General features: G+C 70.0%; 813 protein-coding genes, 12 tRNA genes, 6 rRNA genes, 1 other RNA gene, 7 pseudogenes and 2 riboswitches (2 of these 841 running past the window's edge). Of the genes and pseudogenes, 508 read left to right on the forward strand and 331 right to left on the reverse strand.

The genetic code is table 11. The features are described from left to right. Together ACQHII_RS26700 and ACQHII_RS26705 are read right to left on the reverse strand one after the other, a co-directional pair. A protein-coding gene (locus ACQHII_RS26700) for a PQQ-binding-like beta-propeller repeat protein (RefSeq protein WP_427921690.1) crosses the window boundary here: on the reverse strand, window positions 1-1,144 show its 5' portion. Its footprint begins 44 nt before the window's first position; only the first 1,144 of its 1,188 coding nucleotides appear in the window; the start codon lies at window positions 1,142-1,144; its stop codon lies beyond the left edge, outside the window. Between the two features lie 183 nt (window positions 1,145-1,327). Next, entirely contained in the window at window positions 1,328-2,002 is a 675-nt protein-coding gene (locus tag ACQHII_RS26705; protein WP_019063754.1) for a Crp/Fnr family transcriptional regulator, read from the reverse strand. A 252-nt stretch (window positions 2,003-2,254) separates the two neighbouring features. On the opposite strand from ACQHII_RS26705, the gene nth reads away from it, so the two are divergent. The 3 genes from nth (at window position 2,255) to ACQHII_RS26720 (ending at window position 5,135) form a co-directional block, all read left to right on the forward strand. Continuing rightward, complete coding sequence (gene nth / locus ACQHII_RS26710) at window positions 2,255-3,121, forward strand: endonuclease III (protein ID WP_427921691.1); 867 nt, start codon at window positions 2,255-2,257, stop codon at window positions 3,119-3,121. Window positions 3,122-3,232: 111 nt separating this feature from the next. After that, window positions 3,233-3,922, forward strand: coding sequence for an NUDIX hydrolase (locus ACQHII_RS26715; protein ID WP_427921692.1), 690 nt, complete (start codon window positions 3,233-3,235; stop codon window positions 3,920-3,922). A gap of 13 nt (window positions 3,923-3,935) precedes the next feature. Then, window positions 3,936-5,135, forward strand: coding sequence for a MarP family serine protease (locus tag ACQHII_RS26720; RefSeq protein WP_427921693.1), 1,200 nt, complete (start codon window positions 3,936-3,938; stop codon window positions 5,133-5,135). 28 nt (window positions 5,136-5,163) lie between these two features. On the opposite strand, the gene ACQHII_RS26725 is transcribed toward ACQHII_RS26720, so the two are convergent. The 6 genes from ACQHII_RS26725 to ACQHII_RS26750 all read right to left on the reverse strand — a co-directional run bounded on the left by ACQHII_RS26725 (window position 5,164) and on the right by ACQHII_RS26750 (window position 12,996). Next, window positions 5,164-5,343, reverse strand: coding sequence for a hypothetical protein (locus ACQHII_RS26725; protein WP_078532502.1), 180 nt, complete (start codon window positions 5,341-5,343; stop codon window positions 5,164-5,166). A 127-nt stretch (window positions 5,344-5,470) separates the two neighbouring features. Continuing rightward, window positions 5,471-6,421 carry an alpha/beta fold hydrolase gene (locus tag ACQHII_RS26730; RefSeq protein WP_427921694.1) on the reverse strand — a complete coding sequence of 317 codons (951 nt, stop codon included), beginning with the start codon at window positions 6,419-6,421 and terminating at the stop codon, window positions 5,471-5,473. Then, complete coding sequence (locus ACQHII_RS26735; RefSeq protein WP_327402382.1) at window positions 6,418-6,903, reverse strand: phage holin family protein; 486 nt, start codon at window positions 6,901-6,903, stop codon at window positions 6,418-6,420. Before ACQHII_RS26735 ends, ACQHII_RS26730 begins: the two co-directional genes overlap by 4 nt. Before the next feature lie 59 nt (window positions 6,904-6,962). Continuing rightward, window positions 6,963-8,402 carry a Na+/H+ antiporter NhaA gene (gene nhaA / locus ACQHII_RS26740; RefSeq protein WP_427921695.1) on the reverse strand — a complete coding sequence of 480 codons (1,440 nt, stop codon included), beginning with the start codon at window positions 8,400-8,402 and terminating at the stop codon, window positions 6,963-6,965. A 149-nt stretch (window positions 8,403-8,551) separates the two neighbouring features. Continuing rightward, entirely contained in the window at window positions 8,552-10,510 is a 1,959-nt protein-coding gene (gene acs, locus ACQHII_RS26745; protein ID WP_427921696.1) for an acetate--CoA ligase, read from the reverse strand. A 167-nt stretch (window positions 10,511-10,677) separates the two neighbouring features. Then, window positions 10,678-12,996 (reverse strand): bifunctional SulP family inorganic anion transporter/carbonic anhydrase, encoded by a 2,319-nt coding sequence (locus ACQHII_RS26750; RefSeq protein ID WP_427921697.1) that lies wholly within the window; start codon window positions 12,994-12,996, stop codon window positions 10,678-10,680. Window positions 12,997-13,331: 335 nt separating this feature from the next. Between ACQHII_RS26750 and ACQHII_RS26755 the strand changes: the two genes are divergently transcribed. Continuing rightward, window positions 13,332-14,603: a hypothetical protein gene (locus ACQHII_RS26755; RefSeq protein ID WP_427921698.1), complete on the forward strand. Its 1,272-nt coding sequence runs from the start codon at window positions 13,332-13,334 to the stop codon at window positions 14,601-14,603. A gap of 21 nt (window positions 14,604-14,624) precedes the next feature. Here ACQHII_RS26755 and ACQHII_RS26760 read toward each other — a convergent pair whose 3' ends face one another. Continuing rightward, entirely contained in the window at window positions 14,625-15,605 is a 981-nt protein-coding gene (locus ACQHII_RS26760; RefSeq protein ID WP_427921699.1) for an ATP-binding protein, read from the reverse strand. A gap of 101 nt (window positions 15,606-15,706) precedes the next feature. On the opposite strand from ACQHII_RS26760, the gene ACQHII_RS26765 reads away from it, so the two are divergent. Then, a complete protein-coding gene (locus ACQHII_RS26765) occupies window positions 15,707-16,531 on the forward strand; it encodes an oxidoreductase (protein WP_427921700.1) in 825 nt (274 codons plus the stop codon). A 340-nt stretch (window positions 16,532-16,871) separates the two neighbouring features. On the opposite strand, the gene ACQHII_RS26770 is transcribed toward ACQHII_RS26765, so the two are convergent. Then, on the reverse strand, window positions 16,872-17,714 hold the full coding sequence (locus ACQHII_RS26770; protein ID WP_427921701.1) for an HAD family hydrolase: 843 nt from the start codon (window positions 17,712-17,714) through the stop codon (window positions 16,872-16,874). A 584-nt stretch (window positions 17,715-18,298) separates the two neighbouring features. Between ACQHII_RS26770 and ssd the strand changes: the two genes are divergently transcribed. The 7 genes from ssd (at window position 18,299) to ACQHII_RS26805 (ending at window position 23,678) form a co-directional block, all read left to right on the forward strand. After that, window positions 18,299-19,402 (forward strand): septum site-determining protein Ssd, encoded by a 1,104-nt coding sequence (gene ssd / locus ACQHII_RS26775; RefSeq protein ID WP_427921702.1) that lies wholly within the window; start codon window positions 18,299-18,301, stop codon window positions 19,400-19,402. 164 nt (window positions 19,403-19,566) lie between these two features. Then, window positions 19,567-20,724 (forward strand): TadA family conjugal transfer-associated ATPase, encoded by a 1,158-nt coding sequence (locus ACQHII_RS26780; RefSeq protein ID WP_427921703.1) that lies wholly within the window; start codon window positions 19,567-19,569, stop codon window positions 20,722-20,724. 37 nt (window positions 20,725-20,761) lie between these two features. Beyond that, the gene (locus tag ACQHII_RS26785) at window positions 20,762-21,634 is read left to right on the forward strand and encodes a type II secretion system F family protein (protein ID WP_427921704.1); all 873 of its coding nucleotides are present in this window, start codon (window positions 20,762-20,764) and stop codon (window positions 21,632-21,634) included. 49 nt (window positions 21,635-21,683) lie between these two features. Next, window positions 21,684-22,505, forward strand: coding sequence for a type II secretion system F family protein (locus tag ACQHII_RS26790; protein ID WP_427921705.1), 822 nt, complete (start codon window positions 21,684-21,686; stop codon window positions 22,503-22,505). A 111-nt stretch (window positions 22,506-22,616) separates the two neighbouring features. Continuing rightward, window positions 22,617-22,853 (forward strand): DUF4244 domain-containing protein, encoded by a 237-nt coding sequence (locus ACQHII_RS26795; protein WP_427921706.1) that lies wholly within the window; start codon window positions 22,617-22,619, stop codon window positions 22,851-22,853. Beyond that, window positions 22,840-23,217: a TadE family type IV pilus minor pilin gene (locus tag ACQHII_RS26800; protein ID WP_427921707.1), complete on the forward strand. Its 378-nt coding sequence runs from the start codon at window positions 22,840-22,842 to the stop codon at window positions 23,215-23,217. Before ACQHII_RS26795 ends, ACQHII_RS26800 begins: the two co-directional genes overlap by 14 nt. 101 nt (window positions 23,218-23,318) lie before the next feature. Further along, entirely contained in the window at window positions 23,319-23,678 is a 360-nt protein-coding gene (locus ACQHII_RS26805) for an Rv3654c family TadE-like protein (RefSeq protein ID WP_427925416.1), read from the forward strand. On the opposite strand, the gene ACQHII_RS26810 is transcribed toward ACQHII_RS26805, so the two are convergent. After that, a complete protein-coding gene (locus ACQHII_RS26810) occupies window positions 23,566-26,097 on the reverse strand; it encodes a DEAD/DEAH box helicase (protein WP_427921708.1) in 2,532 nt (843 codons plus the stop codon). The two genes, ACQHII_RS26805 and ACQHII_RS26810, sit on opposite strands and share 113 nt — an antisense overlap. Before the next feature lie 80 nt (window positions 26,098-26,177). Between ACQHII_RS26810 and bldG the strand changes: the two genes are divergently transcribed. From bldG to ACQHII_RS26870, 12 genes are all read left to right on the forward strand, one after another. Continuing rightward, window positions 26,178-26,519 carry an anti-sigma factor antagonist BldG gene (gene bldG, locus ACQHII_RS26815; protein WP_003975386.1) on the forward strand — a complete coding sequence of 114 codons (342 nt, stop codon included), beginning with the start codon at window positions 26,178-26,180 and terminating at the stop codon, window positions 26,517-26,519. A gap of 118 nt (window positions 26,520-26,637) precedes the next feature. After that, entirely contained in the window at window positions 26,638-27,075 is a 438-nt protein-coding gene (locus tag ACQHII_RS26820) for an ATP-binding protein (RefSeq protein WP_427921709.1), read from the forward strand. 281 nt (window positions 27,076-27,356) lie between these two features. Then, window positions 27,357-29,762 carry a sodium-translocating pyrophosphatase gene (locus ACQHII_RS26825; RefSeq protein WP_427921710.1) on the forward strand — a complete coding sequence of 802 codons (2,406 nt, stop codon included), beginning with the start codon at window positions 27,357-27,359 and terminating at the stop codon, window positions 29,760-29,762. A 218-nt stretch (window positions 29,763-29,980) separates the two neighbouring features. After that, window positions 29,981-30,577 (forward strand): small secreted protein, encoded by a 597-nt coding sequence (locus ACQHII_RS26830; protein ID WP_427921711.1) that lies wholly within the window; start codon window positions 29,981-29,983, stop codon window positions 30,575-30,577. Window positions 30,578-30,672: 95 nt separating this feature from the next. Continuing rightward, a complete protein-coding gene (locus tag ACQHII_RS26835; protein ID WP_427921712.1) occupies window positions 30,673-32,193 on the forward strand; it encodes a DUF7059 domain-containing protein in 1,521 nt (506 codons plus the stop codon). Window positions 32,194-32,437: 244 nt separating this feature from the next. Then, the gene (locus ACQHII_RS26840) at window positions 32,438-34,798 is read left to right on the forward strand and encodes a protein kinase domain-containing protein (RefSeq protein WP_427921713.1); all 2,361 of its coding nucleotides are present in this window, start codon (window positions 32,438-32,440) and stop codon (window positions 34,796-34,798) included. Between the two features lie 95 nt (window positions 34,799-34,893). Continuing rightward, window positions 34,894-35,091 (forward strand): hypothetical protein, encoded by a 198-nt coding sequence (locus tag ACQHII_RS26845; RefSeq protein ID WP_200712690.1) that lies wholly within the window; start codon window positions 34,894-34,896, stop codon window positions 35,089-35,091. Between the two features lie 258 nt (window positions 35,092-35,349). Then, on the forward strand, window positions 35,350-38,187 hold the full coding sequence (gene topA, locus ACQHII_RS26850) for a type I DNA topoisomerase (RefSeq protein ID WP_427921714.1): 2,838 nt from the start codon (window positions 35,350-35,352) through the stop codon (window positions 38,185-38,187). A gap of 146 nt (window positions 38,188-38,333) precedes the next feature. After that, a complete protein-coding gene (gene tmk, locus ACQHII_RS26855; RefSeq protein WP_427921715.1) occupies window positions 38,334-41,660 on the forward strand; it encodes a dTMP kinase in 3,327 nt (1,108 codons plus the stop codon). A 130-nt stretch (window positions 41,661-41,790) separates the two neighbouring features. Beyond that, the gene (locus tag ACQHII_RS26860; RefSeq protein ID WP_427921716.1) at window positions 41,791-42,996 is read left to right on the forward strand and encodes a DNA polymerase III subunit delta'; all 1,206 of its coding nucleotides are present in this window, start codon (window positions 41,791-41,793) and stop codon (window positions 42,994-42,996) included. A gap of 91 nt (window positions 42,997-43,087) precedes the next feature. Continuing rightward, window positions 43,088-44,704 (forward strand): alpha/beta hydrolase, encoded by a 1,617-nt coding sequence (locus tag ACQHII_RS26865; RefSeq protein ID WP_427921717.1) that lies wholly within the window; start codon window positions 43,088-43,090, stop codon window positions 44,702-44,704. A gap of 107 nt (window positions 44,705-44,811) precedes the next feature. Then, window positions 44,812-44,885, forward strand: a tRNA-Thr gene (locus ACQHII_RS26870). 16 nt (window positions 44,886-44,901) lie between these two features. On the opposite strand, the gene ACQHII_RS26875 is transcribed toward ACQHII_RS26870, so the two are convergent. The 3 genes from ACQHII_RS26875 to ACQHII_RS26885 form a co-directional block, all read right to left on the reverse strand. Next, on the reverse strand, window positions 44,902-46,593 hold the full coding sequence (locus tag ACQHII_RS26875; RefSeq protein ID WP_427921718.1) for a hypothetical protein: 1,692 nt from the start codon (window positions 46,591-46,593) through the stop codon (window positions 44,902-44,904). A gap of 405 nt (window positions 46,594-46,998) precedes the next feature. Then, window positions 46,999-47,250 (reverse strand): hypothetical protein, encoded by a 252-nt coding sequence (locus tag ACQHII_RS26880; protein WP_427921719.1) that lies wholly within the window; start codon window positions 47,248-47,250, stop codon window positions 46,999-47,001. A gap of 7 nt (window positions 47,251-47,257) precedes the next feature. Beyond that, window positions 47,258-47,515, reverse strand: a complete 258-nt coding sequence (locus ACQHII_RS26885; protein WP_427921720.1) for a hypothetical protein — start codon at window positions 47,513-47,515, stop codon at window positions 47,258-47,260. A 226-nt stretch (window positions 47,516-47,741) separates the two neighbouring features. On the opposite strand from ACQHII_RS26885, the gene ACQHII_RS26890 reads away from it, so the two are divergent. Then, window positions 47,742-48,131, forward strand: coding sequence for a hypothetical protein (locus tag ACQHII_RS26890; protein WP_427921721.1), 390 nt, complete (start codon window positions 47,742-47,744; stop codon window positions 48,129-48,131). Between the two features lie 48 nt (window positions 48,132-48,179). On the opposite strand, the gene ACQHII_RS26895 is transcribed toward ACQHII_RS26890, so the two are convergent. The 3 genes from ACQHII_RS26895 to ACQHII_RS26905 all read right to left on the reverse strand — a co-directional run bounded on the left by ACQHII_RS26895 (window position 48,180) and on the right by ACQHII_RS26905 (window position 51,657). Next, complete coding sequence (locus ACQHII_RS26895) at window positions 48,180-48,512, reverse strand: SCO4225 family membrane protein (RefSeq protein WP_427921722.1); 333 nt, start codon at window positions 48,510-48,512, stop codon at window positions 48,180-48,182. 77 nt (window positions 48,513-48,589) lie between these two features. Continuing rightward, window positions 48,590-49,297 carry a response regulator gene (locus ACQHII_RS26900; RefSeq protein ID WP_427921723.1) on the reverse strand — a complete coding sequence of 236 codons (708 nt, stop codon included), beginning with the start codon at window positions 49,295-49,297 and terminating at the stop codon, window positions 48,590-48,592. Continuing rightward, window positions 49,294-51,657 (reverse strand): histidine kinase, encoded by a 2,364-nt coding sequence (locus tag ACQHII_RS26905; protein ID WP_427921724.1) that lies wholly within the window; start codon window positions 51,655-51,657, stop codon window positions 49,294-49,296. Before ACQHII_RS26905 ends, ACQHII_RS26900 begins: the two co-directional genes overlap by 4 nt. Before the next feature lie 207 nt (window positions 51,658-51,864). Between ACQHII_RS26905 and ACQHII_RS26910 the strand changes: the two genes are divergently transcribed. Further along, window positions 51,865-52,326 carry a DUF5707 domain-containing protein gene (locus ACQHII_RS26910; protein ID WP_427921725.1) on the forward strand — a complete coding sequence of 154 codons (462 nt, stop codon included), beginning with the start codon at window positions 51,865-51,867 and terminating at the stop codon, window positions 52,324-52,326. A gap of 211 nt (window positions 52,327-52,537) precedes the next feature. On the opposite strand, the pseudogene ACQHII_RS26915 reads toward ACQHII_RS26910, so the two are convergent. Continuing rightward, a pseudogene (locus ACQHII_RS26915) lies at window positions 52,538-52,813 on the reverse strand (FG-GAP repeat domain-containing protein); the annotation flags it as partial. Here ACQHII_RS26915 and ACQHII_RS26920 point away from each other — a divergent pair. The 3 genes from ACQHII_RS26920 (at window position 52,800) to ACQHII_RS26930 (ending at window position 57,899) form a co-directional block, all read left to right on the forward strand. After that, window positions 52,800-53,246 (forward strand): DUF3052 domain-containing protein, encoded by a 447-nt coding sequence (locus ACQHII_RS26920; RefSeq protein WP_427921726.1) that lies wholly within the window; start codon window positions 52,800-52,802, stop codon window positions 53,244-53,246. The pseudogene ACQHII_RS26915 and the gene ACQHII_RS26920 sit on opposite strands and share 14 nt — an antisense overlap. Window positions 53,247-53,352: 106 nt before the next feature. Beyond that, on the forward strand, window positions 53,353-54,246 hold the full coding sequence (locus ACQHII_RS26925; protein ID WP_427921727.1) for a glycosyltransferase family 2 protein: 894 nt from the start codon (window positions 53,353-53,355) through the stop codon (window positions 54,244-54,246). Between the two features lie 410 nt (window positions 54,247-54,656). Then, window positions 54,657-57,899: a BTAD domain-containing putative transcriptional regulator gene (locus ACQHII_RS26930; RefSeq protein WP_427921728.1), complete on the forward strand. Its 3,243-nt coding sequence runs from the start codon at window positions 54,657-54,659 to the stop codon at window positions 57,897-57,899. Between the two features lie 18 nt (window positions 57,900-57,917). On the opposite strand, the gene ACQHII_RS26935 is transcribed toward ACQHII_RS26930, so the two are convergent. Further along, window positions 57,918-59,609 (reverse strand): bifunctional 3'-5' exonuclease/DNA polymerase, encoded by a 1,692-nt coding sequence (locus tag ACQHII_RS26935; protein WP_427921729.1) that lies wholly within the window; start codon window positions 59,607-59,609, stop codon window positions 57,918-57,920. Window positions 59,610-59,872: 263 nt separating this feature from the next. Between ACQHII_RS26935 and ACQHII_RS26940 the strand changes: the two genes are divergently transcribed. After that, window positions 59,873-60,412, forward strand: a complete 540-nt coding sequence (locus tag ACQHII_RS26940; RefSeq protein WP_427921730.1) for a Uma2 family endonuclease — start codon at window positions 59,873-59,875, stop codon at window positions 60,410-60,412. A gap of 20 nt (window positions 60,413-60,432) precedes the next feature. Here the strand turns inward: ACQHII_RS26940 and ACQHII_RS26945 are convergent, their stop codons facing one another. Together ACQHII_RS26945 and ACQHII_RS26950 are read right to left on the reverse strand one after the other, a co-directional pair. After that, complete coding sequence (locus tag ACQHII_RS26945; protein WP_427921731.1) at window positions 60,433-61,149, reverse strand: Clp protease N-terminal domain-containing protein; 717 nt, start codon at window positions 61,147-61,149, stop codon at window positions 60,433-60,435. Window positions 61,150-61,228: 79 nt separating this feature from the next. After that, window positions 61,229-61,744 (reverse strand): GNAT family N-acetyltransferase, encoded by a 516-nt coding sequence (locus ACQHII_RS26950; RefSeq protein ID WP_427921732.1) that lies wholly within the window; start codon window positions 61,742-61,744, stop codon window positions 61,229-61,231. 208 nt (window positions 61,745-61,952) lie between these two features. On the opposite strand from ACQHII_RS26950, the gene ACQHII_RS26955 reads away from it, so the two are divergent. After that, window positions 61,953-63,068: a DUF2786 domain-containing protein gene (locus ACQHII_RS26955; protein WP_427921733.1), complete on the forward strand. Its 1,116-nt coding sequence runs from the start codon at window positions 61,953-61,955 to the stop codon at window positions 63,066-63,068. Window positions 63,069-63,074: 6 nt separating this feature from the next. Here the strand turns inward: ACQHII_RS26955 and ACQHII_RS26960 are convergent, their stop codons facing one another. The 4 genes from ACQHII_RS26960 to rpmB form a co-directional block, all read right to left on the reverse strand. Further along, window positions 63,075-63,593 carry a DUF4232 domain-containing protein gene (locus tag ACQHII_RS26960; RefSeq protein WP_427921734.1) on the reverse strand — a complete coding sequence of 173 codons (519 nt, stop codon included), beginning with the start codon at window positions 63,591-63,593 and terminating at the stop codon, window positions 63,075-63,077. Between the two features lie 88 nt (window positions 63,594-63,681). Further along, window positions 63,682-64,209: a hypothetical protein gene (locus ACQHII_RS26965; RefSeq protein WP_427921735.1), complete on the reverse strand. Its 528-nt coding sequence runs from the start codon at window positions 64,207-64,209 to the stop codon at window positions 63,682-63,684. A 74-nt stretch (window positions 64,210-64,283) separates the two neighbouring features. Continuing rightward, the gene (gene rpsN, locus ACQHII_RS26970) at window positions 64,284-64,589 is read right to left on the reverse strand and encodes a 30S ribosomal protein S14 (protein WP_427921736.1); all 306 of its coding nucleotides are present in this window, start codon (window positions 64,587-64,589) and stop codon (window positions 64,284-64,286) included. Then, window positions 64,589-64,825, reverse strand: a complete 237-nt coding sequence (gene rpmB, locus ACQHII_RS26975) for a 50S ribosomal protein L28 (RefSeq protein ID WP_427921737.1) — start codon at window positions 64,823-64,825, stop codon at window positions 64,589-64,591. Before rpmB ends, rpsN begins: the two co-directional genes overlap by 1 nt. A 74-nt stretch (window positions 64,826-64,899) precedes the next feature. Here rpmB and rpmG (ACQHII_RS26980) point away from each other — a divergent pair, with 74 nt between their 5' ends. The 5 genes from rpmG (ACQHII_RS26980) (at window position 64,900) to ACQHII_RS27000 (ending at window position 67,223) form a co-directional block, all read left to right on the forward strand. After that, entirely contained in the window at window positions 64,900-65,064 is a 165-nt protein-coding gene (rpmG, locus tag ACQHII_RS26980) for a 50S ribosomal protein L33 (protein WP_200715960.1), read from the forward strand. Window positions 65,065-65,069: 5 nt separating this feature from the next. Beyond that, window positions 65,070-65,318 (forward strand): type B 50S ribosomal protein L31, encoded by a 249-nt coding sequence (locus ACQHII_RS26985; protein WP_427921738.1) that lies wholly within the window; start codon window positions 65,070-65,072, stop codon window positions 65,316-65,318. Between the two features lie 2 nt (window positions 65,319-65,320). Continuing rightward, complete coding sequence (locus ACQHII_RS26990; protein ID WP_427921739.1) at window positions 65,321-66,451, forward strand: CobW family GTP-binding protein; 1,131 nt, start codon at window positions 65,321-65,323, stop codon at window positions 66,449-66,451. A gap of 2 nt (window positions 66,452-66,453) precedes the next feature. After that, window positions 66,454-66,687, forward strand: a complete 234-nt coding sequence (gene rpsR / locus ACQHII_RS26995; RefSeq protein ID WP_019070238.1) for a 30S ribosomal protein S18 — start codon at window positions 66,454-66,456, stop codon at window positions 66,685-66,687. Between the two features lie 317 nt (window positions 66,688-67,004). After that, entirely contained in the window at window positions 67,005-67,223 is a 219-nt protein-coding gene (locus ACQHII_RS27000; RefSeq protein WP_051105974.1) for a DUF397 domain-containing protein, read from the forward strand. Between the two features lie 66 nt (window positions 67,224-67,289). On the opposite strand, the gene ACQHII_RS27005 is transcribed toward ACQHII_RS27000, so the two are convergent. Further along, entirely contained in the window at window positions 67,290-67,802 is a 513-nt protein-coding gene (locus ACQHII_RS27005) for an ATP-binding protein (RefSeq protein ID WP_427921740.1), read from the reverse strand. 354 nt (window positions 67,803-68,156) lie between these two features. Between ACQHII_RS27005 and ACQHII_RS27010 the strand changes: the two genes are divergently transcribed. The 6 genes from ACQHII_RS27010 (at window position 68,157) to ACQHII_RS27035 (ending at window position 73,715) form a co-directional block, all read left to right on the forward strand. Then, a complete protein-coding gene (locus ACQHII_RS27010; RefSeq protein WP_051105973.1) occupies window positions 68,157-68,981 on the forward strand; it encodes a helix-turn-helix domain-containing protein in 825 nt (274 codons plus the stop codon). Between the two features lie 90 nt (window positions 68,982-69,071). Continuing rightward, window positions 69,072-70,532 carry an aldehyde dehydrogenase family protein gene (locus tag ACQHII_RS27015; protein ID WP_427921741.1) on the forward strand — a complete coding sequence of 487 codons (1,461 nt, stop codon included), beginning with the start codon at window positions 69,072-69,074 and terminating at the stop codon, window positions 70,530-70,532. 140 nt (window positions 70,533-70,672) lie between these two features. Next, on the forward strand, window positions 70,673-71,221 hold the full coding sequence (locus ACQHII_RS27020) for a DinB family protein (RefSeq protein WP_427921742.1): 549 nt from the start codon (window positions 70,673-70,675) through the stop codon (window positions 71,219-71,221). A gap of 24 nt (window positions 71,222-71,245) precedes the next feature. Beyond that, window positions 71,246-71,887 carry a PadR family transcriptional regulator gene (locus ACQHII_RS27025; protein WP_427921743.1) on the forward strand — a complete coding sequence of 214 codons (642 nt, stop codon included), beginning with the start codon at window positions 71,246-71,248 and terminating at the stop codon, window positions 71,885-71,887. An 83-nt stretch (window positions 71,888-71,970) separates the two neighbouring features. After that, window positions 71,971-72,957, forward strand: coding sequence for an ATP-binding cassette domain-containing protein (locus tag ACQHII_RS27030; protein ID WP_427921744.1), 987 nt, complete (start codon window positions 71,971-71,973; stop codon window positions 72,955-72,957). Continuing rightward, entirely contained in the window at window positions 72,954-73,715 is a 762-nt protein-coding gene (locus ACQHII_RS27035; protein ID WP_427921745.1) for an ABC transporter permease, read from the forward strand. The genes ACQHII_RS27030 and ACQHII_RS27035 overlap by 4 nt, the downstream gene beginning before the upstream one ends. 85 nt (window positions 73,716-73,800) lie before the next feature. Here the strand turns inward: ACQHII_RS27035 and ACQHII_RS27040 are convergent, their stop codons facing one another. Continuing rightward, entirely contained in the window at window positions 73,801-75,207 is a 1,407-nt protein-coding gene (locus ACQHII_RS27040; protein ID WP_427921746.1) for a glutamate decarboxylase, read from the reverse strand. Between the two features lie 42 nt (window positions 75,208-75,249). After that, window positions 75,250-76,533, reverse strand: a complete 1,284-nt coding sequence (locus tag ACQHII_RS27045) for an ion channel protein (protein WP_427921747.1) — start codon at window positions 76,531-76,533, stop codon at window positions 75,250-75,252. Window positions 76,534-76,666: 133 nt separating this feature from the next. On the opposite strand from ACQHII_RS27045, the gene ACQHII_RS27050 reads away from it, so the two are divergent. After that, entirely contained in the window at window positions 76,667-77,449 is a 783-nt protein-coding gene (locus ACQHII_RS27050; protein WP_427921748.1) for a MerR family transcriptional regulator, read from the forward strand. Window positions 77,450-77,476: 27 nt separating this feature from the next. Here the strand turns inward: ACQHII_RS27050 and ACQHII_RS27055 are convergent, their stop codons facing one another. Beyond that, entirely contained in the window at window positions 77,477-77,842 is a 366-nt protein-coding gene (locus ACQHII_RS27055; protein WP_427921749.1) for a YbjQ family protein, read from the reverse strand. A gap of 144 nt (window positions 77,843-77,986) precedes the next feature. Between ACQHII_RS27055 and ACQHII_RS27060 the strand changes: the two genes are divergently transcribed. After that, window positions 77,987-78,919, forward strand: a complete 933-nt coding sequence (locus tag ACQHII_RS27060) for a DedA family protein (protein ID WP_427925417.1) — start codon at window positions 77,987-77,989, stop codon at window positions 78,917-78,919. Between the two features lie 14 nt (window positions 78,920-78,933). On the opposite strand, the gene ACQHII_RS27065 is transcribed toward ACQHII_RS27060, so the two are convergent. Next, window positions 78,934-80,574: a threonine/serine ThrE exporter family protein gene (locus tag ACQHII_RS27065; RefSeq protein ID WP_427921750.1), complete on the reverse strand. Its 1,641-nt coding sequence runs from the start codon at window positions 80,572-80,574 to the stop codon at window positions 78,934-78,936. A 104-nt stretch (window positions 80,575-80,678) separates the two neighbouring features. After that, entirely contained in the window at window positions 80,679-81,170 is a 492-nt protein-coding gene (locus ACQHII_RS27070; protein WP_019070224.1) for an inorganic diphosphatase, read from the reverse strand. 79 nt (window positions 81,171-81,249) lie between these two features. Between ACQHII_RS27070 and dacB the strand changes: the two genes are divergently transcribed. The 6 genes from dacB (at window position 81,250) to folE (ending at window position 89,002) form a co-directional block, all read left to right on the forward strand. Further along, on the forward strand, window positions 81,250-82,977 hold the full coding sequence (gene dacB / locus ACQHII_RS27075) for a D-alanyl-D-alanine carboxypeptidase/D-alanyl-D-alanine endopeptidase (protein WP_427921751.1): 1,728 nt from the start codon (window positions 81,250-81,252) through the stop codon (window positions 82,975-82,977). 84 nt (window positions 82,978-83,061) lie between these two features. Continuing rightward, the gene (locus ACQHII_RS27080) at window positions 83,062-84,183 is read left to right on the forward strand and encodes a zinc-dependent metalloprotease (protein WP_200713461.1); all 1,122 of its coding nucleotides are present in this window, start codon (window positions 83,062-83,064) and stop codon (window positions 84,181-84,183) included. Window positions 84,184-84,376: 193 nt separating this feature from the next. Continuing rightward, complete coding sequence (gene tilS, locus ACQHII_RS27085; RefSeq protein WP_427921752.1) at window positions 84,377-85,417, forward strand: tRNA lysidine(34) synthetase TilS; 1,041 nt, start codon at window positions 84,377-84,379, stop codon at window positions 85,415-85,417. 65 nt (window positions 85,418-85,482) lie between these two features. Further along, a complete protein-coding gene (gene hpt / locus ACQHII_RS27090) occupies window positions 85,483-86,043 on the forward strand; it encodes a hypoxanthine phosphoribosyltransferase (RefSeq protein ID WP_093627540.1) in 561 nt (186 codons plus the stop codon). Between the two features lie 186 nt (window positions 86,044-86,229). Next, on the forward strand, window positions 86,230-88,263 hold the full coding sequence (ftsH, locus tag ACQHII_RS27095; protein WP_019070219.1) for an ATP-dependent zinc metalloprotease FtsH: 2,034 nt from the start codon (window positions 86,230-86,232) through the stop codon (window positions 88,261-88,263). Window positions 88,264-88,396: 133 nt separating this feature from the next. Beyond that, window positions 88,397-89,002: a GTP cyclohydrolase I FolE gene (folE, locus tag ACQHII_RS27100; RefSeq protein ID WP_019070218.1), complete on the forward strand. Its 606-nt coding sequence runs from the start codon at window positions 88,397-88,399 to the stop codon at window positions 89,000-89,002. 83 nt (window positions 89,003-89,085) lie between these two features. Here folE and ACQHII_RS27105 read toward each other — a convergent pair whose 3' ends face one another. From ACQHII_RS27105 to ACQHII_RS27130, 6 genes are all read right to left on the reverse strand, one after another. Next, on the reverse strand, window positions 89,086-89,574 hold the full coding sequence (locus ACQHII_RS27105; protein ID WP_427921753.1) for a DUF3180 domain-containing protein: 489 nt from the start codon (window positions 89,572-89,574) through the stop codon (window positions 89,086-89,088). A 59-nt stretch (window positions 89,575-89,633) separates the two neighbouring features. After that, on the reverse strand, window positions 89,634-90,245 hold the full coding sequence (gene folK / locus ACQHII_RS27110; protein WP_427921754.1) for a 2-amino-4-hydroxy-6-hydroxymethyldihydropteridine diphosphokinase: 612 nt from the start codon (window positions 90,243-90,245) through the stop codon (window positions 89,634-89,636). After that, window positions 90,242-90,601 carry a dihydroneopterin aldolase gene (gene folB, locus ACQHII_RS27115; protein ID WP_019070215.1) on the reverse strand — a complete coding sequence of 120 codons (360 nt, stop codon included), beginning with the start codon at window positions 90,599-90,601 and terminating at the stop codon, window positions 90,242-90,244. Before folB ends, folK begins: the two co-directional genes overlap by 4 nt. Before the next feature lie 257 nt (window positions 90,602-90,858). After that, window positions 90,859-91,362, reverse strand: coding sequence for a nuclear transport factor 2 family protein (locus ACQHII_RS27120; RefSeq protein WP_093627538.1), 504 nt, complete (start codon window positions 91,360-91,362; stop codon window positions 90,859-90,861). Then, complete coding sequence (gene folP / locus ACQHII_RS27125) at window positions 91,359-92,267, reverse strand: dihydropteroate synthase (RefSeq protein ID WP_427921755.1); 909 nt, start codon at window positions 92,265-92,267, stop codon at window positions 91,359-91,361. Before folP ends, ACQHII_RS27120 begins: the two co-directional genes overlap by 4 nt. Window positions 92,268-92,386: 119 nt before the next feature. Then, the gene (locus ACQHII_RS27130) at window positions 92,387-94,198 is read right to left on the reverse strand and encodes a phosphatidylglycerol lysyltransferase domain-containing protein (RefSeq protein ID WP_427921756.1); all 1,812 of its coding nucleotides are present in this window, start codon (window positions 94,196-94,198) and stop codon (window positions 92,387-92,389) included. A 223-nt stretch (window positions 94,199-94,421) separates the two neighbouring features. Here ACQHII_RS27130 and ACQHII_RS27135 point away from each other — a divergent pair, with 223 nt between their 5' ends. Further along, window positions 94,422-95,552, forward strand: coding sequence for an alpha/beta hydrolase (locus ACQHII_RS27135; RefSeq protein WP_427921757.1), 1,131 nt, complete (start codon window positions 94,422-94,424; stop codon window positions 95,550-95,552). A 94-nt stretch (window positions 95,553-95,646) separates the two neighbouring features. After that, window positions 95,647-96,921 (forward strand): hypothetical protein, encoded by a 1,275-nt coding sequence (locus ACQHII_RS27140; RefSeq protein ID WP_427921758.1) that lies wholly within the window; start codon window positions 95,647-95,649, stop codon window positions 96,919-96,921. A gap of 28 nt (window positions 96,922-96,949) precedes the next feature. Here the strand turns inward: ACQHII_RS27140 and ACQHII_RS27145 are convergent, their stop codons facing one another. Both ACQHII_RS27145 and ACQHII_RS27150 read right to left on the reverse strand, forming a co-directional pair. Further along, on the reverse strand, window positions 96,950-98,305 hold the full coding sequence (locus ACQHII_RS27145) for a PH domain-containing protein (protein ID WP_427921759.1): 1,356 nt from the start codon (window positions 98,303-98,305) through the stop codon (window positions 96,950-96,952). Next, a complete protein-coding gene (locus ACQHII_RS27150; RefSeq protein WP_427921760.1) occupies window positions 98,302-98,802 on the reverse strand; it encodes a PH domain-containing protein in 501 nt (166 codons plus the stop codon). The genes ACQHII_RS27145 and ACQHII_RS27150 overlap by 4 nt, the downstream gene beginning before the upstream one ends. Before the next feature lie 31 nt (window positions 98,803-98,833). Between ACQHII_RS27150 and ACQHII_RS27155 the strand changes: the two genes are divergently transcribed. Next, a complete protein-coding gene (locus ACQHII_RS27155) occupies window positions 98,834-99,985 on the forward strand; it encodes an NADH-quinone oxidoreductase subunit D (protein ID WP_262063103.1) in 1,152 nt (383 codons plus the stop codon). A gap of 35 nt (window positions 99,986-100,020) precedes the next feature. Here the strand turns inward: ACQHII_RS27155 and ACQHII_RS27160 are convergent, their stop codons facing one another. Next, on the reverse strand, window positions 100,021-101,046 hold the full coding sequence (locus tag ACQHII_RS27160) for an SAM-dependent methyltransferase (protein ID WP_427921761.1): 1,026 nt from the start codon (window positions 101,044-101,046) through the stop codon (window positions 100,021-100,023). A gap of 118 nt (window positions 101,047-101,164) precedes the next feature. Between ACQHII_RS27160 and ACQHII_RS27165 the strand changes: the two genes are divergently transcribed. Together ACQHII_RS27165 and ACQHII_RS27170 are read left to right on the forward strand one after the other, a co-directional pair. Continuing rightward, entirely contained in the window at window positions 101,165-102,370 is a 1,206-nt protein-coding gene (locus tag ACQHII_RS27165) for a DUF7134 domain-containing protein (RefSeq protein ID WP_427921762.1), read from the forward strand. A 116-nt stretch (window positions 102,371-102,486) separates the two neighbouring features. Continuing rightward, window positions 102,487-103,158, forward strand: a complete 672-nt coding sequence (locus ACQHII_RS27170) for a response regulator (RefSeq protein WP_399122216.1) — start codon at window positions 102,487-102,489, stop codon at window positions 103,156-103,158. A 16-nt stretch (window positions 103,159-103,174) separates the two neighbouring features. Here the strand turns inward: ACQHII_RS27170 and ACQHII_RS27175 are convergent, their stop codons facing one another. Both ACQHII_RS27175 and ACQHII_RS27180 read right to left on the reverse strand, forming a co-directional pair. After that, window positions 103,175-104,284 carry a DUF5937 family protein gene (locus tag ACQHII_RS27175; RefSeq protein WP_427921763.1) on the reverse strand — a complete coding sequence of 370 codons (1,110 nt, stop codon included), beginning with the start codon at window positions 104,282-104,284 and terminating at the stop codon, window positions 103,175-103,177. Window positions 104,285-104,589: 305 nt separating this feature from the next. Continuing rightward, a complete protein-coding gene (locus ACQHII_RS27180; RefSeq protein ID WP_427921764.1) occupies window positions 104,590-105,786 on the reverse strand; it encodes a threonine aldolase family protein in 1,197 nt (398 codons plus the stop codon). 186 nt (window positions 105,787-105,972) lie between these two features. Here ACQHII_RS27180 and ACQHII_RS27185 point away from each other — a divergent pair, with 186 nt between their 5' ends. From ACQHII_RS27185 to ACQHII_RS27230, 10 genes are all read left to right on the forward strand, one after another. Beyond that, window positions 105,973-106,893 carry a Rossmann-like and DUF2520 domain-containing protein gene (locus tag ACQHII_RS27185; RefSeq protein WP_427921765.1) on the forward strand — a complete coding sequence of 307 codons (921 nt, stop codon included), beginning with the start codon at window positions 105,973-105,975 and terminating at the stop codon, window positions 106,891-106,893. Further along, window positions 106,890-107,897, forward strand: coding sequence for a pantoate--beta-alanine ligase (gene panC, locus ACQHII_RS27190; protein ID WP_427921766.1), 1,008 nt, complete (start codon window positions 106,890-106,892; stop codon window positions 107,895-107,897). The genes ACQHII_RS27185 and panC overlap by 4 nt, the downstream gene beginning before the upstream one ends. Beyond that, window positions 107,894-109,612: an L-aspartate oxidase gene (locus ACQHII_RS27195; RefSeq protein ID WP_427921767.1), complete on the forward strand. Its 1,719-nt coding sequence runs from the start codon at window positions 107,894-107,896 to the stop codon at window positions 109,610-109,612. Before panC ends, ACQHII_RS27195 begins: the two co-directional genes overlap by 4 nt. Window positions 109,613-109,617: 5 nt before the next feature. Then, on the forward strand, window positions 109,618-110,595 hold the full coding sequence (gene nadC / locus ACQHII_RS27200; RefSeq protein WP_427921768.1) for a carboxylating nicotinate-nucleotide diphosphorylase: 978 nt from the start codon (window positions 109,618-109,620) through the stop codon (window positions 110,593-110,595). A 2-nt stretch (window positions 110,596-110,597) separates the two neighbouring features. Then, window positions 110,598-111,395 (forward strand): type III pantothenate kinase, encoded by a 798-nt coding sequence (locus ACQHII_RS27205; protein WP_019075456.1) that lies wholly within the window; start codon window positions 110,598-110,600, stop codon window positions 111,393-111,395. A 138-nt stretch (window positions 111,396-111,533) separates the two neighbouring features. Then, a complete protein-coding gene (locus ACQHII_RS27210) occupies window positions 111,534-112,181 on the forward strand; it encodes a hypothetical protein (RefSeq protein WP_427925418.1) in 648 nt (215 codons plus the stop codon). Between the two features lie 48 nt (window positions 112,182-112,229). After that, window positions 112,230-112,409 (forward strand): hypothetical protein, encoded by a 180-nt coding sequence (locus ACQHII_RS27215; protein WP_427921769.1) that lies wholly within the window; start codon window positions 112,230-112,232, stop codon window positions 112,407-112,409. 120 nt (window positions 112,410-112,529) lie between these two features. Next, a complete protein-coding gene (locus ACQHII_RS27220; RefSeq protein WP_200715431.1) occupies window positions 112,530-112,943 on the forward strand; it encodes a BlaI/MecI/CopY family transcriptional regulator in 414 nt (137 codons plus the stop codon). 9 nt (window positions 112,944-112,952) lie between these two features. Beyond that, window positions 112,953-113,486, forward strand: a complete 534-nt coding sequence (locus ACQHII_RS27225) for an amino-acid N-acetyltransferase (RefSeq protein WP_200715432.1) — start codon at window positions 112,953-112,955, stop codon at window positions 113,484-113,486. Window positions 113,487-113,710: 224 nt separating this feature from the next. Beyond that, on the forward strand, window positions 113,711-114,046 hold the full coding sequence (locus ACQHII_RS27230; RefSeq protein ID WP_019075461.1) for a histone-like nucleoid-structuring protein Lsr2: 336 nt from the start codon (window positions 113,711-113,713) through the stop codon (window positions 114,044-114,046). Here ACQHII_RS27230 and ACQHII_RS27235 read toward each other — a convergent pair. After that, window positions 114,025-114,684, reverse strand: a complete 660-nt coding sequence (locus tag ACQHII_RS27235; protein ID WP_427921770.1) for an SCO3374 family protein — start codon at window positions 114,682-114,684, stop codon at window positions 114,025-114,027. The two genes, ACQHII_RS27230 and ACQHII_RS27235, sit on opposite strands and share 22 nt — an antisense overlap. Window positions 114,685-115,126: 442 nt before the next feature. Between ACQHII_RS27235 and ACQHII_RS27240 the strand changes: the two genes are divergently transcribed. Then, entirely contained in the window at window positions 115,127-117,652 is a 2,526-nt protein-coding gene (locus ACQHII_RS27240; protein ID WP_019075463.1) for an ATP-dependent Clp protease ATP-binding subunit, read from the forward strand. Between the two features lie 89 nt (window positions 117,653-117,741). On the opposite strand, the gene ACQHII_RS27245 is transcribed toward ACQHII_RS27240, so the two are convergent. Together ACQHII_RS27245 and ACQHII_RS27250 are read right to left on the reverse strand one after the other, a co-directional pair. Beyond that, a complete protein-coding gene (locus tag ACQHII_RS27245) occupies window positions 117,742-120,627 on the reverse strand; it encodes an NACHT domain-containing protein (protein WP_427921771.1) in 2,886 nt (961 codons plus the stop codon). Between the two features lie 47 nt (window positions 120,628-120,674). Then, a complete protein-coding gene (locus tag ACQHII_RS27250; protein WP_427921772.1) occupies window positions 120,675-121,283 on the reverse strand; it encodes an HAD family acid phosphatase in 609 nt (202 codons plus the stop codon). Between the two features lie 444 nt (window positions 121,284-121,727). Between ACQHII_RS27250 and ACQHII_RS27255 the strand changes: the two genes are divergently transcribed. Beyond that, on the forward strand, window positions 121,728-122,309 hold the full coding sequence (locus tag ACQHII_RS27255) for a M23 family metallopeptidase (RefSeq protein ID WP_427921773.1): 582 nt from the start codon (window positions 121,728-121,730) through the stop codon (window positions 122,307-122,309). Here ACQHII_RS27255 and ACQHII_RS27260 read toward each other — a convergent pair. Then, complete coding sequence (locus ACQHII_RS27260) at window positions 122,306-122,902, reverse strand: TetR/AcrR family transcriptional regulator (protein WP_427925419.1); 597 nt, start codon at window positions 122,900-122,902, stop codon at window positions 122,306-122,308. The two genes, ACQHII_RS27255 and ACQHII_RS27260, sit on opposite strands and share 4 nt — an antisense overlap. 128 nt (window positions 122,903-123,030) lie before the next feature. Here ACQHII_RS27260 and ACQHII_RS27265 point away from each other — a divergent pair, with 128 nt between their 5' ends. The 4 genes from ACQHII_RS27265 (at window position 123,031) to ACQHII_RS27280 (ending at window position 126,578) form a co-directional block, all read left to right on the forward strand. Continuing rightward, on the forward strand, window positions 123,031-124,617 hold the full coding sequence (locus tag ACQHII_RS27265) for an MDR family MFS transporter (protein ID WP_427921774.1): 1,587 nt from the start codon (window positions 123,031-123,033) through the stop codon (window positions 124,615-124,617). A gap of 223 nt (window positions 124,618-124,840) precedes the next feature. Next, a complete protein-coding gene (locus ACQHII_RS27270) occupies window positions 124,841-125,293 on the forward strand; it encodes a helix-turn-helix transcriptional regulator (protein ID WP_427925420.1) in 453 nt (150 codons plus the stop codon). Next, complete coding sequence (locus tag ACQHII_RS27275) at window positions 125,290-125,724, forward strand: VOC family protein (RefSeq protein WP_019075470.1); 435 nt, start codon at window positions 125,290-125,292, stop codon at window positions 125,722-125,724. The genes ACQHII_RS27270 and ACQHII_RS27275 overlap by 4 nt, the downstream gene beginning before the upstream one ends. Further along, window positions 125,721-126,578, forward strand: a complete 858-nt coding sequence (locus ACQHII_RS27280; RefSeq protein WP_427921775.1) for a class I SAM-dependent methyltransferase — start codon at window positions 125,721-125,723, stop codon at window positions 126,576-126,578. Before ACQHII_RS27275 ends, ACQHII_RS27280 begins: the two co-directional genes overlap by 4 nt. A gap of 37 nt (window positions 126,579-126,615) precedes the next feature. On the opposite strand, the gene cseC is transcribed toward ACQHII_RS27280, so the two are convergent. The 5 genes from cseC to ACQHII_RS27305 all read right to left on the reverse strand — a co-directional run bounded on the left by cseC (window position 126,616) and on the right by ACQHII_RS27305 (window position 131,231). Next, on the reverse strand, window positions 126,616-127,959 hold the full coding sequence (gene cseC / locus ACQHII_RS27285; RefSeq protein ID WP_427921776.1) for a two-component system sensor histidine kinase CseC: 1,344 nt from the start codon (window positions 127,957-127,959) through the stop codon (window positions 126,616-126,618). A gap of 8 nt (window positions 127,960-127,967) precedes the next feature. Continuing rightward, the gene (cseB, locus tag ACQHII_RS27290; RefSeq protein ID WP_427921777.1) at window positions 127,968-128,675 is read right to left on the reverse strand and encodes a two-component system response regulator CseB; all 708 of its coding nucleotides are present in this window, start codon (window positions 128,673-128,675) and stop codon (window positions 127,968-127,970) included. Window positions 128,676-128,795: 120 nt separating this feature from the next. After that, complete coding sequence (locus ACQHII_RS27295; RefSeq protein ID WP_427921778.1) at window positions 128,796-129,485, reverse strand: hypothetical protein; 690 nt, start codon at window positions 129,483-129,485, stop codon at window positions 128,796-128,798. Next, complete coding sequence (locus ACQHII_RS27300; protein ID WP_019064956.1) at window positions 129,473-130,012, reverse strand: SigE family RNA polymerase sigma factor; 540 nt, start codon at window positions 130,010-130,012, stop codon at window positions 129,473-129,475. The genes ACQHII_RS27295 and ACQHII_RS27300 overlap by 13 nt, the downstream gene beginning before the upstream one ends. Window positions 130,013-130,310: 298 nt before the next feature. Next, complete coding sequence (locus ACQHII_RS27305; protein ID WP_427921779.1) at window positions 130,311-131,231, reverse strand: A/G-specific adenine glycosylase; 921 nt, start codon at window positions 131,229-131,231, stop codon at window positions 130,311-130,313. Window positions 131,232-131,549: 318 nt separating this feature from the next. Between ACQHII_RS27305 and ACQHII_RS27310 the strand changes: the two genes are divergently transcribed. Then, window positions 131,550-132,356: a hypothetical protein gene (locus ACQHII_RS27310; protein WP_427921780.1), complete on the forward strand. Its 807-nt coding sequence runs from the start codon at window positions 131,550-131,552 to the stop codon at window positions 132,354-132,356. Between the two features lie 15 nt (window positions 132,357-132,371). Here ACQHII_RS27310 and disA read toward each other — a convergent pair whose 3' ends face one another. Both disA and radA read right to left on the reverse strand, forming a co-directional pair. Further along, window positions 132,372-133,496, reverse strand: coding sequence for a DNA integrity scanning diadenylate cyclase DisA (disA, locus tag ACQHII_RS27315; RefSeq protein WP_427921781.1), 1,125 nt, complete (start codon window positions 133,494-133,496; stop codon window positions 132,372-132,374). Window positions 133,497-133,578: 82 nt separating this feature from the next. Continuing rightward, window positions 133,579-134,988, reverse strand: a complete 1,410-nt coding sequence (gene radA / locus ACQHII_RS27320; RefSeq protein WP_427921782.1) for a DNA repair protein RadA — start codon at window positions 134,986-134,988, stop codon at window positions 133,579-133,581. A 197-nt stretch (window positions 134,989-135,185) separates the two neighbouring features. Between radA and ACQHII_RS27325 the strand changes: the two genes are divergently transcribed. Continuing rightward, window positions 135,186-136,886 carry a BACON domain-containing protein gene (locus tag ACQHII_RS27325; protein WP_427921783.1) on the forward strand — a complete coding sequence of 567 codons (1,701 nt, stop codon included), beginning with the start codon at window positions 135,186-135,188 and terminating at the stop codon, window positions 136,884-136,886. Window positions 136,887-136,890: 4 nt separating this feature from the next. Here the strand turns inward: ACQHII_RS27325 and ACQHII_RS27330 are convergent, their stop codons facing one another. Further along, window positions 136,891-137,661, reverse strand: coding sequence for a hypothetical protein (locus tag ACQHII_RS27330; protein WP_427925421.1), 771 nt, complete (start codon window positions 137,659-137,661; stop codon window positions 136,891-136,893). A gap of 203 nt (window positions 137,662-137,864) precedes the next feature. Here ACQHII_RS27330 and ACQHII_RS27335 point away from each other — a divergent pair, with 203 nt between their 5' ends. The 4 genes from ACQHII_RS27335 to ilvD all read left to right on the forward strand — a co-directional run bounded on the left by ACQHII_RS27335 (window position 137,865) and on the right by ilvD (window position 143,024). After that, entirely contained in the window at window positions 137,865-138,797 is a 933-nt protein-coding gene (locus tag ACQHII_RS27335; RefSeq protein ID WP_427921784.1) for a Ppx/GppA family phosphatase, read from the forward strand. 837 nt (window positions 138,798-139,634) lie between these two features. Then, entirely contained in the window at window positions 139,635-140,459 is an 825-nt protein-coding gene (locus tag ACQHII_RS27340) for a sugar phosphate isomerase/epimerase family protein (protein ID WP_026179638.1), read from the forward strand. After that, entirely contained in the window at window positions 140,456-141,061 is a 606-nt protein-coding gene (locus ACQHII_RS27345) for a TetR family transcriptional regulator (protein ID WP_427921785.1), read from the forward strand. The genes ACQHII_RS27340 and ACQHII_RS27345 overlap by 4 nt, the downstream gene beginning before the upstream one ends. A 109-nt stretch (window positions 141,062-141,170) precedes the next feature. After that, on the forward strand, window positions 141,171-143,024 hold the full coding sequence (ilvD, locus tag ACQHII_RS27350; protein WP_427921786.1) for a dihydroxy-acid dehydratase: 1,854 nt from the start codon (window positions 141,171-141,173) through the stop codon (window positions 143,022-143,024). A gap of 121 nt (window positions 143,025-143,145) precedes the next feature. Here ilvD and ACQHII_RS27355 read toward each other — a convergent pair whose 3' ends face one another. After that, the gene (locus tag ACQHII_RS27355; protein WP_427921787.1) at window positions 143,146-145,266 is read right to left on the reverse strand and encodes a serine/threonine-protein kinase; all 2,121 of its coding nucleotides are present in this window, start codon (window positions 145,264-145,266) and stop codon (window positions 143,146-143,148) included. Window positions 145,267-145,448: 182 nt separating this feature from the next. Here ACQHII_RS27355 and ACQHII_RS27360 point away from each other — a divergent pair, with 182 nt between their 5' ends. The 4 genes from ACQHII_RS27360 (at window position 145,449) to ACQHII_RS27375 (ending at window position 148,233) form a co-directional block, all read left to right on the forward strand. Beyond that, a complete protein-coding gene (locus ACQHII_RS27360; protein ID WP_427921788.1) occupies window positions 145,449-145,769 on the forward strand; it encodes an SH3 domain-containing protein in 321 nt (106 codons plus the stop codon). Between the two features lie 71 nt (window positions 145,770-145,840). Next, window positions 145,841-146,122: an SH3 domain-containing protein gene (locus tag ACQHII_RS27365; RefSeq protein ID WP_427921789.1), complete on the forward strand. Its 282-nt coding sequence runs from the start codon at window positions 145,841-145,843 to the stop codon at window positions 146,120-146,122. A gap of 43 nt (window positions 146,123-146,165) precedes the next feature. Further along, entirely contained in the window at window positions 146,166-146,687 is a 522-nt protein-coding gene (locus tag ACQHII_RS27370) for an EamA/RhaT family transporter (RefSeq protein ID WP_427921790.1), read from the forward strand. Window positions 146,688-147,450: 763 nt separating this feature from the next. Further along, on the forward strand, window positions 147,451-148,233 hold the full coding sequence (locus tag ACQHII_RS27375; protein WP_427921791.1) for a class I SAM-dependent methyltransferase: 783 nt from the start codon (window positions 147,451-147,453) through the stop codon (window positions 148,231-148,233). Window positions 148,234-148,444: 211 nt separating this feature from the next. Here ACQHII_RS27375 and ACQHII_RS27380 read toward each other — a convergent pair whose 3' ends face one another. Beyond that, entirely contained in the window at window positions 148,445-149,908 is a 1,464-nt protein-coding gene (locus ACQHII_RS27380; RefSeq protein ID WP_427921792.1) for a SulP family inorganic anion transporter, read from the reverse strand. 263 nt (window positions 149,909-150,171) lie between these two features. Here ACQHII_RS27380 and ACQHII_RS27385 point away from each other — a divergent pair, with 263 nt between their 5' ends. The 3 genes from ACQHII_RS27385 (at window position 150,172) to proC (ending at window position 152,678) form a co-directional block, all read left to right on the forward strand. Then, window positions 150,172-150,999, forward strand: a complete 828-nt coding sequence (locus ACQHII_RS27385) for an ABC transporter ATP-binding protein (protein WP_427921793.1) — start codon at window positions 150,172-150,174, stop codon at window positions 150,997-150,999. Further along, window positions 150,996-151,793: an ABC transporter permease gene (locus ACQHII_RS27390; RefSeq protein WP_427921794.1), complete on the forward strand. Its 798-nt coding sequence runs from the start codon at window positions 150,996-150,998 to the stop codon at window positions 151,791-151,793. The genes ACQHII_RS27385 and ACQHII_RS27390 overlap by 4 nt, the downstream gene beginning before the upstream one ends. A gap of 75 nt (window positions 151,794-151,868) precedes the next feature. After that, window positions 151,869-152,678 carry a pyrroline-5-carboxylate reductase gene (gene proC / locus ACQHII_RS27395; RefSeq protein ID WP_200717065.1) on the forward strand — a complete coding sequence of 270 codons (810 nt, stop codon included), beginning with the start codon at window positions 151,869-151,871 and terminating at the stop codon, window positions 152,676-152,678. Between the two features lie 56 nt (window positions 152,679-152,734). Here the strand turns inward: proC and trpS are convergent, their stop codons facing one another. Continuing rightward, window positions 152,735-153,730, reverse strand: a complete 996-nt coding sequence (gene trpS, locus ACQHII_RS27400; RefSeq protein ID WP_427921795.1) for a tryptophan--tRNA ligase — start codon at window positions 153,728-153,730, stop codon at window positions 152,735-152,737. A gap of 831 nt (window positions 153,731-154,561) precedes the next feature. Here trpS and ACQHII_RS27405 point away from each other — a divergent pair. The 7 genes from ACQHII_RS27405 to ACQHII_RS27435 all read left to right on the forward strand — a co-directional run bounded on the left by ACQHII_RS27405 (window position 154,562) and on the right by ACQHII_RS27435 (window position 163,597). Further along, window positions 154,562-156,087, forward strand: a 16S ribosomal RNA gene (locus tag ACQHII_RS27405). Between the two features lie 305 nt (window positions 156,088-156,392). Then, window positions 156,393-159,516 (forward strand): 23S ribosomal RNA (locus tag ACQHII_RS27410). Between the two features lie 87 nt (window positions 159,517-159,603). Further along, a 5S ribosomal RNA gene (gene rrf, locus ACQHII_RS27415) occupies window positions 159,604-159,720 on the forward strand. Together the 16S, 23S and 5S rRNA genes form the textbook arrangement of a ribosomal RNA operon. A gap of 65 nt (window positions 159,721-159,785) precedes the next feature. Continuing rightward, complete coding sequence (locus ACQHII_RS27420; RefSeq protein WP_427921796.1) at window positions 159,786-160,430, forward strand: HAD family hydrolase; 645 nt, start codon at window positions 159,786-159,788, stop codon at window positions 160,428-160,430. Between the two features lie 69 nt (window positions 160,431-160,499). Next, window positions 160,500-161,195 (forward strand): VC0807 family protein, encoded by a 696-nt coding sequence (locus tag ACQHII_RS27425; RefSeq protein ID WP_427921797.1) that lies wholly within the window; start codon window positions 160,500-160,502, stop codon window positions 161,193-161,195. 67 nt (window positions 161,196-161,262) lie between these two features. After that, a complete protein-coding gene (locus ACQHII_RS27430) occupies window positions 161,263-162,474 on the forward strand; it encodes an MFS transporter (RefSeq protein ID WP_026179539.1) in 1,212 nt (403 codons plus the stop codon). Next, window positions 162,425-163,597 carry an acetoin utilization protein AcuC gene (locus tag ACQHII_RS27435; protein ID WP_427921798.1) on the forward strand — a complete coding sequence of 391 codons (1,173 nt, stop codon included), beginning with the start codon at window positions 162,425-162,427 and terminating at the stop codon, window positions 163,595-163,597. The genes ACQHII_RS27430 and ACQHII_RS27435 overlap by 50 nt, the downstream gene beginning before the upstream one ends. Before the next feature lie 184 nt (window positions 163,598-163,781). On the opposite strand, the gene ACQHII_RS27440 is transcribed toward ACQHII_RS27435, so the two are convergent. Further along, window positions 163,782-164,219, reverse strand: coding sequence for a spore-associated protein A (locus ACQHII_RS27440; protein WP_427925422.1), 438 nt, complete (start codon window positions 164,217-164,219; stop codon window positions 163,782-163,784). A gap of 209 nt (window positions 164,220-164,428) precedes the next feature. Here ACQHII_RS27440 and ACQHII_RS27445 point away from each other — a divergent pair, with 209 nt between their 5' ends. From ACQHII_RS27445 to ACQHII_RS27465, 5 genes are all read left to right on the forward strand, one after another. Continuing rightward, window positions 164,429-165,244, forward strand: a complete 816-nt coding sequence (locus tag ACQHII_RS27445) for a phosphatase (RefSeq protein WP_427921799.1) — start codon at window positions 164,429-164,431, stop codon at window positions 165,242-165,244. 129 nt (window positions 165,245-165,373) lie between these two features. Then, complete coding sequence (locus tag ACQHII_RS27450; RefSeq protein ID WP_004984898.1) at window positions 165,374-165,586, forward strand: helix-turn-helix domain-containing protein; 213 nt, start codon at window positions 165,374-165,376, stop codon at window positions 165,584-165,586. A gap of 111 nt (window positions 165,587-165,697) precedes the next feature. Continuing rightward, window positions 165,698-165,796 carry a 30S ribosomal protein bS22 gene (locus tag ACQHII_RS27455; protein WP_003948845.1) on the forward strand — a complete coding sequence of 33 codons (99 nt, stop codon included), beginning with the start codon at window positions 165,698-165,700 and terminating at the stop codon, window positions 165,794-165,796. Window positions 165,797-165,983: 187 nt separating this feature from the next. Further along, complete coding sequence (locus ACQHII_RS27460; RefSeq protein WP_200712569.1) at window positions 165,984-167,045, forward strand: NAD-dependent epimerase/dehydratase family protein; 1,062 nt, start codon at window positions 165,984-165,986, stop codon at window positions 167,043-167,045. A gap of 14 nt (window positions 167,046-167,059) precedes the next feature. After that, window positions 167,060-168,148 (forward strand): lysophospholipid acyltransferase family protein, encoded by a 1,089-nt coding sequence (locus ACQHII_RS27465; protein WP_427921800.1) that lies wholly within the window; start codon window positions 167,060-167,062, stop codon window positions 168,146-168,148. Window positions 168,149-168,232: 84 nt separating this feature from the next. Here ACQHII_RS27465 and ACQHII_RS27470 read toward each other — a convergent pair whose 3' ends face one another. From ACQHII_RS27470 to ACQHII_RS27480, 3 genes are all read right to left on the reverse strand, one after another. Beyond that, complete coding sequence (locus ACQHII_RS27470) at window positions 168,233-169,456, reverse strand: DUF5667 domain-containing protein (RefSeq protein WP_427921801.1); 1,224 nt, start codon at window positions 169,454-169,456, stop codon at window positions 168,233-168,235. A 233-nt stretch (window positions 169,457-169,689) separates the two neighbouring features. Continuing rightward, entirely contained in the window at window positions 169,690-170,463 is a 774-nt protein-coding gene (locus ACQHII_RS27475) for an ECF subfamily RNA polymerase sigma factor, BldN family (RefSeq protein ID WP_019075382.1), read from the reverse strand. Window positions 170,464-170,778: 315 nt separating this feature from the next. Then, window positions 170,779-171,720: an HAD family hydrolase gene (locus ACQHII_RS27480; RefSeq protein WP_427921802.1), complete on the reverse strand. Its 942-nt coding sequence runs from the start codon at window positions 171,718-171,720 to the stop codon at window positions 170,779-170,781. Between the two features lie 114 nt (window positions 171,721-171,834). On the opposite strand from ACQHII_RS27480, the gene ACQHII_RS27485 reads away from it, so the two are divergent. The 7 genes from ACQHII_RS27485 to ACQHII_RS27515 all read left to right on the forward strand — a co-directional run bounded on the left by ACQHII_RS27485 (window position 171,835) and on the right by ACQHII_RS27515 (window position 179,230). Then, window positions 171,835-172,074: a glutaredoxin family protein gene (locus tag ACQHII_RS27485; protein ID WP_388113512.1), complete on the forward strand. Its 240-nt coding sequence runs from the start codon at window positions 171,835-171,837 to the stop codon at window positions 172,072-172,074. A 247-nt stretch (window positions 172,075-172,321) separates the two neighbouring features. Continuing rightward, window positions 172,322-173,083, forward strand: a complete 762-nt coding sequence (locus ACQHII_RS27490; RefSeq protein ID WP_093627488.1) for a redox-sensing transcriptional repressor Rex — start codon at window positions 172,322-172,324, stop codon at window positions 173,081-173,083. Continuing rightward, window positions 173,080-174,792, forward strand: coding sequence for a glutamyl-tRNA reductase (locus tag ACQHII_RS27495; protein WP_427921803.1), 1,713 nt, complete (start codon window positions 173,080-173,082; stop codon window positions 174,790-174,792). The genes ACQHII_RS27490 and ACQHII_RS27495 overlap by 4 nt, the downstream gene beginning before the upstream one ends. Beyond that, entirely contained in the window at window positions 174,789-175,748 is a 960-nt protein-coding gene (gene hemC, locus ACQHII_RS27500) for a hydroxymethylbilane synthase (RefSeq protein WP_427921804.1), read from the forward strand. Before ACQHII_RS27495 ends, hemC begins: the two co-directional genes overlap by 4 nt. Next, entirely contained in the window at window positions 175,745-177,451 is a 1,707-nt protein-coding gene (locus ACQHII_RS27505; protein WP_427921805.1) for a uroporphyrinogen-III synthase, read from the forward strand. Before hemC ends, ACQHII_RS27505 begins: the two co-directional genes overlap by 4 nt. 373 nt (window positions 177,452-177,824) lie before the next feature. Further along, window positions 177,825-178,820, forward strand: coding sequence for a porphobilinogen synthase (gene hemB, locus ACQHII_RS27510; RefSeq protein ID WP_427921806.1), 996 nt, complete (start codon window positions 177,825-177,827; stop codon window positions 178,818-178,820). Between the two features lie 44 nt (window positions 178,821-178,864). After that, complete coding sequence (locus ACQHII_RS27515; RefSeq protein WP_427921807.1) at window positions 178,865-179,230, forward strand: DUF805 domain-containing protein; 366 nt, start codon at window positions 178,865-178,867, stop codon at window positions 179,228-179,230. Window positions 179,231-179,238: 8 nt separating this feature from the next. Here the strand turns inward: ACQHII_RS27515 and ACQHII_RS27520 are convergent, their stop codons facing one another. Further along, window positions 179,239-179,394, reverse strand: a complete 156-nt coding sequence (locus tag ACQHII_RS27520; RefSeq protein ID WP_427921808.1) for a hypothetical protein — start codon at window positions 179,392-179,394, stop codon at window positions 179,239-179,241. 266 nt (window positions 179,395-179,660) lie between these two features. Here ACQHII_RS27520 and ACQHII_RS27525 point away from each other — a divergent pair, with 266 nt between their 5' ends. The 3 genes from ACQHII_RS27525 (at window position 179,661) to ACQHII_RS27535 (ending at window position 183,835) form a co-directional block, all read left to right on the forward strand. Continuing rightward, entirely contained in the window at window positions 179,661-180,563 is a 903-nt protein-coding gene (locus ACQHII_RS27525; protein WP_427921809.1) for an SAM-dependent methyltransferase, read from the forward strand. Window positions 180,564-180,645: 82 nt separating this feature from the next. Next, the gene (locus ACQHII_RS27530) at window positions 180,646-181,860 is read left to right on the forward strand and encodes a PLP-dependent aminotransferase family protein (protein ID WP_427921810.1); all 1,215 of its coding nucleotides are present in this window, start codon (window positions 180,646-180,648) and stop codon (window positions 181,858-181,860) included. Between the two features lie 73 nt (window positions 181,861-181,933). Further along, complete coding sequence (locus tag ACQHII_RS27535) at window positions 181,934-183,835, forward strand: FHA domain-containing protein (protein ID WP_427921811.1); 1,902 nt, start codon at window positions 181,934-181,936, stop codon at window positions 183,833-183,835. A gap of 40 nt (window positions 183,836-183,875) precedes the next feature. Here ACQHII_RS27535 and ACQHII_RS27540 read toward each other — a convergent pair whose 3' ends face one another. The 4 genes from ACQHII_RS27540 to ACQHII_RS27555 form a co-directional block, all read right to left on the reverse strand. After that, window positions 183,876-184,946 carry an MBL fold metallo-hydrolase gene (locus ACQHII_RS27540; RefSeq protein WP_427921812.1) on the reverse strand — a complete coding sequence of 357 codons (1,071 nt, stop codon included), beginning with the start codon at window positions 184,944-184,946 and terminating at the stop codon, window positions 183,876-183,878. Window positions 184,947-185,146: 200 nt separating this feature from the next. After that, window positions 185,147-186,100 (reverse strand): sugar ABC transporter substrate-binding protein, encoded by a 954-nt coding sequence (locus ACQHII_RS27545; protein WP_427921813.1) that lies wholly within the window; start codon window positions 186,098-186,100, stop codon window positions 185,147-185,149. Between the two features lie 417 nt (window positions 186,101-186,517). Beyond that, on the reverse strand, window positions 186,518-187,288 hold the full coding sequence (locus ACQHII_RS27550; RefSeq protein WP_427921814.1) for a DUF4253 domain-containing protein: 771 nt from the start codon (window positions 187,286-187,288) through the stop codon (window positions 186,518-186,520). A 41-nt stretch (window positions 187,289-187,329) separates the two neighbouring features. Next, window positions 187,330-187,938 (reverse strand): NADPH-dependent FMN reductase, encoded by a 609-nt coding sequence (locus tag ACQHII_RS27555; protein WP_427921815.1) that lies wholly within the window; start codon window positions 187,936-187,938, stop codon window positions 187,330-187,332. Between the two features lie 113 nt (window positions 187,939-188,051). Between ACQHII_RS27555 and ACQHII_RS27560 the strand changes: the two genes are divergently transcribed. Then, window positions 188,052-188,870 (forward strand): helix-turn-helix domain-containing protein, encoded by an 819-nt coding sequence (locus ACQHII_RS27560; RefSeq protein ID WP_427921816.1) that lies wholly within the window; start codon window positions 188,052-188,054, stop codon window positions 188,868-188,870. A gap of 3 nt (window positions 188,871-188,873) precedes the next feature. On the opposite strand, the gene ACQHII_RS27565 is transcribed toward ACQHII_RS27560, so the two are convergent. Beyond that, window positions 188,874-189,122 carry a DUF397 domain-containing protein gene (locus tag ACQHII_RS27565; protein ID WP_427921817.1) on the reverse strand — a complete coding sequence of 83 codons (249 nt, stop codon included), beginning with the start codon at window positions 189,120-189,122 and terminating at the stop codon, window positions 188,874-188,876. Beyond that, window positions 189,119-189,931, reverse strand: coding sequence for a helix-turn-helix domain-containing protein (locus ACQHII_RS27570; RefSeq protein ID WP_427921818.1), 813 nt, complete (start codon window positions 189,929-189,931; stop codon window positions 189,119-189,121). The genes ACQHII_RS27565 and ACQHII_RS27570 overlap by 4 nt, the downstream gene beginning before the upstream one ends. Before the next feature lie 122 nt (window positions 189,932-190,053). On the opposite strand from ACQHII_RS27570, the gene ACQHII_RS27575 reads away from it, so the two are divergent. Both ACQHII_RS27575 and ACQHII_RS27580 read left to right on the forward strand, forming a co-directional pair. After that, window positions 190,054-190,536 carry an ATP-binding protein gene (locus ACQHII_RS27575; RefSeq protein ID WP_427921819.1) on the forward strand — a complete coding sequence of 161 codons (483 nt, stop codon included), beginning with the start codon at window positions 190,054-190,056 and terminating at the stop codon, window positions 190,534-190,536. Window positions 190,537-190,595: 59 nt separating this feature from the next. Then, window positions 190,596-190,808: a hypothetical protein gene (locus ACQHII_RS27580; protein WP_427921820.1), complete on the forward strand. Its 213-nt coding sequence runs from the start codon at window positions 190,596-190,598 to the stop codon at window positions 190,806-190,808. A 12-nt stretch (window positions 190,809-190,820) separates the two neighbouring features. Here ACQHII_RS27580 and ACQHII_RS27585 read toward each other — a convergent pair whose 3' ends face one another. From ACQHII_RS27585 to ACQHII_RS27600, 4 genes are all read right to left on the reverse strand, one after another. Then, window positions 190,821-191,600, reverse strand: a complete 780-nt coding sequence (locus ACQHII_RS27585; RefSeq protein WP_427921821.1) for an SDR family NAD(P)-dependent oxidoreductase — start codon at window positions 191,598-191,600, stop codon at window positions 190,821-190,823. 187 nt (window positions 191,601-191,787) lie between these two features. After that, window positions 191,788-193,728 (reverse strand): glycosyltransferase family 2 protein, encoded by a 1,941-nt coding sequence (locus ACQHII_RS27590; RefSeq protein ID WP_427921822.1) that lies wholly within the window; start codon window positions 193,726-193,728, stop codon window positions 191,788-191,790. Window positions 193,729-193,745: 17 nt separating this feature from the next. Next, the gene (locus tag ACQHII_RS27595; RefSeq protein ID WP_427921823.1) at window positions 193,746-194,690 is read right to left on the reverse strand and encodes a helix-turn-helix domain-containing protein; all 945 of its coding nucleotides are present in this window, start codon (window positions 194,688-194,690) and stop codon (window positions 193,746-193,748) included. Beyond that, window positions 194,687-195,448: a peptidoglycan-binding protein gene (locus tag ACQHII_RS27600; RefSeq protein ID WP_427921824.1), complete on the reverse strand. Its 762-nt coding sequence runs from the start codon at window positions 195,446-195,448 to the stop codon at window positions 194,687-194,689. Before ACQHII_RS27600 ends, ACQHII_RS27595 begins: the two co-directional genes overlap by 4 nt. 294 nt (window positions 195,449-195,742) lie before the next feature. Between ACQHII_RS27600 and ACQHII_RS27605 the strand changes: the two genes are divergently transcribed. Beyond that, window positions 195,743-196,183: a peptidoglycan-binding domain-containing protein gene (locus ACQHII_RS27605; RefSeq protein ID WP_427921825.1), complete on the forward strand. Its 441-nt coding sequence runs from the start codon at window positions 195,743-195,745 to the stop codon at window positions 196,181-196,183. A gap of 116 nt (window positions 196,184-196,299) precedes the next feature. Here the strand turns inward: ACQHII_RS27605 and argS are convergent, their stop codons facing one another. After that, on the reverse strand, window positions 196,300-198,063 hold the full coding sequence (gene argS, locus ACQHII_RS27610) for an arginine--tRNA ligase (RefSeq protein ID WP_427925423.1): 1,764 nt from the start codon (window positions 198,061-198,063) through the stop codon (window positions 196,300-196,302). Window positions 198,064-198,420: 357 nt separating this feature from the next. On the opposite strand from argS, the gene lysS reads away from it, so the two are divergent. Further along, window positions 198,421-200,166 (forward strand): lysine--tRNA ligase, encoded by a 1,746-nt coding sequence (gene lysS, locus ACQHII_RS27615; protein WP_427921826.1) that lies wholly within the window; start codon window positions 198,421-198,423, stop codon window positions 200,164-200,166. Window positions 200,167-200,234: 68 nt separating this feature from the next. On the opposite strand, the gene ACQHII_RS27620 is transcribed toward lysS, so the two are convergent. The 3 genes from ACQHII_RS27620 to ACQHII_RS27630 form a co-directional block, all read right to left on the reverse strand. Next, window positions 200,235-201,551 (reverse strand): DUF2637 domain-containing protein, encoded by a 1,317-nt coding sequence (locus ACQHII_RS27620; RefSeq protein WP_427925424.1) that lies wholly within the window; start codon window positions 201,549-201,551, stop codon window positions 200,235-200,237. 194 nt (window positions 201,552-201,745) lie between these two features. Continuing rightward, window positions 201,746-202,627, reverse strand: a complete 882-nt coding sequence (locus ACQHII_RS27625) for a DUF3558 domain-containing protein (protein WP_427921827.1) — start codon at window positions 202,625-202,627, stop codon at window positions 201,746-201,748. 118 nt (window positions 202,628-202,745) lie between these two features. After that, window positions 202,746-203,603, reverse strand: a complete 858-nt coding sequence (locus ACQHII_RS27630; RefSeq protein WP_427921828.1) for a DUF3558 domain-containing protein — start codon at window positions 203,601-203,603, stop codon at window positions 202,746-202,748. Window positions 203,604-203,832: 229 nt separating this feature from the next. Between ACQHII_RS27630 and ACQHII_RS27635 the strand changes: the two genes are divergently transcribed. From ACQHII_RS27635 to ACQHII_RS27650, 4 genes are all read left to right on the forward strand, one after another. Next, window positions 203,833-205,026, forward strand: a complete 1,194-nt coding sequence (locus ACQHII_RS27635) for an RtcB family protein (protein WP_427921829.1) — start codon at window positions 203,833-203,835, stop codon at window positions 205,024-205,026. 59 nt (window positions 205,027-205,085) lie between these two features. After that, the gene (locus ACQHII_RS27640; protein ID WP_427921830.1) at window positions 205,086-205,979 is read left to right on the forward strand and encodes an aminoglycoside phosphotransferase family protein; all 894 of its coding nucleotides are present in this window, start codon (window positions 205,086-205,088) and stop codon (window positions 205,977-205,979) included. Window positions 205,980-206,223: 244 nt separating this feature from the next. Further along, entirely contained in the window at window positions 206,224-207,597 is a 1,374-nt protein-coding gene (locus tag ACQHII_RS27645; RefSeq protein ID WP_427921831.1) for a hypothetical protein, read from the forward strand. 10 nt (window positions 207,598-207,607) lie between these two features. Further along, window positions 207,608-209,038, forward strand: coding sequence for a hypothetical protein (locus ACQHII_RS27650; RefSeq protein WP_427921832.1), 1,431 nt, complete (start codon window positions 207,608-207,610; stop codon window positions 209,036-209,038). Window positions 209,039-209,065: 27 nt separating this feature from the next. Here ACQHII_RS27650 and ACQHII_RS27655 read toward each other — a convergent pair whose 3' ends face one another. Continuing rightward, entirely contained in the window at window positions 209,066-210,334 is a 1,269-nt protein-coding gene (locus ACQHII_RS27655; RefSeq protein WP_427921833.1) for a GNAT family N-acetyltransferase, read from the reverse strand. Window positions 210,335-210,364: 30 nt separating this feature from the next. Further along, window positions 210,365-211,240 (reverse strand): NAD(P)H-binding protein, encoded by an 876-nt coding sequence (locus tag ACQHII_RS27660; protein WP_427921834.1) that lies wholly within the window; start codon window positions 211,238-211,240, stop codon window positions 210,365-210,367. Window positions 211,241-211,333: 93 nt separating this feature from the next. On the opposite strand from ACQHII_RS27660, the gene ACQHII_RS27665 reads away from it, so the two are divergent. Next, window positions 211,334-211,774: a MarR family winged helix-turn-helix transcriptional regulator gene (locus ACQHII_RS27665; protein WP_427921835.1), complete on the forward strand. Its 441-nt coding sequence runs from the start codon at window positions 211,334-211,336 to the stop codon at window positions 211,772-211,774. 26 nt (window positions 211,775-211,800) lie between these two features. Here the strand turns inward: ACQHII_RS27665 and ACQHII_RS27670 are convergent, their stop codons facing one another. The 3 genes from ACQHII_RS27670 to ACQHII_RS27680 form a co-directional block, all read right to left on the reverse strand. Next, window positions 211,801-211,977 carry a hypothetical protein gene (locus ACQHII_RS27670; RefSeq protein ID WP_427921836.1) on the reverse strand — a complete coding sequence of 59 codons (177 nt, stop codon included), beginning with the start codon at window positions 211,975-211,977 and terminating at the stop codon, window positions 211,801-211,803. Beyond that, entirely contained in the window at window positions 211,977-212,753 is a 777-nt protein-coding gene (locus ACQHII_RS27675; protein ID WP_427921837.1) for an SDR family NAD(P)-dependent oxidoreductase, read from the reverse strand. The genes ACQHII_RS27670 and ACQHII_RS27675 overlap by 1 nt, the downstream gene beginning before the upstream one ends. 87 nt (window positions 212,754-212,840) lie before the next feature. Then, complete coding sequence (locus ACQHII_RS27680; RefSeq protein WP_043686189.1) at window positions 212,841-213,176, reverse strand: YnfA family protein; 336 nt, start codon at window positions 213,174-213,176, stop codon at window positions 212,841-212,843. A 136-nt stretch (window positions 213,177-213,312) separates the two neighbouring features. Here ACQHII_RS27680 and ACQHII_RS27685 point away from each other — a divergent pair, with 136 nt between their 5' ends. Together ACQHII_RS27685 and ACQHII_RS27690 are read left to right on the forward strand one after the other, a co-directional pair. Beyond that, the gene (locus tag ACQHII_RS27685) at window positions 213,313-213,783 is read left to right on the forward strand and encodes a hypothetical protein (protein ID WP_427921838.1); all 471 of its coding nucleotides are present in this window, start codon (window positions 213,313-213,315) and stop codon (window positions 213,781-213,783) included. 87 nt (window positions 213,784-213,870) lie between these two features. Continuing rightward, window positions 213,871-214,344: a MarR family winged helix-turn-helix transcriptional regulator gene (locus ACQHII_RS27690; protein WP_359609076.1), complete on the forward strand. Its 474-nt coding sequence runs from the start codon at window positions 213,871-213,873 to the stop codon at window positions 214,342-214,344. 7 nt (window positions 214,345-214,351) lie between these two features. Here ACQHII_RS27690 and ACQHII_RS27695 read toward each other — a convergent pair whose 3' ends face one another. Next, on the reverse strand, window positions 214,352-214,768 hold the full coding sequence (locus tag ACQHII_RS27695) for a winged helix-turn-helix transcriptional regulator (protein ID WP_427921839.1): 417 nt from the start codon (window positions 214,766-214,768) through the stop codon (window positions 214,352-214,354). Window positions 214,769-214,934: 166 nt separating this feature from the next. On the opposite strand from ACQHII_RS27695, the gene ACQHII_RS27700 reads away from it, so the two are divergent. Continuing rightward, window positions 214,935-215,825 carry an NADP-dependent oxidoreductase gene (locus tag ACQHII_RS27700; protein ID WP_427921840.1) on the forward strand — a complete coding sequence of 297 codons (891 nt, stop codon included), beginning with the start codon at window positions 214,935-214,937 and terminating at the stop codon, window positions 215,823-215,825. Window positions 215,826-216,005: 180 nt separating this feature from the next. Continuing rightward, window positions 216,006-216,602: a hypothetical protein gene (locus ACQHII_RS27705; RefSeq protein ID WP_427921841.1), complete on the forward strand. Its 597-nt coding sequence runs from the start codon at window positions 216,006-216,008 to the stop codon at window positions 216,600-216,602. Here the strand turns inward: ACQHII_RS27705 and ACQHII_RS27710 are convergent. The 3 genes from ACQHII_RS27710 to ACQHII_RS27720 form a co-directional block, all read right to left on the reverse strand. Then, on the reverse strand, window positions 216,571-217,287 hold the full coding sequence (locus ACQHII_RS27710) for a response regulator transcription factor (protein ID WP_427921842.1): 717 nt from the start codon (window positions 217,285-217,287) through the stop codon (window positions 216,571-216,573). The two genes, ACQHII_RS27705 and ACQHII_RS27710, sit on opposite strands and share 32 nt — an antisense overlap. Continuing rightward, window positions 217,284-218,450: a sensor histidine kinase gene (locus ACQHII_RS27715; protein ID WP_427921843.1), complete on the reverse strand. Its 1,167-nt coding sequence runs from the start codon at window positions 218,448-218,450 to the stop codon at window positions 217,284-217,286. The genes ACQHII_RS27710 and ACQHII_RS27715 overlap by 4 nt, the downstream gene beginning before the upstream one ends. A 116-nt stretch (window positions 218,451-218,566) precedes the next feature. After that, a complete protein-coding gene (locus ACQHII_RS27720) occupies window positions 218,567-219,379 on the reverse strand; it encodes an AraC family transcriptional regulator (RefSeq protein ID WP_427921844.1) in 813 nt (270 codons plus the stop codon). A gap of 104 nt (window positions 219,380-219,483) precedes the next feature. On the opposite strand from ACQHII_RS27720, the gene ACQHII_RS27725 reads away from it, so the two are divergent. From ACQHII_RS27725 to ACQHII_RS27745, 5 genes are all read left to right on the forward strand, one after another. Further along, window positions 219,484-220,584 carry an LLM class flavin-dependent oxidoreductase gene (locus ACQHII_RS27725; RefSeq protein ID WP_427921845.1) on the forward strand — a complete coding sequence of 367 codons (1,101 nt, stop codon included), beginning with the start codon at window positions 219,484-219,486 and terminating at the stop codon, window positions 220,582-220,584. After that, on the forward strand, window positions 220,581-221,186 hold the full coding sequence (locus ACQHII_RS27730) for an FMN reductase (protein ID WP_427921846.1): 606 nt from the start codon (window positions 220,581-220,583) through the stop codon (window positions 221,184-221,186). The genes ACQHII_RS27725 and ACQHII_RS27730 overlap by 4 nt, the downstream gene beginning before the upstream one ends. A gap of 189 nt (window positions 221,187-221,375) precedes the next feature. Next, window positions 221,376-222,137 (forward strand): response regulator transcription factor, encoded by a 762-nt coding sequence (locus tag ACQHII_RS27735; RefSeq protein ID WP_427921847.1) that lies wholly within the window; start codon window positions 221,376-221,378, stop codon window positions 222,135-222,137. Then, a complete protein-coding gene (locus ACQHII_RS27740; RefSeq protein WP_427921848.1) occupies window positions 222,138-223,589 on the forward strand; it encodes an ATP-binding protein in 1,452 nt (483 codons plus the stop codon). It begins immediately after the preceding gene. Then, window positions 223,576-224,463, forward strand: coding sequence for a GNAT family N-acetyltransferase (locus ACQHII_RS27745; RefSeq protein ID WP_427921849.1), 888 nt, complete (start codon window positions 223,576-223,578; stop codon window positions 224,461-224,463). Before ACQHII_RS27740 ends, ACQHII_RS27745 begins: the two co-directional genes overlap by 14 nt. 12 nt (window positions 224,464-224,475) lie before the next feature. Here the strand turns inward: ACQHII_RS27745 and ACQHII_RS27750 are convergent, their stop codons facing one another. From ACQHII_RS27750 to ACQHII_RS27760, 3 genes are all read right to left on the reverse strand, one after another. Further along, complete coding sequence (locus ACQHII_RS27750; RefSeq protein ID WP_427921850.1) at window positions 224,476-225,846, reverse strand: histidine-type phosphatase; 1,371 nt, start codon at window positions 225,844-225,846, stop codon at window positions 224,476-224,478. Window positions 225,847-225,932: 86 nt separating this feature from the next. After that, on the reverse strand, window positions 225,933-226,100 hold the full coding sequence (locus ACQHII_RS27755) for a hypothetical protein (protein WP_427921851.1): 168 nt from the start codon (window positions 226,098-226,100) through the stop codon (window positions 225,933-225,935). Window positions 226,101-226,235: 135 nt separating this feature from the next. Continuing rightward, on the reverse strand, window positions 226,236-227,054 hold the full coding sequence (locus ACQHII_RS27760) for an SAM-dependent methyltransferase (RefSeq protein ID WP_427921852.1): 819 nt from the start codon (window positions 227,052-227,054) through the stop codon (window positions 226,236-226,238). A gap of 316 nt (window positions 227,055-227,370) precedes the next feature. Here ACQHII_RS27760 and ACQHII_RS27765 point away from each other — a divergent pair, with 316 nt between their 5' ends. The 3 genes from ACQHII_RS27765 (at window position 227,371) to ACQHII_RS27775 (ending at window position 231,001) form a co-directional block, all read left to right on the forward strand. Then, window positions 227,371-229,149, forward strand: coding sequence for a DEAD/DEAH box helicase (locus ACQHII_RS27765; RefSeq protein ID WP_427921853.1), 1,779 nt, complete (start codon window positions 227,371-227,373; stop codon window positions 229,147-229,149). Between the two features lie 2 nt (window positions 229,150-229,151). Further along, a complete protein-coding gene (locus tag ACQHII_RS27770) occupies window positions 229,152-229,706 on the forward strand; it encodes a hypothetical protein (protein WP_427921854.1) in 555 nt (184 codons plus the stop codon). A gap of 137 nt (window positions 229,707-229,843) precedes the next feature. Continuing rightward, window positions 229,844-231,001: a hypothetical protein gene (locus ACQHII_RS27775; RefSeq protein ID WP_427921855.1), complete on the forward strand. Its 1,158-nt coding sequence runs from the start codon at window positions 229,844-229,846 to the stop codon at window positions 230,999-231,001. A 182-nt stretch (window positions 231,002-231,183) separates the two neighbouring features. On the opposite strand, the pseudogene ACQHII_RS27780 reads toward ACQHII_RS27775, so the two are convergent. The 3 genes and pseudogenes from ACQHII_RS27780 to ACQHII_RS27790 form a co-directional block, all read right to left on the reverse strand. After that, window positions 231,184-231,734, reverse strand: a pseudogene (locus tag ACQHII_RS27780) (hypothetical protein); the annotation flags it as partial. 67 nt (window positions 231,735-231,801) lie between these two features. Next, the gene (locus ACQHII_RS27785; protein ID WP_427921856.1) at window positions 231,802-232,233 is read right to left on the reverse strand and encodes a hypothetical protein; all 432 of its coding nucleotides are present in this window, start codon (window positions 232,231-232,233) and stop codon (window positions 231,802-231,804) included. Beyond that, a complete protein-coding gene (locus ACQHII_RS27790) occupies window positions 232,230-232,646 on the reverse strand; it encodes a hypothetical protein (RefSeq protein WP_427921857.1) in 417 nt (138 codons plus the stop codon). Before ACQHII_RS27790 ends, ACQHII_RS27785 begins: the two co-directional genes overlap by 4 nt. Before the next feature lie 119 nt (window positions 232,647-232,765). Between ACQHII_RS27790 and ACQHII_RS27795 the strand changes: the two genes are divergently transcribed. The 3 genes from ACQHII_RS27795 to ACQHII_RS27805 are packed head-to-tail and all read left to right on the forward strand — an operon-like array spanning window position 232,766 to window position 235,261. Then, window positions 232,766-233,809, forward strand: a complete 1,044-nt coding sequence (locus ACQHII_RS27795) for a helix-turn-helix domain-containing protein (RefSeq protein WP_427921858.1) — start codon at window positions 232,766-232,768, stop codon at window positions 233,807-233,809. After that, window positions 233,806-234,495 (forward strand): YdcF family protein, encoded by a 690-nt coding sequence (locus ACQHII_RS27800; protein ID WP_427921859.1) that lies wholly within the window; start codon window positions 233,806-233,808, stop codon window positions 234,493-234,495. The genes ACQHII_RS27795 and ACQHII_RS27800 overlap by 4 nt, the downstream gene beginning before the upstream one ends. Next, window positions 234,437-235,261, forward strand: coding sequence for a WbqC family protein (locus ACQHII_RS27805; protein ID WP_427921860.1), 825 nt, complete (start codon window positions 234,437-234,439; stop codon window positions 235,259-235,261). Before ACQHII_RS27800 ends, ACQHII_RS27805 begins: the two co-directional genes overlap by 59 nt. A gap of 69 nt (window positions 235,262-235,330) precedes the next feature. Here ACQHII_RS27805 and ACQHII_RS27810 read toward each other — a convergent pair whose 3' ends face one another. Continuing rightward, window positions 235,331-236,011 (reverse strand): hypothetical protein, encoded by a 681-nt coding sequence (locus ACQHII_RS27810; protein WP_427921861.1) that lies wholly within the window; start codon window positions 236,009-236,011, stop codon window positions 235,331-235,333. Window positions 236,012-236,294: 283 nt separating this feature from the next. Between ACQHII_RS27810 and hemL the strand changes: the two genes are divergently transcribed. From hemL to ccsB, 7 genes are all read left to right on the forward strand, one after another. Beyond that, window positions 236,295-237,671: a glutamate-1-semialdehyde 2,1-aminomutase gene (gene hemL / locus ACQHII_RS27815; protein WP_427921862.1), complete on the forward strand. Its 1,377-nt coding sequence runs from the start codon at window positions 236,295-236,297 to the stop codon at window positions 237,669-237,671. Continuing rightward, window positions 237,668-238,357 carry a histidine phosphatase family protein gene (locus ACQHII_RS27820; RefSeq protein ID WP_427921863.1) on the forward strand — a complete coding sequence of 230 codons (690 nt, stop codon included), beginning with the start codon at window positions 237,668-237,670 and terminating at the stop codon, window positions 238,355-238,357. Before hemL ends, ACQHII_RS27820 begins: the two co-directional genes overlap by 4 nt. Window positions 238,358-238,504: 147 nt before the next feature. After that, window positions 238,505-239,797 (forward strand): hypothetical protein, encoded by a 1,293-nt coding sequence (locus tag ACQHII_RS27825; protein WP_427921864.1) that lies wholly within the window; start codon window positions 238,505-238,507, stop codon window positions 239,795-239,797. Window positions 239,798-239,886: 89 nt separating this feature from the next. Next, entirely contained in the window at window positions 239,887-240,489 is a 603-nt protein-coding gene (locus tag ACQHII_RS27830; protein ID WP_427921865.1) for a TlpA family protein disulfide reductase, read from the forward strand. A 6-nt stretch (window positions 240,490-240,495) separates the two neighbouring features. Further along, the gene (locus ACQHII_RS27835) at window positions 240,496-241,257 is read left to right on the forward strand and encodes a cytochrome c biogenesis CcdA family protein (RefSeq protein WP_427921866.1); all 762 of its coding nucleotides are present in this window, start codon (window positions 240,496-240,498) and stop codon (window positions 241,255-241,257) included. A gap of 3 nt (window positions 241,258-241,260) precedes the next feature. After that, entirely contained in the window at window positions 241,261-242,997 is a 1,737-nt protein-coding gene (gene resB, locus ACQHII_RS27840) for a cytochrome c biogenesis protein ResB (protein ID WP_427921867.1), read from the forward strand. Further along, window positions 242,997-244,082, forward strand: coding sequence for a c-type cytochrome biogenesis protein CcsB (gene ccsB / locus ACQHII_RS27845; RefSeq protein WP_427921868.1), 1,086 nt, complete (start codon window positions 242,997-242,999; stop codon window positions 244,080-244,082). Before resB ends, ccsB begins: the two co-directional genes overlap by 1 nt. Before the next feature lie 11 nt (window positions 244,083-244,093). On the opposite strand, the gene ACQHII_RS27850 is transcribed toward ccsB, so the two are convergent. From ACQHII_RS27850 to ACQHII_RS27865, 4 genes are all read right to left on the reverse strand, one after another. Continuing rightward, window positions 244,094-245,635 (reverse strand): hypothetical protein, encoded by a 1,542-nt coding sequence (locus ACQHII_RS27850; protein ID WP_427921869.1) that lies wholly within the window; start codon window positions 245,633-245,635, stop codon window positions 244,094-244,096. Then, entirely contained in the window at window positions 245,632-247,773 is a 2,142-nt protein-coding gene (locus ACQHII_RS27855) for a hypothetical protein (protein ID WP_427921870.1), read from the reverse strand. The genes ACQHII_RS27850 and ACQHII_RS27855 overlap by 4 nt, the downstream gene beginning before the upstream one ends. Window positions 247,774-247,913: 140 nt before the next feature. Continuing rightward, window positions 247,914-248,879, reverse strand: coding sequence for an isopenicillin N synthase family dioxygenase (locus tag ACQHII_RS27860; protein ID WP_427921871.1), 966 nt, complete (start codon window positions 248,877-248,879; stop codon window positions 247,914-247,916). Continuing rightward, window positions 248,872-249,330, reverse strand: coding sequence for a nucleoside deaminase (locus ACQHII_RS27865; RefSeq protein WP_427921872.1), 459 nt, complete (start codon window positions 249,328-249,330; stop codon window positions 248,872-248,874). The genes ACQHII_RS27860 and ACQHII_RS27865 overlap by 8 nt, the downstream gene beginning before the upstream one ends. Before the next feature lie 100 nt (window positions 249,331-249,430). Between ACQHII_RS27865 and ACQHII_RS27870 the strand changes: the two genes are divergently transcribed. Further along, window positions 249,431-250,690 carry a PucR family transcriptional regulator gene (locus tag ACQHII_RS27870; RefSeq protein WP_427921873.1) on the forward strand — a complete coding sequence of 420 codons (1,260 nt, stop codon included), beginning with the start codon at window positions 249,431-249,433 and terminating at the stop codon, window positions 250,688-250,690. Here ACQHII_RS27870 and ACQHII_RS27875 read toward each other — a convergent pair. Further along, complete coding sequence (locus tag ACQHII_RS27875; RefSeq protein WP_427921874.1) at window positions 250,687-251,616, reverse strand: transglutaminase-like domain-containing protein; 930 nt, start codon at window positions 251,614-251,616, stop codon at window positions 250,687-250,689. The genes ACQHII_RS27870 and ACQHII_RS27875 overlap by 4 nt on opposite strands. Before the next feature lie 963 nt (window positions 251,617-252,579). Here ACQHII_RS27875 and ACQHII_RS27880 point away from each other — a divergent pair. Together ACQHII_RS27880 and ACQHII_RS27885 are read left to right on the forward strand one after the other, a co-directional pair. After that, window positions 252,580-253,062, forward strand: a complete 483-nt coding sequence (locus ACQHII_RS27880) for a sigma-70 family RNA polymerase sigma factor (RefSeq protein ID WP_200717457.1) — start codon at window positions 252,580-252,582, stop codon at window positions 253,060-253,062. Between the two features lie 2 nt (window positions 253,063-253,064). Then, the gene (locus tag ACQHII_RS27885; protein WP_427921875.1) at window positions 253,065-253,742 is read left to right on the forward strand and encodes a hypothetical protein; all 678 of its coding nucleotides are present in this window, start codon (window positions 253,065-253,067) and stop codon (window positions 253,740-253,742) included. Between the two features lie 12 nt (window positions 253,743-253,754). On the opposite strand, the gene ACQHII_RS27890 is transcribed toward ACQHII_RS27885, so the two are convergent. Beyond that, window positions 253,755-254,213 (reverse strand): MarR family winged helix-turn-helix transcriptional regulator, encoded by a 459-nt coding sequence (locus tag ACQHII_RS27890; RefSeq protein WP_427921876.1) that lies wholly within the window; start codon window positions 254,211-254,213, stop codon window positions 253,755-253,757. Window positions 254,214-254,347: 134 nt separating this feature from the next. On the opposite strand from ACQHII_RS27890, the gene ACQHII_RS27895 reads away from it, so the two are divergent. Beyond that, window positions 254,348-255,034 (forward strand): hypothetical protein, encoded by a 687-nt coding sequence (locus tag ACQHII_RS27895; RefSeq protein WP_427921877.1) that lies wholly within the window; start codon window positions 254,348-254,350, stop codon window positions 255,032-255,034. A gap of 62 nt (window positions 255,035-255,096) precedes the next feature. On the opposite strand, the gene ACQHII_RS27900 is transcribed toward ACQHII_RS27895, so the two are convergent. Then, the gene (locus ACQHII_RS27900; RefSeq protein WP_427921878.1) at window positions 255,097-256,071 is read right to left on the reverse strand and encodes a quinone oxidoreductase family protein; all 975 of its coding nucleotides are present in this window, start codon (window positions 256,069-256,071) and stop codon (window positions 255,097-255,099) included. A gap of 87 nt (window positions 256,072-256,158) precedes the next feature. Between ACQHII_RS27900 and ACQHII_RS27905 the strand changes: the two genes are divergently transcribed. From ACQHII_RS27905 to ACQHII_RS27915, 3 genes are all read left to right on the forward strand, one after another. Further along, window positions 256,159-256,500 (forward strand): ArsR/SmtB family transcription factor, encoded by a 342-nt coding sequence (locus ACQHII_RS27905; RefSeq protein WP_427921879.1) that lies wholly within the window; start codon window positions 256,159-256,161, stop codon window positions 256,498-256,500. Window positions 256,501-256,510: 10 nt separating this feature from the next. Then, entirely contained in the window at window positions 256,511-257,404 is an 894-nt protein-coding gene (locus ACQHII_RS27910; RefSeq protein WP_427925425.1) for an SDR family oxidoreductase, read from the forward strand. Window positions 257,405-257,488: 84 nt separating this feature from the next. Next, complete coding sequence (locus tag ACQHII_RS27915; RefSeq protein ID WP_427921880.1) at window positions 257,489-258,190, forward strand: hypothetical protein; 702 nt, start codon at window positions 257,489-257,491, stop codon at window positions 258,188-258,190. Here the strand turns inward: ACQHII_RS27915 and ACQHII_RS27920 are convergent. Continuing rightward, complete coding sequence (locus tag ACQHII_RS27920; RefSeq protein ID WP_427921881.1) at window positions 258,160-259,587, reverse strand: purine-cytosine permease family protein; 1,428 nt, start codon at window positions 259,585-259,587, stop codon at window positions 258,160-258,162. The genes ACQHII_RS27915 and ACQHII_RS27920 overlap by 31 nt on opposite strands. Window positions 259,588-259,674: 87 nt before the next feature. Next, window positions 259,675-259,974: a PLD nuclease N-terminal domain-containing protein gene (locus ACQHII_RS27925; RefSeq protein WP_427921882.1), complete on the reverse strand. Its 300-nt coding sequence runs from the start codon at window positions 259,972-259,974 to the stop codon at window positions 259,675-259,677. Between the two features lie 332 nt (window positions 259,975-260,306). On the opposite strand from ACQHII_RS27925, the gene ACQHII_RS27930 reads away from it, so the two are divergent. Then, the gene (locus ACQHII_RS27930; protein ID WP_427921883.1) at window positions 260,307-261,758 is read left to right on the forward strand and encodes a menaquinone biosynthesis decarboxylase; all 1,452 of its coding nucleotides are present in this window, start codon (window positions 260,307-260,309) and stop codon (window positions 261,756-261,758) included. Next, window positions 261,755-262,657, forward strand: coding sequence for a menaquinone biosynthesis prenyltransferase MqnP (gene mqnP, locus ACQHII_RS27935; protein WP_427921884.1), 903 nt, complete (start codon window positions 261,755-261,757; stop codon window positions 262,655-262,657). The genes ACQHII_RS27930 and mqnP overlap by 4 nt, the downstream gene beginning before the upstream one ends. Window positions 262,658-262,686: 29 nt before the next feature. Here the strand turns inward: mqnP and ACQHII_RS27940 are convergent, their stop codons facing one another. Continuing rightward, window positions 262,687-263,310 (reverse strand): rhomboid family intramembrane serine protease, encoded by a 624-nt coding sequence (locus tag ACQHII_RS27940; protein WP_427921885.1) that lies wholly within the window; start codon window positions 263,308-263,310, stop codon window positions 262,687-262,689. A 102-nt stretch (window positions 263,311-263,412) separates the two neighbouring features. Between ACQHII_RS27940 and ACQHII_RS27945 the strand changes: the two genes are divergently transcribed. The 6 genes from ACQHII_RS27945 (at window position 263,413) to ACQHII_RS27970 (ending at window position 267,484) form a co-directional block, all read left to right on the forward strand. Continuing rightward, complete coding sequence (locus ACQHII_RS27945) at window positions 263,413-264,099, forward strand: UbiX family flavin prenyltransferase (protein WP_427921886.1); 687 nt, start codon at window positions 263,413-263,415, stop codon at window positions 264,097-264,099. 65 nt (window positions 264,100-264,164) lie between these two features. Next, the gene (locus tag ACQHII_RS27950; RefSeq protein ID WP_262063773.1) at window positions 264,165-264,620 is read left to right on the forward strand and encodes an Lrp/AsnC family transcriptional regulator; all 456 of its coding nucleotides are present in this window, start codon (window positions 264,165-264,167) and stop codon (window positions 264,618-264,620) included. A 58-nt stretch (window positions 264,621-264,678) separates the two neighbouring features. Next, complete coding sequence (gene mqnE, locus ACQHII_RS27955) at window positions 264,679-265,842, forward strand: aminofutalosine synthase MqnE (protein ID WP_427921887.1); 1,164 nt, start codon at window positions 264,679-264,681, stop codon at window positions 265,840-265,842. Between the two features lie 18 nt (window positions 265,843-265,860). Further along, entirely contained in the window at window positions 265,861-266,385 is a 525-nt protein-coding gene (locus ACQHII_RS27960; protein ID WP_427921888.1) for an N-acetyltransferase family protein, read from the forward strand. Between the two features lie 106 nt (window positions 266,386-266,491). Next, a complete protein-coding gene (locus tag ACQHII_RS27965) occupies window positions 266,492-266,791 on the forward strand; it encodes a DUF4229 domain-containing protein (protein ID WP_262063770.1) in 300 nt (99 codons plus the stop codon). Between the two features lie 27 nt (window positions 266,792-266,818). After that, window positions 266,819-267,484, forward strand: a complete 666-nt coding sequence (locus ACQHII_RS27970; RefSeq protein ID WP_427921889.1) for a TetR/AcrR family transcriptional regulator — start codon at window positions 266,819-266,821, stop codon at window positions 267,482-267,484. Between the two features lie 10 nt (window positions 267,485-267,494). Here the strand turns inward: ACQHII_RS27970 and ACQHII_RS27975 are convergent, their stop codons facing one another. Both ACQHII_RS27975 and ACQHII_RS27980 read right to left on the reverse strand, forming a co-directional pair. Next, a complete protein-coding gene (locus ACQHII_RS27975) occupies window positions 267,495-268,784 on the reverse strand; it encodes a DUF6716 putative glycosyltransferase (protein WP_427921890.1) in 1,290 nt (429 codons plus the stop codon). 207 nt (window positions 268,785-268,991) lie between these two features. After that, entirely contained in the window at window positions 268,992-269,840 is an 849-nt protein-coding gene (locus ACQHII_RS27980) for a MaoC family dehydratase (protein WP_427921891.1), read from the reverse strand. A gap of 351 nt (window positions 269,841-270,191) precedes the next feature. Between ACQHII_RS27980 and ACQHII_RS27985 the strand changes: the two genes are divergently transcribed. Then, window positions 270,192-272,111, forward strand: coding sequence for an AMP-dependent synthetase/ligase (locus tag ACQHII_RS27985; protein ID WP_427921892.1), 1,920 nt, complete (start codon window positions 270,192-270,194; stop codon window positions 272,109-272,111). On the opposite strand, the gene ACQHII_RS27990 is transcribed toward ACQHII_RS27985, so the two are convergent. The 4 genes from ACQHII_RS27990 to ACQHII_RS28005 are packed head-to-tail and all read right to left on the reverse strand — an operon-like array spanning window position 272,059 to window position 273,724. Continuing rightward, complete coding sequence (locus tag ACQHII_RS27990; RefSeq protein WP_427921893.1) at window positions 272,059-272,343, reverse strand: DUF397 domain-containing protein; 285 nt, start codon at window positions 272,341-272,343, stop codon at window positions 272,059-272,061. The two genes, ACQHII_RS27985 and ACQHII_RS27990, sit on opposite strands and share 53 nt — an antisense overlap. A 23-nt stretch (window positions 272,344-272,366) precedes the next feature. Beyond that, on the reverse strand, window positions 272,367-272,612 hold the full coding sequence (locus tag ACQHII_RS27995; protein ID WP_427921894.1) for a DUF397 domain-containing protein: 246 nt from the start codon (window positions 272,610-272,612) through the stop codon (window positions 272,367-272,369). Window positions 272,613-272,621: 9 nt separating this feature from the next. Beyond that, window positions 272,622-272,873, reverse strand: coding sequence for a DUF397 domain-containing protein (locus tag ACQHII_RS28000; RefSeq protein ID WP_427921895.1), 252 nt, complete (start codon window positions 272,871-272,873; stop codon window positions 272,622-272,624). After that, on the reverse strand, window positions 272,870-273,724 hold the full coding sequence (locus tag ACQHII_RS28005; protein ID WP_427921896.1) for a helix-turn-helix domain-containing protein: 855 nt from the start codon (window positions 273,722-273,724) through the stop codon (window positions 272,870-272,872). The genes ACQHII_RS28000 and ACQHII_RS28005 overlap by 4 nt, the downstream gene beginning before the upstream one ends. A 135-nt stretch (window positions 273,725-273,859) precedes the next feature. Here ACQHII_RS28005 and ACQHII_RS28010 point away from each other — a divergent pair, with 135 nt between their 5' ends. The 7 genes from ACQHII_RS28010 (at window position 273,860) to ACQHII_RS28040 (ending at window position 279,485) form a co-directional block, all read left to right on the forward strand. Next, complete coding sequence (locus ACQHII_RS28010; RefSeq protein WP_427921897.1) at window positions 273,860-274,318, forward strand: ATP-binding protein; 459 nt, start codon at window positions 273,860-273,862, stop codon at window positions 274,316-274,318. A gap of 75 nt (window positions 274,319-274,393) precedes the next feature. Next, window positions 274,394-276,169 carry a 3-oxosteroid 1-dehydrogenase gene (gene kstD, locus ACQHII_RS28015; protein ID WP_427921898.1) on the forward strand — a complete coding sequence of 592 codons (1,776 nt, stop codon included), beginning with the start codon at window positions 274,394-274,396 and terminating at the stop codon, window positions 276,167-276,169. A 201-nt stretch (window positions 276,170-276,370) separates the two neighbouring features. Further along, the gene (locus tag ACQHII_RS28020; protein WP_427921899.1) at window positions 276,371-276,859 is read left to right on the forward strand and encodes an SAV_915 family protein; all 489 of its coding nucleotides are present in this window, start codon (window positions 276,371-276,373) and stop codon (window positions 276,857-276,859) included. Continuing rightward, the gene (locus tag ACQHII_RS28025) at window positions 276,859-277,161 is read left to right on the forward strand and encodes a DUF6317 family protein (RefSeq protein ID WP_427921900.1); all 303 of its coding nucleotides are present in this window, start codon (window positions 276,859-276,861) and stop codon (window positions 277,159-277,161) included. The genes ACQHII_RS28020 and ACQHII_RS28025 overlap by 1 nt, the downstream gene beginning before the upstream one ends. Further along, the gene (locus ACQHII_RS28030; protein WP_427921901.1) at window positions 277,161-278,447 is read left to right on the forward strand and encodes a WXG100 family type VII secretion target; all 1,287 of its coding nucleotides are present in this window, start codon (window positions 277,161-277,163) and stop codon (window positions 278,445-278,447) included. Before ACQHII_RS28025 ends, ACQHII_RS28030 begins: the two co-directional genes overlap by 1 nt. Beyond that, the gene (locus ACQHII_RS28035; RefSeq protein ID WP_427921902.1) at window positions 278,425-278,961 is read left to right on the forward strand and encodes a hypothetical protein; all 537 of its coding nucleotides are present in this window, start codon (window positions 278,425-278,427) and stop codon (window positions 278,959-278,961) included. The genes ACQHII_RS28030 and ACQHII_RS28035 overlap by 23 nt, the downstream gene beginning before the upstream one ends. Beyond that, window positions 278,958-279,485, forward strand: a complete 528-nt coding sequence (locus ACQHII_RS28040) for a hypothetical protein (RefSeq protein ID WP_427921903.1) — start codon at window positions 278,958-278,960, stop codon at window positions 279,483-279,485. The genes ACQHII_RS28035 and ACQHII_RS28040 overlap by 4 nt, the downstream gene beginning before the upstream one ends. Here ACQHII_RS28040 and ACQHII_RS28045 read toward each other — a convergent pair. Together ACQHII_RS28045 and ACQHII_RS28050 are read right to left on the reverse strand one after the other, a co-directional pair. Beyond that, entirely contained in the window at window positions 279,435-280,139 is a 705-nt protein-coding gene (locus ACQHII_RS28045) for a class I SAM-dependent methyltransferase (protein WP_427921904.1), read from the reverse strand. The genes ACQHII_RS28040 and ACQHII_RS28045 overlap by 51 nt on opposite strands. A 161-nt stretch (window positions 280,140-280,300) precedes the next feature. Further along, window positions 280,301-280,504 (reverse strand): cold-shock protein, encoded by a 204-nt coding sequence (locus ACQHII_RS28050; protein WP_003992177.1) that lies wholly within the window; start codon window positions 280,502-280,504, stop codon window positions 280,301-280,303. A 286-nt stretch (window positions 280,505-280,790) separates the two neighbouring features. On the opposite strand from ACQHII_RS28050, the gene ACQHII_RS28055 reads away from it, so the two are divergent. The 5 genes from ACQHII_RS28055 (at window position 280,791) to ACQHII_RS28075 (ending at window position 285,738) form a co-directional block, all read left to right on the forward strand. Beyond that, window positions 280,791-281,639, forward strand: a complete 849-nt coding sequence (locus ACQHII_RS28055; RefSeq protein WP_427921905.1) for a menaquinone biosynthetic enzyme MqnA/MqnD family protein — start codon at window positions 280,791-280,793, stop codon at window positions 281,637-281,639. A 59-nt stretch (window positions 281,640-281,698) separates the two neighbouring features. Further along, entirely contained in the window at window positions 281,699-283,465 is a 1,767-nt protein-coding gene (locus ACQHII_RS28060) for a serine/threonine-protein kinase (protein ID WP_427921906.1), read from the forward strand. 7 nt (window positions 283,466-283,472) lie between these two features. Continuing rightward, window positions 283,473-284,054: a hypothetical protein gene (locus ACQHII_RS28065; RefSeq protein WP_427921907.1), complete on the forward strand. Its 582-nt coding sequence runs from the start codon at window positions 283,473-283,475 to the stop codon at window positions 284,052-284,054. A gap of 72 nt (window positions 284,055-284,126) precedes the next feature. Continuing rightward, window positions 284,127-285,326, forward strand: a complete 1,200-nt coding sequence (gene mqnC, locus ACQHII_RS28070; protein WP_200679992.1) for a cyclic dehypoxanthinyl futalosine synthase — start codon at window positions 284,127-284,129, stop codon at window positions 285,324-285,326. Between the two features lie 7 nt (window positions 285,327-285,333). Then, entirely contained in the window at window positions 285,334-285,738 is a 405-nt protein-coding gene (locus ACQHII_RS28075; protein WP_427921908.1) for an imidazolonepropionase-like domain-containing protein, read from the forward strand. A 70-nt stretch (window positions 285,739-285,808) separates the two neighbouring features. On the opposite strand, the gene ACQHII_RS28080 is transcribed toward ACQHII_RS28075, so the two are convergent. Continuing rightward, window positions 285,809-286,855, reverse strand: a complete 1,047-nt coding sequence (locus ACQHII_RS28080) for a chitinase (RefSeq protein WP_427921909.1) — start codon at window positions 286,853-286,855, stop codon at window positions 285,809-285,811. A 402-nt stretch (window positions 286,856-287,257) separates the two neighbouring features. On the opposite strand from ACQHII_RS28080, the gene ACQHII_RS28085 reads away from it, so the two are divergent. From ACQHII_RS28085 to ACQHII_RS28100, 4 genes are all read left to right on the forward strand, one after another. Further along, entirely contained in the window at window positions 287,258-287,566 is a 309-nt protein-coding gene (locus ACQHII_RS28085; RefSeq protein ID WP_427921910.1) for a hypothetical protein, read from the forward strand. A 19-nt stretch (window positions 287,567-287,585) separates the two neighbouring features. Then, complete coding sequence (locus ACQHII_RS28090; RefSeq protein WP_427921911.1) at window positions 287,586-290,003, forward strand: bifunctional polysaccharide deacetylase/glycosyltransferase family 2 protein; 2,418 nt, start codon at window positions 287,586-287,588, stop codon at window positions 290,001-290,003. Beyond that, window positions 290,000-291,319 carry an acyltransferase family protein gene (locus tag ACQHII_RS28095; RefSeq protein WP_427921912.1) on the forward strand — a complete coding sequence of 440 codons (1,320 nt, stop codon included), beginning with the start codon at window positions 290,000-290,002 and terminating at the stop codon, window positions 291,317-291,319. Before ACQHII_RS28090 ends, ACQHII_RS28095 begins: the two co-directional genes overlap by 4 nt. Before the next feature lie 73 nt (window positions 291,320-291,392). Next, window positions 291,393-292,097 (forward strand): demethylmenaquinone methyltransferase, encoded by a 705-nt coding sequence (locus ACQHII_RS28100; RefSeq protein WP_427921913.1) that lies wholly within the window; start codon window positions 291,393-291,395, stop codon window positions 292,095-292,097. 16 nt (window positions 292,098-292,113) lie between these two features. On the opposite strand, the gene ACQHII_RS28105 is transcribed toward ACQHII_RS28100, so the two are convergent. Together ACQHII_RS28105 and ACQHII_RS28110 are read right to left on the reverse strand one after the other, a co-directional pair. Continuing rightward, entirely contained in the window at window positions 292,114-292,428 is a 315-nt protein-coding gene (locus tag ACQHII_RS28105; RefSeq protein ID WP_427921914.1) for a PASTA domain-containing protein, read from the reverse strand. A 120-nt stretch (window positions 292,429-292,548) separates the two neighbouring features. After that, a complete protein-coding gene (locus ACQHII_RS28110) occupies window positions 292,549-293,055 on the reverse strand; it encodes a GNAT family N-acetyltransferase (RefSeq protein ID WP_427921915.1) in 507 nt (168 codons plus the stop codon). Window positions 293,056-293,152: 97 nt separating this feature from the next. Here ACQHII_RS28110 and ACQHII_RS28115 point away from each other — a divergent pair, with 97 nt between their 5' ends. After that, window positions 293,153-294,436: a geranylgeranyl reductase family protein gene (locus ACQHII_RS28115; RefSeq protein WP_427921916.1), complete on the forward strand. Its 1,284-nt coding sequence runs from the start codon at window positions 293,153-293,155 to the stop codon at window positions 294,434-294,436. 12 nt (window positions 294,437-294,448) lie between these two features. Here ACQHII_RS28115 and def read toward each other — a convergent pair whose 3' ends face one another. Next, on the reverse strand, window positions 294,449-295,075 hold the full coding sequence (gene def, locus ACQHII_RS28120) for a peptide deformylase (RefSeq protein ID WP_427921917.1): 627 nt from the start codon (window positions 295,073-295,075) through the stop codon (window positions 294,449-294,451). Between the two features lie 171 nt (window positions 295,076-295,246). Beyond that, entirely contained in the window at window positions 295,247-296,050 is an 804-nt protein-coding gene (locus tag ACQHII_RS28125) for a C40 family peptidase (RefSeq protein ID WP_427921918.1), read from the reverse strand. A 757-nt stretch (window positions 296,051-296,807) separates the two neighbouring features. Between ACQHII_RS28125 and ACQHII_RS28130 the strand changes: the two genes are divergently transcribed. Genes ACQHII_RS28130 through nuoN form a run of 14 tightly spaced genes read left to right on the forward strand, consistent with a single transcriptional unit; the run spans window position 296,808 to window position 312,756 of the window. Continuing rightward, a complete protein-coding gene (locus ACQHII_RS28130) occupies window positions 296,808-297,167 on the forward strand; it encodes an NADH-quinone oxidoreductase subunit A (RefSeq protein ID WP_007383963.1) in 360 nt (119 codons plus the stop codon). 14 nt (window positions 297,168-297,181) lie between these two features. Further along, on the forward strand, window positions 297,182-297,736 hold the full coding sequence (locus ACQHII_RS28135) for a NuoB/complex I 20 kDa subunit family protein (protein WP_007383964.1): 555 nt from the start codon (window positions 297,182-297,184) through the stop codon (window positions 297,734-297,736). Beyond that, entirely contained in the window at window positions 297,733-298,473 is a 741-nt protein-coding gene (locus ACQHII_RS28140) for an NADH-quinone oxidoreductase subunit C (RefSeq protein ID WP_427921919.1), read from the forward strand. Before ACQHII_RS28135 ends, ACQHII_RS28140 begins: the two co-directional genes overlap by 4 nt. Then, window positions 298,470-299,816: an NADH-quinone oxidoreductase subunit D gene (locus tag ACQHII_RS28145; RefSeq protein ID WP_427921920.1), complete on the forward strand. Its 1,347-nt coding sequence runs from the start codon at window positions 298,470-298,472 to the stop codon at window positions 299,814-299,816. The genes ACQHII_RS28140 and ACQHII_RS28145 overlap by 4 nt, the downstream gene beginning before the upstream one ends. Beyond that, window positions 299,813-300,670: an NADH-quinone oxidoreductase subunit NuoE gene (gene nuoE, locus ACQHII_RS28150; RefSeq protein WP_427921921.1), complete on the forward strand. Its 858-nt coding sequence runs from the start codon at window positions 299,813-299,815 to the stop codon at window positions 300,668-300,670. Before ACQHII_RS28145 ends, nuoE begins: the two co-directional genes overlap by 4 nt. Further along, window positions 300,670-302,016, forward strand: a complete 1,347-nt coding sequence (nuoF, locus tag ACQHII_RS28155; protein ID WP_427921922.1) for an NADH-quinone oxidoreductase subunit NuoF — start codon at window positions 300,670-300,672, stop codon at window positions 302,014-302,016. The genes nuoE and nuoF overlap by 1 nt, the downstream gene beginning before the upstream one ends. Then, window positions 302,013-304,517 carry an NADH-quinone oxidoreductase subunit G gene (locus tag ACQHII_RS28160; RefSeq protein ID WP_427921923.1) on the forward strand — a complete coding sequence of 835 codons (2,505 nt, stop codon included), beginning with the start codon at window positions 302,013-302,015 and terminating at the stop codon, window positions 304,515-304,517. The genes nuoF and ACQHII_RS28160 overlap by 4 nt, the downstream gene beginning before the upstream one ends. After that, a complete protein-coding gene (gene nuoH / locus ACQHII_RS28165; protein WP_427921924.1) occupies window positions 304,514-305,881 on the forward strand; it encodes an NADH-quinone oxidoreductase subunit NuoH in 1,368 nt (455 codons plus the stop codon). Before ACQHII_RS28160 ends, nuoH begins: the two co-directional genes overlap by 4 nt. Continuing rightward, window positions 305,874-306,476, forward strand: a complete 603-nt coding sequence (gene nuoI, locus ACQHII_RS28170) for an NADH-quinone oxidoreductase subunit NuoI (protein WP_427921925.1) — start codon at window positions 305,874-305,876, stop codon at window positions 306,474-306,476. The genes nuoH and nuoI overlap by 8 nt, the downstream gene beginning before the upstream one ends. Continuing rightward, on the forward strand, window positions 306,473-307,321 hold the full coding sequence (locus ACQHII_RS28175; RefSeq protein ID WP_427921926.1) for an NADH-quinone oxidoreductase subunit J: 849 nt from the start codon (window positions 306,473-306,475) through the stop codon (window positions 307,319-307,321). The genes nuoI and ACQHII_RS28175 overlap by 4 nt, the downstream gene beginning before the upstream one ends. Continuing rightward, the gene (nuoK, locus tag ACQHII_RS28180; protein WP_016437642.1) at window positions 307,318-307,617 is read left to right on the forward strand and encodes an NADH-quinone oxidoreductase subunit NuoK; all 300 of its coding nucleotides are present in this window, start codon (window positions 307,318-307,320) and stop codon (window positions 307,615-307,617) included. The genes ACQHII_RS28175 and nuoK (ACQHII_RS28180) overlap by 4 nt, the downstream gene beginning before the upstream one ends. Before the next feature lie 14 nt (window positions 307,618-307,631). Then, window positions 307,632-309,527 carry an NADH-quinone oxidoreductase subunit L gene (gene nuoL, locus ACQHII_RS28185; RefSeq protein ID WP_427921927.1) on the forward strand — a complete coding sequence of 632 codons (1,896 nt, stop codon included), beginning with the start codon at window positions 307,632-307,634 and terminating at the stop codon, window positions 309,525-309,527. Window positions 309,528-309,532: 5 nt separating this feature from the next. Further along, entirely contained in the window at window positions 309,533-311,104 is a 1,572-nt protein-coding gene (locus tag ACQHII_RS28190; RefSeq protein ID WP_427921928.1) for an NADH-quinone oxidoreductase subunit M, read from the forward strand. Continuing rightward, window positions 311,101-312,756, forward strand: coding sequence for an NADH-quinone oxidoreductase subunit NuoN (gene nuoN, locus ACQHII_RS28195; RefSeq protein WP_427921929.1), 1,656 nt, complete (start codon window positions 311,101-311,103; stop codon window positions 312,754-312,756). Before ACQHII_RS28190 ends, nuoN begins: the two co-directional genes overlap by 4 nt. 64 nt (window positions 312,757-312,820) lie before the next feature. Here nuoN and ACQHII_RS28200 read toward each other — a convergent pair whose 3' ends face one another. Beyond that, window positions 312,821-313,369: a hypothetical protein gene (locus tag ACQHII_RS28200; RefSeq protein WP_427921930.1), complete on the reverse strand. Its 549-nt coding sequence runs from the start codon at window positions 313,367-313,369 to the stop codon at window positions 312,821-312,823. Window positions 313,370-313,622: 253 nt separating this feature from the next. Between ACQHII_RS28200 and recQ the strand changes: the two genes are divergently transcribed. Further along, on the forward strand, window positions 313,623-315,647 hold the full coding sequence (gene recQ, locus ACQHII_RS28205; RefSeq protein WP_427921931.1) for a DNA helicase RecQ: 2,025 nt from the start codon (window positions 313,623-313,625) through the stop codon (window positions 315,645-315,647). Window positions 315,648-315,692: 45 nt separating this feature from the next. Here recQ and ACQHII_RS28210 read toward each other — a convergent pair whose 3' ends face one another. From ACQHII_RS28210 to fahA, 8 genes are all read right to left on the reverse strand, one after another. Next, complete coding sequence (locus tag ACQHII_RS28210) at window positions 315,693-318,515, reverse strand: fumarate reductase/succinate dehydrogenase flavoprotein subunit (RefSeq protein WP_427921932.1); 2,823 nt, start codon at window positions 318,513-318,515, stop codon at window positions 315,693-315,695. 20 nt (window positions 318,516-318,535) lie between these two features. After that, window positions 318,536-319,351, reverse strand: a complete 816-nt coding sequence (locus tag ACQHII_RS28215) for an ABC transporter ATP-binding protein (RefSeq protein WP_427921933.1) — start codon at window positions 319,349-319,351, stop codon at window positions 318,536-318,538. After that, window positions 319,335-320,219, reverse strand: coding sequence for an ABC transporter permease (locus tag ACQHII_RS28220; RefSeq protein ID WP_427921934.1), 885 nt, complete (start codon window positions 320,217-320,219; stop codon window positions 319,335-319,337). The genes ACQHII_RS28215 and ACQHII_RS28220 overlap by 17 nt, the downstream gene beginning before the upstream one ends. After that, entirely contained in the window at window positions 320,216-321,562 is a 1,347-nt protein-coding gene (locus tag ACQHII_RS28225) for an ABC transporter substrate-binding protein (RefSeq protein ID WP_427921935.1), read from the reverse strand. Before ACQHII_RS28225 ends, ACQHII_RS28220 begins: the two co-directional genes overlap by 4 nt. Window positions 321,563-321,577: 15 nt before the next feature. Continuing rightward, the gene (locus tag ACQHII_RS28230; protein WP_010986276.1) at window positions 321,578-321,805 is read right to left on the reverse strand and encodes a 4Fe-4S dicluster domain-containing protein; all 228 of its coding nucleotides are present in this window, start codon (window positions 321,803-321,805) and stop codon (window positions 321,578-321,580) included. Between the two features lie 36 nt (window positions 321,806-321,841). Further along, window positions 321,842-322,630: a GntR family transcriptional regulator gene (locus ACQHII_RS28235; protein ID WP_427921936.1), complete on the reverse strand. Its 789-nt coding sequence runs from the start codon at window positions 322,628-322,630 to the stop codon at window positions 321,842-321,844. Window positions 322,631-322,863: 233 nt separating this feature from the next. Further along, entirely contained in the window at window positions 322,864-323,802 is a 939-nt protein-coding gene (locus tag ACQHII_RS28240; RefSeq protein ID WP_427921937.1) for a M56 family metallopeptidase, read from the reverse strand. A gap of 449 nt (window positions 323,803-324,251) precedes the next feature. After that, on the reverse strand, window positions 324,252-325,478 hold the full coding sequence (gene fahA / locus ACQHII_RS28245) for a fumarylacetoacetase (protein WP_427921938.1): 1,227 nt from the start codon (window positions 325,476-325,478) through the stop codon (window positions 324,252-324,254). Window positions 325,479-325,675: 197 nt separating this feature from the next. Here fahA and ACQHII_RS28250 point away from each other — a divergent pair, with 197 nt between their 5' ends. Together ACQHII_RS28250 and ACQHII_RS28255 are read left to right on the forward strand one after the other, a co-directional pair. Continuing rightward, a complete protein-coding gene (locus ACQHII_RS28250; protein ID WP_427921939.1) occupies window positions 325,676-326,947 on the forward strand; it encodes an ATP-grasp domain-containing protein in 1,272 nt (423 codons plus the stop codon). A 74-nt stretch (window positions 326,948-327,021) separates the two neighbouring features. Beyond that, complete coding sequence (locus ACQHII_RS28255) at window positions 327,022-328,236, forward strand: NAD(P)-binding domain-containing protein (RefSeq protein ID WP_427921940.1); 1,215 nt, start codon at window positions 327,022-327,024, stop codon at window positions 328,234-328,236. A 44-nt stretch (window positions 328,237-328,280) separates the two neighbouring features. On the opposite strand, the gene ACQHII_RS28260 is transcribed toward ACQHII_RS28255, so the two are convergent. The 3 genes from ACQHII_RS28260 to ACQHII_RS28270 all read right to left on the reverse strand — a co-directional run bounded on the left by ACQHII_RS28260 (window position 328,281) and on the right by ACQHII_RS28270 (window position 332,672). Continuing rightward, window positions 328,281-329,228 carry an alpha/beta fold hydrolase gene (locus ACQHII_RS28260; RefSeq protein ID WP_427921941.1) on the reverse strand — a complete coding sequence of 316 codons (948 nt, stop codon included), beginning with the start codon at window positions 329,226-329,228 and terminating at the stop codon, window positions 328,281-328,283. Between the two features lie 234 nt (window positions 329,229-329,462). Then, a complete protein-coding gene (locus tag ACQHII_RS28265; protein WP_427921942.1) occupies window positions 329,463-330,605 on the reverse strand; it encodes a glycoside hydrolase family 53 protein in 1,143 nt (380 codons plus the stop codon). A gap of 60 nt (window positions 330,606-330,665) precedes the next feature. Beyond that, window positions 330,666-332,672 (reverse strand): beta-galactosidase, encoded by a 2,007-nt coding sequence (locus ACQHII_RS28270; protein WP_427921943.1) that lies wholly within the window; start codon window positions 332,670-332,672, stop codon window positions 330,666-330,668. Between the two features lie 222 nt (window positions 332,673-332,894). Between ACQHII_RS28270 and ACQHII_RS28275 the strand changes: the two genes are divergently transcribed. The 5 genes from ACQHII_RS28275 (at window position 332,895) to ACQHII_RS28295 (ending at window position 338,082) form a co-directional block, all read left to right on the forward strand. Next, window positions 332,895-334,229: an ABC transporter substrate-binding protein gene (locus tag ACQHII_RS28275; RefSeq protein WP_427921944.1), complete on the forward strand. Its 1,335-nt coding sequence runs from the start codon at window positions 332,895-332,897 to the stop codon at window positions 334,227-334,229. Continuing rightward, window positions 334,226-335,215 carry a carbohydrate ABC transporter permease gene (locus ACQHII_RS28280; RefSeq protein WP_427921945.1) on the forward strand — a complete coding sequence of 330 codons (990 nt, stop codon included), beginning with the start codon at window positions 334,226-334,228 and terminating at the stop codon, window positions 335,213-335,215. The genes ACQHII_RS28275 and ACQHII_RS28280 overlap by 4 nt, the downstream gene beginning before the upstream one ends. Next, window positions 335,212-336,090, forward strand: a complete 879-nt coding sequence (locus ACQHII_RS28285; protein WP_427921946.1) for a carbohydrate ABC transporter permease — start codon at window positions 335,212-335,214, stop codon at window positions 336,088-336,090. The genes ACQHII_RS28280 and ACQHII_RS28285 overlap by 4 nt, the downstream gene beginning before the upstream one ends. Window positions 336,091-336,140: 50 nt before the next feature. Next, window positions 336,141-337,169, forward strand: coding sequence for a LacI family DNA-binding transcriptional regulator (locus ACQHII_RS28290; protein WP_427921947.1), 1,029 nt, complete (start codon window positions 336,141-336,143; stop codon window positions 337,167-337,169). A gap of 106 nt (window positions 337,170-337,275) precedes the next feature. Continuing rightward, a complete protein-coding gene (locus ACQHII_RS28295) occupies window positions 337,276-338,082 on the forward strand; it encodes an HAD family hydrolase (protein WP_427921948.1) in 807 nt (268 codons plus the stop codon). 89 nt (window positions 338,083-338,171) lie between these two features. On the opposite strand, the gene ACQHII_RS28300 is transcribed toward ACQHII_RS28295, so the two are convergent. The 3 genes and pseudogenes from ACQHII_RS28300 to ACQHII_RS28310 all read right to left on the reverse strand — a co-directional run bounded on the left by ACQHII_RS28300 (window position 338,172) and on the right by ACQHII_RS28310 (window position 342,255). Next, window positions 338,172-338,639 carry a transglycosylase SLT domain-containing protein gene (locus ACQHII_RS28300; RefSeq protein ID WP_200711651.1) on the reverse strand — a complete coding sequence of 156 codons (468 nt, stop codon included), beginning with the start codon at window positions 338,637-338,639 and terminating at the stop codon, window positions 338,172-338,174. 3 nt (window positions 338,640-338,642) lie between these two features. After that, window positions 338,643-338,814, reverse strand: a riboswitch (cyclic di-AMP (ydaO/yuaA leader). Between the two features lie 263 nt (window positions 338,815-339,077). Next, window positions 339,078-341,072 (reverse strand): CocE/NonD family hydrolase, encoded by a 1,995-nt coding sequence (locus tag ACQHII_RS28305; RefSeq protein WP_427921949.1) that lies wholly within the window; start codon window positions 341,070-341,072, stop codon window positions 339,078-339,080. 15 nt (window positions 341,073-341,087) lie between these two features. Next, window positions 341,088-342,255 (reverse strand): annotated as a pseudogene (locus tag ACQHII_RS28310) (peptide MFS transporter). Window positions 342,256-342,463: 208 nt separating this feature from the next. Here ACQHII_RS28310 and ACQHII_RS28315 point away from each other — a divergent pair. Beyond that, complete coding sequence (locus ACQHII_RS28315) at window positions 342,464-343,474, forward strand: polyprenyl synthetase family protein (RefSeq protein WP_093627373.1); 1,011 nt, start codon at window positions 342,464-342,466, stop codon at window positions 343,472-343,474. Between the two features lie 6 nt (window positions 343,475-343,480). Here ACQHII_RS28315 and ACQHII_RS28320 read toward each other — a convergent pair whose 3' ends face one another. Further along, the gene (locus ACQHII_RS28320) at window positions 343,481-344,008 is read right to left on the reverse strand and encodes a hypothetical protein (protein ID WP_427921950.1); all 528 of its coding nucleotides are present in this window, start codon (window positions 344,006-344,008) and stop codon (window positions 343,481-343,483) included. Between the two features lie 316 nt (window positions 344,009-344,324). Here ACQHII_RS28320 and ACQHII_RS28325 point away from each other — a divergent pair, with 316 nt between their 5' ends. The 3 genes from ACQHII_RS28325 to ACQHII_RS28335 are packed head-to-tail and all read left to right on the forward strand — an operon-like array spanning window position 344,325 to window position 347,455. Next, window positions 344,325-345,542, forward strand: a complete 1,218-nt coding sequence (locus ACQHII_RS28325) for a LolA family protein (protein WP_427921951.1) — start codon at window positions 344,325-344,327, stop codon at window positions 345,540-345,542. Window positions 345,543-345,579: 37 nt separating this feature from the next. Beyond that, window positions 345,580-346,593, forward strand: coding sequence for an ABC transporter ATP-binding protein (locus ACQHII_RS28330; RefSeq protein WP_427921952.1), 1,014 nt, complete (start codon window positions 345,580-345,582; stop codon window positions 346,591-346,593). Next, window positions 346,580-347,455, forward strand: a complete 876-nt coding sequence (locus ACQHII_RS28335; RefSeq protein WP_427921953.1) for an ABC transporter permease — start codon at window positions 346,580-346,582, stop codon at window positions 347,453-347,455. The genes ACQHII_RS28330 and ACQHII_RS28335 overlap by 14 nt, the downstream gene beginning before the upstream one ends. Here the strand turns inward: ACQHII_RS28335 and ACQHII_RS28340 are convergent. Together ACQHII_RS28340 and ACQHII_RS28345 are read right to left on the reverse strand one after the other, a co-directional pair. After that, window positions 347,445-348,053 (reverse strand): flavodoxin family protein, encoded by a 609-nt coding sequence (locus ACQHII_RS28340; RefSeq protein ID WP_427921954.1) that lies wholly within the window; start codon window positions 348,051-348,053, stop codon window positions 347,445-347,447. The genes ACQHII_RS28335 and ACQHII_RS28340 overlap by 11 nt on opposite strands. A 119-nt stretch (window positions 348,054-348,172) precedes the next feature. Then, entirely contained in the window at window positions 348,173-348,703 is a 531-nt protein-coding gene (locus ACQHII_RS28345) for a DUF6668 family protein (RefSeq protein WP_427921955.1), read from the reverse strand. Window positions 348,704-348,910: 207 nt separating this feature from the next. On the opposite strand from ACQHII_RS28345, the gene ACQHII_RS28350 reads away from it, so the two are divergent. Then, on the forward strand, window positions 348,911-350,368 hold the full coding sequence (locus ACQHII_RS28350; protein ID WP_427921956.1) for a tetratricopeptide repeat protein: 1,458 nt from the start codon (window positions 348,911-348,913) through the stop codon (window positions 350,366-350,368). A gap of 78 nt (window positions 350,369-350,446) precedes the next feature. Here the strand turns inward: ACQHII_RS28350 and ACQHII_RS28355 are convergent, their stop codons facing one another. The 3 genes from ACQHII_RS28355 to ACQHII_RS28365 form a co-directional block, all read right to left on the reverse strand. Next, the gene (locus ACQHII_RS28355; protein ID WP_427921957.1) at window positions 350,447-350,929 is read right to left on the reverse strand and encodes a VOC family protein; all 483 of its coding nucleotides are present in this window, start codon (window positions 350,927-350,929) and stop codon (window positions 350,447-350,449) included. Window positions 350,930-350,988: 59 nt separating this feature from the next. After that, on the reverse strand, window positions 350,989-351,966 hold the full coding sequence (gene rarD / locus ACQHII_RS28360; RefSeq protein WP_427921958.1) for an EamA family transporter RarD: 978 nt from the start codon (window positions 351,964-351,966) through the stop codon (window positions 350,989-350,991). 136 nt (window positions 351,967-352,102) lie between these two features. After that, window positions 352,103-352,957: an SDR family oxidoreductase gene (locus tag ACQHII_RS28365; RefSeq protein WP_427921959.1), complete on the reverse strand. Its 855-nt coding sequence runs from the start codon at window positions 352,955-352,957 to the stop codon at window positions 352,103-352,105. Between the two features lie 89 nt (window positions 352,958-353,046). Between ACQHII_RS28365 and ACQHII_RS28370 the strand changes: the two genes are divergently transcribed. The 3 genes from ACQHII_RS28370 (at window position 353,047) to ACQHII_RS28380 (ending at window position 354,253) form a co-directional block, all read left to right on the forward strand. Then, window positions 353,047-353,466, forward strand: a complete 420-nt coding sequence (locus ACQHII_RS28370) for a winged helix-turn-helix transcriptional regulator (protein WP_427921960.1) — start codon at window positions 353,047-353,049, stop codon at window positions 353,464-353,466. Window positions 353,467-353,550: 84 nt separating this feature from the next. Beyond that, the gene (locus tag ACQHII_RS28375; protein ID WP_427921961.1) at window positions 353,551-353,913 is read left to right on the forward strand and encodes a DUF6082 family protein; all 363 of its coding nucleotides are present in this window, start codon (window positions 353,551-353,553) and stop codon (window positions 353,911-353,913) included. A gap of 82 nt (window positions 353,914-353,995) precedes the next feature. Then, window positions 353,996-354,253 (forward strand): hypothetical protein, encoded by a 258-nt coding sequence (locus tag ACQHII_RS28380; RefSeq protein ID WP_427921962.1) that lies wholly within the window; start codon window positions 353,996-353,998, stop codon window positions 354,251-354,253. A 61-nt stretch (window positions 354,254-354,314) separates the two neighbouring features. Here ACQHII_RS28380 and ACQHII_RS28385 read toward each other — a convergent pair whose 3' ends face one another. The 3 genes from ACQHII_RS28385 to ACQHII_RS28395 all read right to left on the reverse strand — a co-directional run bounded on the left by ACQHII_RS28385 (window position 354,315) and on the right by ACQHII_RS28395 (window position 358,233). Beyond that, on the reverse strand, window positions 354,315-355,394 hold the full coding sequence (locus ACQHII_RS28385) for a 2-oxoacid:ferredoxin oxidoreductase subunit beta (protein ID WP_427921963.1): 1,080 nt from the start codon (window positions 355,392-355,394) through the stop codon (window positions 354,315-354,317). Next, window positions 355,387-357,324 carry a 2-oxoacid:acceptor oxidoreductase subunit alpha gene (locus tag ACQHII_RS28390; RefSeq protein ID WP_427921964.1) on the reverse strand — a complete coding sequence of 646 codons (1,938 nt, stop codon included), beginning with the start codon at window positions 357,322-357,324 and terminating at the stop codon, window positions 355,387-355,389. Before ACQHII_RS28390 ends, ACQHII_RS28385 begins: the two co-directional genes overlap by 8 nt. Window positions 357,325-357,573: 249 nt before the next feature. Then, window positions 357,574-358,233, reverse strand: coding sequence for a LuxR C-terminal-related transcriptional regulator (locus ACQHII_RS28395; RefSeq protein WP_427921965.1), 660 nt, complete (start codon window positions 358,231-358,233; stop codon window positions 357,574-357,576). Window positions 358,234-358,457: 224 nt separating this feature from the next. On the opposite strand from ACQHII_RS28395, the pseudogene ACQHII_RS28400 reads away from it, so the two are divergent. Continuing rightward, window positions 358,458-358,709, forward strand: a pseudogene (locus tag ACQHII_RS28400) (alcohol dehydrogenase catalytic domain-containing protein); the annotation flags it as partial. 150 nt (window positions 358,710-358,859) lie between these two features. Here ACQHII_RS28400 and ACQHII_RS28405 read toward each other — a convergent pair. Next, window positions 358,860-360,203: a sensor histidine kinase gene (locus ACQHII_RS28405; protein ID WP_427921966.1), complete on the reverse strand. Its 1,344-nt coding sequence runs from the start codon at window positions 360,201-360,203 to the stop codon at window positions 358,860-358,862. A gap of 137 nt (window positions 360,204-360,340) precedes the next feature. Then, complete coding sequence (locus tag ACQHII_RS28410; RefSeq protein WP_427921967.1) at window positions 360,341-361,558, reverse strand: sensor histidine kinase; 1,218 nt, start codon at window positions 361,556-361,558, stop codon at window positions 360,341-360,343. Between the two features lie 275 nt (window positions 361,559-361,833). Between ACQHII_RS28410 and ACQHII_RS28415 the strand changes: the two genes are divergently transcribed. The 15 genes from ACQHII_RS28415 (at window position 361,834) to ACQHII_RS28485 (ending at window position 376,114) form a co-directional block, all read left to right on the forward strand. After that, window positions 361,834-362,280, forward strand: coding sequence for an NADH-quinone oxidoreductase subunit A (locus ACQHII_RS28415; protein ID WP_427925426.1), 447 nt, complete (start codon window positions 361,834-361,836; stop codon window positions 362,278-362,280). Next, the gene (locus ACQHII_RS28420; RefSeq protein ID WP_427921968.1) at window positions 362,271-362,939 is read left to right on the forward strand and encodes an NADH-quinone oxidoreductase subunit B; all 669 of its coding nucleotides are present in this window, start codon (window positions 362,271-362,273) and stop codon (window positions 362,937-362,939) included. The genes ACQHII_RS28415 and ACQHII_RS28420 overlap by 10 nt, the downstream gene beginning before the upstream one ends. Then, on the forward strand, window positions 362,936-364,417 hold the full coding sequence (locus ACQHII_RS28425) for an NADH-quinone oxidoreductase subunit C (RefSeq protein ID WP_427921969.1): 1,482 nt from the start codon (window positions 362,936-362,938) through the stop codon (window positions 364,415-364,417). Before ACQHII_RS28420 ends, ACQHII_RS28425 begins: the two co-directional genes overlap by 4 nt. Beyond that, on the forward strand, window positions 364,414-365,385 hold the full coding sequence (locus tag ACQHII_RS28430; RefSeq protein ID WP_427921970.1) for a complex I subunit 1/NuoH family protein: 972 nt from the start codon (window positions 364,414-364,416) through the stop codon (window positions 365,383-365,385). Before ACQHII_RS28425 ends, ACQHII_RS28430 begins: the two co-directional genes overlap by 4 nt. Further along, window positions 365,382-366,143, forward strand: coding sequence for a NuoI/complex I 23 kDa subunit family protein (locus ACQHII_RS28435; protein ID WP_427921971.1), 762 nt, complete (start codon window positions 365,382-365,384; stop codon window positions 366,141-366,143). Before ACQHII_RS28430 ends, ACQHII_RS28435 begins: the two co-directional genes overlap by 4 nt. Continuing rightward, a complete protein-coding gene (locus ACQHII_RS28440; RefSeq protein WP_427921972.1) occupies window positions 366,140-366,868 on the forward strand; it encodes an NADH-quinone oxidoreductase subunit J family protein in 729 nt (242 codons plus the stop codon). The genes ACQHII_RS28435 and ACQHII_RS28440 overlap by 4 nt, the downstream gene beginning before the upstream one ends. Then, window positions 366,868-367,272, forward strand: coding sequence for an NADH-quinone oxidoreductase subunit NuoK (nuoK, locus tag ACQHII_RS28445; protein ID WP_427921973.1), 405 nt, complete (start codon window positions 366,868-366,870; stop codon window positions 367,270-367,272). Before ACQHII_RS28440 ends, nuoK (ACQHII_RS28445) begins: the two co-directional genes overlap by 1 nt. Then, window positions 367,269-369,263, forward strand: coding sequence for an NADH-quinone oxidoreductase subunit L (locus ACQHII_RS28450; protein WP_427921974.1), 1,995 nt, complete (start codon window positions 367,269-367,271; stop codon window positions 369,261-369,263). The genes nuoK (ACQHII_RS28445) and ACQHII_RS28450 overlap by 4 nt, the downstream gene beginning before the upstream one ends. A 6-nt stretch (window positions 369,264-369,269) precedes the next feature. Continuing rightward, entirely contained in the window at window positions 369,270-370,844 is a 1,575-nt protein-coding gene (locus tag ACQHII_RS28455) for a complex I subunit 4 family protein (protein WP_427921975.1), read from the forward strand. Beyond that, complete coding sequence (locus tag ACQHII_RS28460; protein ID WP_427921976.1) at window positions 370,841-372,364, forward strand: NADH-quinone oxidoreductase subunit N; 1,524 nt, start codon at window positions 370,841-370,843, stop codon at window positions 372,362-372,364. The genes ACQHII_RS28455 and ACQHII_RS28460 overlap by 4 nt, the downstream gene beginning before the upstream one ends. Before the next feature lie 189 nt (window positions 372,365-372,553). After that, window positions 372,554-373,417 (forward strand): zinc metalloprotease HtpX, encoded by an 864-nt coding sequence (gene htpX / locus ACQHII_RS28465; protein ID WP_200715187.1) that lies wholly within the window; start codon window positions 372,554-372,556, stop codon window positions 373,415-373,417. Continuing rightward, the gene (locus ACQHII_RS28470; protein ID WP_427921977.1) at window positions 373,414-373,806 is read left to right on the forward strand and encodes a YccF domain-containing protein; all 393 of its coding nucleotides are present in this window, start codon (window positions 373,414-373,416) and stop codon (window positions 373,804-373,806) included. Before htpX ends, ACQHII_RS28470 begins: the two co-directional genes overlap by 4 nt. Window positions 373,807-373,817: 11 nt before the next feature. Further along, window positions 373,818-374,981 (forward strand): barstar family protein, encoded by a 1,164-nt coding sequence (locus tag ACQHII_RS28475; RefSeq protein WP_427921978.1) that lies wholly within the window; start codon window positions 373,818-373,820, stop codon window positions 374,979-374,981. Between the two features lie 97 nt (window positions 374,982-375,078). Next, complete coding sequence (locus ACQHII_RS28480) at window positions 375,079-375,645, forward strand: SMI1/KNR4 family protein (protein ID WP_427921979.1); 567 nt, start codon at window positions 375,079-375,081, stop codon at window positions 375,643-375,645. Window positions 375,646-375,847: 202 nt separating this feature from the next. Continuing rightward, a complete protein-coding gene (locus tag ACQHII_RS28485) occupies window positions 375,848-376,114 on the forward strand; it encodes a GlsB/YeaQ/YmgE family stress response membrane protein (protein ID WP_019072336.1) in 267 nt (88 codons plus the stop codon). 131 nt (window positions 376,115-376,245) lie between these two features. On the opposite strand, the gene ACQHII_RS28490 is transcribed toward ACQHII_RS28485, so the two are convergent. Next, window positions 376,246-376,734, reverse strand: coding sequence for a YajQ family cyclic di-GMP-binding protein (locus ACQHII_RS28490; RefSeq protein ID WP_019072335.1), 489 nt, complete (start codon window positions 376,732-376,734; stop codon window positions 376,246-376,248). A 234-nt stretch (window positions 376,735-376,968) separates the two neighbouring features. On the opposite strand from ACQHII_RS28490, the gene ACQHII_RS28495 reads away from it, so the two are divergent. The 3 genes from ACQHII_RS28495 to ACQHII_RS28505 all read left to right on the forward strand — a co-directional run bounded on the left by ACQHII_RS28495 (window position 376,969) and on the right by ACQHII_RS28505 (window position 378,334). Beyond that, window positions 376,969-377,050: transfer RNA gene (locus tag ACQHII_RS28495), tRNA-Tyr, on the forward strand. Between the two features lie 211 nt (window positions 377,051-377,261). Further along, window positions 377,262-378,074, forward strand: coding sequence for a polysaccharide lyase family 7 protein (locus ACQHII_RS28500; RefSeq protein ID WP_427921980.1), 813 nt, complete (start codon window positions 377,262-377,264; stop codon window positions 378,072-378,074). A 47-nt stretch (window positions 378,075-378,121) separates the two neighbouring features. Next, window positions 378,122-378,334 (forward strand): hypothetical protein, encoded by a 213-nt coding sequence (locus ACQHII_RS28505; protein ID WP_093627344.1) that lies wholly within the window; start codon window positions 378,122-378,124, stop codon window positions 378,332-378,334. A 28-nt stretch (window positions 378,335-378,362) separates the two neighbouring features. On the opposite strand, the gene ACQHII_RS28510 is transcribed toward ACQHII_RS28505, so the two are convergent. Then, entirely contained in the window at window positions 378,363-379,019 is a 657-nt protein-coding gene (locus tag ACQHII_RS28510) for an NAD(P)H-binding protein (protein ID WP_427921981.1), read from the reverse strand. A 313-nt stretch (window positions 379,020-379,332) separates the two neighbouring features. After that, window positions 379,333-380,610 carry an amidohydrolase family protein gene (locus tag ACQHII_RS28515; protein WP_427921982.1) on the reverse strand — a complete coding sequence of 426 codons (1,278 nt, stop codon included), beginning with the start codon at window positions 380,608-380,610 and terminating at the stop codon, window positions 379,333-379,335. A 267-nt stretch (window positions 380,611-380,877) separates the two neighbouring features. On the opposite strand from ACQHII_RS28515, the gene ACQHII_RS28520 reads away from it, so the two are divergent. The 8 genes from ACQHII_RS28520 to ACQHII_RS28555 all read left to right on the forward strand — a co-directional run bounded on the left by ACQHII_RS28520 (window position 380,878) and on the right by ACQHII_RS28555 (window position 386,071). Then, window positions 380,878-380,950 (forward strand) — tRNA-Thr (locus ACQHII_RS28520). Between the two features lie 46 nt (window positions 380,951-380,996). Further along, window positions 380,997-381,069 (forward strand) — tRNA-Met (locus ACQHII_RS28525). A gap of 88 nt (window positions 381,070-381,157) precedes the next feature. Next, the gene (rpmG, locus tag ACQHII_RS28530) at window positions 381,158-381,322 is read left to right on the forward strand and encodes a 50S ribosomal protein L33 (RefSeq protein ID WP_003948671.1); all 165 of its coding nucleotides are present in this window, start codon (window positions 381,158-381,160) and stop codon (window positions 381,320-381,322) included. 91 nt (window positions 381,323-381,413) lie between these two features. Next, window positions 381,414-381,866: a MaoC family dehydratase N-terminal domain-containing protein gene (locus ACQHII_RS28535; RefSeq protein ID WP_093627342.1), complete on the forward strand. Its 453-nt coding sequence runs from the start codon at window positions 381,414-381,416 to the stop codon at window positions 381,864-381,866. Window position 381,867: 1 nt separating this feature from the next. Beyond that, window positions 381,868-382,296 (forward strand): MaoC family dehydratase, encoded by a 429-nt coding sequence (locus tag ACQHII_RS28540; RefSeq protein WP_427921983.1) that lies wholly within the window; start codon window positions 381,868-381,870, stop codon window positions 382,294-382,296. A gap of 449 nt (window positions 382,297-382,745) precedes the next feature. Further along, the gene (locus ACQHII_RS28545; protein WP_427921984.1) at window positions 382,746-383,318 is read left to right on the forward strand and encodes a TetR/AcrR family transcriptional regulator; all 573 of its coding nucleotides are present in this window, start codon (window positions 382,746-382,748) and stop codon (window positions 383,316-383,318) included. A gap of 96 nt (window positions 383,319-383,414) precedes the next feature. Then, window positions 383,415-384,869, forward strand: coding sequence for a DHA2 family efflux MFS transporter permease subunit (locus ACQHII_RS28550; protein ID WP_427921985.1), 1,455 nt, complete (start codon window positions 383,415-383,417; stop codon window positions 384,867-384,869). 140 nt (window positions 384,870-385,009) lie between these two features. Continuing rightward, window positions 385,010-386,071 (forward strand): UDP-N-acetylmuramate dehydrogenase, encoded by a 1,062-nt coding sequence (locus tag ACQHII_RS28555; RefSeq protein ID WP_427921987.1) that lies wholly within the window; start codon window positions 385,010-385,012, stop codon window positions 386,069-386,071. A gap of 10 nt (window positions 386,072-386,081) precedes the next feature. On the opposite strand, the gene ACQHII_RS28560 is transcribed toward ACQHII_RS28555, so the two are convergent. Next, a complete protein-coding gene (locus ACQHII_RS28560; RefSeq protein WP_427921988.1) occupies window positions 386,082-386,714 on the reverse strand; it encodes an NAD(P)-dependent oxidoreductase in 633 nt (210 codons plus the stop codon). Between the two features lie 104 nt (window positions 386,715-386,818). Between ACQHII_RS28560 and ACQHII_RS28565 the strand changes: the two genes are divergently transcribed. After that, on the forward strand, window positions 386,819-387,433 hold the full coding sequence (locus tag ACQHII_RS28565; protein WP_427921989.1) for a TetR/AcrR family transcriptional regulator: 615 nt from the start codon (window positions 386,819-386,821) through the stop codon (window positions 387,431-387,433). Between the two features lie 30 nt (window positions 387,434-387,463). Beyond that, window positions 387,464-388,129: a hypothetical protein gene (locus tag ACQHII_RS28570; RefSeq protein WP_427921990.1), complete on the forward strand. Its 666-nt coding sequence runs from the start codon at window positions 387,464-387,466 to the stop codon at window positions 388,127-388,129. Here ACQHII_RS28570 and ACQHII_RS28575 read toward each other — a convergent pair. Together ACQHII_RS28575 and ACQHII_RS28580 are read right to left on the reverse strand one after the other, a co-directional pair. After that, complete coding sequence (locus ACQHII_RS28575; protein WP_427921991.1) at window positions 388,110-389,150, reverse strand: adenosine deaminase; 1,041 nt, start codon at window positions 389,148-389,150, stop codon at window positions 388,110-388,112. The genes ACQHII_RS28570 and ACQHII_RS28575 overlap by 20 nt on opposite strands. Window positions 389,151-389,280: 130 nt before the next feature. After that, entirely contained in the window at window positions 389,281-390,507 is a 1,227-nt protein-coding gene (locus ACQHII_RS28580; protein WP_427921992.1) for a pyridoxal phosphate-dependent aminotransferase, read from the reverse strand. A 259-nt stretch (window positions 390,508-390,766) separates the two neighbouring features. On the opposite strand from ACQHII_RS28580, the gene ACQHII_RS28585 reads away from it, so the two are divergent. The 10 genes from ACQHII_RS28585 to ACQHII_RS28630 all read left to right on the forward strand — a co-directional run bounded on the left by ACQHII_RS28585 (window position 390,767) and on the right by ACQHII_RS28630 (window position 404,451). Beyond that, window positions 390,767-390,839: transfer RNA gene (locus tag ACQHII_RS28585), tRNA-Trp, on the forward strand. A 115-nt stretch (window positions 390,840-390,954) separates the two neighbouring features. Further along, window positions 390,955-391,242: a preprotein translocase subunit SecE gene (gene secE / locus ACQHII_RS28590; protein ID WP_019055477.1), complete on the forward strand. Its 288-nt coding sequence runs from the start codon at window positions 390,955-390,957 to the stop codon at window positions 391,240-391,242. 77 nt (window positions 391,243-391,319) lie between these two features. Continuing rightward, entirely contained in the window at window positions 391,320-392,183 is an 864-nt protein-coding gene (gene nusG / locus ACQHII_RS28595) for a transcription termination/antitermination protein NusG (protein WP_427921993.1), read from the forward strand. Window positions 392,184-392,351: 168 nt separating this feature from the next. Beyond that, the gene (gene rplK / locus ACQHII_RS28600; RefSeq protein WP_019072313.1) at window positions 392,352-392,786 is read left to right on the forward strand and encodes a 50S ribosomal protein L11; all 435 of its coding nucleotides are present in this window, start codon (window positions 392,352-392,354) and stop codon (window positions 392,784-392,786) included. 79 nt (window positions 392,787-392,865) lie between these two features. Next, the gene (gene rplA, locus ACQHII_RS28605; RefSeq protein WP_388113692.1) at window positions 392,866-393,591 is read left to right on the forward strand and encodes a 50S ribosomal protein L1; all 726 of its coding nucleotides are present in this window, start codon (window positions 392,866-392,868) and stop codon (window positions 393,589-393,591) included. 158 nt (window positions 393,592-393,749) lie between these two features. After that, complete coding sequence (locus ACQHII_RS28610; protein WP_427921994.1) at window positions 393,750-394,691, forward strand: hypothetical protein; 942 nt, start codon at window positions 393,750-393,752, stop codon at window positions 394,689-394,691. A gap of 693 nt (window positions 394,692-395,384) precedes the next feature. Continuing rightward, window positions 395,385-395,915, forward strand: a complete 531-nt coding sequence (gene rplJ / locus ACQHII_RS28615; RefSeq protein ID WP_033279978.1) for a 50S ribosomal protein L10 — start codon at window positions 395,385-395,387, stop codon at window positions 395,913-395,915. A 124-nt stretch (window positions 395,916-396,039) separates the two neighbouring features. Further along, window positions 396,040-396,423, forward strand: coding sequence for a 50S ribosomal protein L7/L12 (gene rplL, locus ACQHII_RS28620; protein ID WP_427925427.1), 384 nt, complete (start codon window positions 396,040-396,042; stop codon window positions 396,421-396,423). 548 nt (window positions 396,424-396,971) lie between these two features. Further along, window positions 396,972-400,457 (forward strand): DNA-directed RNA polymerase subunit beta, encoded by a 3,486-nt coding sequence (gene rpoB, locus ACQHII_RS28625; protein ID WP_026179099.1) that lies wholly within the window; start codon window positions 396,972-396,974, stop codon window positions 400,455-400,457. 94 nt (window positions 400,458-400,551) lie between these two features. Continuing rightward, on the forward strand, window positions 400,552-404,451 hold the full coding sequence (locus ACQHII_RS28630) for a DNA-directed RNA polymerase subunit beta' (RefSeq protein WP_427921995.1): 3,900 nt from the start codon (window positions 400,552-400,554) through the stop codon (window positions 404,449-404,451). A 78-nt stretch (window positions 404,452-404,529) separates the two neighbouring features. Here the strand turns inward: ACQHII_RS28630 and ACQHII_RS28635 are convergent, their stop codons facing one another. From ACQHII_RS28635 to ACQHII_RS28660, 6 genes are all read right to left on the reverse strand, one after another. After that, window positions 404,530-405,756: a M48 family metalloprotease gene (locus ACQHII_RS28635; RefSeq protein WP_427921996.1), complete on the reverse strand. Its 1,227-nt coding sequence runs from the start codon at window positions 405,754-405,756 to the stop codon at window positions 404,530-404,532. Between the two features lie 44 nt (window positions 405,757-405,800). Beyond that, a complete protein-coding gene (locus ACQHII_RS28640) occupies window positions 405,801-406,358 on the reverse strand; it encodes a Pycsar system effector family protein (RefSeq protein ID WP_427921997.1) in 558 nt (185 codons plus the stop codon). After that, a complete protein-coding gene (locus tag ACQHII_RS28645; protein ID WP_427921998.1) occupies window positions 406,355-408,787 on the reverse strand; it encodes a hypothetical protein in 2,433 nt (810 codons plus the stop codon). Before ACQHII_RS28645 ends, ACQHII_RS28640 begins: the two co-directional genes overlap by 4 nt. Window positions 408,788-408,858: 71 nt before the next feature. After that, window positions 408,859-411,111 (reverse strand): hypothetical protein, encoded by a 2,253-nt coding sequence (locus ACQHII_RS28650; protein ID WP_427921999.1) that lies wholly within the window; start codon window positions 411,109-411,111, stop codon window positions 408,859-408,861. Then, the gene (locus ACQHII_RS28655; protein ID WP_427922000.1) at window positions 411,108-412,403 is read right to left on the reverse strand and encodes a hypothetical protein; all 1,296 of its coding nucleotides are present in this window, start codon (window positions 412,401-412,403) and stop codon (window positions 411,108-411,110) included. The genes ACQHII_RS28650 and ACQHII_RS28655 overlap by 4 nt, the downstream gene beginning before the upstream one ends. 312 nt (window positions 412,404-412,715) lie before the next feature. Further along, window positions 412,716-413,471 (reverse strand): Crp/Fnr family transcriptional regulator, encoded by a 756-nt coding sequence (locus ACQHII_RS28660; protein ID WP_427922001.1) that lies wholly within the window; start codon window positions 413,469-413,471, stop codon window positions 412,716-412,718. A gap of 230 nt (window positions 413,472-413,701) precedes the next feature. On the opposite strand from ACQHII_RS28660, the gene ACQHII_RS28665 reads away from it, so the two are divergent. The 9 genes from ACQHII_RS28665 (at window position 413,702) to ACQHII_RS28705 (ending at window position 425,208) form a co-directional block, all read left to right on the forward strand. Further along, window positions 413,702-414,256, forward strand: coding sequence for a DUF1707 and DUF4190 domain-containing protein (locus ACQHII_RS28665; RefSeq protein WP_427922002.1), 555 nt, complete (start codon window positions 413,702-413,704; stop codon window positions 414,254-414,256). A 321-nt stretch (window positions 414,257-414,577) separates the two neighbouring features. Continuing rightward, on the forward strand, window positions 414,578-414,949 hold the full coding sequence (gene rpsL, locus ACQHII_RS28670) for a 30S ribosomal protein S12 (RefSeq protein ID WP_003948652.1): 372 nt from the start codon (window positions 414,578-414,580) through the stop codon (window positions 414,947-414,949). A 3-nt stretch (window positions 414,950-414,952) separates the two neighbouring features. Then, window positions 414,953-415,423: a 30S ribosomal protein S7 gene (rpsG, locus tag ACQHII_RS28675; RefSeq protein ID WP_005481264.1), complete on the forward strand. Its 471-nt coding sequence runs from the start codon at window positions 414,953-414,955 to the stop codon at window positions 415,421-415,423. 39 nt (window positions 415,424-415,462) lie between these two features. Continuing rightward, window positions 415,463-417,592, forward strand: a complete 2,130-nt coding sequence (fusA, locus tag ACQHII_RS28680) for an elongation factor G (RefSeq protein ID WP_427922003.1) — start codon at window positions 415,463-415,465, stop codon at window positions 417,590-417,592. Between the two features lie 143 nt (window positions 417,593-417,735). Further along, window positions 417,736-418,929 (forward strand): elongation factor Tu, encoded by a 1,194-nt coding sequence (gene tuf, locus ACQHII_RS28685; protein ID WP_019072299.1) that lies wholly within the window; start codon window positions 417,736-417,738, stop codon window positions 418,927-418,929. A 182-nt stretch (window positions 418,930-419,111) separates the two neighbouring features. Further along, window positions 419,112-422,213, forward strand: a complete 3,102-nt coding sequence (locus ACQHII_RS28690) for a glycosyl hydrolase 115 family protein (protein ID WP_427922004.1) — start codon at window positions 419,112-419,114, stop codon at window positions 422,211-422,213. A 32-nt stretch (window positions 422,214-422,245) separates the two neighbouring features. Continuing rightward, a complete protein-coding gene (locus ACQHII_RS28695; protein WP_427922005.1) occupies window positions 422,246-422,638 on the forward strand; it encodes a hypothetical protein in 393 nt (130 codons plus the stop codon). Between the two features lie 36 nt (window positions 422,639-422,674). Then, window positions 422,675-424,690, forward strand: coding sequence for a hypothetical protein (locus ACQHII_RS28700; RefSeq protein WP_427922006.1), 2,016 nt, complete (start codon window positions 422,675-422,677; stop codon window positions 424,688-424,690). Further along, complete coding sequence (locus tag ACQHII_RS28705; RefSeq protein WP_427922007.1) at window positions 424,687-425,208, forward strand: hypothetical protein; 522 nt, start codon at window positions 424,687-424,689, stop codon at window positions 425,206-425,208. The genes ACQHII_RS28700 and ACQHII_RS28705 overlap by 4 nt, the downstream gene beginning before the upstream one ends. A gap of 45 nt (window positions 425,209-425,253) precedes the next feature. Here ACQHII_RS28705 and ACQHII_RS28710 read toward each other — a convergent pair whose 3' ends face one another. The 4 genes from ACQHII_RS28710 to ACQHII_RS28725 all read right to left on the reverse strand — a co-directional run bounded on the left by ACQHII_RS28710 (window position 425,254) and on the right by ACQHII_RS28725 (window position 428,915). Then, window positions 425,254-425,649 carry a hypothetical protein gene (locus tag ACQHII_RS28710; RefSeq protein ID WP_427922008.1) on the reverse strand — a complete coding sequence of 132 codons (396 nt, stop codon included), beginning with the start codon at window positions 425,647-425,649 and terminating at the stop codon, window positions 425,254-425,256. Window positions 425,650-425,815: 166 nt separating this feature from the next. Then, complete coding sequence (locus ACQHII_RS28715; protein ID WP_427922009.1) at window positions 425,816-427,201, reverse strand: S41 family peptidase; 1,386 nt, start codon at window positions 427,199-427,201, stop codon at window positions 425,816-425,818. A 122-nt stretch (window positions 427,202-427,323) separates the two neighbouring features. Beyond that, the gene (locus ACQHII_RS28720) at window positions 427,324-428,226 is read right to left on the reverse strand and encodes a helix-turn-helix domain-containing protein (RefSeq protein WP_427922010.1); all 903 of its coding nucleotides are present in this window, start codon (window positions 428,224-428,226) and stop codon (window positions 427,324-427,326) included. 218 nt (window positions 428,227-428,444) lie between these two features. Then, on the reverse strand, window positions 428,445-428,915 hold the full coding sequence (locus tag ACQHII_RS28725) for an ATP-binding protein (protein ID WP_427922011.1): 471 nt from the start codon (window positions 428,913-428,915) through the stop codon (window positions 428,445-428,447). A gap of 140 nt (window positions 428,916-429,055) precedes the next feature. Between ACQHII_RS28725 and ACQHII_RS28730 the strand changes: the two genes are divergently transcribed. Continuing rightward, a complete protein-coding gene (locus ACQHII_RS28730; RefSeq protein WP_427922012.1) occupies window positions 429,056-429,934 on the forward strand; it encodes a helix-turn-helix domain-containing protein in 879 nt (292 codons plus the stop codon). Beyond that, on the forward strand, window positions 429,931-430,116 hold the full coding sequence (locus ACQHII_RS28735; protein ID WP_427922013.1) for a DUF397 domain-containing protein: 186 nt from the start codon (window positions 429,931-429,933) through the stop codon (window positions 430,114-430,116). The genes ACQHII_RS28730 and ACQHII_RS28735 overlap by 4 nt, the downstream gene beginning before the upstream one ends. 15 nt (window positions 430,117-430,131) lie before the next feature. Here the strand turns inward: ACQHII_RS28735 and ACQHII_RS28740 are convergent, their stop codons facing one another. After that, window positions 430,132-431,304: a right-handed parallel beta-helix repeat-containing protein gene (locus ACQHII_RS28740; RefSeq protein WP_427922014.1), complete on the reverse strand. Its 1,173-nt coding sequence runs from the start codon at window positions 431,302-431,304 to the stop codon at window positions 430,132-430,134. 629 nt (window positions 431,305-431,933) lie between these two features. On the opposite strand from ACQHII_RS28740, the gene rpsJ reads away from it, so the two are divergent. From rpsJ to ACQHII_RS28915, 35 genes are all read left to right on the forward strand, one after another. Further along, complete coding sequence (gene rpsJ, locus ACQHII_RS28745) at window positions 431,934-432,242, forward strand: 30S ribosomal protein S10 (protein WP_003948644.1); 309 nt, start codon at window positions 431,934-431,936, stop codon at window positions 432,240-432,242. Window positions 432,243-432,259: 17 nt separating this feature from the next. Then, window positions 432,260-432,904 (forward strand): 50S ribosomal protein L3, encoded by a 645-nt coding sequence (gene rplC / locus ACQHII_RS28750; protein WP_019072287.1) that lies wholly within the window; start codon window positions 432,260-432,262, stop codon window positions 432,902-432,904. 5 nt (window positions 432,905-432,909) lie between these two features. Then, entirely contained in the window at window positions 432,910-433,566 is a 657-nt protein-coding gene (gene rplD / locus ACQHII_RS28755) for a 50S ribosomal protein L4 (protein ID WP_037747970.1), read from the forward strand. Then, the gene (gene rplW, locus ACQHII_RS28760) at window positions 433,566-433,985 is read left to right on the forward strand and encodes a 50S ribosomal protein L23 (RefSeq protein ID WP_019072285.1); all 420 of its coding nucleotides are present in this window, start codon (window positions 433,566-433,568) and stop codon (window positions 433,983-433,985) included. The genes rplD and rplW overlap by 1 nt, the downstream gene beginning before the upstream one ends. 38 nt (window positions 433,986-434,023) lie before the next feature. Beyond that, window positions 434,024-434,860, forward strand: a complete 837-nt coding sequence (gene rplB, locus ACQHII_RS28765) for a 50S ribosomal protein L2 (RefSeq protein WP_362018944.1) — start codon at window positions 434,024-434,026, stop codon at window positions 434,858-434,860. 12 nt (window positions 434,861-434,872) lie between these two features. Further along, window positions 434,873-435,154: a 30S ribosomal protein S19 gene (rpsS, locus tag ACQHII_RS28770; protein ID WP_019072284.1), complete on the forward strand. Its 282-nt coding sequence runs from the start codon at window positions 434,873-434,875 to the stop codon at window positions 435,152-435,154. Window positions 435,155-435,194: 40 nt separating this feature from the next. Further along, window positions 435,195-435,542, forward strand: coding sequence for a 50S ribosomal protein L22 (rplV, locus tag ACQHII_RS28775; protein ID WP_003974262.1), 348 nt, complete (start codon window positions 435,195-435,197; stop codon window positions 435,540-435,542). Continuing rightward, window positions 435,542-436,393, forward strand: a complete 852-nt coding sequence (rpsC, locus tag ACQHII_RS28780) for a 30S ribosomal protein S3 (RefSeq protein WP_093627312.1) — start codon at window positions 435,542-435,544, stop codon at window positions 436,391-436,393. Before rplV ends, rpsC begins: the two co-directional genes overlap by 1 nt. Window positions 436,394-436,398: 5 nt before the next feature. Continuing rightward, on the forward strand, window positions 436,399-436,818 hold the full coding sequence (gene rplP, locus ACQHII_RS28785; RefSeq protein WP_010986348.1) for a 50S ribosomal protein L16: 420 nt from the start codon (window positions 436,399-436,401) through the stop codon (window positions 436,816-436,818). Then, on the forward strand, window positions 436,818-437,042 hold the full coding sequence (rpmC, locus tag ACQHII_RS28790; protein WP_003998824.1) for a 50S ribosomal protein L29: 225 nt from the start codon (window positions 436,818-436,820) through the stop codon (window positions 437,040-437,042). Before rplP ends, rpmC begins: the two co-directional genes overlap by 1 nt. Continuing rightward, on the forward strand, window positions 437,042-437,329 hold the full coding sequence (gene rpsQ, locus ACQHII_RS28795; protein ID WP_019072282.1) for a 30S ribosomal protein S17: 288 nt from the start codon (window positions 437,042-437,044) through the stop codon (window positions 437,327-437,329). The genes rpmC and rpsQ overlap by 1 nt, the downstream gene beginning before the upstream one ends. A gap of 96 nt (window positions 437,330-437,425) precedes the next feature. Beyond that, window positions 437,426-437,794: a 50S ribosomal protein L14 gene (rplN, locus tag ACQHII_RS28800; RefSeq protein WP_003998823.1), complete on the forward strand. Its 369-nt coding sequence runs from the start codon at window positions 437,426-437,428 to the stop codon at window positions 437,792-437,794. A gap of 2 nt (window positions 437,795-437,796) precedes the next feature. Further along, a complete protein-coding gene (gene rplX, locus ACQHII_RS28805) occupies window positions 437,797-438,120 on the forward strand; it encodes a 50S ribosomal protein L24 (protein ID WP_019072281.1) in 324 nt (107 codons plus the stop codon). Next, a complete protein-coding gene (gene rplE / locus ACQHII_RS28810; RefSeq protein WP_151482628.1) occupies window positions 438,120-438,677 on the forward strand; it encodes a 50S ribosomal protein L5 in 558 nt (185 codons plus the stop codon). The genes rplX and rplE overlap by 1 nt, the downstream gene beginning before the upstream one ends. A 5-nt stretch (window positions 438,678-438,682) precedes the next feature. Beyond that, on the forward strand, window positions 438,683-438,868 hold the full coding sequence (locus ACQHII_RS28815) for a type Z 30S ribosomal protein S14 (protein WP_003948630.1): 186 nt from the start codon (window positions 438,683-438,685) through the stop codon (window positions 438,866-438,868). A gap of 210 nt (window positions 438,869-439,078) precedes the next feature. Further along, window positions 439,079-439,477: a 30S ribosomal protein S8 gene (gene rpsH, locus ACQHII_RS28820; RefSeq protein WP_013001411.1), complete on the forward strand. Its 399-nt coding sequence runs from the start codon at window positions 439,079-439,081 to the stop codon at window positions 439,475-439,477. A gap of 22 nt (window positions 439,478-439,499) precedes the next feature. Further along, window positions 439,500-440,039 carry a 50S ribosomal protein L6 gene (gene rplF, locus ACQHII_RS28825; RefSeq protein WP_019072279.1) on the forward strand — a complete coding sequence of 180 codons (540 nt, stop codon included), beginning with the start codon at window positions 439,500-439,502 and terminating at the stop codon, window positions 440,037-440,039. Window positions 440,040-440,042: 3 nt separating this feature from the next. Then, window positions 440,043-440,426 (forward strand): 50S ribosomal protein L18, encoded by a 384-nt coding sequence (gene rplR / locus ACQHII_RS28830; protein WP_019055526.1) that lies wholly within the window; start codon window positions 440,043-440,045, stop codon window positions 440,424-440,426. Between the two features lie 37 nt (window positions 440,427-440,463). Continuing rightward, the gene (rpsE, locus tag ACQHII_RS28835; RefSeq protein WP_006376045.1) at window positions 440,464-441,069 is read left to right on the forward strand and encodes a 30S ribosomal protein S5; all 606 of its coding nucleotides are present in this window, start codon (window positions 440,464-440,466) and stop codon (window positions 441,067-441,069) included. Then, the gene (gene rpmD, locus ACQHII_RS28840) at window positions 441,069-441,251 is read left to right on the forward strand and encodes a 50S ribosomal protein L30 (protein ID WP_006376032.1); all 183 of its coding nucleotides are present in this window, start codon (window positions 441,069-441,071) and stop codon (window positions 441,249-441,251) included. Before rpsE ends, rpmD begins: the two co-directional genes overlap by 1 nt. A gap of 2 nt (window positions 441,252-441,253) precedes the next feature. After that, on the forward strand, window positions 441,254-441,709 hold the full coding sequence (gene rplO / locus ACQHII_RS28845) for a 50S ribosomal protein L15 (protein ID WP_019072278.1): 456 nt from the start codon (window positions 441,254-441,256) through the stop codon (window positions 441,707-441,709). A gap of 168 nt (window positions 441,710-441,877) precedes the next feature. Further along, window positions 441,878-443,191: a preprotein translocase subunit SecY gene (gene secY, locus ACQHII_RS28850; RefSeq protein ID WP_427922016.1), complete on the forward strand. Its 1,314-nt coding sequence runs from the start codon at window positions 441,878-441,880 to the stop codon at window positions 443,189-443,191. Then, window positions 443,191-443,850 (forward strand): adenylate kinase, encoded by a 660-nt coding sequence (locus ACQHII_RS28855; protein WP_026179094.1) that lies wholly within the window; start codon window positions 443,191-443,193, stop codon window positions 443,848-443,850. The genes secY and ACQHII_RS28855 overlap by 1 nt, the downstream gene beginning before the upstream one ends. Before the next feature lie 103 nt (window positions 443,851-443,953). Then, entirely contained in the window at window positions 443,954-444,790 is an 837-nt protein-coding gene (gene map, locus ACQHII_RS28860) for a type I methionyl aminopeptidase (RefSeq protein WP_427922017.1), read from the forward strand. A gap of 252 nt (window positions 444,791-445,042) precedes the next feature. Further along, a complete protein-coding gene (gene infA / locus ACQHII_RS28865; protein WP_003948620.1) occupies window positions 445,043-445,264 on the forward strand; it encodes a translation initiation factor IF-1 in 222 nt (73 codons plus the stop codon). Window positions 445,265-445,323: 59 nt separating this feature from the next. Continuing rightward, window positions 445,324-445,437 carry a 50S ribosomal protein L36 gene (gene rpmJ / locus ACQHII_RS28870; RefSeq protein WP_003998809.1) on the forward strand — a complete coding sequence of 38 codons (114 nt, stop codon included), beginning with the start codon at window positions 445,324-445,326 and terminating at the stop codon, window positions 445,435-445,437. Between the two features lie 206 nt (window positions 445,438-445,643). Continuing rightward, a complete protein-coding gene (gene rpsM / locus ACQHII_RS28875; RefSeq protein WP_019055531.1) occupies window positions 445,644-446,024 on the forward strand; it encodes a 30S ribosomal protein S13 in 381 nt (126 codons plus the stop codon). Between the two features lie 69 nt (window positions 446,025-446,093). After that, window positions 446,094-446,498 (forward strand): 30S ribosomal protein S11, encoded by a 405-nt coding sequence (gene rpsK, locus ACQHII_RS28880; RefSeq protein WP_003956432.1) that lies wholly within the window; start codon window positions 446,094-446,096, stop codon window positions 446,496-446,498. 116 nt (window positions 446,499-446,614) lie between these two features. Then, a complete protein-coding gene (locus ACQHII_RS28885; protein WP_019055532.1) occupies window positions 446,615-447,637 on the forward strand; it encodes a DNA-directed RNA polymerase subunit alpha in 1,023 nt (340 codons plus the stop codon). An 83-nt stretch (window positions 447,638-447,720) separates the two neighbouring features. Next, a complete protein-coding gene (rplQ, locus tag ACQHII_RS28890; RefSeq protein ID WP_427922018.1) occupies window positions 447,721-448,227 on the forward strand; it encodes a 50S ribosomal protein L17 in 507 nt (168 codons plus the stop codon). Window positions 448,228-448,362: 135 nt separating this feature from the next. After that, window positions 448,363-449,217, forward strand: coding sequence for a tRNA pseudouridine(38-40) synthase TruA (gene truA / locus ACQHII_RS28895; RefSeq protein WP_427922019.1), 855 nt, complete (start codon window positions 448,363-448,365; stop codon window positions 449,215-449,217). A gap of 459 nt (window positions 449,218-449,676) precedes the next feature. Beyond that, window positions 449,677-451,092 carry a glycosyltransferase family 2 protein gene (locus ACQHII_RS28900; RefSeq protein ID WP_427925428.1) on the forward strand — a complete coding sequence of 472 codons (1,416 nt, stop codon included), beginning with the start codon at window positions 449,677-449,679 and terminating at the stop codon, window positions 451,090-451,092. Continuing rightward, window positions 451,092-452,099 (forward strand): glycoside hydrolase family 26 protein, encoded by a 1,008-nt coding sequence (locus ACQHII_RS28905; protein WP_427922020.1) that lies wholly within the window; start codon window positions 451,092-451,094, stop codon window positions 452,097-452,099. The genes ACQHII_RS28900 and ACQHII_RS28905 overlap by 1 nt, the downstream gene beginning before the upstream one ends. Continuing rightward, window positions 452,099-453,865, forward strand: coding sequence for an ArnT family glycosyltransferase (locus ACQHII_RS28910; RefSeq protein WP_427922021.1), 1,767 nt, complete (start codon window positions 452,099-452,101; stop codon window positions 453,863-453,865). The genes ACQHII_RS28905 and ACQHII_RS28910 overlap by 1 nt, the downstream gene beginning before the upstream one ends. A 79-nt stretch (window positions 453,866-453,944) precedes the next feature. Beyond that, window positions 453,945-454,706, forward strand: coding sequence for a polyprenol monophosphomannose synthase (locus ACQHII_RS28915; protein WP_427922022.1), 762 nt, complete (start codon window positions 453,945-453,947; stop codon window positions 454,704-454,706). Between the two features lie 83 nt (window positions 454,707-454,789). On the opposite strand, the gene ACQHII_RS28920 is transcribed toward ACQHII_RS28915, so the two are convergent. Beyond that, the gene (locus ACQHII_RS28920; protein ID WP_427922023.1) at window positions 454,790-455,671 is read right to left on the reverse strand and encodes a hypothetical protein; all 882 of its coding nucleotides are present in this window, start codon (window positions 455,669-455,671) and stop codon (window positions 454,790-454,792) included. Window positions 455,672-456,015: 344 nt separating this feature from the next. On the opposite strand from ACQHII_RS28920, the gene rplM reads away from it, so the two are divergent. The 3 genes from rplM (at window position 456,016) to glmM (ending at window position 458,587) form a co-directional block, all read left to right on the forward strand. Then, window positions 456,016-456,459: a 50S ribosomal protein L13 gene (gene rplM / locus ACQHII_RS28925; RefSeq protein WP_013001400.1), complete on the forward strand. Its 444-nt coding sequence runs from the start codon at window positions 456,016-456,018 to the stop codon at window positions 456,457-456,459. 42 nt (window positions 456,460-456,501) lie between these two features. After that, window positions 456,502-457,029, forward strand: coding sequence for a 30S ribosomal protein S9 (rpsI, locus tag ACQHII_RS28930; protein ID WP_093627302.1), 528 nt, complete (start codon window positions 456,502-456,504; stop codon window positions 457,027-457,029). Between the two features lie 199 nt (window positions 457,030-457,228). Next, the gene (gene glmM, locus ACQHII_RS28935; RefSeq protein ID WP_019072262.1) at window positions 457,229-458,587 is read left to right on the forward strand and encodes a phosphoglucosamine mutase; all 1,359 of its coding nucleotides are present in this window, start codon (window positions 457,229-457,231) and stop codon (window positions 458,585-458,587) included. On the opposite strand, the gene ACQHII_RS28940 is transcribed toward glmM, so the two are convergent. Together ACQHII_RS28940 and coaA are read right to left on the reverse strand one after the other, a co-directional pair. Further along, window positions 458,584-459,528 carry a DUF389 domain-containing protein gene (locus tag ACQHII_RS28940; protein ID WP_427922024.1) on the reverse strand — a complete coding sequence of 315 codons (945 nt, stop codon included), beginning with the start codon at window positions 459,526-459,528 and terminating at the stop codon, window positions 458,584-458,586. The genes glmM and ACQHII_RS28940 overlap by 4 nt on opposite strands. A gap of 22 nt (window positions 459,529-459,550) precedes the next feature. Then, the gene (coaA, locus tag ACQHII_RS28945; RefSeq protein WP_427925429.1) at window positions 459,551-460,519 is read right to left on the reverse strand and encodes a type I pantothenate kinase; all 969 of its coding nucleotides are present in this window, start codon (window positions 460,517-460,519) and stop codon (window positions 459,551-459,553) included. A gap of 179 nt (window positions 460,520-460,698) precedes the next feature. Between coaA and glmS (ACQHII_RS28950) the strand changes: the two genes are divergently transcribed. Then, a complete protein-coding gene (gene glmS, locus ACQHII_RS28950; RefSeq protein ID WP_427922025.1) occupies window positions 460,699-462,546 on the forward strand; it encodes a glutamine--fructose-6-phosphate transaminase (isomerizing) in 1,848 nt (615 codons plus the stop codon). Window positions 462,547-462,581: 35 nt separating this feature from the next. On the opposite strand, the gene ACQHII_RS28955 is transcribed toward glmS (ACQHII_RS28950), so the two are convergent. The 3 genes from ACQHII_RS28955 to ACQHII_RS28965 all read right to left on the reverse strand — a co-directional run bounded on the left by ACQHII_RS28955 (window position 462,582) and on the right by ACQHII_RS28965 (window position 466,042). After that, entirely contained in the window at window positions 462,582-463,352 is a 771-nt protein-coding gene (locus ACQHII_RS28955; RefSeq protein WP_427922026.1) for a DUF5995 family protein, read from the reverse strand. Between the two features lie 90 nt (window positions 463,353-463,442). Beyond that, window positions 463,443-464,957 (reverse strand): ricin-type beta-trefoil lectin domain protein, encoded by a 1,515-nt coding sequence (locus ACQHII_RS28960; protein ID WP_427922027.1) that lies wholly within the window; start codon window positions 464,955-464,957, stop codon window positions 463,443-463,445. 200 nt (window positions 464,958-465,157) lie between these two features. Further along, window positions 465,158-466,042, reverse strand: a complete 885-nt coding sequence (locus ACQHII_RS28965) for an RNA polymerase sigma factor SigF (RefSeq protein ID WP_427925430.1) — start codon at window positions 466,040-466,042, stop codon at window positions 465,158-465,160. 282 nt (window positions 466,043-466,324) lie between these two features. Between ACQHII_RS28965 and ACQHII_RS28970 the strand changes: the two genes are divergently transcribed. The 6 genes from ACQHII_RS28970 to ACQHII_RS28995 all read left to right on the forward strand — a co-directional run bounded on the left by ACQHII_RS28970 (window position 466,325) and on the right by ACQHII_RS28995 (window position 471,543). Beyond that, complete coding sequence (locus ACQHII_RS28970) at window positions 466,325-466,696, forward strand: STAS domain-containing protein (RefSeq protein ID WP_427922028.1); 372 nt, start codon at window positions 466,325-466,327, stop codon at window positions 466,694-466,696. A 169-nt stretch (window positions 466,697-466,865) separates the two neighbouring features. Beyond that, window positions 466,866-467,393 (forward strand): ATP-binding protein, encoded by a 528-nt coding sequence (locus ACQHII_RS28975; RefSeq protein ID WP_427922029.1) that lies wholly within the window; start codon window positions 466,866-466,868, stop codon window positions 467,391-467,393. Window positions 467,394-467,554: 161 nt separating this feature from the next. Beyond that, on the forward strand, window positions 467,555-468,256 hold the full coding sequence (locus ACQHII_RS28980; protein ID WP_406459175.1) for an LPXTG cell wall anchor domain-containing protein: 702 nt from the start codon (window positions 467,555-467,557) through the stop codon (window positions 468,254-468,256). A 31-nt stretch (window positions 468,257-468,287) separates the two neighbouring features. Then, on the forward strand, window positions 468,288-469,133 hold the full coding sequence (locus tag ACQHII_RS28985) for a hypothetical protein (protein WP_427922030.1): 846 nt from the start codon (window positions 468,288-468,290) through the stop codon (window positions 469,131-469,133). After that, on the forward strand, window positions 469,130-470,227 hold the full coding sequence (locus ACQHII_RS28990; RefSeq protein ID WP_427922031.1) for a hypothetical protein: 1,098 nt from the start codon (window positions 469,130-469,132) through the stop codon (window positions 470,225-470,227). Before ACQHII_RS28985 ends, ACQHII_RS28990 begins: the two co-directional genes overlap by 4 nt. Continuing rightward, window positions 470,224-471,543, forward strand: coding sequence for a hypothetical protein (locus ACQHII_RS28995; protein ID WP_427922032.1), 1,320 nt, complete (start codon window positions 470,224-470,226; stop codon window positions 471,541-471,543). The genes ACQHII_RS28990 and ACQHII_RS28995 overlap by 4 nt, the downstream gene beginning before the upstream one ends. An 840-nt stretch (window positions 471,544-472,383) precedes the next feature. Here ACQHII_RS28995 and ACQHII_RS29000 read toward each other — a convergent pair. After that, entirely contained in the window at window positions 472,384-473,880 is a 1,497-nt protein-coding gene (locus ACQHII_RS29000) for an oligopeptide:H+ symporter (protein WP_427922033.1), read from the reverse strand. A gap of 332 nt (window positions 473,881-474,212) precedes the next feature. Between ACQHII_RS29000 and ACQHII_RS29005 the strand changes: the two genes are divergently transcribed. Together ACQHII_RS29005 and ACQHII_RS29010 are read left to right on the forward strand one after the other, a co-directional pair. Next, the gene (locus tag ACQHII_RS29005) at window positions 474,213-474,890 is read left to right on the forward strand and encodes a response regulator transcription factor (protein ID WP_174447603.1); all 678 of its coding nucleotides are present in this window, start codon (window positions 474,213-474,215) and stop codon (window positions 474,888-474,890) included. 6 nt (window positions 474,891-474,896) lie between these two features. Then, the gene (locus ACQHII_RS29010; protein WP_427922034.1) at window positions 474,897-476,174 is read left to right on the forward strand and encodes an ATP-binding protein; all 1,278 of its coding nucleotides are present in this window, start codon (window positions 474,897-474,899) and stop codon (window positions 476,172-476,174) included. A 15-nt stretch (window positions 476,175-476,189) separates the two neighbouring features. On the opposite strand, the gene ACQHII_RS29015 is transcribed toward ACQHII_RS29010, so the two are convergent. After that, window positions 476,190-476,696 (reverse strand): GtrA family protein, encoded by a 507-nt coding sequence (locus ACQHII_RS29015; RefSeq protein ID WP_427922035.1) that lies wholly within the window; start codon window positions 476,694-476,696, stop codon window positions 476,190-476,192. A 176-nt stretch (window positions 476,697-476,872) separates the two neighbouring features. Between ACQHII_RS29015 and ACQHII_RS29020 the strand changes: the two genes are divergently transcribed. The 4 genes from ACQHII_RS29020 to ACQHII_RS29035 all read left to right on the forward strand — a co-directional run bounded on the left by ACQHII_RS29020 (window position 476,873) and on the right by ACQHII_RS29035 (window position 481,014). Continuing rightward, entirely contained in the window at window positions 476,873-478,012 is a 1,140-nt protein-coding gene (locus ACQHII_RS29020; protein WP_427922036.1) for a 5-(carboxyamino)imidazole ribonucleotide synthase, read from the forward strand. Beyond that, complete coding sequence (gene purE / locus ACQHII_RS29025; RefSeq protein ID WP_427922037.1) at window positions 478,009-478,548, forward strand: 5-(carboxyamino)imidazole ribonucleotide mutase; 540 nt, start codon at window positions 478,009-478,011, stop codon at window positions 478,546-478,548. Before ACQHII_RS29020 ends, purE begins: the two co-directional genes overlap by 4 nt. 14 nt (window positions 478,549-478,562) lie before the next feature. Beyond that, a complete protein-coding gene (locus ACQHII_RS29030; protein ID WP_427922038.1) occupies window positions 478,563-479,741 on the forward strand; it encodes a dipeptidase in 1,179 nt (392 codons plus the stop codon). A 130-nt stretch (window positions 479,742-479,871) separates the two neighbouring features. Beyond that, window positions 479,872-481,014 (forward strand): dipeptidase, encoded by a 1,143-nt coding sequence (locus ACQHII_RS29035; protein WP_427922039.1) that lies wholly within the window; start codon window positions 479,872-479,874, stop codon window positions 481,012-481,014. 8 nt (window positions 481,015-481,022) lie between these two features. Here ACQHII_RS29035 and ACQHII_RS29040 read toward each other — a convergent pair whose 3' ends face one another. Then, entirely contained in the window at window positions 481,023-481,400 is a 378-nt protein-coding gene (locus ACQHII_RS29040; RefSeq protein WP_427922040.1) for a VOC family protein, read from the reverse strand. Window positions 481,401-481,414: 14 nt separating this feature from the next. Further along, window positions 481,415-481,780 (reverse strand): VOC family protein, encoded by a 366-nt coding sequence (locus ACQHII_RS29045; protein ID WP_427922041.1) that lies wholly within the window; start codon window positions 481,778-481,780, stop codon window positions 481,415-481,417. A gap of 84 nt (window positions 481,781-481,864) precedes the next feature. On the opposite strand from ACQHII_RS29045, the gene ACQHII_RS29050 reads away from it, so the two are divergent. Then, entirely contained in the window at window positions 481,865-482,365 is a 501-nt protein-coding gene (locus tag ACQHII_RS29050) for a CGNR zinc finger domain-containing protein (protein WP_427922042.1), read from the forward strand. A gap of 669 nt (window positions 482,366-483,034) precedes the next feature. Here ACQHII_RS29050 and ACQHII_RS29055 read toward each other — a convergent pair. After that, the gene (locus tag ACQHII_RS29055; protein WP_427922043.1) at window positions 483,035-484,378 is read right to left on the reverse strand and encodes a UDP-glucose dehydrogenase family protein; all 1,344 of its coding nucleotides are present in this window, start codon (window positions 484,376-484,378) and stop codon (window positions 483,035-483,037) included. A gap of 177 nt (window positions 484,379-484,555) precedes the next feature. Between ACQHII_RS29055 and ACQHII_RS29060 the strand changes: the two genes are divergently transcribed. Further along, the gene (locus ACQHII_RS29060) at window positions 484,556-485,713 is read left to right on the forward strand and encodes an acyl-CoA dehydrogenase (protein ID WP_266769313.1); all 1,158 of its coding nucleotides are present in this window, start codon (window positions 484,556-484,558) and stop codon (window positions 485,711-485,713) included. Between the two features lie 62 nt (window positions 485,714-485,775). On the opposite strand, the gene ACQHII_RS29065 is transcribed toward ACQHII_RS29060, so the two are convergent. Continuing rightward, window positions 485,776-487,071 carry an LCP family protein gene (locus ACQHII_RS29065; RefSeq protein WP_427922044.1) on the reverse strand — a complete coding sequence of 432 codons (1,296 nt, stop codon included), beginning with the start codon at window positions 487,069-487,071 and terminating at the stop codon, window positions 485,776-485,778. A gap of 120 nt (window positions 487,072-487,191) precedes the next feature. Between ACQHII_RS29065 and ACQHII_RS29070 the strand changes: the two genes are divergently transcribed. Next, window positions 487,192-487,716, forward strand: a complete 525-nt coding sequence (locus ACQHII_RS29070; RefSeq protein ID WP_427922045.1) for an acyl-CoA thioesterase — start codon at window positions 487,192-487,194, stop codon at window positions 487,714-487,716. Window positions 487,717-487,755: 39 nt separating this feature from the next. On the opposite strand, the gene ACQHII_RS29075 is transcribed toward ACQHII_RS29070, so the two are convergent. Further along, window positions 487,756-489,192 (reverse strand): LCP family protein, encoded by a 1,437-nt coding sequence (locus ACQHII_RS29075; protein WP_427922046.1) that lies wholly within the window; start codon window positions 489,190-489,192, stop codon window positions 487,756-487,758. 126 nt (window positions 489,193-489,318) lie between these two features. Between ACQHII_RS29075 and ACQHII_RS29080 the strand changes: the two genes are divergently transcribed. Further along, complete coding sequence (locus tag ACQHII_RS29080; protein WP_427922047.1) at window positions 489,319-490,353, forward strand: glycosyltransferase family 2 protein; 1,035 nt, start codon at window positions 489,319-489,321, stop codon at window positions 490,351-490,353. Window positions 490,354-490,550: 197 nt separating this feature from the next. On the opposite strand, the gene ACQHII_RS29085 is transcribed toward ACQHII_RS29080, so the two are convergent. From ACQHII_RS29085 to ACQHII_RS29100, 4 genes are all read right to left on the reverse strand, one after another. Beyond that, window positions 490,551-492,101, reverse strand: coding sequence for an LCP family protein (locus ACQHII_RS29085; protein ID WP_427922048.1), 1,551 nt, complete (start codon window positions 492,099-492,101; stop codon window positions 490,551-490,553). Between the two features lie 131 nt (window positions 492,102-492,232). After that, on the reverse strand, window positions 492,233-493,957 hold the full coding sequence (locus tag ACQHII_RS29090) for an LCP family protein (protein WP_427922049.1): 1,725 nt from the start codon (window positions 493,955-493,957) through the stop codon (window positions 492,233-492,235). A gap of 214 nt (window positions 493,958-494,171) precedes the next feature. Continuing rightward, window positions 494,172-495,365, reverse strand: coding sequence for an LCP family protein (locus ACQHII_RS29095; RefSeq protein ID WP_427922050.1), 1,194 nt, complete (start codon window positions 495,363-495,365; stop codon window positions 494,172-494,174). 177 nt (window positions 495,366-495,542) lie between these two features. Further along, complete coding sequence (locus ACQHII_RS29100; protein WP_427922051.1) at window positions 495,543-496,280, reverse strand: TIGR03089 family protein; 738 nt, start codon at window positions 496,278-496,280, stop codon at window positions 495,543-495,545. Between the two features lie 128 nt (window positions 496,281-496,408). Between ACQHII_RS29100 and ACQHII_RS29105 the strand changes: the two genes are divergently transcribed. Both ACQHII_RS29105 and ACQHII_RS29110 read left to right on the forward strand, forming a co-directional pair. Next, on the forward strand, window positions 496,409-497,734 hold the full coding sequence (locus ACQHII_RS29105) for a peptidoglycan recognition protein family protein (protein WP_427922052.1): 1,326 nt from the start codon (window positions 496,409-496,411) through the stop codon (window positions 497,732-497,734). A gap of 92 nt (window positions 497,735-497,826) precedes the next feature. Then, window positions 497,827-498,909 carry a sugar phosphate nucleotidyltransferase gene (locus ACQHII_RS29110; protein ID WP_427922053.1) on the forward strand — a complete coding sequence of 361 codons (1,083 nt, stop codon included), beginning with the start codon at window positions 497,827-497,829 and terminating at the stop codon, window positions 498,907-498,909. A 111-nt stretch (window positions 498,910-499,020) separates the two neighbouring features. Here ACQHII_RS29110 and ACQHII_RS29115 read toward each other — a convergent pair whose 3' ends face one another. The 4 genes from ACQHII_RS29115 to ACQHII_RS29130 all read right to left on the reverse strand — a co-directional run bounded on the left by ACQHII_RS29115 (window position 499,021) and on the right by ACQHII_RS29130 (window position 503,010). Continuing rightward, window positions 499,021-500,013: a DNA-3-methyladenine glycosylase family protein gene (locus tag ACQHII_RS29115; protein ID WP_427922054.1), complete on the reverse strand. Its 993-nt coding sequence runs from the start codon at window positions 500,011-500,013 to the stop codon at window positions 499,021-499,023. A 128-nt stretch (window positions 500,014-500,141) separates the two neighbouring features. Then, window positions 500,142-501,458 (reverse strand): coenzyme F420-0:L-glutamate ligase, encoded by a 1,317-nt coding sequence (locus ACQHII_RS29120; RefSeq protein ID WP_427922055.1) that lies wholly within the window; start codon window positions 501,456-501,458, stop codon window positions 500,142-500,144. Further along, on the reverse strand, window positions 501,455-502,414 hold the full coding sequence (gene cofD / locus ACQHII_RS29125; protein ID WP_026179079.1) for a 2-phospho-L-lactate transferase: 960 nt from the start codon (window positions 502,412-502,414) through the stop codon (window positions 501,455-501,457). The genes ACQHII_RS29120 and cofD overlap by 4 nt, the downstream gene beginning before the upstream one ends. A gap of 86 nt (window positions 502,415-502,500) precedes the next feature. Beyond that, window positions 502,501-503,010, reverse strand: a complete 510-nt coding sequence (locus tag ACQHII_RS29130) for a cysteine dioxygenase (RefSeq protein WP_427922056.1) — start codon at window positions 503,008-503,010, stop codon at window positions 502,501-502,503. 609 nt (window positions 503,011-503,619) lie between these two features. Between ACQHII_RS29130 and ACQHII_RS29135 the strand changes: the two genes are divergently transcribed. The 3 genes from ACQHII_RS29135 to ACQHII_RS29145 all read left to right on the forward strand — a co-directional run bounded on the left by ACQHII_RS29135 (window position 503,620) and on the right by ACQHII_RS29145 (window position 509,341). Next, complete coding sequence (locus ACQHII_RS29135; protein ID WP_003975777.1) at window positions 503,620-503,883, forward strand: WhiB family transcriptional regulator; 264 nt, start codon at window positions 503,620-503,622, stop codon at window positions 503,881-503,883. Window positions 503,884-504,080: 197 nt separating this feature from the next. Continuing rightward, window positions 504,081-507,854: a glycosyltransferase gene (locus ACQHII_RS29140; protein ID WP_427922057.1), complete on the forward strand. Its 3,774-nt coding sequence runs from the start codon at window positions 504,081-504,083 to the stop codon at window positions 507,852-507,854. Next, window positions 507,851-509,341, forward strand: coding sequence for a DUF5719 family protein (locus ACQHII_RS29145; RefSeq protein WP_427922058.1), 1,491 nt, complete (start codon window positions 507,851-507,853; stop codon window positions 509,339-509,341). Before ACQHII_RS29140 ends, ACQHII_RS29145 begins: the two co-directional genes overlap by 4 nt. A 33-nt stretch (window positions 509,342-509,374) precedes the next feature. On the opposite strand, the gene ACQHII_RS29150 is transcribed toward ACQHII_RS29145, so the two are convergent. Then, window positions 509,375-509,824 carry a metallopeptidase family protein gene (locus tag ACQHII_RS29150; protein WP_019072215.1) on the reverse strand — a complete coding sequence of 150 codons (450 nt, stop codon included), beginning with the start codon at window positions 509,822-509,824 and terminating at the stop codon, window positions 509,375-509,377. 290 nt (window positions 509,825-510,114) lie between these two features. Here ACQHII_RS29150 and ACQHII_RS29155 point away from each other — a divergent pair, with 290 nt between their 5' ends. From ACQHII_RS29155 to ACQHII_RS29180, 6 genes are all read left to right on the forward strand, one after another. Then, entirely contained in the window at window positions 510,115-510,546 is a 432-nt protein-coding gene (locus tag ACQHII_RS29155; RefSeq protein ID WP_427925431.1) for a DUF3499 domain-containing protein, read from the forward strand. 186 nt (window positions 510,547-510,732) lie between these two features. Then, a complete protein-coding gene (locus ACQHII_RS29160; RefSeq protein WP_427922059.1) occupies window positions 510,733-512,097 on the forward strand; it encodes a phosphomannomutase/phosphoglucomutase in 1,365 nt (454 codons plus the stop codon). A 210-nt stretch (window positions 512,098-512,307) separates the two neighbouring features. Continuing rightward, complete coding sequence (locus ACQHII_RS29165) at window positions 512,308-512,478, forward strand: Trm112 family protein (protein WP_019072213.1); 171 nt, start codon at window positions 512,308-512,310, stop codon at window positions 512,476-512,478. A 31-nt stretch (window positions 512,479-512,509) separates the two neighbouring features. Further along, a complete protein-coding gene (locus ACQHII_RS29170) occupies window positions 512,510-513,637 on the forward strand; it encodes an SIS domain-containing protein (RefSeq protein WP_427922060.1) in 1,128 nt (375 codons plus the stop codon). A gap of 109 nt (window positions 513,638-513,746) precedes the next feature. Then, window positions 513,747-514,898, forward strand: coding sequence for a mannose-6-phosphate isomerase, class I (manA, locus tag ACQHII_RS29175; RefSeq protein ID WP_427922061.1), 1,152 nt, complete (start codon window positions 513,747-513,749; stop codon window positions 514,896-514,898). 184 nt (window positions 514,899-515,082) lie between these two features. Continuing rightward, on the forward strand, window positions 515,083-516,066 hold the full coding sequence (locus ACQHII_RS29180) for a cation diffusion facilitator family transporter (protein WP_427922062.1): 984 nt from the start codon (window positions 515,083-515,085) through the stop codon (window positions 516,064-516,066). Window positions 516,067-516,129: 63 nt separating this feature from the next. Here ACQHII_RS29180 and lepB read toward each other — a convergent pair whose 3' ends face one another. After that, window positions 516,130-516,804: a signal peptidase I gene (lepB, locus tag ACQHII_RS29185; protein WP_427922063.1), complete on the reverse strand. Its 675-nt coding sequence runs from the start codon at window positions 516,802-516,804 to the stop codon at window positions 516,130-516,132. A 103-nt stretch (window positions 516,805-516,907) separates the two neighbouring features. Beyond that, entirely contained in the window at window positions 516,908-519,226 is a 2,319-nt protein-coding gene (locus ACQHII_RS29190) for a fructose-specific PTS transporter subunit EIIC (RefSeq protein ID WP_427922064.1), read from the reverse strand. 481 nt (window positions 519,227-519,707) lie between these two features. Here ACQHII_RS29190 and ahcY point away from each other — a divergent pair, with 481 nt between their 5' ends. Together ahcY and ACQHII_RS29200 are read left to right on the forward strand one after the other, a co-directional pair. Continuing rightward, complete coding sequence (gene ahcY, locus ACQHII_RS29195) at window positions 519,708-521,165, forward strand: adenosylhomocysteinase (protein ID WP_427922065.1); 1,458 nt, start codon at window positions 519,708-519,710, stop codon at window positions 521,163-521,165. Window positions 521,166-521,335: 170 nt separating this feature from the next. Next, window positions 521,336-521,950, forward strand: coding sequence for a hypothetical protein (locus ACQHII_RS29200; RefSeq protein ID WP_427922066.1), 615 nt, complete (start codon window positions 521,336-521,338; stop codon window positions 521,948-521,950). 57 nt (window positions 521,951-522,007) lie between these two features. On the opposite strand, the gene ACQHII_RS29205 is transcribed toward ACQHII_RS29200, so the two are convergent. Then, window positions 522,008-523,063, reverse strand: coding sequence for an RDD family protein (locus ACQHII_RS29205; RefSeq protein WP_427922067.1), 1,056 nt, complete (start codon window positions 523,061-523,063; stop codon window positions 522,008-522,010). A 128-nt stretch (window positions 523,064-523,191) separates the two neighbouring features. Here ACQHII_RS29205 and ACQHII_RS29210 point away from each other — a divergent pair, with 128 nt between their 5' ends. From ACQHII_RS29210 to rrf (ACQHII_RS29225), 4 genes are all read left to right on the forward strand, one after another. Next, on the forward strand, window positions 523,192-524,199 hold the full coding sequence (locus ACQHII_RS29210) for a stage II sporulation protein M (RefSeq protein WP_427922068.1): 1,008 nt from the start codon (window positions 523,192-523,194) through the stop codon (window positions 524,197-524,199). A gap of 569 nt (window positions 524,200-524,768) precedes the next feature. Then, window positions 524,769-526,294 (forward strand): 16S ribosomal RNA (locus ACQHII_RS29215). Between the two features lie 306 nt (window positions 526,295-526,600). Then, window positions 526,601-529,723 (forward strand): 23S ribosomal RNA (locus ACQHII_RS29220). An 87-nt stretch (window positions 529,724-529,810) separates the two neighbouring features. Then, window positions 529,811-529,927 (forward strand): 5S ribosomal RNA (gene rrf, locus ACQHII_RS29225). Between the two features lie 99 nt (window positions 529,928-530,026). On the opposite strand, the gene ACQHII_RS29230 is transcribed toward rrf (ACQHII_RS29225), so the two are convergent. The 5 genes from ACQHII_RS29230 to ACQHII_RS29250 are packed head-to-tail and all read right to left on the reverse strand — an operon-like array spanning window position 530,027 to window position 535,655. Beyond that, a complete protein-coding gene (locus ACQHII_RS29230; protein ID WP_427922069.1) occupies window positions 530,027-531,337 on the reverse strand; it encodes a DUF58 domain-containing protein in 1,311 nt (436 codons plus the stop codon). After that, window positions 531,337-532,329, reverse strand: a complete 993-nt coding sequence (locus tag ACQHII_RS29235; RefSeq protein ID WP_427922070.1) for an AAA family ATPase — start codon at window positions 532,327-532,329, stop codon at window positions 531,337-531,339. Before ACQHII_RS29235 ends, ACQHII_RS29230 begins: the two co-directional genes overlap by 1 nt. Further along, entirely contained in the window at window positions 532,326-533,519 is a 1,194-nt protein-coding gene (locus ACQHII_RS29240) for a DUF4350 domain-containing protein (protein WP_427922071.1), read from the reverse strand. Before ACQHII_RS29240 ends, ACQHII_RS29235 begins: the two co-directional genes overlap by 4 nt. Continuing rightward, window positions 533,516-534,301 carry a DUF4129 domain-containing protein gene (locus ACQHII_RS29245; protein WP_427922072.1) on the reverse strand — a complete coding sequence of 262 codons (786 nt, stop codon included), beginning with the start codon at window positions 534,299-534,301 and terminating at the stop codon, window positions 533,516-533,518. The genes ACQHII_RS29240 and ACQHII_RS29245 overlap by 4 nt, the downstream gene beginning before the upstream one ends. Before the next feature lie 4 nt (window positions 534,302-534,305). Then, window positions 534,306-535,655 (reverse strand): DUF7544 domain-containing protein, encoded by a 1,350-nt coding sequence (locus ACQHII_RS29250; RefSeq protein ID WP_427922073.1) that lies wholly within the window; start codon window positions 535,653-535,655, stop codon window positions 534,306-534,308. Window positions 535,656-535,795: 140 nt separating this feature from the next. Between ACQHII_RS29250 and mtnA the strand changes: the two genes are divergently transcribed. From mtnA to ACQHII_RS29285, 7 genes are all read left to right on the forward strand, one after another. After that, window positions 535,796-536,935, forward strand: coding sequence for an S-methyl-5-thioribose-1-phosphate isomerase (gene mtnA, locus ACQHII_RS29255; protein WP_427922074.1), 1,140 nt, complete (start codon window positions 535,796-535,798; stop codon window positions 536,933-536,935). A gap of 8 nt (window positions 536,936-536,943) precedes the next feature. Next, entirely contained in the window at window positions 536,944-537,633 is a 690-nt protein-coding gene (mtrA, locus tag ACQHII_RS29260) for a two-component system response regulator MtrA (RefSeq protein ID WP_187284748.1), read from the forward strand. Window position 537,634: 1 nt separating this feature from the next. After that, window positions 537,635-539,719 (forward strand): MtrAB system histidine kinase MtrB, encoded by a 2,085-nt coding sequence (gene mtrB, locus ACQHII_RS29265; RefSeq protein ID WP_427922075.1) that lies wholly within the window; start codon window positions 537,635-537,637, stop codon window positions 539,717-539,719. Then, the gene (locus ACQHII_RS29270) at window positions 539,709-541,547 is read left to right on the forward strand and encodes an LpqB family beta-propeller domain-containing protein (protein ID WP_427922076.1); all 1,839 of its coding nucleotides are present in this window, start codon (window positions 539,709-539,711) and stop codon (window positions 541,545-541,547) included. The genes mtrB and ACQHII_RS29270 overlap by 11 nt, the downstream gene beginning before the upstream one ends. Before the next feature lie 243 nt (window positions 541,548-541,790). Then, entirely contained in the window at window positions 541,791-542,924 is a 1,134-nt protein-coding gene (locus ACQHII_RS29275) for a ComF family protein (RefSeq protein ID WP_427922077.1), read from the forward strand. A 312-nt stretch (window positions 542,925-543,236) separates the two neighbouring features. Further along, window positions 543,237-543,929 (forward strand): ribosome hibernation-promoting factor, HPF/YfiA family, encoded by a 693-nt coding sequence (hpf, locus tag ACQHII_RS29280; protein WP_019066020.1) that lies wholly within the window; start codon window positions 543,237-543,239, stop codon window positions 543,927-543,929. Between the two features lie 205 nt (window positions 543,930-544,134). Then, on the forward strand, window positions 544,135-544,878 hold the full coding sequence (locus ACQHII_RS29285; RefSeq protein ID WP_427922078.1) for a response regulator: 744 nt from the start codon (window positions 544,135-544,137) through the stop codon (window positions 544,876-544,878). Window positions 544,879-544,890: 12 nt separating this feature from the next. Here ACQHII_RS29285 and ACQHII_RS29290 read toward each other — a convergent pair whose 3' ends face one another. Both ACQHII_RS29290 and ACQHII_RS29295 read right to left on the reverse strand, forming a co-directional pair. Next, entirely contained in the window at window positions 544,891-546,078 is a 1,188-nt protein-coding gene (locus tag ACQHII_RS29290) for a winged helix-turn-helix domain-containing protein (RefSeq protein WP_427922079.1), read from the reverse strand. A 58-nt stretch (window positions 546,079-546,136) separates the two neighbouring features. Next, the gene (locus ACQHII_RS29295; RefSeq protein WP_427922080.1) at window positions 546,137-546,706 is read right to left on the reverse strand and encodes a GNAT family N-acetyltransferase; all 570 of its coding nucleotides are present in this window, start codon (window positions 546,704-546,706) and stop codon (window positions 546,137-546,139) included. Between the two features lie 268 nt (window positions 546,707-546,974). Between ACQHII_RS29295 and secA the strand changes: the two genes are divergently transcribed. Further along, window positions 546,975-549,791: a preprotein translocase subunit SecA gene (gene secA, locus ACQHII_RS29300; RefSeq protein ID WP_427922081.1), complete on the forward strand. Its 2,817-nt coding sequence runs from the start codon at window positions 546,975-546,977 to the stop codon at window positions 549,789-549,791. Window positions 549,792-550,092: 301 nt separating this feature from the next. Here secA and ACQHII_RS29305 read toward each other — a convergent pair whose 3' ends face one another. Beyond that, a complete protein-coding gene (locus tag ACQHII_RS29305; RefSeq protein WP_427922082.1) occupies window positions 550,093-550,971 on the reverse strand; it encodes an Rv3235 family protein in 879 nt (292 codons plus the stop codon). A gap of 333 nt (window positions 550,972-551,304) precedes the next feature. On the opposite strand from ACQHII_RS29305, the gene ACQHII_RS29310 reads away from it, so the two are divergent. Continuing rightward, window positions 551,305-551,820, forward strand: coding sequence for a DUF6912 family protein (locus ACQHII_RS29310; protein WP_427922083.1), 516 nt, complete (start codon window positions 551,305-551,307; stop codon window positions 551,818-551,820). Between the two features lie 119 nt (window positions 551,821-551,939). Then, complete coding sequence (locus ACQHII_RS29315) at window positions 551,940-552,605, forward strand: HAD family hydrolase (RefSeq protein WP_427922084.1); 666 nt, start codon at window positions 551,940-551,942, stop codon at window positions 552,603-552,605. Between the two features lie 110 nt (window positions 552,606-552,715). Here the strand turns inward: ACQHII_RS29315 and ACQHII_RS29320 are convergent, their stop codons facing one another. Continuing rightward, window positions 552,716-553,282 carry a DJ-1/PfpI family protein gene (locus tag ACQHII_RS29320; RefSeq protein ID WP_093627243.1) on the reverse strand — a complete coding sequence of 189 codons (567 nt, stop codon included), beginning with the start codon at window positions 553,280-553,282 and terminating at the stop codon, window positions 552,716-552,718. Window positions 553,283-553,883: 601 nt separating this feature from the next. Between ACQHII_RS29320 and ACQHII_RS29325 the strand changes: the two genes are divergently transcribed. Together ACQHII_RS29325 and ACQHII_RS29330 are read left to right on the forward strand one after the other, a co-directional pair. Beyond that, window positions 553,884-558,815: an NAD-glutamate dehydrogenase gene (locus tag ACQHII_RS29325; protein ID WP_427922085.1), complete on the forward strand. Its 4,932-nt coding sequence runs from the start codon at window positions 553,884-553,886 to the stop codon at window positions 558,813-558,815. 135 nt (window positions 558,816-558,950) lie between these two features. Next, a complete protein-coding gene (locus ACQHII_RS29330; RefSeq protein WP_427922086.1) occupies window positions 558,951-559,406 on the forward strand; it encodes a GtrA family protein in 456 nt (151 codons plus the stop codon). Between the two features lie 15 nt (window positions 559,407-559,421). Here ACQHII_RS29330 and ACQHII_RS29335 read toward each other — a convergent pair. The 3 genes from ACQHII_RS29335 to ACQHII_RS29345 form a co-directional block, all read right to left on the reverse strand. Beyond that, a protein-coding gene (locus tag ACQHII_RS29335) for an IS5 family transposase (RefSeq protein ID WP_427925200.1) occupies window positions 559,422-560,281 on the reverse strand; the annotation gives its coding sequence in 2 pieces (ribosomal slippage) (window positions 559,422-559,936 and window positions 559,936-560,281; 861 coding nt in all). A gap of 22 nt (window positions 560,282-560,303) precedes the next feature. Next, window positions 560,304-561,161, reverse strand: coding sequence for an ABC transporter ATP-binding protein (locus ACQHII_RS29340; RefSeq protein ID WP_427922087.1), 858 nt, complete (start codon window positions 561,159-561,161; stop codon window positions 560,304-560,306). Continuing rightward, window positions 561,154-562,071 carry an ABC transporter permease gene (locus ACQHII_RS29345; RefSeq protein WP_427922088.1) on the reverse strand — a complete coding sequence of 306 codons (918 nt, stop codon included), beginning with the start codon at window positions 562,069-562,071 and terminating at the stop codon, window positions 561,154-561,156. The genes ACQHII_RS29340 and ACQHII_RS29345 overlap by 8 nt, the downstream gene beginning before the upstream one ends. Window positions 562,072-562,396: 325 nt before the next feature. Between ACQHII_RS29345 and ACQHII_RS29350 the strand changes: the two genes are divergently transcribed. After that, window positions 562,397-563,023, forward strand: a complete 627-nt coding sequence (locus tag ACQHII_RS29350) for a TetR/AcrR family transcriptional regulator (protein ID WP_427922089.1) — start codon at window positions 562,397-562,399, stop codon at window positions 563,021-563,023. A 95-nt stretch (window positions 563,024-563,118) separates the two neighbouring features. Here ACQHII_RS29350 and ACQHII_RS29355 read toward each other — a convergent pair whose 3' ends face one another. From ACQHII_RS29355 to ACQHII_RS29365, 3 genes are all read right to left on the reverse strand, one after another. Next, on the reverse strand, window positions 563,119-564,066 hold the full coding sequence (locus tag ACQHII_RS29355; RefSeq protein WP_427922090.1) for an ADP-ribosylglycohydrolase family protein: 948 nt from the start codon (window positions 564,064-564,066) through the stop codon (window positions 563,119-563,121). Beyond that, the gene (gene galE / locus ACQHII_RS29360; RefSeq protein WP_427922091.1) at window positions 564,066-565,046 is read right to left on the reverse strand and encodes a UDP-glucose 4-epimerase GalE; all 981 of its coding nucleotides are present in this window, start codon (window positions 565,044-565,046) and stop codon (window positions 564,066-564,068) included. Before galE ends, ACQHII_RS29355 begins: the two co-directional genes overlap by 1 nt. Before the next feature lie 77 nt (window positions 565,047-565,123). After that, window positions 565,124-566,395 (reverse strand): glycosyltransferase 87 family protein, encoded by a 1,272-nt coding sequence (locus tag ACQHII_RS29365; RefSeq protein WP_427922092.1) that lies wholly within the window; start codon window positions 566,393-566,395, stop codon window positions 565,124-565,126. 182 nt (window positions 566,396-566,577) lie between these two features. Here ACQHII_RS29365 and ACQHII_RS29370 point away from each other — a divergent pair, with 182 nt between their 5' ends. Next, entirely contained in the window at window positions 566,578-568,368 is a 1,791-nt protein-coding gene (locus ACQHII_RS29370; RefSeq protein WP_427925432.1) for a glycosyltransferase family 39 protein, read from the forward strand. On the opposite strand, the gene ACQHII_RS29375 is transcribed toward ACQHII_RS29370, so the two are convergent. Beyond that, on the reverse strand, window positions 568,328-568,801 hold the full coding sequence (locus ACQHII_RS29375) for a MarR family winged helix-turn-helix transcriptional regulator (RefSeq protein WP_427922093.1): 474 nt from the start codon (window positions 568,799-568,801) through the stop codon (window positions 568,328-568,330). The genes ACQHII_RS29370 and ACQHII_RS29375 overlap by 41 nt on opposite strands. Window positions 568,802-568,933: 132 nt before the next feature. Between ACQHII_RS29375 and ACQHII_RS29380 the strand changes: the two genes are divergently transcribed. Further along, a complete protein-coding gene (locus ACQHII_RS29380) occupies window positions 568,934-569,347 on the forward strand; it encodes an organic hydroperoxide resistance protein (protein WP_427922094.1) in 414 nt (137 codons plus the stop codon). Between the two features lie 65 nt (window positions 569,348-569,412). Here the strand turns inward: ACQHII_RS29380 and ACQHII_RS29385 are convergent, their stop codons facing one another. The 8 genes from ACQHII_RS29385 to ACQHII_RS29420 all read right to left on the reverse strand — a co-directional run bounded on the left by ACQHII_RS29385 (window position 569,413) and on the right by ACQHII_RS29420 (window position 585,195). Then, the gene (locus ACQHII_RS29385) at window positions 569,413-570,690 is read right to left on the reverse strand and encodes a hypothetical protein (RefSeq protein WP_427922095.1); all 1,278 of its coding nucleotides are present in this window, start codon (window positions 570,688-570,690) and stop codon (window positions 569,413-569,415) included. Then, window positions 570,687-572,912: a bifunctional glycosyltransferase/CDP-glycerol:glycerophosphate glycerophosphotransferase gene (locus tag ACQHII_RS29390; protein ID WP_427922096.1), complete on the reverse strand. Its 2,226-nt coding sequence runs from the start codon at window positions 572,910-572,912 to the stop codon at window positions 570,687-570,689. The genes ACQHII_RS29385 and ACQHII_RS29390 overlap by 4 nt, the downstream gene beginning before the upstream one ends. Window positions 572,913-572,919: 7 nt before the next feature. After that, window positions 572,920-575,106: a bifunctional glycosyltransferase/CDP-glycerol:glycerophosphate glycerophosphotransferase gene (locus tag ACQHII_RS29395; protein ID WP_427922097.1), complete on the reverse strand. Its 2,187-nt coding sequence runs from the start codon at window positions 575,104-575,106 to the stop codon at window positions 572,920-572,922. Between the two features lie 381 nt (window positions 575,107-575,487). Further along, window positions 575,488-577,749 carry a bifunctional glycosyltransferase/CDP-glycerol:glycerophosphate glycerophosphotransferase gene (locus ACQHII_RS29400; protein ID WP_427922098.1) on the reverse strand — a complete coding sequence of 754 codons (2,262 nt, stop codon included), beginning with the start codon at window positions 577,747-577,749 and terminating at the stop codon, window positions 575,488-575,490. Between the two features lie 154 nt (window positions 577,750-577,903). Then, on the reverse strand, window positions 577,904-578,812 hold the full coding sequence (locus ACQHII_RS29405) for a carbohydrate ABC transporter permease (protein ID WP_427922099.1): 909 nt from the start codon (window positions 578,810-578,812) through the stop codon (window positions 577,904-577,906). Beyond that, the gene (locus ACQHII_RS29410) at window positions 578,809-580,149 is read right to left on the reverse strand and encodes a carbohydrate ABC transporter permease (RefSeq protein ID WP_427922100.1); all 1,341 of its coding nucleotides are present in this window, start codon (window positions 580,147-580,149) and stop codon (window positions 578,809-578,811) included. The genes ACQHII_RS29405 and ACQHII_RS29410 overlap by 4 nt, the downstream gene beginning before the upstream one ends. Before the next feature lie 7 nt (window positions 580,150-580,156). Then, window positions 580,157-581,542 carry an ABC transporter substrate-binding protein gene (locus ACQHII_RS29415; protein ID WP_427922101.1) on the reverse strand — a complete coding sequence of 462 codons (1,386 nt, stop codon included), beginning with the start codon at window positions 581,540-581,542 and terminating at the stop codon, window positions 580,157-580,159. Window positions 581,543-581,697: 155 nt separating this feature from the next. Further along, the gene (locus tag ACQHII_RS29420) at window positions 581,698-585,195 is read right to left on the reverse strand and encodes an FHA domain-containing protein (protein WP_427922102.1); all 3,498 of its coding nucleotides are present in this window, start codon (window positions 585,193-585,195) and stop codon (window positions 581,698-581,700) included. Between the two features lie 346 nt (window positions 585,196-585,541). Here ACQHII_RS29420 and ACQHII_RS29425 point away from each other — a divergent pair, with 346 nt between their 5' ends. The 4 genes from ACQHII_RS29425 to ACQHII_RS29440 all read left to right on the forward strand — a co-directional run bounded on the left by ACQHII_RS29425 (window position 585,542) and on the right by ACQHII_RS29440 (window position 591,011). After that, a complete protein-coding gene (locus ACQHII_RS29425) occupies window positions 585,542-587,257 on the forward strand; it encodes a serine/threonine-protein kinase (RefSeq protein WP_427922103.1) in 1,716 nt (571 codons plus the stop codon). A gap of 145 nt (window positions 587,258-587,402) precedes the next feature. Next, window positions 587,403-588,644, forward strand: a complete 1,242-nt coding sequence (locus ACQHII_RS29430) for a serine/threonine-protein kinase (RefSeq protein WP_427922104.1) — start codon at window positions 587,403-587,405, stop codon at window positions 588,642-588,644. Window positions 588,645-588,975: 331 nt separating this feature from the next. Continuing rightward, on the forward strand, window positions 588,976-590,082 hold the full coding sequence (gene prfB, locus ACQHII_RS29435; protein ID WP_093627227.1) for a peptide chain release factor 2: 1,107 nt from the start codon (window positions 588,976-588,978) through the stop codon (window positions 590,080-590,082). A 323-nt stretch (window positions 590,083-590,405) separates the two neighbouring features. Continuing rightward, on the forward strand, window positions 590,406-591,011 hold the full coding sequence (locus ACQHII_RS29440; RefSeq protein WP_427922105.1) for a hypothetical protein: 606 nt from the start codon (window positions 590,406-590,408) through the stop codon (window positions 591,009-591,011). A 96-nt stretch (window positions 591,012-591,107) separates the two neighbouring features. Here the strand turns inward: ACQHII_RS29440 and ACQHII_RS29445 are convergent, their stop codons facing one another. After that, entirely contained in the window at window positions 591,108-591,299 is a 192-nt protein-coding gene (locus tag ACQHII_RS29445) for a hypothetical protein (RefSeq protein ID WP_403649190.1), read from the reverse strand. Between the two features lie 261 nt (window positions 591,300-591,560). On the opposite strand from ACQHII_RS29445, the gene ftsE reads away from it, so the two are divergent. The 5 genes from ftsE (at window position 591,561) to ssrA (ending at window position 595,535) form a co-directional block, all read left to right on the forward strand. Next, window positions 591,561-592,250, forward strand: a complete 690-nt coding sequence (gene ftsE / locus ACQHII_RS29450) for a cell division ATP-binding protein FtsE (RefSeq protein ID WP_019065989.1) — start codon at window positions 591,561-591,563, stop codon at window positions 592,248-592,250. 55 nt (window positions 592,251-592,305) lie between these two features. After that, a complete protein-coding gene (ftsX, locus tag ACQHII_RS29455; RefSeq protein ID WP_019065988.1) occupies window positions 592,306-593,223 on the forward strand; it encodes a permease-like cell division protein FtsX in 918 nt (305 codons plus the stop codon). A 67-nt stretch (window positions 593,224-593,290) separates the two neighbouring features. Then, window positions 593,291-594,475, forward strand: coding sequence for a S41 family peptidase (locus ACQHII_RS29460; RefSeq protein WP_427922106.1), 1,185 nt, complete (start codon window positions 593,291-593,293; stop codon window positions 594,473-594,475). 46 nt (window positions 594,476-594,521) lie between these two features. Next, on the forward strand, window positions 594,522-595,064 hold the full coding sequence (gene smpB, locus ACQHII_RS29465) for an SsrA-binding protein SmpB (RefSeq protein WP_043259227.1): 543 nt from the start codon (window positions 594,522-594,524) through the stop codon (window positions 595,062-595,064). Between the two features lie 83 nt (window positions 595,065-595,147). Next, window positions 595,148-595,535, forward strand: a transfer-messenger RNA (tmRNA) gene (gene ssrA / locus ACQHII_RS29470). A 53-nt stretch (window positions 595,536-595,588) separates the two neighbouring features. Here the strand turns inward: ssrA and ACQHII_RS29475 are convergent. The 6 genes from ACQHII_RS29475 to ACQHII_RS29500 form a co-directional block, all read right to left on the reverse strand. Beyond that, the gene (locus tag ACQHII_RS29475) at window positions 595,589-598,459 is read right to left on the reverse strand and encodes a glycoside hydrolase family 3 C-terminal domain-containing protein (protein WP_427922107.1); all 2,871 of its coding nucleotides are present in this window, start codon (window positions 598,457-598,459) and stop codon (window positions 595,589-595,591) included. Window positions 598,460-598,580: 121 nt separating this feature from the next. Beyond that, entirely contained in the window at window positions 598,581-599,591 is a 1,011-nt protein-coding gene (locus ACQHII_RS29480) for a LacI family DNA-binding transcriptional regulator (protein WP_427922108.1), read from the reverse strand. Beyond that, on the reverse strand, window positions 599,591-601,831 hold the full coding sequence (yicI, locus tag ACQHII_RS29485) for an alpha-xylosidase (RefSeq protein WP_427922109.1): 2,241 nt from the start codon (window positions 601,829-601,831) through the stop codon (window positions 599,591-599,593). The genes ACQHII_RS29480 and yicI overlap by 1 nt, the downstream gene beginning before the upstream one ends. Before the next feature lie 15 nt (window positions 601,832-601,846). Continuing rightward, window positions 601,847-602,671, reverse strand: coding sequence for a carbohydrate ABC transporter permease (locus tag ACQHII_RS29490; RefSeq protein WP_019065982.1), 825 nt, complete (start codon window positions 602,669-602,671; stop codon window positions 601,847-601,849). Beyond that, window positions 602,668-603,627, reverse strand: coding sequence for a carbohydrate ABC transporter permease (locus ACQHII_RS29495; protein ID WP_427922110.1), 960 nt, complete (start codon window positions 603,625-603,627; stop codon window positions 602,668-602,670). Before ACQHII_RS29495 ends, ACQHII_RS29490 begins: the two co-directional genes overlap by 4 nt. Continuing rightward, complete coding sequence (locus ACQHII_RS29500; RefSeq protein ID WP_427922111.1) at window positions 603,624-604,916, reverse strand: ABC transporter substrate-binding protein; 1,293 nt, start codon at window positions 604,914-604,916, stop codon at window positions 603,624-603,626. Before ACQHII_RS29500 ends, ACQHII_RS29495 begins: the two co-directional genes overlap by 4 nt. A gap of 222 nt (window positions 604,917-605,138) precedes the next feature. On the opposite strand from ACQHII_RS29500, the pseudogene ACQHII_RS29505 reads away from it, so the two are divergent. The 4 genes and pseudogenes from ACQHII_RS29505 to ACQHII_RS29520 all read left to right on the forward strand — a co-directional run. Then, a pseudogene (locus tag ACQHII_RS29505) lies at window positions 605,139-605,414 on the forward strand (LysR family transcriptional regulator); the annotation flags it as partial. A 399-nt stretch (window positions 605,415-605,813) separates the two neighbouring features. Further along, window positions 605,814-606,653 carry a hypothetical protein gene (locus tag ACQHII_RS29510; RefSeq protein ID WP_427922112.1) on the forward strand — a complete coding sequence of 280 codons (840 nt, stop codon included), beginning with the start codon at window positions 605,814-605,816 and terminating at the stop codon, window positions 606,651-606,653. 62 nt (window positions 606,654-606,715) lie between these two features. After that, the gene (locus tag ACQHII_RS29515) at window positions 606,716-608,887 is read left to right on the forward strand and encodes a bifunctional polysaccharide deacetylase/glycosyltransferase family 2 protein (RefSeq protein WP_427922113.1); all 2,172 of its coding nucleotides are present in this window, start codon (window positions 606,716-606,718) and stop codon (window positions 608,885-608,887) included. Next, window positions 608,884-610,188 carry an acyltransferase family protein gene (locus ACQHII_RS29520; protein ID WP_427922114.1) on the forward strand — a complete coding sequence of 435 codons (1,305 nt, stop codon included), beginning with the start codon at window positions 608,884-608,886 and terminating at the stop codon, window positions 610,186-610,188. Before ACQHII_RS29515 ends, ACQHII_RS29520 begins: the two co-directional genes overlap by 4 nt. Before the next feature lie 70 nt (window positions 610,189-610,258). Here ACQHII_RS29520 and ACQHII_RS29525 read toward each other — a convergent pair whose 3' ends face one another. Continuing rightward, complete coding sequence (locus ACQHII_RS29525) at window positions 610,259-610,477, reverse strand: hypothetical protein (protein ID WP_427922115.1); 219 nt, start codon at window positions 610,475-610,477, stop codon at window positions 610,259-610,261. A gap of 264 nt (window positions 610,478-610,741) precedes the next feature. On the opposite strand from ACQHII_RS29525, the gene ACQHII_RS29530 reads away from it, so the two are divergent. Next, window positions 610,742-611,383 (forward strand): hypothetical protein, encoded by a 642-nt coding sequence (locus tag ACQHII_RS29530; RefSeq protein WP_427922116.1) that lies wholly within the window; start codon window positions 610,742-610,744, stop codon window positions 611,381-611,383. Window positions 611,384-611,420: 37 nt separating this feature from the next. Here the strand turns inward: ACQHII_RS29530 and ACQHII_RS29535 are convergent, their stop codons facing one another. After that, window positions 611,421-611,609: a DUF397 domain-containing protein gene (locus ACQHII_RS29535; RefSeq protein ID WP_427922117.1), complete on the reverse strand. Its 189-nt coding sequence runs from the start codon at window positions 611,607-611,609 to the stop codon at window positions 611,421-611,423. A gap of 12 nt (window positions 611,610-611,621) precedes the next feature. After that, window positions 611,622-612,473 (reverse strand): helix-turn-helix domain-containing protein, encoded by an 852-nt coding sequence (locus tag ACQHII_RS29540; RefSeq protein ID WP_427922118.1) that lies wholly within the window; start codon window positions 612,471-612,473, stop codon window positions 611,622-611,624. A gap of 229 nt (window positions 612,474-612,702) precedes the next feature. Here ACQHII_RS29540 and ACQHII_RS29545 point away from each other — a divergent pair, with 229 nt between their 5' ends. From ACQHII_RS29545 to ACQHII_RS29595, 11 genes and pseudogenes are all read left to right on the forward strand, one after another. Continuing rightward, window positions 612,703-613,167: an ATP-binding protein gene (locus ACQHII_RS29545; protein ID WP_427922119.1), complete on the forward strand. Its 465-nt coding sequence runs from the start codon at window positions 612,703-612,705 to the stop codon at window positions 613,165-613,167. 107 nt (window positions 613,168-613,274) lie between these two features. Next, window positions 613,275-613,391 (forward strand): annotated as a pseudogene (locus ACQHII_RS29550) (PQQ-binding-like beta-propeller repeat protein); the annotation flags it as partial. A 62-nt stretch (window positions 613,392-613,453) separates the two neighbouring features. Beyond that, a complete protein-coding gene (locus ACQHII_RS29555) occupies window positions 613,454-614,071 on the forward strand; it encodes a PQQ-binding-like beta-propeller repeat protein (RefSeq protein WP_427922120.1) in 618 nt (205 codons plus the stop codon). A 301-nt stretch (window positions 614,072-614,372) separates the two neighbouring features. Then, window positions 614,373-615,728, forward strand: a complete 1,356-nt coding sequence (locus tag ACQHII_RS29560; protein ID WP_427922121.1) for a nitrate/nitrite transporter — start codon at window positions 614,373-614,375, stop codon at window positions 615,726-615,728. 127 nt (window positions 615,729-615,855) lie between these two features. Then, entirely contained in the window at window positions 615,856-617,016 is a 1,161-nt protein-coding gene (locus ACQHII_RS29565) for a uroporphyrinogen-III synthase (protein ID WP_427922122.1), read from the forward strand. Between the two features lie 710 nt (window positions 617,017-617,726). Further along, entirely contained in the window at window positions 617,727-618,320 is a 594-nt protein-coding gene (locus ACQHII_RS29570) for a CGNR zinc finger domain-containing protein (protein WP_427922123.1), read from the forward strand. Between the two features lie 329 nt (window positions 618,321-618,649). Further along, window positions 618,650-619,171, forward strand: coding sequence for a sigma-70 family RNA polymerase sigma factor (locus ACQHII_RS29575; protein ID WP_019056398.1), 522 nt, complete (start codon window positions 618,650-618,652; stop codon window positions 619,169-619,171). A gap of 38 nt (window positions 619,172-619,209) precedes the next feature. After that, window positions 619,210-619,971 (forward strand): anti-sigma factor family protein, encoded by a 762-nt coding sequence (locus ACQHII_RS29580; RefSeq protein WP_427922124.1) that lies wholly within the window; start codon window positions 619,210-619,212, stop codon window positions 619,969-619,971. Window positions 619,972-620,122: 151 nt separating this feature from the next. Continuing rightward, window positions 620,123-622,435, forward strand: coding sequence for a HelD family protein (locus tag ACQHII_RS29585; RefSeq protein WP_427922125.1), 2,313 nt, complete (start codon window positions 620,123-620,125; stop codon window positions 622,433-622,435). A gap of 307 nt (window positions 622,436-622,742) precedes the next feature. Further along, on the forward strand, window positions 622,743-624,182 hold the full coding sequence (locus ACQHII_RS29590; RefSeq protein WP_427922126.1) for an NAD-dependent malic enzyme: 1,440 nt from the start codon (window positions 622,743-622,745) through the stop codon (window positions 624,180-624,182). Window positions 624,183-624,586: 404 nt separating this feature from the next. Continuing rightward, complete coding sequence (locus tag ACQHII_RS29595) at window positions 624,587-624,868, forward strand: HU family DNA-binding protein (RefSeq protein ID WP_019056394.1); 282 nt, start codon at window positions 624,587-624,589, stop codon at window positions 624,866-624,868. A gap of 101 nt (window positions 624,869-624,969) precedes the next feature. Here the strand turns inward: ACQHII_RS29595 and murA are convergent, their stop codons facing one another. Next, entirely contained in the window at window positions 624,970-626,316 is a 1,347-nt protein-coding gene (gene murA / locus ACQHII_RS29600; protein WP_427922127.1) for a UDP-N-acetylglucosamine 1-carboxyvinyltransferase, read from the reverse strand. Window positions 626,317-626,568: 252 nt separating this feature from the next. Here murA and ACQHII_RS29605 point away from each other — a divergent pair, with 252 nt between their 5' ends. The 11 genes from ACQHII_RS29605 to ACQHII_RS29655 all read left to right on the forward strand — a co-directional run bounded on the left by ACQHII_RS29605 (window position 626,569) and on the right by ACQHII_RS29655 (window position 639,745). Next, window positions 626,569-627,144, forward strand: a complete 576-nt coding sequence (locus tag ACQHII_RS29605) for a YqgE/AlgH family protein (RefSeq protein ID WP_403649129.1) — start codon at window positions 626,569-626,571, stop codon at window positions 627,142-627,144. A 29-nt stretch (window positions 627,145-627,173) separates the two neighbouring features. Beyond that, window positions 627,174-627,461 (forward strand): DUF3039 domain-containing protein, encoded by a 288-nt coding sequence (locus ACQHII_RS29610; protein ID WP_026178118.1) that lies wholly within the window; start codon window positions 627,174-627,176, stop codon window positions 627,459-627,461. Between the two features lie 208 nt (window positions 627,462-627,669). Next, a complete protein-coding gene (locus ACQHII_RS29615) occupies window positions 627,670-628,965 on the forward strand; it encodes an extracellular solute-binding protein (protein ID WP_427922128.1) in 1,296 nt (431 codons plus the stop codon). 4 nt (window positions 628,966-628,969) lie between these two features. Next, window positions 628,970-629,851, forward strand: coding sequence for a carbohydrate ABC transporter permease (locus ACQHII_RS29620; RefSeq protein ID WP_427922129.1), 882 nt, complete (start codon window positions 628,970-628,972; stop codon window positions 629,849-629,851). Then, on the forward strand, window positions 629,848-630,693 hold the full coding sequence (locus ACQHII_RS29625; protein WP_427922130.1) for a carbohydrate ABC transporter permease: 846 nt from the start codon (window positions 629,848-629,850) through the stop codon (window positions 630,691-630,693). Before ACQHII_RS29620 ends, ACQHII_RS29625 begins: the two co-directional genes overlap by 4 nt. A gap of 1 nt (window position 630,694) precedes the next feature. Next, window positions 630,695-632,320, forward strand: a complete 1,626-nt coding sequence (locus ACQHII_RS29630) for a beta-N-acetylhexosaminidase (protein WP_427922131.1) — start codon at window positions 630,695-630,697, stop codon at window positions 632,318-632,320. Between the two features lie 234 nt (window positions 632,321-632,554). Next, window positions 632,555-633,448, forward strand: a complete 894-nt coding sequence (locus tag ACQHII_RS29635) for an FAD binding domain-containing protein (protein ID WP_359607507.1) — start codon at window positions 632,555-632,557, stop codon at window positions 633,446-633,448. Next, window positions 633,445-635,184, forward strand: a complete 1,740-nt coding sequence (locus ACQHII_RS29640) for a 2Fe-2S iron-sulfur cluster-binding protein (RefSeq protein WP_427922133.1) — start codon at window positions 633,445-633,447, stop codon at window positions 635,182-635,184. Before ACQHII_RS29635 ends, ACQHII_RS29640 begins: the two co-directional genes overlap by 4 nt. Continuing rightward, on the forward strand, window positions 635,181-637,496 hold the full coding sequence (locus tag ACQHII_RS29645; RefSeq protein WP_427922134.1) for a xanthine dehydrogenase family protein molybdopterin-binding subunit: 2,316 nt from the start codon (window positions 635,181-635,183) through the stop codon (window positions 637,494-637,496). Before ACQHII_RS29640 ends, ACQHII_RS29645 begins: the two co-directional genes overlap by 4 nt. A 256-nt stretch (window positions 637,497-637,752) precedes the next feature. Next, window positions 637,753-638,928, forward strand: a complete 1,176-nt coding sequence (locus ACQHII_RS29650) for an SUKH-4 family immunity protein (RefSeq protein ID WP_427922135.1) — start codon at window positions 637,753-637,755, stop codon at window positions 638,926-638,928. Window positions 638,929-639,037: 109 nt separating this feature from the next. After that, on the forward strand, window positions 639,038-639,745 hold the full coding sequence (locus ACQHII_RS29655; RefSeq protein ID WP_427922136.1) for a DinB family protein: 708 nt from the start codon (window positions 639,038-639,040) through the stop codon (window positions 639,743-639,745). 9 nt (window positions 639,746-639,754) lie between these two features. Here ACQHII_RS29655 and ACQHII_RS29660 read toward each other — a convergent pair whose 3' ends face one another. After that, entirely contained in the window at window positions 639,755-640,150 is a 396-nt protein-coding gene (locus ACQHII_RS29660) for an AQJ64_40280 family protein (RefSeq protein ID WP_427922137.1), read from the reverse strand. Between the two features lie 468 nt (window positions 640,151-640,618). Between ACQHII_RS29660 and ACQHII_RS29665 the strand changes: the two genes are divergently transcribed. The 4 genes from ACQHII_RS29665 (at window position 640,619) to ACQHII_RS29680 (ending at window position 644,093) form a co-directional block, all read left to right on the forward strand. Beyond that, window positions 640,619-641,347: a hypothetical protein gene (locus ACQHII_RS29665; RefSeq protein ID WP_427922138.1), complete on the forward strand. Its 729-nt coding sequence runs from the start codon at window positions 640,619-640,621 to the stop codon at window positions 641,345-641,347. Window positions 641,348-641,872: 525 nt separating this feature from the next. Continuing rightward, complete coding sequence (locus ACQHII_RS29670) at window positions 641,873-642,985, forward strand: MBL fold metallo-hydrolase (RefSeq protein ID WP_427922139.1); 1,113 nt, start codon at window positions 641,873-641,875, stop codon at window positions 642,983-642,985. A 189-nt stretch (window positions 642,986-643,174) separates the two neighbouring features. After that, complete coding sequence (locus ACQHII_RS29675) at window positions 643,175-643,525, forward strand: GntR family transcriptional regulator (RefSeq protein WP_427925433.1); 351 nt, start codon at window positions 643,175-643,177, stop codon at window positions 643,523-643,525. A gap of 1 nt (window position 643,526) precedes the next feature. Then, a complete protein-coding gene (locus ACQHII_RS29680) occupies window positions 643,527-644,093 on the forward strand; it encodes an HD domain-containing protein (protein WP_427922140.1) in 567 nt (188 codons plus the stop codon). On the opposite strand, the gene ACQHII_RS29685 is transcribed toward ACQHII_RS29680, so the two are convergent. Beyond that, window positions 644,081-644,554: an NUDIX domain-containing protein gene (locus ACQHII_RS29685; RefSeq protein ID WP_427922141.1), complete on the reverse strand. Its 474-nt coding sequence runs from the start codon at window positions 644,552-644,554 to the stop codon at window positions 644,081-644,083. The genes ACQHII_RS29680 and ACQHII_RS29685 overlap by 13 nt on opposite strands. Window positions 644,555-644,556: 2 nt before the next feature. Continuing rightward, window positions 644,557-645,315: an XRE family transcriptional regulator gene (locus ACQHII_RS29690; protein WP_427922142.1), complete on the reverse strand. Its 759-nt coding sequence runs from the start codon at window positions 645,313-645,315 to the stop codon at window positions 644,557-644,559. 524 nt (window positions 645,316-645,839) lie between these two features. Between ACQHII_RS29690 and ACQHII_RS29695 the strand changes: the two genes are divergently transcribed. The 19 genes from ACQHII_RS29695 to ACQHII_RS29785 all read left to right on the forward strand — a co-directional run bounded on the left by ACQHII_RS29695 (window position 645,840) and on the right by ACQHII_RS29785 (window position 660,107). Next, complete coding sequence (locus ACQHII_RS29695; protein ID WP_427922143.1) at window positions 645,840-646,007, forward strand: hypothetical protein; 168 nt, start codon at window positions 645,840-645,842, stop codon at window positions 646,005-646,007. A gap of 172 nt (window positions 646,008-646,179) precedes the next feature. Continuing rightward, window positions 646,180-646,953, forward strand: coding sequence for a DUF4097 family beta strand repeat-containing protein (locus ACQHII_RS29700; RefSeq protein WP_427922144.1), 774 nt, complete (start codon window positions 646,180-646,182; stop codon window positions 646,951-646,953). Between the two features lie 40 nt (window positions 646,954-646,993). Beyond that, the gene (locus ACQHII_RS29705) at window positions 646,994-647,440 is read left to right on the forward strand and encodes a transcriptional regulator (protein ID WP_427922145.1); all 447 of its coding nucleotides are present in this window, start codon (window positions 646,994-646,996) and stop codon (window positions 647,438-647,440) included. 93 nt (window positions 647,441-647,533) lie between these two features. Then, entirely contained in the window at window positions 647,534-647,824 is a 291-nt protein-coding gene (locus ACQHII_RS29710; protein ID WP_427925434.1) for a hypothetical protein, read from the forward strand. Further along, complete coding sequence (locus ACQHII_RS29715) at window positions 647,821-648,954, forward strand: conjugal transfer protein (RefSeq protein ID WP_427922146.1); 1,134 nt, start codon at window positions 647,821-647,823, stop codon at window positions 648,952-648,954. Before ACQHII_RS29710 ends, ACQHII_RS29715 begins: the two co-directional genes overlap by 4 nt. After that, window positions 648,951-649,565: a GGDEF domain-containing protein gene (locus ACQHII_RS29720; protein WP_427922147.1), complete on the forward strand. Its 615-nt coding sequence runs from the start codon at window positions 648,951-648,953 to the stop codon at window positions 649,563-649,565. Before ACQHII_RS29715 ends, ACQHII_RS29720 begins: the two co-directional genes overlap by 4 nt. Then, window positions 649,562-649,906: an RRQRL motif-containing zinc-binding protein gene (locus ACQHII_RS29725; RefSeq protein ID WP_427922148.1), complete on the forward strand. Its 345-nt coding sequence runs from the start codon at window positions 649,562-649,564 to the stop codon at window positions 649,904-649,906. The genes ACQHII_RS29720 and ACQHII_RS29725 overlap by 4 nt, the downstream gene beginning before the upstream one ends. A 351-nt stretch (window positions 649,907-650,257) precedes the next feature. Continuing rightward, a complete protein-coding gene (locus ACQHII_RS29730; RefSeq protein ID WP_427922149.1) occupies window positions 650,258-652,486 on the forward strand; it encodes a cell division protein FtsK in 2,229 nt (742 codons plus the stop codon). 141 nt (window positions 652,487-652,627) lie between these two features. Continuing rightward, the gene (locus tag ACQHII_RS29735) at window positions 652,628-652,879 is read left to right on the forward strand and encodes a hypothetical protein (RefSeq protein ID WP_427922150.1); all 252 of its coding nucleotides are present in this window, start codon (window positions 652,628-652,630) and stop codon (window positions 652,877-652,879) included. Between the two features lie 17 nt (window positions 652,880-652,896). Further along, the gene (locus tag ACQHII_RS29740) at window positions 652,897-653,091 is read left to right on the forward strand and encodes a hypothetical protein (RefSeq protein ID WP_427922151.1); all 195 of its coding nucleotides are present in this window, start codon (window positions 652,897-652,899) and stop codon (window positions 653,089-653,091) included. Window positions 653,092-653,111: 20 nt separating this feature from the next. Beyond that, window positions 653,112-653,579, forward strand: coding sequence for a hypothetical protein (locus ACQHII_RS29745; protein ID WP_427922152.1), 468 nt, complete (start codon window positions 653,112-653,114; stop codon window positions 653,577-653,579). Window positions 653,580-653,597: 18 nt separating this feature from the next. Further along, window positions 653,598-653,888, forward strand: coding sequence for a hypothetical protein (locus ACQHII_RS29750; RefSeq protein WP_427922153.1), 291 nt, complete (start codon window positions 653,598-653,600; stop codon window positions 653,886-653,888). A gap of 89 nt (window positions 653,889-653,977) precedes the next feature. Then, entirely contained in the window at window positions 653,978-654,736 is a 759-nt protein-coding gene (locus ACQHII_RS29755) for a DNA methylase (RefSeq protein ID WP_427922154.1), read from the forward strand. Beyond that, complete coding sequence (locus ACQHII_RS29760; RefSeq protein ID WP_427922155.1) at window positions 654,733-655,611, forward strand: bifunctional DNA primase/polymerase; 879 nt, start codon at window positions 654,733-654,735, stop codon at window positions 655,609-655,611. The genes ACQHII_RS29755 and ACQHII_RS29760 overlap by 4 nt, the downstream gene beginning before the upstream one ends. 20 nt (window positions 655,612-655,631) lie before the next feature. After that, window positions 655,632-655,931 carry a hypothetical protein gene (locus tag ACQHII_RS29765; RefSeq protein ID WP_427922156.1) on the forward strand — a complete coding sequence of 100 codons (300 nt, stop codon included), beginning with the start codon at window positions 655,632-655,634 and terminating at the stop codon, window positions 655,929-655,931. Further along, window positions 655,928-657,490, forward strand: a complete 1,563-nt coding sequence (locus ACQHII_RS29770; RefSeq protein WP_427922157.1) for a YfjI family protein — start codon at window positions 655,928-655,930, stop codon at window positions 657,488-657,490. Before ACQHII_RS29765 ends, ACQHII_RS29770 begins: the two co-directional genes overlap by 4 nt. 338 nt (window positions 657,491-657,828) lie before the next feature. After that, a complete protein-coding gene (locus ACQHII_RS29775) occupies window positions 657,829-658,056 on the forward strand; it encodes an excisionase family DNA-binding protein (protein ID WP_427922158.1) in 228 nt (75 codons plus the stop codon). An 81-nt stretch (window positions 658,057-658,137) separates the two neighbouring features. Further along, on the forward strand, window positions 658,138-659,418 hold the full coding sequence (locus tag ACQHII_RS29780) for a tyrosine-type recombinase/integrase (RefSeq protein WP_427922159.1): 1,281 nt from the start codon (window positions 658,138-658,140) through the stop codon (window positions 659,416-659,418). 95 nt (window positions 659,419-659,513) lie between these two features. Next, the gene (locus ACQHII_RS29785) at window positions 659,514-660,107 is read left to right on the forward strand and encodes a hypothetical protein (RefSeq protein WP_427922160.1); all 594 of its coding nucleotides are present in this window, start codon (window positions 659,514-659,516) and stop codon (window positions 660,105-660,107) included. Between the two features lie 81 nt (window positions 660,108-660,188). On the opposite strand, the gene ACQHII_RS29790 is transcribed toward ACQHII_RS29785, so the two are convergent. Further along, window positions 660,189-660,260, reverse strand: a tRNA-Cys gene (locus tag ACQHII_RS29790). Window positions 660,261-660,450: 190 nt separating this feature from the next. Between ACQHII_RS29790 and ACQHII_RS29795 the strand changes: the two genes are divergently transcribed. From ACQHII_RS29795 to ACQHII_RS29820, 6 genes are all read left to right on the forward strand, one after another. Beyond that, window positions 660,451-661,908 carry an MFS transporter gene (locus tag ACQHII_RS29795; protein WP_427922161.1) on the forward strand — a complete coding sequence of 486 codons (1,458 nt, stop codon included), beginning with the start codon at window positions 660,451-660,453 and terminating at the stop codon, window positions 661,906-661,908. 32 nt (window positions 661,909-661,940) lie between these two features. Further along, complete coding sequence (locus tag ACQHII_RS29800) at window positions 661,941-662,138, forward strand: hypothetical protein (protein WP_093627198.1); 198 nt, start codon at window positions 661,941-661,943, stop codon at window positions 662,136-662,138. Further along, window positions 662,138-662,509, forward strand: coding sequence for a type II toxin-antitoxin system death-on-curing family toxin (locus ACQHII_RS29805; protein WP_427922162.1), 372 nt, complete (start codon window positions 662,138-662,140; stop codon window positions 662,507-662,509). The genes ACQHII_RS29800 and ACQHII_RS29805 overlap by 1 nt, the downstream gene beginning before the upstream one ends. 205 nt (window positions 662,510-662,714) lie before the next feature. Beyond that, on the forward strand, window positions 662,715-664,514 hold the full coding sequence (locus ACQHII_RS29810) for a DEAD/DEAH box helicase (protein WP_427922163.1): 1,800 nt from the start codon (window positions 662,715-662,717) through the stop codon (window positions 664,512-664,514). 401 nt (window positions 664,515-664,915) lie between these two features. Next, window positions 664,916-665,557, forward strand: a complete 642-nt coding sequence (locus tag ACQHII_RS29815) for an IclR family transcriptional regulator (protein ID WP_427922164.1) — start codon at window positions 664,916-664,918, stop codon at window positions 665,555-665,557. 64 nt (window positions 665,558-665,621) lie between these two features. Then, on the forward strand, window positions 665,622-666,416 hold the full coding sequence (locus ACQHII_RS29820; RefSeq protein ID WP_427922165.1) for a S16 family serine protease: 795 nt from the start codon (window positions 665,622-665,624) through the stop codon (window positions 666,414-666,416). A gap of 14 nt (window positions 666,417-666,430) precedes the next feature. On the opposite strand, the gene ACQHII_RS29825 is transcribed toward ACQHII_RS29820, so the two are convergent. The 7 genes from ACQHII_RS29825 to ACQHII_RS29855 all read right to left on the reverse strand — a co-directional run bounded on the left by ACQHII_RS29825 (window position 666,431) and on the right by ACQHII_RS29855 (window position 671,492). Further along, on the reverse strand, window positions 666,431-666,625 hold the full coding sequence (locus ACQHII_RS29825; protein ID WP_427922166.1) for a hypothetical protein: 195 nt from the start codon (window positions 666,623-666,625) through the stop codon (window positions 666,431-666,433). Window positions 666,626-666,664: 39 nt separating this feature from the next. Beyond that, window positions 666,665-667,255, reverse strand: a complete 591-nt coding sequence (locus tag ACQHII_RS29830; RefSeq protein WP_427922167.1) for an ArsR/SmtB family transcription factor — start codon at window positions 667,253-667,255, stop codon at window positions 666,665-666,667. 95 nt (window positions 667,256-667,350) lie between these two features. After that, the gene (locus ACQHII_RS29835; protein ID WP_427922168.1) at window positions 667,351-668,307 is read right to left on the reverse strand and encodes a glycine betaine ABC transporter substrate-binding protein; all 957 of its coding nucleotides are present in this window, start codon (window positions 668,305-668,307) and stop codon (window positions 667,351-667,353) included. Beyond that, window positions 668,304-669,107: an ABC transporter permease gene (locus ACQHII_RS29840; protein WP_427922169.1), complete on the reverse strand. Its 804-nt coding sequence runs from the start codon at window positions 669,105-669,107 to the stop codon at window positions 668,304-668,306. Before ACQHII_RS29840 ends, ACQHII_RS29835 begins: the two co-directional genes overlap by 4 nt. Then, on the reverse strand, window positions 669,104-670,348 hold the full coding sequence (locus ACQHII_RS29845) for a betaine/proline/choline family ABC transporter ATP-binding protein (RefSeq protein ID WP_427922170.1): 1,245 nt from the start codon (window positions 670,346-670,348) through the stop codon (window positions 669,104-669,106). The genes ACQHII_RS29840 and ACQHII_RS29845 overlap by 4 nt, the downstream gene beginning before the upstream one ends. Beyond that, window positions 670,341-670,988: an ABC transporter permease gene (locus ACQHII_RS29850; protein ID WP_400982667.1), complete on the reverse strand. Its 648-nt coding sequence runs from the start codon at window positions 670,986-670,988 to the stop codon at window positions 670,341-670,343. The genes ACQHII_RS29845 and ACQHII_RS29850 overlap by 8 nt, the downstream gene beginning before the upstream one ends. Window positions 670,989-671,000: 12 nt before the next feature. After that, the gene (locus ACQHII_RS29855) at window positions 671,001-671,492 is read right to left on the reverse strand and encodes an Lrp/AsnC family transcriptional regulator (protein ID WP_427922171.1); all 492 of its coding nucleotides are present in this window, start codon (window positions 671,490-671,492) and stop codon (window positions 671,001-671,003) included. A gap of 126 nt (window positions 671,493-671,618) precedes the next feature. On the opposite strand from ACQHII_RS29855, the gene hppD reads away from it, so the two are divergent. Further along, window positions 671,619-672,764 carry a 4-hydroxyphenylpyruvate dioxygenase gene (hppD, locus tag ACQHII_RS29860; RefSeq protein WP_427922172.1) on the forward strand — a complete coding sequence of 382 codons (1,146 nt, stop codon included), beginning with the start codon at window positions 671,619-671,621 and terminating at the stop codon, window positions 672,762-672,764. 32 nt (window positions 672,765-672,796) lie between these two features. Then, window positions 672,797-673,663 carry a Teichoic acid biosynthesis protein C (Precursor) gene (locus ACQHII_RS29865; RefSeq protein WP_427922173.1) on the forward strand — a complete coding sequence of 289 codons (867 nt, stop codon included), beginning with the start codon at window positions 672,797-672,799 and terminating at the stop codon, window positions 673,661-673,663. 14 nt (window positions 673,664-673,677) lie between these two features. On the opposite strand, the gene ACQHII_RS29870 is transcribed toward ACQHII_RS29865, so the two are convergent. Then, window positions 673,678-675,174 carry a tetratricopeptide repeat protein gene (locus tag ACQHII_RS29870; protein ID WP_427922174.1) on the reverse strand — a complete coding sequence of 499 codons (1,497 nt, stop codon included), beginning with the start codon at window positions 675,172-675,174 and terminating at the stop codon, window positions 673,678-673,680. A gap of 92 nt (window positions 675,175-675,266) precedes the next feature. On the opposite strand from ACQHII_RS29870, the gene ACQHII_RS29875 reads away from it, so the two are divergent. Continuing rightward, the gene (locus tag ACQHII_RS29875; protein WP_427925435.1) at window positions 675,267-676,673 is read left to right on the forward strand and encodes an FAD-binding oxidoreductase; all 1,407 of its coding nucleotides are present in this window, start codon (window positions 675,267-675,269) and stop codon (window positions 676,671-676,673) included. 34 nt (window positions 676,674-676,707) lie between these two features. Here ACQHII_RS29875 and ACQHII_RS29880 read toward each other — a convergent pair whose 3' ends face one another. Further along, window positions 676,708-677,181 carry an SsgA family sporulation/cell division regulator gene (locus ACQHII_RS29880; protein WP_019065934.1) on the reverse strand — a complete coding sequence of 158 codons (474 nt, stop codon included), beginning with the start codon at window positions 677,179-677,181 and terminating at the stop codon, window positions 676,708-676,710. Between the two features lie 265 nt (window positions 677,182-677,446). Here ACQHII_RS29880 and ACQHII_RS29885 point away from each other — a divergent pair, with 265 nt between their 5' ends. Together ACQHII_RS29885 and ACQHII_RS29890 are read left to right on the forward strand one after the other, a co-directional pair. Further along, a complete protein-coding gene (locus ACQHII_RS29885; RefSeq protein WP_427922175.1) occupies window positions 677,447-679,252 on the forward strand; it encodes an RDD family protein in 1,806 nt (601 codons plus the stop codon). An 89-nt stretch (window positions 679,253-679,341) separates the two neighbouring features. Further along, window positions 679,342-679,983 (forward strand): RDD family protein, encoded by a 642-nt coding sequence (locus ACQHII_RS29890; protein ID WP_427922176.1) that lies wholly within the window; start codon window positions 679,342-679,344, stop codon window positions 679,981-679,983. A 124-nt stretch (window positions 679,984-680,107) separates the two neighbouring features. On the opposite strand, the gene ACQHII_RS29895 is transcribed toward ACQHII_RS29890, so the two are convergent. Then, complete coding sequence (locus ACQHII_RS29895; protein WP_427922177.1) at window positions 680,108-680,437, reverse strand: hypothetical protein; 330 nt, start codon at window positions 680,435-680,437, stop codon at window positions 680,108-680,110. A 434-nt stretch (window positions 680,438-680,871) separates the two neighbouring features. Between ACQHII_RS29895 and ACQHII_RS29900 the strand changes: the two genes are divergently transcribed. From ACQHII_RS29900 to ACQHII_RS29915, 4 genes are all read left to right on the forward strand, one after another. Continuing rightward, window positions 680,872-683,214: an immune inhibitor A domain-containing protein gene (locus ACQHII_RS29900; protein ID WP_427922178.1), complete on the forward strand. Its 2,343-nt coding sequence runs from the start codon at window positions 680,872-680,874 to the stop codon at window positions 683,212-683,214. A gap of 135 nt (window positions 683,215-683,349) precedes the next feature. Continuing rightward, on the forward strand, window positions 683,350-683,697 hold the full coding sequence (locus tag ACQHII_RS29905) for a hypothetical protein (protein ID WP_427922179.1): 348 nt from the start codon (window positions 683,350-683,352) through the stop codon (window positions 683,695-683,697). 218 nt (window positions 683,698-683,915) lie between these two features. Continuing rightward, window positions 683,916-686,120 carry an MMPL family transporter gene (locus ACQHII_RS29910; RefSeq protein WP_427922180.1) on the forward strand — a complete coding sequence of 735 codons (2,205 nt, stop codon included), beginning with the start codon at window positions 683,916-683,918 and terminating at the stop codon, window positions 686,118-686,120. A 136-nt stretch (window positions 686,121-686,256) separates the two neighbouring features. Continuing rightward, on the forward strand, window positions 686,257-686,718 hold the full coding sequence (locus ACQHII_RS29915) for a hypothetical protein (protein ID WP_427922181.1): 462 nt from the start codon (window positions 686,257-686,259) through the stop codon (window positions 686,716-686,718). Between the two features lie 27 nt (window positions 686,719-686,745). On the opposite strand, the gene ACQHII_RS29920 is transcribed toward ACQHII_RS29915, so the two are convergent. Together ACQHII_RS29920 and ACQHII_RS29925 are read right to left on the reverse strand one after the other, a co-directional pair. Continuing rightward, complete coding sequence (locus tag ACQHII_RS29920) at window positions 686,746-687,330, reverse strand: isochorismatase family protein (protein WP_201055416.1); 585 nt, start codon at window positions 687,328-687,330, stop codon at window positions 686,746-686,748. 115 nt (window positions 687,331-687,445) lie between these two features. After that, window positions 687,446-688,792: a nicotinate phosphoribosyltransferase gene (locus ACQHII_RS29925; protein ID WP_427922182.1), complete on the reverse strand. Its 1,347-nt coding sequence runs from the start codon at window positions 688,790-688,792 to the stop codon at window positions 687,446-687,448. A gap of 80 nt (window positions 688,793-688,872) precedes the next feature. On the opposite strand from ACQHII_RS29925, the gene clpS reads away from it, so the two are divergent. The 8 genes from clpS to ACQHII_RS29965 all read left to right on the forward strand — a co-directional run bounded on the left by clpS (window position 688,873) and on the right by ACQHII_RS29965 (window position 694,988). Then, window positions 688,873-689,190 (forward strand): ATP-dependent Clp protease adapter ClpS, encoded by a 318-nt coding sequence (clpS, locus tag ACQHII_RS29930; RefSeq protein WP_043679478.1) that lies wholly within the window; start codon window positions 688,873-688,875, stop codon window positions 689,188-689,190. Window positions 689,191-689,202: 12 nt separating this feature from the next. After that, the gene (locus ACQHII_RS29935) at window positions 689,203-689,808 is read left to right on the forward strand and encodes a DUF2017 domain-containing protein (RefSeq protein WP_093627178.1); all 606 of its coding nucleotides are present in this window, start codon (window positions 689,203-689,205) and stop codon (window positions 689,806-689,808) included. Between the two features lie 609 nt (window positions 689,809-690,417). Then, the gene (locus ACQHII_RS29940) at window positions 690,418-691,854 is read left to right on the forward strand and encodes an amino acid permease (protein ID WP_427922183.1); all 1,437 of its coding nucleotides are present in this window, start codon (window positions 690,418-690,420) and stop codon (window positions 691,852-691,854) included. A gap of 97 nt (window positions 691,855-691,951) precedes the next feature. Then, window positions 691,952-692,380, forward strand: a complete 429-nt coding sequence (locus tag ACQHII_RS29945) for a Mov34/MPN/PAD-1 family protein (RefSeq protein WP_427922184.1) — start codon at window positions 691,952-691,954, stop codon at window positions 692,378-692,380. A gap of 47 nt (window positions 692,381-692,427) precedes the next feature. After that, on the forward strand, window positions 692,428-693,471 hold the full coding sequence (locus ACQHII_RS29950; RefSeq protein ID WP_427922185.1) for a LacI family DNA-binding transcriptional regulator: 1,044 nt from the start codon (window positions 692,428-692,430) through the stop codon (window positions 693,469-693,471). An 88-nt stretch (window positions 693,472-693,559) separates the two neighbouring features. Next, window positions 693,560-693,655, forward strand: a complete 96-nt coding sequence (locus tag ACQHII_RS29955; protein ID WP_427922186.1) for a putative leader peptide — start codon at window positions 693,560-693,562, stop codon at window positions 693,653-693,655. A gap of 97 nt (window positions 693,656-693,752) precedes the next feature. Further along, window positions 693,753-694,031 (forward strand): MoaD/ThiS family protein, encoded by a 279-nt coding sequence (locus ACQHII_RS29960; protein WP_019065920.1) that lies wholly within the window; start codon window positions 693,753-693,755, stop codon window positions 694,029-694,031. A 6-nt stretch (window positions 694,032-694,037) separates the two neighbouring features. Beyond that, window positions 694,038-694,988, forward strand: a complete 951-nt coding sequence (locus ACQHII_RS29965) for a PLP-dependent cysteine synthase family protein (protein WP_019065919.1) — start codon at window positions 694,038-694,040, stop codon at window positions 694,986-694,988. A gap of 18 nt (window positions 694,989-695,006) precedes the next feature. Here ACQHII_RS29965 and ACQHII_RS29970 read toward each other — a convergent pair whose 3' ends face one another. Both ACQHII_RS29970 and ACQHII_RS29975 read right to left on the reverse strand, forming a co-directional pair. Then, the gene (locus ACQHII_RS29970) at window positions 695,007-695,912 is read right to left on the reverse strand and encodes a hypothetical protein (RefSeq protein WP_427922187.1); all 906 of its coding nucleotides are present in this window, start codon (window positions 695,910-695,912) and stop codon (window positions 695,007-695,009) included. Between the two features lie 89 nt (window positions 695,913-696,001). Beyond that, window positions 696,002-696,427, reverse strand: a complete 426-nt coding sequence (locus tag ACQHII_RS29975) for a type II toxin-antitoxin system PemK/MazF family toxin (protein WP_427922188.1) — start codon at window positions 696,425-696,427, stop codon at window positions 696,002-696,004. Window positions 696,428-696,640: 213 nt separating this feature from the next. On the opposite strand from ACQHII_RS29975, the gene ACQHII_RS29980 reads away from it, so the two are divergent. After that, window positions 696,641-697,393, forward strand: a complete 753-nt coding sequence (locus ACQHII_RS29980) for an MBL fold metallo-hydrolase (protein WP_200715496.1) — start codon at window positions 696,641-696,643, stop codon at window positions 697,391-697,393. A 65-nt stretch (window positions 697,394-697,458) separates the two neighbouring features. Here ACQHII_RS29980 and ACQHII_RS29985 read toward each other — a convergent pair whose 3' ends face one another. Then, window positions 697,459-698,709 (reverse strand): PTS transporter subunit EIIC, encoded by a 1,251-nt coding sequence (locus ACQHII_RS29985; RefSeq protein WP_427922189.1) that lies wholly within the window; start codon window positions 698,707-698,709, stop codon window positions 697,459-697,461. A 204-nt stretch (window positions 698,710-698,913) separates the two neighbouring features. Beyond that, window positions 698,914-700,206, reverse strand: coding sequence for a PTS transporter subunit EIIC (locus tag ACQHII_RS29990; RefSeq protein ID WP_427922190.1), 1,293 nt, complete (start codon window positions 700,204-700,206; stop codon window positions 698,914-698,916). A gap of 15 nt (window positions 700,207-700,221) precedes the next feature. On the opposite strand from ACQHII_RS29990, the gene ACQHII_RS29995 reads away from it, so the two are divergent. The 4 genes from ACQHII_RS29995 (at window position 700,222) to rdgB (ending at window position 702,604) form a co-directional block, all read left to right on the forward strand. Then, complete coding sequence (locus tag ACQHII_RS29995; protein ID WP_281176105.1) at window positions 700,222-700,581, forward strand: PTS glucose/sucrose transporter subunit IIB; 360 nt, start codon at window positions 700,222-700,224, stop codon at window positions 700,579-700,581. A gap of 103 nt (window positions 700,582-700,684) precedes the next feature. Then, window positions 700,685-701,422, forward strand: coding sequence for a ribonuclease PH (rph, locus tag ACQHII_RS30000; protein ID WP_427922191.1), 738 nt, complete (start codon window positions 700,685-700,687; stop codon window positions 701,420-701,422). Window positions 701,423-701,571: 149 nt separating this feature from the next. Continuing rightward, window positions 701,572-701,970: a hypothetical protein gene (locus ACQHII_RS30005; protein WP_427922192.1), complete on the forward strand. Its 399-nt coding sequence runs from the start codon at window positions 701,572-701,574 to the stop codon at window positions 701,968-701,970. A 31-nt stretch (window positions 701,971-702,001) separates the two neighbouring features. Further along, a complete protein-coding gene (rdgB, locus tag ACQHII_RS30010; RefSeq protein ID WP_427922193.1) occupies window positions 702,002-702,604 on the forward strand; it encodes an RdgB/HAM1 family non-canonical purine NTP pyrophosphatase in 603 nt (200 codons plus the stop codon). 41 nt (window positions 702,605-702,645) lie between these two features. Here the strand turns inward: rdgB and ACQHII_RS30015 are convergent. The 3 genes from ACQHII_RS30015 to ACQHII_RS30025 all read right to left on the reverse strand — a co-directional run bounded on the left by ACQHII_RS30015 (window position 702,646) and on the right by ACQHII_RS30025 (window position 704,080). Further along, window positions 702,646-702,728 (reverse strand) — tRNA-Leu (locus tag ACQHII_RS30015). A gap of 15 nt (window positions 702,729-702,743) precedes the next feature. Continuing rightward, entirely contained in the window at window positions 702,744-703,421 is a 678-nt protein-coding gene (locus ACQHII_RS30020) for an HNH endonuclease (RefSeq protein WP_427922194.1), read from the reverse strand. Continuing rightward, window positions 703,418-704,080, reverse strand: coding sequence for an HNH endonuclease (locus tag ACQHII_RS30025; RefSeq protein WP_427922195.1), 663 nt, complete (start codon window positions 704,078-704,080; stop codon window positions 703,418-703,420). Before ACQHII_RS30025 ends, ACQHII_RS30020 begins: the two co-directional genes overlap by 4 nt. Before the next feature lie 157 nt (window positions 704,081-704,237). On the opposite strand from ACQHII_RS30025, the gene ACQHII_RS30030 reads away from it, so the two are divergent. Then, window positions 704,238-704,771, forward strand: a complete 534-nt coding sequence (locus tag ACQHII_RS30030) for a GNAT family N-acetyltransferase (protein ID WP_427922196.1) — start codon at window positions 704,238-704,240, stop codon at window positions 704,769-704,771. On the opposite strand, the gene bcp is transcribed toward ACQHII_RS30030, so the two are convergent. Further along, window positions 704,768-705,235, reverse strand: coding sequence for a thioredoxin-dependent thiol peroxidase (bcp, locus tag ACQHII_RS30035; RefSeq protein ID WP_381249092.1), 468 nt, complete (start codon window positions 705,233-705,235; stop codon window positions 704,768-704,770). The two genes, ACQHII_RS30030 and bcp, sit on opposite strands and share 4 nt — an antisense overlap. A 121-nt stretch (window positions 705,236-705,356) precedes the next feature. Here bcp and ACQHII_RS30040 point away from each other — a divergent pair, with 121 nt between their 5' ends. From ACQHII_RS30040 to ACQHII_RS30050, 3 genes are all read left to right on the forward strand, one after another. Next, window positions 705,357-705,686 (forward strand): DUF3618 domain-containing protein, encoded by a 330-nt coding sequence (locus tag ACQHII_RS30040; RefSeq protein WP_427922197.1) that lies wholly within the window; start codon window positions 705,357-705,359, stop codon window positions 705,684-705,686. A 101-nt stretch (window positions 705,687-705,787) separates the two neighbouring features. Continuing rightward, complete coding sequence (locus tag ACQHII_RS30045) at window positions 705,788-706,144, forward strand: GroES family chaperonin (RefSeq protein WP_026178110.1); 357 nt, start codon at window positions 705,788-705,790, stop codon at window positions 706,142-706,144. Window positions 706,145-706,191: 47 nt separating this feature from the next. Then, a riboswitch (guanidine-III (ykkC-III) riboswitch) is annotated at window positions 706,192-706,263 on the forward strand. A 36-nt stretch (window positions 706,264-706,299) separates the two neighbouring features. Continuing rightward, window positions 706,300-706,620 carry a DMT family transporter gene (locus ACQHII_RS30050; RefSeq protein WP_427922198.1) on the forward strand — a complete coding sequence of 107 codons (321 nt, stop codon included), beginning with the start codon at window positions 706,300-706,302 and terminating at the stop codon, window positions 706,618-706,620. A 6-nt stretch (window positions 706,621-706,626) separates the two neighbouring features. On the opposite strand, the gene ACQHII_RS30055 is transcribed toward ACQHII_RS30050, so the two are convergent. Next, a complete protein-coding gene (locus ACQHII_RS30055) occupies window positions 706,627-709,065 on the reverse strand; it encodes a transglycosylase domain-containing protein (protein ID WP_427922199.1) in 2,439 nt (812 codons plus the stop codon). A gap of 243 nt (window positions 709,066-709,308) precedes the next feature. On the opposite strand from ACQHII_RS30055, the gene ACQHII_RS30060 reads away from it, so the two are divergent. Genes ACQHII_RS30060 through ACQHII_RS30075 form a run of 4 tightly spaced genes read left to right on the forward strand, consistent with a single transcriptional unit; the run spans window position 709,309 to window position 712,848 of the window. Beyond that, entirely contained in the window at window positions 709,309-710,109 is an 801-nt protein-coding gene (locus ACQHII_RS30060; RefSeq protein ID WP_427922200.1) for an ABC transporter permease, read from the forward strand. 4 nt (window positions 710,110-710,113) lie between these two features. Then, window positions 710,114-710,953: an ABC transporter permease gene (locus tag ACQHII_RS30065; protein ID WP_427922201.1), complete on the forward strand. Its 840-nt coding sequence runs from the start codon at window positions 710,114-710,116 to the stop codon at window positions 710,951-710,953. Next, the gene (locus tag ACQHII_RS30070; protein WP_427922202.1) at window positions 710,950-711,957 is read left to right on the forward strand and encodes an ABC transporter ATP-binding protein; all 1,008 of its coding nucleotides are present in this window, start codon (window positions 710,950-710,952) and stop codon (window positions 711,955-711,957) included. The genes ACQHII_RS30065 and ACQHII_RS30070 overlap by 4 nt, the downstream gene beginning before the upstream one ends. Window positions 711,958-711,990: 33 nt before the next feature. After that, on the forward strand, window positions 711,991-712,848 hold the full coding sequence (locus ACQHII_RS30075) for a DUF1707 SHOCT-like domain-containing protein (protein ID WP_427922203.1): 858 nt from the start codon (window positions 711,991-711,993) through the stop codon (window positions 712,846-712,848). Between the two features lie 9 nt (window positions 712,849-712,857). On the opposite strand, the gene ACQHII_RS30080 is transcribed toward ACQHII_RS30075, so the two are convergent. Then, window positions 712,858-714,213 (reverse strand): SGNH/GDSL hydrolase family protein, encoded by a 1,356-nt coding sequence (locus ACQHII_RS30080; protein WP_427922204.1) that lies wholly within the window; start codon window positions 714,211-714,213, stop codon window positions 712,858-712,860. 146 nt (window positions 714,214-714,359) lie between these two features. Between ACQHII_RS30080 and ACQHII_RS30085 the strand changes: the two genes are divergently transcribed. Beyond that, window positions 714,360-715,676 (forward strand): DUF445 domain-containing protein, encoded by a 1,317-nt coding sequence (locus tag ACQHII_RS30085; protein ID WP_427922205.1) that lies wholly within the window; start codon window positions 714,360-714,362, stop codon window positions 715,674-715,676. A 96-nt stretch (window positions 715,677-715,772) separates the two neighbouring features. Then, window positions 715,773-716,195 (forward strand): hypothetical protein, encoded by a 423-nt coding sequence (locus ACQHII_RS30090; RefSeq protein WP_427922206.1) that lies wholly within the window; start codon window positions 715,773-715,775, stop codon window positions 716,193-716,195. 43 nt (window positions 716,196-716,238) lie between these two features. On the opposite strand, the gene ACQHII_RS30095 is transcribed toward ACQHII_RS30090, so the two are convergent. Beyond that, entirely contained in the window at window positions 716,239-716,550 is a 312-nt protein-coding gene (locus ACQHII_RS30095; RefSeq protein ID WP_427922207.1) for a hypothetical protein, read from the reverse strand. Between the two features lie 244 nt (window positions 716,551-716,794). On the opposite strand from ACQHII_RS30095, the gene ACQHII_RS30100 reads away from it, so the two are divergent. After that, complete coding sequence (locus tag ACQHII_RS30100) at window positions 716,795-718,063, forward strand: DUF3500 domain-containing protein (protein ID WP_427922208.1); 1,269 nt, start codon at window positions 716,795-716,797, stop codon at window positions 718,061-718,063. Next, complete coding sequence (locus ACQHII_RS30105) at window positions 718,060-719,424, forward strand: HupE/UreJ family protein (protein ID WP_427922209.1); 1,365 nt, start codon at window positions 718,060-718,062, stop codon at window positions 719,422-719,424. The genes ACQHII_RS30100 and ACQHII_RS30105 overlap by 4 nt, the downstream gene beginning before the upstream one ends. Before the next feature lie 72 nt (window positions 719,425-719,496). Here ACQHII_RS30105 and ACQHII_RS30110 read toward each other — a convergent pair. Further along, window positions 719,497-720,480: pseudogene (locus tag ACQHII_RS30110) on the reverse strand (hydrolase); the annotation flags it as partial. Between the two features lie 220 nt (window positions 720,481-720,700). After that, a complete protein-coding gene (locus ACQHII_RS30115) occupies window positions 720,701-721,549 on the reverse strand; it encodes a hypothetical protein (RefSeq protein WP_427922210.1) in 849 nt (282 codons plus the stop codon). Window positions 721,550-721,891: 342 nt separating this feature from the next. Here ACQHII_RS30115 and ACQHII_RS30120 point away from each other — a divergent pair, with 342 nt between their 5' ends. Beyond that, the gene (locus ACQHII_RS30120) at window positions 721,892-722,494 is read left to right on the forward strand and encodes a nitroreductase family protein (protein ID WP_427922211.1); all 603 of its coding nucleotides are present in this window, start codon (window positions 721,892-721,894) and stop codon (window positions 722,492-722,494) included. Between the two features lie 7 nt (window positions 722,495-722,501). Here the strand turns inward: ACQHII_RS30120 and ACQHII_RS30125 are convergent, their stop codons facing one another. Then, window positions 722,502-722,717, reverse strand: coding sequence for a DUF397 domain-containing protein (locus tag ACQHII_RS30125; protein ID WP_427922212.1), 216 nt, complete (start codon window positions 722,715-722,717; stop codon window positions 722,502-722,504). Next, window positions 722,714-723,562 carry a helix-turn-helix domain-containing protein gene (locus ACQHII_RS30130; protein ID WP_427922213.1) on the reverse strand — a complete coding sequence of 283 codons (849 nt, stop codon included), beginning with the start codon at window positions 723,560-723,562 and terminating at the stop codon, window positions 722,714-722,716. The genes ACQHII_RS30125 and ACQHII_RS30130 overlap by 4 nt, the downstream gene beginning before the upstream one ends. A 226-nt stretch (window positions 723,563-723,788) precedes the next feature. On the opposite strand from ACQHII_RS30130, the gene ACQHII_RS30135 reads away from it, so the two are divergent. After that, on the forward strand, window positions 723,789-724,427 hold the full coding sequence (locus ACQHII_RS30135; RefSeq protein ID WP_427922214.1) for an ATP-binding protein: 639 nt from the start codon (window positions 723,789-723,791) through the stop codon (window positions 724,425-724,427). Between the two features lie 132 nt (window positions 724,428-724,559). On the opposite strand, the gene drmB is transcribed toward ACQHII_RS30135, so the two are convergent. The 5 genes from drmB to ACQHII_RS30160 all read right to left on the reverse strand — a co-directional run bounded on the left by drmB (window position 724,560) and on the right by ACQHII_RS30160 (window position 736,626). Beyond that, the gene (drmB, locus tag ACQHII_RS30140) at window positions 724,560-726,428 is read right to left on the reverse strand and encodes a DrmB family protein (RefSeq protein ID WP_427922215.1); all 1,869 of its coding nucleotides are present in this window, start codon (window positions 726,426-726,428) and stop codon (window positions 724,560-724,562) included. After that, window positions 726,425-729,670 (reverse strand): helicase-related protein, encoded by a 3,246-nt coding sequence (locus ACQHII_RS30145; protein WP_427922217.1) that lies wholly within the window; start codon window positions 729,668-729,670, stop codon window positions 726,425-726,427. Before ACQHII_RS30145 ends, drmB begins: the two co-directional genes overlap by 4 nt. Continuing rightward, the gene (locus tag ACQHII_RS30150; protein ID WP_427922218.1) at window positions 729,667-731,571 is read right to left on the reverse strand and encodes a UvrD-helicase domain-containing protein; all 1,905 of its coding nucleotides are present in this window, start codon (window positions 731,569-731,571) and stop codon (window positions 729,667-729,669) included. Before ACQHII_RS30150 ends, ACQHII_RS30145 begins: the two co-directional genes overlap by 4 nt. Further along, entirely contained in the window at window positions 731,568-736,331 is a 4,764-nt protein-coding gene (locus ACQHII_RS30155) for a DEAD/DEAH box helicase (protein ID WP_427922219.1), read from the reverse strand. Before ACQHII_RS30155 ends, ACQHII_RS30150 begins: the two co-directional genes overlap by 4 nt. A 160-nt stretch (window positions 736,332-736,491) precedes the next feature. Then, window positions 736,492-736,626, reverse strand: a complete 135-nt coding sequence (locus tag ACQHII_RS30160) for a hypothetical protein (RefSeq protein WP_427922220.1) — start codon at window positions 736,624-736,626, stop codon at window positions 736,492-736,494. Between the two features lie 590 nt (window positions 736,627-737,216). On the opposite strand from ACQHII_RS30160, the gene ACQHII_RS30165 reads away from it, so the two are divergent. The 3 genes from ACQHII_RS30165 to ACQHII_RS30175 are packed head-to-tail and all read left to right on the forward strand — an operon-like array spanning window position 737,217 to window position 741,248. Further along, window positions 737,217-739,373, forward strand: a complete 2,157-nt coding sequence (locus ACQHII_RS30165; RefSeq protein ID WP_427922221.1) for a helix-turn-helix transcriptional regulator — start codon at window positions 737,217-737,219, stop codon at window positions 739,371-739,373. A 4-nt stretch (window positions 739,374-739,377) separates the two neighbouring features. After that, complete coding sequence (locus ACQHII_RS30170; RefSeq protein WP_427922222.1) at window positions 739,378-740,373, forward strand: hypothetical protein; 996 nt, start codon at window positions 739,378-739,380, stop codon at window positions 740,371-740,373. Then, window positions 740,370-741,248, forward strand: coding sequence for a DUF6339 family protein (locus tag ACQHII_RS30175; RefSeq protein WP_427922223.1), 879 nt, complete (start codon window positions 740,370-740,372; stop codon window positions 741,246-741,248). The genes ACQHII_RS30170 and ACQHII_RS30175 overlap by 4 nt, the downstream gene beginning before the upstream one ends. On the opposite strand, the gene ACQHII_RS30180 is transcribed toward ACQHII_RS30175, so the two are convergent. Both ACQHII_RS30180 and ACQHII_RS30185 read right to left on the reverse strand, forming a co-directional pair. Then, the gene (locus tag ACQHII_RS30180; RefSeq protein ID WP_427922224.1) at window positions 741,223-742,608 is read right to left on the reverse strand and encodes a DNA cytosine methyltransferase; all 1,386 of its coding nucleotides are present in this window, start codon (window positions 742,606-742,608) and stop codon (window positions 741,223-741,225) included. The two genes, ACQHII_RS30175 and ACQHII_RS30180, sit on opposite strands and share 26 nt — an antisense overlap. Window positions 742,609-742,634: 26 nt before the next feature. After that, window positions 742,635-743,378, reverse strand: a complete 744-nt coding sequence (locus ACQHII_RS30185; protein WP_427922225.1) for a DNA cytosine methyltransferase — start codon at window positions 743,376-743,378, stop codon at window positions 742,635-742,637. Between the two features lie 110 nt (window positions 743,379-743,488). Here ACQHII_RS30185 and ACQHII_RS30190 point away from each other — a divergent pair. Beyond that, window positions 743,489-743,554: transfer RNA gene (locus ACQHII_RS30190), tRNA-Ser, on the forward strand. A gap of 54 nt (window positions 743,555-743,608) precedes the next feature. Here ACQHII_RS30190 and ACQHII_RS30195 read toward each other — a convergent pair. From ACQHII_RS30195 to ACQHII_RS30220, 6 genes are all read right to left on the reverse strand, one after another. Beyond that, a complete protein-coding gene (locus ACQHII_RS30195) occupies window positions 743,609-744,010 on the reverse strand; it encodes a very short patch repair endonuclease (protein WP_427925436.1) in 402 nt (133 codons plus the stop codon). A 54-nt stretch (window positions 744,011-744,064) separates the two neighbouring features. Continuing rightward, a complete protein-coding gene (locus ACQHII_RS30200) occupies window positions 744,065-746,956 on the reverse strand; it encodes a Z1 domain-containing protein (RefSeq protein WP_427925437.1) in 2,892 nt (963 codons plus the stop codon). Between the two features lie 116 nt (window positions 746,957-747,072). Next, window positions 747,073-748,653 carry an ATP-binding protein gene (locus ACQHII_RS30205; protein ID WP_427922226.1) on the reverse strand — a complete coding sequence of 527 codons (1,581 nt, stop codon included), beginning with the start codon at window positions 748,651-748,653 and terminating at the stop codon, window positions 747,073-747,075. A 196-nt stretch (window positions 748,654-748,849) separates the two neighbouring features. Then, window positions 748,850-749,869 (reverse strand): hypothetical protein, encoded by a 1,020-nt coding sequence (locus ACQHII_RS30210; RefSeq protein ID WP_427922227.1) that lies wholly within the window; start codon window positions 749,867-749,869, stop codon window positions 748,850-748,852. Between the two features lie 154 nt (window positions 749,870-750,023). Beyond that, window positions 750,024-751,256, reverse strand: coding sequence for an MFS transporter (locus ACQHII_RS30215; RefSeq protein WP_427922228.1), 1,233 nt, complete (start codon window positions 751,254-751,256; stop codon window positions 750,024-750,026). 29 nt (window positions 751,257-751,285) lie between these two features. Next, window positions 751,286-752,761 carry a beta-1,6-galactanase gene (locus tag ACQHII_RS30220; RefSeq protein WP_427922229.1) on the reverse strand — a complete coding sequence of 492 codons (1,476 nt, stop codon included), beginning with the start codon at window positions 752,759-752,761 and terminating at the stop codon, window positions 751,286-751,288. Between the two features lie 228 nt (window positions 752,762-752,989). On the opposite strand from ACQHII_RS30220, the gene ACQHII_RS30225 reads away from it, so the two are divergent. The 3 genes from ACQHII_RS30225 to ACQHII_RS30235 all read left to right on the forward strand — a co-directional run bounded on the left by ACQHII_RS30225 (window position 752,990) and on the right by ACQHII_RS30235 (window position 755,690). Continuing rightward, window positions 752,990-753,760 carry a class E sortase gene (locus ACQHII_RS30225; protein WP_427922230.1) on the forward strand — a complete coding sequence of 257 codons (771 nt, stop codon included), beginning with the start codon at window positions 752,990-752,992 and terminating at the stop codon, window positions 753,758-753,760. Between the two features lie 101 nt (window positions 753,761-753,861). Continuing rightward, window positions 753,862-754,584, forward strand: coding sequence for an RNA polymerase sigma factor (locus ACQHII_RS30230; RefSeq protein WP_427922231.1), 723 nt, complete (start codon window positions 753,862-753,864; stop codon window positions 754,582-754,584). Then, entirely contained in the window at window positions 754,581-755,690 is a 1,110-nt protein-coding gene (locus ACQHII_RS30235) for a CU044_5270 family protein (RefSeq protein WP_427922232.1), read from the forward strand. The genes ACQHII_RS30230 and ACQHII_RS30235 overlap by 4 nt, the downstream gene beginning before the upstream one ends. Before the next feature lie 25 nt (window positions 755,691-755,715). Here the strand turns inward: ACQHII_RS30235 and ACQHII_RS30240 are convergent, their stop codons facing one another. Then, complete coding sequence (locus tag ACQHII_RS30240; RefSeq protein WP_427922233.1) at window positions 755,716-757,125, reverse strand: MFS transporter; 1,410 nt, start codon at window positions 757,123-757,125, stop codon at window positions 755,716-755,718. Window positions 757,126-757,193: 68 nt separating this feature from the next. On the opposite strand from ACQHII_RS30240, the gene ACQHII_RS30245 reads away from it, so the two are divergent. The 5 genes from ACQHII_RS30245 to ACQHII_RS30265 all read left to right on the forward strand — a co-directional run bounded on the left by ACQHII_RS30245 (window position 757,194) and on the right by ACQHII_RS30265 (window position 761,947). Further along, window positions 757,194-757,721, forward strand: a complete 528-nt coding sequence (locus ACQHII_RS30245; RefSeq protein ID WP_427922234.1) for a winged helix-turn-helix transcriptional regulator — start codon at window positions 757,194-757,196, stop codon at window positions 757,719-757,721. A 42-nt stretch (window positions 757,722-757,763) separates the two neighbouring features. Then, window positions 757,764-758,054: a DUF6412 domain-containing protein gene (locus ACQHII_RS30250; RefSeq protein ID WP_427922235.1), complete on the forward strand. Its 291-nt coding sequence runs from the start codon at window positions 757,764-757,766 to the stop codon at window positions 758,052-758,054. Between the two features lie 71 nt (window positions 758,055-758,125). Next, window positions 758,126-758,782, forward strand: a complete 657-nt coding sequence (gene yidC / locus ACQHII_RS30255; RefSeq protein WP_427922236.1) for a membrane protein insertase YidC — start codon at window positions 758,126-758,128, stop codon at window positions 758,780-758,782. A 131-nt stretch (window positions 758,783-758,913) separates the two neighbouring features. Beyond that, window positions 758,914-759,771 carry a fumarylacetoacetate hydrolase family protein gene (locus tag ACQHII_RS30260; protein ID WP_427922237.1) on the forward strand — a complete coding sequence of 286 codons (858 nt, stop codon included), beginning with the start codon at window positions 758,914-758,916 and terminating at the stop codon, window positions 759,769-759,771. Window positions 759,772-759,838: 67 nt separating this feature from the next. Then, window positions 759,839-761,947: an acyltransferase family protein gene (locus tag ACQHII_RS30265; RefSeq protein ID WP_427922238.1), complete on the forward strand. Its 2,109-nt coding sequence runs from the start codon at window positions 759,839-759,841 to the stop codon at window positions 761,945-761,947. Between the two features lie 8 nt (window positions 761,948-761,955). Here ACQHII_RS30265 and ACQHII_RS30270 read toward each other — a convergent pair whose 3' ends face one another. The 3 genes from ACQHII_RS30270 to ACQHII_RS30280 form a co-directional block, all read right to left on the reverse strand. Continuing rightward, window positions 761,956-762,822 (reverse strand): LLM class F420-dependent oxidoreductase, encoded by an 867-nt coding sequence (locus ACQHII_RS30270; protein ID WP_427922239.1) that lies wholly within the window; start codon window positions 762,820-762,822, stop codon window positions 761,956-761,958. A gap of 63 nt (window positions 762,823-762,885) precedes the next feature. Further along, complete coding sequence (locus tag ACQHII_RS30275; protein ID WP_427922240.1) at window positions 762,886-763,416, reverse strand: heme-degrading domain-containing protein; 531 nt, start codon at window positions 763,414-763,416, stop codon at window positions 762,886-762,888. Next, the gene (locus tag ACQHII_RS30280) at window positions 763,413-764,498 is read right to left on the reverse strand and encodes a Gfo/Idh/MocA family protein (RefSeq protein ID WP_427922241.1); all 1,086 of its coding nucleotides are present in this window, start codon (window positions 764,496-764,498) and stop codon (window positions 763,413-763,415) included. Before ACQHII_RS30280 ends, ACQHII_RS30275 begins: the two co-directional genes overlap by 4 nt. 56 nt (window positions 764,499-764,554) lie before the next feature. Here ACQHII_RS30280 and ACQHII_RS30285 point away from each other — a divergent pair, with 56 nt between their 5' ends. The 5 genes from ACQHII_RS30285 (at window position 764,555) to ACQHII_RS30305 (ending at window position 769,388) form a co-directional block, all read left to right on the forward strand. Beyond that, window positions 764,555-765,721: an ROK family transcriptional regulator gene (locus tag ACQHII_RS30285; protein ID WP_427922242.1), complete on the forward strand. Its 1,167-nt coding sequence runs from the start codon at window positions 764,555-764,557 to the stop codon at window positions 765,719-765,721. A gap of 190 nt (window positions 765,722-765,911) precedes the next feature. Further along, window positions 765,912-766,685 carry a hypothetical protein gene (locus ACQHII_RS30290; protein ID WP_427922243.1) on the forward strand — a complete coding sequence of 258 codons (774 nt, stop codon included), beginning with the start codon at window positions 765,912-765,914 and terminating at the stop codon, window positions 766,683-766,685. 32 nt (window positions 766,686-766,717) lie between these two features. After that, on the forward strand, window positions 766,718-767,476 hold the full coding sequence (locus ACQHII_RS30295; RefSeq protein ID WP_427922244.1) for a GntR family transcriptional regulator: 759 nt from the start codon (window positions 766,718-766,720) through the stop codon (window positions 767,474-767,476). Window positions 767,477-767,518: 42 nt separating this feature from the next. Next, window positions 767,519-768,643: a TIGR03364 family FAD-dependent oxidoreductase gene (locus ACQHII_RS30300; protein ID WP_427922245.1), complete on the forward strand. Its 1,125-nt coding sequence runs from the start codon at window positions 767,519-767,521 to the stop codon at window positions 768,641-768,643. Between the two features lie 16 nt (window positions 768,644-768,659). Further along, window positions 768,660-769,388, forward strand: a complete 729-nt coding sequence (locus ACQHII_RS30305) for a phosphonatase-like hydrolase (protein ID WP_427925438.1) — start codon at window positions 768,660-768,662, stop codon at window positions 769,386-769,388. Here ACQHII_RS30305 and ACQHII_RS30310 read toward each other — a convergent pair. Then, window positions 769,334-770,113 (reverse strand): HAD-IIA family hydrolase, encoded by a 780-nt coding sequence (locus ACQHII_RS30310; RefSeq protein ID WP_200717370.1) that lies wholly within the window; start codon window positions 770,111-770,113, stop codon window positions 769,334-769,336. The genes ACQHII_RS30305 and ACQHII_RS30310 overlap by 55 nt on opposite strands. Before the next feature lie 150 nt (window positions 770,114-770,263). On the opposite strand from ACQHII_RS30310, the gene ACQHII_RS30315 reads away from it, so the two are divergent. Both ACQHII_RS30315 and ACQHII_RS30320 read left to right on the forward strand, forming a co-directional pair. Continuing rightward, window positions 770,264-770,809 carry a hypothetical protein gene (locus ACQHII_RS30315; RefSeq protein ID WP_427922246.1) on the forward strand — a complete coding sequence of 182 codons (546 nt, stop codon included), beginning with the start codon at window positions 770,264-770,266 and terminating at the stop codon, window positions 770,807-770,809. Between the two features lie 6 nt (window positions 770,810-770,815). Beyond that, window positions 770,816-771,499, forward strand: a complete 684-nt coding sequence (locus ACQHII_RS30320) for a class F sortase (protein ID WP_427922247.1) — start codon at window positions 770,816-770,818, stop codon at window positions 771,497-771,499. Between the two features lie 263 nt (window positions 771,500-771,762). Here the strand turns inward: ACQHII_RS30320 and ACQHII_RS30325 are convergent, their stop codons facing one another. Continuing rightward, window positions 771,763-772,512, reverse strand: coding sequence for an ANTAR domain-containing protein (locus ACQHII_RS30325; RefSeq protein ID WP_427922249.1), 750 nt, complete (start codon window positions 772,510-772,512; stop codon window positions 771,763-771,765). A gap of 153 nt (window positions 772,513-772,665) precedes the next feature. Here ACQHII_RS30325 and ACQHII_RS30330 point away from each other — a divergent pair, with 153 nt between their 5' ends. Next, window positions 772,666-773,694 (forward strand): glycoside hydrolase family 6 protein, encoded by a 1,029-nt coding sequence (locus tag ACQHII_RS30330; RefSeq protein WP_427922250.1) that lies wholly within the window; start codon window positions 772,666-772,668, stop codon window positions 773,692-773,694. Here the strand turns inward: ACQHII_RS30330 and ACQHII_RS30335 are convergent, their stop codons facing one another. The 4 genes from ACQHII_RS30335 to ACQHII_RS30350 all read right to left on the reverse strand — a co-directional run bounded on the left by ACQHII_RS30335 (window position 773,695) and on the right by ACQHII_RS30350 (window position 778,811). Next, entirely contained in the window at window positions 773,695-775,629 is a 1,935-nt protein-coding gene (locus ACQHII_RS30335; RefSeq protein WP_427922251.1) for a galactose oxidase-like domain-containing protein, read from the reverse strand. It lies immediately after the preceding gene. Next, window positions 775,626-777,575 (reverse strand): glycosyltransferase family 2 protein, encoded by a 1,950-nt coding sequence (locus ACQHII_RS30340; RefSeq protein ID WP_427922252.1) that lies wholly within the window; start codon window positions 777,573-777,575, stop codon window positions 775,626-775,628. Before ACQHII_RS30340 ends, ACQHII_RS30335 begins: the two co-directional genes overlap by 4 nt. Window positions 777,576-777,890: 315 nt before the next feature. Continuing rightward, a complete protein-coding gene (locus tag ACQHII_RS30345) occupies window positions 777,891-778,604 on the reverse strand; it encodes a FadR/GntR family transcriptional regulator (RefSeq protein ID WP_427922253.1) in 714 nt (237 codons plus the stop codon). Between the two features lie 133 nt (window positions 778,605-778,737). After that, a tRNA-Lys gene (locus ACQHII_RS30350) sits at window positions 778,738-778,811 on the reverse strand. Window positions 778,812-778,988: 177 nt separating this feature from the next. Here ACQHII_RS30350 and ACQHII_RS30355 point away from each other — a divergent pair. From ACQHII_RS30355 to ACQHII_RS30380, 6 genes are all read left to right on the forward strand, one after another. Next, window positions 778,989-780,359 carry a peptidoglycan-binding protein gene (locus ACQHII_RS30355; RefSeq protein WP_427922254.1) on the forward strand — a complete coding sequence of 457 codons (1,371 nt, stop codon included), beginning with the start codon at window positions 778,989-778,991 and terminating at the stop codon, window positions 780,357-780,359. A gap of 54 nt (window positions 780,360-780,413) precedes the next feature. Next, entirely contained in the window at window positions 780,414-781,553 is a 1,140-nt protein-coding gene (locus ACQHII_RS30360; RefSeq protein ID WP_427922255.1) for an SPFH domain-containing protein, read from the forward strand. Window positions 781,554-781,650: 97 nt separating this feature from the next. Further along, window positions 781,651-782,256 (forward strand): lytic polysaccharide monooxygenase auxiliary activity family 9 protein, encoded by a 606-nt coding sequence (locus tag ACQHII_RS30365; protein ID WP_427922256.1) that lies wholly within the window; start codon window positions 781,651-781,653, stop codon window positions 782,254-782,256. 76 nt (window positions 782,257-782,332) lie between these two features. Continuing rightward, complete coding sequence (locus ACQHII_RS30370) at window positions 782,333-782,794, forward strand: DUF3592 domain-containing protein (RefSeq protein ID WP_427922257.1); 462 nt, start codon at window positions 782,333-782,335, stop codon at window positions 782,792-782,794. 39 nt (window positions 782,795-782,833) lie between these two features. Continuing rightward, entirely contained in the window at window positions 782,834-784,453 is a 1,620-nt protein-coding gene (locus ACQHII_RS30375) for a long-chain-fatty-acid--CoA ligase (RefSeq protein WP_427922258.1), read from the forward strand. Window positions 784,454-784,502: 49 nt separating this feature from the next. Beyond that, window positions 784,503-784,748, forward strand: a complete 246-nt coding sequence (locus ACQHII_RS30380) for a hypothetical protein (protein ID WP_427922259.1) — start codon at window positions 784,503-784,505, stop codon at window positions 784,746-784,748. Between the two features lie 9 nt (window positions 784,749-784,757). Here ACQHII_RS30380 and ACQHII_RS30385 read toward each other — a convergent pair whose 3' ends face one another. The 9 genes from ACQHII_RS30385 to ACQHII_RS30425 form a co-directional block, all read right to left on the reverse strand. Then, window positions 784,758-785,342 (reverse strand): hypothetical protein, encoded by a 585-nt coding sequence (locus tag ACQHII_RS30385; RefSeq protein ID WP_427922260.1) that lies wholly within the window; start codon window positions 785,340-785,342, stop codon window positions 784,758-784,760. A gap of 215 nt (window positions 785,343-785,557) precedes the next feature. After that, window positions 785,558-785,631, reverse strand: a tRNA-Lys gene (locus ACQHII_RS30390). A gap of 87 nt (window positions 785,632-785,718) precedes the next feature. Beyond that, a complete protein-coding gene (locus ACQHII_RS30395; protein WP_427922261.1) occupies window positions 785,719-786,477 on the reverse strand; it encodes an IclR family transcriptional regulator in 759 nt (252 codons plus the stop codon). Between the two features lie 220 nt (window positions 786,478-786,697). After that, complete coding sequence (gene ehuA / locus ACQHII_RS30400) at window positions 786,698-787,474, reverse strand: ectoine/hydroxyectoine ABC transporter ATP-binding protein EhuA (RefSeq protein WP_427925439.1); 777 nt, start codon at window positions 787,472-787,474, stop codon at window positions 786,698-786,700. A 10-nt stretch (window positions 787,475-787,484) separates the two neighbouring features. Further along, window positions 787,485-788,135: an ectoine/hydroxyectoine ABC transporter permease subunit EhuD gene (ehuD, locus tag ACQHII_RS30405; protein WP_427922262.1), complete on the reverse strand. Its 651-nt coding sequence runs from the start codon at window positions 788,133-788,135 to the stop codon at window positions 787,485-787,487. Beyond that, entirely contained in the window at window positions 788,132-788,839 is a 708-nt protein-coding gene (gene ehuC, locus ACQHII_RS30410) for an ectoine/hydroxyectoine ABC transporter permease subunit EhuC (RefSeq protein ID WP_427922263.1), read from the reverse strand. The genes ehuD and ehuC overlap by 4 nt, the downstream gene beginning before the upstream one ends. Continuing rightward, window positions 788,836-789,741 carry an ectoine/hydroxyectoine ABC transporter substrate-binding protein EhuB gene (gene ehuB / locus ACQHII_RS30415; protein ID WP_427922265.1) on the reverse strand — a complete coding sequence of 302 codons (906 nt, stop codon included), beginning with the start codon at window positions 789,739-789,741 and terminating at the stop codon, window positions 788,836-788,838. Before ehuB ends, ehuC begins: the two co-directional genes overlap by 4 nt. A 29-nt stretch (window positions 789,742-789,770) precedes the next feature. Further along, window positions 789,771-791,153, reverse strand: a complete 1,383-nt coding sequence (locus ACQHII_RS30420) for an amidase (RefSeq protein WP_427922266.1) — start codon at window positions 791,151-791,153, stop codon at window positions 789,771-789,773. Between the two features lie 22 nt (window positions 791,154-791,175). Further along, complete coding sequence (locus ACQHII_RS30425; RefSeq protein ID WP_427922267.1) at window positions 791,176-792,138, reverse strand: D-2-hydroxyacid dehydrogenase; 963 nt, start codon at window positions 792,136-792,138, stop codon at window positions 791,176-791,178. 215 nt (window positions 792,139-792,353) lie between these two features. On the opposite strand from ACQHII_RS30425, the gene ACQHII_RS30430 reads away from it, so the two are divergent. After that, window positions 792,354-793,454, forward strand: a complete 1,101-nt coding sequence (locus ACQHII_RS30430) for an LLM class flavin-dependent oxidoreductase (protein ID WP_427922268.1) — start codon at window positions 792,354-792,356, stop codon at window positions 793,452-793,454. On the opposite strand, the gene ACQHII_RS30435 is transcribed toward ACQHII_RS30430, so the two are convergent. Next, window positions 793,442-795,271, reverse strand: coding sequence for a putative bifunctional diguanylate cyclase/phosphodiesterase (locus ACQHII_RS30435; RefSeq protein ID WP_427922269.1), 1,830 nt, complete (start codon window positions 795,269-795,271; stop codon window positions 793,442-793,444). The genes ACQHII_RS30430 and ACQHII_RS30435 overlap by 13 nt on opposite strands. Before the next feature lie 375 nt (window positions 795,272-795,646). On the opposite strand from ACQHII_RS30435, the gene ACQHII_RS30440 reads away from it, so the two are divergent. Next, a complete protein-coding gene (locus ACQHII_RS30440) occupies window positions 795,647-796,963 on the forward strand; it encodes a M6 family metalloprotease domain-containing protein (protein WP_427922270.1) in 1,317 nt (438 codons plus the stop codon). Between the two features lie 51 nt (window positions 796,964-797,014). On the opposite strand, the gene ACQHII_RS30445 is transcribed toward ACQHII_RS30440, so the two are convergent. From ACQHII_RS30445 to ACQHII_RS30475, 7 genes are all read right to left on the reverse strand, one after another. Beyond that, window positions 797,015-797,088 (reverse strand) — tRNA-Lys (locus ACQHII_RS30445). After that, window positions 797,079-797,693, reverse strand: coding sequence for a bifunctional DNA primase/polymerase (locus ACQHII_RS30450; protein ID WP_427922271.1), 615 nt, complete (start codon window positions 797,691-797,693; stop codon window positions 797,079-797,081). Before ACQHII_RS30450 ends, ACQHII_RS30445 begins: the two co-directional genes overlap by 10 nt. A 124-nt stretch (window positions 797,694-797,817) precedes the next feature. After that, the gene (locus tag ACQHII_RS30455; protein WP_093627061.1) at window positions 797,818-798,189 is read right to left on the reverse strand and encodes a hypothetical protein; all 372 of its coding nucleotides are present in this window, start codon (window positions 798,187-798,189) and stop codon (window positions 797,818-797,820) included. Window positions 798,190-798,817: 628 nt separating this feature from the next. Then, window positions 798,818-800,158 carry an AAA domain-containing protein gene (locus ACQHII_RS30460; RefSeq protein ID WP_427922272.1) on the reverse strand — a complete coding sequence of 447 codons (1,341 nt, stop codon included), beginning with the start codon at window positions 800,156-800,158 and terminating at the stop codon, window positions 798,818-798,820. Beyond that, window positions 800,155-801,753 carry a hypothetical protein gene (locus ACQHII_RS30465; RefSeq protein ID WP_427922273.1) on the reverse strand — a complete coding sequence of 533 codons (1,599 nt, stop codon included), beginning with the start codon at window positions 801,751-801,753 and terminating at the stop codon, window positions 800,155-800,157. Before ACQHII_RS30465 ends, ACQHII_RS30460 begins: the two co-directional genes overlap by 4 nt. Then, window positions 801,744-802,889: a hypothetical protein gene (locus tag ACQHII_RS30470; RefSeq protein WP_427922274.1), complete on the reverse strand. Its 1,146-nt coding sequence runs from the start codon at window positions 802,887-802,889 to the stop codon at window positions 801,744-801,746. Before ACQHII_RS30470 ends, ACQHII_RS30465 begins: the two co-directional genes overlap by 10 nt. Continuing rightward, window positions 802,840-803,829, reverse strand: a complete 990-nt coding sequence (locus ACQHII_RS30475) for a phosphatase PAP2 family protein (protein WP_427922275.1) — start codon at window positions 803,827-803,829, stop codon at window positions 802,840-802,842. The genes ACQHII_RS30470 and ACQHII_RS30475 overlap by 50 nt, the downstream gene beginning before the upstream one ends. A 209-nt stretch (window positions 803,830-804,038) precedes the next feature. Here ACQHII_RS30475 and ACQHII_RS30480 point away from each other — a divergent pair, with 209 nt between their 5' ends. After that, window positions 804,039-804,635: a histidine phosphatase family protein gene (locus ACQHII_RS30480; protein ID WP_427922277.1), complete on the forward strand. Its 597-nt coding sequence runs from the start codon at window positions 804,039-804,041 to the stop codon at window positions 804,633-804,635. 66 nt (window positions 804,636-804,701) lie between these two features. Here ACQHII_RS30480 and ACQHII_RS30485 read toward each other — a convergent pair whose 3' ends face one another. After that, on the reverse strand, window positions 804,702-806,174 hold the full coding sequence (locus ACQHII_RS30485; protein WP_427922278.1) for a hypothetical protein: 1,473 nt from the start codon (window positions 806,172-806,174) through the stop codon (window positions 804,702-804,704). A gap of 272 nt (window positions 806,175-806,446) precedes the next feature. Here ACQHII_RS30485 and ACQHII_RS30490 point away from each other — a divergent pair, with 272 nt between their 5' ends. Together ACQHII_RS30490 and ACQHII_RS30495 are read left to right on the forward strand one after the other, a co-directional pair. Continuing rightward, a complete protein-coding gene (locus tag ACQHII_RS30490) occupies window positions 806,447-806,881 on the forward strand; it encodes a hypothetical protein (RefSeq protein WP_427922279.1) in 435 nt (144 codons plus the stop codon). Between the two features lie 64 nt (window positions 806,882-806,945). Beyond that, window positions 806,946-807,818, forward strand: coding sequence for a spermidine synthase (locus tag ACQHII_RS30495; RefSeq protein WP_427922280.1), 873 nt, complete (start codon window positions 806,946-806,948; stop codon window positions 807,816-807,818). A gap of 13 nt (window positions 807,819-807,831) precedes the next feature. On the opposite strand, the gene ACQHII_RS30500 is transcribed toward ACQHII_RS30495, so the two are convergent. Further along, window positions 807,832-808,386: a hypothetical protein gene (locus tag ACQHII_RS30500; RefSeq protein WP_427922281.1), complete on the reverse strand. Its 555-nt coding sequence runs from the start codon at window positions 808,384-808,386 to the stop codon at window positions 807,832-807,834. A 111-nt stretch (window positions 808,387-808,497) separates the two neighbouring features. Here ACQHII_RS30500 and ACQHII_RS30505 point away from each other — a divergent pair, with 111 nt between their 5' ends. From ACQHII_RS30505 to ACQHII_RS30540, 8 genes are all read left to right on the forward strand, one after another. Continuing rightward, window positions 808,498-809,202 (forward strand): response regulator transcription factor, encoded by a 705-nt coding sequence (locus ACQHII_RS30505; protein WP_019065807.1) that lies wholly within the window; start codon window positions 808,498-808,500, stop codon window positions 809,200-809,202. Next, window positions 809,199-810,602: an ATP-binding protein gene (locus ACQHII_RS30510; RefSeq protein ID WP_427922282.1), complete on the forward strand. Its 1,404-nt coding sequence runs from the start codon at window positions 809,199-809,201 to the stop codon at window positions 810,600-810,602. The genes ACQHII_RS30505 and ACQHII_RS30510 overlap by 4 nt, the downstream gene beginning before the upstream one ends. Before the next feature lie 106 nt (window positions 810,603-810,708). Then, entirely contained in the window at window positions 810,709-812,187 is a 1,479-nt protein-coding gene (locus ACQHII_RS30515; RefSeq protein WP_427922283.1) for a glycoside hydrolase family 18 protein, read from the forward strand. 265 nt (window positions 812,188-812,452) lie between these two features. Next, window positions 812,453-813,751: an ABC transporter substrate-binding protein gene (locus ACQHII_RS30520; protein ID WP_427922284.1), complete on the forward strand. Its 1,299-nt coding sequence runs from the start codon at window positions 812,453-812,455 to the stop codon at window positions 813,749-813,751. After that, entirely contained in the window at window positions 813,748-814,728 is a 981-nt protein-coding gene (locus ACQHII_RS30525; protein WP_427922286.1) for a carbohydrate ABC transporter permease, read from the forward strand. Before ACQHII_RS30520 ends, ACQHII_RS30525 begins: the two co-directional genes overlap by 4 nt. Continuing rightward, on the forward strand, window positions 814,725-815,618 hold the full coding sequence (locus ACQHII_RS30530; RefSeq protein WP_427922287.1) for a carbohydrate ABC transporter permease: 894 nt from the start codon (window positions 814,725-814,727) through the stop codon (window positions 815,616-815,618). Before ACQHII_RS30525 ends, ACQHII_RS30530 begins: the two co-directional genes overlap by 4 nt. 41 nt (window positions 815,619-815,659) lie before the next feature. Continuing rightward, window positions 815,660-816,973 (forward strand): glycoside hydrolase family 36 protein, encoded by a 1,314-nt coding sequence (locus ACQHII_RS30535; RefSeq protein WP_427922288.1) that lies wholly within the window; start codon window positions 815,660-815,662, stop codon window positions 816,971-816,973. After that, window positions 816,973-818,967: a beta-galactosidase gene (locus ACQHII_RS30540; RefSeq protein ID WP_427922289.1), complete on the forward strand. Its 1,995-nt coding sequence runs from the start codon at window positions 816,973-816,975 to the stop codon at window positions 818,965-818,967. The genes ACQHII_RS30535 and ACQHII_RS30540 overlap by 1 nt, the downstream gene beginning before the upstream one ends. Before the next feature lies 1 nt (window position 818,968). On the opposite strand, the gene ACQHII_RS30545 is transcribed toward ACQHII_RS30540, so the two are convergent. The 6 genes from ACQHII_RS30545 to ACQHII_RS30570 all read right to left on the reverse strand — a co-directional run bounded on the left by ACQHII_RS30545 (window position 818,969) and on the right by ACQHII_RS30570 (window position 826,440). Further along, window positions 818,969-819,649 carry a hypothetical protein gene (locus ACQHII_RS30545; protein ID WP_427922290.1) on the reverse strand — a complete coding sequence of 227 codons (681 nt, stop codon included), beginning with the start codon at window positions 819,647-819,649 and terminating at the stop codon, window positions 818,969-818,971. 122 nt (window positions 819,650-819,771) lie between these two features. Beyond that, the gene (locus tag ACQHII_RS30550; RefSeq protein WP_427925440.1) at window positions 819,772-821,310 is read right to left on the reverse strand and encodes an HAL/PAL/TAL family ammonia-lyase; all 1,539 of its coding nucleotides are present in this window, start codon (window positions 821,308-821,310) and stop codon (window positions 819,772-819,774) included. A gap of 350 nt (window positions 821,311-821,660) precedes the next feature. After that, on the reverse strand, window positions 821,661-823,088 hold the full coding sequence (locus tag ACQHII_RS30555; protein ID WP_427922291.1) for a GH1 family beta-glucosidase: 1,428 nt from the start codon (window positions 823,086-823,088) through the stop codon (window positions 821,661-821,663). A 105-nt stretch (window positions 823,089-823,193) separates the two neighbouring features. Next, window positions 823,194-824,099, reverse strand: a complete 906-nt coding sequence (locus tag ACQHII_RS30560) for a carbohydrate ABC transporter permease (RefSeq protein WP_427922292.1) — start codon at window positions 824,097-824,099, stop codon at window positions 823,194-823,196. After that, entirely contained in the window at window positions 824,096-825,124 is a 1,029-nt protein-coding gene (locus ACQHII_RS30565) for a carbohydrate ABC transporter permease (protein WP_427922293.1), read from the reverse strand. Before ACQHII_RS30565 ends, ACQHII_RS30560 begins: the two co-directional genes overlap by 4 nt. Further along, entirely contained in the window at window positions 825,121-826,440 is a 1,320-nt protein-coding gene (locus ACQHII_RS30570) for an ABC transporter substrate-binding protein (protein WP_427922294.1), read from the reverse strand. The genes ACQHII_RS30565 and ACQHII_RS30570 overlap by 4 nt, the downstream gene beginning before the upstream one ends. A 329-nt stretch (window positions 826,441-826,769) precedes the next feature. Here ACQHII_RS30570 and ACQHII_RS30575 point away from each other — a divergent pair, with 329 nt between their 5' ends. The 5 genes from ACQHII_RS30575 (at window position 826,770) to ACQHII_RS30595 (ending at window position 834,846) form a co-directional block, all read left to right on the forward strand. Next, window positions 826,770-827,825, forward strand: coding sequence for a LacI family DNA-binding transcriptional regulator (locus ACQHII_RS30575; RefSeq protein ID WP_427922295.1), 1,056 nt, complete (start codon window positions 826,770-826,772; stop codon window positions 827,823-827,825). Window positions 827,826-827,952: 127 nt separating this feature from the next. Beyond that, on the forward strand, window positions 827,953-828,273 hold the full coding sequence (locus ACQHII_RS30580; RefSeq protein ID WP_427922296.1) for a hypothetical protein: 321 nt from the start codon (window positions 827,953-827,955) through the stop codon (window positions 828,271-828,273). A gap of 67 nt (window positions 828,274-828,340) precedes the next feature. After that, on the forward strand, window positions 828,341-829,114 hold the full coding sequence (locus tag ACQHII_RS30585; RefSeq protein ID WP_427922297.1) for a serine/threonine protein kinase: 774 nt from the start codon (window positions 828,341-828,343) through the stop codon (window positions 829,112-829,114). Window positions 829,115-829,253: 139 nt separating this feature from the next. Continuing rightward, entirely contained in the window at window positions 829,254-831,968 is a 2,715-nt protein-coding gene (locus ACQHII_RS30590) for an AAA family ATPase (protein WP_427922298.1), read from the forward strand. Between the two features lie 94 nt (window positions 831,969-832,062). Continuing rightward, a complete protein-coding gene (locus ACQHII_RS30595; RefSeq protein ID WP_427922299.1) occupies window positions 832,063-834,846 on the forward strand; it encodes an AAA family ATPase in 2,784 nt (927 codons plus the stop codon). Window positions 834,847-834,865: 19 nt separating this feature from the next. On the opposite strand, the gene ACQHII_RS30600 is transcribed toward ACQHII_RS30595, so the two are convergent. The 9 genes from ACQHII_RS30600 to ACQHII_RS30640 all read right to left on the reverse strand — a co-directional run bounded on the left by ACQHII_RS30600 (window position 834,866) and on the right by ACQHII_RS30640 (window position 841,969). Then, window positions 834,866-835,699, reverse strand: a complete 834-nt coding sequence (locus tag ACQHII_RS30600; RefSeq protein ID WP_427922300.1) for an alpha/beta fold hydrolase — start codon at window positions 835,697-835,699, stop codon at window positions 834,866-834,868. A 32-nt stretch (window positions 835,700-835,731) separates the two neighbouring features. Next, window positions 835,732-836,211 carry a cupin domain-containing protein gene (locus tag ACQHII_RS30605; RefSeq protein WP_427922301.1) on the reverse strand — a complete coding sequence of 160 codons (480 nt, stop codon included), beginning with the start codon at window positions 836,209-836,211 and terminating at the stop codon, window positions 835,732-835,734. A 14-nt stretch (window positions 836,212-836,225) separates the two neighbouring features. Continuing rightward, complete coding sequence (locus ACQHII_RS30610; RefSeq protein ID WP_427922302.1) at window positions 836,226-837,230, reverse strand: alpha/beta fold hydrolase; 1,005 nt, start codon at window positions 837,228-837,230, stop codon at window positions 836,226-836,228. 74 nt (window positions 837,231-837,304) lie between these two features. Then, window positions 837,305-838,135 (reverse strand): oxidoreductase, encoded by an 831-nt coding sequence (locus ACQHII_RS30615; RefSeq protein WP_427922303.1) that lies wholly within the window; start codon window positions 838,133-838,135, stop codon window positions 837,305-837,307. Continuing rightward, on the reverse strand, window positions 838,132-838,941 hold the full coding sequence (locus tag ACQHII_RS30620) for an alpha/beta hydrolase (RefSeq protein WP_427922304.1): 810 nt from the start codon (window positions 838,939-838,941) through the stop codon (window positions 838,132-838,134). Before ACQHII_RS30620 ends, ACQHII_RS30615 begins: the two co-directional genes overlap by 4 nt. A gap of 165 nt (window positions 838,942-839,106) precedes the next feature. Then, window positions 839,107-839,179, reverse strand: a tRNA-His gene (locus tag ACQHII_RS30625). 82 nt (window positions 839,180-839,261) lie between these two features. Continuing rightward, window positions 839,262-839,864 (reverse strand): oligoribonuclease, encoded by a 603-nt coding sequence (orn, locus tag ACQHII_RS30630; RefSeq protein WP_043259216.1) that lies wholly within the window; start codon window positions 839,862-839,864, stop codon window positions 839,262-839,264. A 144-nt stretch (window positions 839,865-840,008) separates the two neighbouring features. After that, window positions 840,009-841,271, reverse strand: a complete 1,263-nt coding sequence (locus ACQHII_RS30635) for a helix-turn-helix domain-containing protein (RefSeq protein ID WP_427922305.1) — start codon at window positions 841,269-841,271, stop codon at window positions 840,009-840,011. 377 nt (window positions 841,272-841,648) lie between these two features. Then, on the reverse strand, window positions 841,649-841,969 hold the full coding sequence (locus tag ACQHII_RS30640; protein WP_427922306.1) for a hypothetical protein: 321 nt from the start codon (window positions 841,967-841,969) through the stop codon (window positions 841,649-841,651). Window positions 841,970-842,294: 325 nt separating this feature from the next. On the opposite strand from ACQHII_RS30640, the gene ACQHII_RS30645 reads away from it, so the two are divergent. After that, window positions 842,295-842,822, forward strand: coding sequence for a universal stress protein (locus ACQHII_RS30645; protein WP_019065779.1), 528 nt, complete (start codon window positions 842,295-842,297; stop codon window positions 842,820-842,822). Window positions 842,823-842,942: 120 nt separating this feature from the next. After that, a complete protein-coding gene (locus tag ACQHII_RS30650; RefSeq protein WP_427922307.1) occupies window positions 842,943-843,515 on the forward strand; it encodes a GPR1/FUN34/YaaH family transporter in 573 nt (190 codons plus the stop codon). A 147-nt stretch (window positions 843,516-843,662) separates the two neighbouring features. Here the strand turns inward: ACQHII_RS30650 and glmS (ACQHII_RS30655) are convergent, their stop codons facing one another. Both glmS (ACQHII_RS30655) and ACQHII_RS30660 read right to left on the reverse strand, forming a co-directional pair. Continuing rightward, the gene (gene glmS, locus ACQHII_RS30655) at window positions 843,663-845,480 is read right to left on the reverse strand and encodes a glutamine--fructose-6-phosphate transaminase (isomerizing) (protein ID WP_427922308.1); all 1,818 of its coding nucleotides are present in this window, start codon (window positions 845,478-845,480) and stop codon (window positions 843,663-843,665) included. Window positions 845,481-845,492: 12 nt separating this feature from the next. Next, the gene (locus ACQHII_RS30660) at window positions 845,493-845,750 is read right to left on the reverse strand and encodes a hypothetical protein (protein ID WP_019065776.1); all 258 of its coding nucleotides are present in this window, start codon (window positions 845,748-845,750) and stop codon (window positions 845,493-845,495) included. Between the two features lie 165 nt (window positions 845,751-845,915). Between ACQHII_RS30660 and ACQHII_RS30665 the strand changes: the two genes are divergently transcribed. Then, the gene (locus ACQHII_RS30665; RefSeq protein WP_427922309.1) at window positions 845,916-847,496 is read left to right on the forward strand and encodes a purple acid phosphatase family protein; all 1,581 of its coding nucleotides are present in this window, start codon (window positions 845,916-845,918) and stop codon (window positions 847,494-847,496) included. 60 nt (window positions 847,497-847,556) lie between these two features. On the opposite strand, the gene ACQHII_RS30670 is transcribed toward ACQHII_RS30665, so the two are convergent. Then, window positions 847,557-848,435 (reverse strand): DUF4429 domain-containing protein, encoded by an 879-nt coding sequence (locus tag ACQHII_RS30670; RefSeq protein ID WP_427922310.1) that lies wholly within the window; start codon window positions 848,433-848,435, stop codon window positions 847,557-847,559. Window positions 848,436-848,518: 83 nt separating this feature from the next. Between ACQHII_RS30670 and ACQHII_RS30675 the strand changes: the two genes are divergently transcribed. Further along, window positions 848,519-850,108 (forward strand): beta-N-acetylhexosaminidase, encoded by a 1,590-nt coding sequence (locus ACQHII_RS30675; RefSeq protein ID WP_427922311.1) that lies wholly within the window; start codon window positions 848,519-848,521, stop codon window positions 850,106-850,108. Between the two features lie 67 nt (window positions 850,109-850,175). Here the strand turns inward: ACQHII_RS30675 and ACQHII_RS30680 are convergent, their stop codons facing one another. From ACQHII_RS30680 to ACQHII_RS30705, 6 genes are all read right to left on the reverse strand, one after another. Continuing rightward, entirely contained in the window at window positions 850,176-851,954 is a 1,779-nt protein-coding gene (locus ACQHII_RS30680; RefSeq protein WP_427922312.1) for an IucA/IucC family protein, read from the reverse strand. After that, entirely contained in the window at window positions 851,951-852,481 is a 531-nt protein-coding gene (locus ACQHII_RS30685) for a GNAT family N-acetyltransferase (protein WP_427922313.1), read from the reverse strand. The genes ACQHII_RS30680 and ACQHII_RS30685 overlap by 4 nt, the downstream gene beginning before the upstream one ends. Next, entirely contained in the window at window positions 852,478-853,755 is a 1,278-nt protein-coding gene (locus tag ACQHII_RS30690; protein WP_427922314.1) for a lysine N(6)-hydroxylase/L-ornithine N(5)-oxygenase family protein, read from the reverse strand. The genes ACQHII_RS30685 and ACQHII_RS30690 overlap by 4 nt, the downstream gene beginning before the upstream one ends. Beyond that, on the reverse strand, window positions 853,739-855,181 hold the full coding sequence (desA, locus tag ACQHII_RS30695) for a lysine decarboxylase DesA (protein WP_427922315.1): 1,443 nt from the start codon (window positions 855,179-855,181) through the stop codon (window positions 853,739-853,741). The genes ACQHII_RS30690 and desA overlap by 17 nt, the downstream gene beginning before the upstream one ends. A 103-nt stretch (window positions 855,182-855,284) precedes the next feature. After that, window positions 855,285-856,106 (reverse strand): siderophore-interacting protein, encoded by an 822-nt coding sequence (locus ACQHII_RS30700; protein WP_427922316.1) that lies wholly within the window; start codon window positions 856,104-856,106, stop codon window positions 855,285-855,287. Between the two features lie 103 nt (window positions 856,107-856,209). Then, on the reverse strand, window positions 856,210-857,259 hold the full coding sequence (locus ACQHII_RS30705; RefSeq protein WP_427922317.1) for an ABC transporter substrate-binding protein: 1,050 nt from the start codon (window positions 857,257-857,259) through the stop codon (window positions 856,210-856,212). A gap of 221 nt (window positions 857,260-857,480) precedes the next feature. Between ACQHII_RS30705 and ACQHII_RS30710 the strand changes: the two genes are divergently transcribed. Together ACQHII_RS30710 and ACQHII_RS30715 are read left to right on the forward strand one after the other, a co-directional pair. Further along, window positions 857,481-858,587 (forward strand): polyprenyl synthetase family protein, encoded by a 1,107-nt coding sequence (locus ACQHII_RS30710; RefSeq protein ID WP_427922318.1) that lies wholly within the window; start codon window positions 857,481-857,483, stop codon window positions 858,585-858,587. Then, window positions 858,584-859,243, forward strand: coding sequence for a biliverdin-producing heme oxygenase (locus tag ACQHII_RS30715; RefSeq protein ID WP_427922319.1), 660 nt, complete (start codon window positions 858,584-858,586; stop codon window positions 859,241-859,243). The genes ACQHII_RS30710 and ACQHII_RS30715 overlap by 4 nt, the downstream gene beginning before the upstream one ends. A gap of 200 nt (window positions 859,244-859,443) precedes the next feature. On the opposite strand, the gene ACQHII_RS30720 is transcribed toward ACQHII_RS30715, so the two are convergent. The 4 genes from ACQHII_RS30720 to ACQHII_RS30735 are packed head-to-tail and all read right to left on the reverse strand — an operon-like array spanning window position 859,444 to window position 865,149. Beyond that, window positions 859,444-860,604: an acyl-CoA dehydrogenase family protein gene (locus tag ACQHII_RS30720; RefSeq protein ID WP_427922320.1), complete on the reverse strand. Its 1,161-nt coding sequence runs from the start codon at window positions 860,602-860,604 to the stop codon at window positions 859,444-859,446. A gap of 5 nt (window positions 860,605-860,609) precedes the next feature. Beyond that, a complete protein-coding gene (locus ACQHII_RS30725) occupies window positions 860,610-861,548 on the reverse strand; it encodes a hydroxymethylglutaryl-CoA lyase (protein WP_427925441.1) in 939 nt (312 codons plus the stop codon). 8 nt (window positions 861,549-861,556) lie between these two features. Next, a complete protein-coding gene (locus tag ACQHII_RS30730) occupies window positions 861,557-863,500 on the reverse strand; it encodes a biotin carboxylase N-terminal domain-containing protein (RefSeq protein WP_427925442.1) in 1,944 nt (647 codons plus the stop codon). A gap of 32 nt (window positions 863,501-863,532) precedes the next feature. Beyond that, window positions 863,533-865,149 (reverse strand): carboxyl transferase domain-containing protein, encoded by a 1,617-nt coding sequence (locus ACQHII_RS30735; RefSeq protein ID WP_427922321.1) that lies wholly within the window; start codon window positions 865,147-865,149, stop codon window positions 863,533-863,535. A 105-nt stretch (window positions 865,150-865,254) separates the two neighbouring features. Between ACQHII_RS30735 and ACQHII_RS30740 the strand changes: the two genes are divergently transcribed. From ACQHII_RS30740 to ACQHII_RS30755, 4 genes are all read left to right on the forward strand, one after another. Next, the gene (locus ACQHII_RS30740; protein WP_427922322.1) at window positions 865,255-865,857 is read left to right on the forward strand and encodes a TetR/AcrR family transcriptional regulator; all 603 of its coding nucleotides are present in this window, start codon (window positions 865,255-865,257) and stop codon (window positions 865,855-865,857) included. Window positions 865,858-866,672: 815 nt separating this feature from the next. Further along, entirely contained in the window at window positions 866,673-867,830 is a 1,158-nt protein-coding gene (locus ACQHII_RS30745) for an acyl-CoA dehydrogenase family protein (RefSeq protein ID WP_026178084.1), read from the forward strand. A 35-nt stretch (window positions 867,831-867,865) separates the two neighbouring features. Beyond that, window positions 867,866-868,738 (forward strand): acyl-CoA thioesterase, encoded by an 873-nt coding sequence (locus tag ACQHII_RS30750; protein WP_427922323.1) that lies wholly within the window; start codon window positions 867,866-867,868, stop codon window positions 868,736-868,738. Window positions 868,739-868,743: 5 nt separating this feature from the next. After that, entirely contained in the window at window positions 868,744-869,715 is a 972-nt protein-coding gene (locus ACQHII_RS30755) for a cation diffusion facilitator family transporter (RefSeq protein ID WP_093627014.1), read from the forward strand. A gap of 45 nt (window positions 869,716-869,760) precedes the next feature. Here ACQHII_RS30755 and ACQHII_RS30760 read toward each other — a convergent pair whose 3' ends face one another. After that, window positions 869,761-870,549 carry a phosphatase gene (locus ACQHII_RS30760; RefSeq protein WP_427922324.1) on the reverse strand — a complete coding sequence of 263 codons (789 nt, stop codon included), beginning with the start codon at window positions 870,547-870,549 and terminating at the stop codon, window positions 869,761-869,763. 91 nt (window positions 870,550-870,640) lie between these two features. Then, window positions 870,641-872,161, reverse strand: a complete 1,521-nt coding sequence (locus tag ACQHII_RS30765) for a PucR family transcriptional regulator ligand-binding domain-containing protein (protein WP_427922325.1) — start codon at window positions 872,159-872,161, stop codon at window positions 870,641-870,643. Between the two features lie 126 nt (window positions 872,162-872,287). Between ACQHII_RS30765 and ACQHII_RS30770 the strand changes: the two genes are divergently transcribed. The 3 genes from ACQHII_RS30770 (at window position 872,288) to ACQHII_RS30780 (ending at window position 876,470) form a co-directional block, all read left to right on the forward strand. Beyond that, window positions 872,288-873,757 carry a sodium:solute symporter gene (locus ACQHII_RS30770; protein ID WP_427922326.1) on the forward strand — a complete coding sequence of 490 codons (1,470 nt, stop codon included), beginning with the start codon at window positions 872,288-872,290 and terminating at the stop codon, window positions 873,755-873,757. 62 nt (window positions 873,758-873,819) lie between these two features. Beyond that, window positions 873,820-874,788, forward strand: coding sequence for an agmatinase (gene speB, locus ACQHII_RS30775; protein ID WP_427922327.1), 969 nt, complete (start codon window positions 873,820-873,822; stop codon window positions 874,786-874,788). Continuing rightward, window positions 874,785-876,470: a thiamine pyrophosphate-binding protein gene (locus ACQHII_RS30780; protein WP_427922328.1), complete on the forward strand. Its 1,686-nt coding sequence runs from the start codon at window positions 874,785-874,787 to the stop codon at window positions 876,468-876,470. Before speB ends, ACQHII_RS30780 begins: the two co-directional genes overlap by 4 nt. Window positions 876,471-876,525: 55 nt before the next feature. On the opposite strand, the gene ACQHII_RS30785 is transcribed toward ACQHII_RS30780, so the two are convergent. Beyond that, on the reverse strand, window positions 876,526-877,308 hold the full coding sequence (locus ACQHII_RS30785) for a VOC family protein (RefSeq protein ID WP_427922329.1): 783 nt from the start codon (window positions 877,306-877,308) through the stop codon (window positions 876,526-876,528). Between the two features lie 182 nt (window positions 877,309-877,490). On the opposite strand from ACQHII_RS30785, the gene ACQHII_RS30790 reads away from it, so the two are divergent. Beyond that, a complete protein-coding gene (locus ACQHII_RS30790; protein WP_427922330.1) occupies window positions 877,491-878,144 on the forward strand; it encodes an O-methyltransferase in 654 nt (217 codons plus the stop codon). On the opposite strand, the gene ACQHII_RS30795 is transcribed toward ACQHII_RS30790, so the two are convergent. The 3 genes from ACQHII_RS30795 to ACQHII_RS30805 all read right to left on the reverse strand — a co-directional run bounded on the left by ACQHII_RS30795 (window position 878,087) and on the right by ACQHII_RS30805 (window position 882,437). After that, window positions 878,087-878,989, reverse strand: a complete 903-nt coding sequence (locus ACQHII_RS30795) for a carbon-nitrogen hydrolase family protein (protein WP_427922331.1) — start codon at window positions 878,987-878,989, stop codon at window positions 878,087-878,089. The genes ACQHII_RS30790 and ACQHII_RS30795 overlap by 58 nt on opposite strands. Window positions 878,990-879,110: 121 nt before the next feature. Continuing rightward, the gene (locus tag ACQHII_RS30800; protein WP_427922332.1) at window positions 879,111-879,902 is read right to left on the reverse strand and encodes an endonuclease I family protein; all 792 of its coding nucleotides are present in this window, start codon (window positions 879,900-879,902) and stop codon (window positions 879,111-879,113) included. Window positions 879,903-880,136: 234 nt separating this feature from the next. Then, window positions 880,137-882,437 (reverse strand): ArnT family glycosyltransferase, encoded by a 2,301-nt coding sequence (locus tag ACQHII_RS30805; RefSeq protein ID WP_427922333.1) that lies wholly within the window; start codon window positions 882,435-882,437, stop codon window positions 880,137-880,139. A 145-nt stretch (window positions 882,438-882,582) separates the two neighbouring features. Between ACQHII_RS30805 and ACQHII_RS30810 the strand changes: the two genes are divergently transcribed. The 5 genes from ACQHII_RS30810 (at window position 882,583) to ACQHII_RS30830 (ending at window position 890,578) form a co-directional block, all read left to right on the forward strand. Then, the gene (locus ACQHII_RS30810) at window positions 882,583-883,428 is read left to right on the forward strand and encodes a serine hydrolase (protein WP_427922334.1); all 846 of its coding nucleotides are present in this window, start codon (window positions 882,583-882,585) and stop codon (window positions 883,426-883,428) included. Between the two features lie 46 nt (window positions 883,429-883,474). Next, complete coding sequence (locus ACQHII_RS30815; protein WP_427922335.1) at window positions 883,475-884,533, forward strand: esterase-like activity of phytase family protein; 1,059 nt, start codon at window positions 883,475-883,477, stop codon at window positions 884,531-884,533. A gap of 92 nt (window positions 884,534-884,625) precedes the next feature. After that, a complete protein-coding gene (locus tag ACQHII_RS30820) occupies window positions 884,626-888,360 on the forward strand; it encodes an ABC transporter ATP-binding protein (protein ID WP_427922336.1) in 3,735 nt (1,244 codons plus the stop codon). Between the two features lie 313 nt (window positions 888,361-888,673). Continuing rightward, the gene (locus ACQHII_RS30825; RefSeq protein WP_427922337.1) at window positions 888,674-889,066 is read left to right on the forward strand and encodes a hypothetical protein; all 393 of its coding nucleotides are present in this window, start codon (window positions 888,674-888,676) and stop codon (window positions 889,064-889,066) included. A 96-nt stretch (window positions 889,067-889,162) separates the two neighbouring features. Then, complete coding sequence (locus ACQHII_RS30830; protein WP_427922338.1) at window positions 889,163-890,578, forward strand: S28 family serine protease; 1,416 nt, start codon at window positions 889,163-889,165, stop codon at window positions 890,576-890,578. A gap of 25 nt (window positions 890,579-890,603) precedes the next feature. On the opposite strand, the gene ACQHII_RS30835 is transcribed toward ACQHII_RS30830, so the two are convergent. Together ACQHII_RS30835 and ACQHII_RS30840 are read right to left on the reverse strand one after the other, a co-directional pair. Then, on the reverse strand, window positions 890,604-891,230 hold the full coding sequence (locus tag ACQHII_RS30835; protein ID WP_427922339.1) for a hypothetical protein: 627 nt from the start codon (window positions 891,228-891,230) through the stop codon (window positions 890,604-890,606). Between the two features lie 111 nt (window positions 891,231-891,341). Further along, complete coding sequence (locus ACQHII_RS30840; protein ID WP_427922340.1) at window positions 891,342-893,126, reverse strand: glycoside hydrolase family 3 protein; 1,785 nt, start codon at window positions 893,124-893,126, stop codon at window positions 891,342-891,344. 419 nt (window positions 893,127-893,545) lie between these two features. Between ACQHII_RS30840 and aroA the strand changes: the two genes are divergently transcribed. Genes aroA through ACQHII_RS30855 form a run of 3 tightly spaced genes read left to right on the forward strand, consistent with a single transcriptional unit; the run spans window position 893,546 to window position 895,981 of the window. Next, on the forward strand, window positions 893,546-894,787 hold the full coding sequence (gene aroA, locus ACQHII_RS30845; protein WP_427922341.1) for a 3-phosphoshikimate 1-carboxyvinyltransferase: 1,242 nt from the start codon (window positions 893,546-893,548) through the stop codon (window positions 894,785-894,787). Window positions 894,788-894,797: 10 nt separating this feature from the next. After that, entirely contained in the window at window positions 894,798-895,415 is a 618-nt protein-coding gene (locus tag ACQHII_RS30850; RefSeq protein WP_427922342.1) for a GNAT family N-acetyltransferase, read from the forward strand. Further along, window positions 895,412-895,981, forward strand: a complete 570-nt coding sequence (locus tag ACQHII_RS30855; protein WP_427922343.1) for an RBBP9/YdeN family alpha/beta hydrolase — start codon at window positions 895,412-895,414, stop codon at window positions 895,979-895,981. Before ACQHII_RS30850 ends, ACQHII_RS30855 begins: the two co-directional genes overlap by 4 nt. Window positions 895,982-895,999: 18 nt before the next feature. Here the strand turns inward: ACQHII_RS30855 and ACQHII_RS30860 are convergent, their stop codons facing one another. From ACQHII_RS30860 to ACQHII_RS30875, 4 genes are all read right to left on the reverse strand, one after another. After that, window positions 896,000-896,812: a sugar phosphate isomerase/epimerase family protein gene (locus tag ACQHII_RS30860; protein WP_427922344.1), complete on the reverse strand. Its 813-nt coding sequence runs from the start codon at window positions 896,810-896,812 to the stop codon at window positions 896,000-896,002. Between the two features lie 17 nt (window positions 896,813-896,829). Continuing rightward, entirely contained in the window at window positions 896,830-897,762 is a 933-nt protein-coding gene (locus tag ACQHII_RS30865; RefSeq protein WP_427922345.1) for a bifunctional helix-turn-helix transcriptional regulator/GNAT family N-acetyltransferase, read from the reverse strand. Between the two features lie 91 nt (window positions 897,763-897,853). Further along, window positions 897,854-898,660 (reverse strand): DUF4253 domain-containing protein, encoded by an 807-nt coding sequence (locus tag ACQHII_RS30870; RefSeq protein WP_427922346.1) that lies wholly within the window; start codon window positions 898,658-898,660, stop codon window positions 897,854-897,856. 135 nt (window positions 898,661-898,795) lie between these two features. Next, on the reverse strand, window positions 898,796-899,842 hold the full coding sequence (locus ACQHII_RS30875) for a LacI family DNA-binding transcriptional regulator (RefSeq protein ID WP_427922347.1): 1,047 nt from the start codon (window positions 899,840-899,842) through the stop codon (window positions 898,796-898,798). A gap of 227 nt (window positions 899,843-900,069) precedes the next feature. Here ACQHII_RS30875 and ACQHII_RS30880 point away from each other — a divergent pair, with 227 nt between their 5' ends. The 3 genes in view from ACQHII_RS30880 to ACQHII_RS30890 are tightly spaced (at most 35 nt apart) and all read left to right on the forward strand, a layout consistent with a single transcriptional unit that may run on beyond the window. After that, window positions 900,070-901,227: a Gfo/Idh/MocA family protein gene (locus ACQHII_RS30880; RefSeq protein WP_427922348.1), complete on the forward strand. Its 1,158-nt coding sequence runs from the start codon at window positions 900,070-900,072 to the stop codon at window positions 901,225-901,227. Next, entirely contained in the window at window positions 901,224-902,375 is a 1,152-nt protein-coding gene (locus ACQHII_RS30885; RefSeq protein WP_427922349.1) for a dihydrodipicolinate synthase family protein, read from the forward strand. Before ACQHII_RS30880 ends, ACQHII_RS30885 begins: the two co-directional genes overlap by 4 nt. Window positions 902,376-902,410: 35 nt before the next feature. Continuing rightward, a protein-coding gene (locus ACQHII_RS30890; protein WP_427925443.1) for a sugar phosphate isomerase/epimerase family protein crosses the window boundary here: on the forward strand, window positions 902,411-902,444 show its 5' portion. Its footprint extends 767 nt past the window's final position; only the first 34 of its 801 coding nucleotides appear in the window; its start codon is at window positions 902,411-902,413; its stop codon lies off the right edge, out of view.

Genomic DNA, 902,444 nt, shown 5'->3' on the forward strand with positions numbered 1-902,444 from the left:
CCGTGCAGACCACGGCGAGGCAGTCCCCGGAGGCGACGAGACGTGCCTGGAAGCTGGAGCCGGGCAGGGAGCGCTCGGCCACGACCCGGCCGTCGGCGGGATCGAGCACGGTCGCCCGGTCGCCGTAGCCGTTCAGCACCACGAGAGCGCCCCGGTGGGCCAGCGGGAAGATCATGCGCCCGTACGTGCTGGACCACGTCCAGCGGAACTCGCCCGTGGCGGCGGAGACGGCACGCAGGGTGCTTCCCAGGTGCTGCGAGTCGTAGGGCTGGGTCGGGACGAGTTCGACGGCGAGCGTGTCGCCGACGATCACGGGTTGGGCGCCGAACGCCTCGTGGAACGGCGGCAGTTCGATCGCTTGTCGGACGTCCTCGCCCACTACGTGGAGCCGGAGCTGAGCGTGCGGGGAAGCGGAATCCTCGGGTCCGGCGGTGGATACGACGACTGGCCCGGCCGTCAGGACGAAGGCGTCCCGTCGGCCTTCGGGGAGCGGTCGCTCCCACTGGAGGGCGCCGGTGCGCGCGTCGAACACGCGGACCGTGGTCTTTGTGCCTCCGTCGCTGACCCGGGCGGCCACGACCGCGATACGACCGCCGCCGAGCGCCACGTCGGGCGCGCCCGCGCCGACGGACCCCACCTCGTCGGCACGCTGCTCGCGCGTCCAGACCACCGTGCCCGTCCGGAGATCCAGCCCGGTGAGCCGGACACGCAGCACGCGCGCGTGCCCGTCGTTCGGGTGGCGGTCGCTCTCGTGGTCGTCGTTCTCGTGGTCGTCGTCCGTGTGCCGATCGTCCCCATGATCGTCGTCCGTGCGCCGGTCATCCCCGTACCCGTCGTCCGCGCGCCGATCGTCCTCAGGGCCGTCGCCCGTGCGCCCGTCGTCCTCATGCCCGCCCCTATGCCCACCGTCGTGGTGCAGCACGACGACGACGCCGTCCACCGCGTCCTGCGAGACATGGGCGATCACCTGGGTGCCGTCCCCGGGTGGCTGCCGGTTCCACAGGGGCTCGCCGGTCGTCAGCCCGTACGCCCGTATCCCGTCGGGGCGGGCCAGGGCGAGCGTTCCGTCCACCGCCCAGCTGCCCAGCGGTGCCCCCGGGCTCCCGTTCTCCCGCTCGCTCCGCCACAGCAGCCGCGCGGACACCGGTCTCCGCGACCACCGGCGTCGCCTCGACCGCCCGCCCAGACCCGGTCCGGCGCCTTGTCCTCGTAGTCCTTGTAGTCCTCGTGCATTACCGCCCCCTGTTCCTGGGCCACCACTTGGCGATGCGCTGAAGGGCCCTGCCGTACGGCAGGGCCCTTCAGTAAGAAGACGTGCGATTTCGATCTAGCGCGAGCGCTTGGCCAGCCGCTCGACGTCCAGGAGGATCACCGCGCGGGCCTCCAGGCGCAGCCAGCCGCGGCCCGCGAAGTCGGCGAGGGCCTTGTTGACCGTCTCGCGGGACGCGCCGACCAGCTGGGCCAGCTCCTCCTGCGTGAGGTCGTGCACCACGTGGATGCCCTCCTCGGACTGCACGCCGAAGCGGCGGGAGAGGTCCAGCAGGGCGCGGGCCACGCGGCCGGGGACGTCCGAGAAGACCAGGTCGGACATCGCGTCGTTGGTCTTGCGCAGCCGGCGGGCGACCGCGCGCAGCAGCGCGGAGGCCACCTCGGGGCGGGCGCTCAGCCAGGGCTGGAGGTCGCCGTGGCCCAGGCCCAGCAGCTTGACCTCGGTCAGCGCGCTGGCGGTCGCCGTACGCGGGCCCGGGTCGAACAGCGACAGCTCGCCGATCAGCTCGCCGGGGCCGAGGACGGCCAGCATGTTCTCGCGGCCGTCGGGGGAGGTGCGGTGGAGCTTCACCTTGCCCTCGGTGACCACGTAGAGCCGGTCGCCCGGGTCGCCCTCGTGAAAGAGCGAGTCCCCCCGCGCGAGGGTCACCTCACTCATGGAGGCGCGCAGCTCCGCGGCCTGATCGTCATCGAGCGCCGCGAAGAGCGGGGCGCGCCGCAGAACGTCGTCCACGAGTTCTCTCCTTGTCGACCTGCTCAGGGGATGGTGCTCCCCCTTGGTACCAGGGGACCGTGCTCCCCATTTTGCCGGACCGTCCAAACAGTGTGATCTGTCACAAGGATGCCGTACAGGTGTCCCGAGGTAAGCGGCAGGGGTCCAATTGGGGGCTGATCTTCGGGGTCCGGGGCGGATGTCAGTGCCGGGCTCTAGGCTGGCCGGGTGTCCAAATCGCCGGTGAGAGCACAGGCCAAGGGGGCTGGGCGGATGGTTGTACCTCGTGATTCCGCCGTGGGCGAACAGAGCCCTGACGGCGGTAAGAAAGCGGCAAAGGGGGCAAAGGGCGTGGTTGCTGTGAAGGGTGAGTCGCACACCGCCCTCGTCCGCCGCGCCCGCCGGATCAACCGCGAGCTGGCCGAGATCTATCCGTACGCCCACCCGGAGCTCGACTTCGAGAACCCCTTCCAGCTCGTGGTCGCCACGGTCCTGTCCGCCCAGACCACCGACCTCAGGGTCAACCAGACGACACCGGCCCTGTTCGCCAAGTACCCGACCCCCGAGGACCTGGCCGGCGCCGACCCGGAGCAGGTCGAGGAGATCCTCCGGCCCACCGGGTTCTTCCGGGCCAAGACGAAGTCGGTGATAGGGCTCTCCAAGGCGCTCGTCGAGGACTTCGGCGGCGAGGTCCCGGGTCGGCTCGAAGACCTCGTCAAGCTGCCCGGCGTCGGCCGCAAGACCGCCTTCGTGGTGCTGGGCAACGCCTTCGGGCGGCCCGGCATCACCGTGGACACGCACTTCCAGCGGCTCGTACGGCGCTGGAAGTGGACCGAGGCGACCGAGCCGGACAAGATCGAGGCCGCCGTGGGAGCGCTCTTCCCGAAGAGCGACTGGACGATGCTCTCGCACCACGTGATCTTCCACGGCCGCCGCATCTGCCACGCCCGCAAGCCCGCCTGCGGCGCCTGCCCCATCGCCCCGCTCTGCCCGGCCTACGGCGAGGGCGAGACCGACCCGGAGAAGGCGAAGAAGCTGCTCAAGTACGAGAAGGGCGGCTATCCGGGCCAGCGCCTGAACCCGCCGCAGTCCTATCTGGACGCGGGCGGCAAACCGGCGCCGCCGCTGGGATCGGCATGACGACGGCCGCGGCGGTGGCCGTGACAGCGGCCATGGCACCCGTATCGGGGGCCGGATGACGGAACGATCTCGGAGGTACCGGGCGTTGATCGGTGTGAACGGGGGTGGGGGATGACGCGCGCGAGCAATGCCCAGGGCGTGGGGCTCGGCAAGGAGGGCCTGCCGGGCTGGCTGGACCCGGTGGTGCACGCGGTGGAGACGGTCGAGCCGCTCCAGCTGAGCCGCTTTCTGCCGCCGGAGGACGGCGCGGGGAGGCAGTCCGCCGTGCTGATCCTCTTCGGGGAGGGTGATCGGGGGCCCGAGCTGCTGCTCATGGAGCGGTCGAGCTCGCTGCGCTCCCACGCGGGGCAGCCGTCCTTCCCCGGCGGTGCCCTCGACCCCGAGGACGGCGACCCGACGGGCGACGGCCCGCTGCGGGCCGCTCTCCGCGAGGCCGAGGAGGAGACCGGGCTCGACCCCGCAGGAGTGCAGCTCTTCGGAGTGCTGCCCAAGCTCTACATCCCGGTGAGCGGCTTCGTGGTGACGCCGGTGCTGGGCTGGTGGCGGGAGCCGACACCGGTCGGGGTGGTCGATCCGAACGAGACGGCGCGCGTGTTCACGGTCCCCGTGGCGGATCTCACGGATCCGGCCAACAGGGTCACGGTCTCGCACCCCAGCGGCTTCCTGGGTCCGGCATTTCTGGTCGAATCGGCCCTCGTCTGGGGCTTCACGGCCGGGGTCATCGACCGCCTGCTGCACTACTCGGGCTGGGAGCGCCCCTGGGACCGCGACAAGCAGGTCCCGCTCGACTGGCGGTCATGACAGGGTGTCGCTCGTGAATGTGCTGGACATCCTGTTGCTGGTCGCCGCCGTGTGGTTCGCGATCGTGGGCTATCGCCAGGGGTTCGTCGTCGGCATCCTGTCGGTGATCGGCTTCCTGGGCGGCGGTCTCGTCGCCGTCTACACGCTGCCCGTCATCTGGGACGCGGTGACCGACAACGCGGAGGTCTCCACCACCGCGGCCGTCGTCGCGGTCGTCGTCGTCATCGTCTGCGCCTCCGTCGGCCAGGCCCTGACCACCCACCTCGGCAACAAGCTGCGCCGCTACATCACCTGGTCCCCGGCCCGCGCCCTGGACGCGACCGGCGGCGCCCTCGTCAACGTCCTCGCGATGCTCCTGGTGGCCTGGCTGATCGGCTCGGCGCTGGCCGGCACCACCCTGCCGACGCTCGGCAAGGAGGTCCGCAGCTCCAAGGTGCTGCTGGGGGTCTCCCGGGCGCTGCCCGCGCAGGCCGACACCTGGTTCGCGGACTTCTCCTCGGTCCTCGCGCAGAACGGCTTCCCGCAGGTCTTCAGCCCGTTCGCCAACGAGCCGATCAACGACGTCCAGCCGCCCGACCCGGCCCTCGCCTCCAGCGCGGTCGCCACCCGCGCCCAGGAGTCCATCGTCAAGGTCATGGGCACCGCCCAGAGCTGCGGCAAGGTCCTGGAGGGCAGCGGCTTCGTCTTCGGCGACCGCCGCGTGATGACCAACGCGCACGTCGTGGGCGGCGTCGACGAACCCACCGTCCAGATAGGCGGCGTGGGCCGCAAGTACGACGCCAAGGTCGTCCTCTACGACTGGCACCGCGACATCGCCGTACTCGACGTACCGGACCTGAAGGCGCGCTCCCTGAAGTTCGCCACCAAGGACGCGGACAGCGGCAACAGCGCGATCGTCGCCGGCTTCCCGGAGAACGGGTCGTACGACGTCCGGGCGGCACGCGTGCGTGGCCGTATCACGGCCAGCGGCCCGGACATCTACCACCGCGGCACGGTCCGCCGCGATGTGTACTCGCTCTACGCGACCGTCCGCCAGGGCAACTCCGGCGGCCCGCTGCTCACGCCCGAGGGCAAGGTGTACGGCGTGGTCTTCGCGAAGTCCCTCGACGACCCCGACACCGGGTACGCGCTCACCGCCGACGAGATCCAGCCGGACATCGTCAAGGGGCGCAGTGCCAACGAGCAGGTGGACAGCGACAGTTGCGCGCTGTGAAAGCTGTGCCCTCCAAGAGGCGGGTGCGTCAGCCCCGTGGATGACGCAGCCGTACCGAGACCCAGCGGGCCCGGCGGCGCAGAATGCGCGGGATCCCCACCCTGAGGTCTGTGCCCTGGAGTTGCGGGGCGCCCCGTTGGTGGGAGCCCGGACCGTGGTCCGAGCGGCGATTGCGTGCTGCGTCACTGTAGTCGTGCGTCCAGCCCATACCCCGACGTCTGCCCCTGCCCCAAGGTCGATAACCACCCCTTGGGGCCCCAATTGGCGTATGCGCGAGGCAAGTGGCCGTTCGTAGTACAGGTGTTCACGTCCGGATACCGGGCGCGACGGCTCGGTCACCGATCGGGTTCGGGATCCTTGAGCCAGTTGACCAGTTCGGTCGAGAAGGCCACCGGGTCCTCCTCGTGCGGGAAGTGCCCGAGACCGTCGAACAGCCGCCAGCGGTACGGCGCTTCGACGTACTCCCCGGAGCCCGCCGCGCTGCGGGTGCGCAGCACCGGGTCGAGCGAGCCGTGCAGATGCAGCGTCGGCACCCGCACCGGCCGCTTCATGCGCCGGTTGAACTGGATGCCGTCCGGGCGCGCCATCGACCGCACCATCCAGCGGTACGGCTCGATCGAGCAGTGCGCGGTCGACGGGATCAGCATCGCCCGCCGGTACGCCTCGATCGCGTCGTCGTCGGGCGGCTGCGGGCCGGACCAGTCCCGGATCAGCTTGCCCACCAACTCGGCGTCCTCGGCCAGGAGTTGTCGCTCGGGCAGCCAGGGGCGCTGGAACCCCCAGATGTAGGAACTCGCCGCGGACTGCCTGACGTCGGACAGCATCGCGTTGCGCCAGCGCCTGGGGTGCGGCATCGAGGAGACCGCGAGCCGGCGCACCAGCTTGGGGCGCATCGCGGCGGCCGTCCACGCCAGATAGCCGCCGAGGTCGTGGCCGACCAGCGCGGCGTCGGGCTCGCCGAGGGAGCGGATCACGCCGGTGATGTCGAGCGCGAGGTTGGCCGGGTCGTAGCCGCGCGGGGTGCGGTCGCTGCCGCCGACGCCCCGCAGGTCCATGGCGACGGCGCGGAACCCGGCGTCGGCCAGCGCGCCGAGCTGGTGCCGCCAGGTCCACCAGAACTGCGGGAAGCCGTGCAGCAGCAGGACCAGCGGCCCGTCGCCCACCTCCGCGATGTGGAAGCGGGCGCCGTTGGCCGCGACATCCCGGTGAGTCACCTGGCGCCCGCCGGGGAGGGCGAGCCGTACGACCGAAGCGGGTTGTGCCCAAGGATGAGCGGGGTCCGTCATGAGGACGAGCGTGCCACAGCCTCGATGGCTTCGGGGACACGGTCCTCGATCGCCGCGCGCGGATGCGGCTTCGCGTTGCCGAGGACGCCGGCCGTCTCCTTGACCGACGCGGCCACCTTCTGCGGGCCCTTGCTCTTCGCGGCCTTCTTGAAGAAGAGCACGCCGACCAGGCCGAGGACGACGGCGACGAGCACGTTTGCGGCGAAGGAGAGCAGGAAGCAGAGCGCCATGTTCCAGCCGCTCCACGTGCGGATGCCGTACGCCAGCGCGAAGTTGAGCATCGGCAGGGAGAACAGCAGGACCACCGCGGCGACCGTGAACGCGCCGCCGCCCGCCACCCCGCGCTTGACGTCCTGCTTGAGCTGCGCCTTGGCCAGCGCGATCTCGTCGTGCACCAGCGCGGACATCTCGGTCGTCGCCGAGGCGAACAACTGGCCGATGCTGCGTTCGGCGCCGACCGGGCTGCCGTCGGGTGCGCTCATCGCGTACTCCCTCTTCCCCATGTGTCTGAACCGGCATGTCTTTGTACCGTCTCGTCAGATCATGCCGGACCGTCGTTGTCCTCGCCTGCCCCGCCCGCCACTTCGGCGGGCCCGCGCCGCCGTTCGGCGGCCTTCTCCGTGGCGATCCTGCGGTGCTCGGCGGCCTTGCGGTCGTGGAGCGCGGCCATGCGCAGGTGGTACGCCGGGTCGTCCTGCTCGTAGATGTCGGGGATGCCGTCGAGGTCCTCGTCGCGCTCCTCGTCCTCGTACATCCTGCGGTACCGGGCGTTGCGCAGCTTGAGCAACACGGTCGCGCCCAGGGCCGCGACGAGGGAGCCCACGAGGACGGCCGCCTTGACCTCGTCGGTGAGCACCTGGTCGCCGTCGAACGCGAGTTCCCCGATGAGTAGCGACACGGTGAAGCCGATGCCGGCCAGCGAGGCGACCGCGAACACGTCCGCCCAGGCCAGGTCGTCGCTGAGCGAGGCCCGGGTGAAACGGGCCGTCAGCCAGGTCCCGCCGAAGATCCCGACCGCCTTGCCGACCACCAGCCCGAGGACCACACCGAGCGTCTCCGGCTTCGTGAATACGTCGCCCAGCGCACCGCTCGAGATCGCCACCCCGGCGCTGAACAGCGCGAACAGGGGGACGGCCAGGCCCGCCGACAGGGGCCGTACGAGATGTTCGACGTGCTCGCCGGGGGAGTGCTTCTCGTCCTCGTGGGTGGTGCAGCGCAGCATCAGGCCCATCGCCACGCCCGCGATGGTGGCGTGGACGCCGCTGTTGTACATCAGCGCCCAGATCACGAGCGCGAGCGGGACGTACACGTACCACCCGCGCACGCCCCGGCGCAGCAGCAGCCAGAAGACGGCCAGGCCGATGGCTGCCCCGGCGAGCGCGGCGAAGTCGATCCGGGCGGTGAAGAAGATCGCGATGATCAGGATCGCGAACAGGTCGTCGACCACGGCGAGGGTGAGCAGGAAGGCGCGCAGCGCGCTCGGCAGGGAGGTGCCGATCACGGCGAGGACGGCGAGCGCGAAGGCGATGTCGGTGGCGGTCGGCACCGCCCAGCCCTGGAGGGAGCCGCCGCCGGTGAGGTTCGTCAGCGTGTACACGAGTGCCGGTACGGCCATCCCGCACAGGGCCGCCACGACGGGCAGGGCGGCGGCCTTGGGGTCGCGCAGGTCGCCGGCGACGAGTTCGCGCTTGAGTTCGATGCCGGCGACGAAGAAGAAGATCGCGAGGAGGCCGTCGGCGGCCCAGTGGGCGATCGACAGGTGCAGGCCGAGGGCGGCGGGGCCGAGGTGGAAGTGGCTGACGCTCTCGTAGCTGTCGTGCAGGGCGGGGACGTTCGCCCAGATCAGCGCGGTGACCGCGGCGATCAGGAGGAGGACACCGCCGACGGTCTCGGTGCGCAGCGCCTCCGCGACGAAGTTCCGCTCGGGCAGGGACAGGCGTCCGAGCACCTTGCGGGCGGGGGCGGGGCGGGGCGCGGCCATCGGGGGACCTCCGGTCGGTGGGCAGGACGGAACTACTCGCCGACCAGACTTCCCGGCACACCATGAGGGTCACGTTTTGCTTAGTTTACCTAAAAGGGGTGCCCGGCGCGCGCTGCGCCGGGCACCCCTCATGACTGACCGCGTACTTCTCAGTCCTCGCTGGGCGCCGCCGGGAGCTTCGCCTGGATCAGGTCCATGACGGTGGAGTCCGTCAGGGTCGTGACATCACCCAGTTGGCGGTTCTCCGCCACGTCCCGCAACAGGCGGCGCATGATCTTGCCGGAGCGGGTCTTCGGCAGCTCTGCCACCGGGAGGACCCGCTTGGGCTTGGCGATCGGGCCGAGGACCGCGCCGACGTGGTTGCGCAGGTCGTTGACCAGGTTCTCGTCCTCCGCGTTCGCCGTGCCGCGCAGGATGACGAACGCGACGATCGCCTGACCGGTCGTCTCGTCGGCCGCGCCGACCACGGCCGCCTCGGCCACGGACGGGTGCGAGACGAGCGCCGACTCGACCTCGGTGGTGGAGATGTTGTGCCCGGACACGAGCATCACGTCGTCCACGCGGCCGAGCAGCCAGATGTCGCCGTCGTCGTCCTTCTTCGCGCCGTCGCCGGCGAAGTACTTGCCCTCGAAGCGCGACCAGTACGTGTCGAGGAACCGCTGGTCGTCGCCCCAGATCGTGCGCAGCATCGACGGCCACGGCTCGGTGAGGACCAGGTAACCGCCGCCGCCGTTCGGCACCTCGTTCGCCTCGTCGTCGACGACCGTCGCGGAGATGCCGGGCAGCGGGGTCTGCGCGGAACCGGGCTTGGTGTGCGTCACGCCCGGCAGCGGCGAGATCATCATCGCGCCGGTCTCGGTCTGCCACCAGGTGTCGACGATCGGGGTCTTGTCCGCCCCGATGTGCTTGCGGTACCAGATCCACGCCTCGGGGTTGATCGGCTCGCCGACCGAACCCAGCACCCGCAGGCTGCTGAGGTCGAACTTCGCGGGGATGTCGTCGCCCCACTTCATGAACGTGCGGATCGCGGTCGGCGCCGTGTACAGGATCGTCACCCCGTACTTCTGCACGATCTCCCAGAAGCGGCCCTGGTGCGGGGTGTCCGGGGTGCCCTCGTACATGACCTGCGTCGCGCCGTTCGCCAGCGGGCCGTAGACGATGTACGAGTGGCCGGTGACCCAGCCGACGTCGGCCGTGCACCAGTAGACGTCGGTCTCCGGCTTGAGGTCGAAGACCGCGTGGTGGGTGTACGCGGCCTGGGTGAGGTAGCCGCCGGAGGTGTGCAGGATGCCCTTGGGCTTACCCGTCGTGCCGGACGTGTAGAGGATGAACAGCGGCTGCTCCGCCTCGAACGCCTCCGGTGTGTGCTCGGCCGACTGCCGCTCGACGATCTCGTGCCACCACACGTCGTGGCTGTCGTCCCAGGCGACCTCCTGCCCGGTACGCCGTACGACGAGCACGTGCTCGACGTTGTCCACCTTCGTGAGGGCCTCGTCGACGGCCGGCTTGAGCGCGGACGGCTTGCCGCGCCGCCAGCCGCCGTCCGAGGTGATGACGACCTTGGCGTCCGCGTCCTGGATCCGGGTCGCGAGCGCGTCCGCCGAGAAGCCGCCGAACACCACCGAGTGCGCGGCGCCGATGCGCGCGCAGGCCAGCATCGCGACCGCGGTCTCCGGGATCATCGGCATGTAGACGGCGACCCGGTCGCCCTTCTGGACTCCCAGCTCCAGCAGGGCGTTCGCGGCCTTGGAGACCTCGTCCTTCAGCTCGGCGTAGGTGATCGCGCGGCTGTCGCCGGGCTCGCCCTCGAAGTGGATGGCGACCCGGTCGCCGTTGCCCGCCTCGACATGGCGGTCCACGCAGTTGTACGCGACGTTGAGCGAGCCGTCCTTGAACCACTTGGCGAACGGCGGGTTCGACCAGTCCAGCGTCTCGCTCGGCTCCTTGGCCCAGCTCAGGCGGCGGGCCTGCGCGGCCCAGAAGCCGAGCCGGTCAGCCTTGGCCTGCTCATACGCCTCCGCCGTGACATTGGCGTGCGCCGCCAGGTCCGCGGGGGGTGCGAACCTGCGCTCTTCCTTGAGCAGGTTGGCCAGGCTTTCGTTGCTCACGGCATCTGCCTTTCCCAGGGTGTCCGTTGTGTCCCGGGCCAGCTCATCAGACCCGGGGGTCCGATGACAAGGGTCGTCGAAATATTGGTTTAGACCTGTCATCGGACCTGCGGGCGGATCCGCGTGGCGGGGGTCTTCCGTACCCACGGACGCCGGGTGAACGAGGTTCAGGCCGACGCGTCCATCACCCCCACCCGATCGAACAACTCGTCCTCCTCGCTCAGCAGATACGCCTGCGCCTCACCCACGTGGAAGTACATCCCGTTGAGCTCCAACTCCCCGTCCCGCAGGGCTCGCGCCACCGACTCGTGCCCCCGCAGATGCTCCAACTGCTGCACCACATTGGTCAGACACAGCTGTTCTACGGCGTCCGCGGGCGCCCTGGTGGCGAGCCGTGCCCAGGGCCGGTCGTCGTCGGCCATCCGCTCCAGGCTCGGCCGCCCGTGCCGCAGCCACCGCTTGAGGGGTGAACGGGCCTCTCCCGGCCGGGAGTTGAGCAGCGCCTGCATGGCTCCGCACCCCGAGTGCCCGCACACGGTGATCGATCTCACGCGCAGCACGTCCACCGCGTACTCGATGGCCGCCGCCACCGAGTCGTCGCCGCTCTCCTCGCCGGGCGGCGGCACGAGGTTGCCCACGTTCCGCACGACGAACAGGTCGCCGGGACCACTGGAGGTGATCATCGACGTGACCAGCCGCGAGTCGGCGCAGGTCAGGAAGAGCTGCGAGGGCTGCTGCCCCTCCCTGGCCAGCCGGGCCAGCTCGTCCCGCACCAGCGGCGCGGTGTTGCGCTGGAACGCGCTGATGCCACGGGCGAGTTGACGATCGGCGGCGGGACCACCGCTGCCGGTCGCCGACCGCGGGCGCTCGCACCGGTGCTCGCGCCACGGCGTCCAGGGGTGACAGCGGCAGGCCTCCGCACCCGTGGTGCCGGCGCTGACTCCCGTACGGCGGCCCGTCAGTTCGGCGGAGCCTCCCCGCGCGGTGTGCGCGTTCTGCCAGTCCTGCAGCGACTCGTACGCCGCGTGGTCCATGAACGAACCGTCCAGCTCCACGACGGCGTGGGCGCCCTGGGGTACGAGATGCAGGGTGCGGCTGAGCCGCGGCACCGCGAGGAACGTCAACTGCCCTCGGACGTGTACGTGATGGACTCCTTCCTTCTCGTCGTGCGTGATGCGGGTGTGGGTGAGGCGGTGCAGGGCGACGGCCACCGCCACGGCGACCCCGAGGAGCACGCCCTCCAGGACACCGAAGACGACCACGCCGAGGGTGGTGACGGCGTAGACCAGCACTTCGCGGTGGCGGGTCACCGTGCGGATGTGGTGCAGGGACACCATCTGGATGCCGACGGCCATCACGAGTGCGGCGAGCGAAGCGAGGGGGATCAGCTCCAGCACGGGGACCATCAGCAGCGCGGCGATCACTACGAGAACGCCGTGCAGCATCGTGGAGTTCCGGCTCACGGCACCCGCTTGCACATTCGCCGAACTCCGTACGGCCACGCCCGCGACCGGCAGTCCGCCGAGCGCGCCGGAGACGATGTTGGCGGCGCCCTGGCCCAGCAGTTCGCGGTTGAGGTCGGAGCGGCCGACGCGGGCGGAGAGCCCGGGCCGCCCGGCGACCAGCTTGTCCACGGCGACCGCGCCCAGCAGCGACTGCACGCTGCACACCAGCGTGGTGGTGAGGACGGCGGCGGCGAGGCCGAGCACCGGGCCCTCGGGCAGTCCGGCCAGCGCGTGGCTGCTCCAGGACGGCAGGTCGACCTTGGCGAGGGTCAGCCCGGAGAGGGAGGCGGTGAGCGTGGCCCCGGCGACGGCGACGAGCGCGGCCGGGATCTTCCGCATCAGCTGCCCGAGCCGGCCGGGGACACGCGGCCACAGCAGCAGAAGGGTGAGGGTCAGCGCGCTCATCGCGACGTCGGCGGGGTGCAGGTCCGCCAACTGGGCGGGCAGTGCGCGGAGGTTGGCGAGGACCGAGCTCTGCGGGGTGCCGCCCAGCACGATGTGCAGCTGGGCGACGGCGATGGTGACACCGATGCCGGCGAGCATGCCGTGCACGATCGCGGGGCTGACGGCGAGCGCGGTGCGGGCCACGCGTACGCAGCCCAGGGCGAGTTGGGCCAGGCCCGCGAGGACGGTGATCGCGCAGGTCGTCCGCCAGCCGTAACGGTGGATCAGGTCGGCGGTGACCACGGTGAGTCCGGCGGCCGGGCCGCTGACCTGGAGGGGGCAGCCGCCGAGCAGCCCGGCGACCAGGCCGCCCGCGGCGGCGGCGACCAGGCCGGCCTGGAGGGGAGCGCCGGTGGCCAGCGCGATGCCGAGGGACAGGGGCAGGGCGATCAGGAAGACCGCGACGGACGCCGACACATCGGCGCCCGCGATCCGGAAGCGGCGGTGCGGGGGCGGCGGCGGGCTGTGGGGTGGGTGGACGCGCTTCGTCCGATCGGTGTTCGAGTCGGTGGCGCGGGTGGGTACGCAGGCTGACATGTCTTCCCGTCTCCTCCGGGGCAGCGCGGTCGCGGAACTGGTGGTCCCCGTCGATGGCGGGGGTCGGTCGCGGCCGTGGGTCACGGCGTGCAGCGGCGGGATATCTCAACGCTCGGTAAATGGATAGTAATGCAGAGTAAAGGTCAAGCATAGACTTTGCGGGCAAATGGGTTAATAAGTCACCTCGAAGGGTGAAGTGAGAATTTCATCGGCTTGTCGTACTAATCCCACCTTCGGCCCCGTGCGACCTTGGCGGCGCTGCCGGGAATCCCGGCACATCGCCAGAAAACGCCCTGATCGGCGTCGGTCCGAACGAAGGAAGAAGGTGGGCGGACATGGCCGCCACCCAGAGGATCACCGCGGGCGCCGTGATCGCCGCGGCCTGTGCCGCGTCGCTCGCCGGTTGCGCGATCGGTGACAACGGTTCCCCGCACGGAGCGAACGGTCCGCACAAGGCGGCGCCCGCCCCGGCACCCAAGAGCGGAGTCCGCCTGATCGGGGACGGCTCCACGTCGTACACCGGGGCGCAGCCGCATCTGCCCAGACCGGAGCGGCTCAAGCCCGGTCAGAAGCCCCCGCAGTTCGTGGTGTTCTCCTTCGACGGCGCGGGCGAGGACAGCCAGAAGCTGTTCTCCCACTTCCGCAAGGTCTCCAAGGCCAACCACGCGAACATGACGTACTTCCTCAGCGGCGTGTACATGCTGCCGGAGGACAAGCGCGACCTCTACAAGCCCCCGGAGCACTCGCCGGGCAGCTCGGACATCGGCTTCAACGACGAGCAGGGCATCTCCGACACCGTGAAGCAGCTGCGTCTGGCGTGGCTGGAGGGCAACGAGATCGGCACCCACTTCAACGGTCACTTCTGCGGCAAGAACGGCGGGGTCGGCGAGTGGTCGGTCGCCGAGTGGAAGAGCGAGATCGCCCAGGCGAAGCAGTTCGTGAAGACCTGGAAGACCAACTCCGGGATGAAGAAGGCGTCTTCGCTGCCCTTCGACTACGACAAGGAACTCGTCGGCGCCCGCACGCCGTGTCTTGAGGGCCAGGCCAACTTCATGAAGGCGGCGAGCCAGTTGGGCTTCCGCTACGACACCAGCGGGGTCAACGACCAGATCTGGCCCAAGAAGAAGGAGGGGCTGTGGGACCTGTCCATGCAGCTCGTCCCCTTCCCGGGCCACTCCTACGAGCAGCTGACCATGGACTACAACTTCATGGTCAACCAGTCCGGCACGCAGACCCAGGGCGACCCCGACAAGTACGAGCAGTGGGGCGACGAGATGCGTGACGGCCTGCTCAAGGGCTTCGACCGGGCCTACGACGGCAACCGCGCGCCCCTGGTCATCGGCAACCACTTCGAGTCCTGGAACGGCGGCACCTATATGCGTGCCCTCGACGAGGTCATCGAGAAGGTCTGCAACAAGCCCGAGACGCGCTGTGTCTCCTTCCGGCAGCTGGCCGACTGGCTGGACGCCCAGGACCCGGGGACCCTGGCGAAGCTGCGCACCCTGAACGTCGGCGAGGCGCCGAAGCCGGGCTGGGCGTCCTTCCTGACCGGCCGCCCCGCGCCGGCCCCGAAGGGCGTGCCCGGGGCGCCGGCGGTCAAGCAGTAACGGGTCGGCAGGGCGCGCGCCTCACACCGGGGCGGTGACGCTCTCGTCGAGCACGAACCCGGGGTCGACCTGCGCCGCCAGGTCGGCCCCGGTGCGCTCGTTGCCCCAACTCCGGGCGTTCTTCAGGTGGAAGTGCACCATCTGCTGCGTGTAGCGCTCCCAGTCGCGCAGTTCGTACGTCGCGTCGGCGGCGATCTCCAGCATGCGCAGGGCGCGCCGGTTGACGTCCTCCAGGAGCTCGAACCGGGGCGGGCGGCCCTTCTCCATGGCGCGCACCCAGTCCGAGTGCCCCACCGTCACCAGCAGGTCGTCCCCGACCTCGGCGCGGAGGAAGTCGAGGTCGTCCTGGCCCTGCACCTTGTTGCCGACGACCTTCAGGACGACGCCGAAGTCGCGGGCGTACTCCTTGTACTGGCGATAGACGGAGACCCCCTTCCGGGTCGGCTCGGCCACCAGGAACGTGATGTCGAAGCGGGTGAACATGCCGGAGGCGAAGGAGTCCGAGCCCGCCGTCATGTCCACCACGACGAACTCGTCGCGCCCGTCCACCAGGTGGTTCAGGCACAGCTCCACCGCTCCCGTCTTGGAGTGGTAGCAGGAGACCCCCAGGTCGGCGTCCGTGAAGGGGCCCGTGACCATCAAACGGGCGGTGCCGCCGTCGAGTTCCACCGGGCGCGCGCAGGTGTCGTAGACCGGATTGTTCTCACGCACCCGCAGCAGCCGGGAGCCCGTGCCGGGCGGGGTGGTCTTGATCATCGTGTCGGCGGAGGCGATGCGCGGGTTGCTGCCGCGCAGGTAGTCCTTGATCAGGGGGAGGTGCTCGCCCAGTGCGGGCAGTGCGGCGGCCTCCGCCTCGTCCAGGCCGAGCGCGGGGCCCAGGTGCTGGTTGATGTCCGCGTCGACGGCGACGACGGGTTGGGCGGTGGCCGCGAGGTGGCGGACGAACAGGGAGGACAGGGTGGTCTTTCCGCTGCCGCCCTTCCCGACGAAAGCAATTTTCATGTTCACGAAGAGTAGTCGGGTTGTAGCTGTATGTGGCAGGTGTGCGTGAAGAAGACCACTCCATCGTGGGGCGCGCCGCCGGGATGGCTACTGTCGTACTCATGAGTACGACAGGTGGGACCGCCGATCCGCTCGCGGCCCTGGGCACGCTGCCCGGAGTGGCCGAGTCCGTCGAGTCCATGCGCAAGGCCGTGGACCGCGTCTACGGGCACCGGGTCATGCGGCGCCGCAGCAACGAGATCACCGCCGAGGCGGCACTGCGCGGGGCCCGTGGCTCCGCCGCGCTCTCCGGGGCCGACTGGGCACTCGAAGAGGTCCGCCGGCGCACCGACTTCAGCGGCGACCCGGAGGCCCGCACCATGGGCGCGGCCCTGCGGCTGTCCGCCGAGGCGGGCCAACTCCTGTCCATCTGGCGGCAGTCGCCCCTCAGGGTGCTGGCCCGGCTGCACCTGGTGGCCGCCGCGAGCAAGGAGGGCGAGGTCGGACGGCCCCGCCAGGAGGGCGAGCCGGTCGACGAGCCGCTCGTCGAACTGCCCCTCCCCGGTGCGGCCGAGGTCTCGGCGCGCCTGGACGGACTCTCGGAGCTGATCATCGCGGGCGGTTCGGCGCCGGCGCTGGTGACGGCCGCCGTCGTGCACGGCGAACTGCTCGCGCTGCGCCCCTTCACCTCCCGCAACGGACTCGTCGCGCGCACGGCCGAGCGGATCGTCCTCATCGGCAGCGGCCTCGACCCGAAGTCCGTGTGCCCGGCCGAGGTCGGCCACGCCGAACTCGGGCGCGCGGCCTATCTGGCCGCCCTGGACGGTTATGTCTCCGGCACCCCGGAGGGCATGGCCGCGTGGATCACCCACTGCGGGCGGGCCGTCGAACTGGGTGCGCGCGAGTCGACGGCGGTGTGCGAGGCGCTCCAGCGCGGAGCGGCCTGACACAGGAAAACGGCCCCCTACGGAGGGGGCCGTTACGGGTTGCGGCGGTACGAGGATTCGTACCGCCGCTGGCATGTTCCACCGGGTTACCAAGCGTCCTCGAAATATTGCCCATCAGGTCGGGAACATTGCCCGTCACCTGGTGCGGCTGGCCCGTAATCGACGGGTCGACGTCGCGTGGGTGCTCGGTGTTCATGCGCGGTCCGTGGGGCCAAATGCGTTATTAAGGTGATCCTTTCGGATGTCCTTGGTCTCGCGGGCCGTTGAATCCTTTGTACTCCCGGACCGGGGGAAGCGGAACCCCTTACCGCGCTTCTTTACTTTTGCGCTCAAAGGGTCATTAACCGGCGTAAACGGTCGCCGCCCTGCGTCGGCTCGCGTACCAGACGAGCCCCGCCGTGGCCGCCGCCGCACCCACGGCCGCCGCCACCACGAGCGCCGGGCGGGGCGGCACGGTGAGTGTGGGCAGCCGCTGCTTGAGCCGGACCGGGCGGTTGAAGTCCAGAATCGGCCACCCGCGCGCGAGTGCCTCTTTGCGCAGCGCGCGGTCCGGGTTCACGGCATAGGGACGGCCCACGGACTGGAGCATCGGAACATCGGTCGCCGAGTCGCTGTAGGCGTAGCAGCGGTCGAGGTCGTAACCCTCGGACTGGGCCAGCTCCTTGATCGCCTCGGCCTTCGTCGGGCCGTACGCGTAGTACTCCACCTCGCCCGTGAAGCAGCCGTCGTCGCCCACCACCATGCGGGTCGCCACCACCCGGTCCGCGCCCAGGAGTTCACCGATCGGCTCGACCACCTCGGCGCCCGACGTGGACACGATCACCACGTCGCGGCCGGCGCGGTGGTGTTCCTCGATGAGGGAGGCCGCCTCGTCGTAGATGATCGGGTCGATCAGGTCGTGCAGGGTCTCGGCGACGATCTCCTTGACCTGCTGGACGTTCCAGCCGCGGCAGAGCGAGGACAGGTACTTGCGCATCCGCTCCATCTGGTCGTGGTCGGCGCCGCCCGCGAGGAAGACGAACTGCGCATAGGCGGTCCGCAGCGCGGCCCTGCGGTTGATCAGTCCGCCTTGGTAGAAGGACTTGCCGAAGGTGAGCGTGCTCGACTTCGCAATGACCGTCTTGTCCAGGTCAAAGAAGGCTGCTGTGCGGGGCAAGGAGTGGTTTTCCACAACCCAGAGCATAGGCGCAGCCCATTCGGCGTAAGGTGTGGCGCGTGGGTTTGCCTGAGAGGGCTCTCGGGTACACCATGGAAGTCACGGATCGTTCGCGACCGTGCTAACGCGGCCCGGCTCCTCCCCCCCCGAGTCGGCCGTGAAGGCGACCCCCACTCTCCCCCCCGGTGGGGGTCGTCGCATGTCCGGACCCGTTTTCACTTTCCGTGCGTGGTCGTGAGGGCATCGCGAGGCGGCTGAGGCCGCCTTTTTTCATGCCCTGAGCCCGTCACCGTGCGTAGCTGTGGGGCTGCGCTGCGGAACTCGCACAGAGGCCAGTACGGGGGTCACCGGTATGGGTGACGGCGATATTCACAGGCCCCGCGTTGTCCACAGTTTTCGACCAAGATCCACACGATTTCCGGGATGCCCGCACCGTGATTCCAACGCGTCCCCGCTCGCGGCGAGTTCATGGCCGGTTCCGTTTGTCGGACGCGTTCGGGCCGGTTTCTGTCGGCCGTGCATATGGAGGCCGATCGCCGGTTCTTCACACGTTTGGGAATCGCGGGACCGCAGGGGTCAGGCGAGAGACACATCGATGGGGGATGGAAAGAATGGCCGGAACTGTCACACACGATCCGCCACCCGCCGCCGGCGGGCGACAGGGCGGACCGCTGATCGTCACCGAGGACGCCGAACTCCTCGACGACCTGCTGCGTCTGTGCGCGGCGGCCGGCGCGACACCCGAGGTCCATCCCGGGGTCCCGGAGCGCCGGGGCGGCTGGGAGACGGCACCGCTCGTCCTGGTCGGCGACGACGCGGTACGGCGGGTGCGCGGGGCCGCCCGCCGCAACGGAGTGGTGCTGGTCGGGCGGGACCAGGACGACTCCGGGGTCTGGCGGCGGGCCGTCGAGATCGGCGCGGACCACGTCCTGATGCTGCCCGACGGCGAGCAGTGGCTCGTCGACCGCATCGCCGACGTGGCCGAGGGCGTCGGCCGCCCCGCGCTCACCGTCGGCGTCATCGGGGGCCGCGGCGGGGCCGGAGCGTCCACGCTCGCGTGCGCCCTCGCCGTCACCTCCGCGCGGGAGGGACTGCGCACCCTCCTGGTGGACGCGGATCCCCTCGGCGGCGGACTCGACGTACTCCTCGGCGGAGAGAGCGCGGAGGGCCTGCGCTGGCCCGCGTTCGCCGCCTCGCGCGGCCGGGTCGGGGGCGGCGCCCTGGAGGAGTCCCTCCCCGAACTCCACTCGCTCCGGGTGCTCAGCTGGGACCGCGGCGACTGCGTCGCAATCCCGCCGCAGGCCGTCCGCGCGGTGCTCGCCGCGGCCAGAAGGCGCGGCGGCACGGTCGTCGTCGACCTCCCGCGCCGCATCGACGACGGGGTCGCCGAGACCCTCGCCCAACTCGACCTGGGCCTCCTGGTGGTCCCCGCCGAGCTGCGCGCCGTCGCCGCGGCCGGCCGGGTGGCGTCCGCCGTCGGCATGGTCCTGCGCGATCTGCGCGTGGCCGTCCGCGGGCCGTACGCCCCCGGCCTCGACGACCGGGAGGTGGCCCGCCTGCTCGGACTGCCGCTGGCGGGCGAAGTGCCGCTCGAATCGGGCCTGTTGCGGCCGCACGAGGGCAAGGCGCCGCCGGGGGCGGCCGGGAAGGGGCCGCTGGCGCGGTTCTGTCGGGAGTTCTGGGAGCGGGCGCTGGTCGAGGCGGGTGGCGTATGAGGCGGCCGGTGAGGAGCGCGGGGGATTCCGGGCGGGGTGGGGTGTCCTCCTTCCGGAGTGGTGCGGCGGGTGCGTCGAGGGGCGGGCCCGTCCGAGACGGCGGCTCGGCGGGTGCGTCGGTCGGGGACGGCGGATCGGCAGGTGTTCCGGCGAGCGGGCCGGGCATGCCCGTCGGGATGCTCGACGGTGTGCGGCGGTGGCTGGCGGAGAGCGGGGGTGAGCCGACGCCCGCGCGGGTGGCGCAGGCGCTGCGGGAGCAGGGTCGGGTGCTGGGGGACGCCGAAGTGCTCGGCGCGGCCGAGCAGTTGCGGTCCGAACTGGTGGGCAGCGGACCGCTGGAGTCCCTGCTCGCCGACCCCTCGGTCACCGACGTCCTCGTGTCGGCCCCGGACCGGGTGTGGGTCGACCGCGGCGGCGGCCTGGAACTGACCGCCGTCACCTTCCCGGACGCGGCGGCCGTACGACGCCTCGCGCAGCGCCTGGCCGCGGTGGCCGGACGCCGGCTGGACGATGCGCGGCCCTGGGCCGACGCCCGGCTGCCCGACGGGACCCGCCTGCACGCCGTGCTGCCCCCGGTCGCCGTCGGCTGCACCTGCCTCTCGCTCCGTGTCGTACGGCCGCGCGCGTTCACGCTCGACGAGCTGGTCGCGGCGGGCACGGTCCCGCCGGGCGGCGACCGGATCCTGCGGGCCGTGGTCGGGGCCCGGCTGTCCTTCCTGATCAGCGGCGGCACCGGAAGCGGCAAGACGACACTCCTGAGCGCGCTGCTCGGGCTGGTAGGACCGGGCGAACGGATCGTCCTCGCCGAGGACTCGGCGGAGCTGAAGCCGGACCATCCGCACGTCGTACGGCTGGAGAGCAGACCCGCCAACCAGGAGGGCGCCGGCCTCGTCACCCTCCAGGACCTGGTCCGCCAGGCCCTCCGGATGCGGCCGGACCGGCTGGTCGTAGGCGAGGTACGCGGCCCCGAGGTGGTCCATCTGCTGGCCGCGCTCAACACCGGCCACGAGGGCGGCTGCGGAACCGTGCACGCGAATGCCGCGGCCGATGTCCCCGCCCGCCTGGAGGCCCTGGGCACGGCCGCGGGCCTCGACCGGGCCGCGCTGCACAGCCAGTTGGCGGCGGCGCTGTCGGTGGTCCTGCACCTCGTAAGGGACCGGGCCGGGCGGCGACGGATCGCCGAGGTCCATGTCCTGGAGCGGGATCCCTCGGGGCTGGTGCGGACAGTACCGGCGCTGCGGTGGGGCGCGGAGGCGTTCGCGTACGAGCGGGGGTGGGAGCGGTTGCGGGAGTTGATTCGGGGTGGGGGCGAAGGGGGTTAGGGGCGTGCGGTGCCGACTACGGCGAACGGGAGTGGTGATGGACGTGGGAACGGGTGAGATGTCGGTCGGGGTGGCCGCAATGTGTGTCGCGGCCCTGGTCTGGCAGATGGGCGGGCGGCGGTCCGGGGCGCGGCGGGCGCAGTTGCTGTTCGCGGACGGCGGGACGGTGGGCGTCGGACCGCCCTGGTGGGAGCGTGCCGTCGACGAACTGCGGGGGATCCGGGGCCGGTTGCGGGCCGAGTGGTGGTCGCTGGGCGTCGGACTGGTGGTGGCGGTACTGGGGGCCTCGGTGGTTCCGGTCGTCGCGGGGGCGGTCGGAGTGCCGTTGCTACGGCGGGTGCGGCTGGCCGGGGAGGCCCGGCGGGCGCGGGAGTCGCGCGGGGACGCGGTGATCGCGCTGTGCTCGGCGCTGGCTGGGGAGGTGCGCGCGGGGCGGCAGCCGGGGGAGGCGCTGCTGCGGGCCGCGCTCGACTCCGGCGGGCTCGGGGAGGCGCAGGCCGCGGTGCTGGCGGCGGCGCGGTTCGGCGGGGACGTACCGGGTGCGCTCACCTCGGCGGCCCGACAGCCGGGCGCGGACGGCCTGTTGGGACTCGCGGCGTGCTGGCGGGTCGCCGTGGACCAGGGCGCCGGACTCGCCGCTGGACTCGACCGGCTCGAAGGGGCGTTGCGCGCGGACCGGGACCAACGCGCCGACCTGCGCGCCCAGTTGGCCGGGGCGCGGGCCACCGCCGTGATGCTCGCCGGACTGCCGGTTCTCGGGCTGCTGCTCGGCGCGGCGATGGGCGCCGATCCGCTGCGGGTGCTGCTGCACAGCGGCGCGGGGCTGGGGTGCCTGGTGGTCGGGGGGCTGCTGGAGGGCCTGGGGATGTGGTGGGCGCTGCGGATCGTGGGCGGGGTGGAGACGGCGTGAGTGGGGCAGTCGGGGCCGCTGGGTGTTGGAGTCGGAGAAGGGAGGCCGCGTGAGTGCGGAAGTTGTCCACAGGCTGGGGGTGGCCCTGGGGGCGGTGCTGGCCGCGGGGTGGTTGGCGCGGTGGCTGGACGAGCTGCGGCGGGAGCGGCGGGCTCGGCGACGACTGGCCGGGCTGCTGCCTCGGGGAGTCCGGGAGGTGCGGGAGACCCGGGAGGCCCGCGAAGTGCCGCTCGCCGGGCGGCGGTTCGAGGCTCGGAATGCCGCGCGGCGGTGGTTGCCCGTGGTGGGCGTCGTAGGTGCCGGGTGGGTGCTGGTCGGTGGGGTCGCCGGAGTCGTCGTGGGCGGGGCTGTCGCACTCGGGCTGTGGTGGTGGCGCCGGAGGCAGACGGCCGACGACACCGGCGCCGAGCGGGACGCTGCCGCCGCCGCACGCCAACTCCCGCTCGCCGCCGATCTGCTGGCCGCCTGCATCGCCGCCGGGGCCTCGCCGGTGATCGCCGCCCAGGCGGTGGGCGAGGCGCTGGCGGGACCCGTGGGAGAACGGCTGGCGCGGGCGGCGGCGGCGGTACGGCTCGGCGGCGAACCGGCCGACGCCTGGCGGAGGTTGGCCGCACTCCCGGGCGCCGGCCCGCTGGCCCGGCTGCTCGAACGGGCCGACGAGTCGGGGCTCCCCGCCGCCGGACCGGTCGCACGGCTCGCGGCGGAGGCCCGCGCCGACTGGACCCGCACCGCGACGGCACGGGCCCGGCGGGCGGCCGTCCTGATCACCGCACCGGTGGGGCTGTGCTTCCTGCCCGCGTTCATCGCGGTCGGCGTACTGCCCGTGGTGATCGGGCTCGCGAGCGGGGCGACGGGAGGGGGCGGCGGCTGATCCAAGAGTCGAGCAATCAAGCAGTCAAGCAGTCAAGCAGTCAAGCAACCAAGCAATCGAGTAACTGAGTAACCGAGTAATCGAACCGACAGAAACCTCACGGGGGTTGAGATGTACAAGGCAGTGCAGGGTGTACGGGCAGCGGCGGTACGAGTGGTTCGAGCGGTACGGGCACGGGGGCGACTCGGCGCCGTGCGCCGGGACGCCGGTATGGCCACGGCCGAATACGCGATGGGTCTGGTCGCGGCGGTGGCGTTCGCCGTGGTGCTCTACAAGGTGGTGACCAGCGGAGCGGTCAGCACGGAGCTCCAGGACATCGTGAAGCGGGCCCTCGATGCGAAGGTGTGAACGCCGGGGCGGCGACGGGGGGTTCGTGACGGCCGAGGCGGCCGTGGTCCTGCCCGTGCTGGTGATGTTCGCCATGGCGCTGGTGTGGGGGCTGCTCGTGGTGGCCGCGCAGATCCAGTGCGTGGACGCGGCACGCTCCGGCGCCCGCGCGGCGGCTCGGCAGGACCCGGCCGACGCGGTCGTCCGGGTGACCCGGGACACGGCACCGCGTGACGCGAGGATCACGGTCTCCCGGGAGGACGACCAGGTCCATGTGGTCGTGGTCGCGAAGCCTCCGATGCTCGGCGGGCTGCCCTTCGAGGTGCGGGAGGAGGCCGTGGCGGTGGCGGAGGAGACGGTCGGAGAGGGGAGGGCGGGGCCGTGAGGTGTCGTATGCCCGCGCTGGGGCGCCTGAGACTGCGTCACCCGGGCCGGGAGTCGGACCGTGGGTCCGCCACCGTCTGGAGCCTCGGGGCGATGGCCGTGATGTGTGTCGTGTTCGGCATTGTGCTCGCCCTGGGGCAGGCCGTCGTGGCCCGGCACCGCGCGGCCGGCGGTGCGGATCTCGCGGCCCTCGCGGCGGCCGACCACTGGGCGGAGGGCGGTACGGGGGCCTGCGCCCGGGCCGAGCGGGTGGCGCGGGCGCAGGGGACGCGGCTGGTGCGGTGCGCGGTCGTGGGGGAGACGTCGGACGTGACGGCGGCGGCCGGCCTGGGACCCTTCGCGGCGGAAGTCAGGGCGCGGGCGGGACCTGCGGGCCCGGTGCCGTCACCGACGCCCGCACCTCTGCCTCCGGGACCGGCGCTACCCCCTCCGGCATCGGCGCCCCCCGCAGCAACTCCGTGAGCAACCGCACAGCCCCTCGCTTGTGCAACGGCTCGTTGCCGTTGCCGCACTTGGGGGACTGGATGCAGGACGGGCAGCCAGCCTCGCACTCGCAGGAGGCGATGGCCTGACGGGTGGCGGTCAGCCAGGCGCGGGCGGTGTGGAAGGCGCGCTCGGCGAAGCCCGCGCCGCCGGGATGGCCGTCGTAGACGAAGACCGTCGGCAGCAGGGTGTCTGGGTGCAGGGGGACCGAGACGCCGCCGATGTCCCAGCGGTCGCAGGTGGCGAAGAGGGGGAGCATGCCGATCGAGGCGTGTTCGGCGGCGTGCAGGGCGCCGCCGAGGATCTCGGGGTTGATGCGGGCGGCGTCGAGCTGGTCCTCGGTGACCGTCCACCACACCGCGCGGGTGCGGAGCGTACGAGGAGGGAGGTCGAGTTTCGACTCGCCTAGGACCTCACCGGTGATGACACGTCTGCGGAGGAAGGAGACGACCTGGTTGGTGACTTCGACCGAGCCGTAGCACAACCGGCCCTGGCCCCAGGGGAGTTCGATGTCCGTCTCCAGGACGGAGATGGCTGTCGTGTCGCGGGCGACCGTCGAATAGGGAGGGTTGGCCTCCTCGACCAGGGCCACCGAGTCCTCCAGGTCCAGGGAGCGCACCAGGTAGGTGCGGCCCTGGTGGAGGTGGACCGCGCCCTCGTGGACGGTCGTGTGGGCGGCGGCCTCGTCGACCGTGCCCAGGAGGCGGCCGGTGCCGTTCTCGACGACCTGGACCGGGCTTCCGCCCCCGCCGCGGATGTCGGTGAGGTCGGCGGCCCGTTCGCGGCGCGTCCAGTGCCAGGCCTTCGCCCGGCGGCGGAGCAGCTTCGCCGCCTCCAGCTGCGGGAGCAGGTCCGGAGTGGCCGGGCCGAAGAGGTCCAAGTCGTCGTCGGTCAGCGGTAGTTCGGCCGCCGCCGCGCACAGGTGCGGGGCCAGGACGTACGGGTTGTCCGGGTCCAGGACGGTTGATTCCACCGGCTGGTCGAACAGGGCCTCCGGGTGGTGGACGAGGAAGGTGTCCAGGGGGTCGTCGCGGGCCACCAGGACGGCCAGGGCGCCCTGGCCGGAGCGTCCGGCGCGGCCCGCCTGCTGCCACAGGGAGGCGCGGGTTCCGGGGTAGCCGGCGATCAGGACGGCGTCCAACCCCGAGACGTCGATGCCGAGTTCGAGGGCGGTGGTGGCGGCGAGACCGAGCAACTCGCCGGAGTGGAGGGCGCGTTCGAGGGCTCGGCGTTCCTCGGGGAGGTAGCCGCCCCGGTAGGCGGCGACCCGTCGGGTCAGCGAGCGGTCGACCTCGGCGAGGCGTTCCTGGGCGATCAGCGCGATCAGCTCGGCGCCGCGCCGGGACCGTACGAAGGCCACCGAGCGCACGCCCTGGACGGTGAGGTCGGTCAGCAGGTCGGCGGTCTCGGCGGTGGCCGTACGGCGGACCGGGGCGCCCTTCTCGCCGTGCAGTTCGGTGAGCGGGGGCTCCCAGAGGGCGAACACCAGCTCACCGCGCGGGGAGGCGTCGTCGGCGACCTCGACCACGGGGAGGCCGGTGAGGCGGCCGGCGGCGACCGAGGGCTCGGCGGCGGTCGCGGAGGCCAGCAGGAAGACGGGGGAGGAACCGTAGCGGGCACAGAGGCGGCGCAGGCGGCGCAGTACCTGGGCGACGTGGGAGCCGAAGACGCCCCGGTAGGTGTGGCACTCGTCGATGACGACGTACTTCAGCGATTTGAGGAAGGAGGACCAGCGCGGGTGCGAGGGCAATATGCCGCGGTGGAGCATGTCCGGGTTGGTCAGGACGTAGTTGGCGTACTGGCGCACCCACTCGCGCTCCTCGAACGGAGTGTCGCCGTCGTACACGGCCGGGCGAACGGCATTGCCCAGAGGTTGTGAAAGTTCCTTCACGGAACGGAGCTGGTCGGCGGCCAGGGCTTTGGTGGGGGCCAGGTAGAGGGCGGTGGTGCCGCGGCCGTTGGGTGCCTCGGAGCCGTCGAGGAGGGTCGAGAGGACCGGTACCAGATATGCCAGCGACTTGCCCGAGGCGGTGCCTGTGGCAACGATCACTGACTCGCCGTCGAGGGCGTGCTCGGCCGCCTGTGCCTGGTGGGCCCAGGGGTGTTCGATACCGGCTTCCTGGACGGTGGCGATCACCTCCGCGCGAATCCGGTCAGGCCAGACGGCATGGCGGCCCTCACGTGGGGGCAAGTGCTCCGTATGAGTGATGCGCGAAGCCCGGCTCGGTCCGGACGCGAGCCGGTCCAGAACCGTGCCCGGCGAGAGCCCGGAGACGGGGTTCGCCGAGGGGCGATCGGATCGCTGATTCTTGGCCATCGGCACCGAGTGTGTCACTGGCGTGACGGACAATGGAGCCAAGGCGTCGTGCACGCCCTGCGGTAAGTGATTGAATGCCATCGCGGCTGGCGAACCGTCCTGGGGGCTCTGCCGAGGTGTCCCATGGGATGACCGCTCGATAGCAAGGTGCTGGAGGATCCGTGGACCTGTCCCTGTCGACCCGTACCGTCGGCGATCGTACGGTCGTCGAGGTCGGTGGAGAAATCGACGTATATACCGCGCCCAAGTTGCGCGAACAGCTGGTCGAGCTGGTGAACGACGGGAGTTTCCACCTCGTCGTCGACATGGAGGGCGTCGACTTTCTCGACTCCACCGGGCTCGGTGTGCTGGTCGGCGGCCTGAAGCGGGTGCGTGCCCACGAGGGCTCGCTGCGCCTGGTCTGCAACCAGGAGCGCATTCTGAAGATCTTCCGTATCACCGGCCTCACCAAGGTGTTCCCGATTCACACCTCGGTCGAGGAAGCGGTGGCGGCCACCGACTGACCGACCGTTCAGGGAGCGGTGAACGACCGCTCCCCGATCGGCCGTATAGACGACCGGTGGACCGGGCTTTCGGCAGCCCGGCCCTCCGACAGCACGCCCGTAGTCCCGAGGGGGATGCATGGCCACCGTTGAACTCCGCTTCAGCGCGCTGCCCGAGCACGTCAGGACCGCCCGACTGGTGGCGGCAGCGGTGGCGCGCAGGGCCGGAGTGGACGAGGCCGTACTCGACGAGGTGAGACTCGCCGTCGGCGAGGCCTGCACCCGCGCGGTCGGGCTGCACCAGAGCGGTGGGATCACCGCCCCGGTGAAGGTGCTGCTGATCGAGGAGGAGAAGCAGTTCTCCATCGAGGTCGGCGACGAGGCACCGCGCTCGGCTCCCGGCGACAAGGCGCCCGGGGCGCCGGGCGAGGATCCGGACGCGGAGACCGAGGAGGACGAGATGGGTCTCGCTGTCATCAGCGGACTCGTCGACGACGTCGAGGTCACCGCGGGGGAGCACGGCGGATCGATCCGTATGACCTGGCCGACGACACCGCCGGCCGCGACGCTCTCCTGAGCTCTGAGCCGTTCCGCCTCAATAGCATTACCCCGAAGGGCCCTACTGAGTAGGGCCCTTCGGCATGTCCGGCCCCGGGTGGCAGCCGTACAGTGATCACGTACGGCGTTATCGTGAATTCATTCACGATCAATCCACCGGCAATTTGATCAAGCGCCAATGCTTTTAGGGCATTACTATGCGAAGGCCAATTCCGTTTGCCGCGCACTGTTTTGATCAGGTTCCGGTACCTACAATCCGTCCACATCTCTTGAGCTCAGCACAGGCGTCAAGGAGGACGAATGGCGGGGCTTTCTACCCCTCAGCAGTTTGACCACCCCACAACCTTCGCAGCCGCGGTCCTGACCCACGACAACCGCATCCTCGTGATGGTGATCGGCCTCGTGGCGCTGGCAGCGCTCGTGGTCGCGGGCATCCTGGTCCGCCAGGTGCTCGCGGCCGGCGAGGGCACGGACAGCATGAAGAAGATCGCGGCAGCGGTCCAGGAAGGCGCGAACGCCTATCTGGGACGGCAGTTGCGCACGGTCGGCGTATTCGCCGTGATCGTTTTCTTCCTGCTTCTGCTGCTGCCCGCGGACGACTGGAATCAGCGTGCCGGACGATCGATCTTCTTCCTGATCGGCGCGGTGTTCTCGGCGACCACCGGCTATATCGGCATGTGGCTCGCCGTACGCAGTAATGTCCGTGTCGCCGCGGCGGCCCGGGAAGCGACCCCGGCGGAGGGTGAGCCCGAAAAGGATCTCACCGCCGTCTCGCACAAAGCCATGAAGATCGCTTTCCGTACGGGCGGCGTCGTCGGCATGTTCACGGTGGGGCTCGGTCTGCTCGGCGCCTCCTGCGTGGTGCTGGTGTACGCCGCCGACGCGCCGAAGGTGCTGGAGGGATTCGGCCTCGGTGCCGCCCTCATCGCCATGTTCATGAGGGTCGGCGGCGGCATCTTCACCAAGGCCGCCGACGTCGGCGCCGACCTGGTCGGCAAGGTCGAGCAGGGCATCCCGGAGGACGACCCGCGCAACGCCGCGACCATCGCCGACAACGTGGGCGACAACGTCGGCGACTGCGCGGGCATGGCGGCCGACCTCTTCGAGTCGTACGCCGTGACGCTGGTCGCCGCGCTGATCCTCGGCAAGGCGGCCTTCGGCGACTCAGGGCTCGCCTTCCCGCTCCTCGTGCCGGCGATCGGTGTGATCACCGCCATGATCGGCATCTTCGCGGTGGCGCCGCGCAGGTCCGACCGCAGCGGCATGTCCGCGATCAACCGGGGTTTCTTCATCTCCGCGGTGATCTCGCTCGTGCTGGTGGCGGTCGCGGTCTTCGTCTACCTGCCGTCCAAGTACGCCGACCTCGACGGCGTCACCGACGCGGCGATCAAGGTCAAGGACGGCGATCCGCGGATCCTCGCGCTCGTCGCCGTGGCCATCGGCATCGTGCTCGCCGCGCTGATCCAGCAGCTGACCGGCTACTTCACGGAGACGAACCGCCGTCCCGTGATGGACATCGGCAAGACCTCGCTCACCGGTCCGGCCACCGTCATCCTCGCGGGCATCTCGCTCGGCCTCGAATCGGCCGTCTACACCGCCCTGTTGATCGGTCTCGCCGTCTACGGCGCGTTCTTGCTCGGCGGCGCGTCGATCATGCTGGCGCTGTTCGCGGTGGCGCTGGCCGGCACCGGTCTGCTCACCACGGTCGGCGTGATCGTCGCCATGGACACCTTCGGGCCGGTCTCCGACAACGCGCAGGGCATCGCGGAGATGTCCGGCGACGTCGAGGGCGCGGGCGCGCAGGTGCTCACCAACCTGGACGCGGTGGGCAACACCACCAAGGCCATCACCAAGGGCATCGCCATCGCCACCGCCGTCCTGGCCGCGTCGGCGCTCTTCGGGTCGTACCGGGACGCGATCGTCACGGCCGCGAGCGACGTCGGCGAGAAGGTCTCCGGAGCGGGCGCGCCACTGAACCTGATGATGGACATCTCCCAGCCCAACAACCTGGTGGGCCTCATCGTGGGCGCGGCGGTCGTCTTCCTCTTCTCGGGTCTTGCGATCAACGCGGTCTCCCGGTCGGCGGGGGCCGTGGTCTACGAGGTGCGGCGGCAGTTCCGCGAGCACCCCGGGATCATGGACTACAGCGAGACGCCGGAGTACGGGCGCGTCGTCGACATCTGCACCAAGGACGCGCTGCGCGAACTGGCCACGCCGGGCCTGCTCGCCGTGCTCACGCCGATCGCGGTCGGGTTCACGCTCGGCGTCGGCGCGCTCGGCTCGTTCCTCGCGGGCGCGATCGGCACCGGCACGCTGATGGCGGTCTTCCTCGCGAACTCGGGCGGCGCCTGGGACAACGCGAAGAAACTCGTCGAGGACGGCAACCACGGCGGCAAGGGCAGCGAGGCCCACGCCGCCACGGTGATCGGCGACACGGTCGGCGACCCGTTCAAGGACACCGCCGGTCCGGCGATCAACCCGCTGCTGAAGGTGATGAACCTCGTCGCGCTGCTCATCGCGCCCGCGGTCATCAAGTTCAGCTACGGCGACGACAAGAACATCGGGGTGCGCATCACGATCGCGGTGCTCGCGTTCCTGGTCATCGCCGCCTCGGTGTACATCTCCAAGCGGCGCGGGATCGCCGTGGGGGACGAGGACGACGCCGGGCGGGTGGCCGAGAAGGCGGATCCCGCGGTGGTTTCGTAGGCGGTCCTGCGGGCCCGGTTCGGGGGGTCTTGCGAGATCCCGGTCAACAGGCGGGCGGGTGGCGCGAGTTGTGGGCGCCGCCCGCCCGTTCTGTGTGTGTTCAGTCCCTCGCCGTGAGCCTTCTCTCGCTTGGTGCAAATGGTCCCAAAAGCTTTCGTATCGGTCCTTCGGCTCGGAGGTGCGGCCTGTGCGCCGTGTATGTTCCGGGGCCGAGAGCCATGGAAGGGACCAATCCGGTGAACAAGAAGCTCGCTGCCGCACTGTCCGGCGGTGCGGTACTGGTACTGGCGCTGTCGGGATGCGGCGGCAGCGGCGACGACACGGACGCCAAGCTGGACTCCTGGGCCAAGCAGGTCTGCCTCGCCGTGCAGCCGCAGGCGAAGAAGATCGAGGCCGCCAACACGGCGATCCAGAAGGAGACCTCGGACAACAGCACCCCGGAGCAGGTCCGGCAGACCGACTCGCAGGCCTTCCAGGACATGTCCGACGCCTACAAGGCGATCGGGGCCGCCGTGAACAGCGCCGGGGCGCCGGACGTCGACAGCGGCGCGACGAAGCAGCAGAACGCCGTCAAGGAGCTCAACGACATCTCCGCGTCGTACGCCGCCCTGAAGAAGCAGGTCGACGGGCTCGACGTCAAGGACCAGGCGAAGTTCGCGGACGGCCTCAAGGGCATCGCGACCTCCCTGGACAAGCTCAGCAGCAGCGGGAACGACGCCCTGAAGACCCTCGAAGAGGGCGATGTCGGCAAGGCGATGACCAAGCAGGAGGCCTGCAAGTCGGCGTCCGCGTCCGCCTCGTCCGGGACCGCCTGATTGTTTCAGTTGCTGAAAGATGCCCCGGTACGCGTGCGTGCCGGGGCCTTCGCACGCGCGGGCACGTTGTCGGCCGGAGCGGCCACAATGGGGGCGTGAGTAACTCCACCCTGCCCACGCTGCCCGCAACCGACCGCCCGGAGGTCGCCGCCCGCCTCCGGGACGCCCTGCTCGGCGCCTCCTTCACCGCCGACGGACTGCTCGACCTGCTCGGCGCCCCCGCGTACGCGGCGCTGGCCCGCAGCGAGACCGTGCCGGCCCTCCGCGCGACCCGCGACGACACCCCGCTGGAGACCCTGGTCCGCCTGTTCCTGCTCCAGCAGCCCGTCCCGCACGCGCGCGTGGCGGACGTCCTGCCCGTCGCCGCGTGCGTGGAGAGCGGCTGGCTGGCGTCCGTGGGCGGCGACGAGGTCGCCGCGACCGTGGACGTACGGCCCTACGGCGGGCCCGGCGGCGAGGACTGGTTCATCGTGTCCGACCTCGGATGCGCGGTCGGCGGGGCCGGCGGCATCGGCAGCCGGGAGGAAGGCGTCGTCCTGGGGGTGGGCGGCGCGTCCACGACCCTCGCGGGCATCACCGTACGGACGCCGGTGGCCGCCGCGCTCGACCTCGGCACCGGTTCCGGCATCCAGGCGCTGCACGCGGCACAGCACGCCACGCGCGTGACGGCCACCGACGTCAACCCGCGCGCCCTGCACATCACCGCGCTCACCCTGGCGCTCTCCGGCGCCCCGGCGGCCGATCTGCGCGAGGGCTCCCTCTTCGACCCGGTCCGCGACGACGAGACGTACGACCTGATCGTCTCGAACCCGCCCTTCGTGATCTCGCCCGGTGCCAGGCTCACCTACCGCGACGGCGGGATGGGCGGGGACGATCTGTGCCGGTCGCTCGTTCAGCAGGCGGGGGACCGGCTGCGTGAAGGCGGATTCGCGCAGTTCCTCGCCAACTGGCAGCACGTGGAGGGGGAGGACTGGCAGGACCGGCTCAGGTCGTGGGTGCCGCGCGGCTGCGACGCCTGGATCGTGCAGCGCGAGGTCCAGGACGTCACGCAGTACGCCGAGTTGTGGCTCAGGGACGCGGGCGACCACCGGGGCGACCCGGCCGCGTACGAGGCGCTCTACGACGCGTGGCTGGACGAGTTCGAGGCGCGCAAGGTCAAGGGCGTGGGCTTCGGCTGGATCACACTGCGCAGGACGGGAGCTGACGCACCCTCGATCACCGTCGAGGAGTGGCCGCACTCGATCGAGCAGCCGCTCGGCGACACCGTGCGCGCGCACTTCGAGCGCGTCGACCGGCTGCGCGCCCTCGACGACGCGGCCCTGCTCGCCGCCCACTTCAGGCTCGCCGACGAGGTCATCCAGGAACAGGTCGGCCTGCCCGGCGCGGAGGACCCCGAGCACGTCGTGCTGCGCCAGCACCGCGGCATGCGCCGGGCGACCAAGGTGGACACGGTCGGCGCGGGCTTCGCCGGCGTCTGCGACGGCAGCCTGAGCGCGGGCCGCATCCTGGACGCGATCGCCCAACTCGTGGGCGAGGACCCGGTCCTGCTCCGCGACCGGACGCCCGCGCAGATCCGGCTGTTGGTGGAGCAGGGCTTCCTGGAGCCCGTCGACTGACCGCCCGCGGCGGCCGGTTCGCCGATCGTCCCGCCTCGCGTCCCGCCGATTCCCCGCCCCGCGCCGCGCCCGCGCCCGTCACGTCTGAGGCCTGTCGGCACCACTGGGCCGCCTGTGTTCCCGTCCGGCGAGATTGGTGGGATTGGTACGGAAAGGCCCTCTTGTCAGTGGCGGGTGCGAGGCTACCTTCGGAGACAGGTTCCACGCGTCCTCGGGGGAGGCGCGCCGTCTCGGGGGAGGCGTGATGGCCGGGGATACGCCGGAGCAGGGTGAGGGCAGGATCGTCAACGGGCGCTACCGGCTGCTGCGCACGCTCGGCGCGGGTGGCATGGGCCGCGTATGGCTCGCGTACGACGAGGAGTTGGCGTGCGAGGTCGCTATCAAGGAGATCTCGCTGCCGGACGTCCCCAGGGACGCGAGCGAGCCCGCGCACCGCATCGCGCGGGCCCGCAGCGAGGCCCGGCACGCCGCCCGGCTGCGCGGCCACCCGCACGTGGCGACGGTGCACGACGTGGTGATCCACGAAGGCCTGCCCTGGATCGTCATGGAGTACGTCCCCGACGGCGTCGACCTCCAGGCGGTCCTCCGGCGCTCCGGCCCGCTGCCGCCCGCGCAGGTCGCCCGCATCGGCCTCGCCGTCCTCGACGCGCTCACCGCCGGACACCGCATCGGCATCCTGCACCGGGATGTGAAACCGGCCAACATCCTTCTGGCGCCGAACGCTTCGGGCGATCCCTACGCGCGCGTGCTGCTCACCGACTACGGCATCGCGCTCCAGCCCGAGTCCCGCGAACCCCGCCTCACCGCCACCGCCGGCATCCTCGGCACACCCGGCTACCTCGCCCCCGAGCGGGCCCGCGGCGAGCCGCCCACCCCGGCCGCCGACCTGTTCTCCCTGGGCGCCACGCTGTACGCCGCCGTCGAGGGCCGCGGCCCCTTCGACCGCCACGGCGACTACGCGACCCTCACGGCCCTGCTCGGCGAGGAACCCACACCCGCCGTCCGCGCGGGCGAACTGGAGCCCGTGCTCCAGGGGTTGCTGGTCAAGGACCCGGTCCTGAGGTCGACACCGGAGACGGCGGCACACGGCCTGGAGCGGGTCGCGCTGTCGGCCGGCCCGATCCCGGGGCACACACCGGTGCCGGAAGGCTTCGGCCCGGCCCCTGTGGGCTGGTCCACCCCCGAACGGCCGCCGGGCAACGCCGACTTCGGGTCGCCGGGACAGGTCCCTCCCGGACCTCAGGGCCAGGTCCAGGGCGGACCACCCGGATACGCCGTGGGCGGCGGTCCCTACGGCCCCGGAACGCCGAGTGGCCCCGGAGCCACCTACCAGAGCCCCGCGCCGTACGGTGACCGGCCCGCGGCCGCCCTCGGGGGCTACACGCCCGGGGGCCGGCCCACTCCGGGCACCCCGAACACCCCGGGCGTCCCGCAGACCCCCGGAGCACCGCCCACCCCCAACACGCCGAACACCCCGGGCGGCCCCGCCTCGCCGTACGCCCCGCAGGGGCAGGCCGGTTCGGGCGGGGCGTACGGCCAGTGGAATCCGTACGCGAACAGCCCCACGATGTCCTACCAGGGGGCCTATCCGGGTGCCCGGCAGGAGCCCTACCAGGGCGGCGCGGTCCCGCCGCCGTACGCGGGCGGTCAGGGCCCGACATACCCCGGCGGCCCGGGGGTTGGCGGCGGCGGGCCACCCGGCGGGGGCCGGCGTCGGAAGCCGGTCGCGGCGGTCGTCGCCCTCGTGGTGGCCGTCGCGCTGGTGATCGCCGGCGGCGTGTGGGCGGTGACCACGCTGACCGGCGGCAAGGACACGGCGGCGACGAAGAAGGCGTCCCCGTCCGCGTCGTCCTCCGTGTCGGTGTCGCCGACGGGCTCCGAGTATCCGTACGGCCAGGAGGTCGGGCTCAAGAAGGCGCTGCAGACCGGCGATTGCGTGCACGCGGTGTGGACCGGGACGGCGTTCCGGTCGCGGCCCAACCTCGGGGTCGTGAGCTGCGCGCACGACGTTCCGGACGGCCAGGTGATGGCGGTCGACACGGCGAGCGACTTCGCCGACGCCCGCGACCACGGGGCCGAGCGGTGCGCCGGCAAGGCCAAGGCGGCGGCCGACTCCCTCGCCGACGCGGACGTCTACGCCCTGACGCCGACACAGGCGGGCTTCGGGGCGGCCGGGGGCGGTACGGCGTGTCTCGTACTCGGCCGTCATGTGCCGATAGGCGGCGAGATAGGGCGCTTCCGGGACACCGGGTCGAACGTGTGGACCACCGAGATGAGCGTCGGCGACTGCTGGCTGTACGTCGACCACAAGACGTACTTCACCGCGACCCTGGCCGACTGCGCCGACGAGCACACCGACCAGGTGATCGGTTTCGCGACGGCTCCGAAGACGATGACGTTCGAGGAGGCACTGCAACAGGGGAACAAGCTGTGCGGCAACAAGTTCGAGTCGACCTGGGCGCCCGGAAGCGACCGCTCCGTCTACGGGTATCTGTCCGACGAGAACAACTTCAAGGCGGGATTCAACTCGGTCGTGTGCACGGTGGGCCAGGCGGACCACTCCAGGACGACCGGGGCGATATCGTCCTCGGGCACGGCCGCCTGAGGGGCGTGCGCCGCGAATTCACCGGGGGTTGGCCCGCCCGTCGCCCACGGCTGCCAGCCTCCCGGACCGGGGTACCGGGTCGGGAGGGGACACGTATGGAGAGCGGGCCGGCGATCTTCGCGGGGTTGGTGTTCGCCCTGTTCGGAGGCGCGCTGCTGCTGTGGACCGCGGTGAGGGTGCGGCACCGTGAACCCGTCGCCCAGGGTGTGAACCCGGTCGCATCGGCGACCCTCGCGGGCGTCGTCGCACTCGCCGCGCTCCTCCTCGGAACCTGGTGCTTCCTGCACGTCTGAGCACCGCGGCCGGGCCGGCGTACGGGTATCCGGGGGATCACCCTCCGGATCGCCCCGAAAAGGCCGGTGGGGACTCCGGGCGGCAGGAATGGCGGTAGTCGGGTTACCGTTCGAGTGGCCGTTGCGGGCTTTTCCCGTTTGACACGGGGGCGGGATGTACCGTCACACTCCGCAGCGTCACCATGACCCGACCCCGGGACCAAGCGGCCCCGCTTGCCCCAGGGGAGGCCCCAGCGTCGACCGGAGAGAAGAGCGAAGTTGTCCCCGACCAGCGAGACCGCACACGGCGGCCGCCGACTCGTCATTGTCGAGTCCCCTGCCAAGGCGAAGACGATCAAGGGCTACCTCGGCCCCGGATATGTCGTCGAGGCGAGCGTCGGGCACATCCGTGACCTTCCCAACGGCGCCGCCGAGGTGCCCGAGAAGTACACCGGCGAGGTGCGCCGCCTCGGTGTGGACGTCGAACACGACTTCCAGCCCATCTATGTGGTCAACGCCGACAAGCGGGCCCAGGTCAAGAAGCTCAAGGACCTCCTCAAGGACTCCGACGAACTCTTCCTGGCCACCGATGAGGACCGCGAGGGCGAGGCCATCGCGTGGCACCTCCTGGAGGTCCTGAAGCCCAAGGTCCCGGTCAAGCGCATGGTGTTCCACGAGATCACCAAGGACGCGATCCGCGCCGCCGTGGCCAACCCGCGCGACCTCAACCAGACCCTGGTCGACGCCCAGGAGACCCGCCGCATCCTCGACCGCCTCTACGGCTACGAGGTCTCGCCGGTCCTGTGGAAGAAGGTCATGCCGCGCCTGTCGGCCGGCCGTGTCCAGTCCGTCGCGACCCGGCTCGTGGTCGAGCGGGAGCGCGAGCGCATCGCCTTCCGTTCCGCCGAGTACTGGGACCTGACGGGCACCTTCGCGACCGGCCGCGCGGGGGACGCCTCGGACCCGTCGTCCCTCGTCGCCCGCCTCCAGGCCGTCGACGGCAGGCGGGTCGCGCAGGGCCGCGACTTCGACTCCCTGGGACAGCTCAAGAGCGAGAACATCCTCCACCTCGACGAGGCGAACGCCCGCGCGCTGGCCGCCGCCCTGGAGAACACCGACTTCGCCGTCCGCTCCGTCGAGTCGAAGCCGTACCGACGCTCGCCGTACGCCCCGTTCCGTACGACGACGCTCCAGCAGGAGGCCAGCCGCAAGCTCGGCTTCGGCGCCAAGGCCACCATGCAGGTCGCGCAGAAGCTGTACGAGAACGGCTACATCACCTACATGCGTACGGACTCCACGACGCTGAGCGAGACGGCCGTCGGCGCCGCCCGCGCCCAGGTGACGCAGCTGTACGGCGCCGACTACCTGCCGGCGCAACCGCGCGTGTACGCCGGGAAGGTCAAGAACGCCCAGGAGGCGCACGAGGCGATCCGCCCCTCGGGTGATCGTTTCCGCACCCCGGCCGAGACCGGCCTGACCGGCGACCAGTTCAAGCTCTACGAGCTGATCTGGAAGCGGACCGTCGCCTCCCAGATGAAGGACGCGGTCGGCAACTCCGTGACCGTGAAGATCGCGGGCACCTCCTCCGACGGCCGGGACGCCGAGTTCAGCGCCTCCGGCAAGACGATCACCTTCCACGGCTTCCTGAAGGCCTACGTCGAGGGCGCCGACGACCCGAACGCCGAGCTGGACGACCGCGAGCGCCGGCTGCCCCAGGTCGCCGAGGGCGACGCGCTGTCCGCCGAGGAGATCACGGTCGACGGGCACGCCACCAAGCCCCCGGCCCGCTACACCGAGGCCAGCCTCGTCAAGGAGCTCGAAGAGCGCGAGATCGGCCGCCCGTCGACGTACGCGTCGATCATCGGCACCATCCTCGACCGCGGCTACGTCTTCAAGAAGGGCACGGCCCTGGTGCCGTCCTTCCTGTCCTTCGCCGTGGTCAACCTCCTGGAGAAGCACTTCGGGCGGCTCGTCGACTACGACTTCACCGCCAAGATGGAGGACGACCTCGACCGCATCGCCAGCGGCGAGGCGCAGGCCGTGCCGTGGCTGCGCCGCTTCTACTTCGGCGAGGGCGAGGCGACGGGCGCCGCCGAGGCGGGCAACGGCGACGGCGACCACCTGGGCGGCCTCAAGGAGCTCGTCACCGACCTGGGCGCGATCGACGCCCGCGAGGTGTCGTCCTTCCCGGTCGGCAACGACATCATGCTGCGCGTCGGCCGCTACGGCCCCTACGTGGAGCGCGGTGAGAAGGACTCCGAGAACCACCAGCGTGCCGACGTCCCCGAGGACCTGGCCCCGGACGAGCTGAGCGTCGAGTACGCCGAGGAACTGCTCGCCAAGCCGAGCGGCGACTTCGAGCTGGGCGCCGACCCCGAGTCGGGCCACCAGATCATCGCCCGCGACGGCCGCTACGGCCCGTACGTCACCGAGGTGCTCCCCGAGGGCACCCCGAAGACCGGCAAGAACGCCGTCAAGCCGCGTACGGCCTCGCTGTTCAAGTCGATGACCCCCGACACGGTGACGCTCGCCGAGGCCCTCAAGCTGATGTCGCTGCCGCGCGTCGTCGGCAAGGACGCCGAGGGCGTGGAGATCACCGCGCAGAACGGGCGCTACGGGCCGTACCTGAAGAAGGGCACGGACTCCCGCTCGCTGACGGCCGAGGACCAGCTCTTCACGATCACCCTCGAAGAGGCGCTGGAGATCTACTCCCAGCCCAAGCAGCGCGGCCGGGCCGCCGCCAAGCCGCCGCTGAAGGAACTGGGCACGGACCCGGTCAGCGAGAAGCCGGTCGTCGTCAAGGACGGCCGCTTCGGGCCGTACGTCACCGACGGCGAGACCAACGCGACCCTGCGCTCCGGCGACAGCGTCGAGGAGATCACCCCGGAGCGAGGCTACGAGCTGCTCGCCGAGAAGCGGGCCAAGTCGCCCGCCAAGAAGACGGCGAAGAAGGCCCCGGCGAAGAAGACGGCGGCCAAGAAGGCGCCCGCGAAGAAGACGACGACCGCCAAGAAGGCCGTGGCGAAGACGACGGCGGCCGCCAAGAAGACGACCACGGCCGCGAAGACGGCGACGGCCAAGAAGACGGCCACCTCCAAGGTGACGTCCGAGGACTGACGAGCCGTCGCCCGCGGCCTGAGGCACGCACGCTTCCTGCACCGCAAGGTCTCGAAACGAACGCCCCGGCATCACTTTGGTGTCGGGGTGTGCGCAGGTCCGGGCGGGCGCGGCTTGATGTCGGTGGCTGCCGATAGGCTGAAAGCATGACGCCAGCCGAGCAGCCAACGGCCCACCAGCCGGCCCCCGACGACGCCCTTGTCGCGGACTCCCGCGAGCGTGCCGTCCGCGCCCTGCTGCGCCAGCCGCAGCTCAAGCGGTTGTGGAGCGCGCAGTTCGTGACGGGTGTCGGCGACACCCTCGCCCTGCTGGTCCTGGTCGTGCTCGCCCTCCAAGCGGCGATCGTCCAGGGCTCGTTCGGCGGCGGCTATCGGGGCGTGGCGTTCGCGGTGGCGGCCGTCTTCGGGGCGCGCATCCTGGCGACACTGCTCTTCGGGGCGGTGCTGCTCGGCCCGCTCACCTCGCTCACCTCGCACGAGGGACCCCTCGACCGGCGCTGGACCATGGTCGGCGCGGACGGTCTGCGGGCCGTCCTGCTGATCAACGCCCCGCTGTGGATCGACTGGACTCCGGACAACGCGCTGGCCCTGCTCCTGGTGACCGCCTTCGTCGTAGGAGTCGCCGAGCGCTTCTGGACGGTGTGCCGCGAGAGCGCGGCCCCGGCCCTGCTCCCGGCCCCGCCCCTGGAGGGCGCCACGGTCCGGCCGCTGCCCGACCACATGGACGCCCTGCGCCGGCTGTCGCTGCGCACGAGCTTCGCGGCAATCCCCCTCGCCGCCGCCACTCTCGTCGTGGCCGCGCTGCTCAACAACCTCCTGGGTACGGGCGTCGCCTGGTTCGCCCAGCACCAGGCGGCCCTCGGTTCGTACGTCGCCGCCGGACTGTTCGCCGCGTCCCTCTCCGTGCTGACCGCCCTGGAACTGCCCGGAATCCGCACCCCGCGCGCGCGGTCCCCGCTCGAAGGACTGCGCCGCCCCAGGACGGGCACCGGCGTCGACAAGGGCCGTACCGGCGCGATCGCGCTGCTCGTGGTCGCCTGCGCGGCCGTCGCCTGCGCGATCTCCGCCGCAGTCGCCGTGTCCGTGCTCCAGGCCAAGGACCTCCACGGCGGCCCGGTGACCTTCGGGCTGCTGGTGCTCGGACTGACCGGCGGGGTCGTGGTCGGCATCCGTACGGCGCCCGCCCTGCTGCCCACGCTGTCCCGGCGCCGCCTGCTGACGCTCGCGATCGCCTTCACCGGCATCGCGCTGCTCGCCGCCGGCCTGGTCCCGGACCTCACCACCGTGCTGCTGATCGTCGCCCTGGCCGGTATCGGCGCGGGCGTGGCCGCCAACACCGGGCACACCCTCCTCGACCAGGAGGCCGAGGACTACCGCAGGGCCCGTACGACCGAGCACCTGCACGCGGTCGTCCGGGTCGCCGTGGCGCTCGGCGCGCTGATCGCCCCCCTCGTGGCCGCGCTGATCGGCCCGCACCGCCTGGAGAACGGCAAGTTCGTGTTCGCGCACGGCGGTGCCGCGTTCACGCTCATGCTGGTCGGCGCACTGCTGCTGCCGGTCGCCGCCCTGGTGCTGGCCAAGGTCGACGACCGCTCCGGAGTACCGCTGCGGCACGACCTGCGGGACGCCCTGCTCGGCGGCGACGACCCCGACACCGTGCCCGCGGCCACCGGCTTCTTCATCGCGCTGGAGGGCGGCGACGGCGCCGGGAAGTCCACCCAGGCCGAGGCCCTCGCCGAGTGGATAAGGGGCAAGGGCCACGAGGTCGTCCTCACCCGTGAACCCGGGGCCACCCCGGTCGGCAAGCGGCTGCGGTCGATCCTGCTCGACGTCTCGTCGGCGGGACTGTCCCACCGCGCGGAGGCCCTGCTGTACGCCGCCGACCGCGCGGAGCACGTCGACACCGTCGTACGGCCCGCCCTGGAGCGCGGCGCTGTCGTCATCTCCGACCGCTACATCGACTCGTCCGTCGCCTACCAGGGCGCCGGCCGGGACCTCTCCCCGACCGAGATCGCCCGCATCAACCGGTGGGCCACCGATGGACTCGTCCCGCACATGACCGTCCTGCTGGACGTCGACCCGGAGACCGCCCGCGAGCGGTTCACCGAGGCGCCGGACCGACTGGAGTCGGAGCCCGCCGAGTTCCACGCGCGCGTACGGTCCGGTTTCCTCACGCTGGCCGCCGCCGACCCGGGCCGCTACCTGGTGGTCGACGCCGGCCAGGAGCCCGAGGCCGTCACCACCGTGATCAGGCACCGCCTCGACACGGTCCTGCCGCTCTCCGAGGCCGAGATCAAGGCCCAGGAGGAGGCGCGCAAGGCCGCCGAGGAGGAGGCCCGCCGCAAGGCCGAGGAAGCGGCCGCCCGCAAGGCCGAGGAGGAGCGCCTGGAGCGCGAGCGCCAGGAGCGGCTCGCCCAGCTGCGCGCCGAGGAGGAAGAGCGCAAGCGGCGCGAGCTGGAGGAGGCCCAGCGCCGCGAGGCCGAACGCCAGGCGGAGGAGGCCCGTCAGCGTGCCGAGGACGCGCGCAGGCGTGCCGAGGAGGAGAAGGCCCGCCTCCTCGCCGAGGAAGAGGCCCGTGCCGCCGAGGAGACCCGCCGCAGGGCCGAGGCCGACCGGCTGCGCAAGCAGGCCGAGGAGGAGGCCCGGCTGCGCGCCGAGGCCGAGGAGCGGCGCCGCGAGAAGCAGCGCAAGGCCGAGGCCGCACTGCTCGCGGCGGAGGAGGCACGCCGGTTGGCGGCGGAGGCGGAGGCTGCCGCCGAGGTGGCCGCACGGCAGCCGACGGCTCCGGTGATCCCCGCCGCTCCGGAGGTCAGGTCCGAGGCGTCGACCGTGCAGACGCCGTTGGTGAAGCCGCCGGGCGCGAGCGCGGGTACCGGTGGGCGGCCGGCGGACGAGACGGCTGTGCTGCGGCCGGTCGGTCCTGGTCCTGGTTCTGGTTCCGGTTCCCGGGATGAGACGGCCGTACTGCGGTCGGTGTCCGCGGACTCCGAGGCGCCCGACTCCGAGACGACGGCGGAGCTGCCGCAGCCGCCCGCTCCCGCGGGGGCCGCGGACGAGACGGCGGTCCTGCCGCCGGTGTCCGCCGCCGAGGAGACCGCCGTACTGCCGCCCGTGCCGTCCGGTGCCGCCGACGAGACGGCCGTACTCCCGCCGGTCGGTGCCGCGGACGAGACCGCGGTGCTGCCGCCGGTGCGCGACGACGATCCGTCGGGCCGGGTGCCCGAGGGCTTCTTCCGCGACGAGCGGCCGGCCGGTCGCGCGGACCGGACCGAGGACCGCACCCGCGAACTGCCCCAGGTCGACGAGCAGGGCACCCCCCGGCGCCGGCCGCGCCCCGACTGGGCCGAGGAGACTCCGCTGGACGACCTCCCCTCACTGGCCGACGAACTGCTCGGCCCGCACGAGGCCGGCGACTTCGACCAGGACGACGACACGGGTCGCGGGCGGGGCCGCGGCCGGGGGCGCAGGGGCTGACGGCGACGGGGTGGGGGCGGTTCTGTACCGCCCCTTCCGGCTCTCGTCGACTGCCCTCGGCCCCCGTTGTCAGTGGTGGCCCGCACAATGGATCGCGTAACCCGAAGCGTGACGAAAGGGCCGGTGACCCATGACCGTGTGGGACGACCTGGTGGGCCAGGAGAAGGTCAGCGAGCAGCTCGACGCCGCCGCTCGGGACGCCGACGCCTTCGTCACCGCGGCGACCAACGGCACGCCCCCGCCGGAGGCGTCGAAGATGACCCACGCCTGGCTGTTCACCGGCCCGCCCGGCGCGGGACGCAACCAGGCGGCGCGGGCCTTCGCCGCCGCGCTCCAGTGCGTCAGCCCCGACCGCGCGCTCGGCGGCAGCCCCGGCTGCGGCTTCTGCGACGGCTGCCACACGGCGCTGCTCGGCACCCACGCCGACGTCACCACCGTCGCCGCCGTGGGCACCCAGATCCTCGCCGACGACATGCGGGACACGGTCCGCAAGTCGTTCACCTCGCCGGCGACCGGCCGCTGGCAGATCATCCTCGTCGAGGACGCCGAGCGGCTGAACGAGAAGTCGGCCAACGCCGTCCTCAAGGCCGTGGAGGAACCCGCCCCCCGCACGGTCTGGCTCCTCTGCGCCCCCTCGATCGAGGACGTCCTCCCCACGATCCGCTCCCGCTGCCGCCACCTGAACCTGACGACGCCCTCGGTGGACGCCGTGGCCGACATGCTCGTACGCCGGGAGGGCATCGAACCGGTCATGGCCGCTGCCGCCGCGCGCGCCACCCAGGGCCATGTCGACCGGGCCCGCCGCCTTGCCACGGACCCGGCCGCGCGCGAGCGCAGGGCCACCGTGCTGAAGCTGCCGCTGCGCGTCGAGGACGTGGGCGGCTGCCTCAAGGCCGCCCAGGAGCTGGTCGACGCCGCCGCGGAGGACGCCAAGCAGCTGGCCGAGGAGGTGGACGGCAAGGAGACCGAGGAGATGAAGGCGGCCATGGGCGGCGGCCAGGGCAGCCGGATGCCCCGGGGCACCGCGGGCGTGATGAAGGACCTGGAGGACAAGCAGAAGCGCCGGAGAACGCGTACGCAGCGCGACAGCCTCGACCTCGCGCTGACCGACCTCACCGCGTTCTACCGTGACGTCCTCGCCCTCCAGCTCGGCTCACGGGTGGCGATCGCCAACATGGACGCGGAGGACGCCCTGGAGCGGCTGGCCCGCGCCGGTTCCCCGGAGTCCACGCTGCGCCGTATCGACGCGATCGGGGCGTGCAGGGACGCGCTCGACCGGAATGTGGCGCCGCTGCTCGCGGTGGAGGCGATGACCTTGGCGCTCAGAGCGGGCTGATCCTTTGGGCGTGACGTTGACGACGTAACTCGTCCGAGGTGGATTGTGTACACAGGGCGTTCAAACGGTTGCTCAACGTTACGATCGTCTGATGCACATCAGGCGCTCCCTCCGCCAACCCAGCCGGCCCGGTCGGGCCCGCCGAAGCCGTCGGACCGGCGGCACGCTGCTCGCCGTGGCCGCGCTCCTCGTGTCCGCTTGTACCGCGTGCTCCTCGGGGAGTTCGACGACGGCGGCGAGTCCGGCCGCTGCCGTGGTGCTGGCCGCGCTGCCGCAGTCGACGCCGTCCACGCTCGCGCGGTACTACGGGCAGAAGCTCAGCTGGCGCACCTGCGGTGTCCCCGGCTTCGAGTGCGCCACGATGAAGGCGCCGCTGGACTACGCCAAGCCCACCGCCGGGGACATCCGGCTCGCGGTCGCCCGCAAGAAGGCCACGGGCAAGGGCAGGCCGCTCGGTTCGCTGATGGTGAACCCGGGCGGGCCGGGCGGTTCGGCGGTCGGCTATCTCCAGCAGTACGCCGGGATCGGCTATCCGGCCACGGTCCGCGCCCGCTACGACATGGTCGCGATGGACCCCCGGGGCGTCGCCCGCAGCGAGCCCGTGGAGTGCCTCGGCGGCCGGGCCATGGACACGTTCACCCAGACCGACACCACCCCCGACGACAAGCGGGAGACCACCCGACTCGTCGACGAGTACAAGAAGTTCGCGGAGGGCTGCGGCGCCCACTCGCCCGACGTGCTGCGCCATGTCTCCACGGTCGAGGCGGCCCGGGACATGGACATCCTGCGGGCGGTGCTGGGGGACCGGAAACTGACGTACGTGGGGGCGTCCTACGGGACGTTCCTCGGGGCGACGTACGCCGGACTGTTCCCCGACCGGGTCGGCCGCGTGGTCCTGGACGGCGCGATGGACCCCTCCCTCCCCGCGCGGCGGATGAACCTCGACCAGACGGCGGGCTTCGAGACGGCGTTCCAGTCCTTCGCGAAGGACTGCGTACGGCAGCCGGACTGCCCGCTCGGCGGCAAGGGCACGACACCCGCCAAGGTCGGCACGAACCTGAAGGCCTTCTTCCGCAAGCTCGACGCGCACCCGATCCCCACCGGAGACGCCGACGGCCGCAAGCTCGGCGAGGCGCTCGCCACCACCGGTGTGATCGCGGCGATGTACGACGAGGCGGCCTGGCCGCAGCTGCGCGAGGCGCTGACGTCAGCGATGAAGGAGAACGACGGCGCGGGCCTGCTGGTCCTCTCCGACAGCTACTACGAGCGTGACGCCGACGGCCGCTACTCGAACCTGATGTTCGCCAACGCCGCCGTGAACTGCCTCGACCTCCCGGCCGCGTTCTCGACCACCGACCAGGTCGAGAAGGCGCTCCCCGCCTTCGAGAAGGCGTCCCCCGTCTTCGGCGACGGCCTCGCCTGGGCCTCCCTGAACTGCGCGTACTGGCCGGTCAGGGCGACGGGCGAACCACACCGCATCGAGGCGAAGGGCGCCGCCCCGATCGTAGTCGTCGGCACGACCCGCGACCCGGCGACCCCGTACCGCTGGGCCCAGTCCCTGGCCCGCCAGCTCTCCTCGGCCCGCCTCCTCACGTACGTCGGCGACGGCCACACCGCGTACGGCCGCGGCAGCACGTGCATCGACTCCGCGATCGACACGTATCTGCTCCGCGGGACCCCGCCGGCGCAGGGAAAGCGCTGCTCGTAGCGTCGGCGCGGCTGCGGGCGGGGCCGCGTCCGGGGGGTGTACGGAGCACCCCCGGAAACTGTGTAGACTTTCCAACGTTGCTGATCGCACCATGGTGCGGACAGCGCGCCGCCTTAGCTCAGATGGCCAGAGCAACGCACTCGTAATGCGTAGGTCTCGGGTTCGAATCCCGAAGGCGGCTCTTCTTGGAGGCCAGCTCAGACGTTGTCTGAGCTGGTCTTTTTTGTTCGTTCGGGCCATGGGAAGCCGAGTGTCTCGGCGTGCGCGCGGCTGCCGCCCCTGACCTGGGCGTAGGTCTTCGGGTCCTGTTCGGCGAGTTGGCGCAGTGCCCTGGCGGCCTGATGCTCGGGAGGTGTGCCGTCGTCGGGGAGGCTCCAGACGAACTGAAGCCAGGGGCCGTCCTTGTCCCGCTGTCCAGTGGCGAGGCCCGGCCAGTACGTGAAGGAGACCGCGGTCGAGTCCGGGTCGTGGAAGTCGGTGCCGATCCAGCCGGCCTGGGCGTCCCATCGGGTGAGGAGACCGGGTTGTTCGCGTAGGCCGGCGGCTATCAGGCGGGCGGTGTTCCGGGCCGGCCAGGCCCAGGAGCGGTCGTTCTCCGCGCGCTCGATCTCGGCGTCGTAGTCGCGCGCGTCGAAGCGGTACTCGGGGAGTTCCGCGCGGGGTTGCCGGGCCGGCGGGCGGCGCCAGTCTCGCCACACCACCTGGTCGCCCTCCCTGCGGATGGTCACGTAGAGCGCGCCGCAGCAGCCCTCGGTGCAGTACGCCTCCGCGAGTTGCACCTCTCGGGGCTCGGCCGCGGCGCGCAGGCGACCGCTGTCGAGAAGGTACTCGGGGGAGTTGGCCGGCCCCTTGCCGAATGCTTCGGGTACCAGGGGACGGCCGTCGATCAACACCCGTGCCTCGACCGTGTCCGGGTCGGCCGGGTCCCGCACGGTGGCCTCCACCCGGAACCGGGAGCCCGTCGCGCGCTGGAAAGGCTGCCGCGCAGTGCGCCGTAGCCAATGGACCCGGCGGCGTTCGGCGGGCTCTTCGGGCTCGCTCTCCGCGACGGCTGTCCAGGACTCGTCGTGCAGGACGGCTTCGAGGGCGTGCAGGAGGGCTTCCCGCTGTCCCGGCCGCCAGTCGAGGAGCACGCTGGGGCCACTGTGCAGGTCCAGGGCGACGGACAGCAGGATGGCGAAGTGGTCGGGCGTCGGGGGCAGTTGGGAGACGCGTGCGACGAACGCGTTGTACGTGGTGGTGGCTTGTCGGTAGCTGAGGATCTCGGGCCGGTAGTCGCGGAGTCCCGTCATCCGGGAGAGGAGACGTCCGGCCTGGGCCACGGTCTGAGTGTCGGTCTGGGTCTCGGTCTGGGTTTCGGACTGCTTCTCGCCGAGAAGGCCGGGGAGTTGGAGGGCCTGGGCGATCCTGCGGGCGGTGGAAGGTCCGACGGCACCCGAGTCGAGAGGGGCGTTGATCAGCCAGGTGCGGGCCTCGTCGTCGTCGCGTGCGGCGATCGCGTCGATCAGGTGGCGCAGTGCACGGCTCTCGGCGTGGTCGGCCAGCCACACCAGGGCCGCTGTCGGGCAGTCGAGGGCGGTGAGCGCGCCGACCACGGGACGGGTGAGAACCCTCAGCAGGCCGAGAACCTTGAGGTACGGCACGTCTTCCGGCTCACCGAGGCGAGCCAGGAGCGCGATGCCGGCGTTCACGGCCGGTGTGCTGGTGCCGGTGCGTGTCAGACGGCGGCCGAGAGCGCGGGCCGCCTCTGCGTCTGCCAAGGGCAACTCGGCGATCGCGGCCTGGACATGAGAATCCCGGACTCCCAACGCGTGCAGCCCGCGGTGGATCTCGTCGGCGGCGCGGACCGTGTCCGGATCGGACAGCAGGGGAGCGAGGGTCTCCCGCACACCTGCTTCGGCCTCGCGCCAACCCGGCGCTGCGCGTCTCTGCGGCGAGTCGGGCGAGGGGTGGTTACCGTGCGGGAGCCGACCGTCGGGCTTCGACTGGTGCAGGCTCAGCGCGTATGCGTACAGGGAGGGCCGAGGGGCGGGGACTCCACCGCCTGCCTGGGCGCTCATCGGGTGGGGCAGGACTCGATTCCGTAGGTCATGCCGCGGATCCTGTCACCACTGGTCGGTTGACGGCCAGGGGTTTTGGGCGGTTGGGAACGGACCGGGGGGACGGTCCCGGGAACGTCCGCCCTGCTCATCTCCCACCACTCGGGCCTGACCCCGTTTCAGGTCAAGAGCATGCTGCACCTGATGGCGGCGGGTGTTGTCGTCGGGTGAGGGGGAAGAGTGCCGGGCGGCCGGTCACATGTGTTCGGCCTTCGCTTTCGCCTTTGCCGATCTGCTGATCCAGGACTGACAGCACCATCGGGCGAGTCCGCCCACGGCGAGGGATACGAGGATCGCCCCCCAGCCGATGACGTGCGGCAGACCGGGGAAGAAGGCGAAGAAGGCGAGCGTGGCGACGAGGCCCGAGACGAATGCGGTAATCCCTGCTCGGCGCCGCCGAGTTCTCCACGCCTGGTCCGGACCCTGGTCTTTGTTCTGCTCGATCATGAACAACTCACTTCGTGATGTTGTGACACTGGCTCACGCGACGCGTTTCGCCGACATAGAGGCGGGCGCACGCCTTTCCGTAACGAGGCAGTGTCTGGGGAGAGTTGTTCCGCATCGGGTCGATCTTGCACTCGGTGTGTGTCGTACCGCGGGAAGTGCGGTAGGTCCGGTTCTCCGTGTCGGCATAGGTGAAGTCGATACGCCAGTTGCAGAAACCGCTGCTCAGGGCGCCGACGAAAACGCAGTTGTACTCGACGGTACGCACGGGAGTCGACCCGATCGCGCCGGCTTGTGCACCGGTCGGCGCGGCACGGAGGCGAACTCCATTGGCCGTCAGGACAGTTGCAGGATTACGGGTCGATTCACCGCCGTATGCGATCAGCGAACGACCAGCTGACGGAAGAAGCACTCATCCTCGCGGAGGGTTCCGTGCGGGCCGTGTTGAGCATGGTTGTTCTGATGGCCGCTGGGCCGGAAACGGGGTGTGTTGTATGGCAGTTGAGGGTGACTATCCCGAGTTGATCCGTGACGAGGAGCCCTGGCAGGCCGTGGGGGACCGGAACGGTTACGCGCATGTGCGGGTGTGGCGGGTGGGCGTGGGGCGCGTGGTCGTGGTGCTCAGTGGGAAGGGGGCCGAGTATCACCCGGAGGCTCTGCTGCCCCTGCTGCGGGCCGAATATCCGGGCGACGCCGTCGAGTTCTTCTTCCATCGGCCGATGGACTGGATGGCCCTGGGGTACTACGCGGAGCTGACGTCGGGCGACGACGGGACGGTGACCGTCACCCACATCGCGGGGGACGCGCTGGCCGCACGGCTCGGGCCCGCCCTGTACGCGACCGAGGACCCGGACGACCACTCGGCGGGTTACGGCGGCGCCTGAGCCCCGGCCTACGCCCCGGCCTACGCCCCGGCCTGCGCCACCGCGCGGTCAGCGTGTCGCGTCCGGGCGGTTGCCGCCGGTCAGCGCGCGGACGCACCAGCCGATGATCGACGCGTTGACCACCGCGCCGAGGACGACCGCGACGATCAACACCGCGGCGCCGCCCGGCAGTGCGAGCAGGACGAGGCTGGCCGGGGCGGTGGCAATGAGGGGGACGACGAAGGCCATGGCCCCGTCCGAGTCGGCGGGGATGTTGACGGCGATCGCCCAGACGAGCAGCCCCGCGCAGAGCGCGAGGTAGGCGAGGGCGAAGGGGTTGCGGAGGTTCCGGCCCAGTCGGTGCAGAGGGGAACGGGCCGCGTGGGCATCGGTACCGGTCATGGAATGGGCTCCTGGGGAGAGGACGGGAGAAGACGGGAGAGGACGGGAAGAGACCGTCAGAGGGCGAGACGAGACCGTCAGAGGTGGTCCGCGCCCGGTGGGTTCGGGCGGGTGATGCCCAGGTCGTAGGCGAGGATCGTGGCCTGGACGCGGTCGCGCAGGCCGAGTTTGCGGAGCAGGGCGTTCACATGGGACTTGACCGTGCCGACCGTGATGCCCAACTCCCCAGCGATCTCCGCGTTGTTGAGGCCGGAGGCGAGCAGGCCGAGGACGTTGCGCTGGCTGTCGGTGAGGCTTTCGAGTTCGCGCGGGCCGGAACCGGCCGCATCCGAACCGGAGTCGGGGTGGAATCCCGTGCCCGCGCCCGACGCGTAGTGGCCGATCAGGCGGCGGGTCGCCGACGGTGCGAGCACGCTCTCGCCGCTCGCCACCACCCTGATGCCGTCCAGGAGTTCGGAGGCGTGCACGTCCTTGAGGAGGAAGCCGGAGGCCCCCGCGCGCAGGGCGTCGAAGACGTACGCGTCCAGGTCGAAGGTGGTGAGCACCAGGACTCGGGGGGCGTTCTCCTTCCCCGTGATGATCCTCGTCGCGGCGATACCGTCGAGTTCCGGCATCCGCACGTCCATCACGACCACGTCGGGGGCCAGTTCGGCGGCGAGCGTCACCGCGGTCGCGCCGTCCGCGGCCTCTCCTACGACCGTCATGTCCTCCTCGGCGTCGATCACGGCGGCGAAGCCCGCCCGGACGATGCCCTGGTCGTCGACGACCAGCACCCTGAGGCTCATCGTTGTCTCTCCTCGTCGTCCGGCACCGTCGTGAACGGCAGCCGGAGGTGGACCGTGCCCGGCGGCCGACCGGTCGTCAGGGTGCCGCCGAGCGGCGCGATCCGCGCCGTCAGCCGGTCCCGTGCGGCGGAGTCCGCGGCGCGTGGCACACCGGTGGCCTTGATCGTCAACGTACCGTCGACCGCGTCGAGTTCGAGTACGGCGGGTTCGGTGTCGCCGGTCGCGAGGAGAGTCTCGGCGACGTGGTAGGCGGCGAGGTCCACCTCGGTGGGGAGGTGTTCCGGGACGCGGTCGGTGAGACGTATCTCCACGTCGCGGCCGGTGGCCCGGCACTGGTGTGCGAGCAGGTCGAGGGCCTGGAGGGTGGGCTGTGGGGTCAGTTCGGCTGCCGTGTCGCCGTCACGGACCGCGTCCAGGAGGGCGCGCATCGCGCTGAGTGCCTCGCGGGCGCGGGTCGCCGTCGCGTCCAGCCGGCCCGCCTGTGCTTCCGCGATCATGTCGGCGGTGCGGGCCAGCACGGTGGATTCGAGGCCGGCGGCGATGCGGCGGCGTTCCGCCCAGGCGTCCCGTACGGCTTCCTCGGTCCAGGTGGCGAGGCGTTGGGTCTGGGAGTCCTGGGCTGCGGTGGCGCGTTGCCGGCGCAGGGTTCCGATCCAGTGTGCGGTGGCCGTCACCAGCGACACTGCTGCTGTTGCGAACAGGATCACCAACCAGGTGGGGATGGTTGTGCCGCGGTGCAGTACGGCGATCGTCAACGCTGTTGCGTGTGCGGCTGTGGCTGCAACTGGGAAGAGAGGGAAGGGGACTTGAGGTAGTCGGTATGTGCGGGCCGGTGGGGGCTGGTCGCGCCCCGCGGCGGAGCCGCCAATCGATATAGCCTCGCGCCCCTTAAAAGCCGTTAGCGCGGCCCATGTTGCCAACATGCTCAGTGTTGGTGGCAGCAACACCGGACCGGTGTAGTCCCCCACCCCCATCGCCACCGGCCACAACAACGCCAAGCCCAGCAACGCCCCCTGCGCCAAACCGCGCGCCCTTCTCAGCCACAGCAGGGCCACCGCCTGCGCCGCCGCCAGCAGGGCGAACAGCACCCCCGCCGAGACATGCGAACCGTTGCTCGGCGCCGACTCCGCCCGGATGATCAGGACCGGCAGCAGGGGCTGTACGCACAGACCGAACGCGGCGACCACCTGGGCCATGCGGTAGCTCGGCGGGACGGAGTGCTCCACCGGGCCCGCCGTACGGCCGGGCAGCGTCGCGCGTACCTCCCAGCCGCCCTCCGCCGTGGGGCCGGTGGTCAGGGTGCCGCCCGCCTCGCGGGCGCGGGAGCGGAGGAAGCCCTGGCCGCGGCCGCCGCCCAGGCCCGCGCCGTGGGCCGGGGTGCCGGTCGGCGGGGCCGCGCTGGTGATCACGACGTCGGTGCGGGTGTCGCCGTAGCGGCAGAGCACCGTGGTGCGCGCGCCCGGCGCGTGGCGGGCCACGTTGGTCAGGGCCTCGCGCACGATGCCGTAGGCCGCGTCCGCGACGGCGCCGTCCGGGAGGGGGTCGATCTCGAAGTCGACGGGTTGGTCCAGACGGCGGAAGCCGGCGATCAGGGCGCGCAACCGCTCCTCGGGGGAGGGGAGTTCCTCGCGTGAGGGGGCCGGGGCGCGTACCGCGCCGAGCGCGCGGGTGACCTCGCGGCCGGTCTCGGTCGCGAACTCCAGCGCCTCGGCGGCGAGTTCGGGGCGGCGTTCGCGCAGGCCGAGCGCGGCGCCGGCCGTGACGACCACGGCGGTGAGGTGATGGGCGCTGACGTCGTGCAACTCCCGTTCCATGCGGCGGCGTTCGGCCGCCGGGAGCCGGTGGCGTTCGGTCTCGGCGCGGTTCAGGAGGAGTTCGGCCGCCTGGCGGGCGCGACGGGTGCGCCGTAGGACCATGCCCGCGCCGCACGCGGTGGCGTAGAGGAGGGCGGTCAGGACCAGGTCGAGGCCGTTGTTGTCGCTGAGGCCGTTCAGGTTGATGTTCTGGAGCAGCTGCCAGAGGACGAGCGTGACCACGCACAGGACCGTGGTGAAGGTGTCGCGCTCGGCCGCCACCGAGAACAGGGCGAGGGCCACGCCCACGGTGCCGAGGAGCGCCATCGCCCCGGTGGGCAGCGGTCCCGCGCCCACCGCGCAGGCCGCCGCGACGACGACGAGCGTGGTCACCGGGCGGCTGCGGCGCAGCGCGAGCGCGGCCGTCACCGGTCCGGCGACCAGGGCGGCCACGAGCAGGTCGGCCGCGGTCGGTACGGTGCCGCGCAGCAGCGGAGCCACCGGCCACACCAGGGCCTGGGCGCAGATCAGCAGGACCGGGAGCAGCCGGTCGTCGGTTCGTTTCATGGCACTCAAAGGCTATGGGCGCGGGCGAGGGGCCCGGCTCGGGCTGAAGGGGGATTGCGGCCCCGGGACTCTCTATCTCTGGTTTGACGCGGCAACCGTTCTCCGGCCGGAGGACCGCGCCCCGCCCCGCTCCTAGGCTCGATCACATCGAGGGAAGCGGTCGACCACCGCCTCCCGCACCAGCCACACCACTCAGGGGGATCTCCTATGTCCGTGTCCAAGCGCGCTCTCGTCTTCTCGCTCGTCGGTGTCGCGGCGGTCGGCGGAGTCGTCGCCGCCGGTCTCGCCGCGTCGGCCGCCTCCACGCCCACCGAGCCGACCCTCACGAACGGCTCCACCCGCTACGTCGCCCCGACCGCGAGCGCCGACGGCTCGTTCACCTACACCGTGGACGTCACCGACGACTCGGGCATCCGCGGCCTCAAGGTCGTTGCCTGGCCCGCGAGTTCGAAGCTGAACCCGATTGCGGCGGACCTGCGTGACGTCGACTCCGCCACCTGCAAGCCCGCCTCGGGCGACACCTCGCGCTGCACCTACACCTTCAAGGTCACCGAGAAGGAAGCGGCCGACGCGGCCAAGGGCACCTGGAACGTCTCGACGCTGGCCACGGCCAAGGACGGCGGCACGGCGTTCGTGTCCGAGGCTGCCGCCTTCGAGGTCGCCGGCTGACCCGAAGGCCCGCGCGCACCGGCAACGGCGCCCCGTCTCCATCGGGACGGGGCGCCGTTGCCGTGGAGAAGACAGGAGCGGGGCAGGCGTCAAACAGGCCCTTGTACGTCTGCCAGCCCGTCGACACCTTCGTGCGCGGGCCGAACGAGCCCTTGTCGTTGCCGGAGTTGCGCCACAGGGTGCCCGTGGTGTCGCGGGAGACGAGGTCGGGCTTTCCGTCGCCGGTGAGGTCGCCCACGCCGATGACGGCGTTGTAGCCGTCGCCCCGGTTGGACGCGAGCTTCACGCGGGGCCTGAAGCCTCCGGTGCCGTTGCCGTCGTAGCGCCACAGGGTGTTCGACCTGTCCTGGGCGAGGAGGTCGCCGTGGCCCCGTACACAATGGGGCGAAAGTCCACGCCGTACGCCCTTGTCCCACGGCCCTCGCGGGGCGCTCGCCGGGCCGTGCGGCGACCGAGGAACCGGAGGTCGGGGTATGGCCAACTCCACTGCGGCGGCCGGAGGTTACTCCGCCACCCCGCTCGCCAGGAAGATCGGCGTCAAACCGGGGCACCGGGTCCGGCTGCGGCACGCGCCCGATGGGTGGGACATTCCCGGGCTGCCCGACGACTGCGAGGTCGCGGACGGCGGTACGGACGGCGCGGACGTCACCGTCGCCTTCTACCGGGAGTGGAGGGAACTGGACGCGGAGGGGACGGAACTCGTCCTCGGTCTCGACGACAGCGCCATGCTGTGGATCGCCTGGCCGCGCAGGGCCGCGGGTCACGTCAGCGACATCACCGAGAACGGTCTCCGTGACCTCTTCCTCCCGCTCGGTGTGGTGGATGTGAAGGTCGCGGCGCTCGGGGAGGACTGGTCGGGACTGAAGTTCGTGCGGCGGAGGGAAAACCGGCAAAGCGGCAACAAAGGTCCCGCAAAATGAACTTGAGTCGTATCCACCCGCCGACGTAAGGCAACATCTTGGTGAACGGCGAGTGTTGCGCGGTCAGGGCGCGGGCATCGCCGGATGGCCGGATGGAGTGAGGGACGTGGTGGAACCGAGGATCGCCGTCGCCGTGGTGACCATGGGAAACCGGCCCGCCGAGGTCGACGCGCTCCTCGAGTCCGTGGCCAAGCAGGACCTCCCGCCGGCCCGCATCGTGATCGTCGGAAACGGCTGCCGGCTCCCGGAGTTCGCCGACCGGCTCTGTCTGCCGGGCGAGGTCACGACCATCGACATCGACGAGAACCTCGGCTGCCCCGGCGGACGCAACGTCGGACTGGCCCGGCTGCGGGAGTTCGGCGACGTGGACGTCGTGGTGGAACTCGACGACGACGGACTCCTCGTCGACGCCGACGTGCTGCGCCGGGTCCGCGACCTGTACGCGGCCGAACCGCGCCTCGGCATCGTCGGGTTCAGGATCGCCGACGAGCACGGCGAGACGCAGCGGCGCCATGTGCCGCGGGTCGGCGCGGGGGACCCGATGCGGGGCGGCTATGTCACCGGGTTCCTCGGCGGCGGCCACGCGCTGAGCATGGCGATGCTCGCCGAGACGGGAGACTGGCCGGCCGAGTTCTTCTTCGCGCACGAGGAGACCGACCTCGCCTGGCGGGCCGCCGACGCCGGCTGGCACATCCGCTACGTCCCCGAACTCCTCCTCCAGCACCCCAAGACCTCGCCCGCCCGGCACGCCATCTACTACCGGGTCACCGCCCGCAACCGGGTCTGGCTGGTCCGCCGCCGGCTCCCGCTCGCACTCATCCCCGTGCACCTGGGCGTGTGGACACTGCTCACCCTCGTACGGACGCGGTCGGTCGGCGGACTGCGGGCCTGGTTCGGCGGATTCGTGGAGGGCGTGCGCGAACCGGCAGGGGAGCGGCGGGCCATGCGCTGGCGGACGGTGTGGCGGCTGACGCGGCTGGGCCGCCCGCCGGTCGTCTGACCGGACCCGTAGTACCTCGGACGTAAGGGACGAGGGCCCCGGTCGATCACCTCCGCCGACCGGGGCCCTCTCGCGTCCCCGGACCCGGCCACGACGGCGACACTCCCCCGAGTTGCGCGTCGTACGCGCGCACCGTCGGGCCAGATCCGATGAAGTGATCACATCAGGTCGCGCCAACGAATCGCTAACATGTGGCCAACGGTGCGCCCGATGCTCCGGGGACGGATGGCCTGAAGTCGCCGCGCGGCAGCGGGAGAGGGCGGGTACGGTAGCGGATCCCGGCCCTCGACGACCGGGACGGGCTGGCGGGAAACCGCCGGACACAGGGCGGAAATCCGCCAGGGACGGCGGAGAACTCCGCCGCGGAGCACGGCCGAGGGGGCCGCGCGGAAGGGCGACGGGTCGGTGTGATGCGGTGCGAGCTGCGGTTCGGACTGCTGGGCACGACTGTCCTCTACGGCCCCGACGGCGACCTGGTGCGGCCCATCGGCGGCACCAAGGTGCGCGTCCTGCTCGCCGCGCTGCTCCTCGAACCGGGCCGGGTCGTCTCCGTCGACGCACTCAAGGACGCCCTGTGGGGCGGCTCGCCGCCCGCCTCCGCGCACGCCTCCCTGCACAACCACGTCACCCGGCTGCGCCGCCTCCTCGACGACCCCGAACGGCTGCGCGCCATCCCGCCGGGCTACCAACTCCGCGTCGACGACGGCGAGTTGGACGTCCACGTCTTCGAGTCCCAGGTCACCGCGGCCCGCGCCGCGCACGCCGACCGGGACTGGCCCCGGACCGTCCGCGCCTGCACGGCGGCCCTCGCGCTGTGGCGCGGCACCCCGCTCACCGGCCTGCCCGCCGAACTCGGCGGCTACGCCTTCGCCCAACGCCTCACCGAGGCCCGCCTCCTCGCCCTCGAATGGCGCTACGACGCGGAGCTCGCCCTCGGCGGTGCCCGACTCGGCGCGCTGGTACCGGAGTTGGCCGCGCTCGTCGCCGACCATCCGCTCCGCGAGGGCTACCACCGCCAGCTGATGCTCGCCCTCCACCGCACCGGCCGCCAGCCCGAGGCCCTCGCCGTGCACCGCGACCTGCGCAACCGCCTGATCGAGGAACTCGGCATCGAACCGGGGGCGGGGGTGCGGGAGGCGCATGTGGAGGTGTTGCGGGGGGTGGCGCTCCGGGACGCGAACCCCGGGTCCGTCGAGACCGGTGGGGGCGTCGGCGAGGACGGGCCGGTGGACGGACAAGCCGCGGCCGGTGCGCCCGCCGCCCACTCGCCCCCGCCGCCCCACCCCGCCCAACTCCCGCCCCCGCCCGCCCACTTCACCGGCCGGGCCGACACCCTCGACGCCCTGCGCGACACCCTCGCGCGCCGCCCCTCCGCGGAGCCCGGCTCGCACCCCCTGGTCGTGATCAGCGGCATGGCCGGCGTGGGCAAGAGCGCTCTGGCGCTGCACACCGCGCACGCGCTGAGGGAACACTTTCCCGACGGGCAGTTGTACGTGAACCTGCACGGCGCCACCCCGGGCATGGCCCCCCTCACCGCCGGCCAGGCCCTCCACGCGCTGCTCCGCGATCTCGGCGCCGAACCCCGGCACATCCCCGAACACCCGGACGCGGCAGCAGCGTTGCTGCGCTCGCTACTGGCCCCCACCCGCACGCTCATGGTGCTGGACGACGCGGGGAACGCCGGCCAGGTACGGCCGCTGCTGCCGGGCGGCACGGGCTGCGCGGTGCTCGTCACCAGCCGTTCGCCGCTGACCGCCCTCGACGGCGCCCGCCGCTTCCCGCTCGCGCCGCTGTCCGGGGAGGACAGCGCGGCACTGCTGCGCGCGGTGTCCGGCCGGGACGGCCTCGACGCGGCCCACCCACTGGTCGAACTCACCGGCCGCCTCCCCCTCGCCCTGCGCGTGGTCGCGGCCCGCCTCGCCGCGCGCCGGGCACTCACCCCGGGTGTCCTGGCCGGCCAACTGGCCGCGACCGAGGACCGGTTGCACCACCTGGAGTACGACGACCTCAGCGTCCGCCGTTCCCTGGCGGTGGCCCACGACGCGCTCGCCGCCTCCGACCGCGAGACCGACCGCGACGCGGCCCTCACCCTGCACCACATCGGCGCCCTCGACCTCCCGGCCTACGGCGCCCCCCTCCTCGCCCGCCTCACCACCACCGACCGACGCCGGGCCGAGGCCGCCCTCGACCGCCTCGTCGACGTGGCCCTCCTGGAGGAAACGGCATACGGCCGCTACGCCCCCCACGACCTGGTCAGGGACTTCGCCCGTGAACTGGCGGCGGCGCCGAGCGGTGATATCGCGGGGGCCGAGGCGTCCGGTGGGGGCACGGAGGCCGGACCGCGCACCGACACCGGGGCCGTCGGGCCCGCCGGTGGCGTTGTGGGAGCCGGGCCGTGCGGTGACGTCACGGCGGACGGGGCGCGTGCCGACGGCCGGGCGACCGAGCCGCGCAGCGGTGTCGCGGTGGTCGGCTCGCGCGGCGGCATCGTAGGGGGAGGGCGGCCGGGCGACCTCGTCGACGTCGCCCTCGCCTGGTACGCCGCCGTTGCCGAGCGGGCGCTCACCGCGATCGTCGAGCCGGGGCTCGATCAGGACGACCGGCGTCGGCCGACCGCCGCCCAGTTGTCCGGGCATGCGGCGGAGGTGGCGGCTGTCGCTCCGTTCCGGGACTCCCAGGAGGCGTTCGCCTGGGGGGACCTGGAGCTGGAGAACGTGGTGGCGCTCGTCAACCGGTACGGCGGCAGCGCCGACCGGCGCAGGACCGCCCAGGTGTCGACCCTCGTCCGGCTGCTGTTCCCGTATGTACTGCGCGGTGGCCGGGTCGCCGAGATGGAGGTGCTCGGGCGGGTCGGTCTGGGTGCGGCGCGACGGCTCGGGGACGACGCGGCGGAGGCGTACGCGCTGGGCGATCTCGCCGGGCTGCACTTCCTGACCGGCCGGCACAGCGAGGCGCTGGGCCTCAACGACCAGGCGCTGGCCATCTGGTGGCGGCTCGACGCGACCTCCTGGATCCGGCGGTGCCTCAACAACCGCGGTCTTCTTCTCGAAGGCCTGGGCCGGCACACCGAGTCGGGGGTCGCGCTGCGCCAGAGCCTCGCCTACTCACGGCAGTTGAACGATCCGTACGGCGAGGCCGTGACCTACAGCCATCTCGGCAACCTGTACGAGCACACCGATCCGCGCGCCGCCATCGAGCAGCACCGGCGTTCGCTGGCCATCGGTGTCCGGATCGGCGCGGTGATCGTGCAGCACTCCGCGCACTGCAACATCGGCTACGCCCACCTCGCCCTCGGCGAACCGGCCGCCGCCCTGCCGCACTTCGAGGAGAGCCTGCGCATCCTCGGCGACCTCGGCGACTGGCACGGCGAGTCGCAGACCAGGCTCGGACTGGTCCGGGCGCTGCGGCTGCTCGGCCGGACCGAGGCCGCCGACACCGAGTGCGCGGAACTGCTGCACCGCGCGGACGCCCGCGCCGACCGTTACATGGGCGGCCTCGCCCGGCACCAACTCGGCCTGCTGCTGAGGGAACAGGGGCGGGCGCAGGAGGCGTACGAGGAGTGGCGAACCGCCCTCGCCGCGCTCGACGGCACCGACGAGAAGGCGGTCGTGGAGGAGCTGGGCGAGCTGTTGTCGCAGAATGACGCGCGTTGACAGTCGTAGGCCTCGGTCCTACTTCGCGTCGGCGTAGCACTCGACCACCGCCACGGTGAACGGGAAGCGGACCGGCGTCTCCCCGAACGTCAGCCGTCCGGCCAGGTCGGCCGCCTCCCGTATCGCGGCGGCCACGGTCTCGGCCTCCTCCTTCGGGCAGTGCACGATCACCTCGTCGTGCTGGAAGAAGACCAGCTCGGCCGCGAGCTCCGCGCAGGACCGGCGGAGCGCGGCGAGCATCAGCAGGGCCCAGTCGGCCGCGCTGCCCTGCACGACGAAGTTGCGGGCGAAGCGGCCCCGGGCGCGGGAGTTGGTGGAGGCGTAGCCCGGCACCCAGCCCTGGTCGGTGGGCGCGGTGACGGGGTCGTCCTGCGGGATGCCCGCCTCCTCCTCCGCGTCCTCGCCGCCGGCCACCGGCGGGCAGGTCCGCCCCAGCCAGGTCCGTACGAGCCGCCCCTCCTCACCGGCCCGCGCGGCGTCGTCGACGTACGCCACCGCCTTGGGGAACCGGCGTCTGAGCGCGGCGAGGTTCTTGAGGCCGTCGCCGGAGGTCTGGCCGTAGACCGCGCCGAGCACCGCGATCTTGGCCTGGTCGCGGTCGCCGGAGAAGGCGCGGTCGGACACGGACTGGTAGAGGTCGGTGGGGCGGCCGGCCACCTCCATCAGCCCGGGGTCGCGGGAGATCGCGGCGAGCACCCGGGGCTCCATCTGGTCGGCGTCGGCGACGACGAGCCGCCAGCCCGGGTCGGCGACCACCGCGCGCCGGATGATCTTGGGGATCTGGAGCCCGCCCCCGCCGTTGGTGACCCAGCGTCCGGTGACGGTCCCGCCGGCCAGGAACTCGGGCCGGAACCGCCCCTCCCGCACCCAGTCCTGCAACCAGGACCAGCCGTGGGCGACCCAGATCCGGTACAGCTTCTTGTACTCCAGCAGCGGTTTCACGGCCGGGTGGTCGAGGGACTGGATCTCCCAGCGCCGGGTCGACCTGACCTTGACGCCGGCCTGCGCGAAGGCCTTGACGACGTCCGCGGGCAGGTCCGGCCGCACCCGTCTCCCGAACGCGGCCGACACCTCGTCCGCCAGCTCGGCGAGCCGCCTGGGCTCGCCCCCGCCCGCGTACCGCTCGCCCAGCAACTCGTGCAGCAGCTCCCGGTGCACGTCGGCGCTCCACGGCAGCCCCGCGCGGTTCATCTCGACGGCGACCAGCATGCCCGCCGACTCCGACGCGGTGAGCAGCCGCATCCGGTCGGGGTGCTCGGTGGTGTCGTGCCGCCGCTGCTGCTCGGCGTACACGGCGAGGAGGTCGGCGAGGGGAAGATGAACGCTCTGCGGCTCGAAGAGCGAGGACTGCGAGCCGGGTTCGGCGGCCCGCTGCGGCGGATCCGGCGGTACGGGTCCGCCGCGCAGCCGGGCCAGCGCGGCGGCGGCCGACCGCGGCTCCCCGTGCCGCCCCTCGTACCCGAGCAGCAGGGTCTCGGCGTCCTCCACGTCGTAGCACCGCTCCACCCGCACCCCCGCGGCGAGCAGTGCCGGATACACCTCGGCGGTGGACCGCCACACCCACCGGCTCACGTCGGGCCGCCCGCGCACGGCCCCGACGAGATCCGGCTCCCACCGCACGGCCCCCGGCCCGGGCAGCCCGTCGGGACCGAGGGCGGCGACCTCGACACCACCGCCCTCGGCCGGGGCGAGCGCCCAGCGATCGGTCATGTCAGCGAGTGTGGCACGCAGGTCTGACAGCGGCCCTGACCTGCGCGAACCGGCTCGCGGGCGAGGCGTCTCCGAGCGGCTTGGCGCGGCTCCGAGCGAAGAAATGTCACGCGCACACTCGTACGAGTGACGCATCACGAGATCGCGGGCGGCCCTCTCGCCTACGCTGACAGGGTCGCTCCGTACGAAGGAGGTCCGCCGTGGCACTGACCGCCCCCGAGCGTCGACTGAGTCCTCATCCGAGTCCGACGGAGGAGAGGCGCATGGACGCGTCCGTCGAGGCCGCCTTCGATGCGTTCGACGCCGCCGCCCCGGAGGGCTGGCGCGTGGAGTTGATCGAAGGGAAGATCCACGTGGTGCCTCCGGCCAATGGGGAGCATGAAGAGATCGTGTCCGAGGTCACCGGCCAGGTCCGGGACCATCGAAAGGAATACGGTCGCTACACCGGCCTCGGTCTGCACGTTCCGGGAGCGTCCGACACCGGCAAGGTCATCCCGGACCTGGTGATCGCCCCGAAGGGCAGTTTCGCCGACGACCAGCGGTACCACGACCCCGCGCCGGTCGTCCTCGTCGGCGAGGTGACCTCCGAGTCCACCGCGGCCAACGACCGCGGGCCCAAACTCCGCGGTTACGCCCGCGCGAGCATCCCCTGCTACCTGCTGATCGACCGCGAGGCCGGGACGGTCATCGTCTACAGCGAGCCTTCCGAGGACCGCTACACGCGCGCAGCCGAGATCGAGATCTCCAAGAGCGTCGCCCTTCCCGAGCCGCTCGGGTTCGACCTCGACACGAGCCAGTTCTGAGGTCGGCCCGTCGGGGCCCGTCAGCCCTGGAGCCGGTGCAGCATCTCGGAGATGTGCCGTTCGCTCGTGGGCTTGTCGATGCCGAGGCTGTTGAGCACGCCCTCGCCGTTCTCGTGCTCCAGGAGGGCGAGCAGGATGTGTTCGGTGCCGATGTAGTTGTGGCCCAGGCGCAGGGCCTCGCGGAAGGTGAGTTCCAGGACCTTCTTGGCGTCCGGGCCGTAGGGGACGAGGTCCGGGACCTCCTCGGCGGCCGGCGGCAGCGCCGTGGCCGCCGCCTGCCGTACGGCGTCCAGGGCAACCCCCTGCGCGGTGATCGCCTTGCCCGCGAGGGCGTCCGGTTCGGCGAGCAGACCGAGGACGAGGTGTTCGGGGCGGCCCTCGGGGTTGCGGGCGGCGACGGCCGCGTTGTGGGCGGCCATCACGACATTGCGGGCCCGTACGGTGTACCGGCTGAACCCCTGACTCAGGTCGAGGTCCGCCGACTCCTTGGCCACGAAGCGCTTCTGCGCGGCCTGCCGGGTGACCCCCATGCTCTTGCCGATCTCCGTCCAGGAGGCCCCCGACCGCCGGGCCTGGTCCACGAAGTGGCCGATGAGATGGTCGGCCACGTCCCCCAGGTGATCGGCGGCGATCACCGCGTCCTGGAGCTGGTCGAGCGGCGCGGGGTGGACCTTCTTGATGGCCGCGATGAGGTCGTCGAGACGTACGGATGAGGTGACGTTCGGATTGGTCGTCATGCGTCAACCGTAGGTTGACAGTGCGTGGGCGTCAACCCCAGGTTGACACCCGGCCGTGGTGGCGACTGTCGGGCCGGCCTCAGCTCGGCTTCAGGTCGGTGTGGGGGTCGATGGCCCAGTGGTTGCTCCGCAGGACCCGGTCCGCGAACGTGACGTTCCGCTCGTCGATGAAGCGGAAGCCGAGCGACCGGCAGATGCCGTTCGAGGCCGCGTTGCCCGTCGCCGGAAACGCGTGCACCACGCCCCAGCGGTCTTCGTCCCGAGCCTGTTCGAGGAGGACTCGGGCCGCGCGTTTGCCCAGGCCGCGGCCCTGGAATCGCGGCAGGACCATCCAGCCGATCTCCGAGACGGGCCCTTCGTCGCCGTCGTGGGACCAGATGGTCACCGACCCGGCCACCGTGGCGGGAGTGTCCGGGTCGGGAATGATCATCTTGACCCAGCAGGTGTCGGCCGCCGCCTCGGCGGCGTCCCGACGCGCCTTGCCGGGCTGGAGTTCGCGCGGCAGCGGGCCGCCGAGGTCGGCCATCATGACCGGGTCGCACCGCATCTGGATGTAGGCGTCGGCGTCGTCCGCTGTGACGTTGCGCAACCGCATGGGGCCTCCTCGATGTAGTAGGCACTGTGTTACCAGCACTCCAACGCCCTTGGCTCCAACCGGAGTTGGTTGTCCACAGGCTGTGGATGAGCGAGCTTCTTCGTCCCGCCCGCCGAGGTGGGCCAAGCCGTAGGCATGACACTTCGGCGAAAACTGGCACACTTTTTTCAGGGTCCCCCTCCCCTCCACCCCATGAAACGATCGACCCGTGAGCAGCACGACCGGCACCGTGGAGCGCGCGTTCGAGGCGGCCCTCTACTCCGACACCCATGACGCCCTCGACGCGGGCGCCTCGATCCTCGCCGCCGACCCCGCGGCCGACGCCGAACTCGACCGGCGGGGGCGGGAGTTCGTGGCGGCGGCCTGGCGGCGCGGGTGGCAGCCCGCAGATGTCGTACGGCTGGTTCGGCGGGAGTTGGACGACGTACACGTACGGCTGCTGTCGGAGCTGATTCGCGCGCAGGCGCCCGACGACCGGGCGCGCGGCCCGCGGTGGGCGGCGCAGCTGGACGAACTGGCCGCCACCGCGAAGCCCGCCCGCACCGATCGCTTCACGCACGCCACCACCGCGCTGGAGCTGTATCGCCTGCTGCTACGGCTGCCGGGGCTCGAACCGCTGGACGAGCCGAAGCGGCGGCACGACAGCGGGCGGCCCGCGTCCCGGATGCTCACCCGGATCCGCGCGCTGCTCGCGAAGGCGGAGGCGACCGGCTTCCCGGAGGAGGCGGAGGCGTTGAGCGCCAAGGCGCAGGAGCTGATGGCGCGGCACAGCATCGACGAGGCGCTGCTCGACGCACAGGCGCCGGCGAAGGACGCGCCCGGTGCCTGCCGGATCGGGGTCGAGGCGCCGTACGAGCAGGCGAAGGCGGTGCTGCTGGACGCGGTCGCCGGGGCGAACCACTGCCGGGCGGTGTGGAACGAGGCCTTCGGTTTCTCGACCGTCGTCGGGTTCGAGGGCGACCTGGAGGTGGTCGAGCTGCTCTACACCTCGCTGCTGGTGCAGGCCACCACCGCGATGACGAAGGCGGAGGCCGCCCAGCGCGCGGGCGGACGGCGGCGTACCAAGACCTTCCGGCAGTCCTTCCTCGCGGCCTACGCCCACCGCATCGGGACCCGGCTGGCAGAGGCCGCAGGCACGCAGGTGACCGACGATCTGCTGCCGGTGCTCGCGACCCGCGAGGTCGCCGTCACCGGCCGGCTCGACGAGATGTTCCCGGAGACGACCACGACCCGGCTGCGCGGGGTCAGCGACGAGGCGGGCTGGACGCAGGGCGCCGAGGCGGCCGACCGGGCGCAGGTCGGGGCCCGGCCGCCGCTCGAGTGACGGGCGTCAGTCGCCGGCCTGGGTGAAGGCGCCGACCGAGGCGTCCGAGTCGCTCACGGAGGTCTTGCCCTGGACGGGGCCGTACGACCACTTGTAGCTCGCGCTGTCGCTGCTGCCGGGCAGCGTGATGACCAGCTTCGTGGCGGCCAGGCTCAGCTTGTCGCCCGCCTTGCCGCGCACATAGGTGATGGTGAAGGACGCCGCGTCGCCCTTGGCGAGCTTCAACTTCTGTGCCTTGGCGCCCTGTTGGGTGGTGAGGGCGACCTTGGTGCCGCCGCCCTCCAGCGAGGCGCCGGCGAAGCCGTCCAGGGTGCACGGCTTGCTCTGGTTGGTGAGCGAGACGGGCACCTCGCCCGTGTCGCCGGCGGACGGTGCGGTGCTGGCGGGACCGACCTGGACGGCGACTCCGTCGAAGGAGCAGGCCGAGCCGTTCTTGCTGTCTCCGGAGGAGCTGCCACTACCGCCGCACGCGGTCAGGAGCAGGGCCGACGCGACGGCGGTGACGGCGAGGGGAATGGTGCGCATGAGGGGATCATCCCGCACCCGGCACCGGTCCGCCGACACGACCGGGACCGGACTGCGGACACGACCGGGACCGGACTGCGGGCACGGCCTATGACCCGAGGCCCGCCGTCGCCAGTCCGGACGGCAGCTTCCCGCCCTCCGCCTTGGTGTACGTCTCCTTGCCGAGACTGCCCGACCAGGTGACCGAGAGGCCCGACTTGCTGACGGAGCCGACCATTCCGGTCGCCCGGGTCGTGCTCTTGTCCGTGCACTTGAGGTGGATCATCTGCATGCCCGCCTCCTCGCCCGCGGTCCCGCTGCAGATGCTCCCGCCGGTGGTGAACAGGGCGGCCTGCTCGCCGGTGATCACCAGCGCCACGGCCTTGCCGTCGGTCGTGGCGAGCCAGCTGCCCTGCAACTCGGCGGAGGCGGCCGACGGACTGCTGCCGGTGGAGCCCCCGGACGCGGTCGAGGTCGCGCTCGCGTTCGGGGCCGAGGTCGCGGACGCGCTCGGCGTGGACGAGGAGTCGTCCTTGGAGCCGCCGCCGCTGCACGCGGTCAGGACGAGTGCGCCCGCCAGACCGGCGGCCGCCGCCGCGATCCGTACCGTCGACACCGTCGAAATCGCCGTAGTCACTGGTAGCTCCCAAGCTGTAGCCGGACGGCCGTCCGGTCGGCCTTGGCCGGACGACCGCAGCAAGCTACCAGGGCCTACCAGGAGGATTTGCGGACGCCGGGTAGGTATCCGCTGTGAGCCTGCCCGCGCAGGTTCACCCGGGACAGTCCGAACGCGCGGAAATAGCCGCGGGGCCGCCCGTCGACCTGGTCGCGGTTGCGGATCCGGGTGGCACTGGCATCACGCGGTTGCCCGCGCAACTCCCGCTGGGCGGCGGCCCGTTCGGCCTCGGTCGAGGTCGGGCGCCGGATGATTTCCTTCAGCTCGGCCCGTCGCGCCGCGTACCGCGCGACGATCCGCTGCCGCTGCTCGTTCTTCGCGATCTTGCTCTTCTTGGCCATCAGACCCGCACCCCGCGGGCCCGGATGCGGGCCACGGCCGCCTCGACGCCGATCGCGTCGACGGTCCTGATCCCCTTGGTGCTCAGCCGCAGCCGTACGTAACGGCCCTCGCCGGGCAGCCAGTAGCGCTTGGACTGGATGTTCGGGTCGAAGCGGCGCGGGGTGCGCCGGTGGGAGTGGGAGATGCGGTTGCCGAAGCCGGGCTGTGCGCCGGTCAGCATGCAGTGGGCGGACACGGGTGACGTACCTCTCCTCGATCGGGGCCGTAGCCGATGCTGTTAATGGAATTCATTTTCAGTAAGGTATCAGCATGGCTCGCAACGAACTCCGCCCGGTCATCAAGCTCCGGTCCACCGCCGGCACCGGCTACACCTACGTGACCCGCAAGAACCGCCGCAACGACCCCGACCGCCTGACCCTGCGCAAGTACGACCCACTCGCCCGCCGCCACGTCGACTTCCGAGAGGAGCGCTGACCGAGATGCGCGAGAACATCCACCCGCCCTACGGCCCGGTCGTCTTCCGGGACCGCGCCGCGAACCACGCCTTCCTGACCCGCTCGACGATGACGAGCGAGAAGACGATCGAGTGGGAGGACGGCCACACCTACCCGGTCGTGGACGTCGAGATCTCGAACGTCAGCCACCCCTTCTACACCGGCACCGCCCGCGTCCTGGACACGGCCGGCCGCGTGGAGCGCTTCGAGCGCCGGTACGGGAAGCAGGACTGACCGTGCCCGACCTCTCCGTCGCGATCGTCGCCGGCCTGCACGCCGACGCCCGCAGAGCGACCGTCGCCCGACTCCTCCACGACGTCCCCGGCAGCGTCGTACTCCACCACGACCTCGCCACGGCCGCCGCCGGCACGGTCATCCGTACGATCCGGGACGCCACGGGCATCCTCGACGCCGGCGAGGCCCCCCTCGTCAACGACTGCGCGTGCTGCGCCCTGCGCGAGGACCTGGTCCCGGAGCTGCGCGGGCTGGCGGCGGCCGGTCGGGTCCGCCTGGCGATCGTCGAGTTGTGGGACTCGGTCGAGCCCAAGGCGATGGCCGAGGTGATCACCTCCGGCGGCCTCACGCTCACCGGCGTCATCACCGCCGTGGACCCGGCCCTCCTCCTGCCCTGCCTCGGCAACGGCGACGACCTCGCCGACACCGGCCTGGCGGCGGCGGCCACCGACCGGCGCACCGTCGCCGACACCTTCGCCCGCCAGCTGGAGTACGCCCCCGTCCTCGCGGTCCTCGACTCGGAGGAGGCCGACGACGAGGACCGGGAACTGCTGGGGCAGTTGCATCCGACGGCCCTGCACATACCGCTGGGGGACGGCGACTTGGCGACCGCCGCTCTCGCCGGTTTCGACGTCGAGGCCGCTGCCGCCGCCCAGCATCCCGCCTGTGCCCTGCTCCCCGTCGAGGCCGACGCGTGCGGGGTGAGCACCTTCGTCTGGCACCGGTGCCGGCCCTTCCACCCGGAGCGGCTGTACGCGGCGCTGGAGGACCTGACCTGCGCCGCGGCCCGCAGCCGGGGACGGTTCTGGCTCGCCGACAAGCCCGACGCGCTGCTCCACTGGGACGCGGCCGGCGGCGCCCTGTGCGTGGAGGGCGCGGGGCCGTGGCTGGCCTCGTTGCCCGACGCCGCCTGGGAGTTGGTGCCCCCGGTACGCCGTGCCGCCGCCGCGCTCGACTGGCACCCGGAGCACGGCGACCGCTGCCAGCACCTCGTCTTCACGTCCCCCGGCCTGGACCGCGACGGCCTCGAACGGCTGCTGGAGCACTGCCTGTTGACCGACACCGAGTACGCCGCGGGCCGCGCCGCCTGGAAGCGCCTGCCGCCCGCCTTCGACACCCTCCTGGAGATCTGACCGTGCCCCGCAAGCCCGAGCGCAAGACCGCCAAGTCCCGCCGCAACCCCCTGGACGCGGCCGGAGTGACGTACATCGACTACAAGGACACCGACCTGCTGCGGAAGTTCGTCTCCGACCGCGGCAAGATCCGCAGCCGCCGGGTCACGGGTGTGAACGCCCAGCAGCAAAGGCAGTTGGCCGCCGCGATCAAGAACGCCCGGGAGATGGCATTGTTGCCCTACGCGACGCGATAGCCGTCCTCTCCCGGAACACGAGAGCCCCGGTACACGTCTTCACTAGTGCATGTCTTGTGAGGAAGTGGCGGAAGCACATGTCCCGCACGGACCGGGGCAGACGCTGGAACGGCATCGGTAAAGCAGTCGTCAAAGCTGTAACCGGAGGAGCACCCCGCGTGCACGTGCATCTGCCCATGCATCTGCACATGAACAGGGCTATGATCCGGAACAGTTGACCACTGCATCAATGGCCACACCAGCCAGTGCACAACCGGGAGCGACCTGTGGACCACCGCGTTGACAGCGTGTACTTGGGGTTCGACGTGTACAACGGCATGGCTGCCACGCAGCTGGACGGAGTGGCCTGGCAGAAGAGCAGGCACAGCAACTCGCAGGGTTCCTGCGTGGAGTTCGCGCGGCTGCCCGGCGGCGACGTCGCGGTGCGCAACTCGCGCTTCCCGGACGGTCCCGCGCTCGTCTACACGCGCGCCGAGATCGAGGCGATGCTCCTGGGCATCAAGGACGGCGAGTTCGACCACCTGATAGCGGGATAACGGTCACCGCAGGACACAGGGCCCACAACGCGCGTAGAACCGCGGCGCCGAAATGCGCCGCGGTTCTCATGTGTCGTCGCGCAGACAGTCCGTCTGGAGCCGGAACAGCGCCCAGACGACCTTGCCGCTGAGCGTGCCGGCCAGCGGGTGCCAGCCCCAGCCGTCGCTGAACGAGTCGACGAGGAACAGGCCCCGGCCCGACTCCGCCGAGAAGTCGTCGGAGTCCTGGGCGACCGGACTGTCGTGGCTGGGATCGCGCACCGCGCACACCAGCCGCTCGGTCCACCGCATCAGATGCAGCCGCACCGGCGGCCCCTGCTCCACGGCGCGCGGGGTGTTGGCCGGCAGCGCGTGCCGCAGCGCGTTGGTGACGAGTTCGGAGACCACCAGGCAGACGTCGTCGAAGCGGTCGCCTATGTCCCACTGGTCGAGCGTGCGGCGGGTGAACTGCCGTGCCTCGCGCACCGCTTCGTAGCGGGCGGGCAGAGAACACGATGCGGCGCTGGACACGGCCGAGGGGTCCAGCGGCGGAAGGCCCTGCCGTAACGGCTCGAGCATGGTCGATCCATTCGTCCCCATGCGAGGCACTCCCGGGAATTCGCGGTCGTTGCGATGCAGCGGTGGCGCGAGACCATGGTTTCGGATGCGTAGGGCAGATGCAAGGGCAGATGCACGTGCAGCTGACCGAATTGGACCCTCCCGTACCGCTTGTTGGCCATTTTTTCCGCCAACTTCGCGCCGATCTCGGCCTCGGACCTTGCATCTCGCTGACGACTTCCTGACAACTTCCTGTGAACAGGAGCCTCTTCTTTCCATTTCTGTAATCGAACGAGTACTGCTCGAAGTGTTTTAGTGGCAGACTGCGGCCCCTGAAGACGGTTGGGGAGGCTGGCGAACGTGAGCGCGGGAGAGCCCGGATCGGTGGTGCGGCGGATGCTGCTCGGCTCGCAACTCAGGCGACTGCGGGAAGCACGTGGGATCACTCGCGAGGCCGCGGGGTACTCGATCCGTGCCTCCGAATCCAAGATCAGTCGCATGGAGCTGGGGCGAGTGAGCTTCAAGACGCGGGATGTAGAGGACCTGTTGACGCTGTACGGCATCACGGACGAGGCGGAGCGCATCTCACTCCTCTCCCTCGCGAAGGAGGCCAACGTAGCGGGCTGGTGGCACAGTTACTCGGACGTCCTGCCCAGTTGGTTCCCCACCTATGTGGGCCTGGAGGGCGCCGCCTCGCTCATCCGCGCCTACGAGGTGCAGTTCGTGCACGGACTCCTCCAGACCGAGGCCTACGCCCGCGCGGTCGTCCGGCGCGGTATGAAGGGCGCGAGCGAGGCCGACGTCGAGCGGCGCGTGGCGCTGCGCCTGGAGCGGCAGAAGTACCTCGTCAACGAGAACGCCCCGGACTTCCACATCGTCCTGGACGAGGCCGCCCTGCGCCGCCCCTACGGCGACCGCGAGGTGATGCGCGGTCAGCTCCAGCACCTGATCGACGTCTCCGAACACCCCAACGTCCGGCTCCAGATCATGCCGTTCGGCTTCGGCGGCCACTCCGGCGAGTCCGGCGCCTTCACCATCCTCTCCTTCCCGGAGTCGGACCTCTCCGACGTCGTCTACCTGGAGCAGCTCACCAGCGCGCTGTACCTCGACAAGGCCGAGGACGTGGCCCAGTACGAGAAGGCGCTGAAGGAACTCCAGCAGGACAGTCCGGGCCCGGACGAGAGCCGGGATCTTCTCAGGGGACTACTCCAACTCTCTTGAAACACAAGTACGATGACGTGTGATCAGACCGTGATGATCGATGATCGGGTCTGCTGTTGATCGTGTCTGCTAGCGATTGAGGGATCACACATGTCGTCCTACTTCACCGACCTGGCTCAGCAGTACATCGACGGTGAGTGGCGCCCGGGCACCGGCTCCTGGGACATCATCGACTTCAACCCGTACGACGGCGAGAAGCTGGCCTCGATCACGATCGCCACGGTCGACGAGGTCGACGAGGCGTACAAGGCGGCCGCCCGCGCCCAGAAGAAGTGGGCCGCGACCAACCCCTATGCCCGCCGTGCCGTGTTCGAGAAGGCCCTGCGGCTGATCGAGGACCGCGAGCAGGAGATCGCCGAGGTGATCATCGCCGAACTCGGCGGCACGCGCCTCAAGGCCGGCTTCGAACTGCACCTCGCCAAGGAGTTCCTGCGCGAGGCGATCCACCTCGCGCTGCGCCCCCAGGGCCGGATCATCCCCTCGCCGGTCGACGGCAAGGAGAACCGCGTCTACAGCGTCCCGGTGGGCGTCGTGGGCGTGATCAGCCCCTTCAACTTCCCCTTCCTCCTCTCCCTCAAGTCGGTCGCCCCCGCACTGGCGTTGGGCAACGGCGTGGTCCTCAAGCCGCACCAGAACACCCCGATCGTCGGCGGCTCCCTGGTCGCGAAGATCTTCGAGGACGCGGGCCTGCCGGGCGGTCTGCTGAACGTCGTCATCACCGACATCGCGGAGATCGGCGACGCGTTCATCGAGCACCCGATCCCGAAGGTCATCTCCTTCACCGGTTCCGACAAAGTCGGCCGCCACGTCGCGACCGTCTGCGCCTCGCAGTTCAAGCGCTCGGTCCTCGAACTCGGCGGCAACAGCGCCCTCGTGGTCCTCGACGACGCCGACATCGACTACGCGGTCGACGCGGCGGTCTTCAGCCGCTACGTCCACCAGGGCCAGGTCTGCATGGCCGCGAACCGTGTCCTCGTCGACCGCTCGATCGCCCCCGAGTTCACCGAGAAGTTCGTCGCCAAGGTCAAGTCCCTCAAGGTCGGCGACCCGCGCGACCCGGGGACCGTGATCGGCCCGGTCATCAACTCCTCGCAGGCGGACGCCCTTTCGGGCGTCGTCGAGCAGGCGATCGCGGAAGGCGCGACGGCCCTGGTCCACGGCGAGACCAACGACAACCTGGTCGCGCCCTCGGTCCTCACCGGCCTCCCCGCCGACTCGGACCTGCTCCGCCAGGAGGTCTTCGGCCCGGTCGCCTTCCTCATCCCGTTCGACGGCGAGGAGGAGGCGGTGACCATCGTCAACGACACGCCGTACGGCCTGAGCGGCGCCGTCCACACCGGTGACATCGAGCGCGGTGTCAACTTCGCCAAGCAGATCGACACGGGCATGTTCCACGTCAACGACGGCACCGTCCACGACGAGCCGATCGTCCCCTTCGGCGGCGAGAAGTCCTCCGGCCTCGGCCGCCTCAACGGCGACACGATGCTGGACGCGTTCACCACCCTGAAGTGGATCTCGGTGCAGCACGGGCGCAGCGGGTTCCCGTTCTGATCCCTTGAACGGCTGATTTTTCGAGTACGGCGTCGCAGCCCGGGCCATTGAGGACAGAACCTGACCTCGATGGCCCGTAGCTTCGTCGGTGTCGGGCAGGGGGACGGGCCTCCTGCCGACACCGGCGAAAGGCGACGGTCATGGTCACTCACGTAGCGGCAGAGGCGCGGGGCGACGAGCGCGGGGCGCTGCTCGCGTTCATCGAGGAGCAGCGGGGCGGCATCCGCCGGGCGCTGCTCTGGCTGACCGAGGAAGAGGCCGCCAGTAAGCCCAGCGCGAGTGAGCTCTCCCTCTCCGGGCTGCTGAAGCATGTCGCCGAGGTCGAGCAGGGGTGGATCGCGCGGGCCAAGCAGGAGCCGCCGGCCATCCAGCGGGACCAGAGCAACTGGCACGAGACGTTCCAGCTCGTCGACGGCGAGACCGTCGAGTCGCAGCTCGCACACTGGGAGAAGGTCGCCGCCGAGACCGAGGCGTACGTCCGGTCGGTGCCCAGCCTCGACGACACGTTTCCGCTTCCGGACCAGCCGTGGTTCCCGCCGGAGGGCCGGGTCTCCGTGCGCTGGGTCTGTCTGCACCTGATCCGCGAGACCGCCCGGCACGCCGGCCACGCCGACATCATCCGGGAGTCCCTCGACGGCGCTACCGCGTTCGAGCTGGTCGCGAAGGAGCAGGGCACGAGCTGGGGGTGACCCGCCGGGTCCTACGCTGGCCCCATGTCAGCGATCCGTCTCCTCGTGCTCGGCGCCGTGCGCCAGCACGGGCGGGCCCACGGCTACCAGGTGCGCAACGACCTCGAATACTGGGGCGCGCACGAGTGGTCCAACGCCAAGCCCGGCTCGATCTACCACGCGCTCAAGCAGCTGGCCAAGCAGGGCCTGCTGCACGCCCACGAGATCGCGCCGTCCACGGCCGGGGGGCCGCCCCGCACCGAGTACGAGATCACCGACTGGGGCACCGAGGAGTTCCTCCGGCTGCTGCGGGAGGCGCTGACGTCCTACGACCAGCAGATGGACGTGAAGTCCGCCGCCATCGGCTTCGTCGTCGAGCTGCCGAGGGCGGAGGCGGTGGCGCTGCTGAAGGAGCGCACCCGGGGGATCGCCGCGTGGCGGGCCTCGGTCACCGAGCACTACATCCCCGAGGACGGGCCCGAACAGCTGGGCCACATCGGCGAGATCATGAACCTCTGGATCCACACGGCCGACGCGGAGGCCGCGTGGACCCAGGGGCTGATCGACCGCATCGAGGGCGGGGCCTACACGTTCGCGGGGGAGGGCGCGCCGTTCGTCGGGGTGCTGAAGGACGGCGAGGAGAACCCCTATGCGACGGGGGAACGGCATCCGGGGGATGCCCACTAATCAAGTTTGACTAATGCTGCCGGTGGCGTTACCTTCACGATGTTTGGGTGAGTAGTCAAACTTGATTAGTGGAGGGTGCTCGCGTGGCCGACATGGCGATCAGCGTCGAGGACGCACGCAAGACGTACGGGAGCAAGGGGGGCAGGAAGGGCAAGGACGCGAAGAAGGCGCTCGACGGGCTCGACCTTCGGGTCGTGCGCGGCACCGTGCATGGTGTGCTCGGGCCCAACGGTGCCGGCAAGACCACGCTGGTGCGCATTCTGTCCACCCTGCTGCGGCCCGACTCCGGGCGGGTGGAAGTGGCTGGGCACGATGTGGTGACCGAGGCGCGCGCGGTTCGGTTCCGTATCGGCCTGCTCGGCCAACACGCCGCTCTGGACGAGGAGTTGGGCGGTCGGCAGAACCTGGAGATGTTCGGCCGTCTCCATCATCTCGGCGACCGCCGCGCGCGCGTGCGTGCCGACGAACTCCTGGAGCGGTTCGACCTCGCCGACACCGGGCGCAAGCCCGTCCGCGCCTACAGCGGGGGGATGCGGCGCCGTCTGGACCTCGCCGCCTCGCTCGTCACCGATCCAGAGATCCTGTTTCTCGACGAGCCGACCACCGGGCTCGATCCGCGCGGGCGGGCCGAGGTGTGGTTGGCCGTCCGGTCCCTGGTCGGCAGGGGTACGACGGTGCTGCTCACGACTCAGTACCTGGAGGAGGCGGATCAACTCGCCGGGCGCATCTCGGTGGTCGACCGGGGGCGGGTCATCGCCGACGGCACCCCGGACGAGCTGAAGTCCCGTACGGGCGGCGACCGTATCGACGTCGTCCTGCGCGACGCGGGGCAACTGGGCGCCGCCGTCGCCCTGTTGCCCGTTCCTGAGGCGGGTGTCTCCGTCGATGTCGACCGGCGGCTGCTCAGCGCGCCGGTCACCGACCGGATGACGGCGCTCTCCGGGGTCGTACGGGCGCTGGAGGAGGCCGGGATCGACGCCGAGGATGTCGCGTTGCGGCGGCCGACTCTGGACGAGGTGTTCCTGCATCTCACGGGAGCGGGAGCAGAAGAGGGCGAGGTGGCGGCGTGAGCGCGTATGTCCTGACGGATTCCTGGACCATGACCCGGCGTGAACTCGCCCACTGGGCGCGGCAGCCCGTGCAGGTCCTGGTGAGTCTCGTCTTTCCGGTGATGCTGCTGCTGATGTTCGGCTACCTGATCGGCGGTGGGCGGGCGGTCGAGGGGGCCTACGTCGACTATCTGGTCCCGGGGATGCTCGCGTTGACCATGGCGTTCGGGCTTGAGGGCACGATGCTCGCGGTTACCCAGGACCTCAACAAGGGGGTGATCGACCGGTTCCGGTCCATGCCGATGGCCGACGGGGCGGTTCTGGTGGGGCGTTCGGCCGCGGACATGCTTCAGTCGGCGATCGGACTGGTCGTGCTGATCGGGGTCGGGCTGGCGCTGGGGTGGCGACCGCAGGGTGGGGCCGGGGGGTTCGCGGGGGCCGTGGGGTTGCTGTTGCTCTTTCGGTTCGCCATGTTGTGGGTCGGGATTCAGCTCGCGCTGGTGGCGGGGCGGCCCGAGATGGTGCAGGCCGTGCAGATTCTGGTGTGGCCGGTCGGGTTTCTGTCCAACGCGCTGGCCACTCCTGCTGCCATGCCGGGGTGGCTGGGGGCTGTTGTGCAGTGGAATCCGATGTCTCAGACCGCTACCGCCGTGCGTGAGCTTTTTGGCGGTCCTGGTGGGGAACCTGGGCATGTCTGGGCTGCTGTGGTCTGGCCGCTCGTGCTGTTCGCTGTGTTTTTTCCGCTCGCGGTACGGCGGTTCCGGGGGCTTGGGCGGTAGTCGGCTGCGGTTCGTTGTGGGTCGGTGCCGTGTCGGGCGGCCCCCCCCCGACACGGCACCTTCTCGCCGTACGCGGCTGACGGCCTCAGTGGTGGAAGCCCGTGGCCGCTCCCTTGTCGCGGGTCAGGGGGTACGGCTGGTTCCGTAGTTGGGGGAGGAGTTGCGTCAGGTCGTCCAGGAAGAGTTCGGCCAGGTCTGCCGAGAAGCCGTTGCGGCAGACGATGCGGAGGACCGAGAGGTCCTCGCGGTTGGCCGGGAAGGTGTACGCCGGGACCAGCCAGCCGCGTTCGCGCAGGCGGCGGGAGACGTCGAAGACGTCGTAGGCCGTGACGTTCGGGTTTGTGGTGAAGGCGAAGACCGGCAACTCGGTGCCCCGGGTGAGGAGTTCGAAGTCGCCCAGGGCCTCGACGCGGTCTGCCAGGCCTTGGGCCACGTCGCGCGTCGACTGTTGTACGGCTCGGTAGCCCTCTCGGCCCAGGCGCAGGAACGTGTAGTACTGGGCCACTACTTGGGCGCCGGGGCGGGAGAAGTTGAGGGCGAAGGTGGGCATGTCGCCGCCCAAGTAGTTGACGCGGAAGACCAGTTCCTCGGGGAGGGCTTCCTTGTCGCGCCACAGGGCCCAGCCGACGCCCGGGTAGACCAGGCCGTACTTGTGGCCCGAGGTGTTGATCGAGGCCACGCGCGGGAGGCGGAAGTCCCAGACCAGGTCCTCGTCCAGGAAGGGGGCGACCATGGCGCCGGACGCGCCGTCCACGTGGACCGGGACGTCGAGGCCCGTGCGCTCCTGGAGGGCGTCCAGGGCGGCGCACAGGTCGGCGATCGGTTCGTAGGAGCCGTCGAAGGTGGAGCCGAGGATGCCGACGACGCCGATCGTGTTCTCGTCGCAGAGGTCGGCGGCTGCTTGGGGGTCGAGGTGGAAGCGGTCGCCCTCCATGGGGACCTGGCGGGCCTCGACCTCCCAGAAGTTGCAGAACTTCTCCCAGCAGACCTGGACGTTGACGCCCATCACCAGGTTCGGGCGGGCTGCCGGGTAGCGGTCCTTGTTGCGCTGCATCCAGCGGCGCTTCAGGGCCATGCCGGCGAGCATGCAGGCCTCGCTGGAACCGGTCGTCGAGCAGCCCACGGCCGCGGACGGGTCCGGGGCGTTCCAGAGGTCCGCGAGCATGGCCACGCAGCGCTTCTCCAGCTCTGCCGTGCGTGGGTACTCGTCCTTGTCGATCATGTTCTTGTCCCGGCACTCCGCCATCAGGACGCCGGCTTCCGGCTCCATCCAGGTGGTGACGAAAGTCGCCAGGTTGAGGCGGGAGTTGCCGTCCAGCATCAGCTCGTCGTGCACGAGCTGAGCCGCCGTCATCGGGGGGAGCGGTGCGTCCGGGAGCCGGTGCTTGGGGGGTGCCTCGGTCATGCCGCCGACCGGATTGGCCTCCCCGTAGAAGGGGTTGACCGACATGGGGCGTTCTTCGGGCTGCTCGGGACCTTTGTGCAACGGCATGCGCGTGCCTCCTGCGGAAAGAATCAAAAGGATCAACGGGTGTCAGCGGACCGGAGTTCCGTCCGCGCGCAACTGCATCTGCGGTCGCCCCGTCACCAGCAGCCAGGCCGGCAGCGAGGCGATGCAGAGCAGGGCGAGGATCGCCGGCGAGGCCACCAGGACGGCGGCCGTGAACAGGCTCACCCAGCCCTGCCGGGTGATCGCCAGGAGCATGCCCAGCACACCCGCGGCGACGGCGAGTGCCGGATCCACCGCCGGTACGAGCGCGTGGGCGAAGAGGCCGAAGGCGGTGCCGATGAAGACCGACGGGAAGATGCGGCCGCCCCGGAAGCCGCAGGACGCGGCGATCACGAGGGCGGCCAGCTTCACGAGCGTCATGGTCGCGAACTGTCCCGCCGACCAGCCCTCCGGGTCGGCGGCCAGTTCGCCCACCTCGTCCAGTCCCTTGAAGAGCGTCAGATGGCCGCCCACGGCCGCCAGGAGGCCCAGGACCAGTCCACCGGCCGGAAGCGCCAGCATGGGGTGTTTGAGGCGGGAGAAGGCGGCGTGGGCGTACGGGAAGGCGTGGACCGCGCACATGCCGAGCAGCGCGGCCAGCGGTGCCAGTACGAGGGCTGCGAGCAGATCGCCCCATCCCGGCCTGCCGAACGCGGGCAGGTGCAGGTCGAAGGTCGGATGGGCCACCAGGGTGGTCGTCATGGCGCCGGCCCCGGCCGCAGCGAGCGGCGCGAACACGTTGTCCCACAGCGCTCCCTTCGTCTGCCGCGCGGCCAGCGCCTCCGAGATGAGCAGCGCCGCCGCGACCGGCGTCCCGAACAGCGCCCCGATCGTCGCCGACTCGGCCAGCGCTCCCCAGACCCCGCCCGGCACCCGGGGCGCCAGCCTGCGGCCCGCCCACAGCGCGAGTCCCACGTTCACGGCGATGATCGGGTTCTCAGGGCCCAGGCTCGGGCCGCCCGCGAGCATCAGGGCGGTCGCCAGCACCAGGCCCGGCAGCACGGGGGGCGGCAGGGGTACGGCCTCCAGGCCGGTGGTGGCGGGGTCGGGACCGGCGTGCCCCGGGACCTTCCACACCACGAGCCCGACCGCGATGCCGGTCGCGGTGAGCATGACGAGCATCCACAGCACCGAGTAGCGGCCGATGCCCAGGGCGTCGGGCAGGTTCTTCCACAGCACGTGCTGGAGCTGCTCCGCCGCCGCGCTCACCCCGAGGAAGAGCAGACTCGCGAGCACGCCCACGACCAGGGCGGGGACGATCAACGGCAGCAGGGCGCGCGCCGGGGTCGTCGGGGCAACGGGTGCCTGTTGCGCGCTGTCCTGGGCCACGCGATCACCATAAGCGGGCAAAACGGACCCAACATCTTGAGGCCGACCCTCTTGAGAAGGTGCGGCCTGCGGGGCTTGCACCTCACGTGGCGTGAGGCCCCACCGTGGAGCGCGGACACAGAAGGGAGCGGAAGTGAGCCACTCCGTAGGACAGGACTCCTACTCCGTGGGACAGGTCGCCGGATTCGCCGGGGTCACCGTGCGCACGCTGCACCACTACGACGACATCGGGCTGCTCGTCCCGAGCGGACGCAGTCACGCGGGCCACCGGCGCTACGGCGACGCCGACCTCGACCGGCTGCAACAGATCCTGTTCTACCGGGAGCTCGGCTTCCCGCTCGACGAAGTCGCGGCCCTGCTCGACGACCCGGAGACGGACCCGCGCGCACACCTGCGCCGGCAGCACGAGCTGCTGACCGCCCGGATCGAGAAGCTCCGGAAGATGGCCGAGGCCGTGGAACACGCCATGGAGGCACGCACGATGGGCATCAACCTCACCCCCGAGGAACGCTTCGAGGTCTTCGGCGACAAGGACCCCGAGCAGTACGCCGAAGAGGCCGAACAGCGCTGGGGCGGCACCGAGGCCCACGCCGAGTCGCAGCGCCGGGCCGCCCGCTACACCAAGGCCGACTGGAAACGCCTCCAGGCCGAGGTCGACGACTGGAGCGAGCGCTACGCCGCCCTGGTCACCACCGGTCAACCACCCACCGCCGAGGAGGCCTTGGACCTGGCCGAGGAACACAGGCTCCACATCGACCGGTGGTTCTACGCGTGCTCCCACGAGATGCACGTCTGCCTCGCCGGGATGTACGTCTCCGACGAGCGCTTCAAGGCGTTCTACGACGCGATGGCGCCCGGTCTGGCCGAACACCTCCGGGACGCGATCCTGGCGAACGCGTCCCGGCACACCTCCTAGCGACTCGGCTAGGGACCCGGCCCGGGGTCACATCCGGGCCAGCACCACCGCCGTCCCGTAGGCGCACACCTCGGTGCCCACGTCCGCCGCCTCGGTCACGTCGAAGCGGAACGCCAGGACGCCGTTGGCGCCACGCGCGCGTGCCTGCTCGACGAGCCGCTCCATGGCCTGGTTGCGGGTCTGCACGAGGGTCTTGGTCAGCCCCTTCAGCTCACCGCCGACCATCGACTTCAGACCGGCGCCGATCTGGCTGCCGAGATGCCGTGAGCGCACGGTCAGCCCGAACACCTCGCCGATCACCTGCTCGACCCGGTATCCCGGAACGTCGTTCGTCGTCACGACCAGCACATCGGCCTGCGGCCCCTGGCCGCCGCCGTACTCTTCGATACCCATGGCTCACAGCTTTGTCCTACGAGATGCACAGTGCATCCTGGAGACACCGGTGGAACCTGGGGCGGACACATCGCGTTGATAGCTTTGTGCGGCTGTACCTGGACGCTGGCACCTCCCTCCACCCCTCAGGAGCCCGGAACCGTGATGACGCTCGCCCTCGGCCCGAGCTGGCTCGACCCGAACACGATGCTCGACCGGTTCGGGATCTGGGGCCTCCTGCTCGTGGTCTTCGCGGAGTCCGGCCTGCTCATCGGGTTCTTCCTGCCGGGTGATTCCCTGCTGTTCACCTGCGGCCTGCTGATCACCGCGGGCACCCTGGACTTCCCGCTGTGGGCGGCCGTCGCGCTGATCTGCGTGGCCGCGATCCTCGGCGACCAGGCGGGCTACATCTTCGGCAAGAAGGTCGGCCCCTCGCTCTTCAGCCGCCCGGACTCACGCCTCTTCAAACAGGAGAACGTGGTCAAGGCGCACGAGTTCTTCGAGAAGTACGGCCCCAAGTCCCTGGTCCTGGCCCGCTTCGTGCCCATCGTGCGCACGTTCACGCCGATCATCGCCGGCGTCAGCGGCATGAAGTACCGCTCGTTCCTCACGTTCAACATCATCGGCGGCGTCCTGTGGGGCGCGGGCGTGACCCTGCTCGGCTCCTGGCTCGGCAACATCGACTTCGTCCACAAGAACATCGAAGCGATCCTCATCCTGATCGTCTTCGTCTCCGTGATCCCGATCATCATCGAGTTCCTGCGCGCCCGCTCCAAGGCGAAGAAGGCCCCCCAGGGACCCCAGCGGCACGAGGAGCAGCCCGGAGACCCGGCCGCGACCCAGCCGTTCCCGGTGATCATGGACGACTCGACGACCCAGCTCCGCCGAGTCGACACCCCTCAGCAGCAGCCCCAGCAGCAGAACAACGGCTACGACCAGAACAACGGCTACGACCAGTACTACGCGCAGCCCCAGCAACAGCAGGCGTACCCCCAGCAGACGTACCAGCCGCAGCCTTACGGCAACCAGCAGTACCCGCCGTACGACAACCAGGGCCAGGGCCAGGGTTACTCGCAGAACGGCTATCACCAGGGCTGATTCCTGGGAGGCGCTCAGAACCCCCGAGTCCGCTTGGCAGCCCGCCGAGCCCCAGCGGACGCCCCCGGCACCCGCAGGAACAACCGCGAGATCTCCGACCCCAGATTCACCCCGATCGCGATGGCCATGGCGAGCGACGCCGCCGTGGCCAGCGACACCAGTCCCTTGTCGACCTCGTTCTGAGCGATCGCCAACAACCCGAAATACGTGGCGGACCCTGGCAACAGGGGCCCGATCGCCGCGGTCGTGTACGGCAGCGCCGACGCGAACCGGTACCGGGACAGCAGCTGCCCGAACAGCCCGACGAGCCCCGCCGCGACGGCCGTAGAGGCGACCGGTGAGATCCCGGCGACGTAGTGCATCGCGCCGTACACCGACCAGGCGACGCCTCCGTTGAGGGAGACGAGCAGGACGGTGGATCGTTCCTGCTGGAGCAGGACGGCGAAGGTCAGGGACAGCAGGACGGACGCGCCGATCTGCCACAGGGGGCGGTGGGAGTTGCCCAGGGCCACGTCAGGGTTGAGCTGGGCGTCGAACTTCACGCCGAAGTACAGGACGGTCAGCACGCCGGCCACGATGCCGACGAAGAAGTACATGACCTCCAGGAGCCGCGCCGCCGCGGTGATGTAGAAGCCGGTGAGCCCGTCCTGCACGCCCGCCACCAGCGCCCGCCCGGGCAGCAGAGCGAAGAGACCGCCGGTGATGACCGCGGAGGCCTTCACGTCGACGTCGGCGACCGTGAGGGCGACCCCTATCGCGGCTGGCGGCATCGCGGCGACCGTGAACTGGTAGAACTCCGGCAGCCCGCGCCCCGCGCACAGCCAGGCCAGCCGGTCGCCGAGCATCGCGCCGAGCGCGGCGGCGAAGAAGACGACGACGTCACCGCCGACGAGGACCGAGGCGGCGCCCGCCAGCAGCCCGCCGGCCCCGGTCAGCACCCACCCGGGGTACGGGTGCCGGTTGCGGCGCATCTCCGCGAGCCGCCGGTAGGCGTCCTCCAAGGAGAGTGCGGTTTCCGGGTCGCTGAGGTCCTGTACCAGCCGGAACACGGCCGCGAGCCGCGTGTAGTCGGTGCCCCGGCGCCGTACGGTCCGGGACGCCGTCACCGGATCGTCCACCAGGGAGGGCTGATAGGAGATCGAGAGGAGGGTGAAGGTGACCGTCGGCTCGCAGCGGTCGAGGCCGTAGGAGCGGCAGACCGCGAACATCGCCGCCTCGACGTCCTCCGCGCCCTCCCCGCCCGCGAGCAGCAACTCGCCGATGCGGAGCGTCAGATCGAGCACGCGCGGGACGGCGGGGCCGCTGTCGTCCTGCTTCTGCACCGGCTCGGGCGCGGGCCGCTCGGTCACCGGCATGCGCAGCATCGTGCGCATCCGGTCCTGCCAGGGCACGTCCTTGGTGAGGCTGACGAGGGGAATGCCGGTCGGCGGGGTGAAGGCGGGCGGGGCCTGTCTGGCGCTGTAGGTGCTGGGCGGACTGAACGCCGATCCCTCGGACTCGTCCGCGGCCGGCGTCGTCACGTCGAGCCCGCGTGGAACGGCGAACTCGGATGTCGTAGAAGACTCCCCGTCGACCGCCGCCTCGACTCCCGGGGGAGCCGTGAACGCGCTCCTGGCCTCGTCCGACTGCGGTTTGCGGTCCTCCGATTCCGTCACTCCGTAGCACTCCCTGTACGACGCCTCCGGTGATCCTCAGTATGCGCACAGACAGGAAAACGGGCCGCACGCGTGCGCGTGCGGCCCGTTCTGCGGCAGGGGGCTCAGTGGCCGCCCTGCTCCTTCAGTCGCTTGTACGAGCGCTCGATCTCCGCCTCGGCGTCCGTACGGCCCACCCAGTTGGCACCCTCGACCGACTTGCCGGGCTCCAGGTCCTTGTAGACCTCGAAGAAGTGCTGGATCTCCAGGCGGTCGAACTCCGACACGTGGTGGATGTCACGCAGGTGCTCCACACGCGGGTCGGACGCCGGGACGCACAGCAGCTTGTCGTCGCCGCCGGCCTCGTCGGTCATCCGGAACATGCCGATCGCGCGGCACTTGATGAGGCAGCCGGGGAAGGTCGGCTCCTCCAGGATGACCAGCGCGTCCAGCGGGTCGCCGTCCTCGCCGAGAGTGTTCTCGACGAAGCCGTAGTCGGCCGGGTAACTGGTCGAGGTGAAGAGTCGACGGTCCAGGCGGATCCGACCGGTCTCGTGGTCCACCTCGTACTTGTTCCGCGAACCCTTCGGGATCTCGATCGTGACGTCGAACTCCACCGGTGGCTCCTCCATGATCAGCACATAGTTCTGGTGGTTAAGTGTCCCTCACGCAGGTGTGTGATCGCGAAAGGGGCTGGTGGTCGTGCCGGAGCTGAGGCCTTGGCGGGCCGCGAGACCGCATGTGGCGCGGGTCGCGCGAGCCGTCCGGCCCCGTCTCGAGCGGGCCGCGCAATCCGTGAAACCCCAGGTCACACGGGTCAAGCAAGCCGTGAGACCGCGGGTCGCACGGATCAACCAGGCCGTGCAGCCCCGGGTCGCGCGGATCGCCCAGGCTGTGAAGCCCCGGGTGACGCGGCTCACTGACGCCGTGTCACCGAAGATCACCCGGCTCGTCCGAACCGTGTCACCGCGGGTCGCGAAGTTGCCGCGGCCCGACCGAACCTGGCGGTTCGCCGCCGTCGCCACCACCGCAGGGATGGCGCTGGCCGCCGTCGTGGTGACCGCCGCCGGTCCCTGGGACTCGTCCGGTCAGCGTACGGCCGAGCGGGACCACGCAGTCGCACAGGAACGTTCAGGTGGCGTAGATCACGGCCGTAATTCCGATACGTCCGCCAAGGCACCCCGACCCGCGCCGAGCGCCGCATCCGTCCTGGTCGCCCTCGGCGGTTCCGCGAGCACGCTGAAGTCCGCGCCGACCGGTACGGCCCTCGCGGACGTGCTGAACCCCCTCCTGGACAACGCGGCGCTCGGCACCCGCCACACGGCCGCCGTGGTGGACGTGTCGACCGGAAAGCGCCTCTACGGAGTGGGCGCCGAGGACGCCCTCACCCCCGCCTCGACCACGAAGATCGCCACCGCCGTGGCCGCGCTCTCCGCGATGGGCGCCGACCACCACATCACCACCCGCACCGCCCTGGAGCCCGACACCAAGGAGCTCGTCCTGGTCGGCGGCGGCGACCCCACCCTGACCGCCCACAAGGACGCCGAGGGCTGGGCCAGCCTGCGGACTCTCGCCGACAGCACGGCCGCCGCCCTGAAGAAGCGGGGCGTGCGCGAGGTGACGCTGTCGTACGACACGACCCTGTACGCCGGTTCCGAACTCCACCCGATCGGGGACAACGACAACCTCGCCCGGGTCAGCGCCCTGACGGCCGACGAGGGTCGTACCGACGACTCCTCCAGCGGTCCGGTGCGGCGTGTGCCGGACCCGGCGGCGGACGCGGCCAGGAAGTTCGCGGGCTTCCTCCAGGAGCACGGCATCAAGACGACGTCCCCGGGGCCCTCGAAAGCGACCGCGCGCGCGGACACCCTCGCCACGGTCTCCTCGCCCCCGCTGTCCGACATCGTCGAGCGGATGCTGACCAACAGCGACAACGACATCGCGGAGGCCCTGGCCCGCCAGACCGCCGTAGCGACGGGCAAGCGGGCCGACTTCGACGGGGGCGCCGCCGCGATCGCCGCTCAGCTGAAGAAGCTCCAACTCCCGGTCAAGGGCGCGGTGTTCAACGACGGCAGCGGCCTCAACCGCGACGACCGCCTCACCGCCGACCTCCTCACCGCTCTCCTCGTCAAGGCCGGCGCCCCGGCCCACCCCGAACTCCGCCCGGTCCTCACCGGCCTCCCCATCGCCGCTTTCACCGGCACCCTGACGACCCGCTACACGGACGCGACGGGCGCGGCGGGGGTGGTGCGGGCCAAGACCGGCACCCTGACGGGCGTCAACACGCTGGCGGGCACGGTCGTGGACAAGGACGGCCAACTCCTGGCCTTCGCCTTCCTGGCGTCGAACACGACGAACAAGCTGGAGGCCCAGGCGGCCCTGGACCACACGGCGACGGCGTTGGCGGCCTGCGGCTGCAGTTGAACCGCGGGGCAACGTTCCGACCGAGCCCGCCCCTGCCGCCCTCGTGCCCTGCCCCAAGCGGCGGCGCTCACGTACGGTTGACGCATGACGAGCATCGGTGGTGCCGAGATGGTCGACTGGAATCTCGCGGTGGCGACCGCGACCCGACTCGTGCGGCCGGGCCCCGAGGTGAGCCGTGACGAGGCCCGGGCCGTCGTCGCGGAGCTGCGCCGGCATGCGAAGGCCTCGGAGCAACACGTCCGGGGATTCACCCGGATGGGCACGGACGACATCCACGACACCCCGATCCTGGTCGTCGACCGCCCCGGCTGGGTGCGGGCGAACGTCGCCGGGTTCCGGGAGATCCTCAAGCCGCTGCTCGACAAGATGCAGGAGCGGCGCGGCAACACCCCGGGCGGCGCGGTCTTCGGCGCGGTCGGCGGCAAGGTGACCGGCGTCGAGCTGGGCATGCTGCTGTCGTTCCTGTCCTCGCGCGTGCTCGGCCAGTACGAGACGTTCGCCCCGGCGTCCCGCGAGCTGCCGGCGGGCGCGAAGGGCGGGCGGCTGCTGCTGGTCGCGCCGAACATCGTGCACGTGGAGCGCGAACTCGACGTACAGCCCCACGACTTCCGGCTGTGGGTGTGCCTGCACGAGGAGACGCACCGCACGCAGTTCACTGCCGTGCCCTGGCTGCGGGATCACCTGGAGGGCGAGATCCAGTCGTTCTTGGGGGAGACCGAGGTCGACCCCATGACCGTCCTGGAGCGCATCCGGGAGGCCGCCCAGTCGCTGGCCGGCGGCCGGCCCGAGGGCGAGGAGGACGACGAGGGCCGGTCCCTGGTGGAGATCGTGCAGACGCCCGCGCAGCGGGAGATCCTCGGCCGGCTCACCGCCGTGATGTCCCTCCTGGAGGGGCACGCCGACTTCGTGATGGACGGCGTCGGCCCGGACGTGGTGCCGAGCGTCGCGGAGATCCGCGAGAAGTTCCAGCAGCGGCGGGCCAAGGGCGCCTCCCGGCTGGACTCGGCGCTGCGCAAGCTGCTGGGCCTGGACGCCAAGCTGCGGCAGTACCGGGACGGCGAGCGATTCGTACGCGCGGTCGTCGAACAGGTGGGCATGGACGGCTTCAACCGTGTGTGGACCTCCCCGAACACGCTGCCGACGAAGACGGAGATCGCCAAACCGGCGGACTGGGTCGCGCGGGTGCACCGCAAGGCCGAGTCGTGAACCGGTCGCGGACGGGGTGAAACGGATTCGGCCGACGGCAGGCGAACGCCCCCGCAATCACCCGTCCGAGGGACCGTGAGCGATGGGTGGGCGTGCGATGCTCGGGGAACGCCCCGGTTCTGTCACCATCTACACACTCTGAGTGACCGGATCTCGGGCCAACCCCCCGAAAACTTCATGAAGGGAACCGGACATGGGTCCCCATCCTGCGGTCGCGGCGATACGCCTGGCGGTCCGCCGCGTCCTCCACGACATCCTGACCGACCACGAGGCCCTCCAGACCGTCGGCGCCTCCCGGCACACCCCGCACGAGCGCCCGCCCTCGCCGCTCGTGCTCGTGGCATGCTCCGGCGGCGCCGATTCCATGGCGCTCGCCTCCGCACTCGCCTTCGAAGCACCCAAACTCGGCATCCGGGCCGGCGGCATCACCGTCGACCACGGCCTCCAGGCCGGCTCCGATCTCCGCGCCGACGAGGTCGTCCTGCGCCTGCGCGAACTGGGCCTGGACCCCGTCGAGGCCACCGCCGTGACCGTGGGCCGCGAGGGCGGCCCCGAGGCAGCCGCCCGGGACGCCCGCTACGCCGCCCTCGACGCCTGCGCCGCCCGGCACGGCGCCGCCGCCGTCCTGCTCGGCCACACCCGCGACGACCAGGCGGAAACCGTCCTGCTGGGCCTCGCCCGCGGCTCCGGCATCCGCTCCCTGTCCGGAATGGCCGCGGTCTCGGGGGCCGACGGCCGTTACCGCCGCCCCTTCCTCCAGCTCGACCGGCAGACCGCCCGCAAGGCCTGCATGGTCCAGTCGCTGCCCGTCTGGGACGACCCGCACAACGCCGACCCCGCCTACACCCGCTCCCGGCTGCGCCACGAAGGCCTGCCCGCCCTGGAGAAGGCCCTCGGCAAAGGGGTCGTAGAAGCGCTCGCTCGTACGGCGCAGCTCTCCCGGGACGACGCCGACGCCCTCGACACCTGGGCCAGCCAGGCCGAGACCTCCGTACGGGACGCCACCGGCCTCCTGGAGTGCGCCAAGCTCTACGCCCTGCCGCCCGCCGTGCGCCGCCGCGTGCTGCGCCGGGCCGCCATCCAGGCGGGCGCCCCGGCCGGTTCGCTGTTCGCCCGGCACATCGAGGAAGTCGACCGCCTGATCACCGGCTGGCGCGGCCAGGGAGCCATCAATCTCCCGGGCAAAGTCGTCGCCCAGCGCCAGGGTGGCAGACTGGTGATTCGGCAAGGCTGAATCGACACCCCCTCCGGACCTCCGGGGGCGGGACCAGGTAGTAGCCGGTGGGACGACCGAAAGTGATGCGGGTGGACGCGAAAGACATGGGTGACGACCTCCAGTCGGTGCTCATCACCAAGGAAGAGATCGACGCGAAGCTCGTGGAGCTCGCCGCGAAGATCGACGCGGAGTACGCGGGCAAGGACCTGCTGCTCGTCGGCGTCCTCAAGGGCGCGGTGATGGTCATGGCGGACCTCGCCCGGGCACTGTCCACCCCCGTCACCATGGACTGGATGGCCGTGTCGTCGTACGGCGCGGGCACCCAGTCCTCCGGTGTCGTGCGGATCCTCAAGGACCTCGACACCGACATCAAGGGCAAGCACGTCCTCATCGTCGAGGACATCATCGACTCCGGTCTGACGCTGTCCTGGCTGATCTCCAACCTGGGCTCCCGCGAGCCCGAGTCGCTGAAGATCTGCACCCTCCTGCGCAAGCCGGAGGCGGCCAAGGTCGCCATCGACGTGGAGTGGGTCGGCTTCGACATCCCGAACGAGTTCGTCGTCGGATACGGCCTCGACTACGCCGAGAAGTACCGCAACCTCCCGTTCGTCGGTACGCTCGCGCCGCACGTCTACGGCGGCTAGGGCCACTCGGCCCAAGCCCTGTAAGACGATCGGGAACCCCAGCGGGTTTCGCGCCGTTGGAGCATGCAGACACGTCTCCCAGCCGTCCCGTGCGACTTCGGGCAACATTGCTGGGGTACGGTCAGAAGAACTGTCTTTATCAAACTCACTATGGCAGGAGGGACGGAGCGAATTCGCTCCGTATGGATGGACGTGAAGCGATACTTCCGTGGGCCGGTCATGTGGATCGTGCTGGCCGTCCTTGCCGTGGTCGTGTTGATGCAGGTCGTCGGCTCGTCCGGCGGCTACAAGACGGTGGACACCGGCCAGGTCGTCCAGGCGATCAACGACAACAAGGTCGAGTCGGCCAAGATCACCACCGGTGACGAGCAGACCATCAAGGTCACGCTCAAGAGCGGCTCCAAGGTCGACGGCAGCTCCAAGATCCAGGCGAGCTACATCGGCGACCAGGGCGTGGACCTCGCGGCCACGCTGCAGACCAAGTACCAGGACAAGCAGATTCCGGACGGCTACACGGTCTCGCCGACGAAGCAGAACGCTTTCGTCGGGATCCTGCTGTCCCTGCTCCCCTTCGTCCTCATCGTGGTCGTCTTCCTGTTCCTGATGAACCAGATGCAGGGCGGCGGCTCCCGAGTCATGAACTTCGGGAAGTCCAAGGCCAAGCTCATCACCAAGGACACCCCGAAGACGACGTTCGCGGACGTCGCGGGCTCCGACGAGGCCGTCGAGGAACTGCACGAGATCAAGGAGTTCCTCCAGGAGCCGGCGAAGTTCCAGGCCGTCGGCGCCAAGATCCCCAAGGGCGTACTCCTGTACGGCCCCCCCGGCACCGGCAAGACCCTGCTGGCCCGCGCGGTCGCCGGCGAGGCCGGGGTGCCCTTCTACTCGATCTCCGGTTCCGACTTCGTCGAGATGTTCGTCGGTGTCGGTGCCTCCCGAGTCCGTGACCTGTTCGAGCAGGCCAAGGCGAACGCCCCGGCGATCGTCTTCGTCGACGAGATCGACGCGGTCGGCCGCCACCGCGGCGCCGGCCTCGGCGGCGGTCACGACGAGCGCGAGCAGACGCTGAACCAGCTGCTCGTCGAGATGGACGGCTTCGACGTCAAGGGCGGCGTGATCCTCATCGCCGCGACGAACCGGCCCGACATCCTCGACCCGGCCCTCCTGCGCCCCGGCCGCTTCGACCGCCAGATCGCGGTCGACCGTCCGGACATGCAGGGCCGTCTGGAGATCCTCAAGGTCCACCAGAAGGGCAAGCCGGTCGCACCGGACGTCGACCTCTCCGCGGTCGCCCGCCGTACGCCGGGCTTCACCGGCGCGGACCTGAGCAACGTCCTCAACGAGGCCGCCCTGCTCACCGCCCGGGGCAACCGCAAGCTGATCGACAACTCCATGCTGGACGAGGCGATCGACCGTGTGGTCGCGGGCCCGCAGAAGCGGACCCGGATCATGTCGGACAAGGAGAAGAAGATCACCGCGTACCACGAGGGCGGACACGCCCTGGTCGCGGCGGCTTCCCCCAACTCCGACCCGGTCCACAAGATCACGATCCTCTCCCGAGGCCGTGCTCTGGGCTACACGATGGTCCTGCCCGAAGAGGACAAGTACTCGACCACGCGCAACGAGATGCTGGACCAGCTGGCCTACATGCTGGGCGGTCGCGCGGCCGAGGAACTGGTCTTCCACGACCCGACCACGGGTGCCGCGAACGACATCGAGAAGGCCACCGCCACGGCCCGAGCGATGGTCACGCAGTACGGCATGACCGAGCGCCTCGGCGCGATCAAGTTCGGCGGCGACAACACCGAGCCCTTCCTGGGCCGGGAGATGTCGCACCCGCGCGACTACTCGGAAGAGGTCGCCGCGCTCGTCGACGAAGAGGTCAAGAAGCTCATCGAGAACGCGCACAACGAGGCCTGGGAGATCCTGGTCGAGAACCGTGACGTGCTCGACGCGCTCGTGCTCCAGCTGCTGGAGAAGGAGACGCTGAACAAGGAGCAGATCGCCGAGGTCTTCGCTCCCATCGTGAAGCGCCCGGCCCGCCCCTCGTGGACCGGCTCCTCCCGCCGTACGCCGTCCACCCGCCCGCCGGTGCTCTCCCCCAAGGAGCTGTCACTGACGAACGGATCGAACGGCGCGGGTCCCGCGATCACCGCCGGTGCGACCGCCGAGTCCTCTCCCACGCTGGAGAAGGCCCCGGAGGAGCGCCCCGAGAACTGACGCGCGTCTCACACGGTCTGAAATGGAAGCCGCGCCCCCCGGGATTTAGCCTGGGGGGCGCGGCCTTTCCATATGCCCGCAACTGAGGCGTGTGTCCCGCACACGCGTGACCCGCACAGGAACGAGGCACGACATGACCGACCCCGTGACGCTGGACGGCGACGGAGCGATCGGCGTCTTCGACGAGAAGCGCGCCGAGAACGCCGTACGGGAACTGCTGATCGCGGTCGGCGAGGACCCGGACCGGGAGGGGCTGCGGGAGACGCCGGGGCGGGTGGCTCGGGCGTACAAGGAGATATTCGCGGGGTTGTGGCAGAAGCCCGAGGATGTGCTGACGACGACGTTCGACCTGGGGCACGACGAGATGGTGCTCGTGAAGGACATCGAGGTGCTGAGCTCGTGCGAGCATCACCTGGTGCCGTTCGTCGGGGTCGCCCACGTCGGGTACATCCCGTCCAGCGACGGCAAGATCACGGGGTTGTCGAAGCTGGCGCGGCTGGTGGACGTCTACGCCCGGCGGCCGCAGGTGCAGGAACGGCTCACCACGCAGATCGCGGACTCGTTGATGAAGATCCTGGAGCCGCGGGGGGTCATCGTCGTCGTCGAGTGCGAGCACATGTGCATGTCTATGCGCGGGGTGCGGAAGCCCGGCGCCAAGACCATCACTTCGGCTGTGCGGGGGCAGTTGCGGGACTCGGCCACCCGTAATGAAGCGATGAGTTTGATTATGGCTCGCTGAGGTCGTCTGCCGGGTGCGGCGCCGTTGTGGCTGGTCGCGCAGTTCCCCGCGCCCCTTGGGGGCGCCTCCAGTGAACGGTGCGATCAGGTCACCGGTGTCGCCCCCGCCGCGTTGTTGTCGTCGTCCTCGGGCAGCTTGCAGACCCGCTCCAGGAAGATCGCCGCCGCTATGACCGCGATGCCCGCCAGGACCGAGAAGCCGGCGTAGATGGCCTGGTCTCGGCGGGCGGGGATGTCCAGGGACTCCAGGAGGTAGGCGCCCGTGCCGCCGTACATGCCGGCGACGAGGGCGGCTACCAGGGCGCTGGCCTGGCCGAAGACGACCGCGCGGGCGGCCATCAGGGGGTCGACTCCCTTCGCGCCGGCGCGGCGCTCGCGCTGGGCCTTGAGGCGGGCGCGCAGCGAGAGCGCCGTGGCCAGCAGGACCGCCGCGATCACGGCGAGGACGATCGGCGCGGCCAGCGGGACGCTGGGCAGGGTCCCCACCGCGCTCCACAGTCGCGCACCCGCCCAGGACAGCACTCCGGCGACGACGAACACGCCGGCCAGCACCCTGATCCGCAGCTCTCTCACGGTGTCCCTTCAGCTCCCCGTGCCCTGTCCGGGCGTTGTGGTCGTCTCGACCTTAACGACTACTCGGGCAGCCGGAGTTCCAGGTCCTTGCGGGGCGCGACACCGTCACGGGTGATGTCGTCCAGGAGGGCGGCGACCGGGCCGTGGCCGGGCAACTGCGCCTCGGGTTCCACGTCGTGCCAGGGGACGAGCACGAAGGCCCGTTCGTGGGCGCGCGGGTGGGGGAGCGTCAGCACCGGGTCGTCGGAGACGACGTCGGCGTACGCGACGATGTCGACGTCGAGCGTGCGCGCGCCCCAGCGCTCCTCGCGGACCCGGTGGAAGGCCTCCTCGACCGCGTGCGCCCGCTCCAGCAGGGAGGACGGGGGCAGGGTGGTCTTGAGGACGACGACCGCGTTGAAGTACGAGGGCTGGCTGCCGGGCTCGACGCCCCAGGGCTCCGTCTCGTAGACCGGGGACACGGCCTTGATGCGGACGCCGGGAGTGTCCTCCAGGGCGTCGATGGCGCCCTGGAGCGTCTCCAGGCGGTTGCCGAGGTTGGCGCCGATGGAGATGACGGCGCGCTTCGGGTTGCTGAGGGTGGTGTCGGCGGCGTCCACCTGCCGTACCACGGAGGCGGGTACCGGCTGGACGGTCGGGTCGCTGTGACCCTCGGTGAACGAGAAGGTCATACTCGGCTCCGGGTGATGGTGACGGTCACGTCGTCGAAGGGGACGGTGATCGGGGCGTCCGGCTTGTGGACGCGGACCTCGACCTCCTCGACCCCTTCGTGCTTCAGGCAGGTCTGCGCGATGCGCTCGGCGAGGGTCTCGATGAGGTTGACGGGCTCGCCCTGGACGACGGCCACGACCTCCTCCGCCACGATGCCGTAGTGCACGGTCTTCGTCAGGTCGTCGTCGGCGGCGGCCGGCCGGGTGTCCAGGCCGAGGACCAGGTCCACGATGAAGGTCTGGCCCTCCTCGCGCTCCTTCGGGAACACGCCGTGGTACCCGCGGGCCTTGAGGCCGCTCAGCGCGACACGATCCACGCGAATCACTCCTGCAATCGTCGGTGGTGGCCGGTTCGTACCGGGTGCGGGCGGTACACCAGCCTCGAACGAATCTACCTGCGGGCACTGACAGCGCCGGGCCGCGAGGGCGTGGGCGCCGTCCGGGCCCGCAGGTTTTGCCGACCGTTTCCCCCGGGGAACCCGGCGGCTCATGGGTCGGTAGCCGCCCCTACCCGCCGGTTCGTGATTCCAACCACTTCTTGGTCCCGACGGGCGCCCAGGGTGCGGTTACCCACTCAGGAGGGTGACTCGTCGCCTTCGTCCTCGTCGTTTTCGGCCAGGACCGGGGACGCGTGGTGCGACCAGAGCTTCCAGCCCTCGGGGGTGCGCCGGAACACGTTCGTGGCGACCACGAGCTGGCCGACCAGGGGGCCGAGTTCGTCGCTGTCGTCGGGGGCCGGGCCGCCGCTGAGGATGTTCTCCGTGCAGGTCACCAGGGCGGTGTCGCCGGTCACCGAGACGTGCACGTCCGTCAGGAAGAACTGGATGTAGTCGGTGTTCGCCATGATCAGCGCGTACGACCGCAGGACCTCGCCGCGGCCGGTGAGCACCGGCCAGCCCGGGTGCACGCAGGAGATCACTCCGGTGTCCGCGGGGTCGTGGTACTCCTCGTCGACGCCCAGGTCGGCCGGGGTGAGCCAGAGCGCGGACAGCTCGTCGAAGTCGCCGCGCTCCAGGGTCTCGTAGAACGCGGTGTTGGCGAGTTCGACCTGCTCGACGTCGGTGTGGGGGGCGCTCACCGGGCTCCCTCGGAGCTGATGCGCGAGGCCGTGCGGGCGCCGAGGGCGCGCGCTCCCTCGACGGCTCGGGCGACGCGTACGGCGTCCGCGGTGGCGTGCACCTCGTGGACGCGCACCGCCCAGGCGCCGGCGTGCGCCGCGAGCGCGGAGACGGCGGCGGTGGCGGCGTCGCGCTCGCGCGCGGGCGGGGGCGCTCCCTCGGGGCCGGCGAGGACATGGCCGAGGAACCGCTTGCGGGAGGCGGCGACGAGCAGGGGGTGGCCGAGGCCGAGCAGCCGGTCGAGGTGGGCGAGGAGGACGAGGTCGTGCTCGGCGTCCTTGGAGAAGCCGAGGCCCGGGTCGACGACGATCCGGTCGGGGGCGACGCCTCCGGCGAGAACGGCCTCCACGCGTGCGTGCAGCTCGTCGACGACTTCGGTGACGACGTCGTCGTAGACGCCCCTGACGTTGCCGCCCTCCAGGAAGCCGCGCCAGTGCATGACGACGAAGGGGGCGCCCGAGGCGGCGACGACCGGGATCATCGCGGGGTCGGCGAGGCCGCCGCTGACGTCGTTGACGAGGGCTGCGCCGGCCGCGAGGGACTGCTCGGCGACGGAGGCGCGCATGGTGTCGACGGAGACGGTGACGCCCTCGGAGGCGAGGCCGCGCACTACGGGGATGACGCGTTTGAGTTCCTCGGCCTCGTCGACGCGGGTGGCGCCGGGGCGGGTGGACTCGCCGCCGACGTCCACGAGGTCGGCGCCCTCGGTGACCAGACCGAGGCCGCGCTTGACGGCGGCCGTGGTGTCGAAGAAGCGGCCGCCGTCGGAGAAGGAATCAGGGGTGACGTTCACGACCCCCATGACCGCGCACCGGTCCCATTCCGGAAGACCCGCGACGCGCCCGCGCCCGCTCTGCTTGCTCATACGTTCAGCGTAGGCCTTGGACGAGGGGCCACGGTCCCGCGGGCCGGACGCAAAGGGGCCGGTCCGGGCGATCGCGCCCCGCGCGGGGGCGGGGTGCGCGCCCGGACCGGCCCGGTCGGTCAAGCGGCCCGCACGTCCCGCTCCGCGAGCCCGTGGGCGCAGGCCGGAGCCGTGGCCGTACGGCGGCGGAGGAAGCGGGGCAGGGGGAGGGCGAGGTTGACGAAGCCCTCGGCCTGCATCGCGGCGAAGCCGATGCGGGGGAGGTCGCCGGAGGCGCGGTAGACGACGAAGCGCGGCTCCCAGCGGGGCTGGAACTTGGCGTTGAACTTGTACAGGGACTCGATCTGGAACCAGCGCGAGAGGAAGACCAGCAGCCCGCGCCAGGCGCGCAGCACCGGGCCCGCGCCGATCTTCTCGCCGCGGGCGAGGGCCGCGCGGAACATCGCGAAGTTGAGCGACACGCGCGTGATGCCGAGCTTGGGCGCCGCCTGGAGGGAGGCGACGATCAGCAGTTCGTTCATCCCCGGGTCGGCCGCGCGGTCGCGGCGCATCAGGTCCAGGGACATGCCGTCGGTGCCCCAGGGCACGAAGTGCAGGATCGCCTTCAGGTCGCCGAACTCGCCCGGCTGTTCGTCGGCCTTGTGGGCGGTCGCGATGAAGCAGTCGCCGTCGGCGGGGTCGCCGATGCGGCCCAGCGCCATGGAGAAGCCGCGCTCGGTGTCGGTACCGCGCCAGGCCTCCGCGGCGAGCCGGATCCGCTCCAGCTCGCCCTCACTGACGTCACGTACACGCCGTACCCGGGTTTCGTAGCCGGCCCGCTCGATGCGCTTCACCATTTGGCGCACGTTGCGCATCGCGCGCCCGGCGAGCGAGAAATCCGCTACGTCCACCACCGCCTCGTCGCCGAGTTCGAGAGCGTCGAGGCCGGTCTCGCGGGTCCACACCTCGCCGCCGGTCTCGGAGCAGCCCATGACGGCCGGCGTCCAGGAGTGGGCCTTCGCCTCGTCCATGAACCGCTCGATGGCGCCCGGCCAGGCCTCCACGTCGCCGATGGGGTCACCACTGGCGAGCATCACCCCGGAGACGACGCGGTACGTCACCGCCGCCTTGCCGCTGGGCGAGAAGACGACGGCCTTGTCGCGGCGCAGCGCGAAGTGGCCGAGCGAGTCGCGGCGGCCGTGCTTCTCCAGGAGGGCGCGCAGCTGCGTCTCGTCCTCCGGGGTGAGCCGCGCGGCCGGGTGCTCGGGCCGGAAGGCGAGGTAGATCGTCGTCACGGCCGTGAGCAGGCCCAGGGCGCCCAGGGAGAAGGCGACCGTCCAGGAGGTGCTGCCCTCGTAGTCGACCGGTCCCTCGAAGCCGAACAGGCCGTACAGGACGTGGCTGATCCGGTCGGCCAGGCTCGGGTCGCCGACCATGCGCTTGGAGTGGACGCTGACGATGACCAGTCCGAGGACGAGGGAACCGGCGCCCATGAGCACGAAGTTGGCGAGCGCGCGCCACCGGCTGCGCGGGTCGGGCAGTGCGCGGAACTCGTCGCGGTGCATCAGCAGCGGTGCGAGCAGCGCGGCCGAGATGACGACTCCTATGACCGAGTGCCGGTACGCGAACTGCGCCACCGCGCCCGCCGGGAGCAGTGCCACCGCGGCCCGCCAGGCCCGGCGCTTGCGCCGCCTGAGCCCGTGCGCGAGGAGGAGCAGCAGTACACCGGCGCTGAGCGAGAGCGCGGCGGCGAAGGGGCCGAGCGCACCCGGCAGTACCTCGGCGATGGTGTGCATACGGCTGTGCCGGAAGCGCGGGAACACCCCCGCGGCGATGTCCAGCAGGCCGACGAGGGCGCAGGCCCTGGCGACGAGCGTGGGAACGACCTCGGGGCGCGGGCCTCGGACTATGCGCCGGACCCGGCCTGACCGGCTCGGAACCCCACCCGACAATTCCCCATCTATCCTGACAGACATCGCATCCCGTAGTTCTGCGAGAGACCTTGGATCCGGGCCCGATTCGGGCATCCGGCGACATTGCGCCCTCTAGGACGGTGTCTAGGGGAAGGAGGTTCCTTCCCCAGCGAAAAGCCGGTTCAAAGGCAGTGGAAAGCCCAAGGCAAACGCACGCGAAACTTGCGTGCCGCCGGGCGGAAAGCGCAGGCGGGGACAGCTGATGGGACTCACGAGCAACAAGGTGTTGGCACTGGCGTTCGTGTGCGCCGGGCTGCTGTTCGTCGGCACGGTGTGGTTGTGGCCTCGGCTGGCCCGGCGGAACTGGCGGGCCGTCAGCGGACGCGTGGGCCTGCTCCTGGCAACGCAGTTGGTGCTCTTCGCCTCGGTGGGCCTCGGCGCCAACCAGGCCTTCGGGTTCTACGCCAGCTGGTCCGACCTGTTCGGCCGGGAGACCGACCAGGGAGTGGTCGTCGACCACACGGCGCTCCGCGGCGCCGGCGGCCCGCTCCACGTGGTCGGCACCCGGCGGGTGGACGCCCCGGGCGGCTCCTCCCTGCCGAGCAGCGTGGGCCAGGTGCAGCGCGTCGACATAGTGGGCCGTACGACTCACATCGCCTCCCCGGCCTATGTGTATCTGCCGCCGGAGTACTTCCAGCCGCGGTACCGCACCCGCACGTTCCCCGCGACAGTAGTCCTCACGGGGTACCCGGGCACCGCCCAGGCGCTCGTCGACAAGCTCGACTACCCGCGCACGGCACTGCAGTTGGCCAAGGACGGCAGGATGCGGCCGATGATCCTGGTGATGCTGCGGCCCACGGTGGCGCCGCCGCGCGACACGGAGTGCGTGGACGTCCCGGGCGGACCGCGCACCGAGTCGTTCTTCGCCAAAGACCTCCCGGACGCGGTGACGGCCCACTACAGGGTGGGCAAGAAGCCCGGGAGCTGGGGCATCGTCGGTGATTCCACGGGCGGTTACTGCGCCCTGAAGCTCGCGATGCACCACCCCGGGGTGTACGCGGCGGGCGCCGGCCTGTCGCCGTACTACAAGGCGCCGATCGACCCCACCACGGGTGACCTCTTCCAGGGCGACGAGACGCTGCGGAACGAGGCGAACCTGTGGTGGTACCTCAAGCACCGGCCCGCGCCCGACACCTCACTGCTGGTCACCAGCAGCAAGGCCGGGGAGCACAACTACAAGGACACCCTGAAGTTCATCGACAAGGTGAGGGCCAACAACTCCACGCGGATCGCGTCGATCATCCTGGACAGCGGCGGCCACAACTTCAACACCTGGCGGCGGGAGATCCCGGCGGCCCTGGAGTGGTTGAGCGGACGGCTCGGCAACGGCTGAAAGTGATCGTCGAAGCGAGGTGGGGGATGAGGGGTGGCTGTGTTTTTACCGGGCGGGGCACCATGATTCGCCTACGCGCGGTAAGTTTCTGGCCATGCCACGTGGACGTCACCGCCATTCCCCGCCGTTGCACCGGCTGTTGCCTCCCTCGGCGATCGCAGGCGTGTCGCTCGTCTGCGCCTTCGGGCCGTGGGTCTTCTCGCAAGCGGCCGCGCTGCGGATAGTCGCCGCGGTCGCCGCCGCGACCGCGCTCGTCGGGGCGGCCGTCATGCGCCGCTGGGACACTCAGGCGGGCAAACAGGTCGCCGACCTGGTACGCGCGCGTACGAGCGACGAGTGGCGCTACGAGGAGCGGCTCGCCGAACTCGAGTCCGACCTCGACGAGTCGCGCGAACTGCGCGTCAAGCTGGAGCACAAGCTGCGCGCCAAGCGCACCGAGCTCGCGGGCCTGCGCAACGAACACGCGGCACTGCTGCGCCGGTACGCCACGGCGGAGACCGAGCGCGCCAGCGCCCTGGAGGGCCGCCGCCTGCTGGAGATAGAGGCCGCGGAACCCGCCACGCGCGCGTTGCCGCCGGTCGCGGTGGACGGCGACGACGAGGTCCCGGCGGACGTGGACCTGGATCTCGTGGAGCTCGACGACGCCGACGACGACATCGAGTCGGACGACACCGGGGCTGTGGCTGCTCCGGCCGAGTCCGTGACCGATGCCGAGACCGAGGACGCCGACGACGAGTCCGAGGCCGTCGCGGAGAAGAAGCCGGCGACTTCACCGGTGTTCTCCCCGGAGGGGTCCAAGCTGTTCCTGCGGGCCCAGGCCGCGCTGGTACGGCTCGACGACGACGCCGCCGAGTCCGTGGCGCCCGAGCCGGAGGACGACGACTCCGCGCCGGCCGAGCCCGCACCGGTGGAGGCCACCGGCGGCCCTTCGGCCGACTCGGAGGCCGCGCAGGAGGACGAGGCGGAGGGGAAGCCCGAGGCGGTCGACGGGCAGGAGCACTCGGCCGCCGTCCCCCCGGCCGCGAAGTCCGCCCAACCCGCGCACCCGTCCGGTCACTTCACCGTGCCGACAGCGGTGGCGGTCGTCCCGGCGACTCCCGCGCGGCGGCCGATGGTCGAGGGCGGGTTCGACTTCTTCGGCATGCAGAAGGGCACTGCGTCCGCCGAGATGGACGCCGTCCAGAACGAGGATCTCGCCGACGTCGTGGGCCAGGAGGCCCTGGCGGTGCACAAGGCGGAGGCCGAGGCGCAGTTCAAGCCGGCCGACGAGCGCTCCCGGGGCGTGGGCGCGGTCCAGGTCATCGACCTGACGGCGCACGACGAGACCGAGCAGATCAACCTTCCCGGACTGCGCAGCGCGGCTTCCTGACCGCCGCCGACGGGTTCTTGACCGGGCCTCAGGCCATCCAGCGGTCGGGCCGCGCGTCCCTGCGGCCCGTCCGGGAGCGCTCGGCCTGGCCGCGGAGCAGCTCCGCGGCCTCGTCCGCGCCCCGCAGACGGGCCGTGACGGTCTCGTTGGCCCCAGTGTCCACATGCACCTCGGCAAGCCCCCAGAGCCGCTCCCAGGGCCCTTGCGTGAGCCGCACGCTCTGTACCTTCGCGTGCGGCACCAGCGCCGTGCTGCGGCGCAGCAGTCCGTGCCGGGCCACGAACACCGTGTCGGTGACCGCGAGCCCGTAGCCCCGCCACCACAGCGGCACGCACCGGCCCGCCCTGCGCGGCGGCCGGGACAGCGCGGAGCGCGGCGGCACCGTCACGCCGGGCAGCACGCGCGCGACGACCGACTCGGCGATCTCGCGCGGCGCGACCGGCACCAGCACGGAGTTGGACGAACCGGCCACGTCCAGCTCGACCCGCACCCAGCCGCGCCGCCGCCACAGCAGCGGCTCCACGATCCGCACGGTCTGCACCCGCCCCGGCGGCACCGTCTCGTGCGTGCGGTCCAGCAGCCCGTGGTCGATGCGCAGCCCGTCCGGGGACTCGCCCACCGTCCAGTCGTACTCGCCGACGAACCGCCCCACACTGCTCGCGCCCGCCGCGCCCAGCAGCGGCAGCGCGGTCGCGAGGACCGTCCACACGCTGTGGGTGGCGAGCCACAGGAACGGCGGTACGACGAGTGCGGCGGCCAGCGATCCCCAGGTGGCGCCGGTCAGCACCAGGGACACCGCGAGGACCCCGGCCGGCACGTGCAGCAGCTGCTGCGAGGGCGCCTCGCCGACCTCGTGGGCGGTCTCGGGCGCGAACCCGGCCGCCCGCGCGAGGAGTTCGGCCCGCAGCGCCCGCGCCTCGTCCTCTCCGAGGAAGGCCAACTCGTCCTTCTTGTCGGTGCCTACGACGTCCAGCTTCAGCTTGGCGACGCCCGCCACGCGCGCGAGGAGCGGCTGGGTCACGTCGACCGCCTGGATGCGTTCCAGCCGGATGTGCGCGGTGCGCCGGAACAACAGGCCGGTACGGATGCGCAGTTCGGTGTCGGTCACCGCGAAGTGGGTGAACCACCAGGTCAGGAAGCCGTACAGGCCGGCGGCCGGCACGATCACGGCCAGCGCGATCAGCAGGGTGACGGTGGTCAGCCGCGTCAGCTGTTCCTGCGCCTGGTTGGGGTCGTGCACCGCCCACCCGATGACGACGGCGACCGGCGCCCACGCCCGGCGCAACGGCGTCACCGGATGCAGCCGCCGCTCCACCACGGGCAGTTGATCCCGTACGACCGCTGCGGCCCCGGACACGTCCTTGCCGGCGCCCGGCGTCGTCACAGCCCCGCCGATCGGGCCTCGCCGAGCTCGGTGAGCCGGTCGCGCAGCCGTTCCGCCTCGGCCGGGTCGAGCCCCGGGATGGTCGCGTCGGTCGCCGCGGCGGCCGTGTGCAGCTGCACGCTCGCGAGCCCGAAGTGCCGCTCCACGGGCCCCGAGGTCACCTCCACGAGCTGCATCCGCCCGTACGGGACGATCGTCTCGTGGTGCCACAGCACGCCCTTGCTGATCAGCAGGTCGTCGGCGCGCTCGGCGTACTTCCAGGAGCGCCAGTTGCGGCCCAGGACCACCCAGCCCCACGCCATGACGCCGAGCGGCAGCAGCGCGAACGCCGCCCACCCCGGACCGGCGAACAGGCCCAGCGGCACCCCCAGGGCGACGGCCAGCACCCCCAGCCACACCACGAGCAGCATCCGTCGCATCTTCAGCAGCCCCGGCGGGAGCCCGGTCCACACCGGCTCGCGCGCCGCGTCGTCCTGAGCGGCAGTCCCCGTTTCCATGCGGCAAGCGTACGTACGAGAGACTGTGTCCATGACTCCCACGACGGAGACCACGGTCGGGATCGGCGGCGCCGCGGAAAGCACCGACATGGTGCTCAACATCGGCCCCCAGCACCCCTCCACGCACGGAGTGCTGCGGCTGCGGCTCGTCCTGGACGGCGAGCGCATCCAGCACGCGGAGCCGGTGATCGGCTATATGCACCGGGGCGCCGAGAAGCTCTTCGAGGCGCGCGACTACCGCCAGATCATCATGCTCGCCAACCGCCACGACTGGCTGTCGGCGTTCTCGAACGAGCTGGGCGTGGTCCTCGCGGTGGAGCGGATGCTCGGCATGGAGGTCCCCCCGCGCGCGGTGTGGACGCGCACCCTGCTCGCCGAGCTGAACCGGGTGCTCAACCACCTGATGTTCCTGGGCTCGTACCCCCTGGAACTGGGCGGCATCACCCCGGTGTTCTACGCGTTCCGGGAGCGCGAGGTCCTCCAGAACGTCATGGAGGAGGTCTCCGGCGGGCGCATGCACTACATGTTCAACCGCGTCGGCGGCCTCAAGGAGGACCTGCCCGCCGGATGGGCCTCCCGCGCGCGTGAGGCCGTCGCCGCCGTGCGCTCCCGGATGGACCGCTTCGACGACCTGGTGCTCGGCAACGAGATCTTCCGGGGGCGCACCCGGGGAGTCGGCGCCCTGTCCGCGGAGGCCGTGCACGCCTACGGAGTGAGCGGGCCCATCGCGCGCGCCTCGGGCGTCGACTTCGACCTGCGGCGCGACGAGCCGTATCTCGCGTACGGCGAGCTCCAGGACACCCTGAAGGTCGTCACGCGCCAGGAGGGCGACTGTCTCGCCCGCTTCGAAGTGCTCCTGGAGCAGACCCACAACGCGCTCGACCTCGCGGACGCCTGCCTCGACCGGCTCGCCGAGCTGGAGCCCGGGCCGATCAACCAGCGGCTCCCGAAGGTCCTCAAGGCGCCCGAGGGGCACACCTACGCGTGGACCGAGAACCCGCTCGGCATCAACGGCTACTACCTCGTCAGCAAGGGCGAGAAGACCCCGTACCGGCTGAAGCTGCGCTCGGCGTCCTACAACAACATCCAGGCGCTCGCGGTGCTGCTGCCGGGGACGCTGGTGGCGGACATGGTGGCGATTCTGGGGTCGTTGTTCTTCGTGGTCGGGGACATCGACAAGTAGGCGACAAGTACAAGTAGGCGACTAGTAGAGGGCGTTCACGGTTCGTCCAGCGGGTCCGGAATTCCAACCGACTGCACGAGCCAGCCGAAGTCGCCGAGGCCGCCCGGTGCGGTGAGTTCGGCGGCTTCTCCGGCGCCCGCGAGGGCGCGTACGTACCCCGCCGGGTCGGTGGACGCCAGCGTGAGCGGGGGGCGCGCTCCTGTGACGCCGAGGGCGCGCAGGGCGGCGCGCTGGGTGAGCAGGCGTGCGTCGGGGAGCGCGCCCGCCGAAGCCGCGGCCGCAGCCGTCGCGCAGGCGTCCAGGGCGACATGCGCGGTGATGTCGCAGGAGCCGTCCGGCACGGGTGCCGTCTCGCGGCCCGCGCGGAAGCCGGTGAGCGTGCCGAACGGAGGGCGGGTGTCCAGGGTGTGCGCGTAGTCGACGGCGACCGCGAGTCCCCGGTCGAGCGTGGTGACCGCCGACGCCCAGGCCGTGTCCCTGGGGAGCCCGATCTCGGCGCGCAGTCCCTCCTCGGGCGCCAGGGGCCACCACCGCGCGAGCCACTCGGCCTCCGCACCGGCGACCGGCTCCCCGAGCCGCTCGGTCCCGTCCTCCCGTACGTACACGAGCCGCGGCAGGCCGGCGGAGTCCACCTCGGCGACCTCCACGGGTACGTTGTCCAGCCACTCGTTGGCGAAGAGCAGCCCGGTGATCCCCTTCGGGGAGTCGGTCAGCCACTCGACGCGGGGATCGAGTCCCTCGGGGCGGTCGGCGATCTCGACGCCGTACGCACGCACGCGTGCCGCCACTTCGGCGGGCAGCGCGGCGAGCACACCGGTCACCAGCTCACCGCGGCCCGCGCCCAGGTCCACGAGGTCCAGCGCGGCCGGCCGGTCCAGCGCCTCGTCCACCCGGCACAGCAGCCGTGCCACGGCCCCGGCGAAGAGCGCCGACGCGTGCACGGACGTACGGAAGTGCCCGGCGGGTCCCTCGGGCCTCCGGTAGAACCCCTCGGGCCCGTAGAGCGCGTCCTCGGCCGCCGCCCGCCAGCCGCGCCACCGGGCCGCAGTGTCGTCCGTCACGGTGCCAGATTAAGTGCACAGGACAACCGGGCCTCCACCTTGGGGAGTACGCCGGGCGTATACGGATCGATCCTCCGGTTGACCCCCGCACACTTCACGCTTCCCTACGCTGGGTTACGTGCAGCGCCTCTACGACTTCCTCCGCAGACACCCGACATGGGTCGACACCTTCTGGGCTGTCTTCCTGCTGGGGCTGAGCGGCGTGAGCATCGCGAGTACCAGCTACGCGTCGGGCCGCCACGGGACGGCCATGGGCGCGCTCGCGGTGTCCGCCGTCATGTGTGTGGCGATCGCGCTGCGCCGCCGCTGGCCCGAGAAGATGCTCGTGCTGGTCCTGGTGACGGGGCTCGCGCAGCTGGTCCTCGACATCGAGCCCGTGGCGGCCGACTTCGCCATGCTGGTGATCGTCTACACGGTCGCCGCGGTCGGCGCCCGCTGGGCCTCCCGCTTCGCCCTGGCGACCGGTCTGGGCGCGGCGACCCTGTCGCAGATCCGCTGGCCCCAGGAGCACACCAGTTCCGCGGGGCTGGTCGCGATCGCGGTCTTCCAGACGGTGCCGTTCGCGCTGGCCTGGGTGCTGGGCGACTCGATGCGCACCCGGCGCGCGTACTTCGCGCAGTTGGAGGAGCGCGCCGCCCGCCTGGAGAAGGAGCGGGAGGCGCAGGCCAAGGTCGCGGTCGCCGCCGAGCGCGCCCGGATCGCCCGCGAGCTGCACGACGTGGTCGCGCACAACGTGTCCGTGATGGTGGTCCAGGCCGACGGCGCCGCCTACGTCCTCGACTCCGCGCCCGACCAGGCGAAGAAGGCCCTGGAGACCATCTCCTCCACCGGCCGCCAGGCCCTTGCCGAGATGCGCCGCTTGCTGGGCGTCCTGCGCACCGGCGAACACAGGGAGGTCGGCGAGTACGTCCCGCAGCCCGACGTCGAGCAGATCGACGAGCTGATCGAGCAGTGCCGTACGTCCGGACTGCCCGTCGACTTCAAGGTCGAGGGCACCCCGCGCCCGCTGCCCAGCGGGGTCGAGCTGACGGCGTACCGGATCGTGCAGGAGGCGCTCACCAACACCCGCAAGCACGGGGGGCCGAACACGGGCGCCAGTGTGCGGCTGGTGTACTTCGACGACGGTCTCGGGCTGCTCGTCGAGGACGACGGCAAGGGCGCCCCGCACGAGCTGTACGAGGAGGGCGGCGTCGACGGTCAGGGGCACGGTCTGATCGGTATGCGCGAACGGGTCGGCATGGTCGGGGGCACCCTGGACGCGGGCCCGCGCCCGGGCGGCGGGTTCCGCATCAGCGCCCTGCTGCCGCTGAAACCCGCGCACTGATCTTCCGTACGTCGATTACTGACACCTGTAACGAATTGTTGAACGACCTGTTGAACGGCCTCAACCTGTTGAATGAATTGTTGAACGATCCTGCTGACGGAACGGAAGAGGACCCGATGACGATCCGCGTGATGCTCGTCGACGACCAGGTGCTGCTGCGCACCGGTTTCCGGATGGTGCTCGCCGCCCAGCCGGACATGGAGGTCGTCGCGGAGGCGGGCGACGGTGTCGAGGCCCTTCAGGTGCTGGCCGCGACCGCGGTCGACGTGGTGCTGATGGACGTCCGTATGCCGAAGCTGGACGGGGTGGAGACCACCCGCCGCATCTGCCAGGGCGAGAACCCGCCCAAGGTGCTGATCCTGACCACCTTCGACCTCGACGAGTACGCCTTCTCGGGGCTGAAGGCCGGCGCCTCCGGGTTCATGCTCAAGGACGTGCCGCCCGGGGAACTCCTCACCGCGATCCGCTCCGTGCACAGCGGCGACGCGGTGGTGGCGCCCTCGACGACCCGCCGGCTCCTGGACCGCTTCGCCCCGATGCTGCCCTCCGCGGGCAAGGAGCCGCAGCACAAGGAGCTGGAGCGGCTCACCGAGCGCGAGCGCGAGGTCATGATCCTCGTCGCCACGGGGCTGTCCAATGGCGAGATCGCGGCGCGCCTGGTGCTGTCCGAGGCGACCGTGAAGACCCATGTCGGCCGCATCCTGACCAAGCTCGGGCTGCGGGACCGGGTGCAGGTGGTCGTCCTGGCGTACGAGACGGGGCTGGTGCGGGCCGGCGGGCACGGCTGAGGCAGGGCGACCGCGTCTACCTGAGGATGCCCTCCAGGAAGTCGCTGCCCAGGCGGGCCACCATCGTGACGTCCAGCTGGTGCAGGACGTAGCGGCCGCGGCGGCGGGTGGTGATCAGGCCGGCCTTCTTCAGGACGCCGAGGTGGCGGGATATCTCCGGGGCGGTCATGTTGTGCACCTGGGTCAGCTCGCTGGTGGTGAACGCGGAGCGGGCCAGGCTGCGGCACAGGCGCATACGGACCGGGTGGGACAGGGCGGTCATCCTCAGCGTCAGCTGCTCCAGGGAGGTCGGCGCGGCGAACTTGGGCGACCCCACGGGATAGTGCACGACGGGCTGCCAGCCGTAGCGGTACAGGACCGTCAGATGCGGCCAGCCCAGACTGGTGGGGACCAGGAGGAGGCCGCCGTCCTGGGTCGCCGTACGGCCGTCGCCGAGCTTGTCGACCGTGATACGGGTGGCGCTCTCGTCGAGCGTCACCGCGGTGGACATCGACGTCAGCGCCTCCGCCAGGCCCTTGTGCCGCAGAAGGTCCGTCTTGTGGCGGGCGTCGGCCGCGAGCTGGTGCTGCATCCGCGACCAGGTCTCCGCGAAGAACGCCTCGTCGCAGTCCTCCAGGAACTGCCGCAGCCAGGCCCTGGTCCGCGGCGGATCGGCCAGCAGCCGCTCGGTGAACGCCAGTTGATGCGGACCGCGGGTCGCGGCCTGCTCCAGGGCGCGCAGCCTGATCGTGGCGTCCGAGAGCGGGCCGGGTCCGCCGGTGCTGTAGGTGAGGGTGCAGGTGGTGAACTCCAGTGCCGCGTCCACGAACTGCTCGTCCGTCAGCTTGTCCACCAGGTCCAGCTCTTCGGCGAGCGTCGCCCCGGGGAGCGTGCTGCGGCCCGGGATGCCCGCGTACGGCAGGAACAGGTCGGAGAACGTCGACCGCCACAGGAAGTCCGCCTCGCACATCCGGTCCGCCAGATGCGGGTCGAGCCGCGCGGTGACGCCGGCCACCCAGCCCTGGAGGCCGGGATGGTGCCCCGGCTCGGACATCGCGTGCAGCGCCATGCACAGCTCGCCCAGGGGCGAGGTCGCGAAGACGACCTGCTCCTGCCGCAGCCCCGTGATGTCGATGTGCACGCTCATGTCCCCATCGTGCACCCCGCCACTGACAACGCCACCGTCGATTGACGCGGCCCGTCAATCGACGCGACGGCCGCGGGGCGGCGACGCGGCCTGGAGACATGGGCGTCACCCAGCAGCACGTCCTCGACACCTGCCGCGCCCGGCGGGCACTACTGGCGCACCGCGCGCGAGCTGCGCGGCTACCTGCGGTTGCGCGCGGTCCTCGCGGGGCGCCCGGCCCGCGGCCGGTTGCGTGCGACCCTGGGCCGGTGGCTGCACCGGCAGTCCCGCCCCACCTGTTGACGCCCGCCGGCCCCGGTCTCCTTTCAGCCCCCGGTCTCCTCCTTCAGGCGGAGCACGAAGTCCGCGACCGCCGCCTTCACGTCCTCGGCCGTCCACTCCAGAGCGGCGGCGCGTACGTAGACCTCCGTCATCGCCAGTCCCGGGCCCTTCGCGGCCCAGGGATTGGAGAACAGGGCGGTCCCTGTCTCCTCCGCCGTCCGGATCGCGGCCTCCGTGACGGCGTCGCGGTCGTACGGGAGCCAGACCTGGAAGTCGTGCGTGTGCGGTTGCTCGGGGTGGACGCGCGTCCATGGCAGCCCGGCTGCCGCGAACCCCTCGCGGAGGGCCTCGGCGACCACGCGCGCGTGGGCCACGTACGCGGGCAGCCGGGGCAGCTCCCGGTCCAGGCCCGTGAGTGCGGTCAGCACGGTGGGGAACTGCTGGAAGACCGCACCTCCGTAGCGGTGCCGCCAGGTCTTCGCCTCGTCGATCAGGGTCTTCGGGCCGGCGAGCGCGGCGCCGCCGAGGGCGTCGAGGGACTTGTAGAACGACACGTAGACGCTGTCCGCCAGGCCCGCGATCTCGTCGAGCGGGCGGCCGAAGTGGGTGGTGGACTCCCACAGGCGGGCGCCGTCGAAGTGGACCACCGCGTCGCGCTCGTGCGCGGCGTCGACGACGGCGGACAGCTCCTCCCAGGAGGGCAGGACGAAACCGGCGTCCCGGAGGGGCAGTTCGAGCATCAGCGTCCCGAACGGCTCCGGGAAGTCGTGCACCTCGTCGGCGGTCGGCTGCCGGGGTTCGCCCGTCACATGGACCGGGCGCAGGCCGCTGACCTGGCTGAGGGCGTGCCGTTCGTGCACTTCGGGGTGGGACAGCGGGTGCAGGGCGACCGTCGGGTTCCCGGTGCGGCCCGCCCAGCAGCGCAGGGCCACCTGCTGCGCCATCGTGCCCGTGGGGAAGAAGGCGGCGGCCTCCTTGCCGAGCAGTTCGGCGACCCGCTTCTCCAGGGTCTCGACGACCTCGGTGCCGTACATGTCCGACGGCTCGTCCAGGTCGTGCAGTTCGGCCGCCTCGCGCAGGAAGGCGAGCCGCTCCCGGAGGGGGTTCAGGAACCCGAGGCGCGCGAGGGACCGCTCGGCGTTCCGGGTCGCGGCGATACGCCGTTTTCGGCGCTCCAGGTTCCGTTCCTCGTCGGTCGCCGGTTCCGCCTGCTGGTCACTCTGTTCCGCCGCATCGCTCATGCCCCGGATGATGCCTGGCGCACGTCTGTTCGGGCACCCGGGTTTCCACCGGCTTTCCCGTCGTCCGCCGGCTGTGTGACAACCCACAGCCTGTGGACAACCGGACGCCCCTCGAACCGATCGCGTTAACATGACGAGAAATCGTCCGGTACCCGGAGCGGACTGGAACGGGAAGGCCGCACTCGCGTGAGTACATTCCAACAGCCAGAGCCCAAGGACCGCCCCGCGCGGCTCGCCGTCGGCGTCGTCGGCGCCGGCCGGGTGGGCCCCGCACTGGCCGCGTCCCTCCAGCTCGCCGGGCACCGCCCGGTGGCCGTCTCCGGGGTCTCCGACGCCTCCAGGCGGCGGGCCGCGCTGATGCTCCCCGACGTGCCGGTGCTCACGCCCGCGCAGGTCCTGGAGCGCGCCGACCTGGTGCTGCTCACCGTCCCGGACGACGCCCTGCCCGGGCTCGTGGAGGGCCTCGCCGAGACCGGCGCCGTACGCCCCGGGCAGCTCCTCGTGCACACCTCCGGGCGGTACGGCGCGAAGGTCCTGGACCCCGCCCTGCGCGTCGGCGCGCTGCCGCTGGCCCTGCACCCCGCGATGACCTTCACGGGCACTCCTGTGGACGTCCAGCGGCTCGCCGGATGCTCCTTCGGGGTCACCGCGCCCGAGGAACTGCGGCTGGCCGCCGAGGCCCTGGTGATCGAGATGGGCGGCGAGCCCGAGTGGATCGCCGAGGAGAACCGCCCGCTCTACCACGCGGCCCTCGCCCTGGGCGCCAACCACCTGGTCACCCTGGTCGCCGAGTCCATGGAGCTGCTGCGCACGGCCGGAATCGAGGCCCCCGACCGCATGCTCGGCCCCCTCCTCGGCGCCGCCCTGGACAACGCCCTGCGCTCCGGCGACGCGGCACTGACCGGCCCCGTCGCGCGCGGGGACGCGGGCACCGTCGCCGCGCACGTCACCGAGCTGCGCAAGCACGCCCCGGGGACCGTCGCCGGCTATCTGGCGATGGCCCGCGCGACCGCCGACCGGGCCCTGGCCCACGGGCTGCTCAAGCCGGAACTCGCCGAGGACCTCCTCGGAGTCCTCGCCAACGGCACCGAGGGAGATGCCGGATGACCACCATCCTGCTGCGCACCGCCGACGAACTGCAGGCACGCACGCGTGCGGGCCGGCGCGTCGTCGTCATGACGATGGGCGCCCTGCACGAGGGCCACGCCACCCTGGTCCGCACCGCGCGCGAGCTCGCCGGACCGGACGGCGAGGTCGTGGTCACCGTCTTCGTGAACCCGCTGCAGTTCGGCGCGGGCGAGGACCTCGACCGCTATCCGCGCACCCTGGACGCCGACCTCAAGATCGCCGAACAGGCGGGCGCCGACGTCGTGTTCGCCCCCTCCGTGGACGAGGTCTACCCCGGCGGCCAACCCCAGGTCCGCATCTCGGCCGGCCCGATGGGCGAACGACTGGAGGGCGCGGTCCGGCCCGGCCACTTCGACGGCATGCTCACCGTCGTCGCCAAGCTGTTGCACCTCACCCGCCCCGACACCGCCCTGTTCGGCCAGAAGGACGCCCAGCAACTCGCCCTGATCCGCCGCATGGTGCGCGACCTGAACTTCGGCACGGACATCGTCGGCGTGCCCACCGTGCGCGAGGCCGATGGCCTGGCCCTGTCCAGCCGCAACCGCTATCTCTCCCCCCAGGAGCGGCGCACCGCGCTCGCCCTCTCCCAGGCCCTGTTCGCCGGCCGCGACCGGCACGCCGCCCAGGAGGCGCTGCGCGCGCGGGCCCTCGAAGTGCCCGCCACGCACGCGCGTGCCGAGGCGCTCAGCGCCATAGGGGAGTCCCGCGCGGCGGCCGACGCGCACGCCGTCGCCAAGGCCGCCCCCGGCCCCGGAGGCCCGGCGTCCATCCGCGCGGCCGCCCGCCTGGTCCTCGACGACGCGGCCCGCCTCGACCCGCCGCTCGCCCTGGACTACCTCGCCCTGGTCGACCCGTCCGACTTCACCGACGTCGACGAGGACTTCACCGGCGAGGCCGTCCTCGCCGTCGCCGCCCGGGTCGGGACGACCCGGCTGATCGACAACATCCCACTCGCTTTCGGAACCCTCGGAGCCGCCTCGTGACCAGCACAGGCATACGACTGCACGCCCCCGCCCCCGGGTGGTCCATCGCCGCGGACGTGGTGGTCGTCGGCTCCGGAGTGGCCGGCCTGACCGCGGCCCTGCGCTGCGAGGCGGCGGGCCTGCGGACGGTCGTCGTCACCAAGGCCCGCCTCGACGACGGCTCCACCCGCTGGGCCCAGGGGGGCATCGCCGCCGCCCTCGGGGAGGGCGACACCCCCGAACAGCACCTCGACGACACCCTGGTGGCGGGCGCGGGCCTGTGCGACGAGGAGGCCGTACGGATCCTCGTCACCGAGGGCCCCGACGCGGTACGCCGCCTCATCGAGACCGGCGCCCACTTCGACGAGTCCTCCGAAGGAGGACTGGAACTGACCCGCGAGGGCGGCCACCACCGGCGCCGCATCGCGCACGCGGGCGGCGACGCGACCGGCGCGGAGGTCTCCCGGGCGCTCGTCGAGGCCGTACACGCGCGTGGCCTGCGCACGATCGAGAACGCGCTGGTGCTGGACCTGCTGACGGATGCCGACGGCCGTACGGCGGGTGTGAGCCTGCACGTCATGGGCGAGGGGCAGCACGACGGCGTGGGCGCCGTGCACGCGCCCGCCGTGGTCCTCGCGACCGGCGGCATGGGGCAGGTCTTCTCCGCCACCACCAACCCGTCCGTGTCGACCGGCGACGGGGTCGCGCTCGCCCTCCGCGCGGGGGCCGAGGTCTCCGACCTCGAGTTCGTGCAGTTCCACCCGACGGTGCTCTTCCTGGGCGCCGACGCGGAGGGGCAGCAGCCCCTGGTCTCCGAGGCGGTGCGCGGCGAGGGCGCCCACCTGGTCGACGCCGACGGCGTGCGCTTCATGGTGGGCCAGCACGAACTGGCCGAACTCGCGCCCCGGGACATCGTCGCCAAGGGCATCACGCGGCGCATGCTGGAGCAGGACGCCGAGCACATGTTCCTCGACGCCCGGCACTTCGGCGCCGACATGTGGGAGCACCGCTTCCCCACGATCCTCGCCGCCTGCCGCAGCCACGGCATCGACCCGGTCACCGAGCCCGTCCCGGTCGCCCCCGCCGCCCACTACGCCTCCGGCGGCGTCCGCACCGACTCCCGGGGCCGTACGACCGTCCCCGGCCTCTACGCGTGCGGCGAGGTCGCTTGCACCGGGGTGCACGGCGCGAACCGGCTCGCCTCCAACTCCCTCCTCGAAGGCCTCGTCTACGCCGAGCGCATCGTCGCCGACATCACCGCGAGCCAGGCGGAGAACGCCCTCCACGCGCGCGTGCCGGAACCGGTCCCGCACCCCCAGAAGCCGGCGCACCCGCTGCTCGCCCCCGAGGCCCGCTTCACGATCCAGCGGATCATGACCGAGGGCGCGGGCGTCCTGCGCTCCGCCGACTCCCTCGCCAAGGCCGCCGGACAGCTCCAGCAGCTGCACACCGACGCCCGTGACGCGCTCGACGAGAACGGCAAGACCGCCGAGCCCGGCGTCGACACCTGGGAGGCCACCAACCTTCTGTGCGTGGCCCGCGTCCTGGTCACCGCCGCCGCCCGGCGCGAGGAGACCCGCGGCTGCCACTGGCGCGAGGACCACGCCGACCGCGACGACAGCGCCTGGCGCCGCCACATCGTCGTACGGCTGAATCCCGACCGCACGCTGGCCGAGCACACCACGGACACCGCAGACTTCCCCCCGACCCGGCAGCACCGTCCCCAGGAGCAGTGACAGAAGTGAGCACCCACGACCTTCCCCTCGCCGACAGCGGCGGCTGCGGCGACGGCTGTGCCTGTGGCGCGGGCGCCGACGCGGAGTATCTGGAGTGCGGCCTGGACCCCGCTCTCGCCGAGCTCCTGGCCGACGCGGGTCTCGACCCCGTGGAGGTCGAGGACATCGCCAACGTCGCCGTCCAGGAGGACCTCGACGGCGGCGTCGACGTGACGACCGTGGCGACCATCCCCGAAGGGGCCGTCGCCACCGCCGACTTCACCGCGCGCGAGGCCGGCGTCGTGGCGGGCCTCAGGGTCGCCGAAGCGGTGATCTCCGTGGTCTGCACCGACGAGTTCGAGGTCGAACGGCACGCGGAGGACGGCGACCGCGTGGAGGCCGGGCAGAAGCTCCTGTCGGTCACCACGCGCACCCGCGACCTGCTGACCGCCGAACGCAGCGCGCTCAACCTCCTGTGCCGCCTCTCCGGCATCGCGACCGCCACGCGCGCGTGGGCGGACGCCCTGGAGGGCACGAAGGCGAAGGTCCGCGACACCCGCAAGACGACGCCGGGTCTGCGTTCCCTGGAGAAGTACGCGGTCCGCTGCGGCGGCGGCGTCAACCACCGCATGTCCCTGTCGGACGCGGCCCTCGTCAAGGACAACCACGTGGTCGCCGCGGGCGGTGTCGCGCAGGCCTTCAAGGCCGTACGGGAGGCCTTCCCGGAGGTGGCGATCGAGGTCGAGGTCGACACCCTGCACCAGCTCCGCGAGGTCCTGGACGCGGGCGCCGACCTGATCCTGCTGGACAACTTCACGCCCGGCGAGTGCGCGGAGGCTGTCGGCATCGTGCACGGCCGCGCCGCCCTGGAGGCCTCGGGACGGCTCACCCTGGACAACGCCAAGGCGTACGCCGACACCGGCGTGGACTACCTCGCCGTGGGCGCCCTGACCCACTCCGCGCCGATCCTGGACATCGGCCTCGACCTCCGTGAGGCGCAGTAGTCATGCTCCTCACGATCGACGTGGGCAACACGCACACCGTCCTGGGTCTGTTCGACGGCGAGGACATCGTCGAGCACTGGCGGATCTCCACCGACGCGCGCCGCACCGCCGACGAACTCGCCGTCCTCCTCCAGGGCCTCATGGGCATGCACCCGCTCCTCGGAGAGGAGCTGGGCGACGGCATCGACGGCATCGCGATCTGCGCCACCGTGCCGTCCGTCCTGCACGAACTGCGCGAGGTGACCCGCCGCTACTACGGAGACGTGCCCGCCGTCCTCGTCGAACCGGGCGTCAAGACGGGCGTCCCGATCCTGACCGACAACCCCAAGGAGGTCGGCGCGGACCGCATCATCAACGCGGTCGCCGCGGTCGAGCTCTACGGGGGTCCCGCGATCGTCGTCGACTTCGGTACGGCGACCACGTTCGACGCGGTCTCCGCGCGCGGGGAGTACGTCGGCGGTGTCATCGCCCCCGGGATCGAGATCTCGGTCGAGGCGCTCGGCGTCAAGGGCGCCCAGCTCCGCAAGATCGAGGTGGCCCGGCCGCGCAGCGTGATCGGCAAGAACACCGTCGAGGCGATGCAGTCCGGCATCGTCTACGGGTTCGCCGGCCAGGTCGACGGAGTCGTCACCCGGATGGCCAAGGAACTGGCCGACGACCCGGAGGACGTGACGGTCATCGCGACCGGCGGCCTCGCCCCCATGGTCCTGGGCGAGGCCTCGGTCATCGACGAACACGAGCCCTGGCTGACCCTGATCGGCCTGCGACTGGTCTACGAGCGGAACGTGTCGCGGATGTGAGCCCCGGCCCTGCGCCGGAAGACCCGGCGCAGGGCACCGGCACGGAAACCTCCGCGCCACACCCGCCCCCTATGTCGAATTTGTCTGATTAGCGCGTATCGTCGCCGCATGCCCACGCCATACGGATCCCGCGGCGGCATGGCGTTCGGTGCGGAGGAGCTGCGTGTGCTCCGTCGCGCTCTCGCCCTCGCCCTCCAGCCCAAAACCGCCTCCGCCGAGGACGTCAAGGACTGCCTCCGGCTCGCCGAATCCCTCGACGAAGCGGTACGCGAGGGGGTCCGGCTGCGCGCCTTCCTGGTCGCCGACCTCGCCCGGTACCGCGCCGCCCTGCCCGGCACCACCGCCGGCTACCTCACGCTCCTGGAGGAGGCGCTCGGCGCCGGATACCGCCCGGACGTCGACGACCTCTCCGCGCTGCGCGCGCTGCGCGGGAACCCGGCCGCCGCAGCCCTCCTCGACCGCTGCCTCACGCTCGCCGAACAGGACGTACGGGCGCGCCTGGCCCGCCGTACGACCGCTCGTCCCGCCCCGACCGTCCCCGCGTCCCGCACCCGCCTCCTGGCGCTCCCCGGAGGCCGCTCGGGCGGCCTTTCGGGGACGGGTGGGGAGTTGGCCGGGGAGGACGCCAAGGAGCCCGTACGCAAGCCCGTGGAGCGGCCGGCGCCCGCACCCGCGCCCGCCGCCCCGAAGCCGTCCCGGCCGATCCCCACACCGGGCGAGGTCTTCCCCCGGCGCAAACCGGCACCGCCGCCCGCGAACCCGCCCCAGCAGCTCGCCGCCGGCTGAGGCGACCCCGCCCCGTCCGCCCCGGGGCCCGTGGCTACTCTGGAGGGCATGGACTATGTCTCCGCGCTCGTGCCCCCGGTCGTCATGGCCGTGTTCTTCATCGGACTGATCCGGGTCATCGTGAAGACCCAGGGCGGGGCCATGAAGGCCAAGGAGGACGCTGCCGTCGACGCCGCCATCGAGCGCGCGGAGAGCGCCCGCCAGGCCTCCTCGGCCACCGAAGCCTGACCGCCCGCCTTTCGGCGGCGCCTTCAAGGGCGTACGACTCCCGCACGCGTGCGCGTGCTTTCCGAGTCGTACGCCCTTTTTGTGCCTTTTCCACTATGGTTCTGAGCTGTGCCTCGCCCATTGGGAGAACTCGAAGACTCGGTCATGACGCGGGTGTGGAAGTGGAACCGCCCGGTGACCGTTCGAGAAGTCCTGGAAGACCTTCAGCAGGAACGGTCGATCGCGTACACCACGGTGATGACCGTTTTGGACAATCTCCATCAGAAGGGCTGGGTGCGTCGCGAGGCGGAAGGCCGGGCGTATCGATATGAGGCCGTCTCCACACGGGCCGCCTACTCGGCCGCCCTGATGAACGACGCCTGGTCCCAGAGCGACAACCCCGCGGCCGCTCTCGTCGCCTTCTTCGGGATGATGAGCGACGAACAGCGCGAGGCCCTGCGCAGCGCCGTACGCATCGTCCAGGGACCGGAAACACCCGAACCCGCGGATGGCGTCGAGAACCCCGGCTCCGCGCCCTCCGGCGGCGGGCGATAGCGTCCGCTCATGTCAGCAGAGCACCCAGAAGTCACCGCGAAAGCCATCACCGTCCGGCGGGCCCGGACCGGGGATGTCCCGGCGGTGCGCCGACTCCTTGACGCCTACGTTCGCGGTCGCATCCTGCTCGACAAAGCGACCGTGACTCTTTACGAGGACATACAGGAGTTCTGGGTCGCCGAACGCGACGACAACGCCGAGGTGGTCGGCTGCGGCGCACTGCACGTCATGTGGGAAGACCTCGCGGAAGTCCGCACTCTCGCGGTGAAGCCCGGGTTGAAGGGCGCCGGTGTAGGTCATCAGTTGCTGGAGAAGTTGCTGCACACGGCCCGTTGGCTAGGCGTTCGTCGCGTTTTCTGTCTCACCTTCGAAGTGGACTTCTTCTCCAAGCACGGCTTCGTGGAGATCGGTGAGACACCCGTCGACACCGATGTCTACGCGGAGCTGTTGCGTTCCTATGACGAGGGCGTGGCGGAGTTCCTGGGTCTCGAACGAGTGAAACCGAACACCTTGGGCAACAGCCGGATGCTTCTGCATCTGTGATCGCCGCGCTCAATTCGGCCCGGACGCCCTGCCCAGGTTCCCTATGTCCGAAACGCGCATCTTTCCGGACCGGGGAGGTCACTCGGTCTCTCCCAGGGGTTTGTGTTTTTCCAGCAAAAGCGGTTTGCTTTCCGACGTACTGCAGTACTGCATATAACAGGGGACGGCGAAACGGCGGACGCCGCAGACCCCAGGCCCGCAAGTTATCGATGAAAGGAAATCCGGTGGCACAGAAGGTTCAGGTCCTTCTTGTCGACGACCTCGACGGCGGCGAGGCGGACGAGACGGTGACGTTCGCACTGGACGGCAAGACGTACGAGATCGATCTCACCACCGCGAATGCGGACAAGCTCCGTGGTCTTCTCGACGCTTACGTGAAGGGCGGACGCCGTACCGGCGGCCGTGCTTCGGGTGGCCGTGGAAAGGCGCGCGCCGCTACCGGTGGCAGCCAGGACACCGCGCAGATCCGCGCGTGGGCCAAGGAGAACGGCTACGAGGTCAACGACCGCGGCCGTGTTCCCGCGTCCATTCGCGAGGCCTACGAAAAGGCCAACGGCTGAGCGCACGAGCGCCGCAGCCGGACCCGGTGGCACTGTGTGGCCACCGTGTCCACGAGTCGTACGAGATCAGGGGCGCCCCCAACGCCCCCCACGGCCGACAGTGTCGGCAGCGAGGCCTCGACCTCGCGCCCCGGCTCGGGGGGCCGCAGCCATACGGCGGCCCCCTGCACGGGACCCGGGCGACCCGCGGAAGTCGACTGCCCGGGGTGCCCCTTTGCGGGTCCCGCGCCAGAGAGCGGTGGCACTTCCACAGGCCACGCCCCGGGGACCCGCGGTGCCTCCATGTGCCCGCCCTCGCCGAGCGCCACCAGATCCAGCGCAGGCGCCAGCGCGCCCCACTCCAGCCAGTCCAGCAGCCCCGGCAGCTCCTCCGCGCTGCCCGCGGCCACCAGCAGCCGCATCCGGTCGCCCCGTACGGCCACCGGCGAGTCCGGCCCCAGCCGCCACAGCGCCGCGACACCGGCCTCGACCGGCACGTCCAGGACGTCGAACCGCAGCCCCGTGACGAGCCGCAACGGCTCTCCGGGCGCCGTCCGCCACCCGAGTTCGTTCTCGTACCAGTGCCGCCGCCGGTCGTCCGGATCGGGCGGGCGACGGGGGGAGGGGACCGTGGTGACCGGGGGGACTGTGCCAACCATGCCAAGTGCAACCGCCGAACCGGCCCGGGAGTTACGCTGGGTGGTCCAGTGATTGCGCAGGGTGCCGGAAAAGGGGGCGTTCGGGGGTCCCGGACCGCGCAAGGTTGTTCGCCCGTAGCGGAGGGAACCGGTGCGCTCGGCATGGAGTGTCGGTCCGTACGGGTAAGACAATCCCTAGTGGGAGGGGGCGACACGCAGAAATTGGCGTCTCACGTTCGCCATCGGCGTACTCATGGTGAGGGTAACTGCCTGGCCTGCGGGAACATCGTCTCGCACCATCAAGTTGGAGCAGATGTCGGCGTTACGGTTCAGGAGGCAGTGTTGGTTCTCGGTCCGGTGTCGGCAGTTGGAATGAGCGGTCCCCGCTTGCGGGACTAAGCTGCGGAAGGACAGGGAGGGGAGCGTCCCCTTACTGCCTGACCGCTCTGAGGAGCGATTAACGATGTTCGAGAGGTTCACCGACCGCGCGCGGCGGGTTGTCGTCCTGGCTCAGGAAGAAGCCCGGATGCTCAACCACAACTACATCGGCACCGAGCACATCCTCCTGGGTCTCATCCACGAGGGTGAGGGTGTCGCCGCAAAGGCCCTGGAGAGCCTCGGCATTTCGCTTGAGGCGGTCCGCCAGCAGGTTGAGGAGATCATCGGACAGGGCCAGCAGGCGCCGTCCGGTCACATCCCCTTCACTCCCCGTGCCAAGAAGGTCCTGGAGCTGTCGCTCCGCGAGGCCCTTCAGCTGGGCCACAACTACATCGGCACGGAGCACATCCTGCTCGGCCTGATCCGTGAGGGCGAGGGCGTCGCCGCCCAGGTCCTGGTCAAGCTGGGCGCTGATCTCAACCGTGTGCGGCAGCAGGTGATCCAGCTGCTCTCCGGTTACCAGGGCAAGGAGACCGCCACCGCCGGCGGCCCTGCGGAGGGCACCCCCTCGACGTCCCTGGTCCTCGACCAGTTCGGCCGGAACCTCACCCAGGCCGCTCGTGAGTCCAAGCTCGACCCGGTCATCGGGCGCGAGAAGGAGATCGAGCGGGTCATGCAGGTGCTGTCCCGCCGCACCAAGAACAACCCGGTCCTGATCGGTGAGCCCGGCGTCGGCAAGACCGCCGTCGTCGAGGGCCTCGCCCAGGCCATCGTCAAGGGCGAGGTGCCCGAGACCCTCAAGGACAAGCACCTCTACACCCTGGACCTCGGCGCGCTGGTCGCCGGCTCCCGCTACCGCGGTGACTTCGAGGAGCGCCTGAAGAAGGTCCTCAAGGAGATCCGCACCCGCGGCGACATCATCCTGTTCATCGACGAGCTGCACACGCTGGTCGGTGCGGGTGCCGCCGAGGGCGCCATCGACGCCGCTTCGATCCTGAAGCCGATGCTGGCCCGCGGTGAGCTCCAGACCATCGGTGCCACCACGCTGGACGAGTACCGCAAGCACCTGGAGAAGGACGCCGCTCTCGAGCGCCGCTTCCAGCCCATCCAGGTCGCGGAACCGTCCCTGCCGCACACCATCGAGATCCTCAAGGGTCTGCGCGACCGCTACGAGGCCCACCACCGTGTCTCCATCACGGACGAGGCCCTGGTGCAGGCCGCCACGCTGGCCGACCGGTACATCTCGGACCGCTTCCTCCCGGACAAGGCGATCGACCTGATCGACGAGGCCGGCTCCCGGATGCGCATCCGCCGGATGACCGCGCCGCCGGACCTGCGCGAGTTCGACGAGAAGATCGCCGGCGTGCGCCGCGACAAGGAGTCCGCGATCGACTCGCAGGACTTCGAGAAGGCCGCCTCCCTCCGCGACAAGGAGAAGCAGCTCCTGGCCGCCAAGGCCAAGCGGGAGAAGGAGTGGAAGGCCGGCGACATGGACGTTGTCGCCGAGGTCGACGGCGAGCTGATCGCCGAGGTCCTCGCGACCGCCACCGGCATCCCGGTCTTCAAGCTGACCGAGGAGGAGTCCTCGCGTCTGCTGCGCATGGAGGACGAGCTCCACAAGCGGGTCATCGGCCAGAAGGACGCCGTCAAGGCGCTCTCGAAGGCGATCCGTCGTACGCGTGCCGGCCTCAAGGACCCGAAGCGTCCCGGTGGTTCGTTCATCTTCGCCGGCCCGTCCGGTGTCGGTAAGACCGAGCTGTCCAAGGCGCTCGCCGAGTTCCTCTTCGGCGACGAGGACGCGCTGATCTCCCTCGACATGTCGGAGTTCAGCGAGAAGCACACGGTCTCGCGCCTCTTCGGTTCGCCCCCCGGATACGTGGGCTACGAAGAGGGCGGCCAGCTGACGGAGAAGGTCCGCCGCAAGCCGTTCTCGGTCGTCCTCTTCGACGAGGTCGAGAAGGCCCACCCGGACATCTTCAACTCGCTGCTCCAGATCCTGGAGGACGGTCGCCTGACCGACTCCCAGGGCCGGGTCGTGGACTTCAAGAACACGGTCATCATCATGACGACCAACCTCGGCACGCGGGACATCTCCAAGGGCTTCAACCTCGGCTTCGCGGCCACGGGTGACACGAAGTCCAACTACGAGCGCATGAAGAACAAGGTCTCGGACGAGCTCAAGCAGCACTTCCGCCCCGAGTTCCTCAACCGCGTGGACGACGTCGTCGTCTTCCCGCAGCTCACCCAGGAGGACATCCTCCAGATCGTCGACCTGATGATCGGGAAGGTGGACGAGCGCCTCAAGGACCGGGACATGGGCATCGAGCTCTCCCAGGCCGCCAAGGAGCTCCTCTCCAAGAAGGGTTACGACCCGGTGCTGGGCGCGCGTCCGCTGCGTCGCACGATCCAGCGCGAGATCGAGGACACGCTCTCCGAGAAGATCCTCTTCGGCGAGCTCCGCCCCGGTCACATCGTGGTCGTCGACACGGAGGGCGAGGGCGAGGCCAAGACCTTCACCTTCCGGGGTGAGGAGAAGTCGGCACTGCCCGACGTCCCGCCGATCGAGCAGGCGGCCGGCGGAGCCGGTCCGAATCTGAGCAAGGAGGCGTAAGGCTCTAGGGCTTTACGGCTGGAAAAGGGGTCGGTGCCTTTTGGGCACCGGCCCCTTTCGCTTGGGCCGGGCAGACTGTCCGGCCCGCTCTACAGCTGCTCGACGCGGACGCCGGGGAGTTCCGGCATGGTGCTCCGTGCGGCGCCGGAGAGTTCGTCCTCCAGCTGGAGTTCCGTCAGAGCCGGGAGCGAGGCCACTTCCCGCCAGTCGGCGGCGGTCAGCGGGCGCCCGGACTCGCCGATTCTGAGGGTCGTAAGCGTGGGCCATCTACCGAGGCCGCGCAGCCCGGTGCCCGACACCGTGTCCGCTCTCAGATGCAGGTATTCCAGAGGCGCGTCGACGGGCAGGGAGTCGGCCAGGCTGTCCCCCGGAAGCACCTGGTTGACGGACAGCCAGGTCAGCGAACGGAGTTCGCGCAGCCCCCTGATGTGGCCGATCCCGGACAACCACATTTCGGTGAGGGGGAGTTGCGCCAGCGGTGCGAAATCCTGGATTTCCGGGCAGCGGTGCAGCCACAGACGGTTCAGGGAGGAAAAGGGCGACAGCACTCCCAGATCGGCCAGGCGGGGATTGTCGATCACGCTCAGCGTCTCGACCACGGCCGGCTCGGCCACGGCCGCCAGGATCTCCGGCACGGACCGTGAGCCGACGCAGGTGACACTCAGCCAAGGGCGCATCAGCCTGAGCGCCGCGTACTTCTCGTCGCTGTCGCACCTGATGTACAGGTCCGAGCGGTCCAGCCGGTCGAGCACCTCGACCGCGTACTCCCTGGTGTCGAACCGGTCCCAGGTGCCCACGAGTTGGCGCCGCACCGCGAAATCGGGATGCTTCCCGAACCTCCGCAGTACGGCGAACGCCGCCTCCGGCTCCACCGTGCCGAGCAGCGAGGCCGTGACGGTGACCGCGAGTGCCTCCGGGTCCGTCAGCCCTGCCGGACCCGGCAGCAACTCCAGCACCAGCGGCCCGGCCAGCGCCAGCGCGTGCGCCTCCTCCGTCGTACGCGGCGGGATCAGCGTGGCCGCGCGGGCCTCGACCTCGGCCCGCACCGCAGGGTCCAGCGCCGTCGCGTGCTCCAGGCAGGCCAGCGCCAGCAGCGTCACCCGGGGTTCGTCACGGGCGAGCAACTCCCGTAGCAGTACGACCCGTTCGCGCGGCCTGGCATGGGCGACGGCCATGCGGACGACGTCCTCCCACTGGGTGTCCTCCGCGCGGGAGATCAGTACGTCGAGGTGGCCCTCCTCCACCGCGTAGCGCGCGCCCAGGTAGTCCTGGAAGGTGCGGTGCACGAAGTCCAGTACGTCCACGGCGGGTTGGCGCAGCAGGCCGCTCCTCAGGAGCAGTGTCCGCAGGACCGTCCCCGCGTCCCCCTGGCCCGCCGCCGAGGCGACCGTGGGCAGACAGCGCTCCACGATCCCCTCGGCCGTCTCGACGTCCATCTCGGTGCGGCCGCTCAACACCAGGGCGTACGCGAGGCGTTGGAGGATCTCCAGCTGGGCCTCCTCGCCCAGTTCCACGCCCTCCAGCGCGCCCATGCCCCGCTCGCGGTCCCGGCGGGCCAGCAGCATCGTGAGGGCGGCGTCGTACAACTCCTTGCGGCCGGTGGGGAGATAGCCCTTCCGCTCCCGGTGCAGGGCGCAGATCAGGCCGCACATCAGGGGGTTGGTGGCGAGGCGGGCCAGGTCGCGTTTCGTGCGGAGGGAGTCCAGGAGGGGGGCCTCGTATTCCGGGGCCTCCGCCGCCGTGTGCCAGCGCTCGACGAAGGTCTTCACCTCGGGGCGGCGCATCGGGGCCAGGGTCAGTTCGTGGAAGCCCTCCGAGGACAGCCAGTCGGGGCGTACCGCGGTGGGGCGGGAGGTCAGGAGCCAGCGGTTGCCGGGGAAGGCGCGGATCAGGGCGAGGAGCCAGTCGCGGGTGCGGTGGCGGTCGGCGGAGGGGATCTCGTCCAGGCCGTCGATCAGGATCAGGCCCCGGCCGGCGGTCAGGACGCGCTCGGCCCAGCCCTCGGGCGGGGAGTGGGGGCAGCCGGTCGCCGCCAGGAAGGCCGCGGGGGAGGGGAGTTGGCCGGTGCGGAGCAGGGTGCGCAGCGGGAGGACGTACGGGACGCGGTCGCCGTCGCCGGCCGCCGTCACCGCGAGCCACTGCACCAGGGTCGTCTTGCCGGAGCCCGCGTCACCGCGCAGCAGGACCCGGTCGTGGGCCGACAGGGCTTCCTCGGCGGGGAGTTGGCGGTCGTAACGGGCGCCTGGGTGCTCCTCGGACAGGGAGTGTTCCTCCGTCGCCTCCAGGCTTAGGTACGCCACTTCGAGGGGCCAGCGGTCCGGGGAGTCGCGCAGATCGATGCCGTAGATGGTGATGTGGTTGTGGTGTTCGGCGACGTAGGAGAGGTAGCGGCGTTCGAAGGCGCGGTCGTGGGTGCCGGGGCGTGGGGTGCGGGCGATCAACTCGTCGACGCGGGCGATGAGTTCGGTCTGGTGCCGGGTCTGTTCGACGAGGGTGCGGGCCACGAACGTGGACCGGCGGGTGAAGAACTCCAGGATCTGGAGGCAGGCCCACTCGGTGGCGTTGCCGAGGAAATGGCCCGCGTCGGCGGACAGTCCGGCGGGCGCCGGCGCGCCGTGCGCCAACTGCCGTGCCAGTTCCCGGTGTCCGAGTCGTACGGCCTGGACGTCGTCCATGTCCAGGTCGCCGAGGGCGAGCAGGCGGCGGGCCAACGCGTCGGCCACCGCGGTCTGTTCGTCGAGGGGGAAGGGCGCTTCGCCCGGAGAGTCCACCGCCCGCGCGACCAGGCGGTCGGCGAGCTTGTGGACGTCCTTCTCCGTCAGTGTGCGTTTCTCGCCCTTGAAGGAGACGAGGTGCGACAGCCGGACCGGTTTGTCGACCAGGCCGGCGCCCGGCCCTTCGGGGACGAACAGCTTCTTCAGCAGCGGTGTGATCAGGCCTGACGCCAGCTTGCCACCGAGTACCGCGGGCTCCATCGGCCGCCCCACCCCCGTCGTCGCGCGAACGGACGGAGCCTAACCGGTTACGACAACTGGCCGTCGTAGTCCGGCAGTTTGAAGGTCTTCTCGGCGTGGCCGCCCGACAGGTCGGTGGCGCTGTTGCCGATGTTCGCGATGATCGTGTAGCCCTTGGACTCGATGTCGGCGCGCTGGGCGGTCTTGTAGGCGGCGACGTCCTTGAAGAGGTCGAACAGGCCGCGGACGTAGAGGCCGTCGACGTCGTAGCCGTCGTGTTCGAGGTTGTACTCGGTCGGCAGGTAGATGATGCCGGGCCGGGCCGTGACGAAGAACAGCGAAACCCCGTGCTCCTGGGCGTACTTGGCGACCGCGAGCACCGGCTTGTTGGCCGGCTGCGGCCAGCTGAAGCCGAAGTCGGTCTCCAGGGTGGTGTTGTCGATGTCGAAGACGATCGCCTGCTTCTCACCGGGCTTCGTCGCCGCGATGCGCTGCTTCAGGTAGGGCAGTGCCTGGTTCATGACCGTCTGGCAGTCCGTCTGCCAGGTCGCGTAGTCGACGGCAGCGGTGGTGCTCGTAGTGGTCGCGGCCTCCGCGGGCACGGTCAGCGCCGCGAGGGCGATCGCGGTCACGGCGACGGTGGCGGTACGGCGGGCCCAGGGGCGTCGTCTCGTCATGGGGTGGGGGTTCCTCTCACGTCTGCGGGCTGCCGGTGCGGAAGGCACATGATCGTGGGCGGGAGTGGCGAGAGGGGAACCATAAGGTTACTGAACGGTAGGTGGGTAGAGGTCTGCGCCACATTCCCGCTACCGGCGACCACCCCGCCCGGTGACAAGCCGCACAGGCGATTCGAGCCCTACTAGGGCGGGTAGTCGTGAGCCTCGTTCGGGGCAAAAAGGACTTTTTATGTGGAACCAGATGGGTGGTTTTGCCGTCAGGGTGGCGATTTATGGCTAACGAGTGCTCTGTCAAGGAGACGGAAGTTTTGCGATGAAGTACTAGCTTCCGTCGTAGAAGGGCTGTTTGGGGGTCCGTGGGGGCGCGGGTTACCAATGGACGTGCCATCCGGTGGCCGCTTGTGCGCCGGGTGGTCTTTCTGTCCCCGTCCCCGTGAGGTTCCGATGTTCCAGCGCTCCGCTTCCCGCTCTTCCCGTACGACGCCGCTCCGCACCCGGGTGGCCTTCCTGGCCGTCGGACTGGGAGCCACCGCCGTGCTGGGCACCGGGGTCGCGAGCGCCGCCACCGCGAGCGTGGCGCCGAAGACGGTCAGCGCCAAGACCGCCGCCTCCTGGGTCGACCCGGTGAAGAAGTACACGCTCTCCGCGAGCTTCGCGCAGGCCGGCGGTCTGTGGCAGTCCACGCACAGCGGGCAGGACTTCGCCGTGGCCAGCGGTACCGACGTCGTCGCCGCGCACGGCGGGACCGTCGTCAAGGCCGGCGGCAACGGCGCCGGTGACGGGGCCGCGTACGGCAACGCCATCGTCATCAAGCACGGCAACGGCACCTACTCGCAGTACGCCCACCTCTCGCGCATCGACGTGAAGGTCGGCCAGGTCGTCAGCACCGGCCAGCACATCGCGCTGTCCGGCAACACCGGCAACTCCACCGGCCCCCACCTGCACTTCGAGATCCGTACGACCGCCAACTACGGCTCGGCCATAGACCCGGTCGCGTTCCTGCGCGGCAAGGGCGTCACCGTCTAGGCCTGCTTCGTGCCCGCGTGGGCCTGCGTGATCATGTCGGTGGCGACCTCCAGGACGGCCTTGCGCTTGTCCTCGGGGTCGCCTTCGAGGTCCTGTACGGCGAACATGCCGGCGTGCAGCGTGAAGATCGCGCTGAGTGAGCGGACCTGGTCGACCAGGGTGGAGTCCGGGTCGATCATGATCTCCCGCAGGCCGCGCATGCGGTCCTTGAAGCGCTCGCCGATGCGCAGGTCCCGTACCGTCGCCTGGTTCTCCTGCATGAAGCGGAACAGCGGGGTCGCGCCGTCGAGCGCGACGGCGTAGCGCCGTACGATCTCCTGTTTGGTCTCCAGGGTGTGCGGCTGGTCGCGGCCCCACTCGATGAGGTCCTCGATCGGCTTCGTGAGGTCCTCGAAGATGCTGACCAGGATCTCTTCCTTGGTCTTGAAGTGGTAGTAGAGCGCCGCCTTCGTGACGTCCAGGTGCTCGGCGATCTCGCGCAGCGAGGTCTTCTCGTAGCCCTGCTCGGCGAAGAGTTCGAGCGCGACGTCCTGGATGCGCTGGCGGGTGTCTCCGCGACGTTGCCGCTTGGTGCCGTCCATGGTGCCGCCCATCCGTCTCATGCTCCAGCAAACTTACTTGACGCCCGGCTAGTTACGGGTCTACTTTCCCTTAGTGTAGTCAACTAGCCGGGCGGCAAGTAAGTAGCCGGACGGTAGCGGTAACTAGGGGAGTGGGAACGATGGCGGACACACAGACGGTCGACAAGGGGTCGGGGGAGACCGAGAAGCAGCCCAGGAGCGTGCGGGTCGTCCTGCTCGCCCTGATGATCACCATGATGCTCGCGATGCTCGACAACATGATCGTGGGCACGGCGATGCCGACGATCGTCGGTGAGCTGGGCGGGCTGGAGCATCTGTCGTGGGTCGTCACGGCCTACACGCTCGCCACGGCCAGCTCCACTCCCCTGTGGGGCAAGCTCGGTGACATGTACGGGCGCAAGGGCGCCTTCATGACCTCGATCGTGATCTTCCTGGTCGGCTCCGCGCTCAGTGGTATGGCGCAGAACATGGGGCAGTTGATCGGTTTCCGGGCCATTCAGGGTCTCGGTGCCGGTGGTCTGATGGTCGGCGTCATGGCGATCATCGGCGACCTCATCCCGCCGCGTGAGCGGGGCAAGTACCAGGGCATGATGGCCGGCGTCATGGCGCTCGCGATGATCGGCGGACCGCTGGTCGGCGGCACCATCACCGACAACTGGGGCTGGCGCTGGTCCTTCTACATCAACCTGCCGCTGGGCGTCATCGCGCTCGCCGCGATCAGCGCTGTACTGCACCTGCCGAAGAAGCGCTCGCAGGCGCGGATCGACTACCTCGGTGCCGGACTGCTGACCGTCGGCATCACCTCCATCGTGCTCGTCACCACGTGGGGCGGTTCGCAGTACGCCTGGACCTCCGTGCGGATCATGGAGCTGATCGCGCTCGGTGTGGCCGCGCTCGTCGGGTTCGTGTTCTGGCAGACCAAGGCCACCGAGCCGGTCGTGCCGCTGCACATCTTCCGCAGCCGCAACTTCACCCTGATGGCGGTCATCGGCTTCATCACCGGCTTCGTGATGTTCGGCGCGACCCTGTTCCTGCCGCTCTACCAGCAGTCCGTGCAGGGCGCGTCCGCGACCAACTCCGGTCTGCTGCTCCTGCCGATGCTCGGCGCGATGCTCGTGACCTCCATGGTCGCGGGGCGGGTCACCACCAACACCGGGCGCTACAAGGTGTTCCCGGTCGCCGGCAGCCTTCTGATGGGTGTCGGTCTGTATCTGCTGTCCACGATGGACGTCGACACGACCCGGTTCATGTCCGGTGTGTACATGGCCGTCGTCGGGCTCGGCATGGGCTGCCTGATGCAGATCACCATGCTGGTCGCGCAGAACAGCGTCGAGATGAAGGACATGGGGGTCGCGTCCTCCACGAGCACGCTGTCCCGGACGCTCGGCTCGTCGTTCGGTGTCGCCATCATGGGTGCGCTCTTCAACAACCGGGTTCAGGACGTCATGAGCCAGAAGGCCGGGGCGTTGGGGGCCAAGGTGACCGAGCAGTCGGCTCAGTTGGACGCGAAGAGTCTGGCGAAGTTGCCGGCGGTGGCGCGTGAGGCCTATCAGCACGCGGTGTCGGCGGGTACTCACTCGGCGTTCCTGCTGGGGGCTGTGGTGACGGTGCTGGCGCTGGTCGCGGCGGTGTTCGTGAAGGAGGTTCCGCTGAAGGGGGCGGGGCCGAAGGCCGAGGGGTCGGGCGAGGGCGTGGCGGAGAAGCTGCCGATCGTCGAGGCCGTCTGAGGTCGTCCGCAGTGAGCTGAAGGTCCCCCGGTCGGTGTCCGCCCCGGGGGGCCTTCGTGTTTTTCGCCCCCGCCGCCCCTACCCGTCCCTTCACTGGGGGCTGCCGCCCCCAGACCCCCCGCTTTCGGCCTGGACGGCCTCGTTCTCAAACGCCGGACGGGCTGAGTACAGCTGACCTGGGTCGCTGTCAGTGGGCCGTGTCACCATCGGGCGTATGGACAAAATGCGGCAGTTGCGGCTGGGCAAGGACGCCATGGACCGTGACTGGGCCGAGCCGGAACTCGACCTGGGCGTGGTGGCCGCGCATGCCGGGTACTCGCGGTATCACTTCATCCGGGCCTTCAAGGAGGCCTACGGTGAGACGCCGGGGCAGTATCTGATCCATCGGCGGATCGAGCGGGCCGAGGAGATGCTCCGCAGCGCCGACCTCTCGGTCACGGAGATCTGCCATCTCGTCGGCTTCAGCAGCCTCGGTACGTTCGCGGCGCGGTTCAAGGCGCGGACCGGGCTGACCCCGAGTGAGTACCGGAGCGAGCACGTGGGGCGCGGGGCCGCCCTCATCCCGGGGTGCTACGCGATGCTCTGGGCCGGCGGTTTCCCCTCCGCAACTTTGAAGAAGCGTGCCGCTGCCCGCCCTGCCTACGGTGAGGAAGACGACAGGAGAGCAGAGCCATGATCCAGGGACTGGGCATCACCACCGTGTGGACCTTCGACCAGCAGCGCACCAAGGCCTTCTTCACCGAGAAACTGGACTTCGAGGTCCGGGACGACATCTCGATGGGGGACATGAAGTGGGTCACCGTCGGTGCCAAGGAGCAGCCGGGCGTCGAGCTCGCGCTGATGAGCCTGGACGGGCCGGGCCTCGACCCCGAGTCCGCCGAGGCGTTGAAGAAGCTGGTCGGCAAAGGGGTGCTGGGGGCCGGGGCGTTCCGTACGGACGACTGCCGTGGTGACTACGCGACCTTCAAGGCACGTGGCGTCGAGTTCATCCAGGAGCCCAAGGAGCGGCCGTACGGCGTCGAGGCGATCTTCCGCGACGACAGCGGCAACTGGTACTCGCTGACCGAGCGCCGCGAGGAGCTCGACTTCTCCAAGGACTTCGGATGAGTGGGGAGTCGGTGGCGGAGGTCGAGCCGGATCACACGGCGGTGCGGGTCGCGCTGTGGCGGGCCCTGCATGTTCGGGCCGACGCTCCGCCGTATGTCATCGAGGACGAGGTCGGGCTGCGGCTCGTGGACCCCGGGGACGACTGGCGGGAGCGGCCCGACATGGACGTCGAGGCCACTCGCCGGATCCGTGCGTCGATCGTGGCGCGGGCCCGGTTCGTCGAGGACGTGGTGGCGGAGGAGGTCGCCAAGGGCGTCGACCAGTACGTAGTGCTCGGCGCCGGGCTGGACACCTTCGCCCAGCGGCGGCCCGAACTGGGCGCGAGACTAAGGGTGTTCGAGGTCGAACGGCCCGGCACCCAGGCCTGGAAGCGGCGGCGGCTCGCTGAGCTCGGGTACGACGAGCCGGACTGGCTGCGGTTCGTACCGGTGGACTTCGAGGGCGACTGGTGGGGGCAACTGGCCGCCGGAGGGCTCGACATCGGGCGGCCCGCTGTGGTGGCCGCGACCGGGGTCACGATGTATCTCACCCTGGACGCGATCACCACCATGTTCCGGCTCGTCGCCGGACTTGCGCCCGGCTCCACGCTGGTGACCACCTTCCTGCGGCCCGTCGAGGACGTGGAGCCGGAGCAGCGCGCGCAGTTGGAGGTGGCGGTGCGGGGCGCTCGTGCCGCGGGTACGCCGTTCCTGAGCTTCTTCACTCCTGAGCAGGTGCTGGAGCTGGGGCGGGCGTGCGGGTTCCGGGAGGCGCGGCACGTGTCGGCGGCGGATCTTGCCGAGCGGTACTTCGGGGGCAGGACGGACGGGGTGGGGCCGTCCCGGGGGGAGGAGGTGATGGTGGCGAGCACCTGAGCCCTCGTGCAGGGTGGCCGACCTCATCTTTGAAGAACTACGGCAGCATCGGATAGCTGCCCGTGCTCGTCGGTGCGTGTTCCGGCAGCCACAGCACCGCTACCGCGCCCTCCGCCGGGATGTGGTCCGGCGCGCCCGCGGGGCGGACGTTGCGGAAGGTCAGCCGGGCGCCGAGGACCCGGGCCTGGCCGGCCGCGATGGTCAGGCCCAGGCCGTGGCCGTGGCCCGCGCGGTCCTTGCTGCCGGTGCGGAAGCGGCTGGGGCCCTCCGCGAGGAGTTCCTCGGGGAAGCCGGGGCCGTGGTCGCGGACCCGGATGACCCGGCCCTCGACCGAGACCTCGATCGGCGGCTTGCCGTGCCTCGCCGCGTTGGCCAGCAGGTTGAACAGCACGCGCTCAAGGCGGCGGGGGTCGGTGGTGACCGCTGATTCGTGGACTACGTGCACCACCGCGTCCGGGTCCTTCGCGATCACCCTTCGGCTTACGAAGTCGCCCAGCATGATGTCCTGCAACTCGGCCCGCTCGGAGGCGCCGTCGAGACGGGCTACCTCCAGGACGTCCTCGACGAGGGTGCGCATCGCCTTCGCGCGGTCCAGGACCAGTTCGGTCGGGCGGCCCGGGGGGAGCAGTTCGGCCGCGGTCAGCAGGCCCGTCACGGGAGTGCGCAGTTCGTGCGCGATGTCCGCGGTGACCCTGCGTTCGGCCTCGAGTCGCTGTTGCAGCGCGTCCGTCATCGCGTCCACCGCGCGCGCGAGGTCGTCGGTCTCGTCCCGTACGACTCCGCCGATGGCGTCCCGTACCCGTACGTCCGTCTCGCCCTTGGCGACCTGGTTCGCCGCGACGGCCGCCTTGCGCAGGCGGCGCGAGAGCTGGCCGCCGATCAGGACGCCCAGCGCGCTGCCGCCGAGCACCGCCGCGATCGAACCGATCACCAGAGCCTGGTCGAGGTCCTTGAGGATGTCCGTGCTGCGGTCGGTGAACCCGGTGTGCAGCGACATCACATGGCCGTCCTTGAGCGGTACGGCCGCCCAGATGTCCGGGATGCCGTGCGGCCGGTCGGTGACGTAGGTCGCCCTGCGGCCCTCCTCGACCTTCTGGCGCAGCGCCGGCGGCAGGCTCGGGTCGTCGATCTTGATGCTGGGGAAGTTGGGCCGCCCGGACAGCTCGTAGTTGCGCTGGGCGATCTGGACCCGCTCGTCGGCGAGGTCGCGCGCGTTGTCCAGCATCGAGACCCGCGCCGCGTTGTGCACCACCAGGCTGAGCGCGATCGCGACCAGTGTGCCGACCAGCGCGATGGCCGCGCTGAGCTTCCATCTCAGGCCCGTACGGATGCCCGCTCTGTCCATGAACGACGGGACCCTGCGCCGTGAATTCCCCCGCATACCCCTGCTCAGGCCTTCAACTTGTAGCCGAAGCCGCGGACCGTCTCGATCCGGTCCTGGCCGATCTTCGTGCGCAGCCGCTGCACATGGACGTCCACGACCCGGGTGTCGCCGCCCCAGCCGTAGTCCCAGACCCGCTCCAGCAGCTTGTCGCGGGACAGGACCGTGCCCGGGGCCGAGGAGAACTCCAGGAGCAGGCGCATCTCGGTCGGCGTCAGCGCCACCGGCTGTCCGGCCTTGAGCACCTCCATGCCCTCGGTGTCGATCTCCAGGTCGCCGAAGGTGAGCACTCCGCCGTCGACCGTCTCCGCCCCGGTGTCCGCCGTGCGGTCGCCGCCGCTCGCGTGGCCGAAGCGGCGCAGGACCGCGCGGATGCGGGCGACCAGGACGGCGCCGTCGAAGGGCTTCGTGACGTAGTCGTCCGCGCCCGCCTCCAGGCCGAGGACCACGTCGATGGAGTCGGCGCGCGCCGACAGCATGATCACCGGAACGGTCGAGTCGTCGCGGATACGGCGGCACAGGCTCACGCCGTCCAGGCCGGGGACCATGACGTCCAGGAGGGCGATGTCGGGGCGGTTCGCCCGGAACGCCTCCAGGCCCGACAGTCCGTCGGGCATCGCCGTGACCGCGAAGCCGTCCCGCTCCAGGGCGAGTTGGGTGGCCTCACGGATGACGTCGTCGTCCTCGACGAACAGGACGTGGGTCTGGTCTGCCATCCCGGTGCTCTCAGTCCTCGTGTGGGTCGTTCTCAAGCATGGGACGCCCGAAGGAGCGTCCGCGTTCACTGAAGGATCGGATCGGAGGGGCCGATCGGTTCGCCGCCGCTCGGATTCCGTTCAGTTTCCGCTCGGGGCCGGTGACGCGTCGCCTCCGACCGCGTTGCTGTACTCGTTGTGCGTGCTGTACTCCTGGACGAAACGGCCCGACGTCCAGCGGTACGTGATCACGTTCTCGCCGGACGGACTCGACACCGGGTCGCCCTTCTCGTACACCTGCTTGGTGACGACCAGGTCGCCGCGGTCGATCTCCGCGTAGACCGGGGGTTCCTCGGCCTTGAAGACATTCTCGTACGTCCCACCCGTCGCGCGGTACACGTACGAGCCGATGCCGACCGCGTCGCCGCAGGTCATCACGTTGACGACGACGTCGTTGACGGTGCCGCCGGTCAGTTCGCCGTAGGACACGTCGACCGCGTACTCGTCGGCGACGCACGGCTTCAGCTCGTGTTTGACCGCCGCCGAGACGTTCGGATCGTCCTTGACCAGTTTCACCGCGTCCACGTGGTCGTCGGCGGTCGCCGACGGCGAGGGGGACTTGGCCTCCGCGACACCCGCGACCGAGTCGGAGTGCGCCGGGCCCTCGTCACGGGCGCCGGTGCCGCCGGTCGCGCAGCCGGACACCAAAAGGGCGAGGGCGGCGAGCACGGCCATCGCCGCGACCGCCGCCTCGAAGCTCCCGCGCACCCTGCCGGGCCCGGGGGCGCTGCTCAGCCCGGGCCCAGGGGTGTCGTTGCTCAGGCCGCGCAACGCTCCCGCTCCTCACGCTCCAGCGCGCGTGCGTCCAGGTCGCGGGCCTCCAGCTCCTCCCGGAGCCGGGCGAGCGCCCGGTGCAGCGTGCTCTTGACCGTACCGGCCGACATGCCGAGGGCGGCGGCCGTCTCCTCCGTGGACATCTGCTCCCAGTGTCGCAGGACGACGACACTGCGCTGTTTCGGAGCGAGAACTTTCATGATGTCCATAAGAAGCGCCCGGTCCGCGTGCTGTTCGGTCGCGTCGTCGACGCTCGCGTCCGGGAGCTGCTCGGTGGGGACCTCTTCGAGCTTGCGGGCCCGCCACCACTCGGTGCGGGTGTTGATCATGACGCGGCGCAGGTAGGCGTCCGCGAGGCGCTTGTCCTCGATGGTCTCCCAGCGGCCGTACGTCCGCACCAGCGCGGTCTGGAGCAGGTCCTGGGCGTCGACCGGGTCCGGCACCAGCCGGCGGGCGCTGCGCAGCAGCGCGTCCTGCCGGGTGCGGACGTACTCCTCGAATTCGAGCACCTCGCCCTGCGCCATGATCAACCGCCTCCATCCCCGTTTCCGACCCGCCTGCTGCCGGTTGTCCTTTGCTGCGTCCCGCCGGTCTGCGGCACAGGAATGAAGCTACGGAGGGGTTGTCACGGCACTGTGCGGACCAGCCTGCGGGGAACGCTCGGCTGTCCGTCGGTTGTGTAACGGAAGTAGGTCCGGGGTAAGGGGGCGGGGTCTTTGGGGTGGATATGGGGTGGTTTGGGCGGTGCCTGAGTGTTGCGAGGGCTGGGTGTTGGCCGTGGTTCGGGTCGGGTGAGGCTGGTGGCTGTGAATTGACCGTGTGTCAGGTACGGGTGGCGGGGAGTTGGTAGAGGGCGTTGGGGAGGGGTTCTACGAGGCCGTCCGCGACCAGGCCGTCCAGCGCTCTGGCCCGCTGTACCGGTTCGTGCCACACGCGGTCGAGCGTGGACTGCGGGACGGGGGTGTGCGCTTCGCGGAGTACGGCCAGGAGTTTGCCGCGGACCTGGCGGTCCGTGCCGGCGTATGTCTGGCCGCGGCGGGCCGGGCCCTCGTGGTCCGGTTTGCCTGCCAGGTTCCAGGTGCACTGGGCCGAGATGGGGCAGCGGTGGCATGTCTCGTTTTTTGCCGTGCAGACCAGTGCGCCCAGTTCCATGGAGGCGGCGGCCCAGCGGGCGGCGGTCTGCTCGTCCTGAGGGAGCAGGGCGCGGGCGAGTTTGCGCTCGGCGGCTGTGGTGGCGTTCGGGGGGTACTGGACTCCGGTGACGGCGCGGGCGAACACCCGGCGGACGTTGGTGTCGAGTACGGCGTGGCGCTGGCCGTAGGCGAAGGAGGCGACGGCGGCGGCCGTGTACTCGCCGATGCCGGGGAGGGCGAGGAGCTGGGCGTGGTCGGTGGGGACGTCGCCGCCGTGGCGTTCCGTTATGGCGGTGGCCGCGCCGTGGAGGCGGAGGGCGCGGCGGGGGTAGCCGAGGCGGCCCCAGGCGCGGACGGCTTCGCCGGGGGCGTCCTGGGCGAGGTCGGCGGGGCGGGGCCAGCGGGCGAGCCACTGTTCGTAGACCGGGAGGACGCGGGCGACCGGGGTCTGCTGGAGCATGAACTCGCTGACCATCACGCCCCAGGGGCCGGCGTCGGGGTGGCGCCAGGGGAGGTCGCGGGCGTTGTCTTCGAACCAGTCGATGACGGGAGCGTGGAGGTGCTCGCCGTTGGTGGACGTGGTGTGCGGGGGGTTCGTGGGCGCAGTCATGGCGTTTCGATCCTGCCATGGCCGTGGGTGGTTGCGGTGCTTTCGCCCGCGGGCGGTGGGTGGGGTCGGGGGCGCGGCGGTACGGCGAGCCCGCCGCGGTTGCGCCCCTCTGGTGTTGTCACAGTGAACGGCGTGGGGACCAGCTAAGCGGCGGGCTCGCCGTACCGCCGCGCCCCGCTCCCGTGCGTCGGCGGGTGCGGCTCGTGGTCCATTCCGCCTCATTCCAGGCGGTGTTGCCGGGATGATGATCCGGAAAAGTTGGGGCAGGCGCGGCGGGTGGGGCGAGGTAACTCCCCGTTGTCTCGTAAGGTTTGAGCCGTGGGATCTCTGCGCAATCCGGTCGGGCCGCTTCCCTCCTCCATCTATTGGCGACGGAGGGTCCTCATGGTGTCCGTGGTCGCCCTGTTGGCGCTGCTGATCACCTGGATCGTCACGTCGGGTGGCGGGGGTAGCAAGAATGGTGCCGATGGCGCGAAGAACGGGAGGACTCCCGCCCCTACGATCACTGCCGGTCCGTCCGGCACGGGTCCCGCCATCAGTCAACACCCCGGCGGCCGTGATGAGTCGGGGAGTGGTGGGGCGAGTGGTGGCAGTAGTGGTTCCAGTGGCGGGTCGTCGTCGGGGGGCAGTGGCTCCGCCGGTGGGTCTGGAGACGGTGGCAGTAGTGGGGGGTCTAACGGCGGGAGTGGTACGGGGACTACGGTTCCTGCTGATTCGACTCTGCCCAACTGCACTGCCAGTGCTGTGCAGTTGAGTCTGCGGAGTCTGCACAACTCCTACTCGCCCGATCAGACGCCTACTTTTGTGCTGACCGCCAAGAACTCGTCGAGCAGTGACTGCAAGGTCGATCTCGGGCCCAAGAGCGCGGTGTTGACGATCACTGAGGCGGGGGGTGCCGCCGACTACTGGTCCTCCGCCGACTGTCCGAAGGGGGCGGGGAGTGTGTTCTACCGGGTTTCCGCCGGGGGCGCGGTTACGTACACGTTGAAGTGGGACCGCAAGCCGAGTGCGCCCGAGTGTGCGACGCCTCCGGCTGGTTCGGCCGGTGCGGGGACCTATCTGGTGGAGGCTGCCGCTTCCGGGTTCGCCAAGGCCCAGACCTCGTTCGTGTTGGCGAGTGACTGAGGTCGGTTCGTTTCTCTAGACGTAGCGTTCCAGGATCGAGGATTCCGCCAGGCGGGAGAGGCCCTCTCGTACGCTCCTTGCCCTTGCCTCGCCTACGCCGTCGACCGTCTGTAGGTCGTCGACGCTTGCCGCCAGGAGCTTTTGGAGGCCGCCGAAGTGCTCCACCAGGCGGTCGATGATCGCGCCGGGGAGACGCGGGACCTTGGCCAGGAGGCGGAAGCCCCGGGGGGAGACCGCCGAGTCGAGGGCCTCGGGGGAGCCGGTGTAGCCCAACGCGCGGGCCACGGTGGGGAGTTCGAGGAGTTCGGCGTGGGAGAGGGCGTCCAGTTCCGCCAGGGCCTCGTCCACCGTGCGGGAGCGTTTGGCCGTGGGTTCGGGGACGTAGTCGCGTACTACCAGTTCGCGTTCCGCGTCCACGCCCGCGATCAGTTCTTCGAGTTGGAGGGAGAGGAGGCGTCCGTCTGTGCCGAGTTCCACTACGTACTCTGCGATTTCTGTGGCGATCAGGCGGACCATTTCGAGGCGTTGGACAACTGCCGAGACGTCCCTGACCGTTACCAGGTCTTCGATCTCCAGGGCGGAGAGGGTTCCCGCCACCTCGTCCAGGCGGAGCTTGTAGCGCTCCAGGGTGGCGAGGGCCTGGTTCGCGCGGGACAGGATGGCCGCCGAGTCCTCCAGGACTCGGCGCTGGCCGTCCACGTAGAGGGCGATCAGGCGCATGGACTGGGAGACGGAGACGACCGGGAAACCCACTTGTTTGCTCACTCGGTCCGCCGTGCGGTGGCGGGTGCCGGTCTCTTCTGTGGGGATCGTGGGGTCGGGGACCAACTGGACGCCCGCTCTGAGGATCTTGGAGAGGTCGGAGGAGACGACGATTCCCCCGTCCAGTTTGCAGAGCTCTCGTAGGCGGGTGGCCGTGAACTCCACGTCCAGGATGAAACCGCCTGTGCACATGGCTTCGACGGTCTTGTCGGAGCCGAGCACGATGAGTCCGCCCGTGTTGCCGCGGAGGATTCGCTCCAGGCCGTCGCGCAGGGCCGTGCCGGGTGCCACGGCGCTCAGTGAGGCGCGCATCAGGCCATCGGCACCGGAGCTCCCGCCGGACTTTCCGGGAGCTGACGCCCGGTCGTTGGCTGCCACTGCACTCCTCGGGTCGCAGGTTCTTCAGGCGCTCCCGTTTCGCACAAGTGGTTCGTACGGACGGGCGAGACCAGGGCAAAGTCTACCGGCGGTCCTCGGCGTCCCGTGGGGCGTCTCGTTTACGGGAGCGCGGAAGGACCTGGAGGGCGTCTCCTATGTCGGCCACTTCGAGGACCTTCATGCCGGGCGGGATCTTGCCCGGGTCGCTCGGAACGAGGGCGTGGGTGAAGCCCAGGCGGTGTGCTTCGGAGAGTCTGCGCTGGACGCCCGTGACCCTTCTGACCTCGCCCGCGAGGCCCACTTCGCCGATCGCCACCAGGTTCTTGGGGAGGGGGGTGTCGCTCGCCGCGGAGGCCAGGGCGAGGGCGATGGCCAGATCCGCCGCCGGTTCGGAGAGTTTTACGCCGCCTACGGTTGCGGAGTAGATGTCCCTTTTGCCTAGGGCGCTGATTCTGCCGCGTTGTTCCAGGACCGCGAGCATCATCGAGACCCGCGAGGTTTCCAGGCCCGATGTGGTGCGGCGGGGGGAGGGGATCTGCGAGTCGACCGTGAGCGCCTGGACTTCGGCCACCAGGGGGCGGCGGCCCTCCAGGGTGACGGTCAGGCAGGTGCCGGGGACCGGCTCCGCGCGGCGGGTCAGGAACAGGCCGCTCGGGTCGGCCAGGCCCGTGATGCCCTCGTCGTGCAGCTCGAAGCAGCCGACCTCGTCCGTCGTGCCGTAGCGGTTCTTGACGCCCCGTACGAGGCGCAGGCGGGCGTGGCGGTCGCCCTCGAAGGACAGGACGACGTCCACCAGGTGTTCCAGGAGGCGGGGGCCCGCGATCGCGCCGTCCTTGGTGACGTGGCCCACCAGGAGGGTGGACATGGCGCGCTCCTTGGAGGCGCGGATCAGGGCGCCGGCGACCTCGCGGACCTGGGCCATGCCTCCGGGGGCGCCGTCGATCTCCGGGGAGGCCACCGTCTGGACGGAGTCCAGGATCAGCAGGGAGGGCTTCACCGCGTCCAAGTGGCCGAGGATCGTGGCCAGATCGGTCTCGGCGGCGAGGTAGAGGTGGTCGTCGATCGCCTTGATGCGGTCGGCGCGCAGGCGGACCTGGCTCGCCGATTCCTCGCCGGTGATGTAGAGCGTGCGGTGCTCGTCGCTCGCCGCCTTGGCCGCCACGTCCAGGAGGAGGGTCGACTTGCCGACGCCGGGCTCGCCCGCGACCAGGACGACCGCACCGGGGACCAGGCCGCCGCCGAGCACCCGGTCCAGCTCGGGCACGCCGGTCGAGCGGGCGGTGGCCTGGCGGCCGTCGACCTGGCCGATGGGCAGCGCGGAGGTGGTGACGCGGCCCGGGGCGGTCGTACGGACCGCGGGCGCGCCGAACTCCTCGACCGTGCCCCAGGCCTGGCACTCGGAGCAGCGGCCGAGCCACTTGGCCGTCTGCCAGCCGCACTCGGTGCAGCGGTAGGACGGACGGTCCTTGGTGGTCTTCGTACGGGCAGCCATGCGTGAACCGTAACCGGCGGGACTGACAGCGGGGTCGGGGGATGGAGGGGTGCGGTGAGGAATCCGGCCACGGGCGTAGGGATCGAGCCAGGGAAGCGGGGGTTCCTGTCCCCTATTGAGGGATCGTTTCACCCGTACGGATTAAAAGAGCTCAAGGGGGCGGAAGGGGGCGTCGCCCGCCGCCTACGGTCGCACGGGTGATGAGCAGCAGCCCGGAGACCTCGACCCGCACCACCGGCGCGCACCGGGCGCACCGGGAGGCGCGCGACCGCGCTGCGGCGCGCACGCTGGCGCAGTGCCCGCCCGCGCGCTACGAGCCTTATCTGGACGGCCTGTTCACGTACTGCCTGTCCGTGCTGTGCGACCACGACACGGCCACGGCGGCTCTGGGCGACGTGCTCGCGCTGGCCGAACGCCGGGGCGCGCGCGTGCCGGAGACGGCCGGTGACCGCAGGGCCTGGCTGTACGCGCTGGCCCGCTGGGCGTGTCTGCGCAAGCTGGCCGAGGCCAAGCAGAAACGTCAGGGCACCCATGCCGTGGGCCGGGTCGAGGCCCAGGAACCGGTCGTGTCCGAGGAGCTGCGCGAGCTGCGGCGGCGTGAACTCGGGCTGCTGGCCTGGCCGGAGGCCGCCGGGACCACCCCGGAGCAGCGCGAGGCGCTCGAACTCGCCGTGCGCCACCGGCTCGCCGCCCACGAGGTCGCCGCCGTCCTCGGGATGGATCTCGCCACAGCGCGGGAGCTGCTGGCCTCCGCCGCCTGCGAGGTGGAACGCACGCGGGCCGCCCTCGCCGTCGTGGAGACCGGGAGCTGCCCGAGCGTCGCCCGGCTCACCGGCGACCACCAGCTGGTGCTCAGCAGCGCGCTGCGCCGCGAACTGGTCCGGCACGTCGACGACTGCCCGCGCTGCCGCCGTACCGCCGAGCGCGCGGTGCCCGGCACCTGGCCCGGCGCCGGTGTCACGCCCGCCGAACTGCCCGTCCTGGAGGCGCCCCGCGCGGCCCTGCATGTCGCCATGGCGCACCTCCCGCGCGCGCGTGGAGCCGCGGCACCGCGCTTCGACCGGCGTGGTTTCCCGCTCGACCCCAAGGACCGCGCGGCCCGGCGGGACCGTCTCCGCGCGCGTGCCGTCACGACGACCGTCGTCGCCACCGTCATCGCGGCCCCCGTTCTTGCCCTGTGGGCCGCCTACCGGTCCACGCCCACCGGAGAGGGCGTCGACGGCAGGGCCGCCTCCGCGAGCGAGCAGCACGGCGGTCCCGGGAGTCTGGAGGGCGAGGTCGCGAGCGGCGGCTACGAGAACACCGGTGACGCCAGTGCCGGGCCCCGCGCGCGGGTCGGCAAGCAGGGCAAGAACGACGTCTCCGTGGAGGTCGTCAGCGTCGCCGGCACCGGTGGCAAGGGGGCCGGGAGGCTCGCCGTCTCCGCCGCCAACAGCGCCGACACCACGCTCGTCACCCTCACCGCGTCCGGCGCCGCCCCGGTCCGCTGGTCCGCGACCACCACGGCACCCTGGCTCTACCTCAGCCAGTCCTCGGGAACCCTCGCTCCGGGCGAATCGTTGACGATCAAGGTGTACGTCGACCATCTGCGCGAGCCCTCCGGCCACTGGACCGCGCGCGTGGCCGTCTCGCCCGCCGGCGCCGTCGTCTCCATCGAGGGCTACGGCAGTGCGCCCGCCCCGACCGAACCGAGTGACCCGTCGCATCCCGGTCCCGGCGGTCCGCCCTCGTCCGGGCCGGACCCGACGCCGACGGCCCCGAGTGATCCGACGCCGAGCGGTCCGCCGTCCTCGTCCGCCGATCCGACCCCGACTCCGACATCGACGGACTCGTCCTCCGCCGATCCGGGGGGCTCGCCGCCGCCGTCGGGCGACGGCGGCGACCCGGGCCCGTCCTGAGCGGTCAGCCGACCGGGTCCGCCGGATGCGGTGCCAGCAGCGGGAGTTGCGAGGCCAGGCGCTCCTCGCACAGCTCGACCAGGCGGTCGTAGCCGGCCTTGCCCATCAGCTCGGTCAGCTCCGGGCGGTAGGACACGTACACCGGGTCGCCCGCGCCGTGCGCCGAGGTCGCCGACGTGCACCACCAGTGCAGGTCGTGGCCGCCGGGACCCCAGCCCCTGCGGTCGTACTCGCCGATCGACACCTGGAGCACCCGCGTGTCGTCCGGGCGGTCGATCCACTCGTACGTCCGCCGCACCGGCAGCTGCCAGCAGACGTCCGGCTTCGTCTCCAGCGGCTCGCGGCCCTCCTTCACGGCGAGGATGTGCAGCGAGCAGCCCGCGCCGCCGGCGAAACCGGGGCGGTTCTGGAAGATGCACGAGCCCTTGTAGGGGCGGGTCTGACGGTCGCCGTCCTCGTCCTGCGAGGTCCAGCCGTTCCGCACGCCCTCGTCGTGGTGCTGCCAGATGTCCGGGGTGAGCCTCGCCACATGCCCGGCGACCCGTTTCTCGTCGTCCTCGTCCGAGAAGTGCGCGCCCAGGGTGCAGCATCCGTCGTCCGCGCGGCCCGCCTGGATGCCCTGGCAGCCGCTTCCGAAGACGCAGTTCCAGCGAGAGGTCAGCCATGTCAGATCGCAGCGGAAGAGCTGTTCCTCGTCCGCCGGATCCGGGAACTCCACCCACGCGCGCGCGAAGTCGAGCCCCTTCTCGTCGGCTTTCAGGGCCTTCTTCGACATCGTCGACGTCTTCGGGGGCCTGGCCGACGTCGTCCTCGGGGGCATGGCCGACGTCACCGGCGAAGAATCGCCGGGTGATTTGGCCGCCTTGTCGTTCTTCGCCTTTTTCGTCTTTGGCACGCGTCCAGGGTAAGTCGCCCGGGGCGGCCCCAGAAACCGCACCGAAGACGGAGATCGGCGCAGGTGGCAGTAGCGTTCCGTATATGAGACTCGGTGTCCTCGACGTGGGATCGAACACGGTGCATCTGCTGGTGGTGGACGCACACCCGGGCGCGCGCCCCTTGCCCGCGCACTCGCACAAGGTGGAACTCCGCCTTGCGCAACTCCTCGACGAGGACGGCGCGATCGGACCCGAAGGGGTCGACAAACTCATCGGCGTCGTCCACGAGGCGCTGCAGGCCGCCGAGGACAAGGGCGTCGAGGAACTCCTCCCGTTCGCCACCTCCGCCGTCCGCGAGGCCAGCAACGCGGACGAGGTCCTCGCGCGCGTGCAGACCGAGACCGGCGTCGAACTCCAGGTCCTCACCGGCGCCGAGGAGGCCCGGCTGACCTTCCTCGCCGTCCGCCGCTGGTTCGGCTGGTCCGCCGGCAAGCTGCTCGTCCTCGACATCGGCGGCGGCTCCCTGGAGATCGCCTACGGCATCGACGAGGAGCCCGACGCGGTCGTGTCCCTGCCGCTCGGCGCGGGCCGCCTCACCGCCGGCTGGCTGCCCGGGGACCCGCCGGAACCGGCCGCGATAAGGGCCCTGCGCCGCCATGTGCGCGCCCAGATCGCCCGTACGGTGGGGGAGTTCAGCCGTTTCGGCGCCCCCGACCACGTCGTCGCCACGTCGAAGACCTTCAAGCAGCTCGCCCGCCTCGCCGGCGCCGCCCGCTCCGCCGACGGCCTCTACGTCCAGCGCGAGCTCAAGCGCGAGTCCCTGGAGGCCTGGGTCCCCCGCCTCGGCGGCATGACCACCGCCCAACGCGCCGTCCTCCCCGGCGTCTCCGAAGGCCGCGCCGAACAACTCCTGGCCGGCGCGATGGTCGCCGAGGGCGCGATGGACCTCTTCGGGGTCGAGACCCTGGAGGTCTGCCCGTGGGCGCTCCGGGAGGGCGTGATTCTGCGACGGCTGGATCAGCTGCCTTCGGCGTAGGCGGCTGCGTCGGTTGCGCCGGCTGCCGTGGGCGTTGGCGGGGCGGCGGGCGTGGGGCGGGGCTTGTGGTGCAAGCGCCTGTGGCGGTCGCGAGGCTGCTGGGGCCGGCCGTATGACCGTCGGCTCGGTCGCGACGCACGCGCGTGCCCGTTCGTGCCGCACGCGTGCGTGGTCGTCACATGGCCGCGCGGCTGCCGGTTTGTACGGCGGCCGGGGCTGACCCCGTCCCCCGTCGGTTCGGCCGCGACGCCACGACGCGCGCGTGGTGGTCGTGACGTACCCGCGCGGCTGTCCGCCGGGGGTCGGCCGCACTCACGCCTGTTCGGCCGCGACGCATGCACGCGCGTGCCCGTTCGTGCCGCATGCGCGCCTGGCTGTCACGCATCCGCGCGGCTGCCGGTTTGTAGGGCGCTCGGGGGCGGCCCGTCCCGCCGCCGATTCGGCCGCGATCCACGCGCGCGTGGTGGTCGTGACGTACCCGCGTGGTTGTGCGCCAGGGTCGGCCGAACCGTCCGCCTGGTCGGCCGTGGCGCACTCGCGCGTCCCCACCCGCAGCGCGTGCACCCGCTTCCCGCGCCCCCGGCGCAGCCGACCGCCCCCGCGCGCACCGGCCCGCGCCACACGCGCCCTGCCTACGTCCCCCGCCCATGTCTTGCGCCCCCGTCACCCCACCCCGAGTGAACACCCACCCCGCACCCGACGTATCAGACCCGCATGAAGTATCGCGATCGCCACAACGCACCCCCGCGCCGGAGATGGCCGGTTGCCGTACCCCGCACAGGGCGGGCACAGCAACCGGCTCCCCCGCGCAAAGCGCCGCCCCGTAGTCTGTCCTCCGTGGCAGAACCAGTCGTGCGCATCCCGGATGCGAAGGTCGCGCTGTCCACGGCGTCCGTGTATCCGGAGTCGACGGCGACGGCCTTCGAGATCGCCGCGCGCCTCGGTTACGACGGGGTCGAGGTCATGGTGTGGACCGACCCGGTCAGCCAGGACATCGAGGCGCTGCGCAGGCTCAGCGACTACCACCAGGTCCCGATCCTCGCCGTGCACGCGCCGTGCCTGCTCATCACGCAGCGGGTGTGGTCCACCGACCCGTGGATCAAGCTCCAGCGCGCCCAGGCCGCCGCCGAGAAGCTCGGCGCGAGCACGGTCGTGGTGCATCCGCCGTTCCGCTGGCAGCGCCAGTACGCGCGGGACTTCGTCAGCGGGATCTGGCGGATGGCGAACGAGACGGATGTGCGGTTCGCCGTAGAGAACATGTACCCGTGGCGCTACCGCGACCGGGAGATGCTCGCCTACGCCCCCGAATGGGACGTCACGCAGGACGACTACCGGCACTTCACGATCGACCTCAGCCACACCGCGACCGCCCGCACCGACGCGACCGAGATGATCGGGCGGATGGGTGACCGTCTCGGCCATGTCCATCTCGCGGACGGCAACGGCTCGAACAAGGACGAACACCTCGTCCCCGGCCGCGGCACCCAGCCCTGCGCCGAACTGCTGGAGCGGCTCGCGACGACCGGCTTCGACGGCCATGTCGTCATCGAGGTCAACACCCGGCGCGCGATGTCCGGCGCCGAACGCGAGGCCGATCTCGCGGAGGCGCTCGCCTTCACGCGGCTGCACCTGGCCTCGGCCGTGAAGGTGCCCCGGCGGTGACCGACGCCACCGCCAAGCGCCGGGGCCGGCCCCCTCGTACGGAATCCGCCGACACCCGCGACCGCATCCTGGCCGCGGCCCGGGAGGAGTTCTCCGAGCGCGGGTACGAGAAGACGTCCGTGCGCGGGATCGCGAAGGCCGCCGGGGTCGACCCGGCGCTCGTGCACCACTACTTCGGTACCAAGGAGCAGGTCTTCGAGGCGTCGATCGAGGTCGCGTTCGCCCCGGCGGCGAACGCGCCGGACGCGGTCGCCGAGGGGCCGCTGGACGGCGTCGGCGAGCGGCTCACCCGCTTCATCTTCGGCGTCTGGGAGAACCCCGCCACCCGCAAGCCGCTGCTGGCGGTCGTCCGGTCCGCCGTCAACAACGAGGCCGCCGCGGCCGTCTTCCGCCGGCTCGTGCTCTCCCAGGTGCTGAGCCGGGTCGCCGCCCAGCTGGACCTCCCGGACGCGGAACTGCGCGCCGAGCTCGCGGCCGCGCAGCTGGTGGGTACGGCCATGCTGCGCTACGTGATCAAGGTCGAGCCGCTGGCCTCGGCCGATCCGGAGCAGATCATCGCGCGGATCGCGCCGGTGGTGCAGGGGCATCTGACCGGGCCCTGAGGCGTCCTGCGGCGAGACGGTCGTTCCGCGATGCGGACACCGTGTCCGACCCCTGGATGACCGGCGTACGCTCAATAGCAGCCCTATCTGTCTGAAGGAGCGAACGACGATGCCCGAGCTGAGGTCCCGCACAGTCACCCACGGCCGCAACATGGCGGGCGCACGCGCCCTTATGCGCGCCTCCGGTGTACCCGGTGCGGACATCGGCCGGAAGCCGATCATCGCGGTGGCGAACAGCTTCACCGAGTTCGTGCCCGGCCACACCCATCTCCAGCCCGTCGGCCGGATCGTCAGCGAGGCGATCACCGCCGCCGGCGGCATCCCGCGCGAGTTCAACACCATCGCGGTCGACGACGGCATCGCGATGGGGCACGGCGGGATGCTGTACAGCCTGCCGTCCCGCGACCTGATCGCGGACTCGGTCGAGTACATGGTCGAGGCGCACTGCGCCGACGCCCTGATCTGTATCTCCAACTGCGACAAGATCACGCCGGGGATGCTGATGGCGGCGCTCCGCCTCAACATCCCCACGGTCTTCGTCTCCGGCGGTCCCATGGAGGCCGGGCGCGCCACCCTCCAGGACGGCACCGTCCGCACCCTGGACCTGATCGACGCGATGGTCGAGGCCGCCAACGACAGCGTCTCGGACGCGGACGTCCTCAACATCGAGGAGAACGCCTGTCCGACCTGCGGCTCCTGTTCCGGCATGTTCACCGCCAACTCGATGAACTGCCTGACCGAGGCCATCGGCCTCTCCCTGCCGGGCAACGGCTCGGTCCTCGCCACGCACACCGCCCGCAAGGGCCTGTACCAGGACGCGGCCCGCACGGTGATGGACATCACCCGCCGCTACTACGAGCAGGACGACGAGACGGTCCTCCCGCGCAACGTCGCCACCTTCGCGGCCTTCGAGAACGCCATGGCCCTAGACATCGCGATGGGCGGCTCCACCAACACGATCCTGCACCTGCTGGCCGCGGCGCAGGAGGCGGGCGTCTCCTTCGGCCTGGACGAGATCAACGCGGTCTCGCGCCGCGTGCCGTGCCTCGCCAAGGTCGCCCCGAACGTCGCCAAGAGCCGCACGTACTACATGGAGGACGTGCACCGCGCAGGCGGCATCCCCGCCCTGCTCGGCGAGCTGCACCGCGCGGGCCTGCTCAACGAGGACGTCCACTCCGTCCACAGCCCGTCCCTCGCGGACTGGCTCAAGACGTGGGACGTGCGCGGCGGTTCACCCTCCCCGGAGGCCGTGGAACTGTGGCACGCGGCCCCCGGCTGTGTCCGCTCGGCCGAGGCCTTCTCCCAGTCCGAGCGCTGGGAGGCGCTGGACGAGGACGCCGCCGAGGGCTGCATCCGCTCCGCCGAGCACGCCTACTCCAAGGACGGCGGCCTCGCGGTCCTCAAGGGCAACCTCGCCGTCGACGGCTGCGTCGTGAAGACGGCCGGCGTGGACGAGTCCATCTGGACCTTCGAGGGCCCGGCCGTCGTCTGCGAGTCGCAGGAAGAGGCCGTCGAGAAGATCCTCAACAAACAGGTCACGCACGGCGACGTCGTCGTCATCCGCTACGAGGGCCCCAAGGGCGGCCCGGGCATGCAGGAGATGCTCTACCCGACGTCCTTCCTCAAGGGCCGCGGCCTCGGCAAGACCTGCGCCCTGATCACCGACGGCCGCTTCTCCGGCGGCACTTCGGGCCTCTCGATCGGCCACGCGTCCCCCGAGGCGGCCTCCGGCGGCACCATCGCCCTCGTCGAGGACGGCGACCGCATCCGCATCGACATCCCGAACCGCTCCATCGAACTCCTCGTCGACGACGCCGAGTTGGCCCGCCGCGAGGCCGCGCTGGACGGCCGCTACGCCCCGAAGAACCGCGAGCGCAAGGTCTCGGCCGCCCTGCGCGCCTACGCCGCGATGGCCACCAGCGCGGACCGCGGCGCGGTGCGGGACGTCAGCAAGCTGGGCTGAGTGACATCAGCAAGCTGGGCTGAGTCTCAACTGCTCCTGGGGCCGCCTCCGTTCCGACGGGGGCGGCCCTTCTGCCTGCCGCTGCGAGGCTCCGGGCCTACGGCAGTTCGCCCCGCTACGGCTACCAGGCCCCGGGAGTAAGGGAGTTGACGGCGAAGACCGTGCCGTCGGGAGCGGCGGCGTAGACCCGGCCGTCCGCTACGACGGGCTCGGGCAGGGCCGCGCTGACCTGGTCCGAGTTGGAGTCGAGGCGGGCGGGTGTCTGCCCGACGAGTCGTCCCGCGCGGGCGTCCACCGCGAGCAACCGCCCGTCCGCGGCGGTGACATACACCTGCCGCCCGTCCGCGACCGGGGTGGAACCCCGCACCAGGGCCGTCTCCAGACTCCACAACTGCTTGCGCGCGTCCATGTCCACGGCCACCAGCGAGCCGCCCGCCCCCATGACGTACACGACATGCCCGTGCACGGTCCCGTGCCCCTGGTCGAGCGGCAGGGGCAGCGTCACGCGCCGCACGGTCCCGGTGCCCGGGGTGTAACGGACCACGGCCTTCGCGGAGTTGTAGACCGAGTCGAGCGAGAGCAGGAAGACGGAGCCGCCGGCCGTCCCGACGGGCTTCAACGTCCCGTCCAGACGCGCGTCCCAGCTCACCTCACCCGTGTCCGGATCGACCGCGGTCACCCGCGTGCTCGCCCCGTCGTCCGACGTGTTCGTCGCGTACGCCGCCGGGTCGCCCTCGAACGAGGCGAAGTACGGCGCCGGTTGGCCCGCGATCCGATGGCTCCACTTCGTGGCGCCCGAGGCGCCGTCCACACCGGTGACCGTCCCGTCCGCATGGGTGAGCAGGAGCATGCCGCCGGCGTCCGCGAGCCCGGTGTACGCGGGGACGGTCCGCTGCCAACGCGCCTTGCCCGAGGCGGGATCGAGCGCCTCCAGCCGCCGGCCGGTGTCCAACGCGGGCTGCACCAGGCCGCCCGACAGCACCGGCGGCCCGCTCCGGTGGGTCGTGGCGACCGAGTGCCGCCACAGCACCCGCCCGTCGGACGGGTCCAGCGCGAACACCACACCGGGCTGCGCGCAGAGCAACTTCCCGTCCCCGTACGAGCATTGGGGTGTGCTCTTCTTCGAGACCGGCGCCGTCTGCCACCCGCCGAACGCGGCGCTGGGCGTGGTGTGCGGAGTGGCGCTCTTCGGCGCGGTGTCGCCGTCGTCGGACAACTGGAGCGCGGCGAGCGTGCCGATCGCGGCCAGCCCGAGCGCACCCGCCCCGAGCGCGACCCGCTTGCGCAGCCGTCTCCCGCGCCGCGGTCCGGCCTGTTCAGGCTGTTCGGGCTGTCGCGGTTCTGCCGCGGGGGGCTCCGACAGCGGGGTGACACCGGCCCGCTGTGCCGGTATGTACGCCTGGGTGTCGTACGAGGCCGACACCGACCGCAGTTCACGCATCAGCTCGTCCGGCGTGGGCCGGTCCTCGGGCTCCTTGGCGAGGCAACGCAGCACCAGCGGTGCGATGTTCTCCGGCAGACCGGCCAAGTCCGGTTCGTCGTGGACGACTTGATAGGCGACGACGTACGGGCTGTCGGAGTCGAAAGGCCCGCGCCCCGTCGCCGCGTGCACCAGGACGGACCCGAGCGCGAAGATGTCGGCGGCCGGCCCGACCTCCCGGGGCCGGCGGAACTGCTCCGGCGCCATGAACGGCGGTGTGCCGATCAACTTGCCCGTTTCCGTACGGAGTTCGCTGTCTTTCGGCCGCGAGATCCCGAAGTCGATGACCTTCGGCCCGTCCTCGGCGAGCAGTACGTTGCTGGGCTTCAGATCCCGGTGCACGACGCCCACCCGGTGGATGTCACGCAGCGCCTCGGCCAGTCCCGCCATCAGCCGGCGCAACTCGCCGGGTGCCATCGGCCCGTTCCGCTTCACGTGCTCGGACAGGGTCGGCCCGGGGATGAACGACGTGGCCATCCACGGCCGTTCGGCCTCCGGGTCGGCGTCGACCACCGGGGCGGTGAAGGCCCCGCTCACCCGCCGGGCCGCCGCCACCTCCTGCCGGAACCGCCCCCTGAACTCGGGATCCTGCGCGAACTCCGCGTGGACGACCTTCACGGCGACCTTCATCCCGGAGGTGCTCTGCGCGAGATGCACCACGCCCATGCCGCCGGAGCCCAGACACGACTGCAGGCGGTAGTGACCGGCGTACTCGGGAAGTTCCGCTTCCGCGCCCGCTCCGGTGTTGCGCTGTGGCGCCATGGGTCCACCCCCGTGCTGATCGTCCGCGCGCGCGACGCACGGAGCCTAGTCGATGACCCGTACGCGACAGAGGCGGCTTGCTGACCTCTGCGTGCGAATTGCGCACATGTGTTTCGTGGCGTGATTTAAGGGAATCATCGTTGCCCCATGGCAGTCATGGGGTCCAACGGGGGAGGTTTTTCATGTCTGTTGACCGCGTACCAGAGGCCGAGGGCGAAGCCACGACGGAAGCCGTCACGGCGGCCGCAGCGGCCCTGCACTACTACTCCATCGCACCCAACACCCGCGTCAACGTCCGCAGCGGCCCCGGCACCGGCTACACCATCGTCCGGGTCCTCGCCGAGGGCTCCCAGGTCCCGATCTACTGCCAGACACCGGGCACCACGGTGACGGGCTACTACGGCACGACGAACATCTGGGACAACATCGACGACGGCGAGTACATCTCCGACGCCTACGTGAACACCGGCAGCGACGGCTACGTCCGCCCGCGCTGCTCCTGAGCCCACCGACCGGAGGTCACCGACGGCATCGCGCAGAGGCAGATCCGCACTGCCGACAGCCACCGCCGCCGGTGCCCTCCTCATGGTGCTGGGGTCATCCACCACCGCGACCGCGGCCGTCCGCACCCGGCACCGCGGTCAACGTCCGCACCGGCCCCGGCACGGGCTACAGCATCGTCCGGGTCCTGCCCGTGGGCTCCCGGGTCCCGGTCCACTGCCAGACGCCGGGCACCACGGTGACGGGCCACTACGGCACGACGAACATCTGGGACAACGTCAGCAACGGTGAGTTCGTGTCGGACGCGTACGTGAACACCGGCAGCGACGGCTACGTGGCCGACCGCTGCGCCTGAGCCCCGAAGGAGCCCGCGTCGGCCCCGGAGCCATAATCGTCCCGTGAGCGACGAAAACGGCACCCAGGACACCGGCGCGGGCTCCCCGGGCACAGACACCGGCACGGGCCCCCGCCCCGAGCCCCTCCGCTTCTTCGGCACCACCTGGGTGAACCACGACAACGGCTACACCCCGCGCCGCGTCGCCGCGGCCGGCGGCTCCCTCGCCGCCGCCGTCGCCTCCTGCCTGATCCTCCGCTTCGCCTACCAGGGCCTCCAGATCGCCGACGTCGGCAGCTTCGTCACCCTCCTTGTCATCGTGATGTTCGCGGTGTGCAGCGCGCTCGCCTTCGGCCACACCTGGGAGAGCTTCAAGAAACGCCCCGACCCCGACCGCCAGGCCTCGCTCCGCGGCCTCCTGGGCATCGGCTTCGTCGGCTCCCTCGCCGCCTACTTCTTCCGCTCCCTCACCGAGGCCCCCGGCGAGAAACTCCACCGCGAGGAGTACGAGACGGCCGTGGCCCAGCACAAGAAGCGCACGACCCGCCGCACCGGCAACCCTTCGAAGAAACGCCGCCGGTCCTGACGGGTCGGGTACGGGTCGGGGGCGGCTCGGGGCTTACGGCTCGCAGACCGAGGCCTGCGGCTCGGGGCCTGCGGCTTCGCTTCGAGCGGGGCACGCGTTCCGAGGCGGCTTACAGCTCGCTTGCGGCTCGCGGCCTACGGCTGGGGGCTGCGGCCAGCGGTCTGCGGCTTGGCTTCGAGCGGGGCACGGGTCGCGGGCGGCTGCGGCTAGCGAGCTGCGGCTTGGCTTCGCGCCAGGTACGAGTTGCAGGCGGCTAGCCGCTGAAGGTCCCTACGGCCAGCGGACTACGGCTTGGCATTGAGCGGGCACGCGTTGCGGGCGGCTCGCGGCTGAAGGTCCCTACGGCCAGCGATCTGCGGCTTCGCTTCGAACCGGGCACGCGTTCCGGGCGGCTTGTGGCCTGCGGCCTCGCTTCCGGGCCCCGGTCATGCTCGCCCCCGGTTCCCAGAGTCCGCCCCTGGTTGCCCAGCGCCCGCACCCCGACCGACCGAGCCGCGCTCCCACCTCGGTCCTGCCTGTCGGCCTTGCCCCGCCCCGGTCCTGCCTGTCGGCCCTACCCGGCCCGGTCCTGTCCCGCCCCGGTTCTGTCCTCCGGCTCCGTCCCGGCCCCTGCCCCGTTTCGCCCCGGCCCTGCCCTCCGACCCCGCACCGCTCCCCCTGCCGCACTCCCATCCCGCCCCGGCTCCACCCCCTCTCCCCTCCCCACCCCATCTCTCACCAAAATCCACCTGCACCCTGCACCCACCCCGGTAACCATGGCCGTATGACCACTTCGTCGAAGCCGCCCTCGCACACCGCCCGAGCCCACTCCTTCAACGCCGCCGCGGCCCAGTACGCCGAGAACCGGCCCTCCTACCCACCCGCCCTCTTCGACGCCATCGAGGAACTGGCCGGCCACCCCCTCGCCGGTGCCCGTGTCGCGGACGTCGGAGCCGGCACCGGTATCGCGACCGCCCTCCTGCACGCGCGCGGCGCCGACGTGATCGCGATCGAACCCGGCGACGGCATGGCGGCCCAGTTCCGCCGCACCCTCCCCGACGTCCCGCTCGTCCGGGGCACCGGCGACGCCCTCCCCCTGACCGGGCGCTCCGTCGACTTCATCACCTACGCCCAGGCCTGGCACTGGACCGACACCACCAAGTCGGTCCCGGAAGCCCTGCGCGTACTGCGCCCGGGCGGCGCCCTCGCCCTGTGGTGGAACACCAGTGCCACCGACGTCCCGTGGATCGCCGAGCAGTCGGAACGCATCCGGATCCACTTCGGCATCGACCGCGTCGTGAGGCAGAACGGCAGCGGCCTGCACACCGCGCTCGCCGACCCCACCGGCAGGCTCGACTTCGCCCACCGAAGGGTCCGCTGGAGCCGCCGCGTCCCGGTCGACACCCACCTGGCCAACATCAGCAGTCACTCGGTCTTCCTGGTCCAGGGTGAGGAAGACACCAACGCCTTCCTCACCGAGGAGCGCAACCACCTGCTCACCGAGTTCCCGGACGGCACCGTGGAGGAGAGCTACGTCGTGGAACTCGTCGTAGCTCTCGCGTCATGACCCGGTGACCACCTCGGCGGCAGGCTGTCGGCTGCTTCAGCGGTACGAGCGCCCCGACAACTCCGGCGACCTCAGCGACACAACCGCCAACTGCCCGGGTGGTCGCCTTCTGCCGGCCCCAGCAGCACAGCCTCCGACAGCCCGCACGGCGGTCAACCTCCGACCGTCCCAGCGCCACACCCCCAGCGTTACCTCCCCGACCACCCCCCCGTCACACCCCCTTGACCGCAACCACCTCCGCGCCGCTCCCGTCGCCCCCGCGACCGCCGCCATCCCCTCCCCGCGCGGTGGCCCACCCCTCCAGGGCCGCCGCGCACGCGTGGTCCAGGTGCCGCAACCCGCCCAGCTCCAGGCGTACTTCGCGGTCGTACGGCAACGCCTCCAACGCGTCCAGCAGCTTCGGCAGCCGCAGAAACGTCGCATGCCCCAGCACCCGTACGACGATCCCCGCGTCGCCGAGGTCCTCCGTCTCCACGTGCACATGGCTGATGTCCCACGCGGTCTTCGCCACCGCCAGCGCCAGCCCGACCAGCACCCCCTCGAACAGATTCCCCACCACGATCGCCACCGCGGTCACCCCGAGCACGACCACCTCACCCCGGTGCCCGCCCCACAGCCCCCGCACCTGCCGTACCGGCACGAGCTTGCAGCCGGCGTGCACGAGCAGTCCCGCCAGCGCCGCCACCGGCACCAGGCCCAGCACCCCGGGCAGCAGCGCCGTGAACAGCAGCAGCCACCCGCCGTGCAGCACCCGCGACGCCTTGGTCCTGGCGCCCGCCTGCACGTTCGCCGCGCTCCGCACGATCACCGCGGTCATCGGCAGCGCCCCGAGCACCCCGCACACCGCGTTCCCCGCGCCCTGCGCGATCAACTCCCGGTCGTAGTCCGTCCGCGGACCCCGGTGCAGCCGGTCCACCGCCGCCGCGCTGAACAACGACTCCGCCGACGCGATCAGCGCGAACGCGACGACCGTCCCGATCACCCCCACTTCCGTGAGCCGCCCGAAATCCCCCCACTCCGGCACCCGCACGGCACCGACCAGCCCCCGCACCTCCACCCGCCGCACCGCCAGGTCGAACACCCCGGTCACCGCCGCAGCCAGCCCCACCGCCACCAACGGCGCCGGCACCAGCCGGGCCCCGCGCCGCCACCGGGGCCAGAGCACCAGTACGGCAATGGTGGCACCGCCCACTGACAACGCCACCGGATCCACCAGCCCCGGCAGCGACACCAGCCCCGCGAGCTTCCCGAGCCCGTCCGCCGGCGCGGCCGCATCGCCGAGCGCGTACACCTGCCCGGCGACCAGCACGAGCCCGATCCCGGCGAGCATCCCCTGCACCACGGCCGCCGACACGGCCCGGAACCACCGCCCGAGCCGCAGCACCCCGAGCCCCAACTGCAGCACCCCGGCCGCGAACACCAGCACCCCGAGCGCCTCGACGCCGTACGCCCGCACGGCCTCGTACACGAGCACGGTCAGCCCGGCGGCCGGACCGCTCACCTGAAGGCTGCTGCCGGGCAGTGCCCCGACCACCAGCCCGCCGACGATTCCGGTGACCAGCCCCAGTTCGGCCGGCACCCCGGAGGCGATCGCCACACCCACGCACAGCGGGAGCGCGACGAGAAAGACGACTAGAGAAGCGAACAGATCGGCCTTGCTCACACGACAGCGCATGACAACGGCACCTCCGATTGCGAACGGGAGATGCGTGGGCGCCGCACCGGGGGAGGGCACGGCGAACTGAAATCCATTGTCGGGAAAGGGAGTTGGCTGCGCATCCGATTCGTGTTGCCACCCCGTGAACGCGGAGGCGTCCATACCGGAGCACCCCACTCCGATCACGCCGCCACGCGCCTGCGCCGTCCCGCGCACCCGTGTAACGGCAGGGCCGCCGAATCGGCTTGACGACCCAGCCCCGCGAGAGCATTATTCATCGCATGATGAATTACATCGCCGGATCACCTGGATCACCCGGATCGGCGGACACTCCACCCGGCGCAGCGCCCGCCCCCGCCGTCCAGGCCGAAGCCCTCACCGTCGTTCGAGGCCCCCGCACCGTCCTGCGCGGCATCGGCTTCACCGTCCCGCGCGGCCAGATCACCGGCCTCCTCGGCCCCTCCGGCTGCGGCAAGTCGACCCTCATGCGCTCGATCGTCGGCACCCAGGCCAAGGTCACCGGCACCCTGAACGTCCTCGGCCGCCCCGCAGGCCACCCCGCCCTCCGCACCCGCATCGGCTACGTCACCCAAGCTCCCTCCGTCTACGACGACTTGACGGTCCGTCAGAACCTCGACTACTTCGCCGCGATCCTCGACCCCGGCAGGACCGCCGCCACCCGCCGCCAGGACGTCGACCGCGTCCTCAGCGACGTCGACCTCGCCACCCACGCCGACGCCCTCGCCGGCAATCTCTCCGGCGGCCAGCGCAGCCGTGTCTCCCTGGCGGTCGCGCTCCTCGGCACCCCCGAACTCCTCGTCCTCGACGAACCCACCGTCGGCCTCGACCCCGTCCTCCGCCGCGACCTGTGGACCCTCTTCCACGACATCGCCGCCTCCCGCGGCGCCACCCTCCTCATCTCCTCCCATGTCATGGACGAGGCCGAGCGCTGCCACCGCCTCCTCCTGATGCGCGAGGGCGAGGTCCTCGCGGACGACACCCCCGACGCCCTCCGCACCCGTACCGGCTCCGACACCGTCGAAGCCGCCTTCCTGCACCTCGTCGACGAGGCCGTGGCCACCGGCCGCCAGAAGGAGACGACCCGATGAGCACGCCAACCACCGCGGCCGCCGCGACGGCCACCGCGCCCGCCCCCGCGCGCGCCCTCAGCGTCGCCCGCACCACCGCCACCGCGGCCCGCGTCCTGCGCCAGCTCCGCCACGACCCCCGCACGATCGCGCTGCTGCTCCTCATCCCCTGTCTGATGCTCGTCCTGCTGCGCTACGTCTTCGACGGCAGCCCGCGCACCTTCGACAGCATCGGCGCCTCCCTGCTCGGGATCTTCCCGCTCATCACGATGTTCCTGGTCACGTCGATCGCCACCCTGCGCGAACGCACCTCCGGCACCCTCGAACGCCTCCTCTCCATGCCCCTGGGCAAGGGTGACCTGATCGCCGGCTACGCCCTCGCCTTCGGCTTCCTCGCGATCATCCAGTCCGCCCTGGCCACCGGCCTCGCCGTCTGGTTCCTGGGCCTCGATGTCACCGGCAGCCCCTGGCTCCTCCTCCTGGTCGCCCTCCTCGACGCCCTCCTCGGCACCGCGCTCGGCCTCTTCGTCTCGGCCTTCGCCGCCTCGGAGTACCAGGCCGTCCAGTTCATGCCGGCGGTGATCTTCCCCCAGCTCCTCCTCTGCGGCCTCTTCACCCCGCGCTCCGACATGCACCCCGTCCTGGAGGCCATCTCCGACGTCCTGCCGATGTCGTACGCCGTCGACGGAATGAACGAAGTCCTCAAGCACACGGACATGACCGCCACCTTTGTCCGCGACGTCCTGATCGTGGCCGGCTGCGCCCTGCTGGTCCTGTGCCTGGGCGCGGCCACACTGAGGAGGCGTACGGCATAGAGGCACACCACATGAAGGTGTTCCGCCAGCCGGACAGCCGTCTCAAGGGCGTACCGCCGGTGCGAGGATGACCCCATGACCCAGAAAGTCGCAGTCCTCGGCACCGGCAAGATCGGCGAAGCCCTGCTCAGCGGAATGATCCGAGCGGGCTGGGCCCCGGCCGACCTCCTGGTCACCGCCCGCCGCCCCGAGCGCGCCGAGGAACTCCGCGCCCGCCACGGAGTCACCCCGGTCACCAACCCCGAGGCCGCGAAGAGCGCCGACACCCTGATCCTCACGGTCAAGCCGCAGGACATGGGCACCCTCCTCGACGAACTCGCCCCGCACCTCCCCGCCGACCGCCTGGTCATCAGCGGCGCGGCAGGCATCCCCACCTCCTTCTTCGAGGAGCGCCTGGCCGCAGGCACCCCGGTCGTCCGTGTCATGACGAACACCCCCGCCCTCGTCGACGAGGCGATGTCCGTCATCTCCGCCGGCAGCCACGCCACCGAGGCCCATCTCGCGCACGCCGACGAGATCTTCGGCGCCGTCGGCAAAACGCTCCGTGTCCCCGAGTCCCAGCAGGACGCCTGCACCGCCCTCTCCGGCTCCGGCCCGGCGTACTTCTTCTACCTGGTCGAAGCCATGACGGACGCGGGCATCCTGCTCGGCCTGCCGCGCGACAAGGCCCACGACCTCATCGTCCAGTCCGCGATCGGCGCCGCCGTCATGCTCCGCGACAGCGGCGAACACCCGGTCAAGCTCCGAGAGAACGTCACCTCGCCGGCCGGCACGACGATCAACGCCATCCGCGAACTGGAGAACCACGGCGTACGCGCCGCACTCATCGCCGCCCTGGAGGCAGCCCGCGACCGCAGCCGCGAACTGGCCTCCGGAAACAGCTAGAACGGCTAGAACAGCTAGAGCGCCAGAACAGCTAGAACGGCCGGAAGGCCGTGCGGCTACGCAGGCAGAAGCCCGATGGCCCGATACGCGGTATCGACCATCGGCTTCGCCATCCCTCTCGCCCTCTCCGCCCCATCCCGCAACACCCCCTCCACATAAGCGGGATCCGCGCACAACGCCTTGTGCCGCTCCTGCACAGGCCTGAGCAGCTCGACCACTGCCTCCGCGGTGTCCTTCTTCAACGCTCCGTACGACTCATATACACCGCCCAAGGCCTCGGGGTTCCCACCTTCGCAAGCGGCCAGGATCTCCAGCAGATTGGCGACCCCCGGCCGCTCCTCCCGGTCGTAGACGACCTCTGCGCCGCTGTCGGTCACGGCCCGCATGACCTTCTTCCGTACAACATCGGGCTCGTCCAGCAGATAGACGATCCCCGGCCCGGAGTCGTCCGACTTCCCCATCTTCGAAGCCGGCTCCTGGAGGTTCATCACCCGTGCCGCCACCCCCGGCCGAGTCGCCCGGGGCACCACGAACGTATGGCCGTACCGCTGGTTGAACCTGACCGCCAGATCCCGGGCCAGCTCCACATGCTGCGTCTGGTCGTCCCCGACCGGCACCTCGTCCGTCCCGTACGCCAGGATGTCCGCCGCCATCAGCACGGGATACGTCAGCAACGACAGCCGCACACTCCCGCCCCGCTCCCGCTCCCGCGCGGCCTTCTCCTTGTACTGGATCATCCGCCGCATCTCCCCGTCGGTGGCCACACACTCCATGACGTACGACAGCCGTGTGTGTTCGTCCACATGACTCTGTACGAACACGGTGCACAGCTCGGGATCCAGCCCCGCCGCCAGCAACAGCGTCGCCGCCTGCCGGGTGAGCCTGCGCACCCGCGCCGGATCGTGGTCGACGGTCAGCGCGTGCAGATCGACCACGCAGAACAGGGCATCGCTCTGGTGCTGATCCACATCGACCCAGCGCCGCACGGCACCCAGGTAGTTCCCCAGCGTCAGGTGCCCGGTCGGCTTGACCCCACTGAAGACCCGTGTCATCTCTCCACCTCCTGGTCGAGACCGCCGCACCCGGCCGGCCGACCCCCTGGAGGGAGAAACAAGAACGGCCGCCGAGGCGGCGGCCGTTGAGTACATACGTGTGTACGGCCGCCGTCAGGCGGCCCACCACTGCTGGGTGCACGTATGTGTAGTCACGTGACACAGCGTACGCCGCTACGAGGCTCTCCGGAGCGGAGTTGACACGCCCCGACCTCGTACGTAGTGTTCTCCGAGTTGTCCGACGTGAGCGCCGACTCCGGTCGGTCCCCGGACAGCCATTCCGCAAGTACCTACAGACAATCGACGATCCGTCGTCGCGTGTATTGGCATGCGTATTTGCGAAATGAGGAATCCGCGTTCGAAAGGACGCACCCCCCGATTCGCTCGGGACTCAGGAATCCGCTAAAGTCTCACTCGTCGGAACGGCCCAACGGCCGGGATGGCAGCCCACTCTGACTGGGAGTCAGGCCCGAAAGGATCTGATAGAGTCGGAATCGCCGGAAAGGGAAACGCGGAAGCGGGAGCCTGGAAAGCGCCGAGGAAATCGGAATCGGAAACGGTCTGATAGAGTCGGAAACGCAAGACCGAAGGGAAAAGCCCGGAGGAAAGCCCGAGAGGGTGAGTACAAAGGAAGCGTCCGTTCCTTGAGAACTCAACAGTGTGCCAAAAATCAACGCCAGATATGTTGATACCCCGTCTCCGGCCGTCAAGTTTGATGGTTGGGGCGAGGTTCCTTTGAAGAAAACATACAGCGAGGACGCTGTGAACCGTCGGGCCTATTCCGCCCGGGGGTTCCGCTCTCGTGTGTGTGCACCGGATAACCGGTAAACATTCACGGAGAGTTTGATCCTGGCTCAGGACGAACGCTGGCGGCGTGCTTAACACATGCAAGTCGAACGATGAACCATTTCGGTGGGGATTAGTGGCGAACGGGTGAGTAACACGTGGGCAATCTGCCCTGCACTCTGGGACAAGCCCTGGAAACGGGGTCTAATACCGGATAATACTCTCGTACTCATGTGCGGGTGTTGAAAGCTCCGGCGGTGCAGGATGAGCCCGCGGCCTATCAGCTTGTTGGTGAGGTAATGGCTCACCAAGGCGACGACGGGTAGCCGGCCTGAGAGGGCGACCGGCCACACTGGGACTGAGACACGGCCCAGACTCCTACGGGAGGCAGCAGTGGGGAATATTGCACAATGGGCGGAAGCCTGATGCAGCGACGCCGCGTGAGGGATGACGGCCTTCGGGTTGTAAACCTCTTTCAGCAGGGAAGAAGCGCAAGTGACGGTACCTGCAGAAGAAGCGCCGGCTAACTACGTGCCAGCAGCCGCGGTAATACGTAGGGCGCAAGCGTTGTCCGGAATTATTGGGCGTAAAGAGCTCGTAGGCGGCTTGTCACGTCGGGTGTGAAAGCCCGGGGCTTAACCCCGGGTCTGCATTCGATACGGGCTAGCTAGAGTGTGGTAGGGGAGATCGGAATTCCTGGTGTAGCGGTGAAATGCGCAGATATCAGGAGGAACACCGGTGGCGAAGGCGGATCTCTGGGCCATTACTGACGCTGAGGAGCGAAAGCGTGGGGAGCGAACAGGATTAGATACCCTGGTAGTCCACGCCGTAAACGGTGGGAACTAGGTGTTGGCGACATTCCACGTCGTCGGTGCCGCAGCTAACGCATTAAGTTCCCCGCCTGGGGAGTACGGCCGCAAGGCTAAAACTCAAAGGAATTGACGGGGGCCCGCACAAGCAGCGGAGCATGTGGCTTAATTCGACGCAACGCGAAGAACCTTACCAAGGCTTGACATACACCGGAAAGCATTAGAGATAGTGCCCCCCTTGTGGTCGGTGTACAGGTGGTGCATGGCTGTCGTCAGCTCGTGTCGTGAGATGTTGGGTTAAGTCCCGCAACGAGCGCAACCCTTGTCCTGTGTTGCCAGCGTGCCCTTCGGGGTGACGGGGACTCACAGGAGACCGCCGGGGTCAACTCGGAGGAAGGTGGGGACGACGTCAAGTCATCATGCCCCTTATGTCTTGGGCTGCACACGTGCTACAATGGCCGGTACAATGAGCTGCGATACCGTGAGGTGGAGCGAATCTCAAAAAGCCGGTCTCAGTTCGGATTGGGGTCTGCAACTCGACCCCATGAAGTCGGAGTTGCTAGTAATCGCAGATCAGCATTGCTGCGGTGAATACGTTCCCGGGCCTTGTACACACCGCCCGTCACGTCACGAAAGTCGGTAACACCCGAAGCCGGTGGCCCAACCCCTTGTGGGAGGGAGCTGTCGAAGGTGGGACTGGCGATTGGGACGAAGTCGTAACAAGGTAGCCGTACCGGAAGGTGCGGCTGGATCACCTCCTTTCTAAGGAGCATCTAGGCCGCCAAACATTGTTTGGTGGTCCAGGGCCATTACGTCGGCGCATGTCCGACGGTGGTTGCTCAAGGGTGGAACGTTGATTATTCGGCACTGTCTGTCATCTCTGGCTGCAAGTACTGCTCTTCGGAGCGTGGAAAGCTGACCACGAGTGGCAGTGGTGCCGGGCACGCTGTTGGGTGTCTGAGGGAATGAACCCCCTCGACGCCGACCCCAGTGAACTCCGGTGGTAGCCGGGGGTGATGGGTGGTTGGTCGTTGTTTGAGAACTGCACAGTGGACGCGAGCATCTGTGGCCAAGTTTTTAAGGGCGCACGGTGGATGCCTTGGCACCAGGAACCGATGAAGGACGTGGGAGGCCACGATAGTCCCCGGGGAGTCGTCAACCAGGCTTTGATCCGGGGGTTTCCGAATGGGGAAACCCGGCAGTCGTCATGGGCTGTCACCCATACCTGAACACATAGGGTATGTGGAGGGAACGCGGGGAAGTGAAACATCTCAGTACCCGCAGGAAGAGAAAACAACCGTGATTCCGGGAGTAGTGGCGAGCGAAACCGGATGAGGCCAAACCGTATGCGTGTGAGACCCGGCAGGGGTTGCGTATACGGGGTTGTGGGATCTCTCTTCTGTCGTCTGCCGGCGACAGGACGAGTCAGAAACCGTTGATGTAGGCGAAGGACATGCGAAAGGTCCGGCGTAGAGGGTAAGACCCCCGTAGTCGAAACATCAGCGGCTCGTTTGAGAGACACCCAAGTAGCACGGGGCCCGAGAAATCCCGTGTGAATCTGGCGGGACCACCCGCTAAGCCTAAATATTCCCTGGTGACCGATAGCGGATAGTACCGTGAGGGAATGGTGAAAAGTACCGCGGGAGCGGAGTGAAATAGTACCTGAAACCGTGTGCCTACAAGCCGTGGGAGCGTCGGAGTGCATGCTTGCATGCACTCTCGTGACTGCGTGCCTTTTGAAGAATGAGCCTGCGAGTTTGCGGTGTGTTGCGAGGTTAACCCGTGTGGGGAAGCCGTAGCGAAAGCGAGTCCGAACAGGGCGATACAGTAGCGCGCTCAAGACCCGAAGCGGAGTGATCTAGCCATGGGCAGGTTGAAGCGGAGGTAAGACTTCGTGGAGGACCGAACCCACCAGGGTTGAAAACCTGGGGGATGACCTGTGGTTAGGGGTGAAAGGCCAATCAAACTCCGTGATAGCTGGTTCTCCCCGAAATGCATTTAGGTGCAGCGTCGTGTGTTTCTTGCCGGAGGTAGAGCACTGGATAGGCGATGGGCCCTACCGGGTTACTGACCTTAGCCAAACTCCGAATGCCGGTAAGTGAGAGCGCGGCAGTGAGACTGTGGGGGATAAGCTCCATGGTCGAGAGGGAAACAGCCCAGAGCATCGACTAAGGCCCCTAAGCGTACGCTAAGTGGGAAAGGATGTGGAGTCGCAGAGACAACCAGGAGGTTGGCTTAGAAGCAGCCACCCTTGAAAGAGTGCGTAATAGCTCACTGGTCTAGTGATTCCGCGCCGACAATGTAGCGGGGCTCAAGCGTACCGCCGAAGTCGTGTCATTCCAGCATATACGCCCAACGGCGGCTGGGATGGGTAGGGGAGCGTCGTGTGCCGGGTGAAGCCGCAGCGGAAGCTAGTGGTGGACGGTTCACGAGTGAGAATGCAGGCATGAGTAGCGATACACACGTGAGAAACGTGTGCGCCGATTGACTAAGGGTTCCTGGGTCAAGCTGATCTGCCCAGGGTAAGTCGGGACCTAAGGCGAGGCCGACAGGCGTAGTCGATGGATAACCGGTTGATATTCCGGTACCCGCTGTGAAGCGTCAAACATCGAGCATCGTGATGCTAAGGCCGTGAAGCCGTTCCGGACCCTTCGGGGAATGGAAAGTGGTGGAGCCGCCGGTCCAAGCGGTTAGTAGGTGAGTGATGGGGTGACGCAGGAAGGTAGTCCATCCCGGGCGGTGGTTGTCCCGGGGTAAGGGTGTAGGACGAACGGTAGGCAAATCCGCCGTTCACATAGTCTGAGACCTGATGCCGAGCCGATTGTGGTGAAGTGGATGATCCTATGCTGTCGAGAAAAGCCTCTAGCGAGTTTCATGGCGGCCCGTACCCTAAACCGACTCAGGTGGTCAGGTAGAGAATACCGAGGCGTTCGGGTGAACTATGGTTAAGGAACTCGGCAAAATGCCCCCGTAACTTCGGGAGAAGGGGGGCCATCACCGGTGATGAGTTTTGCACTCTGAGCTGGGGGTGGCCGCAGAGACCAGCGAGAAGCGACTGTTTACTAAAAACACAGGTCCGTGCGAAGCCGTAAGGCGATGTATACGGACTGACGCCTGCCCGGTGCTGGAACGTTAAGGGGACCGGTTAGTCACTCTTCGGGGTGGCGAAGCTGAGAACTTAAGCGCCAGTAAACGGCGGTGGTAACTATAACCATCCTAAGGTAGCGAAATTCCTTGTCGGGTAAGTTCCGACCTGCACGAATGGCGTAACGACTTCTCGACTGTCTCAACCATAGGCCCGGTGAAATTGCACTACGAGTAAAGATGCTCGTTTCGCGCAGCAGGACGGAAAGACCCCGGGACCTTTACTACAGTTTGATATTGGTGTTCGGTTCGGCTTGTGTAGGATAGCTGGGAGACTGTGAAAGCCATACGCCAGTATGGTGGGAGTCGTCGTTGAAATACCAGTCTGGTCGTGCTGGATGTCTAACCTGGGTCCGTGATCCGGATCAGGGACAGTGTCTGATGGGTAGTTTAACTGGGGCGGTTGCCTCCTAAAGAGTAACGGAGGCGCCCAAAGGTTCCCTCAGCCTGGTTGGCAATCAGGTGTTGAGTGTAAGTGCACAAGGGAGCTTGACTGTGAGACCGACGGGTCGAGCAGGGACGAAAGTCGGGACTAGTGATCCGGCGGTGGCTTGTGGAAGCGCCGTCGCTCAACGGATAAAAGGTACCCCGGGGATAACAGGCTGATCTTCCCCAAGAGTCCATATCGACGGGATGGTTTGGCACCTCGATGTCGGCTCGTCGCATCCTGGGGCTGGAGTCGGTCCCAAGGGTTGGGCTGTTCGCCCATTAAAGCGGTACGCGAGCTGGGTTTAGAACGTCGTGAGACAGTTCGGTCCCTATCCGCTGCGCGCGCAGGAACATTGAGAAGGGCTGTCCCTAGTACGAGAGGACCGGGACGGACGAACCTCTGGTGTGCCAGTTGTTCTGCCAAGGGCATGGCTGGTTGGCTACGTTCGGGAGGGATAACCGCTGAAAGCATCTAAGCGGGAAGCCTGCTTCGAGATGAGTGTTCCCACCCACTTGATGGGTTAAGGCTCCCAGTAGACGACTGGGTTGATAGGCCGGATCTGGAAGCCCCGTAAGGGGTGGAGGTGACCGGTACTAATAGGCCGAGGGCTTGTCCTCAGTTGCTCGCGTCCACTGTGTTGGTTCTGAAACCACGAACAACCCCGTACAGGTCACGTACGGTGCGGTTGATGTGTTTCATAGTGTTTCGGTGGTCATAGCGTGAGGGAAACGCCCGGTTACATTCCGAACCCGGAAGCTAAGCCTTACAGCGCCGATGGTACTGCAGGGGGGACCCTGTGGGAGAGTAGGACGCCGCCGAACAAATATTGCGAAAACCCCTGTACCGGATTCCGGTGCGGGGGTTTTCTGCGTTTAGGCTCAGCGGTATGCGCTACGACCTCGTGATCTTCGACAACGACGGTGTCCTCGTCGACAGCGAGCCCATCTCCAACAGGCTCCTCGCCGGCTATCTCACGGAGCTCGGGCACCCGACCTCGTACGAGGAGTCCCTCCGTGACTATATGGGCGCCGCGATGCACCGGGTCCACGATCTTGTCGAGGAGCGCACCGGGCAGCGGTTGCCGGACGACTTCGACGATGTCTTCCACGCTCGCGTGTTCGCCGCGTTCGAGCGGGAGTTGAAGCCGGTCGCCGGGGCCGTCGACGTGCTGGAGAGGCTGGTCGCGGACGGGGTGCCGTACTGCGTGGCGTCGTCCGGGAGTCATGCGCGGATTCGGACGGGGCACCGGGCGACGGGGCTGGACGAGTGGTTCGAGGAGCAGTGGGTCTTCAGCTCCGAGGACGTGGGGCGGGGGAAGCCGGCGCCGGATCTGTTCCTGTATGCCGCCGAGCAGATGGGTGTGGCGCCGGAGCGCTGTGTGGTCGTAGAGGACAGTCCGTTGGGGGTGCGGGCCGCTGTGTCGGCCGGGATGGATGTGTACGGGTTCACCGCTATGACGCCTGCTGAGCGGCTTGCGGAGGCCGATCAACTCTTTGGTGACCTGCGGGACTTGCCTGACCTGCTCGTCTGACATTTGTCATGCCGAGGTCCGGACGATCGGTTCTACTGGCGGTCGTGGGCTGACCGGCAGTCTGAGTGCATGACGACGAACACGGGCTCCAGGACGAAGAACCTCGCGCCGCTCCTCATCGACGTGGCGGTGCCGATCGGGTCGTACTACCTGCTCAAGAGCGGGTTCGGGATGGGTACGGTGGCGGCGCTGGGGTGGAGCAGTGTCGTGCCGGCGGTGCGGACGGTGTGGGGTGTGGTCGCCGAGCGGAAGGTCAACGCCTTTGCCGCGTTGATCCTCTTCGTGAATGTCGTCGGGCTGTCGCTCAGTCTCGTCGCCGGTGATCCTCGGCTCATGCTGGCCAAGGACAGCGGGGTCAGCAGTGCGATCGGGATCGGGGTGCTGGTGTCGGTGGCGATGGGGCGGCCGATGATGACCGCCGGGATGAAGCCCTGGCTCGTGAAGGGGGACCCGGAGCGGGAGGCCGTCTTTGAGCGGCTGTTGAGCGGGTCGCCGGCCTTTCGGCGGGCCGAGCGGCGGTTCTCGCTGGTGTGGGGTGTCGCACTGCTCGGTGAGTGCGTCGCCCGGGTGGTCGGGGCGTACACGCTGCCCGTGGACACCATGGTGTGGCTCGGGACGGTCGTGATGATCGGGACGATGGCGGTGACCGTTGTTGTCAGTGGTGGGCTTGCAGCCGGGCCGATGGCGGAGATGATGGCCGCCGAGCTGAAGGGCCAGGACGCCCCCGCACCTGCGGTTCTGCTCTCGCCGGCCGTCGCTCGGTAAAGGTGAGCCGAATTCATCTTTGGCTGGATCTACCCACGAGTACGCCGGGGCCCTTACGCTCGCCGCCATGACAGATGTGCTGCGGCGCGGTAGGGCCTCGTTGGCGTTCAGCTTCTTCGCTCAGGGCGCCACCTTCGCGCTGCTCGTGACACGTATCCCCGCGATCCAGGACCGGTACGGGGTCTCGGACGGGCTGCTGCCCGTCTTCCTGGCCGCCGTGCCGATCCTCGCCGGCGTCGGGAGCGTGACCACCGAGCAGCTGGTGAAGCGAATACGGCCCAGCGTGCTGCTGCGCTGGTCCCAGCCGGTCGTGCTCCTGGCGCTGCTAGGGGTCGGCGCGGGCGACAGCATGGCCGAACTGGCCGTCGCGCTCGGGGCGTTCGGGCTCGGGGTCGGTGCGTTGGACGCCTCGATGAACATGCTCGGGGTGAGTCTCCAGCGGACGTACGGGCGGAGCATCATGCTCAGCTTCCATGCCGCGTACAGCCTGGGCGGGATCGTGGGGGCCTCGCTCGCGTGGGCGGGGGCGCACTGGCATCTCGCGCTGTGGGTGTCGTATCTGCCCGTGGTGGCCGTCCTGCTGCCGGCGGCCTTCGTGGGGAGTCGGTGGTACGTCGACGGCGGTGCGCCCGACGCGGAGGGCGAGGGGGCCGAGGCCGGGCCGCTGGTCTTCAAGCTGCTGCTGCCGCTGTGTCTGGTGATGACCTTCGCGTACATCGGGGACTCGACCGTCTCCAACTGGAGTGCGAAGTACCTGAAGGACGTGCTGGGGAGTTCGGAGCAGGTGGCTACCGTTCCGTACAACGTCTACATGGTGATGTGCCTGGTCGGGCGGGGGATCGGGGACCTCGGGGTGCGGAAGTTCGGGGCCGTGGCCGTCGTACGGCTGGGGGCTGTGGTGGCCGCGCTGGGGTTCGCCGTTGTCGCCGTGGCGCCCGGGGCCGGGGTCGGGATGCTCGGGTTCACGCTGTTGGGGCTCGGGCTGTGTGTGCTGGTGCCGCAGACCTTCGCGGCGGCCGGGCGGTTGTTCCCGGGGGCCTCCGATACGGCCATCGCCCGGCTCAATGTCTTCAACTACGTGGGGTTCCTGATCGGTTCGCCGTTGGTGGGGGCGTTGGGCGACGCGTGGAGTTACCGCGGGGCCATGCTCGTGCCGATGGTGTTGGTGCTGGTGACGTTGGTGTACGCCCGCTCGTTCGCGCCGCAGGAGGGCCGGTACGGTGACGGGCATGAGCGGGCGCGCACAGCTGATGTGGGACGAGGCAGTAACGGGCTATGACTTCGGCCGGGACCATCCGATGGACCCGGTCCGGCTCGCCCTGACCCGGAGGCTCGTCGACGCCTTCGGGCTCGACAAGGACGTGGAGGTCGTCGCGGCCAAGCCCGCCGGTGATTCGACCTTGCGGCTGGTTCACCGGGAGGACTACGTCGAGGCGGTGAAGGCCGCCTCGGCCGATCCGGAGTCGGCGGACGGGGCGTACGGGCTGGGGACCATGGATGATCCCGCCTTTGCTGGCATGCATGAGGTGTCCGCTTTGATCGCGGGGCAGTCGGTGGGGGCGGCTGAAGCCGTGTGGGCCGGGGATGTGTCGCATGCCGTGAACTTCGCCGGTGGGCTGCATCACGCGATGCCGGGGGCCGCTTCCGGGTTCTGTATCTACAACGACGCCTCGCTCGCCATTGCCCGGCTGTTGGAGTTGGGGGCCGAGCGGGTCGCGTACGTCGATGTGGATGTGCATCACGGGGACGGGGTCCAGGCGGCGTTCTGGGAGGACCCTCGGGTGCTGACGATCTCGCTGCACGAGCATCCGCGGACGTTGTTTCCGCAGACCGGGTGGCCGGAGGAGACCGGGGCGGGGGCTGGGGAGGGTTCGGCCGTCAATGTGGCGCTGCCGGCCGGGACCGGGGACGCGGGGTGGCTGCGGGCCTTTCATGCCGTCGTGCCGGAGCTGATCGCGGACTTTCGGCCGCAGGTGCTGGTGACGCAGCACGGGGCCGATACGCACTTCGAGGATCCGCTCGCTCATCTCGCGGTGTCGTTGGATGCGCAGCGGGCTGTGCAGGTGGCTTGTCATGAGTTGGCGCACTCGTACGCGGACGGGAAGTGGGTCGCGTTGGGTGGGGGTGGGTACGCCGTGGTGGAGGTCGTGCCGCGGTCGTGGACGCATCTTGTCGCGATTGCTGCGGGGCGGGAGATTGCGCCTGAGGCGGTGATTCCTGAGGGGTGGCGGCAGGAGGTGTTTGCGCGGACCCGGGAGTTGGGGCCGCAGCGGATGACGGATGGGCGGTGGCCGGTCGCCTACGCCGACTGGGAGTCGGGGTACGACCCCGCCGACCGGCTTGATCAGGCGGTGGTGGCTACTCGGCGGGCGGTGTTTCCGTTGCGGGGGTTGTTGGCTTAGGGCTCCGGGATATTTCGCCCCCGCCGCCCCTACCCGTCCCGTCACTGGGGGCTGCCGCCCCCAGACCCCCGCTTCGGCCCTGAAGGGGCCTCGTCCTCAAACGCCGGACGGGCTGATTGCAGCTGACCTGGGTTGGAAAAGTGCCGGACGGGCTGGATGTGCCCGTCCGGCGTTGGGTGGGAGGTCAGCCGCAGTGGCCCGAGTCGCCGCCCTTGGCGGTGCCGATGACGCCGTACCAGACGGCGCAGTAGCCGCGGGCGGACATGTAGACGGGGCCGGCGTACGACGTGTACTGGCCGCTGTCGACGACCGGGTTGTGCTCGTAGTTGACGTCGATGTTGAGCTCGACGGCCATGTGGATCTTCGCGCCCGGGGTGTTGCGGATGGTCACGGCGCAGTTCTTGCCGGTCGACTCGTTCCAGGTGAGGAAGACCTTGCCGACGTTGCCGACGGGCGTGGAGTCGATGACCTTGTAGCCGGTGCCGCAGGCGCCGTTGTAGGTGGCGGTGGCTGCCGCTGCCTTGGTGGTGGCCGCCGAGGCCGGAGCGGTGGCGGCGATCGTGCCGGCGAGCGCCAGGGTGGCGAGGGCGGCGGCGGTCGTGGTGCGGCGGGACAGCTTCATGTTCATGGTGGTGTTCCCCCAGTTGGCGTGCTTGCTGGTCAACTTGCCTGGGACGGTTGGTCGTTCCGTCCACGCAGAGTGAGACCCGGGAAGCCGTACGACAGTTGTGGGCGCTTTTGTCACTGTTCTGTCACCGGTGTTACGCCAACGGTGCGGAGTTTCCGGCGTTCCCGCCGTGGGCGGGGCCAGGGTCCGTCAGCATCGCTTCCGTGTTGAGCACCGGCGCGCTCCGCGCGCATCTGCTGGCCGCCCGGCTGGCCGGGCCCGTGGCCACCTCTCGGGAGGAGAGCCTGCGGAGCTATCGGGCCTTCGCGGCTCGTGACCCCCGGGTGCTGATCGGACTCGATCCCGAATGGACATGGGGGCAGCGGGATCTGATCGGTCTCATGGCGGACAAGTGCGGGGTTTCGGCCGACCCGAGACATGTTTCCGGGCATGATGTGATCGACCCGGAGCGGACCCTGACCGCTCTGGACGCCTTCGCCGACCGGCTGGGCGCGGTGGCTGAGCGCAACGGACCCGTGCTCCTCGGCACCGGGCATCCGCACCGGCTGCTCGGGTTCTACGCCGCGTTGGCGGACGCGCTGTCGGCGGCGGGATGTGCTGTTCTCACCCCCGCGCATGGTCACTGTGTCGACATAACGACCCGGTTCGGTCTACGCACGTACAACCTTGCCTACGTACGAGGTGTCGCCCTCGTCCGCGATCCGGGCCCCGAACGCCCCGGTTGTGAGCCAGGCGCACACACGCACTCACCGCTCCCGGTTCGTACCGTGCTGGGTGCGGCGGCGGAGGCCGGCGGGGTGCTTCCGGAGCTGGTGATCGGGGACCACGGATGGGTCTGCGGAGCAGGTCAGCTGGGGTTCGAGGCCATTGGGCTGGCCGATACCGACGACCCCGCGCTGTTCGTGGGGGAGGCCGAGGGGTCGGTGTCCGTGGCAGTTCCACTTGATGACGCCGTGCGGTCCGATTACTACCGCCCGCTTACCCGCTACGTACTCAATCGAGCGTGTCTGTCACAGTAGGCCGCCGATGGGTGCACCTCTTCCCCACTCGCATCACCCGCCCCTACATTGGGGAGTGAGCACGCAACGACGAAGAGTCACCGGAAGGGGAAGCCGGTGACCGTCGAGTGCGGAAGGTTCAGGTGTGTCATGGCTGCAGCTGGCGAGAGGCCTCTGAACGAGGTTCAGTTCCTTACCGTGGCGGAGGTCGCCTCGGTGATGCGAGTGTCGAAGATGACCGTGTACCGGTTGGTGCACAGCGGTCATCTGCCCGCTATCCGGGTGGGGCGGTCCTTCCGCGTCCCCGAGCAAGCGGTACACGAGTACCTTCGCGAGAGTTATGTGGGGGTGGAGACAGCCTGAGGCGAACCCTCGATTACGACCTCAGCGCTCGGACGGGTAGGCTGGCCCCTTGTAGGTCGTATGGGCCCATGATGCCCAGCACCGAGTGATGAGAAGTGAGCGAGGGTAGTCGTGGGCTCTGTTATCAAGAAGCGGCGCAAGCGGATGGCTAAGAAGAAGCACCGCAAGCTGCTGAAGCGCACGCGCGTGCAGCGTCGTAACAAGAAGTAGGCGACGCGGCGCCGCGAGAGCGTCTCCTGTGGCCCCCCACCGGTCTCCGGTGGGGGGCCACAGTTATGTTCCCGGCATGTGCCCGTTTGCGTGTACTCGTGACTTCGTGCGTCAGGCGGTCATCACAGCGCAACACCGAACCGCTAGGTTGGCCGCACACGGGTAACTCGGAAGGAAGGCGCTGATCTTGGGGAAGGTCGTGCTCGTGACCGGAGTGGCCCGCCAGCTGGGGGGCCGGTTCGTACGACGCATTCAGCGTGACCCGGAAGTGGACCGGGTGATCGCTGTCGACGCGGTCCCGCCCGGGCACCATCTGGGGGGCGCGGAGTTCATCCAGGCCGACATCCGGCAGCCCACCATCGCGCGGGTGCTCGCCGAGTCGGGCGCCGACACGGTCGTCCACATGGACGTGACCGGCACCGCGCTGGGCAGCGGCAGCCGGACCACGGTCAAGGAGACCAACGTCATCGGCACCATGCAGCTCCTCGGTGCCTGCCAGAAGTCGCCGGTCGTCAAGCGCCTGGTGGTGAAGTCCAGCACGAACGTCTACGGCTCGGCCCCGCGCGACCCGGCCGTCTTCACCGAGACGACCCCGCCGAAGTCCCTGCCGAGCGGCGGCTTCGCCAAGGACACCGTCGAGGTCGAGGGGTATGTGCGCGGCTTCGCCCGGCGGCGGCCCGATGTCGCCGTGTGCGTGCTGCGGTTCGCCAACATCCTTGGTCCTACGGCGGATTCGCCGCTCGCCTCGTACTTCTCGCTGCCGGTCCTGCCGACCGTGTTCGGCTACGACCCGCGGTTGCAGTTCGTGCACGAGGACGATGTGATCGAGGTGCTGCGGATCGCCTCGCACGAACCGGAGCGCGGCACGCTCAACAGCGGCACCTTCAACATCGCCGGGGAAGGCGTCCTGCTGCTCTCCCAGTGCTCGCGGCGGCTGGGCCGGCCGACCGTGCCGCTGCTGCTGCCGGCGGTCACCTGGGCCGGTTCCCTGGTGCGGACGCTGGGGATGACGGACTTCTCCCCGGAGCAGATCCGGCTGCTCACCCACGGCCGGGTCGTGTCGACGGTGCAGATGCGCGAGACATTGGGGTACCAGCCCAAGTACACGACCGCCGAGACCTTCGCGGACTTCGCGCGCAGTCAGGGCCCTGGGCTGCTGCCGCCGGAGGCCCTCGCGGGGGCCGTCGACCGGATCGCCGCGCTGTCCCGGCCGGACAGTGGCCACCCCCCGACGCCGAGCGCCAACTGAGGAGCGCATCAACGATGGCGGATGCCAAGGTCATTCCGTTCGACGACGACCGGTCCCGCGCGGGTGCCGTGCAGCGGCCGCAGCGGCGCCGTGGCGCGGGAAGCCGGCGCAAGAACGGCGAACCCGCGCTGGTCCGTGAGGTCCAGCCCCTGCCGGGCCGGCACTTCGCGCAGGATGATGTTCCTGTGACGCGTGAGGAGCAGGAGCCGGAGCAGCCGCAGCACGAGGGCGGCGAGGTGGGTGAGAGCGGCGAGGGCGGCCAGAGCGGCCTGGAGCGCCGTATCGCCCATGGCCTGTCCTTCCTGCGCCGCCGGCTGACCGGGGACTACGAGGTCGACGACTTCGGCTACGACGAGGAGCTGACCGACGAGGTCCTCATGCCGGCGTTGCGCCCGCTGTACGAGAAGTACTTCCGGGTCGAGGTCAAGGGCATCGAGAACATCCCGGCGGACGGTGGCGCGCTGATCGTCGCCAACCACTCCGGGACGATTCCGCTGGACGGCGTGATGATGCAGATCGCCGTCCACGACAACCACCCCGCGAGCAGGCATCTCCGCCTCCTCGCGGCGGACCTGGTGTTCATGCTGCCGGTCGCCAACGAGCTGGCCCGCAAGGCCGGTCACACGCTCGCCTGCGCGGAGGACGCGGAACGGCTGCTGGGGCGCGGTGAGTTGGTCGGCGTGATGCCGGAGGGCTTCAAGGGCATCGGCAAGCCGTTCAGCGAGCGCTACAAGCTCCAGCGGTTCGGCCGCGGCGGCTTTGTGTCGACGGCACTGCGCAAGGGCGTGCCGATCATCCCGTGCTCGATCGTCGGGGCCGAGGAGATCTACCCGATGATCGGCAACTCCAAGACGCTGGCCCGGATCCTGGGCTTCCCGTACTTCCCGATCACACCGACGTTCCCCTGGCTGGGCCCCCTCGGCGTGATCCCCCTCCCCACGAAGTGGACGATCCAGTTCGGCGAGCCGATCCCCACGGACGGCTACCCGCCGGAGGCGGCCGAGGACCCGATGCTGATGTTCAACCTCACCGACCAGGTGAGGGAGCAGATCCAGCACACGCTGTACAAGTTGCTGGTGCAGCGGCGGTCGGTGTTCTTCTAGCTTTTTGTGGGCTTCGTCTGAGAAAGCTGACATGCACCTGTGGGGCTACGAGGAACTCCCCGTAGCCCCACAGGTGTTGATCGCCTAGTTCGCGTCCTCGCTGTCGATGCCCAAGCCCGGCAACAAGCCCGGCAGGAGCGGTGGGAGCGTGACGTCCGGTTCGGTGATCGACGGCTTGCTCGTGGACGGGGAAGCCGTGCCGGAGGACTTCGGGGGGTCCAGGAGGCCGCCCGTGTTGCCGCCGAGGAGGCCGTCGCCGTCGGTGGCGGACTCGCTGGGGGTGCTGGAGTGGCCGCCCTTGCCCGCGGGGGAGTCCGCCGTGTCGCTCGGTGTGGTCGAGCGGTGCGAGCCCGTGGAGCCGGTGGACTCCGTGTCGGGTGCGCGGTGCCTGCCCGTGCCGCCGCCGGTCTTGGCCGGGGGCTGGGGCAGCAGGGACTGGAGCGGGGCGACCTCTTCGTCTATGGCGTCGAAGACCGAGGAGACCTGGTCGCTGACGTCGCCGAGCCGGACGGGGAGGCGGTCGCGCAGGGCGCCCCATGCCTCGCGGTGCGAGCGGGAGAACGCGGAGAGGGCCTGGATGGGGCCCAGCGAGTTCGGGTCCTGCTCGTACGCCTCGTGCAGCAGCCGGTGTCCCTCGGACGCGTCGTGCGTCATCCCGGCGAGCGTGCGGCGGATCTCGCCGAGCTGCTCGTGGTCGAGGTGGCCGCCGCGGTCCCGCTCCATCAGCCGGCGTGCCTCGCTCAGGCGGTTGGACGCCTGGTCGAGGTAGGCCACTCCGCGCTGGTCGGCGCCGTCGGACAGGTAGTTGAGCTTGAAGTCCTCGATGCCGCGCTTCAGGCCGTAGAGGCCGTCGCCGGGCAGGGCGTCCGAGCTGGCGGCGGCGACTCCGCCGAAGGCTCCGGCGGCGACTCCGACGCTCAGGCCGCCGGCCGCGAGGCCCTTGCTGAGCCGGGACCGGGGTCGCAGCTTGCCCAGTCCGGTGGCCCGGTGGGTGCCCCGGGACCGGTGGGACCGCTGCTCCGGTACCGAAGGTTGTGGTGCCTCGCCTCCTTGCAGCATGGCCTCGAACGCGGCGACCAGCTGAGCCCGCTGGACGACCTTGACCTCGGGGTCCAGCACGGGTTTGGGCAGCTCGCCGAGACCGGTGGCGAAGGCCAGCATGCGGCCCTGCTCGGTCTGTTCCGCAGCAGCCGGGGCCGGTGCCGGTCCTTCGGACTGCTCGGCCGCCGTGCCCCGGTCGGACTGCTCCTCTTCCAGGGCCTGGGCGAAGGCGTTCGCCCGCCGGTGCGCCGATACGTTCGCGATCACTGGCGGCACCTCCTCTCGTCATGACGGTCGACTCCCCAGGGGGTCCTGAGGGTTGCACCTCCTGACCGCATCCACACGATCGAGTGATCGGAGAGGGTCGGGGTGTGACCACAGGGAGCCTGTATCCCGCACAACGAGTGGCGCGGCACTTGGGTTACGGACGGCGGATGATCCGACCGCGAACTCAACGGACTTTCACTGAGCGCGAGTTGGGCGTTACCGAGCGTGTGCCGTCAGCGGGCGTCGTCCGGGAGAAGCCGGGCGAGCGTGCGCACGGCGCGGTACTGGAGGGTCTTGATCGCGCCCTCGTTCTTGCCCATCACCCGGGCGGTCTCCGCGACGGAGAGGCCCTGGAGGAAGCGGAGCGTGACGCACTCCTGCTGCTGGGGGTTGAGCCGTCGTACGGCGTCCAGCAGTGCGGCGTTCGAGAGGGACTCCAGGACGGAGTCCTCGGGGGAGCGGGCGACCTCGTTGGCGTCGAGCATCTCGCCGGTGGTGACTTCCAGCCGGAAGCGGCTCGACTTGAAGTGGTCCGCGACGAGGTTGCGGGCGATGGTCACCAGCCAGGCGCCGAAGTCGCGCCCCTGCCAGGTGAAGGTGCCGATGCGGCGCAGGGCGCGCAGAAAGGTCTCGCTGGTGAGGTCCTCGGCGGTGGCTTTGCCTCCCACTCGGTAGTAGATGTACCGGTACACAGTGTCGCTGTACTGGTCGTAGAGGCGGCCGAAGGCGTCGGCTTCGCCGGCCTGGGCACGCTCCACGAGGTCCATCATCCGGGCGCTGTCGCTGTCAGCGGCCGGACGGCGTGCGGTGGCGGCGCCGGCCGAGCGCCCTCGTCTGCCAACAGCGGCGCCGCCGTCGGCCAGTGCGTAGCACGGACCGACGGGTGCGGTGGTGGCGAAGGCGGCGGGGACGGCGTACGCGGTGGGGACGAAGCCGCGCAACAGGTCTTGGACCGTTGCGCGCAGCGTAGCCAGGCCCGAGGCGTCAACCCCGACGTGTGGGTACACGGGACTCCCAGAGGCAGAGCTTCCATCACGTGCAGTACCGGAACGTTCACCCGTCGTAGCGACAGAGAGGTGCCGGATTGCGTCTGAGGAGAATAACGCTTCGTACAGGCGCTGCTACACCCAGTTGCTCAAATCATCGATTACGTCGCTTCTGTAACCGATTGGCGCTCGATCAAGTGCCGCAGAGTGAACGGTTGTTGATCAGAACGGTCCGAATTCAGTCAGGGAGCAGGGCGTGTTGTGGCCGTGTGCAGCCAACGTGACTGGACAGGGGGTTACGCGGGTACGACCCGTGGATTGGCTGTGTTTACCGCGTCACCGGCGTCGGCGATGCAATGCGATCGCCGCGGCCGTGCCGCCCGCCACCGCGCCCACACCGGCCGCCGCCGGGATGCCGACCTTGGCCGCCTTGCGGGCCGTTCGGTAGTCGCGCAGCCGCCAGTCCAGCTCGCGCGCGTGCTTGCGCAGCTTGGCGTCCGGGTTGATGGCGTAGGGGTGCCCGACCAGCGAGAGCATCGGGATGTCGTTGTGCGAGTCGCTGTAGGCGGCGCACCGCGAGAGGTCCAGGCCCTCCGCCGCGGCGAGCGCCTTGACCGCCTCCGCCTTGGCGGGGCCGTGCAGCGGTTCGCCGACCAACTTGCCGGTGTAGACGCCGTCGACGGACTCGGCGACCGTGCCGAGCGCGCCGGTGAGGCCGAGGCGGCGGGCGATCACATTGGCGATCTCCACCGGGGCCGCTGTGACGAGCCACACCTTCTGGCCCGCGGCGAGGTGCGCCTCGGCGAGGGCGCGGGTGCCGGGCCAGATGCGCTCGGCCATGTACTCGTCGTAGATCTCCTCGCCGATCGACTGGAGTTCGGCGACGCGGTGGCCCTTGACGATGGACAGCGCGGAGTCGCGCGCCTCCTGCATGTGCTCGGGGTCCTCGGAGCCGGCGAGCCTGAAATAGGCCTGCTGCCAGGCGAACTTGAGGAGGTCGCGGGTCTCGAAGAACTTCCGTTTGTGCAGGCCCCGGCCGAAGTGGAAGATCGACGCGCCCTGCATGACGGTGTTGTCGAGGTCGAAGAAGGCGGCTGCTCTGTCGTCGCCGAGCACCGGGAACTCCGGTTCCGCGGTTGCTTCTTCCGCGAGGGCGTCCTCTATGTCCTGGACGTCCTGCGACGACTTGCGCGCTGCCTCCGCAGAGGCCTCGCCTGCCAACACGCTCCGCGCCGTGGCGGAGCGCCTACGGGGAGTGAGCCATCCGAGAGCGGCCATGTCGTGAGCATAGCCAGTTTGTTCGGTGGTTCCGGAGCTGAGAGGTTCGGAGGCTGTGAACTCTCCGCGACCGGGCCGTTAAAGAAGTGGCCGGACGGCGTGAGAATGGGGTGCATGAGTCATCTCGTCACCCTCATCGGGAAGCCCGGCTGCCATCTGTGCGAGGACGCGCAGCTCGTCGTGGAGAAGGTCTGCGCCGATCTCGGGGTCGCCTGGGAACAGAAGGACATCACCGTGGACCAGCGGCTGCACGACGAGTACTGGGAGCAGATCCCGGTCGTCCTGGTGGATGGGAAACAGCACACTTTCTGGCGGGTGGACGAGGGCCGCCTGCGCCGGGAACTGACCAAGTAGTTCAACGCGCACCCGAACGTCGCTTAGGATCGACGGCGGTTTGGTCTCGGGGGCGGGAATTACGAGGAGTGTGGCGGTTTTGCCCCCTGGAATGCGTCGGGAACGCGTGTGCGTGACCCCGGTCACGTTGGGTGGGCAAATCGGACACCATCTTTGTGCACGCGTTCACAAAGACATAGCCTGCTTCCGACGGGGCGGTCTGGGTTCGTGTGACCGCCCACAGCCCCGCTCTACCCGCAGGAGCACCGTGGCAACTGGCCGAACTCACCGACCGGCGACCCGTAGCCGAGGGATTCCCGAGGCCACCGTCGCCCGTCTCCCGCTGTACCTCCGCGCGCTGACCGGACTCTCGGAGCGCTCGGTACCCACGGTCTCCTCCGAGGAGCTGGCCGCCGCCGCGGGCGTCAACTCCGCGAAGCTGCGCAAGGACTTCTCCTACCTCGGCTCCTACGGCACCCGTGGTGTGGGCTACGACGTCGAGTACCTCGTCTACCAGATCTCCCGCGAACTGGGCCTGACCCAGGACTGGCCGGTCGTGATCGTCGGCATCGGGAACCTGGGCGCCGCCCTCGCCAACTACGGCGGGTTCGCCTCCCGCGGCTTCCGCGTCGCCGCCCTCATCGACGCCGACCCGGCGATGGCCGGCAAGCCCGTCGCGGGCATCCCGGTCCAGCACTCGGACGAGCTGGAAAAGATCATCAGCGACAACGGCGTCTCCATCGGCGTCATCGCGACCCCGGCCGGTGCCGCCCAGCCCGTCTGCGACCGGCTCGTGGCCGCCGGGGTCACCTCCATCCTGAACTTCGCGCCGACCGTGCTGACCGTCCCGGACGGCGTCGACGTCCGCAAGGTCGACCTCTCCATCGAGCTTCAGATCCTCGCCTTCCACGAGCAGCGCAAGGCCGGTGAGGAAGCCGCCGCCGAGGCCGCGCACCCGGCCGCCGCGCACCGCGGCGACTCCACCGAGCAGGGCCCTGACGGGGACGTCCCCGCCGTGATGCCGGCATGAGTCTCCTCGTCGTCGGGCTGAGCCACCGCAGCGCTCCGGTCAGCTTGTTGGAGCGGGCCACGCTGGGCGCGGACGCCCAGATCAAGCTGCTCCAGGACACGGTCGCCGCCGAACCGGCCACCGAGGCCGCCGTGTTGGCGACCTGCAACCGCATCGAGCTCTACGCCGACGTGGACAAGTTCCACGCGGGCGTCGCCGAACTCTCCACGCTGCTCGCCCAGCACAGCGGGGTCGGCCTGGACGAGCTCACTCCTTATCTCTACGTGCACTACGAGGACCGGGCCGTCCACCACCTCTTCTCGGTGGCCTGCGGCCTCGACTCGATGGTCGTCGGCGAGGGCCAGATCCTCGGCCAGATCAAGGACGCGCTCGCCAAGGCGCAGGAACTGCACTCCGCCGGGCGGCTGTTGAACGACCTGTTCCAGCAGTCCCTCAGAGTCGGCAAGCGCGCCCACTCCGAGACCGGCATCGACCGCGCCGGCCAGTCCCTGGTCACCTTCGGCCTTCAGCAGCTCTCCTCCGGTACGCCGGTCGAGGCCTGGGCCAAGGGGAAACGCGCCCTGGTCATCGGCGCCGGCTCCATGTCGTCGCTGGCCGCCGCGACCCTCGCGCGTGCCGGGGTCGCCGAGATCGTCGTCGCCAACCGCACCTCCGACCGCGCCGAGCGGCTCGCCCAGATCATCACCGAGAGCCCCGAAACGGACGTGTCGGCCCGCGCGGTACCGATGGAATCGGTGCCGTTCGAGCTGACACGTGCCGATGTCACCGTGTCCTGCACGGGCGCGACGGGCCTGGTCCTGACGGCCGACATGATCGCGGGAGCGGTCGAGGGCCGGGTGTCGCAGGACGCGACGACAGGTCGTACGGCCGTCGAGGACGTCGTACGCGAAGAGCTTCCGCCGACCTCCGTCGGGGCCGAGGACGGCTGTCCGCTGGACCTTTCCGCGGTGCAGGGGGCGGCCGGCTTCTCCGTGATGGGGGAGGCGGCCGTCGCCGGGATGGACGCGGCGACGCTGGAGCAGCACGCGGCCTGGGTCGCCGGGGCGGGTGTCGACCGGCGCGAGAGCGGCCGCCGTACGCCCGAGGCGGAGGCGGAACTCATCGCCGAGCTCGCCACCATGGCCGTGACCGTGGGCCGGATCCCCGAGCGGCGCAGGCCCGAGCCCGTCGTGCAGATCCCGCGCCCCGCGCCGGTGCTGTCGGTCCTCGACCTCGCGATGCCGCGGGACGTGGACGCCGCCGTGCACCGGCTGGCCGGGGTGCGGCTGGTCGACATCGAGTCGCTCGCCGAGGCCTCGGCCGACGCCCCGATGGCGGCCGATGTGGACGCGGTCCGGCGTATCGTCTCCGACGAGGTCGCGGCCTTCGGGGCAGCCCTGCGGGCCGCGCACATCACGCCGACCGTGGTCGCCCTGCGCGCCATGGCCGCCGACGTCGTCGCGAACGAGATCGCCCGGCTCGACGGACGGCTGCCCGGCCTCGACGACAAGCACCGCGCCGAGATCACGCAGACCGTACGACGGGTCGTCGACAAGCTGCTGCACGCGCCGACCGTACGGGTCAAGCAGCTCGCGGCCGAGCCCGGCGGCGCCGGGTACGCGGACGCGCTGCGCACCCTGTTCGACCTCGACCAGGAGACGGTGGCCTCCGTCTCGCGGGCCGAAGAAGACTCTGAGAACGAGAACAGCAAGAACCGAGGGCTCGCATGAGTAGCAGAACACTGAGACTCGGGACCAGGCGGAGCAGACTCGCCCTGGCCCAGTCCGGGCTGGTGGCGGACGCCGTGAGCCAGGTGACCGGACGGCCCGTCGAGCTCGTCGAGATCACCACCTACGGCGACACCTCCCGCGAGCACCTCGCGCAGATCGGCGGCACGGGAGTCTTCGTGACCGCGTTGCGGGACGCGCTGCTCGGCGGTGAGGTCGACTTCGCGGTTCATTCGCTGAAGGACCTGCCGACCGCGCAGCCCGAGGGGCTCGTACTCGCCGCCGTACCCGAGCGCGAGGACCCGCGGGACGTACTCGTCGCCAAGGACGCCCTGAAGTTCACCGACCTGCCCCGCGGGGCGCGCATCGGTACGGGCTCCCCGCGGCGCACGGCCCAGCTGAACGCGTACGCGCGCGGCCACGGCCTCGACATCGAGACGGTCCCGATCCGCGGGAACGTCGACACCCGGATCGGCTTCGTGCGGGACGGTGAGCTGGACGCCGTAGTCCTGGCCGCCGCCGGACTGAGCCGGATCGGCCGGCTCGACGAAGTGACCGACTTCCTGTCGGTCGACACGGTTCTGCCCGCCCCCGGCCAGGGGGCCCTGGCGATCGAATGCGCCGCGGACAACGCGGACCTGATCGCGGCACTCGGCGAACTCGACGACCCGTTCACGCGGGTCGCGGTCACCGCCGAAAGGTCCCTGCTCGCCGCCCTGGAGGCCGGCTGCTCCGCCCCTGTGGGCGCGCTGGCCGACCTTCTGGCCGACGGGCAGATTGTCAAGGAAATGCGCCTGCGCGGAATAGTCGGCACGACCGACGGTTCGCGTACGGTGCAGCTGTCCACCACCGGTCCCGTGCCCGAGACGCATGACCAAGCACTGACGCTCGGTCGCGAACTCGCCGCCGAGATGCTCGCCCAGGGCGCGGCCGGTCTGATGGGGGAGCAAGCCAAGTGAGCCCCACCACTCTTCCCGCCGCCGGTCCGGAACACGGGCACGTCACCTTCCTGGGTGCCGGACCCGGAGATCCGGGACTGCTCACACTGCGCGCCGTCGAGGCGCTGGCGAACGCGGACGTACTCGTCGCCGAGCACGAGGTGCTCGACGTCGTACGTGCGCACGCCCGATCGGGCGTGGCCGTCGTGCATCCGGATCCGGGTCCTTCTTCGGACTGGTTCCCGGGCACGGGCACGCCTCAACTAACGGTCGTTGACGGTGTGTCAACAACCGTTGGCCTACCCGCTGTGCGGGATGCGGCACATCTTGTCATGGAGGCCGCGCGGGGCGGCAGGCGGGTCGTGCGTGCGGTGTCCGGGGACCCCGGACTGGATACGTACGCCGCCGAGGAAATGCTCGCCTGCGTCGCCGCCGGTGTTCCCTTCGAGGTCGTGCCCGGTGTCGCCGCGGCCGTCGGCGTCCCCGCGTACGCCGGTGTCCCGCTGCGGGACGCGCAGGGCGCGGACGTCCGCTTCGTGGACGCCCGTACCGCCTCGGACCGCTGCTGGACCGAGGTCGGCGCGTCGGACGGCACGGTGGTCGTGTCGACGTCGCTGGACTCGGTGGCCTCCGCTGCCGGTGAGTTGGTGGCGGCGGGCCGCAAGCCCGATACGCCCATGACGGTCACAGTGGCTGGTACGACCACTCGTCAGCGGACCTGGTCCGCGACGCTCGGCACGATCGCGCAGACGCTGAAGCAGGCGAAGGTGCTGCCGTCCCCGGACGGTGGCCGGCCGGTGATAGCCGTGGTCGGTGAGCGTTCCGCCGCCGCCCAGCGCGACCAGTTGTCGTGGTTCGAGTCCAAGCCGCTGTTCGGCTGGAAGGTCCTCGTCCCGCGCACGAAGGAGCAGGCGGCCTCGCTCTCCGACCAACTCCGGTCCTACGGCGCCGTCCCGCACGAGGTGCCGACGATCGCCGTCGAACCGCCGCGTACGCCCCAGCAGATGGAGCGCGCGGTCAAGGGCCTCGTCACCGGGCGCTACGAGTGGATCGCCTTCACGTCGGTCAACGCGGTGAAGGCCGTGAGTGAGAAGTTCGAGGAGTACGGGCTCGACGCGCGTGCCTTCGCGGGCATCAAGGTCGCGGCGGTCGGAGAACAGACCGCCAAGGCGCTGATCGCGTTCGGTGTGAAGCCGGACCTGGTGCCGAGCGGTGAGCAGTCGGCCGCCGGCCTCCTGGAGGACTGGCCGCCGTACGACCCCGTCTTCGACCCGATCGACCGGGTGTTCCTGCCGCGTGCCGACATCGCCACGGAGACGCTCGTCGCCGGCCTGATCGAGCTCGGCTGGGAGGTCGACGACGTCACGGCCTACCGGACGGTACGGGCCTCGCCGCCGCCGGCGGACACGCGTGAGGCGATCAAGGGGGGTGGCTTCGACGCCGTTCTCTTCACGTCGTCGTCCACTGTGCGGAACCTGGTGGGGATCGCCGGGAAGCCGCACAACGTGACGGTGATCGCGTGCATCGGTCCCGCTACGGCGAAGACGGCCGAGGAGCACGGGCTGCGGGTGGATGTGATGGCCCCGGAGCCGTCCGTGCACAAGCTCGCGGAGGCGCTGGCGAACTTTGGGCTGCGGCGGAGGGCTGCGGCGGAGGAGGCCGGGGATCCGGTTACTCGGCCGAGTGAGCGCAGGCCTGGGGCTCGGCGTCGTCGTACGACCTGAGGCTGAGTGTCGGGTTGCGGTGAGTGGGGGCGGGCGTCCGTGGGGCGCTGCGCCCCCACACCCCCGCTTCGGCCCTGAAGGGGCCTCGTCCTCAAACGCCGGACGGGCTGGTTTTTTGCTGGTCTGAGTTGCGAAGGCACCCGACGGGGTGGACGGTGTCGGCCTCGGCCGAAGAGGTGTCGGGCGGGTTGGATGATGCCGGTCTCGGCCGAAGAGGTGCCGGACAGCGTCGGCCTCGGCGAGAAGGTGCCGGACGGGCCGGAAGGCGCCGGAAGGTGTCGGCCCCGGCCGGAAAGTGCACGGCAGTGCGCCGAAATGTGCACCGACTCACCGTCGGCAAAGGTGCCCCTGGGGCGGGCGTAGCGTAGACGGCATGACGACGTACGGATCCTTCCCCGGCTCGCGCCCCCGGCGGCTGCGGACCAGCCCCGTCATGCGGCGGATGGTGGCCGAGACCCGCTTGCACCCGGCCGACTTCATCCTTCCGGCGTTCGTGCGGGAGGGGATCGGTGAGCCGGTGCCGATCGAGGCCATGCCCGGGGTTGTGCAGCACACGCGGGACAGTCTGAAGAAGGCTGCGGCTGAGGCCGTGGCCGCCGGGATCTCCGGGATCATGCTGTTCGGGGTGCCGGAGGAGAGCAAGAAGGACGCGTTCGGTACGCCGGGCACGGATCCGGAAGGGATTCTCCAGGTCGCGCTGCGGGACGTGCGGGCCGAGGTGGGGGATGAACTGCTCGTCATGTCCGATCTGTGTCTCGACGAGACCACCGATCATGGGCATTGCGGGGTGCTCGATGAGCAGGGGCGCGTCGACAATGACGCCACCCTTGAGCGGTATGCCGAGATGGCTCAGGTGCAGGCCGACGCCGGGGCTCATGTCGTCGGGCCGAGCGGGATGATGGACGGGCAGATCGGGGTCGTCCGGGACGCGCTCGACCAGATCGGGCGGGAGGACGTCGCGATCCTCGCGTACACCGCCAAGTACTCGTCCGCGTTCTACGGTCCGTTCCGCGAGGCCGTCGGGTCCTCGCTCAAGGGGGACCGCAAGACGTATCAGCAGGACCCGGCCAACGCCCGGGAATCCCTGCGGGAGTTGGCGCTCGACCTCGAAGAGGGCGCCGACATGGTGATGGTCAAGCCGGCCGGGCCCTATCTCGACATCCTCGCGAAGGTCGCCGAGGTCTCGGACGTTCCCGTCGCCGCCTATCAGATCTCCGGCGAGTACTCGATGGTCGAGGCCGCCGCCGAGAAGGGCTGGCTGGACCGGGACCGGGCGATCTTCGAGACGCTGACCGGGATCAAGCGGGCCGGGGCGCGGAACATCCTGACCTACTGGGCGGTCGAGGCAGCCCTTAAGCTGCGCGACTGAGGGAACGGCGAGAGCGGGGTCGGGCGGCCGGGTAGGGGGCAGCTGTGCACTGGTTCGTTGAGGCGATGCGGAAGTACGCCGACTTCGGCGGGCGGGCGCGGCGCCTGGAGTACTGGACGTTCGTGGCGGTCGTCTACGTCGGCTATGTCGTGCTGGTCGGGTTCGGCGCCTCGGGGCGGTCGCCGGCGCTCGTCGCCGCCGCGTTCGTCTTCAGCGTGATGCTTCTGCTGCCCGGCCTCTCCGTGACCGTCCGGCGGCTGCACGACACGGACCGCTCGGGGTGGTGGGTTCTCGTCGCTCTCGTGCCGTTCGTCGGGACCGTCGTCATGCTGATCTTCACGCTGACGGAGAGCGAGCCGGGCGAGAACCGCTTCGGCCCGTGTCCGAAGCGGATCCCCGCGCACGCCTGACCTGTTGGTCAGCGGGCGGTCGCGGTCGGTGCGGGAGTCGTGCCCGACGGGCCCTCGTCGCGTACGCCCATGCCGTCCTTGCAGCCCGTGAGCAGCAGCGCGGCGAGCACGGCCGCCGTCGCGGAGACGGCCAGGAGACGGACGCGGATCGTGCGGACGGGCATGGGTCCCCCTGTCGGAGCGGTGCGGTGAGGGTTGCAGCTTGGGCGGTCGGGCCCCGCGGGCGCTACGGCTGTCGCCGGATTCGGGACGTCCGGATCGTCCCGCCCTCGCTGACCTGCGGGGACGCCGTCCCTCCCGGGCGCGGTACGGGACGCCGGGAGGATACCGGGACCCTTCCTCCCACTTGGGCACCATCAAGTCCCGCCGCGAGTTAGGTTGTTGACCACTGCACCGGTTGGCCCATGACCCACTCTCCTGGGAGACACGCATGCCCGGCGACGCCCTCAGCCAAGATCCCGCCGAGCTGAGAAGGAGGATCGACACCACCAAGGCGCACCCGGCCCGCGTCTACGACGTCTTCCTCGGCGGCAAGGACAACTACCCCGTCGACCGTCAGGCGGCCGCCGCCGCGCTCGCCGCCAACCCGCGCGGCTACCTCGACGTCCGGCACAACCGCGACTTCATGCGCCGCGCGGTGACCCGGCTGTCGCAGGAGCACGGGGTCCGCCAGTTCCTCGACATCGGCACCGGGCTGCCCACGGCGGAGAACGTGCACCAGATCGCCCAGGGCATCGCCCCCGAGTCGCGGATCGTGTACGTCGACAACGACCCGGTGGTCCTGGCGCACGCCCGCGCGCTGCTCACCAGCACGGACGAGGGCCGTACCGACTACATCGACGCCGACCTGCGCCGCCCGGACGACATCCTCGAACAGGCCGCCAAGACCCTCGACTTCAACCAGCCGATCGCGCTGCTGCTGGTGGCGATCCTGCACTTCGTCGAGGACGAGGAGGCGTACCCGCTGGTGCGCGAGCTGGTGGACGTGCTGCCGTCCGGCAGCCATGTCGTGCTCAGCCATCTCACCGACGAGATGCACCCGATCCCGACCCGCGCGGTCCAGCGGACCTACACGGAGCGGGGGTTCACGTTCGTCTTCCGTACGAAGGACGAGGTCGAGCGGTTCTTCACCGAGACCCCGGGGCTGACCCTGGACGAGCCCGGTGTGGTCCCCGCCCACCAGTGGTACCCCGGCCCGGCGCCCGCGCCGCCGGTGGTGGAGCAGGCGTACTTCGACAGCCTCGACGACATCGAGAAGATCACCTACCGGGACATCAACGACGTGACGGACGACGACATCAACGTGTACGGGGCGACCGGCACGAAGGCCTGACCGGGCCGGGGCAAACGACCCGAGGCGTCCGGATCGCGGAAACCTGTTTGTAGACAGCAGGTATCTTCCTACGCTGCCGGTCATGGCCATCACCGAGTCGGTTCCCGTCCCCCTTGCCCCGCTCCCGCCGCTCGCCGCGCGGGCCCGTGCGATCGGCGGTTCGCCGGTGCGGGACATCCTCGCCGTCACGGCCCGCCCCGAGGTGATCAACTTCGCGGGCGGGCTCCCGGCCCCCGAACTCTTCGACGCCGGCGGTATCGCGGCGGCCTACCAGGCGGTGCTCACCGAGACGCCCGCGCGGGCGCTTCAGTACGCGACGACCGAGGGCGAGCCCGTGCTGCGTGCCGCGCTCGCCGACCGCACCTCGGCGCGCGGGCTGCCCACCGGGCCCGACGACCTCCTCGTGACCACCGGTTCGCAGCAGGCACTGTCGCTGCTGGCGACCGCGCTGCTGGAGCCGGGGGACGTCGTCCTGGTCGAAAGTCCCTGTTATCTGGCGGCACTTCAGGTGTTCGCGTTCGCCGGAGCGCGGATCGTCGCCGTGCCGGGGGACGGGGAGGGCCTCGATCCCGGGGCGCTGGACGAACTCGTCGTGCGGGAGCGGCCCAAGCTGCTCTACACCGTGCCGACCTTCCAGAACCCGACCGGCCGCACCCTGCCCGCCGACCGCCGGGCCGCGGTCGCCGCCGTCGCCGCGCGGCGCGGGCTGTGGATCGTGGAGGACGATCCCTACGGCGAACTCCGCTTCGAGGGCGGGCGGTTGCCGTGGATCGCGGTCCACGAGGGCGCGGCGGACCGTACGGTGCTGCTCGGATCGTTCTCCAAGGTGATGGCGCCGGGACTGCGGCTGGGCTGGCTGCGGGCGCCGACTGCCCTGCTGCGGGCCTGTGTTGTCGCCAAGCAGGCCGCCGACCTGCACACGCCGACCGTCAACCAGCTCGCCGCCGCACGGTACTTGGCGGACAACGACCTCGACGCGCATGTGGCGCGGGTGGCGGCCGTCTACCGGGAGCGGCGGGACGCGATGCTCGGTGGCCTTGCCGACTCACTGCCCGAGGGGTCGAGTTGGGAGCGGCCCGAGGGCGGCATGTTCCTGTGGGCGCGGCTTCCGGAGTCGTACGACACGACGGAGCTGCTGGCCCGGGTGGTGCGGCAGGACGTGGCCTATGTGCCGGGGGCGCCCTTCTACGCCGGGGAGCCCGAGCGGTCGACGATGCGGCTGTGCTTCGTGACGCAGACTCCGGAGGAAATCAGGGAGGGACTGCGGCGGCTGCGTCGTGGTTTCATGGGTTCGTAGATCGATGCACCTCGGTGAACGTCCCTGGTAGCGCGCTGAGTTGAGCGGAATTTTCTGCCTGGAAGGAAGTGCCATGGCACCGGTGCTCGTCGGACGCGAAGGCCTGCTTGAGGGAGAGCGCATCCCGATCGTCGACACCCGCGTCACCTTCGGACGCAACGCGGGGAACACGGTCGTCATCGCCAGCCCCAGCGTCTCCCGCTTCCACGCGGAGATCGTCTTCGACCAGGACCAGGGCTACGTCCTGAGCGACTGCGGCAGCAGCAACGGCACGCAGGTCAACGGTGAGGAGATCGAGTCCCGGCTGCTCCAGGCCGGCGACGAGATCACCATCGGCGACCAGGAGTTCCGCTTCGAGGTCGCGGACGCCATGCAGACCCTCATGGCGCTCAACCTGCCCCGCTCGGTGACCCACCCGGAGGAGAGCGACGGCTCGGAGCTGCGGGTCACCGTCGTCGGCGGCGGCCCGGTCGGCCTCTCCATGGCGCTGCTGCTGGAGCACTTCCTCGGCGCCCAGGTCGAGGTCACCGTCTACGAGGGCCGGTGGCGCAAGAAGGGCCGCAGCATCGTCTGGAAGGACGCCGACGAGGGCAACGTACGGCGCCAGCAGGTGGTGACCGTGCAGAGCAGGCAGTACCTCGCCTGGCCGCAGTACGTGCAGGACCGGCTCTTCGACCCCGAGAACTACACCGAGATGTGGCCGTCGGGCCCGGACTCGATCGGCGACCACCACCCGCGCAACATGCGGATCGCCTACATCGAGGACAAGCTGCTGGAGCTGGCGAACGAGAAGCGGGACCGAATACGGCTGATCCCCGCCAAGTTCGACGCGGCGGAACAGCGCGACGAACTCGCCTCGCAGCACGTGCTCGCGATCTGTGACGGCGGACGGTCGCGCACCCGGGAGCACTTCGCGGCCCGCTTCGGCAAGGCCGACGAGTCGATCTACTCCCTCGACGGTGTCCACCTGCGGGACGTCGTCCTCGGTCTGCGCGTCAAGTCGGAACTCCCCGACCCCATGGCGATCCTGCTGACGGTCGCTCAGAACCGGTTCCTGCTCAACTCCTTGCGCGGCGAGGGCTTCCTCAATATGCGGCTCACCGACTCCGAGTTGACCGAGGTCATCGGCATCGACCCGGTCCGCCGGGTCTTCGAGGAGTGCATCGCCTCCCGCCCGTGTCTGATGAACCGCGACGAGCACGGCGACTTCCAGTGCGCCACCCACGGCACGCTGTTCCTGCCCGCCCTCATCAAGGGCTCGCCCCTGTGGAAGCGGGTGCACGAGGGACTGCGGCTCTTCAACGTCCAGGACGGGGACCTGAGCGCGGTCACCAGCTTCCGCCTCGACATGGTCCAACGCCCGCGCTTCTCCGCCGAGTTGCTGCCGCCGACCGTCAACACCCCCGGCACCTACGGCTTCCTCCTCGGCGACGCGGCCAACTCCATCCACTTCTGGCCCGGCCGTGGCCTCAACAGCGGTCTGGCGTCCGCGATCTCGCTGGCCCGCTCCCTCAACAGCGCCTGGAACGGCAGGCCCTTCCGCGACGCCGACTTCCTGCGGCACGAGGCCGCCATGTCGATGCTCCAGTACCGGCACAAGAGCCGCGCCTGGAAGGCCATGGTCACCACCGACGACCAGGGCGTCACCTGGGCCATCAAGGACATCATCGACCACGGCATCGACGGCATCACCGAGGAACCCGACCGCGAGGCGGACACAGCCACCCTGCTGGCCCGCATGGGCGCCATCCGCGACCGCCTCGCCCCCCGTCTGCCCGGCATGCCGGACGACGAGGCGATCCTCGAACGCCTCGGCACCCTGGAGGACCGCACCCTGCGCATGCTCGTCCTCAGCGGCGCGTGGGACACCCTGACCATGGGCGGCGAGGAGGTCGACATCGACATCTTCTACGGCCCCGACTCCTCGGCGGCGGCCGCGGCGGTGGAGGCGCTGGAGCCGGCCACGCAGCAGTGACCCGGGAGCCGGACGGGCTTCCCCTCCCGGGTCCGACGGCTCAGCTCCGGCTGCCCTTACGTCGTCGTACCGGCACGGTCAGCAGGTCCGCGCCCATCGTCATCGGTCCGCCGAAGTCGCCCGCGCGGGCGCTGCTGCGGAGCAGGCTCCGCCAGGTCGCGTCGGAGACCGCGGTCGACTGGCCCGGGCTGAGGTGGGTGGCGAGCAGCGCGCGGACCCCGGACTCGGAGGCGATCCTGCCGAGGTCGGCCACGTCGGTGTGGACCTTGAGGATGTGGTCGATCAGGGTCTGGGGCAGGCCGAGGCTCGCGAGACCGGCCGGGTAGAGGGCCTCGTGGACCAGGAGGTCCGCGTTGGCCGCGAGGGTGATGATGTTCGGGGTCGGCGCGCTGTCGCCGGAGAAGACGACGCTGCCGTGGTCGGTGTCGAAGCGGTAGGCGTAGGCGGGGAACACCGCGCCGTGCGGGACGAGGACGGCCGTGACCTTCATGTCGTCGTTCTCCATGACGGTGAACGGGGCCATGGTGGGCGCGGTGTTCGTCGCCGAGGCGCCGACGGAGGACGGCGGCAGGACGTCGTGGACGTCGAGCATGGTGGCCGGGTCGATGCCCGCGTGCTCGGTCATGAAGAAGGTCGGCGAGGCGGCGTACGCCTGACCGGCCAGCTTCGTCATCTCGACCGTGCCGGGTATGGGTCCGGGTGCGCCGGTGACGGTCGAGGCGATCCCGCTGGCGCCGGGACCGTAGACCCCGATCGGGCTCTGGAAGCCCTGGACGCCCGAGACGCCCGCCGAGAGCAGCGGGAAGGAGTAGTAGTCGACGATGTGGTCGGCGTGCAGGTGGGTGAGGAAGATCCCGGACAGCGCCGGCATGGACAGGCCGGCGCGCAGGTACTGCGTCACCGCCCCTCGTCCGCAGTCGACCATGTACGTCCTGCCGTTGACCGTCAGGGCCGACGCGATGCCGTACCGGGTCGCGAGGGGCGGCGGGCCGCCGTTGGTGCCGAGCAGCGTCACGGAAAGGCCCGCGGAGGAGGACGACGACGTCGATGCCGTGGCCGGCGAGCCGCTCAGCAGCGGCAGGGCGGACGCGGCGGCGGCTGTCGCGGCCACGGCCCCCAGCACCCTCCTGCGGGACGTGGGTGTGGATGTGCTGGTGCAGTCGCACGCGGTTTCACACATGGCGGTGAGGCCTTTCTTTCTGCCGTTCGGATGGTGCGCTGCCACACTCGTCACCCGAGGTGGCAGTTGTACACAGCGGGACGCGAACCGACCGTTCGAGCCACGCACCATGAGGTTGCGCGTCCTGCGCGTCAGACGTTCGTGTCGCAGTACAGGGGCGCGGTGTCCGCGTTGTCCTTGGTCACCAGGCGGATGGGGACACGGGCGATCTTGTCCTTCTCCTCCTTGCGCAGCAGACCGAGCGTGTGCGTCACCGACAGCGCTCCCAGGTCCTGGACCGAGTTGGACACGGTCGCCGAGAACTTCCCGGACTTGAGGGCCGCCAGCCCCGGGTCCGTGCCGTTGGCGGTCACGATCTTCACGCTCTCGGCGCCCGCCGCGTCGAAGGCCTCGCGCGCGCCGAAGGCCATGTCCTCGTTGGCCACGAACGCGTACTGGATGTCGGGGTGCGCCTGGATCAGCTCGGCCGCGGCGGCCTTGGCCTTCGCCCGGTTGAACATGCCCCGCTCGTCGCCCACCACCTGCACGTTGGCGGCGAGGTTCTTGGTGAATCCGCTCACCATCAGGTTGGACGACGTGCTTCCGTCGCCGGAGACGACACCGGCCTTGACCTGTTTCCCGGCGGCGTCCTCGTTGACCCACTCGGCATCCAGCTTGCCGATCCCGACCAGGTCGCCGATGGTGGCACCCAGGATCTTGCTGTCGTCGGCGGGCATGAGGGCGATCAGCGAGACGGGGATCTTCGCCTTCCGCGCCGCGGCGATGTCGGCGCTCAGGGCGGTGGCGTCCACGCTGATCAGGAGAATGGCGTCGACCTTGTGCGCGATCATGTAGCGCACGTTGCGCAACTCCGCCGCCTTGCTGCCGTGCGAGTTGGCGGTCAGTATTTTCGACAGGTTGCCGGACGTGGTGTCCGTGACGGCCGTCTGTAGGCAGGCGTGGTACGAATCGGTGCCCCCGTTGATGAACCCCAGGACGGCGGGTTCCGCGGAGGGGGTGCTCTGGTAGGGGTCCAGAGCGCATCCGGTGGCGAGGAGACCGAGGCCGAGGCCGGTGGCGGTGAAGCGCAGGGGTCTGCTGGACACGCGCACGGGTCTGCTGGATATGGGCATGCGAAAGAAGCCTTTCTGCCGTATACGACGCCGGTGTCGATGCGGACAGTGATGGGCTACGGCGGATGGCACCCGCGAGTGAAGTGCGGGCCCGCAGCCTGCTGTTCGGCTTCGGCGGTGTGCGGAACGGTCAACCGGTGCCGGGTGGGCACCGGTCCGAGGCGCGACCGCGCTCAAGGGGCGCAACTTCTGTCGGAGTGTGTGTGCGCCGTCACGCTACTGGATCGTTTTAGTGAAGATGTGCGAAACCTGAGACCGAGGGTGCGGTTGGCGCAATCTTTGCCTTCGCTCCTGCTGCCCTGCCCGGCAAGGGAGTTGGGCGAGCAGCATGCGAGAGCTGCCCGTGCCGGACGGCGCGGAGTCACGTCCGGCAGGGCCGGATCGGCCGGGTCAGTCCCACCAGAAGTGCCAGGTGGGCTGGTCGATCAGCCTCCGGGCGTACGTCTCCAGGTCGCCGAAGTCGTCCGGGCAGAAGGCGAAGTGCTCGGCGGCCACTTCCCCGGCCTCGTCGAGGTCGGCGGGCGGGGCCGCCACGGACACGGTCAGCCAGTCGAAGCCGAGGGCCACGACCCGTATGCCGAAGCGGTCCTCCCAGGAACGGAGGACCGCGCAGAGGCGGGCCGTGTCGTTCTCGTGGTTGACAGGGCCCATCCAGCCGATCGCCGCCGGGATGTCCGCGCTGCGGCGGGCCGGCACCAGGGCGAGGTGCGGTGTCTTGAACCCCGGCCCGCCGCCCGCCAGGGAGTCGGCGACCTCGGCCGCCCGCTCGTCGGGATCGGCGACCAGGGTGAGCGGTTCGGCGAGGCCGGGCCACTCGTCGCCCTCGTCCGTGTACTCCTCCCAGAACTCCTCCAGCACCTCGTCGGCGTCGTGGTCCCCGGGATACGACATCTCGTCGGGGCTCAACTCCCATTCCTCGGGGCCGCCTTGGTCGCCGCCGAGGTCCAGCAGCACCGGCAGCAGTCCCGCGGCCCGGCGCGCGGGCTGGAGCGCGGCCCAGTCACCCGGCTTCGCCGGTCCGTCCGCGCACCACAACAGCGGTTCGTCCGACGGGCCTTCAATGGTCACGTCGATCAGTCTCCCGGGAGGGAGTTCAAGCCCGAGCGAGCCGCCGCTCGGGTCGGCCGCCAGCTTCGGCAGCGGGTTGGGAAGAGTCGCCATGTCAGAGACTTTAAAGGCGACCACTGACAGCCGGAGTCCGGTCAGGCCGGGTACGGGCTCGCCTCGCGTGCCGCGCTCAAGGCGGCGGCCCACCAGGCGAGTTGGTCCAGCAGGGTCTTGGCGTAGCCGGGCGCCTGGGGGTCCAGGGGCTGCCCGTCCTCCCACGCGGTGAAGTAGTTCGGGAACGCCAGACCGTCGCGGACGGTCACCGCGTGCAGTTCGGTGAGGACGTTCTCCAGGTGGAGGACGGCATGACGGCCGCCCGCCGCGCCCCCGTAGCTCACGAAGGCCACGGGCTTGGCCGTCCACTGGGTGAAGTGCCAGTCGACGGCGGCCTTGAGCGCGGCGGGATAGCTGTGGTTGTACTCGGGCGTGACCAGGATGAACGCCTCCGCCCCTGCCAGGCTGGACGTCAGGGGCTCCATTCCCTCGGGGCGCGGGTAGGAGTCGCCCGCGTACTTCGGCGACTCGGCGGGCAACGACAACGGGATCTCCACGTCGGCCAGGTCGACGACCTCGACGTCGAACCCGCCGTGCGTACGCGCCTGTTCGGCGACCCAGGACGCGACGACGGGCCCGAACCGCCCTTCCCGCACGCTTCCGACGACGATGACCAGCTTGTGGTTCTGCTGCTTCAAGTTCTCGCTCATGCGATCTACGGTCCGCCGCGGCCGGAGCGCCAACCAGACCGGGCGCAGGCTGGCCCCCGCAGGGCCACGCTGAGGCAGCCGGGCGAACCGGCCCCGTCACTAAACTCCGAGTCATGGGCACGCCACTGGGCGACTTCGTCCGAGCCAAGCGCGACAGCATCCAGCCCGAGTCGTTCGGGATTCCCGAGCGGGGCCGCCGACGCTCACCGGGCCTACGGCGCTCGGACCTGGCCGCCCGCGCAGGGATCAGCGTCGAGTACCTCACCCGCATCGAGCAGGGTCGGGACCGCAATCCGTCCCCCGCCGTGGTCAATTCCCTCGCCGACGCCCTGAGTCTGGACGCGGCCGAACGCGAACACCTCCGCTACCTCACGAAGATCACGGGCGGAGCCTGCCCCACGCACCGGCGGCCGGCGCCGCCCAGCCGCGAGGTCCGTCCGACCGTGCTGGCGACGCTCCAACTCCTCGATCCCGCACCGGCGTTCGTCACCAACCGCCTGGGCGACGTGCTCGCGCACACCACGGGGTTCGAGCTGGTGATGCGGGGCAGCGGGCTGCTGGACTCGCGCGAACCGAACCTCACGCGCTATGTGTTCACCGATCCGCGCGCCCGGACGTTCTTCCCCGACTGGGACCAGGTCGCCGACGAGCAGGCCTTCGACCTGTGGCTCGGCCCGTCCCTGGAGACCTCCGAGTGGTTCACGGCGGACCTCGCCCCGCTGGCCGGGCAGGAGTTCACCCGCCGCCTCAACCGCCACCTGCCTCCACCACAGGTCCCGCTCCGCACCGCGCACGAACTCCGTTGGCAGCGCGAGCGGTTGGAGCTGCCCCGCACGGACGCGCAGGAACTGGTCGTCCTCCTGCCGGCCGACGAGACGACGGCCCAGGCCATGGAACGCCTCCGCCACCGTGCGCTTCGCGCGATCGGCTAGCGGCTAGCGGGTGGCCGAGTGGGTCGTGAAGGCGGCCCAGGCGGTGGGGGAGACGGTGAGGGTGGGGCTGCTGTTTTCAGGGTTCTTGGAGTCACGGATGTGCACGGCGTGGGGGCAGGCGGCGACTTCGAGGCACTGGCCGCCTTCGCTGCCGCTGTAGCTGGACTTGCGCCAGGTGTAGGCGACTTCGAGGCAGGCGCCGCCCTCGCTGCCGCTGTAGCTCGACTTGAACCACTGAAGTGTGGTGCTCATTGATCTCCTAGCAGACGGTCGAGCAGGCCCCTCGACTCCTGGGGTGACAGGGCCTGTGACCGCAGCATCGCATATTTGCGTGCCAACCTGGACACCTCATCTGGGTCCGCGACCAACTGACTACCGCGCTGGCCTTCGGTGTAGGCCAGGTGTTGGTGGTCCGGCGTCTCCAGGAGGATGAAGGGGCCGTCCAGCCCTGCGTGTGCCGCAGTGTTCATCGGAAGGAACTGGAGTGCAAGACCTGGGAGTTCAGCACATCCACGAAGAAAGCTGAGTTGGTCGCGGCGGGCCTCCGGCGTCCCGATGCCGAGATGCAGCACTGGTTCCCAGATGACGAAACTCATCGTCGGCGGACACTTGCGCTGCAAGATCTCCTGCCGCTCGATGCGGCCAGCCAGCTTCGCCGCGATCTCGTCCTCGTCGTACGCCGGAATGCGTTCCGCCAGAACTGCGCGGGCGTACTCGGTGGTCTGGAGCAGGCCAGGGATCACGGCGTTGTCGTACCAGGACAGGGCGATGGCCTCGCGCTCCTGGAGCATGTACTCCTCTGCGTACTGCGGGAATTGATCGATCTCCGGCAGGTTGTCGACCCCCGCCGCCAACGTCCCCTTCGTATCGAGGATCAGATCCAGCGTCTTGGCCAGCGACAGCATCAACCGTCGCCTGCCCTGCTCGATCGACGCGATGGTCTCCTCGTCGACCATGGCCCGTTCTGCGAGTTGACGTTGCGTCAGGCCCGCTGCCATGCGAGCCGCTTTCACCTGTGAGCCCAGCAGCCGCATCGTCGAGCGGTTCTTCTTGGAGTTCATGCTGTGGTGCTCCCCACATCCACCCGTTTCGGACCCCGCACGGACCCGTACTCCGCCCGTACAAAAACGGATCCGGGCCTCACGCCCTGTCAACAGTAGTGACGCTCAGCAACTCTTGTCCCGTGAACCCGAGTGAGAAGTTCTTCCGGCGCGAACGCCGGTCCGTTCCCGCCGCCAGGCGCTTCGCGCACGCGTTCCTCGCCGAGTGCGGACTCGCGGAGGCGGAGCGCGGCGGCGATGTGCTGCTGTGTGTCAGCGAGTTGGCGACCAACGCGCTGGTGCACGGGGTGCCGCCGGGGCGCCAGTTCCGGGTGTTCCTGCGGTACGACGGTCACGCGGTGCGGGTCGAGGTCCACGACAGCGGGGGCGGCGTACCGCACGTGGACGAGGCCGAAGACGGCGACGAGGGCGGGCGCGGGCTGCTGCTCGTGGCCGCGCTGGCCGACAAGTGGGGTGTGGGGGAACGGGACTTGGGCAAGGTGGTGTGGGCGGAGTTCGGGTGCGAGGGCGACGCCCGCCCCGCCGGTCAGCCGAACGCCGGCTCGCCCGTCCGGCTGCCGGTCGCCGTCGTACAGGCGCCCGCCGCCGTCTTGCCGCCGGCGTAGAGACGGACGCCGTCGTCGCTGCCCGGCTGGGCGGATGCGCGTACGCGGACAACAGCCCGGTGACCAAGGAGGACCCCAACGGGCAGTTCTGGGGCTGGTCCCAGGTCAAGCACGCGGCCTGGTCCGCCACCAATGCGACAGCGAAGCAGCCCTGGAGCACACGAGGGGGTTCCGCCGCCTCGACGATCTGGCCCCGGGCAGCCAGGACCATGCTGATCGAGCTGCCGGGCCGACTCCGAGCCCCCAACCCCCGCCGCCCCCTCGGTACTTGACCACCCGTTCGCTCAATGACCGATCTGGCTCGCCATGGCTGTGAGAGCCTCGCGCCGCGGCATCGCGAGCAACGTGTCGAAGAGGCCCCGGTAACGGGCGCTGGGGACGTGGGTGGGGCCGTTGCGCAGGTTGTCCAGCGCGGAACGGGCGACGTCGTCCGGGGACATCAGGTCGTGGAGCGTCGCGGGGTCGATGCCCTGGTTGCGGGGTGCCTCGGTGTCGGTCGCTCCCGGGCAGAGGGTCAGTACGTCCACACCGCTCGGGCCGAACTCGGCCCACAGAGCCTCGCCGAGGGCGACCACGTAGGCCTTGGTGGCCGAGTAGCCGGCCGAGTAGGGGCAGCCCATCAGTCCTTCGACCGAGCTGGTGAAGATCACGCCACCGCGCCCGCGTTGCTTCAGCCGTGGGGCGAGCCCGTGCGCGAGCCGGGTCGGAGCTTCACAGTTGACCATGAGCATGGAGGAGAGCGTCTCCGCCTCGCCCTCCTCGAACGCACCCTTCACGCCGAACCCGGCGTTGCTCACCAGCAGACCGATGTCCAGCCCCGCCACCGCGTCCAGGATCTCCCCGGCCGCCGTGGGCTCCGCCAGGTCGGACGGCACGACGGTGACCTCGACGCCGTGTTCGTCCCGCAGGGTGTCGGCGAGTTCCTTCAGCCGGTCGAGGCGGCGGGCGACGAGTACGACGTCGAATCCGCGCCCCGCCAGCTCGGTCGCGAACGACCTGCCGATCCCCGAGGAGGCCCCGGTGACCAGCGCCACCGGACCGTACTGCCGCAGGAAGTCATCCACGCCGCCCACTCCGTTTCATCGCCCTCGACCAGGGCCTTCTGCCTCGTAGTTCCCGCAGTGAATCGTGGACTCCTTGACTAACGCAATCGAATGACCCCGCAGACGCACCAGTCGTCTCAATCGGCGCGTTGGGTGGCCTGAGGACAGCCCTTGGACGAGTGAGTGGTCCGGTCGTCCGAGGGCGGATTCAGTTCCCCAACAGCCGCCGCACCCGCCGCACTTGACGGTTGTCCCCCACCGCGTCCAGGAACCGCCGCCCGCCGCCCGCCGCGTACGCCGGCCCCTCCACCCGGAGCACCGTGCCGTCGCGGACGACCGCGTACGCGAGGGGCTTGGCGGTCTTGGGGAGGTTGACCGGGTGGCGGCCGGAGGGGAGCTTCAGGCGGGCGGGGAGGCGGAGTTGGGCCATATCGCTGCCCGGGGCCGGAAGCAGTTCGGCCTGTACTCCGAGCGTGCCCACGGTGACCTTCAGGCGGACGGGCGCGCTGTCCGGTGTCGCCGCCACGTACGGGAGCGGGAGTGAACTGCCTTCGCCGCGCCCCGCGTTGGCCGCCGCAGGCGTCGACGTGTCCTGGTTCAGCTTGCGTTGGCGTTGGTCCACGTCGAGGGCCAGCTGGCCGCTGCCGGTCCAGTACGGGAGGGAGAGCCTGCCGCCGGTCAGGGCCGGGCCCGCCGCCGGGGTGCCCGGCGTGGCGTCGTCGTCGCCCGTGACGCGCACCATCCGGTCCACGCCCAGGAGTTGGACGTAGGCCCACACGTCGTGCACCCCGCGCTCCAGCGGGCGGCCGCCCGCCAGGCGCTCCGGGTCGAGGCGCAGTTGTCCGGAGGCGACGACCTGGGAGCGGCCCTCGGCGAGCGGTCGTAGGCGGAGGGCGAGCTCGCCCTCCGGGTACCACCAGTCCTCGCGGTCGCGGTCCTTGACGATCAACTCCGCGTATGCCAGGCGGAAGGGGTCCGGGACCTCCCAGCCGGCCGTCGTGCCCGGGACGCCGTCCAGGAGGTCCGGGTCCAGCCAGTGCTTGCCGTCGCGTTCGACCAGGATCAGGGGTTCGCCGTCGCCGCGCAGGAGTTCCAGCGTGACGTCGGCCACCAACTGGCCGTTCTCCCAACGGGGTTCGCCCACCGTGGTGCGGGGCTTGATCTCGCGGACGCGCTCGGCGAGTGTCACCGCGCCGTCGAAGTCACCCGCCTCCAGCAGCTCCGCCCGCAGGCGGGACACGGCGGGCAGGCCCTCGCGGACCGCCGGCGGGAACTCCGACACGGCTACCTCGCGTGCCGCCTCGAAACGCTGTCGCTGCTCCGCCGGGTCCTCGCGCAGGATCTCGGGCTCGCGGGTCCTGGAGAGGACCTCGACGTGGTAGAGGCGGTGGAGCAGGCGGTTCTGGAGGGCGTCGATGTCGTCGGAGGCGGGGGTGCCGTCCTTGATCTGACGGGCGATCGTGCGGGTGTTGGCCCAGAAACCGTGCCGGGGGTCGAAACGGTGCTGGGTGTTGTTGCCGCCGTCGTCGCGCTTCATCCAGTAGTAGACCGGATAGTCGGCGAGGATCGCGATCCGCTCCGCCTTGAGGTACGCGGCGCTCACGAACGCCAGGTCCTCCAGGATCCACGGGCCCTCGGGGAAGCGCAGCCCGTGCTCCTCGACGAACGCCCGCCGGAACATCTTGTGCGGCGACATGCTCTGCATCAGCTCGTCGTTCTCGATCGTGCAGGCGTCCACCGTGTGCCGGAACAGCCGCCTCGGCCGCACCATCGTGCTGGACATCTTGCCGAGGACGACGTCCGCCCCGTTGCGCTTCGCGTGCTCGTACAAGCGCTCCAGCGCCTGGGGCCCCAACTTGTCGTCGTGGTCGACGAACTGGATGTACTCGCCCTGCGCGTGCCGCATGCCGAGGTTGCGCGGGGCGCCCGGCCAGCCCGAGTTGGGCTGCGTGTGCACCTGGACGTTGGGATGCCCGGCGGCGATCTTCTCCAGGCGGCTCAGGGTGTCGTCGGTCGAGCCGTCGTCGACGTAGACGATCTCGTACTCGTCGGCGGGCAGACTCTGCCCCAGCAGCGACGGGGCGCACTCGTCGACGTACTTCCCGGTGTTGTAGACGGGAACGATCACACTGACCTTGACTCTGGGCATCCCCGGACACTACACAGCTACGTCACACGTCCGTCAAAGCACTCCCTTTTCCCCGTATCGCTCCCCGCGGGCCGGAAGCACACCCGGACCGCGGTTCCCGGCGCGGTCACCGCCATCGTCGTGTACGCGTACGTGTCCGCCTCCACCGCGTTGCCCACCTCCGCCGCGTGCGCGGAACCCGCCCGGCCGGGCACGGCGAACTCGATCCGGTCGCCGATCCGGCCGCCCCACATCCGCGCCCAGGTCGTCCCGCAGATCCTGCTGTGCCGCAGTTCCACCCACGCGCCGGTGGTCGTCTCGCGCTGGGTGATGGTGTCCGGCCGCGGCGCGCAGCGCATCGCCAGCGGGCTACGGCCCTCGCAGTCCGCGCCGTGACAGCCCGGCCCGGACACCACCGCCGCCGTACTGCTCGCGGCGGTCGGCGACAGCGGAGTGGACCCGGAGGGCCCCGGCAGCAGCACCAGCGCCAGGACCACGGCACTCACGGCCACGGCGCAGACGGAGGCGAGCACCGCCAGTGTGGCCACACCGCGCTGCTCGGGGGCGGGGGCGGAGGACGGGGTGGCGGCGGGCGGAGCGTTCGTGGTCCCGCGCCTTGCCACCGGAGGAGTGGAGGCAACCGCGGGCTCGGCCCTGCCCCCGCGCTTCCCCGTCGGCGGCCGGGAGACGGCCGTGTGCGCGGTGGCAGCGGGAGCAGCGGTCGTGGGTGCTGGTGCCGCCGGTGCCGACGCCGCCCGTCCGCTCGCCTCCGACTCCGCTATCTCCCACAGCGCCAGACACCGGCCCACCGGCTCCCCGGCCAGCCGGCACAGCTCCTCCACCGCCTCCCGGGGCGGCAGCGTCCTGCCGTTGAGATACCTCTCCCACGACGACTTGCTGTACGTCGTCTTCGCCGCGAGCCCCGCCATGCTCAGCCCGGTCGCGGCCCGCAACTCCCTGAGCGCGGCGGCCAGTTGACTCATCCCCGCAAAGCCTTCCAGGTGTGCGGCCCGACCATGCCGTCCACGTCGAGCCCGGCCCGCTTCTGGAACGCCTTCACCGCGTGCTCCGTCAGCGGACCGAACATCCCGTCGATACCGCCCGGCGAGATCCCCGCCCGCCGCAGCAGACACTGCGCCTCGGCCACCGCGGGACCGTTGCTCCCCACGGCCAGATTCTCTTCCCGGGTACGGCTGTTGCCCGCGTACCAGTGCCCGCCGACCCGCTCCACCCGGCAGGCGTACGGCGACGGCGAGGCCGGCGCGGGCGCGGCCTGGGGCGCCGTCGACGACCGTGCCGTACCGCCGGAGCCGTCGTCCATCAGCCGTACGGTCACCAGCACCGCCGACGCGACCGCCAGTACCAGCGTCACCGAACCCGCCACCAGCGCGATCCGCAGCACCCGCCGGTCGGGCGAGAGCGGGGGCCGCTGCGCCAGCACGATCTCCGGCTCCGGGTCCGCGTCCCGTACGGCCGCCGTCCACGCCTCCGCCGCCACCTCGCGCAGCGCCAGCAGCCGGGTCGGGTCCTCGCCGCAGACCCGGGCCAGCGCTGCCACGGCCGGTACGGGCGGCAGGGCACGGGCGCCGAAATACCGCTCCCAGGACTTCGGGCTGTACTCCGTGCGCGCCGCCAACTGCCGCACGCTCAGGCCGCTGTGGTCCTTCAGCCGACGAAGCCGTACCACCAACTGCCGGACCCGCGGGTCCAGTTCCGCAGGCAGCGCCTTCCAACGCGACATGTGCCCCCCAGTTCGCGTCCCGGGGACCGTGGTCAGCGGTCCCGCCGCGTCGCATTCTGCATCACCGACCACTCCTCGCACGGCTATTCGGTTCCGGTGCGCGAAGGGAATCGGCCAAGGTCCACAACGGGCCGCCCGGCGTCCCGTCCCACCGTCCCCGCTGTCGTCGTCCCCGCAGGTCAGCAGCGGTGCCGTCCCAGGTGGACGTCACTTCGGCCCAGGTCGTGGCGGGCTGCCCGGCACAGCCCGCAATCTCGTTCCAGCACGACGACCGACTACCCGAAAGAGGAACCCATGCGACCGAATGCCGTGGCCAGGACCTTCGTCAGCCTCACCGCCGTCGCCGGTATCGCGGTCGGAGGTGTCGCGTTCGCCGCCCCCAGCTTCGCCGCGCCGGCCGCCTCCGTACAGGCCTCGTCCGTCTCGATCCAGGCGGTCCAGAACTTCGGCCTCACCGCCGCCGAGGCGAAGAAGGTGCAGACCTGGCTGAAGACGTACTGGAGCTACACCGACACGATCGACGGGCAGCTCGGCCCGAACAGCTGGAAGGCCTTCCAGCGCTGCCTGGCGACCTACTGGGGCTACACCGGCGCGATCGACGGCGACCCGGGCGTCAACACCATCAAGGCCCTCCAGCGGCTGCTGGCCAACAGCTGGGGCTACACCGGCGCCATCGACGGCGACGCGGGCAGCGGCACCCGCGCCGCGTTCAAGAACTTCGCCAACGGCATCTGAGCCGACCGCCTCTGACACCAACGCCAACGGCGGCTGAAAATCGGTGTCTTGACCGATGACCGCGGCCCGTCCTCCCGGGGGAGAGGACGGGCCGCGGTCGCGCGCTCGCGGAACGGTTACAGCTTCTCGGGCGTCCTGATGCCCAGCAGCGCCATGCCCCGGTGCAGGGTCCGGGCCGTGAGGTCCACCAGCATCAGGCGGTTCTCCTGCTGCTCGGGCGTATCGGCCTTGAGGACCGGGCACTGGTCGTAGAACGTCGTGAGCACGGACGCCAGTTGGTACAGGTACGCCGTCAGCTTGTGCGGGGCGTACTCCTTCGCCGCGTCCGCCACCACCTCGCTGAACTGGTCCAGGTGCAGGCCCAACGCCCGCTCCGCACCGGTCAGTTGGAGCTCCGGGTGGGCCAGCGGCCGGGCCTCGCCCGCCTTGCGCAGGATCGACTGGATACGGGCGTACGCGTACTGGAGGTACACCGACGTGTCCCCGCTCAGCGACACCATCTGGTCCAGGTCGAACTTGTAGTCCCGCACCGCGGACGTCGACAGGTCGGCGTACTTCACCGCGCCGATCCCGACGTACCGCCCGTTCTCGACGATCTCCTCCTCCGTCAGGCCCACCTTCTCGGCCTTCTCCCGGACGACCGCGGTCGCCCGCTGCACCGCCTCGTCGAGCAGGTCCTCCAGCTTCACCGACACGCCCTCACGCGTCTTGAACGGCTTGCCGTCCTTGCCGAGGATCGTGCCGAACGCCAGCTGGAACGCCGACACGTCGTCGTTCAGCCAGCCGGCCCGCCGCGCGGTCTCGAAGACCATCTTGAAGTGCAGGGACTGCCGGACGTCGACCACGTACAGCAGCGAGTTCGCCTTCAGGTTGAAGACCCGGTCCCTGATCGCGGACAGGTCGGTGGCCGCGTAGCCGTAGCCGCCGTCGGACTTGCGGACGATCAGCGGGGTCCGGTTGCCGTCCGGGCCCTTGATGTCGTCGAAGAACACGCACAGCGCGCCGTCCGAGATCTCCGCGACCCCCGACTCCTCCAGCATCCGGCAGGTCTCGTCCAGCATGTCGTTGTAACCCGACTCGCCGACGATGTCCGGGTCCCGGATCTCCATGTCCAGCTTCTCGAAGACGGAGAAGAAGTAGATCTTCGACTCGTCCACGAACTTCTGCCACGCGGCGAGGGTCTGCGGTTCCCCTGCCTGAAGGTCCACGACCCTGCGCCGGGCCCGCGTCTTGAACTCCTCGTCGGAGTCGAAGAGTTTGCGGGCGGCCTTGTAGAGGCGGTCGAGGTTGGACATCGCCTCCTCGCCGCTGATCTCCGCGTCGCCGTGGTCCAACTCGCCCGGGTGCTCGTCCAGATACTGGATCAGCATGCCGAACTGCGTTCCCCAGTCGCCGATGTGGTGCCGCCGGACCACCGACTCGCCGGTGAACTCCAGGAGTTGGACCAGCGCGTCGCCGATCACCGCGGAGCGGAGGTGGCCTACGTGCATCTCCTTCGCCACGTTCGGCTGCGCGTAGTCGATGACGGTGGTGCCCGGGTGCTCGGCCAGGGGCACGCCGAGCCGGGCCGCGTCGGCGTAGCGCGCGGCCAGGTTCTCGGTGATCGCCCTGTCGGTGATCGTGATGTTCAGGAAGCCGGGGCCGGAGACCTCGACGTCCTGGATCACATCGCCGGTCGTGATCCGCGAGACGACCTGCGTCGCCAGCTCCCGGGGGTTGGCCTTGGCCTTCTTGGCGAGGGCGAGGATGCCGTTCGCCTGGAAGTCGGCACGGTCACTCCGTCGCAGCAGTGGGTCCGCGTCCGCCTCCGGCAGGGTGGCCGAGAGGGCGTTCGCGAGGCGCTGGTGGACTAGGTCGGTGAGCGACGTGACCGGAGCCATGGGGTGGGAGCCGTTCTCCTCGTGGGTTTGTGCAGACACGGTCAGTATCCCACGGGGGGTGAAGCGGTTTTTTTGACCGCGGGCCGGTGGGGGCTGGTCGCGCAGTTCCCCGCGCCCCTGAGGAGGCGGCTGCGCCGCCGTCCGTGCCTCAACCCCCACGGCCCTTGGATGGCGGCGCAGCCGCCTTCAAGGGGCGCGGGGAACTGCGCGACCAGCCCCCACCGGGCCCGCAGCCGAAAATCCGAGTCACGGCCTTGGAAAAGCCGTTTTCGTGGATGTCGGGTCGCCTGGGACAATGGCAGGGTCAGCCGTGCGACCGTACCGGCTGCCCGTGCAGAACTGTCAGAAAAAGAGGACGTGCCGATCGTGGCTCAGAGCACCGAGACCACCGACTGGGTCTCCCGTTTCGCGGATGAGGTCATCGAGGAGTCGGAGCGTCGGGCCCCGGGCAAACCGGTCGTCGTCGCGTCCGGGCTGTCCCCGTCGGGCCCCATCCACCTCGGCAATCTGCGCGAGGTGATGACCCCGCACCTCGTCGCCGACGAGATCCGTCGGCGGGGGCACGAGGTGCGGCACCTCATCTCCTGGGACGACTACGACCGGTACCGCAAGGTGCCGAACGGGGTGGAGGGGACCGACGCCAGCTGGGCCGAGCACATCGGGAAGCCGCTGACCTCCGTGCCGGCGCCCGCCGGATCGGCGTACCCGAACTGGGCCGAGCACTTCAAGGCCGCCATGGTCGCCTCGCTCGCCGAACTGGGCGTGGAGTTCGACGGGATCAGCCAGACCGCGCAGTACACCTCAGGCGTGTACCGCGAGCAGATCCTGCACGCCATGAAGCACCGCGGTGACATCGACGCCATCCTGGAGCAGTACCGCACGAAGAAGGCCCCGGCCAAGCCCAAGCAGCAGCAGAAGGCCGTCGACGCCGCCGAGCTGGAGGCCGAGGCCGGGTCCGGGGCCGCCGAAGAGGACGACGGCAGCTCCGGGTCCGCCGGCTACTTCCCGTACAAGCCCTTCTGCGGCGCCTGCGGCAAGGACCTCACCACCGTCACGGCCTACGACGACGACACCACCGAGCTGACGTACGTCTGCACCGAGGACGGCTTCACCGAGACCGTCCTGCTGAGCGAGTTCAACCGCGGCAAGCTGGTGTGGAAGGTCGACTGGCCGATGCGCTGGGCCTACGAGGGCGTCGTCTTCGAGCCGAGCGGTGTCGACCACTCGTCCCCGGGGTCCTCCTTCCAGGTCGGCGGGCAGATCGTCGGGATCTTCGGCGGCGAGCGGCCCATCGGGCCCATGTACGCCTTCGTCGGCATCAGCGGCATGGCCAAGATGTCCAGCAGCAAGGGCGGGGTCCCCACCCCGGCCGACGCGCTCCAGATCATGGAACCGCAGCTCCTGCGCTGGCTCTACGCCCGCCGCCGCCCCAACCAGTCCTTCAAGATCGCCTTCGACCAGGAGATCCAGCGCCTCTACGACGAGTGGGACAAGCTGGACGCGAAGGTCGCCGACGGTTCCGCCCTGCCCGCCGACGTCGCCGCGCACTCCCGTGCCGTACGCACCGCCGCCGGTGAACTCCCGCACACGCCCCGCCCGTTGCCGTACCGGACCCTCGCGTCCGTCGCCGACATCACCGCCGGGGCCGAGGACCAGACGCTGCGCATCCTCGGCGAACTCGACCCCGCCAACCCCCTGTCCACCCTCGACGAGGTCCGCCCCCGGCTCGACAAGGCCGAGGCCTGGATCAACACGCACGTCCCCGCCGACCAGCGGACCATCGTGCGCGACGAACCCGACACCGACCTCCTCAAGTCCCTCGACGAGCCCGCCCGGCAGTCCCTGCGCCTGCTCACCGACGGACTCGCCGACCACTGGTCCCTGGACGGCCTGAGCCACCTCGTCTACGGCGTCCCGAAGGTCCAGGCCGGCTTCTCCGCCGACGCGACCGCGAAGGAACTCCCGCCGGAGATCAAGACCGCCCAGCGGACCTTCTTCGCCCTCCTCTACCACCTGCTCGTCAGCCGCGACACCGGCCCGCGCCTGCCCACGCTGCTGCTCGCGGTGGGACAGGAGCGGGTGCGGAGCCTGCTCGGCGAGTAGGCCGATCCGATACGACGATGGGGGCGCCCGGTGAACACCGGGCGCCCCCATCGTCGTAGAAGAAGCGCTTATGCGATGTGGTCTTCCTGGAGTTCCGCCGTGTGGCGGTTGGTGAAGCGGTTTACCATCCGCTCGGCCTCGCGCTGCGGGAGCGTAGTGCCGAACGTGGCCTCCACGTCGCCCCTGAACTGGCCCGAGGTCGGGTAGCTGCCGTCTATCGACTTCTTGAAGACCAAGTAGTAGTCCTCCTCGGTCAGTTCCGTGCCGCCACCCTCACCCAGTTCACGGGTACGGCCGGGACCGGCCGGGATCGGGAACGTACCGGTGTCCTCGGGCGACGGTTCCGGGGCCGGCTGTTCCTCGTACTGCTGGGGGAACTGCTGCTGATCGAACCGCCGTTGCTGCGCGAACTGCTGCTGCTCCTCCTCGTACTGCTGGAACTGCTCCGCCTGCTGCTGCTCCGCGTACCACTCCTGGTACGCGGCATCCGGGTCGTACGTCGGGTCGTAGCCGCCCTGGTACGCCACCGCCTGGGGGTCGCGCGCCTGGAGCCACTGACTCTGCAACTCGGCGTACTCCTGCTCCTGCTGTGTCTGCTGCTGTGTCTGCTGTTGCGGCTGCTGGTTCGCCGCGGGGGGCGGCAGCTGCTCCCGGACCGGTGCCTGCTGCGGCTCCGGCTCACGCGCCGGCTCCAACTGCGGAGCGGGCGGCAGCAGTACGGGCTCGATGCCCGCCGCCGCCAGACCCGAAGGGGCCGTCTCCGCGAGCGGAACGCCGTAGCGCGCCAGACGCAGCGGCATCAGGGACTCCACCGGGGCCTTGCGGCGCCACGCGCGGCCGAAACGGGAGTGCAGGCGCGCCTGATAGACGAGACGATCCTGCTCCAGCTTGATGACCTGCTCGTAGGAACGCAGCTCCCACAGCTTCATCCGGCGCCAGAGCAGGAACGTCGGCAGGGGCGAGAGCAGCCAGCGGGTGAGGCGGACGCCCTCCATGTGCTTGTCGGCCGTGATGTCGGCGATCCGGCCGATCGCGTGCCGGGCCGCCTCGACGGAGACCACGAACAGGATCGGGATCACCGCGTGCATACCGACACCGAGCGGGTCGGGCCAGGCCGCCGCGCCGTTGAACGCGATCGTCGCGACCGTCAGCAGCCACGCCGTCTGGCGCAGCAGCGGGAAGGGAATCCTGATCCAGGTCAGGAGCAGGTCCAGGGCGAGCAGGACGCAGATACCCGCGTCGATACCGACCGGGAAGACGTACGCGAAGTTGCCGAAGCCCTTCTTCAGGGCGAGTTCGCGTACGGCGGCGTACGAACCGGCGAAGCCGATACCGGCGATGACCATCGCACCGGAGACGACCACGCCGATGAGCACCCGGTGCATACGTGTGAGCTGAATGGGCGCGGACACCCGTACTCCCCTCCCCTTGCATGGTGTTGCGCGGAACAGGGTGGCACATGTGTGCGGCGTCCCGGGCGCCGGTCTGCCAGGAGCCCGGCGCCGAGGCGGCACCGGGCTCCGTCAAATGGCTTGGCTGACCTGCGAGTTGAGGCCGAAAACCGGTGTGGATGTGACGGTCAGTTCTTCTTGCTCGCGGAGGCCGAAGGAGAGGCCTTCGACGCCGACTTGGAGGGCGAGGCGGAGGGGGACGCGGACTTCGAGGCGGGCGCCGAGGGCGTGCCGCCGCCGCTGCCGTTGGCCGTCGTGACCGACGCCACGGCCTCCTTCACGGCCTTCTCCGCCGCCTTCGTCAGCGCGTCCGCGTCCGGCGTCTTGTCGCCCGCCAGGCCCGCGCCGTTGTAGTCGATCGTGACGACCACGTTCTCGACCCGCGCGACGACCGTCTGCTGCTTGAAGGCGCCTTCCTTCTTCTTCAGGTCGTAGCGCACCGCCGTGGCCTCGTCGCCCGCACCCGCGACCGGCTCCGACTTGGTGTTCTTCGCGCCGGTGACCGACTGCGCCTCCTGCACCTGCTTCGCGTAGTACGACGCCGCCAGCTTGTCGCCCTCGCCCTGCGTCTGCGAGGAGTCGAACCGCAGCAACGACACGTTCAGCCAGCGGAACTGCGAACCCTTGACCCCGTTGTTGTCCAGGCTCGTCCAGGAGCAACTGCCCCGCGACGCCGTGTCCGTCGACGTCCCCTCCTTGCCCGACTTGGCCCCCTCCGGAACCAGATCGGTCAACGTCTTCTTCGACAGCACCGCACACGGCTCCGGCAACTTCTTGTACGCCGCCGCCTGCACCGTCGGAGCCGCCGTCGCGTCCGCGGAGGTCGTCGCGCCGAGACCGGCCGTGTCCTTGGCCGAGCCGCCGTCCGAACCGGAGTCCGAGGAGCAGCCGGCCGCGATCAGCATCACCGGGACCGCCGCCGTGCAGACAAGGACGCGGTTCAGACGCTTCGCTCGCTGGTGGGTCCGCTGGTCACGCTGTGCTGGTTGATGCATGGTTCCTTCACTCATGACGCTCGTGGTTCCTGCCGTCGGATCGGGTCCGAGGGGCCACGGTACGCGGTGAGTCAGCTGTGCGGTCTCGGTTCACGGGCTTTGAGCGGACCCCCGGAAGCGGCCGTCCGAGCCGCTAACCGTTGAGCGAGTCGGCCAGTTGCGCGGCCAGTTTCCGTGCTCTGTCCTGCATCTTCTGGCTGTCCGGGAGCACGCCGACCGTCGCCGGCTGCTCCTCGTACTCGATGGTCACAATGACGTTGGACGTGCGAAACACCACAGTCACGGTCCGCTGCTTGGCCGTCGAACCGGAGCTGCTCAACGCGTCGTCGAGGAACGCCTCGTCACCGAGATCGGAGAGCGTGCGGGGCTGGAGGGCGGTCGGGGTGGTGGAGTCGGAGGGGGAGGCGGAGGAGGAAGAGGAGGAGGAAGAGGAAGAAGAGGAGGACGCCGAGGAGGAAGAGGTGGAGGAGGTCGACGGAGTCGCGGAGTCGGAGGTCGAAGCGGTCGCCGAGTCCGACGCGGCGCCGGTACTGGCGGCCGGCTCCGGAAGATCCGCCGCCACCTCCTTCGTCGCGAAGATCGTCTTCGCCTCGCTGTCGTCGCTCACCGCGTTGTCGTACGACACCACCCGCTCGAAATCGACCAGCAGATGGTCGGTCGCGTCCGTGGACTCCACCTTCCAGCGGCAGCCCACCTTGCGGTCCGTGTCGAACGTCAGCGTCGCCTCGCCCGCGTAGGCCGCCGCGCGCTGGTCCGCGTCCGTGATCTGCTTGATGCCCGGCAGCAGCGAGTCCAGCGTGCTCTGGCCGACCGCGCCGCAGGGCTCCGGAAGCGTGCGGTACTTGCCCGGCTGGGCCACCGCGGTCGCCGTACCGGCGTCACCAGGGTTGGCGTCGTCCGTCGTACCCCCGCTACCCGAACCGCTCGTGCAGCCGGCCAGCAGCGCCACGAGGAGCGCGGCGGCGCCGGGTACGTATGCCTTCCGCTGCACGGACGGGCTCCTCTCGACGACGATCAAGGGCGATCAAGGGCTCTGCACGATGATCAAGGGTCCTGCCAGTGTCCCCGCTGGTTATTCGCTTGCCGCACCGGGGGACCCCCTGGAGACAATGTGTATCGCACGCACAGCCGTGAACGCCGGTCCGGTGTCCCTTTCGTTGACCTTGGCGCCGGTTTTGCGATTTTAGACTTCTGCTGTTTTTCGGGGGAATGAGGACGAAATGTCGTACGTAGAGATACCGGGCGCGAAGGTACCCATCCGCATGTGGACCGACCCGGCGTCGGTCGAGGAGGGCGCCCTCCAGCAACTCCGCAACGTCGCCACCCTCCCCTGGATCAAGGGCCTCGCCGTCATGCCCGACGTCCACTACGGCAAGGGCGCGACGGTCGGCTCGGTCATCGCGATGCAGGGCGCGGTCTGCCCGGCCGCGGTCGGCGTCGACATCGGCTGCGGAATGTCCGCGGTCAAGACCTCCCTCACGGCCAACGACCTCCCCGGCGACCTGTCCCGCCTGCGCTCGAAGATCGAGCAGGCGATTCCGGTGGGGCGGGGGATGCATGACAGTCCGGTGGATCCGGGGCGGATGCATGGGTTCGCGACGGCGGGGTGGGAGGAGTTCTGGGGGCGGTTCGACGGGGTCGCCGAATCGGTCAAATTCCGTCACGAGCGTGCGCAAAAGCAGATGGGAACGCTCGGATCCGGCAACCACTTCACAGAAATTTGCATAGACGGCGACGGTTCGGTCTGGCTCATGCTCCACTCCGGTTCCCGCAACATCGGCAAGGAACTGGCCGAGCACCACATCGGCACGGCGCAGAAGCTCCCGCACAACCAGGGACTGGTCGACCGCGACCTCGCCGTCTTCATCGCGGACACCCCGCAGATGGCGGCCTACCGCAACGACCTCTTCTGGGCGCAGGAGTACGCGAAGTACAACCGCACCATCATGATGGCGCTCCTGAAGGACGTGATCCGCAAGGAGTTCAAGAAGGCGAAGCCGACCTTCGAGCCGGAGATCTCCTGCCACCACAACTACGTGAGCGAGGAGCGATACGAGGGCATGGACCTGCTCGTCACCCGCAAGGGAGCGATCCGCGCCGGCTCCGGCGAGTACGGGATCATCCCGGGCTCGATGGGCACGGGTTCGTACATCGTGAAGGGCCTCGGCAACGAGAAGGCCTTCAACTCCGCGTCCCACGGCGCCGGTCGGCGCATGAGCCGCAACGCGGCCAAGCGCCGCTTCTCGACGAAGGACCTGGAGGAGCAGACGCGGGGCGTGGAGTGCCGTAAGGACTCCGGCGTCGTGGACGAGATCCCGGGCGCGTACAAGCCGATCGAGCAGGTCATCGATCAGCAGCGGGACCTTGTGGCGGTCGTGGCGAAGCTGAAGCAGGTTGTGTGCGTGAAGGGTTAGCTGCATCGGTGGGGAGATGCGTGGCGGCCCTCCGGCCGCCTCCCGTACTGTGGCTCCGCGTGATCGAATCCGAGAAGGAGATCAGCGAGGACCTGGTGCGCGGCCTGCTTCGGGAGCAGCATCCGGATCTGGCCGAGTTGCCCATCCGTGAAGTGGTGGGCGGCTGGGGCAATCAGATGTGGCGGCTCGGGGACGGGTTGGCCGTCCGGATGCAGCGGATGGACACGAGTCCCGATCCGCAGCTGAAGGAGCGCCGGTGGCTGCCGGTGCTGGCCCCGCGGCTGCCGCTGCCGATTCCGGTGCCCCTGCGGGACGGTGCGCCGTCCGGGCGGTTCCCCAAGATGTGGACCGTCATGACGTGGGTAGACGGCACGCCGCTGGACCACGGCTCGATCACGCGCGGCGACCACGCGGCCGACACACTGGCGGGCTTCCTCGGCGCGCTGCACGTGGAGGCACCCGCCGACGCCCCGGCCTCCGCGGACTTCGGCGCCCACCCCAAGCACTGCGCGGACGGTTTCGAGCACTTCTTCCAGGCCGCCCCCGCCGACCTCGCCGACGGAATCCGTGACGTCTGGGGAGAGGCGGTGGCGGCCCCGGAGTGGGAGGGCCCGCGGATGTGGGTGCACGGCGACCTGCATCCCGCGAACGTCGTCGTCGCGGACGGGACGCTGGCGGGTGTCGTCGACTTCGGCGCGCTCTTCGCCGGCGACCCGGCGTGGGACCTGGTGGCCGCGTGGCTGCTGCTCCCGGCGGGCGGCGCCGCACGGTTCTTCGACAGGTACGCGCGGGCGGACGAGGCGGCGGTGCGACGGGCGCGCGGGCTGGCCGCGATGAAGAGCCTGTTCCTGATGTCGATGGGCCGGAACGGCGACCTCGGCCTGCCAGGCGGCAAGTCGAACTGGGGGCCGGTGGGCCGGTCCGCGCTCGATCGTGTCCTGAAGGGCCTTTGACGTCGGCGGATACGGGGATCCCGAATGTGCTCTCAAACACGGTCTCAGGACCCTCTGAGATCGCTGTGAATTCGAGCCCTATTTCTGTGAATTCCAGCGACTGGCGCATTTCAATTGGTGTGCCGTTTGTGAAATCATTGGTTGCGCGCGTTCCTTATTGCTGGGCATTGCTGGCCCCGAATATCGCTGTGATGCTGCCTGGGTGTTTCGCCCAACCCACCCGCAGCGTCTCGGAGGACAGCACATGTCTGAGCGGTACCAGAATCAGAGCGAGTTGAGCCGGCGGACCGTTGTGGCCGCCGGTGCGGCGACCGCGCTCGCGGCGACCGTGGTCGGCGGTGCCACCTCGGCCCAGGCCGCCACCGGTACGAAGGCGGCGGCCGGGCTGAAGGTCGGCGCGGGCAAGGCCGCGTTCACCCCCGCGGCCTCGCTCCTGCCGCTGGACAACTTCACCGCCGTGCACGACGACCTCAACGTCCGTGTCCTGCTGGTGGAGTCCGGCTCCCGCCGGATCGCGCTGGCCGTGCTGGACCTGACCTCGATCAGCGCGGAGGCGATCGCGCTGATGCGGACCGCCATCACCGCGGCGAGCGGTGTCAGTGCCGCGAACATCATGGTCACCGTCACGCACTGCTTCTCCGCGCCGCACGTCCAGGCGAGTTCGTCCTCGGCCGGTGCCGCCGCGTATGTGCAGAACATCGTCGCCGCCACCAGGTCCGCCGTCGCGGACGCCGTCAAGAACCTCCAGGACGCCGAGGTCGGCTACGGCACCGGCCGCTGCGACGTCAACGTCAACCGCAACGTCTCCACCGCCGACGGCTACTGGCTCGGCGTCAACGAGCAACTCCCGTCCGACAAGGGCGTGTACGTCGCCCGCTTCAACGACCTCGACGGCAACCCGATCGCCGTCCTGACCAACTACAACGTGCAGTCCTGCGTGATGCAGGACTCCGTCATGGCCGACGGCACCCTGCCGATCACCGCCGACCTCGCCGGCGCGGCCGTCGCGCACGTCGAGACCCAGTACCCCGGCGCCGTCGGCTTCTGGCTGGTCGGAGCGTGCGGCGACCAGTTCCCGGCCTACCGCTCGAAGCGGTACACGATCGACAAGGACAAGGGCTGGACCTACGGCGTCGATCTGCACGACGCCGGCTTCGCGCTGCTCACCGCGCAGGGCGAACGGCTCGGCAACGAGATCGTGCGAGTGGCCCAGGGGATCGGCCAGTACGAGAGCGGCAAGAAGGTCGCGGTGCGGCTGGTCACCGACGACATCACCACCACGCAGGTCACCGGCCCGCAGGCCAGCGCGCCCATGAAGACCGTCACCTTCACTCCCACCGGCTCCGCCCAGGTGCCGATCTGGGTCTTCCAGGTCGGCAAGGGTGTCTTCGCCGGTGTGGAACCGGAGTTGTCCACGACCACCGCGAACACGATCCGCGAGAATTCGTCGTTCTCCAGCACTTTCGTCATGTCGATGTTCGAGGGCGGCGCCAAGAACATGCCCGACAAATGGAATTTCGATCACGTCACCTACGAAGCGGTCGACGGCTTCTACATCCAGGGCACCGCGGAGAAGGCCGCCACTCGAATCGGGCGCATTGTCAAGTCCCTGAACTGAGGTGTGGAAAATGACGACAAGGCGCGCATTCTTAACGCGGGTCGTGGGGGCGGGGACAGCGGCGGTCGCCGCCGCGTCGGGCCTCGCGGCCTGCGACTCCGGCAGCGACAGCGGTAGCGGCGGTGGTGGCGGGCGGGTGAAAGGCGCCACCGCCATCACCCAGGTCTACGGCGACGGGCAGAAGTTCATCGCCGTGGCCGTCGAGTACGACACCGCGATCGACAACTCCACGCTCACGAAGACGTCCTTCACCGTCGAGGGCCGGACCGTCACCAAGGTCTACGCCAACACCGGCGCGGCCCTCGCCGACCAGGGCAGGGACGGGCCGTACGTCATCGTGGAACTCTCCCCGGACGACGACGGCGCGTTGTTGTGGGGAGGAGTGGGCGGAGGCGGGGGCATGGCGGGGAGCACCCAGCCGTCGGCGTCGGCGTCGGCGTCGGTGTCTTCGTCGCCCTCGCCGGCCGACTCCAGCAGCCCGTACGTCATCCCCGGCCCCCAGGTCGGCTCGACCGGCGGCCCTGCCACCATCAAGGCGGCGAAGGCCACCGTCGTCCAGTCGGCCACCGTCACCACCACCGGCGGCACCCGCTACGCCGCCGCCGACACCAAGGTCACCACGAGCCGCGCGGTGAACTTGATCGTCGACGACTTCCTGCAGTTCACGTACAAGGACCCGAAGACCGGCAGGTCGCTGCCCTACAACCTCTACGTCCCGAAGGGCTACGACCGGACCAGGTCCTATCCGCTGGTCCTCTTCATGCACGACGCGAGCCTGATCAGTACGACCGTGCGGGCGACGCTGGTGCAGGGTCTTGGCGCGGTGTGCTGGGCCGCTCCCGAGGAGCAGGCGGAGCGGCCGGCGTTCGTGCTGGCGCCGCAGTACCCGGAGGTGGTCGTCGGCGACGACTACAGGCCGACGTCGCTCTTCGACACCACCGCCGACCTGGTCCGCGAGCTGACCGGCAAGTACAGCATCGACACCGAACGGCTGTACTCCACCGGGCAGTCGATGGGGGCGATGATGACCCTCGGTCTGAACATCAAGTACCCGGACCTCTTCGCCGCTTCGTGGGTGGTCGCAGGCCAGTGGCCCGCCGCCCAGGCCGCGCCGCTGGCGAGGAAGAACCTCTGGGTCACCGTCTCGCAGGGCGACACCAAGGCGTATCCCGGGGAGAACGCCATCATGGCCGTCGTCGAGAAGGCCGGGACGAAGGTGAGCCGGGCGGTCTGGGACGGGCAGTCCACGGCGGCGGAGTTCGCCGCGGACGTCGAGGCGATGGCGGCCAAGGGCACCACGGTCAACTACGCGACGTTCAAGAAGGGTTCGACCCTGGCCGGGGGCCTCGCGAACGCGCACGGCGTCGAGCACAACTCCACCTGGCCGATCGCGTACACCATCGAAGGAGTCCGCGAGTGGATCTTCCGCCAGCGCAAATAGGCCCCCGGCCAGGGCGGTTGGTCCGGCTCAGCCGCCGAGCCGCTTCTCCATCAGCGTCACCGCGTACGGACTCCCCGACCCGCCGTCCTTCGCCCGCTGTTCGCCTACGACGGTATAGCCGGCCGACTCGTAGTAGGCGCGCAGGCGGGGGTTGGAGGAGAGGCAGTCCAGGCGGGCGTACGGGCGGCCCGTCGCGGTGATACGGGACTCCGCCCGCGCGAGCAGCCGGCGTCCCGTGCCCGGCGGTGCCGTGTGCGGGGTCGTCATCAGGCGGTGGACGTACCCCGCGTCGGGCGGGCGCGGGCCCCAGGCGGCCGGGTCGTCCCACCAGAGTTCGCAGGCGCCGGCCAGGCTCTCGCCGGCGTACGCCAGCCACACCTCGCCCTCCCGCACGCGCCGCAGGAAGTGGGCCTCGTCCTTCTCGCCCGGCTTCCATTGGTCGATGCCCCGGGCCAGTTGCCACAGGGCCGCGCTGTCCCGGAGGCGGACGAGCGCGACGGCGTCCGCCTCGGTGGCCTCGCGGTAGGTCGACTCCGGCCAGCCGGTGGGCTGTTCCTCGAGCAGCTTGTCGCGCAGGGTGGTTGAGAGGGCCGTGGCGTCCAGGGACAGGGCCTTGGTCGCATAGCCCTCGACCGAGCTGTAGCGGCTGGTCAGTCCGGCGAGGAACAGCCGCATGACCGCTTCCGGGGCGTGCCCCCAGGCCGGCCAGACCGGGGTGCGGCCGCCGTTGCGGGCCCGCCAGGCCGACAGGAGGGCGGGGGTGGCGAGTTCGGTGAGGGTGAAGTCCTCGACGATCGTCTCCTCGGGGACGCCGAGCAGGCCGAGGACCAGCGCCGCGAGCAGGCCGGTGCGGTCCTTGCCGGACGCGCAGTGGAAGACGAGGGGGGTGCCCGTCCCGGCCGCCGCCGCGATCAGTTCCAGGGCCTGTGCGATCTCCGCCGTGCCGTCCTCGGCGACCTCCGCGTACCGCTCCGCCAGGTACGGCCCCGGGTCGATGTCGGGGGTCAACTGCGCCTGGTCGTAAGGGCGGTGCTCGATGCTCAGGTTGTGGTACGTGAACGACTCGTGCTCGGGGACACGGCCCCTGCGCTCGATCTCCCAGGGGTGGCGGAGGTCGATCACCGTGCCGATGCCGAGGGCGAGGAAGCGGGTCCAGTCGTCGGTGTTCTCGCTCAACTTGCCCAGGGAGTCGGCCCGGTAGAGGAGCCCGGGGCGGACCCGGCGGCCGTCCGGGGTCGGATAGCCGCCCAGGTCACGGAAGTTGGGGAGATCGCCGAAGGGGAGGTGTCTGTCCACGGACGGTGACTCTATGTGGTGGCCGGGGTCTCATGCGGTGGCCGGTCGGCGGAACGCGTCGGCGTGACGTACGCACCAGTCCGCGAACGTCCGGGGCCTGCGGCCGAGCAGGCGCTCCACGGTGTCCGTCCGCACTCCGACGGTGTCTGCGCGCATGAGCGCGAAGCCCTCGGTGACGGCGGCGGCCAGCGCCGGGGGAGCGCCGTGCGGGAAGCGGAACCGTACGATCTCGTCCGGTGTGGTGGTCGCCCTGACCTCGATGGTGCGGCCGATGGTCTCGGAGATGATCCGGACCTGCTCGGCGACGGTGAAGGTCTCGTCGCCGGTGAGGACGTACTCCTCGTCCTCCTCCGCGTGGCCGGTCAGGACGTGGGCGGCGACCGCGGCGATGTCGGCGGGGTCGATCGGCGCGTAGCGGCCGGGGCCGACCGGGTCGAGGACGTAGTCGCCGGCGTGGATGGTGGGCAGCCAGTCGAGGGCGTTGGTCATGAAGCCGCCGGGGCGCAGGAAGGTGGCGGGGACGCCGGAGGCGCGGATGATCCGCTCGCGCTCGTGGTGCCAGCGGCCCATGGCGGGGACCGGGTCGAGCAGGACGTGGGCGGAGGACAGGTGCACGATGTGCCGCACTCCGGCCGCGCGGGCGGCGGCCACCACCGCGGTGGTGTGCTCGGTGCCGATGCCCTGGGTGAGCAGGAACAGCTTGTCCACGCCGGTGAGGGCGGGGGTGAGGGTGTCGGGGTCTGCGAAGTCTCCTACGGCGAGTTCGGCGCGGTCGGACGGGGGCAGTCCGGCGGCTCGTGCGCGGGCGGGGTCGCGGACGAGGAGGCGTGACTTCTCGCCCCTGACGTCGAGTTCGCGGGCGAGGGCGCGGCCGATGTTTCCGGTGGCGCCGGTGACCAGTATCATTGCGGCTCCCAAAGTCGTTTGCCGTCTAATGAGTTCGCGAGAACGCTAGCCGGTGAATGATTAGCCGTCAATCGACTTGCTCGAAAGGCCGCCATGTCCGAGTTCCTGGACCTGCACGGCAGGACGTCGAAGGTGCTCCGCTCGCTGGCCGACGCGGCCATGCGGCGGCACGGGCTGCACGTCGGCCAGAACCACCTGCTCGCCGTGCTCTGGGAACGCGACGGCGCCACCCCCGGCGAGGCCGCCGCCGCGCTGCACGTCACCACGCCCACCGTCGTCAAGATGGCCGACCGGATGACCGCGTCGGGGCTGCTCACCCGGCGCCGCGACGACCGGGACAACCGGCTCGTCCGGCTCTGGCTCACCGACGCGGGGCGCGCACTGCGCGAACCGGTCGAGGCGGAACGGCAGTTGATCGAGGAGCGGGTCACCGCGGACCTCACCGAGGCCGAACGCGCGGCCCTGCTCAGCGCCTTGGGGAAGGTCCACCGCTCGGCGAGCGAGCTCCTGGACGGGAGCGGCGATCAGGTCTGAGCGCCGCTCCTCACTCGTTCACTTCCTCACTTGTCCGGCGCGTGCGTCACCGCGTAGATCATCACGAACGCGACGATGTGGATGCCGAAGAGGAAGTAGGCGAGGAAGTACCAGACCTTGCGCTCGTTCCTGGTCTCCTCGGCCAACCGGCGCCGGTCCAGGGCCTCTTGGGAGTTGTCCGGGGTGCCCTCCTCGTCGGGCATCACAGCTCCCGGTGGACCTTGGTGTTCGAGGCCTGGGCGCGCGGGCGGACGACGAGCAGGTCGATGTTGACGTGGCTGGGGCGGGTGACCGCCCAGGAGATCGTGTCGGCCACGTCGTCCGCCGTGAGGGGCTCGGCGACGCCCGCGTAGACCTTCGCCGCCTTCTCCGCGTCCCCGCCGAACCGGGTCAGCGCGAACTCGTCCGTCTTGACCATGCCGGGCGCGACCTCGATCACCCGGACCGGGGTGCCGACGATCTCCAGGCGCAGCGTCTCGGCGAGGACGTGGGCGCCGTGCTTGGCGGCGACATAGCCCGCGCCGCCCTCGTACGTGCCGTGGCCGGCCGTGGAGGAGACGACCACGACCGTGCCGTCGCCGCTCGCGGTGAGGGCGGGGAGCAGGGCCTGCGTGACGTTCAGCGTGCCGAGGACGTTCGTCTCGTACATCGTGCGCCAGTCGGCGGGGTCGCCGGTGGCGACCGGGTCGGCGCCGAGCGCGCCGCCCGCGTTGTTGACCAGCACGCCGATCGTCCTGAAGGCCGTCGCGAACTCGTCGACCGCGGCCCGGTCGGTGACGTCGAGCTCGTACGCCGTCGCCTTGTGGCCCGCCTTGTTGATCTCCTCGGCCAGCGCCTCGATGCGGTCCTTGCGGCGGGCGGTGAGGACGACCCGGTAGCCGGCCTCGGCGAGCCGGCGGGCCGTGGCGGCGCCGATGCCGCCGCTCGCCCCGGTGACGACCGCGATACGGGAGGCGGCGGACGGTGCGGCGGTGGCCATGGGCTGCTCCTCGGGAGGGACCGACGGGATCATGTGTACGACTCCGTGCGTACGACTCCGTCCAGGATAGGCGGGCCCGGCGGCGGCTCAGTTTCCGCGCGGCGCCCACATGATCACGGCCATCCCGGCCAGGCAGATCAGGGCCCCGGTGAGGTCCCAGCGGTCGGGCCGGTAGCCGTCCGCGACCGCGCCCCAGGCCAGTGACCCGGCGACGAAGATCCCGCCGTAGGCCGCGAGGATGCGGCCGAAGTGGGCGTCGGGCTGGAAGGTGGCGACGAAGCCGTAGGCGCCGAGGGCCATGACCCCGCCGACGGCCCAGAGCCAGCCGCGGTGTTCGCGCACCCCCTGCCAGACCAGCCAGGCGCCGCCGATCTCGAAGACGGCGGCGACGACGAAGAGGGCCGCGGAGCGAAGTACGAGCATGACCGCCACCCCATCACACGGGTGTCACGTGATCACCCGGGTGTCACCTGATGGACGGCGCCTGTCGCGTGCTCCGCGTGGGATACATCCGTACGACCCCGGCGGTGGCGCACGGGCGTACAGAGGAGTGGATGGCATGCGAGCAGTCGTACGGGTACTACGGGTCGGCGCCGTAGTGGGCGCCGCGTTCGCGGTGACGGGCGCGGCGCCGAGTGTGCTCGCTCCGGAGGCGGATCTCTCCTATCACGGCTCCGTCGCCATGACCGCCGGCCGGGTCGACGTGCGGTTCACCCCGCGCAACCACGGCCCGTCCGCCGTCCCCGACGCGACCGTACGGCTGCGCTGGTCGAAGCCGCTCGCGGACCGGCAGACGCTGCCGGAGGGGTGTGCGCGGTCGGGGGAGCGGGCGGTGGTGTGCCGGACCGGGGCACTGGCGGCGGACGAGGTGGGCGAGCGGATCGAGCTGCGGGTGGTGCTGCGGGACGCGTCCTCCGAGGTGCTGCTGGAGCTGGACACGGTGTGGGCCGGCGGCGCGGTGGACGGGAACCGGGCCAACGACCAGCAGCGGGTGCTCGTCCTCGACACCGGTGACAGCTACTACTTCTGAGCCACGCCCGTAGTACCCCTGAGCCACGTGCTCGGGCTCGTCGTACCATCTCGATCTCCGTACGGCACAGGCGACGAGGGGTACGACATGTCCGGGAACGCGCGGGCGCGGCTGCTGGACGAGTTGTCCACCGTCTCGCGCCGGTACATGGCGTCGTACGCCCTGTTCAACCAGGCCGTCGCCGACCGGCTCGGGCTGCACCCCACCGATCTGCAGTGCCTCAACCTGCTCACGCTGGAGGCGGGGCCGGTGACCACGGGCCGGATCGCCGAGCTGACCGGGCTGACGACCGGGTCGGCGACCCGGCTCGTGGACCGGCTGGAGCGGGCGGGGTACGTCGTCCGGGAGCGGGACGCGGAGGACCGGCGGCGGGTGCTGGTCGCCACCGTCCCGGAGAAGATCACCGAGTTCGGCCGGATGTGGAACCGGCTGGGCGGCGGCTGGTTCACGCTCTTCGACGACCTCGCCGACGCCGAACTCGCTGTGATCGTAGGGCACATGAGGCGGACGGTGGAGTTCAGCGGGCGGCAGATCGCGCGGCTGCGGGCGGGAGAGGTCTGAGCGGGCGCTACGCCCGAGAGGGCGTCTCGTCGTCCTCGTCGTAGCGCCCCCGCGCCTCGTGGACCTCCTCGATGTGGGTCTCCGCCCAGTCCTTCACGGCGAGCAGGAGCATGCTCAGGCTGGTGCCGAGCGGGGTGAGTTCGTAGTCGACGCGGACCGGGACGGACGGGGTGACCGTGCGGGAGAGGATGCCGTCGCGTTCCAGTGAACGCAGCGTCTGCGTCAGCATCTTGGGGCTGACGCCGGCGATCTTGCGGGCGAGGTCGCTGTAGCGCATCGGGCCCGCGGCCAGCGCGGCGACGACCAGGCTGACCCACTTGTCGCTGATGCGGTCCAGCAGCTGGTTGGTGGGGCAGCTGCGGATGAACGCGTCGTACTCGACACGTGCCTGTTCGCGCTTCTGGGCCGCTGTCATGGTCGCCATGGGCCGTGGCCTCCGTTCACTTCCGGTCACTTGCGGGGTAGGTACGCACCTTCAGGTAACTACTTCCCGATGGATAGTAGCTCTTCCTAGGGTTGTGGGCAGTCGGGGAGATGCCCCGGCGAAACCCTTACATCCCTTACAACCCTTATGAGGGGAGCTGTCTGTCATGCGTGCTGCAGTGGTGACGACGTTCGGCGGGCCCGAGGCGGTTCGGGTCGTGGAGACGGAAATTCCCGGGCCGGGCGCCGGGCAGGTGCGGATCAAGGTCGCGGCGGCCTCGCTGAACCCGGTGGACGCCGGAGTGCGCGCGGGCGCGTTCGGGGGCGCGGGGCAGCGGCTCGGACTGGGCTGGGACGTAGCCGGGACGGTGGACGCGACCGGCGCCGCGACCGCGTGGCGGGTCGGCGACGAGGTGGTCGCCCTGCACTACGGCGCGGTCAAGCCGCTGGGCACGCACGCCGAGTACGTCGTCGTCGACGCGGACGCGGTCGCGAAGGCGCCGGAGGGCGTGGACGCGGTGCACGCCGCCACCCTCCCGCTGAACGCGCTGACCGCCGTACAGGCCCTGGATCTCCTGGAGTTGACGCCGGGTCGGACGCTTCTGGTGACGGGCGCGGCGGGGGCCGTCGGCGCCTTCGCGATCCAACTCGCCGCCCAGCGTGGGGTGTTGGTGACCGGACTCGCCCGGGCCGGCGACGAGGAGTTCGTACGGGCCCTGGGCGCCGCCGAGTTCACGAGCGAGGGCGTGGCGGCGGGGAGCGTCGACGCGGTGCTGGACGCGGCGGTCCTCGGGGAGCGGGCGCTGGCGTGGGTGCGGGACGGGGGCGCGTACACCGGGGTGATCCCGCAGGCCGCGCCGGCCCCGGAGCGCGGGGTCCGCACCGGCGCGGTGGAGGTGAGCCCGGACGGCGCCCGCCTCGCCGAACTGGTCGCCCTGGTGGAGAAGGGCGTACTGACGCTGCGGGTGGCGGACACGTACCCCCTGGCGGACGCGGCCGGCGCACACGCACGACTCGCGGAGGGCGGGGTGCGGGGACGACTGGTGCTGGTGCCGTAGGGGATTCGGTCCCCACAGGCCCGCGACTCCTCGGTCTCCCGGCACCCGGTGGCCCCCTTGGCACCCGGCCCCCGAGCCGCCCTTAGGGGGAGGCTCCACCCCGCGTCTCCACCCGGATTTCCACCCGTGGGTCCGGGAGGTTTTCCGGCTTCGGCGGGAGAGTCGGTCTCAGGAAAACGCGTGGCGGGGCGACCGCCGGAGACCGAGGAGTGGGACGTCATGACGGACATGGAGCAGGCGCTGGCGATCAGCGGGGGCATCTTCGCGGTGATGATGCTGACGCAGTACGGGCGCCGGAAGTACGACCTGCACAAGGTGCTGATGCCGATCGGCACGGTGTCCGCGGTCGGCTACTTCTACCTGAAGGGGATGCCCGGCCAGGACGTCGACCTCGTGGTGTATCTGGTGGGCGCGGCGATCGGGCTGGCCTGCGGAGTCGTCGCCACCCTCACCACCGGTGTCGAGCGGGACCCGGCCTCGGGCAAGGTCCACACCCGCTGCGGCGCGGGCTTCGTCGCGATCTGGACGGCGGTGGTCGGCCTGCGCATCGCCTTCATCTACCTCGCCGAGCACAACACCTGGTTCCGCGACCACCTGGGCACGTTCATGGCGGAGCACCACATAGTCGAGGACGCCGTCGCGCCGTTCTTCGTCATCATGGCGCTGGCCATGGTCCTCACCCGGGTGTTCCTGCTCCTGGCCCGCGTGCGCCTCCTGGCGCCGGCCGCCGCCCAGGGCCAGCCCCTCACCCAGGGGTCTTCACCAGTCCGTGGATGAACGCGTACTTCACGGCATGCGCCCGGTCCCGCAGATGGGCCTTGGAGAAGAGGTTGTTGATATGGGTCTTCACCGTGGCCTCGCTCACCACCAGCCGCTCGGCGATGCCCCGGTTGGTGAGCCCCTCGCCGATCAGCGTGAGCACCTCCACCTCCCGGGGGGTGAGCTCCGGCGCGAGTCCGGCGCCCGGCCGCTGGACGGGGGCGCCGCCCCGCGCCGCGGCGGCGACGAGCCGGTCCCGTACGGCGGGGTCGAGCACGGACTGCCCGGCGGCAGCCGCCCGCACCGCGCGGGTGATGTCCTCCCGGCCGGACTCCTTGGTCAGGTAGCCGCGGGCGCCGGCACCGAGCGCGGCGAGGATGTACTCCTCGTCGGCGAAGGTGGTGAGCACCACGACGGCGACCCCGGGGAAGCGTTCGCCGATCAGCCGGGTGGCCTCCACCCCGTCCACCCGGGGCATGTTGAGATCCATCAGGACCACATCGGGCGCGTGCTCCTCGGCCGCCCGCACGGCCTCCCCGCCGTCCTTCGCGGTCGCCACGACCTCCACACCGGACTGCAGATCCAGTACGGTCGCCAGCGCCTCCCGCACCGCGGTCTGGTCGTCGGCCACGACCACCCTGACAACAGGCTGCTGTTCGCCCTGCAACCGCCCCTGCCCCTGCTCCTGCCGCCCGTCGCTCATCCCGGGATCACCACGCGCACCTGCCAGCCTCCTGCGTCGTCACCGTCCACGATCGGCCCGGCCGCGACCGTGCCGCCCACCAGGTCGAGCCGCTCACGCATCCCGACGAGCCCCATCCCGCTCCCCGCACCGGCCAACGGCCGCGAGCCCTCCGGCGGCGCGGAGTTCACCACCTCGAAGACGGTCGCCCCAGCCGGCTGTTCCGCGTACTCCAGGCGCATCCGGACCGGGGCACCCGGCGCGTACTTGTGCGCGTTGGTCAGCGCCTCCTGGGCGCAGCGCACGATCACCTGGGCGAGCCGGACGGGCAGTTCACGCTGCGGCCCGTCGACGGTCAGCGTACCGGCGTCGGAGGCGGACGCGAGCAGCGAGCGCAGGGTCTCCACCAGCGGCAGCGCGTCCTCACGCAGATCCCCGACCGTGCGCTGCACCTCGGTCAGCCCCGAGCGGACCAGGCTCTGCGCCCGCTGGGCCGCCTGCCGGGCCCGGTCGATGTCGCCGGACTCCAACAGGGCGTCGGTGACCTCCAGTTGCATGTTCACCCCGGCCAGCGAGTGGGCCAGTACGTCGTGCACGTCCCGGGCGATCCGGGCCCGCTCGGCCAGCCTCTCCGCCCGCGCCTCGGCCCGCGCGGCCAGCTCGGCCTGCTCGGCGGCGGCCCGCGCGGAGCGCAACGCCTCGGTGTGGGCCCGGTTGGAGATACCGACCAGCACACTGACACCGGTGAAGGCACCCACGATCCAGGAGGTGTTGTGGCCGCCCCACGGCACCAGCAGCGCGCCCGCGCACAGGGCACTGGTGGCCGCCGCGAAGGGCAGCGCTCGGCGGGCCGCGAGACGGTACCCGGCGTGCCCGGTCACGAAGTAGCCGAACAGCGCCGACGCCCCGGAGGTCTCCAGGCTCATCAGCGCCGCCGCCCCGACCGCCCAGGCACACAGCACCGCGAACTGCACACGGGGCGGGAACGTGCCCTCGGGAACGAGCCGCGTGCACAGCAGCAGCGACACCACGACCAGCAGACACAGCACCGCGAGCCCGGTCCCGGAAGTCCCGACCGGCCGCACGGCGAGCGCGCCGACGGTGACGGCGACGACGGTGCCGAAGACCTGGACGGGGTTGTTGTCCGCCGTGAACCACCGGTTCAGGGCCTGCGTTCGGTTCACTGCGGCTCTCTTCCCACTCCGCGTCCGGTTCTCTTCCCACTCCCGTCCGGGCACGTTTCCCACTGCCGTCCGGCCGGAGCGAAAGCTACCAGCGTGGAGAGTGCGCCCGTCGGCGGTCAGCGCCCGCCCTGCACACCCTGCACGTACGCCGTCGGAGACACCCCGACCGTCGTCGTGAAGTCCCGGACCAGGTGGGCCTGGTCGGCGTACCCCAGGTCGGCGGCGAGGCCCGCCCAGTCCACGGGGGTGCCGCCGCCCGCGCGCTCCAGGGCCTCGTGGATGCGGTAGCGCAGGACGACCCACTTGGGGCCGACCCCGACGTACGCGGCGAAGAGGCGCTGGAGCAGCCGTACGGACAGGCCCTCGGCGCGGGCGAAGTCGGTCACGCGGCGGATCGTGCGGTCGGTGCGGATGCGGTCGACGAGGGCGGTGGCCAGTTCGGCCTGCGGGTCCGGGCGGAGGCCGAGGGCCAGCAGGAAGGCGTCGAGCGCGGCGACGCGGTCGCTGTCGTCGGCCGGGTCGAGGACGACGGCGGGGTCGGTGTCCGGGAACACCTCGGGCTGCCGTACCCGCGCTCCCGTCCACTCCGACACCGGGCGGTCGGGGACGGCGCTCCGGAAGGCGCCGGGCCGGAACTTGATCCCGCAGACCCGCCCCCGCCCCTCCAGCTTCTGGGCGAAGAGGCCGTGCGGGATGCCCGCGATCTCGACGAAGGCGTCCTCGCCGGCGAGCCGCTGGAAGACGATGTGCACGGCCGGGTGCGGGACGACGTGGGAGACATAGGGCTCGGTGAGGTCCCAGTCGATCAGCCAATAGTGCTCGACGTAGGGGCGGAGGGGCTCGGCGGGTTCGGGGCGGCGGAAGCGGACGCGGGTGAGGAGTTCGGCGGGGTCGACGATTCCTCGGGTGTCACGGCGTGCGGCGGCCATGCGGGGATCGTAGGACGAGGCACTGACAGTGGCCGGAATATGTGCGGAGGGGTGGCCGTTGGAGGGTATAGTTGAATAATCAACAACCTGGAGGGTGAACGACCATGCAGTTCGGGATCTTCAGCGTCGGCGACGTCACACCGGACCCGACCACCGGACGGACGCCGACCGAGCGTGAGCGCATCAAGGCCATGGTCGCCATCGCGCTGAAGGCCGAGGAGGTCGGGCTCGACGTCTTCGCGACCGGCGAGCACCACAACCCGCCGTTCGTGCCCTCGTCCCCGACGACGATGCTCGGCTACATCGCCGCCCGCACCGAGAAGCTGATCCTCTCCACCTCCACCACCCTCATCACCACCAACGACCCGGTGAAGATCGCCGAGGACTTCGCGATGCTCCAGCACCTGGCCGACGGACGCGTCGACCTGATGATGGGCCGCGGCAACACCGGCCCCGTCTACCCCTGGTTCGGGCAGGACATCCGCCAGGGCATCAACCTCGCCATCGAGAACTACGCCCTGCTGCGCCGCCTGTGGCGCGAGGACGTCGTGAACTGGGAGGGCAAGTTCCGCTCCCCGCTCCAGGGCTTCACGTCCACGCCCCGCCCGCTGGACGACGTACCGCCGTTCGTCTGGCACGGCTCGATCCGCTCGCCCGAGATCGCCGAGCAGGCCGCCTTCTACGGCGACGGCTTCTTCCACAACAACATCTTCTGGCCGGCCGACCACACCAAGCGCATGGTCGAGCTGTACCGGGAGCGGTACGCGCACTACGGCCACGGCACGCCGGAACAGGCGATCGTCGGCCTCGGCGGCCAGGTCTTCATGCGGAAGAACTCCCAGGACGCGGTGAACGAGTTCCGCCCTTACTTCGACAACGCCCCGGTCTACGGCCACGGCCCCTCCCTGGAGGACTTCACCGACCAGACCCCGCTGACCGTCGGCTCCCCGCAGGAGGTCATCGAGAAGACCCTCGCGTTCCGGGAGTACGCCGGTGACTACCAGCGCCAGCTGTTCCTGCTCGACCACGCCGGGCTGCCGCTCAAGACGGTCCTGGAGCAGCTCGACCTGCTGGGCGAGGAGGTCGTACCGGTCCTGCGCAAGGAGTTCGCGGTGAACCGCCCGGCGGACGTGCCGGAGGCGCCGACGCACGAGTCGCTGAAGTCCGCCGAGGCGGCCGCATCGGAAGGGGTGACCGTCGCATGAAGCTCGTCGTCGTCTCGGCGGGGCTGAGCGTGCCCTCGTCCACCCGTCTGCTGGCCGACCGGCTGGCGGCGGCGGTGGACCGCAGGACCCCCGTCGACATCCAGGTCGTGGAGCTGCGCGACCTCGCGGTCGAGATAGCCCACAACTTCACCAACGGCTTCCCCGGCCGTACCCTCGCCGCCGCGCTGGACGCGGTGACGGAGGCGGACGGGCTGATCGTCGTCACCCCGGTGTTCTCCGCGTCGTACAGCGGACTCTTCAAGTCCTTCTTCGACGTCCTCGACAAGGACGCGCTGGCCGGAAAGCCGGTACTGATCGCCGCGACGGGCGGCAGCGCACGCCACTCCCTGGTGCTGGAGCACGCGCTGCGCCCGCTCTTCGCCTACCTGAGGGCCGTGGTCGTCCCGACCGCGGTCTACGCCGCCTCCGAGGACTGGGGCGCGGAGGGCCTGCCGGACCGGATCGACCGCGCGGCGGGGGAGCTGGGTGCGCTGATGACGGGCCTGTCGACGGCCCGCCCGGAGAAGAAGCAGAAGCAGCCGGTCGTACCGTTCGCGGAGCAACTGGCGGCGCTGGCACCCACCAGCCCGTCCGGCGTTTGAGGACGAGGCCCCTTCAGGGCCGACGGGGGTCTGGGGGCGGAGCCCCCGGGACGGCAGGGCAGCCGACCGTGAGAAGACGGTAGGAGGTCGGCACGGGTTGCGTCCACCACGGTGAGAGGCAGGTAAAAAGGGTGATCGTAGACCTGCCCCCACCGGTCAACCGCCGGAGGCCTTGGCACACTGGGGGACGTGCCCCAGACTGTGCTGCTCGCCGAAGACGACCGTGCCATCCGTCATGCCCTGGAGCGGGCCCTGACCCTGGAGGGCTACCAGGTGACCGCGGTCGCCGACGGTGTCGAGGCGCTCGCGCAGGCCCACCGCACCCCACCGGACGTGCTGCTCCTCGACGTGATGATGCCCGGCATCGACGGCCTCCAGGTCTGCCGGGTACTGCGCGCCGAGGGCGACCGCACCCCGATCCTCATGCTGACCGCCCTCGTGGAGACCGCCGACCGCATCGCGGGCCTGGACGCGGGCGCCGACGACTACGTCGTGAAGCCCTTCGACGTCGAAGAGGTCTTCGCGCGACTGCGCGCCCTGCTCCGCCGCACCAGCCCGGTCCCGGCGAACGGCGTCCAGGGCGCGCCCGGCGACGGACTGCGGGACGAGCCGCACTCCTCCTCGCCGTCCTCGCCGTACTCCTCCTCCGACAAGCAGATCTCCGCGGCCGGCCTGCGCATGGACCTCCAGGCCCGCCGCGTCTGGCGCGGGACCCGCGAACTGGAACTGACCCGCACCGAGTTCGAACTCCTCGAACTGCTGGTCCGCAACGCGGGCATCGTCCTCGACCACTCCACCATCTACGACCGCATCTGGGGCTACGACTTCGGCCCCGGCTCCAAGAACCTCGCCGTCTACGTCGGCTATCTGCGCCGCAAGCTCGACGAGCCCGGCGCACCGCAGCTGATCCACACGGTGCGTGGCGTGGGTTACGTGCTGCGGGAGGACTGAGTGGGCCGCCTGCGGCGGCTGGTGGCCGCCCGGCGGCCGAGACTCGTCTCGCTCCGTACGACCTTCGTGCTGTCCTTCGCGGCGGTGACCGCCGCCGTCACCCTCCTCGTCGGCGTGCTCTCCTACGGCGCGGCGGCCCGGCTGGTCCGCGTCGACCAGGAGTCCGTGTTCGACCAGGTCGTCCAGGACCTCCAGGACGAGGTGCGCACGCACCAGATGACCCCCGACGACTTCTCCTCCTCCGCGCCCGGCCACGACATCGTGCGCCCGGCCCGCACGGACGTGCAGGTGCTCGGGCCGGCCGGCAGCGTCCTCGACAGCGGCAGCCCCGCGCTCCCCGTCACCGGCGACGACCGGGCCGTGGCGGGCGAGAAGACCGCCGGGAAGACGGTCGAGCACAAGGACGTCGCCGTCGCCGAGGACGTGTACCGCATCGCGACCGTCTCGCTGGGCCGCGGGCAGGGGGCGGTGCAGGTGGCGCAGGAGTTCAGCGACACCGAGGACCTGCTGCGGGCGTTGCAGCAGCGGACGTTCGTGCTGATGGCGGCGGTCGTGGTGCTGGCCGGGCTGTGCGGCTGGTGGCTGGCCCGGCGCATCACGCGCCGCCTCATCATCCTCACGGCGGCGGCCGAGGACGTGGCCCGCACCCGCCGCCTCGGCGTGCAGGTCCCCGTCACCGGCTACGACGAAGTCGGCCGCCTCGGCCGCGCGTTCGACCGGATGCTCGGCCGCCTCGCGCAGTCGGAGGAGGACCAGCGCCGCCTGATCCAGGACGCGGGCCACGAACTCCGCACCCCCCTGACCTCGCTCCGCACGAACATCTCCCTGCTCCGCCGGATGGACGAACTCCCGCCCGGAACCCGCGAGGAACTGGTCGCCGACCTCTCCCAGGAGGCCCGCGAACTCACCGACCTCGTCAACGAGTTGGTGGACCTCGCGGCCGGTCAGTCCGACACCGAACCGCCCCAGCAGGTCGACCTCGCCGACATCGCGGAGGACGTGGCGGTGCTGGCCCGCCGCCGCACCGGCCGCGACATCACCGTCCGCGCGAGCGGCGACACGACCACCGACGGCCGCCCCGGCATGCTCCAGCGCGCGATCTCCAACCTCGTGGAGAACGCCGCAAAGTTCGACCGCGCGGGCCAGACCCCGATCGAGATCGCGGTCTCGGGCCCGGCCCGCCCCGGTACGGTCCGCGTCGAAGTCCTGGACCGGGGCCCCGGAGTCTCCGAGACCGACCTCTTCCGCATCTTCGACCGCTTCTACCGCGCCGCCGACGCCCGCTCCCTCCCCGGCTCCGGCCTCGGCCTCTCCATCGTCCGCGAGGTGGCCCTCGCCCACGCCGGATCCCCCTTCGCCCTGCAACGCGAGGGCGGCGGCGCGGTGATCGGCTTCACGGTGGGGGGAGTGGTCGAACCGAGGGCGGGGACGGGCGTACGTGGCCGAGGCTGACGGGCTCCACGGCGACATCGAGGCGGCCGGATTCCCGGTGGGGACTGGGCAGTTGGGGACTGCCGGGCACCTGCGGGCGAACGACGCCGGCCGTCCCGTCGCGGCCCCGCACTCGCTGCCCGACGACCCCGGTCATCTGCTCTGGGCCGCGCAACTCCGCCCCGACGGCCGCCCCGGCCCCGGGGTCCGTGTCTTCCGGCACCGCTCGGCGATCGCCGTGGCCAGTCCCGGGCTGTCCGGGCGGGACCGGATCGCGGTCGGCGGGGACGCGGACGATGCGCTGGTCCTCGTACGGGACGAGGTTCTGACGGAGGTCGGGCCGGGCTACCGTCCGTTCGGGGACGCGGAGTTGATCGCCGCGCTGGTGCGGGGGATTCCCGGACTCGTGGCCGCCGGTGGTCCCGGGTTTCTGTGGATGGAGACGGCGGAGCCGCCCCGGCCCGCTGTCCCGGAAGGGGTGCGGTGGCTCGACGCGGCGGGGGAGCGGGAGGCGGCGGCCCTGTTCGAGGACTCGTTCCCCGGCTCGTACGCCCGGCCCGGCCGTCCTGGAGCCCGCCGTTGGGCCGGTGCTCACGGCCAACAGCCGGACGGTACCGGCATGTTGCTCGCGGTGGCCGGTGACGCCTGGTCCGGGGTCGGGTGCGGCTTCATGGCCGGGGTCGTGACGCGGCCACAGGCGCGGGGGCGTGGGCTGGGCGCGGCCGTGTCGCGGTTCGTCGTCGACGCGCTGGTACGGGAGTACGGGCGCGCCGCGCTGATGGTGGACGCCGACAACCCGGCCGCGATCTCCGCGTACCGGCGGGCCGGGATGCGGGGCCGGGAGTTCGCGGCGGCGGCCCGCGCCCGGGGGAGCGCGGGGCCGTGCCAGGGCTGATACCGACGTTGCTCAGCCGTTGGAGGTCGTACGCCCGAAGCAGCGCTCCAGCTCGTTCAGGTCGTAGAACTTGCTGCCCTTTGAGACGGGACGGCAGCCCGCCTTGAACGCGGTCTCCTTCTCGTTGTAGAGCATGCGCACGAGGTAGGTGCCGCCCTTGCGGTAGACGTCCCACTGGATGTTCGAGCCGAGGGGTGCCACGGCGGCGCCCCGCCAGGAGTTGGTGGCGTAGGTGTACGGCTGCTCGGAAGTGACGCCCTGCGTGCTGCCCGGCAGGCCCATCAGCGCGGCCAGCGGGATGATCTCCTCGGCATGCGTGAACCGGAGTTCCGCGCCCAGGTCGCTCGTGCCGTCGCGCTTGGCCTCGACCTTCTTGAAGAAGTCGTCGAGCAGGACGCCGGCCATCCTGTACGTGATGTCGCTGTCCGCGAAGCCCGGCCCCTTCTCGTAGAAGTCCTCGGCGTCGGAGAGGTACCCGAACCAGTCGGCGTCGCGCGCCGAGATGTACCGGTCCATGCCCCAGCCCTTGCCGCCCGGGCTCTCCTCGCTCATCGCGGGGGCGATGGCGTAGAGGTTGTAGACGGCGGTGGCGGCCTCGACGTCCGTGCCGATCGACGCGAACTCGCCCGCCGTGATCCGGTCCACGAACGCGGGCTTGAACAGCTTCCTCAGTACGTCACGGGCGGCGCGGTGGGTCTTCGGCTGGTCCGTGATGGAGGTCAGGGTGGTGGCGAGGCGCTGGTCGTTCGCGATGTAGTCGCGGTACGCCGCCCCGCCCGCGGCCTTGTGGAAGTAGAGGAGGTCCTTGTCGGTACGGGTCGAGCCGATGAGGGAGGTGAGGTCGGGGTCGGCCTGGGCGAGCGCGGCGCCGTAGAGGTTGGCGCTGTCGACGGCGCGCCCCTGCCCCGAACTGACGACGTCGATGGGCTCCTTGTTCTTCGCGATCGAGGCGAAGAGGCTCGGCAGCCGCTTCGCCATCCGGGTCGCGGTGGCCTGGATCTCCGCCTTGCCGCGCGCGCTGAGGTTGCCGTAGCCGATCGTGCTCATGGCGGCTTCGAGGGCCTGGGTCTTGGGCCCGAACTCCCGCCCCTTCGCGGTGAGTTGGCCCTCCGCCTCGGCCTTGTTCCACAGCGCGAGGATCAGGTCGCCGTCCGAGCCGTCGGTCGCGGAGCGCGAGCCGTGCCGGGACACGTTCTCGGTGAAGACGGGGGTGAAACCGGCCGGGGCCTGCTGGTACGACCGGGAGTCCTGCTCCGGGGCGTACACGGCCTTCGTGCCGTAACTGTCGGTGTGGGCGCTGCCGCCGGGGGCGGCCTGCGCGGCGAACGGGGTGGCCAGCAGCGCGGCCGTGCCGAGGACCGCGGCGAGGGTGACACGTCTCATGAGCCGCATGTTTCGCGGGGGACGTGAACGCCGGGTGCACTGACGCTTTCGGCCAGCCGTACGGTCGTAAGGCCGCCGTCGTAAGGCTACGGCCGTACCGTGTTCTCGTCCGGGGCGAAGAGGTGGGCCATCGCCTGCCAGAGGGGCATGACGCGGGGTGTGCTGCTCGGGGTCCGCCGGACGGTGCCGGGGGTGACGGTGGACGGCCGGGCGGTGCGGGCTTCCTTGGTGAGGGAGACGGTGCTGTGCGGCATGACGGTTTCCTTCCGGTGAGTCGTCGACGGGGAGTCGTTGACCTCGTGAGATCAACGATCCCGCCATCGGCTCGCCGTCACGATGGGGTGTGCTGCCCATTCAGGGGTGTAGCGGGCCCCACCCTCACAGCCCCGTCAGCCGTCCTTCCGCGCCACCCCGCCGTAGATGCCGATCGGTGCGGCGGTCGGGTCGGGGGCCGCCTCGGGACGCCAGTGCGTGACCCGGACCAGGCCGGGATCGACGAGGGTGAAGTCGCCGAAGAAGTCGAGGACTTGGGCGTGGGTGCGGAGGTTGAGGGTGGCGGTGGCCCGGTTGTAGACGGACGCTGCCTCCTCGCGCTGGTCCTCGTGGACATCACCCGTGGCGTGGGAGAGGACGAGGTAGGAGCCGGCCGGCAGCGCGTCGCGCAGGGTGGCGACGATGCCGTACGGGTCGCCGTCGTCGGCGAGGAAGTGCACGACCGCCACCAGCAGCACGGCCACCGGCCGGCCGAAGTCGATCGCCTTGCGGACCTCGGGGTGGTCGAGGATCGCGCGGGGATCGCGCAGGTCAGCCAGGATGACGGAGGTGTCGGTGCCCTCCATGAGGGCCATCGAGTGGGTGCTGACGATCGGGTCGTTGTCGACGTAGACGATCCGCGTGTCCGGGGCGATGGCGTGCGCGATCTGGTGCACGTTGGGTTCGGTCGGCAGCCCGGTCCCGATGTCGAGGATCTGCCGCACCCCGCCTTCCTCCACCACATGCCGGACGGCGCGGTGCATGAAACGCCGGTTGGCCCGCACGCCCTCCCGCACCTCGGGAGCGGCCTTGATGAACTGCTCGGCGGCGTCCCGGTCGACCGGGTAGTTGTCCTTCCCCCCGAGGAAGTAGTCGTACATCCGCGCCGGGTGGGGCTTGCTGGTGTCGATGATCAGTGGCTGGGCGCCACTGCCGTCCCCGCTGGGAGAGGTCATGAGGCCAGGCTCCGTCTTGGTGAGTGGCTGTCAGATCATCATCCTGGCACGCCCGCCGTGGTCCGGGGGACGCCTCCGTCGGATCGGACCGGACCGGGAATTGACAAAAGCGATTTCGATATGTCCTCGATGGGTTTCTGGAACCGGCCGTAATTTCTCTTGAATTACTTGACAGGGGAGAGGGTGGTGTGTCCCTGGTAACTCCTTCTGGGAATGCGCTGGTTGACGAGGAAGGGGAATTGACATTGGGCTGTTCGTTCCTTAGCTTCCAGGCGTCAGTCAGTTCTTTGTCGAGCGCACCCGAGGTTGTTTCTTCGTGCAGGCCACTTATCTGCCCGACCGGCACATGTTCGCCCTGTGGAACTGGTCGGGACGGGCTGCGGGCGCCGCCCCGCCGGCCGAAGCCGCTGATGCCGTCGAGGCCATCGCCCTGGTCGTCCCGACCCCGGACCTCGGCGGGTTCGAGGTGGCCGACGTCGACTGCGCGCTCATCGAGCCGGACCGGCTCGCCGACGCGCCCCTCGACGCGCCCGGCCGTTCGGTGGACGCCTGGCGGCAGTTGCTCGCGGGCGGCGACGCGGCCCTCCCGATCGCCGCGCACGCCGTCCCCGATGCCACCGGTGTCGCCGTCACGTCCGCCGCGCACGCCGTGGCCGTCTTCCGCCACACCCGCGCCGTAGCCACCGAACTGCGCGCCGCACTCACCGCCACGCTACGGCCGTACCAGGTGCGCGGGGTGAGCTGGCTGCGGGAGACCGCCGACGCGCACGGCGGCGCGGTGCTCGCCGACGAGATGGGCCTCGGCAAGACACTCCAGGCCATCGGCTACCTCACCGGACGGGCCGCGGAAGGCCCCCAACTGGTCGTATGCCCCACGTCGTTGGTCGGGAACTGGGCCCACGAGATCCAGCGGTTCGCCCCCGCCCTGCGCACGACGACCTGGCGCGGCGGCCCGCTGGAGACGGCGGACGCCGGCACGGTCGTCCTCACCGGCTACCCGACCCTGCGCCTCCACGGCCCCGCCCTGACGGAACGGCGGTGGATCACCGCCGTATTCGACGAGGCACAGGTCCTGAAGAATCCCCGCACCCAGGTGTCGAAAGCCGCGCGGACCATTACGGCAGACACCCGGATCGCCCTGACCGGAACCCCGGTGGAAAACCACCTCGAAGAACTCTGGGCACTGCTCAACCTGGTCGCACCGCACCAGTTCGGGAACAGGACGCAATTCCGCCGCCGCTTCGTCCGGCCGGTCGCGGACGGCTCCGTCGCCGCCGCGGCCCGGCTGCGCGGGGTGATCGAACCGGTCGTCCTGGCACGCAAGAAGGCCCAGGTCGCCGGCTCGCTCCCGGCCAAGATCCACACCGACCTGATCTGCGACCTCACCGAGGAACAGCAGCGGTCCTACGACCGCGTCCTGAACCAGGCCGTCGACGACGGCTTCGGCAGCGGGGCGGGGCGCCGGACCAGGGTGCTGGCGGCTCTGACCGCGCTCAAACAGGTCTGCAACCATCCGGCCTTGCTCACCGACGGCCTGGACGAGCCGGGCGAGCTTGTGGGCAGGTCGGGAAAGCTCGACCTGTGCACCGACATCGTGGCCAACAACCTCGAAACGGGCTCGCCCACCCTGATCTTCACGCAGTACGTGCGGACCGGTGAACTGCTGGTACGGCACTGTGCGGAACAGTTCGGGATCGACGTGCCGTTCTTCCACGGCGGCCTGCGACAGGACCAGCGCTCCGACCTCGTCCGCCGCTTCCAGTCCCCCGACGGCCCGCAGGTGATGGTGCTCAGCCTCAAAGCCGGCGGCACCGGGCTCACGCTCACCCGCGCGGCCGACGTCATCCACTACGACCGCTGGTGGAACCCGGCCGTCGAGGCCCAGGCCTCCGACCGCGTCCACCGGATCGGCCAGACCCGCACCGTCACGATCACCACACTCACCACCGGGACGACGGTCGAGGAGCACATCGCGGCCATGCACGCACGTAAATCCGCGCTCTCGGAGGTCACCGACATGTCCGGTGTCGCGCAACTGGCGCTCCTGGACGACGACCGCCTCATCGAGGTCCTGCGCCGGAAGCGGGACAACTGACCATGCCCGACAGCGACTTCGGCTACACGGTATGGGGCAAGGACTGGGTCCGCCTCGCCGAGCCCCTGCGCCAGACCCGCCCCGACCCGCAACTCCCGCGTGCGCGCCGACTCGCCCGCGCTGGCAAGGTCGAGATCACGACCGACGGCCGGACCGTACGAGCCGTCGTCCACCACGGCCGCACCGCCTTCACGGCGAACATCGAACTCGCGCCGATGCCCCAGGCGGCGGTGGCCGCCATCTCCCGCCGCCTGTCGGGTCCCCGCCCCACCCTCACCGACGACCTGTACCGCACCCTGACCGCCGACGGCCACCGCCCCGCACCACACCTCGCCACCACCGACTGCACCTGCCCGGCCGCCACTCCCCGCTGCGTCCATGTGCTGGCCGCCTACTACGAGATGGCCCGCCGCGTCGACGACGATCCACGGGTCGCCCTCGACGCGCAGGACTACTTCCGCGCCGCGTCCCAGGGCGCCGACGCGGCTGCTGCCGCTTCCGCGACACCGCAGCGGTGGATCGCGCTCAACTCCCTTGAGCCGGACGACTACTTCTGACACATGCCAGCGCCCTTCCGGTGGGCGGTTGCCAACAGGCAGCAGGCACGGCGCCGTTGTCGGTAGCGTCCTGTACCAATCTGTCGGCGTGGAAGCGATCGATGATCGCGAGAGTCGGATCACGGGGGTGGGAACGCATGACCAATCAGCCGGTGTTCGTCCTGGGCGAGGAACTACAGGCCCTGGAGCGGGCCGAGTTCGAGACCGAGGCGGAGTTCCAGGAGTTGCTCGCGCGTCATCCGCGCGTGCTGGACTTCGGCTCGCTGGCCGACGGCCGTTCGCTGCGGCTGGTGCTGGTGGCCCGCGAGATGGGGGTGCCGACGAGCACGGAGAGCGCCCCGGCGTACTGGCTGGACCACCTCTTCGTCGACGCCGACGGAGTACCGACCCTGGTGGAGGTCAAGCGGGCCACGGACACCCGGATCAGGCGAGAGGTCGTCGGCCAGATGCTGGACTACGCGGCGAACGCGGCCCGTTACTGGCCGGCCGCCCTGCTGCAGCACTCCTTCGAGGACACCTGTGCCAAGGACGGCAGGTCGCTGGAGGAGGCGTACGGGGAACTCCTCGGTGACCAGGGCGACCGGTCCAGGGAGGATTTCTGGACGACGGTCGAGGAGCGGTTGGCCGCCGGGCAGATGCGGCTGCTGTTCGTCGCCGACCGGATTCCGCTGGAACTGCGGGCGATCGTCGAGTTCCTGAACCGGCAGCTGCGGCAGACCGACGTGTACGCCGTCGAGCTGACCCAGTACCGCGGCGGCGGCGACCTCCGTGTCCTCGTACCCCGCGTGCACGGCGAGGTCGCCACCGCGGCGAAGTCCCCCTCGGGCCACCGCACCACGCAGCGGACCACCCGGGCCGACATGGACACGGCGATCGCGTCGCGCTCCGACCTCGACGTACGGCGGACCGCGACGGCCCTGCTCGACCACGCGGCGGCCGAGGGGCGGCTGGAGTGCGGTACGGCCAAGTACCGGAGCATGCGGATCTACTACCGCGTCTCCGGCCGGGACGTGCCGATCGCGACGCTCTCCCTGCGCGAGGACCCGACGAAGTACGACCTCTCCTTCGCCTTCGGCTCGATCACCTATCACCTCGGCCACGAGCGGGCGGCGGCGTTCGCGGCCTCCCTGCCGCCCCTCCCCGGCCTGGCCGAGAAGCTGGAGGCCCTGCCGGCGAAGGGCTACAACGGCTGGCCGTCCGTCTCCCTGACCACCCTCGCCGCCGAACCCACGGCCGTCGGGGAAATCCTCTCCGCGATCCAGCAACTCATCGACGGCCAGGACTCCTCCGCCTGACGGCGTGCGGCTGGGGGTCCTGACGAACACCTACGCAGCCAGCACCGAAAAAGGCGGGGTCCGAAAACCCCGCCCACCCCATCCCGCGAACCTTCAGCTCACGGCCACATCAAGCAGTACGGCTGATGTCCCGCCTCATGCAGCTGGTGGCTGAAGTCCTGCCACTCGTCCAGCAGTTGGAAGCAGGCCGGTGACCTGGGGTTTCTCGGCGTGATGTGTGGGGTGCCGGTGGAGGGGGCGAGCCACCAGCGGGCGGCGTCGAGTCGAGGCAGCAGCCGCAGCCAGGTGCTACGGAAGTGTTCGCCGGCTTGCTGCTGGGTGTAGGTCTCGACGCGGTGGGGGATGCCCAGGCGCCGGGAGAAGTCGTGAACAGGGGTTGGTACAGGGCGGCGACGAGGTCGGTCAGGGCCTGGTTGCCGAGGGCCTGGGCGTAGGCGCGTTGGTAGCGGTGTCCGCTGGCAGGGTCTGTGGACAGTTCGTACGGGGCGTTGTCGAGGGCGCTGAACAGGACCTCGGTGGGGACGCCGAAGCGGTCGCGCAGGCGAGCCGCCATGGCGAAGGCGAGCGACTGGACGAGCGAGGTGCCGATGTGCGGGGCACCGTTGATCTGCGTGCCGACGACGAGCACGATCCGCTCGGATGGCGTGGCCAGGATGCGTGGGGTCAGGACGTCCTCGGGGTGGAGAAGGGCGTTGGCGAGGACTGTGTTGGGTGAGACGAGACGGGGCGTCACGGATGTCCCCTTGCGGTCAGGTCGGACTGAAGTAGGTGTTGCCAGGACCGGCTGGAGGTGCCTGGCCCTAGAGACCGGCGGTAGAGCGCGCTTCTTCCTGGGCAGCGGCGACGTACGGGTGTTGGAGCGCGGTCCGGAGGGCGTCGGCGTCGGTGAGGGTGTCGTCGTCCGGTAGCTCGCACCAGCTGCCGAACCAGTCGTCGAGCCGCTCCACGCCGGGCGCGACGAGCCAGGAGTTGGTGGAGAGGTGCCGTACCGGCAGGTCGTCCCAGCGGTCGGCGGTGCCGGTTGCGATGGCGTAGTAGAGGCGCTCGTTGGGCCCGTCGTAGAGCACCGGGCCGATCGACGCACCGGTGCCGCGAAGGTGGGCCAGGGCCAGGAGGCCGGTCTCGGCAGAGGTGCGCACGAGGTCCCAGCCGTTGCCGACCTTCAGCAGACGCAGTCCGGGAACGTCGCTGACCATGGGCGCGCTGCGCAGCGCGTCGCGCACGGACATCATGTGTCCCCCTGCGGCTGGAGGTTGGGGCTAGTGCTGCGGGAAGGTGCGGACTCCGTGATCGGCTTGAGGGAGCGGACCACGATCAGACGGCCGCCCGTTAGCCCTATCTGCCGCTTGCGTTCGGTGCCGATGCCCCTGGGGCCGAGGTGGCTGAGGGCGGGGACCACGGCGCCGTAGGCGTCGGGTAGTTCGAGGGCGTCGACCAGCCCGACGAAGGCGGGGGAGCGGATGGCTACCGTGGCGTCGCGGTCGGTGAAGACGCCGCAGAGGTCCAGTTCGTGCCGGCGGCAGTAATCGGTGAGGCAGTCGACGAGCGCCGCATGGCGGACCAGGCCGCCGGTGACGTGGCGCAGGTAGCCGAAGACCTGCGGGAAGGCGACGCGTCGGCGTTCCGTGATGAGTTCGTCGTCCATGTCCACAGCGTCGGCTGGCGTGAACGGCCTTGAAATGACCTGCTGTTGTACTTCCGTTGCACTTCCCGCCCCACGTCGTCACCGAGAGTGCTTCCATACGTGACGGAGGGAGGTAATCCGTGGTCAGCGTGCAGCAGTGGACGGGCCGGGAAGCGAGCGCTCTGCGCGCTGCCCTGCGGATGAGCACGCGGGCCTTCGCCGAACACCTCGGTGTTGCCCTGCGTACGGTGGCCAAGTGGGAGAGCCTGGGAGCCGAAACCCAGCCCCGGCCTGATACCCAGGCGATCCTCGACACCGCGCTCGCTCGTGCCGACGCTGCTGCCCATGCCCGGTTCGAGGCGGTGCTGTTCCCGGAGCGGAAGAGCGTGCGGCCGGCGGACTACGAGACCTGGACCGAGGACATCGAGCGCGCCGTAGTCTGCGTCAGCCGCCAGGACTTCCCCTTCGCCGCGACCTTGTTGAACCGCTGGCTGGAGAGCCGTGACGCGCACGGCCTGGATGACAAGGGCCTTTATCTGTACGGGCGTTCGCTTGTCCTGCTCGGTGATGTGCAACGAGATCAGGGCGCGATCCTCGGCCCGCTGTCTGCCCGACAGTCCTACCTGACCGCGCGCGACATGTTCTCCGAGCTCGCGATCCCGCGCCGGGTCGCCCAGATCGAGCTGTCCCTTGCCGTCGTGCAGGAGATGTCAGGTCAGCTCGAAGCCTCCGCTCGATGGTATGAGCAACTCGCCGCCGACCAGCGGCTCAGCCGACGGGACCGAGCCCGGGCCCGGTTGTGGATCGGCACGGCTCTGAGCAAGGAGGGCAACAACGAGTACGCCACCAACGTCATGGCTGCTGCCACCCGCGAGTTCGAGGAACTCGGTGAGCCGGAGGACTGGTCCGTGGCACACCAGAAGCTCGCCTTGGCCCACCGCGGCGCCGGCGACCTGAAGCAGGCCCTGCACTACATCGACATCGCGCGAACCACCGGCACGATCGACTCCCCGATGCAGCGAGTGCGGTTGGACACCGCGTACGGGCACATCCTTCTGTCGGATGCGGCGACCCGGAATGATGGGCTGTCCGTCCTCGACCAGGCGGCACAGGTGGCCCAGCAGTTCGGGCTGAGCCACCAATTGCGCAGCATCGAGGGCATCCGAAAGGGCCAGCAGGGATGAGTCAGGGAGCGTCAGTGCCGGAGCACCAGCAGCGTCAGATCACCGACGAGCAGTTCCACGATGCGACGTTGATCTGGAACTACCACCAGATGGGACATGAGGAGCGCCCCTGCTCGGCGGCGATCGGCTTGGGCAGCCACGACCTGGGCGTGGCCACCACAGCCACCGACCTCTACCGCGCCGGCCTCTTCCCCGTCGTCGTGTTCAGCGGCGGCAACAGCCCCACCACCCGTGCCCGCTTCCCGCGCGGCGAGGCCGTCCACTACCGCGAGCACGCCCTGAGCCTGGGCGTGCCGGACGAGGCGATCCTGGTCGAGTCGAAGGCGACGAACACCGGCCAGAACATCACCTTCTCCCGGGAGCTGCTGGCGGAGACGGGCGTGGAGGTGGAGTCGCTGCTGCTGATCTCCAAGCCCTACATGGAACGCCGCTCGTACGCGACCTGCCGCAAGCTGTGGCCCGAGGCCGAGGTGGTCTGCGCCTCCGAGCCGCTGGAGTTGGACGACTACATCAAGTCCATCGGCGACGAAAAGCTCGTCGTCGACATGCTCGTCGGGGATCTGCAACGGGTGATCGAGTACCCGAAGCTCGGCTTCGCCGTCGAGCAGAACGTACCGGGGGATGTGCATGACGCTTACGAGCGCCTCCTGGGCGCCGGCTTCGACAGCCGACTCATCAACAGCTGACACACGTCCACTCGGGGCGAGCGGCGAGGTCTGCGCGATCCACCAGCCGAACCTGTTTCCCCGGCTGTCCACGCTGGCCAAGCTGTTCGCCGCCGACCGGTGGATCGTCCTCGACGATGTTCAGTTCGCTCGCCGGGACTACCAGCAGCGCACCCGGCTCGCGGCTCTCGACGACCCGAGCAGGCAGCAGTGGCTCACGCTCCCCACGCACCTGCCCATCGGACGCCCGACGCTCGTCAACCAGGCGTTGCTCGTCGAGCCGCGCCGATCTCGGCGAACAGTCAGCCTGCTCATTCGCCAGTACTACGGTCGTAGCCGCTACTGGCCTGCGGTGAGTGGAGTCCTGGACGTGGTCCTCGATCGGTTTGAGAACACCGACCGTGTGGCGGACCTGGCGAGGACATCGACCCTCGCCCTGCTCACCGCTCTCGGCTGGAATGGTGAAGTGCTGGAAAGCAGCGCCATGCCGACTCGCCAAGGCCGGTCCGAGCGACTGGCCGACCTTGCCGTGGCCACCGGCAGCAACTACTACCTGTGTGGCACAGGGGGCCTGCGCTACCTCGACTACCAGCCGTTCGCCGCCCATGGCGTCACCGTTGTGCCTTTCCACACCCCTGTGGATGCAGGCGACCGGCTCTGGCGGTGGGCCCGACGGGTCAGCAGCCTCTGGGCGTTGAGCGCGAGCGGCCCGAGTGAACTGGCGACCAGGTTGGCTGTGGTACGAGAAGGCCATCTCACGGGAATTCCCACTCCGGGCGGCCGGTAGTTGTGTCCAGGGGCATGAAAAAGGCGAGGCCCGAAGACCCCGCCCGTCACCCACGAACCCTCAGCCCACTCAAGGCCAGACAAGGCAATAAGGCTGATGCCCCGCCTCATGCAACCTGTGGCTGAAGTCCTGCCACTCGTGCAGCAGTTGGTACACATTGAACGCGTCCCGAGGTCCGCCCCGGTCCGGGACCGTCGACCAGATGAACGCTGCCGCGCCCACCGCCTCCTCGCCGATTCCGCGGAGGGGGTCGACGACCGTCATCGGGAGTTTGACGACGGCGTAGTCGGGGTGGAGGACTACCAGTTCCAGCGGGGGCACCTTGTTCAGGGGGACGCCCTCGATGCCGGTGAGGACCATCGCGGCCATCGTCTCCGGCTTGATCTTGGTGAACATGCCGTTCATCCCGAGCTCGTCGCCGCCGAGTTCCTCGGGGCGCATCGAGATCGGGACGCGGGCCGCGGTCGCGCCGTCGGGCGCGCCGAAGTATTTGTACGTCACCCCCACCCGACCACCATTCCTGCTCCCCGTCCGCAACTGATCGATCCGACGTTCGATACGTCGCTCGTCGCGATCCGACTCATCCGAACCCACACCAGGTCCGGCGGGTCCGGCGGATCCACCGGACCCGGGACCACTCTGCCGTGCCGCCTCGGCGGCCTCCTCCGCGTCGCGTCGGTGCTTCCCCCGCCGGGCACGCCGAGGACCCAGATCGTCAGTCCCCTCGCCCAGTCCGCCACCGCGATGCATATCTCCACCCGACTGCTTTTCTAGGACGCGTGGCCCCAGCCGCGCAACCCGATCATCGTGTCAGTGACCTCCCCCACGGCCGCCCGCCGAAACGTGCGCTGAAACACCTGTCCGCAGGATCTGCGCAAGCCCTGTACACCGGCGCCCGCATGAGCTGTGTGTCTCTGTGTGTATCACCTCCCAGTCTCGCAGATGGGTGGGGGCCCGTGCCCGCGCTCCCGCCGCCTACCCTGAGGAGGTAACTGAGGTCCCGGAGTCCGAGAAGTCGGAGAAGTCGCAGGTCATGAGCCAAACGCCAAGCGAAACGCCAAGCGAACCGGCAAGCGAACCGGCAGGTGTGCTGCCCAGCACACCGCCCTATCCCTACGAAGCACCCGTCTCGCAGGCTCTTTTCGACCGTGCGTCGGTCGTCACACCGGGCGGCGTGAACTCCCCGGTGCGCGCCTTCCGCGCCGTCGGCGGCACGCCCCGGTTCATGGTGTCCGGCAACGGTCCCTGGCTGACGGACGCGGACGGGCGCGAGTACGTCGACCTCGTGTGCTCGTGGGGGCCGATGATCCTCGGGCACTCGCAGCCCGACGTCATCGCCGCCGTGCAGGACGCCGTCTCGCGCGGGACCTCCTTCGGGACCCCGGGTGAGGGCGAGGTCGCGCTCGCCGAGGAGATCGTCGCCCGGGTCGGGCCCGTGCAGCAGGTACGGCTCGTCAGCAGCGGTACCGAGGCGACCATGTCCGCGATCCGGCTCGCCCGCGGGTTCACCGGACGGCCCAAGGTCATCAAGTTCGCCGGGTGTTACCACGGTCACGTCGATGCCCTGCTCGCCGCTGCGGGCAGCGGAGTCGCCACCTTCGCGCTGCCCGACACCCCGGGCGTCACCGGCGCCCAGGCCGGCGACACGATCGTCCTGCCGTACAACGATCTCGAAGCCGTGAACGAGGCCTTCCACCGGCATCCCGGTGAGATCGCGTGCGTCATCACCGAGGCTTCGCCCGGGAACATGGGTGTCGTGCCGCCGGGACCCGGGTTCAACCAGGGGCTCAAGGACGCCTGCTCGAAGAACGGTGCCCTCTTCATCTCCGACGAGGTCATGACCGGGTTCCGGACCAGCCGCGCCGGGTGGTTCGGGATCGACGGGGTCGTCCCCGATCTCATGACCTTCGGGAAGGTCATGGGTGGCGGGTTCCCCGCCGCCGCGTTCGGCGGGCGTGCGGACATCATGGGGCACCTCGCTCCCGCCGGGCCCGTGTACCAGGCCGGCACCCTCTCCGGGAATCCCGTCGCCACCGCCGCCGGTCTCGCGCAGCTGCGGCTCCTCGACGACGCGGCCTACGCGACCGTGGACGCTGTATCGGCGCAGATCCAGGCGCTGGTCACCGAGGCGCTCTCCAAGGAGGGTGTCGCGCACCGGCTGCAGAACGCCTCCAACATGTTCTCGGTGTTCTTCACCGACCGCAGCGTGCGCAACTACGAGGACGCCAAGGCGCAGGAGTCGTACCGCTTCACCGCCTTCTTCCACTCGATGCTGGCGCAGGGTGTCTATCTGCCGCCCTCGTCCTTCGAGTCCTGGTTCGTGTCCACGGCCCACGACGAACGGGCCATCCAGCGGATCGCCGACGCCCTCCCGGCGGCGGCCAGAGCGGCGGCGGAGGCCACCCGATGAGCAGCAGCGCCACCAGTGACATCACCGTCGTGCACGTGATGCGGCACGGTGAAGTCGCCAACCCCGAAGGGGTGTTGTACGGGCGGCTGCCCGGCTACCACCTCTCCGAGCTCGGGCGGCGGATGGCCGACCGGGTCGCCGAGCACCTTTCCTCCCGCGATGTCACCCATGTCGTCGCCTCCCCGCTGGAGCGGGCGCAGGAGACGGCCACGCCGATCGCCAAGGCGCACGGGCTCGACCTCGCGACCGACGGGCGGCTCATCGAGGCCGACAACGTCTTCCAGGGCAAGACCTTCGGCGTCGGCGACGGCGCGCTGAAGAAGCCCGACAACTGGAAGTACCTGGTCAACCCGTTCAAGCCGTCCTGGGGCGAGCCCTATGTCGACCAGGTGGTGCGGATGATGGGGGCGCTCGACGCCGCCAAGGACGCGGCGCGCGGGCACGAGGCCGTGCTGGTCAGCCACCAGCTGCCGATCTGGATCGTGCGGTCCTACGTCGAGCGGCGGCGGCTGTGGCACGACCCGCGCAAGCGGCAGTGCACACTCGCGTCGCTGACGACCTTCACCTACCGCGGCGACAAGATCGTGTCCGTCGGCTACACCGAGCCGGCCCGTGATCTCGTCCCGGCGCATCTCCTCGCGGGCGCGAAGCCGGTGAAGGGGAAGGACAAGGCGTTCGGCGCCTGAAAAACGGCGATTGATCACTCGTCAGGGGCTGCCGCCGGGACAACTCTGTGACATTTGTTTCGCAACCCACACCGTTCCCGGCGAACTTTCCCGTCCGTCGCGTCCTCTCACAGGTTGACCACAGAGGATGCGACGGATGGGGAAGCAATGCGGAGTCTCACTCGACGAGGAGTACTCGGAGCCGGTGCGGGCGCCGCGGCGGCCGTAGGACTCGCGGGCTGCGGCACCCTCGGTTCGAAGGGATCGGACAGCCCCTCCGCCGGTTCCGGCAAGGGCCACTCCGGCGGCCCCACCAAGTCCATGGAACCCCGCGCCAAGCCCATCGGTGACGGCTCCACCTCCTTCACCGGCACCCAGCCCAAGCAGCCCACGAAGCCCGTGCCGCTGGAGGCCGGGCAGACCCCGCCGCAGTTCGTGATCTTCTCCTGGGACGGCGCGGGCGAGGTCGGCAACGGCCTCTTCCCCCGCTTCCTCGACCTCGCCAAGCAGCACGGCGCGAGCATGACCTTCTTCCTCTCCGGCCTCTACCTGCTGCCCGAGTCGAAGAAGCGCCTGTACAACCCGCCGAACAACCCGCGCGGCGCCTCCGACATCGGCTACCTCACCGACGAACACGTCAAGGCGACCCTCACCAACGTCCGGCGCGCGTGGCTGGAGGGCCACGAGATAGGCACCCACTTCAACGGCCACTTCTGCTCCGGCTACGGCACCGTCGCCAACTGGACGCCCCAGCAGTGGCGCAGCGAGATCGACCAGGCCAAGTCCTTCGTCAAGGAGTGGCGCACCAACACCGGCTGGCACGACCTGCCGTCGCTGCCCTTCGACTACGACAAGGAACTCGTCGGCGGCCGCACGCCCTGCCTCCTGGGCCAGAACCAGCTGCTGCCCACCGCCCGTTCGCTCGGCTGGCGCTACGACGCCTCCTCGCCCGGCGGCCGGCAGGTCTGGCCCGACAAGAAGAACGGCGTCTGGGACTACCCCCTCCAGGCCGTCCCGTTCCCCGGGCACAGCTTCGAGGTCCTCTCGATGGACTACAACATGCTGGCCAACCAGTCGGTCAACACCACCAAGGCGCCCGCCTACAACTACCCGGGCTGGCGTACCCAGGCCGCACAGGCCTACATCTCCGGCTTCCAGCGCGCGTACGAGACCAACCGGGCGCCCTTCTTCATCGGCAACCACTTCGAGCACTGGAACGGCGGCATCTACATGGACGCCGTCGAGCAGGCCTTCAAGCACATCGCCGCGGAGAAGGAGAAGGGCGCCGACGTCCGGATGGTCTCCTTCAAGCAGTTCACCGACTGGATCGACGTGCAGAAGCCCGAGGTGCTCGCCAAGCTGCGCGGCCTCGACGTCGGCCAGGCCCCGGCCGGCGGCTGGAAGTCCTACCTGGCCGCGAGCCCGACCGCTTCTTCCACGGCCACCGGCGACGCTGCCTGAGACGCCGCCTGAAATGCGGGTTTCCGCCCGCGAGGCGCCCTTGAGGGGGGCGCGCAAGATCCCCAGAACGGGCATGCGAAACTTTTCACATGAGTGCCGCCAGTCGCGCCCGTAGCCGCGCCGTCCTGTCGACCGCCGGCGTTGCCGTCGCCGCGTTGGTGCTTTCCGCGTGCAGCTCCGGAGGAACCTCCGGAGGCTCCGGCAACACCAACTTCATCACCGGCTCCGACGGCATCGCGACCGTCAAGAAGGGCGACCGCCAGGCCGCCCCCGACCTGTCCGGCAAGACCATCGACGGCAAGACGATCGACACCGCCGACTACAAGGGCAAGGTCCTCGTCGTCAACGTGTGGGGCTCCTGGTGCTCCCCGTGCCGCGCCGAGGCGGACAACCTCGTCCAGGTCGCCAAGGCCACCGCGGACAAGGGCGTCCAGTTCGTCGGCCTCAACACCCGCGACACCAGCACCGAACCGGCCGTAGCCTTCGAGAAGAAGTACGCCGTCCCCTACCCCAGCCTGTACGACCCGACGGGCAAGCTGATGCTCCGGTTCAAGAAGGGCACCCTCAACCCGCAGGCCATCCCCTCCACGATCGTCATCGACCGGGACGGCAAGATCGCGGCGCGCGCACTCCAGGCACTCAGCGAGGACAAGCTGCGCGAGATGCTCGACCCGGTCATCGCGGAGAAGTGAGCCGACGTGCTGCTCGCCGCTGTTACCGAGCCCAACACCACGGTCAGCCACGGGGCCCTGCTGCTCGCGCTGCCGATCGCCGTCCTCGGCGGACTCGTCTCCTTCTTCTCCCCGTGCGTCCTGCCGCTCGTCCCCGGCTACCTCTCCTACGTCACGGGAGTCACCGGCACCGACCTCGGTGACGCCCGGCGCGGGCGGATGGTCGCGGGCGCCTCTCTCTTCGTGCTCGGCTTCACCGTCGTGTTCGTGTCCGGCGGGGCCCTGTTCGGCTTCTTCGGGCAGACGCTCCAGGAGAACAGGGACGTCCTCAGCAAGATCCTCGGCGTGCTCATGATCCTCATGGGTGTGTTCTTCATGGGGATGATGCCCTGGCTCACCCAGCGCGAGTTCCGCTTCCACAAGCGGCCGGCCACCGGGCTCATAGGAGCTCCGCTGCTCGGCGCGCTCTTCGGGATCGGCTGGACCCCGTGCATCGGACCGACCCTCGCGTCGGTGCAGGCCCTCTCGATGGACCAGTCGAGTGCCGGTCGCGGCGCCATACTGACCGTCGCGTACTGTCTCGGCCTGGGTGTCCCCTTCGTCCTCACCGCGGTCGCCTTCCGCAAGGCCCTCGGTGCCTTCGGCTGGGTCAAGCGCCACTACGTCTGGGTGATGCGCGTCGGCGGCACCATGATGATCGTGACCGGCGTGCTGCTGCTCACCGGCGCGTGGGACGCGCTGGTGCAGGACATGCAGAGCTGGTCCGACGGCTTCACTGTAGGGATCTGATCGATGAGCAAGACGACCACCGACACGTCCGCCGCCGAGGAGCAGGACCTCGGCGCCGCCGGCTCCCAGCTCTCCACCGCCCCCGTCGAGACCGCCATGCCCGGCTCCTTCGGCGGCAACCGGAAGCCCGGCCTGACCGGCTGGCTCGCCTGGACCGGCCGCGAGGCGCTCGGCTGGGCGCGCTGGATGTGGCGGCAGCTGACCTCGATGCGGGTCGCGCTGATGCTGCTGTTCCTGCTGTCGCTCGGCGCGGTCCCCGGCTCGCTGATCCCGCAGTCCGGCACCGACGCGCTGAAGGTCTCCGAGTTCCAGGCCGCGCACAAGACGCTCGGCCCGATCTACCAGAAGCTCGGCCTCTTCCACGTCTACGGCTCCGCCTGGTTCGGCGCGATCTACATCCTGCTGTTCGTCTCCCTCATCGGCTGCATCATCCCGCGCACCTGGCAGTTCGTCGGCCAGCTCCGCGGCCGCCCGCCGGGCGCCCCCAAACGCCTCAACCGCCTTCCCGCCTACGCCACCTGGCGCACCGCCGCCGAACCGGAGCAGGTCCGCGAGGTCGCCCTCGCGGCCCTGCGGAAGCGCCGCTTCCGCGCCCACGTCGCCGGGGACGCCGTGGCCGCCGAGAAGGGCTATCTGCGCGAGACCGGCAACCTCCTCTTCCACCTCGCGCTGATCGTCATGCTGATCGCCTTCGCCTGGGGCCAGCTCTTCAAGTCCGAGGGCGACAAGCTGATCGTCGAGGGCGACGGCTTCTCCAACACCCTCACCCAGTACGACGACTTCAAGTCCGGCAACCTCTTCAGCGACGACGACCTCGTCCCCTTCAGCTTCAACCTGAAGAACTTCGTCGGCACCTACGAGCGCACCGGCCCCAACCGCGGCACCCCGCGCACCTTCCAGGCTGACATCACCTACAGCATCGGCGCCTACGGCAAGTCCAAGAAGCACACCATCAAGGTCAACGAGCCGCTGGAGATCGGCGACTCGAAGGTCTACCTCGTCAGCCACGGCTACGCCCCCGTCGTCACCGTCCGGGACGGCAAGGGCAACGTGGTCTTCCACCAGGCCGTGCCGATGCTGCCGATCGACTCCAACGTCACCTCGCAGGGCGCCATCAAGGTCCTCGACGGCTACAAGAACGCCCAGGGCGTCGCCGAACAGCTCGGCTTCGCCGCCGTGTTCGTGCCGACGTACGCCAAGAGCAGCGGCACGATGTTCTCCCAGTACCCCGGGCTCGACTACCCGGTGCTCAACGTCACCGGCTACCACGGCGACCTGGGCGTCAACGCGGGCATCCCGCAGAACGTGTACCAGCTGGAGACCAAGAACCTGAAGCAGTTCAAGGACTCCAAGGGCAACATCCTCAAGCAACAGCTGCTGCCCGGCGAGACGATGACCCTGCCCAACGGCGCCGGGTCGATCACCTTCGACAAGCAGATCAAGGAATGGGCGGGCTTCCAGGTCGTCCAGCAGCCCGGCACCGACTGGGCGCTGGCCGGTGCGCTCACCGCCATCTTCGGTCTGGCCGGCTCCCTGTTCATCCAGCGCCGCCGCGTCTGGGTGCGCGCCACCACCAGCGACGACGGGACCACCGTCGTCGAGATGGCCGGGCTCGGCCGCAGCGAGTCCGCGAAACTCCCCGAGGAACTCGGCGACCTGGCGGCACTCGTGCACGACCGGGCCCCGACGAAGACCGACGACGAACCCCCCGTACCCCCAGAAGGGGCTGAGCAGCAGTGATGAATCTCGCCGCCGCCACCAACGAGCACCTGGCCAACGTCAGCAACACGCTGATCTACTCCTCGATGGCCGTCTACACCCTGGCCTTCCTGGCGTACATCGCCGAGTGGACCTTCGGCAGCCGCAGCAAGATCGGCCGTACGGCCGCCGCGCTGACCGGTGCCGCCGAGAAGAAGGCGGCCGCCGCGCCCGCCGTCACCGTGCAGAACGCCGGCGGCACCACCGTCCTGGAGCGGCCGAAGGTCGTCGTCCGGGCCGCGTCCGGCTCCCGCGACGTGCCGGACGGTCCCGGCGCGCACGGCGGGGACGAACAGGGCGACCTCTACGGCCGTATCGCCGTGTCCCTCACCGTGCTCGCGTTCCTCGTCGAGCTGTCCGGTGTCCTCGCCCGCGCGGCCTCGGTGGAGCGGGCGCCCTGGGGCAACATGTACGAGTTCAACATCACCTTCTCCACGGTCGCCGTCGGCGTGTACCTCACGCTGCTGCTGCTCAAGAAGAACGTGCGCTGGCTCGGCCTGTTCCTGGTCACCACGGTCCTCCTCGATCTCGGCATCGCCGTCACTGTCTTGTACACCGCCAGCGACCAGTTGGTTCCCGCCCTCCACTCGTACTGGCTGTACATCCACGTCTCCACCGCGATCATCTGCGGCGCGGTCTTCTACGTGGGCGCGGTGGGCACGCTCCTCTACCTCTTCAAGGACTCGTACGAGAGCAAGCTCGCCGCCGGCGGCAAGCCGGGCGCCTTCGCCACCTCCGTGATGGAGCGGCTGCCCGCCTCGGCGAACCTCGACAAGTTCTCCTACCGCGTCAACGCGGCCGTCTTCCCGCTGTGGACGTTCACGATCATCGCCGGCTCGATCTGGGCCGAGTCCGCGTGGGGCCGCTACTGGGGCTGGGACCCGAAGGAGACCTGGGCGTTCATCACCTGGGTCGCCTACGCCTGCTACCTGCACGCCCGCGCCACGGCCGGCTGGAAGGGCCGCAAGGCCGCCTACCTGGCCCTGATCGCCTTCGGCTGCTGGATCTTCAACTACTACGGCGTCAACATCTTCGTCGGCGGCAAGCACTCCTACGCCGGCGTCTGAGACCGCGTCCCTCAGGCCGGAGGCAGGCACTCCTTCGACGGGGGCCTGCCCTCCGGCCAGGCGAGTTTCACGAAGCGGGCGGCGCCCTTCGGGGTGAGTTCGACGATCGGTACGGCCTTGTCGTACGGGTTGCCGTGGACGTCCAGGCAGATCCAGCCGCTCGCCCCGCTCACCCGCAACGAGCCCTTGACCTGCGGCCATTGGAGGCCGACGTCGGACAGCGGCGGGATCTTCCGCTGGGCCGGGGTGGCCTCGCGGACGCCGTGGACGGCGAGTTGCATCGCGTCGTAGGCGATGATCGACTGCCCGTCGGCGAGGGCGACCGTGCCGATCGGGCCGACCGGTGCGGCCTTCGAGGCGGCCAGCAACTTGTCGAGTTCCTGCGAGTCCTGGGCCGAACCCCCGGTCGCCGGGGCGTTCTTGAGCCAGGCGTCCGGGTGGGCGAGCGCGGTGTAGCGGACGGAGACACCGTGCTGGAGGGCACTGGCGTCGAGTTGGCTGTCGCCGGTCAGGTACGAGCCCTCGTCGCCGGTGAGCACCGTGAACTTCCGTGACTGGCAGCCGCGGCGGCCCAACGCGTTGATGAACTGGCGCAGTTGGGTGTGGCGCCCGGCGAAGAACACCGTGTCCAGCTTCGCGTCCGTGTCGCAGACGAGATCGGTGATCTGCCGGAACGTGTTGGGCGTGCTGCCCTCCTGGCTGCGGTCCGCGGGCGGGGTGAACGGCCAGGAACCGTACGGCGATCCCTTCAGCAGCGTGGTGAAGGCCTGCTGGAGCGTCTTCGTGTACGGGTCGCCCGGCTTGTCGTAGACCAGCAGCGCCCGGTCCGCGGTCACCTTGGCGAAGGAGGCCAGCGCGCGGGCCTCGTCCGTGTTGGTGGGGGAGACCCGGGCGAGACCGGGGTAAGGGTCCTTGCCCCGCTGCCCGTTGGCGAGGTCGTCGGCGGTGATGGAGGAGCCGACCACCGGGACGCCGAGCCGGGTCAGCTCCGCCACGGCCTTCTTGTTGTTGTCGGTGCTCGTCCCTATCCCGGTGACCGCCCGGAGCCGGTCCGCCGACTTCGTCATCGCCACGATCCGGTCCACCGCCTGCTCCCAATGGGCGCCCGTGGCACCGGGGTTGGCGAGCACCAGCCGGATGTACGGGGTCTCGCCGTTGTCGTCGTGATTGGCCGCGTACTGCGCGAGATAGGCGCCCTGCAACTCGTGCAGCACATCGTTCAACGTGTCGGTGTCGGTCGCGGTGTACGGCTCGTAGAGCGCGACGGAGACATAAGTCCCCGCTTTCAGGCGGCTGTTCTCGCGGGCCACCGCCCTGATCGTGTCGGCGAGCCGGCGCTGACCGAAGTCGAACGCCGACGTCGACACCCCCACGCACTCGTCGCTGCCCTCGGGACGAGCCACCCCGGCCGCGCAGGACCGGTCCTCGTGCAGGGCCGTGCGGACCAGCACGACCAGACCGGCGACCAGGACGGCCGCCACCACCAGCGCCGTGTACCGGTAGACCGGGATGGTCCGGATCTCCTCGAACAGCTCGCGCAGTCGTCGCCTCACCGCAGCCCCCCGCTTCCGTCGTCGCCGTCCGCCCCCGAGGGCACCCGCAGCGCACGCCCCGCCAGCGCGTCCTCCGGCCACCGCTGCGCGGCCCGGTACAGCAGCTCGCTGCCCGCCGGCCAGATGGTCGACAGCTGCTCCAGATCGAAGTGCATCCGGTCCGCGACCTCCCCGTCCGGCAGCACCAGCGGATCCGTCACCTGCCACACCGCGTGCAGCAGCCGCCGTACCGTCAGATGCAGAACCGGGTCCACGCCCTCCGGCAGCCGCTCCTCGGCGTCCGTACGCGCGAGTGCCACGGCCTTGCGGTGGTCGCCGGCCGCGCCGATGTCCCGGCCGTGCGGATCGTGCGCGTGGTAGTAGGGCGCGGCGGTCACGAACAGCAGGGTCTCCAGCCAGGCCCGCGGCGGGATCAGGCGGAAGTTGTCCCGCAGGTACTCCACCGCGTCCGCCGTGTCGCCGAGCGCGAGTTCGTGGTGCAGCCGGTAGCGGGCGCGGGCCGGGGCGTCCGGGCTGCCGGGCAGCCCCTCGTAGTGCGAGAGCAGCGAACGGTGCACCGCCCGCCACCGCCCGTGGTCCGCGTCGTCCAGATGCAGCCGCAGCAGGAGCAGCGTCCGCAGGAACGGATCGCCCACGAAGTAGCCAGCCGCCGGCGGCAGCCCCTCCGAAGTCAGCTGTGTGCGCAGCCGGTTGACCCCCGACGCGCCGAAACTGTCCCGCAGCCGCCGCCCCTGGGCCAGCGCCCGCGCCGAGTCCCCGTCGTGCGCGGTGGCCAGCACCGCCAGCTCCTCCGCGATCCCCGGCGCCACCAGCCGGTCCAGCAACTCCCGGTACACGGGCCGCGGATCACTCGCCACGTCACCCTCCGGCTTCAGCCCGGCGGTCAGCAGCTCCCCGGGACTCACGGCCCCGGCCGGCCGGGTCTGCCGTACCGCCTCCCCGAGCAGCGCCGCCCCCAACGGACTGCCGGCCGTCAACCGGTGTATGGCGTAAGGCAGTTGGGGCGGGACCTCGACCCGGATCTGCTCGGTCGCGCACACGTCCGCGATGACCCGCCGGGTCTCCTCCGGAGTCAGCGGCGGCAGCGTCACCAGCAGCGCCCGCGAGGACGGCGAAGCCCCCGGCACCCAGCCGCTCGCCCGCCCCACCTCCGGCAGCGGATGCCGCACCGCGTCCGGCAGATCGGGATGCCGGTCCCCGCGCAGCGCGGCGAAGAAGGCCACCTGGTCGCCGACACCGTCCGAACGTTCCTTCAGTACGGCCTTCATCAGCCCCGGCCCCGGCCCCGACTGGACGTTGTCGACGAGGACGACCGGCCGCCCGACCCGGCGCATCCGCTCCCACCGGCGCCGGTAGGTGTCGCCCAGGTCGGCCAGCAGCGCGCGCAGCAGCCACCGTTCGGCGTCCGTGCGGGAGGTGCCGTCGGCACGGAAGTCCCGGGCGATCTCGATCAGCCCGCGCTTGGGGTCACCACTCGCGCCCGGATAGTCGCGGTACCAGTCGGCGCCCGCCTTCAGCAGCCCGTTCGGCGTCCACACCAGGTCGAAGAGGGTGTCGAGGGTCGCCTCGATGAAGGCCTGGCCGACCGGGCCCGTACCCGACACATTGGCGATCAGCCGGGAGGCGACCTTCGTCGCCCAGCCCTGCGCGATCACCGACCAGCGCCGGGCCGGATCGCTCAGCAGCAGGATCCGCCGGGCCTCCTCGCGGGCGCTGTCCTCGTCCCGGGCGTCCCAGCCGGTGGCGCACACCGCGAGCAGCCCGGCCTCCAGACGCGGGAAGTCGATGGCGCCGGCGCCGTGCACCACCGGCTCCCGCAACTGCTCCGCGACCGTGGCCAGCGCCTGCCACACCGGCGACCAGGTCGCGGCGGGCCGCCCGTCCGGCAGTTTGGCCAGCCGGTCGGCCTCGCAGTCGATCAGCGCGACCGGCGTGTGCCCGCGGTACGCGGTCCGCAACTCCTCCAGCACCGTGGTCTTGCCGAGCCCGCGCGCGCCCGCGAGCACCACGAAGGGCGGTTCCGGGTGTTCGTACGGAGTGGTGAGCAGCTGGTAGGGGCGCAGCCCGGTCAGGCGCGAGGCGAGACCGGGCGGCTGTGCCTCGAACAGCGCCCCGCGGCCGTGCAGCCCTCTACCCACCGCATCTCCCCCTGAGCGGTCGCCCTGCACACCGGAACCTGTCTATCAACACCAGGGTAAATAGGGGGAGTTGGTTCGGACTAGGTCACGTGGTGTCCGTTGGGTTACGAAAATGTCGGAACGGCGGTCGGGTTGACGCCCTATTCGACGGTGATCGAGTCCAGCTTCTCCCGCAGATAGACATGCGAGTCGACGGCCTCGTACGCCACCCGCCCGACCGGCGCGGGCACCGACTCCACGAGCGTGCCCGGGGTGCACTCACCGAAGTACACCAGCGACATCAACTCCTCGGCGGGCGCGTCGGCGGGCGGCGGCAGCACCCGGTGCCGGCCCGAACGCCACCGGTCCCCGGTCCAACGGGCCATCAGATCACCGATGTTGATGGTGAAGGCGTCGGGATCGAACGGCGCGTCCTCCCATCCCCCTTCGTCGGTGAAGACCTGAAGTCCCCCCTTCCCGGCCTGCCGGTCGAGGATCGTCACCGTCCCGAAGTCGGTGTGCGGCCCGATCCGGAACTGCCCCGGCTCCGGCTCCCCGACGACCTCCACCCCCGGATACCAGTTGATGTTGAACCCGTACGTCGGATGGTCCATGTGCCGCGAGAAGAAGTCGGGTTCGAGCCCGAGCGCCACTCCGAGCAGCGACAGCAGCTGCTTCTCCAGCTCGCCCATCCGGTCGAGGTACTCCTCGCACAGCTCCTGGAGCCCCGGGATCTCCGTCGGCCACACGTTCGGCGCGTACCACTCCGCGTTGACCACCGGGTCCTCGAACGGCCGGTGCGTCGCGAAGGTCAGCGACTCCTTCAGATCCGGCGGGGTCTCGGTCCCCTCCGAGTACCCGTTGGCCTCGGCGCCGGGCCCGAGCCACCCGCGCCCGCCGACCTTCGCGGAGTACGGCTCCTTGACGTCGACCGGCAGCGCGAAGAAGGCGCGCGCGGCCTCCCGGATCCGGGACCGCAGCGCCGGATCGACACCGTGCCCGGTGACGAGCAGGAACCCGGCCGTCTGGAGGGCGCCGTCGACGGTACGGGCGATGTCCTTGCGGGTCTCGTCGTCCCCGTCGATCCAGGGACGGAGATCAATGGTCGGAATGCGGGGCTCAGTCACCGATGTCCTCGTTCCAGAGTGCGGGGTTGTCCTTGATGAAGTCGCGCATCAGCCGAGTGCACTCGGCGTCGTCGAGCAGCACGATCTCCACACCGTGCTCGGCCAGCCAGCCGTGCCCGCCGTGGAAGGTGACGGCCTCACCGACGACCACCCGCGAAATACCGAACTGCCGCACCAGCCCCGAGCAGTACCAGCAGGGCGAGAGGGTCGTGACCATGGTCGTCCCGCGGTACGACCGCTGCCGCCCCGCCGCCCGGAAGGCGGCCGTCTCCGCGTGCATCGAGGGGTCGCCGTCCTGCACGCGCCGGTTGTGGCCGCGCCCCAGGAGAGTGCCGTCGGCGCCGTAGAGCGCGGCGCCGATCGGGATGCCGCCCTCGCCGAGCCCGGCGCGGGCCTCCTCGACGGCGGTGCCGAGCCAGACGCTCGCTTGTGCCTGATCCAAAGGCTTCATGTGCTCACTCTCCAGTGGCCGAAACACGAGGGCAACGTGCGGAAAGTACTCTCCCCGCAACCCGTACCCGGACGAACTGTCCGCGCCTCTGGAGGTACCCGTGCCCGCACTCACCCTCCGCGAGGTCCTGGCCCTCGACCCGGTCCGCGCCACCGAACCCGAACTCCTCGCCGGCGAGGCCGCCCTCGACCGCCCCGTGCGCTGGGTCCACTCCAGCGAGGTCTACGAGGGCGCGAACTTCCTCGACGGCGGCGAACTCCTCCTCACCAACGGCTTCGGCCTCACCGACACCGCCGCCGAGATCCGCCGCCGCTACGTCCGCGAACTGGCGGCCCGGGGCGCGTCCGGCCTGGCGGTGGAGATCGGTCGCTCCCTCCCCACGATGCCGCCGGAGGTCACGGACGAGGCCCGCCGCCTGGGTCTTCCGTTGCTGGCTCTGCACCGGGTCGTGCCCTTCGTACGGATCACCGAGGCCGCCAACCGGGCGATCGTCGCCCGCGGCCTGTCCGGCCGCTCCGTCGTACGACCCTGGGGCGACGACCACACCGCCGCCCTGCTGGCCGACCTCGCCGACCGGGCCGCGCTGAACCAGCCGGAGGTCGAGGCACGGTCCGCACTCGCCGGCTTCCACCCCGGCCCGGGTGCCCGCCTCATCGGCGTCTCCGTCCACGGCGCGCGCGAGGTCTCCTCCGTCGACCGGGCGGTACGGCTGCTGGGCGGGGCGAGCGTGCTGCGGGCGGCGTTCCCCGGGGACGTACTCGCGCTGCTCGCGCTGCCGGGCGCCGTCGCGGGTGACCCCGTCCGCGCGGTCCAGGAGGCCTTCCGTACGGCCGCGGACCCCGGACTGACCGTCGCGGTCGGGCACGTGGTCGAGGCGAGCAGCGGCTGGCTGCGCTGGAGCGACACCCTGCGGGCGGCCCGTACGACGCTGGAACTCGCGCTGACGGTCCCGGCCGCCGAACCCGCCGCACCGGAAGGCCCGTTGGTGACCTCGGCGCGGGCGCTGGCACTGGAACGGGAGCTGACCCGGGGCGGCGTCGACGCGAACCGGGACCGCCTGGCGCGGCTGGTGCAGCATGCGCTGGGCCCGCTGCTGGCGTGGGAGGCGGCCCATCCCAGCGACCTGGTGCGCACGTTGGAGGTCCATCTACGACACGGCTGCTCGCCCACCCGCACGGCGGCCCTGCTGCACATAGGCCGCCAGTCGCTCTACCAACGCCTGGAACGCATCGAGTCGTTGCTCGGCCTGGAGATCGACGACCCCGATCTGCTGGGGGAGTTGCTGGCGGCGGTGTGCGCGCATCGGGTGGTGCGGGGGATGGGGGCGGCACAGGTGCGGGGGCTGCGGACCGTGGCCTAGACGCTGCTCGGGCGGAGGGTGACTTGGCTGGGGCCGTTGAAGGGGGCGTAGCAGGTCACCGTGGGTGGGGTGCGCAGGATGTCGTCCTCGGCGAACAGTTTCCGTATGGCGTCGAGGGAGACCTCGCCGCTGACGACCGGGGCGACACGGTCGTAGAAGAGGCGTGACGACTCCGGCAACGGCTCCCCGGGCTTGCCCTCGTCCTCGCTCCACACGTCCCAGAGCAGGGTCTCGACCTTGTTGAGGGCGGCGAGGTCGAGACGGATGTTGCCGGCGACGAACCGCTCGCCCCAGAACGGTCCCTCCTCCGGCGGATGCAGCCCGAAGGCCGCCGGGTCCGCGCCACCGGCTCGGATGGCCTGCCAGGCCTCGCCCGCGACGAGGAAACGGTCACGCGGTACGTCCATCGGGTCGAAGCCGATGCTCCAGTGGTCCGCGATGACGGGGTCGGTGAGCTGGGAGTCGGCGAGGAGCCAGCCGCGGTCGTCGTGCCAGTACTCGGTGACTACGTGATCGCTGTGGAAACGGTCGGAGTCGTCCGCGCCGAAGTAGTCGGCGAAGCCGGAACGGATACGGGCCGGGATGCCCAGGTGCCGCAGGAACGAGCAGTGCAGCAGCGAGAAGTCCCGGCAGGTCCCGACGAACCGGTCGCCCACTTCGCGTTCTTGAGTGAGCGGGGTGTCGTTCCGGTCGACGAGGATGCGGAGGATGTCGTCGATGTAGCGGGTCTCGGCGTCGTTGTGCAGGCGGTCGGTGGGGTGGACGTGGTCGTAGAAGCCGGCTTCCAGACGGTGGACGATCAAGTCGCGGGCGATACGGGCGAGTTGGGCTGGGTCGCTTGGGAGATCGGCGTAACGGTCGGCGAGGGCGCCCGGGTCGGAGTACGTGCTCTGGGTGGCGTAGAAGGTGCGGAAGTCGAAGGGCATGACATCGCACCGTGTCAAAATTCGCCCCGGATTGTCCAGAGTTCGGGGATGCCGCTTCTTGGAATGTTGCTGTGGGGCCACTCGCTTCTTGTCAGTGTCGGGCTTCCGCGGACCGAGTAAAGGGCGCTGCGCTGCGCTCCGCGTCGGCTTCGCCGATGGCCCTGCGGGCCACCCTTGACTAGGTCCGCGGAAGCCCGTTGGAGAAGCGAGCGAGTGGCCGGGAGGAGTGGGGGGCCGGGGCATGCCAGCGCTTACGTTGGCTGCGTTGTGGGCCGGTGTTACGGGCGCGTCCGCGTCTCGCCTGCACGCCGGGCTGGCTTAGCGGCCAACCACCGGTGGGGGGAGAGGGGGGAGGGGCAGGGGGGTGGGGGGTGTCTGAAAAAGTGTGTCACTTTGGGCGGAAAGTGACACACTTTTTCAGACCCACCACCCCACCCCCCTCTCTCTCGGGGCTTCGCAGGCAATGCGATGGCGGTCCCCGGTCGTGAAGCCACATCACAACCCGGCCAGACACGCGAGATGCAGAAGGCCGTACCTGCTTGCCTCCTGGTGCCCCCCGCCCCCCCGCCTCCCGCCTTCATCTGTCTCTGGGGTCCACCCGCTCGGGGTTGGCCGCTGAGCCGGCGTGGCGTGCTGGCGAGACGCGGGCGCGCATCCGTTCCGCTGGGTGCGGTCGCAGCCCACCTGGCGGGCTGACGTACCTGGGACCCCCGTTCCTCCCGGCCACTCGCTCGCTTCTCAGACGGGCTGGAGCGGACCTAGTCAAGGGTGGCCCGCAGGGCCATCGGCGAAGCCGACGCGGAGCGCAGCGCAGCGCCCTTTACTCGGTCCGCGGAAGCCCGACACTGGCAAAGAAGCGAGTGGCCCGACGTTCAGGTATCAGCACGCGCTCACCCCACCGCCCCCGGGCCACCCGCGACATCCCCAGGTAAGCGAATCCCACCCCCGACGCGTATAGGGAGTGTGAAGGAGCTGGAGTTCGCGGAGTTCTACAGCAGTAGCCGGGACCTGTGCCTCAGGGCCGTGCTTGCCGGCGTGGGGGAGCGGCAGCTCGCCGAGGATCTGGTGGCCGAGGCGTTCACCCGGGCGTGGGTGGCCTGGCCGAAAGTCGGGCGGCATCCGGCGCCCCGGGCATGGGTCGTGCGTACGGCGTTCAACGCGCGTGTCTCGTGGTGGCGGCGGAGACGGCGCGAGGTGGCCCTCGATGATGCCGGGCACGACCGGGCCGCCCCCGCGGTCGCCGAGGCCGGCCTCGACCCCGCGCTGCTCGTCCTGCTGCGCCAACTGCCGCGCCGGCAGCGGGAGGTGATCGCCTTCCGGGTCTTCCTGGACCTCGACACCGAGGCGACGGCAAAGGCCCTGGGGATCGCGCCCGGCACCGTCACCGCCCACCTGTCACGGGCCGTCGCGACCCTGCGCGGCCATCTCGTCACCCCGGAGGCCTGATCATGACCGAACACGACACGGATGTAACCGACGTGACCGACGTACTCGACGCGCTGCGGACCTCGTTCACCGACGTCACTCTCGACACTCCCGTCGAGCGGATCGTCGCCGCCGGACGCGCGCGGCGGAGCAGGCGGCGCGTCGTCGCCGTGGTGGGCGCGGCGGCCGTGACCGCGCTGGCGCTGGGTGTGTCCAGCTACGGCAACCCGTCCACGGCACCCCCGTCGGACGAACTCGCCACCGGCGCGGGCACCGTGCACATCCACACCGCCGCCTACGCCGTCGACAGCCTCAAGAACGGTTCCGTCAGGGTGAGTTGGGACAAGCAGGCCTACTTCGACGATCACGCGGGGCTGGAGAAGGCGCTGCACGAGGCGGGGTTCCCGGTGCTCATCAAGGTGGGCGAGTTCTGCCGGGGGACCGGTGACCCGGCGACACTGGACCGGCACGGTTCCGGGCCCGGTGTCGAGAAGGTGCGCACCGCCCATCGGGAGGCTGACGACCGGGTCGTCTTCGACTTCGATCCCGCCGCCGTGCCCACCGGGAAGCAGTTCTTCATCGGTTACCTGTCGGCCGCCCAGCTGAAGATCACCGGCGGTCGACCCGGTTCCGTCGAGCGCATCGTCCCCGCGGACACGGGTCGGTTGACCTGCTCCAGCGACCTGCCGAAGTTCGGCTGAGCGGGTTCTCCGTCAGGTGGCGGTCAGAAGCCGTGACATGAGGCTGATGAACTGGCGTCGCTGGGCGGCTGTCAGCGGTGCCAGCACGTCGTCCTGGATCTGGTCGACCACGGCGTCGAGTACGAGGAGGACGTCCACGCCCTGAGGCGTGATCGTCACGATGTTCCGGCGCCTGTGGTCGGGGTCGACCCTGCGTTCGACGAGGCCGCGCGCTTCGAGCTCGGTGAGTGCCGCGGTGACGTCGCTCCGGTCGATCCCGGTGTCGCGGCCGAGGTCGGCCTGGCTCGCGGGCCCCCACTGTTCGAGTGCGGCGAGCAGCCGGTAGTGGTAACTGCGCAGGCCGTCGCCCCTGGCTTCGAATCCGGCGGTGAGCAGTGCCGTGGAGCGCGCGTAGGCGCGGCTGACGAGCCAGGTCGGGCGGTCCTTGAGCCGGTCCGGCGTACGGCCGGGCTGAACGGGGTGCGCAGGCATGCCCTCAGATTACCGATTGTGGGTGCGGCCAACAACGTCTATGTTGGGTGAGCCAACATTGGCGGGGCGACATTGGACAGGCCAACATTCGCCGGGTTGGCGGCGGATCCGTCAGTCATCAAGGAGATCTCACGATGAACTCCACGCCCACCGACACACCCGATCGCGTCCTCGTGGTCGGCCGCAGCCCCGGCGTCCTCGTCGCCGCGGTCGATCTCCTGCGCGCCAAGGGCTACACCGCCGACGCGACCAACCAGTTCGACCGGGTTCTCGACGACTACGACGTCACCGGCCTCGACGTACTGGTCTTCGGCGGGATGGTCCCGGCCGACACCAAGGAGTACCTGCGCGCGGAGGTCGCGAAGCGCAACCCGCGGGTGACCTTCGTCCAGGGACTCGCCGGTATCGCCGGTGTCATCGCCGCCCAGGTCGAGGCCCTCACCGGCGACGGGCGACAAGGCCTGGACGGTGGTGCCGAGATCGCCTACGACGCCGTCCGCCGGTCCGTGCGGCTGACGCTCGGTGAACCCGCGCACGTCACCGTCGACGCCCTGTGGCTCACCTCCTTCGTGCCGCCCGAGCCCAGGAGCACCTCGCTGCGGGTCTTCGACGGTGATCGCGGCACGGGGGCCCACGTCGTCCCGCTGCCCGACCAAGTGCCGTTCGAGGCCTCCTTCGTCACCGTCGCCGTCGACGGCCTGGTCCGCGTGTTCACCGTCGGAGAGATGCCCACCGCGGTCACCCGGATGGCCCCCACCTCGGCGAACGACCGGCGGCTCCCCGAAGTCGACCCGGTCACCACCGGCAGCGACGACCACTGACGCGGGCGCGGGCGGCGCGGGCGGCGCGGGCGGCTCGGGCGCTCGGGTCGCCGGGCCGTCGATTAGCCCGCGACCCGCAGCAACAGCTTCCCGGTGCTCGTCCGCGCCCCCATCAGCCGGTGTGCCTCCGCTGCCTCCTCCAATCCGAACTCCGCCGTCACGGGCAACGACACCGTGCCGTCGGTCACCGTCGCGAACGCCCGCCCGGTCAGGGTGCGTAGGGCTGCGGGGTCGGTCCGGGCCAGGGTGAGGATCGAGAAGCCGGAGACGGAGAGGGCGCCGGGGTACAGGTCGGGCTGGCCCACCTGCCACGGTGGCGCCGAGCTCGCGTTGCCGAAGGAGACCAGGCGGCCGTAGGTCGTGAGGGAGGCCAGGGCGGCACGGAGGGTGTCGCCGCCGACCGGGTCCAGGGCCAGGTCGACCCCGCGGCCGGACGTCGCCGCCCGTACCGGAGCCTCGAACTCGCCCACGAACACGTCGTCGTAGCCGTACCGCCCCGCGAACTCCGCCTTCGCCGCGCTCGATACGACCCCGTACACCGCCCCGGCCCCCGCCGCCCGCGCCAACTGCCCCACCACCGTGCCGATTCCGCCCGCCGCGCCCTGCACGAGCAGCGTCTCGCCGGGCTGGAGGCGGCCGACGGTGTGGACGAGGGCGTAGGCGGTCGGGAGGACGGTGGGGAGGGTGGCGGCCGTGCGGAGGTCCATGTCCTGGGGGAGGGGGAAGGTCGTCGCCGCCTCGGTCACGACCACCTCCGCGTACGCGCCGCCCGCCGTCAGGGCCGCCACCTCCTGCCCCACGGTGAGGTCTTCGACGCCGGGGCCGACCTCCCGGACACGGCCCGAGACCTCAAGTCCCGGTACGAAGGGGAGACTTGGCACCCGGTATCCCTCGCCCCGTGCCTTGAGGTCGGCGAAGTTCACCCCGGTGTACGCCACTTCGACGCTCACCTGGCCGGGGCCGGGGCGCGGTATCTCCGCCTCCACGACCTTCAGGACCTCGGGACCGCCGTACTCCTGGACCTCGACCGCGCGCATGCCGGACTCCCCGCTCGACTGTTCAATGAAAAGCGAACACTCGCGAGTGTATGGTTTTCATCGAACACTCGGCAAGCGGAGGCGGACATGGCGGCACAACGGACCGGCGTCGGCACCAGCCACCGCCCCGCCCCGGAACACACCCACCCCGACGGCGTCTCCGTACAGACGGCTCTCGCCGCCCTCGCCGATCCCGTACGCATCGCCCTGGTGCGGGAGTTGGCCGGTTCGGCGGACTGGTCCCGCAGCTGCGGCAGCTTCGACGTGCCGGTGGGCAAGGCCGCCCTGAGCCACCACTTCGCCGTGCTGCGGGGCGCGGGCATCGTGGAACAGCGTGACGAGGGGCCCAGGCGGGTCAACCGGCTGCGGAGGGAAGAGTTCGGTGCCCGGTTCCCGGGGCTGCTGGACCTCGTACTGCGTGCAGAATGAATCGGGTCATGTGCCGAACAACGGCCCGTCGTACCTCCTCCAGGCAAGGAAGACCCTCATGACCTCCCCGAAGACGGTTCTGATCACCGGTACGTCCTCCGGCATCGGCCTGGCCACGGCGGTCGGCACCGCCCGGGCGGGCTGGACGACCATCGCCACCATGCGCGACACCGGCAAGGCGGACGCCCTGCTCAAGGCCGCCGCCGAGGCGGGCGTCGCGAACCGCGTCCAGGTCAGGCGCCTGGACGTGACCGACACGGACGGCCTCACCGCCTGCCTCGACGAGGTCGTCGCCGAGCACGGCCGCCTGGACGCGCTGGTCAACAACGCCGGCGCCGCCCAGGTCGGCACCATCGAGCAGAGCAGCGTCGAGGACGTCCGCGCGGCCATGGAGGTCAACTTCTTCGGCGTGGTCGCGATGACCCGGGCCGCCCTGCCGCACCTCCGTGCGTCGAAGGGCCGGGTCGTCACGGTCAGCAGCGTCGGCGGCGCCGTCGGTCAGCCGTTCAACGAGGCGTACTGCGCGGCCAAGTTCGCCGTCGAGGGCTTCATGCAGTCGCTCGCGCCGGTCGCCGCGACCGTCGGCGTCGACGTCACCGTGGTCGAACCGGGCGCGGTGGCGAGCGAGTTCGTCGCCAACCTCGGTCTGGACGTCCCGGCCCTGCTCGCCGCCGCCGGTCCCTACGCCCCGGCGCTTCAGGCCTACATCGCCCGCACCCAGCAGTCGTTCGGCAACGCCCAGACGCCGGCCGAGGCGGCCGCCCCGATCGTCGACGCCCTGACCGCCGCGCACCCGCCCTTCCGCGTGCAGACCTCGCAGTGGGCCCGCGACTTCGTCGCCACGACCCTCGCCGACCCCGACGGCTCCGCCGTCCAGACCCTCACCGGCGGCTGGGTGCGCTGACCGCTCCGCGTCCGTGATCCCTCTGAACGCCTCCGGCTCTCGCCGCGTCACAGGGTCGGGTCAGGCGTAGGAGGGGGATTCGGCGTGAAGAAGCACCCGAAGAGGTACCTGTGGGCCTTCGTGGTCGTCGCGATCGTCGCTGTGGTGGTCCTGGTCGCCCTGGCCGTGCGCGGGCTCATGAATCCGGGTGCCGACGACAGGACCGTGAGCGGCGCCCGGCCGAAGGCCGACACCGGCAGCAGCCCCGGAGCCGGCAGCAGCCCCGGCACGGGCAGCAGCCCCCGCGCCGGCGTCGGTCGCGAGTGCGTCGGCACCCGCCCCGTCGACAGCCTTCCCCACGCCTACGACGACGACTCCCCCCTCGAACGCGTCGTCGCGCGCATCGACAAGCTCGCGCACGCCGACCGCTACACCGCGGTCTACACCGGCCTCTCCCTCGACGAGGACAGCAAGAGCGTGGACGTGTGGCGCGTGCCCTCGGCCGCCTTCGACGCCGAGGTCTGCGGGGGCGTGGTGAAGGGCGTGACCGTGCGGCTGCACGGCGCCGACGTCGACCGGCGCACGCTCGACGCGCTGGCCGAGCGGATCGGCGACGACATGCGTCGCTGGGACGGCACCTTCCAGATGCGCGAAGTCGGCGTGGACGAGCGGGGGTTCGTGCTGGTCGGGGTCGACGACCCCGACACGGCACGACCGATCGTCGAGAAGGCCTACGGCGCGCGGAACGGCCGGTACATCAAGGTCGAGCACGTGAATCAGGCGTCGGCCTTGACCGGTTCAGCCTGAACCCGCCCCTTCGTTCCCAGTACCGACCGCAGCACCACGTACAGCACCGCGCTCAGCACGAATCCCACGATCGGCGTGCTGTCGCCGAACGACGGCCAGTGCTTCGGGACGTAGCCGACGTAGTCCTCCTGGTTGGAGAAGAGCGGGACCGAGACCGCGATGCCGATCAACAGGGCTGCCAGACCGGGCCAGTTGGTGAAGGTGGGGTCGGTCAGGCGGGGGGCCAGTTCGTCGGTGGGGACACGGGACTGGAACCAGCGCTCCACCAGGACCACGCCCAGCCAGGGCGCCACCCAGTACGCGATGACCAGCAGGAACGCCTCGTACGCAGAGCCCGCGTCGGACAGCGACGCCCACGCCGCCGCCGTACCGGCCACGCCCGAGACCACCACCAGGACACTGCGGTTGAGCCACGCGGGGAGCTTCAGGCCGAGGGCAGTGAGGGAGATCGCGCCGGAGTAGACGTTCAGCGCGTTCGCCGAGACCGCGCCGAGGATGATCGCGATCAGCACCAAGTCGCCCAGCCAGCCGGGGAGATGACCGGTGAAGGCCGCGGTCGGGGTCGCGTCCTTGGGGGCCAGCAGCGTTGCCGAGGCCGCGCCCATGACGGCGACGAGCGTGACCGACACGAACAGGCCGACCGCCGGGTAGAGGATCGTCCTGAACTTGTTCGCCGTACGGGGGAGATAGCGCGAGTAGTCCGTCGCGTACGGGTTCCAGCCCGCCGCGTAGCCCCAGGCCGCAGAGAACGCGAGCAGGAAGCCGCCCACGCCGCCGCCCGTGCCGCCTCCGCCGAGGTGCGCGTCCTTGAAGGTCCAGATGCCGGCCAGCAGGAAGATCAGCGCCAGGGCCGGGAACGCGTACTTCTCGAAGGTGTGCACGAAGTTGTGGCCGATGAAGCCGATGAGGATCTCGGCCACGACCACGAGCAGCAGGGACGGGAGGGGGCGCAGACCGGTGAGCGTGTTGAGCGCGAACGCCGCGCTCACGCTGTTCACCGCGAACCAACCGACGCCCGCCACAAGGCCGTTGGCCGCCGACGGGAGGATGTTGCCGCGGAAGCCGAACGAGAAGCGGCCGATCACCATCTGCGGGACGCCGAAGCGCGGGCCGTCCAGGGAGAGGAAGCCCTGGGTGATCGCGCCGAGGCCGGTGCCCAGGACGATCGCGGCGGTCGCCTGCCAGAAGCTCAGGCCGAAGAAGAGGACCGAGATCACGCCGATGTAGACGGTCGCGAACTCGATGTTGGGGGAGGCCCAGGTCCAGAGCAGCTGGAGCGGGCTGCCGTGGCGTTCGGCGTCGGGGATGGGCTCGGCACCGGCCGTCTCGACGGCGATGACCTTGTCACCGTATTCGGGGGCGAGGGTGCCGGTTGAGTCGGCGGGAGCAGTCGTCATGCGAGGTAAGTGTCCGGTTCCTGCCGGTCCGGGCCCAGAGGCGCAATGTCCGTACCGGGCCGCTCACCGGCGTACAACCTGCACGTATCACTCGGCCTTGGGGTCGTCCTTGAGGTCGTCCTTGTTCAGGGACTTCAGGAACTCGGGGTTGTCGTCCGGCGCGACCCACCGGCCCTGCGCTGCCGACGCCCCGTCCGGGGACCGCCGCGCCCGGCCCGCGATCAGCCACGCGACCGGACCGACCAGGACCTCGCCGAAGAGCAGGATCACGAACACCCACGCCAGCTTCGGCATGCCCCGCACGTCCTCCTCGGGCGTGTTCAGGCAGTCCACGAAGGCGTAGATCCACAGGGCCAGGACCAGCAGGATGGGCAGATACCTGAGCATGGTGGCGAGATTCTCCTGAGTGGTGGGACGGCCCCGGTGACGGGGTCAGGTTAGCGGGTGGGTAAGAATCACCGCCCCCGGCTTGTCCTGTTCGGTACCGCGCGGAGGATGGGGGGATGGCGCGAGTGGTCGTGCGGTGCAGTCAGGGGCATCTCTTCTCTACGGTGTGGGTGCCCTTCGCCTCGTTCAAGGCCGTGCGGCTGGGACGGTCGCGCTATCAGAGATGTCCCGAATGCGGACGTTTCCGGCTGGTGCGGCAGGCATCCGACGGCACGACCCGCAACGGCGACCCGTGAGCCGGGTCGCCGGACCCGTGCCGGATACTGGGACACATGGCTTACGACGATCTTCGCTCCCTGCTCAGGGCACTGGAGCGCGAGGGAGACCTCAAGCGCATCAAGGCCGAGGTGGACCCGTATCTGGAGGTCGGGGAGATCGTCGACCGGGTCCAGAAGGCCGGTGGTCCCGCGCTGCTCTTCGAGAACCTCCGCGGATCGAGCATGCCCCTCGCCATGAACGTCTTCGGGACCGACCGGCGGCTGCTGAAGGCGCTCGGGCTGAAGTCGTACGGCGACATCTCGGACAAGATCGGCGGGCTGCTGCGGCCCGAGCTGCCGCAGGGGTTCGTGGGGGTGCGGGACGCGTTCGGGAAGCTGGGGTCGATGACCCACGTGCCGCCGAAGAAGGTCAAGGACGCGCCCGTGCAGGAGGTTGTGCTCACGGGCGACGACGTCGATCTCGACGCGCTGCCCGCCCTGTTCACCTGGCCGCAGGACGGCGGGTCCTTCTTCAATCTCGGGCTCACGCACACCAAGGACCCGGAGAGCGGGATCCGCAATCTCGGGCTCTACCGGCTCCAGCGGCACGACAAGCGCACCATCGGCATGCACTGGCAGATCCACAAGGACAGCCGCAACCACTACCAGGTCGCGGCCCGGCGCGGGGAGCGGCTGCCCGTCGCGATCGCCTTCGGGTGTCCGCCCGCCGTGACCTACGCCTCCACCGCGCCGCTTCCCGGTGACATCGACGAGTACCTGTTCGCCGGGTTCATCGCCGGTAAGCGGATCGAGATGGTCGACTGCAAGACCGTGCCCTTGCAGGTGCCGGCGCAGGCCGAGGTCGTCATCGAGGGGTGGCTGGAGCCCGGCGAGATGCTGCCGGAGGGGCCGTTCGGCGACCACACCGGGTTCTACACGCCCCAGGAGCCGTTCCCGGCCCTCACCATCGACTGCGTCACGATGAGGAAGCGGCCGTTGCTCCAGTCGATCGTCGTAGGGCGGCCCCCGACGGAGGACGGACCGCTGGGACGGGCGACGGAGCGCTTCTTCCTTCCCCTCCTGAAGATCATCGTGCCGGACATCGTGGACTACCACCTGCCCGAAGCGGGCGGATTCCACAACTGCGCGATCGTCTCCATCGACAAGAAGTACCCGAAGCACGCCCAGAAGGTGATGCACGCGGTCTGGGGTGCGCACATGATGTCCCTGACGAAGCTGATCGTGGTCGTCGACGCCGACTGCGACGTCCACGATCTGCACGAGGTCGCGTGGCGGGCGCTGGGCAACACGGACTACGCGCGGGACCTCTCGGTCGTGGAAGGACCCGTCGATCATCTCGACCATGCCTCCTACCAGCAGTTCTGGGGCGGCAAGGCGGGGATCGACGCGACGCGGAAGTGGCCCGAGGAGGGCTACACGCGGGACGGCGGCTGGCCCGAGATGGTGCTGTCCGACCCGGAGACGGCGGCGAAGGTCGACCGCCGATGGAAGGAGTACGGCCTGTGAGCAGCGCGTCAGCCGCGATCCCGCAGCCGGGGCGCACCAAGGCGTTCCTACGCCTCGTCATGATCGAGCACTCCGTCTTCGCCCTGCCCTTCGCCTACATCGCGGCGCTGACCGCGATGTTCCAGTGGGACGAGAACATCCACTGGGGGCGACTGCTGCTGGTCACCATCTGCATGGTGGGGCTGCGCACGTTCGCGATGGCGGTGAACCGGATCATCGACCGGGAGATCGACGCCCGTAACCCGCGCACCGCGCACCGCGAGCTGGTGACCGGCGCGATGACGGTCAAGCACGCGTGGACGGGCGCGCTGGTCGCACTGGTCGTCTTCCTCGGCTCGGCCGCGCTCCTGAACCCCCTCTGCCTCGCGCTGGCCCCCATCGCGGTGATCCCGATGGTCGTCTACCCCTACGGCAAGCGGTTCACGAACTTCCCGCAGGCCATCCTCGGTCTCGCCCAGGCGATGGGCCCGGTCGGCGGCTGGCTGGCGATCACCGGCGAGTGGTCCTGGGACGCGGTGATCCTCGGTCTCGCCGTCGGCATCTGGATCGGCGGCTTCGACCTGATCTACGCCTGCCAGGACATCGAGACCGACCGCGAGATCGGCGTCATGTCGGTCCCGGCCCGCTTCGGCATCCCGGCGTCCATCTGGGGCGCGCGCGTCTGCCACGCCCTCACCACGGCCCTCCTCGCCTGGTACGGCGCGGCGACCGGCGCGGGCGCCTTCTTCTGGTTCGGCCTGCTGATCGTCGCGGGCGCGTTCGTGTACGAGCACTCGATCGTCCGGCCGCATGATCTTTCGCGGTTGAACAGGGCGTTCTTCAGCGTCAACGGGTTCATCGGGATCGCGCTGTTCGTGTGCGCGCTGCTGGATCTGCTGGTGCGCGGGCTCACGGTGTAGGCGAGGTTCGCCGGGCAGAGCGGAGCGGCCTACGCCGTCAGTGCGCCGCGCTCCCCGGTGACGGCCCGCCGCCGGAACGCGAACGCCGCCCCCACCCCCGCCGCCAGTCCGACCAGATGCGCCTGCCAGCTCACCCCCGACTGGGTCGGGGCCAGGCCGAGCAGCATCGACGTGCCCCAGACCACGCCGATCACCAGGCCGACGGCTATGCCCAGCGGGCGGCGCTCGACGAAGCCGGTGACCAGGAGGAAGCCGAAGAGGCCGAAGATCAGGCCGGAGGCGCCCGCCGTGTTGGTGTGCGCCGGGGATATGAGCCAGACGCCGAGACCGTCCGCGACGATGATCAGCGCGCAGACCGCGGCGAAGCGACGGATGCCGCCCAGCGCGGCGAGGAAGCCGAACACCAGCAGCGGCACACTGTTCGCCGCCACATGGGCGAAGCCGAAGTGGATGAACGCGGCCGGCACGATGTCGAGCAGCTCGGACGGCTGACGCGGCACGATCCCGAGGCTGTCCAGGGCGTGCCCGGACACCACGTCCACCACTTCGAGCAGCCACAACAGCGCGACCCAGCCCACCATCAGCTTGGCCGCGGCCTTCGCGCGGTCGCCCCGCGACCACTCCGACTCCGTACCGATCCTCGTACCGGACATGGCACCCCCCACGGTCCACTCGCGGTCCACTGGTCCCCACAGAAGAACGCCCCGGCCCCCTTGGCCGGTTCCCGTTCCGCGACGCCAGCTAGGCTCGGTCCCGTGAACCCAGTCAAGCCAGGAGAGACGCCGCGTACGCCTTGGATCGTAGGGGTGTCCGGCGCTTCCGGCACCCCATACGCGGCTGCGGTGCTCCGCGGGCTGCTCGACGCGGGCGAGAGTGTCGACCTCGTCGTGTCCCGGGCGTCCCGGCTCACCCTCCTCGACGAGACGGGGATCTCCTTCAGGGACGCGCACTGGCAGGACGACCTGCGCGAATGGCTGGCCCGCGGCGCCGACGGCAAGCCCGGCACCTTCGAGCCCGACATCACCGCCGTACGGCACTGGAGCGCGGGCGACCTCGCGGCGGGGCCGTCCTCGGGGTCGTACCCGGCGAAGGGGATGCTGATCGTGCCCGCGTCGACCGCCTGTGTCGCCGGGGTCGCCCTCGGGCTGAGCAAGGACCTGCTCCAGCGCGCGGCGAGCGTGACCCTCAAGGAGCGGCGCAGGCTGGTGGTGTCCGTACGCGAGACGCCGTTGAACGGGCAGACGCTGCGGCATCTGGTGACCCTGGACGACCTGGGCGCGGCCGTGGTGCCGGCCTCGCCCGGTTTCTACGCCGGCGCCACCCACATCCAGGACCTGGTGGACTTCGTCGCCGGGCGGGTCCTGGACGCGGCGGGCGTCGAGCACGATCTGTACCGCCGGTGGAAGGGCGACCTCGGGGGGTCCCGCACCACCGGCAACTGACTTACCGCACCCAGTAATTCAGGCACCAAAGAATTCATCCTCATCACCGGAAGGCAATCGATCGCATGGACGCGGTGGACAGGCAGCTCATCCAGGCCCTGAGAGAGAACGGCCGGGCCTCCTACGCGGAGCTGGGGCGCCTCGTCGGCCTGTCGGGACCCAGCGTCACCGACCGCATCAACCGGCTGGAGGCGGCCGGTGTCATCACCGGCTACCGCGCGACCGTCGACTCGGCCTCGCTCGGCCTCGGCGTGATCGCCCTGATCGGCATCTCCCTCTCGGACGCCGCCGACCACGAGGACGTGGCGGCCCGGCTGAAGGACCTCAGCGAGATCGAGGACTGCTGGTTCATCGCGGGCGAGGACTCGTTCATGCTCAAGGTGCGGGCACCGGACGTGGACGGCCTGGAGAAGACCATCCGGCGGCTGTCCGGGACCAAGGGCGTGTCCCGTACCCGTACGACCATCGTGCTCTCCACGAAGTGGGAGAACCGGGTCGGAGAGCTGCCCGAAGAGGCGTAGTGACGTAGGCGTACCGTTTAACAGGGCTGTCGAGTCTGTCGTAGGAAGAGGTAAGGGCATGGATGTCGGGCTCAAGCGCGAGCTGGAGCAGAAGGTCCGCTCCGGTGAGCGGCTGTCCCGCGAGGACGGCGTCGCGCTGTACGAGTCGGACGACCTGGCCTGGCTGGGCGGGCTGGCGCACGAGGTGCGGACGCGGAAGAACGGCGATGTCGTCCACTTCAACGTCAACCGCCACCTCAACATGACGAACGTGTGCACCGCGTCCTGCGCCTACTGCTCGTTCCAGCGCAAGCCGGGCGAGAAGGACGCGTACACGATGCGCATCGAGGAGGCCGTCCGCCTCGCCAAGGCGATGGAGGGCGAGAACCTCACCGAGCTGCACATCGTCAACGGCCTGCACCCGAACCTCCCCTGGCGCTACTACCCGCGCTCCCTGAGCGAGCTGAAGAAGGCCCTCCCGAACGTCTCGTTGAAGGCCTTCACGGCCACGGAGATCCATCACTTCGAGACGATCTCCGGGCTGAGCGCGAGCGAGATCCTCGACGAGCTGATCGAGGCCGGGCTGGAATCCCTCACCGGCGGCGGCGCGGAGATCTTCGACTGGGAGGTCCGGCAGCACATCGTGGACCACCGCACGCACTGGGAGGACTGGTCGCGCATCCACCGGCTGGCGCACGAGAAGGGGCTCAAGACCCCGTGCACCATGCTCTACGGCCACATCGAGGAGCCGCGCCACCGCGTGGACCACGTGCTGCGGCTGCGTGAACTCCAGGACGAGACCGGTGGTTTCCAGGTCTTCATCCCGCTGCGCTACCAGCACGACTTCGTGGACATGAAGGACGGCAAGGTCCGCAACCGCCTTCAGGCGCGCACGCAGATGGCGACCGGTGCCGAGGCCCTCAAGACCTTCGCGGTCTCGCGGCTGCTGTTCGACAACGTCCCGCACGTCAAGGTCTTCTGGGTCATGCACGGCGTCCAGACCGCGCAGCTCGCGCTCCAGCACGGCGCGGACGACATGGACGGCTCGGTCGTCGAGTACAAGATCACGCACGACGCCGACAACTACGGCACCCCGAACAAGCTCACCCGCGACGACCTCCTCGACCTGATCCGCGACGCCGGTTTCCAGCCGGTCGAGCGGAACACGCGCTACGAGATCATCCGCGAGTACGACGGCCCGGACCCGGCGCGGCGCGAGTCCCCGCAGCCGATGCGGGTGTGAAGAACACGGTTTTCCGACATGACACTGACTTTTGAACTGGACCCCGCGATAACCCCCGCCCTCCGCGAGGAGATCCTCACCCTCTGGGCGGACGTCTCCAACGCGGGGGGCTCGGTCGGCTTCGTCGCGCCGGTCACGGTGGACGAGATACGGCCCGAGCTGATCAAGCACTTCGTCTCCATGGCGGAGGGCCGCACCCGGCTGCTGGTCGGGCGGGACGGGACGGGCACGGTCGCCGCGACCGTGTTCCTCGCGTTCAACACCCACCGGCTGATGCGGCACTGGATCTGGCTCTACACGGTGATGGTCCACCCCCGCCACCAGGGCAAGGGGTACGGCCGCGATCTGCTGGCCGCCGCCGAGACGGCCGCCCGCGGTCTCGACGGCATCGAGGCGATACGGCTCACCTGCCGGGGCGGCCACGGCCTGGAGCGGTTCTACGGCTCCTGCGGCTACAAGGAGGTCGGCCGGGTGCCCGGCGCGATCCGCGTCGCCCCGGGGGACGACCGGGACGACATCTTCATGCTGCTGCCGCTGCTCTGAGCCGCCCAGGGGAGCTGCGCACCCCGCCCGAAGATCGGTGGGGGCGCGTGCTTCACTGAGTAGGACTGTTCGGTTAAGTCTGTTCGTTACGGAAGAGTGGATTGAGATGTTCCGCTACACGCTGTGGCGCCTCGGAGTCTTCGCGGGCTGCCTCGGAGTCGTCTGGGGCCTCGTCTACCTCGGCGTCTTCCCGCGCGGCTTCGGTGAGTCCAACGGCATGTGGATCGTGCTGCTGGCGCTGGTGATCTCGGCGCCGATCAGCTTCGTGGTGCTGCGCGGGGTGCGCGACCGGGCCTCGGTGCAGATCGTCGAGCGGGTCGACCGGATGAAGGCGAACCTGGACGCCAACCGCAACCAGGAGGACGAGGCGGTCGACGCCGCCGGTCCGCAGGGCCAGACGTCCTGACACCTGGGGCGAACTAGGCTTGCCCCCATGGGTGCCGTGAAGACCAAGCGGATGCCGCGTGCGGTCCGTGAGCAGCAGATGCTCGACGCCGCCGTGCGGACCTTCGGACAGCGCGGCTACATGGCCGCGTCGATGGACGAGATAGCCGAACTCGCGGGCGTGTCCAAGCCGTTGGTGTATCTCTACCTGAACTCGAAGGAAGACCTGTTCACCGCGTGCATCCGGCGCGAGGGCCAGGCGCTGACCGAGGCGGTACGGGCCGGGGTCGACACCCGCCTGCCCGCCGACCGCCAACTCTGGGACGGACTGCGGGCGTTCTTCACCCACACCGCCCAGCACCCGGACGGCTGGTCCGTCCTGCATCTCCAGGCCCGCACCCACGGCGAGCCCTTCGCGGCCGAGGTGGCCGCGCTGCGTGCCGAACTCGTCGCGTTCGTCACCGAGTTGATCGCGGTCACCGCCCGCGAGGCGCACCGCGACCGTGACCCCGACCTCGCCGAGCGCGAGGTGGCCGGTCTCGCGGAGGCGCTGGTCGGTGCGGCCGAGTCCCTCGCCGCCTGGTCCAACGCGACCCCGGGCGTCACCGCGAAGCAGACGGCGGCGACCCTGATGAACTTCGCGTGGGCGGGCCTCGGCAACCTGATGGAGGGGCGGCCCTGGTCACCGCCGACGGGCGCCGAGGACCGGCCCTGAGCCGGACGTCTCAGACGGCCCCCCACTTGCGCAGCGTCGGCGCCACCCGCTGATATCCCACCCGGTACACGGCCTTGGCGCCACGCCGGGCCACTCCTCGTACGGCCCTCTTCAGGCCCGAACCGCCCGTGCCCAGCGGGGTGGCCAGCGGGCGGCCCTTCTCGTCGAAGCCGTTGCGGGCCAGCAGGCCGCCCAGGTAGATGCCGGCGCGCTCCGGTGTGTAGTAGGGGCGCAGCGTCGGCAGCGGTCCGGCGGCGCGCAGCGCGGCCACGCGGGTGCGGGCGGCGGCGTAGGGGTCGCTCTTGCCGATGCCCTGGGCGTCGGCCCAGGCGGGGTCGGGCAACGGGAGGGCGCCGGCGTCGAGTTCGTCCCAGGAGGCCAGGCAGCCGGAGTGGACGAAGTAGTGGTTGCCGTGCGCCTCGCGGACGCCGAAGTCGGTGAGGATCGCGGTGGGGATGCCCCGCTGCATCGACTCCAGGGCGGCGGTGGAGCTGACGGTCACCAGGAGGTCGGTGCGGTCGAGGACCTCGCCCATGTTGCCGTAGACCAACTGGAGGTTGGCGGGGGCGGGTTCGGCGAGGCTGTCGACGAGGAGCTGGTAGGGGTCGGCCTCGACGTGGGTGGTGTGTTCGCCGGGGAGGCTGCGCAGCTTCATCAGGACCTGGCGGTCGGGGTGGCGCCGGGCGTGGCCTGCGGCCCGCTCCAGGAGCCGCAGCCGGTCCTGCTTGCTCTTGGGGACGGAGGGCTGGACGGCGAAGGTGAGGGTGAACGGCCGTTCGGCGGACGGCCGGTAGGGTTCGCCGCCGAGGAAGGGCAGCGCGCACTCCACGACCGAGTCCGGGTCGATCCCGACGCTCGCGAACGCGGCGCCGAACCGGTCCGCGTCGTAGGTGGAGTTGGCGAGGACGATGTCGGTGCCGCCGCGGGTCATCAGTCCGTCGATCATCTTCTCGTAGACGACGCCGACGTAGCCGGTGACGGTGATGGGCCGGTGTTCGCGGCCCGCCCAGGCCAGGCCGAGGCTGTGGGTGAGGGCGAGGACCGTGCCGCCGGAGACGGCCATGACGACGATGTCCGCGTCGGCCAGATCCGTGTTGTCGACCAGTTCGGCGGCGGGGAGTTCGCGCGCGGTGTCGGGCTCGATGCCGATCTCGGCGAGCTGCCGCTCGGTCGGGGTCGACCGGCCGCGCAGGAAGTACGCGTCGAGGGCGTGCCCCGGGGCGATCTGCTGTGCCACGGACGCTCCCCACTTCCAGCGGGTGTCCGAGTCGGCGAGTACGGCGATGCGTCTGGGGGGCATGGCTCAGGGGCCCTTCCTGGCGGGTCCGGCGAAGTGAGCCGAGGGTAAGAAGGAAGCCTGAGGAACGTATGAGCGATGTCTTGAAAGTGCCTTGGGTGGGCTGGGGTTTTCCTGTGCGGAATCCTCAAGGGCCCTTTGTTCGCCCGGGATTCCGTGATCGCCCGAAAGTGGCCGGACATGTTTTGTTCGCCCAGTGTTCACGGGGGTTCAGGCAACGGCCGGGCGCACGAACCCCTCCACATGGATCCGGCCGGTCGCGTCCCGCAGGGCGAAGCGGTCGTCGCGCGCCGCGTACTCCACTGTTCCCGGCAGCAGCACCGGCGCCCTGAACTCGGCCCGCACCAGCGCGCGTTCGGGGGTCCCGTGGGCGGCTAGGCAGCGGGCCGCCGTCCACATGCCGTGCGCGATGGCCCGGGGGAAGCCGAACAGGCGGGCGGTGAGCGGGTGGAGGTGGATGGGGTTGCGGTCGCCGGACGCGGCGCCGTAGCGCCGGCCCACGTCCTCGCCGAGCCGCCATTCGGCGACGGTGGGCAGGGGTTCGGGCTCCTCGGCCGGCTTGGGCGGCCGCTCCTCGGTGCGGTGCCGGGCGAGGTAGGTGCTGCGTGACTCCCAGACGAGGGCGCCGTCGGCCCGCATCTCGGTCGTGACCGTCGCCTCGGTGCCGCGCCGGTGCGGGGCCAACTCGTGGACGTAGACCGTGAGTTCGTACTCGCCGGTGGCGGGGACCGCGGTGTGCCGGGTGATCTCCACCGAGGTGTGGACCAGGCCGAGCAGCGGCAGCGGGAAGGCGCGGCAGCTCATCAGGCGCATGGCCAGCGGGAAGCCGAGGACGTGCGGATAGGTGACGGGCAGGGCGTCGTCGCCGGTGGGGAAGCCGCAGACCCGCTCGTAGGCGGCCAGCTTGCCCAGGTCCACGCGGACGCCGGGCAGGACGAGCCGGGTGCGGGGGAACTCGGCGTCGGCGCGGGGCCGTTTGAAGGGGGAGAGGAGGGCGCCGCGGAGAAGGAGCGGGGTGAGTGCGGGGGTGTCGGTGAGGGGTGGATAGGGGTTGGCCATGTCCCACTCCCGGGTGGTGTCCTGGGCGGCTCTTTTCGGCTTACTTCGGAGTAAGGTTACCGCAGGTAAGGCCAAGTGGGGCGAGCCGGACGGTCCATGGCGGGTGCATGGACGACGCACCGCCGGCGCACGGCCGGCCCATGGCCGACAAAACGCTGCGAACCCGCCGAGGTTGCACAGGCCCGGCCCGGTACCACCCCCGAACCCGCACAAAGTCCCCACGAGGGACCCGTACGATCTTCGACCTGACCCGAGGTAACACCCGGCCGTGGGTCTGGATGAACACCTCGGTACGCACCATGCGTACCTAATGCAGCAGAGCGGTACAAGCTGCGCGCCTCAGGAGCTGCCATGTCCCTCGCCTACCCGTCCGGCTACGACTACGACGGTACGCCCGTACTCGTCGAGCCCGAGATACGGCGGCTGGACGGCGTGGTCCGCGAGGTCTCCGTACCGCCGCTGGTGGCGCCGGCCACGCACGGCTCGCTCGCCGACGTGCCGTTCGAGAACGCGGCGGCCGCCCCCGACCACCTGGTCCTCAGCAGGCAGGCGGAGGACGGGAGTTGGACGGACGTCACGGCGGCCGAGTTCGCCGAGCAGGTGCAGGCCGTCGCCAAGGGGCTGATCGCGGAGGGCCTCGCGCCGGGCGACCGGATCGCGGTCATGGCCCGTACGTCGTACGAGTGGACGCTCCTCGACTTCGCCGCGTGGGCGGCCGGTCTGGTCACCGTCCCCATCTACCCGACCTCCTCCCTCTTCCAGATCCGCTGGATCCTCCAGGACACGGGCGCCGTCGCGATGGCCGCCGAGACGGTCGCGCAGGCCTCGTCGCTCGGCCCGGAGACGCCACGCCTCCCCGACCTGCGCCACATGTGGGTCTTCGAGAAGGGCCACCTGGACCGGCTGGCCGAACTCGGCCGGACCGTCCCGGACCAGGAAGTCGCCGTACGGCGCGGGGTGTTGCTGCCCGACACGCTCGCCACCGTCATCTACACCTCCGGTACCACCGGCCGCCCCAAGGGCTGCGCGATCACCCACGGCAACTTCCTCGCCGAGGTCGACAACGCGATCGAACTCCTCTACGGCGTCTTCAAGAACAAGCCGAACGAGGAACCCTCCACGCTCCTCTTCCTCCCCTACTCCCATGTCTTCGGCCGGATGGTCGCGGTCGCCTGCATCCGCGCCCGGGTCCGCCTCGGCCACGCCGCGAGCCTCAAGTCCGAGGACCTGCTGGCGGATCTGGCGAGCTTCCAGCCCACCTTCCTGCTGGCCATCCCGTACATGCTGGAGAAGGTCTTCAACAACGCGCGGGCGAAGGCGGAGAAGGGCGGCCGGGGCAAGGTCTTCGACCGCGCGACCAATGCGGCCGTCCGCTACGGCGAGGCCCTGGAGACCCGCCAGTCCGGCAAGGGCTCCGGCCCGAGCGGCCCGCTGCGGACGGCCCGCGCCTTCTACGACCCGCTCGTCTACCGCAAGATCCGCAACGCCCTTGGCGGCAAGCTCCGTTACGTCATCTGCGGCGGCTCCCCGCTGGGCCGCAGGCTCGCCGCGTTCTACGCCGGCGCGGGCATCGAGATCTTCGAGGGCTACGGCCTGACGGAGACCACGGCCGCGGCTACTTGCACGCCGCCCCTCAAACCCCGTCTGGGGACGGTGGGTTGGCCGATGCCCGGCACCAAGGTCCGGATCGCCTCGGACGGCGAGATCCTGCTCGCCGGCGGCCAGGTCTTCCGCGGCTACTGGGATCCGCACGGCGAGGGGGTCGTCCCCGCCTCCCAGGACGGCTGGCTCGCCACCGGCGACATCGGCCGCCTCGACGACGAGGGCTATCTGACCATCACCGGCCGCAAGAAGGAGATCCTGATCACCGCGGGCGGCAAGAACGTGGCCCCGGCCCCGCTGGAGAACTGGCTGCGCGCCCACCCCCTGATCGCCCAGTGCATCGTCGTCGGCGACCGCCGCCCCTACGTCGCCGCCCTCATCACCCTCGATCTCGAAGGCATCACCCACTGGCGCCAGATGAACGGCAAGCACCCGGTCCCCGCCGAACTCCTCGTCGAGGACGACGAGTTGAGAGCGGTCCTGCAACGAGCCGTCGACGACGCCAACAAGCTGGTCTCCCGCCCCGAGTCCATCCGCCGCTTCAGCGTCCTCCCGGTGGACTTCTCGGAGGCGGCGGGCCATCTGACGCCGTCGATGAAGCTGCGGCGGGAGGTTGTCATGCGGGACTTCGCGAAGGACGTGGAGGCGCTGTACGACGTGCGGCCGTGAACAGGAACGCGGACCAGGCCTCCGGGGAGACGGTGAGGTGCGCGGCGGCGGGGTTGGGGTTCTTGGAGTCGCGGATGTGGATGGTGTGGGGGCAGGCGGAAACTTCTACGCACTCGCCGCCTTCGCCGCCGCTGTGACTTGACTTCCGCCAGACGTAGGCGACTTCGAGGCAGTCGCCGCCCTCGCCGCCGCTGTAGCTGGACTTGAACCAGCTCAACTGCTTTATGTTCATCGTTGCTCCAGCATCTCTCGTGCTCAGGAACTGCTGGCCGAACTGGAGTAGACGAATGCGGACCAGGCCTCCGGCGAGACGGTGAGGTGCGCGGCGGCGGGGTTCTTGGAGTCGCGGATGTGGATGGTGTGGGGGCAGGAGGCGACTTCCACGCATTGGCCGCCCTCGCCGTCGCTGTAGCTCGACTTCCGCCAGGCGTAAGCGACTTCGAGGCATTCGCCGCCTCCGCCGCTGCTGTAGCTCGACTTGAACCAGCTCAACTGCTCCATGTTCGCTGCTCAGGAACTGCTGGCCGAGTTGGGGTAGAGGAACGCGGACCAGGCCTCAGGGGAGACGGTGAGGTGCGCGGCGGCGGGGGTCTTGGAGTCGCGGATGTGGATGGTGGCTGGGCAGGCGGCAACTTCTACGCACTCGCCGCCTTCGCCGCTGCTGTAGCTCGACTTGTGCCACACGTAAGCGACTTCGAGGCACTGGCCGCCCTCGCCGCTGCTGTAGCTCGACTTGAACCAGCTCAACTGCTCTATGTTCATCGTTGTTCCAGCATCTTCTCGATCAGGTCCAGGGACTCCTGCGGGTTGAGCGCCTGCGCCCGGATGATCCCATAGCGCGCGGCGAAGATGCGCACCTCTTCTCGGTCGATGATCAGACGCGGGTACGCGTGGCTCTCCATATACGCCACCTGCTCCTTCCCCTTCGGGGTCAGAAGGGTGAACGAGTTGTCCAGGCAAGGGTGTTCATGCCGCGTGGTCGGCATCACCTGAAGCTGCACGTTCCGCATGCCCCCGATGCGCAGCAACTGACGTAGCTGGTCCGCGTGCACTCCGGGTCCGCCGATCGGCCGTTCCAGCACAGCCTGTTCCATCACGAAGCTGCACTCCGGAGCCGGCCACCGCTCGAAGAACTGCTGCCGCGAGAGCCGGTCCGTGACCCGCTTCTCGATCGTCGCCTCGTCCAGTGGCGGCTGCCGTTGGGTGAACACGGCCCGCGAGTACTCCTCGGTCTGGAGTAGCCCGAGCACGCCCATCGTGCTGTAGTCGTACAGCGAAACGGCCTCCGCCTCCAACGCCGCATAACTCCTGTACCACTCCGGATGCCGCGTCCGCGCCCGCGTCATCGCCTCCTTGACCTCGGGGATCGCCTCCTTCAACAACCCACCCGCACCGAAGAGTTCGTCCCCCTTCTCCAGCACCTCGGGCCGAGGCACCCGCACGCCCCGCTCCATCGCCGAGATCGCGTCGGGCCCGTACCCCACGTGCTGCCCGAACTCCTTCTGCGTCATCCCGGCGCGCTCCCGCAGGATCCGCAACTGCTTCCCGAGCGCCGTGAACAACCCCGTCGTCCCGTCGGCCTCTGCCGGTGTCTCCGGCCTCTGCTCGCTCACCCCGGTCACCTCCCTTCGTCACGGGTCACGGTCACGGCCGACAGGCCGACACCTCGCCGTACGAACCCGTACAGCTACCCGGAGTCGCCGGATCGACCCTGGTCAGCGTAGAGACAACCCGCCACGCTCAGTGACGTGAACGCAGAAATCTCCACCCCCGCAGACGCCTCCGCTCCGGCCGCCGAACTGGCCCAGCGGCTCAGCGCGACACCCCGAGGCGCCCGCCTCGCCCGGCGTCTCACCGCACAGCAACTCGCCACCTGGGGCTACCCACACGACGGCGACCCGAACGACACCGCCCAGCACCTCGTCGCCGAACTCGCCGCGAACGCCGTCACCCACGGCAGAGTCCCGGGCCGTGACTTCGAACTCCGCCTCCGGCTGCTCCCGGAGGACACCCTGCGTATCGAGGTGAGCGACGCGCGCGGCGACCGCGGACCCCGCCAGGTCACGGAGCCGGACGGCGAGGGAGGGCGGGGGCTGATCCTCGTGACCCTCCTCGCGGACACCTGGGGCGTCACCGAGCGGGGCGTGGGAAAGACGGTCTGGGCCGAACTCGCCCTCGGGCGACCGGCAGGGCCGTGTCCGGTTTGAGGGAGTCTCGGTTATTGACTTCACAAGACCCCCGCGCGACATTCCCAGCCCATTTCCCGTCGGGCTGGAGCGGCCATGACCCCGAGCACGGACGACGCACATGTGGAACTCCCGCGCAGAAGAAGCGTGTTGGCCGGTGGTGCGGTCGCCGCACTCGCCGTCGCCGGAGTCTCCTCCTCGGCCCACGCGGCCGACCTTCCCCTCCTCGGTACCTACGACGTCGTGGTGATCGGGTCCGGCGCGGCCGGGATGACCGCCGCGCTGACCGCCGCCAAACAGGGCCTGAGCTGTGTCGTGGTCGAGAAGGCGCCGACGTTCGGGGGCTCGGCGGCCCGCTCGGGCGCCGGGATCTGGATCCCCAACAACCCCGTCATCCTGGCCGCCGGAGTCCCCGACACCCCTGCCAAGGCGGCCACTTACCTCGCCGCGGTCGTCGGCGCCGACGTCCCCGCCGACCGCCAGCAGTCCTTCCTCGCCCACGGCCCCGCCATGATCTCCTTCGTCATGGCCAACAGCCCGCTGCGCTTCCGCTGGATGGAGGGATACAGCGACTACTACCCGGAGTTGCCGGGCGGTCTCCCCAACGGCCGTTCCATAGAACCCGATCAGCTCGACGGCAACATCCTCGGCGCCGAACTCGCCCACCTCAACCCGCCGTACCTCGCCGTCCCGGCAGGCATGGTCGTCTTCAGCGCCGACTACAAGTGGCTCGACCTGGCCGCGGTCAACGCCAAGGGTGCCGCCGTGGCGACCGCGTGTCTGGCCCGGGGGACGCAGGCGGCGCTGCTCGGGCAGAAGCCGCTCACCATGGGGCAGTCCCTCGCCGCCGGACTGCGCGCCGGACTCCAGTCCGCGCAGGTGCCGGTGTGGCTCAACACCCCGTTGACAGACCTGTACTTGGAGGCCGGGGCGGTCACCGGAGCCGTCGTCACCCGCGACGGAACCGCCGGACTGGTCCGCGCCCGGCGCGGGGTCGTGGTCGGCTCCGGCGGCTTCGAGCACAACGCGGCCATGCGCGCCCAGTACCAGCGCCAGCCCATCGGCACGGACTGGACGGTCGGCGCGAAGGAGAACACGGGCGACGGCATCCAGGCGGGTCAGAGGGCGGGCGCCTCGCTCGCGTTGATGGACGACGCCTGGTGGGGCCCGGCCATCCCGCTCCCCGCCGACCCCTACTTCTGCCTCGCCGAACGCACCCTCCCCGGCGGCCTGTTGATCAACCAGGCCGGTTCCCGCTTCGTCAACGAGGCCGCCCCCTACAGCGACGTCGTCCACACGATGTACGACCGCAATCCCACCGCCCCCGACATCCCGGCCTGGCTGATCGTCGACCAGAACTACCGCAACCGCTACCTCTTCAGGGACATCCTGCCGACGCTCCCCTTCCCCGACGACTGGTACAGCTCGGGCGCGGCGTACAAGGCGTGGACCTGGGACGCCCTGGCTTCGTCGATCGGCGTCCCGGCGACGGCCCTGCGCACCACGGTCACCCGCTTCAACTCCCTTGCGGCGAGCGGAAAGGACACCGACTTCGGGCGCGGCGACAGCGCCTACGACCACTACTACACGGACCCCGCGATCCTCCCCAACTCCTGCCTCGCCCCGCTCTGGCTGCCCCCGTACTACGCCCTCCGCATCGTCCCCGGCGACCTCGGCACCAAGGGCGGCATGCGCACGGACGCACGGGCGCGGGTGCTGCGGGCGGACGGTTCGGTGATCCCCGGTCTGTACGCGGCGGGCAACGCGAGCGCGGCGGTGATGGGCCACAGCTACGCTGGCGCGGGCTCGACGATCGGTCCGGCGATGACGTTCGGGTATGTGGCGGCGCTGGATCTGGCGGGGGCGCTGTAGGGGTCGTAGGGCTGCGGGCCCGGCCTGGTCATCACCGGGTCAAGGGATGACCAGGCTGCGCCCAAGCGGCCGTATGCATTGCGCATGCAACGGGTCGGCAGGCCTGACATAGCCGGATTTGGGCCCTCGGTCGGTGGCTACTGTGATGGCGCGAACACGTCCACAGCGACGATCACGACCTACGGGGATGAGGAGACGGCGGTGGGGGAGCCGAACCGTTCACGCCTTCTTGAGTACGCGCAGGGGCCGGCACCGGCCCAGGCGCCCGAGGCCCGCCGGTCGAGCCTGCTCGACTACGCGGAGGCGACACCGCCACCGGGGCCTTCGGCGGACGGGCGGGCGGGGCCACGGCCCGGGGTGCCGCCGTACGAGACGCCCGTCGTCGTACCGGCGCATCCCCGGTACGTCGACGCCGTGGACGACGACGGGCGGCCGGTCCGTGTGCCGTTCGTCGTCTACGAACTCTTCGAGCATCCCGCGCGGCACACCGCGGCCTACGCCTTCACCACGGTGGAGAAGCTGGTGGCCGCGTTCGGCGCGGCCCAGCCGTGGGTGCTCACCTCGATCGGGCCGCTCGCCGAGGCGCTGGGGGAGCGGGGCGCCACCGTCCTGCTCGACCCGAAGGTCGCTCCGGGGCGGCACAACTGGCAGCCGGCCGACGTGGCCGCCTACGCGCGGGAGGTGCGCTGATGTCGGCCGACTTCAAGGCGGTGCTGAGCGACCTCACCTCGATGGCCACCACCTTCCACGACCAGGCCACCGACTACCGCAAGCTGCACCCCCAGGTGGCCCCGCCCGTGGTGAGCGGCGGTGACGCCGGCCTCGACGACGCCATCAAGGAGGTCGCCCACCTCATCCTCGGCCTGCACACCGGCTTCGCCGACCGGCTGGACGACCACGGCGACAAGGTCGCGTACGCGCGCGACTCCTTCCACCGGCACGACGTCGACGTCCACGGGGTGTTCGACGACCTGATGGTGGGAGAGGACTGATGGGCGACAGCTGGATCGGCGGCGACATCGGCGGACTGCACACGATGGCCACCACGTACAAGAACGCCAAGGACCAACTCGACGACGTGGTGCGGCCGGTGACCAACGCCGTCGAGTCGCTCGTCGACGACGCCGGGTGGAAGGGCGACGCGGCGGAGGAGTTCCGCGCGAAGTGGAGCGAGGACGCGCTGACGGCCGGCGCCTTCGCCAGCCTGGTGTTCGAGGCCGGGGACATCCTCGGCACCCTCGCTGACGCGCTGTCCACCTGCGAGACGGCACTTCAGAACGCGGAGCACGTCGCGACCGGCAAGGGCGTGTCCATGGGCGACAAGGGCGTCCCGCTGCCCATGGTCACGGCGAACCCGCCCAGCGCGGCCGACCAGAAGGCGATCTCCGCGATGACCGAGTACGACACGGTCCGCAAGGAGGTCGCGCACACCGCCCAGCACGCCCGGCTGGTCGCCGCGGACAAGCTGCGCGGGCTCTACGCCCAGGTCACGGCCCCGGTGTCGACCAGCGACAAGATCACCATCGCGGACGCGCTGCGCGGGCTGTACGCCTACGACGCGGAGGACGCGCGGGCCGGCGGCAAGAAGGCGCGCACCGAACTCGACGACGCGAAGGCCGCGGAGCAGACGGCGAAGAAGGAACTCCGCGCGGAACGCAAGGCGTACCAGAAAGCGGGCCGCTCCCTCCCCAAGGACCTCCCCGCCAAGGGCGCCTACCGCGACGCCGTCATGCGGGTCGACTCCCTGGAGGAGTCCATAGCCCGCGCCGACGTCGGCAGCAGCAAACTTCCCTACGACCGCCTCCTGAACGTCAAACTCGCCGACGCGGCGGACGCGTTGAGGCTGGGCAAGGGGCTGGAGGCAGTGCCGGAGTTCCTCAAGGAGATTCCGGTCCTGGATGTCGCGGCGGCGGCCGCTTGCGGGCTGATCGAGGCGAAGGACGACCACGACAAGGGGTGGTCGTGGCAGCACTCGGTGACGGTGGATGTGGGTGCGGCTGTCGGCGGCGTGGTCGTCGGCGCGCTCGCGGTGGCGGCGGCGCCGGAAGTGGTGACCGCGGCGGGCGCGGTGCTGGTGGCCGGGGTCGGTGTCGGGGCAGCGATCATCGGGACGGACCTCCTCGACCACACCTTCCACGAGCACTGGAGCGAGGACATTCACGACCACGGAGTTGTCGGTGGCGTGGCGCACGGAGTCTGGAACGTCGGTGCCAAGACCGGGGAGGACGTCGGACGACTGGGAAAGGACATCTGGAATGGCGTCACAAGCATCTTCTGAGGCTCGCGCCCAGGGAACGCCCGCCCACATCCCGGCCCTGCCGAAGCTCGGCAGGACCTGGTACAAGCGCGGTGCCCTCTACTGGCTGTGCCGTGTCCGCACGACTCTCTTCCTGGTCGTCCTGATGGCCGTGGTCAGCTTCTTCGATCTGGAGCTCTACAACGGCTTCACCAGTGCGTGGTCGCCGACAGTGCGCACGGTGTGGAACTGGGTGACGGCGGTCGTGTCCTGTGCCGCCCTCGTCTGGGGCTGGGTGCAGCAGAGGCAGGGGCACCACAAGGCCCTTCTGGATCCGCCCACTCCCGACCAGACCATCCAGGCCAAGCGCGATCACAACAGGCGGGCCCCGGGCCGGGCCTTCGCCGGCCGCTGGATGGTGCTGCTCCTGGTGCCCGTCCTGCCGGCCCTGGCCGCGTACACCGTCGGCTGGCTCACCGCCTGGACCACCGTCCGCGAATACCCGAGCGAGGTCGGCGCCCGCCGCTGGCTCCAGGAGCACCCGTCCGGGACATGACCACGCCATCCGACATCCCCAAGCTCCCCGGATTCGGCACCACTTGGTACAAGCGCGGCCCCCGCTACTGGCTGCGCCGCGCCTCCGGGGCCCTGCTCTGGTTCCTCGTGATGGCCTTCTTCTGCTACATCGCGTTCGTCCTCTACAGAGGTTTCCGCACCAGCCTGCCGCCGACGGTGCGCACGGTGTGGGACTGGGCGCAGGCCGTGCTGTCCGTCGTGGCACTTGTCTGGGGCTGGCGGGTGCAGCGGCGGGACCTCCGCAGGAAGTTGCTGGACCCACCGACCCCCGACCAGGCCCGTCGGGCCAAGCGGGACGAGACCCGACGCTCCACCGGACTGGCCGTCGCGGGCCGCGCCCTCTGGTTGGTCGCGGCACCGGTCGCCCCGGCCCTCGTGGCGGGCTGCGTCGGCTGGGTGGTTGCCGCGTTCGCCGTCCGCGAATACCCCAGCGAGATCGGCGCCCGCCGAGCCCTAGAGCACAGCCGCAGCCTTGCGGGTGGCGGTCAGAAACGCCTGCGGTGACGACTCCCCGAGCTCGGGGTCGGCCTCCCGTACGGTCCGTGACCGGAGCGTGAATCCCGCCGCCTCCAGCAGTTCCGCCATCGTCTCCGGTCGTCGCCGTTCGAAGTCGAGGCGGACCGGGTGGCCGAAGGGACGGTCGAGGGTGAGGGGCTGGTCGCCTGCCTGGAAGGCGATCAGGAGGTGGCCGCCGGGGGTCAGGACGCGGTGGAACTCCGAGAAGAGGGACGGGAGTTGATGCGCGGGGGTGTGGATGGACGAGTACCAGGAGACGGCCCCCGCGAGCGTCCCGTCGGGGATGTCGAGGTCCAGCATCGAGCCCTGCCGGAAGCGCAGGTCCGGGTTCTCGCGGCGGGCGATCGTGAGCATCGAACCGGACAGGTCGAGGCCGAAGACGTCCAGGCCGAGGGCTGCGAGATACGCGGTCGTACGGCCCGGCCCGCAGCCGAGGTCGGCCACCTGTCCGCCTCCGCCCACGCCCTCGCCGCGGCCGATCAGCTCGGCGAAGTCGGCCAGTACCGCCCCGTCCCGCGGCCCGGTGCGCTCCCCGGCGAACATCTCCGCGTAGTCCTCGGCGACCGCGTCGTAGAAGATCCGGGTGGTGGTCACGAAGCCGGCTTCGGTGTCGGCTGTGGGTTCGCCTTGGGTGGATGTCATGGCGGGGGACCCTATCGAGCCCCACCGACAGCCCGACCGCTCGACCGCCGGAGGCAAAGGCAGGAGCCCCGTCGCCTTGCGGCGCGGGGCTCCTTGGGTACTGCTATCTGTTCCGGATCAAAGCACCAGGCTCCGAGACCGAATAACTACGATCGTGTGACTCAGACGGGGGTGACGTTCTCCGCCTGCGGGCCCTTCGGGCCCTGGGTCACGTCGAAGGAGACCTGCTGGTTCTCCTCCAGCGAACGGAAACCGCTCGCGTTGATCGCGGAGTAGTGAACGAAGACGTCGGGGCCGCCGCCTTCTTGGGCGATGAAGCCAAAGCCCTTTTCGGCGTTGAACCACTTCACGGTTCCGGTAGCCATAAGCCCTCCTTGGGCCCAAAGGGTTGCCCTGCTCCAGAACCCTGCAAGTGTGAAAACAAGTCCCGCACTACTGCATACGTCTGAAAACGACTAGAGCCTGCGGTTACATGCTCCGCAGGCTCTGTACTGCAAGGGAAACCAAACTGCAACTTGCGGCGAGCCTAGCACGCGGGCAGCCGAAAGCAATAGAGGCCAAGATCACATCACCCGGACGTTTGAAGATCGCCAAAGGCTTGACTGTGGGGCCGAAGTATGGAGCGTACCTCATGAGGTCTAGCCTCGCGTTGTGGACAATTCTCGCACCCGGCCGCGCGTCGGCCACATCCAGTTCCTGAACTGCCTGCCCCTGTACTGGGGGCTCGCGAGGACAGGCACGCTCCTCGACTTCGAGCTCACCAAGGACACCCCGGAGAAGCTCAGCGAGCAGCTGGTGCGGGGGGACCTCGACATCGGGCCCATCACGCTCGTCGAGTTCCTCAGGCACGCCGACGAGCTGGTCGCCTTCCCCGACATCGCCGTCGGCTGCGACGGCCCGGTGATGTCCTGCGTGATCGTCTCGCAGGTCCCGCTGGACCGGCTGGACGGCCGCCGGGTCGCCCTCGGCTCCACCTCGCGCACCTCGGTCCGCCTCGCCCAGCTCCTGCTCGCCGAGCGCTACGGCGTCCGCCCCGACTACTACACGTGCCCGCCCGACCTGAGCCTGATGATGCAGGAGGCCGAGGCCGCCGTACTCATCGGAGACGCGGCGCTGCGCGCCAACCTGCTCGACGGGCCGCGCTTCGGGCTCGAAGTGCACGACCTCGGCACGCTCTGGAAGGAGTGGACCGGGCTGCCGTTCGTCTTCGCCGTCTGGGCAGCCCGCCGCGACTACCTGGAGCGCGAACCGGTCATCACCCGCAAGGTGCACGAGGCCTTCCTCGCCTCCCGCAACCTCTCCCTCGAAGAGGTCGGCAAGGTCGCCGAACAGGCCGCCCGCTGGGAGGACTTCGACGAGGAGGTCCTGGAGCGCTACTTCACCACCCTCGACTTCCGCTTCGGCGCGCCCCAGCTCGCCGCGGTCACCGAGTTCGCCCGCCGGGTGGGCGAGACGACCGGCTTCCCGGCCGACGTGCAGGTGGATCTGCTCCAGCCGTAATCACGGCGGGGCACCGCGCACTACCCTGCTGGAAGTCGTACGGGGGAGGGGTGGACGGCATGCAACCGCTCGGCAGCGACGAACCCACGGTCGTGGGGCCCTACCGGCTGCTCGGACGTCTCGGCGCCGGCGGGATGGGCCGGGTCTATCTCGGGCGGAGCGCGGGCGGTCGTACGGTCGCGGTCAAGATCGTGCATCCGCACTTCGCGCTCGACGAGGAGTTCCGAGCCCGCTTCCGCCGCGAGGTCGACGCCGCGCGCCGGGTGGGCGGCGCCTGGACGGCCCCTGTGCTGGATGCGGACCCCGAGGCTTCCGTGCCGTGGGTGGCCACGGCCTACGCTGCCGGGCCCTCCCTCTCCGCCGCCGTCACGGACGGCGGTCCCCTGCCCACCGCTTCCGTACGGGCCCTGGGCGCGGGGCTCGCCGAGGCGCTGACGGCCGTCCACGAACTGGGGCTCGTGCACCGGGACGTGAAGCCGTCCAATGTGCTCCTCACCCTCGACGGCCCCCTCCTCATCGACTTCGGGATCGCCCGCGCCACGGACGGCACCGCCTCCCTCACCTCCACCGGCGTCTCCGTCGGCTCGCCCGGCTACATGGCCCCCGAGCAGATCCTCGGGAAGGGCGCGACGGGGGCGTCCGATGTCTTCTCCCTTGGGGCCGTGCTGGTCTACGCGGCCACCGGTGAGTCGCCATTCCGCGGTGACTCCTCGGCCGCGCTGCTCTATAAGGTCGTCCACGAGGAACCCGAACTCGGCGACCTGGGCGGCGAGTTGCGGGAGCTGGCGGTCGCCTGTCTCGCCAAGGACCCGGCCGCCAGGCCCACTCCGGGCGACGTGGCGCGGGCGCTCGCTCCGGACGGGGCCGCGCGGCTGGTGGCCGGCGGGTGGCTGCCGGGGGCGCTGGTCGAGCAGGTCAGCCGAAGTGCCGTACAGCTGCTGAACCTTGAGGCGGCGGGGGTGGCCGAAGGGGTGCCTTCGGGGCCGGTGGGGTTCAGCAGTCCCTCGCTGGGGAGCGGTGGGGCCGGGGCGTTCGGGCCGGCGCCGGTGATGCCGGTGGCCGCGCCCACCGTGCCGCCCACCGTGCCGCCCACCGTGCCGCCCACCGTGCCGCCCTTCGGAGTGCCCGAACCGCGGGACGCGCCCCCGCACGACACCCTTCCTCCGGGGGCGGGACGTCACCCCGGGAAGGTCTCCGTCTCCCTCGACGCCACGGCCGCTCCGGGGGCCGACCGGCGCGGTCGCAGGGTCAGTTGCACGCTGGTGCTGGTCGTGGGGCTGGCCGCGGTGGTGCTGGGGCCGCTCGCCGTCTACTCGCTGCTGCCGGGCGACAAGGGCTCGGACACCTCCGCGGGATCGGCCACCGAGCCGACGCCGAGCAAGGCTCCGGGCAGCGCGCCGGGCGCCACACCGAGCAGCACGTCCACCGGAGTGCCGAGCCCTGTGCCGACCACCGCCGAAGGCACCCCGCTCTCGTCCGTCCCCGCCGCCTACCTCGGTACCTGGCAGGGCGAGGGCACCGCCCTCGGCGGCACGCTCCCCGACGGAACCTTCAAGATCACGGTCGCCAAGGTGGGCGTAGGACAGCAGTTGGGCATTCTCCGGCAGACCGACCAGCTCGGCGGTGTCTGCGACGACGTACTGACCCTGAAGCAGGTCACCAGGACCCGCCTCGTCGCGAGCGCGGCGGGTGCCAAGACCAACCGGGACGTGTGCAACCAGGCCGCCCACACGGTCACCCTCACCCCCACCGGCGACGACCTCACCTACGCGTCGGACAGCTCCGCCGAGGGCTCCCCGACCGCCCGGCTCTCCAAGGTCGGGTAGCGGTCCGATGGACTACGACCATCTCCTCATCGCCCTCGCGGGGGTGTGGGGCGCCGGTGCGGGCGCGGTGGTCGCGCGGGCCGGGCGGCGCGGTGCCGGTACCGCGCTCCTCGTGGTCCTGGTGTGCGTCGCGCTCGCCGTCGCCACCGGGATCCGGCCCGAGCTGGCGGTCTGGCTGCTGCTCGCACCGGTCGCGCTGCTGCCCGCCGTCACCGACCTGGCGCTCCCCGCCACGGGCGTCGCCCTCGCCCTCCTCGGTGTCGTCACCTTCCTGCCCGAACACGCCGGTGACTGGACGACCGCCCTGCGCGGGGCGCTCGCACTCGGCGCCGCGTACTACGCGCTGTCCCGCCTCGACCCCGGCGGCGGTGGCCTGGGCGCGGGGGAGGTGAGGCTCGCGGTCGGGGCGGGTGCCGTACTCGGGTGGTACGGGTGGCCGACGTTGATGCTGGGCGCGTTCGCGGGCTTTGCGCTCAGGGGCCTTTACGGCGGTGTCCTCGGCCGGAGGCGGCGGGTCGGCGTCCGTTTCGGGCCGTTTCTGCTCGCGGGTGCGTTCCTCGGGTTGCTGGTCGGGGCGTACACGGCCTGAGGTCGGGAGGCGATATGTGCTGGCGTAGGCTGGCAAGGTCCGTCCACAACCCTTGACGAAAGGGACCTCCCGGTGACCGAGAAGGCCGAGCTTCAGTCCGTCCTCGACCGTGCCGCCGAGGGCGGGCGCATCACCCCCGAAGAGGCGCTCGACCTCTACCGCGACGCCCCGCTGCACGCCCTCGGCGCCGCCGCCGACGCCGTACGCAAGCGCCGGTACGCGGGTACGGAGCACATCGCGACGTACATCATCGAGCGGAACATCAACTACACGAACGTGTGCGTCACGGCGTGCAAGTTCTGCGCCTTCTACGCCGCGCCCAAGGACACCGCCAAGGGCTGGACGCGCGACCTCGACGACATCCTGCGCCGCTGCGCGGAGACCGTCGAACTCGGCGGCACGCAGATCATGTTCCAGGGCGGACACCACCCGGACTTCGGCGTCGAGTACTACGAGAAGCACTTCGCCGCGATCAAGGCCGCGTACCCCCAGCTGGTCATCCACTCCCTCGGCGCGTCCGAGGTCGAGCACATGGCCCGCATCTCGAAGGTCTCCGTCGAGGAGGCCATCTCCCGCATCCACGCGGCCGGTCTCGACTCCTTCGCGGGCGCCGGCGCGGAACTCCTCCCCGCACGCCCCCGCAAGGCCATCGCGCCCCTCAAGGAGTCCGGCGAGCGCTGGCTGGAGATCATGGAGGCGGCGCACAACCTGGGCGTCGAGTCCACGTCGACCATGCTCATGGGCACCGGCGAGACCAACGCCGAGCGCATCGAGCACCTGCGGATGATCCGTGACGTGCAGGACCGGACGGGCGGCTTCCGGGCCTTCATCCCGTACACCTACCAGCCCGAGAACAACCACCTCAAGGGCCGCACGCAGGCCACGCTCTTCGAGTACCTGCGGATGATCGCCATCGCGCGCCTCTTCATGGACAACATCGCCCACATCCAGGGCAGTTGGCTCACCACCGGCAAGGAGGTCGGCCAGCTCTCCCTGCACTACGGCGCGGACGACCTCGGCTCGATCATGCTGGAGGAGAACGTCGTCTCCAGCGCCGGCGCGAAGCACCGCTCCAACCGCCTGGAGATCATCGACCTGATCCGCAAGGCGGGCCGCGTCCCGGCCCAGCGGACCACCACCTACGAGCACATCGTCGTCCACGACGACCCGGCGAACGACCCCGTCGACGAGCGGGTCATGTCCCACATCTCGTCCACGGCGATCGAAGGCGGCACGGCCCACCCCGAGCTGAAGCTCCTGTCCGCCAACTAGGGCTGCCATGCTGACGATTCACACCGCGGACGAGGGCGGGGCCGTCGCGGTCGAGGGTGCGAGGGTCGTGGGTGTCGGGACGCTGCCGGAGCTCCAGCAGCGCTTTCCCGTTGCCCGGGTGCGGAGTTGGCCCGGTGCGCTGGGGCCCGCCCGCATCCACGAGGGCCCCCTCCCGGACGCCCCGAGCCCACGGGAGCGGATCCACGCGGTACTGAAAACGGGCGCGACCGCCGTCTTGGCGGAACACGTGGACTCACCCGAACTCCGGTCGGCGGCACAGCGGAACGACGTCCAGATCCTCACCCACCCAACCGCCGCCGACCAGGGCCGAGCCGACCTCGCGGTATTCGACGAGGCCGGCGAGTGCATCGCGACGGTGTGCGCGGGCCGATTGGTCCACAGACGCCGCTGAGGAGAGGTTTTTTAGGGGCGCGGGGAACTGCGCGACCAGCCACAACGCACCGTCACCCGACAACGCACCGTCACCCGGCAAACGCTTCCCCGAACGCCCCCGAACTCTGCGTCACCCCACTGCAATCGGTCGCCGCATCATCATCGGACGACCCGCTCTCACACTGCTGATCCCGAAACGTCGACCACATCGAAACCCACGCGATCTGCTTCTCCTCGGCGAACGTCCGCACCTGCGCCGCGTCCGAGAGCGAAAACGTCTCCCCCGACACATCGTTCACCCCGATCATCGAGGTCAACGCCATCCCCTGCCACGCCCCGGCATCCGACAACCCGAACACCTTCTTCAACTGGGTGTGCGTCGCCGTGGCAGAAGTGATCGCATAGTCGCCCATGTCCCCGGTGTACGACTCGCCGTAATTCATCGTCATGATGTTGACCGTCGAGACCTGGACCGCGTTGTCGTTCGCGGACTCCAGCAGCGCCAGGCTGTCGGAGTCGAGCCCGGACGGCATCACGGGGAGGGTGAAGGACACCTTGAGGTCGGTGCGTTCCTTCTGGAGGACGGCTATCGCCTTGGACCGCAGGGCGACCGACGTCGAGTCGGTGAGCGCGTCGCCCTCGATGTCGAAGTCGGCCTGGGTGGAACCGGCCGCGTCCAGCGCCTCGCCGTAGGCCTTCGCGAGCGCGGTGGCACTCGTACAGGTCTCGGCCAGCTCCTTGCCGGACGCCCCGCCGAAGGAGACGCGGACACTCGCGCCGGACGTCTTCAGCGCCGCGATCCGGGACTTCACGGCCGCGTTGTCGATCGCGGTCGTACCGTTCCACTCCGGCGTACAGGTGCTGCCCTTGGCGATGGCGAAAGCGAGGTTGTACGTCGACGGCGACCCCGTGCTGTCCGTGTCGTCGGCGGTCGTGACGCTGACGTACGGCGCGTAGGACGTGCTCGACGACGACTCCGAAGGCGTCGGGGAGGCACTTTCGGCGGGGCTCGTACTCGCCTCCCGGGTCGCAGAAGGGGCCGCGTCGGACGAGTCGTCGGAGCTCGAGGAGCAGCCGGTGACCGTCAGGGCAAACAAGCAGGTGAGCCCGGCCGCCGGTTTCAGGAAACTCCTCATATGAGCATGCACCCTTTCCGTCTCGGGACGGTGATTTCTGTCTCAGGATGGAAACAGAGTCGGTTTCCGAAGCCTAAATGAAGCACACGGGGCTGTGTCTTACGAAGACAGATAAAACATAGGAAACCCACGGGTACCGTTGCTCGAATCGGTCAACTCGGGCGACGAAGCGGAAGATTGAGGACACTACTGACACCGGCCGTTCATAAGGCATTTCCTGGGTTCTCTAAGGAAAGGCACAGGTTGCGGCATTTTTCTTGGCGGGCTCACAAGAGAACCAGAGTTTTGGTCACATAAAGGCGGCCTAATGTCTGGGGAATGCAATCCGAGTCCGCCATCGATAACCACGCCTCTGCGCGCGGTCGCCGCCGCAAACGCGGCAACGGGGCCGCCGAAGGTCCCGTGTTCGTTGACAACTCCGGCCGCCGGTCAAAGGTGCTGCGCCGGATCGGCCTCCTCATGGGCACCGTCTGCCTGGGGTACGCGTTCGTACTCGGCATGGCGTTCATGGGCTGGGGCATCTCCCTGAACCCCTCCTCACTGCTGCCGTTCGGCGGCGGCCAGGCCGGTTCGGCCCCCGGGGGCGGCTACGCCCCCAACGGTGGCAGAGGCGGCGTAGCGCCCTCCGGTGTTCCGACCGGCGCTCCGACCGACATCCCCTCGGGCGCCGCCACGGGTGCGGCCCCGTCCTCCTCAGCCACCGCACACTGACCGGAGCGCCACCGCAGCCATGACTACGACGACTCCCTCGCGCGGGCGCCGACGCGCCCCCACCCGGATGGAGCGCGCGGCCGGCAAGGCCGCCGCGCTCCAGCGCCCCCGGGTGATTCTCGCCCTGCTGCTTCTCCTCGGCCTCACCTGCGTGATGCTGCTCGACGGCTACCTGCGCGCGGAAGTCGGCGGCGACCAGCGCGTCCGGGACGGCGCGAGCGCCAGCAAGGTCCCCGACAAGGTGCTCAACGGCGGCCCGATCCTGACCTTCCGGAACGGCAAGCCGGTCACCCAGACCATCCCGAAGAAGACGATCGTCCTCACCTTCGACGACGGCCCGAACCCCACCTACACGCCCACGGTCCTGAAGATCCTCAAGAAGTACGACGTGCCGGGCACGTTCTTCCTGGTGGGCTCGATGGTCTCGCGCTACCCGAGCATCGTGAAGCAGATGGTCGCGGAGGGCAACGAGGTGGGCATCCACACCTTCACCCACGTCGACCTCTCCTACCAGAGCGACGCCCGCATCAAGCGGGAGATGGAACAGACGCAGCTCGCGCTCGCGGGCGCGGCCGGCATCACGACGACGCTGTTCCGCGCGCCGTACTCCTCGGAGACGGACGCGATCGACAACTACAGCTACCCCGTCTACAAGAAGCTCGGCGCCTCCGGCTACACCAGCGTCTTCGTCGACACCGACAGCGACGACTGGAAGCAGCCCGGTGTCGCGAAGATCATCAAGTGGGCGACGCCGTCCGGGACTTCGGGCTCCTCGGTGCTCTTCCACGACGCCGGCGGTGTGCGCTCGCAGACCATGAAGGCGCTGCCGCAGTACATCGAGAAGATGAAGGCGAAGGGCTACTCGTTCACCACGGTGAGCGGCGCCATCGCCAAGAACGCCTCCGCCGAGCGGGCGGCGGGCGGCACAGGTACCGGCACCGGCGCAGGCGCGGGTGCGGGTGCGGCCGTCGGCACGAGTTCCGGCACCGTCGAGGCCGGCGCGCAGCCCTCCGCGGCACCTTCCGGAGCGCCCGCCGGCACCACCCCGGGCGGCGGCCAGACGGTCGGTTCGGCCGTCGGCGGCACCGGGAGCGGCACCCAGAGCGGAACGCGACGCATCTCGGTCCAGCAGGGCGCCCACCGCGAGGCCACCGGCATGACCCTCTACGAGGGCAAGGCGCTCATCTACGCCGTCATGGTCGCCGAGTGGGTGGTGCCGGGACTTGCGGCAGGGCTCACGGTCGTCGGCGTCGCCGTCATGGGCCGGTTCGGGATGATGCTGATCCTCGCCCGCCGGCACTACAGACAGCGCAACAAACGCCGGTTCAGCTGGGGCCCGACCGTCACCCGCCCGGTGACCGTCATCGTCCCGGCGTACAACGAGAAGGAGTGCATCGCCAACACGCTTGAGTCGCTGGCGAAGAGCACCCACCCGATCGAGATCATCGTCGTCGACGACGGCTCCTCGGACGGCACCTCGGAGATCGCCCGCGAGGCGGCCCGCTCGTTCGGCATGACGAACGTCCGGGTCATCCGCCAGGAGAACGCGGGCAAGCCCGCCGCCCTCAACAACGGTGTGCGCAGCGCGAGTTACGACATCGTCGTGATGATGGACGGCGACACCGTCTTCGAACCCGACACCGTACGGCAGCTCGTCCAGCCCTTCGCCGACCCCGAGGTCGGCGCGGTCGCGGGCAACGCCAAGGTCGGCAACCGCAACACGGTCATCGGCGCCTGGCAGCACATCGAGTACGTGATGGGCTTCAACCTCGACCGCCGCATGTACGACCTGCTGCGCTGCATGCCCACCATCCCGGGCGCGATCGGCGCGTTCCGCCGCGAGGCGGTCCTCCAGGTCGGCGGCATGAGCGAGGACACCCTCGCCGAGGACACCGACATCACCATCGCCATGCACCGCGAGGGCTGGCGGGTCGTCTACCAGGAGCACGCCAGGGCCTGGACCGAGGCCCCGGCCTCCCTCAAGCAGCTCTGGTCGCAGCGCTACCGCTGGTCCTACGGCACCATGCAGGCGCTGTGGAAGCACCGCAAGTCCCTTACGGACAAGGGGCCTTCGGGCCGCTTCGGCCGGGTCGGGATGCCCCTGGTGGTGATCTTCCAGATCATCACGCCGGTCTTCGCCCCGCTGATCGACGTCTTCACCGTCTACTCGATGATCTTCGTCGACTTCTGGGCGTCCCTCGCGATGTGGTTCGCGGTCCTCGGCATCCAACTCCTGTGCGCCGCCTACGCGTTCAGGCTGGACAAGGAGAAGTACCGCTACCTGCTGATGATGCCGCTCCAGCAACTGGCCTACCGCCAGATGATGTACCTGGTCCTCATCCACTCGAGCATCACCGCCCTTACCGGCGGCCGGCTGCGCTGGCAGAAACTCAAGCGCACCGGCGAGGTCGGCACACCTGCGGGGGCGAGCTCATGACCTGGGAGCAGCAACCGGGATACGGGAGTGGATACGGCCAGCCCCAGCAACCTCAGTACCCCCAACAGCCCTACGGCTACGACGGATACGGCCAGCCGCAGCAGCCGTACCCCTATCAACAGCAGCAACAGCCTCCGCAGTACGTCGACTACGGGCAGCCGGTGTACGCCACGGCGCCGCTCCCCGTCGTGGAACCGGAGTTGGAGCCGGAGCCCGCGCCGGAGCCGGTGGCTGAGGAAGTCGTCGAGGAGGTTGTCGAGCAGCCCGTGCCCAAACCGGCGGGCCGGGACCGGTACTTCGACACCCTGCGGGCCGTCGCGCTGATCCGGGTGGTGACGTACCACACCTTCGGGTGGGCCTGGTGCGGGATGGTGTTCCCCTCGATGGGGATCATGTTCGGGCTGGCCGGGACGCTGATGGCGAAGTCGCTGGAGCGGCCCGCGTTCAAGGTGGTCAAGAGCCGGATGCGGAGGCTGCTGCCGCCGTTCTGGTTCTGGGGCTTCTTCGTGGTCGTGGCGATGATGATCCACGACTGGATGCCGGGCTGGCAGATCGTCTTCTGGGTGGTGCCGGTCGGGGATCCGCCGGGCAATTCCTGGGGGCTCCAGGCCTGGGAGATCCTCTGGTACCTGCGGACGTATCTGTGGTTCGTGCTGCTGTCGCCGGCCCTGCTGTGGATCTTCCGCAAGGCGCCGATCCCGGTGCTGCTGCTGACGCTGGTGCCGATCGTGGTCCTGAAGTTCGTGTGGTCGGGGCCGGACAACCGCTTCGGCAACGCCCTGTGGGACCTGTCGACGTACCTCTTCTGCTGGATCCTCGGCTTCGCCCACCGCGACGGAGTGCTCCAGAGGCTGAAGCCCTTCCTGGTGGTCACGCTGTCGATCGCCGCGATCGCCTTCGGCGGCTGGTACGCCTTCACGCACCAGGCCGAGGCGGGTGGCACCTACGACCTGGACGAGAGCCCGCTCGCCCAGACCTACTGGTCCGCCGGTTACGTCATGCTGCTGATGTGGGCCAAGGCCTACTTCAACATCGACTTCGCCTGGCTGACCCGCTTCAAGCGGCTCGACCGGGTCGTCACGATCTTCAACTCCCGGGCCGTGACGATCTATCTCTGGCACGAGATCGCGCTGGTGCTGGCGGTGCCGCTGACCGACCAGTTCTGGAAGGTGCCCGCCTTCGAGAAGTGGCTGCCGCTGGGGAGCCAGTGGTTCATGTTCGGCATCGGCTGGATCCTCATCGCCCTCTTCATCGTGCTGTGCGGCTGGGTGGAGGACGTGGCGGCGAAGAAGAAACCCCAGCTGCTGCCGTCGTGAGTTTCCTTTCCGATGCGGCCGTCACGGGCCGGGCGCCTTCGGGGTGTCCGGCCCGTACTGCCACAATGGGCCCGTGACCCGCGCATCCCTGGACAAGCAGCCGCACGAAGTCGCCTCGATGTTCGACGACGTGGCGGAACGGTACGACCTCACCAACGACGTGCTGTCGCTCGGCCAGGACCGCCGATGGCGCAAGGAGGTCACCAAGGCGGTCGACGCCCGCCCCGCGCAGAAGATCCTGGACCTGGCCGCCGGTACGGCCACGTCCTCGCTGCCCTTCGCGCAGAGCGGCGCCTATGTCGTCCCCTGCGACTTCTCCCTCGGCATGCTCCAGGTCGGCAAGAAGCGCCACCCCTGGCTGCCGCTCACGGCCGGCGACGCCACGAAGCTGCCGTTCAAGGACGACACGTTCGACGCCGTCACCATCTCCTTCGGGCTGCGCAACGTCCAGGACACCGACACCGCGCTGCGCGAGCTGTACCGGGTGACCAGGCCCGGCGGCCGGGTGGTGATCTGCGAGTTCTCGCACCCGACCTGGGCGCCCTTCCGCACGGTCTACACCGAGTACTTGATGCGCGCGCTGCCGCCGGTCGCCCGCGCGGTCTCCTCGAACCCGGACGCGTACGTCTATCTCGCCGAGTCCATCCGCGCCTGGCCCGACCAGCCCGCGCTGGCCGAGCGGCTGCGCAAGGCCGGCTGGTCGAAGGTCGCGTATCGCAACCTGAGCGGCGGGATCGTGGCCCTGCACCGCGGCTTCAAGGGAACCGGGGAACTCTGAGGGCCCGGCGGCTCCGCTAGCTGATCACCGTCGCGAAGAACGCGTCGCCCGGCGGCTCGTCCAGCTCGCGCTGCATCCCGCCGCTCGGCGGCCTCGGGATCCGCGGCTCGCGCATACCGCCCCCGCCGTCCCCCTCACCGAAGTCGAACCACACGTAGACCATGGAGTCCCGCGGCACCTCCGCATCGGGCTGCGGGTACTGCCGTACGACGTAGTCGACGACGGTGAGATGGAAGTCGGGCCGGTCCGGCGCGTTGATGAACAGGCCGCGGGCCTGGGCCGTCTCGCGCGCGTCCACGGCCATCAGGCCGACGAGCCGCGGCACGCGCACTTCAGGTGTTTTGGGCGTTAAGCGCACAGATGTCACCCCCAGCGGTACCGGAAGGGTAACCCCGGTCCGGTCCCGACCGGAAGCGTCAAGTGTCGTTCTGTAGCTGTTGGTTACTCCCAGTTACAGTACGAGCCGGTAGCAGTGTCCCTCCTCCTTGCGGGTGGGCGTGGTGAAGACTTCGGCGAGGTGCATGCCCAGCCGCCTGGTCACCGCGATGGACCGGGTGTTGCGGGCCAGGACCATCGCCACCACGCTCGGCACCCCGGCCGCCCGCACCCGCTCCAGGGTCGCCTCCGCCGCCGCGGTGGCATACCCCCGGCCCCAGAACTCCCGCCCCAGCCGCCAGCCGATCTCGATCTCGCCCTTCGGCCCCCAGTCCTGCGGCCACGGCTGGGCGCCGGTGAAGCCGATGACGCGGTCCTCGTCGTCGAGCATGGTCCACAGGCAGAAGCCGCGCTCCGCGTCGTGCCGGCGCTGGCGGGCGGTGAGCTCCTCGTAGACGGACAGTTCCGCGGGCCTGCCGCCGTGGAACTCCATGACGTCCGGGTGGTCGAAGACCCGGTGCCAGGCGACGGCGTCCTCGTCGGTGGGGACGCGCAGCCGTACTTCGGGGAGAGCTCGGTTCACGGGGCAGCCCTTCAGCCTGGTGATCAGTGGCGCTGAATAGACTGCCCATGTCCAGTGCCGGTCGGCACGCAGATTCCGAACTTGGGGAGATCCCGCCGTGACCGAGCCCCTCTCCGAAAACACCGCCGATGTGATCGTCGTCGGCGCGGGGCCAGCCGGCTCCGCCACCGCCTACCACCTCGCCAAGTCCGGACTCGACGTCCTCCTCCTGGAGAAGACCGAGTTCCCGCGCGAGAAGGTCTGCGGCGACGGCCTCACCCCGCGCGCCACCAAGCAGCTCGTGGCCATGGGCATCGACATCTCCGAGGAGGCCGGCTGGCTGCGCAACAAGGGCCTGCGCATCATCGGTGGCGGTGTCCGCCTCCAGCTGGACTGGCCGGAACTCGCCTCCTTCCCGGACTACGGCCTCGTCCGCAAGCGCGACGACTTCGACGAGCAGCTCGCCCGCAACGCCCAGAAGGCGGGCGCCCGCCTCTACGAGCGCTGCAACGTCGGCGCCCCGATCGTCGACGAGCGCACCGGCCACATCACCGGCGTCAACGCCAAGCTCGGCGAGGAGAAGCGCGAAGTCACCTTCCACGCGCCCCTGGTGGTCGCCGCCGACGGCAACTCCACCCGCCTCTCCCTCGCGATGGGCCTGCACCGCCGCGAGGACCGCCCGATGGGCGTGGCGGTGCGGACCTATTTCGAGAGCCCCCGCCACAAGGACGACTACCTGGAGTCCTGGCTGGAACTGTGGGACCGCCGCGGCGCCGAGGACCGCCTCCTGCCCGGCTACGGTTGGATCTTCGGCATGGGCGACGGCACCTCGAACGTCGGCCTCGGCGTCCTCAACACCTCCGACTCCTTCAAGGAGCTGGACTGGCGCGAGGTGCTGAAGGCCTGGTGCGCGTCCATGCCCGAGGACTGGGGCTACACCCCCGAAAACATGACCGGCCCGATCCGCGGCGCCGCCCTCCCGATGGCCTTCAACCGCCAACCCCACTACACGAAGGGGCTGTTGCTGGTCGGCGACGCCGGCGGCCTGGTGAACCCCTTCAACGGCGAGGGCATCGCCTACGCCATGGAGTCCGGCCAGATCGCCGCCGACGTCATCGTGCAGGCCCACGCCCGCCCCACCCCCGCGAGCCGCGAACTGGCCCTGCGCCGCTACCCGCAGGTCCTCAAGGACACCTACGGCGGCTACTACACCCTGGGCCGCGCCTTCGTGAAGCTCATCGGCAACCCGAAGGTCATGAAGATCGCGGCCCAGCGCGGCCTGACGCACCCCCTGCTGATGAAGTTCACCCTGAAGATGCTGGCCAACCTCACCGACCCCACGGGCGGCGACGCGATGGACCGCATCATCAACGGGCTGAGCAAGGTGGCGCCGAAGGCGTGAGCGCGGGAGTGATCAGTCGCTGAGTGCCGCCGTCTTGGCGGCCCGGCGGGCGAACACCTCGTCCCGCCGGTCCGCCACCTGCCGCAGCGCCTCCTTGCGGTCCCGCTTGGAGAGCCGGTCCAGATAGACCTGACCGTTGACGTGGTCGGTCTCATGGGCGAGGCAGCGCGCGAAGTACCCTGTGCCCTCGATCACAAGCGCGTTGCCGTCCTTGTCGAGCCCGCGCACCACGGCCCGGTCCGGACGCGGTACGTCCATCACCGCGCCCGGCACCGACAGGCACCCCTCGCCCTCGTCGAGCAGCCGGCGCCCGGCCGGGTCGAGGGGATCGAGCACCGGGTTGACGAGGTGTCCGACATGTCGGACACCATTGTCGTCGGGGCAGTCGTACACGAACAGGCGCAGATCCACGCCCACTTGATTGGCCGCGAGGCCGGCTCCGTCGGCGACGTACATGGTGAGGAACATGTCGTCGATGAGCGCGGCGAGGTCGGGCCCGAACTCGGTGACGTCCCGGCTGGGCCGGTGCAGGACCTCTTCGCCGACCTCGGTGACGCGACGCACGGAGCCGCGCCCGGCCTCGGGCGCGGGGCGGGGGTAGGAGTCGACGGGGCTTCCCTGGACGAAGACACGTGGCATGACTTGCTCTCCTCGGGTTTGGCGTCCGGCCTTCTGGTAAGCCGAACTTGAGAACCTTGGGAGAAGAGATTTCAGGAGAGCCGCGAACTCCGGTAGGGGGAACGCCGGGTACGCCGAGGGGACCGCTGCCCCCGAGGCAACGGTCCCATGCTCACGGCGTCGTGCGCGGGCTCAGAGCACCCGCACCGCGCCCGTCGGCGGGTCGTAGGACAGCGGCCGCTCCACGATGCCGGTGGAGGGGTTCTGCGCGCCGACGAACATGCCGTCGCCCACGTACACGGCGACGTGGTACGCGCTGCCCGCGCTGCCCCAGTACAGGATGTCGCCGACCTGGAGGTTGCTCAGGGACACCTGAGTACCGGCGGTCGACTGGTCCTGGGAGACACGCGGCAGGCTGATGCCGACCTGGTTGAAGGCGGCACGCACGAGCCCGGAGCAGTCGTAGGCGCTGGGGCCGGTGGCGCCCAGGACGTAGGACTTGCCGATCTGCGCCTTCACGAACGCCACGACGGCCGCGGCCGAACCCGTGGCCGTGGAAGAGCTCGTGGACGTGCTGGTGCCCGTGGAGGCGGCCAGGGTGGTCCGCTCGGTGCTGCGCGACGTGGCGCGCTCCGCAGCGGCCTTACGGGCGTCCTCCTGGGCCTTCTTCTTCGCCTCCGCCTTCTTCTTGGCGTCCGCCAGGTCCGCCTTCGCCTGCTTCGCGGCGTTTGCGGCAGCCGCGTCGCGCTCGGCGCGCAGCTGGTAGTTCGCCGCGGCCTGCTGGGTGGCTTCGGCGGACTGTGCGACCTGGGTGGACAGATCGGCCGTCAGGGTGGGCAGTTGCAGGGTCTGCGTCGTCTCGGCCGCGTTGGCCGAGGCCGCGCCCGCCGCCGCCATGCTGAGAACGCCACCGGCAACTCCGGCACGCACGGCGATGTTCGTCGTCGCGCTGCGGCGGGGTTTCCGGTGGCTGCGTATGTGAGCGGTGTGGGACATGAGACCAACCGGTATCAGGGGCTCCTCCATACCTTCAAGAAACGTGTGCTGCGCCACAATTGTTCAACGGCCCCCACGAACTTCGGGTGTGTCGTTCCTTATTGACGCCGTAACGGACATTGCGGACCTGGGTGATCAGGGCGGTGATCACGGCCTTTCGTCGTTACGCCCGAATTGCCCGCCGCCTACCACTGGTTGGGACAGGTGGCCAACCCCGGTTCTCATGCGCCTCTCATGGGTGTGGCGGAGGTCACGGAACGGTTACCGGAATGCTCGCGTCTCGCGTGGGTACCGCGAGCGGGTCGTCGGACGGTCGACTTCGTGAACGCGTGCACGCGTCCACACCGTGCCGCGCGACTCCTTCCGACGTGTGAACGGGCTCCCACTATCAAGCCGTCGCGTCCAACTCCAATTTGCATGCAAGAGAAGTCTCTTGATATTGAGACGCCGCTCGCCGCCTGCGGTGACGAGCACGAATGTGACGTCCGGTGATCGCTCAGGCGCTTCACGTGTGAAGATCGCCGCTCACTCGACGTGATGATCCTTCGCCGGGTGGTGGAGATCACAAAGCTTGTGCAATACCCCGTGTCGCAGATCACAGAGCGACGGGCATAAGATGCGGAGCGGTTGGGCTTGTGACCTGCTTCACATGTTCGCGATCTTCGCCGGGACGGGCGGGAGTTGCCGAGTGTGTGAGGTGGGTGTGAGTCCGACGCCATCGCCAGCAGTCAGTGCCGACTGAGAGGAGCGAGGAGCGGTGAACGCGTATGCGCCCATCCTCGTACTGGGAGCCCTCGGGGCAGGCTTTGCGATCTTCTCCGTGGTCATGGCCACGCTGATCGGTCCGAAGCGTTACAACCGGGCCAAGCTCGAAGCGTACGAGTGCGGCATCGAGCCGACCCCCACGCCGGCCGGCGGCGGGCGCTTCCCCATCAAGTACTACCTGACGGCGATGCTCTTCATCGTCTTCGACATCGAGATCGTCTTCCTCTACCCCTGGGCCGTCACCTTCGACGCCCTGGGTGTTTTCGGGCTCGTGGAGATGCTGCTCTTCGTGCTCACCGTCTTCGTCGCGTACGCGTACGTATGGCGGCGCGGCGGCCTGGAATGGGACTGAGGGGCCTTTAACTCATGGGACTCGAAGAAAAGCTGCCGAGCGGCTTCCTGCTCACCACCGTCGAGCAGGCCGCGGGCTGGGTGCGCAAGGCGTCCGTCTTCCCCGCCACGTTCGGACTCGCCTGCTGCGCCATCGAGATGATGACGACCGGCGCCGGACGGTACGACCTGGCGCGCTTCGGCATGGAGGTCTTCCGCGGCTCACCCCGCCAGGCGGACCTGATGATCGTCGCGGGCCGGGTCAGCCAGAAGATGGCGCCGGTGCTGCGGCAGGTCTACGACCAGATGCCGAACCCCAAGTGGGTGATCTCCATGGGCGTTTGCGCCTCGTCGGGCGGCATGTTCAACAACTACGCGATCGTGCAGGGCGTCGACCACATCGTCCCGGTCGACATCTATCTCCCGGGCTGCCCGCCACGGCCCGAGATGCTGATGGACGCGATCCTCAAGCTCCACCAGAAGATCCAGTCCTCCAAGCTCGGCGTGAACGCCGAGGAGGCGGCCCGCGAGGCGGAGGAGGCGGCGCTCAAGGCACTGCCCACCATCGAGATGAAGGGCCTGCTGCGGTGAGTGACGCGAACGGCACCAACGGAGCCGCCCCGGACCAGGATCCGGGCGCCTCCAACCTCCCCGGCCAGCGCGGCGAGGGCGAGGAGATCCGCGTCCAGCGCGGCATGTTCGGCGCCAACAACGGCGGCGACACCTCGGGTTACGGCGGCCTGGTCCGCTCGGTCCGCCTCCCGGGAGCATCCAGCCGGCCCTACGGCGGCTGGTTCGACGAGGTCGCCGACGAGCTGGAGGGCGCCCTGGAGGAACAGGGACTGCTGCCCGACAACGCGATCGAGAAGACGATCGTCGACCGCGGCGAGGTCACCTTCCACATCGAGCGCGAGCACCTGCTCCGCGTAGCCCGCACCCTGCGCGACGACCCGGCCCTGCGCTTCGAACTCTGCGCCGGTGTCAGCGCGGTGCACTACCCGCACGACAAGGGCCGCGAGCTGCACGCCGTCTACCACCTGCGCTCGATCACCCACAACCGGCTGATCCGCCTCGAAGTCAGCGCCCCGGACAGTGATCCGCACATCCCGTCCCTGGTCCCGGTCTATCCGACCAACGACTGGCACGAGCGCGAGACCTACGACTTCTTCGGCATCGTCTTCGACGGCCACCCGGCGCTGACGCGGATCATGATGCCGGACGACTGGCCGGGCCACCCGCAGCGCAAGGACTACCCCCTCGGCGGCATCGCCGTCGAGTACAAGGGCGCCCAGATCCCGGCTCCGGACCAGCGGAGGTCGTACTCGTGAGCACGCAGTCAGCATCCGCCTCGGCCGCTTCCGCCGCTTCGGCGCGCGAGACCACCGAGGGCACCGTATATACGGTCACCGGTGGCGACTGGGACGAGGTCGTCCAGTCCGCGGCCCGCGCCGACGACGAGCGCATCGTCGTCAACATGGGGCCCCAGCACCCCTCCACGCACGGTGTGCTCCGCCTGATCCTGGAGATCGACGGCGAGACGGTCACCGAGGCCCGCTGCGGCATCGGCTACCTGCACACCGGTATCGAGAAGAACCTCGAATACCGAACGTGGACGCAGGGCACCACGTTCGTGACGCGCATGGACTATCTGACGTCCTTCTTCAACGAGACCGCCTACTGTCTCGCGGTCGAGAAACTCCTGGGCGTCGAGGACCAGATCACCGAGCGGGCGAAGATCATCCGGGTGCTCCTGATGGAGCTGAACCGGATGTCCTCCCACCTGGTGTGCATCGCCACCGGCGGGATGGAACTCGGCGCCACCACGATCATGATCTACGGATTCCGTGATCGTGAAATGATTCTCGACATCTACGAGCTCATCACGGGCCTGCGGATGAACCACGCGTACATCCGCCCCGGCGGACTCGCCCAGGACCTGCCGCCCGGCGCGGTGGACCAGATCCGCGAGTTCGTGAAGAAGATGAAGAAGAACCTCCCGGAGTACGACAAGCTCGCCACCGGGAACCCCATCTTCAAGGCCCGTATGCAGGACGTCGGTTACCTCGACCTGGCCGGCTGCATGGCCCTCGGTGCCACAGGCCCGATCCTGCGCTCGACAGGCCTCCCGCACGACCTGCGCAAGGCGCAGCCGTACTGCGACTACGAGACGTACGACTTCGACGTCCCGACCGCCGACACCTGCGACTCCTACGGCCGCTTCCTCATCCGCCTGGAGGAGATGCGCCAGTCGCTGAGGATCGTCGAGCAGTGCCTTGACCGGTTGCAGCCCGGGCCGGTCATGGTCGCCGACAAGAAGATCGCCTGGCCCGCCCAACTCGCGCTCGGGCCGGACGGGTTGGGCAACTCGCTCGACCACATCAAGAAGATCATGGGCACCTCCATGGAGGCCCTGATCCACCACTTCAAGCTGGTGACCGAGGGCTTCCGCGTACCGCCGGGACAGGCGTACGCGGCGGTCGAGTCGCCCAAGGGCGAACTCGGGGTGCACGCCGTTTCCGACGGAGGCACCCGCCCCTACCGGGTCCACTTCAGGGACCCGTCCTTCACCAACCTTCAGGCCATGGCGGCGATGTGCGAGGGCGGCCAGGTCGCCGACGTCATCGTCGCCGTCGCGTCCATCGACCCCGTGATGGGAGGCGTCGACCGGTGACCACCAGTTCTTCGGAGCAGGGCGTCAGCCTGGGCATGCCCCAACTGCCCGCGCCCGCTTACCCGGACGACGTCCGGGCCCGGCTGGAGGCCGACGGGCGGGAGATCATCGCCCGCTACCCGGACTCCCGCTCGGCCCTCCTGCCGTTGCTGCACCTGGTGCAGGCGGAGGAAGGCCATGTCACGCGCACGGGGCAGCAGTTCTGCGCGGACCTGCTGGAGCTGACCACGGCCGAGGTCGCCGCCGTCGCGACCTTCTACACGATGTACCGGCGCCGGCCGAGCGGCGACTACCAGGTCGGGGTCTGCACCAACACGCTGTGCGCGGTGATGGGCGGCGACGCCATCTTCGAGTCCCTCCAGGAGCACCTGGGCGTCGGCAACGGTGAGACCACCGACGACGGCAAGGTCACCCTGGAGCACATCGAGTGCAACGCGGCCTGCGACTTCGCGCCGGTGGTGATGGTCAACTGGGAGTTCTTCGACAACCAGACCCCCGCCAGCGCCCGGCGCCTCGTCGACGACCTGCGCACGGGCGCACCCGTGGAGCCCACGCGCGGGGCGCCGATCTGCACCTTCAAGGAGACCGCGCGGATCCTCGCCGGCTTCCCCGACGAGCGGCCCGGGGCCGTCGGGGCGAGCGGCGGTGCGGGACCCGCGTCGCTGGTGGGCCTCCGCCTGGCCAAGGGAGAGACCGCACCCGCGCGCGTGGTCCATCCGCGGGGCTCCGGAGCGCCGCAGGACCAGTCGCCGACGTCGCCGGCCGAGCACCTCGGTTCGCACGATGCGCCGCAGGACACGTCGGCCTCCGACCCCGCCCACCCGGCGGGGCCTGTCGCCGAGGAGGGGGAGTGATGACCTTGGCACCCGAACTGAAAGACCACAGCCCCGAGAAGCTGCTCGCACCCGTGCTGTCGGCCTTCTGGGACGAGGGCGAGTCCTGGACTCTGGACACGTACCGGAGGCACGAGGGATACGAGGGGCTCCGCAAGGCGCTCGCGATGTCGCCGGACGACCTCATCGCGTATGTGAAGGACTCCGGTCTGCGCGGTCGCGGTGGCGCCGGCTTCCCCACCGGAATGAAATGGCAATTCATTCCCCAAGGGGATGGAAAACCACACTATCTAGTTGTCAACGCCGACGAGTCGGAGCCCGGAACCTGTAAGGACATCCCGCTCCTCTTCGCGAACCCGCACAGCCTCATCGAGGGCATTGTCATCGCGTGTTACGCCATCAGGTCTTCGCATGCCTTCATCTATCTGCGTGGTGAAGTCGTCCCCGTATTGCGGCGGTTGCACGAGGCCGTGCGCGAGGCCTACGCGGCGGGCTACCTCGGCGAGAACATCCTGGGCAGTGGCCTGGACCTGCAGCTCACCGTGCACGCGGGCGCGGGCGCGTACATCTGCGGTGAGGAGACCGCACTGCTCGACTCGCTCGAAGGCCGCCGTGGTCAACCGCGGCTCCGTCCCCCTTTCCCCGCCGTCGCGGGCCTCTATGCGTGCCCGACTGTTGTGAATAACGTCGAGTCGATCGCGTCAGTTCCCGCGATTCTGCAAAAAGGCAAGGAATGGTTCAGGTCGATGGGCAGCGAGAAGTCTCCGGGCTTCACGCTCTACTCGCTCAGCGGCCATGTCACCAGTCCCGGCCAGTACGAGGCGCCGCTCGGCATCACACTCCGCCAACTGCTCGACATGAGCGGCGGGATGCGCGCCGGGCACCGCCTCAAGTTCTGGACGCCGGGCGGGTCCTCCACGCCGATGTTCACCGACGAGCACCTCGACGTCCCTCTTGACTACGAAGGAGTGGGTGCCGCGGGTTCCATGCTCGGCACAAAAGCACTCCAGTGTTTCGACGAGACGACCTGCGTCGTGCGTGCCGTCACCCGCTGGACCGAGTTCTACGCCCACGAGTCCTGCGGCAAGTGCACACCGTGCCGCGAAGGGACGTACTGGCTCGTGCAGTTGCTGCGCGACATCGAGGCCGGCAAGGGCGCGATGTCCGACCTCGACAAGCTGAACGACATCGCCGACAACATCAACGGCAAGTCCTTCTGCGCCCTCGGCGACGGCGCCGCCTCGCCGATCTTCTCCTCGCTCAAGTACTTCCGCGAGGAGTACGAGCAGCACATCACGGGCCGGGGCTGCCCCTTCGACCCGGCCAAGTCCACGGCCTGGGCCGACCGCACGGAGGTGAACGCATGACGGTGACCACGAGCGCTCCCTCGGGTGGGGGAGAGGCGGCGGTCCCGCCGGAAGATCTCGTCTCGCTGACGATCGACGGCGCCGAGATCAGCGTGCCCAAGGGCACCCTGGTCATCCGCGCCGCCGAGCAACTCGGCATCGAGATCCCCCGGTTCTGCGACCACCCTCTCCTCGACCCGGCCGGCGCCTGCCGTCAGTGCATCGTCGAGGTCGAGGGCCAGCGCAAGCCGATGGCGTCCTGCACGATCACGTGCACGGACGGCATGGTCGTCAAGACCCAGCTCAGCTCGCCCGTGGCCGAGAAGGCCCAGCACGGCGTGATGGAGCTGCTCCTCATCAACCACCCGCTGGACTGCCCGGTCTGCGACAAGGGCGGCGAGTGCCCCCTGCAGAACCAGGCGATGTCCCACGGCCAGGCGGACTCCCGCTTCGAGGGCCGGAAGCGGACCTACGAGAAGCCCGTCCCGATCTCCACCCAGGTGCTGCTCGACCGTGAGCGGTGCGTGCTGTGCGCCCGCTGCACCCGCTTCTCCAACCAGATCGCGGGCGACCCGATGATCGAGCTCCTGGAGCGCGGCGCGCTGCAACAGGTCGGCACCGGCGAGGGCGACCCCTTCGAGTCGTACTTCTCCGGGAACACCATCCAGATCTGCCCGGTGGGCGCGCTGACCTCGGCGGCGTACCGATTCCGCTCCCGCCCCTTCGACCTGGTCTCCACGCCCTCCGTGTGCGAGCACTGCTCCGGGGGCTGCGCGACCCGTACCGACCACCGGCGCGGCAAGGTCATGCGGCGCCTGGCGGCCGTGGACCCAGAGGTCAACGAGGAGTGGATCTGCGACAAGGGGCGCTTCGGCTTCCGGTACGCGCAGCAGCGCGACCGGCTGGAGACGCCGCTGATCCGCAACCCCGACGGCGAACTCGTCCCCGCCTCCTGGCCGGAGGCGCTCCAGATCGCCGCGCAGGGACTGCTCGCCTCACGGGGCCGTACCGGTGTCCTGACCGGTGGCCGGCTCACCATCGAGGACGCCTACGCGTACAGCAAGTTCGCGCGCGTGGCGCTCGACACGAACGACATCGACTTCCGCGCGCGCGTGCACAGCAGCGAGGAGGCCGACTTCCTGGCCGCCCGGGTCGCCGGACGCGGCCGGGACCTCGACGGCAACGGCGTCACGTACACCTCCCTGGAGAAGGCGCCCGCCGTCCTGCTGGTCGGGTTCGAGTCCGAGGAGGAGGCGCCCGGCGTCTTCCTGCGGCTGCGCAAGGCCTCGCGCACGCACGGGCAGCGGGTGTTCTCGCTGGCCACGTTCGCCACGCGCGGGCTGGAGAAGGCGGGCGGCACGCTGCTGCCGGCCGCTCCCGGCACCGAGACCGAGTGGCTGGACGCGCTGGCGAGCGGGGTCGGTCTGGAGGATGACGGAGCACGTGCCTCCGAGGCGCTGCGCACCGAGGGCGCGGTGATCGTCGTAGGAGAGCGGCTGGCCGCCGTCGCCGGGGGCCTCACCGCCGCCGTACGGGCCGCGTCCGCGACCGGTGCGCGGCTGGTGTGGATTCCGCGCCGGGCCGGGGAGCGCGGCGCGATCGAGGCGGGGGCGTTGCCGTCGCTGCTGCCGGGCGGGCGTCCGGCGACCGATCCACGCGCGCGTGAGGAGGTCGCCGCCGCCTGGGGTGTCGCCGAACTTCCGCACCGCTACGGCCGCGACGCCGGCCAGATCGTCGAGGCCGCCGCCGGCGGTGAACTGCGGGCGCTGCTCGTCGCCGGTGTGGAGCCGGGCGACCTGCCCGATCCGGCACGCACGCGTGCGGCACTCGACGAGGTCGGCTTCGTGGTCTCGCTCGAACTGCGGCCCAGCGAGATCACCGAACACGCGGATGTGGTCCTTCCGGTCGCGGCGGTCGCCGAGAAGGCGGGTGCCTTCCTCAACTGGGAGGGCAGGGTCCGCTTCTTCGACGCGGCCCTCAAGCCCGACCAGATGACCCGCACCCTCGCGCCCACCGACGCGCGCGTCCTGCACATGCTGGCCGACGCCATGGACGTCCACCTGGGACTGCCCGATCTGCGCACCACGCGCGCGGAGTTGGACCGGCTCGGTGCCTGGGACGGCCTGCGGGCCACCGAACCGCTGGAGACCGCGGGCGTACTGCCCCGGCCCGCCGCCGGGGAGGCCGTGCTCGCCGGGCACCGGCTGCTGCTCGACCAAGGCGCCCTCCAGGAGGGCGACGAAGCGCTCGCCGGCACCCGGCACGCCGCCCACGCGCGCGTGTCGGCCGCCACCGCCGCCGAGGCGGGCGTCAAGGACGGCGACACCCTCGCCGTGACCGGCGCCTCCGGAACCGTCGAACTCCCGCTGCAGATCACGGAGATGCCCGACCGCGTGGTCTGGCTCCCGCTGAACTCCACCGGCGGGGGCGTCGCCTCCGACACCGGGGCGCTGCCCGGCGCACTCGTCCGCATCGGCCCGGCCACGCTCGCGGGCGAGGCCCCCAAGGAGGTGGAGGCATGAGCAATCTGTACCTCGCCGCGGAAGACCTCTCGATGTTCGGCCGCGACCCCTGGTGGCTGGTCGTCGTCAAGGCGGTGTTCTGCTTCGCCTTCCTGATGATCACCGTGCTGTTCTCGATCGTCTGGGAACGCAAGGTCGTCGCCTGGATGCAGCTGCGCATCGGCCCCAACCGGCACGGCCCCTGGGGCATGCTCCAGTCGCTCGCCGACGGCGTGAAGCTGATGCTCAAGGAAGACCTCATCGTCAAGCGCGCCGACAAGGTGGTCTACATCCTGGCGCCGGTCGTCGCGGCCATCCCGGCCTTCATGGCGATCGCGGTCATCCCCTTCGGGCCGGCCGACAACGAGGTGTCGATCTTCGGCCACCGCACCACGATGCAGCTCACCGACCTCCCGATCGCGATGCTCTACATCCTCGCGGTCGCCTCGGTCGGCATCTACGGCATCGTCCTGGCGGGCTGGAGCTCCGGCTCCACCTATCCGCTCCTGGGCGGCCTGCGCTCCTGCGCGCAGATGATCTCCTACGAGATCGCCATGGGCGCCGCGTTCGCCTCGGTGTTCCTCTACTCCGGGTCGATGTCGACGTCGGCGATCGTTGAACAACAGCACGACCGCTGGTACATCGTCCTGCTGCCGGTCTCCTTCATCATCTACGTCGTCACGATGGTCGGCGAGACCAACCGCGCCCCCTTCGACATGCCGGAGTCCGAGGGCGACCTGGTCGGCGGCTTCAACACCGAGTACTCGTCCATCAAGTTCGCGCTCTTCATGCTCGCCGAGTACGTGAACATGGTGACGGTCTCCGCGGTGTCGACCACGCTCTTCCTGGGCGGCTGGCGGGCCCCGTGGCCGATCAGCTCCTTCTGGGAGGGCGCGAACCACGGCTGGTGGCCGATGCTCTGGTTCGTCATCAAGGTCCAGCTGCTGCTGTTCTTCTTCATCTGGCTCCGCGGCACCCTCCCGCGCGTGCGCTACGACCAGTTGATGAAGCTCGGCTGGAAGGTCCTCATCCCGGTCTCCGTGGTCTGGCTGATGCTCGTCGCGACCGTACGGACCCTCAGGAACCAGAACTACGACTTCGCCGACATCACCCTCTACATCGTCGGCGGCGTGCTCGCCCTGCTGTTGCTGTCCTTCATCGCGGACATGTTCCGCCAGAAGGCCAAGGAGGACGCGCAACTGGCCGGGGAACCCGCCGGGTTCGACGCGATGGCGGGCGGATTCCCCGTACCGCCGCTGCCGGGACAGGAGTTGCCGCCGGTGCCCCGGCGCCCCTCGCGACGCGAGCGGGAGCTGATTGTCAGTGGTGGCTCGGATACTGGCAGTGACGGATCTCTGGATGGAAAGGAGGCGTCCGATGGCTGAGGAGCCCAAGGAGACCACACCCGGTTTCCAGAACCCCGTGGCCGGCTTCGGCGTGACCTTCAAGGCCATGTTCAAGAAGCGGCTGACCGAGCAGTACCCGGAGCAGCAGAAGACCACAGCCCCCCGGTTCCACGGACGGCACCAGCTCAACCGCCATCCGGACGGCCTGGAGAAGTGCGTCGGCTGCGAGCTGTGCGCCTGGGCCTGCCCCGCCGACGCCATCTATGTGGAGGGCGCCGACAACACCGACGAGGAGCGCTACTCGCCGGGTGAGCGGTACGGCCGCGTCTACCAGATCAACTACGCCCGCTGCATCCTGTGCGGCCTGTGCATCGAGGCGTGCCCCACGCGCGCGTTGACGATGACCAACGAGTTCGAGCTGGCCGACAGCAGCCGCGCCAACCTCATCTACACCAAGGAACAGCTGCTGGCCGGCCTCGACGACACCATGGTCGACAGCCCGCACGCCATCTACCCGGGGATGACCGAACAGGACTACTACCGGGGCCTGGTGACGGAGGCCGCACCCGGCACGGTGCCCCAAGTAGCTGTCTCCAAGGGCGAGAAGCCCAAGGAAGAGGGGGTGGGCGCATGAGCGCGCAGCTCACCGCCGCCGCCTACTCCACCTCCACCGGCGAGGCCTTCCAGTTCTGGGTCCTCGGCACGGTCGCGGTGATCGGCGCCCTGTCCACCATCCTCATGAAGAGGGCCGTGCACAGCGCCCTCTCCCTCGCCGGGACCATGATCATCCTGGCGGTGTTCTACCTCGCCAACGGCGCCTACTTCCTGGGCGTCGTCCAGATCGTCGTCTACACCGGCGCGATCATGATGCTGTTCCTCTTCGTGGTGATGCTGGTCGGCGTCACGGCCGCCGACTCCCTGACGGAGACCATCAAGGGCCAGCGCTGGCTGGCCCTGCTCTGCGGGCTCGGCTTCGGCATCCTGCTGGTCGCGGGCATCGGCAACGCCTCGCTGAACCAGTTCGACGGCCTGAGCACGGCCAACGCGAACGGCAATGTGCAGGGCCTGGCCGCCCTCATCTTCACCAAGTACGTCTTCGCCTTCGAAATCACCGGCGCCCTGCTGATCACGGCCGCCGTCGGCGCCATGGTGCTCACCCACCGCGAGCGCGCCGAGCGGCCCAAGACCCAGCGCGAGCTGTCCGAGCAGCGCGTCCGCGAGGGCAAGCACGTCCCGCCGCTCCCGGCCCCCGGCGTCTACGCCCGGCACAACGCGGTGGACGTCCAGGGCCTGCTGCCCGACGGCACCCCGTCCGAGCTCACGGTCAGCAAGACGCTCCGTGACCGCGGCCAGATCCGTGACGTGTCCAGCGAGGCGCTGAACGATCTGCGGGCCCTGGAGCAGCGCGCCGAGGAGCGCCTGGAGCGGACCGCGATCGAACCGGCGAACCTCAAGCGGACCGAGGAGGCGTCGAAGTGAACCCCGTCAACTACCTCTATCTCTCCGCCCTGTTGTTCACGATCGGCGCCACCGGCGTCCTGATCAGGCGGAACGCGATCGTCGTCTTCATGTGCATCGAGCTGATGCTCAACGCCTGCAACCTCGCGTTCGTCACCTTCTCCCGGATGCACGGCAACCTCGACGGTCAGGTCATCGCCTTCTTCACGATGGTCGTCGCCGCCGCGGAGGTCGTGGTCGGGCTCGCGATCATCGTGTCGCTGTTCCGTTCCCGCCACTCGGCCTCGGTCGACGACGCCAGCCTGATGAAGCTCTGAGGGGTCGCTGAATCGTGGAGAACCTGATTGCGCTGCTGGTAGCGGCGCCTCTGCTCGGAGCGGTCGTACTGCTGTGCGGCGGCCGGCGGCTCGATGCCGTCGGCCACTGGATCGGCACGCTCCTGTCGTCCGCCTCCTTCGTGATCGGTGTCGTCCTCTTCACCGACCTGCTGGGGAAGAACGCCGAGCACCGGACGCTCATGCAGCACCTGTGGACCTGGGTCCCCGTCGAGGGCTTCCAGGCGGACGTCGCCTTCCGCCTCGACCAGCTGTCGATGACCTTCGTCCTGCTGATCACCGGTGTCGGCTCGCTCATCCACCTGTACTCGGTCGGGTACATGGAGCACGACGAGCGCCGCCGCCGCTTCTTCGGCTATCTGAACCTGTTCCTCGCGGCGATGCTGATCCTCGTCCTCGCCGACAACTACCTGCTGCTGTACGTCGGTTGGGAAGGCGTCGGTCTCGCCTCCTATCTGCTGATCGGCTTCTGGCAGCACAAGCCCAGCGCGGCCACCGCCGCGAAGAAGGCCTTCCTGGTCAACCGGGTCGGTGACATGGGCCTGTCGATCGCCATCATGCTGATGTTCACGACGTTCGGGACCTTCGCCTTCGGCCCGGTCCTCAGCCACGTCGGAGACGCCTCCGAGGGCAAGCTCACGGGCATCGCCCTGATGCTGCTGCTCGCGGCCTGCGGCAAGTCCGCCCAGGTGCCGCTCCAGTCCTGGCTCGGCGACGCGATGGAGGGCCCGACCCCGGTCTCGGCCCTCATCCACGCGGCGACCATGGTGACCGCGGGCGTGTACCTGATCGTCCGCTCCGGAGCGATCTTCAACGCGGCGCCCGACGCGCAACTCGTCGTCACCGTCGTCGGAGCCGTCACGCTCCTCTTCGGTGCGATCGTCGGTTGCGCGAAGGACGACATCAAGAAGGCCCTCGCCGGCTCGACCATGTCGCAGATCGGCTACATGGTGCTCGCCGCGGGCCTCGGCCCCATCGGCTACGTCTTCGCGATCATGCACCTGGTGACGCACGGCTTCTTCAAGGCCGGGCTCTTCCTCGGCGCCGGTTCGGTCATGCACGGCATGAACGACGAGGTCGACATGAGGAAGTACGGCGGCCTGAGGAAGTACATGCCGGTCACCTTCATCACCTTCGGCCTCGGCTACCTCGCCATCATCGGCTTCCCGGGCCTGTCCGGCTTCTTCTCCAAGGACAAGATCATCGAGGCGGCCTTCGCCAAGGGCGGCACCGAGGGCTGGATCCTCGGCGGCGCGGCCCTGCTGGGCGCGGCCATCACGGCGTTCTACATGACCCGCGTGATGCTGATGACCTTCTTCGGCGAGAAGCGCTGGCAGCCCGACGAGAACGGCAACGAACCGCACCCGCACGAGTCCCCGAGGACGATGACGATCCCGATGATCGTGCTGGCCTTCGGATCGGTCTTCGCCGGCGGCATCTTCGGCATCGGCGACCGCTTCCTGCACTGGCTGGAGCCCATCACCGGCCACGAGGAGGGCAACTCCCCGGTCAGCGCCCTCACGGTCACCCTGGCCACCATGGTCGTGCTCGTCATCGGCGTGGGGATCGCGTGGGCGCAGTACGGGCGCCGTCCGGTCCCGGCCGTCGCCCCGCGCGGTTCGCTGCTCACCCGGGCCGCCCGCCGCGACCTCCTCCAGGACGACTTCAACCACGTCGTCCTGGTGCGCGGCGGCGAGCACCTCACCCGCTCCCTGGTCTACGTCGACCACACCCTGGTCGACGGCGTCGTCAACGGCACGGCGGCCTCCATGGGCGGCCTCTCCGGAAGGCTGCGCAAGCTGCAGAACGGCTACGCGCGGTCGTACGCGGTCTCGATGTTCGGCGGTGCGGCCATCCTCGTCGCCGCGACCCTGCTGATGAGGGCGGTCTGATACCGATGTCCTTTCCCCTCCTGACAGCGACGGCGGCGCTCCCGGCCCTCGGGGCGGTGGCCACGGCCGCCGTCCCGGCCGCCCGGCGCACCGCCGCGAAATGGCTGGCGCTGTTCGTCTCGCTGGTCACGCTCGCGCTGGGCATCGTCGTCCTGGTGCGCTTCGACCCGGGCGGCGACCGCTACCAACTCACCGAGTCCCACGCCTGGATCGCCGACTTCGGCGTCCGCTACGAGCTGGGTGTGGACGGCATCGCGGTCGCGCTCATCGCGCTCACCGCCCTGCTGATCCCGTTCGTGATCCTGGCCGGCTGGCACGACGCCGACCCCCTGGAGACCGGCAGCAAGCGCTGGCGGCCCACCCAGGGCTTCTTCGCCCTCATCCTTGCGGTGGAGGCGATGGTGATCATCTCCTTCGAGGCCACCGACGTCTTCCTCTTCTACATCTTCTTCGAAGCCATGCTGATCCCGATGTACTTCCTCATCGGCGGCTTCGGGGACCGGGCCCACGAGCACGGCGACGAGGCGGCGGCCACCCAACGGTCGTACGCTGCCGTCAAGTTCCTGCTCTACAACCTGGTCGGCGGACTCATCATGCTGGCGGCCGTGATCGGCCTCTACGTGGTGGCCGGGAACTTCTCGCTCGCGGAGATCGCGCAGGCGCGGGCCAACGGCACGCTGCACATGGCGACCAACACCGAACGCTGGCTGTTCCTCGGCTTCTTCTTCGCCTTCGCGGTGAAGGCGCCGCTGTGGCCGCTGCACACCTGGCTGCCCAACGCCATGCAGGAGTCCACCGCCCCGGTCGCCGTACTGATCACGGCAGTTGTCGACAAGGTGGGCACCTTCGCGATGCTCCGCTTCTGCCTCCAGCTCTTCCCGGAGGCCAGCAAGTGGGCGACACCCGTCATCCTGGTCCTCGCCCTGATCAGCATCATCTACGGGGCGCTGCTCGCGGTCGGCCAGCGGGACATCAAGCGGCTGGTGGCGTACGCGTCGATCTCGCACTTCGGGTTCATCATCCTGGGCATCTTCGCGATGACCAGCCAGGGCCAGTCCGGCGCGACGCTCTACATGGTCAACCACGGCATTTCCACGGCCGCGTTGATGCTGGTCGCCGGCTTCCTGATCTCGCGGCGCGGCTCGCGCCTGATCGCCGACTACGGAGGGGTGCAGAAAGTGGCCCCGGTGCTCGCCGGCACCTTCCTGATCGGCGGTCTGGCCACCCTGTCGCTGCCGGGACTCGCGCCCTTCGTGAGCGAGTTCCTGGTCCTGGTCGGCACGTTCTCGCGCTACCCGGCGATCGGGATCATCGCGACCTTCGGCATCGTCCTGGCCGCGCTGTACACCCTCGTCCTCTACCAGCGGACGATGACCGGCCCGGTGAAGCCCGAGGTCGCGACGATGCCGGACCTGCGACCGCGTGAACTCCTGGTCGTCGCCCCGCTGATCGTGCTGCTGATCTTCCTGGGCGTCTACCCCAAGCCGGTCACGGACATCGTGAACCCGTCGGTCAAGCAGACCCTGTCCGACGTACACAAGAAGGATCCCAAGCCCTCGGTGGAGGCGGCCAAGTGAGCGCAACAGCCGTCCACAGCCTGTGGACAACGGCGGCAGGCGCGGACCCGATCTCGAAGATCCCCGCACCGAAGATCGAGTACGGGCAATTGTCGCCCACCTTGATCATCCTCGGCGCGGCGCTCATCGGGGTACTGGTCGAGGCGTTCGTCCCGCGCAAGTCCCGTTACTACGCGCAGGTGTTCGTGTCCGTCGTGGCGCTCTGCGCCGCCTTCGCGGCGGTCGTGGCACTCGCGGCGGACGGGTACGGCACCACCAAGGCGCACATCGCGGCGATGGGCGCGATCGCGGTCGACGGACCCTCCCTGTTCCTCCAGGGCGTGATCCTGCTCTCCGGACTGGTCGGCCTGTTCACCTTCGCCGAGCGGCGCCTCGACCCCGAGGCACACGGCAACCGGGTCGACTCCTTCGCCGCCCAGGGCGCGTCCGTGCCCGGCAGCGACAGCGAGAAGGCCGCCGTCAAGGCCGGGTTCACCACCACGGAGGTGTTCCCGCTCCTGCTCTTCGCGGTCTCCGGAATGCTCGTCTTCCCGTCCGCCAACGACCTGTTGACCCTGTTCGTGGCCCTGGAGGTCTTCTCCCTCCCGCTCTACCTCCTGTGCGCCCTGGCCCGCCGCAAGCGGCTCCTGTCGCAGGAGGCGGCGGTCAAGTACTTCCTCCTCGGCGCCTTCGCCTCCGCGTTCACCCTCTTCGGCATCGCGCTGCTCTACGGCTACGCGGGCTCGATGTCGTACGCCACGATCGCGCAGGTCGTCGACGGCTCCATCACCAACATCAACCCGGCCCTCGCCGACACCATGGGCAACGACGCGCTGCTGCTCATCGGCGGCGCCATGATCGTCATGGGGCTGCTGTTCAAGGTGGGCGCGGTCCCGTTCCACATGTGGACGCCCGACGTCTACCAGGGCGCGCCGACCCCGGTCACCGGCTTCATGGCCGCCGCGACCAAGGTGGCCGCCTTCGGAGCGCTGCTCCGGCTCCTCTACGTGGTGCTGCCGGGCCTGCGCTGGGACTGGCGGCCCGTCATGTGGGGCGTCGCGATCATCACGATGCTGGGCGGCGCCATCGTCGCGATCACCCAGACCGACATCAAGCGGCTCCTGGCGTACTCGTCGATCGCGCACGCGGGCTTCATCCTCGCCGGTGTCATCGCGACCACCCGGGACGGCGTCTCGTCCGTGCTCTTCTACCTGGGCGCGTACTCGTTCGTGACGATCGGCGCCTTCGCGGTCGTCACCCTCGTACGGGACGCGGGCGGCGAGGCGACGCACCTGTCGAAGTGGGCGGGGCTCGGGCGCAGGTCGCCCCTGGTCGCGGCCGTCTTCGCGGTGTTCCTGCTGTCCTTCGCGGGCATTCCGCTGACGGCCGGCTTCGCCGGGAAGTTCGCCGTGTTCAAGGCGGCGGCGGCCGGTGGCGCGGCCCCGCTGGTCGTGGTCGGTGTGCTCTCCTCCGCCATCGCGGCGTTCTTCTACATCCGCGTGATCGTGCTCATGTTCTTCAGCGAGCCGAGGCCCGACGGTCCCACCGTCGCGGTCCCGTCCCCGCTGACCATGGCGACGATCGGGATCGGCGTGGCGGTCACGCTCGTCCTCGGTGTGGCTCCGCAGTACTTCCTGGACCTGGCGAACCAGGCGGGCGTCTTCGTCCGCTGAGGCCGAGTACGGGCCGAAGGCCCCGGTTCCCCTCGTGGGGGCCGGGGCCTTCGCGCATGCGCGGTCAGACCGTCGGACAGACGACCTCGGGGTTCCAGGGGGCGAACAGGCCCTTGGAGTTGGGCTCGTAGATCCAGGCGTGGAGCGTGAAGTAGCCCGGGAGCTGGTCCTTCTGGAAGGTCTGCCCGAACAGTGTCGGCGCCGCCTGCCCCGAGTCCTTCACCACCCACTCGACCGCGACCAGCCGACGCCCCTCGACGAAGTCGGACCCGTCCGCGTACAGCAGGGCCGCCGGTTTCGCCGGATCGAGTGAACCGATATTCGCCGGGTTGACGTAGTGGTAGCCCATGCCGCCCTCGGCCGGGTCGGCCACACAGACGTCGGTGCGCGCGTAGCCGCCGCCCGCGGCGAACGCCTCGTACCCGTACTTCGAGGTGGCCTGGTACGTCTTGCTCAGCGTGGTCCACACGGACGGGTCGGGGTCGGACGCGGCATGGGCCGGGGCGGCCGTCAGCGCGAAGGCCGCGGCCGTCGCCACCGCGACGGCGGCCTTGACGGCACCCCGCAGGGGCCGGGAGGACGGGGGCCGAGGGGACAGCGGCCGAGGGAACATGGTGGGGCTCCTTGGACTTCGGGAGGCGTCCGCACACGGCGCGCCGTCCGTTCGGTGGCGTGGCGGACCTACCCCGGCCCGCCCGAGCAGCATGTTCCGGCCGCAGTGGTCGCGCCATGTGACGGGAGCCATTCGACTGACCACACCCGGTCACCGCCGCGGGCCTGTGGATAACTCCGACGCTGTCAGCGCGGAGCCCTATCGTGGACGCAGTGGTCGAGGGACGACGTACGGGGGACGAGCGATGCACGGGATGGGCGGGACGGTTGTGACGACCGAAGTACGGACGCCGACGGCGCACGGCGAGAGCGAGGCACTGGCCACGCTCCACCGCGTCTTCGGCTACGACAGCTTCCGCGGCGCGCAGGAAGAGGTCATCGAGCATGTGGTGGCCGGCGGCGACGCCGTGGTCCTCATGCCGACCGGCGGCGGCAAGTCGCTGTGCTACCAGATTCCGTCCCTGGTCAGACCCGGTACAGGCGTTGTCGTCTCCCCGCTCATCGCGCTCATGCAGGACCAGGTGGACGCGCTGCGGGCGCTGGGCGTGCGCGCCGGGTTCATGAACTCGACGCAGGACTTCGACGAGCGGCGCGTGGTCGAGGCCGAGTTCCTCGCCGGCGAGCTGGACCTCATCTATCTCGCGCCGGAGCGGCTGCGGCTCGACTCCACCCTGGACCTGCTCTCGCGCGGCAAGATCTCGGTGTTCGCGATCGACGAGGCGCACTGCGTGTCCTCGTGGGGCCACGACTTCCGCCCGGACTACCTCTCCCTCTCGCTCCTGGGCGAGCGCTGGCCGGACGTCCCGAGGATCGCCCTCACGGCGACGGCCACGGACGCCACGCACAAGGAGATCACCCAGCGGCTGAAGATGCCGGACGCCCGGCACTTCGTGGCGAGCTTCGACCGGCCCAACATCCAGTACCGGATCGTCCCGAAGGCCGACCCCAAGAAGCAGCTGCTGAGCTTCCTGCGCGAGGAGCACGCGGGCGACGCGGGCATCGTGTACTGCCTCTCGCGCAAGTCCGTCGAGGCGACCGCCGAGTTCCTGTCCCGCAACGGCATCGAGGCGGTGCCGTACCACGCGGGCCTCGACTCGGGCACCCGCGCGGCACACCAGTCCCGGTTCCTGCGCGAGGACGGGCTGATCGTCGTCGCGACCATCGCCTTCGGCATGGGCATCGACAAGCCGGACGTACGGTTCGTCGCCCACCTCGACCTGCCCAAGTCCGTCGAGGGCTACTACCAGGAGACGGGCCGCGCCGGGCGCGACGGAATGCCCTCCACGGCCTGGATGGCGTACGGCCTGAACGACGTCATACAGCAGCGCAAGATGATCCAGTCCAGCGAGGGCGACGAGGCGTTCCGCCGCCGCGCCGCCGCCCACCTGGAGGCCATGCTCGCGCTCTGCGAGACCGCGCAGTGCCGGCGCGGCCAGCTGCTCGCCTACTTCGGGCAGGACCCGGACGCGGCGGCCTGCGGCAACTGCGACACCTGCCTCACCCCGCCGGAGACCTGGGACGGCACGGTCGCCGCGCAGAAGGTGCTGTCGACGGTCGTACGGCTCCAGCGGGAGCGCGGCCAGAAGTTCGGCGCCGTGCAGATCGTCGACATCCTCATGGGGCGCCGGACCGCCAAGGTGATCCAGTTCGACCACGACCAGCTGTCCGTGTTCGGCATCGGCGAGGACCTGGCCGAGGGCGAATGGCGGGGCGTCGTACGGCAGTTGCTGGCGCAGGGGCTGCTCGCGGTCGAGGGGGAGTACGGCACGCTGGTGCTCACCGAGGCGAGCGGCACCGTGCTGCGGCGCGAGCGGGAGGTGCCGCTGCGCAAGGAGCCGAAGAAGCCTGCGGCCTCGCGGTCGTCGTCCTCCGGCCGGGGCGAGCGCAAGGCGAAGGCCGCGGCGGTGGAGTTGCCCGAGTCCTTGCAGCCCGCCTTCGAGGCCCTGCGCGCCTGGCGTGCGGAGCAGGCCCGTGAGCAGGGGGTCCCGGCGTACGTCATCTTCCACGACGCCACGCTCCGGGAGATCGCGACGGTGTGGCCCACGTCCGTGGGGCAGTTGGGGGAGATCAGCGGGGTCGGCGAGAAGAAGCTGGCGACGTACGGGGAGGGTGTGATCGGGGTGCTGGCGGACTTGGGCGGGGCGCCGGCCGCGCCGCAGGTGCCCGCGCAGGCACAGACGCCGACACCCGCACCGGGCCGGGCGGCGAAGGACGTCGACCCCGGTGCGGACTACTGGCCCGAGATGGATGCGGAGCCGGAGCCCGAGGACTGGATATAGGAGGACTCGACACGGGGGGACGGACGGTCTCTCCGCCGTCCCCGCCTATAGCGCGCGGGTCGCGTACGCCCTGACGTCCGCGTCCGGGTCGGTGGTCGCCGCGGCGAGGGCCGCGCGGGCGTCGGTGGTGCGGTGCCGGGTCAGGGCGAGGACGGCCGCCTTGCGGACGTCGGCGTTCGGGTCGGCCAGGGCCTTGGCCAGGGCGGGGACCGCGGTGCCGGGATCGGCGGCGGACAGCGCGGTCGCGGCACCGGCCCGGACCTGCCAGGCCGCGTCGGCCAGGGCGGCGACGGCGCGGGCCGCGAGGGGGGCCGGGCAGCCGGTGGTGCCCAGGGCGCCGTAGGCGGCGGCGCGGACCAGGGCGTCGGGGTCGTCGGTGAGGGTGGCGAGGGCGGACTCGACGGCCGTGTCGGACGTGGCCGTTTCGAGGTGGCCCAGGCGCCCCGCCGCAGCCGTGGCCAATGCCTTGGCGATCGTGACGCGGACCTCGCGAGACGGGTCGGACGGTCCCGCGTGGGCCAACTCCGTGGTGGCGTCGACCGAGACCAGAGCGCGGACGGCCTCGATGCGGACGGTGGTGTCGGAGTCGGTGAGGGAGCGGGCGAACAGGTAGGTGTCGCCGAGGCGCAGCGCGCGCAGGACGTCGAGGGCGGCGGCACGGACGACGGGGTCGGGCTCGGTCAGGGCGGCGGCGAGACCGTCGCGGAGGGCGGGGGAAGGGGGCAGTGTCTCGACGAGTTCGCGCAGGGAGGCCGCCGCGGCCGTGCGGACTTCGGCGGCGGGGTCGCGGAGGGCCTCGGCGAGGGCGGGGCCGGTCCCGGGCGGGAGGGTCTCCGTCAGGACGGTGATCGCCTCCCGGCGGACGGACGGGGCCGCGTCGGTCAAGTAGGGGCGCAGGGCGTCGAGTTCGGGCTCTTCCTCGGCGAGGGCGACGAGTTCGAGGAGACGGGAGGAGGACTCGCCCGGAGCCGGAGCCGGAGCCGGAGCAGTAGCCCTGCTGGGGGCGGGAGTTGTGGTCGTGGGGATGTCTGTGCCCCGCTCCTCGGACAGCTCCTTCGGGGACACCAGTGGGGCCGTGTCGCGTGAGCCCGCCGTGGCCACGTTCTCGGGATGTACCTCGCCGAGTCGGCGGGAGGGACCACCGGTCGGGGTGAAGTCCTCGATCGGGACCAGGTAGGGGGCCACGGGTCGGGCCGTGAACTCCATCGCACCGGAGGGGGACTTGTGCAGGTCGAGGTGGTGGAACCAGGAGACGTCGTCGCGAGCCGGATGGTCGAGGCGGTCGTGGTAGAGGCCCCAGCGGGACTCCGTGCGGGCCAGGGACGCGCGGGCCGCCATCTCCGCGCAGTCGCGGATGAAGGAGACCTCGGCGCAGCGCATCAGCTCGTGCGGGGTGCGGGCACCCATCCCGGCGATGTCCGCGCGCATCCGTTCGAACGCCTCCAGGGCGAGCGACAGCCGGGCGCCGGACTTCGGCGGGGCCACGTAGTCGTTCACGAAGCGGCGCAGTTTGTACTCGACCTGGGGCTGCGGCGGGCCGTCCGGGTTGCGCAGCGGACGGTAGATCAGCTCGTGCGCGTCACGCAGCTGGGACAGCGGCAACTCGCCGTCGTACGAGGTGTATTGGGCCGCGTCCGCGCCTGCGAGGTCCCCGAAGACGAACGCGCCGATCATGTAGTTGTGCGGGACGCAGGCGAGGTCGCCGGCGGCGTAGAGGCGGGGGACGGTCGTTCGGGCGTGGTCGTCGACCCGTACGCCCGAGGCCGAATGGCCGCCGCACAGGCCGATCTCGGAGATGTGCATCTCGACGTCGTGGGTGCGGTAGTCGTGGCCGCGGCCCTCGTGGAAGGTCCCGCGGGTGGGCCGTTCCGTCGAGTGGAGGATCGACTCCAGGGCGGAGATCGACTCCTCCGGGAGGTGGCTCAGCTTCAGGTACACGGGCCCGCGGTCGCTCGCGACCTCCGCCGCGAACTCGGCCATCATCTGGCCGGACCAGTAGTCGGAGTCGACGAAGCGTTCGCCGTGCCGGTTGACCTGGTAGCCGCCGAAGGGGTTGGCGACGTAGGCGCAGGCGGGGCCGTTGTAGTCCTTGATCAGCGGGTTGATCTGGAAGCACTCGATGCCGGTGAGTTCGGCGCCCGCGTGGTACGCCATCGCGTAGCCGTCGCCCGCGTTCGTCGGGTTCTCGTACGTGCCGTACAGGTAGCCGGAGGCGGGCAGGCCGAGGCGGCCGCAGGCGCCCGTCGCGAGGATCACCGCGCCCGCGCGGACCGAGACGAAGCCGCCCGTACGGGTGTTGAAGCCCGCGGCGCCCACCGCGCGCCCTCCGGCGGTGAGTACGCGGACCGGCATCACCCGGTTCTCGATGCGGATCCGCTCCCGCATCTCGCGCCGCCGCAGTTGCCGGTACAGGACCTTCTTGACGTCCTTGCCCTCCGGCATCGGCAGCACGTACGAGCCGGAGCGGTGGACCTGGCGGACCGCGTACTCGCCGTGCTCGTCCTTCTCGAACTTCACGCCGTACGACTCCAGGCGCTGCACCATGGCGAAGCCGCGGGTGGCGGTCTGGCGGACGGTGGACTGGTCGACGATGCCGTCGTTGGCGCGGGTGATCTCGGCGACGTAGTCGTCGGGCTCGGCGCGGCCCGGGACGACCGCGTTGTTGACGCCGTCCATGCCCATGGCGAGCGCGCCGGAGTGGCGGACGTGCGCCTTCTCCAGGAGGAGGACGTCCGCGCCGTGCTCGGCGGCGGTCAGGGCCGCCATGGTGCCGGCCGTGCCGCCGCCGATGACCAGGACGTCGCAGGTCAGCTCTTCGGCCTCGGCGAGCGAGGGGATCTCCAGGGGAGTGTTCACGGAGGTGGTCACCAGGGGGCCTTTCCGGTACCTCAGGTACCGAGCGAGGTCAGGACGTCGCGGCGCAGCGCCACGCGCGCGGGATCGTCGTGCGCGGCACGGTCGCGTGGACGCGGCACCTCGCGTACGGCGAGGAGCCGGCCCGCGCCGAGGAGGGCGACGCGGTCGCCGAGGTACAGGGCCTCGTCCACGTCGTGGGTGACGAAGACGACCGTGGCGCCGGTCCCGCGCAACACCTCGACCAGCAGGTCCTGCATGCCGGCGCGGGTCTGGGCGTCGAGGGCGCCGAAGGGTTCGTCCATGAGGACGGCGCGGGGGGCTCCGGCGAGGGCCCGGGCCAGTTGGGCGCGCTGGCGTTGTCCGCCGGAGACGCGGTGCGGCAACTGCCGTGCCTGCGCGGCGAGTCCGACCCGGCCGAGCCAGACCTCGGCCTGGGCCCCGCGGTCCGCGCGCGGCAACTTCTTGATGGCCAGCGGGAGTTCGACATTGGCCCGCAGACTGCGCCAGGGCAGCAGGGCGTCGTCCTGGAAGATCAGAGCGCGGTCGGCGCCGGGGCCGGTCAGCGGACGGCCGTCCTGGGTGACCTCGCCGGACAGCGGGTCCAGTAGGCCGGCGAGCGTACGGAGCAGCGTCGACTTGCCGCAGCCCGAGGGGCCGACGACGGTGAGGATCTCGCCGGGGGAGACGTCCAGGTCGAGGGCGTCCAGGACGGGGGCGCCGGGGCGGCCGAGGGTGGCGCCGCACAGGGCCAGCGCGGCGCCGGTGCGGGAGCTTGCCGCGGCACCAGTGCGGGAGCCGGTTCCGGCACCGGTGCCGGAGGGCGAACGTACGTCAGACGAGCTGGTCATGGGGTACTCCCTCCTGGGGCGTGGGGCTAGCCGGTACGGGCGACGGTGCACCGCTCACCCGGCGTGGGGCGCGGCCCACCGGGACGTACGACGTGCGTGGGAGCCAGTGGGTCAGGCGGCGGCCGAGGAGTTCCACGGCCGTGGACGTGAGCAAGCCGAGGAGGCCGATCGTGACCATGCCGACGAAGACGCCCGGGTAGTCGACGACCGTGTAGTCCTGCCAGGTGCGGTAACCGACGCCGTACTGGCCGGAGATCATCTCGGCGGAGATGACACAGATCCACGAGACGCCGATGCCGACCGACAGACCGCCGAAGATGCCCGGCAGCGCGCCCGGCAGGACGACCGAGAACAGGACCCGCCACCGGCCGCCGCCCATCGTGCGAACCGCCTCCTCCCACACGGGAGTCAGCGCGCGGACGGCGTGCCGGGTGGAGACCAGGACGGGGAAGAAGGCGGCCGTGCAGGTGATGAAGACGATGCCCTGTTCGTTGGAGGGGAAGAGGAGGATCGCTACGGGGACCAGGGCGATCGCGGGGATCGGGCGCAGGACCTCGACGAGCGGGCCGAGCAGGTCCTCGGCGAGCCGCGAGCGGGCCACGAGGACGCCCGCCGCCACGCCCAGGACGGCGGCCAGGGCGAAGCCGGTGAGGATGCGGGTGAGGCTGTCGGTGAGGTCCGTCCAGTAGTCGTCGCCGGTGACGCGGTCGGCGAAGGCGCGGGCCACGTCGGCGACCGTGGGGAACTGCGAGAAGCGCAGCCAGAGGTTCACGTTCAGGCTGGTCAGCAATTGCCAGATGCCGAGGGCGGCGGTCAGCGAGGCGAGCCGGAGCGCGTAACGGCCCGCCCGTCGCGGATACCTGGTCACGAGGCCTGCTCCAGGGCTTCGGCGTATGTGACGACCCGGGCGCCTCCGTGGGCGGCGACGTACGCCTGCGCGGTCGCCGGTGCCACGAACGGCAGCAACTCCGCCCCGTCGCTCACCCAGACCGCCTTGTCGGCGAACCACAGCGTGCCGGTGGTGGCGTCGGGGACGTAGGCGGCGCGGAGGCCGGTGCGGTGTGCGGCGATGTAACTCAGCAGCTGAGAAGGGGAATTGAAGCTGACGGTCTTCTCGGAACCCTTGGGCCACGCCTCGCTCGCGGCGGCCGGTGGCTGTGCGGCGAGTTGCTTGGCGTAGGCCGTCGCGCCCAGGGCCTGCTTCACGTACCGGTCGTCCACGAAGGAGTCGACGTCGACGTCCCCGACGAGCTTCGCCGACTTCAGGACCGAGACGTCCTGCTTGAGGGCGGAGACCAGTTGGGGCTTGAGGGCCGGGCCGAAGGTGGCGATGCCGTGGGCGCCGTTGTAGAGGTACACGACCTCGGCGGGCAGGCCGGTGGCCTTGGCGACCTTCTCGGCGGCGGTCACCGGGTGGGCGGTGAGGTAGTCGGTCGCCCGGACCTGGGCCTTGAGGAACGCGTCGAGTACGGAGGGGTGTTGCTGCGCGAAGTTCTCGCGGGCGGTGACGCCGTGGAAGGTGGGGAGGTTCAGTTGGGCACCGTCGTAGAGGGCCTTCGCCCGGCCCTGGTAGGCGAGCAGGCCGGGCCAGGCGACGAACTGGGAGAGCGCGTCAGCGCTGCCCGCCGTGAGGGCCGAAGCGCCCACCGCGGGCTGCTGGTTGAACTTCTCGATGCCCTTGTCGGGGTCGATGCCGGCGCGTTGCAGGGCGCGGACGAGGGTGCCGTCGGCGGCGGAGCCGACGCTCGTGGAGACCTTCCTGCCCTTGAGGTCCTTGAGGGAGGTGAGCTTCGAACTCGGCGCGGTGACAATGGTGTTGAGGCCGCCGCGCAGGTTGTAGCCGGTGACGGAGACGAGGCGGGTGGGCTGGCCGAGCTGTTTGCCGCGGGCCGCGTTGATGAGGAGCGGGAAGTCGCCCATCGACCCGATGTCGATCTTCCCGGCGGTCATCTGTGCGGTGATGGGTGCGCCGGTCGCGTAGTCCTGCCAGGCGACCTTGTAGGTGTGGCCGTCGTGCAGGGCGTTCAGCTGCTGCTCGAAGTAGCCGAGGGAGCGCAGGAGGGTGCCGGCGGTGACGGTGTTGATGGTCTTGGACTGGTAGCCGACGGTGACCGTGATCGTCGAGGAGCTACCGGCCTCCGTGCTGCCGCCGCAGCCGGACAGGGTCAGCAGCAGGGCGACCGCGGACAGGGCAACTGCCTTGCGTTTCATGGGAGTTCGGGCCTCTCACCGGAGCAGATAGGGCATGTTGACCGTGACGGCTCCGGTGGGACAGCGGGCCGCGCACGGGCCGCAGTACCAGCACTCGTCGACGTGCATGTAGGCCTTGCCGTTGCTCTCGTCGATGGCCAGGGAGTCCAGCGGGCACATGTCGACGCACAGGGTGCAGCCGTCGATGCACTTCGACTCGTCGATGGTCACGGGCACGTCGGCCCGCTGGGGCGCCAAGGGCATGGCTGTCTCCAGGGAGGTACAGGCAGGAGGGTGAGTTCAGAGAGAGCGGTGCAGCAGGCCGCTCATGGTGATGCGGTCGCCGCGGAAGCGGATGAACTCCAGGTCGACCGGGCGGCCGTCGGCGAGGTGGGTGAGGCGTTCCAGCATCAGGACGGCCGCGCCGCGCGGGGCTTCGAGTACGGCGGCGGAGTGGGCGTCCGCGTTGACGGCCTCCAGGGTGATCTCGGCGTGGCCGAGGCGCTGGCCGGTGACGGTCTCCAGGAGGCGGAAGACGTCGGTGTTCTCCAGGTCGGCGTCGAGCAGCGCGGTGCCGATGTCGAGCGGGAGGTAGGTGAGGTCGAGGGAGAGGGGGATGCCGTTGAGACGGCGCAGGCGTTCGATGTAGAGGACGTCGGTGCCGGGCTGGACGAGGAGGCGTTCGGCGACGGGGGCCGGTGCCGGGGCGGGGCCCATGGTGCGGACCTCGTTGGTGACCCGGCCGTGTTCGCGCAGGGTCTCCGCGAGGCCCATCAGCCGGTCGAGTCCGTGCGGGTACTTCCGCGCGACGACGACCGTGCCGACGCCGGGGAGCCGGTCGACGAGGCCTTCCGCGCGGAGCAGGTCCAGTGCCTGGCGGACCGTGTTGCGGGAGGCGCCGTACTCGGTGGCGAGGGTGCTCTCGTGCGGGAGCGTGCCGTCCGGGAAGCCGTCGGCCAGCAGCTCGTGGCGCAGCAGATCGGCGAGCTGCCGGGCCTGATCGGCACGCAGCCGACGCCGCGCGCGGTGGGCAGCGACGGTGGTCGCGCCCTGTCCTGCGTGGTCGCGGATGCGGTCCGTGGGTGGCATGTTTCGAACCATAGCGAGCCGGTAGGGAAGGGAGTGTTGCGGGAGTGTTGCGCCACCGGGGCCTCCGGCGGCGGGGCGGCTGAGCTGGGCGGATGGTGACAGATGGGGGAGATCTGCCACGTTCGCCGGCTCATGGTCGCCGGCCGGGCGCTCGGTTCACGCGCCGATCCGCGGTCGCCGATCCACGTTCGCCGATCCACGGTCACCGACTCAGCGCCCGCGCTGCCGCGCCCTCACCCCAGCGCCGTCAGCCCCGGCGCGAACACGATCAGGAGCGGCAGCAGCGGGACCAGCGTCGCCACCGTCGTCGTCAGGGCTCGGCGGCGGAGGCCCAGGCGGGGGCGGGGATCCAGGAGGCGGTCGACTCGTTCGCCGAGGAGGCGGTGGCTGGAGGCGCAGGAGAGGACGCCTCGGTGGTTGTTCAGCTCGATGAGGGCCAGTGCGGTGGTGAGGTGGCCGCACTGGCGGGACGCCGTGTCGTCCGCGGCGAGTTCCACCAGGCGGTGGGTCTGGTCGCAGAAGTGCGCGAACAGCGGGACGCGCGGGAAACCGGAGGCCAGCGCGGTCGACAGATGCAGCAGCCAGTCGTGGTGGGCGCGGGCGTGGCCGCGTTCGTGGGTGAGGACCGCGTCGAGCTGGTGGCCGGTGAGGCGGTGCAGGGCGCCCGTGGTGACGACCAGTTGGGGCGGATGGCCCGGCATCCACCAGGCGTCCGGGTACTCGTCCTCCAGGACGAGGAGCGGGCCGCGCGCCGGGGGCAGCCCGGCGGGCAGGTCGGGGGCGCGCTCGCGCAGATGCGCGCGGGCCTGACCGCGCCGGCGCCGGGCCTCGGTGAGTTCGCGGGCCAGCATCGCCGTCGTCCAGGCCGCGCCGCACGCCAGCGACAGCGTGAGGGCGACGGCCCAGACGGGGGCGGCGGAGAGGTCGTAGGCCGCGGTGACGGCGGGCGGGGCCGGAGCGAAGACATGGTCGCGGACGGTGTGGAAGACGGCCGCCGCGCCGAGTACGAGTGCGCCCAGACAGCACAGCAGGACCGTGGCGACCAGGCACTGCCACACCCACAGGCCGACCACGGGTTCCCGCTCGGGCCACACGGCCCGGGTCAGCGCGCGCGGAACCGGCACGGCGGCCGAGAGGGCGACGACGCTCAGCAGGAGCAGGCAGATGGTCATGCCACGGGCTCCGGATCCTGGTCAACGGCACAGACAGGGAGGGACGAACAGGGGCTGCGGGTGCGGCTGTACCCGAGGGCGGGCGCACGAGGTGTGGGCCCGCCCGCCGTCAGTATGACGGTCCGGACGGCCGGAGTCAGGTGTACGGCGAGCACCGGACGCACCCGCGCCCACCCCAACTCCGGCCCGCGACCCGCCTCACCCCTGGCCCGCGAGCCGCCTGAGCTCCCGGCCCGCGACTCGTCTTACCCCTCGCGCGCGATCCGCCTGAGGCCCGGGCCCGCGATCCGCCTCACACCCCGTCCGCGACTCTCCTCAGCCTCGGCACCGACCCGCCTCGCCGCGACTCTCCTCAGCCCCGGCCCGCAACCCGCCCCGCCCGCGACCCGCCCGAGCCCCCGCCCGCGACCCGCCTCACCCCTCCCACCCACACCTCACCTCACCTCACCTCAGCCCCGCCCCACGATCCGCCCCACGATCCGCCCGGTGACCTCGCCGAGGCCCACGCGTGTGCCGTTCGCGCCCGGTGCCCAGGCCGACAGGGTCACGACATCGCCGTCCTCCAGGAACGTCCGCTTGCCGTCCGGGAGTTCGAGGGCGTCGCGGCCGTTCCAGGTCAGCTCCAGCAGCGAACCGCGTTCGCGCTCCGCGGGTCCGCTGACCGTGCCGGAGCCGTACAGGTCGCCGGTGCGCAGGGAGGCGCCGTTGACCGTCATCTGGGCGAGCTGCTGGGCGGCGGTCCAGTACATGGTGGAGAACGGCGGCTCGGAGACGACGTGGCCGTTGACCGCGACCGAGATGCGGAGGTCGTAGCCGCCGGGTTCCTCCGCCGCGTCGTCCAGGTAGGGGAGGAGGGGGTGGGTGCGCTCGGGCGGCGCCACCCGCGCCTCCTCCAGCGCGTCCAGCGGGGTGATCCACGCCGACACCGAGGTCGCGAAGGACTTGCCGAGGAACGGGCCGAGGGGGACGTACTCCCAGGCCTGGATGTCGCGCGCGGACCAGTCGTTGAGGAGGCACAGGCCGAAGACGTGCTCGCGGAAGTCGGCGAGCGCGACCGGCTCGCCCATCCGCGACGGCGTGCCGACCACGAAGCCGACCTCCGCCTCGATGTCCAGGCGGATCGACGGGCCGAAGACCGGCGCCGGGTCGGACGGGGACTTGCGCTGCCCGGACGGTCGTACGACGTCCGTGTCCGAGACCACGATCGTGCCCGAGCGGCCGTGGTAACCGATGGGCAGGTGCTTCCAGTTGGGGGTCAGGGAGTCGGGCGCGTCGGGGCGGAAGATGCGGCCGACGTTCCGCGCGTGGTTCTCGGAGGCGTAGAAGTCGACGTAGTCCGCGACCTCGAAGGGCAGGTGCAGGGTCACCGCGGAGAGCGGGTGGAGGAAGGGGGCGATCGTCTCCTGGTGGGACGGCACCGTCACCCACGCGGTCAGCGCGCGCCGGACGTCCGACCAGGCCGTGCGGCCGGCGGCGAGCAGCGGGCCGAGGGTGGGGTGCGCGAGCAGGGAGACGTACGGCGAGCCGAGCGCGGCTGCGGCGGCGCCCGCGTCGAGCACCTGGTCGCCGTACCGGACGCCGACGGTCCGTTCGTCCGAGCCGAGGGGCGAGAAGACGCCGTAGGGAAGGTTGTGCGGGCCGAAGGGGTCGCCCTCGGGAAGGTCGAAGGGGGGCATGGGGTGCTGCCTCACTCTCGTACGTACTCGCATGTGGCCGCGCCACAGGTTACGGGTGAGTTGCAGGGATCGGCAGTGTCTAAAGAGTTCGCAATGTCCGAATAGGTCTTGTCGGAGGAGGCAATTCCGGCTTAGCGTCCTTTGGGGGACACGGACGGGGTGGGTCCGGTCCGTAGGGGGGACACGTGGGGGGACCCGTGGCCAAACGCACCAGCAGCGTGCCTTTCGAGGCCGACCGCGAAGTGCCGGGCCTGATCGTGAAGTTCGGCTCCTATCCGCTGCATCACGGCGGGGTGGGCGCGATCCGCAGCCTGGGCCGCCTCGGCGTGCCGATGTATGCAATCACGGAGGACCGCTACACGCCGGCCGCGGCATCCCGTTACCTGGAACGCGCGTTCGTCTGGCCGACGACCGGCACCGAGGAACCCGAACGGCTCGTCGAGGGACTCCTGCGCATCGGGCGCCGCATCGGCCGTCCCACCGTCCTCATCCCCACCGACGAGGAGGCCGCGGTCCTGATCGCCGAACATCAGGACGAACTCACCGACCGATTCCTGTTACCCCGCGTGGATCCGAAACTCCCGCGCCACCTCGCCAGCAAACAGGGGCTGCACGAACTCTGCGTGGAACACGGCATCCCCAGCCCCACCGCCGCCTTCCCGCAGTCCTACGACGACATCGTCGACTTCGCGGAGAAGGCCCGCTTCCCGATCGTGGCCAAGAACCGGGAGGCGTTCGTACGACGCTCCCAGCCCGCGGTCAACGGCACGACGAAGATCACCACCCGCGAGGGACTGCTCGCGCTCGCCCGTGACTGGGGCGAACACCCCGGCGTGATCCTCCAGGAGTACCTGCCGAGGGAGGACGCCGAGGACTGGATCGTGCACGCCTACTTCGACCAGGACTCCACCCCGCTCGCCATGTTCACCGGCGTCAAGGTGCGCTCCTGGCCGCCGCACGCGGGCATGACGGCAAATGCCTACGTCGTGGACAATCCGGAACTCGCGGACCTCGCCGCGCGTTTCATCAAACAGATCGGCTTCACCGGAATCATCGACCTCGACCTGCGCTTCGACCGGCGCGACGGTCAGTACAAACTGCTCGACTTCAACCCCCGCATGGGCGCCCAGTTCCGGCTCTTCGAGAACGAGTCGGGAGTGGACGTCGTCCGCGCCATGCACCTCGACCTGACCGGCCGCCCCGTCCCGGAGGGGGAACAGCGCGCCGGCCACCGGTACATCGTGGAGAACATCGACCTGCCCGCCCTCCTCGCCTACCGCCGCAGCGGCTATACGACGCCGCACGCGCCGGCGAGGGCGAGCGGGACCGAGCTGGCCTGGCTCGCGGGTGACGACCTGCGGCCGTTCTTCACGATGCTCGCTCGCTTCGTGCGGCCGGGCGCGAAGCACCTTTATCAGCTGTGGCGCACCAACCGGCGCGGCAGCGGCACCAGTAGCGGCCACCAGTAGCCAGTAGCCAGTAAGAAACAGGTGGCGGCAGCTCCAGCACGAAGTGGCGAAATGACGTCCTGGGGAGGGACTTCGTGATTCAACCGGTAGCAATCATCGGCGCCGGCCCGTTCGGCCTGTCCACCGCCGCGCATCTGCGGGCGCGCGGCATTCCGGTCCGTGTCTTCGGCGAGCCCATGGTCAGCTGGCGTGACCACATGCCGGCCGGAATGCTCCTGAAGTCGACCCCGGCCGCCTCCAGCTTCGACGCCCCGCAGCCCGGCCACAACCTCGCCGACTACTGCGACGCGGCCGGCATCCCCCGCCTGGTCACCGACGAGGACATCATCCCCATCGAGACCTTCATCGGCTACGGCGAGTGGTTCCAGCAGAAGCTGGTGCCCGAGCTGGAGCGGGTACGGGTCGTGTCGGTGGACCGGAACGTCGACCGGAACAAGGGCGGCGGCTTCGAACTCAAGCTGGACTCGGGGGAGTTGTTCACGGCCCGCGCGGTCGTGGTGGCGACGGGCCTGTACGGCCTGGCCCACCTCCCGCCCGAGCTGGCGGCAGCGGCGGCCGACGGCCCCGCACCCACCGGTCCCGTCTCGCACAGCTCCCAGCATCACGACCTGAGCGGATTCAAGGGCAAGGAACTGATCGTCGTCGGCGCCGGCCAGTCCGCGCTGGAGACGGCGGTACTCGCGGCGGAGGCGGGCGCGCAGGTGCGGATCGTCTCGCGCGGGCGCGGCCGGGTCGCGTTCGGCGCGGCGCCCTGGGACCAGCCGAAGCTGCGCCCGGAGTCCCCCTTCGGGCGCGCCTGGTCGCTGTGGGCGCTGAGCTACTACCCCCAGCCGTACCGCTACCTCCCCGAGGGGACCCGGCACTATCTGGTGCGCCGGGTGCTCGGTCCGCTCGGCGCGTGGTGGCTGCGGGAGCGGTTCGAGGGGAAGGTGCAGGTCAGCGAGGTCGACCGGATCGTAGCGGCGGATGCGACGACCGGCAGCCCGGTCCTGACGGTCGGTACGCACCGCGGCGGCACCGAGCAGCTCACCGCCGACCACGTCATCTCGGCGACGGGCTATCGGGTCGACATCGCGGCGATGGACTTCCTGGGCCACGAACTGCGCACCCAGCTCGCGGTGAGCCGGGGTACGCCGAAGCTCGGTGCCGGGTATGTGTCCTCCGTGCCGGGCGTGTACTTCACGGGGCTGCCGGCCGCGTCGTCGTACGGGCCGGTGATGCGGTTCGTGTGCGGGACGGAGTTCGCGTCACCGCGACTGGCGAAGCATCTGGCGGCGGCGCACGGGTAGGTGACGGGTTTTCGAGGTCCGTGCCCCCCGCAGGGCCTCGTGGGTCAGGACTGAGCGCGGGTACGGGTGGTGACGCGCTGGACGGCTCGGTCGACGAGGTCGGGCTGGTCGACGTAGATGTAGTGGCCGCTCTCGGCGGCGGTGCTCAGCCGGCTGTGGGTGGAGACCGCGAGCCAGGCGCGCTCACCGTCCGCCCAGGCCTGTTCCAGGGCCGGTCCGTAGGTGGGGATGGACTGCGCGAGGTAGGGCACCCCGTGCCGGATCACCTCGACCGGGATGTCGCCGGCCGAGTGCACCGTTCCGTCGGTGAACGTGAGCATCTCCGGGTTGTCTCCCTGGCTCACGGCGAGGTACTGGTCGCGCGCCTCGGCGCCCGGGCCGGTCGCGGACGGCGGGACGATGCGGGTGAGGTCGGCGGCCATGGTCGACGGCGTCGCGTCCAGCAGGACCAGGCCCCTGACCCTGTCCTGGTGTTCGGGGGCGTAGCGGGCGGCGATCAGCCCGCCGAGGGAGTGCCCGACGAGGACGACGGGCCGGTGGCCGGCCACCCGGTCGAGCACCGCGGTCAGGACCTTTCCGGCGCTGTCGATGGTCTGGGGGCCGGCCGGTGCGTCGCTCTCGCCCTCGCCGAGCCGGTCGTAGGAGCAGACGCGGTTCTTCGCGCTGAGCGTCTTCTGTATGCCGCTCAGGTTGTCCAGGCCGTCGCCCAGGCCGGCCATCAGCATGACGACCGGGCGGTGCGGCGCGGACTCGCCCGCGCAGGACACGTTCACCGATCGGCCGCCGATCTCGATCTTCCCGGTACCGGTGAACAGGCCGTCGCCGTGTTCGGCGACCGTGGCCGCAGCGGCCAGCTCCGGGCTGGCGGGACTGCCCTGCTCCGCTCCGGCCGCCCCCGGGGAGTGCTGGTGAACGCCGGTGAGAGCGGCGGCTGCCGCGGCACAGAGCAGGGCGGTCGTGGCGGCGGTGGCGGTTCTGGCGGTGCGGAACACGGTGTTCTCCAGATGTTGGGGGGTTCGGCATCGGACGCCGGCCGTCGCGCCCCACACGATGTGGTGGCGTTTCTGGCGACGCGTCAGAGACTAGGTTCGAAGCCCGTGACCGCCCCACCGGGCTGCCTCCCCTCCTTCCCCGGGGGACAGCCCCACCCCCACCCCCTTCAACAGGGCCGTGACACCGCCTGCGCGTCCTACCGACATCGGACACGTCACCCCACGAGCGGCCCTCTACGACCGGTAGCGCCCCAGCGTCCTCAAGCCCGGCAGAGCCCTGTCGTCGAAGTCGAACAGGGCAAGGTTCTCCCACGCGTTGCCGGACGTCGGGTCGGTCGGGTCCCAGCCGTCGCCCTTGCGGTAGGTCCAGAGGCCCTCCCAATAGCAGTAACCCAGCCCCTTCCCCCCGGGCACATCCACCATCAGGTCCGCCACCGTGCGCAGCCACGCCGCCTGGCCCGCCGGGGTCGCCGGGTAGCCCTCGGTGAGCTGTGAGGGGTCGTACATGATGTCGTTCGTCGCGTCCTCGCTCTCCAGCGTGAACGGGTACGCCGTCTCCGCGATCAGCACCGGCTTGTCGTAACGGGCCGCCAGATCCGCCAAGTTGGCCGCGGCAGCGGCCGGGGCGCCGTGCCAGAACGGGTAGTAGGACTGGGCGATGATGTCGAAGTCGACCCCGTCGGCCACCACGTTGTCGTACCACCAGCGGGACGTGCCGTTGTCGCCGCCCGAGGCGATGTGGAGCATCGTGCGGATGCGGGGGGTGGTGTCGCGCGCCGCCGTCAGACCCGCCTTCAGGAAGGCCGTCAGGTTGCCCCAACCCCCGGCGTCGTCACCCCAGTTCTTGCCGGTGGGCCAGAGCAGGCCGCCGTTGATCTCGTTGCCGATCTGGACCAGGTCGGCCGGAGTGCCCTGGCGGCGCAGCGCGCCCAGCACGTCGGCGGTGTGGTCGTAGACCGCCCTCGTCAGGCCCGCCACGTCCAGGTCCGCCCAGGCGGCCGGCTTGGTCTGGTGGGACGGGTCGGCCCAGGTGTCGGAGTAGTGGAAGTCGATCCAGATGCCGATCCCGGCCCGGCGCAGCCGCTTGGCCAGCGGGAGGATGTGCTTCTTGTTGTTGTAGCCGTCGGCCGGGTTCACCCAGACCTTGAGGCGGGCGTGGGTGACCCCCGCGTCGGCCAGGATGCGGATCGGGTCGTCCCGGCGGCCGTCCGCCCGGCGGTACACCGCGCCGAAGGCCTCGTCCTTGGGGAGCGACGAGATGTCCATCCCCCGGATCTCCAGCCGGCGCCGGTCGGCGGCGACGGCGGGCGCCGCACCCAGCACCGGCACCGCGAGCGCGGCGGCACCGGCCGCCGCAAGAACACTGCGTCTGCGCATTGCGAAGTTCCCCTTCACTGACAGAAAAGAAGTAACTGAGCTTCAAAGCAAGGGAGTTGATCAGCGCGGGTCGCGGAAGACCTCCACCCCGCCCGCCGGTACCGCCGCCCGGCTCCCGTCCGGCAGCACCACCTTCACCTCGCTCCCGGTGTGGTTCACCGCGAACCGGAACGTCCCCGACTCGCCCTCCCGTACGACGAGTTCGACATCGCGCGGCAGATCGACCGGCGTGATGCCCGCGTCCGCGAGGGCGAGGTCCACCACGGCGGCCAGGTCGCCGCCGGTCAGACGGGTCGCCAGGTACCACGCCGAACCCGACCCCACCGCGTACCGCGTCAGCGCCGCCCCGCCCGCCGTACGGCCGTCCGCGAAGACCGCGACCGTCTCGCAGCCCGCACCCGGGATCACGACCTCCGACCACAGATCCGCCGTGTACGACGACCCGTCCGGACCCCGCACCGACACCGTCTCGCCCGGCAGCAACGGGTCGAACTCCTCGACGGTCAGGCCGAGTACGTCCCGCAGCGCCCCCGGATACGCGCCCGGATGCAGCGTGTCGTTCTCGTCGACGATCCCGGAGAAGAAGGAGACCAGCAGCGTGCCGCCCCGCGCCACGTACCGCTCCAGGTCGGCGCCGACCCCCGCCGGAGCGGAGTACAACTGCGGTACCACCAGCAGCGGATACCGCTCCGGGTCCAGGTCCCCCAACCCCGTCGGCGGCAGGAAGTCCACCGTCAGGTGCCGGTCGTAGAGCGTCTCGTAGAAGGAGTCCAAGCGCTCCCGCGCGTCCAGGTCCTGGCTCGGCCGCCACTCCAGGCTCTGCGCCCACCACGAGTCCCACGACCACACCATCGCCACGTCACCGCGCGTCCGGGTGCCGCGCAGCCCGGCCCGGCCCAAGTCCCCCACCCGGCGCCCGAGTTCCGTCACCTCGCGCCAACCCCGGTTGTCCGTACCGGAGTTCGCCAGCATCGCCGTATGGAACTTCTCCGCGCCCGACTGCGACTGCCGCCACTGGAAGAACATCGCGCCCTCGGAGCCGCGCGCCACGTGCCCGAGTGAGTTCCGCGCCATCTCGCCGGGGCGCTTCGCGGGGTTGTACGGCTGCCAGTTGACCCCGGACGTCGCGTGTTCCAGCAGCAGCCACGGGCCCCCGCCCGCCACCGAGCGCGTCAGGTCCGCGGCGAGCGCCAGATTCACGTGCGTACGGCGGCCGTCGGTCATCAGGTAGTGGTCGTTGGTGACGAGGTCGACCTCCTTGGCCCAGGCCCAGTAGTCGACGGTCCGGCCCTGGCTCGGCGCGACCATGAAGTTGGTGGTGACGGGCACGCCGGGGGAGAGGCGGTGCAGGATGTCCCGCTCGGCGACGAAGTTGGCGCGGGCCTGCGCGTCGGCGAAGCGGTGGTAGTCGAGCTGCTGGGTGGGATTGCATACGGACGGGGTCGCGCGCGGCGGGGTGATCTCCTCCCAGTCGCCGTACTGCTGGCCCCAAAAGGCCGTTCCCCAGGCGTGGTTGAGGGCGTCGAGAGTGTCGTGGCGCTCCCGCAGCCAGCCCCGGAAGGCCGCCGCGCACACATCGCAGTAGCAGGCGAGCACAGGGGCGCCGTACTCGTTGTGGACGTGCCACAACACCACCGCCGGGTGGTCGCCGTAGCGCTCGGCCAGCGCCGTCGTGATCGTGGCCGCCGCCGACCGGTAGGCCGGGTTCGAGTGGCAGATCGCGCCCCGCGACCCGAAGGCCAGGCGCACGCCCTCGCGCGTCACCGGCAGCGCGTCGGGGTGCGCGCGGTAGAACCACGCCGGCGGTACGACCGTCGGCGTGCCGAGGTTCACCGCGATGCCCGCCCCGTGCAGCAGGCCGATCACCGTGTCCAGCCACTCCCAGTCGTACGAGCCCGGTCGCGGTTCGAGGCGGGCCCAGGAGAAGACGCCGAGGGAGACCGCCGTGACACCGGCCTCCCGCATCAGCCGTACGTCCTCCTCCCAGACCTCCCGCGGCCACTGCTCGGGGTTGTAGTCACCTCCGAAGGCGAGCGGCAGACGGTCGTGGGGGACGGGGGACGGCATGGGTTCACTCCCGAAGGTCAGCGGACAAGAAACGGCTGTTTCTGTGATCGTGCACATGGATGGTCGCGGCTACAACCCCTCAGCAACAAGTAGGTAACCCCAGGCGACATCCATTGACAAGGGTCCGAAACAATTCTCTACTGTGCACGGTCACAGAGCCGTGCGGAGCATGTGGGACCTCCGATGGGACATCGGGGACCGGCTCGCACTCAGTCAGGGGAGATGAAGATGTCGATCCACCGCCACCAGTTCAGCAGGCGCAGCATCCTTGCCGGGGCAGCAGCTGTCGGCCTCACCGGCACCCTCGCCGCCTGCGGCGGTTCCGACGACGACTCCGGCAAGAGCAGCGGGCCCGTCAAGCTGACCTACTGGTCCTGGGCGCCGAACATGGACAAGGTCGCCGCGATCTGGAACAAGAAGAACCCGGACATCACGGTCACCGTCTCCAAGCAGGCCGCCGGCAAGGACATCGTCTCCAAGCTGATCACCGCGAAGAAGGCGGGCAACGCCCCCGACCTCATCCAGGTCGAGTACCAGTCGCTGCCGACGCTGGTCTCGAACGACGTCCTCGCCGACATCTCGAAGTACGCGAAGTCCGCCAAGTCCGAGTTCGCGGAGGGCCTCTGGGCCATGGTGACGCTCGGCACGGACGCGGTGTACGCGATACCGCAGGACTCCGGCCCGCTGATGTTCTTCTACCGCGAGGACCTGTTCAAGCAGCACAACCTGACCGTCCCCGCCACCTGGGACGACTTCGCCAAGACCGCCCGCGCCGCCAAGAAGGCACTTCCGAACGCCTACTTGACGACGTTCTCCTCCAACGACCCCGGTCTGTTCGCGGGGTTGGCGCAGCAGGCCGGTGCCAAGTGGTGGACCGTGGAGAGCGGCGGCAAGTGGACCGTCGGCATCGACGACGCGGCCACCAAGAAGGTCGCCGACTTCTGGGGCGGGCTCGTCCAGGAGGGCGTGATCGACAACCAGCCGATGTACACGCCGGCTTGGAACAACGCCCTGAACAAGGGCACCAACATCGCCTGGGTCTCCGCCGTGTGGGCGCCCGGTGTGCTGGTCAGCTCGGCCCCCGACACCAAGGGCAAGTGGCGCATGGCCCCGCTGCCGCAGTGGAGCGCGGGCGAGGACGTCACCGGCAGCTGGGGCGGCTCCTCCACCGGTGTCTCCACCGACACCAAGCACGCCGAGGCCGCGACCAAGTTCGCGAACTGGCTGAACACCGACCCGGAGGCGCTGGCCGCCCTGGTCAAGGAGGCCGGCATCTACCCGGCCGCCACCAAGGGCCAGTCCGGCTCGGTCCTCACCACCCCCGCGTTCTTCCCGAACCAGACCGACTTCTACGACACCGCCGCGAAGATCGCCGCCACCACGGCCGCCTCCGCCTGGGGCCCGAACGTCCAGGTCGCCTACGACACCTTCAGCGACGCGTTCGGCACGGCCACCAAGGCGAAGAAGGCGGCCCAGTTCGACACCGCGCTCGCCACCATGCAGTCGGCGACCTTCACCGACATGAAGAAGCAGGGCTTCAAGGTGACCGAGGCATGACCGCCACTCCGCTCAAGGGCTCCGGCCGTACGTCGGCCGGGCCCTTGGCGGACGGCACCGCCACCACCGTCCGCCCCCGCCGCATCCGCCGCCGTGGCCGCAGCGCGCCGTACTGGTTCCTGGTACCGGCCGTGCTCCTGTTCGCCGCCTTCACCGTCGTACCGATCGGGTACGCGGTGTGGCTCAGTCTCCACAAGGTCCAGGTCAAGGGCATCGGCCTCGGCAAGGGCGCCCGTCAGCAGGTGTGGAACGGCATCGGCAACTACACCGCCGTCTTCGAGGACTCCGAGTTCGGCCACAGCGTCCTGCGCGCCTTCGGCTACGGCCTGATCGTCATCCCCACGATGCTCGGTCTGGCCCTGGTCTTCGCGCTGATGCTGGACACCCCGCGGGCGCGCAGCGCCAAGTTCGCCCGCCTCGCGATCTTCCTGCCGTACGCCGTCCCCGGGATCATCGCCGCCCTGATGTGGGGCTTCCTCTACCTCCCGACGGTCAGCCCCTTCTACTACCTGCTGCGCGAGTTCAACCTCCCGCAGCCGGACCTGTTCGACGGCGGCAACCTGTACCTGTCCTTCGCGAACATCGCGGTGTGGGGCGGCACCGGCTTCAACATGATCGTGATCTACACGGCCCTGCGCTCGATCCCGCAGGAGATCTACGAGGCCGCCCGCATCGACGGCGCCTCCGACCTGAAGATCGCGCTGCGGATCAAGATCCCGATCGTGATGCCGTCCCTCGTGCTCACGTTCTTCTTCTCGGTCATCGCCACCCTCCAGGTCTTCACCGAGCCCATGGCGCTCAAGCCGCTGACCAACGGCCTCTCCAGTTCCTGGAGTCCGCTGATGGCCATCTACGACGCCGCCTTCCTCAGGTCGGACATCTACGGCGCCTCCGCCACCGCGGTGGTGCTGGCCCTGGCGACCTTCGCGCTCTCCTTCACGCTGCTGCGCGTCTCCGACCGCTACACCCGGGAGGACCGGGCATGACCCCCCTCACCCTCACCGCCGACGCCGACCAGGGACTCCGTAAGCCCAGGCGCACCGCGTGGGTGCCCACCCTGGTGCTGATCCTCGGCTCGCTGTACTGCCTGATCCCCGTGGCCTGGGTGGTCATCGCGGCCAGCAAGGGCCACGGCGAACTCTTCTCCACCTTCACCTTCGCCCCCGGCACCGGATTCCTCGACAACCTCAAGGAGTTGAGCTCCTACCGGGACGGCATCTACTGGGAGTGGATGGTCAACTCCCTCTTCTATGCGGGCGGCGGCGCCCTGCTCTCCGCCGCGGTCTCGGCCGCCGGCGGCTACGCGCTGGGCCGATTCGCCTTCCGCGGCCGGGAGTTCGTCTTCAAGCTGATGCTGGCCGGCGTCCTGGTCCCGAGCATCGTCCTGACGGTCCCGCAGTACCTGCTCCTCTCGAAGCTGGGCCTGGCCGACTCCTACTGGTCGATGCTCCTCCCGTCGATCCTCTCCCCCTACGGCGTCTACCTCGTCCGTATCTACGCGGCGGCCTCCGTGCCCGCCGAACTCCTCGAAGCCGCCCGCATGGACGGCGCGAGCGAGTGGCGGATCTTCTCGCGGATCGCGGTGCCGATGATGATGCCGGGGCTCATCACGGTGTTCCTGTTCCAGTTCGTCGGCATCTGGAACAACTTCCTGCTGCCGTACGTGATGCTCGCGGACGACACCAAGTTCCCGCTCACACTGGGCCTCTACACCCTGCTCAACCAGGGTGCCTCACAGCCCGCCCTCTACACCCTGGTCATCATGGGCTGCTTCCTCGCGATCCTGCCGCTGATCGCGCTCTTCCTGGTGATCCAGCGCTTCTGGTCCCTGGACCTGCTGAGCGGCTCGGTCAAGGCGTGAGGCAGGCACCGAGCGCCGACTCCCCCCACTGAAACCCCAGAACGAGGACCATGACCACCAGTCCGAACGGACGCCGCAAACCGCCCACCATCCACGACGTGGCCCGGGAGGCAGGAGTCTCCCGGGGGACCGTCTCCCGCTTCCTCAACGGCGGCCACTACGTCTCACCGGCCGCCCGCACCGCCGTGGAGACGGCGATCAGGAAGACGGGCTACGTCGTCAACCGGCACGCCCGCTCCCTGAGCACCGGACGGTCGGACTCGGTGGCGTTCCTCCTCACCGAGCCGCAGGAGAAGTTCTTCGAGGACCCCAACTTCAACGTCCTGCTGCGGGGTTGCACCGAACACCTGGCCCGCCACGACATCCCGCTGCTCCTGATGCTGGCCTCCTCCAGGGACGACCGCCGCCGCCTCACGAGGTACATCACCTCGGGCCACGTCGACGGAGTCCTCCTCGTCTCCAACCACAGCGGCGACCCGGTCGCGGCCGAACTCCGCGACGCCGGCATCCCGTTGGTGGCCTGCGGCAAGCCGCTGGGCCCCGCCTCCAAGTACAGCTACGTGGCCGCCGCCGACCGCGACGGCGCCCAGGAGATGGTCCGCCACCTCATCTCCCGCGGCAGACGCCGCATCGCGATGGTCACCGGCCCGCTCGACGCCCCGGGCGGCCCCGACCGCCTGGCCGGCTACCGGGACGTCCTCACGGAGGCGGGCCTGCCCCACGACCCCGCACTCGTAGTGGAAGGCGACTACCGCCGCACGGGCGGCGAGGAAGCAGCCCGCAAACTCCTCACGCGGGCCCCCGACATAGACGCGGTGTTCGTGGCCTCGGACCTCATGGCCCTCGGAGTGGTCAACACCCTCCAGCAATCCGGCCGTTCGGTCCCGGATGACATCGCTGTCGGAGGCTTCGACGACTCGGCGGCGGCCACGGCGATCACCCCGGCCCTCACGACCATGCGCCAGCCCTACGACCGCATCAGCGCCGAGATGGTCCGCATGCTCCTGGCCCAGATCGCCGGCGAGGACACGGCCGGCGTGATCCTGCCCACCGAACTGGTGATCCGGGAGTCGGCATAACCGCCGTAACTGTCAAACCAACCGGAACTCGGGTCAACGCATGTGAAGGCAGCAGCCGTCCGGTTCGTGTCGAGTCGGTGGGGCGTTCCATCCGTATTCTCTGATCATGGCCGCACCCCTCGCATATGCACTGATCGCCACCGACCTGGACGGAACGCTGCTGCGCGGCGACGACACGCTCTCCGACCGGTCCCGCATCGCACTCGCGAGGGCGGCGGCGGCCGGCGCCCGGCACCTGGTCGTCACCGGCAGGCCCGCCCCGAGAGTGCGCCCGCTCCTCGAAGACCTCGGCAGCAGGGGGCTCGCGGTGTGCGGACAGGGCGCGCAGTTGTACGACGCCGGCGCGGACCGTCTGCTCTGGTCGGTCACCCTGGACCGTGAGCTGGCGGAGACCGCGCTCGGCAAGATCGAGGCGGAAGTGGGCCAGGTCTACGCGGCGGTCGACCAGGACGGAGTGGACGGCCTCACCCTCATCGAGCCCGGCTACCTGATGCCGCACCCCACGCTCCCCGCGGTACGGGTGGGCAGGCGCGACGACCTCTGGTCCGAACCGATCAGCAAGGTGTTGCTCCGTCACCCGGCCCTGGCGGACGACGAGTTGGCGTCCACGGCGCGCTCGGTGGTCGGTTCCCTGGCCTCGGTCACCATGTCGGGCCCCGGCACCGTCGAACTCCAGCCACTCGGCATCACCAAGGCGACCGGCCTCGCCCTCGCCGCCCGCCACTTGGGCCTGACCCCGTCCGACACCATCGCCTTCGGCGACATGCCGAACGACATCCCGATGTTCGACTGGGCGGCCCACGGAGTGGCGATGGCGAACGCCCACCCCGAACTCAAGGCGGTGGCGGACGAGGTGACGAAGTCGAACGAGGACGACGGAATCGCCCTGGTCCTGGAAAGACTCCTCAGCTGAAGGTCTTTCAGGGGCGCGGGGAACTGCGCGACCAGCCACGACGGCGGTGCCACTCAAAACACAACCCGTCGTGGCCGATCCAACAGTTTCTAGTAAGCCCCGTAAACGTTGTCGATGGACCCATACACGGCCGCCGCGTAGTTGCAGGCGGCGGTGATGTTCGCAACCGGGTCGTACGGGTCGAACGAAGTCCCGGCAACGTGATACGCGTTGAACGTCGGGTCGATCACCTGGAGCAGCCCCTTCGACGGCGTACCCGCCGCCGCGTTGGAGTCCCAGTTGTTGATCGCGTACGGGTTGCCGGACGACTCACGGATCACGTTGCGGTAGATCCCGTTGTACGTACCGGGAATCCCCTTCTGCGCCATGATCGCGAGCGACTCGCGGATCCACCCGTCAAGGGTGTTGGGGTACCCGGCGACCGTGGTCGACGAGGTCGTCGCGGCCGACGCGGTGGTCGCCCCCACGACGGGCAGTGCGAGGATCGCGACACCGGTACCGGCGACAACGACACGGCGGACGAGGCGAGCACGGCGGGACTGAGCGGATGCAGGCATGACGAGGTTCCTCTCCGTCGCCTGCGAGGTGAGCTGTCGGGTTCGGGCTGGGAGGTGCCCGGCCACGCCCTCACGGACGTGACTTAACCCCAAGCCGTCCCGGTCGAGCTGACCGGTCCGGCGACTTACCTGGGTCCCCCGCTCCTGCCGTGCGAGAAGTTCGTGACTGGGATGCCGGGCGGCGGCAGGATTCGGCGTTCCGCTCGACAGGCCCGGAAACTATGCGAGAGCACATGTCCGGAACAAGTGGCGGAATCACACCTAACCCCTATTGACCTTTGTCTGAGGCGTATGGGGCACTTGATCCTTTGCGTAAGCCAAGGTTCAACTGTCAATAACCACAAGGGGAAACGTAAAAACACAGGACCACAGGCCATGCACAGAAACGCGTGACCCAACTCACGGCAGGATTAAGAACGGCAAATCGGGCATTCATCCTCAACTGGCAGTTCTCGGAATCCTTTTCTCCCAAGTGCGGTGAAAGATCACTTCACCGCCCTCGGTGCAGATCACCTCATTCGAGGTAATAAAGTCCGTTTCGTCGCAAGTGATCTCGGACCGCGTCCGCACGGTGGTGTCCCAGCCCAGCTCCGGCCGATGCAGCCGGATCGTCCAGTCGGACCGCGTCCGGGCGGACAGCGGATCCGACTCGTCGATCGTGTACGTCTCCAGCGCGTCCTCGGTGAACTCCAAGCCGTCCGGATACACACGCGTGCCGCCGTACCGGGGATCCACCTCCAGCCGCCACTCGCCCTTCGCCACATCCCGTACGACCAGCCGCTCGGGCCGCGGCTCGTCCAGCGTGGCCGGGTAGTTGACCCCGATCGGCGCGGCCTCCTCGGGCTCGTCGAAGCGAATAGGAGCACCCAACTCCCGCTCCCGCACCGGAAGTTCCATCGCGCTCCCCTCCGGATCCAGCGTGAACCCGGCCCCCGACTCCGGCTGCGGCCAGATCCACGGCCAGTACGCCGACGACACTGCGAGCCGGATCCGGTGCCCGGGCGGAAAGGCGTGCCCGATGCCGTTCAGCTCGAAGGTCACGTCCTCCGTGGCCCCCGGCGTCCACGGCACCGCCCGATCCCGCCCGAACCGAGCCGACAGGTTCAGCGCACCCCGGGTGACCAGCGTCGACGAGCCGTCCGGCGCGACATCGCACAGTCGCGCGATCACCTGCCCGCGCGGCACACCGCAGGTCAGCCGCAGCCGCACCCTCGGCCGCCCCAGCACCCACGTCTCGGCCGGCACCTCGAACTCGAAGCACGCCGACCGGGCGTCCTCGTCCCGCTGGTCCGGCGGCAGATCGGCGTCGTTCCCGAACGGGAAGAAACGGCCCGCGTCCACCCCGGTGTGCATGGGGGAGCGGACCAGCACGGGCGCACCCCGGAGGCCGTACGTCGTCGTCTTCACGTTGGGCGAGGGCCACGCGGGCTCGCCGAGCCAACGGCCCGGCAGGGTGTCGTAGACCGTGGCGGGAGGGTGCGAGTCGCTGACGTAGGCCCGTAGCGGAGGCTCCTCCATGACCCCCGTGTCGATGTCCTTCAGCCAGTGGTCCCACCAGCGCAGGGTCTCCTGGAGGAAGCCGATCGCGGGACCGGGAGGCAGCCCCCGGTCCGGGTACTGGTGCGACCACGGCCCGATCAGGCCGCGCACCCGTTCCGGCGGGAGGTGCTGGAGAAGTCGTAGGACCGTGTCACGGTACGGGTCGTGCCAGCCGCCCACCGCCAGGACGGCGGCGCCGATCGCGCCGTAGTCCTCGCAGACGCTGCCGTGCTTCCAGTAGTCGTCGCGGAGCTGGTGGGCGAGCCAGGTGTGGATGAACGGGTCGATCCGTTCGAGGCGCTTGAGCCACAGGTCGCGCCAGACCAGGCCCGCGTACTCGGGGTCCGGCGGGCGCGCGACGAAGGCGAGCATGGTGGCGGCCCAGGCGTGCAGGTCGACGGCGAGGGCCGAACCGCCCATGTAGTGGACGTCGTTGTCGTAGCGGTCGTCGGTCGAGCAGACGGTGACGATCGCCTTCAGGGGTTCCGGCGCGAGGGCGGCGATCTGGAGGGAGTTGAAGCCGCCCCAGGAGATGCCGAACATGCCGACCTTGCCGGTGCACCAGGGCTGCGCGGCAAGCCAGTTGACGACCTCGACGCCGTCGGCGAGTTCCTGCGCGTCGTACTCGTCGCCGGGCGCGCCCTCGCTGTTGCCGTGGCCCCGGACGTCGACCCGTACGGAGGCGTAGCCGTGGCCCGCGTACCAGGGGTGGCGCTGGGCGTCCCGCGGCGCGGTCCAGTCGGTCAGGCGGTACGGGAGGTATTCGAGGAGCGCCGGTACGGGTTCGTCCGTCAGCGGGCGCCACACGCGCGCGTAGAGGCGTGTTCCGTCGGGCATCGGGATGCGGATGTCCTCGTGGGCCGTCTCGTGGGGGAAGGACGTACGGATGCGCATGGGGGACCCCTGGGTTCAGTGGACCGGGTGCATGGTGCGGCGCAGCCAGGGCGCGGCGGCCATCACGGCGAGGCCCGCGGCCACCGCGATCGCGCCGTTGACGCCGAAGTAGGCCGGCTTGGAGACGTCGTCGTAGAGCTTCACCGTCTGGGCCTGGATGCCGTTCGCGAGGGCGAGGGACAGGAACCAGAGGGACATGGTCTGGCTGGAGAAGGCGGCCGGGGCGAGCTTCGTGGTGGCCGACATGCCCGAGGTCTCCAGGAGGATGTCGCCGAGGCCGAGCAGGAAGTACGAGCCGACGAAGTCGGCCGCGTTCCTCGGGGGTCACGCGGGGGCTCATGAACATCACCGCGAAGTAGACGACCGGAGCGATGACCGAGATGACCGTGAGCAGGTCGACGAAGCGGCCCATGGTGAGCCGGCCGGCGAGGGACAGCGCGGTCGCGAGCACGGCGGCCGCCAGGATTCCTACGACGATCAGCCGTACCGCGCGGCGCAGCGCGTCCGGTGCGAGTGCGAACTCGGCGGTGTTCCTGCGCCCGGCGAGATGGCGGCGGCCGGCGACGTACTGGATCAGCCCGAAGGTCATGCCGATCGCGGCGGCCGAGAAGCCCCAGTGCCAGCCCTCGTGGTCGCCGAGCCAGCCGGTGATCAGCGGGCCCGCGAAGGCGCCGATGTTGATCGCCATGTAGTAGAGCGCGAATCCGGCGTCCCGGCGTTCGTCGTCGGTGCGGTAGAGCTTGCCGACCATGGTGGCCACGTTGGGCTTGAGCAGGCCGGTCCCGGCGCTGATGAGGCCGAGGCCGGCCCAGGTCATCGTGCCCGTGGGGACCGCCATCGCGTAGTGCCCGCAGGCGATGAGGACCCCGCCCCACAACACCGCGCGGTACGAGCCGAGGATGCGGTCGGCGAGCCAGCCGCCCGCGACCGAGACGAGATAGACCAGGGTTCCGTAGGCTGCGGATACGGATGCGGCCGTTCCGGACGACATGCCCATGCCGCCGTGCGCGACGGTATCCGCGAAGTAGAGGACGAGGATGGCCTGCATGCCCAGGAACGAGAAACGCTCCCAGACCTCCAGTCCGGAGAGCGTGAGCAGCCCCTTGGGCTGGCCGAAGAAGGCGTGGTCGTCCCCGGGGGGCGGCTGGTCGGCGGGCTCGGCTTCAAGCGCGGTACGAGACACGATTCACCGCTTCCACCCAAGTCGATAAATATCCGTTCTTATCAGGTGATCAAAAACATACCGGTCATGATCCGATACCGCCTGGGGTGGACGGGGTGGGCGGCATGGGTGATCGAAAGCCGACCGGATACGCTGACTTGAGTGATGGCAGCGACCTATCGACAATCCGTGTGACCGCCCAGGGACACCAGCAGACAGGAGACCCCTCGTGACCGTCGTCGGGCCGTTCGGGCTGAGCGTGCGGGACCAGGCTCTGGAAGCCGATGTCCAGGCCGGAATGGCGGCAGTCGAGGAGGGTCTGCTCGAAGCCACCAAGAGCGAGGTGCCCTTCATCACGGAGGCCGCCCAGCATCTCGTGCGCGCGGGCGGGAAGCGGTTCAGGCCGCTCCTCGTGATGCTCGCCGCGCAGTTCGGCGATCCCTACGCGCCGGGTGTCGTGCCCTCGGCCGTCGTCGTCGAGCTGACCCACCTCGCCACGCTGTACCACGACGACGTGATGGACGAGGCGGCCGTGCGCCGGGGCGTGGAGAGCGCCAACACCCGCTGGGGCAACTCCGTCGCGGTCCTCACCGGCGACTTCCTCTTCGCGCGCGCGTCGCACACCCTGGCCGACCTCGGCCCCGAGGCGGTGCGCGTGCAGGCCGAGGCGTTCGAGCGTCTGGTCACCGGCCAGATCCTGGAGACCGCGGGACCGTCCGACGGGCGCGACCCGGTCGAGCACTACCTCGACGTGCTCGGCGGCAAGACCGGCTCCCTGGTCGCGGTCGCCTGCCGGTTCGGCGCGATGATGTCCGGCTGCGACGAGACCGTCGTCGACGTCCTCACCCAGTACGGCGAGCGCCTCGGCGTCGCCTTCCAGCTCGCCGACGACGTCCTGGACATCGCCTCCGACGGCCACGAGTCCGGCAAGACCCCCGGCACGGACCTGCGCGAGGGCATCCCCACCCTGCCGGTGCTACGGCTCCGGGAGCGCGCGGACCGCCTGGGCCTGGCCGAGGACATCGCCCTGTGCGAACTCCTCGACTCCGACCTCACGGACGACGACCGCCTCGCCGAGGCCATCTCCCGGCTCCGCGACCACCCGGCCCTGGAGCAGGCCCGCCGCGACACCGTCCGCTACGCGGAGGACGCCCGCGCGGCCCTCGCCCCGCTCCCCGAGTGCGACGCCAAGGTCGCCCTCCTGGAGATGTGCGACGCGGTGGTGCACCGCGCGGGCTGAGCCCGTTCAGTAGCCGCTCCCTCCCGTGCTGCCGGAGGAGGTGGTGGCCGTGGCCCTCGCTCCGGTGGGCGTCACCGCCCACCAGGTGCCGTCCACGCCCTGGCCGTAGGCCTCCTTGGGCTGGTCGTCCTTGGCGTACCGGTAGAGGGGCCACCCGGCCAGCGTGAGCTGGGAGGTCCCGTCGGAGCGCTTCACCGTCGAGACGAGCTTCCTGTCGATGCCCTTGACGGTGACGGAGCCCTTGACGGTCGCGGCGGGCCAGACCACGGCACAGGTGCCGTAGCAGCTGACCTTCGTCGGGTGGATGGAGTCGGCGTCGAAGCGGTAGAGGACGTACCCCTTGCTGTCGGTCACGACGGTGCCCACCTTGCCGACCTTGGCGGTCATGAGGGTCGTCGACGTGGTGACCGCGGCCGGAGCGCCGGCCGAGCCGCCGTTTCCACCGCCGCCGCTGCTTCCGCATCCGGCGAGCGCGAGTGCCAGGACCGCGGCGCCCGTGGCCGCGTATCCGGTGAGGTGCTGGGTGGCGTGCATGGCGACCCCTTCGGTCGATGCGGTGTGCTGCCACCCATATGTACGGATTCGAGAAGGTTTCTACTCGATGTCGGTCAACTGCCCTGCGCGGGCGGCGTCTTCCCCCTAGGGGTTTCGAGGAGGCGCCGCCTCCGCGTGTCATACCCCAGTCGTACGCGGAGTTGGCTCCCGGGTCTGACGCTTATCCCCGGTGGATTTGGTCAGATGGAGAACACGGAAATCACCACTCCTCACCGATTCGGGTGAGAATGGCGGCACAGGGTGGGACGAGTGCAGGACGCGACAGGCCGCCGCCGACGACGGAGGTAAGGCAGACATGGCACCGTACGAAACCGACGACAGCACGGACACCGGAGAGGCCGACGAGCTCCGGTCCGGGCGGCGCAGGGCGGCGCGGTACATCGTCCCGGTCACCGTGGTGGGGGTGGCGGCGGCGACCATCGGACTGGTCCCGGCGCTCGCCGACTCCGGCGACCCGAATCTCCCGAAGATCACCGCACAGCAGCTCCTCGACAAGGTCGCCAAGTCGGACGTCCAGCAGCTGTCCGGCACCGTGAAGATCAGCACGGACCTGGGCCTGCCCGACCTCGGCGGCCTGGAGAGCAGCATGCTGTCCGGCGCCACGAAGTCCGGCGACGGCTCCTCCGCCGACCCCACCGCCAAGCTCACCGAGCTGGCCTCCGGCAGCCACACCCTGCGCGTCGCGGCCGACGGCCCCGACAAGCAGAAGGTCTCCCTGCTGGAGAACGCGGCGGAGTACAGCCTCATCCACAACGGCAAGGACGTCTGGGGCTACGACAGCCAGTCGAACGAGGTCTACCACGCCACGACCTCCGCCGACACGGCCAAGAGCGACGAGACCCGGGCCACGCCCAAGGGCCTCACCGACGAGGCGCTGAAGTCGGTCGACGACACCACCTCGGTCACGGTCGACGGCACGGAGCACGTCGCGGGCCGCGACGCCTACAAGCTGCTGATCAAGCCCAAGCAGTCCGGCACGACGGTCGGCACGATCAGCGTCGCGGTGGACGCCAAGACCGGCCTGCCGCTCAAGTTCACGCTCACCCCGGCGAGCGGTGGCGCGGCCGTCGTCGACGTCGGCTTCACCCAGCTCAGCCTCGCCAAGCCGGCCGCCTCGACCTTCGACTTCAAGGTGCCCAAGGGCGCGAAGGTCACCACGGAGGACAGCGCGCAGAAGGCGACTCCGGACCACTCCGCCCCGTCCGGCAAGAACGACAAGACGGACAAGGGCCTCGGCAAGGGCACCGACGAGCCGACGGTCCTCGGCAAGGGCTGGAACTCCATCGCCGTCTTCGAGACCGGCGGCCAGGGCATCCCGACCGGCGGCTCCTCGTCCGGCGGCGACCTCGGCGGCTTCCTCAGCTCGCTCGGCGACCAGGTGAAGGGCTCCTTCGGCTCGGGCACTGTCTACTCGACCCGGCTGATCAACGCCCTGGTCACCGACGACGGCAAGGTCTACGTCGGCGCGGTCACCAAGAGCGCGCTGGTGAAGGCGGCCGACGCGGCGAAGTAGGCAAGTATCTTGTGAAGCACGGGAATTGAGGGAGCCGATGGACGAACCGTCCGCCACCGAGCCGGAGTCCGAGCAGGGCTTTGGCCCGGAAGGGGAGTCGGGGCAGGTGATCGCGGGCGACGGCGGCATCATCGCCACCCGCGGCCTCACCAAGCGCTTCCGCGGCGGACAGCTCGCCGTGGACGGTCTCGACCTGACCGTCCCGGCGGGCAGCGTCTTCGGCTTCCTCGGCCCCAACGGCTCCGGCAAGACCACCACCATCCGCATGCTGATGGGCCTGATCGAACCCACCTCCGGCACGGCCCGCGTCCTCGGCCGCCCCATGCCGAGATCCGTCCGCACGGTCCTGCCGCACGTCGGCGCCCTGATCGAGGGCCCCGCCCTGTACGGCTTCCTCTCCGGCCGCGACAACCTCCTGCGCTACGACGCCGCCGACCCGACCGCCGACCCGCGCACCCGGCGGGACCGCGTCGCCGCCGCCCTCGACCGGGTCGGCCTGATGGCGGCCTCCGGCAAGAAGGCCAAGGCCTACTCCCTGGGCATGAAGCAGCGCCTCGGCCTCGCCTCCGCACTGCTCCAGCCCCGCAAACTGCTCGTCCTGGACGAGCCGACCAACGGCCTCGACCCGCAGGGCATGCGCGAAATCCGTTCCCTGATCCGGGAGTTGGCCTCCGACGGCACGACGGTCTTCCTCTCCTCCCACCTCCTGGACGAGATCGAGCAGGTCTGCACCCACGCGGCCGTGATGGCCCAGGGCAGACTGATCACCCAGGGCTCGGTGGCCGAGCTGGCCGCGGGCACGAGGGGACGGCTGTTCGTGACGACCCCCGACACCGGCGACGCGGCCCGGGTGCTGAAGGAACAGGGGCTGGCCGACGTGGTCGTGGCCGATGAGCGGGTGACGGCCGAGCCGCCGGACCGTGAACTCGCCGAGGTGAACAAGGCGTTGGTGACCGCCGGGGTCCGCGTCCGCGGCTTCGGCGTCGAACGGGCCTCCCTGGAGGACGCGTTCGTGGCGCTCACGGGAGAGGGCTTCGATGTCGCAGGCTGACCTCGCCGTACGGGCGCCGCGCCTGGTGTGGACCTTCGGACTGCTGCGCAGCGAGCTGGTGACCACGTTCCGCCGCTGGCGCACCCTAGCCCTGCTCGGCGTCCTGGCCGCCGTGCCGATCCTGGTCGGCATCGCGGTCAAGCTGGAGACCCAGGACGGGGCCGGGCCCGGACGCGGGGACGGCGGGGGAGGGCCCGCCTTCATCGCGCAGATCACCAACAACGGCCTGTTCCTGGTGTTCACCGCCCTGGCCGCGACCCTGCCGTTCTTCCTCCCCATGGCCATCGGGGTCGTCGCGGGCGACGCGATCGCCGGCGAGGCCAGCAGCGGCACCCTCCGCTACCTCCTCGTCGCCCCGGCCGGCCGCACCCGACTGCTGCTCACCAAGTACGCGACGGTGATGACGTTCTGCCTGGTGGCCACCCTGGTCGTGGCGCTCTCGGCGCTCACGGTCGGGGCACTCCTCTTCCCGCTCGGGGACCTGACGACGATCTCCGGCACCCAGATCAGCTTCGCGGACGGCCTCGGCCGGGCCCTGCTGATCGCGCTCGTGGTCGCCGCCTCCCTCATCGGCGTGGCGGCCCTGGGGCTCTTCGTCTCGACGATGACGAGCAGCGGCATCGCGGCGATGGCGACGACCGTGGGCCTGCTGATCACCGTCCAGATCCTCGACCAGATCCCCCAACTGCACGCGCTCCAGCCGTACTTCTTCTCCCACTACTGGCTGTCCTTCGCCGACCTCATGCGCGACCCGGTCTACTGGGACGACCTGGTGAAGAACCTCGGCCTCCAGGCGCTGTACGCGGCGGTGTTCGGCTCGGCGGCGTGGGCGAGGTTCACGGCGAAGGACATCACGGCGTAGGGGCGCCCGGTCGGCCCTCGGTCTCGTGGGGGAAGCGGGCGAGGGCCGCGTCCCGCGCGAAGAACGTCTTCGCCCGGGCCAGTGCCCGGGTGTCCTTCAGGATGTCGCCGCGCGCGCTGCCGTTGCCGAGGAGGACCCCGCCGAAGCGCATCTTCAGGTAGGCGGCGGAGTTGTGGAGCAGACCGTTCAGCGGGTCGGCGACCGACTCCTCCTCGTCGGCGAGGACGGAGACGCCCCAGAGGGTGCGGCCCGCCATCGTCGCCCTGAAGTCGGCGCCGGGGACCCGCAGCCAGTCGGACCAGTAGTCCAGGTAGCGCTTGGTGAGACCAGACACGGAGTACCAGTAGACCGGCGAGGCGATCACGATGTCCGTCGCGGCGAGGGTGGCGTCCAGGAGCTGCCCGACGTTGTCGTCGGCGGGCGGCTGGACGGGACCGTCGTGCCGGATGTCCACGAAGTCGGGGAGCGGGTGCTCGGCGAGGCGTATCCACCGCTGCTCGACGTCCGGGGGGAGCTGCTCGGCGGCCCGGCGGGCGAGCAGCTCGGTGTTGCCGTCGGTGCGGGCGCTGCCGAGGACGAACAGGAAGCGGCGGGTCATGGGTCCCTCGGAGACGGATAGTCGGCGTGCGGGCTTTATAGCTGCTTGCATTATATGCGCACGCAACTATTTGTCCATGGGGCGGTGAGGCGGTGAGGCACGGGACTACGGAGTGTCGGTCAGCGGGCGTGCCGGTCGGCCCCCGTGAGCCGGACCAGCGCCTCGGTCTCGCGCGGCGGCTCACCGCTCAGGTCGCCCAGCCGCCAGGCAGGTACCCAGGGCACCCGGTACACGTCGATCACCGACTCGATCGCCCTGACGTACGCGGCGAGCTCGCGCGGCAGCCGCCCCGGCGCGTCCGCGACGAGGACCACCGCGTCGAGGTCGAGCCCGGTCGGCGCCGCACCGCGCCGGAACATCTCCACGGCCCGCGAGACGGACGCCAGCCCGGCCGCGTGCGTACGGGCGACGAACAGCACCGACGGAGGGTCCTGGGGCCCGGGCCAGTCGCGTCCGCAGTCCTGGCCGCCGTAGACCGTCGTGAGGGTGGTGACGCCGGCGCCGCCGTGGGTGGCGACCCAGGAGAAGAGGCGCGGGGAGGCGGGGATACTGGAGACGCGCCCGGGCGCTTCCGGTGCCCCCGCGTGCGGACCGTCGTCCACCGGTCCGCGGAGCCAGATCTCCGGCCCCTGCCGTCCACCTGTCTGCATGACCGAGCTCCTCCCTCGTGGCCCCCGCCGGATCCTCACGGTCTCCGAACGGGCGCGACGGGTCCGGGAACTCCTGGGACGAGGCTGTGACGTCGCGGTGACCTGAGAACCGGAAGGGAACGGCGAGACTCAACAGTACGCGTACGAACGGATCTTGACGCTGGGGAGCGCCGGCCGGCTCCCCGGCGCATGCGAGTGAGGGAACCGATGTCTCGACTCAGCCGCGAGAAGAAGCGGGAACAGAAGCGAGCGGCACGCTCGGCACCCGCGGCGTCACCCTTCGAGGTACGCGTCCCGGCGGACGGTCCGGGCGCGGGCGGCGCGTCGATCGGCGGCGTGCCGGTCACCGTGCCCCCCGGCGAGGAGATCCAGCAGGTCGTCCTGACCCACCTCCACCGCATCGCCACGGCCACCGGCCACCCCGTCCACGCCACGATCCACGACGACCGCATCGGTTACGTCGTCCCCCTCCAGATGGACCTGGACGGCTCCACGCACTTCACGGCGGAGCCGCAGGCGACGGGGGCGGGTGGCATGGCCGCGGGGGGTGAGTTCGCGGCGGCGCCCTCGGACACGGGCGCTCCGGCGGGCTTTCCACCGCCGCAGCCCGCCCTCCCACCCGCCCTTCCGCCGGCGCCCGCAGCGGTCGTAGCGGCGGAGCGGCACCCGGAGCCGGAGGACCGCCTCGCGGACGGTGATCCGGCGACGCATCGGCTGCGGGCGGTGCCGGAGCCGGAGCCGGAGGGTGGGGCCGCGGGGCAGGTGGTCCCCACGTTCCCGTTGCGGGCGGTGCCCGAGTCGGCGGGGGCGACCGCGCCGACGTTCCCCCTGTCCGCCGTACCGGAATCGGCGCAGACCGGCATGCCGCTCGGCTCGGTCCAGGCCCCGACGGGGCAGTTCGGCCCGCCGCCGAGCATGGACGCTCCGGCACAGGCCCTGCCCGCCCTTCCGCCGGTCGCGGACGCACCGCCGGCCGACGCGGAACGGCTGCCCTTCACCGCGGAACGGCTGCCCTTCACCGCGGAGCCGCTTCCCTTCACCGCGGAGCGCGCCTCCCAACCCGCGCCCGCCCCCGCACCGGCCCCCATCCCCGACCTCGTGCTCACCGCCCCCGAACCCGATCCCAAGCCGACGCCCGCCCGTGGGTTCGACGCGGTGGCCGAGGCCGTGCTCGGGGACGACCCGGTGGCGACCGCCGGTGAAGGTGTCGCGTTTCTCGCGGAGCCGATGGCGCTGATCAACGAGGCCGTGAAGGCCGGCCGCATCGAGGAGGCTGCGGGGCTCGCGGAACGGACCGTGGACGAGGCCGCCGGCGCCCTCGGGACCGACCACCTCGAAGTGCTGCGGCTGCGCGAACTCACCGCCTACATCGCCTACTTGGCCGGTGACCCGGTCCGCTCCTTCCACCTCTCCCTCGACCTCGCCGGCATCCGCCACCGCGCCCACGACGCGGAGGGCGCCTACGGCAACGTCCAGAGCGCGGCCACCGCCTGGCGCGCCGTACGCGACCCCGGGCAGGGCCTGTCCCTCGGCCGCGCCCTGATCGACCTGTGGACCGAACTCGCCACCGAGGACGGCCCCGCCGTCGACGACATCGAGCAACTGGAGTCCGCCCGCGCCCGCATGGGCCGCCTCACCGAACGCGCCCGCCGGGCCGCCGACTGAACCCCGCCGCGGGAAAGCCTGCGAGAAGGGCCGTGGCAGGGGCTGTGGTAGGGGCTGTGGTAGGGGCTGTGGTAGGGCCTACGACACGCAGAACTCGTTGCCCTCCGGGTCCGCCATCACCACCCATGCGCCGGCGGGCTCCGACACCTGGCGCAGCACGCTCGCGCCCAGCCCCGTCAGCCGTGCCACCTCGGCCTCCCGCCGTCCTTCCCCCGGATGCAGATCGATGTGCAGCCGGTTCTTGACGGTCTTCGCCTCCGGCACCCGCTGGAACAGCAGCCGCCGGCCGAGCCCGGTGCCGCGCTCCTTGTCGTACGGGTCGTCGGGATGCCGTACGGCCATCAGGTCGCGGAAGGCCGGGCGGCCGTGGAACTCGACGGTCGCGGCGGCGGGCAACGCGCCCAGCTCCAGGAGCCGTTCGACGAGCGCGCTGTTGTCCTCGGTCTCGTAGTGCAGGGCGGCGGCCCAGAAGTCCGCCTGGGCGTGCGGGTCGGCGGCGTCGACGACGAGCTTCCAGTGGACCGGGGCGGGGGTGCCTGTCGGCTCGGGAGTCTGTGTCATGCCGTCCACTGTGGCACCCGGCACTGACAGTCGCCGCCGACCGGGACGGGTCCGCCGGACTACGCCTCGATCGGGTCCACCGGCTTCGGGTCCCGCAGGACTGCGACCGCTGCCGCCGCAGCTGCCGCCCGGCCCCTCCGGGACGTGCGCCACGCGTCCGTCGTCAGCAGGACCAGTGCCAGCCACACCAGGGCGAAGCCCGCCCAGCGTGCGGGTGGCATGGACTCGTGGAAGTAGAGGATGCCGAGCAGGAACTGGAAGACCGGTGCCAGGTACTGGAGCAGGCCCAGCGTCGACAACGGCACCCGGATCGCCGCCGCGCCGAAGCAGACGAGCGGGAGTGCGGTGACGATGCCGGTGGAGGCGAGCAGCGCGGCGTGTCCGGCGCCCTCCTGCGCGAACGTCGCGTCGCCGTGCGCGCCCAGCCACAGCAGATAGCCGAGCGCGGGCAGGAACTGGATCGCGGTCTCCGCGGCCAGCGACTCGATGCCGCCGAGGTTGACCTTCTTCTTCACCAGCCCGTAGGTCGCGAAGGAGAAGGCGAGGCAGAGGGAGATCCACGGCGGCTGCCCGTAGCCGACCGTCAGCACGATCACGGCGGCGAGACCGACGCCGACCGCGGCCCACTGCGCCGGGCGCAGCCGTTCCTTCAGGAGCAGGACGCCGATCGCGATGGTGACGAGCGGGTTGATGAAGTAGCCGAGCGAGGCCTCGACGACATGGCCGCTGTTCACGGCCCAGATGTAGACGCCCCAGTTGACGGTGATGAAGCCCGCGGCGATCGCGACGAGCCCCAACTTGCGCGGCTGGCGCAGCAGTTCGCCGACCCAGGCCCAGCGCCGGACCACGAGCAGCGCCACGACGACGAAGCCGAGCGACCACACCATCCGGTGGGCGAGGATCTCGGCGGCGCCGGCCGGCTTCAGCAGCGGCCAGAACAGCGGGACCAGGCCCCACATGCCGTATGCCGCGAAGCCGTTCAGCAGTCCTATGTGGTGCTGTTCGCCCTTCGGCCTCCCGCTCGGCTTCCCGCTCACGGGTCCCTCCTTCGCGCGCCTCGCCCCGGCTGCGTCGGTGCAGCCTGCACGAAGGTAGCGCCGAGCGCCCCCGTCTGTCATGCCCGTATCGCCATACGGTCATGACAGGCAGGGGCGCTCCCGTGCGCGGGCGGTGTCAGCCCTTGAGCGCGAACGTGATCGACTCGGCGATCGGCGTGGTCGGACGGCCGGAGAGGCGGGACAGGTCGCCGGTCGCGACGACCAGCTCGCCCTTCTCGATGGAGGCGTCGACACCGGCGAGGATCACGGCGAACGGCTCGGGCAGCCCGGCGCCGGTGAGGATGCCGACGAGGACCTCGCCGGGGACGTTGTTGTGGGCGATCTCCTTGCCGGTCTGCCGGCTCAGCTCGGCCGCGTACTCGGCGAAGCCCCAGGCCTCGTCGCCGCCCAGCTCGTACGTCTGGTTCTCGTGGCCCTCGCCGGTCAGTACGGCGACGGCGGCGGCCGCGTAGTCCGCGCGGGAGGCGGAGGAGACCCGGCCGGCACCGGCGGCGTTCACGACGGCGCTGTGCTCCAGGACCGGGGCCAGCTGCTCGGTGTAGTTCTCGTTGTACCAGCCGTTGCGCAGCAGGGCGTACGGCAGACCGGAGGCGAGCAGGGCCTCCTCGGTGCCGCGGTGGTCGTCGGCGAGGGCGGCGGTGAGGGAGCCGGGGGCGCTGGTGTAGGCGAGGAGCGCCACACCGGCGGCCTTGGCGGCGTTGATGACCACCTTGTGCTGCTCGACGCGGCCCTTGTCGAACTCGTTGCCGGAGATCAGCAGCACCTTGTCGCCGGCGGCGAAGAGGGAGCCGAAGGTCTCGGGGGTGTTGTAGTCCGCGACCGCGATCTTCACCCCGCGCTCGGCGAAGTCGGCGGCCTTCTCCGGGGTGCGCACGACGGCGGTGACCTGGTCGGCCGGAACCTTCTCCAGCAGCTGTTCCACGACGAGGCGGCCGAGGTGTCCGGTGGCTCCGGTGACGACGATGCTCATGATGACTACTCCTTGTGGGGTGCGATGGCACTAACCCTAGGAGGTGCGCTAACTCTAGGAAAGTACCCACTTTGAAGTAAGGTACTGGCATGACAGTAAGCAACGAGGTGGCGGGCAAGGTGGCGGGCAAGTACACCGTCGGCGCGGTGATGTGCCCGTACCGCCTGGTCCTGGAACACGTCACGTCCCGCTGGGGCGTTCTGGTACTGATCGAACTCCTCGACCGCCCGTACCGCTTCAGCGAACTCCGCCGCGCGATCGGGACGGTCACGGAGAAGATGCTGACCCAGACGTTGCAGACCCTGGAACGAGACGGCCTGGTCCACCGCGACGCCAAGCCGGTGATCCCCCCGAGGGTCGACTACTCCCTCACCGACCTGGGCCGAGAGGCGGCGGAACAGGTCCGGAGCCTGGCCTTGTGGACGGAGGCGCGGATGGGGGAGGTGGAGAGGGCGCGGGAGGCCTACGACGAGGCGAAGGGGCGGGCCGGTACTCCCGGCGGGCGCTAGTCGTCCCTCGTGCGCGGCGCGTCCTTCTGTGCGCCCCCTTTCCGCCTCGCGCGGCGTTTTGGGCGGCGGAGCAGGGTGGGCGGCATGGTGGCGCCACAACAGGACGAGCTCATACGGGAGTTGACCCGGACGATCGGCTTCATGGTGGAGGAGCTGCGCAACGCGAACCGCATCCAGCTGCATCGTCTCTTCGCCGAGCAGTTGGACCGGGCGATCGACGATCCCGCGTTCGCGGACGTGTTGGGTGTGCCGGGCGGTGTGTCGGCGGAGAGACGCCGCCAACTGGCCTTCGCCAACAAGCAGTACGTGCTGATTCTGCTGAACTACCGCGTCGGGAGCATCGACAGGGGTGAACTGCTCGGGCACCTCCAGTACTTGAGCCGGAGCCCCGTCTTCGCGGAGTCGTCATGGAGGAGCGGCTTGACGATCTGGAGGAATGGTGGGTGATCGGCCCGGCGTCCGAGACGTGATCGGGCGGTCTTCGGTTGGCTAGCTTGAGGGTGTACCCGCATGAGAGGAGCCCACGTATATGAGCCACGAGTTCTCAACCGCCCGAATAGTCCGCCGCCTTGGCGACACGCCGAGTCAACGTGGATCTGCGAGCGGCGCCAACTGTCCGGACCTCTTTGAACTGGCTGACGGAGACTTCGCTGTCATCGGGACGGACCGGACCGAGGAACTCGAAGGGGTGCTCCCCATCGACGCCTCCCGTGCCGACCACGAACGCATCGTCGTCATCACGCGCGAGACCCTGATCCGTGCCAAGCGGGACATCCCCGACGCCTGACGTGAACAGGCGAGAGGGCCCGGGCATCGCTCCCAGGCCCTCCTCCGTGTGACCGGATCCGTCACCCCACGACAGTCCAGGTGTCCCCGCCGGCAAGAAGCGCCGCCAGGTCCCCCTTCCCGTTCTGCACGATCGCGGAGTCGAGCTGGTCCGCCATCTGCGTGTCGTAGACAGGCCGTTCCACCGACCGCAGCACACCGATCGGTGTGTGGTGCAGCGTGTCGGGGTCGGCCAGGCGGGACAGGGCGAAGGCGGTGGTCGGGGACGTCGCGTGGGCGTCGTGGACCAGGATCTGGGACTCGTTCTCCGGTGTCACGTCGACCACCTTCAGGTCGCCCGTCGTCGCGTCCCGGACCACGCCCCGCGCGGCGCCCGCGCCGAACCGGATCGGCCGGCCGTGTTCGAGGCGGATCACCGCCTCCTCGGCCTGCTGGCGGTCCTTGAGGGCGTCGAAGGCGCCGTCGTTGAAGATGTTGCAGTTCTGGTAGATCTCGACCAGGGCCGTGCCGGGGTGGGCGGCGGCCTCGCGGAGGACCTGGGTGAGGTGCTTGCGGTCCGAGTCGATCGTCCGCGCCACGAAGGACGCCTCCGCGCCGATGGCCAGGGACACCGGGTTGAAGGGGGCGTCCAGGGAGCCCATCGGCGTCGACTTCGTGATCTTTCCGACCTCGGAGGTCGGCGAGTACTGGCCTTTCGTCAGGCCGTAGATCCGGTTGTTGAACAGGAGAATCTTCAGGTTGACGTTGCGGCGCAACGCGTGGATCAGGTGGTTGCCGCCGATCGACAGCGCGTCGCCGTCGCCCGTCACCACCCAGACGCTCAGGTCCCGCCGGCTCGCCGCCAGGCCCGTCGCGATCGCCGGGGCGCGGCCGTGGATCGAATGCATGCCGTACGTGTTCATGTAGTACGGGAACCGGGAGGAGCAGCCGATGCCGGAGACGAAGACGATGTTCTCCTTGGCGAGGCCCAGTTCCGGCATGAAACCCTGCACCGCCGCGAGGATCGCGTAGTCACCGCAGCCGGGGCACCAGCGCACTTCCTGATCGGACTTGAAGTCCTTCATGGACTGCACTGCCTCGGCCTTGGGGACGAGCGAAAGTGCCTCGATCGTGCCCGTGCCTTCCGTGGACGTCTCAGCCATCGATGGCCTCCTTGAGAGCCGTGGCGAGCTGCTCAGCCTTGAACGGCATGCCGTTCACCTGGTTGTACGAGTGTGCGTCCACCAGGTATTTCGCCCGGACGAGGGTGGCGAGCTGGCCGAGGTTCATCTCGGGGATCACCACTCTGTCGTAACGCTTCAGGACCGCGCCGAGATTCCGCGGGAAGGGGTTGAGGTGGCGCAGATGCGCCTGCGCGATCGACTCGCCCGCGCCCCGCAACCGTCGTACCGCCGCCGTGATCGGGCCGAACGTCGAGCCCCAGCCGAGGACCAGTGTGCGTGCCTCGTGCGGGTCGTCGACCTCCAGGTCGGGGACGTCGATGCCGTCGATCTTGGCCTGGCGGGTGCGGACCATGAAGTCGTGGTTGGCGGGGTCGTAGGAGATGTTGCCCGTGCCGTCCTGCTTCTCGATGCCGCCGATGCGGTGTTCGAGGCCGGGCGTGCCGGGGATGGCCCAGGGGCGGGCGAGGGTCTGCGGGTCGCGCTTGTAGGGCCAGAAGACCTCGGTGCCGTCGTCCAGGGTGTGGTTCGGGCCCTGGGCGAACTGGACGGTGAGGTCCGGGAGTTCGTCGATGTCGGGGATGCGCCAGGGCTCGGAGCCGTTGGCCAGGTAGCCGTCCGACAACAGGAACACCGGGGTGCGGTACGTCAGCGCGATCCGCGCCGCCTCGATCGCCGCGTCGAAGCAGTCGGCCGGTGTGCACGGGGCGACGATCGGGACCGGTGCCTCGCCGTTGCGCCCGAACATCGCCTGGAGCAGGTCGGCCTGTTCGGTCTTGGTCGGCAGGCCGGTGGAGGGGCCGCCGCGCTGGATGTCCAGGATGAGGAGCGGGAGTTCGAGGGAGACGGCGAGGCCGATGGTCTCCGACTTCAGGGCCACACCCGGGCCGCTCGTCGTCGTCACCGCGAGGGAGCCGCCGAAGGCCGCCCCCAGTGCCGCGCCGATGCCCGCGATCTCGTCCTCGGCCTGGAAGGTCCGTACGCCGAAGTTCTTGTGCCGGCTCAGCTCGTGCAGGATGTCGGAGGCCGGGGTGATGGGGTAGGAGCCGAGGAACAGGGGCAGGTCCGCCTGTCGGGACGCGGCGACCAAGCCGTAGGACAGGGCGAGGTTCCCGGAGATGTTGCGGTACGTGCCGGTCGGGAACGCGGTGGCGGCCGGGGCGACCTCGTAGGAGACCGCGAAGTCCTCCGTCGTCTCGCCGAAGTTCCAACCCGCCCTGAACGCCGCGATGTTGGCCGCCGCGATCTCCGGCTTCTTCGCGAACTTCGACTTCAGGAACTTCTCGGTGCCCTCGGTCGGCCGGTGGTACATCCACGACAGCAGGCCCAGCGCGAACATGTTCTTGCTGCGCTCGGCCTCCTTCCGCGTCAGGCCGAAGTCCTTGAGCGCCTCGACCGTGAGGGTCGTCAGGGGGACGGGGTGGAGGCTGTAGCCGTCCAGCGAGCCGTCGTCGAGGGGCGAGGCGGAGTAACCCACCTTCTGCAGCGCCCGTTTGGTGAACTCGTCCGTGTTGGCGATGATCTCCGCCCCGCGCGGCACATCGGCGATGTTCGCCTTCAGGGCGGCCGGATTCATCGCGACCAGCACGTTGGGCGCGTCGCCCGGGGTCAGGATGTCGTGGTCGGCGAAATGCAGCTGGAACGACGAAACCCCCGGCAGGGTGCCTGCGGGGGCGCGGATCTCGGCCGGGAAGTTCGGCAGGGTGGAGAGGTCGTTCCCGAAGGACGCCGTCTCCGAGGTGAAGCGGTCGCCGGTGAGCTGCATACCGTCACCCGAGTCACCGGCGAACCGGATGATCACCCGGTCCAGGCGGTGGACGTCCTTCACCCCCGCCGGTTTGCGTTGCTCCCCGACCAACGTGCTGTCGGCTCCGTCGGTCTGCTCCGCTGGGCTACTGACCTGGCTGGTCACTGAACTGGACCTCCTCTTCGAGGACACTGTCCGGGCATGGTCGAATCGCCGACCCTCCCACGATCAACCCTACGTCCGTAGGGGTCGCTTCCCTCGGGCCGTTCGCATGATGGACGCTGTTTTGAGACGGCTCGACAACCTGACTTGTCATGATTTCTCGCCCCCCGGCGCTTCCCTCGAAGACGCTCCCCACGCATTGTCCGGTTCTCGGCTCGACCAACGGCTGATGTCTGACACCGTGTCAGTTTGTCAGGAGTTGAGGTAGGTGAGGACGGCCAGAACACGCCGGTGATCCCCGTCGCTGGGTGACAGCCCCAGCTTCAGGAAGATGTTGCTGACGTGCTTCTCGACCGCGCCGTCGCTCACCACCAGCTGCCGGGCTATCGCGGAGTTCGTCCGTCCCTCCGCCATCAGGCCCAGCACCTCGCGCTCCCGCGGGGTGAGCCGTATCAGCACGTCCTGCTTGCGGCTGCGCCCCAGCAGCTGCGCGACCACCTCCGGGTCCAGCGCCGTACCCCCCGAGGCCACCCGCACCACCGCGTCGACGAACTCCCGCACCTCGGCCACCCGGTCCTTCAGCAGATAGCCCACGCCATGGGTGGAACCGGCCAGCAGTTCGGTGGCGTAGCGCTCCTCCACGTACTGCGACAGCACCAGCACACCGAGGCCGGGATGCGCCTTGCGCAGTTCCACGGCCGCCCGTACGCCCTCGTCGGTGTGCGTCGGCGGCATCCGTACGTCCGCCACCACCACGTCCGGCAGCGTGCCCTGGTCGGCCAGCTCGGTGATCGTCTTGACCAGCGCGTCCCCGTCGCCCACTCCGGCCACCACGTCGTGCCCGCGGTCGGTCAGCAACCGGGTCAGGCCCTCCCGCAGCAGCACCGAGTCCTCGGCGATGACCACACGCACCCTGTCCTCCACGATGTTCGGCCCCCCATAGCCCGCCCTGCCCGTCCACGCGACAAGTCCAGCATTCCAGTATTCGGACCGCGGTGCGCCCGGGCGAGTGGAATTCGGACGGGGGAGCGCCCCCGGACGGCCGGAACAGGGACAGCAGAGCGCAGGTTTCGGCTTTCCGCACGACCCGGTCCCGATCACCGGGCGCCGGGCATTCGACACGGAGGGGTGGGCCCATGCGGGCGAGCGCGTTCAAGGTGACCGGCGGACCGGAGGTACTGCGCCTCGTCGACCTCCCCGACCCCGAGCCGGGCCCCGGCGAGATCCTCATCCGCGTCGCCTACGCCGGCGTCAACTACGGCGAGATACAGCACCGCCTCGGCGACTTCGGCGAGCCCGACGGCGAGACCGTCACGGGCCTGGAGGCGTCCGGCCGGGTGGTGGCCCTCGGCGAGGGCGTCACGGAGGTCTCGGTCGGCGACGCGGTGACGGCGTACCTCCCGAACGGCGGCGGGTACGCGGAGTACGCGGAACCGGGGGAAGGTGGTGCTCGCGGTCGGCGGCCCGGCGTAGGTCGCTGGCGTGTGCCGTGGGCCCGGAGGAGTGTCGCCGGGTCCACGGCCGCTCGTGGCCGGCGCTCAGCCCCGCCAGGGCAGTTCCGCCGTGATCCGGGTCGGTCCGCCCGCCGGGGAGTCCACCACCAGGATGCCGTCGACCGCGTCCAGCCGTCCGGCGAGACCGGCGAGCCCCGAACCGCCGGAGGCGTCCGCGCCGCCCACCCCGTTGTCCACTACCTGGAGCATCAGCCGGTTCTCCACCCGCCACACGTCGACCGCCGCCCAGGTGGCCTTCGCGTGCTTGCTGATGTTCTGGAGCAGCTCGGAGACGGTGAAGTACGCGATGCCCTCGATCGCGGCGGCCGGCCGCGACGGCAGGTCCACGTCCACCTTCACCGGCACCGTGCAGCGCGAGGCGACGGAGGAGAGGGCCGCGTCGAGTCCGCGGTCGGTGAGCACGGCGGGGTGGATTCCGCGGGCCAGGTCCCGCAGTTCCTGCAACGCCGTCTTCACCTCGCCGTGCGCCTCGCCCACCATCCGCGCCGCGGCCTCCGGGTCCTCCGTCAGCTTCTCCTTGGCAAGCCCCAGATCCATGGCCAGCGCCACCAGCCGGGCCTGCGCCCCGTCGTGCAGATCCCGCTCGATCCGCCGCAGATCCGCCGCCGCCGTGTCGACGACGACACCCCGGTCCGACTCCAGCTCCACGACCCGCGTCGCCAGCTTCGACGGGCCGAGCAGCCCGTGCACCAGCAGCCGGTCCACCATCGTCAGCGCCCGCACGATCCACGGCGTGGCCAGCGTGAACAGCAGTCCCACCAGCGCGGTCACCGTGATCTCGAAGGGGTTGTCCAGATAGATCCGGTGCTGCCCGTCGCCGTAGAGCTGGAGGCCGCCCTGGCCGCCGTACATCGGGAAGAGCCAGAACCACAGCGGGTACGTCAGCAGGGCCCAGCCGTAGGCCCAGAAGTTGAGGGCGACGACGAAGGAGAAGACCGCCCAGGGGAAGTGCAGCACCGCGTACAGCAGATGGCGCCAGGACGTGCCGGACTTGAGGACGGCGCCCATCCAGGCCATCGGGCCGTTCTTCCTCATCCGCAGCGGCTCGGGGTCGGCGACGTCCAGGTCGAGCAGCCGGCGGGCCCGCGCCCGCTCCAGCGCGCCGAAGCCGCGGCAGCCGGCCAGGGCGCCCGCCAGGACCGGAACGCCGAGGAAGGTGATCAGCAGGCCCGCGCCCAGCGACACCATCGTGATCGCGTAGGTGAAGAGCAGGATGCTGATCGGCAGGCTCAGCAGTACGTAGCCGAACTCGCGCCAGCTGCGCGCCTCCAGCGGTGCGCGCAGCGCGGTCGGCAGCCGGTGCCGGCGCCGCTCGTCGAGGCCGACCGTGCTGTGCGATCCGTACCCCTGCCCGTACTCCGTGGCCATCGGCGTATTCCTGTCCTAGTCGTCCGCCCGCTCGCGCAGTCGGTGGTTTCCGCAGCCGTGCTGTCGTATCTCCAGACTGCTCGGCCGCAGGTCCACGGGCCATGGAGTCCGTCGGCGTCCTCGGAGGGGGGTTTTCCCTACCCCCGGCCCGGTTCGGCGGTCCGCTCGCGCCAGGGCAGCTCCGCGGTGACCGTCGTCGGGCCGCCGGGCGGGGAGTCGAGGACGAACAGGCCGTCCACGGCGCCCAGCCGTTCGGCGAGGCCGCGCATGCCGGTGCCGCCGTCGAGGCGCGCGCCGCCGCGACCGTCGTCCCACACCTGGATCAGCAGCCGTTCGTCCGCCCGCCACACGTCTACCGACGCGCTACGGGCGCCACTGTGCTTGCTGATGTTCTGCAGCAGCTCGGACACGGTGAAGTACGCGATGCCCTCGATCGCCGCCGCCGGGCGCGCCCCCAGTTCGGCCGTCACCTTCACCGGCACCGTGCAGCGCGAGGCCACGGAGGACAGGGCCGCGTCGAGCCCGCGGTCCGTGAGGACGGCGGGGTGGATCCCGCGCGCCAGGTCCCGCAGCTCCTGAAGCGCGAGCTTCACCTCGCCGTGCGCCTCGTCGACCATCGCGGCGACATGCTCGTCCGCCTGCCCCTCCAGCAGCTTCTCCTTCGCCAGGCCGAGCCCCATGGCCAGATTGACCAGCCGGGCCTGCGCCCCGTCGTGCAGATCGCGCTCGATCCGCCGCAGGTCGGCCGCCGCCGTGTCGACCACGACACCCCGGTCCGACTCCAACTCGGCGATACGGCGCTCCAGTTCGTCGGAGGGGGACAGGAGACCGCGCACCATCGCCCGGTCCACGTTCGCCAGCCCCCGCGCGATGAACGGCAGCACCGGCCACAGCACGAACAACGAGGTCAGCGTGATCGTGAAGGTGGCGATGCCCCACGGCAGCCGCATCCCGTCGTACAGCACCGTCCGCCAGCCCACCGGGTCCTTCAGCGCCATCCACACCCGCTGGAGCAGCCCGCCGCCCTTGCGCAGCGGCAACGGGCTCGGCTCCTCTATCCGCACCCCGAGCAGCCGCCGCGCCCGGCCCCGCTCGAACTTCCCGATCAGCCGCGCGCCCATCAACCCCAGCGCGAGCAGCGGGAACCCGACCACGGTGACGGTCAGCCCGCCGCTGACGGCCAGCATCGTCACCACATAGACGAAGCCGAACACCGACACCGGCAGATTCGTCAGGAGATGCGCGATCTCCTTCCAGGTGTGTCTGTCGTAGGCGAAACGGGCCGGCGGCAACGGCTCGTCGAACTTCTCGCCGCCGGAGGCCGCCGGGTCGGCGTAGGGGATGCGTACGGTCATATGGGCCAGCGTGCCGCGCGAGCGGCCCCGGCGCCATGAGGTCCGCCGCCCCGATTCCCTGGGGAAAACCCCACCACCGCCTCCTTCCCATCATTCCGACCGGATCTCAAGCCGCGACGGGCTGCTTACCGCCCCTTTAACAGGGCCTAGACTCCCGTGCGTACACATCGTCGAACACAGAGTTCACACGGGTCACCGAGGCACCGGGGCATCGGGGCTTTGGAGCGGGACTGCCGCGGGCCTGTGGGGAAGAGGAGGGGTCGGACTTGCGGGAGATGGTGCAGGGGACCTTGCCGGACGGCTTGCCGGTGACCTCGCCGGTCGCCTTCCGGGAACCGGCCGTGGTCGTCGCGGCGGACTACTTCCATTCCTACTCCGTCGTGGGACTGCTCACCGTCGTCGGCGTGCTCTTCGTCGCCGTGGCCTTCGGCGCCGGCCGCCTGCTGCGCCCGGTCGTCCCCACCCCCGAGAAACTCCTCACCTACGAGTGCGGAGTCGACCCCGTCGGCGAGGGCTGGGCCCACACCCAAGTCCGGTACTACGTCTACGCGTTCCTCTACGTCATCTTCGCCGTCGACTCGATCTTCCTCTTCCCCTGGGCCACGGTCTTCGCCGCCCCGGGCTACGGCGCGACCACCCTCGTCGAGATGTTCGTCTTCCTCGGCTTCCTCACCGTGGGCCTGCTGTACGCATACAAGAAGGGCGTCCTGGCATGGACGTGACCCCCGAGCCCGTGCTGCTCCCGGAGCCGAAACGGCTGGGCACCCTCGCCCGCCTCGCCCCCGAGCCGATGAAGGTCGTCCTCAACTGGGGCCGCCGCTACTCCCTCTGGGTCTTCAACTTCGGCCTCGCCTGCTGCGCCATCGAGTTCATCGCCGCGTCCATGGCCCGCCACGACTTCATCCGCCTCGGCGTGATCCCCTTCGCCCCCGGTCCGCGCCAGGCCGACCTGATGGTCGTCTCCGGCACGGTCACGGACAAGATGGCTCCCGCCGTGAAGCGCCTCTACGAGCAGATGCCCGAGCCCAAGTACGTCATCTCCTTCGGCGCGTGCAGCAACTGCGGCGGCCCCTACTGGGACTCCTACTCCGTCACCAAGGGCGTCGACCAGATCATCCCGGTCGACGTCTACGTCCCCGGCTGCCCGCCCCGCCCCGAAGCCCTCCTCCAGGGCATCCTCAAACTCCAGGAGAAGATCGCCCGGGAGTCGCTGGGGGAGCGGTACGGGTACGGGACACCGGGGGCGCGGCCTTCGACGGCGGCTTTGCAGAGTGGGTTGGTCGCGCCACCGCCGACGCCGACGCCGTCACCTGTGACCGGTGAGACTTCGGCCGCGACCGAGGAGCCTCCCTCCAACTCCGGCTCGGGGGACGCCCGATGACCGCCGTCGGCTGGCTGCCCGCCCCCACCGAGGAACTCTTCGGCACGGAGGCCACGGCCGAGGAGTCCTACGAGCTCCTCACGGTCGACGTACCGCCCACCACCTGGCTCGCCGCCCTGCGCACCGCCCGCGACGACCTGGGCTGCACCTACTTCGACTGGCTGAGCGCGGTCGACGAACCCGGCACCGGCTTCCGCGTCTCGGCCCACGTCGTGGCGCTGTCACCGGTACGCCGACTCCTCGTCCGTACGACGGTCCCGCACGAGGCCCCGGTACTCCCCACCGCCGTGGACGTCTACGCGGGCGCCGCCTGGCACGAACGTGAGACCCACGAGATGTTCGGCGTCGACTTCGAGGGCCACCCGGCACTGGACCACCTCCTTCTCCCGGAGACCTTCGAAGGCCACCCCCTCCGCAAGGACTTCGTCCTGGCGGCCCGCGTGGCCAAGGCCTGGCCCGGCGCCAAGGAACCGGGCGAGTCCGACCACGGCGGCCCCAAACGTCGCCAGATGCTCCCGCCCGGCGTCCCCGACCCGAACGAATGGGGCCCCTTGAAGGGCCAACTCCCGCCGGCACCGGCCCGCCCCGCCCGAGGAACCGCCCGAGCGGCAGGCGACCGCCCGGTACGAGGAGAGGGCGGGGCAGGCGACCGCCCGGTGCGCGCCGCCGCGGGGGAGCGTCCGGCCCGAGCGGCCGGTGATCGTCCGGTGCGGCGCGCCCGTACGGCAGCGGAGGGCTCGGCGAGCCAGGCGACGCCGGCGCCGGCGACGGCGACAGAGAGTGCGGTGCCGCCGGCCGAGGGGCAGGCGGCCGAGGGTGCCGCTGCGGTGCCGCCGTCCGAGGGTGGCCCTGCGGTGCCGTCGACCGGACCACGCCGGGCGCGGAGCGCGAGCGAGGGTTCGGCGAGCCAGATTCGCGAGGCAGGGACTGGGACCGAGGCAGGGAACGGGACTGGGACTGGGATCGAGGCTGGGGCTGAGGCCGGCGGGACCAAGGCCGGGGAACCGGCCTCAGGAACCGCGGCCACACCGCGCCGCGCCCGCAGCGCCGCAGAAGGCTCGGCGAGTCAACAGCCGACGGGCACGGCAACCCCCCGACGTTCACGCAGCGCGAGCGACGGCTCGGCTTCACAGCAGGGACCGGCCCCGGTACCGGCCGCAGTACCGGCACGGGAGGACACCCCCGCCCAGCCCACCACCGCACCCCGCAGCCCGGACGCCCCGTGGCACCACGCCCGGCCGGCCTTCGACGGACAGGCATCCCCGTCGGAGTCGGAGTCGGAGGCGATTCCGCAGCCGGAGGCGAATCCTCAGCCGGTGTCCGAGCCGGACTCCACGACGAGGTCGGCCGACGGACCGCCGGCTGAAGCCGAAGCCGAAGCCGAAGCTGAAACCGCCTCGGCCGCAGCCGATCCCACCCCTGAAGGCCAAGCCTCCGAAGACCCAACCCCCGACACCCCCGCAGGAGGCCCGCAGTGAACGACGCGTTCGACGTCGCCCTGCGACTCCTCATCGTCTTCGTCGTCTTCCTCACCTTCCCCCTCATCGTCGGTCAGACCGAGCACAAGGTCATGGCCCACATGCAGGGCCGCCTCGGCCCGATGTACGCCGGTGGCTTCCACGGCTGGGCCCAACTCGTCGCGGACGGCGTCAAGTTCGCCCAGAAGGAAGACATCGTCCCGGCGGGCGCGGACCGCCGTATCTTCCAACTCGCCCCCGCCGTCGCCCTCCTCCCGTACCTGCTCGTCCTCCTCGCCATCCCGATCGGCCCCGGCGAGGGCGCCGTCGGCCAGGTACTGGACGCGGGCATCTTCTTCGTCCTCGCGGTGATGGGCGTGGGCGTCCTCGGCTCCCTCATGGCCGGCTGGGCCTCCGCCAACAAGTTCTCCCTCCTCGGCGGCCTCCGCACCGCCGCACAGCTCCTCGCCTACGAACTCCCCATGCTGCTCACCGCCGCCTCCGTGGCGATGGCAGCTGGCACGGTCTCCCTTCCCGGCATCCTCGACGCCTTCCACTGGTGGTGGCTGCCCTGGCAGATCGTCGGCGCGATCGTGTTCTTCGTGGCGGGCCTGGCCGAACTCCAGCGCCCTCCCTTCGACATGCCCGTCGCCGACTCCGAGATCATCTTCGGCGCCTACACCGAGTACACCGGTCTCCGCTTCGCCCTCTTCCTCCTCGCCGAGTACGCCGGAATCGTCGTCCTGTGCGGCCTGACCACCGTCCTCTTCCTGGGCGGCTGGCACGGCCCCTGGGGCGCGGACGGACTCGGCTGGGTGTGGACCCTGCTGAAGACCGCGCTCCTCGCCTTCGTCGTCATCTGGCTCCGCGTCACCTATCCCCGCTTGCGCGAGGACCAGCTCCAGAAGCTCTCCTGGACCCTCCTCGTCCCCCTCTCCCTCGCTCAGATCGCCCTCACCGGCATCGTGAAGGTGGTGTTCCTCCAGTGACCCCGTTCCCCGGCTCCGGCCTGGCCAAGGGCCTGGCCGTCACCCTCCGCACGATGACGAAGAAGACCGTCACCGAGCAGTACCCGGACACCCAGCCCGACCTCCCGCCCCGCACCCGCGGAGTCATCGGCCTGTTCGAGGAGAACTGCACGGTCTGCATGCTCTGCGCCCGTGAGTGCCCCGACTGGTGCATCTACATCGACTCCCACAAGGAGACGGTCCCGGCGGCGGCCCCCGGTGGCCGCGAGCGCAGCCGCAACGTCCTCGACCGCTTCGCCATCGACTTCTCCCTGTGCATGTACTGCGGTATCTGCATCGAGGTGTGTCCTTTCGACGCCCTGTTCTGGTCCCCGGAGTTCGAGTACGCCGAGACCGACATCCACGAACTCACCCACGAACGCGACAAGCTCCGCGAGTGGATGTGGACCGTCCCGGCCCCACCCGCCCTCGACCCCGGCGCGGAGGAGCCCAAGGAGATCGCCGCGGCCCGCAAGACGGCGGAGAAGCTGGCCGCGACTCAGGCTGCGGCGGGGGAGGCGGAGATGGCGGAGGCAGCTGAAGCGGCCCAGGCCACAGCGGTTACCCAGGCCACAGCGGTCACCGAGACCTCAGCGGTCACCGAGGCCGCGGAGAGCACCGGAGTCGCGGAAGGCACCGGAGCCGCGCGGACCGCACCCGAACCCGCCGCACCCGAACCCGCCGAGCCCGGCCACGCCGAGCCGCCCTCGCCCACCGACCCGCCGGAGGGACAGTCGTGACCCTCGCCGCCACTGCTGCCACCGCCACGGCAACGCTCGCCGCCTCCCACAACCACGGCTTCCTCTCCCCGACCGGCGTGGAGATCGCCTTCCTCCTCGTCGGCCTGGTCACCTTCGGCGCCGCCCTCGTCACCGTCACCACCAAGCAGCTGGTGCACGCCGCCCTGTGGCTCGTGGTGGCCCTCGGGGGCATCGCTGTCGAGTACCTCCTGCTCACCGCCGAGTTCATCGCCTGGGTGCAGGTCCTCATCTATGTCGGTTCCGTCGTCGTCCTCCTTCTCTTCGGTCTGATGCTCACCAAGGCCCCCATCGGCCACTCCCCGGACGCCGACTCGGAGAACCGGTGGGTCGCCCTCGCCGTGGCCGTCGCCGCCGCGGCGGCCCTGGTGTGGGTCGTCGTCGACGCCTTCCGCGCGACCTGGACGGACCTGGACGGTCCGGCCGCCGGCTCCACCGCGGTGACCGGCGCGAGCCTGTTCCAGAACTGGGTCCTTCCCTTCGAGGCCCTCTCCGTCCTGCTCCTCGCGGCCCTGGTCGGCGCGATCGTCCTGTCCCGCAAGTCGAAGGCGGAGTCGAGCTCTCCCCCTGTGAACTCCCGGCCCGCGACCGGTAGTTCCCCATCCGTCCCGGATTCCCGCAATCACACGATCGGGCGAAAAGGTGCGGTTGAGGGCAACGGTCCCGCCGCCCCGAAGACCCCGACCGAGCAGGAAGGAGCCCGCTGATGCACCTCGTCTATCCCGCCGTGCTCGCCGCCCTCCTCTTCTGCACCGGCCTCTACGGCGTCCTCGCCCGCCGCAACGCGATCCTCGTCCTGATGTCGGTCGAGCTGATGCTCAACGCCGTCAACCTGAACCTGGTCGCCTTCGACGTCTGGCTCAGCCGGACCGCCGAGGACAAACTCCACTCCGGCCAGGCCCTGACGCTGTTCACCATCGCCATCGCCGCCGCCGAGATCGGTATCGGACTGGCGATCGTCCTCGCCGTGTACCGGGCCCGCGGTACCTCGGACATCGACAAGCTCCGCGACACCGCCGAGGGTCACGAGAGCGACGGCCCCGACAGCGATCCCGCAGACAGTGACGGCACCGAGCCCCCCGCGGCCGAGAAGGCTGAGGCCACCGCGTGACCACGACCACCCTCGCCGTCCTCGTCCCCCTCCTTCCGTTCCTGGGCGCCGCGGCCGGCCTGCTCCTCGGCCGCACCGCCCCCGGCTTCGTCCGCCCGCTCGCCGTGCTGCCGACGCTCGCCGCGCTCGCGCTGGCCGCGATCGTCGCCGTACGCCAGGGCGGCGACGCGGCCATCGACTCCGCCACCGAACTCACGCCCACCGGCTCGGTCCCGGTCGAACTCGCCCTGCACATCGACGGCTTCGCCGCCCTCGTCGCCGTGCTGGTCGGTTTCGTCGCCACCTGTGTGCAGATCTACTCGACGGGCTATCTGCGCGACGACCCGCGCTACCCCTCGTACGCCGCGCTCGTCTCCCTCTTCACCTCCGCGATGCTCCTGGTCGTCTACTCCGGCGACCTGATCGTGCTGCTGGTCGGCTGGGAAGTCATGGGCATCTGCTCCTACTTCCTCGTCGGCCACTACTGGGAGACCCCGGAGGCCCGCGCCGCCTCCATGAAGGCCTTCCTCGTCACCAAACTCGGCGATGTCCCCTTCCTGATCGGCCTGTTCGCGCTCGCCACCGACGCCGGGTCCTTCCGCATCACCAAGGTCCTCGGCACCGTCGCGAGCGGCGGGCTGCACCACCCGACGCTGATCGCGCTGCTGCTCCTGGCCGGCGTCGCGGGAAAGTCGGCGCAGTTCCCGCTGCACACCTGGCTGCCCGACGCGATGGCGGGTCCGACTCCCGTCTCCGCGCTGATCCACGCCGCGACGATGGTCGCCGCCGGTGTCTACTTCGTCGCCCGTCTCCTCCCGGTCTTCGAGGCATCCTCGGCCGCGATGGTCGTCCTCGCCGTCATGGCCGCCGTGACGATGGCCGGCTCGGGTCTCGCCGCGCTCGCCCAGGACGACATCAAGCGCGTCCTCGCCTACTCGACGATCGGCCAGCTCGGCTACATGACCGGCGCCCTGGCTGTCGGCGACCGCGGTGCCGCCGTCTTCCACCTCCTGTCCCACGGCGCCTTCAAGGCGCTGCTCTTCCTCGCCGCCGGCGTGATCATCCACGCCTCCGGCACCAACTCGCTGGCCGCCATGTCCCGCATGGGCAACCTGCGCGCCCGCGTCCCCGACGCCTTCTGGACGATGACCGTGGCGCTCCTCGCGCTCGCCGCGATCCCGCCGTTCAGCGGCTTCTTCTCCAAGGAGTCGGTCCTCGGCGCCGCCGAACACGCGGCCACCGAGCACACCTCGCGCATCCCCGGCGCCGCGGGCTGGATCGTCCTCGTCGCCGGCCTGCTCACGGCCCTGCTCACCGCTGCCTACGCGACCCGCCTGTGGCTGCTCGCCTTCCACGGCAAGGGAGTCGAAGCCCCCGACCACGGCAGGCAGCCCGTGGCGATGAACGCCGTGCTGTGGGTGCTCGCCGTCCCGTCCCTTGCCCTCGGCGGACTCGCCTACCGCGTACTCCCCGACTGGTTCGACGGCCGCGACCTCACCCCGACGCTCACCACCTCCGTACTCGGTACGGGTGTCGCGCTCGTCGGCGGCATCGTCACCTACGGTGCCTGGCGGCACACCACCGCGCTCGCGGCCCGCGTACCGATGGGTGCGGTCGCGGCCCACCCGGAGGGCGACGCGGGACTGGTCGAGGCGGAGGCCGTCGCGAGTCACGCGCCCGCCTACGGAGACGTGGCCTCGGCAGCCGACCCGGCGGACCCGGGCCGCCTCCTGCTCGGCCCGCTGCACCGCCACGCGGCCACCGGGTTTCACCTGGACGCCGTCTACGGGGCGTTGTTCGTCCGCCCCGTACTGGCGGCGGCGAGCCTCGTGCGGTTCCTCGACCGCGAGGTCGTCGACACCTACGTACAGGGTGCGGGCACCCTGCCCCGCCTCCTCGGAGCCGCCGTACGGCGCGCTCAGACCGGCAATCTGCAGACCTATGTGAGCGCGCTGCTCGCCGGCACCGTCGTCCTGACGGTCGCCGTCCTCCTCGTCGCCACGGGAGCGTGAGCAGGCGTGATCGATATCAACGAGTCCGTGATGCAGGTCCTTCTGGCGTTCGTCGTCGTCGGCCCGCTCCTCGGCGCCGTCGCCGCCCTCCTGCCGGCCCCGCCCGGGCTGAAGGGGAAGTCGCCCGAACAGGCCGTACTGCGGCACGGCGTGACCGTGACCGGCGTGATCCTCGTCGCCGCGATCGTCCTCGCGCTCGGCTTCGACCACCACCATCCCTCGAAGATGCAGGCCACGACCGACATCAGCTGGATCCCCGCACTCGACGTGCGCATCTACCTCGGCATCGACGGCATCTCCCTCCCCCTCCTGGTCCTGACCGCGCTGCTGACCTTCCTCTGCGCGCTCTACTCCTACTTCAAGATGCCTTCGGGCCCGTCCCCGAAGGCGTTCGTCGCCCTGCTGCTCGTCCTGGAGTCCGGCACCCTCGCCACCTTCGCCGTCCTCGACCTGATCCTCTTCTTCCTCGCCTTCGAGACCGTCCTCATCCCGATGTACTTCCTCATCGCCCGCTGGGGAGGTGCCCAACGGACCCGGGCCGCCTGGAAGTTCATCCTCTTCACACTGCTCGGCTCCGTCGTCATGCTGCTCGGCCTGCTCCTGATCGGAATCAAGGCGGGCACATTCGACATGGTGGCACTCGCCACTGACAACGGCCGGTCGCTGACCACATCCGTGCAGGTCATCGCCGTTCTGGCGGTCGGGATCGGGCTCGCGGTCAAGACGCCGATGTGGCCGCTGCACAGCTGGCTGCCGGACGCCCACACCGCCGCACCGACCGTCGGCTCGGTCCTGCTGGCGGGCGTGATGCTGAAGATGGGCACGTACGGGTTCGTCCGCATCCTGCTGCCGATCGCCCCCGACGGCATGCACACCTTCGCGCCCTACCTCGCCGCCTTCGCCGTCGTCGGGATCATCTACGGCTCCCTGGCCTGCCTCGCCCTCGCGAAACAGGGCGCGAAGGGCGACCTCAAGCGGCTCATCGCCTACTCCTCCGTCGGCCACATGGGCTTCGTCCTGCTCGGCATCTCGACGATGACCCCGACCGGCGTGAACGGCGCCCTGTTCGCCAACATCGCCCACGGCCTCATCACCGGCCTCCTGTTCTTCCTCGTCGGCGCCCTCAAGGACCGCACGGGCACCACCGACCTGGACACCCTGGCCGAGGAGACCGGCGCCGGCCTCTACGGCAAGGCACCACGCCTCGGCGGCCTGCTCGCGTTCGCCGCCGTCGCCTCGCTCGGACTCCCCGGACTCGCCGGATTCTGGGGCGAGATGCTGGCGCTGTTCGGCGCGTTCAAGCCCGCCGCAGACCTCAGCCGCCCCGCGTTCCTCACCTTCATGGCCGTCGCGGCCTTCGGCACCCTGCTGACCGCCGCCTACATGCTCGCCGTGGTCCGCCGCGTCTGCATGGGCGCGGTGGCGCAGGAGGCGCCGAAGCTCGCCGACGTCCACACGTACGAGTTCGCGGCCTGGACCCCGCTCGTCGCCCTCACCGTGGCCGCCGGCCTGTGGCCGAAGGCACTCCTCGGCCTGACCGACCCGGCCGTGCAGCAGCTCCTCGCAGGAGGCACCCGATGAGCTCCCCGGTCCAGTCGCTCGCGGAGTCGGTGGTCCAGTCCGTCGACTGGCTCGCGATCGCACCGCCCACCATCACGGCGGTCGTCGGCCTTGCCGTCCTCGTCGCCGACCTGTTCCTCCAGGACGCCAAGAAGGCGCTCCTGGGCTGGGTGTCGGTCGCGGGCCTGGCCGCCTCCGCGCTCATGCTGCTGCCCCTCCTGGACGGAGACCGCGCCACCTTCTGCCTCACCGGCGCCTCGACCGCCTGCAGCTATACGGCGGACCGCTTCACCCTGGTCATCCAGTTCCTGGTCCTCGGCGGCGCCCTCCTCGCGGCTCTCCTGTCGATCACCACCCTGAAGGACGCCGAGAAGGGACTCCCCGAAGGGGAGTACTGGTTCCTGCTGCTGTCCTCCGCCGCGGGCGCCGCCCTCCTGCCCGCCTCCCGCGACCTCGCAACTCTGATCGTCGCCCTGGAGGTTGCCTCCCTGCCCGCGTTCGCCCTCGTCGGCATCCGGCACGGCGACAAGAAGTCCGCCGAGGCGGCCCTCAAGTTCTTCCTGTCCTCGGTCACCGCGACCGCGGTCAGCCTGATGGGCGTCAGCTTCGTCTACGCCACCACGGGCACCCTGTACCTCACCGAGATCGCCGACCGCATCCAGCACGTCGACGGCCAGTTCCACACGCTCGCCCAGACCGGCGTCGTCCTCACCCTCATCGGCTTCGCCTTCAAGACGGCAGCCGTCCCCTTCCACTTCTGGGTACCCGACACCTACGTAGGAGCGCCCCTCCCGATCGCCGCCTACTTGTCGGTCGTCGGCAAGGCGGTCGGCTTCTCCGGCCTGATCCTCGTCACCGTCGTCGCGTTCCCGTCGTACGCCGACGTGTGGGGCCCGGCGCTCGCCGCGCTGGCCGCCCTCACCATGACGGTCGGCAACCTGGGCGCCCTGCGCCAACAGGCCACGCGCGCGTACAGTGCGGTACGGCTGCTCGCCTGGTCCTCCGTCGGCCAGGCCGGGTACCTCCTGGTGCCGATCGCCACCGCCGCGTACTCCAAGGACGCCCAGAAGTCGATCGGCTCCACCGTCGCCTACGCCCTCATGTACGCGGCCGTGAACCTCGGCGCCTTCGCGGTGGCCGCACTGGTGGGCCGTAGCAGAGCCCTGAACCGCATCAGCGACTACCGCGGGCTGTACGCGTCGAACCCCCTGGCAGCCCTCCTCCTGGCCTTCTTCCTGCTCTGCCTAGCCGGACTGCCGCCGGGTGTCATCGGGCTCTTCGCCAAGGTCACCGTCTTCTCGGCGGCCGTCGACGCGGGCCTGGGCTGGCTGGCGGTCGTCATGGCCGTCAACGTGGTGATCGCGCTTTTCTACTACCTCCAGTGGACGGCCCTGCTGTTCCGCGCACCCGAGGGGGAGCACGGCAAGCACCGCGTCCCCGCCCCCCTCACCGCAGCCCTCGCGCTCACCGGCGCTCTTGGAATCGCCCTCTCCGGAGCACCCCAACTGGTCCTGCGCTTCGCCGACACCGGACTCTTCTGAGCCACCGGCACATACCACCGTCCTCACCCGGACGGCCCACGCCCGGCGCCGTACGCACAAGGGAACTAGTGGCCCTCGCCTGGCGTTGACCAGTGCGGAAGGGTCCACTGGACGTGGCACCACGAGACCAGTGGCATCAGAGATCAGCAAGCAAAGGGTTCCCCCGCTGCACGATTTGGAGGGCGTACCGTGCACCGCCGGCACAACGGGCTCAGGACCGCAGTTCTCCTCGGGGGACTGTCCGCACTCATCATCGTCATCGGCAGCTTCTTCGGCCGCATGGGGCTCGTCGTAGCGGTCGTGATCGCGCTGGGCACGAACGCGTACGCGTACTGGAACAGCGACAAACTGGCGCTACGCGCGATGCGCGCCCGCCCGGTGAGCGAGTTCGAGGCCCCCGCCCTGTACCGCATGGTCCGCGAGCTCTCCACCCAGGCCCGCCAGCCCATGCCGCGCCTGTACATCTCACCCACGGAGGCCCCCAACGCCTTCGCGACGGGCCGCAATCCACGCAACGCCGCCGTGTGCTGCACGGAAGGCATCCTGCGCATCCTGGACGAGCGCGAGCTGCGGGGAGTCATCGGCCACGAACTGAGCCATGTCTACAACCGCGACATCCTGATCTCGTCGGTCGCCGGCGCCCTCGCCTCGGTGATCATGTTCCTGGTCAACTTCGCCTGGCTGATCCCGATCGGCCGCTCCAACGACGACGACGGACCCGGCATCCTGGGCATGCTGATGATCATGATCCTGGGGCCCCTCGCGGCCAGTCTCATCCAGCTGGCGATCAGCCGCTCCAGGGAGTACGAGGCCGACGCGTCCGGCGCGCAGCTGACCGGGGATCCCCTCGCCCTCGCGAGCGCCCTGCGCAAACTCGACGCGGGCACCAAGCAGCTTCCGCTGCCCCCGGAGCCCCGCATCGAGACCGCGAGCCACATGATGATCGCGAACCCCTTCCGCCCGGGCCAGGGACTCTCCAAGATGTTCTCGACACACCCGCCGATGGCGGAGCGCATCGCCCGGCTCGAGAAGATGGCAGGTCGCCCTCAGTGAAAACCATCCTGAACGTCATTTGGCTCGTCCTGAGCGGCTTCTGGCTGTTCCTCGGGTACCTGCTCGCCGGCGCGCTGCTGTGCATCACCATCATCGGCATCCCGTTCGGCATCGCCGCCTTCCGTATCGGCGTCTACGCCCTGTGGCCCTTCGGGTACACCACGGTCGAGCGCCGTGACGCGGGCGCGGCGTCCTGCGTCGGCAACGTCCTGTGGCTGGTCCTCGCGGGCTGGTGGCTGGCCATCGCGCACATCGTCACCGGCATCGCCATGTGCATCACGATCATCGGCATCCCCTTCGGCATCGCCAACTTCAAGCTGATCCCGGTATCGCTGTTCCCTCTGGGCCGCGAGATCGTGCCCACGGACCAGCCGTTCGCCACCCGCTGACGGGAGCGACCGTGGTGGGGGCGCCGAAGTACGTCCTGCTGTCGTACGACGAAGTCTCCGAGTCCGCCGGCGAGCACGGATACGAGCAGACCTGGGCACTGTGCCAGGACGCCGACGACCTCTTCGCCGACCCGCCACCACCCGTCCGGGAGACGTACGAGCTGCTCGGCTGCGTGCCCCAGGGCGAACTTGCCGCGGCCCTCGCACGCGCGCGTGCCGACGGTCCGGCGCCGCTCGGCCTGCTCACCCTGGAGATCCTCGACAAGACCGGCGCGGGCATGCAGGGCGGCTGGTGGCTGGAGGACGTACGCGTTGTCGGCGACCGCCCCTGCGCGCGCGACCTGTCCCTGAGGGACGTCACCGTCGAGGGGCTGCCGTCCGACGACGACCCCTACGACTACCCGCACTGCCCGCCCCTCTCCCCGGGCTACCGGCTGCTGGGCCCGGACGGTGAACCCTGGGGCGCCTGCCGGGACTTGGCCCATCTTCAGGAGGACCGGCCCGAACCGCTCGACCCTCCCGTGCGCCTCCTGGGCTGTTCCCCGCGCGGCGCGCTGCGGGCGGCCATGGACAGCGGGGACGAGGACCTCGGCCACGCAAAGGTGCTGCGCATCGACTCCAAGGGCAGGCCCCTCCAGCCCGCCACCGAGGGCGAGTTGCGGGCCTGGATCCCGTCCGCGCGCGGCCCCGGCCTGGTCGACCTCACCCTCGACCCCTGGGCGGAACGGCCGCCGCTCGCGGCCCGAGCGGTGTGGGACCTGTGGGGCGAGGGGCGCCCCTCCGAGCCCGGCCACTGGGCCGGTTGCGATCCCGAGGGCCGCCGGTTCTGGCTCGACACCGCGCTGGCGAACCACCCGCTCGGCGCCCCGGACCGGCCGCCGGGCACCACCTACCACCTCGACGGCAGGCACATCACCGACCCGCAGGGTTTCTTCTGTGCTCTCGGCGAGGCGGTCAACGGCCCCGGCGGATACCTCGGTCGGGGCCTCGACGCCCTGGACGACTGCCTGCGCGGTCGCTGGGGAGCCGCCCCGCCCTTCGTCCTCGTCTGGCACGACGCGACCGTGGCCCGCACCTGTCTCGGCCTCACTCCGCGCACCGGCCCGTACCCTCCGACGTTCGAGGAACTGCTCGCCCTCCTCGCCGAGAGACACGTCGACGTCCGCCTGGCCTGACCGTTCGTCACCGGACCCCCGACGAGCAGGTTTTCCACATCCGCCGGGTTGTCCACAGGCCGGCCCGATTGTCAGTGGCGCGTTGCACTATGAAGCCATGACCGAGAACGAGCAGCGACTGCTGACCCGGGTGGCCGCCGAGGCCCGCAACACCCTCCCGTGGGGCTGGACTTCACTCCCCGCCCCGGTGGACGAGGCCACGGTGACCCGCGCCGAGGCCGCCCTCGGCTTCAGCCTGCCCCCACTGCTCGCGGCGCTCTACTCACGCATAGGTGACGGCGGATTCGGTCCGGAGTACGGCCTGTTGCCCCTGCTGGACAGCCCGCCCGCCGGCGAGCCCGCCGCCGTCACGCAGTACCTCGCCAACCGCGAGAGCGGACGCAAGGACCCCGACTGGCCCTGGCCCGAGGGCGTCCTGCCGATATCCCACTGGGGCTGCGCGATGTACGCGTGCGTGGACTGCCGCACCCCGCAGGCCACCGTGCTGCTCTACGAGCCGAACGCGGACGAGGCGGACAACGCGTGGTACGTGGACGCGCCCAGCCTCGCCGATTGGCTCCAGGGCTGGCTCGACGGCACGGGCTGGTACGTCGACGCCAACATCGGCATCGAGCCCGAGCCATGGGCCGACTTCCGCATACGCACGACGACGCAGGCATCCTGACCCACTTCCGGCGCCGGGCAACGCTCACGCCACCATCCCGCCGATGCCTGCAACCACCACACGCATCCGTGGCGTCCTGTTCATCGACACGGCGCAACATGCAGCGACAGGCCGTGGGCAGGACCTACGAACACAGCCTGTCCGGGCGGAACTCACAGCTCCGGGTCAGTGCAAGCACAGTGTGAAAGGGCAGGTTCACGGCATGGGCATCATCAGCTGGATCATCCTGGGACTGTTGGCCGGAGCCATCGCCAAATTCCTGCTGCCGGGCCGCGACCCGGGCGGCTTCATCGGCACGACCGTCATCGGCATCGCCGGCGCGTTCCTCGGCGGCTGGATATCGGCCCGCTGGCTGGACCACCCGGTCGCCAAGAACTTCTACGACGGCGCCACCTGGGCCTCGGCGATCGGCGGCGCCCTCGTCCTCCTGATCGCCTACCGCATCTTCTTCGGCAACTCGCGCAACTAGGACCCGTCCTGGCGCGCCCCCGTACCGCAGCCAGCAGAAGAGAAGGGTGGGTGCCGACGGGCACCCACCCTTCCTCGTAACGCAAATCTCGTACCGCGCACCGTTGCGCGCCGGGCGCGCGAGCCGTGGTTCTAGCGGTAGTTGACGAACTGCAGCGCGAAGTCGAAGTCCTTGCCCTTGAGCAGGGCCTGCACGGCCTGAAGGTCGTCGCGGCTCTTCGAGCTGACCCGCAGTTCGTCGCCCTGCACCTGGGCCTTCACGCCCTTGGGGCCCTCGTCGCGAATGATCTTCGCCACTTTCTTCGCGTTGTCCTGGGAGATGCCCTCCTCGATGGACGCGAAGATCTTGTACTCCTTGCCGGAGAGCTGAGGCTCACCGGCGTCCAGCGCCTTCAGCGAGATGCCGCGCTTGACCAGCTTGGACTGGAAGACGTCGAGCACCGCCTTGACCCGCTCCTCGGAGTTCGCCTCCATGAGGATCTTCTCGGCGGACCAGGAGATCGAGGCACCCACGCCCTTGAAGTCGTAGCGCTGCGAGATCTCCTTGGCGGCCTGGTTGAGGGCGTTGTCGACCTCCTGCCGCTCGACCTTCGAGACGATGTCGAAACTGGAGTCGGCCATGTCCTGTGGCTCCTTGTATCGGGGTGCGTATCGATGCGTGTCACTGCGTATCGGCGTGCGTGGGGACGGCCGCCGAGCCCGGTGTAGGTGCCGGGCCGCATCCGTATAAGCCTAGCCATCCCCTCCCCTCCGGGTGCCGATCTATCGGGTGGCGAAGCACCCCTGGGCATCGGGTATCGTTTACGTCGTTGCCACGGAGCACCGCCGAAAAGCGGTTCGAGGGGCAGCATCCCCGGCGGTGTGCCCGAGTGGCCAAAGGGAGCAGACTGTAAATCTGCCGGCTCAGCCTACCCAGGTTCGAACCCTGGCGCCGCCACATGATCGAGAGGGTCTGTCCTCAGCAGCAATGCTGAGGACAGACCCTCTCGTCGTTCCCCCGGGGCCTTCTGCCGCCCCGTCACCAGTCTTGACGTGACCGTGCCACAGCCCTACTGTCGCGGCAATGTGTTCACGTTGAAACACAAAGTTCACCTACGTGAACGCGCATTGCCAACCGAGTCCACAGAGCAGACAGGAAGGCACCCCCCATGCGCATGCGTACGCTGCTCACCTCCCTGGCCACCGTCACCGCAGTGACCGGTGGGCTGGCCCTCATGGCGCCGGCCGCGTCGGGCAGTACCCACATCACCGGCGCCGTCGCCTCGCCTCTCGCGGATCCGACCGTCGCGCCCGGCGGGAACTTCGACCTGGGGGTGTGGCAGCTCCAGGAGCCGGTGGGTTCCCCGGGCTCGCCCACGACCATCTCGTCGGCCCGGCTGCAAGGGGCCAACGGCTTCCAGGACTCGTACTTCTACACGGACACCCGTGACGGCGCGATGACCTTCTGGGCGCCGGAGAAGGGCGTCACCACGCCCAACTCCAACTACGCCCGCTCCGAACTGCGGGAGATGAACCGCAGCGGCAGCGCCGCCAACTGGTCGCTCAGCGGCACGCACACGATGAAGGCGACGCTACGGGTCGTCTCCGTCACGTCGAACGTCTGCGTGGGCCAGATCCATCTCGGCACGGGCGGCACATCCACCAAGCCGCTGCTGGAGCTGTACTACCGGTCGAGCGGCGACATCGTCCTCGGCACGGAGAACTCGCCCGACGGCGGCCAGACGTTGCACACCGTCGGCAACGTGGCGGTCGGCAAGACCTGGAGCTACACGATCGGCGTCTCGGGCGGAAACACCATCAATCTGACGGTCAACGGGAGCACCACGCACTACGCCATCCCGTCGTCCTTCAACGCCTACAAGCAGTACTTCAAGGCCGGTTCGTACAACCAGTCGTCCTCCGACAGCACCACCAAGGGCGCCCGGGTCGCCTTCTACGGACTCACCGTCTCCCACAGCTGAGCGAGCCTCGACGGCCGGTGCGGCCTGCGGCGGGGCAGACTGGTCCCATGTCGTCACGCCGCAGGAGTTGCCCCGAGTGCCGTCGCGAGATCGCCGTCGTCGCCGGACGGTTCGCGCGTCACGACCCGCCCGGCGCGCGCGAGAGCGGCGAGCTCGTCTCGTGCCCCGGCTCGCGCCGGCAGGCGGAACTCGGGGCGGCCCAGCCCGCGTTGGACGGTTACGCGGTGCCGGACTTCCCGGGCCAGATGCCCCTGTTCTAGGCAGTAGGTGAACGTCCGGCGGACAACCTCAGTTCCCCGCCACCGACTTCACCGCCACCGACACCGGCGCGGACCCACCGATCAGCTCCAGCGTCAGACCCGCCGTCGCCGGAGTCTCCACCAACTCCGCGAGTACGGCCGCCACATCGTCGCGCGGGATCGCGCCACGCCCCGTGTGGGCCTCCAGGCGGACCAGGCCCGTGCCGGCGTCGTTCGTGAGCGAACCGGGGCGCAGAATCGTCCAGTCCAGGGCGTCCAGGCCGCGTACATACGCGTCGGCCTCGCCCTTGGCCCGCAGATACACGTCGAACACGCCGTCCCCGCGGTGCGCCGGATCCGCGCCCATCGAGGACACGACGACATGACGCCGTACGCCCGCCAGGACCGCCGCGTCGGCGAACAGCACCGCCGAACCCCGGTCCACCGTGTCCTTCCGGGCCGTACCGCTGCCCGGGCCCGCGCCCGCCGCGAAGACCGCCGCGTCCGCGCCCCGCAGCAGCGCCGCGACCTCCTCGACCGAGGCCGACTCCAGGTCGAGCACGAGCGGTTCGGCGCCGGCCGCCCGCAGATCGTCGCTCTGTCCGGCGTTGCGGATGATGCCCGCGACCTCTTCACCACGCGCGGCGAGCAGGCGCTCCAGCCGCAGCGCGATCTGACCATGACCTCCAGCGATGACAATGCGCATGCCTTCGACCGTACGCCCGGACGGCCGCACGCGCCGCATGACTTCAGCCGCGACCCAGCAGCACACCCCCGCGCCGCACGCGCCGGGCGCGCGAGCAGGGATGCACACGGACCTTCGCGCCCCAGGCGTACGCCCCGGTGCGCCGGTGGTTCACGTCGAGCGGCTCACGAGGTCGCGTCCCGCCCCTGCCCCAGGTCATGTGGAGCAGTGAACGGGACTGCCCCCGCCCACAGCCAACGCGACTGCCCCGCCCCCGCCTTGGCTCACGGCCCCCGCCCCCTCTCCCACCCTGCCCCGCATCACCGCAACCAGTTCACGACACCTCGCCCCGCCCCTGCCGCGGCAGCCCCAACTCCGCGCCCGCCGCCGTGTTGCAGTACTCCCGCACCGCGCTGGTCCGTGCCACCACGCGCCCCCGGTGCACCACGATCCGGCTGTACGCCAACGAGAGCGCGCCCGCGAGGCGGTCGCCGCGTACCGCGAGCAGTTCGGCCGGAAATCCCGCCTCGACCCGCACCTCGGGCAGACCGAGCGCCGCCCGCGCCGACGAACTCACCGTGTCGTACGCGTCCTCGGGCCGCATCCCGTGCCGCGAGGCCAGCAAGTAGGCGGCCTCCAGGGGGTCCCCGCGGCCCACGGGGTTGGACACGTCGCGCAGGGCGCCGCTGCCCGCGGCCACCTGGACGCCGGCCGTGCGCAGCAGCCGTACGGGAGCCGTGCCCCGGCGGTCGACGCCGCCGCAGCCGCCCTGCGGCAGGCACACCACCGTCACGCCGGCGGCGGCCAGTTGGTCCGCGATCCGGGTGACCGTGTCCGCGGGCAGCCGCCCCAGGCCGCCGCACGGGCCGAGCGTCACCCCGGGGCGCATCCCGCCCGCGACCGCCGCCAGCCGCGCCAGTCGGGTCGGGTCGGCGGCGTCCGTGTGCAGGTCGACCGGGCAGCCGTGTTCGGACGCGACCTCGAGGAGCGCCTCCACATAACCCGTCGGATCAGGGTCCAAATCTGGACAACCGCCCACTACGGAGGCACCCATTTTCAGCGCGTCCCGCAGTATCGCGAGCCCGTCCGCCCCCGCAACCCCGGTCAGCAGCCGGGGCATCGCCACCGCCGTCAGCTCCGCCAGCCCGCGCAGTGCCCGCCGCGCCTGCAGTACGGCGGCCAGCGCGCCCAGTCCCTGGACGTCCCCCACGCGCACGTGTGCCCGCTGCGCCGTCGCCCCGTGCCCGAGTTGCAGCAACGCGGCCTCCGTGGCCCGGCGCTGGACGTCCTGGGGGTCGTAGGAGACGGGTCCGCCGTTCTCGGCCGACAGCGCGGTGTCGCTGTGCGCGTGCGGCTCGGCCGGGGCCGGGAGGAGGAGATAGCCGCTGAGGTCCACGCGCGCGCCGCACGCGCGCGTGGCCTCCGTCGCCAGGCTGCCCGCCGTGCCGACCGCCTCGATGCGCGCGCTGCCCAGCCGTACGTCCACGGTCCTGCCGTCGGTCAGCCGGGCCCCGCACAGCAGGAGCGCGGCCGGGTCGGCCGGTCCCGACGAGCCGGAGGAACCCGACGGACCCGACGACGAGTGGGACGGCTGGGGCTGGCTGTCGGGCATCGCGCTCCAGGGGCTCAGGGCTTCGCGGGCTCGGCTTCGGGGCTCACGGCGGGGGGCTGCGCAGAGGGGCGCAAGATCACGCAGAGTGAGTCGAGCCTAGGGCGGTGATCCGCTCGCGGCGCGGAGGAGCGCAATAGTCGTACCGGTGTGGTCCGCCGTGCGGGAGGGGCCCGAGAGGCCTTCGGGAGGGCCGTGGAAGGGGCTGGAGCGGTGCCACGAAACGGATTTGGGTGAACGGCGGCGGAGCGTGTAATGTCTTCATCGCTCGCCCCAATAGCTCAGTCGGTAGAGCGTCTCCATGGTAAGGAGAAGGTCTGCGGTTCGATTCCGCATTGGGGCTCTGGTGTGAGAAGTTCCTACCGCAAGGTGGGAACCAATCCCATCACAGCGGTGTAGCTCAGTCGGTAGAGCAAGCGGCTCATAATCGCTGTGTCACCGGTTCAAGTCCGGTCACCGCTACTGACAGTAGCCGATTGTGGGGTCGGTCCTTCGATCGGCTACTCTGTTATGCGTTCATAGTCCCATCCGTTCGTCAAGGAGCACTCCTGTGGCTGCCACCGACGTCCGCCCGAAGATCACGCTGGCCTGCGTGGAGTGCAAGGAGCGGAACTACATCACCAAGAAGAACCGGCGTAACAACCCGGACCGACTGGAGATGAAGAAGCACTGCCCGCGTTGCAACGCGCACACCGCGCACCGCGAAACGCGATAAATCAGGCTCGTACACGAGGCCGCCCCCGCACTTTGGGGGCGGCCTCGTGTCGTTATCCAGCGGAGCAAGACACATCAGGAGGTGCCGAGTCATGGCGCTCGACCAGTCCTTCGTGGGGCGGACCTACCCGCCCACCGACCCCTACGAGGTGGGCCGGGAGAAGATCCGTGAGTTCGCGGAGGCGGTGGGGGACGCCAACCCGGCCTACACGGACCCGGAGGCCGCCAAGGCGCTCGGACACTCCGATGTGATCGCCCCGCCGACCTTCGTCTTCTCCATCACCTTCAAGGCCGCCGGACAGGTCGTCCAGGACCCGCAACTCGGCCTCGACTACAGCCGCGTGGTGCACGGCGACCAGAAGTTCGTCTACGTCCGCCCCGTGCGCGCCGGCGACCGCCTCACGGTCACCTCCACGATCGAGGCGATCAAGTCGATGGCGGGCAACGACATCCTGGACGTCCGCGGCGAGGTCCACGACGAGGCGGGCGAACACGTGGTGACCGCCTGGACCAAGCTGGTGGCCCGCGCGGCGGAGGGGAGCTGACATGACCGCGAAGATCGCGTACGACGACATCGAGGTCGGCACGGAGCTGCCCGCCCAGACCTTTCCCGTGACGCGCGCCGCCCTCGTCCAGTACGCGGGCGCCTCCGGGGACTTCAACCCGATCCACTGGAACGAGAAGTTCGCCAAGGAGGTGGGGCTCCCGGACGTCATCGCGCACGGCATGTTCACCATGGCCGAGGCGATCCGCGTGGTCACCGACTGGGCCGGCGACCCGGGCGCGGTCGTCGAGTACGGCGTCCGCTTCACCAAGCCCGTCGTCGTCCCGAACGACGACCAGGGAGCGACCGTCGAGGTCAGCGCCAAGGTCGCCGCCAAGCTCGACGACAACACGGTCCGCGTGGACCTCGTGGCGACCAGCGCCGGCCAGAAGGTGCTCGGGATGTCACGAGCCGTCGTACGACTGGCGTGAACCTGAGCTGAGGTAAGGGGCGTCCGCTGTGGCGGGCGCCCCTTACGCGTAGACCGCCCGTCGGTGGTCGGTGAGCCGGGCGTCCGATCTCCCGGACCTGCACGGGAAAGAGTGTGTCGTCCGACGCGGACGGTTCCGTGGCGAGGAAGGCTTCGGCGCTGGGCGCGAGGTCGCAGGACGGCCGGTAGCTCCCGCCGAACGGCAATTCGGTCACCGGCAGTGACGCCGTCGAGCACCAGAGCCGGCCCGCCTGTGTGTCGTGCCACACATGGATGTCGCGCCCCCGGGAAGTCCAGTTCGCGGATCCGGGACCGAGGGCTTCGGCGGTGCGCTCGAAGGCGGTCACCACGGCAGCCACCGAGTGGGCGGTCCTGATCCCGGCTGCCGTTCCGGAACCCCGCCGAACTCACCCCTTGACTTGGTTAGTGATTGAGTACTAACTTTCTCGCATGGTCAGGATGAGCGCAGAAGAGAGGCGCGAGAGCGTCGTCCGCGCGGCGATCGCCGAGTTCGCGCAGCGGGGGTACTACGGCACCTCCACGGAGGCGATCGCCAAGCGGGTCGGTGTCTCGCAGCCGTATCTCTTCCGGCTCTTCCCGGGCAAGAAGGCGATCTTCGCGGCGGCCTCGCTCAGGTGTGTCGAGGACGTGTGCCGGGTCATGGAGGAGTCGTCCAAGGGGCTGGAGGGCGAAGAGGCCGTGCATGCCATGGCCGACGCCTATGTGCGGCTCATCACGGAGCATCCCGAGAAGCTCCAGATGCAGATGCAGACGTACATCACGGTGGCCGCCGCCGAGGCGGAGGGCGACCACGAGTTCGGCGAGGCCGTGCGGAAGGGCTGGATGGAGCTCTGGGACGTCGTGCATCTGCCCCTGGGGGCGGACGTGGACCAGACCACGACCTTCCTCGCGTACGGAATGCTGATCAACACCCTTGCGGCCATGGGTTTTCCGCCGGAGCACCGGGTCTGGGAGGGGTTGTATCCGCAGGCCCGTGTCACCGGTCGGCTGGAGAAGTCCTAGCGGTGGGCGAGAGGCGGATTCTGCGCCTTTTCGCGACCGTAGAAGTTAGTCATCAATAACTAATCACCAGTAGCGATCACCCACACTGGGGGAGCGATGTCAGAAAAGACCGCACCGCGCGGGGGCATGGTCTGGGCCCTCGTCATCACCAGCGTCGCCGGCTTCATGGCGGCCCTCGACAACCTCGTCGTCACCACCGCCCTGCCCTCCATCCGCAAGGACCTCGGAGGCGCGCTGGGCGACCTGGAGTGGACCGTGAGCGCCTACACGCTCACCTTCGCCGTCCTGCTGATGTTCGGCGCGGCCCTCGGTGACCGGTTCGGCCGGCGGCGGCTCTTCCTCGTCGGCATCACCATATTCACCGGCGCCTCCGCCGCCGCGGCCATGGCGACCGGCATCGACTCCCTGATCGCGGCCCGCGCGGTCCAGGGCGTCGGCGCGGCGATCATGATGCCGCTGACACTGACCCTGCTCACCGCCGCCGTGCCCGCCGCCAAACGCGGTATGGCGTACGGCATCTGGGGCGCCGTCAACGGACTCGCCGTCGCCTCCGGACCGCTCATCGGCGGCAGCCTCACCGAGCACGTCTCCTGGCACTGGATCTTCTGGCTGAACGTCCCGCTCGGCCTGGCCCTGATCCCGCTCGCCCGCCTGCGCCTCTCCGAGTCCCACGGCACCGGCGCCCGCCTCGACTTCCCCGGCACCCTCCTCGTCAGCGGCGGCCTCTTCGGGATCGTCTACGGCCTGGTCCGCGGCCCCGCCGACGGGTGGGCCAGCCCGCTCGTCCTCACCGGGCTGTTCGCGGGCGGCGCGCTGATGGTCGGCTTCGTCCTCTACAGCGTCAACGCCAAGAACCCCATGCTCCCGATGAGGCTGTTCCGCTCCCGCGCCTTCTCCGGGATCAACGCGGCGAGCCTGCTGATGTTCCTCGGGATGTTCGGGTCGATCTTCCTGCTCAGCCAGTACATGCAGGGCGTCCTCGGCTACTCGCCCACCGAGGCGGGCCTGCGGATGCTGCCCTGGACCGGTATGCCGATGCTGGTCGCACCCATCGCCGGCATCCTGTCCGACCGCATCGGCGGCCGCCCGGTCGTCGCCGCCGGCCTCTTCCTCCAGGCCGCCGGTCTCAGCTACATGGCGTACGTCGTCACCACCGACGTCTCCTACGCCGCCCAGCTGCCCGGTCTGATCCTCAGCGGGATCGGCATGGCCCTGTACTTCGCACCGGCCGCCAACCTGGTCATGTCCAGCGTCCGCCCCTCGGAACAGGGCATCGCCTCCGGCGCCAACAACGCGCTCCGCGAGGTGGGCGGCGCCCTCGGTATCGCGATCATGGCGTCGATCTTCTCGGCGCAGGGCGGCTACGAGACCGGGCAGAGCTTCGTCGACGGACTGAAGCCCGCCCTGGTCACCGGCTCCGGCGTGGTCGCCCTCGCCGGGATCGCGACCCTGCTGATCCCGACGCGGCGCCGCGCGGCGGAGCTCCTGAAGGTGGCCGAGTCGGCAGACAGCGCCGGGTCCGAGTCGGTCATGGAGCCGGCCGGCCGCTGAGAACGAACAACAGGCACGACTGAGAACCGACAATCGGCACGCGCGCGTGGGGCCCCACCAACTCCGGTGGGGCCCCACGCGTGTGCGCGCCACCCCCACCGCGCCCGGCGTTGTCGGTCCCGTCTCGTAGTCTTGGCCCCGTGCAGGAACTCCACGACGCTCCCCTCGCCCCGCTGACCACCTTCCGGTTGGGCGGTCCCGCGACCCGTCTGATCACCGCCGGCACCGATGCCGAGGTGATCGACGCCGTCCGCGAGGCCGACGACACCGGGACGCCGTTGCTGGTCATCGGGGGCGGGTCCAACCTCGTCATCGGGGACAAGGGGTTCGAGGGCACCGCCCTGCGCATCGCCACACGCGGCTTCGCCCTCGACGGCACACACCTGGAGCTGGCGGCCGGCGAGGTCTGGGCCGACGCCGTCGCCCGCACCGTCGAGGCCGGACTCGCCGGGATCGAGTGCCTCGCCGGGATCCCCGGCTCGGCGGGCGCGACCCCGATCCAGAACGTGGGGGCGTACGGCCAGGAGGTCTCCGCCACCATCACCGAGGTCCTCGCCTACGACCGCACGACCCGCGAGACGGTCACCCTCACCAACGAGGAGTGCGCCTTCTCGTACCGCCACAGCCGCTTCAAGGCCGAGCCCGAGCGCTACGTGGTGCTGCGCGTCCGCTTCGAACTGGAGGCCGCGGACGGGCTGTCGGCGCCGGTCAAGTACGCCGAGACGGCCCGTGCCCTCGGAGTCGAACCCGGCGACCGGGTGCCGCTCGCGCGGGCCCGCGAGACCGTGCTCGCGCTGCGCGCCGGCAAGGGCATGGTCCTGGACCCCGAGGACCACGACACCTGGTCGGCCGGTTCCTTCTTCACCAACCCGATCCTCACCGAGGAGCAGTTCGCCGCGTTCCACGCGCGCGTGCGGGAGCACCTCGGGGAGGGCGCGGAGCCGCCCGCCTACCCGGCGGGGGAGGGCCACACCAAGACCTCCGCCGCCTGGCTGATCGACAAGGCGGGCTTCACCAAGGGGTACGGCAGCGGGCCCGCCCGCATCTCCACCAAGCACACCCTCGCCCTCACCAACCGCGGCGAGGCGACCACCGCCGACCTGCTCGCCCTGGCCCGCGAGGTCGTCGCCGGTGTCCACGACACGTTCGGGATCACCCTGGTCAACGAGCCGGTGACGGTCGGCGTCAGTCTCGACGGCTGAGCCCCCACTCCTAGTAGGCCACTCCCACCCCCTGCTTCACCGTCCCCGGATCGTCGGTCATCGCCAGCATCGCGTGGGCCACGTCCGCGCGGGCGATGAACCGGCCCTTGACCGGGAAGCCGCCCACGACCGTGCGGTACGTGCCGGTCACCGGCTTGTTCTGCAGGCGCGGCGGGCGGACCGAGGTCCAGTCGGTCGCACTGCGGGCCAACTCCGCCTCCATCTCCCGCAGATCGGCGTACACGTCCTTCAGGACCGCCGAGATCAGCCCGAGGGCGGTGCGGTCGAGGAGACCCGCGCCCGCCGGTTCCGGGCCGACCGGACCGGCGCTGACCACCAGCACGCGGCGCACCCCCTCCGCCTCCATGGCGGCCAGCACCGTACGCGTGAGCCGGGTCGCGACCCCGGCGTCCTTGCGGCTGCGGGCGCCGAGCCCGGAGAGGACCGCGTCCCGGCCCGCGACCGCGGGACGCAGCGCCTCCGGGTCGGTGAGGTCCGCGCGGAACACCTCCAGACCCTCGCCGCGCACGGTCAGCCCGGCCGGGTCGCGTACGACCGCCGTGACCTGGTGACCCGAGGCCAGCGCCTGGCGGACGATCTCCTGACCGATGCCTCCCGTGGCACCGAAAACGGTGAGCTTCATGGCCTGCTCCTCAGCCTCACGGGGTGGGTGAGCGTTTACTCACCCCTGTCTCCCTCTAGAGTGGGTAAGTACTCACCCACTCGTCAAGCCCGAACGGACCCGTCATGGAATCCTCGAAGCCCGCCCGGGTCCGCATCCTCGACGCCGCCCACGAGCTGATGCTCACCGTCGGGCTGGCCCGGGCGACCACCAAGGAGATCGCGAAGGCCGCGGGCTGCTCCGAAGCCGCGCTCTACAAGTACTTCGCGAGCAAGGAGGAGCTGTTCATCAGCGTCCTCTCCGAACGGCTGCCCCAGCTGACCCCGCTCCTGCACAGCCTCGCCGCCGAGCCCGGACAGCACTCCCTGGAGGACAACCTCACCGAGATCGCCCGCCAGGCGGCCCTCTTCTACGAGCAGAGCTTCCCGATCGCGGCCTCCCTGTACGCCGAGACCCAGCTCAAGCGGCGCCACGACGACGCGCTGCGACAGCTCGGCTCCGGCCCCCACAAGCCCATCGAGGGCCTCGATGCCTACCTCCGCGCCGAACAGGCCGCCGGCCGCGTCCGCGCCGACGTGGACACCTTCGCCGCCGCGTCCCTCCTCCTCGGCGCCTGCGCGCAGCGCGTGTTCGCCTACGAGGCGACGCAGACCGGCGTACGGCCGCCCGTGGACGAGTTCGCGCCACGCATCGCCAGGACGCTGCTGGGCGGAATCTCCGTTGCCGAGGCCCCCGCCTGACCGGGACCCTCGGGGCATGAGGCACCTCGAATGGAGCTGAGACTCAGCGAGTTCAGACCCAGAACCGGCCCGCACGAACACCGTGTCGTGCAGCCCGGGAAACCCCTGCGCCACACCTCACTGCGCTACCAGGAGCCGTTCGGGATGCTCATGGGGGACCACGACGGGCTGAGCAGGCTCGCGGGGCTGTTCTCGTTCGCCGCCTGCTCGCGGCACACCATCGTGCACGTTCCGCTGCGGGACTGCGTGCCGCCCGACGAGGGGTGCGGGGAACTCGTCGACCTGGTGCTGGCGCACTCGGAGGCGGGGCTGCGGCCATCCAAGTGGCCCGAACTGAGGCGGGGGCTGGGGCGCGGCACACCGCTCACCGTGCGTACGGACGAGGCCCGGACCGAGCGGCACGCGCGCGCGTGGCCGGCGCGGCCGTACGACCGCGGTCTGTTGCGGCACACCACGCACGCGCGGACGTACTTCCTCATCGGCGGTCGTGAGGTGCTCTCCCATGCGGCCACCGCCTTCGCCCACGCGGCCGGCTGGGGGCCGCGGCACAAGCGGGTCGTCAAGGGGCAGTCGGCGTTCATGGCCGGCCTTCAGCACGAGCTGGAGCCCACGCGCGGCGGCGGGCACCCTCACGAGTTCCTGATCTGTTTCAAGCCGTATCCGCCCTACGCCCACTTCAGGCGACCGGGGCGCTGAGCCAGTCGTCGATGCCCGACAGGAGCTTGGTCTTCATGTCCTCCGGGGCCGCCGAACCCCGTACCGACTGCCGGGCCAGTTCGGCCAGTTCGCGGTCCGAGAAGGCGTGGTGGCGGCGGGCGATCTCGTACTGGGCCGCCAGCCGGGAGCCGAACAGGAGCGGGTCGTCGGCGCCGAGCGCCAAGGGGACGCCGGCCTCGAAGAGGGTCCGCAGGGGCACGTCCTCGTGCTTCTCGTAGACGCCCAGGGCCACGTTCGAGGCGGGGCACACCTCGCAGGTGATGCCCCGGTCCGCGAGCCGCTTCAGCAGCCGCGGGTCCTCCGCCGCGCGCACGCCGTGGCCGATCCGGGTCGCGTGCAGGTCGTCCAGGCAGTCGCGCACCGAGGCCGGGCCCGCCAGTTCGCCGCCGTGCGGGGCGGACAGCAGGCCGCCCTCCTGGGCGATCGCGAAGGCCCGGTCGAAGTCCCGTGCCATACCCCGGCGTTCGTCGTTCGAGAGGCCGAAACCGACCACCCCGTGGTCCGCGTACCGCACCGCCAGCCGGGCCAGCGTGCGCGCGTCCAGCGGGTGCTTCATCCGGTTCGCGGCGACCAGCACCCGCATCCCGAGCCCGGTCTCGCGGGAGGTCGTCTCCACCGCGTCCAGGATGACCTCCAGCGCCGGGATCAGCCCGCCCAGGCGCGGCGCGTACGACGTCGGGTCGACCTGGATCTCCAGCCAGCCCGAGCCGTCCCTGACGTCCTCCTCGGCGGCCTCGCGCACCAGCCGCTGGATGTCCTCGGGTTCCCGCAGGCACGACCGTGCCGCGTCGTACAGCCGCTGGAAACGGAACCAGCCGCGCTCGTCCGTCGCCCGCAGCTTCGGCGGTTCCCCGCTGGTCAGCGCGTCGGTCAGGGCGTCCGGCAGTCGTACGCCGTACTTGTCGGCGAGCTCCAGCACGGTGGTCGGCCGCATCGACCCGGTGAAGTGCAGGTGCAGATGGGCTTTCGGCAGTTCAGAGACATCACGTACACGCTCCATCCGGGAATCCTGCCGTACGTTCCTGTAGTCCCGGTACCGCTTTCCCCGATAGTGGCCCTGCTCGCACACAGCAGCGGGCCGCCTCCCCGGAGGGAAACGGCCCGCACGCGCGCGTGGAGGTTACGAAAACTCAGTCCGTGGCCTCGGAGAGCAGCTTCTGGATGCGGCTGACGCCCTCGACGAGATCCTCGTCACCCAGGGCGTACGACAGCCGCAGGTAACCGGGGGTTCCGAAGGCCTCGCCCGGGACGACCGCGACCTCGGCCTCCTCCAGGATCAGCGCGGCCAGCTCGACCGAGTCCTGGGGGCGCTTGCCCCGGATCTCCTTGCCGAGCAGGGCCTTGACCGACGGGTAGGCGTAGAACGCGCCCTCGGGCTCCGGGCAGAGCACGCCGTCGATCTCGTTCAGCATCCGCACGATGGTCTTGCGGCGGCGGTCGAAGGCCTCGCGCATCTCCGCCACGGCCTTCAGGTCACCGGAGACGGCGGCCAGCGCGGCGACCTGGGCGACGTTCGAGACGTTCGACGTGGCGTGCGACTGGAGGTTGGTCGCGGCCTTGACGACGTCCTTCGGGCCGACGATCCAGCCCACCCGCCAGCCGGTCATGGCGTACGTCTTGGCGACACCGTTGACCACGATGCACTTGTCGCGCAGCTCGGGGAGGATCGCCGGCAGCGAAGTGAACTTCGCGTCCCCGTAGACGAGGTGCTCGTAGATCTCGTCCGTCATGACCCACAGGCCGTGCTCGACGGCCCAGCGGCCGATCGCCTCGGCCTCGGCCTCGCTGTAGACGGCGCCGGTCGGGTTGGACGGCGAGACGAAGAGGACGACCTTGGTGTTCTCGGTGCGGGCCGCCTCCAACTGCTCGACGGTGACGCGGTATCCGGTCGTCTCGTCGGCGACGACGTCCACGGGGACACCGCCCGCGAGGCGGATCGACTCCGGGTACGTCGTCCAGTACGGCGCCGGGACGATGACCTCGTCGCCCGGGTCGAGGATCGCGGCGAACGCCTCGTAGATGGCCTGTTTGCCGCCGTTGGTGACCAGGATCTGCGAGGCGTCCACCTCGTAGCCCGAGTCGCGCAGGGTCTTCGCGGCGATCGCGGCCTTCAGCTCCGGCAGACCGCCGGCCGGGGTGTAGCGGTGGTACTTCGGGTTCGAGCAGGCCTCGATCGCGGCCTGGACGACGTAGTCCGGAGTCGGGAAGTCCGGTTCACCCGCGCCGAAGCCGATCACCGGACGCCCGGCGGCCTTGAGGGCCTTGGCCTTGGCGTCCACGGCGAGGGTGGCGGACTCGGAGATCGCGCCGACTCGGGCGGAGACCCGGCGCTCGGTGGGAGGGGTTGAGGCGCTCATGGGCCCATCGTTTCAGACCCGAAACCCGCCCGGCACACCGGTTTCACAGACTGAACAGGATCGGGCGGGCACTGAACAACCGTCCGGTTTCCCGCCCCGGCCTGGGCGATCTTCCGCCGGCGATCCCCGTACAGGCACTTTCTGTTCGACGGCCGCCTCGGGAGCACGTACACTCCTACCTCGTTGGCCTTCAACAGCCGCGCCCTACTTGGTGCACACCGAGCACCCGGGTGGATGCGGTACGTTGGGGATGTCACAAAGGGTCGTAGCTCAATTGGTAGAGCACCGGTCTCCAAAACCGGCGGTTGGGGGTTCAAGTCCCTCCGGCCCTGCTACACACACCTTCACCAAGAGATGTGTGCGCAGCGCATGTACGTACAGCAATGCACCGCCGTGCGGCTCAGACCGGGCGCGGCACGGCCACGACCCGGGAACAGGTGAGGATGAATGGCGGACGCCGTGGGCTCCATCGACATGCCTGATGCCCAGGACGAGGTGTCTGAGTCCAAGAAGAAGGCCCGCAAGGGCGGTAAGCGCGCCAAGAAGGGCCCGCTGAAGCGACTCGGCATCTTCTATCGCCAGATCGTCGCGGAACTCCGCAAGGTCGTCTGGCCCACGCGCAACCAGCTGACGACGTACACGACCGTCGTGATCGTCTTCGTCGTCATCATGATCGGTCTGGTGACCGTGATTGACTACGGACTGAATCACGCCGCGAAGTACGTCTTCGGCTGAGGCCGGAAGCGAAGGGCGCCCTGACCGGCGCCCCTTTCGCGTGTTCCACCCCCATGTATCCAGGAAGAAGCAGCCACGTGTCTGACCCGAACCTGAACGAGGCCGTCGAGCCGGACGAGTCCGTGGAAGACGAACTCGACATCGTCGAGGGCGCGGACGAGGAGCTGGACGAGGTCGAGGCTGCCGACGCCGACGCGGGCGAGCCCGCCGAGGAAGCCGCCCTGCACGTCGAGGACGAGGACGAGGAAGCGGCCGAGGACCTCGACGACGAGGTCGCGGCCGAGGACGACGAGGAAGAGGAAGAGGCCGAGCCGGCCGAGCCCGTCGACCCGGTGGTCGCCCTGCGCGAGGAACTGCGTCTCCTGCCCGGCGAGTGGTACGTCATCCACACGTACGCCGGCTACGAGAACCGCGTGAAGACCAACCTGGAGCAGCGCGCCGTCTCGCTGAACGTCGAGGACTACATCTTCCAGGCCGAGGTGCCGCAGGAAGAGGTCGTCCAGATCAAGAACGGCGACCGCAAGACCATCAAGCAGAACAAGCTCCCGGGCTACGTCCTGGTCCGCATGGACCTGACGAACGAGTCCTGGGGCGTCGTCCGCAACACCCCCGGCGTCACCGGCTTCGTGGGCAACGCCTACGACCCGTACCCGCTGACCCTGGACGAGATCGTCAAGATGCTCGCCCCGGAGGCCGAGGAGAAGGCCGCCCGCGAGGCCGCCGAGGCCGAGGGCAAGCCGGTTCCGCAGCGCAAGGTCGAGGTCCAGGTGCTGGACTTCGAGGTCGGCGACTCGGTCACCGTCACCGACGGCCCGTTCGCGACGCTGCAGGCGACCATCAACGAGATCAACGCCGACTCGAAGAAGGTCAAGGGTCTCGTCGAGATCTTCGGCCGTGAGACGCCGGTGGAGCTCTCCTTCGACCAGATCCAGAAGAACTAGTTCTCCCTGGACGTACGTCTTCCGAGCAGGTCAGACGGGCTGTCAAAAGCCTCTCTGACCTGCTCGGTTTTTGGCCGCGCATAGATACCCGTTATCGTTGTGCGGTATGCCTCCATCCGGATTAACCGGACGGAGGCCGAAAACTCTCACTAGGACCCGGAGAGAGCAATGCCTCCCAAGAAGAAGAAGGTCACGGGGCTTATCAAGCTCCAGATCAACGCCGGTGCGGCGAACCCGGCCCCGCCGGTCGGCCCCGCGCTCGGTCAGCACGGCGTCAACATCATGGAGTTCTGCAAGGCCTACAACGCGGCGACCGAGTCGCAGCGCGGCTGGGTGATCCCGGTGGAGATCACGGTCTACGAGGACCGCTCCTTCACCTTCGTCACCAAGACTCCGCCGGCCGCCAAGATGATCCTCAAGGCCGCGGGTGTCGAGAAGGGCTCGGGCGAGCCGCACAAGACCAAGGTCGCCAAGATCACCCAGGCGCAGGTCCGCGAGATCGCCACGACCAAGCTTCCCGACCTGAACGCCAACGACCTGGACGCCGCGTCGAAGATCATCGCCGGCACCGCCCGTTCCATGGGCATCACGGTCGAGGGCTGACCTTCACCCCGCAGAAGTTGATTGTGGTGGGACCTGCTCGGTCCGTACCACGACTCCTCAGAACACATCAGGAGCAGTAGTGAGCAAGCGCAGCAAGTCTCTCCGCGCTGCGGACGCCAAGATCGACCGGGACAAGCTCTACGCCCCGCTCGAGGCCGTCCGTCTCGCCAAGGAGACCTCCACGACCAAGTTCGACGGCACCGTCGAGGTCGCCTTCCGCCTGGGTGTCGACCCGCGCAAGGCCGACCAGATGGTCCGTGGCACCGTGAACCTCCCGCACGGCACCGGTAAGACCGCCCGGGTCCTGGTCTTCGCGACCGGTGACCGTGCCGAGGCCGCGACCGCCGCGGGCGCCGACATCGTCGGCTCCGACGAGCTGATCGACGAGGTGGCGAAGGGCCGGCTGGACTTCGACGCCGTCGTCGCCACCCCGGACCTCATGGGCAAGGTCGGCCGCCTCGGCCGCGTGCTCGGTCCCCGTGGTCTCATGCCGAACCCCAAGACCGGCACCGTGACCCCGGACGTCGCCAAGGCTGTCACCGAGATCAAGGGTGGCAAGATCGAGTTCCGCGTCGACAAGCACTCGAACCTGCACTTCATCATCGGCAAGTCGTCCTTCGACGACACCCAGCTGGTGGAGAACTACGGCGCGGCCCTGGAGGAGATCCTCCGTCTGAAGCCGTCCGCCGCCAAGGGTCGCTACATCAAGAAGGCCGCGATCAGCACCACGATCGGCCCCGGCATTCCGCTCGACCCGAACCGCACCCGCAACCTCCTCGTCGAGGAGGACCCGGCCGCCGTCTGAGCCTCGCGCTCACCCCGGTAGCCGCGTCGCGTACGCGTCAAAATTGGACGGGCCCCGCAACCTTCGAGGTGCGGGGCCCGTCCTCTTTCGTACGGGGTGTCAGTGGGCTGCGCTAGCGTTTGTGGCAGGCACAGCAATCGCTCAGGGGTGGGGGACGGATGAACAGCAGGACCGTGCGCAGGGTGGGTCTGTCGATCGCGGTGGGGACCGCGCTGGCCTCCGTGGCCGCGTGCAGCTCCACGGGCTCCTCGGGGGGCTCGGGCAAGGACGACAAGACGGTCGGCAAGGGCACGACCCGGGTGAGCCCCATAGCGGCCCTGCGCAGCGCCGAGCAGTCCACCGACAAGGCCGACTCCGCCAGGGTCGAGTCCTCCACGGTCCTGGGCAGCCTGATGTCCATGGACGCCAAGGGCAACCTCGGCTGGAGCGACGGCATCAGCGGCACGCTCACGATGAACTACACCGGCGGTTCGATGGCCGACGCGATGCGCGCGGCGGGCAGCACCTCGATGGAGGCCCGCTATCTGCCCGACGCCTACTACGCCAAGATGGGCGAGAAGTTCGCCGCCCAGGCCGGCGGCAAGCACTGGATCAGGTACGCGTACGACGACCTCGCCAAGCTCGGCGGCAGCTCCGGCGCGTACCTCAAGGACCAGATGCAGAACTCCACGCCGAACCAGTCGGTGAAGCTCCTGCTCGCCTCCGGGGACGTCAAGAAGGTCGGCACGGAGTCGGTCCGCGGCCAGCAGACCACGCACTACTCGGGCACGGTGAACGTCGCCGACCTCGCCACCAAGAACTCCAACCTCACCGCGAGCCAGCTCGCCGGCCTGAAGAAGCAGCTCACCTCGGCGGGTGTCACCACGGAGCAGGTCGACATCTGGATCAACGCCAAGGACCTGCTGGTCAAGAAGGTCGAGAAGGGCGAGATGTCGTCGGGCGAATACAGCCAGACCGCCTACTACAGCGACTACGGCGTGAAGGTCGAGGCCACCGTTCCCCCGGCGAGCGACACCGAGGACTTCATGACGCTGCTGAAGAAGCAGGGAGTGACCCCCGGCAGCTCCGACACGTCGACCGGCTCCGGCACCAGCTCCTGAGCGACCCAACTCGCCCTGGGGCCAAGGGAATTCACCGGACCGCCCAACTCGCCCCAGGGGCAGGGGAATCGCGCCCCGCTGCGGCCGTGGCCGAGGCGGCGAAGAGGACCCAGGACACCACGTCCCTCCGCTACCGGATGGCCGGCACGTTGCCCGGGACAAGGCGCTGTACCTCAACGGCGGCGCCGAGACGGCCAAGGAGCTGGGCGGCAGGCACTGGGTGAGCTCGACATGTCGGCCCTGGGCGGCCTGGGGAACGGCCCCACCGCCAACGAGACCGGCACGGCCGAGGCCGACAAGAAATCCGGCTGCCGCGGCCAAGGGCGAGGGCAGGGGCCTTCCCGGGAGCGGCGCGTGAGGCGGTCACCGTTCCGTCGGCGGGCGACGCCACCGACCTCGCCCAGCTGATGAAGGACGCCCGGGGCTGAGCCGTACGGGCGGATTTGCTTGGGCGTGTACGGGTCCCGTACTCTTCGGGAGAAGCCAAAGACCGCTGGTCGTTGCCGTGCCTGTCAAAGGGTGTGGCGACCGAAGGATCCGCTGAACAGTGGACGACCCGCGCAGGTGAACTGGATGTGCTCCCGGAGACGTTGTTTCCGGTAGAGCTACGCCCCGTGCGCCTGCGCCGGGGCGTTTTCTCTGTCCCAGCCCCTTCTGAGCGGTCCTCATCACCCGGAAGGAGGCCGACGCTCTATGGCAAGGCCCGACAAGGCTGCCGCGGTAGCCGAGCTCGCGGGACAGTTCCGCGACTCGAACGCCGCCGTGCTGACCGAGTACCGGGGTCTCACCGTGGCGCAGCTCAAGACGCTGCGTCGTTCGCTCGGTGAGAACGCCCAGTACGCCGTGGTGAAGAACACGCTGACCAAGATTGCGGCCAACGAGGCCGGGATCTCTACGCTCGACGACCTGTTCAACGGTCCGACGGCGGTCGCCTTCATCACCGGTGACCCGGTGGAGTCGGCGAAGGGTCTTCGTGACTTCGCCAAGGACAACCCGAACCTCGTCATCAAGGGCGGTGTCCTTGACGGCAAGGCGCTGTCCGCCGACGAGATCAAGAAGCTCGCGGACCTCGAGTCCCGCGAGGTTCTGCTCTCCAAGCTGGCGGGTGCCTTCAAGGGCAAGCAGACTCAGGCTGCGCAGCTCTTCCAGGCGCTTCCGTCGAAGCTCGTCCGCACGGTGGACGCCCTTCGCGCCAAGCAAGAAGAGCAGGGCGGTGCCGAGTAATTCGGCTCGCAGCATGACCGCCGCCTGAGGCTTCGCGCCGCACGGCAACGGTCGTAGCGGGCCGAACGTACGCCCGCCAGACATGTACACACCGGCACCAGCCGAAAATTAGTGGAAGGAAGCCATCGTGGCTCTCACCCAGGACGAACTGCTCGCCGAGTTCGAGACCATGACCCTCATCCAGCTTTCCGAGTTCGTGAAGGCGTTCGAGGAGAAGTTCGACGTCACCGCCGCCGCCGCGGTCGCCGTTGCGGGCCCCGCCGCCCCCGGCGCCCCGGTCGAGGCCGCTGAGGAGCAGGACGAGTTCGACGTCATCCTCACCGGCGCCGGCGAGAAGAAGATCCAGGTCATCAAGGTCGTGCGCGAGCTGACCTCCCTGGGCCTCAAGGAGGCCAAGGACCTCGTGGACGGCGCCCCGAAGCCCGTCCTCGAGAAGGTCGCCAAGGAGGCCGCCGAGAAGGCCGCCGAGTCCCTCAAGGCCGCCGGCGCCTCCGTCGAGGTCAAGTAACACCTTCCAGGTCGTGGACGGGGTCCCAAGGACCTTGTAACGCCTGAGCACTGAAGAGCGATCATCCATCTGGGTGGTCGCTCTTCGGCGTTCCTGGGTCGGGCGAGCGGCAGCCTTGCGGCGAGGGCTGCGCGGAGTATGGTGATCTTCTTCGTGCTCCGAGCACCCTGGTGGCATGTGGTGTGGGCCATGGAGGCCTTGACGAACCGCACGCAGCGCGCAATTCTCAGGACGCGTCGTCACAACGATCCGAATCCGAGGCATGGATCGGCGGCGAAGTGGGCAGTATCAACGCGTTGAGGACGTGAGCTTGCCGAGGGTGTTGAGCACGACGAGGGTCTCAAAAAAGCGGGGCTGGACATCAGTGCGCCAAGTGGCTACACTGACCCTTTGCGCTGCCTGTTAGCTGCTCCCTGCCCGTCACCAGGGGCATGCCCTCGCTCTAGCACCGACGACCGGATCGTCCCTGACCTGGGACTTCTGTCTCTGTGCGCGAGTGGGGGGCCGGTACGCGCGTAGTGAGTCCGAGCCCTCGGAAGGACCCCCTCTTGGCCGCCTCGCGCACTGCCTCGACCGCGAATATGAACAACGGCGCCAGCACCGCCCCGCTGCGCATCTCCTTTGCAAAGATCAAGGAGCCCCTCGAGGTTCCCAACCTGCTCGCGTTGCAGACCGAGAGCTTCGACTGGCTGCTCGGCAACACCGCCTGGCAGAGTCGGGTCGAGGCGGCTCTGGAGTCGGGTCAGGACGTCCCCACCAAGTCCGGTCTGGAGGAGATCTTCGAGGAGATCTCCCCGATCGAGGACTTCTCCGGGTCGATGTCGCTGACCTTCCGCGACCACCGTTTCGAACCTCCGAAGAACAGCATCGACGAGTGCAAGGAGCGCGACTTCACGTACGCCGCCCCGCTCTTCGTGACCGCTGAGTTCACCAACAACGAGACCGGCGAGATCAAGTCCCAGACGGTCTTCATGGGCGACTTCCCGCTCATGACCAACAAGGGCACCTTCGTCATCAACGGCACCGAGCGTGTCGTCGTGTCGCAGCTGGTCCGTTCGCCGGGCGTCTACTTCGACTCCTCGATCGACAAGACGTCCGACAAGGACATCTTCTCCGCCAAGGTGATCCCCTCCCGGGGTGCCTGGCTGGAGATGGAGATCGACAAGCGCGACATGGTCGGTGTCCGCATCGACCGCAAGCGCAAGCAGTCCGTCACCGTCCTGCTCAAGGCTCTCGGTTGGACCACCGAGCAGATCCTCGAGGAGTTCGGCGAGTACGAGTCCATGCGCGCCACCCTGGAGAAGGACCACACCCAGGGCCAGGACGACGCGCTCCTCGACATCTACCGCAAGCTGCGTCCGGGCGAGCCCCCGACCCGCGAGGCCGCGCAGACGCTTCTGGAGAACCTCTACTTCAACCCGAAGCGCTACGACCTCGCCAAGGTCGGCCGCTACAAGGTCAACAAGAAGCTGGGCGGCGAAGCCCCGCTGGACGCCGGTGTGCTGACCGTCGAGGACATCATCTCGTCGATCAAGTACCTGGTGAAGCTGCACGCCGGCGAGACCGAGACCGTCGGTGACAACGGCACCACGATCGTCGTCGAGACCGACGACATCGACCACTTCGGCAACCGTCGTCTGCGCAACGTCGGCGAGCTCATCCAGAACCAGGTCCGTACGGGTCTGGCGCGTATGGAGCGAGTCGTCCGCGAGCGGATGACGACCCAGGACGTCGAGGCGATCACGCCGCAGACCCTGATCAACATCCGGCCGGTCGTCGCCTCCATCAAGGAGTTCTTCGGCACCAGCCAGCTGTCGCAGTTCATGGACCAGAACAACCCGCTGTCGGGTCTCACCCACAAGCGCCGTCTGTCGGCTCTTGGCCCGGGTGGTCTCTCCCGTGAGCGGGCCGGCTTCGAGGTCCGTGACGTGCACCCCTCGCACTACGGCCGCATGTGCCCGATCGAGACCCCCGAAGGCCCGAACATCGGCCTGATCGGCTCGCTCGCCTCCTACGGCCGCGTCAACGCGTTCGGTTTCGTCGAGACGCCGTACCGCCGGGTCACCGACGGTGTCGTCACCGACGAGGTCGACTACCTGACGGCCGACGAAGAGGACCGATTCGTCATCGCGCAGGCCAACGCGCCGCTGACGGACGAGTTCCGCTTCGAGGAGTCCCGCGTCCTGGTCCGCATCCGCGGCGGCGAGGTCGACTACGTCCCCGGTGACGACGTCGACTACATGGACGTCTCCCCGCGCCAGATGGTGTCGGTCGCGACCGCGATGATCCCGTTCCTGGAGCACGACGACGCCAACCGTGCCCTCATGGGCGCGAACATGATGCGTCAGGCCGTGCCCCTCATCAAGTCCGAGGCGCCGCTGGTCGGCACCGGCATGGAGTACCGCTGCGCGGTCGACGCCGGTGACGTCCTGAAGTCGGAGAAGGACGGTGTGGTCCAGGAGGTCTCCGCGGACTACATCACCACCGCCAACGACGACGGTACGTACACCACGTACCGCCTCGCCAAGTTCTCCCGCTCCAACCAGGGCACCTCCGTCAACCAGAAGGTTGTCGTGGACGAGGGCGCCCGCGTCGTCGCCAACCAGGTGCTGGCCGACGGTCCGGCGACCGAGTTCGGCGAGATGGCGCTCGGCAAGAACCTGCTCGTGGCGTTCATGCCCTGGGAGGGTCACAACTACGAGGACGCGATCATCCTGTCGCAGCGCCTCGTACAGGACGACGTCCTCTCCTCGATCCACATCGAGGAGCACGAGGTCGACGCCCGTGACACCAAGCTGGGCCCCGAGGAGATCACCCGGGACATCCCGAACGTCTCCGAGGAGGTCCTCGCCGACCTCGACGAGCGCGGCATCATCCGGATCGGTGCCGAGGTCGTCGCCGGTGACATCCTCGTCGGCAAGGTCACGCCCAAGGGTGAGACCGAGCTGACCCCCGAGGAGCGCCTGCTCCGCGCGATCTTCGGTGAGAAGGCGCGCGAGGTGCGCGACACCTCGCTGAAGGTGCCGCACGGCGAGATCGGCAAGGTCATCGGCGTCCGCGTCTTCGACCGCGAGGAGGGCGACGAACTGCCGCCCGGCGTCAACCAGTTGGTCCGGGTGTATGTTGCGCAGAAGCGCAAGATCACCGACGGCGACAAGCTGGCCGGCCGCCACGGCAACAAGGGCGTCATCTCCAAGATCCTCCCGATCGAGGACATGCCGTTCCTTGAGGACGGCACCCCGGTCGACATCATCCTCAACCCGCTGGGTGTCCCGTCCCGAATGAACCCGGGACAGGTCCTGGAGATCCACCTCGGCTGGCTCGCCAGCCGCGGCTGGGACGTCTCCGGGCTCAGCGACGAGTGGGCCCGGCGCCTGCAGGCCATCGGCGCCGACCAGGTCGCCCCGGGCACCAACGTCGCGACCCCGGTCTTCGACGGCGCCCGCGAGGACGAGATCTCCGGTCTCTTCGAGGCCACGATCCCGAACCGCGACGGCGACCGCCTGGTCCAGGCCTCCGGAAAGGCCAACCTGTTCGACGGCCGCTCCGGCGAGCCGTTCCCGGAGCCGATCTCGATCGGCTACATGTACATCCTGAAGCTGCACCACCTGGTCGACGACAAGCTGCACGCCCGTTCGACCGGTCCGTACTCGATGATCACCCAGCAGCCGCTGGGTGGTAAGGCGCAGTTCGGTGGTCAGCGATTCGGCGAGATGGAGGTGTGGGCGCTTGAGGCTTATGGCGCCGCTTACGCCCTCCAGGAACTGCTGACGATCAAGTCCGACGACGTCACCGGCCGCGTGAAGGTCTACGAGGCCATCGTCAAGGGCGAGAACATCCCCGAGCCCGGCATCCCCGAGTCCTTCAAGGTGCTCATCAAGGAGATGCAGTCGCTCTGCCTGAACGTGGAGGTGCTGTCCAGTGACGGTATGTCCATCGAGATGCGTGACACCGACGAGGATGTCTTCCGCGCAGCGGAGGAGCTCGGCATCGACCTGTCCCGGCGCGAGCCGAGCAGCGTCGAAGAGGTCTGACGGGAGTCCGGAGGCCTGCCGCGCGCAGGTCTCCGGCCCCAGGACCCCCGTATCAGACCCCAAGACTTACAACCCTGAGAGGGATTGACGCATAGTGCTCGACGTCAACTTCTTCGATGAGCTCCGGATCGGTCTGGCAACCGCTGACGACATCCGTCAGTGGAGCCACGGCGAGGTCAAGAAGCCCGAGACCATCAACTACCGCACCCTCAAGCCCGAAAAGGACGGACTCTTCTGCGAGAAGATCTTCGGTCCGACCCGGGACTGGGAGTGCTACTGCGGCAAGTACAAGCGCGTCCGCTTCAAGGGCATCATCTGTGAGCGCTGCGGCGTCGAGGTGACCCGCGCCAAGGTGCGCCGTGAGCGGATGGGCCACATCGAACTGGCCGCGCCCGTCACGCACATCTGGTACTTCAAGGGTGTCCCGTCCCGGCTGGGCTACCTGCTCGACCTCGCCCCGAAGGACCTCGAAAAGGTCATCTACTTCGCGGCGTACATGATCACGTTCGTCGACGAGGAGCGCCGCACCCGCGACCTGCCCTCCCTGGAGGCGCATGTCTCCGTGGAGCGTCAGCAGGTCGAGAACCGGCGTGACTCCGACCTCGAAGCCCGCGCCAAGAAGCTCGAGGCCGACCTGGCCGAGCTGGAGGCCGAGGGTGCCAAGGCCGATGTGCGCCGCAAGGTGCGCGAAGGCGCCGAGCGGGAGATGAAGCAGCTGCGCGACCGTGCGCAGCGCGAGATCGACCGCTTGGACGAGGTGTGGACCCGGTTCAAGAACCTCAAGGTCCAGGACCTCGAAGGTGACGAGCTGCTCTACCGCGAGCTGCGGGACCGCTTCGGCACGTACTTCGACGGTTCGATGGGTGCCGCGGCGCTCCAGAAGCGCCTGGAGTCCTTCGACCTCGACGAGGAGGCCGAGCGCCTCCGCGAGATCATCCGCACCGGCAAGGGCCAGAAGAAGACCCGTGCGCTGAAGCGGCTGAAGGTCGTGTCTGCCTTCCTGCAGACCTCCAACAGCCCCAAGGGCATGGTCCTCGACTGCGTCCCGGTCATCCCGCCGGACCTTCGCCCGATGGTGCAGCTGGACGGTGGCCGCTTCGCGACCTCCGACCTGAACGACCTGTACCGCCGTGTGATCAACCGCAACAACCGCCTGAAGCGCCTTCTCGACCTCGGTGCCCCCGAGATCATCGTGAACAACGAGAAGCGCATGCTCCAGGAGGCCGTCGACGCGCTCTTCGACAACGGCCGTCGTGGCCGCCCGGTGACGGGCCCCGGCAACCGTCCGCTGAAGTCGCTGTCCGACATGCTCAAGGGCAAGCAGGGCCGCTTCCGTCAGAACCTGCTCGGCAAGCGTGTGGACTACTCCGCGCGTTCCGTGATCGTCGTCGGTCCGCAGCTGAAGCTGCACCAGTGCGGTCTGCCGAAGGCCATGGCGCTGGAGCTCTTCAAGCCGTTCGTGATGAAGCGCCTGGTGGACCTGAACCACGCGCAGAACATCAAGTCGGCGAAGCGGATGGTCGAGCGCGGCCGCACGGTCGTCTACGACGTCCTCGAAGAGGTCATCGCGGAGCACCCGGTTCTCCTGAACCGTGCGCCCACGCTGCACCGCCTCGGCATCCAGGCCTTCGAGCCGCAGCTGGTCGAGGGCAAGGCCATCCAGATCCACCCGCTCGTCTGCACCGCGTTCAACGCGGACTTCGACGGCGACCAGATGGCCGTGCACCTGCCGCTCTCCGCGGAGGCGCAGGCCGAGGCCCGCATCCTGATGCTGTCCTCGAACAACATCCTGAAGCCGGCCGACGGTCGTCCCGTCACCATGCCGACCCAGGACATGGTGCTGGGCCTGTTCTTCCTCACCACCGACGGCGAGCTCCGTGACGTCAAGGGCGAGGGCCGCGCGTTCGGCTCCACGGCCGAGGCGACCATGGCGTTCGACGCCGGCGAGCTGGCGCTCCAGTCGGCCGTCGACATCCGCTTCCCGGTGGGCACCATCCCGCCGCGTGGCTGGGTGCCGCCGGTCCGCGAGGAGGGCGAGCCCGAGTGGCAGCAGGGTGACACCTTCCGCCTGAAGACGACCCTGGGCCGCGCGCTCTTCAACGAGCTGCTGCCCGAGGACTACCCGTTCGTCGACTACTCGGTGGGCAAGAAGCAGCTCTCCGAGATCGTCAACGACCTGGCCGAGCGCTACCCCAAGGTCATCGTGGCGGCGACGCTCGACAACCTGAAGGCGGCCGGCTTCTTCTGGGCGACCCGTTCCGGTGTCACCGTGGCCATCTCCGACGTCGTCGTGCCCGAGGCGAAGAAGGCGATCGTCGCCGGCTACGAGGCCAAGGACGAGAAGGTCCAGAAGCAGTACGAGCGCGGTCTGATCACCAAGGAAGAGCGCACGCAGGAGCTCATCCAGATCTGGACCCAGGCGACCAACGAGGTCGCCGAGGCGATGAACGAGAACTTCCCCAAGACGAACCCCATCTTCATGATGGTCGACTCGGGTGCCCGAGGAAACATGATGCAGATGCGTCAGATCGCGGGTATGCGCGGTCTGGTGTCGAACGCCAAGAACGAGACGATTCCCCGTCCCATCAAGGCGTCCTTCCGTGAAGGCCTGTCCGTGCTGGAGTACTTCATCTCCACCCACGGTGCCCGTAAGGGTCTGGCCGACACCGCTCTGCGTACCGCCGACTCGGGTTACCTCACCCGTCGTCTCGTCGACGTCTCCCAGGACGTCATCATCCGCGAGGAGGACTGCGGCACCGACCGCGGCCTCAAGCTGCACATCGCGGAGCGCGGCGCGGACGGTGTCCTGCGCAAGGCGGAGAACGTCGAGACCAGCGTGTACGCCCGTGCGCTGGCCGAGGACATCACCGTCGACGGCAAGGTGCTGGCCCCGGCCAACACCGACCTCGGCGACGTCCTCATCGACGAGCTGGTCAAGCACGGCATCGAGACGGTCAAGACCCGCTCGGTCCTGACCTGCGAGTCCGCCGTCGGTACCTGCGCCATGTGCTACGGCCGCTCGCTGGCCACCGGCAAGCTGGTCGACATCGGTGAGGCGGTCGGCATCATCGCCGCCCAGTCCATCGGTGAGCCCGGCACGCAGCTGACGATGCGTACCTTCCACACCGGTGGTGTGGCCGGTGACGACATCACCCAGGGTCTGCCCCGTGTCGTCGAGCTCTTCGAGGCTCGTACGCCCAAGGGTGTCGCCCCGATCTCCGAGGCCCAGGGCCGCGTGCGGATCGAGGAGACCGAGAAGACCAAGAAGATCGTCGTCACCCCGGACGACGGCAGCGACGAGACGGCGTTCCCGATCTCGAAGCGTGCCCGACTCCTGGTCAGCGAGGGCGAGCACGTCGAGGTGGGCCAGAAGCTCACCGTGGGTGCCACCAACCCGCACGACGTGCTGCGCATCCTGGGTCAGCGTGCCGTCCAGGTCCACCTGGTCGGCGAGGTCCAGAAGGTCTACAACTCGCAGGGTGTGTCGATCCACGACAAGCACATCGAGATCATCATCCGGCAGATGCTCCGCCGCGTGACGATCATCGAGTCCGGCGACGCCGAGCTGCTGCCCGGCGAGCTGGTCGAGCGCTCCCGCTTCGAGCAGGAGAACCGTCGTGTGGTGCAGGAGGGCGGTCACCCGGCCTCCGGTCGTCCGCAGCTCATGGGTATCACCAAGGCCTCGCTGGCCACGGAGTCCTGGCTGTCGGCGGCGTCCTTCCAGGAGACGACGCGAGTCCTCACGGATGCGGCGATCAACGCCAAGTCCGACTCGCTCATCGGCCTCAAGGAGAACGTCATCATCGGTAAGCTCATCCCGGCCGGTACGGGTCTGTCCCGCTACCGCAACATCCGGGTGGAGCCCACCGAGGAGGCCAAGGCCGCGATGTACTCGGCCGTCGGCTACGACGACATCGACTACTCGCCGTTCGGCACGGGCTCCGGCCAGGCCGTTCCGCTGGAGGACTACGACTACGGTCCGTACAACCAGTAGTAGTCGGCTCTGAAGTACTGAGGGCGGCCACCCCGTTTCGTACGGGGTGGCCGCCCTCAGTCGTGCCTGTCCGCGTGCTCAGTACGGCCGCTGCGGCTGGAGGTACTGCTGAAGGTGGTGCAGCCGGGTGTGGTAGTCCGGGTGGGAGGAGAGCAGCTTGCTCAGCGCGCTCTCGTCGACGGCCACCCCGCCGTTGCGCGCGGTCTGCGCGGCCTGTTCGTGCTGCTCGCTCTGGTGCAGTTTGTCGAGTACGGAGGCCAGCATCGGGGCGAAACCGAGGGCCGCCGCGTGTTCGTCGGCGCGCAGTTCGGCACGCCGGCCGACGGCGGCGAGCGCGTACGGCACTCCCAGGATCAGCAGCGGCAGACCGTAGAGCGTGCTGATGGTGGCGAACGCGAGGCCGCCGACGATCATCACGACGAAGGCGACGCCGAAGCAGCCGAAGGCGCGCGAGACGTGGAAGGCGACGACGGAGACGGCCTTCAGCACCCGCCAGGCCATCCGGCCCGGCAGCGCGTACCAGTAGCCAAGCAGCCCGGACCAGGCGTGGCCGCCGACGTGGTGGCCGAGTTCGTGCGCCATGACGGCGGCCAGCTCGCCGTTGGGCAGCTCGTTCAGGGCGAAGCGGGTGACGCCGACGATGTGGCCGGCGGCGGCGACCGCGTTGAGGCCGTCGCTGTCCTCGACCCACAGCTCGTAGTTACGGCCCTCGACGCCGGCGCGGGCGGTGACCTCGCGCCAGACCGGTTCGATTTTGGCTCGTTCTTGCGGAGTGGGGTAGCGCAGGTGGAGCAGACGGCGCGCGAGGGCGCTTTCCGTGGGGCGGTGGAACACGAGTGCGCCGCTGGCCAGCCAGAGCAGGATCACCACGAACGCGAGCTTGCCGAAGAGGGCCGAGAACAGGCCGACGACGGCGAGGCTGCACAGGAAGTTCGGCAGATAGAGCAGCAGGTTGCCGACCGCGGTGGCGTCCGTGTGCCGCTGCTGGCTGGCGATGTGGACGCGGCGGGCGTCGGTGTTGATGTGGTTCGGGTGGTCCGGGTCTTCGGAGGGCGCGGGCGCGGACGCGGGCTTGGCGGCCGGGGCCGGAGCAGGGGGCGCCAGGGGCGCCTGGGGCGGGGTCTGCGGGTACTGCGGGGGTATCGGCGCGGAGGCCTGTGGGTACTGCGGGGCCTGTGGGTAGGCGGGCGGGCTCTGCGGATAGGTGGGCGGCTGCGGCTGCTGCTGGGGGTACTGCGGGGGTACCTGCGCCGACTGCTGCGGGTACTTGGGGTACTCCGGGTATCCCGGTGATGGTTGGGTCATGGTGCTTGCTTCCTTCTGAGGCGGGGACGGTGCCGGTGCGGCGGTCAGCCGATCAGCAGTGAGGCGGGCAGCAGGACCGTGCCGGTGCAGAAGGCGATCAGGCCGGTACGGATCCACTGGTGCTTGCGGGCGACGATCTGGCTCAGCTCGGCGAGGGCCTGGGTCAGCCCGGCCGTGGGGTCACGTCCGGTATCGCCGAGCGCGGTCTCCAACCGGCCCTGCCGGACGGCCTGTTGGATGTCACCGAAGTAGGAGAGGGGCCGGCCGGGCGCCCACCGCTCGGAGCGGTAGCGGGGCAGCACGGCGAGCAGCAGCGCGAACAGCGAGAGCCCCAGCGCGGCCAGCGCGACCCACCACAGCGCGGTGGCGATCCCCGACAGCTCGCCCGGGGTCCACCCCCGCCCCGCCAGCAGCCCACTGAACACACCAGCGGTCATCCCGAGCGCCCCGACCAGCACGGACGCCTTGCCGTCGGCGCGGGCGACTTCGTTGCGAAGCTCGGAGAGCAGCCGCTCGCAGAGGGGGATGAGGTCGGTGGGGTTGGGGAGCGGTGGAGGTGGGGGAGTGGGCGTCGGCGTGGGAGCCGGGTCGAGTGTGGTCATACGCCGCCGCCCTCCGGCCTGTCGGCTTCCTCGGCGCCCTCCTCCTCCGAGCCCGCGGCCACTTCCGGCAGGGTCGGCGTCCGGCCGTATCCGGGCGGGGGCTGCCAGGCGGAACTCTCGGGTGCGGAGGCGGTGGTCGGTGGTTGCGGGTCGGGGGCTTCAGAGGCAGCAGAGGTCGGCGACTGGTCGGCTGGGGCTTTGGACAGGGCGGCGGGTGTCGAACCCGACGGCTGTGGCAGGGCGGCCGGAGACGATGCCGGGGCGTCCGGGTACGAGCCCTGCGGTGCGGGCTCCCCGTGCGGTGACCCGTAGGGCGTGGACGCCGGCGTGCCTGCGCCCGGCCCCTGCGAATACGGCGCGACGCCGGCCGATCCGACCGGTCCAGCGGGTCCGGCAGGAGCAGTCGTTGCGGTAGGTGCGGTAGGTCCGGCCTGAGCCGGAGACTGGCCGGACGCCACGTGGCCCGGGGCACCGGGGAACGTTCCGGCGACGGTGCCAGGGACAGCCGTAGGCGCACCTGGGTAGGGCCCGCTCGGGTACGGGCCGCTGGGGTTGGACCCGCTCGGATACGGATCGCCGGGGTTGGCCCCGTTCGGAAACGCCCCTGACGCCGAGCCCTGTCCCGGGCCGTACGGGCTTGTCGCCGGGAACTGCCCGGGCCCGTACGGTCCCGTCGCCGGCGTTTGTCCAGGTACGTGCGGTCCCGGCGCCGAGGCCTGCCCGGGCGCATGCGCTCCCGTCGTCGGCGCCTGCCCAGGAACGTACGCCCCGGGCGCCGCCCCCTGCCCACCCGCATACGCCCCCGGCGTCGAACTCTGCCCTGCCGTATACGCTCCCGGCGCCGCACCGGGCGCACCCGGATGGGCCCCTGGCGCGGCACCTTGCGTACCCGCATAAGCCCCTGGCGCTGCACCCGGCCCACCCGTATACGTCCCCGGCGTCGAGCCCAGCCCACCCGCATAAGCTCCAGGCGGCGCGTCCTGCCCTGCCGTATACGCTCCCGGCGCCGCACCGGGCGCACCCGGATGGGCCCCTGGCGCGGCACCTTGCGAACCCGTATACGCCCCTGGCACCGCGCCCGGCCCGCCCGCGTACGCTCCCGGCACCGCGCCCGGCCCACCCGCATAACCCCCAGGTCCCACCCCCGGCCCCGCCCCGTAACCCCCCGGCGCCCCACCCTGCCCAGGCGGCACATACGCCCCCATCGCCATCGGCTGCCCGCCCAGCCCCTGCTCGCCTGGAGCCGTAGCCGAAGGAGTGGTCATCCCCGGGCTCATCCCCGCAGGCGCCCCGGGGATCGGCTCGCCGGGGTATTCGGGGCCCGCGCCCGGGGGGAGTGGTGGGGGCGGGTTCTGGGGGACGCCCGGGAGGCGTTGGGTGAGGATGTCGTTCACTGTGCGGAGGGCCAGTTGTTTGGGGCCCTCCAGCTCCCAGCTCTCGGCGGTGTCGCCGTTGAGGAGTTGCTGGACCAGTTCCATCTGGGCCTGGATCATGCGGAGTTGGTCCTCGCGCATGCTGTTCATGACCATGTGGGAGTCCTCCGGGTGCTGGGCGAGGTGGAGTGCCCACTGGTGGACGCCGCCCTGTTGGAGGTGGAACTGGTAGAACTCGATCTTCTGCGCCTCCAACTGCTGAAGTTCCAGCTGCTGTTGGCCCGCCAGCAACGCCTGCGCGTGCTGCCAGCGCTGCTGTTGGAGGAGCAGTTCCTGCTGGTGGGTGCCGTACTGCATGGCCCGGTCGAGCTGGAGCGCGTCGCCCTGGCGGGCGCGGCGGTCGACCTCGACGTCGATGTCCATGCCCCGCTGCGCCGCCCGGATCTGTTCGTCGGCGGAGTGCTCGATGGCCTGCTTGCGCAGCTCGTGCTCGATGTTGGCCTCGTCACGCTTGAGCCGCAGGGTCCAGGTGACCTGGAGTCCGGCGGGGGCGCCGAGCGGGCCGAGCAGGTTCATCCGCTCCAGCAGTTCGACCTCGGCCGACGCGCTGTCGGCGATGGCGAACCGGCGGGTCACCGGCCGCGCCGCCTGCTGGAGTTCGCCCAGCAGCAGCCCGGGCACGTTGCGGTGGCCGCTGGCCACGAACCGGACCGGGTCGAGGACCTGCCAGGACAGGTCGACCGCGGCCGTGAACTCGAACGCGTCGTTGTCGCTGGGCAGCGCGAGCTCGCAGGTGTGCGGATGCACGCCCATGTCGACCTCGTACACGGCGGTGTAGCGGTTCGCCGCGATGTCCCCGCGGGTCGGCCGCTGCGGCGGGAGGTAGGCGACGTAGCCGCCCTTGCCGGTGGCGAAGACCAGGGCGTGGTCGATACGGACGTACGACTTGAGGCTGAACTCGAAGCGCGACAGCTGCCGCACAGTGAGGACGGGGTCGACGATCTCGGTGTGCCGGTCGGCCGGCTGCTGCCACTCGGGCTGGCGGAAGGTGGGCATGGGCGTGTCTCCTCGGACGTACCACCCGGCGTGCGCGGGTCGTTCCGACGTGGGTCGGCGGATGACGTGGGTCAGCGGATGGGGAGCGTGGTCAGCAGGCGGGCGGCCACCCGGGGCGGCGGTTTTCCGTCCTCGCCGGACATGGTGCGCAGCAGGTGGCTGAGCCGCTGGTGGTCCTCGGGCGTGGCCACCAGGGCCGGGAGCAGCGCGGCGAGCGCCCACTCGGTGGCAGTGGCGCGGTCGGCGATCAGCACCCAGGCCTTCAGCACGTCCAGCGCGGGCCGGGTGGTGCGCAGATCGGCGAGGGCCGCCCGCCAGAGGTACGGGATGCCGTACGCCGAGGGGCGGCCCGCGGCCACCGCGCGGGCGTACCAGTCGAGGACCAGCGGCATGCCGTAGCGCTCGTCGCCCTCGGTGCGCCCGCAGGCGTTGACGAAGCCGGCGAGCGTGAGGTCGCGCACCGCGCGGTCGTCGTCGAGGTGCTCGCGCAGCTCCGCGAGCGCCTGCTCCTCGGCCGAGGAGAGCAGCAACAGCCCTACGGCCTCGGCGAGTTCACGCCCGATCTCCAGGTCCAGGTCCTGGTCGTTCTCGTAGAGCCGGCGTACCGCCTTGCGCAGTGCGGCGAGTGCCTGTTCGGGGCGCTCCGAGCCGATCAGGCCGTACGACCGGACGCCCACCCAGCGGCGGCGCTCGTCGTCGCCCTCGCACCAGTCGTCGAGGATGCGCGGGATGTTGGGGGTGTCGATGAGGTGGGCAAGGGTCAGCGAGTTGACGGCGACCAGCCGGTGCCGGAACAGCTTGGAGGTGGCCCACACCTCGATGACCAGGGCCATCGCGGAGGGCAGGTCGGTGCGGGCCAGGATCGCGACGGTGGACGCGGCGCGGGTGCGCACCAGCGGACGGCCGTCGTCGGCGAGCCGGCGCAGCCAGTTGATGAGGGCCGGGCGGGCGGAGGGGTGGCCGGTCCACAGTTCGCGCAGCAGGACGAGTGAGGCCCGCTCGTCGAGGAATCTGGCCTTCTGCTGGGCGACCGGGCCCCATTCGGTGTGCTCGTCCTCCTCGTACCGCGTGGCGCGGGCGAGTTGGAGGCGCTTGCCGATGTGGGTGCCGAAGACGGGGACCTCGGGGACGCGGCTGGGGTTCTCGGTCTCCTGGAGGAACCGGTAGAGGAGGTCGCTGAGTTCGGCGGTGAGGGCGTACGGGCCGCCGTCGAACGCGGCGAGCGCGACCAGGAACGCCTTGTCCCGCAGATGGATCGCGCTCTCGTCCTCCTCGAACCACTCCTGGACCTGGTTCTCCAGGGAGATCAGCGAGAACTGCGCGATCGCGTCCTCGGTGGTCTCGCCGGCCGCGAACCGGCCCAACTGCCCTGCGAACGCGACGACTTCGCGCAGCTGGTGGTCGCGGCCGAGGAACTCGACCACGTCCGGCAGCTCCAGCAGCTTGGCCGCGGTCTCCTCGTCGGTGCGGGCGCGCACATGGGCGGCGAGGACCTGGGCCGCGCTCGGCGGCAGCCACTCGACGTTCGGTACGTCGCTCTCCAGCACGGCCGTGGGGCCGACGGTGACGACGAGATAGGCGTCCTGCTCGACGAGCCGGTCCTTCGCGGCGAGGAGGTGCGGTTCGCGCAGCGGGCGGTCGCGGCGGGTGGCGAGGTCGCTGACGAGGTAGCCGCGGGCCTGGTCCTCGGCGCCGAACCCGTCGGCGAGGGAGGCCGGGCTGGTGTCGCGCACCAGGGTGCGGACCGGGTCGGCGCCCAGCCGGTGCAGCAGCATCAGGGCGGCGGTGTGGCGGCCGGTGAAGCGGGCGCCGGAGAGGACCAGGACGCGGTCGCCGCGCAGGCGTTCGAGCAGTCCGGCCATGTACTCCTCGTCGGCGACGAAGGTCTCGGCCAGGCGCTCCAGGACGGTCCGCGGGACCTCGCCGGAGGCGGCGGCGGGCGCGGACAGGCCGGGTATCGCGTAGTGGATCTCCGTCTTGCTGCCCATGATGACGTCGCCGGTGACCCGGCCGCCGCTGACGCCGTGCTGGTCGTGGCCGACGAGGCCGCCGCCGAAGCGGGAGCGGTCGCCGACGTGCATGCTGCGCGGGCTGTGGTCGATCAGGTCCCGGCGGGCGGCCCAGGCGTCCTGCGGCTGGTCGCGTTCCCCGTCGCCGTCGTCGCCCTGCGGGGCGTCGTCGGCGGCCGTCTCGCCCTGCTTCGGGTCGCCGGAACCCTTGGCGCCCTTGGCGTTCTTCTGGTCCTTCGGGCCCTTCTGGTCCTTGGCGTCGGACGGGCCGCCGGACGCCGCTCTCGGCTTCTCCGGCTCCTCCTGGTCACTCATGCGCCGTCCCTCCGCTCCTGCCCGCCGAGGTGGACGTCGCCGGTGACCTGGCCGCCGCTGACGCCGTGCTGGTCGTGGCCGACCAGGCTGCCGCCGAAGGACGGCGAACCGCCGTTGAAGTGGAAGACGACACCCGGCGCCGGGGCTCCCCGTGTTCCGTCCGGCGCCGGGCTGTTCTCCGGTGACCCGCCTTGCGGCGGCACCCGTTCTTCGGGGGCGCCCGGAGCGGGGGCGTCCGAGGCAGGGGCGCCCGAGGCGGGGGGCCGCGCTGCGGGCGCGTCCTCGGCCGGGGGTTGCGTCGCGGGGTTGTCTGCGGCCGGGGGTTGCGTCGTGGGGCTGTCTGCGGCCGGGGGTTGCGCCGTGGGGCTGTCTGCGGCCGGGGCCTGCGCTGCGCGGGTGTCCGAAGTGGTGGGCTGGGTCGCGGAGTTGTCTGCGGCCGGGGCCTGCGCTGGACGGGTGTCCGAAGTGGTGGGCTGGGTCGCGGGGTTGTCTGCGGCCGGGGCCCGCGCTGCGCGGGTGTCCGAAGTCGTGGGCTGCGCCGAGGAGTTGTCCGAGGCCGAGGCCGCGGCCGGGGCCTGCGTCGTAGGGGTCCGGGGTGTGGAGGCATCGGGCGCGGGAGCTTCCGGCCCTGGGGCCCCGGGCGCAGGGCGGTCCCCCGATCCGCCCTGCGCCTCCCCCTCCCCCTTCCCCGCGTCACCGTGGTTCTTGCCGGCGGCCCCCTCGGGCACCGGTCCGTGCAGCCAGGCCTCCAGCGGGCCGTTCTTGCTCGCCACCGTCACCCGGTGGAAGTCGTCGGCCGGGATGCCCGGGTGGTCATGCCTGACGACTCCCGCGTACAGGCCGTCCGAGACGCACAGCGCGAAGTCGGCGGTGCGCTCGCGCAGGGCGGCGCGCAGGACGTCCGCGTCCAGCAGCCGGCAGGCGTGGTTGAGGTCGGAGCCGACCCAGCCGTCGTGCAGGTCCACGGCGACGTACCCCGTGGCGACGACACCGCGCAGCCGGATCTGTGCGGAGCGGGACGCCATGCGGTTGACGGCCTTCAGCCGGACCGGCACCTCCGTGAGCAGGGCCCGCAGCAGCGCGGTGACCGGGGCGCTCGCGTCGATCAGCTCCATCACCGAGTCACCGCGGTCGGCCCGCAGCCGCCGGGTCTCGTCGATGCCCGCGCTCTCCAGCGTGCGGTCGGTGATGTCGTAGAGCATGCGGCGCAGATAGGCCTGTTCCACGTCGTCCCGGTCGCTGTACCTCTCGATGTCCAGCAGCAGGATCGTGCGGCTCACGGGGTCGCTCATGGGTCGCCTTTCACGGGGGCGTGCTTGTGCAGAGCAGCAGCGTGAGGCTGACGGGGCATCAGCGGTGAGGGAGGATGACGCACTTGGACTGTGAAGGTGTTCACAGTCGGGGTCTGCCGGGGCTGTCCGGCCGGACCGGTCGCCGACGTGCCGCGCCCCGACCGGCCGGGCAGGCGGCCTTGGCTCCGGGCCGCGTCCGCGAGGTCCCACTCGCCGTCAGGGACGCGGGAGGCACCGCAGCGAGCCGTAGCGGCCCTGGTCCCCGTTTGCGGACCGGGCCCGGTCCGCCACCACCGGCCGGTCCCGGTCCGCTCAGTCCTCCACCGGCCCCGGCGGTGACGGAATCCCCGCGGTAGGTCCCGCGGCCGCTATCCGGCGCAGGATGTCCGGCCGCATGATCAGCATCGTGCGGCGGCCGGTGGAGACGGCACCCTTGTCGCGTAACTCCTTCAGCAGGCGCTGGACCATCTCCCGGGACGCGCCGACCGACCCGGCCAGCTCCTGCTTGCTGAGGGGGACGGCGAGTTCGATGCCGTCGGGGGTGCGGCGGCCGTGGGTGCGGGTCAGGTCCAGGAGCAGTACGGCGAACCGTTCCCGCACGCTCATCGACGCGAACTCCAGCCGGCGCCGGTCGGCCGCGCGGGTGCGGTCCGTGGTGAGGCCGAGGAGGGCGAAAGAGGCGGCGGGCGAGCGGTTGAGGAAGCTCTTGAACTGGCCGCGCTCCACCGCCACCGCCCGCACCGGTTCCAGCGCGGTCACCGTGGCCGACCGGGGGCGTCCGGTCAGTGCGGCCGACTCGCCGACGATGTCGCCGGGGCCGCGCAGCGCGAGCAGGGCCTCGTAGCCGTTGGCGGCCGAGGCGGTGACCTTGGTCCAGCCGTACAGGAGGAAGAGCACGTGCGCGGAGGGTTCGTGCTGGCGGACCAGGACCATCCGGGGGGTGAAGTCCAGCGCGCGTCCCAGGGCCAGCAGCGCCGAACGGTCCTCGCCCTCCAGCCGGGCCAGGAACGGCACCTGGTCGTCGAGACCCCCGTCGTCCGGCGTGTACGCCGGTATCCCCGTTGTCATTTACATCCCCCGAATTCCGACAGTGGGTCGATCAACGTACTGAAAGCACGGCATCGCGGAGAGTGAAAGTGCGGAAACCGGCCACTGGCGGAAGCCGGTCGGTCAGCATGTCGGTTCACGCCATCGGGGCCACCGCGGCCGGGGAGGTACCTGGTGGGGAACCGGTGCCCTTTTCGACACGTTGGAGCATCATGGAGGCATTCGGTCTCCGGCGCCGGGGGAGGTGTTCCGTGTCGTACCCGACACCGTGGCAGGGCCAGGGACAGGGACAGGGACCGCAGCCGTGGCACGGGCAGGGCGGGGCGTCGATGCTGGCGGCGACCGCCGACCGCGAGCGCGCCGTGGACGTGCTCCGCGCGGGCTTCGCCGAGGGGCGGCTGCGGGAGGACGAGCTGGAGAAGCGGATCGCGCGGGCCTACGACGCGCGGACGGTCGGCGAGTTGATGCTGCTGGTCGCCGATCTGCCCCAGGGGCCGCAGACGGCGGTCGTCCAGGTGCCGCCGCCCGGGTTCCGTCCGGTGCCGCCGACCTTCCTGCCGGCCCCGCCGCCGACCAACGGCAAGGCGGTCGGCTCCCTGGTCTGCGGCCTGCTGATCGTGCCGACGCTGGGCCTGACCGGCATCCCCGCGGTGATCCTGGGTCACACCGCCCGCGCGGAGATACGCCGGAGCGACGAGGGCGGGGACGGGCTGGCGCTGACCGGGCTGGTCTTCGGGTGGCTCGCGGTCAGCGCCTGGACCCTGTTCCTGATGCTGCTGGTGGTGGCCGGGGTGAGCTCGAACTGACCCGTCCCGGCCGTGGACCCTGCCGTGGATTCGAAGATCGCCGGGCGGGTGCGGCTATGGCCTCTTCCCCGCCGAGCCGTGGGTGACACCCATTTGTTTTGACCGCAGCGAATGAGGTAGGTACGCTCAGACCTTGTGCCTGGGGTGTGCCCTGGCCCTCGTGCGTGCCTTGAACCGCACTAAGGGGGCCGACACTGGCCACCGCAATCTGCGCCCCTTTTGCTACCCGGCGAAAGTCTGCGGGATTCGACACACCCGACCGCGTGGGTCGGCGACGTTCCAGGTTAGCTTCACCATCGGCACACAGAAACCGGAGAAGTAGTGCCTACGATCCAGCAGCTGGTCCGGAAGGGCCGGCAGGACAAGGTCGAGAAGAACAAGACGCCCGCACTCGAGGGTTCCCCTCAGCGTCGCGGCGTCTGCACGCGTGTGTTCACGACCACCCCGAAGAAGCCGAACTCGGCCCTGCGTAAGGTCGCGCGTGTGCGTCTGACCAGCGGGATCGAGGTCACCGCTTACATTCCGGGTGAGGGACACAACCTGCAGGAGCACTCCATCGTGCTCGTGCGCGGCGGCCGTGTGAAGGACCTGCCCGGTGTTCGCTACAAGATCATCCGCGGTTCGCTTGACACCCAGGGTGTGAAGAACCGCAAGCAGGCCCGCAGCCGCTACGGCGCCAAGAAGGAGAAGTAGAAAATGCCTCGTAAGGGCCCCGCCCCGAAGCGCCCGGTCATCATCGACCCGGTCTACGGTTCTCCTCTTGTCACCTCCCTGATCAACAAGGTGCTGCTGAACGGCAAGCGCTCCACCGCCGAGCGCATCGTGTACGGCGCCATGGAGGGCCTGCGCGAGAAGACCAGCAACGACCCGGTCATCACGCTCAAGCGCGCGCTGGAGAACATCAAGCCCACGCTTGAGGTCAAGTCCCGCCGCGTCGGTGGCGCCACGTACCAGGTGCCGATCGAGGTCAAGCCCGGTCGCGCCAACACGCTCGCGCTCCGCTGGCTGGTCGGCTACTCCCGCGCCCGTCGCGAGAAGACCATGACCGAGCGCCTGCTCAACGAGCTTCTGGACGCTTCGAACGGCCTCGGTGCGGCCGTCAAGAAGCGCGAGGACACCCACAAGATGGCCGAGTCCAACAAGGCCTTCGCGCACTACCGCTGGTAGTCGCTACCCACATCGAGACCGAGAGAAGACCGAAGCCTTATGGCTACCACTTCACTTGACCTGGCCAAGGTCCGGAACATCGGGATCATGGCCCACATCGACGCGGGCAAGACGACCACCACCGAGCGGATCCTCTTCTACACCGGCGTCAGCTACAAGATCGGTGAGGTCCACGACGGCGCCGCCACCATGGACTGGATGGAGCAGGAGCAGGAGCGTGGCATCACGATCACCTCTGCTGCCACCACCTGTCACTGGCCGCTTGAGGACGACGACTACACGATCAACATCATCGACACCCCGGGCCACGTCGACTTCACCGTCGAGGTGGAGCGCTCGCTGCGCGTCCTCGACGGTGCCGTCACGGTGTTCGACGGTGTCGCCGGTGTCGAGCCGCAGTCCGAGACGGTGTGGCGTCAGGCCGACCGTTACGGCGTGCCGCGCATCTGCTTCGTGAACAAGCTGGACCGTACCGGCGCCGAGTTCCACCGCTGCGTGGACATGATCTCGGACCGCCTGGGCGCCCAGCCGCTCGTCATGCAGCTGCCGATCGGCGCCGAGATGGACTTCAAGGGCGTTGTGGACCTGGTCCGCATGAAGGCGCTCGTGTGGTCCGCCGAGGCTGCGAAGGGCGAGATGTACGACGTCGTCGACATCCCGGCCACGCACACCGAGGCCGCCGAGGAGTGGCACAACAAGCTCGTCGAGGCCGTCGCGGAGAACGACGAAGAGATCATGGAGCTGTACCTGGAGGGCCAGGAGCCCACCGAGGAGCAGCTGTACGCCGCGATCCGTCGTATCACCATCGCGTCCGGCAAGTCCAAGGACACCACGGTCACCCCGGTGTTCTGCGGTACCGCGTTCAAGAACAAGGGCGTCCAGCCCCTGCTCGACGCGGTCGTGCGCTACCTGCCGACCCCGCTCGACGTCGAGGCCATCGAGGGCCACGACGTCAAGGACCCCGAGGTCGTCGTCAAGCGCAAGCCGTCCGTGGACGAGCCGCTGTCCGCGCTCGCGTTCAAGATCATGAGCGACCCGCACCTGGGCAAGCTCACCTTCGTCCGGGTCTACTCGGGCCGCCTGGAGGCGGGTTCGGCAGTGCTGAACTCGGTCAAGGGCAAGAAGGAGCGCATCGGCAAGATCTACCGCATGCACGCGAACAAGCGTGAGGAGATCGACTCGGTGGGCGCCGGCGACATCGTCGCCGTCATGGGCCTGAAGCAGACCACCACCGGTGAGACGCTGTCCGACGACAAGAACCCGGTGATCCTGGAGTCCATGGACTTCCCGGCGCCGGTCATCCAGGTCGCGATCGAGCCCAAGTCCAAGGGCGACCAGGAGAAGCTGGGTGTCGCCATCCAGCGTCTCGCGGAGGAGGACCCCTCCTTCCAGGTCCACTCGGACGAGGAGACCGGCCAGACGATCATCGGCGGTATGGGCGAGCTGCACCTCGAGGTGCTGGTCGACCGTATGCGCCGTGAGTTCAAGGTCGAGGCCAACGTCGGCAAGCCGCAGGTCGCCTACCGTGAGACGATCCGTAAGGCCGTCGAGCGCGTGGACTACACCCACAAGAAGCAGACCGGTGGTACCGGTCAGTTCGCCAAGGTGCAGATCGCGATCGAGCCGATCACCGAGACCGACGGTCCGGCGTACGAGTTCGTGAACAAGGTCACCGGTGGCCGTATCCCGCGGGAGTACATCCCGTCGGTGGACGCCGGTGCGCAGGAGGCCATGCAGTTCGGCATCCTCGCGGGCTACGAGATGACGGGCGTCCGCATCACGCTGCTCGACGGTGCCTACCACGAGGTCGACTCCTCCGAGCTCGCGTTCAAGATCGCCGGTTCGCAGGCGTTCAAGGAGGCCGCCCGCAAGGCGTCTCCCGTGCTCCTCGAGCCGATGATGGCCGTCGAGGTCACCACGCCCGAGGACTACATGGGCGAGGTCATCGGCGACATCAACTCCCGCCGTGGCCAGATCCAGGCCATGGAGGAGCGTGCCGGTGCCCGCGTCGTGAGGGGCCTCGTGCCGCTCTCGGAGATGTTCGGCTACGTCGGCGACCTCCGCAGCAAGACCTCGGGTCGCGCAAGCTACTCGATGCAGTTCGACTCCTACGCCGAGGTTCCCCGGAACGTCGCCGAGGAGATCATCGCGAAGGCCAAGGGCGAGTAACACACACCGTTTGCACGCTTTAGGCTTGACACCGACCGCCGGGGCTCACCCGGGAGGGCAGACCCCGGCGGGCGGCATCCCAGCAAAGATCACCTGGCGCCGATGAGTAAGGCGTACCAGAACCACTCCGCAGGAGGACCCCAGTGGCGAAGGCAAAGTTCGAGCGGACTAAGCCGCACGTCAACATCGGCACCATCGGTCACATCGACCACGGTAAGACGACCCTCACGGCCGCCATTACCAAGGTGCTGCACGACGCGTACCCGGACCTGAACGAGGCCTCGGCCTTCGACCAGATCGACAAGGCTCCTGAGGAGCGCCAGCGCGGTATCACGATCTCGATCGCGCACGTCGAGTACCAGACCGAGACGCGTCACTACGCCCACGTCGACTGCCCCGGTCACGCGGACTACATCAAGAACATGATCACGGGTGCGGCGCAGATGGACGGCGCCATCCTCGTGGTCGCGGCCACCGACGGCCCGATGCCGCAGACCAAGGAGCACGTGCTCCTGGCCCGCCAGGTCGGCGTTCCGTACATCGTTGTCGCCCTGAACAAGGCCGACATGGTGGACGACGAGGAGATCCTGGAGCTCGTCGAGCTCGAGGTCCGTGAGCTCCTCTCCGAGTACGAGTTCCCGGGCGACGACCTGCCGGTCGTCAAGGTCTCGGCGCTCAAGGCTCTCGAGGGCGACAAGGAGTGGGGCCAGACGGTCCTCGACCTGATGGCCGCCGTCGACGAGTCGATCCCGACCCCCGAGCGTGACGTCGACAAGCCGTTCCTCATGCCCGTCGAGGACGTCTTCACGATCACCGGTCGCGGTACGGTCGTCACCGGCCGTATCGAGCGTGGTGTCCTGAAGGTCAACGAGACCGTTGACATCATCGGCATCAAGCAGGAGAAGACCACCACCACGGTCACCGGCATCGAGATGTTCCGCAAGCTGCTCGACGAGGGCCAGGCCGGTGAGAACGTCGGTCTCCTCCTCCGTGGCATCAAGCGCGAGGACGTCGAGCGCGGCCAGGTCATCATCAAGCCCGGCTCGGTCACCCCGCACACGGAGTTCGAGGCCCAGGCGTACATCCTGTCCAAGGACGAGGGTGGCCGTCACACGCCGTTCTTCAACAACTACCGTCCCCAGTTCTACTTCCGCACCACGGACGTGACCGGCGTCGTGACCCTCCCCGAGGGCACCGAGATGGTCATGCCGGGCGACAACACTGAGATGACCGTTTCGCTCATCCAGCCCGTCGCCATGGAAGAGGGCCTGAAGTTCGCCATCCGTGAGGGTGGCCGCACGGTGGGCGCCGGCCAGGTCACCAAGATCAACAAGTAGTTCTGATCTGACCCGGTTGTAGTTTCCGGGGAGGCCCGTACGACTTCGGTCGTACGGGCCTCTTTGCTGCCCTGGGGTGGCTGTTACGAAACTATTCGGCGCGCACGACCCGTTGTCCCCTCCGGTCGCTCGTCCCACCATTTGTCATGCCGCTGACCAAATTGGGTGTGGAGGGGTGTGCCATGTCTGCGTCCGTCAGTCGAAGAGCGCTTCTGGGTGCGGGACTTGCCGCGGTGCCGGTGCTGTCGTCGGGGATCCCGCGGTCTGCCGAGGCGGGTGCGTACATCTCCTTCTCGCGTACGACGGGTGCCTTCCCCCTCGTCGGCGCCCCGGTCGTGGTGGACCCCGACGATCACCCCGGAGTCGTACGGGTAGCAGGGGACCTGCGGGCCGACATCGAACGCGTCGTGGGCGTACGTCCAGGTGCGGGGCTCGCGCGGGAGGCGGTGCTGGTCGGCACGATCGGCCGCAGCGCGCTGATCGACGGCTTGGTGGCCGCCGGGAAACTGGACGTCTCCGGGATCCGCGGCAGGTGGGAGACCTCGCTCCAGACGGTGGTCGAGCGCCCGATGCCGGGAGTGGACCGGGCCTTCGTCGTCGCGGGCAGCGACCCGCGCGGCACGATCTTCGGTGCGTACGACGTCTCGTACGGCATCGGCGTCTCGCCCTGGCACTGGTGGGACGACGTACCGCCGACGCGGCGGAGCGAGGTGTGGGTGCTGCCGGGCCGGTACTCGCAGGGCACGCCGGCGGTGAAGTACCGGGGCTTCTTCATCAACGACGAGAACCCGGCGCTCGGGACCTGGGCACCGGCGTACTTCGGGCCGGGCAAGGCGCCGGGGTATCCGGGCGGCTTCACGGCGGACTTCTACGCCCGGGTCTTCGAGGTGCTGCTCCGCCTGAAGGGGAACTACCTCTGGCCGGCGGTGTGGGGGCGGGCCTTCGCGGAGGACGACCCGGAGAACCACCGGCGGGCGGCCGAGTATGGGGTTGTCATGGGCACGTCGCACGAGGCGCCCATGATGCGCGGCATCGAGGAGTGGAACCGCCACGCGGTGGCCGCCGTCCGCGACTCCTCCGGCGCGATCGTGACACCGGGACACGATCCGTACGGCGGCACGGGCGAGTGGTCGTACCGGCTCAACTCCCGGGCGATACAGGCCTATTGGCGGGCCGGTGTGCAGCGGATGGTCGACCAGGGCTTCGAGGGCGTCGTCACGCTCGGCATGCGCGGCAACGGCGACACGAGCCTCCCGGACGGCGACGGCATCGAACTCATGCGGGAGATCATCGCGGCCCAGCGGGGGATCATCGAGGAGGTGACGGGCCGCCCGGCGGCGGAGACCCCGCAGGTGTGGACGCTGTACAAGGAGGTCCAGCGGTACTGGGACCGGGGGTTGAGGGCACCGGAGGATGTCACGGTCGTGCTCACGGACGACAACTGGGGGAACGTTCGCAAGCATCCGGATGCGGCGGAGGGTGATCGGGCTGGGGGCTACGGGCTGTATTACCACTTCGACTACGTGGGCGCCGGGCGGAACTACAAGTGGGTGGACACGGCGAACCTGCGGAACGTGTGGGAGCAGCTGCACGCGGCGCACGCGTACGGGAACCGGGAGTTGTGGGTCGCGAATGTGGGCGATCTGAAGGGGAACGAGCTGCCGACCGAGTTCTTCCTCAACTACGCCTGGAATCCCGGGGATTGGGATCTCTCGCGGCTCGGGGAGTGGGAACGGCGGTACGCGCGGCAGAACTTCGGGGACGTCCTGTCGCAGGAGATCGCGTCCGTCCTCGCGGAGTACGGGCAGTTGCAGGCGCGCCGCAAGCCGGAACTGCTGAACCGGCGGATCACTCTCGTCGACGGCCAGGTGGTCTACGACGACCGGCAGACGCCGTTCGCCTTCGGGCACCGGGAGTTGGAGCGGGTCACGGAGGAGTGGCGGGAGCTGGGGCGGCGGGCCGAGCGGATCGGGCGGCGGCTGCCGGGTGGCGGTGGGGTGCGGGGCGGTGGCGTGCGGGACGGCGGGGTGCGGGACGCGTGGTTCGAACTCGTCGGCTACGAGGTGCTGGCGACCGCCAACCTGTACGCGCTGCGGTCGGCCGAGTTCACGAACCTGCTCTACGCGGCGCAGGGCCGGGCGGCGACGAACGACCTCGCGGAGGCGGCGGAGGCGGGGTTGGCGACGGACTTCGCGTTGGCCGACCGCTTCAACTCGACGGTGGCGGGCGGGAAATGGCGCGGCTTCCAGACGCAGCCGCACATCGACTACGGGGATGTGGAGCGGTACGGCCCCAATGCCGGCTGGCAGCAGCCGGAGCGGGACAACGTGGCGCTGCCGGATGTGCTGTTTCCGGCGGTGCGGCGGATCGAGGTGGGGGAGGGGGCGGAGCTGGGGGTGGCGGTGGAGACGGAGGGTTCGGAGACGGGGGTGTGGTGGCCGGGGGGCGCGTCGGGGGCGGCGCCCGTCCTACCGGTCTTCAGTCCGTACCAGACCCGGCCGCAGCAGTTCGTCGAGGTGTTCAACCGGGGGCGTACGGCGTTCGACTACCGGATCGATACGTCGTCGGTGCCGTGGTTGGTGGTGGAGCGGTCGCGGGGACGGGTGGAGCGGCAGGTGCGGGTGGAGGTGGGGGTGGACTGGGCGCGCGTTCCGGTGGGGCGTGCGGAGGGGGTGCTGACGGTGACCGGTGCGGGGGCGTCGGTGGCTGTCACCTGCGTCGCCGAGAAGCCGTCGGCCCGGGAACTCCGGGGGCTGCGGGGGTTCGTGGAGGCGGGCGGTTACGTGGCGATCGACGCGGAGCACTACGACCGGGCGGTCGGCGGGTGGCGTCGTATCGACTGCATCGGACGGACGGGGGCCGGGGTGACGCCGTGGCCGGTGACACTGCCCAGGCAGACGCCGGGTGGGGCGGGTTCGCCGCGACTGGAGTACGAGGTGAGCCTGTTGGCAGCGGGCGAGGTGACGGTGTGGGCGTATCTGTCCCCTCGTAACCCTGCGTTGCGGACGGGCGGTCTGCGCTACGGCGTCTCCCTGGACGGCGGGCCGGTCGAGACCGTCGACATCAACGTCGGTGCTGATGACGGGCTGTTGAACGCGGTGTGGGCCCGCAACACCTCCGACAACGTCAACGCGACGTCGACGAAACACTCCGTGACGAAGGCGGGGGTCCACCGGTTGAAGTTCTGGATGGTGGACCCGACGGTGGTGCTGCAGCGGCTCGTGATCGACACGGGGGGTCTGCCGGCGCTGTACCTGGGGCCGTTGGAGAGCCGGCGGGTGTAGTGCGTCGGCGCGGCGGAGGTGGAGGGCGACGGGTGGATGCGCCGAGCGTACTGAGCGTGTCGGGTGTGCCGAGGGAGCCGGGTGTCTCGGCACCGGGGCGACTGGCTTCCTCGCCGGGTGAGAAACGGGCGGCGGCGAAGGCGATCGAGGACCGCATCGAGCCCGACACCCGTGCGGCGGGACGCTGGGTGGACGAGGAACACGGCGCCGCCGTACGGGAGTTCGGCGCGAAGGACGGCGACGGCTGGCTCACTTCCGGAGCGCTGAAGAAGGCGCACACGGCATGGGCGGACCAGGTCGGGAACCTGATGAACCGGCTCGGCGCGGAGAAGGACGCGCTGCGGAGCGGGAACGCAGTGCTGACGAGTACGGATCTGGCGGTGGGGTCGACGCTGCGGCAGCAGTCCTCGCTGGACACGTACTGAGGCCGGGGCGAGGTTGTGCCGACGTATCACGAGATCATGACCACCGACCTGGCCGCGCTGACCACGGCGGCCGAGCGCTGGGACGGCATGGCGGGCGAGTTCGAGAAGCAGGAGACGGCGTACCGGCGGGATGTGCACGGCATCTCCATGGGCACGACGTGGACGGGCCTCAGCGCCGACGCGGCGAACGCCCGCTTCGACACCACGCTCAAGGAGTTCGGGTACGCGCAGACGGAGGCCAGGGCGATCGCGTCGCTGCTGCGGGACGCGCACGAGCGGTTCGTGGAGTTGCGGGGCCGGGTGGTGGCGGCGCGCGGGGACGCGATCCGGGCCGGCATGGCGGTCTCGGAGCAGGGTGTGGTGGGCCCCGGCCCCGACCAGCCGAACACCCCCGCCGATCCGCATGCCGCGCAGCAGTGGCAGGACCGCATCACCAAGGCGGTACGCGATGTGACGGACGCGGACGCGGGCGTCCGGATCGCGCTGGCCGGGGTCGTGATCGACTCCGAACTCCTCGCGGGCGGGCGGGGGTTCAACGGCAGGGCGATGGGTGACGTGGAACGGTACGAGGCCGAGGAGACGGACCGCTACCTGGAGAAACTGAGCAGGGGCGGCGAGTTGACGGACACTCAACTCGCCGAACTGGAACGGTCCTTCCGCGGCAACAGCGGCGACGAGGTGTTCGCGAGGACGCTCCTGGACGACCTGGGCCCGCGGGACACGATCCGGCTCACGAACGAACTGAACGACCGAATCCATGTGCGGGGCGGCGCCGGTGCGGGCACGTACGCGACGATCGAGACGGGCCTCGCGAACACGCTCGCCGCGGCGACGCGGCATCCCCAGTCGGACTGGTACCGGAAGTGGCGCACCGGCATGCGCCGCGCCGGCCTCCAGCACTACGCCACCGACGCCCAGGGCCTCCACCTCGACAAGGCGGTCGGCTACCAGTCGCTGGTCACGCTGATGCGGAGCGGCCACGGGTACGCGCCCGGAATGGTCGAGGACCTCACCGACGACATGATCGCGGCGGAGAAGAAAGACCCCGGGATCTGGCGGGTGAAGGGCACGTACGCCGGCTCGCGCGGCGGTTGGTTCGCCAACGACCCCGTCGACGGCATGCTCGGCATCATGAGCCGCGACCCCGCCGAGGCGGCTCGCTATCTCCATTCCGACGCCCACATGAAATACCTCATGAAGGACCGCGACTGGAATGTCACCCTGAACGACGAGGGCCTCTCGAAGGGCGGCCACCACGTACCCCGGCTGGACGCCGACGACCGGGCGGGATTCGGAGCGGCCTTGCAGGCGGCGGCCACGGGGATCGACCCGGCGCATCCGCATGGGGCGCGGGTGGGGGACCGGGCGACGAACGACGCGGTGTTCAAGTCGGCGCTGAACTATCTGTCCGACAGCGGCGACGATTTCCCGCCGTCGCTGCGGAGACCGATGGCCAATGTGCTCATCAACCATGGGGATACGGTGCATGCGGCGATGAGCGAGGTCGATGTCAGCAAATCCCCTTTGGACCAGCACCGCCTCTTCGAGGTCGCGAAACAGGTGTCCAAGGACGAGGGGGCATACGGCACGTTGAACGGCGGGATGAATCAAGCGATGGTGTCAGCCATCCACAACGACCACTCCAACTCGTCCGATTCCCTCAGCGCAGCCGGCCGCACCGTCGGATTCCTGGAGGAGGCCCGGGTCCAGGCCGCAGGGGACCCGAAGGTCGCGGAGTTCGAGACGAAGCCGTTCTTCGACAAGGCGATCAGTTATATCCCTGTGGTTAGTGGGGATGTGCAGACGGGGTTTGACTATGTGACGGATGAGTGGCTTGCGGATGAGCAGAAGAGGCTCGACGACCAGCAGGCCAAGAAGAACATCGGCTCCTACGACAAGAGGAATCGCCAACTGATGGCGCTCGCAGATGAGTGGAGCAAGACGCGTCCCAGCGGCGGCGAACCGTACGTGGACCCTCGCGCGGAAGTCGGCAGAGCAGCCGAGGACGGTATCGCACGTGCAACTGGCGTGTCTGGAGTGCAACCCCAGTGAGCGCGCGGCTGTGGCTGATCGTGTTGTTGCTGTCCTTCTTCGCCGTGTCCTGCGGCTCCGGTGATCGCGGGATTCCGAACTCGATTTGTGGCACGCCTGTCGATCCTGATCTCACGCGTCCTCTTCTTATTTCCGCTGATGGCTGGCACGAATGGAATCGTGTAGATCGCTCCAAGGCGATCACGGCCCCCTGCCTGATCTTGTCCGGAGACGACATTGCACTCCGTCTCCGCTTTTCGTGGGATCCGAATGCAGCGGATCTCATGTATCTGGCGAAGGACACGGGCGAGATCTCGGGCGTAGCGGAGCCGCGCAATATCGCGTCCGTGTACAAGACCATCGTCGGCACCGACGGAGCTATCTCGACCACTGCCTGCCAAACCAACGGCGGCAAATATTTTACCCTCACCCTCCAAGTCCCCCGAATCCGCTTGACGGACCACACCCACCGCAAGGAGATCGAGAAGTTCATGCGGGCCTACTTCCCGGCGACGCTCAAGACCTTGGGGTGTGCGTGATGGCGCCGGAGTCGACGTCCGGCGCCATTCATCCGTGTAGGCGCTCTACGAGGCCACGAGATAGCGGATGATCTCGCCTGGCTGCGTCTTGAATTCCAGGCGGAAGCGGGTGTTGTCCCGGACGTTCGTGGACAACGTCGTCCATCCCGGATACGGGAGGAGCTTCCAGCGGCTGCAACTGATCGTCGCGCCGTTGGCCCGCTCCAGGCAGGACCGCGCGTCCGTCTGGTAGCGGACGTACGTGAGCCGCACGTTGATGTCCGCGCAGCGACTGGTCGTGTAGTAAGGCCCCACCGCGTTGTAGCCGTACGGCAGCCGGATGGTCGCCGAGCGGGCGCCCCCGTAGCAGCTCGTCGCCGCGGAGCCGACTCCCGCGCTCGGTCCTGAAATGCCCCCCAAGGTCATGGCTGCCACAAGAGCGATCTTCGCCCACTTGCGCATACACACCTCCATCTACAGACCGGATTATTCGGTCAATCAGAAGATTAAGCGCCTCATGGGATCTTTTAGAGTGCTATGAATGCTAATGGCCTTAAGGGGTCATTCGGTGCGCTGCTTTGTGCGTTGGTGTTCGGCGCGGTGAGTCTTGTTGTCCGGTGCTCCGGGTTCAGTGGCCGGCCCCCAGCAGCCGCACCGCACGGTCGAACGCCGAGTCCTGCCCCTTCTTGAACTCCTCCTTCGTGAACACCGGCACCGTCACCTGCGGCGGAATCCCCGTGCCGTCGAAGGTCTGCCCCGAGTCGGTCAGGTACTCCTCGTTCGGGAGCCAGGCGGTCATGCCGTTGGGGAGTTGGCGTTCCAGGACGTCGGAGAAGACGCCCTGGGTGGGCTGGCCGATGCGGATCGTGCGGGTGGGGCGGTCGAGCAGGGCCTGGGTGAAGGTCTCGCCCGCGCTTACCGTCGAGCCGCCGGTCAGGACGGCGACGGGGCCGGTGTAGTGCGGGGCGTTGGCCGGGAGCACCGGGATCGGCTCGGGGTGGGTGTGGCGGTTCGGGTCCGTCGGGTTGTTGCGGGCGCGCTTGGTGTAGGCGATGTAGGGGGTGTCGGTGAGGCGCTGTGCGATGTGGATGCCGAGGGCGTCGGAGCCGCCGCCGTTGATCCGTAGGTCGATGATCAGGCCGTGCAGGTGACGTGAGCGTTGCGGTGTGAGGACGGTGTTCAACGCCCGGTCCAGTTCGGCCAGTTGGGCCGCGTACGACGCGTCCTCGTCCGGCAGGTAGCCGTCGAAGCCGGAGATACGGAGGTAGCCGAGACGGCCGCTGCCTGCCAAATCCGCGTACGTGATACGGCCGTTGGCGAAGTCCCGGCGGTACGGGGCTTTCGCCAGGTCCCGCGCCACGATGAACTTCTTCACCCTCGCGTCCAGTTCCTCGTCCGGCACCGCCGTGCCGGGGCGGCCCTCAGCGAACACGCGGTCGCCGTCCTGGACCGCGACGTGGGCGTCGTAGAGCGGACGCACCATCCTGCTGAAGATGTCGAACAGTTCCGCCCTGGTCGTGTCCTTGTGCACCTGAGGGCGGTACTCGTTCCGTACCGCGTGCCAGTCGATGCCCTTGGCGGCGAAGAAGGGGTAGTTCTCCTCGTAGGACTGCCAGAAGACGTCGAAGGAGGTCAGCGGATCCTTCGGGGTCGGGCGGGTGCAGGCGGGCGGCAGGGCCGGGATGCGGTGCAGGTTCCGGTGGCCCACCGAGCTGGCCACCGCCACCGACGCGTGGTTCCCGTCCTTGCCCGGCCGCACCGTCAGGACATCGCCGTCCACCGTGTAGGTCCCCGGGCCCGTCCGCCGGGCGGTGTCGCCCTTGAGGCAGCTCACCGCGGTGGTCTGGTACTCCTGGTATCTGCCGTGGCTGACGGCTACGACCGTGCCGTAGCCGTCCATCCGCCAGAGGCCGTCGGCGGTGTGACCGCCGCCTGAGGCGGACGCGGCCGACGCGGCGACGCCTGCGGCGAGGGTCAGGGCGATGACGGTGGCGGTGGCGGTGGCGATACGCACGTTCTGATCTCCCCGTGGTGCTGCGGTCCGACCTGCTTGACCTGCATGTCTCACAACCTTGACCGACCGGCCGCCGCCCCTGCCAACCGGCACACCTGAGCATTGGGGTGAGGGAAACCCCCTCATGGCCCTACTGGTTCGTCCCCCTTCATGCTGGGCGGCCCCGGGAGATCGGTTCGGCAGTCGTGGCAGTGGCCTGGGGTGGGGGAGCGGAAGGCTCGGTCGCAGGTGTCGCAGTTCTGGAGGGGGTGGCGGACCGGCGGTGGTGGGGTCGGGGTGCGGAACGGTGGTGGGGGCGGGAGTTGGGCTGTCAGGCGGTGGGCCAGGAGGGCTGCGGGGCGGCGTAGGCCTTCGGGTGGGAGGTCTGTGGTGAGGGCGTGGCGTACGGCGGTGGGGGTGACGTCTCGTTCCAGCCAGGCCGCGACCCCCTGGGCCAGGTGGGCCGTGTCGCAGGCCGACAGGAGGAGGTCCGGGGTGTGGCGGCGGAGGTCGGTGAGGAGGTCGGTGGCCGTTTGGAGGAGTGCGGGGGCCGGGTGCGCGGGGCGCGGTACGGCGGGGAGGGGCTTGCGGGGTGCCCGTTCGCGCCGGGGCGCGGGTGCTTTCGGCCGCGCGTGGGGTGCTTCGTGGTCCCTACGGCCGCCGGGCTGGTTGCAGGAGATGGTGCGGGTGATGATGCGGCCGTCGGGGATGCGGTGGCGTTCGCGGCGGAGGTAGCCGTGGGTTTCCAACTCGCGTAGCGCGGCGGCGATTCGGGTTTTGCCCTCGGGGAAGCGGGCCGCGAGGGTGTTGATGTCGGCGCGGGCGCCTGCGGGGAGGGACTGGAGGTGGACGCCGAGTCCGATGGCCAGGGCCGACAGGTGCGGGTGCTGGGCGAGGTGGTTGCCGATCACCGTGAAGCGGGTGGTGTGGCGGGAGTTGTCGTGGGTGAGTCCCACTCCGGGCGCCTGGTGCCGCTGGTTCGGGTGTTTGTCGGCGGTGTGCCGGGACCGGGCGTGCGGGGGCGCGGTAATGTCGCGTGTATCCATCGGGAAGCTTGCTTCTTCCTTGGTGGTCAGGCCCTCGCCTTGGGATGCCAGTCCCGGCGAGGGCCGTCGTATGTGCGCCGTCTGTCGGCGGTTGTGTTGCGCTGAGCGTAGATCACGCAACCCGTCCGGAATCCAGCCCAGTTGATGATGTTCACCCACATGGGTGAGTGGCGGGCCGAGCCGGCGGGAGGGTGGGGTGGGGCTTGGTGGGGGTCCTTTCACCGTCGTGGTTCTTGGGAAAAGGCGTCACGTGTACCGGAGTTCGGGTTTCCGGAGTCCGGTGCGGGGGTGAGTGCGAGTTCTGCCCAGACCGTCTTGCGGGGGCGTCGGCCGGGGGACCAGCCCCAGCGGTCGGCGAGGGCGTCGACCAGCAGCAGGCCACGGCCCGACTCCCCGTCCCATGTGGGGTCTTGAGGGCGGGGAGGGTAGTCGTCGCGGGTGGTGGTGTCGATGACGCAGAGCATGAGCCTGAAGTCCCGGCCGGGGACGCGGCCGTGGGTGCTCGCGTTGGTGGCGAGTTCGGCGACGAGTTGGCGGGCGGGGTCCAACGGGAGTTCCCAGGAGCGGAGTTGTTCCGTCGCGAGGAGGCGGGCCAGGCGGGCGCCTCGCGGGGTGGAGGACAGCTGCACGGTGAAGTTGCGCGTGGAGTAGGTGGGTTGGGTTTCGGGGGTGGAGGTTTCCTGAATCACGTCACTCAGCGTGGCCGAGGCTGCTTGCCTTGACGTGCGATGACGCCTGTACGTATCCGCGCTGTCCCGTCGTTGTCTCGCGTTGTCTCGGCTGTCTCGGACGACGTACGGGTACGGGTGCGCGTTGGAGGTGGGTGGCCATGAATGACGAAAGCGTGAGCAACGCGAACGAGAACGAGGGTGTGGACGAGGCTGGGTGGGACCTCGAACCCGGGGACGAGAGCGCGCCGTTGGTGGAGGCGGTGGGGCGACTCGTCAGGTGCTGCCGGGAGCAGGCCGGGATGCGGGTGGCCGACTTCGCCCAAGTCATGGGATACGGCGAGGACATGATCCGCAAGATCGAACGCGGGGTGCGGATTCCTCGGGTGGAGTTCCTGGACCGGGCCGACGACGTCCTGAACGCGGGTGGGCATCTGAGGGCGTTCCGGGAGGACGTGGAGAAGGCCCAGTACCCGAAGAAGGTGCGTGAGCTGAAGCAACTGGAAGACCGGGCGGTTGAGGTGTTGCTGTACAGCAACCACAACATCCAGGGGCTGTTGCAGACGCCGGAGTACGCGAGGGCGCTCTTCGAGATGGCACAGCCTGCTTACTCACCGAGTGAGGTGGAGGTGGGGCTCGCCGCACGTATGGCGCGGAAGTCGATCTTCGAGCGGGAGCCCGCCCCGACGCTCAGTTTCGTTCAGGAGCAGGTGACGCTTGAGCGCCCCCTCGGTGGGAGGGTGGTGTTGCGCAGGCAGCTCGAACATCTGCTGGATGTGTCGCAACTGCGGAATGTCACTCTTCAGGTGATGCCAACGGACTTGGAGGAACATGCCGGGGTGCATCATGGCCCGGTCCAGGTGCTGAAGTTCGCGGACGGCACGGCGATCGGGCGTTGCCCGGGTGCGTTCAACGGGCGCCCGGTCTCTGACCCCAGGGAGCTCCGTACCCTTGAACTGCGGTATGGAATGATCCGGGCGCAGGCCCTCCCACCGAGGGAGTCTCGGGTCTTCATCGAGCGAACGCTGGGAGCACTATGAGCACCCCCGAACTCCACTGGTTCAAGAGCAGCTACAGCGACAGCAGCGATATCAACGACTGCGTCGAGATAGCCACCACCCTGGACACCATCCACGTCCGCGACTCCAAGAACACCCAGGGCCCCCGCCTCGCCCTCACCCCCACCGCCTGGACGGACTTCGTGGCGTACGCCGCCGAATAGCGGCGCCGCCACCTCCTACGGATTCACCACCGTCCCCCCGAACGTCACCCTCAACCCCCCGCCCGACGCGAACGACCACCCCAGCGCACCGCCGTACGACGCGCAACGCGACCCGTTCGTCCCGGTCCAGAACTGGTTGGTGCTGTCCGCGTCGCCCACCGTCTTGTCGTTCGAGCCGCTGACCGCGAACCGGCACGACGTGTTCGTACGGAAGACCGACGTACCGGCGTCGAAGGAGAAGTTGCGTTCCGCGTTGTCGATGCCGACGTTGTTCGAGACCGTCATCGTGCCCGGGTTGCTGTTGTAGGTGAATCCGTGATGGCCGTTGCCGTAGGCGATGTCGTGCTGGACGACGTGGTTGACGGCGATGTCGTCGCCGCCGAGTTTGTAGCCGTTGCGGTCGCCGTCGCCGCTCTGGCTGCCGTCGGTGAGGGTGCCGTTGCCGTAGGAGAGGCTGTACTCGATGGTCACGGGGCCGATCGCGCCGGTGTCCGTCTTGGTGTACAGGTCCCAGCCGTCGTCGATGTTGTTGTGGGAGACGTCGTAGCGGAAGACGTTCCCGGTACCGGTCGTCAGCTTCGCCGCGAAGCCGTCCGCGTCCTCGCCGTCGGAGTCGGCGTTGTCGTGCGACTCCGAGCTGACGACCAGGTTGTTCGAGGGCCAGGACGAGCTCGGCGTGCTGGAGGAGATGCGGCCCAGTTGGAGGCCTGTGTCGCGGTTGTACGAGGTCACGGTGCGTTCGATGACGTTGTTGCTGCCTCCTACGTAGATCCCGTTGTCGCCCGCGTGCGACACCGTGAGGCCGTAGACGTGCCAGTAGTTGGCGTAGAGCTGGAGCCCTCGGTTCGATGAACTCTCGCTCTGGGAGGCGAAGTTGAGGACCGGAGTCTCGCCGTTGTACGCGGTGAGCGTGGTGCGCGCGGATGCCGTGCCGTCCGCGCCCGCCGGGATCGTGATCGTCGAGCCGTAGGCGTACGTCCCGCCGCGCAGGTAGATCGTGCCGCCGGACGCGATGCGGCCGATCGCGGTGGCGAGGGTGGTGGGGGCGGAGAGGGTGCCGGCCGCGCTCGCGGTGCCGGTCGGTGACACGTACTGCGTGGCGCTCGCGGCCTGAGCCGGGGTGCCGGACAGGGCGACGAGTGTGCCGGCCATCAGGCCGACGCACGCGATGACTGGTCTCGCTTGCATCGTTCTGCCTCCAGGGTCGTCCCATGACCAGGGAATCCAGGGGTTGCCGTGCAAGAGAAAGCGCTTTCTCGTGTTCTAGTGAGGGAACGTAAGCGCTTGCTATGAACGCGTCAAGGTGCGCGTACTTGATTTCTGTTCATGGGGATGAACTTGCCATGGCCTCGCCATGGGCCCGCCGGGAGTGCCTCCCTGGCGCGCGTGTTTGACCTGCGTCACTCCGGGGGTAATCTCTACGCCCCGATTGGCCAGCCCCCTGCCCCATATGGCAGACTGTCCGAGTTGCTCGGTCGAGTGTTGATGCTGCGCGCCTCCCGTCGGGAGGACCGGAAGCGAGTCCCACAGTACTCGTCGCCCCAACTGCCTCACGGCAGCGCTGAGGCGGACGTACGGGAATCTTTCGGGAAGCGTCAGTGCAGCACAGGCCAGGCACCCGGTGGGCTTCTTCGCCCTCGGCCTGCGGTTCCGGAAGGGCCGTGCTTTCCCAGCTGGGAAGTTCCGTATATGGGACTTCTGTGTCGGTGAGAGCGCGACACACCCGACCGCGTGGGTCGGAGGAATCGAAGAGCGAAGCGAGCAGAAGAGCTTGCCGGGGTGCAGAGCGTTACTAGAGACAGGACTACTGAGTAGCCATGGCGGGACAGAAGATCCGCATCCGGCTCAAGGCCTACGACCACGAGGTCATCGACAGCTCGGCGAAGAAGATCGTCGAGACGGTGACCCGCACTGGTGCGTCGGTCGCGGGCCCGGTGCCGCTGCCCACTGAGAAGAACGTGTACTGCGTCATCAAGTCGCCGCACAAGTACAAGGACTCTCGCGAGCACTTCGAGATGCGCACGCACAAGCGCCTGATCGACATCCTCGACCCCACCCCCAAGACCGTTGACTCTCTGATGCGACTCGACCTGCCGGCCGGTGTCGACATCGAGATCAAGCTCTAGGGGTCGGTGAGCTGAAGATGGCAAAGCAGATCAAGGGCATCCTGGGCGAGAAGCTCGGCATGACGCAGGTGTGGGACGAGAACAACCGTGTTGTTCCGGTCACCGTCGTCAAGGCCGGCCCCAACGTCGTGACCCAGGTCCGTACGAACGACAGTGACGGCTACGAGTCGGTCCAGATCGCCTTCGGCGAGATCGACCCGCGCAAGGTGAACAAGCCCCTCAAGGGCCACTTCGCCAAGGCCGACGTCACGCCCCGCCGCCACCTCGTCGAGATCCGTACCGCTGACGCCAGCGAGTACACCCTCGGCCAGGAGATCACCGCCGCGACCTTCGAGGCCGGCGTCAAGGTGGACGTGACCGGCAAGAGCAAGGGCAAGGGCTTCGCCGGTGTCATGAAGCGTCACAACTTCAAGGGCCTCGGCGCCGGTCACGGCACCCAGCGCAAGCACCGCTCTCCCGGCTCCATCGGTGGCTGCGCCACCCCGGGCCGTGTGTTCAAGGGCCTCCGCATGGCGGGTCGTATGGGCAACGAGCGGGTCACCACCCAGAACCTGACCGTTCACGCCGTTGACGCGGAGAAGGGCCTGCTCCTCATCAAGGGCGCGGTTCCTGGTCCGAACGGCGGCCTCGTCCTGGTCCGCACCGCGGCCAAGGGGGCCTGAGGACTATGAGCACCATTGACATTCTGTCGCCCTCCGGCGACACCGCCGGGACCGTAGAGCTCCCGGCCGAGATCTTCGACGTAGAGAAGATCAGCATCCCGCTGCTTCACCAGGTCGTCGTCGCACAGCTGGCCGCCGCCCGTCAGGGCACGCACAAGGTCAAGCGTCGTGGCGAGGTCCGCGGTGGCGGCAAGAAGCCGTACCGCCAGAAGGGCACCGGCCGCGCCCGTCAGGGTTCGACCCGCGCCCCGCAGTTCGCCGGCGGTGGCGTCGTCCACGGCCCCACGCCGCGCGACTACTCGCAGCGGACCCCGAAGAAGATGAAGGCCGCGGCCCTGCGCCACGCCCTCACCGACCGGGCCCGCAACGCTCGCATCCACGTCATCACCGGCGTGATCGAGGGCGAGACCCCCTCCACCAAGGCCGCCAAGAGCTTCCTCGGCAAGGTCAGCGAGCGCAAGAACGTGCTCCTGGTCATCGAGCGCTCCGACGAGGCCGCGCTGCTTTCCGCGCGCAACCTGCCCCAGGTCCACATCCTGGAGCCGGGCCAGCTGAACACGTACGACGTTCTCGTCTCGGACGACGTGGTCTTCACCCAGGCCGCTTTCGAGTCCTTCGTGTCTGGCCCCCAGGCCGCTGACACCGAAGGGAGCGAAGCCTGATGGCTACGCGTCACCCGAGCATCGCCTCCAAGGCGGCCAAGGCCGCCAAGGCCGCGCGCGTCGCCAAGGCGAAGCGCCACGAGGCCGAAGGCAAGAACACCGTCGAGACGCCGATCAGCAAGTCGTACACGGACCCCCGTGACGTGCTGCTGAAGCCGGTCGTCTCGGAGAAGAGCTACGCGCTCCTCGACGAGGGCAAGTACACCTTCATCGTCGCCCCGGGCGCGAACAAGACCCAGATCAAGCAGGCCGTCCAGGCGGTCTTCTCGGTCAAGGTCACCGGGGTCAACACGATCAACCGCCAGGGCAAGCGCAAGCGCACCAAGACCGGTTTCGGTCAGCGCGCGGGCTCCAAGCGCGCGATCGTGACCCTCGCTGAGGGCGACCGTATCGACATCTTCGGCGGTCCGGCCGCGTAAGCGGGTCGGATCGTCCGATATCGGACGAGGACTGAGAAATGGGAATCCGCAAGTACAAGCCGACTACGCCGGGCCGTCGTGGCTCCAGCGTCGCCGACTTCGTCGAGGTCACGCGGTCCACGCCGGAGAAGTCGCTGGTCCGCCCGCTGCACAGCAAGGGCGGCCGTAACAACGCCGGTCGTGTGACCGTTCGCCACCAGGGTGGCGGACACAAGCGCGCCTACCGAGTGATCGACTTCCGTCGTCACGACAAGGACGGCGTGCCGGCGAAGGTCGCGCACATCGAGTACGACCCCAACCGCACCGCGCGCATCGCGCTGCTGCACTACGCGGACGGCGAGAAGCGCTACATCCTCGCCCCCCGCAACCTGTCGCAGGGCGACCGCGTCGAGAACGGTCCCGGGGCCGACATCAAGCCGGGCAACAACCTGGCGCTCCGCAACATCCCGGTCGGTACCACGATCCACGCGATCGAGCTCCGTCCCGGTGGCGGCGCCAAGTTCGCCCGCTCCGCCGGTGCCTCCGTGCAGCTGCTCGCGAAGGAGGGCACCATGGCCCACCTCCGCATGCCTTCCGGTGAGATCCGCCTGGTCGACCAGCGCTGCCGCGCCACGGTCGGCGAGGTCGGCAACGCCGAGCAGAGCAACATCAACTGGGGCAAGGCCGGCCGCAAGCGCTGGCTGGGCGTCCGCCCGACCGTCCGCGGTGTGGCGATGAACCCGGTCGACCACCCGCACGGTGGTGGTGAGGGCAAGACCTCCGGTGGTCGCCACCCGGTCTCCCCGTGGGGTCAGAAGGAGGGTCGTACTCGTTCGCCGAAGAAGGCTTCGAACAAGTACATCGTCCGCCGCCGCAAGACGAACAAGAAGCGCTAGGAGCGGGTTTAGATGCCGCGCAGTCTCAAGAAGGGGCCCTTCGTCGACGGACACCTCATCAAGAAGGTGGACGCCCAGAACGAAGCCGGTTCCAAGAACGTCATCAAGACCTGGTCCCGCCGCTCGATGATCGTCCCGGCCATGCTCGGCCACACGATCGCGGTGCACAACGGCAAGACCCACATCCCGGTGTTTGTCACCGAGTCGATGGTCGGCCACAAGCTCGGCGAGTTCTCGCCGACGCGCACCTTCCGGGGTCACGTCAAGGACGACCGGAAGTCGAAGCGCCGCTAACGCGGGGTGAACGACCATGACAAACACTGAAGGGACAACCATGGAAGCCAGGGCCCAGGCGCGGTACATCCGCGTCACGCCCATGAAGGCCCGCCGCGTGGTGGACCTCATCCGTGGCATGGATGCCACGGAGGCTCAGGCGGTCCTGCGTTTCGCCCCGCAGGCCGCGAGCGTGCCGGTCGGCAAGGTGCTGGACAGCGCCATTGCCAACGCCGCGCACAACTACGACCACACCGACGCCGACAGCCTCTTCATCTCCGAGGCGTACGTCGACGAGGGCCCGACCCTGAAGCGGTTCCGTCCGCGTGCCCAGGGCCGCGCCTACCGGATCCGCAAGCGGACCAGCCACATCACCGTGGTCGTCAGCAGCAAGGAAGGAACCCGGTAATGGGCCAGAAGGTTAACCCGCACGGGTTCCGGCTCGGCATCACCACGGACTTCAAGTCCCGGTGGTACGCCGACAAGCTGTACAAGGACTACGTCAAGGAAGACGTCGCCATCCGTCGGATGATGACGTCCGGCATGGAGCGCGCCGGCATCTCGAAGGTGGAGATCGAGCGCACCCGTGACCGTGTGCGTGTGGACATCCACACCGCTCGCCCGGGCATCGTCATCGGCCGCCGCGGCGCCGAGGCCGACCGCATCCGCGGTGACCTGGAGAAGCTGACCGGCAAGCAGGTCCAGCTGAACATCCTCGAGGTCAAGAACCCGGAGACGGACGCTCAGCTGGTGGCCCAGGCCGTCGCCGAGCAGCTGTCCTCCCGCGTCTCCTTCCGCCGTGCCATGCGCAAGAGCATGCAGTCGGCGATGAAGGCCGGCGCCAAGGGCATCAAGATCCAGTGCGGTGGCCGCCTCGGCGGCGCCGAGATGTCCCGCTCGGAGTTCTACCGCGAGGGCCGTGTGCCCCTGCACACGCTCCGCGCGAACGTCGACTACGGCTTCTTCGAGGCCAAGACGACCTTCGGCCGTATCGGTGTGAAGGTCTGGATCTACAAGGGCGACGTCAAGAACATCGCCGAGGTCCGCGCCGAGAACGCCGCTGCCCGTGCGGGTAACCGCCCGGCCCGCGGTGGCGGCCCGGGCGGCGACCGCCCGGCCCGTGGCGGTGGCCGCGGTGGCGAGCGTGGCGGCCGCGGCCGCAAGCCGCAGCAGCAGTCCGCGCCGGCTGCCGAGGCCCCCAAGGCCGACGCTCCCGCCGCCGCTGCCGCTCCGGCTGAGAGCACCGGAACGGAGGCCTGACCGACATGCTGATCCCCCGTAGGGTCAAGCACCGCAAGCAGCACCACCCCAAGCGTCGTGGTCAGGCCAAGGGCGGTACGCAGGTTTCGTTCGGCGAGTACGGCATTCAGGCCCTCACGCCGGCGTACGTGACGAACCGCCAGATCGAGGCCGCCCGTATCGCGATGACCCGCCACATCAAGCGTGGCGGCAAGGTCTGGATCAACATCTACCCGGACCGCCCGCTCACGAAGAAGCCCGCCGAGACCCGCATGGGTTCCGGTAAGGGTTCGCCGGAGTGGTGGATCGCGAACGTGCACCCGGGCCGGGTCATGTTCGAGCTGTCCTACCCCAACGAGAAGATCGCCCGTGAGGCCCTCACTCGCGCAGCCCACAAGCTGCCGATGAAGTGCCGGATCGTCAAGCGCGAGGCAGGTGAAGCGTGATGTCGGCCGGTACCAAGGCGTCCGAGCTGCGCGAACTGGGTGACGAGGAGCTTCTCGCGAAGCTCCGCGAAGCCAAGGAAGAGCTGTTCAACCTCCGCTTCCAGGCGGCGACCGGTCAGCTCGAGAACCACGGTCGGCTGAAGGCCGTCCGCAAGGACATCGCGCGGATCTACACCCTGATGCGTGAGCGCGAGCTGGGCATCGAGACGGTGGAGAGCGCCTGATGAGCGAGAGCAACGTGACTGAAGAGCAGACCGCTTCCCGCGGCTTCCGCAAGACCCGTGAGGGTCTCGTCGTCAGCGACAAGATGGACAAGACCGTCGTCGTCGCCGTCGAGGACCGCGTGAAGCACGCGCTGTACGGCAAGGTCATCCGCCGTACGAACAAGCTCAAGGCCCACGACGAGCAGAACGCCGCAGGCGTCGGCGACCGCGTCCTCCTCATGGAGACGCGTCCGCTGTCCGCGACGAAGCGCTGGCGCATCGTCGAGATCCTCGAGAAGGCCAAGTAATTCCTGCGGGGTAATTCCGCAGGACAGTTCCGCCAGGCTCCAAGGGCCGTTCACTGAACGGCCCTTGGGGAACCGGCAGACGATCAGGAGATAGACGTGATCCAGCAGGAGTCGCGACTGCGCGTCGCCGACAACACTGGTGCGAAGGAAATCCTTTGCATCCGTGTGCTCGGTGGCTCCGGTCGCCGCTACGCGGGCATCGGTGACGTCATCGTCGCCACCGTCAAGGACGCGATCCCCGGTGGCAACGTGAAGAAGGGTGACGTCGTCAAGGCCGTCATCGTTCGCACCGTGAAGGAGCGCCGTCGTCCGGACGGCTCGTACATCCGCTTCGACGAGAACGCCGCCGTCATTCTGAAGAACGACGGCGACCCTCGCGGCACCCGCATCTTCGGCCCCGTCGGGCGCGAGCTGCGCGAGAAGAAGTTCATGAAGATCATCTCGCTGGCTCCGGAGGTGCTGTAAGCATGAAGATCAAGAAGGGTGACACGGTTCAGGTCATCACCGGCAAGGACAAGGGCAAGCAGGGCAAGGTCATTGCCGCTTACCCGCGCGACGAGCGCGTCCTGGTCGAGGGTGTCAACCGGGTCAAGAAGCACACCAAGGCCGGCCCCACCGCCAAGGGTTCGCAGGCCGGTGGCATCGTCACGACCGAGGCGCCGATCCACGTCTCCAACGTCCAGCTGGTCGTTGAGAAGGACGGCAACAAGGTCGTCACGCGTGTCGGCTACCGCTTCGACGACGAGGGCAACAAGGTTCGCGTTGCCAAGCGGACGGGTGAGGACATCTGATGGCTACCACCACCACTCCGCGTCTCAAGACGAAGTACCGCGAGGAGATCGCGGGCAAGCTGCAGGAAGAGTTCTCGTACGAGAACGTCATGCAGATCCCCGGCCTCGTCAAGATCGTGGTCAACATGGGTGTCGGCGACGCCGCCCGTGACTCCAAGCTCATGGACGGTGCCGTCCGTGACCTGACCACCATCACCGGTCAGAAGCCGGCCATCACCAAGGCCCGCAAGTCCATCGCGCAGTTCAAGCTGCGCGAGGGTCAGCCGATCGGTGCCCACGTCACGCTCCGTGGCGACCGCATGTGGGAGTTCCTGGACCGCACCCTGTCGCTCGCGCTTCCGCGCATCCGCGACTTCCGCGGTCTGTCTCCCAAGCAGTTCGACGGTCGTGGCAACTACACCTTCGGTCTCACCGAGCAGGTCATGTTCCACGAGATCGACCAGGACAAGATCGACCGCGTCCGGGGTATGGACATCACCGTGGTGACCACGGCGACCAACGACGCCGAAGGCCGTGCCCTTCTCCGTCACCTCGGCTTCCCCTTCAAGGAGGCGTAAGCGAGATGGCGAAGAAGGCTCTGATTGCCAAGGCTGCTCGTAAGCCCAAGTTCGGTGTGCGTGGCTACACCCGCTGCCAGCGCTGCGGCCGCCCGCACTCCGTGTACCGCAAGTTCGGCCTCTGCCGCGTGTGCCTTCGTGAGATGGCTCACCGTGGCGAGCTGCCGGGCGTGACCAAGAGCTCCTGGTAATCCCTGCAATCAGGGGTTCCCGAAGCTCTCGGTAAGTAAAGGGTCCGGTCAGGTGCCCACCTCTCCATGGCTTAGGCTAGGAGGGTTGGGCGCCTGACGCCCAAACGACTTACTACGCCGTAGGTCCACCGCACCGCACCCGCCTCGTCTCGGATCGAGGAGAGGGATGGGCACCTGGAAACCCCGGCGAGAGAGGCCGAAGGCCAATTCATGACCATGACTGATCCGATCGCAGACATGCTTACGCGTCTGCGGAACGCGAACTCGGCATACCACGACTCCGTGACGATGCCGGCGTCCAAGATCAAGTCTCACATCGCGGAGATCCTCCAGCAGGAGGGCTTCATCACGGGCTGGAAGGTCGAGGACGCCGAGGTCGGCAAGAACCTCGTTCTCGAGCTGAAGTTCGGCCCGAACCGTGAGCGCTCCATCGCGGGCATCAAGCGGATCTCCAAGCCCGGTCTCCGGGTTTACGCGAAGTCCACCTCCCTGCCCAAGGTGCTGGGCGGCCTCGGCGTGGCGATCATCTCCACGTCCCACGGGCTCCTCACCGACAAGCAGGCCGGCAAGAAGGGCGTAGGCGGAGAAGTTCTCGCCTACGTCTGGTAGCGGAAAGGAATCGGAAGAAGCTATGTCGCGTATTGGCAAGCTCCCCATCACGGTTCCCGCCGGCGTGGACGTCACCATCGACGGCCGTACGGTCTCGGTCAAGGGCCCCAAGGGCACCCTGACCCACACCGTCGCTTCGCCGATCGACATCGCCAAGGGTGAGGACGGCGTTCTCAACGTCACCCGCCCCAACGACGAGCGTCAGAACAAGGCCCTGCACGGCCTGTCCCGCACGCTGGTGGCGAACATGATCACCGGCGTGACCGAGGGTTACGTGAAGAAGCTCGAGATCAGCGGTGTCGGTTACCGCGTTGCGGCCAAGGGATCGAACCTCGAGTTCGCGCTCGGCTACAGCCACTCGATCACCGTCGAGGCGCCCGAGGGCATCTCGTTCAAGGTCGAGAACCCGACGCACTTCTCGGTCGAGGGCATCGACAAGCAGAAGGTCGGCGAGGTTGCGGCCAACATCCGCAAGCTGCGCAAGCCCGACCCGTACAAGGCCAAGGGCGTCAAGTACGAGGGCGAAGTCATCCGGCGCAAGGTCGGAAAGGCGGGTAAGTAAGCCATGGCATACGGTACGAAGATCGCTAAGGGCGACGCTTACAAGCGTGCTGCCATCAAGCGTCGTCACATCCGCATCCGGAAGCACATTTCCGGTACGGCTGAGCGTCCGCGCCTGGTCGTGACCCGCTCCAACCGCCACATCGTGGCCCAGGTCATCGACGACATCAAGGGTCACACCCTGGCGTCGGCGTCGACCCTGGACACCTCGATCCGCGGCGGCGAGAGCGACAAGTCCGCGCAGGCCAAGTCGGTCGGCGCCCTGGTCGCCGAGCGCGCCAAGGCCGCCGGTGTCGAGGCTGTCGTATTCGACCGTGGCGGCAACCAGTACGCGGGGCGCATCGCCGCCCTGGCGGACGCCGCCCGCGAAGCCGGACTGAAGTTCTAGTCGCTTCCGTAGCTAGCGGAAAGAGAGAGGTAATCCAATGGCTGGACCCCAGCGCCGTGGAAGCGGTGCCGGTGGCGGCGAGCGGCGGGACCGGAAGGGCCGTGACGGCGGCGCTGCTGCCGCCGAGAAGACCGCGTACGTTGAGCGTGTAGTCGCGATCAACCGCGTCGCCAAGGTTGTCAAGGGTGGTCGTCGCTTCAGCTTCACCGCGCTCGTCGTGGTGGGCGACGGTGACGGCACCGTCGGTGTCGGTTACGGCAAGGCCAAGGAGGTGCCGGCCGCCATCGCCAAGGGTGTTGAGGAGGCCAAGAAGCACTTCTTCAAGGTCCCCCGTATCCAGGGCACCATCCCGCACCCGATCACGGGCGAGAAGGCCGCGGGCGTCGTCCTGCTCAAGCCTGCTTCCCCCGGTACCGGCGTTATCGCCGGTGGCCCGGTGCGAGCCGTCCTGGAGTGCGCCGGCGTCCACGACATCCTGTCGAAGTCGCTCGGCTCGTCCAACGCGATCAACATCGTGCACGCGACCGTGGCGGCCCTCAAGGGCCTGCAGCGTCCCGAGGAGATCGCGGCCCGCCGCGGTCTGCCCCTCGAGGACGTCGCCCCCGCGGCTCTCCTTCGTGCACGTGCCGGGGCGGGTGCGTAATGGCTCGCCTCAAGGTCACGCAGACGAAGTCGTACATCGGCAGCAAGCAGAACCACCGTGACACGCTGCGGTCCCTTGGTCTCAAGGGGATCAACACCGTGGTCGTCAAGGAGGACCGCCCCGAGTTCCGCGGAATGGTGCACACCGTCCGCCACCTCGTGACGGTTGAGGAGGTCGACTGATCATGGCGGAGAACAACCCGCTCAAGATCCACAACCTCCGTCCCGCCCCGGGCGCCAAGACCGCCAAGACCCGTGTGGGTCGTGGTGAGGCGTCGAAGGGTAAGACGGCCGGTCGTGGAACCAAGGGTACGAAGGCCCGTTACCAGGTTCCGGAGCGCTTCGAGGGTGGCCAGATGCCCCTCCACATGCGTCTCCCGAAGCTGAAGGGCTTCCGCAACCCGTTCAAGACCGAGTACCAGGTCGTGAACCTCGACAAGCTGGCGGCCCTGTACCCGGAAGGTGGCGAGGTCACCGTAGAGGGTCTCGTCGCCAACGGTGCGGTGCGCAAGAACAGCCTCGTCAAGGTCCTCGGCCAGGGCGAGATCTCCGTGGCGCTGCAGGTGACGGTGGACGCCGTCTCCGGCTCCGCCAAGGAGAAGATCACCGCCGCCGGCGGTACCGTCACCGAGCTCGTCTGAGCGCGATGACATAAGCGATCCCGACCGGGGATACCCCATAACGGGGTATCCCCGGTTGGTCGTTCCACGGGGGCAGAGTCGCCGGTAAGGTGGCCTGCACTGTTCTTATTCGTCGAACCTCAAGACCGTCACCCTTGACGCACTGGCGCGGGGGTCGCAGGAGGCACCGTGCTCACCGCGTTCGCCCGGGCGTTCAGGACGCCCGACCTGCGCAAGAAGCTGCTCTTCACGCTGGGCATCATCGTGGTCTACCGGGTCGGTACCCACGTCCCGATCCCCGGCGTCAACTACACGGCCGTACAGCAGTGTGTGACCGAGGCCTCCGGCAACCAGGGCCTCTTCGGACTGGTCAACATGTTCTCCGGCGGTGCGCTGCTGCAGATCACGGTCTTCGCGCTCGGCATCATGCCGTACATCACGGCGAGCATCATTCTCCAGCTGCTGACCGTGGTGATCCCGCGTCTGGAGGCCCTCAAGAAGGAGGGCCAGGCCGGTACGGCGAAGATCACGCAGTACACGCGCTATCTGACCGTGGCGCTCGCCATCCTTCAGGGCACCGGCCTGGTGGCCACCGCCCGCAGCGGCGCCCTCTTCTCCGGCTGCACGGTCGCGACGAGCATCGTCCCGGACCGTGCCATCTTCACGACCATCACCATGGTCGTCACCATGACCGCCGGCACCGGCGTCGTGATGTGGCTCGGCGAGCTCATCACCGACCGCGGCATCGGCAACGGCATGTCGATCCTGATGTTCATCTCGATCGCGGCCACCTTCCCCTCCGCGCTGTGGGCCATCAAGAAGCAGGGCACGCTGGCCGACGGCTGGATCGAGTTCGGCACCGTCATCCTCGTCGGCCTGGTGATGGTCGGCCTGGTGGTCTTCGTCGAACAGGCCCAGCGCCGCATCCCGGTCCAGTACGCGAAGCGCATGATCGGCCGCCGTTCCTACGGCGGTACGTCGACCTACATCCCGCTGAAGGTCAATCAGGCGGGTGTGATTCCCGTCATCTTCGCGTCCTCGCTGCTCTACATCCCGGCCCTGGTCGCGCAGTTCTCCAGCGGCAACTCCGCCTGGAAGACCTGGGTGACGGCGAACCTGACCAAGGGTGACCACCCGATCTACCTGGTCAGCTACTTCCTCCTGATCGTTTTCTTCGCGTTCTTCTACGTGGCGATCTCGTTCAACCCCGAGGAAGTCGCCGACAACATGAAGAAGTATGGTGGCTTCATCCCGGGCATCCGGGCTGGCCGGCCCACCGCTGAGTACCTGAGCTACGTACTCAACCGGATCACCTGGCCGGGTTCGCTGTATCTGGGTCTGATCGCTCTCGTACCGACGATGGCGTTGGTCGGCTTCAACGCAAGCGGCAACTTCCCGTTCGGCGGGACCAGCATCCTCATCATCGTGGGTGTCGGTCTCGAGACGGTGAAGCAGATCGAGAGCCAGCTCCAGCAGCGCAATTACGAAGGGTTCCTCCGCTGATGCGAATCGTCCTCGTCGGGCCGCCGGGCGCCGGTAAGGGAACGCAGGCTGTGCGACTGGCCAAGACGCTGCACATCCCGCACATCTCCACCGGCGATCTCTTCCGTGCCAACATCAGTCAGGCCACGGAACTCGGCAAACTGGCGAAGTCCTACATGGACGCGGGCAACCTGGTCCCGGACGAGGTCACCATCGCGATGGCCAAGGACCGCATGGAGCAGCCGGACGCCGTCAACGGCTTTCTGCTGGACGGTTTCCCGCGCAATGTGTCGCAGGCCGAGGCGCTGGACGAACTGCTGAAGACCGAGGGCATCAAGCTGGACGCGGTGCTGGACCTGGAGGTCTCCGAGGAAGAGGTGGTCAAGCGCATCGCCGGCCGCCGCATCTGCCGGAAGGACTCCAGTCACGTCTTCCACGTGACGTACAGCCCGCCGAAGCAGGACGGTGTCTGTGACACCTGCGGCGGCGAGCTGTACCAGCGCGACGACGACTCCGAGGACACGGTCCGCACCCGGCTGGAGGTCTACCACACGCAGACCGAGCCGATCATCGACTACTACAAGGCCCAGGGCCTGGTGGTCACGATCTCCTCGCTCGGCCCGGTGGACGAGATCACCCAGCGCGCGCTGGACGCGCTGAAGCGCGACGACGACAAGTAGTCGCCCACCAGTTCCGGCCGCGGTGCCCTCACGGGCGTCGCGGCCGTACTGTTGTGTACAGCCATATCCCATGTGACGCGGAAGACGGAGAGCGCAGGCCCCCATGGTGCAGATCAAGACCCCCGAGCAGATCGCCAAGATGCGCGAGGCGGGGCTGGTCGTCGCCGCGATCCACGCGGCCACGCGTGAAGCGGCCGTACCCGGCGCGAGCACGAAGGATCTGGACGAGGTCGCCCGCAAGGTCCTCGCCGACCACAACGCGAAGCCCAACTTCCTCGGCTACGGCGGCTTCCCGGCCACCATCTGCACCTCGGTCAACGAGGTCGTCGTCCACGGCATCCCCTCCGACGAGGTGGTCCTCAAGGACGGGGACATCATCTCCATCGACTGCGGCGCGATCATCGACGGCTGGCACGGCGACGCCGCGTACACCGCGTTTGTCGGCTCCGGCCACGCCCCCGAACTGATCGAGCTCTCCCGGGTGACCGAGGAGTCGATGTGGGCGGGCATCGCCGCGATGAAGCTCGGCAACCGGCTCGTCGACATCTCCCGCGCCATCGAGACGTACATCCGCCGCCAGCCGAAGCCGGGCGGCGGCAAGTACGGGATCGTCGAGGACTACGGCGGTCACGGCATCGGCACCGAGATGCACATGGATCCGCATCTGCTGAACTACGTGGAGAAGCGGCGCGGCAAGGGGCCGAAGCTGATCCCCGGGTTCTGCCTGGCGATCGAGCCGATGGTGTCGCTCGGTACGCCGAAGACCGAGGTTCTCTCGGACGACTGGACGGTCATTACGACGGACGGGACGTGGTCTTCCCACTGGGAGCACTCGGTTGCCTTGACCGAGGAGGGGCCGTTGGTGCTTACGTCTCCCGACGGGGGCAAGGCGAAGCTGGCTGAGTTCGGGATCGCGGCTGCGCCGGATCCCGTGGCGTAGTTCGTTGGCTGCGGGCCGGTGGGGGCTGGTCGCGCCCGCGCGGCGGAGCCGCAAATGTCGCAGCCCCGCGCCCCTAAAAACACTCTCCTCGTGCTTAGTGATCTTCGAGCCGGGGCATCCTCCATCGATTCGTCTTTCCGAGGGCCCTGACGTAGACTGACTCGTCGGCTCTCGTGCACCCGCATGTCCGCATGCACCCCGCAAGGGGAACGCGCGCGAGTCGATCAAGGTAGTCGATTCGAAGGGCGAAGCGTGGCCAAGAAGCAAGGTGCCATCGAGATCGAGGGCACTGTCGTCGAGTCTCTTCCGAACGCCATGTTCAAGGTCGAGCTCCAGAACGGCCACCAGGTCCTGGCACACATCAGCGGCAAGATGCGTATGCACTACATCCGTATCCTCCCTGACGACCGGGTCGTGGTGGAGCTGTCTCCGTACGACCTCACGCGTGGCCGGATCGTCTACCGCTACAAGTAGATCTTGCCCAGGTTCCGCGCAAGCGGCGCCGCAGGCAACTGACCCGGAGAACCTCACCAATGAAGGTCAAGCCGAGCGTCAAGAAGATCTGCGACAAGTGCAGGGTGATCCGCCGTCACGGTCGGGTCATGGTCATCTGCGAGAACCCGCGCCACAAGCAGCGCCAGGGCTGACGCACGACCTTCCCTCTGCATCTCATCGCAGAGATTCGCGCGACGCGAGCAGTACATGTTCATACGCAGGACCCGGGCGTAGTAGGCGCCCGACACCCCCGGCTCGGAGGCTGGGGACCCACGCCGTACCAAATCTTCGAAGGAAGAGGCCGGCGGCTGGGATCCGGTTCTGCGGAAGACCTCCGAAGATCAACTGGAGCCATTGAATGGCACGCGTTTCCGGTGTCGACATCCCGCGCGAAAAGCGCGTGGAGGTCGCCCTCACCTACGTGTTCGGCATTGGTCGGACCCTTTCCCAGCTGACGCTGGCCGAGACCGGCATCGACCCCAACACCCGCGTTCGCGACCTCTCGGAAGAGCAGCTCGTCGCGATTCGTGAGTACGTCGACGCCAACATCAAGACCGAGGGTGACCTCCGTCGCGAGATCCAGGCCGACATCCGCCGCAAGGTGGAGATCGGCTGCTACCAGGGTCTCCGTCACCGTCGTGGTCTGCCCGTTCGCGGTCAGCGCACCAGCACGAACGCCCGTACCCGCAAGGGTCCGCGTCGCGCCATCGCCGGCAAGAAGAAGCCGGGCAAGAAGTAGTCCACAGCGGACAACGCTTCACCAGCGGTCTTCGCTGTAGGACCGACCACCTCCCCGTAGGAGTAATAGATGCCCCCCAAGGGTCGTCAGGGCGCTGCCAAGAAGGTGCGCCGCAAGGAAAAGAAGAACGTCGCTCACGGCCACGCGCACATCAAGAGCACGTTCAACAACACGATCGTCTCGATCACGGACCCCTCGGGCAACGTGATCTCCTGGGCCTCCGCCGGCCACGTCGGCTTCAAGGGCTCGCGCAAGTCCACCCCCTTCGCCGCGCAGATGGCCGCCGAGTCGGCCGCCCGTCGCGCGCAGGAGCACGGCATGCGCAAGGTCGACGTCTTCGTGAAGGGCCCGGGCTCCGGTCGCGAGACCGCGATCCGCTCCCTCCAGGCCACCGGTCTTGAGGTCGGCTCCATCCAGGACGTCACCCCCACCCCGCACAACGGCTGCCGTCCGCCGAAGCGCCGCCGCGTCTGACGCACGGTTGTCTTGAGGATTCGGGCGGTACGGCACTTCGGTGCTGTATCGCCCGTACCCTTGTAGGAACAGCAGGACGTCAAATAGCGGGCGTCCATGACTGAAGGATTCATCACATGCTGATCGCTCAGCGTCCGTCTCTGACCGAAGAGGTCGTTGACGAGTTCCGTTCCCGGTTCGTGATCGAGCCGCTGGAGCCCGGCTTCGGCTACACCCTCGGCAACTCCCTCCGTCGTACGCTCCTCTCCTCGATCCCCGGAGCCGCTGTCACCAGCATCCGGATCGACGGCGTTCTGCACGAGTTCACCACCGTGCCGGGCGTCAAGGAGGACGTCACCGACCTGATCCTCAACATCAAGCAGCTGGTCGTGAGCAGTGAGCACGACGAGCCGGTCGTGATGTACCTGCGCAAGCAGGGTCCGGGTCTGGTCACCGCCGCCGACATCGCGCCCCCGGCCGGTGTCGAGGTGCACAACCCCGACCTCGTCCTGGCCACGCTGAACGGCAAGGGCAAGCTGGAGATGGAGCTCACGGTCGAGCGTGGCCGCGGCTATGTCTCCGCCGTGCAGAACAAGCAGGTGGGTCAGGAGATCGGGCGTATCCCGGTCGACTCGATCTACTCGCCGGTGCTGAAGGTCACGTACAAGGTCGAGGCGACGCGTGTCGAGCAGCGCACCGACTTCGACAAGCTGATCGTCGACGTCGAGACGAAGCAGGCGATGCGTCCGCGTGACGCGATGGCGTCGGCCGGCAAGACCCTGGTGGAGCTGTTCGGTCTCGCCCGCGAGCTGAACATCGACGCCGAGGGCATCGACATGGGCCCGTCCCCCACGGACGCCGCCCTGGCCGCCGACCTCGCCCTGCCGATCGAGGAGCTGGAACTCACCGTCCGCTCCTACAACTGCCTCAAGCGCGAGGGCATCCACTCCGTGGGTGAGCTCGTGGCTCGTTCCGAGGCCGACCTCCTGGACATCCGCAACTTCGGCGCGAAGTCCATCGACGAGGTCAAGGCGAAGCTGGCCGGCATGGGCCTGGCCCTCAAGGACAGCCCGCCCGGATTCGACCCGACGGCCGCTGCCGACGCCTTCGGCGCCGACGACGACGTGGACGCGGGTTTTGTGGAGACCGAGCAGTACTGATCGGTTGTTGCCGGTGAGCATCCGCTCACCGGGTCCTGACTCCGGTACCTCATACGGCCGGGGCAGATACCAAGGAGAAAGAAATGCCGAAGCCCACCAAGGGTGCCCGTCTGGGCGGCAGCGCCGCGCACGAGAAGCTGCTCATCGCGAACCTCGCGAAGAGCCTCTTCGAGCACGGCCGTATCACCACCACCGAGGCGAAGGCCCGCAAGCTGCGGCCCTACGCCGAGCGTCTGGTCACCAAGGCGAAGAAGGGCGACCTTCACAACCGCCGTCAGGTGCTCCAGGTGATCACGGACAAGAGCGTCGTCCACACGCTCTTCACCGAGATCGGCCCGCGCTACGAGAACCGTCCCGGTGGCTACACCCGTATCACCAAGATCGGTAACCGTCGTGGCGACAACGCGCCCATGGCTGTCATCGAGCTGGTCGAGGCGCTGACTGTTGCACAGGCTGCGACGGGTGAGGCCGAGGCCGCGACCAAGCGTGCCGCGAAGGATGCCGAGGCTGTTGTCGAGGCTCCGGTTGAGGTCGTCGAGGACGCGAAGCCGGCTGAGGTTGAGGCCGACGAAGAGGCCAAGGACGCGTAACACCGTTTTTGGCTGACCCGCCGTCGTGGCTGGTCGCGCAGTTCCCCGCGCCCCTAAAAGCAAAAGCAGGGCGTGTGGCGGGTCCGTTCCTTTCCAGGGGCGGGCCCGCTTTTGTGTAGGTGAAAGGATCTCGGTGTGAGTGATGACGTAGCGGTCGGGTTTGTTCGGGTGCGGCTCGATCTCTCCTACGACGGGACCGCGTTCTCCGGGTGGGCCAAGCAGGCCGGGGGGCGGCGGACCGTGCAGGGGGAGGTCGAGGACGCGTTGCGGACCGTGACGCGGGCGGGGGACGTGACGTACGACCTGACCGTGGCCGGGCGGACAGATGCCGGGGTGCATGCGCGGGGGCAGGTGGCGCATGTCGATCTGCCGGTCGCCCTCTGGGCCGAGCACCGGGAGAAGCTGCTGAAGCGGCTTGCCGGGCGGTTGCCGAAGGACGTGCGGGTGTGGGGGGTCGCGGAGGCTCCCGCCGGCTTCAACGCGCGGTTCGCGGCGCTGTGGCGGCGTTATGTGTATCGGGTGGGGGACCGGCCAGGGGGAGTGGATCCCCTGCTGCGGAACCATGTGCTGTGGCACGACTGGGAGTTGGACGTCGACGCGATGGACGCCGCCGCCAAGTCCCTTGTGGGGGAGCACGACTTCGCGGCCTATGCGAAGAAGCGCGAGGGCGCGACGACGATCCGGGAGATCCTCGACTTCGGGGTGCGGCGGCGGGATGACGGTGTCGTCGAGATCGAGGTGCGTGCCGATGCCTTCTGCCACAACCAGGTGCGGTCCATGGTCGGCGCGTTGCTGTTCGTCGGCGACGGGCACCGGGGTGCCGACTGGCCGCGGAAAGTGCTGGACGCGGGGGTGCGGGACAGTGCCGTGCATGTCGTACGGCCGCACGGGCTGACGCTGGAGGAAGTCGGTTACCCGGCGGACGAGTTGCTGGCCGCGCGGAGCAAGGAGGCGCGAAATCGACGGTCCCTGCCGTCGGGCACGTCCTAGGGAGCTGTCCGGCCCGCCGAACGCGGAAAGACGGAATTAAGTGATCTTGCCCGAAATCCCAGACGTGAAACCTGTTGGTTACGCAGCTTTTCGATAAAGATGTCCGTCATTTAGGGGCATGACGGGCGTAAGTCTCCTTTTGCCTCTTACTGCTTTCACAACCTCCCGTATATTCTTTCGCAGCTCGGCCAGAAGTTCGACAGGGGAGCCGGGTACAGGCGGGGGTTGACAGGCCGAATCAGGCCACGGGTGGTTTTCTTCATGAGTTCAGTGGGCCCGGTGCGGGCCGGGGGGCATCGCGCCGCACGGCAGAGCGGCGGACGGCGGAAGGCAGGGCGGGGCGACGTTCCCCCGCTGGGGCTGCTGCCGCTGCCGCCGACGGACCGCGAGAAGTACTCCTACGCGCGCCGCAACCTGTGGATCCTGACGATCAGCTCGCTGATCAGCTTCTGCTGCCTGGTGGTGAGCCAGTTCGAGCTCGCCCGGGCCACGCCCGTGCTGTGGATCTACACCCCGCTGCTGGTCTTCACGATCGTCTACTACCTGATATCGCTCCGGGTGAACGGTTTCACCAGGGACTTCGACATCGCGCACCACAAGCGGCTGGTCCACCACTGGCGGCCCGAGGTGTACCCCACGGTCGACGTGTTCCTGCCGGTGTGCGGCGAGCCCATCGAGGTGCTGCACAACACCTGGCTGCATGTGCGGGAGCTGGCCGACCACTACCCGGGCGTCTGCGTCCCGTTCGTCCTCGACGACGGCGCCGACCCGCGGCTGGCGGCGATGGCCCGGGACTTCGGGTTCCGCTACGGCACCCGGGAGAACCGCGGCTGGTTCAAGAAGGCCGGCAACCTGCACTTCGGGTTCGGGCAGTCCGACGGGCAGTACATCCTCATCCTGGACGCCGACTTCACCCCCCGCGCCGACCTGCTCGAAGAGCTGCTGCCGTACCTGGAGGCCGACCCGGGCATCGGCATCGTCCAGTCCCCGCAGTACTTCCGCGTGCTGGACTCGCAGAACTGGATCGAGCGCGGCGCGGGCGCCGTACAGGAGCTGTTCTACCGGTCCGTGCAGGTCTCCCGGCAGGGCAGCGACGGCGCGATCTGCGTCGGCAGCTGCGCCGTGTACCGGCGGGCCGCGCTGGACACCAACGGCGGCACCACGCTGATCGAGCACTCCGAGGACGTGCACACCGGCTTCGACCTCCGGGGCCTGGGCTGGGATCTGCGGTATGTGCCCGTCGCCGTCTCCACCGGGGTGTGCCCGGACACCGCCGGCGCCTTCTTCAACCAGCAGTACCGCTGGTGCTCCGGCTCGATGAGCCTGCTCGGCAGCAGGAAGTTCTGGCAGCGCGAGATCAAGCTGTCCAGCCGGCTGTGCTACATGTCCGGGTTCTTCTACTACATCCACACGGCGCTGTTCACCTTCGCGGCGCCGGTCATCCCCATCGTGCTGCTGGTGACGATGCCGGAGAAGCTCCGGGTCGAGAACCTGCTCATGGTGGTGCCCAGCATCGTCTACACGACGATCGTCTTCCCGATGTGGCACAAGGCGCCCTACCGCCTGGAGGCCTGGGCCGCCCGCCTGATGTACGGCTGGGCGCACGTCTTCGCCATCTGGGACATCCTGCGCAAGAACCGCATGGGCTGGCAGCCCACCGGCTCCTCCGGTGCCAAGAAGAACAAGACGCGCCGCTTCTGGATCGGCATGTGGGTCTGGAGCGGCGGCACCGCCCTGATCTGGGTGGTCACCGCCGTCTACCGGTCGTTCACGATGGACGCCCCGAACTTCGCGCTGATCCTGTCCTCCGGACTCTTCTACGCCCTGGTCGTGGGCCGTGTCCTGGTGCAGCCGCGTGAGAAGACGGTCGCCTGATGCGGCTCCGCGCCCGCGCCCGTGCCGCCCTGACCGCCGTCCTGCTCACGGTGCTCGTCCTCAGCGGCTGCTCGGTGCTCGGCGGCCCGGACGGCTCCTCGCGGACCAAGGGCGCCGGGGCCGGTTCCCCGCCGAGCCCGGACGCCGACGTCCCCTACGACGTCACCCCGCTGCTGAAGCCGGAGAAGAAGTACTACGGAGCCGCCCTCGACGGCGTGCCGAAGTCCATGGCGCCCGTCGACGCGTACACGCGGATGACCGGCAAGCAGCCGAACCTCCTGGAGTACTACGCGGCCTGGGGCGACGGCTTCGACGCCAGCGGTGTGCGCCGGGCCTGGAAGGAGGGCGCCCTGACACTGATGTCCTGGGAGCCCTTCGACACCAGCCTCGCCGACATCGCGGCCGGCAGGTCGGACCCGTACATCGAGAAGTACGCGAAGGCGGTCCGCACGCTGAACCTGCCCGTCGTGATCGACTTCGCCGACGAGTTCAACGGCTACTGGGAGAAGTGGGGCACGAAGTACGTGACCCCGAAGCAGTTCGTGGCCGCCTGGCGGCACATCCACGACACGTTCGTGGACGCCGGCGCCTCGAACGTGATCTGGGCCTGGTCGCCCAACATCGTCAACCCGGTCAAGAGCGTGCGGCTCGAGCCGTACTACCCGGGCGACGCCTACGTCGACTGGGTCGGCCTCGTCGGCTACTGGACGATCGGCCAGGACAACGCCTTCAGCAGCGTCTTCGGCCCGACCGTCGACGAGATCCGGGCCTTCACGAAGAAGCCCGTGGTGCTGATCGAGACCGCGGCGATGGCGGGTGAGCGGCGACGGGCCGACATCCGCAACCTGTTCGCGGGAGTGGAGGCCGACGACAACATCCTCGGCTTCATCTGGTTCAACCAAAAGAAGCGTGCCGACTGGCGGTTGGAGGCGAGTCCGCTGGCTCTCAAGGAGTTCAGGCGGCTGGCCGCGGACGACCGTTTCGGCTTCGACGTACGGAAGCCGTGATGACCTCGCGAAACGATCACTACACACCCCAGCCCTACGATCCCTACGACGAGGACGACGGCGGCTGGTTCAACTCCAACGGCGTGCCCCCGGCGCAGCCGCAGTACCAGCAGCCGCAGCAGCCGTACTCCGCCGCGATCCCGGAGCAGCCGCGCAGCGACCACGACGACCGGCCGACGTACGCCCTGCGCACGGTCCGGTACCAGCGGGTGCCGGACGACGAGCCCGCCTACCGCATCCCTGAGCCGCCGGAGGCCGGCTGGGAGATGGAGGCGAGCCGGCGGCGGGCCTGGGTCAGCCGGGCCGTGCTGCTGTGCATCCTGGCCGTCCAGGCGGCGCTGTCGCTGCGGCTGTCCAACACCGCGTTCCAGGACGAGGCGCTGTACCTGGCCGCCGGTCACTCCGAGCTCGCCAACCTGCTGCACGGCACCCCGCTGCCCCGCGACTACGCCGCCTACTTCTCCGGCTCGCCGCAGCTCTACCCGGTGCTCGCCGCGGTCGTGGACTCGAAGTTCGGACTGGCCGGGGCGCGCACGCTGAGCCTGTTCTTCATGCTGTGCACCACCGGGCTGCTGTACTCCTTCACCCGGCGGCTGTTCAGCGAGCGGGCCGCGCTGGCCGCCGCCGCGCTCTACGCGGTGATCCAGTCGACCGCGGTCATGGGCTACTTCGCGACCTACGACGCGTGCGCGGTGTTCCTGCTGGCACTGACCACCTGGATCGTGGTGCGCACCGACCGGGCACCCGTGATCACGGTGCTGCTGGCCGCGCCAGTCGGCGTCCTGGCGGTGGGCGTGAAGTACGCGTCCGCGCTCTACCTGCCGACCATCGTCGTGCTCGCGCTGCTCACCGCGTGGCCGCACAAGCGCGGCAAGGCGTTCCTGCGGATGGTGCTGCTCGGCGCCGGCATCGGGGGTCTGGTGGTGCTGGGCATGCACACCACCAACCTGATGGACGGGGTACGGCAGACCACCACCGACCGTGCGCACGGCACCGACACCACCGAGTTCCTGCTGGAGCAGTCCGCCCGATGGGGCGGGCTGATGTTCCTGGCCGCCGTCGGCGGGGCCGTCTCCTACGTCCGGCGCAGCCGCCTGAACGAGTCCCCGCAGGCCCTGCGGCTCAGCGGTCCCGGCTGGCGCTGGCGGGCCCTGCTCGGCCTCGTCCTGTGCGGTACGGCACTGCTGGCACCGGCGTACCAGATCCACCTGGGCACCGTGGTCTCGCTGTTCAAGCACGTCGGTTTCGGTCTGCTCTTCGCCGCGCCGATGGCCGGTGTGGGCGTCAACCGGCTGGTGGGAGCGCACTTCCGCTATCCCCAGCTCGGCATCATGCTCTGGACGGCCGTGCTGTGCCTGGGCATCCAGCAGGCGGACTGGCGCTTCGACGTCTGGCCCAACTCCTCGAAGATGATCGCCACCATCCAGTCCCATGTGGACTCCAGGGGCACCTACCTCGCCTCCACGCCCGAGGTGCCCGTCTACTACCTGCGGGAGAAGTCCTCGCACCGCCAGTGGCACAGCCTCTTCGGCATGGAGTACAAGGACAAGAAGGGCAAGTACTACGGCGGCGACCAGGCCTACAAGGAAGCCGTCAAGGACGGTGACTTCGACCTGATCGTGCTCGACGGGCTCACCAACCCGAGGGTGGACGACATCGTCGCCGCGGCCGTCAGGGGCAACGCCCACTACCGGCTGCTCGCCGAGATCCCGTTCCGCAACGCGAACGGCACGAGCGAGTACCGCATCTGGATCAAGACCTCATGACCGCGTCCGCGCGCCGGGCAGACCCGCGCCGGTTGGGGAGAGCTCCCTTCGGGGCCTCCAGGGGAGGGAACGGAAAGACATGACGGACCAGGAGAGACACCCCGGCGTACCGGTCACCATCGTGATGCCGACGTACGACGAGGCGGCGAACCTGCCCCGGATGGCCGAGCTGGTCCTCGGGCTGCCGATCGACGGGCTGCATCTGAAGATCGTCGACGATTCGAGTCCCGACGGCACCGGGCGGATCGCCGAGGAGCTGGCGGAGAAGTACAACGCCGACGGCGTGCGCCGGATGAGCGTGCTGCACCGCACCGAGAAGGACGGCCTCGGGCGCGCCTACGTCGCGGGCATGAGCGCCGCGCTCGCGGAGGGCGCCGCCTACGTCGTCCAGATGGACGCCGACGGAAGCCATCCCGTCGAGGCGGTCCCGCGGATGCTCGGCACGGCCGTGGCCTCGGGGGTCGGCCTGGTCGTCGGCAGCCGGTACGTCGAGGGCGGCTCGCTGGACGAGGACTGGGGCAGGCACCGCGTCCTGCTGTCCCGGTTCGCCAACCGCTACGCCCGGACCGTGCTCGGCACCGAGATCCGGGACATCACCGCTGGGTTCAACCTGTGGTCGGCACAGACCCTGCGTGACGTGGACCTCGCGACCCTGGACAGCGCCGGCTACAGCTTCCAGGTCGAGCTGAAGTTCAAGGCCGTACGGGCCGGACACAGCGCGGTCGAGATCCCGATCCGGTTCGAGGAGCGCACCGAAGGCGTGTCCAAGATGAACTTCGCCACTCAACTGGAGTCGGCCGTGGTGCCGCTGCGGCTGCGGCTGCGCCACAGACGGGGCTGATCCGGACCGGCAGACGAAGAGAGCTGGGCCTCTTCCTCTTCTTCAGCGCGTTCGCTCCCCGCCGGCAGGACGGGGCCGGCCGGCTATCCGGCCGCCGCTGCCGCCGAGGCCTGTGCCTCGCCCCGCCTGCCGATCTGGCGGAACGCGAACTCGGCCAGGTCGTCGCCGATGGTGAAGACCTTGGTGTCCTTCGTCGTCACGTCCGTGCCGCTTGTGAAGCCGGAGATCGTGAAGTAGGCGTAGCGGCCGTAGGAGTTGGTGGTCGTACGGCACACCGCGCCGTCGCAGAACGACTTGACGCCCTTGCCGGACAGCGAGCGGATGATGGCCTTCTTGTCCGCCTGGGTCTTGACCTTCGTCGCCTGGGCCTCGGAGTCGAAGACGGCCACGCCGACCGTCACCGCGACGTCGTCCTTGGTGTAGGTGACGCGCATCAGCCGGGTGCAGCCGTTGGCCGTCAGGACCTTGGGGAGAGTCGACTGGGCGGCCGAGGCGCAGTTGGTGGTGTCGGCCGTCGGGCCCTTCTTGTACACGGTCGAGCCCATGGTCAACTGCGTGCCGGGGAACAGGAGTTCAGCGCTGAGCGGCGCGGTGTCCTTGGCCTTGCTGGAGATGAACTCCTTCGGGTCCAGCGGCGGCGGAGCGCTGGTCGGCGCGAAGGACGGCGAGGTGGCGCCGGCGCTCGGCAGGGACCCGCTCGCGGGCAGGTTCGTCGGCTTCCCGGAGGCGGTGTCGTCGCCGTTCGCCGAGATGACGGCCATGGCGACGGCCGTCCCGACGCCTATCGTCGCCAGCGCGCCGCCGACTATGAGCAGCACTCTCTTGCGCCGGTTGCGCGTCTCCGCCCGGTCGGCGAGCGCGGCCCAGTCCGGGGTCTCGTCGTCGACGTTGCCGCCCCACGGCTGCTGCGATTGCGGTTTCCAGGGATCCCACTGGGACTGGGGTCCCCCCTGCCCGAAGCTCATGGGTCGCATCCTAGACGGGGGGACGGGGGTACCGGTGCGCCTCAACGAGGCCTGTGGGAACTGACGTTGAGATGTCGCGTTGAGTGTTTTCGCCGTCGCTTTCCGTGCGCGCTCCGGTCGGTCCCGCCGCGTTTTGACCCGTCCGGGCAGGCGCGGGTACTCTTACGGTTTGTTATGCGTATCGGCCTGGTCGTTCTCAGGCGAGAGGCCCTTGCGTAGGTTCCCTGGAGCAGTTACCAGTGGGCGGCATACGGGCGCTGGACCCGGCACTGTCGTCCCCAGCTGCACGATCGCTTCAGTGATGCCAATTTCAGCACCCATCCACTGAAGAAGAAGGCTGCGAAGTGCGTACGTACAGCCCCAAGCCCGGCGATGTGACTCGCCAGTGGCACGTCATCGACGCCCAGGACATCGTCCTCGGCCGTCTGGCTACCACTGCCGCGAACCTCCTCCGCGGCAAGCACAAGCCGACCTATGCCCCGCACATGGACATGGGCGACTTCGTCATCATCATCAACGCCGACAAGGTTCACCTGTCCGGCAACAAGAAGACCCAGAAGCTGGCGTACCGCCACTCCGGCTACCCGGGTGGTCTGCGCTCCGTCCGCTACGACGAGCTGCTGGCGAAGAACCCCGAGAAGGCCGTCGAGAAGGCCATCAAGGGCATGATCCCCAAGAACACCCTGGGCCGTCAGATGATCAGCAAGCTGAAGGTCTACTCGGGCGACCAGCACCCGCACGCTGCCCAGCAGCCGGTGCCGTTCGAGATCACCCAGGTCGCGCAGTAGTTCCGGCCACACCCCTAAACAGAAAAGAATCTGAGGAGAACCGTGGCCGAGACCACCGTTGAGCAGCCGGTCGAAGACACCGAGACCGAGCTCGTCGACATCGAGAGCTACACCACCGAGTCCGAGGTGCCCGTCGAGGGCGAGTACACCTCCGAGTCGCTCGCCGGCCGCTTCGGCGACCCGCAGCCCGCCGCCGGCCTGGGCCGCCGCAAGAACGCCATCGCGCGCGTCCGCATCGTGCCCGGCACCGGCAAGTGGAAGGTCAACGGGCGCACGCTCGAGGACTACTTCCCGAACAAGGTCCACCAGCAGGAAGTCAACGAGCCCTTCAAGGTGCTCGAGCTCGACGGCCGCTACGACGTCATCGCCCGCATCTCGGGCGGCGGCGTCTCCGGTCAGGCCGGCGCCCTGCGCCTCGGCGTGGCCCGCGCGCTGAACGAGGCCGACGTGGACAACAACCGCGGCGCCCTGAAGAAGGCCGGTTACCTCCGTCGCGACGACCGTGCGGTCGAGCGCAAGAAGGCCGGTCTCAAGAAGGCCCGCAAGGCTCCGCAGTACAGCAAGCGCTAAATCGCGCCTGCTCTGCAGTCTGTACTCCGAACGCCCCGGCGGCACGCCAGTCGTGCCGCCGGGGCGTTCGTTTATCACAGCGCGGGGCGTATAACGGCACAAGACGCTCAAAGGCTTGTGTGATCGGATGAACAGGCATCCTATGCCTGGAACGCAGGACATTCGCCTTGCAGGATTTTCGCCTTCCTCAGGAGGACAAGTGGGACGACTCTTCGGCACGGACGGCGTGCGCGGTGTCGCCAACGCGGATCTGACGGCCGAGCTGGCCCTCGGCCTCTCCGTCGCGGCGGCACATGTACTCGCCGAGGCGGGCACGTTCGCCGGCCACCGGGCAACGGCCGTGGTCGGGCGGGACCCGCGCGCGTCCGGGGAGTTCCTGGAGGCCGCCGTGGTCGCCGGCCTCGCCAGCTCGGGAGTGGACGTACTGCTCGTCGGTGTGCTGCCCACCCCCGCGGTGGCGTATCTCACCGGTGTGCTGGGCGCCGACCTCGGTGTGGTGCTCTCCGCGAGCCACAACGCCATGCCCGACAACGGCCTGAAGTTCCTCGCGCGCGGCGGGCACAAGCTCGACGACGAGCTGGAGGACCGGATCGAGAAGGTCTACGAGGAGCACCGCACCGGCGCCCCCTGGGACCGCCCGACCGGCTCCGGCGTCGGCCGGGTCCGGCACTACAACGAAGGCTTCGACCAGTACGTCGCCCACCTCATCGGCGTGCTCCCGAACCGCCTCGACGGCCTGAAGATCGTCCTCGACGAGGCGCACGGCGCCGCCGCCCGCGTCTCCCCGGAGGCCTTCTCCCGGGCCGGCGCCGAGATCATCACCATCGGCACCGACCCCGACGGCCTCAACATCAACGACGGCTGCGGCTCCACCCACCTCGGGCTGCTCAAGGCCGCCGTCGTCGAGCACGGCGCGGACTTCGGCATCGCGCACGACGGCGACGCCGACCGCTGCCTGGCCGTGGACCACACCGGCGAAGAGGTCGACGGGGACCAGATCATGGCCGTACTCGCGCTGGCGATGCGGGAGCGTTCCGCACTGCGCTCCGACACCGTCGTCGCGACCGTCATGTCGAACCTCGGCTTCAAACTGGCCATGGAACGCGAGGGGTTGACGCTCGTCCAGACCGCGGTCGGCGACCGCTACGTCCTGGAGGAGATGAAGGAGCACGGCTACGCGCTCGGCGGCGAGCAGTCCGGGCACGTCATCATCCTCGACCACGCCACCACCGGCGACGGCACGCTGACCGGCCTGATGCTCGCGGCCCGCGTCGCCGACACCGGCCGTACGCTCAAGGACCTCGCGTCCGTGATGGTGCGGCTGCCGCAGGTGCTCATCAATGTGCCGGACGTGGACCGCACGCGGGTGGGCACGTCCGCGGATCTCGCTGCCGCGGTCGCCGAGGCGGAGCGTGAACTCGGGTCCACGGGGCGGGTGTTGCTGCGGCCTTCGGGTACCGAGCCGTTGGTGCGGGTGATGGTCGAGGCCGCCGACATCGACCAGGCGCGCTCTGTGGCCGGGCGGTTGGCGGACGCGGTGAAGTCGGCGCTCGGCTAAGGGAGTCGAGCGGCGGCGCGCTCACGCTGCCAGGTCCAGAACGACTTCTGGGCCAGCAGTGTGAGCGTGCCCGCCACCACGATCCCGCCGAGGTTGGCGAGCAACTGCCAGGTGGAGCCCCACGTCTGGGAGTAGTCCCGGTAGCTGAAGGCGACGGCGGCGTTCGCGGCGGCCGGGACGGTCGTCACCGAGATCGCCACCCCGATCAGCGCACCGGACTTCGCGGACGTCAGCGACAGCGTGCCCGCGATGCCGGCCAGGAACGCCACGACGAAGGACATCCAGTCGGGCTTCCAGATGAAGGCCGTGTTGGGCCGGGCCGCCTCCACCATCGACTTCTCGAACAGCCCGAACGCGTCCAGCAGCCAGCTGAAGCCCACCGTCAGCACCATGGCCGCCGCGAACCCGGCGAGCAGCGCCCACAGCGACCGCCACACCAGGTGCGGCGCCTTCCGCACCAGCGCCGTCGAGATCCCCGCGAGCGGCCCGAACTCCGGTCCCACGGCCATCGCGCCCACGATCAGGATTGCGTTGTCCAGCATCACACCGCAGGCCGCGAGCATCGTGGCGACGGCCAGGAACGCGACGTAGGTGACGGTGAGCGTCGACTCCTCGTGCACCGCGTCCGCCAGGTGTTCCCACAGCACCGCGTCCGCGCCCTCGCCGGGCGCCTCGTCCTCCGCCTTGTCGGCCCGCTTCGACAGCGACAGGTCGATGTTCTCGACGGCGATGGAACCGGTCCGGTCGAGCCCCAACCCCCTTAGCCCGTCGATGAGTTCGTCGCCGGCCTCGCGGGCGACGTCGCACATCACGACATCGCCGGCCGGGTTGCGGGCGGCGCCCGCCAACACGACCAGATGCGTGGTGCCGACGGTCGTCTCGATCAGCCGGACGACGTCGTCGGTCCGGTCGGCGGGGGTGATCAGGCGCAGGTGCAGCATGACGCACTTCTATCAGGCGGCTCTACAGCTTCCGCAGGCTGAGCCGCCGCACCTTGTGGTCCTGGCCCTTGCGGATGACCAGGGTGGCTCGGCCCCGCGTCGGGGCGATGTTCTCCACCAGGTTGGGCTTGTTGATGGTGCGCCAGAGGGTGCGGGCGTAGTCGACGGCCTCGTCCTCGGAGACCTGGGTGTACTTGCGGAAGTACGAGTCCGGGTTCTGGAACGCGGTGGCCCGCAGCTTGCGGAACCGGTTCAGGTACCAGCGCTCGATGTCCTCGGCGCTCGCGTCGACGTACACACTGAAGTCGAAGTAGTCGGCGAGACCCACCCGGGTGCGGCCGTCCTTGCCGGGGAGGGCGGGCTGGAGCACGTTCAGGCCCTCCACGATCAGGATGTCCGGGCGCCGGACCGTGAGCCGCTGGTCGGGGACGATGTCGTAGATCAGGTGGGAGTAGACGGGGGCGGTGACCTCGTCCTTGCCCGCCTTGATGTCGGCGACGAAACGGGTCAGTGCCCGGCGGTCGTACGACTCCGGGAACCCCTTCCGCGACATCAGCCCGCGCGCCTCCAACTCCCTTGTGGGCAGCAGGAATCCGTCCGTGGTGACCAGCTCGACGCGCGGGTGCTCGGGCCAGCGGGAGAGCAGCGCCTGGAGGAGGCGCGCGACGGTCGACTTTCCTACGGCCACCGACCCCGCGACGCCTATCACGAACGGCGTGCCCGACTGGGAGCCCTGCTCGCCCAGGAACGTGTTCAGCGCGCTTCTCAGGCCGTCCGTGGCGCCGACGTAGAGGTTCAGGAGTCTGGACAGCGGGAGGTAGATGTCCCGCACCTCGTCGAGGTCGATGACATCGCCGAGGCCACGCAGCTTCTCGACCTCGTCGGCGGTGAGCGGCAGCGGCGTCTTGTCGCGCAGCGCGCTCCACTCGGCTCGGGTGAGGTCGACGTAGGGAGTCGCCTCCGGCTTGTGCCGGTGGGCGCTCCGGGGCATCGGGGAGACCGGAGAGATCACCAGTCCATTGTTAACGGAGTTTGAACGGGGTGGTGGGTGGGGTGCGTCACCCCGGGTGTCCGGGAGCCGTAGCAGGCGCTTCCACCGGTGGCCGGAATTTCCGGAATCGGGCACGAAGTGCCGTGTTCGGGAGGGCTTCGGCGCCTAGGCTGCCGCGCATGTGCGGAATCGTGGGATACGTGGGGTCGCAGTCGGCGCTCGATGTGGTGATGGCCGGGCTGAAGCGGCTGGAGTACCGGGGTTACGACTCGTCGGGTGTCGCCGTGCTCGCGGACGGCGGGCTGGCGGCGGCGAAGCGGGCCGGGAAACTCGTCAATCTGGAGAAGGAACTGGTCGACCGGCCGCTGCCGGCGGGGTCGACCGGCATCGGACACACGCGCTGGGCCACGCACGGCGGTCCTACGGACGCCAACGCCCATCCGCACCTCGACAACGCGGGGCGGGTCGCCGTCGTCCACAACGGCATCATCGAGAACTTCGCCTGTCTGCGGGCCGAGCTGACCGAGCGCGGGCACGACCTCGCCTCCGACACGGACACCGAGGTGGTCGCGCATCTGCTGGCCGAGGAGTTCTCGGCGTGCGCGGACCTCGCGGAGGCGATGCGGCAGGTGAGCCGGCGGCTTGAGGGCGCGTTCACGCTGGTCGCGGTGCACGCCGATGAACCGGACGTGGTCGTCGGCGCGCGGCGCAACTCGCCGCTCGTGGTCGGTGTCGGCGAGGGTGAGGCCTTTCTCGCCTCCGACGTCGCCGCGTTCATCGCCCACACGCGGTCCGCGATCGAGCTGGGCCAGGACCAGGTGGTCGAGCTGCGCCGCGACGGCGTGACGGTCACCGGATTCGACGGCGCTCCCGCCGAGGTCCGCTCCTACCACGTCGACTGGGACGCCTCCGCCGCCGAGAAGGGCGGCTACGACTACTTCATGCTCAAGGAGATCGCCGAGCAGCCGAAGGCGGTCGCGGACACGCTGCTGGGCCGGATCGACGCGGCCGGCCTGCTCACGCTGGACGAAGTCCGCATCCCCGTCCACGAGCTGAGGGAGATCGACAAGGTCGTCATCGTCGCCTGCGGTACGGCCTTCCACGCCGGGCTGATCGCGAAGTACGCCATCGAGCACTGGACGCGGATCCCGTGCGAGGTGGAGCTGGCGAGCGAGTTCCGCTACCGGGACCCGATCCTGGGCGCGCGCTCCCTGGTCATCGCCATCTCGCAGTCCGGCGAGACGATGGACACGCTGATGGCGCTGCGGCACGCCCGTGAGCAGGGCTCGAAGGTCCTCGCCATCTGCAACACCAACGGGTCGACGATTCCCCGTGAGTCGGACGCGGTGCTGTACACGCACGCCGGCCCGGAGGTCGCCGTGGCGTCGACGAAGGCGTTCCTGACCCAGCTGGTGGCGTGCTACCTGGTCGCCCTCTACCTCGGCCAGGTGCGGGGCACCAAGTGGGGCGACGAGATCCAGGCCGTCATCCGCGACCTCTCGCAGATCTCCGGCGAGGTCGAACGGGTGCTGGAAACCATGGAGCCGGTACGGGAGTTGGCCCGGTCGGTGGCGTCGAAGAACACCGTGCTCTTCCTCGGCCGCCATGTCGGCTACCCCGTCGCTCTCGAAGGCGCCCTGAAACTCAAGGAGTTGGCGTACATGCACGCCGAGGGCTTCGCGGCGGGCGAGCTGAAGCACGGCCCGATCGCGCTGATCGAGGAGGGCATGCCGGTCGTGGTCGTCGTACCGTCCCCGCGCGGCCGCTCCGTCCTCCACGACAAGATCGTGTCCAACATCCAGGAGATCCGGGCGCGGGGCGCGATGACCATCGTGATCGCGGAGGAGGGCGACGAGACGGTCGTCCCGTACGCCGACCACCTGATCCGGATCCCCGCCACCCCCACCCTCCTCCAACCCCTCGTCGCCACCGTCCCCTTGCAGGTCTTCGCCTGCGAACTCGCCACGGCCCGCGGCAACGAGGTGGACCAGCCGCGGAACCTGGCGAAGTCGGTGACGGTGGAGTGAGCCGGTGCCGGTGACCGGGGTGCGGAAGGCGGGCCCTAACCCGCCTTCTGCATCGCGTTGTCCAGATGCGTGATGACCGCCGCCACGTCGTCGTTCTCCGTGTGGCGGATCAGTTCCAGGGCCGGGCGGACCAGGGCGCCCGGGCGGGCGATAAGGCGCGCCAGTACGGCGGCCCGGATGTCGAGGCGGTCGATGGTGGCCTCGCGTTCCTTTTCGTTCTGGCCGGACAGGACGACGGTGTTGTGCCACGCCTCCGCGCGGGACTGCACGATGCTGAAGTCGAGGATCTGCTCGTCGGTGCGGCCGCCGACCTTGTCCAGGAGCGACAGGAGCGGGGACACGGCGTCCACCGAGTCCTGCACCGCCAGGACCACCCGCGCGAGGATGTCGTTGATCAGCAGGTAGTCGTGCTGGAGGGCGTGGATGTCCGCGCCGGGGCTGGTCCGGGCGGCGGCGACCGCCAGGTCCAGGTTGATGTGCGCGTTCACGCCGAGGATCAGGTGCTGGACGATGACGGTGTCGCGGTCGTCCAGCAGTCCGAACGTCTCGCGCCAGCAGCGCGGTCCGCCGCGGTCGCGCAGCCAGGCGTCGTGGGCCTCGAAGTAGCGGTTGCCGAAGAGCGTGTCGAAACGGTCCATCCGGGGGCCGTCCTGGAACTGACCGGCGTGGATGGCCTTACGGATCTCGACGGTCACCTGCCGGTACAGGGCCGCGAAGTAGCCGATCCGGTCACCGGTGCGGGTCGCCTCCCGCACGATCTCCGCGAGCCCGTCCACCACTTCGTCGATGTTCTGTGCTGCCGCCATGCCCAACTCCCTTTACCGGAGCCACAGTTCGGACTGCCCAGTCTCACCGATACCGGCCGCTCCGGTACGGCTCACCCGCACATGCGTGCCTCACCCCGCCCGCCACCGCTGCTCCGCGCCCCCGGACAACGGCACCAGCGAGACCCCGTCCCCGTCGCCCGGGGCCATCCCCGTCAGGATCGCGATCGCCGGGCGGATCACCCCGTCCGGGTCCACCGTGAAGCTCAGGTTCTCGCCGTGACTCCCGTCCACCGAATCGCACTCCCAGATGCCGACCCCCTTGTCCACGGACCCCCGGCTGTCCAGGCACAGATCGGAGTCGGCGGACGACTGCACCACCCCGCGGGTCGCGTCCACGCGCCACAGCTGGGTGTCCGACGAGGTGCAGGGGGCCGTGATCACATCCGTGCCCTCCGTCAGGTCGCCGTCCCGGATGTCCAGGCACCGGCCCGTGGAGACGTTCACGACGCGGGCGTAGGTGCCGTTCGGCGCGTGGCTGGTCGGGGAGGGTGTGGGGGAGGGGCTCGGCTTCGAACTCCTGCTGGGGGATGGCGATTTGGAGGGTGACGGTGAGGGTGTCGGTGTCACCGGGACCGTTGCCGTCACCGTCACCTCCGACGGGGTCGACGGGACCGCCACCGTGGCCGCCGCCGCACCCGGACGCGGTGAGTCGCCCGGCCGCAACAGGAAGAACAGCAGCGGCACCAACGCCACGCCCAGCGCCGCCGAGGCCAGCACCAGCCGGCGCGCGGGCGACCAGGTCGAGGGCGCCCAGGTCGAGGGCGCCCAGGTCGCGGGAGTCCCAAGGGCGTTGCCCCTCGCCTCGGCGCGGGTCCGCAGCGCGTACGGCGCTCCGGACCACGGCAGCAGCCCCTCCGCCAGCGTCGCCCGCGGAGCGTCCCGCAGCGCCGTCAGTTCCTCGTACGCGCCCGTGCAGTGGGCGCAGTGCGCCATGTGGGCGTGCAGATCGGCGCTGTCGCGGGGGTTGTCGGGGCGTACCGACTCCTCGATCAGGCGCCGGAAGTCACCGCAGCGCGGGTCGTCGGAGGCGGCCAGGCGGGACTTCAGGCAGGCCTGGGCCATGGCCTGGAGGGCCCGTTCGGTGCCGTGGACGACGTCCTCGTGGGTGAGGCCGAGGTAGGCGGCGGTCACGGTCTCCGGTTCCCGCTCGACGACGCCGTACCAGACCAGGCCCTGGGTGCGGGCGGGGAGGGACTGGAAGGCCGGGAGCATGGTGGGCTTCGGGGCCGCCGTGTTCAGGAGCAGGAGGAGGCCGGAATCCAGGCCGGCCGAGCGGTCGTCCAGGGACCAGGAGGTGGCCACCCGCCCTGTCAGCAGCAGGAGTTGGTGCCGCCAGGGGACTCCCGGGTCCACCCCGCGTGCCGTCTCGCGGGCCGCGAGGGTGAACGCCTGCGCCGCCAACTGCCGTGCCGCAGGCTCACTGGTGGTGCACAGGCGGGCGTAGGACAGCACGGAGGGCTGGTGCCGGGCGCGGAGTTCCTGGAGCGCCGGGTAGACCGTGGACGTGCCGGCGCGCAGCAGTTCCGTGAGCCGCGCGTCGGAGGCGTCGGCGGGTGTGCCGCCGTACTCCTCGGAGTGAACCATTCACCCGCCTCCTCGCGCCCGTCCTGACGTACCAGCCAGTTTGTCGGGTGACCATAGTGGTGGAAGGAGACCGGTGGGGAAAGAGGTTTCTGTGGGTAACCCGGTAGTGCCGGAGCCCAGGGGAGTACCGGGGAACGCCTGAGCGCGGCACACGCACACGCGCGCCGCGCTCAGTGGCAGGCAGGGGGACGGGCCGAGGGCTACTCCTCGACCGTCAGGCCCTTCCGCAGCTTCACCAGCGTCCGCGACAGCAGCCGCGACACATGCATCTGCGAGATGCCCAGTTCGTCGCCGATCTCCGACTGCGTCATGTTGGCGACGAAGCGCAGGGAGAGGATCTGCCGGTCCCGCTGCGGGAGTTCGGCGATCAGCGGCTTCAACGACTCGACGTACTCGATGCCTTCGAGCCCGTGGTCCTCGTAGCCGATACGGTCCGCGAGCGCGCCCTCGGAGTCGTCCTCCTCCGGCTGGGCGTCAAGTGAGCTGGCGGTGTAGGCGTTTGACGCCGCCATGCCCTCGACGACCTCGTCGCGGGAGAGCTTCAGGCGCTCCGCCAGCTCGGCCACGGTGGGGGCGCGGTCGAGCTGCTGGGCCAGTTCGTCGCCGGCCTTGGCCAGGTCGAGCCGGAGTTCCTGGAGCCGTCGCGGGACGCGCACGGACCACGAGGTGTCGCGGAAGAAGCGCTTGATCTCACCGACGATGGTGGGCATCGCGAAGGTGGGGAACTCGACGCCGCGGCTGAGTTCGAAGCGGTCGATCGCCTTGATCAGGCCGATCGTGCCGACCTGGATGATGTCCTCCATCGGCTCGCTGCGCGAACGGAAGCGGGAGGCGGCGAACTTGACCAGCGCGAGGTTGAGTTCGACGAGCGTGTTGCGGACGTACGAGTAGGAGTGCGTGCCCTCTTCGAGGGACTCCAGCCGCTCGAAGAGCGTCTTGGACAGAGCGCGTGCGTCGACGGCTCCGATCTCGTCGTACGGGGGGATCTCGGGGAGTCCCTCGATGATGGGATTGGGATCCAGTTGTGCCGGTGGGGGTGTCGACGTCGCTGTCGGGGTAGGCGATGCGTCGAGCCGGGGTGACATGGTGTCCTCCATCGTTCTCGGCATATGGCTGCCGGAGCCGGTGCGTGCACTGCGGAGTGCGGCGCCTCCAAAGCCGGTCGTGTCGGTCGGTCGGACGGTCGTCATGCGAATGTCCAAAAGTGTGTCTCTACTAGCCCTACCCGTTTTCCGGAGCCCGCCGCAAGTGCGCTGTGTACCCATATGTCCACTTGTGGGCGGTTGTTCGGGTGTCGGAGAGTGTGAGGAAGGCGTAGTGTTCCAGGGCGAACGTCAACAGCCACGACCTCGGGAGAGAGAGACGGCATGGACCGCGGGACGGTCGGCAGCGCACAGTCTGGCCGGCTTCTGGTCGAGGTGCGGAAACAGGGCCTCAGCGCCGTCGTGACACCGGCGGGTGAGTTGGATCACCACACCGCCGATCTGTTGCGCGAACCGCTGGACGAGCTGCTCGCCCATGGGCACGCACGGCTCGTCGTGGACTGCTCACGCCTGGAGTTCTGCGACTCCACGGGCCTGAACGTACTGCTCGGCGCACGCCTGAAGGCGGAGGCCGCGGACGGCGGAGTGCACCTCGCGGGGATGAAGCCCGCGGTGGCGCGCGTATTCGAGATCACGGGGGCGGATGCGGTCTTCACCGTCCACGACACCCTTGAGGCCGCCCTCGCCGACGAATAAGGGGTGTTTTGCCGGTTCGCCCGGGCAGGAGAACCTCTGAACCTGTCGGCGACCGGAGCGACGAAAACACCCCCGACCCACGTACTAGTGACTGTTGAACACGTACCGACCCTTGAACACGTACCGACTCTTGACTCGTGAACCGGTGAATCGGTGAGGTGAAGCGCTGATGAGCACCACCCGGCCCTACCCGCCGGGCGACCGCCCGGAGCCCGGTGGCGCTACGGGGGCGCCCGCGGGGGGCGCTTCCGTGCCGTCCGCCGGGGACGACGCCGAACCGGCCGCCGGCCGGCTCACCCGCAGACTCGGGTTCGCGGGGGAGAGCGGGGTCGTCCCGCTCGCCCGCGACTTCGCCCGCCAGGCCCTCTACGCCTGGGGCTGGCTGCCCGCCGAGAGCGCCGACCGCCGTGCCGCCGCCGAGGACGTGCTCCTCGTCGTCTCCGAGCTCGTCACCAACGCCTGTCTGCACGCCGAAGGGCCGGACGAGATGTGGATCACCTGCGAGAACAAGGTGATCCGGGTCGAGGTCTCCGACCGCGGCACCGGCCAGCCCGCCCCCAGAACCCCGCACCGCGCCGGCCGCCCCGGCGGCCACGGCATGTTCATCGTGCAGCGGCTGTGCCTGGACTGGGGGGTCGTACGGACTCCGGGCGTCACCGGAAAGACCGTGTGGGCGGAGCTCGGAGCACCGGCCTAGCGCGGGCCCGGCGCCGACGGGAGCTCTACAAGAAAATCGTTTCCCCGACAACTGACGCACGCCGGATCGTCACAACTCCGGCGTGCGCTTTGCCTTCCCTCCTCACGACCCCGGGCGTACCTTGACGGCCGATCTGATGTGCCGTCAGGAATGAGGGGACCGTGTCGTACCAGAAACGAACCGCAGCGCTCGCGTCCGTCGCGGCCCTGGCCGGCTCGGCGGTATTCATGGCCGCCCCCGCAGCCCGGGCCGACGTGGTCGACGTCAACTACAAGTGCCAGACACCGATCGGCGTCAAGACCGCCGTCTCGCCCATCGACATCAAGGGCGTCAAGAGCGGCAGCGGCTACAAGCTCACCATGTCCTGGCAGAAGGGCGTCTCCTCCAGCCCCGTCGAACTCGGCAAGGGCGCCATGAGCCCGAGCGCCACCATCAAGGTGGGCGGCGCCGACAGCGGCACCGTCTCCGTGTCGGGCCCCGCCAACGCCGCCGCGATCCCCGCCAACACCCCCATCAAAATCAACGACTTGACCGGCACGTACACCCCGAAGGCCAGCGGCAAGGTCACCTTCACGGCGGCCATTCTCACCATCAAGGCCCTCGGTACGACGACCACCTGCACGCCCACCAACAGCCCCGGCCCGTCTCTGACGCTCGACGTCACAGCGGCGAGCGGGTCGTCGGGATCCAGCGGCTCGACGGGCAGCGACACCGGTACGGACTCCGGCGGCACGCTCCCCAAGACCGGCCCCGACGACTCGGTCATCGCCCTCGGCACGCTCGGCGGCACCGTGCTGCTCGCCGGCGCGGCGGGCACCCTGTGGCTGACCCGGCGCAACCAGACGGCCCGCGCCCGCCGTTGACAGCCCCCGCACGTCCGCCGTGGAGCCGCCCATGCTGTCGACCGCCCGCGTCCTGTGCCTGTCCCTCCTCGCCGTGCTGAGCGCCGCGCCCACCGCGACGGCCGCCGACGGCTGGTCCCTCGCGCCCGCGGGCGGCGGACGTCCGGCCTGCTACGCCGAGGGCGAGCCCGGCACGACCCTCCAGGACGCGGTGTCCGTGACCAACCCCACCACCCGGCCGGTCACCGTACGACTGCGCGGCACGGGCGTCCCGATCACCTTCGCCGCCACGGCAGTTCGCGTACCCGCCCGCACCCGCGCCGACATCCCGTTCACGGTGAACGTCCCCGCCACCGCCGCACCCGGCGACCGCACCGGCACGATCGCGGCCCGCGACCCGGACGGCCGCGAGGCGACGGTACGACTCCAACTCCACGTCGACGGCCCGGCGTTGACCGCACTGACCGTCGAACACCTCGCCGTCCACGGCGACCGCATCACCTACGACCTGGTCAACCGCGGCACCACACCCCTCACCCCGAGCCTCGCCGTCCACGCCACCGGCGTCCTCGGCACCCGCCTCGACCGCGCCCCGCACACCCTCCCCGTCCGACTCGCGCCAGGCCGCCGCCTGAAACTCACCGAACCCTGGCACCACCCCGCCCTCGACGCGGTCGACATCCGCCTCACGGTCACGGCGGAGGGCGGCGCCCACGACACGGCCGAGACATCGGCACGCTTCGTGCCATGGACCGGCGCGGCGGCGGGGACCGCGGGTGCCCTGACGGCCGGGGGCGCGCTGTTTCTCGTACGACGCCGGCGGCGCCGTAGGGACGACGACGGTCGCGCGGCCGAACACCCGCGCACGGAAGCCGAGTTGACGGGAGCGGTGATGTGAGCGGCAAGGTGCGGATCTCGGCGCTGGTGGCGGTGCTCGCACTGCTTCTGCTGCCGCCGGCGGGGGCGACACCGGCCGCGGCGGCCGACGGACCGAAGGTGACGCTCTCCAAGCCACAGGCGGGGACCGGCGGTTCGATCACCGTCTCCGGCAGCGGCTGGCGGACGCACGCCCTGCTCATGGTGCTGATCTGCGGGCAGGCCACGCCCGCGCGCGGGGTGATCGGCGGCACCAACTCCTGCGCCAACGCGGACGGCCGGGCCGTCACGACCGACGCCAAGGGCGTCTTCAGCAAGAAACTGCCGGTCTCCGAACCGCCGGTGCCCTGCCCGTGCGTGGTGCATGTGGCGACCGTGACCGGGGCGAGCGCGTCGGCGGACGCCGTCTTCCAGGTGGCGGGCCACGCGGTCGAACCACTGCCCGCCGAACCGTCGACCGGACGGCTGTCGGTCCTCTCCGACACCCGCCTCGACGGTTCCAGCGGGCTGCTGACCTGGTTCGGGGCACCGGCGTCCCGCACACTCGTCTTCACCGTCGGCAACGCCGGCTCGTCCCCCGTCAAGAACCCCGTGTTCCAAGTTGGCACCTCCCACGGGGTGTTCGCACCGCAGTGGGACGACCAGCAGTTCAGCGGCACGATCGCGCCCGGCGGCAGGGCGGAGATCAAACTCCCGGTCGAACTCTCGGCCGGGGCGCACGGCGACTACAGCGTCTCCCTCAAGTACGGCGGCCGGGTGCTCGCCGAGGAGCCGTGGGGCGTGGGCCGCCCCTGGGGCGTGACCCTGTTCTGGATCCTGCTCTGCGTGGTCGTACCGGCGGCGGTGTTCCGCGTCGGCATGGCCGTGGTGGACCGGATACGGCCGCGCAAGGCGGGCCGCAGCAAGGGCCCGGCCCGGCACCGGGGCCTGCACATGCCTGTCCAACTCACCCTGCGCATGCCGAAGATCGGCACGCCGGCTGCCGCGCAGCAGACAACTCCTCAGACTTCGACCTTGCCGTGGTTCACCCCGGACTCCGATCCGGGCACGGCCGGCCGGCTCTCCGCACCGCACGACGACAGTCCGACGACTCCCACCAGGAAGGGACCCACGTGAGCAAGCGAAGGAGAGTCATACCGGCCGGCGGAGGCGGTGTACGGAGAGCGGGCGCGGCGACGTTCGCGCTGGTCCTCGGCGGCGCCTGCCTCGTGCTCGGCCTGACCGCCGGGACCGCGCAGGCCGCCGAGGTTTCCTACGCCACCCACTGTGTGCCGCCCGCGGGGGTCGCCGACCCGGTCGACGGCACCACCAAGGTCGAGATCACCGCCCCCACCACGGCGAAGGTCGGCGACACCGTCGACATCACCTGGAAGTTCGTGCAGGCGGCGTCCAAGAACCCGGACATCATCGTCATCGGCGAGAACCAGGTCCAGCCGTCCGGCACGCTCAAGGCGGCCGGTGCCCAGACCGCCGACATCGCCATGCAGGGGCCGCGCAAGAACCCGGAGATCCCCAAGGGCGGCGACATGGTGCTGTCCGACATGACCGGCACGCTGAAACTGACGTCGCCCGGTGAGGTGACGCTCACGCCGGACGCGTACACGGTCAACGCGTACGGGACGAACACCGTGTGCACGCCGACGGCCACGGTGCCGAAGGCGGCGACCATCGAGGTGACCGGTACCGGTTCGAGCGAGTCGGCGAGCCCGTCGGACAGCACCTCGGCCTCGGCGTCCCCCTCGGACTCGGCTTCGGAGTCGGCCTCCGCGTCCACGTCGGCCTCGGCCTCGGCTTCGGCGTCCGACGGCACAGGTAGCGGCCAGACCGACTTCACCGGCAAAGAGGTCTCCGTCCCGTACGCGTGCAAGACGCCGATCGGTGACAAGAGCGCGACCTCGCCCGTGCAGATCAACGCCAAGAAGGACGGCGGGAGTTACGACCTCACCGTGCAGTTCAACGGCTCCGTGATGGACAGCCCCGCCGACATCCCGGCGAACTCCGTCAGCCCCTCGATGGAGGTGGTCCTCGGCGGCGCGGACAAGGGCACCGTGCACGTGGAGGGACCGACGAACTCCTCCGCCATCAAGTCCGGCGACCCGATCGAGATCCCCGACCTGACCGGAACGTACAAGCCCGGCGCGAGCGGTACGTCGACGCTGGCTCCCGGAGTTCTGACGGTCAAGGCCCTCGGTACGACGACCACCTGCACGCCGACCAAGTCCGAAGTCTCCCTGACCCTGGACACCACGGAGCAGGCGAGCGGCGCGTCCGGCAGTACGTCGTCGTCATCCACCTCGACCTCCGGCGGCCTGGCGGAGACCGGCTCCGACAGCCATGGCGGTCTCAAGGCGCTCGGCCTTGTGTCCGGTACGGCGATTCTGTTGGGTGTGGCGGTGTTCACGTTCCTGCCTGGGCGGAGGCGGCTGCGGTAGACAAGTGCTGGTTGGCCACTCGCTTCTTGTCAGTGTCGGGCTTCCGCGGACCGAGTAAAGGGCGCTGCGCTGCGCTCCGCGTCGGCTTCGCCGATGGCCCTGCGGGCCACCCTTGACTAGGTCCGCTCCAGCCCGTTTGAGAAGCGAGCGAGTGGCCGGGAGGAGTGGGGGGCCGGGGCATGCCGGCCCTTACGTGGGCTGCGTTGTGGGCCGGTGTTACGGGGCGCGTTCGCGTCTCGCCTGCACGCCGGGCTGGCTTAGCGGCCAACCGTCGGGTGGGGCTTCCGGGACCGGCGGGGGAGGGGATGGGGGGTGCTGGAGGCTGGGGGTAAAGCTAACCACTGATGTGCGCCGTGACTGGTTAGAAATGGCCCCGGCTTCCAGGGAGGACAGGTCTGGATGGGGCGGGGACTGGGGGGATGTGACACCCGTCGGTCCCCGACCGACTGCCGCATTTCTGCTTTCTGCGGACCGCCGCACCCCGGCCACGCAGCCCAGCCCAGGACGGACCGGTCCGGAGTCGTCTGTTGTCTGGGGAGGTTCCCGCCGGGCGTTGGCCGCTGAGCCCGCCCGGCGTGCTGGCGAGACGCAGACGCGCCCCGTAACTCTGGCCCGCAACGCAGCCGACGTAAGGGGCCGAGTTACCTCGGCCCCTCATTCCTCCGGGCCACTCGCTCGCTTCTCAAACGGGCTGGAGCGGACCTAGTCAAGGGTGGCCCGCAGGGCCATCGCCGTAGGCGACGCGAAGCGCCCTTTACTCGGTCCGTGGAAGCCCGACACTGGCAAAGAAGCGAGTGGCCCAACGGCACCGTCAAAACGCCGGCAGCATGAACACCGGTGTCAGTGCACATCCCCCATGAGCTCCCGCACCTTCTTCCGGTACATCCACACCGCCGCGCCGGCGAGCACCGCAAGAACGGCCTGCAACGCGACGATGCCGGTCTTGTTCAGGTCCACTCCGGCGATCGACAGCAGACCCGTCGTCGCGTCGCCCGCCGTGACCGCGAGGAACCAGACGCCCATCATCTGGGAGGCGTACTTGGCCGGAGCCATCTTCGTGGTGACGGAGAGGCCGACGGGGGAGAGGGTCAACTCGCCGACCGTCTGGACGAAGTAGATCGCCACGAGCCACATCGCCGCCGCCTTGTGACCGCCGTCGGCGATCGCGAGCGGGGCGAGGAAGAGGAAGAAGGACGCGCCGATGAGGATGAGGCCCATCGCGAACTTCGTGGCCGTGCTCGGCTCCTTGCCGCGGCGGGCGAGGGCCAGCCAGGCCCAGGCGAAGACCGGGGCGAGGGCCATGATGAGGACGGGGTTGACCGACTGGTACCAGGAGACGGGGAAGTCCCAGCCGAACACGGTGTTCTTGGCGGAGGAGTCGGCGAACAGGGACACGGTCGAGCCGCCCTGGTCGTAGATCATCCAGAACACGGCCGCGGCGACGAAGAACCAGATGTACGCGGACATCTTCGACTGGTCGGCGCGGTCGAGGGTCTTGTCGCGCTTGATACGGGCGATGACCAGGACCGGGATGAGCAGACCGGCGACGGTGATCGGGACGAGCAGCCAGTTCAGCGTGTAGTGGCCGGAGAGGCCGACGACCGCGTAGAAGACGATCGCGACGGCTGCCCAGAGAGCCGACTTGCGCAGGGTGGCGGCCTTCTCCTCGGCGGACAGCGGCGTGGGGACGACGTCCGAGCGGGAGCTGAGGTGGCGGGTGCCGAGCAGGTACTGGGCGAGGCCCAGCGCCATGCCGACCGCGGCGAGCGCGAAGCCGAGGTGCCAGTTGACGTTCTCGCCGACGGTGCCGATGACCAGCGGTGCGGCGAACGCGCCGAGGTTGATGCCGATGTAGAAGAGCGTGAAGCCGCCGTCGCGGCGCGGGTCGTCGGGGCCCTCGTAGAGGTGGCCGACCATCGTGGAGATGTTGGCCTTGAGGAGACCCGAGCCGATCGCGACCAGGCCGAGGCCCGCGAAGAATGTGCCCGAGGTGGGGAGCGCGAGCGTGAGGTGGCCGAGCATGATGATCACGCCGGCGACCGCGACGGTCTTGCGGGGGCCGAGGACCCGGTCCGCGAACCAGCCGCCGGGCAGGGCGAGCAGGTACACGAGGGACAGGTACACCGAGTAGATCGCGGTAGCGGTGGCCGCGCTCAGGTGGAGGCCGCCGGGGGCGACCAGGTACAGGGGAAGCAGGGCCCTCATGCCGTAGTAGGAGAAGCGCTCCCACATCTCGGTCATGAAGAGTGTGGCCAGTCCGCGGGGGTGGCCGAAGAAGGTCTTCTCGGAACCGGGGGTGCCCGGAGTCACCGAGTCCTTCGTCAGGCTGGACGCCATGGTCGATCCTTGCTGGTCGGGCCTTGTTGGCCGGGGGCCGCACACAAAAAAGACCTTCAGCAGTAAATGCTCGCCAAAGGTCCCCGGTGTCACTACAAGCGGTCAGGTCACCATACGGCAGGACAGTGCCGGATATGGAAGGACTTGAGACACGGATCACAGGAAGAAGTGGAACCGCGAGCACTGATTCGAAGGTGGATATCAGGATGACATCCCACAGGCACAGGTTCCGACCACATCCTTCACCGGAGCACACCCGACTTGCCCGAAGGTAAGAATCACTCGTGACGATCACACCCCGACTGCTGTCCGAGGCGGACTACCATCACCTCATGACCCGTGTACTGCTCGCCGAGGACGACGCGTCCATCTCGGAGCCGCTGGCCCGCGCTTTGCGACGGGAAGGTTACGAGGTCGAGGTGCGCGAGGACGGACCGACAGCCCTCGATGCCGGCATCCAGGGCGGCATCGACCTGTGTGTCCTGGACCTGGGCCTGCCCGGCATGGACGGCCTGGAAGTGGCCCGCCGACTGCGCGCCGAGGGCCACACCGTCCCGATCCTCATCCTGACCGCGCGCGCCGACGAGGTGGACACCGTCGTGGGCCTCGACGCGGGCGCCGACGACTACGTCACCAAACCCTTCCGGCTCGCCGAACTGCTCGCCCGTGTCCGGGCCCTGCTGCGGCGCGGCGCCGCGGAGCCGGCACAGCCGCCGGCCACGCACGGCGTCCGTATCGACGTCGAGTCGCACCGCGCGTGGATGGGCGACGAGGAACTCCAGCTCACCGCCAAGGAGTTCGACCTGCTGCGTGTTCTCGTGCGGGACGCGGGGCGGGTGGTGACCCGTGACCAGTTGATGCGCGAGGTCTGGGACACCACCTGGTGGTCGTCCACCAAGACCCTGGACATGCACATCTCCTGGCTGCGCAAGAAGCTCGGTGACGATGCGGCGAATCCTCGGTACATCGCCACCGTGCGTGGTGTGGGTTTCCGGTTCGAGAAGAGCTAGCAGCCCGTGCGTCGTCGGCTCATCCAGTCCACGCTCGCCGTGGTGCTCGTGGTCATCGCCGTGTTCGGGGTGTCCCTCGTCATCGTCGAGACGCGCACGATCAGCAACAGTGCCCAGGAACGGGTGGATTCGGAGGCGCTCCGGCTGGCCAGCATCGTGGACAGCCGGATCCTCGGCGCGGAGATCGTCGACTCGGAGGTGCTGCGCACCCAGGTCACGGAGGATCGCTACGCCGTGATCCGCATCCCGGGCGACCCGGCGATCGAGGTCGGCACCAAGCCGACGGGTGACGTCATCCACTCCACCGCCAAGGGCGAGGAGGGCGAGACGGTCACCGTCGTGGAGCCGCGCTCGAACGTCACCCGCGAGGTCGGGCGGACGCTGCTCATCATCGGCGCCGTGGCGCTGCTCGCCGTCGTGGCCGCCGTACTGCTCGCGGTACGGCAGGCCAACCGGCTCGCCTCGCCGCTCACCGACCTCGCGGAGACCGCGGAGCGGCTGGGGTCGGGTGACCCGCGGCCCCGGCACAAGCGGTACAGCGTGCCGGAGCTGGACCGGGTCGCCGATGTCCTCGACTCCTCCGCCGAGCGCATCGCCCGCATGCTCACCGCCGAGCGCAGGCTCGCCGCCGACGCCTCGCACCAGTTGCGTACGCCGCTGACCGCGCTGTCCATGCGGCTTGAGGAGATCACCCTCACGGACGACCCGGACACGGTGAAGGAGGAGGCGACGATCGCGCTGACGCAGGTCGAGCGGCTCACCGATGTCGTGGAGCGGCTGCTGACCAACGCGCGCGACCCCCGTACCGGCTCCGCCGTCTCCTTCGACCTCGACGAGGTCATCCAGCAGCAGCTCGCCGAGTGGCGCCCCGCCTACCGCAGCTCCGGCCGCGCGATCGTCAGCTCGGGCAAGCGGCATCTCCAGGCCGTCGGCACTCCGGGGGCCGTGGCCCAGGTGCTGGCCGCGCTGATCGAGAACTCGCTCATGCACGGCGGCGGTACGGTCGCCCTGCGCACCCGCGTCACCGGCAACCAGGCCGTCGTGGAGGTCACGGACGAGGGGCCGGGGGTTCCGACCGATCTCGGTGCGCGGATCTTCGAGCGGACGATCAGCGGCCGCAACTCCACGGGGATCGGCCTGGCGGTCGCGCGTGACCTCGCGGAGGCGGACGGCGGCCGGCTGGAGATGTTGCAGGCGCAGCCCCCGGTGTTCGGCCTGTTCCTGTCGCGCACGCCGCCGACGAAGCGGCTGCCGGCGGACGAGGAAGAGCCCACGGTCCGCTGAGGAGCGGACTCCGGTTCAGCTCACGCGCTGCTTGGGGCGGGGCAGCGGCTGCGACGGCTTAGGGAAGGTCTCGGCCTCCAACACCGCTTCCTCGGCCGGCAGCGCCTTGAACACCCAGGTGCGGTACGACCAGAAGCGGAACAGCGTCGCGATGCCGATGCCGAGCACCTTGAAGACGTTGCGCTGGAGCGAGCTGTCCCAGCCGAAGCCGTAGATCGCCGCGAACAGGACGCCGTTCTCGATGACCAGGCCGACCAGGCTGAACGCCAGGAACAGGGTGAGTTCCTTGGTGCGGGCGCTCTTGTCGCGGTCACGGTAGGTGAAGTACCGGAAGCCGATGTAGTTGCACCCGATCGCGACGATCGTCGCGATCACATTGGCGCGCACGGCCTGGAGGCTGGTGAGGTGCCACAGCAGGTTGGAGACCGCGAAGTTCACCACGGTGCCCACCACGCCCACCGCGCCGAACTTGGCGACCTCGCGCGCGAGCCGTTTGAAAGGCCCTTCGGAACCACGTTCCATGGGTGTGCAGGCCCCTGTCATCTCGGATGTCATCGCGGATTCGTCGACCCAGCCATGCTAACCATCGCTTTCCCCTGCCGCCCGTGAAGCGGCTCACAGGTCGGGAAGAGACCCGGTAAAGAACGGTAAGAGGTACGGAAATCGGGCCGCCCCGGCGTGACCGATACCCTGGGGGAGTGACGTTCCCGGTAGTCGGCATGGTCGGCGGGGGGCAGCTCGCTCGTATGACACACGAGGCGGGCATCCCGCTCGGCATCAGATTCAAGCTCCTCAGTGACACCCCTCAGGATTCCGCGGCGCAGGTCGTCGGCGATGTCGTCATCGGCGACTACCGCGACCTCGACACGCTGCGTGACTTCGCGCGGGGCTGCGATGTGATCACCTTCGATCACGAACACGTACCCACCGAGCATCTGCGCGCCCTGGAGGCGGACGGCATCCCCGTGCGCCCGGGCCCGGACGCGCTCGTGCACGCCCAGGACAAGGGCGTGATGCGCGCGAAGCTCGTCGAGATCGGTGTGCCGTGCCCGAGGCACCGCATCGTCGCCGACCCGGCGGACGTGGTCGCCTTCGCGGCGGAGGGGGACGGCTTCCCGGTCGTCCTCAAGACCGTGCGCGGCGGCTACGACGGCAAGGGCGTGTGGGTCGTCGACAGTCCGGAGGAGGCCGCGGACCCCTTCCGCGCCGGTGTCCCCGTGCTCGCGGAGGAGAAGGTCGACTTCGTGCGGGAGCTGGCGGCGAACGTCGTCCGCTCCCCGCACGGCCAGGCCGTCGCCTACCCGGTCGTCGAGTCCCAGCAGGTGAACGGCGTCTGCGACACGGTCATCGCCCCCGCCCCCGACCTCGACGAGTCCCTCGCGCTGGAGGCCGAGGAGATGGCGCTGCGCATCGCCAAGGAACTCGGTGTCGTCGGCCATCTCGCCGTCGAACTGTTCCAGACCGGCGACGGCCGCATCCTCGTCAACGAACTCGCGATGCGCCCGCACAACTCCGGCCACTGGACCCAGGACGGCGCGGTCACCAGCCAGTTCGCCAACCACGTCCGCGCGGTCCTCGACCTCCCGCTGGGCGACCCGCGCGCCCGCGCCCCCTGGACCGTCATGTGCAACGTCCTGGGCGGCGACTACCCGGACATGTACTCCGCGTACCTGCACTGCATGGCCCGCGACCCCCAGCTGAAGATCCACATGTACGGCAAGGACGTGAAGCCCGGCCGCAAGGTGGGCCACGTCAACACCTACGGCACCGACCTGGCCGACGTCCTGGACCGCGCCCGCCACGCAGCCGGCTATCTGAGAGGCACGATCACCGAATGAGCTCCGTCGCAGGACCCGCCGTCGTAGGAATCGTCATGGGGTCGGACTCCGACTGGCCCGTCATGGAGGCCGCCGCGAAGGCGCTCGACGAGTTCGAGATCGGCTACGAGGTCGACGTCGTCTCCGCGCACCGCATGCCGCGCGAGATGATCACCTACGGCGAGCAGGCCGACGGCCGCGGTCTCAAGGTGATCATCGCGGGCGCGGGCGGCGCCGCCCACCTCCCGGGCATGCTCGCCTCGGTGACCCCGCTGCCGGTGATCGGCGTCCCCGTGCCGCTGAAGTACCTGGACGGCATGGACTCGCTGCTCTCCATCGTGCAGATGCCGGCCGGTGTCCCCGTCGCCACCGTCTCGGTCGCCGGCGCGCGCAACGCGGGTCTGCTCGCGGCCCGCATCCTGGCCACCCACGACGAGGAACTCCTCGTCCGGATGCGGGAGTTCCAGCAGGAGCTGAACGACCAGGCCACCGAGAAGGGCAAGCGGCTGCGCGCCAAGGTCGAGAGCGGCGCCGGCGGCAGCGGCTTCGGGAAGTGACCGGGATGACGGGGATGACGTCGCTCGACCAAGCCCGGGAACTGCTCCGCGAGTTCCCGGTCGTCGACGGGCACAACGACCTGCCCTGGGCGCTGCGCAAGCAGGTCGGCTACGACCTCGACGCCCGCGACATCGCCGTACACCAGAACGCGCATCTGCACACCGACCTCCCGCGCCTGCGCGAGGGCGGTGTCGGGGCGCAGTACTGGTCGGTGTACGTCCGCTCGGACCTGCCCGACCCGGTGCCGATGACGCTCGAACAGATCGACTGCGTACGGCAGTTGCTGGCGCGCTATCCGCAGGAGCTGGCGCCCGCGCTGACCGCGGCGGACATGGAGTCGGCGCGCGCGGAGGGGCGTATCGCCTCCCTCATGGGTGCGGAGGGCGGGCATTCCATCGCCGACTCCCTCGGCACGCTGCGGGGGTTGTACGCCCTCGGGGTGCGCTACATGACGCTCACCCACAACGACAACGTGGCGTGGGCGGACTCGGCGACGGACGAACCGGGGGTCGGCGGGCTGTCGGAGTTCGGCCGTGCGGTCGTGCGGGAGATGAACCGCGAGGGCATGCTCGTCGACCTCTCGCACGTGGCGGCCACGACGATGCGTGACGCACTGGACACGTCGACGGCCCCGGTGATCTTCTCCCACTCCTCGGCGCGGGCTGTCTGCGACCACCCGCGCAACATCCCGGACGACGTGCTGGAGCGGCTGCCCGCCAACGGCGGTATGGCGATGGTGACGTTCGTACCGAAGTTCGTGCTCCAGGCCGCCGTGGACTGGACGGCCGCCGCCGACGACAACATGCGGGCGCACGGGCTGCACCACCTGGAGACCACCGAAGAGGCGATGAAGGTGCACCGCGTCTTCGAGGAGCACCACCCGCGCCCGGTCGCCACCGTCTCCACGGTCGCCGACCACCTCGACCACATGCGCGAAGCCGCGGGCGTCGACCACCTCGGCATCGGCGGCGACTACGACGGCACGGCCTTCACCCCGGACGGGCTGAACGACGTCTCCGGCTATCCGAACCTCGTCGCGGAGCTGCTGGACCGCGGCTGGTCCAGGTCCGACCTGGCCAAGCTGACCTGGCAGAACGCGGTACGGGTGCTGGGCGCGGCGGAGGACGTGGCGCGGGACATCCGGGCGACGCGGGGGCCGTCGAACGCGACGATCGAGTCGCTGGACGGCTGAGGAACGGGTGACCGGCGCGGCGCGGGAGCGCCGGTTCCCGCGCCGTACCCCGAACGCCCCGCCCACCAGGAAGCCCCCACGTCAGCGTGCGACGGTGACCGTACTGCCGTAACGACGTACGGAGCCCGCCATGGCCGACCTCCAGGACCAACTGCACGCGCCGACCGAGGTCGGCGAGCTCGACGACTTGGTCCATGAGCCCTTTCCCGGCGGGCCCTTCCCGCCGGACAGCGCGGAACCGTACGACCCCGTCTCCGACCCGGCGGCGGCGCCCCTGGAGCGCGCGCACGCGATCCTCGCCGCGCACCCCGTCGCCGACGGCTACAGTGGGCTGCCGTGGGCGCTGCGGCACCTGCCGTGGTTCGACCTGGAGCTGGGGGAGAGTTCCGTGGACACCGATGTGCCGCGGCTGCGCGAGGGGCATGTCGGCGCGCTGTTCTGGTCGCTGCACCTGCCCGAGGGGCTGGCCGGGGACCGGGCGGTCGGCGCGACCCTGGAGCAGCTGGACCTGGTGAACACCGTGGTCCGCGCCCACCCGGAGGGGCTGCGACTGGCGTACACCGCCGGGCAGACCACCGACGTGCGCAACTGCGGCCGTATCGCCGTGCTGCTGGGCCCCGCCGGAGCCCCCGCGCTCGGCGACTCGCTGGGCATCCTGCGCTCGCTGCACGCGCTGGGGCTGCGGGTCCTCACGCTGTCCGGGGTGTCCTGGGCGAGCGAGGCGGGGCTGACCCGGTTCGGCGAGGAGGTCGTCCGCGAGATGAACCGGCTCGGCGTGCTCGCCGACCTCTCCGGCGCCTCCGAGGAGACGATCCGCCGCGCGCTCGCGGCCTCGAAGGCACCGGTGCTGTTCACCCGCTCCGCCGCCCGCACCCTGCGCCCGCACCCGGCGAACCTCTCCGACGGACTCCTCGCCGCGGTCGGCGCCGCCAAGGGCCTGTGCATGGTGCCGCTCACCGCCGAGCAGACCGGCCCGTCCGTCCGGGACGTCGCCGACCACCTCGACCACGTGCGCCGGATCGCGGGCCCGGAGTCCGTCGCCCTGTCCGGCACCTACGACGCCGGCACCGCCCACCCGCAGGACCTCGCCGACGCCTCCTGCTACCCGAACCTCTTCGCCGAGCTCCTCCACCGCGGCTGGTCCGAGCCCGACCTCGCCCTGCTCAGCTGGGGCAACGTCCAACGCGTCCTGCGCAGCGCCGACTTCACGGCCCGCGCCGCCCAGCAGCGCCGCGAGCCGTCGACGGCGAAGATCGCCGAGCTGGACGGGTAGCGCTCCGACTAGTGGTCGATCCGGCAGAGGCAGAAGGGATGCCCTGCCGGATCCGCGTACACCCGGAAGTCCTCCTCGTCCACCTTCTGCAACAGCCGCGCGCCGAGCGCCAGTACGGCGGTCTCCGCCACGTCGACCGACTCCCACGTCGACCCGGCGTCGAAGTCGAGGTGGAACTGCTGCGGCCGGTCCGCGCGCGGCCACTCGGGCGGGGTGTAGTCCGTCACCCGCTGGAAGGCGATCCGGGGCCCGTCCGGGATGTCGAGTACGACCCACTCGTCGTCGGCGGCGCGGGGCGTGCCGCCCAGGACGCCGGCGTAGAAGCCGGCCAGCGCGAGCGGGTCCGGGCAGTCGATCACGGTGGAACGGAAGCGAACGGCAGTCACGACGACCTCCTGGGTCAGCAGGCGCAGAGGCAGAACGGGTGCCCCGCCGGGTCGGCGTACACCCGGAAGCTGCGCGAACGGTCCTCGGCATCCAGCGGGGTCGCGCCCAGCTCCAGGACGCCCTTCTCGGCCGCGTCCAGGTCCTCGACGGTCAGGTCGAGGTGGAACTGCTGCGAGTCGCCGGGCGCGGGCCACTTCGGCGGTACGTGCCCCGGTGCCTCCTGGAACGCCAGCGTCTGGCCGCCGGACACCTTCAGGTCCACCCACTCCCCCTCTCCGTCCACTTCGACGGTGCCGCCCAGGACCCCGGCGTAGAACGCGGCGAGCGCGCGCGGGTCGGGACAGTCCAGGACGACGGCACCCAGCTCGGCGATGGCCATGACGGACTCCTTCGGGTTACCCATATGTGGCGTCAGCCGGTAACGGTTACCTCATCCTCCCGCATTGGAGGTAACGTCGCAAGCATGAGTGAGAGAGTTCCCGCGCCCGGCGATCTGGCCCTGATCGAGGCGCTGGTGAACACGCTGGACATCGAGGCGGGAGCCGACGCGCTGGACACGGAGGACGGCCGGGCCCCCTTCGGGCTCACGGCACACCAGGTCCCGCGAGCCCGCGAACTCCGCGAGTCGCTGCGCGCCACTCTGCTCGCCCACGCGGGCCACCCCGCGCACCGGGACGTCACCCCGCTCGGCGAACTCCTCGCGAGCGCACCGCTGTTGATCACCCTCGACGCGCACGACGGCACCGCCCGCCTCACCCCCGCCGACGCGGAACCCCTGCTCTCGCGCGTCGCGGCGGCGATCGCCCAGTCCCTCGTCGCGGGCACCTGGCCCCGCCTCAAGGCCTGCGAGGCACCGACCTGCCACTGGGCGTACTACGACCGCAGCCCGGCGGGCCGGGGCCGCTGGTGCTCGATGGCGGTGTGCGGGGCGCGCGCGAAGATGCGGCGTTACCGGGCCAAGTAGCCCTCGTCGGAGGCGACTTGAGCGGTCCCCGCGCCGAGCACAGCCCAGTGGTGCAGAATGCAGCAAGACGCCGGTCCGGCCGACTGAGCCTCGGCCGGACCGGCGTCGTCCGCCTACGCCAGCGTTGTGCGGTGGTACGCGTGAGTCGTGCGGCGGCACTGTCCATCGATCGTGCCCCAGACGGAACGACGTCGCCCCGCCGCGCTCAGTGCCCCACGTCGCGGCCCGGAGGCGTACCCCCGTGTCGTCCGTCCGGTCGGGCGTTGAGCGGTGCGGCGGCCCGTGGAACGAGCCCTGGCCGGACCGGTGTTGCCCCGCTGCCTCGGCCGGACCGTGTTGCTCCGCCCGGCGCCAGGGCCCGGCGCCGTGGTCTGGTGGCGTAGCCCCGTGTCGTCCGTCCGGTCGGGCGTTGAGCGGTGCGGCGGCCTGTCGGACGAGCCCTGGCCGGACCGGTGTTGCCCCGCTGCCTCGGCCGGACCGTGTTGCTCCGCCCGGCGCCAGGGCCAGGCGCCGCGGTCTGGTGGCGTAGCCCCGTGTCGTCCGTCCGGTCGGGCGTTGAGTGGTGCGGCGGCCCGTGGAACGAGCCCTGGCCGGACCGGTGTTGCCCTGCACCAGGGCCCGGCGCCGGGTCCCGGTGTCGTAACCCCGCGCTGTCCGCCCGATCGCGCCCTACGCGGTGGGCCGCCCCATCGCGCGGAACGTCCAGCCCGCCTTCCGCCACAGCTGCGGGTCGAGCGCGTTGCGGCCGTCGAGGACCACCCGGGCGCGTACGGCCTCGCCGAGCTCCGCCGGGTCCAGTTCGCGGAACTCCCGCCACTCCGTCAGGTGCAGGACGACATCAGCACCGCGCACGGCCTCCACGGCGGTGTCGGCGTAGCCCAGCGTCGGGAACAGCCGCCGGGCGTTGTCCATGCCCTTCGGGTCGTAGACGGTGACCTGGCCGCCCTGGAGGTGGATCTGGCCGGCGACGTTCAGCGCGGGGGAGTCGCGGACGTCGTCCGAGTCGGGCTTGAAGGCCGCGCCGAGCACGGCGACCCGCTTGCCCAGGAATGAGCCGCCGCCGAGCGCCTCGCGCGCCATCTCGACCATCTGACCGCGCCGCCGCATGTTGATGGAGTCGATCTCGCGCAGGAAGGTCAGCGCCTGGTCGGCGCCCAGCTCACCGGCGCGCGCCATGAACGCCCGGATGTCCTTGGGCAGACAGCCCCCGCCGAAGCCGATCCCGGCCCGCAGGAACTTGCTGCCGATCCGCTCGTCGTGCCCGATCGCCTCGGCCAGCTTCACGACGTCGCCGTCGGCGGCCTCGCACACCTCGGCCATCGCGTTGATGAAGGAGATCTTGGTGGCGAGGAAGGAGTTCGCGGCCGTCTTCACCAGCTCGGCGGTCGGGAAGTCGGTCACCACGAACGGCGATCCGGCCGCGACCGGCGCCGCGTACACCTCGCGCAGCAGCTTCTCGGCCCGTTCACTCCGTATGCCGACCACGATCCGGTCCGGATGCAGCGTGTCCTGGACGGCGAACCCTTCGCGCAGGAACTCCGGGTTCCAGGCCAGCTCGGCGTCCGCGCCGGCGGGCGCGTGCTCGGCGAGATACGCGGCCAGCCGGTCCGCCGAACCGACCGGCACGGTGGACTTCCCGACGACGAGCGCCGGGCGGGTGAGATGCGGGGCGAGCAACTCGAAGGCCCGGTCGACGTACGACATGTCGCAGGCGTACTCGCCGTGCTTCTGCGGGGTGTTCGTGCACATGAAGTGGACGTCGCCGAACTCCGCGACCTCGGCCCAGTCCATGGTGAACCGCAGCCGTCCGCTCGATCCCTCGATGCCGGCGACGTGCTTGCGCAGCAGCTCCTCCAGCCCCGGCTCGTACATCGGGACCTCACCCCGCTGGAGCATCGCGATCTTCTCGGGCACGACGTCCAGACCCAGCACCTCGAAGCCCAGCTCGGCCATGGCCGCGGCGTGGGTGGCGCCGAGATAGCCGGTGCCGATCACGGTGATCTTGAGGGCCATGGATGCTCCAGAAGGTCTACGGGCGGATGCGCGCCCGAGCATAGTCGGACGCTCTGACGGGCAACTTTCCCCCTGTCGCCAAGCTCACGTATCACTCCCGTGGGCGGGCCCCTAAAATTTGGGTTACTTAACGGTAATTAGCGCCGTCATCACAGCGTCCTTGGAGCGTGAGAGACCTTGGCCGGATCGGCTGACTTCGACCTGTACCGCCCGTCAGAGGAGCACGACATGCTCCGCGACGCGATCCGCTCACTGGCCGAGGCGAAGATCGCGCCGTACGCCGCAGCGGTGGACGAGGAGTCCCGCTTCCCGCAGGAGGCGCTCGACGCCCTCGTCGCGAACGACCTGCACGCCGTCCACGTCCCAGAGGAGTACGGCGGCACGGGCGCGGACGCGCTGGCCACGGTGATCGTGATCGAGGAGGTGGCCCGCGTCTGCGCCTCCTCCTCCCTCATCCCCGCGGTGAACAAGCTGGGCTCGCTCCCGGTGATCCTCTCCGGCTCCGAGGACCTGAAGAAGCGGTACATGACCCCGCTCGCCAAGGGCGACGCGATGTTCTCGTACGCCCTCTCCGAGCCGGACGCGGGCTCGGACGCGGCCGGCATGAAGACGAAGGCGGTCCGCGACGGAGACCACTACGTCCTCAACGGCGTGAAGCGCTGGATCACCAACGCGGGCGTCTCCGAGTACTACACGGTGATGGCCGTGACGGACCCCGAGAAGCGCTCCAAGGGCATCAGCGCGTTCGTGGTCGAGAAGTCCGACGAGGGTGTCTCCTTCGGCGCCCCGGAGAAGAAGCTCGGCATCAAGGGCTCCCCGACCCGCGAGGTCTACCTCGACAACGTCCGCATCCCGGCCGACCGCATGATCGGCGCGGAGGGCACCGGCTTCGCCACCGCGATGAAGACCCTGGACCACACCCGCATCACCATCGCGGCGCAGGCCCTCGGCATCGCCCAGGGCGCCCTCGACTACGCCAAGGGCTACGTCAAGGAGCGCAAGCAGTTCGGCAAGCCGATCGCCGACTTCCAGGGCATCCAGTTCATGCTGGCCGACATGGCCATGAAGATCGAGGCGGCCCGCGCCCTGACCTACCAGGCGGCCGCCGCCTCGGAGCGCGGCGACAAGAACCTCACCTTCCAGGGCGCGGCGGCCAAGTGCTTCGCCTCGGACGTGGCGATGGAGGTCACCGTCGACGCGGTCCAGCTCCTCGGCGGCTACGGCTACACCCGTGACTACCCGGTCGAGCGCATGATGCGCGACGCGAAGATCACCCAGATCTACGAGGGCACGAACCAGGTCCAGCGCATCGTGATGGCGCGCAACCTGCCGTAGCGGCGAGCACAAGAAGGGGCCCCTGGTGGACAGGGGCCCCCTTCTTCATGTCACCGGTCGCGTCAGTTGCCGGAGACCGTGACCTTCTGGTCGTTGTTCAGCTCGTTGACCAGCGTCTTGACCTTCGCCTTGTCCCACAGGAGGTTGCCGCCGGTGGAGCCGGCGAGCGGCATGTTCATCGAGGTGCCGTCGCCGCCGCTGACGCCCTTCATCGCCCAGAACATGGACGCCAGGTCCCAGAGCGACATGTCCTTGTCGACGGACAGGGAGTCCAGGCCGGCGCCGAGCGTCGGGTAGAGCTTGAAGGGGTTCAGCAGGGTGCCCGGGGTCGCCACCTGGTGGGCGAGGGCGGACAGGAACTTCTGCTGGTTCTTCGTGCGCTGGAGGTCGGAGGCGGCGAACGCGTGCCGGGTACGGACGAAGGCCAGCGCCTCCTCGCCGTTCAGCGTCTGCTTGCCCGCCTTGAAGTTCGCGCCCGAGTACGAGTCCTTGAAGCCCTTGTCGATGGTGAGCGTGACTCCGCCGACCGCGTCCACGATGTCCGCGAAGCCGTTGAAGCCGATCTCCACGTAGTGGTCGATGTGCAGGCCCATGTTGTACTCGACGGTCCGGACGAGGAGCGTCGGGCCGTCCTCCGCGTACGCCGCGTTGAGCTTGGTCTGACGGCCCGTGTTCGGGTACGTCTTGCCCGAGGTGGAGCCCACGTACGACGGGATCGTCACGTTCGAGTCGCGCGGCAGCGAGATCAGGGTGTCGCCGTTGTCGCCGACGTGCAGGATCATCATCGAGTCGGTGCGCTTGCCGGCGGCGGAACCGGTGTGCAGCTTCTTCTTCTCGGCGGCCGTCAGCCCCTCGCGGCTGTCGGAGCCGACGATCAGGTAGTTCGTGCCGTCGCCGCCCGCCGGCCGGTCGATCACCTTCGACAGATCGACGTCGCGGTTCAGCTTGGAATCGGCCCAGAAGTAGGTGCCGACGGTGGTCACGACCAGCACGGTGACCACGGTGATCGCGGTCCACTTGATACGGCGCCGCCAGTTCGGCGCCCGCCGCGGACCGCGCCCGTCGTCGGGGCCCTCGGGTCCGCCGGGGCCACCGCCGCCGTAGACCTGGCCCGTGTTGTAGCCGCTGTCGTACCCGTTGTCGTAGCCGCCCTGGCCGTAGCCGTTCTGGCCGTCGTCATAGCCCTGGCCGCCCGTGTACGACGGCTGCGGGGGGACTCCGGCGCCGTACGGCGGGGCCTGCGGGCCGCGTCGTACCTGGCGCATCACGCGTGCGCTCTCCGGCTGTGCGTTCGCGCTACCGCGTCCGTACTCGTTGCCGCGGTTGCCGCCGGACCATCCCTCGGGCCAATCGTTCATGGGGCCCAGTGTGCAGGTAGCGACCGTGCCCGATACAAGGGTCGTAGGAAAATCAGGGCACTGCTGTTGCGAAGCCAACACAAAGTCCGCAGATGTCCACCCCGACATAGGGTGGCGTCCATGACAGATCTGCCGGGCAAGCCGACGTCCGCCTCCCGGACCACCCTCAGCCACATCATGACGAACGCCGACACGAACCTGCTGGGGACCGTGCACGGCGGTGTGATCATGAAGCTGGTCGACGACGCGGCGGGCGCGGTCGCCGGGCGGCACAGCGGCGGACCGGCCGTCACCGCGTCGATGGACGAGATGGCGTTCCTGGAACCGGTCAGGGTCGGCGACCTCGTCCATGTGAAGGCCCAGGTCAACTGGACCGGCCGGACCTCGATGGAGGTCGGTGTGCGGGTCCTGGCCGAGCGCTGGAACGAGTCGACCCCGGCCACCCAGGTCGGCTCGGCCTATCTGGTGTTCGCCGCCGTCGACGCCGACGGCAAGCCCCGGGCCGTACCGCCGGTGATCCCGGAGACCGAGCGCGACGAGCGCCGCTGCCAGGAGGCCCAGATCCGCCGCACCCACCGCCTGTCCCGCCGCCGCGCCATCATGGAGCTGCGCGAGAAGCGGGCGGCGGAGGGCCTCGGCGACTGAGGTCCGCCCGCCGGCGCTGTTACAAAACGCCCCACTTCACTACGAACACCCCACCTCGTCCCCGGTCACCACCCCGAACTCGCCCTGCTGCACATCCGCCGCCCGTACCCGGGTGACCTGCCTGAAGTCGCTCCCGGCGATCACCTTCAGCAGCGGTCCCTGTCCCTGCACCGCCCGCAGCTCGCTCCCGGGCAGCGCCGCCGCGAGGGACTTCGCGGAACGGTCCCAGCGCGGGTCGTAGGCGATCACCGTCCGTCGTACGGCGTGGTCGGCGGCGCTCACCGGCTGGTGCGTCGTACGGAAGCCGGTCGCCGCCAGGGCCGCGTCGACGCGCTTGCCGAGGCCGGCGGTCGCCGTGCCGTTCTCCACCTGGACCTGGATCTGCTGTGGAGCCACGTCCACCTTCACGGCGTTCGCGCGCGGCGCCCGGTGCACGGTCAGCGGCTTGTCGTCGCGCAGGGCCTCGAAGAGCTTCGCCGCCTTCGGCTCGTCCCACTTCAGCGTGGAGCCGATGCCCTTCACGACGTATCCCATCTGTCCGATGGGCACGGTGGTGAACTCGGAGGAGGACGGGGAGAAGGAGCGCATCGCGCGGCCGAGGTCGAGGAGTTCGTCGGTGCCGAAGCCCTTGTCCGCGCGGACCGAGCCGAGCACGGCGTGGGTCACGTCGCGGAACTTCAGCGGGTTCAGCAGCACCCCGGAGGAGGTGGCCTGGTCGATCAGCGCCGCCAGGAAACGCTGCTGGCGCTTCATCCGGCCGAGGTCGGAGGCGCCGTCGACGTGCCGCGAGCGGACGTACTGGAGGGCCTGACCGCCCATCAGGGTGTGCGAGCCGGCGGGGAGATCGAGACCCGTGTAGGAGTCCTTCAGGGGTTCGGCGGTGCAGATCCTCACCCCGCCCAGCACGTCGACCGTCTTCATGAAGCTGGTGAAGTCGACCTCCATGTAGTGGTCGATCTTCACATGGGTCATGCTCTCGACGGTCTGGACGGTGAGGTTGGGGCCGCCCTCCGCATACGCCGCGTTGAGCTTGATGGGATGCGCGGGACGGCCCGCGATCCCCGGTACCTCGGCGTAGGAGTCGCGCGGCAGGCTGACCACGCTGGCCCGCTCCCGGTCCTCCGAGATGTGCACGATCATGATCGTGTCGGTGCAGTGACAGGGCGCGCCCCCCAGGTGGTACGCGCGCCGCTCCGCCTCCGTGATCCTGTCCCGGCCGTCGGTGCCGACCAGCAGGACGTTCATGCCGTGGCCCGCCCGCGGCCGGTTCTTCATGTCCTTGAAGGGGTCGACGCGGGCGATGTCCGCGTCGAGGCTGCTGACCACCGCGTGCCCGATCCCGGCGGACGCGAGCACCACCACGGACAGCGTCGTCGCCGCCCGCATGGCCCAGCGCGGCTTCTTCGGCCGTACGGGGGGCCGTGGGCGGCGCTGCGGGGGACGGGCGGCGGGGGAGCGGCGGGGCGGCGTGGGCATGGGGGACACCTCCGCGAGGGCCGTACGTGGGATCTTGAGCACCGTAGGCCCATACGATCTGATACCGCCGCAGCCGCCCGGGCGGGGCGCGTCCGTGTCCCCCGTTCGCGGTAACGTGAGCCCCCTATGAACGCCAAGCCCGACGTGCGGCTCCCCGCCGTTTCTGTGATCATGCCCGTCCTCGACGAGGAGCGGCATCTGCGCGGAGCCGTCCAAGCGATCCTCGCGCAGGAGTACGCCGGCGAGATGGAGGTCGTCCTCGCCCTCGGTCCCTCGAAGGACCGCACGGACGAGATCGCGGCCGAGCTCGTGCGCGAGGACCCCCGCGTCCACACCGTCCCGAACCCGGCCGGCCGCACGCCCGCCGCCCTCAACGCCGCGATCAAGGCCTCGCGCCATCCGATCGTCGTCCGCGTCGACGGCCACGGCATGCTCTCGCCGAACTACATCGCCACCGCCGTACGGCTCCTGGAGGAGACCGGCGCGCAGAACGTCGGCGGCATCATGCACGCCGAGGGCGAGAACGCCTGGGAGGACGCGGTCGCCGCCGCGATGACCTCGAAGATCGGCGTGGGCAACGCGGCCTTCCACACGGGAGGGGAAGCGGGTTCCGCCGAGACGGTCTACCTCGGGGTGTTCCGCCGCGAAGCCCTCGAACAACAGGGCGGCTACAACGAGGAGTTCATCCGCGCCCAGGACTGGGAGCTGAACTTCCGCATCCGCGAGGCGGGCGGCCTGATCTGGTTCTCGCCGGAGCTGAAGGTGTCGTACCGCCCCCGCCCGTCGGTGAAGGCCCTCGCCAAGCAGTACAAGGACTACGGCCGCTGGCGGCACGTCGTCGCCCGCTACCACGAGGGCTCCATCAACCTGCGCTACCTCGCCCCGCCGACCGCAGTGTGCGTGATCGCGGCCGGGATCGTGGCCGGCGCGGCCCTCACGCCCTGGGGCTTCCTGATCCCCGGCGGCTACCTCGCGGCGATCGCGCTCGGCTCCCTCCCGGCGGGCAAGGGCCTGTCCCTGAAGGCCCGCCTCCAGATCCCCGTCGCCCTCGCCACCATGCACATGTCCTGGGGCTACGGCTTCCTCACCAGCCCCAAATCCCTTGCGCGCAGGGTGATCGCGTCCCGGCGGCCCGCGGTCCTCAGCCCGTCCAACAGCTGAGCACCGCCACAGAGAACGACGGCCCGGACCACGACCAGTCGTGGTCCGGGCCGACGTGCGTACAGGCCGTGGTGGCGCTCAGCCCTCCCGCGCCCTACGACGCCGCTTCCGCGACCTGACGACGGCGATCACCGGGACCACGGCGACCAGCCCGAGGACGACCCGTCTCGCCCCGGGCCGTCCCCGCAACGGCCCTGTCACCAGACGTAGTTCGGGTCCACGTGCATGCACGCCGTGGTGTCCGAGCCGTTGAGGGCGTCCGCCGACGTCGGGGTCGTGTCGTCCGAGGCCGGGGCCTTGTACTTGGTGCCGGTGCTCCAGTCCGCGCCGACGACCAGGGTGACCCCGGAGACGCTCGTCGACTTCTTCACCGCGCTGGTCGGGATGCCGAGCGCCTTGGCGACCCGCTGGGCGTCGCCCTCCAGGTCGGCGCTCGGGTAGCGGACGACCGTGGTGGCCGCGCTGGGGGCCGTCGACGAGTCCGCCACCGCCTCCTTGAAGCCCTTGCCGACGAGGAGCCGGGCCACGGCGGTCGCCCGCCCCCGTACCGCGCTCGTCGTGTCGGTGCGGGTGCCGTTCTCCACCTGTACGGCGATCTTGTCGTCGGCGGCGGCCGGATCGGTGGACGCCTTTACCGCTGTCGTCGTCTTCTTCTTGTCCTTGCCGTCCAGCGCGATGTCCTCACGGACCAGCCGGAACAGCTGCGCCGCGTCCGCCGGCTTCGGCACCACCCGGCCGCTGCTGCCCGAGTACTCCCACGGCATCGTCGTCATGGTGATCCGCTTGGTCGGAACCTTCCGCAGTTCCTTGCTCAGGTCGTAGAGCTTGGCGACCGTCCCGAGACCGTTGTCGACCGTGAGCGCCTTGGTCGCCGTCTCGGCGAGACCGCGCAGCTCGGTCGGGTTGCTCAGCGTGGCGTTCTCGCGCAGCTGGCGGACCATCGAGTTCATGTACTGGTGCTGTGCCTTGGTGCGGGCGATGTCGGTGTCGTCCTCGAAGCCGTAGCGCGTGCGCAGCCACTGCAGGGCCTGCTGGCCCTTGATGGACGTGGTGCCCTTCTTCAGTTTCAGGCCGGAGCCCTTGCCGGAGGAGGTGTGCGAGTAGATGTTGGCGTCCACGCAGACCGGCACCCCGCCGATCGCGTCCGCCATCGACACCACACCCGAGAAGTCGACCATCATGAAGTGGTCGATGTGGATGTCGGTCAGCTTCTCCCAGGTCGCCACCGTGCAGCCGGGGCCGCCGCGGCCCAGCGAGTCGTTCGTGATGACGTCCGTCTCGGCCGCGTACGTCTTGCCGGTGTCCGGATCCGTGCACTTGGGGATGTCCGTCAACGTGTCGCGCGGCATGCTCACGACCGACATGTTGGAGCGGTCCGCCGACACGTGCAGCAGCATCTGGACGTCGGCGCGGGCCGGAGTCCCGAAGGTGTCCTTCGCGCCGCCGAGCTTCTGGTTCTCCGCGGAGTCCCGCGCGTCCGAACCGATCAGCAGGATGTTCAACGGCTTCTGCCCGGCCGCGTTGGCCTTGGACTCGGCCGCCCGGTCCTTCTCGTCCCCGATGTTCAGGGGGTCTTTCTTGATGTTGCGGTTGAGGTGCTCGTAGTACAGATATCCGGCGCCGGCCGTCCCGGTTATGACCACCGCGAGAACGATCGCCGACCAGCGCAGCACCCGGCGTCTACGGCCCTTGCGTCTGCCCCCGCCGCCGTCCGCCGGTCTCTTCCCGTCCGCCGGCGTGAGCGACATCGTGTCCTCAACCGCCGGCACCTCCCCACGCACGCTGCTCTGAGTCAAGTCCCCACCCCTCCCACGCCGCGCCGCTGACGCACGGGTCCGCCCCGCGCCCTGTTAGACGCGGAACGGACCCGTGTGGTCACCTACTTGGCGCACTCAACCTTGTCCGCCGTGGACTTCTGGACCCCCTCCGGCGTCGACCCCGCGGTCGAGGTGAGCGGGACGCCGGCTCCCTTGAAGTCCTTGCCCAGGGTCAGCGTTATCGCCGGCAGTCCCTGGGAGTTGATCACACTCTTGCCCGGCTTCATCGCGGACCCCGAGAGGCCCATGATGGCGGCGAGCCGTCGAGCCTGGTCCGCCTGGTCGGGTGCGTACTCGAGGGTCGTCTTCGCGAGCGCCGCCGGAGCGTTGCCCGCGTTCTCGGACTTGAGCACGCCCTCATCATTCTGCAGCCACGTAAGAGTTTCCTGTGCGCTGCCGGCGACGGCCCCTCCGTTGAGGATCCGCACCCGCACCGCGGAGGCGGCGGACTTGGTGCCCTTGAGCCGGGCGGCCACGGCGGCCTTCTCCTTCGCGGCCTTCTGCTTGACCGCGGTGAAGGAGGTGTCGCTCTTGATCAGCGAGAACACCTGCGGGGCGGTCGTGTCGTTGAGGACCACCGTCACCGGGGTCTTCTCCGCGGGGTTGTCGATGACCGGCACGGTGGTGAAGGTGAGGTTCTTCGGGTTGAGCTTGCCCAGCTCCAGGCCGAGGTCCTTCAGCTTGCCGATGGAGTCGAGGTTGTCGTCGACGGTCAGCGCCTTGGTGCCGGCCTCGGCCAGCTTCAGCATCTTCGAGGGGTTGGTGAGCGTGGAGTTGGACTTCAGCTTCCGCATCAGCGCGCTGAGGAACTGCTGCTGGAGCGTGATCCGGCTCAGGTCGCCGCCGAAGCCCACCGAGTGCCGGGTCCGCACGAAGGCCAGCGCCTGCTCTCCGGAGAGGTTGTGCGTGCCCTTGGACAGCTTCAGATGCGAGTCGGAGTCGTCGATGTTCTTCGCGAGACAGACCTCGACCCCGCCGACCGCGTCCGTCAGCGTCTTCACGGCGTTGAAGTCGGCCACCATGAAGTCGTCGGGCTGGATCCCGGTCAGCTCGGTGACCGTCCGCACGGTGCAGCTGGGCGTACGGCCGCTCTGGCCCAGGCTGGTGTTGAAGCGGACGCCCGTGGAACCCGGGATGACCTTCGACGTGCCGTCCGACTGGGTCGTGGGACAGTCCGGTACGTCGGTGATCAGGTCGCGGGGGATGCTGAGCGCGGTCGCGTTCGAGCGGTCCTTGGACACGTGCAGCAGGATCGTGGTGTCCGCGTGGCCGACGCTGCCGGCGTCGCCGTAGCCCTCGTTGCCCGCGCCCGTGCGCTTGTCGGTGCCGATCACCAGCAGGTTGATGGCCTTGCCCTTGCTGAAGCCACCGGTGCTGGCGCCGTCGTCGGAGACGGCCGTGATGTTGTCGTTGAGGTGCTTGATGTATAGGTAGCCGCCACCGGCGACCGCGACCAGCACGAAGGCCAGACCGCCGCCGGTCCACATCAGGATCTTCTTGCCCTTGGCCTTCTTCTTCACCGGCCGGCGACCGCGCCGGGCCGGCGGCTCCTCGGGCGCGCCCCGCCGTCTGCGCGGCCCCGGCACCTCACGCCCGGGGCTCTTCGGGACCGTCTCCCGCTCCGGAGCCACCGTGCTGTTGCGCACGGTCGCTCTACGGGGCCCCGGCACCGCTGACTGCGGTGTGGAAGGAGTCAGTCGCAGTTCGTATTCGCCAGTGTTCGGATTGAGTACCCACTGGTCTGCGGGGTCGATGTTGTCCGCCCGCCCACGGCCTTGCGCGTCCACGGTTTACCGAATCCTCCGTCGGGGCCACGCGGCGCCTTCCCCCTTCAGGCGCTCGGGTCTCGTTCATCCGATGCGCAAGCACACGGCACACCGGATCGCTCACACTATCCGTCCAGTTGAGCGTCAAGTGACGGCGGTGACAAATTCCACGTCCCTACAACCGGTCAATCCGTCCTATTTTTCGGAACAGAAGTTCGTCGACTTGGTGCGCGCTTTACCCGCAGCCGTCCTCGGCGGCGGTGTTCCCGCGAAACGTCGGCGCGGGCGTGGCCCCCGAACCGGCCGCCGGAATAAGGGTGTTTGCACCGGAATCCCGCGGAACCTCTGGAACTTCCCCGGCCACCGCGACCGCCGCGTCCGTGCGAATCCGGGCGAACAGCTTTTCGGCCTCGGGTTCCACGAGTTGGTCGCGATTCGCGTTGTAGATGTACGACTCCCGCGGAACGGTGAGGAATTGCACATGTTCGGTGGGGATGTCCCGTACGCCGCGCACCAGTTCGTACAGGCCGCGCAGACTCGCGAGATCCGGATCGGTCGTCAATGACGAGGTGGCCGCGTCCAGCACCGGATACAACTTCGCCGGATTGAACAGCACATCGTCGCTCTGCACCTTGTTGACGAGCGCACCCAGAAACCGCTGTTGACGATCCATCCGGTCGGTGTCACTGCCGTTCCCCAGCGACTTCCGCGCCCGCACATACCCGAGCGCCTGCTCCCCGTCGAGCGTCACCTTGCCCGCGGGCAGCCTCAACTTGGCCGCCTTGTCCCGAATAGGAGCTTTGAGGCAGACCTCCACCCCGTCCACGGCGTCGACCATGTCCTTGAACCCATGGAAGTCCACCACCATGTGATGGTCGATCCGCACGTCGGTCAGCTTCTCCACGGTCCGGATCGTGCACCCCGAACCCCCCACCTGGAACGCGTAGTTGAACATCGCGAACATCGGCTCGGTCCGCGTCCCGTCCGGCCGCAGACACCCCGGCACGTCCACCATCAGATCCCGCGGCAACGACACCGCGGTGGCGCTGCGCCGGTCGGCCGCCAGATGCAACAGGATCGTCGTGTCCGACCGCTCGGTCCCCGAGTCCCGCCCGTACTCGGCGTTCCCGTCCCCGGACCGCGAGTCGGACCCGATGAGCAGAATGTTCTGCGCCCCCTTCACAAGGGCGGTCGGCCGCTCCTTCTCGTACCGGGCCAGCTCGGCCGCGGCGGCGTCGTCCGGCGTGATATTCCCGTCGAGCTTCGCGTAGACGGCCCACCCGGCCCCCACGGCCCCGAGCACGACCACCCCGACCCCGACCCCCGCCCCGCGCACCCACCGCCGACGCCGCCGCCGTATCAGCCCCGCCCCGGACGCGGAAGCCCCCGCACCCGGCCCGAGAACCCCTCCTGCGGTGTCGTCGAACACGTGCGGTTCCACCCCTCATGGCCGTCGGTTCTCCTTCTACGACCATGGCGTGGATGGGGGCGGGGGGCGGGCGGTAGGGGGCCATCCGGGTGACTGGTGGCTTGTGTCTTTTGTCTTTTAGGGGCGCGGGGAACTGCGCGACCAGCCCCCACCGGCCCGCACCCGCCAAACACACCTTCAGACGTGCGAAACAGTCACCCGCTCACTCTCAACCCGCTTGGCCAACGACTCCTCACCCAGCTGATCGAGATTCCTGCACAACACCACAGACCCCCCGGAGGCAAGCGGCGCATACAACCCTGCGCTCAGCCCCTCCCAGGTGTCGTACGAAAGCCCGGACAACACCCGAGCCCCAGCCTCCCCGTCGGCCCGAGCCCGCTCGACAACCTGCACGCCCGTCAACTCCACCCCACCCACGACAAGGGCAGGCTCCTCCGCGTCCACCGCCGAGAAGGCGACGAACCGATCCCCCTGACTCGGCACCTCGACGGCGTAGTCGGCGAACCCGGCGGGAGTCTGCGGAAACCGCCCGCCAAGAGGCCGCAGCGCAAGAGCGACCCGCTCCCCACCACAGGCCCGGGCCGCGTCCAGCGAATCGGGCCCGCTCACGACCACATCGGCCGCCGCGGGATCCCCGCCCACGTCCGCGACAACTCCCACGGACGAACACGCGAGCAACCACACCGCCGTCTGCCAATGCGCCGGCAGCAACAACGCGACCCGATCACCGGGCCCCGCCCCAAGATCCCCTTGAAGGAGATTCGCGGTCTTGGCCACCCAATTGGCGAAGGTGGCCACGGACAATTCGACACGTTCCCCCGTGGCGTCGTCGTAGAAGGTCACCAGGGGGCGGCCGGGATCCGCGGCGAGCGCGGAACGCAGCAGGTCGGCAGGGGTGCGATCGGTGGCGTTCACCCGCGAAAGCGTACGCGGGCACGCGACCGTACCCGCAGCGCGGGACCACCGGTTCGGACGAACGGCAGCCGACGGTCCGTCAGATCCCAAATGGACAGATATGTATGACTATGTTCAGGATCAGGGGCATGCGTGGATTCCTTGCTTCCTCGATCGGCGTCACCTGCGCCGCCGCACTGGCCCTCCCGCTCGCCCTGCCCGCAGCCGCCGCGCCGACCAAGGCGCAGGCTCGGGCGGCGGCGCAGCCGACGAGCGGCGCGAGATCCGCGCCGACGGCCGCCGAACCGGACCTCCCCGGCAGCACCCAGTCGCTGCCCCTCACCCCCACCACCCGCGACCGCACCCTGGGCGCGGCCCCCGAACAGGGCCTGACCCGGGACGACGTCCACCGCTTCTCCCTCGTCGGCGTCACCTGGACCGACCCGGACACCGAACTGCGCGGCCGGGTCCAGGTCCGCACCCGGGCCACCGGCACCGGTGAGTGGTCCGGCTGGCAGGACGTCGACACCCACAACGAGGATCACGGCGCCGACCCCGGCACCGCCGAACGCGACTCGGGCCACGTCCACGGCTCCACGGCCCCGCTGTGGGTGGGCGACTCGGACGCGGTGGACGTACGGGTCAGAGCGGACCGGGCCGCGACAAGGGCCGTAGAGCCCCAGGCGTCCGCGCTCCCCGCCGGCCTGCACCTGGAACTCGTGGATCCCGGCGCCGAACCCCCGCCCGCGGTCGTGCGCGCGACCGCCCGCCGTGCCACCGTGCCGCCCCTCGCCGCCACCGAGCTCCCGGCGCTGAGCCGGGCGGCCACCGAGCGGGAGGCGGTCACGATGTACGGCAGGTCCCAGCCGTACATCGGGCCGCGCCCGCGCATCATCACCCGGCGCGGCTGGGGCGCCGACGAGAAGCTGCGGGAGAAGGGGTTCGTGTACACGAAGAAGGTCAAGGCGGTCTTCGTGCACCACACCGCCTCCGGCAACAACTACAGCTGCTCGCAAGCGCCTTCAGTCATTCGTGGTATCTACCGCTACCACGTCGAGAGCAGCGGCTGGCGCGACATCGGCTACAACTTCCTCGTCGACAAGTGCGGGAACATCTACGAGGGGCGCGCCGGGGGAGTGGCGAAGCCGGTCCTGGGCGCGCACACCCTCGGTTTCAACACGAACAGCATGGGGATCGCCGTCCTCGGAACCTTCGGCACCGCCAAACCGTCCTCGGCGGCAGTGACGGCCATCGCCCGCCTCTCCGCGTGGAAGCTCGGGCTCTACGGAGTCAATCCGCGCGGCAAGACATACCTGAAGTCCGGTGGTGGCAATCTCTACCGAAAAGGAAAGAACGTACGACTCAACGCGATCTCCGGCCATCGGGACGGTTTCGCCACGGAGTGCCCAGGACGGCAGCTCTACGGCAAGCTCGGCTCGGCCCGCTCCACGTCGGCCCGGTTCCAGGGCCGCTGAGGGAGCGGACCGGGAGGGGGCCCGGGGTCTGCACACACTGGCCGGCCGAAACGGACAGTTCGGCCGGTCCCGGCAGGAAGCAGAGACGACAGGTGACAGAAGCGATCCTCCTGGTCGGCGGCAAGGGCACCCGGCTGCGCCCCCTCACGGTGCACACCCCGAAGCCGATGGTCAGGGCGGCGGGGGTGCCGTTCCTCACGCACCAGCTGGCGCGGGCGAGAGCGGCGGGCGTGGAACACATCGTCCTGGCCACTTCCTATCTGGCGGAGGTGTTCGAACCGCACTTCGGTGACGGTTCGGCCCTCGGCCTCCACATCGAGTACGTCACGGAGGACGAGCCCCTCGGCACGGGCGGTGCCATCCGCAACGTGGCCCCGCGCCTGCACTCGGCCCCCGACGACCCGGTCCTGATCTTCAACGGCGACATCCTGACCGGCCTGAACATCAGGGCCCTGGTGGACACCCACGAGACGACCGGCGCGGACGTCTCCCTCCACCTCACGAAGGTGACGGACCCGCGCGCCTACGGTCTGGTCCCCACGGACGGGACCGGTCGCGTCCTGGCCTTCCTGGAGAAGCCCCAGACCCCCGAGGAGATCGTCACCGACCAGATCAACGCGGGAGCGTACGTCTTCCGCCGCTCGGTCATCGACACGATCCCGGCGGGCCGCCCGGTATCGGTGGAACGCGAGACCTTCCCGGACCTCCTCGCCGCCGGCGCCCACCTCCAAGGCCTGGTGGACTCGACGTACTGGCTGGACCTCGGCACCCCGGCCGCCTTCGTCCGCGGCTCGGCGGACCTGGTCCTGGGCCGTGCCCCGTCCCCCGCGATCCCCGGCCGCTGCGGCGACCGCCTCGTCCTCCCCACGGCCCGCGTCGCTCCCGACGCCAAGCTGACGGGCGGCACGGTGGTGGGCGAGGGCGCGTTCGTCGCGGAGGGCGCGCGGGTCTTCGGCTCCACGATCCTCCCCGGCGCCGTCATCGAACCCGGCGCCGTCATCACCGACTCCCTCATCGGCACCCGTGCCCGAGTCGGCGAACGCTCCGTCCTCACCGGCACGGTCATCGGCGACGGCGCGGTCATCGGCGCCGACAACGAACTCCGCGACGGCATGCGGGTGTGGTGCGACGCGCGGATTCCGGCGGGGGCGGTGCGGTTCTCTTCCGACCAGTAGTTCGTGCGGGTGGGGAGGGGCGCCGTCCCGGGGGCTGCGCCCCCGGCCCCCCCCATCGGCCTGAACGGCCTCGTCCTCAATCGCCGGACGGGCTGACTGTCCCCACCGGCATCACAACTTCCCGATGTCCCCGCGAGGCATCTTCGGCGCCCGCCGAGCCGGAGTCCGCCCGCTGAGCAGAATCAACCGGGCCGCCCGATGCCGCTGCCCCGCATACGGCTCCAGCAGCTCCAGCATCACCGCGTCGTCCGCGTCCCGGTCCCCGGCGAGCGCCCACCCCACGATCCCCGGCAGATGCAGATCCCCCACGGTCACCGCGTCCGCCGCCCCATGACTCCGCTGCACGGTCTCCGCGGACGTCCACGGCCCCACCCCCGGCACGACCTCCAGCCGGGCCCGCGCCTCCTCCGCCGGCATCGACACCGCCTGCTCCAGCCGCGCGGCGACCCGCACGGCACGCAGGATCGTCGAGGCCCGCTTGTCGTCGACCCCGGCCCGGTGCCACTCCCAGGACGGAATCAACGCCCACGCGCGCGGCGCGGGCATCACCCACATCCGCCCGCCGACGGGCCCCGGTGCCGGCGACCCGAACTTCCGCACCAGCGACCGCCAGGCCCGATACGCCTCGTCGGTCGTCACCTTCTGCTCCAGCACCGACGGAATCAACGACTCCAGCACCAGCCCGGTCCGCGTCAGCCTGAGCCCCGGCCGCCGATGCTGAGCGACAGCCACCAGCCGATGCCGGGGCACGAACGCGTCGGGATCATCGGCGGCACCGAGCATCTCCGGCAACCGCTCCAACAACCACGCACCACCGGGCCCCCAGGCCTCGCCGCGCACCTCACCCCCGGGAGCGGACACCCGCAAGGTCCCCGGCCCGACGGGCGTAAGACTGGCCCGCCACACGGATCCGTCGGCGGTCACGCGAAAGGTGGGGTCCCCAGGACCGCGCCGCAGCGGCCCGAGCACCAGCCCGAGGTCAAGTGGCCCTTCCGGCACCCAACTCCGCATCCGCCCAGCTGCCGCCGAAGCCTGTCGAGGCACGACAACATCCCCACCCCGCACAGTCGTACGAGTGGGCCGATGAACGAAACGTCCGGCCACAGTGAGATCCAGGGGTGAGGTGAGTTACGTGAAGAGTGTCAGGAGCCTAGGCCCATAGGGGCGCGGGGAACTGCGCGACCAGCCACAACGCACCCGCACTCGCAAACGAGACGAGCCCCCACGGCGCTTCACCGCACCTCGACAAAAGTCGACGCATCCCGCTCAGCCCGAGCCGCAGGCTCAACCGCCGCATGCCCCACAGCCACCGCCCCCATCGGGTCCCACCCCTCCGGCAGCCCCAACACCTCCCGCACGACATCCCGGCAGAACATCGTCGAGGACACCCACGCCGACCCCAACCGCTCCCCGGCGAGCGCCACCAGGAAGTTCTGCACCCCCGCCCCCACGGCCACCACGAACATCTCCCGCTCGGCCCCGTCCCGCCGCGCGTCCCCGTACGTGTGGGACCCGTCCATCACGAGACACGGCACCACGAGATACGGCGCCCCCCGCAACACGTCCCCGCGCCGCACCCGCTTGGCGATGGACTCCTCGGACTTCCCGTCCCGCCGCAGATCCGCGACCCACGCGTCCCGCATCGCGTCCAGCAACCGCGTCCGCGACTCCGCGGACTCCAGCAGCACGAACCGCCAGGGCGTCGTGTGATGCGGCGCCGGCGCGGTCACCGCCGCGGCCACGGCCCGCCGTACCGCTCCGGGGTCGACCGGCTCGTCCGTGAAGGCCCGCACCGTACGACGCTGGGTCACCGCCTCCCGTACCGCCTCCGACGTCCCCAGCCGGAACATGTCGTCGCGCCCGCCCCGCACCATGGCCCGCGCCCCGGTCCCGTCGCCCTCGGAGGTCACGACGTGCGACAGCCCCCGCACCACCGCGACCGGCAACCCCGCGGCCTTGCCCTTGACTAGGTCACCGGCGGCGGCTAGTTCGTCGGCGGTCGCCACGACCGTGGCGCTGAGCGGGTTGCCGTAGGCATCCGTGCCCCCGCGCAGATCGTCCAGTACGTGTACGCCCGCGGCGCCGATCGCGACATCCGTGAGCCCCGTGCGCCAGGGCCGCCCGAAGGTGTCGGTGACGACGACGCCCACGTCGACGCCGAGCGCGTCCCGCAGTCCGTCGCGGATCGCGCGCGCGGAGGCGTCCGGGTCCTCGGGCAGCAACAGCACTGTCCCCGAAGGGGTGTTGGAGGCGTCGACCCCGGCGGCGGCCATGACGAGCCCCTGCCGGTTCTCCACGATGCGGAGGGCGCCGCGCCGCGCGACGACCCGTACGGTCTCGGCGTCGATCGCGGCCTCCCGGTCGGCCGCCTCGACGATCCGCCCCTCGGCCTTGGACACGATCTTCGAGGTGACGAGGAGCACGTCCCCGTCGACGAGCCCGGGCTCGGCGGCGGCGATCAGCTTGGCGAGGTCGTCCCCGGCCGCGACCTCCGGCATCCCGGGCACCGCCCAGACCCGGTAACCCTCCACCGGCGGCACCTCGCTCATGCGGCCCGCACCTCCTCCGCCAGCGCCAGCGCCTCCCGCGCCATCCGCGCGGTCGCCTCGGTGTCGGTCATCATCAGTGGTACGGCCCGGCAGCGGATCCCGGCCGCCTCGACGTCCGGTACGGAGGCGGCGTCCACGGTGTCGACGAGCCAGCCGTCGAGCAGCCCCGAGCCGTAGTGCTCGGCCACGGCGGTCGCCGTGGACTCCACGCCCACCGCCGCGAGCACCTTGTCGGCCATCCCGCGCACGGGCGCGTCCCCGACGATCGGGGAGAGGCCGACCACGGGCACCCCGGCCTCGGCGATCGCCTCCCGGATGCCGGGCACGGCGAGGATGGTGCCGACGGACACGATCGGGTTGGACGGCGGGAAGAGGATGACGTCCGCCTCCGCGATCGCCTCCAGGACCCCGGGCGCGGGCTTGGCCTGCTCGGCCCCGACCGGTACGACGGCCTCGGCGGCGACCGACGCGCGCAGCCGTACCCAGTACTCCTGGAAGTGGATCACCTTGCGCTCGCCGTCCAGCTCGACGGCGACATGCGTCTCGACGCGGTCGTCCGTCATGGGGATCAGCCGCACCCCCGGCTGCCAGCGGTCGCACAGCGCCTCGGTGACCGCGCTCAGCGGATAGCCGGCGCCGATCATCTGCGTCCGCACGATGTGCGTGGCGAAGTCCCGGTCGCCGAGCCCGAACCACTCCGGCCCGACCCCGTACGCCCCGAGCTCCTCCTTGAGGTGGAAGGTCTCGTCGGCACGGCCCCAGCCCTGCTCCTCGTTGATGCCGCCGCCGAGCGTGTACATCACCGTGTCGAGGTCCGGGCAGACCTTCAGCCCGAAGAGGTGGATGTCGTCCCCCGTGTTGCCGATCACCGTGATGTCCGCGTCCGGCACGGCCTGCTGAAGACCGCGCAGGAACCGGGCACCACCGATACCTCCTGCAAGAACCACAATGCGCATGGGACAAGTCTTGCAGGCGGGTCCGACAACGCGGCAGGCAGTCGTCGCATCGCGGGCCGGCCGGCCACCGCGTCGACCGGTTCCGGTCAGGCGGTCACGGCATCGACGGGCTCGGCCCCGGTTCGCCGTGCGCAGGCCGTGTGCATCGGCATCTCGGTGAGGCCGGGGAAGTAGACGTGCAGGCTTATGGCCGGTTCGAGGGTGTCGTTGACGACCTCGTGGACGTACCCCGGCGCGAACACCCGCTGCGCGCCCGCCCCCAGCGCGCGCGTGCTCCGCTCGGTGCGCTCGGTCAGCGTGCCGTCCAGGACGGTCAGCACACCGGAGGAGGGGCCGTGGTCGTGCAGTCCGCTGCCCTGTCCGGGCACCCAGGACAGCAGCCACACCTCGTAGCCGGGGCCGGTGCTCAGCCGGTGGTACCAGCGGGTCGTCGCGTCGTACTCGACGAGGTGTTCCCACTGGGCGCGGTCGGCGGCGATCGAGCGCGCCAGGCCGACGAACTCGGCCACGGTGGCCGGGTGTTCGCGCGGGGCCCGGAGGAGGTGCGGGACTTCGAGGATGTCGCCGGCGATCTGGAGGTCGCTGTCGCTGTTCATGGGGGTGCGGTGGTTCCTCGGCGTAAGAAGAAACGGCGGGGGATGGGTGTCACCAAAAGAAGAGAAAGCAGGTGGGGCCGGAGCGCGTGGGGCTCAACAGCCGGAACAGCAACAACAGCTACAGCGAGCGTGGGCAGCACCGAGGGACCCGGCGGAGCGGGTCGAGGTGAGTGCCGAGTTCGCGAGCATGCCCACAAGGACATCGGTTCACACCCGCACTGTCAACTCGACGCCCGGTATGTGGGACATGTTTCACCTCATCCGGTTCATCTGGGAGGTGAAAGGTTTGTTCAGGAGGCTATCGGGACACATGGCGCACAACCGGGCGCACAAACCCCGTGGGAACGAGATCGAACTCCTGAGCGTCCTCCCCCGTACAGGCCCTGTCTCGGGGTAGGAGGCCCACGAGGGTCTCCGCTGCTTGTCAAGGTTTATGCCGATTTGAACACTTTCCGCTAGGCCTTGGTTCCGCAGAGTGAATAAGGGGCCCAATAGCAGATCTCGGCTTGACTCGCCCGGAGCAGCACACTTGTAATTTCACTCGTGTCGTTCAGCCGACATCGGTAACGGCTACATCACGGGGACGCGAAAGACAGACGAGGGGCGCACATGACCGAGCTGGTGCAGCAACTGCTGGTCGACGACGCGGACGAGGAACTCGGCTGGCAGGAGCGCGCGCTGTGCGCCCAGACCGACCCCGAGTCCTTCTTTCCCGAGAAGGGCGGCTCCACCCGCGAGGCCAAGAAGGTCTGCCTCGCCTGCGAGGTCCGCTCCGAGTGCCTCGAATACGCCCTCGCCAACGACGAACGCTTCGGCATCTGGGGCGGCCTCTCCGAGCGCGAACGCCGCCGGCTCAAGAAGGCCGCCGTCTGAACCGCACGGCACACCTCGGGACATACCTCGGGACACATCTCGGGACCTACTGAACGGCCCGTCGCGACTGGGTTATCCACAGGCGGCGGGCCGTCGCTGTGCCCAGCCGATAGTGTGGGCGCTCGTCCGAGACGTACCGCAGTCCCCTCGGGACGCATGCGTCCACCGCAGTCCATCGAACCGGGGCCCGTACCTCGATGTCCGTGCACAGCCACACGGCAGCCCAACACGACGCTGCCACTCCTGAGTTCCCGCGTCACGTAGTCACCGCGGTGCTCGTCTCCCACGACGGCGCCCGCTGGCTGCCCGACGCGCTCGCCGGGCTGCTCGGCCAGGAACGCCCCGTGCAGAGCGTCATGGCCGCCGACACCGGCAGCGCGGACGACTCCGCCCAGTTGGTCACCGACACCCTCGGCGCCGACCGCGTGCTGCACCTCGCCCGCCGCACCGGCTTCGGCCAGGCCGTCGAGGAGGCCAACCGCACCGCCCCCGTGCTGACGCCGGACGACCTGCCGTACCTGAAGCGCCCCAGCGGCTGGGACCCCGTCACGCGCACGTGGCGCGACGACGCCTACGACATGCCGGAACTCCCGCACGGCGAGCCCGTCCAGTGGCTGTGGCTGCTGCACGACGACTCCGCCCCGGAGCCCGACGCCCTGGCCCAACTGCTGCGCGTGGTGGACCAGGAGTACGAACTCGGCCGCGAGGACGTGGCCGTCGTAGGGCCCAAGCTGCGCGGCTGGTACGACCGGCGGCAGCTCCTGGAGGTCGGCGTCACCATCGCCCACTCCGGGCGCCGCTGGACCGGCCTGGACCGCCGCGAGCAGGACCAGGGCCAGCACGACCACGTACGGCCCGTGCTGTCCGTGTCCACCGCCGGGATGCTGATCCGGCGCGACGTCTTCGACGAACTCGGCGGCTTCGACCGCCGACTGCCCCTGATGCGGGACGACGTCGATCTGTGCTGGCGCGCCACCGCCGCGGGCCACCGCGTCCTGGTCGCCCCCGAGGCGGTCGTACGGCACGCCGAGGCGGCCTCCCGCGAGCGCCGCGCGGTCGACTGCGCGGGCCGCACCGTCGCCTCCCCGCACAAGGTCGACAAGGCCGGTGCCGTCTACACCCTGCTCGTCAACAGCCGTACGGCCGTGCTGCCCTGGGTCCTCGTCAGGATCGTCGTCGGCACCGTGCTGCGCACCCTCGGCTATCTCGTCGGCAAGGTCCCCGGACAGGCCCTCGACGAGATCCGCGGCCTCCTGGGGACCCTGCTGCGCCCCGAGCGGATCATCGCCGGACGGCGCAGGCGCGGCACCCCGCAGATCGACAAGGCGGAACTGCGGCCGCTCTTCCCGCCGCCCGGCGCGACCCTGCGGGCCACCTTCGAACAGGCCGCCGCCAGCTTCGTCGACACCTCGGACCCCGAGATCACCTCGGGGGCCGGCCGGCACGGCGGCGCGGTCGAGTCCGGACCCGGCGGCGACGACGCGGACTTCCTGGAGATCGAGCAGTTCGCGCGCGTGAAGCGCATCGCCCGCAAGCCCGGCCCGGTGCTGTTCCTGGTGCTGCTGCTGGTCTCCCTCGTCGCCTGCCGCGACCTGCTCGGCAGCGGCGCGCTCACGGGCGGCGCGATGCTGCCCGCACCCGGCGACTCCGGCGAACTGTGGTCCCGCTTCCTGGACTCCTGGCACCCGGTCGGCGCCGGCGGCACCCCGTCCGCGCCGCCGTACCTCGCGTTCGTCGCGATGCTCTCCTCGCTGCTGTTCGGCTCGACCGGTTTCGCGGTCACCGTCCTGCTGGTCGCCTCGGTGCCGCTGGCCGGGTTCACCGCCTACTTCGCCTCCCGCCCGCTCGTGGAGTCCCGCCTGCTGCGCGCCTGGGCGGCCGTCGTCTACGCCTTCCTGCCCGCCGCCACCGGCGCCCTCGCGGGCGGCCGCATCGGCACCGCCGTCCTCGCCGTGCTGCTCCCGCTGGCCGCCCGCGCGGGCATCGCCGCCAGCGGCCTCACGCACTCCTCGGGCGCCCGCGGCAGCTGGCGCGCCACCTGGGCCTACGCCCTGCTCCTGACGGTCACCACCGCCTTCACGCCGATCATCTGGCCCATCGCCCTGATCCTCGGCATCGCGCTGCTGGCCGTCCGCAGGAGCGACATCACGGCCTACGGCCTGCGCTTCCTGGCCCAGCTCGGCACCCCGCTGCTGATCCTGGCGCCCTGGTCGCTGACGCTGCTCCCGTTCGGCTTCTTCCAGCAGGCCGGCCTGGAGTACGGCTCCGGGTCCGCGACCCCCCTCGACCTGCTCGGCGCCAGCCCCGGCGGCCCCGGCACGGTCAACGGCCTGATGCTCATCGGCATCGTGCTCGCCGCGCTCGCCGCCCTGCTGCGCAGCGAGCGCGCCTTCGGCATCCGGGCCGCCTGGGGCGTCGCCCTGGTGGGCCTCGTCTTCGCCGTCCTGTCCAACAGCTCCACCTGGGCCGGCCCCGCGACCCTCGTCTACGGCCTCGCCCTCCTCGCCGCCGCCGCGCTCGGCGCCGACGGGGCACGCGCGCGTGTCGCCGAGCAGAGCTTCGGCTGGCGCCAGCCGGTGGCCGTCCTGATCGCGTTCGCCTCGGCCGCCGGACCGCTGCTCGTCGCCGCCGGCTGGATGCTCGGCGGCGCCGACGGCCCCCTGGAGCGCCGCGACCCGACCCAGGTGCCCGCCTTCGTCGCGGAGGAGAGCGACACCCAGGACCAGGCCCGCACCCTCGTCCTCGACAGCGACTCCGCCGCCCACGTCGGCTACATGCTGGTGCGCGGCTCCGGCGCCCGCATGGGGGACGGCGAGTTCGCCGCGGCGGACGGTGAGAACAGCCGGCTCGACAAGGTCGTCGCCAACCTCGTCGCCGGCTCCGGCGCCGACCAGGCCGACGAACTCGGCGGCTTCGCCGTGCGCTACGTCCTCGTCCACAAGGGCGCGCCCCGCGAGGTCAGCCGCGTCCTGGACGCCACCCCCGGCCTCAGCAGGCTCAGCCAGGCCGACGGCAGCGCCCTGTGGCGGGTCAACGCGCAGGTCTCCCGCGCGGCGATCGTCGCCGGTACCGCCGCCCCGAAGCCGGTCGCCGCGGGACCCGTCGACATCCACACCACGATCCCGTCCGGCGCCACCGGCCGCGTCCTGCGCCTCGCCGACACGGCCGCCGCGGGCTGGACGGCCACCCTGGACGGCAAGCCGCTCACCCGCACCACGGTCGACGGCTGGGCCCAGGGCTTCCAACTCCCCACCACCGGCGGCCGGTTGGACGTCACCTACGACGACCCGATCGGCCACACCGCCTGGCTGTGGACCCAGGGCGCCCTCGCCCTCGTCCTCGTCGTGCTCGCCCTCCCGGGCCGCCGCCGCGACATCGACGACGACCTCCCCGAGGAGGAGCTGATCCCGGCCCAGGCGGTCGCGGGCGAGGGCCGCCGGGCCCGCCGCCTGCGCGCCCAGGCCGAGACCGAGGCCGCCGACCAGGCCGACGAGACGGCGGACATCGCGAGCACCGGGGAGTTCGACGCGTTCGGCTCGGGCACCACCCCTCCTCCTGCGGAGGAGGGGGTCGCCGCCGCGATCCCGCAGCAGCAGTCCTACGGCATGGGGGTCCCCCCGGGCGAGGATGTTCGAGCCTGGGGGAGGGACGCCGCGAGCTACGCGGGCGCCGAGTACGGCACCTACGGCGGCGAGCAGTACCAGGCCGATCAGCAGTACCCGGCGGGCACCTACGACCAGTCGTACCAGGCGGACCCCTACCGGGGCGGCCAGTACGACCCCTACGCCTACGGCGGCCAGCCCCCGGCACCGGGCTACGACCCGGCGTACGACCAGGGCTACGACCAGAACCAGGTGCAGGGCCAGGGCCAGGGCTACGACCCGAACTACGACCCCGCCTACGACCCGGCGTACGACCCCGCCCAGCAGCATCCGCACGGCAGTGAGCGCCCCGACGGGAGCCAGCAGTGAACCGCACCACCCTGTCCTTCCTCGCCGGCGTGGCCGCGCTCGCCGCCGTCACCGGGTTCGCCGAGCTGAAGACACCGGCCGCGCCCGGCACGCACACCGCCGAGGCGGCCGCCCAGCTGCCCGTGGAGCGCACCAGCCTGCTCTGCCCGGCGCCGAGCACCTCCGACCTCGCCGACACGTCGTACACGTCCTTCACGCCCGTCACGACGGGCACGGACGACAGCGGCAAGGCCGAACTCCAGGCCGCGGGCGAGGAGTCGGGCGACGGCACGAGCAGCAAGAAGAAGCCCGCCAAGCCCGTCCTGACGCCCAAGACCCCCGGTACGCCCGCCACCGGCGACAGTTCGGGCGCCGACTCGCCCGCGCTGCTCGGCACCGCCGAGGGCAAGTACGCGCCCGGCTGGACCGTCCAGGAGACCACCGAGGTCGCCGCGGGCAACGGCCGCGGCCTCCAGGGCGTCAACTGCACCGCCCCGGACACCGAGTTCTGGTTCCCGGGCGCCAGCACCTCCGCCGACCGCACCGACTACGTGAACCTCACCAACCCGGACGACTCCGCCGCCGTCGTCGACATCGACCTCTACGGCAAGGACGGCGACCTCAAGTCGACCGTGGGGGAGGGCATCACGGTCGAGCCGCACGCCGACGAGCCGATCCTGCTGTCCACGCTCACCGACGACCAGGAGACCGACCTGACCGTGCACGTGGTCGTGCGCAGCGGCCGGGTCGGCGCGGCCGTGCAGGCCCTGGACGCCAAGCTCGGCGGCGACTGGCTGGCCGCGTCCACCGACCCGGCGGGCAGCCTGGTCATGCCGGGCATCCCGAAGGACGCCACCTCGGTACGGCTGATCGCCTTCACACCGGGCGACTCGGACGCCGACCTGAAGGTGCGGCTCTCCTCGCCCACCGGGATGATCACGCCGGCCGGGCACGAGACCGTGCACGTCAAGGCGGGCATGACGGTCGGCGTCGACCTCGGAGACGTCACCCGCGGCGACCCGGGCTCCCTGGTGCTGACGCCGACCGACCAGTCCGTGCCGGTCGTCGCCGCGCTGAAGGTCGTACGGGGCAAGGGCAGCAAGCAGGAGACGGCGTTCATCCCGGCGACCGGCGCGGTCGGCACGCGCGCGACGGCCGCCGACAACAGCAGCAAGGGCTCCACGCTGTCCCTGGTCGCGCCCACCCGCACCGCGACCGTCAAGGTCACCGCGTCCGCGGGCAGCGGCGGCGGTACGCCGGTCTCCAAGACGTACACGATCAAGGCCGGCACCACACAGGACGTCGAACTCCCGGTCCCCGGCGGCCTGAAGGGCACCTACGCGCTGACCGTCGAGCCCCAGTCGGGCGGCCCGGTGTACGCGGCCCGGACGCTCTCGGCGACCGAGGAGGGCGTACCGGGGTTCACGATCCAGACCCTGCCCGACGACCGGGGGACGGTGTCGGTGCCGCAGACGGACGAGGACCTGTCGGTCCTCCAGAAGAAGTAGCGACTCACGACCCCACGCGCGCGGGGAGGGGTTTCAGTCCTCCCCGTAGCGCGGATCGACCGTCTCCGGGGTGAGGCCCAGCAGTTCGGCGACCTGCTCCACGACGATCTCGTGCACCAGGGCCGCGCGTTCGTCGCGCCCCTTCGTGCGGATCTCGACCGGCCGCCGATAGATCACCACGCGCGCGGGCTGCCCCTCACGGGCGGCGATCGTGCCCCCCAGGGGCACCGACTCGTCGTTCCAGCCCTCGCCCGCACCACCCAGTCGAGGGACTTCGAGGACGAGGAAATCGATGTCGGCCAGCTGCGGCCAGCGTCGCTCCAGACGCTCCACGGAGTCCTGCACCAGATCCGCGAACGCCTCGGCCCGGCTCGCGGCCAGCGGAACCTGCGGCGGTGCGATCGGGCCGCGCATGCCCCGGCCGTGGCGATCGCGGCGGCGGGGCCCGGGGCCGGCGGCGGGGGGCGGTACGGGGGTGTCCATCACTGGTGAAGCGTAGTCCCCGTCAGGTCCGGCCGCCGGACTCCACCCGCCGTCAGGTCGCCGTCCGGTCGCTCGGGCGCCATGTCGCCCGATGACCATTCCAGCCAAGGTTGGGCTCGATTCCGTATGTCTCCAAGACCGTCGCTCTCAAGGCAATTGACGGTGTTTGTGCCGAGTCATGACCGGACCCGACCCCGTTCGAGATCCCGAGAAGGGGTGTTCCCGCAGGTCAGTGCCGTGTTGTCGGAGAGGTGTGTGGGGCGTTTCACAACCCGACACGGTGGAGTGACCTGGGGGAGAGTCGTCGCGGCCCGCTCAAGAGTGCGGTACCGTCCAACGTCGTGAGCCCTGTACGTCGCTGTTCGCGCACCGCTTGCGGCCGGCCCGCCGTCGCGACGCTGACGTACGTCTACGCCGACTCGACCGCGGTCCTCGGCCCGCTCGCCACCTACGCCGAACCCCACTGCTACGACCTGTGCGCCGAGCACTCCGAGCGCCTCACCGCGCCCCGCGGCTGGGAGGTCGTCCGCCTCCTCGACAGCTCCGCTCCGGCCCGCCCGAGCGGCGACGACCTGGAAGCGCTTGCCAACGCGGTCCGCGAGGCGGCCCGCCCGCAGGAGCGGGCGGCCGGGGCCGGCGGCGCGGGCGGCGCCCGCACGGCCGACCCGATGGAGGTCGCCCGCCGGGGTCATCTGCGAGTGCTGCGCTCGCCGGACAACTGACGGGCCCTGTCCGGCAGTTCGTTCAACGATCCCCGACCGTGATCGCGTCCCTTGAGAGGGGCTTACCGTGCGCGGCGTTGCCCGGACCCAGGTAAGAGTCTGTGGACGGCTCAGTTTCCGCACGTCGCGCCGTCCGTCCCTGCGGGTAGTTTGGGGCGACCGATAGGACTTTCTGGAGGGTTGGCCGTGTCTGCTGATCTGTCGCAGCTCGTGAAGGCGTACGACGTACGGGGCGTCGTCCCGGACCAGTGGGACGAGTCCTTGGCCGAGTTGTTCGGGGCGGCCTTCGTCCAGGTGACCGGTGCCGGCGCGATCGTGACCGGGCACGACATGCGGCCCTCGTCCCCCGGCCTGTCCGCCGCCTTCGCGCGCGGGGCGGCGGCTCGCGGCGTCGACGTGACCGAGATCGGCCTGTGCTCCACGGACCAGCTGTACTACGCCTCGGGCGCGTTCGACCTCCCCGGTGCCATGTTCACGGCCTCGCACAACCCGGCGAAGTACAACGGCATCAAGATGTGCCGGGCGGGCGCGGCCCCCGTCGGCCAGGACACCGGCCTCGCCGAGATCCGCCAACTCGTCGAGTCCTGGCTGGACTCGGGCGCTCCGGAGGTCTCCGGCCCGACGGGAACGATCACGAAACGGGACACGTTGGAGGATTACGCGGCGCACCTCCGCGGCCTCGTCGACCTGACCTCCGTCCGCCCCCTGAAGGTCGTCGTCGACGCGGGCAACGGCATGGGCGGTCACACGGTCCCGACCGTGTTCGCCGGCCTGCCGTTCACCCTGGTCCCGATGTACTTCGAGCTGGACGGCACCTTCCCGAACCACGAGGCCAACCCGCTCGACCCGGCCAACATCGTCGACCTCCAGGCGCGCGTCCGCGAGGAGGGCGCCGACCTCGGCATCGCCTTCGACGGCGACGCCGACCGCTGCTTCGTGGTCGACGAGAACGGCGACCCGGTCCCGCCGTCCGCGATCACCGCCCTGGTGGCCGCCCGCGAGCTGGCGAGGAACGGCGGCACGGGCGTGATCATCCACAACCTGATCACCTCCTGGTCGGTCCCCGAGGTCGTCAGGGAGAACGGCGGCACACCGGTCCGCACGCGCGTGGGCCACTCCTTCATCAAGGCCGAGATGGCGAAGTCCGGCGCGATCTTCGGCGGAGAGCACTCCGCGCACTACTACTTCAAGGACTTCTGGAACGCCGACACGGGCATGCTGGCCGCCCTCCACGTCCTCGCCGCGCTCGGCGGCCAGGACGGCCCGCTGTCCGCCCTCGTGGAGCAGTACGACCGCTACGTGGGCTCCGGCGAGATCAACTCCACGGTCGACGACCAGCAGGCCCGTCTCGCGGCGATCCGTGCCACCTACGAGGGCCAGGACGACCTGACCCTCGACGAACTCGACGGCCTCACCGTCTCCTCCGCCGACTGGTGGTTCAACGTCCGCCCCTCCAACACGGAACCGCTGCTGCGGCTCAACACGGAGGCACGGGACGAGGCGACGATGGGGAAGGTGCGGGACGAGGTGCTGGCGATCATCAGGGGCTGACGGTTTCTGCTCGGTTTCTGCTCGACGCCGGTCGGGAGGTTCCGGCCCGTCCGGCGTTCGAGGACGAGGCCGTTCAGGCCGAAGCGGGCTCTGGGGGCGCGGCCTCCAGGTCCGTCGGCCCCAACCCCGGCAGGCACTCCCCACCGGCGGTAACCTGACCAGGCACATCCGCACGCACCGTCGTAGCCCCAGCCCTCGGAGGGACACCCCATGCCGCTCGAAGCCGGCCTCCTGGAGATCCTGGCCTGCCCGGCCTGCCACGCCCCCCTCAAGGAGCAGGACACCGAGCTGATCTGCACCGGTGAGGACTGCGGCCTGGCCTACCCCGTACGGGACGGCATCCCCGTCCTCCTCGTCGACGAGGCCCGCCACCCCGCGTAACCGACGACGACGCGATCGGAGGCCGCCGCCCATGCTCGACGAATCGCTGCTCGACTCCCCGGACGCGCTGACCGAGGCCGACCGCAGGGCCCTGCTCCGCGGTGCCGCCGAAGCCGGTGCCCGGGTGCGCACAGCCGCCCGGCACGCCGCCGAGGCCGGCGTGAACGACCTGAAGCCTGACGGCCGCCCCCGCGCCATCCTGATCGCGGGCCCCGGAGCCGCCGCCACCTGCGTCGCCGACCTGCTCGGCAAGCTCGCCGGCGCCAGCAGCCCCGTCACCCGCCTGGCACCCACCGGAGTGGCCCCCGCGGCCGGCGCCCTGCGCTGGGAACTCCCGGGCTGGGCGGGCTCCGTGGACCTGCTGCTGATCACCACCCCGGACGGCAGCGAACCGGGCCTGTCCCTGCTCGCCGAGCAGGCCTACCGCCGCGGCTGCACCGTCGTCGCCGTGGCCCCGACCCGCAGCCCCCTCACGGAGGCCGTGGACGGCGCCCACGGCCTCTTCGTACCGATGGCGACCGCACCGTACGAACACGACGAGCCGCTGGCCGCCTCCGCCCCCGGAGTCCTCTGGGCGCTGCTCACCCCGCTGCTCGCGCTCCTGGACCGCACCGGGCTGCTCAGCGCGCCGCCGGAGGCCCTGGAGAAGGTCGCCGACCGTCTCGACCAGGTCGCCGAGCGCTGCGGACCCGCCGTCGTGACCTACAGCAATCCCGCCAAGACCCTGGCCGCCGAACTCGCCGACTCGCTCCCGGTGATCTGGACGGAGGGCGCGTCGGCAGGTCCGGCGGGCCGCCGGTTCGCCGCCGCGCTCGCCGAGTTGGCCGGCCGCCCCGCCCTCGTCTCCGAACTGCCCGAGGCGCTCGCCGAGCACAACGCCCTGCTGGCCGGCCCGCTCGCCGCGAGTGCCGACCCGGACGACTTCTTCCGGGACCGCGTCGACGAGGCGCCCGCGCTGCACGCGCGCGTGGTGCTGCTCCGGGACCGCCCGATCGGCGGCCTCACGGCCGCCCCGACCGCCCGTGACCTGGCCCTCAGCCACGACACGCCGATCAGCGAGCTGGAGCCCGAGGACGGCGGCGAGCTGGAGACCCTCGCGGAGCTGATCGCCATGACGGATTTCGCCGCCGTTTACCTGGCGCTCGCCTCGGGCGCCTGATCTTGTCGTCGAACCCCTGAGCCGCCGTACACCGTCGTACGGGGCGCGAAGCCACGTCGTACCCAGGTCGTCCTCGGGTCGTACGCAGAGAGAACCGGTAGAGAGCCACATGGACCGCCTCGACAACACCGTCCGCCCCTATGCCTGGGGTTCCACCACCGCCATCCCCAAGCTGCTCGGCGTCGAGCCGAGCGGCGAACCGCAGGCGGAGATGTGGATGGGCGCGCACCCGGGCGCACCCTCGCGCACCGCGCGCGGGACGCTCGTCGAGGTCGTCGAGGCCGCCCCGGAGCGGGAGTTGGGCGAGAAGGCGGTCGCGAAGTTCGGCCCGCGACTGCCCTTCCTGCTGAAGATCCTCGCCGCCGGCGCCCCGCTCTCCCTCCAGGTGCATCCCAACCTGGAGCAGGCGAAGGAGGGTTACGCCGACGAGGAGCGCCGGGGCATCCCCGTGGACGCCCCTGACCGCAACTACAAGGACGCCAACCACAAGCCCGAACTGATCTGCGCGCTCACGGAGTTCGACGGCCTGTGCGGCTTCCGCGCCCCGTTGGAGGCCGCCGAGCTGCTCGCCGGCCTGGGCGTCGACTCCTTGAAGCCCTACGTCGACCTCCTGCACGCGCACCCCGAGGAAGCGGCCCTGCGCGAGGTCCTCACGGCGATCCTCACCGCCGACCCCGAGGAGATGCGCCACACGGTCACCGCCGCGGCGACCGCCTGCGCCCGCCTCGGTGGCGACTACGCGCCCTACGCCGACATCGCCCACCACTACCCGGGCGACCCCGGCGTCATCGCGGCCATGCTCCTGAACAACGTCCGACTCCAGCCCGGCGAGGCCCTGTTCCTCGGCGCCGGCATCCCGCACGCCTACCTCAGCGGGCTCGGCGTCGAGATCATGGCCAACTCCGACAACGTCCTGCGCTGCGGCCTGACCCCCAAGCACGTCGACGTCCCCGAACTCCTGCGCGTCGTCCGCTTCGAGGCGGGCGACCCCGGAGTGCTGCGCCCCGAGGCGTCCCCGGACGGCGAGGAGGTCTACGAGACCCCCATCGACGAGTTCCGGCTGTCCCGGTACGTCCTCCCGGCGGGCACAGGCGTCCACGACCTCAGCCTGGACACCCCGCAGATCCTGCTCTGCACGGCCGGCGCGGTGACGGCGGGCGAGTCCGAACTCGCCCCCGGCCAGTCGGTCTTCGTCCCGGCCGGCGACAAGGCCGAGGTGTCCGGAGTCGGCACGGTCTTCCGGGCCACTGTGATCGTATGACCGGGTCTGTGGATACCTGACGAGCCGCCGCCGGGCAGGGCTGCAAGAATGGCCCACCGGCAAAGGACGGGCAAAGACGGCCGGACGACCCATCCGGGCAGCTGTCCGGGGCAGACGTCCGACGCGGATGTCCGACCTGGACGTCCGGCACAGACGTACGAAGGCGAAGGGACACCGCGAACACATGAGCGCGTCAGGCGGCACCAGGGCGATCGTGGCGGCACTCGGCGCCAACCTCGCGATCGCGGCATCGAAGTTCGTGGCGTTCGCCTTCAGCGGCTCGTCCTCGATGCTCGCCGAGGGCGTCCACTCCCTCGCCGACTCCGGCAACCAGGCACTGCTCCTGATCGGCGGCAAGAAGGCCCAGCGCGAGGCCACCCCGCAGCACCCCTTCGGCTACGGCCGCGAGCGGTACATCTACGCCTTCCTCGTCTCGATCGTCCTCTTCTCGGTCGGCGGCATGTTCGCCGTCTACGAGGGCTACGAGAAGATCAAGCACCCGCACGACATCGAGCACTGGTACTGGCCGGTTGGCGTCCTGGTCTTCGCGATCATCGCCGAGGGCTTCTCCTTCCGCACGGCCATCAAGGAGTCGAACGAACTGCGCGGCACGCACTCCTGGTCGCAGTTCATCCGCCGCGCAAAGGCCCCCGAGCTGCCGGTCGTCCTCCTGGAGGACTTCGGCGCGCTCATCGGCCTGGTCCTCGCCCTCGGCGGTGTCGGCCTGGCCCTGCTCACCGACGACGGCGTCTGGGACGGCATCGGCACCCTCTGCATCGGCATCCTGCTCATCCTGATCGCCCTGGTCCTGGCCGCCGAGACCAAGTCGCTGCTGCTCGGTGAGTCCGCCGGCACCGAGGACGTCCAGAAAATCGAGGCCGCGATCGTCGACGGCCACACCGTCACCGGCATCATCCACATGCGCACCCTCCACCTCGGCCCCGAGGAACTGCTCGTCGCCGCCAAGATCGCCGTCCAGCACGACGACACGGCCACCGAGGTCGCCACCGCGATCAACGCCGCCGAGTCCCGCATCCGCGAAGCCGTCCCGATCGCCCGCGTCATCTACCTCGAACCCGACATCTACAGCGAGTCCGAGGCCACCAAGGGCCCCGACCGCGAAGCCACCCCCGGAGGCCCGGCCCAGCACCCGGCGCCCGGACACTGACTTCCCCGGCTCCTACGACAACAGGGCCCGCCGAGACGTTCGACGGGCCCTCCCTGTCCCCCGCTACCCCTGCTGCACGGGCCACGGCGCCACCGGGGCCGCCTTCCGCCGCCGTACGACGAACCCGGCGATGCCCAGGCCGATCCCGACCAGGGTCAGGACGACCCCGCCGATGGCGGCCGACACGATGACGACCGCCGCCGTACGGTCGTCGGTCACCCGCCCCTGGACGGCGGACTCGGCCACCGTCCCGTCGTGATCGCTCGCGAAGAAGCGCGAGTCCATCGCGTTGGCACGGTTGTCACCCAGCAGGAACAGCCGCCCCTTCGGGACCTTCACGTCATACGTCTTGTGCACACCGTCGACATCGCCCCGGGCGACATACGGCTCCGACAGCGGCTTTCCGTTCACGGTGATCCGCGCGTCCGTGCCCGAGCCCGTGCAGCACACCACTTCGTCGCCGCCCACCCCGATGACCCGCTGCATCACATTCGCCGAGGACCCATAGTGGTCCGGCGCCGAGAACACCACGACATCACCGCGGCGCACCTCGCCGCCGTCCACCTTGTCGAAGAAGATCCGGTCACCCGGCTTGTACGTCGGCAGCATGCTCTGGCTGCTGCCGGTAGAACTCCCGTACGAGGTCCGCGCGTACACGATGGAGCCGAGCACCAGCACCACCCCTAGCAGCCCCACCACTGCAGCCGAGACCCCAAGGCCCCGCCCCTTGCCCGACATCGTTTCCCTCCCCATGCGGCACTTCCGCGGCGCAGAGAGTATCGGGCGTCTGTGAACGGACTGTGCGGGCCCGCGACCTGCCACCGCCGCGGGCCCACCACCACTAACCGACCTCGCTCAGCACACCGAGCACCGCAGCCTCGTCACCGGCTGCCAGCAGCCGCTTCCGGAACCCGGCATCCGTCAACCTCCGCGACAGCAGCGCCAGAATCCGCAGATGCTCATCACCGGCGGCCGCCTCCGGTACGGCGATCATGAAGACCAGCCGGGCCTTCGTACCGTCCGGCGAGCCCCACTCGACCCCCTCCGACGACCGCGCGAACCCGACGACCGGCGCACTCACCGCATCCGTCTTGGCATGCGGAATCGCGATCTCCTCCCCGAGCCCGGTCGTCCCCAACTCCTCCCGCCGCAAAGCGGTCGCCACCAACTCCTCGACATCCACGACCTTGCCGGTCCGCACCAACAGCCCGGCCACCTCACGGATCGCGGCCTCCTTGTCGACCGCGTCGAGAGGAACCTTCACGGTCTGCTCGGTGAGGTAGTTGGAGAGGACTTCGGGGAGGACATGAGGGGCGCCTTCGAGGGTGGTGTGTCCCGCGGTGGGCGAGCTGGAGCCCGAAGTTCCTTCGGTGGTAGGCGAGTTGGTGCGGGAGGTGCCTTTGCCGGTGGGCGAGCCGAGGTCGGCCGTGGCTGCTCCGGCGTCGACCGCCGCACCGCGCGGACCTCGCGACCCCGACCCGTCCAGGCCCACCGCGGTACGCGAGCCCGAGCCCGAGCCGCCCGAGTTCACCCCGCTCATCTCACCCACGCCGGTCGTCGCGGCGACCACCGCACCTCCGCGCCCATCCCGCTCCGCTACGACGACACCGCCCCTCCCGGAGCCGGCAACCTTCACCCCGGCCCCGACCAACGCGAGCTCGGGATCGGGTTCGACGGCGGCCCCGGTCCCGACCACCGGCTCCCCGCGCCGCTTGCGCTCACTCACGTCGACCAGCGCGACCGTCGTCACCGCGGTGACCGCCGTACCGATCGCCACCGCCACGAAGAACATCGGTACGCCGCTCACCGCGCCCAGCACCGCCACGATCGGCCCGCCGTGGGGCACCGCGTCCTTCACCCCGGCGAGTCCGGCGACCGCACCGGCGACCGCGCCGCCCAGCATGTTGGCGGGGATGACCTGCGCGGGCCGCGCCACGGCGAACGGGATCGCGCCCTCCGAGATGCCGAAGCAGCCCATGAACAGCGAGGCCAGACCGGTCTCCCGCTCCTGCCCGGTGTAGAACCGCCGTCGTACCAACGTGGCCAGACCCTGGCCGAGCGGCATCACCGGGATGGCCGCCGCGCACATGCCCATGACGGCCTGGTTGCCGGTCGCGATGAGCCCCGCGCCGAAGAGGAACGCCGTCTTGTTGACCGGGCCGCCCATGTCGAACGCGATCATCAGCCCGAGGATCGTGCCGAGCAGGATCGCGCTGGTGCCGGTCATCCCGCCGAGCCAGCTGGTGAGGTGCTCGAACACCCACGAGATCGGCTTCCCGATGACGTAGACGAAGAACAGTCCGAGCGCCGTCGTCGCCACGATCGGGATCACGATGATCGGCATGATCGGCTGGACAAACTTCGGGACCCGGACCTTCTTGATCCACAGCACCAGATAGCCGGCGAGGAACCCGGTCACGATCGCCCCGATGAAACCGGCGCCCGCCTTCGAGTCGTACAGCGCACCGGTGTTGGCGATCCAGCCGCCGATCATGCCCGGCACGAGCGCGGGCCGGTCGCCGATGGCGTGGGCGATGTAGCCGGACAGAATCGGCACCATCAGCGTGAAACCGATCACGCCGATGTTGTTCACGTCCATCCAGAAGGAGTCCTTCGGGATGACCAGACCGCCGGAGGGGTCCGGGTGGCCGCCGAGCGACAGCGAGATCGCGATCAGCAGCCCGCCGACCACGACGAACGGGATCATGTAACTGACCCCGTTCATCAGCGACTTGTACGCCAGACTCCGCTCCCTGCCGCCGGGCACGCTCGCCGCAGCGGCCGTAACGCCCGCCGTGTGCACGGGTGCGGACCACACCTGCTCGATCAGCCGCTCGGGATGGCGGATGCCCTCGGCGACCCCGACCACGAGGACCCGCCTACCGGTGAAGCGGCTCAGGTCCACGTCCTTGTCCGCGGCGACGATCACGCCGCCGGCGGCTCTGACATCGTTGTCTTCGAGAATGTTTTCAGCCCCGATGGATCCTTGCGTCTCCACCTTCATGTCGATGCTACGGCTCGCGGCGGCCTGGGCGAGTTTCTCCGCCGCCATGTACGTGTGTGCGATGCCGGTCGGGCACGCGGTCACCGCGAGCAGCTTCAACCGCTGCCCCTCGACACCGCCGCTGCCCGTGGGGGGAGGGCCGGCCTGACTGGTCACGTCGTTCTCCTAACACCCTCGTCCAACACCTTCGCCGCACGGAACGCCGTCCCGGACGCCCCGCGAGATTGACCAGAGGCTCCTGATCTCCCCGCATCCTGCAACAACCACCACCCGACTCGAAGACGCGAACATCCCTGATCGCCCGCGTCCACCCCCTTCCTCCCGACGTTCGTACGGACCCCCTCGGCGCGCTCCCCGAAGCCCGGTCCGACGCCGGGCGCCCGCTCGGTTCGGCTGGAACTGTCCGGAGCGGACTGGGGACGGCCGGTCCTACCGGTGTAACTTGGGACGGAGCCAGACGTCGCTGCTGATGGCGGTCGGGCGGTCCCACCGCGGACCGGCCGAGGGAGAGAGGGCCTCCGACGGACTGCGCTGCGCGTACGCGGGCATGCCTGTGTCCTCCTTGGGGCACCCCTGTGTCCGCCGCCGCGCAGACCAGCCGTACCCACCTCGCCCCAACCCCGAGGAGTACCTCGCAATGACGACTGTCGACAACCGACAGGACTTCAAGGTCGCCGATCTCTCCCTGGCCGAGTTCGGCCGCAAGGAGATCACCCTCGCCGAGCACGAGATGCCCGGCCTGATGTCGATCCGCCGTGAGTTCGCCGCCAGCCAGCCGCTGGCCGGCGCCCGCATCATGGGCTCCCTGCACATGACCGTGCAGACCGCCGTCCTCATCGAGACCCTGGTCGCCCTGGGCGCCGAGGTCCGCTGGGTGTCCTGCAACATCTTCTCCACCCAGGACCACGCGGCCGCCGCCATCGCCGTCGGCCCGAACGGCACGCCCGAGAACCCCCAGGGTGTCCCGGTCTTCGCCTGGAAGGGCGAGACCCTGGAGGAGTACTGGTGGTGCACGGAGCAGGCGCTGACCTGGCCGAACAGCCCCACCGGCGGCCCGAACATGATCCTGGACGACGGCGGCGACGCCACCCTCCTCGTCCACAAGGGCGTCGAGTACGAGAAGGCCGGCAAGGTCCCCTCGCCCGACACCGCTGAGAACGACGAGCACCGTGTCATCCTCGAGCTCCTCAACCGCACCATCAGCGACGGCTCACAGAAGTGGACCCAGCTCGCCTCGGAGATCCGCGGCGTGACCGAGGAGACCACGACCGGCGTTCACCGTCTCTACGAGATGCACCGCGACGGCACCCTCCTGTTCCCGGCGATCAACGTGAACGACGCCGTCACCAAGTCGAAGTTCGACAACAAGTACGGCTGCCGCCACTCCCTGATCGACGGCATCAACCGCGCCACCGACGTCCTCATCGGCGGCAAGACCGCGGTCGTCTGCGGCTACGGCGACGTGGGCAAGGGCTGCGCGGAGTCCTTGCGCGGACAGGGTGCCCGCGTGATCATCACCGAGATCGACCCGATCTGCGCGCTGCAGGCGGCGATGGACGGCTACCAGGTCACGACGCTCGACGAGGTCGTCGACAAGGCCGACATCTTCGTCACCACGACCGGCAACAAGGACATCATCATGGCCGCGGACATGGCCAAGATGAAGCACCAGGCGATCGTCGGCAACATCGGCCACTTCGACAACGAGATCGACATGGCCGGCCTCGCGCAGATCCCGGGCATCGTCAAGGACGAGGTCAAGCCGCAGGTCCACACCTGGAAGTTCCCCGACGGCAAGGTTCTCATCGTGCTGTCCGAGGGCCGCCTGCTGAACCTGGGCAACGCCACCGGCCACCCCTCGTTCGTGATGTCCAACTCCTTCGCGGACCAGACCCTGGCCCAGATCGAGCTGTTCACCAAGCCCGAGGAGTACCCGACCGACGTCTACGTGCTGCCCAAGCACCTCGACGAGAAGGTCGCCCGCCTCCACCTGGACGCGCTCGGCGTGAAGCTGACCACGCTCCGCCCCGAGCAGGCCGCGTACATCGGCGTAGAGGTCGAGGGCCCGTACAAGTCGGACCACTACCGCTACTGAGCCCTGAGCCGACGACCCCGTCCGCTGGGACCGCGTCCGTGCACTGACGCGGTTCTCAGCGGCGGGTCCTCAGCAGCAGATCCTCCGAGGCAGGCCCCCGCACCCCCGTGCCGGGGGCCTGCCCCTTTGGTTCCTCTGGCCGGACCGGCCCGTCAAGACCCAGGACCCCGATGCCCCGCGGCCGATATTCGCTCCACGATCCGCACGATCACACCCCCTTCGCAGACGAGCACTTCCAGTGCGCCCCCGGCCCTTCCGGCTGGCGCTACGTCTCCCAGCTCACCGCCTCCTCCGGCGATCACCACGGCTCCGTCGACCTCACCCTCGACGAACTCGGCCGCCCCATCCGGCTGGAACTCCACGCGGCGAACTGGCAGGTGCGCGGCGCTGCCCTCGACGGCGTCACTTGGGTCCGTACAGACCCCACCGGCACTGATGCCGCCGAAGGCAATGTGCGCGCCCACGCCTTCACCGGCACCTCCCCCGCGTTCCTCATCGCCACCACCCGTCTCCTGCGCCTCACCCCTTCCTCCGCCGCGACCCGCGTCCGCCTGGTCACCTTCACGGAACCGGTCCTCGCTCCGCGCACCGTGGACCAGTCCTGGGCTCTGCTGAAAAGAGAAACACACGGCACTGACAACGGCCCTCTGACCGTGGACGAATACCAGGTCACAGCCCTGGACACGGGCGAACAGCACGCCGTGCACATCGCCGGCGACGTCGTGCTCGCGGCCCCCGGCATCGAGCTGGAGGAGCTGGAGTCGCCGCCGTCCGTGTTCGGCTGAGCGACGCCGTTTCTCGTCGAGCGGGCAGGGGATTCCAGTCCGGCTGGTGCAGGGGGCTCAGGCGGGTGGCGCGAATCCGCTGGAGGGCCGAGGCTCGGCGGGCGATGCCTTCTGCGGCGCCGGGGGCTGCGGGCCGGGCGCGGACGGGACCGGATCGGATTCCACGCCGCCCGCATTGGGCGAAGGGGGAGCGGATGGGGCCAACCAGCCTGCGGAGGCGGGCGCGGGAGCCGATCCGGAAGACCGAGGGGGAGCCGGAGGCTGCTGAGGAGCCGACGACGGCTGAAGCGCCGTGTTGCCGAACGCGCCCGGCACCCCGGTCCGGGGCCTGAACGTCTGAGACGGCGAGTGGGCGCCCGCCCCACGGTTCCCGAAGGCCCGCCGCATGTCCCGCTCCTGCCGCTCCTGCACCACCGCCGCCAGATACGCGGCCGGCGGAACACCCTGCGGCGCCGGGGTTCCCGTACGGGCCACGAGATCCGTGGCAAGCCGCTCGGCCATGGCCCAACCCACCTGCGGATCCAACTGCTGCATCCGCGTCAGGTACTGCCGGATGGCCAGCCACAACCCATCGGGAACGGCCGACAGATCGAGCTCGGCGAAACGTCCCGCCAACCAGACCGGCGGAGGCGGCACGAAGGACGTCTGTCCGGCGGGCACCCTTTCCCGTACGACCAAAGTGCCCGCGAACACATCCCCGAGCCGACGACCGCGCGCCGAAACGAGCGAGGCGATACAGGCGACGACCCCGAACGTCGTCAGGATCTCGATCACACCGATCGCACCCCGCACGAGCGCGTGCCGGAACCGGATCGGTCCGCCGTCGTCCCGCACCACGCGCAGCCCGAAGGCCAGCTTCCCGAGCGAACGCCCGTGGCTCAGCGTCTCCACCGCTATGGGCGCGCCCACCAGCACCAGCACGAAGGCCGCGATCGACAGCGCGATCTGCGCCGCGTCGTCCAAAGAGGCCGTGGAGAACATCAGAGCCACGCTCACGCCGATGTAGGCGACCATGGCCACGATCAGATCGAGCAAGACCGCCAGCGCCCTGCTGGGCAGCCTCGCGGGGCGCAACTCCAGCGCCACCGCCTCGCCCGTCACCAGCTCACTCACGCCTGCCGCCCTTCCCCTGCCCTGCCCCTGGAACAGCCAGTCTGCCAAGCTGAGGGCACATCGCGCCCCAGTACGACAAGCTGATCCCCAACGAGCAGTCGACGAGCAGCCGAGGAGCAGGCAACCAGATGGACCTCGACGTCTTCGTCTCGGCCCACCGAGCCGAGTGGGACCGCCTCGACGCGCTGCTCCGCCGCCAGCGTCGCCTCAACGGCTCCGAGGCCGATGAACTGGTCGCCCTCTACCAGCGAACGGCCACCCATCTCTCCCTGATCCAGTCCAGCGCCCCTGACCCCCAGCTCACCGGTCGGCTCAGTCAACTCGTGGCACGCGCGCGTAGTGCCGTGACAGGAACCCGTCGTGCGTCCTGGCGTGATGTCACGCACTTCCTGGGGCACAGTTTTCCGGCCGCGGTCTACAGGGCACGCCACTGGTGGGTCCCCACCGCGCTGCTGTCGACGGTGGTCGCGATCCTCCTGGGCTGGTGGATAGGCACCCACCCCGAGGTCCAGTCGGCCATTGCGGCCCCGAGTCAGCTGCGCCAACTCACGCGCCCCGGGGGCGAGTACGAGACCTACTACTCCAGCCACCCGGCAGCGGCCTTCTCGGCGCAGGTCTGGACGAACAACGCCCAAGCCGCCGCGATGTGCCTGGTCCTGGGAATCTTCCTGGGGCTACCGGTCCTCTGGATCCTCTTCGAGAACATGCTCAACCTCGGGGTCGGCATCGGCCTCATGTCATCGGCCGGCCGGCTCGACACATTCCTCGGCCTGATCCTCCCGCACGGTCTGCTCGAACTGACGGCAGTCTTCGTAGCGGCGGGTACGGGCATGCGCCTCGGCTGGACCCTCATCGACCCCGGCCCACGCACGCGCCGCACAGCCCTGGCCGAAGAGGGCCGAGCAGCCGTGGGCATGGCCATCGGCCTGGCCCTGGTCCTGTTCGTGTCAGGCGCCATCGAAGGCTTCGTCACGCCATCTGGCCTCCCCACCTGGGCCCGCATCGGCATCGGCATCATCGCCGAAGGCACCTTCCTGTCGTACGTCTACGTTTTGGGCGGCCGTGCCGTACGTGCCGGTGAGACGGGTGACGTCGAGGCATCCGAACGCAGCTCGACCGTGCCTACGGCTGCCTGATGTGCGGGCACAGCTGCTGAGCTGCTAGTCTCCTCTTCGCCCCAAAGGAGCCGTTGACACGGACCGGTCGGGGAGGTAGATTCGAACAGTTGCCTAGAACTGGATCTGGTCCGGTCGGTAACAGCGAGTGTCTGTCTGCTTCTGGGAACTTCGATTCCAAGGAAGCCACACTCCCGATGAATCGGAAAAGGGCGGTCGGTAAGTCCGGCCCGGAACTTCTGATAAAGTCGGAGTCGCCGGAAAGGGAAACGCGGAAGCGGGAACCTGGAAAGCGCCGAGGAAATCGGAACCGGAAACGGTCTGATAGAGTCGGAAACGCAAGACCGAAGGGAAAAGCCCGGAGGAAAGCCCGAGAGGGTGAGTACAAAGGAAGCGTCCGTTCCTTGAGAACTCAACAGCGTGCCAAAAATCAACGCCAGATATGTTGATACCCCGTCTCCGGCCGTCGATGTGATGGTTGGGGCGAGGTTCCTTTGAAGAAAACATACAGCGAGGACGCTGTGAACCGTCGGGCCTATTCCGCCCGGGGGTTCCGCTCTCGTGTGTGTGCACCGGATAACCGGTAAACATTCACGGAGAGTTTGATCCTGGCTCAGGACGAACGCTGGCGGCGTGCTTAACACATGCAAGTCGAACGATGAACCACTTCGGTGGGGATTAGTGGCGAACGGGTGAGTAACACGTGGGCAATCTGCCCTGCACTCTGGGACAAGCCCTGGAAACGGGGTCTAATACCGGATAATACTCTCGTACTCATGTGCGGGTGTTGAAAGCTCCGGCGGTGCAGGATGAGCCCGCGGCCTATCAGCTTGTTGGTGAGGTAATGGCTCACCAAGGCGACGACGGGTAGCCGGCCTGAGAGGGCGACCGGCCACACTGGGACTGAGACACGGCCCAGACTCCTACGGGAGGCAGCAGTGGGGAATATTGCACAATGGGCGGAAGCCTGATGCAGCGACGCCGCGTGAGGGATGACGGCCTTCGGGTTGTAAACCTCTTTCAGCAGGGAAGAAGCGCAAGTGACGGTACCTGCAGAAGAAGCGCCGGCTAACTACGTGCCAGCAGCCGCGGTAATACGTAGGGCGCAAGCGTTGTCCGGAATTATTGGGCGTAAAGAGCTCGTAGGCGGCTTGTCACGTCGGGTGTGAAAGCCCGGGGCTTAACCCCGGGTCTGCATTCGATACGGGCTAGCTAGAGTGTGGTAGGGGAGATCGGAATTCCTGGTGTAGCGGTGAAATGCGCAGATATCAGGAGGAACACCGGTGGCGAAGGCGGATCTCTGGGCCATTACTGACGCTGAGGAGCGAAAGCGTGGGGAGCGAACAGGATTAGATACCCTGGTAGTCCACGCCGTAAACGGTGGGAACTAGGTGTTGGCGACATTCCACGTCGTCGGTGCCGCAGCTAACGCATTAAGTTCCCCGCCTGGGGAGTACGGCCGCAAGGCTAAAACTCAAAGGAATTGACGGGGGCCCGCACAAGCAGCGGAGCATGTGGCTTAATTCGACGCAACGCGAAGAACCTTACCAAGGCTTGACATACACCGGAAAGCATTAGAGATAGTGCCCCCCTTGTGGTCGGTGTACAGGTGGTGCATGGCTGTCGTCAGCTCGTGTCGTGAGATGTTGGGTTAAGTCCCGCAACGAGCGCAACCCTTGTCCTGTGTTGCCAGCGTGCCCTTCGGGGTGACGGGGACTCACAGGAGACCGCCGGGGTCAACTCGGAGGAAGGTGGGGACGACGTCAAGTCATCATGCCCCTTATGTCTTGGGCTGCACACGTGCTACAATGGCCGGTACAATGAGCTGCGATACCGTGAGGTGGAGCGAATCTCAAAAAGCCGGTCTCAGTTCGGATTGGGGTCTGCAACTCGACCCCATGAAGTCGGAGTTGCTAGTAATCGCAGATCAGCATTGCTGCGGTGAATACGTTCCCGGGCCTTGTACACACCGCCCGTCACGTCACGAAAGTCGGTAACACCCGAAGCCGGTGGCCCAACCCCTTGTGGGAGGGAGCTGTCGAAGGTGGGACTGGCGATTGGGACGAAGTCGTAACAAGGTAGCCGTACCGGAAGGTGCGGCTGGATCACCTCCTTTCTAAGGAGCACTTCTCACCGGGTTCGCTCGGTCAGAGGCCAGTTCATCGGCGAACGTCCGGTGCTGGTTGCTCAAGGGTGGAACGTTGATTATTCGGTGTCACTGGCCGTCTCTGGCTGCAAGTACTGCTCTTCGGGGCGTGGAAAGCTGATCAGAGCGGTGGGGATACCGGGCACGCTGTTGGGTGTCTGAGGGTACGGCCGTGAGGTCGCCTTCAGTGCCGGCCCCAGTGAACTCCGGTGGTAGCCGGGGGTGATGGGTGGTTGGTCGTTGTTTGAGAACTGCACAGTGGACGCGAGCATCTGTGGCCAAGTTTTTAAGGGCGCACGGTGGATGCCTTGGCACCAGGAACCGATGAAGGACGTGGGAGGCCACGATAGTCCCCGGGGAGTCGTCAACCAGGCTTTGATCCGGGGGTTTCCGAATGGGGAAACCCGGCAGTCGTCATGGGCTGTCACCCATACCTGAACACATAGGGTATGTGGAGGGAACGCGGGGAAGTGAAACATCTCAGTACCCGCAGGAAGAGAAAACAACCGTGATTCCGGGAGTAGTGGCGAGCGAAACCGGATGAGGCCAAACCGTATGCGTGTGAGACCCGGCAGGGGTTGCGTATACGGGGTTGTGGGATCTCTCTTCTGTCGTCTGCCGGCGGCAGGACGAGTCAGAAACCGTTGATGTAGGCGAAGGACATGCGAAAGGTCCGGCGTAGAGGGTAAGACCCCCGTAGTCGAAACATCAGCGGCTCGTTTGAGAGACACCCAAGTAGCACGGGGCCCGAGAAATCCCGTGTGAATCTGGCGGGACCACCCGCTAAGCCTAAATATTCCCTGGTGACCGATAGCGGATAGTACCGTGAGGGAATGGTGAAAAGTACCGCGGGAGCGGAGTGAAATAGTACCTGAAACCGTGTGCCTACAAGCCGTGGGAGCGTCGGAGTGCATGCTTGCATGCACTCTCGTGACTGCGTGCCTTTTGAAGAATGAGCCTGCGAGTTTGCGGTGTGTTGCGAGGTTAACCCGTGTGGGGAAGCCGTAGCGAAAGCGAGTCCGAACAGGGCGATACAGTAGCGCGCTCAAGACCCGAAGCGGAGTGATCTAGCCATGGGCAGGTTGAAGCGGAGGTAAGACTTCGTGGAGGACCGAACCCACCAGGGTTGAAAACCTGGGGGATGACCTGTGGTTAGGGGTGAAAGGCCAATCAAACTCCGTGATAGCTGGTTCTCCCCGAAATGCATTTAGGTGCAGCGTCGTGTGTTTCTTGCCGGAGGTAGAGCACTGGATAGGCGATGGGCCCTACCGGGTTACTGACCTTAGCCAAACTCCGAATGCCGGTAAGTGAGAGCGCGGCAGTGAGACTGTGGGGGATAAGCTTCATGGTCGAGAGGGAAACAGCCCAGAGCATCGACTAAGGCCCCTAAGCGTACGCTAAGTGGGAAAGGATGTGGAGTCGCAGAGACAACCAGGAGGTTGGCTTAGAAGCAGCCACCCTTGAAAGAGTGCGTAATAGCTCACTGGTCTAGTGATTCCGCGCCGACAATGTAGCGGGGCTCAAGCGTACCGCCGAAGTCGTGTCATTCCAGCACATACGCCCAACGGCGGCTGGGATGGGTAGGGGAGCGTCGTGTGCCGGGTGAAGCCGCAGCGGAAGCTAGTGGTGGACGGTTCACGAGTGAGAATGCAGGCATGAGTAGCGATACACACGTGAGAAACGTGTGCGCCGATTGACTAAGGGTTCCTGGGTCAAGCTGATCTGCCCAGGGTAAGTCGGGACCTAAGGCGAGGCCGACAGGCGTAGTCGATGGATAACCGGTTGATATTCCGGTACCCGCTGTGAAGCGTCAAACATCGAGCATCGTGATGCTAAGGCCGTGAAGCCGTTCCGGACCCTTCGGGGAATGGAAAGTGGTGGAGCCGCCGGTCCAAGCGGTTAGTAGGTGAGTGATGGGGTGACGCAGGAAGGTAGTCCATCCCGGGCGGTGGTTGTCCCGGGGTAAGGGTGTAGCCCGTCATCTAGGCAAATCCGGATGACATGAGGGTGAGACCTGATGCCGAGCCGATTGTGGTGAAGTGGATGATCCTATGCTGTCGAGAAAAGCCTCTAGCGAGTTTCATGGCGGCCCGTACCCTAAACCGACTCAGGTGGTCAGGTAGAGAATACCGAGGCGTTCGGGTGAACTATGGTTAAGGAACTCGGCAAAATGCCCCCGTAACTTCGGGAGAAGGGGGGCCATCACCGGTGATCCGTTTTACACGGTGAGCTGGGGGTGGCCGCAGAGACCAGCGAGAAGCGACTGTTTACTAAAAACACAGGTCCGTGCGAAGCCGTAAGGCGATGTATACGGACTGACGCCTGCCCGGTGCTGGAACGTTAAGGGGACCGGTTAGTCACTCTTCGGGGTGGCGAAGCTGAGAACTTAAGCGCCAGTAAACGGCGGTGGTAACTATAACCATCCTAAGGTAGCGAAATTCCTTGTCGGGTAAGTTCCGACCTGCACGAATGGCGTAACGACTTCTCGACTGTCTCAACCATAGGCCCGGTGAAATTGCACTACGAGTAAAGATGCTCGTTTCGCGCAGCAGGACGGAAAGACCCCGGGACCTTTACTACAGTTTGATATTGGTGTTCGGTTCGGCTTGTGTAGGATAGCTGGGAGACTGTGAAGCCTGGACGCCAGTTCGGGTGGAGTCGTCGTTGAAATACCAGTCTGGTCGTGCTGGATGTCTAACCTGGGTCCGTGATCCGGATCAGGGACAGTGTCTGATGGGTAGTTTAACTGGGGCGGTTGCCTCCTAAAGAGTAACGGAGGCGCCCAAAGGTTCCCTCAGCCTGGTTGGCAATCAGGTGTTGAGTGTAAGTGCACAAGGGAGCTTGACTGTGAGACCGACGGGTCGAGCAGGGACGAAAGTCGGGACTAGTGATCCGGCGGTGGCTTGTGGAAGCGCCGTCGCTCAACGGATAAAAGGTACCCCGGGGATAACAGGCTGATCTTCCCCAAGAGTCCATATCGACGGGATGGTTTGGCACCTCGATGTCGGCTCGTCGCATCCTGGGGCTGGAGTCGGTCCCAAGGGTTGGGCTGTTCGCCCATTAAAGCGGTACGCGAGCTGGGTTTAGAACGTCGTGAGACAGTTCGGTCCCTATCCGCTGCGCGCGCAGGAACATTGAGAAGGGCTGTCCCTAGTACGAGAGGACCGGGACGGACGAACCTCTGGTGTGCCAGTTGTTCTGCCAAGGGCATGGCTGGTTGGCTACGTTCGGGAGGGATAACCGCTGAAAGCATCTAAGCGGGAAGCCTGCTTCGAGATGAGTGTTCCCACCCACTTGATGGGTTAAGGCTCCCAGTAGACGACTGGGTTGATAGGCCGGATCTGGAAGCCCAGTAATGGGTGGAGGTGACCGGTACTAATAGGCCGAGGGCTTGTCCTCAGTTGCTCGCGTCCACTGTGTTGGTTCTGAAACCACGAACAACCCCGTACAGGTCACGTGCGGTGCGGTTGATGTGTTTCATAGTGTTTCGGTGGTCATAGCGTGAGGGAAACGCCCGGTTACATTCCGAACCCGGAAGCTAAGCCTTACAGCGCCGATGGTACTGCAGGGGGGACCCTGTGGGAGAGTAGGACGCCGCCGAACAAATATTGCGAAAACCCCTGTACCGGATTCCGGTGCGGGGGTTTTCTGCGTTTAGGGGGCCTTGAAAAGAGGTCTGCTTTGCCAGCAGACCCTCTCGTATTACAGGCGCCCCGCTGCCTTGAGGGCCAGATATGCGTCCGCCAGTGCCGGTGCGAGGTCGTCCGGTGTCGCGTCGACGATGGTGACGCCATGCCGGCGGAGTTTTTCCGCGGTGCGGTCGCGTTCGGTCTGGGCGCGTGCCGCGGCTGCCGCTTCGTAGACAGCCTCCGTGGTTCCACGGGCCGTAGCCATGCGTGCGATGTGCGGATCTGCCACGGATGCCACCAGAACCGTATGGCGCTGGGTGAGTTGGGTGAGCACGGGAAGCAGACCCTCTTCTACGGGGGCCGCGTCGAGGCTTGTCAGTAGGACGATCAGGGAGCGGCGGGGTGCCGTGCGGATCGCGGTGGCTGCCAAGCCCCGGGCGTCAGTTTCGACGAGTTCCGGTTCGAGGGTCGCCATCGCGTTGACCAGTGAAGGGAGTACGTCGCGCGCGGTGCGGCCCTGGGCTAGGGCACGGACCCGGCGGTCGTAGGCGAGGAGGTCCACGCGGTCGCCGGCGCGGGATGCGAGGGCTGCAAGGAGCAGGGCGGCGTCCATGGAGGCGTCGAGGCGGGGGGCGTCGCCGACGCGGCCGGCCGAGGTGCGGCCGGTGTCGAGGACCAGGAGGATGTGGCGGTCGCGTTCCGGGCGCCAGGTGCGTACCGCGACCGTTGTTTGGCGGGCGGTGGCGCGCCAGTCGATGGAGCGGGTGTCGTCGCCGGGGACGTATTCGCGCAGGCTGTCGAACTCAGTTCCTTCGCCGCGGGTCAGCACGCTGGTGCGGCCGTCGAGTTCGCGTAGGCGGGCGAGCTTCGACGGGAGGTGCTTGCGGCTGGTGAACGGGGGCAGGACGCGTACTGCCCAGGGGACCACGTGCGTGCCCTGGCGGGTGAGGAGGCCGAGAGGGCCGTAGGAACGGATGGTCACCCGGTCTGCTTGGCGGTCTCCTCGGCGGGTGGGGCGTAGGCGGGTGGTGAGGCGGCGGCGTTCGCCGGGCGGGACCGTCAGGCGGTGGCGGGAGGCGGCGAATTCCGTGCCCGGGAGCCAGCTGCTGGGGGGCCACGCGTCGCGGATGCGGGCTCGGAGCGGGCGGCGGGACGGGTTGCTGACGGTCAGGGTGACGTCGACTGATTCGCCCAGGCGTACGGAGGCGTCGCCCGAACGGGTAAGGCTCAGGCGGCGTACGGGGGCGGCCAGGGCGAAGTCGCAGGCGCAGGCCACCGCCAAGGGGGCGTTGACGGCCAGGATGCCCGTCCAGCTGGGTTCCCAGATGCCTACGGGGAGGGAGCCCAGGGCTGCGAGGAGGGCGGCGCGGCCGGTGAGGGCCATCAGCGGGGGACCGGGACGTGGGCGAGGATCGCGTTGATGACGGAGTCCGCCGTCACGCCCTCCATCTCGGCCTCGGGGCGCAGTTGTACGCGGTGGCGGAGGGTGGGGAGTGCCAGGGCCTTCACGTCGTCGGGGATGACGTAGTCGCGGCCTGTGAGCCAGGCCCACGCGCGCGAGGTGGCGAGGAGGGCGGTGGCGCCGCGCGGGGACACGCCGAGGGCCAGGGACGGCGATTCGCGGGTGGCGCGGCAGATGTCGACTACGTAGGCGGTGATTTCGGGGGAGATCGTCGTCTTGGCGACCGCCGCGCGGGCTGCTTCGAGGTCGGCCGCGTTTGCTACGGGGCGCAGGCCGGCGGCGTGCAGGTCGCGCGGGTTGAAGCCTTCGGCGTGGCGGGTGAGGACGTCGATCTCGTCCTGGCGGGAGGGGAGGGGGATCGTCAGTTTGAGGAGGAAGCGGTCGAGTTGGGCCTCGGGGAGGGGGTACGTGCCCTCGTACTCGACGGGGTTCTGCGTCGCGGCGACCAGGAAGGGGTCGGGGAGGGGGCGCGGAGTGCCGTCGACCGTGACCTGGCGTTCTTCCATCGCTTCGAGGAGGGACGACTGAGTCTTCGGCGGGGTGCGGTTGATCTCGTCCGCGAGGAGGAGGTTGGTGAAGACCGGGCCGGGCTGGAAGCGGAACTCGGCGGAGCGGGTGTCGTAGACCAGGGAGCCGGTGACGTCGCTGGGCATCAGGTCCGGGGTGAACTGGATGCGCTTGGTGTCGAGTTCGAGTGCGGATGCGAGGGCGCGGACGAGCAACGTTTTGGCGACTCCGGGGACTCCTTCTAGTAGCACGTGTCCGCGGCAGAGGAGGGCGACGACGAGGCCGGTCACGGCGGGGTCCTGGCCGACCACGGCTTTGGCGATCTCGGCGCGCAGGGATTCGAGGGAGGCTCGGGCGGCGCCCGGATTCCCCGCAGGCCCGGCGTTGTCAGTGGTCGGGTCCATCATGGACGGCGTACCTCTCTTTCGAGGGCGTCGAGTTGGTCGGCGAGTGCGATGAGGGCCGCGTCGTCGCTGGGCGGCGGGCCGAAGAGGAGGGAGTGCAGGGTCTGTCCGTCGCCGTGAAGGTGGGCGGAGAGCGCGGGGAGCAGGGCCTCGGGCGCGTGCGCCTGGGAGACGGGGACGCCTACGAGGGGGGCGAGGCGGGTGCGGGTGGTGGAGCGCAGAGCGGTGGCCGCGCGGTCGCGGGCGTTGGCCTTGCGGTAGAGGCGGGCGCGGCCTTCGACGGTTTCGGAGGCGCGGATCGCCACGGGGAGTCTTTCGGGTACCAGGGGGCCGAGTCGGCGTGCCCGCCAGAGGGCGGTCAGGGCTGCGGCGATGAATAGCTGCAGGGTGCCCCAGAGCCAGCCCGAGGGGAGCAGGTCGAAGAAGCTCTGACTGCCGGAGTCGGTGGCCGAGGTGTCGGACAGCGAGGGGAGGTACCAGACCAGATGGGGGCGGGAGCCGAGGAGTTGGAGGGCGAGCGAGGCGTTGCCCTGCTTGTCGAGACGCTTGTTGAAGAGGATGTCGGGCGCGCCGATGACGACGGTGTCGCCGCCCCCGGACGCATCCGGGAGCCGGAGCAGGGTCGGCCGGCCGTCGCTGGGGTAGCACTCGTCGGCGTCGGTGGCCGTGGTCGTGTACCGGTAGTCGCCGGTTTCCGCGTCGCCCGCGCGCTGGGCGGCGGGCATCGAGCAGTCGGGGGAGAGCGGCGAGTCGAAGCTGGGCCCGGGGTCCACGGTGACTTTGGGGGCGAGCCGGTTCAGGGACGGGGCGCCGGGGGCGACGAGAATCGTACGGCTGCCGGAGTTCGCGAACGCCGCGTGCAGGCCGGCCTGTTGCTGCTTGGTCAGCAGGTCCGGGACGGCGACCAGGAGGGTGGTGTCCGGGCCGGCCGCGGCGCGGGCCTGGGCCAGGGTCGAGACCACGCGCGTGGACACGCCCCGGTCGCCGAGGAGTTCGGCGACGGCGCGGCTGCCGTAGGGGTCGGCGGAGCGCGGGTCGAGGTCGCCGTGCCGGGCGTCGGAGCGGATCGCGGCGATCGCGACGGCGGCCGCCATGAGGAGCACGAGCGCGAGGACGATGCCACGCGCGCGGGTCCACACCTGGCGGACGGTGGGCGAGGCCGAGGTGGCGGGAAGCGTGGCCTCCGTGGTCATTCGGCGGCCCCCTGGCTGGTGTGGTGGGCCGTGCTGTGGGCGCTGCTCGTGAGGACGGGCCTGGTCCGCTCCAGGGCGCGGTCGAGTTCGGCGATGCGGCGGTACGACTGCTCGCTCGCGCCGCGTCCGCCGTACGTCACGTCGTCGAAGTGCCCGGCGGCGGCGCGCAGTTCGTCCGTGTGCGACGGGAGTGCGCGGCCGGCTTCCGCGACCGCCTCGTCTGCGGTGCGGCCGGGGCGGACGTCGAGCAGGGCGCGTTCCTCCAGGGAGCGGACGATGGCCCGCATGCGTTCCTGCACGGCAGGGTTCCAGTGTCCCTGGGCGGCGTGTGCCTCGGCGGCCGAGCGGTGTTCGGCGGCGCTTCGGGGCCGGTCGTCGAACAGGGGAGCGGTGGAGGTGGCTTCGCGGCGCGGAGTGCCGAGGCGCCACCACAGGGCGGCCACGACCGCGAGGACGACCAGGATGACGACTATCAGGCCGAGCGTTCCGCCGGGAGTCGCCTCCGATGCCCTGCCGAACAGTTTGTCGACCCAGCGGGAGATGGCGTCCACGGCTCGTTGCACCAGGCTGGGGTCGTTCTCGTGGTACATCTGCTTCGACAGTTCACGCCGGGCAGCCTCCCGCGCGGGGTCGCGCGGGATCGTCACCGGCGGCTCGTCTCCCGAGAGGGCCGACGACCGTACGACTGTGCCGTGGGCGCGCAGCAGCGCCCTCGTGGCCGATTCGGCGATGTGCGGCAGCGCCGCGGGCACCGCTGTGAGAACTCCCCCCGCCAGGCTCACCGCATCAGCCCCCCGGGGTGGGGCCGGGGGCGGCGGTGCCGTAGTCCTGGACGCCGGCGGCACGGGCCAGGTCGAGGTCGAGGGCCTCGCGGCGGATGCGCTGGTCGATGTACAGGAGTACGGTGACGCCCGCCGTGATCGGGAACGAGATCATGCGGCCGATCACCGCGCCGAGACCGCTGATGATGAGGAATGTCCAGCCCACGTCACCGGTGCCGTTGACGAGGCCGCTGAGGCCGTCGCCGCTCAGCACTCCGGCGATGAAGGCGAACGGGATCACGAGGATGGACGACAGGATGCTCGCGATGATCTGGGCGAGCAGCTGGATGCCGAAGATCCGCCACCAGGAGCCGCGCACCAGCTTCGCGGAGCGGCTCATCGACTTCAGGATGCCCTGCTTCTCCAGCATCAGCGCGGGCGAGGCCAGGGAGAAGCGGATCGCCAGCCAGAGCGTGACGACGCAGCCTGCGAGGCCACCGATGACGGCGAGTGCGATGCCCCCGTCCTGGGATCCGGTGACGGCCACGATGATGCCGGGCACGGTGGGGATGCCGATCAGGGCGATGGCCATGAGGATCAGCAGGCAGATCAGGCCGAACAGCCTGAGCACCTGGGGGCGGGCGTCACGCCAGGCTTCCGTGGCGGTGACCGGCTTGCCGAGGACGGCGCGGCTGGTGACGGCCGTGAGCAGGGAGGTGGCGATGACCGTGCCGATGAGGGCGACCAGGTAGACGACGCCGGTGCTGAGGAAGGCCTCGCTCATCGCGCGGGTCACTTCGGAGGCGCTGGCGTTCGGGTCGTCGAGGGCGCTGGTGCTGCTGAGGTCGCTGAAGGCGAAGCCCTGGACGAGGACGACGATGGTCTGCATGACGACTGCGACGGTGAGCGAGATGCCCAGGACCGTGCGCCAGTAGGTGCGCATGGTGGAGACGGCGCCGTCGAGGATCTCGCCGACGCCGAGCGGGCGGAGCGGGATCACACCGGGCTTGGCCGCGGGCGGGGGACCGCCCCAGCCGGCTCCCCAGCCGGGAGCGCCGTAGCCGCCGGGTCCGCCGTATCCCCCAGGTCCGCCGGGGCCTGCCGGGCCTCCGGGGTGGCCTCCGCCCCAGCCCGGGCCGGGCGGTGGGGGCGGTGCCTGGCCGGGTCCCTGGGCGCCGGTGGGCGCGGACCACTGGGCCGGTGGCGGCTGCTCCTTGGACCACTGTGGGCCGGTGCCCGACGGGTCCGTGCCGGGCTGGTCCGCGGGCTGCGCGGGGCCGGAGCCGTCGGTCGGTTCGGTGGGACCGGAGGCGCCGGGCTCGGGCCCGTCGGGCGGGGCGGATCCGGGCGAGGCCCAGCCCGGAGTGTCGTTCATCGTCGCTCCTTCACGGTGCCCGTCCGCGGGCGCGGCGGCAGGTTGGCAGCCATCGTGCCATGGGGTGGTCGACCGGTGACCGGCCGCGGTATGGGCTGCACACCTTCAATTGTCCGCGGGATACGGGGCAGACTGACCGCATGGCTGATCAGTACGCGCAATCCGGCGAGGACGGCCGGCCGACCGAGATACCCGCGATCCGCTGGGACGAGCCCCCGGAGGGACCCGTGCTGGTCCTGCTCGACCAGACGAGACTGCCGGCCGAGGAGGTCGAGCTGGTGTGCACGGACGCCTCCGCGCTGGTGGAGGCGATCGGTTCGCTGGCGGTGCGCGGGGCGCCGCTGCTCGGCATCGCGGGGGCGTACGGGGTCGCGCTCGCCGCCGCGCGGGGCTTCGACGTGGACGAGGCCGCGCTGGCGCTGGCGGGCGCCCGGCCGACCGCGGTGAACCTCTCCGTCGGCGTGCGCAGGGCCCAGGCCGCGCACCGTGACGCGGTGGCCAAGGGAGGTGGTCCCGAGCAGGCGGCGGGGGCCGCGCTGGCGGCGGCGCGGCGGTTGCACCGGGAGGACGCCGAGGCCAGCGCACGGATGGCCGCACACGGGCTGGCCCTGCTGGACGAGCTGCTGCCCGGTGGCGGGCACCGGATTCTGACGCACTGCAACACCGGTGCGCTGGTGTCGGGCGGTGAGGGCACGGCCTTCGCGGTGGCGCTCGCGGCGCACCGGGACGGGCGGCTGCGGCGGCTCTGGGTGGACGAAACGCGTCCATTGCTGCAAGGTGCTCGCCTGACGGCTTATGAGGCGGCGCGCAACGGTATGGCGTACACCTTGCTCACGGACAATGCGGCGGGCTCCTTGTTCGCGGCCGGGGAGGTGGATGCGGTGCTGATCGGGGCGGACCGGATCGCCGCCGACGGTTCGGTGGCGAACAAGGTGGGGAGCTATCCGCTCGCCGTGCTCGCCCGGTACCACCATGTGCCGTTCATCGTGGTGGCGCCGGTGACGACGGTGGATCCGGACACGCCGGACGGGGCGTCCATCGAGGTGGAGCAGCGCCCCGGATTCGAAGTGACGGAGATCACGTCACCCCAAGTGACGGTGTCGGGAGCGGGAGGCGGGATTCCGGTGGCACCTCTGGGGACCCAGGCCTACAACCCGGCGTTCGACGTGACGCCTCCCGAGCTGGTGACGGCGATCGTCACCGAAGAAGGCGCTGTTTCGCCTGTGACGGCGGAGGCGCTGGCAGAGCTGTGTGACAGGTCACGACAGGTAACGATTTAGTTAATGGGATGATGTCGTTTATGAAGGGACGAGTCCTTGTCGTCGATGACGACACCGCACTGGCCGAGATGCTCGGCATTGTGTTGCGTGGTGAAGGTTTTGAGCCGTCTTTCGTAGCCGACGGCGACAAGGCGCTGGCCGCTTTCCGTGAGAGCAAGCCCGACCTGGTGCTCCTGGACCTGATGCTGCCCGGACGGGACGGTATCGAGGTGTGCCGCCTGATCAGGGCGGAGTCCGGGGTGCCGATCGTGATGCTCACGGCGAAGAGCGACACCGTCGATGTCGTGGTGGGCCTCGAGTCCGGCGCCGACGACTACATCGTGAAGCCGTTCAAGCCGAAGGAGTTGGTCGCCCGGATCCGGGCGAGGCTGCGGAGGTCGGAGGAGCCGGCGCCCGAGCAGCTCGCCATAGGCGATCTGGTCATCGACGTGGCCGGTCACTCCGTGAAGCGGGACGGGCAGTCGATCGCGCTGACGCCGCTGGAGTTCGACCTGCTGGTCGCGCTGGCCCGTAAGCCCTGGCAGGTGTTCACGCGTGAGGTGCTCCTGGAGCAGGTCTGGGGCTACCGGCACGCGGCGGACACCCGTCTGGTCAACGTGCATGTCCAGCGGCTGCGTTCCAAGGTCGAGAAGGACCCGGAGCGGCCGGAGATCGTGGTGACCGTCCGCGGCGTCGGCTACAAGGCGGGACCGAGCTGACATGTCCAGGGACAGCGCCGCTTCGGCACCCGGGGGGACCGGGGCCCGCGCGGGGCGGCCTGTCGGCCGGACGGCGGCGGGCTCCCGCTGGGCACGCCTGCTGGAGGGCGGGCTGCTGCAGGGTGGGGTCCAGGGCAGCCCGGTCCTGCGCCTGTTCATGCGCTGGGTGCGCCGGCCGCTGCTGCCGGTCATGCGGCTGTGGCGGCGCAACATCCAGCTCAAGGTCGTCGTCACCACCCTGCTGATGTCGCTGGGCGTCGTCCTGCTGCTGGGCTTCGTCGTCATCGGCCAGGTGCGCAACGGCCTGCTGGACGCCAAGGTGAAGGCCTCGCAGAGCCAGGCCACGGGTGGGTTCGCCGTGGCCAAGCAGCGGGCCGACGAGGCGGCCACCGGGACCGCCGACGACGGCTCCGCGACCGGCGGCAGCTCCCCGCAGAACGTCATCTCCTGGATGAGCGACCTCGTGTCGTCGCTGTCCAGCGGCGGCCAGGGAGCCTTCGACGTGGTGACGCTGCCTGCGGGCGCGGACAGCGGCGCCGGTCGCAGCCCGCGCGGTTCCGGGTACGTCGACCCGTCCGCCAGCGTGCCCGAAGCCCTGCGCGCCCGCGTCAACGACAACACCTCGGCGGCCCAGAGCTACACCCGGATCATCTACAGCAACGGCAAGGAGTCCCAGCCCGCGCTGGTCGTCGGCAAGCAGGTCAACGACCCGAACAACAACCCGTACCAGCTGTACTACCTCTTCCCGCTCACCCAGGAGGAGAAGTCGCTGAGCCTGGTCAAGGGGACGCTGGCGACGGCCGGGCTCTTCGTCGTCGTACTCCTCGGGGCCATCGCCTGGCTCGTGGTGCGGCAGGTCGTCACGCCGGTGCGGATGGCCGCCGGGATCGCCGAGCGGCTGTCCGCCGGGCGCCTCCAGGAGCGGATGAAGGTCACCGGCGAGGACGACATCGCGCGGCTCGGCGAGGCCTTCAACAAGATGGCGCAGAACCTCCAGCTGAAGATCCAGCAGCTGGAGGACCTGTCGCGGATGCAGCGCCGGTTCGTGTCCGACGTGTCGCACGAGCTGCGGACGCCGCTGACGACCGTACGCATGGCGGCCGATGTCATCCATGACGCGCGCGTGGACTTCGATCCGATGACCGCGCGGTCTGCGGAACTGCTGGCCGACCAGCTGGACCGGTTCGAGACGCTGCTCGCCGACCTGCTGGAGATCAGCCGCTTCGACGCGGGAGCGGCGGCCCTGGAGGCCGAGGCGATAGACCTCAGGGAGGTCGTACGGCGGGTCATCAGCGGGGCCGAGCCGCTCGCCGAGCGCAAGGGCACGCAGATACGCGTCGTGGGCGACCAGCAGCCCGTGGTCGCCGAGGCCGATGCCCGGCGGGTGGAGCGGGTGCTGCGCAATCTCGTCGTCAACGCCGTGGAGCACGGCGAGGGCAAGGACGTCATAGTCAAACTCGCCACCGCGGGCGGGGCGGTCGCCATCGCGGTGCGCGACTACGGGGTGGGGCTCAAGCCCGGCGAGGCGACCCGGGTGTTCAGCCGCTTCTGGCGGGCGGACCCGGCACGCGCCCGTACCACCGGTGGTACGGGCCTGGGGCTGTCCATCGCCCTGGAGGACGCGCGGCTGCACGGCGGCTGGCTGCAGGCGTGGGGTGAGCCGGGCGGCGGTTCACAGTTCCGGCTGACGCTGCCGAGGACCGCCGACGAACCGCTGCGGGGCTCGCCGATACCCCTGGAGCCCAAGGACTCACGCCGTAATCGTGGACTTAATGACGCCGGTCTGCCGAGCGGGGGCGGAGACAAGCGCGCAACGGTCCCGGTGCAGCCGATGGGCGACCAGGGACCGCCGATACCCGCGCGGACCCCGATCGCCCCGAGGCTGACCGCCACGACCGCGACAGCGGACCCGACGGCGCTGCCCGGCAACGGCGCGCGCGTAGTACCGCGGCCGACCGGCGGCACGCGGCGCCAGGAGGACCGGCCGACCGCGGACGCGCCTCGGAACGACACCGCGCGCGGGACGGACCCGGACGTCGTGCCGGAGGAATCGAACAAGCAGGGGGAGGCATCTCGTGGGCGCTGACCGCGAGGGGGGCGCCCGGCGAAAGCCGGCTCGCGCGGCGGCGTACGTCGTGTGTGGCGTCGTAGTGCTGGCGGGATGTGCCTCGATGCCGGACAGCGGGGACCTCCGGGGTGTCGAGTCGACGCCGCGGCAGGACACCCAGGTGCGGGTTTTCGCGATGCCTCCCCGGGAGGACGCGACGCAGGCGGAGATCGTGCAGGGCTTCCTGGAGGCGCTGACCAGCGACGATCCGAACTATAAGACGGCACGCCTGTACCTGACCGCCAAGGCGGCGCGGAACTGGCAGCCCGAGGCGTCCACCACGGTGCTCGCCGACGGGCCGAGCACGGAGGTAGTCCATCCCCCCGGCGGCCGGGATGACAGCGACGCCTTCACGTACGCGCTCACCGGTGACCGGGTCGCCACGGTGGACTCGCAGCAGGCGTACTCGCCGGCGGACGGCCAGTACAGCCAGCGGGTGCACCTGGTGAAGGACGCGAAGAGCGGGCAGTGGCGCATCGACGGGCTGCCCCAGGGCGTCGTCATGGGCAGCTCGGACTTCCAACGCAACTACATGTCGGTCAACAAGTACTACTTTGCGTCGAACACGACGGCCGGGACGACCTCGCAGCCGATCGCCGTGGCGGACCCCGTGTTCGTACGGCGGCGGGTGGACCCCATGACGCAGATGGTGCGTTCGCTCCTCGACGGGCCCACCAGCTGGCTCGGGCCCGTGGTCAGGTCGAGCTTCCCCACCGGGACAGCCCTGCGCAAGGGGGTCACCTCGCTGACCCCCGACGACCAGAACAAGCTGACCGTCCCGTTGAACCAGAAGGCCTCGCGGGTGGGGCTGGCCCGGTGCAACGAGATGGCGACCCAGATCCTCTACACGCTGCAGACCATGACCCCGACGGTCGACGAGGTCGAGCTGCAGGCCGCCAACGGCGCACAGCTGTGCGTGTACTCCGAGAACAACGCGGAGTCCCTCGTGACGCGCGGGCCCGTGAACCACCCCGTGTACCTGTACTTCCTCGACGACAAGCACCGGGTGGTGCGGATACCCGGCGGCAGCAGGGGCACGCACACCGAGGCGGTGCCGGGTCCGATGGGCGAGGGCACCAAGCCGCTGGGATCGGTGGCGGTGTCGCGCGACGAGGAGAGCGGGGCCGGGGTCAGCCTCGACGGAAAGTCGCTCTACGTCGGGTCGATGGTGTCGGGCGCGTCCCTCGGGGACCCCGTGCTGACCAGTCAGGGCAAGACGGCGGACGACCGGCTGACGCCTCCCAGCTGGGATGTGCAGGGTGATCTCTGGGTGGCCGACCGGGACCCGAAGAACCCCCGGCTGCTCCTGTTGCAGAGGGGCGCCGGCCAGCCGATCGCGGTCGACACCCTGGGGCTGGACGGCCGGATCGAGTCGGTCCGGGTGGCGGCCGACGGGGTGCGGATCGCCCTCGTCGTGGAGAAGGACGGCAAGCAGTCCCTGCAGATCGGGCGAATCCAGCGGAGCGGCGCGACCGGGGAGCAGCCGGTGGTCTCGGTCCTCGAACTGCGTTCCGCGACCCCGGACCTGGAGGAGATCACGGCCATGTCGTGGGCCGGGGACAGCCGGCTCGTGGTGGTCGGGCGCGCGAAGGGCGGCGTGCAGCAGATGCGGTACGTCCAGGTCGACGGCTCCACTCCGGAGGGCCCGGCGCCCACGGCCCTGACCGGCGTGAAGGAGATCGCCGCGTCCGAGGACGAGAAGCTGCCGCTGGTGGCCTACTCGGAGGACGGGATCGTACGGCTGCCCACCGGGGCGCAGTGGCAGAAGGTGGTCAAGACGGGGTCGGCGCCGGTTTATCCGGGGTGAGGGCGATCACCGGTTCAACTGGGTTGATTCGCTTGTCGGTTGACCTGGGGTGAAGCAGTGAGGAGCGGCCGTTTCCGGTCGGGCTGAGGCTCGGCGGGAGGCGGCCGTTCGCGTGTTCCGGGGCGGGGCCGCACTCGTGTGGGGGACGGCTGTCGGCGGGTGGACGGAGTTGTCCACAGGCAGGTGTCCACCGGTTGTCCACAGGGGTGGCCGGTCGGCGAGGGCCTTGGCACAGTGGTGGCCATGCGGGGGTGGTGGCGGGACCTCACGGATCTGGTGCTGCCGGCCGAGTGCGGAGGCTGCGGGACGCCTCGCACGGTGCTCTGCCCGGAGTGCTGTGCCGCCCTGAGCGGGGCCGTACCGAGCCGGGTGCGACCGGTGCCAGAGCCGTCCGGGCTGCCGGCGACGTATGCGGCGGCTCCTTACGCGGACGAGGTGCGCGCAATGCTCCTCGCCCACAAGGAACGGGGCTCACTGGCCCTCGCGGGGCCACTGGGCGCCGCTCTCGCGGGCGCTGTGCGGGCGGGGCTCCGGGAGTGCCGGATGCGGTGCCATGGGGCTGTGAGAGGGCAGGACAGGGGATTGGCGGGGCAGCGAGGGAGTTCGGCGGGGCGGGGTGGAGGTTCCGCGGGATCGGACGGGGACTGGGTGCCAGGACTCGGTGAGTTGAGGGAGGAGGGGGACGAGGGCAGCGAGGGCGAGTGGGACGACTGGGCTGCGGGGCCGGCAGCGGGGGCGCGGCAGGCACCCGTGGGAGTACGGCGGGCACCTGCGGGGAGACACGGGCCGGTAGTAGGCGGCGCCCCGCTCCGGAGTGGGGCCGAGGCACCGGTGCTGCTCGTTCCCGTGCCTTCCGCGCGTGGCGTAGTGCGGGCTCGTGGGCACGATCCGGCGCGGCGGATCGCCCTCGCGGCGGCGGGGGAGTTGCGGCGGAGCGGGACGCCGGCCCGGGTGGTGGCCGTGCTGCGGCAGCGGCGGTGGGTGGCTGACCAGTCGGGGCTCAACTCCCGGCAGCGGCTGGACAATCTCGCCGGCGCCCTGGAGGTGGCCGCTGGTGGTGCCCGGTTGCTGGTCGGCGGTCAGGTCGTGCTCGTCGACGACCTGATGACGACGGGAGCCTCGTTGCGGGAGGCGGCGCGTGCCGTGCGTGAGGCGATCACCCGCGATGGGCCAGGAGGAGCAGTTGAAGCCACCACGGCTGTGTACGCGGGTGTGTCCCGGGAAGGCAGAGGGGAACAGATGCAGGCAGCAAAGGAGAAGGGGCCGCACATGGCACTCAGTGCACCGGGAACCGTGGGTGTGAACGGCCCTGGTGACCTGATCTGCGCAGCTGTGATCGCGGCGTCGCCGGATTCCTTCGAAATAAACCGGAACTGACTGCAAACTTGCGTCGTTGCAGGTAACGACAGGGCCAATTCACCTGAACGGAGGTACGCCGCAGTAGAGGGTGACGACATCCGTCCGGGCGAGATATGTTCGGTTGTGAGAGAAAGGCGCAGGCCGCACCTCTCCTATCCGAATGCCGTGCCGCGGGTTTTCTGCAATCGCCGCGGCCATGGGGTGGAGATCTTGCCCATGGGGGAGGAGGAGGTGGAAGTCACCGAGTCCGAGGTTCCGGGGTGACCGGAACTTGGTGCAAAAGGGAGACGCTCCGCAGCGAAGCGGAGTGATCCGGGAACGGAGTTCTGCGTGGACATCGTCGTCAAGGGCCGCAAGACCGAGGTGCCCGAGCGGTTCCGCAAGCACGTGGCCGAGAAGCTGAAGCTGGAGAAGATCCAGAAGCTCGACGGCAAGGTGATCAGCCTCGACGTCGAGGTGTCCAAGGAGCCCAACCCCCGACAGGCCGACCGTTGCGACCGGGTGGAGATCACGCTCCGCTCCCGCGGTCCGGTGATCCGTGCGGAGGCATCGGCCAACGATCCGTACGCGGCGCTCGACCTCGCGGCGGAGAAGCTGGATGCCCGGCTGCGCAAGCAGCACGACAAGCGTCACACGCGCCGCGGTGCCCGTCGGCTCACGGCCGCCGAGGTCCCCGACCACGTCCCGGGCGCGGCGACGCTCAACGGCAACGGCCACGCCGCCCCCGACGAGCAGTCGGACGGTGTGCCCACCAAGAAGATCGGCTCGCTGGAAGTGAAGGGCGAAGGCCCGCTCATCGTCCGCGAGAAGACCCACGTCGCTTCCCCGATGTCCCTCGACCAGGCCCTCTACGAGATGGAACTGGTCGGACACGACTTCTACCTGTTCGTCGACTCCGAGACCAAGGAACCGAGTGTCGTCTACCGGCGGCACGCCTACGACTACGGCGTCATCCACCTCAGCACGGACCCGATGGTCACCCAGGCGCAACCGCCCGCAGCGGGCGGCACGTTGGGCGGCTGACCCACCCGGCGACAGCTGAGCCGGTGCCCCTGGAGCGCGTGTGCGCCCCCAGGGGCACCGGTGTGCGACCACTTCGCGCCCCGCTCCGTGACCGCACTGTCGTCCGGGCATGGAATCATGGCCGCACAGGGCCCAACCGGTGGGCCGCTGCCTTGGGTTGGCGATGGCGATGGATCACAGGCCACAGCCTTCAGGGGGAGGAACGATGGCGGACAGCTTCGGACCGATGCATGTCGAGGGTGCCGATGGCGTCGTCGCCATGGGCCCGGAAGCGGGCTCGACACGCAAGGAGCCGATCAGAGTCCTTGTCGTGGACGACCACGCCCTCTTCCGCCGCGGCCTGGAGATCGTGCTGGCGGCCGAGGAGGACATCCAGGTCGTCGGCGAGGCGGGCGACGGCGCCGAGGCGGTGGACAAGGCCGCGGACCTCCTGCCGGACATCGTGCTGATGGACGTGCGGATGCCGAAGCGGGGCGGGATCGAGGCGTGCACCTCCATCAAGGAGGTGGCGCCCAGCGCGAAGATCATCATGCTGACGATCAGCGACGAAGAGGCCGATCTCTACGACGCGATCAAGGCGGGCGCGACGGGATATCTCCTCAAGGAGATCTCGACCGACGAGGTGGCCACCGCCATTCGCGCCGTGGCCGACGGACAGTCGCAGATCAGCCCCTCCATGGCGTCGAAACTGCTCACCGAGTTCAAGTCGATGATCCAGCGCACCGACGAGCGCCGACTGGTGCCCGCGCCGCGGCTCACCGACCGTGAGCTGGAGGTTCTCAAACTCGTCGCCACCGGTATGAACAACCGCGATATCGCCAAGCAGTTGTTCATCTCCGAGAACACCGTGAAGAACCATGTGCGCAACATCCTGGAGAAGCTGCAGCTGCACTCCAGGATGGAGGCCGTCGTCTACGCGATGCGGGAGAAGATCCTCGAAATCCGGTGACCGCGACTCCGGTCAGCGCAGGGCGGCGATCAAGGCGCGGGTCACCTCCTTCGTCAGCGGCTGGTGCAGTTCCGGGGCGTCTACGCGCTCCACCCGCACACTCGTGCAGTTCACCCAGCTCGCTGCCTCGACCAAGGCCTCGGCGACCGCCGGGACCGCCTTCGCACTGTCCAGGGTGACCTGCTTGGCCACCAGAGTCTCGCCCTGGCGGGCCGGGTCCACGCGGCCCACGAGCCGGCCGCCGGCGAGGACCGGCATCGCGAAGTAGCCGTGGATCCGCTTCGGTTTGGGGACGTAGGCCTCCAGGCGGTGCGTGAAGCCGAAGATCCGCTCCGTGCGGGCCCGCTCCCAGATCAGGGAGTCGAACGGGGACAGGAGCGTGGTGCGGTGACGACCGCGCGGGGCGGTCTCCAGGGCCACCGGGTCGGCCCAGGCCGGCTTGCCCCAGCCCTCCACCGTGACCGGGACCAGGCCCGAGTCGGCGATCACCGCGTCGACCTGCTCGCCCTTGAGACGGTGGTAGTCGGCGATGTCCGCGCGCGTGCCCACGCCCAGCGCCTGGCCCGCCAGGCCGACCAGGCGGCGGAGGCACTCCGTGTCATCCAGCTCGTCGTGCAGCAGCCGGTCCGGGATCGCGCGCTCGGCGAGGTCGTACACCCGCTTCCAGCCGCGGCGCTCCACGCACACCACCTCGCCGTACATGAGCGCGCGCTCCACGGCGACCTTGGCGCCGGACCAGTCCCACCACTCGCTGGTGCGCTTGGCGCCGCCCAACTCCGTTGAGGTGAGGGGGCCTTCGGCGCGGAGCTGCTTGATGACCTGGTCGTAGGTGCCGTCGGGGAGGTCGTGGTTCCAGTGCGGCCGGTCGCGGTAGGCGCGGCGGCGGAACGCGAAGTGGGGCCACTCCTCGACGGGGAGGATGCAGGCCGCGTGGGACCAGTACTCGAAGGCGTGCGTCTGCGTCCAGTACGCGTCCTCGACGGTCTTGCGGGGGACGGCGCCGAGGCGGGCGTACGGGATGAGTTCGTGGGAGCGGGCGAGGACCGAGATGGTGTCGAGCTGGACCGCGCCGAGATGGCGGAGCACGCCGCGCACGCCCGCGCGGCGGTCGGGGGCGCCGAGGAAACCCTGTGCGCGCAGGGCGATGCGGCGGGCGTCGGCTGCCGACAGGTCGGTCGTGGGGCGCGGGGCACTCGTCATGTCTCCGCACGATAGAGGGTGCCACTGACAGCCCGGGCTGACCTGCGGATCTACCGCTCTACGGCTGCGCGGGCAGGTACGGCGCGGTCGAGGGCAGGCCCAGGTCCGAGGGGAGCAGAGAGGCGACCCAGCAGTCCCGTCGTACGCCCTTGTTGTTGATCGCGGAGCGGAGCGTGCCCTCGATGGTGAAGCCGGCGTGTTCGGCGACCGCGCGGGAGCCCTTGTTGCCGACCTCCGCGCGCCATTCCACGCGGTCGATCGACAGCCGGGTGAAGGCCCAGCGGGAGACGGCGACGGTGGCCTCCGTGATGTAGCCGTTGCCGCGGTACTCCTTGGTGGCCCAGAAGCCGACCTCGCCGACGCCCAGGGAGCGCATCGTGATGCCGAGCATGCCGACGAGCTCCCCTTCGGGGAGAAAGACGCCGAAGGTGAACATCGAACAGTTCGCCCAGCCCTCGGGAACGAGCTGCTCGGTGAAACTCCGCGCGTGTTCCGGGAGGTAGGGCGAGGGGATCGTCGTCCAGCGCTGGATCTCGGGGTCCTGGGCCGCGGAATACACGACATCGGTGTCCTGCGGGCCGACGCTGCGCAGGACTAGGCGGTCGGTCGTGAGCGTGACGGGTTCCATCGGCCGATTCTGCTCGGGGGCGTACGAGGACGCCATGCTTTTGCGCTGCGTGAGCGGGTGATCACATTTCGCGCAATTCCTCGGAACGACGCGGCACCATCGGCGACTCCCGGCCGTTGTCCCCTTTGAAGCGTTTTTGAAGTAGTGGACGGTCGGCGTCCCCGGCAGGCTCCCGGCGTGGCGGGGTCCTCGCATACGATGGCCGTTGCTCAGCCATGTCATTGGAAACCGACCGTCCCAGGCCCGACCGGCAAGGAGACCAACCCCCGTGTCCGTCCTCTCGAAGATCATGCGTGCAGGCGAAGGCAAGATCCTGCGCAAGCTGCACCGCATCGCGGACCAGGTCAACTCCATCGAAGAGGACTTCGTCGACCTCTCCGACGCCGAGCTGAAGGCCCTCACCGAGGAGTACAAGCAGCGCTACGCCGATGGTGAGACCCTGGACGACCTGCTCCCCGAGGCGTTCGCCACCGTGCGCGAGGCCGCCAAGCGCGTCCTCGGCCAGCGCCACTACGACGTGCAGATGATGGGCGGCGCCGCCCTGCACCTCGGCTACGTCGCCGAGATGAAGACCGGCGAGGGCAAGACCCTGGTCGGCACCCTGCCCGCGTATCTGAACGCCCTCTCCGGGGACGGCGTCCACCTCATCACGGTCAACGACTACCTGGCCGAGCGCGACTCCGAGATGATGGGGCGCGTCCACAAGTTCCTGGGCCTCGAGGTCGGCTGCATCCTCGCCAACATGACCCCGGCCCAGCGCCGCGAGCAGTACGCGTGCGACATCACCTACGGCACGAACAACGAGTTCGGCTTCGACTACCTGCGCGACAACATGGCGTGGTCGCAGGACGAGCTGGTGCAGCGCGGCCACAACTTCGCGATCGTCGACGAGGTCGACTCGATCCTCATCGACGAGGCCCGTACGCCGCTGATCATCTCCGGCCCGGCCGACCAGGCCACCAAGTGGTACGGCGACTTCGCCAAGCTGGTCACCCGCCTGAAGAAGGGCGAGGCCGGCAACCCGCTCAAGGGCCTGGAGGAGACCGGCGACTACGACGTCGACGAGAAGAAGCGCACGGTCGCCATCCACGAGGGCGGCGTCTCCAAGGTCGAGGACTGGCTGGGCATCGACAACCTCTACGAGTCGGTGAACACCCCGCTGGTGGGCTACCTGAACAACGCCATCAAGGCCAAGGAGCTCTTCAAGAAGGACAAGGACTACGTCGTCATCGACGGCGAGGTCATGATCGTCGACGAGCACACCGGCCGTATCCTCGCCGGCCGCCGCTACAACGAGGGCATGCACCAGGCGATCGAGGCGAAGGAAGGGGTGGACATCAAGGACGAGAACCAGACGCTCGCCACGATCACCCTCCAGAACTTCTTCCGCCTCTACGGCAAGCTCTCCGGCATGACCGGTACGGCGATGACCGAGGCCGCCGAGTTCCACCAGATCTACAAGCTCGGCGTCGTCCCGATCCCGACCAACCGGCCGATGGTCCGCAAGGACCAGTCCGACCTGATCTACCGCACCGAGGTCGCGAAGTTCGAGGCGGTCGTCGACGACATCGCCGAGAAGCACGAGAAGGGCCAGCCGATCCTCGTCGGTACGACGTCGGTCGAGAAGTCCGAGTACCTCTCGCAGCAGCTCGCCAAGCGCGGCATCCAGCACGAGGTGCTGAACGCCAAGCAGCACGACCGTGAGGCGCCGATCATCGCCCAGGCCGGCCGCAAGGGCGCCGTGACCGTCGCCACCAACATGGCCGGCCGCGGTACGGACATCAAGCTCGGCGGCAACCCCGACGACCTCGCCGAGGCGGAGCTGCGGCAGCGCGGCCTCGACCCCGAGGAGCACATCGAGGAGTGGGCGCAGGCCCTGCCCGCCGCCCTGGAGAACGCCGAGCAGGCGGTCAAGGACGAGTTCGAGGAGGTCAAGGACCTCGGCGGTCTCTACGTCCTCGGCACCGAGCGGCACGAGTCGCGCCGTATCGACAACCAGCTGCGCGGTCGTTCCGGCCGTCAGGGCGACCCGGGCGAGTCCCGCTTCTACCTCTCCCTCGGCGACGACCTGATGCGGCTGTTCAAGGCCCAGATGGTCGAGCGCGTGATGTCCATGGCGAACGTCCCGGACGACGTGCCGATCGAGAACAAGATGGTCACCCGCGCGATCGCGTCCGCCCAGTCGCAGGTCGAGCAGCAGAACTTCGAGACCCGCAAGAACGTCCTCAAGTACGACGAGGTCCTCAACCGGCAGCGCGAGGTCATCTACGGCGAGCGCCGCCGCGTCCTGGAGGGCGAGGACCTCCAGGACCAGGTCGTGCACTTCATGGACGACACGATCGACGCGTACATCACCGCGGAGACCACCGAGGGCTTCCCCGAGGACTGGGACCTCGACCGGCTGTGGGGCGCGTTCAAGCAGCTCTACCCGGTGAAGGTCACCGTGGAGGAGCTGGAGGAGGCGGCCGGGGACCGGGCCGGTCTGACCGCCGAGTTCATCTCCGAGTCCATCAAGGACGACATCCACGAGCAGTACTCGGGCCGCGAGGAGCAGCTCGGCTCCGAGATCATGCGTGAGCTGGAGCGCCGGGTCGTGCTGTCGGTCCTGGACCGCAAGTGGCGCGAGCACCTCTACGAGATGGACTACCTCCAGGAGGGCATCGGCCTGCGCGCGATGGCCCAGAAGGACCCCCTGGTCGAGTACCAGCGCGAGGGCTTCGACATGTTCACCGCCATGATGGACGGCATCAAGGAGGAGTCCGTCGGCTACCTGTTCAACCTGGAGGTCCAGGTCGAGCAGCAGGTCGAGGAAGTCCCCGTCGAGGACGCGCAGCCGACGTCCCTCGACAAGGAGGACACGGTGCCGGCACAGGCGACCGCCCGTCCCGAGATCCGCGCCAAGGGCCTCGACGCACCGCAGCGGCCGGACCGGCTGCACTTCTCCGCGCCCAGCGTGGACGGCGAGGGCGGCATCGTCGAGGGCGACTTCACCAGCGACGACGAGCCGGTGCGCTCCGAGGCGGACGGCCTCACGCGCGCGGAGCGCCGCAAGCAGGGGCGCCGGAGCAGCCGTCGCAAGAAGTGACGGTCGCTCCGCGCGGGCGGCCGGCGGCGTGACAGGCGCTCCTGATTGAGGGGTTGAGCCTGTCGGAGCCGCTCCCCGCAGAGAGACCTTGAAGGGCCGGGCATCGTGAAGGTGCCCGGCCCTTCGGCGTGCGTGCCAGGCGGGTCAGAGCCAGGGGCGCGGGAGTGCGGTGGGTGTGACCGGTGCGGCGGGTGACTGCCTGCCCTCAGCCCCGGTGCGACCGCCCCGAAGGGCGGCGACTCTGCCCTTGGCCTCGGGCCCCCGTCGGCCGCCGCAAGCCCTGGTCCGCCGTAAACCCTCCTCAGTCGTCGTCCGGGCCGTGCGGAGCGCGCGGGCCGCCCAGTTCCACCGCCGTGCAGCGCCAGCGGAGGTCCGCGCCACGCTCCAGGCGGAAGGCCATCGCCCGTACCTGGTCACCGGCGCTGATCCGTGCGAAGGCCTCCACGGCGCCGGGGCGGGCGACGTAGTAGCCGATGTCGCGGACCACCGGGCGGGTGCCCCGGGTGGCACGCAGGGGGCCGTGTTCGGCGAGCCGGATCAGTTCGTCGTAGGCGCGGCCGGCGGTGTGCCGGAGCATCCAGTGGACGGGCCGCTGGCCGCTCAGTACGGCGAGCAGGCGGTCGGCGAAGAGATCGGTGGGGCGGGGCTGCGGAACGCGGCTCGGTGCGGCCTGGGCGGGCACGGTGCGGGGTACGGCCCGGCCGGCGGCGGGAGTTGGCGCGGCAGTGGCTGTGCCGCGGCCTGGCACCGGCGCCAGAGCCGTCGGGGCCGGGGCCGGGGCCCGGCCGGACGTGACCGTGGGCGTCGTACGGGCTGCACTCTGGTCCGACGCGGCTGTGGGAGACGTGCGCGCCCCGCTCCGGCCCGCCGCCGGCGTACGAGGGCTGCGGCCCGGGGCGGCCGGTGGGCGGCCGTCCCCGGGGGCCGTGCGGGCCGCGCTCCGGCCCGCCGTCGCGGAGGGCGAGGCCACGCGGGGCGCCGGGGCCGCGACGTCGGCCGCCTCGCTTCCGGGCGTCGCGAGACGCGAGTCCCCGACCGCGTCGGACACGATCGGCAGCGCCTCGCCGGTCGTCGTACGGGACGTGCCCCCGCCCTGTCCGCGCGGGGAAGCCGTGCCCGGGCGGCGGGGGTCGCGGCGGGTCGGGGGGCGGGTCGGGGTGTGCTGGGCGGTCCTGGTCATGACCTTGTGCATGGGGGTCCCCGTGTCGTCGGCCCGGGATGTACCGGGAAGTAACTTGCTGGTTGGGGATCTTGTACGGGGCCGGGGGCGAGGACGGCAAGGACGTGGTGGGGCGGGTCGGAGGGGCCGGATTGTTCACTTATCCGAGTGATTGGTGAGCCTCCGGGCCCGTCGGTGCGGGAGTGCCCCGGGTGAATTTCCGGCGTGGGGTGGACGCCTCCAGTGGTGCGGGTGGGGACTCGATGGGGGACGCGCGCACGTATCCTGGAGGCCCTCCCGGAGGCATCGCACCCTCCTCCGCGAAGCACTCTCCGACTACGAAAGCGGCCAGCCATGCGCGTCTACGTCCCCCTGACCCTCCCCGGTCTCGCCGAGGCGTACAAGACGGGTGAGCTGGGGACGGGACCCTTCGTCGCGTACGCCGTCACGCCCGCGCTGCGCGAGTGGTATCTCTCCGACGACATCGAGGAGTTGGAGTACGCGGCGCTGAACCGGGCCGCGCTGGCCTCGCTCCGGCTGCTGGCGGCCGACGCCGACGCGCCCCGGCGGCGGGTCGTGGTCGCCGTCGACGTACCCGACGGCGCGGCGCACGCCGACCCCGACCGCGGACTCGACCCGGCGGCCCTCGGCGAGGTGCGGGTGACCGGAACCGTGGCGCTGGCCAAGGCTGCGGCCGTGCACGTGGATCTGGGCGACGCGGAGAACGACGTGAGCGCCGCCGCCGACGCGCTCCCGGCGGCGGAACGCGGGGACGACGACGCGCAGTTCGTCGTGGACGGCGCCGAGGACCACGAGCTGCTCTGGTACGCGACGCAGGAGATCCCGAACCTCGTCGGGCTGGCGGACTGAGCCCGTCCGGCGTCCGGGCGGCGTCCGGCCGGCGTCCGTCCGGCGCCGGTCATCCGGCCGGAGACGGCCGTTGACCTGCGATTCTCTTGATTGTCAGTGGCGGCGGGTACGTTTTTGGCATGGGGATGCAAGCAAACGCGCACATCGTCTGGGACTGGAACGGCACGCTGTTCCACGACAATGACGCGATCATCGGGGCGACGAACGCGGCGTTCGCCGAGCTGGGGCTCAAGGCGATCACGATGGAGGAGTACCGGACGCTGTACTGCGTACCGGTGCCGAAGTTCTACGAGCGGCTGCTCGGACGGCTGCCCACCGACGCCGAGTGGGAGGTCATGGACGACACCTTCCACCGGTACTACGCCGAGCACCGGGTCGTCTGCGGGCTGACCGAGGGTGCGGCGGACCTGCTCGCGGGCTGGCGGACCGCGGGGCGCAGTCAGTCGATCCTCAGCATGTACGTCCATGACGAACTCGTCCCGCTTGTGCGGGAGTTCGGGATAGAGCCGCACTTCATACGGGTCGACGGGCGTACCGGGCCCTCGGGCGGCAGCAAGGCCGAGCACATGGTGCGGCACCTCCAGGCGCTGGCCGACGTGGACCCCGCGCGCACGGTGGTGATAGGCGACGCGGCCGACGACGCCGTGGCCGCCCTGCACGTGGGGGCGCGGGCCGTGCTCTACACCGGCGGTTCGCACAGCCGGGCCAGCCTCGAAGTCGTCGGCGTGCCCGTGGTGGACTCACTGTCCGAGGCCGTCGCGGAGGCGGAGCGGCTGGCGGCGTAACCGCGACCCGCGGACCAGGGGGACGGAGGGACGGGGGGACGGGGCACGGCGCCTCCGCGAAACCGGTGCCCCAAGGGACACCACGCCCAGGAGACGCCGTGCCCCGGGGCTCACGTCACCGGCGCCTTCGCCCGCAGCACCGTGAGGAACTCCCGCATCCAGCCGGAGTGATCCGGCCAGGCGCGGGCGGAGACCAGCGTGCCGTCGACGACGGTCTCGGCGTCCTGGAAGGTCGCGCCGGCGGACTGCATGTCGAGTTCGAGCGCGGGGTAGGCCGTGACGCGCCGGCCGCGCAGGCCGTCGATCGCGGCGGTGAGCAGGGGGCCGTGGCAGATCTGGGCCACGGGCTTGTCCGTGTCGAAGAAGGACTTGAGGATCTTGCGGAGTTCGGGATCGTTGCGGAGGTACTCGGGGGCCCGGCCGCCGGGGATGACGAGGGCCGCGTACTGGCCGGGATCGACCTCGGAGAAGGCGAGATCGGCGGGCCAGGTGTAACCGGGCTTCTCGGTGTACGTGTCGAAGCCGGGTTCGAAGTCATGGACGACGAAGCGGAGCTGCTTGCGCTCGGGGGCCGCGATATGGACGTCGTAGCCCTCCTCGCGCAGGCGCTGGTAGGGGTAGAGGACCTCCAGCGACTCCGCTGCGTCGCCGGTGACGATGAGGATCTTCGCTGTCATGTCGGTGCGCTCCTCTGTTGCCGTGGGATGCATCCGCGTCGGACGTCGTGACGCAACGTCCCGCGCGCCGGAGCGCTTGCCAAGGGCCCTCGCCGCGCGGACACGGGCACCGTCCCGACTGCCCTTGAATACGACGATTTCACTCTCTACGCCCCTGTGCATAACGTCAAAGTTCCACCCTCTGTTTTGTACACAACCGGCTCGTGACGAGCCCCCGGTGAGGAGCGATAGCCTTGTGGCGTGATCAGCGCGATATTTCGCGGGGGCATCGTCGCCCCTGCTCCGCGCCCGGCGACCACGGACGACATCCGTGACCGGGCGGCGGTCGCTGGTCCCAGGGCCTGTCCCACAGGTCCGCGCGGGCGGGACGGAGCTCCAAGGGCTCCCAGGACGCCGTGCACACCCCGGGTACCGGCGCGGCAGAGAGCAGCGTCACACCCTTCGGGCGTGCCGAAAATGGCTGATAACCCACCGCTCATCTCACCTTGCGGCATAGCGTCTGAGCAGACCGGACACCCCGGGCCGTGGCGTCGAGCCGCAGGGGAAGACATCGAACTTCCTTCTACGTCACGCAACGGCGCGCGACAGGAGCCAGAGGACAATGCAGACCAAGCTGGACGAAGCCAAGGCCGAGCTGCTCGAACGGGCTGCCCGGGTAGCTGAGAACAGCCCGGTCGGGGGGCACCTACCGACCGGGAAGACGGACGAGAGCACCCCGGACCGGGACACCGTGCTCGCGTTCCTCCAGCGCTACTACCTGCACACCGCCCCGGAGGACCTCGCCGACCGCGACCCGGTCGACGTCTTCGGCGCCGCCTACTCCCACTACCGGCTGGCCGAGACCCGACCCCAGGGCACGGCCAACGTTCGGGTGCACACCCCGACGGTCGAGGAGAACGGCTGGACGTGCAGCCACACCGTCGTCGAGGTCGTCACCGACGACATGCCCTTCCTCGTCGACTCGGTGACCAACGAACTGACCCGCCAGGGCCGCGGCATCCACGTCGTGATCCACCCGCAGGTCGTCGTCCGCCGCGACCTCACCGGCAAGCTCATCGAGGTGCTCACCGCCCCGCCCGCCGGCGAGCTGCCGCACGACGCGCACACCGAGTCCTGGATCCACGTCCAGATCGACCGCGAGACCGACCGCGCCGACCTGAAGCAGATCACCGCCGATCTGCTGCGCGTCCTGTCCGACGTCCGCGAGGCCGTCGAGGACTGGGAGAAGATGCGCGATCTGGCGCTGCGGATGGCCGACGAGCTGCCCGCCGAGCCGACCGCCTCCGACCTGCCCTCCAACGAGGTCGGCGAGGCCCGCGAGCTGCTGCGCTGGCTGGCCGCTGACCACTTCACCTTCCTCGGCTACCGCGAGTACCAGCTCCGCGAGGACGACTCGCTGGCCGCGGTCCCCGGCACCGGCCTCGGCATCCTGCGCTCCGACCCGCAGCACGCCGGCGAGGACCACCACCCGGTGAGCCCGTCCTTCGAGCGGCTCCCGGCCGACGCCCGCGCCAAGGCCCGCGAGCACAAGCTCCTCGTCCTCACGAAGGCCAACAGCCGTTCCACGGTGCACCGTCCGTCGTACCTCGACTACGTGGGTGTGAAGAAGTTCGACGAGAACGGCGAGGTCGTCGGCGAGCGCCGCTTCCTGGGTCTGTTCTCCTCCGCCGCCTACACCGAGTCGGTCCGCCGGGTTCCCGTGATCCGACGCACGGTCGACGAGGTGCTGGAGGGAGCCGGCTTCTCGCCCAACAGCCACGACGGGCGCGACCTCCTGCAGATCCTGGAGACGTACCCGCGCGACGAACTGTTCCAGACCCCGGTCGACGAACTCCGCTCGATCGTCACGTCCGTGCTCTACCTCCAGGAACGCCGCCGACTGCGCCTCTACCTGCGCCAGGACGAGTACGGCCGCTACTACTCGGCCCTCGTCTACCTCCCGCGCGACCGCTACACCACCGGCGTACGCCTCCGAATCATCGACATCCTTAAAGAGGAACTCGACGGCACCAGCGTCGACTTCACCGCCTGGAACACCGAGTCGATCCTCTCCCGGCTGCACTTCGTGGTCCGCGTCCCGCAGGGCACCGAGCTGCCCGAGCTGTCCGACGCCGACAAGGACCGCATCGAGGCCCGCCTGGTCGAGGCCGCCCGCTCCTGGGCCGACGGTTTCGGCGAGGCGCTGAACGCCGAGTGCGGCGAGGAGCGCGCCGCCGAACTGCTGCGCAGCTACGGCAACGCCTTCCCCGAGGGCTACAAGGCCGACCACAACCCGCGCGCCGCCGTCGCCGACCTGGTCCACCTGGAACAGCTCACCGAGGAGCATGCCTTCGCGCTGAGCCTCTACGAGCCGGTGGGCGCCGCCCCCGACGAGCGCCGCTTCAAGATCTACCGCAAGGGCGAGTCGGTCTCCCTCTCCGCGGTCCTGCCGGTCCTCAGCCGCCTCGGCGTCGAGGTCGTCGACGAGCGGCCGTACGAACTGCGCTGCTCGGACCGTACGACCGCGTGGATCTACGACTTCGGGCTGCGGATGCCCAAGTCGCAGAACGGCAACGGGGATTATCTCGGTGACGACGGCCGCGAGCGGTTCCAGGAGGCGTTCGCCGCGACCTGGACCGGGCAGGCGGAGAACGACGGCTTCAACGCGCTGGTGCTGAGCGCCGGGATCGACTGGCGGCAGGCGATGGTGCTGCGGGCGTACGCCAAGTACCTGCGGCAGGCCGGTTCGACCTTCAGCCAGGACTACATGGAGGACACCCTCCGCAACAACGTCCACACCACCCGGCTGCTCGTCTCCCTGTTCGAGGCGCGGATGTCCCCGGACCGGCAGCGCGCCGGGCGCGAGATCGTGGACGCCCTCCTCGAAGAGGTCGACGCGGCGCTCGACCAGGTGGCGAGCCTCGACGAGGACCGCATCCTGCGCTCCTTCCTGACCGTCATCAAGGCGACCCTGCGCACCAACTTCTTCCAGGAGGCACGCCGCGGGCACGCGCACGCGTACGTCTCGATGAAGTTCGACCCGCAGGCCATCCCGGACCTGCCGGCGCCACGGCCGGCGTACGAGATCTGGGTGTACTCGCCGCGCGTCGAGGGCGTGCACCTGCGCTTCGGCAAGGTCGCGCGCGGCGGGCTGCGCTGGTCGGACCGGCGCGAGGACTTCCGGACGGAGATCCTCGGCCTGGTCAAGGCGCAGATGGTGAAGAACACCGTCATCGTGCCGGTCGGCGCCAAGGGCGGCTTCGTCGCCAAGCAACTGCCCGACCCGAGCGTGGACCGCGACGCGTGGCTCGCCGAGGGCATCGCCAGCTACAAGATGTTCATCTCGGCCCTGCTCGACATCACCGACAACCTGGTGGCCGGCGAGGTCGTCCCCCCGGCGGACGTCGTCCGGCACGACGAGGACGACACCTACCTGGTGGTCGCCGCCGACAAGGGCACCGCGACCTTCTCGGACATCGCCAACGGAGTCGCCGAGAGCTACAACTTCTGGCTCGGCGACGCCTTCGCCTCCGGCGGCAGCGCGGGCTACGACCACAAGAAGATGGGCATCACCGCGCGCGGGGCCTGGGAGTCCGTCAAGCGGCACTTCCGGGAGCTGGGCGTCGACACGCAGACCGAGGACTTCACGGTCGTCGGCGTCGGAGACATGTCCGGTGACGTGTTCGGCAACGGCATGCTGCTCAGCGAGCACATCCGCCTGGTCGCCGCCTTCGACCACCGGCACATCTTCCTCGACCCGACCCCGGACGCGGCGGTCTCGTACGCCGAGCGCCGCCGCATGTTCGAGCTCCCCCGCTCCAGCTGGGCCGACTACAACACCGACCTGCTGTCGGCCGGCGGTGGTGTCTTCCCCCGTACGGCCAAGGCGATCCCGGTCAACGCCCATGTCCGCGAGGCCCTCGGCATCGAGGACAAGGTCGCCAAGATGACCCCGGCCGACCTGATGAGGGCCATCCTCAAGTCGCAGGTCGACCTGCTGTGGAACGGCGGCATCGGGACGTACGTCAAGGCCAGCACCGAGTCCCACGCGGATGTCGGCGACAAGGCCAACGACGCCATCCGCGTCGACGGCGCCGACCTGCGCGTCAAGGTCGTCGGCGAGGGCGGCAACCTGGGCCTGACCCAGCTCGGCCGGATCGAGTTCGCCCAGCAGGGCGGCAAGATCAACACCGATGCCATCGACAACAGCGCGGGCGTGGACACCTCCGACCACGAGGTGAACATCAAGATCCTGCTCAACGGCCTTGTCACCGAAGGTGACATGACGGTCAAGCAGCGGAACAAGATCCTCGCCGAGATGACCGACGAGGTCGGCGCGCTCGTCCTGCGCAACAACTACGCGCAGAACACCGCGATCGCCAACGCGCTCGCCCAGTCCAAGGACATGCTCCACGCCCAGCAGCGCTTCATGCGCACCCTGGTCCGCGAGGGCCACCTCGACCGGGCCCTGGAGTTCCTGCCCACCGACCGCCAGATCCGCGAACGCCTCGCCCAGGGACAGGGGTTGACCAGTCCCGAAACGGCAGTCCTGCTGGCGTACACGAAGATCACGGTCGCCGACGAGCTGCTGCACACCACGCTCCCCGACGACCCCTACCTGCGCACCCTGCTGCACGCCTACTTCCCGACCGCGCTGCGCGAGAAGTTCGCCGAGCAGATCGACACCCACGCGCTGCACCGCGAGATCGTCACCACGGTCCTCGTCAACGACACGGTCAACACCGGCGGCACCAGCTTCCTGCACCGCCTCCGCGAGGAGACCGGGGCCTCCCTGGAGGAGATCGTCCGCGCGCAGACCGCGGCCCGCGCGATCTTCCACGCGGCCGAGGTGTGGGACGGCGTCGAGGCCCTCGACAACACCGTCGAGGCACCCGTCCAGACCCGGATCCGGCTGCACTCGCGCCGCCTGTGCGAGCGCGGCACGCGCTGGCTGCTCAACAACCGGCCGCAGCCGCTCCAGCTCGCCGAGACCGTCGAGTTCTTCGGCGAGCGCGTCGAGCAGGTCTGGTCGCAGCTGCCCAAGCTGCTGCGCGGCGCGGACCTGGAGTGGTACCAGCAGATCTACGACGAGCTGACCGGCGCCGGCGTCCCCGCCGAACTCGCCACCCGCGTGGCCGGCTTCTCCTCCGCCTTCCCGGCGCTCGACATCGTCTCGGTGGCCGACCGCACGGGCAAGGACCCGATGGACGTCGCCGAGGTCTACTACGACCTCGCCGACCGCCTGCACATCACCCAGCTCATGGACCGCATCATCGAGCTGCCCCGCGCGGACCGCTGGCAGTCCATGGCCCGCGCCTCCATCCGCGAGGACCTGTACGCGGCCCACGCGGCCCTGACCGCCGACATCCTCTCGGCGGGCAACGGCACCTCGACCCCCGAGCAGCGCTTCACCGCCTGGGAGGCGAAGAACACCGCCCTCCTCGGCCGCGCCCGCACCACCCTGGACGAGATCCAGGGCTCGGAGATGTTCGACCTCGCCAACCTGTCGGTGGCGATGCGGACGATGCGCACCCTCCTGCGGGCGCACTCGTAATAGGTACGACCGCGCCGTCGTAGTCGCTACGACGGCACAGGCGCCCCGGGCCGCAATGGTCCGGGGCGCCTTTTCACGGGGTGCCTTAGGGGTAATCAGGGGGAGCGCTTACCAAGCCCCGCTAAGCCTGGTGAGGTGACTCTGAACCTCACCGAGGAACGTACGACCGCCGCCCCCGTAAGGCCGGTGCGCAAGGTCGTCCTGGAAGTCGTGAAATTCGGGATCGTCGGCGGCAGCGGCGTTCTCGTCAACTTCGCGGTCTTCAACGCCCTGCTGCACGGACTGCGCTGGCCCGCGATGCTCGCGACCGTCCTGGCCAGCTGCGTCGCGATGGGCGCCAACTACCTCGGCTTCCGCTACTACACCTACCGCGACCGCGACGCCCCCGGCGCCCGCCGCATCGCCCTGTTCTTCGCCTTCAGCGGCATCGGCGTCCTCATGGAGAGCGGCCTCTTCTACGTCGGCTACCACGGGCTGGGCCTCCACGGTCCGCTGGAGGCGAATCTCGTGAAGGCCCTGTCGATCGTGCTCGCGTCCGCGTTCCGCTTCCTGGTCTACCGCACCTGGGTGTTCCAGGACGAGGACGTCTAGGGCGTTTCTTGTGGATCAGCGTGCGGACCAGATGAAGATGCCCGCGATGTGCAGTGCGGCAAGGTAGACGGTGGCGGTCTTGTCGTATCGAGTGGCAAGGCCGCGCCACTGCTTGAGCTTGTTGATGCACCGCTCGACAGTGTTGCGCTGCCGGTAGGCGGTCTTGTCGAAGGCGGGTGGCCTGCCGCCGGACCGGCCCCGCCGCCTGCGCTTGGCGATCTGGTCGGCAGGCTGCGGGATGACGGCCCGGATGCCGCGGCGGCGCAGGTGGGTGCGGATGGCCCGGGAGGAATACGCCTTGTCCGCCAGGACTGTCTCCGGGGTGGTCCGGGGCCGTCCGACCGGCCGGGCCACCCTCAAGCGGGCCATGACCTCAGTGAATGCGGGTGCATCACCCGCCTGTCCCGGTGTGAGGCAGAAGGCCAGGGGGCGGCAACGTCCGTCGGCAACCAGATGGATCTTGGTGGTCAGTCCGCCGCGGGAGCGACCGAGGGCATGGTCGTGCGGCTCGCCGGCCGGGGCCCCTTTTGACGGGCCCCGGCGGCGTGCTGGTGGGCGCGGACGATGGTGGAATCGACGGCGACGACCCAGTCGAGGTCGCCTTCGGAGTCGGCCTGGGCCAGCAGCGCGGCGAAGACCTTCTCCCAGGTGCCGTCGGCCGCCCACTTCCGTAGCCGGTTGTGGACGCCCTTCCAGGAGCCGAACTCCTCGGGCAGGTCCATCCACGGGCAGCCGGTGCGGTACTTGAAGGCGATCGCGTCGATCACCTGCCGATGATCCCGCCACCGCCCACCCCGCCTCGGTGCCCGATCGGGTAACAGCGGCTCGATCCGGGCCCACTGGGCGTCAGTCAACGACACACCCAGACCAACGATCAGATGATCCGAAGGAAACGCCCTAGGCGGCCTTGTCCGCCGGTGCCTTGGGCTTGTCCGCGCCGCCCGTGAAGTTCTCGTAGGCCTCCAGGACCTCCTCCGTCGGCCCGTCCATCCGCAGCTCGCCGCGCTCCAGCCACAGCACGCGGTCGCAGGTGTCGCGGATCGACTTGTTGTTGTGGCTGACCAGGAAGACCGTGCCCGCGTGCTGCCGCAGCTCGCGGATCCGCTCCTCGGAGCGCCGCTGGAACGACCGGTCGCCGGTGGCCAGCGCCTCGTCGATGAGGAGTACGTCGTGGTCCTTGGCGGCGGCGATGGAGAACCGCAGCCGGGCGCCCATGCCGGAGGAGTACGTCCGCATGGGGAGGGTGATGAAGTCGCCCTTCTCGTTGATCCCGGAGAAGTCGACGATGCTCTCGTAGCGTTCCTTGATCTGCTCCCGGGACATACCCATGGCCAGACCGCCGAGGTAGACGTTGCGCTCGCCGGTCAGGTCGCCCATCAGCGCCGCGTTGACGCCGAGGAGGGAGGGCTGGCCGTGGGTGTAGATACGGCCGTTCTCGACCGGGAGCAGGCCCGCGACCGCCTTGAGCAGGGTGGACTTGCCGGAGCCGTTCGTACCGATGAGCCCGATCGCCTCGCCCTTGTAGGCGACGAAGGACACCTTCTTGACCGCGTGCACCGTGCGCACGCCCGCCGCCTTCTCGGCCTTCTCGCGGCGCAGCATGCGGTTGAGGGCGGCGGTTGCGGAGCCGCGTCCGGCGCCGGTTCCGTTGACGCGGTAGATGATGTCGACGCCGTCGCAGACGACGGTGGGAATGGTGCTGTCGGCGGCCACGGGGGTCCGCTCGGTGTGGTACTCGATGGTCTGCTCAGCCACGGCCGTACGTCTCCTCAGCCTTCCAGAAGTAGATGAAGCCGCCGACGCCGGCGATCAGCGCCCAGCCCGTCGCCGCCGCCCACACGTGCGGGGGGAGCTGGCTGGAGTGGAAGCTGTCGATCAGCGCGTAGCGCATGAGGTCGATGTAGACGGCCGCCGGGTTGGTCTCCAGGGCGATCACCACCGCGTGCGGCAGGTCGTCGGCCTTGGTCAGCTTGTCGATGCTCCACATGACACCGGACAGGTACATCCAGGTGCGCAGGATGAACGGCATCAGCTGGGCGATGTCCGGAGTCTTCGCGCCCATCCGCGCCATGACCATCGAGACGCCCGCGTTGAACGTGAACTGCAGGAACAGCGCGGGGATCACCAGCAGCCAGGAGACGCTGATCGGCACGCCGAAGCAGATCAGGATGACGATGAGGGCGGCCATCGAGAACAGCAGCTGTTGGAGCTGCTGGAGCGCGAACGAGATGGGCAGCGCGGCCCGCGGGAAGTGCAGCGCCCGGACCAGGCCGAGGTTGCCGGAGATCGCGCGGGTGCCCGCCATGATCGAGCTCTGCGTGAACGTCCAGATGAACACGCCCGTCACCAGGAACGGGATGTAGTCCGGCACATGCTTCTTGGTGCCCAGCAGCACACCGAAGATGAAGTAGTACACCGCCGCGTTCAACAGCGGCGTCATCACCTGCCAGACCTGGCCCAGCTTCGCCTGGCTGTACTGCGCGGTCAGCTTGGCGGTGGCGAACGCGGTGATGAAGTGGCGCCGCTCCCACAACTGCCGGACGTACTCGGGCAGGGAGGGGCGGGCGCCACTGACCGTGAGGCCGTGGCGGGCGGCGAGTGCCGCGAGGTCGTCTTCGTCGGCCGGGGCCGGCGAATGGGGCGGTGTGTGGAGGACCTGGCTCACATCCGCTGCTTTCGCTCGGGGGGAGGGGAATGCGTGCGTCCGGCTGCGGTGTCCCGTCGCCCGGCGTTTCCTTACGCTTCTCTTTACGTTCTCTTACGTCGGGACGGGACCGTATCGTCGCAACGTGAGCGTAGGCCGATTCGGCGTCGGAACGCAACCGTTTCGTCGTCACGGATGTGATCGGGTCGTTAGGTGCGCCGGGGTTTGCGCCGGGACGCGCCTGTTGCGTCGATACGTGCCGGGCGGGACGGGTCCGTTTCGTCGCGACGCGCCCCACCCGCGTCGGAACGCAACCGTTTCGTCGCAACGCCCCTATGCTTGAGCTATGACGACGAACGCCGACGAGCCCACCACACGTCAGCGCCGCCGGACCCCCGCCGGGGCGGCCGTACTCCGCGAGGATGTGACCGAAGCCATCCGGGCGGCGGTCTTCGAGGAGCTGGCGGCGGTCGGGTATGCCCGGATGTCGATCGAGGGGATCGCGCGCCGCGCGGGGGTGGGCAAGACGGCGGTGTACCGCCGCTGGCGTTCGAAGCTGCACCTGGTGCTCGACGTCGTGTCGGCGATCGCGGTGATGGGGCTGCCGACGCCGGACACCGGTTCCCTGGAGGGCGACCTCCGGATGCTGTACGAGGTGACGTCACGCGCTCTGCGCCACCCGGTGGCCTCGCAGATCATCCCGGACCTCCAGGCCGAGGCGGCCCGCAATCCGGAGATCGCCGACGCGATGCAGAAGGCGTTGCGCGAGGGCCAGGAGGGCGTGGCCAGCAAGATCCTCGCGGCGGCGGAACACCGCGGCGAGATCAGCCCCGGCATGGACGAGGACCTGGCCCTGGACCTCATCTCCGGCCCCCTGTACTGGCGCGCCGTGGTGATCCGCAGCCCGAAGCTGCCGAAGGGATACCTGGGGGCGCTGGCCCGGGCCACCACGGAGGGGTTGAAGGCGCTGTAGGGCTCGGCCGCCGCGGAGGGGCTGAAGGCGCTGTAGGGTCCGGCCGCCGCGGAGGGCTCAAGGTGCCGCGGGCCCGCCTCGACCCACTCGGCGAGTCACCCTCCCCCTCGGTCCAACCGCCTTGCCAGTTCACCGAGTTCGGCCGCCCGCAGCACCCGCCCGCCGAACCCCGGCAACGGCACGTGCAGGGCCGCGCTCCAGTGCTCGGGGATCGCCCCGCTCCCGTACACCGCCCCGGCGAGCCCGCCCGTCACGGCGGCGACGGTGTCCGTGTCGCCGCCGAGGTCGATCGCGGCGCGCACGGCGTCCTCGTACGAGGAAGTAGTCCGCAGGGCCCACACGGCGGAGCCGAGGCAGGGCCAGACGGCGCCGTTGAACTCCGTCGCCAGGTCGGGGTGCCAGCCGGGGGAGAGGACGACGGCGTACCGCTCCCGGTGGTCGGCGTGGACGTATCCGAGGGTCTCCTCGACGACGTCGAGCGGGTCGTGGCCCTCCAGCGCGACGCGCGCCAACTCGTGGAGGACGGCGGTGCCTTCCCAGGCCGCGCGGTCTCCGTGGGTGAGGGCGGAGATACGGCGGGCGGCGTCCATCGTGGCGTCACGGCCCGCGCGCGCGAAGTACACCGACGAGGGCGCGGCGCGCATCAACGCACCGTTCCCGGCGCCCCGTTGGCTGCTCTGGAAGTGCAGGGCCGCGGCCAGGTCCCAGGGGTCGCCGCTGCTCAGCACGGCCTCGGTCTGGAGGCCGATGTCCTTCGGGTCGGCGGCTGCCCAGCGCCGGAACCGCCGGAACATGTCCGGCAGTTGAAGCCCGTCGCACTCCAGCAGCGACTCCGCGACGAGTACGGCCATCTGTGTGTCGTCGGTCGCCTCGCCCGGGTCCCAACCCCCGCCGCCGCACATCTCACCGCCGTGACCGGGCGCCGGAAAGCGGGCGGAGAAGGCGCCCTCGGGACCGAACTCGAAGGGCGCGCCGAGCGCGTCGCCGACGGCGGAGCCGAGGACGGCGCCCACCGCGCGTTCCGTCCTGGAGCGACCGTCCATCAGGACCGCGCGGCCCCCGGATGCAGCCGCACCCACCCCTCCCACGCCGACGTGATCATGTCCTGGACGTCGTGCTTGGCCTTCCAGCCCAGTTCGGTGGTGATGCGGTCGGCGGAGGCGACGACGCGGGCCGGGTCGCCGGGGCGGCGGGGGTGGACGGTCGGGGGGCGGTCGTAGCCGGTGATCGCGTTGATGCGGTCGATCATCTCGCGGACCGAAACGCCTTCCCCGCGGCCGATGTTGAGGGTGAGGGCGCGGCCGGGGGAGGCCTGGAGGGCGCGGGCCGCGGCGACGTGGGCCTCGGCCAGGTCGACGACGTGGATGTAGTCGCGGACGCAGGTGCCGTCCGGGGTGGCGTAGTCGTCGCCGAAGATGCGCGGGGGCGCGTCCTCGGTGAGCTTCTCGAAGACCATGGGGACGATGTTGAAGACGCCCGTGTCCGCGAGTTCGGGGCTCGCGGCACCGGCCACGTTGAAGTAGCGCAGGGAGGCCGTGGACAGGCCGGTCGCGCGGCCCGTGGCACGGACCAGCCACTCACCCGCCAGCTTCGTCTCGCCGTACGGCGACATGGGCACGCACGACGTCTCCTCGGTGACCAGCTCCACGTCCGGCATGCCGTAGACGGCCGCCGAGGACGAGAACACGAAGGACGGGACGCCGGCCGTGGTCACCGCCTCCAGGAGGACGCGCAGGCCCTCGACGTTCTCCCGGTAGTAGTGCAGCGGCCGGTCCACCGACTCGCCGACCTGCTTCTTCGCCGCGAGGTGGACGACCCCGGTGACGTCCTGGTCGGCGAGGGTGCGGGCCACGCGCTCCGCGTCCAGGACCGAGCCGTGCACCAGGGGGACGCCGTCGGGCACGCGCGCGGCGATGCCGGTGGACAGGTCGTCGTAGACGACGGTCTGTTCGCCCGCCTCGGTCATCGCCCTCACGACGTGTGCCCCGATGTAGCCGGCTCCGCCGGTGATCAGCCAGGTCATGTGCGGCAGTCCCCTCCGTCACTGGATGTCACTCGATCACTGGAGGCGCGTCCCGCACGCTCCCCGGCCTCAGTCAATCAGGCGCCGGAGTGTGCCGCGGTCAACTGCTGGGACTCCCCGTGCGGGCCGACGGGCCGCACGCGCGCGTGCGGGGTCGCCGGAACCGCCCGCGACGACCGCCACAGCCGGACGAAGGAGAGGACGGCCGCGGCGCCCAGCAGACCGTTGCGTACGACCATCAGCGCGCAGCCCGTCCAGGTGCTGTGGATGACGTCGCTGTAGAGGCCGGGGAACTCCACGGAGCTGATCACGGTCGCCGCCACGATCAGTGCGGCCACCGGGCGCTGCACGGTGTGCCGGGAGGTCAGGCAGACGGCGGTCAGGCCGAGCAGCCAGATCATGTACTGGGGGCTGATCACCCGGCTGGTCACGGTGAACAGCAGGACGGCGCTCAGCGCGGCGTCGTAGGGGGTCGCGTCGGTCCAGCGGCGGGCCCGGATCCGCCACAGCAGCAGGAACCCGAAGGCGACCGCCGTGAGCGCGAGGGAGGCGTCGGCGACGGCGGCGACATGCGGTCCCGTGAACTCCATCGCGCCGTACTGGTAGCGCGCCCGGCCCGGCCAGCCCACGTGGGTCGCCAGGCCGAGGAGCGTGCCGCCCAGTGACTCGATCTGCACGCCCCTGCCGCCCTGTTGGCGCAAGAAGGCGAAAGGATTGTTGAACAAGGCTACGAGCATCATGAGCGACAAGACCCCCGCCCCCACCGCCCACGCCCCCGCCGACCGCGTCGCCCGCCCCCTCGGCACCCCCAGCAGCACCAGCGCCGGCCACACCTTCACCAGCGCGCCCAGCGCCGCGAACGCGCCGCACGCGCGCGTGGAGCGCGACAACGTCAACAGAGAGATGACGGCGAACGCCGTGACCTGCACGTCGTAGCGGACGAGCGGCATGTCCAGGAGGAGGGGGAGGCAGACGATCCAGTAGGCGGCGCCGCGCAGGCTGTGGCCGGGGCGGGTGCCCGCGCGGGCCAGGACCACGGTGATCAGCGCGTCGGTGGCGAGGGTGAAGGCGACGAACGCCTGGAAATACGTCAGGCCCGGCAGCAGCGCCGGGGCCAGCAGGACCGGTCCCGCCCCCGGCGGGTACTGCCACAGATGGTCGTTGGCCGGGAACGCGCCCTGCGACAGGACCCCGTACCAGTGGTAGTAGAGGCGCCACACCTCCCGGGCGACCGCGCCCCGGCCGAGCAGGGGCAGGCCGTTGTGCGCGAGGAGGAGCAGCATTCCGGCGCGGGTGGCGAGCCAGGCGAGCGTGAGGGCGAGGAGGCGGTGTCTGCGGACGGCGTTCATCACAGCGGATCGTAAGCCGGGTGAATGCCGCATGAATGCTAATACACCGTCAATCGTTGGTAAGAGCCCGCTTACAGTACAAAATCGGCCAGGTGGAAAGCCAAGGCGAGGGTGAGCGTGCGTATGGCCCCGGGCGACGGACGCGTGCGGAGGTCGTGGCCGTCGTCGTGCCGGTGGCCGTCATGCTCGCGCTCGGGCTGTGGGGGCTCGACCGCGGCGGCATGTGGGGCGACGAGGGCGTCACCTACCTGGTGGGACGGCGCACGGTGCCGCAGATCTGGCATCTGCTGCACGGCGTCGACGCGGTGCACGGCCTGTACTACCTGCTCATGCACGCCGTCCTCGCCGTCCACCCGGGCGAGGTCGCCCTCCGCCTGCCGTCGGTGTGCGGCGCGGCGGCGACGGCGGGCCTGGTCGCGGCCCTCGGCGTCCGCCTGGCCCGCCCCCGGGTCGGCCTCTGGGCCGGCCTGCTCTACGCGATCACCCCGCTGACCGGCCACTACGCGCAGGAGGGCCGGTCGTACGCCATCGTCGCGGCCGGAGTCGCCGGGGCGACACTGCTCCTGGTGCGGGCGCTGGAGGAGCGATCGGCGCCGGAGCTACAGACACGGGCGAGGCGTTCCTGGTGGCCGTACGGCGCCGTCCTCGCCGTGACCTTTCTGCTGCACGAGTTCGCCGTACTGGTGCTCTGCGCCCACGCGTTGACGCTGCTGGCGGCGCGGGTGCCCAGGGCGGTGTGGGCCGGCTGGGGGCGTGCGGCGGGCGTGGCGGTGGGGATCCTGCTGCCGCTCGCGTGGGTCTCCCAGCGGCAGTCGGGGCAGGTGGCGTGGCTGCGGGTGCCGGACCGGGACACCACCGAGCGGCTGGCCCGCGGTTTCCTCTCCGTCACCCCGACCGGGGTCGTTTTCTGGACCTCGGTCCTGCTGATCCTGCTGGGACTCGGCGCGGGACGGCTCGCGTCGGTCGCGCTGCCGTTGCTGGTGGTGCCGCCGGTGATCCTGCTGACGGTCTCGCAGTTCCGGCCGCTGTTCCACGAGCGGTACGTGCTGTACGCCCTGGCGGGGGCGCCGCTGCTGGTGGCGGCGGGGGCGGACCGGCTGGTGGGGATGCTGGGACGGCTGTGGCCGACGAGCCTTCTGCGTCCGGAAGTCGCCCATGGGGCGGACCGAGTGGCCGTGGTCGAACGCCGCCCCGAGTTGGTCGGCGCCCTGACTGCGGGCGGTCACCATGCCGGAACCACTGTGGGAGGCCACCACCCTGGAACCACCGTGAGCGGCCACCACCCCGGAACCTCAACTCGCCCACCACTGACCGGAATCAACCGCACCACCGGCGCCGCGAGCCCTACACCGAGCCCCTCGCCGCGCTTCCCGAAACGCCCTGCCCGCACCCGCCTCATCACCCTCGCCGGCGCGCTCGCCCTGGCCGTCCCCTTCCTCCACGGCCTCCCCGCCTACCGCAGCGACCGCCTGGCGGCCCACCGTCCCGAGAACCTCGCCGAGGTCTCCGCGCTGGCCGGCCGTGAACTGCGCCCCGGCGACCCTGTCCTCTTCCTGCCGTCGTTCTGGCGGGTGACGGCGTTGGCGTATCCGGGGCCGTTCGCCGGGGTGCGGGACCTGGCGCTGGCGGAGTCGGGGGCGAGGTCCGGGACGCTGAGCGGACGGGAGGTGGCGCCGGCGGAGCTGGAAGGCAGGCTCGCCGGTGCGGACCGGGTGTGGATCGTCGCGCAGTCGAACCTGCTGCCCTCCCGCTGGGTGCCGGGCGATCCGGTCGACCGGGTCAAACTCGACGTCGTGGACGGGGAGTTCGCGCGCCGGCGGCAGTACGTGAGCGGACGCGTGAAGCTGGCCCTCTACATCCGCCGCACGCCCCCGCAGGACATGGTGATGCCGGCTCCGGAGCACAAGGCCGGGCCGGCTCCGGAACCCGTGGTCACGCCTGCTCCAGCGCCGCCGAGTCCAGCGCACCCGTGAGTTCGTCGAGCTGTGCCCGCAGTGCGCGGATCTCGTCGATGTCGAAGCCGGTCGCGCCGAGGATGCGGCGCGGCACGTCGAGGGCGCGTTCGCGCAGGGCGGCGCCCTCGTCCGTGAGCCGTACCTCCACCGAGCGCTCGTCGCGGGCGCTGCGCTCACGGCGTACCAGACCGGCCGTCTCCAGCCGCTTGAGCAGCGGGGACAGGGTGCCGGAGTCGAGCCGCAGGTGTTCGCCGAGCTTCTTGACGGGCAGCTCGCCGTGCTCCCACAGCACCAGCATCACCAGGTACTGCGGGTAGGTGAGCCCGAGATCCTTGAGGAGCACGCGGTAGACGCCGCCGAAGGCGCGTGACGCGGCGTTCAGGGAGAAGCAGATCTGCTGGTCCAGGCGGAGCCAGTCGCTGGTGGGGGTGTCGGCGGGAGTGGTGGTCATGGTTCCAGGATAGCGCTAGCGGGCCATTTAGTTGTGTGCAATTGAATTGTGTGCTCTACTTATCGCCGTGAGGCGGTCCGGACACCCGGACCGGTCACCCCCGCAGAAGACTTCCGAGAGGGATGGTTTCCAATGGACGCGATCTACACCGCCGTAGCCACCGCCACCCACGGCCGTGACGGCCGCGCGGTCAGCAACGACGGCAAGATCGACCTTCAGCTCGGCATTCCGGTCGAGATGGGCGGCAACGGCCAGGGCACCAACCCTGAGCAGCTGTTCGCCGCCGGTTACGCCGCCTGTTTCGGCAGCGCCCTCGGCCTCGTCGGCCGGCAGTCGAAGGTCGACGTCACCGACGCCGCCGTGACCGCCGAGGTCGGCATAGGCAAGCAGGGCGAGGGCTTCGGCCTCAAGGTGACGCTCCGCGTCGAGCTCCCCGACACCGTGGACGAGGAGACCGGCCGCAAGCTGGTCGAGACCGCCCACCAGGTCTGCCCGTACTCGAACGCGACCCGCGGCAACATCGAGGTCGACCTCGTCATCGAGTAGTCACTACGACGGTTCCGCGACCCCGGCGACGAGTGCCGATCACCTCGTCGCCGGGGTCGTCCGCGTCACCGGACCGGCTGAGCCCGCTCCCCGAGCCCCTGCCCGGGCACCGGCACCGGGGCGACGACCGCCTTCCCCCGCACCGCGCTCTCCAGCAGCAACGGCACCCCCACCACCGGCAACAGCCACACCAGCACGATCAGCCGCCCGCCCCACACACTGATGTCCGGATGCGCGGCCTGCGTCAGAATCCCGGTGAACGCGGCCCCGATCAGGAACACCCCGAACACCGGCCGCCGCAACGCACCCCACAGACCGGCACCCAGCGCCGCCGCGAGCACCGGCTGCCACAGCTGCTGCCGGGTCCACTCCAGCCAGAAGTTCGCCTCCAGGTGCAGGAACTCGGGGTACAGCCGGGCGCGGTCGGGCAGCGCGTAGTGATCGGTCAGCAGGTCCTGAAGGCTGTCGGTCTGTGACGGGTAGTGCAGGAGCCCCGCGAGCAGCAGAGTTCCTACGGCCGCTGCTGCACCGAGCCCCGCGACCACCGCCCACGCCCGCCGCCGCTCCCGCTGTCGTACGGCGACCAGCGCGCCCGCACCGGCCAGGCACAGCCCGAGGAACAGGGCCTGTGAGTGCTTGACGGTGAAGAGGAGCAGCAGACAACCGGCGACGAGGGCGAGTGCGGCGCGCGTACGGCGCCCTGTCGCGACCAGAGCGCAGCCCCACACCGCAGCCAGTGTCAGGGCCGTCATCAGACCCTCGGTCATCGGGCGCATCGCGGTCGTCCCGCACGGCAGGACGTAGTAGAGGGCCTGCCCGGTCAGCGCGAGCGGTACCGACACGGACAGCGTGCGCAGGATCAGGAACACGAGGATCCCGCCCGCGACCGTGAGGACGACACTCGACGTCCACAGCCCCCACACCGGCCCGAGCAGCGTGACGAACGGGACCAGGAACACCGGGTATCCCGGCCGCACTTCGAAGATCCGCATGAACCGCTCGGGCATGAACGGCGTGATGAACCCACCGCTGTTCCCGGCCCGCACCTGCGCGTCCACCACCCGCCACTGGGCGGCCCGGCACTTCTTCGCGACCCGCGCGGCCGGGTCCTTGCCGTGGAAGTCCAGCGCGTTGACGCTCTGGTCGCGCCGCGCGACGTCCCCCCGGCTCGCGCAGTAGTAGTCGATGGTGACGGTCGCCGCCGCGCGCTTGCTCTCACCGCTCAGACTCAGCGCGTACGACAGGTAGTTCTTGGTGTCGGGGGTGTCCCGGCCGGTGACATTGGCGAGTTGGAGCACCGCGAACACGGCGGCCAGCACCAGCACCCACGTGCGGGGCCTCATGAGGACGCCAACTGGTCGTGCCCGGCGGCGGGGGAGGGAACTCGCGCGGCGGATCCGGCCGACGGCTGCCGGCCGTCCTCACCCAGCAACAGCGTCCGTACGACCCTCTCGGCGGCGTTCCCGTCGTCGAACTCGCAGTAGCGCGACCGGAATTCGGCCCGCAGCCGGGTCGAGTCCTCGTCCCGCCAGGCCCCCGAGGCGAACAGCCACGCCAACTCCCGGTAGGAACCGGACACATGGCCCGGTGGCTCGGCGGTGACGTCGAAGTAGGTGCCCCGGCTCGCCGCGTACGCCTCCCGGTCGTCGGCGTGGAGGACGATCGGCCGGTCGAGGTTGGCGTAGTCGAACATCAGGGCCGAGTAGTCGGTGACCAGCGCGTCGGACGCCAACATGACGTCCTCGACGGAGAGTTCGTCGGTCGCGTCGACCAGCACACCCCGCCGGTGCAGATCCGCGAGCCCCATGCCCCGCGCGGGACCGGTCGCGAGAGACGGATGCAGGCGTACGACAAGGGTGTGCGCCGGGCCGAGATCCTCGGCGAACCGGGCCAGGTCGAGCCGGTCGACGTGCCCGCTCCGCACGTACTCACGGCGGGTCGGCGCGTACAGCACGACGGTGTGGTCGTCGGGGATCCCGAGCCGTTCCCGAACTACCGCGCCCGCCGCCGGAGTTGCCCGGACGAGGACGTCATTGCGCGGGCTTCCGGTCCGCGCCGACGCGAAGTGACAGGGATACGCCCGCTCCCACACCAGCTCCGAGTGCCGGTTGGCGACCAGGCTGTGGTCCCAGCGGTCGGCGCGGCGCAGCATCTGCGGTACGTCGACGCCGTAGCGGGCGCCGGGCTTGTCCAGCAGGTCGGCCGCCATGTACTTGAGCGGGGTGCCCTGGTGGGTGTGGATGTGGACGCTGCCGGGGCGCTTGGTGAGGGTGCCGGGCCAGTTGACGTTGTTCACGAAGTACTTGGCGCGTGCGGTGACTTGGTGAAAGCGCGGGGTGTTGAGCAGGACGTGCTCGACGTCCGGCTGCAGCAACGCGGCCTGTTCCGCGTCCTGTACGACCCACACGCCCCGCAGGTGCGGGGCGATCTCCCGCGCCTTGTAGTAGACGGCGGCCGGGTCGCCGAGGACCCCGCGATGCGAAAAGGCCGAGTACACGACGAGGTCGGGGTCGAGGGAGCGGTGGGCGTGCAGCGCGGCCCAGCCGCCCTTCACCCGCCCGGCCGCCGACTTGCGTGCTTGCAGTGCCCGCCGCCCGAGCAGCCGACCGGCGCCTCCCGCCTGCCGCCGGACCCGGTACAGCGCGTAACTGCCCTCCAGGCAACGGACTTCGGCATCCACCGGTGCCCCCGCCGCCGGCTTGTACTTGGCGAACAGTTCGGCCGTACGGCGGAAGAACTCGGCCTTGTCGGACGGGGGCAGGCGGTCCGGCTTGCCGAGGATGTCGAGACAGTGCTCGCCCATCTTGCGGTGCAGGTAGGGGCGCCAACTCGCCAGCTCGGGACGGGAGTCGACGAACGCGAAGACCCGCTCGTACTGGTCGTGGATGTCGAAGTGCTTGCGGCTGGTGGTGGAGAGGATGTTGCCCTGCCGCCGCTGCCGGTAGTTGAGGCAGATCCGGTCGAGGGTGGCGATCCGCTCGGCGCTGAGCAGCACCGGGAAGGTCCAGGGCGTGTCCTCGTAGTAGCCCGGCGGGAACTCGAAGGCGTGCTTGTGGACGAACTCGCGGCGGTACACCTTGTTCCACACGACCATCAACAGGTCGAGGATCTCCGGGTGTTCGGCGACCGTGAAGGTGTCGTCGACCTCGGTCAGGACGTGCGCGAGGACGTTGCGCCGGGTGCCGCCCCACCAGTAGGTGCGCGCGTAGTCGAAGACCAGGACGTCCGGGTCGCCGCTCGCGTCGAGCCGGTCGGCCATCGCGCGCAGGGCGCCCGGGGTGAGGGTGTCGTCGCTGTCGAGGAAGAACAGGAAGTCGCCGGTGGCCAGGGGCATTCCGGCGTTGCGGGCACGCCCGAGGCCGACGTTCTCCGGCAGGTGCAGCACCTGCACGCGCGGGTCGCGGGCCGCGTACTCGTCGAGGATCGCGCCGCAGCCGTCCGGCGAGCAGTCGTTCACGGCGATCACCTCGATGTCCCGGTAGGACTGCTCCAGGACCGAGTCGAGGCACTCGCGCAGAAAGCCCTGCACCTTGAAGACGGGGACGATGACGCTGAAGCGGGGCACTTCGGGTTCAGCTCCTTACGAGGGTGGCGGCGGGGGCCGGGACGCGCTCCGCGAGCGGGATCACGGGCAGGGCCGCCTCCGGCGGCTCACCGAGGAAGACCCGGCGTACGACCCGCTCGGCGGCCAGTCCGTCGTCGAACTCGCAGAACCGGGACCGGAATTCGGCCCGCAGGGCCTTGGACTCCGCCCCCGCGTACGAGCCGTCGCGGAACACCTCGGCCAGATCCTCGGGGGTCCGCGCGACCGGGCCGGGCGGGGCCTCCATGAGGTCGAAGTAGACGCCCCGGGTCTCGCGGTAGACGTCCCAGTCGTCGGCGTACACGACGATCGGCCGGTCGAGGTTGGCGTAGTCGAACATGATCGACGAGTAGTCCGTGACCAGCGCGTCGGCGGCCAGACACACGTCCTCGGAGGAGCGGTGCCCGGTCACGTCGATGATCCGGCCGCTGCTCTTCGCCCGGCCCTGGTCGTAGAAGTAGTGGGCGCGCAGCAGCACGACCACGTCATCGCCGGCCGCCGCGCAGAAGGCCTCCAGGTCGAGCCCGGTGTCGAAGCCGGTCCGGTAGTCGCGGTGGGTGGGCGCGTACAGGACCGCCGTCTTCCCCTCCGGGACACCCAACTCCCGCCGGATACGGGCGACTTCATCGGCGGTCGACGAGTAGTACACGTCGTTGCGCGGATAGCCGTACTCCAGCGCCTCGTACGAGCCCGGGAACGCGCGCTCCCACATCTGAGTGGAGTGCCGGTTGGAGGAGATGTTGTAGTCCCAACGGTCCACCCGGCCAAGGAGTTTGGCGAAGCTGCCGGTCGCGGCGGCCACCACCGGGTACGTCGACTGGTCGACGCCCATCTTCTTCAGCGGGGTGCCGTGCTGCGTCTGGACGTGCACGCTGCCGCGCCGCTTGACGACACCCTCGGCGAAGTTGGCGTTGTTCACCAGGTACTTGGCCCGCGCCAGAACCTCCCAGTACTTCCGGCTGCCGATGACCGCGTGCTCGACGCCCTTCGGTACGGCGTCCACCGCGTCCGGCTCGACCAGGAACACCGAGCGGATGTGCGGGGCGAGTTCGGCCGCCTTGGCGTGGATCGCGGCCGGGCTGCACGCGTAGCCCCGGCCCCAATAGGCGCAGTAGACGGCCAGGTTGGGGTCGAGGGGGCGGCGCAGGTCGAGGGCGTAGCGCAGGCGGGTGCGGAGCATCCGGGGGCGCGGGACCCGCTCCGCCGCCTCCGAGGCCGAGCGGTTGGCGCCGCGCAGCGCCCGGAACGCCGAGTACGCCCCCGACGCCAGCAGCCGGTGCTGCACCCCCACACTCCCGCCCGGCGCACGGAAACCGGCGGGCCGGTGCGAGCGGTACAGCCGCCCCGCCCGGCGGAAGAAGGCGCGGTGCCCGGAGGGGAGCCGCTCGGGCCGGGACGCCGTCTTCAGCACCACCGCGAAGAGCTGCTCGAACAGGGCGCCGGACAGCTCGCTGTCGGCGGCACGCGTCAGCACCATGTCCACCTGGTCGAGGAGTTGGTGGTGGTGCGCGCCCGGCAGGTTGAGGCGGCTGCCCTGCCGGCGCAGCAGATGCCGTACGACCACCGAACGCAGCGCCGCCACGCGCTCGGCGGCGAGGGTGACCAGGCCGCCCCAGCCGAGGTCGGTGAACGGTCCCTCCGGGAAGGTGAGTTGGTGGTCCGTGAGGAAGGCGCGGCGGTAGACGGCGCTCCAGGCCGGGAGCTGAACGCCCGTCAACTGAGGTGCCTGGGAGGGGGAGAAGGCGCCCGCCGGGGTCTTCGCCAGCAGCGGGGCGGCCGGGTTGGTGGGCTCGCCCTCCCACCACGGGGTGCGCTCGTGCTCGACGTACAGGACGTCGACGTCACCGGTCTCCGTGAGGCGGGCGTTCAGCGCGGCCAGCGCGCCCGGGGCGAGGGTGTCGTCGCCGTCCAGGAAGAGGACGTAGGAGCCGGTCGCCGTCCGCAGACCGGTGTTGCGTGCCCCGCTCAGGCCCGCCGAGGGTGGTGAGTGGACCGGGGCCACCCGGGAGTCCCGTCCGGCGTGGGCGTCGGCGACGTCCGCGGCCGGGGAGTCGGGGGCGTCGCAGACCGGGATCAGCTCGAAGTCGCCGTAGGACTGCGCGAGGACCGAGTCCAGGGCCTGGGAGAGCCGGCCGGCGACCCCGTGGGACGGGACGATGATGCTGAAGCGGGGCATTCTGTTCTTTCTCCAGTGGTCCGGAGGGGAGGTTCCGGGTCAGTGCGCGCGGCGGCCGGGGCGCCCGGTCGGACGCCAGGTCGACGGCCTGGTCGGGGTCGGGCGCGAGGGGCTAGGTCCTGTCGTCACATTCCCGTCGTCGCCCGGAGGGCGGCCTCGCGCCCGCTGCGGCAGCAGCTCGTGTCGCAGAAGGTGCGTGCTCTCGGCGTGCCGGGCGTGGACCCGCGTACTGGGCGTACGTGGGTCTGCGCCCGGTGCGGCGAGTGGGGGCACCTCCCACGCCCTCAAGGCAGTGGGGGAGCGTGCATGGCGTCGCGAGGCAGACAGGGATGTGACGACAGGACCTAAGGGCATGCGAACTCCCCTGTTCGGGAACGGCGTTCAGAGGCGGTCGGTGACGGGCCGGGGCGCCGTCGGCTGCGGCACGGTGGTGAGAGGGGAGTGCGGGCGGCTCGCGGCGGCCGAGGGGACCGGGTGGCGGTCGGCGAGCGGGACGACCGGCGGGAGGTCTCTCTCGCCCAACACCACGTGGCGTACGACCCGTTCGGCGGCGCGGCCGTCGTCGTAGGGGCAGAAGCGCTCGCGGAACGCGGTGCGCAGTTGCGCCGAGCGGGAGCCGCGCCAGTGGTCGGTCGCGAAGATGTCGATCAGTTCGTCCTCACTGCGCGCGACCGCGCCCGGCGGAAAGGCCCGCAGGTCGAAGTAGGTGCCGCGGGCCGCCTCGTAGGCCTCCCAGTCGTCGGCGTGGATGACGATCGGGCGGTCGAGGTTGGCGTAGTCGAACATCAGGGACGAGTAGTCGGTGACCAGCGCGTCCGAGGCCAGGCAGAGCGATTCGACGCTGGGGTGGTCGGTGACGTCGATGATGCGGCCGGACGCGGCCGTCGCGAGCGGGCCCTCGTGCCAGTAGTGGGCGCGGGCCAGCACCACGAAGCGCGGGCCGAGGCGGCGCAGGACGCGGTCGAGGTCCAGGTGGGCGCGCTGGACGCGGCGGTAGTCGCGGTGGGTCGGCGCGTAGAGGAGCGCGATGGCGTCCTGCGGGATGCCGAGCGACTCGCGCAGGCGGTGCACGTCGGCCGAAGTGGCCTGCTGGAACACGTCGTTGCGGGGATAGCCGTAGGCGAGCGTGGTGTAGCTGCCGGGGTAGACGCGCTCCCAGGTCAAGGTGGTGTGGCGGTTGGGGGACAGGACGTGGTCCCACTTGTCGACGCCCTTGAGGAGTTCGCCGAAGTCCATGTCCCGTGCGGCGGCCGGGCGTTCCTGGAGGTCGAGGCCCATGTGCTTGAGGGGGGTGCCGTGTTGGGTCTGGATCAGCACCTGGCCGGGGCGCTTGACCAGCCGGCGGTCGAAGTTGACGTTGTTCACCAGGTACTTGGAGCGGGCCAGCGCCGTCCAGTAAGCGACCGTGTTCGGGCGCAGCCTGCGGGTCGCGGCCGGGATCGTGTGGTGGTGCTCGGGGCGGGCGATCCACGCGGTGCGGATGTGCGGGGCGTGGGTGCGGAACGCGGTCTCCAGCGCGCCCGGGTTGCAGCTGTGGCCGCGCCCCCAGTAGGCGGCGAACACCGCGCGATCCCTTAGCGGGAGCCGGAGTTGGACCTTGTAGTGCAGCTGGAGGACTGCCGCCTTGAGGTTGCGCAGGAGCTTGGCGGTGAGCTTGACCGCCCGCCGTCGCCAGCTCATCGCCTTCTGCACGGCCCGGAACGTGCGGTGCACGCCGAAGTGCACGAAGGTGTGCCGCATCCGGGTGCGCACCGGGACCGAGGTGCCGGGGATGCGGTAACGGCGGTAGTGGGCACGGGCCTTGCGCAGGAACTCGGCGCGGGTGCCGCGCGGCAGCCGGTCCGGCTTGGTGAAGACCGTCGCGAGGTGGTCGACCATGCGGCGGAACAACACCGGCCGCCACTGGCCGAGTTCGGGGCGCGCGTCGACGAACGCGAAGACCCGGTCGTACTGGTCGAAGACGTCGAAGTGCTTACGGCTGGTGGTGCCGAGGATGTTGCCCTGGCGGCGCTGCCGGTAGTGCACGCAGACCCGGTCGAGGGTCGCGATCGTCTCCGCCGCCATCAGCACCGGGTAGGTCCACGGGGTGTCCTCGTAGTAGCCGGGCGGGAAGGCGAAGCCCTCGCGCTCGACGAACTCCCGCCGGTACGCCTTGTTCCAGGCGACCATGATGACCCGGAGGAGTCCCGGGCGGTCCTCCAGACGGAAGGGGGCCGGGCCCTGTTCGGTCAACTGGGCGGCGACCTTGTTGCGTTGGGCCTCACCGGACCAGTAGGTGCGGGCGTAGTCGAAGACGAGGACGTCGGGTTCGCCGGTCTCCTTGAGGCGGTCGGCGATCGAGCGCAGCGCGTCGGGCGTGAGCGTGTCGTCGCTGTCGAGGAACACGAGGTAGTCGCCGGTGGCCTGTTCCAGGCCCGCGTTGCGGGCGCGGCCGAGGCCCTGGTTCTCGGGCAGGTGGACGGCGCGTACGCGGGCGTCGCGGGCCGCGAACTCGTCGATGATCGCGCCGCAGGCGTCCGGCGAGCAGTCGTCGACCGCGATCAGCTCCAGATCGGGATACGACTGCGAGAGCACCGAGTCCAGGCATTCGTGCAGGTACGCCTGGACCTTGTACGCGGGGACAATGACACTGAACCTGGGCAAGGGACATCCATGGGTCGGTCGGCGCGGGCGTTCTGCCCGGGAACGGCCGATGGAGTGACTTGGTTACGCCCCGTACGGCATACGGGGGACGCACGGTGAACGCGAAGGGGCGGGCCGGTGACGGCCCACCCCTTGAACCATGTGCGGTTTATGGCTATTTGACCGCGCCCGCCATGACACCGGACACGAACTGCCGCTGGAACGCGAAGAACACGGCCAGCGGGATCACCATGGAGATGAACGCGCCGGGTGCCAGCACGTCGATGTTGTTGCCGAACTGGCGTACCTGGGTCTGGAGTGCGACCGTGATCGGCTGGGTGCTGGACTTGGTGAACACCAGCGCGACCAGCATGTCGTTCCACACCCACAGGAACTGGAAGATGCCCAGGCTCGCGATAGCGGGCCCGCCGAGCGGCATCACGACCCGTGCGAACAGCCGGAGTTCACCGGCTCCGTCGAGGCGGGCCGCCTCCAGCAACTCGCGCGGGATCTCCGCGAAGAAGTTCCGCAGCAGGAACACCGCGAACGGCAGCCCGTACCCCACATGGAACAGGATCACCCCGAAGATGGTCCCGAACAGGCCGATCTTTCCGAAGAGTTCGGCGATCGGGATCAGCGCGACCTGCACCGGAACGACCAACAGGCTGACCACGCCCAGGAACCACCAGTCGCGGCCGGGGAACTCCATCCACGCGAACGCGTAGCCCGCGAGCGCCCCGATCACCACGACGAGGACCGTGGCCGGGACGGTGATCAGGACGGTGTTCCACAGCGAACTGGTGATGTCGCTGTTCTCCAGCAGCGTCTTGTAGCTGTGGAAGGTGAGTTGGGAGGGCGTGCTGAAGACCTTCCACCAGCCGCTCGCGTTCATGTCCTCCGGGCTGCGCAGCGAGGACAGCAGCAGCCCGATCGTCGGCACCAGCCAGAACAGGCCGACGAGGATCAGAAACACCCGGACCAGCCCGCCGCTCGCCGCCGCCGCGAGCCGCCCGCCGAGCGACTCCCGTGCCTTGACGACCTCAACAGGCCCTGTCTTCCGCAGAGTTCCGGCATCAGTCGTCATCGCCGCACCTCCCGCCTCAGCCGGCGCACATTGAAGAGCATCACCGGAATCACCAGCAGGAGCAGGAACACCGAGATGGCGCTGGCGATCCCCGGCTGGCCCTCCGAGAAGCCCTTCCGGTACAGCTCCAGGGCGAGCACGTTGGCGTCGTCCTGCGAGGACCCCGGGGCGATGATGAAGACCAGGTCGAAGATCTTCAGCACATTGATCATCAGCGTGACGACGACGACCGCGAGCACGGGTGCGAGGAGCGGCACCGTGACCCGCCGGAAAACCTGCCACTCATTGGCACCGTCGACGCGAGCCGCCTCCAGCAACTCCCGTGGCACACCCGCGAGTCCGGCCGCGATCAGCACCATCGCGAACCCGGCCCACATCCACACGTACGACCCGATGATGGCCGGCGTGACCAGCGACGGGCCCAGCCACTCGACGCCGTTGTAGGGCGCCTTGAAGTTGCTTGCCGGGAGCCGGAGTTGAGCCCCGTCCGCGCTCGCGGGCAGTGTGAAGGTGCCGTCCCCCGCGGCCTTCGTCGAGGCGACCACCTTGCCGTCCTTGACCGCCTCGATCCGCATCCCGCCGTACCCGAGCTCCGACGGGTCGACCCCGCCGAGCTTGCCGACGCCCTTGCCGCGGGTGAAGTCCTGCCAGGTCGTGCCGGTGATCTTCCCCGGCTCGGGCTTCGCCGCCACGGCCTTCTTCGCGCTGTCGGGCATCTGGTCGGGGGCGACACCGACCAGCGGCAGCGCGACGGTCTGGCCGGTGCGGACCGTCGTACTGGTGATGAAGCCGCCCTTGTCCGCCTTGAGCGGGGACTCGCGGCCCGGGTGGGCGTTGGGGAACGCCGACGACGAGACGAACGTGTCGTGGATGCCGACCCAGACCGCGTTGGCGACGCCCTTGTGCGGGTCCTGGTCGTAGACGAGCCGGAAGATGATGCCGGCGGCGAGCATCGAGATCGCCATCGGCATGAAGACGACCAGCTTGAACGCCGTTCCCCAGCGCACCCGTTCGGTCAGCACCGCGAAGATCAGGCCGAGGGCGGTGGCGACCGTCGGCGCGAAGATCACCCAGATGATGTTGTTCTTCAGGGCGGTGCGGATGCCGTCGTCGGTGAACAGGGCCTTGTAGTTGTCGAATCCGGCGAATCCGTCGCCGGCCTGGTTGCCGAAGCTGCGGACCAGCGAGTACCCGATCGGGTAGACCACGAGCGCGCCGAGCAGCACCAGGGCGGGCAGCAGGAACAGCACCGCCACGGTCCTGCGGGTGCCGGTCACGCTCTTGCGACTGCGGGGAGGGACGGGGGCCCGGGGGGCCTCCGCCGCTGCCGATGCCATCGCCGGCTCAGCTCCCGCTCGCGTACGCCGCCGCCGCGTCCTTCTCCAACTGCGCCTGCGTGCCCGCGATGTCGGTCGGGTTCTTCAGGAAGTCCTGGAGGTCCTTCCACTCGCCCTTGCCCGGGGTCCCGCCGAAGGACTGCGGGGCCTGGTCGGACATGTCGAAGCGGAAGTCGTCACCGGCCGCGATCAGCGACTTGGCGATCGTCCGCTGCACCGCGTTCGGGTACGCCGAGTCCGGCACGTTCTTGTTCGGGGAGAGATAGCCGCCGAGCTTGGCCTGGATCGTGGCCGCGTCGGGCGAGGCCAGGAACGTGGCCAGTGCCTGGGCCGCCTTGGAGTCCTTCAGGATGACGGCCGCGTCGCCGCCGGAGACCACGGGTGCGGTGGTGCCCACCGTCGGGAACGGGAACACCTTGGCGTCGGTGCCCACCTTGGCCTTGGTCTCACCGATGTTGACCTGCACGAAGTCGCCCTCGTAGACCATCGCGGACTTCGGCTGGTCGCCGCCGGTGAAGGTCTGGGTCACGGACGCGGGGAACTCGGTCTGGAGCGCGCCGCTCTGACCGCCCGCGATGTACGCCTTCTTGCCCCAGATCTGTGCCAGCGTGGTCAGCGCCTCCTTCACGGAGGGGTCCGTCCACTTGATCTTGTGCTGGGCGAGTTCGTCGTACTTCTCCGGGCCCGCCTGCGACAGATAGACGTTCTCGAACCAGTCGGTGAGCGGCCAGCCGTCCGCGCCCGCGATCGAGAAGGGGGTGACCCCGGAGTCGTAGACCGTCTGCGCGGTCTTCAGCAGGTCCTGCCAGGTCTTGGGTTCCGTGGCGCCCGCGTTCTCGAAGACCTTGGCGTTGTACCAGATCAGCGACTTGTTGGCGGCCTTGTAGTAGACGCCGTACTGCTTGCCGCCGACCTTGCCGATGTCCTGCCAGCCCTGCGAGTAGTTCTTCTGCAACTCGGCGAGCGCCTCGGGGCCGAGGGGCTTGGCCCACTTCTTGTCGACGGCCTGTTTGATCGCGCCGGGCTGCGGGAGCATCGCGACGTCCGGCGGCTGGCCGCCCGCGATCTTCGAGCCGAGGAAGTTGATGATCGGGTCCTGCGCGGGCACGAAGGTGACCTTGGCGCCCGTGCGCTTCTCGAACTCCGCGAGGACCGTCTTGAAGTTCTTCTGCTCGGCACCCGTCCATACGGCGGCCACTTCGAGGCTCTGGCCGTTCAGCTTGGGGAGGGTCACCGTGCCGGTGCTCTCGGAGGGGGTGCTGGAATTGCCGCTGTCGCTCTTGTTGCCGCTGCCACCGCAGGCGGTGAGCGAGAGCGCCAGTGCTCCCGCGGCGACAACTGCCGCTGTGCGTACGGTGGTGCGTGTCCGGATGGTGCTGCTCGTGCTGCGCATCACTGCCCCGTTCTTCGTTCCTCGTCGAACGCTCGAACGCTTCCGTGCGCACTGGTCTACGCCCGGTACTTGAAGGCGGCAAGATGGCGTCAGCTGTCAAGACCGCGATCGTGATTGGGTCGTGACGTGGGGTTGTGTGGGCGACCTGTGAACGATCAGAGGAGGGAGGGGACCTCCGCCGCCGACACCGAACGCGTGGCCCGCTCCAGCGCGCTGGCCAGCAGGGCCAAGTCCGTCGGCCCATTGCCCAGTTCGCGGACCGGGCGGCGGGCCGGGGGGTCGCCCATGCGCTGCCACTCCAGCGGGACGACCGTGGGGCGGAGCGTCGCCGTGCGCGGGATACGGCCCGTCACCCGGCCGCCCTGGAAGGGCGTGCTCCGGCCGTCCGGGAGGGTCAACCGGCCGCGGCCGGGCGCCGGTTCGTCCGGGCCCTGTGTCGTCGGGTCGAGGGTGACGCGGAGCGTGGCGTGCCGGGCGGGTTCCGTCTCGGCCGTACGGGCGTCCAGCGCGGCGGCGGCCACCAGGTGCACGCCGAGCCGCTCGCCCTCGCGGGCCACCGCCTCCAGGGCGCGTATCACCGAACCGGCGGCGGGCCGGCCCGGAGAGCCCAACGGCGGCTTCACCAGGGCGTCCAGGTCGTCGACCACTACGACAAGCCGGGGCAACGGCGGTGCCGCCTCGGTCTGTTGACGGGCCGCCGCCGGGCGCAGCCGGATCGTCGAACTCGTCGGACTCTCCAGATCCCCGGCACCGGACGAGCCCCGCTGGGCGACGATCCGGCCCGACACCTCGTGCCGCGCGTGCCACTCGGCGAACCCGATCCGGCCCAGCAGCTCGGCCCGCCGCTTCAGCTCCGCGCTCAGGGACTGCGCGAACTCCCGCATGCGCACAGGGTCGTTGGCCGTCAGGTGCGTGGTGACATGCGGCACGTCCGTGCAGACCCGCAGGCCCTCGCCGTGACCGCCGCCCGCGCCGACACTGTCCCGGCCGTCGATCAGCACGATGCCCAGCCGGTCGGGCCGCTCGGCCGCCGCGAGCGAGGCGACCACCGCCCGAAGCGACTCCGTACGGCCGCTGCCCGGCGGGCCCTCGATCAGCAGATGCGGGCCCTCGGCGGCGAGGTCCGCGCTGACCGGCCCGCGCGGTCCGGCCCCGAGCACCGCCCAGGCCCGGCCGCCGAGCGCGTCCTTGTCGTCACCCGCGTCCGCCCAGCGCGCCAGCAGGGACGCCGGGGTGGCCCGCGCGAGACCCAACTCGTCCAGCAGCCGCGCCGATTGGGGCAACGGCGCCGACACGCGCGCGTGCCGCTCACCCGTCGCGCCGTCCGCCCGGAGCGGTGCCAGCGCCCGCGCGAACCGCTCGGCCCACGCGAGCGAGACGGCGTCCACGGCGGCCACGGTGCCTTCGCCGACGGGGCCCGCGGGAGTGGAGTCCTTCGAGCCGGGGCGTGCCTCCGCACCGGACTGCTGCGCCCCGTCGTGCGCGACCCGCAGCAGCCGCAGCGCCGTCGCCACGTCACCGCTGAGCAGCGCGACCGCGCCGCACTCCCGGAACGTCGGCGCCGCCGCGCACGCCGCCTCGTAGGTCTCCGTCACGGGTGACGTGGCCGAGGCCGCCTCCGTCTCGGCGAGGCACACGACGTGGATACCGGCCCGTGGCCCGTCATGGGCCAGCCGCGCCACCGCCTCGCGCACGTCGGCCCCACCGGGGTCACCGTCCACCACCAGCACGGTGTACGGCCCCGTGAACCCGTCCGCCGGGCCGTCACCGTCGTCGGTGCGGGCCCAGGAAGGGCGGTGCAAGGCCCCGCGCGCGGGGTCGGCAGCCTCGAACGAACGGGGCCTGGTGGCGCCGGAGTCCGGGTCGTCGAACGTGTGCGGGCCGGGGGCGCCGGGCCGGTCGTGATGGGCCTCGTCGGTGATCGAGTACGCGGTGGGGGCACCCGACCGTCCCTCCGCCGGACCGCGCTGCGCACCGATCCCCGGAGTACGGCGAGCGGAGCTCGGGGAGCTCCCGTAGGTGGCCCTCGGCCCGCCCCCGCCGTGCGTGTCCGTGGCGTGGTCCTCCAGGCGGCGCAGGAGTTCGTCGGTGCGGGCCGTGGCCTGTTCGCGGTCGTAGGCCAGCAGGAGGCGGCAGTCCTGGCCGTGCCCGGGGCGCAGATGCGGCAGCCAGCCGAGCCAGGACCACTCGGCGGTGCGCTCGGCCATCGAACGCGCCCGGTCCGTGCTGATCAGCACGATCTCCAGGGCGTCCGGCGAGTGCAGCGCGGCCAGTTGGGCCACCACCGCGCGGGCCAGGCCCGCCAGCCGTGTGCGCGGTCCGGCCAGGCCCAGGGCGCCGACCTCGCGGAGCCCTGAGGTCACCGGCACCGCGGGCAGCAGCGCCGAGCCGTCCGGTGTCGCCCGGTCGGCGGTGCCGAGCCGGACGGTGAGCGCCTCGGGGTGACCGGGGCCGCGCTCCCACAGCCGGGGTCCCGGCCCCAGGGCGGTGAGCAGCAGGGCGGCCGGGTCGGGCCAGATGTCCGGCTGCCGGTCGGGCACGGGCGGGGTCGGCGCGCTCCCGCCGGAGCCCTCGCCGTCGTAGGAATCGTCGGAATCGCCGTACGAGGGGTCGTACGACGACTCGGAGTCCTCGCCGGTCGACTCGCCGCGGCCGCCCGTCAGGCGGCGGGCCCACTTGCCGATGCCGCCGCGCCTGCGCACGCCCTGCGGCACCTCGGTGCCCCGCAGGGGGGTGCCCTTGCGGCCCTCGTCCTCGCCGGGTTCGTCGCGCGCGGGGACGCGGGAGGTCGTCGTCCGCGCGGAGAACGATTCCTCGGCGCCCTCGCCCTCGGGGGCCTCGCCGAGCGCCCCGAAGCGGCCGGCGTGGGTGTCCCCGCCGCCGGGGACCGCGCGGTGCTCGATGCTCGGGGCGGCGCCCTGGCCGGGCACCACGGGCGGCTGCGCGCGGGGGCCCGCGGGGGTGCCGGGGGACACGCGCACGTGGCCCTCGCCGTCCGGGGTCGTCCCGGCGCGCGCTCCCGGGCCGCCGGACGGGGTCAGCCGCAGGGCCGACTCGCCGATCCGCAGCAGCGCGCCCGGGGCGAAACGCACCGGGCGGGTGCCCACGCGCGTGCCCGCCAGCGTGGTGCCGTTCGTCGAGCCCAGGTCGGCGACCGAGACCCGGCCGCCGGGGTCGACGGTGATCGCGCAGTGCAGCCGGGAGACGTCCGGGTCGTCGAGCGGGACGTCCGCGTCGGCGGACCGGCCGATGTGGATCTGGCCGCCGTGCAGCAGGTGCACCCCGCCCGCGTCCGGGCCCGCGACCACATGGAGCTGGGTCGGGGCGTCGTCCAGCTCGGGGTGTGCCTCCGGCTCGGCGGGGGCGCCCAGGGACAGCACCGCGCCGTCCGTCAGCGGGGGCTCACCGAGCGTGCAGCGCTGGGTGTCCAGGCGCTCCACGCCCGCGTAGAGCACGATCGGGGCGCCGGACTCACGGCTCCGCTCGGGCGCGGCCGCGGCCGGGTCGGCGGAGACCGCCGAGGCCAGCGCGGAGGCCACCGCGGCCAGGGCCGTACCGGCGGGCGCGGTGACCAGCACGTCGCAGCTCGCGGAGCGGCCCCGCGGCTGCGCGGGCGGCCCCAGCGGGTCTACGACGGTCAGCCGGATCTGCATCGCCGTCAGCGGTCCCTTCTGCCCCGGGCGCGGAATATTCCCCCACCCCGCGCGAGCACATCGGCCAGTTCTGCACGCATCCTCGCACCTGCCACTGACAACGCGCCCGGGGCCCGGCACCAAGTGATCTTGATTGGTCAGCTCTGTCCCCAAAAGTGCCTGACCAGTGCCGCACCGGTGATCGAGTGAGACCGGTCATGTCCGGCTTCGGTGACCATTGGGGCAACCGGGAGACCAGGGTGAGCGTCTTTCCTTCGAACATGTACGGCGATGCTTACGTAGGTAGCCCCAAGAGGGGCGGCACTACAGTGGACCGGAACACAGGCAAGCAGCAGGGAGCGCAGACGTGCGGCCGGTAGGCAGCAAGTACCTCCTGGAGGAGCCGCTCGGACGCGGCGCCACGGGCACCGTCTGGCGGGCCCGCCAGCGCGAGACCGCGGGCGCCGAGGCGGCTGTCCAGGGTCAGCCCGGTGAGACCGTCGCGATCAAGGTCCTCAAGGAAGAACTCGCGAGCGATCCCGACATCGTGATGCGGTTCCTGCGCGAGCGGTCGGTGCTGCTGCGGCTGACCCACCCGAACATCGTCCGGGTCCGCGACCTGGTCGTCGAGGGCGACCTCCTGGCGCTCGTCATGGACATCATCGAGGGCCCCGACCTCCACCGGTACCTGCGCGAGAACGGCCCCTTCAGCCCCGTGGGCGCCGCCCTGCTCACCGCGCAGATCGCCGACGCGCTCGCCGCCAGCCACGCCGACGGCGTCGTGCACCGCGACCTCAAGCCCGCCAACGTCCTGCTCAAGCAGGACGGCGGCCAGATGCACCCGATGCTCACCGACTTCGGCATCGCCCGCCTCGCCGACTCCCCGGGCCTGACCCGCACCCACGAGTTCGTCGGCACGCCCGCGTACATCGCGCCGGAGTCCGCCGAGGGCCGCCCGCAGACCTCCGCCGTGGACATCTACGGCGCCGGCATCCTGATGTACGAGCTGGTCACCGGCCGCCCGCCGTTCTCCGGCGGCTCCGCCCTCGAAGTCCTGCACCAGCACCTCAGCGCCGAACCGCGCCGCCCCTCGACCGTCCCCGACCCGCTGTGGACGGTCATCGAGCGCTGCCTGCGCAAGAACCCGGACGAACGGCCCAGCGCCGAGAACCTCGCCCGCGGCCTGCGCACCGTCGCCGAGGGCATCGGCGTGCACGCCAACTCCGCGCAGATCGCCGCCGCCGAGAACGTCGCGATGCTGCTCGCCCCCGACCCCGCGCCCGCCGCCGTACCGGGCGTGCCCGGCGCGGCCGACCCCACGCAGGTCCTCTCGCACGGCGCGGGCGCCTTCGACCCGAACGCGGCCACCAGCGTCCTCCCGCACACCGGCGGCCCGCTGGGCGCCGCCGACCCGACCACCGTGCTGCCGAGCCGGGGCGCGGCCGACCCGACCACGGTCATGCCGCAGAACCCGTACGGCCAGCAGGGCGGGCAGGGCCAGCAGGGCGGGCAGGGGCAGCCCGGCGGCCCCGAGCAGCCGCACCCCTGGCAGAACCAGCTGCGCGCTGCCCGCGACCGCAACGAACAGACCCAGTTCCAGCCCTATCTGGACCCCGGCGAGGACCCGCTGCGCCGCCGCCCCCAGCGCCAGGTCTCCCGCCCCCAGCAGCCGCCGCAGCAGCCCCGCCAGGCCGCCCAGCAGCGCCCGCAGCAGCGGCCCTCGCAACGCCGGCAGCCCCAGCAACCGCAGCAGGGCTACGGCTATCCGCAGCAGCAACAGCCGCAGCAGTACGCCCCGCCGAGGCAGCCGCAGCAGCCCCAGCAGCGGCCTCAGGAACCGGCGCGCGAGCCCCGACAGCCGCGGCAGCGCAGCGCCAACCCGATGAAGATCCCCGGGCTCGGCTGCCTGAAGGGCTGTCTCTTCACGATCGTCCTGCTGTTCGTCGCGGGCTGGCTGGTCTGGGAGCTGACTCCGCTTCAGGACTGGATCGGCACGGGCAAGAGCTACTGGCAGGAGATCACCGGTGTCGTCGACAAGGTGAGCGGCTGGGTCAAGGATCTGAGTTCCGCCGGGGGCAACTGACCGTCGGCCGAGGGCCGTAAAGCCCCAAGTCCGGCGTTGTGTTGGTGATTTGTCGACACCCAGTGGGTGATTTCCGCCTCCGCGGTGAAGGTTGGCTCATCCGACGCGTAGTTTTAACGACAACACGCGTCTGGATGGAGCAGTCTTGGCACGGAAGATCGGCAGCCGGTACACCGCCAACCAGATCCTGGGGCGGGGCAGCGCCGGCACGGTGTGGCTCGGCGAGGGTCCCGAGGGGCCCGTCGCCGTCAAGCTGCTGCGCGAGGACCTCGCGTCCGACCAGGAGCTCGTCGGCCGCTTCGTGCAGGAGCGCACCGCCCTGCTCGGCCTGGAGCACCCGAACATCGTGTCCGTACGGGACCTGGTCGTCGACGGCAACGACCTCGCCCTCGTCATGGACCTGGTCAGGGGGACGGATCTGCGCACCCGCCTGGACCGGGAACGGCGCCTCGCCCCCGAAGCCGCGGTCGCGATCGTCGCCGACATCGCGGACGGGCTCGCGGCGGCCCACGCGGCAGGCGTCGTGCACCGGGACGTCAAGCCCGAGAACGTGCTCCTCGACATGCAGGGTCCGCTCGGTCCCGGCGGCGCGCACCCCGCCCTGCTGACCGACTTCGGGGTCGCCAAACTCATCGACTCCCCGCGCCGCACCCGCGCCACGAAGATCATCGGCACGCCCGACTATCTCGCCCCCGAGATCGTCGAGGGCCTGCCCCCGCGCGCGGCCGTCGACATCTACGCCCTGGCGACCGTGCTGTACGAACTCCTCGCCGGATTCACGCCGTTCGGCGGCGGCCACCCCGGTGCGGTGCTGCGGCGGCACGTCACCGAGACCGTCGTACCGCTGCCCGGGATTCCAGAGGAGCTGTGGGCGCTGCTCGTCCAGTGCCTGGCGAAGGCGCCGGCGTCGCGGTTGCGGGCCTCCGAGCTCGCGGCCCGGCTGCGGGAACAGCTGCCGCTGCTGGCCGGGATGCCTCCGCTGGACGTCGACGAGCCCGACACCGAGCAGGAGGACGCGGAGCCGGAGGAGGCGCCGGTGGCGGCGCCCGCGCGCGGTGAGCGGGTGCGGCGGGGGGCTGTGCCGCTGGTGCCGGGGGCCAAGCCGGCCGACTCCAACCGGGACACGCACACGTCGATGCGGGTGCCTGCGCCGGACGAGCTGGCGGGTGGTGCGCGCGGTACGGCTCGCGCCCCGCGTGCGGCGGGCGCCCCGCGGCCCGGCTCGGCCCGGCACCGGGCGGCCACCCGGCGTCGGCGGTTGACCCTCGGGGCGGCGGCGGTGGTGCTGGTCGCGGCGGTGGGGGTCGGTACGTGGGCGGCGACGTCGGGGGACGACTCGGGGGCGACGTCCCCGGACACGAAGAACTCGGCACCGGCTTCGCCGTAAGGGTTTTCGCCCCCGCCGCCCCTACCCGTCCCGCCCCTGGGGGCTGCCGCCCCCAGCCCCCCGCTTCGGCCTGAACGGCCTCGTCCTCAAACGCCGGACGGGCTGGGTGATGCGGGCCGGCGGTTGAGGGATCGGGTCGGACGGGCTGGGGGCGGCGCTCCTCTCTGTCGACCGAGTCGGACGGGCTTGTAGGCCGTCGCTTCTTGCGGGACCGAGTCGGGTGGTGGGTGGGCATAGGTCCGGGGGTCTGGGGGCGGAGCCCCCAGGGGTGCTCGCACCAGCCGCCGCAGGCACGGCGCACCCCGCTTGGTGGAGCCGTTACGCTGGAGGCGTGGCAGTCGTCGATGTTTCCGAAGAGCTCAAGTCCCTCTCCTCGACCATGGAGTCGATCGAGGCCGTCCTGGACCTGGACAAGCTGAGGGCAGATGTCGTCGTCCTTGAGGAGCAGGCGGCAGCGCCCTCCCTGTGGGACGACCCGGAGGCGGCGCAGAAGGTCACCAGCAAGCTGAGTCACCTCCAGGCCGAGATCCGCAAGACCGAGGCCCTGCGCGGCCGGATCGACGACCTCTCGGTCCTCTTCGAGATGGCCGAGGAGGAGGACGACCCGGACACCCTCGCCGAGGCGGAGAACGAGCTGGCCGCCGTCAAGAAGGCGCTGGACGAGATGGAGGTCCGGACTCTTCTCTCCGGCGAGTACGACTCCCGCGAGGCCGTCGTCACCATCCGCGCGGAGGCCGGCGGCGTCGACGCCTCGGACTTCGCCGAGAAGCTCCAGCGCATGTACCTGCGCTGGGCCGAGCGCCACGGCTACAAGACGGAGCTCTACGAGACGTCGTACGCCGAAGAGGCCGGCATCAAGTCGACGACCTTCGCCGTGCACGTCCCGTACGCCTACGGCACGCTCTCCGTCGAGCAGGGCACCCACCGGCTGGTCCGCATCTCGCCGTTCGACAACCAGGGGCGCCGTCAGACCTCCTTCGCGGGTGTCGAGATCCTGCCGGTCGTCGAGCAGACCGACCACATCGAGATCGACGAGTCCGAGCTCCGGGTGGACGTCTACCGGTCCTCCGGGCCCGGTGGTCAGGGCGTCAACACCACCGACTCCGCGGTCCGCCTCACCCACCTCCCCACCGGCATCGTCGTCTCCTGCCAGAACGAGCGCTCGCAGATCCAGAACAAGGCCAGCGCGATGAACGTGCTCCAGGCCAAGCTGCTGGAGCGGCGCCGCCAGGAGGAGCAGGCCCGGATGGACGCCCTCAAGGGCGACGGCGGCAACTCCTGGGGCAACCAGATGCGTTCGTACGTCCTGCACCCGTACCAGATGGTCAAGGACCTGCGCACGGAGTACGAGGTCGGCAACCCCGAGGCCGTGTTCAACGGCGAGATCGACGGCTTCCTGGAGGCCGGAATTCGCTGGCGCAAGCAGCAGGAGAAGTAACTCCCCGAGCCGCTTTCGAGTGACTTTGTCGACTTGGCAACTGCCGTCCACCGGGCGGCAGTCGCCTTTCGTGTATCCGGATGTCTGGGTTTTACATCACACTCACAGGTTCCATCCCCCAGCAAAGAACCCGTAGGTGGACATTGCGCTCGCAACGGCCTTGACGTTGCTGTGAAAAATGGGAAGGGTGAAGCGTGGCATGCGTGTCTCCGGGGCGCATGTGAACCGGGGGAGTCGAGCTTTCGCCAGCCGCTACCCCTGTCGATCACGGCCCCGGACACCGACGCACCACTGACGACGAGCTACATGGGGGTAGCAACCTAATGACGAAGAAGACGCGGATCCGTGTCGCGCGCATAGCGGCGGGCGCGATCATCGCCGCCGGCGCCTCGCTGACCGCCGCGGGTGCCGCCTCGGCGCTCGACCTGGGTGTGACGCTGAGCGCGACCACCGCCGACGACCCCGCGCCCGGCGACGGGACCGACACCCCGGCCCCGACCGACACCGCCCTCCCGACCGCGCCGAACTCCCCGACGGAGGAGCCGCCGACCTCGGAGCCCCCCACGCAGGAGCCGCCGACCTCGACGCCTCCCACCGACGAGCCGACCGAGCCCACGGACAACCCCACCGAGCCGACGGACGAGCCCACGACCGACAGCCCGTCGGACGGCAGCACCAGCGGCTCCGGCTCCACCGGTGGCAACAACACCGACCCCGACGGCGGCTCCTCCGCCCAGGAGGCCGGCACCTCCGCCCTCACCGACACCGGTTCCGACACCTCGGCCCAGGGCAGCGGTGACGAGCTCGCCGAGACCGGTGCCGGCCAGACCGCGTTCCTGCTGATCGGCGCCGCGACGATGATCGCCGGCGGCATCGCCTTCCGCGTCCTCCCGCGCCTCGGGACCGGTCGCAACGGCACGGCCGCCTGACGGTAGCCGTCCCTGCACGGACCGTACGCACGTCGTACGACGAAGGGCCCGGAGCCTGTCGCTCCGGGCCCTTCCCTGTGTCCTCGTCCAGACCGCCTACGCGGTCTGGTGCGCCACCAGCGCCAGCGCCGCGATCAGCACCGCGAGCAGGGCGATCAACGCCATGGGGTTGAGACCGCCCCACGGGTTCTCCTGCTGCAACCGCTCGCGGTTCGCGCGGCAGACGGGACAGCGGCCCTCGTTCACGGGCGCCGCGCAGTTCGCGCACACCAACCGGTCGTACGTCATGCGCTCGCCCTCCTTGCACCGGCTTCCACGAATCACAACGCCCCGGGACACGAGAACGTTCCCGAACGTTCCCCTCCACTGTGCCAGGTTCCGCGGGATTCGGCGCGGCTCGCCTTATCCTGCCCCGACCTTGTGCGTTCCAGCCCTTCAGATCCGCGACAAAACGTGCAAGCCTCGCACAACCCTGGAGGGCGACTGCGCGGGCACACCCAGGTCGCGTATGGTCACGCTCACCTACCCCCGGCTACCCGTGGTGCTCCCGTGATCCGATTCGACAGTGTCTCCAAGGTCTACCCCAAGCAGACCCGCCCCGCTCTCAGGGACGTCTCCCTGGAAGTGGAGAAGGGCGAGTTCGTGTTCCTCGTGGGGTCCTCCGGCTCCGGAAAGTCCACCTTCCTGAGGCTGGTCCTCCGCGAGGAGCGGTGCAGCCAGGGCCAGGTGCACGTGCTGGGCAAGGACCTCGCCCGCATCTCCAACTGGAAGGTGCCGCAGATGCGCCGCCAGCTGGGGACCGTCTTCCAGGACTTCCGTCTGCTGCCCAACAAGACGGTCGCCGAGAACGTGGCCTTCGCGCAGGAGGTCATCGGCAAGTCCAAGGGCGAGATCCGCAAGTCCGTGCCCCAGGTGCTCGACCTCGTCGGCCTCGGGGGCAAGGAGGACCGGCGCCCCGGCGAGCTCTCCGGTGGTGAGCAGCAGCGCGTGGCCATCGCGAGAGCCTTCGTGAACCGGCCCAAGCTCCTCATCGCGGACGAGCCCACCGGCAACCTCGACCCGCAGACCTCCGTCGGCATCATGAAGCTGCTCGACCGGATCAACCGGACGGGCACCACCGTGGTGATGGCGACGCACGACCAGAACATCGTGGACCAGATGCGCAAGCGCGTCATCGAGCTGGAGGGCGGCCGCCTCGTCCGTGACCAGGCGCGTGGCGTCTACGGCTACCAGCACTGACCGCCGTTCGACCGCCGTCTGATGTCCGTCCACGGAAAGGCCTGAAGAAGCCGCCATGCGCGCCCAGTTCGTACTGTCCGAGATCGGTGTCGGTCTCCGCCGCAACCTGACGATGACCTTCGCGGTCGTCGTCTCCGTAGCCCTGTCCCTAGCCCTCTTCGGCGGCTCGCTGCTGATGAGCGACCAGGTCACCACCATGAAGGGCTACTGGTACGACAAGGTCAACGTCTCGATCTTCCTCTGCAACAAGAGCGACGCCGAGTCCGACCCCAACTGCGCCAAGGGCGCGGTGACCGACGACCAGAAGGCGCAGATCAAGTCCGACCTCGACAAGATGTCGGTCGTCCAGAAGGTCACGTACGAGTCGCAGGACGAGGCGTACAAGCACTACAAGCAGCAGTTCGGCGACTCCCCGCTGGCCAGTTCGCTCACCCCGGACCAGATGCAGGAGTCGTACCGCATCAAGCTGAAGGACCCGCAGAAGTACCAGGTCATCGCGACCGCCTTCGACGGCCGGGACGGCGTCCAGTCGGTGCAGGACCAGAAGGGCATCCTGGACAACCTCTTCGGCCTGCTGAACGGCATGAACTGGGCCGCCCGCGCGGTCATGGCCCTCATGCTCGTCGTCGCCCTGATGCTGATCGTCAACACGGTGCGTGTCTCAGCGTTCAGCCGTCGCCGTGAGACCGGCATCATGCGGCTGGTCGGCGCGTCCGGCTTCTACATCCAGGCCCCGTTCATCATGGAGGCCGCCGTCGCCGGGCTCATCGGCGGCACGGTCGCCTGCGGATTCCTGGTGATCGGCCGGTACTTCATCATCGACCACGGCCTGGACCTGTCCCACAAGCTCAATCTGATCAACTTCATCGGCTGGGACGCCGTCCTCACCAAGCTCCCGCTCATCCTCGCGACGAGCCTCCTGATGCCCGCGCTGGCAGCGTTCTTCGCGCTGCGCAAGTACCTCAAGGTGTGACGCATGCCAAGAGGGCCGTACGGGCAACCGCCCGTGCGGCCCTTCCCGTTGTCCTAGACTCACCGCCATGTCAGGTCGTGAGCTGTGTAGTCAGCCCCGCCGCATCCGCCGCGGGGCAGCCCTGACATTGGTGTTCGCGAGCGTGCTCGTCGCCGGTGCGGCGACCGGCTCGTTCGAGGAACCCGGCCGCGCGGACCGCAAATCGGCGTCCGGTACGGCCCGTTCGGCGCCCGTCGCCAAGCACGAGGACGTCGCGAAGGCCGCCGCCGAGGCGAAGGCCGACGGCAAGTCGCCCATGGAGGCCGCCGAGCGCGCCGTCAGCCGCAGCGGGGACCGCTGGGGCGCCGTGTACTCCCAGGGGGAGTACGAGGAGTTCGAGGAGGCCCTCGACGGCCAGTACACCGGCGTCGGGCTCTGGGCCCGCCGGGAGCGCGACGGCCGGATCGAGGTGACCAAGGTGCAGTCCGGGTCGCCCGCGGCCACCGCAGGCGTCCGCAAGGGCGACCGGCTGCGCACCGTGGACGGCGAGAACGTCGACGGACAGCCCGTCACCGAGGTCGTGGCCTTACTGCGCGGTGACGCACAGGACGCCGCCGCCGGCACCACCGTCACCCTCGGCCTGGAGCGCGGCACGCACGCGTGGACCGAGACCGTACGGCGCGCCCGCCTCTCCACCGACTCCGTGACCGTCACCCGACCCACCGGCGAGGTCACCGTCATCAGGATCTCCGCCTTCACCAAGGGCGTCGGCGACATCGTCCGCACCGCCGTCCGCCAGGCCCCCGCCGACTCCGGGTTCATCCTCGACCTGCGCGGCAACTCCGGCGGCCTGGTCGCCGAGGCCGTCACCACCGCCTCCGCCTTCCTCGACGGCGGCCTCGTCGCCACGTACGACGTCGACGGCGAGCAGCAGGTCCTGCACGCGGCGACCGGCGGCGACACCACCAGACCGCTGGTCGCGCTCGTCGACGGCGGCACGATGAGCGCGGCCGAGATGCTCACCGGCGCCCTCCAGGACCGCGGCCGCGCGGTCGTCGTGGGCTCCAGGACCTTCGGCAAGGGCTCGGTCCAGATGCCGAGCCAACTCCCCGACGGCGTCGTCGCCGAACTCACCGTCGGCCACTACCGCACCCCCTCCGGCCACACCGTCGACGGCCGGGGCATCACCCCCGACCTCGATGTCACCGCGCAGGGACAGGCGGCCGTAGAACGCGCGGAGACCGTGCTGAGCGGCCTCGGGGACGCTTCGTAATCGCCTTTCCCTCATGCCCCCTGGTAGTGCGAAAATGGGCAGCACTATGAGCAAGGGAATGTACGTACCCAAGGAGTCCCAGCCCAAGCAGGGCGGCGGGGCCGCGAAGGCCAAGGACGGCAAGCGCAAGATCGTCGCGCAGAACAAGAAGGCCCGGCACGACTACGCGATCGTCGACACCTACGAGGCCGGGCTCGTCCTGACCGGCACCGAGGTCAAGTCGCTGCGCCAAGGGCGCGCCTCGCTGACGGACGGCTTCGTCCAGATCGACGGGGGTGAGGCGTGGCTGCACAACGCCCACATCCCCGAGTACAGCCAGGGCACCTGGACGAACCACACGGTCCGCCGCAAGCGCAAGCTGCTGCTGCACCGCGAGGAGATCGACAAGCTGGCGTCGAAGTCGGAGGAGACGGGTCACACGATCGTGCCCCTCGCCCTGTACTTCAAGGACGGCCGCGCGAAGGCCGAGATCGCGCTCGCGCGAGGCAAGAAGGAGTACGACAAGCGGCAGACCCTGCGCGAGAAGCAGGACCGCCGGGAGTCGGACCGCGCGATCGCCGCCGCGAAGCGGAAGCAGCGGGGCGAGTAGCCACGGGGAATACGGTGGCATCGGCGCGCGTTGGTCGCGTACGATGGCATCAGCACCGGGCAACCGGTTTGAAAAATCAACATGGGGATGATCGGTTTCGACAGCGGCTGTCGAAGCAGGTGAAGCGTGTCGAGGAAGCGGCAATGATCTCGTTAACCATATGTCGCAACCAATAATCGCCAATTCCAAGAGCGATTCCCAGTCCTTCGCCCTCGCTGCCTAATAACAGCGACTGAAGGACCCTAAAAGGGTGTCAGACCGGGGATGTTCCCGACCCGGACCCTGGCATAATCTAGGGAACTAAACCATCGGGCCCGGTCACGGGGTCCGGTGGGAAATCAAACAGTGACTGGGCCCGTCGGCGACTTGTTCGCGTGATTGCCGGGGCCGAGAAAATCACAGCGAACTGCACACGGAGAAGCCCTGATTCTGCACCGGTGGACGCGGGTTCGATTCCCGCCATCTCCACTCATCCCATGTGGGTAAAGCCCCTCACTGTTTCGGCAGCGAGGGGCTTTTTCCTGTCACCTCACAGTGAAGCTCGATATCCGCAACCCATTGGTGAGCACCAGATACACGTCCGTACGGCCCTTCGCCGCACCCGACAGCTCCGCGGTCACCGTCTCGTAGTCGTACGACGACGAAGTCGCCGCCGTGTGAACCGTCCCCACGAGCCTTCCCGTCGGGGAACCGAGCCGGACCTCGATCGTGCCGGTTGCCGTTCCCGCCACCCGGGCCGTGAACTTCGTCGCGCCCGCGCCCAGTTGGGTGTCCGCGAACTTCAGCCACGCGCCGTCCGCCGCCGCGCCCACCGCCGTGCCGCTCGCCTTGGACTCGTCGACGAGATGGACGGCGGAGTAGTCGTCGAAGTTCTCGGCACGGGTCGTCCGGGAGAGGTTCCGGGGCGGGATGGTCTCCCCGTGGACCTGCCAGGTCGTACGGCTGCGGATGTCGGCGGAGGACGCTCCGGCCATGACGTCGTACGTGCCGGATTCCACGACCCATTTCGAGCGGGTGACGTCCCAGTGGGCCAGTTCCTTCTGCTGGATCTTCAGGTGGACCGTCTTTGTCTCCCCGGGCTTGAGCGAGACCCGTTGGAAGGCCTTGAGCTGCTTCAGGGGCTCTTTGTCACGGGATGTGTGCTGGTGCGTGTAGAGCTGGACGACCTCGTCGCCCGCTCGGGTGCCGGTGTTGGTGACCGGGACCTCGTAGCCGCCGGCGAAGGGTTTCAGGGCGCCGTAGCGGAAGGTCGTGTACGAGAGGCCGTAGCCGAAGGGGTAGAGGGGAGTGCCCTGGAAGTACTGGTAGGTGCGGTCGGACTTGATGATGTCGTAGTCGAGGATCGACGGGAGGTCCGAGGACGACTGGTACCAGGTCTGGGTGAGGCGGCCGGAGGGGTTGACGTCGCCGTAGAGGACGTCGGCGAGGGCGTTGCCCGTCTCCTGGCCGGCGTGGGAGGTCCAGAGGAGGGCCGGGATCTCCTGCTGCACGGCGCCCAGAGTGGTGGGGTAGCTGTTCTCGACGATCACGACCGTCTTCGGGTTGGCCCGATGGACCGCCTTGACCAGGGCTTCTTGGGAGGGGGCCAGGGACAGGTCCGTGCGGTCGTGGGCCTCGCGGCCGTTGATCGACGGCATCGAGCCGATGACGACGACCGCCGTGTCCTTGCCCTTCACCGCGGCCACGGCGTCGTCGATGCCGTCGCGGACCACGTCCTTCGCGTAGTGCGCCGCCTGGTCCTTGGGTACCAGGCCCAGGGTGCCGTTGGCGTCGGTCGGGCCGAGGTAGACCGGGTTCGACCACCAGGACTCGGCGGTCTCGTAGCCCGCGTACCTCAGCAAGTACGTTCCGTCGTCCTGCTGTTCCAGCTTGAACTGCTGCTGGACGTACCAACCATTGGGCTGGGTCTGGTCGTTGACGAAGTTCGACCAGTTGTAGCCGACGTACCTGCCGTTGGCGGCCGAGCGCAGGGTGACGATGCCCGAGCCCCAGTCGAATGCGTCGAACTGGGCTGTGGCCGTGGGGGTGTTGGCGGTCTCCTGCAAGGGGGCGCCCGTGTCGCCGGTGCCGGCCGTGACGTACTTGCCGGTCGCCGTGTCGCGCAGCGCGATGCGGTCGACTCCCTCGCTGGTGGCCACGGGTGCTTTCAGTTTCGCGGCGATGCCCTGTGCGGGGGTGACGGCGTAGGGGAGTGTGCCCGAGTACCAGTCGGTGTAGAGCGTGTCGGCGAGGGGGCCGACCACCGCCACGTTTTTCTGTGTCGTTTTCAGCGGAAGTGACACACTATTTTTGAGCAGTACCGTCCCCTCGGCCGCCGCCTTGCGCGCCAGCTGTCGATGCGCCGGGCTGTCGATGACCGACGCGTCGATCGAGCCGTACTTGCCGCCGCCCGGGTCGAACTCACCGAGCCGCACGCGGACGGAGAGGATGTCCGACGCTGCCTTGTCGATGTCCGACACCTTCAACAGGCCTTGTTGCAGCGCCGAGTTGATCGCGGACGTCGTCGGGCCGGAGTCGGCGCTGTTGTCCGTGAAGCTGTCGACGCCCGCCTTGAGCGCCGCCGCGTCGCCCTCGGCGATCGTGGGGTAGTACTGCTGGGGCGTGACGAGATTGCCGGGGGCGAAGGCGTCGGTGACGTTCAGCAGGTCCTGCCCGGTCCACTTCCGTACGACGGCGTCCAGGTCCGGATCGACCGTGGCGGGGCGGCCGTTGACCAGGTTGTACGACGTCATCACGCCCGTCGCCGCGTCCGCCGCTATCGCCGGTTCGAAGGCGGCCTCGTCGTACTCCTTCTCCACCCGTGGGCGCAGGTCGGAGGAGGTGGTCGCGCGGTCGACCTCGTTGTTGTAGCCGAGGTAGTGCTTCAGGGTGGGGGCGGTCTTGAGGTGGTCCGGGTCGCCGCCGGTCAGGCCCTCGCCGTAGGCCGTGGCGAGGGCGCCGGTCAGTTCGGGGTCCTCGCTGTAGCCCTCCTCGTTGCGACCCCAGCGCGGGTCGCGCAACAGGTTCACCACCGGGGCCCAGAGGTTCAACCCCCAGCCGTCCGGCCGCTGTTGCTGGAAACCGCGGGCCTCGTCGCCGACCGCCGAGCCGACCTGTTCCATCAGCGCCGGGTCCCAGGTGGAGGCGAGTCCGATGGCCTGCGGGAAGACGGTGGCCTTGCCGAGCCAGGCGACGCCGTGCAGCGCCTCGGTGCCGGTGCGGAAGGACTGGATGCCGAGGCGCGGGATCGCGGGCTCGTACTGGTGGAGGAGGGAGATCTTCTCGTCGAGGGTCAGCCGGCCCAGGAGATCGTCGACGCGCGCGTTGACGGAGAGAGTCGGGTCGCGGAAGGGATACGGGGTGTCGGCCGTCGCCGGGACCGTCGCTCCCAGGCCGACGATCAGGGCGAACGCCACGGCGAGCGTGGTTCTGTGGCTTGTCCTGAGGCTTGTCCTGAGGCCTGTTCTGTGACTTCTTCTCTTGCCTTTCATGTCGCGGCTCCTTCAAGTAGGGCCTTGCATGCGGGCGTTGTGAACGTCAGGGCGCGTGGCGCGGTGCCGTGCTCGCGCGTTCCGTCAGCCGGGGTGCGAGCAGCGTCGCGTCGGGCACGGCTCTGCCGCCCAGCTTCCTCATCAGCAACTCGACCGCGCTGGAGCCGAGTTCGGCGGCGGGCAGGGCGACCGAGGTGACCGGGACCCGTACGGACTCGGCGAGTTCGTCGGGGCAGATCGCGGTGACCGACAGATCGCCGGGGACACGCAGACCGAGCTGCTCGAAGGCGTCTACGAGGGGCTCCAGAAGCGGTTCGTTGTGGACGACGACACCGGTCAACGCGGGCTGCTCGCGCAGCAGTTGCTCCGCCACGGCGGCTGCCGCGGCGGGCGCCGGCTCGCAGGGGCGGACGCAGGAGACGAGCCCGTTGCGGTGCGCGGCGGCCGTGAAGCCCTGAACGACCCGCTGGGCGAAGGCGGTTCGGCGGACATACACCTCCGGCGGTGACCCGACGAGGGCGACGACCCGGTGCCCGAGCCCCGCGAGCCGTTCCACGCACAGCTCGCCGGCCGCCCTGAAGTCGAGGTCGATACAGGTCAGCCCGTCGGCCTCGGCGGGGAAACCGATCAGTACGGACGGCCGGTCCAGGGAGCGGAGCAACGGCAGCCGGGGGTCGTCCAGTTGGACGTCCATCACGATCATCGCGTCCACGAGCGCCGAGTCCACGACCCGCCGCAGCCCCTCCTCGCCCTCCTCCTGGGTGAGCAGCAGCACGTCGTGGTCGTGGCGGCGGGCCGTGGTCACCACCGACATCGCGAACCGCATGACCACCGGGACGTGGATGCCGGTGCGTAAGGGGATGACGAGGGCCAGCACGTTCGACCGGCTGCTGGCCAGGGCGCGGGCACCCGCGTGCGGCCGGTAGCCCAGCTCCCGGATGGACGCCTCCACGCGCTGCCGGGTCTCCTCGGAGATCGGGCGCTTGCCGCTCAGCGCGTACGACACGGTGCTGGGGGAGACCCCGGCGTGCCGGGCCACATCGGTGATCTTCACCATCAGGCCAGCTCCAGGGTCAGGAATCCGCTGCCCGACTTCGACCGCTCCCCGGCGGCCAGCGCCCACACCACCGACGGGTCACCGCACGACGCCCGGAGCGTGTCCCCTTCCCGTACGACGGTGAAGGTCACGTCGCCGACCGGCACCGTCACCTGCGCGCCCCGCTCCAGGCCGTACGCCCGCAGGGTGACCCCGTCGGCGAACTCGTAGTCGGGCCGGTCGGACACCGCGCCGACCGGGATCACCGCGCCCGGCCGGACCAGGAGCGGCACGCTGTCGAAGCCGTGCTGCTCGCGCACCCAGCGCGGTCCGGTGACCGTACGGCCGGTGAGGTAGTGGGTCCAGATGCCCTCGGGGACGTAGTACGAGACGTCGCCGTCGTCGCTGAACACGGGCGCGACCAGCAGATCGCTGCCGAGCATGTACTGCCGTTCCAGATGCGCGCACCCCGGGTCGTCCGGGAACTCCAGCACCATTGCCCGCATCATCGGCACGCCCTCGGCGGAGGCGGTGCGCGCGGTCTCGTAGAGGTACGGCATGAGGCTCAGCTTCAGGCGGGTGAACTGCCGTAGTACGTCGACGGATTCCTCGTCGAAGAGCCATGGGACCCGGTACGAGGAGCTGCCGTGCAGACGGCTGTGGGAGGACAACAGGCCGAAGGCCAGCCAGCGTTTGAAGAGGGCGGGGGTCGGGGTGCCCTCGAAGCCGCCGATGTCGTGGCTCCAGTAGCCGAAGCCCGACAGGCCGAGGGAGAGCCCGCCGCGCAGCGACTCGGCCATCGACTCGTAGGTCGCCTCGCAGTCGCCGCCCCAGTGAACGGGGTACTTCTGACTGCCTGTTGTGGCCGAGCGGGCGAAGACGACTGCCTCGCCCTCGCCCCGGTGCTTGCGCAGGACGTCGAAGACCGTGCGGTTGTAGAGGTAGGTGTAGTAGTTGTGCATCCGCTCGGGGTCCGCGCCGTCCGCGTAGGCCACGTCGACCGGGACGCGCTCGCCGAAGTCGGTCTTGAAGCAGTCGACGCCCTGCGCGAGGAGCGCCTCCAGCTTGCCGGCGTACCAGTCGCGGGCGGCCGGGCTGGTGAAGTCGACCAGGGCCATGCCCGGTTGCCACAGGTCCCACTGCCAGACACTGCCGTCCGGCCGGCACAGCAGATGCCCGAGCGCCTTGCCCTCGGCGAAGAGCGGTGAGCGCTGCGCGATGTACGGGTTGATCCAGACGCAGATGTGCAGCCCGCGGTCCTTCAGCCGGGCGAGCATGCCCTCCGGGTCGGGGAAGACCCGCGGATCCCACTGGAAGTCGCACCAGTTGAACTCGCGCATCCAGAAACAGTCGAAGTGGAAGACGGACAGCGGGAGTTCACGCTCCCGCATGCCCTCGATGAACGACGTCACCGTCTCCTCGTCGTAGGAGGTGGTGAACGACGTCGACAGCCACAGCCCGAACGACCAGGCGGGCGGCAGCGCCGGGCGGCCGGTGAGGGCGGAGTACTTGCGGAGGATGTCCTTGGGGGTCGGGCCGTAGATGACGTAGTACGTCAACTGCTGGCTCTCCACGCTGAATTGGACCCGTGAGACCGCCTCCGAGCCGACCTCGAAGGACACCCGGCCGGGGTGGTCGACGAACACGCCGTAGCCCGCGTCGGTGAGGTAGAAGGGGACGTTCTTGTAGGCCTGTTCGGTGGCGGTGCCGCCGTCGGCGTTCCACATGTCGACGACCTGGCCGTTCTTGACGAGCGGGCCGAAGCGTTCGCCGAGTCCGTAGACGGATGTGCCGACTCCCAGGCCGAGTTGCTCGCGCAGGTAGTGGGCGCCGGTCGCGTCCCGCATGATGCCCATGCCCTTGGGGCCGCTGCCGGTGAGGACCCGGCCGTGCGCGAGGAAGTCGACGTGCCAGGGCCCGGTGCGCGCCACCTGGACCGACAGCGCGCCGGAGGTGAGAGTCGCGTGCTCGTCGTCGTAGGACGTGTGGACCGCGAAGTCCTCGGTCCGCACGTCGAATTGGGGACCGCGTGGCTGTTCGCCCTCGAAGTGGGTGAAGGTGACGCCGATGACGTCGGGCATCGGGGCGTGGGCGCTGATCGTCACGACCGGTCCCTTCAGCAGGTCGCCGCGGTGGCGGATGGGCACGGTCGGCGCGTGGATCTCCAACGCGCCGTCCGGGGCGGTGACATCGAGGACTTCGACCGGGTGGGCGGCGGTGACGCCCTCGCGCAGCAGCCAGTAGCCGTCGGTGAACTTCATGTGGGGGTCCCCTTACTACTTGACGGCACCTACGGCGATGCCGCGCGTGAGGGTCCGCTGGAAGACGAGGAAGAAGACGATGGCGGGCAACACACCCAGCAGGGCAGCCGCGTTGGTCATCGTGGCGTCCATCAGGCGCTGGCCCTGGAGGACCCCGAGGGCCACCGACACGGTCTGGTTGTCGTTGGAGATCAGCATGACCAGGGGGAGCAGGAACTCGTTCCAGGTCCAGATGAAGAAGAAGACCAGGAGCACGCCGATCGTGGGGCGGCTGACCGGGACCACGATCCGCCACAGCACCTGCCACTTGTTGGCGCCGTCGATCCGGGCCGCCTCGATGATCTCGCGGGGGAACTGGCCGAGCACGGACGAGAGGAGATACGTGCCGAACGCCGCCTGGATCACGGTGAAGACGATGACGACGCTCAACCTCGTGTCGTACAGGCCGACTTGCTTGCTCAGGTAGTAGATCGGGTAGACCAGCGCCTCCTGCGGCAGCATGTTGGCGAGGACGAAGAAGGCCAGGACCCACGTGCGGCCCCGGATACGGCCGATGCCGATCGCGTAGGCGTTGAGGACCGAGAGCACTGCGGCGAGGACGGCCACCGAGCCGCTGATCAGAACGGAGTTGAAGAGTTTCTGGCCGTAGTCGACGCGCTGCCAGAAGTCCTTGAGGCCGTCGAGGTAGAGGCCCTTGGGGAGGCTGAGGGGGCCGTGTTCGGAGTACTCGGCCGGTGACTTCACGGCGTTGATCAGGACGATCAGGAACGGGACGACCATGAAGAGGGCGGCGATGCACAGGGCGATGAGCACCGGGTAGCGGCGCAGGGCGGTCGTCATGCGCGGTCACCTTCCTCCGCGCGGGTCTGGAGTTTGAGGAAGGCGAGGGAGAGCACCAGGATGATCACGGTCAGCACCGTGGAGATCGCGGCGCCGTAGCCGACCTGGGTCTTCTCGAAGAACGTGGTGAAGGAGAAGTACGAGGGCACGTCGGTCGCGCCGCCCGGGCCGCCCTTCGTGAGGACGTACACCGCGCCGAACACCTTGAGCGCGGCGATCGTGCACCAGGTGAGGACGACGTAGATCTCGGGGCGGATCTGCGGCAGCGTGATGTGCCAGAAGCGGCGCCACCAGCCGGCGCCGTCCAGCTCGGCGGCCTCGTAGAGCTGGGGGTCGACGCGTTGCAGCCCGGCCATGAACACCACGAGCGGGAAGCCGAGCTGGACCCAGACCATGACGCCCATGACGCTGTAGAGCGCGATGTCCGGGTCGCCCAGCCAGTCCTGCTGCCAGGAGCCCAACCCCACTGCTTTGAGAAGGGTGTTGAGGGTGCCGTTGTCGGGGGCGAGAATCCAGCTCCAGACGATGCCGGCGACCGCGATCGGGAGCACCTGCGGGAGGTAGAAGCAGGCGCGGAGGACCGAGGCGATACGGCTGCCGAAGTGCTTGCCGATGTAGTCGAACAGGGCGGCGGCCAGGACGAGTCCGACGATCGTCGGTACGGCGGCCATCGCCACGACCATGAACAGGCTGTGCCGGAAGGACGCCCAGAACTCCGAATCGTCCAGCAGGTCACGGTAGTTGGCGAGACCGGTCCACTTGGGGTCGCCGATGCCCTGCCAACTGGTGAAGCTCACGGCCGTGTTCATCAGGAACGGGACGACGATCACGGCGAGCGCGGCGAGGGCGCCGGGGAGCAGGAACAGGGCGTACGAGTTGCGGGGGCGAGGGCGGTGCGGGCCGGTGGTGTGATGCCTGGTGCCGGCCCGCGCGCCCTTCTCGACGGTGACCGTCATGTCGACGGAACGCCCTTGTCGTACGCCTTCTGGAGGTTGCTGAGATAGGCGTCCGGTTTCTCGCTGTTGGTGATCAGCTTCTGGGTCTCGGAGACGAGGACGTCGTAGAAGCCGGGGACCGGCCAGTCCGGGTAGAAGGCCAGGCCGTCGCGGGCCGTGAGGGTGTTGAAGTTGGCGATGAGTTCCTTGGACTTGGGGTCTGTGATCGCCGAGGTGTCGGCCGCGACCGGGATGCCGCCCTTGTTGCCCATCAGGTTCTGGATCTTCTTCGACAGGGTGATGTCGATGAAGTCGTAGGCGAGTTGCTTGTTCTTGGCGCCCTTGGGGACGACCCAGATGTTGCCGCCGGAGCCGAGGGTGAGGTTCGAACCGGGCCAAAGGGTCGTGTCCCAGTCGAACTTGGCCTCCGTCTGGAAGCGGCCGTACCACCAGCTGCCGGAGAACAGGATCGGCGCCTTGCCCTGGATCCAGGAGACACCGGCGTCCTCGGCCTTGGTGGAGCTGGAGGTCTTGGCGATGTAGCCCTTCTTCACCCAGTCGGCGAAGGTGGTCGCCGCGTAGGTCCAGGCGGGGTCGTGGAAGTCCGTCTTGCCCTTGTACAGCTCGTACTTGTCGACCCAGGCGCGGTCGGCCTTCGACAGCGCGAGCTGGTAGAGGTACTGCTGGGCCGGGTACTCGGCGCCCGCGTTGGCGAGCGGGGTGACGCCCTTCGCCACGAACTGGTCCATGGCGGCGGTGAGTTCGTCGAACGTCTTCGGCTCAGCGATCTTGTACTTCTTGAAGAGGTCCTTGTTGTAGTAGACCATCGTGTACTCGCCGTAGTCGGTGACGCCGTACCACTTGCCGGAGCCCATCACTCCGTTGGTGTCGTACAGATCGGTAGTGCCGACGCTGGTGGGGATCTTCTTGTCCCAGCCCCGCTTCGTCGCCTCGGCGGTGAGGTCGGTGAGCAGGCCCTGCTTGGACAGCAGACCGGCGGTTGCGTTGCCCTTGTTGTACTCCATGACGTCCGGTGCGTCGGACGAATTGAGGACCATCGGAGCCGTCTTCTGGATCTGCTCGAACCCCTTCTCCTCGAACTTCACCTTCACGCCCGGATGTTGGGCCTCGAACTCCTTGATGGCCTCGTTCCAGGCCACGCCCATCGCACTGTCGGGGCCCTCGTAGTGCCAGAGCTTCAGGGTCTTGCCGTCCGAGCTACCGCTGTCCGAGTTGCCGCAGGACGTGAGGAGCAGGGCTCCTGTCACGATCACCGCAGCCGTCATCGTTCGCTTTCGGGTCGTCAACATCCAGGGCCTCCGGGGGAGTCGGATGGGTGTCGAAGCGCTTCGATGGAGGAACGTATGTAGGCGGTGGTGATGCGTCAATGGGGTAGGCGGAGATTGGCGCAAGCGATTCGACGAACGGTTGCGCGCCGTGGGTGAGGCCGGGGTCGCCCATCCGGTGGTTCCGCCCTCCGTCATTTGTTCGCCGGGCGTGACACGGACGTTGCGGGGTCGCACTGATGGCCGATAAAGGAAGAGGAATTCGAACTGGTGATGGGCCGGACGCGGAACCCGATTCTCGCTGTAGTGGGCTTTCCGGCCATGCGGCGGACCGTGCTGCGGCCCCTGGTGAAGCCGGTGCCCTTGTCCCCCGTGTCGCTCGTGTGGCGAAAGGGGCTGGTGCACCCGGGATTCGACGCGCTTCGACGGGCCGCGGTGGAGATCGGTACCGCCGAGGGGTGGCTTCATCGGCCCGCCGATGGATGGATTCCGGCCATGGACGTGGACATGCTAAAGACGTAGAAATTACGCATCCCGCCACATGTGGAGTCTCAGTACGCTACGTTCGGGCCTGAGCACGGTGTGATACAGGGGGCGCCAGAGCCGGTGGGGGATCGGTTCGACGGCGTGTGCTCGGGGTCGTTTGCGCCCTCGGAACAGTTCGTTGGGGGGATGTGCGTGCGCATGGAAAAGTGGCGAGAAGACACCCAACCGGAATGGCCCCAAGCCGCATCCGCGACCAGAGACGTACCGGTCGTAGGCGGAGAGGCCCAGGCGTTCCCGGAGACCGGAGCGGTCGGAACGGCTGGAGGGTCGGAGGTCCTCGAGGGTGGTCGGCACGGCCGTCACGGCGGGCGTGCCGGTCATGCCGGCCGGATACGGAACGAGCAGTCGGGGCCGCCGGGGTCGTCCTGGCCCGTCGTGCCGAAGAAAGTACGCAAGGGACCGGCAGGCCCGCTCGCCGGTCCGCCCATCGGTCCGTCCGGTGCCCTGGCCGATCCCTGGGGCGCGCCCGCGGCGAACGACCCCGACGAGGTGACCGTCCAACTCGACGGCCCTGCCGAGGAGTTGGGAAGCGATCCGGGTGCGAAGGCCGCCGGTCAGGACGGATCCGACGGACCCGTCTTCGTCGACGAGTCCGGCCGCCGCAGCCGTAGGTACCGCCGGATCGGCATGGCCGTCGGCATCGCCTGCGCCGTCTACGCCGTCGTCATCGTCGCCACGCTGCTGTCCGGCAGCTCGGACGCGCCGTGGCTCCCGGTGCCGGGGCAGAAGGACGACCCGCCCGCGAGCAAGGTCGACACCTCGCCGCTGCCCGCCGAGTCGGGCCGGCCGTCCGGTGGCGGCGGCAGCGTGGCGCCGGGGAACATCCCGACGGCGAGCGACGGTACGACACCGTCGCCGGGTGCCAGTGCGAGCGCGAGCGGCGCGTCCAAGGCCCCCGGCAGCAAGGCGAGTACGTCCGCGTCGCCCAAGCCGTCCACGAGCAGGACGTCGTCGGCGCCGGTCGGCGGGACCGTGACCAATCCGGTCGTACAGCCCTCGCATCCGCAGGAGACCCCGTCGTCCGGCCCGAGCACGCCGACGGGCGGTACGAGTTCCCCGGCGCAGCCGCCGACGCCGACCCCGACCCCGACGGCGGGCACCGGCACGGTCGCCGACGCCCCGAACTCGCCGTCGCCCGTGGCACAGGGACCGGCCGCGCCCTCCGAACCGGCCCCGGCACCGGCCCCGTCCACGACCCCGGAGCACATCGTCTGATGGCATCGCACAACCGCCGCCCCGCAGCCACGAACACGGCCCCGGGCGGCCGTCACGGAGGCATGCCCAAAGCGGCCCGCGGCTCCCGGCGGCGGCGCCTCTCCATGCGGTTCCTACTGCCGATGCTGCTCCTCGTCGCGATGCTGGCGATGCTGATGCTGCGCGGCTACGTGCACAGCGAGATCCTCGCCGACCACCGCATCCGCCCCGAGGCGGCGACCGACAAGGTGCCGGAGAAGATCCTCGACGGCGGCCCGGTCATCGACACCCGCAGCGGCCGTACGACGAGTCTGGACGTGCCGGACCGCGACATCGTCCTCACGTTCGACGACGGCCCCGACCCGACCTGGACGCCCAAGGTCCTGGACGTGCTGAAGAAGCATCACGCGCACGGCGTCTTCTTCGTCACCGGCACCATGACCTCGCGCTACCCGGAGCTGGTCAAACGCATCGTGGACGAGGGCAACGAGGTCGGCGTGCACACCTTCAGCCACCCCGACCTCTCCTTCCAGTCCAAGAAGCGCATCGACTGGGAGCTGTCGCAGACCCAGCTCGCGATCACCGGCGCGGCCGGCATCCGGACCTCGCTGTTCCGGCCGCCGTACTCGTCCTCCGCCGACGCGATGGACAACCTGTCCTGGCCGGTGACCGAGTACATCGGCACCCGCGGCTACATCACCGCCGTCAACAACACGGACAGCGAGGACTGGCAGAAGCCCGGCGTCGCGAAGATCATCAGCAACGCCACCCCGCGCGCGGGCAAGGGCGCGATCGTCCTCATGCACGACTCCGGCGGCGACCGCCACCAGACCGTGCAGGCGCTGGACAGGTTCCTGCCGGAGATGCAGGCCAAGGGCTACACGTTCGACAACCTCACCGAGGCCCTCGGCGCGCCCAGCGCGCTCACCCCGGTGACCGGCCTGGACCTGTGGAAGGGCAAGGCGTGGATCTTCCTGGTCCAGGCCTCGGACAACATCACCGACATTCTGGTGGTCGGCCTGGCGATCACCGGCTCCCTCGTCATCGCCCGCTTCGCGCTGATGCTCCTGCTCTCCGTGCTCCACGCCCGCCGGGTGCGCCGCAAGGACTTCGCCTGGGGACCGCCGGTCACCGAACCGGTCACGGTCCTCGTCCCGGCCTACAACGAGGCCAAGTGCATTGAGAACACGGTCCGTTCACTGATGGCGAGCGAGCATCCCGTCGAGGTGATCGTCGTCGACGACGGCTCGGCGGACGGCACGGCGAGAATCGTGGAGGCGATGGACCTCCCGAACGTCCGGGTCGTACGCCAGCACAACGCGGGCAAACCGGCCGCCCTCAACCGCGGCCTGGCGAACGCCAGTCACGACCTCGTCGTGATGATGGACGGCGACACGGTCTTCGAACCGGCCACCGTACGGGAGCTGGTCCAGCCCTTCGGAGACCCGCGCGTGGGCGCGGTGGCGGGCAACGCGAAGGTGGGCAACCGGGATTCGCTGATCGGCGCCTGGCAGCACATCGAGTACGTGATGGGCTTCAACCTCGACCGCCGGATGTACGACGTCCTGCGCTGCATGCCGACGATCCCGGGCGCCGTGGGGGCCTTCAGGAGAAGCGCGCTGGAGCGGGTCGGCGGCATGAGCGACGACACGCTCGCCGAGGACACCGACATCACGATGGCGATCCACCGCGACGGCTGGCGCGTCGTCTACGCCGAACAGGCCCGAGCCTGGACCGAGGCACCCGAGACGGTCCAACAGCTCTGGTCCCAGCGCTACCGCTGGTCCTACGGCACGATGCAGGCGATCTGGAAACACCGGGGCGCGCTGCTCGACCGCGGCCCGTCCGGCCGCTTCGGCCGCGTAGGTCTCCCACTGGTCGCCCTCTTCATGGTCGTCGCCCCCATCCTGGCCCCGCTGATCGACGTGTTCCTGCTCTACGGCCTGGTGTTCGGCCCGACGGAGAAGACGTTCCTGGCCTGGCTGGGCGTCCTCGCCATCCAGGCGTTCTGCGCGGCGTACGCGTTCCGCCTGGACCGCGAACGCATGACGCACCTCGTCTCGCTCCCTCTCCAGCAGATCCTCTACCGCCAACTCATGTACGTCGTACTGCTCCAGTCCTGGATCACCGCACTCACCGGAGGCCGCCTGCGCTGGCAGAAGCTGCGGCGCACCGGAGTCGTGGAGGCACCCGGCGGTCCGGTACCGACCCAGCGCAGCCGCAGTGGCAGTGACGACCGGAGGCCGGTGGCATGACACACGGACACGGATACACGGCGGGGACGGGTACGGGCCCCGAGTCGACGCCGGCCTACGGGATTCCCCAACAGCGCCAACAGGAACCGGAGTTGGCGCCGGAGTTGGCGCCGGGGCCGGATCCGGCGAAGGTGAAGCCCAAGCCGGGCGGCGGCGGCCGGGACCGCTATCTCGACCTCCTCCGCTCGATCGCCCTCGTCCGGGTGGTCGTCTACCACCTCTTCGGCTGGGCCTGGCTGTCGGTCCTCTTCCCGTCCATGGGCGTGATGTTCGCGCTGGCGGGTTCCCTGATGGCCCGCTCCCTGAACCGTCCCGCGCTGGGCGTCATCAAGGGTCGGCTACGGCGACTGCTGCCCCCGCTCTGGGCGTTCAGCGCGGTGGTGCTGGTGCTGATGTTCACGATGGGCTGGAACCCGCTCAAGGACCCCGACCTGGGCGGCACTTGGTGGGGAGCGGCGAAGGTATTCGACTACCTCGTGCCGTTCGGCGCACCGCCGTACCCCGAGCATCTGGGCTCCGAATCGGGCCTGTTGGAGAGCACGTGGGCGGACCAGGCGGCCGGCCCGCTCTGGTACCTGCGGGCGTATCTGTGGTTCGTGATCGCGTCACCGCTGCTGCTGTGGGCGTTCCGGCGGGTTCCGTGGGCGACGCTGCTGGCACCCTTGCTGCTGACGGCGGTCGTAGGCACAGGCCTTGTCACCATCCCCGGTGAGACGGGCAACGCGGTCTCCGACTTCGCGGTGTACGGCGGCTGTTGGGTCCTGGGCTTCGCCCACCACGAGGGGAAGCTGAAGGAGGTCCCGCGCTACCTCGCGGTGTCGGGCGCGACCGTGATCATGGGCTTCGGCCTGTGGTGGGCGTCGGGTCATCTGGGCCCGGACGGCTGGGACTTGAACGACATCCCGCTGGCACAGGCGACGTGGTCCTTCGGCATCGTCGTCATCCTGCTCCAGTACGCCCCGTCCTGGCAGGAGTTGCCGGGCCGCCTGGCCCGCTGGGACAAGCTGGTGACCCTCTCCAACAACCGCGCGGTCACGATCTACCTGTGGCACAACCTCCTCATCATGGCCACGGTCCCGATCATCGACCAGCTCTACAACCTGCCCTTCATGGAGAGCGACAGCGCGACCGCCCTCCTCGACAAGGCGGACACGTTCCTGATGTTCCTGCTGATCTGGCCCCTGATCGCGGTGGCGATTCTCGCGTTCGGGTGGATCGAGGACATTGCGGCGAAGCGGGGGCCGAGGTTGTGGCCGAACGGGGTCGGTGGTGGGAAGAGGAATCGGCGGCGGGCGACTTGAGGGCGCGTGACGTGTCGCGGCCCAAGGGGTGTGATCGAGCGAGGTGGTCGGCACTTGGGCGCGACACCCGTCACGGCTGAGGGGGTCCGGCTGACGGGACGCGTTGTCTGCGCAGGAGGAGGCCTGCGGGCTGCCCCAGGGCGAGGGCCAGGCCGAGGAGGACGAGGGGGATCTGCAGGATCTGCTGGATCACCGGGGGCCCGGGCTTGTCTCCCCGCCTGAGCGGGGCCCGTCCCTGCGGATCGACGGTCACCGTGTAAGTGCCGCCCACCTCCCACTTCCAGCGCATGAGCCCGTTCTCCTCGACCGGAGCCAGCGGTGGGCCGTGTTGCCGATGTCCAAGTACCAGCACCCGCCAAGCCACGGCTGTCCGCCCTGTGCCTGCTTCCTGCGCGCTCACCCTCACCCACCCCTGCTCTCGACGAAACCGCCGGCCTGGTGGTGCACGCGTTCCAATGTGTGGATTGTTGAACGATCCTTCAATAGGATGCCTCAACAATCCATCGTCTGCTTCGCGGACGCGGAACGGCAACCAATCGGAGGGCTTCAGGAGATGAGCCGGTATCAGTTCGAACAGGTCGACGACCTCGGGCGGATCCTGTTCTGCGACGACCCCGCGCTACAGCTCGAGTGCGTGCTGGGGGGCCTGGAGACCGCGGAAGGCACCGTCACCCTCCATCCCGCGCAGACACCCCGCATGCCCACCGCCCTCTTCGAGTTCAGGCATGCCCGGGGCGTGGGCTGCTTCGGGTACGTCGTGCCGAAGGGAGCCCCGCTCGACGAGATACCCGAGGAACCGCAGATCGAAGGCGCCGTCCTGTTCGGCATGAGGCGCCTGCCGCCCGAGGTCTACTGCGACCTGCCCTGGATCCTCGGATGGGAGCTGCACGAGATACCCGATGAACAGCCAAAACTGGAGCAGCGCTACGGATACGCCTACTCCCGGCTGGAACTGCGGACGCCCGACGGTGAGATCTACTCCCGGACCTGGGTCCCGCACGACCCCGAGTGGACGGCCGCCGCCCGGCGTCACGGCTACGTCGTGTGCCTGTGCGGCGTGGAACTGGGGATCCGCGCGCCGTACGCGATGACCGACGCCCAGCACACGCCGCTCATGCGCCACGAGGCCTTCCGTCGCGGATGCGCGCTGGGTCTGACCGTCGGGGGGCTCGTCGCCTACGTCGACCACCGCTGACGCGCGACTCCGAGCCGGCACGCTTCGAGGCTGTTTGTCAGGAGTCGTAAGTGGGCTTCTGGAGGGCGCGTATCAGGTGCCGTAGGCCTTCGGTGGTTGTGGTGAGGATGGTGTCGGGGGTGTCGCTTTCGCGGAGGCGGATCGTGTTGGGGGCCGGGGTGGTGATGTAGACGCAGTTGGAGGCGTCGGGGCTGTAAGTGGACTTCTGCCAGACGTGGTTGGGCATCGTTCGACTCTCTCAGATGTCTTGGCTGATGCGGTGGATGAGGTCGCGAGACGCTTCGGGCTTCAAGGCGTTCTCCTCCATCCGGTCGATGACGTGTCGGTACTTGTCCAACTGCGAAGCGGCGTCGAGGAATTCACACCCGTGGTGGGCGTCCAACTGGACGGTGTCGAGCTGGGGGACCGCACCCATGAGGTAGTCGATGGGTTGTCCCGTGCCGGGGAATGAGCCCTTCCCGAAGGGGATGATCCGCACGGTGACGTGGTCCAGTTCGCTCATGTCCAGCAGGTGGTGGAGTTGGCCACGGACCGTGGCAGGGCCGCCGTATCCCATGTGCAGCGCGGCCTCGTGGATCACCGCCGTGTAAGGGGGCGGAGTTTCGCGGTACAGGATGCCCTGTCGTTTGACGCGATGGCTCACCCGGTGCTCGATCTCGTACTGCCGCAGGGGCGGCACCGCCTCTTTGAAGAGGGCCCGGGCGTGATCAGTGGTCTGCAACAGAGCGGGGATGTGGACGACCAGTCCCACGCGTAGCGCGGTCGCGTAGTGCTCCAGTTCGGCGAGATCGACCAGGCCGACGGGCAGGTTGTCGCGGTACTCCTCCCACCACCCGCGTGAGCGCCGGCCTGTCATCTCGGCCAGGGCGTCGATCAGTTGGTCGTCGAAGCAGTCGTACGAGCGCGTCATGCTGCGGACGCGGTCGGCGCTGAGGGCGCTGCGGCCGGTCTCGATCATGCTCACCCGTCCCTGGTTGACGCCCAGGCGTGCGGCGGCCTGCGTGACGTTGAGCCCGGCGCGTTCGCGGAGTTTGCGCAGCTCGGCACCGAGTCGCCGTTGACGCAGGGTGGGGTTGTTGGTGGGCGGCACAGCACCTCCGCTTCGGGCCGCGACGCGGCCCTCGTGTAGCTCACACGAGGTAATTACAGGTACATCTCTCAAGTTCGGGAGATTTATCTCCCGTGGGGTCCTACTGTAGAACCCGTACCGCCCAACTGCCCCGCCCATAAGCCGGAAGCGCACCGAACCCTCAGCGCTGCCACCGCCCGGCGCAGCCGTTGAGCGAACCCGAGTCCTTCACCCCCTCCCGGAGCCGGCCATGGTCACCGTATCCCCGCCCGCCACCTGGGCGTACACCCTCCGCCTACCCCATGACCCCCGAGCCGCACGCGTCGCACGTATGACCGTACGGGCCGCCCTCGACGGGCACGGGATGTCCGAACTCCTGGGCGTGGTCGAGCTGTTGACGTCCGAACTTGTAACCAACGCATACCGGCACACGCGCGGCCCCGCCTCACTCCGTCTCACCGCCCTCGGGGACGGGCGGCTGCGGGTCGGTGTCTGGGACTCGAACCCGCACGTTCCCGCACCTTTCGACAGGCGGTCCGTCGAGCGGCTCCCGCCTGCCCCGCTCGACGCCGACAATGGACGCGGCCTTCACCTCGTACAGGCGTACGCCACCTCCTGGGGCGGCTGGCCGATCGGGGACGGTGGGCCGCTCGACAACGGTGCGGGAAAACTGCTGTGGTTCGAGATCGCCCGCACCCCTTCCCCAGAACTGTGACACTTCCATGTGGAGCGTCACACTTTTTCACCTCACCCCCGCATGCTGACCCGGCGGGGACCCGGGGGGGACAAGTGGCCGACGACAGAGTGCCGTTGACCGTCGCGGTGGACGAGGAACGGCGGCTGTGGACCTTGCGGGCCGAGGGCGGCGGAGTGGGGCATCCGGTCGTGGTGGGTGGCACGGTGTACGTGGCCGTGCCGGGCGAGCGGGTCGCCGCGCTCGATGCCGCCAGCGGCAGGTGCGCTGGTGCGGCGACGAGGTCGGGGAGGTGCGGCCGTGGAGCGTGGCCGTCGCCGGTGCCGTGGTCGCCGTTCCCGTACGGCGGGATGCGGAGCGCGACGCGGTCACCGCACTGGACGCGGCCACCGGCAGGGCGCGCTGGATCCGCCGCGCGAGTGTCCTGTGCGTGGTCGCCGCGGTAGGCGACTCGACCTTCGTCGTGTGGAGCGACCGGTACGGGAAGCGCGGATCGGTCGCCGGCGTCGACGCGCTCACCGGCGAGACCTTGTGGGAGCACGAGTGCGAGGGGATCGAGGGGCTCCTGGTGAGGGGGGAGCTGGTGATTCTGGGCGATGGCCGCTTCCGGGCGCTGCACGGCCGTAGCGGCGACGAGATCTGGAGCGGAGGGGACGGGGAACCGGTCGGCCGGGCCGGAGCTGTCGAGGACGCGGCCGTCTTCCTTTCCTGGCGCGGCGAGCCCTACGGGCCCAAGAGCCTTGTCGTAGGAGCCTCGGACACCGGCGAGCAACTCGCCGCGACCCGGTTCCCCACGGAAGCCCAGGGGTACATCGGAGGACACCCCGAACTCGTCGACGGCGGGCGCGCGTTGTTCCACCGGCCCGCCGGGCGCAGGGTCCGCCTGCTGGGGTACGCGGGCCGCAGAGGTCGACCCACGGGGTGACCTGCTGCGGTTGAGGCTGCGGGCCCCGTACAGGATGACCGTGCGGGAGCCGGACGACCTCACTGCCGGTTCAGGGCCCGGAGCTGGAACGGCAAGGAGACCCGCCTGTACTGCGCCGACGTGGAGACCGGCCGGCGCCGGCTGCCCTGAGGACCTCACCGCGCGCCTCCCCCGCTCGTGAGAGCAACGTTCCCTTCCGGTCACTCACAGCCACAGCGTGGAAATCCGCCGTCCCTACCTTCGGGATGCAGCCCTTGGAAGACAAACCGCTCGTTACCCCGTAGTGGACCGTGGAGGCGTCATGACAGCCACTGGCAAGTGGATCGAGCACTGGGATCCGGAGGACGAGACCTTCTGGCGGGAGACCGGAGAGAAGGTCGCCCGTCGTAATCTCCTGTTCTCCGTGCTCTCCGAGCACATCGGCTTCTCGATCTGGACCCTGTGGTCCGTGCTGGTGCTCTTCATGGGCCCGGAGTACGGGCTGACCCCGGCCGACAAGTTCCTGCTGACCTCGATGGTCACACTCGTCGGCGCGGTCGTCCGGGTGCCGTACACCTTCGCGGTCGCCATCTTCGGCGGGCGGAACTGGACGATCGTCTCCGCGAGCCTCCTGCTCATCCCCACCATCGCCGCCTTCGTGGTGATGAAGCCGGGGACCTCCTTCGACACCTTCCTCTGGATCGGCCTGCTGGCCGGTATCGGCGGCGGCAACTTCGCCTCCTCCATGACCAACATCAACGCCTTCTTCCCGTTGAGGAAGAAGGGGTGGGCTCTCGGGCTCAACGCCGGCGGCGGCAACATCGGCGTCCCGGTCATCCAGCTCATCGCCCTCGCGATCATCGGGGCCAGCGGCGGACCGCGCGTGCTGCTCGGGATCTACATCCCGCTGATCCTGATCGCCGCCACCCTCGCCGCCCTCTTCATGGACAACCTCACCTCCGTGAAGAACGACACCGGCGCCGCCAAGGACGCCGCGCGGGACTGGCACACCTGGATCATGGCGTTCCTGTACATCGGCACGTTCGGGTCGTTCATCGGATACGCGTTCGCCTTCGGGCAGGTCCTTCAGGTCCAGTTCGGCCGTACGCCGCTCCAGGCCGCGTACCTCACCTTCATCGGCCCGCTGCTCGGCTCGCTGATCCGCCCGGTGGGCGGCTGGCTCGCCGACCGCTACGGCGGCGCGAAGATCACCCTGTGGAACTTCGTGGCCATGGCCGCCGCCACCGCCGTACTCCTCGTCGCCAGCATGCAGAAGTCGCTGCCGCTGTTCGTCACCGTCTTCATCGTCCTGTTCGTGCTCAGCGGGCTCGGCAACGGATCGACGTACAAGATGATTCCCGGCATCTTCCAGACCAAGGCCCTCGCGAAGGGACTGGAGGGCGAGGAGGCGGCCGCCTACGGACGTCGGCTCTCCGGTGCCTCCATGGGGCTCATCGGGGCGGTCGGCGCGCTCGGTGGCGTCGGCATCAACCTCGCCTTCCGGCAGTCCTTCCTCTCCTACGGCTCCGGCACCGGCGCGTTCGTCGCCTTCCTCGCCTTCTACGGCCTCTGCTTCGCGGTCACCTGGGCCGTATACCTTCGCCGCCCGACCGCCCAGGCGCAGGCCAAAGCTTCCGCATCGGAGGCGAAGCCGCAGCTCAGCTATGCCGAGGTGTGACGTAACACTGCTGACATGAAGTCGAACCGAGCCTGTCACGCACCGTTGACAGGCTCGTTCGGCATGTAGGCCCCGCCGCACCACCCTCTGTACGACTGCATGTACGACTACGTTCGGGACGAGAGACATGGACGAACAACCGCAGCGACCGGAGAGCGCGCCCCACGGCCCCCTCTCCGGGTTCACCGTGGGCGTCACCGCCGCACGCCGTGCCGACGAGCTGGGGGCTCTGCTCCAGCGGCGCGGCGCGGTGGTCGTGCACGCGCCCGCGCTGCGCATCGTGCCCCTCGCCGACGACAGCGAACTGCTCGCCGCCACCAAGGAGTTGATCGACCAGGCGCCCGACGTCGTGGTGGCCACCACCGCGATCGGATTCCGCGGGTGGGTCGAGGCCGCCGACGGATGGGGGCTGGGTGAGACCCTCCTCGACCGGCTGCGCGGGGTGGAACTGCTCGCCCGCGGGCCCAAGGTGAAGGGCGCCGTACGGGCCGCCGGTCTCACCGAGGAGTGGTCACCGTCCTCCGAGTCGATGGCCGAGGTGCTCGACCGGCTCCTGGAGGAGGGCGTCGACGGCCGCCGGGTCGCCGTACAGCTGCACGGCGAACCGCTGCCCGGGTTCGTCGAATCGCTGCGCGCCGGGGGAGCGGAGGTCGTGGTGGTCCCCGTGTACCGGTGGATGCCGCCCGAGGACATCGCCCCGGTGGACCGGCTGCTGGACGCGGCGGTCTCGCGCGGCCTGGACGCGCTGACCTTCACCAGCGCGCCGGCCGCCGCGTCGCTCCTCTCCCGCGCCGAGACCCGCGGGCTGCTGCCCGAACTCCTCGCCGCCCTGCACCACGACGTCCTCCCGGCCTGCGTGGGCCCCGTCACCGCGCTCCCGCTCCAGAACCACGGCATCACCACGGTCCAGCCCGAACGCTTCCGCCTCGGCCCGCTCGTCCAGCTCCTCTGCCAGGAACTCCCCGCCCGCGCCCGCACCCTGCCCGTCGCGGGCCACCGGGTGGAGATCCGCGGCCACGCGGTCCTGGTCGACGGCGAGCTACGACCCGTCCCGCCGGCCGGCATGTCCCTGCTCCGCGCCCTGTCCCGCCGCCCCGGCTGGGTCGTCGCCCGCGCGGAACTCCTCCGCGCCCTGCCCGGCGCCGGACGCGACGAGCACGCCGTGGAAACGGCGATGGCCCGCCTCCGCACGGCACTCGGCGCGCCGAAGCTGATCCAGACGGTGGTGAAACGGGGGTACCGGCTGGCGCTGGATCCGGCGGCCGACGCGAAGTACTCCGACGGTTGAGCGGGCTTTTGTGCGGGGTGTTGATGCGGGCGTGGCTGGGGGCTCCGCCCCCAGACCCCCATCGGCCCTGAAGGGGCCTCGTCCTCAAACGCCGGACGGGCTGGATTTTGCGGCCTGAGTCAAGAAGCGCGCTGGGACAGGCCGGATTGCACCAACCGGCGTTGGTAGGCCCCGTACAACACCAACCCCCGCCCCAAACACCCCACCGCCACCGTCGACAACACCGCCCGCACCACGTTCCACCCCACCCATGCACCCACCCCCGGTACGGCCTCCCGCGTGCCTGCCACGCCGATATCGCGGACAGCAGCAGCGCCCCCATGAAGCTCAGGAAGAACACCGGGTTCTGGATCACGTCGTTGATGTTCCGCATCACCTCGACGAACACCCGGTCGTCGCTGCGCGCCAGCCCCGGCATCACCGCGCAGGCGAAGACGTAGAAGGCCCCGGCGATCAGCCCCGTCGCGACCGTGGCCGCACCCAATACCCAACCTGTGGCAGTCGTGTTGTCCGACCTGTTCTCTGTCATGCCTCCAGTCAACGGACCCGGCCCCGCCCCCGACATCGCCGAGACGCGCACGCGCATACGCGGCCGTCCACGCGCACTCCCCACGCGCGCTCGGTACGAGGGGTTCCGGCCGCGCGGGCGGGCAGGCACTGTAGAGGCAACGGTTTCCCGACCGGGGTAATCCCTAGGCGGTGACAGGCACATGGCACTGGGTACGACCATGGCCCCGTACGAGCTGCGTTTCGACGCCGGGCGGATCTGCCTGGATCTGCTCGCGACCACGCATCCCGAGGAACGGCTCGACGCGCCGGAGCCGCTGCGCGCGTGGATCGTCCGTTCCGGACTCGTGCCGGGGGCCACCGAGCTCGCGCACGTCGACGCGACCTGGCTCGTCGGCTTCCGCGAACTGCGGGGACGGATCGGACAGTTGGTGCGCAGCAGGCCGCAGACCGAGGCCCACTCCTACGACCTCGCGCTCGCCCACCTCAACGACCGTGCCCGTGCCGCGCCCCCGGCACCCCGGGCCGTACAGGCCGAAGACGGGGCGCTGGTGCGGGAGTTGGCCGGTCCGCCGGGGTGTGAGGCGTTGCTCGCGGTGATCGCCAGGGATGCTGTCGAGCTGCTCACCGATCCGGTCGCGCGGGCCTCGCTGCGGGAGTGCGAAGGCGACAACTGCCCCATCGTGTACCTGGATACGTCACGGGGGCGCAGGAGGCGCTGGTGCTCCAGCGAGGTCTGCGGGAATCGGGAGAGAGTGGCCCGGCATCGTCGGCGCGCGGCTCTCGCCCGGGCCTGAGAATCCCATATGCGGCTTCTGTGAAGTGACACACCGTCAATCGGCGAAGTGATTTTGACAACAGTGCGTTTCACTCGGCAACCGCACGGGCAGCTCGCGCGATCTTGCTGATGTGGTGGAAATGTAAAGATCGTACGGCTGGAATGTGCACTCATGTCCCGGTCGTCACGTCACTTCGAAGAAAACTGTCGCCTCACGTTGAACACCCGCCCACCCTCCCGCGTACCTCTCCATGAGCGACCGACCGGGGCAACCCCCGGACACCGGAGGTGGGCGTGCGCAAGGATTCCGTCGTGGCCAATGAACAAGCGCCGAGGGCCCGACATCGCATGTCCCAGTCCTCGGAACCTGATGAGGAGCTGATGCGTGCCCTGTACCGAGAGCACGCCGGACCCTTGCTCGCCTATGTGCTGCGGCTCGTCGCCGGTGACCGGCAACGTGCCGAGGATGTGGTGCAGGAGACGCTCATCCGGGCCTGGAAGAACGCCGGCCAGCTCAACCGGGCGACCGGATCGGTACGACCCTGGCTGGTGACGGTCGCACGGCGCATCGTCATCGACGGTCACCGCAGCCGGCAGGCCCGGCCGCAGGAGGTGGACCCGTCGCCGCTGGAGGTCATCCCTGCGGAGGACGAGATCGACAAGGCGTTGTGGCTGATGACACTGTCTGACGCGCTGGACGACCTGACCCCGGCCCACCGGGAGGTGCTCGTCGAGACGTACTTCAAGGGGCGTACCGTCAATGAGGCGGCCGAGACGCTTGGCATCCCCAGTGGCACGGTGCGCTCAAGGGTGTTCTACGCCCTCCGATCGATGAAGCTTGCTCTGGAGGAGCGGGGGGTGACGGCATGAGCATTTACGGGGGATACGGAACGGGTAGTCCAGGTTCCATGCAGGGATCTCAGGGCTCGAACGAACACGAGACCGTCGGCGCCTACGCCCTCGGGATTCTCGACGACGCCGAAGCAACCGCTTTCGAGGCACACCTCGCCACCTGCGAGTGGTGCGCCCAGCAGCTCGACGAGCTGGCCGGGATGGAACCGATGCTCGCGGCGCTCGCGGACCTGCCGGGCTCCGGCACTCCCGCGATCGGCGAGTCCCTGTCCGCCAAGCCGAGCCCACGGCTGGTGGAACGGCTGGTCGACGACGTGGGCGAACGCCGGGCCATGAAGCGCCGGCGCAGCTTCTACATGATCGCCGCGGCGGCCGCCCTGATCATCGCCGGACCGCTGGCCGTGATCGCGGCCAACGGCGGCGACAACTCGGGTCAGAAGGGGACCGTGGCCGCGGCGACGGCCAAGGACACCTTCGAAACTCTGTCCGACAAGGTCTCCGCCACGGACAAGACCACCAAGGTCACCGCGACCGTGGCGATGACCAAGAAGGACTGGGGCACCCTCGGGGTCGTCGAGCTGAGCAACGTCAAGGGCCCGCTCAAGTGCTCCCTGATCGCGGTCGGCAAGAACGGCGAGCGCGAGACGATGAGTTCCTGGTCGGTCCCGGCCTGGGGCTACGGCATCGCGAACGCCACGAAGGCCGAGGCCAAGGCGCCGCTCTACGCCCAGGGCGGAGCGGCTCTCACGCCCAACGAGATCGACCACTTCGAGGTCATGACCTTCGACGGCAAGAAGCTCGTGGAAGTGGACGCCTAGCAGTCGCTCACTGTGCTCGACGGGGTCCGGGACGCGCCAGTCGCGCACCGGACCCCGCGTCTTTGTCAGGATCCGCCGGGCGGGCCCCTCGCCTCGGCGGCCTCCCTTCGCGTACGGTTGACGGCTGCCCAGCACGTCAGAAGGGGGCCCGGTGGCCGCACAGGCTCAACAGGAGACCGCGCTCGATGCGGTGTCCGACAAATCCGCCCAGGATTCGCTACGGGACCGGGAGATCAGCGGCGAACAGGCCCACCTGGACCGGGTCTACCGGCGCCTTGAGGAGAAGATCCGCGAGGCCGAGTTCCTCATGAACGACGCCGCCAAGCGCGGCCAGGTCGGCACACCCGGCGCGCTCGCCGAACGCGACGCGCAGGTGTTCCGCGCCGGTATCCACCTCAACCGGCTCAACAACGAGTTCGAGGACTTCCTCTTCGGCAGGATCGACCTGCTGCTCGGCAAGGACGGCCAGAAGGGGCCCGACGGCGCCTACACCGCCGTCGAACCCGCCGACGGCTCCGTGCGCGACGACAACACGGCCGACATCGCCGAGACCCTGCACATCGGCCGCATCGGAGTCCTCGACACCGAGTACGCGCCCCTGGTCATCGACTGGCGGGCGCCCGCCGCCGCCCCGTTCTACCGCTCGACCCCGGTCGACCCCGGACGGGTCGTACGGCGCCGGGTCATCCGCTCCAAGGGCCGCCGGGTCCTCGGGGTCGAGGACGACCTGATGCGCCCCGAGCTGACCGCCTTCCTCGACGGCGACAAGCTCGCGGTCATCGGCGACGGCGCCCTGATGGCCGCGCTCGGCCAGGCCCGCAGCCACACCATGCGCGACATCGTGGCGTCCATCCAGGCCGAACAGGACCTGGTGATCCGCGCCCCCGCCGCCTCGGTGACCTACGTCGAGGGCGGCCCGGGGACGGGAAAGACGGCCGTCGCGCTGCACCGCGCCGCCTACCTCCTCTACCAGGACCGGCGCCGCTACGCGGGCGGCATCCTCATCGTCTCGCCCACCCCGCTGCTGGTCGCGTACACCGAGGGCGTCCTGCCGGCCCTCGGCGAGGAGGGCCAGGTCGCCATCCGGGCCATCGGCTCGCTCGTCGACGGCGCCGAGGCCACCCTCTACGACTCCCCGGCCGTGGCCCGCACCAAGGGCTCGTACCGCATGCTCCGCGTCCTGCGGAAGGCGGCGCGCGGCGCCCTTGAGGCGAACGAGTCACCGGCCCGGCTGCGGGTCGTCGCCTTCGGCCGCCGGCTCGAACTGGAGGCCGCCGACCTGGAGCGCGTCCGCCAGAACGCCCTCAGCGGCACGGCCCCCGTCAACATGCTGCGCCCGCGCGCCCGCAAGCTCCTCCTGGACGCCCTGTGGGAGCGCTCCGGCTCCGCGAGCCGGCACACCGACCCCGAACTCGCCGCCGAACTGCGCTCCTCCTTCGACGAGGACATCGCGAGCGAGGACGAGTTCATCGCGTTCCTCGACTCCTGGTGGCCCGAACTCACCCCGCGCGCCGTCCTGGAGGCCATGTCCGACGAGCGCAGGCTGGGCCGCTGGGCCCGGCGTATCCTCAACCCCGGCGAGGTCCGCCGGGTCGCCCGCGCCCTCAAGCGCGACGGACTCTCCGTCCACGACGTGGCGATCCTCGACGAACTCCAGGCGATCCTCGGTACCCCGGCCCGCCCCCGCAAGCGCCGTGACCTGGACCCGCTGGACCAGCTCACCGGTCTCGAGGAGCTGATGCCCGTACGCGAGGAGACACAGCGCGAACGGGCCGAGCGGCTCGCCCAGGAGCGCGTCGAGTACGCGCACGTCATCGTGGACGAGGCCCAGGACCTCACCCCGATGCAGTGGCGCATGGTCGGCCGCCGCGGCAGGCACGCCACCTGGACGGTCGTGGGAGACCCGGCCCAGTCCTCCTGGTCCGACCCCGACGAGGCGGCCGAGGCCCGCGACGAGGCCCTCGGCTCCCGCCCCCGCCGCCGCTTCACCCTCACCGTCAACTACCGCAACCCCGCCGAGATCGCCGAACTGGCGGCCAAGGTCCTGGCCCTCGCGATGCCCGGCTCCGAGTCCCCGTCCGCTGTCCGCTCGACGGGCGTACGACCACATTTCGCCGTCGTACGGGACTCCCTCGCGCAGTCCGTCCGCGCGGAGGCCGCCCGGCTGCTCGACCGGGTCGATGGCACGGTCGGCGTCGTCGTCGCCATGAACCGCCGCGAGGAGGCCCGCCGCTGGCTGGCAGGGCTCGGCGACCGGGTCGTGGCGCTGGGCAGCCTGGAGGCCAAGGGCCTGGAGTACGACGCGACCGTCGTCGTATCGCCGGCGGAGATCGCCGACGAGTCGCCCGCCGGCCTCCGCGTCCTCTACGTCGCGCTCACCCGCGCGACCCAGCAGCTCACGGTGGTCTCCGCCGAGCGGGACGAGCCGGACGCGAACGGGGTGCCGGACCTTCTCAGAGATTGATCGGGAGAGTGCTTCCTATGAACTCTCGGGATGGGAATGGCCTTACGGGATCCGTTTGTTAGCCTGGGTGTGACACCGGCCCGATCCAAGCCCCCGGGCCCAACCTTCGTCGCTTAGAGCGACCACTTGCCGCGAGGCGAGCATGGCGGGTCGGTGTCATTGACTGTGAAAGAGGCCTCCGTAACGGGGGCCTCTTTTTCTTGCGAACAAAACGTTCGCAATCAGGGGCGGCTAACGCCTACCCGGCAGTAGGTGCGACCATCGGAGCGCGTACTCAGCTCAACGGTGAAAGCAGAGGAAGTCGGCCATGGCTACGGCGCCCAGCGTCTCCTACTCGATCACGGTCCGTCTGGAGGTGCCCGCCAGCGGAACGGCGGTCTCCCAGATCACCACGGCCGTGGAGTCCCACGGAGGCTCGGTGACCGGCCTCGACGTGACCGCCTCCGGCCACGAGAAGCTCCGCATCGACGTCACCATCGCGGCGTCCTCCACCGCCCACGCCGACGAGATCGTCCAGCAGCTGCGCGGCATCGAGGGCGTCACCCTGGGCAAGGTCTCCGACCGTACGTTCCTCATGCACCTCGGCGGCAAGATCGAGATGCAGTCCAAGCACCCGATCCGCAACCGTGACGACCTCTCCATGATCTACACCCCGGGTGTCGCCCGCGTGTGCATGGCGATCGCGGAGAACCCCGAGGACGCGCGCCGCCTCACCATCAAGCGCAACTCCGTCGCGGTCGTCACCGACGGCTCCGCCGTCCTCGGCCTCGGCAACATCGGCCCCAAGGCCGCGCTGCCGGTCATGGAGGGCAAGGCCGCCCTGTTCAAGCGGTTCGCCGGCATCGACGCCTGGCCGCTGTGCCTCGACACCCAGGACACCGACGAGATCGTCGCGATCGTCAAGGCCATCGCCCCGGGCTTCGCCGGCATCAACCTGGAGGACATCTCCGCGCCGCGCTGCTTCGAGATCGAGGCCCGGCTGCGCGAGGCCCTCGACATCCCCGTCTTCCACGACGACCAGCACGGCACCGCGATCGTCGTCCTCGCCGCGCTGACCAACGCGCTGCGCGTGGCCGGCAAGGGCATCGGCGACATCCGGGTCGTCATGTCCGGCGCGGGCGCGGCCGGTACGGCCATCCTCAAGCTGCTGCTCGCCGCCGGCGTCAAGAACGCGGTCGTCGCCGACATCCACGGCGTGGTGCACGCCGGCCGCGAGGACCTGGTCGACGCCAAGCCCGACTCGCCGCTGCGCTGGATCGCCGACAACACCAACCCCGACGGCCTCACCGGCACCCTGAAGGAGGCCGTGCGCGGCGCCGACGTCTTCGTGGGCGTCTCCGCCCCGAACGTCCTCGACGGCGACGACGTGGCCGCGATGGCCGACAGCGCCATCGTGTTCGCGCTCGCGAACCCGGACCCCGAGGTCGACCCGACGATCGCCCGTCAGACGGCCGCTGTTGTCGCCACGGGCCGCTCGGACTTCCCGAACCAGATCAACAACGTGCTGGTCTTCCCGGGTGTCTTCCGCGGTCTGCTGGACGCGCAGTCCCGCACCGTCAACACGGAGATGATGCTCGCCGCGGCGACCGCACTCGCGAACGTCGTGTCCGAGGACGAGCTGAACGCGAACTACATCATCCCCAGCGTCTTCAACGACAAGGTCGCCGGTGCGGTGGCCGGCGCGGTCCGCGAGGCCGCGAAGGCCGCGGGAGCGGCGGCACCCTCCGCGACGCCCGCTGCGCCGTAGGCCGTCGGACGATGTGTGCGGCGGCTGTGAGGATCGCCACGGCCGCCCGTACATCGGCGCGTCGCGGAACCCGGGGCCTTCGGCGGCCGTTTATCGTGGCGGCCAGGCTTCGGGCCTTTCCAGGCCCGGCCCTCGCTGCCGGGAGCCGACGGAGCGTCACCACACTGATGCAGTGGCGCTCTTCGTGTGACTCCCACGGGTGTTCTCGCGACTCCTACGGGTGCCGGATTGGCTTTCCCGCCGCAGGTAGGGGCAGGATGCGTCTTCGGGCGCGAGGGTCTGGACGACGGACCCGGGTCCGGGGACTCACCGAGGACCCTGGCAGCATCGGCTTCACCGTGCCCGATATGCGGCTCCGCCGCGTGGCACGCCTCAAACGGCAAGAAGAACACGGGAGTAACAACATGAACCGCAGTGAGCTGGTGGCCGCGCTGGCCGACCGTGCCGAGGTGACCCGCAAGGACGCCGACGCCGTTCTGGCCGCGTTCGCCGAGACCGTCGGCGAGATCGTCTCCAAGGGCGACGAGAAGGTCACCATCCCCGGCTTCCTGACCTTCGAGCGCACCCACCGTGCCGCTCGCACCGCGCGCAACCCGCAGACCGGCGACCCGATCAACATCCCGGCCGGCTACAGCGTCAAGGTGTCCGCGGGCTCGAAGCTCAAGGAAGCCGCCAAGGGCAAGTAGTCCTTCGCGTACGCGACGGGATTGCGTACGAGGCTCAAGTAACGCGAATGGGGCGGCCACCCGGTCAGGTGGCCGCCCCATCGTCGTACGTACGACCGTCGCTATCCGAGCGCCTTGCCCGGCAGTTCCACCTTCGCGCCCAGCTCGACCAACTTCTCCATGAAGTTCTCGTAGCCGCGGTTGATGAGGTCGATGCCGTGGACGCGGGACGTGCCCTGGGCCGCCAGCGCCGCGATGAGGTACGAGAAGCCGCCGCGGAGGTCGGGGATGACCAGGTCGGCGCCCTGGAGGCGGGTCGGGCCCGAGACGACCGCCGAGTGGAGGAAGTTGCGCTGGCCGAAGCGGCAGTCGGACCCGCCCAGGCACTCGCGGTAGAGCTGGATGTGGGCGCCCATCTGGTTGAGCGCGGAGGTGAAACCGAGGCGGGACTCGTAGACCGTCTCGTGGATGATGGACAGGCCTGTGGCCTGTGTCAGGGCTACGACGAGCGGCTGCTGCCAGTCCGTCTGGAAGCCCGGGTGCACGTCCGTTTCGAGTGCGATCGACTTCAACTGCCCGCCGGGGTGCCAGAAGCGGATGCCCTCGTCGTCGATCGCGAAGGCACCGCCCACCTTCCGGTAGGTGTTCAGGAACGTCATCATCGAGCGCTGCTGCGCGCCCCGGACGTAGATGTTGCCCTCGGTCGCCAGCGCCGCCGACGCCCACGACGCGGCCTCCAGGCGGTCCGGGAGGGCCGCGTGGGTGTAGCCGCCGAGCGAGTCCACACCGGTGATGCGGATCGTGCGGTCGGTGTCCATGGCGATGATCGCGCCCATCTTCTGCAGTACGCAGATGAGGTCCTCGATCTCCGGTTCCACGGCCGCGTTGGCGAGTTCGGTGACGCCCTCCGCCAGCACCGCGGTCAGCAGCACCTGCTCGGTCGCGCCGACCGACGGGTACGGCAGCTTGATCTTCGTGCCGCGCAGCCGCTGCGGTGCCTCCAGGTACTGGCCGTCCGCCCGCTTCTCGATCTTCGCGCCGAACTGCCGCAGCACCTCGAAGTGGAAGTCGATCGGCCGGCCGCCGATGTCGCAGCCGCCGAGCCCCGGGATGAACGCGTGCCCGAGCCGGTGAAGGAGCGGACCGCAGAACAGGATCGGGATGCGCGACGAACCCGCGTGGGCATCGATGTCGGCGACGTTGGCGCTCTCGACGTGCGACGGATCGAGCACCAGCTCGCCCGGCTCCTCACCCGGACGGACCGTCACCCCGTGCAGTTGCAGCAGTCCGCGTACGACCCGAACGTCTCGGATGTCCGGTACGTTGCGCAGTCGACTTGGCTCACTGCCCAGCAGGGCGGCGACCATGGCCTTGGGTACGAGGTTCTTCGCACCGCGGACACGGATCTCGCCCTCCAGCGGGGTTCCGCCGTGGACAAGCAGTACGTCGTCTGAGCCGTTGACGGTCATGAATCTCGCGTTCCGTGGAGTTGGGCAGGGGCCGAAGACGTAAGCGTAATGGCCGCCCACCCCCCTTCAGAAAGCCCGAGGACCGCTCAGCCACGTCATAGCTGTGTCACAACACGAACCGTTCCCTATCGGGCACATGGGGTCACGAGGCGGGCCGTGCGCCCTCGACGCCCCTTTCCGCCCTGAGCTGCATTCACTCCCGAACCCCCATTGCCTCCCCCTTCCGCGGAAAGATGCGGGATCATGTCTGGCATGACCGAGGTGTCCTCGCTCACAGGGCGGTTGCTCGTGGCAACACCCGCCCTGGCGGACCCGAACTTCGACCGCGCGGTGGTGCTCCTTCTCGACCACGACGAGGAGGGCTCCCTCGGTGTCGTCCTCAACCGGCCCACCCCTGTGGACGTCGGCGACATCCTGGAGGGCTGGGCGGATCTCGCCGGCGAACCGGGAGTCGTCTTCCAGGGCGGCCCGGTGCAGTTGGACTCGGCCCTCGGCGTCGCCGTCATCCCGGGCGGCGCGTCGTCCGCCGAACGCGCCCCGCTCGGCTGGCGGCGGGTGCACGGCGCGATCGGCCTCGTCGACCTGGAGGCCCCGCCGGAACTGCTCGCCTCGGCGCTCGGCTCGCTGAGAATCTTCGCCGGGTACGCCGGCTGGGGACCGGGGCAGCTGGAGGACGAACTGACGGACGGCGCCTGGTACGTCGTCGAGTCGGAGCCCGGTGACGTCTCCTCGCCGTCCCCGGAGCGGCTCTGGCGCGAGGTGCTGCGCCGCCAGCGCAGCGAGCTCGCGATGGTGGCGACGTATCCGGACGACCCTTCGCTGAACTGATGCCGGTGGGCTTCAGTACCCTTGGCCGTATGAGCACTCTTGAGCCCGAGCGCGGGACTGGTACGGGGACCCTCGTAGAGCCGACGCCCCAGGTGTCGCACGGCGACGGGGACCATGAGCGCTTCGCCCATTACGTCCAGAAGGACAAGATCATGGCGAGCGCCCTGGACGGCACTCCTGTGGTGGCGTTGTGCGGGAAGGTCTGGGTGCCGGGCCGCGACCCGAAGAAGTACCCGGTCTGTCCCATGTGCAAGGAGATCTACGAGTCCATGGGCTCGGGCGGGGACGGCGACAAGGGCAAGGGCGGCGACAAGTAGGAGCCGTCCGGCAGGTCTGACCTTTTAGGCCCTCGGGGCACGCTTCGGCGTGCCCCGAGGGCCTTTCGCGTGTCACGAAGTGGTTGAGACCTCTTGTGGCTTCGTTCATCTACTCCTTAATCTCCGTGGTGTTGTGCAGAGCGAAACGCCCATTGCGTATGTTGCAACGCATGCCCGGATCACGCCCGGATTCCCGGAGGAACGCTCCATGAAGCTCGCCCCCAGATTCGCCGTACTCCTGGCAGCCGCCGCTGTCGTCGCCGGCTGCGCGCCCCAGACCTCCGACAACTCGGCCTCGGACAAGGACGAGGCGAGCGGCACCCTGCGGGTGTGGCTCTTCCAGGAGGTCGGCAACGACCCGAAGGCGAAGGTCGTCGACTCCGTGGTCACCGCCTTCGAGAAGGCCCACAAGGGCACCAAGGTCGACGTGGAGTACATCCCGATCGACACCCGCGCCCAGCGCGTCAAGGCCGCGTTCAACGACCCGGAGTCCGCGCCCGACGTCATGGAGTACGGCAACACCGACACGGCCGGTTACGTCCACGACGGCGGACTCCTCGACGTCACCAAGGAGTTCGGCGCCTGGAGCGAGGCCAAGGACACCGACCCCACCGCGAAGCAGTCCGTCACGGTCGACGGCAAGCAGTACGGCTCCCCGTTCTACGTCGGCGTCCGCGCCCTCTACTACCGCACCGACGTCTTCAAGGACCTCGGCCTCCAACCCCCCAAGACCATGGCCGAGTTGGCGTCCACCGCCCGGAAGATCCACAAGGCGAGGTCGGACCTCTACGGCCTCGTCGTCGGCGGCGCGTACACCTACGGCGCGATGCCCTTCGTGTGGGCCAACGGCGGCGAACTCGCCACGGCCCAGGGCGGTTCGTACACGTCCGGGATCGACAGCGCCGCCGCCCAGAAGGGCATCAAGGCCTACACCTCGCTCTTCACGAGCGACAACTGTCCCGCCGCCAAGTGCGCGGTCATGGGCGGCAACGACACGATCACCGCGTTCGCGGCCGGCAAGGCGGGCATGGCGATCGGCGGCGACTTCAGTCACAGCGCGGTCGAGGCCGGCAAGGTCAAGGGCAAGTACGCGGTCGTCCCGCTGCCGGGTGTCGCGTCCGGCTCGGTCGCCCCCGCGTTCGCCGGCGGCAACAACATCGGTGTCCTGAAGAGCACTTCGCACCGCACGCTCGCGGTGGACCTGATGGAACAGCTCACCTCGAAGAAGACACAGGCCTCGATGTTCGACGCGATGGGCTTCCTGCCGACGTTCACCGACGTCCGCGACGCGGCCGCAGCGAAGGTGCCGTTCGAGAAGCCATTCGTGGAGACGCTGGCCGCGGGCACCAAGTTCGTTCCCGCGTCGCCGGGTTGGTCCGAGATCGACTCCTCGCTCGTGCTGCCGACGATGCTCCAGGAGGTCATCAGCGGCAAGAAGAGCGTGGCGGCGGCTTCGAAGGACGCGGCGAAGAAGATGAACGACGCGTTCAGCTCCGCGGGTTGAGCGGATGCGTACGCGAACGACCTGGGCCCCCTGGCTCTATCTCGCCCCCGCCCTCGTCGTCCTCGGCGGTCTGCTCGTCTACCCCATCTACCAACTCGGCCTGATCTCGTTCTTCCAGTACACGCAGGCACAGGTCAGTGGTGGGGAGCCGACCACCTTCAAGGGCTTCGGGAACTACGCGGAGCTGTTCTCCGACAGCCAGTTCTGGCAGGTGCTGCTGTCGACCGTGCTGTTCGCCGGGGCCTGCGTGGTCTCGACGCTCGCGGTCGGCTGCGCGCTCGCCGTGCTGCTCACCCGCGTGCGCGCCCTGCCCCGACTCGTGCTGATGCTGGCCGCGTTGGGGGCGTGGGCGACACCGGCGGTGACGGGTTCGACGGTCTGGCTGCTGCTCTTCGACCCGGACTTCGGCCCGGTGAACCGCGTCCTGGGCCTCGGTGACCACTCCTGGACGTACGGACGCCTCAGCGCGTTCTTCCTCGTCCTGCTCGAAGTGGTGTGGTGCTCCTTCCCGTTCGTGATGGTGACGGTCTACGCCGGCATCCGAGCCGTACCCTCCGAGGTCCTGGAGGCCGCCGCCCTGGACGGCGCCTCGCAGTGGCGCATCTGGCGGTCGGTCCTCACGCCGATGCTCCGCCCGATCCTGACCGTCGTCACCATCCAGTCCGTCATCTGGGACTTCAAGGTCTTCACCCAGATCTACGTCATGACCAACGGCGGCGGCATCGCGGGCCAGAACCTCGTCCTCAACGTGTATGCCTACCAACAGGCGTTCGCGTCCTCGAAATACAGCCTCGGCTCGGCGATCGGCGTCGTCATGCTGCTGATGCTGCTCGCCGTCACGCTGGTCTATCTGCGCCTGCTCCGCAGGCAGGGGGAGGAGTTGTGAGCGTGCTCCGCGGTTTCGTACGACGGCCCTGGCGGCTCGCGGCCGAGGCCTCGGCGCTGCTGATCGCGGTCGTCGTCGCCTTCCCCCTCTATTGGATGGTGCTCAGCGCCTTCAAACCGGCCGGGGAAATCGAGTCGAGCAAGCCCCGGCCATGGACGCTGGCGCCCTCCCTGGACTCCTTCCGGCGGGTCTTCGGGCAGCAGGAATTCGGCCGTTACTTCGTCAACAGCCTTGCCGTGGCGGGCACGGTGGTCATCGTCTCGGCGCTGATCGCCTTTCTCGCCGCGACCGCCGTGACCCGATTCCGGTTCCGCTTCCGGACCACCCTCCTGATCATGTTCCTGGTGGCCCAGATGGTGCCCGTGGAAGCGCTGACGATCCCCCTGTTCTTCACCATGCGGGGCCTCGGTCTGCTGAACACCCTGGGGTCGCTGATCCTCCCTCAGATCGCGTTCTCGCTGCCGTTCGCGATCTGGATGCTGCGGGGGTTCGTGAAAGCCGTACCGGACGCGCTGGAGGAGGCCGCGTACATCGACGGGGCGAGCCGGACGCGATTCCTGTGGCAGATCCTTTTCCCGCTCGTCTTCCCGGGGCTGGTCGCCACGAGCGTGTTTTCCTTCATCTCGGCCTGGAACGACTTCCTCTTCGCCAAGTCCTTCATCATCAGCGACACTTCCCAGTCGACCCTGCCGATGGCCCTCCTCGTGTTCTACAAGCCCGACGATCCTGACTGGGGCGGCGTCATGGCGGCCTCCACGGTGATGACGATTCCGGTGCTGGTGTTCTTCGTACTCGTACAGCGACGTCTGGTCTCGGGGCTGGGCGGAGCGGTTAAGGACTGACGTGACTGAACTGATTCCTCAGCCCCGCAGTGTCGTCGCCGGTTCCGGCGAGGTGCGGTTGACGGCGCGTTCCCGCTTCTACGCCAGCAGGGGTACGGAGGGCGTCGGCAACTGGCTGCGCGCCACCCTCCAGCAGGCCACCGGCCTGCCGCTGCGCGAGGGGCAGGAACTCGACGACGCCTGTGACGACGGCATCGGGCTCCAGCTCGACCGCGCGCTCGGCCCCGAGGAGTACCGCCTCGTCAGCGACCCGAACGGGGTCTTCGTCGAGGGCGGCAGCGCAGCCGGTGTGTTCTGGGGCGCCCAGACGCTGCGTCAACTCCTCGGCCCCGACGCGTACCGGAGAGCCCCGCTCGACCGGGACCGCACCTGGGCCGTGCCTCACCTCACCATCCAGGACTCCCCCCGCTTCCGCTGGCGCGGCCTCATGCTCGACGTCGCCCGGCACTTCATGCCCAAGGAAGGCGTCCTGCGCTACCTGGATCTGATGGCGGCGCACAAACTCAACGTCTTCCACTTCCACCTGACGGACGACCAGGGCTGGCGCGTACAGATCAAGCGGTACCCGAAGCTGACCGAGATCGGCTCCTGGCGGGCCCGCACGAAATTCGGCCACCGTGCCTCACCCCTGTGGGACGACAAGCCCCACGGCGGCTACTACACCCAGGACGACATCCGCGAGATCGTCGCCTACGCCGCCGAGCGGCATATCACCGTGGTCCCCGAAATCGACGTACCGGGACACTCGCAGGCGGCCATCGCCGCGTATCCGGAACTTGGCAACACCGACGTCATCGACACGAACTCCCTCTCCGTCTGGGACACCTGGGGCATCAACCCGAACGTACTCGCCCCCACTGACAACACCCTGCGCTTCTACGAGGGGGTGTTCGAGGAACTCCTCGACCTGTTCCCCTCGGAGTTCGTTCACGTCGGCGGCGACGAATGCCCCAAGGACCAGTGGAAGCAGTCGGCGACCGCGCAGGCGCGGATCCGGGAACTCGGGCTCGCGGACGAGGACGAGTTGCAGTCGTGGTTCATCGGACACTTCGACAAGTGGCTCTCCGCGCGCGGGAGAAGGCTCGTCGGCTGGGAGGAGATCCTGGAGGGCGGTCTCGCGGACGGGGCCGTCGTGTCGTCCTGGCGCGGCTACGAGGGCGGGATCACCGCCGCCCGCGCGGGGCACGACGTCGTCATGTGCCCTGAACAACACGTGTACTTGGACTGGCGCCAGGATGGCGGCGAGGACGAGCCGGTGCCGATCGCCCATGTGCGCACCCTGGAGGACGTCTACCGCTTCGAGCCCGTTCCCGCGCAGCTCACCGAGGCCGAGGCCCGTCATGTGCTGGGCGCTCAGGCCAACGTGTGGACCGAGGTGATGGAGGATCACGCGCGCGTGGACTACCAGACGTTCCCCAGGCTGGCCGCGTTCGCCGAGGTCGCCTGGAGCGCCCTTCCGGCGCCCGCGGAACGTGACTTCGCCGACTTCGAGCGCCGGATGACCGCCCACTACCCGCGACTCGACGCCCTGGGTGTCGCCTACCGCCCGCCCACCGGACCCCTGCCGTGGCAGCGCCGCCCTGGAGTGCTCGGACGACCCAAGGACGGCCCGCCTCCGAACGCCTAGACCACAGAAGGGAGAAAGCCCCCAGGAGTCACCGACGAGTGGCAATTCGCGCATGCCGGTGATGCCGTACCAAAACGGACCATCTCGCTGATGAGGCGGGCGAATGCCTCCTAGCGGACCCCCGCGTTCGGGTCTTGCGAAGATGTGCCAGAGTTGCCACGTCCGCCCTGTCAGCACGTACCGTACGGCAGCAACAGGTGGGACCAGGTGGGGCAGCGGGAAGGGGCAGCCGGTTTGACCACGCACGCACCGCAGGCGGGGCAGTCCGTCACGCTGCCCACAACGCTGGACGAGGCCGTGGCGGCGCTCACGGCCCTGCCCACGGCCGTTCCCGTGGCCGGCGGCACCGACCTCATGGCGGCCGTCAACTCGGGCCAGCTCAGGCCCAGCGCGCTGGTCGGTCTCGGGCGGATCAGCGAGATCCGCGGCTGGCAGTACCAGGACGGCCACGCGCTGCTCGGCGCGGGCCTCACGCACGCCCGCATGGGCCGCCCCGACTTCGCCGCCCTCATCCCGGCGCTCGCCGCCTCCGCGCGCGCCGCGGGCCCGCCGCAGATCCGCAACGCGGGCACCCTGGGCGGCAACATCGCCTCGGCCGCGCCCACCGGGGACGCGCTGCCCGTACTGGCCGCCCTGGAGGCGACGCTGATCATCGCGGGCCAGGACGGAGCCCGCCGGGAGATCCCGGTGTCGCACCTCCTGGCCGGCGTCGAGATGCTGCGCGGCGGCGAACTCATCGGCTTCGTGCGCGTGCCCCTGCTGCACGCCCCGCAGGTCTTCCTGAAGGCGACCGGCCGGACCGGGCCCGGACGCTCGGTCGCGTCCGTCGCGGTCGTCCTCGACCCCGCCAGGCGCGGGGTCAGGTGCGCCGTCGGCGCCATAGCGCCGATGCCGCTCAGACCTCTGGACGCCGAGCAGTGGGTGGCCCGGCTGATCGACTGGGACAACGGCCGCGCGATCGTCCCCGAGGCGCTGACCGCCTTCGGGGAGTACGTCGCCGCGGCCTGCATCCCCGACCCGGCCCCGGCCGAGGACGGCTCCGTGGAACAGCTTCCGCCCGCGGTACTGCACCTGCGGCGCACCGTCGCCGCACTTGCCCGACGAGCACTCGGGAGGGCGCTGTCGTGACCGACGACCAGCACGGAGAGGGCACCCCCCAGGGCGGCGGACGCTGGGACCCGCTGCCCCAGGGCGACTACGACGACGGTGCCACGGCCTTCGTGAAACTCCCCGAAGGGGGCATCGACGCCCTCCTCGCCGCCCCGGGCCACGGCTATGTGCCGCCGCCCATAGCGGCAGGCCCCGCCCCGGACGGCGACCCCTCGGGCACCGGCTCCTGGGCCGTGCCCGCCGAGGGTGTGCAGTGGCCCGACCCGAACGCCGTACCGCAGCAGGGGACGGCCGGGGGCGAGCAGTTCGTGTACCGCCCCGGGGCCACCGGCCAGTGGACCTTCCAGGACACCAACGCCCCGGACGCGGGCGCCGCGCCCGGGCACGACGTGACCGGGGAGTGGTCGATCCCCGTCGCCGGGGGCGATCTCCCGGACGAATCGGGCGAGTTCACCACCTCCGCCCTGGTCGAGCAGTGGGGCGGCACCCCGCCCGCCACCCTGCCCGGCGGCGCGCCCGCGCCCTGGGCGACGGACGGCGCGGGCCAGAACTGGGCCCAGCAGGCGTCGTCCGGCACGGGCGTGACGGAGCGGCCCGGCCGGCCCGACACGCACACCGACGGCCGCGGCACGGCGTACACGGCGACGGGCACCGACGGGCGCGGCACGGCGTACACGGCGAGCGGCACCGACGGCCGGGGCACCGGCTACCCGGCCACGGACACCGACGGGCGCGGCGTGGCACACCCCGCCGACCGGTCCGAGGCGCACCCGGCCGCCGAGTCGGCCCGCCGCCCCTACGAGGAACCCCAGGGCAGCGACCCGTACGCGCACGCCCGCACCGAGGCCGCCGCCGACCCCTACGGGGACGCGCGCGGCGACCGCCACGACGACACCGCCGCCGAACTCGCCGCGGCCGACGCCCAGTCGGCCGACGAGAACGGCTCGGCGGGCGGCGATGCCGAAGAGGCCGAGGAGGCCACCGAGGGGCCCGCTGAGCCCTCCGCGGCGGCCGACGCGTCCGACGGTGCCGAAGCCGCCCCGGAGGCCGCTGAGGCGCCCGTGACGGCCGCCGACGCCGACGCGCCGGACGAGACCGCCGAGCCCGGCCCGAAGCTCCCCGGCGACGAACACCCGCTCGCCTCCTACGTGTTGCGCGTCAACGGCGCGGACCGGCCCGTCACCGACGCCTGGATCGGCGAGTCGCTGCTCTACGTGCTGCGCGAACGCCTCGGCCTCGCGGGCGCCAAGGACGGCTGCTCCCAGGGCGAGTGCGGCGCCTGCAACGTCCAGGTCGACGGACGGCTCGTCGCCTCCTGCCTGGTGCCCGCCGTCACCGCCGCCGGCTCCGAGGTCCGTACGGTCGAGGGTCTCGCCGTCGACGGACAGCCCTCGGACGTACAGCGGGCGCTCGCCAAGTGCGGTGCCGTGCAGTGCGGTTTCTGCGTGCCCGGCATGGCGATGACCGTGCACGACCTCCTGGAGGGCAACCCCGCGCCCACCGACCTGGAGGCGCGCCAGGCCCTGTGCGGCAACCTGTGCCGCTGCTCCGGCTACCGGGGTGTCCTGGACGCCGTCCAGGAGGTCGTCGCCGAACGCGAGGCGCACGCGGCCGCCGCCGAGCCTGAGTCGGACGGCGACGAGGCGCGTATTCCTCACCAGGCGGGCCCCGGAGCCGGTGGTGTCCACCAGTCGGCGTTCGAGTCCCCGCGTACGCAGGACCAGGCGTACGGCCAGGACGGAGGTCAGGCGTGAGCAACGAAGCCGCCACCGCGACCACGGAGGCCGCGCCCGCCCCGGAGCATCCGGGCCACGGCCTGGGCGCCTCGCTCCCTGCCGCCGACGCCCGCGCCAAGACCGAGGGCACCTTCCCGTACGCGGCCGACCTGTGGGCCGAGGGCCTCCTGTGGGCCGCCGTCCTGCGCTCACCGCACCCGCACGCGCGCATCGTGTCCGTCGACACGTCCCACGCGCGGGACATGCCCGGCGTACGGGCCGTCATCACCCACGAGGACGTGCCGGGCCGCGACCGCTACGGCCGGGGCACCGCCGACCGCCCGGTGTTCGCCTCCGAGGTGGTGCGCCACCACGGGGAGCCCATCGCCGCCGTCGCCGCCGACCACCCGGACACCGCGCGGATGGCCGCCGCCGCCATCATGGTCGAGTACGAAGTACTCGATCCGGTGACCGACCCCGAGCAGGCCTTCGAGGCCGAACCGCTGCACCCCGACGGCAACCTGATCCGGCACATCCCGCTGCGCCACGGCGACCCGGACGCGGCCGGAGACGTCGTCGTCGAGGGCCTGTACCGCATCGGCCGCCAGGACCCCGCCCCCATCGGCGCCGAGGCCGGCCTCGCCGTGCCCCGCCCCGACGGCGGCGTCGAGCTCTACATCGCCTCCACGGACCCGCACACCGACCGCGACACGGCCGCCGCCTGCTACGGCCTGGAGCCCGACCGCGTGAAGGTCGTCGTCACCGGCGTTCCCGGGGCCACCGCCGACCGCGAGGACCAGGGCTTCCAACTCCCGCTCGGACTGCTCGCATTGAAGACCGGCTGCCCGGTCAAACTCACCGCCACGCGCGAGGAGTCCTTCCTCGGCCACACCCACCGCCACCCCACGCTCCTGCGCTACCGCCACCACGCCGACGAGGACGGCCGTCTGGTCAAGGTCGAGGCCCAGGTGCTGCTCGACGCGGGCGCCTACGCCGACACCTCCTCGGAGGCCCTGGCCGCCGCCGTCTCCTTCGCCTGCGGCCCCTACGTCGTCCCGAACGCCTTCATCGAGGGCTGGGCCGTCCGCACCAACAACCCGCCCTCCGGACATGTGCGCGGCGAGGGCGCCATGCAGGTCTGCGCCGCCTACGAGGCGCAGATGGACAAGCTCGCCAAGAAGCTCGCCATGGACCCGGCCGAGCTGCGCCTGCGCAACGCCATGGCCACCGGTGACGTCCTCCCCACCGGCCAGACGGTGACCTGCCCGGCACCGGTCGCCGAACTCCTCCAGGCCGTACGGGACTTCCCGCTGCCGCAGCTCCCCAAGGACACCCCCGAGGACGAGTGGCTGCTGCCCGGCGGCCCCGAGGGCGCGGGCGAACCGGGCGCGGTACGCCGGGGCGTCGGCTACGGCCTCGGCATGGTCCACATGCTCGGCGCCGAGGGCGCCGACGAGGTCTCCACGGCCACCGTGAAGGTCCACGACGGCATCGCGACCGTCCTGTGCGCGGCGGTGGAGACCGGCCAGGGCTTCACCACCCTCGCCCGCCAGATCGTCCAGGAGACCCTGGGCATCGACGAGGTGCACGTCGCCCCCGTGGACACCGATCAGCCCCCGGCCGGCCCCGGCTGCCGCGGCCGCCACACCTGGGTCTCGGGCGGCGCGGTGGAACGCGCCGCGAAAATGGTCCGCACCCAGCTGTTGCAGCCCCTGGCGCACAAGTTCGGAATGTCGACCGAACTGCTCCAAATCACGGACGGCAAGATCACGTCGTACGACGGAGTCCTGTCGACGACCGTGACGGAGGCCCTGGACGGCAAGGAACTGTGGGCCACCGCCCAGTGCCGCCCGCACCCGACCGAGCCCCTGGACGAGGCGGGCCAGGGCGACGCCTTCGTGGGCCTCGCGTTCTGCGCGATCCGCGCGGTGGTCGACGTCGACATCGAACTGGGCTCGGTGAGGGTCGTCGAACTCGCCCTCGCCCAGGACGTGGGCCGCATCCTGAACCCGACCCAACTCGTCGCCCGTATCGAGGGCGGCGTGACCCAGGGCGTAGGCATCGCGCTGACGGAGAACCTGCGCACCGCGCGCGGGTTGATCCGCCACCCCGACCTCACGGGCTACGCCCTCCCCACCGCCCTGGACACCCCCGACATCAAGATCGTGAAACTCGTCGAGGAACGCGACGTGGTCGCCCCCTTCGGAGCGAAGGCGGTCAGCGCGGTACCGGTGGTCACGTCCCCGGCGGCCATCGCCTCCGCGGTACGCGCCGCGACGGGCCGCCCCGTGAACCGCCTGCCGATCCGCCCGCAGGCGGCGGTCGTGACGAACGGGCAGTACGGGCAGTAGGCGGCGCCGACAGGGCTGTCGCCGAGGGACGGGAACGTTCACGGGTGGTCTGAGCGTCTGATGGGTGAGGATGTTTCGGACGTTTCGCGTCCGTCCGTGCCCTGCGAGGCGTTTCCGCTGCGAGTTCACCGCGTTTTCGCTGGTCAGAGCCATTGTCAGTGGTGCCGCGTAGTGTTCTGGGCAGTGGGGACGACAGCGGAACACCGGTGCCGCACGGGGAAGATTCACGCACGGGGGAACCATGCACGGGGGAGCGATGAGCAGGACCGACGCCGGTTCTACGGCGGCCACGATCACCTTGACCGAGGACGATCTCGATCCGTACGTCACGCACGCGTCCACGCGCCGCTGGCTGACCGGCCCCGGACTGCCGGGCGACAGCGGCCTGTTGACGTTCGAGGAGCTGCGCAGGGAGGGCCTGCGGACGGTCGCGGACTCGCTGGGCGATCCCGACCCGCTGGCGGCGGAGCTCCGGGACCAGCTGGTGATAGGCGCGCTGTGGGGACCCGACGGCGGTGAGGCGGAGTCGATCCTGCTGGACGGCGAGACGGGCGAGATCGCCACGACGTACTTCTTCCACGACCGCCCGGACCTGATGGAGACCGGCCCGCTGGCCCCGTCGATCGAAACGCTGGCCCGCTTCACCACGACCACCGACGAACTGACCGCCCTGAGCGGCCAGTTCGCGTCCTACGAGGGCCGTCACGGCGCGCAGACAGTGGCGGAGGCGTCACGCCACCTGCTCTCGATCTTCGAGTCGGAGACGGACGGCGAGGTGCCCCCGTTCTGGAAGGCGGCGGCCCTGATCCGCCCGCTGGCCCTGGTCGCGGGCCCCGGCACGACATCGGGCCTGACCCTCGACATCCCGGCCCGCCTGCTGGACCAGGAGTTCGGCCAGGGCACGGTCGCCCGCTTCGAGGAGGTCGACTTCCCGGCCACGCTCACCCACGAGCCGACCCGCCGCTTCCTGCGCGAGACGGGCCTGCCCGAGGACGCGCTCCTCTTCCAGCTGGACACGGACGTCCCGCTCCCGACCCTGTCCGAGTTCTACGAGGACGAGCCCTCCGACGAACTCCCGGCCCGCGCCGACGAGTTGATCCGTCTCGGCTATCTGGTCGAGGACAACAGCCTGGTGGTGGACGGCGCGACGGGCGAGATCCTGACCTGGAGCGAGCCGGAGGCGACGCTGGCTCCCCTCAACACGGACGTCTCGACCCTCGCCTTCACCCTCTGGCTGCTTCACCGCGAGAGGGCGATCGACGCGAACCTCTCGGGCGAGCTGACGGCGGAGGCGTACGACCAGTTGGCCACGACGATGCTCCAGACCCTGTCGACGGTGGACCCGACGGGCCGAGGGACCGGAGCGGCCGGCCGACGCCACCCGCACTACTGGACGGAGGCGTTCCAGGACGAGGCGGGAGGGGTGCTCTGACGCGGACGGGGATGCGGTCTCGGTCGGCGGCGAAACTCGTTCGTGCGGAAGCGAGGCGAGCCGCTACCGTCCCTCCGCCTGACCGCAACGCGGCGAGGGGGAACGGGACATGGACACCGAGCACACACGGACCGGCCGGCTGGGCGTGCTGCTGGAGCAGTTCGACAAGGCCCGGGAGATGGCCGAGGTCCGGCTGACGGGACTCGGCGACGAGGAGTACCTCTGGGAGCCGGCACCCGACTGCTGGTCCCTCCGCCGCCGGAGCGAGGCGGTGACACCGAGAGCGTTCGGACCGGGCGAGTGGGTCCTCGACCTGGGCGCGCCGGACATCCCGGCGAGCGAGTACGCCGAGGTCGCCCGCCAGGCCGCCGACGGCATGACCGTCGACAAGATCGCCGAGGACTGGAGCGTGACCGTCGAACGGGTCGAACAGGTCCTCGCCCACACGGGCGAACCCGAACCGGACTCGACCCCGATCACAACAATCGCGTGGCGCCTGGGCCACCTTCACTTCCAGTTCGCTGGGGCGTGGGAGTGGACGTTCGGCGAGCGACGCCGGGACCCCAAGCGGATGGTCGACTTCAGCCCCTCCGCGTCCCTGACCCTGGACGGCCTCTGGCCGGTGATCGACCGCTGGCGGGCAGCCGTAGCCACGGTGACGGAGGACCAGTCGGACGTGGTCGGCTTCTCCCAATACCCGTACGGCTCCGACCCCGACGACCCGTACATAGCCGTCGTGGCGGGAGCCAACCTGGAGTTCATCCACCACATGGCGGAGATCGCACTGCTGCGGGACCTGTGGCGTGCGAGGTCGTGATGAGGTGAGTCAGCTACCGGGCTGAGCGCTCCAAGCCCGCCGGAGAGCCGCCTGCACACCTTCCCCGAGAACCGCACGGGTCGTCATCCCGCCCGGCAGAGTGGGCAGTTCGGCCCAATGGGTCACGGTCTCGGCACTGCCGAGCCCATAGACCAGCCGGACGACCCCGTCGGAGTCGACGAAGCAGTCCCGGTGCTCCGCCCCGTCCGCGCCGAAGTGCAGAGAGGCGAAGTACATGGGCCGCACCAGCCAGAATTCCTCACCCAGAGCGACACCGCCCTCGGCGTCACCGTCCGCACTGTCCGCCGGATACTGCCCGGTGATCGCGGCTGCCACAGGCGTACCGCTCGAAGGCAGCGCGTCCCGCGCGTCGACCCATGTCACCGGCGTGCTCAGGCTTGTCATCTCCATGCGGAGCAAGACGACTTGGCGCCTGGGAAGGTTGCCCGAGCCGCTCGGACGGCAGACAGGCAGACAGGCAGATATTGGAGGCCGTGGCGGGAATCGAACCCGCGTAACTCGCTTTGCAGGTTTGTCTGTGATGGTCAGGGAATGTTTCGTACTCGTTCGCACGCGTTCAGACCGGTGCGCAGATGGCGATCGGCGGACGCGATGAACGGCTCTGGATGGTTGCGTACGGGGATGAATGAGACGGAAACTGAGACGGCCAGCGCTGCCTTCGCTCGCCGGCCAGTACATGCGCATCTTGCCGCGCACAGCGGCCCGACTCTAGATACTGGCTGGTCAAGCGGCTGATGGAGAGCCCCTTTGGGGGAGACGACGCCGAGACCATGTCCTCACCTGTGCTGCAACGGATACCATGCCGAGGCGGACGGCCGGGTCCGACCAAGATCGCGAAAGGGAAGGAGCCACGTGAACAAGCCGGAACTGGCCAGCGACGTCATGACGGTGGTAGTTCTGGGCGAGTTTGACCCGCTCCTTGTCACGCCACGTTGGCTACGTCAGATGGACCTGATCGGCCCCGAAGACTATGAGTCTTATGTAATTGAACTTATCAGCCCTAGTGTGACTGCCGTCAGTTTCGGCTCGATTCAGCTCAAAGTGACGCCTGAGAACCTTGAGATCACTACTGAAGCTGTTAACGATGTCGAGGCGGCTAGGGATTTGGCTGCCGGGATCTTGTTGTCAGGGGGGACTTCGAAGATCAGTGCAATGGGTGTCAATCGTTTGGTGCATTTCTCGGTAACGTTCGATGAGTGGCATGCCATCGGTGATGCCCTAGCGCCCAAGGATGTGTGGAGCGAGGTGCTGCACTTGCCTGGAATGCAGAACCTCGGTATCTGTGGCGCACGGAACGACGGATACAGCGGTGCTGTCAACGTTCAGGTCCAACCCTCAGTCGTGGTGCAGACTGGCGTGTTCGTCTCCGTCAACGATCACTACACCCTCACACAGGCACGGGTTCCTACTCGTCGTACGATGCCAACGTCCTCTGAGCAGACCAATCTAGATCGGTCTGCCGACAAGATTGCCGTCGCCGCTAAAATCCTGACTGAAAGATTTAGCGCTTCCCGACTCCGTGCTCAGTCCATTATCGATCGCGTTGCGCTCTCAGGAGCCGTGACGGGGGGACATCAATGAGGACCGCCACGTCATTCATACCGCCGAATCAGGAAAATAGCAGCAGTTCGCTTACCTCGCCTGCTTCTGTGGATTCTCCAGTGCGACTGGTTCCAGATGTAGACGAGCCTCTAAACTCGACTCCCGCAATACAGGCGCCCACTCAGACCGGGCAGCCCCGCGTGCGCACGTCGACCTGGAGTTCACAAACTCCATACATGCGGCCGAGCGTGCTGCGCACTGTTACTGGCTTGGACAAGTGGGAGGGGAAAATCCTCTCTATTGAGGATGGATTGTTCGCTGCGGAGCTGTACCCGATTGATCGCGATGGAATGCCCATAACGGCAGACTTTGATCTAGAATTGCTCGGCTCGGATGCCGCTAGTGCCGTACCGGGTGATGTGTTTTATCTATCAGTGCGTACCGTAAAGTCCCGGAGTGCACGGCCGACTCGAACTGAGAGCCTCCGGCTCCGACGGTTGGGGCGCATCACCCGGAAGGAAATGCAGGACGTGTACGCAAAAGCCGATGCCCTCATGGAGAGCCTTGACCAGCTTTTCGATTGAACCGCCCGCGCCTGATGAGTTCGAGGTCTCGCTTTTCGGGCCAGGCAAGGGAGAGTCGGTGGTTGTGCACCTTGGTGCACGCCGATGGATAGTCGTAGACTCATGCCGTGATCAGCGCACCCGCAAGGTTGCTGCCCTGGACTACCTTCGGGGAATTGGTGTTGATCTCGCGACCGAGGTACTTGCCGTCGTTGCGACTCACGCTCACGATGACCATTTCGATGGAATCGCGGAAATTGTTGAGGCTTGTTCAGCGGCCACTATCGTTACATCGCAAGCCTTGATGAATCGTGAATTCTTTGCGCTTGTCGAGGCCGATCGCGATATTGCCGGAGTCACTGACACGGCCTCCTATAAGGAATATAGGCGCATATTTGAAATTATTCAGCAGCGAAAAAACAAGGCAGGTATTCGCCCTGGTCGTCGCGCCGAAGAAAACAAGGTGCTGCTGGACCTGCCTGCTGTTTGCGCTGTTCCGGCGGCGCGTGTAACTGCCCTGTCGCCCTCAGAGCAAGCTGTCACGCGGTCCCTGGAAGCCCTGGCGGGAAATCACCTGTATGAGATGGGGGAGCGTACTCGCCGCTCGACTTACAATCCTAATGAGGCATCTGTCGCGCTGTGGGCGACCGCAGGCGAGGTGAGTGTGCTGCTTGGTGCGGATATTCTCCGTGGGCCTGCGGGGTGCGGCTGGAAAGCGGTATTGCAGAACTTCAATTTCGCTGAGCCTGCAACCCTTTATAAGGCTGCGCATCACGGCTCTAAGACGTCTCATCATGATGGTTTGTGGGAAAAACTTCTAGCCGACATGCCGGTTGTTTTTATTGCGCCGTTTCGTGGGGGCGGATCAAATGTGCCCAATGATGATGAAATTGCATATTTTCTTAACCGTACAGATAAGGCTTGGATCACTTCTCCGCGCCAACCTACTCCGAACAATGCATTTAGGAGACAGGCCGCCAAGCTTGGCACAATGGCAAAGAATCCCCGAGATCCCTATGGTGTCATTGGCCACCTGCGAGCGCGAACCCCGATGGCCGGAGTTGCTTGGCGCGTTGACAATTTTGCCCCGGCCGCACAACTGAGAGCTCCCTAGGTCTCGTCAGTCGTCGATCTGATCAGTGCGACACTTACTGCATTGAAATCGGGTGTGAGTGAGGGAGACGGAGAGCGAGTGTCGCAGGCAGCGAGCCCGCGGGGGACCTTCCAGCAGATCGCGGACGCATTGAAGACACAGATCGACGACGACCAGGCCATGGCAACGCTGCCCTCGGTCTCGGATCTCATGGACGAGTACGCCGTCTCACGTGGTGTCGTACTCCGTGCGTTCCAAGTGCTTCGGAGGCGTGGGGATGCGGAGCCGGTACCCGGTGAGCGTTGGCGCGTCATCCGGTCGGGAGACGGGATCGATCGGCGCCCGCTTGAGGACCGGATTGCGTCCGTCATCGTGGATGATCGCCTAGAAGTCGGGGCACCCTTCCCTAGCGCATCTGCTCTTGCAACCAGATTCGGAGCCTCGCGCCCGACTGTGACAAAGGCGCTCGACAAACTGGAGGCCGCTGGCGTGCTCGCGAGTGGAGGACAAGGCAAGGTGCGGACCGTCCGCACTGTGCCGAATCGAGAGGAGCGTTCGTAGCTTGTCGGAGCTGACGGAGTGGGCGTATCCCCTGGCTGAGTCCTTGCTGGCTGAGCCGCTGCCGCGTCGCTGGAACCATTGCCTCGGAGTGGCCGAGCGTGCGCGTACGCTCGCGCTCATCCTCGGCGAGGATGCGGAGTTGCTGGAAGCTGCTGCTGTGCTGCACGACATCGGCTACGCGCCTGACCTCGCCAAAACGGGATTCCATCCCCTTGACGGGGCCCGCTACCTGAGGGATGTCGCGGAAGCTGATGCGCGGGTCGTGCACCTTGTCGCCCATCACTCCTGTTCGTGGATGGAAGCGGACGCCCGGGGGCTGCGCGAGGAACTTGAGGCCGAGTTCCCGAGAGAGAGCGCTGAGCTCAACGACGCGCTCTGCTACTGCGACATGAACACGACGCCGGACGGGACGCCCACGAATCCCGTGGACCGCATCAACGAGATCACCGGTCGCTACGGGCCGGACAGCTTGATCGGCACGTTCATCCGTCGCGCCGAACCGGAGATTCTGGCGAGTACGTCGCGCGTGCTCGAACGGGTCGCCGCTGCGAAGCGTCAGCCGATGTAGGGAACCGGGCGGGTCCGGTCCATGGCGTGCTCGATCCGGAGGCGCATCGTGGGGTGGATGTCCAACTTCGACAGGTCCGATGGGTCCACCCATCGGACCTGAGTTGTCTCGTTGCTCGTACGCACCTCGCCGCCGACGGGCCGCGCGCGGAAACAGATGCTGAACTGCTGGCGGATCTCTCCATCGTCGTACTGCATCACGTGACCCGGGTCTGTGTAGATCCCGGACAGGTCGACGACTTCCGCCTTGATCCCGGTCTCTTCCCAGACCTCGCGCACCACGGTGTCGCTGATGGATTCGCCGACGTCGTGCCCGCCACCGGGTAGTGCCCAACGCCCGTTGTCGGACCGCTGGATCATCAGCACTTGGGCCGCGTCGTTCTGCACGAACGCCACGACGGATGGCACCACAGAGTTGGCCGGCGGTGCGTCGGGGTCGTGCAAGTAGTCGATGCGTCCCATGCTCAAGCTCCCGTGAGGTCGTGTTCCGTCACCTGGCGCGCGCCTCCCCAGGTCTGTTCGATGCTATTCGCGTAGGTGTCGAAGAGCCCGCCGCCGGGCATGCGCCGCAGGTGCAGTACGGGGGCCATGTAGGCGCCGATTCCGTAGACGTGGGTGTTCACCAACATCTCGTCATCCGACCGGAAGAGCGAGTTGTACAGCGTCGCGTCGTGCAACCGGAAGTGGATGGCCGGATGGCTCGTGAAGAGCGGGCGGTAGTTCATCAGGGCATTTCGGATCTTGCCGCCCATGATCCGGTGACCTTCGTCTATCCCGCGCTGCTGAACTGCTGGGCAGTCAGGGTCGCCAAGCAAGATCCGGATTTGAGCGGTCTCTTCAGCCTTCGCCTTGAGAAGGTCGATGAACTGGGGATCTTCCGACAGCCACAACCCCGCGTAGACCAGGATGTCCATTCGCAGCCTTGCCCGTCCGTACATCTCGCGCCAGAGCCCCGCAGGCACCATGTGGCGGTGCGGGTAAATGGTGACGATCTCCGCCTTGCTCATGTCCGCAGCGCTTTCGACGGCGCGGGAGTCGTCCCAAAGGGTCGTCACGTTGACCGCCAGGACTGACGCTGTCGCGTACTGGTGTCGCCGATACGGGACCTTCCCCTGCGTGATCCAGCGTTCGACGGTCTTCGCGTTGACGTTGATGGCGTCGGCCAGATCCTGAACCGTCATGCCCTGCGCCAACAGGGCTGACCGCAAGCGCTCGTTGGACATCTGTACTCCTGGTGGGACGTCTAGGGACGTCTTGAAGGTACCTAGACGTCCTTCGGACGTCCACGCATGGGGTAACCAAGTCCCCTGACCTGGGGCGATTCTGATGGTGCGCCAAGAAGTCCTGGCGCAAAGCCAAGAGGTTCCGTCGGTGTACTTGACGGACCCCTATGCAGTACCTGTAAAACAGGTACTGCAACGCGGCGCCCGGAGGAAAGCCCGCAGGGGTGAGTACGAAGACAGCGCTGGTTCCTTGAGAACTCAACAGAGTGCCGACCCAGCCACCTGAACACGGGTGGTCGATGGGTGCGGGTCACCACCCCGACCGACCATGTCGGGCCGGGTGACCTGCCCGGATCCGCCCTGCGGGGCGGTGACTGGCATTGATCGATCTGACATGCGCAGCACGTTCGCGAGGGTTCGTCCTCGCTTCAGCCTCGATGGTCTTCGGGTCGGGTTCGACTCCCGGCCGGGGCACTGCGGTCACACGGCCGCTGGCACGTTCCGAACGCACTGAGGAGATGCAGATGAGCGGCGACAACGGCGGTGCGGTCTTCAACTTCGGCGACGGCGAGATCACCTTTGGTGGCTCGGTCGTGATGGGTGACCAGGTCGGGGTGTCCGGTGGCGTCGTCAACGGCGACGTCGTCATGAGCGCCGGTACCGAGGACCACGGCAGCGAGCAGAACGACTGAACGTCCCGCACCACCGCCCCGATGGTCGCAACGCCGGGTTCGACTCCCGGCGGGGGCACGTGGCCCGCCGCTTCTTGCGGCGCTGGCCTGCTTACCGAGCGCGGCGGCTCCCGGACAAGGACATCCCGCCGCGCCCGGTCTCCTATCCCGACGCAGTCAGGAGCAGTAGCCCATGACCGAGCACGTTTTCGTCTCCGAGACCTCCGGCCCCATCGTGCTGGGCCTGTCGCTGCCGGTCGGCAGCGTTCGCGTGCAGGTGCTCGACAGCCTGACCACCGCCCGTGTGGTCCTGCGTACCGACGACAGCACCGGCCCGGCGGCCGACGCCGTGAACCGGGCCCGTAGCCGGCAGAACGGGCAGGCGTTCGGCATCGAGGTGCCGGAGATGCCCGCCAACGTGATGGTGCAGAGCCGACGCGGCAACCGCTTCGTGCAGAACGTCAGCACGGTCTACGGCTCGATGACCGGCATGACCATCATCAACGGCCGCGTCGTCTCCGGCGGCACGAACGCCATGCAGACCGTGAGCCCGATCGAAGCCACAGTGTGCCTGCCCCCGCACTCCTCCCTCGCGGTCGTCTCTCAGTCCGCCGACGCCGAAGTCTTCGGCTACGTCGACCGGATCGAGTTCCGTTCCGTCTCCGGCGACCTGAACGCCGACGGGGTGCGGGAGCTGCGGGCCAACACCACCTCCGGCGACATCCACGCCGGCCGCATCACCGGGCAGATCACCGCGCAGTCGGTGTCCGGTGACATCGGCATCGACCTGTACGACGGACAGGCCGCCACCCTCGGCACCACGTCCGGGGACATCGAGGTGCAGGCCACCAAAGGCGCCTCCGGGCACGTCAGCGCCCACAGCGTCTCCGGCGACGTCCGCCTGACCGGTGCCCGGCACCTGAGCGTGTCCGCCCACACCGTCTCCGGCCGCGTCCGCAACGGCTGACCATCGCCCGGCACTTCCACCTCGACTTGGAGTCGCCCCGATGGCCGCCACCTTCGCCGCCGTGTTCATCACCCTGTACGTCGCCCACAGCGTGGGGGACCACTGGGTGCAGACCCCGCACCAGTCCGCGCACAAGGGCCGTCCCGGATGGGTCGGCCGCCTCGCGGACGCCCGGCACGTCGCCACCCTGACGCTCACCAAGCTCGCCGCGCTCCTCCCGGCCGCCGCCCTGTTGGGGCTGCACCTGTCGGTGCCCGGCGTCGTCGTCGGCCTCGCGGTCGACGCGGCCTCGCATGGGTGGGCCGACCGCCGTTCCACGCTCGCGTGGCTGGCCCGGGTGATGGGCAAGGGCGAGTTCTACCGGCTGGGTGCCCCGCGCGCCGGCCGTGACGACAACCCGCACATCGGTACCGGCGCCTATGCGCTTGACCAGTCCTTCCACCACCTGTGGCTCCTGGTCGCCGCGCTCATCATCGCCACCGTCTGACCCCCGTTCTTCGCGGGGCGGTCGCTCCCGGACAGGACAACCGACCGCCCCGCGCCCTTCCCGACGTATCCAAGGAGAGACCCCACCATGCGTATGCGCACTTTCGTCGCCGGCCAGGAAGCGCACGGCGACTTCGAGTTCGCGGAACTGGCGCTCGGCATCGACGTCGACCTGTTCCGGGGCCCGCTGGAGTTCGAGACGGACGGCGAGCGTGCCGCCCGCGAGGACGCGGCTCGTGACATCCTCGCCGACCTGCGTGCCGAGGCAATGGTCGGTGACGAGGTCGCCGGCTGGGACGCCCTGTACGCGGACGCGCTGACCCGTACTGTGCCGTTCCTGCGGTCCGCTCGCGCCTCCCGTCCGATGACGGGGGAAGCGGCATGAACACCCCACAGACCCGCAAGCCCCTGACGGGCGCTCAGAAGTTCGTGCTGGGGTGCGCGTTCCTGCCGATGCTTGCCACGGGTGTGGTCGGCGGGATCGGCACGTACAGCAACATCGGACACGCCTACGGCACGGGCACGGCCCTGGGGGCGCTCGCCGCCGGCGAGGGCGCGACCGCCGTTCTGGCCCTGGTTCTGCTGGGACTGACCATGCTGGGTCAGTCCTCCCCGCACATCGTGCGCCTCGGGTTGTGGGCGCTGCCGGCCGCCGCTTCGGTCATGGCCGCGATGGCCGGTCCCGACGCGGGCCGTACCGTCATCTACGCCATCACCCCTATGGGCATGTGCGTCTCTGCCGAGGGCATGGCGTTCCTCGCGCGCCGCATCGTCGTCCACACGGATGGCCGCGACGCGGAGAGCGAGCGCAAGGCCGCCGCCGTCGTGCAGGCCCTCGCCTACCACCGCGCCCGTGCCGCCAACCACCCCGACACCAAGGTTCGTAAGCGGTCCGACCGCAAGTCGTGGCGACTGGCGCGCAAGGTCGGCGTCGGTGACGTGGCCCTCGGGTCAAGGCTGTTGGACGTCCAGCGCGATCGGGTGACGGACGGCGCGGACGCGGCGCTCGCGTCGATGTTCGGTGGCACTGCCCCCGCTCTCGCCCCGGTTTCCGACGTTGTCACGAATGCGGAGGAATCGGCTGGAAGCAGTCGAGAACGGTCTACCTCTGACCTGCTTGTATCGAGCACTCCCACGTTCGTGGTGACGCGGCTTGTGGTGCCCGACCCGGCGCCGGTCGACCTCGGAAAGTCGGGCGTCGGCACGAAGCCGATGCCCGCCGCCGTCCCGGCGGTGAAGCCGGTGCCGATCGCCCCGGCGCCCTCCCGCTCGGTCCCGGCCGCGTCGACCGCGCCGCGTCGGGCGACGGGCCGTGTCCCGGTCGCCGCCAAGTCCCCCCGCACCCGCCGCACTACCGAACAGCTCATGGCGCAAGCACGCAAGGCTACGGCCGGTCTGACGGATGCTCAGGTGACCGGGGAGGGCATCCGTCGGGCCCTGCGCACCTCGCCCGCCAACGCCCGCATGCTGCGTGACGCTCTGCTCGCCGAACGCGCCGGGATGGTGACGCCGTGAGTACCCTCGCCGCGCTCTTACCGGCCGTGCCCGCCGTCGGGTGGGCGGTCCATGCCCGGTGGCTGCACAGCCGGTTGACCACCGCCCGCCGCGACCCGCTCACCGGGTTGTGGACGCGGGACGCGTTCACCCGGCGGGCCCGCCGCCTGCTGCGCGACCCGCGCGCCGTGGTGGTGCTGGCGGACGTCGACCACTTCAAGCAGATCAACGACACCCACGGGCATGCGGCCGGTGACGCGCTGCTCGCCACGATCGCCGGCCGCCTCGCACACGGCACCACCCCGCGCGGTGTCGTGGGACGGCTGGGTGGGGACGAATTCGCCGCCGTCGTCATCGACCGCGACGCCACGATGCCCGACCGGCTGCACACCCTCGCCCGCGTTCTCGCCCGGCCGGTCGACACCGCCCCCGACGTGCACACCACGGTCTCGCTGGGGTGGGTACGCGCGGCCGACCACCCCGGCGAGGACCTGTCCGCACTGCTGCGCCGTGCCGATGAAGCCATGTACGCGGCCAAGCGGTCGGGGCGGTCTGGTCCTCGCCGGGCGCGTCTCGGGCGGTTGCTCGGGTCGGTGGCCGGACGTCGTCCCGGACGGCGCGGCGCGGCATGAGCACGCTGCCGGTCTTCCGGTGGCACCTCGCCCCGGACGGCTACGCCACCCGCCGCCAACTGCGGGCCCGTGACCTGCGCCCCGGTGGACAGGACGTCGCCGCCCAGCTCGAACGCCCCCGGCGACGGGGCCGCCCGCCGCTTGTCGCCTACCTGTACCGCGTCGACCTCGCCCAACCGGTCCGGCCGATGACGGCGGGCCGGTGGCGGGCCCATGCCGCGATGATGCGCGCCCGCCGCACCTGCCCCGAGTGCCACCGGGACGCCGGATACGTCATCCCGTCCACCCTCGGCATGTGCGTGACCTGCGCCTATCCCGAAGAACAGCGCGCCGCCGCCTGACTCCAAGGAAAGCAACAGGCTGTGTCAAGGGGTGAAGCAGCTCATAGAGAGGGTCATTCATCCGGCGCTCCGCACGGCAAACCGTGGTGCCGAAAGTGGTGCAAGTCCGGGCGAACAAGCGCCAGATCCACTAGTGGAGTTTCTGAATGACCCCCGAAATGAGCCCCGTTCGCTCTAGCGATGCCGACCGAGGCACAGCCAGAGTCCTGCACGAGCCCCACCGCGCAAGGCGAACACCCTGTTCGCCCTGTTGCGGTGCCACTGGCTCGATCCTCTGAATCCCGGGTCCGGCCGTCCGCCTCCTACAGCAAGCCGGCCGGACCCTTCGACTCCCGAAGGAGTACGTACATCGTGACCGAGACCACCACCTCCACGCCCACCGGGGACCCGGAAGGCACCGAACAGCCGACGGCCGCCGTGCTGCCGTTCCCGCTCAGGAAGAAGACCGACCCAGACTCGGCCGCCCCGAGCGAGGGCACGGTCAAGCCGGGGGAGTGGGAGGCCGAACTCCCCGACACCGACGACCCCGAGGCCGAAGGATTGACCGAGGGGGCGCCGGCCGACCCGCCCCGCGAGGTCTACCCGCCCTCGGTCGCGGAATGGATGGAAGCCAAGGACAAGGCCCGCATGCCGGTGCTGCCGGACTGGGTGAAGCTCCCCGACCAGCGAACTGCCGTCCGCAAGTGGGCCGTTCGCCACTACTCGGCTGTGATCGGCTACCACGCCGTACGCCTGCCGTGCATCTACACGCCGAAGGTGCTGTGGTACTCGCCGCGCGGGGCGTGGCGCTGGTCGGCCGCGATCGGCCGGTGGGTGTTCGACGCAGAAGGCAAGTCGCTGCGTCTGCACTCCGTGGCCAACGAGGACGCTGCCGAGTACCTGAAGCTGTCGCGGCAGCGCAACGACCGCGTCCGCCTGCGCGGGATCGTCGCGACCGTCGCCGGGATCGTCGGCCTCGCCGCCACGCTGACCCTGTTCGTCATGGCGCCGTCCTGGCTGCTGCTGCTCGCCCTGGCCACGTTCACGACCACCCTGGGTGCGGTCGGGGCGCCGGCGGACCGACCGCTCATCGACCTCGCCAAGGTGACGTTCCGCAAGCGCAAGCTGTCGTCGGACATCGTCATCCGTGCGCACGAGGTCGCGGGGCTGACGGAAAAGGATCAGTCCATCGCGTTCCCGAGGCCGATCGGCCGGGACGGGGACGGCTGGCGCGTGATCGTGGATCTGCCGTACGGCAAGCACTTCCAAGACGCGCTCAAGGCTCACGGCCGGCTCGCGTCCGGTCTGGACATCGCCCCCACTCAACTCTTCCTGGACAAGGACGAGACGAGCAACCGGCGTATCTCGTACTGGATCGCCGACCGCGACCCGCTCGCCGTGCCGTCGGGCAAGTCTCCCCTGTTGGGGGCGACGCGGGTGGACTTCTGGAAGCCGTTCCCGTGGGGCGTGGACGAGCGCGGCAACGCGGTCATGGCCACCATGTTGTGGCTGTCGTTGCTGGTCGGGGCTGTGCCGCGTCAGGGCAAGACGTTCTCTGCCCGCACGATCGCGCTCGCCGCCGCGTTGGACCCGTACGTCAGGTTGTACGTGTTCGACGGGAAGGCGTCGCCGGACTGGCGCAAGTTCGCGCTGGTCGCGCACCGCATCGGGTTCGGCATCGTGCCGAAGAACGGCATCGACCCGGTGGGGCATCTGCTCACGTCGCTGCGGGAGTTGAAGGCGGACGTTGAGGACCGCTACCACCGGTTGTCCGAACTGCCGCTGCACGTCTGCCCGGAGGGCAAGCTCACCCCGGAGATCAGCCGGGACAAGAAGCTGAACATGCCCCTGACCCTGTTCGTGGTGGACGAGGTTCAGGAGTACCTGACCCACCCCGAGCACGGCAAGGAGATCCTGTCCCTGATGGTCTACCTCGCCCGGGTCGCCCCGGCGGTCGGGGTGAGCGTGATGACGTCGACGCAGAAGCCGGACGACAAGGCGTGCCCCTCGGAGCTGCGCGATCAGCACCAAGCCCGGTTCGCCCTGCGGGTCGGCGCCTACCAGGTCTCCGACGTCATCCTCGGCGCCGGGTCCTATGGCGAGGGTCTGGACGCGTCCAAGCTGCTCAAGTCCCACAAGGGCGTCGGTCTGCTCAAGGGCATGTCCGACGACTCCGGGATCGTGCGCACCTACCTCGCCGACGGCCGCGACGCCGAACGCATCCTGACCCGCGCGGCTGCACTGCGGGAGGCGGAAGGCACGCTGTCCGGCGACGCGGCGGGCGAGGCTCCGGCACCGGAGGTGTCCGCCACGGTCCTGGACGACGTGGCGGCCGTGCTGGGCAAGGGCGAGGCCAAGGTGTGGTCGGAGACCATCGTGGACCGCCTCGCCGACCTGCGCCCCGACGTCTACGGTCCGTGGGCCGAACTGGACGCCAAGCCCAAGGCCGAAGCGCTCACCGCGGCGCTCAAGCCGTTCGGCGTCGGCACCGACCAGATCGCCCGCCGCATCGACGGCAAGACCGTCAACAAGCGCGGCATCAAGCGCGACGACCTCGCCGCAGCGATTACTCAGCGCAACGAAAATCGGGACGCCGGATAGCCCCGCAGGGTCGCTAGCGCTAGCGGTGACCGTCGCTAGCGCTAGCGACCCTGCTAGCGACCCAAACCAGGCCTGATCAGCTAGCTAGCGGCTAGCGGCCGACCTGCGGAAACCCTCAAAACCACCCTGAGAGGCCCTGTGATGAGCCTTCCCCTGCTCGCTATCGCCTGCCTACTCGTCGTCACGTTGTGTTACAGCGTCAAGTGCTGGCTGAGCCCGTTCGGAGACTGCCGCAAGTGCCACGGCATGGGCCACGACCTGAAGACCAACCGCAAGGGACACGTCAAGCGCGGCAAGGACTGCCGCCGCTGCGACGCGACCGGCAAGCGCATACGCGTCGGCCGCTGGATCTACAACCGCGCCGCGCGCACCTACCGCGCCGGCACCCGCTGACCCGCTCGGAGACACCCGTGACGCTCACCATCCCGCTCATCCTCTTGCTCGCCGTCGTGGTCGGCCTGTTGCTGCGCTTCCGCGCGGTCGGCGCCGGCGCGGCCGTCGTCGTCGCGCTCTTCGGCTTCTACCTCGCCCACACCGGCGCGGCCGACACCGTCAACCAGCTCGTCACCGCCGTCACCGACGCCGTGCCCGGCATCGGCCGCTGACCCGAAGGGAGATCTCCACCGTGAACGAACCGACCGCGTACGGCCGCCCGGCCCGGTACGAGACGGCCGCCGTCGAAGTCCACACCCCCACCCCGATCGTCCCCGCCCACACCGCCCCGCTCATGCCCGTGCAGCCGGGCACCATCCCGGCCGTGACGAGCATCGTCCTTCCCGACGGCCGCGTCGTCACCGGCTACGCCATGGAGCCCGCCAAGCCCGAACCGGTCGCCGCCAAGCCGCCCGTCTCACGCGCGGCGGTGAACGTCGCCCTCGGGGGCGTCGGGTTCCTCGCCGTGTGCGGCGGACTGCTCATGCTCACCGCGTTCATCACCGCCCTGACCGCCCTGATCACCCAACTCGTCATCCTCGCCGCCGTCATCTTCGGCGGCTGGATCGCCGTGCAGGTGTTCAGCGCGAGCGGCCACCACGGCGGAACCACGGTCAACATCCGCAAGGCCGTCATCAAGCGCAACAAGTTCTACGGCTGACAAGGGAGACCAACACCCGTGAACCGACTGCGCATTCAGGTCGCCCACTGGCCCCGCCGGGCCCTGGTCCTGACCGACACGCCCCGCCCCGACTGCTCCAACTGCGGGGGATTCGGCGGCATCGAGCACCCGTACGGCGATGACAACGGCGAGTACGCCGGTGACGAGTGGGAGCCGTGCGAGTGCTGGAACGAGTCCCGGCGCTGGGTCCTGATGCCCCTGCCGCGCCGGCCCCGGTGGCTGCGTCGCCGCGCGACCGGCCGTGACCCGTGGGGACCCGGCGGCTACAGCGACGAGCCGCCTTTCTAGCTCTGCCCGTGGGCGGCGGCTCCCGGACAAGGACAGCCCACCGCCCACGGTCTCCAGTCCCGACGAAACAGAATCAGGAGACCTACAGCATGGCCCAACTGAACGTTTTCGGCGAGAGCCCCTTGGCTCCAGCCACCCGATCGTGGGGACTGTCCCGGCCGCGCCTGCTGGACCTGTTCTCGTGCGCTGGCGGCGCTGGCAAGGGGTACGAGGATGCCGGGTTCGCCGTGGACGGCTGCGACACCGCCGACCGCCCGAACTATCCCTTCCCCTACCACCGGGGCGACGCGCTCACCTACCTCGCCCACCTGATCGCGACCGAGGAGATCCACCGGTACGCGTTCGTGCACGCCTCCCCGCCCTGCCAGGACAAGTGCACGCTCACCGTGGGCACCAACGCCTCCCAGGGATGGGGCGGCACCCACGTCGATCTGGTCGCCCCGACCCGCGCGCTGCTTGAACTCACCGGACTGCCGTACGTCATCGAGCAGCCCAACGGGCGCGCGGAGATCCGCAAAGACCTCACCCTGTGCGGCGAGATGTTCGGTCTCGGGGTCATCCGGCACCGCAACTTCGAGTTGGGCCGCTGGACCGTCGTGCAGCCGGCGCACGTGCAGCACCGGGGCCGCGTACGCGGCTGGCGGCACGGCGCCTACTTCGACGGCCCCTACGTCGCCGCGTACGGCAACGGCGGCGGCAAGCCCACCGTGCCGGAGCTTCAGGCCGCGATGGGCATCACGTGGACCGACGTCCGCGAGGAACTGACCGAGGCCATCCCGCCCGCCTACAGCGAGTTCATCGGCCGCGCGTTCCTCGCCGGCGTGGGGACGCTGGGGGCGGTCGCATGAGCACCGTGATCGCCCACCTGCGGACCGCGCTGTACCTCGCCGCGTTCGGCGTGCCGGTGCTGCCGCTGCGGGAGGGGAAGGTGCCGTTCGGCAACTGCCGTGCGTGCGTGGGGAACGCGTGCGGCGGGCGGCCGAACATGAAGCGCGCCGGCGCCTGCCACTGCCCCGCGCCGTGCCACGCGTGGGCCGCCGCCACAATCGACCCCGCCGTTGTGACCTCGCCGTTGTGGACGGCGGCTTGGGAGCGGGCCGTCTGTGTCGGCTACCACCCCGGCGGGGCCGGGCTGACCGTGGTCGACCTCGACAACACGGCCGCCGTCGCGTGGGCCCGCGAGACCCTGCCCGTGACCCGGGTCGTGCCGACGACGCGCGGGCAGCACTGGATCTACCGGGGCGTCATGCCCTCGCACAACGCGGTCCGGCCCGGCGTCGACATCAAGTCCCTGATGTCCTACGCCCGTTGGCTGGGACCCGGAACCGGACCCGTGACGGCCCTGCCGGACGCCGTGCGCGCCCTGGTCGTAAAGGAAGACACCACCCCGCCGCCGCGTGGGGTGGCCTCTTCTCTCCCCGTCCGCGCCACGTGGTCGCGGGAGGTGGCCACCGGGTGCCGCCACACCGAGAGTTACGTTCGCACCGGCCTTGACCGTGGCCTCGCCCTGGTACGGGCCCGCACCGAATCCGGTGCCGGGTCCCAGGCGTTCGGCGTCGCCCGGTTCCTGGCCGCACAGCACATCGCCTGCCCGGGACCGTGCGGACTCGCGGCGATCGGTGAGGAGATCGTCACCGCCGCCGTCTCCGTGGGCGTCCCGGAGCGGTACGCGCGCCGCGCGGTCACCAACGGCCTTGAGACGGCTGTCGAGCGCGTGGCATGAATAAAGCATCACGAACCCCCATGAAAGGCCGTCAGGGCGCCGTACAGGGCCCGCCACGGCCGCGCGTGGGCGAACCGGGGGTCGCCGCCCGCAAGGGCGTCCTTTCTGCCGTTGGTTCTGACCCGCACACGGTCACCGTCACCGGCATCACCCCGGGTCTCCAAGTCCAGTTGGAGGGCGTCCCCGTCGCGGACTGGCTGTGCGCCTGCGGGCAGCACGAACGCGCCCGGGGACATGCCGCCGTCGCCAGGCTCACCGCCCGCGTCATCGTCGGGATCTGCCGCCACACCACCACCGCCGAAGGGAGGGCCGCCTCATGACTCCACAGCCTGTGGACAGCCCCGACCTGTGGGCCGGACTGCCCACCCTGGAAGACCCGCCCGGCGAGGACGACACGGCCCCGGACGTGTGGGAGGACCCCATCCCCCTCACCGGCCGCCGCGAGCGACCCGCGTTCCCCGCCCACGTCTTCCCCACATGGCTGGGGGAGTTCGTGGCGGCCGTCGCGGAGGAGACCCAGACCCCGGCGGACCTCGCCGGATCGATCGCCCTCGCCGTGCTCGCCACGGCCGCCGGCGGCCGGTCCGTGGTTCACGTACGGGGCAACTGGCGCGAGCCCACCAACCTCTACACCGTGGTCGCGCTCCCGCCCGGCAACCGCAAGACCGCCGTCTTCTCCCTCCTGACCAACCCCCTGTACGAGGCGGAGAAGCAGCTCAAAGCGGCCATGAAGCCCATGATCGTGGAAGCGGAGCTGACGGCGCGGCTGGCCAAGGAAGCGGCGGAGAAGGCCACCGCGCGGGCCGCGTCCGCCGACGGCGACAAGCGCGACGAGATGGTGGCCACCGCCGTCGGACTCGCGCAGACCGCCGACACCCTCACCGTGCCGGCCGAACCCCTCCTGCTGGCGGACGACTGCACACCCGAGACGGTCACCTCGCTCATCGCGGAACAGGGCGGCCGGCTGTCGGTGATGAGTGACGAGGGCGGGATCTTCGACATCATCGCCGGCCGCTACTCCGGCAGTCCCAACATGGAGGTCTTCCTCAAAGGCCACGCCGGGGGCCGTCTGAGGGTGAACCGGCAGACCAGGCGTGAGTACGTCGACGCCCCCGCCCTGACCATGGGCCTGGCCGTGCAGCCCGACGTGCTGGTGGACATGGGGAAGATCAAGGGCGGGAAGGGACGCGGACTGTTGGGCCGCTTCCTGTACTCACTGCCGGTGTCGACGGTCGGTGACCGCAAGGTCATCACCGACCCCGTCCCCGAGCAGACAGCCGCCACCTACACCGCCCGGGTCATCGACCTCACCCTGTCCCTCGCGGGATGGACCGACCCGGCGCTCATCCAGCTCACCCCCGAGGCGGACGCGGCCCTGATCACCTATCAAGAACGGGTCGAACCGTGGCTCAAGACGCGCGGCGGGCGGCTGGGCCACATCACCGACTGGGCCGGAAAACTCGCCGGAGCGACCGCCCGCATGGCCGCGCTGCTGCACCTCGCCGAACACGGCGGCAACGGCTACGCCCACCCCGTGACCGAGGCCACCATGAACGCGGCCATCGAACTGGGGGAGTACTACACCGCCCACGCCCTCGCCGTGTTCGACGCCATGGGCGCCGACCCGGTCGTCGGCCGTGCCCGCAGCGTGCTGGAAGCGCTGAGGGACAACGGGTGGGAGGACGTCAGCCGACGGGACCTCTTCAGCGCCCTGTCCCGCAGCGAGGTCCCCACCGTCGCCGACCTCGAACCGGCCGTTGCGTTGCTGGAAGAGCACGGATACGTGCGCTCCTACCAACCCGAGAAGACCGGCAAGCGCGGACGGCCCCCGGCGCCCCGCCTCTTGGCCCACCCCGCCCTCCGCCATCGCGGCCGGTGACCTGCCCTCGCCCTCAACCCCTCCCGCACAAACCGCAAAATCCGCAGAAAAGCCGAGACACCCCGCTGACCTGCGACGGGACCCCTGCTCCATCCCGACCGGGGCCCGTCGCACAATCCCGCGATATTCCGCAAAAAACCGAGCACCACCCCACCGGCCGGGGACCGGCCGACGGCCGCCCCTGATTTTTGCGGAATATCGCGGATTTCTGCGGAGCACCACCCACCACCACCCACACACCGCAACGCCGCAGGTCAGCGCCCATCTCTGGTATTTCTGCGGATTTTGCGGTTTGTGCGGCGGCACCTGTCCCTGAACCAGCCTCACAGGAGTGAGCCATGGACGAACACGAGCCCCCCGACCTTCCCGCCGACGACGACCCGACCCTCGTCTTCCTCACCGTCAAAGAGGCTGCTCGCCGACTCCGCATCGGCCGGACCACGTGCTTCGGGCTCATCCGTACCGGAGAACTGGAGTCCGTCATGGTCGGTGGACTTCGCCGGGTCCCGGTCGACGCGCCGGCCGAGTACGCGGCCCGTCTCCGCATCGCCCAACGCGCCGCTTGACGACGCCCGGGGCGGCACTCCCGGACAGGACAGCCCGCCGCCCCGGTCTCCATCCCGACACCAAGAAACAGGAGCCTGCCTGTGGCAGAGGACAAGAAGCGCACCCGACAGCCGAACGGCCGAAGCTCGATCTACTTCGGCAACGACGGCAAATGGCACGGCCGCGTCACCGTGGGCGTACGCGACGACGGCACGCCGGACCGCCGCCATGTCGAGCGCAAGACCAAGACCGAGGTAGCGGAGGCTGTCCGAGAACTGGAGAAGCAGCGAGACGCCAAGACCGTGCGGAAGCCCGGCAAGGCGTGGACGGTCAAGGCGTGGCTGACGCACTGGGTTGAGAACGTCGCGCCCCTCGCCGTTAACGACAACACGATGGTTGGGTACCGCGTGGCCGTCCGGAAGCACCTCATTCCCGGCTTGGGTGCTCACCGTCTCGACAGGCTCAAGCCCGAGCACATCGAGGTGTTCTACGCCAAGATGCAGGCCAACGGCAGCAAGCCCGCGACCGCACACCAGGTGCACCGGACCTTCCGGACCGCGCTCAACGAAGCGGTGCGGCGCGGTCATCTTGGCAAGAACCCGGTGCAGTTGGCCAAGGCGCCGAAAACGGGGGATCACGAGGTGGAGCCCTACACCGTCCATGAGGTGCAGCGGCTGTTGAAGGCAGCTGGCCAACACCGCAACTCCGCGCGGTGGGGTGTCGCCCTCGCACTCGGCCTGCGTCAAGGGGAGGTGCTGGGGTTGCAGTGGGTGGACGTGGACCTTGACGGTGGATTCCTCGTGGTCCGTCGTAGTCGCCACCGGCCGCAGTATGCCCACGGGTGCCCCGAGCCCTGCGGACGCAAGGCCGCCGGGTATTGCCCACAGAAGCGACGGATCAACCCGGAGCTGTCCGTTACCAAATCGCGCGCCGGCCGTCGGGCGGTCGGACTTCCCGAACAGCTTGTTGACCTACTCCGGGCTCACCTCAAGGTGCAGGAGGGTGAGAGGGAAGCGGCCGGGAAGCGGTGGGAGGAGAACGGCCTGGTCTTCCCCGATGAGCATGGCCGTAGTCCGTCTCACCGTCGGGACTGGACCGAATGGAAGGATCTCTTGGCTGAGGCGAAAGTGAGGGACGGTCGGCTGCACGACGCGCGCCACACGGCCGCCACGGTCCTACTCATCCTCGGTGTCCCTGAACGGGCCGTCATGGGCCTCATGGGGTGGTCGACAACGGCCATGGCCGCTCGTTATCAGCACATGGTGGACGCCGTGCGGACGGACATCGCGAAGCAAGTGGACGGACTGATCTGGAAGCCCGAGACGGATCGGCCGGACGACGATGGCGGTGGAGCCGTTGGGAAGCTTGTGCCGGCTGGTTAGGGCGGTTGCGGGCCGCAGTTCCTCGTATGAGAGGTGCGGCTCAACCTGCCGAAAACTCGTGCGCATCCGTTCTCCGGCCGCGACATCCTTCCCTTATGGATGAAGGACTTGTGGCGCTAGTGACGGCGGGCGTCGGGCTGGTTGGGGCGCTTGGCGGCGCAGCCATGGGCGGACTGGCTGCGGTCCGTGGGGCGCGTTTGGGAGCGGAGACCACGGCGCGCGCGACGATCGAACAGGTACGGACGCAGGAGCGTGCTCAACACGACCACTGGTTGCGGGATGAGAGGAAGCGTGCGGCGGTCCTCATGCTTGAGGCGTACGACAGGTTCACCATTGCCGCATCCAACGTCACGCGCATGTTCGACCTGGAGATCGAGGCATCACCCGACGTCTGGAGCGCCTATAACGCCAGCATGAACGAGATTCGGAGGGCCTACTTCCCCCTCCGTCTCCTCGGACCCGCTCGGGTGCATCAGGCCGCACGTGGGCTCTGGCAGTTGATCGAGGAGTACCACGAAGGGATTGAGGAGTGGGCCGACGGCATCATGACGGCGACGGACGAAACCAGGGCGGGGTGGGGGACTCGTGAGGAGCAGCAGAGGTACACCCTCGGACGGGCACACAGCGACCTGATTGATGCTGTGAGCGAGTCATTGCAGGGAAATCATTCCGTCCCACGCCCCAACTGAGACGGAAACTGAGACGCACGGCCAAAGGGCGGCACCCCATACGGGGTGCCGCCCTTCCCTTTTGCCTGGTCAGTCATCCAGAGGCCGTGGCGGGAATCGAACCCGCGTAACTCGCTTTGCAGGCGAGTCCCTGAACCACTCGGGCACACGGCCGTGGTTGGTGAGTTGACCGTAGGGCCGGGCGGTGGGGCGGGACAAGGGGGCCGGTCGTGCTGCAACGGGACTGCCATACCGCGTTCATGAATGGTCGGGTGGGGGGGCAGCGGTCGTACGACCAAGGTCTCGGTCGTGGACCGTCTTTCGACAGGGGTCAAGGCGGGGGATGGGCCTTACGCTGGCCCGCATGACCGTCCTCGAACCGCGTGACGCCGATGTCACGGATGCTGCTTCCGACCTGGCCGACGAGTGTCGGGGCGGGGTGCTGGGGCGGTCGTATCGGGCGCTCAGCGTCGGAATCGTGTCCGTTGTGCTGTTGATCGCCTTTGAAGCGACGGCTGTTGGGACGGCCATGCCCGTTGCCGCCCGGGAGCTGGACGGGGTGGCGTTGTACGCGTTCGCGTTCTCCGGGTACTTCACGACCAGTCTGTTCGGGATGGTGTTCGCCGGGCAGTGGTCGGACCGGCGGGGGCCGCTCGGGGCGTTGACCACCGGGATCGGGGCGTTCGCCGCCGGGTTGCTGGTCGCGGGGACCGCCCAGGTCATGTGGGTGTTCATTCTGGGGCGGGCCGTGCAGGGGCTGGGCGGTGGGCTGGTCATCGTCGCTCTGTACGTCGTCATCGGGCGGGCCTATCCGGAGCGGTTGCGGCCCGGCATCGTGGCCGCGTTCGCCGCGAGCTGGGTGGTGCCGTCCGTCGTCGGGCCGCTCGCCGCCGGCGCGGTCACCGAACAGCTGGGCTGGCGTTGGGTGTTCATCGGGATTCCCGTGCTTGTCGTGTTTCCGGTCGCGCTCGCCCTTCCTCAGATACGGCGGCGGGCGGCCGGGCCCGTGGGCGACACCGGTGAGCCGCCCGGCTCCTTCGACCGGCGTCGTATCCGGCTCGCTCTCGGGATCTCGCTCGGTGCCGGGCTCTTTCAGTACGCCGCTCAGGATCTGACGTGGTTCTCGCTGGTCCCGGCCGCCGCGGGTGTCGCGCTGCTCGTGCCGGCCGTGCTCGGGCTGTTGCCGCGCGGTACGTACCGGGCGGCGCGGGGGCTGCCCTCGGTCGTGCTGTTGCGCGGGCTGGGGGCCGGGGCGTTCATCTCGGCCGAGTCCTTCGTGCCGTTGATGCTGGTGACCCAGCGGGGGCTGTCGCCGACGCTGGCCGGGTTCTCGCTCGCGGCGGGCGGCGGGACGTGGGCGCTCGGGTCGTGGGTGCAGGCGCGGGCGCGGGTCGAGCCGTACCGGGAGCGGCTGATGACCTTCGGGATGGTGCTGGTGGCCGGTGCGATCGCCGCCGCTCCGAGCGTCCTCGTCCATACGGTTCCCGTGTGGACCATGGCCGTCGCGTGGGGGTTCGGGTGTTTCGGGATGGGGCTGGTGATGTCCTCCACCAGCGTGCTGCTGCTCCAGCTCTCCGCGCCGGAGGAGGCCGGCACCAACTCGGCCGCGCTGCAGATCTCCGACGGGCTGTCCAATGTCGTGCTGCTGTCCGTCGGCGGGGCCGCGTTCGGTGCGCTGGGCGGGGGCACGGTCGGGCATGTGGTCGGTCCGGTGAGCGGCGGCTCGCATCCGGCCGCGTTCGCCGCCGTGTTCCTGCCGATGGCGGGGGTGGCGTTGGTGGGGGCCTGGGTGACCACGCGGGTGCGGAAGGAATCACGGTGACACCACGTGGTACCGCGCGGTACCGTTGAGGCATGGCTGGACTGAACCTGCGGTTTACGGACGAGGAACTCGATGCCCTGCGCGATCGCGCGGCGGCGGAGGGGCGCAGCATGCAAGCCTTTGCGCACGATGCGGTGATTGCGGCCATAAATGAGCACTCGCGACTGTTCAACGAGGCGGCTGACCATGTGCTGAAGGCCAGCGCCGAGCTGAACCGGAGGCTGGCCTGATGCACTACCTCACGCTTCCCGAGTCGCTGAACCTCGCGAAGCGCCTCGAAGCGGACGAAGTGCGCGACTATGGCCTTCTCGACTCGGCGCTCGTGCGCCCCCAGGCGAGTGTGTTCGGGCAGGACGCCTATCCGGACGTATGGCAGAAAGCCGCCGCACTCATGGAGTCCCTCGCCCGGAACCACGCTCTCGTGGACGGGAACAAGCGCATCGCCTGGTACGCGACGTGGGTCTTCCTGCACATGAACGGACACCCCCTGGACGCGGAATTCGACGTGGACGAGGCGGAGCAGTTCGTGCTGGACGTCTGCCAGGGCGCTCTGGACGTGTCCAAGATCGCTGCTCAGCTGCCGCGTTACGCGCGGCGCTGACCACTCCCGCGATCTGTGACCTCAGTCCCATCCCCACCAGCCCCGGCGTCGTCCGCACGTTGACACCGCCGGCCCGCCGGTAAGGTGGCCCGGTTGTCATACGTGGCCGAAGCTGAACATCGAGCACCGAGCCCGGAGCCCCGAGCCGAAGCTCAAGCCGACGCAGACGCCCTCGCCGAGCCGCCCTACCAACCAAACGGAGACCGTGACTACCACCGCCGCCTCCTCCGCCAACACCCACCACCTCTCCCCGGCCTTCCCCGGCCGCGCCCCCTGGGGCACCGCCAGCAAGCTGCGTGCCTGGCAGCAGGGGGCGATGGAGAGGTATGTCCAGGAGCAGCCGCGGGACTTTCTCGCGGTCGCGACGCCGGGCGCCGGCAAGACGACCTTCGCGCTCACCCTCGCCTCCTGGCTGCTGCACCACCATGTCGTGCAGCAGGTGACCGTGGTCGCGCCGACCGAGCACCTGAAGAAGCAGTGGGCGGAAGCGGCCGCGCGGATAGGGATCAAGCTCGACCCGGAGTACAGCGCCGGGCCGCTCGGCAAGGACTACGACGGGGTCGCCGTCACCTACGCGGGCGTCGGCGTGCGCCCCATGCTGCACCGCAACCGTGTGGAGCAGCGCAAGACCCTCGTCATCCTCGACGAGATCCACCACGCCGGTGACTCGAAGTCGTGGGGCGAGGCGTGCCTGGAGGCGTTCGAGCCCGCCACTCGGCGGCTCGCGCTCACGGGTACGCCCTTCCGGTCCGACACCAACCCCATTCCCTTCGTGACGTACGAAGAAGGGAACGACGGGATCCGGCGGTCCTCCGCCGACTACACCTACGGCTACGGCAACGCGCTCGCCGACCACGTCGTCCGGCCGGTCATCTTCCTCTCCTACAGCGGCAACATGCGCTGGCGGACCAAGGCCGGGGACGAGATCGCCGCGCGGCTCGGCGAACCCATGACCAAGGACGCGATCAGCCAGGCCTGGCGTACGGCGCTGGATCCGCGCGGTGAGTGGATGCCGAGCGTGCTGCGCGCCGCCGACCAGCGGCTGACCGAGGTCAGGAAGGGCATCCCGGACGCGGGCGCCCTCGTCATCGCCTCCGACCAGGACTCCGCGCGCGCCTACGCCAAGCTGATCCGCGAGATCACGGGCAGCAAGGCGACCGTCGTGCTGTCGGACGACACCGGTGCCTCCAAGCGCATCGACGACTTCGCCGCGAGCAACGACCGGTGGATGGTCGCCGTGCGCATGGTGTCGGAGGGCGTCGACGTGCCTCGGCTCGCCGTCGGGGTCTACGCCACCACCATCTCCACGCCCCTCTTCTTCGCCCAGGCCGTCGGGCGTTTCGTGCGGTCACGGCGGCGCGGTGAGACCGCCTCCGTGTTCCTCCCGACCGTCCCCGACCTCCTCACCTTCGCCAACGAGATGGAGGTCGAGCGCGACCACGCCCTCGACAAGCCCAAGAAGGAGGGCGAGGAGGACCCGTACGCCGAGTCCGAGCAGGAGATGGACGAGGCGAACAAGGAGCAGGACGAGGACACCGGCGAGCAGGAGCAGTTCGCCTTCGAGGCGCTGGAGTCCGAGGCCGTCTTCGACCGGGTGCTCTACGACGGCGCCGAGTTCGGCATGCAGGCGCATCCGGGGAGCGAGGAGGAGCAGGACTACCTCGGTATCCCCGGGCTCCTCGAACCCGACCAGGTGCAGCTGCTGCTCCAGAAGCGGCAGGCCCGGCAGATCGCGCACAGCCGCAAGAAGCCGGACGAGGAGGCCGACCTGCTGGAACTGCCCGCCGAGCGGCGGCCGGTCGTCTCCCACAAGGAGATGATGGAGCTGCGGAAGTCGCTCAACACCATGGTCTCCGCGTACGTCCACCAGACCGGCAAACCGCACGGCGTCATCCACACCGAGCTGCGCCGCGCGTGCGGCGGCCCGCCGAGCGCCGAGGCCACGGCGGGGCAGCTGCGGCAGCGCATCGCGAAGGTCCAGGAGTGGGCCACGCGCATGCGGTGACGCTGGCGCTGTGCCTGGCCGTGTTCCGCCGCTCGGATGTCGGCTGCCAGCCGTCTGTGGCTGGTCGCGCCCACGCGGCGGAGCCGCATATCGACACAGCCCCGCGCCCCTTTGGGGCGCTACACGAACCCGTGCATATCAGTCTGAACCGAACCGGTCCGTACCAGGCAGTGCCCGGATTCTGGACGGAGACTTCCGCTCAGCGAACCGGCTTCGCTACTGTCCCGCTACGCACACGCCCCGTGGCAGCGCCGCCGCGGAGCGCAGCCGTGAAGCGACTGGGCCCGGACACGCCGGGCCGCCTCGCCGATCGGCGGCCTCTGTAGCGCGTCACTGACGGGACTCGGTGACGCATCCGCCGCGAGGAGGCCGCCGACCTCACCACTTAAGGAGTGGGCGTCGTGACCGCGGAGACCTCCCAGACGCTCGACCGGGGACTGCGCGTCCTCAAACTGCTGGCCGATACGGACCACGGGCTGACCGTCACCGAACTGTCCAACAAACTGGGCGTCAACCGGACCGTCGTGTACCGGTTGCTGGCCACCCTGGAACAGCACGCTCTCGTACGACGTGATCTCGGCGGCCGGGCCCGGGTCGGGCTCGGGGTGCTGCGGCTCGGCCGCCAGGTGCACCCCCTCGTACGGGAGGCGGCGCTGCCCGCGCTGCGGTCGCTGGCCGAGGACATCGGGGCGACCGCCCATCTCACCCTGGTCGACGGGGCGGACGCCCTCGCCGTCGCGGTGGTCGAGCCGACCTGGACCGACTACCACGTGGCCTACCGGGCCGGTTTCCGCCACCCCCTGGACCGGGGCGCCGCGGGCCGGGCGATTCTCGCCGCCCGGCACAAGGGCGCGGACGAGCCCGGATACACCCTGACGCACGGGGAGTTGGAGGCAGGCGCGAGCGGCGCCGCGGCTCCGCTGCTCGGGGTCACGGGGGTCGAGGGCAGCGTCGGCGTGGTGATGCTGGCCGACGCGGTGCCCGAGCGGGTGGGGCCGAGGGTCGTGGACGCGGCCCGCGAGGTGGCCGAGGCCCTGCGCTGAGGCGTTCATGACGATCGGGTGACCGGCGCACGGCCGAAAGTGACCGTCGCGTTAGATTGATCCCGTGCTCCTCTCTCGCCTCACGCGCCCCTGGGCCGTAGCCGTCTGTGCCCTGCCCGTCGTGGCGCTGCTCGCCACGGCGGCCTTCGCGCCGCTGCCGTTCTCGCTGACGCAGCCCGGTCTCACCGCGAACGTGCTCGGCGAGAACAAGGGCACCCCGGTCATCACGATCACCGGGGCGCCCGTGCGCACGACGAGCGGCCAGTTGCGCATGACCACGATCGAGGCGACCGGACCCGATCAGCATGTGTCGCTGAGCGATGTGATCGACAGCTGGTTCCGCACCGACCGGGCGGTCATGCCCCGTGACTCGGTCTACCCGAGCGGCAACAGCGTCAAGGAGATCGAGCAGCACAACACCGAGCAGATGCAGGAGTCGCAGAGCGACGCGACCACGGCCGCGCTCGACTACCTGAACCTCAGCGACAAGAAGGTGAAGGTCACGCTCACGCTCGCGGATGTGGGCGGCCCCAGCGCGGGGCTGCTGTTCACCCTGGGGATCATCGACAAGCTCAAGGGCGACGGCAACGGCGGCGACCTCACGGGCGGTCGCACCATCGCCGGTACGGGGACGATCGGCACCGACGGCACGGTCGGCCCGGTCGGGGGAGTGGCCCTCAAGACCCAGGCCGCGCGCCGCGACGGGGCGACGGTGTTCCTGGTGCCGAAGGCCGAGTGCTCGGACGCCAAGTCCGAACTGCCCAAGGGGCTAAGGCTGGTGGCGGTCACCTCGCTGAAGGGCGCGGTGAGCGCCCTGGAGGCGCTGGAGTCGGGCAAGGGCTCCGTACCGGGCTGTTAGGGCTTGTCCGAGTCCTAGGCCACGGCCGGCTTCGGCCCGTTCGGCGCGGCGGCCAGCCGCAGGCCCACCTCTACGAGGGTCCAGCCGAGGCGGGTACGGAGTTCCTGCCGGGGCGCCCTGGCCTCGGCGGCGAGGCGGTGGGCCGCGGCCTCGGCCTGGAGTTCGGCGGTGCGGGTGTGGTGCAGCGCGAGGTGGGTCTCGGGATGCATGGACGTTGCCTCTCTGGGGTCGGTCGGACCGTCGGTCCGTCAGTCCGTGGCGATCGGGAAGGTGTGCGTGTGGATGCGGACGCGCTCGGCGTCCGGGGCGTCCGCCATCTCGGGCAGGTCGCGGTAGCTCTCGACGAGGTCGTGCATCTTCTCGATGAGTTCGTTGGCGAGTTGGGGCGTCAGCCGCAGCGTCATGTCGCTCATGTCGTTGCCCTGGACCCAGTCCTCGGACCAGGTGTGCCGGTTGCCGAGCCAGGTGGTCAGCTCCTGGGCGTGCTTCGTCGCCACCTCGTACATGATCATGTCGAGGGCGCCGCGGACGGCGGGAGTGGCGTCCTTGAACAGGGCGTCGTCGAACATCGTCCCGTCGTGGGCGGCCCGCCACCACCGCTCCCGCCCCTTGCCGTGCTCCGGGGCGTCCTCGACGAAGCCGTGGGCCGCGAGCTGGCGCAGGTGGTAGCTGGTGGCTCCGCTCGACTCGCCCAGTCTTGCGGCGAGTTGGGACGCGGTGGCGGGACCGTCGAAGCGCAGTGAGTCGAGCAGTTGCATGCGCAGGGGATGGGCCAGCCCGCGCAGTGAGCGGGCGTCGAGATGGTGGATCCGGCGTTCTTGGGGCTCTGGCTCCGGCATGCGTCCAAAGATAGCGTTGCAAAGAACCCTTTGCAACGCCTCTTTTGCATCAACTTCTTTGCAAGCAGTCCTTGGCAACTACCCCTCGCTGCGCCCTACTTCACCAACCCCTCCGCCTTCATCCAGTCCAGCGCCACCTGATGCGGGTCCTCCCCGTCGACGTCCACCTTGGCGTTCAGCGCCTGCGCCACCGTGTTGTTCAGCTTCTTCGTGACCGGGGCGAGGACCTCCGCGATGGCCGGCCACTTCTTCAGGGCCTTGGTGTTGATCTCGGGTGCCGCGTTGTAGTTGGGGAAGAACTTCTTGTCGTCGGCCATCACCGCGAGGTTCATCGACTTGATGCGCCCGTCGGTCGTGAAGACCTCGCCGTAGGTGCAACTGCCCTTCTTCACCTGGGTGTAGATGATCCCGGTGTCCATCTGCGTGATGTTCTTCGCGGGCAGACTCATCCCGTACGCCTTCTCCATGCCGGGCAGCCCGTCCGCGCGGTTGGCGAACTCGCTCTCCACGCACACCGTCACCGCGCCCGGGTCCTTCTTGGCCAGCGCGGCCACGTCCGAGAGCGTCTTCGTGCCGTACTTCTCGAAGTTGGCCTGGTTCATGGCGAGTGCGTAGGTGTTGTTGAGGGCGGAGGGAGGCAGCCAGGTCAGGCCGTTCTTCAGGTCCGCGTCCCGTACCGCCTGCCACTGCTTCATCGGGTCGGTGATCGGCTTGCTGTTGCCGAGGTAGGTGATCCACGCGGTGCCGGTGTACTCGTACATCCCGTCCGCGTCACCGGACTTGACGGCCTCCCGCGCTCCGATCGACCCCTGGATGCCGGTCCGGTCCAGGACGTCCGCGCCGGCCGCCTCGAAGGCGATGCCCATCATCGCGCCGAGGATGAGCTGCTCGGTGAACTCCTTCGAGGTGACGGTGAGATGGGCGCCCTTGAGGGGCTCGCCCTTGCCGACCGTGCCGGGGCCGACGTCGTCGACCATCGGGGAGCCGCTGGTCAGTCCGCAGCCGGAGACGACGATCAGCGCGCCGACCGTCACCAGACAGGTGCGTTTCACGCGCCCGCCTCCAATCCCCGTGGCCGCAGCAGCAGTTCGGCCAGGGAGGCCAGCCAGTCCACCAGCAGCGCGAGGCTGACCGTGAGGATCGAGCCGAGGACCAGGACGGGCATCCGCTGGGTGGTGATGCCGGTCGTGATCAGTACGCCGAGGCCGCCGCCCCCGCCGAAGGTCGCCAGAGTCGCCGTACCGACGTTGAGGACCAGGGCGGTTCGGACGCCGGCCAGGATCAGTGGCACGGCGAGGGGCAGCTCCACCCGTCCCAGGACGCCGAGTTGGGACATGCCGATGCCTCGGGCCGCCTCCAGCAGAGTCGGGTCGTTGGCCTTCAGGCCGGCGATGGTGTTGGACAGCACCGGCAGGACGGCGTAGATGATGATGCCGATCAGGGCCGCCTTCTCGCCGGTGCCCAGCCAGATCACCAGCAGGGCCAACAGGCCGATCGCCGGGGTGGCCTGGCCCATGTTGGCGAAGGTCATCGCCACCGGGGCGGCCTTCCGGAACGCCCGCCGGGTCAGCAGGATGCCCAGCGGGATCGCGATGATCAGCACGAAGAACGTGGAGATCACGGTGAGTTGGACGTGCTGCCAAAGCGCCTTGCTCACCTGGCCGTTGGACAGGGCGTTCTCCGAAATCGCGTCCAGGTGCGCCTGGTTGAACCACAGCCAGGTCGCCAGCAGGACCGCCACCAGGAACGCGGGCAGGATCGTCAGCTTCTGCCAGGTGATCCGGCGCTTGGGGGGAGGCGGAGACGCCGGGGCCGCCGTCTCCTCCTCTTCCAGCTCGGGAGTCGTGGTCACGCCTTCTCCTCCCCTCCGGCGCCCTCCTGCTCGGCGTGCGTCTGGAGGGCCCGGGCCTCCTCCAGGTCGTGCTGCGCCTCCATCGCCTCCAGCCGGTCGGCCTCCAGGAGTTCGTGCACGGAGTTCATCAGCGTCTCCATGTCGACGACACCGATGTACTCGCCGCGCCGGCCGGTCACCGCGACCCGCCCCGCGTTGTCCGTCAGCACGGCCTCCAGCGCGTCCCGGAGCGTCGCGTCCCGGGTCACCGTGTCGCTGACCAGCGTGCCCGCCCGGGCCAGTGAGCCCTTGGCGCGCATCATGTCGCCGCGCCGCAGCCACTTGTAGGGCCGGCCGCGCTTGTCGAGCAGGAGGATCTCGTTGGTGCCGCTGTCCCGGAGCTTGTTGAAGATGGTCTGGAGCGGGTCGTCCACCGTGACCGTCGGATAGTCGGTGATCTCCACGTCCCGTACACGGGTGAGGTTCAGCCGCTTCAGGGCGGCCCCGGCGCCGACGAACCCCGACACGAAGTCGTCCGCCGGGTTGGTGAGGATCGCCTCCGGGGTGTCGAACTGTGCGATGTGCGAGCGTTCGCGCAGTACGGCGATCCGGTCGCCGAGTTTGATCGCCTCATCGAAGTCGTGGGTGACGAAGACGATCGTCTTGTGGAGTTCGTGCTGGAGCCTGATCAGCTCGTCCTGGAGGTGGTCGCGGGTGATCGGGTCGACCGCGCCGAACGGCTCGTCCATCAACAGCACCGGCGGATCGGCCGCCAACGCCCTTGCCACGCCCACGCGTTGCTGCTGACCGCCGGAGAGCTGGCGCGGATAGCGGCCCTGGAACTCGCCGGCGTCGAGACCGACCAGGTCGAGCATCTCCTCCACCCGGTCCCTGATCCGGGACTTCGACCAGCCGATCATCCGCGGGACGAGCGCGATGTTCTGGGCGACCGTCATGTGCGGGAAGAGTCCGCTGGACTGGATCGCGTAGCCGACCTTGCGGCGCAGCCTCACCGGGTCGATGTCGGTGACGTCCTCGCCGTTGATGCGGATCCGGCCGCCGGTCGGTTCGATCAGCCGGTTGATCATCTTGAGCGTGGTCGACTTGCCGCAGCCGGAGGGCCCGACGAAGACGACCAACTCACCCGCCTTGATCTCCATGTTGACGCTGTCGACCGCCGGCTGCGGGGTGCCGGGGTACCGCTTGGTCAGGTTCTCCAGCTCGATGGAGGCGCCGGAGGTCGTCGTGGCTTGCTCAGGCACGGATCCCCCTGGGAATGGTCAGCCGTCCGAGAAGGACGTACGCGGCGTCGAACAGCAGCGCCAGGACGATGATCCCGAGCGTGCCCGCGAGCACCTGGTTGAGGGCGTTCTTGCTGCCCAGGGAGCCGATGCCGCGGAAGATCTCGTTGCCGAGGCCGGGCCCGGAGGCGTACGCCGCGATGGCCGCGATGCCCATCAGCATCTGGGTGGAGACCCGGATACCGGTGAGGATCGGCGGCCAGGCCAGCGGCAGTTCGACCCGCGCGAGCCGCATCAGCCGGGACATCCCGATGCCCTTCGCCGCGTCCACCAGGGACGGGTCGACCCCGCGCAGCCCCACGATCGCGTTCCGGACGATCGGCAGCAGGCCGTACAGCGTCAAAGCGATCACCGTGGGCGGGACGCCGAGCCCCACGATCGGAATGAGCAGACCGATCATGGCGAGCGACGGAATGGTCAGAATGGTCGAGGTGGCCGTGGTGGCGAGGTTGCCCGCCCACTCGCTCCGGTACGTCACGACCCCGATCACCACGCCGATGAGCGTGGCCACGACCATGCACTGGAAGACCGCGCTGGCGTGTTGGTAGGCGTCGGTGAGCAGCTGCTGGTGCCGGTTGCCCAAGTACTCCCAGAAGCTCACATGCACACACCCCTACGTCGGCCAGGTCGTCCCTTCCGGGTCCTCGGCCGCCTGCTCCACGAGCGGGATGATCCGCAGTGGAACGGGGTTCTCCATCACGATCGCGGTGGCGGCCCGGACAATGCCATCAAAACCGACAACCCGGTCGATGACCCGCTGGAGATCGGCGTTCGAGCGGGCCACCAGCCGGCACAGCATGTCCCCGCTGCCGGTGGTGGTGTGCAGTTCGAGGACCTCCGGGACGGTTGCCAAGTGCGCCCGGACGTCCGGGCCTTGTCCCTGCCGGATCTCCAGCGTCGCGAACGCCGTGACCGGATAGCCGAGCGCCGCCGGATCGACCTGCGGGCCGAAGCCGCGGATGACTCCATTCGACTGAAGCCGGTCCAGCCGCGCCTGTGCCGTCCCCCGGGCGACCCCGAGCCGCCGGGACATCTCCAGCACGCCGATGCGCGGCTCCTCGGCCAGCAGCACGATGATCCGGCCGTCGAGCTGATCGATCCCCATGGTGTCCGCCTCCGAGGATGGTCATCCTGTACAGAAAGCCCGCCGAAACGGTCGTATCACTGAACAAGATGCCCAGCGAAAACGCAAACTATTGCGCACCTTGCGGGGGAGGGGGAGCCTGCGCTCATGACGCAGACCACTCACCGGACTCCCGACACCGCCCGGCAGGCCGACCCCTTCCCGGTCAAGGGAATGGACGCGGTCGTCTTCGCCGTGGGCAACGCCAAGCAGGCGGCGCACTACTACTCCACGGCCTTCGGCATGACGCTGGCCGCCTACTCCGGACCGGAGAACGGCAGCCGCGAGACCGCCTCGTACGTCCTCACCAACGGCTCCGCCCGCTTCGTCTTCACCTCCGTGATCAAGCCCGCCACGCCCTGGGGCGAGTTCCTCACCCGCCATGTGGCCGAGCACGGCGACGGCGTCGTCGACCTCGCCATCGAGGTGCCGGACGTCCGCGCCGCCCACGCCTACGCGGTCGGGCACGGCGCCCGCTCGCTCGCCGAACCGCACGAGCTGAAGGACGAGCACGGCACGGTCGTCCTCGCCGCGATCGCGACCTACGGCGAGACCCGCCACACCCTGGTCGAGCGCGTCGACTACGACGGCCCGTACCTCCCCGGCTTCGCCCCCGCCGACCCGCTCGTCGAGGCGCCCGCCCACCGCACGTTCCAGGCCATCGACCACTGCGTCGGCAATGTCGAGCTCGGCCACATGAACGAGTGGGTCGGTTTCTACAACAAGGTCATGGGCTTCACGAACATGAAGGAGTTCGTGGGCGACGACATCGCGACCGAATACAGCGCGCTGATGTCGAAGGTCGTCGCCGACGGCACCCTGAAGGTCAAGTTCCCGATCAACGAGCCGGCCGTCGCCAAGAAGAAGTCCCAGATCGACGAGTACCTGGAGTTCTACGGCGGCGCGGGCGTCCAGCACATCGCGCTCAACACCAACGACATCGTGCGGACGGTACGGACGATGCGCGCGGCCGGGGTCAAGTTCCTCGACACCCCCGACTCGTACTACGACACCCTCGGCGAGTGGGTCGGCGACACCCGGGTCCCCGTCGAGACCCTGCGCGAGCTGAAGATCCTCGCCGACCGCGACGAGGACGGGTACCTTCTCCAGATCTTCACCAAGCCGGTCCAGGACCGTCCTACGGTGTTCTTCGAACTCATCGAGCGGCACGGCTCGATGGGCTTCGGGAAGGGCAACTTCAAGGCCCTGTTCGAGGCGATCGAGCGGGAGCAGGAAAAGCGGGGCAACCTGTAACTCACGGGTCCCGCGAGGGACTTGGGAGGACCGTGGCCGACGCGCCCATCGACCTGACCGCACCGGCCGTGCGCTGGCTCTGGAACAAGGGCACCCTGCACGAACCCACGGTCCTCCAGTCGTTCGCCCTCGACGAGGTCCACCAGCGCCTGTACGTCCTCCAGTTGAGACAGGGCGGCGCCGACGCGGGCAACCTCTGCCTCAACCAGCTGGACTACAAAGGCGCGTTGCTCGGCCACATGCACCTCCAGGGCTTCGGGCACGGCGTCAGCATGGGCGTGCAGAACACGCCCGACGGCGACGTCTGGATCTGGACCGAGGCCGCCGCGAAGGCCGGCTCCGGCGGCGCCTACGGCCAAGCCGTCACCCGCTTCCACTTCGCGAACGGCACGGTCCGCACCGCCGCCGACGTCGCGATCCGCAAGCCGATCGCGAACTCCACCAACAACCAGCCCACGGTCTGCATGGCCTCCAACCGCATCGCCATCCGCTACCGCATGGCCAACAAACCCCGTTACCGCATATGGGACTTGGACGCCTTCGTCGCCCGCGACTACGCCACACCGCTCGCCGACATACCCCAGACCGGCGCCCACCCGGACCCGGCGATCCCGTTCCAGGGCTACGCCCTCGACGGCGACCACCTCTACCAACTCGCGGGCACCGCCTACGACTCCACCACCAACCCGCCCGCGAAACACGGCAACACCTACATCTCCTGCCTCGACATCCGCACCGGCGAACTGCTCCAGCAGTCCCGCACGGAGGCCGGTTACTCCCTCACCTACCGCGAACCGGAGGGACTGGCCGTCCGCACGAAGCCCGGCACCCGCCTGTGTCTGGGCTTCGGGACCGGAGAAGCCGGGGCGCGCCGCTTCTCGCTCTGCCACAAGCCGTAGGCGCGGCCCCGACCTCAACCCGTCTTCTCCTGCGGCTCCTTGTCCTGCGGTTCCTTGTCCTGCGGTTCCTTGTCCGTGGGAAGGGGCTCGGCCGGCGGCTCGCCCAGTTCCGCCAGCGCCTGCTGCGCCAGCGGCACCCGCAGCGGGGAGAAGTACGGGTTGATCTGGAGCGCCTCCTGGAGATGGCGGCGCGCGGACGCGGCCTTGTCCAAGTCCCGCTCGATCATGCCCCGGTGGAACGCGTACAGGGCGTCCCGCACCCCGCCGCCGTGCACCTTGTCCGTCGCGACCGACGCGAACTTCAGCGCCTCCGCGTGCTGCCCGGCCCGGTGCAGCGCCCACCCCAGCGCGTCCGCGACCGGGATCCCCGGCTGCCGGGCCCACTCGCCGCGCAGCCGCCGTACGGCGTCCCGCGCGTCCCCGTGGTCGGCCTCGAACACACCGAGCACCAGCTCGTCGTCGACGCCGCCCGCCGTGTCCCGGGTCACCAGGGTCCGCAGGGTGTCGTACTGCACCCGGGCCGCCTGGGTGAGGCCCAGCGACTCGTACAACTCGCCCAGTTCCAGGGCGTATTCGGGGGTCGGCTGCTTGGCGAGGGCGACCTGGTAGGCGTTCAGCGCCTCCGAGGTGCGGCCCAGGGCCGCCAGGGCGCGGCCCTCACCGGCGAGCGCCTCCCGCTGGTCGGGGTCGATCCGTACGGCCGCCTCGAAGTGCCGTAGCGCCACCTCCCGGTCCCCGCGCTCCCAGGCCAGCTCACCGGCCCGCTGCCACCAGGCCGCCTGTTCGGCGGGCGCGGTCGCCCGGGCCGCCGCGTCGGCGAGCTGGGCGGCGGCGTCCTCGCGCCAGCCCCGGTCGCGGTAGACCTCGGCGGCGCGCGCCATCACGGCGGGGCCGGAGTGCAGCTCCTGGAGCTTTTCGAGGGTCCGCCGGGTCGCCTTGTAGTCGCCGAGGCCGGTGTAGGCGTCGATCAGCAGCGGATACGTCGTCCAGCGCTTCGGAGACAGCTTCACCGCGGCCTCGCCCCAGGTCCGGGCCGCCCGGAAGTCCCGCCGTTCGTTCGCCAGGGCCGTCAGACCGTCCATCGCCACGGCGCTCGCGTCGTTGCCCTTCGCGCGGACCTTCAGCGAGGTGTGGAGCGCGTCGTCGGCCTTCGGGTAGTACAGGGCGTCGCCGGTCCGCCGGCCCTGCTCCACGTAGGCCACTCCCAGCACCGCCCAGGAGCGCGCGTCCGTCGGACGGGCCCGCACCCGGGCCTCGCGGTCGCCGATCAGCGCGGCCAGGTCGGGCAGCGCGGCCGGTACTCCCGCGGTGACGGCGGTGAGCGCCTGTGTCTTGGGTCCCGGCGCCGGTGGCGGCACCCGGCGCGGTTCCTCGGGCAGCAGCCACAGCAGCCCGCCGACCATGGCGCACCCGGCGACCGAGGCGATCAGCACCCGCCGCAGCACGGGGGAGCGGCGCTTGCGAGGCTCCGCCACCAGGGACGTACCCGGGCTCCGCTGTTCGTTCTCCATGGAGCTCACTCTGCGTCAGTACGACTACCGCATCCCGGCAGCCGAAGCCGCGCGTGGACGGGGTTCACACCGATGGCCGCGAGTGCGACGCTGTGATCATGAGCCGTATCGAAGCGCCTCGCGACCACGACACCGGACCCCTGCTCGACCGTCTGCTGGCCGGTCTGCCCGCCGAGGCCGTCCTCACCGACCCGGACGTCACGGTCTCGTACGCCAACGACATGGCGAGCTTCTGCCCGTCCGGCACCCCGGCCGTCGTCGTGCTGCCGCGCACGGTCGAACACGTCCAGCACGTGATGCGCGTCGCCACCGAACTGCGCGTCCCGGTCGTCCCGCAGGGCGCCCGCACCGGCCTGTCGGGCGCGGCGAACGCGTCCGAGGGATGCATCGTGCTGTCCCTCGTCAAGATGGACCGCGTCCTGGAGATCAGCCCGGTCGACCGCATCGCGGTCGTCGAGCCGGGCGTCATCAACGCGACGCTCTCCCGCGCGGTCAACGAACACGGCCTGTACTACCCGCCGGATCCCTCCAGTTGGGAGATGTGCACGATCGGCGGCAACATCGGCACCGCATCGGGCGGGCTGTGCTGCGTGAAGTACGGGGTGACGGCCGAGTACGTCCTGGGCCTGGACGTGGTCCTCGCCGACGGGCGACTCATGACCACCGGCCGGCGTACGGCCAAGGGTGTCGCCGGATACGACCTGACCCGGCTGTTCGTCGGCTCGGAGGGCTCGCTCGGCATCGTCGTGAAGGCGGTGCTGGCGCTCAAGCCGCAGCCGCCCCAACAGCTCGTCCTGGCAGCCGAGTTCGGGTCCGCGGCCGCCGCGTGCGACGCCGTGTGCCGGATCATGGCGGGCGGGCACGTGCCGTCCCTCCTCGAACTGATGGACCGTACGACCGTCAAGGCCGTCAACGACCTCGCGCACATGGGACTGCCGGAGAGCACGGAGGCGCTGCTCCTCGCGGCCTTCGACACGCTCGACCCCGCCGCCGACCTGGCCGCCGTAGCAGCCCTCTGCGAGGCCGCCGGAGCCACCCAGGTGGTGCCCGCCGAGGACGCGGCCGAGTCCGAACTGCTGCTCCAGGCACGGCGGTTGTCGCTCACGGCGCTGGAGGCGGTCAAGGGCACGACGATGATCGACGACGTGTGCGTGCCCCGGTCGCGGCTCGGCGAGATGCTCGAAGGGGTCGAACGGATCGCGGAGAAGTACCAGTTGACGATCGGCGTCTGCGCGCACGCGGGCGACGGCAACACGCATCCCACCGTGTGCTTCGACGCGCAGGACCTTGACGAGTCCCGGCGCGCCCGTGAGTCCTTCGACGAGATCATGGCCCTCGGCCTGGAGCTCGGCGGCACCATCACCGGCGAACACGGCGTCGGCGTCCTGAAGAAGGAGTGGCTGGCCCGCGAGATCGGGCCGGTGGGCGTGGAGATGCAGCGGGCGGTCAAGGCGACCTTCGACCCGCTGGGCATCCTCAACCCCGGCAAGCTCTTCTGAAACCCGGGAAAGTCGGCCTGCTCGCTCCTACGGCTCACTCCCCGTCCCGCGACTCGTCCGAGGGCCACGGGTCGCGCAGCCACAGGTCGTCGGCCGGGGTCGGTGCGAGCAGCTCGGCGAGGCCGTCGTCGATACCGAGCTGCTCCGCCTCAGAGCCCGGGGGCACCACCCGCAGGGTCCGCTCCAGCCACGCCGACACCTGGGCCGCCGGGGCCTCCAGCAGGGCGTCCCCGTCGGGTGAACTCAGCGCCATCAGGACGACACTGCGCCCCTCCACCTTCGTCGGCCACACCCGCACGTCCCCGTGCCCGCACGGCCGGAACACCCCCTCGACGAGCAGTTCGCGGGCGAACGTCCAGTGCACGGGGTGCTCGGAGTTGATGTGGAAGGAGATGTGGACGGCGTACGGGTCGTCGGTGCGGTAGCTGAGCCGGGCCGGAACGGGAATGCTCCGTTCCGGCGACAGGATCAGCTTCAGCTCCAACTCCCGCTCTACGACTGTGTGCATGACGTGTGTCCTCTCGTGCTCGCGGGGTCCCGCGGTGGGCCCGTACGAGTGGAGAGGGCGTGCGGCCCCAAGCATTACGCGACTTCGGGAAACTTTTTTTCCGCGAGCCTTCGCGAAGGCGTCACGGGGCTTCGGGGCGTGTGGACTCCGTGCACGAGCTTGCCCGGAAAGGGGTGGGTCCGCCGGGACGGGCAGTGGCGATGGCACAGGTCTGATAGATGTGGACACCCCCATTTGACCTCCGAGCAGATACGGGACGACGGACATGAGCGCCCCAACGCCGGCACCCGGTGACGACAGGCCCCGCGAGGGGTACTACCCGGACCCGTCCATTCCTGGATACGTCCGGTACTGGAACGGCGCGGCCTGGGTGCCCGGCACCAGCCGCCCGGCGCCGTCGGACGGGCTGGCGCCCGCCGCGCCGTCCGTCGAGGAGACCGGCCCGCACTTCTTCGACGAGGACCCCGAGCCGGCGTCGGCCTGGGGCGCGGACCGCGCCCACCAGAGCGGTTTCGGCGGCGCCCACGACCGCCACGTCTCCTGGGGCACCCCGGACCCCAGGGTCCCCGCCCAACCGGAGGAACCGCCCAACCCCGGCACGTTCGTCTTCCACCGCCAGACCCCGGGCCCGGACCTCCCCGACGAGGGCACGACCACTTTCCGCCGCCAGAGCCCGCGCACCCCCCAACAGGGCGGGGCGCCGGGGGCGCAGGGCGGGGGCACGGGGAACGCGGGCGGCGCGGGCGAGGGTGGTTTCGGCGCACAGGGTTCGGCGGGGGGCGGATCGGCTGCGGGGGGTTATGGCTCGCAGGGTCCGGGCGGCTCCGGCCCGGGAGCGGGCGGCTTCGGCCCGCAGAGTCGGGCGGCCTCTGGCTCGGGCGAGGGTGGTTTCGGCGCACCGGGCCCGGCTGGTTCGGGCGCGGGGGCCTTCGGCGCACCGGGCTCCGCCGCGGCCGGGGACGACGGCGCCCGGGGCGCCGCCGGGGGGTACGGCCCGCAGGGTTCAGCGGGGGCCGGTGGTTTCGGTGCGCAAGGTCCGCGCGGCTCTGGTTCGGCCGCCGGGGATTACGGTGCCCGGGGCGCCGCCGGGACCGGCTCCGCCGCAGGCGGCCTCGGGGGCGCCGGTGCCGCGCCCGCCGGAGATGGTCGGCGGCCCGGTGGGAGTCTGCCCGCCGCCGGTGGCCAGGGGCCCGGCGGGAACGCCCCGTCCACCGACCCCTCCGGCCCCGGCTTCGGTGCCGGAAAGGCGGCTGCCGCGCGTGCCGCCGCACAGGCCCAGGCGGGCCAGGCAGGCGCCGGCACGGGCGCGGCATCCGCCGCCCCCGCGGCAGCTTCCACGGCCCTCTCCGGGCCGCAGCAGCCCGCCCCCGGCGTCCCCCAGCAGTCCGGGCCGGTGCAGCCTCAGGCGTCCGGGCCGGTGCAGGCTCAGGCGGGCGCCGGAGGCACGCCCATGGCCGCTGGACCCGGTGGTGGGCAGCCCTCCTGGGCGCAGCAGGTGCACCGCCTGGCGGGGGACGAGGACGGGCCCGTGGCGCCCTGGAAGCCGCCTGTGGAGGACGTGTTCCAGGCGGCGGCCCGACGGCAGTCGGCGGCCCGGCCCGCGGGGCTCGGCAAGCGCCTGGTCGCGCGGCTGATCGACACGCTCGTGCTCGGCGCGGTGACCGCCGTGGCCGCCGTACCGCTCGGCACCAAGGCGGCCGACCACATCAACGAGAAGATCGACGCGGCCAAGCTCTCCGGCCGCGCCGAGACGGTCTGGCTGCTGGACGGCACCACGGCCGCCTACCTCGGCATCGTGCTCGCCGTACTCCTCCTCTTCGGCGTCCTCTACGAGGCGCTGCCGACCGCCAAGTGGGGCCGCACCCTGGGCAAGAAGCTCTGCGGTCTGGAGGTGCGCGGCATCGAGAGCCACGAGCCGCCCGGCTTCGGCGGGGCGCTGCGCCGCTGGCTCGTCTACAGCGTCCCGGGCCTGCTCGGCGTCGGGATCGTCGGTGTCGCCTGGTGTCTCTTCGACCGGCCCTGGCACCAGTGCTGGCACGACAAGGCAGCACATACGTTCGTAGCGGGATAGTGCGATACGGCATCCGGGGTACCTGATTCCGTACCCCGGACGGCCGCTCGCCGGATGCGGAGCCGTGGCGTTCGCGGTCGACTCGGGCCATGAGTACCGAACCGCCTCCGGGCTCCGGCGGGCAGCCGCCGGAAGACGACCCGTTCAGGAAGCAGCCCCCTCCTGGCCAGGGATCGGGCTCACCCTACGACCCGCCGTCGTACGGCAGTCAGCCGCCGCCCCCCTACGGCAGCGAACCGCCTCCCTACGGCGGCGGCTCCTACCCCACCGACCCGCTCGCCGGGATGCCCCCGCTCGCCGACAGCGGCCGGCGCACCCTCGCCCGGATCATCGACATGATCCTCGTCGGCATCGTCGTCTGGCTGCTCACCTGGGCCTTTGGCGTGCACGAGTACGACATCAACTCCGACCACATGTCGTACGCCAAGTCGCTCGGGCAGTCGCTCGTCGCGGCCGTGCTGTACATGGGCTACGACACCGTGATGCTCGCCAAGTCGGGCCAGACGCTGGGCAAGAAGTGGCTGGGTCTGCGGGTGGCCAACCTCGACAACGGGTCGACGCCCTCCGTGCAGACCAACCTGATCCGCGCGGCGGTGCTGTGGATCCCGTTCGCTTTCTGCTGCGCCTGCATCTGGACGGCGATCAGCGGCGGTTGGAGCTTCTTCGACAAGCCGTACAAGCAGGGGCTGCACGACAAGGCCGCCAAGACCGTGGTGGTCAGCACGCGTTGAGGTGATCGGGGGCCGGGGCCAACTCCCGGGCGTACACAGCGAATCGGCGGGTCCGTCGTCAACGGATCCGCCGATTCGCGTGGTTGAGCGCGAGCCTGGGCCTGCGCTTGGGCTTGTGCTTGGTCTAGGGAGTGCTCCGCTCCCGTACCGGCTCCGCGGACGAGACGGCGGCGGCGGAGACGGTCTCCCGCCGCACCGGCACGCGCCGGCGTTGCGGAACGAGGGCCGGGGCGGGCGCGGGCGCGGTCTCGGCCGTCGCGCGGGCCGCGGTGGCGGCACGGGACTTGGGCTGTGGCACCGTCAGGGAGACGAGCAGCCCGAGGGCGAGCGCCGCGAAGGCGACGACCGCGATCCCCAGACCCGAACTTGTCTGTGACAGCAGCAGCATGGCGAGCGTCGAGAAGATCACGGTGAACGAACCGTAGGCGAGCTGTGCGGCGGTCGGACGAGGCATGGCAATCGAGTCCTCGTTAGGCGATGGAGGGGAGCTGTGAAAGAGGGGTGCGACAAGGATGTCGGCCTGGCTTTCCGCCGGTTCCGGGCGATCCGCCAATCGACTCTATTCGCCTGCATGCCCGAGTGGAACGCGCAGTAAGCGTGACCTAACACACGGCTCCGGAGCATGGGGGGCGCACGGAGTCATACCGTCCACGAAGTGGACGGACCCGCGCGCCTGTTGAGCGATCGACAAGCAGGCCTCAAGTGTCCGTAAAACGGACCCCCGCTTCGCATAGTGCACTTGTCCTGCTCAAGTCAAGGTCTGTCTTTTCTCGTAAACCTCTAGTCAAATAACGTCACTTGACTATCACGCGTACACCGCGCGCGGACCTTCCTCGACTTCCAGGACCCCCCCTTCCGCGCGGTCGGGTACGCAGGGGAGGACATCAAGTGACCAGCAGACCCTGGACGTTCAGAGCGGCCGCGATAGGTGTCGCCCTCGCGGCGGCCACCGCCACGTTCTCGACGTTCGCCGTGGCGGAGGCCAACACCTCGGCCGAGTCCGCAGCCGTCGACCGGCACGACCCCGCGCCGGTCGCGCAGAAGGAACACGACCTCGACGGCCCGCTGAGCAAGACGCAGGACGCCCAGCGCCAGGAGGCACTCAACGAGGTCATAGCCGGCAAGGCGTCCGTCAAGGACCGCAACGGCTCGAAGGTCGTCCAGCTCAAGAGCAAGGGCGGCAAGAGCAAGTACGTCGAGCTGAGCCGGGAGAAGACCGACAAGATCTTCACCATCCTGGTCGAGTTCGGCGACCAGGTCGACAGCCGCTACGGCGGCACCGTCGGCCCGCTGCACAACCAGATAGCCGCGCCGGACCGCACCAAGGACAACTCCACGGCCTGGCAGGCGGATTACAACCAGGCGCACTTCCAGGACCTGTACTTCGGCACCGGCAAGAACACCGAGTCGCTCAAGAAGTACTACGAGAAGCAGTCCTCGGGCCGCTACTCGGTCGACGGCGAGGTCACCGACTGGGTCAAGGTCCCCTACAACGAGGCCCGTTACGGCTCCAACAAGGCCTCCACCGGTGCCTGGTACGCGGTCCAGGACGGCGTCAACGCCTGGGTCGCCCAGCGCGAGGCCGCCGGCGACACCGCCGCCGAGATCAAGACGGAGCTGGCCCAGTTCGACCAGTGGGACCGCTACGACTACGACGGCGACGGCAACTTCAACGAGCCCGACGGCTACATCGACCACTTCCAGATCGTGCACGCCGGCGAGGACGAGTCCGCGGGCGGCGGCGCGCAGGGCGAGGACGCGATCTGGGCGCACCGCTGGTACGCCTTCGGCACCGACGCCGGCTCCACCGGCCCGGACACCAACAAGCTCGGCGGCACCCAGGTCGGCGACACCGGCGTCTGGGTCGGCGACTACACGATCCAGCCGGAGAACGGCGGACTCGGCGTCTACGCCCACGAGTACGGCCACGACCTCGGCCTGCCCGACGAGTACGACACCGCGGGCGGCGAGAACTCCACCGGCTTCTGGACGCTGATGTCGTCCGGGTCCTGGCTCGGCACGGGCAAGGAGGCCATCGGCGACCTGCCCGGCGACATGAACGCCTGGGACAAGCTCCAACTGGGCTGGCTGGACTACGACGTCGCGAAGGCCGGCGTCAAGTCCAAGCACACGCTGGGCGTCGCGGAGTACAACACCAAGAACCCGCAGGCCCTCGTGGTGCAGTTGCCGGAGAAGGCGGTCACCACGACGGTGGTCACTCCGGCGCAGGGTGCCACGCAGTGGTGGAGCGGCAGCGGCAACGACCTCAGCAACACCCTTTCCCGCACAGTCGACCTGACCGGAAAGTCGTCGGCCGCGCTCACCCTGGACGGCTGGTACGACGCCGAGCAGGACTACGACTACCTCTACACCGAGGTGTCGAAGGACGGCGGCGCCAACTGGACCCCCATCGACGGCACCCTGGCCGACGGCTCCGCCATCCCGCGTGACGGCAGCGGCAACCCCGCCCTCACCGGCACGGCCGCCGCGTACCAGAAGCTGACGTACCCGCTGGACGCCTACGCGGGCCAGAAGATCGACGTCCGCTTCCGCTACCAGACGGACAGCGGTGTGGCCCAGAAGGGCTTCGCGGCCGACGAGATCACGGTGACCGCCGACGGCGCGACCCTCTTCTCCGACAACGCCGAGTCCGCGGACGCCGCGTGGACCGCCAAGGGCTTCTCGCGCATCGGCGCGTCCTTCACCGACGACTACGCCCAGTACTACATCGCCGAGAACCGTCAATACGTGTCGTACGACAAGGTGTTGAAGGTCGGCCCGTACAACTTCGGCTTCTCGACGACCCGTCCGGACTGGGTGGAGCACTACGCCTACCAGAACGGCCTGTTGATCTGGAAGTGGGACACCTCGCAGGCGGACGACAACACCAGCCAGCACGCCGGTGAGGGCCTGATCCTCCCGATCGACTCGCACCCGACGCAGCTGAAGTGGACCGACGGCACGCTGATGCGCAACCGCATCCAGGCCTACGACTCGCCGTTCAGCCTGTACCGGACGGACTCGGTCACGCTGCACAAGGCCGATGTCGCCACCAAGATCAAGTCGCAGCCCGGCGTCTCCGTCTTCGACGACGGCAGGTCGACCTACTACGACACGTCGAACCCGACAGCCGGTGTCAAGATCACTGACACCAACACCCGGATCAAGATCGTCAAGGAGCCGCTGGACGGCTCGACGATCGGCCTCCAGGTCGGCCCCTCGGCGAAGTAATCGGTAAAACCGCAGTTCAGAAACGTATCGGCGGTGACCCCCTGGCGGGTCGCCGCCGATACGTGTTTAGGTGCGTCCTGTGCCCGTCTTATTGACACCGACATCGACACCGACTCGCACGGGGGTGTGACCGCATTGTCCGCAGGAGGTTTCTGCAAGCTGCCCACAGGCAGCGTGGTGGTGGCGTTGAACCTGCCAAGACCCACCGCCCAGGGCGACGGCTGCGTCCGCGTGCTCGTCCACGCCCGCAACCGCGCCCGGGCCCTGACCAGGCTCCGCAACCTCGGCATGCGGGCCGTCTACCTGCGCGGCAACGCGGAACCACCGACCCCGGACGAGATCACCGCGGTCCTGCACCACCCCGACGGCCTGATATGGCGTACGGCCCCTGACAACGCTGTCGTGACCCCGGGCGCGGAACTGCCGCACGAGCTGTGGCACCCGATCAGAGCGCTGCTGCGAAGGCCTCCGGCGGCGGCCTGAGGGGTTGTGCGTTGACTGCGGGCCGTGAGGGCGGAGCGCGCAGTTCCCCGCGCCCCTAAAAGCGACTGTGCTGGTCCGACTCTTAGGGGCGCGGGGAACTGCGCGACCAGCCCCCACCGGCCCGCAGGCGACCGACGACGCACCCCCAACAGGCGGTCCGCCCCGATGCACCCCATCCTTGAGGTGGCTCGGGGCCCCAAAGACCGCCGGAGGCCCTCGTGGCAACCGTCCTCTACCGCCTGGGGCGCATGGCCTTTCGCCGGCGCTGGTACGTGACCGTCCTCTGGGTGGTGATCCTCGCGGCCCTCGGCTTCGCCTCCGCCAAGGCGGCCGACGCGCCCGCCACCACCTTCTCCACCCCCGGCGTCGAGTCCCAGCGGGCCTTCGACCTGATCCAGCAGCGCTTCCCCGGAGCGCAGGCGGACGGCGCCGTGGCCCGGGTCGTCTTCGTCGCCCCGGACGGACAGAAGATCACCACCGGCAAGGACCGGGCGGCCGTGGTCCGGCTCGTCGACGAGGTCTCCGGCGGCCCGCAGGTCGCGAGCGCGGTCAATCCCTTCCAGGCGGACGCGGTCAGCAAGGACGCGACGACCGCGTACTCGACGATCACGTACACGGTCCAGGCGAACGACCTCTCCGACACTGCCAAGAACAACCTCAGGACGGCCGCCCAGCAGGCCCGTGACTCCGGCCTCACCGTCGAGATCGGCGGCACCGCACTCGCCGCCCAGCCCGCCGCGGGCGGCGTCGGCGAGATCCTCGGTGTCGCCATCGCCGCCGTAGTGCTGCTGATCACCTTCGGCTCCCTCGCCGCCGCCGGACTCCCGCTGCTCACCGCGATCCTCGGCGTCGGCATCTCCATGACCGCGATCACCACCCTGGCCGCCACCCTCGGCCTCTCCGACACCACCGGCACGCTCGCCACGATGCTCGGCCTGGCCTGCGGGATCGACTACGCGGTGTTCGTCGTCTTCCGCTACCGCGAGGAACGCGCCAACGGCCACACCACCGAGGAGGCGGCCGGCCTCGCCGTCGGCACGGCGGGCTCGGCGGTGGTCTTCGCGGGCCTCACGGTCGTCATCGCACTGGCCGGCCTCTCGGTCGTGGGCATCCCGCTCCTGACCAAGATGGGCCTGTGCGCGGCGGGCGCGGTGGTCATCGCCGTCCTCATCGCGCTGACCCTCGTACCCGCCCTGCTCGGCTTCTGGCCCCGCGCGGTCCTCTCCCGCCGCTACAAGACCACCGGCCGCCGCATCCAGGGCGTGGCCGGCAACATGGGCAGCCGCTGGGCCGGATTCGTACTGCGCCACCCGTGGCCGGTACTGCTCGGCACCGTCGCGGGGCTCGTGGTCCTCGCGCTCCCCGTGATCGGCCTCCAACTCGGCCAGTCCGGTGACGAGGCCAAGTCCACCGCGACCACGGAACGCCGTGCCTACGACGACCTCGCCAAGGCGTTCGGCCCCGGCTTCAACGGCCCGCTGACGGTGGTCGTGGACCTCACGGACTCCGCCCACCCGAAGGCCGCCGCGGCCACGGTCGAGAAGCGGATCGCCGCCGTACCGGGCGTGGTCTCGGTGTCCCCGGTGCGCTTCAACTCGGCCGGAAACACAGCCCTGTTCACCGCCGTACCGGCCGAGGCGCCGACCAGTCAGAAGACCGTCGACCTCGTCCACACCATCCGCGACGACCGCCCCGCGATCACGGCGGCGACCCCCGGCGCGACCTTCGAGGTCACCGGCACCACCGCCCTCAACATCGACGTGGCCCAGAAGGTCAGCGGCGCCCTGATCCCGTACCTGATAGTGGTCGTAGGCCTGGCGGTACTGCTCCTGCTCCTGGTCTTCCGCTCGATCGTCATCCCGATCAAGGCGGCCGTCGGCTTCCTGCTCTCGGTACTCGCCGCGCTCGGCTGTGTGGTCGCGGTCTTCCAATGGGGCTGGGGCGCAAGCCTGTTGGGAGTGGAGACCACCGGCCCGATCATGAGTCTGATGCCGATCTTCCTGGTCGGCATCGTCTTCGGCCTGGCCATGGACTACGAGGTCTTCCTCGTCTCCCGCATCCGCGAGGCCTACGTCCACGGCAGCGCGGCCCACGCCTCGATCGCGACCGGGTTCCGCTACAGCGCCCGCGTCGTCACCGCCGCCGCCCTCATCATGATCTCCGTCTTCGCGGGCTTCATCACCGCCGGCGACTCCATGATCAAGATGATCGGCTTCGGCCTCGCGATCGCGGTCCTCTTCGACGCGTTCGTGGTCCGCATGGCCTTCGTACCGGCGGTCCTGGCGATCCTGGGCGAGCGCATCTCCTGGCTGCCGGGTTGGCTTGACCGGCTGCTCCCCAACGTCGACATCGAGGGCGAGAGCCTCAGCAGGCAGCACCCGGCGACAGCACCGAGCGACGACCCGGAGAAGACCCCGGTGTGAGTGCGGGCGGCGGACCTGCGGCTTTCGGGCTCCGCTGAAAAGCCTCGTCCGCCGGGCGGTCACCTCGCGATGCTGCACCTGTCCGTATCCGTCCGCCCGGCCGACCACCGGGCGGCGACGACGACAGGAGAACGACGTGCGCAAGATCCGACCCATTCTGGCCACCCTGGCGTTACTCGGCGCCACGACCGCGGCGTGCCTCACCACGGGGGCGGCCCCGGCGATGGCCACGGCCGCGCAGTGCAGCGGAGGCGCGAACGGCTTCGTGGACATCCCCGACTCCTACTCCGGAGGGACGTCCCACGGCAGCGTCACCCTGCGCAGCGGCGCCACCGTCACGCTGATGTCCGACTACTTCAGCGGGGTCCAGCGGGGCTACGCGCGCCTGTCGGGCTCGAACATCGCCGGCGCCCGTGTGTGGATGGACTGGACGCAGAACGGGGGCAGCTCCTGGTTGCAGTGCGGTCCCTTCGGCCCCTCCGGCGGCGGCTCGCTGACCAGCGCGTCGAAGGCGACGAGTTCCTCCGCCAGCTACGAGTTCCGGGCCTGTGGGGACATCCCCGGGGTGGCGCCGTACAAGTGCACCGGCTGGTGGTGAGCGCCCGGACCGACGGGCCTTAGGGGGCTAGACGACCGGCTTCCCCGTCAACTCCACACCGGCCGCGCGCAGTTCCTCCAGTGCGCGGTCGGTCGTCTCCTTCGCCACCCCGGCCGTGAGGTCCAACAACACCTGCGTACGAAACCCCTCCCGCACAGAGTCCAGCGCGGTCGCCTTCACGCAGTGGTCGGTAGCGATCCCGACGACGTCCACCTCGTCGATCTCCCGCGCCCGCAGCCAGTCGCCCAGCGCGACCCCGTTCTCGTCCCGCCCCTCGAACCCGCTGTACGCCGCCGCGTACGCCCCCTTGTCGAAGACGGCGTCGATCGCGCCGGAGGCGACCGCGGGCGCGAAGTTCGGGTGGAACCCGACGCCCTCCGTGCCCGCGACGCAGTGCGCGGGCCAGGAGTGGGCGTAGTCGGGGTTGTCGGCGAAGTGCCCGCCGGGCGCGATGTGGTGATCGCGGGTGGCCACGACATGCCGGTAGCCGGCGGGCGCCTGCCCGATCAGCTCGGTCACGGCGGCGGCCACGTCGGCACCGCCGGCCACCGCGAGACTGCCTCCCTCGCAGAAGTCGTTCTGTACGTCAACGACGATCAAGGCGCGGCGCATGGTGGTGTCCTTCGCGGAGAGTGAGATTCGAGCCTAGAGACTTCGGCGCCACCGCGGGAGGGCGCACTCCTGATTTTCGTACTGGTCTTGACTCGCGAGACGTAAGTGGCGGGTCTTAACTACCCGAGCGGAGTTGGACGTACTCCGTAGGAATCACGGCCTCCCCGCGCGACAACTGGGTCGCCGACAGGGGCAGGTTGGCCCGTGCCGCCGCATGCCGGTCCCGTACGACGTCCAGCGGTTCGCGGGCGACGACCTCGCCGCCCTTGACCAGCTCGACGAGGAGCTGCCGGTCGGCCAGTTCGGCGGGGACGGGCCCGGTGCCGACGACCTCGGCCTCCGCGATCCCGTCACCGTCCAGCCGCCGTGCGGCCCACTTGCGCCCGCCGATGGACGTCTTGCCGCCGCTGGACTTCTTCGCGACCGGCACCAGCGGCGCCTTCGGGTCGGCGGACTCGGCGCGGGCGACCAGCTTGTAGACCATGGAGCAGGTCGGGTGCCCGGAGCCGGTCACCAGCTGGGTGCCGACGCCGTACGCGTCCACGGGCGCCGCGGCCAGTGAGGCGATGGCGTACTCGTCGAGGTCGGAGGTCACGATGATCTTCGTGTTGACGGCGCCGAGCTCGTCCAGCTGCTGCCGCACGCGGTGCGCGACGAGCAGCAGGTCGCCGGAGTCGATGCGGACGGCGCCGAGTTCGGGGCCGGCGACCTCGACCGCCGTACGGACGGCCTCGGTGACGTCGTACGTGTCGACGAGCAGGGTCGTGTTGCGGCCGAGCGAGTCCACCTGGGCCTGGAACGCGTCGCGTTCGTTGTCGTGCAGCAGGGTGAAGGCGTGGGCGGAGGTGCCGACGGTGGGGATGCCGTAGCGGAAGCCGGCCGCGAGGTCGGAGGTGGTGGCGAAACCGCCGACGTAGGCGGCGCGGGAGGCGGCGACGGCGGCGAGTTCGTGGGTGCGGCGGGCACCCATCTCGATCAGCGGGCGGTCCCCGGCGGCGGAGGCCATGCGGGAGGCCGCGGCGGCGATCGCGGAGTCGTGGTTGAGGATGGAGAGGATCACGGTCTCCAGGAGCACGCACTCGGCGAAGGAGCCCTCGACGCGCATGATCGGCGAGCCGGGGAAGTAGACCTCGCCCTCCGGGTAGCCCCAGACGTCACCGCTGAAGCGGTAGGCGGCGAGCCACTCCAGGGTCTCCTCGTTGACGACGTTGCGCTCGCGCAGGAAGCCGAGGACGTCCGCGTCGAAGCGGAAGTTCTCCACCGCGTCCAGCACGCGTCCGGTGCCCGCGACGACGCCGTAGCGGCGGCCCTCGGGCAGCCTCCGGGTGAAGCACTCGAAGACCGAACGCCGGTCGGCCGTACCCGCCTTGAGGGCGGCCTGCAGCATCGTCAGCTCGTAGTGGTCGGTGAAGAGCGCCGTCGAGGGAACGTCCACCGGCAGCCCAAGGTCCGCTGTGTTCATGGCAACGGATGGTACTCCCATCTCGTCACTCTGACGATTTGTGGGGTCCATTTGTGCGGGCACCCCCTTCTGGTGGCAGCATGGGCGCTGTGACGTCACCCGCACCCCTGGAGATCGAACGCACCGAGTCGGCGGAGGAGGTCTTCGCCGTACCCGAGCCGGACGTCCCCTGGGTCACGATCGTGCACAACGACCCGGTCAACCTCATGAGCTATGTGACGTACGTCTTCCAGACGTACTTCGGCTACTCCAAGGACAAGGCCACCAAACTCATGATGGACGTCCACCACAAGGGCCGCGCGGTCGTCTCCAGCGGCAGCCGCGAGGAGATGGAGCGCGACGTGCAGGCCATGCACGGCTACGGTCTGTGGGCCACCCTCCAGCAGGACCGGAAGTAGCGACTCAGCCCGATGCCAGGACACTTCGAACCGCTGCGCGGCGGCGGTGCCGCCGTCGCCCTCGACGACGTCGAGATCTCCATCATCCGGTCACTGGCCGTCCAGCTCCTTGAGCTGATCGGCCCGGGCCCGGGCGAGGACGCCCCCGACGACCCCCTCGCCGAACTCTTCGCCGAGGGCCCGAGCGAACCGCCCTCGGACCCGGTGCTGCGGCGCCTGTTCCCGGACGCGTACACCGACCCGGAGCAGGCCCCGGACTCCCCGCAGGACGCGGAGGAACGGATGGCGCACTCCGCCGAGTTCCGCCGCTTCACCGAGAACGACCTCCGCGCCGGCAAGCGCGAGAACGCCCTCGCCGTGATCCGCACCCTCGACTCGCTCACCCCCGGCGGCGACGGCGGCGCGGTCCTCAAACTGACCGCCGACGAGTCCCGCCAGTGGCTCGGCTCCCTCAACGACCTCCGCCTCGCGATCGGTTCACGCCTCGACATCACCGACGAGGACGACACCGACGACCTCTACCGCCTCCCGGACGAGGACCCCCGCAAGCCGATGGTCATGGCGTACCTGTGGCTGGGCGGCCTCCAGGAGACGCTGGTCACGACCTTGCTGCGCTGACCGCGACAGCGCGACCGGGCTGTCGCTACTGGCCGTGCCGGCCGGGCCCGCGTGGCTGCGCGGGTCGCCTCGTCCGCATGGAGTGCGCCGCGACATAGGCCGGGGCGCTCGCATCGGCCGTACGGGCCGCATCCGCGCGCTGAGCCGGCCGGCGAAGGCAGTTGCGGCTCACCAGCGCCCCAAGGGGGCGCGGGGCTGTATAGATATGCGGCTCCGCCGCGTGGCCGCGACCAGCCACGACGGCGCCGCAGCGAACCGACAACGCCCACCGCCCCTTTCGGCCACCCCGTCCGCGCCGCAGCGACCCGACAACACCCCCCCCGCCACTCTCAGCGAAGCGTCCCGTCCCGTTCGCTCAGCGGACCCTCAAATCCGAATAACGATCCCGTCACCGCGGCGGCCAGGAATGCTGGTCGTCGCTCCTTTTTGTCTGCTTCTTCCTGTGGTGTGCGCCACAAAAGTCGCCTTCGGTCGCGATTGTGACCGTGATAGATCTTCACGACCGCCCGGCGGACGCCACCCATGTCCCGCCGGGTTCGCCATGCGGCCGACGGATCTCGGCCGGGCAGCTCCAGTCCATGGGGGGATTCGGAGAAAGGCGCACCACACATGACCTCCGCTCAGGTCGAGAAGGACGTCGAGAACGGCAAGGCCCCCGAGGAGGGGTACGAGCGCGGGCTCGGCAGCCGTCAGGTCCAGATGATCGCGATCGGCGGCGCCGTCGGCGTCGGGCTGTTCCTGGGAGCCGGGGCGAACATCGCCAAGGCCGGACCCAGCCTCATCTTCATGTACGCCCTGGCCGGCGTGATCATCTTCTTCATCATGCGGGCCCTGGGCGAACTGCTCCTGTACCGCCCGGTGTCGGGCTCCTTCGCGGAGTACTCCCGCGAGTTCCTCGGCCCGTTCTTCGGCTACTTCACCGCGTGGACGTACTGGCTGATGTGGGTGGTCACCGGCATGGCCGAACTCACGGCCGCCGCCATCTACGTCAACTACTGGTTCCCCGCCGTCTCCCAGTGGGTGACCGCCCTCGCCTTCCTGGTCATCCTCTTCGTCGCCAACCTGATCTCGGTGAAGCTCTTCGGCGAGATCGAGTTCTGGTTCTCGATGGTCAAGGTCACCGCCCTGATCGGCATGATCGTGATCGGCCTGGGCGTGCTCACCTTCGGCTTCAGCAGCGCCGGCGACACCGCCTCCGTAGCGAACCTCTGGCAGTTCGACGGCTTCTTCCCCAAGGGCATCGGCTCCTCCCTGATGACCCTCCAGGGCGTGATGTTCGCCTACCTCGCCGTCGAACTGGTCGGCGTCACCGCGGGCGAGTCCGAGAACCCGGAGAAGACCCTCCCCAAGGCGATCAACACCCTCCCCTGGCGCATCGCCCTCTTCTACGTCGGCGCCCTCACCGTCATCCTCTGCGTCGTGAAGTGGACCGAATTCGCCCCGGGCGTCAGCCCGTTCGTCGAGGCGTTCGCGAAGATCGGCATCCCCGCGGGCGCGGGCATCGTCAACTTCGTCGTCCTCACCGCCGCCCTCTCCTCCTGCAACTCGGGCATGTACTCGACGGGCCGCATGCTCCGCACCCTCGCGGACAACGGCGAGGCCCCGAAGGCCTTCAGCAGGCTCTCCGCGTCCAAGACCCCGGCCCTCGGCATCACGGTCTCCGTCGCCTTCATGGGCATCGGCGTGGTCCTCAACTACGTCGTCCCGGAGAAGGCCTTCGGCTACGTCACCTCGGTCGCCACCGCCGCCGGCATCTGGACCTGGCTGATGATCCTGATCAGCCACGTCCTCTACCGCCGAGCCGTCGACGCCGGCCGCCTCCCGGCCTCGTCCTTCCCGGCCCCGGGCGGCGCGAAGTTCTCGTACGTGGCCATCGCGTTCCTGCTCTTCGTCACGGGGCTGATCGCCTACGACCCCGACTCCCGCGTCTGCCTCTACGTCATGGCGGGCTGGACCCTCGCCCTGGCCGCCGGCTGGTTCGCCCTCAAGGCCCGCGACCCGCGGGTCACCGAGCGCCGTGAGCCGCGGTTCGAGAAGGCCGGCTGACCCGTCGGATCCCGGCATCCGGGCCGCCCCGTACCACCACTCGGTACAGGGCGGCCCTACTGCTTGCCCGGCGGCCCTTCTGCTTATCCTGACGACCATGTCGACCCTGACCATCACCCAGGCCCTCTTCGACCAGATCGTCACCCACGCGCGCGAGGACCACCCCGACGAGGCGTGCGGAGTCGTCGCGGGCCCGGCGGGCACGGACCGCCCCGAGCGGTTCATCCCGATGCTGAACGCGGCCCGCTCGCCCACGTTCTACGAGTTCGACTCGCAGGACCTGCTGAAGCTCTACCGCGAGATGGACGACCGCGACGAGGAGCCGGTGATCATCTACCACTCCCACACCGCGACCGAGGCCTACCCCTCCCGCACCGACCTCTCCTACGCCAACGAACCCGGCGCCCACTACGTCCTGGTCTCCACCGCCGACACCGACGACGCCGGCCCCTTCCAGTTCCGCTCCTACCGGATCGTGGAGGGCGAGATCACCGAGGAGGACGTCAAGGTCGTAGAGGCGTACTGAGAGGCATACTGACCGCGTACGCAACAGCCCAACTCGCCCTGACGGAGATGGTGTTGACGCAGCGGTCGAACGCACGGCGGCCCACGCTGGAGGATGTCGCCCGCTGGTCGGGGGTCTCCAAGTCCACGGTGTCGCGGGTGGTCAACGGCGAGCCCAAGGTGAGTGAGGAGGTCGCGGTCCGGGTCCGGGAGGCGATCTCCGCGCTGGGGTACGTGCCCAACCAGGCGGCCCGGCAACTGGTCACCCGGCGCACCGGCGCCGTCGCGGTCGTGGCCGCGCAGCCCGAGGACCGGCTCTTCCTCGACCCGTTCTTCGACTGCCTGCTGCGCGGCATCCGCTCCGAACTCGCCCGGCACGGCGCCCAGGCCGTCCTCCTGTTCGTGGACGAACCCGACGACTACGCGCGCGTGGCCGACTACCTCGGCGGCGGCCATGTCGACGGCGCGATCCTGTTCTCGCTGCGCCCCGGCGACCGGATGCCCGAGATGGTCGACCGGCTCGCCCTGCCCGCCGTCTTCGGCGGCCGACCCCTCCTGTGCGACGGCGACCCCGTGCGCGGCCAGGCCTACGTCGACGGCGACAACCGCGGCGGCGCCCGCCAGGCCGTCCACCACCTCCTCGCGCTGGGCCGGCAGCGCATCGCCACCGTCACCGGCCCCTACGACCAGGAGCACTCCGCCGCCGACCGGCTCGCCGGCTACCGCGACGCCCTCCCGGACACCACGCCCCACCTGGTCGAACGCGCCGACTACACGCGCCAGGGCGGCGCCGACGCGATGGCCGCGCTGCTCGACCGCCACCCCGACCTGGACGCCGTCTTCGTCGCCTCCGACCTCATGGCCGCCGGCGCCCTCCAGACCCTGCGCGAACGCGGGCGCCGGGTCCCCGAGGACGTGGCCCTGGTCGGCTTCGACGACCTCGTCTCCATCTCCGAGTCGACCGACCCGCCGCTGACCACCGTCCACCAGGACGTCGCCGAGATGGGCCGTCTGCTGGCCCGGCTGCTGTTCGACCGCACCGAACAGCACTCCGGACACGACCTGCCCTCGGCGATCGTGCCCACCCGGCTGGTGGTACGGCAGTCCGCCTGAGCTGCGCCGTCTCACCCCCCGAATGAATTTCGTCCGAATTGTGAGATCACCTACCGGGGCCCGGACCGGGAATCGATACGATGAGCCCATGGTTCTCTTCGACGTGAGCGACAAGGCGCCGGGCACGCTGCTCGTGGCGCGGCTGCACGTCGACCTGTGCAGGCTGAACAGCGCCATCTGTTGACAGCGCGCTGTCGCCGTACAGGCCGTGCGCCGCGGCAAGAGACGTGTGCCCACCGACACCAGACGACCCCTCCCGCTTCCGACAGGAGCCCCTTGCCATGGCCATCGAGGTCCGCATCCCCACCATCCTCCGCACCTACACCGGCGGCGAGAAGGCCGTCGAGGGTGCCGGTGAGAACCTCGCCGCGCTCTTCGCCGACCTCGAGACCCGGCACGCGGGCATCCAGGCCCGCATCGTGGACGGCGGCGAGCTGCGCCGCTTCGTCAACGTCTACCTGAACGACGAGGACGTCCGCTTCCTCGACGGCATCAACACCAAGCTCACCGACGGCGACAGCGTCACGATCCTGCCGGCCGTGGCCGGCGGCATGGCCTGATCCTCGATGCGCTACGACTCCCCGCTGGCCGCGGTGGGCAACACCCCTCTGGTGCGCCTGCCGCGGCTCTCGCCGTCCACCGACGTCCGCATCTGGGCCAAGCTGGAGGACCGCAACCCGACCGGCTCGGTCAAGGACCGCCCGGCCCTGCACATGATCGAACAGGCGGAGAAGGACGGCCGCCTGACCCCCGGCTGCACGATCCTGGAGCCGACCTCCGGCAACACTGGCATCTCCCTGGCGATGGCCGCGAAGCTCAAGGGCTACCGCATGGTCTGCGTGATGCCCGAGAACACCTCGCAGGAACGCCGTGAACTGCTCGGCATGTGGGGCGCCGAGATCATCCCGAGCCCGGCGGCGGGCGGCTCCAACACGGCCGTACGCGTGGCGAAGGAGCTCTCCGCCGAGCACCCCGACTGGGTGATGCTCTACCAGTACGGCAACCCGGACAACGCGGGCGCCCACTACGCCACGACGGGCCCGGAGATCCTCACCGACCTCCCCTCCATCACCCACTTCGTGGCGGGCCTGGGCACGACCGGCACCCTCATGGGCGTCGGCCGCTACCTCCGCGAGCACAAGCCGGACGTGAAGATCGTCGCCGCCGAGCCGCGCTACGACGACCTCGTCTACGGCCTCCGCAACCTCGACGAGGGCTTCGTCCCCGAGCTCTACGACGCCTCCGTCCTCACCACCCGCTTCTCGGTCGGCTCCGCCGACGCGGTCACCCGCACCCGCGAACTCCTCCAGCAGGAGGGCATCTTCGCCGGCGTCTCCACCGGCGCGGCCCTGCACGCTGCGATCGGCGTCGGCAGGAAGGCCGTGGCGGCGGGGGAGAGCGCGGACATCGCGTTCGTGGTCGCGGACGGCGGCTGGAAGTACCTGTCCACGGGCGTGTACACGGCGGCGACGACCGAGGAAGCGATCAAGACCCTCCAGGGTCAGCTCTGGGCCTGATCCGAGCGCCCCGGGCGGTCACTCCCCGGGGCCCCAGGACATGACCGCCTCACGGCCCCAGTCGCCCTTCATCCTCGCGTCGACGTGGTCGAGCACCGCGAGGCCGTAGAGCGCGACCGCCAGCTGCACCTGGCCCGGGTCGTACGGCTCCGTCGCCGGGCGCGTGGCCGGATCCAGCTCCGCGTACCGTTCGAACGCCATCCTGAGCACCTCGTCCCCCTTGGCGGTCGTGGGAGGCAGCGGCCGAGGCGTGAACCGACCGCCGGGCAGCGCCTGCACTACGGTGAGCGCACCGATGACCAGCGCCAGCGCGGCCCGGATCCAGGCCTGGTCGAGGAGCAGCACGGCCACCGCCGGCACGGCCGCGGCCGCGGCGATCGTCGACCAGCGGCCCCGGGCCCGCGGTCCGCCGGGCACGCGCTCGGACTTCTCCCGCATGTAGCCCTCGCTGATCAGCCGCGCCCTCGCCTCCTTCAGCAGGTGCCAGGAGTTCGGGATCACCAGGTCCGACAAGTACTCGCCCTCCAGGTGGAGGCGGTAGTGGGCAGGGTCGCGCGCATGCGGCGGCAGCGCCGCGGTCCACAGTTCGCGCTCGAACGCGTCGGCGGTCACGGGCAGCGTGCCGCGAGCGATCCAACGCTGCCTGCCGGGTTCGTCGGGCGACGTCCGGTGCAGCAGACCGGCGGCCACCAGTGCGGCCACCGCGCCCTCTCTCATCCTTGAGGGGGCCTGGCCGTTCAGCCAGACCAGGCCCGTCGGACCGAGCCGTTCCACGGTATCCGGCTCGACGCGGACGTCGTTCCGCTCCTGGGCGAGGAACGCCTTCCGCCGGGCCTCCTCGACAGCGTCACGCGCGCGGTTGTCGAGACCCCACGCCAGCCACGAGACCACCACACAACCCGCGAGTACGAGCCAGTCCGTCATACGGGTCAGTATCCCCGCACACCGGCGTTCGACCCCGTCGCGCGCCACCCCAATTGCCGTGCGATCAGCGGTCGTTGCGCATCGCACGCCTACCGGGCGAGATGCCGGACCTGGTCCCACAGCACCGGGTCCGCGACCCCCACCCGCCGTCGGAAATCGGCCACCGGCACGGACCGCAGCTCGGCGGTCTCCAGATAACTCGCCCGTCCCTGCGCGTCCCCGACCGACCCCGGGGGCAGTGCGATCACCCCGCCGCGCTCGTCGTGGTACTTGCTGGTGATCTTCGCGACCGTCGCGGTCCGCCCGCGCACCGCGAGCACCAGACACGGCCGGTCCTTCGCCGCGCCCGGCCGATCCTCGTAGGGAACGTTGGCCCACCAGATCTCGGCGGGCTGCGGCCGGTCACCCCGCGCCCTCCGTGCGGGCCGGCGCCCGCGCCCCCACCCGTCGACCAGCGTGGCGACCAGCGCCAGCAACATCACCGCCGCGAGCGCGAGCCACCAGAACCTGTCCATGGGAAGACGTTACCGGCGCGCAATCCTGGCCGCGCGCCCTCTCGTGCACCCCACACGCCCCGGTTCCAGCCGAACCGGTGACACCACAGGTGAGTTCCCCCACAACAGCCCTTGGCGGAGGAGCGACCGGCCCTTTTGCGCCTTACGCTCGACGGACCGCACGACCCCCGTCCCCCAACTCCAGAAGTTACCGCCAGCGGAGGTTTCTGCTTTATGAAGCTCACCGTCGTCGGCTGCTCGGGGTCGTTCCCGTCCGCGGAATCGGCCTGTTCGAGCTACCTCGTAGAGGCCGACGGCTTCCGGCTGCTCCTCGACATGGGCAACGGCGCCCTTGGCGAGCTGCAGCGCCACTGCGGTCTCTACGACCTCGACGCGATCTTCCTCAGCCATCTGCACGCCGACCACTGCATCGACATGTGCGCGTACTTCGTCGCGCGCTACTACCGCCACGACGGCGGCCGTTGCGACCCCATCCCGGTCTACGGCCCCGAGGGCACCGAGCACCGCCTCACCACGGCCTACGCCGACACCCCCACCGCCTCCTCGATGAGCGAGGTCTTCGACTTCCACACGGTGAAGCCGTCCACGTTCGACGTCGGCCCCTTCACCGTGCACACCGAGCGGGTCCGCCACCCCGTCGAGGCCTACGCCATCCGCGTCGAGCACGGCGGCCGGTCCCTCACCTACTCCGGTGACACGGGCGTCAGCGAGTCCCTGGACGAACTCGCCCGGGACACCGACCTGTTCCTGTGCGAGGCCGCGTTCACCCACGGCAAGGAGAACATCCCCGACCTCCACCTCAACGGCCGCGAGGCGGGCGAGACGGCGACCAGGGCGGGAGCCCGGCGCCTGGTCCTGACCCACATCCCCCCGTGGACCGACCCCCAGGCCAACCTGGCCGACGCCCGCGAGGTCTTCGCCGGCCCGGTGGAACTGGCGGCGCCGAGGGCGTCGTACGACATCTGACCGTGGATACCTGAAGGCCCCGGCACCGTCTCGGTGCCGGGGCCTTCGTCACGCCGCCGGGAGGCTCACGCCTTGGTGAGGTCCTCGATCTCCTCCTCGGGCTCGCGGCCCGGGGTGGGGAGGTTCCACTTGTTGATCGCGAAGCGGAAGACGAAGTAGTAGACGGCGCCGAAGACCAGACCGATCGGGATGATCAGCCAGGGCTTGGTGGCGAGGTTCCAGTTGAGGGCGTAGTCGATGAAGCCCGCGGAGAAGGTGAAGCCCGCGTGGACGCCGAGCGCCCAGGTGATCGCCATGGACAGGGCGGTCAGCACCGCGTGGATCGCGTAGAGCGCCGGGGCGATGAACATGAACGAGAACTCGATGGGCTCGGTCACACCGGTCACGAAGGACGTCAGCGCGAGCGAGATCATCATGCCCATGATGGCCTTGCGGCGCTCGGGGCGGGCGGAGTGCGCGATGGCGAGCGCGGCGGCCGGCAGGCCGAACATCATGATGGGGAAGAAGCCCGACATGAACTGTCCGGCGGACGGGTCACCCGCGAAGAAGCGGGTCAGGTCACCGTGGACGACGGCACCGGTGGAGTCCTTGTAGTCGCCGATCTGGAACCAGGCCACGGAGTTGACGAACTGGTGCATGCCGACCGGGATCAGCCCGCGGTTGATCAGACCGAACAGACCGGCACCGAAGGCGCCGAGACCGGTGATCCACTCGCCGAAGTTGGAGATGCCCTCACCGATCGGCTTCCAGACCAGGCCGAAGAAGACACCCATGAGCGTGCCGACGAAGGCCATGATGATCGGCACCAGGCGGCGGCCGTTGAAGAAGCCGAGCCAGTCGACCAGCTTGGTCCGGTGGAACCTCTGCCACAGCACCGCGGAGAGCAGACCCATGATGATGCCGCCGAGGACACCGGGGTTGTTGTAGGTCGCGGCCACGTCCGCGCCCTTGAGGATCTTGGCGTCGGTGACCGGGAAGGCCTTGAGCACATTGCTGTAGACGAGGAAGCCGACGAGTGCCGCCAGCGCCGTGGAGCCGTCGGACTTCTTGGCGAAGCCGATCGCGACACCTATGCAGAACAGCAGCGGCAGGTTGTCGAAGATCGCGCCACCGGCGGTGGCGAAGACCGCCGTCACCTTGTCCGGCAGATGCAGCTTGTCGTGGATGTCGGCCTGCCCGAAGCGGAGCAGAATGCCCGCCGCCGGAAGCACGGCGATCGGGAGCTGGAGGCTGCGGCCGATCTTCTGCAGGCCCTGGAACAGGCCGGATCCCCACTTCTTCGCGGGGGCCGCCGTTGGCGCGGTGGCGGTGGACATAGACTTCCTCCATCGGGTGGTGGTCTACACCACTCAGTGGTGTAGACCTGTTGTAGCAGATGAAGTCCGCATAAAGGAACCCGTAAAACCTGCGACCGAATCGCTACGCCACGTACACGACGAAGGTCCGACGACGGGCACGGCAAAGGGCCCCCGGACCGGTGGTCCGGGGGCCCAACTCGCTTACGCCGTAAGGCCGTTCCGTCAGGCCTTGGTGACGTCCTCCTGCTCCTCCTCCGGCTCCCGCCCCGGAGTCTTCAGATCGAACTTCGTGATCGCGAAACGGAAGACGACGTAGTACACCGCCGCGAAGCACAGCCCGATCGGAATGATCGCCCACGGTTTCGTCGCCAGGTTCCAGTTGATCGCGTAGTCGATCAGCCCCGCCGAGAAGCTGAACCCGTCGTGCACCCCGAGCCCCCAGGTCACCGCCATCGACACACCCGTCAACACCGCGTGGACGGCGTAGAGGAGAGGCGCGATGAACAGGAACGAGTACTCGATGGGCTCGGTGATACCGGTGACGAAGGACGTCAGCGCGACCGACAGCATCAGCCCGCCCACCTCTTTGCGGCGGCTCGGCTTCGCGCAGTGTGCGATCGCGAGCGCCGCCGCCGGCAGCGCGAACATCATGATCGGGAAGAAGCCCGAGGTGAACTGCCCCGCGTTCGGGTCACCCGCCAGGAACATGTTGATGTCCCCGTGCACCACCGTCCCGTCCGGCTTGGTGTAGCTGCCGAACTGGAACCAGATGGGCACGTTCAGGAACTGGTGCAGCCCCACGACCAGCAGCGCCCGGTTGGCCAGCCCGAACACCCCGGCACCCACCGCGCCCCGGGCGCTCAGCCAGTCGCTGAAGTGCTCGAGACCGGTTCCGATCGGCGGCCAGATCCACAGCGCCACCGCCGCGACCGCGATCGCCACGAACGACATGATGATCGGCACCAGCCGCCGCCCGTTGAAGAAGCCCAGCCAGTCCACCAGCTTCGTACGGTGGTACCGCGCCCAGAAGAACGCCGTCAGCAGCCCCAGCACGATCCCGCCGAACACCCCGGGATTCTGGTACGTGAACGCCGACACCGAGTGGTCCGCGGCCTGGCAGCCGATCCCGGGCAGCACGTTCGTACCGCCCGTGCAGTCCTTGGGGAACTGGCGCAGCACGTTGTAGTAGACGAGGAAACCGACCAGCCCCGCCAGCGCCGTCGACCCGTCCGACTTCTTCGCCATCCCGATCGCGACACCCACACAGAACAGCAGCGGCAACCCCAGCTGGCCGTCCAGCAGCGCGCCGCCCGCACCCGCCATCACCTTCGAGACATTGGTCCACCCCAGACCGTCGTCCCCGAACACGTCCGGCTGCCCCAGCCGGTTGAGGATGCCGGCGGCCGGCAGTACGGCGATGGGGAGTTGGAGACTGCGGCCCATCTTCTGCAACCCCTGGAACAGCTTGTTCCAGGAGACGCGCCCGGGACCGGCGGCGGCACTGTCGGCACTCATGGACGCCCCTCGGTAATGTGGTGTAGACCAGTTGGCGACGTGATCGTCACCATCATTCGGCACGCACGACATGACCGCTCGCGAAGCTGGGCCAACTGTGGGTTACTGCGACAAAGCGGTTCGGATCAGGGAGAGAACACCATGGCCACCAAGGCTGAGAAGATCGTTGCCGGGCTGGGCGGCATCGACAACATCGAAGAGGTCGAAGGCTGCATCACCCGCCTGCGCACCGAGGTCAAGGACCCGAGCTTGGTCGACGAAGCCGCCCTCAAGGCCGCCGGCGCCCACGGCGTCGTCAAGATGGGCACCGCCATCCAGGTCGTCATCGGCACCGACGCGGACCCGATCGCGGCGGACATCGAAGACCTGATGTGAAGCACGGGGACCATCCCCGGCCTCGCGCACCGAGGGGCTCCTCCCGACCGGGGAGGAGCCCCTTCCCCCTTACGGGTCCGGCCCTACCACTAGGCTCTTCGCCATGTCTCGAATCGACGGCCGCACCCCCGAACAGCTCCGCCCCGTCACCATCGAACGCGGCTGGAGCAAGCACGCCGAGGGCTCCGTCCTCGTCTCCTTCGGCGACACCAAGGTCTTCTGCACCGCCTCCGTCACCGAAGGCGTCCCCCGCTGGCGCAAGGGCAGCGGCGAGGGCTGGGTCACCGCTGAGTACTCCATGCTGCCCCGCGCCACCAACACCCGCGGCGACCGCGAGTCCGTCCGCGGCAAGATCGGCGGCCGCACCCACGAGATCAGCCGCCTCATCGGCCGCTCGCTGCGCGCCGTCATCGACTACAAGGCCCTCGGCGAGAACACCATCGTCCTCGACTGCGACGTCCTCCAGGCCGACGGCGGCACCCGTACGGCCGCCATCACCGGCGCCTACGTCGCGCTCGCGGACGCGGTCACCTGGGCCCAGGGCAAGAAGCTGATCAAGGCCGGCCGCCAGCCGCTCACCGACACGGTCTCGGCCGTCTCGGTCGGCATCGTCGGCGGAATCCCGCTGCTGGACCTCTGCTACGAGGAGGACGTCCGCGCCGAGACCGACATGAACGTCGTCTGCACCGGCGACGGCCGCTTCGTCGAGGTCCAGGGCACCGCCGAGGCCGAACCCTTCGCCCGCGACGAACTCAACGCGCTCCTCGACCTCGCGGTCGCCGGCTGCGGCGAGCTGACCGCCGTACAGCGAAAGGCACTTGAGGCCGCGCTGGAGAAGTAAGAGGCTGGGCGGACAGGGTCAGTAAAGGACGTACAAAGAGAAGCGGGCTGCGGGGTCAACCCGGCAGCCCGCGCTCGCGTCCCTACGCATACGGAACGGAAACGGGGAGTGGCCGCAGCAGCCCACCCCCACGGGGAGGAAACCGAACCATGGCCGCCGCAAGCCGTCGTAGCCGAATCGTCGTAGCCACCACCGTGGCGGTGATCGCTCTGACCACCGGACTCACCACCGGCTGCGACGCCGTCGACAAGGCCATCGACTGCGTCCAGACCGCCGACACCATCGCCGACAGCGTCACCGGCCTCCAACAGGCGGTGGAGAACGCGGCCAACGACCCCACCCAGACCGACCAGTCCCTCAACTCCATCGAGCAGGACCTCGACAAGATCGGCGACAAGACCGACAACGCGGACGTCAACAAGGCGGTCGACGACCTCAGCAAGGCCGTCGACAACGTCCGCACGGCGGTCAAGAACGGCGACAACACCCCCGACATCAGCCCGGTGACGGACGCGGCGGGAGAGCTGACGAAGGTGTGCACGTCGTAGACGACAGTGGGTGGTTGGGATACTGAACGCCATGACACGCCTGATCCTCGCCACCCGCAACGCCGGGAAAATCACCGAACTGAGGTCGATCCTCGCCGACGCGGGACTGCCCCACGAACTGATCGGCGCCGAGTCCTACCCCGACATCCCCGACGTCAGGGAAACGGGCGTCACCTTCGCCGAGAACGCGCTCCTCAAGGCCCACGCCCTGGCCCAGGCAACGGGCCTCCCGGCGGTGGCGGACGACTCAGGCCTGTGCGTGGACGTGTTGAACGGCGCCCCGGGCATCTTCTCCGCCCGCTGGGCCGGCCACCACGGCGACGACAAGGCCAACCTGACCCTCCTCCTGGCCCAGCTCGCCGACATCGCCGACGAACACCGAGGCGCCCACTTCGCGTGCGCGGCGGCCCTCGCGCTGCCGGACGGCACGGAACGCGTGGTGGAAGGCCGGCTGAGGGGCGTCCTGAGGTTTGTGCCGACCGGCACGAACGGCTTCGGCTACGACCCGATCCTCCAGCCGGACGGCGACACCCGAACCTGCGCGGAGCTGACGGCGGAGGAGAAGAACGCGATCAGTCATCGGGGGAAGGCGTTTCGGGGGTTGGTGCCGGTGGTGCGGGAGTTGTTGGGGTGAGACGGCGGAGGGGCTGTCCATATGGACAGCCCCTCCGAGTGTGCGGCCGATGGGAGTCGAACCCACATGGGCAAATGCCCCGAGGCACCTAAAACCTCTGCTTATACCGTTCAGCAACGGCCGCGTGCCCGACCTCATGCTACCGGGGATGCCTACGATTGCGGCTCCCACCTCTACACCAGGTCCTGGTGATGGCGTGGCAGTTGGGACACAGCAACCGCAGGTTCTCCCGCCGGTCGTCGCTCCAGTCCCCGTTGATGTGATCGACCTCCAGCGTCATGGGCCTGCCGAGCCACTCGGGGCCGGTCCCGCATTCGGCGCACACCTCAGGCGCACCCACCTCCAGGAGCGCCCGGCGCAACAGGTGGGTTCTTGTCCGGCGACCGCCATCGTGCTGGACGAGGATGTTCTCGGCGCGCCGAAGAGGCACGCTGCCTGGCCGTCCTCGCTGGTGCGCCTGTCCCAGGAAGTGAGAGGTGTCGAGACCGTCCTCCGTCATCCACCGGCGGACTAGGGTGCGCAGCCTGCTGTTGTACGGCTCCATCCCCAGCTTGCGGAGCGTGTCCGCGATGGACGTGGCCCCCTCGACGGCGCGGCGCAGTCTGTCTCCGGCCGGTTTGCATGGCACCGCGTTCGATCGTCTCCGACGTGGCATGTGGGAGACGTCGATTCCGAAGTGGTCGAAACGCAGGAAGAGGTAGCGGCGGAGTTTGCCGTAGGGCCGTGTACCGAAGAAGGCGATGACCTCGTCGATGTCGGAACAGCGTGCGGCGGCTTCGGTGAGTCGTTCGCGGGTGTACTGCGCACCGGTGCTCATGAGGCGCCACCTTTGCCGCGTCCTTTTCCGCGCCCTCGGTAACTGTCCGTCGTGGAATGGCAGTTGGGGCAGAGCATCCGCAGGTTCTCGATCCGGTTGTTCCGCCAATCACCGTCGAGATGGTCGACTTCCAGAGGCAGCGACTTCCCGAGCCATATCGGCTCGATCCCGCAAAGGGCGCAGCGTTCTTCTACGCCGAGCTCGCGCATCGCTCGCTTGAGCCGGCTGCCTGGGGTGCGCTTCATGTGTACCGATGGGTCCGCGACGAGGATCTCTTCGGCTGTCCGGCGGCGCTGGTTATGCCTCATGCGCTCGGTGCGGACCACAGCTGTGAAGTGCGAGGTGTCGATCCCGTGGGCCTTGATGCGTCGGGCGATGTGGGTGTGGTGTCCGCCGACCGGGTCCAGCCCAAGCGTGCGCAGGACGTCGTTGACGCTCGTCGACGTGGCAACAGCTGACTCAAGTATTTTCCTCGTCCATTTGTTCCCCTCCCTTTCGAAGTGTGAGGTGTCCACCCCGAGCTTCTTCAACCGCGCTCGGATGTACTCCCGCGTTGAACTCCCCGGATCGACCCCCAACCGCTCCAACGCCTCCGACAACGTCCGCGCCCCCTGAGCCGCCACCTCCAGCCGCTCCCGTGAATACGCGCTGACCCCCATGGCTCCCCTCCGATCCCGACCACACGTTCGTGGCCTCGTACGGAGTAACGAACCGCTTGTCGGACAGTCACGCCCGCCCCGTAAAGCGGATTGGTAGACTGCAGATCGCTGAAGCCTCCCAAGGAGTGGACTGTTGTCCTCCTGGGAGGCTTTTTTCATGACCGAGACCTCTTCCACGACCGTGGACATACGCCCCGCCACCCCCGCCGACCGCCCCACCGTCGAGCGGCTCTGGCTGATGTTCCGGCATGACATGTCGGAGTTCGATACGGCGGCGCATCCTCAACTCCCCAACCCCGACGGCACGTTCCGCAGTGAGCGGGTGGATGCCGCGTTCGGCGGGGGTGGGGAGGACTGGGCGCCGTATCTCTTCGTCAGGGGGGAGCGGCCCGTCGGGTTCGCGTTTGTGCGGGGGCTCAGTGGGCCCACTCGGGTGCTCAACAGCTTCTTCGTGGTGCGGGGAGTCCGGCGTGGCGGGGTGGGGCGAAGGGCTGTCCGCGAGGTCGTCGCGCGGCATCCGGGGCGGTGGGAGATCGCGTTTCAGGACGCCAATCCGGGGGCCGTGGCGTTCTGGCGGCGGGTCGGTGAGGAGCTCGCGCCGGGGGAGTGGAGCGAGGAGCGCAGGCCGGTGCCGGGGCGGGCCGACCTGCCTCCTGACGTGTGGGTCTCGTTTGAGTACAGGGAAGGCTAGATGCCCAGGTCCTTGATGATCTTCGCCACGTGGCCCGTCGCGCGGACGTTGTACAGCGCGTGCTCGACCTTGCCGGCCTCGTCGACGATGATCGTGGAGCGGATCACGCCCATGTAGGTCTTGCCGTAGTTCTTCTTCTCGCCGAAGGCCGCGTAGGCGTCGAGGACCTGCTTGTCGGGGTCCGCGAGGAGGGTGACCTTGAGGTTCTCCTTCTCGCGGAACTTGGCGAGCTTCTCCGGCTGGTCGGGGGAGATGCCGATGACGTCGTACCCGGCGCCGGCCAGCACCTCCAGGTTGTCCGTGAAGTCGCAGGCCTGCTTGGTGCAGCCGGGCGTGAGGGCCGCCGGGTAGAAGTAGACGATGACCTTGCGGCCCTTGTGGTCGGCGAGGGACACCTCGTTGCCGTCGGCGTCGGGGAGCGTGAAGGCGGGGGCAACGTCCCCGGGCTGGAGTCGTTCACTCATCGCGCTAGCGTAACCGGGGGTGCTGACAGTGCACTCCGCGCGAGAGCTGACAGACTGTCCGGCACAAGTACCAGCAGACTTCGGAGGCCGTACGGTGGCGGACACGTCGAACAAGCCGGACATGCCGGACACCAGAACCCCGGCGCAGATCGAGGCGGACATCCAGCGTCGCCGCGATGTCCTGGCCGACACGCTCGACGAGATCGGGGTGCGGGTGCACCCGAAGACCATCGTGGGCGACGCGAAGGCCAAGGTCGCGGCCAGCGTCGATCACACCCTCGGGAAGGCCTACGTCGGCGTCAACCGGGTCGTGAGCGACGTCAAGGGACAGTTCGTGGACGACGAGGGCGCGCCGCGGGTGGAGCGGATCGTGCCCGTCGCTCTCGTCGCCGTCGGGGTCGTGGGGCTGTTCGTCCTCGGTTCCCGGCGCGGCAAGGGCCGTAAGGGCTGACGGAGACACGGAGACCACGACGGCCGCAAGGGTCGTAGCGGCCGATATCGCGGGGCACCCGGCGGCGTACCGACGGGTCGGAGGCAGGTAGGTTCGTGGGTGTGAGCGCCAAGAGAGACGAGCAGAGCACCCAGCACGACAAGCTGCCCATCCGGATGCTGCACGACCGTGTGCTCGTGCGGCAGGACAAGAGCGAGGGCGAGCGGCGTTCGGGCGGCGGGATCCTGATTCCGGCGACGGCCGCGGTCGGACGGCGGCTGGCCTGGGCCGATGTCGTCGCGGTGGGCCAGAACGTGCGGACCGTGGAGCCCGGCGACCGGGTCCTCTACGACCCGGAGGACCGTGCCGAGGTCGAGGTCCGCGGGATCGCCTACGTCCTCATGCGCGAGCGGGATCTCCACGCCGTCGCCGCCGACCGGTTCGAGGGGTCCGAGGACTCGACCGGCCTGTATCTGTAGGGACAAGGCCTTGAGGGGCTGGTGACCGTCGTCACCAGCCCCTTTGCCGTTCCTTTGCTACGTTGGAGAGGAACCCGACGAGACGCGCCGTACCGGGAGACACGCAAAGACGACGCACCAACGTCAGTCGCGTGTGTGTCTCGGAGGTGCCTGTCATGGCCTGGGTTCTGCTGATCGTCGCCGGTCTGCTCGAAGTCGGCTGGTCGATCGGGATGAAGTACACCGATGGGTTCAGCCGGCCCGTGCCCAGTGTGCTCACCGGTGCCGGGATCGTCGCCAGCATGCTGCTGCTGTCGTACGCCGCGAAGTCGCTGCCCATCGGTACCGCCTACGGCGTGTGGGTGGGGATCGGTGCGGCGGGGGCGGCGGTGCTCGGCATGGTGGTGCTGGGGGAGCCCGCCACCGCCGCCCGGATCTTCTTCGTGTGTCTGCTGCTGGTCGCCGTCGTGGGGCTGAAGGCGACCTCCGGTCACTGAGGCGTACTACTCCTTCTTGCGCGCCGTGCTCTGCGGGCCCGCCGTCGTCCCCCCGGTCGTCGTACCGCCCGTGGTGCCGTCCGTGGTGGTCCCCGTCGTGCCGCCGGTCGTCGTCGTGCCGTCCGTGGTGGTGCCTGTCGTGCCGCCGGTGGTGGTCGTGGAGCCGTCGGTCGTGGTTCCCGTCGTGCCGCCGGTCGTCGTGGTGCCGCCGTCGGTGGTGGTCGTGCCTCCGGTGGTGGTGCCGCCGTCGGTCGTGCCGCCGTCGGTGGTGCCGCCCTGGGTCTGGCCCTGGTCGGTCTGGCCGCCGGTGGTGGTCGTGCCGCCGTTGTCCTGGCCGTCGGTCGTGGACGGTTGGGTGGGCTGGATACTCGGGGGCGCGACCGTCTCGGCGCCGTCCTGGAGCTGGAGGTCGAAGTCGTTGGCCGGCGTGCCCTTGAGGGCGGACTTGGTGAACTGGGCCCAGATCTCGGCGGGCGCCCCGCCGCCGTTGACGCGGGCGAGGCCCATCGCGCCGTAGAGCGGCTCGTGGGCGGCGGTGGTCGGGTTCTGGCCCATGACGGAGACGACGGTGGCGAGGTCGGGGGTGTAGCCCGCGAACCAGGCCGCCGTGTCCTTCTCCGCCGTGCCGGTCTTGCCGGCCGCCGGGCGGTCGGCGCCCTGCGCGGCGGTCGCGGTGCCGTTGTCGACGACGCTCTCCAGGACGTTGGTCGTGGTGTCGGCGGACTCGCGGCTCACCGCGCGGGTGGTCTTGTGCGCGGGCAGCTTGACCTGGTCGGTGCCGTCCTTGGTGATCTTCGAGATCATCGTGTACGTGTGCCGCTGGCCGTGGTTGGCGAGGGTGGCGTAGGCCTCCGCCATGTCGAGGACGCTCGCGGTGGAGGGGCCGAGCGCGATGGACGGGGTGGCGGTGAGGTCGGGGGTGTCGGCGGGGATGCCGAGGTCGATCGCGGTCTGCTTGATCTTGGCGGGGCCCACGTCCACCGCCATCTGCGCGTACACCGAGTTGACGGACTTGTCGGTCGCCGTGCGGACGGTGATGTCGCCGTAGGAGACGCCGTCCTCGTTCTCGGGGGCGTACGAGCCGCCGCTCCAGCCCTCCACGGGGCGCTTGTCGGTGCCGTCGTAGTAGGTGTTGGGCGTGATGGTCTGGCCGTCCTGGGTCTGCGAGCCGTTCTGGATCGCGGAGGCGAGGACGAACGGCTTGAAGGTGGAGCCCACTTGGAAGTCGCCGCGGGTGGCGCCGTTCGTGTACTGCTTGACGTAGTCGATGCCGCCGTACATCGCGACGATGTTGCCGGTCTTGGGGTCGACCGAAGCGCCGCCCGCGCGCACGTAGTTGTCGACCTTGCGGCTCTTCTTGTCGAGCTTGGACATGAGTTGGTCGTTGACGGCCTTCACGAAGGCGTCCTGCTTGCTCTTCTGGAGCGTGGTGGTGATGCGGTAGCCGCCGGCTTCGAGGGTGTCCGCGTCGATGATCTTGTTGGTGGCGAGGTAGTCCTTGATCGCGGTGACGATGTAACCCCGCTGCCCGGACATGCTCGTCGAGGCCGTGGCCTCCTTCGGCATCGGGAACTTCATGCCGGCGCGCGCGGACTGGGTGAGCCAGCCCTTCTTGACCATGCCGTCGAGGACGTAGTTCCAACGGGCCACCGCCGCGGCCTTGTTCTCCGGGTGCGCCACGACGTCGTACTCGCTCGGCGCGTTCAGCAGCGCGGCGAGATAGGCGCCGCGGCCCGCGTCGAGGTCGACGGCGTCCTTGCCGTAGTAGGCCTGGGCGGCGGCCTGGATGCCGTAGGCGTTGCGGCCGAAGTAGCTGGTGTTGAGGTAGCCCTCCAGGATCTGGGACTTGGACTCCTCGCGGTCCAGCTTGATCGAGATGAAGAACTCCTTCACCTTTCGGGTGACGGTCTGTTCCTGGCCCAGGTAGTAGTTCTTGACGTACTGCTGGGTGATCGTGGAGCCGGACTGGGTGCCCTTGCCGGTGGCGGTGTTCCACGCGGCGCGGACCATCGCCTTCGGGTCGACGGCGGACTCGGAGAAGAAGTCCCGGTCCTCGGCGGCCAGTACGGCGTGCTGGGCGTTGGCGGAGACCTGGTCGAGGCCGACGTTCTCGCGGTTGACCTCGCCGTCGCGGGCGAGTTGGGTGCCGTCCGCGTAGAGGTACACGTTGGACTGCTTGGTGGCGAGCGCGTTCGCGGGCGGGATCTTGACCAGCGAGTAGCCGAGGTAGAACGCGCCGATCAGCAGCGCCACCAGCACGACGATCCCGCCGAGCGTCATCCGCCAGGTCGGGATGATCCGGCGCCACCCGGTGCGCTTGGGCCGCTTCGGCTTCTTGGGCTTCTCGCCCCCGGATGCCCCGGGCGCCTCGGGTGCGGCAGCCGCTTCCGGCTCTCTCGGTGCCCAGCCCTGCTCGGGCTGCTGCGGCTGCGGCTGGTCGCTCATGTCGTGCACGGACTCCTGTTTCGCGTCGTACGGTCCCGTACGGCCCCGCATGTTCCCATACGGTCGCGTATGTTCCTGTACGGCCTTGTGCGCTTCTGCGCCCCCAGACGAAGACTCTCGCACCATGCGTTCCGTTCCCGACCATCGGCACGCACTTGCCCGGAAAATGCGTGGCGTGCGTCACCACCTGCGCACTAGGCTCCTGCGCTTCGGTGTCAAGAGGTCGTGGAGGGTGGGTTTCTGGTGGGTGCCGGTCGGTTGTACGCGGCCGTCGCGGCGGGGGGTTTCAGACGGTACGCGACGTATCGGGCGGCGACGCTCGCCGGGGTGTTCACCAACACCGTCTTCGGCGTGGTCCTCGTCTACACCTATCTGGCGCTGTGGGACGAGCGCCCGCATCTCGGGGGCTACGACCAGGCGCAGGCGGTGACCTATGTGTGGCTCGGGCAGTGCCTGTACGCGACGCTGGCGATCCAGGGCGGCGGGTTCGAGAAGGACCTGACGGACCGCATCCGTACGGGTGACATCGCCGTCGACCTGTACCGGCCCGCCGACCTCCAACTGTGGTGGCTGGCAAGCGACTTCGGGCGGGCCATGTTCCAGATGCTGGGGCGCGGGGTGATCCCGTTCGTCTTCGGCGCGCTGTTCTTCAGGATGGCGCTGCCCACGGACGCCGGCTCCTGGGCGGCCCTGCTGGTGGCGCTGCTCCTGGCGGTGCTGGTCAGTTTCGGCATCCGCTATCTGGCCGCGCTGAGCACGTTCTGGCTGCTGGACGGCACCGGCGTCAACCAGGCCATGATGATCCTGGGGATCTTCTGCTCGGGCATGGTGCTCCCGCTGAACGCCTTCCCGGGCGCGCTCGGCGAGGTCGTACGGGCGCTGCCGTGGGCGGCGCAGATCCAGCTGCCGGCGGACGTGCTGATGGGGAAGACCGACCCGCTGCACGCGTACGCCTTCCAGGCGGCCTGGGCGGTGGCGCTGCTCGCCGCGGGGCGGCTGCTTCAGTCGGTGGCTACGCGGAGGGTGGTGGTCCAGGGTGGCTGAGACCATGCAACTGAAGGACGGCACACGGGAGTTGCCGCGCTGGCGCGAGGGGCTGCGCGCCTACGGGATGATCGCCGGGATGTGGATCCGGTCGAGCATGGCCTACCGCGCCTCCTTCGTCATCACGGTCGTCGGCAACCTGCTGGTGACCGGTCTGGACTTCGCCACGATCCTGCTGATGTTCTCGCGGGTCGACTCGCTGGGCGGCTGGTCGCTGCCCGAAGTCGCGTTCCTGTACGGCCTGTCGGCGACCGCGTTCGGGATCTCCGACCTGGTCCTCGGCTCGATGGACGTGCTGGGCAGCCGCATCCGCGACGGCTCCTTCGACACCCTGCTGGTGCGCCCCGCGCCGGTGCTGGCGCAGATCGGCGCGGACCGTTTCGCGCTGCGCCGGCTGGGCCGCATCACCCAGGGCGGCCTGGTCCTCGGCTACGCGCTGATCGCCGTCGACGTCGACTGGACCGCCGGGAAGCTGCTGCTGGTGCCGTTGATGCTGGTCTGCGGGGCGGCGATCTTCGGGGCGCTGTTCGTGGCGGGCGCGGCCTTCCAGATCGTGGCGCAGGACGCGGCCGAGGTGCAGAACGCGTTCACGTACGGCGGCAACACCCTGCTGTCGTATCCGCCGGTGGTGTTCGGCAAGGACTTCGTGCGGGGCGTGACCTTCATGCTGCCGCTCGCCTTCGTCAACTGGGTGCCCGCCTCCTATGTGTTGGGGCGGCCGTACCCGCTGGATCTGCCGCCGGGCGCGGAGTTCGCCTCGCCGCTGGTGGCGTTCGTCTGCTGCGCGCTGGCCGGGCTGGCCTGGCGGGCGGGGCTCAAGTCGTACCGGAGCACGGGAAGTTGAGGACTGTGGACGGGTTTGCGGACGATTCTGCGGACGAGCACTTCATCCAACTGGACCGCGTCGAGAAGGTCTTCGACGTGCGCAAGAAGACCGGGTTCATGAAACGGGAGCGGCGGCGGGTGCGGGCCGTCGACTCCATCTCCTTCGCCGTGGCGCGCGGCGAGATGGTCGGCTACATCGGGCCGAACGGCGCCGGGAAGTCGACCACCATCAAGATGCTGACCGGCATCCTCACCCCGTCCGGGGGCCGGCTGCGGGTGGCCGGCATCGACCCGTCCCGCGAGCGCACCCGCCTCGCGCACCGCATCGGCGTGGTGTTCGGGCAGCGGACCACACTCTGGTGGGACCTCCCGCTGATCGACTCGTACAAGCTGATGCACCGCATGTACCGCATCCCCGACGCCCGTTACGCCGAGAACCTCGACCGCTGTGTCGAACTCCTCGCACTGGGCGCCCTGTTGGACGTCCCCGTACGTCAGCTCTCGCTCGGCCAGCGGATGCGCGGCGACATCGCGGCGGCCCTGCTGCACGACCCCGAGGTGCTCTACCTCGACGAACCGACCATCGGCCTCGACGTCATCTCCAAGGCCAAAGTGCGGGAGTTCCTGCGGGAGTTGAACGCCGAGCGCGGCACCACGGTGCTGCTCACCACCCATGACCTCCAGGACATCGAGCAGCTGTGCTCGCGGGTGATGGTCATCGACCACGGCCGGCTGATGTACGACGGTCCGCTCACCGGGCTGCACGAGGCGGGGGAGAGCGAGCGGACCCTTGTGGTGGACCTGGAGCGGGAGTTGCCCCCGATCGAGGTGCCGGACGCGCGGACGGTGAGGGTGGAGGGACCGCGCCAGTGGCTGACGTTCCCGGCCTCGGCGTCGGCGGCCCCGCTGGTGGCGCGGATCGCGGCGGAGTACCCGATGGTGGACCTGTCGGTGCGGGAACCGGACATCGAGGCCGTCATCGCGAAGATGTACGCCGAACGGGCCGAGGAAGCGGTCTCGTAGCCCTGCGTCGAACGGTCTCGTAGGCTGCCTTGTATGACCGACGACGCAGTCCCGGAGCTCCGCGCATCCGACGCCGACCGTGAGCGGGTCGCCGAGGTCCTGCGCGACGCCGTCGCCGAGGGCCGGCTCGACATGGAGGAGTTCGAGGAGCGTCTGGAGGCCACGTACAAGGCGCGGACGTACGGCGAACTGACGCCCATCACCGCCGACCTGCCGGCCCCCGGGGTCGCCCCGCCGCCGGTGAACATGGTCAAGGAGCCGGTGGCCAGCGGGAGTTGGGCCTCGCGGATCGTCGGCGGCGAAGGGTCCTCCAGCGCCGCCGTGGCCATCATGTCGGGGTTCCAGCGCAAGGGGCGCTGGACGGTCCCCAAGCGGTTCACCGCCGTCGCCTTCTGGGGCGGCGGCGAGATCGACCTGCGCGAGGCGAACTTCGCGGACCGCGAGGTCGAGATCAACTGCGTCGCGATCATGGGCGGTGCGCAGATCATCGTGCCGCCGGGCGTCGAGGTCGTCGTGCGCGGCATCGGCATCATGGGCGGCTTCGACCACAGCCAGGAGGGCGTGCCGGGCGAGCCGGGCGCCCCGCGCGTGATCGTCACGGGCTTCGCCTTCTGGGGCGGGGTCGGAGTGGAGCGCAAGCTCCCCAGGGCCGAGCGCCAGCGGCTCAAGGAGGAGCGGCGCCGGCAGAAACTGGAGGGCGGTTCCTCGACGAGGGAGCTCTACGGTTCGCACCGCGACGCCCTGTCCGGCCTGGACGACGCCCACCGCGAGGCCATGGAGGAGCACCGCGAGGCGATGCGGCGCCGGCACGAGGAGCGGCGGGAACGGCACGAGGAGCGGCGCGAGCGGCACCGGGAGCGGCGGGGGCGCAGGCACCGCGACTGGGACTGACCGGCGGGCTCACAACCGGGCGGGTACCGCGCCCTTGAGCTCCGTGAGGTCGATGGTGTCGGCCATCCTGCGGTAGCCCCGGTCACTGGGGTGGAGATGGTCGCCCGAGTCGTACTCGGGGGCGTACCTGCGCGGGTCGTACGGGTCGCGCAGCGCCTTGTCGAAGTCGACGACGGCGTCGTACACCGTGCCGCTCCTGATCTCCGCGTTGACCCGCTGCCGTACGGCCTCCCGGGCCGCGGTGTACCGGGGGTAGCCGCCGAAGGGGGTCAGGGTCGCGCCGACGACCTTGATGCCGTGGGCGTGGGCCTGGCGGACGAGGGTGCGCAGGCCGGCCAGGATGCGGTCGGCGTCGGCGCCGTGCAGGGTGTCGTTGACGCCGAGGTCGAGGACGACGACCTTGACGTTCGGCCGGCCGAGCACATCGCGCGCGAAGCGGGTCAGGCCGCTCTGGTTCTCGGCGGGCCGGCCCGGATGACTGGCGAGTATCTGGTTGCCGCTGACGCCCGCGTTGACGACGCTGTAGCGCGGCACGTCCTGCCGCCCGGCCGCCACCGCCGCGCGCAGCCGCTGCGAAAAGGCGTCCGGCCAGCGGCGGTTGGCGCCCACGGTCGAGGTGGAGCCGTCGGTTATCGAGTCGCCGAACGCGACGACCGTGCCGTTCGCGTCGTGGCTCAGCACGTCCAGCGCGGTCAAGTAGCGCCACACCGAGGTGTGTTGGGTGTACGGCCCGGCGCTCGGGTTCTCGACCCGGTCGCCGTCGGCCACGTAGGAGATCTGCCGGGCGTACGGGTGGATGGTGACCGGGCCGGACTCGGCGGGGGCGTAGGTGGTGACCAACACGTCCGCGCCCTGCGGGACTTGGAGGCGTACGGCGTCGCTCAGCACCTGCTGCCCGGCCGGGACGGTGACGGAGCCGGCGCCGCCGAAGGTCAGCCGGCGCATGGTGCCGGGGGCCGCGGCGGAGCTGTCGTGGCCGGCCGCGAGGGCGATCGAGGCGTGGGTGACGGTCAGCGGGGACTGGCCGTAGAGGTTGGAGAGGGTGATCCGGGCGCTCGTCCCGGCGGCGCTGGTGTGGACGACGTTGCGCACCGAGCGGCCCGCCATGCCCGCCGGCTCGGTGCCGGGCTCACCGCCCACCGGGGCGGCCGACCAGGCGCCGACCCAGGTGCCGGCCGAGGCGGGGTCGGCGGAGTCGGGCCGGCCGCGGCCCGAGGCGGGGGAGCCGCCCGCGCTGCCGTCGCCGGCGGAGACACCGGCGTAGATGCCGACGGAAAGGACCACGATCAGGGTGATGATCGCGGACAGCAGGGCACGATGCCTGGTGGGGGACACCCCCTTGTCCCCGGTGGGTCGCTCGGTCACGCGGTGCGGGTCTCCTCGGGTCTCCTCGGGCGAGTGGCAGGGTCCTGCCATTTTGCCCTTTCGGGTGACGCCGGGAACTCCTGTTCCATCCCGGGAGTCGGTCAGGAAGGGACAATGTGCACGGTACCGGCGAACGGGTGGAGCGGATGGAACGTACGGAAGTGGGTGCTGAGAGCGACGGGGCCCCGTCCCGCCGCACGATGACCACGTTCAGCGCGGCCGACGAGGAGAAGCAGCGCGGCGTGCGCCGGATGAAGCTGACGGCGCTGGCCCTGCTGCTCTTCGTGGCCGTCGTGTACGTGCTCGCCAAGTGGGCGTCGAACTCGGGCGCGGGCCCCTGGGCGGGCTATGTCGCCGCGGCGGCCGAGGCCGGCATGGTGGGCGCGATGGCCGACTGGTTCGCGGTCACGGCCCTCTTCCGCCACCCGCTCGGCCTGCCCATCCCGCACACCGCGATCATCCCCACCAAGAAGGACCAGCTGGGCGTCTCCCTGGGCGAGTTCGTCGGCGAGAACTTCCTCTCCGAGGAGGTCGTACGACAGCGGCTGCGCGCGGTCGGCATCGGCAGCAGGCTCGGCGCCTGGCTGGCCGTACCGGATCACGCCGACCGGGTGACGGCGGAGCTGTCGGCGGCCCTCCGCGGAGCCCTCACCGTGCTCCGGGACTCCGACGTCCAGGCGGTCGTCGGCGAGGCGATCACCCGCCGCGCCGACGCCCAGGAGATCGCGCCCGGCATAGGAAAGATGCTGGAGAAGATCGTCGCCGACGGCGGTCACAAGCGGGTCGTCGACCTCATCGTCACCCGCGCGCACGACTGGCTGGTCCTGCACGACGAGCAGGTCATGGACGCCGTCGAGGGCGGCGCGCCCGGCTGGACCCCGAGGTTCGTCGACAAGCGGATCGGCGAGCGCGTCTACAAGGAGCTGCTCCGCTTCGTCACCGAGATGCGCGACATGCCCTCCCACCCGGCCCGCGGCGCCCTGGACCGCTTCCTCGGCGATTTCGCCGCCGACCTCCAGTCCGACACGGACACCCGCGCGCGGGTGGAGCGCCTCAAGGGCGAGGTCCTGGGCCGCGGCGAGGTCCAGGACCTGATCGCCAGCGCCTGGACGTCCGTCCGCTCGATGATCGTGTCGGCCGCCGAGGACGAGCGCAGTGAGCTACGGCTGCGGGTGCGCGCGTCCCTGCTGTCGCTCGGCGCGCGGATGGCGGTCGAACCGAAGCTCCAGGCGAAGGTCGACGGCTGGCTGGAGGGCGCCGCGGTGTACGTCGTCACCACCTACCGCAAGGAGATCACCTCCCTGATCACGGACACGGTGGCGAGCTGGGACGCGGAGCACACGACCCGCAAGATCGAGGCGAACATCGGCCGCGACCTCCAGTTCATCCGGATCAACGGCACGGTGGTGGGGTCGCTGGCGGGGCTGCTGATCTACACGGTGTCGCGGTTGGTGGGGGTGTAGGAGAGCCGGGGAACTCGCCCCTGCCGAACGCGAGTTCGCCGGATCTGAGTACGCGTACTCTGTTGCGCCCCGTCGCACCGGGGAACCCTCGTACGTATGACCGAGAAGCTGCTGAGCCCCCTGCGGACGTGCCCCTGGCCGGAACGCTGGCTGACCCGCGCGCTCGGTGCCGGGGTCGCGACGGCGGCGTACTTCGTGTGCGTCGCCTGGACGGGGGCGTCCGTCCCCGGCGTGCTGGTCCTCGGCGCGCTCCTGCTGCTCCTGGCCGGCTACTTCGGCCGCCGCGACGAGCCGGCCTGGCCCGTGCTGCTGGTGGCGGTGCCCCCGGCCGGCCTGATGTACGCCACCCACCCGCGGGGCTACGCCAACTGGCCCGACGAGACGGAATGGCCCCAGCAGTGGGCGTTCGCGACCCTCGTGATCGGCGCGGGCGTCCTGGTGGCCTCGTCGGTGGGCCGACGCTTCCGCCCGTGCGAGGAGGACTCCACGGAGGGCGTGCTGTCGGCCCACGGCTGCTGAACCGCCGTAGCGCACGGGCTTCTTGGCGACAGCGCGACGGGGGTCAGGCCTGCCGGTCGGCGACCGCCCAGGACGCGAGGGCGACGGCGCCCGCGACACCGAGGACGGCGGGCCAGGCGCCGACCTTCTTCGCCAGCGGGTGCGACCCGGCGAACGCGGCGACATAGGCGACGGTGAGCGCACCCGCCGCCTTTCCGCCGGCCCGCTGCCGCCACTGCTGCGCGGCGGCGGCCCCGGCAACGGCCAGCACGGCCCCGCCCAGTTGACGCTTCTTCGTCCAGCGGGCCACGCCGTACCCGCCGACGAGCCCGCCCGCGGCGACCGCCGCGCTGGGAACGCTCGGGACCTTGGCCATGATGTGCCTCTCCGGTAGCAGGAAACCCTATTCGCGCGACAAGCATAGCCTGTCAAATACATAAGTGAATTCTCTGAATTAGGGCCGCATTACTGTGGAACCTGAAACTTATTTTATCCACGTGACGGTCCATTGAGATTTCGGTAAGAACCTCGATAATGTTGTCAACAATCGCGCGAACGACCGGTCGGCGCTCCGCTGACGAGCGGAATCTCTGGAATTACCGAAATCGAAGGAGTCGTTCGTGAGCAAGGACAGAACCCGTCTGGTACGCACCAGACGGACCTGGCGCGGAATAGCCGGAGCCGTCACCGCGGTTGTGCTGGTCGGCGGCGGTTTCGCCGTGGCGAATGCCTCGACGGACACCGGAACCGGTAATTCGGCGGCGGGCGTCAAGCGCCCCGTCGACAAGAAGGCCACCGGCACCGCCGCCGTGGTCAGCGCGGCCAACGAGTTCCTGAACACCCTGGACGCCGACCAGCAGGCCTCCACCCTGCTCGACCTCACGCAGGCCAACGCGACCGCGTGGTCGAACCTCCCGTGCGGCTCCACCTGCCGTCCCGGCATCCAGCTCGGTTCCCTGACGGACACTCAACTGGCCGCCGCCATGAAGGTGTTGAAGCTCGCCACGGGCAGTGGCAAGAACACCGGGTACGACCAGATCACGCAGATCATCAAGGCCGACGACGTGCTCAACGCGGCCCAGAGCACCAGCTCCGCGGGCCCGGCACCGTCGGACACCGCGTCGAGCACGGCCTCCGCGGACCCGTCCGCGACGGCGTCCCCCACTTCTTCGGCGACGGACCTCCCGACCGGCACCCCGCCCTCCGGCGGCACCGGAGGCGGCGGCATGGGCGGCTACGGCAGCGGCGTCTACTTCCTCGCCTTCCTCGGCACCCCCTCCGCCACCGGCACCTGGCAACTCCACTTCGGCGGCCACCACTTGGCCCTCAACCTCACCTACAAGAACGGCAAGGTGGCGGGCGCCAGCCCGTTCTTCGTCGGCGTCGAACCCACCACCTGGACCGACGACGACGGCACCACGTACTCCCCGCTCGCGACCATGCGCGACGGCCTGCTCGCCCTCACCGGCAGCCTCAGCACGGAGCAACTGGCCACCGCCAAGCTCTCGGAGTCCTTCAGCGACGTTCTCCTCGGCCCGGGCCAGGACGGCCAGTTCCCGGAGACGAAGGAGGGCATCAAGGTCAGCACGCTCTCCCCGAAGCAGAAGCAGCTGGTCCTCAAGGCCATTCACCCCTGGATCGCCAACGTGGACGACGCCACCGCGAAGAAGCTCATGAAGACGTACGAGCACGAGCTGAACCAGACCTACGTGGCCTACTCCGGCACCACCGCCCTCGACACCCAGGGCGACTACGTGCGCATCGACGGCCCCGGCGTCTGGGTCGAGTTCGTCTGCCAGAACGGTGTCGTGTACCGGGACCAGATCCACTACCACACCGTGTACCGCGACCACACCCGCGACTACGGCAGCGAGTTCACCTTCTCATGACCCGACCGCGAACTTGGCTGACCACAGCGCTACTTCGCCTGGTGGCCGGGATCGCGATCGCGGTACCGGCGGCGCTCCTCCTCGGAGCGTCGCCGGCCGCCGCGCACCCGATGCCGCACTCGGTGGTCCAGCTCGACGTGTACAAGGACTCCGTCACCGCCCGACTGGCCCTGCCCGTGGGCGACTTCACGACGGCAAGCGGCATCGACCTCAACACCCTCAAGTCGACGGCCCTCCCCACGAGGTCGACGGCGATCCGCACGTACCTCGCCGCGCACATCCACCCGACCACGCTCAAGGGCGAGGCCTGGCGGGTCACCATCGGCGCCCTGAGCCTCAGCCGCACCGAGCAGACGTCGACCGGCCCCTACCGCGAGCTGGTGGCGAAGGCGGTACTCACTCCGCCACCCGGCGCCGACGTACGGCACTTCACCTTCGACTACGACGTGATAGTGCACCAAGTGGTCACCCATATAACCCTGGTGACGGTACGTCAGGACTGGGCGGCCGGCCGGGTCACCGGCGACGGTGCCACCCAGGTGGGCACGATCCGCCTCGACGTCCGCCACATGAAGGTCCCGCCGCTGACGGTCGACCTCGGCAAGGGCAGCGCGTGGCGAGGCTTCGTGGCCATGCTCCAACTCGGCGCCAACCACATCCTCACCGGCACCGACCATCTGCTGTTCCTGCTCATTTTGCTGCTGCCCGCACCGCTGTTGGCGGTGGGCGGCCGCTGGAACGGCGGTCTGGCAGGCCCCCGTACGGCACTCACGCGCATCGGCGGCATCACGCTCGCCTTCACCGTCGGCCACTCGGTCGCGCTGGCCGCCTCCGCCCTGACCCGCCTCCAGATCCCCGGCCGACCGGTCGAGGCGTTCATCGCGGCGAGCATCCTCGTGGGCGCGGTCCACGCGATCCGCCCGCTGTTCCCCGGCAGGGAAGCACTCGTGGCGGGCGTCTTCGGCCTCGGCCACGGCATGGCGTTCTCCTTCGTCCTCGCCGAAATGCACCTGTCCACGGGCCAGTTGGCGTCCAGCCTCCTCGCCTTCAACCTCGGCATCGAACTGGTCCAACTCCTGCTGGTCTGCCTGGCGTTGCCGTCGCTCCTTGTCCTCGCGCGACTGCGGATACAGCCCGCCCTGCGGGTGACCGGCGCGCTGATCACGGCCACGGCGGCGATCGGCTGGCTGGCGGACCGCCTGGGGCTGCCCAACCCGGTGGCGAGGGCGGCGGACAGTGCGGGGACGCACACGACGGGGATGCTGACGGTGCTCGGGGTGGGGGCGGTGGTGGCGGTGGGGTGGACGCTGGTCACCCGGGAACGAGAGCGCGTGCTGCCGGAGTTGGAGACAGTGACGTAGAAGTGGATGCGGGCCGGGGTATGCGCTTCCCCGGCCCGTACTTGTACTCGCCCCGTGCTCAGTGGCTCACGAGGAGAGCCACTCCGTGGCGTTGAGGGCGAGGGCGGCGTTGGTGGCGCCGGTGTCGTTCCAGCCGTCGTAGAGCGTGTTGCCGGACTGGCCGGTGCCGTCGTCGACCGGCGAACTGTCGCCCCAGAACGCGACCTTGCCGCTCCCGAAGGTGCTGGTCGCGAAGAAGGCCCCGGTGTTGCCGGAGTAACCGCTGCGGTACAGCAGCCCCTTGGCGGCGGAGTTGTCGGCGGGCTTGATCGTGGCGGTCGTACCGTTGGCGATGAGGCTCTTGGTGACGGTGCCGAAGGAGCCGTGCAGCACGGGGTTGGTGCTGTCGCTGATGGCGGCCGGGTAGCCGGAACTGATGTTCAGCGAGTCGATGGAGAACCCGAACGGGTCCGTGGAATCAACGCTGTTGTTGGTCATCAGGTCGTTGAGGATCTGGACCGCGTCGTATCCGTCGTTGTTCCGGTCGGACCCCGTGTGGTCGGAGATCATGAACAGCCCGCCACCGGCCTTCACGAAGTTCATGATGGCGGTCTTCTCGGCGGTCGTGAACTTGATGTTGGGCTCGGGGAGGACCAGCGTGTCGAAGTTCGAGAGGTCGTTCGCCGACGAACCCCCGTAAGTCAGCGCGCTGGTAGCGGTCTTGAGGCTGTAGTCACCGGTCTTCTGCAGCGCGATGCCCCACGACGAGAGCGCCCCCGTCCAGTCCTTGTCGGAGGAGGGCGAGGAGTCCTGAGCAAGCGGATCGGGCTTGCTCGTGGAGATGATCCAGTCGGCGTTGCCGGCCTCTTCGGCGTGCCCGTCGTCGAACAGCACGCGGTGCGTGGTGGCCGCGGTGGCCGCGGTGGCCGCGGCGGCGGGGGTGACGGTGGCGGCCTGGGCGACGGCGCCGGTGGCGAGCAGGCCGAGAACACTGAGGGCGGTGGTGAGCCGACGGCGTGACGTGAACTTGCCAAGACTGGGCATCCGGTGAACCTCCGTGAAGTGGGGGGATTCCATGAGTGGGGGTGGAATGAACGGGGGGTGCGGGTGCTGCGGATGTGGCTGACTGCGATGAACTGCGCTGGACTGCGGTGAACTGTGGCGAATCTCCGCGCGTAGAACGGTAGTTGAGTGATCACCGACCGACACAAGGGAGGACGGTACACACGGGACCGGGACCGGCGGGAGGACCTCCCGCCGGTTCACGTAGATCTCTTACTCGGGCAAGCCGAGTTGCCTACCGGACGTCGACGAAGTCACCGGGCGCGGTCGCCGCGGCGGTGGTGGAGGTACCGGCGAAGACGTACCGGTAGTACCCGTCGACCGTGGCGGTGGTGGTGGTCTTCAGAACACCGGTGCTGTTGGTCTTGACCGTCTTGAGGGTGGTGTAGGTGCTGCTGCCCTTCTTGCGGAACTGCAGCTTCGCGGGCTGGGACACGTACCCCGCGTACTTGCCCGTAGCCCAGTTCGCGCGGGCCAGCTTGCCGGTGACCGTGATGGTCTTCCCCTTCTTGACCGGCTCGGGAGTGGCGTCGGCGGTCAGCGTGGAGGCCTTCTTGATCGAGGCGGTGGCGACGTCGTCGTTGTAACTCGCGTTCGCGTACAGATCCCAGGCCCCCAGGAACAACTTCCAGGTCCCGGCCACGCCGTTGTCCTTCATGTCGGTAGCAGGACGAATATTGAAGACGGCCTTGCAGGTGTACGTCCCCTGAGTCGCCGTCTCCGTGCAGGCGGGGTCGTCGTCCGTCCCCAGCCCACCGGTGATCCCGTCCGTGGTCGAACTGTCCGTCCCCTGCCACAGGAAGGCCTCGGTGAGCGCGACACCGTTCTGGTCGGTAGCGGTGTACGTGACGGTGACGGTCTTGGTACCGGTCGTACCGAGGACGATGTCCTTGCCCCCGTTGATGACGGCGTGCGAGAACTTGGTGTTGCCGAGGGAGTCTCTCGGCTGAACGGCGGCCGAGGCGAAGGACTTCAGCTCCGCGGAGGCCCCTCTACGCTCCGCCGCCTGAGCGGCGACCGGAAGAGCGAGCGCGGACAGAACCACAGCACCGGAGACAACGCCGGCCGCAACGCGTATACGCATGAAACCCCCACAGGAACCCGAGAGGCCCGCCCAAGTCTCGCCTTGGCCGGGCCTGTTGATCTCCGCATCATATGGACCCAGGTCGGAAATGGTGAAGATCTCTTGTGCAATAAGTGCGTAACGGGGCAGTGGGGATTGGGGAGTTGGTATCGACCTGGGAGGCCAAGGTGACGGGCAGAGGTAGATGCCTGTCTGGCCGCAGCTCGCGCCCATGACTGTTAGGTAGGCCTGCCTGCCTGTCCGTGGAGTCGCTGCCAGACGCGGTGAACCGGGGCGCGCCATACGAGATTGGCAGATCAACGACCCTCAGCGAGCGGTCAGTTCGTGACAGGATCTGCCGCCATGGAGTTCTCCGAGGTGGTCCGCCGCAGGCGCATGATCCGTCACTACTCCGACAAGCCGCTGACCCCGGAGGTGACCGAGCGCATCCTCGCCTCCGCGCTACGAGCCCCCTCGGCCGGCTTCTCCCAGGGCTGGGCGTTCCTGGCCCTGACCGACCCGGCCGACCGCGCCCGCTTCTGGCCCTTCGCCCCCACCCGGGTCGAGAAGACCCCGACCATGCAGGACGCCCCGCTGGTCGTCGTACCCCTGGCCCACAAGGCCGCCTACCTTGAGCGCTACGCCGAACCGGACAAGGGCTGGGAGGACCGCGCCGAGGCCCGCTGGCCCGCGCCGTACTGGCACATCGACACGGGAATGGCCACCCTGCTGATGCTCCTGACCGCGGTCGACGAAGGCCTCGGTGCCTGCTTCTTCGGCATCATGCCAGAGCATCTGCGGCCGTTCCGGGCGGAGTTCGGGGTGCCGGGGGAGTACGACCCGATCGGGGGGATCGCGGTCGGGTACCGGGCTGAGGATGTCCCCGAGCAGAGTGGGCGTATCGCGGAGCGGCGGCGGGGCGTGGAGGATGTCGTTCATCGGGGGCAGTGGGGGCGGCACGCCTGAGAGGTGTTCAGTCCGCCGACTCGCTGTTCTTGAAGGCCTGGACGAAGGAATGCCAAGGGCCGCTTCGAACGGTGACCACTGGGCCTGTGTCGTTCTTGGTGTCACGCACGAGTGCGCGGCCATCGGTCGTCGCCCACTCGACGCACTCACCTCCGGCGCCGTTGCTGTAGGACGACGTGAACCAGACCAGACGGTTGCGGGTACCGGCCTCTGCACTGTTCAACTTGCGTATTCCTTCAGAACGGACTTGATCAACTGGGTCGAACGCTGAGGGCTGAGCGCCGCAGCGCGCAGGCCGTCGAACGCTTTCGTGTACTCGCGAACGTGATGCTCGCCCTCCAGGTACACAGCGTCGGTGATGCCGTCCCGGTACACCAGGTCTGGGTCCTCCGGAGCGGGAAAGCCCAGGATCGTGAACGTGCCCGTAGCTGGATATGTGCCCGAGTCGAACGGGAGGACCTGCAGAGTCACGCTCGGCAACTCGGCTGATTCCAGTACGCGTTCGAGTTGTTCTCGCATCAACGCCCGATCCCCGATGACGTTGCGCAGGGAGCCCTCGTTCACCACGAACCAGGCATCGGGGGAGTCGGGCCGCGTCAACATGGCCTGCCGTTCCATGCGAACTTGAACGGCCCTGGCGATGTCCTCGGCGGACATGTGGGCTCCCGTCCTGTGGAGTTCACCGGTGTACGCCTCGGTCTGCATAAGTCCCGGGATTACCTCGCACTGGTACTGCCGGAACGTGGAAGCGTCCTGCTCCAGGCCGATGTAGATGTTGAACCACTCGGGGACACCGGCACCGTGGACCTGCCACCAGCCGCGAGTCTTGGCCTCCCGAGCCAACGACTTGAGGAACTCCCGCAGTTCGTCGGTCGTGTCATAGAACCGGCACAGGGCGTCGATGTCCGACGGCTGGACCCGGCCGCTGCCCGTCTCCATACGGTTGACCTTGGAGCCGCTCCAGTCCAGCGCCTGGCCCACCTGCGCGCAGGTGAACGCGTTCGTCTCACGGAGCTTCTTCAGCTCGATCGAGAGACGGCGACGGCGCGCCGTCGGTGAACCGGCCATCTCAAACCTCTCAACAATCCGTCGAGTAGCGGGTGTTCAGTCTCGCGCCAAGACCTCTGCATGCCAATCACTCGGAAGTGGGAATCTCTTCCTGCACATTGCATGACGGGATGTGTCGGCGTCACTCTGGTCGTCAACGCCACTCACGGTGAGGGCATGTGACGCTCCGGCGACTATGCGGAGACGTCATGCCACGAGAGGAGTCCTGGTGATCCAAGAAGCGTGTATGTCACGAAAGCCGTGGGACCTGGCCTTTACGGCGGATCCTGAGGAGGTGGCTGCGCTGCGCCGCATCATGCGTTTGCACCTGGGCATGTGGGGCCTGCACGACGTGACCGACGGGGCTCAGCTCTGTGTGAGCGAGTTGGTGTCCAACGTCATCACGCATGTCGGCGCGGGCACCCCGGCCACGCTCGCGGTCTCCATGAACGGAACTCGCCTGCGGATCGAGGTGCACGACCCCGACACGCGAGCCCTGCCCACTCTCGTCGAGGCGGCCTCCGACTCCGAGGGTGGACGGGGCATGGCCCTCGTCGACGGAGTCGCCGACCGCTGGGGCGTTCTGCTCCACCTCGACCGAAAGGTGACTTGGTGTGAGCTGGAGACAGGGCTGACGTCGCCTACCGGACATGTCGACGAGGCGGGTGTCACACGGGCCGAGGTGCTGCTGACGCTCTATGCCGCGGCAGAGCTGCCTTGCGAGGTGCGTTCGAGTCGGCTGAGCAGGGCGACCGCCGAAGAAGTGATGGTCGCTGCCATCACGGATTTTCTTCGCTGGCTCAGGGCGCACGGGTGTGACGTGGACGAGGTCCTGGACCGTGCGCAGACCCAGTTCGACGTGGAGGACGAGTGGGGAGAACCATGAGTGGGCTCGGAGACCGGAACCAGAGCGCGCGCTCTTGCTCCCGGTCCCGACCCCATCACGGCGCTGGCGGTTGAAGATGCCGATTCGTGTCGATGCCTCCACGGCCACGGCCACGGCCACGGCCGTCCAACGTCACTGCTGCAGTACTTCCGCGAAGAAGCCGAGGTGAGGATCTTCCGGGGTACCGACGAGCAGTGCGCGGTCCAGGAGGATGTTGTTGTGCTCGCAGCTGGTCTCCGGGAGCATCACGCAGGCATGGCAGGCGGCCAGGTTGGTGCCGCCGGTGCCCGACGCCTCGGTCTCCACGCAGAGCGGGTCGGAGGAACACCACTCGGCGCGGTGGACGGCCGAGCGGATCGCCTGATCGAGACGGCCGGGTTCGCCTTGGGCCACGAGCCCGCCCAGGCTTCCGGCGGAGTCGTTGGTCGCCGTGTAGACGAGTACGCCGGCCATGTCGTCGGCGGCATACAGACGCTCCCGGAGCGCTGCGGCCGGATACCCCGCCTCCAGGCTCCACTCGTTGATGAGGACATGGGCCAGCGTGTGCAGGAGCACCATACGGGGAGCGGCCGGGGAAGGGATCGCTTCGCCCAGGTCACCCGCCCGCTCGTCCAACAGCCGTTGGTGGGCGGCACGCATCCGCTCGATCCGGGCGGTCACGGCCGGGACCTTCTCCCAGACGCCGAGGCGGTCCTCGGACAGTCGGAGGAACACACCCTCGCCGCGTACCTCCATGGCCGGAAGCCAGCGAAGGGGGGTCGCGGACAGCGGTACTTCCTTCGTGTCGGTCGTCGAGTCGGGGTCGGCGAGCCGGGTGAAGGCCTTCAGCGCGCGCACCTCGCGGAGCTTCTTGACGAGCATCGGGCCCGTGATGCCCAGCGGGACGAGCACGTCGCTGTTGCCCAGTGGGGTCTCGCAGACGAACTGCTCCTCGCGTACGTGCTCGCTCGCGTCGTTGCCCGAGCGGAGGCTCTCGTACTCCTTGACGCGCAGGGCGCGGTATCGATGGTCGAAGGAGGGCTGTGCTTCGACTTCGGGATCCTCCTCGCGTTCGGCGGCCAGCAGTGTCATCACCTCGTCCAGCGGGATGGGGCACCCTGCCGGGAACGCTCCGTCGAGATAGTCTTGGACCCGCCCGCGGTTGTCGTGTCTGCTGCGCAACGCCTTCCAGTGCTCGGCCAGTGGATCGGTGCGGCTGTCACTCCACGGCGGGATCGACAGCGCTGACTTCTGCACCGGCTGCCACACCGCCGAGGAACCACGTTGGAGCGTGCGCAGAGCCAACCCGCACTCCGGTGCGGGGACGGAGGAACCGAGCCATGGGCGGGATCCCCAGCATTTGAGGCCCAGGTCCTTGAGCGCGTTCCGGCGGAAGGAACCCTCCATCGAGACCTCGGGTGCTTTTCCGCATGTGCATGAGACGAGGATCGACCGGAGCGACGACGTACGGCCGGACGTTCGGAGCTTGAGCCGGCCGCCGCACTGGCCCGCTGTGGATGCACCCCGCTCGGTGGAGCGGTGCACCCACTGCCAATAGGGGAACTCCCCAAGATGCCCGTTCTCGCACGCCACCACGAAACGGGAGGGCACGAGATCGACCTCGCACGTGCCGCAGACGCTCCGGCCCGGTGGCGGGTTGAAGTCACGGTGTCGCTGGAGTTCGTTGCACTCGGGGCAGGAGTGCATGAGGGGGAAACGGCGGACCCGTACTCCGTCCTTGCTGCGGTCGTCGGACGCAGGGGGCAGCCGGAAGTGGTCCACTTCGAGTAGCCGCTCCAGCCGGCGCTCATGGATCCTGGGGGACTCCTCGGCGCTCCAGCTCGCGTCCGCGCTGTCCAGGCCCGAGACGACGAAGGACTCGTGATCCACGGCGATGAGTGATCCGACGCCGTAAGTGGTGATCGCCTGCGCACGGCGGACCGTACCGCGCCGTGGAAGGTTCTGGGTGGGGGCAGCGCCGTTCGCGGGGGTGCGGCGACGGCGGGCGGGAGGCGGGGTCATCTGGTTCCCTCCAGGAACAGGGCGGACTCGGCGTCGACGTCGCGCAGGCTCCACAGCGTGGACCACGCTTCGGCGTCCTCGACCTTGTCGTCGAAGGCTTTCAGCAGTGAAGGGATCCGACTGTGGCCCTTGGGGGGCTCGAAGACCAGGCCGCTGTTGATGTCGGCCGCATCGCACCACCAGTCGACGAACTCGTCGAAGGCCCTGGACACGGCGTCCGCCTCTTCCGGGGCGACTTCGCGGACGCGGTTCATGAGCACCGACTTGATGCGTCCCCGCAGGACGTGCTCGTAGGAATCGACCGCACCCGCGCCGCTGTTGTCCTGGGCGGCCGGGATCAGGATGCGGGCCAGTGCCACGATCACCGCGTGCAGCCCCCGATCGCGGGCGCGCGCCGAGAACGGTGTAACGGAGGTGGACTCGACCTCGCGATAGAGCGCCGAGTGGTAGTGCTGGAAGCTCTCGTAGTGTGAACGGTCCCTAGAGCGGGCCGAGTTGAGCATCACCGTGACCAGACCGGGATGGGCGCGACCGACGCGGCTGGTGGCCTGGATGTACTCGGCGGTCGTCTGCGGCTGCCCCATCACGGCCATCAGGCCGAGGCGGTCCACGTCCACACCCACCGCGATCATGTTGGTGGCGAGTAGCACGTCCACGGTGTCCTGGTCGGGGAGCCTTTTCTCGATGCCCTTGAGGCGGGTGGGGATATCGCTGGCGTCGATGCGGCTGGTCAGCTCCGAGTAGTTGGTGACCTGGCGGGCCGCCACACCCTCACGTTCCGCGAGTACTTCGAGGTAGGCCATCACGTCGTCGTGGACCTGAAGTTCGGCTGCGGAGAGCAGTCGGAGGCTGTTGAAGTAGCCGACCAGACTCCAGTACGCGTCACGCACATCGTCGGTGGTCTGTGCCTGCCCGGCCCGGTGCAGCAGTGTCGCGTAAGTACGGATCAACAGGGTGGACTGGCTGGTACCGGGGGCCAGCAGGCCGACGTAGCGCCTGCTCGCCTTCTCCTCGCGGGGTGTCTCCACTGCGAACCACGAGTCTCGGGCGTCCAGGCCGGCGGGCGGGAACTGGCGTACCTCGCGGTCGAATAGATGCCGACCCTGGTCCGCGGCTCGACGGATGGTGGCGGTGGAGGCGATCACCTTGGGCTGGTCGGCGAGAGCGTCGACGGCTGTCTCGTACAGGCCGGTAAGCGTCCCCAACGGGCCTGAGATCAGATGGAGTTCGTCCTGGACGATCAACTCCGGGGGAGGAGTGTTGCCGTTCGGGTCGTCGCGGTTGAAGAGAGCGGCGGTCTCCCAGCGCCAGGGCATCGACGCGAACTTGTCGACGGTGGCGATCACCAACGTCGGCCGGGCGGCGTAAACCGCCTCGTCGATCAGGTGGACGGGCAGCCCGTCGGCGAAGTCGCAGCCCTCCCCGGGGCAACGGACGTGCATCCGCGGTGCCACCTCGTCGACCTCGTAGTCCCGGGCGTCGAGACGGGTTCCGCACCAAGGGCAGGCGTGCAGTTGAACCGGGTTCTCGGTGGCGAGCCGCTTGTCCAGGTTCGCGCGCAGCTCCGCGAGCCGGGCATCGGCCTCGGCGAGCTTGTTGGGGGTGGCCGAACGTCCCACCCACATGCCGACGGAGAACTCCTCGCTGCCCAACTCGGGTGTGTTCCGCCGCAGTCTCTCCATGGCGCAGAGCAGGATCGCCGCGCGTTCGAACTGCTGGAGGGTGAGCAGTCGAAGCGTGTAGCGCATGAGGACGACGACACCACCGCCGTCCGCGCCTCGGCGGATGCGGCGGAGGAAGGAGGTGAGGGCGATCAGTCCCAGGTAGGCCTCGGTCTTGCCACCACCGGTGGGGAACCACAGGAGGTCGGAGATTTTCCGGTCGCGGTGTCCGGGGTTCTCGATCCCGGCCAGGCAGAGCAGGATGAACGTGATCTGGAATGGACGCCAACGGCCTTCGGTCGGGTCGGGGGCGCCGTGGCGCCCGTTCTTCACCCAGGCGCTGCGGGCCCGTTGGTCCGCCATGGCACGGTTGGCGAGCCGGAACGCGCGCATCAGATCGGGCTCGGTCCGCAACAACCCGATCCCCTCACGGATCCGGTCGAGCGCCTCGCGGCAGGCAGCCACCTGGTCCTGCGCAGGCTTCTCGTGGGAGCCGCCCACCAGGGCGTCCGCCTCGACCGCCTTCCGGTCGATCCAGCGTTCATAGCCCGAGGCGAGATCCTCCAGGGCGGCCAGAACCTCGATGTCGGGCCGCTCCGCCAGACCGAGCATGGACAGCGCCGAGCTGTCGATCTCCGGGTTGGAGTCGGTGAGCAGCACTTCCACGGTGGGGACGAACACGCTCCGAATCTCGGGGACGCCGGCCCGTACGGCCTCGTTCACGCCGATCGGCGCGGGCGTCCAGTCCCAGGCCGCGGCACAGCCGTGACCGACCGCGAAGGTCGGGGCATGACGGTGCAGCAGCCTGCTCGTGGCCATGTCCGGGTCGTACGCCGCAGCCGAGGCGGGACGTTCGACGAAGGCGGTGGAACCGTTGGTGGCCCGGACCGTCAGAGCGCACTGGAACAGGGCGAAGGCGTCTTGGAGGTCCCGCTCGCCCACCTTCTGGGTGTTGACCAGCGTGACGGTGACCGTCACCGTGCCGGTGTCCGGGTCCGGGCGGCGGACGTTCACCCGGAGCTGGGCCTTCTCGTCGAGATCTTCTCGTCTGTCGCTGTCGGGTGTCGTGACATCGATAGGGAAGTCCGGGAGGTCGAGTTCCTTGCGGCGCCACAGCTCCCGCTGGTCCGCGGTGGTGCGGGCCTCGGCTCTGCCGGCCGAGATCCGCTTGCCGTCGGCGTCGGTCGGCTCGTAGACAGCCGCGCGCGACGACACGACGATCGAACCGCTCTCGGTCGGGTCGACGGCGAAGGTCAGACCCATGGAGGAAGGACGACGATCCCCGGCGGCCGCGACCTCCTGCGCGGTTCCGGACTCCTCGGAGTCCTCACGTCGGAGCTCCGGAGCGACGTCCAAGCCGTCCACCTCGGCGGCGTTCTCGTCTCTGAGCGCCTTCGTGGCCCGCGGATAGAGCACACCGGTCAGATAGCGGTCGATGGGCGCGTCCTGGGTGAGGACCTCCTCGCGCTCCTCCGCCGCCGCGTCCGGCGAGGGGCCGAGCAGTTCACGGCGGAGTCCCGCCAGAAGTTCCTCGTCACGCACCCGGTAGTGCTCAGCGTGCCGGCCTGCCCCGTGTGTCATGCGCTCTGCTCCTCGTCCATGTCGGCTCGGCGGTATCGGCCGATACCGGTGATCCGTGGGGCGATCCACACGCCTCGGTCACCGAGTCCCGCGTTGGCGCCAGCGGCGATGCTGCCTGTCACCGTCTCCAGCGTGTCGATCCGCAGACCGTGGATTTCGTCGGGCCACCAGGGGTCCCAGGTGCGGCTGACCTTCTGCACCTGGAACAGCCCCTCGCGGAACCGACGCGACGCCTCCCCGATCTCCCGGCCGTCGTGCAGAAGGACGTACGGCGGGCTCTGCGCATCGCCCATGGGCAGGTTGTGCCGTCGGCGCAGCACCACTTCCTGGCCGGGACGGACCCGGTCCAGCAGATGAGCCTGGGTGGCCGCGGCGTCCGTCCCACGGCCGGGAGGGTCGTCCCGGCTCACGTCGCCCGCGGCGGCGACAATCCCGAATCTGTCGTACGACCGCCACGAACCCAGGAAGAGGCGGCCGTCGTGTCGTCTGCCGGATCTCTTGAAGTGCGGCAGCTCGGGCGGCGTCACGTGGTAGAGATCCTGGCGCGGACGAGTCATCGCCACGTACAGGGCGCGGGCCTCGGCGGGGAGGTCCAGTCCGTCCTTGTACCGCTTGTGGAGATCCGCGACGGTCGGGGGGGACAGGACCACCACCCGGTCGAACTCAAGGCCCTTGGCCCGGTGGACAGTTGAGACGACGATCCGTGCCGTCTCGGGGTCGGCGCCCTCGTCGGGGAACCTGCCCTCGGCGACCGTGCGACGCAACCGGTCCACGTCCAGCACACCGCGTCCGGCGCCGCGCGCCACCCGACGCAACACCGTCCACAGCGCGCTGGCGTCCGGCGAGTACGGTAAAGGGATCTCCATGAGCAGGGAGGAGAACCGGTCCTCGGTGAGGCTGGTTGCCTCCGTGCGGCGCAGCAGCTCGGCCACCCAGTAAGGAACCGGGCGCTCTTCGAGCGGTCGCCGCAACCGATGGTCGACACCGTGCGCATGCAACAACTCGGAGACCACGAGGGCCTGTTGATTGTCACGGGTGAGGACGGCGCAGGTGTCGGTCAGGTCCCTGAGGCCCGCCAGGGTGAACTCGTCGTCGAGGTCGCCCATGCCGTTCGCCGGGTCCAGGAGCAGGTCGCGCAGCCCGTCGTAGAGGTTCTCCGCCTCGCCCGGGTCGGAGAGCCGCTGGAGGCGGGGGCCGTACGCCAACGCGACCCGGGCCTCGGGCGTGGTGGCGCGGAAGTTCCGGGTGAGCCGCAACTCCACCAGGTCGTCGGGGTAGGAGCAGCGCAGCCAGTCGAAGAACCGGCCCGTCTCGTCGGCCCGTTCGGCGAGATCCTCGATCTGGAACCCGTACACGGACTGGGCCGCGTCTCCGACCACCGTGAAGCCACAACTCTCCTGGTACCGGTCGAGAAGCGCCTCCACCAACTCGCGGCGTCCGCCCAGCAGATCCTGCACCTCGTCGATCACGACGTGCGCCGGCGGGACGGCGTCGCCGATCTCCAACGCGCCCTTCTCGACCGCCTGCGCCGCAGCTGCGATCCGCTCGTCGAAGGCGACCGTGCCCCACTCGACATCCGGACGCGACTGCAGGAGCACCTCGTAGGCCCAGGCGTCGAACGTCCGGGCGCGCACCCGATGGGCACGTTCACCGTGCCGGGTGATCCGTTCGCGCAGTTCCCTGGCCGCCGCCCGGGAGAACGTCAGCACCAGGATCTCGGCGGCTTCCAGAGCCGCTTCCGGATCCTCGTTCCCGCACAGCGCGTCGAGCCGACGTACCAGGGTGTGGGTCTTGCCCGCGCCGGCCCCGGCGGTGACCAGGACCCGCGCGTCCCAAGGCTGTTCGACGACTGCCCGCTGCTCGTCAGTGAGCGAGGGACTGTCGAGGTAGGCGTCGATCACGCGCGGCTCCAGAGGTGCTCGAACTGGGTGAATGCGAGTTTGGTGTCGAAGTTGGCGATGTTGTCGCTGACGTTGAGGATCAGGCAGGTCTCCTCGCCGCCGTTCTTCGGGCCACGCAGACCACGACCGATCATCTGCTGGTACACGTTGGTGCTATACACCGGGCGGGCGACCACCACGACACGCGTGGCGGGAGCGTCGAAACCCTGGGCCAGAACACCGTAGTTGGTGAGGACCCGGATGCGTCCGTTGCGGAACTCTTCCACCCTCCGTCGCCGCTCCTGGGCACTCGTGGTGGCGTCCACGGCCGCGGACAGGATTCCGCGGTCGTTCAGCAGGGCCGCCAAATACTTGGCGTGGTCCACAGAGGTGGCGAAGAGCAAGGTCGGCCAGCCCTCAGGGAGATCGGCGACCGCGTCGACGATACGACGGCTGCGCTCGTGGTCGTCGGCCAGCCGCTGTTCGGCAGCCCGTGAGAGCATCGCCATCCGGTCGGCCTGGATCTTCTCGTCCCGGGTCAGCTCGATGTGACCGCCCTCCAGAGTGTGGTGTTCGACCTGCGCGAGCATTCCCCAGTTCTGCAGGTCCCGATAGGGATCACCGGACGGGAAGACGCCCTCGTCGAGGCGCCGGTTTCCGAAGCGGGTCACCAGCCGGCGGGTCTCCTCCTCGTTCGTGTTGCGGAACGGGGTGGCGGTCAGACCGAGCAGGTGTCGCTTTGTCTCGTACTGGGTGAGCCCCAGCCGGCTCAGGATCTCGGTGTACCGCTTGGAGATGGCGGTGTGGGCCTCGTCCACGATCACGAGCGACGAGTTGCGCAACCACGCGTACTCGTCGGTTTCCAGGCACCGCTCAAGCTTGGCGTCCGTGGCGACCACGAGATGCGGGTGCTCGACGACGTTGCCGATCTCGCTGCTGCTCCAGAGTCTGCTGATGGTCAGTGGGCAGTCCGCCCCGACCTTGCCCCAGACGAACTTCCAGCTCTGTACCGCCTGTTCGCACAGCTCCTCGGACTGCGCGATCCAGAGAATCGGTCCCTTCAGATCCCCGACGCGTTTGACCCAACGGATCACGGCCTCGGAGGTGACCCGCGTCTTGCCCGCGCCGGTGGGCAGGGAGAGCATGCCACGTTGTGGCGCCAGCCGGTCGAGCATGGTGGTGATGTTGCGGGCCAGATCCTCCTGGTACTCGTGAAGGCTCGGGAAGTCCCGGGGGCCGTCGATGGTCTCGGTCGACGGAGGGGTCGGGGTTCGTGAGCCCGCGAAGGCGGCCGGGAGGCGCAGGTTCGACACGAAGGCGACCGCTGACGACGAGCCGTTGTAGGAGAGTGGTGCATCGGGGAACCGGGCCTGGATGTCCCTGGCGTGCTGATGGAGCACACCGTCCCCGTGGGCGTTGAACGCCATCTGGGCGATCCGGCGGTCGGACGGCTCCGCCCCGTCGGTCTCCCGTCTCTCGGCTTCCACCAGCCCGTCGGGCAGCCCGGTCCGTAGGGCGTCCGCGCCGATCAGCAGCTCGATCTTCGTCACCACGTCATCGGAGTCGCGCACGGCCTTTCGCGCAGCCTGCAGCGCGCTGTCCCGAGCCACCTGCTCCTGGTGGTCCAGTACGGCCCGGCAGCCGGCCGCACCCAGTCCCAGCCCGAGTTCACGGTCGATCAGACGCAGCATCGGCTCGGGAGCCAGCGGCACCTGGACCTTGACCACGGTGTCCTGGCGCACCGCCTCCAGCGGCGAGGCATGGGTTCCGTTGGGAGTGCGGGTGATCTCCTCCAGTTCGGTGCAGCGCTGCACCAGGCTGTTGCGGTTCGAGCTGTTGAGACGCAGACGCAGACCGGGGTACAGCTCGACCAGCGGCACGGGGTCGCCGTCGACGACCTCCCGGGTCTCCTTGCTGATCACGTCGGAGTGGCGGAGCATGCCCCACTTCTCGACCATCAGTTCGGCGTCCCCGGCACTCGGCATCAGCAGCGCCGGAAGCCGCTCGGCGAGCAGGGCTCGGTACTCGACGGTCCCTACGGCGACAGTGATCTCGCCGTCCGGGCGCGTGCCCCACGTGTCACCGATCCGGCAGCGGGTGAGGGAGTCCTCGGGGAAGTCCGCGCCGACCCTGGTCAGCATCACGTACGTGGCTCCGACGAACGCGTCGTCCTCGCTGTGGGACACCTGGTCGAGGAGCGTCTCCCACCTGTCGCCCGGAACCTCGTCGATCGTGGCGGGGAGCCGCAGCTTGCGGGCCTTCTCGGGGGAGAGGTCGGCCACCGGCAGGACATCTCGATAGGCGCCGAGTTGCGGCCCGACCGCCTCGCGCAGCGGCTTGAGTCCCTGAGAGGTGGCGACGGTCCCGTACTTCCGCAACATCCAGCGGATCGGGGACATGACGGCCTGACGTGTCGCGCTCTGCGCGCCGATCTGACGGGTCCAGCTGTCCACCACGGCATCGTCGGGGAGCGCCTTGAGGAAGGCCGCTCGTGACTCTTCGGAGAGCGCGCGGAAGAGGTGCAGAGGACCACCGATCGGGGCGCCCTCCACCTTCATCCGGTTCAGCGTGGGACGAGGGGCACGGCTGTCGAGACCGCGCAGGTAGGCGGAGTGGACGGCTTCCCGATACTCGTCGAACCAGGCCTCTCCTTCCTTGGGCTGAACTCCCGGGACGGGGCGGTCCACCAGGCCGATCTGTGCGAAGAAGGGCACGTCGTCGGAGTGGAAGGACATGTCCACGGCCACTGTCTCGTCGCGTTGCGCGTCGACCACCGGGCCGGGCACCATGCAGTCCTCGACCGGGCGGAACCGCCCGTCGACGGTCCGTACATGCAGGATCGAGCGGGGTGTCGTCACCCGCTCCAGCACCTTGTGCCCCAACCGACGGATCCCGCCCAGGCGGAACAACTGCCAGAATCGCTCCCACTCCGCTCCCCGGTAGTCGTCGAAGCCCTGGTCCAGGACGCTGACGAAGCGGCCCTCGACATCGGCCTCGCGGATCCCGAGGACATTGAGGGCGTGGGCGAGCGACGGGTCCTGCCCGAGTGCGTCGACCACGTACACCGTGGACTCGGGTAGCCCGTCCTGCTCGGCGCGACGGAAGACCCGACCGGGCACGGGCGGTACGAGTCCGTGTTCCTCGGTGAGCACGATGTGCGCTTTGCGTGCCTCCGCCACGTGCGGGGAACGGGACTCGACCATGTCCGCGAGGATCCGGATCGCCACCGCGGAGGCTGGGGCATCGCCCGCCTCCACCAAGGCCTCCAGCCACGCACGGACGTCCGACCGCGCGTGCCCGGCCGCGTCCAGGATGTGCTGGACCTTTCCGGAGCGCAGGGTGTCGACCTCTACGGACGGGTGCAGCCAGTCCGAGGGGCGTCCCGGGCAGTCGTGCCACATCCGGAGCCAACCGGTCGTCTTCTTGGGGTCCTTGTCGAGCCGAGGATGCACGCGCAGCTCGGTCGGGACGCGCAGCACGCCGTCCTGGTCGGGCAGAGACGGACGAGTTGCCGTACAGGCCCAGATCTCCCGGGTCAGGAAATCGTCGGCCCAGCTGATCGTTTCCTTGGTACGCCCGGGAAGCAGGGGTAGGTAGGCGGCGGGGTCCTTGACGGGGGCGAGCGCGGGGAGCGAATCGACGACCAAGGCCGCCGCGACCCTGATCATCTCCTGGTTGAAGGGAGAGGAGTCCAGCAGGTTCTGCCTGTCCTCGTTCGTCTTCCACGCGCCGTTGACGATGCCGCTCAACGACATCTCGTACTTCGTGGGGAAGAAGGACCAGAACGTGCCGCGGCCACGCGTCTGAGGGTTGACGTACAGCCCGCTCTCCGGGTCCTCGTGAAGAGCGGGGACGGCCCAGGACAGATCGAGGGCGAGTCGGTCGTGGAGTTCTCCCGCGTCCGCGCGGGCGGCCGGCCCCGGCTCGTGGGAGATGGTGAACACCCGCCAGTCCTCGGAGGCGGTGGCCTTCCCGGTCCTCTCCTCGATCACGGTGCGCAGATCACCGGACTGCCGTGTCGTCAGAACCCGGCGAGCCACGGGACGGGGGCGACGGTCCTCCAGTACGACCATCGCGACGTGCGGGGAGAAGAGCTGGAAACCGGTGGGGAACTCGTCGCGGGGCAGACCATGGTCCTTGGCGCGGCCTCCATGCATGTCCTTGCCCAGCCGGTCGTCGGCATCGGGGAGCAGTGGCAGGCGGACGACGGTGGTCGCCCAGGCCAGCAGTTCGTGCAGGATCGGATCGCCGGCGCGCTCGGCCGCCATGTCGAGCGGGCGGGCCATACGGAGTACAGGAGCGTCGAATTCCGGGCCGTAGCGAGCAGTCACATCGGGGACGGAACGGATCTGGTCGTACGACCAGGCGCGGTCGAAACCGAAACTTCCGGAACTGCTAAAGAATTCAGGTGCGTCGGTCACGACGAGCACCGACTTCACGCCCACACCGAAACGTCCGATCTGGCCTCCGCGCTTTTTTGACATGCTCATCCGGAGGATTGTCTCCGCACCTTCCGCAGTGACTGGACTTCCCTCGTTAGCGCAGTACAGATGGGTCCCGGTAAGGACCACATGGACTCTTCCGCCAGGCTCGGAGGCGATCTCGTCGGCTGCGTTCTGAACTAGTTCAAAAAGTTGACGATCTCCGTATCCGCCTTGGGTGATACGGCGTTCTCCATTGGCGTGCTCGGCCACGAGACCGGGGTCGACAGAATAGGTTTGGAGGACTCGGGATGATTGTTCTAGAACAGTTCTGATAACAGCAGCGGACGGCGATGTCATTGCTCCAGCACTCCTGTCGATGCAAAGGTCCGGAAGAAAATGGGGAGCGCCGGGCCGGCGGTACGTCTCGCCGGCCCATCCGCTTCCGTCACGCCACGCTGTCCAAACGGCTGATGCTCCGGGACGGCATGCGTTGTTGCTGGTGGGGGGGGGACTCTACTCAGGTGTGGGGTGTCTCGTCAGGAAGGTCCGCGACCTGCTTGGCCAGGTCGGGAAAGTTGTCGGAGACGTACTCGTCGGTCGTCTCGAACCACTGGATGATGCTCGCTGCCTCCGCCTTGCTCTTCGCCGTCATGATGGCCAAAGAAAAAGAACTCAGGTCGCGACCCGAAAACATGTAATCGTCGTCGCTCTGTCCGTCCATGAAAATGTAAGCCCCCTGTGATGTCGTATATTTTAGAAATATGGCAGGGGGTTGAATTCGGGCATGGATAACCCCCGTGGCTGAGTTGCGTTTCGCTTACTCCGAACCACGGTAGCGGGTCCGCTTGGTGTTCCGCCAGTGCCTAGGGTGAAGGCAGGCCGGTGGCAATTACTGGAACTGTTCCGGGTGGAAGAGATCTGAATTTTGGACAGAGCTCTCCTAAAGGTCGATCGCCTTCTCTTGTGGAGAAGTTGAACGAGACGGCTAATCCGCCGGGTGAAACCCTACCGTTCGTATGGGAGGGCGTCAATGTCAGTTCCGTCCGACCTGAACGGTCCTGTCTGGCGAGAAGGTGAATCAGGGCAAATTGGGACCAATGTGGGCATTTGGATGAGCTTAATCAACCCGCTTGGAGCCTGTGGTGCGATCAACTGTCAGTTGACAGCCTTCCTTGCGTCAAATTAGCCTCCTCGTCGCCGCAGGCGATCCGTCTGTGGCTCCCAGCTAGGAGCAGGTGGCGCGTGGAGACAGGTGAGGAGTTCGGGCCCTGGCTGGCCCGGCAGCTCAAACTCGCGGGCAGGACGCAGGCCGAACTGGCCGAGGAACTACAACTGACACGGGCCGCGGTCTCCGCGTGGATCACTGGCAGGTCAACCCCGCGCCCCACGGTCATGGCCGACATCGCCAGGGCGCTCGGCACGGACCTCGGCACGGTGCACACCCGTACCACCGACACTCAGATCGGCCTGCCGATCACCTGGTACCACCGCCGCGGTTATGCCGATGGCGGGCGTGACCTGGGCAATGCCGCCGCGTTCGCCTTTGACGCCGACGTACAGGTGCTCGCCCGGGAGACCTGCCAGAACAGCCTCGACGAGCGTCTCGCCGAGAACGGACGGCCGGTCAGGATCCGTTACACCTTGCACGAGTTGACGGGTGAGGCGCTCGACGCCTTCCGAGAGGCGATCCTCTGGAACGAACTGTTCCCGCACTACTCCGCCGTCTCGGAGAGTGCTGGCAGCCAGAAGGTCGGCCGGGTCGTGGACGCCGGGGTGCGCGACATGTACGAGAAGGGGCGTCTGCTCCTGCTGCGGATTGACGACTACAACGCCTCGGGACTCGTCGGTGACGACTACGAGGACGGCAAGTTCGCCGCGGTGGTCAGACGTCAGCTGGAAAGCCTGAAGTCGGGCCACGGTGCGGGTGGTTCCTACGGACTGGGCAAGGCGACGCTCTGGGCCACGAGTGCCCTGGGGCTCGTGCTCATCAACTCCACGTTGTCGGTCCCGCACGAGGGTCGCAGGGAACGGCGGGTCGTCGGACGGCTCGAGCTGCCCTGGCGGCAGGTCGACGGCCGCCAGTACGCGGGCCCCGCCTGGTTCGGCCGCCCGGACCCCGAATCGGAGGGAGCCGAAGTCGTCCGCTCATGGTGGGCGGACGAGGAGACGGTGGAGCGTCTGCACCTCACGCGCGACAACGACGAGCCCGGCACCTCCTTCCTCGTCGTCGGAGCGCACGATGTCGCCAGCCTCGACGAGAAGGCGACCGACATCGAACTCGACGCCGAACCGGACGACTTGGACCAGGACACCCACGAGGACACCCGGGACCTGAAGAAGATGCACCGACGCCTGGTCACCGCCCTGGGGCGGGACTTCTGGGCGGCGATGACCGGCGGTGGCAACAGGCTCCCTCTGCTGGAGGCATCCGTCCGCTCCCTGCGCAACGGCGAGGTCGTCGTCCCCGAGGAGCAGGTGGATCCCACTCGCGAACAGCCCTCGCGGACGCGAGCCCTCAGGGCGCACTACGAAGGTGCCACTGTCGATCGGCTCACCGAAGCCGGACAGGTGGCGGCACGCAACGTGCCCCTGAAGCTGCCACGCTCTGGAGGCGCCGCCGGCACTCTGGGCACGCATCAGGCGATTCTGCTGGTCACCGAGGACACGCAGGACAGGGACGGGGACAAGAACCAGGTGCACTCGCTGCGCGGCAACCGGATGACCGTCAAGACTGCCGGTGTACCGAGGATGCCGGTCGGGACCAACCCTTTCCAGGCCGTTCTCCTGGTGGGAGAGGCCGCGGGGGAATCGGTTCCTTTCGCGAAGGAGGCCGAGGAGTTCCTGCGGGCGTCCGAACCGCCCGAGCACGATCGATGGGGGCAGACAGAGGAACTGACCCTCCGCTGGTCGCCCACCGCCTACCGTCGTATCAACCAGCTGACCACCGAGGTCAACACCGCGGTCAAGGAGATCGTGGTCCGTCCCCGGCGTACCAGGGCGGAGGGGGGGGAAGCCCTGCGCAAGGCGTTGACCGTGCGCGCCAAACCTCAGGCCAAGGTTCCCACAGGGCCGGTGGTCCCGGTGCTGGACGGTCTGGAGGCGACTGTCGGCGATGCCGGGGAATGGCAGATCGTCGCCGAGATCAGCATCCCCAAAGGTGACGAGATCACTCCGATGGTGCCGTTCGCTCAACTGGACGTGCGCTCAGGGGGGCTCCCGCGACTGGACTGGGCGGAACTGGTCGCGATCGAGGGCTGCGAGGTGCAGGACGGTGTCCTCTACTTCTCGCCCGGGACACGTCGTGCGAAGTTCCGGGGGGCCACCGACGTCACCAGCCATCCGGTCAGAACCACGTTCACCCGCCTCGTCGTCGAACTGCGGGCCGGCAAGGGGGAATGACACTGTGAAGATCTACCCCTACAAACGACTCAACAGGCCTGTCTCGCTCAGGGTGACCTCGGTGTCGATCAGGCTCGCTGACGGGACCCGCGACCCGTTGGAGACCACCGCGTACTCCACTCAACAGCAGACCGTCGCTCTCGGTGTGGCCGGTCATGACGGCTGGGTGAGCGCCGCGATCCACCTGTCGGCGACCCTGCCCCCCGGGGCGAACGCACCCGATGCGGCATGGTCCGACCTGGCCGTCCTCGCCGTGCTGACAGACGGCGAGACCAACGTCCGTACCTCCGTGAGGCTCGACCGCGACACGGAGGACGGCCGGGACTGGTCCGGTTCGTTGGAGGTCGTCCGAGACGACCACATGGGGCGGGCCACTCTGGCCGTCCTCGCGGTGGGCACCGTGGACGGCGTGCCCGGACGGGCCGTCGCCGAGACCGACCGTAGCTGGATCGTCGACACCGTCTCCGAGGAACCCGTCCGCGGGCTTCAACTGGAAGTGCAGAAGGCCTCGTTCCAGAAGAGCTCCCGGGAATGGCTGCGCGCGTACGCCGACGCCCCGTGGATCGTGGACCCCGCGGCGCGCGTCCCTACCGTGTGGGTCAACACCGAACTCGAAGGCGTCATGGACCTGTTGGGCAGTGGCGGTTCGGGACTTGAGAGCAAGGTGCGCGACCTCCTGGTCGCCCAGATGGCCACCGACGTCTGGACCGCGGTGTTCCACGCCGCCGTCGGCGACCTGGAGGTGGAACCCGAGGGCAGCCCGGTGTTCCCGACCGACTGGCAGGGTGAGGTGTTGAGGGAGATGCTTCCCGACGTCGTTCCTGGGGTGCACGTCGAGGAGGCACTGCGTCAGGTCCACCGACGGCGCACCGGGGAGTCCGGCTGGCCGGAACTCCAGACCCGCATCCACTACGCGGCGGTCCGCCGCGCCGAAGCCCGCAAGGCCCTCGGATTCGTCATCCGGGGCCTGGAGCAGACGAACCGAGCAGGTGAGGCATGATCACCCGACCGAACCACGTGCCGGAACGGCTTGGGCTGCTCGCCGCCTCGGCGATGGACCCGTTCCTCACCGAACAGTTGATCGCGGGCGAACAGGTGCACGGCGGCGTCGACCTGGCGAAGGTCGTGGAGCCGCTGCCCGAGGACGACGCGAGGTGGGCGGTCGAACCGCTCCGGGGCCTGGTCGAGGACGCCATGTTCGAGTTCCGGGAGGACCGGACGCAGGCCGATGCGTGGCTGGCGCCCCGGCTCCACGCCACACTCCGTCTGACGCGACGGGAAGCCGCGGACAAACGCCTCTGGAACCACTTCGCCCTCGCCGTGGCCCCCGACTACGTGACCTGGCGGCATCTCTCGGCCGCGACCCCGAACAGGCCGGAGCGGCGTATCGTTCCCGAACGGTTCCGGGGTGCCGCGGACCGCCAGTGCTTCTCCCGCCTTTGGTGGGCCGCCGAACTCTTCCGGAACGGTCCGGACTACGAGCCGGTCGAGACGGCGTGCGGAAACCAGGACCTCATCCATACCGTCCTCCGTCAGGAACTGATCGACCATCGTCCGTCGGCCCAGGCCATCGTCCGACTGCTGAAGACCGGACGGGTCACCACCGGGCGCGAGATCAACGGTCTCTGCACGGCGATCAGCGCAGCCGGAGCGACGCTGATCTACGACGTCATCGGGCCGGACATCTCCAAGGACCCCGCCCGGATGCGGGACTGGGTCGCGGAGGCCGAGTCCGCGCCGCCGGTGGGGAGACACAGCCTTCCTCAGGGCCCTGACGAGGATCAGGTACCGGAGGAATCCGTCGCCGCGCTCACCGCCTGCTTCGAGGATCTCTTCGCGACCGCGCCGGTCAGAGGGAGGAAGAGCGCTGATTGACGAGTGCGGACGGACGCCGTGCGGCTCCGACGACGGCCGGACCCGTCGTCGGAGGGACGGAGCGCGGAGGGTGCTGGGTGGAGGGGCTCGGGCACTTCTCGGTGCAGGAGTCGGAATCACCGCAACCATCTCTGCGCAGCTTGGCCCGCTGGCTCTCGGTGGCTCGCTGCCAGGGCTTGCGCAGCACATCCGCATCCGGTGCCGGCAGGTCGAGCGCGGCACTCAACAGGTGCGCGCCGAACAGGGGCGGCACTGCGTTGCCCACCTGCTGGGCCTGCGCCGTGCCGGACCACGGATAGTCCGGCGGGAAGCTCTGTAGCATCCCCGCCTCGTTCATGTGGAACCGGTCGCCCTCGAAGACGATGTTCTCGTCGAGATGTTCGAAGACCACGAAACGGGAAATGCGCCCGGTGACCGTGGTGGCCGGCTGCTGATCGGTCCGCACCCCACGCCGGCCGGGAATCCCCGAACTGCCGTAGTTGGAGCGGACGAGGAAAGGCACAGTACGTCCTGGGTGTTCGCCCACCGGGTCCGCGAGGACGTCGCCCATCGACCGCCAAGGCAGCAGGGTCGAGTCGTCCAAAGGCTCAGTGTCCTCGTCGAGTGTCGGTTGCCGGGCCTGGTCCGTCTGTTGTCCGTTCCGCCGGTTCCACGCTTTCGCGTCGTAGACCCAGTGGGTGGCCTGCGGGAGATAGGGGGGGCCGAGTCCCTCACGGCGGGCGATCAGTACAGCGCGGGACCGCGTCTGCGGCACCCCGTAGGTCTCGGTGGAGAGGACTCCGACGGTGACGTCGTACTTGGTGCCGTCGGGCAGGCCTGTCTCCTCCAGCACTGTGGCGTAGTGCTCCCAGAGAGCAATGACCGCCGGTACCTGCTCCAGGACGATGACGTCGTAGGGCCGTCCACCACGGTTCGGGCTCCGGGTCGCCTGGATCGCGTACCGGAGGGGTTCCAACACCATCGCGGTCCGCGGGTCGCTCAGGGTGCTGAGATCCTTGTCGATGGCCTCGTCGGAGTCACCCGCTGTCAGCCGTTCGATGTATCCCTTGACCTCCTCCAGGGCCTGACGCCCGGCACCTTTCCCGGCCACGGAGTACGTCTGGCATGGCGGGCCGCCGGCGAGCATGTTGATCTCCGGCGGCAGGGATTCGAACGCGTCCCGGCGTACCGCGCTCACATCGGCGTGGAGGGTCTCCAACCCTGCGGCGTACCGCGTGAGGCACGCGCTCCGATCCCACTCGATGCCGAGACTCCGGATGTCGAGAGCGTGCCCGGCGACGTCCAGGCCTCCCGGGCCGGCGAAAAGGTCCAGGATGTATGGATTGCCCAGAATCGATTGCTGGGGCGCCGTGCTGCTCATGAGGCGGAGTCTAGCCGGCCCAAAGATCATCTTTTTCCGTTCAAGGCCGCCAGCACAGAACGGCCCAGGGCTCGCCCGACGGGGGGCGGGGTGGCCTGACCGACCTGACGGTATCGGGAGGTCTTGAGCCCCGTGATCTCCCAGGTCTCGGGGAAGCCCTGCAACACCGCTGCCTGTTCCACCGTGAGCTTCACCATGCCGTCCCGGCCCAGCTCCGGATTCCAGTCGAAATCGGAGTCGGGTATCACGTCGCCGACGGTATGGGCGTTCACTCCCATCGTCGCCCACGTGTTCTTGGCTCCGGACGGCCCCAGATCGGCGCCGCCCCGATTCCGTGAGCCCCCGACGAGGGTCGGAGCGGGACGGTCCGCTTGGGCGGCCCAGCGGGCAGCGTCCTTCCAGCCGTGGGAGGCCATGGAGGCCTCCAATGCCGCGCCGACCGTCATGGGCTCCTCGACGGTGGGCATCGGCTGCCGGAACGCCTCGGCCCGCTGCCGTTCCACGGCCACCAGCACGCCCTGTCGACGGTTCTGCGGCACCCCGAAGTCGACGGCGTTCAGGACGAACCAGCTGAACTCGTACCCCAGATGGGCCAGTTCGGCATGTGCGAAATCACGGAACGGCTGGTACTCGTCCGATTCGGCGAGACCGGGAACGTTCTCGATGAGCACCGCCCGAGGCCTGATCGCGTGGACGAGGTAGACCGCGGCCTTCAACAACCGCTCCTCCGCCTGCGAGTCCGCCCGTCCGACGGTCGCGCTCGACCTCACTCGCGGTAGGCCGGCCGACAGAAGATCCACGTCATGGCTCACGGGGTGTTCGGCCGGATCGAAATCCAGAAGGTCCGTGTGGAGCACGTTCCACTGAGGCCGGTTGGTCCGCAGAGTGGTGACGGCTGCTTCGTCGTCGTCGAGGAGGAGGCGCGGTTCGAATCCCGCCTGCTCCAGTCCGAGCGCGAGCCCGCCTGCCCCCGAGCACACGTCCACTAAGGTCAAACCACTCATCTTGTTCTCCCCCTCGTTCGCTCTGTACGCCGCTGCTCCACAGTGGCCGACACCCGTGCGGCCACCGAGTCAGGGTCTTCGTGCTCCCAGAAACGCAGCACTGTCCACCCCTGCGCGACGAGGTGCGCGGTTGTCTCCAGGTCGCGAGCCATGTTCCGGTCCAACTTATTGCGCCACCACTCCGCATTGGCCTTCGGTTGAGTCGCATGCACCGGGCATCCGTGCCAGAAACACCCGTCGATCAGGACGGCCACCCTGGTCCCGGTGAAGGCCACGTCGATGCGACGCCGCGCCATGCCGGGCACCGGGTACTCCACCCGGTAGCGCAGTCCCGCGGCGTGCAGCAGGCGACGTACGGCCAGTTCGGCCGCCGTGTCCTTGCTGGGCTGTCGGGACATGCGTGCGGAGACGCCGGGCGAGGAAGGTCTCACGTCGTCCAATGTCGGATTGCCTCAGGAGCGTAGGTCGGCGCAGTCGATGACCACCGCATCCTGCCGGCTGGAGTCGATGGCGCGGAACCGGACCAACGGACGCTGTGGTCCTACGGAGGACCTGGGGGCGACGAAGGTGAAAGCCATCACCAGATCACGCGGGTCCACCGACCCGTCGGACAGGGTCCGGGGCTCGGCCTCCACGACGGGATACAGCACCAGCGCACCTCGACGCGGACGGACGTGCTGCTCGACGGCCGCGTTGCCGGTCAGCTCGGGGACCCCTGCCAAACGCATCGACGGCGCCACGTGCTTGGGGTCGCGGATGGCACCGAACACATTGCTCCGGCGCCGCGTGCGTTGGGCGAGGGAGAAAGGCTCGTGCCCCAGGACACGGGCCTGGTTCCCGCGGGCCGACGTCTGCATCGGCGTGACCACGACCCAGTCGTCGATCGTGACCGGATCCTGTCCGGCGCCCAGCAGGAACTCCAGGTGGGGTGAGAACTGTTCCGGGATCGACCAGCGGAGGTCGCACAGCACCGTGACCAGGTCCCGGTGGGACACCGTGCCCAACCGGGCGTCGAACCCGGGGCCGCCTTCCACGGCGAGCGACACCACGGCGGGCGAGAGGGCGCCGAGGACGGGTTCCCAGCACTCCACGTTGTGGCGGAGGGAGTCGGGATCCTCGGGATAAGCCGTGGGTTCCTGCCACACACCCGCCGAACGTACCTCCACCAGCTCCGCGTTGAACATCTTGTTCCGGGCCGACGGCTTCAACCAGGGCAGATGCTGGGCCACGAGGGGAGGGATCTGCGCCGGGGTGACCTGCGGGCGGCCGTTCACCAGAGGGGCGTAGCGGGCGAGTTCGGCACGGAAGACCTCCTCGTCACGGCAGATCGCCTCGAAGGCCTCGTAGAGGTCGACCCTCTTCGAGGACCGACTCCGGCCGAGCTGCTCCTCGCGGCCGATGTACAGCCGTACGAGATCCCGGTAACCCGGGCGGAAGCCGAACCAGCGGCCCATCTGCATCAGGGTGTCGGCCTGCTGGGTGGTGCGGCGGTAGTAGGAGATCGTCAGGCCCTCGACGGTGAAGCCGCGGGACAGCTTCGTACCGCCGACGAGGATTTTCCAGACGTTCGGGGTGCGGTCGAAGTCCAGGTCGGACTGGGAGTAGTCGTGCTCGCTCTCGCCGTTGACGACGATGACGGGAGCGCCGCCCCGATTGATGAGCCGGCGGGACTCGTGCACATACGGCTTGAGGTCCGCGTACGTCGTCGGAGTGGGCAACGAGTCGTCCACGTTGATCCGGACGTCCTTCTCGAAGAGGTCCGCCAAGCGCGCGTGGCCCTCGGGACCGGTGTACGCGGAGTTCTGCCACAGCGTGGTGATGCGTTGCGCTAGCGCAGTGTGCTCGGCCATCCGCACGGACTCGTGGACGAGCATCGTGTGATGGCGGAACGGCTCGTCGTCAACACCGTGTTGGGCGCGGTAGAGCTTCAAGGCACCGGTGAGGACGAAGGCGTCCAGCGCCTCCTGAAGCCGGTCGCCTGTGGAGTCGTGGATGCCGCGGACGTGCTTCTCCTCGGCGCTGCCCGCCTCGTCCTCGGTGCCATCCAGATCGTGGAAGTCCTGCACACCCATGTAACCGACCGGCCGGGGAAGGGAGATGAGGAAGTCGCGGGGGAAGAGATCTTTCTCGTCGCCGGGATCGATGAAGACGTTGGCGAACGGGGTTGCGGTGTAGCCCACGTACTGGGCGCGGGGCAGGAGTTGAAGGAGCTTGCTGATCTGACCGTTGATCGCGGTGCGGGTGACCGTTCCGGTCTTCTCCCACTTCCTCGGGTCGGTGGTGTTCACCGAGGCCTGGTCCGACTCGTCGTCGATGATCAGGGCAGGGATCTCACCGAGGGCCGGGCCGAACTTCCTCAGATCCCGGACCAGTTTCTCCAGAACCGACTTGTTCTTCTTCACGACCATGACGCGAGCCGGGGTGGCACGCAGGTTCACCGGGTTGTACAGCGGCAGAGCGGGGTCGGCCTTCTTGAACTCCAGGGCGCTGATGCCGCGTTCGAGCGACATGTAGTCGCGGTCGCGCGAGGTGAGGCGTTCGATGTCGAAGTAGCCGAGCACGGAGGGACGCGCACCGAAGGAGACGAACTTCCCGGGCCAGTCCTCGTCGTCCTGGTAGTCGACGCCGACCAGGGCGTCCGGGTCGTTCGGGTCGGCGGCGCCCAGGATGTTCTCCCTGCCGATCAGTTCCATGTCAAGACGTCGCTGGGTTTGTGCTCGCAGCAGGTTGAGGGTGCCGCTCAGGACGATCACCAGCCGATAGCCCGCGTCGACAGCTTTGGCCGTGACCCCGGTGAAGTTGGCGGTCTTGCCCGACTGGACATAGCCGACCACGAGCCCGCGGGCACCGCAGGGGGTGTCGCGGGTGGGGTCGGCGAGTCGCTCGACGACGGCGTGAGCGGCCTCCTCCAGGCTGGAGACCGCCGCGTCGCTCCAACGCTTGCGGCGCAACAGCCGTTCGTACGAGGTCCAGTAGAAGGAGCGGTTCGCCTCCTGCTCATGGGTGTACCAGGGCTGGAACTCGCGGCTGATGGTGACGGGGCCCGGCTCCGTGTGGACGTGGACGACGGTGTCGAACGCCTTGCGCAGACCGGGGTCGAAGGCGAGCTTCTCGTACACCTCCGCGCGCCGCTCCGGAGTGCGGGGCGCGGTCTCCGACCAGGCCGGGGACGTCTCGAAGTCCCAAGCGGTGAGCCTACGGCGCCAGAGGGTGAGCAGTTCGTCGCCGGGGTCCGCTTCCAGGACGCGGTCCTGGAAGCGGAGCATGTCCGTGTCCCCGGGTTCGTCGCCGTCGGAGAGAGCGAAGACCAACTTGGCGAAATGTCTGGGGCCGCGCCGGGCCATCGCGTCGAGCGCCTCTCCGTGGAGGTCGACGAGGAGGTCGGGAGCGGCTGGCGAGTTCTCGGTCACGGCGGTCGGCAGACTCTCTGTGATGGCGGGCGGGAACAGCGGGGCGGTGACTACCCCTCGTCGCGGGCGAGTTCGGCGCGCACCGCCGAGACGAGGATGCTGTTCCACAGGGCGATCCGGTCGGTCTGGTTGGCCCAGAGCCGTTCCTTCTGGAAGATCTCGTTGAGCATCAGATAGAGCAGGCCTTTGAGGACCGGGGCGTCGTTGGAGCCGCCGTGGCGACCACCGTTGAACACCTGCCGGTAGTCCCTGTTGAGGACGACCCGACGCTCCTTGTGCTCGATCGTGAACAGCAGATCCGAAGAGTCGACACCGTACGGAACCCTGAGCCGGTCCCAGACGAAGGTGATCGGCTCCTCGCCCTCCAGTTGCGGCAACTCGTCCCGCAGGGTCCTCTTCAACTTCGGATCGATGCCCTTGCCCGGCGGGACGACCGCCTTGCGTCTGACCTCGGTGCGACGCCGGGCGGCCTCCCGGTAGGTGGTCTCGGCCTCCTGGACATAGGCGGCGAAGGCGTGACCGGTCGACGGGTCCGTCGCCTTCTCCAGCCCCCTAGCGAAGGCCGGGGTGACGTGGACCCCGTCCTTCTTGACGGTCAGGGCGAACACGTCGTTCGGCTCGGGCGGCAGGTCGACGACGACCCGGGCGAGGGCGAGATGGCTCTCAGCGCTCCGGGTGTCGTTCCATCCGCCGGCCTGGACAAGCCTGTCGTTGCGATAGAGGTAGAACCCCTGACGTTCGCTGAGCGGCCCGATGCCCCGGTACGCGACGAGCGGCGACTTGGGCGGCCAGATGTGCGCGGTGAGGCTGATGTCGCCGACACCCGCGACGGGAGCGGCATAGGTACGGGGGTAGCCCGCCCGTCCTGGCACGCGGTACCCGAACGGGTCGATGGGTTCCACACCCCGGTGGTCCAGTTCCTCCCGGGTGTGCACGTCCTCGACGACGATGTCGATATTGAAGCCCTCGCGGGTGAGGAACCGATGCAGGTAGAGACCCAGATGGGTCTCCAACCGCTCGATCGCGGCCTCCAGATACCGATCGGTCTGGCCGTCCGCGATGGTGTCGAACGTGCGGACGTGGTCCCAGCGGACGATGGTGCCGTGCCAGCCGATGACGCCGTCGTACCGGTCGATCAGATCCTGGCAGTACGTCGCGTCGACGATGTCGCAGGTGAAGTCGGCCTGCGCGCGGGTGGTGAGCCAGCGGCGGCCCGCGGACGGGCTCCGCTTGGTCCGGCTGATCACGGTGAGCGCTTCGGCGTGCGAGAGGGAAGCGGCCTTCAGACCGGCACCGAAGCGTCCGAGCGAGCCGGGCGCGTATCCCTTGCGCCCGCCGACAGTCATCGCCGTGTCCAGGCCCGCCTCGTCCATGCCGTCCCCGTTGTCGATGACGAGCAGACCGACGAGCCGATCACGACCGTCCCGCTCGCCTGTGTCCCGGAGGAGACTCACGACGATGTCACTGGCGTGCGCGTCGATGGAGTTGTCGATCAGGTCTGTGATGGCCGCCTCGAAGCCGTACCCCTGGTGCGCGAGCGACTCGAACGACCTTGCCGCCGGTGGCAGTTGCTTGTTTCCGCTTGTGGGTACGTCGAACTGCCAGTCGGCGGAGGGCTGGTACGGCTGCATACAAGAGTTCCTTGAGCAGGGACATGCCCGAGATGTCTGCGGGCATCCGAATGGGGCCGGTCTCCTGTGACGTTAGCGCGTACGGGGTATGAAGGAGAGAGGGATCGAGGGGAAAGGGATCGCCCGTTCAGGGGGTGTCGCGGGAACGCCGAGAGGGCTTCGGGCGGATTCCGCGGACGGGCGGGTCCCGTCGAGGTCAGACGGCCTGCGCCCCGTGGCACCCCTCGTAGCTGGTCCCCGACCCACACCAACAAGAAGCCCCCCGCTGCGGAGGCCAAGCCACAGCCCGCCCCCTCGCCGCCAGCGTCGTCGCATACTGCGGCAGCAGGTCAACGTCCCCCGGCGAGGCCCCCTCCGAAGCCGCGAACGCCTCATAGGACGGCACCGTCCCCGTCACGATCCCGAGGTTCGGGGTGCCCGAAGCCGCCAGTTCGCGCAGCGACCCCTCTATCGTCGCGAGGTGCTCCTCATGCGACGGATACTCCACGGCCAGCGAGGCATACGCCCCCACCAGTTCCGCCAACTCGCCCTCCGGCCAGTGCAGTACGGCCACCGGGAACGGGCGGGACAACGCCTCCCGGAACGCCCCCAGCTCCGCCCGGAGCCGTGAGATCTCGGCCTCCAACTCCGCCGGGTTGTCCGACCCCAACGACCACACCCGCTTCGGGTCGTGCAGCTCGTCAAGGGAGACGGACGACGAATGCAAGGAATCCGCCAGCGTGTCCCACTCGTCGTGCGACACGCCCAGCATCCGCCGTACCCGGTGTCGGCCGAACAGCAACGGGTGGGTGGAGTACGGCGGTTCGGGGACGTCCGTCAACAACAGAGCCACCCCCTCCGTGAATGTCTCCTGTGCCGCCTCCAGCTCGTCGTGGGACTCCAGGGACTCCGCGACGATCACCCAGGGCGCGGCATCGCGCGGGGACGCGGCCCGCACGCCGTCGATGATCGCCCGGGCCTCGGCCTCGTGGCCGTACTCCCAGAGGTTCGAGGCCTTGAGGGCCCGTACCAGGTGAGGGGTTTCGAGGGTGTCCGGGGACGACAGCAGGCGGTCGTAGAGCGCGGTGGCGGCGGGGCGGTCGCCGGCCAGTTCGAGGTGGGCCGCGGCCTGGAGGAGCAGGGCCTCGGCGTCCTCGGGGTAGCGGGCGGCCGTCCGCTCCAGGCGGGCCGCTTCGGCGGGGTGGTCGACGTTCTCGGCGGGCGTGTCGGGGCGCATGAACGACACGGTACTGCCGATGCCGACACAGATGGAGGCAAGGGGAGAGATATCCGCAGGTCGGCCAGTGAGAGAGACGGGGGACAGGTGTGGGGCGGGCGTGGGGAGGCCGGGCCCCCGGGAACGCCGGGTGGCTCCCGGGCCTCCAGCAGGTTTACGACCGCCGCGCCGCCGCGTCCTCTGCCGACACTGGCGCGGATGCCAACGTCGATGCCAACGCCGTGGCCCCTGTCGCCCCTGCCGCTCCGGCCGCCCTCACCGTCCACGCCGCCCAGCCCATGACCCCCACCCCCACCCCCACAATTTCGGCCCCTACGAACAACGGCCCCGTATACCCCCACCCCGCGCTGATCACGACGCCTCCCAGCCATGCCCCCACCGCGTTCCCCACATTCGACGCGGAGACGTTCGCGCTGGCCGCCAGCGGTACGCCGCCCGCCGCGTCCGTCACCCTCGTGATCATCCCGGGGACCGTCGCGAAGCCGAACACGCCCAGCAGGAAGACCAGGATCACGGACGCCGGGCGGCTGCTCGCCAGCAGGCCGAAGGCCGTCAGGGTCGCCGTCAGCCCGACCAGCGACGCGATCAGCGTCACGTCACGGTTGTGGTCCGCGCTCCGGCCGCCCGCGATATTGCCTACGACCAGGCCCGTGCCGTAGACGACCAACAGCCAGGCGACGTCCGTCGTCGAGAAGCCCGTGACCTCGGTGAAGGTGTACGCGAGGTAGCTGAACGCGCCGAACATGCCGCCGTAGCCGAGGGCCGTGGCTGTGAGGGTCAGCCATACCTGGAGCGAGTGGAAGGAGCGGAGCTGGGTCCGTAGACCCGCTGCCCCATTCACTCGGCCCGCCCAGCCGGGTACCAGTACCGCGATCGCCGCCAGCGCCACCGCTCCCGTCCCCGTGATCGCCCAGAACGTGGCCCGCCAGCCCCACCTTTCGCCGACGAGGGCGCCGAACGGGACGCCGAGCACGTTCGCCACCGTCAGGCCGGCGAACATCATTGCGACGGCCCGCGAGGCCCGTTCCGGTGGGACCAGGCGGCGGGCGACGAGTGAGCCGATGCCGAAGAACGTGCCGTGGCAGAGGGCGGCCACCACGCGGCCGAGGAGCATGGTGGGGTAGTTGGGGGCGATCGCGCAGAGCAGGTTGCCCGCGACGAACAGGGCCACCAGGCCGAGCAGGACCGGTTTGCGCGGCAGTCCCGCCGTCGCCGCCGTCACCCCTATCGCGCCCACCGCGACCGTCAGGGCGTAGCCGGAGATCAGCCAGCCCGCGGCGGCCGTCGACACGTTGAGGCTGCGGCTGACCTGCGGCAGCAGCCCGGCGATCACGAACTCGGTGAGACCGATTCCGAAACCGCCGAGCGCCAGCGCCGGCAGGCCCAACCGCCCACCACCGCCTCCCAGTTGAGCGGTCAGATCACCACCCCGTCGATCTGCAACGTCTGCACCGCCCCGGCCGCGAACGTCGCGCTCACCGTCTTGCCGCTCAGATACGTGTCCGAGTGGGAGGTGTACAAGTCGCCTCCGCCGCCCGTCACCGTGTTCCAACGCGGGACCAGGCCGCTCGTACCGCCCGCCACCGTCGTGAACTTGGAGAGGTCGAAGGTCAAAGTCGTCGACGACGAGCCTGTGTTCGCCGCGACGATCACCAGGCGCTTCGCCGAGGCGTCGTAGCCCGCCGCCGCGTAGCTCACGCCCGTGTCCAGGATCGTCATGCCGGGGCGGATGTGGCGGCTGAACTGGGCCATCACGTAGTACTTCGTCTGCACCGCGCCGGCAGTGAGCGTGCTCTGGTCGTACGCGATCATCGCCCAGCCGGACGACGGGTCCATGACCTGCCAGTACGTCCACGCCGTGGGGTGCAGCCAGCGGAAGTCGTAGAGCAGGTTGCTCGCCATCGTCAGGCCGGTGGCGTCGCTGTCGCCCGTCTCGGAGTTCCAGAGCGCCTTGCCGGACGTGGTCACCACGTCCGTGTACAGGAGGTCTCTACGGCCGCCCGAGCCCTGGTAGCCGTGGACGTTGACGCGGTTGACGTAGCCCTTCGTCGTGGAGGAGAAGGCGCTCCAGGTCGTGCGCGCGAGGTCGTAGCTCGTCTCGTCGGACGCCGAGATCTTCGTGCTTGTGAGGCCTCGGGCGTCCAACTCGCTTCTGACATACGGCAATACGGCCGCCTGGACCGTCGAGTCCATGTGGCAGCCCTCCTGCGTGCCGGTCGCCGTCCACCAGCTCGACGAGGGCTCGTTGAAGGCCTCGACCGTCGCGAAGTTCACGCCCCAGTTGTTCTTGGCGTAGAGGGCGACGGACGCCAGGTGGGAGGCGTGCTGGCGGTAGTTCCAGGACTGGAGGTTGTTGCCGCCGCCCGAGGCGCCGGACGGGTTGTGGTTCAGACACATCCACCACATGGGGGAGTTGGCGAAGAGCTCGGTGGTCGCGCCGCGTGCCGTCGCCTTCACCAGCATCGCGCGCTGGGTCGCGTCCGCCGTCCACTTCCACGCCGAGGACGTGGGGTCCTCGTTGTTCCAGTCCTGCCAGTAGCCCTCGATCTGCTTGAACGCGGGGATGTTGGCGGAGGCGACCATCGACTCGCCACTCACCGAGTTCCAGCTGCACGCGCCGAGGTTGTAGCGGGCGATGTTGAGGCCGAGGCCGGGGAGCGAAGTGCCGTTGTACGTCGTCGACTTGGTGGTGAAGAAGATGTCGGCGAAGTCGTCGCGGGCGCCGAAGACGTTCGCCCACCAGGCGAGCGAGGTGCCCCAACCCTCCCAAGTGCCGTACGTCGTCGACGGGTTGACCGCGATCGTCGCGTCGGCCCGTGCGGTACCGGTCGCCAGGGTGGTGCCGAGGAGGCCACCGCCCGCCGCGGCCAGCAGGGTTCTGCGTCGGATCATCTCTTCTCCCGATTCGCTCAACCGCCGGTCGTCCCACCGGCGTCGGCCATCCCCCCGGCTCGTGCCACCAGGAAGCATCGGGTGTGGTGCCTGGGGTTGTCGAGGGTTGTGACACCCCTTTCTCGGCCCCTTTCTAAAACCCGTGTACGAAGGATCGAACGGGACCCTTCCCGGTAACTGGAGGCGTGTGTCTGGTGAGTTCGCGAACTCGCCCCTATCGTGCCGCCCATGCGGGTCCCCGTCATACAGCAGCACCGCCGTCGACACCGTGCGCTGCGCCGACGCGTTCTGTGGACGGGCGGCGAGTTCCTCGTCACCGCCGGGGTCGTCCTGCTGCTTCTCGTCGTCCAGCAGTTGTGGTGGACCAACCGGGAGGCCCGCCAGGGCGCCGAGCATCAGGTGCAGGCACTGGAACGGCAGTGGGCGACGCAGACGCCGACACCGGGGGCCGTGAGCAGCGGTAGTCCATCAGTCAACACGGGTACTGCGGACGGCAGTTCATCCCGCCGGAGCAGCACGGCCACGAGCACAGCCACCCCCCACCCCTCCCAGGCCTACGCCATCCTCATCATCCCCCGCCTCCACCTCCGCGTCCCGATCGCGGAGGGCGTCAGCAAGCGGAACGTGCTGAACAAGGGGTACGTCGGCCACTACCCCGGCACCCAACAGCCGGGCCAGGCAGGGAACTTCGCGCTCGCCGGGCACCGCAACACCCACGGCGAACCCTTCCGGTATCTCCCGCGACTGCGGCTCAAGGACACCGTCCAGGTCGAGACGAGCACGGCCGTCTACACCTACACGGTCGACAAGATCCTGCCGCAGACCTCCGCCGCCGACTCCGGCGTCATCCGGCCGATCCCGCGCTCGACCGTCAAACCGTCCTACGGCTACAGCCGGCCCGGGTACTACATCACCCTCACCACCTGCACCCCGGAGTTCACCTCCCGGTACCGGATGGCGGTGTGGGGCACGCTCACGTCCACGCGACCGCGCGCGTGACACCGGGGGGCCGTGACACTGGGGGTCCGTGAACCCGATCCCCGTCAGTCGGCAAGTACTGGGTGAACGCCGTCCCTTTCCTCCGACGACACGGACCGCCCATGACCGATCCCGATTCACTGTGCCGTTCCTCTCCGAGAAGTGACCCAACAGGTGACCTCGGACAGGCGGACGCCGTCCTCGTCGCCGCCTCGCTCGACGAACCCGAGCGTTTCGCCGTGCTGTTCGACCGGCACGCGCCCACCATCCACCAGTACGTCGCCCGGCGCCTCGGCCGGGACGCGGCCGACGACGTCACCGCCGAGACCTTTCTGACGGCCTTCCGGATCAGGGCCCGTTACGACAGCGCGCGGGCCGGTGTCCGCCCCTGGCTGCACGGCATCGCGGCGAAGCTGATCAGCCGGCACCGCCGTGAGGAGGTCAGGGCGCTGAAGCTGCTGGCCCGCACCGGGCACGACCCGGTGGCCGAGACCTGGACCGACTCCGCCGACGACCGGGTCACCGCGCAGGCCGCCGCCCGCCCGCTGGCCAAGGCGCTGGCCGCGCTCTCGGAGGGGGACCGGCACGCGCTGCTCCTGTTCGCCTGGGCCGACTTCACCTACCAGGAGATCGCCGAGGCCCTCGACATCCCGGTCGGTACCGTCCGCTCCCGGCTCAACCGGGCCCGCCGGAAACTCCGGGCGACGACATCCCCGTACAACCCGTTCGACGGGCGCGGCGAAACCGGACCCGAGCTCGAACCCGAAGCCGAACCCGAGACCGGCCAACTCCTCGCACCGCAGGTCCCGCATGCACCGCACGTCCCGGAAGGTGATCCCACATGAACGAGCCCGCCGACGCACGTGACCTGAGCGACCTCAGCCACCTGAGTGCCCTGCGCGCGGACGTCCCGCTGCCCGACAGCGACCGTCTCGCGCCCCAACGGGCCCTGCTCACCGAGGCGTTCCGGCAGGAGGCGGCCCGCGCCGACCGGCCCGCCCCGGTCGCGCTGCCCCGCCGCAGGTTCGTCCTGATGACCGCCGCGGCGGCCACGGGGGTCGTCGTCACGGGCGGGATCGTGGCGGCCCTCTCCGACGACGACAGTCCGGGCACCGCCCGCGCCACCACCACTGCCCCCGCCGGCCGCCGGCTGCTCTCCGCGCAGGCCTCCGCCGACACCCTCGAACTGGCCGCCGCCACCGTGGAGAAGCTCGGCGCGACCGAGCCCGGCCCCAAGCAGTGGGTCTACGAGAAGACCACGTCCTTCGACCAGGGGACGCCCCGGAGCGCGGAGCAGTGGACCCGCTGGGACGGCACCGGTTCCGCCCAACTGCCGGGCGTCCCGGGCCCGAACGCCACGTCGAGCTTCGACCCGGACAAACTCTCGGTCTGGTACGGCCCCAACCAGGAGGAGAAGTGGAAGCGGGAGGGCTACGACGACAGGTCCCAGCGCCAGTTCTACCGTTTCCTGGCTACGCTCCCGAGCGATCCCGACCGCATGATGGCCGCCATCCGCAAGGAGCACGCCATCGGTGACATCAAGGGCGAGACCCGGGCGCAGCGGGACTGGCGGGAGATCGACGTCCTCTACCGTTCCGTGCTGATCCCGCCGAACGCTCAGGCGGGCCTGTTCCGGGCGCTCGCGAAGATCCCGGGTGCCCGGGTGGAGAAGGGCGTCAAGGACCCCATCGGCCGGGCTGCCATCGGGGTGACCGTCACGTACGCCGAGCCGACGCCCTCGGGCTGGCTGGGCAAGCAGGAGCTGTTCTTCGACCCGAGGACGTACGCGTACCTGGCGGAGGCCAGGCACACCGCGCCGTTCAGGATCTCCGGGCGGGCCAAGGGTGCCAAGGGGCCGTACGCGACGGCCTCGCCCGCGCTGGACGCGGACGTGATGATCACGGCCCGGGCCGCCTGGGGTGTCGTGGACAGGCCGGGTGAGCGGCCCTGATGGGCCACGCGCCCCGGGAGAGGGCTCACACCCGCTCCCGCAGGACCACCATGCTCACCGCCGCCAGCACCGCGAGTCCCGCCGACACCACCATCGCGATGTCCGCGCCGCGCGCGAGTCCGCCGCCCGCCGACGTGGCGATCGCGATCGTCAGCGCGACCCCGGCGCAGGAGCCGATGTAGCGGAAGGTCTGCTGCGCGCCGGAGCCCATCGCGGCCCGGGCGGCCGGAACCGACTCCACCGACAGGAGAGGCAGCGCGGCGTTCAGCAGGCCGCTGCCCACCCCGGCGATCACCAGTCCCGGCAGCAGCCGGGTCCAGGAACCGGAGTCCAGCGCGCCGAGCATGGTCAGGACGCCGACCGCGTGGAGCAGGAATCCCAGGGCGAGTTGGTGGCGGGAGGAGACGCGGCCGGCGAGGCGGCGGGCCTGGAGGGCGACCGTGAAGGACAGGCCCGACCAGAGGAGGAACAGCCAGGCCGTGTCGATCGCGGACAGTCCCAGCGTCTGCTGGAGCAGCGCGGGCAGGAAGCTGAACAGGCCGATCACCGCGAAGCCCGTGAAGAGGCCGCCCGCCGACGACGCCAGGAAGAGGCGGTGGCGCAGCAGGCTCAGGTCGATCATCGGGGTCGTACCCCGGCGTTCGACGAGGGCGAAGACGCCGACGAGCAGTACGGCCGCCAGCAACAGCAGACCCACCGGGGCGCGCAGCCAGCCGTCGCGGCCGAGGGTGAGTGCGGCCACCAGGGCGACCAGGGCCAGGCCGAAGGTGACCGCTCCGGCCAGGTCGGGGCGGCCGCCTCGGGGCGCGCGGGACTCGGAGAGGGTACGGACGCCGAGCGCGGCCACGATCAGGGCGGCGGCGCCGAGGACGGCGTAGGCGAGGCGCCAGTCGGGCATCGCGCCGGTCACCAGGGGGCCGACCGCTATGCCGCCGCTGACGAACGCGCCCCAGACGCCGGTCGCGTGCAGCCGTCCGCGCGGGGTCGGGAAGGCGTGCACGATCAGGCCCAGGCTGCTCGCGAGGAGCGCCGCGCTGGAGGCGCCCTGCGCGATGCGGGTCAGGGTGAACAGCAGGGTCGAGGAGGTGAGCGCGGAGAGCGCGGTGGTGATGCCGAGCGCGAAGGTGCCGGCGAGGAAGATCCGGCGGCGGCCGTAGTCGTCGGCGAGGCTGCCGGCGACCAGGAGCAGCGCGGCGAGGCCCAGCGGGGTGCCGTTCAGCAGCCAGGCCTGGGCGGAGAGCGGGGTGTGCAGGGCCGCGGCGATGTCGGGGAGCGTGACCATCGGCGCGGTGTACGTCATCAGCGCTACGGCGGTGGCCGCGCTGGTCAGGGCGAGGGTTGCGCGGGGGCGGGGCGCGTCGGCCTCGGTGACCTCGGGCTTTTCGGAAACCGGAGCGGAGACCCGGGAGAGGGTTCGTTCACTGAACCTAGTCATGTGGAGTACCGTAGCACTGTCGGTTCGTTCATTGAACCTTGAGTCGGAAAATGGCTAAGGTGGTCGGCATGGCACTGGGCAAGGACTACGCGACGCAGGAGTGCTCGATCGCCCGGGCACTGGAGGTGGTCGGCGAGCGCTGGACGCTGCTCGTCATCCGCGACGCCCTCTACGGCGTACGGCGCTACAACGACTTCCTCGTCCACCTCGGCATCCCGCGCGCGGTCCTCGCCGCCCGCCTCCAGGCGCTCACCGCCGAGGGCATCCTCGAAAAGCGCCGCTACCAGGAGTCGCCGCCGCGCGACGAGTACGTCCCCACGGACCGCGCGCTCGCCCTGTGGCCGACGCTGCGCTCGCTCGGCCGCTGGGGCCGCGAGCAGTTCGACGAACCCCAGCTGCGCTACTTCCGGCACGCCGGCTGCGGCACCGAACTCGGCCTGTACGGCGAGTGCCCGCGCTGCGCGGTCGTCGTCCCCGTCCCCGACGTCCTCGTGGACCCGGGCCCCGGCCTCGACCCGAACCCGGCGGACCCGATCAGCCGCGCCCTCCTCAAACCGCGGCGCCTGCTCCAGCCGTTCGAGTCCGATCAGGTATAACGGACGGTAAGAGAACGGCAGTTGAGGGGGAGGGAGCAGCCGATGGTCCGCGATCGCGCCGCCGTGCTGCTCCTCGTGCTGCTGCTCCCGCTGGTGCTGGCCGACACCGGGAGCCTCCCGGCCGCCGTCGCGCTCGCCGCGACCGGCACCGCCCTCGCCGTCTGCGCCCTCCTCACCGCGCGCAGCGCGCCCGCCGTACCGCCCACCCGGGTCCGTACGGCCATCCGCGACCGGGCCCGCCGTACGGCGTTCCTGCCCCAGCGCGACCCCGACGCCTCGGGCCGCCCCCGCCCCCGAGCACCCGGCACCGCCCTCCGGACGACCACCGCGTAACGCGTTCCCGCGCGGGTCGTCACTTCGCCATGCCCCACTCCGGCACGACGAGACCCACGGAGGGCTCACCCATGTCCGTACTCACCCATGCCGTCGGCCAACTCGCCGACCTGCTCCACCCGTTGTTCGGCCCGTCCGCGGTCGCCGCCGCGATCGTCCTGTTCACCGCGCTCGTACGACTCCTCGTCCATCCCCTCTCCCGGGCCGCGGCGCGCGGACAGCGGGCGCGGGCCCAACTCCAGCCGCAGGTAGCCGAGTTGCGGAAGCGGTACGCGAAGCAGCCGGAGAAACTGCGGGCAGCCGTAATGGAGTTGCACGCCGACGCCAAGGTGTCGCCGCTGTCCGGGCTGCTGCCGAGCCTGCTGCAACTCCCGGCGTTCTTCCTGCTGTACCGGCTGTTCTCCGGCGGTGGCGACGAACTGCTCACCCACCAGCTGTTCGCCGCGCCGCTCGGCGGGCGGTGGGCCGACGCGCTCGCCGGGGGCGGGGTGTTCGGGCCGGCCGGGCTCGTGTACGTCGGCCTGTTCCTCGTCGTGGCCGTGGTCGCCGGCTTCAACTACGTCCGTGCCCGGCGGACGGTCGTCGACGCCGGCGCCGTCGGCAAGGTGCTGCCGTTCACGTCCTTCCTCACCCTCGTCACCGTGGCCGTGGTGCCGCTCGCCGTCGCCCTGTACGTGGTGACCAGCGCGGCCTGGAGCGCGGTCGAACGGGCTCTGCTCTACAGCTGAGCCGTGCGGTGCCGGTCCAGTCCGTGAACCGGGTATTGCGGACTGGACTGCGACCTTGGAGGATCGACCAGTCATCCGATGGCTGCACCCATCGGTCGACGGCGCCCGCGCGATCGATGGAGATGGTGAAGATGAAGCTGCTGCGAGTCGGTACGGCAGGGGCGGAGCGGCCCGCGCTGCTCGACGCCGAGGGGATCCTGCGGGACCTGTCGGGCATCGTCCCGGACATCGACGGACCGCTGCTCGCCGACAGCGCCGCGCTCGGCCGCATCCGTGCGGCGGCCGACGCGGGGTCGCTGCCCGCGCTGGACGCCGACGGGCTGCGCATCGGGCCGCCGCTCGCGCGGATCGGCAAGGTCGTGTGCATCGGGCTGAACTACCACGACCACGCCCGCGAGACCGGCGCCGAGCCGCCCGCCGAGCCGGTGATCTTCTTCAAGGCGGCGGACACGGTCGTCGGGCCCTACGACACCGTGCTCGTCCCGCGCAAGTCGGTGAAGACCGACTGGGAGGTCGAACTCGCCGTCGTCATCGGGCGTACGGCCCGCTACCTGGACTCCCACGAGGAGGCGCTCGCGCATGTCGCGGGGTACGCGGTCGCGCACGACGTGTCCGAGCGGGAGTTCCAGATCGAGCGGGGCGGGACCTGGGACAAGGGGAAGAACTGCGAGACGTTCAACCCGCTGGGGCCGTGGCTGGTGACGTCCGACGAGGTGCCCGACCCGCAGGCGCTCTCGCTGAAGCTGTGGGTCAACGGTGAGCTGAAGCAGGACGGCACGACCGCCGAGCAGATCTTCCCGGTCGCCGAAGTGGTGCGCTACGTGAGCCAGTTCATGACCCTGTACCCCGGTGACGTCATCAACACCGGTACGCCGGCGGGGGTCGCGCTCGGGCAGCCCGAGCCGAAGCCGTTCCTGCGGGCCGGTGACGTCGTGGAGCTGGAGATCGCCGGACTCGGGCGGCAGCGGCAGGAGTTGAAGGACGCCTGACGAACAACGGGGAACCATTGTGAGGTGAATCACCGGAACGACCGTCGCCTGTAGGACAGTTCCGGGTATGACGTACACCCCGACGGCCGCCGGTCCGGCGCGCGACACGGCACCGGACCCGCGGTCCGCCCCTGCGGCGAGGCCACCGCTGCGGCCCGACATCCAGGGGCTGCGCGGCCTCGCCGTCACGCTCGTCGTGCTGGCCCACTCCGGAGTGCGGCACGTCGCCGGCGGCTATGTCGGGGTCGACGTCTTCTTCGTGATCTCCGGATTCCTCATCACCTCGGGCCTGTTGCGCGAGACGGAGCGCACCGGGTCGCTCTCCCTGCGGCGCTTCTACGCCCGCCGTGCCGTGCGCATCCTCCCGCTCGCGACCCTGGTGTCGCTGGCCACCGTCGTGGGCTGCCGGCTCTTCGCCTCGAAGATCCGCTACGCCGAGTTCATGCACGACGCGGCGGCGGGCGCGCTGTACTTCGTGAACATCGACCTCGCGCGGTCGGGCACCGACTACCTCCAGGAGGGCAGCTCGCCCTCGCCCTTCCAGCACCTGTGGTCGCTGTCCGTGGAGGAGCAGTTCTATCTCCTGTGGCCCGTACTCCTGCTGGTCAGCTGGAAGTTGGTACGACGTCCGGGGCTGCGGGTGTTGCCGCTCGGCGTGTTGTGCGTGGTGTCGTACGTCCTGGGTGTCCGGACGATCGAAGTCTCGCCGTCCTGGGCGTACTTCGGTCCGCAGGCGCGGCTGTGGGAACTGGGAGTGGGCGCCCTGCTGGCCTTCGGCGCCGGGTCACTCGACCGACTTCCACGCCAACTGGCCGCCTCCGGTGCCTGGTTGGGGCTGGCCGGCATAGTCGCGGCGGCGACGCTGTACGACGCCGACACCCCGTTCCCCGGCCATTTCGCGCTGCTGCCCGTGCTCGGCGCCGCCCTGGTGATGGCGGGCGGCTGCCGCGCCGACGCCCCGTCCGCCGCCTCCCGGCTGGTCGGGGTGCGCCCCCTGGCCCGGCTGGGCGACCTCTCCTACGGCTGGTACCTCTGGCACTGGCCGCTGCTGGTGATCGGCCCCATGGCCCTGGAACGGGCGGCCGGGCCCCGGACGAACCTCGCGCTGTGCGCGGTGGCCCTGGCGCTGGCATGGGTGAGCCTGCGGTTGGTGGAGAACCCGGTCCGGTTCAGCGGCGCACTGCGTCAACGGCCCACGGTGGCCGTGGGGTTGGGCCTCGGTCTCTCCGCGACGGTGGTGTCCGTCGCCGTCGTCGCGACCTCCTTCCCGCCGTCGATCGGCTCGGCCGTCCGCATGCCCGGGCTGGCCGAGACCCTGACGAAGGCACCCGACCCCCAGGCCCGGCTCGCCGACCTCCTCGTTGGCGCCGAGACCGCGCTGCCGGGCAATCTGTCCCCGGAACTGACGGCCATCAAGGCCAAGCGCTCCGCCGTCTACCGCGACAGCTGCCACCTCAACTACGTCGTCACCCGCTCACCCGCCTGCGTCTACGGTGACCCTTCGTCCACCAAGGTCGTCGTCCTCTACGGCGACTCCCACGCCGCCCAGTGGTTCCCGGCGCTGGAGCAGCTGAGCCGCCAATACGGCTGGAAACTCGTGTCGTTGACGAAGTCGTCCTGCAAGACGGCCGACATCACGACCGTCAACAACCACGGCCCGTACACCTCGTGCGACACCTGGCGGAAGGACGCGCTGGACCGGATCGCCGACCTGCACCCGATGCTGGTCGTGGCCTCCTCCTCCGAGGTGGCCGCGCCGTTCAACCCGATGCGGGACCCGTCGGCCGAGTGGACGGCGGGCTACGCACGCGTGTACGACCGGCTGACCCGCGCCGCAGACCATGTGGCCGTCCTGCTCGACACCCCCTGGCCGCAGGGCGACCCCGTCGAATGCGCGTCGGCCCATCCCCTGCGGCTGGAGAAGTGCGAGCAGGACCAGCGCGACGCGACCAAGAACACCACCCTCCGCGAGGCCAACCGCCAGGGCGCGCTCCGTGCCGGCGCCACGGTGATCGACCCCAAGCCCTGGCTCTGCCCCACGGCGGGCCGCTGCCCCGTGGCGGTGGGCGACACCTTCGTCTACCGCGACGAGAGCCACATGGCGGAGACTTACGCGGAGGCGCTGACTCCGGTGCTGCGACAGGAGTTGGGGAAGCAGGGGGTCGTCGGAGGGTGACCCCCGGTTCAGGCCAGCAGAGAAGCGAGGGTGCGCCACGCCTCGCGCGGCAGGGACTCGCGTGAGGCGCCGTCCACCACCTGTAGTGCCACGTGGTCCGCGCCCGCCGCGAGGAACTCGTCGATCCGGGACCGGATCCGGGTCTCCTCGCCCCACGCGAACACCGCGTCGACCAGGCGGTCGCTGCCGCCGTCCGTGATGTCGTCGTCGGCGAAGCCGTTGCGCAGGAAGTTGCCGGTGTAGTTCGGGAGCGCGAGGTAGGGGGCGAGGGCCTCGCGGGCCAGGGTGCGGGCGCGGGTGGGGTCCGTTTCCAGGACGACCTTCAACTCCGGTGCCAGCAGCGGGGTTTCGCCCAGGATCTCGCGGGAGCGTGCCGTGTGCTCCGGTGTGACCAGATAGGGGATCGAGCCCGCCGCGTGGTCCCGGGCCAGCTCGATCGTCCTCGGGCCGAGCGCGGCGAGGAGACGGCGGTCGGCGGGTACGCCTGCCGTGTCCAGGGCGTCCAGATAGGTGACCATGGCCGAGTACGGGCGGCGGTACTCGGCCGTGTTCTTGGCGTGGGCCACCCCGAGGCCGAGCAGGAATCGGCCCGGGTGGGCCCGCTCCAGTTCGGCGAAGCTCGCCGTGCTCTCGGCCGCCGGGTACTGCCAGATGCTCTGGATGCTGGTCCCGAAGACGATCCGTGACGTTGCCCCGACGAGCGGGGCGGCGTTGCGGGCGGAACTGCTGCCGCCCAACCAGACCGCGCCGTAGCCGAGTTGCTCCAGCTCGGCCGTGGCCTCGGCCAACTCGCCCTGCCGGGACGGATCTTCGGAGCGCAGAGCCACGCTCCAGATGCCGTACCGGCCGACCTTCTCCTTCAGGGCACTGCTCATCGGTCTCGTTCCCTCCGGTGTCGGACGTCGTCTCGGACAGTCCCAACCGGAGGGAGCCCGGGGTTAATTCCGGTCCTCGTCCTTCGTGTCGTCGCCCAGGAACTGCTCCAGCGCCGCCACCACGAACCGGTGGTCCTGCAACTGCGGCAGGCCGCTCACCGTCACCGTGCCGATCACGCCGACGCCTTCGACCCTGATCGGGAACGAGCCGCCGTGGGCCGCGTACTCGTCGGGGTCGAGGCGGGAGGAGTCCTCGAAGGTGCTGCCCTTGGCGCGGAAACGGGTGCCGACCAGGTAGGAGGCGGCGCCGAAACGCTCGACGACCCGGCGCTTGCGGTCGATCCAGGCGTCGTTGTCGGGGGTCGAGCCCGGCAGCGCCGCGTGGAAGAGCTGCTGGCCGGCGCGGCGGATGTCGACGGCGACCGGGGCCTGGCTCTCGCGGGCGAGTTCCACGAGGAGGGAGCCGAGCGCCCAGGCGTCGTCGTGGGTGAAGTGCCGAAACACCAACCGGCGTTCCTGCGCCTCCAGTTCCTCCACCGTCGGGGTGATCTCGGGGGCGATCCGCTGGGTGATCGCGGGCTTGTGCTGGGTCACAGGGTCACCGTCACTCCGTCGCGGGCGCTGCGGCGCGCGGCTTCCAGTACGTCGAGGGCGGCGGCCGCCTCCAGGGCGGTCACCGGGTTGGGGGCGCCGTCGTGGAGGGCGGCGGCGACGGCCGCGTAGTACGCGGGGTAGTCACCGGGGAGCGTGGGTTCGGGGCGGCCACCGCCGGTCAGCGGGGACTCGCCGGAGCCGACCCGGCCGTAGAGCGACTCCGGCTCCTCACCCCAGCCGGCCACCGCGCCCGGGCGCTTCCCGTCCCTCAGGTCCGCCTCCTGGGGGTCCAGGCCGTACTTGACGTAGCCCGCCTTGGAGCCCAACACGCGGAAACGCGGGCCGAGTTGGGCGGTGGTCGCGGAGACGTACAGGTGCGAGCGGACGCCGTTCGCGTGGGTCAGTGCGATGAACGTGTCGTCGTCCGTCTCCGCGCCCGGGCGGCGGATGTCCGACTCGGCGTACACGGAGGTCACGGGCCCGAACAGGGTCAGCGCCTGGTCGACGACATGGCTGCCGAGGTCGTAGAGGAGACCTCCGATCTCTGCCGGGTCGCCGGACTCGCGCCAGCCGCCCTTGGGCTGCGGGCGCCAGCGCTCGAAACGGGACTCGAAGCGCCATACGTCACCCAGCTCGCCCTCGGCCAGGAGCTTGCCGAGAGTCAGGAAGTCGTTGTCCCAGCGGCGGTTCTGGAAGACGGAGAGGAGGAGGCCGTGCTGCTCGGCGAGGGCCGCCAGCTCGCGGGCCTCGGCCGCCGTGCCGGCGATCGGCTTGTCCACGACGACCGGCAGACCGGCCTTCAGCGCCGCCGTCGCGAGCGCCACGTGCGTCTTGTTCGGCGACGCGATGACGATCAGGTCCAACTCGGCTGCGCGGTCCAGGAGTTCGTCCGGGGACGCGGCGACGCGGACGTCGGGGAACTCGGCGCGGGCCTGCTCCTGCCGCTCCGGGTTCGAGGTGACGACCGTGTCGAGGGCGAGGCCCTCGGTGGCGGCGATCAGCGGGGCGTGGAAGACGGAGCCCGCGAGGCCGTAGCCGACGAGGCCGACGCGGAGAGGTGTGCGAGTGGTGCGTCCAGTCATGCCCTCCACTTTCGCAACGCTGTTGCCAAAGTGCAAGTGGTGGGGAGAATGGGGGAGTGAACAGTGCGCGGAGCGGGAGTGGAGCCGGATCTTCTACGGCGGGTACGGGTGCGGTGGGGGCGAATCTGCTCGCCGTGCGCAGTCACAACACCGCGCTGGTGCTGGACCTGCTGCGGACCGCCGGGCCGGACGGGATCAGCCGTCTCGAACTCGCCGACCGCACCGGGCTCACCCCCCAGGCCGTCAGCAAGATCACGGCCCGGCTGCGGGAACCCGGCCTTGTCGCGGAGGCCGGGCGCCGTGCCTCCACCGGCGGCAAACCGCGCACCGTACTGCGCCTGGTCCCGGAGGCCGGCCACGCGGTCGGCGTGCACCTCGACCGGGACGAACTGCGGCTCGTCCTCGTCGATCTCACCGGGACGGTGGTCGGGGAGCGCGGCGCTCCGCTGGACCTCGGGGCGGGTGCCGCGGTGGTCGTTGAGGCGGTGGCCCGGGAGGTGGCGGGGCTGGTGGGGGAGGTGGCCGGAGGTCACGCGCCTGCCGCTCTCTCTGCCGACGGCCGTCTGCTCGGTGTGGGCGTGGCCCTGCCCGGTCCCCTCGATCACATCCACGGTGTGCTGCATCGCGTCACCGGATTCCCCGAGTGGGACGGGTTTCCGCTCAGGGACGCGCTCTCGCGGCGGCTCGGGGTGCCCGTCGTCGTCGACAAGGACACGAACGCCGCCGCGCTCGGGCTGGCCGTCGGCGGGGAGGGCGGGGCCTTCGCCTATCTGCATCTCGGTACGGGGCTGGGCGCCGGGCTGGTGATCGGCGGCGGTGTGCACCGGGGGGCGCGCACCGGGGCCGGGGAGTTCGGGCACCAGGTCATCCAGCTGGACGGGCCGCCCTGCGGCTGCGGGAACCGGGGCTGTATCGAGGCCCTGTGCCTGGCCGCCGTAGGGCGCGGGGACGTGGGGGAGGCGGCGCGGGTGCTGGGCGCGGGCGCCGCGAACCTCGTGGGGCTGCTCGACATCGACCTCGTGCTGCTGGGCGGCCGTACCGTCGCCGCCGACCCGGAGCCCTTCGTACGCGGAGTCGCCGCCGTCCTCGCCGAACACGCCCGGCGCGAGGGCGCGGGCGAGGCCGCCGTACCGGTGCGGATCGCCGCCGGCGGGGCGCGGGGCGTCGCGGAGGGGGCGGCGCAGCTGCTGCTAGGACCCCTGTTCGGGCGGGCGGACGGGTAGGGCGTCGGGTGGGAGAGGTGGGGGGGGAGGTGTTCTGAAAAAGTGTGTCACTTTCCCTGCGAACTGTGACACTTTCGCGGAACAGGGGTCCCGCCGCGCCCGTTCGAGGCACGGATCCGCGCCCGTTCGAGGCACACCGACGGCCGCGTCACCCTCCACCGGCCCCCTTCTCCGGCACGCTCATGTGCTTATGCGACTGCCCCTGAGACCGCGCATCCCACTGCGCACACCCCTGTCCCTCTGCCTCGCCGCAGCCGCCCCCCTCCTCGTCACCGCCGCACCACCGGCCCACGCGGCGGACACCACCCCCGGCTGCGCCGCCCCCGGCGCCCGCACCTTCCCCCTCACCACCCGCATCCACGACGGCCCCGACACCTACGAGGCCGGCGGCGACTACGGCACCTGGTACCTCGACCTCACCAACACCACCGCCCGCCGCTGCACCGCGATCCACCCGGTCGTCGTCCTCGTCGACCAACAGCGCGCCCTGAAGCCGTCCCAGCCCAGACTCGACTTCTACGACGGCACCGGCCCGCGCCCGCACCCCGTCCGCTTCGCCACGACCGACGAGGCCGAACTCGTCGGCGCCTTCGACGACGGCTTCCCGGGCTTCACCGTCGACCCCGGCAAGACCCTCACGGTCAAGGTGCGCTTCGCCCTCGCCCCCGACACGGGACCGAACGAGATCACCGCCAACGCGGCCGTCGTACAACGCCATGCCGACGACGGGGACTGGGTCGGCCAGTCGAACGACTACCGCTTCGACGTCGAGGCGGCCCCGGAGTCCGGCACACCCACCCCCGCCGCGACGGCACCCTCCGCCGCGACCCCGCCCGCCGAGGACCTCTCCTTCACCGACGAACTCGCCCGCACCGGAATCGGCACCGCCCACCTGGTCCTCGCCGCCACCTCCGTCCTCCTCGTCACCACCGGCGCCCTGCTGCTGACCCGGAGGCGCCGATAAACGCGGGACGTCGTCTCTGCGACCATCTCCGCGTGGACTACCCGAACGACCAGGCCCCCGGCGCCCCCGTCCGCGACGGCATCCCGGAGCACGGCCGCATCCCCAAGTACTACGCGGTGAAGACCCAACTCGCCGCGCTCCTCGACGAGTTGGGGGAGGGCGCGGTGATCCCCACCGAGCGCGACCTCACCGAGCGCTACGAGGTCGCCCGCGAGACCGTCCGCCAGGCGCTGCGCGAACTCGTCCTGGAGGGCAGGCTGCGTCGGCAGGGCCGGGGCACGGTCGTCGCGGGCCCCAAACTGGAGCAGCCGCTGTCCCTGACCAGCTACACAGAGGGCGTACGGCGGCAGGGCCGCACCCCGGGCCGCAGCCTCGTCACGCTCGACCGCTTCCCCTGCCCCGCCGCGCTCGCCGCCGAGACCGGACTGACCCGCGGCGAACCCGTCTGGCACCTGGAGCGCCTGCTGCTCGCCGACGAGGAGCGGGTCGGCCTCGAAAGCACCTATGTCTCCGTCGCCCGACTCCCGCACCTGGACACGGACTTCGAGCCAGGCTCCTCCTTCTACGGCTACCTCGACGCCCGCGGCATCCGCTTCGGCGACGCCGACGAACGCATCGAGACCGTGCTCGCCACTCCACGTGAGGCCCTGCTCGTCGGCACCCCGCCCGCCCTCCCGATGCTGCTGATCCACCGCGTGTCGAGGGACGCGGAGGGGCGGCCGCTGGAACGGGTGCGGGGCCTGTATCGGGGCGACCGCTTCTCGTTCGTCACCAACCTAACGAATCGATAACGGGTCTAGCCCAAATATCCCGCCCTGGTTCACGCTCTAGGCGTGAGAGTCACAGTCGTCGGAGGCGGCGTGGTCGGCACCATGCACGCCTGGCAAGCAGTCGAACGCGGCCACGAGGTCGTCCAGATCGAGCGCGAGACGGAGGCGCGCGGCGCGTCGCTGCGCAACTTCGGGCAGATCTGGGTGAGCGGCCGGGCGGGCGGAGAGGAACTCGAAACCGCCCTGCGGGCAAGGGAGTTGTGGGAGGAGATCGGCAGCCGTGTCCCCGGACTCGGCTTCCGGGCCAACGGCTCGCTGACCCCGGTGCGCGGCCCGCACGAACTCGCCGTCGCCGAGGCGGCGGTGGCCCGCGAGGACTCCGCCGCCCGCGGCTACAAGCTCCTCACCCCCACCGAGGCCCGCGCCCTCAACCCCGCCCTGCGCGGCGACTTCACCGCCGCCCTGTACTGCGAACGCGACGCGGCCGTCGAACCCCGCACCGCCCAACTCGCCCTGCGCGCAGAGCTGTCGAAGTCCCCGCGCTACACCTTCCTGCCCGGGCGTGAGGTCCGCGAGGTCGTCGGCGAACACGCCGTACGCGACGACCACGGGGACGTGCACCCCGCCGACGCGGTGATCCTGTGCACGGGCGCCTGGCTCGGCGGACTCGTCCGCGAGCTCGCGGGACCCCAACTCCCGGTCCGCCGCGTCCGCTTGCAGATGATGCAGACCGACCCGCTCGGCGAACCCCTCCCCACCTCGGTCGCCGACGCGGACAGCTTCCGCTACTACCCCGCCTACCGGGGCCCCGCCCTCGATCAACTCGCCGAGCACCAGCCGCAGTTGCCGACCGCGGCCGCGCACGCCATGCAACTCCTCATGGTGCAGCGCGCCGACGGCGGCCTGACCATCGGCGACACCCACGAGTACGAGCACCCCTTCGCCTTCGACACCGTCGAGGACCCCTACGACCACCTCACCGAGGTCGTCGAGTCGCTGCTCGGCCGCCCCCTGCCGAGGATCCGCCGCCGCTGGGCCGGCGTGTACGCGCAGTGCACCGACCCCGCCCGGGTCGTCCACCGCCAACAGGTGCGCGACGGCGTGTGGTTGGTCACCGGCCCCGGCGGACGCGGCATGACCTGCTCCCCGGCGATCGCCGAAACCACCGCGAACGAACTGGACTGGTGACACCCCCATGAGCCCTATGAACCACGACATCCGCCTCGTCGTCCTGGACATGGCCGGCACCACCGTCGCCGACGACGGCCTCGTCGAGCAGGCCTTCACCGAAGCCGCCCGACACCTGGGCGCGGAACCCGACGCGATGCTCGACCACGTCCGCGCCACCATGGGCGAGTCCAAGATCTCCGTCTTCCGGCACCTGTTCGGGACGGAATCAAGAGCGCAGGAAGCCAACAAGGTCTTCGAGTCGGCCTACGCGGACCTCGTCGACGGCGGCCGGGTCGCCGCCCTGCCCGACGCCCGCGAAACCATCGAGACCCTCAAGTCCCAAGGCCGCACAGTGGTGTTGACGACCGGCTTCGCCCGCCCCACCCAGGACGCCATCCTGGCCGCCCTCGGCTGGCAGGACCTCGCCCACCTCACCCTCTGCCCCGCCGACGCCAGCGGCCGGGGGCGCCCCTACCCGGACATGGTCCTCACCGCGTTCCTGCGGACGGCGGCGGCGGACGACGTACGACAACTCGCCGTCGTCGGCGACACCTCGTACGACATGCTCAGCGGCGTCCGGGCCGGAGCGGGCGTGGTCGCCGGTGTGCTCACGGGGGCACACCGGCGGGACGCGCTGAGCGGCGCGGGCGCGACGCACGTCCTCGGCTCGGTCGCCGAACTGCCCGCGCTGCTCGCCCGGTCGGAGCCTCAGACCAGGTCGACGATGTCCGCGATGGAGTCCACGACCTTCGTCGGGCGGTAGGGGTAGCGGTCGAGGTCGGCCCTGGTCGTCAGACCGGTCAGCACCAGGAAGGTCGTCATCCCGGCTTCGAGACCGGCCAGCACATCGGTGTCCATCCGGTCGCCGATCATGGCGCTGGTCTCCGAGTGCGCGCCGATGGTGTTCAGCGCGCTGCGCATCATCAGCGGGTTCGGCTTGCCGACGAAGTACGGCTCCTTGCCGGTGGCCTTGGTGATCAGCGCGGCGACCGAACCGGTCGCGGGGAGGGCGCCCTCGGGGGAGGGGCCGGTGTTGTCGGGGTTGGTGGCGATGAACCGGGCCCCGTCGTTGATCAGCCGGATCGCCTTGGTCAGCGCCTCGAAGGAGTACGTCCGCGTCTCGCCGAGGATCACGAAGTCGGGGTCCGAGTCGGTCAGCACGTAACCCGCGTCGTGCAGCGCCGTCGTCAGCCCTGCCTCGCCGATGACGTAGGCGGTGCCGCCGGGGTGCTGGTTGTCCAGGAAGGCGGCGGTGGCCAGGGCCGAGGTCCAGATGTTCTCCACCGGCACTTCGAGGCCGATCCGGTTCAGCCGGGCGTGCAGGTCGCGCGCCGTGTAGATCGAGTTGTTGGTGAGGACCAGGAACGGACGCCCGGTCTCCCGCAGCTTCTTGATGAACGCGTCCGCGCCGGGTACGGGGACGCCCTCGTGCATCAGCACCCCGTCCATGTCGGTGAGCCACGATTCGATGGGCTTGCGCTCTGTCATGGTCGGGCACTCCTGCTGAGGTACGCGGGCATGTGAGGTGACCATGCTATGCACTCCCGGTTTCACCTCCCCCATACGGAGCAATCGGGCCCCGCCAGGGATGCGCGACCGGGTGACGAGGAGGAGTCTCCAGATATCTGGAGGTTCACGATGGGCTCACTGAAAGTCACTCTCTGTGCGGCCGCGGCGGTCCTCGCGGCGCTCACCCCGACGGCGTACGCGGCGGACGGAGGCACTGTCTCGGTGACCCCCGCGTCCCCCGCCCCCGGCGCCGACGTGGCGCTCAGGATCAGCGGCTGCTCCGGTACGACGGGCTCGGCGGCGTCGGACGCGTTCGTCGCCGACGCGAAACTCGTCGGCACGGCCGGCACCCTCGCCGGCGAGACGCAGGTCCGCTCCGCGCTGGCACCGGGCAGCTACGACGTGAAGATCACCTGCGGGAGCGTGACGGTGAAGGGCGCGATCAAGGTCGTAGCGAATGAATCCGGATCCCCCTCCGCCCAGCCCCCCGCCTCCCCCGTCGCCCCCGTCCACGCGGGCGGCGGCGGCACCGCGCACCTCGCCGCCGTGGACGCCCGCGCGGCCGGTCCCGGTACCGTGCACGCGGTGGTCGGGCTGCTGCTGGCCACAGGCGCCGCGACGGCCGTGGCGCTGCGCAGCGCCCGCCGGAGCCGCAGGCCCGGCCGGACGGACTGACCGGCCGTGTTCGAGCACGACCGGCCCGCCGAGCACGAGCGCTCCACCGGCACCGGACGGCTGCTGACCGGCGTGGCCTGGGCGATGCTGCTGCTCGGCCTGTGGCTGTGGGGCCAGGACCTGACCGACATCCGGCAGGGCATATCCGCGCCGACCACCGGCGACGTGGCCGCGGTCGGCCGTCCCCCCGAGGCCGAACTCCCGCCCGCCGCAAAGCCGTTGGGCAGCGCCCTGCCGCAGCGCATCGACATCCCCGACCTCGCCGTACAGGCGCCGGTCGTGACCCGCGGCCTCGACGCGCGGGGCGCGATCGACCCACCGCCGTTCGACCAGGCCGGTGTGGTCGGCTGGTACGGCGCCGGGGTGCGGCCGGGGGCCGCCGGCACCGCGCTGATGGTCGGGCACGTCGACACCGAGACCCGGCCCGCCGTCTTCTACAAGCTCAGCACGCTGCGCCCGGGCCGCACGATTCGCGTCGTCCGCGACGACGGCAAGGTCGCCGACTTCACCGTCGACGACGTACGCGTCCTGACCCGCGCCCACTTCGACGCCCAACAGGCCTACGGCACAAGGCAGTCGGGCCGCGCCGAGCTGCGCCTCATCACCTGCGGCGGCACCTTCGACCGTACCGACCGCAGCTACACGGCGAACGTGATCGTGTCCGCCTACCTCACCGGAACCGGTTTTTGACACCACCTGGCCCGGCCGACGACCCGCTCCCCCCGAAGCCGCCGACCGGGCCGGTCCTCGACCGCGCACGCCCGGGCTGCGGGAGTAACCCGGCGAACTGCGCGGGAGGCGTGGGAAAACACCGTGGTGGAGGGTGTGAGCTGGCCGGGGACCGGGGCCGTTCGAGTCGACTGTAGAACGAATGAGTGCCCGGGCCTAGAGGGCGAATGACGCCATGTCCCCGTGTGGTAGCTCCCTGTCATATGCACAGGTGATTGACGCTGCTACGGACCCCTCAACTCGGCGTCGTCCACGCTCCGTTCGATCACCGACCGCGCCACCCGGTCCAGCGGCAGCCGCCGTCGCCGCGCGTACTGGCGCAGCTCGACGAACGCCTCGTCGGTACCGACCTGCCAGCGCTCCGCGAGCATCCCCTTGGCCTGCTCGATCCGCACCCGGCTCGACAGCGCCTCCTGCAACTGCCCGGCCAGGGACCGGTATTGGGCGTACGTGCGATGGTTCTGGAGCCCGAGCCCGGCCGCGTCGGCCAAGGCCTGCGCCACCGCCAGCTCCCAACGTCCGCCGTCCGGCCCGCCGTTGGGCAGCGTCGGCACGAACACATTGAGCGCGCCGAGCAGTGTGTCCCGCCGCCGTACCGGCACCGCGAAGGTCGCCACGATGCCGTGCCGCAGCGCCCGCTCGGTGAACTCCGGCCAGCGGGCGGCCGCATGGGCCACCCCGATCGACACCGGCGGTACGGCCCGCCCCGAGCCGTAGCTCTCCAGACACGGCCCGCCACCGTGCTGGGCCGCCAGCAGATCGAGCGCCACGTCCTCCCGATGACTGCTCCCGGCCAACGACACGGCCTGCCCGCCGTCGATCAGCATCACCCCGGCCGTCCAGGCGGACAGCAGCTCCACGCAGTGGTCGGACAGCCGGCGCAGATAGTCCCCGGTGTCGAAGGTCTCGGTCAGGGTGTCGGCCGCCTCCACCAGCGCCGCGGCCAGCCGTCCCTCCCCGTTCGTACGGTGCATGACGGCCACCTTCCCCTGCGCCCTAGGGCCGGGCGCCTACCCAACGCGGCCGTGCTGTAACAACCGGCCGACAACATCCCGGGCGTTCTCGTGGGCGGCACGCCACCTATGTCACGATTGAGCCTTGGATCGGTACAGCCAAGGGGGAGTTGGATGTACGGCAGCCAGGGGACCCCGGTTCCCTTCGGCACACGGGCGTCGGCACTGGTCCTGGGGGCGGCACTGCTCCTCGCGGGATGTTCCTCGGGTGGCGGGGACGGCGGAAAACCCGACGCGGGCGCGAAGATCGGCCAACAACCCGGCGGCAGCGACCCGATCTGGGTCAACCCGGACACCAACGCGGCCCGGCAGCTCGCCGCCTACACCAAGGCCGGCAAGACCGCCGACGCCGAACAGATCCGGAAGATCGCCGAACAGCCGACCGGCGAGTGGATCGGCCCGGAGAACCCCAAGGCGGAGGCGCAGGGCTTCACCGAGGCCGCCGACAAGGCCGGCCGCACCGCGCTCCTCGTCCTCTACAACATCCCGCACCGCGACTGCGGCCAGTACTCCCAGGGCGGCGCGGGCGACGGCGACTCCTACCGCGCCTGGATCGACGCCGTCGCCCAGGGCATCGCCGACCGCTCCGCCACGCTGATCCTCGAACCGGACGCCCTGCTCCACCTGGTCGACGGCTGCACCCCCGCCCAGTTCCAGGACGAGCGCTACGACCTCCTGAACTACGCCGTCACCAAGCTCAAGTCCCTCCAGCACACGAAGGTCTACCTCGACGCCGGAAACGCCGGCTGGGGCCACCCCGACGAGATCTACCAGCCCCTCCAGCGAGCGGGCATCGCCAAGGCAGACGGCTTCGCGGTAAACGTCTCCAACTTCTACTCCACGGCGGACTCCATCGCGTACGGCAAACAGCTCTCGGCCAGGACCGGCGACAAGCACTTCGTCATCGACACCAGCCGCAACGGCAGCGGACCGTATACGGCGGGCGACGAGGACGAGAACTGGTGCAACCCGCCGGGCCGTTCCCTGGGCGAGACCCCCACGACGAAAACAGCGGACCCGTTGGTGGACGCCTACCTCTGGATCAAACGCCCCGGTGAATCGGACGGCGAGTGCAAGGGCGGCCCGAAGGCGGGCCAGTGGTGGGCGAGTTACGCACTGGCCCTTGCGAAGTCGAGCAGGTGATCAGGGCACTTTGACCCACACCGCCTTGCTCGGCGTCCCCAGATCATCGTCCACGAACAACATGTACCACCCGGACTGCACCAGGTTCTTGTCCTTCGGCACCGTCACCGTGATCTTGTTCCCGGTCGTCTTGAAGTCCAGCGCGACAGACCGCTGATCCACATCCGTGACATGCGTGGACGCACTCGGCCGGATCAACCGCACCTTCTTGATCGAAGAAGCATGCTGCGAGGTGAACGTCCCCGACGAACCCCGCGCGATGCTCTCCGGCCCCCCGGAAACATCCGGCCGCGAATCCCGGTACAGATACGGCGGCGTATAGATCTCGATCCGCTGCTCGAAAACCCCCGGCTTCGTGTTCGCCTTGTCCGCGTACAGCGAGTTGGACCCGAAGAACATCACCCGCCCGTCCGGCAGCAGGATCGACCCGGAGTGGTAGTTCCGCCCCACCAGCGGATCGGCGACCTTCTCGAAGGTGTTCGTGTCGGGGTGGTACAGCCGGGCCTGAAGGATGTTGGAGTCGCTCCGCCCCCGATAGTCCTCGGAACCGCCCGACACCAGCACGGTGTCGTCGGGCAGGATCGACGTCTGCGCGTACCGCGTGCCCTTCTCCAGCGACGGCCCGTCCACGAACTTCGGGTCGGCGTCCTTCAGATCGACGAGCCGCGTCTTGTTCGTCGACAGCTTCGACTCCCCGACACCCCCGCCCCCGATCACCATGTACTTCTCGTCCTGCGCCGGAGGCAGCAGCACGGTCGCCGAGGTCTCCATCATGTTCGGATCGCTCAGCCCGGGAATCTTCGTGAACTGATTGGTGTCGACGTCCCAAATCCCGGGATCACGGCCCACGTTGGCGGGTCCGTACCCCGCGTTCGACCCCGAGTAGAACAGCTTCCCGTTCTCCATCAGGAACAGCGCCGGATACGTCGGGAACTGCCGCTTCGTCTTCGTGTACGTCCACTTCTTCGTCGCGGGATCGAAGATCTCGTTCTTCCCGGGCACCAACTGCCCGATGTCGTCGAGCCCGGAGACGCTGAGCACCTTGCCGTCCGACAGCGTCGTCAGCGTGGGATACCAGCGCGCCTCGTTCATCGGATCGACCTTGATGTACTTCTCGGCGACGGGATCGAACTCGTAGGCGTTCTTGATGCCTTCGAAGTCCCGCTTGTCGAGCCCGAACTTGTTGCCGATGCCGTAGGTGTTGCGCTCGTCGGCGCCGGTCAGCCTCTGGATCCGGTAGTTGTCCTGGGTGCCGGTCTCGTACCGGGTGCCCTCCTTGGGCGCCTCGACGACGACGCGGGCGTAGCCGGGGTTGTTCCGCAGGAACCTGCCGGTCTTCTTGTCGAACACCTTGGTGGCGCGCGGGACGAGGACCGAGTCCGTCGAGACGAACGACTTGCCGTTCGCCTTGCCGGTGAACTTCGTGCCCTGGGGCAGTGTCATCGGCTTGTCGGGGTTCTCGTTGTAGAGGATCATCACGCCCCCGGCCTTCTTCACGTCCCCCTTCAGCTTCTCGTACTTCTGGGTGCCGCCCGCGATCAGCAGGTTGCCGTTGGCGAGTTGGGTGTGCCCGGTGCAGAACAGGTCGGCCGGGGTGGGCACCTTCTTGATGGTGCCCTTGACCGGGTCCCAGATCCGGGTGTCGAACTTCTTCGCGTTGAAGTTGTCCTGGTTGTTGCCCGACCCGGCGATGAGCAGCACCTTGCCGGTGCGCAGCAGTGCCGCGTGGATGGTGTCCTGCCGGTACTTCTTCGGGAACTGGATGATGTCCCAGTGCCCGTTCTCGGCCTTGTACTCGGGCTTGTTGATGACGTACTGGTGGTATCTCTCGGTGCCGAATCTGTACAGCCAGGGTCCGTTCATCCCGGCCAGGGCGATGACGACCACCGTGCTGATCGCGAGTCGACGGGCACGGCGCCGGCCGGCTTCCTTCATTCCTTACGACCCCTCGGTCCGCCGAGCGCGATCTGCATGGTCTGCTCGCTGTTGGTGGCCGTGGCCGCCCAACTGGGCTTCTGCTGAGGAACATGCGCGGCCGGCACCGGCTGCGGCGGCGCGACGGGGCCCCGGGGTTCGTCCGGGAGCGCGGGCGGCTGCTTCTTCTCCTGGCGCAGCATGTACCGCCAGGCCAGGATCGGCGACGCGGTGATCAGCAGCGCGAACGTGGCCCAGGTGATCATCGCGGGGTGGGAGTGCCCGTTCTCGAACCCGGCCATCAGCGAGCCGCCGAAGATCAGGATGAAGAACCAGTGCACCCGGAACGTCCCGAACAGCGTGTCGGGACTGGCCGAGTCGCCCTTCGGCGTCACCACGAACCTGCTCTTCCTGCGCAGTACGGCGTCGAACAGCGAGCGCGCGTAGATCGGCGCCGACAGCGCGGACATCACCATGCCGGCGACCCCGCCCGACCCCTCCGGTTCGTGCGGGGAGACGTTGTGCCGCCGGTTCCAGATGTAGAGGCCGATCTGCAGCGCGGACGCGTTGCCGTAGAGCATCAGCCACATCGTCGGGTCGATGTTCACGCCCGAGGCGCCCAGACCCAGGAACAGGGCGCAACTCAGCGCGGCCAGTATCCAGTTGAGGGCCGACATCGGGTAGAAGATGATCATCATGGTGTAGTTGAAGAGCTTGCCCGGAGGCATCGAGAAGAAGCCCTTCCAGTACTGCTTGAGGATCGTCTCGTACGTCCCGCGCGACCAGCGGAGCTGCTGCGTGAAGAAGTCCGTCCAGGCGCTGGGCCCTTCGCCGACCGCGAGCACGTCGGGTGTGTAGACCGACTTCCACTTCTTGCCGGTCGCCGGATTCTTGGCCCTGTGCATTTCAAATCCCGTGGCCATGTCCTCGGTGATCGAGTCGTACAGCCCGCCGATCTGCTGAAGTGCCTTGATCCGTACGGCGTTCGACGTGCCGACGAACATCGGGGAGCCGTAGCGGTTGCCGGCCCGCTGGATCAGGGCGTGGAAGAGGAACTGCTGCGACTCGGCGGCCTTGGTGACCGGGGTGTCGTAATTGCCGTACACCTGGGGGCCGATGACGAAGCCGACGTCCGGGTCGCGGAAGAAGCCGAGCATCCGCTCCAGGTAGTTGGGCAGCGGCACGTGGTCGGTGTCGACGGAGGCGAAGTAGTCGTACGCGTCGCCGTGCGCCTCCAGCCAGGCGTTGTAGTTGCCGTGCTTGGTCTTCGCGCGGTTGGGTCCCTTGGGCCGGTTCCACTTCTCGACTCCCTTGCGGGAGAAGTGATGCACGCCGAGCCGCCCGCACACCGCCTTGACCTCGGGGTCGTCGCCCTCGTCCAGCAGCCACACGTGCAGCAGCCCCCGGTGGCGCAGCCGTACGGCCGCCTCCAAGGTCTTGGTGACCATCTCCAGGGGCTCCTTGCCGGGCACGAACGTCGTGATGAACGCGACTCTCGTGCCGGTCTCCGGCACCACCGGGATCGGGTCGCGGGCGACCAGCGTGGCGTGCGCGTTGGACAGCACGTTCATGCAGCGGAAGAACTCGATCAGACCGATCGCGACCAGCATCACGATGTCCAGCGCGGGCAGGAAGTCGTAGGCGGGATAGTCGCGTTGGGTCCAGTGTTTGGGCTGGAGCAGCCAGCCCAGCAGGATCAGGGAGAGCAGCGGCGCCGCACCCAGCATGAGCGCGGCGCGGACGCGGTGCGTCTCCTGCGACAGCAGCGACCGGTACTGGACCTTGTAGGGCCGGTCCGGGGCGGGCTGGGTGAGGGGTCCCGCGAGGCGGCTGTAGTGCTCGTAGTCGTATCTCGGAAGCGTGTTCCTGATCCGGCGGAAGCTGCCGGTCCGGTGTCCCGGGACTCTGAGTTCGGTGGTCTGTGACGGGTCGAAGCCCTGTCGGGCGCCCGTCGGCGTCGACGTCATGAGTCATCCCCCCACACGCGAGAACGCGCGTGTCTGTTTGTCGCGGCCGCCCGTCAGGGTCCCCCTCGACCCTCGGCGGGCGTGTCAGTGGTGGCCACAGTCACCACACAGTCCACTCACAAAGACATGCGACTGCGACCGTCCGGTTGCGCGATGCCCCCTCCGACATCTGTTCCCGGGCGGGGCCCCTCCTCCCCGCGAAACAGCGCAACCGGTTCCGTACCCCCTCAACTGCCGTGTACCGACAGCATCTTCAAAACCAGGGTTCTACGGTGTTCATCTTGATCGCAAGACACGAAACGCGGTGTTTACCGGTCATACGCGTTCATTGGGGCGCGTGTGAGGATCAGGTGGAGTCGTTGTGGACAACCTTGTGCGCACGTTGTCGAAGTGTTCCCTTATGGCCTTCTCGGCGCGTTTCGCATCCCCGGACCGGACCGCGTCGAGGATCTCCCGGTGCTGGCGGCAGGTGACCCCGGGGTCCTGCGGGCCGGTGGCGAGATCGGCGCGGACGCGGTGGAAGGCGTCCCAGAAGGCCTCCAGGACCTCGCTCAGCAGCGCGTTGTCCAGCCCCCGGTAGAGAGTGGCGTGAAAGGCGCGGTCGGTGGCCGCGAGCCCGACCCCCTCGGCGGCCTCCCGCTCCATCTGCCCCACCAGCGTGTCCAGTTCGACGAGGTCCCGCTCCGGCAGCCGCCCCGCGAGCCGGGCGACGAGCCCCGACTCCACCGCCTCCCGCAGTTCGAGCAGCTGAAGCAGACTGTCCTCGCCCCGGTAGTGGCCGACGACGGTACGGAACGCGAGACCCTCGACCATCGGCGCGAGCGACATCGGGCCCACGTACGTCCCGAACCCGTGCCGGATCTCGACGATCCCCATCGCCTGAAGCGCCTTGAGCGCCTCGCGCACCGAGTTCCGGCTCGCGCCGAGGAACACCATCAGCTCGGGCTCGGTCGGCAGCGGCGCCCCCGAGGGCAGCCGACGGTCGAGGATGAGCTTCTTGATCCGCTCCTGGAGGTCACGGGCTGCCATGGCGAGAGGGTATCCGGCCAAACGGGGGGAGAGCTGTGTTCCGCCCGTACGGATGTGCTGCCCTGCGGATGCCCCTGCGACCGCCCCGGCCCACGCAAAAGGCCCCCCGCAGTGCGGAGGGCCTTGCTGTCTGTGCGCCGCCAGGGACTCGAACCCCGGACCCGCTGATTAAGAGTCAGCTGCTCTAACCAACTGAGCTAGCGGCGCCTGCTGACCTGCACAACTCTACCGGATGTCCGGGGGTGCTCCCGACCACCCCCGTCGGCCCCCGGCGGGCCCTTGTACATCATTCGGACCGTCAACATGCGAGTCCGGAAGACAGTTGAGAAACTGGCGGACGTGCACGAGCGCGGAATTTTCCACCTGGAGTGTGAGGGGCATCGCATGGAGACTCCGGTATTCGAGGAATTCGATCCCGCGAGCGATTGTGATTGCCCAGGATGTGTTCACCGGCGGCGCGCCCTGCCGCATTCCCCGGTCGGCCGCACCGGCGGCCGGCCCGTCGCCGGGCGGGTTCTCGTGGTGGCCGCCGCCGCGTCCGCGACCCTCGCCGCCGGGCACGCCGTACCGGCCCTCGCCGCCCCCCACACCGCACCCCGACCCGGCGTCCCCGCAGATGACACGGGTGACGAGCCCGCCACCCCGCAGGGCACCAAGGCCCCGCTGCACGGCCCGAGCGGGAAACCGGCGAAGCCGGCCGGTGTCCTCAAGGCGCCCGCGACCACCCGCGCGGAGATCATCAACCGGGCCAAGACCTGGATCGCGGCCGAGGTGCCGTACAGCATGAACGAATACTGGTCCGACGGTTACCGGCAGGACTGTTCGGGGTTCGTCTCGATGGCCTGGGGGCTGCCTGGGAACGAATGGACCGGAAGTCTCGACCAGTACGGGACGCGCATTTCCAAGGAGGAACTCCAGCCCGGCGACATTCTGCTGTTCCACAATCCGGAGAATCCGGAGAAGGGCTCCCACGTCGTCATCTTCGGCGGCTGGACCGACTACACACACAGCTACTACATCGCCCTGGAGGAGACCCCCTCGCACGCCCGGCGCCAGTCCACGCCGTACGCGTACTGGAGCCACTCCGCCAACTACGTCCCCTACCGCTACAAGGGCCTGACGATGAGCGCGGCGGAGGTGAACCCGAAGCCCGCGGTGCCGCCGAAACCCGCGGTGCCCCCGGTGACCCCGGCCGGCGCGGTCACGCCGAAGACGGCGTACCCGGGAGCGGCGTATTTCGGCCCCGGCGCCAACAACAAGTACGTCACCCAGCTCGGCACGATGCTCGTCGCCCGCGGTGCCGGCTCCTACTACACCGCGGGTCCCGGCCCGGTCTGGTCGAACGCGGACCGGCTGGCCACCCAGGCGTTCCAGCAGGCCCAGGGCTGGACCGGCGCGGACGCGGACGGCCTGCCGGGACCGCTGACCTGGGAACTGCTGATCACCGGCAAGGGCAGGAACATCGGCGGCGGCGGCGCGGTGGTGCGGGCTGCGGGCCCGCCCGCCTCGCACGGTGTCCCCGGCTATCCCGGCCGGGGCATGTTCCGCCCCGGCGCGACCAACAAGTACGTCACCGAGCTCGGAAAGCAGCTGGTCAAGAAGGGCTTCGGCAAGTACTACACGACCGGCCCGGGACCGCGCTGGGGCGAGCCGGACCGGCGCAACGTCGAGGCCTTCCAGCGCGCCCAGGGCTGGCGCGGCGGCGCGGCGGACGGCTACCCGGGGCCGGAGACCTGGCGCCGTCTCTTCTCGTAAGCACGTACACCCCCACCCGTTGTGACGCATCTGGCGCGGAGGCTGGAGGCAACCATGAGTACGACGACCACTTCACAGACGCCCGAGAACGAGGAACCCGCCCGGCCGCCCGAGGCGGCGCAGGCCCGGCCCGCGCGCCTCATCCAGAACGAGGCGACCACCGAGATCCCCGTCCACCTGCTCTTCCGCGACGACCCCGACCCGGTGTCGCTGCCGCTCGGGCCCGCCGTCGTGGGACGCAGACAGGGCACCGGCGAACAGCCGCGCTTCCGCCGCCCCCTCCCGGCCAAGCCCCGCCCGGCGCCGGAGGTCGACCCCGAGCTGGTGGAGCGGCCGGCCCGGGTGCTGCCCGGCACGGCGGGTGTGCTCGCCGGTTCCTGCGGACTCGCCGGCTGTCTCGCCACCTCGTGGTGGGCGGGCGTCCTGCCCCCGCTCGCGACGGAGGCGCTACGGCTGCCGGCCTACGCCGGTGCCGGGCTCGGTCCCGCGCAGTGGGCGGCGTACGCCGGGGCGGGCGCGCTCGGTCTTTTCGGCTTCGGCGGGCTGGCCCGGGGCCGTACCGGACGGGCCTGGGTGCTCGGCCTGTTCGGGCGGTACCGGGGGACCGTCCGGCGCACCGGGCTGATGTGGGTCAACCCGCTGCTGCTGCGCCGCCGGGTCGACGTACGGCTGCGGCACTGGCGCAGCGAGCCGATGCCGGCCGCCGACGCGAACGGGGTTGCGCTGCGGGTCGCCGTGCTCGTGGTGTGGCGGGTGCGGGACACCGCGCGGGCCACGCTCGGGGTCGAGGACCACGAGACGTATCTGCGCGAGTGCGTGGAGGCGGCGCTGACCCGGGTGCCGGTGGAGCCGCCGGGCGGCGGCGGGAAGGGCGCGGCCGACCTCGCCGTCGACGCGCTGACCCGGCTGGTCGCGGCGGACGCCGGGCCGGTCGGCATCGAGGTGTTCTCGGTGCAGCCGCTGCGCGTCGAGTACGCCCCGGAGGTGGCCGCGGCGATGACCCGGCGCCGTATCGCCACGCTGGACGCGCAGCAGCGGGCGACGATGCTCACGTCGGTCGTCGACTCGGTGGAGGACACCGTCACCCGGCTGACCATGCGCGGTCTGGTGGAGCTGGACGACTACGAACGCAAGGCGCTGGTCAAGGACTTGACGGTCGCGTTCTGCTCGGGGCGGGGGGAGGCGAGCCCGTGACTGGTATGGACACAGTCAAGTAGCGGTAATAATCTGGGACTTGGTCTAGACCTGCACGGCTCACGGAACTCCCCACACGTTCTCCAGGAGCGGCAGCATGCGCAAAAAGACCAAGTGGTACGCGGGCGTGCTCGGGCTCACCACGGCCGGGGCCGTCGTGCTCTCGTCCGGGGCCGCGAGCAGCCACGGCTACACCGACCTCCCCATCAGCAGGCAGAAGCTCTGTGCCAACGGCACGGTGACGAACTGCGGTGACATCCAGTACGAGCCGCAGAGCGTCGAGGGCCCCAAGGGCTTCCCGGCCGCCGGTCCCGCCGACGGCCAGATCTGCAACGGCGGCATCAGCCGCTTCGCACAGCTCAGCGCGCCGAAGGCCCCGTCGGGCGCCGCCTGGCCGACGACGAAGGTGACGGGTGGTCAGTCGTACACCTTCCGCTGGCAGTTCACGGCCATGCACGCCACCACGGACTTCAAGTACTACGTCACCAAGGCGGGTTGGAACCAGAACCACAACCTGGCCCGCTCGGACCTCAACACCACGCCGTTCCTCACCGTCCCCTACAACGGCCAGCGCCCGCCGGCCACCCTCTCGCACAGCGGCACCCTCCCGTCCGGCCTGACCGGCCACCATGTGATCGTGGCGGTGTGGACGATCGCGGACACGACCAACGCGTTCTACGCCTGCTCGGACGTCACGTTCTGAGCTTTCCTTGAGACAGTCCGGCGTCCCCCGGGGGTAGGTTCCCTCCACCAAGCGGTACTTGACCTCGGGGGACTCCATGGAAGCGCTGTTCTACGCCGTACCCGTACTCCTGATCGCCCTGGTGTCGTTCCTCGCCTTCAAGGTGATCCGCCGCTCGCAGCAGGTCAACAGCGCCTGGAGCAGCGGACTCACGGCCGAGGCGCGCTGTCTGCGGACGTACACGACGACCAGCGGCGGCGGCGACACCATGGTGTCGACGACGCTGCACCACGTCTACGAGTTCATGACGCGCGAGGGTCGCACCGTGCGGTTCGAGGAGGGGAACGGGCCGGGGACGACTCTTGAGGGCGACATCGTCACCGTGTACTACGCGGCGGACCACCCCGAGCGGGCCACCGCCCACGCCCCGGCCCGCGGGAAGCTCACGGCGGAGGCCGGCTGCATGCTGGCGTTCTGTGGCGTGTTCATCGCCTTCTGCCTCGTGTTCGTCTTCGTGGCCCACGAGATGTTCAGCGCGATGGGTGACTTCCTGCCGTAGGCTCCACATCTGACGGTACGTCAACTACCGTGCGCCCCCATGGAGTCCAGGAGGCGTACCGTCGCGGAACTCGTACAGGCACGGTGGGAGGACCACCGTCCGGGACTGTGGTGCGAGGGGCGGACGCTCACCCACCACGAGGTGGCGGCCGGCGCCGCGGCCAGGGCGGCGCTCCTCACCGACCTCCTGCCACCCGGCGCCGCACCCCACGTCGGCGTCCTGCTCGACAACACCCCCGAATATCCCCTGTGGTTGAGCGCGGCGGCCCTCGCGGGCGCGGCCGTCGCCGGCATCAACCCCACCCGCCGGGGCCCCGAGCTGGCCCGCGACATCCTGCACACCGAATGCCGGATCCTGGTCACGGAGCGCGCACACCTTCCGCTGCTCGAGAACCTCCAACTCCCGGGTGTCCGACTTTTGGTGACGGACACTCAGTCCTACGGCGACCTCCTCGCGCCGTACGCGAACACCAAACCGGACGCCTTCACCCGGGCCACCCCCGGCGATCGCATCCTGCTCTACTTCACCTCCGGTTCCACCGGCGCCCCGAAGGCCGCGATCTGCACCCAGGGCCGACTGGCCGCCGCCGGAGCCTCGCTGGTCGACAGCTTCGGGGTCCTGCCGGACGACGTGCACTACATCTGCATGCCGATGTTCCACGGCAACGCGGTGATCGCCGACTGGGCACCGGCGCTGGCGGCCGGGGCGGGCGTGGCGCTGCGCCGCCGGTTCTCGGCGTCCCGTTTCCTGGACGACGTACGGGCGTACCGGGCCACGTACTTCACCTATGTCGGCCGTGCGGTGCAGTACATCCTGGCCACCGAGGAACGCGCCGACGACCGGGACAATCCGCTGCGGACGGGCTTCGGCACGGAGGCGGGGGCGGTGGACGCGGCGGCGTTCGAGCGGCGGTTCGGGGTGCGGCTGGTGGAGGGGTACGGGTCCTCGGAGGGCGGGGCGGCGGTGCAGTGGTCGCCGGGGACACCGGCCGGGGCGGTCGGACGGGCTGCGCCCGGGCTCGCCGTACTCGATCCGGAGACGCGGACGGAGTGCCCGCCGGCGGTCTTCGACCAGGCCGGGCGGCTGCTCAACGGGGAAGCGGCGATAGGGGAGTTGGTGAATCGGGCCGCCAACCCCTTCGAGGGCTACTGGCGCAACCCGGAGGCGGACGCGGAACGCCGACGGGAGGGCTGGTACTGGACCGGCGACCTCTTCTACCGGGACACCGACGGCTATCTCTACTTCGCCGGCCGCACCGACGACCGCCTTCGCGTCGACAGCGAGAACCTCGCCGCCGCGATGATCGAGAACATCCTCGCCCGCTACGAGGGCGCCGACGCCGTGGCGGTCTACGCGGTGCCGGACCCGGTGACCGGCGACCAGGTCATGGCGACGATCGCCGGGCGCTTCGACCCGCTCGCCTTCGCCGAATTCCTCCTGGCCCAGCCGGACTTGGGGACGAAGATGGCGCCCCGGTTCGTACGGGTGGTGTCTCGGATGCCGGTCACGGCGACGAACAAGATCCACCGGGCGGGGCTGCGGCGGGAGGGCATCCGGTGCGCCGATCCGGTGTGGTGGCGGCCACCGGGGGAGGCGGCGTATCGGCGACTGACTCCGCAGGACGCTGTCGCAGCAGCGGGGCCGGGTCGGATCGGCTGAGGATGTCGGCCAGTTCGCGGCGGCCTCGACCTGGAAGAAGTTCCAGCTCGTGCCGGCGGGCGACAACCTCCACGTCGGCCTGCGGACCAGCAACGGCAACTGCCTCACCGCCGTCGGCGGAGGCGGCCAGGGCAACGCCAACGCCATCCACTCGGACGCGACCCTGTCCGACTTCGGTTCGTGGGAGGAGTTCCAGCTCTCTTGCGTCTTCGTGTGGCGGGCATTCGACCCACGGACGGCCGAGGGCGTTCTTCACGGGGGAGAACGCCCTCGGCTGATCTGTGCGTCTGCCTGAGCGGTGGACCTACCAGCGGCCACCGGTGACGTGCGCGGGCCTCCAGTACACGGCGGCCCAGATTCCGTGGTTCGCCGCGGCGCCCCAGCCCCGGCTCCAAGACGTCAGCAGGTTGCCGGCGTTCGTGCAGAGCCAGGCCGGGACCTTGGCGGTACAGGCACGCACGGCGCCCGCGATCGCTCCCCGGGCCATGTCCCCGTAGGAGGCGATGATCCAGAAGTGGTCCCCGGTCACCCCGGTCGACAGTGCCTGGACGACGTGCCCCTTGTCGGTGGACGTCGCGGAGATGACGGTCCCGGCGTTCCGGGCCGGTGCGTCGGTGCGGACCGTGGCCACGCCGGCGAAGGCTTCCTGGACGTCCCGGACGAGTCGCGTCCGGCCCTCCGGAGTCGCCGTCAGGTGTTCCCACTCCGACGACTCGGCGGCGGTCGGTCCTTGCGGGTTCACCGCGAACTGCCGGGCCGCGACGGCACCGGTCGCCTGCCTGGAATCCTCATGGGCGGTGCCGGCCAGCAGACCGCCGGCGAGGGCGGTCACGACTGCGGCGCCCAGCGCCGCGGCGATCCATCGGCGCCGCGGGGATCGGGGTGCCACGGACCGCTCCGTTTCATGGGTCTTCACTCGGTGTGCTCCCCTTCGTGGTGCTTACTGATAGCGCACGATGGTTGCAGTCGAGTCGGCACAAAGAGTGATATCTCTGGATTTTATGATCAATTGATCGGTCGTGATCACCTGTGTCTTCGGTCGCGAGCGGCCCGCCAACGACCAAGGGCACCCTCCCTAAAGAGGATGCCCTTGATCACACACTGTGCGCCGCCAGGGACTCGAACCCCGGACCCGCTGATTAAGAGTCAGCTGCTCTAACCAACTGAGCTAGCGGCGCATGACTCACGCCTTCCGCTGGATCTGAGTCTCGCGGAGGGCGACGAGAAAATACTACCTGGTCCGGAGGGGTGCTTCGGACCAGCCGCTAGATGGCCAGGGAGAGAAGGACGGGTCCCGCCTCGCGGTTCAGGGTGTCCGCCGCCTGGCGGAGGCGGTGGGCGTGTTCGACCGGGAGGGAGAGGGCCAGGCAGCCCACCGAGGAGCCGGCCGTGATGGGGACGGCCGCGCAGACCGTGCCCAGCGCGTACTCCTGGAGGTCGAGGTGGGGGACGGTCGGCGGCTGGGTCTCCAGGCGGGAGAGCAGCAGTTTGTCGCTGGTGATGGTGCGCGAGGTGAGGCGGGCCATCTTGTGACGGGAGAGGTGGTCGCGGCGGCCGTTGTGGTCGAGCTGGCCCAGCAGGCTCTTGCCGAGCGCGGTGGCGTGGGCGGAGAAGCGGAAGTCGACCCACTCGTTGACCGCAGGGGTGGTGGGCCCGGCCGCGTACTGGGTGATCGTGACCTCGCCGTCGACGTACCGGCTGACGTAGACCGCCGCGCCCAGGGAGTCGCGCAGCCGGTCCAGGGTCCGCTGGATCTGCTCGCGCACCGCCTGGTCGCGGCCGGTCGCGGAGCCGAGCCGGCCCAGGGCCTCGCCGGTGACGTAGGCGCCGTCGGTGAGCTGCTCGACGTAGCCCTCGCGGCGCAGGGTCCGCAGCAGTATGGTCAGGCGCTCGACGCCGAGGCCGGTGCGGCGGGCCAGTTCGGTGTCCGTGACACCGGTGGTGTGTCCCGCGACGGTCTCCAGGATGCGCAGTGCTTCCTGTACCGAGTGGTAGGGAGCGGTCGGCTCGTGCATCAGCGCCACGGTGTTTCTCCCTGCGCTCGCTTTTTGGGCCGTGATACCGGACAGCGAATCCTCTCCACGATAGCTGTCAAACGGCCGATGTGGAGCGGCTGTTGGCGAGAATGTGTTCCTGCTCATGCCCTCCCAACTGGGACGCGGGACATTTGGCATATGCCATCGGCATGCCACGTGGCGTAGACCTTGGGTGTTCGGTTGTTCACTTGGCGTAATTGAATAAACGTCAAAGAATCGCGCCGAGAAATTCCCGGGTCCGCCGGTGTTCCGGATCGCCGAAGATCCGCTCCGGCGGGCCCGATTCGATGACCTTGCCCGCGTCGAACATCAGGACCTGGTCCGAGATGTCCCGGGCGAAATTCATCTCGTGGGTCACACAGAGCATGGTGATGTCGGTGGTGCGGGCGATGTCCCGGAGCACGTCGAGCACGCCCGCGACCAGCTCGGGGTCCAGCGCGGAGGTCACCTCGTCGAGGAGCAGCACCTGCGGGCGCATGGCCAGCGCCCGGGCGATCGCCACGCGCTGCTGCTGGCCGCCGGAGAGCCGGGTCGGGCGGGCGTCGGCCTTGTCGGCGAGGCCCACCAGGTCGAGCAACTCCAGTGCGCGCGCTTCCGCTTCGTCCTTGGGCATGCCCAGGACGGTGACCGGTGCCTCGGTGATGTTGCGCAGTACGGTCATGTTAGGGAAGAGGTTGAACTGCTGGAAGACCATCCCGATCTTCTTGCGGATCTCGCGGATCCGCTTCTCGGGCGCGGGGAAGAGCTGCTCGCCGTCGACGGTGATCGTCCCCTCGTCCGGCTTCGTCAGGGTCATCAGCAGCCGCAGGATCGTCGTCTTGCCCGACCCGGAGGGCCCGATGAGCGTGACGTGCTTGCCGGACTCGACGGAGAAGTCGAGGTCGTCGAGGACCGTGTTGGACCCGAAGCGCTTGGTGACGTGGTCGAGGCGGATCAGCTCGCTGCCGTCGACCGGCGGGTTGGCGTGGGCGTCGGGATCGTGCATGAGGGGCGTGTCAGCGGACAAGGCGTCGCTCCAGGGCTCGGATCAGCAGGGAGGCGGGGTAGGAGATGAGGATGAAGGCGACCCCGATCACGGTGATGGGCTCGGTGAACCGGAAGTTCTCCTGGGAGAAGAGCCGGGCCTGCCCCAGCAGTTCCAGCACGGTGATCGCCATCAGGATCGGGGTGTCCTTGAGCATCGCGATCACGTAGTTGCCCAGCGCCGGGACCACCCGGCGGATCGCCTGCGGCAGGATCACGGCCGTCCAGGTCCGGCGCACCGGCAGGTTCAGCGCGGTCGCCGCCTCCCACTGGCCGACGGGCACGGCCTCGATGCCGGCGCGGTAGACCTGCATCGTGTACGTCGAGTAGTGCAGCCCGATCGCCAGGACACCGGTGGTCAGCGCGGAGAAGGCCAGCCCCCACTCCGGCAGCACGTAGAAGAGGAAGAACAGCTGCACCAGCAGCGGGGTGTCCCGCACGAACTCGGTGACGATCCCAACCGGCCAGCGCACCCAGCGAGTTGGCGCCCGCATCAGCAGCGCCCACACCAGCCCGAGCCCGAACGAGATCAACGACCCGAGGAGCAGCGCCTGAAGGCTGACGGCCAGTCCGTCCCAGAAGTACGGCATGAAGTCGCGTACGGCGTTCCAGTCCCAGTTCACGCGACGCCACCTCCGACACCCACGGTCCGGCCGGGCTTGGACTCGCTGCGCGCGGGCCCCTTCCCGATCCCGGCCTTCAGCCGCTTCTCCAGGCCGCGCATCAGCCGGGTGAGGGTGAAGGCGATCACGAAGTAGATCAGCAGGACGTACGTGTAGATCTCCGCGCTCTGTTGCAACGCGAGCCGTACCAGGTTGGCGCTGAAGGTGAGATCGCCCATGCCCATGACGGACACCAGGGCGGTGCCCTTGAGCAGTTCGACCAGCAGGTTGCAGAAGGGCGGGATCATCTCCGGCACCGCCTGCGGCAGCAGGACCAGCCGCATCCGCTGCCAGGGCGTGAAGCTCAGCGCGACCCCGCCCTCCTGCTGCGCCGGGTCGACCGCGCCGAGCGCGCCGCGCACGATCTCCGAGCCGTACGCGCCGTAGGTCAGCCCGAGTGCGAGGGTGCCCGCCCACAGCGGGACCAGCTGCCAGCCGAAGGCGACCGGCAGGACGAAGAACACCCAGAAGATCATGACGAGGGCGGAGGTGCCGCGGAACACCTCCGTGTAGAGACCGGCGAGGAAGCGGACGATCCACAGCCGGTGGGTTCGGGCGATGCCGACGACGAACGACACGGCGGTCGCCAACAGCCCGCTGAGGACGAGGAGTTGGACCGTGGTCCAGATCCCTTTGAGGACGAGTTCCCAGAGGCCTGAGGTCATGCGCCGCAGAGCTCCTTCGCGGTGAGGTCCGTCATCTCGGCCTTCGTGAACCCGAAGGGCCGCAGGATGCGGAACAGCTCGCCGCTCTTCTTGAGCTGGTGCAGCTCGACGTTGAAGGCGTCACGCAGTTTCGTCTCGGTCGGGCGGAACGCGAACGCGCCCCCGTCGATCCGCGGTTTCCCGTCGACGAGCGGCGCGAAGGGCCGCGTCGACTCGGCCTTCGCCGACTTCCCCACGACCGCGCGGGTGGTGAGCGCCGTACCGGCGAAGACGTCGACTCGGCCCGCTTCCACGGCGTTCAGCCCGGCGACCTGGTCCGGCACGATCAGGATGTCGCCCTGCTTGTACCCGGCGTCGACGGCGTGCTGGATCTGCGCGTACCCCGTGCCGGTGGCGAACCTCGCCTTCTTCGCGACGACGTCCTTGTAGTCGTACAGCCCCTTCGGATTGCCCTTGCGGACGACGAACGCGTCGAGCACCTGGTAGTCCGGGTCGGCGAAGATGACCTGCTCACAGCGTTCCGGGGTCACGTACATGCCGGCGGCCACGACGTCGAACTGCTGCGAGTTCAGTCCGGGTATGAGCGAGCCGAACTCGGTGGGCACGGGCTGTACCCGGCCGACACCGAGCCGCTTGAAGATTGCTTTCGCCAACTGTGGTGCCTCACCGGTCAGTTGGCCGTCCTTGTCGATGTACCCGAAGGGGATCTCACCCGCTATCCCCAGCCGTACGACGCCCTGCGCCTTCAGCCGGTCGAGCAGATCGCCGCCGCCGCTGGCCGACGCGGTGGCCACGCGGCTGCAGCCGGCCGCGCCCAGCGCACCGGCCGCCGCCACCCCGGCGAGCAGGGCCCGACGGGTGTGAGCGGGTGTGTGTCTGTCGTTCCCATGTGGTGGAGCCATGGGCGCGCGGCTACCCGATCGCAAACGGGTTATGCGCCCCGCGTTCCGAACAGCGCGTGCGCCGCCCGCAGCACCAGGTCGTCCCGGTGCCGGGCCGCCACGATCTGCATCCCGATCGGCAGCCCGTCCCCGTCGTTGCCCACGGGGACGGTGGCGGCGGGCTGCTGGGTCATGTTGAAGGGGTACGTGAACGGGGTCCAGCCGGTCCAGCGGCGGTGCCCGGACCCCTTCGGGACCTCGACACCCGCCTCGAACGCGGTGATCGGGAGGGTGGGCGTGACGAGAAGGTCGTAGCGCCCGTGGAACAGGCCCGTACGGCGGCCGAGTTCGGCGCGGACGTCCACCGCCGCCAGGTGCTTGAGCGCGGAGATGCCCGCTCCTGCGGCGCAGATCTCCCGGAGTCCGGGGTCGAGCAACTTCCGTTGCCGCGGGGCGAGTTTCTGCGTTCCGTGGGCCGCTCCGCTGAACCACAGGGTGTGGAAGGCGTCCACCGGGTCGGTGAGATCGGGGTCGGTCTCCTCGACGTACGCGCCGAGCGCGGCCAGCCGCTCCACGCCCCGCCGTACCGCCGCCGCGACCGCCGGACGCACCGCGACCTGGCCGCCGAGGGACGGGGAGTAGGCGATGCGCAGGCCCTGGATGCCGTGTGCGAGCGCCTCCGTGAAGGATCCCGACGGGCGGTCCAGGCACGACCAGTCGCGGGCGTCGGGGACGCCGATCACGTCCAGCAGCAGCGCCGCGTCCGCCGCGTCCCTGGTCATCGGGCCGACGTGCGACAACGTGCCGAACGAACTCGCCGGGTACAGCGGCACCCTGCCGTACGTCGGCTTCAGTCCGAAGATCCCGCAGAAGGACGCGGGGATACGGACGCTGCCGCCGCCGTCCGTGCCCAGCGACAGAGGGCCCGCGCCGAGGGCAACGGCCGCCGCGCTGCCGCCACTTGAACCTCCGGATGTGCGGGAGGGGTCGTGCGGGTTGCGGGTGATGCCGGACAGCGGGGAGTCCGTGACGCCCTTCCAGCCGAACTCCGGGGTCGTCGTCTTCCCGATGAACACCGCGCCGTGCTCGCGGAGCCGGGCCACCGAGGGCGCGTCCTCGTCCCAACTGCCCTGCTCCGCGATGGTCCTGGAGCCGCGCAGGGTCGGGGCGCCGCGCTGGAGCAGGATGTCCTTCACGGTGACCGGCACTCCGTCGAGGAGTCCGGCCGGCTCGCCGCGCCGCCAGCGCTCCGCCGACTCGGCCGCCCGTGCCAACGCGCCCTCCGCGTCGAGCCGTACGAACGCGTTCACGACGGGCTGGATCTCCTCGGCCCGCTCCAGGGTCGCGCGGGTCGCCTCCACGGGGCTGAACTCCCGCCTGCGGTAACCGTCCAGGAGTTCCACGGCGGTCAGCTCGGTGAGTTCGGTCGTCATCCGGCCCTCCAGGCTTGGGAGTTCAGTGACCCGGTACGTACCCGCGCTTCTTGTCGACCACGTTCCGCAGCGGCTTGCCGGCCGCCCAGCGCTCGTACAACTCCACGAACTGCGCGCCGAGTTCGTCCCGCCAGCCGACCGTGTCGCCGCTCATGTGCGGGGAGACGATCAGCCCCGGGACCTGCCACAACGGGCTGTCGGGGGTGAGGGGTTCGGTCTCGAAGACGTCCAGCGCGGCGCCCGCGATCCAGCGCTTGGTGAGCGCCTCCGCGAGTGCGTCCTCCACCACGAGCTGTCCGCGGCCCACGTTGATGAAACGGGCCGAAGGCTGCATACAGCCGAACCGGCGGGCGTCGAACATGCCCCGCGTCTCGTCGGTCAGCGGCGCCGCCGAGATCACCCAGTCGGCGCGGGCCATCAGCCGGTCGAGTTCGCCGGGGCCGTGGATGCCGGTGCGCGGGGTGCGGCCGACCAGTGCGGTCGTCACGCCAAGTGCCTTGAGAACGCGCACGATCGCCCGCCCGATCGGCCCGGAACCGACCACACAGGCCCGGGTTCCGGCCACCCGCTGTCCCTCGCGGTGCCGCCAGGTCCGCTCGCGCTGGAGGTCCAGTGTCCTCGGCAGGTCCTTGGCCATCGCGAGGACGAGGGCGGCGACGTACTCGGCGATCGGGTCGTCGAAGATCCCGCGCGCGTTCGTCACCACCGTGTCGGAGTCGGCGAGTTCGGGGCACAGCAGGTGGTCCACGCCCGCGCTCGCGGTGTGCACCCAGCGCGGTCGCGGGCCGTCGCCCGGCCAAGCGGAGCGCACCGCGCGCGAGGTGAAGTCCCACACCAACAGGACGTCGGCGGACGGCAGTTGCTCCGCGAGTGTCGACGCGTCGGCGTGCTGCACACGCACGCGGCCGGTGAGTTTTCCGAGGCGGGGGAGCGGGTCGGCGTCCAGGACGAGCAGGGTGGGCGGGGCGGCGGGAGTCGCGGTCATCGCACTCGAACCTACCTTCGCCACCGGGCGGGGTCGATGCCCCGGCGGGGGGTACCCCTATGAAAAAGTGTGTCACTTCTGCCCAGAAGTGTCACACTTTTTCAGAGAGTACCCCGTGCCCTGTGTCTCGGCGGCCCGCCCCCGGGAATAAAGCGGAGACACCCTCCTGTTAGTCCGTGAAGACACCGCACAGCACACACCAGGAGGCACCCACCGTGGCGACAGACGACGAGATCCGGGGTACGGCGCAGGGCACCGCCCCCGTCCCCCTCTCCGTACTGGACCTGGTGACCGTGGGCGCCGGCCGCACCGCCACGGACGCGCTCCGTACCAGCGTGCGGATCGCGAAGCTCGCCGAGGCCCGCGGCTTCCACCGCTACTGGGTCGCCGAGCACCACTCGATGCCGGGCGTCGCCTCCTCCTCGCCCGCCGTGATCCTGGCCCACCTCGCCGCCCACACGGACCGTATCCGTCTCGGCTCGGGCGGTGTCATGCTCCCGAACCACGCGCCGCTCGTCATCGCGGAACAGTTCGGCACCCTGGAGGCGCTCGCCCCGAACCGCGTCGACCTCGGCCTCGGCCGCGCCCCCGGCACCGACGGCGCCACCGCCGCAGCCCTCCGCCGGACCGACCGCCTCAACGAAGGCGCCGACGACTTCCCCGAGCAGCTCGCCGAGCTGACCCGCTTCCTGGACGACGACTTCCCGAGCGGCCACCCCTACGCCCGCATCCACGCGGTCCCCGGCCCGATCCAGTCGACCTCGCCGGGCGGCGTCCAGTCCCCGCACCGCCCGCCGATCTGGCTCCTCGGCTCCTCCGGCTTCAGCGCCCGCCTGGCCGGCATGCTCGGCCTGCCCTTCGCCTTCGCCCACCACTTCTCCGCGCAGAACACCGTCCCGGCCCTCGACCTCTACCGCGAGTCGTTCCGGCCGAGCGCGGTGCTCGACGCGCCGTACGCCCTGATCGGTGTCTCCGCCCTCGCCACCGACGACGAGAAGGAGGCCCGCCGCCAGGTGCTGGCCGCCGCCCTCAACATGGTCCGGCTGCGCACCGGCCGCCCAGGGCTCGTACCCACCCCGGAAGAGGCCGAGGCGTACGAATTCAGCCCCATGGAGCAGGAGTTCATCACCTCCTGGAACGCCAACGTCGTCCACGGCACGGTCGACGAGGTCCGCGCCGGACTCGACGACCTGCAAAAGCGCACGGGCGCCGACGAGTTGATGCTCACGTCCCACGCCCACAACGCGGACCTGCGCCTGCGCTCGTACGAACTGATCGCCGACGCCTATGAGTTGACGGCCGCTCAGGAGGCCTGATTGCAGGCCTTCGTGCCCAGCAATTCGGAGATACGATCCGGCGCCACCGGGCGGGAGTAGAGCCACCCCTGCCCGGTGTCGCAGCCGATCCTGCGCAGCCGGGACGCCTGCGACGAGGTCTCCACGCACTCGGCGGTCACCGACAGCCCCAGCCGGTGGGCGAGTTGGATCATCGCCTCGACGATGACCTCGTCGGCCGGGTTCGGCGCGACGCCCTCGCCCTCGTACTGGAAGCCCCGGACGAAGGAGCCGTCCAGCTTCAGGACGGAGACGGGCAGCCGGCTCAGGTACGCCAGGTTCGAGTAGCCCGTGCCGAAGTCGTCGATGGCGATGTGCACCCCCATGTCGCTGAGGGCCTGGAGCGCCTGCAACGGGCGGCCCGCCGAACCCATCACCGCGGACTCGGTCAGCTCCAACTGGAGGAGATGCGGGGCGAGTCCGGTCTCGGCCAGCACCTCCGCCACGTCCGCGACCAGGTCGGAGTCCCACACCTGGCGCACGGCCACGTTGACGCTCACGAAGATCGGCGGCTCGTCCGGGTGGTCGAGCTGCCAGCGGCGGGCCTGGCGGCAGGCGGTGACCAGCACCCAGCGGCCGAGCTGCACGATCGAGCCGTCCTCCTCGGCCAGTCCGATGAACCGATTCGGCGTCAGCATGCCGAACTGCGGGTGGTTCCAGCGCACCAACGCCTCGACCCCGCGCAGCCGTCCGTTCTCCATGCCCACCAACGGCTGGTACTCCAGGGTGAATTCACCCCGCTCGATGGCCGGGCGGAGAGTGGAGGCCAGTGCCTGACGGGTCATGCGGTGCGCGTTGCGCTCCGGATCGAACAGCGTCCAGCGGGACTTGCCGTCGGCCTTCGCCCAGTACAGCGTGGTGTCGGCGGCCTGCATCAGGCCGGTGGCCGTCGTACCGGCCGCCTGCCGCTCGACCACCCCGATCGACGCGGACAGCGACAGCCGCTGCCCTGACAGGTCGAAGGGCGCCTGGAGCGCCTTGAGCACCGACTCGGCGAGATCGGCCAGTTGGTCGGTGCCGGTCGAGTCCTCGACGAGCAGCGCGAACTCGTCGCCGCCGAGCCGCGCCACCAGCGGGGCGGTGGCCCGGGCCAGGCCCGCCTCGTCCGCGCACCGCGTCAGCCGCTCCGCCACGGCGGCCAGCAGCCGGTCGCCGACGCGGTGGCCGAGGGTGTCGTTGACCGCCTTGAAGCCGTCCAGGTCCAGATAGCACAGGCCGATCCGCCCGGTGCCGCCCTGCTCGTACGACTCCGCCTCCAGCGCGGCCGAGAGCCGCTCGAAGAACAGGGTGCGGTTGGGCAGCCGGGTCACCGGGTCGTGCATCTCCAAGTGCCGCAGCCGGGCCTGGAGTTCACGGCGGTCGCTGATGTCGGTGAGTGACAGCAGCACACCGTGCTCGGCGGCCGGCAGCGGCGCCGCGGTCACCTGCACCCACAGCGAGTGCCCGTCGGGGTGCTTGACCCGTCGGGTGCGGCTCAGCTTGGCCTGCCGGCCGCGCAGCACCTCGCGATAGGCGTGCCAGGTGCGGGCGTCCGACCTCAGGTCCACCAGATCGGCCGCGACCAGCCCGGCGAGGGCCGCACCGCACGTGCCGAGCAGCGCGCCGAACGTGTCGTTGGCGCTCACCACCAGCCCGTCGCGGTCCACGACGGCCATGGCGAGGGGGGACACGGAGAAGGCGGACCCGAGCCTGCCGTCCGCGGGAAGACTCACACCGGGCGACGCGTCGCCACTACTCTCTGTTACGGCCGGCCGGATGAGGTCTGCCGCGGGCGCCGGCCCTTCGGACGTTCCGCTCACCGCTCGCTCCCGCAGTGCACTCGATCTTCGGATGGGTCTCGTCGGGATGGCCGACCGGGTGGGAGGCCGCCGTGCCGTGTCCGTGCAGGAAAGTGTGCCGATCATAGAGGTTGGCCCCCGGCCCTTCCAGCCACTCTCCAGTGTCCCGGAACAACGGCCCGTTCCGGCAGATCGATTCCGCCCGCACCTGGACGGGTTCGCCAAATGCCCGACCACATGTGACGTTCCGTGAGTGTTTCCGGATGTCGGCCCGGGCGTGTCTCGGCCGTCCCGGGCGTCCCCCTCACTCATCTGGTGCAGATAAACGAGGCATACCCCAACAAACCATCACAGGCTGGGTGTCGGTGTCCCGCGAACCGCTCCCGGAGGTCCAACGTGCCGTGTCAGCTCCCCCTCAAGGGGCTCTCCCGTACGGCGCTCAAGGGGCTCTCCCAGTGGCGGACGCGCCCCCGGCTGCGCAGCACCGCGGCCGTGTTCACCACGATGTCCGCGCTCGCCGCGACCTCCATCATGTCCAGCCAGTCGGTCGCCGAGCCCTTCTCCTCCACCCCCTGCGCCCTCAAGCGCACCGACGCCCACCACTCCGAGGGCCTGGACACCTGGAACGCGGCCTACCCGCGCCCGGTCCGCCCGCTCGACGCGGTGATGATCTTCCTCTCCTTCCCCGACGCGACCCCGCGGACCACCCCCGCCGAACTGGCCGCCGACCACTTCCCGGCCACCACCCGCTTCTACGAACGCGCCTCCTACGGCAGGTTCACACTCCGCCCGCACCCGCTGCGGAACTGGATCCGCATGCCGAAGCCGTCCACGTCGTACGCCATACAGCGCGACTGGAACCCGGCGGACCGTGCCGCGTACCTCCGCGACGCGCTCGCCGCCGCCGACCCCGAGGTCGACTTCTCCCGCTACGACGTCGTCTACTTCGTGGCCGATCCGGACGCGCCCGGGGTGGACTCGGACGCGACGAAGGTCGTCAACCTGGACACCCCGCTGCGGGCCGACGGCACGGACATCCGGCGGGTCGTCACCGTGTTCGAGAAGCACCCGCCGGACCGGCTCGTCCTCGCCCACGAGACCGGCCATGTCTTCGACCTGCCCGACCTCTACCACCGGCCGGTGGACGGCAAGGGCGACTGGGACACGTACGTCGGCGACTGGGATCTGATGGGCAGTCAATTCGGCCTGGCCCCCGACCTGTTCGCCTGGCACAAGTGGAAGCTTGGCTGGCTGGACCCGCGCCAGGTGGTGTGCGTACGGGGGGCCGGTCCGACCCGGCTGACCCTGGAACCGCTGGCCGCCGAACCCCCGACTGCCGGCAACGCCGGATCGCCCGCGTTCGGACTCGGCCTCGGCGTCAAACTGGCCGTGGTGCGGACCGGCGACGACAGCGCGCTGGCCTTCGAAGCCCGCAGCCCCGTCGGCAACGACAGCACGGCCTGCAAACAGGGCATCCTCGTCTACCGGGTACGCGGCGCCGCGGCCTCCGGCAGCGGCCCGATCGAGGTCGTCGACGCCCACCCCCGCACCGAGGCCTGCTGGGAGACCTCGGTCTACCCACCCCTCGCCGACGCCCCGGTCGCCCTCGGCGAGACCTTCACCGTGCCCGGCGACGACGTACGGGTGGCGGTGGAGGGACGGACGGACTCGGGGGCGTGGAAGGTGACCATCACGCCGGGGGACAGCCCCTGAACACCGGATACGTCAAAGGGCCCCTCGCTCTCGCGAAGGGCCCTTCACAGGTGCGCCGCCAGGGACTCGAACCCCGGACCCGCTGATTAAGAGTCAGCTGCTCTAACCAACTGAGCTAGCGGCGCCTGCTGACGTCGTAGACCTTAGCATCCTGATCGGCGGGAGGAAAAATCGATATGCGCACGGTCGCGCGAGCGGCGCGCACGGCCGCCCAGAGCAGGATTTCCGCGCCGGGGAGCCAGGGCCGGCGGGTGTCCGGAGCGACCAGCCAGCGGGAGTCGAACGGCGCCCGGTCGACCGCGCCGACCAGCGCCGGGACGGTCACCGCGTCGCCCTTGCCGTGGCACAGCAGCGGCGGGACCGACCCCGTACGACCGCGCTCCGGGGCCTCTGCGCCCCACTCCTCCCAGCCCAGCAGCGAGGGCAGCCGCTGAGCCGTCCCGGGGGTGGCGAACAGGAGCATCCGGCCCCGGTACGTCGCGACCGGCCCGGAGCCGGGACCCTCGTCCCATAAGCGGTCGACCATACGGCGGCCGAAGACCGCCGGAGCGGTCACCACGTCGAAGGCGGAGCCGCAGGGCAGCACGACCGGGGCGTCCGGCCGTTCCCGCCACAGGGCGAGCGTGCTGCGCGGATACGTTCCTGCCGAGGCGAGCCAGGCGGCACCGTCCGGTGTCACGCCCGAGATGTCGAAGCGGTCGGCGAAGGGGTCGTCCTGTGTGCGGCTCATGGCGAACAGATCTACCGGCCGTGAGTGCGCGCTCTCCGAGGGTTGCCGGAAATCGGGACAGGAGGGGGCGGGAGGGAGTATCTTGCCCGCCGGGCATATGCCAAAGGTTTTCTCGCCCCTGGGGTCACACCGGGTCGGCGCCCCCGCTGTCCCGCCCCTCGGTGCCGCGCAGCAGGTCCCGCCCGAACTCGACCATCTTCTTCGCGTAGTCCTCGGTCCACCCGGCCCGCTCGGCGATGTCCGCCGGCGTCAGCCGGTCGAAGCGGCGCGGGTCGGCCAGCTGCGCCGCCGCTATCGCCTGGAACTCCACCGCGCGGTCCGTCGCGGCGCGGAACGCGTGCGTCAGCTCCGTCGCCCGCGCCAGCAGCGCGCGCGGGTCGTCCATCGACTCCAGGTCGAAGAAGTGCTCCGGGTCCTCGGCCGCCTGCGCGGGCTCGAAGAGCAGGGGCGCGGGGCGTAGCCGCGATTCGTTGCGACGCGGCGTGTGCTCCGCCATGTCTTCTCCTCCTCGTACGTCATGGATGACCCGCCTCACGAGCCGGACCACCGTCCATTGTCTCCCGACGGCGCAAGAGGCCCCGGGCATACCACCGGGGCACGGGATCCGGCGCCTGAAAGGGGCTGCCCAGCCGTCAGGGTCTCCACACCACCCGGTGTTCCGCGAGATGCGCCAGCACCGCGTGATTCGCCTCCCACCCATCGGGGCTGTATCCATTGGCCGCCTCCGGCGGCGTGCCGGACTCCGTCCGGCGGGAAGGGGGCTGGGCGCCCGCCGGTCCGGCGCCGGAACGCCGGTTCAAGGTCTCCACACCACCCGGTGTTCCGCGAGATGCGCCAGCACCGCGTGATTCGCCTCCCACCCATCGGGGCTGTATCCATTGGCCGCCTCCGGCGGCGTGCCGGACTCCGTCCGGCGGGAAGGGGGCTGGGCGCCCGCCGGTCCGGCGCTGCAACGCCGGTTCAAGGTCTCCACACCACCCGGTGTTCCGCGAGATGCGCCAGCACCGCGTGATTCGCCTCCCACCCATCGGGGCTGTATCCATTGGCCGCCTCCGGCGGCGTGCCGGACTCCGTCCGGCGGGAAGGGGGCTGGGCGCCCGCCGGTCCGGCGCTGCAACGCCGGTTCAAGGTCTCCACACCACCCGGTGTTCCGCGAGATGCGCCAGCACCGCGTGATTCGCCTCCCACCCATCGGGAAACTTCACCGTCACCCCCAGCTGCACCGGCTCCGTCGACGGGTGGTCGTCCAGGAGTTCGCTCACCCCGGCCCGGCAGACCACGATGCAGGCGTGCCGGTGGCGGGAGGCGAGGACGCAGAGGCGGCCCGTCTCCAGGTGGAAGGCGGTGGCGTCGGGGCGGCCGGAGAGGGGGTGGAGGACGACCGTGACGTCGAACTCCCGCCCCTGGAGCCGGTTCGCCGTGTCCACCGTCACATCCGTGACGCCCAGTTCCGCCAGCGCCGCGCGGACCGCCGCCGCCTGGTCCCGGTGCGCGGTGCCGACCGCGATCCGGTCGGCGGTCAGGGGAGTGGGGTCGGGCGAGCGCTCGGACGTGGCCGCGCCGCCGCGGTCCAGCAGCCGTCGTACGACCGTCGCCACCGCGCGTACCGCCTCCGGGTCCGTGCGGGGCGTGTGGCGGGCGGGGAGTTCCAGCAGGCCCCAGCCCGACTCCGCGGCCTCGTCGATCACCCGGTCCGGGCCCGAACCGTCCGACGGGACACCGAAGGTGAGCCGCCGGTCGCCGTGGTCCGTGCCGCTGCGGAAACGGGTGTACGGGTAGAACGCGTTCGAGACGAGGGGAGCTGCCGAGGCCGGGAGGCGCCAGGACACCGGCAGGCGGTGCTGCGGCAGTTCGGGGTTGTGCGCGAGCAGGGTCGTCACGGCCGAGGCCGAGGGGTCGTAGGACAGGCCCGCCCACTGCTCCGCACCGACGATCGCGAACGGGTCCAACTGCCCGGGGTCGCCCACGAACAGCGCCCGCTCGAACAGCCCGGCCACGGCCAGCAGCGAGTCCGAACGCATCTGGTACGCCTCGTCGACGATCGCGTGCCGCCACGGCTCGTCAACTTTGACGTGTGCCCACTTGGCCGCCGTCGAGATGACGACCGGCAGCCCGGCCAGCTCACCCGCCTTCGCCGACTTCCGTACGTTGGGCAGGTCGTCCAGCGCCTTGTCGTACGGGTCCGCGTCACTGCTGTGCAGCCGGCCCACGGGCAACTCGCCGTTCTTCTCGGCGAGCCGCACGACGAGGTCGTCGACCTGGGCGTTGGTCTGCGCGACCACCATCAACGGGCGCCCCGCGTCGGCCAGTTCGAGCGCCGCGCGGACGACGAGCGTCGACTTGCCGGCGCCCGGAGGGGAGTCGACGACGACTCCGCGCGCGGTGCCGTGCAGGGTGTCGCGCAGGATCGCGTCGGTGGCCCGGCCGGCCTCGGCACCGGGATCGAAAGCCGTGTCCGGCGTCACAGGACGTCCTCCTCGGTCACCGGATCCGCCGACTCCCGTACGGCGCTCTCCTCGCCGGGCGGGCCGCCGTGCGTCCACGGTGTCTCCTCCGGGTCGGGCAGTTTCGCGCCGCCCCGCTGCTCGTGCTCGAAGAGCGTGAAGCAGATCCGGTCGCCCTTCTCCGGGACGGAACCGACGTCCGGCTCCTTGCCCCGTCCCATCTTGTCGACGACCCGGAGGACGACCAGGGCACCGTCCTCCTCGTGCCCCACGAACTCCGCCGACTGCGGCTTGCCGCCCAGCGACCGGAACACCTTCACCCGCTCCCCGAGATGCGGCCGGTCGTCCGTGCGCACGGTCACCAGCGGGCGCGGACGGGGGCTCTTGCCCTCGCTGTACGCCATGACGACATCCGTGACCTCGCCCGCGAAGGCCTCCCCGGCCAGCCGCCGCCCGGCCATCACCAGGGGGTCGTCCAGGGCCTCCTGGGCGTCCAGACGGGCCTGTTCGCGCTCGCGCGTGGCCAGCTTGTTGGCCGCGGTCACCGCGTCGTCGCGGCGCGGCTGCGGGGGCTCACCGGCGGTGATCCGGTCGCGGTGACCGGTGAACGACCAGCGGTCGCGGGTCCACCGGTCGACGGCGTGCGCGCCCTCAGGCAGCGCCCGCAGCAGGTCGAGCCCGTGCCACACCGCATCCCAGGTGGGGCGGGTGCGGCTCTCCACGAGGGCCCTGATCTCCCGCTCGGCGGCGGTGAGTTCACCGAACCGGTCGTCGGCCTCCATGCCGTCCTCGGCGGCGGCGAGGGCGGTACGCGCGCGGTCGTAGCGCTCGATCGCGGGGGCGAGCAGCTTGTTGTCGAACGCCGGGTCGGTGGCCGGGCCGGCCGGCGGGCACACCAACTGGCCCTGCGCGTCCCGCCGCAGCTCCGCCTCGAACGCTGCCTCGGCGCCGGAGACGCCGTCCGGCGGGTCGATCCAGGCGAGCAGCGCGCCCAGGTGCTGGTCCTCCAGGCTGGACTGGCCGGTCGCCCAGTGCCGGCCGAGCACCTCGGTGAGCGCGAGCAGCAGCGCGGAGCCGGGCACCCGGGCCCGCTCCCCGAAGTGGGTCAGCCAGCGCCCGAGCAACGGCACGTGCGGCGGCGCGGGATGTGGGGTCTCCGGGTCCTGCTCGGCCGTACGGCGAAAGCGCATCGAGCGGCCGAGCAGCCGGACCAGCTCGATGCCCGGGCGGCTCGGCACGATCAACTGCGGGGCGTCCGCGCACAGTTCGACCTCGACCTTGACCCGCTTGCCCGTCTCCGGATCGGTCTCGTTGCGCTCGGCGGCCTCCACGTCCTCGGCGAACGTGTCGATGTACGGCAGGACCACGTCCGCGAGTTCGGCCAGGAACGCGAACCTGAGGTCGCGGTCGCGCGGCTGCGGTACGACGAGCAGCCGCGGCGCGTCCCGGTCCGTGCCGACGAGGGCACCGAGGGGCGCGCCGGCCTCACCGGCGGTGGTCAGCGGCACCAGGACCAGCGGATGCTCGGACAGGTGCCGGTGGCGGACGGTGGCGGTGGGCTGGGCGCGGCCGGAACTGACGGCCTCCAGGCGGGCGAGGGTGGTGATCAGCGACATACGGCACCCTCCGGGGCCGGCGCCGACACGCCCGCCAGCGCCTCGGCCCGCAACTCGGCCGCCCTGCGCAGTGCCGCCACCGCCGGGTCGTCCGGGTCGCCTGCCTCGCCGTGGGCCGCCGACAGGACCTCGTCGATCGTGGTCAGGTCGCCCAACTCGGCGCGCAGGGAACGGCCCAGCGCGGTGACCGCGCCGGACGCGCGGGAGCGGTCGCGGCAGTGGAAGGCCAGCTCGCAGGCGGCCAGGCACTCGGGGGCGTAGGTCGCCGGGACCGACTCGACGGCCGCCGTCAGCTCGGCGGCCGGGCGGTCGGGGGCGAAACAGGTGCCCTCGGGGAGGGTGTCCGCGATGTCCTCGATACGGGTGAGCCGGGCCAGTTGACGGCTGGTGACCGCGCGCTGCTTGCGGACGTCGACGGCGGACGCGGTGGGCAGGTTCGAGAAGTCCTTGGGGCAGACGAGCAGCACGCGCGTGCGTACCCGGGCGACAGGATCGAGGCGGGCGGCGACCTCCTCCAGCGCCAGCACATACACCGCCGACTGGCGGGCCGCCGCGCCGACCTTCGCCGGGTCCGCCGAACCGTCCAGCATCGGGAAGGACTTGATCTCCACGACCGTCCAACTGCCGTCCGGGTGCACGACCACCGCGTCCGGCTCCAGGAAGGCCGGGGAGCCCGCCACGTCCAGGGCGAGCATCGGGTGGTCCAGCAGCGTCCAGACGGCGGCCTCGGCCGCCTCGCGCAGCGCCAGCGCCGTACGCGCCGCGCGTCCCTCGGGGCCGACCGCGGTCAGCTCCGGCACCCGCGCGCGGGTCGGCGGCTCGGCGCCCGGGTCCAGCTTCTCGTGCACCAGCCGCAGCAGCTCCGCGCCGCCGTCCGCCTTCACCCGGGCCTCGAACGCGTTGCCCCGCATGAAGGCGAACTGGGACTGCCCGAAGGCGGACGGCGAGCCGAGCGCGCCGGCCAGCACCGCCTTGTTCACCCCCGCGCCGTCCAGGATCGCCCGCCGCTCGCAGCCCGGGTTCGCGGCCAGGGCCGCGAGGGCGCGCGCGTCCAGCGCCTTGGCCGGGACGTCGGGGCCGCGCAGCTCAGCGAGCCGGTGCCGGAGCGCCGTCCCCCGCGTCCGAGGGGGAGGCACCCGGCTCGGCTCCGGTGCCGAGCTGTGACTCGCGCTGCCGTGGAATTCGTTCACCCGGGGAAGTCTGGCATCCGCCACTGACAATTGAGGTTTCTGCGCCCAGAGAGGCGCCGAGAGAGGCGCCCGGAGCCGCGTCACGGGAGCGGGCCGCGACGAGCGAGCCGCGCCCCTCGAACCGCGTCCTGATCCGGTCCGCGGCCTTCATGACCTGCGGCGCCAGCAGGAACCCGAGCCCCATCACGACCACACCCGCGACCGCGTCGAGGAGATAGTGGTTCGCCGTGCCCATGACCACGATCGCCGTCAGCAGCGGATAGGCGACACCGAGGACCTTCGTGAGCCGCGTACCGCCGTAGCGCCACAGCATCACACCGCACCACAGCGCCCAGCCGCAGTGCAGGCTCGGCATCGCCGCGTACTGGTTGGTCATCCCGCCCAGGCCGCGCGGCGCGCTCGCGTCGCCGCCCCACCAGCCGTAGGAGCTGTACTTGGCCATCGTGTCGACGAAGCCGTAGTCCGGGGAGAGAAGGCGGGGCGGGCAGGTCGGGAGCAGGGTGAAGCCGATCAGGCCGATGAACGTGGACGTCATCAGCCAGGTACGGGCCGCGCGGTAGACCTGTGCACGTGACCGGAACAGCCAGATCAGGATCGCGGGCGTGACCAGGTAGTGCAGCGACGCGTACCAGAAGTCGGCCGGGATCCCGAGCCAGGCCTCGCGCGTGAACAGCCGGTTGAGCGGGTGCTCGGCGTTGATGTGCAGGAACTTCTCGATGCGCAGGATCGACAGGCCGTGGTCCACGGCGCTCGCCGTGTCGCCCCTGGCCAGCAGGCGGCCCGCCGAGTACGAGGCGTACACCAGGAGGATCAGCGGCAGCTCGGTCCACCAGCGCAGCCGGCTTCGCCGGTCCGCCTCGATGCCTGGTGTCTCGGTCTGCGGCATCCGATCGCCCTCCCCCTTCTGTCCTGGTGCGGTGCCCGGTGCTCCGGCTTCCCGGTTGCTCGGTCGGGACACTTTACGGCGTATGCGCGCGCCCCGTTTCGGGCGCCCCCGGACCTCAAAGACGCAGAGATCGCCCCCCGGGTTGCCCTTTTCAAGGGTGAGCGATGATGGAGTGACCCGCCTCTCGTTTTCTCCCGGAAAGGTCCTCCATGGCACCGCGCATCCTGCTGGCCCGGCACGGACAGACGGCTTGGTCGCTGTCCGGGAAGCACACCGGCAGGACCGACGTCCCGCTCCTCGAAGAGGGCAGGCGCGGTGCCAAGGTGCTCGGCGAGCGGCTGCACCGGCCCCCGCTGGACGGCCTCCCCGGGGTCGAGGTCCGCACCAGTCCACTGGCACGCGCGCGTGAGACCTGCGAACTCGCCGGCTTCGGCGACCGCGCCACCGAGTGGGACACCCTCATGGAGTGGGACTACGGCGCCTACGAGGGCCTCACCCCGCTGGAGATCGCGGCCCTGCGCCCGGGCTGGCTGATCTGGCGCGACGGCGTCCCCGAAGGGGAGACCCTCGCGGAAGTCACCGCCCGCGCGGACGAGGTCGTCGCCTGGGCACGCTCCGAGGACCGCGACGTCCTCGTGTTCGCCCACGGCCACATCCTCCGCTCGATCGGCGCCCGCTGGCTCGGCCTACCGATCGACTTCGCGTCCCGGATACGCCTCAACCCGACGTCGTTGTCGGTCCTGGGCTGGGCATACGGGGAAACTGCGATCGAAAGCTGGAACGACCTGGGCCATCTAGTCGCCTGAGAGCAGGCGCCCCTTCAGGGGCGCGGGGAACTGCGCGCCCAGCCCCCACCGACCCGCAGTGAAAAACTACGCAGCCGTCCGAGGCAGACTCGCATGCCTCTCCAGAAACGCGGAAACCCCCGAAGCCCGCCGATGAGGCAACAGCACCCGCGCGGTCCCGGCCAACATCGTCTGAATCCGCGACGACTGCACCAGGTCCAAAAGATCCAGCACCCGCATTCCAGCGGTCGCCGCCTCGTCGGGCCGCCCCCCGCGCGCGAGATCGTCGGCCAGCTCCGCCGTGTACAGCGCGATGTTCCGCGTGAAGTGCGGATCCTGGAGCTGGGCGGCACGCCGAGCGTGCCGCGAGGCCCGCGGCCAGTCGCCCAGCGTCGACCAGCACTGCGCCTCAAGTCCCTCCAGCTCGGCCTCTCCGTAGAAGCTCATCCACTCGGGGTCGGCCTCCGAGTGGCCCCGCTCGTAGAGGGCCTGCGCGCGGGCCAGCGCCTGCTCGCAGCCGGTGCGGTCGGCGAGCCCCGCCCAGCCGCCCGCCTCGCGCAGCGCGAGCAGCGACATCAGCCGGGCCGAGCCCAGGGGGCGGGCGACGCGCTGCGCGGCCTGTGCGGCGCGTACCGCCTCGCGGGGGCGTCCGGCGTCCCGCGCGAGGAACGCCGTATTGCAGAAGGCGTGTGCTTCGAGGCCCGCGTCGCCGGTCATGCGGGCGGTGGCGAGGGCTTCGGCGTAGTGGGAGCGGGCGTCGTCGAAGCGGCCGGAGTCGTGGGCCAGCCAGCCCACGGAGATGGCGAGTTCGCCGGCTCCGGAGTGCAGTCGCTCGGCGACGGACTGCCGGGTGGTGCCCGCGTCGAGCAGGGCGTAGGCGGCGCGCAGCGGGGCCGCCGCGCGCCGGTAGAGGCCGTCGGCGCCGTGCCGGTCGTCGAGCAGCCGGATTCTGCGGACGGCCTCTTCCAGGGCGCCCGCCTCGCTCGTACCGGGACGGCGGACGGAACGTTCCGCTGCCACGGCGTCCAATGTGAGCCCCAGCGGGCCCAGCGTGCCGGCGGCCACCGTGACGGTGCCGCCCCTCATGAATGCGCGACGCAGCACGTCGCTCTCCTCGTGGTTCTCGTGGTTCTCGTGCGTGTCGTACGGGTCCGGTGTGTCATACGGCTCGTACGCCCCTCGCGTCTCATCCGTCCTACCTGTCTCGCCCGGGGTATGGCCCGGGCTCGTGGGGTGTGCGGGGGGCGTGTCCTCGCCGGTGCGCGCCCCGCGTCCGCGTACGGACGAGCGGGGCGCGAAGCCGAGGTCGGCGAGCGTGCGGCCGGGGAACATGTGCAGGAACACCCGTTCGTACGCGTAGTTGGGGCAACGGATCTCACCGGCCTCGACGCGGCCGACATAGCGCGCGTCGCAGCTGACCCGCTCGCCGATCTCGCGCGCCGACCGGCGTACGGCCGCGGCGAACTCCGCCGGTGAGCGCTGTCCGCGCAGCCGCCGGAAGGCGAGATTGGGTCTCGGTGGTTGGGGGAACTGGGGCGGGGGCACCGTTGACGACGCCATGGCCGGGTCCTCTCGTGCGAACCGTCGAACCATGCCGGATTCAGGGTGACTTGTGTGAGTGACGCCCTGTTTCCAGCGGGCAAGAACGTACCTGCTGTGCACGACCCGCCACGCAGGGTTTGGCTACAAACCGGATATCTCATCCGGGATCTGCCATGAACTGCCATCCTTTGCGGCGGACTTGTGCCGTAGCCGTTGACGCTCCGACGCGTTGAACTCCTTGGATCCGGGAGCCACCCGACTCCCGACCCGCTCGTCCAAGGAGGGGTTCCGTGGTGGAGACCGGGATGGAGACCAGCCAGAGCGTCGATCCTCGACTGCCGAGCGCGGAGTGCAGTGCGCCACCTTTCGCGGACTCGGCCTGCGATCTGGTGACCGTGCCTACGCGGCAGGGCCTGGAGGCCGTCGACATCCTGCGGCGCGGCGCGGGCGACGGGGTCGGCCCCGTCCTGCACGACGACGGCGGCGACACCCTCGGCTTCCTGGTCCCGCCGGGCACGGCGGCGGCCTGGGACGTCCCGGGCAGCACCTGTACGGAGACCAACGGCCGGGGCCTGAGCCTCGCCCCCGACCCCGAACCCCCGGTCGAGGGCTCCGACTGGCTGCTGCCCCCCGGAGACGCCGACCTCGCGACCGACCCGGCGGTCCTGCGGGCCGCGCTGGACGAGGCGGCCCGGCTGATCGAGGCGGCGGACGGCTGCCGCTGAGCCCTGACCACCGCGCGCCCAGGCCGGACGCGCCGGACCACCCCCGCCCGCCGATAATGGGCCAATGGGAAAGTCCAGGAACACCCGGCGAGGTGGTGCCGGCTCCGCCGAAGCCGTCGTCGAGGCCGTCGACGGCGGACTCGCCGAGCTGATACCCGACCGGGACCGCGCACGGGCCTGGACGCTGCTGATCGACGGGGCGCCGCAGTCCTACGTCGACCTCGACGACCCGGCGTATCTCTCCTTCGAGTACCAGCGCCGCCTCGGCCACGTCATCGACCTCGCCGCACCGGCGGGCAGGCCGATCCAGGCCGTGCACCTGGGCGGTGGCGCCCTCACGCTCGCCCGGTACGTCGCCGCCACCCGCCCCCGATCCACCCAGCAGGTCGTCGAGTTCGACGCGGCGCTCGTCCAACTGGTCCGCCGCGAGCTGCCCTTGGACCCCAACGCGCGGATCCGGGTGCGCTCCACCGACGCCCGCGCGGGACTCGCGAAACTCCCCGAAGGCTGGGCGGACCTTGTCGTCGCGGACGTCTTCAGCGGCGCCCGTACCCCCGCCCACCTCACCTCCACCGAGTTCCTCGACGAGGTGCGCCGCGCGCTGCGCCCCGGCGGGATCTACGCCGCCAACCTCGCCGACGGCCCCCCGCTCGCCCACCTGCGGGGCCAGATCGCCACCGTGGCCGCCCGGTTCACGGAACTCGCGCTGATCGCCGACCCGACCGTGCTGCGGGGCAAACGGTTCGGCAACGCGGTCCTCGTCGCCTCCGACCACCCGCTGCCGCTCACCGAACTCACCCGGCGCGCCGCCTCCGACCCGCACCCCGGCCGGCTCCAACACGGCCGCGAACTCACCGACTTCACGGGCGGCGCCGTACCGGTGACGGACGCCGCGGCCGTCGCCTCACCGGCACCGCCGCCGTCGGTGTTCCGCTAAAGGGCACGCCTGTCTAGTAGTTCCCCACATCCACCCGCGGCGCCCCGTCGTGCCAGGTGCAGATCACCGACACCTTGCCCGTGCCCTTGGTGAACTCCACCCGGAGCCACGAGTCCGTCTTCCACACCTGCATCGACCAGCCCGTACCCGGCGTCGCCGACACGAGCGTCACATAGGCCGGCGCGTAGTCGAGTTCGAGCACCACCCGCCCGCCGTCGGTGTCGTAGCTCTTGACCTGGCCGGAGGCGGAGGCGGAGACGGACGGGGAGGGGGACGGGTCCGCGGTCGCCGTCCGTGTGGGGGTCGCACTCGGGGTACGGGTCGGTGTCGGGGTGCTCGACGGGGTCGGGGCCGCCTCGGCCCGTACCGTCGGCCCGGCGGGCGGTGTCGCCTCCTGCGCGGTCGCGCCGGCCGCCGTGATGGGCAGGGCGCGCGGCGGGTCGTAGGCCGTGCCCGTCATGACCGTGTGGACGCCCCACCAGGACAGCGTGACTGCCGCGCCGGTGGCGAGCGACCAGGCCAGCACGTGCACGAATCCGTTGACGAGTCCTCTGGGCATCGCGGCCATACTGCCTCACGCGCCCCACAGGTGTCCCACCGATGGCCATCGCTTTGTCCACAGGGGGGAGTTGTCCACAGCCCCGGATACGGGTCGCCCGCATGGCGTACGGTGCGGCGCATGGCAAGTGTGCTCGTGGTCGAGGACGACCAGTTCGTACGCTCGGCCCTCATCCGGCATCTGACCGATGCCGCGCACACGGTGCGCAGTGTCGGTACGGCACTTGAGGCGCTGCGCGAGGTCGCCCATTTCCGTTTCGACGTGGTCATCCTGGACCTCGGACTGCCCGACCTGGACGGGTCCGAGGCGCTGAAGATGCTGCGCGGAATCACCGACGTGCCGGTGATCATCGCCACCGCCCGGGACGACGAGACGGAGATCGTCCGCTTGCTCAACGCGGGCGCGGACGACTACCTCACCAAGCCCTTTTCCGTCGACCATCTCTCCGCCCGCATGTCCGCCGTTCTGCGGCGCTCCCGCGCCACCACCGGTGAGGCGCCCCCGTCCTCGGTCCTCCGCGTCGGCGGACTGACCGTCGACCCGCTGCGCCGCCAGGCCGACCTGGACGGCGTCCGACTCGACCTCACCCGCCGCGAGTTCGACCTCCTCGCCTTCCTGGCCGGCCGGCCCGGTGTGGTCGTCCCGCGCAAGGAACTCCTCGCCGAGGTGTGGCAGCAGTCCTACGGCGACGACCAGACGATCGACGTCCATCTGTCCTGGCTGCGCCGGAAGTTGGGGGAGACGGCGGCCCGGCCGCGCTATCTGCACACCCTGCGGGGTGTCGGCGTGAAGCTGGAGCCACCGGGAGCGGAGTCGCTGCGATGAGGTGGGCACTGGTCAGGGTCTGTCTGGCGATCGCGGCCATGGTCGTCGTCGCCTTCGCGGTGCCGCTGGGCCTGGTCATCAAGGAGATGGCCCGCGACCGTGCCTTCTCGAACGCGGAGCGGGAGGCCGCCGCCGTCGCCCCCGCCCTGTCCATCACCACCGACCGGGACCAGCTGGAGAAGGTCGTCGCCTCGGCGGGCGCGGACTCCGGGATGGCGGTGCACATACCGGCGGGGGAGGGCAAGGCAGCCCTCGACATCGGGCGGCAGCGCGCCGTCGACAAGGACATCGCGACCGTACGGAAGTTGGGCCGCGCCTCCACCACCGAGGTGCCCGGCGGCTCCGTCCTGCTCCAGCCGGTCGCGCTCAGCTCCGGAGAGATATCCGTCGTCGAGGTGTTCGTCCCGGAGTCGGAGGTGAGCAACGGCGTCGGCACGGCCTGGGCGGTGCTCGCCGGGGTCGGCATCGCGCTGATCGTCGGTTCCGTCGCGGTCGCCGACCGGCTGGGCGTACGGATGGTGCAGCCCGCGCAGCGCCTGGTCGAGGGCGCGCACGAACTGGGGGAGGGGAAGCTGGGGGCGCGGGTGCCCGAGGAGGGGCCGACCGAACTGCGGCTGGCGGCGGTCGCGTTCAACTCCATGGCCGACCAGGTCGTACAACTGCTGGCGAACGAGCGGGAGTTGGCGGCCGATCTGTCCCACCGTCTGCGCACACCGCTCACCGTGCTGCGGCTCAACGCGGCCTCGCTCGGGGACGGGCCGGCCGCCGAGCAGACGCGGACCGCCGTCGCGCAGCTGGAGCGGGAGGTCGACACGATCATCCGGACCGCGCGCGAGGCCAAGCCGCAGACCGTGGCGGCCGGGCCCGGCGCCGGGTGCGACGCGGCCGAGGTGGTGCGCGAGCGGATGCGGTTCTGGTCCGCGCTAGCCGAGGACGAGGGCCGCAAGGTGCGGGTGGCCGGGGTGGAGCGGCCGGTGCGGATACCCGTGGCCCGCGCCGACCTGGTCGCCGCTCTCGACGCCCTCCTTGGCAATGTGTTCCGGCACACGCCCGAGGGCACGGCCTTCGCGGTCGACGTGCACAACGGCGAGGACGCGGTGATCGTGCTCGTCTCGGACGCGGGCTCCGGCATACGCGACCCCGAGGCGGCGATCACTCGCGGGCGCGGCTCCGGCAGCGACGGGTCGACCGGGCTCGGCCTGGACATCGTGCGCAGGCTCGCGGAGTCGACGGGCGGGGACGTCCGGATCGGCTCCTCGATGCTCGGCGGCACGGAGGTCCGGATCTGGATCCAGCTGGACGGGCGGGAGCCGGAGCGCCGGGGGCACCGAGGGGCCGTACGACGGCGTCGGCGCGGCAGATTGGTCTCTACCTTTAACCGTTCCCGATCCCTTCCTTAAGCGCACCCTAAGATCGCCAACTGCCGTCCGGATCAGGCGCTTTGCCCGATTCCGGATCGCTAGCGTGCTGCCGCACCCACCCCCGTACGGCGAAGGCAGGCACGTGATGAGCACCCACCGGCGCAGGATCGGCAAGAGAAACAAGGTGATCGGCGGAGCGGTCGCCGCGGCGGTGGTCGGCGGCGGCGCGATCCTGCTGACCGGTGTCGCGCAGGCGGCGAGCGTCGGCGCGGCCTACACCAGGACCAGCGAGTGGTCGACGGGGTACACCGCGCAGTACGTCGTCACCAACACCACCGGCGCCAGGAAGGCGGACTGGACGCTGCAGTTCGACCTGCCGTCCGGCTCGAAGCTCAGCTCGCTGTGGAACGCCGAGTCGAGCGTGAGCGGGCAGCACGTCACCGTGAAGCCGCCGAAGTGGGACCCGGACGGGCTCGCGGCCGGCGAGTCGGTCACGGTCGGCTTCGTGGTCAACGGCACGGGCCAGCCCACGAGTTGCCTCATCGACAACGCCAAGTGCTCGGCCGACGGCACCGCGACCCCCGAGCCGACCGGCCGCCCGACGGCGACCCCCACGCCGACGCCCACCCCCACCCCCACGGCCAAGCCGACGCCCACGCCGACCCCGACGGCCACGCCCACCCCCACCCCCACTCCGACCCCGACTCCGGCCCCGAGCGGCGGCACCACGGCCGCCGGCGGCTTCGCCCCCTACGTCGACACCTCCCTCTACCCGGCCTTCGACCTCCTCGGGAACGTCACCGCGACCGGCGTGAAGAACTACAACCTCGCCTTCGTCCTGGACGGCGGCGGCTGCACCCCCAAGTGGGGCGGGGTGACGGACCTCGCGAGCGACGGTGTGGCCTCCCAGATCGGCGCGCTGCGGGCCAAGGGCGGCGACGTACGGGTCTCCTTCGGCGGCGCGGCCGGCTCCGAGCTGGCGACGACGTGCGGTTCGGCGAGCGCGCTGGCGAGCGCCTACGGCAAGGTCGTGGACGCGTACGGCCTCACCAAGGTCGATTTCGACATCGAGGGCGCCGCGCTGCCCAACACGGCGGCCAACACGATGCGCGCCCAGGCGATAGCGAAACTCCAGCAGCAGCACCCGAATCTGGACGTCTCCTTCACCCTCCCGGTGATGCCCGAGGGCCTTACCCAGGACGGTGTGAATCTGCTGTCCAACGCCAAGTCCAACGGCGTGAAAATCGGCACGGTCAACATCATGGCGATGGATTACGGACCGGCCTACAGCGGAGATATGGGAACGTACTCAGAGCAAGCGGCTACGGCGACTCAGGCCCAAGTCAAGAGTGTTCTCGGGCTCTCTGAAAGCGCTGCATGGAAAGCGGTTTCCGTCACCCCGATGATCGGTGTGAACGACGTGTCATCGGAGGTCTTCAAGGTCGACGACGCGACCCAGCTCGTCGCTTTCGCCAAGGCGAAGGGGCTCGGCGGTATCTCGATGTGGTCCGGGGCCCGCGACAAGCAGTGCGCCGGCGGGGCCAAGCCCACCGCGGACGCGACGTGCAGTTCGATCGCGCAGGCCCCGTCCGCGTTCTCCAAGGCCTTCTCCGCCTTGCAGTAGTCGCCCCATGTGTCACGGGAGCCCCTCGCGACTCCCGTGGCCCCAGTAGTCCCGCAGCGGACGTATGGCCACTCGGCTCTACGTCCGCTTCTCTTGCCGGGGCATGTCGATTACGTTTCGACAAATGAAGGCGGCGGGTGTTGACGCATGACCAGACATGGGACTGTTATTACGCCACCGTGTTTGGTCGCGTTGGTTTCTGGTCGGTTACGACGACCTGGGGCGTGGCGCATTCCGGCCGAACCCTGTCCGTCAGGAGCCGTTCATGCCCGACTTCTCCCTCCCCGCCGCGAGCCGCCGTTCCGTCCTGCGCGGCGTAGGCGGCGCCGCCCTGCTCGGAGCCGGTATCCCCCTGCTGAGCGCCTGTGGCAGCAGCGGCAGCGGGTCCGACTCGAAGACCGTGACGCTCGGGTCCAACGCGTCCGACGCCGTGCCGAAGAAGGCGTTCGCGAGCGTCTACGCGGACTTCAAGAAGACCTCCGGCATTACCGTCAAGGTCAACACGAAGGACCACAACACCTTCCAGGAGCAGATCAACTCCTACCTCCAGGGCACGCCGGACGACGTGTTCAACTGGTTCGCCGGGTACCGCATGCAGTTCTTCGCGGCCAAGAAGCTCGCCACCCCGATCGACGACGTGTGGGCGAAGATCGGGGACAACTTCCCCGACGCCATGAAGAAGCTCAGCAAGGGCGAGGACGGCAAGTACTACTTCGTGCCGCTGACCACGTACCCGTGGGCGATCTTCTACCGCAAGAGCGTCTTCGCGGCGAAGGGCTACACCGTCCCCACCACCTGGGACCAGCTGGTCGCCCTCTGCAAGCAGATGAAGAAGGACGGACTCGTCCCGATCGCCTTCGGCGACAAGGACCAGTGGCCGGCGATGGGCACCTTCGACCAGATCAACTTCCGCCTCAACGGCTACGACTTCCACAAGGCGCTGATGGCGGGCACCGAGTCGTGGACCGACCCCAAGGTCAAGGCGGTCTTCGACCACTGGTCCGAGCTGCTCCCGTACCACCAGGAGGGCTTCATGGGCCGCACCTGGCAGGACGCGGCGCAGGGCATCGTGTCGAAGAAGTCCGGCATGTACCTGCTGGGCTCCTTCGTGGCGCAGCAGTTCACCAACAAGGCCGACCTCGACGACCTCGACTTCTTCGCCTTCCCGGAGGTCAACTCCGCGTACGGCCAGGACACCGTGGAGGCGCCCACCGACGGCTTCATGGTCAGCAAGGCCCCGAAGAACCACGACGGTGTCGTGAAGCTCATGGAGTACCTGGGCACCCCGGCGGCCGAGGAGCTCTACCTGAAGACCGACCCGAGCGTGGTCGCCGCCTCCAGCAAGGCTTCCACCGCCGCGTACTCGCCGCTCCAGAAGAAGGCGTTCGACATGATCGGCGCCGCCAAGAGCCTCACCCAGTTCATGGACCGCGACTCCCGTCCGGACTTCACCTCGACGGTGATGCAGCCCGGACTGCAGAAGTTCCTCCAGAACCCCAAGGGCGTCGACAGCCTGCTGTCCTCGATCGAGCGCCAGAAGAAGACGATCTTCGCCTCCTCATGATCTCCGAGACGACTACGACGAGCCCGGAGGCGGACGCCGTTCCGCCTCCGGGCCCCGCGCCTGCCGACAAGCGGGTCCCGCAGGGTGCCAAGCGCCTGCTGACCCGCCGTGACCGCATCACGCTCGCCTTCATGGCGGGCGTGCCGACGGTCCTGCACGTGGCCCTGGTCTGGGTCACCGCCCTCGCCTCGATCGCCCTGGCCTTCACCAGCTGGGACGGCATCGGCTTCTCCTCGATCAAGTGGGTCGGGCTGGACAACTTCAAGCAGTTGTTCACCGACAACCCGCAGTTCTGGCCCGCCCTAGAGCACAACATCATCTGGTTCGTCGTGCTCATCCTGCTGCCGACGCCCTTCGGCCTCTTCCTGGCCGTGCAGCTGGACAAGAAGATCCGCTTCAGCCGCGTCTACCAGACCGCGTTCTTCCTGCCGGTCGTCATGTCCCTGGCGGTCACCGGCTTCGTCTGGCAGCTGATCTACAACCCGGACACCGGCCTGATCAACAGCCTCATCGGGGCCAACAAGCCCGGCCACTACATCGACTGGATCGGCGACCCCAAGCTCAACCTGTGGGCCGTCCTGATCGCCGCCTCCTGGCGGCACGCCGGCTACATGATGATCCTGTACCTGGCCGGCCTCAAGGGCGTCGACCCGTCCCTGCGGGAGGCCTCCGCGCTGGACGGCGCCAACGAGTGGCAGACGTTCAAGAACGTCATCTTCCCGACGCTGCGGCCCACCAACACGGTCGTCCTGGTCGTCACGATCATCGAGTCGCTGCGCGCCTTCGACCTGGTCTTCGTCTTCAACAAGGGCGCCCAGGGCACCGAGCTGCTGTCGATCCTGATCACCAACAACATCATCGGCGAGTCCAGCCGGATCGGTTACGGGTCGGCCATCGCCGTCGTCCTGCTGGTCATCTCCCTCGCGGTCATCATTCCGTACCTGATCGCGACCTTCCGGAAGGAGCGGCGCGCATGACCACCCCCACCGCCGCGCTCGGCGTGAAGCAGCGCACCCCGCTCCGCCCCGCCCGGGTCCTGCTGCACACGTTCCTCGTCGTCACCTCGCTGGCCTGGCTCGCGCCACTCCTGTGGGCGGTCTACGCGGCCCTGCGCCCGTACGCGGAGACCAGCAACAAGGGGTACGTCTCCTGGCCGGACACGCTGAACCTCGACAACTTCAAGAACGCGTTCCAGCAGTCCGACATGACGCACTACTTCGTCAACACACTGATCATCGCGGTCCCGGCCGTGCTGCTCACGCTGCTGCTGGCGTCGATGGTCGCGTTCTACGTCAGCCGCTTCGACTTCCGCTTCAACATCGCGCTGCTGCTGGTGTTCACGGCCGGCAACCTGCTGCCGCAGCAGGTCATCATCACCCCGCTGTACCGCCTCTACCTGCTGATCGACCTGCCGGGCATCACGATGAGCGGCAAGCTCTACGACTCCGCGCTGGGCCTGGTCCTCATCCATGTGGCGTTCCAGTCCGGCTTCTGCGCCTTCGTGCTCAGCAACTACATGCGGATGCTGCCGCACGAGCTGACCGAGGCGGCCCTGGTGGACGGCGCGTCCGTGTGGCGCCAGTACTGGCAGATCGTGCTGCCGCTGTGCAAGCCGGCGATGGCGGCCCTGGCCACCCTGCTCTCCATCTGGATCTACAACGACTTCTTCTGGGCGATCGTGCTGATCTCGACCGGCGAGAACATGCCGATCACCTCCGCCCTGAACAACCTCTCCGGCCAGTACTTCACCGACCCCAACCTGGTCGCGGCCGGCGCCCTGCTCACCGCGATCCCGACCCTGATCGTGTACTTCGCGCTCCAGCGCCAGTTCGTCAGCGGTCTCACGCTGGGCGCCAACAAGGGCTGACGCCGCTCCGGTCCGGCCCTTCCCGTTGAAAGAGAACCACCGTGCACGACCACCCCTTCACCGCGCTCGCCTCCGTCCCCGTGAATCCGCGCACCGCCCGGGTCCACGAGGAGGGCTGGCAGTCCTGGAGCCCGAGCGGCGCCTACCCCCTCGGGGCGCGCCCGCACCGGCCGGCCAACGCCAACTGGGCGACGGTCTGCTACCGCCCAGGCGCCAGCGTCCCGGCCGATGTCTTCCAGGGCGAGGGTCTGCTCGCCCTCGACCCCGGCGACGGCTCACCGGCCCGCCTGTGGGCGGCGGTCGACCCCACCGGATCGGTCCCGTCGATCCGGCTGTCGGTCCGGGACGGGGTGGCGGAGCTCGCCGCCGACGGCCCGGTGAAGGAGTGGACGGGGACCGGCATCCAGTCGGTCCTGGGGGACTGGGCCGACAGCCTGGCCCTGCCGTCCCCCCGTCCCGCGCCCACGGTGTGGTGCTCCTGGTACGAGTACTTCACCGCCGTCACCGAGGAGGACATCCACGAGAACCTCCGCGCGATGGACACCCTCGACCTCCCGATCGGCGTCGTCCAGATCGACGACGGCTACCAGAAGGCCCTCGGCGACTGGCTGACCCTCTCCGGTCGCTTCCGTTCCCGGGCCGGCACGGCCGACACGATCCGCGCGCGCGGCCGCAGGGCGGGCATCTGGACGGCCCCCTTCCTGGTCGACCCGGCGAGCGACCTGGCCGCCGACCACCCCGAGTGGCTGGTGCGCGACCCGGCCGGCGGCTTCGCCCACGCCGGCCGCAACTGGGGCCACGACCTCTGCGTACTGGACCCCACCCACCCCGGCGCGGCGGCCTACCTGACCGAGGTCTACGCCACCCTCCGCACCGAGGGCTACGACTACTTCAAGGCCGACTTCCTCTACGCCGGCGCCCTGGACGGCGTACGCCACAAGGACGTCGACGCCATCGAGGCCTACCGGGCCGGGATCGCCCTGATCCGCGAGGCGATCGGTCCGGACGCCTATCTCCTGGGCTGCGGAGCGCCGATCCTCCCCTCCCTCGGCCTGTTCGACGCGATGCGGATCAGCCCCGACACGGCACCGCACCGCCGCCCCGAGGCCGACGACTTCTCCCAACCCGGCCAGGACTCCGCCGAGTTCACGGGATTCGCCCGCCAGTGGCAGCACGGCCGCCTCTGGACCAACGACCCCGACTGCCTGCTGGCCCGCCCGGCCGTGGAGACCCGCGAACGCTGGGCGGCCCATGTCGAGGCCACCGGCGGACTGATGGCGTCGAGCGACCGCCTGCTGTCGCTCGACCAGTGGGGCGTGGCCACAACTCGCCGCCTGCTGACAGGAGTTGCGTGATGACCATCGCATACGGCGGCGACTACAACCCCGAGCAGTGGCCCGAGGAGGTCTGGGCCGAGGACATGCGCCTGATGCAGGAGGCCGGGGTCACCATGGTCAGCATCGGCATCTTCTCGTGGGCACTGCTGGAACCGGCCGAGGGCGTCTACGACTTCACCCTCCTGGACAAGGTCCTCGACCTGCTCCGACAGCACGGCATCCAGGCCGACCTGGCGACCCCGACAGCGGCACCCCCGGCCTGGTTCTTCCGCGCCCACCCGGAGGCACTGCCGGTGGACCGCGACGGCCGGAGACTGTCGTACGGCAGCCGCCAGACGTTCTGCCCGTCCAGCCCCGCGTACCGTACGGCCGCCCTGCGCATCGCGGGCGAACTGGCGCGCCGCTACGCCGGCCACCCCGCGGTCGCCATGTGGCACATCCACAACGAGTACGGCTGCCACAACCCGGCCTGCTACTGCGACGAGAGCGCCGAGGCGTTCCGGGTGTGGCTGCGGGCGAAGTACGGCGACAGCCTGGCGGCGCTCAACGAGGCCTGGGGCACGGCTTTCTGGAGCCAGTGGTACTACGACTGGGCGGAGGTCCTGCCTCCGCGCGCGACGGGCGCGGTCCCGAACCCGACCCACCAGCTGGACTGGCGCCGCTTCTGCAGCGACGCGCTGCTGGCCCTGTACAAGGCGGAACGCGAGGTCCTGCGGGAGGCGGCCCCCTCGCTGCCCGCCACCACCAACTTCATGGTGATGTTCAACTTCGACGCGCTGGACTACTGGCGCTGGGCACCGGAGTTGGACGTCGTCTCGAACGACCACTACCTCCGCTCCACGGACCCCGAGTCCGAGATCGACATCGCGATGAGCGGCGACCTGGTCCGCTCGCTGGCGGGCGGCCGGCCGTGGCTGCTGATGGAGCACTCCACCGGCGCGGTGAACTGGCAGCTGGTCAACAGGGCGAAGAACCCCGGTGAGTTGAGGCGCAACGCGCTCGCCCATGTCGCGCACGGCGCGGACGGCATCGCCTACTTCCAGTGGCGGGCGGCGAAGGCGGGCGCCGAACAGTGGCACTCGGCGATGCTGCCGCACGCGGGCACGGACAGCCGGATCTGGCAGGACGTGGTCCAACTGGGCGCGGACCTGCGGGCGTTGGCGGAGGTGCGAGGCAGCACGGGCACGGCGTCGGTCGCGGTGGTCTGGGACTGGAACGCCCGCTGGGCCCTGGAACTCCCGTCCCAGCCCAGCGAGGAGGTCCGGTACCTGGACCAGGTCCGCTCCTGGTACGAGCCGTTGTGGCGCTCGGGCATCGCGGTGGACTTCGTCCGCCCCGACGCGGACCTGTCGCCGTACCGCCTGGTCCTGGCCCCCAGCCTGTACCTGGTCGACGACACCGGCGCGGCCAACCTCTCCGACTTCGCGTCGTCCGGCGGCACGCTCGCGGTGGGCTTCCACAGCGGGGCCGTGGACGAGAACTGCCATGTGCGGCTGGGGGGTTACCCGGGAGCGTTCCGCGAGGTGCTCGGCGTCCGCACGGACGAACTGTTCCCGCTGCTGCCCGGCGAGTCGCTCGCGCTGAGCAGCGGCGGCGGTACGGCGTCCCTGTGGTCGGAGCGGGTCGCCCTGGCGGGCGCCGAGGCGGTCACGTCGTACGCGGAGGGCCCGCTGACCGGCATCCCGGCGGTGACGCGGAACGCGTACGGCGAGGGCACGGCCTGGTACCTCGCCACCCGCCCCGACCCGACGACCCTCGCCGGCCTCCTGGACCTCATCCGCAGGGAGGCGGGGGTGGAGCCGGTACGGGTGACGCCGGAGGGCGTGGAGGCCGTCCTGCGGCGCGGGGCGGACGCGGACTATCTGTTCCTCATCGACCACGCGGGGGAGGGAGCCGAGGTCCCGGTCGCGGCCGACGCGGTCGAACTCCTCACCGGGGAGCGGGTGTCGGGCGGGTCGGTGAGTGTTCCGCCGGGCGGGGTCGCGGTCGTCCGGGAGCCGCACAGGTCCTGACTCAGAACGGCCCGGGCCCGCCGAACCCACCCGGTCCACCGGGCCCGCCGCCGAACATCCCGCCGCCCGGCCCGTGATGGTGGAAGCCGTCGAAGAGGGCGTCCGCGAGCAGCATGCCGCCGACTCCGGCGGCACCTGCGACGAGGGCGGTCTTCCACCACGGGGTCGCGTACCAACCACCTGCCATGGAACGGCCGTTGACGACCCCGCCGGGGTAGTAGTACGGCGTGTTTGCGCCGGGCCGGGCGGACGCGGTGTACGTCTGCCCGGCGACCGTGACCTGCCCGCCGGGGCCCTGCGCGGGCAACTCGGGTCCCGGGTCGAGACCCAGCGCGCCACGGGCGGTGCGGATGTGGTGCAGCCCCTCGATGGCGGTCTGTGTCACCAGCCCGTACTGCATGGGGGAGTAGGCGACGGCGAGTTGCCCCTCGGCGGCACGGTGCCGCTCGGCGGCGTCGGCGAGGGCCTGCCGGGCGGCGGTGTTCCCACCCGCGTCCAGCGTGGACAGACTCCCGCCGAGCCGCTCCACCCAGCGGGTGGCCTCCGCGCCCGCGTCGGCGTCGTAGACCTGCTGCGCGTTCCCGGCTCCGTACCCCGAACTCCCGCCGCCCGCCTGCCGTTTGCCGTAGGCGACCGCGCCGCCGACGATCAGGGCCAGCAGCACCAACACGATGAAAAACATGACGTCCTCCCGTCCGCGCCGGGATCGAATCACCCCGTATGGAGTGATCAGACACCTCTGGGCTGAGAGGTCGCTGCGGGGGGTCTGAGGGGTGGCTGTGAATGGAGCGGCGGGCCGCCGCCTCAGTGGTGCAGTGGGCCGGCCACGGCCTCGACCACCCGCAACGCCTCCCCGTTCCGCACCAGTTTGGCGATGTGCTCGATGTCGGTGTGGAAGACCCGGTCCTCGGTGACGGTCGGTACGGCTTCCCGGATCCGGGTCCGTAGGGCTTCCGCCGCGGGGGAGGGTGTGAGCGGTGCGAGGAGGTCGAGCGCCTGCGTCGCGCACATCAGCTCGATCGCGACGACGTAGGCCAGTTTGTGGGCCGCGCGGTAGGCCTTCAGGGCCGCCAAGTAGGCGTTGCTGACGGCGTCTTCCTGGTTGGCGGAGGTGGTGATGGTGTCGGCGGACGCCGGGACTGCCATGCCCCGCAGCTCCATCGTCAGGGCGGCGGCCGTGTACTGGGCGATCATGTAGCCGCTGTTGAGGCCGGGCTTCGGTGCCAGGAATGCGGGGAGCTCGCTGAAGTTGCTGTTGACCATGCGGTCGGTGCGGCGTTCGGAGACCTTGGCCAGGACTGTCATCGCGTTGACCATGGTGTCGGCCTGGATGCCGACGTAGGTGCTGTCACAGTTGGCCCCGCTCAGTGCCACTCCGTCCTCGCCCTCGGGGTGGATGACGGGGTTGTCGCCCACCGAGTGCAGCTCCTCGACGATGACCTCCCGCGCTTGCGCGAGCGCTCGCTTCGCGCCGCCGTGGATCTGCGGGACGGCCCGCAGGGAGAGGCTGTCCTGGAGGCGGTGGTCGAGGAACTCGGTGCTGATGGCGCTGGATGCGGTGAGTCGCCGTAGGTTGTCCGCCACGGCAGCCTGCTCGGGGTGCCGTTTACGGGCTTGCAGCCGGGCGTCGTAGGCGCGGACCGTACCCTTCAGCGCCTGTACCGACAGGCTCGCGGCGATGTCGGCGGTGGTTGCCGCGAGGCCGGCGTCGTGGGCGGCGAGGACGGCTGTCGCGGTGACGGAGTGCGTGCCGTTCGTCAGCGACAGGCCCTCCTTGCAGGCGAGGCGGGTGGGTTGTTCGCCGATGCGGGCCAACGCCTCGGCGCCGGGGAGGAGTTGGCCGTCGTATGTCGCCCGGCCCTCGCCCAGGAGTACGAGGGCCATGTGGGCCTCGGGCGCGAGGTAGCCGACGGAGCCCTCGCCGGGGACGTGGGGGGTGACGCCGGCGTTGAGCATGCGCCGGATCAGTTCCAGGGTCTCGAAGCGGATGCCGGAGTAGCCCTCGCCGAGGCCGACCAGTTCCATGAGGGCGATGGCTCGGACGATCTCGGTGGGGAGGGGTTCTCCTACGGACACGGCGTGTGAGCGGACTATGTTGCGTTGCAGCTGCTCGGCGTCCGACGGGTCGACGACCTCCGTGACGTTGTCGCCGAAGCCGGTGGTGACGCCGTAGACGAGGCGGTTCTCGGCGAGGAAGCGTTCGACGAGTGCGCGGGACTTGCGGACGCGGTCGACGTAGGTCGCGTCGAACTCGACGCGGGCGCCGTGGCGGGCGACCGCGACGAACTGTTCGACGGTGATCGGCTCCCGGCCCAAGGTGACCATCACGACCGACACGGACATCTCCCCGCGCTTGGCATGCATCCATTCGCTTGCCTGGCGAATGAATCATTTTATTTTGAGCTTGGCAAGGGAGGGAGGGACTTCACCGAGGACTCACCGACACGGCCCTGCTGCTGACCTCGGAGGCCGTCACCAACGCCGTCACCGCCTGGAAGCTGGTGGGCAACCTAACCCCCGTAACCCTCTACGCAGGTTGGTCCAACCCCCACAGCTTCCGGGTCCTCGTCCATGACGAGGCCCCGGGCCTCCCCGCCTGCCGTAACCCCACCCCCGCAGGCCCGGACAACCCCGCCGGGGCGCGGCACGTCCCCTAGGCGTGCCGCGCCCCGTCCCCCGGTGCCCCCCGTCGGTCAGGCCTCGCCCACCGTCGGCAGTACGCCCGTCCGTGCCGCTTCCCCGTACCACCGCGCGCTCGACTTCGGGGTTCGGGCCAGCGTCGCGTAGTCCACGTACACCGCGCCGAACCGCTTCTCGTAGCCGTACGCCCACTCGAAGTTGTCCATCAGGGACCAGAGGTAGTAGCCCCGCACGTCCGCGCCGTCCGCGATCGCGCGCCGTACGGCCGACAGGTGGCCGTGGAGGTACGCGATCCGCTCGGGGTCGTGGACGCGGCCCTCCGGGTCCGGCTTGTCGTCGTAGGCCGCGCCGTTCTCCGTGACGTAGAGCGGGAGGCCCGGGGCCTCCCTCGTGTAGCGCGTGATCAGGTCGTACAGGCCCGTCGGGTCGATCGTCCAGCCCATCTCCGTGCGCTCGCCGGGGGTCTGGAGGAACGCCACGTCGTCCGCGCCCGGCCAGGGGGAGTACGCGCTCGCGCCGTGGCCGTCGGCGCGCGGGCCCGCCGAGGCCGAGGCCGCCGCCTCCACCAGCGTCGGCGTGTAGTAGTTCAACCCCAGTGCGTCCAGCGGCTGGTGAATCAGCGTCAGGTCGTTGTCGAGGACGTACGACCAGTCCGTGATCGACCTCGTCGCGTCGAACAACGACTGCGGATACGAGCCGTGCAGCATCGGGCCGTGGAACACCCCGTTGGCCAGGTCGTCGATCTTCCGGGCCGCCGCCAGGTCCGCCGGGGACTGCGAAGCGGGCCTGACCACCGACGAGTTGAGGCTGACCGCGATCGAGTTGCGGGCCGGCATCGCGGTGCGCAGGGCCGAAGTGGCCAGCCCGTGCGCCAGGTTGAGGTGGTGGGCCGCCTTCAGTGACGCCGCCGCGTCCGTGCGGCCCGGCGCGTGCACCCCCGAGCCGTAGCCCAGGAACGCGCTGCACCACGGCTCGTTGAGCGTGATCCACTGCTCCACCCGGTCGCCCAGCGCCTCGCCCACGATCTGCGCGTACTCGGCGAAGCGGTACGCCGTGTCGCGCTCCGGCCAGCCGCCCGCGTCCTCCAACTCCTGCGGCAGGTCCCAGTGGTAGAGGGTGAGGGCCGGCTTGATGCCGACCGCCAGCAGCTCGTCGACCAGGCGGCGGTAGAAGTCCAGGCCCACCTGGACCGCCGGGCCCCGGCCGGTCGGCTGCACCCGTGACCAGGAGACCGAGAAGCGGTACGCCGTCAGGCCCAGGTCCGCCATCAGCGCCACGTCGTCGCGGTAGCGGTGGTAGTGGTCGACAGCGATGTCGCCGTGCTCACCACCGGCCGTACGGCCCGGCGTATGACTGAAGGTGTCCCAGATCGAGGGCGTACGGCCGTCCTCCCGCACCGCCCCCTCGATCTGGTAGGCGGAGGTCGCGGCGCCCCAGAGGAAGGCGGGGGGAAAGGTCACGGGGGTCACGGGCTCAGACATGGAAGCGCTCCCATAAGGGGTCGTGGAGACCAATGAGTAGGAGGAGGGGGAGGACGGGGGAGGGGGGAGGGGCCGAGCCGGTGGTGCCCGGCCCCGGAGCGGGCGTCAGCCCTTGACCGCGCCCTGCATGATTCCCCCCACGATCTGCTTGCCGAAGAGCAGGAAGGCGATCAGCAGGGGCAACGTGCCGAGCAGGGCGCCCGCCATGATCACCGACTGGTCGGGGATGTAGCCGGTGCCGAGGGAGTTCAGGGCGACCTGGACGGTGGGGTTCTGCTGGTTGAGGGCGATGATCGGCCAGAGGAAGTCGTTCCAGGCCATCACGAAGGTGAGGAGGCCGAGTACCGCCATCGCGGGGCGGGCCGCGGGGAAGACCACGTGCCACACCACCCGCAGACTGCTCGCGCCGTCCACCCTCGCCGCCTCGATCAGCTCCGTCGGCAGCGCCTGCACCAGGTACTGGCGCATGAAGAACGTACCGAAGGCGCTGACCAGCGTCGGCAGGATGACCGTCTGGAGATGGTTCGACCAGTGCAGGTCCGCCATCCACAAGTACAGCGGTACGACGGCCAGTTGGGGCGGGATCATCATCGTGCCGATGGTCAGCAGGAGCAGCGTGCTGGAGAACCTGAACTTCAGCTTGGCGAAGGCGAAGCCCGCCAGGGTCGAGAACAGCACCGTGCCGATGGTGATGGTGCCCGCGACGACCGTGGAGTTGAACATCGCGGTGCCCATGCCGGCCTGGTCCCAGGCCGTCTGGAGGTTCTTGAACAGGTTCCCGCCGAACCACAGCGGCGGAGGCGTCTGGGCGAGCCGCGTGTTCGTGCGCGAGGCCGCGATCGCCGTCCACACCAGCGGGGCCAGCGAGACCAGCGCGAAGACCACCAGGACGGCGTAGGTCAGCGGGCCCGCGTGCATCTGCTTGCCCGCGCCCATCACCCGGCGGCGCGGGGCGCGTGCCGCCGGTACGGGCACCTTTTCCTGAGGGAGTGTCAATTCGCTTGTGGTCATTGGGACTTCCTCAGCCGTCGGGTGAACAGCAGGTTGATCGCGGCGACGATCAGCAGGATCAGGAACATCGACCAGGCGATCGCGGACGCCTTGCCGAGGTTGCCGATGATCCAGCCCTGGTCGTACATGTACAGACCGAGCGTCTGGTACTGGTGCTCGGAGCCGCCCTTCGAACCGCTCACCCCGCCGAACAGCAGGGGCTCGCCGAAGAGTTGGGTCGCGCCGATGGTGGAGACGACCACCGTGAAGAGGATGGTGGGGCGCAGCTGCGGGATCGTCACATGGCGGAACTGCTGCCAGCGGTTGGCGCCGTCGATCGCCGCCGACTCGTACAGGTCGGCCGGGATCGCCTGCATGGCCGCCAGATAGATCAGCGCGTTGTAGCCCGTCCAGCGCCAGATCACGATCGACGACACCGCGAACTGCGAACCCCACGTGGATTCACGCCAGTTGACCGGATCGACCCCGACGAAGTGCAGCAGCCAGTTGACCATCCCGCCGTCCCACGAGTACAGCAGCGTGAAGACGAGGGTCGCCGCCGCCACCGAGGTGGCGTACGGAGTGAGCATCACGACCCGCCACACGGTCGAGCCGCGCAGCCGGTAGTTGAGCAGATGCGCGATCCCGATCGCCATCAGCAGCTGCGGCACGGTGGAGATCAGACCGATGGTGAACGTGTTCTTCAGGGCGTTCCAGAAGAAGTCCGAGGACAACAGGTTCCGGTAGTTGTCCAGCCCCGCCCACGACTTGTGGTCCAGCGACGACAACTGCACGTTGTGCAGCGAGTACCAGGCCGTGTAGAGCAGCGGGATGAGGCCGAAGGCCCCGAAGATGATGAAGAAGGGGGAGATGAACGCGTACGGCGACGCCTTCATGTCCCAGCGGTACAGCCGGCTCCGCCACGAACTCGGGCCGGGCGGCGGCGTACCGCGACCGCCGGCCCCGCGGGCCGCGCCCGGCTCGTGGCCGGGCGCGGCGCCGGAGCCCGGCGCGGGGTGTGCGAGGGCCTGCTTGGAGCTGCTCACTGCCCGAGCACGTCCTTGATCTCCTTGGTGGCGGCGCTCCATCCCTGGGCCGGGGTCTTGCCCTTCTGCTCCACCTGGAGGATGCCGACGTCAGTGATCGCGGTACCGATCGGCTGGTCCTTGATGCCGAAGACCTGCACCGGGATCGTCTTCGCCGAGTCGGAGAAGATCTGCGTGATCGGCGCGTTCGAGAAGTAGGCCGTCGTGGCCGCGGCCGGCTTCAGGTTCGGGTAGGCCGCCGGGGTGGACGGGAAGCTGGCCTGCTTGGCGAAGACCTTCTCCTGCTGCTCGGGCGCGGTCAGCCACTTCGCCAGCGCTATCGCGTCGGCCTGGTGCTTGGACGCCGTGGGCACACCGAGGAACGAACCGCCCCAGTTGGCCGCGGTCGGCGCCGCCGCCACGTCCCACTTGCCGCTGCCGGAGGTGCCGGACTTCTCCTGGATGTAGCCCATCATCCAGGCGGGGCAGGCCACCGTCGCGAAGCTGGCGTTGGCGAAACCCTGGTCCCAGGTCGGGTCGAACTGCTTCAGCTTCGCCGACATGTTGCTGGTCGCCACCGCCATCGCCGCGTTCCAGGCCGCCTTGACACCGGTCGACTTGTCCCAGATGACGTTGCCGTCCTTGTCGTAGTACCGCTGGCTCTCGCCGCCGATGGCCGCGTTGTAGACGGACGACGCGGAGTCCACGAACTTGGTGCCCTTGGGCGCCTTCTTCATGTAGTCCTTGCCGACATTGACGTACTTCGACCAGTCGCCCTTCCACAGCGCGGCGAGCTTGGTGCGGTCGGTGGGCAGACCGGCCTTCGCGAAGAGGTCCTTGCGGTAGCAGATCGCCATCGGGCCGGTGTCGGTGCCGAGGCCGATCTGCTTGCCGTCCTTGGTGGTGGCCTGGGCGTTCTTCCAGGGCAGCCACTGCGACTTGTCGACGTCCTTGCCGAGGTCGACGAACTTGTCGGCCTGCGTCTGGACGGCCTCGGTGATGTTGCCGACCTCGATGGCCTGGATGTCGTCGGTGCCCGCGCCGGCCTGGAGCCGGGTGAGGACCTTGGGCCAGTACACGTCGGTACGGGTGGTGACGTCCTCCTTGATGGTGATGTTCGGGTGGAGCTTCATGTACTCGTCGTACAGACCGGCCTGCTTGTAGCCGAAGACGCCGAAGGTACCGACGGTCAGCGTGGTCTTGCCCTTGCCGCTGTCGCTCGGATTCGACGAGGTGTCGTTCGAGTCGCTGGAGCAGCCGGCCAGCACCCCTGTGGTCAGGGCGGCGACGGCCGCGAGGGCCATCAGCCGATGGGACCGTCGGGTACTCGTGCGCATTGCGTCCTCCTGTTGCCTGACGTGCCGACCCCCCGGCCAACTGCATTGTTGGGCCCGTTAGTTCACGCTGCGGCTCGGGCGGGGAACGTGCGGGATGTGTATGTGTCAGGTACCGTGGGAGCGCTCCCACCGGTGATGTGTTGAAGAGTCGTCGGTTCGCGCGGGGGTGTCAAGGGACCGGACGCGGAGAGATGCGTTCAGTTATCGGGCTGTTAGCTAACCCCGGGGGAGGTACGGAATCGGTCGGAGGCGGGGCTTGGCGCGCCCCTCTTCCCTGATCAGGACTGTTACATTCCAGGCCAACGGGTGGTCTACAGGAGGCGGAGCCAATGGCAAGCCACGGAGCGCGGGGCCGGAGCGGCGGCCGGCCGACCTTGGAGGAGGTCGCGGCGCGCGCCGGAGTGGGCCGCGGCACGGTCTCCCGGGTGATCAACGGTTCGCCAAGAGTCAGCGACGCGACCCGCGCGGCGGTGGAAGCGGCCGTGGCGGAACTCGGCTACGTCCCCAACACGGCCGCCCGCGCCCTCGCCGCGAACCGCACCGACGCCATCGCCCTCGTCGTCCCCGAGCCGGAGACCCGCTTCTTCGCGGAGCCGTACTTCTCGGACATGCTCAAGGGCGTAGGAGCCGAACTCTCGGAAACCGAGATGCAGTTGCTCCTGATCTTCGCGGGCAGCGACCGCGAACGGCAGCGCCTGGCCCAGTACTTGGCCGCACACCGCGTGGACGGCGTCCTCCTCGTCTCCGTCCACGCGGACGACCCGCTACCGGACCTGCTGGCGCAACTGGAAATCCCGGCGGTGATCAGCGGCCCGAGGTCGGCGGCGGAAACCCTGACCTCCGTCGACTCCGACAACTACGGCGGAGCCCGCTCGGCGGTGGAACACCTCCTCACCCGCGGCCGCACCCGCATCGCCCACATCACCGGCCGCCTCGACGTCTACGGCGCCCAGCGCCGCGTCGACGGCTACCGCGAGGCGCTGCTCGACGCGGGCCACGAGGTGGACGAACACCTCATCCAGCCGGGCGACTTCACGGAGGAGGGCGGCCGCCGGGCGATGAAGGAACTGCTCGCCCGCCGCCCCGACGTCGACGCGGTCTTCGCCGGTTCGGACGTCATGGCGGCCGGCGCCCGCCAGGTGCTCCGCGAGCACGGCCGCGTCATCCCCGACGACGTCGCCCTCGTCGGCTACGACGACTCCGCCATCGCCCGCCACATGGACCCGCCCCTCACCAGCGTCCGCCAGCCCATCGAGGAGATGGGCCGCGCGATGATAGACCTCCTCCTCGCCGAGATCGCGGACCGGCGCCCGGCCACGTCCCGGGGCCTGGAACGCCGACAGGCGGTACTGGCAACGGAGTTGGTGACGCGCGCGTCGTCCTGAGGGGCGGGCGTCACGAGTCCGCTGCCGCGCGGGCCTCGGGTTTTTCGCGAGCGCGCTTGTGCAGGCCATCGTGGATGCCCACAAAATCGGCTGGTCACGGGTGCGGCCCGTGCAGGACTCTGGGCGCATGCCCCGACGTCTCATGTTCGTGCAGTTGAAGACCGGTCACGCCACCGACCGCGGACCCTCGTGGATCGGTTGGGTGGACTTCTCGAAGACCTGGAGCACCGCGTACTTCCACGGGAGGACACTGCGCCGGGCAGGGGGGATGTCCGACGCGAACTTCTACGACGTGGAGACCGGCGAGGAGTTCTGGGTCTCCGGGCCCAAGCGCGACCGCACCGACACCCGCTACGGCCCCGCCGGCCCCGAGATCGAGCCGGAAGCAGCCGAGACCTATCACGCCTTCCTCGAGGGCGCGCTCCTGCCGGGCCGGGAGAACGGCTAGGCACTGTCCGTCGTGTCCGTCGCAAAGAGCCACCTCGGCGAGCTCCATGTCCGAGAAGCTGGTGCCCATGACTCCCCATGCGCTCCTGGCGGTCGACGAGATCCCCGCCGTCGAGCCGTACCTCCGCACGGTGGGCGAGATCTTCCGCTCCTTTCGCGAACAGGACTCCGGGTGCGTCTCCTACGGCGTCCAACTCCCGGACGGTGAGCGCTGGTTCGTCAAAGAGGCGGCAACTGCCCCCGCCCAGGCCTCACTTGACCGGGCCTGGGCCTTCCACCAGGCCGTACGGCACCCGGCGATCGTCCCGCAGCTGCACCGGATCGCGGTGGCGGACGGCCGTACGGCGACGGTCATGCCCTGGCGCCACGGCGAGTCCCTCTACGGCCCCGCCCGCGCCCGCTTCCGCGCGCTGCCCCTCGCCTCCGTCCTGCGCGCGGTCGACCGGGTCCTGGACGCGCATCTCGCGGTGGAGGCGGCGGGCATGGTGGCGGTGGATCTCTACGACGGCGCGTTCCTCCACGACTTCTACGGCGACGCGCTCCACCTCGTCGACCTTGACGAGTACCGCCCCGGCCCCTTCGTCCTCGCCGAGGACCGCCTCCCGGGCTCGGCCCGCTTCATGGCCCCCGAGGAGTGGTACCGCGGTTCCGTCATCGACATCCGTACGACCGTCTACGCCCTCGGCCGCAGCGCCCATGTCCTCCTCGACGGCGGCGAGCGGCGTGCCTGGCGCGGTACGGAGAGCCAACTCGCCGTACTGGAAAGGGCGACGCGCCCCGATCCCGCCGAACGGTTCGCGGGGGTACGGGAGTTCACGGAGGCGTGGCGTGCTGCCACGTGATCCCGCGGACCGGGCCCGGTCCCGGGGCCGGGGCGGGAGTCCGTCGCGCCCCGGTCTTCCGCTACGGGCCGTCGGTCGTGGCACAGTACCCTGACCTTTCAGGCAGCCCGAGTCCGGAGACCCGGCTGATGGGGGGAACGTGGAGCTCATCGGTCGGGACGATCAGCTGGATCTGTTGCGCCGGCTGCTGGCCGAGCCGCACACCCACGGGAGCGCGGTGCTCGTCCGCGGGGCCCCCGGCATCGGGAAGACGGCGTTGCTCGCCGAGACCGCGGCCCTAGCCGAGGGGCTCGGACACCGGGTCCTGCGCACCAGCGGTGTGGAGGCCGAGAGCGACATCCCCTACGCCGGTCTGCAACTCGTCCTGCGCCCCCTGGCCGCGGGAGCCGCCGAACTGGCCACCCCGCACCGGCAGGCCCTGGACACCGCTCTCGGACTCGCCGGAGCCGGTGTCCCCGACGTCTTCCTGGTCGGTCTGGCGGTCCTCAACCTGCTGGCCGACGCGGCCGCGGTCGCGCCCGTACTGGTCCTGGTCGACGACGTCCAGTGGCTCGACGACGCCACCGCCAGCGTCCTGGCCTTCGTGGCACGCAGGATCGGCACCGAGCCGGTGGTCGTCGTGGGGGCTGCCCGCGACGGCTACCGCTCGCGCCTGAACTCCGACGAACTCACCGCCGTGACCCTGGGCCCGCTCACGGACGGCCAGGCCGCGGAGATCCTCGCGGACCAGGCCCCTGACCTGCGGCCGACCGCGCACCGCCGGCTGCTGGCCGAGGCCGCCGGCAACCCCCTGGCCCTGACCGAGCTCTCCCGTTCCCTCGGGGCGTCGGCCGATCCGTACATGTCCCGACTGCCGCTCACCGAGCGGCTCGAACAGGCCTTCACCGACCGCCTGGAGACCCTGCCCGACATCACCCGGAGCCTGCTGCGGATCGCGGCCCTCGACGACAGCCCCTCGCTCGCCGAGATCTACCGCGCGACCCGGCTGTTCACCGGCGCCACGGCCGGAGCCCCAGAACTCGACCCGGCCGTGCGCGCCGGCCTCGTCCACGTCGTCGGCGGCGAACTGCGGTTCGGGCATCCGCTGATGCGGTCGGCGATCGACCAGACCATGCCCACCGGCGCCCGCCACGCCGCCCACGCGGCGCTCGCCGCCGTGCTGTGGGAACACCCCGACCGGCAGCTGCGGCACCGGGCCGCCGCGGCCGACGAACCGGCGGAGACGGTCGCCGCCGCGCTGGAGGACGCCGCGCACCGGGCCGCCCGCCGCGGCGGCATCGCGGCGGCCGTCACGGTTCTCGAACAGGCCGCCGCGCTCAGCGAGGACGCCGACCGCCGGGTGGAACGGCTGCTGCGCGCCGCCGACTTCGCCGTAGAGCTCGGCCGGCCCGAGACCGTGACCCGGCTGCTGGACCAGGTACTCACCGCCCCGCTGTCACGGCGTCAGCACGCCACGGTCGTCTGGCTGCGCGGCAGCTTCGACGAGGGACTGCACAGCCACGCGTCGGGGGCCAACTCCCTGACCGCCCTCGCCGAGGAGATGGCCGCGGAGGACCGCGCGCTGGCGCTGCGGATCCTGTGGAGCGCCGCACAGCTGTGCTTCTGGTCCGACCCGGGCCCGGAGGGCCGCCGTACGGTGCTCGCGGCCGTCGAGCGGCTGGAGCTCGACGAACTCGATCCCTGGCGGCTGGCCATCTGCGCCTACGCCGCGCCGGTCGACCGCGGCACCTTCGTCCTGGAGCGGGCCCGGCGCGTCGCCCTGAAGGAGGGCGACGACGGCCGCGCCTACCGCATGCTCAGCACCGCGTCCCTCCTCGTCGGCGGCTTCGACCTGGCGCGGGCGTTCTCGGCGGCCGGCGCCGAGCCGCTGCGGGCCCAGGGACGCCTGGGACTGCTGGCCCGCACGGTCGGCGCGGACGCGTGGAGCGCGCTCGTGGTCGGCGATCTCGGCGCGGCGATCGCCACGACCGAGGAGTCGCGAAGGCTGGCGCGCGAAACCAGCCAGACGATGATGTACGCGCTGATGACCGCCACCGCCGCCAAGCTGGCCGCGCTGCGCGGGGAGGTGGATTCCGCCCTGGCGCTGGCCGAGGAGGCGGAGGAGATCGGACTGCCCGCCGGGGCACGCCCGGTGCTGGCCACCGCGTCGGCGGCCCGCGGGCTGGCCGCGCTGGGCGCGGGGCGGTTCGAGGAGGCCTTCGGGCACTTCCGCCGGCTGCACGATCCGGCGGATCCCGCGTTCCAGGTCGCCCTGCGGCTGACGACCGCGGTCGACCTGGTCGACGCGGCGACGCACTGCGGGCGGCTTGAGCCGGTGCTCCCGGTCGTGGCGGAGCTGGAGGAGATCGCCACGGTGACCTCCGCACCGGTGCTGCACGCCGAACTGCGGCTGGTCCGGGCGCTGTTGGCCACCGACGAGGACGCCGACCCGCTCTTCGCGGACGCGCTGCGCGCCGACCTCGGAGCCTGGCCGCTGATCAGGGCCCGTACGCATCTGGCCTACGGCGAATGGCTGCGGCGCAGGCGGCGCAGTGTCGAGTCCCGCGACCACCTCCGCGCCGCCCGCGACATGTTCGACGCGCTCGGCGTGATCCCCTGGGGGGAGCGGGCCCGCCGGGAACTGCGCGCCGCGGGCGAGACCAGCCGCCGCCGGACCCCGGACGCCCGGGACCAGCTGACCGCCCACGAGCTGCAGATCGTCCGGCTCGCCGCCGACGGGCTGACCAACCGCGAGATAGGCCAGCGGCTCTATCTGTCGCACCGTACGGTCAGCTCGCACCTCCACCGGATCTTCCCCAAGCTGGGCGTGGCCTCGCGTGCCGAGCTGCGGACGGTGGTCAGCGCACTGCGCTGACCGGCACACCACCGTCACATGACGCTCGCTTCCGCCGGCCCGGCGTTCCTAGCGTTCCCCGTGTCAGGGCATCGACGAGCGGGGGAGCGGTCCCATGGTGTGGAACGGCGGTCGGCCCGCGTCCGGGCCGCGGATGATCGGACGCCACGCCGAACGCGAAGCCGTCGGGCGGCTGCTCGACGCGGTGCGCGACGGCCTCGGCGGAGTCCTGGTCCTCACCGGCGAACCCGGAATCGGCAAGACCCGGCTCCTGGAGTACGCCGCGACGCGGGCCGCCGAACTCCGCGTGGTCCGCCTGACCGCGGCCGAGCCCGAGAGCGGTCTGGGCTTCGGCGCGCTGCACCGCTTGCTACGGCCCTTCCTGAACCGGACGGACCGACTGCCCGGGCCCCAGCGGACCGCGCTCGACGCGGCCCTGGGCCTGGTGCCGGGGCCGCCCGCCGACCGCTATCTGGTCGGCCTCGCGACGCTGACCCTGCTGTCCGAGGCCGCCGCCGACCAGCCGCTGCTGTTCCTGCTGGACGACGCGCAGTGGCTGGACCGGGAGTCGGCCGAGGCGCTCGCCTTCGCCGCCCGCCGGCTGCACGCCGACTCCCTGGGCCTGATCATCGCCGTCCGCGACGGGCTCGGGGACAACGGCCTGTTCGACGGACTCGGCGTGCGCTCCGTGACCGGTCTGCCGGAGCCGGAGGCCAGGGCCCTGATCTCCTCCTCCACCCGGCGGGTGGACACGGCGGTGGCCGACCGGATCGTCAGCGGTACCGGCGGCAACCCGCTCGCGCTGCTGGAGCTGACCGACGCCCTGACCGCCGGGCAACTGGCCGGTATCGCCCCGCTGCCCGACCCGCTGCCGGTGGGCCGGCTCCTGGAGAGCCACTTCCAGCATCTGGTCCGAGCCCTGCCGCCCGAGACCGGAACCCTGTTGCTGCTGCTCGCGGCTGCCCCCTCGGACGACACGGGACTGATGTGGCGAGCGGCCGGACGGCTCGGACTCTCCGCCCGGGCCGTCCAGCCGGCGGTCGCCGCGGGAGTCCTGGGCCGGGACACGCCCACGGTCTTCCGGCACCCCCTGATCCGCTCGACGGTCTACGCAGCGGCCGAACCCGGCGAGCGCCGCCGGGCGCACGCGGCCCTCGCCGCCGCCTGCGACCCCGTACGGGACGCCGACCGCCGCGCCTGGCACCGGGCCGAGGCCGCCGAGGGCGTGGACGACGACGTCGCCGACGACCTGGCGGCCGCCTCCGAACGGGCCCGCTCCCGTGGCGGCTACTCCCAGCAGGCCCGCTTCCTGTCGCGCGCCGCCGATTTCACCGGCGACCCGGACAAACGGGCCGAACGGCTGCTCGACGCGGCGCAGGCCCATCTGGCGTCCGGCGACGCGGCGGCGGCGCGGATCGCGCTGGACCTGGCCGGCGCAGGCATCCGCGGCCCGGTGATGCGCACGCGCGAGCTGCGGACGCGGGCGACCGCGCAGATGTTCCGGATCGCCGTCGCCGACGTCCCGGCGATGCTGATGGACGCCGTGACCAGGCTCGGCCCGCGGGACCCCCGGCTGACCTGGGAGCTGCTCCGGGAGGCGCTGCACGCGGCGCTGGTAGCCGACGGCTGTCCGCAGGGCACGTCGCTGACCGAGGTCGCGGTGGCGGTCGTCGCCGCCCGGCACGCCCCGGACCCGGCCGCGTACGGCCGTGACGTACTGATGGAGGGTCTGGCCCGGCGCGTGGCCGAGGGCTACGAGCACGGCGCGTCCGTGTTGCGTACCGCCCTGGACCGGCTGCGGGACGGCGCCGCGATCGGGGACGCGAACAGCCCTTTCGCGGTGATGCTCTCCATGGCCTGCGACGACCTCTGGGACATCCGGGCCGAGCGCGAACTCACCGACCGTCTCGCGGCGGCGGACCGCGACGCCGGCGCACTGTACGCGCTGAGCATGACGCTGCTCGTCGCGGCCCGCTGCGACCTCTGGGACGGACGGTTCACGGAGGCGGAGGTCCGCTACGCCGAGTTCGACGACATCGCGGCCGACACCGGCTTCCGCGGCGGCGGAGACATCAACCGGCTCCACCTGTTCGCCCTGACCGGCCGGGAGCCCGAACTGCGGGAAGCGGTGCGGCAGACCGCGGAGATGCGGAGCATGGGCCACGGCCTGCTCCAGCTGCTGGCCCAGCACGCGCTGTCCCTGTTCGAGCTGGGCCAGGGCCGCTACCGGCAGGCGCTGCGGCACGCGCGCGCCGTCTTCGAAGGCGACCCCCCGGCCTGCGGCAACCTCGTTCTCCCGCTGCTCGTCGAGGCCGGAGTGCGTACCGGCGACCGGGCCGTCACCCTCGCCGCACTGTCCCGGCTGGAGGAGCGCGCCCCGCTCGCCGGTACCCCCTGGGCCCTGGGCGCGCTGGCTCTCGGCCGGGCACTGACGGCGGACGGCGACGAGGCCGAGAAGTCGTACGAGGAGTCGGTCGACCTGCTGGGGCAGGCTCCGCTGGCCCTCGAACTGGCCCGGGCCCGGCTGCTGTTCGGCGAGTGGCTGCGCCGCCGCAAGCGCCGTTCCGATGCCAGGAAGCAGTTGCGCGCCGCCTACGAGAGCTTCGACGCTTTCGGCGCGGTGCCGTACGCGGAGCGGGCCCGGATCGAGCTGCTGGCCACCGGGGAGACGGCACGCAGGCGCACGGTCGACACCCGGTTCGACCTCACACCGCGGGAACGGCAGGTGGCCTCCATGGCCGCCTCGGGGCTGACCAACGGGGAGATCGCGACGCGGTTGTTCGTCACCGCCTCGACCGTCGAGTTCCATCTGAACAAGGTGTTCCGCAAGCTCGGCATCACCTCCAGGAAGCAGATCCCCCACGCGACGGGCGAACCGGGCCCGGTGGTGGGGGACTGACCCCGGCCGCCCCGTGCGGCTACTTGGCCAGGAAGGCCAGCAGCGCGGCGTTGACCTCTTCGGCGTGCGTCCACAGCAGGCCGTGCGGGGCGCCCTCGATCTCGACGTACTCGGCCGAGGGCAGCAGCGCGTGGAAGGGCCGCCCGGTGGCGTCGACCGGCAGGATCCGGTCGGCCGTGCCGTGCAGGATCAGTGTCGGTACGTCGATCCTGGCGACGTCGGCGCGGAAGTCGGTGATCCAGGTGGGCACGCAGGCCACCGACGCGTACGCCGACGCGCCCGCCGCCACGTTCCAGCTCGCCCGCACGGCCTCCTCGCTGATCCGGCTGCCGAGCGTCTCGTCGAGGTTGTAGAACGCCTCGTAGAAGCCGGTGAAGTAGGCGTACCGGTCCTTCGTGACCGCCTCCAGGATGCCGTCGAAGACGGACCGGTCGACGCCGCCCGGGTTGTCGTCGGTCCTGACCAGGAAGGGTTCGAGGGAGGCGAGGAAGGCGGCCTTGGCGATCCGCTGCGAGCCGTACCTGCCCAGGTAGCGGCCGACTTCCCCGGTCCCCATGGAGAACCCGACGAGTACCGCGCCGGTGAGGTCGAGCCCGGTCAGTACGGCGTCGAGATCGGCGGCGAAGGTGTCGTAGTCGTAGCCCGTGGTCGGCTGCGAGGACCGGCCGAAGCCGCGCCGGTCGTAGGTGATGACGCGGTGGCCCGCGTCGAGCAGGGCCGGGAGCTGCTTCTCCCAGGAGTGGCCGTCCAGCGGGTAGCCGTGGATCAGCACGACGGGCTGCCCGCTCCCGTGGTCCTCGTAGTACAGCTCGATGTCGGCGGAGTTCTCCCGGCCGACGGTGATGTACGGCATGTCGGTTCCCTTCGTGACTCTGGTGGACGGGCTCACAAGGACGGCGGCGGTCCGGTGACGCGCAGGTGGAAGGCCTCGGCGGAGGCCACGACCGCGCCGAGGTCGAACTCCGGCGGCAGGTCCCCGGCCTCGGCCACCGGAGTGCCGTTGGCCCGGAAGTACTCCTCTATCCAGGCCGGGCTGAACAGCACCGCGATCCGCGCCCCCTCGGGCGAGCGCACCAGATAGCTGTGCGGAACCCCGCGCGGCCCGTACGCGACCTGTCCGGGCACCAGGTCGTGGCGCTGGTCGCCGACGAAGAACGTCACCTCGCCGTCGAGGACGAACCAGACCTCCTCCTCGTCCTCGTGGACGTGGTGCGGGGGTGCGTGGCCGGCCGGGTCGGCGAACTCCATCAGGCTGAGCCGGTTGTCGGTCGCGGTGCCGGGCAGCAGGATCCGGGCCTGGCCGCCGAGGAACCAGAAGGGTTCGCGCTCGGCCGTCGGGCCGAAGGTGGGGAAGAAATCGGTCATGTCCGCTCCTGGCGTCATCGGTGGCTGCTCAGAAAACGCAGCAGCAGGTCGGTCATCTCTTTCGGGTGCTCTTCGTAGATCCAGTGGCCGGAGTCGGCGACGACCGCCTCGGTGACATGGGTGGCGTAGCGGCGCACCTGCTCCGCGACCGACGGACCGAGGCTGCCGGAGGCGCCGATCGCGAGCACCGGCATGGTCAGGGGCGTCTTCCGGAACCGCGCGTTGTCGGCGATGTCCTGAGGGAACGTCCGGAACCACGCGAAGCTCGCCTCCAGGTGCGCGTAGTCGCGCAGGTAGGAGGCGAAGACCCGCAGGTCCTCCGGGGTCAGGGCGTCCTTGTGCACGGCGATGCCCCGCATGAAGCCGGTCGTCCAGGTCAGCTCGCGGCCCCGGATCAGACTCTCCGGGAGGCCGGTCCGCAGGGAGAAGAAGCCGAAGTTCCACACCCCGGGTCCCTTGGCCGTCAGCGCCGGGAACTCGTAGATGCCCGGGTCCGGGATCGGAGCCTCGCTGAGCACGAGCTTCCTGACGCTGTGCGGGTACTGCGCCGCGTAGGCGTAGGCGACCATCGTGCCGATGTCGTGGCCGACGACGTTCACGTCCTGGTCCTTGCCGAGCGACACCAGGAGCGCGTGCAGCGTGGCGGCCATCGTCTTCTTGTCGTAGCCGGACGCCGGGGCGTCGCTGCGGCCGGCGCCGGGCAGGTCCGGCGCGACGACGGTGTAGTGCTCGGCGAGCGCGGGCATGATCGCGTGCCACTCGTACCAGGTCTGGGGGTAGCCGTGGATCAGGACGAGGGTCGGGCCGTGGCCGCCGATCACGTAGTCGATGCCGGTCCCGGCGACTCGGGTGCGGTGTTCGCCGAAGCCGGCGGGTATCCGCTCGCCGGCCGGCGATGCCGGCTTGTCGGAGGCCGCGGCCGTGAGGGTGGCCGAGCCGAGGCCGACGGCCAGGGCGAGGACCGCGGCCGTCAGGCGGCGGGATCCGGTCGGACGGGATCCGGGCAGGCGGAATCTCACTGGTCTCTCCAGGGGATGAGAGGGGATGAGAGGGGCGCGGCGGGCTCGGGCGCCCGCCGTTCCGTGACGGCCGGTCAGAGGGATTCGACGAGGCCGCCGTCGATGACGAAGTCGGCGCCGGTGATGTTCGCCGCCCGGGGACCGGCGAGGTAGAGCACGAGATCGGCCACCTCCGACGGCCGGGTGAAGCGGCCGGTCACGGACTGGTCCGCCGCGCCGCGGGCCACCTCCCCGGGGTCGACGTCCCGGGACCGGGCGACCGTGGCGGCGACCCCGTCGGCGCCCTGCCACAGCGCCGTCTCCACCGGGCCGGGACCGACGGTGTTCACCCGCACACCGCGCGGCCCCACCTCCTTGGACAGGGCCTTGCAGAAGTTGGTCAGCGCCGCCTTCGCCGCGCCGTAGTCGATGACCAGCGGGTCGGGCAGCCGCGCGTTGACCGAGGAGACGGTGACGATACGGCCCGCGCCGGTGGCGAGCAGGTGCGGCAGCGCGGCCCGGGTGGCGCGGACGGCGGCCATGAAGTTGACCGTGAACGTCCACTCCCAGTCCTCGTCCGTCACACCGAGGAAGCCGTCGACCCGCGGCCGTACCGCCCCGACGTTGTTCACCAGGACGTCGACACCGCCATGGAGCGCCACGGCCTCGGCGACCAGCGCGGCCGGGCCCTCGGGCGTCGCGAGGTCGACTTCCACGACGGTGAGCTCGGCCCCCTGCTTCACGTGCCGGTCGAGGGCCTCGGTGCGTTCCCTCGAACCCGCCACGACGCGGGAACCGGCCGCGAGGAAGGCCTCGACGACGGCCAGCCCGATGCCGCGCCCGGCGCCGGTGACCACCACGGTCCGCCCGGTCAGGCCCGCGTCGGTACCGGACGTCGCGGCGGGCCGGGATGCGGGGGAGGTCATCGCCCGGTCTCCTGGCCCTGCTGCCGCAGCCAGGTGAGTACGGTGTCCGCGACCTCGCGCCAGCCGCCGTCGATCGTCAACGAGTGCCCGCGGTCGGGGAAGTTGATGATGTCGGTGACCGCCTCGGAGTGCCGGTACTGCTTGAGGGTGGCCCGGGTGACGACCTCGGGCACCGTGTGGTCCTTGCCGCCGGATATGAGCAGCAGCGGGCCGCGTCCGCTGTTGTCCGTGTCGACCTTCGCCGGCGAGTGGGGGTTGAAGTTGGCGGAGGCGGCCTCGTACAGCGGCTTGCCCGGCGCGGGGACGGCCCAGCGCTCGTACAGGGCCGCCGATTCCTCCTCCGCGACGGCGTTGCCGAACGCGAACCGGAACTGCTCCGCGGTCAGGGAGACCGCCCGGCGCTTGTTGGCCGGGTTCTTGAAGACCGGGAGCGTCGCCTTCAGCGCGGACAGCGGCAGCGGCAGCACGCCCTTGATCTGCGCGGCGTCGATCGCGACCGCCGCGGCCGCGCGGTCCTGGCCGAGCAGCTTCTGCGCGATCATCCCGCCGAACGAGTGCCCGATCAGGAGGGGTGGCGCGGGCAGCGCCTCGATCAGGGTCGCGTAGTGCTCGACGACGTCGTCGATGCCGTAGCCGGCGATGCTCTCGGGGTTCTGGCGCGCCTCCTCGACGGTGGCGGGGTCGCCTGGCCAACCGGGCGCGGAGGGGTCGTAGCCCCCCGCGCGGAACAGGTCGATCCACGGCTGCCAGGAGGTGCTGTGCAGCCAGAGCCCGTGGATGAAGACCACGGGAAGGGGGACGGTCATGGCTGGACCTCTCGTGTGTGGGTGTCGTGACCCGGCATGCCCACACGAAACCGGAAACCCCGATGCCCTCGCACTGGGGAAGCACCCCAGTGGTTCGGACACTCCGACGGCAACCGAAAAGGCCCTCGGTCCGCGTTTCCGCGGGCCGAGGGCCTTTTGTACAAGGGTGAGTGACGGGACTTGAACCCGCGACTTCCTGGACCACAACCAGGTGCTCTACCAGCTGAGCTACACCCACCATGCCCGGTCGTTCACTCTGCGAGTTTCCGACCGGCCGAGAAAAAGTGTACAGGGTCCGAAGGGGTGCTCGCGCCCGGCTTTTACGGGGTGGGCTGGACGTGCTTAGCGGCGATCGTGCGGGCGGTGTCGGAGTCGGGTCCGGGCTGCGGGACGAAGATCGCCTCGCGGTAGTAGCGCAGCTCGGCGATGGATTCGCGGATGTCGGCGAGGGCGCGGTGGTTGCCCTTCTTCTCGGGGCTGTTGAAGTACGCCCGCGGGTACCAGCGGCGCGCCAGCTCCTTCACCGAGGACACGTCCACGATGCGGTAGTGCAGGTACTCCTCCAGCGTCGGCATGTCACGGAGGAGGAAACCGCGGTCGGTGCCGACCGAGTTGCCGCACAGCGGGGCCTTGCCCGGCTCCTTGACGTGCTCCCGGATGTAGGCCAGGACCTGCTCCTCGGCGTCGGCCAGCGTCGTACCGCCGGCCAGCTCGTCGAGCAGGCCGGACGCGGTGTGCATCTGGCGTACCACGTCCGGCATCGTCTCCAGCGCCCGGTCCGGCGGGCGGACGACGATGTCCACCCCCTCGCCGAGCACGTTCAGCTCGGAGTCGGTGACGAGGGCGGCCACCTCGATGAGAGCGTCGTCTGACAGCGAGAGGCCGGTCATCTCGCAGTCGATCCACACCATGCGATCGTTCATGTGTCTAACCCTAAGGTGCGCGCCGCTCAGCTGAGCCAACCGTGCGGTGACCTTGTGGTGCGGGGGCTCGCGAAAAGCAACCGGAGCGCGCGAAAGCCCCCGGAGATCTCCTGACCGACGGAGACCCCCGAGGGCTTGCTGTCGCTACGTCCCGCTGCGCTGCCCGGGCAGGCTCGCCGCCGGGCGGCTCGCGGCGTAGGCCTCACGGCCGTTGTCCGCCGCCGAAGCCGCGGCCGAGGCCGCCGACAGCGCGCTCGCCGCCGTACGACGGGTCTGCATCGGTACCGGGCCGTCCGGGTGCAGCGAGGGCGGCAGGCCCGCCGGGCCCAGGGACGACGGTCCGCCGGGCTGGCCCGGGGCGCCGTCGCCGTCCACCTGCTTGTCGCCCTGGGGCCTGCGGGCGCGGTACGCGGCCCGGTAGGCGGCGGGCGACGAGCCCAGCTGGCGGCGGAAATGGCCGCGCAGCGCCACCGGCGAGCGGAAGCCGCAGCGGCCCGCGACCTCGTCCACCGAGTAGTCCGACGTCTCCAGCAGACGCTGCGCCTGGAGCACCCGCTGCGTGATCAGCCATTGCAGGGGAGCGCTCCCGGTGAGCGAGCGGAAGCGGCGGTCGAACGTACGCCTGCTCATGTACGCGCGTGCCGCCAGCGTCTCCACGTCGAACTGTTCGTGGAGGTGCTCCAGCGCCCAGGCGACGACCTCCGCGAGCGGGTCGGCGCCGATCTCCTCTGGTAAAGACCGATCGAGGTAGCGCTCCTGACCGCCGCTTCGGCGCGGGGGGACCACCAGGCGCCGGGCGAGCGCGCCGGCCGCCTCGTTGCCGTGGTCCGTCCGCACGATGTGGAGACAGAGATCGATTCCGGCCGCCGTACCGGCGGACGTCAGCACGTCTCCGTCGTCGACGAAGAGTTCCCTCGGATCCACGTGCACCGACGGATAGCGCTTGGCCAGCGTCGGCGCGTACATCCAGTGGGTGGTCGCGGGACGGCCGTCCAGCAGACCCGCAGCGGCCAGCACGAACGCGCCGGTGCACAGGCCTACTATGCGGGCCCCTTCTTCGTGCGCCCGGCGCAGTGCGTCGAGCGCCTCCTCCGGCGGCGGCGCGGTGATCGACCGCCAGGCGGGCACGACGACGGTGCCGGCCCGCGAGATCGCCTCCAGGCCGTGCGGCGTGGTCAGTTCCAGCCCGCCGGTGGTGCGCAGCGGACCGTCCTCGCCGCCGCACACCAGAAGGCGGTAGCGCGGAACTCCGGCGTCCTGCCGGTCGATGCCGAACACCGACAGCGGTATGGAACTCTCGAAGATGGGGCCGCCGCTGAACAGCAGCACCGCGACGATCTCCTTGCGGCGTCGCCCGGAAAGCTTCCGGGCCGCGGCTTCCGGCGCGGCAGTGGAGTCGTGGCTCATACTGCTAAGCCCCCCTCGGTGGTCGCGGCTCCTCGGTTGTGTCGCTCCTGCACGTTTCCCCTCGGTCCTGCACGAGTCCCCCGCCGTAAGACGTCAAGATCGAATCTACTGTGTCCAGTGGTGCCGGGGTGACCAGTTCGGCAACCGGCACATTGTCGACATGGCAACTTGGCGTGAAGCATTCGATCACGAAGCGTTGCACTCGTGGGCCGTGCAGGGAAGTGCGCCTCCCCGTAGTGGCCAATCCCCGTAGGGTGCGCAGGCCCTCCCAGACCCTTTCGGTGCAGGTGGAACGGGGGTTGGGGGGTGGTTCGGACAACAGATGCACGGTGGCCGGAAGTTGGCTGAAAAGCGTCGGGCGCGTGCGCGGAAACCGGTCAGTCGACCGGTGTACTTCCTCCGGCGTGCCGACCACCCCGGTGCGCCCCCGCAGCCGCCCGGTGACGGTGGCCGCGATGCGGGGACTCCTCCTCGTCCAGCAGCCGGGCCGTGCCTCGCTCGGAGCGGCGCAGCAGTACCCGGCAGGCCGCGGTGACGGCCGCGAGACCGAGGGCCGTTCCGGTGGCGCCGGCGAGCGAGGTGCCGTACCAGAGGAGGACCAGGGGGACGAGGACACAGCTGAAGACCGCCCAGCGGACCACATCGGTGGCGGTGTCCGGGCCGGGGTGTGCCTCGGAGGTCGTGCGGTGTCCGGACATGGCGTGCTCCCTGGGGCGGCGGTTCGCCGGGTTCAACGCGTGTTCGATGCGTCGGTCACTGTAGGGCAGCCCATGGGTGGACGCGGGGGTAAGTGAATCCTGTGCAAACCGCCTGTACGGGGCAGCAACCATTGCGTTACGGGCGCCCCCTCGTGCATGCTCCGGGGAACTCCGCCGGAGCGTGTGCGGGATATGGGCTAAGGAGGACTGGCGCCGTACCCTTGGGGGTATGGGGTTGGGAAGATGATTCCCGGACACAGCTCCGGACACAGCTCCGCCGCACACTGTTGTCCCCTCCCAAGAGGATCAAAAAGCCGAGACACCCATGGCCGGTCACGAATCTTTCGAACCCGCGGACCGCAAGCGGCCCGTCGCCGATCCCACGGCGGCCGAGCCCCTGGCGGCGGAACAGCCACGTCATTCCTGCGATCCCGCCTTCAAGCACGGCGTCGTCGTCGGTTTCGACGGCTCCACGTCCAGTGAGCGTGCCCTCGCGTACGCCATCGGCATGGCCCATCGTTCGGGCTCGGGCCTGGTCATCGTGCATGTCGCCAACCGGCTGCCCACCACGGTGTGGGCGGGCTGCGAGCCACCGGTCTTCGTCGATGTGCCGGATCACCGCACCGAGGTGCTCGGACTTGAGCTGGCGTGCGCCGAGTACCTCGCCGAAGTGCCCTGGATCCTCGTCGAGCGCGGTGGTGACATCTGCCACGAACTCGAAGAGGTGGGGCGGGAGTACGAGGCGGACGCGATCGTCGTGGGCTCGACCCACGGCATCGTCGGACGCATCTTCGGCTCCGTCGCGGGGCGGCTCGCGAAGCGGGCGCAGCGGCCGGTCGTCGTCATCCCGTAACTCGTAGGTCCAACGCGCCGGTCGGCTCTGAATTCACTGCTGTGCAGAGGTGTTTGTGTCCTTGTGAAGGGCATATATCGGTCACACCGCACAACCGCACATGCATGAAGGGAGCCCGCCGTGGACAATGACGTCTCCGCGGGAAGCACGGGAAGCACCACCTCTGTCGTCGGCCGACTCGCCCTGGGAATCACCCTGTTGGCCTTCGGGCTCGGGTACACGGATGTCATCAACGGAGTGTCGGCGGCTGACGCCGTGTCACTCGCTCACTACGTAGGCGGAGTTGTGCTCTTCGTCGCCGGGCTGTTCGCGTTCCGCGACGGCGACTCGGCCACGGGGACCGCGTTCGCGGCCTTCGGCGCGCTCTGGTTCACCTGGGCCGTCAGTGCCGGCAACTCCGTGTCGGACAACGCGGCGGGGTTGTTCCTGGTCCTGTTCGCCCTGGTCGCTCTCTCCGTGACCCTCGCGGGTGGGGACCAACTCACCCAGGGGACATACGGGTTGTTCTTCGTCTCCCTTGTGCTGCTCGCCATCGCGCAGTTCGCCGGCAACGACGGGCTGAGCAAGGTCGGGGGGTGGTTCGGTGTCGCTGCGGGGGCTGTTGCCTGGTATTCGGCGACGGCGGCGCTCGCTCACTGGCCGACGGTTCTTCCTCGTCGGGCGGCCGGTCGGGGCGTGACGGCTACCAGTTGACCGGCAGTTGGAAGGCCCCCCACGTGTATGAGGCACACGTGGGGGGCCTTTCCGTTCGTCGGCCGCTGCGGGTGCGTGGGGGCTGGTCGCGCCCACGCGGCGGAGCCGCAAATCGATACAGCCCCGCGCCCCTAAAGACAAAAGCCTCTACTCGACCGTGACCGACTTGGCGAGGTTCCTCGGCTTGTCGATGTCCCGGCCCAGTGCCAACGCCGTGTGGTAAGCGAGGAGTTGGAGCGGGATGCCCATCAGGATCGGGTCCAGTTCGTCCTCGTTCTTCGGGACGACGATCGTCTGGTCGGCCTTCTCCTGGTGCTGGTGGGCCACCGCGAGGATGCGGCCGCTGCGGGCCTTGATCTCCTCCAGGGCGGCGCGGTTCTTCTCCAGGAGGTCGTCGTCGGGGACGATCGCGACCGTGGGGAGGGCGGGCTCGATGAGGGCGAGGGGGCCGTGCTTCAACTCCGAGGCGGGGTAGGCCTCGGCGTGGATGTACGAGACCTCCTTGAGCTTCAGGGAGGCCTCGCGGGCCACCGGGTAGCCCCGGACCCGGCCGATGAAGAGCATCGAACGGGCCTCGGCGTACTCGGCGGCCAGCTTCTTGATCTCCTCCTCCTGGTCGAGGATCTCGGAGATCTGGGCCGGCAGCTTGCGCAGGCCCTCGATGATGCGCTTGCCGTCGCGGACCGAGAGGTCGCGGGTGCGGCCGAGGTGGAGCGCCAACAGGGCGAACGCCACTGTGGTGTTGGTGAAGCACTTGGTCGAGACGACGCAGACCTCGGGGCCCGCGTGCACGTACATGCCGCCGTCCGCCTCGCGCGCGATCGCCGAGCCGACGACGTTCACCACGCCGAGGACCCGGGCGCCCTTGCGCTTCAGCTCCTGGACCGCGGCGAGGACGTCGTAGGTCTCGCCGGACTGGGAGACCGCGATGTAGAGGGTGTCGGGGTCGACCACCGCGTTGCGGTAGCGGAACTCCGAGGCCGGTTCGGCGTCCGCGGGGATGCGGGCCAGCTCCTCGATCATCTGGGCGCCGATCATGCCCGCGTGGTACGAGGTGCCGCAGCCGAGGATCTTGACGCGGCGGATCTGCCGGGCCTCGCGGGCGTCCAGGTTCAGGCCGCCGAGGTGCACGGTGGAGAAGCGGTCGTCGATCCGGCCGCGCAGCACGCGGTCCACGGCGTCGGCCTGCTCGAAGATCTCCTTGTGCATGTAGGTGTCGTGGCCGCCCATGTCGTAGGAGGCGGCCTCCCACTCGACGGTGGTCGGCTCGGACGTGGTGCGGGTGCCCTCGGTGGTGTATGTCCGGAAGTCGTCGGCCTTGAGGGTCGCCATCTCGCCGTCGTCGAGGGTCACTATCTGGCGCGTGTGGGTGACGAGTGCGGCGATGTCCGAGGCGACGAACATCTCCTTCTCGCCGATGCCGAGGACCACGGGGGAGCCGTTTCGAGCCACCACGATGCGGTCGGGGAAGTCGGCGTGCAGGACGGCGATGCCGTACGTCCCCTCGATCACCCGGAGTGCCTGGCGGACCTTCTCCTCCAGGGTCTGGGCCTGGGAGCGGGCGATGAGGTGGGTGAGGACCTCGGTGTCGGTCTCGGAGAGGAACTCGACGCCGTCCGCCTCCAGCTTCTTCCTGAGGTCGGAGGCGTTGTCGATGATGCCGTTGTGGACGACGGCGACCTTGCTGTCGGCGGACAGGTGCGGGTGCGCGTTCACATCGGAGGGGGCGCCGTGCGTGGCCCAGCGGGTGTGGGCGATGCCGGTGGTGCCCTTGAAGCGCGCCGGGACCTTGGCCTCCAGGTCACGGACCCGGCCCTTGGCCTTGACCACCTTCAGGCCGGCCGTCTTGGGGGCCGTGATGGCGATGCCCGCCGAGTCGTAGCCGCGGTACTCCAGCCGCTGCAGGCCCTCCAGCAGAAGCGGAGCAACGTCACGCTTGCCGATGTATCCGACGATTCCGCACATATATAGGTGTTCCTAGCCGTAGACGATGCGGCGCAGCTGCCTGAGCGTGAGCTCCGGCGGTGCGACCGCCCGGTATTTCAGGTCCGCCTCGATCCGGTCGAAGATCGTCGCGTTGACCAGACCCTGGGCCTGGAGCTCGCGGTGGCGGCGACGGACGTAGTCCTCGGTCGTCTCGTCGAAGTACGCGAGCACGTCCTGGATCACCCGCAGCGCCTCGCCCCGGTTAAGGGTCGTGGAGCGCGTCAGATGATCAACGAGTTCGTCGTGCACCCGGTTGATCCTGGAGTACGGGGGGCAGGTTTGCAAGAATCCTGCCCGATATCGGGCAGCGGCCTGTTGAATGTCTTATGGGGCTCTGTTCGTAAGCTGTCCATCCTGTGTCTTGTGTTACGTCGCTCATATGGACGAGTTTCAGACGCCATGGACATTCCTCGTATGGGAGTACCCGAAGAGCTCGCCGAGCGTATGAGCATGGCTGAGCAGCACGAGTACCTACGCTCGAAATTCTCCCGGCGCACCATGATCAGAGGCGGCGCCGTGACCCTCGGTGCCGTCGCCGGTGGCGTGTTCGTCCCGGGCGCGGTCGCCCAGGCGGCCGTCCCCAGCCAGGCCTCCGCCACCTACGCCGCCACCTCCGTCGGCGAGGCGGTCGACGGGGCCCTCGTCTCCCCGTTCGGCCGCCACCTCGCGTTCGGCAACGACCCGAGCACCGAGGTCACGGTCTCCTGGCAGGTCCCGACCAATGTCAAGAAGCCGTTCGTCCGGATCGGCGCGCACCCCTGGGACCTCTCCCGCAAGATCGAGGCCGAGGTGCGCACGCTCTACACCCCGGCGGGCGTCGGCGCGAGCGGCGACCACACCCAGTACTACCTGCACGCCAAGCTGACGCATCTGCGTCCGGGCAAGACGTACTACTACGGCGTCGGCCACGCGGGCTTCGACCCGGCCGAGCCGCACCTGCTCGGCACGCTGGGCACTTTCACCACCGCCCCCGACCGGTCCGAGCCGTTCACCTTCACGGCCTTCGGCGACGAGGGTGTCGGCTACCACGGCCTCGCCAACGACAGCCTGCTGCTGGCCCAGAACCCGGCCTTCCACCTGCACGCCGGCGACATCGCGTACGCCGACCCGGCGGGCGCGGGCAAGACCGCCGACACCGGCTTCGACTCGCGCATCTGGGACCAGTTCCTCGCCCAGACCGAGTCGGTCGCCAAGTCCGTGCCGTGGATGCCCGCCTACGGCAACCACGACATGGAGGCCTGGTACTCGCCCAACGGCTACGGCGGCGAGGACGCCCGCTGGAGCCTGCCGGACAACGGCCCCGACAAGACCAACCTGCCGGGCGTCTACTCCTTCGTCTACGGCAACACGGCGGTCATCTCGCTCGACGCCAACGACGTGTCCTTCGAGATCCCGGCCAACCTCGGCATCTCGGGCGGCACCCAGACCACGTGGCTGGAGGGGCAGCTCAAGAAGTTCCGCGCCTCGAAGAACGTCGACTTCATCGTGATCTTCTTCCACCACTGCGCGTACTGCACCTCCACCGCGCACTCCTCGGAGGGGGGAGTGCGCAACGAGTGGGTGCCGCTGTTCGAGAAGTACACGGTGGACCTGGTGATCAACGGCCACAACCACCAGTACGAGCGCACCGACGTCATCAAGAAGAACGCCGTCGTCAAGAAGCTGCCGATCGGCGGCACGGCGTACCCGGAGACCGAGGGAGTCGTCTACGTGACGGCGGGTGCGGCCGGCCGCAGCCTGTACGCGTTCACCGCCCCGGACTCCTACGAGGGTCACGTCGCCGACGTCGACTCCGTGGCCGCCTTCATCAACACGAAGGACGGCAAGGTCAACGAGACGGTCGCCTGGTCGCGCGTGCGCTACCTCAACTACTCGTTCCTGCGCGTGGACGTCCAGCCCGCCCACAAGGGCCGTACGGCCACCCTGACGGTCCGCGGCATCGCCGAGACCGGCGCCGAGATCGACCGCTTCACGGTCGCCCGCAAGGCCAAGTAACCACGATTCACACCGAGTTACGCCTGGAAGGCGGGGCGTAGTTCATCCGGCGGGCGGTCCTCACATGCGTTTGAGGACCGCCTGTTTGGCCATCGAGAACTCCTCGTCCGTGAGCACCCCGTCCCGGTGCAGCTCGCCGAGTTCCCGCAGCCGCCGCAGCAGCGCGTCATGGCCGTCCTCCGCCGCGGTCGTCAACTGCGGTGTGGACAGGGCCAGTTCATGTCGTACGTCCGTCTCGGCGGCGGGGTGCGGGAGGCGGGCCTGGACGGCCGCGGCGATCAGGGCCATCAGCGGGTCCTTCTTGAAGCCCCACAACTCCACCGAGTTGGGGTCGTACTTGGGCGGTGCCTTGGTCGGCGCGTGGCGCACCGCGAAGCGGAGGTAGCCGTTCTCCAGACCGGCCGACGGCCGCCACTCCACGCCGACGAGGTCCGTGACGGCGAGGGTGCGGGCACCGGCGGCGGACTTGGCGTCCTCGGTCTTCCAGTTCCACTCCAGCCGTACGTGCTCGCCGTCGAAGCTCGCGGTGCCGTCCCCGGCGGAGACGGAGAGCGGCACGGCCGGGCCCGGCAGCAGGTACTCGGCGACCGGGTCGGCCGGGACCCCGTCGAGCAGCAGGGCGCCCCGTACCTCGTCCACGAAGTACTCGGCGACGCCGTACCGGTCCGATTCCACGGTCAGTTGGTAGGGGTCGTCGCCCTCGGCGAGCCGGCCGCCGGTGGCGTGCAGCAGCGGGTCGGCGCCGTCGCGCAGCCGCAGTCGCAGCCGCCCCGACCTGCGGCCCTGTTCGAACGAGACGCCCGCCAACGCGCCCAGGGGAACGACGAGTTCGCCCAGTGTCCGGCGGAACAGGCCGACGTTCTTGTCCCGTCCGGGAGTCAGCCGCAGGGCGTCGCCGTCGAAGATCCAGGTGCCGTCCTTCTGGATGATTTCCGCCATAGCAGGGATTGTTCCACCGCCTTGGCGACAGAATGGTCTGTACCTGTCCGGCTGCATGGAAGGGACCGCTTGTGAGACACCTTGTGAGACAGCGCCACAGAACGACCCGCCTCCTCGGTTCGCTGCTGCTCGTCGCCGCCGCGAGCGTGTCCGTCGTCGGCGCGGCGCCCTCCGTCGAACCCGCCCCCGTCACCCCGCTGGGCCGGGTGGTCCCGGCGCCCGCCTCCGTCACCCCCGGCGGACAGCCGTACCGGATCACGAGCACGACCCGTATCCGCGTCGGCGAGTCACGGGAGTCGCGCCGGATCGGCGAGTACCTCGCGGGCATCCTGCGCCCCTCCACCGGCTACCGGCTCCCGGTCACCTCGCGGGGCAAGGGCGGCATCCAACTCCGGTTGGCCAAAGGCACGTTCGGCGCCGAGGGCTACCGGCTCGTCAGTGGGACCTCCGGGGTCACCATCACCGCGAGCAGGCCCGCCGGGCTCTTCCACGGCGTGCAGACCCTGCGCCAGCTCCTGCCCGCCGCCGTCGAGAAGAAGTCCGTGCAGCGCGGCCCCTGGCGGATCGCGGGCGGCACCATCGAGGACTCCCCGCGCTACGCCTACCGCGGCGCGATGCTCGACGTCTCCCGGCACTTCTTCACGGTCGCCCAGGTCAAGCGCTACATCGACGAGTTGGCGCTCTACAAGATCAACGAACTGCATCTGCACCTCAGCGACGACCAGGGCTGGCGCATCGCGATCAACTCCTGGCCCCGGCTGGCCACTTACGGCGGCTCGACCCAGGTCGACGGCGGTGCGGGCGGCTACTACACCAAGGACGACTACAAGGAGATCGTCCGGTACGCGGCCTCCCGCTATCTGGAGGTCGTCCCGGAGATCGACATGCCCGGCCACACCAACGCGGCCCTCGCCTCCTACGCCGACCTGAACTGCGACGGCGTGGCGCCCCCGCTCTACACGGGCACGGACGTCGGCTTCAGCTCGCTGTGCGTCGGCAAGGACCTCACGTACAGCTTCGTGGACGACGTGATCGGCGAGCTGGCCGCGCTCACCCCGGGCCGCTATCTCCACATCGGCGGCGACGAGGCGCACTCCACCAGCCATGAGGACTACGTCAAGTTCATGGACCGGGTGCAGCCGATCGTCGCCAAGTACGGCAAGACGGTGATCGCCTGGCACCAGATCACCGGCGCGCATCCGATCAAGGGCGCCCTCGCCCAGTACTGGGGTCTCGACGACACCGACGCCGCCGAGAAGGCCCAGGTCGCCGAGGCCGCGAAGAACGGCACCGGGCTGATCCTCTCGCCCGCCGACCGGGTCTACCTCGACATGAAGTACACCGAGGACACCCCGCTCGGCCAGGACTGGGCGGGCCTGGTCGAGGTGAAGCGGTCCTACGACTGGGACCCGGGCAACTACCTTCCCGGGGCGCCCAGTTCGGCGATCCGGGGCGTCGAGGCACCGCTGTGGACGGAGACCATCGTGACCGACGTGAACATCCAGTACATGGCCTTCCCCCGGCTGCCGGGCGTGGCCGAGCTGGGCTGGTCGCCGGCCTCGACGCACGACTGGGACACCTACAAGGTGCGGCTCGCGGCACAGGCCCCGCGCTGGGACGCGCTCGGGATCGACTACTACCGGTCGCCCCAAGTGCCGTGGCCCGCAGGGTAGTTGCTTCTCGGCATGAGGGCGGGCACCCCGGGGGACCGTACCCCGGGGTGCCCGCCTGCTTGTGTGGTCAGAACCCGGCGATGGGGTTCTTCAGGGTGCCGACGAGCTGGAGCGCGCCGGACGGGTCCGCCAGGTCCACCATCTGCTCGTTGTTGCGCAGCTGGAGCCGGTTGAGGCAGGACAGCGAGAACTCCGGGGCGAACATGTCGTACTGCCGGAACTTGTCGGCGAGTTCGGGCGCCGAGTCCTGGTACTCGCGGGTGACCTCCGCGACCGTACGCCAGAAGTCGTCCTCCTCAAGTACGCCTTCGGCGGCCAGGTTGGAGGCGAGGAAGCGGAAGAAGCAGTCGAAGACGTCGGTGAAGATCGACAGGAGCTTCTTGTCCTCGGGGACCTCGACCCGCAGCCGCTCCACCGTCGGCGGCAGCACCGCGTCCGGGTCCATGACGGCGATCTCCTCGGCGATGTCCTTGTAGATCGCGCGCTGGACGACACCGTCCTTCAGGACGAGGATCACGTTCTCGCCGTGCGGCATGAACACCAGGTCGTAGGCGTAGAAGCTGTGCAGCAGCGGAGTGAAGTACGCCCGCAGATAGCGCCGCAGCCACTCCACCGGGGTCAGCCCCGAGCGCTCGATCAGCGCGCCGGCGAAGGACGCGCCCTCGTGGTCGAGATGCACCAGCGAGGCCATCGTCGCCAGGGACTCCCCGTCCCGGAGCGAGGAGACCGGGCTCTCGCGCCACAGGGCGGCGAGCATTTTGCGGTACGGCGAGTAGCGGTCGGTCGCGGCCTCGTACTCCAGGTGCCGGTAGCCGACGGCGGCCCGCTCGCGGATGATCGACAGGCCGGTGGACCTCAACACCGGGTCGTTGTCGATGAGTTGGGCGAGCCAGTCGTTGATCGCCGGGGTCGCCTCCATGTAGGCGGCCGAAAGCCCGCGCATGAAGCCCATGTTGATGACGGACAGGGCCGTCTTCACGTAGTGCTTCTCGGGGTTGGACCGGTTGAAGAAGGTCCGGATGGACTGCTGGGCGAGGTACTCGTCGTCGCCCTCGCCGAGACAGACAAGGAGGCCGCGGGCGACCTCGGCGGCGAAGGTGACGGTGAGCTTGTTCCACCACTGCCAGGGGTGGACGGGGATGAGGAGGTAGTCGTCGGGGTCGAGACCCTTTTCAAAAAGTGTGTCGCGGAAACGGTTCAGTGTCACACTCCCCAGCTCGTCCTTGACGAACGACTCGTACTCGATGCCCACACCCGCCGTGAACGCCGCCCGTGAGCGGTGTGCGGCCAGCCAGACCAGCCGGACCGGGCTCGCGGTCTCGGGGGCGTACGAGAGGTACTCGTGGACGCCGAAGCCGAGTCGGCCGTTGTTGGCGACGAAGCAGGGGTGGCCCTCGGTCATCCCCGTCTCGATGGCCTGGAAGTCGCTCGTCACCAGCTCGCCGACCGGGAGCTGAGGCTTGGTGAGCTTGTAGCAGGTGCCGGAGAGGGTGGAGGAGATCTCCTCCAGGTACACCGGCAGGATCTCCTCGCTCAGCCCCAGCGACTTCTGCAGCTCGATGAAGAACTCCAGTGAGGCGAGGGGGAGTTCGGCGCCGTCACGGTGTCGGGTGATCGAGTCGGCATCCACCTGCCAGTGGTCGAGGGCGCGGCGGACGGCGGTGAAGCGGTACCGGGTCAGACCGTCGTCGCTGCGGACGACGTACAAGTCCCCGTCTTTCTCGACCGGTTCGGGGGTGATCAGCCGCTCGTGCGCGAACTCCGCGAGGGCCTTGCGGATCAGCTGGCGGTTGGCCTTCTCCCAGCGCTCGGGGGAGAGGTGGGCGACGGCGTCGGCGAGACTCATGCGGACACCGCCGTCGCCGCCAGGAACTGTTCGCGGGTGCAGAAGCTCAACAGGGCCATTTTCTCCGGCTTTTGGATCTCGCGCTCGGGCACGAACCCGACCGTCTTGTTCAGGGCGTGCACGGCGGTGTTCGACACATCCGGTTCTACGACGACCCGTGCGACCGCCGGGTCCTCGAAGAGCCGGGCCAGCACGGCGGTGATCACCGCGCGGGTGAAGCCGTGGACGGGTGCCTCGGTGGCCGGCGTCAGGAAGTGCATGCCGACATCACCGGGCAACGGCTCGTACAGACCGACCAGTTCGCGATACCGCGGGTCGTAGTACTCCATCAGGAAGACGGGTACCCCGTCCTGGAGGCCGAGCAGCGCCTGCTGGTGCTCGTCGGCCGCGATCTCCATGTAGGCGCGCTCGACGTCCTCCAGTTTCGCGTCCTGCATCATCCAGAACGCGGCCTTGGGGTGGGTGACCCACCGGTGCAGCAACTCGGCGTCCCGCAGCGGGTCCAGGGGGCGGAAGGTGAAGGTCATACGGCGAACTCCTGGAACGCGATGGTCTGTTCGACCGGGTAGTACTCGGTGCCGAGCAGCTCACGGATGATGTACGAGTTGCGGTACGCGCCCATGCCCAGGTCCGGGGACGTGATGCTGTGCGCGTGGACGCCCGCGTTCTGGAGGAAGACGCCCCGGCCCGTGGTGTCGATCGAGTAGTTGCGCGCGATGTCGAAGTTGCCCCGCGAGTCGTAGCGCAGCCGCTCGTGCACGGGCTTGAGGAACTCCGGCTCGGCGTACTTGTAACCGGTGGCGAGGACCAGGCCCTGCGAGCGCAGGGTGTAGTCCTTCCCCTGCTCCTCCTGGCGCAGACCGAGTTCGTAGACGCCGTCGCGGTAAGTGGCGTCGTTGAGGGAGGAGTTGGTGAGCAGCCGGGTGGGAACGGCTCCGCCGACCTTCTTCTGGTACAGCAGGTCGAAGATGTCGTTGACGAGGTCGCCGTCGATGCCCTTGAAGAGGCCCTTCTGCTCGGCCGTGAGGCGGTAGCGGGTCTGCTCGGGCAGCGCGTGGAAGTAGTCGATGTACTCCGGGGAGGTCATCTCCAGCGTGAGTTTCGTGTACTCCAGCGGGAAGAAGCGCGGTGAGCGCGTGACCCAGTTCAACTCGTAGCCGTGGACGTCGATTTCACTGAGCAGGTCGTAGTAGATCTCGGCGGCGGACTGCCCGCTGCCGACCAGCGTGATCGACTCCTTGGCCTGCAACTCCGTTTTGTGGTGCACATAGCGGGAGTTGTGGATGAAGTCACCGCCGAGACCGGCCACGGCCTCCGGGAGGTAGGGCGGGGTGCCGGTGCCGAGAACCAGGTGCCGGGCGCGGAAGACCTCACCGGCCTCGGTCCGCACGACGTAGACCTCGTCCTCGTACGTCACCTCGGTGACCGTCGTGCCGAAGCGCACGTTGGAGAGCCGGCCTGCGGCCCAGCGGCAGTAGTCGTCGTACTCGACGCGCAGCGGATAGAAGTTCTCGCGGATGTAGAAGGGGTACAGACGCCCCTTCTCCTTCAGGTAGTTCAGGAAGGAGTACGGCGAGGTCGGGTCGGCGAGGGTGACCAGGTCGGACATGAACGGGGTCTGGAGGTGGGCGCCGTCGAGGAACATGCCGGCGTGCCACTCGAAGTCGGGCTTCGAGTCCAGGAAGATCCCGTCGAGTTCGGCGATGGGCTCGGTGAGGCAGGCGAGGCCGAGGTTGAAGGGTCCGAGCCCGATGCCCACGAAGTCGTAGGTCTTGGTGGCGGGTTCAGGAAGCGCGGTCAAGGGACTCTCCCAGGTACTGCTCGGCGTGGCCGGCGATCAGGTCGAGGACGGCGGCGATGTCGTCGGCCGTCGTCTCGGGGTTGAGCAGGGTGAACTTCAGGTAGTGGCGGCCCGCGACCTTGGTGCCCGCGACCACCGCGTCACCGGAGGCGAACAGGGCCTTGCGGGCGTACAGGTTGGCGCGGTCGATCTCGGCGGGGTCGGTGACGGCGGCCGGGATGTAGCGGTAGACGAGGGTGGAGAGCGAGGGCTCGACGACCACGTCGAACCGCAGGTCGGCGGCCAGCAGCTTCCAGCCCTCCTCGGCCAGGTCGCAGACCTCGTCGAAGAGTTGGCCGATGCCGTCGGCGCCCATCACGCGCAGGGTCATCCAGAGCTTGAGCGCGTCGAAACGGCGGGTGGTCTGGAGGGACTTGTCCACCTGGTTGGGGATGCGCTCCTGCACCATGCGGCGCGGGTTGAGGTAGTCCGCGTGGTAGGTCGCGTGGCGCAGGGTGTCGGCGTCGCGGACCAGCAGGGCGGACGAACTCACCGGCTGGAAGAAGGACTTGTGGTAGTCCACGGTGACCGAGTCGGCGCGCTCGATGCCGTCGATCCGGCTCCGGTGCCTGAGGGAGGCGAGCAGCCCGCAGCCGTAGGCCGCGTCGACGTGCATCCACACCCCGAACTGCTCGCACAGTTCGGCGACTTCGGGCAGCGGGTCGATGGAGCCGAAGTCGGTGGTGCCGGCGGTGGCGACGACGGCCATCGGGACGAGCCCGGCCGACTTGCAGCGCTCCAACTCCCGGGCGAGGGCGACCGTCTGCATCCGCTTGTCGGCGCCGACGGGTATCGACACGACGGCGTCCTGCCCGAGGCCCAGCAGTTTCGCGGACTTCTTCACGCTGAAGTGGCTGACCTCGGAGGCGAAGATGCGCAGTTTGGCGAGCGTGTCGGTCTTCGCCTCCTCGCGGGCCAGCAGCAGGGCCTGGAGGTTGGACTGGCTGCCGCCGGAGGTGAACACCCCGTCGGCGTGCGGCCCGAGGCCGATCCGCTCGTTCGTCCAGTCGATCAGCTTGCGCTCGATGAGCGTGCCGCCGGCCGACTGGTCCCAGGTGTCCAGGGAGGAGTTGACGGCGGAGAGCACCGCCTCGCCGAGCACCGCCGGGATGACGACCGGGCAGTTGAGGTGGGCGAGATAGCGCGGGTGGTGGAAGTAGATCGCGTCCCGCAGATAGACCTCGTCCAGCTCGTCGAGCACCGCGGCGGTGTCGTGCAGCGGGCGGTCGAGGTCGATGCGGTCGATGAGGGGGGAGAGGGCGTCGACCGTGACGCCGGTGAACGGTCGTTCCGTGGTGGCGAGTTTGGCCGCCACCCGCTCCACGCCTTCAGTCACGGAGCGGCGGTAGTGCTCCGCGGTCGTGTCATTGAGCAGGTGCGAGCGCATGTGGGGGTCCTCCGGGGTGGGGACGGGCTTTGAACTTAGGTAAGGCTAACCTAACTTAACTCTCTCGAAACCCACCCCTCCCGTGACTGGTGTGACTCACGCCTCACCCGGCTTCGCGCAACTGCTCCTCGCTGAGCCCCTGCCGCCAGTACCCCACGAAGGTCACCCGCCGCCGGTCGACCCCGCGCTCACCCACGAAGTGCCGCCGCAGCGCCTTCACTTGACCGGACTCGCCCGCGATCCACACGTACGGCCGCTCGGCGGACGGGAGTAGGGCAGCGCGCAGGGCGCCGAGGGCCATGGGGGACCCCTCGGCGCCCTCGTTCTCCCGCACCAGCCAGGTCACCTCGACATCGGCGGCGGACACCAAGTCCTGGGCGTCACCGGCATGTCGGACCTCCAGCCACACCCGCGCAGGCATGCCCGCGGGCAGCGCTTCGAGAATCGCGGACACGGCGGGGACGGCGGTCTCGTCGCCCCAGACGACCACGAGATCGGTGTCCTCCGGCGGCCGGAACCGAATCGCCCGGTTGTCCGCGACGGCCGGCCCGAGCAGCACGACCCGGTCCCCGGCGCAGGCGCGTGAGGCCCACCGGGAGGCGGGCCCGGCGGGCTCGTGCAGTACGAAGTCGATGTCGATCTCGTCGGGATCGCGGTGCAGCGCGCGGAGCGTGTACGACCGCATCACCGCCCGTACGCCGTCCGGCAGTTCACGCCAGGCCTGCCACCACCCGTCACCGAGCTCGTACGGCACGGCGGGCTCCGACTGACCCGGATGCGGCAGGAAGAGCGACAGGGACTGATCACACCCGTTGGAGAAGAAGCACGCCAGGTCGTCCCCACCAAAGGAGACACGAACGAGAGACGGCCCGAGCCGCTCCGTCCGCAAGACGTGAAGCGAGAAGAAGCGGAACGGGCCGGTCATAGGGGTTCCTTCAAAGAAACGTGAGGCTTAAAGGGGCGCGGGGAACTGCGCGACCAGCCCCCACCGGCCCGCAGTTCCCCACGAAAGCGCAACAACCCCTAAATCAGCTGACCTTCTTCGCGTTCTCGATCGCCTTCGCCAGATCCTCAAGCAACGGCGCGCACTTGGCGTACGACAGAATCGGCTCGGGGTTCCGCGCGATGACCTGCCCCGCCTTCACCGCGGGCAGCTTCTTCCACGTGCCCTCGGTGATGTCCGCGGGCTGAATCGCCGAGGTCCGGTTGTCCATCATGATGATGTCCGCACCGTACTTGTCGACGTTCTCCCAGCTCAGGTTCTCGTACCAGCCACCGCTCGCCTTCAGCGCGGCGGCGGACGGCTCGACGAAGTTCACGCCGAGTGCCTTGTAGTACTCCAGGTCGACGGAGAGGTTGGACCCGGAGACGTAGAAGATGTCCTGGCTCGCGGAACCGGCGAGGACCTTGATGTCCGGCTTGGCCTTGGCGGCGGCGCGCAGCCGGGCGGCGGCGTCCTCGAACCGCTTCTTCGCCGCGGTGATGGTGGACGAAGTGGTGTCCGCGCCAAGGGACTTGGCGAGTTCCAGCATCCGCGCGAGCGGCGTCGGCAGCTGGACGTCGTACACCGAGATACCGACGGTCGGCGCGCCCACGGCGAGGATCTTCTTCTTCGACTCCTCGGGGACGTACCAGAGCGTGCCGGCCGCGTCGAACATCGTGGTGATGAGGACGTCGGGGGAGAGGGCCGCGTACTTCTCGATGTTGAACTGGCCCCACTCGTTGCCGATGATCGTGACCTTGCTGATGTCCAGGTCGCCGGCCTGCACGTCGGCCTTGCCGTCCTTCATCTTCGTCGGTCCGAAGACGCCCTTGGACTCGATGCCGTAGTCGTGCAGCGCGGCGGCGACACCGATGAACGAGACGATGTTCGCGGGGGTCTTGTCGGTCTTCGCGGTCTGGCCGCGGTCGTCCTTGAAGCTCCACGGCCCGGACTTCGCGGCCGTCGTCTCCTTGTCCGAGCCACCGCTTTTCGCGTCGTCGTCGCCGCAGGCCGCGAGCACGGCGCCGAGGCCGAGGGCGCCGCCCGCGGCGAGGATGCCGCGGCGGGAGAGATGGGTGGCACGGGCGTTGGACATGTGTGGCTGCTTTCGAACAGGGCGGATCACCCGCCGGACAATTCGAAGGTAGGTTAGCCTAACCTCACTGAATGTCCAGCGGGCGGGGTGTCCGCCGTTCGCACCCCGCGCACATTGGCTTTCAACCTCCTTGTCCCGTCCGTCCGTTGTGATCATGCTCGTTCGTAGCGAGCCCTGCGCACTGATGTTCGGTGACATTCGGAGGTGGAGTGGCTACCACGGTGGAAGCGACGGATGTGGACGCGGTGGTGCGGAGCGACGCGGCACTGCTGGAGGATGACCTCGCCGAGTTCCTCGGCTCACTGACCGCCCCGGCACGGGCGGCGGCCTCCGTCTACGACACGGCGCTACGGCGCTCCCTGTACGAACCGGTCGCCGACGCCGTCGGCTCCAGGACCGGCCAGCAGGCGCTGCCCCCCACCGCCGCGACACCCGGCGGCCGGGCTCCGCTGCGCCCCTCGATGGTCTACTGGGCCTACCGCAACTACCGGGGTTTTCCTGGTGAGTTGGCGGGGGACGACATGGCCGCCGAGCTGGCCGTCGTCCGCCGTACGGCAGTAGCAGTAAGGATTCTTCTCAAAGCCGCCGTCGCCCTCGACGACATCCAGGACGGCAGCGACGTCCGCTACGGCGAACCCGCCCTCCACACCGTCCACGGCACACCCCTCGCCCTCAACACCGGCGCCTGGCTGATCGTGTCCGCGCTCCGGCACGCGGCCGACCCGGCCGTCGTGGACAGCCTGGTGCACTCGGTCGGCGACGGCTTCACCGGACAGGCCGTCGACATGTCCTCGCGTACGGCGCTCACCCGCGCCGAGCTGCTGGCCGCGCCGCGCGCCGTCCGGGTCGGCTTCTGGGAGGAGACGGCCGCGCTCAAGACCGGCACCCTCTTCCGGATGCCGCTCGACGCGGCGCTCGCGGGACTGCGGGTGGTCGAGGACGACCGGCTCGCACTGGACGGCGCGATGCGCCAACTCGGCCTTGCCAGCCAGCTGTTCAACGACCTCACCGACTTCGTACCGGAACTCGGCGGCGCCGACACCCACGAGGACTTCGACGGCCTCGGCAACCGGGTCCTCCTGGAACTCCTCGACGGCGCACCGCCCGAAGCGGAATTCAAACCGTACGTTTTCGGTCACCCGCGACTGGAGCGGACGCTGCTCGCGCTCGCCGAGGAGGCCGTGGCCCTGAAGCGCGCCGCGAAGGACACCGTCCACGGGGTGTGCCGCTCCGAGCGCAGTGCCGCCTACTTCGACGTGACGATCGAACGCAAGGGCCACCTCGTCGACCGTCTGCTCGCGACCGTCCGGCAGCGGAGCGGCCTATGACGGACAGGGCGACCCGACGGCTGAGGAACGGCACCCGTACCTGGCACGAAGCCCTGGAACGCACCGGATTCGCCACCGCGCTGCTCGCCGGTGCCCTCCCGCTCGACCGCTACGTCGGTCAACTCGCCGCGTACCGGCTGGTGTTGGAGACGCTGGAGACCGAACTGGCCCGTGCCACCTGCCCCGCCGTCGGCTCGGTCTGGTCCCCCGACCTCGCGAAGCTCCGCCTCCTCGAACGCGACCTCCGCCACTTCGCCACCTTGGGCGTGACCCCCGAACCCGGCCCCGCCGCCACGGAGTTCGCCGACGAGATCCGGCACTCCGGCGCCACCGAACTCCTCGGTTTCCTCTACGTGTTGGAGGGCTCCACCCTCGGCGCCCGCTTCCTGCTCCGGTACGTCACCGAGGCGTACCGGCTCACGGACGGGCACGGCACGTCGTACTACGGCAGCGGCGACCGAGCCCGCTGGGCGGCCCTCACCGAGCGCCTCGACCGGACGCTCGGCGAACCCGCCGTACAGGACAGGGTGTTGGCCGCCGCCGAGCGGGCCTACCGGCATGTGGCCCTGATCTCGGCGGAGTTGTCGGCGGGGCTGGGCAGCCCGGCCCCCGAGCCGGTCCAGGGGTCTTTGCGGGCCGGGCCGACACGGCCATGACGGTCGCGCCGGCCGCCACGGTGACCTGGTTTCCGCGCTCGGCGCGGAAGTCCAAGCGAAGATGAGCGGCGCCGGCCCGTCGGGAACCGGCACCCCCGCTGCGGCGGCAGTCGGTGCGGATGCGGCCCTCGCGTACGCCGGCCGGTCTCCGGGGGCCAGGACGCGACGCTGCCCGGCCCCCGAGCGGGTCTGGCCGCCTCTCAGCCCGCGAGGCCCAACTCGCGCGCGATCAGCATCCGTTGGACCTCGCTGGTGCCCTCGCCGATCTCCAGGATCTTGGAGTCGCGCCACATCCGGGCCACCGGGTACTCGTTCATGAAGCCGTAGCCGCCGTGCACCTGGGTGGCGTCGCGGGCGTTGTCCACGGCGATCGTGGAGGAGTACAGCTTGGCGAGGGCCGCCTCCTTCTTGAAGGGCTCGCCGGCGACCAGGCGGGAGGCCGCGTCGCGCCAGGCGAGGCGGGCGGTGTGGGCCTTCATCTCCATGTCGGCGATCTTGAACTGGATGGCCTGGTTGGCGCCGATCGGCCGCCCGAACGCGTGCCGTTCCCTGGCGTACTTCACCGACTCGTCCACGCAGCCCTGCGCGAGACCGGTGGCGAGGGCCGCGATGGCGATCCGGCCCTCGTCCAGGATGCGCAGGAACTGGGCGTAGCCGCGGCCCTGTTGACCCAGCAGGTTCGCCGCCGGGACCCGGACGTCCGCGAAGGACAGCTCACGGGTGTCCGAGGCGTTCCAGCCGACCTTCGAGTACGGCGCCGCGACCGTGAAGCCGGGCGTCCCGGACGGCACGATGATCGCCGAGATCAGCGGCTTGCCGTCGGGCTTGCGGCCGGTGACCGCGGTGACCGTCACCAGACCCGTGATGTCCGTACCGGAGTTGGTGATGAAGCACTTCGAGCCGTTGATCACCCACTCGTCGGTGTCCGGGTCCAGGCGGGCCGTCGTCCGCGTCGCGCCCGCGTCGGAGCCGCCGTCCGGCTCGGTCAGCCCGAAGGCGCCGAGGATCTCGCCGGAGCACAGCCGGGGCAGCCACTCGGCCTTCTGGGCGTCGGTGCCGAAGAGATGGATCGGCATCGCGCCGAGCGAGACGCCCGCCTCCAAGGTGATCGCCACCGAGGAGTCGACACGTGCCAGCTCCTCCAGGACCAGGCCGAGGGCCAGGTAGTCGCCGCCCATCCCGCCGTGTTCCTCGGGGAACGGCAGCCCGAACAGGCCCATGCGGCCCATCTCGCGGACGATCTCGTACGGGAACTCGTGCCGCTCGTAGAAGTCGCCGATCTTCGGCGCCACCACGTCGTGCGCGAACTCCTCGACCGTACGGCGGAGTTCTTCCAGCTCGGGGGAGAGACGGTGGTCCATGGCGGTCACTGCTCCTTGTGGGGCTGTGTCGTTTTACCGAGTGCGCGGACGGTGCGGGACGGGCTGGGTCGGCCCAGTTGTTCGGCCATCCACACGCTGGTGGCGGTGAGACGGGCGAGGTCGACTCCGGAGTCGATGCCGAGACCCTGGAGCATCCACACCAGGTCCTCGGTCGCGAGATTGCCGGTGGCGGACTTGGCGAACGGACAGCCGCCGAGGCCGCCCGCGGAGGCGTCCACGGTGGTGACGCCGTGCTGGAGCGCGGCCAGGGTGTTGGCGAGGGCCTGGCCATAGGTGTCGTGGAAGTGCACGCCCAACACGGAGGTGGGGACGTGCTGTTCGTTGAGCGAGGCGAGAAGTTCCAGGACATGCCCGGGAGTTGCCACGCCGATCGTGTCGCCGAGGCTCAGTTCGTCGCAGCCCATGTCGACCAACGCCCGGCAGACACGCACCACTTGGGCGATCGGGACCGCACCCTCCCAGGGGTCGCCGAAGCACATCGACAGATAGCCGCGCACATGGGCGCCCTCCTCCTTGGCGCGGGCCACGACCGGGGCGAACACGGCCAGCGACTCGTCCACCGTGCGGTTGAGGTTGGCCTTGGCGAAGGACTCGGTGGCGCTGGCGAAGACGGCGACGCGGTTCGCGTCCAGGGCCAGGGCCCGGTCCAGGCCGCGGCCGTTCGGCACGAGGACGGGGAGGTGCACCTCCGGCAGGTCCCGCACGAGCGGGAACAGCTGCTCGGCGTCGGCCAGTTGGGGCACCCACTTGGGGTGGACGAAACTGGTGGCCTCGATGGTGGTCAGGCCCGCGTCGGCCAGCCGCCGGATGAACTCGGCCTTGACCTCGGTGGGCACGGTCGACTTCTCGTTCTGGAGTCCGTCACGGGCCCCGACCTCGTGGATGCGCACCCGCGCGGGCAGATCGGGGGCCGGTACGACCATCGGGAGTGTCACTGGTCCTCCTCCGCAGGTGCGACGACCAGGGGTGTGTCGATCACGGGTGTGACGACCGCCAGTACCTGGTCCATGGCGACCGTCGCGCCCGGTGTCACGTCGAGTTCGGCGACGGTGCCGGCGTGCGGTGCGGAGACGACGTGCTCCATCTTCATCGCCTCGACCACCAACAGGCTCTGTCCGGCCACCACTTGATCCCCTACGGCGACCTTCACCACGGTCACCGTCCCCGGCATCGGCGCGGTCAGCGACCCGGCACCGGACCGGTCGGCCCCGCTGAGCGAGGCGGCCACCGGATCGTGGTCCCGCACCTGCCAGGCGTCCCCGTCCCGGCCCAGCCAGTCACCGGCCCGCCGGAAGGTGTGCCGCACCCCGTCGAGGGTGACGGCGACCTGGTCCTCGGTCACGGTGTGGCTGCCGCGCGGGACGTACTCCACGGGCTCGGTGACCTTCAGGTGGAAGCCGACCGGCCTCGGAGTGCCGCCCAGCCGCCACCCGCTCGGCACCGAGAACGGGTCGGTCCAGCCCCCGCCCTCCGGCCGCAGCGCGTCCAGCCGTACGGCCGCTGCCGCCTCGTAGACCTCCTCGGGCACCTCGTCCGGGATGAGGGAGTCCGCCTCGCGCTCGACGAGTCCGGTGTCCAACTCGCCCGCCACGACCGCCGGATGGGCCAGCAGCCGCCGTAGGAACCCGGCGTTCGTCGGCACGCCCAGGGTGACCGAGTCCGCGAGGGCGGCCCGGAGCTTCCGGAGCGCGGTCGCGCGGTCGGGGCCGTAGCCGATGACCTTGGAGAGCATCGGGTCGTAGAGGCTGCCCACCTCGGTGCCCTCGGAGAGGCCGGAGTCGGTGCGGACGCCGTCGCCGGAGGGTTCGTGCAGCTTCAACACCGTGCCGCCGGACGGCAGGAACCCGCGCGAGGGGTCTTCGGCGCAGATCCGCGCCTCCACCGCATGCCCGGTGAGTGCGATGTCCTCCTGCGCGAAGGGCAGCCGCTCGCCCGCCGCCACCCGCAGCTGCCACTCCACCAGGTCGAGCCCGGTCACCAACTCCGTTACCGGATGCTCCACTTGGAGGCGGGTATTCATCTCCATGAAGTAGTACGACGACGGGTCGTTCCCGGGGACGATGAACTCCACCGTGCCCGCGCCCGCGTACCCGCACGAGCGGGCCGCCTGGACCGCCGCCTCGCCCATCGCCGCGCGCGTGGCCTCGTCGAGGAGCACGCTCGGGGCCTCCTCGACGACCTTCTGGTGCCGGCGCTGCAAGGAGCACTCGCGCTCGCCGAGATGGACGACGTTGCCGTGGCCGTCGGCCAGGACCTGGATCTCGATGTGCCGGGGCCGGTCCACCCACCGCTCGACGAGCAGCGTGTCGTCGCCGAAGGAGGCGCGGGCCTCGCGGCGGGCGGCGGCGATCTCGTCGTCCAGGAGGCTGAGGTCGCGGACCAGGCGCATGCCCTTGCCACCACCGCCGGCCGAGGGCTTGAGGAGGACGGGCGCGTCCAACTCGTGTGCCGCTTTGGCGAGTTCGGGGTCGCGACCGCCGGGGACGACCGGGACACCGGCCGCCTCCACCGTCTCCTTGGCGCGGATCTTGTCGCCCATGAGGGCGATCGCGTCCGCCGGAGGGCCGATGAAGACCAGCCCGGCGTCGGCGCACGCGCGCGCGAAGGCCGCGTTCTCGGCGAGGAAGCCGTAGCCGGGGTGCACGGCCTGCGCGCCCGTGCGGGCGGCGGCCTCCAGCAGCCGGTCCACGGACAGATAGCTCTCGGCCGCCGGGGCGGGACCGATCCGTACCGCCGTGTCGGCCTCCCGGACGTGCCGGGCGTCCGCGTCGGCGTCTGAGAAGACGGCCACCGAGCGCACACCGAGCGAGCGCAGGGTGCGGATCACGCGGACCGCGATCTCGCCCCGGTTGGCCACCAGGACCGTCTCGAACATGTCGGCCGTCTTGGGCATCTCGGGCACCCTCATCACATCCGGAAGACGCCGAACTGGGGGTTTCCCAGGGGCGCGTTGGCACAGGCGGTCAGGGCGAGACCCAGCACCTGGCGGGTCTCCAGGGGGTCGATGACCCCGTCGTCCCAGAGGCGGGCGGTCGCGTAGTAGGCGTTGCCCTGGCGCTCGTACTGCTGCCGGATCGGGTCCTTGAAGGCGTCCTCGTCCCCGGCGGGCCAGGACTCGCCGCGCGCCTCCAACTGGTCGCGCTTCACCGTCGCGAGGACCGACGCGGCCTGCTCGCCGCCCATCACGGAGATCTTGGCGCCGGGCCACATCCACAGGAAGCGGGGGGAGTACGCCCGGCCGCACATCGAGTAGTTGCCCGCGCCGTACGAGCCGCCGACGACCACCGTCAGTTTCGGCACGCGCGCGCAGGCGACGGCGGTGACCATCTTGGCGCCGTGTTTGGCGATGCCGCCCGCCTCGTAGTCCTTGCCGACCATGAACCCCGAGATGTTCTGGAGGAACACGAGCGGGATGCCGCGCTGGTCGCACAGCTCGATGAAGTGGGCGCCCTTCTGGGCGGATTCGGAGAACAGGATGCCGTTGTTGGCGACGATGCCCACCGGGTGGCCGTGGATCCGGGCGAAGCCGGTGACCAGGGTCTGCCCGAACTCGGCCTTGAACTCCGAGAAGCGCGAGCCGTCGACCACGCGCGCGATGATCTCCCGTACGTCGTAGGGGGTACGGGAGTCGACCGGGACGGCGCCGTAGATCCCGTAGGGGTCGACCTTCGGCTCGACCGCCTCGGTGACCTCCCAAGGGAGCGGTCCGCGCGCGGGGAGCGTGGCGGCGATGTTCCGGACGATCCGCAGGGCGTGCGCGTCGTCCTCCGCGAGGTGGTCGGTGACGCCCGACACGCGCGCGTGGACGTCACCGCCGCCCAGCTCCTCGGCGGTGACGACCTCGCCGGTGGCGGCCTTCACCAGGGGAGGCCCGCCGAGGAAGATGGTCCCCTGATTCCGCACGATGACGGCCTCGTCGCTCATCGCCGGGACGTAGGCCCCACCGGCGGTGCACGACCCCAGCACGGCGGCGATCTGAGGCACGCCCGCCCCCGACATCCGGGCTTGGTTGTAGAAGATCCGCCCGAAGTGCTCACGGTCCGGGAACACCTCGTCCTGCATGGGCAGGAAGGCACCCCCGGAGTCGACGAGATAGATGCACGGAAGCCGATTCTCCAGGGCGATCTCCTGGGCCCGCAGATGCTTCTTCACGGTCATCGGGTAGTACGTCCCGCCCTTGACCGTGGCGTCATTGGCGACGATCACGCACTCGCGCCCGCTCACCCGCCCGATCCCGGCGATCACACCGGCGGCCGGGGCGGCCCCGTCGTACATCCCGTCGGCGGCCAGTGGCGCCAGCTCCAGGAAGGGCGAGCCGGGGTCGAGCAGCGTGTCGACGCGGTCGCGGGGAAGCAGCTTGCCGCGCGCGGTGTGCCGCTCCCGGGCCCGCTCACCCCCGCCGAGCCGGGCCGCGGCCAGCTTGGTGCGCAGCTCCTCGCCCAACGCGCGGTGCGCCGCCTCGTTGGCCCGCCACGCCTCCGACGCGGGATCCGCCGCGCTCGTCAGCTCCGGTGCCTCTTGCATCTGTGGGTCCCCTCGCACAGCGATCGACCGCTCTCGGCTGTTAATGAGCGTTAACCATTTCCTTCAGGTTAACGACCGCTAACCTCCCTGTCTAGAATTGCTTTCATGACCACGAGAACCGACGCCCCCACCCGCCGCGAGCAGATCCTCAAGGAGGCCGCGCGGCTCTTCGCCGAGCGGGGATTCCACGGCGTCGGCGTGGACGAGATAGGCGCCGCGGTCGGCATCAGCGGCCCCGGCCTCTACCGCCACTTCCCGGGCAAGGACGCGATGCTCGCCGAGCTCCTGGTAGGCATCAGCGGCCAGCTCCTGACAGGCGCGAAGCGCCGACTGGCGGAGGCGGAGGGCATGACCTCCTCCGAGCCCCTCCTCGACTCCCTCATCGAGGGCCACATCGACTTCGCCCTCGACGACCGCCCCCTGATCACCCTCCACGACCGAGAACTGGACCGCCTCCGCGACACCGACCGCAAACTGGTCCGCCAGCTCCAGCGCCAGTACGTCGAACTGTGGGTGGAGGTCGTCCGGGACGTATACCCGGACCTGGCCGAACCCAGCGCGCGATCAGCGGTCCACTCGGTCTTCGGCCTGCTCAACTCGACACCGCACCTGGGGCGACCGGGGTCGTTGCCTGGACGGGGGGCGACGGCGGAACTGCTGCACCGGATGGCGCGGGGGGCGTTCGGAGCGGCGGCTTCGGCAGGCTGACGGATCCGGGCCGGGGCCGGGAGCCGCGAACCGAGGGCCGCCGAACGAGAAACGGAAGCCGCAAGCCGCAAGCCGCAGGCTGGAGGCTGGGGGCGCGAAGCCGGAAACCGGAAGCCGAGGGCCGAGGATCGGAGGCCGGAGGCGCGAAGCCGGAAACCGAAGTCGAGGGCCGGACCGGAGATCGGAAGCCGTAAGCCGGAAGCCGAAGGCTGGAGGCGCGAAGCCGAAAACGGGAGGCTGAGGGCGGAGGACCGGAGGCGCGAAGCCCGAGGCCGGAAGTCGAAGGCCGAGGTGCGGAGACCGGAAGTCGTAAGCCGAAGGCTAGAGGCTGGAGGCGCGAAACCGGAGACCGGAAGTCGAAGGCCGAGGTGCGGAGACCGGAAGTCGTAAGCCGAAGGCTGGAGGCGCGAAGCCCGAGACCGGAAGTCGAAGGCTGGGGGGCGGAGACCGGACAGCCGAGAGCAGAGGGTCGACGGCCGGAGACCAAAAACCGGAAGCCGAGGGCCGGAGACCGGAAGCCCTTCGGGCAGAGGCCGGGCCGCAAGCCGCGGATCGGGTGCGGTCGGCGGACGCAGGCGCTGCCGGCGACGCGGGCGCGGTTGCCGACGCGGGCGCGGGCGAGCCGCCCCCGGGGTCCGGGGCGGAGCCCCGTGGCGGGGCCTCTCGGCCCACCGAGTCGGGCGGGTGGGTGGGCAAAGGCGGCGTGACGAGCGTTACGTGTCCGTTCCGCTGGACGGTCTCCCTACTCGCCGGTACCGTGATGTTCTGAGCAAGCGCTTAGACATGCGTCAGGTATCCATGCGGAGGTGGCGGCGGTGCGCCGTACTGTGTTCAACGAGGACCACGAGGCGTTCCGGGAGACCCTGCGGGCCTTCATCGAGGCCGAGGTCGTCCCCGTCTACGACGAGTGGTTCGCCGCCGGCCAGGCGCCGCGCGAGTTCTACTACAAGCTCGCCGAGCTCGGCGTCTTCGGCATCCGCGTGGACGAGGAGTACGGCGGCGCCGGCATCGACTCGTACAAGTTCGAGGCCGTCCTCTACGAGGAGACCGCGCGCGCGGGTGTCTCCTTCGGCGGCTCCGGTGTGCACGTGCTGCTCGGCCTGCCCTACATCAAGCTGCTCGCCAACGACGAGCAGAAGAAGAAGTACCTCCCGAAGTTCGTCTCCGGCGAGGAGATGTGGGCCATCGCGATGACGGAGCCGGGCACCGGTTCCGACCTCGCGGGCATGAAGACCACCGCCAAGCTCTCCGAGGACGGCACGCACTACGTCCTCAACGGCGCCAAGACCTTCATCACCGGCGGCGTGCACGCCGACCGCATGATCGTCTGCGCCCGCACCTCCCCGTCCACCAAGGAGGACCGCCGCCACGGCATCTCCCTCTTCGTGGTGGACACCAAGGCCGAGGGCTACTCGGTAGGCCGCAAGCTCGACAAGCTCGGCCTGAAGACCTCCGACACCGCCGAGCTGGCGTTCGTCGACGTCAAGGTGCCCGTCGAGGACCTCCTCGGCGAGGAGAACAAGGGCTTCTACTACCTGGGCCACAACCTCGCCTCCGAGCGCTGGGGCATCGCCTTCGGCGCCTACGCGCAGGCCAAGGCCGCCGTCCGGTTCGCCAAGCAGTACGTCCAGGACCGCGTGGTCTTCGGCCAGCCCGTCGCCGCGTTCCAGAACACCAAGTTCGAACTGGCCGCCTGCCAGGCCGAGGTGGACGCCGCCGAGGCCGTCGTCGACCGCGCCACCGAGGCCCTGGACGCCGGCGAGCTGACCCCCGCCGAGGCGGCCAGCGCCAAGCTGTTCACCACCGAGGTCGCGCACCGCGTGATCGACCGCTGCCTCCAGCTGCACGGCGGCTACGGCTTCATGAACGAGTACCCGATCGCCCGCCTGTACGCGGACAACCGCGTCAACCGCATCTACGGCGGCACCAGCGAGATCATGAAGACGATCATCGCCAAGGACATGGGTCTGTAAGGTCCCGGCAATTACTGCCCGGTACAACTAACCCCATGAACCAGGCACTACAGGATCTCCTCGATCTGCTCGACCTGGAGCAGATCGAGGAGAACATCTTCCGCGGCGAGTCCCGCTCCGCCGTCGTCCCCCGCGTGTTCGGGGGCCAGGTGGCGGCCCAGGCCCTGGTCGCCGCCGGACGGACGGTCCCCGCCGACCGGTACGCGCACTCCCTGCACGCGTACTTCCTGCGCACGGGCGACCCCGGCGCGCCCATCGTCTACACCGTCGAGCGGATCCGCGACGGCCGCTCCTTCACCACCCGCCGCGTGCTCGCCGTCCAGCACGGCCGGCCGATCTTCGCGCTGTCGGCGTCCTTCCAGGCGTACGAGGAGGGCCTCGACCACCAGGCCCCCATGCCGCCCGCGCCCGACCCGGAGACCGTGCCCACGAGCCGCGAGCGGCTGCTCGGCTACGACCACCTCGATCAGGGGATCGTTGAACGATTCCTGGAGGCGCGTCAGGCGATCGACCTCCGGTACGTCGACGACCCGCCGTACGGCCGCTTCGGCGAGCCGCGCGAACCGCACTCCCAGGTCTGGTTCCGCACCAACGGCAAGCTTGTGGACGACCCCCTGCTCCACGTAGTACTCGCGACCTACGTCTCCGACATGACCCTCCTCGACTCGATCCTCCTCGCGCACGGCCGCGGCGGCTGGGCCGTAGGAGACGTCGTAGGGGCCTCGCTCGACCACGCGATGTGGTTCCACCGGCCGTTCCGCGCGGACGAGTGGCTGCTCTACGACCAGGAGTCGCCCTCGGCGTACGGCGGACGCGGGCTCGGGCAGGCCCGGATCTACACGCAGGACGGCCGGCTGGCCGTTTCGGTCATCCAGGAGGGTGTCGTCCGGGTTCCTCGGGAACACTGAGGGGCATGGCAGAAGCAGAGGAAACCGAGGGCGGCGGCGAGTCCACCCTCACGGTGATCGTCGCGGCCGTCGCCAACCTGGGGATCGCGCTGGCCAAGGCGGTCGCGGGCGTCATCAGCGGCTCCAGCGCGATGCTCTCCGAGGCCGCGCACTCCGTCGCCGACACGGTCACCGAACTCCTCCTCCTCACCGCCCTCAAGCGCAGCGAGAAACCCGCCGACGAGGAACACCCCCTCGGCTACGGCCCCGAGCGCTACATCTGGGCGATGCTCGCCGCCGTCGCCACCTTCGTGGGCGGCGCCGTCTTCTCGATCTACGACGGCATCCACACCCTGGTCGCCGGCGAGGACCTGGGCGACCCGCTGATCTCCTACATCGTGCTCGGCGTCGCCTTCCTCCTGGAGGGCTACTCCCTGCGGACGGGCGTACGCCAGGCGCGCGGCGAGGCGGCCCGCTTCGACGCCTCCTTCAAGCGCTACCTCCGCTACACCCCCGACACCGCGGTGAAGGCCGTAGTACTGGAGGACTCCGCCGCCCTGGTCGGCCTGGTCCTCGCGGCCGGCGGCCTGCTCGGCGGACAGCTCACCGGCTCCGGCGTCTGGGACGGCATCGCGTCCCTCTGCATCGGCCTCCTGCTGCTCTACGTCGCCTGGGTCCTCGGCCGCTCCAACGCCGAACTCCTCATCGGCCGCCCCCTGCCCAAGCCCATGCGGGACCGCATCCGGGAAGAGCTGCTCGGGGTCGAACACATCGAAGCCGTACTGGAGTTGACGACCCTCGTGCAGGGCCCGCGCGAGGCGCTGGTCGCCGCGAAGATCGACTTCCGGGACCGGTCGAGTGCCGCACAGATCGAGTGGGCCTGCGAACAGGCCGAACAGCGGCTGCGGGAGGCGTTCCCGTCGGTGAACCGGGTGTATCTGGACCCGACGCCGGGGTACGCGCAGCGCCGGGCGGAGGGGCTCAACCCCTGGCCGTGAACTCCTGGCCATGACAAGGGAGTCGAGCCGCGACGAGCCGGGCGGTCAGGACAGCCCCGACTCCGCCAGCAGATACGCCGTCAGCGGGTCGTAGTACCTGGGGCTGACCACATGGTCGTCGAGCGGGACGGCCACCTGGAGGGTGCCCTCGGACTCGGCGAGGAAGAGCGCCGGGTCGTTGCAGTCCGCGTAGCCGACGGAGTCGACGCCGTGCCGGCCCGCGTAGCCCGCCCAGCCGTGGTCGGCGACGACCAGGTCGGGCAGCGGGCGGCCCTCGCGCTCCATGGCGGTGAGGATCGCCTTCATCGGCTCACCGGAGTGCGTGTGCCAGAGCGTGGCGCCGTGCTCCAGGACGGCCACGTCCGCGAACTGCATGACGTACCCCTCCTCCGTCTGGAGTCCCTCCGGGATCACCACGATCTCGCAGCCGGCCGTGCGCAGCGCGGCGGCCGTGGAGTGGTGCACTTCGAGCAGACCGCCCGGGTGACCGGTCGCGAACAGCACCCGCTGCTGCCCGTCGGCCGCCTTGCGCAGCCGCGCGGCGAGCCGGTCGAGCGCCGCGACCGTCAGCTCCGGGTCAATGGTGTCCTGGCCGTAGCGGTACTCGGGATCGTCGTTCACCCCCACCCGCTCCGCCATCACCGCGAGCACGTCCTGCTCGTCGGACCAGCGGTTGCCGAGCTCCAGACCGAGCCAGTAGTGGCGGTCGCCGTTGGCCAGCTTGCGGTAGTGGGAGAGGTTGTTCTCGCGGGGGGTGGCTACGTCGCCCGCGATACGGGTCTTCACAAGGTGATCGACGAGCTCGGCGCGGCTTGGGGTCCCGGGTATCGGCATGGTTCCCATTGTGGAGCAGCGGGCTGTGCCGGTGCCCGGCGTCCCGCACGCTGGGATGTGGATCACTCGCGGGTGACTCGGGCGTGACCGCTCACAGCTGACGCAGGCCGAACCACAGCTCCATCCGTACGTCCGGATCGTCCAGGTCCGCGTCCAGCAGCGCCGCGCACCGGGCGATCCGCTGCCGCACGGTGTTGCGGTGCACGGCCAGCGCGACCGCCGTACGGTCCCAACTCCCGTGCAGCGAGAGCCAGGTGCGCAGGGTCTCGGTGAGCGCGGGGCTCGCGGCGAGCGGGGCGAGGAGGGTGCGGGCGTGTGCCTCGGCTTCTCCGTGGGGGAGCAGTTCGGCGAGGCCGGGGCGGGACGCTGCGCTGTGCTGGACCAGGGACGTGCGGGTGGCGTGGGCGCGGGCCAAGGCGCGGGCCGCCTGGGTGTCGGCGGTGGACCAGTCCTGCGGAGCTACGGGGGCACTGACACCGAGGGTCCAGCCGGGCTGGGGGCCGGGCTCGCGATCGGCGGGGACCAGTACCCGTACTACCTCGGGCGTCAGGTCGATCAGCGCGGAACCGAGGGCGGCGCCCAGCGCGGACGCGGCGACCGGGTCGGAGACGGGGGTGTCGGGCGCCGCGTGCACGACGGTCCACCGGTCCGCGCCGAGCAGCGGCGCGACGTCCTCCGGCGGGGCGCCCAGCAGCAGTCGTACGAGCGCCGAGGAACGGTTCGCTCCCGTGCGGCTCTGGTGTTCGCCGGTGAGGAGGGAGAGCAGTACGGCGGCGACGGAGGCGATGGTGTGGTCGCCGGGGTCGCGGTGCGGGGCGGCGACCCCCAGGACGAAGCCCTGACCGGTACCCAGGGCGTAGGCCGCGAGATGGGCGCCGGGGACGGTGTCGGTGGCGGAGGTGGGGGACACCGCGGAAGAGGGTGCTTCGGTGGGCCGCACCACCCGCGCCAGCCCCGCCAGCGCGTCCCGTACCTCCGTCGCCGCCGCTCCCCGCCCCGCCGCCGCGATCTCCGTGCCGTCGGGCCCGTACAGCACCGCCCGGCCGCCGACCCGCTGGGCGAGCTGCCGTAGGACCGAAGGGACCGGGTCGGGGCGGGAGGCCGCTGCCGCCAGGCTCTGCTGGGCCTCGGTGACGCGGCGGAGTTCGGCGAGGCGGGCCTGCGCCATCAGCTGCCAGACCGCGCGGGCCACGCGCGAGAAGGGGGTGGGGGGCGGGACCTCCAGGAGTGGCAGGTCGTAGTGGTCGCAGGCCGCGACCAGGGCCCTCGGCACGGTGTCGTGGACCGGTGCGACGCCGAAGCCGAGGGCCACCCCGCCCGCCTCGACGATCCGGGAGACGTAGTCGGCGAAGTAGGTGCCGGAGCCGGCCGCCTCCGGGATGTGGACGCCCGCCGTCAGCAGCAGTTCGCCGCCCAGCAGATACGGATACGGGTCCGGCATCTCCGACGTGTGCGCCCAGTGGATGACGATGTCGGGGTCGGTGGGGCCGGCGATCTGCCGCAGCCCCAGGTCCTCGCGGGCCAGCAGGGCGGCGAGGGGTACCGGAGGAGTAGGGGGTGTAGGGGGTGCGGGGGGAATCGTGAGGTCCGGCATGGTGGACGTTTCCTCCATCGCCTCGTGCTCGAATGGATGAAACGTACACTTCGCAGCCGCTTTCCGGCCACCTAGGGTCAGTCGCGACGCAAGCCCCCCCCCGAGACATCGGGACGACCCCGAGAGCGCGCGAAGGAGGCCCCCATGGCCGTCGACTACACCGTCATCGTCGTCTACCTGGCCGGCATGCTGGCCATGGGCTGGTGGGGCATGCGCCGCGCCAGGTCCAAGAGCGACTTCCTGGTCGCGGGCCGCCGCCTGGGTCCCGTCATGTACTCCGGCACCATGGCCGCCATCGTCCTCGGCGGCGCGTCCACCATCGGCGGGGTGGGCCTCGGCTACCAGTACGGGTTGTCGGGGGCGTGGATGGTCTTCACCATCGGCCTCGGCCTGCTCGCCCTCTCGGTCTTCTTCTCCGCCCGCATCGCCCGCCTGAAGGTGTACACCGTCTCCGAGATGCTCGATCTCAGGTACGGGGGCCGCGCGGGAGTGATCTCCGGCGTGGTCATGTGGGCCTACACCCTGATGCTCGCGGTCACCTCGACCATCGCCTACGCCACGATCTTCGACGTCCTCTTCGACATGAACCGCACGGTCGCGATCGTCCTCGGCGGCTCGATCGTCGTCGCGTACTCGACGCTCGGCGGCATGTGGTCGATCACCCTCACCGACATGGTGCAGTTCGTGGTGAAGACGATCGGCGTGCTCCTGCTCCTGCTGCCCATCGCGGTCGTCAAGGCGGGCGGATTCTCCGAGATGAAGGCGAAGCTGCCCACCGGCTACTTCGACCCGCTGGGCATCGGCGGCGAGACGATCTTCACGTACGTCCTGATCTACACGTTCGGGATGCTCATCGGCCAGGACATCTGGCAGCGCGTGTTCACGGCGGGCAGTGACCGGACCGCCAAGTGGGGCGGCACGGTCGCCGGCACCTACTGTCTCGTCTACGCCCTCGCAGGCGCCGTCATCGGCACGGCGGCGAAGGTCCTCTACCCCAACCTCGGCAGCCCGGACGACGCCTTCGCGACCATCGTCAAGGACGAACTCCCGGTCGGGGTAAGGGGATTGGTGCTCGCCGCCGCCCTCGCCGCCGTGATGTCGACGTCCTCCGGCGCGCTGATCGCCTGCGCCACGGTCGCCAACAACGACATCTGGTCGAAGCTGCGCGGAGCCGTCCGGCGGGACGCCGAGGAGGAGCAGCACGACGAGGTGCGGGGCAACCGCGCCTTCATCCTCGTCATGGGCGTCGCGGTGATCGTCACGGCGATCGCGCTCAACAACGTCGTCGAGGCCCTGACCGTGGCCTACAACCTCCTCGTCGGCGGCCTCCTCGTCCCGATCCTCGGCGGCCTGCTGTGGAAGCGCGGCACCGCACAGGGCGCGCTCGCCTCCGTCGCCGTCGGCGGCCTCGCGGTCGTCGGCCTGATGGCGGGCTACGGCATCCTCGCCAACGAGCCTGTCTACTACGGCCTGTTGGCCTCCCTCGCCGCCTACGTCGCCGTCTCGCTGGCGACGCCGGCGACCGACGCGGCGGTACTGACCGCCTGGCGGGAGCGGCTCGCCGGGCGCGGCGCCCCCGAACTGGCGTCCGAGCCGGTCGCCGCCCACCAGTAGAGTCGTAGCAGACGTACAAAGAAGCCCATACGCGACGAAGCGTAGGAAAGAAGGCAGTCCCCATGACCAGCAACGAGACGCCCCGCGGCCCCGTCGACTCCTCGCGCATCCCGCGCTACGCCGGGCCCGCGACCTACGCCCGGCTCCCGCGTCTTGACGAGGTCGGCAGCGCGGACGTCGCCGTGGTCGGGGTGCCGTTCGACGCCGGGGTCTCCTACCGGCCGGGCGCGCGCTTCGGCGGCAACGCGATCCGCGAGGCGTCCCGGCTGCTGCGGCCGTACAACCCGGCGCAGGACGCGTCCCCGTTCGCCCTCGCGCAGGTCGCGGACGCCGGTGACATCGCGGCGAACCCGTTCAACATCAACGAGGCCGTCGAGACGATCGAGGAGGCGGCGGACCAACTCCTGGGCACCGGCGCCCGGTTGATGACCCTGGGCGGCGACCACACCATCGCCCTGCCGCTGCTCCGGTCCGTCGCGAAGAAGCACGGCCCGGTGGCGCTGCTGCACTTCGACGCCCATCTCGACACCTGGGACACGTACTTCGGCGCCGAGTACACGCACGGGACGCCGTTCCGGCGGGCGGTGGAGGAGGGCATCCTCGACACCGAGGCGCTCTCGCACGTCGGGATCCGCGGTCCGCTCTACGGCAAGCAGGACCTCACGGACGACGAGAAGCTGGGCTTCGGCATCGTCACGTCGGCGGACGTCTACCGCAGGGGCGCCGACGAGGTCGCCGACCAGCTCCGCCAGCGCATCGGCGACCGCCCGCTCTACATCTCCATCGACATCGACTGCCTCGACCCGGCCCACGCGCCCGGCACCGGCACACCCGAGGCCGGCGGCCTGACCTCGCGCGAACTTCTGGAGATCCTGCGCGGCCTGGCATCCTGCAACCTGGTGTCGGCGGACGTCGTCGAGGTGGCACCGGCGTACGACCACGCCGAGATCACGTCGGTGGCCGCCTCTCACACCGCGTACGACCTGATCACCATCATGTCCCGTCAGATTGCCGAGGCCCGTTCGAAGTGACCCACGACCACGACCTGGAGCTCCGCCCCACGGCCGCGCAGATCACCGCCGCGCTGAACCCGCCTCCCGGGCGCAACGGCGGCGACCTGGTCGTGGAGACCCTGGCCGGGCTCGGCGCGACGACCGTCTTCGGCCTGCCCGGCCAGCACGCGCTCGGCATGTTCGACGCGCTGCGCCGCTCCGACCTGCGGTACATCGGCCTGCGGGTGGAGAACAACGCAGGGTTCGCGGCGGACGCGTACGGCCGCATCACGGGCGAGGCGGCGCCGCTGCTGCTGTCCACGGGCCCGGGTGCCCTGACATCCCTGGCCGCGCTCCAGGAGGCACGCGCGGCCTCGGCCCCCGTCCTGGCGATCAGCAGCCAGATCCCGACGGCGGGCCTGGGCGGCGGACGCCACGGCTATCTGCACGAACTCCCGGACCAGTCCGCCTCGTTCAGGGGCGTGGTGAAGTCGGTCCACACGGTCCGTACGCAGTCGCAGATCCCGTCCGCGATCGCGGAGGCGTGGAAGTCCGCGCTGACGGCCCCGCACGGCCCGGTGTGGGTGGAGATCCCGCAGGACGTCCTGCTGGCCGAGACCCTGCTCCCCGTGGTGACGGCGGTGGACGCGACCCCGGAGGACCTGGTCCCGCGCCCCGAGCTGACCGCCGTGGCAGCGGACCTGCTGTCCCGCGCGGCGCGTCCCGCGATCATCGCGGGCGGGGGAGTCGTACGGGCGGACGCGTCGAAGAAGCTGCGGCAGCTGGCGGAGAAGCTCCAGGCGCCGGTGGTCACGACCCCCGGCGGCAAGGGGGCGTTCCCGTGGAACCATCCGCTCTCGCTCCAGTCCTGGCTGGAGGACCGCCACACGACGGACTTCCTGGAGGACGCGGACGTCCTGCTGGTGGTGGGCTCAGGGCTGGGCGAACTGTCCTCCAACTACCACACGTTCGCCCCGCGCGGCCGGGTCATCCAGATCGAGGCGGACCTCGGCAAACTGGAGTCGAACCACCCGGCGTTGGGCATCCACGCGGACGCGTGGCACGCGGTGCAGGCGCTGTCGGAGACGGTGACGGAGCGGACGGACCCGACGGCGCAGAAGCGGGTACGGGATGTTCTGGAGAAGGTCCGGGAACGCATCGCCGGGCAGGAACTGACCCTGGAACAGGGCGTGTTGGAGTCGGTCCGCCGGGCCCTGCCCGCCGACTCCCCGTCCTTCTGGGACATGACGATCCTCGCCTACTGGGCCTGGTCGGCGTTCGACGCGAAGGGCCCCAACCACCTCCACTCCGCCCAGGGCGCGGGCGGCCTCGGCTACGGCTTCCCGGCGGCACTGGGCGCGGCGGCGGCGGACCCGACACGGCCGGTGCTGGCGGTGTCGGGGGACGGGGGCGCGCTGTACTCGATCGCGGAGCTGGCGACGGCGCGACAGTACGACCTGAACGTCACCTGGCTCATCGTCGACGACGGTGGCTACGGGATTCTGCGGGAGTACATGACGGACGCCTTCGGCGAGGCGACGGCGACGGAACTGACCCGGCCGGACTACGTGGCGCTGGCGGAGTCGTTCGGGGTGCGAGGGGTTCGTACGACCCCGGAGGCACTGGAGTCGGACCTGGCCAAGGCGTTGGGGGAACCGGGGCCTTCCGTGGTCGTACTCCCGGCTGTGCTGCGGATGTTCGCGGCTACGCACTTGGGGTGAGGGGGTCGGCGGCCGTCGTCGCCGACCCCTCGACGGAGCCGCTCCCGCCCCGTCGTCACATCCGCGGATCCGGCTTCAGCAGGGCGAAGGCCGCGCCGAAGGGGTCCGCGAGCCAGGCGATGCGGCCGACCTCCGGTACGTCCGCCGCCGGCATCAGGACGGAACCGCCGTTGGAACGCGCCGAGTCGATCGTGGCGTCGACGTCCGTCGAGTGGAAGTACGGTACCCAGCGCGGCTGTTCGCCCTCGCCGGCGTTGAGCGGGGCGACTCCGCCGAAGGAGGCGTCCTGCTGGTCGCCGGCGCTGGTGCTCAGCACCCGGTACGTCATGCCGGGGGCCGGCATGTCCTGGCTGCGCCAGCCGAACAGGCCCTGGTAGAAGGCGATGTCGGCCTCCGGGTCGGTGGCGTGCAGTTCCACCCAGAGCAGGGTGTTCGGGGCCGAGGTGAGGTCGAGGCCCGCCGTCCGGCCCGGCTGCCAGAGCGCGAACTGCGCGCCCTGCGGGTCGGTGGCCTGCGCCAGCATCCCCTCGCCCATGACGTCCATGGGCTCCATCCGTACGGTCCCGCCGCCGGCCGTGACGGCCTGGACGGTGGCCGCGATGTCCTCGGTCTTGAAGTGGATCATCCAGGCGGAGCGCGCCCCTTCCTCGGTGAGCGGGCCGAGGGCGGCGACGGTCCTGCCGTCCACCTGGAAGAAGCCGTATCCGCCCGTGTCGGGCCCGGCGGAGACGAACTGCCAGCCGAGTACGGCGCCGTAGAACGCGGCGGCCGCGTCGGTGTCGGGGCTGCCGAGGTCGAGCCAGTTGGGCGAGCCGGTGATGAAGTCGGTGCCGAGCATGAAGTCCTCCTGGAGTGCGGGTCGGGAGCCACGATGCCGTTCCGGTCGCCGTCGTTCGTGCACGAGCACCGGCGGGACTCCGGTTTCCACCGAACGGACGAACGCCTCAGGCATCTACGGAGACCGGCTCTCCCGATCCGCACGGGATTGCGCGGACAGCATGGCCCTTGCATCATCCTTGGATGGACGACACACCGAGCGCGTTCCCAACTGCCCTGCCCGCGTTACGAGTTGCGGCGCGCGAGGCGGGCTTCACCATGTCGTGCGAGGAGCGGACCGGCAGCTTGCTGGCCGTACTGGCGGCTGCCCGGCCCGGGGGCCGCATCCTCGAACTCGGCACGGGCGTGGGCGAAGGCACGGCCTGGCTCCTGAGCGGGATGGACCCGGCCGCTCGTCTGGTCACGGTCGAACTCGACGCCACCGTCCAGGCGGTCGCCCGCGAGCAGTTCGGGTCCGACACGAGGGTGACCTTCGTGACCGGAGACGGCGGCGACTGGCTGGACGGCTACGACGGGGAGCCCTTCGACCTGGTGTTCGCGGACACCTGGCCCGGCAAATTCACCCACCTCGAACGAGCCCTGGAACTCGTGGCCCCCGGCGGGACGTACCTGATCGACGACCTGTCTCCGCAGCCAGGATGGCCGGAGTCCCACAAGGCCGCCGTACAGCGCCTGTTGGCCGAACTGGAAGGACGTCACGACTTCCGTTCCGTCCGACTGGAGTGGGCGAGCGGACTTGTCGTGGCGGTGCGGGCCGAGCACGTGCCGCCGCACACCCGTCAGACGAAACCGGCCGGACTGTCGCTCCGGGGATCGGAGACTCGGCGGCTGCGGTAGATGTCGCCCTGGCGGGCGTCGGCTCGCCAGGGGCGGGCCTTGTTGAGGGCGATGTCGAACTCGGGTGCGTCGCGGTCCAGTTCGCCGATGATCAGCTCGGTCGTGGCGTCGGCCCGGGCCAGGACGGTGCCGTCCGGGCTGATCAGTTCGGAGTTGAGGAGAGCGGTGGTCTGGGCCGGTGTGGCCATCGCCAGCCAGTAGTTGTTCATCGCGGCATGCGCCCGGGCCTTGACCTCGAAGACCGAGTTGACCGGGTAGGCCGACAGCAACACGCAGTCCACCCCGAGGCGTTCGTACTCCACGAACAGCTCCGGGAAGTTGATCTCGATGCAGATGGCACAGCCGAACCGGTATCCGTCGACCGTGAAGGTGGTCGGTGTGAACCCGGGTGTGTAGTAGCCGAGGATCTCGGTGTTGGAGCAGTAGCGCTTGTCGTAGCGGTCCACCACCCGGCCGTCGTCGGCGATGACGTACAGGCTGTTGTGCGGGCGGTGCGGCGGGGTGAGCCGGTGGGCGCTGCCCAGCACCACCCACAGCCGCAACTCGGCCGCCAGCGCGGCCACTTGACGGAGCTCCTCCTCGACCGCGGGCCAGTCCACCTGGTCCCAGTCCCGGATCTGCTCCTTGGCGTAGCCCGACAGACAGCCCTCGGGGAACAGGATCAGGCGGGCACCCGCCTCGGCGGCCTCCCGCATCAGCCGTCGGACCACCGGACCGTTCCGGCGGGCGTCGTCGCTGATCATTACCTGGGCTGCCGCAATGCGAAGCGACGACGAAGAGGACACGGATCCATCGTAGACACGGGGGACTTCGGCGCGCCTCCGTGCCGGCGGACTCCCGCCCATGGGCGGACGTTCCGGCTTCTGCCAGGCGGCCCTCAACGGGTTCGGGCTGCGTCCCGGATCCGATCCGATGGGAGTGGTTGAACTCCCCCTGAAGCAGGGGGAGTTCAATAGATACCGCCGCCTACCAGATCGCCTCGACCCACTCCGGGTGGTCGATGAACGGGTTCCGGTTGTGCTGGTACGTGTTGTAGATGACGTTGTTGCGGTTCTCCTCGAAGGCGCTCGGCGGGTCCGCCTCGTTCCAGGCCTTGAGGACGGAGAGCTTGCCCATGTAGGGGTTGCTGCCGTTGTTGACCTTCTCGTTGGGCTCCAGGTCGGCGAAGCCGTCGTCGCCCTCGTAGCGCACGGCCATGTAGAGGATCATGCGGGCCACGTCGCCCCGGTCAGCCGCGCGCGGCGAGAAGGAGTCGGAGTCGACCGTGCTGCCGCCCCCGTTGGTGACCGCGCTGCCGCCGTTGTCGAAGTCCAGGTTGCCGCGGATGCTGTTGACCTGGACGTCGGCGGGACGCAGGTGGTGCAGGTCCGTGCCGGGGCCGACCACCTCGCCGAAGTCGCCGTGCGACTTGGCCCAGGTGTGCTCGCGGTTCCAGTCGCCGACGTCGCCGCCGTTGAGGGACTTGGCGCGGGAGACACCGCTGTACAGCAGGATCACGTTGTTGCTGTTGTTCGGGTCCTGGTCGGTCGCCATGAGTGCGTTCCAGACCGCGGAGTACGAGATCTTCGTGACGTTGGTGCTGATGATCGTGTGCAGCGAGGACTTCAGGCTCGTACCGGTCTTGCCGACCGCGTTCTTGTAGTACGTCGAGTCGTACGCGGTCGTCGTGGCGGAGGCCGGAGTCGCCGTCAGGGCCGGGGCCGCGAGGCCCACCAGGACCGCGGCGGTGGTCAGCGCCACCGTTTTCCAGCGGTGCATGCGAGTCACCAACAACATAAAGAGTGTCCCATCTACGCGGGTTGAATGGGGCGGCAATCGGGAGCGTGGCATGGACATGCAGTCCTGTAAATAAACGAGACGTGTCGATCAGGTGACCGGACGCGACAATTTGCCTCGTGTCTACGCGAGTTGACCGTGCGGAGGCATACGGGAACGGCCCCCGACCGTGTGGTCGGGGGCCGTTGGCCGTTGTCTACGGCAGTCGCGTCGGCGTTACTTCACGTCCGACGGGTCCAGCCGGTACACCGTCGAGGTGTTGGTGGTGGAGGAGGTGGAAGAGGTGGACTTGGAGCTCGAAGAACTCGAAGAACTCGACGTGCTCTTGCTGTACTCGCTCTCCTTCACCGCCGTGCCGTACTTCTGCACCCAGGAGTTCACCGCGGAGCTGACGGAGTTGCCGCCGCCCATGCCGCCGCCCATCCCGCCGCTGCTGATCTGGATGTAGTGCAGCTTGCCCGCCTTCACCAGTTCCTTCAGCTTGGCGACGGTCATCGCCTTGTCGCTGCTGGTGAAGCCCCACATGGAGATGACGGGCTTGCGCGTGCTCAGCTCGATCTGCGCCGAGGACTGCGAGTTGGAGACCGCGAGCAGCCAGTAGGCGCCGTCCTGGTGCTTCTCCAGGTAGGAGATCAGGTCGCTGCTGACGCTGCCGCCCATGCCGCCACCGCCACCGCCGCCGGGAGCGCCGCCGCCGAAGCCGCCGCTGCGACCGGTGCCGGTGCCCGCGTCACCGGTGGTGCCACCGCTCGGCATCTCACCGTTCGTGCCGCTCGGCAGCTCGCCGTTGGTGCCACCGCCCGGCATCTCACCGTTCGTGCCGCCCGGGAACCCGCCGCCCTGCTGGTTGCCGCCGGGTGCCTCGCCGTTGGTGCCGCCGCCCTGCTGGGAGCCGCCGGGGAAGCCGCCGCCCATCTGGCCGCCGGCCTCGGAGTTCGTGCCGCCGGGGCCGCCGCTCCGGTTGCCCCCGCCGGGCCCGCCGCCGCCGAAGCCGCCGCTGCCCGTCGAGGGGCCGGCGGTCGGATTCGTACCGCCCATGCCGCCGCCGGCGGAGCTGCCGAACGGGTCGGCCGCCGCGTACGCCGTCGGGCCCGCGAGGGCGGCGACCACGGCCGCCGCCAGCGAGGCCGCCAGCAGCCGGGACCGGTTGCCGGAGCGGAAGACCAGCATGCCCACGATGCCGGCCACCGTCAGGACGCCGATCGTCGGCCACAGCCAGGTGTTCCAGCCGGAGGCGCGGCGCAGCAGGACGATCGCCCAGATTCCGGTCACGCCGAAGGCGAGGGGGAGCACCCAGATCCACCGCTTGTCGCTGCGGAACGCGTTCAGCAGCATCACGCCACCGCCGCCGACCAGCACGGCGATGCCGGGGGCCAGCGCGGTCGTGTAGTACGGGTGCATGGTGCCCTGGGCCGTCGCGAAGATCACGTAGTGGAGAAGCAGCCAGCCGCCCCACAGGACCAGTCCCATCCGGCGCAGGTCGGTGCGAGGGGCGCGCCCGCACAGCACCAGGCCGCCGATCAGGGCGATCGCGGAGAAGGGCAGCAGCCAGGAGATCTGGCCGCCGAGGATGTCGTTGAACATCCGGCCGAGACCGGCGGAGCCGGAGAAGCCGCCTCCGCCGCCACCGCCTCCGCCTCCGTTGCCCTCGCCGCCGAAGACGCGGCCGAGACCGTCGTAGCCCATGATCAGGTTCCAGGCGGAGCCGTCCGTCGAGCCGCCGATGTAGGGGCGGTCGGAGGCCGGGACCAGGGAGACGGCGATAGCCCACCAGAAGCTGGAGACGGCCAGAACGACCGCGGCCAGCCCCAGGTTGACGATCCGCTTCACCCAGGGCGCCTTCGACGCGTACAGGTAGAGCGCGAAGACGGCCGGGAGCGCGATCCAGCCGGCGAGCAGCTTGGTGTTGAAGGCGAGGCCGAAGCAGGCCGCCGCGCCGAGCAGCGGGAGCAGCTTCTCGTCACGGGTGGCGCGGAACGCGAGCGCCGCGCCCGCGACCATGAGGAAGACCAGGATCGTGTCGGGGTTGTTGTCGCGGTTGATGGCGACGGTGATCGGCGTCAGGGCGAGGACCAGCGCGGCGACGGTCGCCGCGCCGTGGCCCCAGATCCGCTTCACGTTCGTGTGCAGGATCCAGATCGTGCCGAGGCCGGCCGCGATCTGCGGCAGCATCATCTGCCAGGTGCCGAAGCCGAAGATCCGGCAGGACAGACCCATGACCATGAGCGCGAACGGCGGTTTGTCGACCGTCAGGAAGTTGCCCGGATCCAGCGAACCGAAGAACCAGGCCTTCCAGCTCTGCGTGCCGGCCCAGATGGCACCGCTGTAGAACGTGTTCATGTTGGAGCCGGACAGGCCCCAGGAGTACAGCGCCGCGGCCAGGACCATGATCGCGACCAGCGCGGGCAGCGACCAGCGGGGCGCCTTCTCGGGCGGGGCCGTCTCGGGTGGGGCCGGCGGCGGCCAGTCGGCGGACGCGGGTTCGGTGTGGGGGTGTGGATCGGTGGCAGATGTCACCCGGCCATCGTGCGAAGGCAGGGTGGGTGCGTGCTGTGCCCGACCTGGTACTCGGCTGTGAATTGGCACAGGCCCGGGTAACGGGTCGTACAACCGTTCCTCAACTCGTACAACCTTTCACGCCTGCCTGTGAGTCAAGTGCTGCATGACTCAATGGATATCCCGCCGAGCCAGAGTCCTGGCGGCCGGCGCGGGCGCAGGAGTGCTCATACCCGTGCTGGCCGCCGCGACTCCAGCTGCCGCCGCCACCCCGACGGTCAGCTGTACGTCCGCCAAGGCCGGCCTCGCCGACAAGCTGAAGAAGGACATCACCGCCGCGCTCGCGACCCGTAAGGGAACCGTCGCCGTCGGCCTCTACGACCGCAAGACCAACACCACTTGCACCCTGCGGGCCACGACCGCCTACGACTCGGCCAGCACCGTCAAGGTGACCGTGCTCGCCACGCTGCTGTGGGACGCGAAGAAGCACAACCGGCTGCTGACCTCGCGCGAGACGACCCTCGCCACGGCCATGATCACCAAGTCGGACAACACCGCGACCTCCACCCTGTGGAAGCAGCTGGGCCTGACGAAGATCAAGGGCTTCCTCGCCGCCGCCGGCATGACGCAGACCAAGCCGGGCGCGAACAACTACTGGGGTCTGACCCAGGAGACCGTGACCGACGAGCAGAAGCTGCTCAAGCTGGTCACCGCCAAGAACACCGTGCTGAGCGACAACTCCCGTGCGTACATCCTGAAGTTGATGAACAAGGTGATCGCCGGCCAGCGCTGGGGCACGCCGTACGGAGCCCCGTCGACCGTCACCGTGCACGTCAAGAACGGCTGGCTGCAACGCTCCACGCACGGCTGGCGCGTGCACAGCCTGGGCACCTTCAACGGCGGCGGCCACGACTACATGATGTCCGTGCTCACCCAGGACAACAGCACGATGAGCTACGGGATCACCACGATCCAGGGCGTCGCAAAGGCGATTCACAAGGACCTGGCTTAACCGACGGGTCTCCCGCCCGTCACCCGCCCGTCCTACGGTGGCGCCCATGCGCCTGAGAACCGTACTCGCGACCGCGACCGCCGGCCTGGCGGCGGCCACCTGCCTCACCGCCGCCGGGCCCGCGAGCGCCGTCAGCAGCTCCAGCACCAACTCCAGCACCAACTCCTTTACCGCCAACGCCTGTTCGTCGTCCGTCTCGATCGACCGCTTCTCCGACGCGCTCGACAAGACGACGTACGACGGCACCTTCGTCGGCAACTTCTCCGCGCTCGCGGTGGACAAGGACGGCTCGCTCGCCGCGCTGGAGGACCGCTCCTCCCTGTTCGACCTGGACGCGAAGACCCTCCAGCCCGAGCGGGTCGTCCCGCTCGCCGACGAGAACGGCGCCGCGCTCGACTCCGAGGGCCTGGTCGTCGACCGGGACGGCACCCGCCTCATCACCTCCGAGACCGAGCCGTCCATCCGCCGCTACTCCACCGACGGCAAGATCCTCGACCGCCTCCCGATCCCGTCCTCGCTGCTGGTCGCCCCGGCCGGCCGGGCCGTCTCCAACCAGACCTTCGAGGGCCTGACCCTGCTGCCCGGCGGCCGTACGCTCCTCGCGTCGATGGAGTACCCGATCGCCGGTGACACCTCCGGCGCCGTCCGCTTCCAGACCTGGACCCGGACCAAGCGCGACCACTTCAGGCTCGCCGCGCAGTACGCGTACAAGACCGACGCGGCCTTCCTCGGCGTCCCCGAGGTGCAGGCCCTCCCCGACGGCCGCCTCCTCGTCCTGGAGCGCGGCTTCACCAGCGGCGTCGGCAACACCGTCCGCCTCTACCTTGCCGACCCGCGCCACGCGACGGACACCAGCGGCATCGACTACCTCACCGGCCGGCCCGGCGTCCGCCTGATCAAGAAGACCCTCCTCGCCGACATCGCCGACTGCCCGTCGCTGGGCGCGACGGCGAAGCAGCCCCAGCCCAACCCGCTCCTCGACAACATCGAGGGCATGGTGATCACGGGACGGGACAAGGGCGGCTACAAGGTCCTGCTGGTCAGCGACGACAACCAGAACGCCGTACAGACGACCCGCTTCTACTACCTCCGCGTACGCGTCTGACCCTCCGACCCCGCCCTTTTGTTGCGGAGGGATGAAATCCGCTCCGTTTCGCGTTGGTGCCTTCCGTAGATCGGCGAACGGAAGGCACCCGCGTGGCAGCGAAGCAGGGGGAAACGCAGGGCTGGGCCAGAAGGCTCGCCGGGTACGCCTGGCGGTACCCGAAGGACGTAATACTCGCCCTTGGCGCCTCCCTCGCAGGTATGGCCGTCATGGCCGTCGTCCCGCTGGTCACCAAGGTGATCATCGACGACGTGATCACCGGCCACACCCGTTCCATGGCCCCCTGGGCGGGCGCCCTGATCGCCGCCGCCCTCCTCGTCTACGTGTCGACGTACATCCGGCGCTACTACGGCGGCCGGCTCGCCCTCGACGTCCAGCACGACCTGCGCACCGAGATGTACGGCACGATCACCCGCCTCGACGGCCGCCGCCAGGACGAGCTGTCCACCGGCCAGGTCGTCGGCCGCGCGACCAGCGACCTCCAGCTGATCCAGGGCCTGCTCTTCATGCTCCCGATGACCATCGGGAACGTCCTGCTCTTCCTGATCTCCCTCGCGATCATGGCCTGGCTGTCGCTGCCGCTGACCCTGGTCGCCCTGGCCGTCGCCCCAGCCCTCGGCTTCATCGCCCGCCGCAGCCGCAGCAAGCTCCACCCCTCCACCTGGTACGCGCAGGCCCAGGCCGCCGCCGTCGCGGGAGTCGTCGACGGCGCCGTCAGCGGCGTACGCGTGGTGAAGGGCTTCGGGCAGGAGGACCAGGAGACCGGAAAGCTCCGCGAGGTCGGCCGCCGGCTGTACGCGGGCCGCCTGCGCACGATCCGGCAGAACGCCAAGTACACCCCCGCCCTCCAGGCCGTACCCGCCCTCGGCCAGGTCGCGATGCTCGCCCTCGGCGGCTGGCTCGCGGTGCGCGGGCACATCACGCTCGGCACGTTCGTGGCGTTCTCCACCTACCTCGCCCAGCTCGTCGGCCCGGTCCGCATGCTCGCCATGGTCCTCACGGTCGGCCAGCAGGCCCGCGCCGGCACCGAACGCGTCCTGGAACTCATCGACACCGAGCCCTCGATGACGGACGGCACCAAGGAACTCCCCGCCGACGCCCCGGCCACCGTCGAGTTCGACGACGTCTCCTTCGGCTACGACGACCGCCCGGTCCTCGACGGCCTCAGCTTCGAGATCCACCCCGGCGAGACACTCGCGGTCGTCGGCTCCTCCGGCTCCGGCAAGTCCACGGTCTCGCTCCTGCTGCCCCGCTTCTACGACGTCACCCACGGCGCCGTCCTCATCGGCGGCCACGACGTCCGCGAACTCACCCTCGACTCCCTCCGCGCCGCGATCGGCCTGGTCCCCGAGGACTCCTTCCTCTTCTCCGACACGGTCCGCAACAACATCGCCTACGGCCGCCCCGACGCGACCGAGGAGGAGATCCTCACCGCCGCCCGCGCCGCCCAGGCCGACCGGTTCATCAAGGAACTCCCCGAGGGCTACGACACGACGGTCGGCGAGCAGGGCCTCACCCTCTCCGGCGGCCAGCGCCAGCGCGTCGCCCTCGCCCGCGCGATCCTCACCGACCCGCGCCTGCTGGTCCTCGACGACGCGACCTCGGCGGTGGACGCACGCGTCGAGCACGAGATCCACGAGGCCCTGAAACAGGTGATGGAGGGCCGGACGACGCTGCTGATCGCGCATCGCCGCTCCACCCTCAACCTCGCCGACCGCATCGCCGTCCTCGACGGGGGCCGCCTCGCCGACATCGGCACGCACGAGGAGTTGCAGGAGCGCTCGGCGCTCTACCGCCGCCTTCTCACCGACCCGGACGAACTCGGCGGCGTCTCGCCCGGCCACGCCCTGCCCGCCGTCGAACCGGCCGAAGACACCTCCGTACGCGCGGAGTTGGACGCCGAGTTCGACGCCGAGCGCGGACTCACGCCCCGCCTCTGGACCGGCGACCGCGAACCCAAGGACACCGCGCTGTCCGGGATGCCCGCGACGCCCGAACTCCTCGCCCAGGTCGACGCGTTGCCGCCCGCGACCGACACCCCGGACATCGACGAGGCACGTGCGGTACGTGCCGAGGACTCGTACGGGCTGCGCCGGCTGCTGCGCGGTTTCGGCGCCCCGCTGCTGATCAGCCTCGGCCTGGTCGCGGTGGACGCGAGCATGAGTCTGCTGCTGCCGATCATGATCCGGCACGGCATCGACCAGGGCGTGACGAAGATGGCGATCGGCGCGATCTGGTCCGCCTCGCTGCTGGCGCTCGTCGCCGTGGTCGTGCAGTGGGTGGCACAGCGCGGCGAGACGAGGATGACCGGACGCACCGGGGAGCGGGTCCTCTACACGCTCCGCCTGAAGATCTTCGCCCAGCTCCAGCGCCTCGGACTCGACTACTACGAGCGGGAGTTGACCGGCCGGATCATGACGAGGATGACGACGGACGTCGACGCCCTCTCGACCTTCCTCCAGACCGGCCTGGTCACGGCGTTCGTCTCGGTCGTCACGTTCTTCGGCATCATGGTCGCCCTGCTGGTGATCGACGTACAGCTGGCGCTGGTCGTGTTCGCGACGCTGCCCCCGCTGATCCTCGCCACCTTCTTCTTCCGCCGGGCGAGTGTGAAGGCGTACGAACTCGCCCGTGAGCGCGTCTCGTTGGTCAACGCCGACCTCCAGGAGTCGGTGTCGGGACTGCGGATCGTGCAGGCGTTCCGACGCGAGCGGGACGGCGGCCGGCGGTTCGCCGAGCGCAGCAGCAGCTACCGCGCGGCCCGCACCCGGGGCCAGTGGCTGATCTCGGTCTACTTCCCCTTCGTGCAGCTGCTGTCGTCGGTGGCGGCGGCGTCCGTGCTGATCGCGGGCGCGGGACGGGTGGACGACGCGACCCTGACGACGGGCGCCCTGGTCGCATACCTGCTCTACATCGACCTGTTCTTCGCCCCGGTCCAGCAGCTCTCCCAGGTCTTCGACGGCTACCAGCAGGCCACGGTCTCCCTGGGCCGCATCCAGGAACTCCTCCAGGAACCGACCTCCACCCGAGCCGCCGACGAGCCCCTCGAAGTCCTCTCCCTGCGCGGCGACATCGCCTTCGAGGACGTGCACTTCGCGTACGGGTCCGCCGAAGGTGAGGGAGGGGAAGAGGCCATCGGGGGCGTCGAGTTGAGGATCCCGGCGGGCCAGACGGTCGCGTTCGTCGGTGAGACGGGCGCGGGCAAGTCGACGCTCGTGAAGCTGGTCGCCCGCTTCTACGACCCGACGGGCGGCCGGGTCACGGTCGACGGCACGGACCTCCGCTCGCTCGACATCACGTCGTACCGCCACCACCTCGGGGTCGTCCCCCAGGAGGCGTACCTCTTCCAGGGCACCGTCCGCGACGCCATCGCCTACGGCCGCCCCGAGGCCACCGACGCCGAGGTGGAGGCGGCGGCCCGCGCGGTTGGCGCGCACGAGATGATCGCCACGCTGGACGGCGGCTACCTGCACGAGGTCGCCGAGCGCGGCCGCAACCTCTCGGCGGGCCAGCGCCAGCTGATCGCCCTGGCCCGCGCGGAGCTGGTCGACCCCGACATCCTCCTCCTCGACGAGGCGACAGCGGCCCTCGACCTCGCCACAGAAGCCCAGGTCAACCAAGCCACCGACCGCCTCGCCGGCCGTCGCACCACCCTCGTCGTCGCCCACCGCCTGACAACGGCGGCCCGCGCCGACCGGGTCGTGGTGATGGATCACGGCCGGGTCGTCGAGGACGGCACACACGACGAGCTGTTGGCGCTGGACGGGTACTACGCCGAGCTTTGGCGGACGTTCGTCGGAGAGGACGTGCCCGCGACCGCCGCCTGATCTGCGTGGGCTCGCGGCCGGACCGAGTGCCGGACGGAGTCCGGCCGCCGTCTCGATGCCCGGGAGGCCCGCCGGGGCCGAGTGGTGCGAGAGCGGCATGGGGAGGCTCTGCCGGCACGCACGACGAGTTGCTGGTGCTGGACGGGTACTACGCCGAACTGTGGCGTACTTTCGTCGGTGCCCCCGAGACCGAGGAGCCGGTCGGTACGGTCCGCTGAGGGTGGTCGGTACAGCTCGCCGAGGGGGGCGCAACCGTTCGACATACGTCGTGCGTCCGTACATCAGTACGCTGTTCGGCTGCTGTGCGGGAGGGATGACTGTGGACATGGGTGCGCTACGACGGCGGGTGGCGCTCGGCATGGCCGCGCTCACCGCGTCCGGACTGCTCGCGCTCGCGGCCCCCGGCAGCGCCCAGGCGGCCTCGGTCTGCCCGGGGCGGGAGGTGGCGACGCTGCCCTTCTCCACCGGCACCGTCCATGTCTTCCGCCGGGGCGACTACATCTGCGCGTACACCGCCCCCAAGACCACCGGCGCCAAGCGCACGATGTCGGTCGGCGTCCAGGCCCGCGGCAGCCGCCCGGTGGTCGACAAGGGGCGGTACGTCCGCCGGGCCGGACCGGTCACCGTGCACGCCGGCCACCGGTGCGTGCGGATCAAGGGCTCGGTCGGCGGCGGATCGGTCGGCACCGGCTGGATCCTGTGCTGAACCGCCGGCCAGTGCCCTGAGTGAACAACCTCCTCTGGTGTGACGGTAGTTGCTCCGATAGCTTCCGGTTCACAACTGCCTCACAGGGGAGACCGCATGCGCAAGGCGCTCAGATGGCTGCTGGCGCTCACCGTGCTCATAGGCACGCTGAGTACGGCCGGGGTGGCCACCGCCGCCCAGGTCGGCCAAGTCACTGACATCAAAGACCAGTTGCTGGCGATACCCGGCATGAGCCTGATCCAGGAGAAGCCGTACACCGGCTACCGCTACTTCGTCCTGAACTACACCCAGCCGATCGACCACCGGCACCCGTCCAAGGGCACGTTCCAGCAGCGGATCACCGTGCTGCACAAGGACGTCTCGCGCCCGACGGTCTTCTACACCAGCGGCTACAACGTCTCCACGACCCCCAGCCGCAGCGAACCGACCCGGATCGCGGACGCCAACCAAGTCTCCCTGGAATACCGCTACTTCACGCCTTCCCGGCCCGAGCCCGCCGACTGGTCCAAGCTCGACATCTGGCAGGCGGCCAGCGACCAGCACCGCGTCTTCAAGGCCCTCAAGTCGATCTACACCAAGAACTGGATCGCCACCGGCGGCTCCAAGGGCGGCATGACCGCCACCTACTTCGAGCGGTTCTACCCCCGTGACATGGACGGCGTCGTCGCCTACGTCGCCCCCAACGACGTGGTGAACAACGAGGATTCGGCCTACGACCGCTTCTTCACCAAGGTCGGCACCAAGGAGTGCCGCGACCGCCTGGACGCCGTACAGCGCGAGGCGCTGGTGCGCCGGGAGCCGCTGGAGAAGAAGTACGAGGCGTACGCGGCCGAGAACGGGTTCACCTTCGACACCGTCGGCAGCCTGGACAAGGCCTACGAGGCCGTCGTCCTCGACTACGTCTGGGGCTTCTGGCAGTACAGCCTGCTCTCCGACTGCGACAGCATCCCGGCGAACGCACAGGCCGCCACCGACGACGAGATCTGGACCTCGGTCGACACGATCTCCGGCTTCTCCTTCTACACCGACCAGGGCCTGTCCCCGTACACCCCGTACTACTACCAGGCGGGCACCCAACTCGGCGCGCCCACCATCCAGTTCCCCTACATCGAGAAGAAGTACCTCCGCTACGGCTACCAGCCGCCCCGCAACTTCGTCCCGCGCTCCATCCCGATGAAGTTCCAGCCGGGCGCGATGCGTGACGTCGACAGCTGGGTCCGCCACCACGCCGACCACATGCTCTTCGTCTACGGCCAGAACGACCCGTGGGGCGCCGAGCGGTTCGCCGTCGGCAAGGGCGCGAAGGACTCGTACGTCTTCACCGCGCCCGGTCTCAACCACGGCGCGAACGTCGCGGCCCTGACCGCCGACCAGAAGGCGCTGGCCACCGCCCGCATCCTGGCCTGGGCGGGCGTCCCCGCCGCGACGACGGCACAGGCGAAGCCGCTGGCGCCGTACGACGCGAGGCTGGACCAGCAGGGCGTCGAGCGCGAGCCGACACTGCGCCCGTAACACCCGTGCTGCGCCCGGCCGTTGACTACACGGGTCGGGCGCAGCCCACCGGCCGGCTGCCGCCGAGCTGGACGTACAGGGCGGTCGAGGCCGGGCAACTAGCGCGCTTGAGCACGGCCTTGACCACCTTGTACTGCGGCTTCTTCGGCCCCGAGCCGTCGCACGCGGTCTCCCGGACCTGGCCGCTGCCCGAGCCGTAGACGCAGTCGCCGACGATCGTGCGCGGCCCGCCCCCGCCGCCCGGGTCGCCGGGGTGCGGGGGTTCGAGGTTGCGCATACAGGCGTAGCCCTTCGGTACGGCGCTGTCGCGGCCCGTGCCCGGGGTGCCCTGGGCGCTGATGTGCAGCACGAAGTCGGTGGTCGCCGGGCAGACGGGACCGCTGCCCACCTCGCCGTCGTAACGGGCGATGACCCGGGCGGCGGCCCGCTCGCTGGTGCAGGGCACCTCGGTGAAGCTCGTCGTACCGAAGGAGCTGCACTCGTCGACGCCGAGGAACACCGCGCCGTAGCCGGAGGGTTGGGTGGTCGAGGACGCGGACGCCCTGGCGCCGGGGCTGTTGTCACCGGCACCAGAGCCGCTCGCGGACGAGCAGCCGGCCAGCAGGGCGGCGAGCAGCGCGCACACCGCCCCGGCGCTCCATCTCTCACCCATCGTTCCCCCCGGACTGCCCCACCCAGCGTGACCCTCGGTGGCGGGCGCACGCCAGCGGTGTGGGGGGCTTTGGGTCGATTGGCGGGGGCGGGGAGGGTGGTCGGCGTACCCCTAGTACGACAGTCCGTGACCGATCGGATACAGCACCTGTGCCGGGTCGTCCGCACGCTGCACGGCCACCGGGAGCCTGCCGCGCGGGGCCACCCGGCCCGCGATCACCCGTGCCGCCGCCCGCAGTTCGACGTCGGTCCAGGAGTAGGCCGCCAAGTAGGCCGGGACGGCGGGCAGTTGGGCGACATCGTAGGGGTTGCGGACGGCGACGGCCACGACCGGTGTGCCGGTGGCGACCAGTTGCTCGACCAGGGTCTTCTGCGGGTCCGTCGCCGTGACGTTGTAGGTCGTCACCACGACCGCGTCCGCCGCCCGCGCCGCCGTCACGGCCTTGGCGACGGTGTCGGCGGAGGGGGCGGTGCCGGTGGACAGGACGGTCGCGGTGAAGCCCAACTCCCTTAGAGCGGCGGCCAGTACGCCGGTGGGTGGTCCCGTAGTACCGGAGGGGGAGGCCGGATCGGCGCCGACGACCAGGACGTTGCCGTGGGTGCGGCGGGACAGCGGGAGCAGGCCCGCCTTGTTGACCAGCAGGGTGGTGGTCCGCTCCGCGATGCGGTCGGCGGTGGCGAGATGTCCGGCGCCGCCGACCACGAGGTCCACGCCCGCCCGGCTGACGTACGGCTCCTCGAAGAGTCCGAGCCGCGCCTTCAGCCGTAGTACCCGTAGCACCGACTCGTCGAGCCGTGCCTCGGTCAACTCCCCGTTTCCCACTGCCTTGATGACCGCGTTCCAGGCGATGTCCAGGGAGGGCGGGTCGAGGAGCTGGTCGACGCCGGCCTTCAGCGCGAGCACCGGCACGCGGTCGTCGCCGTACTTCTGGCGGACGCCCGCCATGCCCAGCGAGTCGGTGACCACGACGCCGTCGTAGCCGAGTTCGCCGCGCAGGACGCCGGTGACGATCGGGTGGGACAGCGTGGCCGGGTCGCCGGAGTCGTCGAGGGCGGGGACCTTGAGGTGCGCGGTCATGATCGCGTCGATACCGGCCCTGACGGCGGCCCGGAAGGGCACGGCGTCCAGCTTCCCCCACAGCTCGCGGCTGTGCGTGATGACGGGGAACCCGGTGTGGCTGTCGACGGCGGTGTCCCCGTGTCCGGGGAAGTGCTTGGCGGTCGCCGCCACCCGGCTGTCCTGGTACCCCGTGACCTCGGCGGCGACCAGGCCCGCCACCGCGTCCGGGTCGGCGCCGAAGGACCGTACGCCGATGATCGGGTTGGCCGGGTTCACGTTCACGTCGGCGTCGGGGGAGTAGTCCTGGTTGACGCCCATCGCGCGCAGCTCGGCGCCGGAGATCCGGCCGACCGTGCGGGCGTCGGTGCGGGAGCCGCCGGCGCCGAGGGCCATCGCGCCCGGGAAGAGGGTGGCGGGTTTGCCGATCCGGCAGACGATCCCGTGTTCCTGGTCGGTGGCGATCAGCACGGGCAGCCCGCGCGGCCGGTCCAGGGACGCCTTCTGGATGCCGTTGGAGAGGTCGGCGATCTGGTGCGGGTCGCGGGTGTTGTGCGCCCAGCTGAAGTAGATGATCCCGCCGACCCGGTACTTCGCGATCAGCTCGGCGGCCGTGCGCACCCCGAGCTCGCTCAGGTTGGCGTCGGCATCGGCCTGGTCGGGGGCGGTGGCGGAGTGGCCGTAGACCCGCGTCACGAAGAGCTGGCCGACCTTGTCGGCCAGGGGCATGCGGGAGATCAGCGAGCGGAGTGCGGTGTCGTCGGCGTGGGCGGGGGTGCCGACCGCGAGGGACGCGGTGACGCCCATGGTCGCGGCGAGGACGGTGCGTCTGGAGGGCACGTGCGCTCCTTCCGGAGGTGATCCGCTGAAGGAAACTTCCGAGCTTTCAGCAGTATCCGGGAAGTTTCCGCCAGTCAAGGGAGCGCACAGTAAACCCGAGGAGGGGCCGCCATCGGCGCAGTTGGAGGGGGGCGCGCCGATGACGGCCTGCCGCCGGCCGCGGTACGGAGGAGAGGGTTGGTCAGCGTTCGCAGCCAGCAGCGAGGCCGACGCCGTACCGCGGAGACTCATCCGGCAGCATGCGGATTGGACGGCCGGAGCGGGGCCGGGGTTCCCGTCCGGGGCCGATTCCCGGAAGTTGGTGAACCCGTGCACAACGGGACGGATGCGGTCACTCACAGGTACGCGCGGGCGAACGGAGGTCGTCCATCCCGTGGACGTCCCGGCGCGGCGGGCGGCCGTCGCCCGATCATGAGGGCATGACCGTAGTCGACATTCCCGGTTCCAAGTCCGTCACCGCCCGCGCGCTCTTCCTGGCCGCCGCGGCCGACGGCGTCACCACCCTCCGGCGTCCGCTCCGCTCGGACGACACCGAGGGCTTCGCGGAGGGACTGACCCGGCTCGGCTACCGGGTGGGCAGGACCCCCGACGCCTGGCAGATCGACGGCCGCCCGCAGGGACCGGCGGTCGCCGAGGCCGACGTGTACTGCCGGGACGGCGCGACCACGGCCCGCTTCCTGCCCACCCTCGCGGCGGCCGGCCGCGGCAGCTTCCGCTTCGACGCGTCCCCGCAGATGCGGCGGCGGCCACTCGGTCCTTTGAGCAGGGCGCTGCGCGACCTGGGCGTGGACCTCCGCCACGAGGAGGCCGAGGGCCACCACCCGCTGCGCATCGAGGCGGCCGGGGTCGAGGGCGGCGAGGTGGTGCTCGACGCCGGCCAGTCCTCGCAGTACCTGACCGCCCTGCTCCTGCTCGGCCCGCTGACCAGGAAGGGCCTGCGGATCAGGGTCACGGACCTGGTCTCCGCGCCGTACGTCGAGATCACCGTCGCGATGATGCGGGCGTTCGGGGTGGAGGTGCGCAGGGAGGGCACGGTCCACGTCGTCCCGCCGGGCGGTTACACCGCGACCACCTACGACATCGAGCCGGACGCCTCCACCGCGAGCTACTTCTTCGCGGCGGCGGCCGTGACCGGCGGCGAGGTGACCGTACCCGGGCTCGGCACCGGCGCGCTCCAGGGCGACCTGGGCTTCGTCGACGTACTGCGCCGCATGGGCGCGGAGGTGACGACCGACGCGCACGGCACCCGGGTGCGCGGCACCGGCGAACTGCGCGGACTCACGGTCAACATGCGGGACATCTCGGACACCATGCCGACGCTGGCCGCGATCGCCCCCTTCGCCTCCGGCCCGGTCCGCATCGAGGACGTCGGCAACACCCGCGTCAAGGAGTGCGACCGGCTGGAGGCCTGCGCGGAGAACCTCCGGCGGCTGGGCGTGGAGGTGGCGACGGGCGACGACTGGATCGAGATCCGCCCGGGCTCGGAGGCCCCCGTCGGCGCGGAGATCAAGTCCTACGGCGACCATCGCGTCGTCATGTCCTTCGCGGTGACCGGGCTGCGGGTGCCGGGTATTTCGTTCGACGACCCGGGGTGCGTACGCAAGACTTTCCCGGGTTTCCACGAGGCGTTCGGGGCGCTGCGGGGGCGGCTGCCGGCATGAGGGGATCAGCGTGGGGTTCGAACTGAAGGCGCCGGTCCTGACCGGTGAGCTGGTGCGGCTGGAGCCGCTCGACCACCGGCACGCGGCCGATCTGGCGGTGGCGGCGGAGGAGGACCGGGGGTCGTACGCGTTCACCTGGGTGCCCCGGGCGGACCAGGTCGGTGCGTACATCGACGCCCAACTGGCCCGTGCGGCCACGGGCATGCTCGCGCCGTACGCCCAGATCTCGACGGCGACCGGGCGGGCGGTGGGCGCCACGGCCTACTGGGAACCCCGGTCCTGGCTGACGGACGATCAACTCGACGCGATCGAGGTCGGGTTCACCTGGCTGGCGCGTTCGGCACAGGGCACCGGCATCAACACCGAGGCCAAACTCCTGCTGTTCCGGCACGCCTTCGAGGAGTGGCACGTCTCCCGGGTCGACCTCAAGACCGACGCCCGCAACGACCGCTCCCGCGCCGCGATCCAGCGCGTCGGCGCCCGCTTCGAGGGCGTCCTGCGCAACTGGTCCCGCTCCTGGGCACCGGGCGAGGAGGGCCGGCTGCGGGACTCCGCGATCTACTCGATCACGGCGGAGGAGTGGAAGGAGTGCCGGGTGCGGCTGGAGGAAAGGGTGTCCACGTCATGACCGCCTGTCTCATCCTGCACGGCTGGCAGAACCACCGCCCCGAGGGCCACTGGCAGCACTGGCTCGCCGGCCGGCTGCGCGCGCTCGGCCACCAGGTGACGTATCCCCAGCTGCCCGACGCCGACGACCCCGAACTGGACGTGTGGCTCGGGGAGTTGCGCCGCCACCTCGATGGTCTCGACGGACCGCGGGTCGTCCTCGCGCACAGCGCCTCCGCCCTGCTGTGGCTGCACGCCGTCGCCCGCGGGGTGGTCCGGGACGGCGACGCGGAGCGGGTGCTGCTCGTCGCACCGCCGTCCGCCTCCGTCGTCGTACAGCATCCCGAGATCGCCGAATTCGCGCCGCCCACAGGTGAGTTGACGCTCCCCGGAGCCACCCGTCTGGTCGCCGGAGACGACGACCCGTACTGCCCGGAAGGCGCCCGCACGGTCTTCGGCGACCCGCTCGGCATCCCCACCGAGATCATCCCGGGCGCGGGCCACCTGGACCTGGACGCGGGGTACGGGTCCTGGCCTGCGGTACTGGAGTGGTGCCTGGACGGGACGGCGCGGCTCACGGCTCGCTGAACTGGGAACGCGTCGGGCCTATGCCGAGTCGTTGAGCAGCCGTGCCAGATGGTGCCGACCGGCGGCCAGCAGCTCGGGGAGTGGGGCGGCGGTCTCGTACCAGCGCTTCTCGTACTCCCAGCACAGCCAGCCGTCCCAGTCGTGCCGGGTGAGGAGTTCCACGCACTCGGCGAGCGGGAGGACGCCCGCGCCGAGGGGGAGCGGGGTGGTGTCGTCGGGGGACGCGATGTCCTTGACCTGGACGTATCCGAGGTACGGGCCCAGCGCGGCGAGTGTTTCCGCCGGCTGTTCGCCGCCGAGCCAGGTGTGCATGACGTCCCACAGGGCGCCCACCTGGCGGTGACCGACCGGGCCGAGCACGCGGAGTGCGGCGGCGCCGGTGCGGTGGGAGTCGTGGGTCTCCAGGAGGATCCGTACGCCGAGGTCGGCGCCCCACTCCGCCGCCGTGCCGAGGCGGCGGGCGGCGGTCGCGTCGGCCTCGTGGGCGGACTGTCCGGTGCCGCCGCCGGTATCGCCACCGGGGAAGACGCGGACGAAGGGGGCGCCCAAGTCCCGTGCCAGTTCGAGGAGTTCGCGGATCTCCGCGAGGACGGCGTCGTCGTCGCCCGGTGCGGCCACGCGTGCGTACCCGGCGAGGCCCAGGACTTTGACCCCGGCCGTCTTGAACTCGGCGGCCACGTCGGCCCGTCGGGGGGCGTCGAGGCCGGGGTGCACGGGCTCCTCCGGGTGCGCGCGCAGCTCCACGCCGTGGTAGCCGTGGGTGACGGCGAGGTGCAGCACGTCGGCCACGGGGAGCCCGGGGACACCGAGGGTGGAGAAGGCGAGCTTCATGGTCACGACACTACTCGTCACTCTCCGGTTCCGTGCAGGTCGAGACGCCAGTCCTGGCCGACGAGGTCCTGGCCGAAGGAACGGTGGGGTTTCTCGGCGACGAGGACGAAACCGTGCCGCTGGTAGATGCGGCGGGCGGCGCCGAGGATGTCGTTGGTCCACAGCACGAGGTCGCGGTAGCCGACACCGCGCGCGAACTCGACCACCGCGGAGACCAGTTGGTCCCCGATACGAAGCCCTCGGGCATCCGGCTCGACGAGCAGCAGCCGCAGCCGCGCGGTCCCCGGGGCGTCGTCCCGCACGCACATCACGCACCCCACCGGCCGTCCGGCGAGCTCGGCGATCCACACCCGCTCCAGATGCGGGTCGTGGTCCTCGGCGAAGTCGGCGACGATCCGCGCCACGAGCCCCTCGTAGTCGGCGTTGAAGTCGTACTCGGCGGCGTACAGCGCCGCGTTGCGCTGCACGATCCACCCCAGGTCACCGGGCCCGGGCTCCCGCAGCACGACGTCCTCGGGCCGGGCGGGCGGGGGGTCCGACAGGAGGGTGCGTACGGTGTGCAGCGCCTCGGAGAGCCGGGTCCGCTCGGCCGCCGGCACGGTCGCGAGCAGCGCGCCGACGGATTCGTCCGCCCGCTCGGCCAACAGGTCGGCGGTCTCCCGGCCGCGCGCGGTGAGCGTGATCTGCCGCCGCCGCGGATCCCGCCGCGAGGGCGCCCGCTCGATCAGCCCGTCCTGCTCGAACCGGTTCAGGATCCGGCTCAAGTACCCGGCGTCCAGGGACAGTTCGGAACGGAGGTCGGCCGCGTCCGTGTGCGGGGAGTGCGCGAGTTCGTACAGGACGCGGGACTCGGTGAGGGTGAAGGGGGCGTAGAGGTGGCGGCTGTAGTCGAGGGCGCCGATGACGTTCGTGTAGAAGCGGTTGAAGGCGCGGATGTCCTGGACGGTCATGATCGATCCCCGGTGCTCGCTCAGGGTAGTTGACTCAGTCAGAGATATTGCGGTTCCGACCGTAGTCCTCCGGAGTGGGCAAGGCAACGGTCTAGTCCCACCAGAGCCGCCACAGATACCGCCCCGGGAGTTCTTTCGCGTACTCCGGGAACGGGGTCGGCGGATCGTCCACGATGTTGTCCGCGGTCGTCAGCACGTGCTCCAGGGCGAGCCGCTCGGCCTGCGCGAGGTCCTGGGGCGGGCGGGCGACCGACACGGTCAGGGCACCCCCGAACCCGGACAGGACCCGGGCCCCGAACCGCTCCTCCCAGCTCCGCAGCAGCGCGCACAGCAGCGGAAGCGGACCCCCGGCCGACCACCCGACGATCGCCGGTACGTCGGCGCCGCGGCGGGCGGGAACCAGGGCCAGCTGGCAGGTGCCCACGAAGGGCTCGGTGCGGAGCAGCTGTTCCACGGCCCACCCCGCGGTCTCCGCGGGGCTCAGTCCGGTACGGGTCGCCGACTCGGCCGGCGCGAGCCCGGGCCAGGTCTCGAAGGGCGGCCCCGGATCGTGCGGCCAGGGTGCGATGTCGTCCGGATCGTCGTCGTCCGGCAGGGCATCGGCCGCCGGCGGATTCGACCAGTACGGGAGCCGCCGGCGCCGGTACTCGCCGAAGTCCGCCGCGAGCTCGGTGTCGAGCCGGACGGCGTCGACCGTGCTCACGTCCTCGGGCCGGTGCGGGTCGTCCCGCCGGCAGATGAACGGATACAGCCCGCCGACCTCGGCCCGCTCCAGCAGCCGGGGCCACAACTCCGCGATGTCGCTGGGCAGTTCGTCGGCGAACCAGATCTCCACCTCCCCCCGGGTCTCGAAGCGGCCGGAGGACAGCGACAGTTCGTCGGGCAGCGGGAAGACCATGGAGCCGGACGATAGGGGGAGGCACTGACAACGGGGCCGGCCGCGGGGTGACCGGTGCCCTGAAAAAGTGTGACACTCCGCGTCGAAAGTGACACACTTTTTGGAGGCAGGTCCCCTCCGGTGGCCCCGGCCGCGCTACTTCCGGGGCACCCCGGAAGACCCCCGCACCATCAACTCCCCGCGCACCGTGGCGATCCCGCCCGGCGGCGGCTCCTCCCGCCCCATCGCGATCCGCCCGGCCCGCGCGCCCGCCTCCGACAGCGGCAACCGCACCGTCGTGAGCGAAGGCACCGCGTCCACGCTGAACGGCAGATCGTCGAAACCGGCGACCGAGACGTCCTCCGGGATGCGCCGCCCCGACTCCCGCAGGGCCGCGCACGCCCCCACCGCGACGGAGTCGTTCGCCGCGACCACGGCCGTCAACGACGGGTCGCGACGCAGCAGTTCGAGCGTCGCCTCGTAGCCGGAGCGGCGGTCGTAGCGGCCGTGCACGGTCCACCGGGGGTCCTCCGCGATGCCGTGCGCGGTCAGCGCCTCGCGGTGGCCCTCCAGGCGGTGCCGGGTCGTGGTCCGTTCCTCCGGGCCCGCGATGTAGCCGAGGCGGCGGTGGCCGAGGCCGATGAGGTGCTCGGTCAGTTCACGCCCGCCCCCGCGGTTGTCGAAGGTCAGCGCGAACGCCCCGGTGTCCGGCGCCGGCGGGCGCCCGCACAGCACCACCCGCGTCCCGGCCTCCCCGAGCTTCCGCAGCTTCGCCGCGACGGCGGCCGCGTGCGGCGCGTTCTCCATGGCCCCACCGGTCAGGACGACGGCCGCCGCCCGCTGCCGCTGGAGCAGGGTCAGATAGGTCAGCTCGCGCTCCGGGGAGCCCCCTGTGTTGCACACCACGGCCAGCCGTTCCCCGCCCGCACGCCCGCCCGGTCCGCCGATCTCCGCCTGGATCGCGCTCGCCATGATCCCGAAGAAGGGGTCGGCGATGTCGTTGACCAGGATGCCGACCAGGTCGGAGGTGGCCGCCGCGAGCGCGCTCGCGGGACCGTTGAGGACGTAGTCCAGCTCGTCGACCGCCCGCAGCACCCGCTCGCGGGTGGTGGCCGCGACCGGGTAGTTGCCGTTCAGTACGCGCGACACCGTCGCGGGGGAGACCTGGGCGCGGGCCGCCACGTCCGCCAGGGTCACCGTCATGTCGTTCGTCCTCCGGTCGAGCATCTCGTCGTACGCCGTTGTGCACAGGCTGCCCAAAGGAAGCCCCCGTCCGAGCAGACGATAAGGCCATACACCCCTGTCGTTCGCCCCCTCGAACAACTCGACCCCATCACGGTCTTGTACAGACCTGTGTGCAAAGGCTAGCTTCTGCATATATAGAAAGCGCTTGCTGCGTTGTTGAAACGTATGCGGACGAAGGGAAACACGTGACACGCAAGACGGTGCGTATCGCCATGAACGGCGTGACCGGGCGCATGGGCTACCGACAGCACCTCGTCCGCTCGATCCTCGCACTGCGCGAGCAGGGTGGTCTAGACCTCGGCGACGGAACCGTGCTGTGGCCGGAACCGATCCTCGTCGGCCGCCGTGAGCACGCGCTGAAGGCGCTTGCCGAGCAGCACGGGCTCGACCCCGAGAACGTCTCCACGGACGTGGACGCGGTCCTCGCCGACCCGACCGTCGAGATCTACTTCGACGCCCAGGTCACCTCCGCCCGCGAGGAGGCGCTCAAGAAGGCGATCGCCGCGGGCAAGCACATCTACACCGAGAAGCCCACCGCGACCGGCCTCGACGGCGCCCTGGAGCTGGCCCGCCTCGCCGACGCCGCCGGCATCAAGCACGGCGTCGTCCAGGACAAGCTGTTCCTCCCGGGCCTGCTCAAGCTCAAGCGGCTCATCGACGGCGGCTTCTTCGGCCGGATCCTCTCCATCCGCGGCGAGTTCGGCTACTGGGTCTTCGAGGGCGACTGGCAGAGCGCCCAGCGCCCGTCGTGGAACTACCGCGCCGAGGACGGCGGCGGCATCGTCGTCGACATGTTCCCGCACTGGGAGTACGTCCTCCACGAGCTGTTCGGCCGCGTCAAGTCCGTCCAGGCCATCGCGACGACTCACATCCCGCAGCGCTGGGACGAGAACGGCAAGCCCTACGACGCCACCGCCGACGACGCCGCCTACGGCATCTTCGAGCTCGACAGCGGAGCGATCGCCCAGATCAACTCCTCCTGGGCCGTCCGCGTCAACCGCGACGAACTCGTCGAGTTCCAGGTCGACGGCACCGAGGGCTCGGCCGTCGCCGGGCTGCGCAACTGCCGTGCCCAGCACCGCAGTTCCACCCCCAAGCCGGTCTGGAACCCCGACATCCCCGTCACCGAGGTCTTCCGCGACCAGTGGCAGGAGGTCCCCGACAACGCCGACTTCGACAACGGCTTCAAGGCGCAGTGGGAGCTGTTCCTGCGCCACGTCTACGCCGACGCCCCCTACCACTGGGACCTGCTGGCCGGCGCCCGCGGCGTCCAGCTCGCCGAGCTGGGCCTGCGGTCGTCCGCCGAGGGCCGCCGTCTCGACGTCCCGGAGATCTCACTGTGACCATCCAACTCCCCGACGCGTCAGGGGCCCTGACGGCCTACGAGCCCCGCTCCGAACCCCTCGCCGTCACCTCCGGCACCCCCTTCACCTCTCGTACGGTGTTCTCGGCGGCCCACGTCGTCGCGGACCCGTTCGCCGACACGAGCCCCGACTCGCCCGCCGCCGTCGACTGGGACGCCACCCTCGCCTTCCGCCGCCACCTCTGGTCCCACGGCCTCGGGGTCGCCGAGGCGATGGACACCGCCCAGCGCGGCATGGGCCTGGACTGGGCGGGCGCGGCCGAGCTGATCCGCCGAAGTTCCGCCGAGGCCAAGGCGGTTGGCGGGCGGATCGCCTGCGGTGTCGGCACCGACCAGATCACCGGCGGCACCCTGGCCGACGTACAGGCCGCGTACGAGGAGCAGTTGGCCCTCGTCGAGGAGTCGGGCGCGCAGGCCATCCTGATGGCTTCGCGGGCGCTCGCGGCCGTGGCGAAGGGCCCCGAGGACTACCTGGAGGTCTACGGCCATCTGCTCCGCCAGGCCACCGAGCCCGTCGTCCTGCACTGGCTCGGCCCGATGTTCGACCCGGCGCTGGAGGGCTACTGGGGCTCGTCCGACCTGGACGCGGCCACCGACACCTTCCTCGACGTCATCGCGGCCCACCCCGACAAGGTGGACGGCATCAAGGTGTCGCTCCTGGAGGCTCAGCGGGAGATCGACATCCGGCGCCGGCTGCCCCAGGGCGTCCGCTGCTACACCGGCGACGACTTCAACTACCCCGAGCTGATCGCGGGCGACGACCAGGGCTTCAGCCACGCCCTGCTCGGCATCTTCGACCCGCTCGGCCCGCTGGCGGCCGAGGCGGTCCGCGTCCTGGACACCGGAAACACGGCAGGCTTCCGCGAACTCCTGGATCCGACGGTCGAGTTGTCCCGCCACCTCTTCCAGGCCCCGACCCGCTTCTACAAGACGGGCGTGGTGTTCCTGGCCTGGCTCGCGGGCCACCAGTCGCACTTCACGATGGTCGGCGGCCTCCAGTCGGCCCGTTCCCTCCCGCACTTCGCCCGCGCCTACCGACTCGCCGACGGCCTGGGCCTGTTCCCCGACCCGAAGCTCGCGGAGGAACGGATGAAGAACCTGCTCGCCCTGTACGGAGTGACCCAGTGAGCAATCCGGAGCTGTCCCGCTTCTCCGTCAACCAGATGACGGTGAAGCAGCTGAGCATGCCCGAACTGG

Source organism: Streptomyces sp. cg40 (assembly GCF_050320165.1).
Taxonomy (GTDB): domain Bacteria; phylum Actinomycetota; class Actinomycetes; order Streptomycetales; family Streptomycetaceae; genus Streptomyces; species Streptomyces hokutonensis.

What these genes read in the sequence shown, in the direction of transcription:
- ACQHII_RS27625 (WP_427921827.1), bottom strand. Translation starts at nt 202,627, where the DNA reads ATGAGTGAAGGAACCATGCATCAACCAGCACAGCGTGACCAGCGGACC.
- rplR (WP_019055526.1), top strand. Translation starts at nt 440,043, where the DNA reads ATGGCATACGGTACGAAGATCGCTAAGGGCGACGCTTACAAGCGTGCT.
- mqnE (WP_427921887.1), top strand. Translation starts at nt 264,679, where the DNA reads ATGGATGTCGGGCTCAAGCGCGAGCTGGAGCAGAAGGTCCGCTCCGGT.
- def (WP_427921917.1), bottom strand. Translation starts at nt 295,075, where the DNA reads ATGCCACGTGTCTTCGTCCAGGGAAGCCCCGTCGACTCCTACCCCCGC.
- ACQHII_RS29495 (WP_427922110.1), bottom strand. Translation starts at nt 603,627, where the DNA reads ATGACGGTCACCGTCGAGAAGGGCGCGCGGGCCGGCACCAGGCATCAC.
- folK (WP_427921754.1), bottom strand. Translation starts at nt 90,245, where the DNA reads ATGACCTTCTCGTTCACCGAGGGTCACAGCGACCCGACCGTCCAGCCG.
- ACQHII_RS27720 (WP_427921844.1), bottom strand. Translation starts at nt 219,379, where the DNA reads ATGGCCGCCGCACGCCGTGACACCCGAGGAATCGTCGACCCCGCCGAA.
- ACQHII_RS28730 (WP_427922012.1), top strand. Translation starts at nt 429,056, where the DNA reads ATGAATGACGAAAGCGTGAGCAACGCGAACGAGAACGAGGGTGTGGAC.
- ACQHII_RS29315 (WP_427922084.1), top strand. Translation starts at nt 551,940, where the DNA reads ATGGGGATGCAAGCAAACGCGCACATCGTCTGGGACTGGAACGGCACG.
- ACQHII_RS28190 (WP_427921928.1), top strand. Translation starts at nt 309,533, where the DNA reads ATGTCCTTTCCCCTCCTGACAGCGACGGCGGCGCTCCCGGCCCTCGGG.
- ACQHII_RS29715 (WP_427922146.1), top strand. Translation starts at nt 647,821, where the DNA reads ATGAACACCCCACAGACCCGCAAGCCCCTGACGGGCGCTCAGAAGTTC.
- ACQHII_RS28425 (WP_427921969.1), top strand. Translation starts at nt 362,936, where the DNA reads ATGACCGCCGTCGGCTGGCTGCCCGCCCCCACCGAGGAACTCTTCGGC.
- ACQHII_RS27730 (WP_427921846.1), top strand. Translation starts at nt 220,581, where the DNA reads ATGAAGCTCGTCGTCGTCTCGGCGGGGCTGAGCGTGCCCTCGTCCACC.
- ACQHII_RS27710 (WP_427921842.1), bottom strand. Translation starts at nt 217,287, where the DNA reads ATGAGCGACGGGCGGCAGGAGCAGGGGCAGGGGCGGTTGCAGGGCGAA.
- ACQHII_RS27560 (WP_427921816.1), top strand. Translation starts at nt 188,052, where the DNA reads ATGGGCACGCCACTGGGCGACTTCGTCCGAGCCAAGCGCGACAGCATC.
- ACQHII_RS29310 (WP_427922083.1), top strand. Translation starts at nt 551,305, where the DNA reads ATGCGCGTCTACGTCCCCCTGACCCTCCCCGGTCTCGCCGAGGCGTAC.
- ACQHII_RS27925 (WP_427921882.1), bottom strand. Translation starts at nt 259,974, where the DNA reads ATGCTCAGGTATCTGCCCATCCTGCTGGTCCTGGCCCTGTGGATCTAC.
- mtnA (WP_427922074.1), top strand. Translation starts at nt 535,796, where the DNA reads ATGGCTGATCAGTACGCGCAATCCGGCGAGGACGGCCGGCCGACCGAG.
- ACQHII_RS30515 (WP_427922283.1), top strand. Translation starts at nt 810,709, where the DNA reads ATGAGCACCCACCGGCGCAGGATCGGCAAGAGAAACAAGGTGATCGGC.
- ACQHII_RS30455 (WP_093627061.1), bottom strand. Translation starts at nt 798,189, where the DNA reads ATGGCGGAGCACACGCCGCGTCGCAACGAATCGCGGCTACGCCCCGCG.
- ACQHII_RS27440 (WP_427925422.1), bottom strand. Translation starts at nt 164,219, where the DNA reads ATGAAGCTGTCCCGCCGCACCACGACCGCCGCCGCCCTCGCCACCCTG.
- ACQHII_RS29825 (WP_427922166.1), bottom strand. Translation starts at nt 666,625, where the DNA reads ATGCATCCCGAGACCCACCTCGCGCTGCACCACACCCGCACCGCCGAA.
- folE (WP_019070218.1), top strand. Translation starts at nt 88,397, where the DNA reads ATGACCGACCCCGTGACGCTGGACGGCGACGGAGCGATCGGCGTCTTC.
- ACQHII_RS27425 (WP_427921797.1), top strand. Translation starts at nt 160,500, where the DNA reads ATGACGACGAACACGGGCTCCAGGACGAAGAACCTCGCGCCGCTCCTC.
- ACQHII_RS27245 (WP_427921771.1), bottom strand. Translation starts at nt 120,627, where the DNA reads ATGGAGCCCGCGGTACTCGGTGGCAAGCTGGCGTCAGGCCTGATCACA.
- ACQHII_RS30480 (WP_427922277.1), top strand. Translation starts at nt 804,039, where the DNA reads ATGGCACCGCGCATCCTGCTGGCCCGGCACGGACAGACGGCTTGGTCG.
- ACQHII_RS30155 (WP_427922219.1), bottom strand. Translation starts at nt 736,331, where the DNA reads ATGACATCGCCGTCCGCTGCTGTTATCAGAACTGTTCTAGAACAATCA.
- ACQHII_RS29015 (WP_427922035.1), bottom strand. Translation starts at nt 476,696, where the DNA reads ATGGAACGTGGTTCCGAAGGGCCTTTCAAACGGCTCGCGCGCGAGGTC.
- ACQHII_RS30220 (WP_427922229.1), bottom strand. Translation starts at nt 752,761, where the DNA reads ATGATCCGACGCAGAACCCTGCTGGCCGCGGCGGGCGGTGGCCTCCTC.
- ACQHII_RS30800 (WP_427922332.1), bottom strand. Translation starts at nt 879,902, where the DNA reads ATGCACCGCTGGAAAACGGTGGCGCTGACCACCGCCGCGGTCCTGGTG.
- ACQHII_RS30055 (WP_427922199.1), bottom strand. Translation starts at nt 709,065, where the DNA reads ATGAGCGACCAGCCGCAGCCGCAGCAGCCCGAGCAGGGCTGGGCACCG.
- ACQHII_RS30640 (WP_427922306.1), bottom strand. Translation starts at nt 841,969, where the DNA reads ATGTCCGGACACCGCACGACCTCCGAGGCACACCCCGGCCCGGACACC.
- ACQHII_RS27660 (WP_427921834.1), bottom strand. Translation starts at nt 211,240, where the DNA reads ATGATACTGGTCACCGGCGCCACCGGAAACATCGGCCGCGCCCTCGCC.
- ACQHII_RS29000 (WP_427922033.1), bottom strand. Translation starts at nt 473,880, where the DNA reads ATGGCGTCCAGCCTGACGAAGGACTCGGTGACTCCGGGCACCCCCGGT.
- ACQHII_RS28345 (WP_427921955.1), bottom strand. Translation starts at nt 348,703, where the DNA reads ATGCAGACAGGTGGACGGCAGGGGCCGGAGATCTGGCTCCGCGGACCG.
- ACQHII_RS28325 (WP_427921951.1), top strand. Translation starts at nt 344,325, where the DNA reads ATGGCACCGTACGAAACCGACGACAGCACGGACACCGGAGAGGCCGAC.
- ACQHII_RS30755 (WP_093627014.1), top strand. Translation starts at nt 868,744, where the DNA reads ATGGCAGAAGCAGAGGAAACCGAGGGCGGCGGCGAGTCCACCCTCACG.
- ACQHII_RS30290 (WP_427922243.1), top strand. Translation starts at nt 765,912, where the DNA reads ATGCGACTGCCCCTGAGACCGCGCATCCCACTGCGCACACCCCTGTCC.
- rpmJ (WP_003998809.1), top strand. Translation starts at nt 445,324, where the DNA reads ATGAAGGTCAAGCCGAGCGTCAAGAAGATCTGCGACAAGTGCAGGGTG.
- ACQHII_RS26800 (WP_427921707.1), top strand. Translation starts at nt 22,840, where the DNA reads ATGCGAAGGTGTGAACGCCGGGGCGGCGACGGGGGGTTCGTGACGGCC.
- ACQHII_RS29615 (WP_427922128.1), top strand. Translation starts at nt 627,670, where the DNA reads ATGAAGCTCGCCCCCAGATTCGCCGTACTCCTGGCAGCCGCCGCTGTC.
- ACQHII_RS29295 (WP_427922080.1), bottom strand. Translation starts at nt 546,706, where the DNA reads ATGGAACCCGTCACGCTCACGACCGACCGCCTAGTCCTGCGCAGCGTC.
- ACQHII_RS29055 (WP_427922043.1), bottom strand. Translation starts at nt 484,378, where the DNA reads ATGGCCCTCAAGATCACCGTGATCGGCACCGGCTATCTCGGCGCCACC.
- ACQHII_RS29650 (WP_427922135.1), top strand. Translation starts at nt 637,753, where the DNA reads ATGAGCAGGACCGACGCCGGTTCTACGGCGGCCACGATCACCTTGACC.
- ACQHII_RS27080 (WP_200713461.1), top strand. Translation starts at nt 83,062, where the DNA reads ATGACGAGCATCGGTGGTGCCGAGATGGTCGACTGGAATCTCGCGGTG.
- ACQHII_RS29170 (WP_427922060.1), top strand. Translation starts at nt 512,510, where the DNA reads ATGCTCGACGAATCGCTGCTCGACTCCCCGGACGCGCTGACCGAGGCC.
- ACQHII_RS30330 (WP_427922250.1), top strand. Translation starts at nt 772,666, where the DNA reads ATGTACGGCAGCCAGGGGACCCCGGTTCCCTTCGGCACACGGGCGTCG.
- ACQHII_RS29895 (WP_427922177.1), bottom strand. Translation starts at nt 680,437, where the DNA reads ATGCCTCGTCCGACCGCCGCACAGCTCGCCTACGGTTCGTTCACCGTG.
- ACQHII_RS29950 (WP_427922185.1), top strand. Translation starts at nt 692,428, where the DNA reads ATGGTGTTGACGCAGCGGTCGAACGCACGGCGGCCCACGCTGGAGGAT.
- ACQHII_RS29050 (WP_427922042.1), top strand. Translation starts at nt 481,865, where the DNA reads ATGAGTGAGAGAGTTCCCGCGCCCGGCGATCTGGCCCTGATCGAGGCG.
- ACQHII_RS27520 (WP_427921808.1), bottom strand. Translation starts at nt 179,394, where the DNA reads ATGCCCGTCCGCACGATCCGCGTCCGTCTCCTGGCCGTCTCCGCGACG.
- ACQHII_RS27255 (WP_427921773.1), top strand. Translation starts at nt 121,728, where the DNA reads ATGTTCCAGCGCTCCGCTTCCCGCTCTTCCCGTACGACGCCGCTCCGC.
- ACQHII_RS28240 (WP_427921937.1), bottom strand. Translation starts at nt 323,802, where the DNA reads ATGACCATCTGCCTGCTCCTGCTGAGCGTCGTCGCCCTCTCGGCCGCC.
- ACQHII_RS27590 (WP_427921822.1), bottom strand. Translation starts at nt 193,728, where the DNA reads ATGCCCAGAGTCAAGGTCAGTGTGATCGTTCCCGTCTACAACACCGGG.
- ACQHII_RS27260 (WP_427925419.1), bottom strand. Translation starts at nt 122,902, where the DNA reads ATGGGCGGCACCATGGACGGCACCAAGCGGCAACGTCGCGGAGACACC.
- clpS (WP_043679478.1), top strand. Translation starts at nt 688,873, where the DNA reads ATGGGCGCTGTGACGTCACCCGCACCCCTGGAGATCGAACGCACCGAG.
- ssd (WP_427921702.1), top strand. Translation starts at nt 18,299, where the DNA reads ATGGCCGGAACTGTCACACACGATCCGCCACCCGCCGCCGGCGGGCGA.
- argS (WP_427925423.1), bottom strand. Translation starts at nt 198,063, where the DNA reads ATGGCTCCGGTCACGTCGCTCACCGACCTAGTCCACCAGCGCCTCGCG.
- ACQHII_RS27895 (WP_427921877.1), top strand. Translation starts at nt 254,348, where the DNA reads ATGAACTCCACGCCCACCGACACACCCGATCGCGTCCTCGTGGTCGGC.
- ACQHII_RS30250 (WP_427922235.1), top strand. Translation starts at nt 757,764, where the DNA reads ATGGTCCGCGATCGCGCCGCCGTGCTGCTCCTCGTGCTGCTGCTCCCG.
- ACQHII_RS27535 (WP_427921811.1), top strand. Translation starts at nt 181,934, where the DNA reads ATGGCACCGGTGCTCGTCGGACGCGAAGGCCTGCTTGAGGGAGAGCGC.
- ACQHII_RS29380 (WP_427922094.1), top strand. Translation starts at nt 568,934, where the DNA reads ATGGACGCGATCTACACCGCCGTAGCCACCGCCACCCACGGCCGTGAC.
- ACQHII_RS28535 (WP_093627342.1), top strand. Translation starts at nt 381,414, where the DNA reads ATGGCGCTCGACCAGTCCTTCGTGGGGCGGACCTACCCGCCCACCGAC.
- ehuA (WP_427925439.1), bottom strand. Translation starts at nt 787,474, where the DNA reads ATGCACGATCCCGACGCCCACGCCAACCCGCCGGTCGACGGCAGCGAG.
- ACQHII_RS27965 (WP_262063770.1), top strand. Translation starts at nt 266,492, where the DNA reads ATGTTCCGCTACACGCTGTGGCGCCTCGGAGTCTTCGCGGGCTGCCTC.
- ACQHII_RS26810 (WP_427921708.1), bottom strand. Translation starts at nt 26,097, where the DNA reads ATGGCATTCAATCACTTACCGCAGGGCGTGCACGACGCCTTGGCTCCA.
- ACQHII_RS29395 (WP_427922097.1), bottom strand. Translation starts at nt 575,106, where the DNA reads ATGCCCCGCTTCAGCATCATCGTCCCGTCCCACGGGGTCGCCGGCCGG.
- ACQHII_RS30605 (WP_427922301.1), bottom strand. Translation starts at nt 836,211, where the DNA reads ATGACCGATTTCTTCCCCACCTTCGGCCCGACGGCCGAGCGCGAACCC.
- ACQHII_RS27865 (WP_427921872.1), bottom strand. Translation starts at nt 249,330, where the DNA reads ATGAAGCCTTTGGATCAGGCACAAGCGAGCGTCTGGCTCGGCACCGCC.
- nuoF (WP_427921922.1), top strand. Translation starts at nt 300,670, where the DNA reads ATGACCTTGGCACCCGAACTGAAAGACCACAGCCCCGAGAAGCTGCTC.
- ACQHII_RS30550 (WP_427925440.1), bottom strand. Translation starts at nt 821,310, where the DNA reads ATGTCCGTGTCGGTCGTGATGGTCACCTTGGGCCGGGAGCCGATCACC.
- ACQHII_RS27235 (WP_427921770.1), bottom strand. Translation starts at nt 114,684, where the DNA reads ATGGTTGGCACAGTCCCCCCGGTCACCACGGTCCCCTCCCCCCGTCGC.
- ACQHII_RS27940 (WP_427921885.1), bottom strand. Translation starts at nt 263,310, where the DNA reads ATGTCCGGTACGAGGATCGGTACGGAGTCGGAGTGGTCGCGGGGCGAC.
- ACQHII_RS27360 (WP_427921788.1), top strand. Translation starts at nt 145,449, where the DNA reads ATGTCTGTTGACCGCGTACCAGAGGCCGAGGGCGAAGCCACGACGGAA.
- kstD (WP_427921898.1), top strand. Translation starts at nt 274,394, where the DNA reads ATGACCCCGAGCACGGACGACGCACATGTGGAACTCCCGCGCAGAAGA.
- ACQHII_RS28540 (WP_427921983.1), top strand. Translation starts at nt 381,868, where the DNA reads ATGACCGCGAAGATCGCGTACGACGACATCGAGGTCGGCACGGAGCTG.
- ACQHII_RS28025 (WP_427921900.1), top strand. Translation starts at nt 276,859, where the DNA reads ATGTCGGCCGACTTCAAGGCGGTGCTGAGCGACCTCACCTCGATGGCC.
- ACQHII_RS27010 (WP_051105973.1), top strand. Translation starts at nt 68,157, where the DNA reads ATGCTGCTCGGCTCGCAACTCAGGCGACTGCGGGAAGCACGTGGGATC.
- ACQHII_RS29350 (WP_427922089.1), top strand. Translation starts at nt 562,397, where the DNA reads ATGACGACGAACGCCGACGAGCCCACCACACGTCAGCGCCGCCGGACC.
- ehuB (WP_427922265.1), bottom strand. Translation starts at nt 789,741, where the DNA reads ATGGCTCCACCACATGGGAACGACAGACACACACCCGCTCACACCCGT.
- ACQHII_RS26940 (WP_427921730.1), top strand. Translation starts at nt 59,873, where the DNA reads ATGGACGCGTCCGTCGAGGCCGCCTTCGATGCGTTCGACGCCGCCGCC.
- ACQHII_RS29530 (WP_427922116.1), top strand. Translation starts at nt 610,742, where the DNA reads ATGAGCCGGTATCAGTTCGAACAGGTCGACGACCTCGGGCGGATCCTG.
- ACQHII_RS29575 (WP_019056398.1), top strand. Translation starts at nt 618,650, where the DNA reads ATGTCCCAGTCCTCGGAACCTGATGAGGAGCTGATGCGTGCCCTGTAC.
- ACQHII_RS30360 (WP_427922255.1), top strand. Translation starts at nt 780,414, where the DNA reads ATGAGTACGACGACCACTTCACAGACGCCCGAGAACGAGGAACCCGCC.
- ACQHII_RS29365 (WP_427922092.1), bottom strand. Translation starts at nt 566,395, where the DNA reads ATGAACGCCGTCCGCAGACACCGCCTCCTCGCCCTCACGCTCGCCTGG.
- ACQHII_RS30200 (WP_427925437.1), bottom strand. Translation starts at nt 746,956, where the DNA reads ATGGCCCGGCGCGGCCCCAGACATTTCGCCAAGTTGGTCTTCGCTCTC.
- bcp (WP_381249092.1), bottom strand. Translation starts at nt 705,235, where the DNA reads ATGAGTGAACGACTCCAGCCCGGGGACGTTGCCCCCGCCTTCACGCTC.
- ACQHII_RS27215 (WP_427921769.1), top strand. Translation starts at nt 112,230, where the DNA reads ATGGACTATGTCTCCGCGCTCGTGCCCCCGGTCGTCATGGCCGTGTTC.
- ACQHII_RS30875 (WP_427922347.1), bottom strand. Translation starts at nt 899,842, where the DNA reads ATGACGGTGACCCTGGCGGACGTGGCGGCCCGCGCCCAGGTCTCCCCC.
- ACQHII_RS27435 (WP_427921798.1), top strand. Translation starts at nt 162,425, where the DNA reads ATGAGCGGGCGCGCACAGCTGATGTGGGACGAGGCAGTAACGGGCTAT.
- ACQHII_RS28175 (WP_427921926.1), top strand. Translation starts at nt 306,473, where the DNA reads ATGAGCGCGCAGCTCACCGCCGCCGCCTACTCCACCTCCACCGGCGAG.
- hpt (WP_093627540.1), top strand. Translation starts at nt 85,483, where the DNA reads ATGCGGGTGGACGCGAAAGACATGGGTGACGACCTCCAGTCGGTGCTC.
- ACQHII_RS30545 (WP_427922290.1), bottom strand. Translation starts at nt 819,649, where the DNA reads ATGTTTTTCATCGTGTTGGTGCTGCTGGCCCTGATCGTCGGCGGCGCG.
- ACQHII_RS26960 (WP_427921734.1), bottom strand. Translation starts at nt 63,593, where the DNA reads ATGCGCACCATTCCCCTCGCCGTCACCGCCGTCGCGTCGGCCCTGCTC.
- ACQHII_RS30240 (WP_427922233.1), bottom strand. Translation starts at nt 757,125, where the DNA reads ATGACTAGGTTCAGTGAACGAACCCTCTCCCGGGTCTCCGCTCCGGTT.
- ACQHII_RS28335 (WP_427921953.1), top strand. Translation starts at nt 346,580, where the DNA reads ATGTCGCAGGCTGACCTCGCCGTACGGGCGCCGCGCCTGGTGTGGACC.
- ACQHII_RS30585 (WP_427922297.1), top strand. Translation starts at nt 828,341, where the DNA reads ATGACTCCCCATGCGCTCCTGGCGGTCGACGAGATCCCCGCCGTCGAG.
- ACQHII_RS30615 (WP_427922303.1), bottom strand. Translation starts at nt 838,135, where the DNA reads ATGACCTCCCCCGCATCCCGGCCCGCCGCGACGTCCGGTACCGACGCG.
- ACQHII_RS29290 (WP_427922079.1), bottom strand. Translation starts at nt 546,078, where the DNA reads ATGACGAGTGCCCCGCGCCCCACGACCGACCTGTCGGCAGCCGACGCC.
- ACQHII_RS30315 (WP_427922246.1), top strand. Translation starts at nt 770,264, where the DNA reads ATGGGCTCACTGAAAGTCACTCTCTGTGCGGCCGCGGCGGTCCTCGCG.
- rdgB (WP_427922193.1), top strand. Translation starts at nt 702,002, where the DNA reads ATGACACGCCTGATCCTCGCCACCCGCAACGCCGGGAAAATCACCGAA.
- ACQHII_RS30075 (WP_427922203.1), top strand. Translation starts at nt 711,991, where the DNA reads ATGACCGACGACGCAGTCCCGGAGCTCCGCGCATCCGACGCCGACCGT.
- ACQHII_RS29480 (WP_427922108.1), bottom strand. Translation starts at nt 599,591, where the DNA reads ATGGTGAAGATCACCGATGTGGCCCGGCACGCCGGGGTCTCCCCCAGC.
- ACQHII_RS27335 (WP_427921784.1), top strand. Translation starts at nt 137,865, where the DNA reads ATGAGACTCGGTGTCCTCGACGTGGGATCGAACACGGTGCATCTGCTG.
- ACQHII_RS27430 (WP_026179539.1), top strand. Translation starts at nt 161,263, where the DNA reads ATGACAGATGTGCTGCGGCGCGGTAGGGCCTCGTTGGCGTTCAGCTTC.
- glmS (WP_427922308.1), bottom strand. Translation starts at nt 845,480, where the DNA reads ATGTGCGGAATCGTCGGATACATCGGCAAGCGTGACGTTGCTCCGCTT.
- ACQHII_RS30265 (WP_427922238.1), top strand. Translation starts at nt 759,839, where the DNA reads ATGACGTACACCCCGACGGCCGCCGGTCCGGCGCGCGACACGGCACCG.
- folP (WP_427921755.1), bottom strand. Translation starts at nt 92,267, where the DNA reads ATGAGCAAGCAGAGCGGGCGCGGGCGCGTCGCGGGTCTTCCGGAATGG.
- ACQHII_RS27760 (WP_427921852.1), bottom strand. Translation starts at nt 227,054, where the DNA reads ATGACCTCTCCCAGCGGGGACGGCAGTGGCGCCCAGCCACTGATCATC.
- ACQHII_RS29440 (WP_427922105.1), top strand. Translation starts at nt 590,406, where the DNA reads ATGACGAAGAAGACGCGGATCCGTGTCGCGCGCATAGCGGCGGGCGCG.
- ACQHII_RS26860 (WP_427921716.1), top strand. Translation starts at nt 41,791, where the DNA reads ATGACCGTGTGGGACGACCTGGTGGGCCAGGAGAAGGTCAGCGAGCAG.
- ACQHII_RS30835 (WP_427922339.1), bottom strand. Translation starts at nt 891,230, where the DNA reads ATGGGTGAGAGATGGAGCGCCGGGGCGGTGTGCGCGCTGCTCGCCGCC.
- ACQHII_RS28270 (WP_427921943.1), bottom strand. Translation starts at nt 332,672, where the DNA reads ATGCCGTCCCCCGTCCCCCACGACCGTCTGCCGCTCGCCTTCGGAGGT.
- ACQHII_RS30355 (WP_427922254.1), top strand. Translation starts at nt 778,989, where the DNA reads ATGGAGACTCCGGTATTCGAGGAATTCGATCCCGCGAGCGATTGTGAT.
- ACQHII_RS28330 (WP_427921952.1), top strand. Translation starts at nt 345,580, where the DNA reads ATGGACGAACCGTCCGCCACCGAGCCGGAGTCCGAGCAGGGCTTTGGC.
- ACQHII_RS27225 (WP_200715432.1), top strand. Translation starts at nt 112,953, where the DNA reads ATGTCAGCAGAGCACCCAGAAGTCACCGCGAAAGCCATCACCGTCCGG.
- ACQHII_RS27995 (WP_427921894.1), bottom strand. Translation starts at nt 272,612, where the DNA reads ATGGAGCAGTTGAGCTGGTTCAAGTCGAGCTACAGCAGCGGCGGAGGC.
- nuoK (WP_427921973.1), top strand. Translation starts at nt 366,868, where the DNA reads ATGCACCTCGTCTATCCCGCCGTGCTCGCCGCCCTCCTCTTCTGCACC.
- ccsB (WP_427921868.1), top strand. Translation starts at nt 242,997, where the DNA reads ATGAATCTCGCCGCCGCCACCAACGAGCACCTGGCCAACGTCAGCAAC.
- ACQHII_RS30120 (WP_427922211.1), top strand. Translation starts at nt 721,892, where the DNA reads ATGGAGTTCTCCGAGGTGGTCCGCCGCAGGCGCATGATCCGTCACTAC.
- rplE (WP_151482628.1), top strand. Translation starts at nt 438,120, where the DNA reads ATGGCTACCACCACCACTCCGCGTCTCAAGACGAAGTACCGCGAGGAG.
- ACQHII_RS30005 (WP_427922192.1), top strand. Translation starts at nt 701,572, where the DNA reads ATGGCCGCCGCAAGCCGTCGTAGCCGAATCGTCGTAGCCACCACCGTG.
- ACQHII_RS30725 (WP_427925441.1), bottom strand. Translation starts at nt 861,548, where the DNA reads ATGGTCGTACCGGCCCCCGATCTGCCCGCGCGGGTGCGCATCCACGAG.
- ACQHII_RS29210 (WP_427922068.1), top strand. Translation starts at nt 523,192, where the DNA reads ATGGACCTCGACGTCTTCGTCTCGGCCCACCGAGCCGAGTGGGACCGC.
- ehuC (WP_427922263.1), bottom strand. Translation starts at nt 788,839, where the DNA reads ATGACCTCAGGCCTCTGGGAACTCGTCCTCAAAGGGATCTGGACCACG.
- rpsN (WP_427921736.1), bottom strand. Translation starts at nt 64,589, where the DNA reads ATGGCCAAGAAGAGCAAGATCGCGAAGAACGAGCAGCGGCAGCGGATC.
- ACQHII_RS29955 (WP_427922186.1), top strand. Translation starts at nt 693,560, where the DNA reads ATGGTTCTCTTCGACGTGAGCGACAAGGCGCCGGGCACGCTGCTCGTG.
- ACQHII_RS27970 (WP_427921889.1), top strand. Translation starts at nt 266,819, where the DNA reads ATGGGTGCCGTGAAGACCAAGCGGATGCCGCGTGCGGTCCGTGAGCAG.
- ACQHII_RS30680 (WP_427922312.1), bottom strand. Translation starts at nt 851,954, where the DNA reads ATGAGTCTCGCCGACGCCGTCGCCCACCTCTCCCCCGAGCGCTGGGAG.
- ACQHII_RS28285 (WP_427921946.1), top strand. Translation starts at nt 335,212, where the DNA reads ATGACCCCCCTCACCCTCACCGCCGACGCCGACCAGGGACTCCGTAAG.
- ACQHII_RS28940 (WP_427922024.1), bottom strand. Translation starts at nt 459,528, where the DNA reads ATGCTGCACCTGCGCCTGATCACCCCCGCCGACCGGACCGACGACGTC.
- ACQHII_RS28275 (WP_427921944.1), top strand. Translation starts at nt 332,895, where the DNA reads ATGAAGATGTCGATCCACCGCCACCAGTTCAGCAGGCGCAGCATCCTT.
- manA (WP_427922061.1), top strand. Translation starts at nt 513,747, where the DNA reads ATGGACCGCCTCGACAACACCGTCCGCCCCTATGCCTGGGGTTCCACC.
- ACQHII_RS27025 (WP_427921743.1), top strand. Translation starts at nt 71,246, where the DNA reads ATGTCAGCGATCCGTCTCCTCGTGCTCGGCGCCGTGCGCCAGCACGGG.
- ACQHII_RS29065 (WP_427922044.1), bottom strand. Translation starts at nt 487,071, where the DNA reads ATGAACGATTGGCCCGAGGGATGGTCCGGCGGCAACCGCGGCAACGAG.
- ACQHII_RS27140 (WP_427921758.1), top strand. Translation starts at nt 95,647, where the DNA reads ATGCCACGTGGACGTCACCGCCATTCCCCGCCGTTGCACCGGCTGTTG.
- ACQHII_RS30705 (WP_427922317.1), bottom strand. Translation starts at nt 857,259, where the DNA reads ATGTCCAACGCCCGTGCCACCCATCTCTCCCGCCGCGGCATCCTCGCC.
- ACQHII_RS26950 (WP_427921732.1), bottom strand. Translation starts at nt 61,744, where the DNA reads ATGCGGTTGCGCAACGTCACAGCGGACGACGCCGACGCCTACATCCAG.
- cseB (WP_427921777.1), bottom strand. Translation starts at nt 128,675, where the DNA reads ATGGCAGACCAGACCCACGTCCTGTTCGTCGAGGACGACGACGTCATC.
- ACQHII_RS27420 (WP_427921796.1), top strand. Translation starts at nt 159,786, where the DNA reads ATGCGCTACGACCTCGTGATCTTCGACAACGACGGTGTCCTCGTCGAC.
- ACQHII_RS30860 (WP_427922344.1), bottom strand. Translation starts at nt 896,812, where the DNA reads ATGAAGCTCGCCTTCTCCACCCTCGGTGTCCCCGGGCTCCCCGTGGCC.
- tmk (WP_427921715.1), top strand. Translation starts at nt 38,334, where the DNA reads ATGACGCCAGCCGAGCAGCCAACGGCCCACCAGCCGGCCCCCGACGAC.
- ACQHII_RS30260 (WP_427922237.1), top strand. Translation starts at nt 758,914, where the DNA reads ATGAAGCTGCTGCGAGTCGGTACGGCAGGGGCGGAGCGGCCCGCGCTG.
- ACQHII_RS26765 (WP_427921700.1), top strand. Translation starts at nt 15,707, where the DNA reads ATGAGTACGACAGGTGGGACCGCCGATCCGCTCGCGGCCCTGGGCACG.
- ACQHII_RS29605 (WP_403649129.1), top strand. Translation starts at nt 626,569, where the DNA reads ATGACCGAGGTGTCCTCGCTCACAGGGCGGTTGCTCGTGGCAACACCC.
- ACQHII_RS28340 (WP_427921954.1), bottom strand. Translation starts at nt 348,053, where the DNA reads ATGACCCGCCGCTTCCTGTTCGTCCTCGGCAGCGCCCGCACCGACGGC.
- ACQHII_RS30870 (WP_427922346.1), bottom strand. Translation starts at nt 898,660, where the DNA reads ATGGTCTTCCCGCTGCCCGACGAACTGTCGCTGTCCTCCGGCCGCTTC.
- ACQHII_RS30750 (WP_427922323.1), top strand. Translation starts at nt 867,866, where the DNA reads ATGAACCAGGCACTACAGGATCTCCTCGATCTGCTCGACCTGGAGCAG.
- ACQHII_RS29085 (WP_427922048.1), bottom strand. Translation starts at nt 492,101, where the DNA reads ATGTCGCTCACGCCGGCGGACGGGAAGAGACCGGCGGACGGCGGCGGG.
- ACQHII_RS27240 (WP_019075463.1), top strand. Translation starts at nt 115,127, where the DNA reads ATGTTCGAGAGGTTCACCGACCGCGCGCGGCGGGTTGTCGTCCTGGCT.
- ACQHII_RS29660 (WP_427922137.1), bottom strand. Translation starts at nt 640,150, where the DNA reads ATGACAAGCCTGAGCACGCCGGTGACATGGGTCGACGCGCGGGACGCG.
- ACQHII_RS28480 (WP_427921979.1), top strand. Translation starts at nt 375,079, where the DNA reads ATGACCGAGAACGAGCAGCGACTGCTGACCCGGGTGGCCGCCGAGGCC.
- ACQHII_RS29165 (WP_019072213.1), top strand. Translation starts at nt 512,308, where the DNA reads ATGCCGCTCGAAGCCGGCCTCCTGGAGATCCTGGCCTGCCCGGCCTGC.
- ACQHII_RS27650 (WP_427921832.1), top strand. Translation starts at nt 207,608, where the DNA reads ATGACGACAAGGCGCGCATTCTTAACGCGGGTCGTGGGGGCGGGGACA.
- rplQ (WP_427922018.1), top strand. Translation starts at nt 447,721, where the DNA reads ATGCCGAAGCCCACCAAGGGTGCCCGTCTGGGCGGCAGCGCCGCGCAC.
- ACQHII_RS28905 (WP_427922020.1), top strand. Translation starts at nt 451,092, where the DNA reads ATGCGGCTCCGCGCCCGCGCCCGTGCCGCCCTGACCGCCGTCCTGCTC.
- ACQHII_RS29140 (WP_427922057.1), top strand. Translation starts at nt 504,081, where the DNA reads ATGTCCGTGCACAGCCACACGGCAGCCCAACACGACGCTGCCACTCCT.
- rplB (WP_362018944.1), top strand. Translation starts at nt 434,024, where the DNA reads ATGGGAATCCGCAAGTACAAGCCGACTACGCCGGGCCGTCGTGGCTCC.
- ACQHII_RS30700 (WP_427922316.1), bottom strand. Translation starts at nt 856,106, where the DNA reads ATGACCGGCCCGTTCCGCTTCTTCTCGCTTCACGTCTTGCGGACGGAG.
- rpsM (WP_019055531.1), top strand. Translation starts at nt 445,644, where the DNA reads ATGGCACGCGTTTCCGGTGTCGACATCCCGCGCGAAAAGCGCGTGGAG.
- ACQHII_RS28740 (WP_427922014.1), bottom strand. Translation starts at nt 431,304, where the DNA reads ATGCAAGCGAGACCAGTCATCGCGTGCGTCGGCCTGATGGCCGGCACA.
- ACQHII_RS27485 (WP_388113512.1), top strand. Translation starts at nt 171,835, where the DNA reads ATGAGTCATCTCGTCACCCTCATCGGGAAGCCCGGCTGCCATCTGTGC.
- ACQHII_RS27465 (WP_427921800.1), top strand. Translation starts at nt 167,060, where the DNA reads ATGGCGGATGCCAAGGTCATTCCGTTCGACGACGACCGGTCCCGCGCG.
- ACQHII_RS27250 (WP_427921772.1), bottom strand. Translation starts at nt 121,283, where the DNA reads ATGACGAGACGACGCCCCTGGGCCCGCCGTACCGCCACCGTCGCCGTG.
- ACQHII_RS28320 (WP_427921950.1), bottom strand. Translation starts at nt 344,008, where the DNA reads ATGCACGCCACCCAGCACCTCACCGGATACGCGGCCACGGGCGCCGCG.
- ACQHII_RS28560 (WP_427921988.1), bottom strand. Translation starts at nt 386,714, where the DNA reads ATGAAGCTCACCGTTTTCGGTGCCACGGGAGGCATCGGTCAGGAGATC.
- ACQHII_RS28290 (WP_427921947.1), top strand. Translation starts at nt 336,141, where the DNA reads ATGACCACCAGTCCGAACGGACGCCGCAAACCGCCCACCATCCACGAC.
- ACQHII_RS27175 (WP_427921763.1), bottom strand. Translation starts at nt 104,284, where the DNA reads ATGAGCGTGCACATCGACATCACGGGGCTGCGGCAGGAGCAGGTCGTC.
- ACQHII_RS27055 (WP_427921749.1), bottom strand. Translation starts at nt 77,842, where the DNA reads ATGGGTATCGAAGAGTACGGCGGCGGCCAGGGGCCGCAGGCCGATGTG.
- ACQHII_RS29525 (WP_427922115.1), bottom strand. Translation starts at nt 610,477, where the DNA reads ATGCGCTGGAAGTGGGAGGTGGGCGGCACTTACACGGTGACCGTCGAT.
- ACQHII_RS29775 (WP_427922158.1), top strand. Translation starts at nt 657,829, where the DNA reads ATGGACGAACACGAGCCCCCCGACCTTCCCGCCGACGACGACCCGACC.
- ACQHII_RS29200 (WP_427922066.1), top strand. Translation starts at nt 521,336, where the DNA reads ATGCCCCGCGGCCGATATTCGCTCCACGATCCGCACGATCACACCCCC.
- ACQHII_RS28545 (WP_427921984.1), top strand. Translation starts at nt 382,746, where the DNA reads ATGGTCAGGATGAGCGCAGAAGAGAGGCGCGAGAGCGTCGTCCGCGCG.
- ACQHII_RS30825 (WP_427922337.1), top strand. Translation starts at nt 888,674, where the DNA reads ATGACTGTGGACATGGGTGCGCTACGACGGCGGGTGGCGCTCGGCATG.
- ACQHII_RS30830 (WP_427922338.1), top strand. Translation starts at nt 889,163, where the DNA reads ATGCGCAAGGCGCTCAGATGGCTGCTGGCGCTCACCGTGCTCATAGGC.
- yidC (WP_427922236.1), top strand. Translation starts at nt 758,126, where the DNA reads ATGTCCGTACTCACCCATGCCGTCGGCCAACTCGCCGACCTGCTCCAC.
- ACQHII_RS26840 (WP_427921713.1), top strand. Translation starts at nt 32,438, where the DNA reads ATGGCCGGGGATACGCCGGAGCAGGGTGAGGGCAGGATCGTCAACGGG.
- ACQHII_RS29005 (WP_174447603.1), top strand. Translation starts at nt 474,213, where the DNA reads ATGACCCGTGTACTGCTCGCCGAGGACGACGCGTCCATCTCGGAGCCG.
- ACQHII_RS30180 (WP_427922224.1), bottom strand. Translation starts at nt 742,608, where the DNA reads ATGAGCAGCACGGCGCCCCAGCAATCGATTCTGGGCAATCCATACATC.
- ACQHII_RS29120 (WP_427922055.1), bottom strand. Translation starts at nt 501,458, where the DNA reads ATGAGCGAGGTGCCGCCGGTGGAGGGTTACCGGGTCTGGGCGGTGCCC.
- ACQHII_RS29885 (WP_427922175.1), top strand. Translation starts at nt 677,447, where the DNA reads ATGAGCGCCCCAACGCCGGCACCCGGTGACGACAGGCCCCGCGAGGGG.
- ACQHII_RS29890 (WP_427922176.1), top strand. Translation starts at nt 679,342, where the DNA reads ATGAGTACCGAACCGCCTCCGGGCTCCGGCGGGCAGCCGCCGGAAGAC.
- ACQHII_RS30345 (WP_427922253.1), bottom strand. Translation starts at nt 778,604, where the DNA reads ATGGCAGCCCGTGACCTCCAGGAGCGGATCAAGAAGCTCATCCTCGAC.
- ACQHII_RS27000 (WP_051105974.1), top strand. Translation starts at nt 67,005, where the DNA reads ATGGCTGCCACGCAGCTGGACGGAGTGGCCTGGCAGAAGAGCAGGCAC.
- ACQHII_RS29325 (WP_427922085.1), top strand. Translation starts at nt 553,884, where the DNA reads ATGCAGACCAAGCTGGACGAAGCCAAGGCCGAGCTGCTCGAACGGGCT.
- cofD (WP_026179079.1), bottom strand. Translation starts at nt 502,414, where the DNA reads ATGCGCATTGTGGTTCTTGCAGGAGGTATCGGTGGTGCCCGGTTCCTG.
- ACQHII_RS28420 (WP_427921968.1), top strand. Translation starts at nt 362,271, where the DNA reads ATGGACGTGACCCCCGAGCCCGTGCTGCTCCCGGAGCCGAAACGGCTG.
- ACQHII_RS29405 (WP_427922099.1), bottom strand. Translation starts at nt 578,812, where the DNA reads ATGACGACTGATGCCGGAACTCTGCGGAAGACAGGGCCTGTTGAGGTC.
- ACQHII_RS30570 (WP_427922294.1), bottom strand. Translation starts at nt 826,440, where the DNA reads ATGCGCACGAGTACCCGACGGTCCCATCGGCTGATGGCCCTCGCGGCC.
- ACQHII_RS29755 (WP_427922154.1), top strand. Translation starts at nt 653,978, where the DNA reads ATGGCCCAACTGAACGTTTTCGGCGAGAGCCCCTTGGCTCCAGCCACC.
- ACQHII_RS28505 (WP_093627344.1), top strand. Translation starts at nt 378,122, where the DNA reads ATGTCGTCACGCCGCAGGAGTTGCCCCGAGTGCCGTCGCGAGATCGCC.
- ACQHII_RS28610 (WP_427921994.1), top strand. Translation starts at nt 393,750, where the DNA reads ATGAACAGCAGGACCGTGCGCAGGGTGGGTCTGTCGATCGCGGTGGGG.
- ACQHII_RS27330 (WP_427925421.1), bottom strand. Translation starts at nt 137,661, where the DNA reads ATGTCGAAGAAGGCCCTGAAAGCCGACGAGAAGGGGCTCGACTTCGCG.
- ACQHII_RS27775 (WP_427921855.1), top strand. Translation starts at nt 229,844, where the DNA reads ATGACCAATCAGCCGGTGTTCGTCCTGGGCGAGGAACTACAGGCCCTG.
- ACQHII_RS29320 (WP_093627243.1), bottom strand. Translation starts at nt 553,282, where the DNA reads ATGACAGCGAAGATCCTCATCGTCACCGGCGACGCAGCGGAGTCGCTG.
- ACQHII_RS30370 (WP_427922257.1), top strand. Translation starts at nt 782,333, where the DNA reads ATGGAAGCGCTGTTCTACGCCGTACCCGTACTCCTGATCGCCCTGGTG.
- ACQHII_RS30735 (WP_427922321.1), bottom strand. Translation starts at nt 865,149, where the DNA reads ATGCAAGAGGCACCGGAGCTGACGAGCGCGGCGGATCCCGCGTCGGAG.
- ACQHII_RS28735 (WP_427922013.1), top strand. Translation starts at nt 429,931, where the DNA reads ATGAGCACCCCCGAACTCCACTGGTTCAAGAGCAGCTACAGCGACAGC.
- ACQHII_RS27645 (WP_427921831.1), top strand. Translation starts at nt 206,224, where the DNA reads ATGTCTGAGCGGTACCAGAATCAGAGCGAGTTGAGCCGGCGGACCGTT.
- ACQHII_RS30635 (WP_427922305.1), bottom strand. Translation starts at nt 841,271, where the DNA reads ATGAGCCACGACTCCACTGCCGCGCCGGAAGCCGCGGCCCGGAAGCTT.
- ACQHII_RS27040 (WP_427921746.1), bottom strand. Translation starts at nt 75,207, where the DNA reads ATGCCGTTGCACAAAGGTCCCGAGCAGCCCGAAGAACGCCCCATGTCG.
- rplO (WP_019072278.1), top strand. Translation starts at nt 441,254, where the DNA reads ATGGCGGAGAACAACCCGCTCAAGATCCACAACCTCCGTCCCGCCCCG.
- ACQHII_RS29180 (WP_427922062.1), top strand. Translation starts at nt 515,083, where the DNA reads ATGAGCGCGTCAGGCGGCACCAGGGCGATCGTGGCGGCACTCGGCGCC.
- ACQHII_RS30520 (WP_427922284.1), top strand. Translation starts at nt 812,453, where the DNA reads ATGCCCGACTTCTCCCTCCCCGCCGCGAGCCGCCGTTCCGTCCTGCGC.
- ACQHII_RS29655 (WP_427922136.1), top strand. Translation starts at nt 639,038, where the DNA reads ATGGACACCGAGCACACACGGACCGGCCGGCTGGGCGTGCTGCTGGAG.
- rpsQ (WP_019072282.1), top strand. Translation starts at nt 437,042, where the DNA reads ATGAGCGAGAGCAACGTGACTGAAGAGCAGACCGCTTCCCGCGGCTTC.
- ACQHII_RS29940 (WP_427922183.1), top strand. Translation starts at nt 690,418, where the DNA reads ATGACCTCCGCTCAGGTCGAGAAGGACGTCGAGAACGGCAAGGCCCCC.
- secE (WP_019055477.1), top strand. Translation starts at nt 390,955, where the DNA reads ATGGCGGACGCCGTGGGCTCCATCGACATGCCTGATGCCCAGGACGAG.
- ACQHII_RS29960 (WP_019065920.1), top strand. Translation starts at nt 693,753, where the DNA reads ATGGCCATCGAGGTCCGCATCCCCACCATCCTCCGCACCTACACCGGC.
- ACQHII_RS30020 (WP_427922194.1), bottom strand. Translation starts at nt 703,421, where the DNA reads ATGAGCACCGGTGCGCAGTACACCCGCGAACGACTCACCGAAGCCGCC.
- ACQHII_RS28040 (WP_427921903.1), top strand. Translation starts at nt 278,958, where the DNA reads ATGACCACGCCATCCGACATCCCCAAGCTCCCCGGATTCGGCACCACT.
- ACQHII_RS26725 (WP_078532502.1), bottom strand. Translation starts at nt 5,343, where the DNA reads ATGGGCTGGACGCACGACTACAGTGACGCAGCACGCAATCGCCGCTCG.
- ACQHII_RS29410 (WP_427922100.1), bottom strand. Translation starts at nt 580,149, where the DNA reads ATGGCATCGGCAGCGGCGGAGGCCCCCCGGGCCCCCGTCCCTCCCCGC.
- ACQHII_RS30420 (WP_427922266.1), bottom strand. Translation starts at nt 791,153, where the DNA reads ATGACGACCGAACTCACCGAGCTGACCGCCGTGGAACTCCTGGACGGT.
- ACQHII_RS29620 (WP_427922129.1), top strand. Translation starts at nt 628,970, where the DNA reads ATGCGTACGCGAACGACCTGGGCCCCCTGGCTCTATCTCGCCCCCGCC.
- ACQHII_RS30115 (WP_427922210.1), bottom strand. Translation starts at nt 721,549, where the DNA reads ATGCGTATACGCGTTGCGGCCGGCGTTGTCTCCGGTGCTGTGGTTCTG.
- ACQHII_RS30210 (WP_427922227.1), bottom strand. Translation starts at nt 749,869, where the DNA reads ATGCGCCCCGACACGCCCGCCGAGAACGTCGACCACCCCGCCGAAGCG.
- ACQHII_RS27635 (WP_427921829.1), top strand. Translation starts at nt 203,833, where the DNA reads ATGTCGTACGTAGAGATACCGGGCGCGAAGGTACCCATCCGCATGTGG.
- ACQHII_RS28125 (WP_427921918.1), bottom strand. Translation starts at nt 296,050, where the DNA reads ATGTCCCACACCGCTCACATACGCAGCCACCGGAAACCCCGCCGCAGC.
- ACQHII_RS27975 (WP_427921890.1), bottom strand. Translation starts at nt 268,784, where the DNA reads ATGCCCCCCAGACGCATCGCCGTACTCGCCGACTCGGACACCCGCTGG.
- ACQHII_RS27900 (WP_427921878.1), bottom strand. Translation starts at nt 256,071, where the DNA reads ATGCGCGCGGTCGAGGTCCAGGAGTACGGCGGTCCCGAGGTCCTGAAG.
- ACQHII_RS29285 (WP_427922078.1), top strand. Translation starts at nt 544,135, where the DNA reads ATGGCGGACAGCTTCGGACCGATGCATGTCGAGGGTGCCGATGGCGTC.
- ACQHII_RS29520 (WP_427922114.1), top strand. Translation starts at nt 608,884, where the DNA reads ATGACACACGGACACGGATACACGGCGGGGACGGGTACGGGCCCCGAG.
- ACQHII_RS27020 (WP_427921742.1), top strand. Translation starts at nt 70,673, where the DNA reads ATGGTCACTCACGTAGCGGCAGAGGCGCGGGGCGACGAGCGCGGGGCG.
- rplX (WP_019072281.1), top strand. Translation starts at nt 437,797, where the DNA reads ATGAAGATCAAGAAGGGTGACACGGTTCAGGTCATCACCGGCAAGGAC.
- ACQHII_RS28035 (WP_427921902.1), top strand. Translation starts at nt 278,425, where the DNA reads ATGGCGTCACAAGCATCTTCTGAGGCTCGCGCCCAGGGAACGCCCGCC.
- ACQHII_RS28045 (WP_427921904.1), bottom strand. Translation starts at nt 280,139, where the DNA reads ATGACATCCACCCAAGGCGAACCCACAGCCGACACCGAAGCCGGCTTC.
- nhaA (WP_427921695.1), bottom strand. Translation starts at nt 8,402, where the DNA reads ATGGCCGCGCCCCGCCCCGCCCCCGCCCGCAAGGTGCTCGGACGCCTG.
- rpmC (WP_003998824.1), top strand. Translation starts at nt 436,818, where the DNA reads ATGTCGGCCGGTACCAAGGCGTCCGAGCTGCGCGAACTGGGTGACGAG.
- ACQHII_RS26905 (WP_427921724.1), bottom strand. Translation starts at nt 51,657, where the DNA reads ATGAAACGAACCGACGACCGGCTGCTCCCGGTCCTGCTGATCTGCGCC.
- ACQHII_RS28375 (WP_427921961.1), top strand. Translation starts at nt 353,551, where the DNA reads ATGGTGGCGCCACAACAGGACGAGCTCATACGGGAGTTGACCCGGACG.
- ACQHII_RS30555 (WP_427922291.1), bottom strand. Translation starts at nt 823,088, where the DNA reads ATGTCTGAGCCCGTGACCCCCGTGACCTTTCCCCCCGCCTTCCTCTGG.
- nuoI (WP_427921925.1), top strand. Translation starts at nt 305,874, where the DNA reads ATGGCTGAGGAGCCCAAGGAGACCACACCCGGTTTCCAGAACCCCGTG.
- fahA (WP_427921938.1), bottom strand. Translation starts at nt 325,478, where the DNA reads ATGCCCCCCTTCGACCTTCCCGAGGGCGACCCCTTCGGCCCGCACAAC.
- ACQHII_RS28710 (WP_427922008.1), bottom strand. Translation starts at nt 425,649, where the DNA reads ATGCGCAAGTGGGCGAAGATCGCTCTTGTGGCAGCCATGACCTTGGGG.
- ACQHII_RS29595 (WP_019056394.1), top strand. Translation starts at nt 624,587, where the DNA reads ATGAACCGCAGTGAGCTGGTGGCCGCGCTGGCCGACCGTGCCGAGGTG.
- ACQHII_RS27385 (WP_427921793.1), top strand. Translation starts at nt 150,172, where the DNA reads ATGATGAATTACATCGCCGGATCACCTGGATCACCCGGATCGGCGGAC.
- ACQHII_RS28225 (WP_427921935.1), bottom strand. Translation starts at nt 321,562, where the DNA reads ATGAAACGCAAGGCAGTTGCCCTGTCCGCGGTCGCCCTGCTGCTGACC.
- ACQHII_RS30235 (WP_427922232.1), top strand. Translation starts at nt 754,581, where the DNA reads ATGAACGAGCCCGCCGACGCACGTGACCTGAGCGACCTCAGCCACCTG.
- ACQHII_RS28235 (WP_427921936.1), bottom strand. Translation starts at nt 322,630, where the DNA reads ATGCCACCCACGGACCGCATCCGCGACCACGCAGGACAGGGCGCGACC.
- ACQHII_RS30595 (WP_427922299.1), top strand. Translation starts at nt 832,063, where the DNA reads ATGGTGTGGAACGGCGGTCGGCCCGCGTCCGGGCCGCGGATGATCGGA.
- ACQHII_RS29545 (WP_427922119.1), top strand. Translation starts at nt 612,703, where the DNA reads ATGGTCACCGTATCCCCGCCCGCCACCTGGGCGTACACCCTCCGCCTA.
- rpsC (WP_093627312.1), top strand. Translation starts at nt 435,542, where the DNA reads ATGGGCCAGAAGGTTAACCCGCACGGGTTCCGGCTCGGCATCACCACG.
- ACQHII_RS30025 (WP_427922195.1), bottom strand. Translation starts at nt 704,080, where the DNA reads ATGGGGGTCAGCGCGTATTCACGGGAGCGGCTGGAGGTGGCGGCTCAG.
- ACQHII_RS29710 (WP_427925434.1), top strand. Translation starts at nt 647,534, where the DNA reads ATGCGCACTTTCGTCGCCGGCCAGGAAGCGCACGGCGACTTCGAGTTC.
- ACQHII_RS30620 (WP_427922304.1), bottom strand. Translation starts at nt 838,941, where the DNA reads ATGACCGTCCCCCTTCCCGTGGTCTTCATCCACGGGCTCTGGCTGCAC.
- ACQHII_RS27620 (WP_427925424.1), bottom strand. Translation starts at nt 201,551, where the DNA reads ATGCACCGGGTGCTCATCGGCGTGGTCGTCTCCGGTGCGATGGTCATC.
- ACQHII_RS27990 (WP_427921893.1), bottom strand. Translation starts at nt 272,343, where the DNA reads ATGAACATAAAGCAGTTGAGCTGGTTCAAGTCCAGCTACAGCGGCGGC.
- ACQHII_RS27135 (WP_427921757.1), top strand. Translation starts at nt 94,422, where the DNA reads ATGGGACTCACGAGCAACAAGGTGTTGGCACTGGCGTTCGTGTGCGCC.
- ACQHII_RS29240 (WP_427922071.1), bottom strand. Translation starts at nt 533,519, where the DNA reads ATGACCACGGAGGCCACGCTTCCCGCCACCTCGGCCTCGCCCACCGTC.
- ACQHII_RS28660 (WP_427922001.1), bottom strand. Translation starts at nt 413,471, where the DNA reads ATGACAACGGGGATACCGGCGTACACGCCGGACGACGGGGGTCTCGAC.
- ACQHII_RS28635 (WP_427921996.1), bottom strand. Translation starts at nt 405,756, where the DNA reads ATGACCCAACCATCACCGGGATACCCGGAGTACCCCAAGTACCCGCAG.
- ACQHII_RS28515 (WP_427921982.1), bottom strand. Translation starts at nt 380,610, where the DNA reads ATGCCCGACAGCCAGCCCCAGCCGTCCCACTCGTCGTCGGGTCCGTCG.
- ACQHII_RS28645 (WP_427921998.1), bottom strand. Translation starts at nt 408,787, where the DNA reads ATGCCCACCTTCCGCCAGCCCGAGTGGCAGCAGCCGGCCGACCGGCAC.
- ACQHII_RS29975 (WP_427922188.1), bottom strand. Translation starts at nt 696,427, where the DNA reads ATGGACAGGTTCTGGTGGCTCGCGCTCGCGGCGGTGATGTTGCTGGCG.
- ACQHII_RS29675 (WP_427925433.1), top strand. Translation starts at nt 643,175, where the DNA reads ATGGACGAGTACGCCGTCTCACGTGGTGTCGTACTCCGTGCGTTCCAA.
- ACQHII_RS30325 (WP_427922249.1), bottom strand. Translation starts at nt 772,512, where the DNA reads ATGCACCGTACGAACGGGGAGGGACGGCTGGCCGCGGCGCTGGTGGAG.
- ACQHII_RS29800 (WP_093627198.1), top strand. Translation starts at nt 661,941, where the DNA reads ATGGCTGGACTGAACCTGCGGTTTACGGACGAGGAACTCGATGCCCTG.
- rpsG (WP_005481264.1), top strand. Translation starts at nt 414,953, where the DNA reads ATGCCTCGTAAGGGCCCCGCCCCGAAGCGCCCGGTCATCATCGACCCG.
- ACQHII_RS30335 (WP_427922251.1), bottom strand. Translation starts at nt 775,629, where the DNA reads ATGAAGGAAGCCGGCCGGCGCCGTGCCCGTCGACTCGCGATCAGCACG.
- ACQHII_RS27600 (WP_427921824.1), bottom strand. Translation starts at nt 195,448, where the DNA reads ATGTCGCGTTGGAAGGCGCTGCCTGCGGAACTGGACCCGCGGGTCCGG.
- rplP (WP_010986348.1), top strand. Translation starts at nt 436,399, where the DNA reads ATGCTGATCCCCCGTAGGGTCAAGCACCGCAAGCAGCACCACCCCAAG.
- proC (WP_200717065.1), top strand. Translation starts at nt 151,869, where the DNA reads ATGACCCAGAAAGTCGCAGTCCTCGGCACCGGCAAGATCGGCGAAGCC.
- rplW (WP_019072285.1), top strand. Translation starts at nt 433,566, where the DNA reads ATGGCTACGCGTCACCCGAGCATCGCCTCCAAGGCGGCCAAGGCCGCC.
- ACQHII_RS29805 (WP_427922162.1), top strand. Translation starts at nt 662,138, where the DNA reads ATGCACTACCTCACGCTTCCCGAGTCGCTGAACCTCGCGAAGCGCCTC.
- ACQHII_RS30095 (WP_427922207.1), bottom strand. Translation starts at nt 716,550, where the DNA reads ATGGCCAAGGTCCCGAGCGTTCCCAGCGCGGCGGTCGCCGCGGGCGGG.
- ACQHII_RS27675 (WP_427921837.1), bottom strand. Translation starts at nt 212,753, where the DNA reads ATGGCCACCGCCGCACCGTCCGCCGCCTCCCGTATCGCGGTCGTCACC.
- ACQHII_RS29460 (WP_427922106.1), top strand. Translation starts at nt 593,291, where the DNA reads ATGTCAGGTCGTGAGCTGTGTAGTCAGCCCCGCCGCATCCGCCGCGGG.
- ACQHII_RS30670 (WP_427922310.1), bottom strand. Translation starts at nt 848,435, where the DNA reads ATGGCGGAAATCATCCAGAAGGACGGCACCTGGATCTTCGACGGCGAC.
- ACQHII_RS30450 (WP_427922271.1), bottom strand. Translation starts at nt 797,693, where the DNA reads ATGAGCCGCACACAGGACGACCCCTTCGCCGACCGCTTCGACATCTCG.
- ACQHII_RS26865 (WP_427921717.1), top strand. Translation starts at nt 43,088, where the DNA reads ATGCACATCAGGCGCTCCCTCCGCCAACCCAGCCGGCCCGGTCGGGCC.
- ACQHII_RS30050 (WP_427922198.1), top strand. Translation starts at nt 706,300, where the DNA reads ATGGCCTGGGTTCTGCTGATCGTCGCCGGTCTGCTCGAAGTCGGCTGG.
- ACQHII_RS30685 (WP_427922313.1), bottom strand. Translation starts at nt 852,481, where the DNA reads ATGACCTTCACCTTCCGCCCCCTGGACCCGCTGCGGGACGCCGAGTTG.
- ACQHII_RS27700 (WP_427921840.1), top strand. Translation starts at nt 214,935, where the DNA reads ATGCGTGCTGCAGTGGTGACGACGTTCGGCGGGCCCGAGGCGGTTCGG.
- ACQHII_RS27680 (WP_043686189.1), bottom strand. Translation starts at nt 213,176, where the DNA reads ATGCTCGTACTTCGCTCCGCGGCCCTCTTCGTCGTCGCCGCCGTCTTC.
- ACQHII_RS28510 (WP_427921981.1), bottom strand. Translation starts at nt 379,019, where the DNA reads ATGCGCATTGTCATCGCTGGAGGTCATGGTCAGATCGCGCTGCGGCTG.
- ACQHII_RS30145 (WP_427922217.1), bottom strand. Translation starts at nt 729,670, where the DNA reads ATGACACACGGGGCAGGCCGGCACGCTGAGCACTACCGGGTGCGTGAC.
- ACQHII_RS26830 (WP_427921711.1), top strand. Translation starts at nt 29,981, where the DNA reads ATGGAAGGGACCAATCCGGTGAACAAGAAGCTCGCTGCCGCACTGTCC.
- hemC (WP_427921804.1), top strand. Translation starts at nt 174,789, where the DNA reads ATGAGTAGCAGAACACTGAGACTCGGGACCAGGCGGAGCAGACTCGCC.
- ACQHII_RS26795 (WP_427921706.1), top strand. Translation starts at nt 22,617, where the DNA reads ATGTACAAGGCAGTGCAGGGTGTACGGGCAGCGGCGGTACGAGTGGTT.
- ACQHII_RS27375 (WP_427921791.1), top strand. Translation starts at nt 147,451, where the DNA reads ATGACCACTTCGTCGAAGCCGCCCTCGCACACCGCCCGAGCCCACTCC.
- ACQHII_RS30225 (WP_427922230.1), top strand. Translation starts at nt 752,990, where the DNA reads ATGCGGGTCCCCGTCATACAGCAGCACCGCCGTCGACACCGTGCGCTG.
- ACQHII_RS29080 (WP_427922047.1), top strand. Translation starts at nt 489,319, where the DNA reads ATGAACGCCAAGCCCGACGTGCGGCTCCCCGCCGTTTCTGTGATCATG.
- ACQHII_RS30855 (WP_427922343.1), top strand. Translation starts at nt 895,412, where the DNA reads ATGACCGCCTGTCTCATCCTGCACGGCTGGCAGAACCACCGCCCCGAG.
- ACQHII_RS26825 (WP_427921710.1), top strand. Translation starts at nt 27,357, where the DNA reads ATGGCGGGGCTTTCTACCCCTCAGCAGTTTGACCACCCCACAACCTTC.
- ACQHII_RS30135 (WP_427922214.1), top strand. Translation starts at nt 723,789, where the DNA reads ATGTCACGAAAGCCGTGGGACCTGGCCTTTACGGCGGATCCTGAGGAG.
- ACQHII_RS28215 (WP_427921933.1), bottom strand. Translation starts at nt 319,351, where the DNA reads ATGACCAGCTCGTCTGACGTACGTTCGCCCTCCGGCACCGGTGCCGGA.
- ACQHII_RS30065 (WP_427922201.1), top strand. Translation starts at nt 710,114, where the DNA reads ATGCAACTGAAGGACGGCACACGGGAGTTGCCGCGCTGGCGCGAGGGG.
- ACQHII_RS29230 (WP_427922069.1), bottom strand. Translation starts at nt 531,337, where the DNA reads ATGGCCCTCACCGGCCGCGCCGCCCTCCTCGCAGCCCTGGGCTCCCTC.
- ACQHII_RS29990 (WP_427922190.1), bottom strand. Translation starts at nt 700,206, where the DNA reads ATGAGTGCCGACAGTGCCGCCGCCGGTCCCGGGCGCGTCTCCTGGAAC.
- tilS (WP_427921752.1), top strand. Translation starts at nt 84,377, where the DNA reads ATGGGTCCCCATCCTGCGGTCGCGGCGATACGCCTGGCGGTCCGCCGC.
- ACQHII_RS28305 (WP_427921949.1), bottom strand. Translation starts at nt 341,072, where the DNA reads ATGCGCATCCGTACGTCCTTCCCCCACGAGACGGCCCACGAGGACATC.
- ACQHII_RS30600 (WP_427922300.1), bottom strand. Translation starts at nt 835,699, where the DNA reads ATGCCGTACATCACCGTCGGCCGGGAGAACTCCGCCGACATCGAGCTG.
- ACQHII_RS27275 (WP_019075470.1), top strand. Translation starts at nt 125,290, where the DNA reads ATGATCCAGGGACTGGGCATCACCACCGTGTGGACCTTCGACCAGCAG.
- ACQHII_RS29725 (WP_427922148.1), top strand. Translation starts at nt 649,562, where the DNA reads ATGAGCACGCTGCCGGTCTTCCGGTGGCACCTCGCCCCGGACGGCTAC.
- ACQHII_RS26920 (WP_427921726.1), top strand. Translation starts at nt 52,800, where the DNA reads ATGGCCAACTCCACTGCGGCGGCCGGAGGTTACTCCGCCACCCCGCTC.
- ACQHII_RS27985 (WP_427921892.1), top strand. Translation starts at nt 270,192, where the DNA reads ATGTCCCTCGCCTACCCGTCCGGCTACGACTACGACGGTACGCCCGTA.
- ACQHII_RS27180 (WP_427921764.1), bottom strand. Translation starts at nt 105,786, where the DNA reads ATGAGCGATGCGGCGGAACAGAGTGACCAGCAGGCGGAACCGGCGACC.
- ACQHII_RS26910 (WP_427921725.1), top strand. Translation starts at nt 51,865, where the DNA reads ATGTCCGTGTCCAAGCGCGCTCTCGTCTTCTCGCTCGTCGGTGTCGCG.
- ACQHII_RS29985 (WP_427922189.1), bottom strand. Translation starts at nt 698,709, where the DNA reads ATGTCCACCGCCACCGCGCCAACGGCGGCCCCCGCGAAGAAGTGGGGA.
- ACQHII_RS28975 (WP_427922029.1), top strand. Translation starts at nt 466,866, where the DNA reads ATGAGCACCACCCGGCCCTACCCGCCGGGCGACCGCCCGGAGCCCGGT.
- rpsJ (WP_003948644.1), top strand. Translation starts at nt 431,934, where the DNA reads ATGGCGGGACAGAAGATCCGCATCCGGCTCAAGGCCTACGACCACGAG.
- ACQHII_RS29935 (WP_093627178.1), top strand. Translation starts at nt 689,203, where the DNA reads ATGCCAGGACACTTCGAACCGCTGCGCGGCGGCGGTGCCGCCGTCGCC.
- ACQHII_RS29370 (WP_427925432.1), top strand. Translation starts at nt 566,578, where the DNA reads ATGCTCGCGCTCGGGCTGTGGGGGCTCGACCGCGGCGGCATGTGGGGC.
- ACQHII_RS28640 (WP_427921997.1), bottom strand. Translation starts at nt 406,358, where the DNA reads ATGACCACACTCGACCCGGCTCCCACGCCGACGCCCACTCCCCCACCT.
- ACQHII_RS26880 (WP_427921719.1), bottom strand. Translation starts at nt 47,250, where the DNA reads ATGATCGAGCAGAACAAAGACCAGGGTCCGGACCAGGCGTGGAGAACT.
- ACQHII_RS27280 (WP_427921775.1), top strand. Translation starts at nt 125,721, where the DNA reads ATGAGTGGGGAGTCGGTGGCGGAGGTCGAGCCGGATCACACGGCGGTG.
- ACQHII_RS28300 (WP_200711651.1), bottom strand. Translation starts at nt 338,639, where the DNA reads ATGCCTGCATCCGCTCAGTCCCGCCGTGCTCGCCTCGTCCGCCGTGTC.
- ACQHII_RS29735 (WP_427922150.1), top strand. Translation starts at nt 652,628, where the DNA reads ATGAGCCTTCCCCTGCTCGCTATCGCCTGCCTACTCGTCGTCACGTTG.
- ACQHII_RS26845 (WP_200712690.1), top strand. Translation starts at nt 34,894, where the DNA reads ATGGAGAGCGGGCCGGCGATCTTCGCGGGGTTGGTGTTCGCCCTGTTC.
- ftsH (WP_019070219.1), top strand. Translation starts at nt 86,230, where the DNA reads ATGGACGTGAAGCGATACTTCCGTGGGCCGGTCATGTGGATCGTGCTG.
- orn (WP_043259216.1), bottom strand. Translation starts at nt 839,864, where the DNA reads ATGAACGATCGCATGGTGTGGATCGACTGCGAGATGACCGGCCTCTCG.
- ACQHII_RS26935 (WP_427921729.1), bottom strand. Translation starts at nt 59,609, where the DNA reads ATGACCGATCGCTGGGCGCTCGCCCCGGCCGAGGGCGGTGGTGTCGAG.
- ACQHII_RS29355 (WP_427922090.1), bottom strand. Translation starts at nt 564,066, where the DNA reads ATGGACGGTCGCTCCAGGACGGAACGCGCGGTGGGCGCCGTCCTCGGC.
- ACQHII_RS30795 (WP_427922331.1), bottom strand. Translation starts at nt 878,989, where the DNA reads ATGGGCGGGAGTCCGCCGGCACGGAGGCGCGCCGAAGTCCCCCGTGTC.
- mtrA (WP_187284748.1), top strand. Translation starts at nt 536,944, where the DNA reads ATGATGTCGTTTATGAAGGGACGAGTCCTTGTCGTCGATGACGACACC.
- rpsE (WP_006376045.1), top strand. Translation starts at nt 440,464, where the DNA reads ATGGCTGGACCCCAGCGCCGTGGAAGCGGTGCCGGTGGCGGCGAGCGG.
- ACQHII_RS30530 (WP_427922287.1), top strand. Translation starts at nt 814,725, where the DNA reads ATGACCACCCCCACCGCCGCGCTCGGCGTGAAGCAGCGCACCCCGCTC.
- ACQHII_RS26730 (WP_427921694.1), bottom strand. Translation starts at nt 6,421, where the DNA reads ATGACGGACCCCGCTCATCCTTGGGCACAACCCGCTTCGGTCGTACGG.
- ACQHII_RS28365 (WP_427921959.1), bottom strand. Translation starts at nt 352,957, where the DNA reads ATGAGCATCGTCGTCACCGGAGCCACCGGACACCTCGGCCGCCTCGTC.
- ACQHII_RS29250 (WP_427922073.1), bottom strand. Translation starts at nt 535,655, where the DNA reads ATGAACGACACTCCGGGCTGGGCCTCGCCCGGATCCGCCCCGCCCGAC.
- ACQHII_RS30540 (WP_427922289.1), top strand. Translation starts at nt 816,973, where the DNA reads ATGACCATCGCATACGGCGGCGACTACAACCCCGAGCAGTGGCCCGAG.
- glmS (WP_427922025.1), top strand. Translation starts at nt 460,699, where the DNA reads ATGTGCGGAATCGTGGGATACGTGGGGTCGCAGTCGGCGCTCGATGTG.
- rpsK (WP_003956432.1), top strand. Translation starts at nt 446,094, where the DNA reads ATGCCCCCCAAGGGTCGTCAGGGCGCTGCCAAGAAGGTGCGCCGCAAG.
- ACQHII_RS28485 (WP_019072336.1), top strand. Translation starts at nt 375,848, where the DNA reads ATGGGCATCATCAGCTGGATCATCCTGGGACTGTTGGCCGGAGCCATC.
- lepB (WP_427922063.1), bottom strand. Translation starts at nt 516,804, where the DNA reads ATGTCGGGCAAGGGGCGGGGCCTTGGGGTCTCGGCTGCAGTGGTGGGG.
- ACQHII_RS29700 (WP_427922144.1), top strand. Translation starts at nt 646,180, where the DNA reads ATGACCGAGCACGTTTTCGTCTCCGAGACCTCCGGCCCCATCGTGCTG.
- ACQHII_RS27265 (WP_427921774.1), top strand. Translation starts at nt 123,031, where the DNA reads ATGGCGGACACACAGACGGTCGACAAGGGGTCGGGGGAGACCGAGAAG.
- ACQHII_RS28910 (WP_427922021.1), top strand. Translation starts at nt 452,099, where the DNA reads ATGACCTCGCGAAACGATCACTACACACCCCAGCCCTACGATCCCTAC.
- rpsS (WP_019072284.1), top strand. Translation starts at nt 434,873, where the DNA reads ATGCCGCGCAGTCTCAAGAAGGGGCCCTTCGTCGACGGACACCTCATC.
- ACQHII_RS30525 (WP_427922286.1), top strand. Translation starts at nt 813,748, where the DNA reads ATGATCTCCGAGACGACTACGACGAGCCCGGAGGCGGACGCCGTTCCG.
- ACQHII_RS27805 (WP_427921860.1), top strand. Translation starts at nt 234,437, where the DNA reads ATGACGCTTACGAGCGCCTCCTGGGCGCCGGCTTCGACAGCCGACTCA.
- ACQHII_RS26930 (WP_427921728.1), top strand. Translation starts at nt 54,657, where the DNA reads ATGCGGTGCGAGCTGCGGTTCGGACTGCTGGGCACGACTGTCCTCTAC.
- ACQHII_RS27005 (WP_427921740.1), bottom strand. Translation starts at nt 67,802, where the DNA reads ATGGGGACGAATGGATCGACCATGCTCGAGCCGTTACGGCAGGGCCTT.
- ACQHII_RS30205 (WP_427922226.1), bottom strand. Translation starts at nt 748,653, where the DNA reads ATGCAGCCGTACCAGCCCTCCGCCGACTGGCAGTTCGACGTACCCACA.
- ACQHII_RS27270 (WP_427925420.1), top strand. Translation starts at nt 124,841, where the DNA reads ATGCGGCAGTTGCGGCTGGGCAAGGACGCCATGGACCGTGACTGGGCC.
- ACQHII_RS26985 (WP_427921738.1), top strand. Translation starts at nt 65,070, where the DNA reads ATGCGCGAGAACATCCACCCGCCCTACGGCCCGGTCGTCTTCCGGGAC.
- ahcY (WP_427922065.1), top strand. Translation starts at nt 519,708, where the DNA reads ATGACGACTGTCGACAACCGACAGGACTTCAAGGTCGCCGATCTCTCC.
- ACQHII_RS27770 (WP_427921854.1), top strand. Translation starts at nt 229,152, where the DNA reads ATGCCCGACAGCGACTTCGGCTACACGGTATGGGGCAAGGACTGGGTC.
- ACQHII_RS27390 (WP_427921794.1), top strand. Translation starts at nt 150,996, where the DNA reads ATGAGCACGCCAACCACCGCGGCCGCCGCGACGGCCACCGCGCCCGCC.
- ACQHII_RS27305 (WP_427921779.1), bottom strand. Translation starts at nt 131,231, where the DNA reads ATGACTGCGCCCACGAACCCCCCGCACACCACGTCCACCAACGGCGAG.
- ACQHII_RS27790 (WP_427921857.1), bottom strand. Translation starts at nt 232,646, where the DNA reads ATGGACGACGAACTCATCACGGAACGCCGACGCGTCGCCTTCCCGCAG.
- ACQHII_RS28565 (WP_427921989.1), top strand. Translation starts at nt 386,819, where the DNA reads ATGGAATCCTCGAAGCCCGCCCGGGTCCGCATCCTCGACGCCGCCCAC.
- ACQHII_RS30270 (WP_427922239.1), bottom strand. Translation starts at nt 762,822, where the DNA reads ATGAGCAGTGCCCTGAAGGAGAAGGTCGGCCGGTACGGCATCTGGAGC.
- rplC (WP_019072287.1), top strand. Translation starts at nt 432,260, where the DNA reads ATGGCAAAGCAGATCAAGGGCATCCTGGGCGAGAAGCTCGGCATGACG.
- ACQHII_RS27685 (WP_427921838.1), top strand. Translation starts at nt 213,313, where the DNA reads ATGCGAGCAGTCGTACGGGTACTACGGGTCGGCGCCGTAGTGGGCGCC.
- ACQHII_RS27980 (WP_427921891.1), bottom strand. Translation starts at nt 269,840, where the DNA reads ATGGCCAACCCCTATCCACCCCTCACCGACACCCCCGCACTCACCCCG.
- ACQHII_RS28885 (WP_019055532.1), top strand. Translation starts at nt 446,615, where the DNA reads ATGCTGATCGCTCAGCGTCCGTCTCTGACCGAAGAGGTCGTTGACGAG.
- ACQHII_RS30175 (WP_427922223.1), top strand. Translation starts at nt 740,370, where the DNA reads ATGATCACCCGACCGAACCACGTGCCGGAACGGCTTGGGCTGCTCGCC.
- ACQHII_RS27890 (WP_427921876.1), bottom strand. Translation starts at nt 254,213, where the DNA reads ATGCCTGCGCACCCCGTTCAGCCCGGCCGTACGCCGGACCGGCTCAAG.
- ACQHII_RS28915 (WP_427922022.1), top strand. Translation starts at nt 453,945, where the DNA reads ATGACGGACCAGGAGAGACACCCCGGCGTACCGGTCACCATCGTGATG.
- ACQHII_RS27170 (WP_399122216.1), top strand. Translation starts at nt 102,487, where the DNA reads ATGACGATCCGCGTGATGCTCGTCGACGACCAGGTGCTGCTGCGCACC.
- ACQHII_RS28815 (WP_003948630.1), top strand. Translation starts at nt 438,683, where the DNA reads ATGGCGAAGAAGGCTCTGATTGCCAAGGCTGCTCGTAAGCCCAAGTTC.
- ACQHII_RS30425 (WP_427922267.1), bottom strand. Translation starts at nt 792,138, where the DNA reads ATGACCGCGACTCCCGCCGCCCCGCCCACCCTGCTCGTCCTGGACGCC.
- ACQHII_RS28265 (WP_427921942.1), bottom strand. Translation starts at nt 330,605, where the DNA reads ATGCGCAGACGCAGTGTTCTTGCGGCGGCCGGTGCCGCCGCGCTCGCG.
- ACQHII_RS29685 (WP_427922141.1), bottom strand. Translation starts at nt 644,554, where the DNA reads ATGGGACGCATCGACTACTTGCACGACCCCGACGCACCGCCGGCCAAC.
- ACQHII_RS27920 (WP_427921881.1), bottom strand. Translation starts at nt 259,587, where the DNA reads ATGACGACTGCTCCCGCCGACTCAACCGGCACCCTCGCCCCCGAATAC.
- ACQHII_RS27060 (WP_427925417.1), top strand. Translation starts at nt 77,987, where the DNA reads ATGACGCTCGCCCTCGGCCCGAGCTGGCTCGACCCGAACACGATGCTC.
- ACQHII_RS30575 (WP_427922295.1), top strand. Translation starts at nt 826,770, where the DNA reads ATGGCAAGCCACGGAGCGCGGGGCCGGAGCGGCGGCCGGCCGACCTTG.
- ACQHII_RS28095 (WP_427921912.1), top strand. Translation starts at nt 290,000, where the DNA reads ATGACCTGGGAGCAGCAACCGGGATACGGGAGTGGATACGGCCAGCCC.
- hemB (WP_427921806.1), top strand. Translation starts at nt 177,825, where the DNA reads ATGACGACGTACGGATCCTTCCCCGGCTCGCGCCCCCGGCGGCTGCGG.
- rplF (WP_019072279.1), top strand. Translation starts at nt 439,500, where the DNA reads ATGTCGCGTATTGGCAAGCTCCCCATCACGGTTCCCGCCGGCGTGGAC.
- panC (WP_427921766.1), top strand. Translation starts at nt 106,890, where the DNA reads ATGACCACCATCCTGCTGCGCACCGCCGACGAACTGCAGGCACGCACG.
- ACQHII_RS29415 (WP_427922101.1), bottom strand. Translation starts at nt 581,542, where the DNA reads ATGCGCAGCACGAGCAGCACCATCCGGACACGCACCACCGTACGCACA.
- ACQHII_RS30085 (WP_427922205.1), top strand. Translation starts at nt 714,360, where the DNA reads ATGGAACGTACGGAAGTGGGTGCTGAGAGCGACGGGGCCCCGTCCCGC.
- rph (WP_427922191.1), top strand. Translation starts at nt 700,685, where the DNA reads ATGTCTCGAATCGACGGCCGCACCCCCGAACAGCTCCGCCCCGTCACC.
- ACQHII_RS28920 (WP_427922023.1), bottom strand. Translation starts at nt 455,671, where the DNA reads ATGAGCTTCGGGCAGGGGGGACCCCAGTCCCAGTGGGATCCCTGGAAA.
- ACQHII_RS29590 (WP_427922126.1), top strand. Translation starts at nt 622,743, where the DNA reads ATGGCTACGGCGCCCAGCGTCTCCTACTCGATCACGGTCCGTCTGGAG.
- ACQHII_RS28855 (WP_026179094.1), top strand. Translation starts at nt 443,191, where the DNA reads ATGCGAATCGTCCTCGTCGGGCCGCCGGGCGCCGGTAAGGGAACGCAG.
- ACQHII_RS30785 (WP_427922329.1), bottom strand. Translation starts at nt 877,308, where the DNA reads ATGCTCGGCACCGACTTCATCACCGGCTCGCCCAACTGGCTCGACCTC.
- ACQHII_RS27905 (WP_427921879.1), top strand. Translation starts at nt 256,159, where the DNA reads ATGGCGGCACAACGGACCGGCGTCGGCACCAGCCACCGCCCCGCCCCG.
- ACQHII_RS28080 (WP_427921909.1), bottom strand. Translation starts at nt 286,855, where the DNA reads ATGAGGAGTTTCCTGAAACCGGCGGCCGGGCTCACCTGCTTGTTTGCC.
- nth (WP_427921691.1), top strand. Translation starts at nt 2,255, where the DNA reads ATGGTTGTACCTCGTGATTCCGCCGTGGGCGAACAGAGCCCTGACGGC.
- ACQHII_RS28075 (WP_427921908.1), top strand. Translation starts at nt 285,334, where the DNA reads ATGCTGACGATTCACACCGCGGACGAGGGCGGGGCCGTCGCGGTCGAG.
- ACQHII_RS29490 (WP_019065982.1), bottom strand. Translation starts at nt 602,671, where the DNA reads ATGACGACCGCCCTGCGCCGCTACCCGGTGCTCATCGCCCTGTGCATC.
- drmB (WP_427922215.1), bottom strand. Translation starts at nt 726,428, where the DNA reads ATGACCCCGCCTCCCGCCCGCCGTCGCCGCACCCCCGCGAACGGCGCT.
- galE (WP_427922091.1), bottom strand. Translation starts at nt 565,046, where the DNA reads ATGACCTGGCTGATCACCGGCGGAGCCGGCTACATCGGGGCACACGTC.
- ACQHII_RS29420 (WP_427922102.1), bottom strand. Translation starts at nt 585,195, where the DNA reads ATGCAGATCCGGCTGACCGTCGTAGACCCGCTGGGGCCGCCCGCGCAG.
- ACQHII_RS30865 (WP_427922345.1), bottom strand. Translation starts at nt 897,762, where the DNA reads ATGACCGTCCAGGACATCCGCGCCTTCAACCGCTTCTACACGAACGTC.
- ACQHII_RS27750 (WP_427921850.1), bottom strand. Translation starts at nt 225,846, where the DNA reads ATGAGACGTGTCACCCTCGCCGCGGTCCTCGGCACGGCCGCGCTGCTG.
- ACQHII_RS28380 (WP_427921962.1), top strand. Translation starts at nt 353,996, where the DNA reads ATGAGCCACGAGTTCTCAACCGCCCGAATAGTCCGCCGCCTTGGCGAC.
- ACQHII_RS30770 (WP_427922326.1), top strand. Translation starts at nt 872,288, where the DNA reads ATGGCCGTCGACTACACCGTCATCGTCGTCTACCTGGCCGGCATGCTG.
- ACQHII_RS29855 (WP_427922171.1), bottom strand. Translation starts at nt 671,492, where the DNA reads ATGGGGATCGATCAGCTCGACGGCCGGATCATCGTGCTGCTGGCCGAG.
- resB (WP_427921867.1), top strand. Translation starts at nt 241,261, where the DNA reads ATGAGCAAGACGACCACCGACACGTCCGCCGCCGAGGAGCAGGACCTC.
- ACQHII_RS27605 (WP_427921825.1), top strand. Translation starts at nt 195,743, where the DNA reads ATGCGACCGAATGCCGTGGCCAGGACCTTCGTCAGCCTCACCGCCGTC.
- ACQHII_RS28960 (WP_427922027.1), bottom strand. Translation starts at nt 464,957, where the DNA reads ATGGTTCACTCCGAGGAGTACGGCGGCACACCCGCCGACGCCTCCGAC.
- ACQHII_RS29690 (WP_427922142.1), bottom strand. Translation starts at nt 645,315, where the DNA reads ATGTCCAACGAGCGCTTGCGGTCAGCCCTGTTGGCGCAGGGCATGACG.
- cseC (WP_427921776.1), bottom strand. Translation starts at nt 127,959, where the DNA reads ATGCGGGGGAATTCACGGCGCAGGGTCCCGTCGTTCATGGACAGAGCG.
- ACQHII_RS28655 (WP_427922000.1), bottom strand. Translation starts at nt 412,403, where the DNA reads ATGAGCGACCCCGTGAGCCGCACGATCCTGCTGCTGGACATCGAGAGG.
- ACQHII_RS27205 (WP_019075456.1), top strand. Translation starts at nt 110,598, where the DNA reads ATGCTCCTCACGATCGACGTGGGCAACACGCACACCGTCCTGGGTCTG.
- ACQHII_RS30475 (WP_427922275.1), bottom strand. Translation starts at nt 803,829, where the DNA reads ATGCCGCAGACCGAGACACCAGGCATCGAGGCGGACCGGCGAAGCCGG.
- ACQHII_RS30130 (WP_427922213.1), bottom strand. Translation starts at nt 723,562, where the DNA reads ATGGCCGGTTCACCGACGGCGCGCCGTCGCCGTCTCTCGATCGAGCTG.
- ACQHII_RS29565 (WP_427922122.1), top strand. Translation starts at nt 615,856, where the DNA reads ATGGACGAACAACCGCAGCGACCGGAGAGCGCGCCCCACGGCCCCCTC.
- rpmD (WP_006376032.1), top strand. Translation starts at nt 441,069, where the DNA reads ATGGCTCGCCTCAAGGTCACGCAGACGAAGTCGTACATCGGCAGCAAG.
- ACQHII_RS29515 (WP_427922113.1), top strand. Translation starts at nt 606,716, where the DNA reads ATGCCCAAAGCGGCCCGCGGCTCCCGGCGGCGGCGCCTCTCCATGCGG.
- ACQHII_RS30485 (WP_427922278.1), bottom strand. Translation starts at nt 806,174, where the DNA reads ATGGCGTCGTCAACGGTGCCCCCGCCCCAGTTCCCCCAACCACCGAGA.
- ACQHII_RS29830 (WP_427922167.1), bottom strand. Translation starts at nt 667,255, where the DNA reads ATGCCGGAGCCAGAGCCCCAAGAACGCCGGATCCACCATCTCGACGCC.
- ACQHII_RS28050 (WP_003992177.1), bottom strand. Translation starts at nt 280,504, where the DNA reads ATGGCTACCGGAACCGTGAAGTGGTTCAACGCCGAAAAGGGCTTTGGC.
- ACQHII_RS29695 (WP_427922143.1), top strand. Translation starts at nt 645,840, where the DNA reads ATGAGCGGCGACAACGGCGGTGCGGTCTTCAACTTCGGCGACGGCGAG.
- ACQHII_RS29945 (WP_427922184.1), top strand. Translation starts at nt 691,952, where the DNA reads ATGTCGACCCTGACCATCACCCAGGCCCTCTTCGACCAGATCGTCACC.
- ACQHII_RS29275 (WP_427922077.1), top strand. Translation starts at nt 541,791, where the DNA reads ATGCGGGGGTGGTGGCGGGACCTCACGGATCTGGTGCTGCCGGCCGAG.
- ACQHII_RS30505 (WP_019065807.1), top strand. Translation starts at nt 808,498, where the DNA reads ATGGCAAGTGTGCTCGTGGTCGAGGACGACCAGTTCGTACGCTCGGCC.
- ACQHII_RS29305 (WP_427922082.1), bottom strand. Translation starts at nt 550,971, where the DNA reads ATGACCAGGACCGCCCAGCACACCCCGACCCGCCCCCCGACCCGCCGC.
- rpmG (WP_200715960.1), top strand. Translation starts at nt 64,900, where the DNA reads ATGGCTCGCAACGAACTCCGCCCGGTCATCAAGCTCCGGTCCACCGCC.
- ACQHII_RS28720 (WP_427922010.1), bottom strand. Translation starts at nt 428,226, where the DNA reads ATGGATACACGCGACATTACCGCGCCCCCGCACGCCCGGTCCCGGCAC.
- ACQHII_RS30160 (WP_427922220.1), bottom strand. Translation starts at nt 736,626, where the DNA reads ATGACGGCGAAGAGCAAGGCGGAGGCAGCGAGCATCATCCAGTGGTTC.
- ilvD (WP_427921786.1), top strand. Translation starts at nt 141,171, where the DNA reads ATGCCCGAGCTGAGGTCCCGCACAGTCACCCACGGCCGCAACATGGCG.
- ACQHII_RS29925 (WP_427922182.1), bottom strand. Translation starts at nt 688,792, where the DNA reads ATGAACACAGCGGACCTTGGGCTGCCGGTGGACGTTCCCTCGACGGCG.
- ACQHII_RS27300 (WP_019064956.1), bottom strand. Translation starts at nt 130,012, where the DNA reads ATGGCGCAGGGCGAGGTGCTCGAATTCGAGGAGTACGTCCGCACCCGG.
- ACQHII_RS28415 (WP_427925426.1), top strand. Translation starts at nt 361,834, where the DNA reads ATGGTGCAGGGGACCTTGCCGGACGGCTTGCCGGTGACCTCGCCGGTC.
- ACQHII_RS27595 (WP_427921823.1), bottom strand. Translation starts at nt 194,690, where the DNA reads ATGAGTCAACTGGCCGCCGCGCTCAGGGAGTTGCGGGCCGCGACCGGG.
- ACQHII_RS29035 (WP_427922039.1), top strand. Translation starts at nt 479,872, where the DNA reads ATGGCCGACCTCCAGGACCAACTGCACGCGCCGACCGAGGTCGGCGAG.
- ACQHII_RS28065 (WP_427921907.1), top strand. Translation starts at nt 283,473, where the DNA reads ATGGACTACGACCATCTCCTCATCGCCCTCGCGGGGGTGTGGGGCGCC.
- ACQHII_RS27150 (WP_427921760.1), bottom strand. Translation starts at nt 98,802, where the DNA reads ATGGAAACGGGGACTGCCGCTCAGGACGACGCGGCGCGCGAGCCGGTG.
- ACQHII_RS27155 (WP_262063103.1), top strand. Translation starts at nt 98,834, where the DNA reads ATGACTCCCACGACGGAGACCACGGTCGGGATCGGCGGCGCCGCGGAA.
- ACQHII_RS29765 (WP_427922156.1), top strand. Translation starts at nt 655,632, where the DNA reads ATGAAAGGCCGTCAGGGCGCCGTACAGGGCCCGCCACGGCCGCGCGTG.
- ACQHII_RS27885 (WP_427921875.1), top strand. Translation starts at nt 253,065, where the DNA reads ATGACCGAACACGACACGGATGTAACCGACGTGACCGACGTACTCGAC.
- hppD (WP_427922172.1), top strand. Translation starts at nt 671,619, where the DNA reads ATGACGCAGACCACTCACCGGACTCCCGACACCGCCCGGCAGGCCGAC.
- ACQHII_RS28985 (WP_427922030.1), top strand. Translation starts at nt 468,288, where the DNA reads ATGCTGTCGACCGCCCGCGTCCTGTGCCTGTCCCTCCTCGCCGTGCTG.
- ACQHII_RS29770 (WP_427922157.1), top strand. Translation starts at nt 655,928, where the DNA reads ATGACTCCACAGCCTGTGGACAGCCCCGACCTGTGGGCCGGACTGCCC.
- aroA (WP_427922341.1), top strand. Translation starts at nt 893,546, where the DNA reads ATGACCGTAGTCGACATTCCCGGTTCCAAGTCCGTCACCGCCCGCGCG.
- ACQHII_RS29235 (WP_427922070.1), bottom strand. Translation starts at nt 532,329, where the DNA reads ATGATGGACCCGACCACTGACAACGCCGGGCCTGCGGGGAATCCGGGC.
- ACQHII_RS27355 (WP_427921787.1), bottom strand. Translation starts at nt 145,266, where the DNA reads ATGGCGCCACAGCGCAACACCGGAGCGGGCGCGGAAGCGGAACTTCCC.
- ACQHII_RS28295 (WP_427921948.1), top strand. Translation starts at nt 337,276, where the DNA reads ATGGCCGCACCCCTCGCATATGCACTGATCGCCACCGACCTGGACGGA.
- nuoH (WP_427921924.1), top strand. Translation starts at nt 304,514, where the DNA reads ATGAGCAATCTGTACCTCGCCGCGGAAGACCTCTCGATGTTCGGCCGC.
- rplD (WP_037747970.1), top strand. Translation starts at nt 432,910, where the DNA reads ATGAGCACCATTGACATTCTGTCGCCCTCCGGCGACACCGCCGGGACC.
- ACQHII_RS28550 (WP_427921985.1), top strand. Translation starts at nt 383,415, where the DNA reads ATGTCAGAAAAGACCGCACCGCGCGGGGGCATGGTCTGGGCCCTCGTC.
- ACQHII_RS27670 (WP_427921836.1), bottom strand. Translation starts at nt 211,977, where the DNA reads ATGCCCGACGAGGAGGGCACCCCGGACAACTCCCAAGAGGCCCTGGAC.
- map (WP_427922017.1), top strand. Translation starts at nt 443,954, where the DNA reads ATGGTGCAGATCAAGACCCCCGAGCAGATCGCCAAGATGCGCGAGGCG.
- ACQHII_RS27810 (WP_427921861.1), bottom strand. Translation starts at nt 236,011, where the DNA reads ATGCATCGCGGTGGCGGACTGGGCGAGGGGACTGACGATCTGGGTCCT.
- ACQHII_RS29075 (WP_427922046.1), bottom strand. Translation starts at nt 489,192, where the DNA reads ATGCCCACGCCGCCCCGCCGCTCCCCCGCCGCCCGTCCCCCGCAGCGC.
- ACQHII_RS30340 (WP_427922252.1), bottom strand. Translation starts at nt 777,575, where the DNA reads ATGACGTCGACGCCGACGGGCGCCCGACAGGGCTTCGACCCGTCACAG.
- ACQHII_RS26890 (WP_427921721.1), top strand. Translation starts at nt 47,742, where the DNA reads ATGGCAGTTGAGGGTGACTATCCCGAGTTGATCCGTGACGAGGAGCCC.
- ACQHII_RS29610 (WP_026178118.1), top strand. Translation starts at nt 627,174, where the DNA reads ATGAGCACTCTTGAGCCCGAGCGCGGGACTGGTACGGGGACCCTCGTA.
- ACQHII_RS27480 (WP_427921802.1), bottom strand. Translation starts at nt 171,720, where the DNA reads ATGGCCGCTCTCGGATGGCTCACTCCCCGTAGGCGCTCCGCCACGGCG.
- ACQHII_RS29760 (WP_427922155.1), top strand. Translation starts at nt 654,733, where the DNA reads ATGAGCACCGTGATCGCCCACCTGCGGACCGCGCTGTACCTCGCCGCG.
- ACQHII_RS27830 (WP_427921865.1), top strand. Translation starts at nt 239,887, where the DNA reads ATGAGTGCCGCCAGTCGCGCCCGTAGCCGCGCCGTCCTGTCGACCGCC.
- ACQHII_RS27495 (WP_427921803.1), top strand. Translation starts at nt 173,080, where the DNA reads ATGAGTCTCCTCGTCGTCGGGCTGAGCCACCGCAGCGCTCCGGTCAGC.
- ACQHII_RS30305 (WP_427925438.1), top strand. Translation starts at nt 768,660, where the DNA reads ATGAACCACGACATCCGCCTCGTCGTCCTGGACATGGCCGGCACCACC.
- rpsH (WP_013001411.1), top strand. Translation starts at nt 439,079, where the DNA reads ATGACCATGACTGATCCGATCGCAGACATGCTTACGCGTCTGCGGAAC.
- ACQHII_RS27875 (WP_427921874.1), bottom strand. Translation starts at nt 251,616, where the DNA reads ATGCCCTTCGACTTCCGCACCTTCTACGCCACCCAGAGCACGTACTCC.
- ACQHII_RS29965 (WP_019065919.1), top strand. Translation starts at nt 694,038, where the DNA reads ATGCGCTACGACTCCCCGCTGGCCGCGGTGGGCAACACCCCTCTGGTG.
- ACQHII_RS27525 (WP_427921809.1), top strand. Translation starts at nt 179,661, where the DNA reads ATGCCCGGCGACGCCCTCAGCCAAGATCCCGCCGAGCTGAGAAGGAGG.
- desA (WP_427922315.1), bottom strand. Translation starts at nt 855,181, where the DNA reads ATGCGCTCGCACCTGCTCAATGACACGACCGCGGAGCACTACCGCCGC.
- ACQHII_RS28410 (WP_427921967.1), bottom strand. Translation starts at nt 361,558, where the DNA reads ATGACCGTACGCATCCCCTACGCCGACCCGGCGGCCTCCGGCGGCGAG.
- ACQHII_RS27930 (WP_427921883.1), top strand. Translation starts at nt 260,307, where the DNA reads ATGGCTTACGACGATCTTCGCTCCCTGCTCAGGGCACTGGAGCGCGAG.
- ACQHII_RS26750 (WP_427921697.1), bottom strand. Translation starts at nt 12,996, where the DNA reads ATGTCAGCCTGCGTACCCACCCGCGCCACCGACTCGAACACCGATCGG.
- ACQHII_RS28405 (WP_427921966.1), bottom strand. Translation starts at nt 360,203, where the DNA reads ATGGCCACGGAGTACGGGCAGGGGTACGGATCGCACAGCACGGTCGGC.
- yicI (WP_427922109.1), bottom strand. Translation starts at nt 601,831, where the DNA reads ATGAAGTTCACCGACGGCTACTGGCTGCTGCGCGAGGGCGTCACCGCC.
- ACQHII_RS27565 (WP_427921817.1), bottom strand. Translation starts at nt 189,122, where the DNA reads ATGAGCACCACACTTCAGTGGTTCAAGTCGAGCTACAGCGGCAGCGAG.
- ACQHII_RS29150 (WP_019072215.1), bottom strand. Translation starts at nt 509,824, where the DNA reads ATGGACACCCCCGTACCGCCCCCCGCCGCCGGCCCCGGGCCCCGCCGC.
- ACQHII_RS28350 (WP_427921956.1), top strand. Translation starts at nt 348,911, where the DNA reads ATGTCTCGACTCAGCCGCGAGAAGAAGCGGGAACAGAAGCGAGCGGCA.
- ACQHII_RS28355 (WP_427921957.1), bottom strand. Translation starts at nt 350,929, where the DNA reads ATGACACAGACTCCCGAGCCGACAGGCACCCCCGCCCCGGTCCACTGG.
- ACQHII_RS27555 (WP_427921815.1), bottom strand. Translation starts at nt 187,938, where the DNA reads ATGAGCGAGAACTTGAAGCAGCAGAACCACAAGCTGGTCATCGTCGTC.
- ACQHII_RS30715 (WP_427922319.1), top strand. Translation starts at nt 858,584, where the DNA reads ATGACGGACAGGGCGACCCGACGGCTGAGGAACGGCACCCGTACCTGG.
- ACQHII_RS30195 (WP_427925436.1), bottom strand. Translation starts at nt 744,010, where the DNA reads ATGTCCCGACAGCCCAGCAAGGACACGGCGGCCGAACTGGCCGTACGT.
- ACQHII_RS27450 (WP_004984898.1), top strand. Translation starts at nt 165,374, where the DNA reads ATGGCTGCAGCTGGCGAGAGGCCTCTGAACGAGGTTCAGTTCCTTACC.
- ACQHII_RS29375 (WP_427922093.1), bottom strand. Translation starts at nt 568,801, where the DNA reads ATGACCACCACTCCCGCCGACACCCCCACCAGCGACTGGCTCCGCCTG.
- rplJ (WP_033279978.1), top strand. Translation starts at nt 395,385, where the DNA reads ATGGCAAGGCCCGACAAGGCTGCCGCGGTAGCCGAGCTCGCGGGACAG.
- ACQHII_RS29385 (WP_427922095.1), bottom strand. Translation starts at nt 570,690, where the DNA reads ATGAGGCCCCGCACGTGGGTGCTGGTGCTGGCCGCCGTGTTCGCGGTG.
- radA (WP_427921782.1), bottom strand. Translation starts at nt 134,988, where the DNA reads ATGGCTGCCCGTACGAAGACCACCAAGGACCGTCCGTCCTACCGCTGC.
- ACQHII_RS30580 (WP_427922296.1), top strand. Translation starts at nt 827,953, where the DNA reads ATGCCCCGACGTCTCATGTTCGTGCAGTTGAAGACCGGTCACGCCACC.
- ACQHII_RS29105 (WP_427922052.1), top strand. Translation starts at nt 496,409, where the DNA reads ATGCGTGGATTCCTTGCTTCCTCGATCGGCGTCACCTGCGCCGCCGCA.
- trpS (WP_427921795.1), bottom strand. Translation starts at nt 153,730, where the DNA reads ATGACACGGGTCTTCAGTGGGGTCAAGCCGACCGGGCACCTGACGCTG.
- ACQHII_RS30760 (WP_427922324.1), bottom strand. Translation starts at nt 870,549, where the DNA reads ATGCCGATACCCGGGACCCCAAGCCGCGCCGAGCTCGTCGATCACCTT.
- ACQHII_RS30230 (WP_427922231.1), top strand. Translation starts at nt 753,862, where the DNA reads ATGACCGATCCCGATTCACTGTGCCGTTCCTCTCCGAGAAGTGACCCA.
- ACQHII_RS29535 (WP_427922117.1), bottom strand. Translation starts at nt 611,609, where the DNA reads ATGCCCAACCACGTCTGGCAGAAGTCCACTTACAGCCCCGACGCCTCC.
- ACQHII_RS28500 (WP_427921980.1), top strand. Translation starts at nt 377,262, where the DNA reads ATGCGCATGCGTACGCTGCTCACCTCCCTGGCCACCGTCACCGCAGTG.
- ACQHII_RS29920 (WP_201055416.1), bottom strand. Translation starts at nt 687,330, where the DNA reads ATGCGCCGCGCCTTGATCGTCGTTGACGTACAGAACGACTTCTGCGAG.
- ACQHII_RS29070 (WP_427922045.1), top strand. Translation starts at nt 487,192, where the DNA reads ATGACAGATCTGCCGGGCAAGCCGACGTCCGCCTCCCGGACCACCCTC.
- coaA (WP_427925429.1), bottom strand. Translation starts at nt 460,519, where the DNA reads ATGCCCCGGAGCGCCCACCGGCACAAGCCGGAGGCGACTCCCTACGTC.
- ACQHII_RS28160 (WP_427921923.1), top strand. Translation starts at nt 302,013, where the DNA reads ATGACGGTGACCACGAGCGCTCCCTCGGGTGGGGGAGAGGCGGCGGTC.
- fusA (WP_427922003.1), top strand. Translation starts at nt 415,463, where the DNA reads ATGGCTACCACTTCACTTGACCTGGCCAAGGTCCGGAACATCGGGATC.
- ACQHII_RS29135 (WP_003975777.1), top strand. Translation starts at nt 503,620, where the DNA reads ATGACCGAGCTGGTGCAGCAACTGCTGGTCGACGACGCGGACGAGGAA.
- ACQHII_RS28090 (WP_427921911.1), top strand. Translation starts at nt 287,586, where the DNA reads ATGACTACGACGACTCCCTCGCGCGGGCGCCGACGCGCCCCCACCCGG.
- ACQHII_RS28700 (WP_427922006.1), top strand. Translation starts at nt 422,675, where the DNA reads ATGACCACCGACCTGGCCGCGCTGACCACGGCGGCCGAGCGCTGGGAC.
- ACQHII_RS30815 (WP_427922335.1), top strand. Translation starts at nt 883,475, where the DNA reads ATGCGCCTGAGAACCGTACTCGCGACCGCGACCGCCGGCCTGGCGGCG.
- ACQHII_RS30560 (WP_427922292.1), bottom strand. Translation starts at nt 824,099, where the DNA reads ATGACCACAAGCGAATTGACACTCCCTCAGGAAAAGGTGCCCGTACCG.
- ACQHII_RS29500 (WP_427922111.1), bottom strand. Translation starts at nt 604,916, where the DNA reads ATGTTGACGACCCGAAAGCGAACGATGACGGCTGCGGTGATCGTGACA.
- ACQHII_RS26945 (WP_427921731.1), bottom strand. Translation starts at nt 61,149, where the DNA reads ATGACGACCAATCCGAACGTCACCTCATCCGTACGTCTCGACGACCTC.
- ACQHII_RS29570 (WP_427922123.1), top strand. Translation starts at nt 617,727, where the DNA reads ATGGCACTGGGTACGACCATGGCCCCGTACGAGCTGCGTTTCGACGCC.
- ACQHII_RS27800 (WP_427921859.1), top strand. Translation starts at nt 233,806, where the DNA reads ATGAGTCAGGGAGCGTCAGTGCCGGAGCACCAGCAGCGTCAGATCACC.
- ACQHII_RS28575 (WP_427921991.1), bottom strand. Translation starts at nt 389,150, where the DNA reads ATGGAGCGTGTACGTGATGTCTCTGAACTGCCGAAAGCCCATCTGCAC.
- ACQHII_RS29880 (WP_019065934.1), bottom strand. Translation starts at nt 677,181, where the DNA reads ATGCACACAGTCGTAGAGCGGGAGTTGGAGCTGAAGCTGATCCTGTCG.
- ACQHII_RS30495 (WP_427922280.1), top strand. Translation starts at nt 806,946, where the DNA reads ATGGGAAAGTCCAGGAACACCCGGCGAGGTGGTGCCGGCTCCGCCGAA.
- ACQHII_RS28280 (WP_427921945.1), top strand. Translation starts at nt 334,226, where the DNA reads ATGACCGCCACTCCGCTCAAGGGCTCCGGCCGTACGTCGGCCGGGCCC.
- ACQHII_RS28970 (WP_427922028.1), top strand. Translation starts at nt 466,325, where the DNA reads ATGGACCGCGGGACGGTCGGCAGCGCACAGTCTGGCCGGCTTCTGGTC.
- ACQHII_RS29705 (WP_427922145.1), top strand. Translation starts at nt 646,994, where the DNA reads ATGGCCGCCACCTTCGCCGCCGTGTTCATCACCCTGTACGTCGCCCAC.
- ACQHII_RS29580 (WP_427922124.1), top strand. Translation starts at nt 619,210, where the DNA reads ATGCAGGGATCTCAGGGCTCGAACGAACACGAGACCGTCGGCGCCTAC.
- ACQHII_RS30765 (WP_427922325.1), bottom strand. Translation starts at nt 872,161, where the DNA reads ATGGAGGAAACGTCCACCATGCCGGACCTCACGATTCCCCCCGCACCC.
- ACQHII_RS28060 (WP_427921906.1), top strand. Translation starts at nt 281,699, where the DNA reads ATGCAACCGCTCGGCAGCGACGAACCCACGGTCGTGGGGCCCTACCGG.
- ACQHII_RS29980 (WP_200715496.1), top strand. Translation starts at nt 696,641, where the DNA reads ATGAAGCTCACCGTCGTCGGCTGCTCGGGGTCGTTCCCGTCCGCGGAA.
- ACQHII_RS26780 (WP_427921703.1), top strand. Translation starts at nt 19,567, where the DNA reads ATGCCCGTCGGGATGCTCGACGGTGTGCGGCGGTGGCTGGCGGAGAGC.
- hemL (WP_427921862.1), top strand. Translation starts at nt 236,295, where the DNA reads ATGAGCCAAACGCCAAGCGAAACGCCAAGCGAACCGGCAAGCGAACCG.
- ACQHII_RS28965 (WP_427925430.1), bottom strand. Translation starts at nt 466,042, where the DNA reads ATGTCACCCCGGCTCGACGCATCGCCTACCCCGACAGCGACGTCGACA.
- ACQHII_RS28955 (WP_427922026.1), bottom strand. Translation starts at nt 463,352, where the DNA reads ATGGCGGCAGCACAGAACATCGACGAAGTGGTGGACGGGCTCGCGGAG.
- ACQHII_RS28490 (WP_019072335.1), bottom strand. Translation starts at nt 376,734, where the DNA reads ATGGCCGACTCCAGTTTCGACATCGTCTCGAAGGTCGAGCGGCAGGAG.
- ftsX (WP_019065988.1), top strand. Translation starts at nt 592,306, where the DNA reads ATGCGCGCCCAGTTCGTACTGTCCGAGATCGGTGTCGGTCTCCGCCGC.
- ACQHII_RS29030 (WP_427922038.1), top strand. Translation starts at nt 478,563, where the DNA reads ATGACGTCGCTCGACCAAGCCCGGGAACTGCTCCGCGAGTTCCCGGTC.
- murA (WP_427922127.1), bottom strand. Translation starts at nt 626,316, where the DNA reads ATGACCGTCAACGGCTCAGACGACGTACTGCTTGTCCACGGCGGAACC.
- ACQHII_RS30375 (WP_427922258.1), top strand. Translation starts at nt 782,834, where the DNA reads ATGGAGTCCAGGAGGCGTACCGTCGCGGAACTCGTACAGGCACGGTGG.
- ACQHII_RS26805 (WP_427925416.1), top strand. Translation starts at nt 23,319, where the DNA reads ATGTGTGTCGTGTTCGGCATTGTGCTCGCCCTGGGGCAGGCCGTCGTG.
- ACQHII_RS29870 (WP_427922174.1), bottom strand. Translation starts at nt 675,174, where the DNA reads ATGGAGAACGAACAGCGGAGCCCGGGTACGTCCCTGGTGGCGGAGCCT.
- ACQHII_RS27380 (WP_427921792.1), bottom strand. Translation starts at nt 149,908, where the DNA reads ATGCGCTGTCGTGTGAGCAAGGCCGATCTGTTCGCTTCTCTAGTCGTC.
- ACQHII_RS27695 (WP_427921839.1), bottom strand. Translation starts at nt 214,768, where the DNA reads ATGGCGACCATGACAGCGGCCCAGAAGCGCGAACAGGCACGTGTCGAG.
- ACQHII_RS30645 (WP_019065779.1), top strand. Translation starts at nt 842,295, where the DNA reads ATGGCCGGTCACGAATCTTTCGAACCCGCGGACCGCAAGCGGCCCGTC.
- ACQHII_RS30365 (WP_427922256.1), top strand. Translation starts at nt 781,651, where the DNA reads ATGCGCAAAAAGACCAAGTGGTACGCGGGCGTGCTCGGGCTCACCACG.
- ACQHII_RS26735 (WP_327402382.1), bottom strand. Translation starts at nt 6,903, where the DNA reads ATGAGCGCACCCGACGGCAGCCCGGTCGGCGCCGAACGCAGCATCGGC.
- ACQHII_RS30310 (WP_200717370.1), bottom strand. Translation starts at nt 770,113, where the DNA reads ATGACAGAGCGCAAGCCCATCGAATCGTGGCTCACCGACATGGACGGG.
- ACQHII_RS30720 (WP_427922320.1), bottom strand. Translation starts at nt 860,604, where the DNA reads ATGGACCACCGTCTCTCCCCCGAGCTGGAAGAACTCCGCCGTACGGTC.
- rplV (WP_003974262.1), top strand. Translation starts at nt 435,195, where the DNA reads ATGGAAGCCAGGGCCCAGGCGCGGTACATCCGCGTCACGCCCATGAAG.
- ACQHII_RS28135 (WP_007383964.1), top strand. Translation starts at nt 297,182, where the DNA reads ATGGGACTCGAAGAAAAGCTGCCGAGCGGCTTCCTGCTCACCACCGTC.
- ACQHII_RS27530 (WP_427921810.1), top strand. Translation starts at nt 180,646, where the DNA reads ATGGCCATCACCGAGTCGGTTCCCGTCCCCCTTGCCCCGCTCCCGCCG.
- ACQHII_RS28570 (WP_427921990.1), top strand. Translation starts at nt 387,464, where the DNA reads ATGGAGCTGAGACTCAGCGAGTTCAGACCCAGAACCGGCCCGCACGAA.
- ACQHII_RS27210 (WP_427925418.1), top strand. Translation starts at nt 111,534, where the DNA reads ATGGCGTTCGGTGCGGAGGAGCTGCGTGTGCTCCGTCGCGCTCTCGCC.
- ACQHII_RS30665 (WP_427922309.1), top strand. Translation starts at nt 845,916, where the DNA reads ATGGGAGTACCCGAAGAGCTCGCCGAGCGTATGAGCATGGCTGAGCAG.
- ACQHII_RS28230 (WP_010986276.1), bottom strand. Translation starts at nt 321,805, where the DNA reads ATGCCCTTGGCGCCCCAGCGGGCCGACGTGCCCGTGACCATCGACGAG.
- ACQHII_RS28690 (WP_427922004.1), top strand. Translation starts at nt 419,112, where the DNA reads ATGTCTGCGTCCGTCAGTCGAAGAGCGCTTCTGGGTGCGGGACTTGCC.
- ACQHII_RS27755 (WP_427921851.1), bottom strand. Translation starts at nt 226,100, where the DNA reads ATGCCGCACAGCACCGTCTCCCTCACCAAGGAAGCCCGCACCGCCCGG.
- ACQHII_RS28200 (WP_427921930.1), bottom strand. Translation starts at nt 313,369, where the DNA reads ATGTTCCCTCGGCCGCTGTCCCCTCGGCCCCCGTCCTCCCGGCCCCTG.
- ACQHII_RS27820 (WP_427921863.1), top strand. Translation starts at nt 237,668, where the DNA reads ATGAGCAGCAGCGCCACCAGTGACATCACCGTCGTGCACGTGATGCGG.
- ACQHII_RS27825 (WP_427921864.1), top strand. Translation starts at nt 238,505, where the DNA reads ATGCGGAGTCTCACTCGACGAGGAGTACTCGGAGCCGGTGCGGGCGCC.
- smpB (WP_043259227.1), top strand. Translation starts at nt 594,522, where the DNA reads ATGAGCAAGGGAATGTACGTACCCAAGGAGTCCCAGCCCAAGCAGGGC.
- ACQHII_RS27950 (WP_262063773.1), top strand. Translation starts at nt 264,165, where the DNA reads ATGGACGCGGTGGACAGGCAGCTCATCCAGGCCCTGAGAGAGAACGGC.
- ACQHII_RS26760 (WP_427921699.1), bottom strand. Translation starts at nt 15,605, where the DNA reads ATGAAAATTGCTTTCGTCGGGAAGGGCGGCAGCGGAAAGACCACCCTG.
- ACQHII_RS30245 (WP_427922234.1), top strand. Translation starts at nt 757,194, where the DNA reads ATGGCACTGGGCAAGGACTACGCGACGCAGGAGTGCTCGATCGCCCGG.
- ACQHII_RS27725 (WP_427921845.1), top strand. Translation starts at nt 219,484, where the DNA reads ATGCAGTTCGGGATCTTCAGCGTCGGCGACGTCACACCGGACCCGACC.
- ACQHII_RS30740 (WP_427922322.1), top strand. Translation starts at nt 865,255, where the DNA reads ATGACCACGAGAACCGACGCCCCCACCCGCCGCGAGCAGATCCTCAAG.
- ACQHII_RS29560 (WP_427922121.1), top strand. Translation starts at nt 614,373, where the DNA reads ATGACAGCCACTGGCAAGTGGATCGAGCACTGGGATCCGGAGGACGAG.
- ACQHII_RS29785 (WP_427922160.1), top strand. Translation starts at nt 659,514, where the DNA reads ATGGATGAAGGACTTGTGGCGCTAGTGACGGCGGGCGTCGGGCTGGTT.
- ACQHII_RS30510 (WP_427922282.1), top strand. Translation starts at nt 809,199, where the DNA reads ATGAGGTGGGCACTGGTCAGGGTCTGTCTGGCGATCGCGGCCATGGTC.
- ACQHII_RS30040 (WP_427922197.1), top strand. Translation starts at nt 705,357, where the DNA reads ATGCCGGACACCAGAACCCCGGCGCAGATCGAGGCGGACATCCAGCGT.
- ACQHII_RS29130 (WP_427922056.1), bottom strand. Translation starts at nt 503,010, where the DNA reads ATGAACAGCGACAGCGACCTCCAGATCGCCGGCGACATCCTCGAAGTC.
- ACQHII_RS29995 (WP_281176105.1), top strand. Translation starts at nt 700,222, where the DNA reads ATGTGGTGTAGACCAGTTGGCGACGTGATCGTCACCATCATTCGGCAC.
- ACQHII_RS26785 (WP_427921704.1), top strand. Translation starts at nt 20,762, where the DNA reads ATGGACGTGGGAACGGGTGAGATGTCGGTCGGGGTGGCCGCAATGTGT.
- ACQHII_RS26895 (WP_427921722.1), bottom strand. Translation starts at nt 48,512, where the DNA reads ATGACCGGTACCGATGCCCACGCGGCCCGTTCCCCTCTGCACCGACTG.
- ACQHII_RS26755 (WP_427921698.1), top strand. Translation starts at nt 13,332, where the DNA reads ATGGCCGCCACCCAGAGGATCACCGCGGGCGCCGTGATCGCCGCGGCC.
- ACQHII_RS29045 (WP_427922041.1), bottom strand. Translation starts at nt 481,780, where the DNA reads ATGGCCATCGCCGAGCTGGGTGCCGTCGTCCTGGACTGTCCCGACCCG.
- ACQHII_RS27015 (WP_427921741.1), top strand. Translation starts at nt 69,072, where the DNA reads ATGTCGTCCTACTTCACCGACCTGGCTCAGCAGTACATCGACGGTGAG.
- ACQHII_RS28370 (WP_427921960.1), top strand. Translation starts at nt 353,047, where the DNA reads ATGACAGTAAGCAACGAGGTGGCGGGCAAGGTGGCGGGCAAGTACACC.
- ACQHII_RS27665 (WP_427921835.1), top strand. Translation starts at nt 211,334, where the DNA reads ATGTCCGAGTTCCTGGACCTGCACGGCAGGACGTCGAAGGTGCTCCGC.
- ACQHII_RS30465 (WP_427922273.1), bottom strand. Translation starts at nt 801,753, where the DNA reads ATGTCGCTGATCACCACCCTCGCCCGCCTGGAGGCCGTCAGTTCCGGC.
- ACQHII_RS26820 (WP_427921709.1), top strand. Translation starts at nt 26,638, where the DNA reads ATGGCCACCGTTGAACTCCGCTTCAGCGCGCTGCCCGAGCACGTCAGG.
- ACQHII_RS28650 (WP_427921999.1), bottom strand. Translation starts at nt 411,111, where the DNA reads ATGAGTGACCAGGAGGAGCCGGAGAAGCCGAGAGCGGCGTCCGGCGGC.
- ACQHII_RS27550 (WP_427921814.1), bottom strand. Translation starts at nt 187,288, where the DNA reads ATGGCGACTCTTCCCAACCCGCTGCCGAAGCTGGCGGCCGACCCGAGC.
- speB (WP_427922327.1), top strand. Translation starts at nt 873,820, where the DNA reads ATGACCAGCAACGAGACGCCCCGCGGCCCCGTCGACTCCTCGCGCATC.
- ACQHII_RS28000 (WP_427921895.1), bottom strand. Translation starts at nt 272,873, where the DNA reads ATGAACATAGAGCAGTTGAGCTGGTTCAAGTCGAGCTACAGCAGCGGC.
- ACQHII_RS28030 (WP_427921901.1), top strand. Translation starts at nt 277,161, where the DNA reads ATGGGCGACAGCTGGATCGGCGGCGACATCGGCGGACTGCACACGATG.
- ACQHII_RS28385 (WP_427921963.1), bottom strand. Translation starts at nt 355,394, where the DNA reads ATGGCTGAGACGTCCACGGAAGGCACGGGCACGATCGAGGCACTTTCG.
- ACQHII_RS26770 (WP_427921701.1), bottom strand. Translation starts at nt 17,714, where the DNA reads ATGCTCTGGGTTGTGGAAAACCACTCCTTGCCCCGCACAGCAGCCTTC.
- ACQHII_RS26715 (WP_427921692.1), top strand. Translation starts at nt 3,233, where the DNA reads ATGACGCGCGCGAGCAATGCCCAGGGCGTGGGGCTCGGCAAGGAGGGC.
- purE (WP_427922037.1), top strand. Translation starts at nt 478,009, where the DNA reads ATGAGCTCCGTCGCAGGACCCGCCGTCGTAGGAATCGTCATGGGGTCG.
- ACQHII_RS30030 (WP_427922196.1), top strand. Translation starts at nt 704,238, where the DNA reads ATGACCGAGACCTCTTCCACGACCGTGGACATACGCCCCGCCACCCCC.
- ACQHII_RS30790 (WP_427922330.1), top strand. Translation starts at nt 877,491, where the DNA reads ATGGACGACACACCGAGCGCGTTCCCAACTGCCCTGCCCGCGTTACGA.
- ACQHII_RS27785 (WP_427921856.1), bottom strand. Translation starts at nt 232,233, where the DNA reads ATGATGTCCGTGCGCGACGCGCTGCGCAGCGCGCCCATGGTCAGCGAC.
- ACQHII_RS27570 (WP_427921818.1), bottom strand. Translation starts at nt 189,931, where the DNA reads ATGAACTCCAAGAAGAACCGCTCGACGATGCGGCTGCTGGGCTCACAG.
- ACQHII_RS30810 (WP_427922334.1), top strand. Translation starts at nt 882,583, where the DNA reads ATGACTCAATGGATATCCCGCCGAGCCAGAGTCCTGGCGGCCGGCGCG.
- rplK (WP_019072313.1), top strand. Translation starts at nt 392,352, where the DNA reads ATGCCTCCCAAGAAGAAGAAGGTCACGGGGCTTATCAAGCTCCAGATC.
- ACQHII_RS29795 (WP_427922161.1), top strand. Translation starts at nt 660,451, where the DNA reads ATGACCGTCCTCGAACCGCGTGACGCCGATGTCACGGATGCTGCTTCC.
- ACQHII_RS30500 (WP_427922281.1), bottom strand. Translation starts at nt 808,386, where the DNA reads ATGGCCGCGATGCCCAGAGGACTCGTCAACGGATTCGTGCACGTGCTG.
- ACQHII_RS26900 (WP_427921723.1), bottom strand. Translation starts at nt 49,297, where the DNA reads ATGAGCCTCAGGGTGCTGGTCGTCGACGACCAGGGCATCGTCCGGGCG.
- ACQHII_RS27690 (WP_359609076.1), top strand. Translation starts at nt 213,871, where the DNA reads ATGTCCGGGAACGCGCGGGCGCGGCTGCTGGACGAGTTGTCCACCGTC.
- ACQHII_RS27960 (WP_427921888.1), top strand. Translation starts at nt 265,861, where the DNA reads ATGACACTGACTTTTGAACTGGACCCCGCGATAACCCCCGCCCTCCGC.
- ACQHII_RS30280 (WP_427922241.1), bottom strand. Translation starts at nt 764,498, where the DNA reads ATGACTGGACGCACCACTCGCACACCTCTCCGCGTCGGCCTCGTCGGC.
- ACQHII_RS30730 (WP_427925442.1), bottom strand. Translation starts at nt 863,500, where the DNA reads ATGTTCGAGACGGTCCTGGTGGCCAACCGGGGCGAGATCGCGGTCCGC.
- ACQHII_RS29970 (WP_427922187.1), bottom strand. Translation starts at nt 695,912, where the DNA reads ATGACGGACTGGCTCGTACTCGCGGGTTGTGTGGTGGTCTCGTGGCTG.
- ACQHII_RS28580 (WP_427921992.1), bottom strand. Translation starts at nt 390,507, where the DNA reads ATGAGCGCCTCAACCCCTCCCACCGAGCGCCGGGTCTCCGCCCGAGTC.
- mtrB (WP_427922075.1), top strand. Translation starts at nt 537,635, where the DNA reads ATGTCCAGGGACAGCGCCGCTTCGGCACCCGGGGGGACCGGGGCCCGC.
- ACQHII_RS29445 (WP_403649190.1), bottom strand. Translation starts at nt 591,299, where the DNA reads ATGACGTACGACCGGTTGGTGTGCGCGAACTGCGCGGCGCCCGTGAAC.
- ACQHII_RS30090 (WP_427922206.1), top strand. Translation starts at nt 715,773, where the DNA reads ATGACCGAGAAGCTGCTGAGCCCCCTGCGGACGTGCCCCTGGCCGGAA.
- ACQHII_RS30105 (WP_427922209.1), top strand. Translation starts at nt 718,060, where the DNA reads ATGACCCGACCGCGAACTTGGCTGACCACAGCGCTACTTCGCCTGGTG.
- recQ (WP_427921931.1), top strand. Translation starts at nt 313,623, where the DNA reads ATGGGCGGGACGGTTGTGACGACCGAAGTACGGACGCCGACGGCGCAC.
- ACQHII_RS28460 (WP_427921976.1), top strand. Translation starts at nt 370,841, where the DNA reads ATGAGCTCCCCGGTCCAGTCGCTCGCGGAGTCGGTGGTCCAGTCCGTC.